The sequence below is a fragment of the Lysobacter sp. CC-YZS074 genome (assembly GCF_056739745.1).
The window spans coordinates 685,744-1,602,512 of record NZ_CP200301.1 but is presented as its reverse complement, the minus strand read 5'-3'; the positions used below and the strand labels follow the sequence as shown (position 1 = coordinate 1,602,512).

General features: G+C 69.5%; 817 protein-coding genes, 24 tRNA genes, 2 other RNA genes, 14 pseudogenes and 3 riboswitches (2 of these 860 only partly in view). Of the genes and pseudogenes, 351 read left to right on the top strand and 506 right to left on the bottom strand.

Annotated features, from left to right (window positions below):
* The 4 genes from U8331_RS07220 to U8331_RS07205 form a co-directional block, all read right to left on the bottom strand.
* Positions 1-52, bottom strand: partial view of a SlyX family protein gene (locus U8331_RS07220; RefSeq protein WP_481132914.1) — the 5' portion only. It extends 140 nt beyond the left edge of the window; 52 of the gene's 192 nt are visible here — the first part of the coding sequence; it begins with the start codon at positions 50-52; the stop codon falls past the left edge of the window.
* A gap of 35 nt (positions 53-87) precedes the next feature.
* Entirely contained in the window at positions 88-1,449 is a 1,362-nt protein-coding gene (locus tag U8331_RS07215) for a UDP-glucose dehydrogenase family protein (protein WP_481130397.1), read from the bottom strand.
* A 69-nt stretch (positions 1,450-1,518) separates the two neighbouring features.
* Positions 1,519-2,301 (bottom strand): FKBP-type peptidyl-prolyl cis-trans isomerase, encoded by a 783-nt coding sequence (locus tag U8331_RS07210; RefSeq protein WP_481130396.1) that lies wholly within the window; start codon positions 2,299-2,301, stop codon positions 1,519-1,521.
* Between the two features lie 116 nt (positions 2,302-2,417).
* Positions 2,418-3,365, bottom strand: a complete 948-nt coding sequence (locus U8331_RS07205) for an FKBP-type peptidyl-prolyl cis-trans isomerase N-terminal domain-containing protein (protein WP_481130395.1) — start codon at positions 3,363-3,365, stop codon at positions 2,418-2,420.
* A 207-nt stretch (positions 3,366-3,572) separates the two neighbouring features.
* On the opposite strand from U8331_RS07205, the gene U8331_RS07200 reads away from it, so the two are divergent.
* The 6 genes from U8331_RS07200 to U8331_RS07175 are packed head-to-tail and all read left to right on the top strand — an operon-like array spanning position 3,573 to position 7,694.
* Complete coding sequence (locus tag U8331_RS07200) at positions 3,573-3,866, top strand: hypothetical protein (RefSeq protein WP_481130394.1); 294 nt, start codon at positions 3,573-3,575, stop codon at positions 3,864-3,866.
* Positions 3,867-3,869: 3 nt separating this feature from the next.
* Complete coding sequence (locus U8331_RS07195) at positions 3,870-4,244, top strand: GntR family transcriptional regulator (protein ID WP_481130393.1); 375 nt, start codon at positions 3,870-3,872, stop codon at positions 4,242-4,244.
* Entirely contained in the window at positions 4,241-5,134 is an 894-nt protein-coding gene (locus U8331_RS07190; RefSeq protein ID WP_481130392.1) for an ABC transporter ATP-binding protein, read from the top strand. Before U8331_RS07195 ends, U8331_RS07190 begins: the two co-directional genes overlap by 4 nt.
* Positions 5,131-6,177, top strand: a complete 1,047-nt coding sequence (locus U8331_RS07185; RefSeq protein ID WP_481130391.1) for a hypothetical protein — start codon at positions 5,131-5,133, stop codon at positions 6,175-6,177. The genes U8331_RS07190 and U8331_RS07185 overlap by 4 nt, the downstream gene beginning before the upstream one ends.
* Positions 6,178-6,202: 25 nt before the next feature.
* Positions 6,203-6,871 carry a YggN family protein gene (locus tag U8331_RS07180; protein ID WP_481130390.1) on the top strand — a complete coding sequence of 223 codons (669 nt, stop codon included), beginning with the start codon at positions 6,203-6,205 and terminating at the stop codon, positions 6,869-6,871.
* Between the two features lie 16 nt (positions 6,872-6,887).
* The gene (locus U8331_RS07175; protein ID WP_481130389.1) at positions 6,888-7,694 is read left to right on the top strand and encodes a hypothetical protein; all 807 of its coding nucleotides are present in this window, start codon (positions 6,888-6,890) and stop codon (positions 7,692-7,694) included.
* 2 nt (positions 7,695-7,696) lie between these two features.
* Here U8331_RS07175 and U8331_RS07170 read toward each other — a convergent pair whose 3' ends face one another.
* Positions 7,697-9,088, bottom strand: coding sequence for a class II fumarate hydratase (locus tag U8331_RS07170; protein ID WP_481130388.1), 1,392 nt, complete (start codon positions 9,086-9,088; stop codon positions 7,697-7,699).
* Positions 9,089-9,297: 209 nt separating this feature from the next.
* On the opposite strand from U8331_RS07170, the gene purB reads away from it, so the two are divergent.
* From purB to U8331_RS07125, 9 genes are all read left to right on the top strand, one after another.
* Positions 9,298-10,674, top strand: a complete 1,377-nt coding sequence (gene purB, locus U8331_RS07165) for an adenylosuccinate lyase (RefSeq protein ID WP_481130387.1) — start codon at positions 9,298-9,300, stop codon at positions 10,672-10,674.
* 1 nt (position 10,675) lies between these two features.
* Entirely contained in the window at positions 10,676-11,896 is a 1,221-nt protein-coding gene (locus tag U8331_RS07160) for a JmjC domain-containing protein (RefSeq protein WP_481130386.1), read from the top strand.
* Positions 11,893-12,795 (top strand): GNAT family N-acetyltransferase, encoded by a 903-nt coding sequence (locus tag U8331_RS07155; protein ID WP_481130385.1) that lies wholly within the window; start codon positions 11,893-11,895, stop codon positions 12,793-12,795. Before U8331_RS07160 ends, U8331_RS07155 begins: the two co-directional genes overlap by 4 nt.
* Positions 12,796-12,999: 204 nt before the next feature.
* Positions 13,000-15,822, top strand: a complete 2,823-nt coding sequence (locus U8331_RS07150; RefSeq protein WP_481130384.1) for a 2-oxoglutarate dehydrogenase E1 component — start codon at positions 13,000-13,002, stop codon at positions 15,820-15,822.
* Between the two features lie 61 nt (positions 15,823-15,883).
* The gene (gene sucB, locus U8331_RS07145) at positions 15,884-17,113 is read left to right on the top strand and encodes a dihydrolipoyllysine-residue succinyltransferase (protein ID WP_481130383.1); all 1,230 of its coding nucleotides are present in this window, start codon (positions 15,884-15,886) and stop codon (positions 17,111-17,113) included.
* A 58-nt stretch (positions 17,114-17,171) separates the two neighbouring features.
* Positions 17,172-18,614, top strand: coding sequence for a dihydrolipoyl dehydrogenase (gene lpdA, locus U8331_RS07140; RefSeq protein WP_481130382.1), 1,443 nt, complete (start codon positions 17,172-17,174; stop codon positions 18,612-18,614).
* Between the two features lie 135 nt (positions 18,615-18,749).
* Positions 18,750-19,343, top strand: a complete 594-nt coding sequence (locus tag U8331_RS07135) for an LOG family protein (RefSeq protein WP_481130381.1) — start codon at positions 18,750-18,752, stop codon at positions 19,341-19,343.
* 49 nt (positions 19,344-19,392) lie between these two features.
* Positions 19,393-20,385 carry a YhdH/YhfP family quinone oxidoreductase gene (locus tag U8331_RS07130; RefSeq protein WP_481130380.1) on the top strand — a complete coding sequence of 331 codons (993 nt, stop codon included), beginning with the start codon at positions 19,393-19,395 and terminating at the stop codon, positions 20,383-20,385.
* A gap of 70 nt (positions 20,386-20,455) precedes the next feature.
* The gene (locus U8331_RS07125; RefSeq protein ID WP_481130379.1) at positions 20,456-20,821 is read left to right on the top strand and encodes a response regulator; all 366 of its coding nucleotides are present in this window, start codon (positions 20,456-20,458) and stop codon (positions 20,819-20,821) included.
* Position 20,822: 1 nt separating this feature from the next.
* On the opposite strand, the gene U8331_RS07120 is transcribed toward U8331_RS07125, so the two are convergent.
* Entirely contained in the window at positions 20,823-21,716 is an 894-nt protein-coding gene (locus tag U8331_RS07120) for a DnaJ C-terminal domain-containing protein (protein WP_481130378.1), read from the bottom strand.
* 201 nt (positions 21,717-21,917) lie between these two features.
* Between U8331_RS07120 and U8331_RS07115 the strand changes: the two genes are divergently transcribed.
* Positions 21,918-22,397 carry a redoxin family protein gene (locus U8331_RS07115; RefSeq protein ID WP_481130377.1) on the top strand — a complete coding sequence of 160 codons (480 nt, stop codon included), beginning with the start codon at positions 21,918-21,920 and terminating at the stop codon, positions 22,395-22,397.
* A gap of 64 nt (positions 22,398-22,461) precedes the next feature.
* Here U8331_RS07115 and gyrA read toward each other — a convergent pair whose 3' ends face one another.
* The 8 genes from gyrA to U8331_RS07075 form a co-directional block, all read right to left on the bottom strand.
* Positions 22,462-25,104 (bottom strand): DNA gyrase subunit A, encoded by a 2,643-nt coding sequence (gene gyrA / locus U8331_RS07110; RefSeq protein ID WP_481130376.1) that lies wholly within the window; start codon positions 25,102-25,104, stop codon positions 22,462-22,464.
* Between the two features lie 214 nt (positions 25,105-25,318).
* Entirely contained in the window at positions 25,319-26,380 is a 1,062-nt protein-coding gene (gene mtnA / locus U8331_RS07105) for an S-methyl-5-thioribose-1-phosphate isomerase (protein ID WP_481130375.1), read from the bottom strand.
* 173 nt (positions 26,381-26,553) lie between these two features.
* Entirely contained in the window at positions 26,554-27,537 is a 984-nt protein-coding gene (gene epmA, locus U8331_RS07100; RefSeq protein ID WP_481130374.1) for an EF-P lysine aminoacylase EpmA, read from the bottom strand.
* A gap of 205 nt (positions 27,538-27,742) precedes the next feature.
* Positions 27,743-30,106 (bottom strand): NAD-dependent DNA ligase LigA, encoded by a 2,364-nt coding sequence (gene ligA, locus U8331_RS07095; RefSeq protein ID WP_481130373.1) that lies wholly within the window; start codon positions 30,104-30,106, stop codon positions 27,743-27,745.
* Between the two features lie 211 nt (positions 30,107-30,317).
* The gene (zipA, locus tag U8331_RS07090) at positions 30,318-31,064 is read right to left on the bottom strand and encodes a cell division protein ZipA (protein WP_481130372.1); all 747 of its coding nucleotides are present in this window, start codon (positions 31,062-31,064) and stop codon (positions 30,318-30,320) included.
* Positions 31,065-31,119: 55 nt separating this feature from the next.
* Positions 31,120-34,623 carry a chromosome segregation protein SMC gene (smc, locus tag U8331_RS07085; RefSeq protein ID WP_481130371.1) on the bottom strand — a complete coding sequence of 1,168 codons (3,504 nt, stop codon included), beginning with the start codon at positions 34,621-34,623 and terminating at the stop codon, positions 31,120-31,122.
* A gap of 179 nt (positions 34,624-34,802) precedes the next feature.
* On the bottom strand, positions 34,803-35,084 hold the full coding sequence (locus U8331_RS07080) for a BolA family protein (protein WP_481132913.1): 282 nt from the start codon (positions 35,082-35,084) through the stop codon (positions 34,803-34,805).
* A gap of 20 nt (positions 35,085-35,104) precedes the next feature.
* Positions 35,105-35,404 carry a YciI family protein gene (locus U8331_RS07075; RefSeq protein WP_481130370.1) on the bottom strand — a complete coding sequence of 100 codons (300 nt, stop codon included), beginning with the start codon at positions 35,402-35,404 and terminating at the stop codon, positions 35,105-35,107.
* A 388-nt stretch (positions 35,405-35,792) separates the two neighbouring features.
* Between U8331_RS07075 and U8331_RS07070 the strand changes: the two genes are divergently transcribed.
* The 3 genes and pseudogenes from U8331_RS07070 (at position 35,793) to U8331_RS07060 (ending at position 39,388) form a co-directional block, all read left to right on the top strand.
* Positions 35,793-36,725, top strand: a complete 933-nt coding sequence (locus U8331_RS07070) for a segregation and condensation protein A (RefSeq protein WP_481130369.1) — start codon at positions 35,793-35,795, stop codon at positions 36,723-36,725.
* An 84-nt stretch (positions 36,726-36,809) separates the two neighbouring features.
* Positions 36,810-37,808 (top strand): annotated as a pseudogene (gene scpB, locus U8331_RS07065) (SMC-Scp complex subunit ScpB); the annotation flags it as partial.
* Between the two features lie 2 nt (positions 37,809-37,810).
* Complete coding sequence (locus tag U8331_RS07060; protein ID WP_481130368.1) at positions 37,811-39,388, top strand: pseudouridine synthase; 1,578 nt, start codon at positions 37,811-37,813, stop codon at positions 39,386-39,388.
* A 194-nt stretch (positions 39,389-39,582) separates the two neighbouring features.
* Here U8331_RS07060 and U8331_RS07055 read toward each other — a convergent pair whose 3' ends face one another.
* Positions 39,583-41,376: a 3-hydroxybutyrate oligomer hydrolase family protein gene (locus tag U8331_RS07055; RefSeq protein WP_481130367.1), complete on the bottom strand. Its 1,794-nt coding sequence runs from the start codon at positions 41,374-41,376 to the stop codon at positions 39,583-39,585.
* A gap of 127 nt (positions 41,377-41,503) precedes the next feature.
* On the opposite strand from U8331_RS07055, the gene U8331_RS07050 reads away from it, so the two are divergent.
* Positions 41,504-42,193, top strand: coding sequence for a response regulator (locus U8331_RS07050; RefSeq protein WP_481132912.1), 690 nt, complete (start codon positions 41,504-41,506; stop codon positions 42,191-42,193).
* Positions 42,194-42,553: 360 nt separating this feature from the next.
* On the opposite strand, the gene U8331_RS07045 is transcribed toward U8331_RS07050, so the two are convergent.
* Positions 42,554-45,931, bottom strand: coding sequence for a hybrid sensor histidine kinase/response regulator (locus U8331_RS07045; protein ID WP_481130366.1), 3,378 nt, complete (start codon positions 45,929-45,931; stop codon positions 42,554-42,556).
* 106 nt (positions 45,932-46,037) lie between these two features.
* The gene (locus U8331_RS07040) at positions 46,038-48,260 is read right to left on the bottom strand and encodes a TonB-dependent receptor (RefSeq protein WP_481130365.1); all 2,223 of its coding nucleotides are present in this window, start codon (positions 48,258-48,260) and stop codon (positions 46,038-46,040) included.
* Between the two features lie 162 nt (positions 48,261-48,422).
* Between U8331_RS07040 and U8331_RS07035 the strand changes: the two genes are divergently transcribed.
* Together U8331_RS07035 and U8331_RS07030 are read left to right on the top strand one after the other, a co-directional pair.
* The gene (locus U8331_RS07035) at positions 48,423-49,826 is read left to right on the top strand and encodes a GntP family permease (protein WP_481130364.1); all 1,404 of its coding nucleotides are present in this window, start codon (positions 48,423-48,425) and stop codon (positions 49,824-49,826) included.
* 76 nt (positions 49,827-49,902) lie between these two features.
* Complete coding sequence (locus U8331_RS07030) at positions 49,903-50,610, top strand: hypothetical protein (protein ID WP_481130363.1); 708 nt, start codon at positions 49,903-49,905, stop codon at positions 50,608-50,610.
* Positions 50,611-50,685: 75 nt separating this feature from the next.
* On the opposite strand, the gene U8331_RS07025 is transcribed toward U8331_RS07030, so the two are convergent.
* From U8331_RS07025 to U8331_RS07010, 4 genes are all read right to left on the bottom strand, one after another.
* Positions 50,686-51,288 carry a COG4315 family predicted lipoprotein gene (locus U8331_RS07025; RefSeq protein ID WP_481130362.1) on the bottom strand — a complete coding sequence of 201 codons (603 nt, stop codon included), beginning with the start codon at positions 51,286-51,288 and terminating at the stop codon, positions 50,686-50,688.
* Complete coding sequence (locus tag U8331_RS07020; protein WP_481130361.1) at positions 51,285-51,623, bottom strand: thioredoxin family protein; 339 nt, start codon at positions 51,621-51,623, stop codon at positions 51,285-51,287. The genes U8331_RS07025 and U8331_RS07020 overlap by 4 nt, the downstream gene beginning before the upstream one ends.
* Before the next feature lie 184 nt (positions 51,624-51,807).
* On the bottom strand, positions 51,808-52,605 hold the full coding sequence (locus U8331_RS07015; protein WP_481130360.1) for an amidohydrolase: 798 nt from the start codon (positions 52,603-52,605) through the stop codon (positions 51,808-51,810).
* Positions 52,606-52,846: 241 nt separating this feature from the next.
* Positions 52,847-54,001 (bottom strand): pyridoxal phosphate-dependent aminotransferase, encoded by a 1,155-nt coding sequence (locus U8331_RS07010; protein WP_481130359.1) that lies wholly within the window; start codon positions 53,999-54,001, stop codon positions 52,847-52,849.
* A gap of 115 nt (positions 54,002-54,116) precedes the next feature.
* On the opposite strand from U8331_RS07010, the gene U8331_RS07005 reads away from it, so the two are divergent.
* The 14 genes from U8331_RS07005 (at position 54,117) to U8331_RS06940 (ending at position 64,036) form a co-directional block, all read left to right on the top strand.
* A complete protein-coding gene (locus U8331_RS07005; RefSeq protein ID WP_481130358.1) occupies positions 54,117-54,623 on the top strand; it encodes a DUF3293 domain-containing protein in 507 nt (168 codons plus the stop codon).
* Between the two features lie 78 nt (positions 54,624-54,701).
* Positions 54,702-55,361 carry a heme ABC exporter ATP-binding protein CcmA gene (gene ccmA, locus U8331_RS07000; RefSeq protein WP_481130357.1) on the top strand — a complete coding sequence of 220 codons (660 nt, stop codon included), beginning with the start codon at positions 54,702-54,704 and terminating at the stop codon, positions 55,359-55,361.
* Positions 55,358-56,053: a heme exporter protein CcmB gene (ccmB, locus tag U8331_RS06995; protein ID WP_481130356.1), complete on the top strand. Its 696-nt coding sequence runs from the start codon at positions 55,358-55,360 to the stop codon at positions 56,051-56,053. The genes ccmA and ccmB overlap by 4 nt, the downstream gene beginning before the upstream one ends.
* 114 nt (positions 56,054-56,167) lie before the next feature.
* A complete protein-coding gene (gene ccmC / locus U8331_RS06990) occupies positions 56,168-56,917 on the top strand; it encodes a heme ABC transporter permease CcmC (protein ID WP_481130355.1) in 750 nt (249 codons plus the stop codon).
* Entirely contained in the window at positions 56,914-57,105 is a 192-nt protein-coding gene (gene ccmD / locus U8331_RS06985; protein WP_481130354.1) for a heme exporter protein CcmD, read from the top strand. Before ccmC ends, ccmD begins: the two co-directional genes overlap by 4 nt.
* A complete protein-coding gene (ccmE, locus tag U8331_RS06980) occupies positions 57,102-57,590 on the top strand; it encodes a cytochrome c maturation protein CcmE (RefSeq protein WP_481130353.1) in 489 nt (162 codons plus the stop codon). Before ccmD ends, ccmE begins: the two co-directional genes overlap by 4 nt.
* On the top strand, positions 57,590-59,536 hold the full coding sequence (locus U8331_RS06975; protein ID WP_481130352.1) for a heme lyase CcmF/NrfE family subunit: 1,947 nt from the start codon (positions 57,590-57,592) through the stop codon (positions 59,534-59,536). Before ccmE ends, U8331_RS06975 begins: the two co-directional genes overlap by 1 nt.
* Positions 59,533-60,084: a DsbE family thiol:disulfide interchange protein gene (locus U8331_RS06970; protein ID WP_481130351.1), complete on the top strand. Its 552-nt coding sequence runs from the start codon at positions 59,533-59,535 to the stop codon at positions 60,082-60,084. Before U8331_RS06975 ends, U8331_RS06970 begins: the two co-directional genes overlap by 4 nt.
* Positions 60,081-60,533 carry a cytochrome c-type biogenesis protein gene (locus tag U8331_RS06965; protein WP_481130350.1) on the top strand — a complete coding sequence of 151 codons (453 nt, stop codon included), beginning with the start codon at positions 60,081-60,083 and terminating at the stop codon, positions 60,531-60,533. The genes U8331_RS06970 and U8331_RS06965 overlap by 4 nt, the downstream gene beginning before the upstream one ends.
* Positions 60,533-61,537 (top strand): tetratricopeptide repeat protein, encoded by a 1,005-nt coding sequence (locus U8331_RS06960; protein WP_481130349.1) that lies wholly within the window; start codon positions 60,533-60,535, stop codon positions 61,535-61,537. The genes U8331_RS06965 and U8331_RS06960 overlap by 1 nt, the downstream gene beginning before the upstream one ends.
* Before the next feature lie 41 nt (positions 61,538-61,578).
* The gene (metX, locus tag U8331_RS06955) at positions 61,579-62,712 is read left to right on the top strand and encodes a homoserine O-acetyltransferase MetX (protein WP_481130348.1); all 1,134 of its coding nucleotides are present in this window, start codon (positions 61,579-61,581) and stop codon (positions 62,710-62,712) included.
* 21 nt (positions 62,713-62,733) lie between these two features.
* On the top strand, positions 62,734-63,327 hold the full coding sequence (locus tag U8331_RS06950; RefSeq protein WP_481130347.1) for a cysteine dioxygenase family protein: 594 nt from the start codon (positions 62,734-62,736) through the stop codon (positions 63,325-63,327).
* 108 nt (positions 63,328-63,435) lie between these two features.
* The gene (locus tag U8331_RS06945; RefSeq protein WP_481130346.1) at positions 63,436-63,888 is read left to right on the top strand and encodes a DUF2214 family protein; all 453 of its coding nucleotides are present in this window, start codon (positions 63,436-63,438) and stop codon (positions 63,886-63,888) included.
* A 62-nt stretch (positions 63,889-63,950) separates the two neighbouring features.
* Positions 63,951-64,036 (top strand) — tRNA-Leu (locus U8331_RS06940).
* A 62-nt stretch (positions 64,037-64,098) separates the two neighbouring features.
* Here U8331_RS06940 and U8331_RS06935 read toward each other — a convergent pair.
* From U8331_RS06935 to U8331_RS06910, 6 genes are all read right to left on the bottom strand, one after another.
* Complete coding sequence (locus tag U8331_RS06935; RefSeq protein ID WP_481130345.1) at positions 64,099-64,602, bottom strand: hypothetical protein; 504 nt, start codon at positions 64,600-64,602, stop codon at positions 64,099-64,101.
* A 117-nt stretch (positions 64,603-64,719) separates the two neighbouring features.
* Positions 64,720-65,157 carry a hypothetical protein gene (locus U8331_RS06930; RefSeq protein WP_481130344.1) on the bottom strand — a complete coding sequence of 146 codons (438 nt, stop codon included), beginning with the start codon at positions 65,155-65,157 and terminating at the stop codon, positions 64,720-64,722.
* A 40-nt stretch (positions 65,158-65,197) separates the two neighbouring features.
* Positions 65,198-65,410, bottom strand: coding sequence for a PspC domain-containing protein (locus U8331_RS06925; protein ID WP_481130343.1), 213 nt, complete (start codon positions 65,408-65,410; stop codon positions 65,198-65,200).
* Positions 65,411-65,479: 69 nt separating this feature from the next.
* Entirely contained in the window at positions 65,480-66,586 is a 1,107-nt protein-coding gene (locus U8331_RS06920) for a class III poly(R)-hydroxyalkanoic acid synthase subunit PhaC (RefSeq protein ID WP_481130342.1), read from the bottom strand.
* A 2-nt stretch (positions 66,587-66,588) separates the two neighbouring features.
* A complete protein-coding gene (phaE, locus tag U8331_RS06915) occupies positions 66,589-67,800 on the bottom strand; it encodes a class III poly(R)-hydroxyalkanoic acid synthase subunit PhaE (RefSeq protein WP_481132851.1) in 1,212 nt (403 codons plus the stop codon).
* A gap of 91 nt (positions 67,801-67,891) precedes the next feature.
* Positions 67,892-68,509 carry a CDP-alcohol phosphatidyltransferase family protein gene (locus tag U8331_RS06910; protein ID WP_481132850.1) on the bottom strand — a complete coding sequence of 206 codons (618 nt, stop codon included), beginning with the start codon at positions 68,507-68,509 and terminating at the stop codon, positions 67,892-67,894.
* A gap of 169 nt (positions 68,510-68,678) precedes the next feature.
* Between U8331_RS06910 and dinB the strand changes: the two genes are divergently transcribed.
* Positions 68,679-69,770, top strand: coding sequence for a DNA polymerase IV (gene dinB / locus U8331_RS06905; protein ID WP_481132849.1), 1,092 nt, complete (start codon positions 68,679-68,681; stop codon positions 69,768-69,770).
* Between the two features lie 222 nt (positions 69,771-69,992).
* Here dinB and U8331_RS06900 read toward each other — a convergent pair whose 3' ends face one another.
* Entirely contained in the window at positions 69,993-70,649 is a 657-nt protein-coding gene (locus U8331_RS06900; RefSeq protein WP_481132848.1) for a UdgX family uracil-DNA binding protein, read from the bottom strand.
* Between the two features lie 373 nt (positions 70,650-71,022).
* Here U8331_RS06900 and lexA (U8331_RS06895) point away from each other — a divergent pair, with 373 nt between their 5' ends.
* The 5 genes and pseudogenes from lexA (U8331_RS06895) (at position 71,023) to U8331_RS06875 (ending at position 78,312) form a co-directional block, all read left to right on the top strand.
* A complete protein-coding gene (gene lexA, locus U8331_RS06895; RefSeq protein ID WP_481132847.1) occupies positions 71,023-71,697 on the top strand; it encodes a transcriptional repressor LexA in 675 nt (224 codons plus the stop codon).
* Positions 71,697-72,296 (top strand): annotated as a pseudogene (gene imuA, locus U8331_RS06890) (translesion DNA synthesis-associated protein ImuA); the annotation flags it as partial. The gene lexA (U8331_RS06895) and the pseudogene imuA, both read left to right, overlap by 1 nt.
* Before the next feature lie 270 nt (positions 72,297-72,566).
* Positions 72,567-73,991, top strand: coding sequence for a Y-family DNA polymerase (locus U8331_RS06885; RefSeq protein ID WP_481132846.1), 1,425 nt, complete (start codon positions 72,567-72,569; stop codon positions 73,989-73,991).
* Positions 73,992-73,999: 8 nt separating this feature from the next.
* The gene (locus U8331_RS06880; protein WP_481132845.1) at positions 74,000-77,245 is read left to right on the top strand and encodes an error-prone DNA polymerase; all 3,246 of its coding nucleotides are present in this window, start codon (positions 74,000-74,002) and stop codon (positions 77,243-77,245) included.
* 320 nt (positions 77,246-77,565) lie between these two features.
* On the top strand, positions 77,566-78,312 hold the full coding sequence (locus tag U8331_RS06875; protein ID WP_481132844.1) for a DUF4336 domain-containing protein: 747 nt from the start codon (positions 77,566-77,568) through the stop codon (positions 78,310-78,312).
* Positions 78,313-78,488: 176 nt separating this feature from the next.
* Here U8331_RS06875 and pnp read toward each other — a convergent pair whose 3' ends face one another.
* From pnp to tpiA, 25 genes are all read right to left on the bottom strand, one after another.
* Entirely contained in the window at positions 78,489-80,597 is a 2,109-nt protein-coding gene (gene pnp, locus U8331_RS06870; protein ID WP_481132843.1) for a polyribonucleotide nucleotidyltransferase, read from the bottom strand.
* Between the two features lie 148 nt (positions 80,598-80,745).
* On the bottom strand, positions 80,746-81,006 hold the full coding sequence (gene rpsO / locus U8331_RS06865) for a 30S ribosomal protein S15 (RefSeq protein ID WP_481132842.1): 261 nt from the start codon (positions 81,004-81,006) through the stop codon (positions 80,746-80,748).
* A 172-nt stretch (positions 81,007-81,178) separates the two neighbouring features.
* Positions 81,179-82,123, bottom strand: a complete 945-nt coding sequence (gene truB, locus U8331_RS06860; protein WP_481132841.1) for a tRNA pseudouridine(55) synthase TruB — start codon at positions 82,121-82,123, stop codon at positions 81,179-81,181.
* A 183-nt stretch (positions 82,124-82,306) separates the two neighbouring features.
* Positions 82,307-82,678 (bottom strand): 30S ribosome-binding factor RbfA, encoded by a 372-nt coding sequence (rbfA, locus tag U8331_RS06855; RefSeq protein WP_481132840.1) that lies wholly within the window; start codon positions 82,676-82,678, stop codon positions 82,307-82,309.
* Between the two features lie 5 nt (positions 82,679-82,683).
* A complete protein-coding gene (gene infB / locus U8331_RS06850; RefSeq protein WP_481132839.1) occupies positions 82,684-85,260 on the bottom strand; it encodes a translation initiation factor IF-2 in 2,577 nt (858 codons plus the stop codon).
* A gap of 119 nt (positions 85,261-85,379) precedes the next feature.
* On the bottom strand, positions 85,380-86,867 hold the full coding sequence (gene nusA / locus U8331_RS06845) for a transcription termination factor NusA (protein ID WP_481132838.1): 1,488 nt from the start codon (positions 86,865-86,867) through the stop codon (positions 85,380-85,382).
* A 4-nt stretch (positions 86,868-86,871) separates the two neighbouring features.
* Positions 86,872-87,471, bottom strand: coding sequence for a ribosome maturation factor RimP (gene rimP, locus U8331_RS06840; protein WP_481132837.1), 600 nt, complete (start codon positions 87,469-87,471; stop codon positions 86,872-86,874).
* A 236-nt stretch (positions 87,472-87,707) separates the two neighbouring features.
* A tRNA-Met gene (locus U8331_RS06835) sits at positions 87,708-87,784 on the bottom strand.
* An 85-nt stretch (positions 87,785-87,869) separates the two neighbouring features.
* Entirely contained in the window at positions 87,870-89,312 is a 1,443-nt protein-coding gene (gene nuoN / locus U8331_RS06830) for an NADH-quinone oxidoreductase subunit NuoN (RefSeq protein WP_481132836.1), read from the bottom strand.
* A 48-nt stretch (positions 89,313-89,360) separates the two neighbouring features.
* On the bottom strand, positions 89,361-90,887 hold the full coding sequence (locus U8331_RS06825; protein WP_481132835.1) for an NADH-quinone oxidoreductase subunit M: 1,527 nt from the start codon (positions 90,885-90,887) through the stop codon (positions 89,361-89,363).
* Between the two features lie 13 nt (positions 90,888-90,900).
* Positions 90,901-92,976, bottom strand: coding sequence for an NADH-quinone oxidoreductase subunit L (nuoL, locus tag U8331_RS06820; protein WP_481132834.1), 2,076 nt, complete (start codon positions 92,974-92,976; stop codon positions 90,901-90,903).
* Positions 92,977-92,989: 13 nt separating this feature from the next.
* Positions 92,990-93,298: an NADH-quinone oxidoreductase subunit NuoK gene (gene nuoK, locus U8331_RS06815; protein WP_481132911.1), complete on the bottom strand. Its 309-nt coding sequence runs from the start codon at positions 93,296-93,298 to the stop codon at positions 92,990-92,992.
* Positions 93,299-93,309: 11 nt separating this feature from the next.
* Positions 93,310-93,966, bottom strand: a complete 657-nt coding sequence (locus tag U8331_RS06810) for an NADH-quinone oxidoreductase subunit J (protein WP_481132833.1) — start codon at positions 93,964-93,966, stop codon at positions 93,310-93,312.
* Positions 93,967-93,975: 9 nt separating this feature from the next.
* Positions 93,976-94,464 carry an NADH-quinone oxidoreductase subunit NuoI gene (gene nuoI / locus U8331_RS06805; RefSeq protein WP_481132832.1) on the bottom strand — a complete coding sequence of 163 codons (489 nt, stop codon included), beginning with the start codon at positions 94,462-94,464 and terminating at the stop codon, positions 93,976-93,978.
* A gap of 22 nt (positions 94,465-94,486) precedes the next feature.
* Entirely contained in the window at positions 94,487-95,536 is a 1,050-nt protein-coding gene (nuoH, locus tag U8331_RS06800) for an NADH-quinone oxidoreductase subunit NuoH (protein ID WP_481132910.1), read from the bottom strand.
* Between the two features lie 14 nt (positions 95,537-95,550).
* Positions 95,551-97,782, bottom strand: coding sequence for an NADH-quinone oxidoreductase subunit NuoG (gene nuoG, locus U8331_RS06795; RefSeq protein ID WP_481132831.1), 2,232 nt, complete (start codon positions 97,780-97,782; stop codon positions 95,551-95,553).
* The gene (nuoF, locus tag U8331_RS06790) at positions 97,779-99,134 is read right to left on the bottom strand and encodes an NADH-quinone oxidoreductase subunit NuoF (RefSeq protein WP_481132830.1); all 1,356 of its coding nucleotides are present in this window, start codon (positions 99,132-99,134) and stop codon (positions 97,779-97,781) included. The genes nuoG and nuoF overlap by 4 nt, the downstream gene beginning before the upstream one ends.
* A 3-nt stretch (positions 99,135-99,137) precedes the next feature.
* On the bottom strand, positions 99,138-99,665 hold the full coding sequence (nuoE, locus tag U8331_RS06785; protein ID WP_481132829.1) for an NADH-quinone oxidoreductase subunit NuoE: 528 nt from the start codon (positions 99,663-99,665) through the stop codon (positions 99,138-99,140).
* Between the two features lie 44 nt (positions 99,666-99,709).
* Entirely contained in the window at positions 99,710-100,993 is a 1,284-nt protein-coding gene (locus U8331_RS06780; RefSeq protein ID WP_481132909.1) for an NADH-quinone oxidoreductase subunit D, read from the bottom strand.
* 65 nt (positions 100,994-101,058) lie between these two features.
* Positions 101,059-101,781 (bottom strand): NADH-quinone oxidoreductase subunit C, encoded by a 723-nt coding sequence (locus tag U8331_RS06775; protein ID WP_481132908.1) that lies wholly within the window; start codon positions 101,779-101,781, stop codon positions 101,059-101,061.
* 11 nt (positions 101,782-101,792) lie between these two features.
* A complete protein-coding gene (locus U8331_RS06770; protein WP_481132907.1) occupies positions 101,793-102,338 on the bottom strand; it encodes a NuoB/complex I 20 kDa subunit family protein in 546 nt (181 codons plus the stop codon).
* 38 nt (positions 102,339-102,376) lie between these two features.
* Complete coding sequence (locus U8331_RS06765; RefSeq protein ID WP_481132828.1) at positions 102,377-102,733, bottom strand: NADH-quinone oxidoreductase subunit A; 357 nt, start codon at positions 102,731-102,733, stop codon at positions 102,377-102,379.
* 100 nt (positions 102,734-102,833) lie between these two features.
* Positions 102,834-102,918, bottom strand: a tRNA-Leu gene (locus U8331_RS06760).
* A 120-nt stretch (positions 102,919-103,038) separates the two neighbouring features.
* Positions 103,039-103,464, bottom strand: coding sequence for a preprotein translocase subunit SecG (gene secG, locus U8331_RS06755; protein WP_481132827.1), 426 nt, complete (start codon positions 103,462-103,464; stop codon positions 103,039-103,041).
* A gap of 46 nt (positions 103,465-103,510) precedes the next feature.
* Positions 103,511-104,263, bottom strand: a complete 753-nt coding sequence (tpiA, locus tag U8331_RS06750; protein ID WP_481132826.1) for a triose-phosphate isomerase — start codon at positions 104,261-104,263, stop codon at positions 103,511-103,513.
* A gap of 78 nt (positions 104,264-104,341) precedes the next feature.
* Between tpiA and U8331_RS06745 the strand changes: the two genes are divergently transcribed.
* Positions 104,342-104,884 (top strand): DNA-deoxyinosine glycosylase, encoded by a 543-nt coding sequence (locus U8331_RS06745; RefSeq protein WP_481132825.1) that lies wholly within the window; start codon positions 104,342-104,344, stop codon positions 104,882-104,884.
* On the opposite strand, the gene U8331_RS06740 is transcribed toward U8331_RS06745, so the two are convergent.
* From U8331_RS06740 to prmB, 12 genes are all read right to left on the bottom strand, one after another.
* On the bottom strand, positions 104,877-105,818 hold the full coding sequence (locus U8331_RS06740; RefSeq protein WP_481132824.1) for an isopenicillin N synthase family dioxygenase: 942 nt from the start codon (positions 105,816-105,818) through the stop codon (positions 104,877-104,879). The two genes, U8331_RS06745 and U8331_RS06740, sit on opposite strands and share 8 nt — an antisense overlap.
* Before the next feature lie 60 nt (positions 105,819-105,878).
* The gene (glmM, locus tag U8331_RS06735; protein ID WP_481132823.1) at positions 105,879-107,222 is read right to left on the bottom strand and encodes a phosphoglucosamine mutase; all 1,344 of its coding nucleotides are present in this window, start codon (positions 107,220-107,222) and stop codon (positions 105,879-105,881) included.
* 20 nt (positions 107,223-107,242) lie between these two features.
* Positions 107,243-108,133: an acetyl-CoA carboxylase, carboxyltransferase subunit beta gene (gene accD / locus U8331_RS06730; protein WP_481132822.1), complete on the bottom strand. Its 891-nt coding sequence runs from the start codon at positions 108,131-108,133 to the stop codon at positions 107,243-107,245.
* 92 nt (positions 108,134-108,225) lie between these two features.
* Positions 108,226-109,038, bottom strand: a complete 813-nt coding sequence (gene trpA, locus U8331_RS06725) for a tryptophan synthase subunit alpha (RefSeq protein ID WP_481132821.1) — start codon at positions 109,036-109,038, stop codon at positions 108,226-108,228.
* A complete protein-coding gene (locus tag U8331_RS06720) occupies positions 109,035-109,445 on the bottom strand; it encodes a DUF3144 domain-containing protein (RefSeq protein WP_481132820.1) in 411 nt (136 codons plus the stop codon). The genes trpA and U8331_RS06720 overlap by 4 nt, the downstream gene beginning before the upstream one ends.
* Positions 109,446-109,463: 18 nt before the next feature.
* Positions 109,464-110,681 carry a tryptophan synthase subunit beta gene (gene trpB / locus U8331_RS06715; protein ID WP_481132819.1) on the bottom strand — a complete coding sequence of 406 codons (1,218 nt, stop codon included), beginning with the start codon at positions 110,679-110,681 and terminating at the stop codon, positions 109,464-109,466.
* Between the two features lie 84 nt (positions 110,682-110,765).
* A complete protein-coding gene (locus tag U8331_RS06710) occupies positions 110,766-111,425 on the bottom strand; it encodes a phosphoribosylanthranilate isomerase (protein WP_481132818.1) in 660 nt (219 codons plus the stop codon).
* Positions 111,422-112,249 carry a tRNA pseudouridine(38-40) synthase TruA gene (gene truA, locus U8331_RS06705; protein WP_481132906.1) on the bottom strand — a complete coding sequence of 276 codons (828 nt, stop codon included), beginning with the start codon at positions 112,247-112,249 and terminating at the stop codon, positions 111,422-111,424. The genes U8331_RS06710 and truA overlap by 4 nt, the downstream gene beginning before the upstream one ends.
* Before the next feature lie 27 nt (positions 112,250-112,276).
* Positions 112,277-114,079, bottom strand: coding sequence for a motility hub landmark protein FimV (locus U8331_RS06700; protein ID WP_481132817.1), 1,803 nt, complete (start codon positions 114,077-114,079; stop codon positions 112,277-112,279).
* 95 nt (positions 114,080-114,174) lie between these two features.
* Positions 114,175-115,194 carry an aspartate-semialdehyde dehydrogenase gene (locus U8331_RS06695; protein ID WP_481132816.1) on the bottom strand — a complete coding sequence of 340 codons (1,020 nt, stop codon included), beginning with the start codon at positions 115,192-115,194 and terminating at the stop codon, positions 114,175-114,177.
* A gap of 138 nt (positions 115,195-115,332) precedes the next feature.
* Entirely contained in the window at positions 115,333-116,424 is a 1,092-nt protein-coding gene (gene aroC / locus U8331_RS06690) for a chorismate synthase (RefSeq protein ID WP_481132815.1), read from the bottom strand.
* Positions 116,425-116,592: 168 nt separating this feature from the next.
* On the bottom strand, positions 116,593-117,552 hold the full coding sequence (prmB, locus tag U8331_RS06685; protein ID WP_481132814.1) for a 50S ribosomal protein L3 N(5)-glutamine methyltransferase: 960 nt from the start codon (positions 117,550-117,552) through the stop codon (positions 116,593-116,595).
* A gap of 92 nt (positions 117,553-117,644) precedes the next feature.
* Here prmB and U8331_RS06680 point away from each other — a divergent pair, with 92 nt between their 5' ends.
* The gene (locus tag U8331_RS06680) at positions 117,645-118,292 is read left to right on the top strand and encodes an SCO family protein (RefSeq protein ID WP_481132813.1); all 648 of its coding nucleotides are present in this window, start codon (positions 117,645-117,647) and stop codon (positions 118,290-118,292) included.
* Positions 118,293-118,320: 28 nt separating this feature from the next.
* A complete protein-coding gene (gene asd, locus U8331_RS06675) occupies positions 118,321-119,163 on the top strand; it encodes an archaetidylserine decarboxylase (RefSeq protein ID WP_481132812.1) in 843 nt (280 codons plus the stop codon).
* A 220-nt stretch (positions 119,164-119,383) separates the two neighbouring features.
* On the opposite strand, the gene U8331_RS06670 is transcribed toward asd, so the two are convergent.
* Positions 119,384-120,889, bottom strand: coding sequence for a transglycosylase SLT domain-containing protein (locus U8331_RS06670; RefSeq protein WP_481132811.1), 1,506 nt, complete (start codon positions 120,887-120,889; stop codon positions 119,384-119,386).
* 175 nt (positions 120,890-121,064) lie between these two features.
* Here U8331_RS06670 and U8331_RS06665 point away from each other — a divergent pair, with 175 nt between their 5' ends.
* From U8331_RS06665 to U8331_RS06655, 3 genes are all read left to right on the top strand, one after another.
* Positions 121,065-122,576: a helicase HerA-like domain-containing protein gene (locus tag U8331_RS06665; RefSeq protein WP_481132810.1), complete on the top strand. Its 1,512-nt coding sequence runs from the start codon at positions 121,065-121,067 to the stop codon at positions 122,574-122,576.
* A gap of 63 nt (positions 122,577-122,639) precedes the next feature.
* A complete protein-coding gene (locus tag U8331_RS06660; RefSeq protein ID WP_481132809.1) occupies positions 122,640-123,134 on the top strand; it encodes a copper resistance protein NlpE in 495 nt (164 codons plus the stop codon).
* 127 nt (positions 123,135-123,261) lie between these two features.
* Positions 123,262-124,518, top strand: coding sequence for a hypothetical protein (locus U8331_RS06655; protein WP_481132808.1), 1,257 nt, complete (start codon positions 123,262-123,264; stop codon positions 124,516-124,518).
* 28 nt (positions 124,519-124,546) lie between these two features.
* Here U8331_RS06655 and U8331_RS06650 read toward each other — a convergent pair whose 3' ends face one another.
* Positions 124,547-126,031 (bottom strand): rhomboid family intramembrane serine protease, encoded by a 1,485-nt coding sequence (locus tag U8331_RS06650; RefSeq protein WP_481132807.1) that lies wholly within the window; start codon positions 126,029-126,031, stop codon positions 124,547-124,549.
* Positions 126,032-126,153: 122 nt separating this feature from the next.
* Between U8331_RS06650 and greB the strand changes: the two genes are divergently transcribed.
* Positions 126,154-126,657, top strand: coding sequence for a transcription elongation factor GreB (gene greB, locus U8331_RS06645; RefSeq protein ID WP_481132806.1), 504 nt, complete (start codon positions 126,154-126,156; stop codon positions 126,655-126,657).
* A gap of 36 nt (positions 126,658-126,693) precedes the next feature.
* Here greB and rimO read toward each other — a convergent pair whose 3' ends face one another.
* On the bottom strand, positions 126,694-128,040 hold the full coding sequence (rimO, locus tag U8331_RS06640; RefSeq protein WP_481132805.1) for a 30S ribosomal protein S12 methylthiotransferase RimO: 1,347 nt from the start codon (positions 128,038-128,040) through the stop codon (positions 126,694-126,696).
* A gap of 149 nt (positions 128,041-128,189) precedes the next feature.
* Between rimO and U8331_RS06635 the strand changes: the two genes are divergently transcribed.
* Entirely contained in the window at positions 128,190-128,852 is a 663-nt protein-coding gene (locus U8331_RS06635; protein ID WP_481132804.1) for a dienelactone hydrolase family protein, read from the top strand.
* A 22-nt stretch (positions 128,853-128,874) separates the two neighbouring features.
* Positions 128,875-129,315 (top strand): HIT domain-containing protein, encoded by a 441-nt coding sequence (locus tag U8331_RS06630; RefSeq protein WP_481132803.1) that lies wholly within the window; start codon positions 128,875-128,877, stop codon positions 129,313-129,315.
* A 7-nt stretch (positions 129,316-129,322) separates the two neighbouring features.
* Here U8331_RS06630 and dcd read toward each other — a convergent pair whose 3' ends face one another.
* Positions 129,323-129,910: a dCTP deaminase gene (dcd, locus tag U8331_RS06625; protein WP_481132802.1), complete on the bottom strand. Its 588-nt coding sequence runs from the start codon at positions 129,908-129,910 to the stop codon at positions 129,323-129,325.
* Between the two features lie 124 nt (positions 129,911-130,034).
* On the bottom strand, positions 130,035-131,069 hold the full coding sequence (apbC, locus tag U8331_RS06620) for an iron-sulfur cluster carrier protein ApbC (RefSeq protein ID WP_481132905.1): 1,035 nt from the start codon (positions 131,067-131,069) through the stop codon (positions 130,035-130,037).
* A gap of 223 nt (positions 131,070-131,292) precedes the next feature.
* Here apbC and U8331_RS06615 point away from each other — a divergent pair, with 223 nt between their 5' ends.
* The 3 genes from U8331_RS06615 (at position 131,293) to rnfB (ending at position 134,429) form a co-directional block, all read left to right on the top strand.
* Complete coding sequence (locus U8331_RS06615; protein ID WP_481132801.1) at positions 131,293-131,733, top strand: DUF2147 domain-containing protein; 441 nt, start codon at positions 131,293-131,295, stop codon at positions 131,731-131,733.
* Between the two features lie 148 nt (positions 131,734-131,881).
* Positions 131,882-133,945, top strand: coding sequence for a methionine--tRNA ligase (gene metG, locus U8331_RS06610; RefSeq protein WP_481132800.1), 2,064 nt, complete (start codon positions 131,882-131,884; stop codon positions 133,943-133,945).
* 67 nt (positions 133,946-134,012) lie between these two features.
* Positions 134,013-134,429, top strand: coding sequence for an Rnf electron transport complex subunit RnfB (gene rnfB / locus U8331_RS06605; protein ID WP_481132799.1), 417 nt, complete (start codon positions 134,013-134,015; stop codon positions 134,427-134,429).
* A gap of 12 nt (positions 134,430-134,441) precedes the next feature.
* Here rnfB and U8331_RS06600 read toward each other — a convergent pair whose 3' ends face one another.
* From U8331_RS06600 to U8331_RS06575, 6 genes are all read right to left on the bottom strand, one after another.
* On the bottom strand, positions 134,442-135,413 hold the full coding sequence (locus U8331_RS06600; protein WP_481132798.1) for a TraB/GumN family protein: 972 nt from the start codon (positions 135,411-135,413) through the stop codon (positions 134,442-134,444).
* Between the two features lie 2 nt (positions 135,414-135,415).
* A complete protein-coding gene (locus tag U8331_RS06595) occupies positions 135,416-136,348 on the bottom strand; it encodes a DUF1684 domain-containing protein (RefSeq protein ID WP_481132797.1) in 933 nt (310 codons plus the stop codon).
* Positions 136,349-136,377: 29 nt separating this feature from the next.
* Positions 136,378-138,216: a DNA mismatch repair endonuclease MutL gene (gene mutL / locus U8331_RS06590; RefSeq protein ID WP_481132796.1), complete on the bottom strand. Its 1,839-nt coding sequence runs from the start codon at positions 138,214-138,216 to the stop codon at positions 136,378-136,380.
* A gap of 84 nt (positions 138,217-138,300) precedes the next feature.
* Complete coding sequence (locus tag U8331_RS06585) at positions 138,301-139,797, bottom strand: N-acetylmuramoyl-L-alanine amidase (protein ID WP_481132795.1); 1,497 nt, start codon at positions 139,795-139,797, stop codon at positions 138,301-138,303.
* A gap of 87 nt (positions 139,798-139,884) precedes the next feature.
* Positions 139,885-140,361 carry a tRNA (adenosine(37)-N6)-threonylcarbamoyltransferase complex ATPase subunit type 1 TsaE gene (gene tsaE, locus U8331_RS06580; RefSeq protein WP_481132794.1) on the bottom strand — a complete coding sequence of 159 codons (477 nt, stop codon included), beginning with the start codon at positions 140,359-140,361 and terminating at the stop codon, positions 139,885-139,887.
* Positions 140,358-141,833: an NAD(P)H-hydrate dehydratase gene (locus U8331_RS06575; protein ID WP_481132793.1), complete on the bottom strand. Its 1,476-nt coding sequence runs from the start codon at positions 141,831-141,833 to the stop codon at positions 140,358-140,360. The genes tsaE and U8331_RS06575 overlap by 4 nt, the downstream gene beginning before the upstream one ends.
* Positions 141,834-141,952: 119 nt before the next feature.
* On the opposite strand from U8331_RS06575, the gene queG reads away from it, so the two are divergent.
* Positions 141,953-142,993 carry a tRNA epoxyqueuosine(34) reductase QueG gene (queG, locus tag U8331_RS06570; RefSeq protein WP_481132904.1) on the top strand — a complete coding sequence of 347 codons (1,041 nt, stop codon included), beginning with the start codon at positions 141,953-141,955 and terminating at the stop codon, positions 142,991-142,993.
* A 28-nt stretch (positions 142,994-143,021) separates the two neighbouring features.
* On the opposite strand, the gene pgi is transcribed toward queG, so the two are convergent.
* The 6 genes from pgi to pcnB all read right to left on the bottom strand — a co-directional run bounded on the left by pgi (position 143,022) and on the right by pcnB (position 148,658).
* Positions 143,022-144,536 carry a glucose-6-phosphate isomerase gene (gene pgi, locus U8331_RS06565; protein ID WP_481132792.1) on the bottom strand — a complete coding sequence of 505 codons (1,515 nt, stop codon included), beginning with the start codon at positions 144,534-144,536 and terminating at the stop codon, positions 143,022-143,024.
* Between the two features lie 16 nt (positions 144,537-144,552).
* Positions 144,553-144,933, bottom strand: a complete 381-nt coding sequence (panD, locus tag U8331_RS06560) for an aspartate 1-decarboxylase (RefSeq protein ID WP_481132791.1) — start codon at positions 144,931-144,933, stop codon at positions 144,553-144,555.
* A 125-nt stretch (positions 144,934-145,058) separates the two neighbouring features.
* Positions 145,059-145,904, bottom strand: coding sequence for a pantoate--beta-alanine ligase (gene panC / locus U8331_RS06555; RefSeq protein WP_481132790.1), 846 nt, complete (start codon positions 145,902-145,904; stop codon positions 145,059-145,061).
* 15 nt (positions 145,905-145,919) lie between these two features.
* Positions 145,920-146,756, bottom strand: a complete 837-nt coding sequence (gene panB, locus U8331_RS06550) for a 3-methyl-2-oxobutanoate hydroxymethyltransferase (RefSeq protein ID WP_481132789.1) — start codon at positions 146,754-146,756, stop codon at positions 145,920-145,922.
* Positions 146,757-146,769: 13 nt separating this feature from the next.
* A complete protein-coding gene (gene folK / locus U8331_RS06545; protein ID WP_481132788.1) occupies positions 146,770-147,306 on the bottom strand; it encodes a 2-amino-4-hydroxy-6-hydroxymethyldihydropteridine diphosphokinase in 537 nt (178 codons plus the stop codon).
* Positions 147,303-148,658, bottom strand: a complete 1,356-nt coding sequence (pcnB, locus tag U8331_RS06540) for a polynucleotide adenylyltransferase PcnB (RefSeq protein ID WP_481132787.1) — start codon at positions 148,656-148,658, stop codon at positions 147,303-147,305. Before pcnB ends, folK begins: the two co-directional genes overlap by 4 nt.
* A 109-nt stretch (positions 148,659-148,767) precedes the next feature.
* On the opposite strand from pcnB, the gene U8331_RS06535 reads away from it, so the two are divergent.
* Together U8331_RS06535 and fdxA are read left to right on the top strand one after the other, a co-directional pair.
* Positions 148,768-148,843 (top strand) — tRNA-Glu (locus U8331_RS06535).
* A 142-nt stretch (positions 148,844-148,985) separates the two neighbouring features.
* Positions 148,986-149,309: a ferredoxin FdxA gene (fdxA, locus tag U8331_RS06530; protein ID WP_481132786.1), complete on the top strand. Its 324-nt coding sequence runs from the start codon at positions 148,986-148,988 to the stop codon at positions 149,307-149,309.
* An 87-nt stretch (positions 149,310-149,396) separates the two neighbouring features.
* On the opposite strand, the gene U8331_RS06525 is transcribed toward fdxA, so the two are convergent.
* Both U8331_RS06525 and dapA read right to left on the bottom strand, forming a co-directional pair.
* Entirely contained in the window at positions 149,397-149,939 is a 543-nt protein-coding gene (locus tag U8331_RS06525; protein WP_481132785.1) for a hypothetical protein, read from the bottom strand.
* Positions 149,940-149,953: 14 nt separating this feature from the next.
* Positions 149,954-150,856, bottom strand: coding sequence for a 4-hydroxy-tetrahydrodipicolinate synthase (gene dapA / locus U8331_RS06520; RefSeq protein ID WP_481132784.1), 903 nt, complete (start codon positions 150,854-150,856; stop codon positions 149,954-149,956).
* A 189-nt stretch (positions 150,857-151,045) separates the two neighbouring features.
* On the opposite strand from dapA, the gene U8331_RS06515 reads away from it, so the two are divergent.
* From U8331_RS06515 to U8331_RS06490, 6 genes are all read left to right on the top strand, one after another.
* Positions 151,046-151,606: a glycine cleavage system transcriptional repressor gene (locus U8331_RS06515; RefSeq protein WP_481132783.1), complete on the top strand. Its 561-nt coding sequence runs from the start codon at positions 151,046-151,048 to the stop codon at positions 151,604-151,606.
* 11 nt (positions 151,607-151,617) lie between these two features.
* Positions 151,618-152,091, top strand: coding sequence for a peroxiredoxin (locus tag U8331_RS06510; protein ID WP_481132782.1), 474 nt, complete (start codon positions 151,618-151,620; stop codon positions 152,089-152,091).
* A gap of 106 nt (positions 152,092-152,197) precedes the next feature.
* A complete protein-coding gene (locus tag U8331_RS06505) occupies positions 152,198-153,610 on the top strand; it encodes a PhoH family protein (RefSeq protein WP_481132781.1) in 1,413 nt (470 codons plus the stop codon).
* Between the two features lie 19 nt (positions 153,611-153,629).
* Positions 153,630-154,298 (top strand): YoaK family protein, encoded by a 669-nt coding sequence (locus U8331_RS06500; RefSeq protein WP_481132780.1) that lies wholly within the window; start codon positions 153,630-153,632, stop codon positions 154,296-154,298.
* Between the two features lie 119 nt (positions 154,299-154,417).
* Positions 154,418-155,245: a bifunctional hydroxymethylpyrimidine kinase/phosphomethylpyrimidine kinase gene (gene thiD, locus U8331_RS06495; protein WP_481132779.1), complete on the top strand. Its 828-nt coding sequence runs from the start codon at positions 154,418-154,420 to the stop codon at positions 155,243-155,245.
* Positions 155,245-156,081 carry an alpha/beta hydrolase family protein gene (locus U8331_RS06490; protein ID WP_481132778.1) on the top strand — a complete coding sequence of 279 codons (837 nt, stop codon included), beginning with the start codon at positions 155,245-155,247 and terminating at the stop codon, positions 156,079-156,081. The genes thiD and U8331_RS06490 overlap by 1 nt, the downstream gene beginning before the upstream one ends.
* A 46-nt stretch (positions 156,082-156,127) precedes the next feature.
* Here U8331_RS06490 and galE read toward each other — a convergent pair whose 3' ends face one another.
* Positions 156,128-157,237 (bottom strand): UDP-glucose 4-epimerase GalE, encoded by a 1,110-nt coding sequence (gene galE / locus U8331_RS06485; protein WP_481132777.1) that lies wholly within the window; start codon positions 157,235-157,237, stop codon positions 156,128-156,130.
* A 214-nt stretch (positions 157,238-157,451) separates the two neighbouring features.
* Here galE and U8331_RS06480 point away from each other — a divergent pair, with 214 nt between their 5' ends.
* Genes U8331_RS06480 through U8331_RS06465 form a run of 4 tightly spaced genes read left to right on the top strand, consistent with a single transcriptional unit; the run spans position 157,452 to position 161,756 of the window.
* Complete coding sequence (locus U8331_RS06480; RefSeq protein WP_481132776.1) at positions 157,452-158,069, top strand: XrtA/PEP-CTERM system exopolysaccharide export protein; 618 nt, start codon at positions 157,452-157,454, stop codon at positions 158,067-158,069.
* Entirely contained in the window at positions 158,069-159,670 is a 1,602-nt protein-coding gene (locus tag U8331_RS06475; RefSeq protein ID WP_481132775.1) for an XrtA system polysaccharide chain length determinant, read from the top strand. Before U8331_RS06480 ends, U8331_RS06475 begins: the two co-directional genes overlap by 1 nt.
* Positions 159,671-159,678: 8 nt before the next feature.
* The gene (locus tag U8331_RS06470; RefSeq protein ID WP_481132774.1) at positions 159,679-160,437 is read left to right on the top strand and encodes a P-loop NTPase family protein; all 759 of its coding nucleotides are present in this window, start codon (positions 159,679-159,681) and stop codon (positions 160,435-160,437) included.
* A gap of 5 nt (positions 160,438-160,442) precedes the next feature.
* Positions 160,443-161,756 carry a hypothetical protein gene (locus U8331_RS06465; protein WP_481132773.1) on the top strand — a complete coding sequence of 438 codons (1,314 nt, stop codon included), beginning with the start codon at positions 160,443-160,445 and terminating at the stop codon, positions 161,754-161,756.
* Here U8331_RS06465 and U8331_RS06460 read toward each other — a convergent pair.
* From U8331_RS06460 to U8331_RS06425, 8 genes are all read right to left on the bottom strand, one after another.
* A complete protein-coding gene (locus U8331_RS06460; RefSeq protein ID WP_481132772.1) occupies positions 161,750-162,553 on the bottom strand; it encodes a glycosyltransferase family 2 protein in 804 nt (267 codons plus the stop codon). The two genes, U8331_RS06465 and U8331_RS06460, sit on opposite strands and share 7 nt — an antisense overlap.
* A complete protein-coding gene (locus tag U8331_RS06455) occupies positions 162,550-163,812 on the bottom strand; it encodes a hypothetical protein (protein WP_481132771.1) in 1,263 nt (420 codons plus the stop codon). The genes U8331_RS06460 and U8331_RS06455 overlap by 4 nt, the downstream gene beginning before the upstream one ends.
* Positions 163,813-163,916: 104 nt before the next feature.
* Complete coding sequence (locus tag U8331_RS06450; protein ID WP_481132770.1) at positions 163,917-164,651, bottom strand: polysaccharide deacetylase family protein; 735 nt, start codon at positions 164,649-164,651, stop codon at positions 163,917-163,919.
* Between the two features lie 51 nt (positions 164,652-164,702).
* Positions 164,703-165,815, bottom strand: a complete 1,113-nt coding sequence (locus U8331_RS06445; protein ID WP_481132769.1) for a glycosyltransferase — start codon at positions 165,813-165,815, stop codon at positions 164,703-164,705.
* Entirely contained in the window at positions 165,812-167,245 is a 1,434-nt protein-coding gene (locus U8331_RS06440) for a phenylacetate--CoA ligase family protein (RefSeq protein WP_481132768.1), read from the bottom strand. The genes U8331_RS06445 and U8331_RS06440 overlap by 4 nt, the downstream gene beginning before the upstream one ends.
* On the bottom strand, positions 167,242-168,795 hold the full coding sequence (locus U8331_RS06435) for an oligosaccharide flippase family protein (protein ID WP_481132767.1): 1,554 nt from the start codon (positions 168,793-168,795) through the stop codon (positions 167,242-167,244). The genes U8331_RS06440 and U8331_RS06435 overlap by 4 nt, the downstream gene beginning before the upstream one ends.
* Entirely contained in the window at positions 168,792-170,153 is a 1,362-nt protein-coding gene (locus U8331_RS06430) for an O-antigen ligase family protein (protein WP_481132766.1), read from the bottom strand. The genes U8331_RS06435 and U8331_RS06430 overlap by 4 nt, the downstream gene beginning before the upstream one ends.
* Positions 170,154-170,166: 13 nt before the next feature.
* Positions 170,167-171,228: a polysaccharide deacetylase family protein gene (locus U8331_RS06425; protein WP_481132765.1), complete on the bottom strand. Its 1,062-nt coding sequence runs from the start codon at positions 171,226-171,228 to the stop codon at positions 170,167-170,169.
* 230 nt (positions 171,229-171,458) lie between these two features.
* Here U8331_RS06425 and U8331_RS06420 point away from each other — a divergent pair, with 230 nt between their 5' ends.
* From U8331_RS06420 to U8331_RS06395, 6 genes are read left to right on the top strand one after another with little or no spacing between them, the layout of a single operon-like run.
* A complete protein-coding gene (locus U8331_RS06420; RefSeq protein WP_481132764.1) occupies positions 171,459-172,070 on the top strand; it encodes a class I SAM-dependent methyltransferase in 612 nt (203 codons plus the stop codon).
* Positions 172,063-173,277, top strand: coding sequence for a glycosyltransferase (locus tag U8331_RS06415; RefSeq protein ID WP_481132763.1), 1,215 nt, complete (start codon positions 172,063-172,065; stop codon positions 173,275-173,277). Before U8331_RS06420 ends, U8331_RS06415 begins: the two co-directional genes overlap by 8 nt.
* A complete protein-coding gene (locus U8331_RS06410) occupies positions 173,274-175,412 on the top strand; it encodes an NAD-dependent epimerase/dehydratase family protein (protein WP_481132762.1) in 2,139 nt (712 codons plus the stop codon). Before U8331_RS06415 ends, U8331_RS06410 begins: the two co-directional genes overlap by 4 nt.
* 10 nt (positions 175,413-175,422) lie before the next feature.
* Complete coding sequence (locus U8331_RS06405) at positions 175,423-176,667, top strand: glycosyltransferase (RefSeq protein WP_481132761.1); 1,245 nt, start codon at positions 175,423-175,425, stop codon at positions 176,665-176,667.
* A gap of 10 nt (positions 176,668-176,677) precedes the next feature.
* Entirely contained in the window at positions 176,678-178,678 is a 2,001-nt protein-coding gene (gene asnB / locus U8331_RS06400) for an asparagine synthase (glutamine-hydrolyzing) (protein WP_481132760.1), read from the top strand.
* Between the two features lie 38 nt (positions 178,679-178,716).
* A complete protein-coding gene (locus tag U8331_RS06395) occupies positions 178,717-179,703 on the top strand; it encodes a class I SAM-dependent methyltransferase (protein ID WP_481132759.1) in 987 nt (328 codons plus the stop codon).
* A gap of 3 nt (positions 179,704-179,706) precedes the next feature.
* On the opposite strand, the gene U8331_RS06390 is transcribed toward U8331_RS06395, so the two are convergent.
* Positions 179,707-180,891: a PQQ-dependent sugar dehydrogenase gene (locus U8331_RS06390; protein WP_481132758.1), complete on the bottom strand. Its 1,185-nt coding sequence runs from the start codon at positions 180,889-180,891 to the stop codon at positions 179,707-179,709.
* Positions 180,892-180,916: 25 nt separating this feature from the next.
* On the opposite strand from U8331_RS06390, the gene U8331_RS06385 reads away from it, so the two are divergent.
* From U8331_RS06385 to U8331_RS06370, 4 genes are read left to right on the top strand one after another with little or no spacing between them, the layout of a single operon-like run.
* Positions 180,917-181,399, top strand: a complete 483-nt coding sequence (locus U8331_RS06385; RefSeq protein ID WP_481132757.1) for an acyl carrier protein — start codon at positions 180,917-180,919, stop codon at positions 181,397-181,399.
* 5 nt (positions 181,400-181,404) lie between these two features.
* Positions 181,405-182,907, top strand: coding sequence for a class I adenylate-forming enzyme family protein (locus tag U8331_RS06380; RefSeq protein ID WP_481132756.1), 1,503 nt, complete (start codon positions 181,405-181,407; stop codon positions 182,905-182,907).
* Positions 182,904-183,896 (top strand): NAD(+) synthase, encoded by a 993-nt coding sequence (gene nadE, locus U8331_RS06375; RefSeq protein WP_481132755.1) that lies wholly within the window; start codon positions 182,904-182,906, stop codon positions 183,894-183,896. The genes U8331_RS06380 and nadE overlap by 4 nt, the downstream gene beginning before the upstream one ends.
* Entirely contained in the window at positions 183,893-184,954 is a 1,062-nt protein-coding gene (locus U8331_RS06370; RefSeq protein WP_481132754.1) for a hypothetical protein, read from the top strand. The genes nadE and U8331_RS06370 overlap by 4 nt, the downstream gene beginning before the upstream one ends.
* Positions 184,955-184,984: 30 nt before the next feature.
* Here the strand turns inward: U8331_RS06370 and U8331_RS06365 are convergent, their stop codons facing one another.
* The gene (locus U8331_RS06365; protein WP_481132753.1) at positions 184,985-186,007 is read right to left on the bottom strand and encodes a polysaccharide deacetylase family protein; all 1,023 of its coding nucleotides are present in this window, start codon (positions 186,005-186,007) and stop codon (positions 184,985-184,987) included.
* Between U8331_RS06365 and U8331_RS06360 the strand changes: the two genes are divergently transcribed.
* Positions 186,006-186,932, top strand: coding sequence for a glycosyltransferase (locus U8331_RS06360; protein WP_481132752.1), 927 nt, complete (start codon positions 186,006-186,008; stop codon positions 186,930-186,932). The two genes, U8331_RS06365 and U8331_RS06360, sit on opposite strands and share 2 nt — an antisense overlap.
* A 28-nt stretch (positions 186,933-186,960) precedes the next feature.
* On the opposite strand, the gene U8331_RS06355 is transcribed toward U8331_RS06360, so the two are convergent.
* Both U8331_RS06355 and U8331_RS06350 read right to left on the bottom strand, forming a co-directional pair.
* Entirely contained in the window at positions 186,961-188,355 is a 1,395-nt protein-coding gene (locus U8331_RS06355; RefSeq protein ID WP_481132751.1) for a TIGR03013 family XrtA/PEP-CTERM system glycosyltransferase, read from the bottom strand.
* A 103-nt stretch (positions 188,356-188,458) separates the two neighbouring features.
* Positions 188,459-190,027, bottom strand: a complete 1,569-nt coding sequence (locus U8331_RS06350; RefSeq protein ID WP_481132750.1) for a right-handed parallel beta-helix repeat-containing protein — start codon at positions 190,025-190,027, stop codon at positions 188,459-188,461.
* A 187-nt stretch (positions 190,028-190,214) separates the two neighbouring features.
* Here U8331_RS06350 and U8331_RS06345 point away from each other — a divergent pair, with 187 nt between their 5' ends.
* Entirely contained in the window at positions 190,215-191,885 is a 1,671-nt protein-coding gene (locus U8331_RS06345) for a GMC oxidoreductase (RefSeq protein WP_481132749.1), read from the top strand.
* Between the two features lie 128 nt (positions 191,886-192,013).
* On the opposite strand, the gene U8331_RS06340 is transcribed toward U8331_RS06345, so the two are convergent.
* The 8 genes and pseudogenes from U8331_RS06340 to U8331_RS06305 all read right to left on the bottom strand — a co-directional run.
* A tRNA-Arg gene (locus U8331_RS06340) sits at positions 192,014-192,090 on the bottom strand.
* 117 nt (positions 192,091-192,207) lie between these two features.
* Positions 192,208-192,300 (bottom strand) — tRNA-Ser (locus U8331_RS06335).
* 57 nt (positions 192,301-192,357) lie between these two features.
* Positions 192,358-192,561, bottom strand: coding sequence for a carbon storage regulator CsrA (csrA, locus tag U8331_RS06330; RefSeq protein WP_481132748.1), 204 nt, complete (start codon positions 192,559-192,561; stop codon positions 192,358-192,360).
* A gap of 125 nt (positions 192,562-192,686) precedes the next feature.
* Positions 192,687-195,329: an alanine--tRNA ligase gene (alaS, locus tag U8331_RS06325; RefSeq protein WP_481132747.1), complete on the bottom strand. Its 2,643-nt coding sequence runs from the start codon at positions 195,327-195,329 to the stop codon at positions 192,687-192,689.
* Positions 195,330-195,546: 217 nt separating this feature from the next.
* A complete protein-coding gene (gene recX / locus U8331_RS06320) occupies positions 195,547-196,080 on the bottom strand; it encodes a recombination regulator RecX (protein ID WP_481132746.1) in 534 nt (177 codons plus the stop codon).
* Positions 196,081-196,098: 18 nt separating this feature from the next.
* Positions 196,099-197,136: a recombinase RecA gene (gene recA / locus U8331_RS06315; RefSeq protein ID WP_481132745.1), complete on the bottom strand. Its 1,038-nt coding sequence runs from the start codon at positions 197,134-197,136 to the stop codon at positions 196,099-196,101.
* A gap of 175 nt (positions 197,137-197,311) precedes the next feature.
* Positions 197,312-197,956 carry a transcriptional repressor LexA gene (lexA, locus tag U8331_RS06310; RefSeq protein WP_481132744.1) on the bottom strand — a complete coding sequence of 215 codons (645 nt, stop codon included), beginning with the start codon at positions 197,954-197,956 and terminating at the stop codon, positions 197,312-197,314.
* A 55-nt stretch (positions 197,957-198,011) separates the two neighbouring features.
* A pseudogene (locus tag U8331_RS06305) lies at positions 198,012-198,437 on the bottom strand (CinA family protein); the annotation flags it as partial.
* 249 nt (positions 198,438-198,686) lie between these two features.
* Between U8331_RS06305 and mutS the strand changes: the two are divergent.
* A complete protein-coding gene (gene mutS / locus U8331_RS06300) occupies positions 198,687-201,239 on the top strand; it encodes a DNA mismatch repair protein MutS (protein ID WP_481132903.1) in 2,553 nt (850 codons plus the stop codon).
* Between the two features lie 404 nt (positions 201,240-201,643).
* A complete protein-coding gene (locus U8331_RS06295; protein ID WP_481132743.1) occupies positions 201,644-203,797 on the top strand; it encodes a TonB-dependent receptor family protein in 2,154 nt (717 codons plus the stop codon).
* Between the two features lie 295 nt (positions 203,798-204,092).
* Here the strand turns inward: U8331_RS06295 and U8331_RS06290 are convergent, their stop codons facing one another.
* From U8331_RS06290 to ffh, 6 genes are all read right to left on the bottom strand, one after another.
* Positions 204,093-204,503: an RNA-binding S4 domain-containing protein gene (locus tag U8331_RS06290; protein ID WP_481132742.1), complete on the bottom strand. Its 411-nt coding sequence runs from the start codon at positions 204,501-204,503 to the stop codon at positions 204,093-204,095.
* A 248-nt stretch (positions 204,504-204,751) separates the two neighbouring features.
* Entirely contained in the window at positions 204,752-205,153 is a 402-nt protein-coding gene (gene rplS / locus U8331_RS06285) for a 50S ribosomal protein L19 (RefSeq protein WP_481132741.1), read from the bottom strand.
* A 104-nt stretch (positions 205,154-205,257) separates the two neighbouring features.
* Positions 205,258-206,013: a tRNA (guanosine(37)-N1)-methyltransferase TrmD gene (gene trmD / locus U8331_RS06280; RefSeq protein ID WP_481132740.1), complete on the bottom strand. Its 756-nt coding sequence runs from the start codon at positions 206,011-206,013 to the stop codon at positions 205,258-205,260.
* Between the two features lie 10 nt (positions 206,014-206,023).
* Positions 206,024-206,539 (bottom strand): ribosome maturation factor RimM, encoded by a 516-nt coding sequence (gene rimM, locus U8331_RS06275; RefSeq protein ID WP_481132739.1) that lies wholly within the window; start codon positions 206,537-206,539, stop codon positions 206,024-206,026.
* Between the two features lie 37 nt (positions 206,540-206,576).
* Complete coding sequence (gene rpsP / locus U8331_RS06270) at positions 206,577-206,834, bottom strand: 30S ribosomal protein S16 (RefSeq protein WP_481132738.1); 258 nt, start codon at positions 206,832-206,834, stop codon at positions 206,577-206,579.
* A gap of 90 nt (positions 206,835-206,924) precedes the next feature.
* Positions 206,925-208,289, bottom strand: a complete 1,365-nt coding sequence (ffh, locus tag U8331_RS06265) for a signal recognition particle protein (protein WP_481132737.1) — start codon at positions 208,287-208,289, stop codon at positions 206,925-206,927.
* Positions 208,290-208,470: 181 nt separating this feature from the next.
* Between ffh and U8331_RS06260 the strand changes: the two genes are divergently transcribed.
* From U8331_RS06260 to U8331_RS06240, 5 genes are all read left to right on the top strand, one after another.
* A complete protein-coding gene (locus tag U8331_RS06260; protein WP_481132736.1) occupies positions 208,471-209,256 on the top strand; it encodes a cytochrome C assembly family protein in 786 nt (261 codons plus the stop codon).
* An 80-nt stretch (positions 209,257-209,336) separates the two neighbouring features.
* Positions 209,337-209,783 carry a MarR family winged helix-turn-helix transcriptional regulator gene (locus U8331_RS06255; RefSeq protein ID WP_481132735.1) on the top strand — a complete coding sequence of 149 codons (447 nt, stop codon included), beginning with the start codon at positions 209,337-209,339 and terminating at the stop codon, positions 209,781-209,783.
* A 3-nt stretch (positions 209,784-209,786) separates the two neighbouring features.
* Complete coding sequence (locus U8331_RS06250; RefSeq protein ID WP_481132734.1) at positions 209,787-211,295, top strand: efflux transporter outer membrane subunit; 1,509 nt, start codon at positions 209,787-209,789, stop codon at positions 211,293-211,295.
* Complete coding sequence (locus U8331_RS06245) at positions 211,292-212,482, top strand: EmrA/EmrK family multidrug efflux transporter periplasmic adaptor subunit (RefSeq protein WP_481132733.1); 1,191 nt, start codon at positions 211,292-211,294, stop codon at positions 212,480-212,482. The genes U8331_RS06250 and U8331_RS06245 overlap by 4 nt, the downstream gene beginning before the upstream one ends.
* A 17-nt stretch (positions 212,483-212,499) precedes the next feature.
* Positions 212,500-214,059 carry a DHA2 family efflux MFS transporter permease subunit gene (locus U8331_RS06240; protein WP_481132732.1) on the top strand — a complete coding sequence of 520 codons (1,560 nt, stop codon included), beginning with the start codon at positions 212,500-212,502 and terminating at the stop codon, positions 214,057-214,059.
* A 384-nt stretch (positions 214,060-214,443) separates the two neighbouring features.
* Here U8331_RS06240 and radA read toward each other — a convergent pair whose 3' ends face one another.
* The 9 genes from radA to murJ form a co-directional block, all read right to left on the bottom strand.
* Positions 214,444-215,856, bottom strand: coding sequence for a DNA repair protein RadA (radA, locus tag U8331_RS06235; protein ID WP_481132731.1), 1,413 nt, complete (start codon positions 215,854-215,856; stop codon positions 214,444-214,446).
* A 101-nt stretch (positions 215,857-215,957) separates the two neighbouring features.
* Entirely contained in the window at positions 215,958-217,106 is a 1,149-nt protein-coding gene (locus U8331_RS06230; protein ID WP_481132730.1) for an SDR family oxidoreductase, read from the bottom strand.
* Positions 217,107-218,381, bottom strand: coding sequence for a Vi polysaccharide biosynthesis UDP-N-acetylglucosamine C-6 dehydrogenase TviB (gene tviB, locus U8331_RS06225; protein ID WP_481132729.1), 1,275 nt, complete (start codon positions 218,379-218,381; stop codon positions 217,107-217,109).
* Between the two features lie 213 nt (positions 218,382-218,594).
* Positions 218,595-218,670 (bottom strand) — tRNA-Thr (locus U8331_RS06220).
* 44 nt (positions 218,671-218,714) lie between these two features.
* Positions 218,715-219,680 carry a 4-hydroxy-3-methylbut-2-enyl diphosphate reductase gene (gene ispH, locus U8331_RS06215; protein ID WP_481132728.1) on the bottom strand — a complete coding sequence of 322 codons (966 nt, stop codon included), beginning with the start codon at positions 219,678-219,680 and terminating at the stop codon, positions 218,715-218,717.
* A 9-nt stretch (positions 219,681-219,689) separates the two neighbouring features.
* On the bottom strand, positions 219,690-220,199 hold the full coding sequence (lspA, locus tag U8331_RS06210) for a signal peptidase II (RefSeq protein WP_481132902.1): 510 nt from the start codon (positions 220,197-220,199) through the stop codon (positions 219,690-219,692).
* Positions 220,196-223,021: an isoleucine--tRNA ligase gene (ileS, locus tag U8331_RS06205; RefSeq protein WP_481132901.1), complete on the bottom strand. Its 2,826-nt coding sequence runs from the start codon at positions 223,019-223,021 to the stop codon at positions 220,196-220,198. The genes lspA and ileS overlap by 4 nt, the downstream gene beginning before the upstream one ends.
* 62 nt (positions 223,022-223,083) lie before the next feature.
* Complete coding sequence (locus U8331_RS06200) at positions 223,084-224,049, bottom strand: bifunctional riboflavin kinase/FAD synthetase (RefSeq protein ID WP_481132727.1); 966 nt, start codon at positions 224,047-224,049, stop codon at positions 223,084-223,086.
* A gap of 53 nt (positions 224,050-224,102) precedes the next feature.
* Entirely contained in the window at positions 224,103-225,680 is a 1,578-nt protein-coding gene (murJ, locus tag U8331_RS06195; protein ID WP_481132726.1) for a murein biosynthesis integral membrane protein MurJ, read from the bottom strand.
* A gap of 143 nt (positions 225,681-225,823) precedes the next feature.
* Here murJ and rpsT point away from each other — a divergent pair, with 143 nt between their 5' ends.
* A complete protein-coding gene (rpsT, locus tag U8331_RS06190) occupies positions 225,824-226,096 on the top strand; it encodes a 30S ribosomal protein S20 (RefSeq protein ID WP_036210581.1) in 273 nt (90 codons plus the stop codon).
* Positions 226,097-226,261: 165 nt separating this feature from the next.
* Here the strand turns inward: rpsT and cgtA are convergent, their stop codons facing one another.
* The 7 genes from cgtA to U8331_RS06155 all read right to left on the bottom strand — a co-directional run bounded on the left by cgtA (position 226,262) and on the right by U8331_RS06155 (position 237,623).
* Positions 226,262-227,323: an Obg family GTPase CgtA gene (gene cgtA / locus U8331_RS06185; protein WP_481132725.1), complete on the bottom strand. Its 1,062-nt coding sequence runs from the start codon at positions 227,321-227,323 to the stop codon at positions 226,262-226,264.
* A 93-nt stretch (positions 227,324-227,416) separates the two neighbouring features.
* Entirely contained in the window at positions 227,417-227,674 is a 258-nt protein-coding gene (gene rpmA, locus U8331_RS06180) for a 50S ribosomal protein L27 (RefSeq protein ID WP_481132724.1), read from the bottom strand.
* Between the two features lie 12 nt (positions 227,675-227,686).
* Positions 227,687-228,007 carry a 50S ribosomal protein L21 gene (gene rplU / locus U8331_RS06175; protein ID WP_481132723.1) on the bottom strand — a complete coding sequence of 107 codons (321 nt, stop codon included), beginning with the start codon at positions 228,005-228,007 and terminating at the stop codon, positions 227,687-227,689.
* A gap of 159 nt (positions 228,008-228,166) precedes the next feature.
* On the bottom strand, positions 228,167-228,730 hold the full coding sequence (locus tag U8331_RS06170; RefSeq protein ID WP_481132722.1) for a hypothetical protein: 564 nt from the start codon (positions 228,728-228,730) through the stop codon (positions 228,167-228,169).
* A gap of 57 nt (positions 228,731-228,787) precedes the next feature.
* Positions 228,788-229,324 carry an EF-hand domain-containing protein gene (locus U8331_RS06165; RefSeq protein ID WP_481132721.1) on the bottom strand — a complete coding sequence of 179 codons (537 nt, stop codon included), beginning with the start codon at positions 229,322-229,324 and terminating at the stop codon, positions 228,788-228,790.
* On the bottom strand, positions 229,321-230,559 hold the full coding sequence (locus U8331_RS06160) for a TIGR03032 family protein (RefSeq protein WP_481132720.1): 1,239 nt from the start codon (positions 230,557-230,559) through the stop codon (positions 229,321-229,323). The genes U8331_RS06165 and U8331_RS06160 overlap by 4 nt, the downstream gene beginning before the upstream one ends.
* A 116-nt stretch (positions 230,560-230,675) precedes the next feature.
* Positions 230,676-237,623 (bottom strand): hypothetical protein, encoded by a 6,948-nt coding sequence (locus U8331_RS06155; RefSeq protein ID WP_481132719.1) that lies wholly within the window; start codon positions 237,621-237,623, stop codon positions 230,676-230,678.
* Between the two features lie 371 nt (positions 237,624-237,994).
* On the opposite strand from U8331_RS06155, the gene U8331_RS06150 reads away from it, so the two are divergent.
* The 3 genes from U8331_RS06150 to U8331_RS06140 all read left to right on the top strand — a co-directional run bounded on the left by U8331_RS06150 (position 237,995) and on the right by U8331_RS06140 (position 243,465).
* Positions 237,995-239,617 (top strand): M4 family metallopeptidase, encoded by a 1,623-nt coding sequence (locus U8331_RS06150; protein WP_481132718.1) that lies wholly within the window; start codon positions 237,995-237,997, stop codon positions 239,615-239,617.
* 186 nt (positions 239,618-239,803) lie between these two features.
* Positions 239,804-242,734: an excinuclease ABC subunit UvrA gene (uvrA, locus tag U8331_RS06145; RefSeq protein ID WP_481132717.1), complete on the top strand. Its 2,931-nt coding sequence runs from the start codon at positions 239,804-239,806 to the stop codon at positions 242,732-242,734.
* Between the two features lie 356 nt (positions 242,735-243,090).
* Positions 243,091-243,465: an acyl-CoA thioesterase gene (locus U8331_RS06140; RefSeq protein ID WP_481132900.1), complete on the top strand. Its 375-nt coding sequence runs from the start codon at positions 243,091-243,093 to the stop codon at positions 243,463-243,465.
* Between the two features lie 102 nt (positions 243,466-243,567).
* Here U8331_RS06140 and U8331_RS06135 read toward each other — a convergent pair whose 3' ends face one another.
* On the bottom strand, positions 243,568-244,014 hold the full coding sequence (locus tag U8331_RS06135) for a copper chaperone PCu(A)C (protein WP_481132716.1): 447 nt from the start codon (positions 244,012-244,014) through the stop codon (positions 243,568-243,570).
* A 38-nt stretch (positions 244,015-244,052) separates the two neighbouring features.
* Here U8331_RS06135 and U8331_RS06130 point away from each other — a divergent pair, with 38 nt between their 5' ends.
* Both U8331_RS06130 and U8331_RS06125 read left to right on the top strand, forming a co-directional pair.
* Positions 244,053-245,606: a DUF4139 domain-containing protein gene (locus tag U8331_RS06130; protein ID WP_481132715.1), complete on the top strand. Its 1,554-nt coding sequence runs from the start codon at positions 244,053-244,055 to the stop codon at positions 245,604-245,606.
* Positions 245,603-246,361: an enoyl-CoA hydratase/isomerase family protein gene (locus U8331_RS06125; RefSeq protein WP_481132714.1), complete on the top strand. Its 759-nt coding sequence runs from the start codon at positions 245,603-245,605 to the stop codon at positions 246,359-246,361. The genes U8331_RS06130 and U8331_RS06125 overlap by 4 nt, the downstream gene beginning before the upstream one ends.
* A 221-nt stretch (positions 246,362-246,582) precedes the next feature.
* Here U8331_RS06125 and U8331_RS06120 read toward each other — a convergent pair whose 3' ends face one another.
* The 3 genes and pseudogenes from U8331_RS06120 to U8331_RS06110 all read right to left on the bottom strand — a co-directional run bounded on the left by U8331_RS06120 (position 246,583) and on the right by U8331_RS06110 (position 249,056).
* Positions 246,583-247,434, bottom strand: coding sequence for a sulfurtransferase (locus U8331_RS06120; protein WP_481132713.1), 852 nt, complete (start codon positions 247,432-247,434; stop codon positions 246,583-246,585).
* Positions 247,431-248,248, bottom strand: a pseudogene (locus U8331_RS06115) (CoA pyrophosphatase). The gene U8331_RS06120 and the pseudogene U8331_RS06115 overlap by 4 nt, the downstream one beginning before the upstream one ends.
* 124 nt (positions 248,249-248,372) lie before the next feature.
* Entirely contained in the window at positions 248,373-249,056 is a 684-nt protein-coding gene (locus U8331_RS06110; protein WP_481132712.1) for an FKBP-type peptidyl-prolyl cis-trans isomerase N-terminal domain-containing protein, read from the bottom strand.
* Between the two features lie 222 nt (positions 249,057-249,278).
* Here U8331_RS06110 and U8331_RS06105 point away from each other — a divergent pair, with 222 nt between their 5' ends.
* The 3 genes from U8331_RS06105 (at position 249,279) to nth (ending at position 251,228) form a co-directional block, all read left to right on the top strand.
* Positions 249,279-250,073, top strand: a complete 795-nt coding sequence (locus U8331_RS06105; RefSeq protein ID WP_481132711.1) for an enoyl-CoA hydratase/isomerase family protein — start codon at positions 249,279-249,281, stop codon at positions 250,071-250,073.
* A 61-nt stretch (positions 250,074-250,134) separates the two neighbouring features.
* Complete coding sequence (locus U8331_RS06100; protein ID WP_481132710.1) at positions 250,135-250,470, top strand: hypothetical protein; 336 nt, start codon at positions 250,135-250,137, stop codon at positions 250,468-250,470.
* 29 nt (positions 250,471-250,499) lie between these two features.
* Positions 250,500-251,228, top strand: coding sequence for an endonuclease III (gene nth, locus U8331_RS06095; RefSeq protein WP_481132709.1), 729 nt, complete (start codon positions 250,500-250,502; stop codon positions 251,226-251,228).
* Positions 251,229-251,237: 9 nt separating this feature from the next.
* Here nth and U8331_RS06090 read toward each other — a convergent pair whose 3' ends face one another.
* Complete coding sequence (locus tag U8331_RS06090; RefSeq protein ID WP_481132708.1) at positions 251,238-252,086, bottom strand: 2OG-Fe(II) oxygenase; 849 nt, start codon at positions 252,084-252,086, stop codon at positions 251,238-251,240.
* A 253-nt stretch (positions 252,087-252,339) separates the two neighbouring features.
* Between U8331_RS06090 and U8331_RS06085 the strand changes: the two genes are divergently transcribed.
* The 23 genes from U8331_RS06085 to rnt all read left to right on the top strand — a co-directional run bounded on the left by U8331_RS06085 (position 252,340) and on the right by rnt (position 276,414).
* A complete protein-coding gene (locus tag U8331_RS06085) occupies positions 252,340-253,788 on the top strand; it encodes a hypothetical protein (RefSeq protein WP_481132707.1) in 1,449 nt (482 codons plus the stop codon).
* A gap of 144 nt (positions 253,789-253,932) precedes the next feature.
* Positions 253,933-256,638: a TonB-dependent receptor domain-containing protein gene (locus U8331_RS06080; protein ID WP_481132706.1), complete on the top strand. Its 2,706-nt coding sequence runs from the start codon at positions 253,933-253,935 to the stop codon at positions 256,636-256,638.
* 186 nt (positions 256,639-256,824) lie between these two features.
* Positions 256,825-257,712, top strand: coding sequence for a type II secretion system protein N (locus U8331_RS06075; RefSeq protein ID WP_481132705.1), 888 nt, complete (start codon positions 256,825-256,827; stop codon positions 257,710-257,712).
* Complete coding sequence (gene gspD, locus U8331_RS06070) at positions 257,709-259,811, top strand: type II secretion system secretin GspD (RefSeq protein ID WP_481132704.1); 2,103 nt, start codon at positions 257,709-257,711, stop codon at positions 259,809-259,811. Before U8331_RS06075 ends, gspD (U8331_RS06070) begins: the two co-directional genes overlap by 4 nt.
* A 7-nt stretch (positions 259,812-259,818) precedes the next feature.
* Entirely contained in the window at positions 259,819-261,342 is a 1,524-nt protein-coding gene (gene gspE, locus U8331_RS06065; RefSeq protein ID WP_481132703.1) for a type II secretion system ATPase GspE, read from the top strand.
* A complete protein-coding gene (gene gspF / locus U8331_RS06060; RefSeq protein ID WP_481132702.1) occupies positions 261,329-262,537 on the top strand; it encodes a type II secretion system inner membrane protein GspF in 1,209 nt (402 codons plus the stop codon). Before gspE (U8331_RS06065) ends, gspF begins: the two co-directional genes overlap by 14 nt.
* Positions 262,538-262,546: 9 nt before the next feature.
* The gene (gene gspG, locus U8331_RS06055; RefSeq protein ID WP_481132701.1) at positions 262,547-262,987 is read left to right on the top strand and encodes a type II secretion system major pseudopilin GspG; all 441 of its coding nucleotides are present in this window, start codon (positions 262,547-262,549) and stop codon (positions 262,985-262,987) included.
* Positions 262,988-262,996: 9 nt separating this feature from the next.
* Positions 262,997-263,479, top strand: a complete 483-nt coding sequence (locus U8331_RS06050) for a GspH/FimT family pseudopilin (protein WP_481132700.1) — start codon at positions 262,997-262,999, stop codon at positions 263,477-263,479.
* Positions 263,466-263,849: a type II secretion system minor pseudopilin GspI gene (gspI, locus tag U8331_RS06045; protein ID WP_481132699.1), complete on the top strand. Its 384-nt coding sequence runs from the start codon at positions 263,466-263,468 to the stop codon at positions 263,847-263,849. The genes U8331_RS06050 and gspI overlap by 14 nt, the downstream gene beginning before the upstream one ends.
* Positions 263,849-264,454, top strand: coding sequence for a type II secretion system minor pseudopilin GspJ (gspJ, locus tag U8331_RS06040; protein WP_481132698.1), 606 nt, complete (start codon positions 263,849-263,851; stop codon positions 264,452-264,454). The genes gspI and gspJ overlap by 1 nt, the downstream gene beginning before the upstream one ends.
* 71 nt (positions 264,455-264,525) lie before the next feature.
* Positions 264,526-265,440 carry a type II secretion system minor pseudopilin GspK gene (gspK, locus tag U8331_RS06035; RefSeq protein ID WP_481132899.1) on the top strand — a complete coding sequence of 305 codons (915 nt, stop codon included), beginning with the start codon at positions 264,526-264,528 and terminating at the stop codon, positions 265,438-265,440.
* The gene (gene gspL, locus U8331_RS06030) at positions 265,437-266,546 is read left to right on the top strand and encodes a type II secretion system protein GspL (protein ID WP_481132697.1); all 1,110 of its coding nucleotides are present in this window, start codon (positions 265,437-265,439) and stop codon (positions 266,544-266,546) included. Before gspK ends, gspL begins: the two co-directional genes overlap by 4 nt.
* Complete coding sequence (gene gspM, locus U8331_RS06025; RefSeq protein WP_481132696.1) at positions 266,543-267,031, top strand: type II secretion system protein GspM; 489 nt, start codon at positions 266,543-266,545, stop codon at positions 267,029-267,031. The genes gspL and gspM (U8331_RS06025) overlap by 4 nt, the downstream gene beginning before the upstream one ends.
* A 144-nt stretch (positions 267,032-267,175) precedes the next feature.
* The gene (locus U8331_RS06020) at positions 267,176-268,315 is read left to right on the top strand and encodes an OprO/OprP family phosphate-selective porin (protein WP_481132695.1); all 1,140 of its coding nucleotides are present in this window, start codon (positions 267,176-267,178) and stop codon (positions 268,313-268,315) included.
* 269 nt (positions 268,316-268,584) lie between these two features.
* Positions 268,585-269,706, top strand: a complete 1,122-nt coding sequence (gene pstS / locus U8331_RS06015; RefSeq protein ID WP_481132694.1) for a phosphate ABC transporter substrate-binding protein PstS — start codon at positions 268,585-268,587, stop codon at positions 269,704-269,706.
* Between the two features lie 74 nt (positions 269,707-269,780).
* A complete protein-coding gene (gene pstC, locus U8331_RS06010) occupies positions 269,781-270,737 on the top strand; it encodes a phosphate ABC transporter permease subunit PstC (protein ID WP_481132693.1) in 957 nt (318 codons plus the stop codon).
* Positions 270,737-271,624 carry a phosphate ABC transporter permease PstA gene (gene pstA, locus U8331_RS06005; RefSeq protein WP_481132692.1) on the top strand — a complete coding sequence of 296 codons (888 nt, stop codon included), beginning with the start codon at positions 270,737-270,739 and terminating at the stop codon, positions 271,622-271,624. The genes pstC and pstA overlap by 1 nt, the downstream gene beginning before the upstream one ends.
* A 52-nt stretch (positions 271,625-271,676) precedes the next feature.
* Positions 271,677-272,477, top strand: coding sequence for a phosphate ABC transporter ATP-binding protein PstB (pstB, locus tag U8331_RS06000; RefSeq protein WP_481132898.1), 801 nt, complete (start codon positions 271,677-271,679; stop codon positions 272,475-272,477).
* An 11-nt stretch (positions 272,478-272,488) separates the two neighbouring features.
* Positions 272,489-273,193: a phosphate signaling complex protein PhoU gene (gene phoU, locus U8331_RS05995; RefSeq protein WP_481132691.1), complete on the top strand. Its 705-nt coding sequence runs from the start codon at positions 272,489-272,491 to the stop codon at positions 273,191-273,193.
* Between the two features lie 345 nt (positions 273,194-273,538).
* Positions 273,539-273,919 (top strand): HvfA family oxazolone/thioamide-modified RiPP metallophore, encoded by a 381-nt coding sequence (locus U8331_RS05990; protein ID WP_481132690.1) that lies wholly within the window; start codon positions 273,539-273,541, stop codon positions 273,917-273,919.
* A gap of 24 nt (positions 273,920-273,943) precedes the next feature.
* Entirely contained in the window at positions 273,944-274,801 is an 858-nt protein-coding gene (locus U8331_RS05985) for an HvfB family MNIO-type RiPP peptide maturase (RefSeq protein ID WP_481132689.1), read from the top strand.
* The gene (locus tag U8331_RS05980; RefSeq protein ID WP_481132688.1) at positions 274,791-275,597 is read left to right on the top strand and encodes an HvfC family RiPP maturation protein; all 807 of its coding nucleotides are present in this window, start codon (positions 274,791-274,793) and stop codon (positions 275,595-275,597) included. Before U8331_RS05985 ends, U8331_RS05980 begins: the two co-directional genes overlap by 11 nt.
* A 154-nt stretch (positions 275,598-275,751) precedes the next feature.
* A complete protein-coding gene (gene rnt / locus U8331_RS05975; RefSeq protein WP_481132687.1) occupies positions 275,752-276,414 on the top strand; it encodes a ribonuclease T in 663 nt (220 codons plus the stop codon).
* Positions 276,415-276,433: 19 nt separating this feature from the next.
* On the opposite strand, the gene U8331_RS05970 is transcribed toward rnt, so the two are convergent.
* The 5 genes from U8331_RS05970 to U8331_RS05950 all read right to left on the bottom strand — a co-directional run bounded on the left by U8331_RS05970 (position 276,434) and on the right by U8331_RS05950 (position 281,248).
* Positions 276,434-276,907: a DUF421 domain-containing protein gene (locus tag U8331_RS05970; RefSeq protein ID WP_481132686.1), complete on the bottom strand. Its 474-nt coding sequence runs from the start codon at positions 276,905-276,907 to the stop codon at positions 276,434-276,436.
* A gap of 86 nt (positions 276,908-276,993) precedes the next feature.
* On the bottom strand, positions 276,994-277,194 hold the full coding sequence (locus tag U8331_RS05965) for a CBU_0592 family membrane protein (RefSeq protein ID WP_481132685.1): 201 nt from the start codon (positions 277,192-277,194) through the stop codon (positions 276,994-276,996).
* Positions 277,195-277,299: 105 nt separating this feature from the next.
* Positions 277,300-278,046: a 23S rRNA (guanosine(2251)-2'-O)-methyltransferase RlmB gene (rlmB, locus tag U8331_RS05960; RefSeq protein ID WP_481132684.1), complete on the bottom strand. Its 747-nt coding sequence runs from the start codon at positions 278,044-278,046 to the stop codon at positions 277,300-277,302.
* Positions 278,047-278,554: 508 nt separating this feature from the next.
* On the bottom strand, positions 278,555-281,026 hold the full coding sequence (gene rnr / locus U8331_RS05955; RefSeq protein WP_481132683.1) for a ribonuclease R: 2,472 nt from the start codon (positions 281,024-281,026) through the stop codon (positions 278,555-278,557).
* A gap of 135 nt (positions 281,027-281,161) precedes the next feature.
* Positions 281,162-281,248: transfer RNA gene (locus U8331_RS05950), tRNA-Leu, on the bottom strand.
* 235 nt (positions 281,249-281,483) lie between these two features.
* On the opposite strand from U8331_RS05950, the gene rnk reads away from it, so the two are divergent.
* From rnk to U8331_RS05915, 7 genes are all read left to right on the top strand, one after another.
* Positions 281,484-281,900: a nucleoside diphosphate kinase regulator gene (gene rnk / locus U8331_RS05945; protein WP_481132682.1), complete on the top strand. Its 417-nt coding sequence runs from the start codon at positions 281,484-281,486 to the stop codon at positions 281,898-281,900.
* Between the two features lie 30 nt (positions 281,901-281,930).
* Positions 281,931-284,174 carry a DNA topoisomerase IV subunit A gene (gene parC / locus U8331_RS05940; RefSeq protein WP_481132681.1) on the top strand — a complete coding sequence of 748 codons (2,244 nt, stop codon included), beginning with the start codon at positions 281,931-281,933 and terminating at the stop codon, positions 284,172-284,174.
* A 180-nt stretch (positions 284,175-284,354) separates the two neighbouring features.
* Positions 284,355-284,825: a hypothetical protein gene (locus U8331_RS05935; protein ID WP_481132680.1), complete on the top strand. Its 471-nt coding sequence runs from the start codon at positions 284,355-284,357 to the stop codon at positions 284,823-284,825.
* 112 nt (positions 284,826-284,937) lie between these two features.
* Complete coding sequence (locus U8331_RS05930; protein WP_481132679.1) at positions 284,938-285,351, top strand: hypothetical protein; 414 nt, start codon at positions 284,938-284,940, stop codon at positions 285,349-285,351.
* Positions 285,352-285,462: 111 nt separating this feature from the next.
* Entirely contained in the window at positions 285,463-287,559 is a 2,097-nt protein-coding gene (locus U8331_RS05925; protein WP_481132678.1) for a TonB-dependent siderophore receptor, read from the top strand.
* A gap of 21 nt (positions 287,560-287,580) precedes the next feature.
* Positions 287,581-288,735, top strand: a complete 1,155-nt coding sequence (locus U8331_RS05920; RefSeq protein WP_481132677.1) for a PepSY-associated TM helix domain-containing protein — start codon at positions 287,581-287,583, stop codon at positions 288,733-288,735.
* Positions 288,732-288,920, top strand: a complete 189-nt coding sequence (locus tag U8331_RS05915; protein ID WP_481132676.1) for a hypothetical protein — start codon at positions 288,732-288,734, stop codon at positions 288,918-288,920. The genes U8331_RS05920 and U8331_RS05915 overlap by 4 nt, the downstream gene beginning before the upstream one ends.
* Positions 288,921-288,927: 7 nt before the next feature.
* Here U8331_RS05915 and U8331_RS05910 read toward each other — a convergent pair whose 3' ends face one another.
* Positions 288,928-289,212: a hypothetical protein gene (locus U8331_RS05910; RefSeq protein WP_481132675.1), complete on the bottom strand. Its 285-nt coding sequence runs from the start codon at positions 289,210-289,212 to the stop codon at positions 288,928-288,930.
* A gap of 390 nt (positions 289,213-289,602) precedes the next feature.
* Positions 289,603-291,297, bottom strand: coding sequence for an asparagine synthase B (gene asnB / locus U8331_RS05905; protein ID WP_481132674.1), 1,695 nt, complete (start codon positions 291,295-291,297; stop codon positions 289,603-289,605).
* A gap of 301 nt (positions 291,298-291,598) precedes the next feature.
* Between asnB (U8331_RS05905) and U8331_RS05900 the strand changes: the two genes are divergently transcribed.
* A complete protein-coding gene (locus U8331_RS05900) occupies positions 291,599-293,926 on the top strand; it encodes a M28 family peptidase (RefSeq protein WP_481132673.1) in 2,328 nt (775 codons plus the stop codon).
* Here the strand turns inward: U8331_RS05900 and dapE are convergent.
* The 5 genes from dapE to map form a co-directional block, all read right to left on the bottom strand.
* Positions 293,890-295,020: a succinyl-diaminopimelate desuccinylase gene (dapE, locus tag U8331_RS05895; protein WP_481132672.1), complete on the bottom strand. Its 1,131-nt coding sequence runs from the start codon at positions 295,018-295,020 to the stop codon at positions 293,890-293,892. The genes U8331_RS05900 and dapE overlap by 37 nt on opposite strands.
* A gap of 147 nt (positions 295,021-295,167) precedes the next feature.
* On the bottom strand, positions 295,168-295,527 hold the full coding sequence (locus U8331_RS05890) for a Spx/MgsR family RNA polymerase-binding regulatory protein (protein WP_481132671.1): 360 nt from the start codon (positions 295,525-295,527) through the stop codon (positions 295,168-295,170).
* A 69-nt stretch (positions 295,528-295,596) separates the two neighbouring features.
* Complete coding sequence (dapD, locus tag U8331_RS05885; RefSeq protein WP_481132670.1) at positions 295,597-296,520, bottom strand: 2,3,4,5-tetrahydropyridine-2,6-dicarboxylate N-succinyltransferase; 924 nt, start codon at positions 296,518-296,520, stop codon at positions 295,597-295,599.
* A complete protein-coding gene (gene glnD, locus U8331_RS05880; RefSeq protein ID WP_481132669.1) occupies positions 296,517-299,162 on the bottom strand; it encodes a [protein-PII] uridylyltransferase in 2,646 nt (881 codons plus the stop codon). Before glnD ends, dapD begins: the two co-directional genes overlap by 4 nt.
* Positions 299,159-299,935, bottom strand: coding sequence for a type I methionyl aminopeptidase (gene map / locus U8331_RS05875; RefSeq protein WP_481132668.1), 777 nt, complete (start codon positions 299,933-299,935; stop codon positions 299,159-299,161). The genes glnD and map overlap by 4 nt, the downstream gene beginning before the upstream one ends.
* Before the next feature lie 301 nt (positions 299,936-300,236).
* Between map and U8331_RS05870 the strand changes: the two genes are divergently transcribed.
* The 8 genes from U8331_RS05870 (at position 300,237) to tsf (ending at position 308,082) form a co-directional block, all read left to right on the top strand.
* Positions 300,237-300,758 (top strand): Csu type fimbrial protein, encoded by a 522-nt coding sequence (locus U8331_RS05870; RefSeq protein ID WP_481132667.1) that lies wholly within the window; start codon positions 300,237-300,239, stop codon positions 300,756-300,758.
* Positions 300,759-300,864: 106 nt separating this feature from the next.
* Positions 300,865-301,392 (top strand): Csu type fimbrial protein, encoded by a 528-nt coding sequence (locus tag U8331_RS05865; protein ID WP_481132666.1) that lies wholly within the window; start codon positions 300,865-300,867, stop codon positions 301,390-301,392.
* Positions 301,389-302,150 carry a fimbrial biogenesis chaperone gene (locus U8331_RS05860; RefSeq protein WP_481132665.1) on the top strand — a complete coding sequence of 254 codons (762 nt, stop codon included), beginning with the start codon at positions 301,389-301,391 and terminating at the stop codon, positions 302,148-302,150. The genes U8331_RS05865 and U8331_RS05860 overlap by 4 nt, the downstream gene beginning before the upstream one ends.
* A complete protein-coding gene (locus tag U8331_RS05855; protein ID WP_481132664.1) occupies positions 302,101-304,482 on the top strand; it encodes a fimbria/pilus outer membrane usher protein in 2,382 nt (793 codons plus the stop codon). The genes U8331_RS05860 and U8331_RS05855 overlap by 50 nt, the downstream gene beginning before the upstream one ends.
* On the top strand, positions 304,479-305,477 hold the full coding sequence (locus U8331_RS05850) for a Csu type fimbrial protein (RefSeq protein ID WP_481132663.1): 999 nt from the start codon (positions 304,479-304,481) through the stop codon (positions 305,475-305,477). Before U8331_RS05855 ends, U8331_RS05850 begins: the two co-directional genes overlap by 4 nt.
* Positions 305,478-305,641: 164 nt before the next feature.
* Positions 305,642-305,929, top strand: a complete 288-nt coding sequence (locus tag U8331_RS05845; RefSeq protein ID WP_481132662.1) for a hypothetical protein — start codon at positions 305,642-305,644, stop codon at positions 305,927-305,929.
* Between the two features lie 286 nt (positions 305,930-306,215).
* A complete protein-coding gene (rpsB, locus tag U8331_RS05840) occupies positions 306,216-307,061 on the top strand; it encodes a 30S ribosomal protein S2 (protein ID WP_481132661.1) in 846 nt (281 codons plus the stop codon).
* Between the two features lie 151 nt (positions 307,062-307,212).
* The gene (tsf, locus tag U8331_RS05835) at positions 307,213-308,082 is read left to right on the top strand and encodes a translation elongation factor Ts (RefSeq protein ID WP_481132660.1); all 870 of its coding nucleotides are present in this window, start codon (positions 307,213-307,215) and stop codon (positions 308,080-308,082) included.
* A gap of 145 nt (positions 308,083-308,227) precedes the next feature.
* Here the strand turns inward: tsf and U8331_RS05830 are convergent, their stop codons facing one another.
* The gene (locus tag U8331_RS05830; protein ID WP_481132659.1) at positions 308,228-311,269 is read right to left on the bottom strand and encodes a TonB-dependent receptor; all 3,042 of its coding nucleotides are present in this window, start codon (positions 311,267-311,269) and stop codon (positions 308,228-308,230) included.
* Between the two features lie 280 nt (positions 311,270-311,549).
* Between U8331_RS05830 and pyrH the strand changes: the two genes are divergently transcribed.
* The 28 genes from pyrH (at position 311,550) to U8331_RS05690 (ending at position 338,620) form a co-directional block, all read left to right on the top strand.
* Positions 311,550-312,272 carry a UMP kinase gene (gene pyrH, locus U8331_RS05825; RefSeq protein WP_481132658.1) on the top strand — a complete coding sequence of 241 codons (723 nt, stop codon included), beginning with the start codon at positions 311,550-311,552 and terminating at the stop codon, positions 312,270-312,272.
* Positions 312,273-312,471: 199 nt separating this feature from the next.
* Positions 312,472-313,374: a cation diffusion facilitator family transporter gene (locus U8331_RS05820; protein ID WP_481132657.1), complete on the top strand. Its 903-nt coding sequence runs from the start codon at positions 312,472-312,474 to the stop codon at positions 313,372-313,374.
* A 67-nt stretch (positions 313,375-313,441) separates the two neighbouring features.
* Positions 313,442-313,999 (top strand): ribosome recycling factor, encoded by a 558-nt coding sequence (gene frr, locus U8331_RS05815; protein ID WP_481132656.1) that lies wholly within the window; start codon positions 313,442-313,444, stop codon positions 313,997-313,999.
* Between the two features lie 26 nt (positions 314,000-314,025).
* Positions 314,026-314,784, top strand: a complete 759-nt coding sequence (uppS, locus tag U8331_RS05810) for a polyprenyl diphosphate synthase (RefSeq protein WP_481132655.1) — start codon at positions 314,026-314,028, stop codon at positions 314,782-314,784.
* Complete coding sequence (locus U8331_RS05805) at positions 314,781-315,617, top strand: phosphatidate cytidylyltransferase (protein ID WP_481132654.1); 837 nt, start codon at positions 314,781-314,783, stop codon at positions 315,615-315,617. Before uppS ends, U8331_RS05805 begins: the two co-directional genes overlap by 4 nt.
* A gap of 2 nt (positions 315,618-315,619) precedes the next feature.
* Entirely contained in the window at positions 315,620-316,795 is a 1,176-nt protein-coding gene (locus U8331_RS05800; RefSeq protein WP_481132653.1) for a 1-deoxy-D-xylulose-5-phosphate reductoisomerase, read from the top strand.
* A gap of 24 nt (positions 316,796-316,819) precedes the next feature.
* Complete coding sequence (rseP, locus tag U8331_RS05795; RefSeq protein ID WP_481132652.1) at positions 316,820-318,184, top strand: RIP metalloprotease RseP; 1,365 nt, start codon at positions 316,820-316,822, stop codon at positions 318,182-318,184.
* Between the two features lie 112 nt (positions 318,185-318,296).
* Positions 318,297-320,780, top strand: coding sequence for an outer membrane protein assembly factor BamA (bamA, locus tag U8331_RS05790; RefSeq protein WP_481132651.1), 2,484 nt, complete (start codon positions 318,297-318,299; stop codon positions 320,778-320,780).
* Positions 320,781-320,797: 17 nt separating this feature from the next.
* Positions 320,798-321,817, top strand: coding sequence for a UDP-3-O-(3-hydroxymyristoyl)glucosamine N-acyltransferase (gene lpxD, locus U8331_RS05785; RefSeq protein WP_481132650.1), 1,020 nt, complete (start codon positions 320,798-320,800; stop codon positions 321,815-321,817).
* 49 nt (positions 321,818-321,866) lie between these two features.
* Complete coding sequence (gene fabZ / locus U8331_RS05780) at positions 321,867-322,316, top strand: 3-hydroxyacyl-ACP dehydratase FabZ (RefSeq protein ID WP_481132649.1); 450 nt, start codon at positions 321,867-321,869, stop codon at positions 322,314-322,316.
* A complete protein-coding gene (lpxA, locus tag U8331_RS05775) occupies positions 322,313-323,098 on the top strand; it encodes an acyl-ACP--UDP-N-acetylglucosamine O-acyltransferase (protein WP_481132648.1) in 786 nt (261 codons plus the stop codon). Before fabZ ends, lpxA begins: the two co-directional genes overlap by 4 nt.
* 437 nt (positions 323,099-323,535) lie before the next feature.
* Complete coding sequence (gene lpxB / locus U8331_RS05770) at positions 323,536-324,738, top strand: lipid-A-disaccharide synthase (protein WP_481132647.1); 1,203 nt, start codon at positions 323,536-323,538, stop codon at positions 324,736-324,738.
* Positions 324,731-325,384 (top strand): ribonuclease HII, encoded by a 654-nt coding sequence (locus tag U8331_RS05765; protein ID WP_481132646.1) that lies wholly within the window; start codon positions 324,731-324,733, stop codon positions 325,382-325,384. Before lpxB ends, U8331_RS05765 begins: the two co-directional genes overlap by 8 nt.
* A 554-nt stretch (positions 325,385-325,938) precedes the next feature.
* Positions 325,939-326,571, top strand: coding sequence for a hypothetical protein (locus U8331_RS05760; protein WP_481132645.1), 633 nt, complete (start codon positions 325,939-325,941; stop codon positions 326,569-326,571).
* Between the two features lie 325 nt (positions 326,572-326,896).
* On the top strand, positions 326,897-327,547 hold the full coding sequence (locus U8331_RS05755) for a hypothetical protein (protein ID WP_481132644.1): 651 nt from the start codon (positions 326,897-326,899) through the stop codon (positions 327,545-327,547).
* A gap of 426 nt (positions 327,548-327,973) precedes the next feature.
* Positions 327,974-331,495, top strand: coding sequence for a DNA polymerase III subunit alpha (dnaE, locus tag U8331_RS05750; protein ID WP_481132643.1), 3,522 nt, complete (start codon positions 327,974-327,976; stop codon positions 331,493-331,495).
* Positions 331,496-331,566: 71 nt separating this feature from the next.
* Positions 331,567-333,036, top strand: a complete 1,470-nt coding sequence (locus U8331_RS05745) for a P-loop ATPase, Sll1717 family (protein ID WP_481132642.1) — start codon at positions 331,567-331,569, stop codon at positions 333,034-333,036.
* Between the two features lie 177 nt (positions 333,037-333,213).
* On the top strand, positions 333,214-333,753 hold the full coding sequence (locus U8331_RS05740; RefSeq protein ID WP_481132641.1) for a PAAR domain-containing protein: 540 nt from the start codon (positions 333,214-333,216) through the stop codon (positions 333,751-333,753).
* Positions 333,746-334,453 (top strand): peptidoglycan recognition protein family protein, encoded by a 708-nt coding sequence (locus U8331_RS05735; RefSeq protein WP_481132640.1) that lies wholly within the window; start codon positions 333,746-333,748, stop codon positions 334,451-334,453. The genes U8331_RS05740 and U8331_RS05735 overlap by 8 nt, the downstream gene beginning before the upstream one ends.
* A 142-nt stretch (positions 334,454-334,595) precedes the next feature.
* A complete protein-coding gene (locus U8331_RS05730) occupies positions 334,596-334,805 on the top strand; it encodes a hypothetical protein (protein WP_481132639.1) in 210 nt (69 codons plus the stop codon).
* A gap of 110 nt (positions 334,806-334,915) precedes the next feature.
* Positions 334,916-335,371, top strand: a complete 456-nt coding sequence (locus U8331_RS05725) for a DUF4410 domain-containing protein (RefSeq protein ID WP_481132638.1) — start codon at positions 334,916-334,918, stop codon at positions 335,369-335,371.
* A gap of 144 nt (positions 335,372-335,515) precedes the next feature.
* Positions 335,516-335,695, top strand: coding sequence for a hypothetical protein (locus tag U8331_RS05720; RefSeq protein WP_481132637.1), 180 nt, complete (start codon positions 335,516-335,518; stop codon positions 335,693-335,695).
* Between the two features lie 42 nt (positions 335,696-335,737).
* Positions 335,738-336,163 carry a DUF1801 domain-containing protein gene (locus U8331_RS05715; RefSeq protein WP_481132636.1) on the top strand — a complete coding sequence of 142 codons (426 nt, stop codon included), beginning with the start codon at positions 335,738-335,740 and terminating at the stop codon, positions 336,161-336,163.
* 7 nt (positions 336,164-336,170) lie between these two features.
* Positions 336,171-336,941: an alpha/beta hydrolase gene (locus tag U8331_RS05710; RefSeq protein ID WP_481132635.1), complete on the top strand. Its 771-nt coding sequence runs from the start codon at positions 336,171-336,173 to the stop codon at positions 336,939-336,941.
* A gap of 12 nt (positions 336,942-336,953) precedes the next feature.
* A complete protein-coding gene (locus tag U8331_RS05705; RefSeq protein ID WP_481132634.1) occupies positions 336,954-337,496 on the top strand; it encodes a GFA family protein in 543 nt (180 codons plus the stop codon).
* A 1-nt stretch (position 337,497) separates the two neighbouring features.
* Positions 337,498-337,974, top strand: coding sequence for a helix-turn-helix domain-containing protein (locus U8331_RS05700; protein ID WP_481132633.1), 477 nt, complete (start codon positions 337,498-337,500; stop codon positions 337,972-337,974).
* Positions 337,971-338,402, top strand: coding sequence for a VOC family protein (locus tag U8331_RS05695; protein WP_481132632.1), 432 nt, complete (start codon positions 337,971-337,973; stop codon positions 338,400-338,402). Before U8331_RS05700 ends, U8331_RS05695 begins: the two co-directional genes overlap by 4 nt.
* On the top strand, positions 338,399-338,620 hold the full coding sequence (locus U8331_RS05690; RefSeq protein ID WP_481132631.1) for a hypothetical protein: 222 nt from the start codon (positions 338,399-338,401) through the stop codon (positions 338,618-338,620). The genes U8331_RS05695 and U8331_RS05690 overlap by 4 nt, the downstream gene beginning before the upstream one ends.
* Positions 338,621-338,653: 33 nt before the next feature.
* On the opposite strand, the gene U8331_RS05685 is transcribed toward U8331_RS05690, so the two are convergent.
* Positions 338,654-339,343 (bottom strand): hypothetical protein, encoded by a 690-nt coding sequence (locus U8331_RS05685; protein ID WP_481132630.1) that lies wholly within the window; start codon positions 339,341-339,343, stop codon positions 338,654-338,656.
* Between the two features lie 177 nt (positions 339,344-339,520).
* Between U8331_RS05685 and U8331_RS05680 the strand changes: the two genes are divergently transcribed.
* From U8331_RS05680 to U8331_RS05655, 6 genes are all read left to right on the top strand, one after another.
* Positions 339,521-340,426, top strand: coding sequence for a DUF2268 domain-containing putative Zn-dependent protease (locus U8331_RS05680; RefSeq protein WP_481132629.1), 906 nt, complete (start codon positions 339,521-339,523; stop codon positions 340,424-340,426).
* A 60-nt stretch (positions 340,427-340,486) separates the two neighbouring features.
* The gene (locus U8331_RS05675; RefSeq protein WP_481132628.1) at positions 340,487-341,038 is read left to right on the top strand and encodes a YdeI/OmpD-associated family protein; all 552 of its coding nucleotides are present in this window, start codon (positions 340,487-340,489) and stop codon (positions 341,036-341,038) included.
* 36 nt (positions 341,039-341,074) lie between these two features.
* Complete coding sequence (locus U8331_RS05670) at positions 341,075-341,407, top strand: TfoX/Sxy family protein (RefSeq protein WP_481132627.1); 333 nt, start codon at positions 341,075-341,077, stop codon at positions 341,405-341,407.
* A gap of 201 nt (positions 341,408-341,608) precedes the next feature.
* Entirely contained in the window at positions 341,609-342,439 is an 831-nt protein-coding gene (locus tag U8331_RS05665) for a hypothetical protein (protein WP_481132626.1), read from the top strand.
* 85 nt (positions 342,440-342,524) lie between these two features.
* Positions 342,525-343,703 carry an efflux RND transporter periplasmic adaptor subunit gene (locus U8331_RS05660; RefSeq protein ID WP_481132625.1) on the top strand — a complete coding sequence of 393 codons (1,179 nt, stop codon included), beginning with the start codon at positions 342,525-342,527 and terminating at the stop codon, positions 343,701-343,703.
* On the top strand, positions 343,700-346,780 hold the full coding sequence (locus U8331_RS05655) for an efflux RND transporter permease subunit (protein ID WP_481132624.1): 3,081 nt from the start codon (positions 343,700-343,702) through the stop codon (positions 346,778-346,780). Before U8331_RS05660 ends, U8331_RS05655 begins: the two co-directional genes overlap by 4 nt.
* A gap of 63 nt (positions 346,781-346,843) precedes the next feature.
* Here U8331_RS05655 and U8331_RS05650 read toward each other — a convergent pair whose 3' ends face one another.
* Entirely contained in the window at positions 346,844-347,401 is a 558-nt protein-coding gene (locus tag U8331_RS05650; protein ID WP_481132623.1) for an outer membrane beta-barrel protein, read from the bottom strand.
* Between the two features lie 161 nt (positions 347,402-347,562).
* On the opposite strand from U8331_RS05650, the gene U8331_RS05645 reads away from it, so the two are divergent.
* The 4 genes from U8331_RS05645 to U8331_RS05630 all read left to right on the top strand — a co-directional run bounded on the left by U8331_RS05645 (position 347,563) and on the right by U8331_RS05630 (position 350,072).
* Positions 347,563-347,919: a DMT family protein gene (locus tag U8331_RS05645; RefSeq protein ID WP_481132622.1), complete on the top strand. Its 357-nt coding sequence runs from the start codon at positions 347,563-347,565 to the stop codon at positions 347,917-347,919.
* A 52-nt stretch (positions 347,920-347,971) separates the two neighbouring features.
* On the top strand, positions 347,972-348,319 hold the full coding sequence (locus U8331_RS05640) for a GFA family protein (RefSeq protein WP_481132621.1): 348 nt from the start codon (positions 347,972-347,974) through the stop codon (positions 348,317-348,319).
* 24 nt (positions 348,320-348,343) lie between these two features.
* Positions 348,344-348,751, top strand: coding sequence for a GFA family protein (locus tag U8331_RS05635; protein ID WP_481132620.1), 408 nt, complete (start codon positions 348,344-348,346; stop codon positions 348,749-348,751).
* 178 nt (positions 348,752-348,929) lie between these two features.
* Entirely contained in the window at positions 348,930-350,072 is a 1,143-nt protein-coding gene (locus tag U8331_RS05630; protein ID WP_481132619.1) for an alpha/beta hydrolase, read from the top strand.
* 27 nt (positions 350,073-350,099) lie between these two features.
* Here U8331_RS05630 and U8331_RS05625 read toward each other — a convergent pair whose 3' ends face one another.
* Positions 350,100-351,164: an NADH:flavin oxidoreductase/NADH oxidase gene (locus U8331_RS05625; RefSeq protein ID WP_481132618.1), complete on the bottom strand. Its 1,065-nt coding sequence runs from the start codon at positions 351,162-351,164 to the stop codon at positions 350,100-350,102.
* 150 nt (positions 351,165-351,314) lie between these two features.
* Here U8331_RS05625 and U8331_RS05620 point away from each other — a divergent pair, with 150 nt between their 5' ends.
* From U8331_RS05620 to U8331_RS05600, 5 genes are all read left to right on the top strand, one after another.
* Complete coding sequence (locus U8331_RS05620) at positions 351,315-352,274, top strand: acetyl-CoA carboxylase carboxyltransferase subunit alpha (RefSeq protein ID WP_481132617.1); 960 nt, start codon at positions 351,315-351,317, stop codon at positions 352,272-352,274.
* Positions 352,274-352,507: a hypothetical protein gene (locus U8331_RS05615; RefSeq protein WP_481132616.1), complete on the top strand. Its 234-nt coding sequence runs from the start codon at positions 352,274-352,276 to the stop codon at positions 352,505-352,507. The genes U8331_RS05620 and U8331_RS05615 overlap by 1 nt, the downstream gene beginning before the upstream one ends.
* A 185-nt stretch (positions 352,508-352,692) precedes the next feature.
* A complete protein-coding gene (gene tilS, locus U8331_RS05610; RefSeq protein WP_481132615.1) occupies positions 352,693-354,090 on the top strand; it encodes a tRNA lysidine(34) synthetase TilS in 1,398 nt (465 codons plus the stop codon).
* A gap of 32 nt (positions 354,091-354,122) precedes the next feature.
* Complete coding sequence (locus tag U8331_RS05605) at positions 354,123-354,386, top strand: exodeoxyribonuclease VII small subunit (protein WP_481132614.1); 264 nt, start codon at positions 354,123-354,125, stop codon at positions 354,384-354,386.
* A complete protein-coding gene (locus U8331_RS05600; RefSeq protein WP_481132613.1) occupies positions 354,379-355,260 on the top strand; it encodes a polyprenyl synthetase family protein in 882 nt (293 codons plus the stop codon). Before U8331_RS05605 ends, U8331_RS05600 begins: the two co-directional genes overlap by 8 nt.
* Before the next feature lie 453 nt (positions 355,261-355,713).
* Here the strand turns inward: U8331_RS05600 and U8331_RS05595 are convergent, their stop codons facing one another.
* Positions 355,714-356,061, bottom strand: a complete 348-nt coding sequence (locus U8331_RS05595) for a DUF4870 domain-containing protein (protein WP_481132897.1) — start codon at positions 356,059-356,061, stop codon at positions 355,714-355,716.
* 184 nt (positions 356,062-356,245) lie between these two features.
* Entirely contained in the window at positions 356,246-357,616 is a 1,371-nt protein-coding gene (gene pmbA / locus U8331_RS05590; protein ID WP_481132612.1) for a metalloprotease PmbA, read from the bottom strand.
* A gap of 96 nt (positions 357,617-357,712) precedes the next feature.
* Here pmbA and yjgA point away from each other — a divergent pair, with 96 nt between their 5' ends.
* Positions 357,713-358,285 (top strand): ribosome biogenesis factor YjgA, encoded by a 573-nt coding sequence (yjgA, locus tag U8331_RS05585; protein WP_481132611.1) that lies wholly within the window; start codon positions 357,713-357,715, stop codon positions 358,283-358,285.
* Positions 358,286-358,311: 26 nt separating this feature from the next.
* On the opposite strand, the gene tldD is transcribed toward yjgA, so the two are convergent.
* The 4 genes from tldD to U8331_RS05565 form a co-directional block, all read right to left on the bottom strand.
* The gene (gene tldD, locus U8331_RS05580) at positions 358,312-359,754 is read right to left on the bottom strand and encodes a metalloprotease TldD (RefSeq protein WP_481132610.1); all 1,443 of its coding nucleotides are present in this window, start codon (positions 359,752-359,754) and stop codon (positions 358,312-358,314) included.
* A 63-nt stretch (positions 359,755-359,817) separates the two neighbouring features.
* A complete protein-coding gene (locus U8331_RS05575) occupies positions 359,818-363,693 on the bottom strand; it encodes a YhdP family protein (protein ID WP_481132609.1) in 3,876 nt (1,291 codons plus the stop codon).
* Positions 363,694-363,708: 15 nt separating this feature from the next.
* A complete protein-coding gene (gene rng, locus U8331_RS05570; RefSeq protein ID WP_481132608.1) occupies positions 363,709-365,196 on the bottom strand; it encodes a ribonuclease G in 1,488 nt (495 codons plus the stop codon).
* Positions 365,193-365,777, bottom strand: coding sequence for a Maf family protein (locus U8331_RS05565; protein WP_481132607.1), 585 nt, complete (start codon positions 365,775-365,777; stop codon positions 365,193-365,195). The genes rng and U8331_RS05565 overlap by 4 nt, the downstream gene beginning before the upstream one ends.
* Positions 365,778-366,023: 246 nt before the next feature.
* On the opposite strand from U8331_RS05565, the gene U8331_RS05560 reads away from it, so the two are divergent.
* The 3 genes from U8331_RS05560 (at position 366,024) to U8331_RS05550 (ending at position 367,884) form a co-directional block, all read left to right on the top strand.
* The gene (locus U8331_RS05560) at positions 366,024-366,770 is read left to right on the top strand and encodes an SIMPL domain-containing protein (protein WP_481132606.1); all 747 of its coding nucleotides are present in this window, start codon (positions 366,024-366,026) and stop codon (positions 366,768-366,770) included.
* A gap of 2 nt (positions 366,771-366,772) precedes the next feature.
* Entirely contained in the window at positions 366,773-366,958 is a 186-nt protein-coding gene (locus U8331_RS05555; RefSeq protein ID WP_481132605.1) for a hypothetical protein, read from the top strand.
* Between the two features lie 260 nt (positions 366,959-367,218).
* The gene (locus U8331_RS05550; protein ID WP_481132604.1) at positions 367,219-367,884 is read left to right on the top strand and encodes an energy transducer TonB; all 666 of its coding nucleotides are present in this window, start codon (positions 367,219-367,221) and stop codon (positions 367,882-367,884) included.
* 66 nt (positions 367,885-367,950) lie between these two features.
* Here U8331_RS05550 and rlmH read toward each other — a convergent pair whose 3' ends face one another.
* From rlmH to dnaX, 9 genes are all read right to left on the bottom strand, one after another.
* Complete coding sequence (rlmH, locus tag U8331_RS05545; RefSeq protein ID WP_481132603.1) at positions 367,951-368,421, bottom strand: 23S rRNA (pseudouridine(1915)-N(3))-methyltransferase RlmH; 471 nt, start codon at positions 368,419-368,421, stop codon at positions 367,951-367,953.
* Positions 368,422-368,572: 151 nt separating this feature from the next.
* On the bottom strand, positions 368,573-369,022 hold the full coding sequence (rsfS, locus tag U8331_RS05540; RefSeq protein WP_481132602.1) for a ribosome silencing factor: 450 nt from the start codon (positions 369,020-369,022) through the stop codon (positions 368,573-368,575).
* A gap of 30 nt (positions 369,023-369,052) precedes the next feature.
* The gene (gene nadD / locus U8331_RS05535; protein WP_481132601.1) at positions 369,053-369,742 is read right to left on the bottom strand and encodes a nicotinate-nucleotide adenylyltransferase; all 690 of its coding nucleotides are present in this window, start codon (positions 369,740-369,742) and stop codon (positions 369,053-369,055) included.
* A complete protein-coding gene (gene holA / locus U8331_RS05530) occupies positions 369,735-370,790 on the bottom strand; it encodes a DNA polymerase III subunit delta (RefSeq protein WP_481132600.1) in 1,056 nt (351 codons plus the stop codon). The genes nadD and holA overlap by 8 nt, the downstream gene beginning before the upstream one ends.
* A gap of 1 nt (position 370,791) precedes the next feature.
* Entirely contained in the window at positions 370,792-371,496 is a 705-nt protein-coding gene (locus U8331_RS05525) for an LPS-assembly lipoprotein LptE (RefSeq protein WP_481132599.1), read from the bottom strand.
* A 59-nt stretch (positions 371,497-371,555) separates the two neighbouring features.
* On the bottom strand, positions 371,556-371,927 hold the full coding sequence (locus U8331_RS05520) for a histidine triad nucleotide-binding protein (protein ID WP_481132598.1): 372 nt from the start codon (positions 371,925-371,927) through the stop codon (positions 371,556-371,558).
* A 20-nt stretch (positions 371,928-371,947) separates the two neighbouring features.
* Positions 371,948-372,544: a recombination mediator RecR gene (recR, locus tag U8331_RS05515; protein ID WP_481132597.1), complete on the bottom strand. Its 597-nt coding sequence runs from the start codon at positions 372,542-372,544 to the stop codon at positions 371,948-371,950.
* A gap of 19 nt (positions 372,545-372,563) precedes the next feature.
* The gene (locus tag U8331_RS05510) at positions 372,564-372,884 is read right to left on the bottom strand and encodes a YbaB/EbfC family nucleoid-associated protein (RefSeq protein ID WP_481132596.1); all 321 of its coding nucleotides are present in this window, start codon (positions 372,882-372,884) and stop codon (positions 372,564-372,566) included.
* An 89-nt stretch (positions 372,885-372,973) separates the two neighbouring features.
* The gene (dnaX, locus tag U8331_RS05505; RefSeq protein ID WP_481132595.1) at positions 372,974-374,746 is read right to left on the bottom strand and encodes a DNA polymerase III subunit gamma/tau; all 1,773 of its coding nucleotides are present in this window, start codon (positions 374,744-374,746) and stop codon (positions 372,974-372,976) included.
* Between the two features lie 205 nt (positions 374,747-374,951).
* Between dnaX and U8331_RS05500 the strand changes: the two genes are divergently transcribed.
* Together U8331_RS05500 and ffs are read left to right on the top strand one after the other, a co-directional pair.
* A tRNA-Ser gene (locus U8331_RS05500) sits at positions 374,952-375,044 on the top strand.
* A gap of 88 nt (positions 375,045-375,132) precedes the next feature.
* Positions 375,133-375,229: signal recognition particle sRNA small type (gene ffs, locus U8331_RS05495), an RNA gene on the top strand.
* Positions 375,230-375,289: 60 nt separating this feature from the next.
* On the opposite strand, the gene U8331_RS05490 is transcribed toward ffs, so the two are convergent.
* Both U8331_RS05490 and U8331_RS05485 read right to left on the bottom strand, forming a co-directional pair.
* Complete coding sequence (locus U8331_RS05490; RefSeq protein WP_481132594.1) at positions 375,290-376,051, bottom strand: MBL fold metallo-hydrolase; 762 nt, start codon at positions 376,049-376,051, stop codon at positions 375,290-375,292.
* A complete protein-coding gene (locus tag U8331_RS05485; RefSeq protein WP_481132593.1) occupies positions 376,051-376,800 on the bottom strand; it encodes a 3-deoxy-D-manno-octulosonic acid kinase in 750 nt (249 codons plus the stop codon). The genes U8331_RS05490 and U8331_RS05485 overlap by 1 nt, the downstream gene beginning before the upstream one ends.
* A 16-nt stretch (positions 376,801-376,816) precedes the next feature.
* On the opposite strand from U8331_RS05485, the gene U8331_RS05480 reads away from it, so the two are divergent.
* Complete coding sequence (locus U8331_RS05480) at positions 376,817-377,884, top strand: glycosyltransferase family 9 protein (RefSeq protein WP_481132896.1); 1,068 nt, start codon at positions 376,817-376,819, stop codon at positions 377,882-377,884.
* 41 nt (positions 377,885-377,925) lie between these two features.
* Here the strand turns inward: U8331_RS05480 and U8331_RS05475 are convergent, their stop codons facing one another.
* A complete protein-coding gene (locus tag U8331_RS05475; protein WP_481132592.1) occupies positions 377,926-378,333 on the bottom strand; it encodes a DUF6165 family protein in 408 nt (135 codons plus the stop codon).
* A gap of 101 nt (positions 378,334-378,434) precedes the next feature.
* On the opposite strand from U8331_RS05475, the gene U8331_RS05470 reads away from it, so the two are divergent.
* Together U8331_RS05470 and U8331_RS05465 are read left to right on the top strand one after the other, a co-directional pair.
* Positions 378,435-378,525: transfer RNA gene (locus U8331_RS05470), tRNA-Ser, on the top strand.
* A gap of 203 nt (positions 378,526-378,728) precedes the next feature.
* Entirely contained in the window at positions 378,729-379,433 is a 705-nt protein-coding gene (locus U8331_RS05465; RefSeq protein ID WP_481132591.1) for a PP2C family protein-serine/threonine phosphatase, read from the top strand.
* A 21-nt stretch (positions 379,434-379,454) separates the two neighbouring features.
* Here U8331_RS05465 and dnaQ read toward each other — a convergent pair whose 3' ends face one another.
* Genes dnaQ through U8331_RS05450 form a run of 3 tightly spaced genes read right to left on the bottom strand, consistent with a single transcriptional unit; the run spans position 379,455 to position 381,449 of the window.
* A complete protein-coding gene (gene dnaQ / locus U8331_RS05460; RefSeq protein ID WP_481132590.1) occupies positions 379,455-380,201 on the bottom strand; it encodes a DNA polymerase III subunit epsilon in 747 nt (248 codons plus the stop codon).
* Positions 380,202-380,246: 45 nt separating this feature from the next.
* On the bottom strand, positions 380,247-380,717 hold the full coding sequence (gene rnhA / locus U8331_RS05455) for a ribonuclease HI (protein ID WP_481132589.1): 471 nt from the start codon (positions 380,715-380,717) through the stop codon (positions 380,247-380,249).
* 51 nt (positions 380,718-380,768) lie between these two features.
* The gene (locus U8331_RS05450) at positions 380,769-381,449 is read right to left on the bottom strand and encodes a methyltransferase domain-containing protein (RefSeq protein WP_481132588.1); all 681 of its coding nucleotides are present in this window, start codon (positions 381,447-381,449) and stop codon (positions 380,769-380,771) included.
* Between the two features lie 74 nt (positions 381,450-381,523).
* Here U8331_RS05450 and gloB point away from each other — a divergent pair, with 74 nt between their 5' ends.
* From gloB to U8331_RS05435, 3 genes are all read left to right on the top strand, one after another.
* Positions 381,524-382,300 carry a hydroxyacylglutathione hydrolase gene (gene gloB / locus U8331_RS05445; protein ID WP_481132587.1) on the top strand — a complete coding sequence of 259 codons (777 nt, stop codon included), beginning with the start codon at positions 381,524-381,526 and terminating at the stop codon, positions 382,298-382,300.
* Positions 382,297-383,298 carry a lytic transglycosylase domain-containing protein gene (locus tag U8331_RS05440; protein ID WP_481132586.1) on the top strand — a complete coding sequence of 334 codons (1,002 nt, stop codon included), beginning with the start codon at positions 382,297-382,299 and terminating at the stop codon, positions 383,296-383,298. The genes gloB and U8331_RS05440 overlap by 4 nt, the downstream gene beginning before the upstream one ends.
* 74 nt (positions 383,299-383,372) lie before the next feature.
* A complete protein-coding gene (locus tag U8331_RS05435) occupies positions 383,373-384,167 on the top strand; it encodes an enoyl-ACP reductase FabI (protein ID WP_481132585.1) in 795 nt (264 codons plus the stop codon).
* A 72-nt stretch (positions 384,168-384,239) separates the two neighbouring features.
* Here the strand turns inward: U8331_RS05435 and U8331_RS05430 are convergent, their stop codons facing one another.
* From U8331_RS05430 to U8331_RS05365, 14 genes are all read right to left on the bottom strand, one after another.
* Positions 384,240-386,222: a peptidyl-prolyl cis-trans isomerase gene (locus tag U8331_RS05430; protein WP_481132584.1), complete on the bottom strand. Its 1,983-nt coding sequence runs from the start codon at positions 386,220-386,222 to the stop codon at positions 384,240-384,242.
* A 151-nt stretch (positions 386,223-386,373) separates the two neighbouring features.
* A tRNA-Asp gene (locus U8331_RS05425) sits at positions 386,374-386,450 on the bottom strand.
* A gap of 98 nt (positions 386,451-386,548) precedes the next feature.
* Positions 386,549-386,625 (bottom strand) — tRNA-Asp (locus tag U8331_RS05420).
* 24 nt (positions 386,626-386,649) lie between these two features.
* Positions 386,650-386,724: transfer RNA gene (locus tag U8331_RS05415), tRNA-Val, on the bottom strand.
* Positions 386,725-386,770: 46 nt separating this feature from the next.
* On the bottom strand, positions 386,771-387,043 hold the full coding sequence (locus U8331_RS05410) for an HU family DNA-binding protein (RefSeq protein WP_481132583.1): 273 nt from the start codon (positions 387,041-387,043) through the stop codon (positions 386,771-386,773).
* 223 nt (positions 387,044-387,266) lie between these two features.
* On the bottom strand, positions 387,267-389,708 hold the full coding sequence (lon, locus tag U8331_RS05405; RefSeq protein WP_481132582.1) for an endopeptidase La: 2,442 nt from the start codon (positions 389,706-389,708) through the stop codon (positions 387,267-387,269).
* Positions 389,709-389,939: 231 nt separating this feature from the next.
* On the bottom strand, positions 389,940-391,229 hold the full coding sequence (clpX, locus tag U8331_RS05400; protein ID WP_481132581.1) for an ATP-dependent Clp protease ATP-binding subunit ClpX: 1,290 nt from the start codon (positions 391,227-391,229) through the stop codon (positions 389,940-389,942).
* Positions 391,230-391,397: 168 nt separating this feature from the next.
* Entirely contained in the window at positions 391,398-392,024 is a 627-nt protein-coding gene (clpP, locus tag U8331_RS05395) for an ATP-dependent Clp endopeptidase proteolytic subunit ClpP (RefSeq protein ID WP_481132580.1), read from the bottom strand.
* 131 nt (positions 392,025-392,155) lie between these two features.
* Positions 392,156-393,463, bottom strand: a complete 1,308-nt coding sequence (tig, locus tag U8331_RS05390; RefSeq protein ID WP_481132579.1) for a trigger factor — start codon at positions 393,461-393,463, stop codon at positions 392,156-392,158.
* A 305-nt stretch (positions 393,464-393,768) separates the two neighbouring features.
* A tRNA-Leu gene (locus tag U8331_RS05385) sits at positions 393,769-393,855 on the bottom strand.
* Positions 393,856-393,978: 123 nt separating this feature from the next.
* Positions 393,979-394,054 (bottom strand) — tRNA-Lys (locus tag U8331_RS05380).
* A 62-nt stretch (positions 394,055-394,116) separates the two neighbouring features.
* A tRNA-His gene (locus tag U8331_RS05375) sits at positions 394,117-394,193 on the bottom strand.
* A gap of 33 nt (positions 394,194-394,226) precedes the next feature.
* A tRNA-Arg gene (locus U8331_RS05370) sits at positions 394,227-394,303 on the bottom strand.
* 28 nt (positions 394,304-394,331) lie between these two features.
* A tRNA-Pro gene (locus U8331_RS05365) sits at positions 394,332-394,408 on the bottom strand.
* 165 nt (positions 394,409-394,573) lie between these two features.
* On the opposite strand from U8331_RS05365, the gene U8331_RS05360 reads away from it, so the two are divergent.
* Positions 394,574-395,326 carry a Bax inhibitor-1/YccA family protein gene (locus U8331_RS05360; RefSeq protein ID WP_481132578.1) on the top strand — a complete coding sequence of 251 codons (753 nt, stop codon included), beginning with the start codon at positions 394,574-394,576 and terminating at the stop codon, positions 395,324-395,326.
* 57 nt (positions 395,327-395,383) lie between these two features.
* Here the strand turns inward: U8331_RS05360 and U8331_RS05355 are convergent, their stop codons facing one another.
* The 4 genes from U8331_RS05355 to grxC form a co-directional block, all read right to left on the bottom strand.
* Positions 395,384-396,730, bottom strand: a complete 1,347-nt coding sequence (locus U8331_RS05355; RefSeq protein ID WP_481132577.1) for a Na+/H+ antiporter NhaC family protein — start codon at positions 396,728-396,730, stop codon at positions 395,384-395,386.
* A 432-nt stretch (positions 396,731-397,162) separates the two neighbouring features.
* The gene (locus tag U8331_RS05350; RefSeq protein ID WP_481132576.1) at positions 397,163-398,170 is read right to left on the bottom strand and encodes an isocitrate dehydrogenase; all 1,008 of its coding nucleotides are present in this window, start codon (positions 398,168-398,170) and stop codon (positions 397,163-397,165) included.
* A 190-nt stretch (positions 398,171-398,360) separates the two neighbouring features.
* The gene (locus U8331_RS05345; RefSeq protein ID WP_481132895.1) at positions 398,361-398,693 is read right to left on the bottom strand and encodes a carboxymuconolactone decarboxylase family protein; all 333 of its coding nucleotides are present in this window, start codon (positions 398,691-398,693) and stop codon (positions 398,361-398,363) included.
* 98 nt (positions 398,694-398,791) lie between these two features.
* Positions 398,792-399,037: a glutaredoxin 3 gene (gene grxC, locus U8331_RS05340; RefSeq protein WP_481132894.1), complete on the bottom strand. Its 246-nt coding sequence runs from the start codon at positions 399,035-399,037 to the stop codon at positions 398,792-398,794.
* 263 nt (positions 399,038-399,300) lie between these two features.
* Here grxC and U8331_RS05335 point away from each other — a divergent pair, with 263 nt between their 5' ends.
* The 5 genes from U8331_RS05335 (at position 399,301) to ppx (ending at position 406,906) form a co-directional block, all read left to right on the top strand.
* Complete coding sequence (locus U8331_RS05335; RefSeq protein ID WP_481132575.1) at positions 399,301-400,875, top strand: M48 family metalloprotease; 1,575 nt, start codon at positions 399,301-399,303, stop codon at positions 400,873-400,875.
* Positions 400,876-401,120: 245 nt separating this feature from the next.
* Positions 401,121-401,822, top strand: a complete 702-nt coding sequence (phoB, locus tag U8331_RS05330) for a phosphate regulon transcriptional regulator PhoB (RefSeq protein WP_481132574.1) — start codon at positions 401,121-401,123, stop codon at positions 401,820-401,822.
* Between the two features lie 53 nt (positions 401,823-401,875).
* Entirely contained in the window at positions 401,876-403,219 is a 1,344-nt protein-coding gene (gene phoR / locus U8331_RS05325) for a phosphate regulon sensor histidine kinase PhoR (protein ID WP_481132573.1), read from the top strand.
* Between the two features lie 13 nt (positions 403,220-403,232).
* Positions 403,233-405,362 (top strand): polyphosphate kinase 1, encoded by a 2,130-nt coding sequence (ppk1, locus tag U8331_RS05320; protein ID WP_481132572.1) that lies wholly within the window; start codon positions 403,233-403,235, stop codon positions 405,360-405,362.
* A complete protein-coding gene (gene ppx, locus U8331_RS05315) occupies positions 405,359-406,906 on the top strand; it encodes an exopolyphosphatase (RefSeq protein WP_481132571.1) in 1,548 nt (515 codons plus the stop codon). Before ppk1 ends, ppx begins: the two co-directional genes overlap by 4 nt.
* A 69-nt stretch (positions 406,907-406,975) precedes the next feature.
* Here the strand turns inward: ppx and mdoH are convergent, their stop codons facing one another.
* Positions 406,976-409,069 carry a glucans biosynthesis glucosyltransferase MdoH gene (mdoH, locus tag U8331_RS05310; protein ID WP_481132570.1) on the bottom strand — a complete coding sequence of 698 codons (2,094 nt, stop codon included), beginning with the start codon at positions 409,067-409,069 and terminating at the stop codon, positions 406,976-406,978.
* Positions 409,060-410,565, bottom strand: a complete 1,506-nt coding sequence (locus tag U8331_RS05305) for an OpgD/OpgG family glucan biosynthesis protein (protein ID WP_481132569.1) — start codon at positions 410,563-410,565, stop codon at positions 409,060-409,062. Before U8331_RS05305 ends, mdoH begins: the two co-directional genes overlap by 10 nt.
* A 193-nt stretch (positions 410,566-410,758) precedes the next feature.
* On the opposite strand from U8331_RS05305, the gene U8331_RS05300 reads away from it, so the two are divergent.
* Positions 410,759-411,916, top strand: coding sequence for a glycosyltransferase family 4 protein (locus U8331_RS05300; RefSeq protein ID WP_481132568.1), 1,158 nt, complete (start codon positions 410,759-410,761; stop codon positions 411,914-411,916).
* On the top strand, positions 411,894-412,436 hold the full coding sequence (locus U8331_RS05295; RefSeq protein WP_481132567.1) for a phosphatase PAP2 family protein: 543 nt from the start codon (positions 411,894-411,896) through the stop codon (positions 412,434-412,436). Before U8331_RS05300 ends, U8331_RS05295 begins: the two co-directional genes overlap by 23 nt.
* A 15-nt stretch (positions 412,437-412,451) precedes the next feature.
* On the opposite strand, the gene U8331_RS05290 is transcribed toward U8331_RS05295, so the two are convergent.
* From U8331_RS05290 to creB, 5 genes are all read right to left on the bottom strand, one after another.
* On the bottom strand, positions 412,452-413,342 hold the full coding sequence (locus U8331_RS05290; protein ID WP_481132893.1) for a carbon-nitrogen hydrolase family protein: 891 nt from the start codon (positions 413,340-413,342) through the stop codon (positions 412,452-412,454).
* 8 nt (positions 413,343-413,350) lie between these two features.
* Complete coding sequence (locus U8331_RS05285) at positions 413,351-414,001, bottom strand: GNAT family N-acetyltransferase (RefSeq protein ID WP_481132892.1); 651 nt, start codon at positions 413,999-414,001, stop codon at positions 413,351-413,353.
* Between the two features lie 167 nt (positions 414,002-414,168).
* Positions 414,169-415,551, bottom strand: a complete 1,383-nt coding sequence (gene creD, locus U8331_RS05280) for a cell envelope integrity protein CreD (RefSeq protein WP_481132566.1) — start codon at positions 415,549-415,551, stop codon at positions 414,169-414,171.
* 89 nt (positions 415,552-415,640) lie between these two features.
* A complete protein-coding gene (gene creC / locus U8331_RS05275; RefSeq protein WP_481132565.1) occupies positions 415,641-417,068 on the bottom strand; it encodes a two-component system sensor histidine kinase CreC in 1,428 nt (475 codons plus the stop codon).
* 10 nt (positions 417,069-417,078) lie between these two features.
* Complete coding sequence (gene creB / locus U8331_RS05270; protein WP_481132564.1) at positions 417,079-417,771, bottom strand: two-component system response regulator CreB; 693 nt, start codon at positions 417,769-417,771, stop codon at positions 417,079-417,081.
* A 52-nt stretch (positions 417,772-417,823) separates the two neighbouring features.
* On the opposite strand from creB, the gene U8331_RS05265 reads away from it, so the two are divergent.
* The gene (locus U8331_RS05265; protein WP_481132563.1) at positions 417,824-418,681 is read left to right on the top strand and encodes a 23S rRNA (adenine(2030)-N(6))-methyltransferase RlmJ; all 858 of its coding nucleotides are present in this window, start codon (positions 417,824-417,826) and stop codon (positions 418,679-418,681) included.
* Between the two features lie 111 nt (positions 418,682-418,792).
* Here U8331_RS05265 and U8331_RS05260 read toward each other — a convergent pair whose 3' ends face one another.
* Positions 418,793-419,716: a cation diffusion facilitator family transporter gene (locus U8331_RS05260; RefSeq protein WP_481132562.1), complete on the bottom strand. Its 924-nt coding sequence runs from the start codon at positions 419,714-419,716 to the stop codon at positions 418,793-418,795.
* A gap of 177 nt (positions 419,717-419,893) precedes the next feature.
* On the opposite strand from U8331_RS05260, the gene U8331_RS05255 reads away from it, so the two are divergent.
* From U8331_RS05255 to U8331_RS05235, 5 genes are all read left to right on the top strand, one after another.
* On the top strand, positions 419,894-420,439 hold the full coding sequence (locus tag U8331_RS05255; RefSeq protein ID WP_481132561.1) for an N-acetyltransferase family protein: 546 nt from the start codon (positions 419,894-419,896) through the stop codon (positions 420,437-420,439).
* Positions 420,440-420,490: 51 nt separating this feature from the next.
* On the top strand, positions 420,491-424,048 hold the full coding sequence (gene mfd / locus U8331_RS05250; RefSeq protein ID WP_481132560.1) for a transcription-repair coupling factor: 3,558 nt from the start codon (positions 420,491-420,493) through the stop codon (positions 424,046-424,048).
* Positions 424,049-424,163: 115 nt separating this feature from the next.
* Positions 424,164-424,703, top strand: a complete 540-nt coding sequence (locus U8331_RS05245) for a histidine phosphatase family protein (RefSeq protein ID WP_481132559.1) — start codon at positions 424,164-424,166, stop codon at positions 424,701-424,703.
* A 76-nt stretch (positions 424,704-424,779) separates the two neighbouring features.
* Complete coding sequence (locus tag U8331_RS05240) at positions 424,780-425,157, top strand: hypothetical protein (protein ID WP_481132558.1); 378 nt, start codon at positions 424,780-424,782, stop codon at positions 425,155-425,157.
* Between the two features lie 125 nt (positions 425,158-425,282).
* Positions 425,283-425,732 (top strand): hypothetical protein, encoded by a 450-nt coding sequence (locus U8331_RS05235; RefSeq protein WP_481132557.1) that lies wholly within the window; start codon positions 425,283-425,285, stop codon positions 425,730-425,732.
* A gap of 116 nt (positions 425,733-425,848) precedes the next feature.
* On the opposite strand, the gene U8331_RS05230 is transcribed toward U8331_RS05235, so the two are convergent.
* From U8331_RS05230 to U8331_RS05220, 3 genes are all read right to left on the bottom strand, one after another.
* Positions 425,849-426,706 (bottom strand): pirin family protein, encoded by an 858-nt coding sequence (locus U8331_RS05230; RefSeq protein ID WP_481132556.1) that lies wholly within the window; start codon positions 426,704-426,706, stop codon positions 425,849-425,851.
* A gap of 231 nt (positions 426,707-426,937) precedes the next feature.
* Positions 426,938-429,094: a bifunctional 23S rRNA (guanine(2069)-N(7))-methyltransferase RlmK/23S rRNA (guanine(2445)-N(2))-methyltransferase RlmL gene (gene rlmKL, locus U8331_RS05225; protein ID WP_481132555.1), complete on the bottom strand. Its 2,157-nt coding sequence runs from the start codon at positions 429,092-429,094 to the stop codon at positions 426,938-426,940.
* Positions 429,094-429,618 carry an alpha/beta family hydrolase gene (locus U8331_RS05220; RefSeq protein ID WP_481132554.1) on the bottom strand — a complete coding sequence of 175 codons (525 nt, stop codon included), beginning with the start codon at positions 429,616-429,618 and terminating at the stop codon, positions 429,094-429,096. The genes rlmKL and U8331_RS05220 overlap by 1 nt, the downstream gene beginning before the upstream one ends.
* Before the next feature lie 133 nt (positions 429,619-429,751).
* Here U8331_RS05220 and U8331_RS05215 point away from each other — a divergent pair, with 133 nt between their 5' ends.
* From U8331_RS05215 to U8331_RS05195, 5 genes are all read left to right on the top strand, one after another.
* Entirely contained in the window at positions 429,752-430,339 is a 588-nt protein-coding gene (locus tag U8331_RS05215; protein ID WP_481132553.1) for an N-acetylmuramoyl-L-alanine amidase, read from the top strand.
* 218 nt (positions 430,340-430,557) lie between these two features.
* Positions 430,558-431,454 carry an acyl-CoA thioesterase II gene (tesB, locus tag U8331_RS05210; protein ID WP_481132552.1) on the top strand — a complete coding sequence of 299 codons (897 nt, stop codon included), beginning with the start codon at positions 430,558-430,560 and terminating at the stop codon, positions 431,452-431,454.
* A gap of 1 nt (position 431,455) precedes the next feature.
* On the top strand, positions 431,456-432,313 hold the full coding sequence (locus U8331_RS05205; RefSeq protein ID WP_481132551.1) for a hypothetical protein: 858 nt from the start codon (positions 431,456-431,458) through the stop codon (positions 432,311-432,313).
* A 304-nt stretch (positions 432,314-432,617) separates the two neighbouring features.
* Positions 432,618-433,784 carry an RNA polymerase sigma factor gene (locus tag U8331_RS05200; RefSeq protein ID WP_481132550.1) on the top strand — a complete coding sequence of 389 codons (1,167 nt, stop codon included), beginning with the start codon at positions 432,618-432,620 and terminating at the stop codon, positions 433,782-433,784.
* A complete protein-coding gene (locus U8331_RS05195; protein ID WP_481132549.1) occupies positions 433,781-434,014 on the top strand; it encodes a hypothetical protein in 234 nt (77 codons plus the stop codon). The genes U8331_RS05200 and U8331_RS05195 overlap by 4 nt, the downstream gene beginning before the upstream one ends.
* Positions 434,015-434,080: 66 nt before the next feature.
* Here the strand turns inward: U8331_RS05195 and U8331_RS05190 are convergent, their stop codons facing one another.
* Positions 434,081-434,728, bottom strand: a complete 648-nt coding sequence (locus U8331_RS05190) for an EF-hand domain-containing protein (RefSeq protein WP_481132548.1) — start codon at positions 434,726-434,728, stop codon at positions 434,081-434,083.
* A 132-nt stretch (positions 434,729-434,860) separates the two neighbouring features.
* Here U8331_RS05190 and U8331_RS05185 point away from each other — a divergent pair, with 132 nt between their 5' ends.
* Positions 434,861-435,610 carry an arginyltransferase gene (locus tag U8331_RS05185; protein ID WP_481132547.1) on the top strand — a complete coding sequence of 250 codons (750 nt, stop codon included), beginning with the start codon at positions 434,861-434,863 and terminating at the stop codon, positions 435,608-435,610.
* Positions 435,607-436,893 carry an endonuclease/exonuclease/phosphatase family protein gene (locus U8331_RS05180; RefSeq protein WP_481132546.1) on the top strand — a complete coding sequence of 429 codons (1,287 nt, stop codon included), beginning with the start codon at positions 435,607-435,609 and terminating at the stop codon, positions 436,891-436,893. Before U8331_RS05185 ends, U8331_RS05180 begins: the two co-directional genes overlap by 4 nt.
* A gap of 295 nt (positions 436,894-437,188) precedes the next feature.
* On the opposite strand, the gene U8331_RS05175 is transcribed toward U8331_RS05180, so the two are convergent.
* Together U8331_RS05175 and purT are read right to left on the bottom strand one after the other, a co-directional pair.
* A complete protein-coding gene (locus tag U8331_RS05175; protein ID WP_481132545.1) occupies positions 437,189-437,566 on the bottom strand; it encodes a hypothetical protein in 378 nt (125 codons plus the stop codon).
* A 24-nt stretch (positions 437,567-437,590) separates the two neighbouring features.
* Entirely contained in the window at positions 437,591-438,790 is a 1,200-nt protein-coding gene (purT, locus tag U8331_RS05170; RefSeq protein WP_481132544.1) for a formate-dependent phosphoribosylglycinamide formyltransferase, read from the bottom strand.
* Between the two features lie 114 nt (positions 438,791-438,904).
* Between purT and U8331_RS05165 the strand changes: the two genes are divergently transcribed.
* The 5 genes from U8331_RS05165 to U8331_RS05145 all read left to right on the top strand — a co-directional run bounded on the left by U8331_RS05165 (position 438,905) and on the right by U8331_RS05145 (position 442,071).
* A complete protein-coding gene (locus U8331_RS05165) occupies positions 438,905-439,837 on the top strand; it encodes a hypothetical protein (RefSeq protein WP_481132543.1) in 933 nt (310 codons plus the stop codon).
* A gap of 87 nt (positions 439,838-439,924) precedes the next feature.
* Positions 439,925-440,788: an SPFH domain-containing protein gene (locus tag U8331_RS05160; protein ID WP_481132542.1), complete on the top strand. Its 864-nt coding sequence runs from the start codon at positions 439,925-439,927 to the stop codon at positions 440,786-440,788.
* 65 nt (positions 440,789-440,853) lie between these two features.
* On the top strand, positions 440,854-441,039 hold the full coding sequence (locus U8331_RS05155) for a type II toxin-antitoxin system antitoxin (RefSeq protein WP_481132541.1): 186 nt from the start codon (positions 440,854-440,856) through the stop codon (positions 441,037-441,039).
* Positions 441,036-441,215 (top strand): DUF4177 domain-containing protein, encoded by a 180-nt coding sequence (locus U8331_RS05150; RefSeq protein WP_481132540.1) that lies wholly within the window; start codon positions 441,036-441,038, stop codon positions 441,213-441,215. Before U8331_RS05155 ends, U8331_RS05150 begins: the two co-directional genes overlap by 4 nt.
* Positions 441,216-441,261: 46 nt before the next feature.
* Entirely contained in the window at positions 441,262-442,071 is an 810-nt protein-coding gene (locus U8331_RS05145) for a M15 family metallopeptidase (RefSeq protein WP_481132539.1), read from the top strand.
* A 123-nt stretch (positions 442,072-442,194) separates the two neighbouring features.
* Here U8331_RS05145 and U8331_RS05140 read toward each other — a convergent pair whose 3' ends face one another.
* From U8331_RS05140 to U8331_RS05120, 5 genes are all read right to left on the bottom strand, one after another.
* Positions 442,195-442,869, bottom strand: coding sequence for a DNA-3-methyladenine glycosylase family protein (locus tag U8331_RS05140; RefSeq protein WP_481132538.1), 675 nt, complete (start codon positions 442,867-442,869; stop codon positions 442,195-442,197).
* 2 nt (positions 442,870-442,871) lie between these two features.
* Positions 442,872-443,249, bottom strand: a complete 378-nt coding sequence (locus U8331_RS05135) for a DUF423 domain-containing protein (protein ID WP_481132537.1) — start codon at positions 443,247-443,249, stop codon at positions 442,872-442,874.
* 105 nt (positions 443,250-443,354) lie between these two features.
* Positions 443,355-444,563: a polyketide cyclase gene (locus U8331_RS05130; RefSeq protein WP_481132536.1), complete on the bottom strand. Its 1,209-nt coding sequence runs from the start codon at positions 444,561-444,563 to the stop codon at positions 443,355-443,357.
* Positions 444,564-444,704: 141 nt separating this feature from the next.
* The gene (locus U8331_RS05125) at positions 444,705-445,346 is read right to left on the bottom strand and encodes a response regulator (protein ID WP_481132535.1); all 642 of its coding nucleotides are present in this window, start codon (positions 445,344-445,346) and stop codon (positions 444,705-444,707) included.
* Positions 445,343-446,545 carry a sensor histidine kinase gene (locus tag U8331_RS05120; RefSeq protein ID WP_481132534.1) on the bottom strand — a complete coding sequence of 401 codons (1,203 nt, stop codon included), beginning with the start codon at positions 446,543-446,545 and terminating at the stop codon, positions 445,343-445,345. The genes U8331_RS05125 and U8331_RS05120 overlap by 4 nt, the downstream gene beginning before the upstream one ends.
* Before the next feature lie 174 nt (positions 446,546-446,719).
* Between U8331_RS05120 and U8331_RS05115 the strand changes: the two genes are divergently transcribed.
* From U8331_RS05115 to U8331_RS05095, 5 genes are all read left to right on the top strand, one after another.
* Entirely contained in the window at positions 446,720-447,328 is a 609-nt protein-coding gene (locus U8331_RS05115; protein WP_481132533.1) for a GNAT family N-acetyltransferase, read from the top strand.
* Positions 447,325-448,101, top strand: coding sequence for a septum site-determining protein MinC (minC, locus tag U8331_RS05110; RefSeq protein WP_481132532.1), 777 nt, complete (start codon positions 447,325-447,327; stop codon positions 448,099-448,101). Before U8331_RS05115 ends, minC begins: the two co-directional genes overlap by 4 nt.
* A gap of 78 nt (positions 448,102-448,179) precedes the next feature.
* Positions 448,180-448,989 carry a septum site-determining protein MinD gene (minD, locus tag U8331_RS05105; RefSeq protein WP_481132531.1) on the top strand — a complete coding sequence of 270 codons (810 nt, stop codon included), beginning with the start codon at positions 448,180-448,182 and terminating at the stop codon, positions 448,987-448,989.
* Positions 448,990-448,991: 2 nt separating this feature from the next.
* Entirely contained in the window at positions 448,992-449,264 is a 273-nt protein-coding gene (gene minE / locus U8331_RS05100; RefSeq protein WP_481132530.1) for a cell division topological specificity factor MinE, read from the top strand.
* 138 nt (positions 449,265-449,402) lie between these two features.
* Positions 449,403-449,912 (top strand): hypothetical protein, encoded by a 510-nt coding sequence (locus tag U8331_RS05095; protein WP_481132529.1) that lies wholly within the window; start codon positions 449,403-449,405, stop codon positions 449,910-449,912.
* A 20-nt stretch (positions 449,913-449,932) separates the two neighbouring features.
* Here U8331_RS05095 and U8331_RS05090 read toward each other — a convergent pair whose 3' ends face one another.
* From U8331_RS05090 to U8331_RS05065, 6 genes are all read right to left on the bottom strand, one after another.
* Entirely contained in the window at positions 449,933-450,595 is a 663-nt protein-coding gene (locus U8331_RS05090; protein ID WP_481132528.1) for a pentapeptide repeat-containing protein, read from the bottom strand.
* 70 nt (positions 450,596-450,665) lie between these two features.
* On the bottom strand, positions 450,666-451,991 hold the full coding sequence (locus tag U8331_RS05085; RefSeq protein ID WP_481132527.1) for a tetratricopeptide repeat protein: 1,326 nt from the start codon (positions 451,989-451,991) through the stop codon (positions 450,666-450,668).
* Between the two features lie 16 nt (positions 451,992-452,007).
* Positions 452,008-453,660, bottom strand: a complete 1,653-nt coding sequence (locus U8331_RS05080; RefSeq protein ID WP_481132526.1) for a DUF4384 domain-containing protein — start codon at positions 453,658-453,660, stop codon at positions 452,008-452,010.
* An 88-nt stretch (positions 453,661-453,748) separates the two neighbouring features.
* Entirely contained in the window at positions 453,749-454,120 is a 372-nt protein-coding gene (locus U8331_RS05075; RefSeq protein ID WP_481132525.1) for a hypothetical protein, read from the bottom strand.
* A 108-nt stretch (positions 454,121-454,228) separates the two neighbouring features.
* Entirely contained in the window at positions 454,229-454,528 is a 300-nt protein-coding gene (locus U8331_RS05070; protein WP_481132524.1) for a hypothetical protein, read from the bottom strand.
* A gap of 92 nt (positions 454,529-454,620) precedes the next feature.
* Positions 454,621-454,929, bottom strand: coding sequence for a hypothetical protein (locus U8331_RS05065; protein WP_481132523.1), 309 nt, complete (start codon positions 454,927-454,929; stop codon positions 454,621-454,623).
* 422 nt (positions 454,930-455,351) lie between these two features.
* Between U8331_RS05065 and U8331_RS05060 the strand changes: the two genes are divergently transcribed.
* Positions 455,352-457,436 (top strand): M2 family metallopeptidase, encoded by a 2,085-nt coding sequence (locus U8331_RS05060; protein ID WP_481132522.1) that lies wholly within the window; start codon positions 455,352-455,354, stop codon positions 457,434-457,436.
* Between the two features lie 466 nt (positions 457,437-457,902).
* Here U8331_RS05060 and U8331_RS05055 read toward each other — a convergent pair whose 3' ends face one another.
* Positions 457,903-459,531, bottom strand: coding sequence for an alpha-amylase family protein (locus tag U8331_RS05055; protein ID WP_481132521.1), 1,629 nt, complete (start codon positions 459,529-459,531; stop codon positions 457,903-457,905).
* Between the two features lie 142 nt (positions 459,532-459,673).
* Between U8331_RS05055 and U8331_RS05050 the strand changes: the two genes are divergently transcribed.
* Together U8331_RS05050 and U8331_RS05045 are read left to right on the top strand one after the other, a co-directional pair.
* The gene (locus U8331_RS05050) at positions 459,674-460,270 is read left to right on the top strand and encodes a DJ-1/PfpI family protein (protein WP_481132520.1); all 597 of its coding nucleotides are present in this window, start codon (positions 459,674-459,676) and stop codon (positions 460,268-460,270) included.
* Positions 460,271-460,295: 25 nt separating this feature from the next.
* On the top strand, positions 460,296-461,456 hold the full coding sequence (locus U8331_RS05045) for an aromatic ring-hydroxylating oxygenase subunit alpha (RefSeq protein ID WP_481132519.1): 1,161 nt from the start codon (positions 460,296-460,298) through the stop codon (positions 461,454-461,456).
* 568 nt (positions 461,457-462,024) lie between these two features.
* On the opposite strand, the gene U8331_RS05040 is transcribed toward U8331_RS05045, so the two are convergent.
* Positions 462,025-463,284 (bottom strand): multidrug effflux MFS transporter, encoded by a 1,260-nt coding sequence (locus tag U8331_RS05040; RefSeq protein ID WP_481132518.1) that lies wholly within the window; start codon positions 463,282-463,284, stop codon positions 462,025-462,027.
* 277 nt (positions 463,285-463,561) lie between these two features.
* On the opposite strand from U8331_RS05040, the gene U8331_RS05035 reads away from it, so the two are divergent.
* The 3 genes from U8331_RS05035 to U8331_RS05025 all read left to right on the top strand — a co-directional run bounded on the left by U8331_RS05035 (position 463,562) and on the right by U8331_RS05025 (position 467,262).
* On the top strand, positions 463,562-463,864 hold the full coding sequence (locus tag U8331_RS05035) for a hypothetical protein (protein ID WP_481132517.1): 303 nt from the start codon (positions 463,562-463,564) through the stop codon (positions 463,862-463,864).
* Between the two features lie 270 nt (positions 463,865-464,134).
* On the top strand, positions 464,135-465,652 hold the full coding sequence (locus U8331_RS05030) for an ATPase domain-containing protein (protein WP_481132516.1): 1,518 nt from the start codon (positions 464,135-464,137) through the stop codon (positions 465,650-465,652).
* Between the two features lie 2 nt (positions 465,653-465,654).
* Positions 465,655-467,262, top strand: a complete 1,608-nt coding sequence (locus U8331_RS05025; RefSeq protein WP_481132515.1) for an ATP-binding protein — start codon at positions 465,655-465,657, stop codon at positions 467,260-467,262.
* A 24-nt stretch (positions 467,263-467,286) separates the two neighbouring features.
* On the opposite strand, the gene U8331_RS05020 is transcribed toward U8331_RS05025, so the two are convergent.
* The 14 genes from U8331_RS05020 to U8331_RS04955 form a co-directional block, all read right to left on the bottom strand.
* Positions 467,287-468,510, bottom strand: a complete 1,224-nt coding sequence (locus tag U8331_RS05020; protein WP_481132514.1) for a diguanylate cyclase — start codon at positions 468,508-468,510, stop codon at positions 467,287-467,289.
* Positions 468,511-468,707: 197 nt separating this feature from the next.
* Entirely contained in the window at positions 468,708-468,917 is a 210-nt protein-coding gene (locus tag U8331_RS05015) for a hypothetical protein (protein ID WP_481132513.1), read from the bottom strand.
* A 75-nt stretch (positions 468,918-468,992) separates the two neighbouring features.
* Positions 468,993-469,601: a DUF1989 domain-containing protein gene (locus U8331_RS05010; RefSeq protein ID WP_481132512.1), complete on the bottom strand. Its 609-nt coding sequence runs from the start codon at positions 469,599-469,601 to the stop codon at positions 468,993-468,995.
* Positions 469,598-470,332, bottom strand: coding sequence for a guanitoxin biosynthesis heme-dependent pre-guanitoxin N-hydroxylase GntA (gntA, locus tag U8331_RS05005; RefSeq protein ID WP_481132511.1), 735 nt, complete (start codon positions 470,330-470,332; stop codon positions 469,598-469,600). Before gntA ends, U8331_RS05010 begins: the two co-directional genes overlap by 4 nt.
* Positions 470,333-470,499: 167 nt before the next feature.
* Positions 470,500-471,354 carry an HNH endonuclease gene (locus U8331_RS05000; RefSeq protein ID WP_481132510.1) on the bottom strand — a complete coding sequence of 285 codons (855 nt, stop codon included), beginning with the start codon at positions 471,352-471,354 and terminating at the stop codon, positions 470,500-470,502.
* A gap of 49 nt (positions 471,355-471,403) precedes the next feature.
* Positions 471,404-474,862: a DEAD/DEAH box helicase family protein gene (locus U8331_RS04995; protein ID WP_481132509.1), complete on the bottom strand. Its 3,459-nt coding sequence runs from the start codon at positions 474,860-474,862 to the stop codon at positions 471,404-471,406.
* Between the two features lie 9 nt (positions 474,863-474,871).
* Positions 474,872-475,861, bottom strand: coding sequence for a Fic family protein (locus tag U8331_RS04990; protein ID WP_481132508.1), 990 nt, complete (start codon positions 475,859-475,861; stop codon positions 474,872-474,874).
* 3 nt (positions 475,862-475,864) lie between these two features.
* On the bottom strand, positions 475,865-477,010 hold the full coding sequence (locus U8331_RS04985) for a restriction endonuclease subunit S (RefSeq protein ID WP_481132507.1): 1,146 nt from the start codon (positions 477,008-477,010) through the stop codon (positions 475,865-475,867).
* Positions 477,007-478,485 carry a type I restriction-modification system subunit M gene (locus tag U8331_RS04980; protein WP_481132506.1) on the bottom strand — a complete coding sequence of 493 codons (1,479 nt, stop codon included), beginning with the start codon at positions 478,483-478,485 and terminating at the stop codon, positions 477,007-477,009. The genes U8331_RS04985 and U8331_RS04980 overlap by 4 nt, the downstream gene beginning before the upstream one ends.
* A gap of 69 nt (positions 478,486-478,554) precedes the next feature.
* The gene (locus tag U8331_RS04975) at positions 478,555-481,692 is read right to left on the bottom strand and encodes a DEAD/DEAH box helicase (protein WP_481132505.1); all 3,138 of its coding nucleotides are present in this window, start codon (positions 481,690-481,692) and stop codon (positions 478,555-478,557) included.
* Between the two features lie 113 nt (positions 481,693-481,805).
* The gene (locus U8331_RS04970) at positions 481,806-483,458 is read right to left on the bottom strand and encodes an EH signature domain-containing protein (RefSeq protein WP_481132504.1); all 1,653 of its coding nucleotides are present in this window, start codon (positions 483,456-483,458) and stop codon (positions 481,806-481,808) included.
* Positions 483,455-484,183, bottom strand: coding sequence for a flagellar motor protein MotB (locus U8331_RS04965; RefSeq protein WP_481132503.1), 729 nt, complete (start codon positions 484,181-484,183; stop codon positions 483,455-483,457). The genes U8331_RS04970 and U8331_RS04965 overlap by 4 nt, the downstream gene beginning before the upstream one ends.
* Before the next feature lie 2 nt (positions 484,184-484,185).
* Entirely contained in the window at positions 484,186-486,066 is a 1,881-nt protein-coding gene (gene zorA, locus U8331_RS04960) for an anti-phage ZorAB system protein ZorA (RefSeq protein WP_481132502.1), read from the bottom strand.
* A 79-nt stretch (positions 486,067-486,145) separates the two neighbouring features.
* Positions 486,146-486,850, bottom strand: coding sequence for an ASCH domain-containing protein (locus U8331_RS04955; RefSeq protein WP_481132501.1), 705 nt, complete (start codon positions 486,848-486,850; stop codon positions 486,146-486,148).
* A gap of 509 nt (positions 486,851-487,359) precedes the next feature.
* Between U8331_RS04955 and U8331_RS04950 the strand changes: the two genes are divergently transcribed.
* Complete coding sequence (locus U8331_RS04950) at positions 487,360-487,833, top strand: hypothetical protein (protein WP_481132500.1); 474 nt, start codon at positions 487,360-487,362, stop codon at positions 487,831-487,833.
* 496 nt (positions 487,834-488,329) lie between these two features.
* On the opposite strand, the gene U8331_RS04945 is transcribed toward U8331_RS04950, so the two are convergent.
* Together U8331_RS04945 and U8331_RS04940 are read right to left on the bottom strand one after the other, a co-directional pair.
* Positions 488,330-488,485, bottom strand: coding sequence for a helix-turn-helix transcriptional regulator (locus U8331_RS04945; RefSeq protein WP_481132891.1), 156 nt, complete (start codon positions 488,483-488,485; stop codon positions 488,330-488,332).
* Between the two features lie 49 nt (positions 488,486-488,534).
* A complete protein-coding gene (locus U8331_RS04940) occupies positions 488,535-488,966 on the bottom strand; it encodes a DUF2178 domain-containing protein (RefSeq protein ID WP_481132499.1) in 432 nt (143 codons plus the stop codon).
* Between the two features lie 110 nt (positions 488,967-489,076).
* Between U8331_RS04940 and U8331_RS04935 the strand changes: the two are divergent.
* Positions 489,077-489,841 (top strand): annotated as a pseudogene (locus U8331_RS04935) (OBAP family protein); the annotation flags it as partial.
* Positions 489,842-490,004: 163 nt separating this feature from the next.
* On the opposite strand, the gene ygiD reads toward U8331_RS04935, so the two are convergent.
* The 6 genes from ygiD to U8331_RS04905 all read right to left on the bottom strand — a co-directional run bounded on the left by ygiD (position 490,005) and on the right by U8331_RS04905 (position 494,651).
* A complete protein-coding gene (gene ygiD / locus U8331_RS04930) occupies positions 490,005-490,868 on the bottom strand; it encodes a 4,5-DOPA-extradiol-dioxygenase (protein ID WP_481132498.1) in 864 nt (287 codons plus the stop codon).
* Between the two features lie 135 nt (positions 490,869-491,003).
* Complete coding sequence (locus tag U8331_RS04925; RefSeq protein WP_481132497.1) at positions 491,004-491,321, bottom strand: hypothetical protein; 318 nt, start codon at positions 491,319-491,321, stop codon at positions 491,004-491,006.
* Between the two features lie 114 nt (positions 491,322-491,435).
* Positions 491,436-492,017 carry a metallophosphoesterase family protein gene (locus U8331_RS04920; protein ID WP_481132496.1) on the bottom strand — a complete coding sequence of 194 codons (582 nt, stop codon included), beginning with the start codon at positions 492,015-492,017 and terminating at the stop codon, positions 491,436-491,438.
* A gap of 34 nt (positions 492,018-492,051) precedes the next feature.
* Positions 492,052-492,828 carry an FHA domain-containing protein gene (locus tag U8331_RS04915; RefSeq protein WP_481132495.1) on the bottom strand — a complete coding sequence of 259 codons (777 nt, stop codon included), beginning with the start codon at positions 492,826-492,828 and terminating at the stop codon, positions 492,052-492,054.
* Between the two features lie 153 nt (positions 492,829-492,981).
* Complete coding sequence (locus U8331_RS04910) at positions 492,982-493,887, bottom strand: NAD(P)H-hydrate dehydratase (RefSeq protein ID WP_481132494.1); 906 nt, start codon at positions 493,885-493,887, stop codon at positions 492,982-492,984.
* Positions 493,884-494,651, bottom strand: coding sequence for a histidine phosphatase family protein (locus U8331_RS04905; protein ID WP_481132493.1), 768 nt, complete (start codon positions 494,649-494,651; stop codon positions 493,884-493,886). Before U8331_RS04905 ends, U8331_RS04910 begins: the two co-directional genes overlap by 4 nt.
* A gap of 175 nt (positions 494,652-494,826) precedes the next feature.
* On the opposite strand from U8331_RS04905, the gene U8331_RS04900 reads away from it, so the two are divergent.
* Both U8331_RS04900 and U8331_RS04895 read left to right on the top strand, forming a co-directional pair.
* Positions 494,827-495,330, top strand: coding sequence for a hypothetical protein (locus tag U8331_RS04900; RefSeq protein ID WP_481132492.1), 504 nt, complete (start codon positions 494,827-494,829; stop codon positions 495,328-495,330).
* Positions 495,331-495,527: 197 nt separating this feature from the next.
* A complete protein-coding gene (locus tag U8331_RS04895; protein WP_481132890.1) occupies positions 495,528-496,421 on the top strand; it encodes a pirin family protein in 894 nt (297 codons plus the stop codon).
* Between the two features lie 156 nt (positions 496,422-496,577).
* Here the strand turns inward: U8331_RS04895 and U8331_RS04890 are convergent, their stop codons facing one another.
* Positions 496,578-496,997: a VOC family protein gene (locus U8331_RS04890; protein ID WP_481132491.1), complete on the bottom strand. Its 420-nt coding sequence runs from the start codon at positions 496,995-496,997 to the stop codon at positions 496,578-496,580.
* Between the two features lie 424 nt (positions 496,998-497,421).
* Positions 497,422-497,516: riboswitch (glycine riboswitch) on the top strand.
* Positions 497,517-497,628, top strand: a riboswitch (glycine riboswitch). It abuts the riboswitch before it with no gap.
* A 128-nt stretch (positions 497,629-497,756) separates the two neighbouring features.
* On the opposite strand from U8331_RS04890, the gene gcvP reads away from it, so the two are divergent.
* Positions 497,757-500,666 (top strand): aminomethyl-transferring glycine dehydrogenase, encoded by a 2,910-nt coding sequence (gcvP, locus tag U8331_RS04885; protein WP_481132490.1) that lies wholly within the window; start codon positions 497,757-497,759, stop codon positions 500,664-500,666.
* Positions 500,667-500,821: 155 nt separating this feature from the next.
* On the opposite strand, the gene U8331_RS04880 is transcribed toward gcvP, so the two are convergent.
* From U8331_RS04880 to rlmE, 15 genes are all read right to left on the bottom strand, one after another.
* Positions 500,822-503,485, bottom strand: a complete 2,664-nt coding sequence (locus tag U8331_RS04880; protein ID WP_481132489.1) for a M1 family metallopeptidase — start codon at positions 503,483-503,485, stop codon at positions 500,822-500,824.
* 206 nt (positions 503,486-503,691) lie between these two features.
* Positions 503,692-508,899 (bottom strand): fibronectin type III domain-containing protein, encoded by a 5,208-nt coding sequence (locus U8331_RS04875; protein ID WP_481132488.1) that lies wholly within the window; start codon positions 508,897-508,899, stop codon positions 503,692-503,694.
* 240 nt (positions 508,900-509,139) lie between these two features.
* Entirely contained in the window at positions 509,140-510,480 is a 1,341-nt protein-coding gene (locus tag U8331_RS04870; RefSeq protein WP_481132487.1) for a hypothetical protein, read from the bottom strand.
* Positions 510,481-510,629: 149 nt separating this feature from the next.
* On the bottom strand, positions 510,630-512,150 hold the full coding sequence (locus U8331_RS04865; protein WP_481132486.1) for a sensor histidine kinase: 1,521 nt from the start codon (positions 512,148-512,150) through the stop codon (positions 510,630-510,632).
* A 203-nt stretch (positions 512,151-512,353) separates the two neighbouring features.
* A complete protein-coding gene (locus tag U8331_RS04860; RefSeq protein ID WP_481132485.1) occupies positions 512,354-513,646 on the bottom strand; it encodes an adenylosuccinate synthase in 1,293 nt (430 codons plus the stop codon).
* A gap of 241 nt (positions 513,647-513,887) precedes the next feature.
* Positions 513,888-514,082, bottom strand: a complete 195-nt coding sequence (locus U8331_RS04855) for a DUF2065 domain-containing protein (RefSeq protein ID WP_481132484.1) — start codon at positions 514,080-514,082, stop codon at positions 513,888-513,890.
* 16 nt (positions 514,083-514,098) lie between these two features.
* Positions 514,099-514,962: a protease modulator HflC gene (gene hflC / locus U8331_RS04850; RefSeq protein ID WP_481132483.1), complete on the bottom strand. Its 864-nt coding sequence runs from the start codon at positions 514,960-514,962 to the stop codon at positions 514,099-514,101.
* Complete coding sequence (hflK, locus tag U8331_RS04845; protein WP_481132482.1) at positions 514,959-516,074, bottom strand: FtsH protease activity modulator HflK; 1,116 nt, start codon at positions 516,072-516,074, stop codon at positions 514,959-514,961. The genes hflC and hflK overlap by 4 nt, the downstream gene beginning before the upstream one ends.
* 129 nt (positions 516,075-516,203) lie before the next feature.
* Positions 516,204-517,580: a ribosome rescue GTPase HflX gene (gene hflX, locus U8331_RS04840; protein WP_481132481.1), complete on the bottom strand. Its 1,377-nt coding sequence runs from the start codon at positions 517,578-517,580 to the stop codon at positions 516,204-516,206.
* Between the two features lie 89 nt (positions 517,581-517,669).
* Entirely contained in the window at positions 517,670-517,954 is a 285-nt protein-coding gene (gene hfq, locus U8331_RS04835) for an RNA chaperone Hfq (RefSeq protein ID WP_481132480.1), read from the bottom strand.
* A 154-nt stretch (positions 517,955-518,108) separates the two neighbouring features.
* On the bottom strand, positions 518,109-519,095 hold the full coding sequence (gene miaA / locus U8331_RS04830; RefSeq protein WP_481132479.1) for a tRNA (adenosine(37)-N6)-dimethylallyltransferase MiaA: 987 nt from the start codon (positions 519,093-519,095) through the stop codon (positions 518,109-518,111).
* A 22-nt stretch (positions 519,096-519,117) separates the two neighbouring features.
* Positions 519,118-520,626 (bottom strand): sodium/proline symporter PutP, encoded by a 1,509-nt coding sequence (gene putP, locus U8331_RS04825; RefSeq protein WP_481132478.1) that lies wholly within the window; start codon positions 520,624-520,626, stop codon positions 519,118-519,120.
* Positions 520,627-520,876: 250 nt separating this feature from the next.
* Positions 520,877-521,776, bottom strand: a complete 900-nt coding sequence (folP, locus tag U8331_RS04820; RefSeq protein ID WP_481132477.1) for a dihydropteroate synthase — start codon at positions 521,774-521,776, stop codon at positions 520,877-520,879.
* 66 nt (positions 521,777-521,842) lie between these two features.
* Positions 521,843-523,744: an ATP-dependent zinc metalloprotease FtsH gene (gene ftsH / locus U8331_RS04815; RefSeq protein WP_481132476.1), complete on the bottom strand. Its 1,902-nt coding sequence runs from the start codon at positions 523,742-523,744 to the stop codon at positions 521,843-521,845.
* Positions 523,745-523,849: 105 nt separating this feature from the next.
* Positions 523,850-524,482 (bottom strand): 23S rRNA (uridine(2552)-2'-O)-methyltransferase RlmE, encoded by a 633-nt coding sequence (gene rlmE / locus U8331_RS04810; RefSeq protein ID WP_481132889.1) that lies wholly within the window; start codon positions 524,480-524,482, stop codon positions 523,850-523,852.
* A gap of 73 nt (positions 524,483-524,555) precedes the next feature.
* Between rlmE and yhbY the strand changes: the two genes are divergently transcribed.
* The gene (gene yhbY, locus U8331_RS04805; protein WP_481132475.1) at positions 524,556-524,861 is read left to right on the top strand and encodes a ribosome assembly RNA-binding protein YhbY; all 306 of its coding nucleotides are present in this window, start codon (positions 524,556-524,558) and stop codon (positions 524,859-524,861) included.
* A gap of 69 nt (positions 524,862-524,930) precedes the next feature.
* On the top strand, positions 524,931-525,308 hold the full coding sequence (locus U8331_RS04800; RefSeq protein WP_481132474.1) for an Mth938-like domain-containing protein: 378 nt from the start codon (positions 524,931-524,933) through the stop codon (positions 525,306-525,308).
* Between the two features lie 184 nt (positions 525,309-525,492).
* Here the strand turns inward: U8331_RS04800 and U8331_RS04795 are convergent, their stop codons facing one another.
* The 4 genes from U8331_RS04795 to surE form a co-directional block, all read right to left on the bottom strand.
* On the bottom strand, positions 525,493-526,254 hold the full coding sequence (locus U8331_RS04795) for a peptidoglycan DD-metalloendopeptidase family protein (RefSeq protein WP_481132473.1): 762 nt from the start codon (positions 526,252-526,254) through the stop codon (positions 525,493-525,495).
* 64 nt (positions 526,255-526,318) lie between these two features.
* Positions 526,319-526,975 (bottom strand): exopolysaccharide biosynthesis protein, encoded by a 657-nt coding sequence (locus tag U8331_RS04790; RefSeq protein WP_481132472.1) that lies wholly within the window; start codon positions 526,973-526,975, stop codon positions 526,319-526,321.
* A gap of 4 nt (positions 526,976-526,979) precedes the next feature.
* Positions 526,980-527,672, bottom strand: a complete 693-nt coding sequence (locus tag U8331_RS04785; protein WP_481132471.1) for a protein-L-isoaspartate(D-aspartate) O-methyltransferase — start codon at positions 527,670-527,672, stop codon at positions 526,980-526,982.
* The gene (gene surE / locus U8331_RS04780; RefSeq protein ID WP_481132470.1) at positions 527,669-528,469 is read right to left on the bottom strand and encodes a 5'/3'-nucleotidase SurE; all 801 of its coding nucleotides are present in this window, start codon (positions 528,467-528,469) and stop codon (positions 527,669-527,671) included. Before surE ends, U8331_RS04785 begins: the two co-directional genes overlap by 4 nt.
* A 262-nt stretch (positions 528,470-528,731) precedes the next feature.
* On the opposite strand from surE, the gene U8331_RS04775 reads away from it, so the two are divergent.
* Entirely contained in the window at positions 528,732-529,289 is a 558-nt protein-coding gene (locus U8331_RS04775) for a Smr/MutS family protein (protein ID WP_481132469.1), read from the top strand.
* Positions 529,290-529,292: 3 nt separating this feature from the next.
* On the opposite strand, the gene U8331_RS04770 is transcribed toward U8331_RS04775, so the two are convergent.
* From U8331_RS04770 to U8331_RS04730, 9 genes are all read right to left on the bottom strand, one after another.
* On the bottom strand, positions 529,293-529,520 hold the full coding sequence (locus tag U8331_RS04770) for a hypothetical protein (RefSeq protein WP_481132468.1): 228 nt from the start codon (positions 529,518-529,520) through the stop codon (positions 529,293-529,295).
* 135 nt (positions 529,521-529,655) lie between these two features.
* Entirely contained in the window at positions 529,656-530,735 is a 1,080-nt protein-coding gene (truD, locus tag U8331_RS04765) for a tRNA pseudouridine(13) synthase TruD (RefSeq protein WP_481132467.1), read from the bottom strand.
* Positions 530,732-531,211, bottom strand: coding sequence for a 2-C-methyl-D-erythritol 2,4-cyclodiphosphate synthase (gene ispF, locus U8331_RS04760; protein WP_481132466.1), 480 nt, complete (start codon positions 531,209-531,211; stop codon positions 530,732-530,734). The genes truD and ispF overlap by 4 nt, the downstream gene beginning before the upstream one ends.
* Positions 531,212-531,393: 182 nt before the next feature.
* A complete protein-coding gene (ispD, locus tag U8331_RS04755; protein ID WP_481132465.1) occupies positions 531,394-532,101 on the bottom strand; it encodes a 2-C-methyl-D-erythritol 4-phosphate cytidylyltransferase in 708 nt (235 codons plus the stop codon).
* Positions 532,102-532,135: 34 nt separating this feature from the next.
* Positions 532,136-532,453, bottom strand: coding sequence for a cell division protein FtsB (gene ftsB, locus U8331_RS04750; RefSeq protein ID WP_481132464.1), 318 nt, complete (start codon positions 532,451-532,453; stop codon positions 532,136-532,138).
* 7 nt (positions 532,454-532,460) lie between these two features.
* A complete protein-coding gene (eno, locus tag U8331_RS04745) occupies positions 532,461-533,747 on the bottom strand; it encodes a phosphopyruvate hydratase (RefSeq protein WP_481132463.1) in 1,287 nt (428 codons plus the stop codon).
* Positions 533,748-533,764: 17 nt separating this feature from the next.
* On the bottom strand, positions 533,765-534,598 hold the full coding sequence (gene kdsA, locus U8331_RS04740; protein WP_481132462.1) for a 3-deoxy-8-phosphooctulonate synthase: 834 nt from the start codon (positions 534,596-534,598) through the stop codon (positions 533,765-533,767).
* Positions 534,599-534,770: 172 nt separating this feature from the next.
* On the bottom strand, positions 534,771-536,444 hold the full coding sequence (locus U8331_RS04735) for a CTP synthase (protein WP_481132461.1): 1,674 nt from the start codon (positions 536,442-536,444) through the stop codon (positions 534,771-534,773).
* Between the two features lie 162 nt (positions 536,445-536,606).
* Positions 536,607-536,882, bottom strand: a complete 276-nt coding sequence (locus U8331_RS04730) for a hypothetical protein (RefSeq protein ID WP_481132460.1) — start codon at positions 536,880-536,882, stop codon at positions 536,607-536,609.
* A 305-nt stretch (positions 536,883-537,187) separates the two neighbouring features.
* Here U8331_RS04730 and parE point away from each other — a divergent pair, with 305 nt between their 5' ends.
* Together parE and U8331_RS04720 are read left to right on the top strand one after the other, a co-directional pair.
* On the top strand, positions 537,188-539,095 hold the full coding sequence (gene parE, locus U8331_RS04725; RefSeq protein WP_481132459.1) for a DNA topoisomerase IV subunit B: 1,908 nt from the start codon (positions 537,188-537,190) through the stop codon (positions 539,093-539,095).
* A gap of 62 nt (positions 539,096-539,157) precedes the next feature.
* Positions 539,158-541,128, top strand: a complete 1,971-nt coding sequence (locus tag U8331_RS04720; RefSeq protein ID WP_481132458.1) for an alpha/beta hydrolase family protein — start codon at positions 539,158-539,160, stop codon at positions 541,126-541,128.
* A 44-nt stretch (positions 541,129-541,172) separates the two neighbouring features.
* On the opposite strand, the gene hutG is transcribed toward U8331_RS04720, so the two are convergent.
* The 5 genes from hutG to U8331_RS04695 all read right to left on the bottom strand — a co-directional run bounded on the left by hutG (position 541,173) and on the right by U8331_RS04695 (position 546,826).
* Positions 541,173-541,958: an N-formylglutamate deformylase gene (gene hutG / locus U8331_RS04715; RefSeq protein ID WP_481132457.1), complete on the bottom strand. Its 786-nt coding sequence runs from the start codon at positions 541,956-541,958 to the stop codon at positions 541,173-541,175.
* A gap of 227 nt (positions 541,959-542,185) precedes the next feature.
* Complete coding sequence (gorA, locus tag U8331_RS04710) at positions 542,186-543,529, bottom strand: glutathione-disulfide reductase (RefSeq protein WP_481132456.1); 1,344 nt, start codon at positions 543,527-543,529, stop codon at positions 542,186-542,188.
* Between the two features lie 63 nt (positions 543,530-543,592).
* Positions 543,593-544,849 (bottom strand): NAD(P)/FAD-dependent oxidoreductase, encoded by a 1,257-nt coding sequence (locus tag U8331_RS04705; protein ID WP_481132455.1) that lies wholly within the window; start codon positions 544,847-544,849, stop codon positions 543,593-543,595.
* Between the two features lie 67 nt (positions 544,850-544,916).
* Complete coding sequence (locus U8331_RS04700; protein WP_481132454.1) at positions 544,917-546,173, bottom strand: DUF418 domain-containing protein; 1,257 nt, start codon at positions 546,171-546,173, stop codon at positions 544,917-544,919.
* 173 nt (positions 546,174-546,346) lie between these two features.
* On the bottom strand, positions 546,347-546,826 hold the full coding sequence (locus U8331_RS04695) for an FKBP-type peptidyl-prolyl cis-trans isomerase (protein ID WP_481132453.1): 480 nt from the start codon (positions 546,824-546,826) through the stop codon (positions 546,347-546,349).
* 111 nt (positions 546,827-546,937) lie between these two features.
* Here U8331_RS04695 and U8331_RS04690 point away from each other — a divergent pair, with 111 nt between their 5' ends.
* Both U8331_RS04690 and U8331_RS04685 read left to right on the top strand, forming a co-directional pair.
* Entirely contained in the window at positions 546,938-547,522 is a 585-nt protein-coding gene (locus U8331_RS04690) for a C40 family peptidase (RefSeq protein ID WP_481132452.1), read from the top strand.
* A gap of 121 nt (positions 547,523-547,643) precedes the next feature.
* Positions 547,644-548,300 (top strand): C40 family peptidase, encoded by a 657-nt coding sequence (locus U8331_RS04685; RefSeq protein WP_481132451.1) that lies wholly within the window; start codon positions 547,644-547,646, stop codon positions 548,298-548,300.
* Positions 548,301-548,375: 75 nt separating this feature from the next.
* Here U8331_RS04685 and U8331_RS04680 read toward each other — a convergent pair whose 3' ends face one another.
* On the bottom strand, positions 548,376-548,867 hold the full coding sequence (locus tag U8331_RS04680; protein WP_481132450.1) for an acyl-CoA thioesterase: 492 nt from the start codon (positions 548,865-548,867) through the stop codon (positions 548,376-548,378).
* 175 nt (positions 548,868-549,042) lie between these two features.
* Between U8331_RS04680 and bla the strand changes: the two genes are divergently transcribed.
* Both bla and U8331_RS04670 read left to right on the top strand, forming a co-directional pair.
* Positions 549,043-549,909 carry a subclass B3 metallo-beta-lactamase gene (gene bla, locus U8331_RS04675; protein WP_481132449.1) on the top strand — a complete coding sequence of 289 codons (867 nt, stop codon included), beginning with the start codon at positions 549,043-549,045 and terminating at the stop codon, positions 549,907-549,909.
* Entirely contained in the window at positions 549,909-550,397 is a 489-nt protein-coding gene (locus tag U8331_RS04670) for an NUDIX hydrolase (protein WP_481132448.1), read from the top strand. The genes bla and U8331_RS04670 overlap by 1 nt, the downstream gene beginning before the upstream one ends.
* A 16-nt stretch (positions 550,398-550,413) precedes the next feature.
* Here the strand turns inward: U8331_RS04670 and U8331_RS04665 are convergent, their stop codons facing one another.
* On the bottom strand, positions 550,414-550,842 hold the full coding sequence (locus U8331_RS04665; RefSeq protein WP_481132447.1) for a GNAT family N-acetyltransferase: 429 nt from the start codon (positions 550,840-550,842) through the stop codon (positions 550,414-550,416).
* A 140-nt stretch (positions 550,843-550,982) separates the two neighbouring features.
* On the opposite strand from U8331_RS04665, the gene U8331_RS04660 reads away from it, so the two are divergent.
* Positions 550,983-552,683: an alkaline phosphatase gene (locus U8331_RS04660; protein ID WP_481132446.1), complete on the top strand. Its 1,701-nt coding sequence runs from the start codon at positions 550,983-550,985 to the stop codon at positions 552,681-552,683.
* Between the two features lie 600 nt (positions 552,684-553,283).
* Here U8331_RS04660 and U8331_RS04655 read toward each other — a convergent pair.
* Positions 553,284-553,652, bottom strand: coding sequence for a CopD family protein (locus U8331_RS04655; RefSeq protein ID WP_481132888.1), 369 nt, complete (start codon positions 553,650-553,652; stop codon positions 553,284-553,286).
* A gap of 261 nt (positions 553,653-553,913) precedes the next feature.
* Between U8331_RS04655 and U8331_RS04650 the strand changes: the two genes are divergently transcribed.
* From U8331_RS04650 to U8331_RS04640, 3 genes are all read left to right on the top strand, one after another.
* The gene (locus tag U8331_RS04650; RefSeq protein ID WP_481132445.1) at positions 553,914-554,525 is read left to right on the top strand and encodes a methyltransferase; all 612 of its coding nucleotides are present in this window, start codon (positions 553,914-553,916) and stop codon (positions 554,523-554,525) included.
* A 241-nt stretch (positions 554,526-554,766) separates the two neighbouring features.
* Positions 554,767-556,029, top strand: coding sequence for a polyhydroxyalkanoate depolymerase (locus U8331_RS04645; RefSeq protein WP_481132887.1), 1,263 nt, complete (start codon positions 554,767-554,769; stop codon positions 556,027-556,029).
* A gap of 88 nt (positions 556,030-556,117) precedes the next feature.
* A complete protein-coding gene (locus U8331_RS04640; protein WP_481132444.1) occupies positions 556,118-556,393 on the top strand; it encodes a TFIIB-type zinc ribbon-containing protein in 276 nt (91 codons plus the stop codon).
* Between the two features lie 100 nt (positions 556,394-556,493).
* Here U8331_RS04640 and U8331_RS04635 read toward each other — a convergent pair whose 3' ends face one another.
* Both U8331_RS04635 and U8331_RS04630 read right to left on the bottom strand, forming a co-directional pair.
* Positions 556,494-557,408 (bottom strand): sensor domain-containing protein, encoded by a 915-nt coding sequence (locus U8331_RS04635; RefSeq protein ID WP_481132443.1) that lies wholly within the window; start codon positions 557,406-557,408, stop codon positions 556,494-556,496.
* On the bottom strand, positions 557,405-557,794 hold the full coding sequence (locus U8331_RS04630; protein WP_481132442.1) for a PadR family transcriptional regulator: 390 nt from the start codon (positions 557,792-557,794) through the stop codon (positions 557,405-557,407). The genes U8331_RS04635 and U8331_RS04630 overlap by 4 nt, the downstream gene beginning before the upstream one ends.
* A 134-nt stretch (positions 557,795-557,928) precedes the next feature.
* Here U8331_RS04630 and U8331_RS04625 point away from each other — a divergent pair, with 134 nt between their 5' ends.
* Positions 557,929-558,867: a peptidylprolyl isomerase gene (locus U8331_RS04625; RefSeq protein WP_481132441.1), complete on the top strand. Its 939-nt coding sequence runs from the start codon at positions 557,929-557,931 to the stop codon at positions 558,865-558,867.
* Positions 558,868-558,885: 18 nt separating this feature from the next.
* Here U8331_RS04625 and speG read toward each other — a convergent pair whose 3' ends face one another.
* Complete coding sequence (speG, locus tag U8331_RS04620; RefSeq protein ID WP_481132440.1) at positions 558,886-559,455, bottom strand: spermidine N1-acetyltransferase; 570 nt, start codon at positions 559,453-559,455, stop codon at positions 558,886-558,888.
* A gap of 128 nt (positions 559,456-559,583) precedes the next feature.
* Between speG and U8331_RS04615 the strand changes: the two genes are divergently transcribed.
* The 3 genes from U8331_RS04615 (at position 559,584) to U8331_RS04605 (ending at position 561,330) form a co-directional block, all read left to right on the top strand.
* Entirely contained in the window at positions 559,584-559,880 is a 297-nt protein-coding gene (locus tag U8331_RS04615) for a hypothetical protein (RefSeq protein ID WP_481132439.1), read from the top strand.
* Between the two features lie 62 nt (positions 559,881-559,942).
* The gene (locus tag U8331_RS04610; RefSeq protein WP_481132438.1) at positions 559,943-560,434 is read left to right on the top strand and encodes a VOC family protein; all 492 of its coding nucleotides are present in this window, start codon (positions 559,943-559,945) and stop codon (positions 560,432-560,434) included.
* A 101-nt stretch (positions 560,435-560,535) separates the two neighbouring features.
* Positions 560,536-561,330, top strand: a complete 795-nt coding sequence (locus U8331_RS04605; protein ID WP_481132886.1) for a DUF72 domain-containing protein — start codon at positions 560,536-560,538, stop codon at positions 561,328-561,330.
* A 184-nt stretch (positions 561,331-561,514) separates the two neighbouring features.
* Here the strand turns inward: U8331_RS04605 and U8331_RS04600 are convergent, their stop codons facing one another.
* Complete coding sequence (locus U8331_RS04600; protein ID WP_481132437.1) at positions 561,515-561,784, bottom strand: hypothetical protein; 270 nt, start codon at positions 561,782-561,784, stop codon at positions 561,515-561,517.
* Complete coding sequence (locus U8331_RS04595; protein ID WP_481132436.1) at positions 561,781-562,698, bottom strand: DMT family transporter; 918 nt, start codon at positions 562,696-562,698, stop codon at positions 561,781-561,783. Before U8331_RS04595 ends, U8331_RS04600 begins: the two co-directional genes overlap by 4 nt.
* A 105-nt stretch (positions 562,699-562,803) precedes the next feature.
* On the opposite strand from U8331_RS04595, the gene U8331_RS04590 reads away from it, so the two are divergent.
* Both U8331_RS04590 and U8331_RS04585 read left to right on the top strand, forming a co-directional pair.
* A complete protein-coding gene (locus U8331_RS04590; protein WP_481132435.1) occupies positions 562,804-563,688 on the top strand; it encodes a LysR substrate-binding domain-containing protein in 885 nt (294 codons plus the stop codon).
* A 188-nt stretch (positions 563,689-563,876) separates the two neighbouring features.
* Positions 563,877-564,839 (top strand): DMT family transporter, encoded by a 963-nt coding sequence (locus U8331_RS04585; protein ID WP_481132434.1) that lies wholly within the window; start codon positions 563,877-563,879, stop codon positions 564,837-564,839.
* A gap of 30 nt (positions 564,840-564,869) precedes the next feature.
* Here the strand turns inward: U8331_RS04585 and U8331_RS04580 are convergent, their stop codons facing one another.
* Positions 564,870-565,211, bottom strand: coding sequence for a cupin domain-containing protein (locus tag U8331_RS04580; protein ID WP_481132433.1), 342 nt, complete (start codon positions 565,209-565,211; stop codon positions 564,870-564,872).
* Between the two features lie 303 nt (positions 565,212-565,514).
* Here U8331_RS04580 and U8331_RS04575 point away from each other — a divergent pair, with 303 nt between their 5' ends.
* Positions 565,515-565,910: a DoxX family protein gene (locus U8331_RS04575; RefSeq protein ID WP_481132432.1), complete on the top strand. Its 396-nt coding sequence runs from the start codon at positions 565,515-565,517 to the stop codon at positions 565,908-565,910.
* A gap of 488 nt (positions 565,911-566,398) precedes the next feature.
* Here U8331_RS04575 and dbpA read toward each other — a convergent pair whose 3' ends face one another.
* Positions 566,399-567,790, bottom strand: a complete 1,392-nt coding sequence (gene dbpA / locus U8331_RS04570; protein WP_481132431.1) for an ATP-dependent RNA helicase DbpA — start codon at positions 567,788-567,790, stop codon at positions 566,399-566,401.
* Positions 567,791-567,888: 98 nt separating this feature from the next.
* On the opposite strand from dbpA, the gene U8331_RS04565 reads away from it, so the two are divergent.
* Both U8331_RS04565 and U8331_RS04560 read left to right on the top strand, forming a co-directional pair.
* A complete protein-coding gene (locus U8331_RS04565; protein ID WP_481132430.1) occupies positions 567,889-568,116 on the top strand; it encodes an RNA-binding S4 domain-containing protein in 228 nt (75 codons plus the stop codon).
* Between the two features lie 62 nt (positions 568,117-568,178).
* Entirely contained in the window at positions 568,179-569,669 is a 1,491-nt protein-coding gene (locus tag U8331_RS04560) for a sigma-54-dependent transcriptional regulator (RefSeq protein WP_481132428.1), read from the top strand.
* A gap of 289 nt (positions 569,670-569,958) precedes the next feature.
* Here U8331_RS04560 and U8331_RS04555 read toward each other — a convergent pair whose 3' ends face one another.
* From U8331_RS04555 to U8331_RS04540, 4 genes are all read right to left on the bottom strand, one after another.
* The gene (locus U8331_RS04555; RefSeq protein ID WP_481132427.1) at positions 569,959-571,326 is read right to left on the bottom strand and encodes a BON domain-containing protein; all 1,368 of its coding nucleotides are present in this window, start codon (positions 571,324-571,326) and stop codon (positions 569,959-569,961) included.
* Positions 571,327-571,609: 283 nt separating this feature from the next.
* A complete protein-coding gene (locus tag U8331_RS04550) occupies positions 571,610-571,915 on the bottom strand; it encodes a hypothetical protein (protein ID WP_481132426.1) in 306 nt (101 codons plus the stop codon).
* Positions 571,916-571,977: 62 nt separating this feature from the next.
* Positions 571,978-572,187, bottom strand: coding sequence for a hypothetical protein (locus tag U8331_RS04545; protein WP_481132425.1), 210 nt, complete (start codon positions 572,185-572,187; stop codon positions 571,978-571,980).
* Between the two features lie 68 nt (positions 572,188-572,255).
* On the bottom strand, positions 572,256-572,876 hold the full coding sequence (locus U8331_RS04540; protein WP_481132424.1) for a DedA family protein: 621 nt from the start codon (positions 572,874-572,876) through the stop codon (positions 572,256-572,258).
* 101 nt (positions 572,877-572,977) lie between these two features.
* Here U8331_RS04540 and U8331_RS04535 point away from each other — a divergent pair.
* A pseudogene (locus U8331_RS04535) lies at positions 572,978-573,181 on the top strand (GIY-YIG nuclease family protein); the annotation flags it as partial.
* Positions 573,182-573,422: 241 nt separating this feature from the next.
* Complete coding sequence (locus tag U8331_RS04530; RefSeq protein WP_481132423.1) at positions 573,423-575,414, top strand: protein-L-isoaspartate(D-aspartate) O-methyltransferase; 1,992 nt, start codon at positions 573,423-573,425, stop codon at positions 575,412-575,414.
* Here U8331_RS04530 and U8331_RS04525 read toward each other — a convergent pair.
* Together U8331_RS04525 and U8331_RS04520 are read right to left on the bottom strand one after the other, a co-directional pair.
* On the bottom strand, positions 575,396-577,921 hold the full coding sequence (locus U8331_RS04525) for a response regulator (protein WP_481132422.1): 2,526 nt from the start codon (positions 577,919-577,921) through the stop codon (positions 575,396-575,398). The two genes, U8331_RS04530 and U8331_RS04525, sit on opposite strands and share 19 nt — an antisense overlap.
* Positions 577,922-578,072: 151 nt before the next feature.
* Positions 578,073-578,828 (bottom strand): NIPSNAP family protein, encoded by a 756-nt coding sequence (locus tag U8331_RS04520; protein ID WP_481132421.1) that lies wholly within the window; start codon positions 578,826-578,828, stop codon positions 578,073-578,075.
* 87 nt (positions 578,829-578,915) lie between these two features.
* Between U8331_RS04520 and U8331_RS04515 the strand changes: the two genes are divergently transcribed.
* Positions 578,916-579,866, top strand: coding sequence for a helix-turn-helix transcriptional regulator (locus tag U8331_RS04515; protein WP_481132420.1), 951 nt, complete (start codon positions 578,916-578,918; stop codon positions 579,864-579,866).
* Between the two features lie 34 nt (positions 579,867-579,900).
* On the opposite strand, the gene U8331_RS04510 is transcribed toward U8331_RS04515, so the two are convergent.
* Positions 579,901-580,362 carry an OsmC family protein gene (locus tag U8331_RS04510; RefSeq protein WP_481132419.1) on the bottom strand — a complete coding sequence of 154 codons (462 nt, stop codon included), beginning with the start codon at positions 580,360-580,362 and terminating at the stop codon, positions 579,901-579,903.
* A 269-nt stretch (positions 580,363-580,631) separates the two neighbouring features.
* Here U8331_RS04510 and U8331_RS04505 point away from each other — a divergent pair, with 269 nt between their 5' ends.
* Positions 580,632-581,879, top strand: a complete 1,248-nt coding sequence (locus U8331_RS04505; protein ID WP_481132418.1) for a serine hydrolase domain-containing protein — start codon at positions 580,632-580,634, stop codon at positions 581,877-581,879.
* 4 nt (positions 581,880-581,883) lie between these two features.
* Here the strand turns inward: U8331_RS04505 and U8331_RS04500 are convergent, their stop codons facing one another.
* Together U8331_RS04500 and upp are read right to left on the bottom strand one after the other, a co-directional pair.
* On the bottom strand, positions 581,884-582,561 hold the full coding sequence (locus U8331_RS04500) for a GNAT family N-acetyltransferase (RefSeq protein ID WP_481132417.1): 678 nt from the start codon (positions 582,559-582,561) through the stop codon (positions 581,884-581,886).
* A 104-nt stretch (positions 582,562-582,665) separates the two neighbouring features.
* Entirely contained in the window at positions 582,666-583,298 is a 633-nt protein-coding gene (upp, locus tag U8331_RS04495; protein WP_481132416.1) for a uracil phosphoribosyltransferase, read from the bottom strand.
* 104 nt (positions 583,299-583,402) lie between these two features.
* On the opposite strand from upp, the gene U8331_RS04490 reads away from it, so the two are divergent.
* A complete protein-coding gene (locus U8331_RS04490) occupies positions 583,403-583,732 on the top strand; it encodes a DUF6122 family protein (RefSeq protein ID WP_481132415.1) in 330 nt (109 codons plus the stop codon).
* A 7-nt stretch (positions 583,733-583,739) separates the two neighbouring features.
* On the opposite strand, the gene U8331_RS04485 is transcribed toward U8331_RS04490, so the two are convergent.
* The gene (locus U8331_RS04485; protein ID WP_481132414.1) at positions 583,740-584,954 is read right to left on the bottom strand and encodes an MFS transporter; all 1,215 of its coding nucleotides are present in this window, start codon (positions 584,952-584,954) and stop codon (positions 583,740-583,742) included.
* Positions 584,955-585,140: 186 nt separating this feature from the next.
* Here U8331_RS04485 and htpG point away from each other — a divergent pair, with 186 nt between their 5' ends.
* Positions 585,141-587,072, top strand: a complete 1,932-nt coding sequence (htpG, locus tag U8331_RS04480; RefSeq protein WP_481132413.1) for a molecular chaperone HtpG — start codon at positions 585,141-585,143, stop codon at positions 587,070-587,072.
* Positions 587,073-587,166: 94 nt separating this feature from the next.
* Here htpG and U8331_RS04475 read toward each other — a convergent pair whose 3' ends face one another.
* The 3 genes from U8331_RS04475 to U8331_RS04465 form a co-directional block, all read right to left on the bottom strand.
* Positions 587,167-587,712, bottom strand: coding sequence for a hypothetical protein (locus U8331_RS04475; protein WP_481132412.1), 546 nt, complete (start codon positions 587,710-587,712; stop codon positions 587,167-587,169).
* On the bottom strand, positions 587,709-588,902 hold the full coding sequence (locus tag U8331_RS04470) for a PAAR domain-containing protein (protein ID WP_481132411.1): 1,194 nt from the start codon (positions 588,900-588,902) through the stop codon (positions 587,709-587,711). Before U8331_RS04470 ends, U8331_RS04475 begins: the two co-directional genes overlap by 4 nt.
* Positions 588,903-589,372: 470 nt before the next feature.
* Entirely contained in the window at positions 589,373-590,077 is a 705-nt protein-coding gene (locus tag U8331_RS04465) for a glutathione S-transferase N-terminal domain-containing protein (protein ID WP_481132410.1), read from the bottom strand.
* 293 nt (positions 590,078-590,370) lie between these two features.
* On the opposite strand from U8331_RS04465, the gene U8331_RS04460 reads away from it, so the two are divergent.
* From U8331_RS04460 to U8331_RS04450, 3 genes are read left to right on the top strand one after another with little or no spacing between them, the layout of a single operon-like run.
* Positions 590,371-590,997 (top strand): hypothetical protein, encoded by a 627-nt coding sequence (locus U8331_RS04460; protein WP_481132409.1) that lies wholly within the window; start codon positions 590,371-590,373, stop codon positions 590,995-590,997.
* On the top strand, positions 590,994-591,323 hold the full coding sequence (locus U8331_RS04455; RefSeq protein ID WP_481132408.1) for a transcriptional regulator: 330 nt from the start codon (positions 590,994-590,996) through the stop codon (positions 591,321-591,323). The genes U8331_RS04460 and U8331_RS04455 overlap by 4 nt, the downstream gene beginning before the upstream one ends.
* A gap of 11 nt (positions 591,324-591,334) precedes the next feature.
* Positions 591,335-592,372: a M23 family metallopeptidase gene (locus U8331_RS04450; protein ID WP_481132407.1), complete on the top strand. Its 1,038-nt coding sequence runs from the start codon at positions 591,335-591,337 to the stop codon at positions 592,370-592,372.
* Positions 592,373-592,378: 6 nt separating this feature from the next.
* Here U8331_RS04450 and U8331_RS04445 read toward each other — a convergent pair whose 3' ends face one another.
* Positions 592,379-592,834: a GNAT family N-acetyltransferase gene (locus U8331_RS04445; RefSeq protein ID WP_481132406.1), complete on the bottom strand. Its 456-nt coding sequence runs from the start codon at positions 592,832-592,834 to the stop codon at positions 592,379-592,381.
* A gap of 171 nt (positions 592,835-593,005) precedes the next feature.
* On the opposite strand from U8331_RS04445, the gene U8331_RS04440 reads away from it, so the two are divergent.
* The gene (locus U8331_RS04440; RefSeq protein WP_481132405.1) at positions 593,006-593,620 is read left to right on the top strand and encodes a flavodoxin family protein; all 615 of its coding nucleotides are present in this window, start codon (positions 593,006-593,008) and stop codon (positions 593,618-593,620) included.
* Positions 593,621-593,691: 71 nt separating this feature from the next.
* Positions 593,692-594,060, top strand: a complete 369-nt coding sequence (locus U8331_RS04435) for a DUF1428 domain-containing protein (RefSeq protein WP_481132404.1) — start codon at positions 593,692-593,694, stop codon at positions 594,058-594,060.
* Positions 594,061-594,239: 179 nt separating this feature from the next.
* Here the strand turns inward: U8331_RS04435 and U8331_RS04430 are convergent, their stop codons facing one another.
* Complete coding sequence (locus U8331_RS04430) at positions 594,240-595,691, bottom strand: MATE family efflux transporter (RefSeq protein WP_481132403.1); 1,452 nt, start codon at positions 595,689-595,691, stop codon at positions 594,240-594,242.
* A 227-nt stretch (positions 595,692-595,918) separates the two neighbouring features.
* Here U8331_RS04430 and U8331_RS04425 point away from each other — a divergent pair, with 227 nt between their 5' ends.
* The 4 genes from U8331_RS04425 to U8331_RS04410 all read left to right on the top strand — a co-directional run bounded on the left by U8331_RS04425 (position 595,919) and on the right by U8331_RS04410 (position 598,533).
* Entirely contained in the window at positions 595,919-596,557 is a 639-nt protein-coding gene (locus tag U8331_RS04425; RefSeq protein WP_481132402.1) for a DUF998 domain-containing protein, read from the top strand.
* A gap of 96 nt (positions 596,558-596,653) precedes the next feature.
* Positions 596,654-597,274 carry a pentapeptide repeat-containing protein gene (locus tag U8331_RS04420; protein WP_481132401.1) on the top strand — a complete coding sequence of 207 codons (621 nt, stop codon included), beginning with the start codon at positions 596,654-596,656 and terminating at the stop codon, positions 597,272-597,274.
* Positions 597,275-597,439: 165 nt separating this feature from the next.
* Positions 597,440-597,874 (top strand): VOC family protein, encoded by a 435-nt coding sequence (locus tag U8331_RS04415; RefSeq protein ID WP_481132400.1) that lies wholly within the window; start codon positions 597,440-597,442, stop codon positions 597,872-597,874.
* Between the two features lie 5 nt (positions 597,875-597,879).
* Positions 597,880-598,533 carry a glutathione S-transferase family protein gene (locus tag U8331_RS04410; protein WP_481132399.1) on the top strand — a complete coding sequence of 218 codons (654 nt, stop codon included), beginning with the start codon at positions 597,880-597,882 and terminating at the stop codon, positions 598,531-598,533.
* Positions 598,534-598,659: 126 nt separating this feature from the next.
* Here U8331_RS04410 and U8331_RS04405 read toward each other — a convergent pair whose 3' ends face one another.
* From U8331_RS04405 to U8331_RS04390, 4 genes are all read right to left on the bottom strand, one after another.
* Positions 598,660-599,226, bottom strand: a complete 567-nt coding sequence (locus tag U8331_RS04405; protein ID WP_481132398.1) for a hypothetical protein — start codon at positions 599,224-599,226, stop codon at positions 598,660-598,662.
* 7 nt (positions 599,227-599,233) lie between these two features.
* Positions 599,234-599,806 carry a hypothetical protein gene (locus U8331_RS04400; protein WP_481132397.1) on the bottom strand — a complete coding sequence of 191 codons (573 nt, stop codon included), beginning with the start codon at positions 599,804-599,806 and terminating at the stop codon, positions 599,234-599,236.
* An 84-nt stretch (positions 599,807-599,890) separates the two neighbouring features.
* The gene (gene hutU / locus U8331_RS04395) at positions 599,891-601,558 is read right to left on the bottom strand and encodes a urocanate hydratase (protein ID WP_481132396.1); all 1,668 of its coding nucleotides are present in this window, start codon (positions 601,556-601,558) and stop codon (positions 599,891-599,893) included.
* A gap of 176 nt (positions 601,559-601,734) precedes the next feature.
* Positions 601,735-602,115 (bottom strand): hypothetical protein, encoded by a 381-nt coding sequence (locus U8331_RS04390; protein ID WP_481132395.1) that lies wholly within the window; start codon positions 602,113-602,115, stop codon positions 601,735-601,737.
* 181 nt (positions 602,116-602,296) lie between these two features.
* Here U8331_RS04390 and U8331_RS04385 point away from each other — a divergent pair, with 181 nt between their 5' ends.
* From U8331_RS04385 to U8331_RS04375, 3 genes are all read left to right on the top strand, one after another.
* The gene (locus U8331_RS04385) at positions 602,297-603,583 is read left to right on the top strand and encodes an alkaline phosphatase family protein (RefSeq protein ID WP_481132394.1); all 1,287 of its coding nucleotides are present in this window, start codon (positions 602,297-602,299) and stop codon (positions 603,581-603,583) included.
* Between the two features lie 241 nt (positions 603,584-603,824).
* On the top strand, positions 603,825-605,522 hold the full coding sequence (locus U8331_RS04380) for an AlkA N-terminal domain-containing protein (RefSeq protein ID WP_481132393.1): 1,698 nt from the start codon (positions 603,825-603,827) through the stop codon (positions 605,520-605,522).
* Positions 605,519-606,025: a methylated-DNA--[protein]-cysteine S-methyltransferase gene (locus U8331_RS04375; RefSeq protein WP_481132392.1), complete on the top strand. Its 507-nt coding sequence runs from the start codon at positions 605,519-605,521 to the stop codon at positions 606,023-606,025. Before U8331_RS04380 ends, U8331_RS04375 begins: the two co-directional genes overlap by 4 nt.
* Before the next feature lie 182 nt (positions 606,026-606,207).
* On the opposite strand, the gene U8331_RS04370 is transcribed toward U8331_RS04375, so the two are convergent.
* A complete protein-coding gene (locus U8331_RS04370) occupies positions 606,208-607,464 on the bottom strand; it encodes a formimidoylglutamate deiminase (protein WP_481132391.1) in 1,257 nt (418 codons plus the stop codon).
* 91 nt (positions 607,465-607,555) lie between these two features.
* Here U8331_RS04370 and U8331_RS04365 point away from each other — a divergent pair, with 91 nt between their 5' ends.
* A complete protein-coding gene (locus U8331_RS04365; protein WP_481132390.1) occupies positions 607,556-608,890 on the top strand; it encodes a chloride channel protein in 1,335 nt (444 codons plus the stop codon).
* Positions 608,887-610,116, top strand: coding sequence for an imidazolonepropionase (gene hutI, locus U8331_RS04360; protein ID WP_481132389.1), 1,230 nt, complete (start codon positions 608,887-608,889; stop codon positions 610,114-610,116). Before U8331_RS04365 ends, hutI begins: the two co-directional genes overlap by 4 nt.
* Positions 610,117-610,213: 97 nt before the next feature.
* Here hutI and U8331_RS04355 read toward each other — a convergent pair whose 3' ends face one another.
* Positions 610,214-610,399 (bottom strand): 30S ribosomal protein THX, encoded by a 186-nt coding sequence (locus tag U8331_RS04355; protein WP_215218547.1) that lies wholly within the window; start codon positions 610,397-610,399, stop codon positions 610,214-610,216.
* A 134-nt stretch (positions 610,400-610,533) separates the two neighbouring features.
* Positions 610,534-610,944 (bottom strand): MerC domain-containing protein, encoded by a 411-nt coding sequence (locus U8331_RS04350; RefSeq protein ID WP_481132388.1) that lies wholly within the window; start codon positions 610,942-610,944, stop codon positions 610,534-610,536.
* A gap of 148 nt (positions 610,945-611,092) precedes the next feature.
* Here U8331_RS04350 and U8331_RS04345 point away from each other — a divergent pair, with 148 nt between their 5' ends.
* Entirely contained in the window at positions 611,093-613,282 is a 2,190-nt protein-coding gene (locus U8331_RS04345; RefSeq protein WP_481132387.1) for a TonB-dependent receptor, read from the top strand.
* A 221-nt stretch (positions 613,283-613,503) separates the two neighbouring features.
* Here U8331_RS04345 and U8331_RS04340 read toward each other — a convergent pair whose 3' ends face one another.
* Positions 613,504-613,989 (bottom strand): transcriptional repressor, encoded by a 486-nt coding sequence (locus U8331_RS04340; RefSeq protein ID WP_481132386.1) that lies wholly within the window; start codon positions 613,987-613,989, stop codon positions 613,504-613,506.
* Between the two features lie 9 nt (positions 613,990-613,998).
* Complete coding sequence (gltX, locus tag U8331_RS04335; protein ID WP_481132385.1) at positions 613,999-615,405, bottom strand: glutamate--tRNA ligase; 1,407 nt, start codon at positions 615,403-615,405, stop codon at positions 613,999-614,001.
* A 91-nt stretch (positions 615,406-615,496) separates the two neighbouring features.
* Here gltX and lpxH point away from each other — a divergent pair, with 91 nt between their 5' ends.
* Positions 615,497-616,228: a UDP-2,3-diacylglucosamine diphosphatase gene (gene lpxH, locus U8331_RS04330; protein WP_481132384.1), complete on the top strand. Its 732-nt coding sequence runs from the start codon at positions 615,497-615,499 to the stop codon at positions 616,226-616,228.
* A 143-nt stretch (positions 616,229-616,371) separates the two neighbouring features.
* On the opposite strand, the gene U8331_RS04325 is transcribed toward lpxH, so the two are convergent.
* The 10 genes from U8331_RS04325 to U8331_RS04280 all read right to left on the bottom strand — a co-directional run bounded on the left by U8331_RS04325 (position 616,372) and on the right by U8331_RS04280 (position 629,486).
* Positions 616,372-616,920, bottom strand: coding sequence for a COG3650 family protein (locus tag U8331_RS04325; RefSeq protein ID WP_481132383.1), 549 nt, complete (start codon positions 616,918-616,920; stop codon positions 616,372-616,374).
* Between the two features lie 45 nt (positions 616,921-616,965).
* Complete coding sequence (locus U8331_RS04320) at positions 616,966-617,784, bottom strand: ferritin-like domain-containing protein (RefSeq protein ID WP_481132382.1); 819 nt, start codon at positions 617,782-617,784, stop codon at positions 616,966-616,968.
* Between the two features lie 13 nt (positions 617,785-617,797).
* Positions 617,798-619,267, bottom strand: coding sequence for an amidophosphoribosyltransferase (gene purF, locus U8331_RS04315; RefSeq protein WP_481132381.1), 1,470 nt, complete (start codon positions 619,265-619,267; stop codon positions 617,798-617,800).
* A 4-nt stretch (positions 619,268-619,271) separates the two neighbouring features.
* On the bottom strand, positions 619,272-619,994 hold the full coding sequence (locus tag U8331_RS04310) for a CvpA family protein (protein WP_481132380.1): 723 nt from the start codon (positions 619,992-619,994) through the stop codon (positions 619,272-619,274).
* A gap of 19 nt (positions 619,995-620,013) precedes the next feature.
* The gene (locus U8331_RS04305) at positions 620,014-620,985 is read right to left on the bottom strand and encodes an SPOR domain-containing protein (RefSeq protein WP_481132379.1); all 972 of its coding nucleotides are present in this window, start codon (positions 620,983-620,985) and stop codon (positions 620,014-620,016) included.
* 291 nt (positions 620,986-621,276) lie between these two features.
* The gene (folC, locus tag U8331_RS04300; protein ID WP_481132378.1) at positions 621,277-622,551 is read right to left on the bottom strand and encodes a bifunctional tetrahydrofolate synthase/dihydrofolate synthase; all 1,275 of its coding nucleotides are present in this window, start codon (positions 622,549-622,551) and stop codon (positions 621,277-621,279) included.
* 42 nt (positions 622,552-622,593) lie between these two features.
* Complete coding sequence (locus tag U8331_RS04295) at positions 622,594-623,235, bottom strand: histidine phosphatase family protein (RefSeq protein WP_481132377.1); 642 nt, start codon at positions 623,233-623,235, stop codon at positions 622,594-622,596.
* An 18-nt stretch (positions 623,236-623,253) separates the two neighbouring features.
* Complete coding sequence (gene serA / locus U8331_RS04290; protein WP_481132376.1) at positions 623,254-624,816, bottom strand: phosphoglycerate dehydrogenase; 1,563 nt, start codon at positions 624,814-624,816, stop codon at positions 623,254-623,256.
* 256 nt (positions 624,817-625,072) lie between these two features.
* A complete protein-coding gene (locus U8331_RS04285) occupies positions 625,073-627,235 on the bottom strand; it encodes a S46 family peptidase (protein ID WP_481132375.1) in 2,163 nt (720 codons plus the stop codon).
* Between the two features lie 94 nt (positions 627,236-627,329).
* Positions 627,330-629,486: a S46 family peptidase gene (locus U8331_RS04280; RefSeq protein ID WP_481132374.1), complete on the bottom strand. Its 2,157-nt coding sequence runs from the start codon at positions 629,484-629,486 to the stop codon at positions 627,330-627,332.
* Between the two features lie 179 nt (positions 629,487-629,665).
* Here U8331_RS04280 and tdh point away from each other — a divergent pair, with 179 nt between their 5' ends.
* Positions 629,666-630,688, top strand: coding sequence for an L-threonine 3-dehydrogenase (gene tdh / locus U8331_RS04275; protein ID WP_481132885.1), 1,023 nt, complete (start codon positions 629,666-629,668; stop codon positions 630,686-630,688).
* Between the two features lie 151 nt (positions 630,689-630,839).
* Positions 630,840-632,033, top strand: coding sequence for a glycine C-acetyltransferase (kbl, locus tag U8331_RS04270; protein ID WP_481132373.1), 1,194 nt, complete (start codon positions 630,840-630,842; stop codon positions 632,031-632,033).
* Positions 632,034-632,123: 90 nt separating this feature from the next.
* Here the strand turns inward: kbl and U8331_RS04265 are convergent.
* The 8 genes and pseudogenes from U8331_RS04265 to acnD form a co-directional block, all read right to left on the bottom strand.
* Positions 632,124-632,321, bottom strand: a pseudogene (locus tag U8331_RS04265) (hypothetical protein); the annotation flags it as partial.
* 254 nt (positions 632,322-632,575) lie between these two features.
* Positions 632,576-633,427, bottom strand: a complete 852-nt coding sequence (locus U8331_RS04260; RefSeq protein ID WP_481132372.1) for a pseudouridine synthase — start codon at positions 633,425-633,427, stop codon at positions 632,576-632,578.
* A 157-nt stretch (positions 633,428-633,584) separates the two neighbouring features.
* On the bottom strand, positions 633,585-634,463 hold the full coding sequence (locus tag U8331_RS04255; RefSeq protein WP_481132371.1) for an OmpA family protein: 879 nt from the start codon (positions 634,461-634,463) through the stop codon (positions 633,585-633,587).
* 141 nt (positions 634,464-634,604) lie between these two features.
* Positions 634,605-635,699, bottom strand: coding sequence for an OmpA family protein (locus U8331_RS04250; protein WP_481132370.1), 1,095 nt, complete (start codon positions 635,697-635,699; stop codon positions 634,605-634,607).
* Between the two features lie 212 nt (positions 635,700-635,911).
* Entirely contained in the window at positions 635,912-637,048 is a 1,137-nt protein-coding gene (locus tag U8331_RS04245; protein WP_481132369.1) for an OmpA family protein, read from the bottom strand.
* 181 nt (positions 637,049-637,229) lie between these two features.
* Positions 637,230-638,678 carry a bifunctional 2-methylcitrate dehydratase/aconitate hydratase gene (locus tag U8331_RS04240; RefSeq protein WP_481132368.1) on the bottom strand — a complete coding sequence of 483 codons (1,449 nt, stop codon included), beginning with the start codon at positions 638,676-638,678 and terminating at the stop codon, positions 637,230-637,232.
* A 70-nt stretch (positions 638,679-638,748) separates the two neighbouring features.
* Positions 638,749-639,954, bottom strand: a complete 1,206-nt coding sequence (gene prpF / locus U8331_RS04235; RefSeq protein ID WP_481132367.1) for a 2-methylaconitate cis-trans isomerase PrpF — start codon at positions 639,952-639,954, stop codon at positions 638,749-638,751.
* Positions 639,955-640,009: 55 nt separating this feature from the next.
* Positions 640,010-642,622 (bottom strand): Fe/S-dependent 2-methylisocitrate dehydratase AcnD, encoded by a 2,613-nt coding sequence (gene acnD / locus U8331_RS04230; protein ID WP_481132366.1) that lies wholly within the window; start codon positions 642,620-642,622, stop codon positions 640,010-640,012.
* Between the two features lie 221 nt (positions 642,623-642,843).
* Here acnD and U8331_RS04225 point away from each other — a divergent pair, with 221 nt between their 5' ends.
* From U8331_RS04225 to U8331_RS04215, 3 genes are all read left to right on the top strand, one after another.
* Positions 642,844-644,880 (top strand): 2,4-dienoyl-CoA reductase FMN-binding domain-containing protein, encoded by a 2,037-nt coding sequence (locus U8331_RS04225; protein ID WP_481132365.1) that lies wholly within the window; start codon positions 642,844-642,846, stop codon positions 644,878-644,880.
* A 368-nt stretch (positions 644,881-645,248) separates the two neighbouring features.
* Positions 645,249-645,707: a cell wall hydrolase gene (locus U8331_RS04220; RefSeq protein WP_481132364.1), complete on the top strand. Its 459-nt coding sequence runs from the start codon at positions 645,249-645,251 to the stop codon at positions 645,705-645,707.
* 120 nt (positions 645,708-645,827) lie between these two features.
* Entirely contained in the window at positions 645,828-646,439 is a 612-nt protein-coding gene (locus tag U8331_RS04215; RefSeq protein ID WP_481132363.1) for a glutathione S-transferase N-terminal domain-containing protein, read from the top strand.
* Between the two features lie 72 nt (positions 646,440-646,511).
* Here the strand turns inward: U8331_RS04215 and prpC are convergent, their stop codons facing one another.
* The 6 genes from prpC to U8331_RS04185 form a co-directional block, all read right to left on the bottom strand.
* Entirely contained in the window at positions 646,512-647,657 is a 1,146-nt protein-coding gene (gene prpC, locus U8331_RS04210) for a bifunctional 2-methylcitrate synthase/citrate synthase (protein ID WP_481132362.1), read from the bottom strand.
* A gap of 3 nt (positions 647,658-647,660) precedes the next feature.
* A complete protein-coding gene (gene prpB, locus U8331_RS04205; protein WP_481132361.1) occupies positions 647,661-648,551 on the bottom strand; it encodes a methylisocitrate lyase in 891 nt (296 codons plus the stop codon).
* Positions 648,548-649,813, bottom strand: coding sequence for a hypothetical protein (locus U8331_RS04200; RefSeq protein WP_481132360.1), 1,266 nt, complete (start codon positions 649,811-649,813; stop codon positions 648,548-648,550). Before U8331_RS04200 ends, prpB begins: the two co-directional genes overlap by 4 nt.
* Positions 649,814-649,891: 78 nt before the next feature.
* The gene (locus U8331_RS04195; protein ID WP_481132359.1) at positions 649,892-650,878 is read right to left on the bottom strand and encodes a malate dehydrogenase; all 987 of its coding nucleotides are present in this window, start codon (positions 650,876-650,878) and stop codon (positions 649,892-649,894) included.
* Positions 650,879-650,988: 110 nt separating this feature from the next.
* Complete coding sequence (locus U8331_RS04190) at positions 650,989-652,194, bottom strand: pyridoxal phosphate-dependent aminotransferase (protein WP_481132358.1); 1,206 nt, start codon at positions 652,192-652,194, stop codon at positions 650,989-650,991.
* Positions 652,195-652,407: 213 nt separating this feature from the next.
* Positions 652,408-652,911 carry a peptidylprolyl isomerase gene (locus U8331_RS04185; RefSeq protein WP_481132357.1) on the bottom strand — a complete coding sequence of 168 codons (504 nt, stop codon included), beginning with the start codon at positions 652,909-652,911 and terminating at the stop codon, positions 652,408-652,410.
* A gap of 138 nt (positions 652,912-653,049) precedes the next feature.
* Between U8331_RS04185 and typA the strand changes: the two genes are divergently transcribed.
* From typA to U8331_RS04170, 3 genes and pseudogenes are all read left to right on the top strand, one after another.
* Entirely contained in the window at positions 653,050-654,897 is a 1,848-nt protein-coding gene (gene typA, locus U8331_RS04180; RefSeq protein ID WP_481132356.1) for a translational GTPase TypA, read from the top strand.
* A gap of 51 nt (positions 654,898-654,948) precedes the next feature.
* A complete protein-coding gene (locus U8331_RS04175; RefSeq protein ID WP_481132355.1) occupies positions 654,949-655,407 on the top strand; it encodes a DUF2127 domain-containing protein in 459 nt (152 codons plus the stop codon).
* 52 nt (positions 655,408-655,459) lie between these two features.
* Positions 655,460-657,070, top strand: a pseudogene (locus U8331_RS04170) (amidase).
* Positions 657,071-657,082: 12 nt separating this feature from the next.
* On the opposite strand, the gene U8331_RS04165 reads toward U8331_RS04170, so the two are convergent.
* The 54 genes from U8331_RS04165 to U8331_RS03900 all read right to left on the bottom strand — a co-directional run bounded on the left by U8331_RS04165 (position 657,083) and on the right by U8331_RS03900 (position 699,456).
* A complete protein-coding gene (locus tag U8331_RS04165; protein ID WP_481132354.1) occupies positions 657,083-658,468 on the bottom strand; it encodes a class II 3-deoxy-7-phosphoheptulonate synthase in 1,386 nt (461 codons plus the stop codon).
* An 88-nt stretch (positions 658,469-658,556) separates the two neighbouring features.
* Complete coding sequence (locus U8331_RS04160) at positions 658,557-659,060, bottom strand: disulfide bond formation protein B (protein ID WP_481132884.1); 504 nt, start codon at positions 659,058-659,060, stop codon at positions 658,557-658,559.
* A gap of 142 nt (positions 659,061-659,202) precedes the next feature.
* Positions 659,203-659,577 carry a 50S ribosomal protein L17 gene (gene rplQ / locus U8331_RS04155; protein WP_481132353.1) on the bottom strand — a complete coding sequence of 125 codons (375 nt, stop codon included), beginning with the start codon at positions 659,575-659,577 and terminating at the stop codon, positions 659,203-659,205.
* Between the two features lie 179 nt (positions 659,578-659,756).
* Positions 659,757-660,755, bottom strand: a complete 999-nt coding sequence (locus tag U8331_RS04150; protein WP_481132352.1) for a DNA-directed RNA polymerase subunit alpha — start codon at positions 660,753-660,755, stop codon at positions 659,757-659,759.
* 55 nt (positions 660,756-660,810) lie between these two features.
* Positions 660,811-661,440, bottom strand: a complete 630-nt coding sequence (gene rpsD, locus U8331_RS04145; protein ID WP_481132351.1) for a 30S ribosomal protein S4 — start codon at positions 661,438-661,440, stop codon at positions 660,811-660,813.
* A gap of 14 nt (positions 661,441-661,454) precedes the next feature.
* Entirely contained in the window at positions 661,455-661,847 is a 393-nt protein-coding gene (rpsK, locus tag U8331_RS04140) for a 30S ribosomal protein S11 (RefSeq protein ID WP_036212595.1), read from the bottom strand.
* 10 nt (positions 661,848-661,857) lie between these two features.
* On the bottom strand, positions 661,858-662,214 hold the full coding sequence (gene rpsM / locus U8331_RS04135) for a 30S ribosomal protein S13 (RefSeq protein WP_481132350.1): 357 nt from the start codon (positions 662,212-662,214) through the stop codon (positions 661,858-661,860).
* Between the two features lie 382 nt (positions 662,215-662,596).
* Positions 662,597-663,955, bottom strand: a complete 1,359-nt coding sequence (gene secY / locus U8331_RS04130; protein ID WP_481132349.1) for a preprotein translocase subunit SecY — start codon at positions 663,953-663,955, stop codon at positions 662,597-662,599.
* A 7-nt stretch (positions 663,956-663,962) separates the two neighbouring features.
* Positions 663,963-664,400, bottom strand: coding sequence for a 50S ribosomal protein L15 (gene rplO, locus U8331_RS04125; RefSeq protein ID WP_481132348.1), 438 nt, complete (start codon positions 664,398-664,400; stop codon positions 663,963-663,965).
* A 5-nt stretch (positions 664,401-664,405) separates the two neighbouring features.
* Complete coding sequence (gene rpmD, locus U8331_RS04120; protein WP_481132347.1) at positions 664,406-664,606, bottom strand: 50S ribosomal protein L30; 201 nt, start codon at positions 664,604-664,606, stop codon at positions 664,406-664,408.
* The gene (rpsE, locus tag U8331_RS04115) at positions 664,599-665,132 is read right to left on the bottom strand and encodes a 30S ribosomal protein S5 (RefSeq protein WP_481132346.1); all 534 of its coding nucleotides are present in this window, start codon (positions 665,130-665,132) and stop codon (positions 664,599-664,601) included. Before rpsE ends, rpmD begins: the two co-directional genes overlap by 8 nt.
* A gap of 161 nt (positions 665,133-665,293) precedes the next feature.
* A complete protein-coding gene (gene rplR / locus U8331_RS04110; protein WP_481132345.1) occupies positions 665,294-665,647 on the bottom strand; it encodes a 50S ribosomal protein L18 in 354 nt (117 codons plus the stop codon).
* A 29-nt stretch (positions 665,648-665,676) separates the two neighbouring features.
* Positions 665,677-666,204, bottom strand: coding sequence for a 50S ribosomal protein L6 (gene rplF / locus U8331_RS04105; RefSeq protein ID WP_481132344.1), 528 nt, complete (start codon positions 666,202-666,204; stop codon positions 665,677-665,679).
* A gap of 13 nt (positions 666,205-666,217) precedes the next feature.
* Positions 666,218-666,616, bottom strand: a complete 399-nt coding sequence (gene rpsH, locus U8331_RS04100) for a 30S ribosomal protein S8 (RefSeq protein WP_481132343.1) — start codon at positions 666,614-666,616, stop codon at positions 666,218-666,220.
* A 134-nt stretch (positions 666,617-666,750) separates the two neighbouring features.
* Positions 666,751-667,056 carry a 30S ribosomal protein S14 gene (rpsN, locus tag U8331_RS04095; RefSeq protein WP_481132342.1) on the bottom strand — a complete coding sequence of 102 codons (306 nt, stop codon included), beginning with the start codon at positions 667,054-667,056 and terminating at the stop codon, positions 666,751-666,753.
* A 16-nt stretch (positions 667,057-667,072) separates the two neighbouring features.
* The gene (gene rplE / locus U8331_RS04090) at positions 667,073-667,615 is read right to left on the bottom strand and encodes a 50S ribosomal protein L5 (protein ID WP_481132341.1); all 543 of its coding nucleotides are present in this window, start codon (positions 667,613-667,615) and stop codon (positions 667,073-667,075) included.
* A gap of 11 nt (positions 667,616-667,626) precedes the next feature.
* Complete coding sequence (rplX, locus tag U8331_RS04085; RefSeq protein WP_481132340.1) at positions 667,627-667,941, bottom strand: 50S ribosomal protein L24; 315 nt, start codon at positions 667,939-667,941, stop codon at positions 667,627-667,629.
* Positions 667,942-667,955: 14 nt separating this feature from the next.
* On the bottom strand, positions 667,956-668,324 hold the full coding sequence (rplN, locus tag U8331_RS04080) for a 50S ribosomal protein L14 (protein ID WP_031373826.1): 369 nt from the start codon (positions 668,322-668,324) through the stop codon (positions 667,956-667,958).
* A 15-nt stretch (positions 668,325-668,339) separates the two neighbouring features.
* Positions 668,340-668,609, bottom strand: coding sequence for a 30S ribosomal protein S17 (gene rpsQ / locus U8331_RS04075; RefSeq protein ID WP_036212633.1), 270 nt, complete (start codon positions 668,607-668,609; stop codon positions 668,340-668,342).
* Between the two features lie 9 nt (positions 668,610-668,618).
* Positions 668,619-668,804 carry a 50S ribosomal protein L29 gene (gene rpmC, locus U8331_RS04070; RefSeq protein WP_481132339.1) on the bottom strand — a complete coding sequence of 62 codons (186 nt, stop codon included), beginning with the start codon at positions 668,802-668,804 and terminating at the stop codon, positions 668,619-668,621.
* On the bottom strand, positions 668,804-669,217 hold the full coding sequence (gene rplP / locus U8331_RS04065) for a 50S ribosomal protein L16 (protein WP_481132338.1): 414 nt from the start codon (positions 669,215-669,217) through the stop codon (positions 668,804-668,806). Before rplP ends, rpmC begins: the two co-directional genes overlap by 1 nt.
* Positions 669,218-669,223: 6 nt before the next feature.
* The gene (rpsC, locus tag U8331_RS04060) at positions 669,224-669,958 is read right to left on the bottom strand and encodes a 30S ribosomal protein S3 (RefSeq protein WP_036212641.1); all 735 of its coding nucleotides are present in this window, start codon (positions 669,956-669,958) and stop codon (positions 669,224-669,226) included.
* A gap of 3 nt (positions 669,959-669,961) precedes the next feature.
* Positions 669,962-670,297 carry a 50S ribosomal protein L22 gene (gene rplV, locus U8331_RS04055; protein ID WP_215218598.1) on the bottom strand — a complete coding sequence of 112 codons (336 nt, stop codon included), beginning with the start codon at positions 670,295-670,297 and terminating at the stop codon, positions 669,962-669,964.
* A 10-nt stretch (positions 670,298-670,307) separates the two neighbouring features.
* Positions 670,308-670,574: a 30S ribosomal protein S19 gene (rpsS, locus tag U8331_RS04050; RefSeq protein ID WP_036212645.1), complete on the bottom strand. Its 267-nt coding sequence runs from the start codon at positions 670,572-670,574 to the stop codon at positions 670,308-670,310.
* 6 nt (positions 670,575-670,580) lie between these two features.
* The gene (rplB, locus tag U8331_RS04045) at positions 670,581-671,408 is read right to left on the bottom strand and encodes a 50S ribosomal protein L2 (RefSeq protein ID WP_036212649.1); all 828 of its coding nucleotides are present in this window, start codon (positions 671,406-671,408) and stop codon (positions 670,581-670,583) included.
* 11 nt (positions 671,409-671,419) lie between these two features.
* The gene (gene rplW / locus U8331_RS04040; protein WP_036212652.1) at positions 671,420-671,716 is read right to left on the bottom strand and encodes a 50S ribosomal protein L23; all 297 of its coding nucleotides are present in this window, start codon (positions 671,714-671,716) and stop codon (positions 671,420-671,422) included.
* Positions 671,713-672,318 carry a 50S ribosomal protein L4 gene (gene rplD, locus U8331_RS04035; RefSeq protein ID WP_481132337.1) on the bottom strand — a complete coding sequence of 202 codons (606 nt, stop codon included), beginning with the start codon at positions 672,316-672,318 and terminating at the stop codon, positions 671,713-671,715. The genes rplW and rplD overlap by 4 nt, the downstream gene beginning before the upstream one ends.
* A 2-nt stretch (positions 672,319-672,320) precedes the next feature.
* Entirely contained in the window at positions 672,321-672,977 is a 657-nt protein-coding gene (rplC, locus tag U8331_RS04030) for a 50S ribosomal protein L3 (protein WP_481132336.1), read from the bottom strand.
* A gap of 10 nt (positions 672,978-672,987) precedes the next feature.
* Positions 672,988-673,299 carry a 30S ribosomal protein S10 gene (rpsJ, locus tag U8331_RS04025; RefSeq protein ID WP_036212661.1) on the bottom strand — a complete coding sequence of 104 codons (312 nt, stop codon included), beginning with the start codon at positions 673,297-673,299 and terminating at the stop codon, positions 672,988-672,990.
* 374 nt (positions 673,300-673,673) lie between these two features.
* Positions 673,674-674,864: an elongation factor Tu gene (gene tuf / locus U8331_RS04020; RefSeq protein WP_481132326.1), complete on the bottom strand. Its 1,191-nt coding sequence runs from the start codon at positions 674,862-674,864 to the stop codon at positions 673,674-673,676.
* A 73-nt stretch (positions 674,865-674,937) separates the two neighbouring features.
* On the bottom strand, positions 674,938-677,028 hold the full coding sequence (fusA, locus tag U8331_RS04015; protein WP_481132335.1) for an elongation factor G: 2,091 nt from the start codon (positions 677,026-677,028) through the stop codon (positions 674,938-674,940).
* 143 nt (positions 677,029-677,171) lie between these two features.
* Positions 677,172-677,639 carry a 30S ribosomal protein S7 gene (gene rpsG / locus U8331_RS04010; RefSeq protein ID WP_481132334.1) on the bottom strand — a complete coding sequence of 156 codons (468 nt, stop codon included), beginning with the start codon at positions 677,637-677,639 and terminating at the stop codon, positions 677,172-677,174.
* Between the two features lie 12 nt (positions 677,640-677,651).
* Positions 677,652-678,026 carry a 30S ribosomal protein S12 gene (gene rpsL, locus U8331_RS04005; protein WP_036213440.1) on the bottom strand — a complete coding sequence of 125 codons (375 nt, stop codon included), beginning with the start codon at positions 678,024-678,026 and terminating at the stop codon, positions 677,652-677,654.
* A gap of 268 nt (positions 678,027-678,294) precedes the next feature.
* Positions 678,295-682,521, bottom strand: coding sequence for a DNA-directed RNA polymerase subunit beta' (gene rpoC / locus U8331_RS04000; RefSeq protein WP_481132333.1), 4,227 nt, complete (start codon positions 682,519-682,521; stop codon positions 678,295-678,297).
* Between the two features lie 90 nt (positions 682,522-682,611).
* Positions 682,612-686,778: a DNA-directed RNA polymerase subunit beta gene (gene rpoB, locus U8331_RS03995; protein WP_481132332.1), complete on the bottom strand. Its 4,167-nt coding sequence runs from the start codon at positions 686,776-686,778 to the stop codon at positions 682,612-682,614.
* Positions 686,779-687,014: 236 nt separating this feature from the next.
* Entirely contained in the window at positions 687,015-687,386 is a 372-nt protein-coding gene (gene rplL, locus U8331_RS03990; protein WP_481132331.1) for a 50S ribosomal protein L7/L12, read from the bottom strand.
* 56 nt (positions 687,387-687,442) lie between these two features.
* Positions 687,443-687,970 (bottom strand): 50S ribosomal protein L10, encoded by a 528-nt coding sequence (rplJ, locus tag U8331_RS03985; protein ID WP_481132330.1) that lies wholly within the window; start codon positions 687,968-687,970, stop codon positions 687,443-687,445.
* Between the two features lie 302 nt (positions 687,971-688,272).
* Positions 688,273-688,971, bottom strand: coding sequence for a 50S ribosomal protein L1 (gene rplA / locus U8331_RS03980; RefSeq protein WP_036213457.1), 699 nt, complete (start codon positions 688,969-688,971; stop codon positions 688,273-688,275).
* A gap of 4 nt (positions 688,972-688,975) precedes the next feature.
* The gene (gene rplK / locus U8331_RS03975; RefSeq protein WP_481132329.1) at positions 688,976-689,404 is read right to left on the bottom strand and encodes a 50S ribosomal protein L11; all 429 of its coding nucleotides are present in this window, start codon (positions 689,402-689,404) and stop codon (positions 688,976-688,978) included.
* Between the two features lie 196 nt (positions 689,405-689,600).
* On the bottom strand, positions 689,601-690,200 hold the full coding sequence (gene nusG, locus U8331_RS03970; protein ID WP_481132328.1) for a transcription termination/antitermination protein NusG: 600 nt from the start codon (positions 690,198-690,200) through the stop codon (positions 689,601-689,603).
* Between the two features lie 13 nt (positions 690,201-690,213).
* Complete coding sequence (secE, locus tag U8331_RS03965; RefSeq protein ID WP_481132327.1) at positions 690,214-690,591, bottom strand: preprotein translocase subunit SecE; 378 nt, start codon at positions 690,589-690,591, stop codon at positions 690,214-690,216.
* A 42-nt stretch (positions 690,592-690,633) separates the two neighbouring features.
* Positions 690,634-690,709: transfer RNA gene (locus U8331_RS03960), tRNA-Trp, on the bottom strand.
* Between the two features lie 126 nt (positions 690,710-690,835).
* On the bottom strand, positions 690,836-692,026 hold the full coding sequence (tuf, locus tag U8331_RS03955) for an elongation factor Tu (RefSeq protein WP_481132326.1): 1,191 nt from the start codon (positions 692,024-692,026) through the stop codon (positions 690,836-690,838).
* A gap of 42 nt (positions 692,027-692,068) precedes the next feature.
* Positions 692,069-692,144, bottom strand: a tRNA-Thr gene (locus U8331_RS03950).
* A 35-nt stretch (positions 692,145-692,179) separates the two neighbouring features.
* Positions 692,180-692,253: transfer RNA gene (locus U8331_RS03945), tRNA-Gly, on the bottom strand.
* Between the two features lie 87 nt (positions 692,254-692,340).
* Positions 692,341-692,426 (bottom strand) — tRNA-Tyr (locus U8331_RS03940).
* Between the two features lie 102 nt (positions 692,427-692,528).
* Positions 692,529-693,620, bottom strand: coding sequence for a redox-regulated ATPase YchF (gene ychF, locus U8331_RS03935; protein WP_481132325.1), 1,092 nt, complete (start codon positions 693,618-693,620; stop codon positions 692,529-692,531).
* Between the two features lie 106 nt (positions 693,621-693,726).
* Positions 693,727-694,305, bottom strand: a complete 579-nt coding sequence (gene pth / locus U8331_RS03930) for an aminoacyl-tRNA hydrolase (RefSeq protein ID WP_481132324.1) — start codon at positions 694,303-694,305, stop codon at positions 693,727-693,729.
* Positions 694,306-694,373: 68 nt separating this feature from the next.
* Positions 694,374-695,006: a 50S ribosomal protein L25/general stress protein Ctc gene (locus U8331_RS03925; protein ID WP_481132323.1), complete on the bottom strand. Its 633-nt coding sequence runs from the start codon at positions 695,004-695,006 to the stop codon at positions 694,374-694,376.
* 86 nt (positions 695,007-695,092) lie between these two features.
* Positions 695,093-696,052 (bottom strand): ribose-phosphate diphosphokinase, encoded by a 960-nt coding sequence (locus U8331_RS03920; RefSeq protein WP_481132322.1) that lies wholly within the window; start codon positions 696,050-696,052, stop codon positions 695,093-695,095.
* An 86-nt stretch (positions 696,053-696,138) separates the two neighbouring features.
* Positions 696,139-696,215 (bottom strand) — tRNA-Gln (locus tag U8331_RS03915).
* The gene (gene ispE / locus U8331_RS03910) at positions 696,178-697,092 is read right to left on the bottom strand and encodes a 4-(cytidine 5'-diphospho)-2-C-methyl-D-erythritol kinase (protein WP_481132321.1); all 915 of its coding nucleotides are present in this window, start codon (positions 697,090-697,092) and stop codon (positions 696,178-696,180) included. The genes U8331_RS03915 and ispE overlap by 38 nt, the downstream gene beginning before the upstream one ends.
* A gap of 40 nt (positions 697,093-697,132) precedes the next feature.
* On the bottom strand, positions 697,133-697,777 hold the full coding sequence (gene lolB, locus U8331_RS03905; RefSeq protein ID WP_481132320.1) for a lipoprotein insertase outer membrane protein LolB: 645 nt from the start codon (positions 697,775-697,777) through the stop codon (positions 697,133-697,135).
* Entirely contained in the window at positions 697,774-699,456 is a 1,683-nt protein-coding gene (locus U8331_RS03900) for a tetratricopeptide repeat protein (protein ID WP_481132319.1), read from the bottom strand. The genes lolB and U8331_RS03900 overlap by 4 nt, the downstream gene beginning before the upstream one ends.
* A gap of 100 nt (positions 699,457-699,556) precedes the next feature.
* On the opposite strand from U8331_RS03900, the gene hemA reads away from it, so the two are divergent.
* The 5 genes from hemA to ppk2 all read left to right on the top strand — a co-directional run bounded on the left by hemA (position 699,557) and on the right by ppk2 (position 705,155).
* On the top strand, positions 699,557-700,897 hold the full coding sequence (gene hemA, locus U8331_RS03895; protein WP_481132318.1) for a glutamyl-tRNA reductase: 1,341 nt from the start codon (positions 699,557-699,559) through the stop codon (positions 700,895-700,897).
* 77 nt (positions 700,898-700,974) lie between these two features.
* Complete coding sequence (gene prfA / locus U8331_RS03890; RefSeq protein ID WP_481132317.1) at positions 700,975-702,060, top strand: peptide chain release factor 1; 1,086 nt, start codon at positions 700,975-700,977, stop codon at positions 702,058-702,060.
* 70 nt (positions 702,061-702,130) lie between these two features.
* Positions 702,131-702,583, top strand: a complete 453-nt coding sequence (locus tag U8331_RS03885; RefSeq protein ID WP_481132316.1) for an N-acetyltransferase family protein — start codon at positions 702,131-702,133, stop codon at positions 702,581-702,583.
* Entirely contained in the window at positions 702,583-704,268 is a 1,686-nt protein-coding gene (locus U8331_RS03880; protein WP_481132315.1) for an O-linked N-acetylglucosamine transferase, SPINDLY family protein, read from the top strand. Before U8331_RS03885 ends, U8331_RS03880 begins: the two co-directional genes overlap by 1 nt.
* A gap of 107 nt (positions 704,269-704,375) precedes the next feature.
* Entirely contained in the window at positions 704,376-705,155 is a 780-nt protein-coding gene (gene ppk2 / locus U8331_RS03875) for a polyphosphate kinase 2 (RefSeq protein WP_481132314.1), read from the top strand.
* Positions 705,156-705,211: 56 nt separating this feature from the next.
* Here the strand turns inward: ppk2 and U8331_RS03870 are convergent, their stop codons facing one another.
* Genes U8331_RS03870 through U8331_RS03860 form a run of 3 tightly spaced genes read right to left on the bottom strand, consistent with a single transcriptional unit; the run spans position 705,212 to position 707,364 of the window.
* The gene (locus U8331_RS03870; RefSeq protein WP_481132313.1) at positions 705,212-705,481 is read right to left on the bottom strand and encodes an acylphosphatase; all 270 of its coding nucleotides are present in this window, start codon (positions 705,479-705,481) and stop codon (positions 705,212-705,214) included.
* Positions 705,478-706,095, bottom strand: a complete 618-nt coding sequence (locus U8331_RS03865; protein WP_481132312.1) for a TlpA family protein disulfide reductase — start codon at positions 706,093-706,095, stop codon at positions 705,478-705,480. Before U8331_RS03865 ends, U8331_RS03870 begins: the two co-directional genes overlap by 4 nt.
* 3 nt (positions 706,096-706,098) lie before the next feature.
* Complete coding sequence (locus tag U8331_RS03860; protein ID WP_481132311.1) at positions 706,099-707,364, bottom strand: YihY family inner membrane protein; 1,266 nt, start codon at positions 707,362-707,364, stop codon at positions 706,099-706,101.
* A 136-nt stretch (positions 707,365-707,500) separates the two neighbouring features.
* Here U8331_RS03860 and wrbA point away from each other — a divergent pair, with 136 nt between their 5' ends.
* The 3 genes from wrbA to U8331_RS03845 are packed head-to-tail and all read left to right on the top strand — an operon-like array spanning position 707,501 to position 708,965.
* Complete coding sequence (gene wrbA, locus U8331_RS03855; protein ID WP_481132310.1) at positions 707,501-708,091, top strand: NAD(P)H:quinone oxidoreductase; 591 nt, start codon at positions 707,501-707,503, stop codon at positions 708,089-708,091.
* The gene (locus U8331_RS03850) at positions 708,088-708,435 is read left to right on the top strand and encodes a DUF2069 domain-containing protein (protein WP_481132309.1); all 348 of its coding nucleotides are present in this window, start codon (positions 708,088-708,090) and stop codon (positions 708,433-708,435) included. Before wrbA ends, U8331_RS03850 begins: the two co-directional genes overlap by 4 nt.
* 44 nt (positions 708,436-708,479) lie before the next feature.
* Positions 708,480-708,965, top strand: a complete 486-nt coding sequence (locus U8331_RS03845) for an asparaginase domain-containing protein (protein ID WP_481132308.1) — start codon at positions 708,480-708,482, stop codon at positions 708,963-708,965.
* 79 nt (positions 708,966-709,044) lie between these two features.
* Here the strand turns inward: U8331_RS03845 and U8331_RS03840 are convergent, their stop codons facing one another.
* The 4 genes and pseudogenes from U8331_RS03840 to sufT all read right to left on the bottom strand — a co-directional run bounded on the left by U8331_RS03840 (position 709,045) and on the right by sufT (position 714,222).
* Positions 709,045-711,039 carry a M20/M25/M40 family metallo-hydrolase gene (locus tag U8331_RS03840; RefSeq protein WP_481132307.1) on the bottom strand — a complete coding sequence of 665 codons (1,995 nt, stop codon included), beginning with the start codon at positions 711,037-711,039 and terminating at the stop codon, positions 709,045-709,047.
* A 152-nt stretch (positions 711,040-711,191) separates the two neighbouring features.
* Positions 711,192-711,371, bottom strand: a pseudogene (locus U8331_RS03835) (proprotein convertase P-domain-containing protein); the annotation flags it as partial.
* 192 nt (positions 711,372-711,563) lie between these two features.
* Positions 711,564-713,297 (bottom strand): annotated as a pseudogene (locus U8331_RS03830) (S8 family peptidase); the annotation flags it as partial.
* Between the two features lie 367 nt (positions 713,298-713,664).
* Positions 713,665-714,222, bottom strand: a complete 558-nt coding sequence (gene sufT, locus U8331_RS03825; RefSeq protein ID WP_481132306.1) for a putative Fe-S cluster assembly protein SufT — start codon at positions 714,220-714,222, stop codon at positions 713,665-713,667.
* A 119-nt stretch (positions 714,223-714,341) separates the two neighbouring features.
* Between sufT and U8331_RS03820 the strand changes: the two genes are divergently transcribed.
* A complete protein-coding gene (locus tag U8331_RS03820; protein ID WP_481132305.1) occupies positions 714,342-714,767 on the top strand; it encodes a hypothetical protein in 426 nt (141 codons plus the stop codon).
* Between the two features lie 9 nt (positions 714,768-714,776).
* Here the strand turns inward: U8331_RS03820 and U8331_RS03815 are convergent, their stop codons facing one another.
* Both U8331_RS03815 and U8331_RS03810 read right to left on the bottom strand, forming a co-directional pair.
* Complete coding sequence (locus U8331_RS03815; RefSeq protein WP_481132304.1) at positions 714,777-716,192, bottom strand: NAD(P)(+) transhydrogenase (Re/Si-specific) subunit beta; 1,416 nt, start codon at positions 716,190-716,192, stop codon at positions 714,777-714,779.
* Complete coding sequence (locus U8331_RS03810; protein ID WP_481132303.1) at positions 716,189-716,572, bottom strand: NAD(P) transhydrogenase subunit alpha part 2; 384 nt, start codon at positions 716,570-716,572, stop codon at positions 716,189-716,191. The genes U8331_RS03815 and U8331_RS03810 overlap by 4 nt, the downstream gene beginning before the upstream one ends.
* Before the next feature lie 247 nt (positions 716,573-716,819).
* Here U8331_RS03810 and U8331_RS03805 point away from each other — a divergent pair, with 247 nt between their 5' ends.
* Genes U8331_RS03805 through U8331_RS03795 form a run of 3 tightly spaced genes read left to right on the top strand, consistent with a single transcriptional unit; the run spans position 716,820 to position 718,221 of the window.
* On the top strand, positions 716,820-717,344 hold the full coding sequence (locus U8331_RS03805) for an RNA polymerase sigma factor (RefSeq protein WP_481132302.1): 525 nt from the start codon (positions 716,820-716,822) through the stop codon (positions 717,342-717,344).
* Positions 717,341-717,757, top strand: coding sequence for a hypothetical protein (locus tag U8331_RS03800; protein WP_481132301.1), 417 nt, complete (start codon positions 717,341-717,343; stop codon positions 717,755-717,757). Before U8331_RS03805 ends, U8331_RS03800 begins: the two co-directional genes overlap by 4 nt.
* A gap of 26 nt (positions 717,758-717,783) precedes the next feature.
* Positions 717,784-718,221 carry a DUF3106 domain-containing protein gene (locus U8331_RS03795; RefSeq protein WP_481132883.1) on the top strand — a complete coding sequence of 146 codons (438 nt, stop codon included), beginning with the start codon at positions 717,784-717,786 and terminating at the stop codon, positions 718,219-718,221.
* A 120-nt stretch (positions 718,222-718,341) separates the two neighbouring features.
* Here the strand turns inward: U8331_RS03795 and U8331_RS03790 are convergent, their stop codons facing one another.
* A complete protein-coding gene (locus U8331_RS03790; protein WP_481132882.1) occupies positions 718,342-719,445 on the bottom strand; it encodes an NAD(P) transhydrogenase subunit alpha in 1,104 nt (367 codons plus the stop codon).
* 85 nt (positions 719,446-719,530) lie between these two features.
* The gene (locus U8331_RS03785; protein WP_481132300.1) at positions 719,531-721,852 is read right to left on the bottom strand and encodes a DUF1631 family protein; all 2,322 of its coding nucleotides are present in this window, start codon (positions 721,850-721,852) and stop codon (positions 719,531-719,533) included.
* A gap of 212 nt (positions 721,853-722,064) precedes the next feature.
* Between U8331_RS03785 and U8331_RS03780 the strand changes: the two genes are divergently transcribed.
* The 4 genes from U8331_RS03780 (at position 722,065) to yczE (ending at position 724,817) form a co-directional block, all read left to right on the top strand.
* Positions 722,065-722,586 (top strand): nitroreductase family protein, encoded by a 522-nt coding sequence (locus U8331_RS03780; RefSeq protein ID WP_481132299.1) that lies wholly within the window; start codon positions 722,065-722,067, stop codon positions 722,584-722,586.
* On the top strand, positions 722,586-723,521 hold the full coding sequence (locus U8331_RS03775) for a 5'-3' exonuclease (protein ID WP_481132298.1): 936 nt from the start codon (positions 722,586-722,588) through the stop codon (positions 723,519-723,521). The genes U8331_RS03780 and U8331_RS03775 overlap by 1 nt, the downstream gene beginning before the upstream one ends.
* Before the next feature lie 43 nt (positions 723,522-723,564).
* Entirely contained in the window at positions 723,565-724,116 is a 552-nt protein-coding gene (locus U8331_RS03770) for an NUDIX hydrolase (RefSeq protein WP_481132297.1), read from the top strand.
* A gap of 92 nt (positions 724,117-724,208) precedes the next feature.
* Positions 724,209-724,817 (top strand): membrane protein YczE, encoded by a 609-nt coding sequence (yczE, locus tag U8331_RS03765; RefSeq protein WP_481132296.1) that lies wholly within the window; start codon positions 724,209-724,211, stop codon positions 724,815-724,817.
* A 3-nt stretch (positions 724,818-724,820) separates the two neighbouring features.
* Here the strand turns inward: yczE and pip are convergent, their stop codons facing one another.
* The 3 genes from pip to U8331_RS03750 form a co-directional block, all read right to left on the bottom strand.
* Entirely contained in the window at positions 724,821-725,762 is a 942-nt protein-coding gene (gene pip, locus U8331_RS03760; RefSeq protein WP_481132295.1) for a prolyl aminopeptidase, read from the bottom strand.
* Between the two features lie 62 nt (positions 725,763-725,824).
* On the bottom strand, positions 725,825-726,649 hold the full coding sequence (gene prmC, locus U8331_RS03755) for a peptide chain release factor N(5)-glutamine methyltransferase (protein ID WP_481132294.1): 825 nt from the start codon (positions 726,647-726,649) through the stop codon (positions 725,825-725,827).
* A 390-nt stretch (positions 726,650-727,039) separates the two neighbouring features.
* Complete coding sequence (locus tag U8331_RS03750) at positions 727,040-729,748, bottom strand: M1 family metallopeptidase (protein ID WP_481132293.1); 2,709 nt, start codon at positions 729,746-729,748, stop codon at positions 727,040-727,042.
* Positions 729,749-730,072: 324 nt separating this feature from the next.
* Here U8331_RS03750 and ahpC point away from each other — a divergent pair, with 324 nt between their 5' ends.
* The 3 genes from ahpC (at position 730,073) to U8331_RS03735 (ending at position 733,446) form a co-directional block, all read left to right on the top strand.
* Positions 730,073-730,636: an alkyl hydroperoxide reductase subunit C gene (gene ahpC, locus U8331_RS03745; RefSeq protein WP_481132292.1), complete on the top strand. Its 564-nt coding sequence runs from the start codon at positions 730,073-730,075 to the stop codon at positions 730,634-730,636.
* A gap of 256 nt (positions 730,637-730,892) precedes the next feature.
* Positions 730,893-732,470 (top strand): alkyl hydroperoxide reductase subunit F, encoded by a 1,578-nt coding sequence (gene ahpF / locus U8331_RS03740; protein WP_481132291.1) that lies wholly within the window; start codon positions 730,893-730,895, stop codon positions 732,468-732,470.
* 61 nt (positions 732,471-732,531) lie between these two features.
* Complete coding sequence (locus U8331_RS03735; protein WP_481132290.1) at positions 732,532-733,446, top strand: LysR substrate-binding domain-containing protein; 915 nt, start codon at positions 732,532-732,534, stop codon at positions 733,444-733,446.
* Positions 733,447-733,762: 316 nt separating this feature from the next.
* On the opposite strand, the gene U8331_RS03730 is transcribed toward U8331_RS03735, so the two are convergent.
* Entirely contained in the window at positions 733,763-734,035 is a 273-nt protein-coding gene (locus U8331_RS03730) for a putative signal transducing protein (protein ID WP_481132289.1), read from the bottom strand.
* A gap of 170 nt (positions 734,036-734,205) precedes the next feature.
* On the opposite strand from U8331_RS03730, the gene U8331_RS03725 reads away from it, so the two are divergent.
* The 5 genes from U8331_RS03725 (at position 734,206) to U8331_RS03705 (ending at position 739,112) form a co-directional block, all read left to right on the top strand.
* Positions 734,206-735,966, top strand: coding sequence for a glutamine--tRNA ligase/YqeY domain fusion protein (locus U8331_RS03725; protein ID WP_481132288.1), 1,761 nt, complete (start codon positions 734,206-734,208; stop codon positions 735,964-735,966).
* A 25-nt stretch (positions 735,967-735,991) separates the two neighbouring features.
* Positions 735,992-736,495 (top strand): hypothetical protein, encoded by a 504-nt coding sequence (locus U8331_RS03720; protein WP_481132287.1) that lies wholly within the window; start codon positions 735,992-735,994, stop codon positions 736,493-736,495.
* The gene (locus U8331_RS03715; protein ID WP_481132286.1) at positions 736,495-737,070 is read left to right on the top strand and encodes a nucleoside deaminase; all 576 of its coding nucleotides are present in this window, start codon (positions 736,495-736,497) and stop codon (positions 737,068-737,070) included. The genes U8331_RS03720 and U8331_RS03715 overlap by 1 nt, the downstream gene beginning before the upstream one ends.
* A gap of 76 nt (positions 737,071-737,146) precedes the next feature.
* Complete coding sequence (gene rlmM / locus U8331_RS03710; RefSeq protein ID WP_481132285.1) at positions 737,147-738,202, top strand: 23S rRNA (cytidine(2498)-2'-O)-methyltransferase RlmM; 1,056 nt, start codon at positions 737,147-737,149, stop codon at positions 738,200-738,202.
* Between the two features lie 115 nt (positions 738,203-738,317).
* Positions 738,318-739,112 carry a hypothetical protein gene (locus tag U8331_RS03705; RefSeq protein ID WP_481132284.1) on the top strand — a complete coding sequence of 265 codons (795 nt, stop codon included), beginning with the start codon at positions 738,318-738,320 and terminating at the stop codon, positions 739,110-739,112.
* Between the two features lie 69 nt (positions 739,113-739,181).
* Here U8331_RS03705 and U8331_RS03700 read toward each other — a convergent pair whose 3' ends face one another.
* Both U8331_RS03700 and ubiH read right to left on the bottom strand, forming a co-directional pair.
* Positions 739,182-740,366, bottom strand: a complete 1,185-nt coding sequence (locus tag U8331_RS03700; protein WP_481132283.1) for an FAD-dependent oxidoreductase — start codon at positions 740,364-740,366, stop codon at positions 739,182-739,184.
* Positions 740,363-741,619: a 2-octaprenyl-6-methoxyphenyl hydroxylase gene (ubiH, locus tag U8331_RS03695; RefSeq protein WP_481132282.1), complete on the bottom strand. Its 1,257-nt coding sequence runs from the start codon at positions 741,617-741,619 to the stop codon at positions 740,363-740,365. Before ubiH ends, U8331_RS03700 begins: the two co-directional genes overlap by 4 nt.
* Positions 741,620-741,662: 43 nt before the next feature.
* Here ubiH and U8331_RS03690 point away from each other — a divergent pair, with 43 nt between their 5' ends.
* From U8331_RS03690 to U8331_RS03650, 9 genes are all read left to right on the top strand, one after another.
* Complete coding sequence (locus U8331_RS03690; RefSeq protein ID WP_481132281.1) at positions 741,663-742,238, top strand: DUF6580 family putative transport protein; 576 nt, start codon at positions 741,663-741,665, stop codon at positions 742,236-742,238.
* 6 nt (positions 742,239-742,244) lie between these two features.
* Complete coding sequence (locus tag U8331_RS03685; RefSeq protein ID WP_481132280.1) at positions 742,245-742,799, top strand: cob(I)yrinic acid a,c-diamide adenosyltransferase; 555 nt, start codon at positions 742,245-742,247, stop codon at positions 742,797-742,799.
* A gap of 51 nt (positions 742,800-742,850) precedes the next feature.
* Positions 742,851-743,786, top strand: a complete 936-nt coding sequence (locus tag U8331_RS03680) for a histone deacetylase family protein (RefSeq protein ID WP_481132279.1) — start codon at positions 742,851-742,853, stop codon at positions 743,784-743,786.
* A 138-nt stretch (positions 743,787-743,924) separates the two neighbouring features.
* Complete coding sequence (gene lptD / locus U8331_RS03675; RefSeq protein ID WP_481132278.1) at positions 743,925-746,267, top strand: LPS assembly protein LptD; 2,343 nt, start codon at positions 743,925-743,927, stop codon at positions 746,265-746,267.
* Positions 746,264-747,613, top strand: a complete 1,350-nt coding sequence (locus tag U8331_RS03670) for a peptidylprolyl isomerase (RefSeq protein WP_481132277.1) — start codon at positions 746,264-746,266, stop codon at positions 747,611-747,613. Before lptD ends, U8331_RS03670 begins: the two co-directional genes overlap by 4 nt.
* 1 nt (position 747,614) lies before the next feature.
* Positions 747,615-748,589 carry a 4-hydroxythreonine-4-phosphate dehydrogenase PdxA gene (pdxA, locus tag U8331_RS03665; RefSeq protein ID WP_481132276.1) on the top strand — a complete coding sequence of 325 codons (975 nt, stop codon included), beginning with the start codon at positions 747,615-747,617 and terminating at the stop codon, positions 748,587-748,589.
* Positions 748,590-748,673: 84 nt separating this feature from the next.
* Entirely contained in the window at positions 748,674-749,480 is an 807-nt protein-coding gene (rsmA, locus tag U8331_RS03660) for a 16S rRNA (adenine(1518)-N(6)/adenine(1519)-N(6))-dimethyltransferase RsmA (protein ID WP_481132275.1), read from the top strand.
* A 67-nt stretch (positions 749,481-749,547) separates the two neighbouring features.
* Positions 749,548-749,931, top strand: coding sequence for a Co2+/Mg2+ efflux protein ApaG (gene apaG / locus U8331_RS03655; protein ID WP_481132274.1), 384 nt, complete (start codon positions 749,548-749,550; stop codon positions 749,929-749,931).
* A 13-nt stretch (positions 749,932-749,944) separates the two neighbouring features.
* Positions 749,945-750,808 (top strand): symmetrical bis(5'-nucleosyl)-tetraphosphatase, encoded by an 864-nt coding sequence (locus U8331_RS03650; RefSeq protein ID WP_481132273.1) that lies wholly within the window; start codon positions 749,945-749,947, stop codon positions 750,806-750,808.
* A gap of 98 nt (positions 750,809-750,906) precedes the next feature.
* Here the strand turns inward: U8331_RS03650 and U8331_RS03645 are convergent, their stop codons facing one another.
* The 8 genes from U8331_RS03645 to U8331_RS03610 form a co-directional block, all read right to left on the bottom strand.
* Positions 750,907-751,404: a dihydrofolate reductase gene (locus U8331_RS03645; RefSeq protein ID WP_481132881.1), complete on the bottom strand. Its 498-nt coding sequence runs from the start codon at positions 751,402-751,404 to the stop codon at positions 750,907-750,909.
* An 8-nt stretch (positions 751,405-751,412) separates the two neighbouring features.
* Positions 751,413-752,207: a thymidylate synthase gene (locus U8331_RS03640; RefSeq protein ID WP_481132272.1), complete on the bottom strand. Its 795-nt coding sequence runs from the start codon at positions 752,205-752,207 to the stop codon at positions 751,413-751,415.
* A gap of 17 nt (positions 752,208-752,224) precedes the next feature.
* On the bottom strand, positions 752,225-753,109 hold the full coding sequence (gene lgt, locus U8331_RS03635) for a prolipoprotein diacylglyceryl transferase (RefSeq protein WP_481132271.1): 885 nt from the start codon (positions 753,107-753,109) through the stop codon (positions 752,225-752,227).
* 76 nt (positions 753,110-753,185) lie between these two features.
* Entirely contained in the window at positions 753,186-753,677 is a 492-nt protein-coding gene (locus U8331_RS03630) for a TPM domain-containing protein (RefSeq protein WP_481132270.1), read from the bottom strand.
* A 10-nt stretch (positions 753,678-753,687) separates the two neighbouring features.
* On the bottom strand, positions 753,688-754,533 hold the full coding sequence (locus U8331_RS03625; RefSeq protein ID WP_481132269.1) for a TPM domain-containing protein: 846 nt from the start codon (positions 754,531-754,533) through the stop codon (positions 753,688-753,690).
* A 138-nt stretch (positions 754,534-754,671) separates the two neighbouring features.
* Positions 754,672-755,283, bottom strand: a complete 612-nt coding sequence (locus U8331_RS03620) for a LemA family protein (protein ID WP_481132268.1) — start codon at positions 755,281-755,283, stop codon at positions 754,672-754,674.
* Positions 755,284-755,386: 103 nt separating this feature from the next.
* A complete protein-coding gene (locus U8331_RS03615) occupies positions 755,387-756,127 on the bottom strand; it encodes a TerC family protein (RefSeq protein WP_481132267.1) in 741 nt (246 codons plus the stop codon).
* Positions 756,128-756,180: 53 nt separating this feature from the next.
* Positions 756,181-756,561, bottom strand: coding sequence for a diacylglycerol kinase (locus U8331_RS03610; RefSeq protein ID WP_481132266.1), 381 nt, complete (start codon positions 756,559-756,561; stop codon positions 756,181-756,183).
* Between the two features lie 282 nt (positions 756,562-756,843).
* On the opposite strand from U8331_RS03610, the gene U8331_RS03605 reads away from it, so the two are divergent.
* Entirely contained in the window at positions 756,844-757,326 is a 483-nt protein-coding gene (locus tag U8331_RS03605; RefSeq protein ID WP_481132265.1) for a VOC family protein, read from the top strand.
* A gap of 24 nt (positions 757,327-757,350) precedes the next feature.
* Here the strand turns inward: U8331_RS03605 and U8331_RS03600 are convergent, their stop codons facing one another.
* The 9 genes and pseudogenes from U8331_RS03600 to nudE all read right to left on the bottom strand — a co-directional run bounded on the left by U8331_RS03600 (position 757,351) and on the right by nudE (position 766,332).
* Positions 757,351-758,346, bottom strand: coding sequence for an isoaspartyl peptidase/L-asparaginase family protein (locus U8331_RS03600; protein ID WP_481132264.1), 996 nt, complete (start codon positions 758,344-758,346; stop codon positions 757,351-757,353).
* Between the two features lie 148 nt (positions 758,347-758,494).
* Complete coding sequence (locus U8331_RS03595; protein WP_481132263.1) at positions 758,495-759,730, bottom strand: ABC transporter permease; 1,236 nt, start codon at positions 759,728-759,730, stop codon at positions 758,495-758,497.
* Entirely contained in the window at positions 759,730-760,437 is a 708-nt protein-coding gene (locus tag U8331_RS03590; protein WP_481132262.1) for an ABC transporter ATP-binding protein, read from the bottom strand. The genes U8331_RS03595 and U8331_RS03590 overlap by 1 nt, the downstream gene beginning before the upstream one ends.
* Positions 760,434-761,939 carry an efflux RND transporter periplasmic adaptor subunit gene (locus U8331_RS03585; protein ID WP_481132261.1) on the bottom strand — a complete coding sequence of 502 codons (1,506 nt, stop codon included), beginning with the start codon at positions 761,937-761,939 and terminating at the stop codon, positions 760,434-760,436. The genes U8331_RS03590 and U8331_RS03585 overlap by 4 nt, the downstream gene beginning before the upstream one ends.
* A 120-nt stretch (positions 761,940-762,059) precedes the next feature.
* Positions 762,060-763,349, bottom strand: a complete 1,290-nt coding sequence (locus U8331_RS03580; RefSeq protein ID WP_481132260.1) for a sensor histidine kinase — start codon at positions 763,347-763,349, stop codon at positions 762,060-762,062.
* Between the two features lie 16 nt (positions 763,350-763,365).
* Positions 763,366-764,076, bottom strand: a complete 711-nt coding sequence (locus U8331_RS03575) for a response regulator transcription factor (RefSeq protein ID WP_481132259.1) — start codon at positions 764,074-764,076, stop codon at positions 763,366-763,368.
* 89 nt (positions 764,077-764,165) lie between these two features.
* Positions 764,166-764,990 (bottom strand): annotated as a pseudogene (gene mazG / locus U8331_RS03570) (nucleoside triphosphate pyrophosphohydrolase); the annotation flags it as partial.
* On the bottom strand, positions 764,990-765,805 hold the full coding sequence (gene cysQ, locus U8331_RS03565) for a 3'(2'),5'-bisphosphate nucleotidase CysQ (protein WP_481132258.1): 816 nt from the start codon (positions 765,803-765,805) through the stop codon (positions 764,990-764,992). The pseudogene mazG and the gene cysQ, both read right to left, overlap by 1 nt.
* Positions 765,787-766,332 (bottom strand): ADP compounds hydrolase NudE, encoded by a 546-nt coding sequence (nudE, locus tag U8331_RS03560; RefSeq protein ID WP_481132257.1) that lies wholly within the window; start codon positions 766,330-766,332, stop codon positions 765,787-765,789. The genes cysQ and nudE overlap by 19 nt, the downstream gene beginning before the upstream one ends.
* Before the next feature lie 80 nt (positions 766,333-766,412).
* Between nudE and bioA the strand changes: the two genes are divergently transcribed.
* Both bioA and U8331_RS03550 read left to right on the top strand, forming a co-directional pair.
* Positions 766,413-767,816: an adenosylmethionine--8-amino-7-oxononanoate transaminase gene (gene bioA, locus U8331_RS03555; protein WP_481132256.1), complete on the top strand. Its 1,404-nt coding sequence runs from the start codon at positions 766,413-766,415 to the stop codon at positions 767,814-767,816.
* Positions 767,807-768,544, top strand: a complete 738-nt coding sequence (locus U8331_RS03550) for a 16S rRNA (uracil(1498)-N(3))-methyltransferase (protein WP_481132255.1) — start codon at positions 767,807-767,809, stop codon at positions 768,542-768,544. The genes bioA and U8331_RS03550 overlap by 10 nt, the downstream gene beginning before the upstream one ends.
* 8 nt (positions 768,545-768,552) lie before the next feature.
* On the opposite strand, the gene U8331_RS03545 is transcribed toward U8331_RS03550, so the two are convergent.
* The 3 genes and pseudogenes from U8331_RS03545 to U8331_RS03535 all read right to left on the bottom strand — a co-directional run.
* Positions 768,553-769,044 (bottom strand): chemotaxis protein CheW, encoded by a 492-nt coding sequence (locus tag U8331_RS03545; protein WP_481132254.1) that lies wholly within the window; start codon positions 769,042-769,044, stop codon positions 768,553-768,555.
* 26 nt (positions 769,045-769,070) lie between these two features.
* Complete coding sequence (locus U8331_RS03540; RefSeq protein WP_481132253.1) at positions 769,071-770,720, bottom strand: chemotaxis protein CheB; 1,650 nt, start codon at positions 770,718-770,720, stop codon at positions 769,071-769,073.
* Positions 770,710-773,055: pseudogene (locus U8331_RS03535) on the bottom strand (response regulator); the annotation flags it as partial. The gene U8331_RS03540 and the pseudogene U8331_RS03535, both read right to left, overlap by 11 nt.
* 320 nt (positions 773,056-773,375) lie before the next feature.
* Here U8331_RS03535 and U8331_RS03530 point away from each other — a divergent pair.
* Positions 773,376-773,888, top strand: coding sequence for a pentapeptide repeat-containing protein (locus U8331_RS03530; RefSeq protein ID WP_481132880.1), 513 nt, complete (start codon positions 773,376-773,378; stop codon positions 773,886-773,888).
* A gap of 385 nt (positions 773,889-774,273) precedes the next feature.
* On the opposite strand, the pseudogene U8331_RS03525 reads toward U8331_RS03530, so the two are convergent.
* From U8331_RS03525 to pilG, 5 genes and pseudogenes are all read right to left on the bottom strand, one after another.
* Positions 774,274-777,000: pseudogene (locus U8331_RS03525) on the bottom strand (Hpt domain-containing protein); the annotation flags it as partial.
* A gap of 94 nt (positions 777,001-777,094) precedes the next feature.
* The gene (locus U8331_RS03520; protein ID WP_481132252.1) at positions 777,095-779,116 is read right to left on the bottom strand and encodes a methyl-accepting chemotaxis protein; all 2,022 of its coding nucleotides are present in this window, start codon (positions 779,114-779,116) and stop codon (positions 777,095-777,097) included.
* Positions 779,117-779,195: 79 nt separating this feature from the next.
* Positions 779,196-779,741, bottom strand: a pseudogene (locus U8331_RS03515) (chemotaxis protein CheW); the annotation flags it as partial.
* A 14-nt stretch (positions 779,742-779,755) separates the two neighbouring features.
* A complete protein-coding gene (locus tag U8331_RS03510; protein ID WP_481132251.1) occupies positions 779,756-780,121 on the bottom strand; it encodes a response regulator in 366 nt (121 codons plus the stop codon).
* Between the two features lie 18 nt (positions 780,122-780,139).
* Positions 780,140-780,538, bottom strand: coding sequence for a twitching motility response regulator PilG (gene pilG, locus U8331_RS03505; protein ID WP_481132250.1), 399 nt, complete (start codon positions 780,536-780,538; stop codon positions 780,140-780,142).
* 191 nt (positions 780,539-780,729) lie between these two features.
* Between pilG and gshB the strand changes: the two genes are divergently transcribed.
* A complete protein-coding gene (gshB, locus tag U8331_RS03500; RefSeq protein WP_481132249.1) occupies positions 780,730-781,680 on the top strand; it encodes a glutathione synthase in 951 nt (316 codons plus the stop codon).
* Entirely contained in the window at positions 781,677-782,558 is an 882-nt protein-coding gene (locus tag U8331_RS03495) for an energy transducer TonB (protein ID WP_481132248.1), read from the top strand. Before gshB ends, U8331_RS03495 begins: the two co-directional genes overlap by 4 nt.
* 20 nt (positions 782,559-782,578) lie before the next feature.
* Here the strand turns inward: U8331_RS03495 and tsaB are convergent, their stop codons facing one another.
* From tsaB to mrcB, 4 genes are all read right to left on the bottom strand, one after another.
* Positions 782,579-783,283 (bottom strand): tRNA (adenosine(37)-N6)-threonylcarbamoyltransferase complex dimerization subunit type 1 TsaB, encoded by a 705-nt coding sequence (gene tsaB, locus U8331_RS03490; RefSeq protein WP_481132247.1) that lies wholly within the window; start codon positions 783,281-783,283, stop codon positions 782,579-782,581.
* Positions 783,284-783,349: 66 nt separating this feature from the next.
* The gene (gene yoaA, locus U8331_RS03485; RefSeq protein WP_481132246.1) at positions 783,350-785,455 is read right to left on the bottom strand and encodes a DNA repair helicase YoaA; all 2,106 of its coding nucleotides are present in this window, start codon (positions 785,453-785,455) and stop codon (positions 783,350-783,352) included.
* 1 nt (position 785,456) lies between these two features.
* The gene (locus U8331_RS03480; protein WP_481132245.1) at positions 785,457-785,993 is read right to left on the bottom strand and encodes a hypothetical protein; all 537 of its coding nucleotides are present in this window, start codon (positions 785,991-785,993) and stop codon (positions 785,457-785,459) included.
* Positions 785,990-788,425, bottom strand: coding sequence for a penicillin-binding protein 1B (mrcB, locus tag U8331_RS03475; RefSeq protein ID WP_481132244.1), 2,436 nt, complete (start codon positions 788,423-788,425; stop codon positions 785,990-785,992). The genes U8331_RS03480 and mrcB overlap by 4 nt, the downstream gene beginning before the upstream one ends.
* 315 nt (positions 788,426-788,740) lie before the next feature.
* Between mrcB and U8331_RS03470 the strand changes: the two genes are divergently transcribed.
* Positions 788,741-789,838 carry a glycosyltransferase gene (locus U8331_RS03470; protein ID WP_481132243.1) on the top strand — a complete coding sequence of 366 codons (1,098 nt, stop codon included), beginning with the start codon at positions 788,741-788,743 and terminating at the stop codon, positions 789,836-789,838.
* 25 nt (positions 789,839-789,863) lie between these two features.
* Positions 789,864-791,153: a glycosyltransferase gene (locus U8331_RS03465; protein WP_481132242.1), complete on the top strand. Its 1,290-nt coding sequence runs from the start codon at positions 789,864-789,866 to the stop codon at positions 791,151-791,153.
* Positions 791,154-791,220: 67 nt separating this feature from the next.
* On the opposite strand, the gene U8331_RS03460 is transcribed toward U8331_RS03465, so the two are convergent.
* On the bottom strand, positions 791,221-793,410 hold the full coding sequence (locus tag U8331_RS03460; RefSeq protein WP_481132241.1) for a RelA/SpoT family protein: 2,190 nt from the start codon (positions 793,408-793,410) through the stop codon (positions 791,221-791,223).
* A gap of 66 nt (positions 793,411-793,476) precedes the next feature.
* Here U8331_RS03460 and U8331_RS03455 point away from each other — a divergent pair, with 66 nt between their 5' ends.
* Positions 793,477-793,989 carry a hypothetical protein gene (locus tag U8331_RS03455; protein WP_481132240.1) on the top strand — a complete coding sequence of 171 codons (513 nt, stop codon included), beginning with the start codon at positions 793,477-793,479 and terminating at the stop codon, positions 793,987-793,989.
* Positions 793,990-794,154: 165 nt separating this feature from the next.
* Here U8331_RS03455 and hrpA read toward each other — a convergent pair whose 3' ends face one another.
* Positions 794,155-798,141 carry an ATP-dependent RNA helicase HrpA gene (gene hrpA, locus U8331_RS03450; protein ID WP_481132239.1) on the bottom strand — a complete coding sequence of 1,329 codons (3,987 nt, stop codon included), beginning with the start codon at positions 798,139-798,141 and terminating at the stop codon, positions 794,155-794,157.
* Between the two features lie 86 nt (positions 798,142-798,227).
* On the opposite strand from hrpA, the gene U8331_RS03445 reads away from it, so the two are divergent.
* Both U8331_RS03445 and recQ read left to right on the top strand, forming a co-directional pair.
* Complete coding sequence (locus U8331_RS03445; RefSeq protein WP_481132238.1) at positions 798,228-798,812, top strand: Dps family protein; 585 nt, start codon at positions 798,228-798,230, stop codon at positions 798,810-798,812.
* 537 nt (positions 798,813-799,349) lie between these two features.
* On the top strand, positions 799,350-801,167 hold the full coding sequence (gene recQ, locus U8331_RS03440) for a DNA helicase RecQ (RefSeq protein ID WP_481132237.1): 1,818 nt from the start codon (positions 799,350-799,352) through the stop codon (positions 801,165-801,167).
* A gap of 51 nt (positions 801,168-801,218) precedes the next feature.
* On the opposite strand, the gene U8331_RS03435 is transcribed toward recQ, so the two are convergent.
* The 20 genes from U8331_RS03435 to U8331_RS03340 all read right to left on the bottom strand — a co-directional run bounded on the left by U8331_RS03435 (position 801,219) and on the right by U8331_RS03340 (position 818,994).
* A tRNA-Lys gene (locus U8331_RS03435) sits at positions 801,219-801,294 on the bottom strand.
* A gap of 34 nt (positions 801,295-801,328) precedes the next feature.
* A complete protein-coding gene (queC, locus tag U8331_RS03430) occupies positions 801,329-802,006 on the bottom strand; it encodes a 7-cyano-7-deazaguanine synthase QueC (RefSeq protein ID WP_481132236.1) in 678 nt (225 codons plus the stop codon).
* Between the two features lie 238 nt (positions 802,007-802,244).
* The gene (queE, locus tag U8331_RS03425) at positions 802,245-802,922 is read right to left on the bottom strand and encodes a 7-carboxy-7-deazaguanine synthase QueE (RefSeq protein ID WP_481132235.1); all 678 of its coding nucleotides are present in this window, start codon (positions 802,920-802,922) and stop codon (positions 802,245-802,247) included.
* A 57-nt stretch (positions 802,923-802,979) separates the two neighbouring features.
* Positions 802,980-803,813 carry a tol-pal system protein YbgF gene (gene ybgF / locus U8331_RS03420; protein ID WP_481132234.1) on the bottom strand — a complete coding sequence of 278 codons (834 nt, stop codon included), beginning with the start codon at positions 803,811-803,813 and terminating at the stop codon, positions 802,980-802,982.
* A gap of 14 nt (positions 803,814-803,827) precedes the next feature.
* On the bottom strand, positions 803,828-804,337 hold the full coding sequence (gene pal, locus U8331_RS03415) for a peptidoglycan-associated lipoprotein Pal (RefSeq protein ID WP_481132233.1): 510 nt from the start codon (positions 804,335-804,337) through the stop codon (positions 803,828-803,830).
* Between the two features lie 75 nt (positions 804,338-804,412).
* Positions 804,413-805,753 (bottom strand): Tol-Pal system beta propeller repeat protein TolB, encoded by a 1,341-nt coding sequence (gene tolB / locus U8331_RS03410; RefSeq protein WP_481132232.1) that lies wholly within the window; start codon positions 805,751-805,753, stop codon positions 804,413-804,415.
* A gap of 95 nt (positions 805,754-805,848) precedes the next feature.
* Entirely contained in the window at positions 805,849-806,739 is an 891-nt protein-coding gene (gene tolA, locus U8331_RS03405) for a cell envelope integrity protein TolA (RefSeq protein WP_481132879.1), read from the bottom strand.
* A gap of 71 nt (positions 806,740-806,810) precedes the next feature.
* Positions 806,811-807,251 carry a protein TolR gene (gene tolR, locus U8331_RS03400; RefSeq protein ID WP_481132231.1) on the bottom strand — a complete coding sequence of 147 codons (441 nt, stop codon included), beginning with the start codon at positions 807,249-807,251 and terminating at the stop codon, positions 806,811-806,813.
* Positions 807,252-807,260: 9 nt separating this feature from the next.
* Positions 807,261-808,052 (bottom strand): protein TolQ, encoded by a 792-nt coding sequence (gene tolQ, locus U8331_RS03395; RefSeq protein WP_481132230.1) that lies wholly within the window; start codon positions 808,050-808,052, stop codon positions 807,261-807,263.
* Between the two features lie 73 nt (positions 808,053-808,125).
* A complete protein-coding gene (ybgC, locus tag U8331_RS03390; RefSeq protein ID WP_481132229.1) occupies positions 808,126-808,557 on the bottom strand; it encodes a tol-pal system-associated acyl-CoA thioesterase in 432 nt (143 codons plus the stop codon).
* Positions 808,550-809,593 (bottom strand): Holliday junction branch migration DNA helicase RuvB, encoded by a 1,044-nt coding sequence (gene ruvB / locus U8331_RS03385; RefSeq protein WP_481132228.1) that lies wholly within the window; start codon positions 809,591-809,593, stop codon positions 808,550-808,552. Before ruvB ends, ybgC begins: the two co-directional genes overlap by 8 nt.
* A gap of 268 nt (positions 809,594-809,861) precedes the next feature.
* The gene (locus U8331_RS03380) at positions 809,862-810,818 is read right to left on the bottom strand and encodes a TerC family protein (protein WP_481132227.1); all 957 of its coding nucleotides are present in this window, start codon (positions 810,816-810,818) and stop codon (positions 809,862-809,864) included.
* A 349-nt stretch (positions 810,819-811,167) separates the two neighbouring features.
* The gene (locus tag U8331_RS03375; RefSeq protein WP_481132226.1) at positions 811,168-813,081 is read right to left on the bottom strand and encodes a potassium transporter Kup; all 1,914 of its coding nucleotides are present in this window, start codon (positions 813,079-813,081) and stop codon (positions 811,168-811,170) included.
* Between the two features lie 58 nt (positions 813,082-813,139).
* Positions 813,140-813,730, bottom strand: coding sequence for a Holliday junction branch migration protein RuvA (gene ruvA, locus U8331_RS03370; RefSeq protein ID WP_481132225.1), 591 nt, complete (start codon positions 813,728-813,730; stop codon positions 813,140-813,142).
* Positions 813,727-814,254, bottom strand: coding sequence for a crossover junction endodeoxyribonuclease RuvC (ruvC, locus tag U8331_RS03365; RefSeq protein ID WP_481132224.1), 528 nt, complete (start codon positions 814,252-814,254; stop codon positions 813,727-813,729). Before ruvC ends, ruvA begins: the two co-directional genes overlap by 4 nt.
* Positions 814,255-814,271: 17 nt before the next feature.
* On the bottom strand, positions 814,272-815,003 hold the full coding sequence (locus U8331_RS03360; RefSeq protein ID WP_481132223.1) for a YebC/PmpR family DNA-binding transcriptional regulator: 732 nt from the start codon (positions 815,001-815,003) through the stop codon (positions 814,272-814,274).
* Between the two features lie 81 nt (positions 815,004-815,084).
* Positions 815,085-815,687, bottom strand: a complete 603-nt coding sequence (locus U8331_RS03355; RefSeq protein ID WP_481132222.1) for an esterase/lipase family protein — start codon at positions 815,685-815,687, stop codon at positions 815,085-815,087.
* A gap of 8 nt (positions 815,688-815,695) precedes the next feature.
* Positions 815,696-816,250, bottom strand: coding sequence for an N-acetyltransferase family protein (locus U8331_RS03350; RefSeq protein ID WP_481132221.1), 555 nt, complete (start codon positions 816,248-816,250; stop codon positions 815,696-815,698).
* Positions 816,251-816,264: 14 nt separating this feature from the next.
* Positions 816,265-818,055, bottom strand: coding sequence for an aspartate--tRNA ligase (aspS, locus tag U8331_RS03345; RefSeq protein ID WP_481132220.1), 1,791 nt, complete (start codon positions 818,053-818,055; stop codon positions 816,265-816,267).
* Between the two features lie 606 nt (positions 818,056-818,661).
* Positions 818,662-818,994 carry an FmdB family zinc ribbon protein gene (locus U8331_RS03340; protein ID WP_481132219.1) on the bottom strand — a complete coding sequence of 111 codons (333 nt, stop codon included), beginning with the start codon at positions 818,992-818,994 and terminating at the stop codon, positions 818,662-818,664.
* 160 nt (positions 818,995-819,154) lie between these two features.
* On the opposite strand from U8331_RS03340, the gene U8331_RS03335 reads away from it, so the two are divergent.
* Together U8331_RS03335 and U8331_RS03330 are read left to right on the top strand one after the other, a co-directional pair.
* Complete coding sequence (locus U8331_RS03335) at positions 819,155-820,429, top strand: MFS transporter (RefSeq protein WP_481132218.1); 1,275 nt, start codon at positions 819,155-819,157, stop codon at positions 820,427-820,429.
* 51 nt (positions 820,430-820,480) lie between these two features.
* On the top strand, positions 820,481-821,395 hold the full coding sequence (locus tag U8331_RS03330; RefSeq protein ID WP_481132217.1) for a PhzF family phenazine biosynthesis isomerase: 915 nt from the start codon (positions 820,481-820,483) through the stop codon (positions 821,393-821,395).
* Positions 821,396-821,468: 73 nt separating this feature from the next.
* On the opposite strand, the gene U8331_RS03325 is transcribed toward U8331_RS03330, so the two are convergent.
* The gene (locus U8331_RS03325) at positions 821,469-822,686 is read right to left on the bottom strand and encodes a cation:proton antiporter (RefSeq protein ID WP_481132216.1); all 1,218 of its coding nucleotides are present in this window, start codon (positions 822,684-822,686) and stop codon (positions 821,469-821,471) included.
* A gap of 141 nt (positions 822,687-822,827) precedes the next feature.
* On the opposite strand from U8331_RS03325, the gene U8331_RS03320 reads away from it, so the two are divergent.
* Positions 822,828-823,547: an SIMPL domain-containing protein gene (locus U8331_RS03320; protein ID WP_481132215.1), complete on the top strand. Its 720-nt coding sequence runs from the start codon at positions 822,828-822,830 to the stop codon at positions 823,545-823,547.
* A gap of 272 nt (positions 823,548-823,819) precedes the next feature.
* On the opposite strand, the gene abc-f is transcribed toward U8331_RS03320, so the two are convergent.
* On the bottom strand, positions 823,820-825,709 hold the full coding sequence (gene abc-f / locus U8331_RS03315) for a ribosomal protection-like ABC-F family protein (RefSeq protein ID WP_481132214.1): 1,890 nt from the start codon (positions 825,707-825,709) through the stop codon (positions 823,820-823,822).
* Positions 825,710-825,806: 97 nt separating this feature from the next.
* On the opposite strand from abc-f, the gene ybaL reads away from it, so the two are divergent.
* On the top strand, positions 825,807-827,492 hold the full coding sequence (gene ybaL, locus U8331_RS03310) for a YbaL family putative K(+) efflux transporter (RefSeq protein WP_481132213.1): 1,686 nt from the start codon (positions 825,807-825,809) through the stop codon (positions 827,490-827,492).
* A gap of 352 nt (positions 827,493-827,844) precedes the next feature.
* On the opposite strand, the gene clpB is transcribed toward ybaL, so the two are convergent.
* Positions 827,845-830,433, bottom strand: a complete 2,589-nt coding sequence (gene clpB, locus U8331_RS03305) for an ATP-dependent chaperone ClpB (RefSeq protein WP_481132212.1) — start codon at positions 830,431-830,433, stop codon at positions 827,845-827,847.
* Positions 830,434-830,594: 161 nt separating this feature from the next.
* Between clpB and otsB the strand changes: the two genes are divergently transcribed.
* The 3 genes from otsB to otsA are packed head-to-tail and all read left to right on the top strand — an operon-like array spanning position 830,595 to position 834,540.
* Positions 830,595-831,350 carry a trehalose-phosphatase gene (gene otsB / locus U8331_RS03300; protein ID WP_481132211.1) on the top strand — a complete coding sequence of 252 codons (756 nt, stop codon included), beginning with the start codon at positions 830,595-830,597 and terminating at the stop codon, positions 831,348-831,350.
* On the top strand, positions 831,347-833,176 hold the full coding sequence (locus U8331_RS03295; RefSeq protein ID WP_481132210.1) for a glycoside hydrolase family 15 protein: 1,830 nt from the start codon (positions 831,347-831,349) through the stop codon (positions 833,174-833,176). The genes otsB and U8331_RS03295 overlap by 4 nt, the downstream gene beginning before the upstream one ends.
* Positions 833,173-834,540, top strand: a complete 1,368-nt coding sequence (gene otsA, locus U8331_RS03290) for an alpha,alpha-trehalose-phosphate synthase (UDP-forming) (protein WP_481132878.1) — start codon at positions 833,173-833,175, stop codon at positions 834,538-834,540. The genes U8331_RS03295 and otsA overlap by 4 nt, the downstream gene beginning before the upstream one ends.
* Before the next feature lie 188 nt (positions 834,541-834,728).
* On the opposite strand, the gene pgeF is transcribed toward otsA, so the two are convergent.
* On the bottom strand, positions 834,729-835,604 hold the full coding sequence (gene pgeF / locus U8331_RS03285; RefSeq protein WP_481132209.1) for a peptidoglycan editing factor PgeF: 876 nt from the start codon (positions 835,602-835,604) through the stop codon (positions 834,729-834,731).
* A gap of 4 nt (positions 835,605-835,608) precedes the next feature.
* Positions 835,609-836,583, bottom strand: coding sequence for a 23S rRNA pseudouridine(1911/1915/1917) synthase RluD (gene rluD / locus U8331_RS03280; RefSeq protein WP_481132208.1), 975 nt, complete (start codon positions 836,581-836,583; stop codon positions 835,609-835,611).
* A gap of 81 nt (positions 836,584-836,664) precedes the next feature.
* On the opposite strand from rluD, the gene U8331_RS03275 reads away from it, so the two are divergent.
* Positions 836,665-837,537 (top strand): outer membrane protein assembly factor BamD, encoded by an 873-nt coding sequence (locus U8331_RS03275; RefSeq protein ID WP_481132207.1) that lies wholly within the window; start codon positions 836,665-836,667, stop codon positions 837,535-837,537.
* Between the two features lie 166 nt (positions 837,538-837,703).
* Here U8331_RS03275 and U8331_RS03270 read toward each other — a convergent pair whose 3' ends face one another.
* The 3 genes from U8331_RS03270 to sucC form a co-directional block, all read right to left on the bottom strand.
* The gene (locus U8331_RS03270) at positions 837,704-839,338 is read right to left on the bottom strand and encodes an NAD+ synthase (protein WP_481132206.1); all 1,635 of its coding nucleotides are present in this window, start codon (positions 839,336-839,338) and stop codon (positions 837,704-837,706) included.
* A 149-nt stretch (positions 839,339-839,487) separates the two neighbouring features.
* Entirely contained in the window at positions 839,488-840,363 is an 876-nt protein-coding gene (sucD, locus tag U8331_RS03265; RefSeq protein WP_481132205.1) for a succinate--CoA ligase subunit alpha, read from the bottom strand.
* A 12-nt stretch (positions 840,364-840,375) separates the two neighbouring features.
* On the bottom strand, positions 840,376-841,542 hold the full coding sequence (sucC, locus tag U8331_RS03260; protein WP_481132204.1) for an ADP-forming succinate--CoA ligase subunit beta: 1,167 nt from the start codon (positions 841,540-841,542) through the stop codon (positions 840,376-840,378).
* A gap of 181 nt (positions 841,543-841,723) precedes the next feature.
* On the opposite strand from sucC, the gene U8331_RS03255 reads away from it, so the two are divergent.
* A complete protein-coding gene (locus tag U8331_RS03255; RefSeq protein ID WP_481132203.1) occupies positions 841,724-843,334 on the top strand; it encodes a sensor histidine kinase in 1,611 nt (536 codons plus the stop codon).
* A 267-nt stretch (positions 843,335-843,601) separates the two neighbouring features.
* Here U8331_RS03255 and U8331_RS03250 read toward each other — a convergent pair whose 3' ends face one another.
* Genes U8331_RS03250 through U8331_RS03240 form a run of 3 tightly spaced genes read right to left on the bottom strand, consistent with a single transcriptional unit; the run spans position 843,602 to position 849,407 of the window.
* Positions 843,602-844,633, bottom strand: a complete 1,032-nt coding sequence (locus U8331_RS03250) for a T6SS immunity protein Tli4 family protein (RefSeq protein ID WP_481132202.1) — start codon at positions 844,631-844,633, stop codon at positions 843,602-843,604.
* Entirely contained in the window at positions 844,630-846,396 is a 1,767-nt protein-coding gene (locus tag U8331_RS03245; RefSeq protein ID WP_481132201.1) for an esterase/lipase family protein, read from the bottom strand. The genes U8331_RS03250 and U8331_RS03245 overlap by 4 nt, the downstream gene beginning before the upstream one ends.
* Complete coding sequence (locus U8331_RS03240) at positions 846,393-849,407, bottom strand: type VI secretion system Vgr family protein (RefSeq protein WP_481132200.1); 3,015 nt, start codon at positions 849,405-849,407, stop codon at positions 846,393-846,395. The genes U8331_RS03245 and U8331_RS03240 overlap by 4 nt, the downstream gene beginning before the upstream one ends.
* A gap of 166 nt (positions 849,408-849,573) precedes the next feature.
* Between U8331_RS03240 and U8331_RS03235 the strand changes: the two genes are divergently transcribed.
* From U8331_RS03235 to coaE, 7 genes are all read left to right on the top strand, one after another.
* Positions 849,574-850,968: a sigma-54-dependent transcriptional regulator gene (locus U8331_RS03235; protein WP_481132199.1), complete on the top strand. Its 1,395-nt coding sequence runs from the start codon at positions 849,574-849,576 to the stop codon at positions 850,966-850,968.
* A gap of 15 nt (positions 850,969-850,983) precedes the next feature.
* A complete protein-coding gene (tfpZ, locus tag U8331_RS03230; RefSeq protein WP_481132198.1) occupies positions 850,984-851,793 on the top strand; it encodes a TfpX/TfpZ family type IV pilin accessory protein in 810 nt (269 codons plus the stop codon).
* A 205-nt stretch (positions 851,794-851,998) separates the two neighbouring features.
* Complete coding sequence (locus tag U8331_RS03225; protein ID WP_481132197.1) at positions 851,999-852,421, top strand: pilin; 423 nt, start codon at positions 851,999-852,001, stop codon at positions 852,419-852,421.
* 106 nt (positions 852,422-852,527) lie between these two features.
* Positions 852,528-854,255 (top strand): type IV-A pilus assembly ATPase PilB, encoded by a 1,728-nt coding sequence (gene pilB, locus U8331_RS03220; RefSeq protein ID WP_481132196.1) that lies wholly within the window; start codon positions 852,528-852,530, stop codon positions 854,253-854,255.
* A 310-nt stretch (positions 854,256-854,565) separates the two neighbouring features.
* Positions 854,566-855,825: a type II secretion system F family protein gene (locus U8331_RS03215; protein ID WP_481132195.1), complete on the top strand. Its 1,260-nt coding sequence runs from the start codon at positions 854,566-854,568 to the stop codon at positions 855,823-855,825.
* Positions 855,826-855,834: 9 nt separating this feature from the next.
* Positions 855,835-856,698 (top strand): prepilin peptidase, encoded by an 864-nt coding sequence (locus U8331_RS03210; RefSeq protein ID WP_481132194.1) that lies wholly within the window; start codon positions 855,835-855,837, stop codon positions 856,696-856,698.
* A 212-nt stretch (positions 856,699-856,910) separates the two neighbouring features.
* Positions 856,911-857,525 carry a dephospho-CoA kinase gene (gene coaE, locus U8331_RS03205; protein WP_481132193.1) on the top strand — a complete coding sequence of 205 codons (615 nt, stop codon included), beginning with the start codon at positions 856,911-856,913 and terminating at the stop codon, positions 857,523-857,525.
* 79 nt (positions 857,526-857,604) lie between these two features.
* On the opposite strand, the gene U8331_RS03200 is transcribed toward coaE, so the two are convergent.
* From U8331_RS03200 to U8331_RS03190, 3 genes are all read right to left on the bottom strand, one after another.
* Entirely contained in the window at positions 857,605-858,564 is a 960-nt protein-coding gene (locus U8331_RS03200; RefSeq protein WP_481132192.1) for a Nudix family hydrolase, read from the bottom strand.
* Between the two features lie 144 nt (positions 858,565-858,708).
* Positions 858,709-861,459: a preprotein translocase subunit SecA gene (secA, locus tag U8331_RS03195; RefSeq protein ID WP_481132191.1), complete on the bottom strand. Its 2,751-nt coding sequence runs from the start codon at positions 861,457-861,459 to the stop codon at positions 858,709-858,711.
* Between the two features lie 192 nt (positions 861,460-861,651).
* Positions 861,652-862,560 carry a M23 family metallopeptidase gene (locus U8331_RS03190; RefSeq protein ID WP_481132190.1) on the bottom strand — a complete coding sequence of 303 codons (909 nt, stop codon included), beginning with the start codon at positions 862,558-862,560 and terminating at the stop codon, positions 861,652-861,654.
* 7 nt (positions 862,561-862,567) lie between these two features.
* On the opposite strand from U8331_RS03190, the gene U8331_RS03185 reads away from it, so the two are divergent.
* Positions 862,568-863,014: a DciA family protein gene (locus tag U8331_RS03185; RefSeq protein WP_481132189.1), complete on the top strand. Its 447-nt coding sequence runs from the start codon at positions 862,568-862,570 to the stop codon at positions 863,012-863,014.
* A gap of 210 nt (positions 863,015-863,224) precedes the next feature.
* Here U8331_RS03185 and lpxC read toward each other — a convergent pair whose 3' ends face one another.
* The 17 genes from lpxC to rsmI form a co-directional block, all read right to left on the bottom strand.
* Positions 863,225-864,136, bottom strand: a complete 912-nt coding sequence (gene lpxC / locus U8331_RS03180; protein ID WP_481132188.1) for a UDP-3-O-acyl-N-acetylglucosamine deacetylase — start codon at positions 864,134-864,136, stop codon at positions 863,225-863,227.
* A 266-nt stretch (positions 864,137-864,402) separates the two neighbouring features.
* Positions 864,403-865,602: a cell division protein FtsZ gene (gene ftsZ / locus U8331_RS03175; protein WP_481132187.1), complete on the bottom strand. Its 1,200-nt coding sequence runs from the start codon at positions 865,600-865,602 to the stop codon at positions 864,403-864,405.
* 147 nt (positions 865,603-865,749) lie between these two features.
* Positions 865,750-867,000, bottom strand: coding sequence for a cell division protein FtsA (gene ftsA / locus U8331_RS03170; RefSeq protein ID WP_481132186.1), 1,251 nt, complete (start codon positions 866,998-867,000; stop codon positions 865,750-865,752).
* Positions 866,997-867,728: a cell division protein FtsQ/DivIB gene (locus U8331_RS03165; protein ID WP_481132185.1), complete on the bottom strand. Its 732-nt coding sequence runs from the start codon at positions 867,726-867,728 to the stop codon at positions 866,997-866,999. The genes ftsA and U8331_RS03165 overlap by 4 nt, the downstream gene beginning before the upstream one ends.
* Positions 867,725-868,708: a D-alanine--D-alanine ligase gene (locus U8331_RS03160; protein ID WP_481132184.1), complete on the bottom strand. Its 984-nt coding sequence runs from the start codon at positions 868,706-868,708 to the stop codon at positions 867,725-867,727. The genes U8331_RS03165 and U8331_RS03160 overlap by 4 nt, the downstream gene beginning before the upstream one ends.
* Positions 868,705-870,141 (bottom strand): UDP-N-acetylmuramate--L-alanine ligase, encoded by a 1,437-nt coding sequence (gene murC / locus U8331_RS03155; protein WP_481132877.1) that lies wholly within the window; start codon positions 870,139-870,141, stop codon positions 868,705-868,707. The genes U8331_RS03160 and murC overlap by 4 nt, the downstream gene beginning before the upstream one ends.
* Positions 870,142-870,149: 8 nt before the next feature.
* Entirely contained in the window at positions 870,150-871,241 is a 1,092-nt protein-coding gene (gene murG / locus U8331_RS03150) for an undecaprenyldiphospho-muramoylpentapeptide beta-N-acetylglucosaminyltransferase (RefSeq protein ID WP_481132183.1), read from the bottom strand.
* The gene (ftsW, locus tag U8331_RS03145; protein WP_481132182.1) at positions 871,238-872,572 is read right to left on the bottom strand and encodes a putative lipid II flippase FtsW; all 1,335 of its coding nucleotides are present in this window, start codon (positions 872,570-872,572) and stop codon (positions 871,238-871,240) included. The genes murG and ftsW overlap by 4 nt, the downstream gene beginning before the upstream one ends.
* On the bottom strand, positions 872,572-873,657 hold the full coding sequence (gene mraY, locus U8331_RS03140; protein WP_481132181.1) for a phospho-N-acetylmuramoyl-pentapeptide-transferase: 1,086 nt from the start codon (positions 873,655-873,657) through the stop codon (positions 872,572-872,574). Before mraY ends, ftsW begins: the two co-directional genes overlap by 1 nt.
* Positions 873,647-875,059, bottom strand: coding sequence for a UDP-N-acetylmuramoyl-tripeptide--D-alanyl-D-alanine ligase (locus U8331_RS03135; RefSeq protein ID WP_481132180.1), 1,413 nt, complete (start codon positions 875,057-875,059; stop codon positions 873,647-873,649). Before U8331_RS03135 ends, mraY begins: the two co-directional genes overlap by 11 nt.
* Complete coding sequence (locus tag U8331_RS03130) at positions 875,056-876,567, bottom strand: UDP-N-acetylmuramoyl-L-alanyl-D-glutamate--2,6-diaminopimelate ligase (RefSeq protein WP_481132876.1); 1,512 nt, start codon at positions 876,565-876,567, stop codon at positions 875,056-875,058. Before U8331_RS03130 ends, U8331_RS03135 begins: the two co-directional genes overlap by 4 nt.
* Positions 876,568-876,578: 11 nt before the next feature.
* Positions 876,579-878,378 carry a peptidoglycan D,D-transpeptidase FtsI family protein gene (locus U8331_RS03125; protein ID WP_481132875.1) on the bottom strand — a complete coding sequence of 600 codons (1,800 nt, stop codon included), beginning with the start codon at positions 878,376-878,378 and terminating at the stop codon, positions 876,579-876,581.
* A 155-nt stretch (positions 878,379-878,533) separates the two neighbouring features.
* Entirely contained in the window at positions 878,534-878,800 is a 267-nt protein-coding gene (gene ftsL, locus U8331_RS03120; protein WP_481132179.1) for a cell division protein FtsL, read from the bottom strand.
* Positions 878,797-879,738 (bottom strand): 16S rRNA (cytosine(1402)-N(4))-methyltransferase RsmH, encoded by a 942-nt coding sequence (gene rsmH / locus U8331_RS03115; RefSeq protein WP_481132178.1) that lies wholly within the window; start codon positions 879,736-879,738, stop codon positions 878,797-878,799. Before rsmH ends, ftsL begins: the two co-directional genes overlap by 4 nt.
* Before the next feature lie 11 nt (positions 879,739-879,749).
* The gene (mraZ, locus tag U8331_RS03110; protein ID WP_481132177.1) at positions 879,750-880,196 is read right to left on the bottom strand and encodes a division/cell wall cluster transcriptional repressor MraZ; all 447 of its coding nucleotides are present in this window, start codon (positions 880,194-880,196) and stop codon (positions 879,750-879,752) included.
* A 463-nt stretch (positions 880,197-880,659) separates the two neighbouring features.
* Positions 880,660-881,013: RNase P RNA component class A (gene rnpB, locus U8331_RS03105), an RNA gene on the bottom strand.
* 608 nt (positions 881,014-881,621) lie between these two features.
* A complete protein-coding gene (rsmI, locus tag U8331_RS03100) occupies positions 881,622-882,446 on the bottom strand; it encodes a 16S rRNA (cytidine(1402)-2'-O)-methyltransferase (protein ID WP_481132176.1) in 825 nt (274 codons plus the stop codon).
* Positions 882,447-882,565: 119 nt separating this feature from the next.
* Here rsmI and U8331_RS03095 point away from each other — a divergent pair, with 119 nt between their 5' ends.
* The 4 genes from U8331_RS03095 to U8331_RS03080 are packed head-to-tail and all read left to right on the top strand — an operon-like array spanning position 882,566 to position 886,410.
* On the top strand, positions 882,566-883,933 hold the full coding sequence (locus U8331_RS03095; RefSeq protein WP_481132175.1) for a penicillin-binding protein activator: 1,368 nt from the start codon (positions 882,566-882,568) through the stop codon (positions 883,931-883,933).
* Positions 883,917-884,294: a YraN family protein gene (locus U8331_RS03090; RefSeq protein ID WP_481132174.1), complete on the top strand. Its 378-nt coding sequence runs from the start codon at positions 883,917-883,919 to the stop codon at positions 884,292-884,294. Before U8331_RS03095 ends, U8331_RS03090 begins: the two co-directional genes overlap by 17 nt.
* A gap of 50 nt (positions 884,295-884,344) precedes the next feature.
* The gene (locus tag U8331_RS03085; RefSeq protein WP_481132173.1) at positions 884,345-885,790 is read left to right on the top strand and encodes an FAD-binding oxidoreductase; all 1,446 of its coding nucleotides are present in this window, start codon (positions 884,345-884,347) and stop codon (positions 885,788-885,790) included.
* The gene (locus U8331_RS03080) at positions 885,787-886,410 is read left to right on the top strand and encodes a uracil-DNA glycosylase family protein (protein ID WP_481132172.1); all 624 of its coding nucleotides are present in this window, start codon (positions 885,787-885,789) and stop codon (positions 886,408-886,410) included. The genes U8331_RS03085 and U8331_RS03080 overlap by 4 nt, the downstream gene beginning before the upstream one ends.
* A gap of 309 nt (positions 886,411-886,719) precedes the next feature.
* Here U8331_RS03080 and thiL read toward each other — a convergent pair whose 3' ends face one another.
* The 8 genes from thiL to glyA form a co-directional block, all read right to left on the bottom strand.
* Entirely contained in the window at positions 886,720-887,754 is a 1,035-nt protein-coding gene (gene thiL, locus U8331_RS03075; protein ID WP_481132171.1) for a thiamine-phosphate kinase, read from the bottom strand.
* Between the two features lie 22 nt (positions 887,755-887,776).
* Positions 887,777-888,238 carry a transcription antitermination factor NusB gene (gene nusB, locus U8331_RS03070; protein WP_481132170.1) on the bottom strand — a complete coding sequence of 154 codons (462 nt, stop codon included), beginning with the start codon at positions 888,236-888,238 and terminating at the stop codon, positions 887,777-887,779.
* A complete protein-coding gene (ribH, locus tag U8331_RS03065) occupies positions 888,235-888,702 on the bottom strand; it encodes a 6,7-dimethyl-8-ribityllumazine synthase (protein WP_481132169.1) in 468 nt (155 codons plus the stop codon). Before ribH ends, nusB begins: the two co-directional genes overlap by 4 nt.
* A gap of 37 nt (positions 888,703-888,739) precedes the next feature.
* The gene (ribB, locus tag U8331_RS03060) at positions 888,740-889,837 is read right to left on the bottom strand and encodes a 3,4-dihydroxy-2-butanone-4-phosphate synthase (RefSeq protein ID WP_481132168.1); all 1,098 of its coding nucleotides are present in this window, start codon (positions 889,835-889,837) and stop codon (positions 888,740-888,742) included.
* A complete protein-coding gene (locus tag U8331_RS03055; protein WP_481132167.1) occupies positions 889,834-890,436 on the bottom strand; it encodes a riboflavin synthase in 603 nt (200 codons plus the stop codon). The genes ribB and U8331_RS03055 overlap by 4 nt, the downstream gene beginning before the upstream one ends.
* Before the next feature lie 138 nt (positions 890,437-890,574).
* Positions 890,575-890,741: riboswitch (FMN riboswitch) on the bottom strand.
* Positions 890,742-890,957: 216 nt separating this feature from the next.
* Entirely contained in the window at positions 890,958-892,049 is a 1,092-nt protein-coding gene (ribD, locus tag U8331_RS03050; RefSeq protein ID WP_481132166.1) for a bifunctional diaminohydroxyphosphoribosylaminopyrimidine deaminase/5-amino-6-(5-phosphoribosylamino)uracil reductase RibD, read from the bottom strand.
* A 35-nt stretch (positions 892,050-892,084) separates the two neighbouring features.
* On the bottom strand, positions 892,085-892,606 hold the full coding sequence (nrdR, locus tag U8331_RS03045) for a transcriptional regulator NrdR (protein ID WP_481132165.1): 522 nt from the start codon (positions 892,604-892,606) through the stop codon (positions 892,085-892,087).
* Between the two features lie 15 nt (positions 892,607-892,621).
* Positions 892,622-893,890: a serine hydroxymethyltransferase gene (glyA, locus tag U8331_RS03040; RefSeq protein WP_481132164.1), complete on the bottom strand. Its 1,269-nt coding sequence runs from the start codon at positions 893,888-893,890 to the stop codon at positions 892,622-892,624.
* A gap of 285 nt (positions 893,891-894,175) precedes the next feature.
* Here glyA and ettA point away from each other — a divergent pair, with 285 nt between their 5' ends.
* Together ettA and pyrF are read left to right on the top strand one after the other, a co-directional pair.
* On the top strand, positions 894,176-895,837 hold the full coding sequence (gene ettA, locus U8331_RS03035) for an energy-dependent translational throttle protein EttA (RefSeq protein WP_481132163.1): 1,662 nt from the start codon (positions 894,176-894,178) through the stop codon (positions 895,835-895,837).
* A 2-nt stretch (positions 895,838-895,839) separates the two neighbouring features.
* Entirely contained in the window at positions 895,840-896,667 is an 828-nt protein-coding gene (gene pyrF / locus U8331_RS03030) for an orotidine-5'-phosphate decarboxylase (protein WP_481132874.1), read from the top strand.
* A 68-nt stretch (positions 896,668-896,735) separates the two neighbouring features.
* Here pyrF and U8331_RS03025 read toward each other — a convergent pair whose 3' ends face one another.
* From U8331_RS03025 to xerD, 16 genes are all read right to left on the bottom strand, one after another.
* Positions 896,736-897,638: a glycosyltransferase gene (locus tag U8331_RS03025; protein WP_481132873.1), complete on the bottom strand. Its 903-nt coding sequence runs from the start codon at positions 897,636-897,638 to the stop codon at positions 896,736-896,738.
* A gap of 25 nt (positions 897,639-897,663) precedes the next feature.
* A complete protein-coding gene (locus tag U8331_RS03020; RefSeq protein WP_481132162.1) occupies positions 897,664-898,518 on the bottom strand; it encodes a glycosyltransferase family 2 protein in 855 nt (284 codons plus the stop codon).
* Positions 898,519-898,616: 98 nt separating this feature from the next.
* Positions 898,617-900,821, bottom strand: a complete 2,205-nt coding sequence (gene gspD / locus U8331_RS03015; protein ID WP_481132161.1) for a type II secretion system secretin GspD — start codon at positions 900,819-900,821, stop codon at positions 898,617-898,619.
* A gap of 109 nt (positions 900,822-900,930) precedes the next feature.
* A complete protein-coding gene (locus U8331_RS03010; protein ID WP_481132160.1) occupies positions 900,931-901,716 on the bottom strand; it encodes a type II secretion system protein XpsN in 786 nt (261 codons plus the stop codon).
* Complete coding sequence (gene gspM / locus U8331_RS03005; protein ID WP_481132159.1) at positions 901,706-902,332, bottom strand: type II secretion system protein GspM; 627 nt, start codon at positions 902,330-902,332, stop codon at positions 901,706-901,708. The genes U8331_RS03010 and gspM (U8331_RS03005) overlap by 11 nt, the downstream gene beginning before the upstream one ends.
* Entirely contained in the window at positions 902,316-903,488 is a 1,173-nt protein-coding gene (locus U8331_RS03000; protein WP_481132158.1) for a PilN domain-containing protein, read from the bottom strand. Before U8331_RS03000 ends, gspM (U8331_RS03005) begins: the two co-directional genes overlap by 17 nt.
* Positions 903,485-904,375 carry a type II secretion system minor pseudopilin gene (locus tag U8331_RS02995; RefSeq protein ID WP_481132157.1) on the bottom strand — a complete coding sequence of 297 codons (891 nt, stop codon included), beginning with the start codon at positions 904,373-904,375 and terminating at the stop codon, positions 903,485-903,487. The genes U8331_RS03000 and U8331_RS02995 overlap by 4 nt, the downstream gene beginning before the upstream one ends.
* Positions 904,372-905,055: a prepilin-type N-terminal cleavage/methylation domain-containing protein gene (locus U8331_RS02990; protein ID WP_481132156.1), complete on the bottom strand. Its 684-nt coding sequence runs from the start codon at positions 905,053-905,055 to the stop codon at positions 904,372-904,374. Before U8331_RS02990 ends, U8331_RS02995 begins: the two co-directional genes overlap by 4 nt.
* Positions 905,052-905,474, bottom strand: a complete 423-nt coding sequence (gene xpsI, locus U8331_RS02985) for a type II secretion system protein XpsI (RefSeq protein ID WP_481132155.1) — start codon at positions 905,472-905,474, stop codon at positions 905,052-905,054. The genes U8331_RS02990 and xpsI overlap by 4 nt, the downstream gene beginning before the upstream one ends.
* Entirely contained in the window at positions 905,471-905,938 is a 468-nt protein-coding gene (gene xpsH / locus U8331_RS02980) for a type II secretion system protein XpsH (protein WP_481132154.1), read from the bottom strand. The genes xpsI and xpsH overlap by 4 nt, the downstream gene beginning before the upstream one ends.
* 24 nt (positions 905,939-905,962) lie before the next feature.
* Positions 905,963-906,406 (bottom strand): type II secretion system major pseudopilin GspG, encoded by a 444-nt coding sequence (gene gspG, locus U8331_RS02975; protein WP_481132153.1) that lies wholly within the window; start codon positions 906,404-906,406, stop codon positions 905,963-905,965.
* A gap of 48 nt (positions 906,407-906,454) precedes the next feature.
* Complete coding sequence (gene xpsF / locus U8331_RS02970; RefSeq protein ID WP_481132152.1) at positions 906,455-907,672, bottom strand: type II secretion system protein XpsF; 1,218 nt, start codon at positions 907,670-907,672, stop codon at positions 906,455-906,457.
* A gap of 4 nt (positions 907,673-907,676) precedes the next feature.
* Entirely contained in the window at positions 907,677-909,383 is a 1,707-nt protein-coding gene (gspE, locus tag U8331_RS02965) for a type II secretion system ATPase GspE (protein WP_481132872.1), read from the bottom strand.
* A 143-nt stretch (positions 909,384-909,526) separates the two neighbouring features.
* Positions 909,527-913,486 (bottom strand): phosphoribosylformylglycinamidine synthase, encoded by a 3,960-nt coding sequence (purL, locus tag U8331_RS02960; RefSeq protein WP_481132151.1) that lies wholly within the window; start codon positions 913,484-913,486, stop codon positions 909,527-909,529.
* 202 nt (positions 913,487-913,688) lie between these two features.
* Positions 913,689-914,531, bottom strand: coding sequence for a DsbC family protein (locus tag U8331_RS02955; protein WP_481132150.1), 843 nt, complete (start codon positions 914,529-914,531; stop codon positions 913,689-913,691).
* Positions 914,532-914,682: 151 nt separating this feature from the next.
* On the bottom strand, positions 914,683-915,648 hold the full coding sequence (gene xerD / locus U8331_RS02950; RefSeq protein ID WP_481132149.1) for a site-specific tyrosine recombinase XerD: 966 nt from the start codon (positions 915,646-915,648) through the stop codon (positions 914,683-914,685).
* A 105-nt stretch (positions 915,649-915,753) separates the two neighbouring features.
* Here xerD and U8331_RS02945 point away from each other — a divergent pair, with 105 nt between their 5' ends.
* Entirely contained in the window at positions 915,754-916,224 is a 471-nt protein-coding gene (locus U8331_RS02945) for an RDD family protein (RefSeq protein ID WP_481132148.1), read from the top strand.
* Positions 916,225-916,575: 351 nt separating this feature from the next.
* On the opposite strand, the gene lptG is transcribed toward U8331_RS02945, so the two are convergent.
* On the bottom strand, positions 916,576-916,769 hold the 3' end of the coding sequence (gene lptG / locus U8331_RS02940) for an LPS export ABC transporter permease LptG (protein WP_481132147.1). The gene runs 907 nt beyond the window's last position; 194 of the gene's 1,101 nt are visible here — the last part of the coding sequence; the start codon falls outside the window, past its right edge; it ends in the stop codon at positions 916,576-916,578.

Here is a 916,769-nt window from a genome sequence, read left to right as displayed (position 1 = left end):
CGAGGGCGTCACTGAGCTCCCCGAGTGCATGTTCCTGGAACGCGAGCCGCATTTCCAGATCGACCAGGCGTTGCTCCACGTCCGCGCTCACTCCACCTGCCCCCCGCTCGATCGCGGCCGGATCGACCGCCCGCGGCCAATGCCGTAATACGCCAGGCCGGAAGCCTCGACCTCCCCCGGATCATAGAGGTTGCGGCCGTCGAAGATCGCGGCGTCGCCGAGCGCATCACGCATGCGGGTGAAATCCGGGCTGCGGAACTGCTTCCATTCGGTAACCACCACCAGGGCGTCGGCGCCGTCGAGGGCCTCGTAGTCCGAATCGCAGAACTCGAGGTCCTTGCGCTCACCATACAGGCGTCGGGCTTCCGCATTGGCTTCGGGATCGAAGGCGCGCACCCTGGCCCCCGCCGACCAGAGTTGTTCGAGAAGCCGCCGACTGGACGCCTGGCGCATGTCATCGGTATTGGGTTTGAACGCCAGTCCCCACAGCGCGAACGTCTTGCCGGACACCTCGCCCTGGTAGTGGCGCTGGATCAGCTCGAACAGATGCCCCTTCTGGCGCTCGTTCACCGCATCCACCGCGTCCAGCAGCAATGTCTGGCAACCGCCCTGGCGCGCCGTGCGGGCGAGTGCCTGCACGTCCTTCGGGAAGCACGACCCACCGTAGCCGGCGCCCGGGTAGATGAAGTGCCAGCCGATCCGCGGGTCGGAACCGATGCCCTGGCGCACCATCTCGATATCGGCGCCGACGGCTTCGGCGATGCAGGCCACCTCGTTCATGAAGGAGATCTTGGTGGCGAGCATGGCGTTGGCGGCGTACTTGGTCAGCTCCGCCGAGTGCACGTCCATGACGATGATGCGGTCACGGTTGCGGATGAAGGCCGAATAGAGCCGGCGCATGGTCTCCACCGCCGCCGGATTGTCGGATCCGATGACGATGCGGTCCGGCCGCATGCAGTCCTTGATCGCGTCGCCTTCCTTCAGGAACTCAGGATTCGAGACCACCTCGAACGCGACATCCGCGCCGCGCGCCGCCAATTCCGCCGCGATGGCACTGCGCACCTTGTCCGCAGTGCCCACCGGCACGGTCGACTTGTCGACCACCACCACCGGCCGCGTGAGATGGCGTCCGACCGTGCGCGCGACCTCGAGCACGTACTGGAGGTCGGCACTGCCGTCCTCGTCGGGCGGGGTTCCGACCGCGATGAACACCACCTCGCCATGCGAGATGGCCGCGCCCGCGTCGGTGCTGAAACGCAGGCGCCCCGCTTCGCGGTTGGCGTGGACCAGCGGCTCCAGCCCCGGCTCGAAGATCGGCACCTGCCCCGCATTGAGGGCGTCGATCTTGCCCTGGTCGACATCCACACAGACCACGTGGTGGCCAACCTCGGCCAGGCAGGTACCGGTGACCAGGCCGACGTACCCGGTGCCGAAAATGGTGACGCGCATAGGTGTGCTCCGTCCTTGTGGGCCGCCGGCGCAACGCCGCCGACAGGGGCGATCAGCGGTTCGACGCGGCTACTGCGCCGGCTGCTCGACGATATCCAGCAGCTCGACCTCGAACGCCAGCACCGCGTTGGGCCCGATCGGCCCGCCCGGCGTGCCCTGCTCCCCGTACCCCAGCTCGGCCGGGATCCAGAACCGGTACTTGCTGCCCACCGGCATCAGCGCGATCCCTTCCTGCCAGCCCGGCACGACCTGCGGCAGCGGGAACACCGCCGGTTCACCGCGCTCGTAGGAGCTGTCGAAGGTCTCGCCGTCGAGCAGCGTGCCCTTGTAATGCACCCGAACCACGTCGTCCCCGGTGGGACGAGGGCCTTCGCCCCGGGTGACCACCTGGTACTGCAGGCCCGACTCGGTGGTTTCCACCCCGGGCTTGGCCTTGTTGGCGGCCAGGAACTTGTCGCCGGCCTCCTTGTTCTTCTTCGCCGTCGCCATCATTTCGGCGATCCGCTCGCCCTGGATCTTCTGCGCGAAGCTTTCCCGCAGCTGGGCGACCTGCTCCTCGGTCATCAGCGACTCCTCGCCCGCCAGTCCGGTGCGGATGGCATCGGTCAGGACCGCCACGTCGATCTCGTCCTTGACCTCCTCCAGCGAGCGCGCCACGTCGCGGCCGATCATGTAGCTGACCTGCTCCTTCTCGTTGGCGAGACCTTGGACCTTGAGCGCGCCGTCAGCCGATGCGTCGGTGTCTGCGGCCGTGTCGCCGGCGGCCGTTTCGCTTTCGGGCTGGCAGGCGGCCATGACAACGGCCAGGGTCGCTACGGATAGGAGGGCGGCGATGCGCATGGGCTGCTTCATTACGTGTGGGCTCCGGGGAAGGACACGCGCCGGCGAGCCGGCGCAGGAAGGCGCTCACTCTGCGGACACGAGCATGAACGGCACGTATTCACGCGCCGCCAATTAACGGCGCGCGATTACGGCAGGATCGCCTGCAACTCGACATCGAACACCAGGGTGGCATTCGGCCCGATCGAGCCGTCGCCGCTGCCCTTGGCGCCGTAGGCCAGGTCACCGGGGATCCAGAACCGGTACTTCGCGCCCACCGGCATCATCGACACGCCTTCGGTCCAGCCCGCGATCACCTGGCCCAGCCCGAATTCGGCCGGCTGGCCACGCTCGTAGGAGCTGTCGAACACCGTTCCGTCGAGCAGCTTTCCCTCGTAATTGACCCGCACCCGGTCGGTCACCGCCGGGCGCGGGCCGGCCCCCTGGCGCAGCACCATGTATTGCAGGCCGGACGGCGTGGTGAACACGCCCTTGTTCTGCCTGTTGGCGGCGAGGAACTCCGCACCCTCGGCCTTGTTGCGGTCCCCCAGCACCCTGGCACGTTCGGCCATCTGGCCGCGCATGCGCTCGGCGAAGGCTTCACGGGTGGCGTGGAGCTGGGCCTCGTCCAGCAGCAGATCGCCGCCGGCGAAGGTCGCACGGATGCCCTGCAGCAGCACCGGCAGGTCGAGTTCGTCCTTGATCGGAACCAGCGAGCGGCCGACATCGGCCCCCACCAGGTAGCCGACCTTCTGCCTGTCCACGTCCGGAATCTCGGCGTCCGCCGGCGCGCGGCCGGCGCGCGCCGCGATGCGCATCATCAGCGCACGGCCGACGGTCGGCACCTCGACCTCGGCGATCAGCGGCTCGCCCCCCTCGAACGCGTTGCGGACGGCGCGCTCGAACGCAGCCAGGTCGATGTCCGGAGCGGCGGCCGCGACCGAGCGGGCGATGTCGTGGCCGACCATATAGCTGGCGCGGGCGCGATCGGTGCCGAGCTCGGCGGTGTCCTGCGCAGCGGCGGGAGGCACGGCCACGGGGCCGAGCAACGCGGTGGTGGTCAACATCACGGCGAGGCCGCGCGCGAAAGCATTCATCCGGTACAGCTCCTGTCGGGACGCCAGCGTGGCGGAAGGCACCCATTGTCGCGAGCACGCGCTGCCGCGGCAATCACGCCGATTCATCCCTGTAGGCCTGCCCGCTTCCGGACCATGACTTCAGTTGGGTCCGAAGTGCTTGACCGCCTGTGTTTAGGTGTTATAGTTGCATACAACACCGGTCTACCAACGAGCAGGATGTTCACCATGAACCGCAAGCTCCACAACACGCTCTTTGCCCTCACGGCCAGCGGCGCATTGCTGGTGATGGGGCTGGTCGTCGCGGCACCGCTGCTTCCCGGCCAACCCTCCGGGCCCGCCCTGGCGGGTACTCCGATGGCGCAGGAAATCAACGCCGCCCAGGTTCTGGCCACCGCGATCGAGGCCGCCGCAGCCGAGCGGCTCGAATCCGAACCCACCTCCACGCGCTCCACAGGGACGACGCGCAACCGCCGGCAGACGCTTGTCATGCCGTACTTCTCCTTTGTCCCGCGGGGTTGACCCATGACCGCAATCCAATGGAGCGATGGCGCTCCCATCTACCGCCAGCTGAAGGAGCGCGTCGTCGCAATGATGCTCGACGGCGTACTCAAACCCGGCGATGCCCTGCCCTCCGTCAGGCAGGTCGCCGCCGAGTACCAGCTCAATCCAATCACCGTCTCGCGCGCCTACCAGGAACTGGCGGACGAGGCACTCGTCGAAAAGCGAAGGGGTCTGGGCATGTACGTGACCGAAGAGGCCGCAAGGAAACTGCTCGTCAACGAGCGCGAACGCTTCCTCACCGAGGAGTGGCCGCTGGTGCTGGAGCGCATCCTGCGCCTGGGGCTGAGCAAGGAAGAGCTGCTGGCGGCCACCCCGGCCAAGGCGGGTGCGCAATGAACGCCGCCACCCTCGCCACCCCGGCGAACACCGGCACCGTGGTCAGCGCGAGTGGCCTGCGCAAGGCCTATAAGAACAAGCTCGCGCTCGACAACGCCTCGTTCGATATCCCCGCCGGGCGCATCGTCGGCCTGATCGGCCCCAACGGCGCTGGCAAGACCACCGCGCTCAAGGCCATGCTCGGGCTGATCCCGTTCGAAGGCCGGATGAGCGTCATCGGCCGTGACCCGCGCACCGAGCGCGACGAGCTGATGCGCGATGTCTGCTTCATCGCCGACGTCGCGGTGCTGCCGCGCTGGATCCGGGTCCGCGAAGCGATCGAGTTCGTCGCCGGCGTCCACCCGCGCTTCGACCGCGCCCGCTGCGAACGCTTCCTCGCGGGCACCCAGCTCAAGCCGCAGATGAAGGTGCGCGAGCTGTCCAAGGGCATGATCGTGCAGCTGCACCTGGCCCTGGTGATGGCGATCGACGCGAAGCTGCTGGTGCTCGACGAGCCGACCCTCGGTCTGGACATCCTGTACCGCAAGCAGTTCTACCAGCGCCTGCTGGAGGACTACTTCGACGACGAGAAGACCATCCTCATCACCACCCACCAGGTCGAGGAGGTCGAGCACATCCTGACCGACGTGATGTTCATCCGCGACGGCAAGGTGGTGCTCAACAGCGAAATGGAGGTGGTGGGCGAGCGCTTCACCGAGGTCATGGTCAACGCCGACCAGGCCGAAGCCGCCCGCGCGCTGCAACCCATCGACGAACGCGCGCTGCCGTTCGGCAAGACCGTGATGCTGTTCGACGGCGTACCGCGCGAACGGCTGGCCGGTCTCGGCGAGTCCCGTACGCCGGGCCTGGCCGACCTGTTCGTCGCCACCATGAAGGGGACCTACGCATGAACGCCCTCGACACCACCCTTCCGGCCGCGCCGCGAGCGACGGCGGCCACCCACCCCACCCACAAGTTCAGGCTCCTGCTCCGCCGCGAGTTCTGGGAGCACAAGGGCGGCTTCTTCTGGGCCCCGCTGATCGCCGGCGGCGTGTCGCTGCTGCTCACGGTGATGGCGATCATCGTCGGAGAGGTCGCCACGCGCCGCGCGCTCGCCGACGGCGAGTTCGACGGCGAGGTCATGATCAATGGCCTGGACCTCGGCTACCTGACCAACAAGCTCGGGCCCGAGCAACTGCGCGAGTTGGCCCCGGTGGTCGACGTGAGCATGTTCATGGCCGCGAGTTGGCCGTTCATCGTGCTCGCCTTCGTGGTGTTCTTCTACTGCCTGGGCGCGCTGTACGACGAGCGCAAGGACCGCAGCGTGCTGTTCTGGAAGTCGCTGCCGCTGTCGGACCGCGACACGGTGCTGTCCAAGGTCGCCAGCGCGACGCTGGTCGCCCCCGCCATCGCGGTCGGCGCGGCACTGGTGACGATGTTCGCCTTCCTCCTGGTCATCAGCGTGGTCGCGCTGGTGCACAACGGCAACCCGATGACCCTGATCTGGGGTCCCGGCAGCCCGCTGATGGTTGCGCTGCAGCTGGTGGCCTCGATTCCGGTCTACGCGCTTTGGGCCCTGCCGACCGTCGGTTGGCTGCTGCTCTGCTCGGCATGGTCGCGCAGCAAGCCGTTCCTCTGGGCCATCATGATCCCGCTGTTCACCGGCATCTTCGTGACCTGGTTCGACCTGATGCAGGTGTTCAACCTCGAGTCGAGCTGGTTCTGGAAGAACGTCGTCGCCCGCATGCTGTTCAGCGTCGTGCCGGGGACCTGGGTGGACGTGGCGCAACTGGACGGCGCCGACTTCGAAGGGGCCAACCAGCTGGCCAGCCTGCTGGTCGTGAAAGCCTCCTGGTCGGCGCTGCTGAGCCCCAACCTGTGGATCGGCGTGGCCGCCGGCGCCGCCATGATCTTCGCCGCGATCCGCCTGCGCCGCTGGCGCGACGAAGGCTGACCCCGACCCACTCGAGGACGTGCACATGAACATCCCAAGCGCCGCGTTGACCTTGTGCCTGCTGCTTCCACTGGCCGCAACGGCCGGGGAGTCCACTCCCGCCACCACCAGCCCCACCGGCATCGGTGCCGAAATGAGCCGCGAAATGGGGGAGGCGCGGCGCGAGGTCGCCGCCGACCTGGCCAAAGCCCGGCACGAACTGCAGACCGAAAACCTGCGCATCGACAACAGCCTGCAGTTCGGCAACCACGACAAGGCCGACTCCGACCCGCTGGCCCGCGCCGAAATCACTCCGCAGGGCGACTTTCTGATCGAGGGCGAGGCGCAGACCATCGATGCCGGGCAACGCCGGCAGCTGCTGGCCTACCGTGGCCAGGTGATCGGGATCGCCCTGGCCGGCATCGACGCCGGCCAGCGCACCGCCGACGTCGCACTGGCCGAGGTCGAGGACTCGTCGTGGATCGGCCTGGTGTTCGGAGCCATGAGCGGCCGGCTGGAGCGCCGTATCGAGCGGGTCGTCAAGCAGGAGCTCGAACCCGCCATGCGCGACATCTGCCGGCAGTTGCCGGCCGTGCGGGCCTCGCAGCAGCAACTGGCGTCCAGCCTGCCGCAGTTCCGGCCCTACGCCACGGTGGAACCCGGCGATGTCGATGATTGCGAAAACCTGATGCAGAAAGAATTCGCCTCGCTCTGACCGCAGGGACCCGACCATGACCCGTACACACCGCTTCGCCCTTGTCGCCTGCCTCGCCATCATCCCGCTGATGGCCGCCTGCAGCGCCGATGAACCCGCTCCACCGGCCACGGGGGAAACCGCCTCGACCGGCGCACGCACCGCCCTGGGGCGCACCATCGAAAGCGCCCTCGGGGAAGCCCGCGAGGAGATCGCCACGGGCAACCTCGGCATCGGTGGCGACATGGATATCCACATCGGCGGCACCAACATCAGCCGCAGCGCCCCGCGGGACGCCGACGGCAACCGGTTGCCCAAGGCCGAAATCAGCCCTGGGGGCGACCTGCTGATCGGCGGCGAGCCGGTCGCCGTGACGCCGGAGCAGCGCGCTCTGCTGCTGGACTACCGCGGCCACGTGGTCAACTTGGTGGAGACCGGCATGACCCTGGGCGCCAAGGGCGCCGACCTGGGCATCCAGGCCGCGGGCGAAGCGCTGAAGAACGTTTTTACCGGTGGCGGCGCCGATTTCGAGCAGCGCATCGAGGCCGAGGCCGCGAAGATCGAGGCCGAGGCGCTCAAGCTGTGCGACGGCTTGCCCGCGATGCTGGAAACCCAGCAGCAGCTCGCCGCCTCGCTTCCCGAGTTCCGTCCCTACGCGACGATGGAGGCCGCGGACATCGACGAGTGCCGCGACAGCGGACGCGACAACCGCGCCCGGCAGGCCGAGGTGCGCGACGACATCCGCAGCGGCATCCGCGAATCGATCCAGGCAGCCGTCCGCGACGGCGATCCCGACTCCGAGGCCGTGCAGGCCGAAGCGGCCGCCGAAACCGCCACGCCCTAGCGTCAGCCCTGGATGCCGCCGCGGGTCAGCGCGGCGGGGTCGAGCAGCCGGCGCAACTCCTTGGCCGGCATGCCGGTCGCCTCCACTGCCACGTCCAGCACCGGCCTGCCCTCGCGGTAGGCCTGTTTGGCGATCGCCGCGGCCTTTTCGTAGCCGATCACCGGATTGAGCGCGGTCACCAGGATCGGGTTGCGGTCCAGCGCCTCGGCGACCTTGTCACGACGCACCTGGAGCCCGTCGATGGTGGCGTCGGCGAGCCGTCGCATCACGTTGGCCAGCAGGCGGATCGAATCCAGCAGGTTGGCCGCAACCAGCGGCAGCATCACGTTGAGCTGGAAGTTGCCGCTCTGCCCGGCCACGGTGATCGCGGTGTGGTGACCCATCACCTGCGCGCACACCATGCAGGCCGCTTCGGGCACCACCGGGTTCACCTTGCCGGGCATGATCGAGCTGCCGGGCTGCAACGCCGGCAACTCGACCTCCGCCAACCCCGCCAGCGGGCCGGAATTCATCCAGCGCAGGTCGTTGGCGATCTTCATCAGCGCGACCGCCAATGCGTTGAGCTGGCCGGACAGTTCGACTGCGTCGTCCTGCGAGGCTAGGCCCTCGAACTTGTTGTCGGCCCATTCAAAGCGGGTGCCGGCCAGTTGCGACAGCGCACGCGCCATCGCATGGCCGAACCGCGGATCGGCGTTGATGCCGGTGCCGATCGCGGTGCCCCCGATCGGCAGTCTTCGCAGGCGCTTGAGAGTGTCTTCCACTCGCGCCTGGGCCGAGGCCAGTTGCGCCGACCACGCACCGAACTCCTGGCCGAAGGTCAGCGGCATCGCGTCCATCAAATGCGTGCGTCCGGTCTTGGTGACCTTGCCGAGGCTGCGGCCGCGGCGGTCGATGGTCCTGCGCAGGTGCTGGATCGCCGGCAGCAGGTCCTCGACCACCGCCAGCTGGGCGGACACCCGCAGCGCCGTCGGGACCACGTCGTTCGAGCTCTGGCCGAGGTTGACGTCGTCGTTGGCGTGGACGGCCTTCCCACGCACGGTCTGCGACGCGAGCGCGGCGATGACCTCGTTGGCGTTCATGTTGCTCGAGGTGCCCGAGCCGGTCTGGAACACGTCGATCGGGAACTGCGCATCGTGCTCGCCGCCGGCCACGGCCAAGGCGGCCTTGCGGATGGCGCCGGCGCGGTTCTTCGGCAGCAGGCCGAGACTGCCGTTGACCTCGGCCGCCGCCGCCTTGACCAGCCCGAGCGCACGGATGAAGCCGCGTGGCATGGGCCGGCCGGAAATCGGGAAGTTCTGCACCGCCCGCTGCGTCTGTGCACCCCACAGCGCATCGGCGGGCACCTGCAGCTCGCCCATGCTGTCGTGCTCGGTCCGGTAGTCCTGGTTGGCCATGGCTTCCTCCGTTGTTTGCGGCCGAGGATACGCCCGGACCTGTCGGGGCTTCGTTGCCACGCGCGTGCCGCTCCATCGCGTGCCTTCGCGGCTTGCAGGCAGGAGCCGGGCGCGCGAAAGTTCGAAAACACGGACCGGGCACTTTGCCCCGGCGAGCGCACACGAGGCCCGCGCTAGAATGCGCGACCGCCCATCACGTGCCGCCGTCCATGCCCGCCAACGCCGAATACCAGTTGCTCGCCCTGTCCCCGCTCGATGGCCGGTACGCCGGCAAGGTCGACGCGCTGCGGCCGATCTTCTCCGAATTCGGGTTGATCAAGGCGCGCGTGAAGGTCGAGGTCGAGTGGCTGCTGGCCCTGGCGGCCGAGCCCGCGATCGGCGAACTCAAGCCGTTTTCGCAGCAGGCGACCGGCCGGCTGAGGGCGCTCGCCGACGGGCTGACGGTGGACGACGCCGCGCGGGTCAAGGAAATCGAGCGCACTACCAACCATGACGTCAAGGCGGTCGAGTACCTGATCAAGGAGCGCCTGAAGGACGACGCGGAATTGGGCCCGGCGCTGGAGTTCGTGCATTTCGCCTGCACCTCCGAAGACATCAACAACCTGTCCTACTCCCTGATGCTCAACCAAGCCCGGCAGGGCGTCCTGCTGCCCCGCCTCGACGAGCTGATCGGTAAGCTGCGTGGAATGGCGCACGAGCATGCGGCGCTGCCGATGCTCTCGCGGACCCACGGCCAGACCGCCTCGCCGAGCACCGTCGGCAAGGAGCTGGCCAATGTGGTCGCCCGCCTGCTGCGGCAGCGCGACACCCTGGCCGCCACCCCCATGTTCGGCAAGATCAACGGCGCGGTCGGCAACTACAACGCGCACCTCGCGGCCTACCCTGATTTCGACTGGCACGGCTTCGCCCAGCGTTTCGTCACCTCGCTCGGCCTGGACTGGCAGCCCTACACCACCCAGATCGAGCCGCACGACGGCATCGCCGAGGTCTGCGACGCCCAGCGCCGCATCGACACCGTCTGCATCGACCTGTGCCGCGACATCTGGGGCTACATCTCGCTGGGCTACTTCAAGCAGGCAGTCAAGGCCGGCGAAGTCGGCAGCTCGACCATGCCGCACAAGGTCAACCCGATCGACTTCGAGAACGCCGAGGGCAACTTCGGCATCGCCAACGCGCTGTTCGAGCACTTCGCCAGCAAGTTGCCGGTCAGCCGCTGGCAGCGCGACCTGACCGATTCCACCGTGCTGCGCGCGCTCGGCACCGGTTTCGGGCACGCGCTGATCGGCTACGACGCCCTGCTGCGGGGACTGGGCAAGCTGTCCGCCAACCCGGAACGGCTCGCCGCCGACCTGGACGCGGCGTGGGAAGTCCTGGCGGAGGCGGTACAGACCGTCATGCGCCGCCACGGGCTGCCCAACCCGTACGAGCAGCTCAAGGCGCTGACCCGGGGACAGGGCATCAACGAAGCTTCGATGCGCGAGTTCATCACCGGCCTCGACCTGCCCGACGACGCCCGCCAGCGTCTCCTCGACATGACGCCGGGCAGCTACATCGGCCGGGCCGAACAACTGGCCCGCGAGGTCTGAGATGGCCACGCGCAGGCGCAGCGTGCCGGCAGCGGCGCTCCCGATCGAAGTTGACGCCGCCACGTTGCCGCCGCTGGGCATGGAGCCCGCGGCGTTCCTGCGCGATTACTGGCAAAAGAAGCCGCTGCTGATCCGCAACGCCTTCCCGGGATTCGTTCCCCCCCTCCAGCCCGAAGACCTCGCGGGCCTCGCCTGCGAGGAGGCGGCGCTGTCGCGGATCGTCACCCACGACCGCGCACGCGATCGATGGAGCCTGCGCCACGGGCCGTTCCCCGAAGCGATGTTCCCCGACATGCCCCGGCAGGACTGGACCCTGCTGGTGCAGGACGTGGACAAATGGGATGCGGACGTCGCCGCGCTGCTGGAGTCGTTCGCCTTCCTGCCGCGCTGGCGGATCGACGACGTCATGGTGTCGTTCGCCGCGCCCGGCGGATCGGTGGGCGCCCACGTGGACCAGTACGACGTGTTCCTGCTGCAGGCGCAGGGGCAGCGCTGCTGGCAGATCGACGCATCGGACCGGCCGCCGCTGGATTTCCGCGACGATGCCGAGCTCAGGCTGCTCCGCCGTTTCTCGCCCACGCACGAGTGGGTGCTCGGCCCCGGCGACATGCTCTACCTGCCGCCCGGGGTGCCGCATCACGGCGTGGCGGTGGATGCGTGCCTGACCTTTTCGGTCGGGATGCGCGCGCCGTCGGCCGCCGAGCTGCTCGGCGACTTCGTCGACACCCTCGCCGCCGATGCGGACGAGGCGCTGCGTTACCGCGACCCCGGGCTGGCGCCACCGCGCAGCCCGGGCGAGATCGACGCCGCGGCGATGGAACGCGTGGTCGAAGCGCTCAACCTGCTGCGGATGAACGACCCGGAGCGGCTCGGCGACTGGTTCGGCCGCTTCATCACGGTGTATCGCAGCGGGGGCGAAGTCGCTCCCTTCGACACCGTCCCCGGCCGCGATGACGTCGAACGCGAGCTGCGCCATGGTGCGGTGCTGCGACGGCACCCGTTCTCCCGCATGGCCTGGCGCCAGGCCAAACGCGGCGCCCGGCTGTACGTCAACGGCCAGGAAACCTCGCTGCCCGCACGCGACGCGGCGCGCGTCGCCGACCTCGCCATGCTGGACGGCGCGGACCTGGCCGCGCTTTCCGACGCCGGCCGCGCCTGCGTGTTCGACCTGCACGCCGCCGGGCATTACCACCTCGACAACGACAGCGAAGGCGAGCCATGAGCCTGCCCTCCTTCAGCGTGCATCCGGTGGCCTACGAGGCCGCGCTGCCGGAGCTGCGCCGGGTCCGCGAGACCGTGTTCGTGCAGGAACAGGGGGTGCCGCTGACTCTGGAATGGGATGAGCTCGATCCACTGTGCCACCACGTCGTCGCGCGCGACGGCGGCGGGCAGCCGATCGGCACCGGAAGGCTCACCCCGAAACACACGATCGGACGCATGGCGGTCCTGGCCGACTGGCGCGGCCGCGGCGTGGGCGATGCCCTGCTCGGCGCCCTCGTCGCGCAGGCGCGTGGGCTCGGCTGGCGCGAGCTTTCGCTGCACGCGCAGGTGTCCGCGATCGGCTTCTATGCCCGGCATGGCTTCCTGCCTTGCGGTGAACGCTTCATGGAGGCGGGAATCGAGCACCAGACGATGCGACTGCTGGTCGACGGCCTCAATCCGGTGGAAAGCCGCGAGGCCGCCGCCGCGGCGGGTCTTGGCGTGATCGCCGGCGCCCGCCGCCGCGTGCACATCTACAGTCGGGATCTCGACCCGGGGCTGCTCGACGTTCCGGAGGTGGTCGCCGCGCTGCGCCGCCTGGCGACCGGTGGCGGCGAGATCCAGATCCTGCTGCACGATCCGGCGGAGCCACAGCGCGCACTGGCGCCGCTGATCGGTCTGGGCCAACGGCTGTCCAGCGCATTCGCATTCCGCGCGATCGAAGAGCCGACTGACCGCGGCTATCCGTCCGCGTATCTGGTGAACGATCGCGGTGGTTTCCTGTTCCGCCCGCTGGGCCACCGTTTCGACGGTGAAAGCCGGCTGGATTCACCGGCCCGTGCGCGACAGCTGAGGGCGTTGTTCGACCCCGTCTGGCAGCGTGCGAGGCCCTGCAGCGAGTTCCGCGCCCTCCAGTTGTGAGCTTTCCGGTCACGAATCGCCCACGGTGCTGAACCCTTTGCGCCGAATCGGCCGGAAAGGGCAAAAAACGCCCGGTGTTTTCCATCCGTTTACTGGCCGGCACCGGGTGGTCGGGGGCTATAATTCGAATTCTTGATTGCCTGAACAGCCGCCCGGCGGCTCCCTTCGGCTGCCCCGCCTCCCCATCGAGATTCCCTTGCCATTGTGGACAGTCTCCTGAAGCAGTTCTCCCAGTCTTCGCAGCTCGGCGCCAATGCGGCCTACATCGAAGACCTGTATGAGCAGTATCTGGTCGCGCCCGAGAGCGTGGGTCCGAAATGGCGGGCGTACTTCGATACCTTCAAGGGGCGCGAGGCGGGCGACGTGCCGCACTCCGCGGTGATCCATGCCCTCGCCGATGCCGGCAAGCGCAGTGGCGCACCGGTCCAGGCCGGAGGCGGTGACGCGCGCGAACGTGCGGTGGGCAAGCTGATCACCGCGTACCGGTCGCGCGGCCACCTTGGCGCCAACCTCGACCCGCTCGGCCTGCTTGAGAAGCCTGACGCGCCGGACCTGGACCTCGGCTTCCACGGCCTGTCCGGCAGCGACCTGGCTTCGGAATTCAGCACCGGCGGCGTCGCCGGCCACGAGCGCATGAAGCTGGGTGACCTGCTCGCCCGTCTCAAGGCGACCTACACCGGCTCGATCGGTGCGGAGTTCATGCACATCACCGACGCCGGCCAGCGTCGCTGGCTCTACGAGCGGCTGGAAAAGGCCGGCGGCAACTACGGCCGCAGCACCGACCAGAAGAAGCGCATCCTCGAACGCCTGACCGCGGCCGAGGGCCTCGAGCGCTACCTCGGCACCAAATACGTCGGCCAGAAGCGCTTCTCGCTGGAAGGCGGCGACGCCCTGATCCCGCTGATGGACGCCACCATCCGCCGTGCCGGCGAGCAGGGCATCAAGGACGTGGTCATCGGCATGGCCCACCGCGGCCGCCTCAACGTACTGGTCAACACCCTCGGCAAGCCGCCGCGGCAGCTGTTCGACGAGTTCGAGGGCAAGTTCGAGCATGTCCATTCCGACCTCGCCCACACCGGCGACGTGAAGTACCACATGGGCTTCTCGGCCGATGTCGCCACCCCGGGTGGCGCGGTCCACCTGGCGCTGGCGTTCAACCCCTCGCACCTGGAGATCGTCGACCCGGTGGTCGCCGGCTCGGTGCGTTCGCGCCAGGTCCGTCGCGGCGACAAGGGCCGGGGCCAGGTGCTGCCCGTGCTGATGCACGGCGATGCCGCGTTCGCCGGCCAGGGCGTGGTGATGGAGCTGCTGCAGATGTCGCAGGCGCGCGGCTTCGCGGTTGGCGGCACGGTCCACATCGTCATCAACAACCAGGTCGGGTTCACCACCTCCGAGCGCCAGGACGCGCGCTCCACGCTGTATTGCACCGACGTCGCCAAGATGGTCGGCGCCCCGGTGCTGCACGTGAACGGCGACGACCCGGAGGCAGTGGTGTTCTGCGCCGAGCTGGCGCTCGACTTCCGCAACGAGTTCGGCAAGGACGTGGTCATCGACCTGGTCTGCTACCGCCGCCACGGCCACAACGAGGCCGACGAGCCGGCCGCGACCCAGCCGCTGATGTACCAGGTGATCCGCAAGCACAAGACCCCGCGCGACCTCTACGCGCAGCAGTTGGTCGCCGAGGGCACGCTGTCCGACGACGACGCCAAGGCGTTGTCGGATGCCTACCGCGACAAGCTCGACCAGGGCGTGGTCACCACCGAGCTGGCCGACAGCCGCGATGACGAGTTCACCATCGACTGGTCGAATTACCTGACCGGCAAGCTGTCCGACCCGGTCGACACCGCCTTCGACCGTGCCGCGCTGGACGGACTGGCCGCCGCGATCAACCACATCCCGGACGAGGTCAAGCTGCACCCGCGCGTGGCCAAGATCTACGAGGACCGCCGCAGAATGGCCGCCGGTGAACAGGCCGGCGACTGGGGCTTCGCCGAGAACCTCGCCTACGCGACCCTGCTCAGCGAAGGCTACAAGCTGCGCCTGGTCGGTCAGGACAGCGGCCGCGGCACCTTCTTCCATCGCCACGCGATCCTGCACGACCAGGCGACGGACGATTACCACCTGCCGCTGCGCCAGCTGGTCAAGAACCCGACCGACCTGACCATCATCGACTCGCTGCTCAGCGAGGAGGCGGTGATGGCGTTCGAGTACGGCTACTCCACCGCCGACCCGATGACGCTGGACATCTGGGAAGCCCAGTTCGGCGACTTCGCCAACGGCGCCCAGGTCGTGATCGACCAGTTCCTGTCGTCCGGCGAGGCCAAGTGGGGCCGGCTGTGCGGCCTGGCGTTGTTCCTGCCGCACGGCTACGAAGGCCAGGGCCCGGAGCACAGCTCCGCACGCCTGGAGCGTTTCCTGCAGCTGTGCGCGCTGGACAACATGATGGTCTGCGTGCCGACCACGCCGGCGCAGGCGTACCACATGATCCGCCGGCAGATGCGCATGCCGACCCGCAAGCCGCTGGTGGTGATGACGCCCAAGTCGCTGCTGCGCCACAAGCTCGCGGTGTCGACGCTGGACGAACTCGCCGGCGGTGGCTTCCAGAAGCTCATTCCCGATGCGAAGGCCGACGCGAAGAAGGTCAAGCGCGTGGTGCTGTGCTCGGGCAAGGTCTACTACGACCTGGTCGAAGACCTCGAGAAGCGCGGTGCGGACGACGTCGCCCTCGTGCGGGTCGAGCAGCTGTACCCGTTCCCGCGCGAGGAGCTGGCCGCCGAGCTCAAGCGTTTCGGCAAGGCCGCCGACGTGGTCTGGTGCCAGGAAGAGCCGCAGAACCAGGGCGCCTGGTATCAGATCCGCCACCACCTGACCGCCTGCCTCGGTGACAAGCAGTCCCTGCATTACGCCGGGCGGCTGCGCTCGCCGTCGCCTGCGGCCGGCCACTTCTCCGACCACGTCGCCGAGCAGACCAAGCTGGTCGCCGACGCGCTGGTCAATCCGCTCCAGGGCGAAAACTGCCCCGAGTGATCCGTCGGTACCTGCTTCCCTCTCGCCCTTCCCTTACCACGCCATCCAGGATGACAGCCCCATGAGCACCGAGATCAAAGTTCCGGTCCTGCCCGAATCCGTTTCCGACGCCACCATCGCCACGTGGCACAAGAAGCCCGGCGACGCGGTCAGCCGTGACGAGAACCTCGTCGATCTCGAAACCGACAAGGTCGTGCTGGAGGTGCCCTCACCGGTCGACGGCGTGTTGAAGGAGATCAAGTTCGACTCGGGCGCGACCGTGACCAGCGACCAGGTGCTCGCGATCGTCGAGGCGGGCGCCGCCGGCGGCAACAAGGACGACGCGAAGTCCAAGGCCGATGCCAGCGCCGACGCCAAGAACGACGCCGCGGCGACCGCCGAGGCCAAGCCGGTCCAGGCCAAGGCCGAAGCCGCCAAGCCGGCGTCGAAGTCGGCAGCAGGCAACGACCTGCCGCCGGGCGCGCGCTTCACCGCGGCGAAGGAAGGCATCGATCCGTCGCAGGTCGAAGGCACCGGCCGCCGCGGCGCGGTGACCAAGGAAGACCTGCTGAACTACGCGAAGAACGCCGGTGTCGGCAAGGCCAGCGGCAACCGTGCCGAGGAGCGCGTGCCGATGACCCGCATGCGCGCGCGCATCGCCGAGCGCCTGATGCAGTCGAAGAACTCGACCGCGATGCTGACCTCCTCCAACGAGGTCAACATGAAGGCCGTCATGGACATGCGCAAGGCGCAGGGCGAGGCGTTCAAGAACGCCTACGGCATCAAGCTCGGCTTCATGAGCTTCTTCGTCAAGGCCGCCGCCAACGCGCTGCAGCGCTATCCGCTGGTCAACGCCTCGGTCGACGGCAACGACATCATCTACCACGGCTACTCCGACATCTCGATCGCGGTGTCCACCGACAAGGGCCTGGTCACGCCGGTGCTGCGCAACGCCGAGTCGATGGGCTTCGCCGAAGTCGAGCAGGCCATCGACGGGTACGCCAAGGCGGCGCGCGAGGGCGGCCTCAAGCTCGAGGACCTGCAGGGCGGCACCTTCACGATCACCAACGGCGGCACCTTCGGTTCGCTGTTCTCCACGCCGATCATCAACCCGCCGCAGTCGGCGATCCTCGGCATGCACGCGATCAAGGAGCGTGCAATCGTCGAGAACGGCCAGGTCGTCGCCGCGCCGATGATGTACATCGCGCTGAGCTACGACCACCGCATCATCGACGGCAAGGACGCGGTGCTGTTCCTGGTCGACATCAAGAACCAGCTCGAGAACCCGCACCGCATGCTGCTGGGCATGTAATGCCCGCCGAAGCCCCGCCACGTGCGGGGCTTTCCGCAACAAGACAAGGATCATTGCAATGAGCGAACAGCAGAATTTCGACGTCGTCGTGATCGGTGCCGGCCCGGCCGGCTACCACGCGGCGATCCGCGCCGCCCAGTTGGGCCTGAAGACCGCGTGCATCGACGCCGCGCTGGGCAAGGACGGCAAGCCGGCCCTCGGCGGCACCTGCCTGCGCGTGGGCTGCATCCCGTCCAAGGCGCTGCTCGACTCCTCGCGCCAGTTCTGGAACATGGGCCACCTCTTCGGCGACCACGGCATCAGCTTCAAGGATGCGCAGATGGACGTCGGCCAGATGGTCGGCCGCAAGGACAAGATCGTGAAGCAGTTCACCGGCGGCATCGCGATGCTGTTCAAGGCGAACAAGGTCAGCGCGTTCTACGGCTTCGGCACCCTGCACAAGGGCAACGTGGTCAAGGTCAAGCAGCACGACGGCTCGGAAGTCGAGCTCAAGGGCACCAACGTCATCATCGCCGCCGGTTCGGATTCGATCGAGCTGCCGTTCGCGAAGTTCGACGGCGAGACCATCGTCGACAACGCCGGCGGGCTGGACTTCACCGAGGTGCCCAAACGCCTTGGCGTGATCGGCGCCGGCGTGATCGGCCTGGAGCTGGGCAGCGTCTGGAAGCGGCTGGGCGCCGAGGTCACGATCCTAGAGGCGATGCCGGAGTTCCTTGCCGCCGCCGACGCGGAAGTCGCCAGGGCCGCCGCCAAGGAATTCAAGAAGCAGGGCCTCGATATCAAGCTCGGCGCCAAGGTCTCCAAGGCCGAAGTCAAGGGCAAGGGCAAGTCGAAGGAAGTGCACCTGACCTACACCGACAAGGACGGCGAGCAGTCGATCGTGGTCGACAAACTGCTGGTCGCGGTCGGCCGCAGGGCCGCCAGCAAGAACCTGCTGGCTGACGGTACCGGCGTGAAGCTCGACGACCGCGGCCGCATCGAGGTCGACGAGCACTGCCACACCGGCGTCGATGGCGTCTGGGCGATCGGTGACTGCGTGCGCGGCCCGATGCTCGCGCACAAGGGCTTCGAGGAAGGCATCGCCGTCGCCGAGCTGATCGCCGGCCTGCCCGGCCACGTCAACCTCGACACCATCCCTTGGGTCATCTACACCGAGCCGGAGATTGCCTGGGTCGGCAAGACCGAGCAGCAGCTCAAGGAAGAAGGCACGCCGTACAAGACCGGCAGCTTCCCGTTCGCGGCGATCGGCCGTGCGGTGGCGATGGGCGAGCCGGCCGGCTTCGTCAAGGTCATCGCGCACGAGGAAACCGACCGTGTGCTCGGCATGCACCTGGTCGGCGTCGGTGTGTCCGAGCTCGTCCACGAGGGCGTGCTGACGATGGAGTTCAACGGTTCGGCCGACGACCTCGCCCGCATCTGCCACGCCCACCCGACGCTGTCGGAGGCGATCCACGACGCGGCGATGGCGGTCAGCAAGCGCGCCATCCACAAGGCCAACTGACCTGAGCCCGGCTTCGGCCGGGTTGCCCTCGACGCCGGGCCCGCGCCCGGCGTCGCTGTTTTCAAGACACGCGGTCCAGCACTCGCGTTACACCGCAGGCGCCGCGCACGACGCATCCCGGGAGTCGACACCCTGATGAAAACCCTCTGTGTCTATTGCGGCTCCAACAGCGGCGCCCGGCCGATCTACGCCGAGCGCGCCGCTGCACTGGGCCACGCGCTCGCCGCGGAAGGGCTGGGGCTGGTGTATGGCGGCGGCAACGTCGGGCTGATGGGTGTCGTGGCCGACGCGGTGCTCGCCGGGGGCGGTGAAGTCATCGGCGTGATCCCCGAGCAGCTGGTCAATCTGGAGGTCGCCCACCGCGGCGTCACCCGCCTCGACATCGTGGCCAACATGCACGAGCGCAAGAAGCGCATGTTCGACCTTGCCGACGGCTTCGTCGCCCTCCCCGGCGGCTTCGGCACGCTGGACGAGATGTTCGAGATGCTCACCTGGCGCCAGCTCGGCATCGGCGACAAACCCTGCGCGTTCCTCGACGTCGACGGTTTCTTCTCGCCGCTGGTCGCAATGATGGACCGCATGGTCGAGGAGCGCTTCCTGCACGCCGGGCAGCGGGAGGATCTCTGGCACGGCGAGGACATGGCGGCGATGCTGGAGTGGATGCGTGCATACCGCCCCGCCAACGCGGCCAAGTGGCTCGAGGCCAAGCACCGCCGCGAGTTGCGCTGACATTCCAGGTGCCCGGAAAGGTCCGGCAGGCGCCGGAACGAGGAGAAGCATGAACGTCCCCGCACATTTCAACGCCTTCCGCATCCACAACGACGAAAGCGGCTACCGCAGCGGCATCGAACCGGTGTCGATCGAGGACCTGGCGCCGGGCGAGGTGGTGATCAGAACCGCCTGGTCGTCGATCAACTTCAAGGACGCGCTGGCCGGCACCGGCGAGGGCAAGATTCTCCGCCGCTTCCCGCTGGTCGGTGGCATCGACGTCGCCGGCCACGTGGTCGCCTCCACCGACGGCGCGTTCCGCGAAGGCGATGCCGTGCTGGTCACCGGTTGCGGCCTCAGCGAGACCCGCGATGGCGGTTACAGCGAGTACGCCCGCCTGGAGTCGCGCTGGGCCATTCCCCTGCCCGCCGGGCTGGACCTGCGCGAGAGCATGATTCTCGGCACCGCGGGATTCACTGCGGCACTGGCGCTGTACCGGATGCGCGAGAACCGCCAGGTGCCGGAACTCGGCCCGTTGGCGGTGACCGGCGCCACCGGAGGCGTGGGCTCGCTGGCAGTCGACATCTTCAGTCGTGCCGGCTTCGAGGTGCACGCCATCAGCGGCAAGGCCGACCAGCATGACTACCTGACGTCGATCGGCGCGAGCCGGGTGCTGGACCGCGACGCACTTGCGACCACGCGGCCGATGGAATCGGTGCGGTTCGGTGGCGGCCTGGACAACGTGGGCGGGCCGATGCTGTCCAGCCTGCTCGCCCAGACCGCGCCCTACGGCAACGTCGCCAGCGCGGGGCTGGCCGCCTCCCACGGGCTCGATGCCACGGTGATGCCGTTCATCATCCGCGGGGTGTCACTGCTGGGCGTGGCCTCGGCGGGCACCGCTCGCGATATCCGCGAAGCCGTCTGGCAGCACCTGGCCAGCGACTGGAAGCCGGCCCATCTGGACCGGATCTGCACCCGGGAAGTCACCTTGGACGAGCTGCCGACGGTGTTCCCGACCATGCTCGGCGGCGGCTCGCTCGGCCGTACGCTGGTCCGCTTCTAGTCATGTAGCACGGGCGTTTGCCACGGCGCCGCCCGTCGCTACAATCGTCGCGATCAACCGGGGAACCAACATGGCGCGCATTCTTATCGTCGACGACTCGCCGTCGCAGCTGATGGGCATTCGCCGCATCGTCGAGAAACTCGGCCATGAAGCGGTCACCGCCGAAGACGGCGCCGCCGGTGTCGAGGCCGCCAAGCGGGAGCTGCCGGACCTCGTGCTGATGGACGTGGTGATGCCGAACCTCAACGGTTTCCAGGCCACCCGCTCCATCTGCCGGGAAGAGACCACCAAACACATCCCGGTGGTGCTGGTGACCACCAAGGACCAGGACACCGACCGCGTCTGGGGCATGCGCCAAGGCGCCAAGGCCTACATCACCAAGCCGTTCAACGAGGCCGAGCTGGCCGAGGTCATCGGCCAGCTGCTTCCGGGATGAGCTAGGCCCGGCGCCAGTCGTTTTCGAACGCGACGCGCATCGCCTCGTACGCCGCGGTCTGGGCCTCGCTACGGGGCGTCGGCGCGGTGACCTCGAGTTCGACGATCTGGTCGCCGTCCACGGGCTTGCCCGGCAAACCGCGTCCGCGCAGCCGCAGCTTCCTGCCGGCTTCGGACTGCGACGGAATCTTCAGCTCGACCGCGCCACCCAGCGTCGGCACGCTCACCGTCGCGCCGAGCGCCGCCTCCCACGGCGCGACCGGCAATACGTGGATCACGTTGCGGCCGTCCACTTCGAACTGCGGGTGCGCCGCGTACTCGATCTCCAGCAGCAAGTCGCCGCCAGTGCCGCCCTGCCCGCCGAGGCGGATCGCCTGGCCTTCGCGGATGCCCTTGGGCACGCGTACCGCGAGCGTCTTGCCGTTGATGCCGATGCGGACGTTGTCGCCCGCGTACACCGTCTCCAGCGGCACGGCGAGCTTGGCCCGGGTATCGGCGCGCTGGCGCGCGGCGCCCGGCTGCGGGCCGTAGCCGGCGCGACCACGGCCGAACAGGCTCTCGAAGAAGTCGCTGAAGCCCCCACCGGCGCCACCGCCGGCGAAGATTTCCTCGAAATCGACCCCTCCAGGGCCGCCGCCGAAACCACCCGGCGGCGGCTGCACGTCATCGCCGGGCCGGTAGCCGCGCGCACGCAGCTGATCGTATGCCGCGCGCTTCTGTGGGTCGCGCAAGGCCTCGTAGGCTTCGTTGACGGCCTTGAACTTGTCCTCCGCCCCGGCCTCCTTGCTGACGTCGGGGTGGTACTTGCGCGCCAGGCGTCGGTAGGCCGTCTTGATCTCGGCGTCGCCGGCACTGGGTTCCACACCGAGGATCTCGTAGTAATCCTTGAACTGCATCTGTTGCTCCGGTAATCGGTCGGGGCGCGGGAGCCGCCTCCGAGTCACGCACATGGGGCGTCGACAAAGGGTATGCAACGGCGCCTTTGGCGCAAGGCATCCGTGAGGGGTTTCGCGACCGGACCGGCTCACCGGGGATTGGGGCATGCACGTCCGTGCGTTTCCCCCCTTACACTGCGTCCTCCCCCACAGGAGAACTCCATGAGCATCCAGATCGGCGACCGGCTTCCCGAAGTCCCCCTTCAACGCATTCGCGATGGCGTCGAGACCGTCGACACCGGCGCCCTGTTCGGCGAGAGCAAGGTCGTCATCTTCGCCGTGCCTGGCGCGTTCACGCCTACCTGTTCGGAGAGGCACCTGCCCGGCTTCGTGGAGCATTTCCAGCAGTTCCACGACAAGGGCATCGAAGTCGCCTGCGTGTCCGTCAACGACCCGTTCGTGATGCAGGCCTGGGGCGAGAGCCAGAACGTGCCGGAAGGCATGATGATGCTCGCCGACGGCAACGCCGAATTCGCCCGTGCACTGGGCCTGGAACTCGATGCCAGCGCCTACGGCATGGGCACGCGGGCCAAGCGTTTCGCCCTGTACGCCGAGGATGGCGTGGTGCGGAAGCTGTGCGTCGAAGCACCGGGCGAGTACCGCGTCTCGTCCGCCGAGCACATGCTGCAGCAGATCGGCTGATCATCTCCGGCTGACTGCCAAAAAAACGCCGCCCGAGGGCGGCGTTTTCGTTTCCGGCCGGGCCTTACGGTACAGGCTCGGCGCCGGGCGCGTCGCCAGCAGCGGGGCCGGCGGCAATGTCGTTGACAGGTGCATCGGTGTCCTCGTCGCCGGACACCCCGCTCTCCTCGTCATCGCCGTCCAGCGACGCATCCAGCCGCTCGACCGCCTGCAGAGTCTCGTCCTTCGCCAGCCGCATCAGGGTCACACCCTGGGTGTTCCGGCTGACCTGGGAGATCTCCGCCGCGCGCGTACGCACCAGCGTGCCTCCGTCGGAGATCAGCAGCACGTCGTGGTGGTCGCTGAGCTGGATGGCGCCGACCAGCCTGCCGTTGCGCTCGCTGGTCTTGATCGCCAGCACGCCCTGGGTGCCACGCCCCTTGCGCGGATACTCGGCCTCCGGAGTGCGCTTGCCGTAACCACGCTCGCTGGCGGTGAGGATGTCGCCATCGCCGTCCAGCACGACCAGGCTGACCACGTGCTCACCATCGGCCAGGCGCATGCCGCGCACGCCGCGGGCCGTGCGACCCATCGGACGCACCGATTCACCGTTGAAGCGCACGGCCTTGCCGTTGCTGGCGAACAGCATGATGTCGCGGGTGCCGTCCGACAGTGCGACGTTGACCAGCGCGTCTCCCTCGTCAAGGTTGATCGCGATCTTGCCGCGCTGCAGGCGGAAGGCGTATTCGGGCAAGGGCGTCTTCTTGACGGTGCCGTTGCGGGTGGCGAAGAAGACGAACTTGTCTTCCTCGTACTCGCGCACCGGCAGCACGGCCTGCACCTGCTCGCCTTCCTCCAGCGGGATCCAGTTGATGATCGGACGGCCGCGTGCGTTCGGTCCCGCGTCCGGCAGCTGGTGCACCGGCAGCCAGAACACCCGGCCGGCGCTGGTGAAGGTCAGCAGGGTGTCGTGGGTGTTGACCAGCCATAGCCGTTCGATGAAGTCCTCGTCCTTGGTCGCCGCCGCGTTGCGGCCGCGCCCGCCGCGCTTCTGCGCGCGGTAGCTGCTGACCGGCTGGCGCTTGGCGTAGCCCGAATGGGTCAGGGTCACCACGACGTCTTCGGGCGCGATCAGGTCGAGGATGTCGAGGTCTTCCTCGCTCTCGCGGATCTCGCTGCGGCGGGCGTCGCCGAACTCGGCCTTGACGTTCTCCAGCTCGGTGCGGATCACCTCCAGCAGCACGTTGGGATCCTCGAGGATCTCGATCAGGCCACGGATGGTGTCGAGCAGCTGCTTGTACTCCTCGGTCAGCTTCTCCTGCTCCAGCCCGGTCAGGCGGTGCAGGCGCATTTCGAGGATCTGCTGGGCCTGGTGCTCGGTCAGCTGGTAGCGACCGTCGATCAGGCCGACGCCACGCGGCAGGTCCTCCGGGCGCGAGGCTTCGGCACCGGCCGCGCCGAGCAGTGCGCCGACCAGCCCCGGCTCCCAGGTCTTGGCGAGCATGCGCTCGCGCGCCTCGTTGGGGTTCGCCGAGGTCTTGATCAGCTCGATCATCTCGTCGATGTTGGCGAGCGCGACCGTCAGGCCTTCGAGGATGTGCGCACGCTGGCGGGCCTTGCGCAGCTCGAAGATGGTGCGGCGGGTGACCACCTCGCGACGGTGGCGGACGAACGCCTCCAGCACCTGCTTGAGGTTCAGCAGCTGCGGGCGGCCGTCGACCAGCGCGACCATGTTGATGCCGAACACCGACTCCATCTGAGTCTGCTGGTAGAGGTTGTTGAGCACGACCTCCGCGGACTCGCCGCGCTTGACCTCGATGTAGATGCGCATGCCGTCCTTGTCGGACTCGTCGCGCAGCTCGCTGATGCCCTCGATCTTCTTTTCCTTGACCAGCTCGGCGATCTTCTCGATCAGCCGCGCCTTGTTCACCTGGTACGGGATCTCGGTGACGATGATCGATTCGCGGCCGTTGTCGGCCACTTCGACGTCGGCCCGGGCGCGCATCCGCACCCGGCCGCGGCCGGTGTGGTACGCGCTGACGATGCCCGAGGTGCCGTTGATGATGCCGGCGGTCGGGAAATCGGGGCCCGGAATCGACTCCATCAGGCCGTCGATGCTGATCTGGGGGTCGTTGATCAGCGCGATGGTGGCGTCGACCACTTCCGACAGGTTGTGCGGCGGGATGTTGGTCGCCATGCCGACCGCGATGCCGGCCGAACCGTTGACGAGAAGATTCGGCACCCGGGTCGGCATGACCGTCGGCTCGAGTTCCTTCTCGTCGTAGTTGGGCTGGAAGTCGACGGTTTCCTTGTCGATATCGGCGATCAGCTCATGGGTGAGCCGCGACATCCGCGCTTCGGTGTAACGCATCGCCGCCGCGGAATCGCCGTCGACCGAACCGAAGTTGCCCTGCCCGTCCACCAGCAGGTATCGCAGCGAGAACGGCTGCGCCATGCGCACCAGGGTGTCGTACACCGACTGGTCGCCGTGCGGGTGGTACTTACCGATCACGTCACCGACGATTCGGGCGGACTTGTAATAGGGCTTGTTGGCGTGCGCGCCGAGTTCGTTCATCGCGTAAAGCACGCGACGATGCACCGGCTTCAGGCCATCGCGGACGTCGGGAAGCGCGCGCCCGACGATCACGCTCATCGCGTAATCGAGATAGCTGCGGCGCATCTCGTCTTCGAGGTTTACCGGGATGATTTCCTTGGCGAGTTCGGCCATCGGGTTTCCGTCTGGGGCAAGGTCGAAGCTGCTCCTGGAACCGGCCGGGAAGCCGCATGGCGGCGGAGTTCCGGGGCGAGTTCCGGGCAGATGAAAAAGACGTGAAATGATAGCACGGAACGGGCGTTCCCGGCACCGGGATTTCCGCGCACAAACAATGACTTAGGGGCCGTCCCACCCCGTCTTCGCGGTTCGCTTTGGTGGGCGGGGTGAATCAGCCGCCGAAGGCATCGCGCATCGCGGCCTCGTTCGGCCTCTCGATCACGCCACGCTCGGTCACGATCGCGTCGATCAGCTCGTGCGGGGTGACGTCGAACACCGGGTTCCACGCGCCGACGTCGGCCGCCGCGGTGCGATTGCCGCCGATGCCGAACAGCTCGCCGGGGTCGCGCTCCTCGATGTGGATCAGGTCGCCCGAGGGCGTGTCCATGTCGACCGTCGACGACGGCGCGGCGACCATGAACTTCACCCCGTGATGGCGCGCGGCAATGGCCAGCTGGTAGGTGCCGATCTTGTTGGCGGTGTCTCCGTTGGCGCAGATGCGGTCGGCGCCGACCACCACCCACTGCACCTTGCCGGACTTCATCAGGTGCGAGGCGGCGGCGTCGGCGATCAGGGTCGGCGCGATGCCGTCCTGCTGCAGCTCCCACACGGTCAGGCGCGCGCCCTGCAGCCACGGCCGGGTCTCGCCGGCGAACACCTCCTCGATGCGGCCCTGGGCCACGCCTGCGCGGATCACGCCGAGCGCGGTGCCGAAGCCGGCGGTGGCCAGTGAGCCGGTGTTGCAGTGGGTCAGCACATTGCTGCCGGGCTCGATCAGCGCCGCGCCGAGCGCGCCCATGCGGCGGTTGGCGGCGAGGTCCTCGTCGGCGATGGCGCGGGCCTCGACTTCGAGCACCTCGCGCCAGTCGCTGCCGGCGGCCGCAAGGACCCGGCGCATGCGCGCCAATGCCCAGGCGAGATTGACCGCCGTCGGGCGGGCAGCGTTGAGGCGGTCTATTGCTGGTTGCAGCTTTGCGGCCGCTTCGGCGCCGTCGGTGGCGTCGATATCGCGGGCCGCCAGCACAAGCCCCCACGCGGCGGCGATGCCGATCGCCGGCGCACCGCGCACGGTCAGCGCGTGGATCGCCCCGGCGACGGACTCGCTGGTTTCGCAACGGACGTAGCCGACCTCGAACGGCAGCTTGCGCTGGTCGAGCAGTTCCAGCGCGTCGCCGGTCCAGCGGATCGGGCGGATACGGTCGTAGCGGTCGAAGTCGAAGGCGGTCTCGGTCATGCGGGGATTCTAGCGGGCGGGTGTGGCGGGCGTGGTTTCCCGCCGGCGCGGCCCGCTGGTGCGGCCTGGTCCGGCGCCTTTGCAGGAGCGGCTTCAGCCGCGATCGTGGAAACGGCGCGGGCGGATGGTTATCCGATCGCGGCTGAAGCCGCTCCTACAGGGTTCGTCGGCCGTCAGGCGCGGAAGAAATCGAACGCCAGCACGTCGGCGATGCGGCCGGTGCCGAGCATTGCCATCATCAGCCGGTCGACGCCCAAGGCGACGCCGGCGCAATCGGGCAGGCCGTGGCCAAGCGCGTCGAGCAGGTGCCGGTCGACCGGCGGCACCACGTCGCCACGCCGCTGTCGGACCCCGGCGTCGCGTTCGAAGCGCGCGCCCTGCTCCGCCGCGTCGGCCAGCTCGTGGTAGCCGTTGGCCAGCTCCAGCGGGCCGAGATAGAGCTCGAAACGCTCGGCCACGGCGATCCCGTCGTCGCCGTGCCGCAACCGCGCCAGCGCGCACTGGGTCGCAGGCCAGTCGTGGATCGCGAGCATGCGGTCGCCGGGGAATTCCGGCTGCAGGCGATGCGTCATCAGCAGGTCGAGCCAGTCGTCGCGGGTCAGTCCCGCCGGGTCGACCTGCACCTCGCCGAGCGCGGCGCGCAGTTCGGCGTCGCCGGCGGTCATCGGGTCAATGCCAAGACGGTCGCGGTAGAGGTCGCGGTAGGTGGTCTCGACCAGCGTCGTCTCGCGGCCGACCAGCGCCAGCGCGGCGTTGACCAGCCCGGCGGTTTCGATCGCCAGCTGCCGGTGGTCCCAACCGACGCGGTACCACTCAAGCATGGTGAACTCGGGGTTGTGGCGGCCGCCGGCCTCGCCGTCGCGGAACACACGACCGAGCTCGTAGCAGTCGCCAAAACCCGCGGCGAGCAGGCGCTTGAGCGGGTACTCGGGCGAGGTCCGCAGCCAGCGCGTGCGCGGGCCGCCGTCGGTGCGGCCGCTGAACTCCAGCGCGAATGGCGCGATGTTGGGCTCGGTGTTGCCGGCGGCGGAGAACACCGGCGTCTCGACTTCGACCACGCCGCGGCGGGCGAAGAAGTCGCGGAGGGTCGCGTTGAGGGCGGCGCGCAGGCGCAGAGCGTCGAAGGTGGCGTTGGGGCGCCAGTCGTCCGTGGTCATGCGGAGCGGTCCAGCACCGGGCAGGCATCCGGCCGTCGGTAGGAACGACGTGAGTCGCGAACGCGCAGTGGTCCCGACCCCGATGCCAAAACCGATCCGGAAGATTTTCTCCGGGTGAGTTCCACGGGTGCAAGGTCCGTGCGCCAGCCGGAAACGATGGACAGGTCGCGACTTACGTCGCTCCTACAGGGGAGGATGCGCGCGCTCACCCGTGCTCCGCCAGGAAGGCCAGCAGGCGCGCCTCGTCCCAGACCTCGACGCCGAGCTGCTCGGCCTTGGCCAGCTTGGAGCCGGCGGCTTCGCCGGCGACGACGAAGCTGGTCTTCTTCGACACGCTGCCTGCGGCCTTCGCGCCGAGTGCCTCCAGCCGATCCTTGGCCTCGTCGCGGGTCATCGCCGAGAGGGTGCCGGTCAACACCACGGTCCGGCCGTCGAGCGGGCCGGCCGGCGTGATGTCGGCGGCCGGGATAACGGCGTCGAGCCGCGCCAGCGCCTCGCCCGAGGCGGCCAGCAGCGCGGCATTGCCGGTGTCTTCAAGCCAGCCGGCGAACCCCGCCGCGGTATCGGCCGGCAGCCCGGCGGTGACGAGGTTGTGCTGCTGCGCGGCGCGCAGGGCGGTGGTCGCGTCGGACCCGCCGGCCACGGCCGGGAACGCCACCGCCAGTTGCTCGGCGCGGATCGGCGTGACCTTCGGGATCTCCAGGTCGACCAGCAGCTGCGCCAGCCCGAGGCTCTCGCGCAGCTTCGGCGACGGCGGATGGGCGTCGGTTATCGTCACCCCGCGCGCGAGCAGGTCGTCGATGACCTGCTGGTTGCCGGGCTGGTCGAGGAAGTGGCCGAGCGCCCGTGCCACCTCGCCGCCGATGTCCGGCACGCGCTTGAACAGCGGCCACGGCAGGCGGCGGATCAGTTCGAGGTCGCCGAACCACGCGGCCAGCGCCTTGGCCGTGCTCTCGCCGACATGCTGGATGCCGAGCGCGTAGAGGAAGCGCTCCAGCGTGGTCTGGCGGCTGCGGTCGATCGCCTCGATCAGGTTCTCGGCCCAGCGGGTGGCGACCTTGCCGGCCTTGACGGTCTCCGGCGTGGTGCCGTCACGCTCGTCGGCGCGCTGCTTCATTTCCAGCAGGTCGTCGAGGGTGAGCTTGTACAGGTCGGCGACCGACTGCACGTAGTCGAGGTCCGACAGCGCGGCGATGAAGCGTTCGCCGAGACCCTCGATGTCCATCGCCCGGCGCGAGGCGAAGTGGCCGATCGCTTCCTTGCGCTGCGATGCGCAGGTCAGCTCGCCGGAGCAGCGCCAGACCACCGCGCCCTCCTCGCGCACGATCTCCGAGCCGCAGACCGGGCATTCCGTCGGCATCCGCCACTCGGGGGCGCCGGGACGGCGCTGGTCCGGCAGCACCCGCACGACTTCCGGGATCACGTCGCCGGCGCGGCGCACCACCACGGTGTCGCCGACGCGCACGTCGAGCCGGGCGACCTGGTCGGCGTTGTGCAAGGTCGCGCGGGTCACGGTGACGCCGCCGACGTGGACCGGCTGCATCAGCACCCACGGCGTGACCGCGCCGGTGCGGCCGACGTTGACCTCGATCGACTCGACCACGGTGGTCTGTTCCTGCGCAGGGAACTTGTGCGCGATGGCCCAGCGCGGCGCACGCGAGACGAAGCCCATCTCGGCCTGCGCGTCGTAGTCGTCGAGCTTGTAGACCACGCCGTCGATGTCGAACGGCAGGCGGTCGCGGCGCTCGCCGGTGCGGCGGTAATAGCCGAGCAGGCCTTCGACGCCCTGCACCACCGCGCTCTCGGCGCTGACCGGCAGGCCCCAATCGCGCAGCCGCTGCAACGTTTCGGAGTGGGTTTCGGGCAGCGCGCCGCCCTCCACCGCGCCGACGGCGTACGCGTAGAACGCGAGCGGCCGCTGCGCGGTCATGCGCGGGTCGAGCTGGCGCAGCGAGCCGGCGGCGCCGTTGCGCGGGTTGGCCAGCACCTTGCCGCCCTCGGCCAGCGCGCGCTCGTTGTAGGCGCGGAACGCGTCCAGCGGCATGTAGACCTCGCCGCGGACCTCGAGCACGTCAGGCCAGTCCTCGCCGCGCAGTTGCAGCGGGATCGCGCGCACGGTGCGAAGGTTGGCGGTGACGTCCTCGCCGGTGGCGCCGTCGCCGCGCGTGGCACCGCGGACGAAGCGGCCGTGCTCGTAGCGCAGGCTGATCGCGAGGCCGTCGAGCTTGGGCTCGGCCGAGAACACCAGCGCGTCGTCACCGAGCGTCTGCTCGATCCGGCGGACGAAGTCGGCGACCTCCTCGTCGCTGAAGGCGTTGCCGAGCGACAGCATCGGTATCGCGTGGCGCACCGGGGCAAACGCGCCGGACGGCGCGGCGCCGACGCGCTGGGTCGGGGAGTCGGGTGTCACCAGTTCCGGGTGCGCGGCCTCGAGTTCGTCGAGCTCGCGCAGCAGGCGGTCGTACTCGACGTCCGGAATCGCGGGGTCGTCGAGCACGTGGTAGCGGTGGTTGGCGTCGTCGAGCTGGCGGCGCAGTTCGTTGATTCGGGCGGCAGGGTTGGGGGTCATGGGTCGTTCGACTCGTCGGGGTCGACGCTCGTGGGCGGAGGCATGGCCGTAGGAGCGACGTCAGTCGCGACCCACTGGCAACCGGCGCACGGCGGTCAACGCGTTGACCGGTCGCGCAATCAGGACATCACGTTGACCGCAGCCAACCATGGGTCAGTGGGTCGCGACTGACGTCGCTCCTACGTGAACCTTTGCACGCCAGCCCCCGCCATCACCACCGCGACGGCTTGGTCAGCGGCGGGGCTTCGCGCTGGCGGTCGTAGGCACGAAGCTCCTCGCGGATCTGGCCGATGCGCTGGCGGCCGAGCGAGTTGCGCTGCTCGTCGAGCACCAGGCCGTTGAGCAGTTCGGCCATGCGCTCGGCGGTCGGCAGCATCTTCTCCCATGCATCAAGTGCCGGCACCGGCGCCGGCAGGGTCAGGAAGAACGCGATCGCCGGGGTCTCCAGCGACTGGATGTCGGCCATGTCGAAGCTGCCCGGCTTCATGATGTTGGCGACGCTGAACACCGGGCCAAGCTCGGGGCGCTGCTCGACCAGCCGGTGGAACACGCCCATGTGGCCGTAGACCAGCCCGGCCTTCTCGGCGGCGACCACGATGTCGGGCCCGTGCAGCTTCTCGCCGGCGCGGGCGGCCAGGTAGATGGTGACGATCTTGTCGAACTCGTCGCTGACGCGTTTGCCCAGTTCAGCGGCCGTGCCCGGCGCCTCCAGCGTGCGCTCGAACAGCTCCAGCTCGGCCTGGGTGGTGGCGTCGGCCGGGGTGCGGTCGCCGGCGCCGAGCTCGCCTTCCAGTTGCTCGCCCAGCGTGGGTTCGACGCGGGCCTCGCCGCCGGCGGCCTCGCGTGGCACCCGGCGGCCTTGGCCGGGCTTGCGCGGGCGGCCGAAGAACACGATGGCGGCGATCAGGATCAGGCCTGCAATCAGGATGCCGATCCGCAGCAGGGTCACGTCGGACACTGGGCTACTCCTTCAGTCTGGTTTTTTCGGCACCGGGTCTCGGCCACGCCGCCGGTCACGCGGCGCCGGCGAGGCGGGTCGCCTCGGCCAGGTCGACCGACACCAGCCGGCTCACGCCCGGCTCGCGCATGGTCACGCCCGACAACTGCTGCGCCACTTCCATCGTCGCCTTGTTGTGGGTCACGAACAGGAACTGTACCTGCTCGCTCATCTCGCTGACCATCGACGCGAGGCGGCCGACGTTGGCCTCGTCCAGCGGCGCGTCGACCTCGTCGAGCAGGCAGAACGGCGCCGGGTTCAGCTGGAAGATCGCGAACACCAGCGCCACCGCGGTCATCGCCTTCTCGCCGCCGGACAGCAGCGAGATGTTGGACACGCGCTTGCCGGGCGGGCGCGCCATGATCGCCACGCCGGTGTCGAGCAGGTCCTCGCCGGTGAGCTCCAGGTACGCGTGGCCGCCGCCGAACAGGCGCGGATACAGCTGCTGCACGCCCGAGTTGACCCGGTCGAAGGTGTCCTTGAAGCGGCCGCGGGTCTCGCGGTCGATCTTGCGGATCGCTTCCTCCAGCGTTTCCAGCGCGCTGGTCAGGTCGACGTTCTGGGCGTCGAGATATTCGGCGCGCTGGGCCGCCTCGGCGTGCTCGGCGATCGCGGCCAGGTTGACCGGCTCCAGCCGGCGCAGCTTGGCGTCGAGCTCGGCGACGGTCCGGCCCCAGGCGTCGGCGTCCATCTCGTCGGTCAGCGTGTTGACCACATCCTCGAGCACGAAACCGGCCTCGGTCAGCGCCTCGACCAGGGTCTCGGCCTTGAGCACCAGCGCCTGCTGGTCGAGCCGGCGCTGGCCGATCGCCTCGCGCTGCTGCAGGGCCTGCTCGTCACGCTGCTGGCGGGTCTGCTCGAAGCGGCGCAGGTCGTTGTCGATGCCGTCCAGCGCGGTGCGGGCGGCGGTGAGCTTCTGTTCGGACTGGACGCGCTGTTCGAGCGCGACCTGGCGCTGCTCCTCCAGCTCGACCACCGGGGCGTCGCCGTCGGCCAGCTGCGCGGCCAGGTCGCCCAGGCGCGAGTCGAGCTGGCCGCGCTGGCCGCCCATGCGGTCGAGCGCCTGGGTCAATGAAGCGACCTGGGCGCGCTGCGAACCCAGCGTCAGCGCGAGGGCGTGCGCGGTGTCGCGCGACTCGCGGGCCATCGAGCGGGCCTGGTCGCGTGCTTCGGTCAGGCGGCGGCGCTCGGCGTCGAGCGCCTGCCGGGCGTCCTCGAGCTCGGACATCCGGATGACGGCTTCTTCCTGCCGGCTGCGCGCCTCGCGGCCCTGTTCGCGGGCGGCGTCGAGCGATTCGGACAGCTGCGCGAGCTCGGCCTCGATCTTCTCGATCCGGCCGCGCGCCGAGTCCAGCCGGCCCTGCTGGCTCTGCAGCTGGCCGGCCAGCTCGGAGACGCTGCGGTGCGCCATGTACAGCGTGCGCTGGGCGTCCTCGCGCTGCTGCTCGGCGGCGAGCAGGCGGTCGCGCAGCCGGGTCAGGGTCGACTCGAGTTCCTGCTCGCGCGCTTGCAGGGCTTCGATGTCGCCGCGCAGGGTCTGGATCTCGCGCTCGCGCAGCAGCGCGCCCTGCTTGGCCGCGCCGGAGCGCAGCACCCGCACCCAGCCGGCGCCGAGGCGCTCGCCGTTGCGGGTGATGACCGATTCACCGTCGCCGAGGCTCGGCTGCAGCGCGCGGGCGCCGGCGAGGTCCTCGGCGGCATGCAGGCGGGCCAGCAGGCGGCGGATCGCCGCCGGGCCCTGGACTTTCGACGCCAGCGAGGTCGCCGGGTACGCGGTGTCGTCGCGCTCGCTGGCGACCAGCGCGATGCGACCCTCGCCGAACCCGCCCAGCGCGTCGACCAGCGCCTCCGGCGCCTCCACCAGCACGCCTTCGATCAGTTGGCCGAGCGCAGCCTCGACCGCGTTCTCCCAGCCTGGCTCGACCGTCAGGGTCTCGCCGACGCGGGTCGCCGAATCCAGCCCGCGGGCCTTCAGCCAGTCGAGCGCGGCGCCCTGCTCCTGGCCGAGCGCGGCGTGCTGCAGGGTCTCCAGCGACGACAGCCGGCCACGCGCGGCCTGCGCCTGCTTGCGAACGTCGGCCAGTTCGGACTGGGCCCCGCGCTGCTGCTCCTGCAACTCGCCGACATTGCCTTTTCGCGCTTCCAGCGTCTCGGTGAGGCTGTCGAGCGACAGCTTGCGGGTCTCGTGTTCCTCGGTGAGGCTTTCATACGCCTCGGCCAGCGCGGTCAGGTCCAGCCCGGTGCGCTCGCCGGTCAGCGCCTCGCGGCGGCGGTCGGCGTCCAGCGCCTGGCGGTCGAGGTGCTCGATCCGAGTGCGCTCGACATCGGCCGCGCGGGCGGCCTCGGACTGCGCGCGGCTGTGCTCGTCCCAGCGCTGCTGCCAGCCGGCCAGCGCGGTCTCGGCATCGCGCAGGGCGTCCTGGCGGGCCTCGTCCTCGGCCTGCAACTGCTCCAGCCGCGGCTCGTCCTGCTCGATCGCGGCGGTCAGCACGTCCAGCCGCGACTGGTCGCTGCCGATGTGGGCGGCGATCTCCGCCAGCTGGTTCTGGGCCTCGTCGCGGGCCTTCTGCAGGCGGCTCGACATCTCGCGCTGGTGCTGGATCTGCTGCTCGATCCGGGCCAGCGCGCCGCCGACCTCGTAGCTCTCGGCCTGCGCCCGGTTAAGCGCCTCGGCAGCCTCCTCGCGACGCACGCGGCCGGTCTCGATCTCGCGCTCGGCCTCGCGCTGCTCGGCGATCAGCTGCTGCAGCCGGGTTTCCTGCTGGGCCAGTTTCTCGCGCTGGGCTTGCAGCTTGCGGTCGAGCGCCTGGTGCTCCAGCGCCTTCCATTCGGCGTCGCGCACGCGGCGGTCCGCCTGGATGGCCTGGTACTGCTCGGCCTGCCGGGCCTGGCGCTTGAGGTGTTCAAGCTGCTTGCCCACTTCATCGCGCAAGTCGTTGAGGCGGTCGAGGTTTTCCCGTGTGTGGCGGATGCGGGTCTCGGTCTCCTTGCGGCGCTCCTTGTACTTGGAGATGCCGGCCGCCTCCTCCAGGTAGACGCGCAGGTCCTCGGGCCGGGCCTCGATGATCTGGCTGATCATGCCCTGCTCGATGATCGAGTAGCTGCGCGGACCCAGGCCGGTGCCCAGGAACAGGTCGGTGATGTCGCGGCGCCGGCACTTGCCGCCGTTGAGGTAGTACTGGCTGGCGCCGTCACGGCTGACGATGCGCTTGACCGAGATCTCGTTGAACGAGGCGTACTCGCCCGTGATGGTGTGGTCGGCGTTGTCGAAGACCAGTTCGACCATCGCCTGCGACACCGGCTTGCGGGCGGAGGAGCCGGCGAAGATCACGTCGGTCAGCGAGTCGCCGCGCAGGCGACTGGCCGAGCTTTCGCCCATGACCCAGCGCACCGCGTCGATGATGTTGGACTTGCCGCAGCCGTTGGGCCCGACCACGCCGGTCATGTTGGTCGGCAGGTGCAGCGTGGTGGGGTCGACGAAGGATTTGAAGCCGGAGAGCTTGATCGTGGACAGACGCATGCGTCGCGGAAGCCTCTGGCGCACCCGGCAGCGGTGCGTCGTTGATGCGGAAAGGATTGAATTCCGCCCGCAAGTCGTTGATGCGCGTAGGCACCAGCCCCTGAGGAAGCGGAAGCTCTTCGCGAGTATAGCGAGCGCCGGAGGCGTCGCCGACCACCCGCCGCGGCGGGCGCCCGGCCTCAGCCGGAGGCTTCGGCCGGCGTGCGGGCGCGGATCGCCAGCGCGTGGATGTCGGTGTCCATCAGCGCGCCGACCGCCGCGTACACGGCGCGGTGCCGGGCCAGCGGCCCCAACTCCTCGAACGCCGCGCTGACCACGTCGACATTGAAATGGCCGCGGCCGTCGCGCGCGCCGGCGTGCCCGGCGTGGCGGGCACTGTCGTCCACCACCTCCAGCGCGACTGGCGACAGCGCGGCCTGCAGCGCCGCGCGGATCGCCTCGACACGTCGTTCGCGCGGCAGCGGGCCGGCGGACGCGCCGCTCACGGCAGCACCTTGCGGAACGGACGGACGTCGGTGCGCACGTAGACGCCGGCGGCCACGTACGGGTCGGCGTCGGCCCAGGCGCGCGCGGCGGCCAGCGATTCGAACTCGGCGACCACCAGGCTGCCGCTGAAGCCGGCCGGGCCCGGGTCCTCTGCGTCGATCGCGGGGCACGGCCCGGCCAGCAGCAGCCGGCCCTCGTCGCGCAGCGCGGTCAGCCGCGCCAGGTGGTCCGGCCGCGCGGTCTGCCGCTGCGCCAGCACACCCTCGCCGTCATGGCCCTCGATCACGTACCACATGCCGCCTCCTCGCGTTCCGCCCCGGACGGGGCCGCTGAATTGTAGCCACGGGCAGGCTGGACAGCGGTTTCGGCAGCCCGTACCCTGTTTTCCATTGAGGTCCAGGCAGGGACCCGTCGCGACCCGCACAGGCATCGCGACGTCCGTGATCCGACACGGCACTGCCCGACCCGTTTCGCAATCCCGACGCCCCCGACACCTGCCGCCATGTCCCCCACTGGCGCGCGTGCACGGTGGCAGGCATCACTGCCTGATCAGCCGATTTGCCAGACCGGGCAGCCGACTGCCCAACGACAGGTTCAATACCGCGGTTCCCGACGGACACTTCCGACCGACGGGCCCGTCCGCGGCAAACGCAGTGCCACGGCCCGGAGGGGGCCGGCCTCGCATGACCAACGATCCCGCGTCCGACGCGAACCAAGACAACCAGGCTTCGCCCGACACCGCGCCCGCGCACACGGCGCCGGCCGGGCCGCGCCAGCAGGAAATGCCGCTGGCGATGGTGCACGGCCAGCCGGTGCTGCAGATCCCGCAGGACCTGTATATCCCGCCGGACGCGCTGGAGGTCATCCTCGACGCGTTCGAAGGTCCGCTCGACCTGCTGCTGTACCTGATCCGCCGGCAGAACCTGGAGATCCTCGACATCCCGGTGGCCGAGATCACCCGGCAGTACGTCGACTACATCCAGGCGATGCACGAGATGCGTTTCGAGCTCGCCGCCGAGTACCTGGTGATGGCCGCCATCCTGGCCGAGATCAAATCGCGCATGCTGCTGCCGCGCGCGGTCAGCGAGGAAGGCGAAGAAGAGGACCCGCGCGCCGAGCTGGTGCGCCGCCTGCAGGAGTACGAGCGTTTCAAGAAGGCCGCCGAGGACATCGACGCTCTGCCCCGGCAGGACCGCGACTTCGCCCCGGCGCAGGCGTTCGTGCCGGACCGCGCGTCGGTGCGGCTGCCGCCGGAGGTCGACCTGCGCGAGATGCTGCTGGCCCTGCACGACGTGTTCAAGCGCGCCGAGCTGTACACCCAGCACGCGATCAAGCGCGACGCCCTCAGCGTGCGCCAGCGCATGGGCGAGCTGCTCACCCGGCTGGAGGACGGCGCGTTCCACCGCTTCGAGAGCCTGTTCGAGGCTCGCGAGGGCAAGCTAGGCCTGGTGGTGACCTTCCTCGGCCTGCTGACGCTGGCCAAGGAGCAGCTGGTCGACATCGTGCAGGAAGCCCCGCTGGCACCGATCTACGTCAAGTCGCTGGCGGTGGGCACCGACCCGACCGAGATCCAGCTCAGCAGCGAGTTCGACGAGGCGGCCAACGACGACGCCTGAGCGCTCCGCGCTCCGGCCCGTCCGCCCGCAAGGCAACGACAACCGGCCCCTCACCCCGGGGCATGACGGCAACAACGACACCCTATGGATCAAAACCTGATCACCCGCATCGTCGAGGCCGCGCTGTTGGCGGCCAGCCAGCCGCTCACGCTGGCCCAGCTCAACGGCCTGTTCCCGGAGGACCAGCCGGCGCCGGCCGGTGCGGTCGCGCAGGCGATCGAGGCGCTGCAGGCCGGCTGCGCCGACCGCGGCGTGGAGCTGGTCGAACTGGCATCGGGCTTCCGCTACCAGGTCAAGAGCGACGTCCACCCGTGGGTGGCGCGGATGTGGACCGAGCGCCAGACCCGCTACACCCGTGCCACGCTGGAGACGCTGGCGCTGATCGCCTACCGCCAGCCGATCACCCGAGGCGAGATCGAGCAGGTCCGCGGCGTGGCGGTCAGCAGCAACATCATCAAGTCGCTGGAGGAGCGCGAGTGGATCCGCGTGGTCGGCCACCGCGACGTGCCCGGCAAGCCGGCGCTGTTCGGCACCACCAAGGTGTTTCTCGACTACTTCGGCCTGAAGCGGCTCGACGAGCTGCCGCCACTGTCGGAGCTCAAGGAGATCGGCGAGCTGGAGCCGCAGTTCCAGTTCGACGACGGGCAGGACGGCAAGCCGGCCAGGGGCGCTCCCGCCGAAGGCGAGGCGATCGCGGCCGGCGGCATCGGCCCCGAGGGCGAGGCGCCGGTGGACGCGGGCGATGCCGCTGAAGTCGACGGCGACGCCACGACACCGGCGGACGGGTCCGAAGCAGTCGGCGATGAGGCCGGTCCACGCGTGGACGGGTTCCAGGCACCCGCCGACGAGTCGAAAACACTCGACGACGAGCCGCAACCACCCGCTGACGGGTCGGAATCACCCGCCGACGAATCCCAAACCGTCGCCGACGAGTCAAAGCCACTCGCCGACGACCCCGAAACACCCGTCGACGAGGACGGATCCCCCGTCGACGCCCACCCCGACACCGAAGCCGACCAGCCGGTCGCGCCGGAACCGCAACCCCGAGATGACGACGCCGAGCTGGCCTCGTCGGAGCAAGAGTAATGAGTGAAGAAACCCGCAACAAGCTGTCCCTGAAGCGCGGCGGCGACGCCACCGGCGCCTCGCGCCTGGAAGAACGCCTGCACAAGGTGCTGGCGCAGGCCGGGCTCGGCTCGCGCCGCGCGCTCGAGCAGCGCATTGCCGACGGCCTGGTCAAGGTCAACAGCGAGGTCGCCCAGGTCGGCATGTCAATCGGCAGCGGCGACAAGGTCGAGCTCGACGGCCGCCAGTTCGTCGCCAGCGCGCTGACCGAGCCGGCCCGCGTGCTGATGTACAACAAGCCCGAAGGCGAAGTGACCACCCGCGAGGATCCCGAGGGCCGCCCGACCATCTTCGAGGCGCTGCCGGCGCTGAAGGGCTCGCGCTGGATCGCGATCGGCCGGCTCGACATCAACACCACCGGCCTGCTGCTGCTGACCACCGACGGCGAGCTGGCCAACGCACTGATGCATCCGTCGCACGAGGTGGAGCGCGAGTACGTCTGCCGCGTGCGTGCGCCCGAGGGCGCCGAGCGCGTGCCCGACAACATCCCCGACCGCCTCAAGCGCGGTGTCGCGCTGGACGACGGCCCGGCGAAGTTCGACGAGATCGAGCGCATCGGCGGCACCGACTCGCACGACTGGTTCCGCGTGGTGGTCAAGGAAGGCCGCAACCGCGAGGTGCGCCGGCTGTGGGAATCGCAGGGCTGCCAGGTCAGCCGGCTCAAGCGCATCCGCTACGGCGAGGTGTCGCTGCCGCGCGAACTGCTGCGCGGGCAGTCGCAGGAAGTGGTCGCCGACAAGGTCGAGAAGCTGCGCAAGGATCTTGGGCTGGAAGACGGCACGCCGTCGGCGCTGACCCTGCAGCCGGTGATCGGCCAGCGCAAGGCGGCCAGGTCGACGATCAACCTGTCCGGCCGCAGCCACGGCCCGGCCTACGTCAGCGGCCACGTCACCACGGCCGACGAGGGCCGCGAGCTGCGCCGGTTCGACAACGTGCGCGAGGACCGCGGCCGCGGCCGCGGGCCCAAGCGCCACGGCGGCCTGACCGTCAGCGGCGAGGCGGCGGCCAAGCAGTCGCAGAAGCCGTTCAAGCAGCGCAAGGACAAGGGCGCCTCGCGCGCTTTGCCGGAAGGCAATCCGGCCGCGTTCCGCACCTGGTACGTGCCGGAGGGCGTGGAGACCGGCCCGAGCGGCCACCGCAACGCCGACGGCCGCGGCCCGAAGAAGCCGTGGGGCAACAAGGGCGGTCGTCCGGGGGCCGGTGGGCGTCCGGGCGGTGGTGGTGGCCGGCCGGGTGGCAATGCACAGGGTCGCAGCGAACGCGGTGCCGGCGGCGGTGGCCAGGGCCAAGGTCAGGGCCAAGGTCAGGGCCAGCCCCAGCGTAGCCCGCGGCCGTACGGCCATCCGGGCAACGCGCCGGTGTTTCCGTCCGACCACGCCAACCCGGGCGGCTTCAATCCGTACGGCGACAAGCCGCGCGGGGCGCGTCCTGGCGGCAAGCCCGGTGGTCGTCCGGGTGGCAAGCCCGGCGGCGGCAAGCCGGGCGGCCCGCGTCCCGGTGGTCCGCGCGGCGGCGGTCGCGGTCCGCGTGGGGCGTGATCCATACGCAGGGGTGAATCGCCCACGCACGATGTAACGAAAAAGGCGCCCCTGCGGGGCGCTTTTTTCGTGCGATCGAATGCCTGGGCCTTTGTAGGAGCGGCTTCAGCCGCGATCATGCAATCGGTACGGGCGGACGATTATCCGATCGCGGCTGAAGCCGCTCCTACAAGAGCCCGGAACATCCGCAGGACCTACTCCGGAATCGCCAGGTGCGCCGCCTCCAGCGCATTCCCAACACCCCGCGGCGTCGTCGCGATCACCGCATCGCCCGGCATCGGCGCGCCTTCCCTCAGGTGCGCCCAGGTCCGGTCCAGCGCCTCGTACACGTACGGCAGCAGCGGCAGGTAGTGGGCGCCGTAGGCCGGCAGGCCGAGGAAGGCGTCGAAGTGCTGAACGCTGCGCACCTGCCAGTGGTGGACGTCGCGGCCGGCAGCCTGCGCGGCGGCGACGTACGGGGCGCTGCTGAACGCCGCCGGGATCAGGCCGTCGTCGAGGCCGTGCACCACGGTGACCGGCAGGCCCGCACGTGGCAGCCCGGCACGTACCGCCTCGATGCCGGCACGGACGCGTTCGGCGTCGGCGCCCTGTCCGGTCCACAGCCCGCGCAGGCATTGCAGTCCGGCCAACGGCGCAGCCGGATTGACCGCGGGGCCAACGATGCCGACGCCGGCGCCCGGCGGGATGCCGCTGGCGTCGGAGAACCACGCGGCGCGCTCGGCACCGGCGGCCGGACGTGGCGCGCCGTCGGGCGTAAGCACGGAGAACGAATGCCCGCACGGGTGCCCGTCGACACCATAGCGACCGTAGGCGGATGCGTAGGTCACCGCGACCGCGCGCCACAGGTCGAAGCCGACGCTGATCGACCCCGTGCGCAGCGCCTCGTCGGTCCAGCCGCTGGCCCGCAGCGTGTCGTAGGCCGAGCGCTGCTGCGCCTCCAGCGTGTCGCCCTCGACCAGTCCGGCGTCGGCCAGCGCGGCGCAATGCGCGGCGGCGGTCGGCACCGGCGGGATGCCCAGCACCGGCAGCGCGCACGGCATCAGCAGCGCGGCCTCGGTGGTGTAGTCGTACAGCGGGCGGGCGCCGGCGACGGTGATGTTGGGCGCGCCGGCGACGACCGCGTCGAGCCAGTCGCTGCCGTCGTCCTCGGCCGCGCGCAGCACCGCGCCGCCGCCGTTGGAGATGCCGACCGCGATCACCGTGGTGTTGTCGAACGCGAACGGCGCCGCATTGGGAAAGGCCTGGTCGAGCGACTGCAGCGCGAACTCGGCGGCCTGCTTCGCGTGGCGGCCCCAGTCGGCCTCGGGGTTGTCGCCCGAATGCGCGTGCTTGACCGCGACGCCGCGGCCGGTCGCCGGCTCGGGCAAGAACGCGAGCCCGTCGGCCGGCGTGCCGATGGTGCCGTCGACGCGCACGCCGAGGCCGGCGTCGAGGTCGAAATAGTCGGTGCCCGCGCCCTTGTCGGTGTAGGCGACCGCGCAGCCCTTCGGCAACGCCCACGGCGCCGCGACCGCGATGCCGCCGAGCACGCCGCGCGAACCCGACGCCGGCGCGACCACCACACAGCGCGCCTGCTGGTCGAACGCATCCGGCACCTGCACCGCCACCCGGTGCGGCTGGCGCGCGCCCGGCACCCGGGCCAGCGCGTGGAACTCGCGCCCCGGCACCGCCGCGACGCTGCCGCCGTACAGCTCGCCATAGCCACCGCCCGGGGCGAGGTCGGCGATGCCGCGCCAGTTGGCCCAGACCGCGCGCCGGCGCAGCTCGGCCGGGGTCGGCGCGGCGGCGTCGGCGAACGCGGGCGGCGTCATCGCGCGCAAGCCGCCCAGGCCGAGGCCTGCGGTCAGCAGGTCGTCACTGCCGCGGTGTTCGCTGAAGTGGACGGATTCGAAATGCGTGGCCATCGCGGTCGACGGGCGGGACGACGGGGCGCTCGCGCAACCGGCGAGCACGACGGTGGCGGCCACGGAAAGGGCGAGTCTGGGCATGTTCATGCCTTGACGGTAGCAAGCCGCGGCGGCGTCGCCATCGTACCTTCGTACCGCTCGCGCGCCGGCGCCGCTTGCTAGGCTGGTGGCACTGCCCTGCCCGCCGTCGCCGGGCGCGACCGACGCCATGCCGAGCCTGCTGATCGCCGACGACCACCCGCTGTTCCGGGCCGCCCTGCGCGGCGCCGCGGCCGACGCGGTGGACGAACTGCAGGTGCGCGAGGCCGGCTCGCTCGACGAAGCGCTGGGCATCCTCGAATCCGGCGCCGACATCGACCTGGTCCTGCTCGACCTGCACATGCCGGGCAACCACGGCCTGGCCGGGCTCGCCGCGATTCGCGCGCAGCACCCCGGCGTCGCCGTGGTGGTGGTGTCGGCCAACGACGACCCGCGCGTGGTGCGCCGCGCGCTCGACCACGGCGCCGCCGGCTACCTGCCCAAAAGTTCCGGGTTGGACGAATTGCGCGATGCGATCCGCGCGGTGCTGGCCTGCGAGCAGTGGCTGCCGCCGGCCCTGCGCGCCGCGGTCGCCCGCACCCGCAGCGACAGCGGCGACGCCGACCTCGCCGCGCGGTTGGCGAGCCTGTCGCCGCAGCAGTTCCGCGTGCTGACGCTGGTCGCCGAGGGGCTGCTGAACAAGCAGATCGCCGACCGGCTGGACGTGCAGGAGCGCACGGTGAAGGCCCACCTCTCGGCGATCTTCGAGCGCCTCGGTGTGCGCAACCGTACGCAGGCCGGGGTGGTGCTGCGGGAGCTGGAGCTGAGTGATCCGGCGCGGCAGGTGGATGCGGTTGGTGAGGCGTCGGCGTCCTCCTAGGCACCCGCGTTTCCGCTTCGACATACCAAGCCGCCTGAAGACCCGCCCGCGTCTGCGTGAGGGCACGAGCGATCCGTGGAAGCATTCGTGCTCTCCATGTAGGAGCGACGTAAGTCGCGACCCACTGACAATGGGCAACGCCTCGCATCGGCCGGACACGTGGTTGCCGCGTTCGCGCGAACGATGGTTCGCGTTGCTTGACGCGCGACTGGATTGTCAGTGGGTCGCGACTTACGTCGCTCCTACGGTGCGGGTGGCGGTGGCGCGCCGCGGGCTTCCGGGCTTTTGTAGGAGCGGCTTCAGCCGCGATCGTGGCACCGGCGCGGGCGAACGATTGCCGGATCGCGGCTGAAGCCGCTCCTACATTGGGGCCGACGTGACATCCACCGGCGCTGTTACCCGCACGCCCCGCCCGGCCAGCAATCGGTCCAACACCGATTTCAGCGCCAGCGGCTTGAGCGGCTTGGCCAGCAGCGCGTGGCCGGCTTCCAGCACCGCGTGGCGCACGGCGTGGCCGCCGTCGGCGCTGAGGATCAGGGTCGGCTGGGCGCCGTGGCGCGCGGCCAGGTCGGCGGCGAGGGCGACGCCGGTGTCGCCGTCGTCGAGGTGGTAGTCGAACAGCCACAGCGACGCCGGCGCCTCGGCCAGCCGCGCCACGGCGCCGGCGCGGCGGTCGGCGGCGGCGACGTCGCAGCCCCAGCCGGCGAGCACCCGCGACAGCGCGGCCAGCGCGTCGGGGTCGTTGTCGACCACCAGCACCCGCAGTCCCGCCACGCCACGCGTGGCGGCGCCCGCGACCGGCAGCGGCGGCGTCGCGACCACCGGCACCGACACCGCGAAGCACGCGCCGCGGCCCGGCGCGCTGCGCAGCGACAGCGGCGCGCGCAGCAGTTGGGCGATGCGGTCGGCGATCGACAGCCCGAGGCCCAGCCCCTGCCCCGGCGCGTCGTCGCCCCTGCGGAACTCGTCGAAGATCACCGACTGCTGCGCCGGGTCGATGCCCGGGCCGGTGTCGTGCACCTCGATCCGCAGGCCGCCGCCGTCGCGCCGCACGCCCAGCAGCACGCCGCCGCGCGCGGTGTAGCGCACGGCGTTGGCGAGGAAGTTCTGCAGCACCCGGCGCAGCAGTTGCGGGTCGCTGTGCACCCACGCCGAGGTGCCGACGAAATGGAAGCGCAACCCACGCGCGGCAGCGATGGCACCGAACTCCGACGCCAGCGGCTCCAGCACCTCGGCCAGCGGGAAGTCACGCGGTTGCGGCACCAGCCCGCCGGCCTCCAGCCGCGACATGTCGAGCAGGCCGGTCAGCAGGTCGCCGGTAGAATCCAGCGCGCCGCCGATCTGCGCCAGCACCTCGCGCTGCGCTGGCGCGGCCAGCTGCCCCGACAGCGAGTCGGTGAACAGCTGGGCGGCGTGCAGCGGCTGCATCAGGTCGTGGCCGATCGCGGCGAGGAAGCGGCTCTTGGCGTCGTTGGCGCGCTCGGCCTGGCGCTTGGCGACCTCGAGGTCGGCGGTGCGCGCGACCACGCGTTGCTCCAGCGTCTCGTTGGCCTGCAGCAGCCCGGCCTCGGCGCGGCGGAACGCGGTGACGTCGGTGAAGGTGGCGACGAAGCCGCCGCCGGGCATCGGGTTGCCACGAATCTCGATGATGCTGCCGTCCGCCATCACCCGCTCGGTCAGGTGCGGCGTGCCGGCGCGCATGAAGGCCAGCCGCCGTTGCAGTGCGCGCTCCAGGTCGCCGCGCGGTGGCAGTTGCTGCAGCGCCCAGCGCGACAGGTCGGCGATCGGCCGGCCGACGCGCAGCAGCTCCGCCGGGAAGCCGAACAGTTCGGCGTAGCGCCGGTTCCACGCCACCAGCCGCAACTCGGCATCGACCACGCTGATGCCCTGGCTCATGTTCTGCAGCGCGGCCTCGAGCACGCGCTGGTTGAAGCGCAGGTCGGCCGAGGCCTCGCCGACGATCGCGGCGACGGTGTCGAGGTCACCGGTTTCGCGCCGCGCAGCATCCAGCAACACGCGGGCCGAGGCCGAACCGAGCACCGCGGCCAGCTCGCGCTCCACCTCGGACTCGATCCGCGCCGGCACCGCACCGGTTGCGGGCACGTCGGCCAGCAGCCCGGCCACCCGCTCGCGCGGCAGGAACCGCAGCCCCGCGTCACGCAGCGCCTTCGCGTCCAGCCCGCGGCGCGCACGCTGCGGGGCGTCCCGGCGCCAGGCCGCGACCAGCACCGTCGCCAGCGTGCCGAGGAACAGGCTCGCCCCGACCGCGCGACCAAGCCGGCTCCAGCCGGTGAGTCCGAACAACCCGTCCGGCGACAGCCAAGCCAGCCCGAACGGCCCACTGCGTACCCAAGCGCCTTCAACACCCTGCAGTCCCGACATGGTCGGCAACAGCAACACCCAGGCCCACGCCGCGAACCCCGTCACCACGCCGATCACCGCCGCACGCGGCGGCGTATGCGGCCGCCACACCGCAAAGCCCAGCGCCGGCGCCAGCGTCGCCAGTGCCGAGAACGACACCGCGCCGACGTCCGCCAGCGCCTCGCTGCCCGCCACCAGCCGGCTGTACGCCCAGGCCATCAGCATGATCACCACGATGCCGGCGCGGCGCAGCATCAGCACGCTGCCGCGCAGGTCGCTGCCGTCGTTGCGCGACCAGGCGCCGCGCAGCAGCCCCGGCGCGAACCAGTGGTTGCCGATCATCAGGCTCAGCGTCAGCGTGCTGACCACCACCATGCCCGTCGCCGCGCTCAGGCCGCCAAGGAAGGCGAACAGCGCCAGCCCGTGCTGCCCCTGCGACAGCGGCAGCGCGAGCACGTACAGGTCCGACGGCACCGTGTCGCCGAGCAGCGCCGCGCCGGCGGTCGCCAGCGGCAGCACCGGCAGCGCGATCAGCACCAGGTACAGCGGGAACTGCCAGCGCGCGGTGCGCACGTCGCGCGCGTCGCGGCACTCGACCACGCCGATGTGGAACTGGTGCGGCAGGATGAACATCGCCAGCGCGCCGAGCAGCACCAGCGGCATGAAGCCGCCGGCCGGCGCGGCCGAGCCGACCGGCGTGGTGGCCGGCGGCAACGCATCCAGCCCGCCGTCCAGTCCAAACCAGACGAACGCGCCGATCGCCAGCATCGCCGCCAGCTTGAACACCGACTCGGCCGCCATCGCCAGCACCAGGCCGCGGTTGTGCTCGGTCGCGCTGGCCCGGCGGGTGCCGAACAGCATCGCGAACACCGCCATCGCCAGCGCCACGTACAGCGCGCTGTCCTGCCACGCCGGCGCCACCGCGCCGCTGGCGTCGCGGCTGGTCAGCATCGCGAAGCTCATCGCCACCGCCTTGAGCTGCAGCGCGATGTACGGGATCAGCCCGAGCGCGGCGACCAGGGCCACCGTCGCCGCCAGCCACGCGTCCTTGCCGAGCCGGGTCGCGATCAGGTCGGCGATGGAGGTGGCGTTGGTCTCGCGCGCCAGCCGCACCAGCCGGACCATGAAGCGGACCGCGAGCGCGTACAGCAGGATCGCGCCGAGGAAGGTCGGTGGCAGCGGCCAGCCGTAGCGCGCGGCCTGGGTGACCGTGCCGTAGAACGTCCACGAGGTGCAGTGCACCGCCAGCGACAGCGCGTAGACGTGGCGCCAGTGGCGGCCCCAGATGGCCGGCCGGCGCTCGGCGTAGAGCGCGACGCCGAACATCAGCCCGAGCCACGCGAGGCTGGCAAGCGCGACGGTGGTGAAGTTCAGCATGGCCGCAGGATAGCCGGGTTGGATACCGGCTCCGCTATCGGCGGGCGGCGGATAGAACGACGGCGGCGGGCCGAAGCCCGCCGCCGCCGCGACCGGGGGTCACCGGTCAAAAGTCGTAGCGCACGCTCAGTGAGTACTGACGCGGCGGCCCGTAGAAACCGGTCATGACGCCGAGCGCGGTGTCGAGGTTGTAACCGGTGGTCCGGTACTCCTTGTCGGCCAGGTTGGTGCCCTGCAGGCTCACCGTCCACGGCCCGTTGTCCCAGCTGACGCCGGCGTTGACCAGGCCGTAGCCGTCCTCGGTGATCGGCAGCGCACCGGTGCGGACGATCTCGGTGGTCGCCACCACGTCGCTCTGGTAGCTGTAACCGAGGCGGGTCGACAGGTTGCCGCCGCTGGCCAGCGGCGTGCGGTACTCGACGTTCAGCGCGCCCGAGAAGTCCGGCGCGTTGGTGAACTCCTGCTCGTCGGCGATGTTGGCGCCGGCGTACATGAACTCGTCGTACTCCGCGTCCAGCCACGCCAGGTTGCCCGACACCAGCCAGTGGCGGGTCGGCAGCCACTGGTACTCGACCTCGACGCCGTTGACCGTGCCCGAGCCGGCGTTGGTGAAGTCGCCGAAGAACGACTCCTCGGTGCCGTCGCCATCGCCGTCGTAGGCGGTGAACACCGACAGCTGGATGTCCTCGTACCTGTTGTGGAACGCCGACAGGTTGAGGAACAGGGTCTGGTCGAGGAAGCCCATCTTGCTGCCGACCTCGAAGCTGTCGACCACCTCGTCGTCGAACGGCTCGGCCGAGCGCGGCACCGCGGTGGCCTGCGCGCGGATGTTGTAGCCGCCGGACTTGAAGCCGCGTGAGGCCGAGCCGTAGACCATGATGTCCGGCGTCACCTGGTAGTCGAGCGCGATCTTCGGCGAGGTGTTCTTGAAATTGATGGTCTTGTCGAAGTCGGCCGCGACAGAGATCGGCGTAGTGTAGGTGCCGTCGCTATAGCCGCGGTTGAGTACGTCGGCGCGCTTGTCCTCGTCGGTGTAGCGCGCGCCGACGTTGAGGGCGAGCTGGTTGGTCAGGTCGAAGGTCCAGTCGGCGTAGAACGCCACGCTCTCGGTGTAGACCGTGCCCTGGGTGTCGCCGAACAGCAGGTTGAAGAAGTTGTTGAGCACCTGGCCGCCGGCCTCGCCGTCGAACGCGTAGATGCCCATCACGCCGCGCGAGCGGCCGCCGGCATCGTAGTTGGCCTGCAGTTCGTGGCTGGTCTGCTCGTCGGAGTAGAACGCCTTCACGTCGGCGATCTGCGCCGGCAGGGTGTCGAAGTCGATGTTGGTCTCGGTGTCGGACTCACGCTGGGCCAGGACGTACTTGAACGCCCAGTCCTCGTTCGCGCGCCAGTTCACCGTCGCCGAGGCGCCGCTGATGGTGGTGTCGTTGACGTTGGGCATGCCGCTGCGGATGTCGTAGCGGCTGTCGAGCGGGTCGAAGCCCGGGACGAAACGGTTCGGCGCCAGCATCTTCGCGCCACGCACGCCGGACTGGTCGTCCATCCAGTCGAACGCGAACTGCACGTCGAGGTCGTCGCTGATCCACGCGCCGAGCTGGGCGCGGCCGGCGAGGATCTCCTTGTCGCTGACCGGCTGGTCGTTATGGACGTTCTCGCCGAAGCCGTCGCGGTTGAGGCTGGCGACCGCGACGCGGGCGCGCACCGAGTCGTTGCCGGCGATCGGGCCGCCGACCGCGGCCTTGACGTCGAGCTGGTCGTAGTTGCCGACGGTCACCTCGGCGAAACCCTCGGTCTCGCGCGGCAGGCCCTTCGATATGTACTTGATCGCGCCGCCGATGGTGTTCTTGCCGTACAGCGTGCCTTGCGGGCCGCGCAGTACCTCGACCCGCTGCACGTCGAACACGTCCAGCAGCGCGCCCTGCGGGCGGGCGATGTAGACGTCGTCCATGTAGATGCCAACGCCCGGGTCGACCCCCCACAGCGGGTCGGACTGGCCGACGCCGCGGATGTAGGCGGTGATGGTGCTGCTGGAGCCGCGGGCGGCGTAGATGGTGAGGTTGGGCACCTGCGCGTCGAGTCCGCCGAGGTCGTCGACCGCGAGCCGGTCCAGCGCGTCGGCGGTAAACGCGGTGACCGCCACCGGCACGTCCTGGATGGTCTCCTCGCGCTTGCGGGCGGTGACGGTGACCGCGCCCAGCGTGGTGGCCTTGGCTTCGGTCTCGACCTGCTGCTGCGCCGGCGCGGTGTCCTGCGCCCAGGCGGCCGGTGCCAGCAGTGCGCCGGCGACGGCCACGGCCAGGGTGGTGCGATTCAAGCGATTGCGACCCATCTCAACCTCTCCCCAGGAACGGATGCGAACCGGCGGACGATCCGCCATTGCACGCAAGACTAGGGGCCGCCCCGCCGGCCGGCAGCTGTACCTTCGGACAATGCCCCGGCCGCCGGCCCAAGCCGACACTGCCAGCCACCAAGAACCGGGGGATGGGGCCTGATGTCGTTCCTGATCGTGCTGCTGGCGCTGGCGTTCCTGATGTTCGTCGCGTACCGCGGCTACAGCGTGATCCTGTTCGCCCCGGTCGCCGCGCTGGGTGCGGTGCTGCTGACCGACCCGTCGCTGGTCGCGCCGATGTTCACCGGCCTGTTCATGGACAAGATGGTCGGGTTCCTCAAGAACTACTTCCCCGTGTTCCTGCTGGGGGCGATCTTCGGCAAGGTCATCGAGCTGTCGGGTTTATCCAAGTCGATCGTGGCCGCGACCATCCGGATGTTCGGCGCGGGCCGGGCGATCCTCTCCATCGTCATCGTCTGCGCGCTGCTGACCTACGGCGGCGTGTCGCTGTTCGTGGTGGTGTTCGCGGTCTACCCGTTTGCCGCCGAACTGTTCCGCCAGAGCGATATCCCCAAGCGGCTGATCCCCGGCACGATCGCGCTGGGCGCGTTCACCTTCACCATGGACGCGCTGCCGGGCACGCCGCAGATCCAGAACATCATCCCGACCACGTTCTTCGGCACCGACACCTGGGCGGCGCCGTGGCTGGGCACGATCGGCGGCATTTTCATCCTAGTGGTCGGCCTGGCCTACCTCGACTGGCGGCGGCGCGTGGCGGCCGGCAAAGGCGAGGGCTACGGCGACGCCGCCACGCTGGTCAACGAGCCCGCGCCGTTCACCGGCGGCAGGCTGGCCAACCCGGCGATCGCGGTCCTGCCACTGGTGCTGGTGGGCGTGTCCAACAAGCTGTTCACCGACTGGATCCCGCGCTTCTACGGCGAGACCCATGCGTTCGACCCGGCGGTGATCGGCGATGCCGCGCCGGTGGTGCAGCAGGTGTCGTCGGTGACCGCCATCTGGGCGGTCGAGGGCGCGCTGCTGGTCGGCATCCTGAGCGTGCTGGCGTTTGCCTGGAAACCGGTGATGACCACCTTCGCCGAGGGCACGAAGAGCGCGATCGGCGGCGCGCTGCTGGCGGCGATGAACACCGCCTCCGAGTACGGCTTCGGCGCCGTCATCGCCGCCCTGCCCGGCTTCCTCATGGTCGCCAACGCGCTCGGGGCGATTCCGAACCCGCTGGTCAACGAGGCGGTCACCGTGACCGCGCTGGCCGGCATCACCGGCTCGGCCTCCGGCGGCATGAGCATCGCGCTGGCGGCGATGGCCGACACCTTCATCGCCAACGCCAACGCCGCCGGCATCCCCATGGAGGTGCTGCACCGGGTCGCCGCGATGGCCTCGGGCGGCATGGACACCCTGCCCCACAATGGCGCGGTCATCACCCTGCTGGCGGTGACCGGCCTGACCCACCGGCAGGCCTACAAGGACATCTTCGCGATCACCGTCATCAAGACCTTGGCGGTGATGGTGATCATCGGCGTGTTCTATGCCACCGGGATCGTCTGAGCGGCGGCACTGCGGACGCGGATGCGGATGCGGATGCGGATGGTAGGCTGCGCCGGTTCTCACCTGGCAGCCACCGATGAAGCCTTCTTTCCTTGCAATAGTCCTTGCCGCGATCGTCGCTATTGCGGCTCCCATCACTTCACACACTGCCTCGGCCGCCGAGCCACTGCGACTTGATGGCTCCTCGGATCGCACAGCCGAGCGCAGTTTCCAGCGGATGATGGGCGAGCTCGATCGCGATGAGCAGATGGCATTGGCCATGGCGATGCTGCAACTCAACCTGGCCGGCGTTGAAAGCGCTTCGGAGATGCTTGCCAACCCGGAACTGCGCAATCCCTCGATCACGCGAATCCGTGAGCAGGTCGATGGCATGACGGCCGACGAGATCGTCGCCTCGGCTGCGCGCAGCAGCGACGTGACCATGTTCGTCCAGGGAGAAGAACCGGGGATTGCTCCCGAATTGCTGACTCCGCTCGAAAGCGGGCCGGTGAGTCGGTCGCTCGCCGGCACCACTTGGATCATCACGTCCGATATCAACGGACACACGCGCCACTCTGTCATTCGCCTTGATGCCGGCGGCAAAGCACACTCGCTGGACGCCAATGCCAATCCCGCACAGGCCAACACCTGGGAGCAGTCGGGCGGGGAGTTCCGGCTCAGCCTCAATGACCAGTTCGTGATCTATCGGGGCAGACTCGACGGCGATGTTCTCGGTGGAACCGCTGGCAACACCAACGGCTCGCAATGGACGTGGACGGCTGAAGAGACGACATCCAGCCAGTGAGCTTTTTCGGACGGGCACCGACCTGCCGACCGCACCAATCCGAAAACAGGATTGGCCGCGACTCTGAAGTTCGGCTCAGCGCCCGATTTCGGATGCGCCACTTCCGTCCCGCAGCGCACCGACCGGCTGGCCGACGGGCTGACCCTGCGGCGTCAGCAGCGTCCAGTGGCCCCACTGGTCGCGGACATCGTGGCCCGTGGTGTCGCCGCGCATGGCGTCGCCGGCGTGGTGGTACAGCGGGTGGCCGTTGTAGCTCATCTGCTCGCCGCCTTCGGCACGGATGACCACGCCGGCCAGCGCGGGGGCCAGCCCGGCGCCGAGGTCCGGCTCGCCGGTGGGGCCGTAGACCGGCGCCCACTGCTCCAGGCAGTCGCCGGTGCAGCCGCTGCCGTCGGTGTCGCCGGCCAGCATGTAGACCGCGCGGCGGTCGCTGTCGGCGACGAACGGCTCGGCTCCGCCTACGGACATCACCTGCAGGCTGTCGGACGTCATCGTCCGTTGGGTCACCAGCGCGCCCTTATCGGACGTGGTGGACGGCGTTTCCGCGCCCTCGGTGAGCATCGGCGGCGGCTCGACCCCATCGTCGCGGTCGCAGGCCGGCAGCAACGGGATCGACAGCGACAGGGCGGCGACAAGCACGAACCGGTTCGAACGGAGGTTGCGACCCACGACGTTCATGCCTGCGCCTTCGGATCAATCCGGGCCAGGGCATCCTCGATCGGTTCGCGTTCGGTCGGGCGCACCAGCCGCGCGACCTCCTCGCCCTTGCGCAGGAACACCAGCGTCGGCCACAGCTTGACCTTGAACGAACGCCCCAGCTTTCGCCCCGGACCGTCCTCGATGCGCAGGTGATCGACGTCGGGATGCGCGGCGAGCGCCGCCTGCAGGCAGGGTTCCGCGGCCTGGCAGTGACCGCACCAGGCGGTGCCGAACTCGATGACCAGCGGCCCCGGCATGGCGTCGACCTCGGCGCGCGCGGGTTCGTTGTCGATGTACACGCGATTGAATGGCATGGGCGGTAACCCCGTCGGGAACTGCGATGGTGATACCGCGTCGACCGGCGAAATGCCGTGAACGCCAGTTCCCTGCGGACGCGGTACGTAGCGCTTCGGCCCCTGCCCGCCGGAGATCCAGCAACGCGCGACCGCCAGTACCGGCGCGATCACCCGCCACGCACGGCCTGGGCGGCGCTGCCGCTCAGTCGAGCTCGAAGCGGTCGCCGTCGAGCATCGCCGGGAACTTCTGCCGGTGGCGGGCGAGTTCCGAGCCCAGCAGCGTGCTGGTGGTGACCACCTCCATGTCGGTGCACTCGCTGACGGGGTGGCCCACGTAATCGATTACCGCGCTGTCGCCGGTATAGCGGATGCCGTTGCCGTCGGTACCGACGCGGTTGAGGCCGGCGACGTAACACAGGTTCTCGATCGCACGGGCGCGCAGCAGGGTTTTCCAGGCGTGGTCGCGCGCGGCCGGCCAGTTGGCGACGTAGATGGCCAGGTCGTAATCGAGTTCGCCGGGGCGCTCCACGTCGAAGCGGTTGCGCGAGAACACCGGGAAACGCAGGTCGTAGCAGACCAGCGGACAGATCCGCCAGTGCTTCCACTCCACCGTCATGCGGGCGCGACCGGCGGCGTAGCGCTCGTGTTCGTGGGCATACCGGAACAGGTGGCGCTTGTCGTAGTGGGCCACGCCGCCATCGGGGGTGACGAACAGCAGCCGGTTGAAGACCCCGTCGCCCTCGCGGATCTGCACGCTGCCGGTGATCGCGGCGCCGAGCCGGGCGGCCTGCTCGCGCATCCAGGCGACGGTGGTGCCGTCCATGGTCTCGGCGGTATCGAGCGCCTCGTTGGAGAAGCCGCTGGTGAAGGTCTCGGGCAGGATCACAAGGTCGGTGGTGTCGTGCAGCGGCGCGATGAGATCGCCGTAGTACTCGCGGTTGGCGGCCGGATCGTGCCAGATGGTGGCGCCCTGGACGAGGGAGATGCGGAGGTTGTTCATGGATAGGCCCGCGGGGATTTCCGGCACTTTAGCGAAGGGAAGGTGGGCGAATGGTGGTGAAGGGGTGGTGGTAGGAGCGACGTGAGTCGCGAACCACTGACATATCGTTCTTCGCGGCGATCAACGTGGTGCAGCGGGCGCGCGATCGCCGCTCCGCGTTGATCGATGTCGCCCCACAGGTCAGTGGTTCGCGACTCACGTCGCCCCTACAAAACGTTGGACGGACGGGGCTGGGACCGTTCTAGAGCCGCTGCAGGCGCTTGATCGCGGCGTCCAGGGTCGCCTCGTTCTTGGCGAAGCACAGGCGGGCGAGGCGCTGGCCCGCCGGCGGGGTGCCGTAGAACGGCGACAGCGGGATCGCCACCACGCCGTGCTCGATTGCCAGCCAGCGGCAGAACCCGGCGTCGTCGAGGTCGCTGATGGCCGAGTAGTCGACCAGCTGGAAATAGCCGCCCGGCACCGGCAGCGGTTTGAGCCGGGTGGTCAGCAGCTGCTCGCGGAACCGGTCGCGCTTGGGCTGGTAGAAGGCGCCGAGCTGCTCGTAGTGCTCCGGCTCGGCCTCGATCATCTCGGCGAACGCCGCCTGGGCCGGGGTGAACGTGCAGAAGGTGTTGTACTGGTGGACCTTGCGGAATTCGGCGCTGAGCGCCGGCGGGGCCACGCAGTAGCCGACCTTCCAGCCGGTGCAGTGGTAGGTCTTGCCGAAACTGGACACCACGAACGCGCGCTCGCGCAGTTCCGGATAACGCAGGGCCGATTCGTGCCGGCGGCCGTCGTAGACGATGTGCTCGTAGACCTCGTCCGAGAGCAGCACGATCGCGGTGCCACGCAGCAACTCGATGAGCTGGCGGATGTCCTCGGCGTCGAACATCGCCCCGGACGGGTTGTGCGGGGTGTTGGTCATCAGCATCCGCGTCCGCGGCGTGACCGCCCGGCGGATGAGCTCCCAGTCCGGCGCGAAGGTCCGCGGGTCCAGCGGCACATGCACCGGCACGCCGCCGGCCAGCTCGATCGCCGGCTCGTAGCAGTCGTAGCAGGGGTCGAGCACGATCACCTCGTCGCCCGGACGCACCACCGCGTGGACGGCGTCGAGGATCGCCTCGCTGGCGCCGGAGGTCACGGTGATCTCCGTGCCCGGGTCGGGCCGGTGTCCGTAGCAGCGCTCTGTCTTGGCCGCGATCGCCTCGCGCAGGGCCGGCAGGCCGGTCATCGGCGCGTACTGGTTGTGTCCTGCGCGCATCGCCTGTGCCAGCGCCTCGACCAGCCGCGGCGGGACGTCGAAATCGGGGAATCCCTGGCCGAGGTTGACGGCGCCGTGCTCGGCGGCGAGTTGCGACATCACGGTGAAGATCGTGGTGCCGACCTTCGGCAGCTTGGTATCCAGGCGAGGCGTCATCGGGAACGGACCGGCAAGGGGGCGCCAGAGTCTACGAAATCCGGGTGCACTCCATTGCCTGGAGCGGCGGGGCACGCCGGTTGCATCCACCCGTCGCCCGCTCGAAACTCCGGTCATGCGTACCTATCGTGTCGTCGATGCGGTCGAACTGGCTTGCGCCTACGCCAGCGCGGTGTATTCGGTCGCGCTGGACGGCGACACGGTGCCGCTCCGGGTCGGGCAGCCGGCGGCCGACCTCGAAGCGTACTGGCCGGCCCGCAGCTACGCGTTCCTGACGGCGTGGAACCCGGCGTCGCAGCCGCATTCGGACGAGGCCAATCGCACCGCGGACGGGCTGCTCGTCGCCGAACTCGACGCGGCCGGCATCGCGCGGCTCGCGGCGTGCGCGCAAAGCCCCGACGGCCAGTGGCGCGAACCGGGCTGGCTGCTCGCCGATGCGCACGACCCGCTGGTCGAGCGCCTGGCGCAGGCGTTCGGTCAGGCCGGGGTGCTGAGCTGGCGGTGCGGCACCCCGGTCCGGCTGAAGATGCTGACGGGCTGCCCGCAGCCGGCGGGTCTGGCCGAGCCGGTCGCCCGTCATATCGACTGGGCCGGCTGGGCCGACGAGTTCGTCCGCGCCTAGGGCCACGCTGCCCCGCCCCCTGTACCATCACGCCCCGACGGCCACTCCCCGCCGCCGCAGGTCCGCTGCACCCGCCGAATGACTTCCATGGATCGCCCCGCCCCGCCGCTGCTCCAGGCCCGCGGCCTGCACTTTGCCCGCAACGACGAACCGGTCTTCGGCCCGCTGGACTTCAGCGTCGACGCCGGCGAGGCACTGCTGGTGCAGGGCGACAATGGTGCCGGCAAGACCACCCTGCTGCGCGTGCTGGCCGGCCTGCTTCGCGCCGAGGGCGGCGAGATCGAGATCGACGGCGGCGCCGCGGGACCGGCCCGCCGGGCACGGGCGATCGCCTATCTCGGCCACCTGCCGGGCCTGAAGGCCGACCTCAGCGCTCTGGAGAACCTCGAGTTCCTGTGCGGGCTGCAGGGTCGCCGCCGTGGCCAGTTGCCCGAACACGCCCTCGCGATCGTGGGTCTGGCGGGGTACGAGGATGCTCTCGCCCGCCAGCTGTCGGCCGGCCAGAAGAAGCGCCTTTCGCTCGCCCGGCTGTGGCTGTCGCCGGCGCCGCTGTGGCTGCTCGACGAACCCTACGCCAACCTCGACCTGGGCGGCATCGAACTGGTCAACCGCATGGTCCAGGCACACCTGCGCGAAGGCGGTGCGGCGCTGGTGACCACCCACGGCGCCTACGCCGCGCCACCGGTGCGCACACGGTTGCTGGTGATCGGCCGCCCGCCCGTGGAGCAGGCCGCATGAAGGCGTCGGCACCGCTTCCGGGGCTTGCCGGGGCCGCCAAGGCGCTGATGGTCCGCGACCTGCGCCTGCTCTGGCGCCGACGCGGCGACGCGCTGCAGCCGGCGCTGTTCGCGCTGCTGGTGGTCGTGCTGTTCGCGCTGGCGCTCGGCGGCGAGGCGAAGGTGCTGGCGGGGGTCGCCCCGGCCGTGCTGTGGGTGGCCGTGCTGCTGTCGGGCCTGCTGGCGCTGGACACGCTGTTCCGCGGGGATTCCGAGGACGGCTCGCTGGAGCAATGGATGCTGGCCCCGGTGCCGCTGGCCTGGCTGGTCGGTGTGCGTACGTTCATGCACTGGGCCACCACGGCGTTGCCGTTGCTGCTGGCTTCGCCCTTCCTGGCGGAACTGATGCACCTGCCGCGCGGTCAATTGCCCGTGCTGCTGGCCTCGCTGGCGCTCGGTACTCCGCTGCTGAGCCTCCTGGGGGCGGTGGTGGCCGCACTGACCGTCGGGATGAGGCGCTCCGGTATACTTGTGGCCTTGCTTGCGTTGCCCTTGTACGTGCCCGTGCTGGTGTTCGGGGCCGGCAGCGTGGCTGCCTCGGCCCAGGGACTGGATCCGGCCGGTGCGTTGCTCCTGCTTGGCGCCGGACTGGCGCTGTCGCTGGTGCTCGCGCCGCTCGCGGCCGCCGCGGCGATCCGTATCGCACTGAACTGAGCAACTGAACAGGCGCCCATCCGAGGCGGGTCAAGGTGCGCCGGAGCCACGGTCACCAGACTCGCCGCCACGATGACGGAGCCTGCTCCACCGCCGGGAGCGGACGCTGAAACGATGAATCCACTGATTCGCTGGTTCCACAAACTCGGTTCACCGCCCTACTTCGACCGCTTCGCCGCCCGCTGGGCGCCGTGGGCCTACGGGCTGGGCCTGCTGGTGATGCTGTGGGGCGGCTACGGCGCGCTGTTCGTGGTGCCGGCCGACTACCAGCAGGGCGACAGCTTCCGGATCCTCTACATCCACGTGCCCAGCGCGTGGATGAGCATGTTCGTGTTCGGCCTGATGGCGTTCTACGCGGCCATTGCGCTCATCTGGCGGATCAAGCTGTGCGAGATCCTCGCCATGGCCTGCGCGCCGATCGGCGCCGGCTTCACCCTGATCACGCTGCTGACCGGTTCGATCTGGGGCAAGCCGATGTGGGGCACCTGGTGGGACTGGGACCCGCGCCTGACCACCGAGCTGATCCTGCTGTTCCTGTACCTGGGCGTCATTGGTCTTTACAACGCGATCGACGACCGCCGCGCCGCCGCGCGCGCCGCCGGGCTGCTGGCGATCGTCGGCGTGGTGCTGCTGCCGGTGATCCGCTACTCGGTGGTGTGGTGGAACTCGCTGCACCAGGGCCAGACGATCCGCGTGTTCGGCGAGTCGAGCATGGACCCGTCGATGGTCCAGCCGCTGGTGTGGATGCTGATCGGCACCAAGCTGTGGTTCGTCGGCGCCCTGCTCGCCCGCGCCCGCGCCGACAACCTGCGCCGCGAGAGCGGCAAGGCGTGGGTCGCCGGGCTGGCGGGAGGTGGTCGATGAGCTATCTCGGCTACGTCATTGCCGCTTACGTCGTCTTCGTGCTGGTGCTCGGCTGGGACTTCGTTTCCCCGCGCCTGCAGATCCGTCGCGAACTGCGCGCCGCGCGCCGCCGCGCCGCCCGTCAGGCCGCCGCGCGCATCGCCGCCGCACCCGATCAGACTTCCGCATCGAACGAGTTGACCCGATGAATCCTGTCCGCCGACGCCGACTGCTCTGGGTGCTTGCCCTGGTGGTCGCCGCCGCCATCGCCGCGACGCTGGTGGCGATGGCCCTGCAACGCAACGTCGCCTACCTGTACACGCCCGCCGAGGTGATCAGCGGCGAGGCCGGCTCCGAGGTGAAGTCCGGCCAGGCCCGTTTCCGGCTCGGCGGCATGGTCGCCGAGGGCTCGTTGCAGCGGGTGGAGGGCACGCTGGAGTCGCGCTTCCAGGTCACCGACGGCGATGCGCTGATGCCGGTCACCTACACCGGCATCCTTCCCGACCTGTTCCGCGAGAACCAGGCCGTGGTCGCGACCGGGCGCATGGACGGCGACCGTTTCGTCGCCGAGGAAGTGCTGGCCAAGCACGACGAGACCTACATGCCCAAGGAAGTCGCCGACAAAATGGGCCAGGCCCACCGGAAGCACGACGTGGACGCGCCGTCCCCCGGCAACACCGGGTCGACCGACTGATGCTGCCCGAACTCGGCCAGGTCGCCCTGGTCCTCGCCCTGCTGGTCGCCTCGCTGCAGGCGGCGCTGCCGCTGGTGGGCGCCCATCGCAACCTGCCGCCGTGGATGGCGATTGCACGGCCGGCCGCCTACGCGCAGCTGGTGCTGGTCGGGTTGGCGTTCGTGATCCTGACCGGGGCGTTCGTCGTCCAGGATTTCTCGGTGCGCTACGTCGCCGAGAACTCCAACTCGCTGCTGCCGATGGTCTACCGCTACACCGCGGTCTGGGGTTCGCACGAGGGCTCGTTGCTGCTGTGGGCGCTGGTGCTGGCGCTGTGGACGGCGGCGGTGGCGCGTTTTTCGCAACGCCTGCCGGCGCCGGTGATCGCCCGGGTGCTGGGCGTGATGGGCGTGGTCAGCGTGGGCTTCCTGGCGTTCCTGATCTTCACCAGTAACCCGTTCGACCGGCTGCTGCCGGCGGCGGTGGAGGGCCGCGACCTCAACCCGCTGCTGCAGGATCCGGGAATGATCATCCACCCGCCGATGCTGTACTTCGGCTACGTGGGGTTCTCGGTGCCGTTCGCGTTCGCGATCGCGGCGCTGCTCGACGGCCACGTGGATGCGCGCTGGCTGCGCTGGACGCGGCCGTGGACCAACATCGCGTGGGCCTTCCTGACGCTCGGCATCGCACTGGGTTCGTGGTGGGCGTATTACGAGCTCGGCTGGGGCGGCTGGTGGTTCTGGGACCCGGTCGAGAACGCCAGCTTCATGCCGTGGCTGGCCGGCGCGGCGCTGCTGCACTCGCAGGCGGTGACCGAGAAACGCGGCAGCTTCCGCGGCTGGACCCTGCTGCTGGCGATCGCTACGTTCTCGCTGTCGCTGCTGGGCACCTTCCTGGTCCGTTCCGGCGTGTTGACCAGCGTGCACGCGTTCGCCGCCGACCCGACGCGCGGACTGTTCATCCTGATCTTCCTGGGCATCGTGATCGGCGGCTCGCTGGTGTTGTACGCGCTGCGCGCGCCGGGCGACGAGAACGGCAAGCTCTTCGAGGCGAGTTCGCGCGAGACCCTGCTGCTGGCCAACAACCTGCTGCTGTCGACCGCCTGCGCGATGGTGCTGCTCGGCACGCTCTACCCGCTGCTGGCCGATGCACTGGAGCTGGGCAAGATCTCGGTCGGCCCGCCCTATTTCGCGTTGCTGTTCACCCTGTTGATGGCGCCGCTGGTGCTGCTGCTGCCGTTCGGTCCGGTCACCCGCTGGCAGCGTGAGCAGCCGTCGCGGCCGCTGGCGATGCTGCTGCCATGGGCCGGGCTGGCGCTCGCCGGCGGCCTGGTGGCGTTCTTCCTCGCGCCGCAGGGGGCGTGGAAGGTGGCGGCCGGCGTGTTCGGCGCGCTGTGGGTGGGCGCGGGCACCCTGCGCTTCGTCTGGTCGCGCTTCAGCAACAGCGGCAACCGCTTCACCCCCGAAATGCTCGGCATGACGCTCGCCCATTTCGGCGTCGCGGTGTTCCTGGTCGGCGCGTTGCTGGTCGAAGGACTCAACGTGCAGAAGGAACTCGCGGTCAAGCCGGGGCAGACGGTGGAGCTGGGCGGCTACGGCTTCCGTTTCGAGGGCGTCAGCCACCGCGTCGGCCCCAACTACGAGGCCGACCTCGGCACGGTGCAGGTGTTCGACGGCGGCGCGCCGATCGCGACCATGCATCCGGAAAAGCGCGCCTATGCCAGCGGCGGCCAGGTGATGACCGAGGCGGCGATCGAACGCGGCGTGACCCGCGACCTGTATGTCGCGCTGGGCGAGCCGCTCGGCGACGGCGCGTGGGCGATCCGCGTCCATATCAAGCCGTTCGTGCGCTGGATCTGGGCCGGCGCGATCCTGATGACGCTGGGCGGTCTGGTCGCCGCGGCCGACCGCCGCTTCCGCCGCGACGATGGCCGCGGCGGCGAGATCCCGAGGAGGACCCCGCAATGACCGGACAGAAATCCACCGCCCGCTGGCTGCCGCTGGTCGTGTTCGGCCTGCTCGCCGCGTTGCTGCTGGCGGGGGTGATCCTCAGCCGCGACGGCAACCGCGAGGCGCTGCCCTCGCCGCTGATCGGCAAGCCGGCGCCCGCGTTCGAGCTGCCGGTGCTGCACGAGGCCGGGCGGCTGGTGTCGTCGCGGGAACTGCTCGGCGAACCCTACCTGCTCAACGTCTGGGGCAGCTGGTGTCCGGAGTGCCGCGTGGAGCACCCGGTGCTGACGAAGTTCGCCGAGACCAAGCGCATCCGCGTGATCGGCTACAACCTCAAGGACGAGCACGCCGACGCACTGCGCTGGCTGGAGCAGTTCGGCAACCCCTACTGGCTGGTGCTGACCGACTACACCGGCGAGAAGGCGATCGACTGGGGCATCTACGGCGCGCCGGAAACCTTCCTGGTCGACGCCGCGGGCGTGATCCGCTGGAAGCACGTCGGCCCGATGAGCGAGGACACCATCCGTGACGAGCTGATCCCCGCGCTGGTCGAGGTGGAGGGATGACCCGTCACTGGCTGCTGGCGTTGGTGCTGGCGCTGGTCTGCGCGCTGCCGCTCGCCGCGTCCGGACAGGCTGGCGATCCGGCCGCGCCGCCGCGCTTCAGCAGTCCGGCCGAAGCCGAGCGCTTCCATGCGTTGACCGAGGAACTGCGCTGCGTGAAATGCCAGAACCAGTCGCTGGCCGATTCCCACGCGCAGATCGCGCAGGACCTGCGCAACGAGGTGCTGGATCTGATGCGGCAGGGCAAGTCCGACGCCGAGGTCAAGCAGTACCTGGTGGCCCGGTACGGCGAGTTCGTGCTGTACCGCCCGCGGATGGAACCGACCACCTGGCTGTTGTGGTTCGGGCCGGCGGTGCTGCTGCTGGTCGGCGGCTTCGTGGTCGCCCGCATCGTGCGCCGGCGCGCGGGACCGCAGGCGGCCGCGGCCGTCGATGACGACCAGGAGTGGTGATGACCGTGTTCGTGATCGCCAGCATCGTGCTGGTCGTACTGGTGCTGACGTGGGTGTTGCGGCCGGTGTGGCGTACGCGCCCGTTGGCCGGTGCCGGCGTCGTGGCGAGCCTGGCCCTCGTCACGGCCCTGCTGTACGTCCTGGTCGGCACGCCCCGCGCGCTCGACGAGGTGCAGCGCCGTGCCCCGGAAACGCTGGCCGACGCCATCGTCCAATTGCAGGCCGAACTCGAGCGCGACCCCAACCAGGTGGAAGGCTGGCGCCTGCTGGCGCGGGCCTACGTCGCCGAGGGCCGGGGGGATGACGCACGCCAGGCCTACGGCCGCGCCCTCCTGCTTGCGCCGGACGACCCGGCCCTGCTCGCCGAGGCTGCCGAAGCGCGCGCCCGGATCCATCCGGAACGTCGCTTCGATGCCGAGGCGGTGGCGATGCTGGAGCACGCCGTCGCGGTCGACCCGCGCCACCAGCGTGCGCGCTGGTTCCTGGGGATCGCACAGCGGCAGGCCGGCCAGGCGGCCGAAGCGGTCCGTACCTGGGAGCCGCTGCTGGGCATGGTCGATGCCGCCACCGCGACCAGCCTGCGCGACCAGGTCAACCTGGCCCGCGCCGACGCCGGCATGGAAACGCTGGCCCCGCCGCCAACGGCCGGGGCGTCCGCGGTGGCCATCACCGTCAGCGTCTCGCTCGACCCGCAGCTGGCCATGCGCTATCCCGATGGCGCAAGCGTGTTCGTGATCGCCCGGCGCCCCGACGGCCCGCCGATGCCGGTCGCGGTGGAGAAACTGCAACCGGCAGGCTTCCCCCTGACCGTGACGCTGACCGACGCCGACAGCCTGATGCCCACCACGAAGCTCTCGCAGCTCGATCGCGTCGAACTCACCGCGCGCGTGTCCGCCAGTGGTGACGCCACCGCGCAGGCCGGTGACTTCGAATCCGTCCCGGTGGTGGTCGACACCGGTCCGCAGGCCTCGGCTGCGCTGATGGTCGACCGTGTGATCGAATAAGAGGACGTGCTGCCCGTTTCGACAAAGGACTGCCCACCCGCATGACCGAATTCATCCCGCCCGGCACGCGCTTCATCGACCTGCCCTCGCCGTTTCCGATGCGGCGCGGCGGTGAACTCCACGGCGCCCGCATCGCCTACGAGACCTGGGGCACGCTCAACCCGGGGCGGGACAACGCGGTGCTGATCGTCACCGGCCTCTCGCCCGACGCCCATGCCGCCGCCAGCGAAGCCGATCCGGAGGCCGGCTGGTGGGAGGCCATGGTCGGCGCCGGCAAGCCGATCGACAGCGACCGCTGGTTCGTCATCTGCACCAACGCGCTGGGCAGCTGCAAGGGCTCCGCGGGGCCCGCGTCGATCAACCCGTTGACGGGCGAGGCCTACCGGCTCGACTTTCCGGAGCTGTCCATCGAGGACGGTGCCGAAGCCGCGGCGCATGTCGTGCGCGCACTCGGGATCGAGCGCCTCGCCTGCGTGGTCGGCAATTCGATGGGCGGCATGGTGGCGCTGGCGATGCTGGCCCGCCACCCGCGCATCGCCCGCGCCCACGTCAACATTTCGGGGGCGGCCAAGGCGCTGCCGTTCTCGATCGCGATCCGCTCGCTGCAGCGCGAGGCGATCCGGCTCGATCCGAACTGGAACAACGGCCGGTACGACGACGACCAATACCCCGAATCGGGCATGCGGATGGCGCGCAAGCTCGGCGTCATCACCTACCGCTCGGCGCTGGAGTGGGACGGCCGCTTCGGCCGGGTGCGGCTGGACTCCGACCGCGCCGAAGACGAGCCGTTCGGGCTGGAGTTCGAAGTCGAGAGCTACCTCGAAGGCCACGCGCGCCGTTTCGTGCGCCGGTTCGACCCAAACTGCTACCTCTACCTGAGCCGCTCGATGGACTGGTTCGACCTGGGCGACTACTGCGGAGAGCGCTGCGGCGACGGCGAAGGCGACACCCGTGCCGGCCTGGCGTCGATCCGGGTGGAAAAGGCGCTGGCGATCGGCGCCGAGACCGACATCCTGTTTCCCCTGCAGCAACAGCGCGAGATCGCCGAAGGCCTGGCCGCCGGGGGCGCCGACGCACGCTTCCTGCCGTTGCCCTCGCCGCAGGGGCACGACGCCTTCCTGGTCGACTTCGACCGTTTCGGCCCGGCCGTGCGCGGGTTCCTCGACAGCCTGTAGCACCGGCGTAGAATCGTGCGCATGAACGCCCAAGCCCTGCCCGACATCGCCTTTCCCGGCCACGACAAACTCGTGAACGCGCTCGATGCCGCGGTCAGCGCCGGCGACGAGCACGCCATCACCGCGGCCCTGCGCAATACCCTGTGCCGGATGATCCGCGACCGCGACGTCAGCCTGCCGCCGTGCGTGTTCGAGCCGATCGACGACCATTACGCCCGCCGCGAGATCTACCGCAGCCCAGAACACGGCTACAGCGTCGTCGCGATGACCTGGGGCCCGGGCCAGGGCACGCCGGTGCACGACCACTGCGGGCTGTGGTGTGTGGAAGGCGTCTGGGACGGCGAACTGGAAATCACCCAGTACGAGCTGCTCGAGCGCGAAGACGAGCGCTTCCGCTTCCGCGCCGCCGGTGGCATGGTCGCCGGGCCCGGTAGCGCCGGCAGCCTGATCCCGCCGCACGAATACCACGCCATCCGCAACACCAGCAGCAACGACGTGGCCGTCTCGGTGCACATCTACAAGGCCGCGATGGAAGGCTGCTCGATGTTCATCCCGCAGAGCGGCGAGTGGTTCACCCGGGCCGACAAGGCCCTGGCCACGGACGAGACCCGCTAGACGCCACAGGCCGTCCCGCGGGATGCACCGTCCCGCCCACGGGATGCACGCACTGGCTAGCACGGGCACCCGTCGCGCCGGTGCGACACACGCCATGGAAGCACCCGCATGCTGACCGACCTGCTCCTCGCCGCCCTGCACCACCTGTTCGTGTTCGCCCTCGTCGCCCGGTTGGCTTCCGAGTCGATGCTGCTTCGTGGCGCAGTCGACGGCGCCACGATCCAGCGACTCGCCCGTGTCGATGCCGGCTACGGTGCGGTGGCGGGCCTGCTGCTGGTGATCGGCCTGCTGCGCGTGTGGTTCGGCATCAAGGGGCACGACTTCTACCTGCACAACCCCTGGTTCCACACCAAGCTCGGCGCCTATGTGCTCGTCGGCCTGCTGTCGATCCTGCCGACGGTGACCTTCCTGCGGTGGCGCAAGGCGCTGCGCGCGGATCCCTCGTTCGTCCCCGATGCCGCGCGGCTCGGCCGCGCCCGGTCCCTGGTCCACCTCCAGCTGGCGGCCATCGCGGTGATCTTCGTGCTCGCCGCCGCGATGGCCCGCTACGGCGGCTTCTGACCCCTTTCCGATCCGACGACCGAGCCGCCATGCCGATGTTCTCGGCTATACTGCGCGCCCGCGCCGGAGTGGCGGAATGGTAGACGCAGCGGATTCAAAATCCGCCGCCCTTAAAAGCGTGTGGGTTCGAGTCCCACCTCCGGTACCAAGCAAAAAGGCCTGCATCGCGCAGGCCTTTTCGTTGCGCGGCATCGTGCCGGGGCGCACCACCTACATCCCGGGACTCTCGCTGACCCAGGCGCGTCCTTCCACGTGTTCGACCATCACCACGCGACGGTCGCGGACCAGCGTCTCCACCGTGCGGGACACGAACCGCATGCCGATGATGTCCAGCACGCTGCGGACTTCGACCTCGGCGGACTTCCCGTCCCCGGACAAGGTGATCCTGTTGACCTCGTAGCTGTAACCGAACGGCACGTCGCTGCCGAGCAGCTCCATCAGCGGCTTCATCTTCCGGAACATGGCCCGGGTGTCGCGGCACGCGGCATCGCGCGACACCAGCTGGATCTGCTCACGCGGGCCGATGTAGGTGGTCATCCGGCCGGAAACGTCCCTGGAGATCATCCCGCACAGGGCGTCGGCGTCGAGCGCCAGGGTCGCGTCGCGCTGGGCGACGTAGTACGCCCGCACATCGTCTTCGTCGAGCCTGCTGCCGTCGACGAACACGAACCAGGCCAGACCCGCGAACACCGCGAGCAACGCGTACTTGAGCATTTCCTTCCCCCGGGTTCGATGCGCCGCCTGCGCGGGCGCTTCGTGTCGCCCGCCTCCCCGCGGCGCGACCGTCCAGCCATTATGGAACACGCCCCACCACGCGTGAAGGACGCCGCGCTATGGCCTGCGTTGCACCGGCGCGGGCCATGGCCACCAGCCCTTGCCGGTCATGGCGTATCGGTCGGCGGCGCGCTCGAAGCGGTTGCGTGCACTGACCCCGCCGCACGCGAGATAGACCGGCAGGAACACCGGGCCGAGCACCATGTACTGGAACACGTGGGCGCGTTCGTGGTCGGCCAGCCTGACGGCGGGCTCCTCGCACCAGCCGGCGCGATGGGCATAGGTGCGGCATGGGCGGTCGAGGTCCGAACCGGTGTGGACGATCACGTTGCCAAGGGTGATGGCGCCGCCCGGACCCCAGGGCCAGTCGTGGAACACCAGGGCGAGGTCGCCGCGCCGCCAAAGCGCGCGTGCGCCGAACGGGATGCCGACTGCGCCGAGCAACAGGCCTGCCAGGGTGTTGGGCGAGGTCCACACGGCGCCTGCCAGCACCATCAGCCGGCGCCGCGTCGTCCCGGACCCGCGTGGCATCGCTTTAGCGGGCGACCTCGCCCTCTTCCGGCATCAGCAGCCACAGGATCAGGTAGACCAGGATCCCGGGGAACGCCGCGGAGGCGATCGACACGATCACGAAGATCACCCGCAGCAGGGTCGAATTCCAGCCGAACCGGCGTGCGATGCCGCCGATGACACCGGCCAGCATGCGGTCGTTGCGGGAGCGGACAAAGGGGCGGGAGCTGTGTTCCATTCGACTCGGCATGGCGTTGGGGTTGGAACGAGTCTAGTCGGGCAGCGTGACGGCCACGTAAGCCGTGCGCTACCGCGACCGCGCCGACAGCCAGTTGTGGATGGCCTGCGGCACCTCGCGCTGGGCGCGGCCGGAAACGTAGATGCCGATGTGGCCGCCGCGGAAGGACAGCTCGCTGTAATCGGTGCTGCCGACCACGTCGCGCAGGGCCCGCGAGGAAGACGGCGGAACCAGGTGGTCGGCCTCGGCGAACACGTTCAGCACCGGCATGTCGACGTAGCCGAGGTCGATGGCGCGGCCGCCGATCTCGATACCGCCGTTGACGAATCCGTTCGCCTGATAGAACTGCTTGGCGAACTGGCGGAACGCCTCCCCGGCCTGGTCGGGCGAGTCGAAGATCCAGCGTTCCATCCGCAGGAAGTCCTCCAGCGCACGCGGGTCGTCGAGGATGTCGACCAGCCCGACGTACTTCTGCACGAACAGCCGCCACGGCTTGAGCATCAGGTAGCTGAAGTTCATCACGTCGGCCGGGACGTTGCCGAGCGTGTCCACCATCAGGTCGACGTCGACCCCCCGCACCCAGTTGGCCAGCATGTTGTCGTCGGTGTGGAAATCCACCGGCGTGACCATCGTGACCAGGTTGCGCACCTTGCGCGGGTTGAGCGCGCTGTAGCACAGCGAGAACGCGCCGCCCTGGCAGATGCCGAGCAGGTTGACCGCATCGAGCCGATGGCGGCGGCGCAGGTGGTCGACCGCCCCGCCCAGGTAGCGCTGGATGTAATCGTCGAGTTCGAGATAGCGGTCGGAGCGGTCGGGATAGCCCCAGTCGAGGATGTAGACGTCCTCGCCGCGCTCGAGCAGCCCACGCACGATCGACTTGTCGGCCTGCAGGTCGACCATGTACGGCCGGTTGACCAGCGCGTAGGCGATCAGCAGCGGCACCCTGGCGGTGGGCGCGCGGCCGTTGTCGAGGCGGTCGCCGCGATAGCGGTAGAGGGCGACCTTGCCGTCGCGCCAGACCTCCTCCTTCGGGGTCGCGCCGAAAGCCGTGTCCCCCAACTGGTGCAAGGTGTCGAGGCCGGCGCGGAGCTTGGCCTGCACCTGCATCGCCTCCTGCGCGAGCGCGTCGGGAGTGATGTCGAGCGGACCGGTGACGGAAGCCTGGTGGGTGTCCATCTTCAGCGTGCCCTGCGGGGAGTGGACCTGGATGCGCCGGTCGCCTTCGCCGGTGTCCGCGAAGCCTTCGCCGGTTTCGACACGGGCTTCTTCGATACGGCCTGCGTGGACGTGGCGCGGCCCGGTGCCTGCGTCGCGGACTTCGCCGGAGCAGTGCGTTTGCCCGCCGCAGCCGCGGTACTCGCCCTGCCACGCTTCGTGGCGGGGCGGTTCGGCGTTTGCGGACCGGCGTCCGGGGTGCGCGGGTGGTCGCCAGCCATTCCCGCATCCGACATGAGATCACGCAGCCGCCGCATCTCGCGCTCGAGCTGGACGATCTTGCGGTGCGCCGCATCGACTTCGCCGCGGGTCGGCACACCGAGCGCTTCGCCGGCCTGCTCGACCTCGCACTGCACCGCCGCGCGCAGGCGCATCTGCGCGTTCGTCATCGCACCGTAGGCCTCGCGGAAGCGCGGCGACAGGGCGATGTCGGCGTAGGCCTCCTCCGCCGCGTCGATCCACAGATCGAACAGCGCGCGGGTGGACTGCAACTGCCGTCCCGGCTCGCTGCGCTCGGCCAGCTTGTCCTCGAAGCGCCGCAACGCGTCCTGCGTCGCCTCCGCCATCAGGGCCTGGAACGCGCCGGCCTGCTGCTGGTAGTCGAGTTGCGCCCGGGCAAGCCGCTGCCAGCGCTCCTGGTGCTCGCGGGTGAACCCGAACGCCGGCATGCCCAGCCAGGCCTGCCCTGTCTGCCGCAGTGGTGCCAGCCACGGCGAGACCTGCGCCAGCCATTGTTCGAACCCCGCCTGGCCGGGGCCCTGCATGCCTCGCAGCGCGTCGGCGAACGGATTGCCGCCGGTGCTGCCGAGCGCACTCTTCCATGCGGCGGCGACCTCCGCCGCACTGGCCTGTTGCCCGGCGAACTGCGCCGCCAGTTGCTGCATCTGCGCGTACCAGCCGCTGGCTTGGGCGCCGAAGCGCCGCACGGCCTCGTCGGCCGGTTGCCCGGTGCCACCCGCCAGTTGCGACCACCATGCCAGGGCCTCGTTCCAGCCCGGCATCGCGGCCTGCGCTCCGCCCGGATATCCCGGTGACACTGAAGCTCCGGGTGCCGCTCCCGGCACGCCACTCGCCGCACGCAGCATCTCGCCCCAGCGGCTCCAGTACTGCCGCGACAGCGCGTCGAAGTCATCGCCGCCGGCACTGCCGGCACCGCCGAATCCCTGATTGGCCATTGCACCCTCCACGTCCGCCGCGATGATAGCGCCGTGGCCGTTGCAGGCTGTCGAATGCGCGAAGCCGGGAAGCCCCTGCGACGGAAGCAGGCTATGGTTTCGGGATCCGCAGCGTCTTGCTGACCATCAGTGAGCCGGAGATGGCGAACATCAGCACCAGTGGATGGAACTGCCAAGGCCCCAGCTTGACCATGCCCAGCCACAGGTCCGGCCCGATCGCGCCCTGCGCGGCGGCGACCCACAGCACCACCACCAGCACCAGGCTGGTCGGGATCGGCGTGCCCTCGAAGTGCTTGACCTTGCCCTCGTCACCCGCCAACTGCTCGGCCGTGACGTTGTAGCGCGCCAGCCGGCTCACGCCGCAGCCGACGAAGTAGCTCAGCACCACCCAGTCCCAGCCTCCCTGCAGGCCGCAGGCGTAGGCCAGCGCGGCCGGCGCGACGCCGAAGGAGATCACGTCGGCCAGTGAATCGAGCTCGCGCCCGAGGGTCGACGCCGACTTGCGCCAGCGCGCCACCCGGCCGTCGACCGCGTCGAAGATGAAGGCCAGCGGGATCAGCGCCATCCCGATCATCAGGTCGCGCACCCCGCCCTCCTGCAGGAACCGCATCGCCGCGAAGATCGCGCCGGTGCCGCAGAAGGCGTTGGCGAGGGTGAACCAGTCGGCGAGGTGGAACTCGCGGAGCATCGAGAAATGGCGGCGCTGCATGCGGCGCTCCGTGAAGGCGTGGCCGCCAGACTGCCAAAGAGCAGGTGAAAAAGGTAGGAGCGGCTTCCGCCGCGGTCTGCCAGTCCTCCGCCCGCGCCGATTCCATGATCGCGGCTGGAGCCGCTCCTGCAGGGAGCCTCGAGTGACCCGGGCGGGTGACAATGTCGCCATGACCGCGCCGCGCAGGATCCTCCACGTCGACATGGACGCGTTCTACGCGTCGGTGGAGCAGCGTGACGACCCGTCGCTGCGCGGCAAGCCGGTGGTCGTCGCCTGGCGCGGGGCGCGCTCGGTGGTGTGCGCGGCCAGCTACGAGGCCCGCAAGTTCGGCGTGCGCTCGGCGATGCCGGCGGTGCGGGCCGAGCGGCTGTGCCCGCAGGCGGTGTTCGTCCCGCCGGACTTCACCCGCTACAAGGCGGTGTCGCGGCAGGTGCGCGACATCTTCGCCCGCCACACCGGGCTGATCGAGCCGCTGTCGCTGGACGAGGCCTACCTCGACGTCACCGCGCTGGCTTCGGGGCTACCGTCGGCCACCGCCACCGCCGAGGCGATCCGCGCCGCGATCCGGGAGGAGACCGCACTGACCGCTTCGGCCGGCGTCGCGCCGAACAAGTTCATCGCCAAGATCGCCTCGGACTGGAACAAGCCCGACGGCCTGTGCGTGGTCAGGCCGCACCGGGTCGAGGCGTTCCTGACGCCGCTGCCGGTCGGCCGGCTTCCGGGCGTGGGCAAGGTGATGCAGGGCAAGCTGGCCGACCTCGGCATCGCCACCGTCGGCGACCTGCGCGGCGTGCCCGCGATCGAGCTGGAGCGCCGCTTCGGCCGCTGGGGCCGGCGCCTGCACGAACTGTCGCTGGGCATCGACGAGAACCCGGTACGCCCCGAGCGCCCGACCGTGCAGATCTCCTCGGAGGACACCTTCGAGCACGACCTGCGGCTGGACGAGCTGGAATCGCACATCCGCCGCCTCGCCGAGAAGACCTGGGCCGGGTACGAGCGCGAGCGCCGGCAGGCCCATCCGCGGCTGGCGCGCACCGTGGTGCTGAAGCTCAAGACCGCCGACTTCCGCATCCTCACCCGCAGCCTGACCCCGCCGGTGCGGCCGTCCACCCTGCAGGTGCTGGCCGACACCGCCTGCGAACTGCGCGGGCGGATCGAGCTGCCGGCGGAGACCCGCTACCGGCTGGTGGGCGTCGGGCTCGGCGGGTTTGTCGATGAGGACGACGTGCGGGCGCAGTCGGACCTGTTCGAGGTGGCGTGAGGTGGTTCGCGTATGTGCCCTCACACCCGACCTGCGACGGCGGCACCGACGGTAGGAGCGACGTAAGTCGCGACCCGCCGAACCCGGGAGGAAACGCGTTCAATCGATTACGTCGAACCTGCCGAAGACGGCTCCGGAAAACCCGTCCGCAAACCGGCAGATGCACCTCCGGGAAGCGATGTACAGGTCGCGACTTACGTCGCTCCTGCACGTGGTGAAGCGTCAACCGGTTGACCGGATCGCCTCGGCGACCTTGCCGAGGTCCTCGACCAGCTCCCGATACCCCGCCTCGCGCCGCTCCCCCGGCATCCGCAGCACCGCCGATGGGTGCCAACTGGCGATGGCGCGCGCGTCTTCCAGGTCGCGCCACTGCCCACGCTCGCGGGTCACCCGGAATCCGTTGCCGAAGACCGTCTGGGCCGCCATCGCGCCCAGCGCCACCACGATCCGCGGCCGGACCTGCAACAGCTCGGCCGCCAGCCACATCCGGCAGGCCTCCTGCTCGGCGGCGTTGGCGCGCTTGTGCAGCCGCGCCTTGCCGCGCTGCTCGAACTTGAAATGTTTGACGGTGTTGGTCAGGTACAACGACCCGCGGTCAAGGCCGACATCGTCGAGGGCGCGGTCCAGCAACTGCCCGGCCGGACCGACGAACGGCGCACCGGTCAGGTCCTCCTGGTTGCCGGGCTGCTCGCCGACCAGCATCGCCACCGCGTCGGCCGGGCCCTGTCCGAAGACGGTCTGCGTCGCCGGTCGCCACAACGGGCAGTTGCGGCAGCCGCGCGCCTTGCGTTCCAGCGTGCGCAGGGTGCCGGCGGGGATCGGGTCGACGACCGGCTTGGCCAGTGGCAAACCGGCGGCGGCGGCGGGTGAAGGCGGCATCGGGTTGGATGGAGGCGCGGGCGTCCGATGCTGCGGCACGGCGGGTGAAGGCGTTGCCCCGGTGTACGGGTTTGTGTGCCGGATCCGTAGGAGCGACGTAAGTCGCGACCCGCCGAACCCGGCCGGAGCACCCGGGATCCGATCGCTCGGGATACCTCCGGAGTGCTTCTGGAAGGCTTGCCGCAAGGGGGTGGGCGCGGGCTTCGGAGGCGATGTACAGGTCGCGACTTACGTCGCTCCTACGGCGTCCCAGCGGCTGAGACGGCGGCGTGGATGCTTAACAGACATCGATCCCACCTGAGCTTGCGGCCGTAACTGCCTGACCCGCCGGGGCTCACTTTTCGCGCATCCATTTGTTACTAGAATTAGTACCATGCACCTGACCGACACCCAGCGCCGCCTGTTCGACTTCCTCCGCGAGCACGTCGCCACGCACGGCTATCCGCCGTCGCAGATGGAGATCGCGCGGGCGTTCGGTTTCCGCCAGAACCGCTCGGCGCGCTACCACCTGGAGGCGCTGGCGCAGGCGGGGCTGATCGAGCTGTCGACCGGGCGGGCGCGCGGGATCCGGCTCACCGCATCCGGCTCCGGCCGCACTGCCGGCACGTCCATCGACCCGCTCGCGGAGAACGTTTCCGCATTCGCTCCGACTGCGCGGCCCGACCTGCTGCAGGTCCCCCTGCTCGGCCGCGTCGCCGCCGGTACGCCGATCGGTTCCGACCCCGAGATCCGCCGCGAAATCGCCCTCGACCGTTCGCTGTTCCGCCTGCGCCCCGACTACCTGCTGGAGGTCGAGGGCGAGTCGATGCTGCTCGACGGCATCCTGCCCGGCGACCTGATCGGGGTGCACCGCACGCCGCAGGCGCGCAGCGGCCAGACCGTGGTCGCACGGGTCGAGGGCGAGCTGACGGTCAAGCGGCTCGACAGCGGCCGCGACCACCTGCGCCTGCTGCCGCGCAACCCGGCGCACGCACCGATCGAGATCGACGCACGCATCACCGACTTCGCCATCGAAGGCCTGTTCGCCGGCCTCGTGAGGCCGTCCTGATGGGCGCGGTGGTCGCCCTCGACAGCCTGCTGGAGTCGCGCCGGGTCTGGCGCGGCCAGCCGGCCCCGCGCGCGCCGTCGCGGCAGCCCACCGGCCACGCCCTGCTCGACCAGGCCCTGCCCGACGGCGGCTGGCCCGAGCACGCATTGACCGAACTGCTGCTGCCGGCCGACGGCATCGGCGAACTGCGCCTGCTGTGGCCGACCCTCGCCCGGCTGTCGCAGGCCGACGGCATGGTGGTGCTGGTCGACCCGCCCTACCTGCCGTTCGCCCCGGCCTGGGCGCAGGCCGGCATCGACCTCAGGCGCCTGCAGGTGGTCCGCACCGACCCGCGCAACGCCCTGTGGGCGACCGAGCAATGCCTGCGCTCGGCCGCCTGCCCCGCGGTGCTGTGCTGGCCGCGGACCGCCGACGACCGTGCCCTGCGCCGGCTGCAGGTGGCGGCCGAGACCGGCCAGTGCCTCGGCTTCGCGATGCGTCCGTTGAAGGCCGCGGCCAACCCCTCGCCCGCCGCTTTGCGGATCGCGATCGACGCGCAACCGGCGCAACTGCGCGTGCTCAAGTGCCGCGGCGGCAACCCGCCGACGCGGGCGATTCCGTTCCCGACCCCTGTATCCAACCAGTCGCCAGCTGCACCAGGTTTTTCCATCCGGTCGCCATCGACAGTCGGACAGCGGGTGGACGGCGGGAATAGTGCGGAGAAGCCGACCATGGATGGTCGGCGGCCCGCCTCAGGGCAGGAAGCCCTGATGAAGGGCCGGAGCACTGTCCCCGGCGGCCAGCCGCTGCACGACCAATCCCCCTCAGCCCCTGCTGCACTTGCGTTCCTCCCTCGTCCCCTGCCTGCGCAGAAGCAGTGAGAAGAGCCAATGCTCTGGGCCTGCATCCTCCTGCCGCAACTGGCGCTCGACGGCGTCCTGCGCCGCCACCCCGACCCCGACGCCCCGCTGGCGCTGGTCACCGGGCCGGCGCAGCGGCGCGTGCTGCACGCGGTCAATCCCGCGGCGAAGGCGGCCGGCCTGCGCGCCGGCCAGTCGCTCGGCGCCGCGCAGGCGCTGTGCAGCCGCTTCGCCGCCGTCGAGCATGACCCGGCCGAAACCGACCGCTGGCACGACTTCCTCGCCGCCTGGGCCTACCGCTACAGCTCGCTGGTCTGCCGCACCATGCCCTCGGCGCTGCTGCTGGAGGTCGGGGCCAGCTTCAAACTGTTCGGTCCGTGGCCGCGGTTCGAGGCGCAACTGCGCGCCGACCTGGCCGGACTCGGCTTCCGCCACCGCATCACCCTCGCGCCCCACCCGCACGCCGCGCGCGCACTGGCCAACGTGCACGACGGCCTCGCGGTCACCGACGAAGCGCCGCTGCACAACGCGCTCGGCCAGTTGCCGGTGGAGCGCAGCGGGCTGGCGCCGGACGTCGCCACCGCCCTGCGCCGGATGGGCCTGCGCAAGCTGCGACAGGTGCTGGCGCTGCCGCGCGCGGCGCTCGGCAAGCGGGTCGGACCGCAGGCGCTCGCCCACCTCGACCGGTTGACCGGCGCACTGCCGGCGCCACTGCAGTGCTACCAGCCGCCGGATTCGTTCGAGTCGCGGATCGAGCTCAACTACGACGTCGAATCCAGCCAGGCCCTGCTGTTCCCGCTGCGCCGGCTGACCGCCGACCTCGCCGCCTACCTCGCCGGCCGCGACGGCGGCGTGCAGCGCTTCACCATCGTGCTGGAGCACGAGCGCTGCGCCGACAGCGAAATCACCATCGGCCTGCTCGCGCCCGAGCGCAATCCGGCGATGCTGTTCGAACTCGCCCGCGGCCGGCTGGAGCAGGCCCGCGTGCCGGCGCCGGTGCGCGGCGTGCGGCTGGCCGCGCGCGAGCTGCCACCGTTCGTGCCGGCCGGACGCGACCTGTTCGATGCCCGTCCGCAGCAGGCGGTGCCGTGGGAGCAGTTGCGCGAGCGCCTGCGCGCCCGCCTCGGCGACGACGCGGTGCACGGCCTGGCGGTGCGCGCCGACCACCGTCCCGAACGCGCGTGGCAGACCGAAACCGCCCGCGGCATCACCGCCGCACCGGTGCCACGTCCGGGCTGGCTGTTGCCGCACCCGGCGCCGCTGCGCGACCACCGCCTGTCCATCCTCGCCGGCCCCGAGCGCATCGAGACCGGCTGGTGGGACGGCGACGTGCGCCGCGACTATTACCTGGTCGAAACCAGCCTCGGCCAGCGCGGCTGGGCGTTCCGCGCCGCCGGCGATGCCGCCGTCGAAGGCCGCGCCGACGGCTTCATGCTGCACGGCTGGTTCGGTTGAGCAACGCCATGCACGACCTGCCCGACTACGCCGAACTGCACTGCCTGTCGGCCTTCAGTTTCCAGCGCGGCGCATCCATCGCGCCGGAACTGTTCGAACGCGCGAAGCAACAGGGCTACACCGCGCTGGCGATCACCGACGAGGGCTCGCTGGCCGGCATCGTGCGTGCGCTGGAGGCATCCGAGCGGTTCGGCGTGAAGCTGATCGTCGGCAGCGAGGTGCAGGTCGAAGGCGGCCCCAAGCTCGTGCTGCTGGTCGAGGACGGCGCCGGCTACGCCGCCCTGTGCAAGCTGCTGACCCGTGCCCGTCGCCGCGCGCCCAAGGGCGAATACCGGCTGCTGCCGGAAGACCTCACCGCCACCGACGGCCTGCTCGCGCTGTGGGTGCCCGATGACCCGATCGACCACGCGCAGGCGCGCTGGACCGCCGAGACCTTCCCGGGCCGCACCTGGCTGGCGGTCGAGCTGCACCGCGGCCCCGACGACGACACCCGTCTCCGGCAGCTGCGCGAGGCCGGCGCCCGCCTCGGCCTGCCGCTGGTCGCCGCCGGCGACGTCCACATGCACGCGCGCGGCCGCCGCGCCCTGCAGGACACGATGACCGCGATCCGCCACCACGTCACCGTCGCCGAGGCCGGCCACCGGCTGTTCCCCAACGGCGAGCGCCATCTGCGCAGCCGCCGCGCGCTCGCCGCCATCTACCCCGCCGACCTGCTCGCCGAGACCGTGCGGATCGCCGGGCGTTGCCGTTTCAGCCTGCGCGAGCTGCAGTACCAGTACCCGCACGAGCTGATCCCGCCCGGCCACGACGCCGCCAGCTGGCTGCGCCACCTGGTCGAGGAAGGTGCGCGCTGGCGCTGGCCGGAAGGCGTGAGCGACAAGGCCCGCGGGCTGATCGAGAAAGAGCTCGCGCTGGTCGCCAAAAAGCGCTACGAGTCGTATTTCCTGACCGTGCACGACATCGTCCGCTTCGCCCGCTCGCAGCACATCCTCTGCCAGGGCCGCGGCTCGGCCGCCAACTCGGTGATCTGCTACACGCTGGGCGTGACCGAGATCGACCCGGCGCGGATGAACATGCTGTTCGAGCGCTTCATTTCGGAAGAGCGCAACGAGCCGCCCGACATCGACATCGATTTCGAGCACGAGCGCCGCGAGGAGGTGCTGCAGTACGTGTTCAACCGCTACGGCCGCGAGCGTGCCGCGCTGACCGCGGTGGCGACCCAGTACCGCGGCCGCGGCGCGGTGCGCGATGTCGGCCGCGCGCTCGGCCTGCCGACCGACGTGGTCGCCGAACTGGCATCGACGATGGACCGCTGGGGTGGCCACGCACCGATCGCCGAACACCTGCGCGAGCGCGGCTTCGACCCCGACTCGCCGGTGCTGCGGCAGGTGATCGCGCTGACCGCCGAGCTGATCGGGATGCCGCGCCACCTGTCGCAGCATCCCGGCGGCTTCGTCATCTCCGAGCACCCGCTGCACACGCTGGTTCCGGTCGAGAACGCCGCGATGGACGACCGCACCGTGATCCAGTGGGACAAGGACGACCTCGACGAAGTCGGTCTGATGAAGGTCGACTGCCTTGCGCTGGGCATGCTGACCGCGGTGCGCAAGACCCTCGACCTGCTGCGAGCCAGCGGCCGCCGCGACCTCACCGTCGGCGACATCCCCAAGGAGGACCCGGCGACCTACGAGATGATCAGCCGTGCCGACACCATCGGCGTGTTCCAGATCGAATCGCGCGCGCAGATGGCGATGCTGCCGCGGCTGCGGCCGAAGGAGTTTTACGACCTGGTGATCCAGATCGCGATCGTCCGGCCCGGTCCGATCCAGGGCGACATGGTCAATCCCTACCTGCTGCGGCGCACCGGAAAGGAGCCGATCGACTATCCGACCGGGGCGCTCAAGGCGGTGCTGGAACGTACCCTCGGCGTGCCGCTGTTCCAGGAGCAGGTGATGCAGATCGCGATGGTCGCCGCCGGCTACAAGGGTGGCGAGGCCGACCAGCTGCGCCGCTCAATGGCGGCATGGAAACGCCGCGGCGGGCTTGAGCCGCACCGGCAGAAGCTGACCGAGGGCATGCTGCGCAACGGCTACACGCTCGAGTACGCCGAGCGCATCTTCGAGCAGATCAAAGGCTTCGGCGACTACGGCTTCCCCGAGTCGCACGCCGCGAGCTTCGCCCTCGTCGCCTACACCAGCAGCTGGCTGAAGTGCCACGAGCCGGCCGCGTTCGCCTGCGCGCTGATCAACTCCTGGCCGATGGGCTTCTACTCGCCCGACCAGATCCTGCAGGACGCCCGCCGCCACGGCATCCGCACGCTGCCGGTGGACGTGCGTTACAGCGGCTGGGATTGCAGCTTGGAAGACGACGCCCCCCCGCTTTCTGTCCCCCAAGGGGACTTCCCTCGGGGCGTAGGAGCGGCTTCAGCCGCGATCGGATGTCTGGATGCCCGCGCCGATTCCAGATCGCGGCTGAAGCCGCTCCTACAGTCGGACACATCGCACGCTGCCGCCGATGCATCCGTCCAGGACACCGCGGAACAACCCGCCATCCGCCTCGGCCTGCGCATGGTCCGCGGCTTCCCGCCCGAAGCCGCCGCGCGCATCGAGGCCGCCCGCGCACGCCAGCCGTTCACCGGCGTCGCCGACCTGTGCACGCGTGCCGGCCTCGACCGCCGCGAACAGTCGCTGCTGGCCGACGCCGGCGCCCTGCGCGGGCTCGCCGGCCACCGCCACCGGGCGCGTTGGGAGATCACCGGCGTCGAACTGCAACTGCCGCTGTTCGCCGACTCGCCGGCCAAGGCGGACAACGACCGGGTCGTGCTGCCGCTGCCCAGCGCCGGGGAGGACGTGCACGCCGATTACGCGATGCTCGGCACCACCCTCGGCCGGCACCCGCTGGCGATGCTTCGCAAGGCGCTGTCGGCACGGCGCTGCCGGCGCTCGGGCGAAGTCGCCCAGCTGCCGCACGGCCGCACCGTCCGCGTCGCCGGGCTGGTGACCCTGCGCCAGCGTCCGCAGACCGCCAGCGGGGTGATCTTCATGACGCTGGAGGACGAGGACGGCATGACCAACGTGGTGGTCTGGCGCAGCCTCGCCGAGCGGCAGCGGCGCGAACTGCTGGAGTCGCGCCTGCTCGCGGTCGAGGGCCGGCTGGAAAGCCGCGATGGCATCCTCCACCTCGTCGCCCGGCGGCTGGAAAACCTGACCCCGCTGCTGGGCGGCCTGGACGCGCGCTCTCGGGATTTCCATTGATGTCTGGTTCGTCCTTCCCATCGACGTCGCCATCCCGAGCTTCTGGAGGAGCGGCTTCAGCCGCGATCGGATGATCGTCGGCCCGCACCGGTTCCACGATCGCGGCTGAAGCCGCTCCTACAAGGCCCCGACATCCGGACGCCCGGAAGCCCAACTCCAAAAGCCCGGGAGCCACATTCCAGAAATCCGAAACACGAGCTCGCCTCGGCCCTGTGCCCCCGAGCCCCGAAACCCGTCGATGGCATGATGGGACCGTCCGGCCGAACGATGGACACACGCCCCGCCGGACACTCCTCGCCGCGCTCGCCACAGGAGATGCAGTGACCCACCACGACCACGTCACCTACCCACCGCTCGACACCCTCAAGCCCGTCACCGACGACGTCTGGATCGTCGACGGCCCGGCGATCGAATTCGGCATGCCGTGGCCGAAGATGCGCTTCCCCACCCGCATGACCCTGCTGCGCCTCGGCGACGACCTGCTGGTCCATTCACCGACGCCGCTCACCCGCGACCTGATGCGCGAGGTCGAAGCCATCGGCACGCCGCGGTGGATCGTCGGCCCCAACCGCATCCACTACTGGTGGATCCCCGAGTGGCACGAGGTCTTCCCCGAGGCCCGCGTGTACCTCGCCCCGCGCATCCGCGAACAGGCCAAGGGCCGCATCGACTTCCCCGCCCTCGAGCTCGACCGCACATCCGGCTATCCGTGGGACGCCGATGTCGCGACCCTGCCGGTGGATGGCAGCTACATGACCGAGGTCGAATTCTTCCACCGCCCCAGCCGCACGCTGGTGCTGACCGATTTCATCGAGAATTTCAAACCCGGCAAGCTCGACCTGCTGGCGCGCTGGATCACCCGTTTCGCCGGTTCGCGCGACCCCGATGGCCAGATGCCCCGCGACATGCGCCTGACCTTCCGCGGGCCGCAACGGGCCGCCCTGAAGAACGCCGTCGAGCAGATGATCGCGTGGGATCCCGAACGCGTGATCCTCGCCCACGGCCGCTGGTACGAACGCGACGGCGCCGCCGAACTGCGCCGCGCCTTCCGCTGGCTGCTGGACTAGCCGCGCGCACCCGCACCCCTGTAGGAGCGGCTTCAGCCGCGATCGCGGAGCCGGTACGCGCGAACCACCATCCGATCGCGGCTGAAGCCGCTCCTACAAAAGTCCGACGCACGGACACGCCAAAGAAAAAGCGGGCCGAAGCCCGCTTTTCCATGTCCAGCAATGGAGCGCTTCGGCTACTCGGCCGAGGCGCCCTCGCCTTCCTCGACGGCCTTGATCGACAGGCGGATGCGGCCCTGCTTGTCGACTTCCAGCACCTTGACCTTGACCACGTCGCCTTCCTTGAGCTTGTCGGAGACCTTCTCGACGCGCTCGCTGGAGATCTGCGACACGTGCACCAGGCCGTCCTTGCCCGGCAGGATGGTCACGAACGCGCCGAAGTCCATGATCTTGGCGACCTTGCCCTCGTAGATCCGGCCCGGCTCGACGTCCGAGGTGATCTGCTCGATGCGGTCCTTGGCGGCGTTGGCGGCGGCAGCGTTGACCGAGGCGATGACGATGGTGCCGTCGTCCTGGATGTCGATCTGGGTGCCGGTCTCCTTGGTGATGGCCTGGATGGTCGAGCCACCCTTGCCGATCACTTCGCGGATCTTGTCCGGGTGGATCTTCATGGTCAGCAGGCGCGGCGCGAACTCGCTGAGCTCGCCACGCGGAGCGGTCAGCGCGCTCGCCATCTCGCCGAGGATGTGCAGGCGGCCCTGCTTGGCTTGGGCCAGCGCGACCTTCATGATCTCCTCGGTGATGCCCTGGATCTTGATGTCCATCTGCAGGGCGGAGATGCCCTCGCTGGTGCCGGCGACCTTGAAGTCCATGTCGCCGAGGTGGTCCTCGTCACCGAGGATGTCGCTCAGCACGACGAACTCGTCGCCTTCCTTCACCAGGCCCATCGCGATGCCCGCGACCGGCGCCTTGATCGGCACGCCGGCGTCCATCAGCGCCAGCGAGCTGCCGCAGACCGAGGCCATCGACGACGAACCGTTCGACTCGGTGATCTCCGACACCACGCGGATGGTGTACGGGAACTCCTCCATCGTCGGCATCACCGCCAGCACGCCGCGCTTGGCGAGGCGGCCGTGGCCGATCTCGCGGCGCTTCGGGCCCATCATGCGACCGGCCTCGCCGACCGAGTACGGCGGGAAGTTGTAGTGGAACAGGAAGTGTTCCTTGTACTCGCCCGAAACGGCGTCGATGATCTGCCCGTCGCGCGCGGTGCCCAGCGTGGTGACCACGATCGCCTGGGTCTCGCCCCGGGTGAACAGCGCCGAGCCGTGGGTGCGCGGCAACACGCCGACCTTGGAGCTGATCGGACGCACGGTGTCCAGCGCACGGCCATCGATGCGGATCTTGGTGCTCAGCACCGCGCCACGCATGGTCTCGTACTCGAGCTCGCCGAACTCCTTGGAGACTTCGGCCGGATTCCACTCGTTGGACTCGATCTGACCGGCCAGCGATGCCAGCACTTCCTTCTTGAGCGCGGAGATGCTGTCGCGACGCTCGGCCTTGTTGCGGATCTGGAACGCGGCCGACAGGCGGTCGCCGATCGCGCCCTTGAGCGCGCCGACGATGGCGTCGTTGCGGGCCGGCGCGGCCCAGTCCCACTTCGGCTTGCCGGCCTCGGCGACCAGCTCGTTGATCGCATTGATCGCGACCTGCATTTCCTTGTGGCCGAACATCACTGCGCCGAGCATCACATCCTCGGACAGCACGTCAGCTTCGGACTCCACCATCAGCACGGCGGCCTGGGTGCCGGCGACGACCAGCTCGAGCTTGGAGTCCTCCAGGTCGGTCCTGGTCGGGTTGAGCAGGTACTGACCGTCCCTGTAGCCGACCTTCGCCGCGCCGATCGGACCGTCGAACGGTGCACCCGACAGCGCCAGCGCGGCGGACGCGCCCAGCAGCGCCGGGATGTCGCCGTCGATTTCCGGGTTCATCGACATCACCGTGGCGATGATCTGGACTTCGTTGCGGAAGCCTTCCGGGAACAGCGGACGGATCGGACGGTCGATCAGGCGCGAGATCAGCGTTTCCTTCTCGGTCGCGCGGCCTTCGCGCTTGAAGAAGCCGCCCGGAATGCGGCCGCCGGCGTAGAACTTCTCCTGGTAGTCGACGGTCAGGGGGAAGAAGTCCTGGCCTTCGCGCGCGGTCTTGTTGGCGACGGCCGTGACCAGCAGCACGGTGTCTTCAACCTTGACGATGACGGCGCCGCCGGCCTGGCGGGCGATCTCGCCGGTTTCCAGGGTGACCTGGTGCTTGCCGTACTGGAAGGTCTTGGTAATTTTTGCCACGTTGGGTTCCTATCGGTTCGGTGCGGTCCGGACAGCACCCTTGCGCTGCCCGGTCGGTCGCCGGCTCGCGACCTGGGAAGTCCGGCGGTTCTGCCGTCGTCCCCAAAAACAACCGCGGCGCATCACTGCGCCGCGGTGGGTATTTCGATCAGCGGCGCAGACCGAGCTTCGCGATCAGGGCCTTGTACCTTTCCGCATCCTTCCGGTGCAGGTAGTCGAGCAGGCTGCGACGGCGGTTCACCATCATCAGCAGGCCTCGACGGCTGTGGTGGTCCTGCTTGTGCTCCTTGAAGTGACCCTGGAGCTGCTCGATGCGCGCGGTCAGCAGGGCGACCTGGACTTCCGGGGAACCGGTGTCGTTGTCGCCGCGCTTGTTGTCTTCGATGATCTTGCTGGTGTCGATGGACATCTGGATTGCCTCGTGATGCGCGACCCGCAGAACGCAATCGTCGCCGGAAATACCGACGCCGACGCACCGCACGGTCCGCCGCTTGCTGAAAGAATGTTGCAGGTTTGCTTGAAAAAGCCCGCGAATTGTAGCCGTGCGGGACCGCTGTCACAAGCCGCGCCGGCGCCGTCCGTCAGCGGCCGGAGTGCGGCGTGGCCCATGTGAACAGGCGTTTGGGGTGCAGCAGGCCCGTGGGGTCGACCCGCCCCAGTCCGAGTACCCGCCCACCCGCGTCGTACACCGCCGCCGGATCGGCCGGCGCGCCCGGCTCCCCGGGGTGCAACTGGATACCCTGGCCGAAGCGCCGCGCCTCGTCCGCGCCCAGGCGGACGCCGGGGAAATCGACCAGACCGGCCTCGATCGGCAGCAGGCAGGCGTCCAGCGCGGACTCGCCGGATCCGGACGCCAAGGCCTGCAGCGCATTGAGGGTATGCATCGCCGGCCGCCTGAACGGGTCCACCCACGTCCGACGCAGCACTTCGACGTGGGCGCCACAGCCCAGCGCCTCGCCGAGGTCGCGGACGAGGCTGCGGACGTAGGTCCCCGAACCGCATTCCACCCGCAGTCGCAGGCGGTTGCCATCGCGTTCGAGCAGGTCCAGCGCATGGACGACGACTTCGCGCTCCGGCGCTTCGATCGATTCGCCACGACGGGCCTTGGCGTACAGCGGCTCCCCGCCCTGCTTCAGCGCGGAGTAGATCGGCGCTCGCTGCACGATAGTGCCGCGCAGCGGGGCAAGCGCGGCTTCGATCGCTGCATCGTCGAGTTCGGGTACCGGCCGCTCGCGCAACGGTTGGCCATCGGCGTCGTCGGTATCGGTGGTGACGCCGAGCACGGCGACGGTCTCGTACGCCTTGCTGGCGCCGAGCAACAGCCCCGCGATCTTGGTCGCCTCGCCGAAACAGATCGGCAACAGTCCGGTGGCGAGCGGATCGAGGCTGCCGGTATGCCCGCCCTTCTCGGCGCGGAACAGGTGGCGCACGCGTTGCAGGGCCTGGTTGGAACTGAGCCCGGCCGGCTTGTCGAGCAGCAGCAGGCCGTCGAGCGGGCGGAAGATGGTGCGCGGGCGCTTGGTCATTCGCGTCTGGGGATCTCGCGATTGCGTCGGGGCGTGGCGTGATCGCTGGAGCCGCAGCCCCGTTGCAGGAGCGACGCCAGTCGCGACCCGCCGAACGCTGGAGGCGATGTACAGGTCGCGACTGACGTCGCTCCTACAAAGCTCCTGCACGCACGACGACCTGACTGGCAACGCACCCTTGGATCAGGCCGGCTCGTCGTCGCCCGGCGCTGCCGGCGGGTTCTCGCGCAGCAGGTTGTCGATGCGCTCGCCACGGTCGAACGAGTCGTCGTAGTGGAAGTGCAGCTCCGGCACGTGGCGCAACTTGACCGCACGGCCGAGCTCGTAGCGCAACGGCTTGACGAGCTCCTTCAGCCCCTTCATCGCCTCGGCCTTGCGCTCGGGCTGCAATGCCGTCACGAACACCTTGGCGTGGGCCAGGTCGCGGGTGACCTCGACGTCGGAGACGCTGACCGAAGGCAGCCCGTGCTCGCGCACGGCTTCGTGCACGAGGGTGCCCAGCTCCCTGCGGAGCTGGGCGGAAACGCGGTCGGTGCGATGGAAGGTCTTGGGCATGTCGGTTACAGCGTGCGCTGGACCTCGACACGCTCGAAGCACTCGATCTGGTCACCCGGCTTGACGTCGTTGTACTGCTTCACGCCGATGCCGCACTCGGTATTGACCCGGACCTCGTCGACGTTCTCCTTGAAGCGACGCAGCGATTCCAGCTCGCCCTCGAAGATGACGGTGTTGTCGCGCAGGACGCGGATCGGCTTGTTCCGCTTGACCACGCCCTCGACCACCATGCAGCCGGCGACCGCACCGAACTTGGAGCTGCGGAACACATCGCGGACCTCGGCGGTGCCGATGATGTCCTCGCGGATCTCCACGCCCAGGATGCCCGACGCCACCTGCTTCACCTGGTCGATCACGTCATAGATGATCGAGAAGTAGCGCAGGTCGACGCCGTTGGTCTCGATGACCTTGCGCGCCGAGGCGTCCGCACGGACGTTGAAGCCGATGATGGTGGCCTTCGAGGTCGATGCCAGTTGCGCGTCCGACTCGGTGATGCCGCCCACGCCCGAACCGATCACGTTGATGCGGATCGCGTCGGTCGACAGCGCGGTGAGCGCCTCGCGCAGCGCCTGCACCGAACCCTGCACGTCGGCCTTGATGATCAGCGGCAGGCTGAGCTGGCCTTCGCCGGTGCCCAGCTGCGCCATGATGTCTTCCATCCGGTTGCCGCCCTGGGCGACCAGGCGCGACTCGCGGCGCTTGGCGTCCCGCTGCTGGGCGACGTCCTTGGCCAGGCGCTCGTCCTCGACCACGACGAAGTCGTCACCGGCATCGGGCACGCCCGACAGGCCGAGCACCTGCACCGGGATCGACGGGCCGGCCGACTCGACCTGCGAACCGGTCTCGTCGAACAGCGCACGCACGCGGCCGTACTGCACGCCGCAGACCAGATAGTCGCCCTTCTTCAGCTCGCCCTGCTGGACCAGCACGGTGGCGACCGGGCCACGGCCCTTGTCGAGCGCGGATTCGATCACCACGCCGTTGGCGCGACCCTCGGCGACGGCCTGCAGTTCGAGGAACTCGGCCTGCAGTGAAATCGCATCCAGCAGGCCGTCGACGTTCTGGCCCGTCTTGGCCGACAGCTCGACGAACTGGGTATCGCCACCGAACTCCTCGGCCACGACTTCCTGCTCGAGCAGCTCGTTCTTGACCTTCATCGGGTCGGCGTCGGACTTGTCGATCTTGTTGACCGCGACGATCAGCGGCACGCCCGCCGCCTTGGCGTGCTGGACGGCCTCGATCGTCTGCGGCTTGACGCCGTCGTCGGCCGCGACCACCAGCACCACGATGTCGGTGAGCTTGGCGCCGCGGGCGCGCATCGACGAGAACGCCGCGTGGCCCGGGGTGTCGAGGAAGCTGATGACGCCCTTGTCGGTTTCGACGTGGTACGCGCCGATGTGCTGGGTGATGCCGCCGGCCTCGCCGGTGGCGACCTTGGTGCGGCGGATGTAGTCCAGCAGCGAGGTCTTGCCGTGGTCGACGTGGCCCATGATGGTGACCACCGGCGGCCGCGCGACCTTGTCGCCCTGCACGTCTTCGACGTGGGCAAGCAGTTCGTTCTCGACGTCGGACGCGTCGGCACGCACCACGTTGTGGCCGAGCTCCTCGGTCACCAGCGCCGCGGTGTCGTGATCGATGGACTGGGTGATGGTGGCCATCACGCCCATCTTGAACAGCGCCTTGACCACCTCGCCGCCCTTGAGCGCCATCTTCTGCGCGAGGTCGGCCACGGTGATGGTCTCGCCAATGGCGACGTCGCGCACGATGGGGGCGGTCGGACGGGTGAAGCCGGTACCGGAGCGCGCCTGGTCGGCATGGCGGCGCGGCTTGGCGCGGCCGCGGGTGCTGCTGGTGCGCCGCGCACGATCGGAGGCGCTCAGGTGCATCTGGCCGGCAAAACGCTTGGTGCGGTCGTCGTCCTCGACGCCGGTGGCCATGGCATGCGAGCCACGCGTCTTGTGGCGCGGGCCGCGATCGTCGGTACGGGGAGCCGCCGGCTTCGGATGACCGTGGCCATGGGTGCCGGCGGGCTTGGCCGCGCCTTCGTCCTCGACCAGCGCACTGGCGTCCGCCGCAGCGGCGGCGGCCTGCTCGGACTTCAGGCGTTCGGCTTCTTCCGCGGCACGCTTGGCGACCTCGGCTACCTCGGCTCGGCGCCGGTCGGCTTCGGCCAATGCCTTCTGTTCGGCCAGGTTGCGCTGCTTGGATTCCTCCAGCTTGCGCAGGATCTCGGCACGCTCGTCGGTCGGCGCGGGCTGCTCCGCATCCGGGCGGACCACGGTCACCTTCTTGCGCACGACGACGTCGACCGTCGAACGGGTCTTGCCGCCGCCCACGGTGAGCTCCTGCTTGCGGCTGCGGCTCAGGGTGATCTTCTTCGGCGCAACGCCCTCGTCGGCCGGCTTGTCGGCCTTGCCGTGGGTGCGACGCAGGAAGCCGAGCAGCTTGACCTTCTCGGTGCTGGAGACCACCTGGTCGGGGTCGTTGAAGGGCATGCCGGCCTCGGCCAGCTGCTCCAGCAACTTCTCGACCGGCGTGTTCACCAGTGCGGCCAGCTTGCGGATGGTGGTTTGCTGCGACATTCGGTTTCCGTGTCCTGTGGCGCGGGGCCAACCCCGCGCGTGATCGTTCAATTCTAGCCCTGCTACTTCATGGGCGCAGTCCGGCAGTCATCGGGGCAGGCCCGGCGTCGGCCGGAGCATCACTCGAACCAGTGCTTGCGCGCTTCCATGATCAGCGCGGCGGCACGGGCCTCGTCGACACCCTCGATGTCGGTCAGCTCGTCGGTGGCGAGGTCGGCCAGGTCGTCGCGGGTGGTCACCCCGCGGGCCGCCAGCGCATAGGCGAGTTCGTCGTCCATGCCTTCCAGCGTGAGCAGGTCCTCGGCCGGCTGGTGCTCGTCGAGCTCCTCCTCGGCCGCCAGCGCCTCGTTAAGCAGCGCGTCGCGGGCGCGGGCGCGCAGCTCCTCGACGATGTCCTCGTCGAAGCCCTCCACCGCCAGCAGCTCGCCGACCGGCACGTAGGCGATTTCCTCGACCGTGCTGAAGCCCTCCGACACCAGGATGCCGGCAATCTCCTCGTCGACTTCGAGCTTGTCCTGGAACAGCTCGCGCGCGGCGGTCTGCTCGGCCTCCGACTTGGCGGTGACCTGGTCCTGGGTCATCACGTTGAGTTGCCAGCCGGCCAGCCGGCTGGCGAGGCGCACGTTCTGCCCGCCCTTGCCGATCGCCTGGGCGAGCCGGTCCTCGGCGACCGCGAGGTCCATCGAGTGCTTTTCCTCGTCGACGATGATCGACTGCACTTCGGCCGGCGCCATCGCGTTGATCACGAACTGTGCCGGGTTGTCCGACCACAGCACGATGTCGACGCGCTCGCCGTTGAGCTCGTTGGTGACCGCCTGCACGCGCGAACCGCGCATGCCGATGCAGGCACCGATCGGATCGGTGCGGTTGTCGTGCGCCAGCACCGCGATCTTGGCGCGGTCGCCCGGGTCACGGGCGCAGGCCTTGATCGACACCAGGCCCTGGCCGACTTCCGGCACCTCGAGCTTGAACAGCTCCATCATGAATTCCGGCGCGGCGCGGCTGATGAACAGCTGCGGACCGCGCGGCTCGCTGCGCACGTCGAACAGGAAACCGCGAACACGGTCGCCGGCGCGCAGCACGTCGCGCGGGATGCCCTTGTCCTTCGGGATGATCGCCTCGGCATTGCCGCCCAGGTCGACATAGATGTTGCCGCGCTCCACGCGCTTGACGATGCCGGTGACCAGCTCGCCCACGCGGTCCTTCCACTGGTCGACGACCTGCGCGCGCTCGGCCTCGCGGACGCGCTGCACGATCACCTGCTTGGCTGCCTGCGCGGCGATGCGCCCGAAGTCCGGGTTCTCGATCTGCTCCTCGATGTAGTCGCCGACCTCGACGCCCTCGACTTCGTCGACCGCGTCCATCAGGCGGACCTGACGGTCAACCGACTCCATGACCACGTCGTCGGCGACCACTTCCATCCGGCGGAAGGTCTCGTAGCTGCCGTCCTTGCGGTCGATGGCCACGCGCACCAGCACGTCCTCGTCGTGGTAGCGCTTCTTGGCGGCGGAAGCCAGGGCGGCCTCGATTGCCTCGAAAATCACTTCGCGCGGGACGCCCTTCTCGTTGGCGACTGCGTCCACGACCAGCAACAGTTCCTTGCTCATCTTGTCACTCCGCCGGGGTCGGCTTGTCGGCCGCCGGCTTGTTGGTTGGTTTGTCGGATTGCGTGTTGTCCTGCCGGCGCTTGCCACCCGGCTTTGTCGGGGCAAGCCCCAGCGCGGCCCAGTCCGGGACCAGGCGCGCCTTGTCGATGTTGTCGAACGCCGCGGTGAATTCGGCGCCGTCGACGAGGAAAGTGATGTCGCCGCCTTCAATCCGCGCGATGGTGCCGGTCAGGCGGCGGCGCCCGTCCTGCGGGAGCTTGAGCGTGACCTTGGCGGTCTGGCCCATGAACTGCTGGAAGTGCGCGAGCGTGAACAGCGGGCGGTCGATGCCCGGCGAAGACACTTCGAGGGTGTAATTGCCGCTGATAGGGTCCTCGACGTCGAGCTGTGCGGACACTTCGCGGCTCACCGCCTCGCAATCCTCGATACCGACCGCGCGCGGCTCGTCACCGTCGCCGCCCGCCTCGTCGGCCGGGATATCGATATACAGGCGCAGCACCGCTCCACCCGGCGCGGGCAGGTACTCCACGCCCAGCAACTCCAGGCCCAGCGACTCGACGGTCGGGGCGAGAAGGTCGGCAATCTCGGTCGCTTTGTCCGTCACGCACGTACTCCTGCGGTTGGCGACTGCGAATGTCCTGCGGGTCCGCACGACAGCCGCGGCATGAACCCGGACAGAGGGCTGAAAACAACCCCGGCCCGGAAAACAACAAGGGGCCCGAGGGCCCCTTGTCCATACCGCTGGATGTCGGTGCGACGCGTGAGCAGAACGCGTCGCCAAGCCCGAGCCGTTGGCTAAAAAAGAAGCCTCGCGAAGAGGCTTCCTTGATCAGCCGAAGCTGGTAGCGGGGGCAGGATTTGAACCTGCGACCTTCGGGTTATGAGCCCGACGAGCTGCCAGACTGCTCCACCCCGCATCAGGCCGTCCATGATAGCGACGGACTTCAAACTTCGCAAGCATGAACAGGAAATTTATTCCCGTCGCTCGCGTCGATCCTTGCGTCAGCCCGCGAACGCGCGCTGGCACCACGCCATGATCGGGCTCCACGCCAAGCCCAGCGCAAGCAGCGCCAGCGCATTGACCCCGAACACGATCCGCATCGGCCGGTTGTTGCTCGGTGCGGGCACGGCGCCTTCCGGCTCGTCGAAGTACATCGCCTTGACGACATACAGGTAATAGAACGCGCCCACCACTGCGAACACGATACCGACGATCGCCAGCCACAGCATGTCGCCCTGGAGCGCCGCCTGCAGCACGGCGAGCTTGGCCCAGAAGCCCAGGAATGGCGGCACGCCCGCCAGCGACACCATGGTGCACAGGATCATGCCGGCCAGCCAGGGACTGCGGGCGTTGAGGCCCTTGTAGTCGTCGATGCGGTCGGCCTCGAAGCCGCGACTGGACAACACCACGATCGCGCCGAACGCCGCGGCGGCCATGATCGCGTAGCTGATCGCGTAGAACATCGCCGCCGCGAACCCCGCCGCACCGCCCCCGGCGAAGCCGATGAACAGGAAGCCGACGTGGGAGATGGTCGAGTAAGCGAGCATGCGCTTGAAGTTCGATTGCACCAGTGCCCCGAGATTGCCGATCGCCAGCGACAGCACCGCCAGGCCGGCCAGCATCAGTCGCCAGTGGTCGTCGAGCGGGCCGACGCCGACCTCCAGCAGGCGGTAGGTCATGCCGAACGTCGCCAGCTTCGGCGCGGAGCCGATGAACAGAGTGACCGGCGTCGGCGCACCGTGGTAGACGTCCGGCAACCACATGTGGAACGGCGCCGCGCCGAACTTGAAGGCAATGCCGGCCACCATGAACACGACGCCCGTAACCAGCATCGTCGAGGAACCCGCCGCTTCCGCCGCGGTGGCGATCTCGCTCAGGTCGAGGGTGCCGGTCGAGCCGTACACCAGCGACAACCCGTACAGCAGCAGTCCCGATGCCAGCGAACCGAGCACGAAGTACTTGATGCCCGCCTCAGAAGCCAACGGGCTGTCGCGATCGAGCGCGACCAGCGCGTAGGAACACAGCGCCAGCATTTCGAGCCCCACGTACACCATCACCAGCGAGCCCGCCGAGACCAGCAGCATCATGCCGAGGGTGGCGAACAGCATGAGCACCGACACCTCGCCCTGGTACAACCCGCGCTCGCGCAGGAACGGCCACAGGTAGACCATCGCCAGTGCACCGACGCCGGCGATGGATATCTTCAGCACGTCGGCCGCCGTGTCACGCACGAACATGCCGCCCAGCACGTCGCCGTGGCCGCCGACGCCACAGGCGACCATCACCACCACGGCGACCAGCAGCGCGATCGCGCACAGGTGCGTCACCACCCGGCGACCCGCTGGCAGGAACAGGTCGAGCATCAGCAGCGCGAAGGCACCGCCGACCAGCACCAGCTCGGGCAACAGTGGCATCAACTCGGCGGCGGAACGTACTGGAATCATGGACGAATCTCTGAAGGGCCGGCGCGGCGCGCCGAACCGGATACGGGTTTACAGCTTGGAGGCGGCGATCTGCATAGCGAGATTGGCGATCGACGGCTCCATCAGGTCGGTCAGCGGCTTGGGCCACACACCCAGCACCAGGGTGCCGATGGCGAACACGCCCAGTACGGTCCACTCGCGGCCATTGATGTCCTTGAGCCTGGCCACGTTGTCGTTGGCCACCGGGCCCCACAGCACGCGCTTGACCAGCCACAGGGTGTAGCCCGCGCCGATGATCAGCGTCAGCGCCGCGAAGAAGGCGATCAGCGGGTGCTTCTGGAAGCTGGCCATGATCACCATGAACTCGCCGACGAAGCCCGAGGTGCCCGGCAGGCCGGAATTGGCCATCGCGAACAGCACGTAGAACAGCGCGAACCAGCGCATCGGATTGCCGACGCCGCCGTAGTCGGAGATGCGGCGCGTGTGCATGCGGTCGTACAGCACGCCGATGCAGGTGAACATCGCGCCCGAAATGAACCCGTGGCTGATCATCTGCACCATCGCGCCCTGCAGGCCGAGCCGCGCGGCATCGAGATTGCCGTAGTCACGCACCAGCCCGAACGCGATGAAGATGCCGAGCGTCACGAAGCCCATGTGCGACACCGACGAGTACGCCACCAGCTTCTTCATGTCGTCCTGGGCGAGTGCGACCAGGCCGACGTAGACAATGGCGACCAGGCTGGCGGCGACCACCAGCCACGCCCATTCGGCGCCGGCGTCCGGCACGATCGGCAGCACGAAGCGGAGGAAGCCGTAGCCGCCGATCTTCAGCATGATCGCGGCCAGGATCACCGAGCCGGCGGTCGGCGCCTCCACGTGCGCGTCCGGCAACCACGTATGGACCGGGAACATCGGCACCTTGACCGCGAATGCGATCAGGAACCCGAACAGGATCCACATCTGCTCGGTCGCCGTGAGCGGCAGCGCGTACATGTCGGCCAGCTGCCAGCTGCCACCCTTCAGGTACAGGTAGATCAGCGCGACCAGCATGAACAGCGAGCCGAGGAACGTGTATAGGAAGAACTTGATCGATGCGTACACCCGGCGCGGGCCGCCCCAGACGCCGATGATGATGAACATCGGGATCAGCATGCACTCGAAGAACACATAGAACAGCATCGCGTCGAGCGCGGCGAACACACCGACCATCAGCCCCTCGAGGACCAGGAACGCGGCGTAGTACTGGCTGACGCGCTTGTCCACGCCCCACGCCCCGATCAGCACCAGCAGCGAGGTCAGCGTGGTCAGCCCGATCAGCGCGACCGAAATGCCGTCGGCGCCGAGGTGGTAGCGGATGTCGAATGCCGGGATCCAGGCGTGGTTCTCGGCGAACTGCATCGCCGGAGTGGCCAAGTCGAAACCGCTGAACAGCGGCACCGTTAGCAGCAGCGTGAGCGCGGCGACGCCGGTGGCGAACCAGCGGGCGGCGTTGGCGCGTTCGTTGCCGAACGCGAGGGTGATGAAGCCGCCGATGATCGGCAACCAGACGAGCAGGCTCAGCAAGGGCAGCGTGCTTGTTACAGGCGCAGGGGTCACGTCGCGGTCCTTGTCAGTTCAAAGTCGAGATGAGCACGGCCAGCAGCACGATCAGGCCGAGGATCATCGCGAAGGCATAGTGGTAGAGGAAACCCGACTGGGCATTGCGCGCCAGGCGCGCGACCAGTTCGACCAGACGGGCGCTGCCGTTGACCGCGGCGCCGTCGATCACGTGGGTGTCGACCGCCCTGGACGCTTTGCCCAGACCGACGCCGCCACCGGCGAAGCCATCGATCCACAGCGCATCGAAGCCGTACTTGTTCTCCAGCACTCGGACCGGCCAGGCGAACACACGGCGCGCGCGCGCCGCCAGTTCGGGCTTCCACCAGTACATGATCAGGGCGAGGACGAAGCCGGCGAGGGTCAGCCAGAACGATGGCGACTGCAGACCGTGCAGCGCGAACTTCGCCGGGCCGTGCCATACCTCGTGCTTGAGGGCGGCGATCACGTCGCGGGCGGCGTCGACCTCGATCGCGCCGAGGAAGAACGGCAGTTGCTCGGCATGCCCGCTCCAATCGGTACCGAACAGCATCGGGCCGGCGGTGAAGAAACCGATCAGCACCGACGGGGTCGCCAGCAGCACCAGCGGCACAGTGACAACCCAGGGCGACTCGTGCGGCTCGTGCGGCTCGTGGGCGCCGTGATGGCCATGGTCGCCATGCGAATGGTCGTGGCCATGGGCATCGTGCGCGTCACGGAAGCGCTCCTTGCCGTGGAACGTCATGAACAGCAGGCGGAAGCTGTAGAACGCGGTGACGAACGCGCCGAGCAGCACCGCCCAGTAGGCGTAGTGGCCGATCCAGCCGGCGCGGTCGCTATCACTGGCCAGGTGCGCCGCTTCGATGATGACGTCCTTGGAGTAGTAGCCGCTGAAGAACGGCGTGGCGACCAGCGCAAGGGTGCCCAGCAGCATCGTCCAGTAGGTGACCGGCATGTACTTCTTCAGGCCGCCCATCTTCCGCATGTCCTGCTCGTGGTGCATCGCGATGATCACCGAACCGGCACCCAGGAACAGCAGCGCCTTGAAGAACGCGTGGGTCATCAGGTGGTACACGCCGGCGCTGTAGGCGGAGACGCCCAGGGCGACCGTCATGTAACCCAGCTGCGACAGGGTCGAGTACGCGACGACGCGCTTGATGTCGTTCTGCACGATGCCGATCAGGCCGGTCCAGAACGCGGTGGTGGCGCCGATGAAGAGGATGAAGTTGAGCGCGGTCTGGCTCAGCTCGAACAGCGGCGACATGCGCGCCACCATGAAGATGCCCGCGGTGACCATCGTCGCCGCGTGGATCAGGGCCGAGATCGGGGTCGGACCTTCCATCGAATCCGGCAGCCACACGTGCAGCGGCACCTGGGCCGACTTGCCCATTGCTCCGATGAACAGGCAGATGCAGATCACCGTCGCGATCGACCATTCATGCCCGGCGATGATCGACATGGTCATGCCTTCGATCACCGGGGCATTGGCGAACACGGTCGCGTAGTCGAGCGAGCCGAACATCAGCAGCACGCCGGCAATGCCGAGCAGGAAGCCGAAGTCGCCGACACGGTTGACCAGGAACGCCTTGAGGTTGGCGAACACCGCGGTCGGCTTCTTGAACCAGAAGCCGATCAGCAGGTACGACACCAGGCCCACCGCCTCCCAGCCGAAGAACAGCTGCAGGAAGTTGTTGCTCATCACCAGCATGAGCATGGAGAAGGTGAACAGCGAGATGTAGCTGAAGAACCGCTGGTACCCCTCGTCCTCGTGCATGTAACCAATGGTGTAGATGTGCACCAGCAGCGAAACGAACGTCACCACGACCATCATCATCGCAGTCAGCTTGTCGACCATGAAGCCGACGTGGGCCTCGATGCCGCCGACCTGGAACCAGGTGTAGACGTTCTCGTTGAACGGTGCCGCCCCCTGCCCCATCAGCTGCCACAGCACGTAGCACGACAGCGCGCAACTCGTGGCCACGCCAAGAATGGTCACGCTGTGCGCGCCCGCGCGACCCACCCGGCGGCCGAACAGGCCGGCGATGATCGATCCGAGCAACGGTGCGAGCACGACGGCGAGCAGCACCGACTTGGAAATGGCGAACTCCATACCCGGCATCGGATCAGCCCTTCATCGTGTCGATTTCGGCGACGTTGATCGTGCGCCGGTTGCGGAACAGCGTGACGAGGATCGCCAGGCCAATGGCAGCCTCGGCGGCGGCCACGGTCAGGATGAAGAACACGAACACCTGGCCGGACTGGTCGCCGAGTTGACGCGAGAACGCGACGAAATTGATGTTCACCGCCAGCAGCATCAACTCGATGCACATCAGCAGCACGATCACGTTCTTGCGATTGATGAAGATGCCGGCGACGCTGATGCAGAACAGCGCGGCGCCCAGCGCGAGGAAATGGCCCGGGGTCAGGCCCATGGCGATCAGGTTCATGGCTTCACCTCGACGTCGGAGGCCTGGTCGCCGAGCGAACGCGGCGGCGGCGGCGGCGCGGGGCGGACGGCGTCGACCTTCACCACCCGCAGGCGGTCGCTGGCACGCACGCGCGCCTGCTCGCCCGGGTTCTGGTGCTTGGCGCCTTCGCGACGGCGCAGGGTCAGCATGACCGCGGCAATCACCGCCACTGTCAGGATGACCGCGGCGGTTTCGAACGGCAGGAGGAAATCGGTGAACAGCGCACGTCCGAGCCACTCGGTATTGGACACGCCGGCCGACGGGTCGGCGGCGAGCGGCGTGGCGATCTGCGCCTTCACCCCGATCAGCACGAGCATCTCCACCAGCATCACCACCGCCACCAGCAGGCCGACCGGTAGGAAGCGCACGAAGCCCTCGCGCAGCGGGGCGACGTCGATGTCGAGCATCATCACCACGAACAGCAGCAGCACCATGACCGCGCCGACGTAGACGAGGATCAGCGCGACACCGAGGAACTCGGCCCCGGCGATCAGCCAGACGCAGGCCACGGAGAAGAACGTCAGCACCAGCGACAGCGCGGCGTGCACTGGATTGCGGACGCTGATCACGCCGATGGCCGCGGCGACCGCGGTCAGGGCGAAGACGAGGAAGGCGATGAAAGCGAGGTCCATGGCGGGCACTCAGCGGAAGGGCGCGTCGGCAGCGCGGCGCTCGGCGATCTCGGCCTCGAGCCGGTCGCCGATCGCCAGCAGTTGCGGCTTGGTGACGATGTTCTGTCCGCGCTGGTCGAAGTGGTATTCGTGGATGTGGGTCTCGACGATCGAATCCACCGGGCACGACTCCTCGCAGAAGCCGCAGAAGATGCACTTGAACAGGTCGATGTCGTAGCGCGTGGTACGACGGCTGCCGTCGGCGCGCTTGTCCGAGTCGATGGTGATCGCCAGCGCCGGGCATACCGCCTCGCACAGCTTGCACGCGATGCAGCGCTCCTCCCCGTTGGGATAGCGGCGCAGCGCATGTACCCCGCGGAAACGCGGCGACTGCGGCGTCTTCTCCATCGGGTACATCAGCGTGTACTTCGGCTTGAACAGGTACTTGAGGGTCAACCCCATGCCCTGGGCGAGCTCGATCAGCAGCAGGCTCTTGAAGTAGGAAACGATGCGATTCATGCCTTTACCTTGCATCCCTGTCTCATTGGCCCGGCACGAACACGTCGTAGTACGCCATCAGCGAGACGACGACGATCCAGGCGATCGATAGCGGGATGAACACCTTCCAGCCCAGCCGCATGATCTGGTCGTAGCGGTAGCGCGGGAACGTGGCGCGGAACCAGACGTAGGCGCTGGCGAAGAAGAACACCTTGGCGAACAGCCACCACCAGCCGTCGACCGACAGCAGCGGGATGCCCAGGCCCTGGAACGGGCTCAGCCAGCCACCCAGGAAGAAGATCGAGACCAGGAAGCTGATCAGGATCATGTTGGCGTACTCGGCCAGGAAGAACAGCGCGAACGACGCACCCGAGTACTCGACCATGTGGCCGGCCACGATCTCCGACTCGCCCTCGACCACGTCGAACGGCGCGCGGTTGGTCTCGGCCACGCCGGACACGAAGTAGACGACGAACAGCGGCAGCAGCGGGATCCAGAACCACTCGAGGAAGCCGCCGTTGCCCGACTGGGCCATGACGATCTCGCTCAGGTTCAGGCTGCCGGCGGCCACCATCACGCCGACCAGGGCGAAACCCATGGCGATCTCGTAGGACACCATCTGCGCGGCCGCGCGCATCGCACCGAGGAAGGCGTACTTCGAGTTGGACGCCCAGCCGGCGAGGATGATGCCGTACACGCCCAGCGAGGTCATCGCCAGCAGGTACAGCAGGCCGGCATTCGCGTTCGACAGCACCAGCTGCGCGTCGAACGGCACCACCGCCCACGCCGCGAAGGACGGCACCAGCACGATCAGCGGCGCCAACCGGTACAGGAACGGCGAGGCGCTGGAGGGCTGGATCACTTCCTTGAACAGCAGTTTGAAGACGTCCGCGAAGGTCTGCAGGATGCCCATGCCGACGTACATCGGCCCATGCCGCGAGTGCATCCAGCCGATCAGCTTGCGCTCCCACAGCACGTAGAACGCGACGGCGATGATCACCGGCATCGCGATCAGCAGGATCTTCAGCACGATCCAGGCGCCCGCGCCCAGCATGCCGAAGGACAGGAAACCGTCGTGGATCGCGTCGATCATGCCCGACACCATGCTCATGCCCTCCCCGCCTGCACGCGCGCGGCGGCGAGCGGCGCGGTCGCGCCATGTCCGCCTTCGACCCAGACCGTACCGGGGGCCACCTTCCCGCTCGTCGCCACCGGCAGGGTCGCAGTGCCGTGCATGGTGGTGAACTTGCCGGTAGCGCCGTCGGCAACGCCGAGTCCTGCCGCGTCGGACGGGTGGAGCACCGCGCGCGGCGCCCGGTTAAGCGGATGGGCCTGCAGCGCGGCGGCGCGGCGGACCACCGCATCACCGCGGTAGATGCCCATGCTCACGGCCAGTTCGACGCCGTCACCCGACACATCCGGCGCACGTCCGCCGACGACCTTCACGTCGCGCTTGGCGATGCCCGCGCGAAGCCCGGCCAGGTCGACGAAATCGAAGCCCTTCGCTTCGAGCAGGCCACCCAGCGCACGCAGGACGCGCCAGCCCGGGCGCGCCTCGCCCGGCAGCTTGCCGCCGGCGACGACCACCTGTTCGCGGCCGTCGAGGTTGGTCAGGGTCGCGTCGATCTCCGGCAACAGGCCAATCGGCAGGATCACGTCGGCAACCGCACGGGTCGACTGGCAGGCGAACTGGCTGAACGCCACCACCTGCGCGCCACCCAGCGCCTTCATGGCACTCGCGGTGTCGGCGAAATCCAGACCCGGCTCAATCCCGTACAGCACGTAGGCGGTGCGGGCATCGGCCAGCATCGACCCGGCGTCGCGACCGGTCGGCAGCACTCCGTGGTCGGCCAGGCCGACCGCGTTGGCGCCCTGCGGAATGCGGCACACGGCCGCACCGGTGGCACCGGCGAAATCGGCGGCGGCGGCACGGATGGCGGCCGCATGCACACCATTCTCGGCCAGCGCGCCGACGATGACGACCGCATGCGACGCCGATGTCGCCGCCTCGCGCAGCGCGGCGTCGCCCAGTGCCGCGGCCATGGCCGACGGCGCGACGATCTGCTTGCCGGCCAGGTCGAAGGTCTGGTCAAAGTCGACCGGGTTGACCACGTGCACCCTGGCACCGTTCTTCCACGCCTTGCGCACGCGGGCATTCACCAGCGGCAGTTCATGGCGCAGGTTGGCGCCGACGATGACGATCACGTCGGCGCGATCGATCTCGGCGACGCGCATGGCGAAGGTCCCGGCCACGGCAGCGTCCGATAGATCGTGCTGCGAAATGCGGTGGTCCAGGTTGCCCGTACCCAGCGCGTCGGCAAGGCGGGCCAGCAGCGCACCCTCTTCATTGGAAGTCGCCGGGTGGACCAGCATGCCGAGCCGGTCGGCACCGTTCTCGCGCAGGATCTGCGCCGCGCGGGCGAGCGCCTCGTCCCAGGACGCGTCGCGCCACTCGCCGCCGTCCTTGATCATCGGAGCGGTAGCGCGATCCTCGGCGTACAGGCCCTGGTGGGAATAGCGGTCACGGTCCGACAGCCAGCACTCGTTGACCGCGTCGTTGTCGCGCGGAACGGTGCGCAGCACCTGGCCGCGGCGGACGTGCAGGAACAGGTTGCTGCCCAGCGCATCGTGGTAGCCGAGCGACTCGCGCGCCACCAGCTCCCAGGCGCGGGCCTTGAACTGGTACGGCTTGTTGGTCAGCGCGCCGACCGGGCAGACGTCGATCACGTTGCCCGACAGCTCGGTGGTCAACGGCTTGCCGTCGTAGGTGCCGATCTGCAGGTTCTCGCCGCGGTACATGCCACCCAGCTCGTAGGTGCCGGCGACTTCCGCGGTGAAGCGCACGCAACGCGTGCACTGGATGCAGCGGGTCATCTCGGTCGCCACCAACGGCCCGATGTCCTCGTCGGGCACCACGCGCTTGCGCTCGACGAAACGGCTGACCGAGCGGCCGTAACCCAGCGACAGGTCCTGCAGTTCGCACTCGCCGCCCTGGTCGCAGATCGGGCAGTCGAGCGGATGGTTGATCAGCAGGAACTCCATCACGTTGCGCTGCGACTTCAGGGCCTTGTCGCTGCGCGTGACGACCTTCATGCCGTCCATCACCGGCGTGGCGCAGGCCGGCGCCGGCTTCGGCATCTTCTCGACCTCGACCAGGCACATGCGGCAGTTCGCCGCTACCGACAGTTTGTCGTGGTAGCAGAAACGCGGGATCGGAATCCCGGCCTTGTCGGCGGCCTGGATGATCATCGAGCCCTTCGGCGCGTGCATCTCGACGCCGTCGATCTCGATGGTCACATGATCCGGCGGGACATTCGGATTGGTCGGCTGGGCGCTCACGCGGCCTTCTCCACGATGCCGGCGGCCTGGTCGTCGACGAGGAACCGCTTGTTCACGATCGCGTACTCGAACTCGGGGCGGAAATGACGCAGGAAGCCCTGCATCGGCCACGCCGCGGCCTCGCCGAACGCGCAGATGGTGTGGCCCTCGATCTGGCCGGCGGCGGTACGCAGCATTTCGAGGTCGTCCAGGGTGGCCTGCATGTTGGCGATGCGGCTGACCATGCGGTACATCCAGCCGGTGCCCTCGCGGCACGGGGTGCACTGGCCGCAGCTTTCCTTGAAGTAGAACCGCGCGATGCGCTGGCACGCGCGCACCATGCAGGTGGTGTCGTCCATCACGATGACCGCACCCGAGCCGAGGCCGGAGCCCGCCTTCTGCAAGGCGTCATAGTCCATCGTCAGGCCCATCATCGTTTCGCCGGGAAGTACCGGCATCGACGAACCACCCGGGATCACCGCCTTGATCCTGCGGCCATTGCGCATCCCGCCCGCCATTTCGAGCAGGTCGGCGAACGAGGTGCCGAGGCGGATCTCGTAGTTGCCGGGACGCGCCACGTGGCCCGACACCGAAAACACCTTGGCGCCGCCGTTGTTGGGCTTGCCGAGATTGAGGAACCACTCGGCGCCGTTGCGCACGATGGCGGGCACCGAGGCGTAGGTCTCGGTGTTGTTGACCGTGGTGGGCTTGCCGTACAGGCCGAAGTTGGCCGGGAACGGCGGCTTGAAGCGCGGCTGCCCCTTCTTGCCTTCCAGCGACTCCATCAGCGCGGTTTCCTCGCCGCAGATGTAGGCGCCGGCGCCGAGTGCGCCATAGATGTCGACGTCGATGCCGCTGCCGAGCACGTCCTTGCCGAGCCAGCCGTTGTCGTAGGCTTCCTTCAGCGCCTGCTCGAAGTGCTCGAACGGCTCATGGTGGAACTCGCCGCGCAGGTAGTTGTAAGCCACGGTCGAACCGGTCGCGTAGCACGCGATCGCCATGCCCTCGACCACCGCATGCGGGTTGAATCGCAGGATGTCGCGGTCCTTGGCGGTGCCCGGCTCGGATTCGTCCGAGTTGCACAGGATGTACTTCTGGGTACCGCTGCCCTTGGGCATGAAGCTCCACTTCAGCCCGGTCGGGAAGCCGGCGCCGCCGCGACCGCGCAGTCCGGACTGCTTGACCATCTCGATGACGTCGGCCGGCGCGATCTTCTCGTCCAGGATCCTGCGCCAGGCGCTGTAGCCACCGGTCTTGAGGTAGTTCTCGTAGGACCAGGGCGTATCGAAGTGCAGCGTCGTGTAGACGACGTTGTGCTCCTGCGGCGCCGGGCCTACCGGGCCGTAACCCTTGCTGTAATCGTGGTGCCCCATGCCCTACTCCAGCCCGTCCAGCAGCTCGTCGACCTTCGCGGTGTCGAGCTTCTCGTGGTAGTGGCCGTTGATCACAACCACCGGCGCGCCACAGCATGCGGCCAGGCATTCCTCCTCACGCTTGAGGTAGACACGCCCGTCGGCGGTCGACTCGCCGAGCCTGCAACCGAGCTTCTTCTCGGCGTGCGCGACGAGGTCCTCGCCGCCATTGAGCCAGCAGCTGATGTTGGTGCAGAACGCGACGTTGTTCCGGCCGACCTGTTCGGTCTCGAACATCGAGTAGAAGCTGGCGACCTCGTACGCCCACACCGGCGGCAGCGACAGGTACTTGGCCACGGCCGCGATCAGCTCGTCGCTCAGCCAGCCGTTGTTCTGTTCCTGCGCCGCATGCAACCCCTGCAGCACGGCCGAGCGCTTGCGGTCCGGCGGGAACTTGGCCAGCCAGTGGTCGATGTGGGCACGGGTCTTGTCGGACAGCGCCACCATCGGGTCGACGTGCTGGCAAGCCTCGAAATTTCCGGTCGCTTTCATTTCTTCAATAGGTCCTCAGCCGATCGTCGCCGTTCCCGGCGGGATCAGCGGTCGATCTCGCCGAACACGACGTCGTAGGTGCCGATCATCGCCACCACGTCCGCCAGCATGTGCCCCTTCACCACCGTGTCCATCGACGACAGGTGGGCGAAACCGGGCGCGCGCAACTTGACCCGGAACGGCTTGTTGGCGCCGTCGGACACCAGGTAGCAGCCGAACTCGCCCTTGGGCGCCTCGACCGCGCAGTAGGTCTCGCCAGCCGGCACGCAGTAGCCTTCGGTGAACAGCTTGAAGTGGTGGATCAACGCTTCCATGTCGTCCTTCATGCCCTCGCGGGAGGGAGGCGCGACCTTGTAGTTGTCCACCATGACCGGGCCGGGATTGGCCTTCAGCCACTTCACGCACTGCTTGATGATGCGGGTGGACTGGCGCATTTCCGCCACGCGGACCAGGTAGCGGTCGTAGCAGTCGCCGTTGACGCCCACCGGGATATCGAAGTCGACCTCCGCATACTTGGCGTAGGGCTGCATCTTGCGCAGGTCCCAGACCACGCCCGAGCCACGGATCATCGGGCCGGTCATGCCCCAGGCCCTGGCCAGTTCGGGGCTGATCACGCCGACGCCGACCGTGCGCTGCTTCCAGATGCGGTTGTCCGTCAGCAGCGTCTCGTACTCGTCGACGCGGTTCGGGAATTCATCGCAGAAGGCGTCGAGATAGTCCAGCAGGGAACCTTCGCGCCACTCGTTGAAGCGCTTGAGGTCCTTGCCCTTGCGCCACGGCGACTCGCGGTACTTCGGCATCCGGTCCGGCAGGTCGCGGTAGACGCCACCGGGGCGGTAGTAGGTCGCGTGCATGCGCGCGCCGGAGACCGCCTCGTAGCAATCCATCAGCTCTTCGCGCTCGCGGAAGGCGTACAGGAACACCGCCATCGCACCGAGGTCGAGGCCGTTCGAGCCCACCCACATCAGGTGGTTCAGGATGCGGGTGATCTCGTCGAACATCGTGCGGATGTACTGCGCACGCTCGGGCGCCTCGATCCCCATCAGGGTCTCGATCGCGCGCACGTAGGCGTGCTCGTTGCACATCATCGACACGTAGTCGAGCCGGTCCATGTAGCCGATCGACTGGTTGAACGGCTTGGATTCGGCCAGCTTCTCGGTGCCACGGTGGAGCAGCCCGATGTGCGGGTCGGCGCGCTGCACGACCTCGCCGTCCATTTCCAGAATCAGGCGCAGCACACCGTGCGCGGCCGGATGCTGCGGGCCGAAGTTGAGGCTGTAGTTGCGGATCTCGGCGCTGTGCAGGCCCGAAGTGTTGACCAGCGGCATGGCGTCGGCCGGTGGCGGCACCTGGACGGACCCGGCCTCGACGCGGGCGTTCTCGACCGGGGGACTCATGGCTTCACCTCACGACGCTGCATCGACTCTCCGGCCGCGGTCTCGTAGCGGGCGTCGTGACGAATCACGCGCGGCACCAGCACGCGCGGCTCGATCGACACCGGCTCGTAGATGACACGCTGCTTCTCGGCGTCGTAACGGACCTCGACGTTGCCGATAAGCGGGAAGTCCTTGCGGAACGGATAGCCGACGAAACCGTAGTCGGTGAGGATCCGGCGCAGGTCCGGATGGCCTTCGAACACGATGCCGTACAGGTCGAACGCCTCGCGCTCGAACCAGTCGGCCACCGGCCAGACGGAAGTCAGCGACGACACCACCGGCAAGTCGTCGTCGGCCGCGAACGTGCGTAGACGCACGCGCGCATTGTGCTGATAGGACAGCAGGTGGGCGACGGCGGCGAACCGGCGCTCGGGCGCATCGGCCGCGCCATTGGGCGACTCGCCCCAGGCGAAGCGCCCGGGTCCCTTGCCCTCGACACCACGCGAAAATCCTTCCGAGGACACCTCGGTGTCCCACTCGTCCGCGCCGTAGCCGAGGTAGTCGACGCCGCTCACGTCGACCAGTTGTTCGAAACCGAACTCGTCGCGCAGCGCCCGGGCGGCGGCCAGCCAGCTGCCCGGTTCAACGTCCAGGGTCACCTCGCCCCGCGGTTCGGCCACGCTCACCACGCCATCGGCGAATCGCGCGCGCAGGCGCTCGGGGAAGCTCACGCCGTTCATGCCTTCGGTGCTCATCCGCGCATGCCCTGCCTGTTCTCGCCGAAATTGGTGCCGCGGCGGATCTTCTTCTGCAGTTGCAGAATGCCGTACACCAGCGCTTCGGCCGTCGGCGGGCAACCCGGGACGTAGACGTCGACCGGGACGATGCGATCGCAGCCGCGCACCACCGAATACGAGTAGTGGTAGTAACCGCCACCGTTGGCGCAGCTGCCCATCGAGATGACCCATTTCGGGTCGGGCATCTGGTCGTAGACCTTGCGCAGCGCCGGGGCCATCTTGTTGACCAGGGTACCGGCGACGATCATCACGTCCGACTGGCGCGGCGACGGACGGAACACCACGCCGTAGCGATCCAGATCCAGGCGCGAGGCGCCGGCGTGCATCATCTCGACCGCGCAGCACGCCAGGCCGAACGTCATCGGCCACATCGAGCCGGTGCGTGCCCAGTTCCACAGGGTGTCGAGATTGGTGGTGACGAAGCCCTGCTGCAGCAGCGGGTTGTCGGCGCCAGGGCGCAGGATATCGTCGAGCCGTCCTTCCGGGACGGGGTTGTGCATCAGCCCCGAGACGCGATCGCCCAGAGTCCGGGTCTCGCTCACTCCCATTCCAGCGCTCCCTTCTTCCACACGTAGATGAACCCGAGCAGCAGCATGCTCGCGAAGATGCCCATTTCGATCAGGCCGACGATCCCGAGATCACGGAACACGGTTGCCCAGGGCACGATGAAGATGATTTCCAGGTCGAAGATGATGAACTGGATGGCGATGAGGTAGTAGCGCACGTCGAACTGCATGCGCGCGCTCTCGAACGCCTCGAACCCGCACTCGTACGGGGAGAGCTTTTCGAGCGAGGGGCGCTTGGGCCCGAGGGTGTTGCCCACCACGAGCAGGGCGACGCCGATGACGCTGGCGACGATCAGGAACAGCAGGGTCGGCAGGTATTCGGCCAGCACGTGTGTTCTCTCGGCTACGCCGCGTTGCCGCGGCCTTGGCTCGGCGGCATCAGTGGTGCCGCGGTCGGCAGTCGATGCCGTTCATTTGTGCATGCTGGAGTGGTGCCCAAGGGGGGACTCGAACCCCCACGACCGAAGCCGCTACCACCTCAAGGTAGTGCGTCTACCAATTCCGCCACCTGGGCACATGATCCAGCCATCTTCCTGATCCGGCGCCCCATCACTGGTTAAGCCGGTTTCCGGTCATCGTGACCGGACGCCATACATCCTTGCAGGGCGTCGTGAACGTATTGTATCGCGTTGCGTTACTCGCCAGCAGGTTCGGACGGTGCCGATTCCGGCGATTGCCCAGGCGACTGCTGCGGCATTTCGACCGCCGGAGCCGCGGGAACTTCGGCATCCACCGGCGCAGGGACGGCCGGAACCGCGGCGTCGCCCTGCGGTGCCACCGGCACCTGCGACATCACCCCGAGGTCCACCGCCTGGCCGACCCCCTGGTTGCGATCGGTCGCGTGCCACGCCATGAACAGGCTGATGGCGAAGAACACGATCGCCAGCCACTTGGTGGCCTTGCTGAGGAAACTCGACGCGCCGCGCGCGCCGAACACGGTCGCCGAGGCGCCACCGCCGAAACCCGAGCCGGCCTGCGCACCCGCGCCGCGCTGCATCAGGATCAGCGCGACCATGGCGATCGCGACCAGCACATAGATGACGTTGAGGAACAACAGCATCGGAAAAACTCTTGGGTGAGTCGGCGACGGGCAGGCCCGTTACCGGTCAGGACGCCGCCGCGGCTGCGATGGCGTTGAAGTCGGCGGCGACCAGGGAAGCCCCGCCCACCAGGCCACCATCGACATCGGGCTGCGAGAACAGCTCGGCGGCGTTGTCGGCCTTCACGCTGCCGCCATAAAGGATCGGCAGCGAGCCAGCGATTCTAGCATCGTGCGCGGCGATTTCGCTACGGATGAATGCGTGGACTTCCTGCGCCTGCGCGGGCGTCGCGGTCTTGCCGGTCCCGATGGCCCAGACCGGCTCGTAGGCGACGATGGCGCCGTCGAACACCTCCACGCCCTGTGCCAGCAATGGCGCCAGCTGCTTCTCCAGCCGCCACCAGGTCTGGTCGTCCTCGCGCTGGCTCAGGGTCTCGCCCACGCATAACACCGGCGTCAGACCGGCGGACTTCGCCGCGAGGAACTTGGCCGCGACCTGCTCGCTCGTTTCGCCGTGGTACTGGCGTCGCTCGGAGTGGCCGACCAGGCAGAAGCGTGCACCCACGTCGACCAGCATCGCCGCGGAGACCTCGCCGGTGAACGCACCCTTGTCGTTGGCGCTGACATCCTGTGCACCGAACTGCAATCCGCGCCCGCCGTAACGGCTCACCAGCTCGCCAAGGTAGGACATCGGCGGAAGGATGATCCGCTCCACGCCGGCAGGCGCCGACTGGACGGCGATCGCATCGAGCAGTTCACCGGCGAAGCGGCGGTCTCCATGCAATTTCCAGTTTCCCGCGACGATCCTGCGACGAGCCATGGCCCACCCTTTCGATGAAAGCGGCGATTCTACCCCAGCACTCCGACCACGGAAGCCCACCGGCACCGGCCGATGCCCATGAACGACTCCCGCCTCGCACGAAGCTTTCCACCGATCGCGCGCCCCGACGCACGGGCACTCGTACTGGGCAGCATGCCGGGAGTGCGGTCACTGCAGGCGGGGCAGTACTACGCCCATCCGCAGAACCGTTTCTGGCCCTTCATGGGGGCGCTGCTCGGTGCCGGCCCCGAACTGCCCTACCCCGACCGCTGCAGGCGCATCACCCGGGCCGGCCTGGCGGTGTGGGACGTACTCGCCAGCTGCGAACGGGAAGGAAGCCTCGACTCGGCGATCCGCGATGACACCGCGCAACCCAACGATTTCGCCGCATTCCTGGAAGCGCACCCCCGCATCGCCACCGTGCTGTTCAACGGCTCGAAGGCGGAGGCCAGCTTTCGCCGGCTGGTCCTCCCACGACTGGATTCCAGGGGGTTGACGCTGCAGCGCCTGCCCTCGACCAGCCCGGCCAACGCTTCGCAGCCCAACGCCGCGAAGCTGGCGCTCTGGCGCGAGGCGTTCGAAGAGGCCGGACTGCTGAAGGCCGGGGAAGCGACTACTTGAGCTTGATCTCGCGGAGCCGCTCTTCCAGATAACCCTGGGCCGTGATCGGCTCCGGGTAGCGGCTCGGGTTGTCCGCGGTCACGCAGGACGGCAGTACGTCGATCACGAAGTCGGGATTGGGATGCAGGAAGAACGGCGTCGAGTATCGTGGCTGGCGCGCCTTCTCGCCCTGCGGGTTGACCACGCGGTGGGTGGTCGACGGGTACACGTGGTTGGTCAAGCGCTGCAGCATGTCACCGATGTTGACGACGATGGTGTCGGCCTCGGCGGTGAACGGCACCCACTCGCCCTTGCGCGAACGCACCTCCAGCCCCTCGGCGCTGGCGCCGACCAGCAAGGTGATCAGGTTGATGTCCTCGTGCGCGCCGGCGCGCTCGTTGGGAACCTCGGGCGTGGTGATCGGCGGGTAATGGATCGGCCGCAGAATCGAGTTGCCGGAATTGGTCTTGTCGACGAACCAGTCGGCCGGCAGGCCGATGTGCAGCGCCAGTGCGCTCAACACCCGCGCTCCCAGCTCGTCGAGTGCGCTGTAAAGGCCGTAGGCGACCTCGCGGAACTCCGGGATTTCCGTCGGCCAGAGGTTGGGCGGCATGACATCGGCATAGCGCGAGTCCTGCGGGATCTCGCGGCCGACATGCCAGAACTCCTTCAGGTCGTAGTGTTGCGCGCCCTTGGCCGTCTCGACGCCGAATGGCGTGTAGCCGCGGGCACCGCCGCCGCCACGCACGTGGTACTTGCGCTTGACCTCCTCGGGCAGCGCGAAAAACTGCTCGAACACCCGGTACGCACGGTCGATCTGCGCAGCGGGAATGCCGTGGCCACGGATGCCGGCGAAGCCCCATTCGCGGTAGGAGGCGCCGAGCTCGGCGACGAAGGCATCGCGGTCGCCTTCGAAGCGCCGGATGTCGAGGGTTGGAATGCGGGACGAAGTCATGCGTGCGATGCCGGACGGGGAACGTGGATTATCGGTGGACGAAGCTGTACGCGGCCGGGCTCAGCCGGCCGCCGCCTGGACGGCGGCGGCCAGCCGGTCGAGGTTGACCTGCACCAGCTCGGCGTCGTCGGCCTCGACGGTGACCCGGACCACCGGCTCGGTGCCCGACGGACGCAGGAATGCGCGGCCACGCCCCGCCACCGCCGCCTGCACCTCGGCCAGGGCCGCCATCACCGACTCCGCCTCGGCCGGCTTCGCGCCATTGGCGAACCGTACGTTCACGGTGCGCTGCGGCACCTTGGCCAGCCCGAAGAGCGCATCGCGCAGCCCGCGGCCGCGGCGGTGCAATACCTCGAGCACCTGCAACGCGCTGACGATGCCATCGCCGGTGCTGGCACGGTCCAGGCACAGCAGGTGGCCCGAGGCCTCGCCGCCCAGCACGCCACCGTGGGCGACCAGTTGCTGGTGCACATGGCGGTCGCCGACCTTGGCTCGGACGAAGCCGATCCCGGCCTGTTCGAACGCCTGCTCGAGGCCGTAGTTGGTCATCAGCGTGCCCACCACCGGGCCGTGCAGGCGTCCGGTTTCGCGCCAGTCGCGGGCAAGCAGGTAAAGCAGGTCGTCGCCGTCGCAGACGTTGCCCTGGTCGTCGACGAACATCACCCGGTCGCCGTCGCCGTCGAACGCGATGCCCAGGTCCGCGCCGGTGTCGCGCACCCGCGCCGCCAGCGTCTCCGGATGGGTCGAGCCCACGCCGTCGTTGATGTTCAGCCCGTTCGGGTCGATGCCGATCGCATCGACCTGCGCTCCCAGCTCACGCAGCACGATCGGGCCGATCTGGTAGGTCGCGCCGTTGGCGCAGTCCATCGCGATCTTCAGACCACCCAGGTCGAAGCCGCGGGGGACGGAGTTCTTGCACGCCTCGACATAGCGGCCGATCGCGTCGCGGGTGCGGACCGCCTTGCCGAGCTGTTCGGACGGCACGGTGCGGAACGGCTGTTCCAGCGCCTCTTCGATCGCCAGCTCGGTGGCGTCGTCGAGCTTCTCGCCCTCGGCCGAGAAGAACTTGATCCCGTTGTCGTAATGCGGATTGTGCGAGGCCGAGATGACGATGCCGCCATCGGCCCGCAGTGAATGGGTGAGGTGCGCCACCGCCGGGGTCGGCATCGGGCCCATCAGCTGCACGTCGACGCCTGCCGCGACCAGCCCGGCTTCGAGCGCGGCCTCGAACATGTAGTTCGAGATCCGGGTGTCCTTGCCGATCACCACCAGCGGCTTGCGCCAGGCGTTGCGGGTGAGCGCATGGCCGTAGGCGTTGCCCAGGCGCAGCACGAAATCGGCGGAAATGGCGCCTTCGCCGACGCGGCCGCGGATGCCGTCGGTACCGAAATACTTGCGTGTCATCGAAACTCCTGTTGCGCCGGTCAGCCAGTGATCTCGGCGTCGTCCTCGGGTTGCGGCTGCTTCATCATCAACGCCAACAGGTGGGACAGGCGGTCGCGCATTTCGCGGCGATCGCAGATCTGGTCGATCGCGCCGTGTTCGAGCAGGAACTCGCTGCGCTGGAAACCTTCCGGCAGCGTTTCACGCACTGTCTGCTCGATGACGCGGGGGCCGGCAAAACCGATCAGCGCCTCGGGTTCGGCGATGTTGATGTCGCCCAGCATGGCCAGCGATGCGGACACGCCGCCGGTGGTCGGATGGGTGAGCACCGCGATGTACGGCAGCCCGGCCGCGCGCAGGCGCCCGAGCGCGGCGGAAGTCTTGGCCATCTGCATCAGCGAGAACAGGCTCTCCTGCATGCGCGCGCCGCCGGTGGCGGTGAAGCACACCAGCGGGCAGCCGAGCTCGAGCGCGGTTTCCGCCGCCCGGGCGAAGCGCTCGCCGACCACCGAACCCATCGACCCGCCCATGTAGGCGAAGTCGAACGAACAGGCCACCAGCGGACGCTGTTTCAGCGTGCCGCGCATGGCGACCAGCGCGTCGCGCTCGCCGGTGGACTTCTGCGCGGCCTTGATGCGGTCGGAGTACTTCTTCTGGTCCTTGAACTTCAGCACGTCGGTCGGGCCGAGCTCGGCACCGATCTCGGCCGTGCTGCCGGCGTCGAACAGCGCGCGAAGCCGGGCGCGGGCGCGGATAGGCATGTGGTGGCCGCACTTGGGGCAGACCTCGAGGTTCTCCTCGAGCTCCGGCCGGTACAGCACCGCGCCGCAGCGGTCGCACTTTTCCCACAGTCCTTCCGGCACGCTGCGGCGCTTGGCGCTCGCGGTGTCGGTGCGGATGCCGGACGGCATGAGTTTCTTGAGCCAGGACATGCGTTGGGTAGTTCCCGTTCTTCAGCGTATGCGGTAGCGACCGGCGTGCGCCAGTGCGCCGACGGCCGAGCGGGTCAGTTTAGCGCAGGCCCTCAGGCCGCGGCCGCGCCGTCGAGCGCGGCCCGCAACGGCGCCAGGAAGACGCCTGCACGGTCCGCCGCCGCCTGCGGGTCTTCCGCCCCTGCCAGCGCGGCAACCAGTGCGCTGCCGACCACCACCCCGTCGGCTTCCCGCGCCATGTCGGCGGCGCTGGCGGCATCCTTGATGCCGAAACCCGCCACCACCGGTACCGGGCTGCACGCCCGGATCGCCTTGAGACGCTCATTCGCGGCACCTGCGTCGAGGCGGTCCGCACCGGTCACGCCGGCGAAACTGACGTAGTAAAGGTACCCGCCCGCCGCCGAGTAGAGCCGCGCCAGACGCTCGTCGGAGCTGGTGGGAGCGGCCAGCAGGATCAGCGACACGCCTGTGGCTTCGAAGGCGGCGCGAAACTCACCGGCTTCCTCGGGTGGCAGGTCCACCAGCAACACGCCATCGACGCCCGCATCGGCCACCGCCGCCGCAAAGATAGAGGGCCCCCGGACCTCTACGGGGTTCAGGTAACCCATCAGCACCAGCGGCGTGCCGGCGTCCCCCGCACGGAACTCCCGCACACACGCCAGCACCCGATCCAGCCCGACTCCGCGCGCGAGGGCCCGTTCCGAACTGCGCTGGATCGTCGGCCCATCCGCCATCGGATCGGAGAACGGCACGCCGAGTTCAATCACGTCCGCGCCCGCGGCCACCAGCGCGTGCATCACCGCGACGGTGCTCTCCGGTGACGGGTCACCGACGGTGATGAAGGGCACCAGTGCCTTGCGCCCGTTCGCGCGCAGTCGCGCAAACGTCGAATCGATCCTGTTCACCCGGCGTCGCGCTCCGCCTGCGCGGCCGCGGCCGCGGCGTACTCGGCGGCCAGTTCGGACGGCCCCACATCGATGCCGCGCTCGTTTCCGAGGCCGTCCAGGTGCTCGTTGAGCATCCGGCGGTAGAGGTCGGTCATGTAGTCCAGAAACCGGGTCCGGTCATCGGCGACGCTCTGCCCCGCCTGCCCCAGGAACACGTGGGCGTTGAACCGCGCGGCCGCATACAGACTGACAGCGCTCACGCGCTTGGGGCCGTACTGGCGGGCCTGCTTGTTGGTCAGTTCGAGGTACTCGTTGACGCAGGCGAAGAACGCCGGGTCCAGCTTCTTCGGCTGTCCGTTCGTGGCTTCCACCGGTGCCGGCGGCGGGGTGGTGGTTCCAGGCTGGTCTTGCGGCTGGTCGCTCATGGGGTCCCCTGGGAGTGGCTAGAGGGCGATGTTCTCGCGGGCGGCGATCGTGTGCACGTCCTTGTCGCCACGGCCAGACAGGTTGCACAGGACCAGCCGGTCCTTTGGCAGGTCGCGCGCGAGCTTTATCGCCTGCGCGATGGCGTGGCTGGATTCGAGCGCCGGCAGGATGCCTTCCGTGCGTGAGAGCTGGTGGAACGCGGCGAGCGCCTCGTCGTCGGTGACCCCGAGGTACTCGGCGCGCCCGGTGTCCTTCAGGAACGCGTGCTCCGGACCGACGCCCGGGTAATCCAGTCCCGCGGACACCGAATGGGTTTCGATGATCTGGCCATCGTCATCGCACAGCACGTAGGTACGGTTGCCGTGTAGGACGCCCGGCCGACCGGCCGCGAGCGACGCCGCATGGCGCCCGCTGTCCACGCCCTCGCCCGCCGCCTCGGCGCCGACGATGCGCACGCCCGGGTCGTTGAGGAAGGCATGGAAGATGCCGATCGCGTTGCTGCCGCCGCCGACGCAGGCGGTCACCGCGTCGGGCAGGCGGCCGTATTCGGCCAGCATCTGCGCCCGCGCCTCGCGGCCGACCACGGCGTTGAAGTCGCGCACCATCCGCGGATACGGGTCCGGCCCGGCGACCGTGCCGATGATGTAGAAGGTGTCGGCGACGTTGGTCACCCAGTCGCGCATCGCCTCGTTGAGCGCGTCCTTGAGCGTGGCCGAGCCGCTGGTCACCGGCACCACCGTCGCGCCGAGCAGCTTCATCCGGTAGACGTTGATCTTCTGGCGCTCGATGTCGGTCGCGCCCATGTACACCACGCACTCCAGCCCCAGCCGCGCGGCGACGGTGGCCGACGCCACGCCATGCTGGCCGGCACCGGTCTCGGCGATGATCCGCGGCTTGCCCATGCGCGCGGCGAGCAGCGCCTGGCCGATCGTGTTGTTGATCTTGTGCGCGCCGGTGTGGTTGAGGTCCTCGCGCTTGAGCAGGATCTGCGCGCCACCGGTCTCGTCGCTGAGCCGGCGGGCGTGGTAGATCGGGCTGGGCCGGCCGACGTAATGCGCGAGGTCGCGGTCGAACGCCTCGATGAACGCCGAATCGACCCGCGCGGCGTCATAGGCTTCGGCCAGCTCCTGCAACGGTCCCATCAGGGTCTCGGCAACGAAGCGGCCGCCGAACCGGCCGAAGTGGCCGGCGGCGTCGGGATAGGCGTGGTAGTCGATGGGGTGGGCGGAGGACATTGATGGAATCGTTGTTGGGGCCGGCGCGGCCGGCGGCACCTGCAGGACCGAGGTCGCGCCCGGCGCGGGAGAAAACCGGGTTCGTCAGTCGAGCACGTGGCAGTCGGCGCGGCGCGCTTCCTCGACGAAACGGCGCATCTTGTCGCCGTCCTTGATGCCGGGTTCGCTTTCGATGCCGCTCGATACGTCCACTGCCCACGGCAGGGTGGCGATGATCGCGTCGAACACGTTGTCGGAGGTCAGTCCGCCGGCAAGTACGTACGGCTTCTGCACTCCGGCGGGAATGCGTCCCCAGTCGAAGGTCTTGCCGCTGCCGCCCGCACCGCCCGCGGCATGGCTGTCGAACAGGAACCCGGCCGCGGCGGGATAACGCGTATGCAACGCGGCCGGATGCTGCTGGGCGAGCTCGCTGCCCATTGGGATCGCCTTGAGGTACGGCACGCCGAAACCGCGGCAGAACGCATCGTCCTCGCTGCCGTGGAACTGCAGCAGGCTCGGCCGCACCTGCCGTACCACCTCGCGCACCTCCTCCACCGGGTTGTCCATGAACAGCGCGACCGCGTCGACCAGCGGCGCCAGGGCTTGCCGCATGGCGCGCGCTTCCTCCGGCTCCACCCGGCGCGGGCTGCCCTTGGCGAACACGAACCCGATGGCGTCGGCGCCCAGCTCGCACGCCAGACGCACGTCGCCGGGACGGGTGAAGCCGCAGAACTTGATGCGGGTACGGAAAAGAATGCGATTCACAGCTCGACCTCGGCGGGAAGTCCCCATTGTGCAGGGTAGCGCGGCCCGAGGAACACCAGCCCGGCCGATGGGGCGGTGGGTCCGGCCACGGTGCGATCGCGGCCGGACAGCAACTGCGCGACCCAGGCCTCGTCGCGTTCGCCCCGCCCTACCGGCAACAGGCTGCCGACGATGTTGCGCACCATGTGGTGCAGGAATGCGTTGGCCTGCACCTCCACCGCCACGACGTCGCCGGTGCGGCTCACGCTGATGTGCTGCAGGTCGCGACGGGCGTGCGGCGCCTGGCAATGCACGGTGCGGAACGCTGAAAAATCGTGCTCCCCGACCAGGGCCTGCGCCGCACGATGCATCGCGGCGGCGTCCAGCGGGCGGCGCTCCCAGCTCAGGTACTGGCGTTGCAGCGCCGGCCGGACCGGCCGGTTGAGGATCGAATAGCGGTAGCGCCGCGCCCGTGCGGAGAAGCGCGCGTGGAAATCGCCGGCCACCGGCACGCACCAGCGCACGCACACCGAAGGCGGCAGACGGCTGGTGGTGCCAAGCACCCAGCCGCGCGGGTCCCGTTGCGCCGGCCCGTCGAAATGGACCACCTGCGCCGCCGCGTGGACACCGGCATCGGTACGTCCGGCGCAGACCACCTCGACCGGGCGACCGGCCACGAACGACATTGCCGTCTCGAGTGCCGCCTGCACCGTGGGTTCATTGCGCCGTTCGGCTTCACCGGGCTTGTTCAGGCGCTGCCAGCCTGAGAATCCGCTGCCGTCGTACTCGACACCGAGGGCGTATCGACGGACCGCTGGCGCCGGTTCGCCAGCCGCCGCGGCGATGGTCACGGATGAATCGTCGGGCATGCGTTACTGGAGCTCGCGCAGCATCCGCTCGGCCTGTTGCCGCGAGGCATGGTCGCCGTTGACCACGACCTCTCCGAGCAACTGACGGGCACTATCGCGGTCACCGAGGTCCAGGTAGGCGCGCGCGAGTTCGATCCGCTCGCGGCCGGGCGCGTCGGGGTCGTAGGGCGGCTCGTGCGGTTCGATCTTCGCAGGGGGTGCGGCATCGTTCGTGGGCGCATGCCAGGTCGGCGCGGCAGCGGGCGGGATCGGGGCCGGCTGCACCGGTGCGGTCGGCTGCGCGGGCGGTGGCGCCGGTGTCGGGACGGGCGCCGCCGCGTCCGCGGCTACCGTGGCGGGCCCGTCGCTGCGCATGCCGCTGTCGGCGGGTTCCGGGCCGGCCGGCGCGGGCGGAGGAAAGGCCGCCGCCAGCGGTGAACGTTCCGGCGACGGCGCGCGGAACACCGGCGCAGCCGGGCGCCGGCGCATCCACCAACCGCCGAGCAGCGCCAGCAACAACAACGCCGCACCGCCGATCACCCACGGCAGGCCCGACGCGCGCGCGGCCTGTTCGGTTTCCCCGGACTGCGCGAGGCGCTGCTGCACCGCGGTCAATTCGTTGTCCTTCATCTCCAGCAACTTCTGCTGGTCGGACTGCAATTTCTCGAGCTCGGCGACGCGGCTCTTCAGTTCGGCCAGCTCCGCGTCGCGGGTGGCCAGGGTTTCCCGGGTCTGTTGCAGTTGCTGTCGCATCACGTCGCCCTCGCCGCCGGCACTCATGCCGGACTGGGTCCCCGCCTGCGACGCATCGCTTGCGCCGGGCGGGACGATTTCAAGCCGCGCGTTGCCGGCCGCGGGCGCGGATACCGGCGTGTCCGCCGCGGCCTGCGCCGGCGCGTCGTCGGCCACCACCGGCTGGAGAGCCGGCGCGGTGGCGGCGCGCCACGCGCGGGTCTGTTCGCGGACCTGCGCCATGGCCTGCGCGAGCGCCACGTTGCGCACCTGCGCCTCGTCGGGGACGCGCAACACCGCGCCCTGCTTGAGGAGGTGGATGTTGCCGTCGATGAACGCGTCGGGGTTCGCGTTCAGCAGCGCGATCATGGTCTGGTCGAGGCTGGCGGCGAAGTCGAGCCGCTCGGCGATCTGCGACAGCGTCTCGCCCGGCTGCACGGCGCCGTACTCGGCAGGACGCCCGGCCGGGAGCGGTCGCGAAGGTGGCGACGGTACCGGCGCGGCGGTGACGGGCGCGGGCTCGGCTTCCACCGGCGTGATCGCATCAGGATCGGTGCCGGTGCCGGTGCCGGCCGTGGCACTGGCCGCAGGTTGCCCGCCCGCCGGAACGGGCGCGTCGGCCGGCGGTTCGCGCACGATGGCGTTCGATGGCGCCACCACCGGCGCGTCGATCGATGGCTGCAACGGCGCCAACACCGTGCGCGGCGCATCCAGCAACGTGGAGTATTCACGGACCAGGCGGCCCTGCCCCCAGTCGACTTCGACCAGGAACGTCAGCAGCGGCTGTTCGATCGGCTGGCTGCTGGTGACGCGGATGACCGGCCGACCCTGCGCGTCCAGCGCCGACACGAACTGCAGGTTGGCCACCACGTCGTCGGGCGGCTGCAGGCCGATGCGCGCGAAGGTCTCCGGCGAGGCCAGCCCGGCGCGCAGGCGTTCGAGCTCGGCCGGGTCGTTGGAGATGATCGGAATCTCCGCGAGCAACGGCTCGCCCAGCCCGGACTTCAGCTCGATCTGGCCCAGGCCCAGCGCCGCGGCCGTGCCGCTGGCCAATGCCAGTGCTGCCGCCACTGCCGTTCTCGCGAATCGTTTCACCGCTGCTCCTGCTGCTTCCCCTGGCGGGACTCTAGCGACCGGCGCAGGCGGCGGCAATGCAACGCCGTCGCCATTCCGGCCGGTCGCAACACCGTCTAGGCGCGCTCCGACAAGACCAGCTCGGCCAATTGCACCGCGTTGAGCGCAGCGCCCTTGCGGATGTTGTCGGCGACCACCCACAGGGCCAGCCCGCGCGGATGCGAGATGTCCTCGCGAATGCGACCGACGTAGACCGGATCGTTGCCGGACGCATGGGTGACCGGCGTCGGGTAACCGCCACCCACGGCCTCGTCGACCACTTCCACCCCCGCCGCCGCTTCGAGCAGCGCACGCGCGTCGGTGGCCGACAGCTTGTCACGCGTTTCAATGTGGACCGCCTCGGAGTGGCCGTAGAACACCGGCACCCGCACCACGGTGGCGTTCACCTGGATCGCGTCGTCGCCAAGGATTTTGCGGGTCTCCCAGACCAGCTTCATTTCCTCGGTGGTGTAGCCGTTCTCGCAGAAGTCGCCGCCGTGCGGGATCACGTTGAACGCGATCTGCACCGGGTAGACCTCCGGCCGCGCGTCCTGGAAGTTGAGCATTCCAGCGGTCTGCCGGCCGAGCTCCTCCAGCGCGCGCCGCCCGGTACCGGAGACCGACTGGTAGGTCGCCACGTTGATCCGTTCGATCCCCGCCGCGCGGTGGATCGGCGCCAGCGCGACCAGCATCTGCATGGTCGAGCAGTTCGGGTTGGCGATGATGCCGCGCGGGCGGTTGCGCGCCGCTTCCGGGTTCACCTCCGACACCACCAGCGGCACGTCGTCGTCCTGGCGGAACGCGGACGAGTTGTCGATCACCACCGCGCCGGCCGCGGCGAACTTCGGCGCATATTCCCGCGAGACGCTGCCGCCGGCGGAAAACAGAGCGATGTCGATCCCGGCCGGGTCGAACGTCGCCAGGTCCTGCACCACGAGTTTCTTCGCACCGAACTCGACCTTCTCCCCCGCCGAGCGCTCGCTGGCCAGCAGGTGCAGCTCGCCCAGCGGGAACTTCCGCTCGGCCAGGATCTTCAGCATGGTCTCGCCGACCGCGCCGGTGGCGCCGACGATCGCTACGTTCACGGGATTGGGCATTTCAGTACTCGCGGGGAAGAGTGGCCACGGACCGGGTGCGATCCGGGCCGGTAAAGCATATAGGGGTTGCGAAGCCCGGCGTTTCGCCGCGGTGGCATGTCGCACTGACGGGGAGTGCGGTCGCCGGATCGGCCCCGCCTATCCCGGCACGCGCGGCGCCACCTCGCCGACATCGCCGCACTGGGCGCGATGGCGCAGCGCCTGGTCCATCAGCACCAGCGCGACCATCGCCTCGCAGATGGGAGTGGCGCGGATGCCTACGCAGGGATCGTGGCGGCCGGTGGTGACCACTTCGACCGAGTCGCCATGGATGTCCAGGCTGCCGACGGGCAGCCGCAGGCTCGAGGTCGGCTTGAAGGCGACCGAGCAGCGCAGCGGCTGGCCGCTGCTGATCCCGCCGAGGACGCCGCCGGCATGGTTGGAAGCGAATCCCGCCGCGCCGATCGGGTCGCGGTGTGCGCTGCCGCGCTGGGCGACCGCGGCGAAACCGTCGCCGACCTCCACGCCCTTGACCGCGTTGATGCTCATCAGCGCCGCCGCGAGTTCGCCGTCAAGCTTGCCGTAGATCGGCTCGCCCCAGCCCGGCGGCACGCCGGTGGCCAGTACGTCCACCCGTGCACCCACCGAGTCACCCGACTTGCGCAGGGCGTCCATGAAAGACTCGAGCTCCGGCACCTGCGCAGCGTCGGGCCAGAAAAACGGATTGCCCTCGGCATCATCGATATTGCAGGCGGCCGGGGTGATGTCGCCCAGCTGGGACAGGAAGCCGCGTATCCGGACCCGGTGACGCTCGTCCAGCCACTTCCTGGCGATCACGCCGGCAGCCACCCGCATGGTGGTCTCGCGTGCCGAGGAGCGTCCGCCGCCGCGCGGGTCGCGGATGCCGTACTTCTGCCAGTAGGTGTAGTCGGCATGGCCCGGCCGGAACTGCTCGCCAATGCGGTCGTAGTCCCGGCTGCGCGCATCGACGTTGCGGATCAGCATCGCGATTGGGGTGCCGGTGGTGACGCCCTCGTACACGCCCGACAGGATCTCGACCTCGTCGGCCTCGCGACGCGCCGAGGTGTGTCGGGTGCGTCCGGTCGCGCGGCGCTGGAGGTCGTGTTGGAAGTCCCCGGGCGCAAGCGGCAGGCCCGGCGGGCAGCCGTCGACCACGCAACCGATCGCCGGCCCGTGGCTTTCGCCAAATGTCGTGACCGCAAGAAGTTTTCCGAAGGTGTTGCTGGCCACGTGTGCTCCGTTGGTTTCGCGTCGGTCGTGCCACCGCGTTCTGCGGGCCGCCGCCTTCTGTAGGAGCGGCTTCAGCCGCGATCGGATGGCCGATCGCCTGCGCCGATTCCGGTTCGCGGCTGAAGCCGCTCCTACAGAAGGCATCCAGCCGCCGGCGCCCGAGGGGGCTCAGCCGCGGGCGTCGGCCAGCGCCTTGATCCTCGCATGGTGCGCGACCAGGTCGGCACGCTCGACCACGAAGATGCCCATCTGCCCGACCTTGAACTCGACCCACGCCATCGGCAGCTCCGGCAGCAGCGCGACCAGCGCGTGCTCGGCCTCCCCGACCTCGCAGATCAGCAGACCGTCCTCCGACAGGTGTTGCGGCGCATCGCGCAGGATCCGGAGCGCCAGATCCAGGCCGTCGTCGCCGGCGCGCAGTCCAAGCTCGGGCTCGTGCGAGTACTCCGGTGGCAACGCATCGGTTTCGTCGTGGGTCACGTAGGGCGGATTGGTCACGATCAGGTCGAACACCTCGCCCTGCAGACCGGCGAACAGGTCGGACTGGCGCAGCTCGACGTTGTTCGCGTGCAGCCGCGCCTGGTTCTCCGCGGCGAGCGCGAGCGCGTCCCCGTTGATGTCCGCGCCGACCACCTGCCATTCGGGGTTGTAGTGGCCCATCGCGATCGCGATGCAGCCCGAACCGGTGCACAGGTCGAGCGCGCGCGACACCTCGCGACCGCCGAGCCACGGCTCGAAACCGTTCTCGATCAGCTCGGCGATCGGCGAGCGCGGCACCAGCGCGCGCGGGTCGGATTTAAAGCTGAGGCCAGCGAACCAGGCTTCCCCGGTCAGGTAGGCGGCCGGAATCCGGTCGTTGATGCGACGCTCGAACAGCGCGAGCACCCGCGCCTTCTCCTCGCTGGTCACCCGCGACGCGCCGTACACCGGACTCAGGTCGTGCGGCATCGACAGGGCGTGCAGCACCAGTTGGGTCGCCTCGTCGAGCGCGTTGTCGTAGCTGTGGCCGAAAGTCAGGCCCGCCTCGGCAAAGCGGCTGCCGCCGAAACGGATCAGGTCGATGATCGAGAGCTGCTCGAAGGTGGCGGAGCCGAAATCGGCGCGGCTGGCGTGGCGTTCGGCGGTCATGGCGCGCTCGCGGGGCTGGGCGAAAGGCCGCCGATTATAGCGGCCGGTGGCCGGTATCATGGCGTGCACGACAGCCCACCGACGGACCCCGCATGTTCAACCGCACCACCCTCGCCATCCTCATCGCCGCGGTCGCCGCCGGGCTGGGCCTGTGGGCGTCGCAGAAGCATTTCGGCGCGACGCCGGCCGCGGCCTGGCCGCAGACGCAGGCGGTGCGCCTGTTCGATCCGCCCCGCGCGCTGCCCGACTTCAGCCTGCGCCAGTCCGACGGCACCCGGCTGGTGCCGGGCGAACTCAAGGGCCACTGGACGCTGGTGTTCCTGGGCTTCACCCATTGCCCGGACGTCTGCCCGCTGACCCTGTCGCAGCTGTCGCAGGCGCAAAAGCAGTGGGAGGCGATTCCCGAGGCGATCCGGCCGCGCGTGCTGTTCGTGTCGGTGGACCCGGAACGCGACAGCCCCGACCGCATCGGCGAATACGCCCATGCCTTCCACCGCGACACGCTGGCTGCCACCGGGGACATCCCGGCGCTGGAGAAGTTCGCCGCCTCGCTGAGCATGGTGTTCGCCAAGGTCCCTGCGCCCGACGGCGCGCCGGCCGGCCAGTATTCGGTCGACCACAGCGCGTCGATGGCCGTCCTGGACCCGCAGGGCCGCATGTCGGGCCTGGTCCAGCCGCCGTTCCAGCCGGCCCTCATCGCCGACGATCTGGCCGCACTGACCCGGGCCGCCGCCCCCTGACGCGTCCGCCGCAGCGCCGGAGTCCCCCATGAGCCTGACGACCAAACTCACCTACGCCCTGCCACACCGGCTGCTGTCGTCGCTGGCGCGCCGGCTCGCCTACTCCGACCACCCGCGCCTGCGGCGCTGGCTGATCGACACCGTGACCGAGCGGTTCGGTGTCGACCTGAACGAGGCCGCGCAACCGGATCCGGCCGCCTACCCCACCTTCAACGCTTTCTTTACCCGTGCCCTGCGACCCGGCGTGCGCGTGCCCGACCCGGATCCGCGTGCGCTGGTGATGCCGGCCGACGGCCGGGTCAGCCAGTGCGGTGCCATCGAAAAAGGCCGGATCTTCCAGGCCAAGGGGCAGTCGTTCACCGCCAGCGAACTGCTGGGCGACGCGGACGCCGCCCGCCCCTACGAGCACGGCCTGTTCGCGACCGTGTACCTGTCGCCGAAGGACTACCACCGCGTCCACATGCCGTGGACCGGCACCCTGCAGCGGACCACGCACGTCCCGGGGCGGTTGTTCAGCGTGGGCCCGGCGGCGGTCCAGCACGTGCCGCGGCTGTTCGCGCGCAACGAGCGGCTGGCCTGCCATTTCGACACCGATTTCGGGCCGATGGCGGTGGTGATGGTCGGGGCGATGCTGGTATCCGGGGTGGAGACCATCTGGGCCGGCGAGGAGATCCCGGCCTATGGCGACCGCATCACCACCCGCGACTACCGTGGAGAGGGGATCACCATCGAGCGGTTCGAGGAGATGGCCCGGTTCAACTACGGCTCCACGGTGATCGTGCTGTTGCCGCCGGGCGTCGCCGAACTGGCTCCCGGCCTGTGCGCGGAAGCCGCGGTGAAGCTGGGCCAGCGACTGGCGACGCGGGCTTAAGTGTCCAGCTATCTTCCGTAGAGCGGCGCGACTCCTGTGTAGGCGCTCGGCCTTCGGTTGCCAAGGAATGCGCGTGCCGTTGGCCGAACCTGGCGTCCGTTCGCCCGCTTCAGCCGCGATCGGACGGCCGGTCGCCCGTCACGGTTCTGGATCGCGGCTGAAGCCGCTCCTACAGGGGCACATCCGGCGCGGCATTGCCGCCGCTCCGCACGTACCCGGCTCAGCCGCGACAGCCCGCCAGCTCGAGCTGCTGCCCCGGCCTGATCACGTAACGCGGCCCGCGAATGCGGTTGGCGCTTGCCAGCTCCTCCACCCGGCACTGGAACTTGCGGGCGATCGAATGCAGGGTTTCGCCTCGCTGCACGTCGTACGTCCTCGGTGCGGCCGCGATTGCCGCCACGGGCACTGGCACGGCGGCGGGCGCCGGTAGGACCGCGCCGCCACGGACGATCGCGTTCGCCGGATCGCTGGCCACCAGCTCACGTGCCAGCCTCGCGCGGCGGCCGTCGAGGCAGTGGCGCTGGTACAGGCCCGCGATCCGCGTGGTCGCATCGAGCACCGTGCCGGCCGGCAGCATGTCGTCGGCACGGTAGCGCGGGTTGAGGTTGCGCAACGCACGCATGTAGCCCTCGCGCATGCCGCGGTTGCCCAGGCAGATCGTCAACTGGTAGATCGACGCCGGCTGCTCCAGCCGCAGGCGTGTCGGCCGCGGATCGAGCTCGGGCAGGCTGAGGCCGTATTCCCGCGGGTGCAGGAACAGCCACGCCGCGGCGATCACCATCGGCACGTAGTCGCGGGTCTCGGGCGGAAACTGGTGGTAGACATCCTCGTGCCAGAAGCTCTTGCCGGGGTTTTCGCGATGGATGCGCCGCGCCCGGCCCTCGCCGCCGTTGTAGGCGGCCAGCGCCAGCTCGATGCTGCGGCCGAGCTCGCGCATGCGCTCGTTGAGGTAGGCGACGCTGGCTTCCGAGGCGGCGTACGCGTCGTAGCGGGTATCGAACCCGGTGCCGTCGTCACCCAGCCCGAAGCGCTGGCCGGTGGTGTACATGAACTGCATCGGCCCGGCCGCGCCCGCGCGCGAGGTGGAATGCACGCGCCCGTTGGATTCCTTGGCCAGGATGCCGAACAGCAGCGCCTCGGGCAGTCCCGCGCGCTCGTACTGGGGCCACATCGACGGGCGCAGGTACTGGTAATTCTCGTAGCTGTAGATGAACTCGTCGCGCATGTCGGTCAGCCAGCGCCGGATGCCCTCCTGCACCGCCGGGTTGTACTGGACCATGCGGTCGAACTCGTGCCCGTCCCGGCTCAGCAGCGCCTCCGCCCGCGCGGCCTCCGGCACCTCGCCCGCCATCGCGGCGTCGTGGTGCGAGTCGCCATCTTCCGGCTCCCCGGCCGGCACGTCGCCACCCTCGATGTCGGCATTGAGCTTCAGCAGGCGCTCGTAGGCGGTCAGCATCGACGACACCTGGCAGCCGCGCTGGCGTACGCAGGCGGCGACCACGTCCTCCATGTCTTCCAAAGCCGCGTCGGCCTCGGCGGTGCCGTCCGGGTCGGCGTTGCCGATGGCGACCATCGCTTCGCGGTAGCGCGCCTCCGCGACCTGCATGCGTTCTCCCAGCGCGTCCACGGCGGCCTGGTCGCGGCGGGACTGGGCGCTCGCGTCGGGCGCGAAGGTGGCGAGCAGGAGCACGGAAAACGGCAGGACGAACCGGGAAATCGAAGGCATCACGGCAGCAGGTGCGGGTTGACGCGCAGGGTAGTCCGGCGTCGTGTGCTGCCGCAATGCGCTCCATGTGCACCGCTCTGCGCCGCCGCGGCCCGCCTCGGAGGACACCGGCCGACCGCAGGCGCGGCGGCCGCCAATCCGCCTAGAATCGCCCGACTCCACAGGGAACGCGGACATGACCAGCCCCAAGCCCCTGCTCCTCGGCAAGGCCATGCCGGACGGGCCGAAGGCATTCCTGCAGCCCCACCTGGCCAATCGCCACGGACTGGTGGCCGGCGCGACCGGCACCGGCAAGACCGTCACCCTGATGACGCTGGCCGAGGGCTTTTCGCGGATCGGCGTGCCGGTGTTCATGGCCGACGTGAAGGGCGACGTCGCCGGGCTGGCGATGCCGGGCACGCTCAACGGGAAGCTGCAGGCGCGGATTGACCTGATCGGCGTCGAGGATTACACCAGCGAAGGCAGCCCGGTGGTGTTCTGGGACCTCTACGGCAAGCTTGGCCACCCGGTGCGCGCGACCGTCAGCGAGATCGGCCCGACCCTGCTGTCGCGCATGCTGGAGCTCAACGACGCCCAGTCCGGCGTGCTCGACATCGTGTTCAGGCTGGCCGACGACCGCGGCCTGCTGCTGCTCGATCTCGGAGACCTGCGCGCCCTGCTCAACCTCGTCGCCGCGGAGCGCAAGTCGGTTTCGACCGAGTACGGACTGGTCAGCACGCCGTCGATCGGCGCGATCCAGCGCGCGCTGCTACGGCTGGAATCCGATGGCGGCGACATGTTTTTCGGCGAGCCGGCGCTGGAGCTGGCCGACCTGATGCGCACCACCACCGACGGCCGTGGCGTGGTCAACATCCTCGCCGCCGACAGCCTGGTGCTGAAGCCGCGCCTGTATTCGTCGTTCCTTCTGTGGCTGCTGTCGGAGCTGTTCGAGCAGCTGCCCGAGGTCGGCGACCTCGACAAGCCCAGGCTCGTGTTCGTATTCGACGAGGCGCACCTGCTGTTCGAGGACTCGCCGCCGGCGCTGGTGCAGCGGGTCGAGCAGGTGGTCCGGATCATCCGCTCGAAGGGCGTGGGCGTGTACTTCTGCTCGCAGTTTCCCGACGACGTGCCCGACGACATCCTGGGCCAGCTCGGCAGCCGCGTGCAGCACGCCCTGCGCGCCTTCACCCCGCGCGACCAGAAGGCGGTGCGCACCGCGGCCGAGACCTTCGTGCAGAACCCGGCGCTGGACGTCGCCGAGGCCATCGCCAGGCTCGGCACCGGCGAGGCGCTGGTGTCGACGCTTCAGGACGAGGGCGTGCCGATGCCGGTCGAGCAGATCCTGATCGCGCCGCCGCGCTGCCGGATGGGCTCGATCACCGACGCCGAGCGCGCCGCGGTGCGCGCCGGCAGTCTGGTCGGCGCCAAGTACGACACCCGCATCGACCGCGAATCGGCCGAGGAGATGCTCGCGCGCAAAGCCGACGTCGCCGCCACGCAGGCCGGGGCGCCGCCGGCGAAGGGCGCCGAAGCCGACGACGAGGAAGGCGGGCTCGGCCAGGCCGTACGCAACGCGGTGTTCGGCACCGGGCGCCGGCAGGGCATGATCGAGACCATGGCCAAGCAGACCGCCCGCACCGTCGGCAACCAGATCGGCCGGCAGATCCTGCGCGGCCTGCTCGGCGGCCTCTTTGGCAAGCGCCACTGACCGCATCCACCGTGGCGGCCGCCACGTCCCCGTTCCCCCCAAGCCCCTCGACAGGAGTCACCCATGACCTACCGTTTGATCGCCCTCGCCTGCCTCACCGCGCTCAGCGTCGCCGCCTGCTCGCGGGACGAACCGGCCGCGCCGGCCGATGCCGCCCCGGCCGCCGCCGAGACCGCGCCCGCCACGGTCGACATCGTCCCCACCGGCGAGAACCCGGACAACGCCGAGTTCGACGTGCGCGCGTTCGCCGGCACCTTCAGCGGCACCCTGCCCTGCGCCAGCTGCCCGGGCATCGACACCACCCTGGTGCTCAACCCCAACGGCACCTACGCCATTACCGAGACCTACCAGGACGAGGCCGGCGCTCCGGCGGAAATGGACGGCACCTGGACCGCCGAGGCCGACGGCAAGCAGATCCGCCTCGACCCCAACAGCAAGTCCGAGGACGACCGCCTCTTCGCGATCGACTCCAAGGACCGCATCACCCAGCTGTCCGCCGACGGCACGCCGGCCGAAAGCGGGCTGGACTATGGGCTGGAGCGCCAGCCGGCCGGTTGACCGGACGGCGCGGGCGTCGCCACCCCGGCGCCTGCAACCTCGCCCCGACCTGCGGAAGCAGCGCCGGGGATTGTGGTGACGCATCGTCGCCCCGCAGAATGAACGTTCTGTTCAGGGAGCGAACCCGATGTCGTCCAGCCATGTCCATGCGCCGGAGCCGTTCTGGCACCGCCTGCGCGCGATCACCCTCTACCCGTTGCGCGGCGCCGCCCTCGCCAGCCTGGTCGCGCTGACGCTGGCCAGCCTGCTCGGGCTGATCCCGGTGGTCGGCTGGATCGTCTCGGTGCTGGTCTGGATCGGCGCCTACCGGTTCGCGTTCGAGATCCTGCGCGCCACCGCCGACGGCCGGATGGAAGCGCCCGAAGTCGTGCTGGGCGGCGGTGACGGCACGGTGCTGCGGCTGATCGCGATGCAGATCGTCTTCATCGTGGTCGTGGTCGCGGCGCTGTTGATCGGCGGGCCGTTCATCGGGCTGGCGGTGCTGGCGCTGGTGACCTTCCTGCAGCCGGGCTGCGTGATGTCGCTGGCAATGGACGGCAGCCTGTCGCACGCGCTCAACCCGTCGACGCCGTTTGAAATCGTCAACCGGATCGGCTGGCCTTACCTCGCGGTATTCGGCCTGCTGTTCGTGATCCAGGCCAGCGCGCTGACCGCGAGCGTGTGGCTGGCGCTGTGGATGCCGCGGGTGCTGGCGGACCTGGCGATCACCGCGGTGTCGTTCTGGGGCCTTTTCGCCGCGTTCCACCTGATGGGTTACCTGATCTACCAGTACCACGAGGCGCTGGGCTACGAACCCGCCGGCGCGGGCGGCCTGCCGTTGCGCCACGCGCCCGACGCCGACCTGCTCGCCGGGGCCGAGGCGCACGTGCGCGAGGGCCGCCTCGACACCGCGCTGGAACTGCTGCGCGGCGAAACCCGCAGCCGCGCGGTCAGCCTCGACGTGCACGAGCTCTACCACCGGCTGCTGCGCCAGTCCGGCAACACCGCGGCGCTGTCCGAGCACGCCGGCCAGTACCTCAACCTGCTGATGCTGGAGCGGCAGGAGCGCCGCGCACTGGGCCTGCTTCGCGAGAGCCTGGACGCCGACCCGGGCTTCGCCCCGGCGCAGGTGGAGCACGGCCAGCAGCTCGCCGGGCGCGCCCGCCTCGCCGGCCAGGGCCAATTGGCGGCCGACACGCTGCGCGCGCTGCTGAGGGCACACCCGCGCCACCCCGACGCGCCGCGTTGGGGGCTCGAAGCGGCATTGCTGCTGGCCGAGCGCACCGGCCGCGACGACGAGGCGCGCGAACTGCTGGAGCGCGCGCTGGAGCGCTGCGAGGACGAAGCCCTGCAGGCGAAGATCGAGGCCGCGCGCAAGGCGTTGCAGGCGCCGGTTACCGCCTGACCGCGGGATTGATCCGCAGCCGGCCCGCTCAGCCGGCCGGCTGCGTCGCGATTGACGTGTCTTCCGTGTCGCCGAGCAGGAACCGGGCCTTGTCCGCCTGCGGCTGCTGCGGGTAGCGCTCAACCAGCTCGCGCAGCGTGCGCACTTGGGCCTCGTGCTGGTGGCGCTCACGCCAGGCCAGTGCCAGCTGGAACCACAGCCGCGCCGCCTCGGCATCGTCGTCACCGGCCACCGGCTCCAGCGCCGCTTCCGCGGCCTCCGGCACGCCCGCCGCCAGCCAGCGCCCTGCCAGCCGCAAGTGTTCGCCGGCGGAGGGCGCATGCGGCGTTCCGGCCAGCTCGACCAGCACGTCGCGCTGGGCGCGGATGGCGTCGGCATCGGGCGCATCGGCCGCGAGCAGTTCGGCTGCGCGCCCGGCGATCGCCGCGGCCCGGCCGCCGTTGCGGGCCACCCGGTAGCGCAGCAGTTTGATCTCGAAATCCCCGGGGCGTTCGCGCTGCAGCTCTTCCAGCAGCGCGTCCGCCTCGACCAGCTGCATGCGGCCGATGAATGCCTGTGCCCGCTCCAGCCGGTCGTCCACCTGCACCCCACCGTCGTCGCGGATGAAGGACTGCCGCACCTGTCCGGTGGCAACCAGCAGCCCGCCCATCAGCGCGCCGCTGAGCAGGCCGCCGATGTGGGCATCGAAGCCGACGTTGCTGTCGCCGTTGAGGTTGAGGTTCAGCACCTCCCAGCCCAGCCACGCCGGCAGCAGCAGGATCGCCGGCGCGCGGACGTAGTCGAACACCACCCACAGCCAGTAGAAGAACCGCACCGGCTGGCGCCCCCAGACCACGCAGAACGCGCCCATCAGCGCCGCCACCGCACCCGACGCGCCCAGCCCGCCACCGGCCTCGCCCCAGCGCCACAACAGCGAGAATGCGCTGGAACCGATCGCGCCCAGCAGGTACAGCGACAGGTACCGCCCCGGCCCGAGCGCGCCCTCCACCAGCAGCCCCAGCGCCAGCAGGAACAGCATGTTGCCGACCAGGTGCATCGTGTCGCCGTGCAGGAACGCCGCCGCCAGCATCCGCCACGGATCGACCTCGGAACTGCGCAGCATGTGGCGCAGGCTGAACACCTCGCCGAGCCCGGCGTCGTAGTCGGCGCGCAGCGGCCGCCATCTGTCCAGCGTCGCCGCGTCGTCGAACAGCGTCCCGCCGCGCAGCGCGTCGAGGAAGGCGACGTCGGTGAAGGTCATCTGCGCGACGTAGTCGCCGCGGAGGCTGTCGGGCACCTCGCGGAACGCCTCGAGCATGTCGACCTGCGAGGTCCCGACCAGGTGCCGCTCGTACGCCGGCACCTCGATCCGCGCCAGGCCGCTGTCGACGTAATGCTGGCGCGCGCGGTCGATCGCCGCGTCGTCGCCGGCCTGCCCGCCGAAGAACACCAGCACGTTGACGATGATCAGCAGCGCGGTGACCACCGGGAAGGTGGCGCGGTTGATCGGGCGATGCAGGGGCAGGATCAGCATGGGCGGCGTCCGTGTCGACAGCGCGCAAGGTTCGGCGACCGCCGCCCGCGGTGCAAGCGCGCGGCCTTGAATGCCCGCCGCGGCTGGGGCATAAGCCTCGTTCGAACACACCGGGAGCACCGATGGGCCGCTGGCGTCCCCCTGCAGAAAGGAGCACCGCGCTGATCACCCGCGCCGGCCACGAACGCCTGAAGGCCGAGCTCGACGAGCTGTGGCGGGTGAAGCGCCCGGAAGTGGTGAAGGCGCTGGCCGCCGCCGCGGCCGAGGGCGACCGCTCGGAGAATGCCGAGTACACCTACCGCAAGAAGCAGCTCGGCGAGATCGACCGCCGCGTGCGCTACCTCAGCAAGCGGGTGCCGGCGCTGCGCGTGGTCGACGAGGCGCCGGCCGACCCGGGCGCGGTGTTCTTCGGCGCGACGGTCGAGGTGGAGGACGTGGACAGCGGCGACACCCGCCGCTACCGCATCGTCGGTCCGGACGAGACCGACGCGAAGGCCGGCTGGATCAGCATCGACTCGCCGCTGGCGCGCGCGATGCTGAAGAAGCGGCTGGATGACGAATTCGAAGCGGAGCTGCCGGGCGGCGTGCGGCGGTTCGCGATCGTGGATGTCGGCTACGAACGCTGAGCACGCGACCCGCGCGTGTGCAGGAGCGGTGCCCGGTCAATCCCCGAACACCACCTCGCCGAACAGGTCGTGCTCGTCGCTGCCCATGATCTCGACGTCGCAGAAGTCGCCCGGCTTGAGCCCGGCGAAGTAGCCGTTCTGGATCTGCACCAGGCCGTCGATCTCGGGCGCATCGGCCATCGAGCGCGCGATCGCCAGTTCGCCGTCGACCGCGTCGACGATGCAGCGCTGCACCGTTCCGACCTTGGCTTCGAGCTTGGCCTCGCTGATTGCCGCCTGGCGCTCCATGAAGCGCGCCAGCCGCTCCTGCTTGACTTCCTCCGGCACCGGGTCGGGCAACTCGTTGGCCTTCGCGCCTTCCACCGGCGAATACGCGAACGCGCCGACACGGTCGAGCTGGGCCTCGTCGAGGAAGTCGAGGAGTTCCTCGAACTCGGCCTCGGTCTCGCCGGGGAAGCCGACGATGAAGGTCGAGCGGATGGTGATGTCCGGGGCGACCGCGCGCCAGCGCTGGATGCGCTCCAGCGTCTTGTCGACCGCGCCGGGCCGTTTCATCAGCTTCAGCACGCGCGGGCTGGCGTGCTGGAACGGGATGTCGAGGTACGGCAGGATCTTCCCTTCCGCCATCAGCGGAATGATGTCGTCGACGTGCGGGTACGGGTAGACGTAGTGCAGGCGCGTCCACAGGCCCAGCTCGCCGAGGCCTTCGCACAGCGCCTTCATCCGGGTCTGGTACTGCCTGCCGCGCCACTCGCGCTCGGCGTAGCGCAGGTCGACGCCGTAGGCCGAGGTGTCCTGCGAGATCACCAACAGCTCGCGCACACCGTTCATGGCGAGCTTCTCGGCCTCGCGCAGGACCTGGTCGACCGGGCGCGAGACCAGGTCGCCGCGCATCGACGGGATGATGCAGAAGCTGCAGCGGTGGTTGCAGCCCTCGGAAATCTTCAGGTACGCGTAGTGCTTCGGCGTCAGCTTGATGCCCGTGTCGGGAACGAGACTGATGAACGGATCGTGCTTGGGCGGCAGCGCCTGGTGCACCGCGCCGAGCACGCTCTCGTAGTCCTGCGGGCCGCTGATCGACAGCACCCCCGGGTGCGCCTCGCGTATCACCTCCTCGCGCTTGCCCAGGCAGCCGGTGACGATGACCTTGCCGTTCTCGGCCATCGCCTCGCCGATCGCGTCCAGCGATTCGGCCACCGCAGAGTCGATGAAGCCGCAGGTGTTGACCACCACCACGTCGGCATCGTCGTAGGTCGGCACCAGGTCGTAGCCCTCGACCCGCAACTGGGTAAGGATGCGCTCGGAATCGACCAGCGCCTTGGGGCAGCCGAGGCTGACAAAGCCGACTTTGGGGTTGCGGACGGGAACGTCTTGCACGGACATGGGATACCGGTGTCTGGAAGCGGGCCGGCATGCGCAAAGCGCCCCAGGCCGGATGGCGGGGCGCTGCGATGGCAGGCGGGAGGCGGATTATAGCCGCCGGGGTAGACTGATCCGAGCCGGAATCGCCGCCAAAACTGAACGGACGCGCCATGAACCACTGGATCGATATCGAAACCGTCCACGGCCCCATCCGGGGCTGGCGTTGTGAACCCGCCGGCCCCTCCCGCGGCGCGGTGATCGTCGTGCAGGAGATCTTCGGCCTGAACGGACATATCCGCAGCGTTGCCGAACGGTTCGCCGCCGACGGTTTCATCGCTGTGGCGCCTGCCCTGTTCGATCCGGTGGAGCGCGGGATCGAATTGGCCTACGACCAGGACGGGGTGGACCGCGGACGTGAGTTCACCCGGGCCCTCGGGTTCGATCGCGCGATCGACCTGGTGGACGCCACCGCGCGCGGTTTGCAGTCCGAAGGCCTGCGAACCGGCATCACCGGCTTCTGCTGGGGCGGCACGGTCGCCCTGCTCGCCAATACGCGACTGGCGCTGCCGGCGGTCAGCTATTACGGCGGCCGCAGCGTGCCGTTCCTGGACGAACCCCTGCGCGCGCCCATGCTGTTCCACTTCGGCGAGCACGACCGGATCATTCCGCCGGAACACGTGGCGCTGCACCGCGAGCGGCACCCCGGCGCGTTGGTCCACGTCTACCCGGCGGGCCACGGATTCAACTGCGAGCTGCGCGACGATTTCGAACCCGCCAGCGCGGCACTGGCGTGGCGCCGCACCACGGACTTCCTTGCCGACGCCCTGCGATGATTCCCCGCCACAGGAGGTGGCCATGAGCCGACACCATCCACCCGCCGGTTGGCACCTGCACCCGCAACTGGCCGATGACACCCACCCGGTCGCCGCGCTGGAGCTGAGCGAACTGCGGCTGATGGACGATGCGAACCACCCGTGGCTGATCCTCGTGCCGCGCCTGGAGGGCGCGACCGAGTGGATCGACCTCGACGTGCCGGGGCAGGCGACGCTCAGCCGCGAGATCAGCCTCGCCAGTCGGCTGCTGCAGCGCGAGTTCCGTCCGCACAAGCTCAACATCGCCGCGCTCGGCAACATGGTTCCGCAACTGCACGTGCACGTGATAGCGCGCTTCGAGCACGACATCGCCTGGCCGCGTCCGGTGTGGGGCACGGCCACCGCAAAGCGTTACTCGACGGAGGAACTCGCCCGGCGCGTGCAGCAACTGCAGACGGCGCTCGCGGCCGCGCGAACGGCCTGAGTCACCGTCAGGTCCGCGGCAGGGTGACTCCCCGCTGGCCCTGGTACTTGCCGCCGCGGTCCTTGTAGGAGGTTTCGCAGATGTCGTCCGCGGCGGCCTGGAAGAACAGCATCTGTGCCACGCCCTCGTTGGCGTAGATGCGCGCCGGCAGGGGCGTCGTGTTGCTGAACTCCAGGGTCACGTGTCCTTCCCACTCCGGCTCCAGCGGGGTCACGTTGACGATGATCCCGCAACGCGCGTAGGTGCTCTTGCCCAGGCACACCACCAGGGTGTCACGCGGGATCCGGAAGTACTCGACAGTCCGGGCCAGCGCGAACGAGTTCGGCGGAATGATGCACTCGTCCGCCTCGACATCGACGAAGCTGCCCGGGTCGAAGTGCTTCGGGTCGACGATCGTCGAGTTGATGTTGGTGAAGATCTTGAACTCGCGCGAGCACCGCACGTCATAGCCGTAGCTGGAGGTGCCGTAGCTGACGATCCGCTGGCCGTCCGTCCCGTCCTTGCCGGCGAACTTCACCTGGCCCGGTTCGTACGGCTCGATCATGCCGTGCTGCTCGGCCATGCGACGGATCCAACGGTCTGACTTGATGCTCATGCGTTCCCCGGGGTGGCTGGCGGACGGGAGGCGGCGACACCCGCCTCTGCAGGACCGGCGATTGTAGAGAATGCCGGTGGCGCCCGCAGCGCGTACTCCCGGCGCGCCACCGCCTACGTCTCCGCTACAGCAAGGACGCCGAAATCGACGGCGTCACCCGCGGCCGCAGTGCCAGCTGCACTGCCAGCTGCCGGGCCGCACTGCGGTAGGCACGCGCGGCGCTCGAGTCGGGATCGGCGGCCACCACGGGCACGCCCGCATCACCCTGCTCCCGGATCGCCAGTTCCAGCGGCAGGCTGCCCAGCAGCGGCACGCCGTACTGGGCGGACATCCGCTCGCCTCCTCCGGCACCGAACACGTGTTCGGCATGGCCGCACTGGCTGCACACGTGCACCGCCATGTTCTCGACGATACCCAGCACCGGCACCTCGACTTTTTCGAACATCTTCAGCGCCTTTTTCGCATCCAGCGTCGCTACGTCCTGCGGCGTGGTGACGATGACCGCACCGGCCACCGGGATCTTCTGGGCCAGGGTCAGCTGGATGTCGCCCGTGCCCGGCGGCAGGTCGACGACCAGGTAATCGAGGTCGCTCCAGCGGGTGTCGTTGAGCAGCTGGGTCAGCGCGCTGGTGGCCATCGGGCCGCGCCAGATCATCGGCGTGTCCTGCTCGACCAGCAGGCCGATCGACATCGCCTCCACCCCGTGGGCGCGCATCGGCTCGATCGACTTGCCATCGGGGCTGTCCGGGCGACCGTCGATGCCGAGCATCATGGGCACGCTCGGACCATAGACGTCCGCGTCCAGCACCCCCACGCGCGCGCCGTCCGCCGCCAGCGCCAGCGCCAGGTTGACGGCGGTGGTCGACTTCCCCACGCCGCCCTTGCCCGAGCCGACCGCGATCACGTTGCGCACGTTCGGGAGCGGGGAAAGCTTCGGCTGCACCGCGTGCGCGGTGATGCGCTGCGTGAGTTCGAGGCGGGACAACGAAAGCCGCTCCCCCGCCAGTAACGTCGATACGGCTTGCCGGAGCGCCTCCTGCAGCCCTGCAACGGGGATGCCGAGCTCGACCGACACCGCACCCCCGGCCCCGGCACGGGCGATCCGAACGCGCCCTCCGGCCTCGCGCAACGGCACAAGGGTGTCGGGAACGGCGAGCATCTCGATCTGGGACTGCAGCGGGTCTGTCACGGTAGGCCTCCTTGGGGATGCCGCATTGTCGCAGCCCCGGACCGGGGAACGTCTGATCCCGGTCAACCCCGCGCACCTTCATCACGCTGAATCCCGGGCCCGCGCGTCTGGATGCGCCGGGTAGTGGATACGGTATAAAGAGCCGATCGGCCGGACGGCCGAATGAACGCTACCGAATCCTCTGGAGGGATCTATGCGCAAACTGTCCGTTCTGCTCGCGCTGCCGCTGCTCGCCCTGTCGTTCTCCGCCTTCGCCCAGGAGACCCCGGTGGGCACCTGGACCACGATCGACGACGAGACCCACCAGCCCAAGTCGACCGTGGAGATCTACGAGACCCGCAACGGCAGCCTCGCGGGGCGCGTGGTGGAGGTTCTGCAGTCGGCCCAGGGCGACAACCCGGTCTGCAAGGAATGCGAAGGCGAGCGCAAGGACCAGCCGATCGAAGGCATGGTCATCATCTGGGGTGTCAACCGCGACGGCGACACGTGGGAAGGCGGCAAGATCCTGGATCCCGCGAGCGGCAAGGTCTATTCGGTGAAGATGCGCCCGGTCGAGAATGGCAAGAAGCTCGAGGTACGCGGCTTCATGGGTTTCTCGCTGCTGGGCAAGACCCAGACCTGGGTGCGCAAGTAACGCGGCGCGACCACAACTGGTGACGGAAAACGGCCCGCTCGATGCGGGCCGTTTTCCGTTCGGGATGCCAGGTCCGGTCGGGGCGCAGCCGCCGTGGGCCCAGGCGGCGCGTGCGATAATTGCCGGCTTCCCCGCCCTCACCACGCCTATGCAACGCGAGCTCGTCGTCACCTGCGCCCTGCCCTACGCCAACGGCCCGCTGCACTTGGGCCACCTGGTCGGCTATATCCAGGGCGACATCTTCTCCCGCGCGCAGCGGCTGTCCGGGGTCGCCGCCCATTTCGTCTGCGCCGACGACACCCACGGCACCCCGATCATGCTGGCGGCCGAGAAGGCGGGCGTGACGCCGGAGGCCTACATCGCCGGCATCCAGGCAAGCCATGAACGCGACTTCGCCGATTTCGGGGTGGCGTTCGACCACTACGATTCGACCAACTCGCCGCGCAACAAGGCCCTGACCGAGGCGATCTACGCCAAGCTGGACAACAACGGCCACATCAAGCGCCGCTCGGTCGCCCAGCTGTACGACCCGGCCAAGGGCATGTTCCTGCCCGACCGCTTCGTCAAGGGCATCTGCCCGAACTGCGGCACGCCGGACCAGTACGGCGACAACTGCGAGAGCTGCGGCGCCACCTACGCCCCGACCGAGCTGAAGGAGCCGCGCTCGGTGGTCAGCGGCGCCACGCCGGAGCTGCGCGAGTCGGAGCACTTCTTCTTCGAAGTCGGCGATTTCGACGCGTTCCTGCGCGACTGGCTGTCCGGCGACGTCGCGGCTTCCGGAGTCAAGGCCAAGCTGAAGGAATGGCTCGACGCGGAGGGCGGCCTGCGGGCGTGGGACATCTCGCGCGACGCGCCGTACTTCGGCTTCGAGATCCCGGGACATCCGGGCAAGTACCTGTACGTGTGGATCGACGCGCCGATCGGCTATCTATCGAGTTTCCAGGCGCTGTGCGAGCGCGAGGGGCTGGACTTCTTCAGCTATCTCACCCGCGACAGCCGGGCCGAGCTGCACCACTTCATCGGCAAGGACATCGTCAACTTCCACGGCCTGTTCTGGCCGGCGGTGCTGCACGGCGCCGGCCTCCGCGCGCCGACCCGGCTGCACGTCAACGGCTACCTGACCGTGGACGGCGCCAAGATGTCCAAGTCGCGCGGCACCTTCGTCATGGCACGCAGTTACCTGGATGCGGGGCTCGACCCCGAGGCGCTGCGCTACTACTTCGCCACCAAGACCTCCGGCGGCGTCGACGACCTCGACCTCAACCTCGGCGACTTCGTTGCCCGGGTGAACTCCGACCTGGTCGGCAAGTTCGTCAATCTCGCCAGCCGTTGCGCCGGCTTCATCAGCAAGCGCTTCGGCGGGCGCCTGGCCGATGCGCTGCCGGATCCGGCGATGTACGCGCGTTTCGTCGAGCAGCTGCAGCCCATCGCCGCCGCCTACCAGCGCAACGAAGCCGCCACCGCGCTGCGCCTGACCATGGCGCTGGCCGACGAGGCCAACCGCTACATCGACGACCACAAGCCGTGGGTGATCGCCAGGCAGGAAGGCGCGGATGCCGAACTCCAGGCAGTCTGCACCCAGGGCCTGAACCTGTTCCGCGTGCTCAACACCGCGCTCAAGCCGGTGCTGCCGCGCGTGACCGGGGAGGCGGAATCCTTCCTCGCCGCCCCGGTGGCGGACTGGACCGGCCTTGCGCCGCTGCTGTCGCACCGCATCGGCGACTACACCCCGTTGTTCACCCGCATCGACCCGAAACTGATTGAAGCCATGACCGAAGCCAGCAAGGAATCCATGAAGCCGCGCCAAGCGGAAACACAGACCCCACCCATGAACAACGCGCCGCCGCGCGCTGTTGAACCCGCTTGCACCGACTCGAGTCCCACCATCGGGATCGACGATTTCGCCAAACTCGACCTGCGCATCGGCAAGGTGGTCGCCTGCGAGCTCGTCGAGGGTTCGGACAAGCTCCTGCGCTTCGAACTGGACGCCGGTGAGCTCGGCCGCCGCCAGATCTTCTCCGGTATCCGCGCCTCCTATCCCGAGCCGGACACACTGGTCGGCCGCAGCGTGGTGTTCATCGCCAACCTCGCGCCGCGCAAGATGCGCTTCGGTGTCAGCGAGGGGATGATCCTGTCGGCCGGCTTCGAGGCAGGCGCGCTCGCCCTGCTCGATGCGGACGCAGGCGCGCAGGCGGGGATGCCGGTACGTTGACGGCATCACCCGTAGCCGCACCGCTATCGGTGATGGCGACGGGCAACGCGATACCGGCCCGCTGCTGATGTCCGATCTCGTCGAACGCCTCGACCGGCTGTTGCCGCAGACCCAGTGTGGCCAGTGCGGCTATGCCGGCTGCCGCCCCTACGCCGAAGCGATGGCGGCCGGCGAGGCCGGCATGGACCACTGTCCTCCCGGGGGCGACCCGGGTGCACGCGCACTCGCGCAGCTGCTGCGCCTGGCGCCGAAAGGCTTCGACCGCAGCCGTGGCGAGCACAAGCCGCCGCAGGTCGCACTGGTGGTCGAGGACGACTGCATCGGCTGCACCAAGTGCATCCAGGCGTGCCCGGTGGACGCCATCGTCGGCGGCGCCAAGCACATGCACACCGTCATCGAACCACTGTGCACCGGTTGCGAGCTGTGCGTCCCCGCCTGCCCGGTCGATTGCATCGTGCTGGCGCCGGCCGGGCGGTCCGACTGAGCGGGCGCTCGTCTATTCGCCAGCGACCGGGGTGTCGTCGCAGGCCGCGCAGATCCGCTCCACCGCGTAGCCCGCAGAGCGCAGTTGCTCGACCACGCCATCGGTCCCGAGCAGGTGCAGTGCACCGACCACGACCAGCACGTCGTCACCGCTGCCTTCCAGCATCGACTGCAAGGCCGGCACCCAGCGTTCATTGCGCTCGACGTTGAGGATCCGGTACGTCTCGGGCGTGGACTGCAGCATGTCGAGCCGGGTCAGGGCGTCCAGCCGTTCGATATCGCCCTCGCGCCAGGCCTGGTGCAGCTCGGCCAGGGTCCCGGGCATCTCCTGCGGCCGGTCGAGGAAATCCTCCAGGCCGATCACCTGTTCCCCGATCGGGGTGGCGTCGAGGGCATCGAGCTGGTCCTGCAGCGTTTCCAGTCCGCCGGTCGGCTTGCCCACCGCCGCGGCCCGGTCGATCAGGTGCCGGTCCAGTCCCTGCTCGGAACTGAAACCCAGTGACTGCGCCAGCCCCAGCAGCAACGAGAGGTTGACGAACCACGGCTCGTAGCCGTCGACCTGCCCCAGCGAACCGCCCTGTCGCGCGAGCAGGCGGCGGAGCTTCTCGCGCAGGCGCGGGCTCAACACTTCCGAAAGTGTCCGCCCGTCCTCGTAGGCCGCGGCGGCCAGGAACCGCTCGCCCGTGTCAGCGGCCTCCAGTTGTTCCGGGGCCACTTCGAACACCACCCGGTCGGCGGAAGCGAACGCGGCATCGATCTCCGCCGCCACGGGGTAGTCCGCTTCTTTCAGTAGGTGGAAGGACCCGAGCAGATAGAGCGCATTGTCCTGGTCCGAGACCTTCCACAGCAACGGCACCGGCGGCTCGTACGCCGGCACGGCGGCAGCCTCGCCGGCCAATCCCGGGGCAGCGGCGTGCTCGACGGACGCCGAAGCGACATGGGAGGCCGCCAGCAACACTGCCGTCAGCAGCTTCAGCGCGCGCATGGTCATTGCTGGTGGCCGTAAGCCTTTTCGCCGGCCGTGACCGCCAGGTCGAGGCGGTTTTCCGCCGGCGGCAGCGGGCAGGTCGCGAACAGAGTGAACGCGCAGGGCGGGTTGTAGCTGCGGTTGAAATCGAGCACGAGCCGTCCATCCGCGCCCGGCTTCGGCGCGTAGAGGAACCGGCCTGCACCGTAGCTGCCATGCCCGTTGGTCCGGTCTCCGAACACCAGGAACAACTCGCCGCCGCCCTCGTCGAGCGCTTCCAGTCGATACGTCACCCCGTCGCGTTGGAACTCGACCGCGCCGGGGTTGGGTACGTCGTCGGTGCTGCCGATGATGTTGGCGACGGCAATGGTCTGCCCTGCCGGATGCGGCACGAAGGTCGCTTCGACCTGCCAGCCGGGATCTGCCGGCCAGTACTCCAATCCCTTGAACCCGGTACGGCTGGGCGCCTCGGCATGGCGCACCCGCAGCGCATGGCGGCCGCCGCGGTGGATCACGGTGGCCATGCCCTTGCCGTCATCGAAACCGATCACGCTCGGACCGGCCGGATCTTCGTCGGTGCGCAGCGTCGCGGCCGCCGCCACGGCCGCGCCATCGACGGTGACCGCGGTGCCTTTCTCCGGAACGAAGCGCACTCCGTCGCGACCGAGCTCGATCATGCCCAGGTGCTCGGGACCCATGGCGAGCTGGATGCCGTTGTCGGCATCGCTGCCGACGTAATGCGGGCCGCGCTCGATCCAGTGCAGGCCGACCAGGCTGGCCCAGCCATCCGGCGCAAGCAGCGCCTCGCGGCGGCGGTCGCGCCACGCTTGCTGGTCGGCGTTGAAAGCGAGGGCGTCGGCGGACATCGGGGACTCCGTAGGTTCGGGCGGGGAATCGCTGCCGCAGGCGGCAAGCACGGCGCCAAGCACACCGGCGCACAACAGTCTGATCATGGGGCGGTCCGACAGTGGTGTTGCAGCCATCAGCGCCCCCGCAGAAACCAGCGGTCGATTTCGGCCAGTGTGAAGCGGGCCCAGGTCGGTCGCCCGTGGTTGCATTGACCGGAGCGCTCGGTCGCTTCCATCTCGCGAAGCAATGCGTTCATTTCCGGCAGGGTGAGGCGCCGGTTGGCACGGACCGCACCGTGGCAAGCCATGGTCGAAAGCAGTTCGTCCCGCGCCGCGGCGACCCGGCGCCCGCCCAGCGATGACGCACCCCCGTATTCACGCAGGTCGGCCAGTACGTCGCGCAGCAGCGCCTCGACATCCCCGTGGGCCAGCAATGCGGGCACGCTGCGCAGGGTGAGTGATTGCGGGCCCGCGCGCGTGACCTCGAAACCGAGTGCGTCCAGGGTCGCCGCCTCGCGCTCGGCGACGTCGGCTTCGCGTTCCGACACCGCCAACGTCGCCGGCACCAGCAGCGGCTGGCTGCGCAGGCCCTCGCCGTCGTGCGCGGCCTTGAGCTTCTCGTAGCCGATGCGCTCGTGGGCGGCATGCATGTCGACCACGATGAGGCCTTCCCGGCTCTCGGCCAGGATGTAGATGCCGTGCAACTGGGCCACCGCGTAACCGAGCGGTGGCAGGGTCGGTTCGGTGCCGGCCGGCAGGGAGGGACGTTCGGCGAGGACGGTATCGCCACTGACCGGTGATATCGCGCCCCCGCTCGCTCCCGTTGGTGCGGCCGGCGCGTACAGCGCGGCATAGCCGGCACGGGCGTCCGCCACCTGCAGACCCAGCGGCGTCTGCGGTGCGTAGCCGCCGTAACCACCGCCGGCCGCCGTGCCCGACAGCGACGGATCCGGCGCGGACGGTTGCGGCACGGCGCCCGCGCGGGTCTCCGCCAGCGCCGACTGCAGCGTCCGGTACACGAAGTCGTGGATCAGCCGCGAATCGCGGAAGCGCACCTCGTGCTTGGCCGGGTGCACGTTGACGTCGACCCGGCGCGGGTCGAGTTCGAGGAACAGGACGTACGCCGGTTGCCGGCCGTGGAAGAGCACGTCGGCATAGGCCTGCTTGACCGCGTGGGCCACGCTGCGGTCGCGGATCGCGCGGCCGTTGCAATAGAGGTACTGCTGGTCGGCGCTGGCCCGGTTGTAGGCGGGGCGGGCGATCCAACCGTGCAGGCGCAGCCCCGCGCCCTCGTGGTCGACATGCAGCGCATTGCGGGCGAACTCCTCGCCCAGTGTTTCGTGCAGGCGCACATCGGACAGCAGATCGCTCTCGCCTTTCCAGCGGCGCGAAGGCTTGCCGTTGTGCGACACCCGCAGTTCGACGTCGGGACGCGCCAGGGCCAGCTGGCGCAGCCACTCCTCGATATGGCCGAGCTCGGTGCGCTCGGCGCGCAGGAACTTGCGCCGCGCCGGGACGTTGAAGAACAAGTCGCGGACCTCGACGGTCGTTCCCTGCGGATGCGGTTTCGGCGTGACCTCGCCCACGCGCCCGCCGTCGACATCGAGCGAGGCGCCATGGTCGGCGTCGGCGCGTCGGGAGGTCAGGGCGAAACGGCTGACCGAGGCGATCGACGGCAGCGCCTCGCCACGGAACCCCAAAGTCGCGACGCCTTCCAGGTCATCGAGCGAGGCGATCTTGCTGGTGGCGTGGCGCGACACCGCAAGCGGCAACTCGTCGGGCGAAATGCCCAGGCCGTCGTCGCGGATCCGTATCAACCGGACGCCGCCCTCCTCCAAGTCGATGTCGACGCGCAGGGCGCCGGCGTCCAGCGCGTTCTCCACCAGCTCCTTGACCACCGATGCCGGGCGTTCGACCACTTCACCGGCGGCGATCTGGTTGATCAGGGTGTCGGGCAGTGGACGGATCGGCACGTAGGAAGGCGGCGCGTGGACAGGCCGGCCATCATAGCGAACCGCGAAGCGCCATCGGCGCCCGGCGGACCGGATCGAAGCCCGTTACGGGCTGCCGCCGGCCGCGCCCACCGCCCCGCCCTGCGCCGCGGCGCGTGCCGCGTACATCGTGCCGGGCGGCGGCTGGCGGGTGAAGAAGGTATTGATGCCGTCCAGTACGGCACCGGCCACCTTGCCCTGGAATGCGGGGTCCTTCAGGCGGCGCTCCTCCTCCGGATTGGAGATGAAGGCGGTCTCGACCAGCATCGCCGGCATGTCCGACGTCCGCAGCACCGCGAAATTGGCGCGCTCGATGTGCCGCTTGTGGATGTTGCCTACCTGCATGAGGCCTTCGAGGATCTCGGTGGCAGCCTCCTCCGAGGCCTTCATGTGTCCGCTCTGGGTCAGGTCGAGCAGCACCGACGCCAGTGTGTTGCTGGTCTGCTCCAGCCGGACGCCGCCGACCAGGTCGGATGCGTTCTCCTTGTTCGCCAGCCAGCGCGCGCGTTGCGACGAGGCGCCCTTCAGCGAAAGCACGTAGACCGACGAGCCGTCGGCGCTGCGGTTCTCCGCGGCGTCGGCATGGATGGAGATGAACATGTCCGCCTTCGCCTGCCGCGCCAGCACGGCACGCCGGTTCAACGGGATGAAGACGTCAGTGTCACGGGTCAGGTAGGCCTTGAGGCCCGGCGTGGCGTTGACCTGGCGCGCCAGCTCCTTGCTGATGGCGAGGACCACGTCCTTCTCGCGGGCGCCGTTCTGGCCCAGCGCGCCGGGGTCCTGACCGCCGTGCCCGGGGTCGATCGCGATGATGAGCGGGCGCATGCCGCGTCCTTCCATCACCTGCTGCAGGGTCTTCACCGGAGCGGTCGTGGTGGGCGCCGCGGTGGTGGGCGCCTCGGCGGAATCGACGCGGGTGGGGACGCCGGTGGCGACTGTCGTCGGCACCTTGGACGCGGCGATGAGTTCGCCGATCGGATCCGCGCTGGCGGCGGTGGCGGGCTTTGTTGCCGCGGTCGCCGGAGTGGTCAGTTCGGAAATCAGCCGACTGGTGGCAGCCGCCGAGGCCGCGGCCTGCTCGCGCGGAGAAGGAGTCGACACCGGCGCCGGTTCCGCAACCCTGGGCGATACGTTCGTCGCGACCGTAGCCGCCGCCGCACCGTCGCCGGGCCACTCGACCACCAGCCGTGGACCACCCGCGCCCTGCTCGATCCGCGGCTGCAAGGCGGTGATCGACTGGTTGAGATCGAACACGATGCGGGTGGTGCCGGCCACGGGGTGGCCGCTGCGGACCGACTTGACCACGCCCACACCCGCCGGCACCGCGATGCCCTTTGCCAGAGACGCACCGGGCAGATCCACCACGAGACGGTCAGGGCCGGCGAGCCGGATCACGTTGAAGTCGCTGGCACTGTCCAGCGCGATCTCGGCACGCGTACCGGTCGCCCCGGCACTCAGATGCAAGCCATTGATTTCACTGGCGTGTACGAGATTCCAGGCCAGCGCCGAAAGCAGCGCCAAGCCGAGCAGGAACTTCTGGAGAGTGGCGCCCTTGACTCGCATGCGCGGTAGTCAAGCACCGGCCGGAATGGATTGCAAGCATTTTTTCCTTGCAAATCCGGCACCTGCCGCATCTTCTTGCAGAATCATTCAGGAGTCGGCGGCAAACCGGCGATCTGCTCCGAGCCGCGCCACCCATTCCTCTCCCGAAGGGCTCAGCGGCACGAGAGCGGCCGTCCGGCCGTCGCCTTCCACCGCCAGTTCGACCTGCAGATCGGCGGCGGGCAGCCCGCCCGTACCGCGTTCGGGCCACTCGATCAGCCAGAGCACGGTGTTGTCGGGGTCCAGACCGAGGAACTCCAGCTCGCCCGGGTCGCCGATGCGGTAGAGGTCCAGGTGCCAGGCTTCGCCTCCTGCCGGAAGGGGATATCGCTCCACCAGCGTGTAGGTCGGACTGCGGATGGAGCCTTGCACGCCAAGCGCGCGCAGCAATGCCCGGGCCAGGGTGGACTTGCCGGCGCCGAGGTCGCCCTGCAGGTACACCACCGCGCGGGGCGGGCGCGACCCGGCCAGGGCATGGCCGAGCGCGTCGGTGTGTTCGCTGTCGGTCAGCAACAACGTGGTCATGCGGTGCTCTCCGGATTGGCCAATCGGCGCAGCCACGGCATCAGGTCGGTGGGCAGCAGGCCACGCTGCCCGCCGTCCGCAGCGGCCGCGTCACCGGCCGCCGCATGCAGCAACGCACCGCAGGCGGCGGCATCGAAAGGCGCCATGCCCTGTGCGTAGAGGCTCGCGACCGCACCGGCGAGAACATCTCCCATACCTCCGACCGCCATGCCGGGATTGCCGGCGTCGATCAACCGGGCGATTTCACCGGGCGAGGCCACCACCGTGCCGGCGCCCTTCAGCACGACGTCCGCCCGGTAACGCTCGGCCAGCAGGTGTGCGGCGTGGAAGCGATCACGCTGGATGTCGGCGACCGTAACGCCAAGCAGGCGCGCCGCCTCGCCGGGATGCGGGGTCAGGACCGCGCGAGGCAACGGCCGCGGTCGCGCCGCCAGCAGGTTCAGGGCATCGGCGTCCAGCACCATCGGCTTGTGCGGCGTCAGCGCCGTTTCGAACAGCCGCTCGCCCCACGCGCTCTGCCCCAGCCCGGGTCCGAGCAGGACCACGTCGGCCGCCTCGACCAGCGCCGGCGACAGGCCTCCGTCGTCGGCGACGGCGTGGGCCATCGCTTCGGGAAGGCGCGCCAGCAATGCCGTGACATGCGCCGCCCGCGTAGCGACGTCGACCAGGCCGGCGCCACTGCGCAGCGCCGCTTCGGCGGCCATCAGGATGGCGCCGGCATGGCCCTGCTCGCCGCCCACGCAAAGTACGCGTCCGTGGCGGCCCTTGTGGCTGTCGTTGCGCCGTGGCTGGAGCCAGCGTGCGAGGTCCGGCGCCTGCAGCTGCAGCGCCATCGGGCCGCTTCCGGCGATGGCGGGATCGATGCCGAGCGAATCGCATCGCAGCTCGCCGACCAGGTCCCGCGCCTGTCCGGTACGCAGTCCCGCCTTCGGCACGATGAACTCGATCGTGCGGCTGGCCGCGACCGCGTGCCCCGGCGCCGAACCCCGTGCGGCATCCAGCCCGCTGGGCACGTCAAGGGCAAGCACCGGCGCCGGGTGTCGATTGACGGCGTCGATCAGTGCGGCGGCGCCCCCCTGCACCGGGCGGTCCAGACCGATCCCGAACAGTGCATCGACCAGCAGGTCGGCGTCGGGCAATTCCGAAGGGATCGGGATCGCGCCGCCGGCAGCGACGTACTCGTCGCGTGCGCGCGGCGCCAGTGCGCCGCGCGGTTCGTGCTCCGGCAGGTGCACCACGCAGACCGCGAGCCCCGCCGCCTGCGCGTGGCGGGCGAGCACGTAGCCATCCCCGCCGTTGTTCCCGGGGCCGCACACCACCACCAGCGAACGCGTCGCCGGCCACCGCTCCAGCACCGTTCGCCAGGCCGCGTGTCCGGCGCGGCGCATCAGGTCGTAGTCATCGCCCGATTGCGCGGCTGCGGCGGCCTCGATCGCGCGCAACGCGGATACGTCGTACAGGGCGGCAGTCATGGGCGCGATTCTATACTTGCGCCATTGTGAGCTTCCCCGTCGCCCTCCCGCCGGATCCGGCCCTCGACGCCACTCCGGTCGACACTTCCGTCGTCGACCCCGCGGTCCTCGCCGGGCGCATCCGTGCCCTGGCGCGGGAGGCCGGGTTCCAGCGCTGCGGCATCAGCGACATCGTGCTCGACGACGACGAGGCGCACCTGCGCGAATGGCTGGCGCAGGGGCTGTACGGCTCGATGGAGTGGATGGCGCGGCACGGCGACAAGCGCTCACGACCGGCCGAGCTGGTGCCGGGCACGCTCCGGGTGATTTCGGTCGGCCTCGACTACGGCCGCCGGGACGACCAGGAGGCATGGCAAACCCTCGACGATGGCGAGCGCGCCTACGTCGCCCGCTACGCGCTCGGCCGCGACTACCACAAGCTCATGCGCCAGCGCCTGCAACGGCTGGCCGAGCGCATCGCCGAGGTGGTGGGGCCATTCGGGCACCGGGTCTTCGTCGACTCGGCGCCCGTGCTCGAACGGGCCCTGGCGAGGAACGCGGGGCTGGGCTGGATCGGCAAGCACACCTGCCTGATCGACCGGAACGGGGGGTCGTGGTTCTTCCTCGGCGAGATCTATATCGACCTCCCGCTCCCGGTGGACACGCCCGCCACGTCCCACTGCGGCACCTGCACCCGATGCATCGACGTGTGCCCGACCGGCGCCATCACCGCCCCCCATCGCCTCGACGCCCGCCGCTGCATCTCTTACCTGACGATCGAGCACGACGGATCGATACCGCCGGAACTGCGCGAACCGATCGGCAACCGGATATTCGGCTGCGATGACTGCCAGCTCGCCTGTCCCTGGAACAAGTTCGCCAAACGCACCGACGAACCCGACTTCCGCGCGCGCCACCGGCTCGACGAGGCGAGCCTGGCCGAATTGTTCGCCTGGACCGCGGAGGAGTTCCTGCAGCGCACGGAAGGTTCGGCGATACGACGCAGCGGGCACCAGCGCTGGCTGCGCAACATCGCGGTCGCGCTGGGCAACGCGCCGACCACGCCGGAGGTGATCGCCGCGCTCGAATCGCGACGCGACTGCGAGGATGACATCGTGCGCGAGCACGTGGGGTGGGCGCTGGAACAGCACCGGAAGCGGGCCCGTTCCGCCGGACTCTAGCGCCACCCGGCTCCGCGCGGCCGCCGGTTCAACGCTGCAATTGGGAAATCAGCTCACGCGTGACCGGGTCGTCGGCTGCGCTCTCGCCGCGCAACGCGGGAAGCAGACGGTCGGCCACCTGTTTGCCCAGTTCGACACCGAACTGGTCGAACGGGTTGATTCCCCAGAGCACGCCCTGCAGGTACACGCTGTGCTCGTACATCGCGATCAGGGCACCGAGCGCGCGCGGCCCGGCGTCATCGAGCAGCAGGACGGTGCCGGGACGCCCGCCCGCATAGGCGCGGTGCGGGTCGTCACTGGGTTGTCCATTGGCCAGCGCTTCCGACTGCGCCAGCAGGTTGGCAAGCAACGCGCGCGCGTTGTCCGGGTTGCCGTGCCCGGCGCCGGCGATTCCGATGAGGTCCATCGACGCGAGGCGCGTGCCCTGGTGCAGTGCCTGGAAAAAGCTGTGCTGGCTGTCGGTGCCGACGCCGCCCCACCATACCGGGACCGTGTCGACGTCCACGGGCGAGCCGTCGATACGCACCGACTTCCCGAGGCTTTCCATTACCAGCTGCTGCAGGTAGGCGGGCAGCAGCCGCAGGCGCTCGGCATAGGGCAGCACCGCGTGGGTGGGCAGGCCCAGGGCGTTGCGGTTCCACACGGCGGTCAGTGCGTGCCAGGCGGGCAGGTTGTCGCGCAAGGGTGCTGCGAGCACGTGCGCATCCATCTCCGCGGCACCGGCGAGGAGCGTTTCGAACGCGTCCATTCCCAGCGCCAGCGCGATCGGAAAGCCGACCGCCGACCACAGCGAGTAGCGACCGCCCACCCAGTCCCACATCGGCAGGATGCGTTCAGGCGGAACGGCGAACGTGGATTCGGCGCGTGCCGGGTTGGCGGTGATGGCGTACAGCCGGCGGTCGTCGCCGAGCCAGTCGCGCAGGATCCGGCCGTTGAACAGGGTTTCCTGGGTCCCGAAACTCTTGGAGATCAGCAGCACCGCGGTGCGCGCGGGATCGAGGGCCGTGGTGACCGCGGCCGCGGCCGCGGGATCGACGTTCGACAGGAAATGCACCCGCACACTCGGCGCCGGCCCGGCGAGCGCATCGACCACCAGGCGCGGGCCCAGGTCGGACCCGCCGATGCCGACGCTGACCACGTCGGTGACGCCGCTCGCGAGGATGTCATCGGACAGCAGGCGCATGCGCTGCCGGACCTCGGCGGCCATGGAGCTCGCGTCCCGTGCGAAGGCGGCGCCGCCGGTATCGCCGCGCAACGCGGTGTGGAGCGCCGGGCGGCCTTCGGTCACGTTGACGTGGTCGCCGTCGAACAGCGCGCGCAGCCGCTCACGCAGGCCGGCCGCATCGGCGAGATGGAACAGGGCGTCGATCGCACCGGCGTCGTACCGCTGGCGTGCGAAGTTGGCGTAGAGCGGCCCCACCCGCAGCGCGCGGCCGGCTGCGCGACCGGGCTCGGCCTCCAGCAGCTCCGCCATGGGGACGTCGCCAAGGCGCGCGGCGTGCGCGCGCAGTTGTTGCAGTTGGGTCCGGGCGGGCACCGTCATCCTGACGCCCGCCGGATCAGGCCGCCTGGGCCGGAATCGAGTGGTTGGTGTGGGTCAGCTTGTTGTCGCGGTCCACGTACACCAGAGTCGGCTTGAACTTCGCCGCCTCGGCCTCGTCGCACTGGCCGTAGGCGCAGATGATGACCAGGTCGCCCGGCTGCGCGCGGTGGGCGGCGGCGCCGTTCACCGAGATGATGCCGCTGCCCTCTTCGCCACGGATGGCGTAGGTCACGAAACGCTGGCCATTGTTGATGTTGAAGATGTGCACCTGCTCGTATTCGCGGATCCCCGAGATGTCGAGCAGGCGACCGTCGATGGCGCACGAGCCTTCGTAATGCAGCTCGGCATGGGTGACGGTGGCGCGGTGGATCTTGGCCTTGAGCAGGTTCAGTTGCATGTCCGGAAACTCCGTCCGCGGGCGGCGGGCGATCTGGCGCGAAGTTTACCAGCGCATGGCGCGGCGCAACAAAACGCCAGTGGAATGGTAGCGCGGCACGGATGGCGCCAATCGGCCATGCCCGGCTACAGCTCGAACTCCAGGTTGTCGATGAGCCGGGTGGCGCCCAGGCGGGCGGCGATCAGTGCCACCCGCGGACCGCTCCCGTCCCCGGGCTCGGTCAGGTCGGGGGCGCGCACCACGGCGTAGTCGACATCGAACCCGGCCGCGGCGAGCTGCTCACGCGCCGCCGCTTCGGCCCGCTCGCGCGGCAGGCCGTCCTGCACAGCCGTCCGCATCTGCTGCAGGCAGCGCTGGATGGTCGCGGCCAGCGGTCGTTCGGCCGCGGAAAGGAACTGGTTGCGCGAGCTCAGTGCGAGCCCGTCCTCCTCGCGCAGGGTCGGCGCCGCCACCAGCTCGACCGGGAACGCCAGGTCGCGCACCAGGTAGCGGATCACCGCGAGCTGCTGGTAATCCTTGCGGCCGAACACCGCCACGTCCGGCCGCACCTGGTTGAACAGCCGTGAGACCACCGTGGCGACCCCGTCGAAATGCCCCGGCCGGTGCGCACCTTCGAGCACGTCGGTGACCGTCGGGACACGGATGCGGACCGCGGCCTCGACCCCGTACGGGTACATGGCGTCGACCGAAGGCAGCCACAGCAGGTCGGCACCGGACGCGGCCAGTCCCTCGCGATCCGCCTCGAGCGTGCGCGGATAGCGGGCGAAGTCCTCGTTGGGACCGAACTGGGTCGGATTGACGAAGACGCTGACCACCACCCGGTCGGCACGCTCGCGGGCCAGGCGGACCAGCGAGTGATGGCCGGCGTGCAGGTTGCCCATGGTCGGCACGAAGCCGACCCGCTGGCCCGTGCGCTTCCATTCGTCGACGCGCGCGCGCAGCGTGGCCAGCCCGGTAACGGTTTCGATCATCTACTCCGCCCCCGATCAGGCGTAGGAATGCGCGGCGTCGGGGAAGCTGCCCTCGCGCACCGCGGCGGCGTAGGCCTGCACGGCACCTGCGACGGAGCCGCCCCCGGCGAGGAAATCCTTCACGAACTTGGGGCGCCGATGACCGCTGTCGAGACCGAGCAGGTCGTGCAGCACGAGGACCTGGCCATCGCATTCGGGCCCGGCGCCGATGCCGATGGTCGGAATATCCAGACCCGCGGTAATGGCGGCCGCGACCGGGCTCGGCACGCACTCGAGCACCAGCAGTTCCGCGCCGGCCTCGGCCACCGCGGCGGCATCCTCGCGCAGGCGCGCGGCGGCGGCATCGTCACGGCCCTGGACCTTGTAGCCGCCCAGCCGGAGGACGGACTGCGGGGTCAACCCGAGATGGGCGCAGACCGGGATCTCGCGTTCGACCAGGTAGCGGATGACCTCGAGCTTGTGCCCTGCCCCTTCCAGCTTGACCATCGCCGCGCCGGCGCGCAGCAGGCGGGTGGCGGCATCCAGCGCCACGGCCGGCGACGCGTCCGACTGGAACGGCATGTCCGCGACCAGCAACGCCCGCGACAAGCCGCGTGCGACGCAGCCGGTGTGGTACTCGATGTCTTCGACGGTTACCGGCAGGGTGCTGGCGTGGCCCTGCACCACCATGCCGAGGGAGTCGCCGATGAGCACGAGGTCGGTACCGGCGACATCCAGCGTGCGCGCGAAACCCGCGTCGTAGCAGGTCAGCATCACCAGCTTGCGGCCGTCACGCTTGGCTTCGCGCAACATGGGGACGGTCCACGGCTTGCCGGAGGCGTGCGGATCTGAGGTCGGGGTCGAGCTGTACATGGGGGAAGGCTCGTCAGCGGGGCGCCAGCGGGCGCGGCGGAGCCATATACGTTAGCGCCTCGGTGTCGCCGCTGGCCATCGATGCCAGCACATCGCCCGCCCTGCCCCGCCCCGGGATCGAACTGTCGGCAGCGATCTCCACCAACGGCACCAGCGCGAATGCGCGCTCGTGCAGGTGCGGGTGCGGTACCTGGAGGCCGGGTTCGTCGATCGTGTGATCGCCATACAGCAGCAGGTCCAGATCGAGTGTCCGCGGGCCCCAGCGATCGCTACCGTCTTCGCGCCGTACCCGTCCTGCATCCCGTTCGATGCCGAGCATCGCCGAAAGCAGCGCCCGCGCGGGCAGCGAGGTACGCAACTGCGCCACCGCATTGACGAAATCCGGTTGCGCGACAAAACCCCAGGCGGGCGTGCGGTAGAAACCGGACGCGCATTCCACGCGCGTGCGCGGCAGCCGGTCCAGTGCTTCGAGCGCCGACTGCAACAGGTCCACGCTGTCGCCCAGGTTGCTGCCGAGGCCGACGAACGCGGCCACGGGAAGCGGAGTCATTCGCCGGCAGCGCCCGGTGCGGCCCGACGGCGCCGGCGGCGACGGCGACGGCCGCCCTCCGCTTCGCCTTCACCGTCGTCGTCCGCCTCGACATGGTTCGGCGCGGAGGCGGCCAGCGCTTCCAGGTGATCCGGGTCGAGTTGCGCCCCACGCCAGAACGCGACGTCTTCGGCGTGCTCGTCCGACGCGCTAAGGCGGAGACCGAGGAAGTCGAACGCGGCGCGGAAGCGCGGGTGCGACAGCATCCGCATCACCCGCTTGCGCTGGCGCAGCGAGAAGCGCGACTGCAGCAGCCATATCTCCTGCATCGGTACCGAGAACCGCCGCGGCAACGCGATCATGCCCAGCTGGTGCACGGTCACCCGGTCGGCCGCGCGACGCTGGGCTTCCACCGCGTGCACGCCCTGGGACTGCAGGGCCATCAGCGCGCGGCAGTAGGCGGGCCACAACAGCAGCGCGAACAGGAATGCGGGCGAGACCGGCTCATCGTTGGCGACGCGCCGGTCGGTACCGGCCAAGCCCTCGATCAGCATTCGCCGCAACGCGCCGCTGCGGTTGGCCTTGAGCGCCTTGGCCGACTCGGGCAGCAACGTGGCCAGCAGGCCGTGTCGCTCGAGACCGAGGAAGCTTTGGACCGCATGGCCGGACAGGAACAGCTTCAGGCACTCCTCGAACAGCCGCGCCGGCGCGGCCTCGGCCAGCAACGGCGCGAGCCCGGGGAGCGGCGCCGCGGTGGCCGCTTCGATCTCGAACCCGAGCTTGGCCGACAACCGGACCGCACGCAGCATCCGCACCGGGTCTTCGCGGTAGCGCGTCTCGGGGTCGCCGATCAGCCGCATGAGCCGGTTCTGCACGTCCTCGAAGCCGCCGGTGTAGTCGCGCACCGAGAAGTCCTCGATCGCGTAGTACAGCGCGTTCGCGGTGAAATCGCGGCGGACCGCGTCCTCCTCGATGGTGCCGTAGACGTTGTCGCGCAGCAGGCGCCCGCCCTCGTGCGTCTCGCGGTCGCCGCTGCCGTCGTCGACGTTGGCGCGGAACGTCGCCACCTCGATGATCTCGCGCCCGAATACGACGTGGGCGAGGCGGAACCGGCGCCCGATCAGACGGCAATTGCGGAACAGCTGCCGGACCTCCTCCGGGGTCGCATCGGTGGCGACGTCGAAGTCCTTGGGATGGCCGCCGACCAGCAGGTCGCGAACCGCGCCGCCCACCAGGAAGGCGCCGAAGCCTGCATCGCGGAGCCGATACAGCACCCGCAACGCATTCGGGCTGATGTCCCTGCGCGAGACGTTGTGCTGGTCGCGCGGGATGACGCGGAGCGAGGCGTTGGGAAGTGGGTTCTGGTCTGGCATCGAGGCGGGCGCGCCGCGTTGGAAATTTTTCAAGGATACCCGTTGCCGGACGCAACGGAGCCGCCTATACTAGCAGGCCGCGCAGCGTTGAGAGTCCGGCGCGGAATCTGCTCCCTTCGTCTAGAGGCCTAGGACGTGGCCCTCTCAAGGCTAAAACACGAGTTCGAATCTCGTAGGGAGCGCCAATACCGAAAGCCCGCACAGCGATGTGCGGGCTTTCTTCTTTGCAGGTGCCGACGGCCACTTCGCAGACGCCGGGCGTGCACGCCTTGGGTCGCCACCCCCGGACTGGCTACAATTCACGCCCTGACCCGCGGAAGTCGATCCATGCCCTTCGTCGTCACCGAGAACTGCATCAAATGCAAGTACACCGACTGCGTCGAGGTGTGCCCGGTCGACTGTTTCCACGAGGGCCCGAACTTCCTGGTGATCGATCCGGACGAGTGCATCGACTGCACGCTGTGCGAGCCGGAATGCCCGATCAACGCCATCTACCCCGAGGACGACGTCCCCGCCGGCCAGGAAGTGTTCGTGCAGATCAACGCCGAGCTGGCGAAGGACTGGCCGGTAATCACCGCGCGCAAGGACGGCCTGCCCGATGCCAAGGACTGGGAAGGCAAGCCCGGCAAGCTGGACCTGCTGGAACGCTGAAGACCGGCGACCGCGGAAACAGAAAGGGCGTCCTTGCGGCGCCCTTTCCTTTTGCCCGGATCGGCATGCGACCGCGGCAATCCCCGATCAGTTCGCCGCCAGTGCCGCCTGCAGCTGCGCGATCAGCTGCTCGGGAGCCGGCCCCGTCGCGGGCATGCCGCGCGGGTCGACGACGGACACCTGCGCACCGGCATCCGCCTCGCTGACCCGGACCAGGAAATTGCTGCCCTGGTAGTTGATGTCGAAGGCGCCGAGCAACTGGGCACGGCTGGCGACGGTGACGCCCTCCATCTCCGCCAGCGCGGCCTCCACCCGGGCGAAGACTTCGTCACGCGTGCCGCTGAGGGTGAAACCGGACGACGCGCCGGCGGACGGGTTCGCCGCGGCCGGGGCCGGGGCCGCGGCGGCCACCGTTTCCGACGCGGTCACCGAGCCGGTGGACGTGGCAGAGGACGCGCCGGTGTTGGGCAGGTCGAGGTCGGGCGGCACTTCCAGCGGGCGATTCTCCGGCGCCTGCGCATACAGCTCGTTGCTCTTGCGGAACCAGCTGCAGCCGGACGTGGCGACCAGCCCGGCCACGAGGACGGCGGTCGCGAGGACGCGGGGCTTGGGAATGTTCGGGTAGTGCATGGGGGATTCTCCAGTCAGGCCACGACGGCGTCGCAGGCGGTTTCGAGTTCGCGGACGGCCACGGCGGCGCTGGCCGCGGCATCGCGATGTGCGGAGGACAACGGCAGCAACGGCAACCGCAGTCCGTGGCCGATGCCCTGCATCTGCAGCAGCGCCTTGACCGGGATCGGATTGGGTTCGACCCCGAGGAATTCGTTGACCGCTCCCATCCGCGCGTCCCAGCCTTCGGCGGCTTCGCGCTTGCCGGCGCGCGCCAGCTCGCAAAGGCGGCGGAACGAGCGCGGCAGGACATTGGAAGCCACCGAAACCACGCCGTCGGCCCCTGCCAGCATCGCCCGGCACGCGGTGGGATCGTCACCACTCAACACCACGAAGGCGTCGTCGCGAAGCGCCAGCAGCGCCTGCATCCGCTCTTCGTCGTTGCGGGCTTCCTTGATGCCGATGATGCGCGGGTGGCCGGCGAGTTCGGCGACCGTCGCCGGCAGCATGTCGCACCCGGTGCGGCCCGGCACGTTGTAGAGGACCAGCGGCAACGCGCCGTCATCGGCAACCGCGCGGAAGTGGGCGACCAGGCCGGCCTGGGTCGGCCGCACGTACGGCGGCGTGACCACCAGCGCGGCATCGGCCCCCAGCGCCGCGGCCCGCCGGGTCTGTTCGATCGACTTGGCGGTATTGGACAGGCCGGTGCCGGCCAGGACCGGAACGCGCCCGGATACATGCTCTACCGCCGTGCGCAGCAGGAGGTCGAACTCCGCATCGAACAGCGCCGCCGCCTCGCCGGTGGAGCCGGCCACCACGACCGCCTGGGTACCGCCCTCCAGCTGCGTGTCGAGCAGGCGCCGCCAGGCGTCGAGGTCCAGCTCGCCATCGGCATCGAACGGGGTGGCCAGCGCGGTGATACTGCCGGAAATTCGCAAGTGGGAAGCCTTTGCGTGCAACGCACGGGAGAGCACGGCGGTAGCGCCGCGAATGCCTTGATGTTACTTGCGGCCCGAAAGCACCGGCAAGTATGCTGACCGCGGATCACGGGCCGTTCGCGGAGCGTGGTCCAGCCTTCGGGAAGCACTTCTCCGCTTCCCCGCCAGTCCTCCCTTGCAGGCGCCGTCTTGACCGATTCCAGCACCCGGCCGTCGCCGAACGAAAACCACCTCCTGATCAACGCCTACACGACGCATCCGGAATCGCCGTTGCTGTCGGTGTCGCGGCGGATCGCCGACAGCGGCTGCAACCTGGTCGACGCGCGACTGTCGACGGTGGGACGCGATGTTTCGGTGACCGCCCTGGCGATCGGCTCGTGGGACGCGATCGCCAAGCTCGAGGCGATGCTGACGAGGCTGGAGCGGGAGGAAGGCCTGAAGCTGATCTGGTACCGCACCGGCGCCAAGCAGGTGCAGTCCAACCTGCTGCCCTACATTGTCGAGGTGGTGGCGGCCGACAAGCCCGGCATCCTGTTCCAGCTGGCGGACTTCTTCGACCGCGAGGGGATCACGATCGAGAGCCTGCACTGCTCCCGCTACCGGGCGATGCAGACCGGTGCCGACATGTTCTCGGCGCAGGTCACCATCGGGGTGCCGGCGAGCATGCACATCGCCGCGCTGCGCGACGATTTCCTCGAGTTCTGCGACCACCTCAACCTCGACGCCATCATGGACCCGATGAAGTTCTGAGGAGTTCGACGATGCTCGATACCGGCGACAAGGTCCCGACCACGCTTCCGCTGACGCTGTCCGACGAGCGCACCGTCACCCTCGCCGACTACGCCGGCCACTGGCTGGTGCTGTACTTCTATCCGAAGGACAGCACGCCGGGCTGCACCACCGAAGGGCTGGACTTCAACGCCCTGCTGCCGGAGTTCGAAAAGCTCGGCGCAACCGTCCTCGGCGTCTCGCGCGACTCGGTGAAGTCGCACCAGAACTTCTGCGCCAGGCAGGGCTTCCGCTTCCACCTCGTCAGCGACAGGGACGAGGCGCTGTGCAACGCCTTCGGCGTGATCCGCGAGAAGAACATGTACGGCCGCAAGGTGATGGGCATCGTCCGCAGCACCTACCTGATCGATCCCGCCGGCCGGATCGTCCGGGTCTGGCAGCCGGTGAAGGTGCCCGGACACGCCCAGGCCGTGCTCGACGAACTCAAGGCTGTCGCCACGCAGTGACCCGCCCCGCTCCATGCCGCACCGCCACCCCGCACTGCGGGTTCGTGGCGGTGCTTTGCCGTGCCCAGACGTTCCATGGCTGTCCCCTTCCCGACCGGAGCTCGCGATGACCAAAGGCAAGCGGATCTACGTGCTCGACACCAACGTGCTGATGCACGACCCGACCGCGCTGTTCAAGTTCGAGGAGCACGACGTCTACCTGCCGATGCAGGTGATCGAGGAACTCGACAACGGCAAGAAGGGCACCTCGGAAGCCAGCCGCAACGCGCGCCAGGTCAGCCGGTTCCTCAACGAGCTGGTCGAGGCCGCGGGCACCGCCAAGGTGACCGAGGGCATCCCGCTGGCCCGGCCGCAGGGCCTGCAGCTGCGCGGCGCGCAGAGCGCCGGCTGCCTGCGCTTCCAGACCGACAACTTCGATGCCGGCAAACGCTTCGGCGCGGTGGTGCCGGACAACGCGATCCTCGGTGCGATCCTCGCGCTGAAGGAGGCCGAGCCGGACCTGCCGGTGGTGTTCGTGTCCAAGGACATCAACCTGCGGATCAAGGCCGCGATCGCCGGCATCGTGTCGGAGGATTACGAGAACGACCGCGCGCTCGACGACTTCAGCCTGCTCTACACCGGCGCGACCGCGCTGCCGGAGGACTTCTGGAAGCGGCACGGCAAGGACCTCAAGTCGTGGACCGACAAGGGCCGCACCTACTACGAAATCTCGCGGGTCGAGGACGACGACACCACGGAGGGGGACTGGTACCCCAACCAGTTCCTCTACCTGCCCGGCGACGAGGAGGCCGAGCTCAAGGTCGCGCGCGTCACCGACGACCGGGTGACCCTGCAGATCGTCGACGACTACCGCCACAGTCAGCACTCGGTGTGGGGCATCACAGCACGCAACCGCGAGCAGAACTTCGCGCTCAACGCGCTGATGGACCCGGAGATCGACTTCGTCACCCTGCTCGGCACCGCCGGCACCGGCAAGACCCTGCTGGCGCTCGCCGCCGGGCTGGCGCAGACCATGGACCAGCAGCGTTACCGCGAAATCATCATGACCCGCGCCACCGTCAGCGTCGGCGAGGACATCGGCTTCCTGCCCGGCACCGAGGAGGAAAAGATGACGCCGTGGATGGGTGCGCTCACCGACAACCTGGAAGTGCTCACGCACAACCAGGAAGGCGGCAGCTGGGGACGCGCGGCGACCAACGACCTGCTGGCCAGCCGCATCAAGATCCGCTCGCTCAACTTCATGCGCGGGCGTACGTTCCTGAGCCGCTGGCTGATCCTCGACGAGGCCCAGAACCTGACGCCCAAGCAGATGAAGACGTTGATCACCCGCGCCGGCCCGGGCACCAAAATCATCTGCCTGGGCAACGTCGAGCAGATCGACACGCCGTACCTGACCGAGACCACCTCGGGCCTGACCTACGCGGTCGACCGCTTCAAGAACTGGGAGCACAGCGCGCACGTGACGCTGAGGCGCGGCGAGCGTTCGAGGCTGGCGGACTTCGCCTCCGAGGCGCTCTAGCTCGTCGGGAGGCACGCAGGTGGCGGAACGGCTCGCAGGCTGGGTCTGGATCGGTGGCGCGGCGCTGGCCTGCGGCGCCGGCATCGTCAACGTGGTCGGCTTCCTCGGCTTCCAGCAGCAGGCGATCACGCACCTGACCGGCAACACCACCCTGCTCGGCGCGGCACTGGTCGCCGGCGACGGCACCGCGACGCTGCACCTGTTCGCGATGATCGCCGCGTTCGTGGGAGGCGCGATGCTCAGCGGCCTGATCATCCAGGACAGCACGCTGCGGCTGGGCCGGCGCTACGGCGTGGCGCTGACCCTGGAGTCGCTGATGCTGGTGGCGGCGGTGCCGCTGTTCGCCCGTGCGCACGTGGCCGGCCCGGTCCTCGCCGCCTGCGCCTGCGGCCTGCAGAACGCGATGGCGACCACCTACAGCGGCGCGCTGGTGCGCACCTCGCATGTCAGCGGCATGTTCACCGACCTCGGAATCATGCTCGGCCACGCGCTGCGGGGGCTGCCGCTGGGCCGTCGTCGGCTGGCGCTGTGCGCGCTGGTGATCAGCTTCTTCTTCGCCGGCGGCGTGCTCGGCGGCTGGCTGTTCGCGCGCCTGGGCTACGCGACGCTGTACCTGCCGGCGCTGCTGACCGGCGCCACCGGCCTGGGCTATTTCCTCCATCGCCACTTCCTGCACCGCCCTCTGTAGGAGCGAATCCTGTGGGAGGGGCTTCAGCCCCGACCCCATCTGTCCGAAAGCCGGCGACGATTCCGGCGGGTCGGGGCTGAAGCCCCTTCCACAAGGCATGTTCGGCGACAATGGGTTGCATGGATGTCACCGACCCCCGCCCGCCCAGCGCCCTCACCATCGCCGGCTCCGACTCCGGCGGCGGCGCCGGCATCCAGGCCGACCTCAAGACCTTCGCTGCCCATGGCGTACACGGCCTCAGCGCGATTGCCGCACTGACCGCGCAGCACACCCGCGGCGTCACCGCGGTGGTGGTGCCCGACATCGCCTTCCTGCGCGCACAGATCGACGCCTGCTTCGACGACTTCCGCATCACCGCGGTCAAGCTCGGCATGCTGGCCAACGCCGCGGTGATCCACGCCGTGGCGGATGCGCTGGAAACCCGCTCGCCGCCGGCGCTGGTGCTCGACCCGGTGATGGTGGCCACCTCCGGGGCGCGCCTGCTCGAATCGGAGGCGCTCGACGCATTGCGCACGCGGTTGCTGCCGCTGGCCACCCTCACCACGCCCAACCTGCCGGAGGCCGAGCTGCTGCTGGGCCGTGCGATACCCGACCGCGAGGCGATGGCCGAGGCTTGCACCGCCCTGCATGCGGCGGGGGCGCGCGCTGTGCTGCTCAAGGGCGGACACCTCGAGGACGGCGGCGACGTGGTCGACCTGTTGTCCGAAGGCGGAACGATCCAGCCGATCCGGCATCCGCGGCTGGCGCTGGACGCCCACGGCACCGGCTGCACGCTCGCTTCGGCGATCGCCGCCCGCCTCGCACTCGGGGATCCGCTCGCCCTCGCCTGTGGCGAGGCCTCCGATTACGTACACCGCGCGCTGCTTGGCGGTTACCGTCCGGGCCGTGGGCAGGTCGTCGTGCTCGACCACTTCGGCGCCTCCCGATCCAACGGGCCGACCGACTGATGCCGGCGCACGAGCTGCCGGTCACCGCTTCGGACGGACACCGCTATACCCTGCTCGCGTGCGTGCCGGAACGCCCTACCGCCGCGCTGCTCTGGCTGCCCGCGCTGGGCGTCGCCGCCCGCCACTACCTGCCGTTCGCCGAAGCGCTCGCGTCGCACGGGGTCGCGGTCTTCCTGCACGAGTGGCGCGGCCACGGCAGCAGCCACCTGCGTGCCGGACGCGATTGCGATTGGGGCTATCAACCGCTGCTGACCCGGGACCTGCCGGCCAGCGAGACGGCAATGCAGCAGGCGCTGACCGGCACGGCACCGTCGATCGTCCTCGGCGGCCACAGTCTGGGCGGCCAGCTGGCCAGCTGCCGTCTCGCCCTGTCTCCGGACAGTGCCCGGCACCTGTGGCTGGTCGCGAGCGGGACGCCCTACTGGCGCGCGTTCCCCGCCCGGACCCGTTGGTGGTTGCCGCTGGCCTACCGGTTCCTGCCGTGGCTGGCGAACCGCGCCGGCGCACTGCCCGGCCGCCGCATCGGCTTCGGCGGGCGCGAGGCACGCGGCGTCATCGCGGACTGGTCGCGCACGGCCCTCAGCGGTCGCTATGCCGCCCGCGGGCTCGACCACGATCTGGAGTCCGGGCTGGCGACATTGCAGGCGGAAGTGCGGGCCGTGGTCCTGGCCGAGGACTGGCTGGCCCCGGCATCCTCGTTGCGCTCCCTGCTGGACAAGATGCCGCTCGCAGGGACCACGGTGCGGCGCCTGGACCGCGCCGCGCTGGACACGGCGGCCGACCACTTCGCCTGGATGCAGCGACCGGACGCCGTCGCCCGCGCGCTGATCACATGACCCGGGCCGGTTACGTCGCCGCGACGGCTTTTCCGCCGTTTTCCGCTCAGACCACCGCGGCCGCGGCGACGGGTTCCGTTTCGAACGCCGGTGCGTGCCGCGTCGGGGCGGCATCGAAGGGGGCGGCGGCACCCGGTAGGAGCGGCCCGTCATAGCCTTCGGGATTGAGCGACTGCCAGCGCCAGGCGTCGGCGCACATCGCTTCCACGCCGCGCGTGGCACGCCAGCCGAGCAGGCGTTGCGCGAGCGCCGGATCGGCGTACACCTCGGCGACGTCGCCATCGCGGCGCCCGACCACCTCGTACGGCACGCGCCGCCCACACGCCTGTTCGAACGCGGCAAGCAGTTCCAGCACGCTGGTCCCGCGCCCCGTGCCCAGGTTGACGGTCAGGTTGGCGTCGGCGCGTTCGAGATAATCCAGTGCATCGGCATGCGCGCGCGCCAGGTCGACCACGTGCAGGTAGTCGCGCACGCCGGTGCCGTCGCGGGTCGGATAGTCGCCGCCGAACACCCGTAGCGTGTCGCGCCGGCCCGCGGCGACCTGGCACACGTACGGCAGCAGGTTGGCCGGCGTGCCTCGCGGGTCTTCGCCGATCAGGCCCGATGCATGCGCGCCGACCGGGTTGAAGTAGCGCAGGTTGGCCGCGCGGAAGCCCGGTTCGGCCGCGCACAGGTCGCCGATCAACTGCTCCATCACCAGCTTGGTACGGCCGTACGGGTTGGTGATCCGCAGCGCCGCGCCTTCCGGGATGGGCACCCGGTCCGGATCGCCGTACACCGTCGCCGAGGAGCTGAACACCAGCCGCGGCACGCGGGCCGCGCGCATCGCCTGCAACAGGTGGATGGTGCCGGCGATGTTGTTGTCGAAGTACTCCAGCGGCTGCCGGCACGAATCACCCACCGACTTGAGCGCGGCGAAGTGCACCACCGCGTCGACCCGCCGCTGCGCCAGCAGCGCGATGACCTCGTCGCGCCGGCGCAGGTCCACCCGCACCGCCTCGACCGGACGGCCGATGATGCGCTCGAGCCGTTGCAGCACCCGCGGCGAGCTGTTGCAGAAGTTGTCGGCCAGCAACAGCTGGTGGCCACGCTCCGCCAGCGCGACGCACGCGTGGCTCCCGATGTACCCGGCACCACCGAAGACCAGGACGCGCATGCCGCTCTCCGTCAACACGTTGTCCTCGCCAACGCCGAATGCGCCACGGACCGGCAACCGCGTCCGCGATGGCACGGCAGTGACCGTGCCGGCCGCTCCTCCGCGTTGCTACGGATGGACGCGGAGCTCATGGCGTCCGCAGGCCGGTCCACCCGCACCGGCCTGGCCGATCACCCACGCACGCTGCGTTACGACAGAGACACGGGGAATCCACATGCATGCCATCCGCGGCCTCCTGGCCATTCCGCTCATCCTCTCGCTGGCCGCCTGCGCAAGCGCCGGCAGCGCCCTCTCGGGGCCGCCGCCCGCCAACGCACCGGCCGTGGACGACTACCGGATCGGCGTCGACGACATCGTCCGGGTCTCGGTGTGGCGCAACCCCGAACTGGAAATCACCGTGCCGGTTCGGCCCGACGGCCGCATCACCGTGCCGCTGATCGGCGACGTGGATGCCGGCGGCCACACGCCCACCGAGGTCGCCGAGGACATCCGCACCCGCCTGTCGGACTACGTGCGCGAGCCGCAGGTGGCGGTGATCCTCACCGAACTGCGCAGCCACGAATATCTTTCGCGCGTGCGCGTGGCCGGCGCGGTCGAGCAGCCGGTATCGATCCCCTATCGCCAGGGCATGACGGTGCTGGACGCCGTGCTTGCCGCCGGCGGCACCACCGAATTCGCCGCCTCCGACCGCACCAGCCTGCACCGGCGTGCCGCGGGCGACGAGAAGAGCTACCCCGTGCGCCTGGACCGCATCCTCGAGGACGGCGAACTGGCCACCAACTTCGCGGTCGCCCCCGGCGACGTGATCACCGTGCCCGAGCGGGTGTTCTGATGGCCAACACCATTCCCGTATCCGTCGGCGCCCTCGTCCGCCGCCCGGCCACTCCGTCGCACGCGCCGCTGCCGCCCGACCAGTTGCTGCGCGTGATGCTGCAGGAGGCGCGCCGCCACCACGTCGCGCTGGCCGCCATATTCGCCGGCATCGCGGTGGTCACCCTGGCGATCGGCCTGTTCCTGCTGCCCAAGACGTACTCCAGCTCGACCACGATCCTGGCGCGCGAGAGCGACATCATCCAGCCGCTGCTGGAAGGTCGCGCGGTGTCCACCGGCATCATCGACCGCGCCGGCATGGCGCGGCAGGTGATCTTCAGCCGCAAGGTGATGGAGCGCATCCTCGCCGCCGGTGGGTGGCTCGAGGAGAACCCCAGCCCGGTGGAACAGGACCGCCTGATCGAGCAGATCCAGGAGCGCACCACCATCACCAGCCCGCGTCAGGACCTGGTCAACATCAGCTATCGCGATTCCGACCCCGAGCGCACGTTCGAGGTGACCCGCGAGATGGCACGGCTGTTCATCGACGAGAGCCTCGCCACCAAGGAACGCGAGAGCCGCGAGGCGTTCGAGTTCATCGACACCCGCGTGCGCGAGTACCACCAGAAGCTGGCCGAAGCCGAGCAGAACCTGCAGGCCTACCGCACCCGCAACGTCGATGCGCAGCCGGGCAGCGCCGCGGACGTCAACGCACGCATCAGCGCGCTGCGCGGACAGGTCGAGCAGGCGCGCATGTCGCTGCTGGAGTACGAGGCGCGCGCCGGCGCCCTGGCCCGCCAGCTGTCGGGCGAGTCGGCGGTGACCGCGGTGCAGACGCGCGAGAACCTGTACCAGGCGCAGGCAATGGAACTGCAGTCGCGGATCGACGCCCTGCTGCTCAACTACACCGAGCAGCACCCCGACGTGGTGCGCCTGCGCCACCAGCTCGCGGATATCGAACGCAGCCTGCAGGCGCCGCCACCGGGCACGCCCGGCTCGGTCCAGACCTCCGCGAGCCCGTTCGGCGATACCCAGCTGAACCCGCAGTACCAGGAGCTGCGCAGCGAACTGAACCTCGCCCGGCGCGAAGCCGCCGGCGTGCGCTCGCGGATGGTGGCGGCACAATCGCTGCTCAGCCAGGAGCTCAGCCGCGGACGTCGGGTCGCCGCCTCCGAGGGCGCGCTCGCCGAGCTGACCCGCGACTACGAAGTCAACCGCGACCTCTACCAGGACCTCCTGCACCGCCGCGAGAACGCCCGCGTATCGATGCTGCTCGACCGCGAAAACCGCGGCCTCACCCTGCGCGTCCAGGATCCGGCGGTGATGCCGCTGCGGCCGGTCGGCCTGCGCCTGATGCACTTCGCCATCGGTGGCTTCCTGCTGGCGCTGGCGGTGCCGCTCGGGCTGCTGTTCATGCGTGCACGGTTCGACCTGCGGGTCCGCGCATCGCAGCAGCTCGAGCGACTGGGCGGGCTGCCGCTGCTGACCGTCGTGCCGCGCTACCGCACCTATGCCGAACGCCGACGCGAACTCGTCCACGTCGCCGTCAGCGTCGCCCTGGTCGCCTCGGTACTGGTCTTCTACGGCCTGTCCTACGGCTTCAAGCAGCTTTCCCTCGCGTGAGTGCCCCCATGAGCCAGCCCTTCATCGAACCCCTGCAGCAGCCGCTGCCCCCGGGCGTGCGCCGGCTGGTGCCCGACGCCGCCTCCACCCTTCCGGTCGAAGCGATGCCACGCCCGCTCAACCAGCGTGAGCTCGAGGAACGCCGCCTGATCCACCGCCACGACACCGTGCGTCCGCAGGCCAACGCGTTCCGCGAGCTGCGCACGCGCCTGCTCGACCTGGCCGGCAACCGCCGCTTCACCACCATGGTGGCGCCGGTCAGCCAGCGCTGCGGCGGCAGCTTCGTGGCACGGAACCTGGCCGCGGCGTTCGCGTTCGACGATGCCAAGACCGCCTTCCTGATCGACTGCGACGCCCGGGACCCCAGCCAGCACGAGGTGCTGGGGGTCAACGCGCGTGGCGGCGGGCTGATGGACTATCTCGACGACTGCACCGTCAGCGTCGCCGGCCTCGCCCATCCCACCGGCATTCCGCGGCTGAGCCTGGTGCCCGCCGGCCGGCGGCGCGAGATCGCCGGCGAGAGCCTGGGCTCGGCGCGCATGCGGGCCCTGGTCGAGCTGCTGCGCGATACCGACGACGAGCGCTACCTGATCCTCGACAGCCCGCCGGTGCTGGGGTCGCCGGATGCCCGCATCCTCTCGCAGCTGGTCGACTTCGTGGTGCTGGTGGCCGGCTATGGCCGCACCACGCCTGCCAGCATCGAAAAGGCGGCCGACACCTTCGCCCCGGAGAAGCTGGCCGGCGTGGTGTTCAACCACGACTGCTGAACGACATGCGCAAGGGGAAGCATCCGCCGCGCGCCCGGCTCGGCCTGTCCACCGCGATCGCGGCGCTGCTGTCGGGACTGTCGGCCCCGGCGCTGGCGGTCCGGGTGGACTACGCCATCGATGCCGGCATCGAGCACAACGACAACGTCGGCCTGGCCGAGGACGACCCGATCAGCCAGAACATCCTGCGCGCTGGACTGGGGTTCGCGGTGCTGCAGGAAGGCGACTCGGTGCGTGCCGCACTCGATGGCCGCATGGAGTACCGCAATTATCCCGAGCGCTTCGCCGACCAGCTGGAAGGCAGCCTCGACGGCCACCTGGACTGGATGCTGGTGCCACGCCGGCTGGCCTTCAACGTCGATGACAGCCTTTCGGTCCAGCCGGTCAACGCGCTGGTGCCCGACGCGCCCGGCAACCGCCAGCAGATCAACGTGTTCTCGGCCGGGCCGACGCTGCTGCTCGGCAGCGGCGGGGCCACCACCGGAGCGGTGGAGCTGCGCTACATCCGCAGCGATGCCGAGGAAACCGAGGAGTTCAACTCCGACCGCGTGCACCTGGGTGTCAGTGCCACCCGCCAGCTGGCGCCGACCCGCAGCGCATCGGTCACCTTGCAGGCGCAGGAGGTCGACTTCGACGAACCGCTGCTCGCCGATTACCAGCGACGCGATGCCTACGTCAGTTACTCGCGCCAGGGCGCAAGGGCGGGACTGGGCATCGACCTGGGCTATTCGCAGCTCGATTACGAAGACCGTCCCGACCGTTCCGCGCCGCTGCTGCGCGCGGAGCTGGGGTGGCAGGCCAGCGCACGCAGCCACTTTGCGCTGGTCGGGTGGAACCAGTATTCCGACACCGCCAGTGCCGCGCTGGACGCCATCGATGCCGGCGTGGAGGTGCCGGACATGCTGCCGATCGGCAGCGTGGTGGTCGGCGCGTCGCAGTACAAGGAGCAACGCCTCACCCTCGAGTACACCTACGATGGCGCGCGCATCGACGTGGGCATCGCGCCGTACGTGTACCGCGCGCGCTACGTGGAGGACGACGAGTACGACCAGGACGGCCGCGGCGTGCGCATCGACCTGAGCCGTCACCTGACCCCCACCCTGGATTTCGGCACCTTCCTCGACCACGAACGGATCGAGTACCGCACCCTGGTACGCGACGTGCGCATGAGCCGGGTCGGCCTGTTCCTGCAGAAGGACCTCAGCCGGCACTGGCGCCTGCGGTTGGACTGGGACGGCTACCGCCACCAGACCGAGCCGTTGGGTCGCGACATCGAGCGCCGGACGGTCTACCTGAGCATCGTGTATTCGAGCTACTGAGCGGCGCGGCCGGCGACCTGCCGCGGCGGGCGGCGCTTGGCGACCGCGTTGGCGGCGTAATGCATGAAGTACCACGCCGCCGGCAGCCAGCCCAGCGCTTCGTTGTCGCGGTAGATGCGCCACTGCCAGCGCGCCGCGCGCAGCTTGTCGGCCGACAGCGAACCGGGGTGCACCCGGTAGAACGCCAGCGGCTCGCCGAGACCCGCACGGATCGCCACGCCGGCTCGCCGCACCACCTGCAGCCAGAACACGTAGTCCTCGTGCCCGACCCGGGCGAACCGCGGGTCGCCGAGCCGGCGATCGTAGAGGCCGGTCAGGTTGCCGATGCGGTTGCTCCGGAGCATCGCCGCGTGGTCGACCCGCGCCGGCGGCCGCACCATCGACAGCGCGCGGCCGTCCGGGTCGACGCGCTGGTAGGCCGTGTAGCTGGCGAGTGCGCCGGCGGCGCGCATCCCGGCCAGTTGGATCTCCAGCTTGCGGGGGTGCCACCAGTCGTCGCTGTCGAGGAAGGCCATGCAGCCGCCGCTGGCCGCGTCGATGCCTGCGTTGCGCGCCGCGGCGACGCCGGCGTTGGTCTGCCGGATCGCCACCACGCGGGAATCCCGCCGCGCGAGCGCCTCGATCAGCGCCCATGACCCGTCGGTCGACCCGTCGTCGACCACCAGCAGCTCCAGATCGCGATGGCTCTGTTGCAGCACCGAATCGATCGACTGGCCCAACGTGGACGCCGCGTTGTACACCGGCATCACCACGCTGACGCGATCGCGGCACGTGTCCGGTGCGGACGAGGGGGTCATTGCGCCGCCTCGGCTTCCAGCTCGGTCGGCGCGGCCGGTTCCGCCCGGACGGTTCCCGCCGCGACCGCTCCGGCGGCCGCCACCCGTGCTCCGGCCCAGGACGAGGGCGGCGGCGGCAGCACGTAATCCCGGTACTGCCCCGGGTCGCCGTCCAGACCGGCCTCGGCGGCCCTGGCGATGTTGTACAGCTCGCGTGCGCTGACGTAGTGCAGCACGTGCTTCACGCCGTCGTTGTAGCGCTGGCCGAGATAGCGGTGCATCGCCTCGACCGGTTCGCCCAGCAGGGTGTCCATGTCGGCTTCCTGGGTGCCGTGCGTATGCACTTTCACGAACACCCACTCCGGACGCCCTTCCACATGGACCCCGGTGGCGACCCAGGCATCCACCCGCGCCGGGCTCGGTGGACAGCTGTGGCGCACGTCCGCGTTTTCGATCCGCGGCAGCACGCCCATCCGGCGCCGGCGCCAGTCCAGCCCCAGCGGCCCCTGCACGATCATCAGGTCGCCGCTGGCGGCGCCGCCGACACGGACCGGTTCACCGCGGTCGTGCGACTTCGCGCGGTGCGGATCGTCGGTGGCGTAGTAGATCGAGTTGATGGTGCGGGTCTGGGTTTCGCTCGGCGCCGACGGCATGGTGAAGTCCGCGTAGCAGCCCAGCTCGCGCAGCAGGATCAGTTCGTTGTCGAGCCCGCACCAGCGCCGGTCGCAGCGCGAGTTGTCCAGCGCCCAGTTGCCGTGGATGAACCCGAACGCCGGGAGCCCGGTGTCCGGGTGGCGCGACAGCGCGCCGTGCCGCTCCTGCAGGGTCCGGCAGAAGCCGGCCATGGTGCTGCGGAAGTTCGCCTCGGTGTCGTTGTCGTGGTGCAGGTGGATCTCGATCTCGCCGAAGCCGTCGGCACACAGGCCGGCGAGCTTGTCCAGGTGTTCGCGGGTGTACTCCTCTTCCGGGTAGAAGAAGCTGTGCTGCGGTGGCCGGCCGTCGGCGTCGCGATGGCGGGCGGCCAGTTCACGGTAGTCACGGCACCAGCGGTCCACCCGGGCGCGCTGGGTGGCCTCGTCGGCCTGCTTCCACATCGGTTCGAAGTGGTCGACGAAGCAGAACATCACGTGCACCGGACGGTCGCGCACGCGGGGCGCGCGACGGCGCAGGTAGCTGACGATCCACACCTGCATGTTCCGCGCCACCAGCAGGCGCCAGACGATGCCGGTGCATGCCAGGACGACCAGCAGGAACGACGCCAGCCAGATTGCGATATTCAATGAAGCAGCCCCGTGACACGGCGGCCAATGGGCCGCCCACACCGGTTTCAACGCGCAACAGCCGCCGTGGCGGCCAGCGCACGCGGGACGCCGGCCGGAGGGCCTCAGCTCACCGTGGGCAGGATGGCCATCGAATAGCCGGCCTCGCGCCAGCGCGGCAGGAGCTGCTCGAGCATGCGCAGCGAGGTCACGTGGTCGTCGTGCATCAGCACGATGTCGCCGCCCCGCGGCGGATACCGCAGGCCCAGCGCCACCAGATGCTCGGCGGGCATCTGGCTGTAATCGAGGCTGTCGTAGGACCAGTACGCGATGCGCCGCCGCGCCCGGGCCAGGCGCAACAGCAGCAGCGGGCTGAACCGTCCGCGCGGCGGGCGGAAATCGTGCCGGGCGAGTCCGTCGAAGTCCGCGAGTATCCGGTCGGTGCGGTCGATCTCCGCCAGTTGCTCGGCGAGTGATGCCTGTCCGTAGTCGTCGTGGGTGTAGGAGTGGTTGCCCAGCGCATGCCCCTCGCCGACGATCCGCCGGACCAGCGCCGGGTAGGCCTCCGCATGCTTGCCGACCAGGAAGAACGTCGCCCGGATGCCGTGCTTGGCGAGGAAGTCGAGGATGCGCGGGGTGTGCTCCGGATGGGGCCCGTCATCGAAGGTCAGGTACAGGTTACGGTCACCGCGCGGGCGCGCGGTCACCATCCAGGCGCCCGGCAGCCAGCGCAGCAGCCACAGCTTGCGCGGCCGCGGCACCGCACCGGGCATCGGACTGCTGCCCGGCGTTGCCTCGTCCGCCGGCGCGTCCTGTTGCCCGTCGCCCTCCGTACCGCTGTCCGCGCGCGCACTGCCCATTCCCCACCGGAGCTTCCGCATATCCCCTCCCCCTGTGTCGATCGTCCGTCGCTATCCGGAATAGATCCTGTCGTACCGGTCCGCCATGGTCCGGAACGAGCCCTCGGCCAACACCCATTCACGCGCGGCCTGGCCCATCGCACGCGAGCGTTCGGGCTGCCGCAACATCTCGCCCATCGCCGCCGCCAGCGCTTCCGGCTCGCGCGCCGGCACCAGGGTGCCGGTGATGTCCTGGCGCACGATCTCGGCATTGCCGCCGACGTCGGTGGCCACCACCGGCAGCGCCGCGGCGCAGGCTTCCATCAGGGCGATGGAATAGCCCTCGGTGATCGATGACAGGGCAAACAGGTCGAACCCGGGCAGCAACGAGGCCACGTCGCCGCGGTCGCCGAGGAAGTGGACATGGCCGGCGACATCGTGTGCCTCGGCCACCTCGACGAGTTGCGGGCGCAGCTTGCCCTCGCCGACGATCACCAGCGCCGCATCCGGCGTGGCGTCGGACGCCCCCTCGCGCAGCAGGGCGAAGGCGCGGATCAACGTGGCCTGGTCCTTGGCCGCGTGCAGCCGGCCGACGGTGCCGATGATGCGGGTGCCGGGCTCCAGCCCCAGCGACCGGGCGAGTCCGGCGCGCGCCTCGGGCGTGGTCGCACGGAACCGGTCGACCCGGATGCCGTTGGGGATGGACAGCAGGTCATGCCGCGGGGCGACGCCGTCGCGTTCGAGTTGCCGGCGGGCCGATTCGCAGACCGCCACCACGGTGTCGGTGAGCGGCATCGCGCGGCGGTAGAGCCATTCCATGCGGCTGCGCGGGTCGGGCGAGGCCATGCTGTGGCGGGTGTTGACCACGCGCCGCCATGGCAGCCCCGCCGCGGCCGCGACGGCGTAGTAGTGCGCGGTGGCGTTGTGGCTGTGCAGCACGCCACCGCGCTGCCGGCGCAGCAGGTTGCGGGCGCGCAGCACCGCGCCCATGTCCGGACCCTTGCGCTTGCCGCAGGCCTGCACGTCGACCCCGTCCTCGCGCAGTTCCGAGGCCAGCGCGCCGGTTTCGAACAGGCACACCACCCGGCACTCGTGGCCGGCATCGCGCTGCGCCCGGATCAGGTCGATGACCACCCGTTCCAGGCCGCCACGCTCCAGGTTCTCGACGAAATGGGTGATGTTCACCGGCCCGCCTCCTCCATGTCCCCGGACCTTACGCGGTCGGATCCTTCCCCGCGCGGGCTGGCCGGGTGTTGTTCCTCCAGCATGGATACGGTCACCCGGAACTTGCCGGCCGGCGTCAGCGGTATCGCGTCGACCCGGCGCAGCTGGATGTCCACGCCGCTCCCCAAGGTCCGCGCCAGTTCGCCACGGATGTAGCCCTCCTGCTCCCCGCCGAATTCCGGTCCGGGCACGATGTCGATCCGCAGCCTGTCGATGCGCTCCTGCAGCACCTGGAAACGACGCACGCCGGCGACGTCCTTGAGCATGTGGGGGAAGAACTCGCCCGGCAGCAGGCGGCCGTCGGTCGTGCGGATCGCGTCGAGCTTGCGCCCATCGACCCGGCTCAGCCGCGGCAACCCGCGCCCGCACGCGCACGGCGTGTCCGGGCCGGGCGTCACCAGGTCCCCGTTGAGGTAGCGCATCAACGGCATGCCGTAGTTCGACAGGTCGGTCACCACGAGTTCTCCCTTTCCATGGGTGTGCGCCGCAGGCCCCGGCAGGGTTTCCACCACCAGGTGGTCGGCATTGATGTGCAGGCCATCGCGATGCTCGCACTCGCTGGCGATCAGCATCACCTCCCGGCAGCCGTACGTGTTGTAGGCGGTTGCTCCCGGGAATGCGGCTTCCAGGATGGGGCGCTGGAAGTCGTGGAGCGCCTCGGCGGCGCCCAGCACTGATTGCACCCCCGCGATCGTGCGGCCGTTGTCCGCCATCCACTGCGCCAGCCGTACGAGCGGGCCGACGTAGCCGACGATGATTTCCGGCGCGAACGCCTCGATCTCATCCGCGTAGCGCGACAGGTTGTCGTCGCGCATGCCGAAGCTGTCGAGCATCCGCCGCTGGAAGGCGGCGTGATACGCGCGGTCCTTCAGCACGTCCACCCAGCCCGGGTTGCCGACGGTGCCCGCCCAGAGCAGCAGCGTCCTCCGTCCCGGCCGTGCGCCGGTCCAGCCGTAACCGCGCCACATCACGGCGGTGCGGCGCTCGTAGCTCTCGCGGGTATAGCCGAACCGCAACGGTTCGCCGGTGGAGCCACCGGTCGCCTTGTACAGCAGCGGTTCGCGCTGGTTGCGCGCCTGCAGCGAGGAAAAGTTCTCGCGGATGTCGCGCTTGGTGAGCGGCGGCAGCCTGGCGTAGTCCGCCAGCGTGCGGATGTCGGCCGGCGTGGCCCCCACCTGCTGCCAGCGTTGCCGGTAGAACGGCACGTTCTTCCAGCAATGGTCGATCAGGTGCTTCAGGCGCGACCACTGCAGCGCCCTCACCTGCTCGGGCGCCAGCCACTGGTCGCGCTCGTAACCGCGCAAGTGGCGGAGGGTGTGGCGGCGCGCCAGGCCGGCCTCGTAGGCCGGGTACAGCACGCGTCGGAACAGCAACTCGTAGCCATGACTCATGTCGGCGTCGCCCCCTGCGCACGTCGATAGGCCCATCGCAGCAGGCGCGCACCGGCACGCGGCCGGCTGGCGCCGAAACGTCGGTGCAACTGCTGCATCTGCACGATATCGCCCGGGCTCCAGCACCCCAGCAGCAGCGTCAGCGCGCCGTAGACGATCGCCAGCAGCGGGCCGCCGACCACCACCGCCGGCAACGCCGGCAGGTCGCGCAGCGGCCACAGCGCCGCGCCGGCCAGCGCGGCGGCGCACACGGTGCGGGCGAGGCGGCGCCAGTCCGGCTGCACCCCGCTGAGGCGCACCGCCAGCAGCATCAGCGCGCCGGCCACCGCCACCGACACCGACACGTAGGCCATCACCGCCCCCAGCAACCCGTACTGCGACACCAGCAGCAGATCGAGGCCGAGTTTCAACGCGCCCGAGGCCAGCACCAGCAGCAGCACGCTGCCCTGCCGGTCGGCGCTGATCAGCAGCGCCGAGCCGCCCTGGGTGAGCATGGTGATCGCCGCCCCGGCCAGGCACCAGGTGAACACCGGCACCGCCGCCGCATACGCATCGCCGTACAGCAGCGCGATCAGCGCGCCGGCAAACACGGTGCCGAACGCCACCAGCGGCGCGGCCAGCAGCGCGAGGTAGCTGGTCGAGGCGACGAAGCGCTGGCCCGCCACCTCGCTGCTACGGCTCAGCGCGTTGGCCATCATCGGCAGCAACAGCGCACCGAACACGCCGGGCACCAGCGCCATCGCCCCGACCGCCAGTTGATACGCCACCTTGAACTGGCCCGCCGCGGCCGCGCCGGCGTAGAGGTTCAGGAACAGCACCTCGACCTCGCTGGCGGCGAGGAAGCCGACCGTCACCGTCAGCGCGGTCATCCACATATGGCGGCGGATCCGCGCGACCAGCACCGGCGGCAGCGGGGGCGTCCGGCGGGTGGCCGGCAGCAACGCTTCCAGCTGCCGGCGCGACATCAGGTAGAACACGACGCTGGTGGCGAGGAACGCAGCGAGCAGCCACTCGATGCCGCCTTCCCACCACCACGCCAGCAGCACCAGTCCGAGGTTCACCGGCGCCGCGACCAGCGCGACGATGGCGGTGGCGCGGAAATCCTCGAAGCCCTTGGTCGCGCCGATGTTGAACATGTAGCCCGCGCGCAGCGCCACCGCCACCACCAGGAACGCCAGCAGCCAGCCGTGGTCGAGCCCCGGGGCCAGCCGGTCGCCCGCGGTCAGCAGCACCGCCGCCCCGATCAGCAGCACCGCAAGCAGGAAGCCCCGCTGCGCCCGGCGCAGGTAGCCGAGCAACGGCCGGATCGAGGCCTCCTCGCCACGCCCGCGCAGTTCGGCGACGAACTTGATCGCCGCGCTGGCCGTGCCGGAATTGGTGGTCGCGATGCCGAGCGCGACCATCCAGATGACCACGCTGTAGGTGCCGAAGCCATCCGGTCCGAGATGGCGGGCGATGATGATCGAAGTCAGCATGCCCAGCGCGTACTCGGTGTAGATCCCCACCGAGGAGAACATGGCGTTGCGCAATGTGCGGAAACGCATGTTCATGCGATGACCAGCAGGATCTTCACGATGACGTACAGCGCTACAACGGATACGAGCGACAGCAGCGGCCAGCGCACCGCGTCTTCGACCAGGCTGAAGCGCGGCAACTCCGGCTGCGACAGCTGCATGCGCGAGTACTGCGCGGTGATCAGAGCCAGCAGCATGTACGGCAGCACCACGTAGCTGCGGCTGAGGAAGAACGCGGTGACCATCAGCCCGCAGAACGACAGCAGCAGCGTGCGGGCGATGGCCCGGTCCTCCTGCACGTCGGCATCGGCGTCGGCATCGGCGTCGACATCGACCCCGTCCTCCCCGTTCGGGTCCACGAAGGTTTCCATGCCGTCGCCGGCGGCGCCAAGATAGGCCTGCGCTCCCGGCGGCGCGCCCACCCCGGTGCGCTGGGTCGCCAGCAGCATCCGCAGGGTGTAGCCGAGGATGGCCAGATACAGGGTGAACCCGACGATGCCCGCTTCGGCCAGCACCAGCAGGAACGAGTTGTGCGCGGTCAGGCCGTAGTCGTCCGAATACCCGCCCGGCCCGATGCCGAGTACCGGGCTGGAGATGAACAGCTGGATGCCGTGGTACCAGGCTTCCACCCGGCCCATCGCCGACGCTTCGGAGACCTCCATCTCCTGCAGGCGCGAGGGCAGCAGCAGCATCATGCCCAGCGAGCACACACCCAGCACCCCGGCGACCAGCATGCCGCGGCGCAGCCACACGTGGACGCCGAACAACCCGACCAGCGCCAGCAGCGTCCCGCGCGAATTGGTCAGGTAGATCCCGTACAGCAGGACTCCGGCCACCGCGAGCCAGAACAGCCGTCCGGGCGCAGTGGCGTGGGTGCGCCCGCGCAGGTACATCGCCATCGGCAGGCACATCACGAACAACATGCCCAGGTCGTTGGGGTCGTTGAAGATGCCGACGTACTGGATCCGCGTGCCCTGCGACAGCACGGCACCGGTCCAGCCGACCCCGGTCTGTACCTGCCCGATCCCGTGCAACGCCAGCACGCAGGCGCAGAGCGTGAACATCGCCATCATCCCGACCATCCGCTCGCGGGTATGGACGGCCTGGGCCAGCATCACGAACGCGATCACCACCGGGCCGAAGCGCTCGACCACCATCATCACGCCGGTCGCCCAGCCGTTGGCCACCCACGACAGCATCAGCACCAGCATGAACAGCACCACCAGCAGGTACTGGGGTGCGCCCAGCGACCGGTGACGCGACATCGCCCACAACCCCGCCGCGCCGAGCAGCGCCGCCGGCTGCAGCGGCAGCGCCTGTGCGCTCGCCCAGGCCGGATAGTCCTGCGGCCGGATCAGCACCAGGAACACGAACACCAGCACCAGCAAGTACATCGCGCCTCCCCGCTCAGCCCGCGCGTACCGGCGAGCGGTAGCTGAAAAGTTCCGGCACGGTCAGCATCGCCTGGAACCACGCCAGGTCCATGCCGCGTTCGACCGGGAGCCGCCGCAGTGCGAACAGCGCGGCCGCGCCGACCGGACTGGCGCCGGCGACGTAGCTGCAGGCGAGCCGGTAGCCGGCGGCCCGCGCCGCCTCCTGCACCTGCGGGTCGAACGCGTCGACACCACCGACCGGGTAGGACAGCACCCCGCCCGCCGCCTCGCCCACTTCGCGCTGCAGCGCGCGTCGCGACGCGCCGATTTCCTCCACCATGCGCGCATGCGGCAGCTTGGCGAGCATCAGGTGGTCGACGCCGTGCGAACCGATCTCCATGCCGGCGCGGTGCATCTCTCGGATCTGCTCCCACGTCATGGGGCGGCAGTCCGGGTGCGGCACGCGCGGCATGCCCCACTCGCGCTCGATGCGTTCGATCAACACGGACTGCGCCAGCGCGTCCAGCCGCTTCATCCGTCCGAGCAACTGGCCGGCGATCGCGCGGCGCCCCGCGATGGCGTCCGGCAGCACCCAGCTGCAACCGAGCTCGGGCACCTCCAGCATCCGCTCGCGGCTGGTGCAGAGCATGTGCACCAGCCAGTCGTAGGCGAATGGCAGGCCGGATTCGACATGCCCGGTGGCGACGAAGAAGGTCGCCGGCATTCCGAGCCCCGCCAGTACCGGGAAGGCGACCCGGTGGTTGTCGTCGTAGCCGTCGTCGAAGGTGACCACCACCGCGCGCCGCGGCAGGCGTTCGCCGGCGTCGATGCAGGCCAGCACCTGGTCGAAGCGCATCGGGTGCATGTGCCGCCGGATCCACGCCATCTGCCGGGCGAAGCCGTCGGCCGAGGCGCTGACCAGTTCGGGGTCGAAACTGAAACCCTGCGGCTCGGCGGCTTCCAGCACACGGTGGTAGGCCAGGATCCGCAGGTGCCCGTGCACGAGCGCGCGCACATTGCCGAGCACCGGCAGCAGGCGCGCGCGCTGGCACCACTGCGCCAGCCGCTGTCGCCGGCCTGCGCGGGGCGTGTGCATGCCTGCCGGCACCGTCGCCGCGTCCATCATCCGCTCCCCCGAGCCTTCAAGGGGTCCATCAGCGGACCCATCCGATTGCAACCAACGTCGGCAGCGGCGCATTGCGGCCGCCGACGTTGCACCGGTGTATCGATGGCCGCACCCGGGCCATCCCCGCGTTACCCGCAATGAGCCGGCGCCTGCCCGGCCACCGCCGCACGGCCCAGCCACCACAACGATCGGGGACCTCGATGCTCGCGCCCGCCACGAGTCTGTTGAAGAAGGCGCACAAGCGCCTGTGGATGCGCTACGCGCTGCAGGACGCGCACGGCGGTCCGGGCGGCAGCGGCTTCGACACCGCCTACCGCCTGCCCGACCCGTGGGACATGGCGTCGCGACGCGAACAGAGCCGCTTCGAAGCGACCAACCGGCTCATCGAACGCGAGTTCGGCGAAGTCGGCGAGCTGCTGGAGCTTGGCTGCGGCGAGGGCCACCAGAGCCTGCATCTCGCCCGCCTGTGCCGGAACCACCATGGCGTCGACGTAAGCCCGCAGGCGATCGCCCGGGCACGCACGCGGCTGCCGGGCGGCCGCTTCGAGGTGGCCGACATCCACACCCAGCCCTGGGGTGGCGGGCGCCACCGCTTCGACCTGGTGACCGCGTGCGAGATGCTCTACTGCCTGCCCGACCCTTCACCGACGATCGCCCGCATGCGCCACCTCGCGCGGTGCGGGCTGGTGACGTTCTTCAGCCCGGCCGGCCGGCGCCTGCAGCCGCACCTGGAACAGGTGCCCGGGCTGCGCAAGGACTGGATCTGCTTCGGCAGCACCACCTGGCTGGTGGCGTGGTGGTGCGATGACTGACCCCGGTACCGCGCTGGACGGCCACGGCATCGTCTACTTCGGCAACGACTGGCACGCCGAGAACCGCACCAGCAGTCACCACGTCGCCCGCCGGCTGGCCCGCGCGCGGCCGGTGCTGTACGTCGACTCCCCCGGCATGCGCGCGCCCAGCGCGTCCGGGCGCGACCTGCGGCGCGCCCTGCGCAAACTGGCCGCGGCGCTGCGGCGCCCCGAACGCGTGGACGCACAACTGTGGCACTGCACCGTGCCGCAACTGCCGTTCCGGCGCGTCCCCGGCGTGGAAGCGCTCAACCGCGCGTTCGGCCAGTGGGCGGTGCGCCGCGCCATGCGTGCCGCCGGCATCGGCAGGTGCCTGTCGTGGTTCATGCTGCCGCACCCCGGCTTCCTCGCCGGGCGCCTGGGCGAGAGCCTGTGCGTGTACTACTGCGTCGACGACTACGCCGCGCACCCCGGCGTGGACGCGGCGGTGATCGAGCAGCGCGATCGGGCGCTGAGCCGCCAGGCCGACATCGTGTTCGTCGCGCCGCCATCGCTGCTCCAGCCCAAGCGCGCGCTCAATGCCCACGTGCTGTACGCCCCGCACGGCGTCGACGTCGAGCTGTTCGGACGCGCGGCCGCTCCGGACACGCCGGTGCCTCCCGGCGCGCGCGACCTCGGCGGGCCGGTCATCGGCTTCCACGGTTCCCTGCACGAGTGGATCGACATTCCCCTGATCGCGTGGCTGGCCGGCGCGCGGCCGGACTGGCGCTTCCTGCTGGTCGGCCATGCCGCGGCGGACGTGGCTGCGCTGCGCGGGCTGGACAACATCGTCATGGTCGGCGCGCAGCCCTACGACACCCTGCCGCAGTGGGCGAAGGCCTACGACGTCGCGATGATCCCGTACCGCAATACGCGGCAGGTGGCCAATGCCAACCCGCTGAAGCTGCGCGAGTACCTTGCCACCGGCAAGCCGGTGGTCAGCACGCGCAACCCGGAGATCGAGAAGTTCGCCCACCTGGTGCGGATCGCCGATGACCGTGCGGCGTTCCTCGCCGCGATCGAGGATTCGCTCGCCCACGACACGCCGGCCGCTGCGCGGGTGCGGATGGCCGCCGTGGCCGACCAGACCTGGGACCGCCGCGTCGACGACGTGCTCGCCGCCGTCGGCGCCGCCCTCGACCACCGGCAACCGGCCGTTGCTCCTCCCCTCCAACCGATCACGCCATGACTGTCCAATCCCGCACCGGGACGCTCCGGGTCGCCATCGTCGGCGCCGGCTACGTCGCCAATCACCACGTGTCCGCGCTCAAGCAGCTGGACTTCGTCGACATCGTCGGCATCTGCGACCCCGATCTCGCCGCCGCGCAGGCGCTCGCGAAGCGCCACGGCATCGACCGCGTGGTGCCGCGGCTGGACCAGCTCGCCGCGGTCAGCCCCGACGCCGCCTACATCCTCACGCCGCCGGCCTTGCATCCGGCGCTCGCGATGCAGGCGCTCGACATGGGCTGCCACGTACTGGTGGAAAAGCCGATGGCCGACTCCGCCGCCGACTGCGAGGCGATGATCGCGCACGCCCGCGCCAGGGAACGCCAGCTGGGCGTGAACCATTCCGACCTGTTCGACCCCGCGATCGAGCGCGCACTCGCCGCAGTGCGTGAAGGGCGGATCGGCAAGGTCCTCTCGGTCGACGTGCTGCGCAGCTCCGACTACCCGGCGTACGGCGGCGGACCGCTGCCCGCGACCGTCACCCAGGGCTCGTATCCGTTCCGCGACCTCGGCGTGCACGGGCTGTACACCATCGAAGCCTTCCTCGGCCCGATCCGCGACCTGCGGGTCGACCAGCAGCCGCGCGGCAGCAACCCCAACCTGCACTTCGACGAATGGCAGGCGCGTGCCGGCACGGACACCGGTGTCGGACGGCTGCTGCTGTCGTGGAACGCGCGGCCGATGGAGAACCGCGTCGTGGTGCGCGGCACCGCCGGCATCATCGAGATCGACCGTTTCCTGCAGACCTGCCGGGTGCGACGCCTGCTGCCGGGCCCGAAGTTCCCCGGCATCGTGCTGGGCGCGATGTATGCGGCTGCGGCCGACCTGGTGACGATTCCGTGGAACGTCTTCCGCTTCGCCGCCGGCCTGCTGCAGCCGTCGCCGGGCATCCGCCGCGGCTCCGTCGAGTTCGCCACCGCCGTGCACGAGGGCCGGGCCCCGCCCTTCACCGGCGAGGACGCCGTGCGGATCGCGCGCCTGCTCGATCCGGTATGCGCCACGCCGGACCGGCAGCGGCGGGACATGCTCGAGGCACGCATCGAACCCCTGCCACCCGTCGATGCGCTGGTCACCGGCGCGGCCGGGTTCGTCGGACGCGCCCTGGTGGCGCGGCTACGTGCGCAGGGCCGGCGCGTACGCGTGCTGGTGCGCCGGCCGGCTCCCGCGTTCGTCGACGATCCGGGCGTACAGGTCGTGGTCGGCGACCTGGGCGATCCGCGCATCGTCGCCCACGCCGTCGCGGGCGCCGCGTGCGTCTACCACGTCGGGGCGGCGATGCGCGGCAGCGTGCGGGACTTCGAAGCCGGCACCGTCTGGGGCACCCGCAACGTGGTGAACGCGTGCCTCGAATCGAACACTCCGCGGCTGGTGCATGTCAGCTCGCTCAGCGTGCTCGACCATGCCGGCCGCGCCCCTGACGCGGTGCTGACCGAAGCCTCGCCGTACGAGCCGCACCCGGGGCGGCGCGGCGCCTACACGCAGACCAAGCTGGCCGCCGAGCGCATCGTCAACGACGCCATCCGCGAGCACCGGCTGCCAGCGGTGATCGTGCGGCCGGGGCAGATCTTCGGTCCCGGCGCCGAGCAGGTCACGCCCAACGGCACCATCGCCCTCGCCGGACACTGGCTGGCCGTCGGAAAGGGCGCGCAGACCCTGCCGCTGCTGTACATCGAGGATGCCGTCGACGCGCTGCTGCTGGCCGCCACCGCACCACTCGCCGGTGCCCGCACCTTCAACGTCGTCGACCCGGCACCCGTCACCCACCAGGACTACCTGCAGCACTGCCGGCAGGCCCTGGGCGAGCGCCTGCGCCTGCACCGCGTACCGACATGGCTGCTGATGCTGCCGGCGTGGGGCGTGGAACTGCTCGGCCGCCTGCTGCACCGCGACGTGCCGCTCACCCGCTACCGGGTGCGTTCGCTGCGGCCGCTGGCCAACTTCGACGGGCGCGCCGCACGCGAGGGCCTCGGCTGGGCGCCCCGGGTGGGCGCCGAGCAGGGACTCGCCCTCACTTTCCGCCCGCGGCCGGTCGACACCGGGGATGACGAACCCTCGCCGGTCGTCCCCGGCTCCGCCGCTTCGGGCCACTCCACCTGACGGCCGGCCCATGCGCATCCTGGTCGTCACCTCGCAGTATCCGATCGCCGGCGAGCCCAACCGCGGCCGCCCGCTGTACCAGACCGTCCGCGAACTGGCGCGGCAGGCCGAGGTGCGGGTGGTCAGCCCGGTGGCGACCTATCCCCGCTGGGCGCGACCACGCAGCTACTTCTTCCGTCCGCCCGCCGCCGCAACCGGAGGCGGGATAGGCGACGTGCGCTACGTCGCCTATCCCGCACTCCCTCTGGTAACGAGGCCGCTCAACGGGCGGCTCTGCGCCCGCGCGCTCGCCGATGCAGCCGACGGTTTCGCGCCCGACGTGGTGCTGTCGTACTGGATGTACCCCGACGCGTACGGCGCGATGCGGTTGGCGCGCCAGCTCGGCGTACCGCTGGTGGCCGGAGCACGGGGGTCGGACCTTCGGGTACGCGACCCGGTCAGCCGCCACCTCACCCGCCCGGTGGTGCGCGCGGCCGAACGGCTGCTGGTGGTCAGCGACGACCTCGGGCAGGTCGCGACCGATCGCTACGGCGCCGATCCGCGACGCATCCGCGCGATCCACAACGGCTGCGATGCCGCGATCTTCCACCCGCGGGACCGACGCGACGCCCGGCGCGCGCTCGGCATCGACGCCGATGCCGAGCTGGTGGTCTACGTCGGCCGACTGGTAGCGGCCAAGGGCCTGCGCGAGTTGCTCGACGCCTGCAGTGCGCTGTCGGCCTCGCGCGCGCGCCTGCAGCTGGCACTGGTCGGCGAAGGGCCGATGCGCGGCGAACTCGAACGCCTGGTGGCGGCCGACCGGCTGCCGGTGCGGCTGGTCGGCCCGCAGCCGCCGGCCACGGTGGCCGAGTGGATGGCCGCGTCCGACCTGGTGACCCTGCCCAGCCACTCGGAGGGTCATCCGAACGTGCTGGTCGAAGCGATGGCGTGCGGCCGTCCGGTGGTCGCGACCCGTGTCGGCGGGATCCCCGAAGTGGTGGGCCGCGACGATGGCGTACTGGTGCCGGTACGCGATGCGCCCGCCCTGGCCCGCGGACTGGAGCAGGCGCTGGAACGTGACTGGGACGAAGCCGCGATCGGGCGGAAGTTCTCGCGCGACTGGGGCCAGGTCGCGGCCGAAACCCTGCAGGCCTGCCGCGAAGCGGTGGCCGAACACGCCGCCGTGCGCGGTCATGGCGGCGCGGACGCGGCACGACCGCGCTGGCTCGCGCCGGGGCCGCGGCGCATCCCACCCGCCAGCCCGACCGAAAGCTGAAGGCCGATCCATGTGCGGCATCGCCGGTTTCAGCGGTACCGATGTCCGGCCGGACTCCGCCCGGCCGGTATTGCAACGCATGATCCAGACGCTCGCCCATCGCGGCCCGGACGGCTTCGGCTTCCATGTCGCTCCCGGCGTCGCGCTGGCGCATGCGCGGCTGTCGGTGATCGACCTGGTCACCGGCGACCAGCCGATGCGCCATCCGGACCGCGACATCTGGACGGTGTTCAACGGCGAGATCTTCAACTTCATCGAGTTGCGCCGGGAGCTTGAACGCGACGGCCATCGTTTCCGCACGCGCTCGGACACCGAAGTGATCGTCCATCTGTACCAGCGCGACGGCGACCGCTTCGTCGAGCGGCTCAACGGCCAGTTCGCCATCGCACTATGGGACGGGCCACGCAGGCGGCTGCTGCTGGCGCGGGACCGCGCCGGCATCCGGCCGCTGTTCCATGCCCGTGGGCAGGGCCGCGTCTGGTTCGCTTCCGAGGCCAAGGCCCTGCTGCCGGTGTTGCCGGGGTGCCGCGCCCTCGATCCGCTGGCGCTGGCCCAGGCCCTGACCTACTGGTCGACACCCGACCCCGGTACCATCTTCCAGGGCGTGTGCAGCCTGCCGCCCGGCTGCCTGCTCGCGGTCGAGGCCAACGGCCGCGAGACCACGACCCGGTACTGGGACTGGCAGTTCCCGGCGGCTGCGCAGACCTCGCCAGGCGCTTTCCCCCGCGACATCGACGAAGCCACCGAGCAGCTGCGCGACCTGCTGGTCGACGCGGTGCGCCTGCAGCTGCGTGCCGACGTTCCGGTGGCGGCCTACCTCAGCGGCGGACTCGACTCGTCCGGCATCGTCGCCCTCGCCCGCCGCTTCACCGACGCACCGGTGCGTACCTTCTCGGTCGCCTTTGAAGACCGCGAGTTCGACGAGAGCGTCCACCAGCAGGCGATGGCGCGGCACCTGGGTACGGACCACACCACCGTGCACTGCCACCGGCGTGATATCGGCGAGGCGTTTCCGCGGCTGGTCCGGCATGCGGAGGCGCCCGTGCTGCGCACCGCGCCGGTGCCATTGATGCTGCTGTCGGCGCGGGTCCGGGAGTGCGGCTACAAGGTCGCACTGACCGGTGAAGGCGCCGACGAGGTGTTCGGCGGCTACGACCTGTTCAAGGAAGCGAAGGTGCGGCGGTTCTGGGCGCGCGAGCCCGGCTCGCAGCTGCGGCCGCGCCTGCTGGGACGGCTGTACGGCTACCTGCGGCATTCCCCGGTGGAGCAGCCCGGCTTCGCCGGGGCGTTCTTCGGCCAGGGACTGGAGCACATCGACCGCCCGGTGTTCGCCCACGTGCCGCGCTGGAGTGGCGGGCGCCGTGCGGTATCGCTGCTGTCGGCGCCGCTGCGCGCCTGCATCGACGGCTGGGACCCGCTCGCCGGCTACGAATCCACGCTGCCCGGGGCGATCATGTCGTGGAGTCCGCTCGCCCGCGACCAGTACGTGGAAGCCAAGACCCTGCTCGCCGGCTACCTGCTGTCGTCGCAGGGCGACCGCGCGGCGATGGCGAACTCGGTCGAAGGCCGCTATCCCTACCTGGACCACCGCCTGATCGAGTTCGGCGCCACCCTGCCGCCGAGCTGGAAGATCCGCGGACTGACCGAGAAATACCTGCTGCGGCGCGCCCTGGCCGGGCTGCTGCCGGACGACATCCTGCGGCGCACCAAGCAGCCCTACCGTGCCCCCGATAGCCAGAGCTTCTTCATCGACGGACAACCGCTGGACTACGTGGCCGAGCTGATGGGCCACGCACGCATCCGCGATGCCGGGTATTTCGATCACGTTGCGGTCGGGCGGCTGCTGGACAAGGCGCGCGCCGGTCGCGCGACCGGGTTCGCCGACAACCAGGCGTTCGTCGGCGTGCTCTCGACCATGCTGGTGCACCAGCAGCTGATCGAGGCGGCGACGCCACCGGTGCCGGCGGCGGACACTGGCCGCGCGCAGCCGGCACCCGCGTTAACCGGGTAGGCGCCGGGCATACGTCCGGCGCGCCATTGGAGGCAGCGATGCACTGGCGCATCAAGGGAACGGTCCAGAAGATCCTCGGCATCCACCCGCGAGGTGCCGCGCTGCACTACCGGTTGCAGCGGCGGTTCGGCGGACTGCGCGACTTCCGCGGCGAGTTCGCCACCAAGATGGACGACTGGCGACTGATGGCCGGCCACCTGCGCAATGCCGGTCGCGCGATGCAGGGTGCGCGGCTGATGGAGATCGGCAGCGGCTGGTACCCGACCTTCCCGCTGGCGTGCTACCTGTGCGGCGCCCAGCGCGTGCACACCTTCGACCTCACCCGGCACTTCCGCCACGAGTTGCTGCGCGAGTGCGTCGCCGAAATGGGCGGCTTCCTCGACCTGCTGGCGACCGCGACCGACTGCCCCCGCCAGGAGATCGACGCACGCTACGCCTCGCTGTACGCCGCCCTGGACCAGGGCCTGGATGTGGAGGCCGCCACCGCCGGCGTGGTGCACTACGTCGCGCCCGCCGACGCGACTTCGACGGGCCTGGAGCCCGCCAGCGTCGACGTGGTGTTCTCCAACAGCGTGCTCGAGCACGTGCCGCCGGCGGTGATCAACGCGATGTACCGCGAGGCGATGCGCATCCTCGCGCCGGGCGGGCTGATGTTCCACTCGGTGAACTGCGGCGACCACTACGCCTACGTCGACCGCAGCATCGGCCAGCTGAACTACCTGCGTTACTCGGACCGGGCCTGGCGGTTCTGGAACAACGCCTTCCTCTACCAGAACCGCATGCGTGCCCACGAGTTCGTCGATGCGGCCACCGGCCTGGGCTTCGAACTGGTGCTCGACACCTCCAACCCGCGTCCCGAGCGCCTGGCGGAACTGGCGTCGGTACCGGTGCACCCGCAGTTCCGCCACGTGCCGCCCGAACGGCTCTGCCTGACCAGCGTGGATTTCATCGCGCGCCGGCCGGTCCGCCAAGCGACGGTGCCGCGCGCGCGGCATCCGGCACTTGCGACCGCCGAGGCCGACTGAACGCTAGCGTGCGCCGGTCGGGGCGGGCTGCAGCCGCAGCAGCGACCCGTCGGCCGCATCGGTCAACAGGTAGAGCGCGCCGTCGGGGCCCTGGTCCACGTCGCGGATGCGTTCGCCGCGCTCGCGCAGCAGGCGCTCCTCGCCCACGATCGTGTCGCCGTCGAGCGCCAGCCGGATCAGCTCGCTCGACGCCAGCGCCGCGACGAACAAATCACCCTGCCACTCGGGGAACAGGGAGCCGGTGTAGAACGCCATGCCGCTCACCCCCGGCGACACGGCCCAGGCGCGGTGCGGCGGCGTCATCCCCGGCGCGGTGCGGCCGATCGAACCCGGCACCGGCCGGCCGTCGTAGTCGCGCCCGTGGGTGACCCGTGGCCAGCCGTGGTTCGCACCGGCCCGCGCGATGTTGATCTCGTCGCCCCCCATCGGGCCGTGTTCGCTGACCCACAGCTGCCGGGTCACCGGATGCAGCGCCGCGCCCTGCACGTTCCGGTGGCCGTACGACCAGATCTCCGGCCGCGCGCCGCCGCGACCGACGAACGGGTTGTCCGACGGGATGGCACCGTCGGGACGGATCCGAACCACCTTGCCCGGCAGCACGTCCAGCTGCTGCGCCATCTCCGCGGCGACGCGGTTGTCGCCCTGGGTGACGAACAGCTGGCCGGCGTCGTCGAACACCAGCCGCGAGCCCACGTGCGTGCCCGCCGACCGCTTGGGCTGCTGGCGGTAGATCACCTCCACGTCGACCAGCGCGTCACCTTCCAGCCGACCCCGCGCGACCGCCGTGCCGGCGAGATTGCCGCGCAGGTTCGGCTCCGCGTACGACAGGAAGACCAGCCGGTCGTCGATGAAGCCGGGCGAGACCGCGACATCCAGCAACCCCGCCTGTCCGGCCACGAAAATCCGCGGCAGCCCGTCCAGCGGCGCGGAAACCCCGCCATCGGGCGAGATGCGGCGCAGGCGACCGGGCCGCTCGCTGACCAGCATCGAACCATCGGGCAGGAATGCCAGGCCCCACGGGTGCTCCAGGCCGGTCACCAGTTCGGTGACGAGCACCTCCCCGGCGCGGGTGGCGTGCCGCGTCGGTACCGGCTGGGCCACGGCGCGCGGCTCGACCGCCGGCGGCGCGGGGTGCGACCCGTTCCCGCAGCCGGCCTGCAAGGCGGCGAGCAGCAGCAGGCCCGCCATCCCGCAACGGTGGACGACTCCGGTCGTGGCACTGCGTGGCCCGGTGGGTACGGAGGCATGCAGATGGGGCATCGCCCGTTTCAACGGCATCGGCATGCGTCGCCGGCCGCGGCCGCGATGTCCGCCGCAATGGCCGCCGCGGGGCGATCGCGCCGTTAGCACCCACGACTGGCCCGGCTGCGATCAGACGCCTCCGGACCGCTGGCCAGACGGCAGGAATCCAGCCATGCAGCAGCGCCACCAGATCCGCAAATTCATCCTCGAAAACTTCCTCTTCAGCGATGACGAGTCCGCCATCGGCGACGACGACCCGCTGATCCGCGGCGGGATCATCGATTCGACCGGCATCCACGAGCTGATCCTGTTCCTCGAGGAGCGCTTCGACGTGCGCGTCGCCCCCGAGGAAATGACGCCGGCAAACTTCGATTCACTGCGCGCGGTGGACGCGTTCGTCGACCGCAAGCGGTCGTCTGCCGTCGTTTCCGTTGCCGTGGCGGTGGGGGGTTGAGGCTCGTGGACAGCCTGTCTTCGCGCGTGGCGGCCGTCGCCGCCGCCACCCCGCGGCGCGTGGCGATCGTCGACGGCGACCGCCGGATCGACTACGGCACGCTCTGGCAACAGGCGCGGGATTTCGCCGGCGACCTCCAGCACCACGGCGTGCAGCCCGGCGACCGGGTCGCGATCGTGCTGCCCAACCGCATCGAGGCCGTGGTCGCCTGCTATGCCGCGTGGCTCGCCCGGGCGATCGCGGTGCCGCTGAACGTGCAGGCGCGCGAGCGTGACCTGTCGCCCTGGCTGCGGCACTGCGAGCCACGGTGCGTGGTGCACGAGCGCGGCCATGTGGACGTCGAACGCGCGATCGCGGGACTCGCGGCCGCACCGCGCGTGGTTGCGCTCGACCCCGCGATGCCGCTGCCCTCGTTCCCCCAGCGGCACCCCGCGTGGGCCGGGCCGGAAACCTGGCCGGGGCGCCCGGCCGCGATCATCTACACCTCCGGCACCACCGGCTCGCCGAAGGGCGTCACCCTGAGCCACGCGAACCTGCTTTCCAACGCGGGCGCGGTGGCCTCCTATCTCGGCCTGCGCGCTGGTGACAGCGTGCTCAGCGTGCTGCCGTTCTACTACGCGTACGGCGCGTCGGTGCTGCACACGCACCTGATCAGCGGCGCGCGGGTGGTGCTGGAGCCGAACCTGCTGTTCCCGCGCACCATCGTCGACACCATGGCGCGCGAAGGCGTCACGGGTTTTTCCGGGGTGGCGTCCACCTTCTCGCTGCTGCTGGACCACGGTGGACTGGAAACGCGCGAGCTGCCCCGGCTGCGCTACCTGACCCACGCCGGCGGCGCGCTGCCCACGGTGTTGGCCGAACGACTGCGCGGCGCGGCGCCGCGCACCCGGCTGTTCGTCATGTATGGCCAGACCGAAGCCACGGCGCGGATCGCCTGGCTGCCGCCAGAACAGCTGGAGCAGCGCCCCGGCTCGGCGGGACGGCCGCTGCGTGGCACCGAGCTGCGCGTGGTCCGCGAGGACGGCCGCGGCGCCCGCACCGGCGAGCCGGGCGAGGTCCACGTGCGCGGACCCGGCGTCATGCTGGGCTACTGGAACGATCCTCAGGCGACCGCGCGCACCGTCCGCAACGGCTGGCTGCGCACCGGCGACATCGGCCATGTCGACCGCGACGGATACCTGTACCTGTCCGGCCGGCGCAGCGACATGATCAAGACCGGCGCGCACCGCGTGTTCCCGGGCGACATCGAAGAGGTCATCGCCGAACTGCCCGGCGTCGCCGAGGTCGCGGTGATCGGCACCGACGACGCGGTGCTCGGCCAGGTGGTGAAGGCGTTCGTGGTCGCGCCGACGCCGCTGCCGCGCGGCGGCGACACGGTCAAGGCGCACTGCCGCGCGCGGCTGGCGCCCTACAAGGTGCCGCGCGAGGTGGAGTTCGTCGCGGCGCTGCCACGCACCGCATCGGGCAAGGTGCGCCGGGTGGAACTGAAGGAAGAGGCGCTGACATGACCCTGCTGGAACCGGCGATGCTCGACTGGAGCGTCCTCGACATCGACTACGCGGCCGAGGCCGCACGCATCGCCAGCGGCCTGCGCGAGCTCACCGCGCGCGAGCTGCACCGGCGCGGTCTGGTGGTCGCGATTTCAGGCGGCATCGACAGCTCGGTCAGCGCGGCGCTGGCGGTGCGGGCGCTGGGCCCCGACCGGGTGTTCGGCCTGATCCTGCCCGAGCGCGACTCCTGCGACGACAGCGCCGCCCGCGCCGGCGTGCTGGCCAGGCACCTGGGCATCCGCAGCGAAAAGGTCGACATCGCCCCGGTGCTGGAAGCGATCGGCTGCTACGCCGCGCGCGACGAAGCGGTGCGGACGTCGCTCCCGGGGTACGGCGCCGGCTGGAAGTTCAAGATCGTGATCGATGGCGGCCTGGCGGGGCGGGTCAACCGGTTCCGCCTGGTGGCCGAGTCGCCCGATGGCGGCCGGCACGAGCGCGAACTCGGCCTGCCGGGCTACCTCGCCATCGTGGCGGCGACCAACTTCAAGCAGCGCATCCGCAAGACCCTGGAGTACTTCCACGCCGACCGCCTCAACTACGCCGTGGTCGGCACGCCCAACCGGCTCGAGCACGAACTGGGCTTCTTCGTGAAGAACGGCGACGGCTCGGCCGACATCAAGCCGATCGCGCACCTGTACAAGTCGCAGGTCTACGGTATGGCCCGCCACCTGGGCCTGCCCGCGCGGCTGTGCGATGCGGTGCCGACCACCGACACCTACAGCCTCAGCCAGGGACAGGACGAGTTCTATTTCGCGTTGCCTTACCGGGAGACGGACCTGTCGCTGTGGGCGGTGGACCACGGCCTGCCCGCCGCGGAACTCGCCCTCGCTCTGGACATCGACGAGGCGCGCGCGCAGGCCATCTACGACGACATCGCCAACAAGCGCCGCACCACCCGCTACCTGCACCTGCCTGCGCTGTCGTTCGCGGCCGGAGCCACCGCATGAATGCCGGTGGACCGCCGCCCTACCTGGCGCAGCCCGGCGATGCCGCGCGCGACCGCGAAACGGTGATCGGCCTGTGGCGCGGCAACCTCGGCGAGCACGAGCGGATGGTCGCCAAGTACGACTGGTTCTATCTCCAGTGCCCGTACGGCCAGCCGCTGCTGCAGTTGCTCTACCACCAGCCCAGCAGCGACTGGGTCGGCACCTGCTCGATGGGTCGCCGCCGCATGCTGTGGCGCGACCGCGAGATCCGCGCCGGCCTGCTGGTCGACCTCGCGGTGCTGCCCAAGCACCGCTCGCTGGGACCGGCGCTGATGATGCAGATGGGCCTCATCGAAGCGGCCCGTACGCAGTTGGACCTGACCCTCGGCTTCCCCAATCCGAAGGCGGCCTCCGTGTTCCGCCGCATCCGCTACGAGCAGTTCGCCGACATGGTGCGCCGCGTCCGGGTGTTGCGTTATGGCCATTACCTGCGCCGACGCACCGCGGGGTGGCTGGCGCGTCCGGCGGGTGCCCTGCTCGACCTTGCCACGCGCCTGCGCGACGGCTGGCGCGCGCGCGCGGGCAGGCGCCTGCACGTGGCCTGGAGCGACGAGGCCGATCCGCGCATGGACACGCTGTGGGCCGAATCGGTGCATGGCGACGGACTGGTGGCGGTGCGCGACGCGGAGTTCGTGCGCTGGCGGTTCGACCGCTCGCCGCTGGAAAGCACCCGCCACCTGCTGCTGAGCGACCCCGACAGCGGCCGCCTCTGCGCGTGGTTCACCACCTCGGCGACCGCCGAAGGCATGCTGCAGGTGCGCGACTTCTGGTCGCTGGACGCCGGCAGCGGGATCGACCCGAACTACATCGACCACCTGCTGCGGGCGGCCCGCGACGCCGGCTGGGTGGCGGTGTCGGTGGCGATGGCCACCAGTTCGGAGCCGCGCCTGGCCGCATGGCTGTCGCGCGGGTTCGTCGAGCGCGACCGGCGGCCGGTCTACGGCTACTGGAGCGCGCCGCCCAACCAGCCGCCCAGGGACATCGACCTGCACCTCACGTGTGCCGACGAGGACGAGTGAATGGCGGCCGGCCGTTCCGCCAGCGGGTACTCACGCGAGCCGGCGCCGCCCGCGGCGGAACAGGTCCAGTGCAAGCAACTCCGGACGGAACCGCCCACGGGCGTCGGTGATGGTGCCGGCCTCGTATCCAGTGCGGCCCAGCAGCCAGCCGACACCGGCCCCGTCGGTGCGGTTGAGCACCGGCACGCTGGTGAACACCAGTTCGTAACCGCCCGCCCGGGCACGCTCGGCCAAGGCGGCATCGTGGGCACCGTACGGGAACGACATGGCGGCGGTGCCCTCGCCCGCCCCGCCGCTTTCCTCCAGCGTCGCCTGCAGGGCCTGCCGCGCGCCTTCCAGTTCACTCGCGGGGTCGGCCACGCGGGTGATCGGCGAATGCGTCCTGCCGTGCAGGCCGAGGGCGACCCCGGCACGGCGCAGCCGCTGCAGTTCGTGCACATCCACCATGTGGCGCAGGCCGTCATCGAGCACCGCGGCGAACGGCGCCAGCACTCCGTCGCGCCGCTCCGGATCCAGCGCTTCGAGGGTGGCGATCAGGCGACGCAGCCCGGTCAGGTTCTCCGGCGGCGAGGGCGAGGCCGGGTCGATCGCGGCAGCCAGGACCGCCGCCGGCAGCACCCCGCGTCGCCACGCCGACACCAGCCGCTCCTGGAAGAACGGCTGCGAACGGCCGACCACGTCGGCCACGACGAACATCACCGCCGGCAAGCCGGCCCGCGCGAGCGCCGGCAGTGCATGGTCGACGTTGTCGGCCCAGCCATCGTCGAAGCTGATCAGCAGCGCGCGCCGTGGCAGCCGGGCCCCGCAGCGACGGGCCTGCAGCACCTGCTCCAGCGACACCACGCGGTAGTGACGCCGGAAGAACCGCAGCGACGCGTCCAGCAGAGGCACCGGCAGCGTGTAGTCCGGGTCGCAGGTCGCCCAGCGCGGGTCGTCCGGCTCCAGGACACGGTGGAACATCACCACCGTGAGCGTGTGCGCGTTGCGCCAGCGGTGCCACAGCCCCAGCACGCCGGATAAGTACATGAGCCGCTTGACGAGACTGCGCAGCATGCCGGACCGCCCAGAGGTTTCAGCGATCATACCCACCTACAACCGGCGCGAACTGGTCTGCCGGGCGATCGATTCGGTGCTGGCGCAGCACCATCGGGTCGACGAGATCATCGTGGTCGACGACGGCTCCGGCGACGGTACGCAGCGCGCGCTTCGCGAGCGGTACGGCGACCGGGTGACCTGCCTGTGGCAGGAGAACGCCGGCGTATCGGCGGCGCGCAACCGCGGCATGGCGGCCGCGCGCGGACGCTTCCTGGCGCTGCTGGACAGCGACGACGAGTGGCTTCCCGACAAGACCGGTCGCCAGCTCGAGTGGCTGCATGCGCATCCCGAGGCCGGCATGGTCGTCTGCGACGTGCTCCGGGTCGACTCCGAAGGGGGCGAAATCGACGTGCTCCAACGTCGCGCGATCATGCGTCGCGACGGCTGGGTGCTGCCGTGGATCATGCACCAGCCCGTCCTCGTGCCCGCCTCGGTGATGCTGCGGCGGGAGGTCATCGACGACGTCGGCGGCTTCGACGAGTCGCTCGCCACCGCCGAGGACCTCGAGTTCCACCTGCGGGTGGCGCAGCGCTGGCAGATCGGCCTGGTCGAGGAGCCGCTCGTGCGCGCGCTGCGCGGCCATGACGGGCTGTCCTCGCTGCCGGGCACCTACGACGACCACGTCAAGGTGATCGAACGGGTGCTCGAGGACATCCGCGGCACCGTCGACGAGCAGGAGCGCCTGCGGGCGCTGGCCGCCGCGTACGTGGTCAATGCGCGCGGGATGGTCATGGAAGGCCGCTGGCGCGCTGGATGGAAGCTCGCCTGCAAGGCGTGGTGGACGGCGCCGGACCTCGCCGCCCGCCGGCAGGTGCTGGCGCTGGCGGGCTTCGGCGGGCGCCGCGCCGCGCGCCAGCTGTGGCCGTCGCAGGTACGCCGCTAGCCAAGCAGCCATCGTGTGAGCGCGCGTCTCAGCGGGCACCGCGGCGGAACAGCACCACCTCGACCGTCTGCAGCAGGATCATCAGGTCCAGCAGCAGGCCGTGGTTCTTGACGTAGAACAGGTCGAAGGTCAGCTTCTCGCCGGCATCGTGGACGGACGCGCCATACGGGTAGCGCAACTGCGCCCAGCCGGTCAGGCCCGGTTTCACCGAGTGGCGGATGCCGTAGTAGCGCAACTGGCTGTCGAGTTCGCTGACGAACTGCGGGCGTTCCGGACGCGGGCCGACGAAGCTCATCTCGCCGCGCAGCACATTGAACAGCTGTGGCAGCTCGTCCAGCCGGGTGGCGCGGATGAAGCGGCCCACCCGCGTCACGCGGTCGTCGTCTCGGCTGGCCCAGCGCGCGATCCCGTCGGCTTCGGCGTCACAACGCATGCTGCGGAACTTCGCCAGCTCGAACACGCGGCCGTCTTCGCCGACCCGTGTCTGCCGGTAAAGCACCGGGCCGGCGCCCTCCAGCCGCACGCAGACCGCCACCAGCACCATCACCGGCCAGGCCAGCAGCAGCAGCGCCGCCGCCGCCACCAGGTCGAAGAACCGCTTGCTCAGCCGCCGCGGCAGGGAATGGTCGAAACCGCCCGAGAAGATCAGCGACGACGGATCGACCACGTTCCACTTCAGCACGCCGGCTTCGCGCTCGAAGAAATCCGGCAGGTCGGTGACCCGGATGCCGCGCTGGGCGCAGGCGAGCATCTGCTCCATCGGCAGACCGCCACGACGCTCGTCGGGTGCGGTGACGATCTCGTCGATGCCCAGGCGCTGTGCGGTCTCCAGCAGCGCACCGCTGCCGGCCACCCGCAGCGGCTCCGCCACGACCGGCGACTGGCCGTCAATCGGCAGGAACCCGACCACGACGAAGGATTGCCGATCCGAGCGCCGCCGCATGCTGGTGTTGATCAGCTCGGCGTTGCGGCCGGCGCCAAGCACGAGCACGCGGCGCTTGAACGCATCGGCGCCGAACAGCAGCGACCACAGGCGCCGGATCGCGATGATCGAACCCAGCGACAGCGCCATCGCCATCGACAGCACGCCGCGGCCGATGTAGGTCTGCGGCAGCACGTAGTACAGCACCAGCAGCGCAACGCCGCCCAGGGCGAACGACAGCACAAGCCGCAGGCCGAACTCGTTGCGGTTGAGCCGCCCGTGCAGCTGGTAGAGCCCGAACGATGCCATCGCCCCGGTCAGCACGGTCGCCACCAGCAGCGTGCGCATCGACGCGGTCTGGACGAACAGTTGCCGGCTCTCGGGGTCGTCGTGGAAGCGCAGCCACGCCGCGACGACCACCGCCAGCACCAGGACGGAGAATTCCAGCAACCACAGCCCCCGCATGAACTGGTGCGACCGGCTCTTTGCCATGCTCTTCATCGATTTACCCCTGACTCCCTACGGCCGGCCGCGGCCGGCGCCTCGTCCCCGGCGGTGGCACCGCGGCATCAGCATCTCCAACGCCGCCACCGCCCCGATCCGGTCAGTCCGTGGTCGTGGTCGTGGTACTGCCCGAACCGCCGACCGCGCGGGCGATCCACTGCCACCACGACTGGACCTCGGCCACCGCGCTCGCGAGCAGCGATTCCGACGGCTCCGCCGCCGCGTCGCCGCGCGTGGTGCGTGGCCGGCGGTTGCGTGATTCGGCCCCGCGCGGGGCCGGAGCCGCCGTGCCGGTGGCTTCCAGCGCACCGATGTCGATGCGGCTGCCGGTGCGCACGCGGCGCTGCCCACCGTCCACCGGCACCAGTCCGCGCAGCGGCTCGTACGCCGGCAACAGGAGCGGATCGGGGAACGGGAAGTTCTTTGGCGCGGCCGGACTGCCGGTGCCAGCGTCGATCAGCGGGCTGCCCGCCACGGGCCGGAAGCGCCGGTTGGAGACGTTTTCCATACGCGGGTCCGCACCGGTCCGCGTCTGCTGCCATTCCGCCGGCACCCGCTGCGCCCCGGTCTGCACCCAGTTGTTGCTGCCGGCGACCTTGCGGCCGTTGGCCCACGGCTCGCGACCCCGTGGGCCGCAGAGGGGCGTGTCGACTTCGGACGGCGGGTTCTCGCGGACGATCGCCGGCCGGGCGCCGGACGCCGCCTGGAACACGACGTTGTTGTGCATTTCCAGCGAGCCCGCACCCAGCTGCACCATCACCGCGTTCGCCGCGCCGTCGCGCAGGAACACGATGGTGTTGTTGACCAGCCGCGCCCGGCCCTGGCTGCGGCCGTTGAGGTCGCCGCCGATGCGCACCGCGTTGCGCCAGGGCGCGTTATGCACGATGACGTTGCCGACCACGTCGGCATCCTCGCGCGCCATGTCCGCGCTCCAGCCGGGCTTCTGGGTTTCGCAATCGGGGCCGATCAGTTCCAGCTCCCCGTACACCGATCCCTCGATCCAGTTGTAGTAGATCAATGCGCGCTCGTGACGGACACGTACCAGCAGGCCACCGGTGCCGCTGTGGATGTAGTTGTGGCGCATGCGGAACACGGCCCCGGGCCAGGTGACCTCGTCGCTCTGCATGTAGATGGCGTGGCGCGTGGTGCCCGCACCCGAGTGCGACACCTCGCTGTACTCCAGGGTGAACGAACCCGAGTTCTGGTCCGCCCCGAGGATGCCGTGCGACGGACAGTGGTGGATGACGCTGTTGCGGACGGTGACGTTGTGGGCCTCGCTGAAGACGCAGGAACGACTGCCGCCACGCACCTCGAAGCCGTCCAGGACCACGTGGTTGGACTGCTCGAACTTGATCGTGTGGCCACCGCCTTCCAGCAAGGGGCGGCTGTTGCCGGTGCCGCGACGCCAGCGGATGACCACCGGCGCGCGGGCGCTGCCGCTGTCGTCGTCGCCGACCACGATGTCGCCCTCGTAGCGCGCGCCGCCATCCACTTCCACGATGTCCCCGGGCTTCAGGTCGTTCTGCTCGAACACCTGCGACAGCTGGGTGTACTGCCGGCCGGCGCCGGCGGGGCCGACGGTGTAGGTGGTGGCCATCAGTTGCAGGGGTGCCAGGAAAACGGCGACTCCCGAGGCGATGGCGAGCAACGGCGGGCGACGATGGGACATGGTGATCCTCCGGCACGTGTGGGGTATGCCGGACCAACGCGGAAGCCGGAGGACTGCGGACGCGGCACGGCAGTGGGGGGCGGGCCTGGAAGACCGTGGCCGGGACGTGTCCCAAGCCGTCCCGTGTTCGCGTTGTTCACTGTCAGGGCCGGCAACCGTGCAGGCACCACGCTTCGGGACACTCGACTTGATCATCGACTTCAGGGACGGTGCGGCTTCGAACCACGTCGAAGCGGACCTGTGCATCATCGGTGCGGGGGCCGCCGGCCTGTCGCTGGCGTGGGCGTTCCTCGGCAGCCAGCGCAGCGTGTGCCTGGTGGAAAGCGGCGGCTTCGCTGGCACCGAGTCCGCACAGACCCTGTACCAGGGGACCTCGGTGGGCGAACTGGAGTTCGACCCCGCGGCGGGCCGGATGCGGGCGTTCGGCGGCACCTGCAACGTCTGGGGAGGCGGCTGCATTCCCCTCGATGCGATGCAGGCGCGCGACTGGGTACCGCACAGCGGCTGGCCGCTCGACTACCGCGACCTGGAGCCGCACTACCGCCGCGCCCGCTCGTTCCTGCACATCGACGAGCACGAATTCGCCGAGGACACGTTCCTGACCCCGCCGTCGCAACGGCCGCCTGCGTTCGACCCTCGAACGCTGCGCAACCAGCTCTACGCCAGCAGCCCCGTGGTACTTGGCGATGCATACCGCCGCGAGTTCGAGCGCGCCCCCAACGTGCAGGTGCTGCTGCACGCCAACCTACTGGAACTGGAGACGGGCCCCGGCGCCGACGTGGTGCGTCGCGCGCGCATCGCCTCGCTCGACGGCCGCGTCGGCATGGTCCACGCGCGGCAATACGTGCTCGCCTGCGGCGGGATCGAAAACGCCCGCCTCCTGCTGCTGTCGAACTCGGTCGCCCCGGCCGGGCTGGGCAACGATCGCGACCTGGTCGGGCGCTACTTCATGGACCACCCCAGCGGCCGGCTGGGCGCCCTGGTCGCGGGCAGCGCCGACCGGCTGGCGCGGCCTTATGACCGCCGGCTCGCCCACGCGTGCTGGCACTCGCACCCGGAGATCAGCCTCACCGAAGAAGCGCAACGTCGGCACCGGGTGCTGAGCGCGCGGGTACGCCCATTCCCGGTGGAAAGCGCCGTACCCGGTGGCATCCAGGCGCTGCGCGCATTGCGCGGAGCGCTGCAGGCACGCGGGGCGGACGAAAGCTCGGTACTGAAGCAGCGATTGTCATTGCGCCACAACGGCGAGCCGATGTTCACCCGGGTCGCCGACGGGCCGACGGGGAGCATCGCCGTCCATGCGTTGAAGGCCGCGCTGGGTGGGCCGGACATCTTCCGTGCGTTCACCCGCAAGCTGAAGGCCCAGCCGACGGTGGAAACCGAGCGCATCGACCTGATCGGCTATTTCGAGCAGGCGCCCAACCGCGACAGCCGGGTCACCCTGGGAGACCGGCTCGACGCGCTCGGACAGCGCCAGGTGCGGGTGGACTGGCGCTTGACGGAACTCGACCGGCATACCTACCGCACCGCGGCCCGGCTGTTCGGCAGTGAACTGGCGCGGCGGTGCCAAGGCGAGTTCCAGATCGATCCGTGGCTGACGGGGGACGAACGCGCCGCACCGAATGTGGTGGGCACTGCCCACCACCTCGGGACAACCCGCATGTCCGAGGACCCGGGCGGAGGCGTGGTCGATCGCGACTGCCGCGTACACGGCATCGACAATCTCTACGTGGCCGGAAGCTCGGTGTTCCCGACCGGTGGATGGGCCTTCCCGACGTTCGCCATCGTCGCCCTCACCCAGCGGCTGGCCGAGCACCTCGGCCTGCGGCTCGCGCAGCGTGCCAGCGAAGCGGCCTGACGGCTGCAGAACCGATCCGCCAGGTGGATGCGCCGCAACGATACGGCTCCGCCAATGGATCCATGCGCATCGACACGGCAACAACAAAAAGGCCGGCGAGCAATGCTCACCGGCCTTCGTGTCTGATATGGCGCGCCCGGAAGGATTCGAACCTCCGACCCCCAAGTTCGTAGCCTGGTGCTCTATCCAGCTGAGCTACGGGCGCGTAGTCGAAAAATTATGACGGGAGATCACCGATCCGTCAACGATTTTCCGTTCTTGCTTCCGTCTTCGCGAAGACGCCGGCGGAGACACGAAGCCGCCTCTCGGCGGCGGGTGGAACTGGCGGAGAGTGAGGGATTCGAACCCTCGATAGAGCTATAAACCCTATACTCCCTTAGCAGGGGAGCCCCTTCAGCCACTCGGGCAACTCTCCGCGATGAAGCGTGCGGGCGGAGAGCATAACGGCTCACCCCACTCGCGGCAAACATTTTCAGTCGGCCACGCTCTTGTCGTCCCCTTCGCCCGCGTCGTCGCCGCGCTGGATGCGCTGGTAGATCTCTTCGCGGTGGACTGCCACGTCTTTCGGGGCGGTGATGCCGATACGTACCTGGTTGCCCTTGACGCCGAGCACGGTCACGGTCACCGAGTCGCCGATCATCAGGGTCTCACCGACGCGGCGCGTCAAGATAAGCATTGGGAATTCTCCTTGTGCCGACGCAATGTGCGGCGGCTGATGCCCTCAATGATATGAGGGCTGTTCCAACTGGTGGATAAACGAAGATTATGGTCAGGCGCGGTCTGGCCGACAAGCGATGGAAGTCATGGTCCCTCGCCCAATCGGCCGGCCACCCAATCCGGCACAGCCGCCAGTGCCGCGGGCAGCGCCGGCGTGTCCTCGCCACCGCCTTGGGCCATGTCGGGACGGCCGCCGCCTTTGCCGTTGACCTGCCCGGCCACATGGGCCAGGAGCTCACCCGCCTTGACCTTGCCGAGCGCCGAGCCGCTGACGCCGGCCACGAGGGCGGCCTTGCCGTCGTTGGCGCCGGCCAGCACCACCACCGCGTCCCCAAGCTGCTGCTTGAGCCGGTCCAGCGCGTCGCGCAGCGCCTTGGCGTCGAGCCCTTCCAGCCGGGCCGCCAGGACCTTGACCCCGGCGACCTCGACCGCGGAGGCCGACAGGTCCGAGGTCGCACCCGAGGCCGCCTTGGCCTTGGCAGCGTCCAGCTCGCGCTCCAGCTTTTTCTGCCGATCCAGCAAACCACGCAGCTTGTCGGTGACGTCGGCGGCGTTGCCACCCAGCAGGCGCGCCGCCTCGGCGAGGCGTTGCTCCTCCAGCGCGACGTGGTCGAGCGCGCCCTGCCCGCTCACCGCTTCGATCCGGCGAACGCCGGCCGATACGCCGCCCTCGGCGACGATCTTGAACAGGCCGATGTCGCCGGTGCGCGACACGTGGGTGCCGCCGCACAGCTCGGTCGACGCATCGCCCATGCGCAACACGCGGACCTCGTCGCCGTACTTCTCGCCGAACAGCGCCATCGCGCCAAAGTCGAGGGCGTCCTGCATGCCCATGTGGTGGATCTCGGCCGCGTGGTTCGCGCGGATCTCGGCGTTGACCCGCCGCTCGACCTGCGCCAGTTCTTCCGCGCTGACCGGCTGGAAATGGGCGAAGTCGAACCGCAGCCGTTCCGGTGCCACCAGCGAGCCCTTCTGTACGACATGCTCGCCGAGTACGCGGCGCAGCGCCGCATGCAGCAGATGGGTGGCCGAGTGGTTGAGCACGACCGCGTTGCGGCGCGCGCCATCGACCGCACCGAGCAGGCGATCGCCACGCTGGAGAGTGCCCTTTGCGAGCCGGCCGACGTGGCCGTGGAACTGCCCCGCCAGCTTCAGCGTGTCGTCGACCACGAAACGGACGCCTTCCTCATCCAGCTCGCCGGCGTCGCCGACCTGTCCGCCGCTTTCGGCGTAGAAGGGCGTGCGGTCGAGGATCACCAGTGCCTCGTCGCCGGCGCCGATCGCATCGACGGGGCGACCGTCCTTGAGCAGCGCGAGCACTTCCAGCCCGCCTGCGGTGAGGGTTTCATAACCGAGGAACGCGGTCGGCTCCAGTTGCGCGACCAGCTCGGCCGGCAATGTCGCGCCGCCGCCGAACTTGCCGGCTGCACGGGCGGTCTCGCGCTGCTGCGCCATTGCCGCTTCGAAGCCGTCCATGTCGATCGACAGCCCGCGCTCGCGCGCGATGTCGGCGGTCAGGTCCACCGGGAAGCCGTAGGTGTCGTACAGGCGGAACGCATCGACGCCGGGAACCACGCCCTGCGAGCGCGCAGCCACCTCGTCGAAGATCCGCATGCCCGAATCGAGCGTTTCGGCGAAGCGCTCCTCCTCGGCCAGCAGCGCGCGTTCGATCAGCGTGCGGTTCGCCTCCAGCTCCGGATAGGCGTCGCCCATCACCTCGATCAGCGGGCCGAGCATGCGATGGAAGAACGGCTGCTTCTGCCCGAGCATCCAGCCGTGGCGTAGCGCCCGCCGGATGATCCGGCGCAGCACGTAGCCGCGACCCTCGTTGGAGGGCAGCACGCCGTCGATGACCAGGAACGCACAGGCGCGGATGTGGTCGGCGATCACCCGCAGCGACTTGTTGTCCAGGTCCGCGGTGCCGGTGAGCTCGCCGGCGGCCGCGATCAGGCGTTGGAAAATGTCGATTTCGTAGTTGCCATGCTTGCCCTGCAGCACCGCGGCGAGGCGCTCCAGCCCCATGCCGGTGTCGACGCACGGCGCCGGCAGCGGCGCGAGGGTGCCGTCGGGCTGGCGATCGAACTGCATGAAGACCAGGTTCCAGATCTCGATGAAGCGGTCGCCATCCTCGTCCGGCGAACCCGGCGGGCCACCGAAGTGGTGCTCGCCGTGGTCGTAGAAGATCTCGGTGCAGGGGCCGCACGGGCCGGTGTCGGCCATCTGCCAGAAGTTGTCGGAGGCGAACGGCGCGCCCTTGTTGTCGCCGATGCGGATGATCCGCGCCTCGGGCACGCCGATGACGTCGCGCCAGATCGCGTAGGCCTCGTCATCGGTGTGGTAGACGGTGACGGTCAGGCGCTCGGCCGGGAGCTTCCAGACCTCGGTCAGCAGCTGCCAGGCCCACCTGATCGCGTCTTCCTTGAAGTAGTCGCCGAACGACCAGTTGCCGAGCATCTCGAAGAAGGTGTGGTGGCGCGCGGTGTAGCCGACCTGGTCGAGGTCGTTGTGCTTGCCGCCCGCGCGCAGGCAGCGCTGGACATCGGCCGCGCGCACGTAGCCGGGCTTCTCGCTGCCGAGGAACACGTTCTTGAACTGGACCATGCCGGAGTTGGTGAACAGCAGGGTCGGGTCGTTGGCCGGCACCAGCGGCGCCGAGGGCACGATGGTGTGGCCGCGGTCGCGGAAGAAATCGAGGAAGTCGCGACGGATGTCGTTGGTGGTTTTCATGCCTGGCACGCAAGTCCGGAAGCTGGGCAGGTTGCCGCCGCGCCCTCGCCCTGTGAGGGCCAGACGGGCTGCGAAGGCAACCGGGGGAGCCGGTTAGCGTATCAGGGGCGCGGCCGCGGTGCTGGCCTCGAAAACAGGTGGGCGAACGGCGGCGCCGCTGACGGGCAAAGTCCCAGGGCACGGGCTCCGCTCCGACGGAAAAAAGCGATCGTCCGACTCAATCCTCGGGATCGATCCGGGTGGCGGCGCGGACGATGTCACCGGGAAAGCCCCGGCGCATGAGCAGGTCGGCGGCCTTGCGGCGCAGGGCCAGGTCTTCGGGTACGCCCTCACCGTAGCGACGACGGACCAGGTCGCGGGCGTTGTCGAGCCAGTCGCCCTCGAAGCTGTCCATCGCCGCGGCGACCGCGTCGCTGTCGAGGCCGTGGGTGCCCAGTTCGGCGCGGATGTGGATGGGGCCGTAACCGGCGTTGGCGCGGTTGCGGACCAGCCCTTCGGCGAACCGGGTGTCGTCCTGCCAACCGGCCTCGGCCAGCCTGTCGACGGCGGCCTCGACCTCCTCCGCATCGAGGCCGCGGGTGACCAGCTTGCGGGTCAACTCCTTGCGCGAATGCTCGCGCCGGACCAGCAGGCCCAGCGCCCGCTGGGTGGTACTGGCCGGCTGCCGCTTGCGGCGCCGACCCGGCGCGGCCGGGTCGGGACCGAGCAGGCCGCCCTCGTGGCCTGCATCATCGGGGCGGTCGTCCTGCATCGGGCGTCAGCGTGGCGCTCAGGCGTCCGCGTCGTCGCCTTCGTCGTCGCCCGGGCGGGCCTCGGCCGGCACGAACTTCTCGCGCAGCTCGACCTCCAGCCGCTGGGCGACCTCCGGGTTCTCCTTGAGGTACTGGCGGGCATTCTCCTTGCCCTGGCCGATGCGCTCCTCGCCCATGCTGTACCAGGCACCCGCTTTCTGCACGAGCTTGGCGTCCACGCCCATGTCGATCAATTCGCCCTCGCGGGAGATGCCCTGGCCGTACAGGATCTCGGTGATGACCTGCTTGAACGGCGGCGCCATCTTGTTCTTGACGACCTTGATCTTGGTCTGGTTGCCGATGATCTCGTCGCCCTTCTTGATCGCGCCGATGCGGCGGATGTCCAGGCGCACCGAGGCGTAGAACTTGAGCGCGTTGCCGCCGGTGGTGGTTTCCGGGCTCTGGCCCGGCATCATCTGGCCGATCTTGTGGCGCAGCTGGTTGATGAAGATCACCAGGGTGTTGGAGCGCTTGATGTTGCCGGTCAGCTTGCGCAGCGCCTGGCTCATCAGGCGCGCCTGCAGGCCCGGCAGCTGGTCGCCCATCTCGCCCTCGATTTCGGCGCGCGGGGTCAGCGCGGCAACCGAGTCGACCACCACGATGTCAACCGCGGCCGAGCGCACCAGCATGTCGGCGATTTCCAGCGCCTGCTCGCCGGTGTCGGGCTGGCTCAGCAGCAGGTCGTCGACATTGACGCCCAGCTTGGCCGCGTAGACCGGGTCGAGCGCGTGCTCGGCGTCGATGAAGGCCGCGGTGCCGCCGGCCTTCTGGCATTGCGCGATGGCCTGCAGGGTCAGGGTGGTCTTGCCGGAGGATTCCGGACCGTAGATCTCGACCACGCGGCCCTTCGGCAGGCCGCCGATGCCAAGCGCGATGTCGAGCATGAGCGAGCCGGTGCCGATGACCTCGGCCGCCTCCACCACGCGGTCGCCCATGCGCATGACCGAGCCCTTGCCGAACTGCTTCTCGATCTGGCCCAGGGCGGCGGCCAATGCGCGCTTCTTGTTCTCGTCCATCGCGGGGATTCCTTGGTGTCGTCAGGTGATAGGAAAAGGTTAGGCGGCGGCGGTCGCACGGACTGCGACTGCCCCGGCATTACCGAAATTGCCAGCGTCGATACATCGGCACGATCGGATAATCGATGATCGAAACATGGGGAGCCGCCGCGCTGCGCGTCGGAATATCTCCACGTCAACGACCACGCCGCACCAGCCCGCAGTACAGCCCCTCGATGGCGAAGTCCTGGTCCGGTAACACCTCGATCGGGTCGAAGTCGGGGTTGCGCGGCATCAGGCGGATCCGGTCCTTGCCGATCTTCAGGAGCTTGACGGTGATCTCGTCGTCGATGCGCGCGACCACGATCTGGCCCGAGCGCGCCTCCGGCGTGCGATGCACGCCGATCAGGTCACCATCGAAGATGCCCTCGTCGCGCATCGAATCGCCCTTGACCTTGAGCAGGTAGTCCGGCGACGGAAAAAACAGGTTGCGGTCGAGCAGCACGTAGTCGTCGACGCCGGCGTCCGCGCCGATGGGTGCGCCGGCGGCGACCCGGCCGAGTACCGGCAGCCGCAGCGCGTCGTCGACCTCGCGCGCCAGCTCATCCGCAGCGGCGACTTCTCCCGGCGCGCGCATCAGCCGGATGCCACGAGCCTTGCCCTGCACACGCTGTATCGCACCGGCCTGTTCCAGCGCCTCGAGGTGGTATTGCGCGGCCCGGACGCTGGCAAAGCCCATGGTGCGGGCGATCTCGGTCTGGGAAGGCGGCATGCCATCGACGGCGATGCGCTCGGCGATGAACGCGAGAATGGCCTGCCGGGTGTCGGAGAGATCGTTCATTAGTAGCAATACTACTAACGGGAAAGCGCCTTCCGCAAGTCCGTCGTCGCCCTTTTCAGACGGCGAGCTCGAGAAGCCCGTGCAGCGCTGCCGCCACCGTCTGCCGGCGCACCGCCTCGCGGTCGCCGTCGAAGTGGAATACGACGGCGGTCGGGTAGCCGCCCCGGCGTTTCCAGGCGATCCACACCGTCCCCACCGGCTTGTCATCCGTGCCGCCGGTCGGGCCGGCGATGCCGGTCACGGCCACGGCCAGGCTGGCGCCGGAGTGCACCAGCGCGCCCGATACCATCTCGATGACGGTCTCGCGGCTCACCGCGCCGTGCTGTTCGAGCGTATGCGGTTGCACGCCCAGCAGCGCCTGCTTGGCTTCGTAACTGTAGGCCGCCATGCCGCACTCGAACCAGTCGGACGCGCCATCGATGTCGGTGAGGGTCTTGGCGATCCAGCCGCCCGTGCAGCTCTCGGCGGTGACCAGGCGGTGGTGGTGGCGGCGTGCGGCCTCGCCGACCTGCCGGGCGAGGTCGCGGAGGGTCGCATCGGAGACGTCTTTGCTCATGCGCGGACTATAACGCGGGGCTGCGCGGAGGGTCGGAGCGGCACCGGCCGACTGGCATACTGGGCGGCACGGCCCACCGCCATCGCGCGGGCCGCGCCCCTCGCCAGACCGCAGAATTCCGTGCCGACTTCCGACGCCGCGACCGCTCCGCGCACCGCCGAACACACCCCGCTGATGAAGCAGTTCTTCGCCGCCAAGGCGGAGCATCCGGACGTGCTGCTGTTCTTCCGGATGGGCGACTTCTACGAGCTGTTCTTCGACGACGCGCGCAAGGCGGCCCGGCTGCTCGACATCACCCTGACCCAGCGTGGCAGCTCCGGCGGCCAGCCGATCCCGATGGCGGGCGTGCCGCACCACTCGTCCGAGGGCTACCTCGCGCGGCTGGTGGCGCTGGGCGAGTCGGTGGCGATCTGCGAGCAGATCGGCGACCCGGCCGCGAGCAAGGGGCTGGTCGAGCGCAAGGTGGTGCGGATCGTCACCCCCGGCACGGTCACCGACGAGGCGCTGCTGAGCGAGCGCCGCGACACCCTGCTGCTGGCGGTGTCGCGCGGCAAACACGGCTACGGCATCGCCTGGGCCGACCTGGCCGGCGGCCGTTTCCTGGTCAACGAGGTCGCCAGCGAGGACGCACTCGAGGCCGAGCTGGCCCGGCTGGAACCGGCCGAGACCCTGTGCGCCGACGAGGACGGCTGGCCCGGCTTCGTCACCGACCGCAGCGGCATGCGCCGGCGCGCGCCGTGGCTGTTCGACGCCGACAGCGGCCGGCGCCAACTGCTGCGGTTCTTCGGCCTGCACGACCTGAGTGGTTTCGGCATCGACGACAAGCCGCTGGCCATCGCCGCCGCGGCCGCGCTGCTGGGCTACGTCGAAGAGACCCAGAAGCAGCGCCTGCCGCACCTGACCGCGATCGCGGTCGAATCCGGCGACGGCGCGATCGCGATGAACGCCGCGACCCGCCGCCACCTCGAACTCGACACCCGCGTCGACGGCGACAACCGCCACACCCTGCTGGGCGTGCTCGACTCGACCGTCACTCCGATGGGTGGCCGGCTGCTGCGGCGCTGGCTGCACCGCCCGCTGCGCGACCGCGACGTGCTGCGGCGCCGCCACCAGGCCGTGCAGACACTGATCGACTCGCGCGCCGGCGAAGACCTGCGCGAGCGCTTCCGCGCGCTCGGCGACCTTGAACGCATCCTGTCGCGCATCGCCCTGCGCAGCGCCCGCCCGCGCGACCTGTCGACCCTGCGCGACGGTCTCGGCCTGCTGCCCGACGTGCGCGCCCTGCTCGCCCCGCTCGACTCGCCACGGCTGGCCGGACTGGCCGCCGAACTCGGCGAACACGACGAACACGCGCACCTGCTGAAGTCGGCGGTCGTGGAGCAGCCGCCGGTGCTGGCGCGCGACGGCGGGGTGTTCGCCGGGGGCTACGACGCCGAACTGGACGAACTGCGCCGGCTCTCGACCCACGCCGACCAGTTCCTGGTCGACCTCGAAGCGCGCGAGCGCGAGTCCAGCGGCATCCCGACCTTGAAGGTCGGTTACAACCGCGTTCATGGCTACTACCTGGAAGTCAGCAAGGCCCACGCGCCCAAGGCGCCGACGCATTACACCCGCCGCCAGACCCTGACCAACGCCGAGCGCTACATCACCGAGGAGCTCAAGGCCTTCGAGGACAAGGTGCTGTCGGCACGCGAGCGGGCGCTGTCACGCGAGCGGCTGCTGTACGAGCAGCTGCTCGACGTGCTTGGCGAACGGCTCGAGCCGCTCAAGCGCTGCGCCGCGGCGCTGGCCGAGCTCGACGTGCTGGCCTGTCTGGCCGAACGCGCGCAACTGCTGGACTGGGCGCGACCCGAGCTTTCCGGGGAACCCGGCATCACCATCGAGCGCGGCCGCCACCCGGTGGTCGAGGCAGTGCGCGAGGAGCCGTTCGAACCCAACGACCTGGTGCTGCACGAGGATCGCCGGATGCTGGTGATCACCGGCCCCAACATGGGCGGCAAGAGCACCTACATGCGGCAGAACGCGCTGATCGTGCTGCTCGCCCACATCGGCAGCTTCGTGCCGGCGTCGCGCGCGGTGATCGGCCCGGTCGACCGCATCCTGACCCGCATCGGCGCCGGCGACGATCTCGCCCGCGGACAGTCGACCTTCATGGTCGAGATGAGCGAGACCAGCTACATCCTCCACCACGCCACCGCGCAGTCGCTGGTGCTGATGGACGAAATCGGCCGCGGCACCTCGACCTATGACGGCCTCGCCCTGGCCGAGGCCTGCGCGCGGCACCTCGCGCACGCCAACCGCGCCTACACGCTGTTCGCGACGCACTATTTCGAGTTGACCGCACTGGCCGGCGAACCCAACCGCAGCGGCGGCAGCGGCATCGCCAACGTGCACCTGGACGCGGTCGAGCACGGCGACGCGCTGGTGTTCATGCATGCGGTCAAGGACGGCCCGGCGAACCGCAGCTTCGGCCTGCAGGTGGCTGCGCTGGCCGGCCTGCCGAAGGCGGTGGTCGCGCAGGCGCGAGGGCGGCTGGCGGAACTGGAACAGCAGAGCCGCGACGCACCGAAGCCGTCGATGGCCGCCGCCGCGCTCGACCAGCCGCAGCAGATCGGGCTGTTCGCGCCGTCGTCGGCGGCGCTCGACGCGCTGGCGGCGATCGACCCGGACGAGCTGACGCCGAAGCAGGCGCTGGAAGCGCTGTACCGGTTGAAGTCGCTGGGGTGAGGCGCGGGCAGGTGGTGCCTGCCAGCCGCTTTTCCGACGCGTGTTGTAGGAGCGACGTGAGTCGCGACTTGTACATGGCCCCGAACGTTCGGCGGGTCGCGACTCACGTCGCTCCTACATCAACGCTGCTTCGAACGACGAGGCGGCACACGCGGTTTGCGCCAAGCGGCTTCCAAACCGGTCGGCGACAAAGCCACCGGAATGCGCGAGTGGGAGCAATCGCCTTCACTCCTCCGGCCACCCACCCTGCTTATGGTGGCTGGCGAGCCGGGCCAGCCCTCGCAACGAACACCTGACCGTCTTCCCGCCCCAATCCCCACCTCGTCCACTGCTCCTACCCCCCGCCTCCCGTCCCGGCCACGCGCCGCTGCCCGCGCCGCCGCCGGTGCCCCGAAAGGATGCCCATGCGCTTCACTGCCCTCGCGCTCGCTCTAACCGCCGCCCTGCTGCCGCCCGCCGTCGCAGCACAATCGCCTGGACCGTCGCCGACCGCCGCCGACACCGCCACCGACCTCGACGCCGTGGTCGTCACCGCGACCCGAAGCCCCACCGACGCCCTGCTCGTCCCGGCCGCGATCGACGTGATCGGCGCTGACGAGATCAACCGCGCACAGCCGAAGATCGATCTGTCCGAGTCGTTGCAGCGCGTGCCCGGCGTGGTCGCGCGCGACCGCCAGAACCAGGCGCAGGACCTGCAGGTGTCGATCCGCGGTTTCGGTGCGCGCGCAGCGTTCGGCGTGCGCGGGGTGCAGCTGTACACCGACGGCATTCCCGCGACGATGCCCGACGGCCAGGGCCAGGTCTCGCACTTCCCGCTGGAGTCGGCCGGCCGCATCGAGGTGTTGCGCGGGCCGTTCTCGGCGCTGTACGGCAATGCGTCCGGCGGTGTCATCGAACTGTTCACTGCCGCCGCGCCGGCCGACCCGACCGTGCGCGCCGGCTACACCGCGGGCGCGGACGGCCTGCGGCGAAGCTCGCTGTCGTTCCACACGCCGTGGGGTCGCGACGACGATGGCGACCTGCTGCTGGACCTCGTCGACATCGACAGCGACGGCTACCGCGACCACAGCGCCGCGCGCCGGGCCAGCGGGCAGGCGCTGATGCGTGGTGCCATCGGCGATGGCGGCCGCTTCACCCTGCTGTTCAACGGGCTGGACGTGGAGGCCGACGACCCGCAGGGCCTCACGCAGGAGCAACTCCGGGGCGACCGCCGCGCCGCGAGCGACGGCGCGTTGGCCTTCGACACCCGCAAGACCGTGCGGCAGGACCAGTTCGGCGCCCGCTTCGAGCAGGACGTCTCGGCCCACCACGCCTTCGCGGTCACCGCCTGGGCAGGCAACCGCGCGACCACCCAGATGCTGTCGGTCCCGGTGTTCGTGCAGCGCTCCAACCCGCTGCACAACGGCGGCGCGATCGACCTGGACCGCGACTACCACGGCGTCGACGGCCGATGGCGCTGGTCGACCGACCTTGCCGGACGGCCGTTCGCGCTGACCGCCGGCTTCGATTACGAGGTCTCCGACGAACACCGCCTCGGCTTCGAGAATTTCATCGGCGACGAGGTCGGCGTGGTCGGTGCACTGCGCCGCGACGAGTACAACCGCGTCACCGGCAACGACGCCTACCTGCAAGCCGAATGGACGCCGGCCGAACGCTGGCGGATCGACCTCGGCGTGCGCCGCAGCCGGGTCGAGTTCGAGTCCGACGACCGTTTCGTGACCGGCATCAACCCCGACGACAGCGGCTCGCTGGAGTACTCGCGCACCTCGCCGGTGGCCGGCGTGCTGTTCCGCGCCACCCCGTGGCTGAGCGTGTACGCCAACGCCGGTGCCGGCTTCGAGACCCCGACCTTCTCCGAGCTGGCCTACCGCAGCGATGGCCAGGGCGGCCTCAACGACGCCCTGCAACCGGCCCGCAGCCGCAATTACGAGCTCGGCCTGCGTGCCCGCCGCGCGGACTGGGCGTACTCGGCGGCTTTGTTCCACAGTCGCACCGAGGACGAGCTGGTGGTCGCCGCCAACGAGGGCGGCCGCAGCGTCTACGACAACGCCGGCACCACCGTGCGCCGTGGTGCCGAGCTGGCGCTGCAGGGCGAGCTGGCGCCGCGCTGGCACGTCGCCGGCGCATACACCTTCCTCGACGCGCGCTTCGCCGAGGACTTCGCCGTCTGCGGCGCCCCGCCGTGCGCGCAGGACGACATCGTGATCGAGGATGGCCGCCATATCCCGGGGCTCGCGCGCCACACCGCGTGGGCCGAACTGCGCTGGAGCCCGTTCCACGCCACCGACGTGATGCTGCAGGGGCGCTTCGTCGACAGGGTCTACGCCGACGACGCCAACAGCGCGGCCGCACCCGCCTATGCCAGCTTCGACCTCGCCGCCGAGCGCCGCTTCGAGGCCGCGGGGCTGGAGTGGCGCGGCTTTGCGCGGATCAACAACCTGTTCGACCGCGATGTCGTCGGGTCGGTGATCGTCAACGCCAGTGGCGGGCGCTACTTCGAGCCGGCGCCGGGGCGCCACTGGGTGGTGGGATTGAGTGCGGCGAAGGCGTTCCGGTGATGGGGCGTTGGCCCGCAATCTGCCGCGGCGGATGGGTGTGCTTTTCACGTGGCGGGGCGGCGCACCGGTTGCCGAAGCGCGACCGGTTTTGGCCGCTGGTGTATTCGCCCGGTCGGCGGATCCCGTTGATCGCGGCGTGATCGGGTTGTCAGTGGGTCGCGACTCACGTCGCTCCTACAGACGATTCACGGTATTTCGGGGCCCTTGTAGGAGCGGCTTCAGCCGCGATCGTGGGAGCGATGCGGGCGACCGATTGCCGGATCGCGGCTGAAGCCGCTCCTAGAGGAACCCGGGGCTACAGGGCGTCGATGTCACCCAGGGCGCGTATCAGCCGGCGAGCGCGCTTGTCGGGCTTGGTTTCGGGCGGACGGTAGCCGGCGCGTTCGGCGGCGCGAAGCGCGCGCAAGCGTTCCCGCTCGGCGCGTGACTCGGCCGACTCCGCGTAAAGCGTCTGCGCCACCTTCGCGGGGCCGCGGCTGTCGCTCAGGCCGAGCACGGCCACTTCGAACACCTCGTCGCCGCGCCCGATCCGCAACACATCGCTGACCCGCACCGCGCGCGACGCTTTGGGGCGCTGACCGCCCACTTCGACCTTGCCGTGCTCGATCGCGTCGCGGGCAAGGCTGCGGGTCTTGAAGAACCGCGCCGCCCAGAGCCACAGGTCGAGGCGGACGGAGGCGGCAGGGTCGGAGGGGGTCGACGTCATGGGGGTGATTGTAGGAACGCCTCGGGTGGTGATCGTGAACCCAAGAGGCGTTCGACGACGGATGACGGTCAAAGTCGTGATTTTGTAGGAGCGGCTTCAGCCGCGATCTGGCATCGGCGCGGGTGAACGATGATCGGATCGCGGCTGAAGCCGCTCCTACAAAACCCCGGCACGGAAACCGGGCCGCAGCCCAAACGCAAACGGCCGCCCGGAGGCGGCCGTTTGGTGCGCTGGGCGCGTTGCGCGGATTACTCCGCGGCAGCGGCCTCGGCCTTCGCCTTGGCGTAGGCGGCCAAGTCTTCCTTGATGCGCGCCTTCTTGCCCTCCAGGCCACGCAGGTAGTACAGCTTGCCGGCGCGGACCTTGCCGCGGCGCTTCACTTCGACCGAGTCGATGGTGGAGCTGTGGGTCTGGAACACGCGCTCGACGCCGAAGCCGTGCGAGATCTTGCGCACGGTGAAGGCGGAGTTCAGGCCGGCATTCTTGGTCGCGATGACCACGCCCTCGTAGGCCTGGACGCGCTCGCGGTTGCCTTCCTTCACCTTGACGTTGACGACGACGGTGTCGCCCGGGCTGAAGGCGGGCAGCTCGCGCTGGACCTGTTCGGATTCGAAGTTCTGCAGCAGCGTGTTGAGCGAGGGCTTGTTCATGGTGACGGCCTGTTGGATTAGTTGTTGCGCGAGTGCACGTGGACCCGCGTCATGGCGTGGATGCAGCTAAGCCGCGCATTATAGCGGCAAAAATCCTTGCGTGGCTAGGAGTTAGCCGCCCGGCCCGCCTGTCCGCCCCGCCACGCTTCCAGCAGCTTGCGGTCGGCTTTCGAGAGCGCCCCCTCGTCGACCAGGTCCGGCCGTCGCTGCAGGGTCCGCACCAGGGACTGCTGCCGGCGCCAGCGGGCGATCTCGGCATGGTTGCCCGACATCAGCACCGGGGGCACCGTGCCCAGCTCGTGCTCGACCGGCCGGGTGTAGTGCGGACAGTCCAGCAGGCCGTCCTCGAAACTGTCCTGCAGGGCCGACGCCGCGTCGTTCAGGGCGCCGTCCTGCAGCCGGGCCATGGCGTCGACCAGTACCGCGGCGGCGAGCTCGCCACCGGACAGCACGTAGTCGCCGATCGAGATCTCCTCGTCGACCTCGGCCTCGATGAAGCGCTCGTCGACCCCTTCGTAACGGCCGCACAGCAGCACCAGGCGCTCGTGCCCCGCCAGCTCGCGCACCTTCGCCTGGGTCAGCGGAGCGCCTTGTGGGCTCATGTAGATGACCCGGGCCGGGGTCGGATCGTCCGCGCGCGCAGCGGCGAGGCTGGCGCGCAGCGGGTCGATCAGCATGACCATGCCCGGGCCGCCGCCGAACGGGCGGTCGTCGACCCGGCGGTAGTTGCCCTCGGCGTGGTCGCGCGGGTTCCAGCCGTGCAGCGCCAGCAGGCCGCGCTCGACCGCGCGGCCGGTCACGCCGAACGCCGCGCACTGTGCGACGAACTCGGGAAACAGGCTGATGACGTCGATGCGCATGGCGACGCGACTAGAAGTCGGGGTCCCAGTCGACCGTGATCGTGCGGGCGTCGAGATCGATGTCGGTGACGAACTGCGGCCGCACGAACGGGATCATCCGTTCGCGCTCGGAGTCACGCGCGACGAGCACGTCGTTGGCGCCGGTGGCGAACAGGTGCGAAACGTTGCCGAGGTCGACACCTTCAACAGTGACCACCCGGAGACCTTCGAGATCGGCCCAGTAGAACTCGCCGGGCTTCGGCGGCGGCAGGACATCCCGCGGGACGTGGATCTCCAGCCCGCGCAGCGCCTCGGCCGCGGTGCGGTCGTCAACGCCGGGAAATTTCGCGACCAGGTGCTTGCCCTGCTCGTGCCCGCGCACGCCTTCGACCTGGTGCTCCTGTCCGCGCGCATCGCGCAGGGTCCAGGGCTGGTAACCGAAGATGGCGGGGCGCGGGTCGGTCCAGGATTCGAGCTTGACCTCGCCACGCAAACCAAGGGCGCCGGCCACCCTGCCGAGGAGGATGCGACGCCCTTGATCGTTCATTGCCGGAAGCGGGCCGCCACGCGGGCGGCCCGTCAAGTCAGGCTGCGGCAGCGGTCTTGGCCGCTTCCTTGTACAGCACGGCGACCTTGTCGGTCAGCTGCGCGCCGTTGGAAACCCAGTGCTTCACCCGCTCGAGGTCGAGCTCGACGCGCTTCTCGCCGCCGGTGGCGACCGGGTTGTAGTAACCGACGCGCTCGATGTTGCGGCCGTCGCGGGCGCTGCGGCTGTCGGTGACGATGATGTGGTAGAACGGACGCTTCTTGGCGCCGCCGCGGGTCAGTCGGATCTTGACCATGGGGTTGCTTTCCTGTGTTGCCCAGCCGCCGGGATGGCGGGGTAAGCCGGCAAGTATAAAGGGTTTTCCGCCCGAGGGAACCAGCCCGGGCTAGAACGGCATCCCGCCGCGGCCGCCCATCATCCCCCGCATGCCGCGCATCATGCCCTTCATGCCGCCGCGGCCCAGCTTGCCCATCATTTTTTCCATCTGCTGGTACTGCTTCATCAGCTTGTTCACGTCGGCGGGAGTGACGCCGGCGCCGCTGGCGATGCGCTTGCGGCGGGAACCGTTCAGCAACGCCGGGTTGCGGCGCTCCTTCTTGGTCATCGAGTTGATGATGGCGACCAGCCGCGGGACCTCCTTGCCGGTCACCTGCTGCTTCACCGAATCGGGGATCTGGCCGATGCCCGGCAGCTTGTCCATCAACCCGCTCAGACCGCCCATGTTCTGCATCTGCTCGAGCTGGTCGCGCATGTCGTTGAGGTCGAACTTCTTGCCCTTGGCGACCTTCTCGGCCAGCTTCTGGGCCTTGTCCCTGTCGACCTGCTGCTCGACCTGCTCGACCAGGCTCAGCACGTCGCCCATGTCGAGGATGCGGCTGGCGACACGGTCCGGGTGGAACACGTCCAGACCATCGAGCTTCTCGCTCACGCCGATGAACTTGATCGGCTTGCCGGTCACGTAGCGCACCGACAGCGCCGCGCCGCCGCGGGCGTCGCCGTCGGTCTTGGTCAGCACCACGCCGGTCAGCGGCAACGCCTCGCCGAACGCCTTGGCGGTGGTAGCCGCGTCCTGGCCGGTCATCGAATCGACCACGAACAGGGTCTCGGTCGGCTTGACCGCGCCATGCAGCGCCTGGATCTCGGCCATCATCGCCTCGTCGATCGCGAGGCGGCCGGCGGTATCGACGATCAGGACGTCGACGAACGACTTCCTGGCGTCGTCGATCGCGGCGCGGACGATAGCTTCGGGCTTCTGTTCGGCCTGCGACGGGAAGAACGCGACGTCGACCTGCCTGGCCAGGGTCTCCAACTGGGCGATCGCGGCCGGCCGGTAGACGTCGGCGGACACCACCATCACCTTCTTCCTGCGCTTGTCCTTGAGGTGTTTGGCCAGCTTGCCGACGGTGGTGGTCTTGCCCGCGCCCTGCAGGCCCGCCATCAGGATCACCGCCGGCGCCGGGACGTTGAGGTTCAGGTCGTTGGCCTGCGCGCCCATGACCGTGGTCATCTCGTCGCGCACGACCTTGATCAGCGCCTGGCCCGGGGTCAGCGACTTGAGCACTTCCTGGCCGACCGCACGGACCTTGATCCGTTCGATCAGTGCTTGCACCACGGGCAGCGCGACGTCCGCCTCCAGCAGGGCGATGCGGACCTCGCGCAGGGACTCGCGGATGTTCTCCTCGGTCAGCCGACCGCGGCCGCGCAGGCGCTCGATGGTGCCGGACAGGCGCTGGGTCAGGGATTCGAACATGAGGCGGAACCTTGCCGGGGCAGTGGAAGCAAAGAGGCCGATTATAGCGGTCGCACAGGTGGCAAAGCCCCGGGCCGGGCTGGAAGGCCGCGGTGTGGCCGGCCTAAGGCCATCCGACGCACCCCGCAACCGGGACACGTTGCCGGGCCTTGCGGCCACGCCGCTGTGCGACACTCCACGGATGACAATCGTTCTCATCGCCGCCCTGCTCTATCTCGCCGCCAGCGGCCTGCTGGTGGTGAACGTGCAACGCGACGGCCGCGGGCGCAGCTGGCTGCTCCCGGCGGGCGCGGCCATCGTGCTGCACGCCATTGCCCACGCGCTGGCGTGGCACGACGCGGGCGGCGCGGACCTGCACTTTTTCGCCGCGCTGTCGCTGGTGGGGCTCGGCATGGCGGTGCTGACCGCGCTGGTCGGTGCCGGAGGGCGGATGGCGGCGCTGGGGGTGGTGGTATTCCCGCTGGCCGCCGCCGCGCTGGTGGGCTACCGGGCATATGGCCACGTCGCCCCCGAGCCGCTCGACTGGCGCCTGCAGCTGCACGCCTGGCTGGCCCTGCTGGCCTACGCGACGCTCGCCGTCGCCGCCCTGCTCGCGCTGATGCTCTGGCTGCAGGAGCGCGCCCTCCGCCGCCGCGAGTTCCACGCCTGGCTGCGCGCGTTGCCGCCGCTGGTGGAGCTGGAGGTCCTCCTGTTCCGGACGATCGCCGTCGGTTTCGTCCTGCTCAGCGCCACCCTGCTGACCGGCGCGCTGTTCGTGGCCGACATGTTCGCCCAGCACCTCGTCCACAAGACCGTGCTGAGCGTGCTGTCGTGGCTGGTGTTCGGGGGATTGCTGCTGGGGCGCTGGCGCTACGGCTGGCGCGGCGGCACCGCCGTGCGTTGGACGCTGGCGGCGATGGCGCTGCTGGTACTGGCGTTCTTCGGCAGCAAGTTCGTGCTGGAGCTGGTGCTGGACTACGGGCGGTAAGCGGCTCGCGGCCACGCAGCCGGTCCCTTTCGCGTGTTTAATTGCATTGACAAATATTGCGGACGCAATAAAATAGCGCGGTGACCGCCATCCCCACCTCCGCCACCACGCTCGGACTGATGTTCCGGCACATCCGCGACGCCATGTGGGCGCGGATGGAGCGCGAGCTGCAGGCGGCCGGGCACGAACTGACCTTCAGCCAGTACATCGTCCTGAAACGGCTCGCCACCGGCTCGGCCGGGGTCACCGACCTCGCCCGCGCGGCCGAACTCAACCCGGGCGCGATGACGCGCCTGCTCGACCGGCTCGAGGCCCGGCAGCTGGTCACCCGCTCCGTCGACCCCAACGACCGCCGGGCCGTCCACATCGCCATGACGCCCACGGGCGCGGCGATGTGGGAAGACGTCAACCATTGCGGGCAACGCGTCCGCGAGCGTGCGATGCACGGACTGGACGCCGCCGAGCGGGAGCAGCTGTTCGCCCTGCTCGGCCGCGTCCGCGACAACCTCACTCCTACCGGTTCCTGACCCATGAACGCCTTACGATCCTGCCCGCCGGTCCGCGGGCTGAAGCCCGTGTTGCCGGCACTCGCGCTGGCGCTGCTGGTCGGCTGCGCCAGCACCGGCGGCATCGTGCCGCAGGACGAACTGCTCGACGCGGACACCCTTGCCGCCGACCACAGCCTCGCGACCGCACGCCTGTCCGACGCCGCGTTCCCGCGGGCCGACTGGTGGACCGCATTCGGTGACCCGCAGCTCGACGCACTGGTGGGCGAGGCGCTCGCCGGCAATCCCGGCCTGGATGCCGCCGACGCCCGCGCGCGGCAGGCGCTCGCACAGGCCGGGCTCGCCGATGCGGCGCGCAAGCCGACCGTGGGCGCGTCCGCGCAGGTGTCCGGGCTGTTGATTCCGGAGAGCGTGGTGGAACCGCCGATCGGCGGTGAATTCAACGCGGTCGGCCTGCTGACCCTGAACCTGTCGTGGAGCCCGGACCTGTGGGGTGGCCAACGCGCGCGCTGGCAGGCGGCGCTCGGCCAGGCCCGCGCGGCCGACGTCGAGGCGCAGGCCGCGCGGCTGACGCTGGCGTCCAACGTCGCCCGCACCTACATCGCCCTGGCGCAGGCGTTCGAAACGCGCGATGCGGCGCTCGCCGACCGGGAACGCGCCGAGCGCCTGCTCGAGCTCGGCCAGGCGCGGGTCCAGGCCGGTCTCGACAACCAGCTGCAGCTGCGCCAGGCCGAGGGGGCGATCGCCGCCGCCGGCCAGCAGGCCGAGGCCGCGCAGAACCGGATCGACAGCCACCGCAACGCACTGGCCGCATTGCTCGGCCAAGGCCCCGACCGCGGACAACGGATCGAACGGCCCCGACTGCTCACCGGGCCGGTGCCGGGCCTTCCCGACGTGTTGCCGAGCGAGCTGCTCGGCCACCGGCCCGACGTGGTTGCCGCCCGCTGGCGGGTCGAGGCCGCGCGCGAGGGCGTGAAGGCCAGCGAAGCCGCGTTCCGTCCCAGCGTCAACCTCGCCGCGATGGCCGGGCTCGCCGGCGGCAGCCTCTCCGACCTGTTCGGCAGCGAAGCCCTGTTGCTGCAGGGCGGCCCCGCGATCAGTCTGCCGATCTTCGACGGCGGCCGTCTGCGCAGCCAGCTTGCCGAAAGCAGCGCCACGCAGGACCTCGCCGTCGCCGGCTACAACCAGCAACTGGTCGAAGCACTTCGCGAGGTCACCGACGCCCTGCAGGCCGCGCGCTCGCTGGACCTCCAGATCGCGGCGGCCAGCCAGGCACGCGACGCCGCGGCGTCGGCGTCAGGGATAGCCGGCGCCCGTTACCGCGCCGGCCTCGGCAACCAGCTCGACGTGCTGACCGCCGAACGCCCGCTCGCCCAGCTCGACCAGCAACTCGCCGCGTTGCGCGCGCAGCGGCTGGTCGCCAGCGTCGACCTGCATCGCGCTCTCGGCGGTGGTCTCGCCCCCGTCGCTCCGACCGACATCGATACCACCGCAACCCCCACGTCCGTACCTGCTGGAAGCTCCTCGCCATGACCACCGAAATCAATCCGAACGCCGGCGCTCCGGCACCGGCCCCGACCCGCAGCAAGCGCCGCAGGGCGCTGCTGATCCTCGCCGCCGTGGTGGCGGTGGCCGCGATCGCGTGGACCGCGTGGTACCTGCTGGTCGCGCGCTGGCACGAAGACACGGACGATGCGTACGCCGAAGGCAACGTGGTCGCGATCACCCCGCAGGTCGCCGGTACCGTGGTCAGCATCGGCGCCGACGACGGGATGAAGGTCGAGGCCGGCCAGGTGCTGGTGCAGCTCGACCCGAACGACGCCAGGGTCGCCTACGAACAGGCCGTCGCCAACCTGGCGAGCACGGTCCGCCAGGTACGCGGGCTTTACAGCGCGGTCGACGCCGGCGAGGCCGAACTCGCCGCCCAGCGCGTCGCCGTCACCCGCGCGCGCGCCGACGTGGCGCGACGCGAAGGGCTGGTCGCCAGCGGCGCGGTATCGGCCGAGGAACTCGCCCATGCGCGCGACCAGCTGGCCGGCGCAGAAGCCGCACTGTCGTCCTCTCGCGGGCAGCTCTCGCGCAGCCGCGCGCTGGTCGATGAAACCACCGTGGCCAAGCAGCCGCAGGTGCAGGCGGCCGCCGCGCAGCTCCGCCAGGCCTGGCTCAACCTGCAGCGCGCGGCCATCGTCGCGCCGGTGTCGGGCCATGTCGCCGAGCGCAGCGTGCAGCTGGGCGAGCGCGTGCAGCCGGGCGCCTCGCTGATGACGATCGTGCCGCTCGAGCAGATGTGGGTCGAAGCCAACTTCAAGGAAACCCAGCTCGCGCGCATGCGCATCGGCCAGCCGGTCGAGGTGCATGCCGACCTGTACGGGGACGACGTGACCTATGAAGGCCGCATCGCCAGCCTTGGCATGGGCACCGGCAGCGCGTTCTCGCTGTTGCCGGCGCAGAACGCCAGCGGCAACTGGATCAAGATCGTCCAGCGCGTGCCGGTGCGGATCGAACTCGACCGCGAGCAGCTGGTCGAGCACCCGCTGCGCCTCGGCCTGAGCATGAGCGTGGAGGTCGACCTGCACGACCAGGACGGCGCCGTGCTCGCCCGGGCCCCGGCCACCACGCCGGTGCTGACCACCGACGCCTATGCCCGCCAGTTGGGCGAGGCCGACGCGCTGATCGAGAAGATCGTGCGCGAGAACCTCGCCGGAGAGCGCCAGGGCTGAGCCGCCGCCGAACCGCCATGTCGACTTCCCCTCCCAAACCCGCGACCGCCGCGGGCGGTTTCCAGCCGCCGAACCTCGCACTGACCACGATCGGGCTGGCGCTCGCCTCGTTCATGCAGGTGCTGGACCTGACCATCGCCAACGTGTCGCTGCCGGCGATCACCGGCAACCTCGGCGGCAGCGGCAGCCAGGCGACCTGGGTGATCACCTCGTTCGCGGTCAGCAACGCGATCGCACTGCCATTGACCGGCTTCCTGACCCGCCGCTTCGGCGAGCGCAAGCTGTTCATGTGGGCGACGCTGCTGTTCTCGATCGCCTCGCTGCTGTGCGGCTTGGCCGGCAGCATGGGCACACTGGTCGGCGCACGCGCGCTGCAGGGCTTCGTCGCCGGGCCGATGTACCCGATCACCCAGGCGCTGATGATCTCGGTCTACCCGCCGCACAAGCGTGGGCAGGCGATCGCGCTGCTGGCGATGGTGACGGTGGTCGCGCCCATCGCCGGTCCGATCCTCGGCGGCTGGATCACCGACAACTACAGCTGGGAGTGGATCTTCCTGATCAACGTGCCGATCGGCATCTTCTGCAGCCTGGTGGTCGGGCGCCAGCTCAAGGGTCGGCCGGAACGGCTGGAAAAGCCAAAGATGGACTACGTCGGCCTCGCCACGCTGGTGCTGGGCGTGGGTGCGCTGCAGCTGGTGCTGGACCTGGGCAACGAGAAGGACTGGTTCGCCTCGACCGAAATCATCGTTCTGGCGATCACCGCGGCACTCGCGCTGGCGGTGTTCTTGATCTGGGAGCTGACCGAAAAGGACCCGATCGTCGACCTGCGGCTGTTCCGCCACCGCAATTTCACCAGCGGCACCATCGCGATGGTGCTGGCGTACTCGGCGTTTTTCAGCGTCGGCCTGCTGGTGCCGCTGTGGCTTCAGCGCAATCTCGGCTACACCGCGATCTGGGCCGGTTTCGCGACCGCACCGATCGGCATCCTGCCGGTGCTGCTGACGCCGCTGGTCGGCAAGTATGCGATGCGTTTCGACCTGCGGATTCTGGCCAGCGTGGCCTTCGTGGTGATGGCGCTGACCAGCTTCCTGCGCGCCGGCTTCAACCTCGACGTCGATTTCGCCCACGTGGCCGAGGTGCAACTGCTGCAGGGGCTGGGGGTGGCACTGTTCTTCATGCCGGTCCTGACGATCCTGCTGTCGGACCTGGAGCCGCACGAGATCGCCGCCGGTTCAGGCCTTGCCACCTTCGTGCGCACCCTGGGCGGCAGCTTCGCCGCGTCGCTGACCACCTGGGCCTGGAACCAGCGCGGCACCATCCACCACGCGCAGCTGACCGAACACATCGGCGCGCACGACCCGGCGATGCAGCAGACGGTGGCTGCGCTGGGCCAGGGCGACGTGCAGCGTGGCGCGATGATGCTCAACGGGATGATCTCGCAGCAGGCCGCGCAGATCGGATTCAACGAGATCTTCCACCTGCTCGGAATCCTGTTCCTGGTGGTGATCGCGTTCGTGTGGCTGGCGAAGCCGCCGTTCGCGGCGAAGGGCGGCGCGGCGGCCGCCGGCGGGCACTGATGGTGGTTGCGGGTGGATCGGGCTGCTCGGCTGCTCGGCGGCTGGCGGCTGGCGGCCCGGCAATCCGGGAACCCAGACCCATAACCCGAAACCCGGGAAGCCGACCACGCTGGCGTCGGAGCCGGCCGGATCTCGCGTTGGCGCCTGTCGTAGGAGCGACGTAAGTCGCGACCGCGCAGAGAGCCGAGGCCGCTGCCAGGTCGCGACTGACGTCGCTCCTACACAAGAGCGCCAGTTGATCGCCTCGCATCTGTCTGTAGGAGCGGCTTCGTCGGCGCGGGCGAACGACCACCGGATCGCGGCTGAAGCCGCTCCTACAGTCGGGAAAATCTTCCCCGACCCGCGCCGATCCGCATCCTGCAACCCGCCTGACCGACCGCAACCCTACTCCGCCGCTTCCAGCGCCTCGGCCAGGCGCTCGACGCCAACCACTTCCATCCCACCGATGCGCCCGCCCTTGGGGGCATTCGCCTTGGGGATGATCGCCCGCTTGAATCCGTGCGTCGCGGCCTCCTTCAACCGGTCCTCGCCATTGGGCACCGGACGGATCTCGCCGGACAGGCCGACTTCGCCGAACACGATCGTGCGCTCGGCCAGCGGCCGGTCGCGCAGGCTCGACAGCACGGCCAGCAGCACCGGCAGGTCGGCCGCGGTCTCCTGCACGCGGATGCCGCCGACCACGTTGACGAACACGTCCTGGTCGCCCACCCCGACACCGCCGTGCCGGTGCAGCACCGCCAGCAGCATCGCCAGCCGGTTGCCTTCCATGCCGACCGCGACCCGCCGCGGATTGCTCAGCGGCGACGAATCGACCAGTGCCTGCACCTCGACCAGCAGCGGGCGCGTGCCCTCGCGGGTGACCATCACGCAGCTGCCCGGCTGCGGGCTTGCGCTGCCGGACAGGAAGATCGCCGACGGGTTGGGCACTTCGCGCAGGCCCTTGTCGCCCATCGCGAACACGCCCAGTTCGTTGACCGCGCCGAAGCGGTTCTTGAACGCGCGCAGCACCCGGAACCGGCTGCCCGACTCGCCCTCGAAATACAGCACCGCGTCGACCATGTGCTCGAGCACGCGCGGGCCGGCGATGCCGCCTTCCTTGGTGACGTGGCCGACCAGGAACACCGCGGTGCCGGTCTCCTTGGCGTAGCGCACCAGACGCGCCGCGCTCTCGCGGACTTGGCTGACCGAACCCGGCGCCGCGGTCAGCGATTCGGTCCACAGCGTCTGCACCGAATCGGCGACGATCAACCCCGGCTTCGTCGCCACCGCCTGCTCGAGGATCTTCTCGACTCCGGTCTCGGCAAGCGCGTTGATGCCTTCGAGCGGCAGGTCCAGCCGCTGCGCGCGCCCGGCGACCTGCGACAACGACTCCTCGCCGGTCACGTACAAGGCGGGCAAGGTGCCGGCCATCTTCGCCACCGCCTGCAGCAGCAGCGTCGACTTGCCGATGCCCGGGTCACCGCCAACCAGCACCACCGCGCCGCTGACCAGCCCGCCCCCCAGTACCCGATCAAGCTCGCCGATGCCGGTCGAAACACGCGCGTGCTCGGTATGGGCGACGTCCTTGAGCGCGGTGACCTTCGGCGGGTCGACCTTGCCGGCCCAGCCGCTACGCCGCGACGCCCCGGCGCCACCGGCCTTCTGCGCGGCGGCCGACTCGATCACGAACTCGCTGAGCGTGTTCCATTCGCCGCATTCCGCGCACTGGCCCTGCCATTTGGAGTGGTCCGCGCCGCAATCGTTGCAGACGTAGGCGACCTTGGCCTTGGGGGCGGATTTTGTTTTCGCGATGGACATGCACAGCAGCGGTGGTAGCAGGAAGCTACAGGGTAGCTGGCAACATTCTCCACAGGTGAGACGGCAAGCTCCTCTGGCAGGAAAGACAGCGAACGATTTTCCTATCCGATCGCGACAGGTGGAAACGCCTCTACGGATGTGGGCACTCGCACTGGCACGGGCTGGGCAATTGGAGTACGCCGCCCCCCTAACGGGGGGGAGTGCTGGTCCGTCATACGCGGGCAATCCGCCAGGTTTCGCAGATACCACGCCATTGCAGACTCCAGTCCAGCTGCCAGGTCATGGGTAGGTCGATAGCCCAGCGCCGCACGCGCTGCACTGACGTCGGCCAGGGAGTGTCGTATGTCGCCCGCTCGGAAATCCTCGTACACCGGCTTCCGATCATAGGCAACCTCATGGCACCCGAGTGCACCGCGTATGGCATCGAACAGTTGATTCAACGTGTTCCGTTCGCCCACCGCCATGTTGTACACCCGGGTTCGCGCCTCCGGCGGTGCCGTGGCAGCAAGCAGGTTCGCCTGCACGGCGTTGTCGATGAAGGTGAAATCCCGGCTGGTCTCGCCATCGCCGTTGATGCGCACGTCTTCGCCCCGAATCATGGCCGCCGTCCATTTCGGAATGACTGCCGCATACGCACCATTCGGGCTCTGCCTCTTTCCAAACACATTGAAGTAGCGCAACCCGATACTCGGGAACCCATAGCAGCGTGCGAAGACGTCGGCATACAGCTCGTTGACGTATTTCGCTACAGCGTATGGGGACAGGGGCCTGCCGATCCGCTCTTCGACTTTCGGCAATCCGGGGTGGTCACCATAGGTGGAGCTGCTGGCGGCATAGGTGAAACTACGTACCTGGGCGTCACGTGCTGCCAACAGCACGTTAAGAAAGCCATCGATGTTTGATCGGTTCGTCGCGATCGGGTTCTCCAGCGAGCGGGGGACGGAACCGAGCGCAGCTTGGTGCAGCACGTGGTCCACCGATGCACAGGCACGTCGGCACGTGTCGAGGTCGCATATATCGCCCTCGATGAAGTCGAAGCGCTTCCATTGTTCCGTTGTGACGGCTGCCTGCACCTCTTCCAGATTGTGGCGGAACCCGGTCGAAAAGTTGTCCACCCCCACCACGCGCTGTCCCAAGGCCAACAGAGCCTCGAGCAGGTTTGAACCGATAAAGCCCGCGCACCCGGTTACCAGCCACGTCCGGGGTTGGGTCATCAGCCCGGTTTTCACATCCTCGTATCGCGCGCCCATCTAGAGCCTCCCGTCGACGGCATGTCTTGGCAATAGATACTTGACGTCATAAAGGACCGATGCCGGCCGCCCGAACACCCGGATCCCTTCAGTTCCCAGCTGACGGAACTTGTCGTGGCCCACCGCCACGATCACCGCGTCGTACATCCCGTGTTCCGGCTCGGCGAGCTCCAGCCCGTATTCGTGCCGCGCCTGCGCCGCGTCCACCCACGGGTCGCATACGTCGACCTGCGTGTTGTAGCCGCGCAACGCGGCGACGATGTCCACCACGCGGGTGTTGCGCAGATCCGGGCAGTTCTCCTTGAAGGCCAGCCCCAGCACCAGCACGCGGGCGCCGACCGGGTTGATACCCTTGCGCACCATCAGCCGGATCACCTCGCCGGCGACGTAGGCGCCCATGCCGTCGTTGGTCCGGCGCCCGGCAAGGATCACGTCGGGGTGGTGTCCGATCTCCTGCGCCTTGTGGGTCAGGTAATACGGGTCGACCCCGATGCAGTGCCCGCCCACCAGCCCCGGCCGGAATGGCAGGAAGTTCCACTTGGTACCCGCCGCTTCCAGCACTTCCAGGGTATCGATGCCCAGCTTGTTGAACAGGATCGCCAGGTCGTTGACCAGCGCGATGTTGAGGTCGCGCTGGGTGTTCTCGATGACCTTGGCCGCCTCGGCGACCTTGATGCTGCTAGCCTTGTGGGTACCGGCGGTGATGATGCTGCCGTACAGGCGGTCGACGAATTCGGCCGCCTCCGGGGTCGAGCCGGAGGTCACCTTCAGAATGCTGGTGACCCGATGCTCCTTGTCGCCGGGGTTGATCCGCTCCGGGCTGTAACCGGCGAAGAAATCCTGGTTGAATTTGAGCCCGGACACCCGCTCGAGGATCGGTACGCAGACCTCTTCGGTGCAGCCGGGATACACCGTCGACTCGTAGACCACGACATCGCCGTCCGACAGCACCTGGCCGAGCGCTTCGCTGGCGCGGATCAGCGGTGTCAGGTCCGGCCGCTTGGCCGAGTCGATCGGCGTGGGAACGGTGACGATGTAGACGTTGCAACCGGCGAGGTCATGCAACTCGCTCGTGAAACCGAGCCGAACCGCGCCGGCGAGCTCCGCAGGTGACACCTCCAGTGTGCCATCGCGTCCGTCACGCAACTCGTCGATACGCGACTGGTTGATGTCGAAGCCGACAGTCTCGAAATGCTTGCCGAACTCCACCGCCAGTGGCAGCCCGACATAGCCCAGGCCGATGATGGCGATGCGGGCGTTTTCCATGGACGGCATGCGGTCCCCTGTGTGCAAGGCTGCTGATCCCTGCACACTCAGAACGCGAGAACCGCGGATCAGGTGCCACTTCGTCCACGCAGCTTCACCCATCCATGATGTGGCGCCTGCGATCTCCGGAGCCTTCGCGGCGCGACTCCGGGCGCGGTGCGCAAAAACCCATCTTGGAACTCCGCAAAAAAAAAAGACCCGCCGGAGCGGGTCTTGAAAACTTGGTGCCGGAGATAGGAATCGAACCTACGACCCCATCATTACGAATGACGTGCTCTACCAACTGAGCTACTCCGGCCAAGAGGCGGAATTCTAGGTGGCGCGTCGTGGCGGGTCAATCGATCATGAAACCAGTTGGACGCGCAGTTCCTTGGGCAGGGCGAAGACCATGTTTTCCGGTTCACCCTCCAAGCTGGTGACCGAGCCGGCCCCCAGTTCACGCAGACGGTCGATGACGCCGCGGACAAGGATTTCGGGCGCCGACGCTCCGGCGGTGATACCGATGCGCTGGCGACCGGTGACCCAGGCCGGGTCGATCTCGTCCGCGCCGTCGATCAGGTGGGCCTCGATGCCCTGGCGCTCGGCGAGTTCGCGCAGGCGGTTGGAATTGGAACTGTTGACCGAACCGACCACCAGGATCAGGTCGCACCGCCCGGCCAGCTCGCGCACGGCGTCCTGGCGGTTCTGGGTGGCGTAGCAGATGTCGTCGTTCTTGGGCCCCTCGATCGACGGATACCGTGCCCGAAGCGCGCCGATGATCTCGCGGGTGTCGTCGACCGACAGCGTGGTCTGGGTGGTGTAGGACAGGTGGTCGGGCTGCTCGACCTGCAGGCGGGCAACGTCGTCGAGGTCCTCGACCAGGTAGATCGTGCCGCGTTGAAGCTCGCCGCTGGCCGACTCGCGCTGCCACTGTCCCATGGTGCCTTCGACCTCGGGATGCCCTTCGTGGCCGATCAGGACCATGTCGCGGCCGGCGCGGCACTGCCGCGAGACCTCGAGGTGGACCTTGGTCACCAGCGGACAGGTGGCGTCGAACACCTTGAGCCCGCGCCGGTCGGCTTCGGCACGCACGGCCTTGGATACGCCGTGGGCGCTGAAGATCACTGTATTGCCGTCGGGCACCTCGTCGAGCTCCTCGACGAAGATCGCGCCGCGCTGCTTGAGGTCGTCGACCACGAACTTGTTGTGGACCACCTCGTGGCGCACGTAGATCGGCGCGCCCAGGGTCTCCAGCGCGCGGTTGACGATCTCGATGGCGCGGTCGACGCCGGCGCAGAAACCGCGGGGATTGGCGAGGATGAGGTCCATCCGCGGATTTTACCCCTGCCCCGCGACGGGCTTGCGCTGCCCGCTGAACAGCCCGTACGCGGCGATCCCGACCGCCCCGCCGACGATGGCGGCATCGGCGATGTTGAAGGCGGGCCAGTACCAGTCCTGCCAATGCCACTGGATGAAGTCCACCACGTGGCCGTGGATCAGGCGGTCGATGACATTGCCGACGGCGCCGCCGATCACCAGGGCGTACGGAAGCGCGGTCTTCCAGTCGCCGCGCGGGGTGCGCGACAGCCAGTAGCCGAGCAGCCCGCTGATGGCGATGGCGAGGACGACGAAGAAGTACTTCTGCCAGCCACCGGCGTCGCTGAGGAAACTGAAGGCGGCGCCGGTGTTGTAGGTGCGGTACCAGTTCCAGACCCCGTCGATCACCGGGATGGCGGTGTATTCAGGCAGGCTGGTAAGCACCCAGTACTTGGTGAGCTGGTCCAGAACGATGATGAGCGCGGAAAGCGCCAGCCAGAGGAGGGCGTTGGGTTTGGGCGTCATGGTCAGAACCAGCGGCGGTCTTCGCCGTCGCCGTCGACGTTGTCGACGCAGCGGCCACAGAGGGTGGGATGGGCTTCGATCGCACCGACATCGGCGCGGTGCTGCCAGCATCGGCCGCACTTGGGTTTATCGGTGCGCGTCGCTTCCACCCGGACCTCGGACGCCTGCCCGTCGGCGACGACATCGACGTCGCCACTGATGAACAGGAAACGCAGCTCTTCGGCGATCGGCGCCAGCCAGTTCTGGTCGGCGACACCGGCATGCAGGGCGATCTCGGCCTCCAGCGCCGCGCCGATGGTGCCGGCGGCGCGCATCGGTTCGAGCACCTTGCTGACCTGCTCGCGCAGCGCCAGCAGGCGGCGGAAGTCCTCGGCCGACAGCGCGGCGGCCTCCGGCAGCGGCGCCAGGCCGTCATACCAGGTGGTGAACAGCACGTTGTCCTCGCGTGCGCCCTGCCCGGCCTGCGCCGGCAGGTGGCCCCACATCTCCTCGGCGGTGAAGTTCAGGATCGGCGCGATCCAGCGCACGAACGCCTCGGCGATGCGGTACATCGCGCTCTGCGCCGAGCGCCGGCCGCGCGAATCTTCGCGCATCGTGTACAGCCGGTCCTTGGTGACGTCGAGGTAGAGCGAGCCGAGGTCGACGCTGCAGAAGTTTGCGAGGATCTGCACGACCTCGCTGAAGTCGTAGCGCTCGTAGGCGGCGGTGATCTTCTGCTGCAGCCCATGGGCGCGATGCACGATCCAGCGGTCGAGCGCGACCATCGCCGCGTCGCCCTCGCCGTCCAGCGGCAGCAGGTGCATGGCCGGGTCGAAGCCGTGCAGGTTGCCGAGCAGGAAGCGCGCGGTGTTGCGGATGCGGCGGTAGTTGTCGGCGCTGCGCTTCAGGATCTCGTCGGAGACGGTCATCTCGTTGCGGTAGTCGGCCGAGGCGATCCACAGCCGCAGCACGTCGGCGCCCATCGCGTCGACCACCTTCTGCGGCGCGACCACGTTGCCGAGCGACTTGGACATCTTGCGGCCGTCGGCATCGACGGTGAAGCCGTGGGTCAGCACCTGCCTGTAGGGCGCCACGCCGTCCATTGCGACGCCGGTGAGCAGCGAGGACTGGAACCAGCCGCGGTGCTGGTCGGAGCCTTCCAGGTACAGGTCGGCCGGCTTGCGCAGGCCGTCTTCGGGACGCTGGGCGAGCACGCACTCATGGGTGACGCCCGAGTCGAACCAGACATCGAGGATATCGGTGACCTTGTCGTAGTCGCCCGCCTCGTCCCCGAGCAGGCTTGCCGGATCGAGCGCGTACCAGGCGTCGATGCCGTCGGTCTCCACGAGCTTCGCCACCTCGCCCATCAGCTCAACCGAGCGCGGGTGCGGCTCGTGGGTGACCTTGTGGACGAACAGCGCGATCGGCACGCCCCAGGTGCGCTGGCGGCTGATGCACCAGTCCGGCCGGCCTTCGACCATCCCGGCGATGCGCGCCTCGCCCCAGTCGGGGAACCACTGCACGTCGCCGATCGCCTTGAGCGCATCGGCGCGCAGGCCGGCCTTCTCCATCGAGATGAACCACTGCGGGGTGGCGCGGAACGCCACCGGCGTCTTGTGGCGCCAGCAGTGCGGGTAGCTGTGTTCGAGCTTGCTGGAGGCCAGCAGCGTGCCGCCGGCGCGCAGGGCGTCGACGATGGCGTCGTTGGCCTTCCAGATGTGCAGGCCGGCCAGCTCCGTGCCGTCGAGCGCGGGCGTGCCCGGCAGGTAGACGCCGCGGGCGTCGACCGGATTGAGCTGGGCGGCGTCGTAGCGGTCGACCAGGCCGTACCTGCGGCCCACCGCGAAGTCCTCCTGGCCGTGGCCCGGCGCGGTGTGGACGTTGCCGGTGCCGTCCTCGTCGGACACGTGCTCGCCAAGCAGCAGCGGGATGTCGCGGTCGTAGAACGGATGGCGGACGAGGAGGTTCTCCAGCTCGACGCCCTTGGCGCGGCCGTGCACCACGACCTTGTCGACGCCGTAGCGGGCCAGCGCCTTCGAAGCCAGCGCCTCGGCCAGCACCAGCCAGCGACGACCACCGTCGGCCCGCGCCGGGCCTTCCACAAGCACGTAGTCGAGGTCGGCACCGACGCTGATCGCGACGCTGGCCGGCAGTGTCCATGGCGTGGTGGTCCAGATCGGCACCGCGATCTGCACGTCATCCGGGGCGACGGTCTCGAACGCCGTGGCGACATCGCGCGCTGACTTGGCCGGATAGGCGACGTCGACCGCCGGGGAGACCTTGTCGGCGTACTCGATCTCGGCCTCGGCCAGCGCCGAGCCGCAGTCGAAGCACCAGTGCACCGGCTTGGCACCGCGCACGAGGTGGCCGCGGTCGATGATCCGCGCCAGCGAGCGCAGCATGTCGGCCTCGAAGCGGAAGTCCATCGAGCGGTACGGGTGGTCCCAGTCGCCCAGCACGCCCAGGCGCTTGAAGTCGCGACGCTGCAGGTCGATCTGCTCGGCGGCGTACTCGCGGCACTTCTGGCGGAACTGGGCGGCGTCGAGCCTGGTGCCGACCTTGCCGTACTTCTTCTCGATCGCGATCTCGATCGGCAGCCCATGACAGTCCCAGCCGGGCACGTACGGCGCATCGAAGCCGGCCAGCAGGCGCGACTTGACCACAATGTCCTTGAGCACCTTGTTGACCGCATGGCCGATGTGGATCGCGCCGTTGGCGTACGGCGGGCCGTCGTGCAGGACGAAGCTGCGCTCGCGGCCCTTCACTTTCTCGCGGATGCGCTGGTACAGGCCCTGTTCCTCCCAGCGCGCCAGCGTCTGCGGCTCGCGCTTGGGCAGGTCGCCACGCATCGGGAAATCGGTCGCCGGCAGGTGCAGGGTCGACTTGTACGGGTTGTCGCTGTTCTTGTCGCTCACGCGCGGGCTCTTGTGGGGTCTTGCGAAAGGATGGCGCGCGCCCGGTCGGCGTCGCGGTGCATCTGCGCGACCAGGGTCGGCAGGTCGTCGAACTTTTCCTCGTCGCGCAGGTGGGCGACGAACTCGACTTCGATCCGCCGACCGTACAGGTCGCCGTCGAAATCGAACAGGTGGGTTTCCAGCAGCGGCTCGGTGCCGTCCACGGTCGGGCGGGTGCCGAGGCTGGACACGCCGGGCAGCGCGTCGCCACTGACGCCGTGCACGCGCACTGCATGGATGCCGGACAGCGGCGGCGCCTTGCCGTTGAAACGCAGGTTGGCGGTCGGGAACCCGAGGGTACGACCGAGCCGGGCGCCGTGGGCGACGCGCCCGCCGATGGCGAACGGCCGGCCGAGCATGCGCGCGGCGGCGTCGAAGTCCCCGCGTTGCAGCGCGGCACGGATGCGGGTGCTGGAGACGCGCTCGCCGTCCAGCAGGACCGGCTCGATCTGGTGGGCGCTGAAGCCCGCGCCGGCATCGCCCATCTCGCGGCCGAGGGCCTGCAGCAGTGGCAGATCGCCGGCGCGGCCCTTGCCGAAGCGGAACTCGGGGCCGACCCAGACCTCGCGCACGCCGAGGTGGTCGACCAGCACCCGCCGGACGAAGTCCTCGGCGGACATCGACGCCATCCGCGCGTCGAACCGCAGCAGTCCGACCAGGTCGGCGCCCAGCGCCAGCAGCCCCCCGGCTTTGGCGCGCGGCGACAGCAGCCGCGGCGGCGGGTTGCCGGGCGCGAAGAACTCGCGCGGCAACGGTTCGAAACTCAGCGCGACCGCCGGCACCCCGAGCGCGCGCGCGCGTTCGACCGCGCGGCGCACCAGCGCCCGATGCCCCAGGTGGAGGCCGTCGAAGGCGCCGATGCAGACCACACTGCCGTGCGGGCACCGGGGCCCGCCGTCGACGTCTCGGAACAGCCTGCTCATCCGTTGAAGTATAGCGGTCACGCCGGATTGACCGGGCCGGCGGTGCGTGGCGCTCAATGCCGCAGGTGGCGCGGCCGCACCCCCATCACCACCAGCACCGCGCCATAGGCGCCCGCCCCCGCCGCGACCACCGCCAGCAGCCATGCCCAGCGCCACAGCCCGGGCATCGCGGTCCAGTCGCCGACCCATTCGCGTAGGCCGACCACCACCACCGCCATCAGCAACAGTCCGGCAACGATCCGCCCCAGCCAGCGCCCCCAGCCCGGCTGCGACACGTAGATCCCGTCGCGCCGCAGGTAGCGCCACAGCAGCGCCGCGTTGAGGATGCCGGCCAACGCGGTCGCCCCGGCGATGCCGGCATGCGCATACGGCAGTCCGGCGAAATACATCGGCGTGACCAGCGCGACGGTCAGCACCACGTTGGCAACCACCGTCAGCACCGCGGCCCGCATCGGCGTGCGGGTGTCCTGGCGCGAATAGAACGCCGGCAGCAGCACCTTGCTGAGCATGAAGGCCGGGATGCCGACGCCCATCGCGGTCAGTGCGTAGCCGACCATCCGCGTGTCCTCCTCGGTGAACTCGCCGTAACGAAACAGCGAGGCGGTCAGCGGCTCGGCCAGCAGGCACAGCCCGAGCGCGGCCGGCAGGCCGATCAGCAGCACCATCCGCAGGCCCCAGTCGAGCGAGCGCGAGTAGCCGGTGGCATCGGCATCGGCGTGCAGGCGCGACAGCTGCGGCAGAATCACCGTGCCGATCGCGACCCCGAACAGCCCCAGCGGCAACTCGACCAGGCGGTCCGAGTAGTACAGCCACGACTGCGCCGCCGGCACCAGCAGCGAGGCGAACACGGTGCCGACCAGCAGGTTCACCTGCGACACCGAGGACGAGAAGATCGTCGGCAGCATCAGCGTCATCACCCGGCGCACGCCCGAGTGACGCAGGTTGAAGCGGAACTTCGGCCGCAGCCCCAGCCGCCCCATCGCCGGCCACAGCACCAGCATCTGCAGCACGCCGGCGGCCAGCACGCCCCAGGCCAGCGCCTTCTCCGGCACGTCGAGCGCACCGGCCAGCAGCAGCATCGCCGCGATCAGGGTCAGGTTGTGCAGCACCGGCGTCAGCGCCGGCAGGCCGAACTGGCGGAAGCTGTTGAGCACCGCCCCGGCCAGCGCGGTCATCGACACGAAGGTCAGGTACGGGAAGGTGATGCGCAGCATCTCGGCCGCCAGCGGCACGGTGTCGGTACCGGCGGGCGCGAACGCCAGGAACAGCCGCGCGACCCACGGCGCGAGCAGCATGCCCAGTCCGCTGACCACCACCACCACCGCCAGCAGCGCGCCGGCGACATGGTCGAGGAAGTCCTGCATCGCCTTCTCGTCGCCCTTCTGCTTCAGCTCCGACAGCAGCGGCACGAAGGCCGAGGAGAACGAACCCTCGGCGAAGATCCTGCGCAGGTAGTTGGGAATCCGGTAGGCGACCACGAACGCGCTGACCGCCGGGCCGGCGCCGAACATCGTCGCCTGCAGCCAGTCGCGCAGGTAGCCGGCGATGCGCGACAGGAAGGTCATCGCGCTGAACACCACGGTGGAGCGCAGCATGCCGCCCCGGCGGGTCCTGGAGGGGGGCTGGCTCACGCTGAATCCCGAGCGGCCTGGTTGTTGACGCAAACCATTGAATCCCCCATAATTTCCTGTCTATTCGACGCTCGGCCGGGCACCAGACCAGTCCGCCAGCATAAATCTTTCCAGCTCCAACCTACATATCTCAGGAATACGCCGTGGCAAACATCAAGTCCGCCAAGAAGCGCGCCAAGCAGGCTGTTGTGCGCAATGCCCGTAACGCCAGCCAGCGTTCGATGCTGCGCACCGCCGTGAAGAAGGTGCTCAAGGCCCTGGGCGAGAACGACGCCGCCGGCGCCGAGAACGCCTTCAAGGTCGCCCAGCCGATCCTCGACCGCTTCAGCTCGCGCGGCCTGATCCACAAGAACAAGGCCGCCCGCCACAAGAGCCGCCTGACCGCCCGCATCAAGGCGATCAAGGCCGCCGCCTGAGGCGCGCGAGCGGGTCGCCCGGCCTTGCCGGCTGACCCGCAGCGATAAAAAACCCGGCTCCGGCCGGGTTTTTTTCGTGCCCGGCGTTTGAACCACCGGTCTTGCTCCTGATTGATGCCGGGCGCTGCCGGCCGAGGCGGACCCATCCCGGCCGACCGCTACCGCCTAAGCGTCCCCGCGGGCGTGGGCCTCCACCGCCGCGTCCTCGCGCTGGCGGTCGAAGAACGCCATCACGTCCAACATGATCGGCCAAGTGCCCTCACGTCCGATCGCCGACACGAGGTACCAGCGATCCTTCCAGCCGAGCTCGTCGACGATCGCCTGCGCGAACGCCTTGCGCTCGTCCTCCGGCAGCAGGTCGGCCTTGTTGAGCACCAGCCAGCGCGGCTTGTCGAGCAGTTCGGGATCGTGCTTCTCCAGCTCGCGCTCGATCGCTCGCACCTGCTCGGCGGGCGTGACGCCCTCTACTCCACCGGCCATCGGGTTGATGTCGACCAGGTGCAGCAGCAGGCGGGTGCGCTGCAGGTGGCGCAGGAATTGCGCGCCCAACCCGGCGCCATCCGCCGCGCCCTCGATCAGGCCCGGGATGTCGGCGATCACGAAGCTGCGGTAGGCCTCGACGCTGACCACGCCGAGGTTCGGATAGAGCGTGGTGAACGGGTAGTCGGCGACCTTCGGCGTCGCCGCCGAGACCGCGCGGATCAGCGTGCTCTTGCCGGCGTTGGGGAAGCCCAGCAGGCCGACGTCGGCCAGCAGCTTCAGCTCCAGCCGCAGCTCGCGCTCCTCGCCCGGCAGGCCCGGCAACGCCTTGCGCGGCGTGCGGTTGGTCGAGCTCTTGAAGTGCATGTTGCCAAGGCCGCCCTTGCCGCCCTTGGCCACCAGCAGACGGTCGCCGTGGGCGATCATGTCACCGATCACCTCGTCGGTCTCGACGTTGGTGACGACGGTGCCGACCGGCACGGTGATGACCAGATCGTCGCCGCCCTTGCCGTACATCTGCCGGCCCATGCCGTTCTGACCGCGCTGGGCGCGGAACTGGCGCTGGTGGCGGAAGTCGACCAGCGTATTGAGGTTCTCGTCGGCGACCAGCCAGACGCTGCCGCCGTCGCCGCCGTCGCCGCCGTCGGGGCCGCCCAGCGGAATGAACTTCTCGCGCCGGAAGCCGACGCAGCCGTTGCCGCCGTTGCCTGCGCTGACCTGGATTTCGGCTTCGTCTACGAGCTTCATGGGGCGATGGTATCGATAGGGTGTTCGGGGAACGTCATGCGGAAACGAAAAGCCCCGCCGAAGCGGGGCCCTCGTGACCGTGGGTCGTCGCGATTACTCGGCGACGACGCTGACGGTGCGGCGCTTCTTCGGGCCCTTGGTCGAGAACTCGACCTTGCCGTCGACCAGCGCGAACAGGGTGTGGTCGCGGCCGAGGCCGACGCCCATGCCCGGGTGGAACTGGGTGCCACGCTGGCGGACGATGATGTTGCCGGCCTCGATGGCCTGGCCGCCGTACATCTTGACGCCGAGGTACTTCGGGTTGGAGTCGCGGCCGTTGCGCGAGGAACCTACGCCCTTTTTGTGTGCCATGACTGCTTCTCCTTACTTCTTGTCGCCACCGGCAATGCCGGTGATCTCGATTTCGGTGTAGTGCTGACGGTGACCCATCTGCTTGCGGTGGTGCTTGCGGCGGCGGAACTTGACGATGCGCACCTTGTCGGCGCGGCCGTGGCCGACCACCTTGGCGGTGACGCTGGCGCCCTTGAGCGCGTCGCCGAGCTTCACGCCCTCGCCGTCGCCCAGCATCAGGACGTTGTCGAGCTTGATCTCGCTGCCGGCTTCGGCTTCGAGCAGCTCGACGCGCAGGGTCTCGCCCTGCATGACGCGGTATTGCTTACCGCCAGTGACAACAACTGCGTACATGACCAGATTCCTCTGTAGTTATTTTGGTCGCTGGCTGCCGTCGAGGGCAGACAGAAGCGGAATTATAGGGGTTTCAGCGGGTTAGGGCAACTCACCCACGCCGATCCGCGCAGACGCGCCCGCCGCCGCGCGGGCGGCGGTGGACCGTACGGCCTGGCCTCAGGCCAGCGACGCGATTGCCGTCCGCCCTTGGGCGGTCCGGGTGCGGGGAGCCCTTGGGGCCAGCAGGCGCGCGCCCTCGAAGTACGAGACCCGCAGCTGCAGGCCCCGCGGCGAATAGCCGATGAACGTGCTGTCGGCTTCGGCCACGTAGGCGGTCTTGTAATAGGCGTCCAGATACCGGCTTTCGAGCTCCAGCAGCACGCCGATGCTCTCCGGCTCGGGCAGGCCGGCGTTGTAGGCCTGCAGCACCGCCCTGGCGCGGTTGTAGAACGGGATCACCTGCCCCTGCCCCCGTACGGAACGGGCGAAGAACAGCCGGTAGTAGTACAGCGGCTGCATCAGGCGCGGCAGCACCCGCACCACGGCCGTACTGATGGCGCACAACCCGCCGTCTTCACCGCGGGCGATGCACACGACCTCGTCGGCGCGTTGGCGGGCACGTTCAGGATCGCCTATGGCGCGGTGCTGCCTCCAGAACGCGAAAACTTCCTCCTTGAGTTCCGGCGTGACCTGTTTCCATACCGGCGAGATGTCGAAAGTGACCGGGGCACGTGTGCTCATGGGGCATCCAGTTTCGGGTGACGGGAAGACGTGGCGGCGCAGCAGTGCGTGCTGGCGTTACCCGCCGGGGGACGGCGGTGTCGGCACGCCGGGCCGGGGCGACGGCGAGGAACCGGCTTCGGCCGCGCGCAGGCGCTGGACCAGCGCGCCGTACTCTCCGAACTCGATCTTCTGGCTGCGGTTGCTGTCGGCCTCGGAGAACGGCGGCGCCATCGCCCCGGCGCGTTTGACCAGCACCATGTCGGAGTACTCGACCCGGTCGATGCCGTCGTTGTCGTTGGTGTCCAGACGCTCGAACTGCTGGCGCAAACCCGGCCCGCCAACGGTCTGCCGGCCACCCCGCCTCAGGTTGCGCCAGCCGTTGCGGAATTCGGCCGGACTCAGGCTGTTGTCGTGGTTGGTGTCCCACGCCTGGAACGCGGCATCGACGGCAGGGGGCACCGGCTCGGCACGCAGCCCGGGTTCCGATCGAGCGGCGGTACCGGTCGATGGCCGGGGCGCCGCCTGCGGCACCTGGGCGGAGGCCGCGCAAGTGACCGCCACCGCGGCTGCCGTCAACGCGAGGCGCAGGCACAAAAAACCAGCCGGACTCATGCGGGCACCTCCTCGGCGGCGAGCTCCGATTCGAACGTGATCAGGTCGCGGATCTCCGCGGTACGCAAGCCGATCATCATCGGATTACGCACGTTAGGCAGGAAACTGATGTCGAAGATCTCCGTGATGTCGCCTTCGAACCGGATCCAGTTGCTGACGTCGCCGTTGGTCAAGGACACGATCTGCACCCCGCACCACGGGTCGGAATCCCGCTTTTGCAGTTCCTCGTCCAGCTGCAGCCCTTCGAAACGCTGGTTGCGTGGCTTGGACAGGCCCACGGCGGCCACGTTGCCGATGATGGATAGCCCGCGCAGAAAGCCCGGGAAGAACGCCAGCGGAACGAACTTCTTAGTCTCGAAGTCGACCCAGCCCAGGTGGCCGGTGCCGGCGTTGAGTACCCACAGCTTGCCGCCCGCCCAGCGCGGCGAGTGCGGCATCGACAGGCCTTCGCACACGACTTCGTCGGTTTCGATATCGATCACCACGCCACCGTCGTGGCGACGGTCGCGCCAGCCGTCGACGGTGTCGCTGCGGCACACCGCGGTGACGTACTTGGGCCGGCCATCGACCATCGCCAGCCCATTGAGATGACAGCGGTCCTCCGGTGCGAGCTTGCTGACGAACTTCGGCTTCCAGATCGCCTTGAAGCTGTGCGTCTGGCTCAGTTCGGCCAGGCAGGAATATTTGGTGTTGACGAACACGACCTTGCCGTTGCTGCGGATGCCGAGCTCGTGGATGTCCAGGTCGCCGATGGTCTGCGCGTTGCGCGGCACGTAGCACTTGTCGTACTGGCCGTGGATGACCTCGTTGGAGCGCAGCACGTTCTCGAAGCGCCACAGCTGGTACAGGCTGCCGAGGTAGATGCGGTTGGCATTGCCGACCACCCCCATCGCCCGCTCGAAGATGCGCTCGAAAAACGACACGCGCCCCTGCTTGTCGCTGCCCACCAGGTAGATCCGGCCGCTCTGGTAGGAGGTGATCGCCAGCGAGATGCGGTTGGCGGCGAGCCATCCGGCGAGTCCACGCGAACAGGTCTTGTCGACCTTGAAAGGGGCCTGACCCGGCGGCGGCTTGGCCGCTTTGCCTGCACCGGCTGGCGGTGTGGCGGCCGGTGCTTCCGGCCCGACGGTCTGCAGCCCGGCCCCGGCTTCCCCGCCTGCGCCGTTCTGCTCCGTTGAAACATCGTTGGCGACCGCGGTCGCGTGCACGTCACGCTCGTTGCTGTTGTCCGTCAAAGGGCGATCTCCCGTCCTGATGTCTGCATGTCTCTACCCTCCCCTGTCATGCGCCGCCCCGCCCGACGATCGGGCGAGGCGGGCCCGGCCATCCACCGGGCCCGCGTTGCCGCTGACTACCAGGAATACCGCAGCCGCATCTGGCCGCCGAACGTTCCGTCGAAGTTGCCTCCGTCGAGCCAGTTGACGCCGCCGTTCCACGACAGGCGGCCCTTCTGCGCACCCAGCCCGAACTTCAGCAGGGCACTGGTACCCTCGGCGGCCACGTTGCCGTAGTAGTCGTCGTTGATGGCATACGTGGCGAGGCCTTCCAGGGTCCGGTTCACGCTGACCTCGCCGTACGGCGACCATTGCCAGCCGGCCGCGCCGAAGGTCTTCGACAACGACACGCCGGCCCGGGCACGCTTCCATACCGCATCCTGGCCCTGGAACGTCGCCTGGTCGCCCTGGAACTGCAGCCCATCGATCGTGGTTTCGGTGTAGTGCAACCGAGGCGTGACCTCCAGACCATTGGCCAGTTTCCAGACGTGCCCGACCTCGAGCGCGCTGCTGAAGGCATTGCCCTCGCTGTGCTGCAGGCCGCCGATCGAATCGATCCGGCTCTCGAACTGCATGGTCCGCCACGAGCCGTCCACGTAGAAACCGCTGGGCGACACCCAGGTGCCGTACAGGCCCATGGTGCTGCCGCGGATCATGTCCATGCCACGGTCGTCGACCAGGTACTGCCGGCCCTCGGACTTGGCGAACACGGAGCCGAAGCGGAAGCCGTGGGGTGCCAGGAACTCCATGCCCATCTCGGTGCCGGAATTGTCCTGGCTCAGGCGCGAGTTGGACAACTGCCCGAAGTTGCCGGAGAGGTGGTCGGGGCTCATCCCGCCCTGGTCATCGAAGCCGCGGACCCACGCCTGCACGTTCGCGTGCATGGGCGTGAGGCCTGCCGTGGCGTAGTGGCGGTCATGCCGGCTGCCGGCGGTGCTGGTCATCAGGCTGTCCACGCCCAGCGCCGCCGAAGAGGCCAGCACGCCGGCAGCGTTGAGTCCGCTGACGTAGGTCTCCACCGACAGCATGTAGGAACTGTCCGATCCGATCCGCGCCGATGCATCGACCTGGCTGCTCAGGGTCATTCCCAGCGACAGGAAGTCACGGGGGGAAACGCCCAGGACGTCGCCGGCGACGAACGCCGAGGGGCGGGTGTGGCCGGACACGCGCACCAGTTCCAGCTCGGTGCCCACGTCGCTGGATTGGGGCAGACCGTCCAGCAATGCCACGTTGACCCGCTGCCGGGCACCGTTGCCGACCCCGCCCTGCACGACCAGCTGATCGTTGGCCTTGCTGCCGAGACTGACGTCGAGGTTGATCGACCCGAGGCCATCGAAGCCGCCGACGATCGTCAGGGTGTCGTCCGCGGCGCCATCGAGGAAGTCGATGGTGCCGTTGTTGGTGAACCCACCCACGCTCTTCGATCGCACGGGCGCGGTGCTGCCAGTACCCATGTCGATGACGTTCGCGCCGGCGACGCGGATCGTGCCGGCATTGTCGAAGCGGTTGCTTCCGGTGCCGAACGTGATCCCGGCATCGGCCAGCTCCAGCGTGGCGCCGCGCGCGTTGCTGAAGCTGTCATTGCCGGCCCCGAAATCGCTGCCCGTTCCGGCAACGCGCCAGGTGCCACCGCGCTGGTTGATCATCCGGTCGCTGCCGCCGGCCGTGACGATCGCGCCGGTGATCGAACCACTGTTGGTGATGCTGGCGTTACCCGCCGCGAAACCATCGCCGCCACCGACGATGCGGATCGCATCCGCGGCCCCGTAGGTCGACGAGACCGTGATGCTGCCGGCGTTGTTGACAGTGACATCCGAGCCCGTCACCGATCCGTACAGACCGACCCCGTCGCCATCGACCGAAGTCGCGGTGATGCTGCCCGCGGCGGTATTGGCCAGGGTCAGCTCACCACCGCCGGCCACGATGCCGCTGATGCCGAAGGCGTTGTTCCCGGTGGCCGAGGACTGGATCGTCCCGCGGTTGCGCAGCAGCACGTCGCCGCCGTTCTGGCTGCTGCCTTCGATGCCGACGGCGACACCGGCCGAGGCGGACAGGGAGTTGGCGGTGATCGTTCCACGGTTGTCGACGCTGAGTTCGTCGTCGCCGCCAATGTTCGACAGCACGCCGATGGCATCGAAGAACGCCTCGGCCTCGATTCCGCCGCGATTCACCACCGCGACATCGTTGTTGTCGGAGGATGCGTACACGCCAGCCGCGAGGTCGGCGCCATCGCTGCGGGCGACGACATCGCCGGCATTGACGATCTCGACGTTGTCGTAAACCGAGGTGCCCAGCAGGCCAACGGCGATGGAGCTGGAGTCGTAGACACCGACCACGCCATCCGCGCCGTTGGTGATGCGCACGTCACCGTCGGTGGAGATGCCGGTCACGCCGTAGCTGTACTTGTTGTTGGCGCCGCCGACGTAGATCGACCCCAAGTTGCGAACGTCGACATCGCCTGCACTGGCCACCGCGCTGATGCCACGGCTGTACTTGCCCGACAACACCTCGATCGAGCCGCGGTTGACCACGTCGACGTCGATGCCGGTGGCATCGATGCCGCGCGCGATCGGCGCGATCGCGTTGGTGGCGACCGAGATGCTGCCGGTATTGGTGGCACTCGCGGTGCCGTTCTGCGAGGAAGACACCACGCCGTAGCCGGATGCGTACAGCCCACCGGCGGAATTCACCACGATGTCGCCCGCGTTGACCACGTCCGAATCGCCGGCGAAGGCCAATGACAAGGCGCCATAGGCGTACGCGCCGCTGGCGTAGATCGACCCGGTGCGGCTGTTGAGTACCTCGACGTCGCCGTCGCCGGATGCCACCAGGCCACTCGCGTTGCCGTACTTGCCGTCCGTCGCGATCGCACTGATCGCGCCCGTGTTGGTGAGGCTGATACCCGCCCCACCGCCACCGGCCACTGCCGAGATGCCGGACGCCGCGTTGTAACCCAGGGCGGCGATATCGCCGCGGTTGAGGATGTCGATACCGCTGTACTCGACATTGGTCACCGCGCTGATGCCGTTGGCGATGCCGTTCACGGCGGTCGCGTCGATGTCGCCGCGGTTGTCGATCCCTATGTTGCCGACGCCGGTGCCGTAGGCGTAGATGCCAGTGGCGTATGGCCCGGTGGCCGCGATGGTGCCGCGGTTGTCCACATAGACCCCGCCGTCGCCACCCGTGGCATAGATACCGTAGGCGTGGCCGTACACGGCGTCGGTCCCCGCTTCCGGGTCCGCCGGTGCGTAGGCCGTTGCGCTCGCGCTGATGTCACCGGTGTTGGTCACGAACGCGACATCGTCGCCCTGGGCCTCGATGCCCGCGCCCCAGGTGTAGCCGTCGGCGGTGATCGAACCCGAATTGGTGACATCGGCCACCGCGCCCGAGGCGAACACGCCGTCGGCGAGGCCGGCCGCGGTAGTGGCGGTAATCGACCCACTGTTGGTGACCAGCGCGGTGCCGCCCGGTGCGTAGGCGTAGACGCCGATCACGTCGGTGTTGACGACGTAGGTGCCGTAATAGCCCTCGTAGACGCCGGTGCCGGTCGAAACCGCGCTGATGTCGCCGCGGTTGACGACCGCGACATCGCCACCGGCGCTGGAGCGGGCGATCACGCCGCGCGCCGCGCCGTAGCTGTTGGCGGCACTGATGTCACCGATGTTGCTCACCAGCCCGTAGCCCGCGTCGGTCTGCACGACCGCGCCGTAGGCGAGCTGGGCATAGCCCGCGCCGATGGCGTCGATCACGCCCGCGTTGTCGATCGTGGCGTTGCCGGAGTTGTTGGCGTTGGCAAACGCACCCACCGTCAGCAGGTCGGCGCTGTAGCCGGTCAGGCTGCCGCCTTCGGCGTTGACGATCGAGGCGTCACCGTAGCTGGAGCCGGCCATCGCGCCGTAGGCGTACTTGCCGGTGCCGGTGATCGAGCCGCTGTTGTACACCGTCGCGTTGCCGTCACCCGACTGCGCCATCACACCGAAGCTGTACTTGCCGTCGGTGGTGATCGTGCCGCTGTTGTCGACCAGGGTGTCGCCCTGCGACGAGTTGGCCAGCACGCCGAACGCGTACTTGCTCGCCGTCGCGTCGATGTCGCCCTGGTTCACCACGGTGGTGCCCGCCAGGCTGCTGGCATCGATGCCGGCGCCGGTGCCGAAGCTGGAATCGACCGTGATCGACCCGCTGTTGGTCACCCCGGAATAGCCGTTCTGCGAGGCCGCGACGAACCCGTAGGCGGAGAAGCCGCCGTTTACTGCGACGGTGCCGGCGTTGTCGACGTTCGCGTCGCCGGCGAACGCCAGCGCCAGTCCGCCGTAGGCGTAGTCGCCGTAACCGATGGTGATGGCGCCGGTATTGGTGATGCCGGCGTTGCCATCGGCCGAGGCGACGATGCCCTCTGCCACCGAGTAGTAGACGGTGGTTGCCGCGTAGATGTCACCGGCGTTGTCGACGCTGGCCGACGAGCCGGTGCCGGTCGCCAGGGCCACGATCCCGGTGGCGCCGTTCATGCCGGTGGCGGTGATGGCACCGTCCCCGGTGTTCTGGATCGCGATGTCGCTGGCTTCGACATTGGTCACCGCGTTGATGCCGGTGGCGAAACCGTTGTCGGCAGTGGCGGTGATGTCGCCGGCGTTGCCGACCTGGATGCCGGCAATGCCGCTGTCGTACGCGTAGATGCCGGTCGCGTACGGACCGGTCGCCGTGATGGAGCCCTGGTTATCGACCATGACCCCGCCGTCGCCGCCGGTGGCATAGATGCCGTAGGCACGGCCGTAGACCGCCTCGGTTCCCGCTTCCGGGTCGGCCGGCGCATACGCGGTGGCGCTGGCCGAGATCGTGCCGGTATTGACCACCGAGGCGGCATCGTCGCCCTGTGCCTCGATGCCGGCGCCCCAGGTGTAGCCGTCGGCGGTGATCGAACCGGAGTTGTAGACCTCCGCGACTGCGCCGGCGGCGAACACCCCGTCGGCCAGCCCGCTCGCCGACGTGGCGGTGATCGCGCCGCTGTTGTCGACGCTGGCGAGCCCGCCGGGGGCATACACGTACACACCGATCGCATCGGATGCGAGGTATTCGCCGCTACCGGTGGCCGTCGCCACGATGTCTCCCGCGTTGTCGACCGCGGCATCGCCGCCCGCGGACGACCGCACGATCACGCCACGTGCCGAACCGTAGCTGTTGTCGGCCGTGATCACGCCGGTGTCGCCGTTGCTCACCAGGCCGGCGCCGGCGTCGGTCTGGACCACCGCGCCGTAGGCGAGCTGCGCATAACCGACGCCGGTGGCGCTGATCACGCCGGCATTGTCGATCGTGACGCCGCCGGCATTGTTGGCGTTGGCGAATGCACCCACCGCCAGCAGGTCGCCGCTGTAACCGGAGAGCTTCCCGCCGTCGGCGTTGTAGATCCCCACATCGCCTGCGTCGGACCCGGCGACCACCCCGTAGGCGTACTTGCCGCTGCCGGCGATCGCGCCGCTGTTGTCCACCATCACGTCGCCGTAGGTGGACTGCGCCATGACACCGAAGCTGTACTTGCCGTCGGTGGCGATCGTCCCGCTGTTGTCCACGGCCACGTCACCGTCGCCGGACTGCGCGAACACACCGAACGCGTATTTGCCCGACGTGGCGGTGATGTCGCCGTTGTTGACCACCGCGGCATCGCCCACCGCCGAATTGGCGCGCACGCCGAAGGCGTAGCTGCTGGCGTCGGCGCTGATGAGGCCGTTGTTGGTGGCGGTCGCACCGGCCTGGCCGCTGACGTCGAGGCCGGCGGCCGTGCCCAGCGACGAGGCGACGGTGATCGAACCTGCGTTGGTCGCGTCGGCATAGCCGTTCTGCGAGGCGGCCACGGCGCCGTAGGCGGTCAGCCCGCCGTAGACGGCGATATCACCGGTGTTGCGCACGTCCGCATCGCCGGCGAACGCCAGCGCCAGGGCGCCGTAGGCGTAGTCGCCATAGCCGATGGTGATCATGCCGCTGTTGCGGATGCTGGCGTCCCCGTCGGCCGAGACCACGATGCCTTCGGCGCTGGAGTAGTACGCGGTGGTGGCCGCGTAGATATCGCCGGCGTTGTTGACGCTCGCCGAGGAGCCGACGCCACTGGCCAGCGCGACGATGCCGCTCGCGCCGTTCATGCCGGTGGCCTCGATGCTGCCGCGGTTGACCACGTCGATGTCGCTGCCCTCGACGTTGGTCACGGCGTTGATGCCGGTGGCGAAACCGTTGTCGGCGGTCGCGGTGATGTCGCCGCGGTTGGTGACGCTGATGCCGCCACTGCCGCCGTCGTAGGCGTAGATGCCGGTCGCGTAGGGCCCGGACACCTCGATCGAGCCGCGGTTGTTGACCACCACGCCGTCCTCGCCGCCACCGGCGGCGTAGATGCCGTAGGCGTGGCCGTAGACGCCATTGACGGTGTCGTAGGCCGTGGCGTTGGCGCTGATGCTGCCGGTGTTGTTGATGGTCACCGAGTCGCCCTGCGCCTCGATGCCGGCGGCCCAGCTGTAGCCGTCGGCGCCGATCGTGCCGCGGTTGTTGACCGTGACCTCGTCACCGTAGGCGAAGATGCCGTCGGCCAGGCCGTCGACCGACTCGGCGTAGATGGCGCCGCTGGCGGTGTTCACCACCGACACGTCGCCGCCGGCGAAATCGGCGTTGATACCGACCACGTCGCCACTGCCGGACTTGTCGATGACCCCGCTGTTGACGAGATTGGCGGTGAATGCCGCCGCGGCGGATCCGGTGATTCCGGTGGCCCCCGCGGCCATTACCGACACCGGGGCGTGCGCGTCGACGACCGTCGTCAGGTCGGCCACTGGCAGCTGCGCGCTGTCGGCCTCCGCGCATCGGATGAGCTGTGCCTGCGCGATGCCGCCACAATCGCCGCCGCCGGCGTGCGACGCGCCGATGCCCGCCAGCGCCAGCGCGGACGCCGCCAGCGCGGTACGGACCGCGGTGGTGATCGGAGCGACATAGAAGGTACGGGTCTGCGGGCGCCGCGACTGGGGCCCGGCAAATTTGCTTCCACGCATCGTCAATCCCCTCGGATGAAGTGTGAGCCTGCCGGCTGCATTTCATCGGCGATGCGCGGAGCGTGCCAGGAGAGCGAGGCGTGTCCGCTGCCCGGGCTGTTGGCCACGGCACCGACAAAACACAACCACATGCCGCCCCCTGACGACAGGGCCGACCATATGCCTCAAAAATCCGGTTTGCAAGTGCCTGTCACGCCTAGAAAATTTTCCCGGTGATTGCCCCATGGACGGGACAATCCGCCGGCCGTCGGGAGGCATCGCGGCGCGTCCGGAGGCATCACGCACAACGCTCCGGAAAGGCGTATGTTCCGGCTCGGGGGGATCCTGGTAATCGACGACCGAACGGTCACTTCTATCAGGGAGAGAACCACATGCGAGTTACTCTTTTGGGCGCGGGCGTCCTGACCGCGCTGATGATTTCCCCCGCAGCGCTTGCCGGCGAACTGTCGAAATCGCCTTCCGTGATGCGCGCCCAGTCCATGCTGCAGAGCGGGTCGGTGCCCATGCTCAAGCGTGCCGCGGCGGACCGCTTCGTCGCGGAGGATGTCGTGGTCGATCGCAAGGGCAACGAGCACGTGCGTTTCTCGCGCACCTATCGCGGCCTGCCGGTGATCGGCGGCAGCGTCATCGTGCATTCGCGCAATGGCAAGCCGCAGTCCGTCACCCAGACGGTGGAGGGGCTGCAGCGCCCGGACATCACTCCGTCGGTGAACCAGCGCCGCGCGGTTTCCATCGCCGGGACGCATTTCGACGTGGCTTCGCGACAGGCGCCGAGTGCGCGCCTGGTCGTCTACGCGCGCGGCGAGCACGCCCCCACGCTCGCGTACGAAGTCCGCTATGTCGGCATCAAGAAGGACCAGACGCCGACCGACATGCGCTACATCGTGGATGCACACACCGGCTCGCTGCTGGACAAGTGGGACACCATCCACACCGCCGGTCCAGGGCGTGATCCGCGGACCTGCGACGACCCCGCATCGGGCACCGGCACCGGCCTCTACGTCGGCCAGGTCGACCTGGCCACGGCGCAGTGCAGCAACGGCTACCAGCTGACCGACCCGACCCGCGGCGGTGGCCGCACCACCAACATGAGCAACCGCCAGGTCGGCCTGGGCGCCGCCTTCGTCGACTCCGACAACGTCTGGGGCACCGGCACCAACAGCAGCTCGCAGACCGTGGGCGTCGATGCGCACTACGGCGTCTCGACCACCTGGGATTACTACGAGCAGATCCACGGCCGGCTGGGCATCGCCGACGATGGCCAGGGCGCGCTGAGCCGCGTGCATTTCGGCCGCAACTACGCCAACGCGTTCTGGAGCGACGCCTGCTTCTGCATGACGTTCGGCGACGGCAACGGCAGCTCGGTCCGACCGCTGGTCGAGATCGACGTGGCCGGTCACGAGATGTCGCACGGCGTGACCAGCCGCACGGCCGACCTGATCTACTCGGGCGAGTCGGGCGGACTCAACGAGGCGACCTCGGACATCTTCGGCGCCATGGTCGAACACTTCGCCGGGAACGCGGCCGACCCGGGCGACTACCTGATCGGCGAGCTCGTGTTCCGCCAGGATCCGAACCTGCCCTACCCCACCGCGCTGCGCTACATGTTCAAGCCGAGCCTGGACGGGCTGTCGCCGGATTGCTACAGCGACGACATCGGTGGAATCGACGTGCACTACAGCTCGGGCGTGGCCAACCACTTCTTCTACCTGCTGGCCGAAGGCGCGGTGGTGCCGGAGGGCTTCGGTGCCGGCACCGGCGCCGACCTCAGCGCGGACGACCTGGTCTGCAACGGCGATACCTCGCTGGCCGGCATCGGCCGCGAGGCCGCCGAGAAGATCTGGTACCTCGCACTGACCGGCTACATGGTGGAGGACACCGACTACGCCGGCGCCCTCGAGGCCACCCTGAATGCCGCGACCGACCTGTACGGTGCGGATTCGGCGGAGTACGCCGCAGTCGCTGCCGCCTGGAGCGCGGTCAGCGTCGAGTAGGCGTGGTGCGGCATCGTTGACCGGAACGGCCCGCCCAGCGGGCCGTTCTTTTTTTTTGCGGCCTGCGCCCCGCTTTGCCGGCCCGCCACCTCTTTTGCCGGGGGGATTTGCCCCCATTTACCCCAGTCGATAGGCTCGTTTGTCGCCTGTCGTTCGCGACGCCCCTCCCCTTTTTGCAGGCCTCCGATGGCGATGGATTTCATCCGCATCCGCGGTGCGCGGACGCACAACCTCAAGAACATCGATCTCGACCTGCCGCGCGACAAATTGATCGTGATCACCGGGCTGTCGGGCTCGGGCAAGTCGTCGCTGGCGTTCGACACCATCTACGCCGAAGGCCAGCGTCGCTATGTCGAGTCGTTGTCGGCCTACGCGCGGCAGTTCCTGTCGGTGATGGAGAAACCCGACGTCGACCACATCGAAGGCCTGTCGCCGGCGATTTCGATCGAGCAGAAGTCGACGTCGCACAATCCGCGCTCGACCGTCGGCACGATCACCGAGATCTACGATTACCTGCGCCTGCTCTACGCCCGCGTCGGCCTGCCGCGCTGCCCCGACCACGGCTATCCGCTGGAGGCGCAGACGGTCAGCCAGATGGTCGACCAAGTGGTCGCGCTGGGCGAGGGCGATCCCGAACACAGCGGGCGCTGGATGCTGCTGGCACCGGTCATCCGCGACCGCAAGGGCGAGCACGCCCAGGTGTTCGACCAGCTACGCGCGCAGGGGTTCGTGCGGGTACGGGTGGACGGTGAACTGCACGAAATCGATGCGGTGCCGCCGCTGGCGCTGCGCCAGAAGCACACGATCGAGGCGGTGATCGACCGCTTCCGTCCGCGCGAGGACATGAAGCAACGCCTCGCCGAGTCGTTCGAGACCGCGCTCAAGCTCGGCGACGGCATGGCGCAGGTGGTGTCGCTGGATGATCCGGCGACCGCGCCGTTGCTGTTTTCGTCCAAGTACAGCTGCCCGGTGTGCGACTACGCCCTGCCCGAGCTGGAGCCGCGGCTGTTCTCGTTCAATGCCCCGGCCGGCGCCTGCCCGACCTGCGACGGCCTCGGCGTCGCGCAGTTCTTCGACCCGGCGCGCGTGGTCGTGCACCCCGAGCTGGCCCTGTCGGCCGGCGCGGTGCGCGGGTGGGACCGGCGCAACGCCTATTACTTCCAACTGATCCAGTCGCTCGCCAAGCACTACCGGTTCGACGTCGACGCGCCGTGGCAGCAACTGCCCGACGACATCCGCCAGGCCGTGCTGTTCGGCAGCGGCAACGAGGTGATCTCGTTCTCCTACCTCAGCGATGGCGGCACCCGCCACCAGCGCAAGCACCGTTTTGAAGGCATCGTCCCCAACCTGGAGCGGCGCTACCGCGAGACCGAATCGTCGGCGGTGCGCGAGGAGTTGTCCAAGTACATCAGCGAGCGGCCCTGCACCGAGTGCGGCGGCGCCCGCCTCAACCGCGCCGCGCGCAACGTGTTCGTCGCCGACCGGCCGATGACCGACATCGTGGTGCTGCCGATCGACGAGGCACTGTCGTTCTTCAAACAGCTCGAGCTGCCCGGCTGGCGCGGTGAAGTGGCGACCAAGATCGTCAAGGAGATCGGCGACCGCCTGCGGTTCCTGGTCGACGTGGGCCTCGATTACCTGACGCTGGAGCGCAAGGCCGACTCGCTGTCCGGCGGCGAGGCCCAGCGCATCCGCCTGGCCAGCCAGATCGGCGCCGGTCTGGTCGGCGTGATGTACGTACTCGACGAGCCGTCGATCGGCCTGCACCAGCGCGACAACGAGCGCCTGCTCGGCACCCTCACCCGTCTACGCGACCTCGGCAACACCGTGATCGTGGTCGAGCACGACGAGGACGCGATCCGGCTGGCGGACCATATCGTCGACATCGGCCCCGGTGCCGGCGTGCACGGAGGCGAGGTCATCGCCGAAGGCAGCTACGAGGACGTGCTGGCCGCACCGCGCTCGCTGACCGGGCAGTACCTCAGCGGCGCGCGCCGCATCGAAGTACCGGCCAGGCGGCACGAACCCAAGGCCGACATGACCCTGCACCTGCGGGGTGCCAGCGGCCACAACCTCAAGAACGTCGACCTCGACATTCCCGCCGGCCTGCTCACCTGCATCACCGGCGTGTCGGGCTCGGGCAAGTCGACCCTGATCAACGACACCCTGTACGCCATCGCCGCCAACGAGCTCAACGGCGCGTCCCGTCCGGTGGCGCCGTACCGGTCGGTGGAGAACATCGATCTGTTCGACAAGGTGGTCGACATCGACCAGTCGCCGATCGGCCGCACCCCGCGCTCCAATCCGGCGACCTACACCGGGCTGTTCACTCCGCTGCGCGAGCTGTTCGCCCAGGTCCCCGAAGCGCGCGCGCGTGGCTACGCGGCCGGGCGCTTCAGCTTCAACGTGCGCGGCGGTCGTTGCGAAGCCTGCCAGGGCGACGGGCTGATCAAGGTCGAGATGCACTTCCTGCCCGACGTGTACGTGCCCTGCGACGTCTGCGGCGGCAAGCGCTACAACCGCGAGACGCTGGAGATCCTCTACAAGGGTTACAACATCAACGACGTGCTCGAGATGACCGTCGAGGATGCGCTGGAGCTGTTCGAGAACATCCCGTCGATCGGGCGGAAGCTGGAGACGCTGGTCGACGTCGGCCTGAGCTACATCAAGCTCGGCCAGTCGGCCACCACGCTGTCGGGCGGCGAGGCGCAGCGCGTCAAGCTGTCCAAGGAACTCTCGCGCCGGGACACCGGGCGCACGCTCTACATCCTCGACGAGCCGACCACCGGCCTGCATTTCCACGACATCGAACACCTGCTCAGCGTGCTGCACCGGTTGCGCGACGACGGCAACACGGTGGTGGTGATCGAACACAACCTCGACGTGATCAAGACCGCCGACTGGATCGTCGATCTGGGCCCCGAGGGCGGCCATCGGGGCGGTACCATTCTGGCCACCGGCACGCCGGAACACGTCGCCTCGCTCGAGCAGTCGTACACCGGGCGCTTCCTGGCACCGTTGCTGGAGCGGGCGAAGGCGTTGGCCCCGGCGGAAGCCGCCCCGGCCAAGGCGAAGGCGACCGGCCGCAAGTCCACCAGGAAAACACCCCGCGCATGAGCGACACCGACGCCACCAGGAAGAAGCCCGCGCGGAAGTCGCGCAAGACGCCGGCCAAGACGGCACGCCCGGAGAGCAACGCACCGCCGGCAGCAGTGACGAAAGCCGGTCCCGCCCAGGAGGCACCGGCTCCGTCGCGCGACGCGTCGCCGTCGGCGACATCGGCACCGGCGGATGCATCCGCGGCGAAGCCCGCTTCTTCGAAATCCCGCCGATCCAGGTCCCGCACGGCGACCCCGGCTCCGGCTCGGCCGGAGCACCGCGAGGAGACACCCGCTCCTCCCGTGGCCCGGGAGACCGTCGCCGGGACCCAGGCTGCGGAGCGTACCGCGCCCGCCGCGCTGATCCGCGTACCGATGCCGGTGCGCTGGCGGGACCTGGACGCCTTCAACCACGTCAACAACTCCAAGTACCTGAGCTACCTGGAGGAAGCGCGCCTGCAGTGGATGCTGACCGTGCCCGGCATGGGCATGGACGACCACGTCGCGCCGGTGGTGGCGGCCGCCCAGCTCAACTACCGCCGCCCGATCACCTGGCCCTCGCAGGTCGGGATCGAGTTGTTCGTGGAACGGCTGGGCAACACCAGCCTGACGGTGGGCCACCGCATCGTCGACTCGACCGACGACACCGTGCTGTTCTGCGACGGGCACGTGGTGATGGTGTGGATCGACCGCGACAGCGGCGCCGCCGCCGCCCTGCCGCAGGCGGTGCGGGAAGCGTGCGGCGACTGATTCCGCCGCACTCGCTGTAGCCCGCAATTGGCGTCGCCCCTGCAGAACGGCGCGGCGCCTCCACGCAACTCCCGCGTGATGCCGACAGGATCGGGAAGTCTCTTACATTCCGGGTCCGCGGACCTCGAATTCGCCCCGCAGGACGCCGCCGTCCTCGAGCTGGAACTCCACCTGCACCGATTCGCCCGGTGCGAGTTTGCTACGGGGCTGCATCAGCATCAGGTGCAGCCCGCCCGGCGCCAACGTAGCCTCGCCGCCGGCTTCTATCTGCAGCCTTGGCATCGCCCGCATGCGGCTGACGCCATCGACGATGCGGGTTTCGTGCACCGACACGTCGCCGAACGACGGACTGCTCGCGCCCACGATGGTCACCGGCGACCCGCACGCGTTCGAGATCCGGCCGAAACCGGCAAGCATCGGCATCGCGACGGGCGGCAGTCGCACCCAGCCCTCCTCCACGGTCGGAGCGCAGTCGCGCGCGCATGCCGGCAACGCGATGCCGGTGGCCAGGGCAAACAGCAGGAGCGACGAAGCACGGATCGGAGTCATCGGCCTATGATACCTGCAGGCCAAGACCGGAGTCCGCGATGCACCGTTCCCTGTCGTTGCTTGCCATCGCCTGCCTGCTGGCGGCGTGTTCGGCCGAGCAGCGTTCGCCCGACCGCGACGCCCAGGTTCCCGCAGCACCGCCGGTCGAACCTGCCGGCAACGGCGAGGAACCCGAGGCCGCCGTCACCCGGCTGACCATCTACAACGCCGGTTACGAGGCGCTGGCCACGGTCGACCGGCCGCAGCCGGGCATGCCCGGATACGCGCTGGTCGAGCGGCCGCTGCACTACTCGCTGACGGCCGGCCCGAACGCCATTTCCGCCACCGGGGTGCCGCCGTCGATGGACGCCGAGGCGACGATCCTGCGCCCGCAGAGCGCCGGCGTGGGCATCGAGTCGCAGCGCTATATCGCGCCCCTGGCCGGCACCACCGACGTCACCTCGCAGGTCATCGGCCAGCGGATCACCGTCGAGCACACCGCCGGCGGCGCGAAGCAGACCGACACCGGGACCCTGATCGCGGCCAACGACGGACTGACGCTCGCGCTGGGGGACGGCCGGGTCAAGGTGATCCACGATTACGACAACTTCAGCGTGGTCGACGGGGCCCGCCTGCTGCCCCAGCAGGCCGAGTTGCAGTGGACCGTCCGCGCCAGCGCGGGCGGCGATGCCGATTTCACCTTGAGCTACCCGATGGGCGGCCTGGCGTGGCGCGCCGAGTACCTGGCGACGGTGGCCGAAGGCGCGAACTGCCAGCTCTCGCTCGACGGCGCGGCGCTGGTCGCCAACCGTGCGGGGGTGACCTTTGCCGACGCCCGCCTGACCCTGGTCGCCGGCGAACCCAACCGGGTGCAGCCGGAGCGCCGATACATGGCCCGTGGCCAGGCTTACGACGCGGTGGCCACAGCCGCACCGGCTCCGCAGATGGCGGTGCGGCGCGACGCCGGCGAGTACCACGCCTACGAGGTGCCTGGCAGCACTGCCATCCGTGCCGGCACCACCGAACGCGTCCCGCTGTTCGCCGCCAGCAGTGCCATCGATTGCGAACGCACGTACGTCGTCGACGCCGGTGGCCCGGACTGGGAACCGCCGCGGCCGCTGCTGGAGCCCGGATTCCGTGGCGACACCGGCAACCTGCCGGTAAGGGTCGCCGTATCGGTGAGCAACACCGCGGAGGCCGGCCTGGGCCGGCCGCTCCCCGCCGGGCGCGTGCGCGTGTACGAGGGCCGCGATTTCCTTGGCGAATCGTCCCTCGGCCATACCCCGGTCGGCGCCGACATCCGCCTCGAGGTCGGCAAGGCGTTCGACCTGACCGCACAGCGGGAAGGCACCGGACTGCGGGTCGACCGCGGCGGCCGCACCATCACCGAGTCGTTCGCCATCGAGCTGGCCAATGCCAGCGAGGAGGACGCGACCATCCACGTCGTCGAGCCGCTGCCGCGCTGGAGCGACTGGGAGATCGTCGAGAGCAGCGTGCCGTCCGAGCGGCGCGACGCGCGCCATGCCGAATTCGAGGTGCCGGTACCGTCCGGCAGCCAAAGCCGGCTGACCTACACCGTGCGTTACCGCTGGCCCGAAGGCGTCAGCCCGTGAGCGCGGTGGAGGTGATCGCGCACGGCCGGGTGGTCGAGCTCCGGTTGGCGCGCGGGCCGGTCAACGCGCTGGACCCGTCCCTGTGCCGCGACCTGCGCAATGCGCTGGATGCCGCGGTCATTGCCGAGGCCGGCGGCATCGTGCTCTCGGGCGGTGCCAAAGTGTTCTCGGCCGGACTGGACGTGCCTTATCTGCTGGGCCTGGGCGATGATCGCGAGGCGCTCACCGCGGCGTGGCAGGCGTTCTTCGCCGCGGCGCGCGCGCTGGCGACCTGCCCGGTACCGGTGGCGGCGGCGATCACCGGACACGCACCGGCAGGCGGCTGCGTGCTTGCCCTGTGCTGCGACTACCGCGTCATGGCCGCCGGCGAATTCCGTATCGGCCTCAATGAAACCCAGGTCGGCCTCGTCGCCCCCGAAGGCATCCAGCGCCTGATGCGCCGGGTGGTCGGGCCGGCACGCGCGGAGCGCCTGCTGGTCGCGGGGGAACTGGTCGAAGCGGAGCGCGCGCTGCGGATCGGGCTGGTGGACGCGCTTTCCGACCCCGACCGCGTGGTCGACCAGGCCATTGCCGCACTGCAGCCACTGCTCGCCCTGCCGCACGAGGCGATGAGCCAGACCCGGCGCATCGCCCGCGCCGACATCGTCGAGGCGTTGCAGCCCGAACACATCGAGCTGGAGCGGTTTGTCGAAGCCTGGTATTCGCAGGGCACCCAGGAGGCGCTGAAGGCGCTGGTGGCGAAGCTGGGCAAGTAAGGCGGCAGACAGCGCGCGGCGGAGGATCAGTCTCCGAGCGTCCCAAGGGCGATCTCCGTGCTTTTGTCCCCCAAGGGGACTTCCTTTGGGCGTAGGAGCGGCTTCAGCCGCGATCGCAGGACCGGTCGCTCGCCGATTCCACGATCGCGGCTGAAGCCGCTCCTACAACGCCATGGGGATCCGAGCGACTGGCAGCGCAACGAGGCCTGAGCAACTGCGGGTCAGCTTGCCACCGGCCGCGCCGGATCCTCCAGCCAGCCGCTCCACGAACCGGTGAACAGCTTCGCGCCACCAAGGCCGGCGTGCTCCATCGCCAGCAGGTGGTGGCAGGCGGTCACTCCGGAGCCGCACATCACCGCGACCTCCTCGGGCCGCCGGCCGCGCAGCAGCCCGTCGAATTCGCGCGCGAGCGCGTCGGCGGACTTCCAGCGGCCTTTGTCGAGATTCTCGCCGTAGGGGCGGTTGACCGCGCCCGGCACGTGTCCCGCCACCCGGTCCAGCGGTTCGACCTCGCCGCGGAAGCGCTCGGCTGCGCGGGCGTCGATCAACAACCCCTCGCCGGCCAGGTGCGCCTGCACGGCTTCGGCGTCGAGCAGGCGCGCATCGTCGAAGGTGGCGACGTACCCGGCCGGCTGCGGCTCGGGGATTTCGGTGGATACCGGCGCGCCCCGCTCCATCCACGCCTTCCAACCGCCGTCCAGCACGGCCACGTCGCGGTGTCCCAGCGCACGCAGCAGGAACCACGCGCGCGACGCCGCCAGTGCACCGTCGCCGCCGTCGTAGATCACCACCTGGTGCTGCGGGGTGATTCCCCAGCGACCGAGACGGGCGGTGAAGTCGGTCGCGTCGGGCCATGGATGGCGCCCGCCGCGCCTGCCGTGGTCTGACAGGTCGCGGTCGAGGTCGGCGAAGCGCGCACCCGGGATGTGGCCCTGCCGGTACGTCGCCTCGCCCGCCGCCCGATCGGCCAGAGACACCCGCGCATCGAGCACCACCACGTCATCGCGGTGCAGCGCCTGTTCCAATGCCTCCACCCCCACGAGGGTCCGCCACCGCCCGCCGGACTCGTTCATCGCGCTTCCTCCAGCCTCTGACGCAGGTTCCATAGTATCGACGCGGTCGCGCCCCAGATGCGCTGGGTCGGATAGCGGAACTCGAGCACCCGGCGCGGGCGCCCGCGATATTCCAGCTCACGGCTTTCCAGGTTCGCCGGGTCCATCAGGAAACCCAGCGGCACCTCGAACACTTCCGCCACCTCGGCGGGGTCCGGCCGCGCGACGTAGGCGGCGTCGATCATCGCAACCACCGGCAGCACGCGGAACCCGGTGATCGTCACCAGTGGATCGAGCAGGCCGAGGGGGTGGATCAGCTCACCCGGCACGCCGACCTCCTCGTGGGTCTCGCGCACGGCCGCGGCGATGGCGTCGCGATCCAGCGGCTCCACCCGCCCGCCGGGGAAGCTGACCTGCCCCGCGTGGTGGCGGAGCTCGTCCGTACGACGGGTCAGCAGCACCGTGGTGCCGGCCTCGCGCGCCACCAGGCCGACCAGGACGGCGGCATCGGCCAACTCGACGGCCGGCTGCAGCAGGTCCGCGACGTCGGCGTGGTTCCAGCCGTGGCCCACGGTCGGCGCGTCGAGCGGGCGCAATGCGGCCGTCAGCGCGGCGATCCCGGCCGGCGTTGCCGGCCCGGCCAGGCAGGTCACGGGCTGGAGGCCTCCCTCGCCGGCAACACCTCCTCCATCAGGTGCAGACGCTCGCGATCGTCCATCTGCGACCAGCGCGCGATCTCGTTACCGGTGCGGTAGCACCCCTCGCACAGGCCGCGTTCGTCCAGGCAGCACACGCCGGTGCAGGGAGTGAGGACGGCGGGCTGGAAGGCGGTCATGTCGCGGATCCGGGAAGATGAAAACGATTGCGCCGGCACAGGGCCGGCGCAAAAGGAGAGTCGCTGTACCCGCCTGCGCGGGATATCGCACCGCGCCCGCACGAGCGGCGGGCGCGGCCTGGCGTCACTGGACGCTGAGCAGCTTGATCTCGAACTGGACGGCCATGTTCGGCGGGATGCCGGTGCGCGGATCGGCGCCATAGGCCTTGTCGGCCGGCAGCGTCACTTCCCACTTGGAGCCGGCAGGCATCTGCAGCAGCACTTCGCGCATGGCCGGCATCTCGACCTCGCTGACCTTGATCGCCGGCATCGCGCGGCCCTGCGCGTTCTCGCCACGCTGGCCCCACGGGAACGGACCGGCGACCTCGAGCTGCACGGTGCTGGCCTGGGTCGGCTTGGCGCCGTTCCCGGCCTCGATCACGCGGTACTGCACGCCGCTGGGCAGCGACTGCACGCCGGACTTGGCCTTGTTCTGCGCGATGAAGGCGTCGCTGCGGGTCTTGTTCTCCGCGGCGGCCTTGTCCCATGCCGCCTTGGCCTGCGCGGCCTGGCGCTTCTGCATGTTCTCCACAGCCACGCGCAGCTGGTCCACCGGAACCGAAGGCTCCTTCTTGGCAAAGCCGTCCTGCAGGCCCTTGACGATGGTGTTGATATCGAGCGCTTCGCCGCTTTCGCTGGCATTGCGGCCCAGGTCGTAACCGAGCGCGTAGCTCAGCTTGCCCTTCTCGGTCGAGGTGTCCTGCGCGATGGCATGGCCCGCGGTAAGGGTCAGGGCCGCAACGGCGACCGCGATCAAACGCAACTTCATTCGGTGGAACCTCCGGTGATGACGCGAGCGGCGGCACCGCCCCGTATATGGGTGGTCCAGCCGGTCGAACGGCCCCGGATGGACGCGCTAGGATAACGGCGGCAGGGCTTAACCGCCACTGACGTCCCACCCTCTGACAGCACGGCCGCGCGTGAGTTCCACGTCGGCGGCCGCGCCTCACTCCGAGCCGGCATTCGCAGCCATTCCGCGGGAGCGCAAACCATGTCCGACATCCAGAATCCGTCCCCGGTGACGGTCGCCGACCACGGCGCCGTGCGCGTGGTGACCGTCAATCGGCCCGACAAGCTGAACGCGCTGAACGCGGCCACCCTCGATGCACTGCACGAAGCCTTCGATGCCGCCGCGGTCGACGCCGCGATCCGTTGCATCGTGCTGACCGGCGCCGGCGCCAAGGCGTTCGTCGCCGGTGCCGACATCAGCGAGATGAACACCCTGACGCCGGTGCAGGGCCGCGACTTCTCGCTGCGCGGCCAGCGCCTGATGCGCCGCATCGAGAAGATGCCCAAGCCCGTCGTGGCGATGATCAACGGCTTCGCGCTGGGTGGCGGGCTGGAGCTGGCGATGGGCTGCCACCTGCGTATCGCCGGTGACAATGCCAAGCTCGGCCAGCCGGAGGTCAACCTCGGCCTGATCCCGGGCTTCGGCGGCACCCAGCGCCTGCTGCGGCTGGCCGGCCGCGCGGCGACGCTGGAACTGTGCCTGGTCGGCGCCCCCATCGACGCCGCCCGCGCGCGCGAGCTGGGCATCGTCAACCGGGTGGTGCCGGCCGCCGAGCTCGAAGCCGAGACCATGAAGCTGGCCAACCAGCTGGCCGAGTCGGCACCGCTGGCACTGCGCGGCGTGCTCGACTGCGTCAATGTCGGCGGCGAATGCGGCATCGAGGAAGGACTGGAGTACGAGACCGCGCAGTTCGGCCTGATGTTCTCCACCGACGACATGCGCGAAGGCACCGGCGCGTTCCTGGAGCGGCGCAAGCCGGCGTTCGCCGGACGCTGAGCCGCGCGTGGCCGACCACTTGCCCTGCCGTTGCGGCTGCACCCGTCCGGGTAGCGGACGCGTGCACCACATCGCGAACGCGCTGGCGCTCGACGACCTGGACCAGGCGATCGATGCGGGACTGCTCGAGATCGACTCCTGCCCTGCGTGCACGGCCGACTGCCAGTCCTCGGTGATGGCCGCGCGCGACGCCCGCCGTGCCGCACTGGCCGCGCGCGAACGCTACCGCGCGCGTGCCACCCGGCTGCAGCGCATCGCAGCCGAACGCGACGCGAGGCGCGCAGCACGTACGGCGCCACCGTCGCCCGCGCCGGGACAACCCGCCCGTCCGGCCCTGCCGCCGGCCGCGGCGGCGGCGCTGGCAAGGGCGAAGGCCCGCGCCGCCGGGCGGACCTGAGCCGGACGACGACCAGAGAACCGAGCAACATGCCGACCCCGTCTTCCAGCCCGACCCTGCGCCCCGTCCGCAAGCGATCCGCCCGCTCACGGCTCACCCGTGCCGAAATCGGCGAGATGTTCGCACGGCTGAAGTCGCTCAACCCGAAGCCGACCACCGAGCTGGAATTCTCCACGCCGTACGAGCTGCTGGTCGCGGTGGCCCTATCGGCGCAGGCGACCGACGTCGGCGTCAACAAGGCCACGCGCAAGCTGTTCCCGGTCGCCAACACGCCTCGACAGATTGCCGCTCTGGGAGTCGAGCGGCTCAAGCCGTACATCGCCACCATCGGCCTGTTCAACACCAAGGCCGCCAATGTCGTGGCGATGGCCGAACAGCTGCTCCAACTCCACGGCGGCGAAGTGCCGCGCGACCGCGAGTCGCTCGAGGCCCTGCCCGGCGTCGGCCGCAAGACCGCCAACGTGGTGCTCAACACCGCGTTCGGTGAACCGACCATGGCGGTCGACACCCACATTTTCCGCGTGTCCAACCGCACCGGGCTGGCGCCGGGGAAGAACGTGCGCGAGGTCGAGGACCTGCTGGTGCGGGTGATCCCCGCCGAGTACCTGCACGACGCCCACCACTGGCTGATCCTGCACGGCCGCTACGTGTGCAAGGCGCGCGTGCCCGACTGCCCGCATTGCGCGATCCGCGACATCTGCCGCTACAGGGACAAGACCCCGGGCGAACCGGTCCCGGCGACCCGCCGCGGCGACTGACCGCTCTGCTCAGTCGTGGCGGCCCTCGCGCAGCCACTTGGTCGCGATCCACTTCTCGCCCTCGACCACCGGCGCGCCTGCATGCAGGGTCCGGGTCATCGGGTGCGGCCGGTCGTAGCTGAAGAACACCGCGTTGCCCTTGATCGCCGCCGCCTCGAAGTGCGCCTCGGGGAAGGTCGTCGCGCCGCCGCGCGCCGGGGTGTTGAGGTACATCACCAGCGACGCCACGCGCTGCCCGCCGCGCGCGATCTGTTTCGTGCTGCCCGGCCACGCCGGGTCGAAGTAGTCGTGGTGCGGGCGATACTCTGCGCCCGGGCCGTAGCGCAGGATCTGCATCGCCTCGCCGTTCTCCACCGGCCAGTCCAGCAGCGCGGCGATGCGCGTCTCGATGCGCCGCACCAGCGCGCTTCCGCCGCGCTGGAAGTGGGTTCCGGCGCTTGTGCGGTCGACGTGCACCGCGTCGTCGCCGGTGTCTGGATCGAGGATGGTCGAGCGCTGCAGCTTCGGCCGTGACAGCTCCACCAGCTGGTCGCACTCCGCGTCCGACAGCAGGCCGCCGAACACCACCACGCGCGGCAGCAGCAGGTTCGCGAGCACCGCAACGTCGCGGTCGCCCGCGCGCATTACCGACGCGCCATTGAGTTCGACCGGCGACGGCACCGGCACTGCAGCCGGCAGGCCGGCGTCGCGGCTGCCGGCCGCCGCCCAGTCGCGCACCGCGGCCTCGACCGCGGCAACCGCATCTCCCCCGCTCCAGCCGTCATCGAGCAACGGTTTGAGCAGGGCCTCCGGCGGCTGCCCCGCACGGGCCTGGGCAAGGATCCATTCGACGGTCGAGGGAGCAAGTTCGCGTGTCATGCGACGAGTGTGCGCGCGCTTCGTTGCAGTTTTTTTATGACAGTGGGGTTTCATTTTCCCGGCGATTTGCGCCGTTCCGGGCCGGTAATTACGAAACCGTTATTGCTGAAAGCCGGCTGTCACAAACCGCGCCTATAAATCCGCTCCGAATCTTCGCTACAGGGGACGCGGGATTCGGGTCCGGACGGGAAAGTCCGGCCTGTATCCGGTTTCCGTGCGTTGACCCAACCCGACGATCGGAGACATCGCGCAAATGGCTGCTTCCAGCAATACCAAGACCCTCCTGATGACCCTCACCGCGGCGCTTGCGCTGAGCGCCTGTGGCGGCGGTTCCGACAACGTGGCCTCGCCGGGCGAAGGCGCCTTCCCGCCGCCGCCGAGCACCACTCCGCCGCCGACCACGCCCCCGCCGACCACTCCGCCCCCGACCGTCCCGCCGCCGACCGCGGCCGAGTGCCCGACCGGCACCGAGGACGTCGGCGAAGTCGCCGGCCTGACCAACTGCCAGCTGCCGTCGCGCATCATCGGCGAGCTGCTGCTGCCGCAGGTCGACGGCCTGGTGTATTCGGTCAACGGCCGCACCGACGTGGGCGAGGACATGGGCGGCGACGCCGCCAACCCGGCGCCGCTGGCACGCAAGGGCACCCTGCGGATCGAGCCGGGCGTGACCGTGTTCGGCTCGGCCGGCGCCGATTTCCTGATGGTCAACCGCGGTTCGCAGATCTTCGCCGAGGGCGAGGCCGGCAACCCGATCGTGTTCACCAGCCGCCAGAGCGTCGAAGGCAGCACCGACGTCGATTCGATCGGCCAGTGGGGCGGCCTGGTGCTGCTCGGCCGCGCCGCCATCAGCACCTGCCCGGGCACCGCGCAGCCCGGCACCGCCACCTGCGAGGCGCAGGTCGAAGGCGCCAACGGCTACTACGGCGGCAACGCCAACGACGACAACACCGGCGTGCTGCGCTACGTCCGCGTGATGCATTCGGGCTTCGAGGTCCTGCCGGACGTCGAACTCAACGGCATCACCCTGGCCGGCCTTGGCAACGGCACCACGGTCGAGTACGTGCAGGTGCACAACAGCTCCGACGACGGCTTCGAGTGGTTCGGCGGCACGGTCAACGCCAAGTACCTGGTCGGCACCGGCAACGACGACGACACCTTCGACACCGACTCTGGCTACCGGGGCGGCATCCAGTTCGGCCTGATCGTGCAGCGCGCCGGCGGCGGCGACCGCATGAACGAGATGAGCTCGCAGGACCTGCCGTACCGCTCGATGCCGAACCTGGCCAACGTCACCTTCGTCGGCGCCGGCCACGACAACGCCATCGTGCTCAACCAGGGCACCCTGGTGGGCTACTACAACGCGGTGGTCACCGGCGGCGCGCCGGCCTGCGTCGAGTTCCAGTCCGACACCACCGACGGCGTCTTCCACTCCACCTACCTGTCGTGCGACGTGCCGTTCGCCGGTGGCGCCAGTGGCCGCGAAGCCGCCGCGTTCAACGCCGGCACCAACAACGCCACCGGTGCCTCGACCCTGACCGGCGGTTTCATCAACGGTGCCAACGAGGCGGCGGTCCCGGCCTATGCCGGCCTCGCCACCGTCAACGCCGCCTTCGCCGATGTCGACTACATCGGCGCGGTCAAGGACGCCAACGACACCTGGTGGCAGGGCTGGACCTGCGGCCTGACCGCCGACGACTGCTGATCGGCGATGGACGTGGCGGTCGCGGCCGCCACGTCCCGGCGAACGGGGCAGGACGTCCGTGGCCCCGCTCCCTGATCGATGCCGCGGCCCCGTCCGCGGCATCGATTCATCCGGACAAGCGAATCCATTGAAAGGCAGCCATACATGAAGCTCACCCCCGCCCGCACGGGCCTGTTCCTGGCGATCTCCGCCCTGCTCGCGCCCGGCGTGGTGCTGGGCCAGTCCACCCAACAACCCCAGCCCGCCCCGGCCACCCCGTCGGCCGTCAGCGGCGGCACCACGGGCGCCGCCGCGGCGCCGATGCAGGCGACCGAACTCGACGTCGTCCAGGTCCGTGGCGAGTACATCCCCGAACCGATGCTGCTCAGCTCGGCGGTGATGACCCACGTGTCGAAGGAAGACCTCGAGCGCCAGGGCGACAGCACCGCGGCCGACGCGCTGCAGCGGGTGGCGGGCATCAGCCTCAACCACGGCCGCTACGTCTACGTGCGCGGCCTCAACGAGCGCTACTCCGCGGCACTGCTCAACAATTCGCCGCTGCCCAGCCCCGAGCCGCTCAAGCGCGTGGTGCCGCTGGACCTGTTCCCGACCAACGTGCTGCAGACCATCGAGGTGCAGAAGACCTACTCGGCCAGCATGCCCGGCGAGTTCGGCGGCGGCACCATCAACCTGTCGAGCGCGGTGATCCCCGAGGAGCCCTTCCTCGACCTCAAGATCGGCACCGGCGGCAACAGCGAGACGACGTTCCAGGCCGGCCTCACCCATTACGGCGGCGGTGACTCCGACTTCTTCGGCTACGACGACGGCACCCGCAAGATGACCGCCGAGCTGAAGGACGCGATCGCCACCGGCAACCGCATCACACCGGGCCGCGACTTCAGCAGCGACGAAGTCAAGAAGATCGCGCGCAGCTTCACCAACGCCCCGCTCAACCTGCTGCAGGCGACCGACAGCGTCGACCCCGATTTCAACGCCGAGATCAGCATGGGCAACGCCTTCGACGTCGGCGGCGACGCGCGGCTGGGCCTGGTCGCCACCGCCGCGATGAAGAACAGCTGGCGCACCCAGATCGGCGTGCAGCAGGACGGCGCGGTCGAGAACGGCAAGATGGCGGTGCAGAGCGACTACGACTTCATGTCGACCACCAACAACGCCACCGTCAACGGCCTGTTCGGCGCCGCGGTCGACTGGGACGGCCACCGCGTCGGCCTGATGACGATGTACGTCCACGACACCGACAAGGAAACCCGCAGCAGCGAGGGCTACAGCCTGCTAACCGGCGACAACGTGCGCGACGACACCACCCACTGGTTCGAGCGCGAGATGATCAACACCCAGCTCACCGGCGAGCACGCGTTCGGCGAGTACCGCGACCTGACCGTCGACTGGCGGGCCAGCCACTCGCGCGCCAGCCGCGACGCCCCCTACGAGAAGGGCTTCCGCTACCGCGAGGACGCCGACGGCTTCTGGCAGCACGATGCCTCGCAGGCGCAGAACTACACCCGCTTCAGCAACGTCGACGAGCGGGTCGACAGCGCCGGCGTGGACGCGGCCTGGCGCCTGCCGGTCGAGATGGATGCCACCCTCAACTTCGGCGCGGCCTGGTCGGAGACCGACCGCGACGCGGTGTCGCGCGAGTTCCGCCTGCTGTCGCTGGGCAACCTGCCGTTCTACGAGCGTTACCAGCGTCCGGATTACCTGCTGTCGGACTACAACATCAGCCAGGGCTACCTGACCCTGCGCGAGACCACCGGCGGCACCGGCGCGGCGGCGTACCACGGCTTCCTCGACACGAAGGCGGCCTATGCCGAGGTCGAGGCGCAGCTGACCGGCACCGTGCGCGCCAATCTCGGCGTGCGCTACGAGGAGGCCTACCAGGGCGTCCGCCCGATCGACCTGTTCGAGGAAGGCCAGCCGCTGCCGACCGCCCGTCCGCTCGACAACGACTACTTCCTGCCGGCGCTGTCGATCACCTGGAACGTCGCCGAGAACCAGCAGTTGCGCTTCGGTGCCTCGCGCACCATCGCCCGCCCGCAGTTCCGCGAGCTGGCCCCCCAGCAGTACCTCGACCTCGACAGCGACCGTCTCGTCATCGGCAACCCGTTCCTGGTGGACAGCGAGCTGACCAACCTCGACCTGCGTTACGAGTGGTACTTCGACCAGGGCGAGTACCTCAGCGCCGGCCTGTTCTACAAGGACATCGAGAAGCCGGTGGAGATGGTGCTCAACGGCCGCTCGGGCTCGAGCTGGCAGCAGAGCTTCATCAACGCGCCGGCGGCCGAGGTGCTCGGTGTCGAGCTGGACTTCCGCAAGTACTACGACAGCCCGTTCGACTGGGCCGGCGGCAGCCGCCTGTTCCTCGGTGCCAACTACACCTGGTCCGACTCCGAGGTGCAGGTGGACGAGGGCGACGTCGCCTACACGCTCGCCGGCAACGGCCGCCCGCAGGACGCGTCGGAACTGGTGCTGGACGGCAGCCGCCTGCAGGGCCAGTCCGAGCACCTGGCCAACCTGCAGTTCGGCATCGAGAACGAGGCGACCGGAAGCCAGGCCACCGTGCTGGTCGGCTACGCCAGCGAGCGCATCAACGCGCGCGGCATCAACGGCTACTCGCCCGACGGCATCGTGGTGGTCCAGCCCGACTACATGCAGGACCCCGGCACCACGGTCGACCTGGTGCTGAAGAAGGGCTTCAACCTCTGGGACACCGACGTGACCCTGTCGTTCGAAGCGCGCAACCTGCTGGGCGAGGAGTACCGCGAGTACCAGGAGTTCGGCGGCGGCCGCGCCGACGTGATGCGCTACGACCTCGGCACCAGCTACTCGTTCGAGATCAGCGCTTCGTTCTAAGGGTGCGTGTACGGCCTCCGGGGCTTGGGGAAGTGCCCGGACGCCGTGGCCCGGCAGGGAGACCTGCCGGGTTTTTTTGTGTGACACCGCGCCGCAGCCAATGTGTCAGCTGCAATCAAACCGTCACCAAACCGTCTCATCCTGTGCGCACGCCTGAAACGTCAGTGCCCCGGCACCACAGGAACCATGCACTTCCCCGCATTGCCCGACCGCAGCGTCCTCGCCGACTGGCGCCGCTGGCTGCCCCTCACGACCGAGGTCGTGCTGGTGTTGCTGCTTGCACTGCAGGCCGGGCGGATCGTCTGGATACTGGCCGGACCGCCTTCCATCGAAGCGGTTCTGCCGTCCGGTGTCGGGGCGACAGTAGACGTCGGTGATTCGCCGGCGCCCGCTCTGCCGTCGGTCGACGTGTTCTTCCGCTCGGCCACGCCCGCGGCGTCCCGCGGCGGGGCGATGGGCTACCGGCTGTTCGGTGTGCGCCGCGATGGCGACGGCGGTTCGGCGATTCTCGGCAAGAACGACCTGCAGGCGTCGTACGCGGTCGGCCGCGAGGTCGCGCCCGGCGTGATGCTCGAATCGGTCGGCGACGACCACGCCGTGCTGCTGGCCGGCGGCGCGCGCCACCGGTTGGAACTGCCTGATTCCGGCGGCTCCGCCGCCGCGACGTCGCCGCATTCCGCGAGCCGCCAGACCCGTCCGTCTGCGCCGCCGGCCGCCGCGGGCACTACCGCGGCGGGCCGTGTCAGCGGCGCTGCGAGGCCCCCAGGCGCGACCGCCCGGACACCAGCCACCACCGCAGCCGCCACCCCAGTCGACCTCCGCAAGCTCGTCACCGAAGCTGGCCTGCGACCGAACCTCTCCGGCGGCTTCACCGTCTCCTCCTCCGGCGACGCCGCGCTGCTGCAACAGGCCGGGCTCGCCGCCGGCGACGTGCTGCTGGCGGTCGACGGCACGCCGCTGACCGTGGCCAGCGTCGCCGGACTGGCCGGCCAGCTACAGGGTCGCAACGAGGTGCAGCTGCGCTTCCGCCGCGACGGCCAGGTCCACACCACCACCCTCAAGGCGCCACGATGACCCGTCGCACCACCGGCGCCCTGCTCGCGCTGCTGCTGGCCACCCAGCCGGCCCATTCCGTCCTCGCCCAGGCCGCGCCGGCCGTCGACACGCCGCAGGCGTTCAACGTGCGCAACGCCGACCTGCGCGCCTTCATCGAGGACGTCGCCCGCGCCACCGGCACCACCTTCATCGTCGAGCCCGGCGTGCAGGGCACGGTCAACTACTCCAACGACCAGCCGCTGAGCGGGTCGGAGCTGCTCGGCGTGCTGCTGACCATTCTGCGCGCCAACGGACTGGTAGCGGTGCCGGCCGGGCCGGCGACCTACCGGGTGGTGCCCGACGACACCGCCGCCCAGCAGCCACGCACCGCCGGCGCCGGCACGCTCGGCTTCGCCACCGAGGTGATCCCGCTGGCGCGGGTCGACGCGCGCATCGCTGCCGAGACGATCAAGCCGCTGGTCGGCCGCGGCGGCGTGGTCATCGCCACCCCGCAGGGCAACAGCCTGCTGGTGGCCGACTACGCCGACAACCTGCGCCGCATCCGCGCCCTGATCGCACAGATCGATACCGACCGCGCGAGCATCGACACCGTCACCCTGCGCAACAGCTCGGCGCGCGAGATCGCCGCCACCGTCAACGGCCTGTTCGGCGGTGGCGGGGCCGAGGGCGGCAGCGCGGCGCTTTCGGTGCTGCCGGTGGCCAGCAGCAACTCGATCGTGGTGCGCGGCGACCCGGCGCTGATCCCGCGCGTGGTGCAGATGATCCTGGAGCTCGACCGCCGCGCCGAGAGCACCGGCGACGTGCAGGTGGTGATGCTGCAGCACGCCAGCGCCGAACAGCTGTTGCCGGTGCTGCAGCAACTGGTCGGCCAGCCCGCGGGCGGTGACGGCAGCGATGGCGCCTCCGTGCAGGTCACCGCCGGTAGCGCCGGCGCCAGCGTCGATGCCGGCCAGGCCCAGGTGATCGCCGCCACCCCCGGCAAGCGGCCGACCATCGTCCGCGCGCCGGGCCAGAACGCGCTGATCATCAACGCCGATCCCGAGACCCAGCGCACCCTGGTCGGGGTGATCAAGCAGCTCGACGTGCGCCGCCAACAGGTGCTGGTGGAGGCGATCGTGGTGGAGATCTCCGACGACGCCGCGCGCGAGCTCGGCGTGCAGATCGCCGCCGCCAACCGCAAGGGCGTGCCGTTCGGCACCACCCAGTTCCACCGCGACGGCACCCCCGGCATCACCGAACTGGCCGGCGCCGCGCTGCTCGACGACGACGACGATTCCGACCTCGCCGAGACCGCCCGCCGCGCCGCGCTGCAGTCGCTGCTGGGCCTGACCGGCGGATTGGCCGGCATCGCCGGCAGTGCCGGCGACACCCTGTTCGGCCTCGTCATCAACGCGGCGAAGACCGACAACGGCTCCAACCTGCTGTCGACCCCGTCGATCATGACCCTCGACAACGAACCGGCGCGCATCCTGGTCGGCCAGGAAGTGCCGGTCACCTCCGGCGAGGTGCTCGGCGACAGCAACGCCAACCCGTTCCGCACCATCGAGCGGCAGGACGTCGGCATCCAGCTGGAGGTCACCCCGCAGATCAATGCCGGCGGCGGCATCACCCTGCAGCTGCGGCAGGAGGTGTCGTCGATCGCCGGCCCGGTGTCGGCCGACTTCGACGAGCTGATCCTCAACAAGCGCGAGGTCGAGACCCGGGTGCTGGTGGACGACGGCGCGATCGTCGTGCTCGGCGGCCTGCTCGACCAGGCCGACCGCCACTCGCTCGACAAGGTGCCGCTGTTGGGCGACATCCCGCTGCTGGGCAACCTGTTCCGCTCGACCGGCCGCTCGCGCAGCAAGACCAACCTGATGGTGTTCATCCGGCCGACGATTGTCGGCGGCCGCGAGGACGCGCAGCGGGTGACCGCGCCGCGCTACGACTACATGCGCGACGCGCAGCTGCAGCTGGACGACGGCAAGGCACGCGAGGCGGCGCTGGACGTGCTGGTGCGCGACTACCTGCGCACCCGACCGCCGGCGATGCCGGCCAGCGTCCCGGCCGTCCCGGCCGTCCCTGCCGCCCTGCCCGCCGCGGCACCCGCCGCGACCGGCGACGCCGGCACCCCGTGACCCGGCGATGAGCACGCCCGCGCCCGCCCTGCCCTACGCCTTCGCCAAGCGCCACGGCGTGCTGCTGCTCGACGGCGCCGACGATGCCGGCGTCGGCGTCGCCCTGCGCGAGGGCGCCGACCCGGTCGCGCTGGTCGAGGTGCGCCGCGTGCTCGGCCGGCCGCTGGCGGTGCAGCCGCTGGCGCGCGCGGTGTTCGACCGCCGGCTGTCCGAGGTCTACGCCGACGCCGGCCTTGGCGATGCGGGCACGGTCGATGCGCTCGACGCCCACGGCGGCCTCGACTCGCTGGTGGAGGACATCCCCGCCACCGCCGACCTGCTGGAGAACCAGGACGACGCGCCGATCATCCGCCTGATCAACGGCGTTATCGCCGAGGGCGCCCGCGTCGGCGCGTCCGACATCCACATCGAGCCGTTCGAGTCGACCCTGCGCGTGCGCCTGCGGGTCGATGGCGTGATGCGCGAGGCCGCTCGCCTGCCGAGCCGGATCGCGCCGCTGCTGGTGTCCCGCGTGAAGGTGATGGCGCGGCTCGACATCGCCGAGAAGCGCGTACCGCAGGACGGCCGCATCTCGGTGGCGATGGGCGCCAAGGCGCTGGACGTGCGCGTCTCCACCCTGCCCGCGCGCGGCGGCGAGCGGGTGGTGCTGCGCATCCTCGACAAGGACCAGGGCACGCTGACGCTGGAGCAGCTGGGCATGCCGCCGGCGGTGCAGGCGGCGTTCGCAAAGGCGCTGCAGGTGCCCAACGGCATCGTGCTGGTCACCGGCCCGACCGGTTCGGGCAAGACCACCACCCTGTACGCCGGGCTGGCCTCGCTCAACGACGGCAGCCGCAACATCCTCACCGTCGAGGACCCGGTCGAGTACGCCATCGACGGCGTCGGCCAGACCCAGGTCAACACCAAGGTCGGCATGACCTTCGCCGCCGGCCTGCGCGCGATCCTGCGGCAGGACCCGGACGTGGTGATGGTTGGCGAGATCCGCGACCCGGAGACCGCGCAGATCGCGGTGCAGGCCAGCCTGACCGGCCACCTGGTGCTGTCGACCGTGCACACCAACGACGCAGTCGGCGCGATCACCCGACTGCGCGACATGGGCATGGAACCGTTCCTGCTCGCGTCGACCGTGCGGCTGGTGCTCGCCCAGCGGCTGGTGCGACGGCTGTGCCCGCATTGCCGCGCATCGCGCGAGAGCGACGCGCTGGTGCGGCAGGTCATGGGCGCCGGTTTCGGCGGCACCGTGTACCGCTCCGACGGCTGCGCCCGCTGCAACCACACCGGCTACGCCGGCCGGCTCGGCGTGTACGAGGCGGTGGTCATCGGCGACACCCTGCGCCGGCTGATCGGCGACAACGCCGACGAGGATACCATCGCGCGCGCCGCCTTCAGCCGCTCGGCGACGCTGGCCGCCTCGGCCCGCGCCGCGGTGGCGCGCGGCGACACCACGCCGGAGGAAGCGCTGCGCGTGGCCCGGCAGGACGACACCCCGCCGGTGGTCGCGGCATCGGACGACGGCCATGCCCGCGTTTGACTACGCCGCGCTCGACACCCGCGGGCTGCCCCGCGAGGGCGTGATCGACGCCGCCAGCCCGGCCGACGCGCGCGAACGGCTGGCCCGCCGCCGGCTGGTGCCGGTGCGGATCGAACCGGCCAGCGCCGGCGGCGACGCCGGGCCGAACTCGCTGCTGGACCGTTTCACCGGCAAGGACCTCGCCCTCGTCACCCGCCAGCTGTCGAGCCTGGCCGCCGCGATGACACTGGAGGAAGCCTTGCGCACGGTCGGCGCGCAGGCCGAGAAACGCGCCGTGCGCCGCGTGCTGATGGCGACCCACGCCCACGTGCTCGAAGGCTTCCGCTTGTCCGACGCGATGGCGCGGCAGGACCACGCGTTCCCGCCGCTGTACCGCGCGATGGTCGCCGCCGGCGAAGGTTCCGGCGCCCTGCCGGACATCCTCGAGAGGCTGGCCGACCTGCTCGAGCGCGAGCAGCAGGTGCGCGGCAAGCTGGTCACCGCGCTGGTCTACCCGGCCGCGCTGGCGATGACCGCGGTGGCGGTGGTCATCGCGCTGATGGCGTTCGTGGTTCCGAAGGTGGTCGAGCAGTTCGACTCGATGGGTCGCGAACTGCCGCTGCTGACCCGGCTGGTGATCGGCGTATCCGACCTGATGGCCGCCGGCTGGCTGACGGCACTGGTGCTGCTGGCGGTCGGCGCGGTCGCGTTCCGGCAACTCATGAAGCAGCCGGCGTTCGGCCGCCGCTTCGACGCGTTGGTGCTGCGGCTGCCGCTGCTCGGCCGTCTGGTCCGCGACGTCCATGCCGCCCGGATGTCGCGGACGCTGTCGATCATGGTCGGCAGCGGCCTGCCGATGATGGAGGGCCTGGTCATCACCGCGCGCACCGTGCACAACCGCGTGCTGCGCGAGGCCACCGACCGCATGGTCGGCTCGATCCGCGAGGGCGGCAGCCTGTCGGGCGCGATGCGCCGCGCGGGCGTGTTTCCCCCGACCCTCCTCTACATGACCACCAGCGGCGAGGACAGCGGCCGCCTGGGACCGATGCTCGAGCGCGCCGCCGACTACCTCGAACGCGAGTTCAACACCTTCACCTCGGTGGCGATGAGCCTGCTGGAGCCGCTGATCATCGTCGTGCTCGGCGGCGTGGTCGCGGTGATCGTGCTCGCCATCCTGCTGCCGATCCTGCAGTTCAACTCCCTTGTCCTTGGTTGAGGTACACCCATGCGCGCACGTCCCCGCACGCCCCGCCACGCCGCCGGTTTCACACTCGTCGAGTTGATGGTGGTCATCGTCATCATCGGCCTACTGGCGACGGTGGTGATGATCAACGTGATGCCCAGCCAGGACCGCGCGATGGTCGAGAAGGCCCGCGCCGACGTGTCGGTGCTGGAGCAGGCGGTCGAGACCTACCGGCTGGAGAACCTGGCCTACCCGCGCACCGAACAGGGCCTCGACGCGCTGGTGCGGGCGCCGGCCGGGCTGGCGCGGCCGGAGCGCTACCGCAAGGGCGGCTACGTGCGCCGGCTGCCTGCCGACCCGTGGGGCAACCCGTACCAGTACCGCCATCCGGGCCGCAGCGGCGCGTTCGACATCTACTCGTTCGGCGCCGACGGCGCCGAGGGTGGCGAGGGCGACGCCACCGACATCGGCAACTGGAACTGAGCCAGGCCGATGCGTCGTCGCAGTCGCCAAGCTGCCCGAAGGCCGACCGGCTTCACGCTGGTCGAGCTGATGGTGGTGCTGGTGATCCTCGGCCTGGCCGGGGTCGCGGTGGTGCTGACCGCGCCCGGTGACGGCCGCCGGCTCGCGCTGGAGGCCGACACGCTGGCGGCGCGACTGGTGCGTGCGCAGGAGGAGGCGATCCTGACCACGCGCGCGGTGCAGGTGACGGTCGACGCCGCGGGCTACGCGTTCGCGCGGCAGGACTTCGGCGACTGGCAGCCGCTCGACGAGGGTCCGTTCGGGCCGGTCGCGTGGAGCGAGGGGACCACCCTCGGCGGCGACGCAAACCGGCAGGTCGGCCAGCAGGTCAGCTTCCGCTTCGACCCCACCGGCAACGCCCGGGCCGGCGAGGTGCGGCTGCGGCGCGACGGGCAGGCGGTGCGGGTGGCGGTCGACGCCGCTGGTGAGGTCACGGTCGATGGCCTGCGTTGATGCCCGCCGGGCCGCCGCCGGCTTCTCTTTGATCGAGCTGCTGGTCGCGCTGGCGGTGTTCGGCCTGACCGTGCTTGCCCTGCTCAACCTCGCCGGCGAGAACACCCGCACCGCCGTGGTGGTCGAGGAGCAGGTGCTTGCGGGCGTGGTGGCCGACAACCGTGCCACCGAGGCGCTGCTGGCGACGCCGGCGCAACTGGCGGCCGGCGCCGACGGCGGTGAGTCGGTGCTCGGCGACCGCGCATGGCGCTGGACCCGCACCGTCAGCCCGACCGACATGGCGGCGATCGTCCGCATCGACGTCGCGGTGATGCCGGCCGGCGAAGAACGCGTCGCCGCCGAAGCGACGCTGTTCCGGGAGGCGCCGTGATGCACGCGCGGGCGGCCGGTTTCACCTTGGTCGAAATGATGGTGGCGCTGCTGGTCTTCGCCCTGTTGTCGGCGGTCGGGGTCGGGGTGATGGCCTATGCGGCCGACAACCAGGGCGTGATCCAGGCGCGGATGGACCGGCTCGGCGAGTTCCAGCGCGCGCGCGGGCTGCTGCAGGCCGACCTCGCCCAGGCCGCGGTGCGGCGCGTGCGCGGGCGCGACGGCACGGCCGCGCGCAACAGCTTCATCGGCCGCACCGACGGCGCCGGCCGCGACGGCGAACCACTGCTGGCGCTGGTCCGCCGCGGCTGGGCCAACCCCGACGGCGAGCCACGCGCGTCGCTGCAGTACGTCGAATACCGGATCGTCGATGGCCAGCTCGAACGCGCCAGCCGCGCCGCTCTCGACGGCGCCGCCACCGGCGTGCCGCAGGTGCTGCTGACCGGGATCCGGTCGGCGTCGATCGAATACCACTACCGCGGCCGGTGGAATCGCGGCTGGGCTGGCGGCGCCGGGGCGATGCCCGGCGCGGTGCGCCTCACTCTGGAGCTGGCGGAGCTGGGCCGGATCGAGCAGCTGTTCCTGTTGCCGGGGACGGCGCCGTGAGGTCCGCAAACACCCCGCGCCGCCGCCAGCACGGCGTCGCCCTGCTGATCGTATTGCTGCTGGTGGCGGTGATGGCGGTACTGGTGACCAGCGTGCTCGATGACATCCGCTTCGGCTTGCGCCGCGCGACCAACGCGCAGGCGATGGCGCAGGCGCGCTGGCATGCGCTCGGGGCCGAGATGCTGGCGCGTGCGCAGATCGAGCGGCTGGCGACGGCCGGCCCCGGGGTGGTCCCGGCCGAGCGCTGGAACGGCCAGCCGATGGTGTTCCCGACCGGCGACGGTCTGGTCCAGGCACAACTGGACGACGCCAGCACCTGCTTCAATCTCAACAGCGTGGTCGAGGGCGCCGGCGAGCTGTGGCAGCGCCGCGAGGCCGGCGCGCGCCAGTTCACGGTGCTGCTGCGCGAGCTCGGCGTGCCGCCGCACCGCACCGGTGCATTGGTCGATGCGCTGGTCGACTGGATCGACGCCGACGCCACCCCCGGCGCCAACGGCGCCGAGGACGACCACTACGCACTGCGCGCTCCGGCATACCGCACCTCCGGCACCCTGTTGGCCGAGACCAGCGAACTGCGCGCGGTCGCCGGTTTCGACGACGCGCTGTACCAGTCGCTGCGGCCGTATATCTGCGCGCTGCCGGTCGACGCGCGCTCGCCGGTCAATCTCAACGCGCTGGGCATCGACGATGCGCCGCTGCTGGTGGCGCTGACCGAAGGCGCGCTGTCCACACACGCCGCGCGTCGCCTGCTGCAGGCACGCCCGCACGCCGGCTGGGTCGACACCGCCGCGTTGCGCGCCGAACCGGTGCTGGCCGCGCTCGACCTGCCCGACGCGCTGTTCGCCGAGATCGAGCTGCAACCGCAGTACTTCGCCCTGCAGAGCCGGGTCGAACACGGCGGTGCGCAGTTCGTATCGAGCGCCCTGTTCGAACTCGTCGCCGGCCGCGCCCGGCTGGTCGCCCGCCGCTGGACCCTGCTCGAATGACCCCTGCCCTGCAGCTGTTCCTGTTTCCCCCAGACCCCGCCGGTGAACTTGTCCGGCTGCAGGTCGACGCCGCGGGGCGCGTGACCGGTCGTGACCGGCTCGCCGCCCTCACCCCGGCCGCCGTCGATCCCGACACGCGCCGCATCCTCGTCGTCCCCGGCACCGACTGCCGGGTGCTGTGGCTCGATCTGCCGGCACGCAGCCTGGTGCAGGCGCTGGCCGCCGCCCGCCTGCTGGTCGCCGACCGGCTCGCGGTCGCGGCCGACAGCCAGCACGTCGCGATCGGCCCGGCTCCCGCGGAAGGCCACGAGCGGCTGGTGGTCTGTGTCGACTCGGCCCGCATGCGCGACTGGCTCGACCGCGCTGCCGTGCACGGGATCACGCCCGAGGCGGTGGTTCCCGCGCCGCTGCTGCTGCCCATGCCGGCCGAAGCCGACACGGTGACCGTCGCCCGACACGGGGATGGCTGGCTGGTGCGCGGCAAGCGGCTCGTCTTCGCCGCCGAGCCCGCACTGGCCGCATCGATCATCGGCGGGCGCCGCCAGCAGTCCGTCGATGACCTCGACGCCACGTTCGCCACCGGCGCGCTCGTACTGCCCGTCGACCTGCTCCAGGGTGAATTCGCCCGCACCCCGCCGAGCCGTGAAGGCTGGCCGGCGTGGCGCAGCGCCGCGCTCCTCGCCGCGATGCTGGCAGCCTCGCCGGTGCTGCTGCTCGGCGCCCGGACCATCCATCACGCCCGCGCCGCCGACGCACTCGACACGCAGTCCCGCACCCTCGCCCACACCGTGCTGCCGGCGCTGGCTGCGACCGACGCACCGCTGCCCGCGGTCCGCGAACACCTCGCCGGCCTGCGCGCCGGCGACACCTTCGCGCGCGCCACCGCTGCACTGGCGGGCGCGATCACCGCCATCGACGGCGCCGAACTCGACACCCTGTCGTTCAGCGACGACACCCTGCGGGCCACCGTCGCACATGGCAATCCGTCCGACCTCGAGCGCCTGCGCGACGCCGTCGCCGCATCCGGGGTGTCGCTGGACGCCACCGGCAGCCGCAGCGCCAACGGCCGCACCCGCACCACCATCGAACTGGGGCCGCAGCAGTGACCGTCACCTCGAACCGCCTGCGCGAACGTTGGGATGCCTTCGCCCCGCGCGAGCGCGCCATGCTGATGGCGATGACAATCGCGGTCGCCGTCTTTGTCCTGTGGCTGGGCGTGCTGCGGCCCCTGCAGGCACGCGCCGACGTCGCAGCCCGCGAGCACCAGCGCGCGGCCGCGGACCACGCCGAGCTCGAAGCATCCGTTCGCGCGATCCGCGAGCTCGGCACCGACCGCCCCGGTCCGCCGGCTGGCGACGCCTTCACCCGGACCGTGCTCGATGCCGCCGCGGCCGCGCAGGTGCCGGTGACCCGCCAGCGCGACGACGGAGACCTGTTGGTGATCGGCATCGACGCGGTGGCCGCGCCGGCCCTGTTCGGCTGGCTCGACGGGCTGCGCAGCGGGCACGGCATCGCACCGGCATCGCTCGAGGTCGGCAAGCGCAATGGCGCGCTGCAGGTGGAGGTGGTATTCCGCCAACCTCCCTCCTGAGTCCGTGACCGACGGTCACCGCGGGTCCGCGCCTGGTTACGCCAAACTGCAACATCGGTGTAATCACGCTGCAGGAATGTCACATTGCTGCAAGATTCTCCGCCTAACCTGCGCGCACTTCCCCTGTGGTGACACCAAACCGTCATGAAAATCACACCGAACCGCCTTGTTGCCGCGATGCTCCTCGTCGGCTTCGCCCCGCTGGCGCAGGCCGGCGTGGTGATCGACACCATCGGCGGCTCCGAGATCAGCCTCGAGGGCATGGTCCAGGCCGACAACAGCTGGTACGACAACGACGTGGCCGACCTCGACGGCGACATCGGTGATGGCAGTGACAGCGACAGCGAGCTGCGGCGCGCCGAGATCGTGCTCAAGGGCAAGGGACCGGGCGCGTTCGACTGGGTCGTCGGCTACGACGCCAAGGCCGACAAGTGGCTCGACGTCAACGTCGGCGTCGACTTCGGCGGTGGCCACGGCCTGACCGTCGGCCAGTTCAAGCAGCCCAACAGCCTGGAAGAGCTTTCGTCGAGCAAGAACAACGACTTCATCTCCAAGGCGATGACCACCAACACCTTCGCCGTCTCGCGCCGGCTGGGCGCGGCCTACAACTACTCGGCCGACCACTGGGGCGTCACCGCCGCCAGCTTCGGCCGCGAGCTGACCAGCGGCGGCGCGCACGGCGCCGGTTACGCGCTGCGCGGCACCTTCGCGCCGGTCAACGGCGACGGCAACATCTTCCACCTCGGCCTGTCCTACGTGGACCAGGACACCGATGCCGACACGCTGCGCCTGCGCACCCGCCCGCAGGCCGACCTCGCCGCAGTGCGGCTGGTCGACACCGGCACCCTGCTCGACACCGACCGCGTGTCCACCACCGGGCTGGAGAGCTTCTGGGTCCGCGGCCCGCTGAAGCTGCAGGGCGAGTACATGCTGGCCGACGTCAGCCGCCACAACAACGACGACTACTCGGCCAATGGCGGCTATCTCAGTGCGCTGTACAACGTGACCGGCGAGACCTGGAGCTACAAGAACGGCGTGCCCGGTACCGGCAAGGCGGAAGACCCCGTCCGCGGCCTGTGGCAGGTCGGCCTGCGCTACGACACGATCGACCTCGACGACGGCAGCGTGCAGGGCGGCCGGATGGACGCCATCACCGCCGGCGTCAACTGGTATTGGCGCAAGAACTTCAAGTTCGCGCTCAATTACGTGCAGGTCGACAGCGAGCGCCAGGGCGTCAGCGACGATCCGGACATCATCGAGACACGGCTGCAGTTCTACTGGTAAGCCGCACCGCGCCGCCGGCCGAACGACGCACGCCGGCGACATACGCCCGCAACATCCAGCGGCTTCAATACGCCGCAAGCCCTCAGGGGCCGCCTCCTCTCTCTCCAGACGGCAGGGCGCGACCAAGGTCGCGCCCGTTTTTTTTGCCTTCCACCCATGACCGCGGCTGTAACAAACGCCCGCAACTGTCATATCCACGTAACAAAAACATCATTTCATGGTCGCACCCGCCGGCAGGGGCCGGCATTCCCTCGTCACGGAGTTCCCGTATGAACACCTCGTCGGCCGGCTTCAACCTCCGCACCGCCGCTCTCTCCCTTGCCGTCGCCCTGGCCGTCGCCGCGTGCGGTGGCAACGACGCCGCCCCGGCCGCGGGTGCCGGCAACGCCGCCCCGGAAGCCGCCAACGGCACCGGTGACAGGGTCGCCGCGCAGATCACCGGCGCCGGCGCGACCTTCATCTTCCCGCTGGTTTCCAAGTGGTCGGCCGACTACAACGCCGCCACCGGCAACCAGGTCAACTACCAGTCGATCGGCTCGGGTGGCGGCATCGCCCAGATCAAGGCCGGTACCGTGGACTTCGGTTCGTCCGACGCTCCGCTGTCGAGCGAGGAGCTGGCCGAAGCCGGCCTGCTGCAGTTCCCGTCGGTGATCGGCGGCGTGGTGCCGGTGGTCAACGTCGAGGGCATCGAGGCCGGCGAACTCAAGCTGACCGGCCCGCTGCTGGCGGACATCTACCTCGGCAAGGTCAAGACCTGGAACGACCCGGCGATCGCCGCGGTCAACCCGGGCCTGGCGTTGCCGGACGCGAAGATCAGCCTCGTGCAGCGCTCGGACGGTTCGGGCACCACCTTCAACTTCACCAACTACCTGACCAAGGTCAGCCCGGCGTGGGCCGATGCGGTCGGCGAAGGCAAGTCGGTGCAGTGGCCCGACGGCGTCGGCGGCAAGGGCAACGAGGGCGTGGCGTCCTACGTGCAGCAGATCGACGGCTCGATCGGCTACGTCGAGCTGGCCTACGCGCTGCAGAACGACATGGCCTACGCGCTGCTGCAGAACGCCGCCGGCAACTTCGTCGCCCCGAGCGCGGAGACCTTCGCCGCGGCCGCCGCGACCGCCGACTGGACCAGCGTGCAGGACTTCAACCTGGTCATCACCAACGCGCCGGGCGAGCAGGCGTGGCCGATCACCGCCACCAACTTCATCCTGATGTACGAGCAGCCGGCCGATCCGCAGCGCAGCGCCGCCGCCCGCGAGTTCTTCACCTGGGCGCTGGAGAACGGCCAGCAGCAGGCGGCGGAGCTGGACTACGTGCCGCTGCCGCCGGAGCTGGTCGGCCAGATCGAGCAGTACTGGGCCGCCGAGTTCAAGGGCGCCGCCCCGCAGCAGTAAGTCGCAGCAGCAAGTCGACCCGCCCCGGCGCCTCTGGCGCCTGGGCGTCCTGACGACAGGAATTCGCACACCGCATGAACGCCATTGCCCTCCCCGCCACGCGCGACCACAAGGACGCCCGCAACGACCGGCTGTTCCGCTACGCGCTGGTCGCCACCGTGGTGTTCGTGCTGCTGGCCCTGACCGGCGCCGCGCTGTCGATGCTGTGGGGCGGTCGCCAAGCACTGGAGGCTTCCGGCCTCGACTTCTTCTTCAGCGCCGACTGGAACCCGGTCGAGAACCGGTACGGCGCGCTGGTGCCGATCTACGGCACCGTGGTCACCGCGGTCATCGCGATGCTGATCGCGATCCCGGTCAGCTTCGGCATCGCCTTCTTCCTGACGGAGGTGGCGCCGCGCTGGCTGCGCGGGCCGGTCGGCACCGCGATCGAGCTGCTCGCGGGTATCCCGTCGATCATCTACGGCATGTGGGGCCTGTTCGTACTGGTGCCGGTGATGACCGAGCACGTCACGCCGTGGGCCAACGAGCACCTCGGCACGCTGCCATTGGTCGGCCCGCTGTTCCAGGGCCCGCCGATCGGCATCGGCATGCTCACCGCCGGCATCGTTCTGGCGATCATGGTCGTCCCCTTCATCTCGTCCGTAATGCGTGAGGTGTTCCTGACCGTCCCCACGCGCCTGAAGGAATCGGCCTATGCGCTGGGGTCCACGAAGTGGGAGGTCAGCTGGGACATCGTGCTGCCCTACACCCGATCGGCGGTGATCGGCGGCATCTTCCTCGGGCTGGGGCGGGCGCTCGGCGAGACCATGGCGGTCGCGTTCGTGATCGGCAACTCGACCCGCTTCACCGCCTCGCTGCTCGAGCCGGGCACCACCATCGCAGCATTGATCGCCAACGACTTCGGCGAGGCGACCGAGACCTACCGCTCGGCGCTGCTGCTCCTCGGCTTCGTGCTGTTCATCGTGACCTTTATCGTGCTGGCGATCGCGCGCCTGATGCTCGGCCACCTGTCGCGCAAGGAGGGCAACTGATGTCCGCCGTCGCCAGCGACCGCACCCTGCGCACTTCCAACGCGCTGTACCGCCGGCGCCGTATCACCAACGCCGTGTCGCTGGTGCTGGCCTGCTTCGCTGCCGCCCTGGGCCTGCTGTTCCTCGGCTGGATCCTGTGGACGCTGGTCGCCAAGGGCATCTCCGGCATCGACTGGGCGTTGTTCAGCCAGAACACGCCGCCGCCGATGGCCGAAGGCGGGCTGAAGAACGCCTTCTTCGGCAGCGCGGTGATGTGCCTGATGGCGATCGGCATCGGCACCCCGCTGGGCATCGCGGCCGGCACCTGGCTGGCCGAGTACGGTGCCGCCGGCCGGGTCGGCACGGTGGTGCGCTTCGTCAACGACATCCTGCTGTCGGCACCGTCGATCGTGCTCGGCCTGTTCGTCTACACGCTGGTGGTGATGCAGGCCGGCGGCAACTTCTCGGCCATTGCCGGCGCGATCGCGCTGGCCTTCATCGTGCTGCCGGTGGTCCTGCGCACCACCGACGAGATGCTGCGGCTGGTGCCCTCGCAGATGCGCGAGGCGGCCCTGTCGCTCGGCGTGCCGCAGTGGAAGGTCACCGTGCAGGTGATGTACCGCTCGGCGATGCCGGGCATCGTCACCGGCATCCTGCTGGCGCTGGCCCGCATTTCCGGCGAGACCGCGCCGCTGCTGTTCACCGCGTTCGGCAACCAGTACTGGAGCACCGACATCACCGGGCCGATGGCCAGCGTGCCGGTGGTGATGTACCAGTACGCCGGCAGCCCGTACGAGACCTGGCAGGGCATCGCCTGGGCCGGCGCGCTGGTGCTGACGGCGTTCGTCCTGCTGATCAGCCTGGTGGCCCGCGCGATCGTCTCGCGCAAGCGGGTGAGCCATGACTGAGGCCGCCCTGTCCCGCCGCGCCGTCGCGCCCCCGCCCCCTTCCACTTTCCAGATGCCCGCCATGAACGACGCCATCGCCCCCGCCACCGCCACGCAGGCGCCGGTGAAGCTCGCCGCACGTGGCCTCGACTTCCACTACGACAAATTTCACGCCCTCAAGGGCATCGACCTGGAGATCCCCGAGAAGCAGGTCACCGCGCTGATCGGCCCATCCGGTTGCGGCAAGTCGACCCTGCTGCGGGTGTTCAACCGGATCTACGCCCTGTACCCGAAACTGCGCGCATCGGGCCAGGTGCTGCTGGACGGCGAGAACATCCTCGATGCGAAGTACCCGATGAACCGGCTGCGCAGCAAGGTCGGCATGGTGTTCCAGAAGCCGGTGCCGTTCCCGATGACGATCTTCGAGAACGTCGCCTACGGCATCCGCCACCACGAGAAGCTGTCCAAGGCCGAGATGGCCGACCGGGTGGAACTGGCGCTGCGCCAGGGCGCGCTGTGGGACGAGGTCAAGGACAAGCTCGGCCAGAGTGCGCTGGGCCTGTCGGGCGGCCAGCAGCAGCGCCTGTGCATCGCCCGCGCGGTGGCGCTGCGGCCCGACGTGCTGCTGCTGGACGAGCCGACCTCGGCGCTGGACCCGATCTCCACCAGCCGCATCGAGCAACTGGTCGCCGAGCTCAAGAACGACTACACCATCGCCATCGTCACCCACAACATGCAGCAGGCCGCGCGCGTGTCCGACTTCACCGCCTTCATGTATCTGGGCGACCTGGTCGAACACGGCCCGACCGACCGGATCTTCTCGGCGCCGGAAAAGCAGCAGACCGAGGACTACATCACCGGCCGCTTCGGCTGAGGGAGCCACGTATGACCCAGCCCCACGACCACATCGTCAAGAGCTACGACGACGAACAGCGGCGCCTGCTCGACGAGACCCTGCGCATGGGCGAGATGGCCGCCGCGCAGCTGGAGGCCGCGCTGGACGTGGTCGCCCGCCGCGACGACAAGGCCGCCGAGCGCATCATCGGCAACGACGAGGCGATCGACACGCTCGAGCAGGAAATCAGCCACGACGTCATGAAGCTGGCCCTGCGCGGCCCGATGGCGCGTGACCTGCGCGAGATCCTCGCCGCGATCCGGATCGCCTCCGACATCGAGCGCATCGGCGACTACGCCGCCAACGTCGCCAAGCGCTCGACCGCGCTGAATCTGGCCCCGCCGCTGCCGCACGTCGGCGGTTTGCAGGTGATCGGCAAACTCGCCGTGCAGCAGTTGCGCGACGTGCTGGTGGCGTACCGCGACAACGATGTCGCCGCCGCACAGGCAGTCCGCGACCGCGACGCCGAGCTCGATACCGCCTACACCGCGCTGTTCCGCGAGCTGCTGACCTACATGGCCGAGGACCCGCGCAGCATCACCGGCTGCACCCACCTGCTGTTCATGGCCAAGAACATCGAACGCATCGGCGACCACGCCACCAACATCGCCGAGAACGTCTGGTTCCTGGTGCGTGGCAACGAGGAGTTGCCACCGCGGGAAAAGCGCGACGGCAGCAATACCGTGGCTCCGTAGACCGCCTGGACCGGGTCCAACCCGGCCGAACGTCTTCGCTCCGCTCCGGCGCCCCCGCTTCGTCTCAACGAACTGTAGGCGGGGCGCGCTTCTGTAGGAGCGGCGTGAGTCGCGACCCGCCGAAGCCGTAAGGCGATGTACAGGTCGCGACTCACGTCGCTCCTACCTCGGAGCCGCGTCTTCATGTGAGCCTCCACGCCCTGCGCCTGTGCACCTGGCACGGTGTCCGTACACCTGGCGCGGCGCCCGCACACCGGGGGCCCCTTCCATCCCGCACGCTGCCACGCCCGATCCGCGCTAGCATCGCCTCCACCGCGGCCCCCGCCGCACCCACGGAGACAGCCGATGTCCAGCAAGTCGAACAAGCCCGCCCTCGCCGCCGGCATCGCCGGCAGCCTGCTCCTCGCCGGCAGCGCGTTTGCCGCCGTGCCGCTCGCCCAGGGATACATGCTCGGCGCCCAGGAGGCCGCCCCTGCCAGCCACGGCGACAAGGGCCATGAAGGCTCCTGCGGCATGGACCACATGGACACCGACAAGGACGGCCGCATCTCGCCCGCCGAGTTCGCCGCCGCCCACGACGGCGATGGCGGCCGTTTCGCCGAGCACGACCCGGACGGCAACGGTTTCATCAGCGCCGCCGAGATGGACGCCCACCACGCCGCGAAGAAGGACGACAAGGCCGGCATGGAAGGCAAGTGCGGCGAGGGCAAGTGCGGCGGCATGTGAGTCGCGCGACGCACGCATGACGCCATGACCGCACCGGCGCCGCTCGCCGACGACGCCGTCGGCCTCGGCCTGCGGCGGGCCCTGCTGGGTCCGCTGCGGGCGGCCGCTCCCGGCGGCTTCGACTTTCTCGAGGTCGCTCCCGAAAACTGGATCGGCGTCGGCGGCGCGCTCGGCGAGGGGTTCGATGAACTCGCCACGCGCCATCCGATCGTCTGCCACGGCCTGTCGCTGTCACTCGGCGGCCCCGGGCCCCTCGACGAAACCTTCCTCGGCAGGCTGCGCCGCTTCCTCGACCGCCTCCGCAGCCTGGTCTACAGCGAGCACCTGAGCGCCTGCAGCGACGAGCACGGCCAGCTGTACGACCTGATGCCGCTGCCGTTCACCGACGCCGCGGTCGCCCACGTCGCCGACCGCATCCGTCACGTGCAGGACGTGCTCGGCCGTCGCATCGCGGTCGAGAACATCTCCTACTACGCGACCCTCGAACCACGCGGGATGACCGAGATCGACTTCATCCGCGCGGTGCTCGACCGCGCCGACTGCGACCTGCTGCTGGACGTCAACAACATCGTCGTCAACGCCACCAACCACGGCTACGACGCGGTCGACTTCCTGCATGCACTCCCCGGCGAGCGCATCGCCTACATCCACGTCGCCGGCCATTTCGACGAAGCCGCCGACCTCAAGATCGACACCCACGGCGCGCCGGTGAGCGATCCTGTGTGGACGCTGCTGGCCGAGGCCTACCGCATGTTCGGACCGCGCCCGACCCTGCTCGAACGCGACTTCAACCTGCCGCCGCTGGACGAGCTGCTGGGCGAGCTCGACCTCGTGCGCGGCCACCTCGCCCGCCGCCGGGGCGACCGCCGCCATGCCGCCTGAGCATCGCGCCCCCATCGACGACGCGCGGCGCGCACTCGCCGCCCACATCCGCGACCCCGAGCACGCGGCCGCCCCGGAGGGCATCGAGCCGCGCCGGCTCAAGATCTACCGCGAACTGTTCTTCAACAACATCGAGTCGATGTTGGGCGGCAACTTCCCGGTGATCCGGAGGATCCTCTCGGCCGAGCCGGATCCCGGCCGCTGGACGGCGCTCGTGCGCGACTTCTATCGCGAACACCCCTCGCGCACGCCGCTGTTTCCGGAGTTGGCACGGGAGTTTCTGCGCTACGTCGAAAGCCGGGCGGAGGCGGAGCGCGGCGATCCTCCCTGGCTGGCGGAGCTGGCCCACTACGAGTGGATCGAGCTCGCCCTGCAGATCAGCGAAGCGCGTGTCGGGGACGTGCCGCACGACCCAGCCGGCGACCTGCTCGACGGCGCGCCGCTGGTCTCGCCCGTCGCCTGGCCGCTGGTGTATGCGTGGCCGGTGCACCGGATCGGGCCGGACCACCTGCCCGGACAGCCGCCCGCCACGCCTACGTGCCTGCTGCTGCAGCGCGACGCGAGCGGCGTGGTGTCGTTCCAGCAGCTGAGCCCGCTCGCCTACCGGCTCCTGCAGCGGCTGGACAAGCATGCGGAACTCGACGGCCGCCACCAACTGCGCGCCCTCGCCGCCGAAGCCGCCGCGCCGTCGGTGGACGCGTTCGTCGAGGACGGTGCGCGCATGCTGCGGCAGTTCCGCGAGACCGGCGTGATCCTCGGCACCCGCGCCGCCCCGCATCGCGACCGCCCTTTGTAGGAGCGGCTTCAGCCGCGATCGTAGGGTCGGCCCGGACGGACGATTTTCGATCGCGGCTCAACCCGCTCCTGCAGGTGCGCCGATGCCCTCCGAGGCTCCACTACGCCGTGGACCCGCACCAGCGGTCCCGCGCCGGTCTGCTAGGCTTTCCGCGATGAACTCCCCCACTCCCTCCCCGTCGGCCGGAGCGCCGGCTGGCGCCACCGTTTCCCCACTGGCAACCCGTTTCCGCGGTTACCTGCCGGTGGTGGTCGATGTGGAGACCGGCGGCTTCGACTGGAACCGTCACGCGCTGCTGGAGATCGCGGTGCAGCCGGTCGAACTCGACGAGAACGGCCTGCTGGTGCCGGGCGAGACCACCAACGCGCACCTGGTGCCGGCCGAAGGGATGGAGATCGACCCGAAGTCGCTGGAGATCACCGGGATCCGCCTGGACCACCCGTTCCGGCTGGCCAAGCCCGAACGCGCCGCGCTCGACTACGTGTTTGCGCCGGTGCGTGCGGCCTGCAAGAAGCACGGTTGCCAGCGCGCGATCCTGGTCGGCCACAACGCGCACTTCGACCTCAACTTCCTCAATGCCGCGGTGGCCCGCACCGGGCACAAGCGCAATCCGTTTCACCCCTTCAGCGTGTTCGACACCGTCACCCTGGCCGGCGTCGCCTACGGCCAGACGGTGCTGGCGCGGGCGGTACAGGCGGCGGGGTTCCACTGGGACCCGAGCGAGGCGCACTCGGCCGTGTACGACACCGAGCGCACCGCCGAACTGTTCTGCAGGATCGTCAACAGCTGGCCGCGCGCCACGTCGGTTCCGGGCTGAGGACCGGCCGCCGGCGGCGTCATCGATCCTTCGGCACCACGCTGATCTCGCCCGTCTTTTCGACGGTGGCGAGCGCCACCTCCTCGATTCGCGCGAGCCCGTTCTTGCGCAAGCAGGCGAGGATCTCGTCCTCGGTGATCAGCTCGTGGCGCATCGCGCGATGCAGCAGGCGGCCATTGCGGACGATCACCACCGGTGCTTCCGCCGTCAGCCGCGCGATGATCGGGAAGCGGAACTCCAGCGCGTTCACCACCCAGTCCCAGGCCAGAACGACGGCGGCGAGCACCAGGAAGTCGACCGGCTCCTCGGACCCGATCGACATGCCGTCGGCAACCAGCGCACCCATCATCACCAGCGCCAGCATGTCCGAAGGCGAATGGGAGCCGATCTCCCGCTTGGGCAGCAGGCGAATGGCGATCACCACCACGAAATAGATGATGGTGCCGCGGACAACAAAGTCCATGAGCGGCGCCGACAGTTCAAAAGCATTCACGGTGGCCTTCCGGTTCGTGCGAACGCGGCTCGGGCCGCTGGCTATTCATATCCGCAGGGACGTGAAGCCGACGCCGCGGCCCGGACTCAGCCTTGGCGCGTCGCGCCGCTCCGTCGTGCCCGCAGCGATCGCACGATGCCGTACGCGCTGACGGCCACCCACGCCACCTCCAGCAGGAACACCGACAGGTTGAACTCGCCCACCAGCGACACCAGCACGCCGGCGGCGCCAAGCAGGTTGAGCAGCTGGTAGACGATGCCGTCGCCCGCAAGGCGCCCGGATTGCAACCGAAGAACGCCCCGAGCACCATCAGGGTGCCGGCGACGCCGATCCAGTCGTACCACTGGAGGTTCATGCGTGCTCCTCGAGATCCGGGGGTGCAGGCGCCACCGTCAGCCCTGCCGCTGGCGCACCGCCTCGAACAGGGTGACGCCCGCGGCCACCGAGACGTTGAGGCTCTCCACCCCCTCGCCCGGCATCGGGATCCGCACGAGCTGGTCGCAGTTCTCGCGGGTCAGCCGGCGCAGGCCGTCGCCCTCGCCGCCGAGTACCAGGCCGACGTTGCCGCGCAGGTCCAGCGCATACAGCGACGCGTCCGCCTCGCCAGCCAGGCCGTACAGCCACACGCCGAGCTGCTGCAGGTCGCGCATGGTCCGGGCGAGGTTGGTGACCGGCACCACCGGGATGCTGTCGGCCGCGCCGGCGGAGGTCTTGCGCACGGTCGCGTTGACCTGCACCGACTTGTCTTTCGGGATCACCACCGCCGTCACCCCGGCCGCGGCCGCGCTGCGCAGGCACGCTCCCAGGTTGTGCGGGTCCTGCACGCCATCGAGCAGGAGCACCAGCGCGCGGCCTTCCGCGGCCTCGACGAGGTCCTTGAGTTCATTCTCGTTCCAGGTCTTCGCCGCCGCATAGCGGGCGACCACGCCTTGGTGGCGCAGGTTGCCGACCACACCGTCGATCGCCTGCGTGGCGACCCGTCGGACATCGATGCCGACCCGGCGCGCGGAGGACTCGATCTCGGCCAGGCGCGGATTCTTCGCCCCTGCTTCGATCAAGACCTCCCGGACGTTGTCGGCATCGTGCTCGACCGCGGCGGCGACGGCATTGATGCCGGCGATCCATTGCTTCTGGCTCATGGGGGCGTGGGGTGTGCGGACGGGCCGCCATTGTAGGGGACCGTCCGTTGGGCGCTGTGGTTGCAAGCAAAAGCGGTGGGGGCGCGGGCTTCGGTTGGAGCGGCGCGCGGGGCACGGTGGCGCGGTCCATCGCAATCTGGCACCGCTGAGGGGACCGATTATCCGATCGCGGCTGAAGCCGCTCCTACAAAGACGCAGTGCGCACGGGAGCACGAGAGCACCGGGGGGCACGGAAGCACAGGAGCACAGCAAACCCTGCCCGGTTCCTTCTCGCGGTCACCCATCGCAACACACCCGCGTGAGCCGTGTGGCGGGGGTGTTGCGGAAAGCAGGCCATGGATGGCCTGCGGCCCCGAGTCGGGGCAGGGACGCCCCGACCGAGGGGTGGAGACAACACCCCCGCCACGCGGCTCAGGCAGCGCGCCACCCCGCAGCACCGCCGTTGCCGTTGCCGTTGCCGTTGCTGTTGCTGTCGATTGTCCCGCCAGCCCCGCCGCAGCAAACCAGTTCAATACTTCTGTTTCACCCGCTTCGCCGGCTTCCCACGCTCAGGCAACGGCTTGACCCCGCGTTCTTCCACCAGCCGGAAGTCGATCTTGCGCTCCTCCACACTGGCCTTCATCACCACGATGCTCACCCGGTCGCCCAGCCGGAACTCCCGCCCATGGCGCTCGCCCGTGAGCGTCTTCCGGATCGGATCGAAGTGGTAGAAATCGTGCGGCAACTGCGTCACGTGGATCAGCCCGTTGACCTTCGACTGATCCAGCTCCACGAACAACCCGAAGCTCGTCACCCCGCTGATCACCCCATCGAACTCACCGCCGACGTGCTGTTCCATCCACGCCGCGCGGTAACGCTCGTCGACCTCGCGCTCGGCCTCCTCCGCCCGGCGTGAGCGCTCCGAGCATTGCAGCGCCAGCTGCGCCATGTCGCTTGGCGAATACTTGAACTTCTCCGGCCGCTTGCCGCTCAACGCGTGCTTGATCGCCCGGTGCACCAGCAGGTCCGGATAGCGGCGGATCGGTGAGGTGAAGTGCGCGTACGCCTCCAGCGCCAGGCCGAAGTGACCGACGTTCTCCGGCTGGTACACGGCCAGGCTCTGGCTGCGCAGCAGCACCGACTCGATCAGCGTGGAATCGGCGCGCTCGCGGATCGTCCTGAGCAGATTGGTGAAGTCGCGCGGCTGCACCTTCCCCCACGGCGGCATGCGCAGCCTGAACTCCTTGAGGAACTCCAGCAGGTCCGCGTACTTCTGCTCCGGCGGCCTATCGTGGATGCGGTACGGCGCCGGCACCTCGGCGTCGATCAGGAACTTCGCCGCCTCCACGTTGGCGGCGATCATGCATTCCTCGATCAGCTTGTGCGCGTCGTTGCGCAGGATCATCCCGGCCTGGGTGACCTCGCCCTTCGGCCCGAGGACAAAACGCACCTCGCTGGATTCGAACTCGATCGCGCCGCGCTTGGCACGCGCCTTCGCCAGCACCTGGTAGAGCTGGTGCAGGCGCTGCACCTGGGGCAGCAGTCCGCCGATCCGGCCGAGCGCATCCTCGCGGTCCTCCTCCGTGGCATCGTCGCCGACCGCGTTCCAGACCTGGGTGTAGGTCAGCCGCGCGTGCGAATGCATGACCGCTTCGTAGAACTTCGACGCGGTCACCTCGCCCTTGCGGTCGATCTGCATGTCGCAGACGAAGCACAGGCGGTCGACCTTCGGCTTGAGCGAGCAGATGCCGTTGGACAGCGTCTCCGGCAACATCGGCACCACGAAACCGGGGAAGTACACCGAGGTGGCGCGCTTCTGCGCCTCGTCATCGAGCGGCGTACCCGGACGGACGTAATGCGACACGTCGGCGATCGCGACCACCAGCCGGAAGCCCTCGCGGTTCGGCTCGCACCAGACCGCATCATCGAAGTCCTTGGCGTCCTCGCCGTCGATCGTGACCAGCGGCAGGTCGCGGATGTCGACGCGCTCGCGCGCGTCTTCCTCCGGCACGTCCAGCGGGACCGCGGCGGCCTGGTCGAGCACCGCCTGCGGGAATTCGTGCGGGATGTCGTGGCCGTGGATCGCTGCCTGCACGGCCAGCGACGCAGTCAGGCGCTCGCCGAGCACGGTCAGCACCTTGCCCATCGGCGGGCGGCGCGCGTCGGGGGCGCGGGTCAGTTCACACACGACCAGCTGGCCGGCCTGCGCATCACCGCGGCACTCCGGCGGAATCAGCACGTTGCGCTGGATCCGCCGGTCGTCCGGCTCCACGTAGCTGACGCCGTCCTCGAGGATGTAGCGGCCGATCATCCGGCTCAGCCGGCGCTCCAGCACCTCGACGATCGCGCCCTCCTGGCGGCCGCGCCGGTCCATGCCGGTGATGCTGGCCAGCACGCGGTCGCCGTGCATGACCTTGCGCATCTCGTACGGCGGCAGGAACAGGTCGTCGCCGCCGGCATCGGGGCGCAGGAAGCCGAACCCGTCGGGGTTGGCGATGACGCTGCCGGCGACGAGGTCGACCTGCTCGGCCGGCACGAAGCCGCCGCGGCGGTTCTGCAGCAGCTGGCCGTCGCGGACCATGGCCCGCAGGCGCGCCGTCAGTGCGTCGAAGCGGTCCGGCTCGGCCAGGCCGAGCTTCTCCGCCAGCGCCTCGGCCTCGATCGGGCCATCAGCCGCGGACAGCAGCTGCAGGATCATTTCGCGGCTGGCGATCGGCTGCTCGTAACGGGCAGCCTCGCGGTCGGCGTAGGGGTCGTGCAGGCCGCCCTTGCCGGATTTCGCATCACCGTGGATCGGGGCGAGCGACGGCTTGCGGGCACCTCGCGGCGGCGGTTCGGGGAGCCAGCCGGGCTTCTTGCCGGCCGCCTTGCCACGGCCGCCAGCGGCCTTGGCACCACCGTTGCGCGAGGCCGGCCCCTGGGAGGCTCCGGCCCTGGAACCACCGGCCGTGCCGGGCGACTTGCGGGCCTTCGCGCCACGCTTGCTGGGGGGCTTGTTCATCGACGCGATGGTACACGCCACCTGTCAACGCCCCGTGCGGCCACACGCGCGGAAAACCCCGCCACGCACGCAACAAAAAACCCCGCCGGGGCGGGGTTCTTCGTGTGTCCGGCGCGGTAGTCACCGAACGGTGTTTGGTGCCCAGGAGAGGACTCGAACCTCCACGGAGTTGCCCCCGCTAGCACCTGAAGCTAGTGCGTCTACCAATTCCGCCACCTGGGCAAACCGCACGTTCTTGCTGTGCGGGCCGCGCATATTGGCGGTCGGCCACGGCGATGTCAACACTCCTTTCACAGAATCCCGCCGGACCGCGCCCGCGGACGGCCGCCACGGCCCGGCTCCATCCCACCGGTGCGCGGCATCGGCATCCCGATGGGCCTCGGCCGTGGTCTGGAGTAGACTCCATGACAGTCGCGGGCGGCGCATCTTGCGTCGCCCGCATGCATTGGAGCCCAGCATGACCGCCCCCGCCATTCTCGTTTCGCGCCTGGATTGCGAACGTCTCGAAGCGCTGCTCGAAGCCCCGGGCAGTGCCGCCCTCGACACCTCCGCGCTGGAGGCCGAGCTGGCACGCGCGCAGATCCTCGAGCCGGCGCAGATGCCGGCCGACGTCATCACGATGAACTCCACCGCCCGCTTCCGTGTGCTGGACGGCGGCGACGAGGGCCAGGAGCGCGAGCTGACCCTGGTCTACCCGCGCGACGTCAACGGCCAGCCGGACCGGGTCTCGATCCTGGCGCCGGTCGGCAGCGCCCTGCTCGGCCTGCGCGTGGGCGACACCATCGAGTGGCCCGTCCCGGGCGGACGCACCGTGCAGCTGCAGGTGCTGTCGATCGCCTACCAGCCCGAGGCCTCCGGCGAACTGCACCGCTGAACTCCGGCCGCCCAGGATCGAACCGCCCGCATGACTGAATCCGTACGTCCGACCTTCCACGGTTTCGAACAGATCCCCCTGCGCGAGTACGCCGAGCGCGCCTACCTCGACTACTCGATGTACGTGGTGCTGGACCGCGCCCTGCCGTTCCTCGGCGACGGGCTCAAGCCGGTGCAGCGCCGCATCATCTACTCGATGAGCGAGCTCGGCCTCAACGCCGCGAGCAAGCCCAAGAAGTCCGCGCGCACCGTCGGCGACGTCATCGGCAAGTTCCACCCGCACGGCGACAGCGCCTGCTACGAGGCGATGGTGCTGATGGCCCAGCCGTTCTCGTACCGGTATCCGCTGATCGAGGGCCAGGGCAACTTCGGCTCTTCGGACGACCCGAAGTCGTTCGCGGCCATGCGCTACACCGAGTCCAAGCTGACCCCGATCGCCGAGGTCCTGCTGGGCGAACTCGCCCACGGCACCGTGGACTGGGACCCGAACTTCGACGGTACCCTCGAGGAGCCGTCCTGGATGCCGGCGCGGCTGCCGCACCTGCTGCTCAACGGCACCACCGGCATCGCCGTCGGCATGGCCACCGACGTGCCGCCGCACAACCTCAACGAGGTCGTCAGCGCCTGCGTGCGCCTGCTCGACGACCCCGACGCGACCACCCGCGACCTGTGCGAGCACGTGCTCGGCCCCGACTACCCGACCGAGGCGGAGATCATCACCCCGCGCGCCGACTTGGTGTCGATGTACGAAAGCGGCAACGGCAGCGTCCGTGCGCGCGCGGTGTTCGAAAAGGACGGCACCAACATCGTCGTCACCGCGCTGCCCCACCAGGTCTCGCCGAGCAAGGTGATCGAGCAGATCGCCACCCAGATGCGGGCCAAGAAGCTGCCGTGGCTGGAGGACATCCGCGACGAGTCCGACCACGCCAACCCGACCCGCATCGTGCTGGTCCCGCGCAGCAACCGGGTCGACATCGACCAGCTGATGGGCCACCTGTTCGCCACCACGGACCTGGAGAAAAGCTTCCGGGTCAACTTCAACGTGATCGGCCTCGACGGCCGTCCGCAGGTGAAGAGCCTGAAGGCGTTCCTGTCGGAATGGCTGCAGTTCCGCGCCGACACCGTGACCCGCCGCCTGACCCACCGGCTGGAGAAGGTCGAGCGCCGCCTGCACCTGCTGGAAGGCCTGCTGGTCGCCTTCCTCAACCTCGACGAGGTGATCCGCATCATCCGCACCGAGGACGAGCCCAAGGCCGTCCTGATGAAGCGCTTCGGGCTCAGCGAGGAGCAGACCGACTACATCCTCGAAACCCGGCTGCGGCAGCTGGCACGGCTGGAGGAAATGAAGATCCGCGGCGAGCAGGCCGACCTGGCCGCCGAGCGCGAGAAGCTGATCGCGACGCTGGGCAGCAAGGCGAAGCTGCGCAAGCTGATCAAGGACGAGTTGCTGGCCGATGCGAAGAAGTTCGGCGACGCCCGCCGCTCGCCGCTGGTCGCCCGTGGCGCCGCGCAGGCGCTGTCGGAAACCGACCTGGCGCCGAGCGAGCCGATGACCGTGGTGGTCAGCGAGAAGGGCTGGGTGCGCGCGGCGAAGGGTTTCGACGTCGACGCCGCCGCGCTCAACTACCGCGAGGGCGACGAGTTGCAGGCCTTCGCCCGCGCACGCAGCAACCAGCAGGTGGCGTTCCTCGACTCCACCGGCCGCAGCTATTCGACCATCGTTCACAGCCTGCCGTCCGCGCGTGGCAACGGCGAGCCGCTGACCGGACGCTTTTCGCCGGCGCCGGGCGCGTCGTTCCAGGCCGTTGCCAGCGGCGACAACGACACCCGCTTCGTGCTCGCGTCCAGCCACGGCTACGGCTTTGTGACCCGCTTCGAGAACCTCACCAGCCGCAACAAGGCCGGCAAGGCGATGCTGTCGCTGACGCCCAACGCCAAGGTGGTGCAGCCGGCACAGGTCGGCGATGTCGGGCAGGACCGCGTGGTGGTCGCCACCAGCGCCGGCCACCTGCTGGCGTTCCCGGTGGCCGAGCTGCCGGAGCTCGACAAGGGCAAGGGCAACAAGCTGATCGACATCCCCAAGGCCAAGCTCGGCACCGAGCGGGTGGTCGCGGTGGCGGTGGTCCCGCCGGGCGGCACGCTGTCGGTGAAGTCCGGCGCGCGCACGATGACCCTGTCGTGGAAGGACCTCGACGGTTACGTCGGCGCTCGGGCGACGCGCGGCGGGCTGCTGCCGCGGGGCTGGCAGAAGGTCGAAGGGTTGGCGGTCGAGTAAAGCCGGCACACCCGGGCTACTGGCAGCAGCGCTGGCACTGGACCGGCGCGGAATCCGGGGCATTGCCCGCGCTCGTCCAGATGCGTGTGCTACTTTCGCCCGAGTCACCGCGCGTCATGGGAAGAAACACCATGCACGCCGCGGACACGACATCGGAAGTTCGCCCAAGGAGGGGGAAATATGCAGGCAGCTGCCTACGACAGGCCCCAGTTGCGTCCGGCAAATATCGACCAGCTCATATTGGTCATCCAGCAAGAGTTCCCGAGAGCGGGGATACGGATCACCGGCAGGGCTCGCACTACACGGCGACAGGCAGAACTCATGGCGCAGCGGATCCGCGCCAATCGGCTTGAGTTCCTACGCACCTACCGTCCGACGCAGCACATTTCCGAAATGGACCGATGGTTCCTTCGCCATCCGTCCGCAACGGAGCAGGCCACGGTAGATGCGTTCAAAGTACTGATCGAGCAGGCCCGGGCCCGCGGGGCCCTGGTGTCCAACCATCTTTCCAACACCGCTCGCGACATCAGCTGGCCGATCGGCAGCCATCAGCAGCTGGATGCGATAGAAGCACGCATACGGGCCCTGGGCGCCGCCGTTCTGCGCGAACCCCATGCAGCAGGAGGTCGGCACTGGCATGTGGACTGGTAAGCGGATGACACGTTGGTTCCTCCTGGTTGCGGTACTCCTGTGCGCCTCATGCCGGAGCGCCGCCCCACTGCCGGACGTTCAGGATGCTCCGGCTGCTGCGTGGTGGTACGGGATGGATTTCGAACCGGCATCGACTTCCATCCACGGCATCGCCGTGGACCGGATTGAACCGAACTGGAAGGCGGCGATGGTCCTGGCTACCCGTCTTCTTGCCGGACGCGTGTCGGCAGACCAGTTGAACCGGTTCCAGGATTCGGGGCTGTCGTTCTCGTTGCTTGCCGACCAAGACAACGACGGAGTTCCGGAGAGCTTCTTCGTAGGTGTGTTCGAGGCGAAATCGGGAAACACCGGGCGCTTTGTCGCGGTGGTGAAGAACGGAAGGGTGGTTCAACACTTCCAGCACGTCGGCACCGCCGGATTCAGTGCGCTGCTCGCGGACAAAGACGGGATCCGTTGGTACAAGTGCATGGAGTGCGGCGAATTCGAGACGATCATCTGGACCGGAGACTCTTACGTTCTCGAATAGGGGCGCCCAGCCTCTGGACATCCCGCCGGCGCGCTCGGATATGAGAATCATTTGCATTAACTGACATCGGTTCCCATAATTCGCCCCCTCACTCCCAGGGGAAGCGACCCGATGTCCGGTTCCAAGTGCCGCCGCCGCAATGGCCTGCTGTTGTCTGTCATGGCCCCCACCCTGCTGACGTCCGCCATCGCCCAGGCACAAAGCACCGATGACGCCCTCACGCTCGATGCCGTCACCGTGGTGGCCGAGCGCGCTACGACCGCTACCAAGACCGACACCCCGCTGACCGAAACACCCCAGGCGGTCAGCGTGGTCACCTCGGCGCTGTTCACCGATCGCGGCGCGCGCAACCTGCAGGAAACGCTGCGATACAGCGCCGGCGTCACTGCCGAGGCCTGGGGCCTGGACACCCGCGGCGACGGCAGCACGATCCGCGGGCTGGATCCGGTGCAGTACCTCGACGGCATGCGCCGGATCTACGGCTTCAGCCCGATGGCACGGCCGGAGGTCTACGGCCTGGAGCGGGTGGAAGTGCTGCGGGGCCCCTCGTCGGTGCTGTACGGCGCGGGTGCCACGGGCGGCATCATCAATGCGATGAGCAAGCGGCCGAGCTTCCGCGATTTCGGCGAGATCGGCCTGCAGGTAGGCAACTTCGACCGCAGGCAGTTGCAGGGCGACATTGCCGGCACCCTTGGCGGGGCGGGCAACATCGCCGGCCGGCTGGTCGGGGTGCTGCGCGACTCGGGCATGCAGACCGACGAACTCGAGGACGATCGCCTCTACATTGCGCCGTCGCTGACGTGGCGCGGCGAGCGCAGCACCCTCACCGTGCTGGCGAGTTACCAGCGTGACCAGACCGGCTCCAGCCAGCAGTTCCTGCCGGTCGCGGCAACCCTGAACGCCCCTCCCGGCCGCCGGCTCGACCCCTCGACATTCCTCGGCGACAAGGAGTTCGACAAGCTCGATACCCGCATGGCCAGCGCCACGATGCTGTTCGACCACGCCTTCAACGACGTGGTCACCTGGCGTTCGAACCTGCGCTACATCGATGGCGAGACCGAATTCCGCGAGCTGTTCCCGGACACCTACACCAACCCGGAAGATCCCTTCATCGACGAAGACGATCGCGTGCTCAACCGTCTGTCCTACGGCGTCCGGCCCAACCACCGCATCCTGAGCGCGGACAACTCGCTGCAGTTCGACTTCGCCACCGGCGCCTTCCGGCACCTGCTGCTGGCCGGCGTGGACTACACCGACTTCCGGGAGGAATCGTGGACCTTCTCCGGCATGGCGACGCCCATCGACATCTACGACCCGGTGTCCACCGGCGTGGTCATTCCCGAGTGGCAGCGCCTGCCCGACCAGCGCACCACCCAGACCGGCGTGTACGTGCAGGACCAGATCCGCTACGCCGACCGCTTCTCGCTGGTGGTGGGTGCCCGCCGTGACCACGCCCGCACCGAAACCGAGGGCCTCGCCGACAAGACCGACAACGCCACCACCTACCGCATCGGCCTGATCGGCGAACTGTGGGACAACGTGTCGCCGTACGTCAGCTACTCCGAGTCGTTCCTGCCGGTGGCCGGCCAGGACCTGTACGGCCGCGCGTTCGAGCCGATGCGCGGGCACCAGGTCGAGACCGGCGTGAAGTGGCAGCCGGTCCGCAATGCGCTGGTCGGCGCAGCGGTCTACCGCATCACCGAGACCAATCGGCAGACCAACGATCCCGACAACGTGCTCAACGTCGTGCAGACCGGCGAGATCGAGTCGAAGGGTGTCGAACTGGAAGGCGCCTACGCGTTCGACGGCGACTTCACCGTGACCGCCAGCTACAGCCACAACGAAGCCGAAGTCACCCGCAGCAACTACGCGCCGGAGGTCGGCCAGCGTTTGAATGACACGCCGCAGGACCTGGGTTCCATGTGGGTGTCGAAGGGCTTCGATCTCGGCGGCGATCTCCGCTTGCGCGCCGGCCTCGGCGGGCGGTACGTCGGATCCACCGTGTCCACCGGTGCGGCCGGCACCCTGCGCACACAGAGCTACACACTGGCCGACGCACTGCTCGAGCTGGAGCTGCCGGCGTGGACGTTCGCGCTCAACGTGACCAACCTGCTGGACAAGGAATATTTCGCGCCCTGCCGCACCTTCGGCGACTGCTTCAGTGGCAACAAACGGACCGTGACCGGCACGGTCACCTACCGCTTCTGATCGTGACCCGTCGAGGCCGCCATGCAACGTGACACCCTGAAAGCCTGGTTCCTGGTCCACAAGTGGACCAGCCTGGTGTGCACGCTGTTCCTGTTGATGCTGTGCGTGACCGGCCTGCCGCTGGTGTTCGGCGAGGAGATCGCACACCTCACGGGCGCCGACCCGGAGGCGGCGCCGGCAGCCCCCGGCGCGCAGCCGGCCGACCTCGACGAACTGGTACGAATCGCGCTCGCCGAGTATCCCGGCGACGTGCCGCTGTTCCTCGGCTGGGACGACCACTCGCCAAGTGTCTACGTCAACACCGGCGCGCGGCCGGACACGCCGCCGGCGGAGATGCACACCGCCATCATGCACGGCTACACCGGCGAGGTGCTGCCGGCCCCGCAGTTCAACGAGGGCGTCATGTACTTCCTGTACCGGCTGCACACGGACGTGTTCGTCGGTCTGCCGGGCATGTTGTTCCTCGGTGCGATGGCGCTGCTGTTCGCCGTGGCGATCGTGTCGGGGCTGGTGCTGTACGGGCCGTTCATGCGCAAACTGCGGTTCGGCACCCTGCGCACGGGGCGCAGCCGCCGGCTCGCTTGGCTGGACCTGCACAACGTGCTCGGCATCGTGACGCTCGGCTGGGCCTTCGTAGTCGGCATCACCGGCGCGATCAACACCCTCGCCGGCCCCCTGGAACAGGCGTGGCAGGCCGAGCAGCTCGGCGAGTTCGCGGCGCGCTACGAAGGACGTCCACGCCCGGCGCGACTCGCCTCGCTCGACGCCGCGGTCGCCACCGCCCGCGCGGCGGAGCCCGGCATGACGCCGGCCTTCGTCAGCTTTCCCGGCACCGGCTACAGCGGCGACCACCACTACGGCGTGTTCATGCACGGCAGCACACCGCTGACCGAGCGGCTCTACCGGCCCGTGCTGATCGACGCCGAAACCGGCGAGCTGACCGCACGGCCGCAACTGCCGACCTACATGACCGTGCTGCTGCTGTCACAACCGCTGCACTTCGGTGACTACGGTGCAATGCCGCTCAAGATCCTGTGGGGGCTGCTGGACCTGCTCACGATCATGGTGCTGGTGAGTGGCCTGTATCTCTGGTTCAGGCGCGGCAACGCCGAAGCACGCATCCGGGAACTCGATCGCATCGCCGCCGGCGAGAGCGTCGATGGAGTCCGTGCATGACGCGCCCGTCCGGAGCCTCGCGCGGGCCCTATGTCGTGCCGGGATGGATCACCCTGGCCAGTATCGTCGGGCTGGTCAGTGCACTCGTCGGTGATGGCCCGTGGGACGCGCTTTCGTGGCTGACCTTCGCCACGCTGGTCACGTTGGCGGGGCGGGCCTGGTTGCGGCGCGATCGCGGAAGATAGGGACCGCCTACCCGCCCGTCATGCACCGCTGCCATGCCGCGGCAGCGGCGGGCTTGCCGTCATCCCAGTCCAGTCGGCTGGTGCCGCGTGTGCGGCGGTAGACACTGTCGAGCTGGTCGCACTGGTCTTCGAAGGGCCGGCCGTGGTCATGCAGGAACACGTTGATCCCCAACATGACCGCCGGCTCGAAATCCTCGTAGGCCAGACCCTCCCGGTAAAAGGCGGACTGGCGGTAATGGGAACGCCAGTAATGCAGCTCGCGATCGAAGTCGACAAAGCTGGGAGGTGCCACGTGTTGGACGTGCCCGGACATTTCGCGTTGTCCCCTGAAGCTGCAGCCCCCTGCCAGGCCATGCTCGCGCCGATCGGGTGGCTGCTGCAAACGGACACATGAAAGATTCAGGGAAGCGCTCGCGTGACCGGGCCGCCGGTCACCGGTTTTCGCGCGACCCCGCCACCCGCACGGGAGCTGGCCGAGGCCGCGCGCCTGCAGCTGGAAGCATGCACGGTCGCGGAGGCGACCCCGATCCGGAACTGTTGAACCGCGCCACCCGCCTCCAGCGCGTGATCATGGCCGCGGCGGACATCGCAGAGGACAAGCCGCCGAAGCGAACCGGACGCGGCGGATGAGCCCAGGCGCGGCCGCGACACGGTCCGGCCCGGGCGCGTGCGATACCTTCGGCTACACCACCGCCGCCTGGTGCACCCCCGCCACCGCTCTGCCCGACGGATCGGCCGCGCTCGCGAAGGCCGCGTCCCAGGCGATCGCCGCGGGCGATGAACACGCGATCGATTTCCCGCCGGGTACCGTCTGCGCGCAGGCCTCGCCGGGGAACAGCCGGTCGAACATACGGCGATAGAAGTACGCCTCCTTGCTCTGGGGCGGGTTCACCGGGAAGCGGCTGGAGGCGGCGGCGAACTCGCGGTCGCCGACGTGCGCCCCCGCGTGGGCCTTGAGCGAGTCGATCCAGCCGTAGCCGACGCCGTCGCTGAACTGCTCCTTCTGCCGCCAGAGGATCGAGTCCGGCAGGTATCCGTCGAACGCCTCGCGCAGCACCGCCTTCTCGATCCGCACCCGGCCGTCGGCACCGGTGCCGACCATCTTCGCGCCCGCGTCCATCCGCATCGCCACGTCGAGGAACTCGACGTCGAGGAACGGCACGCGCGCCTCCACGCCCCAGGCCATCATCGACTTGTTCGCGCGCAGGCAGTCGTAGTTGTGCAGCGCGTCCAGCTTGCGTACCAGCTCGTCGTGGAACTCGCGCGCGTTGGGCGCCTTGTGGAAGTACAGGTAGCCGCCGAAGATCTCGTCGCTGCCCTCGCCCGACAGCACCATCTTCACGCCCATTGCCTTGATCCGCCGGGCCAGCAGGTACATCGGGGTGGAGGCGCGGATGGTGGTGACGTCGTAGGTCTCGACGTGGCGGATGACGTCGGGCAGCGCGTCCAGCCCCTCCTCGATGGTGTAGGTGAAGCCGTGGTGCACGGTGCCCAGCGCCTCGGCCGCCACTTCGGCAGCGGCCAGGTCGGGCGAACCTTCAAGGCCGATCGCGAACGAATGCAGGCGCGGCCACCAGGCTTCGGCGCGGTCGTCCTCCTCGACCCGGCGGCGGGCGAAGCGCGCGGCGCAGGCCGCGACCAGCGACGAGTCGAGGCCGCCCGACAGCAGCACGCCGTACGGCACGTCGGTCATCATCTGCCGGTGCACCGCGCGCTCGAACGCCTCGCGCAGCTCGTCGGGCGACACCTGCACGCCGGCGGTGGCGTCGTGCGCGCGCCACGCGCGGTCGTAGTAGCGCTGCAACCGGCCGGTGGCGCTGTCGTAGAAGTGACCGGGCGGGAACTGGGCGACATCGCTGCAGGTGCCGACCAGCGCCTTCATCTCCGACGCGACCCAAAACCGGCCGCTGCCATCGTGGCCCCAGTACAGCGGGCAGACGCCGATCGGGTCGCGCGCGATCACGTGGCGGCCGCGGGCGCTGTCCCACAGCGCGAAGGCGAAGATGCCGTTGAGGCGGTCGAGCCAGCCACCGATGTCGTCGTCCTGCGCGTACAGCGCGTTGATGACCTCGCAGTCGGAGCCGGTCTGGAACTCGTACGGCCGCGACAGCGCGTCCTGCAGCTCGCGGTGGTTGTAGATCTCGCCGTTGACCGCGAGCACCAGCCGGCCGTCGGCCGAGCGGATCGGCTGGGCGCCGCCGGCGGGATCGACGATGGCGAGCCGCTCGTGGACGAGGATGGCGCCGTCGTCGGCATGCACGCCGCTCCAGTCGGGGCCGCGGTGGCGCTGGCGTTGCGAGCGCTCCAGCGCGTCGCGGCGCAGTCGCGGGAGGTCGTCGCCGGGGGCGAGGCCGAAGATGCCGAGGATCGAACACATGGCGCAGGTTTCCTTTGCAGTGGTGGACGGGGGCGGTCTGGCAGCTGCGTCACGGAAACAAAAAGGCCCGCACTTCGCAGTGCAGGCCTGGGAGAACGATGAGCTTGTCGCGTACGAGCTAATCGCCGGCCTGCGGAGGGCTGGCGTTGTTATTGCTGCGGTTGTGGGTGGACAGCGACATGGTGGTCGGCCTTGAGTGGTGCACGCGGGACACGCCCGCTTCGAAATCGATCAACGCACCCCGGCGGGGCAGGCGGCCAACCGGACGTATGATCCGGGTCGGGCCTGCCGGGGAAGACGAATGCCGACACTGTCGATCGATCGTGGCCACGATGCAAGTGGCCGCCCTGCCGTCGCCGCGGTCCTGCTGCTGGCCTTCGTGCTGGCGGCGTGGCTGGGCTTCCGCCAGGACCGCCCGCCACCGCCCGCGGGCGCCGACGCGCCGGCCGATGCGTTTTCCGCGGCCCGCGCGATGGACGTGCTGGAGCGCATCCTCGGCGAGCAGCGCCCGCACCCCACCGGCAGCGCCGCCAACGTCGCGGTCCGCGATGCGATCGTCGCCGAGCTGCGCGCGATCGGACTCGAGCCACGGGTGCAGCGTCGCTTCGCCTGCGGCGGCTTCACCTGCGCCACGGTCGACAACATCGTCGCGCGCGTGCCCGGCGCGTCGGCCGACGACGCCGTGCTGCTGTCGGCCCACTACGACTCGGTCGCCGCCGGGCCGGGCGCCTCCGACGACGGTGCCGGCGCGGCCGCGGTCATCGAGACCGCGCGCGCCCTGCTGGCCGGTCCGACGCCGGCGCGCGATGTCTGGCTGCTGCTCAACGACGGTGAGGAGCTCGGGCTGATCGGCGCCGAGGCCTTCGCGCGCGAGCCCGAGTTCGCCCGCATCGGCCGCGTGGTCAACCTGGAGGCACGCGGCACCACCGGCGCCAGCCTGCTGATCGAGACCCACGCCGGCAACGCGGCGCTGTCGAAGCTGCTGCGCCGCTCGCTGGCGGCGCCGGCCGGCTCGTCGCTGGAGTACGAGATCTACAAGACGCTGCCCAACGACACCGACTTCACCGTGTACAAGCGCGACGGGCTGGCCGGCGCCAACTTCGCGTGGGCGCGCGGGCCGGCGCGCTACCACACGCCGCTGGACGACATCGCCCACCTCGACCCCGGCTCGCTGCAGCACCACGGCGACCATGCGCTGTCGCTCGCGCGCGCATTCGCCGCGGCCGCGCCGCCGGTGGACAGCGACGCCGACGCGGTGTTCTTCAGCCTGCCCGGCAACGTGATGGCCGGTTGGCCGGTGGCGTGGAACCCGGCGTTGCTGGCGCTCGCGCTGCTCGGCTGGCTGGTGCTGGGCTGGCGGCTGGTGAAGGCCCGCACCGCGCGCGCACTGGCGTTGCCGATCGCCGGCGCGCTGGTGCTGGGCGGCGTCGCGGTGCTGTTCGCGGCCGGCATGCTCGGCCACCTGCTGCTGCGCGCGCTCGGCGCGATGCCGGCGACGTGGACCGCGCAGGGCGGCGCGATGACCGCCTGCATGCTGCTGCTCGCAGTCGGGCTGCTGGTGCCGCTGGGCTGGCTGGTGCGGCGGCTGTGCGGCGAGGCGGCGCTGGCCTGGGCGGCGCTGCTGCCGTCGGCGCTGATCGCGATCGGCGCGGTGCTGTGGATGCCCGGCGGCGCGCACATCGGGCTGCTGCCGGTGCTCGCCGGCGTAGTGGCCGGCCATGTTGCCCCACGCCGCGCGGTGTTGTGGGCGGGCCTGGCCGCGCTGCCGGCGGCGTTGCTGTGGATGCCGTATGCCGCGGGTGCGTACGACGCGGTGGGCCACGAAGGGCTGGTGGCGGTGCCGGCCGTGGTCGGCTACATGCTGTTGCCGCTGCTGCCGGCGGTGCTGGCGCTGCCGCGCGGGGCGACGGTCGCCACCGCGGCCGGCTGGCTCGGCGCGGCGGCGTGCGCCTTGCTGGCCCTGGCGCAGCCGGCCTTCGACGCCGACGTGCCGCGGCCGGCCAACCTGCTGCTGGTGGCGGGACCGGAAGGGTCGCGGCTGTTCGCGCAGTCGAGCGCCGCGTTGCCCGACGACTTCCTGCGCGACACCGGTTTCGGCCGCGCGCGCGAACCGATGAACCCCTGGGGCACGACCGGCCTGCCGGGTCCGCGCGGCCCGTCGCTGGCCACGCCGACCGTCGTGATCGAGCAGCGCGAGGTGATCGGCGACCGCCAGCGCCTGCAGGTGCGGTTGCGCTCGGCGCGTGGCGCGACGACCGGCGGACTGATGCTGCCGGGCACGGTCGATCTCGGTTCGGTGCGGGTCGACGGGCAGCCGCTGGCGGAGTCGCGCTGGCATGCCCGCCGCGAGCCGTGGCGGGGCATCGCGGTGGTCGGGCTTGGAAGCGACGGCACGGTGTTCACATTCGAGCTGCCACTCGACGCCGGCCCGTTCCACGCCTACGACCGTTCGCACGGCCTGCCGGCGGGACTGGAGGCGGTGAAGGACGCACGCGACGCGATCGGCGTGCCGATCGGCGGCGGCGATGCCGCGATCGCATGGACCACGGTGGAACTGCCGGCGGTCGCTTCACCCGACCCCGGCGACGCCGCTCAGCCGGCCAGCAACCGCTCGATCAGCGCGAGGTAGAGGTCGGGCAGTGCTTCGAGGTCGGCGACGCGTACGTGCTCGTCGACCTGGTGGATGCTGGCGTTGACCGGCCCGACCTCGATGCACTGCGCGCCCAGGGGCGCGATGAAGCGCGCATCGGAGGTACCGCCGCCGGTGCTCTCCTCCGGCGGCGCACCGGCGAACGACCCCAGCACCTCGCGCGCGGCCAGTCGCAGCGGCCCCTCGGGCGTGTGGAACGGCTCGCCGCTGCGGTGCCAGTGCAGCGCGCAGTCCAACCCGTGCCGCGCCAGCACCGCCTCGCATTCGGCCTCCAGCCGCGCCGCGTCCCAGTGCGGGTTGTAGCGCAGGTTGAACAGCACCCGCAGCTCGCCCGGGATCACGTTGCTGGCACCGGTGCCCGCGTCGACGTTGCTGATCTGCAGGCTGGTTGGCGGGAAGGTCCCGTAGCCGTCGTCCCAGCGACGCGCGGCGAGCTCGGTCAGCGCCGGCAGCGCCTGGTGGACCGGGTTGCGCGCCTTGTCCGGGTACGCGACGTGGCCCTGCACGCCGCGCACCGTCAGCGTGCCGGTGAGCGAACCGCGCCGGCCGACCCGCAGCAGGTCGCCGAGCCTTGCCGTCGACGACGGCTCGCCGGTGATGCACCAGTCCAGCCGCTCGCCACGCTCGCGGAACCGCTGCGCGACCCGCCGCACCCCGTCGATCGCATCGCCTTCCTCGTCCGAGGTCAGCAGCAGCGCGAGCCGGCCGCGATGGCCGGCATGCGCGGCGACGAAGCGTTCCGCCGCGACCACGAACGCCGCCACGCTGCCCTTCATGTCCGCCGCGCCCCGGCCGTACAGCACGCCGTCGCGGATCTCCGGCACGAACGGATCGCTCGCCCACGCCTCGCGCGGCCCGGGCGGCACCACGTCGGTGTGGCCGAGCAGCACCAGCGTCGGCCCCTCGCCCCCATGCGTGGCCCACAGGTTGTCAACCGCGCCGAAACGCTGGTGCTCGCAGGTGAAGCCGGCGGCGCCGAGCCGGTCGGCGATCAGTGCCTGGCAACCGGCATCGTCGGGCGTGACCGACCGCCGGGCGATGAGGTCGCGGGTGAGCTGGAGGACGTCGGACATGGGATGGAAGTTACCTGTGCCTGTGATCCGTAGGAGCGGCTTCAGCCGCGATCCGGCAATCGTTCGCCCGGGCCGATTCCACGATCGCGGCTGACGCCGCTCCTACAACAGCGGAATGCACCGGGGCGCATCGCGGAGCGACGCGCTTCAGCCGACGCCGAAGCGCTTCTTGAAACCGTTGTCGCTGAAACCCTGGGTGACCACGCCGTCACCGGTGGCCACCACCGGCCGCCGCACCAGCTGCGGATACTCGCGCAGCAGCAGCTTCCACTCCGCATCGCTGCCCGGCGCCTTGCGGTGCTCCGGCAACTGACGCCACGTGGTCGAGGACCGGTTGATCATCGCGTCCCAGCCACCGAGCGCGTCCTTCCACGCGACCAGTTCCTCCGGCGTGCGCGGCTCGTCCCGGTAGTCGACGAACCCGTGCTCGACGCCGAAGCGATCGAGCCACTTGCGCGCCTTCCGGCACGTATCGCAATTCTTCAAACCGTAAAGCGTCGTAACCATGGGACTCCAGCAAAGTTCCGGGACGTGGGCGGGCATTGCCACGGGCGTCGACAACCACCCGCGAAACCGTCAGTCAGCCAACCCGCGCAGCAGCTCGTTCACGCTCGTCTTCGCCCGCGTCTTCGCATCGACCTTCTTGACGATCACCGCGCAGTACAGCGAATGCGACCCATCCTTCGCCGGCAGCTGGCCCGATACCACCACGCTGTACGGCGGCACCGACCCGTAGCTGACCTCGCCGGTCGCGCGGTCGTAGATGCGCGTGCTCTGGCCGAGGAACACCCCCATGCCGATCACGCTGTGGTGGCCGACCACGAAACCCTCGACCACCTCCGAGCGCGCACCGATGAAGCAGTGGTCCTCGATGATCGTCGGCGTCGCCTGCAACGGCTCCAGCACACCGCCGATGCCGGCGCCACCGGACAGATGGCAGTGCCTGCCGATCTGCGCGCACGAACCGACCGTCGCCCAGGTGTCGACCATCGTGCCCTCGCCGACGTGCGCCCCGATGTTAACGAAGCTCGGCATCAGCACCACGTCGCGGCCGATATGCGCGCCGCGGCGGACGATCGCGCCCGGCACCACCCGCGCCCCCAGCTGGCGGAACGCCGGCTCGTCGAACTCGGCGAAACGCGCCGGAATCTTGTCCCAGAACGGCGCCGGGTAGGACTCCACGACTTCCATGTCCTGGGTGCGGAAGTACAGCAATACCGCTTTTTTCAGCCACTCGTTGACCTTCCAGCCGCCGTTGCCGTCGGGTTCGGCGACGCGGAATTCTCCGTTCTCGATGCCCTCGATCACGCGCTCGACGGTCGGCCGGGTCGAGCCGTCCATTTCCTCAGGCGTCAACGTGCCGCGGCGCTCGAACGCACTCTCCACCACGATCTTGAGTTCGTCGGCGATCGACAGCCGCGGCGTACTCTTCTTCGTGGCCTTCCCTGCGGGGGTCTTCTCCGACGCAGGCTTGCTGGCGGCCTTCTTGGGTGGACTCATGGGGTTTCTCCTTCGATACAGGCGAGCAGCGCGTCGTTGAGCGCCTGCTGGCGTTCGGGGTCCAGCGGACGGTCGCGACCGTCGCTGCCGGTGGCGGTGATCTGGAAAACATCCTCGGCGCGCTCGCCGAAGGTGGCGATACGGGCGTCGTGGACCCGCATGGCCTGGTTGCGCAGGGTTTGCGCCACATCGGCGAGCAGGCCCGGGCGATCGGTGCAGACCAGGCTGAGCGTGGTGCGGCCGAGGTCGGCGTCGTCGAAGGCGATGCGCGGCACGATCCGGAAATGCCGCAGGTGCCGCGGCAGCGTGCGACGGGCGGGACGGATCCGCTCCAGCGGCCCGGACAGCGCCTGCGCGAGGCGGCGCTCGACCTCGTCGGCCGCGGGCGCGTGGCGGCTGTCGGCCGGAATCACTTCGAACGTATCGAAAATGGTGCCGCGCGGACCGTCCAGCACGCGCGCCTGCTGGATCGCCAGTCCGGCGCGGTCGAGCGTGGCGACGATCGCGGCGAATAGGCCGTCGGCGTCTGGGGAATGGACGAACACCTCCAGCGCGCCGGCATGCGCGGGGACGGGCCGCACCCGCACCCGCGTGTCGCCCGCTTCAAGGCCCTGCAACGCGGCGGCCTGCCACGCCAGCTGGTCGGGACGGCCGCGCTGGAAGCCGATCGCGGGCATGCGTTGGAACAGCGGCTCGATGTCGTCTCCGGCGATGCCCTGCGCCAGCAGCAACGCCCGCACGGCCGCACGCGTTTCGGCGCTGCGCTCGTCGGCGGCGAGCGGATGCTCCAGCCCTCGCCGCAAGGCGAGCCGGGTGGCGGTGTACAGATCCGCCATCAACCGGTCCTTCCAGGCGTTCCACAGCTTCGGCGAGGTGCCGGCGATGTCGGCGCAGGTCAGCAGGTAGAGGTGGTCGAGCCGCTCGCGGTCGGCCACTTCGGTGGCGAACCGGTGGATCACGTCGGGGTCGGCGAGGTCCTGCTTCTGCGCCGTGATCGACATCAGCAGGTGCTTGCGCACCAGCCATTCGACCAGCGCCGCGTCGGTTTCCCCCAGGCCGACGGTGAGACAGAACGCACGCGCGTCATCCGCGCCGAGTTCGGAATGGTCGCCGCCACGGCCCTTGGCGATGTCGTGGAACAGACCGGCCAGCAGCAGCAGCTCGGGCTTGCGCAGGCGCGGCCAGGCTTCGTGGACGAGCGCGAAGCGCGGGTCGCGTGCTCCCGAGGCGAAGGCTTCGAGAAACTTGAGCACAGTCAGGGTGTGCTGGTCGACCGTGTAGACGTGGAACAGGTCGAACTGCATCCGCCCGGAGACCTTCTGGAATGCCGGAATCCAGCGGCCCAGCACGCCCACCCGTGCCATGCGGGTCAGGCTGCGGACCGGCTGTTCGCCCCGCAGCAACCCCATGAACTGCCGGCGCAATGCATCGTCGGCCCGGGCGTAATCGGGAAATTCCGGCAACGCCTCGGCCAGCGCGCGGGCGGTGTGCGAATGCAAGCCGCGGGTCTCGCCGCGGCGTGCCCAGGTCTCGAACAGCGCCAGCACTTCGCCCGGGGAGTGCGGCCAGTCGGGGTCGCGCGCAGCCAGGTAGCCGCGGCGCAGCTCGAACAGTCCATCCAGCGGTTCGGGCTCGGCCTCGCCCTGCAGCTGCTCCTCGAACCGTTGCAGCAACCGCTCGCCGATCCGCAGCACCAGCGAGGCGCTGCGGTAGAAGCCCTGCATCATCTGTTCGACCGCCAGCGTGCCGCCGGCGTCCTCGAACCCGAGCCGCGCGGCCAGCAGCTTCTGGTAGTCGAACCGCAGCCGCTCCTCGCGCTTTCCCGCGACCAGGTGCAGCCCGTAGCGCAGGCGTGCCAGCGCGCGGCGTTCGCGCTCGATGGTGGCGACCTCGTCGGCGCCGAGCTGGCCGAACGCGACCAGCGACTCCATGTCGGCGGTGCCGATGATGCGCAGCGCCATCCAGTGCAGGGTCTGCACGTCGCGCAGGCCGCCGGGGCCTTCCTTGAGGTTGGGCTCGAGATTGTCGGCGGTGTCGCCGTAACGCGCGTGGCGCTCAAGCAACTCGTCGCGCTTGGCCTCGAAGAACTCCTGCGGCGGCCATACCTGACGCGGCGACACCGCGCCCTGCAGCTCGCGCCGCTCGTGCTCGTTGGCGGCCAGCGGCCGCGCCTCCAGCAAGGCGGTCAGCACGGTGATGTCGGCCGCCGTCTCGGTGCACTGGGCGAGCGAGCGCACGCCGTGACCGACCGGGAGGCCGGCGTCCCACAGCAGCGCGAACAGCCGCGCCAGCGCGTCGGCATGGGCGAGCGAGGCGGCAGGATCGGCCATCACCAGCAGATCGACGTCCGATTGCGGGTAGAGCTCACCGCGCCCGTAGCCGCCGACGGCGAACAGCGCCAGCTCGGCGTCCGGTGGGATGCAGCGCTGCCAGGCGGCCTGCACGAGCACGTCCACCGCGGCCGCCCGCTCGGCGAGCAGGCGGTCGATGTCGACGCCCGCATCGAACCGCCCGGCGAAGCCCTCATCGGCCCGGGCGAGTTCCTCGCGGGCCTGCGCCACCCAGCCGGTGTCGTCGTCGGCGGCCGGCCCGGCCTGCCCGGCCGAATCCGTCGCCCGGTCGGCTGGGACGGGCGTGGTCATAGGTCGTTGTCGTCGCCCGGCAGGCGCGTGAGGATCTCCACGCCGTCGTCGGTCACCGCCACGGTGTGCTCCCACTGGGCGGACAACTTGCGGTCCTTGGTGACCACCGTCCAGCCGTCGGGCAGGACCCGCGTGTGACGGGTGCCTTCGTTGATCATCGGCTCGATGGTGAAGGTCATGCCCGGCTTCAGCACCACGCCCTGCCCCGGCCGCCCGTAGTGCAGCACCTGCGGTTCGTCGTGGTAGACCTTGCCGATGCCATGGCCGCAGTACTCGCGCACCACGCTGAAGCGCTCGGCTTCGGCGTAAGCCTGGATGGCGGCGCCGACATCACCCAGCGTGGCGCCGGGCTTCACCGCGCGGATACCGCGGAACATCGCTTCGCGGGTGACCTCGACCAGCCGCCGGGCCATCACCGACGGCGTGCCGACCATGTACATCCGGCTGGTGTCGCCGTGCCAGCCGTCCTTGATCACGGTGACATCGATGTTGACGATGTCGCCGTCCTTCAGGACCTTCGCCTCGCTCGGGATGCCGTGGCAGATGACGTTGTTGACCGAGGTGCAGACCGTCTTCGGGAAACCCTTGTAGCCGACATTGGCCGGCACGGCGCCCTGCACGTTGACGATGTGGTCGTGGCAGATGCGGTCCAGCTCCTCGGTGGTCACCCCCGGCTTCACGTGGGCAGCGACGACCTGGAGCACTTCGGCGGCCAGGCGGCCGGCAACGCGCATCTTCTCGATTTCTTCTGGGGTCTTGATGGGGACTGGCATCCGGCCATTATCGCCGATCCGGCTGGCTTCCGGGCCGAACCGCGGCGGCATGCCTGCCGGCCGAGCCGGATCGGCCCGCAGTCATCGATTCCTGCGGAGCCGACCGGTGCCCCGTCACAAAGTTGATGCCGCTCAAGCCGAAAATGTGACACAGTTCGTCCAAATCTGCCCGGTCACCTTTGCGAACGTTTCGTTAAGGCAACTTTCCGGCGCTCAACTTCGCCAATAAGTTGGCACGCGAATTGCGACGGGGTTCGCAGTCCTTCCCAATTGAGCGCCGACCCGCGCCGGAGTCCGACCGATGAAGCTTCTGAATGCCTCCCTGATCGCCGCCGCCCTGTCGGCCGCCGCCCTCGCCCCGGCGCACGCCGCCGACAACCAGACCTTCGACGTCACGATCTCGATCGACGAGTCCTGCGACGTGACCTCGACCGAGAACATCTCGTTCGGCACCGACGTGCTGGCCAGCGCCGGCTCCGCCGAGGCCGAAGGCGACGTGGTCGTGCAGTGCACCGTCGACACCGCCTACAACCTCGCGCTGGATGCCGGCAACAACGGCGGCAACGACGTCAACGCCCGCAAGATGGAGCACTCCGGTGGCGTCGCCACCATTCCGTACCAGCTGTACCAGGAAACCGCACGCACCACCGTGTGGGGCGAGACCACCGGCACCGGCGGCAACACCGCGACCGGCACCGGCACCGGCTTCGGCACCGGCGCGGCATTCGACCGTGTCCACACCGTGTACGCCGAGGCGACCATCCCGGGCACCGCGCTGGCCGGTAACTACACCGACACCATCACCGCCACCGTGACGTTCTGATAGCGGGAGAGCCGGAGCGGGCAGCCGTCCGCCCCCGGCGCCGAGCGGCACGGGCAGCCTGCCCGTGCCGCAACCCCGCGCGCACGCCCGCCGAGTCCCGCCTCCCGTGAACGCCCTCAAGTCGACGCTGATCGCGGCGATGCTGGCCGGCTGCATCGCCGTGCCGGCCCGGGCGCAGGATTGCGGAGGCGCCTGCACCACCCGCTTCGAGGTTTCGCTCGACGTGGTGGCCAGTTGCAGCTTCACCGGCAGCACCGACGTCGGCTTCGGCAGCCACCCCGTGGTGCCGGGCCAGCAACTGGATGCCTACGGCGCGCTGACCGTCCGCTGCAACGTGCCGGTGTCGTACAGCATCAGCCTCGACGACGGCCTGCATGGCAGCGGAGTCACCGGACGCCGCATGGCCTCAGGCAGCGGCGACACCATCGCCTACCAGCTCTACAGCGGCGCCACCGGGCTCAACCCGTGCACCGCGGCGACGGGCATCCAGTGGGGCGACGCCAGCGGCGGGTGCATCTACCGTGGCAGCTACGCCGGCACCCCGCAGGACATCCAGGTCCACGGACGGCTTACGATCGATAACCCGCGTGCCGGCGACTACAGCGATACCGTCACCGCCACGATCACGTATTGAACGCCCAGCCCATGAGCCGACGTTTTTCCCCGTTCCGCACCGCCCTGGCCTTGGCCGCCCTGCTCGGCCTCGCCACGCCAGCGCTGGCGGCGAGCCTGCAGGTGGCGCCGACCATGGTGGAACTGCAGGCCAGCGAGAACGGCGAGGCGGTCTGGCTCAGCAACACCGCCGCCGACACGCCGGTCCGCGCGCAGGTGCGGCTGTTCCGCTGGACCCAGGTCGACGGCGAGGACACGCTGGAGCCGACCCGTGACCTCGCCATCAGCCCGCCGCTGGTTGAACTGGCCGGTGGCGCGCGCCAGCTGGTGCGCATCATCCGCACCGGCCCGCCGCCGACCGGCACCGAAGCGAGCTACCGGATCATCGTCGACGAGGTACCCGACGGCAGCGCCGCCGAGCAGACCGGGCTGAAATTCCTGCTGCGCTACTCGATCCCGGTGTTCGTGCTGCCTGAAGGCGAGGCGCCGGTCACCTATCGTCTCGCGCCGCGGCTGGAGTACACCGGCGACGCCGCGACCCTCGTGGTGGCCAACCACGGCGGCCAGCATGCGCAGCTCGCCGACCTCGCCTACGTCGACGCCAGCGGCAGGCGCCACGAACTGCTGGCCGGGCTGGTCGGATACGTGCTGCCGGGCCAGACCATGCGCTGGGCGCTTCCCGCGTTCGCGTCCCGCTATGCCGATGGCGGCAGCTTCCAGGTAAGGATCAATGGCGAAGCCGCCGAGCAGACGCTCGCGCTCGACCCCGAGGCGCGTTGAACTCCTGCTGCTGGCCTGCTGCTTGCCGGTGCCCGCACTGGCGGCCGGCGCCGCCGTGCCACCGTCCGAACCGCCGTCCGCGCAGGCCGACATCCCGCTCTACCTCGACGTCGAGCTGAACCGGCAGCCGACCGGCCTGCTGCTGCCGTTCGTGCTGCGCGACGGCCGCCTGCATGCCGGCGCCGACACCCTCGCCCGGCTCGATTTCACTCTGCCCGGCATCGCGCCCGGCCAGCTGGTCGCGCTCGAGGATATCCCCGGCGTGCAGGTCGACTACGACGCCGGCCTGCAGCGCGTGGCGATCAGCGCACCGCTGTCGCAGCTGGCGCTGGAACGCACCGTCATCGCGCCCGAACGCACGGAGCTGCTGCCGGCCACCAACTCCCCCGGCCTGCTGCTCAACTACGACCTGTACGCCAACCACTCCGGCCAGTCCAGCAACGCCACCGCCTACGGCGAGCTGCGCGCGTTCGGCGGCAACTACGGCGTGCTCAGCACCACCGCGGTGACCCGCGCGTTCCGCAGCGACGCCGACGACCACTGGCGCGGCGACAGCGCGCGCCTGGATTCCAGCTGGCAATGGTCATTCCCGCGCTCGATGCTCAGCCTCGCAGTCGGCGACACCACCACCGGCAACCTCGGCTGGACCCGCGCGATCCGGGTCGGCGGCATCCGCCTCGGGCGCGACTTCGGCCTGCAGCCCTACCGCGTGACCACGCCGCTGCCCGCCTTCCTCGGCGAGGTGGCGGTGCCGTCCGAGCTGGAGCTGTACGTCAACGGCGTCAAGCAGTATTCCGGCGAGGTGCCGGTCGGACCGTTCCAGCTGATCTCGCAGCCGGGCATCAACGGCGCCGGCAACGCGCAGCTGGTCATCACCGACGCGTTCGGCGCGGTGCGCACGCTGAGCTTTCCGTTCTACGCCAGCCAGAACCTGCTCGCCGACGGACTGTCGGACTGGTCGGTCACCGCCGGCGTGATCCGCGAGGACTACGGCCTGGAGTCGTTCTCCTATGGCAGCCAGCCGGTGGCCAGCGGCGAGCTGCGCTACGGCGTCACCGACGCGTTCACGATCGAAGCGCATGGCGAGGGCGGCGACGGCCTGCGCAACGGCGGCGTCGGCGCGGTGTGGTCGCTCGGCCGCGCCGGCATCGTCAGCGGCTCCTGGGCCGGCAGCGACTGGCACGACCGCAGCGGCAGCCAGACGGCGTTGGCGTACAGCTGGAACAACTCGCGCTTCAACCTGTCGCTCGGCACCCAGCGCACCCATGACGACTACCGCGACCTCGCCTCCGGCTACGGCCAGCCCCCCGCGCGCGCCAGCGACCGCGCCCTGGTCGGCTGGAACTCCGCGCTGCTGGGCAGCTTCGGCGCCAGCTACCTGCGCCTGCGGTACCCCGAATCCGATGCCAGCCGCTACGCCAGCGCCTACTGGAACCGCAACTTCGGCCGCAACCTCGCGCTCAACTTCAGCGTCAACCAGAACCTCGACGAGTCCGACGACCGCAGCTTCTACCTCGGCATCTCGGTCAACCTCGGCGAGCGCCGCGCGCTCAACACCTCGCTGCAACGCAACGCCGGCCGCGACAGCGCCAACGTCGACCTCAGCCAGTCGGTGCCGACCGCGGGCGGCGTGAGCTGGCGCCTGCGTGCCAGCCATGCCGACGGCGGCGACGCCAGCGGGCTGGTCGAAGCCGGCTGGCTCGGCGATCACGGCCGGGTCAACGCCGGCATCGCCGGCTCGGCGGGCAACTGGTACGGCTATGCCGGCGCCAGCGGCGGACTGGTGCTGATGAGCGGTGACGTGTTCGCCTCGCGCAGCGTCAACGATGCCTTCGCAGTGGTGTCCACCGGCGACGTCACGGGTGTGCCGGTCAAGCTGGAAAACCGCCTGATCGGCACCACCAACGACAACGGCCTGTTGCTGGTCACGCCGCTCAGCGCCTGGCAGCGCAACCGACTGGCGATCGACCCGATGGACCTGCCGGCCAACATGCGGCTGGGCCAGGTCGAGGTGTTCGCCGTGCCGAGCGACCGCGCCGGCACCGAGGTGCGGTTCGACGTGCAGCCGGTGCGCGCCGCGGTGGTGGTGCTGCACGACGCCAGGGGCGAGCCGCTGGCCGCCGGCGGCGCCGCGGTGCTCGAGGGCAATCCGGCCCCGGCGACCTTCATCGGCTACGACGGCGAGGTCTACCTCGACGCGCTGGACGACCGCAACATCCTGCACGTCACCACCGCGGCCGGCACCTGCCGCGTGGCTTTCGACTACCCCGACACCGGCGCCCCGATCCCGCGGATCGGTCCGTTGACCTGCACCCCGGAGGAATCGCCATGAACTGGCTGCGTTGCGTGATGGTCCTGCTGCTGGGCGTGGCGGGGTTGGCGTGCTCGCCCGGACTGCGGGCGGAAACCGTGTGTTCGGCCTCCATGAGCAACCTCGAGTTCGGACTGGGCAACACCACCACCGCCGTGATCGACTACGAGTGCACCACCCGGGACGCCGTGTTTTCCAACCGCGCGGATGTCTCGATGTGTTTCGCGATCGGCGCCGGCTCAAGCCCCGGTAGCACCGTCACCCAGCGACGGATGAACAACAGCTTCAACGACTCTTTGAACTTCGTCATCCACAAGAGCGCTTCGAATCCGGCGGACAACTGGGGCGGCTCGGCGCCGACCCACTACGCGTTCAACGTCCATTACGCGCTGACCGGCTTCATTCTCTATGGCGGGTCGGCGTCGGGCCAGGTCGTCGTCCACGGCCGCATCCCTTCGCGCGCCGGGGTCGCACCAGGCGACTACAGCAGCCGGTTCAACGACACCGACCTCGACTACCGCTACCGTGACTCATGGCTGGGCAGCAACCCGTCAAGTTGCGACAGCGGCGGCCAGGGCGGCGGCAGTGGGGTGTTCCCGTTCACGGCCCGGGCCAAGGTGCCCGGCAGCTGCAGCGTCGTCACCGCCAGCGACATGAGCTTCAACCCCGGCGGAATGCCGCTGACAGGCACCCGCACGGGCAACCTCGCCAGCACGTCCACCATCGACCTGACCTGCACCCGCCGCACCACCTGGCAGGTCGGCCTTGACGATGGACTGCACGCCACCGCCGCGGGGGTGCGGCAGATGTGCAACCCCGGCGGCGCCTGCATCGCCTACCGGTTGAACAAACCCGACGGAAACACGCCCTGGGGCGACGACATCGACGTCAACACCGTGGAAGGCACCAGCGCCGGCACCCGCCAGTCGCTGACCGTCCACGGCCGGGTGGCCGACCAGCCACTGCAGCAGGCCGGCCGCTACAGCGACACCGTCAAGGTCGTGCTGACCTACTGACTTCCGCGGCCCTGGCGCCCTGCGCGTGACGGCTCTCACACTTCGGAGACGAACTCCGGAATACCTTCGAAAACGTGCCCGAAACCGGCTCAACTTTTGCAGGAGCCGGCCGACACATTGTCTGACCCGTCTCGTCCCACGTGGACGAGCGCCAGGAGCAGTCAATGCACGTCTGGAAGCCCATCGCCGCGCTCACCGTGGCCGCCTGCCTGGCATGCGGACCCGCGTGGGCGGATTCGAAGGGGGTCATCCGGGTCGGCATCACCATCGTCCACGGTTGCACCGCCGACACCACGCCGGTCCGGGCGCGACCCGCCCCGTTGCAGGTGGACTGCTCCGGCCGGGTGCCCTACCAGGTGACCACCACCGATCGCCCCGTTGACGCCGCATACCGCTCGGCCACCGTCCCCGACGAGCGCACCGGCACCCGGATCGCCACGCTGACGTTCTAGGCGCCCGCACGCCGGCGGCTGCCCGATTGCTCCACCGCGCCCCGGCGGGTACAATCCGCCGGATGCCCGGACCGCGTCCGCGCACCGCCAACGTCGGGCGTCACCGACGAATACACACCTGCTGCCAACACCCGTGCCGGGGTGCCTCGAACATCCTTTGGGATCAAGAGGTTCGGCCACGGAAGCCGCAGGGAGGCCCAACCCCGGAATCCACGCTTCGGTCCTGCCGAGGCAGCCGCCCCACCCTATCCGGCGGCCAGGGTTCCACTGCCTGGAGTTACAAGCAATGCCCCAGATCACCATGCGCCAGATGCTGGAAGCCGGCGTCCACTTCGGCCACCAGACCCGTTACTGGAACCCGAAGATGGGCCCGTACATCTTCGGCGCCCGCGGCAAGATCCACATCATCAACCTCGAGAAGACCGTTCCGCTGTTCAACGACGCGATGAACTTCATCTCGGGCGTCGCCCAGAAGCGCGGCATGATCCTGTTCCTCGGCACCAAGCGCAGCGCGCGCGAGTCGATCAAGGAAGAAGCCGAGCGCTGCGGCATGCCTTACATGACCCAGCGCTGGCTCGGCGGCACCCTGACCAACTTCGCCACCGTGAAGAAGTCGGTCGCGCGCCTGAAGGAGCTGGAAGCGGCCGAGACCGACGGCACCTTCGACAAGCTGGTCAAGCACGAGGTGCTCACCCTGCGCCGCGAGCGTGACAAGCTCGAGGCCTCGCTGGGCGGCATCAAGGAGATGAACCGCCTGCCCGACGCCCTGTTCGTGATCGATATCGGCCACGAAGACATCGCCATCAAGGAAGCCCGCAAGCTGGGCATCCCGGTCGTGGCGGTGGTCGACACCAACTACGATCCGGCGCTGGTCGACTACGCGATCCCGGGCAACGACGACGCCATCCGCGCCGTCCAGCTGTACGCCCGCGCCGCCGCCGACGCCGTGCTGGAAGGCAAGGCTGCCGCGCCGCAGGCTGCCAGCGTCCGCGAGGAAGACTTCAACGCCGACGGCGAAGCCGGTGAGAAGCCGCGTCGCGCCCCGGCCAAGAAGGCCGCCGCGAAGAAGGATGCCAAGGCCGAGGACAAGACGGCCGAGGGCGAGGCCGCCGAAGCGCCGGCAGCCGAGTAAGAACGGTGTCATGCGGCCGCGCGACATTGCGCGGTCGCACTTTCCTTTTGTAGGAGCGGCTTGAGCCGCGATCGCGCCACCGGCGCGGCGAACGATCGGCAGGTCGCGGCTGAAGCCGCTCCTACACACATCCGAATTCAGAGGTAACCCCATGGCAGAGATCACCGCTTCCCTGGTCAAGGAACTGCGCGAGCGCACCGGCGCCGGCATGATGGAGTGCAAGAAGGCGCTCACCGAGAACAATGGCGACGTCGAAGCGTCGGCCGAATGGCTGCGCAAGCAGGGCCTCGCCAAGGCTGACAAGAAGGCCAGCCGCGTCGCCGCCGAAGGCCGCATCTCCGCCGCCCAGGCCGAGGGCAAGGCCGTGCTGGTCGAGATCAACTCCGAAACCGACTTCGTCGCCAAGGACACCAACTTCCTGGCCTTCACCGAGGCCACGGCCGACGCCGCACTCGGCGCCGCCGACGTCGACGCGTTGAAGGCCACCAAGCTGGCTTCCGGGGAGACCGTCGAGGAGGCCCGCTCGGCCCTGATCGCCAAGGTCGGCGAGAACGTGCAGGTCCGCCGCATGGCGCGCATCGACAGCGGCAACACCGTCGCCGCCTACGTCCACGGCGGCCGCATCGGCGTGCTGGTCGAACTCAAGGGCGGCAGTGACGAACTGGCCCGCGGCCTGGCAATGCATGTCGCGGCCATGAACCCGCCCTACATCTCCCCGGCGCACGTCCCGGCGGATTTCGTGGCGAAGGAAAAGGAAATCGCCCTCGCCCAGGTCAAGGACACCGGCAAGCCGGCCGAGATCCTCGAGAAGATGATCTCCGGCAAGGTCGCCAAGACCGTCAACGAGCTGTGCCTGACCGGCCAGCCATACGTGCTGGACACCAACCAGACCGTCGAGCAGGCCCTCAAGGCCGCCGGCGCCGAAGTGGTCAGCTTCGTGCGTCTCGCCGTCGGCGAAGGCATCGAGAAGCAGGCAGATGACTTTGCTTCGGAAGTGATGAAGCAGGCCGGTTTGGCGTAAACGGTACTCACTGCTCCAGCAAAAAAGCCGCGACTAGTTCGCGGCTTTTTTGCTGTCTGCCAATAAAACTGGGCCGCCTTACGGCGGCCCCAATGAAGAGAGATGCACCTTCGGCGCCTTACGGCGCCGAAGGGTCTTGCAGCGATCAGAAGTCGTAACGCACTGCGAAACGCACACTTCGCGGGGTCGAGTAGCTGAGAACCCGGTTGGTGCTCGAGTAAGGCACACCCGGACCGCCATTTTCACCGTACTCGACAATGCTTTGGGCTTCCTGCTCGTCGAACACGTTGAACACGTCAAGCGAGAATTCCAGCGCGTTATTCGCCCAGTTCGGAGCGTAGGCGACACCCAGGTCCAGCTTGTTGGTCCACGGCAGGCGACCACTGGTGCCACGCGGCACCGGCTCGCCATTACAGAAATGATAGTACGGGCCGCCGTAAGCGTAATTGGCAACAAAGTCTTCGGTTTCAGGCGTATCGGGATAATAGCCCGTGCAATTCTTCGGACGGCCCGACTGGAAGGTCGCGGTTGCCGAGAAGCGCCACTCCGGCGTCAACTGATAGAAGCCATAGGCCTTGATGTAATGACGGCGGTCATTGGGCAGATAGCCATTGGCATATTCCATCAGCTCCGGATGGTCCCAATCCATGGTCTGCGATACGTCACCTTGGCCCACGTCGGACTTGAGCTGGCCTTCGGCATTACCGTAGTTGCGCGACAGCGTGTAGTCGACACGGCCGTACCAGGTTCCGTCGAATGGACGCTCCACGAAGAAGTCGATGCCTTGGTACATGCGCTTGAGCTGGGGGAAGCCCAACTCGTCGGCCGTGAGAGCCACCTCGACCAGATTGCCCGACCCATCGTCGAGCATGAAGGTATTGTCCTCACCCGGATTGAACAGGCGGCACGATGCGAGCTCGTTACCGAGCTGGTCGGCCATTTCCTCGGACATGCCCTGGTCGATCGCCCAGTTGTACGCAGGGCGGTAGTCACACATGTCATCGATCGCGGCCTTCAGATCGCGATGGACATAACGTGCACCGACATTCATCGAATCGGTGAGGCGCTTTTCAAACCCGAGCACGAACTCGTCCTGGTAGTGGGGATCGAGATCGCTCGCCGTAACCGAGTCGGGGTGAGGTGCCTGGCCATATTCGCGGTTGGACGAATAAGGACCATCACCCAGCGGAGTAAGCCCCAGCGGCTCACCGGTTTCAGGGTCGATGCCGGTAAACGCGAAGTACTCATTCGTGTACAGCGAGCCCGCTGCGCCGCGCAGCGCGACGTTGTTAGGCATCGCCAGATGATAGCGGCCGGCATTGGCGAACACCTTCAGGGACGCATCACCGAAGACGTCCCAGCTGGCACCCAGACGCGGGGCCCACTGGTCCTTCTGCTCGGCGTAGATCACACCGTCAGCGTTGAAATTCTGGAAGGATTCGTTGCGAATACCCAGCGTTAGCAATACGTCTTCAGTGACCTGCCAGCGGTCCTCAAGATAGTAGGCGGCCTGGTCCACCGAGAACGTACCGCCATTGGCATACACATACCGGGACACGTAGTCGCCGTTGCCGCCCGGGCATGCGGCACCGCCGCCACCCTGGATTGGTTCGCCGCCGTTACCGGTGCCGCAGGTGTCATAGATCCACCGATACCCTGGACCCGAAGTGACTTCGCCTGCGCGAGAAGTCGAATCCTGCCGGTCGTAGCCGACCCTGACGGTATGGTCACCCACCAGCCACTCGAGATCGACTCGGAAACCCTCCGTCTCGTCAAATGCGTCGGGGAAGGCAAGCTGCGCATAGGTACCGCTCTGCACTGGATTTGCAATCGAGCGATCGTCACTCACGTAAACAACGCTCGGGTCATAACCGAACGGCACAGCTATGTGATCCGACTTCTGCTGGCCGTACATCGCGGTGAGCGTAAGCGAATCGGACAGATAGCCCGTGTAGCGCCCGATGTAGAGCTCGCCGCCATCTTCGTAGTAGTACCCACCGAGCTTTTCGTCGCCCCGGATGGTCTCATTGGTACCTGGAGTGTAGACGTACGGGAAGTAGTCGACCGTCTCCTTCTCCAGGTCTGAAACTGCGGTGAATTCGACGATGTGGTTGTCGGTGATGTTCCAGTCGAACTTCGCCATCCAACGCGGAATTTCGAAGTGCGACTCGCGGTAGCCGTTGGTCTCGCCACCCGGACGTGCCAGGACATTTTTCTGGTCCTGCTCTTCAACCTCACCCGACACGTACATGAACAGGCGGTCTTTGACTAGCGGCCCACCGGCGTACAGGCCGTACGTCCAGGAGTTGACTTCGATCTCCTCGCGCTTCTGATAGATCAGCCCGTCGTTGGCGGTCCCGTTATCGGGGTAGATGATGTTCTCGTACTCTGCACGAAGGCTGGCCGGGCGGTAGGTCATCAGACCACCGAACTCCCACTCGTTGCTGCCGCGCTTCGTGACAATGTTCACCACACCACCGGTGGCGCGACCGAACTCCGCACCATAGCCGCCGGTGATGACCTGCATCTGGCTGATGCCATCGAACGGAAGACTCGTAGAACCCAGGTTGGTGAGCGGATTGGTTACCGCATAACCATTGATGTAGAAGGCATTTTCAGAAGCGGCCGAGCCACCGAACGATGCTGTTCCCGGATAACGGGAGTCTGCCTGGACCACACCGGGGGCAAGCAGAGCCACCGCCTCGATGCTCCGCCCGACGGGCAGCTTTTCCAATTGTTGGGCGGTAAACGTCGTACGGGTGTCGGTGGAGGAAACGTCGATGAACGAAGCCGCCGACCCGGTCACGACCACCCGGTCGAGGTCGGTAGCCGCCGCGCCATCCGCGCCGCCTGCGGCGGCGAAGGACACTTCACGGCCACCGCCCAAGGTGACCTGAACATCTTCTTTCGTGGCCAGCACTTGACCGTCGCGCTGGAGAGTCACTGTGTACTCGCCGGTAGGCAGCGCGGTGGCGGTGTAGCGGCCGCTCGCATCACTGGTGATCTGACGGGTCAGGCCAGTGTCAACGTTCTGAATGACGATAGTGGTTCCAGGCTCTCCCGTGGAACCGAAGATGGAGCCAGCAGCGTTGGACTGCGCGTTAGCAACACCTGAAGCAAAGCAAATACCAAGTGCGACTGTCAGCGCACTGCGACGTAGCGCGCGATTGATCGTGGGTTTTGACACTGATGACTCCCCTAGGTGCAGAAGGACGGAAACCCGTATCGGGCTTCTCGACTATGTCTTTGGTCACGCCTGGTTAACAAGCCAGTAAGGAAATGTTTATACAATTTTGTGAACTACGTCACATTTTTATAGGGGATTGGGTACTTGTGCGATGCACAACGATGTGAATTTGGCGGGTTCAGCAATGTCGGGCACTTGTGAAACCACGACGATTTCTCCACTCCCATCAGGAGCGGGAGGGCTCAAGTACACTGGTCTGCCCATCTGATCGAGCCACCCCATGTCCCAACTCCCCTACCGCCGCGTCCTCCTCAAACTGTCCGGTGAGGCGCTGATGGGGGCCGAGGACTACGGAATCGATCCACTGGTGATCAACCGCCTTGCGCGTGAGGTCATCGAGGCCCAGGCGGCGGGGGCGGAGATCGCGCTGGTGGTCGGCGGCGGGAACATCTTCCGCGGCGCCGGGCTGGCGGCCGGCGGCATGGACCGGGTCACCGGCGACCACATGGGCATGCTCGCGACGGTGATCAACGCGCTGGCGATGCAGGACGCGCTGGAAAAGCTCGGCGGCAAGGCGCGGGTCATGAGCGCGATCAAGATCAACGACGTGTGCGAGGACTACATCCGCCGTCGCGCCATCCGCCACCTCGAGAAGGGACGGCTGGTGATTTTCGCCGCCGGTACCGGCAACCCGTTCTTCACCACCGATTCGGGCGCGGCGCTGCGGGCGATCGAGATCGGCGCGGACCTGCTGTTGAAGGCGACCAAGGTCGACGGCGTCTACGACAAGGACCCGAACAAGCACGCCGACGCGGTGCGGTTCGACAAGCTGAGCTACGACGAAGTCATCGCCCGCGACCTGCAGGTGATGGACACCGCCGCGTTCGCGTTGGCGCGTGACAGCGACCTGCCATTGCGCATCTTCGACATGAGCCAGCCGGGCGAGCTGTTGCGGATCCTGCGCGGCGAGGAGATCGGCACGCTGGTGCAGGGGCGCGGCTGACGATAGCCGGATTTTTGTAGGAGCGGCTTCAGCCGCGATCGGATGATGGGCGCCCACGCCAGTCACTCGATCGCGGCTGAAGCCGCTTCTACAAGTGCACCGCCCTCTCGGCGCGCTGACCCGATCCCCTGCCCCGATCCCCTGCCCCGGTCTGCGGCTGAAATAGTGTCCGGCGAATGCCCCGTGACACGATCGCGCCATGCATTCCCACGACCACTCGCACAGCCACGGGACCCGCGCGTTTGCCGCGGTGACCCTGATCAACCTGGCCTACACCGCGCTGGAAGCCGGCTACGGCTTCGCCACCAATTCGCTGGCGCTGCTGTCGGACGCGCTGCACAACCTCGGTGACGTGCTCGGCCTGGCGCTGGCCTGGGGCGCGGCGGTGATCGCCCGCCGCGCGCCGACCGACCGCCATACCTACGGGTGGCGTCGCGCCACCCTGCTCTCGCCGCTGGCCAACGCGTTGCTGCTGGTGGCGTTTTCCGGGGCCCTGGCGTGGGAGGCGATACGCCGCTTCAACGCCCCGCCGGAGATTCCGGCGCTTCCGGTGATGCTGGTCGCCGCGCTGGGCATCGCCGTCAATCTCGGTGCGGCCTGGTTCGTGCGCGACGGCCACGACCACGACCTCAACCGGCGTGGCGCGTTCCTGCACCTGATCGCGGACGCGGCGGTGTCGCTGGCCGCCGTCCTGGCCGGCGCCGGCATGTGGTGGCTGGGCTGGAGCTGGCTGGACCCCATGACCGCGCTGCTGATCGGCGTGGTGGTCGCGGTCAGCGCGTTCGGGCTGCTGCGCGAGAGCTTCAATGCCGCCATGGACGCCGTGCCGCGTACCATCGACCGCGAGGCGGTGCGGCTGTTCCTGTGCGCGCAGCCCGGCGTGGCGACCGTGCACCACCTGCACATCTGGTCGCTGGGCGCCGGCGAGATCGCCATGACCGCGCACCTGGTCCGGCCCGACGACCACGACCACGACGCATTCATCGACCGGGTCAACCACGCCCTCGACCGGCAGTTCGGAATCAACCATCCCACGCTGCAGATCGAGCACGGCCACGCCTGCGAGCACGATCGCCACGACCTCGCTCCGCACGGCCACTGACCGCCCGCCGGCGACACCGGGCGCTCCGCTATACTCCCGCGATTACCGTACGAGACCGGAGCCGGCGATGCTCAACGAGATCAAGAAAGACGCCCAGACCCGCATGAACAAGAGCGTCGAGTCGCTGCGCCACGACCTGACCAAGGTCCGCACCGGCCGCGCCTCGACCGCACTGGTCGACCACCTGAAGGTGAACTACTACGGCTCGGACATGCCGCTGACGCAGGTCGCCAGCGTTTCCGTCACCGACGCGCGCTCGCTCACGATCACCCCGTGGGAGAAGCAGATGGTGTCCGCGGTGGAGAAGGCGATCATCAACTCCGACCTCGGCCTGACCCCGAACACCGCCGGCACCGTGATCCGGATCAACCTGCCGGCACTGACCGAGGAGCGCCGCAAGGAGCTGTCCAAGCACGTGCACGGCGAGGGCGAGAACGCCAAGGTGGCGATCCGCAACATCCGCCGCGACGCCAATCACCAGGTCAAGGAACTGCTGAAGGAAAAGGCGGTGTCGGAAGACGACGCCAGCCGCAGCGAGGCGGACATCCAGAAGATCACCGACGAAGCGATCAAACACGTCGACGAGGTGGTCAAAGCCAAGGAACAGGAGCTGATGGCCGTTTGACGGTGGCGACGCGCCCCTACAAGGCCATGCCAGCCCCCGCTTCCCTGCCCGCCCGAGTTCCCCGCCACCTCGCCGTCATCATGGACGGCAACGGCCGCTGGGCCGAGCGTCGGCGCCGCCCCCGCATGATCGGCCACCGCGCCGGGGCAAGGGCGGTCAACGTGTGCATCGACTTCTGCCTCGACAAGGGCATCGGTGCGCTCACCCTGTTCGCGTTCTCCAGCGAGAACTGGGGCCGGCCGGAGGACGAGGTCGGGGCGCTCATGAAGCTGTTCATGAACGCGCTGGAGCGGGAGGTCGACGAACTCGACCGCCGCCATGTGCGGGTGCGCTTCATCGGCGAGCGCGAGCGTTTCACCCCGGCCATCGTCCGTCGCATGGACGCCGCCGAGGCGCAGACGGCCGGTAACGACCGCCTGCACCTGACCATCGCCGCCAGCTACGGCGGCCGCTGGGACATCGCCCGTGCGGCGCGTTCGCTCGCCGCCGATGTCGCCGCGGGCAAACTCGCTCCCGATGCCATCGACGAGGCGACCCTGGGCACCCGCATGGCACTGGCCGACCTGCCGTCGCCCGACCTGTTCATCCGTACCGGCGGGGAGATGCGCATCAGCAACTTCCTGCTGTGGCAGATGGCCTATACCGAACTGTGGTTCACCGATCTGTTGTGGCCCGAGCTGGATGCGGCGACACTGCAGAGCGCGCTCGACGATTACGCCGGCCGCGAACGCCGCTTCGGCCTGACCGGCGCGCAGCTGGCCGCCCCCGACGAGACCCCCGAATGACCCGAACCCGATTCCTCGCCGCGCTGGTGATGGCCCCGGTCGCGATCGTCGCGATCCTGCTGCTGCCGACCGACTGGATGATGATGCTCGCCGCGGTGGTGTTCCTGCTCGGGCTGTGGGAATGGTTCGGCCTGGCCGAAATCGACGATCCGCTTTCCCGCACCGTCCTGCTGCTCGCGCACCTCGCGTTGATGGTGGCGCTGGTCTGGGCCTCGCGCTCCAGCAGTGGCTACAGCTTCGTGCTGTTCCAGTTGATGACCGTGGTGGGCGTGGTCTGGTGGTTGCTGGCGGTGGCGTGGCTCGGTCGATACCGGTTCGCCAGCGACCACGACACCCACGCACGCATCTTCAAGCTTGGCGCCGCGGCGCTGAGCATGATCCCGGCCTGGTGCGCGCTGGCATGGATCCACGCCAGCGAACCCAACGGCCACCGCTGGTTGCTGACGGCGTTGGCCGTGGTCTGGGCCGCCGATACGGGCGCCTACTTCGCCGGCCGGCGTTTCGGCAAGCACAAACTCGCCCCGCGGATCAGCCCAAACAAGACCGTGGAAGGCCTGGCCGGCGGCATGCTCGCGGCGGTGCTGGCCGGTATCGGATTCAGCCTGATCGCCGGCGCCGCGCCAGAACAACTGCCGGCGGTCGCACTGGTCGCACTCGCCGCGGGATTGTTCTCGGTGGTCGGCGACCTCTTCGAGAGTCTGCTCAAGCGCCATGTGGGAGTGAAGGACTCCGGCCACCTGATCCCGGGGCACGGCGGCATCCTGGACCGGCTAGACGGCGTCCTTGCGGCGCTGCCCGCCTTCGCGCTCGGCAAGGCGTTGCTGGGCTTCTGAAGATGAAGCAGGTCGCGGTTCTCGGCGCCACCGGATCGATCGGCGCCTCGGCACTGGACGTGATCGCCCGCCACCCGGATCGGCTGCGGCCGGCCATATTGGCCGCCGGACGCCAGGTGGACGCATTGCTCGAGCTGTGCCGCCGCCATCGGCCGGACCACGCGGTCATCGCGGACGAGTCGCTGTTCGGCCGGTTGCGCGACGGCCTGCGCGAGGCGGGACTCGACACCCGCGCACACGCCGGCGACGCCGCGCTGGTGGCGCTGGTCGGCGGCGACGCGTGCGACACGGTCGTCGCCGCGATCGTGGGTGCCGCGGGCCTGCCTTCGACCCTGGCCGCCGCGCGCGCCGGCAAGCGCCTGCTGTTGGCCAACAAAGAATCGCTGGTGCTCGCCGGCGAGTTGCTGATGACCGCCGCTCGCGATGGCGGTGCCACCATCGTGCCGATCGACAGCGAGCACAACGCGATCTTCCAGTGCCTGCCCGACGCGGCTGCCCACCGCGGCCTGGCGCGGATCATCCTCACCGCCTCGGGCGGCCCGTTCCGTGGCCGCCGCCGCGCTTCGCTCGAGGCCGTCACCGTCGAACAGGCCATCGCCCATCCCAAGTGGTCGATGGGTCCGAAGATCTCGGTGGATTCGGCCACCCTGATGAACAAGGGCCTGGAGGTGATCGAGGCGCGCCACCTGTTCGGCGTGCCCGCTGGGCGCATCGAGGTGCTGGTGCACCCGCAGAGCCTGGTCCACTCGCTGGTGGAGTTCGTCGACGGCTCGACCCTCGCCCAGCTTGGCCTGCCTGACATGCGCACCGCGCTCGCGGTGGGGTTCGGCTGGCCCGAGCGGATCGCCTCGGGGGTCTCCGGCCTCGACCTGGTCGCCCAGGGCGGCCGGCTGGACTTCGAGCCGCCGGACCTGGACGCGTTCCCCTGCCTGCGACTCGCCTTTCAGGCACTGGCGGCCGGCGGCACGGCGCCGGCGGTCCTCAACGCCGCCAACGAGGTGGCGGTTTCAGCCTTTCTTCAGCGCCGGGTCGGTTTCCTGTCGATCCCTGCGATCGTCGAGGACACCCTCGCCGCACTTCCACCCGAATCCGCGGTCTCACTGGACGCCCTGCACGAGGTCGACGCCCGCGCGCGCCACGTGGCGGGGCAGTCCGTGCCCCGACGGGCCACGGCATGACCGTCCATTTTCCAGAGTTCCGCCATGACTGAGTTCCTCGGTTCGATCTGGTGGCTGATCGTCAGCCTTGGCGTGCTGGTGACCTTCCACGAGTTCGGCCACTACTGGGTGGCACGCCGATGCGGCGTGCGCGTGCTGCGGTTCTCGGTCGGTTTCGGCAAGCCGCTGTGGTCGCGGCGGGGCCGCGATGGCACCGAATACGTGCTGGCGGCGCTCCCGCTCGGCGGCTACGTCAAGATGCTCGACGAGCGCGAAGGCGAGGTACCCGCGGAGCAGCTGCAACAGGCGTTCAACCGCAAGCCGGTGTGGAAGCGCATCGCCATCGTCGCCGCCGGTCCGCTCGCCAACCTGCTGCTGTGCGTGGCGCTGTTCTGGGCGATGTTCGTCATCGGCCGTCCGGACTATGCGCCCGTGGTCGGCCCTGTCCAGGGCATCGCCGCCGAGGCCGGCCTGGAGCGCGGCGATGTCGTGCTGCAGGTGGGTGACCGCGCCACGCCGACCTGGAGCGAGGTCCAGCTCGCCCTGATTCCGGCCGCCCTGGACCGTTCGGAAGTGGAACTCCAGGTACGGACGCTCGATGGCGAGGCCGCGGCCCGGACGCTCGACCTGTCGGCGCTCCCGGCCGGCTTTGACGAGCGCCGTGCCATCGAAGCGATCGGGCTGACTCCGCGGCACCTCACGGTCGCCCCGGTGGTCGGGCGGGTGAGTCCGGACACCCCGGCGTGGGGCGTGCTGGCCGAGGGCGACCGCATCACCGCGATCGACGGCTCCCCGGTGCACGGCTGGAGCGACATCGGCCCGCTGGTGCAGCGCCTCGGGGAGCGCGAGGGCCCGGCCATGGTGGAGGTCGAACGTGACGGCGACCGCCTCGCGCTGGAGCTCCAACCCGCGTTGATCCGCCCGGAAGGCGGCGGCGAACCGTACTGGGTGCTCGGCGTCGCCTCGGCACGGCCGGAACTGCCGCCGATGGATGCCGAGTTGCGCTACGGCCCCGCAGCCGCCTTGCCGGCGGCCCTGCGCGAAACCGTGCACCAGGCCGGCGAACTGGTCGCGATGATCGGCCGCGCCTTCACCGGCCGCGTCGAAGTCGAGAACACCGTCGCCGGGCCGATCACCATCGCCCGCGCCGCGAACGCGTACGCCGACCAGGGCGCGGCGTGGTACCTGTCCCTGCTGGCGATGCTTTCGCTGAGCCTGGGCATCCTCAACCTGCTGCCGATCCCGATCTTGGACGGCGGTCACCTGCTGTATTACCTTATCGAGCTGGTCAAGGGCAGCCCGGTCAGCGAGCGGACCATGGCGGTCGGGCAGTACATCGGCCTGGCCCTGATCGTCAGCCTGATGGGCCTGGCGTTCTACAACGACATCGTCAACAACCTGCTGCGCTGATGTCGCCGCGCCCGCCTACCGGACAGCCGTGCCCCCCGTGTTCCCACCCGCCCCTGCCCCGGACCGGAGTCCGCGGCCGCGGGTGGCGCAAGACAACCAACCGGACGTAAAGATGACGCGACCCACCAATCGCCGCCTGCTTGCCCTCGCCCTCGCCTCGGCGCTGTCCACCGCCCCGGCGCTTCCCGCGTTGGCGCAGTCGATCCCGGCCGGCCCGGTCGCCCCGTTCACCGTCAGCGACATCCGTGTCGACGGCCTGCAGCGCATCTCCGCCGGTACCGTCTTCACCTACCTGCCGATCGAGCGCGGCGACAACGTCGACCAGGCCGCCGTCGGCGACGCCATCCGCGCGCTCTACAAGACCGGGTTCTTCGAGGACGTCGAGATCGGCCACCAGGGCGGCATCCTGGTGGTGACGGTGACCGAGCGCCCGGCGATCAACAAGTTGACCCTGACCGGCAACAAGGACATCCAGACCGAGGACCTGATGAAGGGCCTGGCCGACATCGGCCTGACCGAAGGCAACACCTTCGACCGCCTCAGCCTGGACCGGGTCACCCAGGAGCTGACCCGCCAGTACAACAACCGCGGCAAGTACAACGTCGCCATTACCCCGACCGTCAGCACCCTGCCGCGCAACCGCGTCGACGTCACCATCGCGATCGAGGAAGGCAAGGCCGCCCGCATCCAGCACATCAACCTGATCGGCAACGAGCTGTTCGAGGAAGAACTGCTGCTCGACAGCTGGGAATCGGGCGAGCACAACTGGCTGAGCTGGTACCGCCGCGATGACCAGTACTCGCGCGAGAAACTCTCCGGCGACCTGGAGAAGCTCAACAACTTCTATCTCGACCGCGGCTACGTCGACTTCAGCATCGACTCCACCCAGGTGTCGATCAGCCCCGACAAGCAGGACATGTTCATCACCGCCGGCGTGACCGAGGGTGACCAGTACAAGGTGTCCAGCGTCGAGGTGACCGGCGACACCGTGCTGCCGAAGGAGGAGATCGAGAAGATGGTGCTGGTCAAGCCCGACCAGATCTTCTCGCGGCGCCTGCTGGAGATCAGCTCCGACGCCATCACCGCGACCCTCGGCAACGTCGGCTACGCCTTCGCGCAGGTCAACCCGATCCCGGACGTCAACCGCGAGGACAAGACCGTCGGCATCACCATGCAGGTGGTGCCCGGACCGCGCGTCAACGTTCGCCGCGTGTCCTTCAAGGGCAACAGCCGCACCGCCGACGAAGTGCTGCGCCGCGAGCTGCGCCAGTTCGAGGGCAGCTGGTACTCGCAGGCCGCGATCGACCGCTCCAAGATCCGCCTGCAGGGACTGGGCTACTTCGACACCGTCGAGGTCGAAAGCCAGCCGGTACCCGGCACCCACGACCAGGTCGACGTGGTCTACACCGTCAACGAGGTCGCCGCCGGCAGCTTCGTGTTCGGCGTGGGCTACTCGGGCCTGACCGGCCTGAGCACCCAGGTCCAGCTGTCGCAGAACAACTTCCTCGGCAGCGGCAACCGCATCGCGGTGCAGGCGCAGCGCAATTCCTACCTGCAGCGCTACGACTTCTCGTTCATGAACCCCTACTTCACCGACAATGGGGTGTCGCTGGGCTACAACCTGCGCTGGAGCGAGTTCGACAACTCCGACTTCAACACCGCGCAGTACTCGTCCACCAGCGGTGTCGGCCAAGTGGTGATGGGCATCCCGATCACCGAGACCGACAGCTTCACCGCGCTGCTGGGCATCGACAGCAACCAGATCTTCGCCTACCGCGGCCGCACGCCCGAGTCGCTGGTCGACTACATCGACGCCGTCGGCCAGCGCACCTTCCATGCCTGGCGCGGCGAGATCGGCTGGGGCCGCAACACGCTCAACAGCGCGCTGACCCCGACCCGCGGCACCAACCAGCGCATCTGGCTGGAAGCCACCCTGCCCGGCTCCACCGCGGAATACTTCAAGCTCAACTACAGCTTCTCCAAGTTCTGGCCGCTGTCGCGCCACCTGGTGCTCAACACCCGCGCCGACCTCGGCTACGGCGACAGCTACGGCGACGCGTTCGTCCGCAACATCTGCTACACCGGCGGCAGCATGGTCGATACCGACGGCGATCCGGAGACCGCGCCGGTCTTCGTGCCCGGCCCGGCCCCGACCGAGCCGTGCCTGACCGACTCGCCGGACTACATCGAGACGGTCACCGCCGACGGGCTGCCGTTCTTCGAGAACTTCTACGCCGGTGGCGTGCGTTCGGTGCGTGGCTTTACCGACAACACGCTGGGTCCGCGCGAGGCGGCCCTCGGCAGTTCGTACCTGCAGCCGGTCGGTGGTTCGTTCAAGACCACCGGTTCGCTGGAGATGTTCTTCCCGACCCTGATCGACAGCACCGCCGCGCGCGTGTCGGCGTTCGTGGACGTGGGCAACGTGTACAAGGACTACGACACCTGGGACGCCGGCGAGCTGCGCGCGTCCACCGGCCTGGCGCTGATGTGGCGTTCGCCGATGGGTCCGATCTCGATCAGCTACGCCTATCCCTTTCGCAAGGAAGAAGGCGACGACCTCGAGCGCCTGCAGTTCACCTTCGGCGGCACGTTCTGACGGCAGCGACCGCCGTCATGCAGCACGCCACCGGAACCTTCACCGCCACCGAGCTGGCCGGGCGTTTCTCGCTCGGCCTGCACGGCGACGGGTCGGTGCGGATCACCGGCGTGGGTACCCTCGCCAACGCCGGCCCCGCCCAGCTCGCCTTCCTCGCCAATCCGCGCTACCGCATTCAGCTCGCCGGCTCCGGTGCCGGCGCGGTGGTCATGCGCGCCGAGGATGCCGAGGGTTTCGCCGGCACCGCCCTGGTGGCCAAGGACCCGTACGCCGCATTCGCGAAGCTGTCGGCGTTGTTCGAACCGCAACCGGTGCGTCCGGCGGGCATCCATGCCTCGGCCGACATCGCCCCGGACGCGACCGTCGCGGCGGACGCCCACGTCGGCGCGTTCGTCAGCATCGGCGCACGCAGCCGGGTTGAAGCCGGCGCGGTCGTCGGGCCGGGCTGCATCATCGGCGAGGACTGCGTGGTCGGCGCCGGCAGCGAACTGGTCGCGCGCGTGACCCTGGTCACCCGGGTCCGCCTGGGCCAGCGCGTGCGCATCCATCCCGGTGCCGTGCTCGGCGCCGACGGCTTCGGCCTGGCGATGGACGCCGGCCGCTGGCTCAAGGTGCCGCAGCACGGCGGCGTCGTGGTCGGCGACGACTGCGAAATCGGCGCCAACACCACGATCGACCGCGGCGCGATCGAAGACACCGTGCTCGAAGAGGATGTCCGCCTCGACAACCAGATCCAGATCGGCCACAACGTCCGTATCGGCGCGCACACCGCCATGGCCGGCTGCGTCGCGGTGGCCGGCAGCGCCAGGGTCGGCCGCTACTGCCTGATCGGCGGCGGGGCGGGCATCGTCGGCCATCTGGAAATCTGCGACCGCGTGGTTATCACCGCGATGAGCCTGGTCAGCAGCTCCATCCGCGAACCCGGCGAATACTCGTCGGGTACGGGCTTGATGGACAATCGCAGCTGGCGCAGGAACGCCGCGCGCTTCAAGCAACTCGACCGGATCGCCCGCCAGCTGCGCGGGCGTGACGACTGAACGGACGCGGGTCCGCCCCGGCGGACCCGCAAGCAAGGAAAACCTAAACGTGAAACTCCCGATCGACGTCACCACCATCCAGGCCCTGCTGCCGCACCGTTATCCGTTCCTGCTGGTGGACCGCGTGGTCGAGCTGGAGCCCAACCAGCGCGTGCTCGCCTACAAGAACGTCACCGCCAACGAGAACTTCTTCAACGGCCACTTCCCCGGCCGCCCGGTGATGCCCGGGGTACTGGTGATCGAGGCGCTGGCACAGGCCGGCGGCCTGCTGACCCAGCTGTCCGGTGGCGGCGAAAACGACGGCAAGCTGTTCTACCTGGTCAAGGTGGACGGCGCGAAGTTCAGCAAGATGGTGGTGCCCGGCGACCGGCTCGACCTGGAGGTCACCCTCAAGCGCACCATCCGCAACATGGCGCTGTACCAGGGCGTGGCCCGGGTCGAAGGCGAGCAGGTCGCCTGCGCCGACATCCTCTGCGCCGAGGTCGCCGCCGGCGCATGAGCGACACCCTCGTCCACCCGAGCGCGGTGATCGAACCGGGTGCGCGGCTCGGCGACGGCGTGCGCGTGGGTGCCTTCAGCTACATCGGCGACGAGGTCGAGATCGGCCCGGGCACGGTGATCGGTCCGCACTGCAGCATCCACGGCCCGACCCGGATCGGACGCGACAACCGCATCCTCGGCCACGCCGCGATTGGTGGCGACCCGCAGGACAAGAAGTACGGCGGCGAACGCGTCGAACTGGTCATCGGCGACCGCAACACCCTCCGCGAGTTCGTCACCGTCAACCGGGGCACCGGCGCCGGCGGCGGCTGCACCCGGGTCGGCGACGACAACTGGCTGCTGGCCTACACCCACGTCGCGCACGACTGCGTGGTCGGCAACCAGTGCGTGTTCTCCAACAACGCGACGCTGGCCGGCCATGTCGAGATCGGCGACCACGTCATCCTCAGCGGCTTCGTCGGCATCCACCAGTTCTGCCGGATCGGCGCGCACGCGTTCATCGGCATGGGCGCGTTCGTCAATGGCGACGTGCCGCCGTTCGTGATGGTCGCGCAGGAGGGCTATGGCCGACCGCGCGGCATCAACAGCGAAGGCCTCAAGCGCCGCGGCTTCGACGCCGACCGCATCGGCGCAATCAAGCGTGCCTACCGCGCCCTGTACGTCGCCGGCGGTTCGCTCGAGGACGCCCGCGCCCGGCTGGCCGAACTGGCCGGCGACAGCGACGATGTCCGCGCCCTGCTCGATTTCATCGACGCCGGCGAGCGGCCGCTGCTGCGCTGAGCCGGGCCCTTGTAGGAGCGGCTTCAGCCGCGATCCGGCAATCGTCGCCGTCCCGTCCCCGCGTCTCGTTCCCGTCCCCGGCCCATCCCACGCTCGCCATCTGAACGACCCGTCGCGAACGGACGCGGACGCCCGTTCGTGAAGCCGACTCCACGATCGCGGCTGAAGCCGCTCCTACAAGGGCTCGAACGGGACGCGATTGGAACGGTCCGCCGCAAGCCCCACATCGCGCCGTTCCGTCTGTAGGAGCGACTTAAGTCGCGACCCGCCGAACGCTGGAGGCGATGTACAGGTCGCGACTCACGTCGCTCCTACACAAGCAGACTTGCAAATGCCGGCCTCGGCCGCCACCGCACCCAATCGCCTAGAATCACCGACGCCGATCCTTTCCTGCGCCCGCCGTGCCCCTCCCCGCCGCTCCCGTCCCGACCCGCCCGATGCGCGTCGCCCTCGTCGCGGGCGAAGCCTCCGGCGACCTGCTGGGCGCCGGGCTGGTCGAGCAACTGCGCCAGCGCTGGCCGGATGCCGAGTTCGCCGGCGTCGGCGGCGATGCCATGCGCAACGCCGGCATGCAGACCTGGCACGACGCGTCCGAACTGTCGGTGATGGGCCTGGCCGAAGTCCTGCGCCACCTGCCGCGCCTGCTGCGCCTGCGCCGCGAGCTGCGCCAGCGCCTGCTCGACTGGCAGCCGGACGTGTTCATCGGCATCGACGCGCCCGACTTCAACCTGGGCGTCGAGCAGTGGCTCAAGCAACGCGGCGTGCGCACCGTGCATTACGTCAGCCCGTCGGTCTGGGCCTGGCGTGAGAAGCGCGCCGGGAAGATCGGCCTGAGCGCCGACCGGGTGCTTTGCCTCTTCCCGATGGAGCCGCCGATCTACCGGCGCCACGGCGTCGATGCCCGGTTCGTCGGCCATCCGCTCGCCGACGAGATGCCACTCGAGCCCGACCGCATGGCGGCCCGCGGGGAACTCGGGCTGGGCGGGACCCGCCCCGTGCTGGCGGTGTTGCCCGGCTCGCGCGTGGGCGAGATCGAACGGCTCGGCCACGACTTCCTGGCCGCCGCGGCGCGCGTGCTCGCCGCCGAGCCGTCGTTGCAGGTGGTCGCCCCGATGGCCGGCGCGCACGCCCGGGCGGCATTCGAAGGCGTGCTCGCCAACCATCCGGACGCCGACGCGCTGCGGCCCGCGCTGCAGGTGATCGACGGCCGCGCCCGCACGCTGATGATCGCCAGCGACGTGATCCTGCTCGCCTCCGGCACCGCCACGCTGGAAGCCATGCTGGCCAAGCGCCCGATGGTGGTCGGCTACAAAGTGGCCGGCCTGACCTACCGCCTGGTCAAGGGGCTGGGCATGCTCAAGGTCGACCACTACGCGCTGCCCAACGTGCTTGCCGGTGAGCCGCTGGTGCCCGAGCTGATGCAGCACGATTGCACCCCCGAGAAGCTCGCCGACGCCCTGCTGCACTGGTTGCGCGACCCGGTCGCCGTGGCCGCCCTGCGTCCGCGCTTCCTCGCCCTCCACCAGGCCCTGCGCCGCGACGCCTCGGTCCGGGCCGCCGACGCGGTGGTCGAGCTGGTCCAGGCCGGCACGGCTGCCACCACGGACTCCGCCGGTTCGGTGGAAAACGCCCGTGGGTAAGGCCGGCCAGCTCCCCCTCGACCTCGCCGTCGTACGCGGCGCCCAGCGCATTGCCGGTGTCGACGAGGCCGGCCGCGGTCCGCTGGCGGGGCCGGTGGTGGTCGCCGCCGTCGTGCTCGGTCCCGGCCGGACGCCGGTCAACGGGCTGGCCGACTCCAAGCAGCTGTGCGCCCGCCGGCGCGAGGAGCTGTACGTCCGGATCACCGGGAAGGCCGTGGCGTGGCACGTGGTCGCCATCGACGTCGACGAGATCGACCGCATCAACATCTACCAGGCGACCATGCTCGGCATGCGTCGTGCGGTCGAAGGCGTGCTGCACGCGACCGAGCTGGCGCGCATCGACGGCAACGCCCTGCCGCGCGGCCTGCCCTGTCCCGCCGAAGCGTGGATCGGCGGCGACGCCCGCGACCGCGCCATCATGGCCGCCTCGATCCTGGCCAAGGTCACCCGCGACCGCGCGATGGTCGACCTGCACGCGCGGTTCCCGCATTACGGCTTCGCCGAGCACAAGGGCTACTCGACGCCCGCCCACCTGGCCGCCCTTGCCGAGCACGGTCCCTGCCCGCACCACCGCCGCAGCTTCGCCCCCGTACGCGAAGCGCTGAACGCACGCGCCGGCGACCCGGCCCTCGCCGAAGCAACCTAGGGCGCCGCAGCGACGGTAGGAGCAACGCAAGTCGCGCCCCACTGACATGCGGAGCGGAGCGACATCGAAGCGGCGGCGAAGCGGAAATCGCGCGATCGGATTTTCGCGCGACTCGCTACGAGCCTGTCAGGCCAGGGGTTCGCGACTCACGTCGCTCCTACCCCTGATTTCCGGGTCCTTGTAGGAGCGGCTTCAGCCGCGATCGGATGCGGGAACGCACGCGCCGATTCACGATCGCGATTGAAGCCGCTCCTACAGAAGACCTTCCGTACGGGATTCAGCGCCCGTTTCGGAACCATCCGCGCCCACGCCTGCAGCCCCCGCCAGCCAAGCCTTCCAGCGCGGTAGGTCCAACGTCACCCCGACTTTGGAAACGGCGACAACCGCCTTTCAACGGCGCAGCATGGACCTGCATCCAACCAGGACGCATACACCGCAACACCCGGCCCGGCCGCCGCCTGCGCGACCCCGCTGCGCTCCCCAGCAGGCCTCCGGAACCGCGGGTCCACCGGCGACCGCATTCCGCTCCACCGGCCGGTACAGCGAGGTGTGCCATGCGCACGTCAGTCCCCACTCCGACTGCCGACCCGCTGCCGTACTTCAGGCACGACGGACCGTCCGGCAGCCCCGGCGCCCATGCCGACCTCTCGCTGCGCAGCGACGCGATCGCAAGATTCGACGCACTGCTGCACGAGATCCACCCCGACGCCCCGCGGATCGACCCGACCCGACTGCAGCACCTGACCGACTGGCTGCTCGCGCTGCCGCCGGCCCGTGCCCATGACGTCCTCGACCGCCGGCTGCGACGCATCGAAGAGCTGCGCGCGATGCTGGACGACTTCGACTGGGACCCGGCGCCCGCGCTGCGTGCCCGGCTGCTCAAGCTGCTGGCGTACATCGACCGCGACGACGACCTGATCGACGACCACCGTCCCTTGCTCGGCCTGCTCGATGACGTCCTGCTGATCGAACTGGCGTGGCCGGCATTCTCCGCCGAAGCCGACGAGTACCGCGACTTCTGCGCCTGGCGCGACGCCGAGCGGCCCGGCACCGCCGGCGACCTGCAGCGCGCGGCCTGGGTACGCGACCGGCTCGCGGAGATCGCCCTGCTGCGCCACCAGTTCCGCATCAACGGCAGCCATTACGGACCGTCGCTCGACCCGCAGTTGCGCTTCCGCGTCGGCTGACCGGCGCTGGGCGATGCGTCGCTTTCCCGTCGCGGCCACGGCCGCGGCGCCGGACGGTGTCATGTCCGCGTCGGGCCACCGATCGGAATCGGTCCAGTGTTCGCGGGCAGAGCCGTCCCACATCAGCTTCCGCAGAGGCCCGTTGCCGCCCGAATGTGCCCCTTCGATCCCGCTCCGCCCCCTCCAATCCCTCTCCAATCCAGCCCTCTCCCGTAGTCCGGTTCCCTCTTCCACCCGCCATCGCCTGCCCGTATCCGTCTGACCGCCTCCGCCCGCCAATCCGCCCCCCCTCCAACGCCACGGACGGCGCCTTCGAGATTCCGCCATGAACGCCGTCCTCTCCCCGCTCGCCCCGCTGCCACGCGCCCTGTCCCGCCCCCGCCGCGACGGCATGCGTCGCCGCCACCGCGTCGGCCACCATCCGCTCGACCCCGGCGTGCTGCACCACTTCAACGACCTGATCGCCCGGATCGACCTGCAGCGCGCGCCGCTGGACCGCGACGAACTCGCCAGCGCCGCCCGCGAACTGATCGACGACCCGCGCAACGGCCTGCTGCCGCCCTGCATCGGCCAGCGCCTGCGCCGCGCCGGCGCCATCGGCCGCATGGCCGCCGACCCCGAATGGGAGACCGCCGCATCGGCCTCGCAGGCCGCCGCCGTGGTGGTCGACTACCTGCGCGGCCGGGCCCGGCTGATCCCCCACACGATGCCGGTGATCGGCCGCCTGGACGACGCCATCCTGGTCGAAGCCGCGTGGCCCGTGCTCGCCGGCGAGGTGGTCGACTACCTCGACTACCGGCGCCTGCGCCACATCGAAGCCACCCTGCGTGGCGAACGGCGCCCGCATTTCGGCTTCACCCGGGAGCACTGGCTGGAAGCACGCCGCGCCGAAGTCGAGTGGATCGGGCATTGCCGCCGCGTCGGCCGCAGCAGCTACGTCGCCGATGGCGGCGCCGGGAGGTTCCGGATCAACTGAAGCGTCATCGGTTCCCGCGGACCCGTCCCCGTCGTAGGAGCGACGTAAGTCGCGACCCACTGACAACTGGCGCGGACGACGTTCAACACGCACTCGGTCGCGCGAACGCGACATCGCGTCGCTCGCCGCGGCCTCCAACGTCGGCGGGTCGCGACTCACGTCGCTCCTACACGCATCTCCGAGCATTTGTAGGAGCGGCTTTAGCCGCGATCGGATGCCGGTTTGCCCGCGCCGGTTCCACGATCGCGGCTGAAGCCGCTCCTACAACAGCCCCGACGGACGCGGATGACGGAGGTGGCGACGCCCGCCAGGCGCTCGCCCGACGGGAGCCCGACCGCCCCGCCACCACGCCCCCTGTCAACCCCTGACCCCCACTCCCCCGCCCTGCTAATCTGGCCGTCGCCCTCGCCGGTACGCCACGGCAGCATGTCCGCATCGCCCTTCGTACACCTTCACCTCCACAGCGAATTCTCCCTTGCCGACTCCACCATCCGGGTCGGCGAGCTGGTCAAGCGCTGCGTGGAACTCGAGCAGCCCGCCGTCGCGCTGACCGACCTCAACAACCTGTTCGCCGCGGTCAAGTTCTACAAGAAGGCCGAGGGTGGAGGCATCAAGCCGATCCTCGGCGCCGACATCGGACTGGCCGACGGCAACGAGACCCCGTCCCGCCTGACCCTGCTGTGCCGCGACCGCGAGGGCTACCTGACCCTGTCGCGCCTGCTCAGCCGCATGTGGATGGAAGGCCACCGCATGGACGGCGTGGCGATGCGCCCCGAATGGCTGCGCGAGGACAACGCCGGCCTGTTCGCCCTCGCCGGCCGCCAGAGCCTGGCCGGGCGGCTCGCCACCGGCCACCGCGCCGAGCTGGCCGAAGCGTGGATCGCCGACTGGCAGTCGACCTTCGGCGACCGCCTGCACCTGGAGCTGACCCGCACCGGCCGCGACGGCGAGCAGGTCTTCAACGACCTCGCCCTGCACCTCTCAAGCAAGCGCGGCCTGCCGGTCGTCGCCAGCAACGATGCGCGCTTCCTCCACGCCGAAGGCTTCGAGGCGCACGAGGCCCGCGTGTGCATCTCCACCGGCCGCGTGCTCGACGACCCCAAGCGGCCGAAGGAATACAGCCCCGAGCAGTACCTGCGCTCGTCCGAGGAGATGGCGCGGTTGTTCGCCGACGTGCCCGACGCGATCGACAACGCCGTCGCGCTGGCCACCCGCTGCAACGTCGAGATGCACCTGGGCACCTACTACCTGCCCGCCTTCCCGGTGCCCGACGACCACACCATCGAGTCGTGGCTGCGCAGCCAGTCGCGCGACGGCCTCGCCAAGCGGCTGGAGAAGGCGCCGCTCGCCGAGGGCAAGACCCGCGCCGACTACGACGAGCGGCTGGAGGTCGAGCTCGACGTCATCATCAAGATGGGGTTCCCCGGCTACTTCCTGATCGTCGCGGACTTCATCAACTGGGGTAAGGAACAGGGCATCCCGGTCGGGCCGGGCCGCGGTTCGGGTGCCGGCTCGCTGGTGGCGTGGGCGCTGGGCATCACCGACCTGGACCCGCTGCCGTACGACCTGCTGTTCGAGCGCTTCCTCAACCCCGAACGCGTGTCGATGCCCGACTTCGACATCGACTTCTGCATGGACCGGCGCGACGAGGTCATCGACTACGTCGCCCGAAAGTACGGCCGCGACCGCGTCAGCCAGATCATCACCTACGGCACCATGGCCGCGAAGGCGGTGGTGCGCGATTCCGGCCGCGTGCTCGGCCACCCGTACGGCTTTGTCGACGGCATCGCCAAGCTGATCCCCAACACGCTGGGCATCAGCCTCGACGACGCTCTTGGAGAATCAGAGGCCTCGCACAAGAACCCGATGCTGGCCTCGACCGACCTGATCGAGCGCTACCAGCGCGAGGACGACGTCCGCGACCTGCTGGACCTCGCCCGCAGCCTGGAGGACCTGACCCGCAACGCCGGCAAGCACGCCGGCGGCGTGGTCATCGCGCCCAGCCCGCTGCACGACTTCTGCCCGCTGTTCGCCGAACACGACGGCGAAGGCCGCGGCAAGAGCCCGGTGACCCAGTTCGACAAGGACGACGTCGAAGCCGTCGGGCTGGTCAAGTTCGACTTCCTCGGCCTGCGCACGCTGACGATCATCGACTGGGCGGTGAAGGCCATCAACGTGCGGCGCCAAGCCGCCGGCGAAGCCCCGCTCGACATCACCGCGCTGCCGCTGGACGACAAGGCCAGCTACGAGCTGTTCGCCCGCGGCGACACCGTCGCGGTGTTCCAGTTCGAATCGCGCGGCATGCGCGAGCTGCTCAAGCGCGCCCAGCCCGACACCTTCGAGGACATCATCGCGCTCGCCGCGCTGTTCCGCCCCGGCCCGCTCGGCTCGGGGATGGACAAGGACTGGGTCGACCGCAAGCACGGCAACGCCGAGGTCACCTACCCGCACGAATCGCTGGAACCGGTGCTGTCGCCGACCTACGGCGTCATCGTGTACCAGGAACAGGTGATGCAGATCGCCCAGGTGATGGCCGGCTACTCGCTGGGCGGCGCCGACCTGCTGCGCCGCGCGATGGGCAAGAAGAAGGCCGAGGAGATGGCCAAGGAGCGGGCCAAGTTCGAGGCCGGCTGCGAGGCCAACGGCATCCCGGCGCGCATCGCCAGCCCGATCTTCGACCTGATGGAGAAGTTCGCCGAGTACGGCTTCAACAAGTCGCACTCGGCCGCGTACGCGCTGGTCGCCTACCAGACCGCCTGGCTGAAGGTGCACTACCCGGCCGAGTTCATGGCCGCGGTCCTGTCCTCGGACATGGACAACACCGACAAGGTCACCGGCTTCCTCGACGAATGCCGGGTGATGGGTCTGGAGGTGCTGCCGCCGGACGTCGACGCCTCCGCCTACATGTTCGAGGCCGTGGCGCCGGGGGTGATCCGCTACGGCATCGGCGCGGTGAAGGGCGTCGGCCGAGGCGCCTGCGAGTCGATCGTCGACGCCCGCCGTGCCGGCCCGTTCAACGACCTGCTCGACTTCTGCAAGCGCGTCGACGGCAACAAGCTCAACCGCCGCACCGTCGAGGCGCTGATCATGGCCGGCGCCCTCGACAAGCTCGGGAAGAACCGCGCCAGCCTCATGCTGCAACTGCCCGAGGTGCTCAAGGCCACCGACCAGCTCGCCCGCGAACGCGCCGCCGGCCAGGTGTCCCTGTTTGGCGGCGGCGACACCGCCGCGCCGGCGCTCAAGCTCGACCTGCCCGAGACCGACGAATACCCGCTCGGCCACCTCCTCAACGGCGAGCGCGAAACCCTGGGCCACTACCTCAGCGGCCACCCCTTCGACCCCTACCGCGACGAACTGCACGGCCTCACCGGCCACGACCTCGGCGACCTCGAGAAGATCTGGGAAAACCGCCCCGAGTCCGCCCGCAGCGGCTGGCGTCCGGAGCTGGAAACCGTCGTCGCCGGCCAGGTCGTCGGCCTGCGCAAGAAGGGCGACAGCCAGATGTTCGTGCAGATCGAGGACGGCCGCGGCCGGCTGGAGGTCGCCTTCTTCTCCGAGACCTACAGCGAGTTCGCCCAGCTGCTGACCCGCGACCGCCTGATCGTGGTGCAGGGCGGCCTGCGCGAGGACGCCTTCAGCGGCGGCTTCGCCCTCAAGGCGGCGCGGTGCTGGGATTACGAGCAGATCTGTGCGCAGCACGCCAAGCGGTTGTCACTGCGCCTGGACCTGCGCGTGCCCGGCACCTGGAACCGCGTGGACGGGTTGCTGGCGAAGCACCGGCCCGGCAAGACGCCGATTCGCGTTGATCTGATCAAGGCCGGGGCTGCGGGGATGCTGGACTTGAATGGCAGCCACTCGGTAAGAGTGGATGCAGAGCTGGTGGGAGTGTTGAAGGCGGTGCCGGGGGTGAAGGCGGTGAAGCTGGCGCTGGGGCGGCCTTGGGGATAGCGGGCACCTACTTCTAAAGTAAAGCGATCGGCCAAGCGCTACCGCTGTTATTGATAACTGAAGGAAAAACAATGACTGCTCCAAAAACCCTTCGCGACATTCGATCATTCGGCGACGTGGCAGCGGAAGATGATGCGGTTCTGGATTATTTTCTGACAACGGATGCTGTCGAGCGCGTTCAAAATGGCGAGGTCTTTCTCCTCTTAGGGCGCAAGGGGTCCGGAAAAACTGCCCTAGTACGGCACTTTACCGAGGGCCAGCAAGAGACCCTATCCAAGTCTTTGAACCTCAGAAATTATCCCTGGAGTTTGCATGCCCAGCGACAAGACCGCGGAGCCTCCCCAATTGAGGCATACGTTTCATCTTGGCGATACCTCATAGCAGTCGAGGTCGCAGGCATAATATTAGCCAAGTCGCAGCGATCTCAATCACAGAATTATCTAGATTTGTCTACCTTCTTCCAAGAAAACTACGGTGGTCCAGCGCCGCAACTATCGGAGATCTTGAGACCTAGAAAGCTAAAAATATCGCGCGCTTCATTTCAGCCCAAAATCCTTGGTCAGCAGCTCGGCTCGATCGATCTTGAGCGGACGTCGACGGACGTTCAACTTGGTTTAGAGTTAAACAGACTGTCAGGCGCCATTCTTAAGACCGCAATCGAAATTGCGAAGAATGAAAAATTGCCGTCAGTGTCTTTGCACTTCGACGAACTGGACCAAGGTTTAGGCAGTCTAGATGAAGAGCGCAAACTTATGTTTGTCGGTCTCGTACTCGCCGCCCGGGAGTTGCGGCGAGAGTGCCGGCAACAAGGATACTCAATTAACCCACTCGTTTATCTTCGAACAGATCTTTGGGACGATCTGGATTTTTCTGATAAGAATAAAATTACCGAAACAACAGCTCTGAACTTGGACTGGAACGAGGACACTCTGTTTCAGCTCGTCGATGCCCGCATCAAGGCGAAGCTCTCCGCGGGAGCAGGCTGGGCAGACATAGCTACGGAAGGACTAATGAGAGGTTCACAGCCAAAATGGAACCACATAGTTAGCCGAACTTTTCGCCGCCCCAGGGATGTAATTAAGTTTCTTAACTCCGCGCTCACGATGGCAAAACAGAGAAAAGACGACCCGCTGCTATTCGAAAATGAGGATATTGTCGCGGCACGAGATGAATATTCAAATTATCTTAAGCGCGAACTAGATGACGAGATCCTTCCGCACTGGCCACAATGGGAAGAGGCATTGCAGGCTTGCTCTGCAATTAGCACGTTAACTTTTAGCCGGGATGACTTTAATCAAGAGTACGCCAACAAACGGAGCAAGAACAACGGACTTGATGCCTCCGAAGCGTTGGCGCAATTATTTAGATTCTCCGTTATTGGTTACGCTCGGCGAAGCGGATATGGCGGCAGCTCGTGGGTATTTCAGTACACAAGCCCAGAAGCCGGCTGGGACAACGCTGCATCTAGCTTTAAGGTTCATATTGGCCTAAAGGAATATGCCAAGCTGAGCGAAACGCGCCGCACAGATAGCGGGAGATAGATTAACCACCAAGAGGGTCAGCCAACAGTGGGCCGCGGGATCTTTGACGCAGATTCGACTGGTGATCCGTCGCTCCCCGCAACAGGCGCCGTTGGCTAAGCCGGCGTAAGCTTCCGTAATTCCAAGGGATCATCGTTTGTGGTGGTCCTTCGTCATCGACAGACAAAGGACGTCGAGATGTCGAAATTGATCATTGTCGTGGGCGATGCCACAACTGGGGGCGGGCAGGTCGTCAGCGGCTCCCCCTTCACTGATATCGATGGACTGCCCGTCGCCCGCGTGGGCGACAAGGCCAGCTGCGCCACCTGTGGCGGCGTGTTCCCGATCGCCTCGGGCGATCCGACTTTCAGCGTCGACGGGGCCCCCGTCGCCCGGCACGGGGACAAGTTGAGCTGCGGACACGCTCTGATCGCGGGCCGGCAGTTCCGGGCATTCCTGGACAGCCAGACAAGCAGCGCCCCCGGCGTCGATGCATCCGGTCGGCCGGTGGCTGCAGGTGCTGGCGGAGCGGCCGCCGGCACGACCTTCGACGAGGCATTCATCCTCCGGTCCGAGCTCACGGGCAAGCCGCTCGCCAACCGTGGCTACCGGCTGATCCGCGAGGACGGCTCCGTCATCGAAGGCGTGACCGATGCCGACGGGATGACGGCGCTGGCGGTCAGCGATGCGCCGGAGCTGGTGCGGGTCGAAATCGCGGAGGAGGTGGCCCATGCCTAGGTTCCTGCATGTGGGTCAGTCCCTCACCTCCGAAGTCGCGAATACCACCCGCAAGACGGTGGTCGTGCCGGTCTATGTGGACGAGCACGGTTATGTCCAGAACGCGGGCTTCGTGTTCAAGCCGATTCCAGCACTGGAGCACGGCGCGTTGCAGGGGCCGCACGCGATCGTCCTGCACCGGACCGTGTCGAGTACCGCGCGCAGTTCGCTGAATGCGTTCGCGCGCGGCATCGGCACGCACTTCCTGATCGACAAGGACGGCACGATCTACCAGACCGCCAGCCTGCTGCAGAAGACCTACCACGTCGGTCCGATCCGCTCCCGGTGTTTCGAGGAAGGCGCCTGCGACGCGGCCGAGCAGTCCGCCGTCGAATCGCTGGAGCGTCGGCAGGCGTACCGCGAAGTGCACAACCGCGAAAAGATGAAGCCCTATCCCGACCGCTTCCCGATGAACGAGGACAGCGTCGGTATCGAGGTGGTCGCGATGTACACCGAGGCGACGCGGCAGTGGGACCCGCCCACACCGGAGCAAAGCGAATCGATCACGCTGCTGGCCCGGATACTCAAGACGCAATACTCGCTGACGGATGCAGACATCTATGAGCACGACAGGATTTCGCGCAAGACAGCTGGCGAAGGCGCTGGCCTTTATGACGGCGCTGACGGCGTGCCAGTCCGGTTCCCGCCCCCCGTCTTCTGAACACGCGGGGCTCCATGTAGCGTCCGTATCCCCAACGATGCCCGACCCGTCCTCCTCCGACGCGAGACGGTTTCCGGGGCTTTGCGAGGGCTGGTCGCTTACCTCGGAGCAGGTGGAAACGTTTTTTGCACTCAGCACGGAAATGGACGCCCGCGCCTACCACCACGAGTACGACACTGCGCCGTGCATGATCGAGGGCGAACTGGTCGACGACGACCGGCAATGGGAGTTCCACATCAACGGGGCCGCCAAGGGGTATTGGAGCAACGGGCGCGACACGCGCTATTTCGGCTGCACCGCCGACGCCTGCGACTCGCTGGTGCTGGTGCCGCACATCGGCATGGATCCCTGACGCTGCCTTAAGCTGGCTCCGGGGACCTGCGCGCCCGACGCCATGGGGCAATCAACGTCGGGCAGCGGGCATCGCTGTAAATCAAGCACTTCAACAACGGGGAAACCACCATGCTTCGATCCTTGGCTCTCGCGGCCGGCATCCTGCTGCTCGCCGCCTGCTCCACCACCAGCACCGTGCACCAGGCCTACAACGCGCCGACGGGCCAGACCTATTCGTACTCGTTCTCCAACCAGGGCGGCGACGACGCCGAGGGCATCGCCCGCCTTGACGGCGTCATCCAGTCGCACCTGCGCCAGGCGGGGCTGATCGACGCCGGCACCGCCAACCCGAAAATCGAAGTGGTGCTGAAGCATTACTACGTGCGGTCCAACGGGGCGCGGTTCTGGGCCGGGATCATGGCCGGGCGCGACAAGATCGTCAGCAACGTCCGCGTGATCGGCGCCGACGGCAAGCAGGTCGGCAACTTCGAAGTGGAAACCTTCAATTCCACCGCGTGGGGCACCACCGACGGCCTGATGCAGAAGCACGCCGAGGAACTGGTGGCGCGGCTGAAGGCCTCCTGACGGTCGGGGTCGGGTGGCCTGCTTCGCAGGGCTGCCGGGCCTTTTTGCTTCGATCTTGATGCCATCTCCGGCCAAAACGAGGTCCCGAACCTCATCGATGAGGTCTGGAACCTCATTCACGGGGTCCACCACCCCGTCGACGAGGTGCTGGGCCTCGCGCGCGACCTCGCAGACCTCGCGAACGAGGTCCGAAAGGCCGCCATTGATGTCCGCAACCTCGTCGGCGGCCTGCGCAACCTCGTTAACGACCTCCGCAACCTCGTCGACAACGTGCCGGAGCTCGGTCGCCTCCGTTGCCGCGCGGACTTCTGCATGCGGGACTAACGCCGCCGCGCGACCATGGCGACTCGACAGAGGGAGACCCCGATGACGAAGAAATCCGACGACAACCCCAAGCTCCTTTCCGGCGGCAACCCGCAGATCCCCAAGGGCGACGGCGACGAGCCGGTGCAGGCCTACATCGCGGCGATGCCGGGCTGGAAGCAGGACGTCGGTCGCCAGCTCGACGCGCTGATCGAGCGCACGGTGCCGAAGGTGCGCAAGGCGGTGCGCTGGAACTCGCCCTTCTACGGCATCGAGGGCAAAGGCTGGTTTCTCAGCTATCACTGCTTCACGAAGTACATCAAGGTGACGTTCCTGCGCGGCTCGTTGCTCAAGCCGTTGCCGCCCGAGGCGTCCAAGCACGAGCACGTGCGCTACGTGCACATCACCGAGGACGAGGGGCTGGACGAGAAGCAGATGAAGGATTGGGTGAAGCAGGCGGCCAGCAAGCCGGGCGACGAGTTGTTCTGACCGCGCGATGGGGCCGCTTTTGAAGTCGCTGGCCATCGTGGTCGCGCTGGCCGCCGCGGCCTATGTGGCGATCTGCGCGCTGCTCTACCTGTCGCAGGACCGCTTCATCTACTACCCGACCGCGCGCGGCGTGGACACGCCGTCCATCACCCTGCCCCGCGACGCCGCGGACGTGGTGGTGTCGACCCACCGGGTCGAAAGCGGCCGCGCCGTCGTCTACTTCGGCGGCAATGCCGAGGACGTGTCCCGCGCCATCGCGCCGCTGGGCCGTGCCTTCCCCGGCGCCACGATCTACGCGATGCACTACCGCGGCTACGGCGGCAGCACCGGGGCGCCGTCCGAACGGGCGCTGGTCGGCGATGGCAGCGCGCTGCTGCGGCGGGTGGCGGAAACACATCCGCGCGTTGTCGTCGTCGGCCGGAGCCTGGGCAGCGGGGTCGCGGTGCAGGTGGCGGCGTCCGGCCCGGTCGAGCGGCTGGTGCTGGTGACGCCGTTCAACAGCATCGCGGAACTGGCGGCCGACCAGTTCCCGCTGTTTCCCACGCAGCTGCTGCTGCGCGACCGCTACGAGTCATGGCGGTACGCGCGCGGGCTGGACGTGCCGACGACGATCATCGTCGCCGCCGACGACCGGGTGGTTCCGAAGTGGAGCTCGCTCAAGCTCGCCGATGCGTTCCCGCCCGGCGTAGCGGAGGTGGTCATCATTCCGGATGCGGGACACAACAATGTATCGGACTCGGCCGGATATGCCGCTGCGCTCGGCGGCGACCGCGAATGAGGAGGTGACGCCATGGATTACCCGATCGAAGGCGGCTGCACCTGCGGCCGGGTCCGCTACCGCCTGCTCACCGCGCCGCTGGTGGTGCATTGCTGTCACTGCCGCTGGTGCCAGCGCGAGACCGGGACGTCGTTCGCGCTGAACGCGATGATCGAGTCGGACCGGGTCGAGGACCTCGGCATGGCGCCGGAGCGGGTCGACACGCCGTCGGCCAGCGGCCGTGGGCAACAGGTGTTTCGCTGCCCCGCGTGCAAGGTGGCGGTGTGGAGCCATTACGGTGGCACGGGTCCGCTGACCCGCTTTGTCCGCGTCGGCACGTTCGACCACCCCGACGCGTTGCCGCCGGACGTGCACATCTTCACCGCGTCGAAGCAGCCGTGGGTCGTGCTGCCGGACGGCGCGCGCGCGTTCGCGGAGTTCTACGACCGAGACCGGGAATGGCGCGAGGACAGCCTGGCGCGGCTGGAGGCGTTGCGGCCGCGGATTGCGGCGTACCGGGCATCGCTGCCATCCCGCAAAGACCCCGTTCCGCCGGCTTCCGGAACCCGAACCTGACATGCCGCAGAGCCCTGAACTGCTGCGCCGGCTGCTACGCGCGAAGGACCGGATGGACGCCACGCCGCACGAGGAGTGGCCTGTCGCGCGGCTGGCGCAGGTCAGCGCGGTGTCGGAGGCGCACTTCGCGCGGGAGTTCCACAAGGCGTTCGGCACGCCGCCGCACCGCTACCTGCTTACGCGCCGTATCGAACGCGCCATCGCCCTGCTGCGTGACACCGACCTGCCCGTCACCGAGGTTGCGTACCGAACGGGGTGGAACAGCCTGGGCACGTTCGGACGCGTGTTCCGCGACATCACCGGCGAAAGCCCGGGCGAGCTGCGCGCCCGTGAGCAGCCTGCGGCGTATGAAACGGAACGCGCTCCCGAGTGCGTGGTGCGCGCGGCGCACCGGCCCGACCTCAGGACCGCAGTTTCGGAGAAGCGCCGCAGCGAAGGGGTTGGCATAAAGAAGCGCCAAACAACGGAGGTTCCATGACTCAAGGTGTCGGTGTTGCCGGTCTGTACGTACGCGACCAGGATGAAGCGCTCGGGTTCTATGTCGGCAAGCTGGGCTTCCGCGTCCACACGGATGCCCGCAACGGCAGTTACCGGTGGCTCACGGTGCAGCATCCGGAGCAGCCCTCGTTCCAGCTCGGCCTGTTCGCGCCCGGCCCGCCGGTGCATGACGCGGCCACCGCGCAGGCGCTGTGCGAGGTCGTGGCGAAAGGCGCGATGCCGCCGCTGGTGCTGATGGTGGACGACTGCCGCGCCGCCTACGAGCGGTTGAGTGCGTGCGGCGTCGAGTTCACCCAGGAGCCAGTGGAACGCTACGGCACGGTCGACGCAGGCTTCCGCGACCCGTCCGGCAACGGGTGGAAGATGATCGAGGCCGGCGGCCAGTCCTCTCCGGAGGAGACGCCATGAGCGGGAGTCGCTGGGCCCGGCAGAGCCATCGCTGGGTGTCGATCGTCTTCACGGTGACGGTCATCGCCAACTTCGTCGCGATGGGTATCGCGCCGGGCGAACCGCCACCGTGGATCACCTACGCACCGCTGCCGCCGTTGTTCGTGCAACTGGCGACCGGGCTGTACCTGTTTGCGTTGCCGTATACCGGCAGGTTGGGCGGCAAGCCGCGCGGCTGACCGGTCAAGCCGCGGCCGCGCGCGGCGCCGGTTTCAATCGCCGGTCGCCGCTTCCGGCGCCAGCGTCTGCACCACTTCGCCCGCCGCGTCGAGGAATTCGATCGCGCCGAAGCCCTGGTCGGTCACGGTCAACCGCAGGCGCGGCCGGCCTTCCCGGTCCGTCAGGGCGAGCGAGGGCGTACCGTCGGCGGCGAGGTTCATCGCGATGCGGCGCACGGCCGGGTGCGGCACCACGCGGTTGTCGAGGGTGGGTTCGCGCGGCTGCGGCGGCTTGGCGTTGAGGCCGAACTCCACCGCGCCGTCCGGCATCACCCGCCAGCCGACCGCGTCGACGTTGGCGTGGTCCAGCGCGAGCACGGCCGCGGTACCACCGTCGGCGAGGTCGGCCACCCCGAAGCCGCCGCGCTCGCTGCCTTCGCGGTCGTACACCACCATGCCGGCGACCGGGAAGGCGCGCTGATACGACAGGCCGTCGATGATCGGGCCCGGCGTGGGCGCGGCCAGGGTCATGCGGATCACGCCGGCGTCGTCGACCAGGTCGATGCGGCGCGCGGTGATGCGCTCGTGGTCGACCGACTCGACGGTGGTCACCGGCCGCTCGTCGGCGACGATCTTTTGCAGTTGCTCGGCGGTGTACGGCTGGGGTTCGGCGGCCACGGCGGCGCCCGTGGTCGATGCGATGGCGAGGGTGGCGGCCAGAATCGCGCGCGGCGCTGTGGTCATGGTGTGTCTCGTTGATCGGGTCGGCCGCCGATGATGCCGGGCGGCAGGAACCCGGGCATATGCCAATGCGCACGTCGCCGCTGGGATGCTCCATCCCGGGCGATGGCATGGCAGCGCCGTCGGCACACGGCTAGGCTGGTGCGCAGTTCGGAATATCTGGAGCTCAGCATGGTCAGGATGGCGCTGCTCGCCGCCACGCTCGTGGCCGCCATGGTGACGGGACGCGCGGCCGCGAACGAAGCCGGGCCCGTCATCGAAACCGCCGATGTCGACCGCTTCTACGCGATCTACGACGCGGCGAACGGTCAGCCGACCGCCGAGGCATTGCAGCGCGACTATCTCGACCGCGGTTCGGACGGGCTGCACACACTCGCGCGGCTGCGCCGGGTCACCGGCGAGTCGATCGCCGCGGCCATCGCCAAGCGGCCGGAGATCTATTCCGAAGCGCGCGAGTGCGCCGAAGTCCTGCCACGGGTACGTGGCAGGCTCGCGGCGGCGATGGCCAGGCTGGGCGACCTCTACCCCGAAGCACGCTTTCCGCCGATCACGGTCGCGGTGGGTCGTGGCAAGCCGGTGGCGGTCGGCGCGCGCGAGACCGGCGTGCAGATCGGCCTCGAGGCCTTGTGCGCGACCGACTTCATCAACCCCGACATGGAAGACCGCTTCGTGCGGGTCGCCGCGCACGAGTTCGCCCATGTCCAGCAGGCGATCACCTTCCCGGAGGGTGACGAGCCCACGGTCCTGAAGGTCTCGCTTGTCGAAGGCGTGGCGGAGTTCGTCACCGAACTGACCACCGGCGCCGTCGCTTACGCCTACATGGACACACTGACCGCCGGGCGCGAGGAGGAGATCGAAACGGCGTTCCTGGCCGATGCCGACAGCACCGACCTCACCGACTGGGTCTACAACAGCACGCCCGACGAGCCCGCGGACCTGGGTTACTGGGTCGGCTATCGCATCGCCAAGGCGTATTACCGGCAGGCCGCCGACAAGCGCCAGGCGCTGCGCGAGATTTTCGCGATGAACGATCCGGAAGCGTTTCTGGCCACCAGCGGTTGGCGGCCGGGCATCGACCTCCACTAGTTGCGGCACGGTCCGTCCGGGCCGAAGCTGTCGCGATCACGGAACCCGAGTAATGGCCCGATGAGCACGTCCACTTCCGCTATCCGCTTCACCGCGAAACTCCACCGCCCCGCCCGCCCGGAAAAGGGCGGCACCTGGGCGTTCCTCGTCCTGCCCAAGGCCGCCAGCGGCAAGCTCCCTGCCCGCAGCATGACCAGCGTGGAAGGCACCCTCGGCGGTGCACCGTTCGCCGCCACGCTGGAGCCCGACGGCCAGGGCAGCCACTGGCTCAAGGTCGACACGAAACTGCGCGAGGCCGCGGGAGCCGAGGTCGGCGACGAGGTCACGCTGGAAATCAGGCCGGCCGATAAGGAGCCCGAGCCCGACGTGCCTGCCGACCTGCGCAAGGCCCTCGCCGCCGCGCCAGACGCCCGGGCCGTGTGGGACGACATCACCGCCGTGGCACGTCGCGACTGGATCCACTGGATCACCTCCGGCAAGCGCGAGGAGACCCGCGTGCGCCGCATCGAGGTGACCTGCGACAAGCTCGCCAAGGGCCAGCGGCGCGCATGCTGCTTCGATCGCTCGGGCATGTACAGCAAGAGCCTCGCCGCTCCCGAAGCGGCGGACTAGCGGACGGACGGCCGCGGCCGCACCCCAGGACTACGCATGGCCACCACCCGCGACTTCATCGACTACATCGCCGAACAGGCCGACCTGGGCGAGGCGCTGACCCACAAACGCATGTTCGGCGAGTACGGGCTGTACCTGCACGGCAAGGTCATCGCGTTCGCCTGCGACAACAGCCTGTTCGTCAAGGCCGCACCGGGCACCGAGGCCCTGACCGCCGCGCTGCCCAGGCGCCCGCCCTACCCCGGCGCCAAGGATTACCCCGTCGCCGACGAACTGCTCGACGACGGCGAAGCGCTGCGCGCGTTGCTGGTGGCGACCGAGGCGGCATTGCCGGCGTCGAAACCGAAAGCGAAGACAAAGAAGCGCTAGTACAGACCGGTCGCCCCGCGCCGCCGAGGTGTCGGGCGCGCTCGCGACAACCCTCTGCACTCCGGACGCTCTGCTCGCTGGGAGTCAGGACGCGGTGGCGGCGAGCATCGGGCTCCATGCGAGAATCCGCCAGCCGGACCGGGGGTGGACACCGGACCTCCTGCCGGCGCCATTAATCGCCCGATTGGAATGGAGTTTCCGATGACACGACAGTTCGCAACCCCGCTCGCGCTCGCCCTCGCCTGTGCCGCCTTCTGCACGCCCGCGCAGGCCCAGTTCTCCCGCCTGCTGGATTCGGTGAAAAGCCGCGTCGAAGACAAGGCCGCCGAAGCGGTGGGCGACATGATCGACCCGCAAGCAGCGCCGGAGGAGCAACGGGCCGGTGCGGCGCGTGCGCTGCCGGTCAACCAGGTATCGGATTTCGTGCCCGGCGACCGGGTGCTGCTGCAGGACTCGTTCGCCGACACCGCGCCGGGCGCGATGCCGCGCCGCTGGCAGACCAACGGCTCCGGGCAGGTGATCGAGGTGCAGCAGATCCCCGGCCGGTGGCTGGACCTGCAGGCCAACGGCGTGTTCAAGCTCGCCGCGCCGATGGAGCTTCCCCAACGCTTCACGGTCGAGTTCGAACTGTTGGCGCTGGCGGACGAAATCGGCGACCTCTATCCGGTCAAGTTCGGCTTCGCCCACGACAACAGCGTGGCCAACAACAAGACGATCAACGAGGTGAGCCTGGAGTACTTCAACGACGACGAGTTCCTCGTCTCCAGCTCGGCCACCGACTACTACCACCCCGCCGAGTTCGACCTGCGCGGTTACGCCAACCGGGTATTGCCGGTGGCGATCAGCGTGGATGGCGACCAGATGCGGGTCTACCTGGACGGCCGGAAGATCGGCGATGCGCGCCTGTTCCGCGGCAATCCGTCGCGCCAGTTCTACCTGGAAGCGCCAATGCGCATGGAGCACGGGGCGCGCCTGGCGCTCGGCAATTTCCGCATTGCCGCGTTCGGCGAAGACGTCGCACTCGCCGACTGACTCGATCCGCCCGACGGCGACGCGGTGAAAGGGGAATTGATGTACTGACCAGTACACTGCCGCGTCCCCGCCGCCGGAGTTCCCCATGCCCGTGTCCTTCCGCACCTGGCTGCCGCTGGCCTGTCTCTGCCTGACGCTGGGCGCCTGCGGCGGGGACGGGGCTGCCGAGGACGCCGCCAACGACGCCAACGCGGGCATGGCGGTCACCACCGCGCCGCTGGTCCGGCGCGAGCTGGCCAGCGGTGTCACCGCGTCGGGCCCGGTCACGCCGGTCGAGGAGATGCAGCTCGGCGTCGAGCTGAGCGGTCTGCGGGTCACCTCGGTCAACGTCGACGAGGGCGAGGAGGTCGACCGTGGCGACGTCCTGCTGACGCTGGACGCGCGCACGCTCGAATCCGACCTGGCGCAGGCACAGGCGGCGCTCAACGAGGCCGAGGCGGGCGCGGCGCTGGCCCGCTCGAACCTGGCGCGCGGCGAGCAGCTGGCCGGTGGGCAGTACATCAGCGCGGCGTCGCTGGACGAGCTGCGCGCGGCTCGCACCCAGGCCGAGGCCCGCGTCGGCACCGCCCGTGCCGCGCGTGACGCGGCGCAACTGCGACGCGACTTCGCCACCCTGCGCGCACCGGCCGACGGGATCATCTCGGCGCGGCTGGTGCAGCCCGGCCAGGTGGTCGCGGCCGGCAGCGAACTGCTGCGGCTGATCAAGGATGGCGAGCTGGAATGGCGCGCCGAGCTGCCGGCCGCGGACCTGGGCGACGTCAGCCCCGGCGACCGCGTCGAACTGCACGACCGCGACGGCGACGTGGTGGTCGGCACCGTGCGTGCGGTGTCGCCGGGGGTCGACGCGGCCAGCCGCACCGGCACCGTATTCGCCGACCTGCCGGAACCGGCCGACCTGCAGCCAGGCACCTATCTGGAAGGCCGGATCAACACCGGCCTGGCCACGGTGCCGGTGGTGCCGGTGGCCGCGGTGGTGCTGCGCGACGGGTTCCCGTCGGTGTTCGTGGTCGAGGACGGCACCGCGCGGATGGCGCGGATCGAGCGAGGCGCGACCGACCACGGCTACGTCGAGGTACGCGGCGGGCTGGAGGAAGGTGCGCAGGTGGTGACCCGCGGCGCCGGCTTCCTCGCCGACGGCGACGTGGTGCGGGTGGTCGCGCCCGGCAATGGTGACGCGTCGCCGGACGCCGGCAACGGCACACCCGCACCCGCACCCGCACCCGCCCCAGCGGCCACCGCGCCGGCTCCGGCCGCCACGCCATGAGCGGCGGCGGCACCCTCTCCTCCTGGGCCATCCGGCGGCCGCTGCCGGCGGTGATGGTGTTCTTCGTGCTGTGCGTGGCCGGCATCTGGGGCTTCCTGCAGCTGCCGGTGGCGCGCTTCCCGGACATCGCGTTCCCGATGACCACGGTGACGGTGCTGCAGCCGGGCGCGTCGCCGTCGCAGCTGGAAACCGAAGTCACCCGCCGCATCGAGGATTCGGTCGCGACCATCCCCGACATCAAGCGCGTGGTGTCGACGGTCACCGAGGGCGTCAGCACCACCATGATCGAGTTCGAGCTCGAAGTGGACATCGACGAGGCGCTCGACGAGACCAAGGATGCGGTGACGCGCGTGCGCACCGACCTGCCGCAGGACATCCAGGAACCGCTGGTCAGCAAGGTCGAGATCGGCGGCGCGCTGCTGACCTACGCGGTGTCCGCACCGGCGATGGCGCCCGACCAGCTGTCGTGGTTCGTCGACCGCGAGGTGTCGCGGGCGTTGTACGGCGTGGACGGCGTGGCGCAGGTGTCGCGCATCGGCGGCATCGAGCGGCAGATCCGGATCGACCTCGATCCGCAGAAGCTGCTGGCCTTCGGGGTCACCGCCGCGGAGGTGTCGCAGCAGTTGGCGCTGATCCAGGTCGAGCGGCCCGGTGGCCGCGCCGAGATCGGCGGCGAACAGCAGACCATCCGCACCGTCGGCACCGTCGAGGACGTGCAGGACCTGCGCGACTACACGATCAGCCTGGCCGACGGCCGCGCGGTGCGGCTGTCGTCGATCGCGACGGTGAGCGACGCGGCCGCCGACCCGACCCAGGCGGCGCTGCTGGACGGCGAGCCGGTGGTCGCGTTTTCGATCTCGCGCAGCCGCGGCGCCGACGAGCTGGAAGTGGCCGAAGAGGTCAAGGCGACCCTGGAAGGCCTGGCCGAAGCGAACGCCGGCGTGGAGTTCGAGCTGGTCAGCAACATGGTCGACGAGACCGAACGCTCCTACGAATCGTCGATGGCGATGCTGTACGAGGGCGCCTTGCTGGCGCTGCTGGTGGTGTGGCTGTTCCTGCGCGACTGGCGCGCCACCTGGGTCAGCGCGGTGGCGCTGCCGCTGTCGATCATCCCGACCTTCGCGGTGATCTACTTCCTCGGCTTCTCGCTCAACATGATCACGCTGCTGGCGCTGTCGGTGGTGGTCGGCATCCTGGTGGACGATGCGATCGTGGAGATCGAGAACATCGTGCGCCACCTGGGCATGGGCAAGACCCCGCTGGAGGCCGCGCGCGACGCCGCCAACGAGATCGGCACCGCGGTGATCGCGACCTCGATGACGCTGGCGGCGGTGTTCATCCCGGTCGCCTTCATGCCCGGCATCGCCGGCAAGTTCTTCCGCGAGTTCGGCTGGACCGCGGCGACCGCGGTGCTGTTCTCGCTGCTGGTCGCGCGCCTGCTGACGCCGATGATGGCGGCCTACCTGCTCAAGCCGCACGAGGACCACGCCGGCGAGTCGCGCCTGATGCAGCGCTACCTGGGGTGGGTCGACGCCGCGCTGCGCCACCGGGGGCGCACGCTGTGGGTGGCGTTCGGCCTGTTCGTGCTGTCGCTGTGCCTGGTACCGCTGATCCCGACCACCTTCATCCCCACCACCGACCAGGGCCGCAGCAACCTCAGCGTCGAGCTGCCGCCCGGTACGCCGCTGGAAGAGACCACCGCCGTCGCCGAACAGGCGCGCGCGGCGCTGGCCTCGATGCCCGAACTGCACAGCGTGTTCACGATGGTCGGCGCCGCGCTCGACCTGGGGGACCCGTCCAAGACCGGCAGCGGCAGCCCGCGCGCCGCGACGCTGGTGGTGGACTGGGGCCCGGCCGACGACCGCGACCGCAGCCAGCAGGTGCTGGAGCAGGAAGTGCGCGAGCGGCTGGCCGACCTCCCGGGCACGCGGGTCAGCTTCGTCAGCGCGGAACCCGGCGGGCTGATGCAGTTGGTGCTGGCCGGCGACGACCCGGAGACGCTGCATGCCGCGGCGGCGGCGGTGGAGCGCGACCTGCGCCGGCTCGAGGGGCTCGGCAGCATTTCTTCGTCGGCCTCGCTGCTGCGGCCGGAGATCCGCATCGTGCCGCAGCCCGCGCGCGCGGCGGACCTGGGCGTGGCGACCGCGGAGATCGCCGAGGCCGCGCGCGTGGCGACCGCCGGCGACTACACCCAGCGCATGGCCAAGCTCAACCTGCCCGACCGGCAGATCCCGATCAGGGTCGGCTTCGCCCGCGAGGACCTGCGCGACCCGGCGCTGATCGGCCAGCTGCAGGTGCGTGGCAACCAGGGACCGGTGCCGCTGTCGGCCGTCGCCGAAATCGAGTCCGGCAGCGGGCCGTCGGTAATCTCGCGCTACAAGCGCCAGCGCAACGTGACCCTGACCGCCGAGCTCAACGGCCGGCCGCTCGGCGAGGTGATGCAGGAGGTGCAGCAGCTGCCGAGCGTGCAGAACCTGCCGGCCGGCGTGGACTTCCTCAACACCGGCGACGCGGAGGTGTTCGTCGAGCTGTTCACCGGGTTCGCGCTGGCGATGGCGGCCGGCATCGTCTGCATCTACATGGTGCTGCTGTTGCTGTTCAACCATCCGGTGCAGCCGCTGACCATCCTGACCGCAGTGCCGCTGTCGGCCGGTGGCGCGTTCGGCGCGCTGCTGCTGACCCAGAACATGCTGTCGCTGCCGGCGCTGATCGGCCTGCTGATGCTGATCGGCGTGGCGACCAAGAACTCGATCCTGCTGGTCGACTACGCGGTGATGGCCGAGGACGAGCACGGTCTGTCGCAGCACGACGCGCTGGTGGACGCCTGCCGCAAGCGCGCCCGCCCGGTGATCATGACCACGCTGGCCATGGGCGCCGGCATGATGCCGCTGGCACTCGGGCTGTCGGGCGATTCGAGCTTCCGCGCGCCGATGGCGTGGGCGGTGATCGGCGGGCTGATCACCTCCACCCTGCTGAGCCTGATCGTGGTGCCGGCGGCGTATACCGTGCTGCACGACGTCGGCGACTGGTCCGCACGGCGCTTCCGGCGCGGAAAGGTGGCCGACGCGGCCACCTGAGTGCCCGCGCAAACAAAAACGGCCGCCCGGAGGCGGCCGTCTTTTCTTGCGGGCGATGCCGGCTTAGAAGCGGAACTCGCCGCCGACCGCGATGGTGTCGACGTCGACGTCCACGCCGTTGAAATCGGCCTGGCGACGGTCCCAGTTCAGCGACAGGCCGAAGCGGCGGTTGAAGTCGTAGCCGACGCTGGCGCCAAAGTACGGCTTGGTGGAATGCTCGTCGTCGATGACGTCGAAGTCGTCCTCGCGCAGCTGCGCGGTCAGGCGCGCCACGCCGACGCGGCCGCCGATGAAGAAGCCGGTGTGCGCGCCGCCGAAGTTCTTCTTGGCGGCGATCCCGGCGCCGAACGAGACCAGGTCCAGGTCGACGTCGTCACCCAGGTACTCGGTGTAGAGGGTGCCGATGTGGCCTTCGACGGCGAAGTTCTGGTTGAACCAGTAACCGCCGCCGAACGTGGCCGAGGTGTCCTCCTCGCTGGCGGAGAGGCCATCGAACTCCAGCTCGACATCGCTGCGGCCGACTTCACCGCGGATGTAGCCGGCGCTGCCTTCGGCGGCCATCGCCGCCGGGGTCAGCGCGGCCAGGGCCAGGGCGGAGGACAGAATCAGGGTGTTCTTCATGGTGCTGCGATCCTTCGTTGTTATGACGCCCACGCTTGGGCGGCGCGCAGGATGGGCGGCCGATGCAGACGTGTCAAATTTTCGTTAAAGCTCCGGTTAAGCCGCGGCGGAAACGGCCCCACGGTGCATGATCTTCTCCCCTCCCTACCCGCCCGACTCCCATGCAAGCCACCTGGCTGACCATCGGTCTGCTCACGCTGAGCAACGTCTTCATGACCTTCGCCTGGTACGCCCACCTCAAGGAACTGGGCCACAAGCCCTGGATCGTCGCGGCGCTGGCCAGCTGGAGCATCGCCCTGTTCGAGTACCTGCTGCAGGTCCCGGCCAACCGGATCGGTTTCACGGTCTTCTCGATCGCGCAACTGAAGATCCTGCAGGAGGTGATCACGCTGGCGGTGTTCGTGCCGTTCTCGTTCTTCTACCTGCGCGAGCCGCTCAAGCTGGACTACCTGTGGGCCGGACTGTGCATCGTCGGCGCGGTGTACTTCATCTTCCGCGACCGCTGGGCGGGCGCGTGACCCGCGGCGCGGTCGTATAGTCCGCGTTCCAGCCCATTGCACGGAGTCGAGGATGAAGTACCGGGGCGGTTGTCATTGCGGCAAGGTCGCGATCGAGGTGAAAGGCGATATCGACGGCGTGCTGGCCTGCAACTGTTCCATGTGCCACCGGCGCGGCTCGCTGCTGTGGTTCGTGCCGCGCGCGCAGCTGCAACTGGTCGGCGATGCGGACGACATGGGCACGTACACGTTCAACAAGCACGTCATCAAGCACAACTTCTGCCCGACCTGCGGCATCCACGTCTTCGGCGAAGGCGCCACGCCCGACGGCCAGGCGATGGCGGCGGTGAACGTGCGCTGCCTGGAGGAGGTCGATCTGGACTCGCTGCAGGTCAACCATTTCGACGGCCGCGCCGCCTGACGCGGCGCCGCAACGGAGCACCGCATGGGCATCAGGGAAGTGGATGGCGTAGCGGTCCTGCCGCGCCACCGGGCGAGCTGCCATTGCGGCAGCGTGGAGCTGGAACTCGAATTGCCCGACGGCATCGTCGATCCGCGCCGCTGCGACTGCTCGATCTGCCGTCGCAAGGGCGCGGTGGTGGCGTCGGTGCCATTGGCCGGGCTGCACGTGGTCAAGGGGGCCGCTCAGCTGAAGCTGTACCGGTTCAACACACGCGTGGCGCGGCATTATTTCTGCGGCGAATGCGGCATCTACACGCACCACCAGCGTCGCTCCAATCCGGAGCAGTACGGCTACAACGTCGGCTGCCTGGAGGGCATCAACCCGTTGAGGATCGCGGATGTGCCAACCGAGGACGGGGTCAACCACCCGTCCGACCGCGCGCAGGCCTGAGCCCGCCTCGCGATCGTTGCCGACAACATCGACTCGTCTTCCACTCGCGTGGAGCGATGCGGTGCGGTGCGCGAAGGTTGAAAGGGCTTCCGGCACGCGCGACCGGCTCCGCCGCGCCGATAGGGTGTGGCCGTAGGTGGTCCCGCGCCCGCCACGCCCGTCCGTCACTGGAGGCCCCATGAAGCACATTGCACTGGCCATTGCCCTGCTTGCCGCCACCTGCCTGCCGACGGCAGGCCGCGCGCAGGCGTCGTCCGAACCCGCGTGCGACGAACTGTGTACCCGGATGCGCACCGCCGTCGCCGACCTCGGCCGCATCGCCGCACCCGAGGGCGTGCAGGAAACCTACAAGACCCGCATCGGCGGCATCGACCAGTGGATCAACATCCGTGGCCAGGACCGTGCGAACCCCGTCATCCTGTTCGTGCACGGCGGCCCGGCCTCGCCCTCGATGCCGACCGCGTGGCAGTTCCAGCGGCCGATCGAGGAGTACTTCACCGTCGTCCACTACGACCAGCGCGGCGCCGGCAAGACATTCCTGGAGACCGACCCGGAGGCGATCGCCGACACCATCCACATCCCCAACTACGTCGCCGACGCGATCGAGGTCGCCGAGCACGTGCGCGAGCGGCTGGGCAAGGACAAGCTGATCCTGATGGGCCACAGCTGGGGCACCATCGTCGCCACCCATGCCGCGCTGCAACGGCCGGACCTGTTCCACGCCTATGTCGGCATCGGCCAAGTGGTGGACGTGCGCGAGAACGAACGGCTCAGCTTCGCCCATGGCCTGCAGCAGGCGAAGACGCACGGGAACGCCGAGGCGGTGGCGGAGCTGGAGGCGATCGCGCCGTATCCCGGCGACCGCCCGATCACCCGCGAGCGCATCGTCGCGGCGCGCAAATGGGCGCAGCACTACGGCGGCATGACCGCCTACCGCCCCGAGTCGCCGTACTACTTCCAGGGTCCGCGGCTGTCACCGGAGTATGACGACGCCGACGTGGCCGCCATCAGCGCCGGTAACGTGTTCACCCTGGGGCGGATCCTCCCGGAGTTCCTCGAAGTGGACTTCAGCGACGTGACGTCGTTCCCGATTCCCGTCGTGATGTTCATGGGCCGGCACGACTACACCACGCCTTCGGCGCCGACCGCGGACTGGATCGCGCGGATGGACGCGCCGTGCAAGGCCGCCGTGTGGTTCGAGCACTCCTCGCACATGGTTCCGTGGGAGGAGCCCGGGAAGACGCTGGTCAGCCTGCTGCGCCATGTCCGGCCGCTGGCGACCGCGCCGGGTGCGTGTCCGGCGCCGATCGCCGCTGAGTGAGCTCCGGACCGCGGAGGGACGTGCGACTCACCACGCGCGGCCGTACTGCGGCGGCGCCTTCAGTTCCGCGCCGAGCGCATGGGCCGCGCGGCGCGGGAAGTACGGGTCGCGCAGCAGCTCGCGGGCCAGCAGCACCATGTCGGCCTCTTCCTCGGCGACGATGCGTTCGACCTGGGCGGGATCGGTGAGCAGGCCAACCGCGCCGGTGGCGACGCCGGCTTCGCGACGGATTCGGCAGGCGAACGGCACCTGGTAGCCCGGTTGCAACGGGATCTTCGCGTTCGGCACGGTGCCGCCGCTGGACACGTCGATCAGGTCGACGCCGCGATCCTTCACCCGTTCCGCCAGGGCGATGCTCTGCCCGACATCCCAGCCCTCGCCTTCCACCCAGTCGGTGGCGGAAATGCGCAGCCACAGCGGCAGGCGCTCGGGCCATGCGGCGCGGACGGCGTCGACCACCTCCAGCACCAGCCGTATACGGTTGTCGAAACCGCCGCCATAGCGGTCGTCGCGGCGGTTGGACAGCGGCGACAGGAACTCGTGCAGCAGGTAGCCGTGGGCGGCGTGGATCTCGACCAGCTCGAAGCCCGCGTCCAGCGCGCGCCGGGTGGCGGCCGCGAAGTCCTCCACCACCTGGGCGATGCCGCCCGGATCCAGCGCCTCCGGCGTGGGCGAGGCGGGGTCGAACGGCACCGCCGACGGTGCCACCGGGATCCAGCCGCCCTCCTCCGGCCCTACCGCGCCGCCACCGCGCCACGGCGCATCGGTGCTGGCCTTGCGCCCGGCGTGGGCCAGTTGCACCGCCGGCACCGCACCCTGCTCGGCAATAAAGCGGTTGATCCGCGCCCACGCGTGCGTCTGCGCTTCGTTCCACAGTCCGGTGTCGGCCGGCGAAATGCGGCCTTCCGGCGATACCGCCGTGGCCTCGGCGATCACCGTGCCCGCGCCGCCGACCGCACGGCTGCCCAGGTGCACCAGGTGCCAGTCATCGGGGAGTCCGTCGCGCGCCGAGTACTGGCACATCGGCGATACGGCCAGGCGATTGCGGAAAGTGACACTGCGCTGGGTCAGGGGCTGGAACAGACGAGGCAAGGCGGGACTCCGTGGCTACCGAGCCGGAAGCATGCCCGGAACCCGGTCGCGGGGGCGTCACCGTACGTGTCCGGACACCTCGGTATGGTCACCGGCGGTCGGCTAGACTGTCCCGATTGACCGGCAGCCCGACTGCCCGAGACGCACCGCATGAATCCGAACTACCTCGATTTCGAACAGCCCATCGCCGATCTGGAAGCCAAGATCCAGGAACTGCGCCACGCCAGCCACGGCTCGGCGGTGGATGCCGACGCCGAGGTCCACGCGCTGCAGGACAAGCTGCGCAAGCGCACCGCGCAGATCTTCCGCGACCTCTCGCCGTGGCAGGTCTCGCAGTTGGCGCGCCACCCGGCGCGGCCGCACACCAACGACTACATCCGGGTGATGTGCGAGGAGTTCCAGGAGCTGGCAGGCGACCGCGCCTACAGCGACGACGCCGCGATCGTCGGCGGCCTCGGCCGAATCGACGGCCGCAGCGTGGTGATCATCGGCCACGAGAAAGGCCGCGACACCAAGAGCAAGATCCGCCGCAACTTCGGCATGCCGCGTCCGGAGGGCTACCGCAAGGCGCTGCGCCTGATGAAGCTGGCCGAGCGCTTCGGCCTGCCGATCCTGACCTTCATCGACACCCCCGGCGCCTACCCCGGCATCGGCGCCGAGGAGCGCGGCCAGTCCGAGGCGATCGCGCGCAACCTGCTGGAAATGGCCGAGCTGAAGGTGCCGATCATCTGCACCGTGATCGGTGAAGGCGGCTCCGGTGGTGCGCTCGCGATCGGCGTCGGCGACAGCACGGTGATGCTGCAATACAGCACCTACTCGGTGATCTCGCCGGAAGGCTGCGCGTCGATCCTGTGGAAGGACGCCGGCAAGGCCAAGGACGCCGCCGAGCAGCTCGGCCTGACCGCGACCCGCCTGCACGGCCTCGGGCTGGTCGACAAGGTGGTGCGCGAACCGACCGGCGGCGCCCATCGCAATCCGAAACAGGTGGCCACCCGCCTCAAGACGGTGCTGATGAACGAACTCGACGCGCTCGAGGCCCTGCCCACCGCCGAACTGCTGCAGCGCCGTTACGAGCGCCTGCGCAGCTACGGCGCGTACGAGGCGGCGTGATGTTCGGCCGGGGTGCTGCACTGTACTGGGCCATCGTGGGCGCGCTGTTCGGCACGGCCGCGTGGTTCGCGCTGTCCGCCAACGTGCTGGTCGCGATGGGTTCCGCCGGCCTGGCGGCCGCCTGCCTGCTGGTCGCCGCCAGTTGCCTGCTGGCGCCGCCCAAGGCCCGGCGCATGGATGAGGACGACCTCGGAGCCGCAGCGCCGCAGCGGCGGCGCAACTGGCGTCCCTAGAGTTCCGGTTACGACGGTTGCCCGTCGCGGCGGTTGGACAAGAGGGCGTCGTATGCGGATGAGCCGAATGCCGCTTCGGTGACAGCGCTGACGCAGTTTCCGTACGCCTGCCCGATCGCGTTCATGTCGCTCCTGCACACACGACAGCCCTACTCGACGGTCCCGGCCGTGCCACCATCGCTGCCATGAGCCTCGACCTGCCACGGCTGCCCGCGGCCGCCGCGCCGCTGTGCGTGGGCTTCAGCGGCGGCCTGGATTCAACCGTGCTGCTACACCTGCTCGCGACCGACCCGTCGGTGCGCGGCCGCGGCCTTCGCGCCGTGCACGTGCACCATGGCCTGCATCCGCTGGCGGACGAATGGGCCGACCATTGCACCGCCACGTGCGCGACGCTGGCGGTGCCGCTGGGTGTTTCAGGGATCCATGTCCCGCGCGACAGCGGCCTCGGGCTGGAGGGCGCGGCGAGGCAGGCCCGCCGTGCGGTGTTTGCCGACGTCCTCGGCGACGGTGAGGTGCTGGCGCTGGCCCACCACCGCGATGACCAGGCCGAAACCTTCCTGCTGCGTGCCCTGCGCGCGTCCGGCCCCGACGGCCTGGCAGCGATGCGGTCGTGGCGCGATTTCGGCCGTGGGTACCTGTGGCGACCGCTGCTGGATGTACCGCGTGCCGCGCTGCACGAGTACGCCGGCCGGCACGGGCTCCGATGGATCGAGGATCCGGGCAACAGCGACGAGACTTTCGATCGCAACTTCCTGCGCCGGCACGTGCTGCCGCTGCTGGCGGAACGATGGCCACATGCGCCTGTGGCGTTTGCGGCATCGGCCGCGCTCTGCGGCGAGGCAGCGGCGTTGCTGGCCCAGGAGGATGCGCGCGCATTGGCTGAAGTCGGAGACGCGAGGAACAGCTCGGTACTTTCCCGTTCGCGCCTGCGGGCACTGCCGCCGGCCCGACGCGCACGGGTGTTGCGGCGATGGATCGAGACGCTCGGGTTGCCGCCGTTGCCGGGCGGCGGTGTCGCGCAGGTCGAGGCGACGCTGCTCCCGGCACGCGCCGATGCCACGGCACGCTACGAATGGGCGGGTGCGGTGCTGCAGGCGTGGCGCGACCAGCTACATGCGGGGCCGGTGCCGCCGCCTCTTCCGGAAGGGTGGCGGGAACGCTGGGACGGGGCCGCACCGCTGCCGCTGCCCGACGGCGGAATGTTGCTGCTCGGGGCTTCTGTAGGAGCGCGCAATGCCGCGGGTGGGGCAGGCAGGGGGCAGCCATGTACTGGCCGCGCATCGCTTGAGATCGCTTTCGACCACCCGGTCACCGTCCACCTCCGCCTCGGTGGCGAACGCATCACCCTCCCGGGTCGTGACCATTCACACGCACTCAAGCACGTGCTGCAGGACGCCGGCATTCCGCCGTGGCAGCGCAACCGGATGCCGCTGCTGTCGACGGCCGATGGCGAACTCCTGGCGGCCGGCGACCGCATCCTGTCGGCCCGGCTGCAGCGCTGGCTCGGCGAGCGGAACCTGCGACTGGAGTGGCGCCCCGGCCTGCCGCAGGACGGTCGGGCCACCGTGCGCCGGTCGCGTTGACCATCCCCCGACCGCCCTCCACACTTGCACCCATGCCACGCCAAACCGATCCCGAAGCCTCGCCGGTCACTGATTTCGAGACCTCGCTCGACGCGCTCGAGCAGCTGGTCGAGAAGATGGAGCATGGCGACATGAGCCTGGAAGAGTCGCTGGCCGCGTATGAGCGCGGCGTCGGTCTTTACCGGCGCTGCCAGACCGCGCTGGAGCAGGCGGAATTGCGCGTGCGCCTGCTCAGCGACCCGCAGGATCCGGCGGGGGCCGAGCCGTTCGCGCCGCCGTCCTCACCCGATGCCTGACCCGCGCCTGGCCGCCTGGCGCGAGCGCATCGACGCCGCGCTGGCGCACGCACTTCCCGATCCGGCCGCCTCGCCCCAGCGCCTGCACGCGGCGATGGGACACGCGGTGCTGCTCGGGGGCAAGCGCATGCGGCCGCTGCTGGTGCACGCAAGCGGCTTCCTGTTCGACGCCGACCCCACCGCTCTCGACCACCCGGCCGTGGCGGTCGAACTGGTCCACGCCTACTCGCTGGTGCACGACGACCTGCCGGCGATGGACGACGACGAGTTGCGGCGCGGCCAACCGACCGTGCACGTCGCGTTCGACGAAGCCACCGCGGTCCTGGCCGGCGATGCGCTGCAGTCGCTCGCCTTCGAGGTGCTCACCGGGACGCCGCTCGCGCCGACTTTCCAGGTCGAGCTGCTGCGTACCCTCGCCCGCGCCGCGGGCGTCGCGGGCATGTGCGGCGGGCAGGCGCTGGACCTGGAAGCCACCGGCCACGCCACCGCGATGACCGTGGCGGGCCTCGAGCGCCTGCACGCGCTCAAGACCGGCGCGCTGATCCGCGCCGCGGTGCGGATGGGCGCGCTGTGCGGTGGTGCGGACCCTGCGGCTTTGAACGCGCTGGACCGCTATGCCGACGCGCTTGGTCTGGCGTTCCAGGTCCGCGACGACATCCTCGATGTCGAAGGCGACAGCGCCACGCTCGGCAAGACCGCCGGCAAGGACGCGGCGCAGGACAAGGCGACCTTCCCCGCCCTGCTGGGAATGACAGCCTCGCGCGAGCGGCTGGAGGAGCTGGTGGCCGCGATGACGGATGCGCTTGTGCCGTTTGGTGGGCGTGCCGATGGGCTGCGTGCGCTTGGGCGGATGGCGGTGGAACGCGATCGGTAGCGACGCGATCAAGGGTCGAGGGTCGAGGGCGCGGGAACCGGAATCGGAATCGGAACCGGGCGGGCACCGAAATCTCGGAATCCGGGAATCCGAAGCCCCAAACCATCTGGACCCGGAACCGTTGTAACCCCTGTAGGAGCGGCTTCAGCCGCGATCTGGAAACGGCGCGAATCGCCAACCATCGGATCGCGGCTGAAGCCGCTCCTACAACAGCCCCGGACACGGGAAGACCCGAAAAGCCCGGACGCCCGGGACCCTGGAAGGCTGGAAAAGCCCGGGCACCCGCAAAAGGCCCGGCGCTGTTGGGCCGAGCGCCATTCCCGTTGTAGGAGCGACGTAAGTCGCGACCCGCCGAACGCCCGGGACCGTGTACAGGTCGCGACTCACGTCGCTCCTACATCGAAGCCCAACCACGGCCGTCCCCGCGCCACCCCGGCGCGGGGACGACTCCGCTTACTTGATCAACCGCAGCGTCAGCGGATAGCGATAGGCCACGCCTTCGTTGGCCTTGATGCCGGCAATGATGGTCAGCACCAGCCAGGCGATACCGATGATGACCCATCCCGGAATGGCGATGATCAGGCCGATGCCGAGGGTCATGATCGACAGCAGCAGCAGGGCGAGGAAAGCGATGCCGACGGTGATGTTGAAGTTGAGCGCTTCCTTCCCCTGGTCGTCGACGAAGGGCATCGTGTCCTTCTTTGCCAGCCAGATGATCAGCGGCCCGATGAAGCAGCCGATGCTGCCGGCCCAGCCGGCGGTCAGGATGCCGCCGATCAACGCCGACAAATGGGCGAACATCGCCCACTGGCGCTCCTCGGCGGAGTAGCCCGAAGCCGCGGCTGCGGCCGGCGGCGGGTCGAACGGCGGCGGTGTGCCGGGCGAGTCGTTTTCAGGCTGGTTCACGCGGCTTCTCCTGGGTGATGGAAACGTGAATGTCCCGCCGTCGGGGCGCCGGGTCAACCGCCAACCGTCACCCCTCGGCTCAGCCCTCACCGGCGACCGTCATCTTCCCCACCAGGATCGAGCCAGTGCGCACGTGCGAGCGCGGGTCGACGTCGCTGCCGACCGCCTCGATCGCGGCGAACATCTTTTTCAGGTTCCCGGCGATGGTGATGCCGTCGACCGGGTACTGCAGCTTTCCGCCCTCGACCCAGAACCCGGCCGCGCCTCGAGAGTAGTCGCCGGTAATGCTGTTGACGCCCTGCCCCATCAGTTCGGTGACCAGCAGGCCGCGCCCCATGCCGGCCACCATCGAATCGAGGTCGCCGGCGTTGGCGGCGACCTGCAGGTTGTGCACGCCGCCGGCGTTGCCGGTGGTCTGCAGGCCGAGCCGGCGCGCCGAATAGCTGCCAAGGATGTAGCGCTGCAGCACGCCGCCGGCGACCAGCGGCGACTCGCGGGTGGCCACGCCGTCGGCGTCGAAGGAGGCCGAGCGGAAGCCGCGCGGCAGGAACGGCAGCTCGTCGATCGCGAACCAGTCCGGGAACAGCTGCGTCCCGGCGCTGTCGAGCAGGAAGCTGGCGCGGCGGTACAGCGCGCCGCCGGACACCGCGCCGAGCAGGTGGCCGATCAGCGAGCGGGCGACCTCGGCCGAGAACAGTACCGGGTACTCGCCGGTCGGCACCTGCCGCGGGGCGAGGCGCGAGACCGCGCGTTCCGCGGCCCGGCGCCCGACCGCCGACGCCGCCTCGAGCCCGTCGGCCGACAGCGCGATCGTGTACCAGCCGTCGCGCTGCATGTCGGCGCCGCGGCCGGCGATCAGCGCACACCCCAGGCTGTGCTGGGTGCTGCGCTCGCGACCGGTGAAGCCGTGCGAGTTGGCGTACACCGACAGGCTGCTGCCGCTGCCGACCGAAGCGCCGTCGGAATTCTCCAGCCGCGGGTCGAAGTCGCGCCCGGCCTGCTCGCAGGCCAGCGCCAGGTCGATCGCGTGGTCGGCCTCGAGCGCCCACGGGTGCCAGCTGTCGAACTCTCGCAGGTCGGTCGCCATCAGCCCGGCGTCGGCGAGGCCCGCCGCCGGGTCGTGCTCGGTGTGGCGGGCGATCGCGCAGGCCTGCTCGACCGTCGCGGCGAGGCTCTCCTCGCGCAGATCGGCGGTCGACGCACTGCCCTTGCGGCCGCCGAAGTAGACGGTGACGGCGATGCCGCGGTCGCGGGTCGACTCGACCGTCTCGACCTCGCCCATGCGCACGTTGACGTTGAGACCGGCCTCCTCCGAGCACGACACCTCGGCCTGGTCGGCGCCGGCGGCGCGGGCGCTGTCGAGCAGGCGCTGCGACAGCGCGGCGAGGGCGTCGAGCCGGGCTTCGCTGTCGGCATGGAAGGGCGCGGTCGAGGGGGCGATGTCGTTCAATGGCTTATCCTTGCAACGGTTGTCCCGGGCCGGGCCCGGGGCGTTTCAGTGATGTTGGCGCACGCCGGACGGCGAAGCGCCTGGAAAGGATCGACGATGCGCGGACGCGACGAAGAAACCGGCGAATTCCTCGGCGAAAGCCGCAGCCAGCAGCGGCGCGACGCGCTGGAAGTGCTGGCGCTGGGCCAGCAACTGGTCGCGCTGACCGACGCCCAGCTGGCCAGGCTGCCGGTGCCCGAGTCGCTGCTGCCGCACATCCGCGAGACCCGCCGCATCACCTCGCACATCGCCCACAAGCGGCAGATGGCGTTCCTGGCCAAGCAGATGCGGCGCGAGGACGAGGAGGTGCTGGAGGCGATCCGCGACGCGCTCGACGAAAAAGGCGAAACCGCCCGGCGCGAGGTCGCGGCGATGCACCGGGTCGAGGCCTGGCGCGACCGCCTGCTGGCCGAGGGCGACGCGGCGCTGGGCGAGTTCATCGCGCAGTACCCGAATGCCGACCGCCAAGCGCTGCGCCAGCTGGTGCGCAACACGCTGGAGGAACGCAAGCGCAACAAGCCGCCGCGGGCCTTCCGCGAGCTGTTCCGCGAACTGCGCGAGCTGGTGATGGCCGGCAGCGCCGCGGCGACCGACGAAGACGACGAAGCGGCCGACACCGACGTCGAGTAGGCCGCGACTTCGGACAGCCGCCGCGGTCACGCCTGGGTGCCCCCCACCGTCAGCCCGTCGATCAGCAGCGACGGCTGGCCGACGCCGACCGGCACGCTCTGGCCGTCCTTGCCGCAGACGCCGACGCCCTCGTCCAGCGCGAGGTCGTGGCCGATCATGCGCACCTTCTGCATCGTCTCCGGGCCGTTGCCGATCAGGGTCGCGCCCTTGACCGGCGCGGTGATCCTGCCGTCCTCGATCAGGTAGGCCTCGGTCGCCGAAAACACGTACTTGCCGCTGGTGATGTCGACCTGGCCGCCGCCGAAGTTGACCGCGTACAGGCCCTTCTTCACCGAGCGGATCATCTCCTCCGGGTCGTGCTGGCCGGCCAGCATGTAGGTGTTGGTCATGCGCGGCATCACCAGGTGCGCGAACGACTCGCGGCGGCCGTTGCCGGTCGGCTTCATGCCCATCAGGCGGGCGTTGAGCGAGTCCTGCATGTAGCCGGTGAGCACGCCGTCCTCGATCAACGGCGTGCACTGGGTCGGCTCGCCTTCGTCGTCGATGTTGAGCGAGCCGCGGCGGCCCGGCAGGGTGCCGTCGTCGACGATGGTGACGCCCGGCGAGGCCACGCGCTGGCCCATGCGGCCGACGTAGGTGGACGTACCCTTGCGGTTGAAGTCGCCCTCCAGGCCGTGGCCGACCGCTTCGTGCAGCAGCACGCCGGGCCAGCCGCTGCCCAGCACCACCGGCATCACCCCGGCCGGCGCGTCGACCGCCTCGAGGTTGACCAGCGCCTGCCGCAGCGCCTCGCGCGCCCAGGCCTCGGGCTTGCCGTCGGCCAGCAGCTCGGCGTACGAGTAGCGGCCACCGCCACCGGTGTAGCCGGATTCGCGGCGGCCGTTCTGCTCGACGATCACCTGCACGTTGAGCCGCACCAGCGGGCGCACGTCGGCGGCGAGCACGCCGTCGCTGCGGGCGACGAGGATGGTGTCGACACCGCCGGCCATGCTGACCACGACCTGCTTCACCCGCGGGTCGGCCGCGCGCAGCATCCGGTCGAGCGCGCGCAGGGCTTCGACCTTCGCCTCGTTGGGCATCGAGTCGATCGGGTCGTCGCTGGGATAGAGGTCGAGCGCGTTGCCGCGCACCAGCGAGCGGCCGGTGACGGTCGAGCCGTCGCGGGCGATCGCGCGAGCCGACTTCGACGCTTCGATCAGGGCCGCGGCGTTGATTTCGTCGGAATAGGCGAAGCCTGTCTTCTCGCCGCTGATCGCGCGCACGCCGACGCCCTGCTCGATCGAGTGGGCGCCGTCCTTGACGATGCCGTCCTCGACCGTCCAGCTCTCGCGCCGGGCGTGCTGGAAGTACAGGTCGCCGAAATCGACGCCCGGTCCCAGCAGGGTGCCGAAAGCGCGTTCGAGGCCGCCGGCATCGAGGCCGGCGGGCAGCAGGAGCCGGGATTCGGCCAGTTGCAGCGGTAGGGTCATGGGAAGTCCGCGTGGCATCGCATCAATGCGTATCCCGACGATATGCGGGCGCGGCTCGGGGCTTCAACCGGCGGGGGCCGCCTGCGTGGCCGACAACCGGCTCTGCTCGCGGCTGATCACCTCGACCTTGGGCTCGTCCCACGGGCCGGTGACCTTGTAGGTCTTGGCCGCGATCTGCCCGAGCGGCTTCTGCAGCACGGCGTTGGCCGCCGCACCGATGGCCGCACCGACCGGGCCACCGGCGATCGCGCCGACCGCGGTCAGCAGGTTGCCGGCCTTGGGCAACACTTCGATGGTCTGGTTGAAGGTTTCCTCGCGCAGGTTGGCCGCGCCGCGGATGTTGATTTCGGCCGCGGGTCCGTCGATCTGCAGGTCGTCGCTGCGGGCCAGGCCACGCTCGAAGCCGATCCTGCCTTCGACATGGTTGAACGCGAAGCCCTTGGAGAAGAAGTCGCGGAAGTCGAGCGACAGCCGTCGTGGCAACTCGGCGACGCTGAGCAGGCCGAGCACGCGGCCGGCGCCGGGCTCGAGCTCGAGGATGCGGCCGTCGCGCGCGGCCAGGGTCAGGTCGCCATCGAGCGCGGTGACGTTGAAGTCGGCGGGGCTGCCGGGCCAGCGCGCATCGAGCCGGACCTGGCCTTCGCCGCCGGCGAGCCGGCCGCCGTAGCCGAGTCCCGTCAGCAACGCGCCGAAGTCCTCGCTGTCCACCGTGGCCTGCAGGTGGGTACGCTGGCTTGCGCCGCGGCCCTGCCAGCTGCCACCGAGCTCGACCGACTGCGCTTGGCTGCGTGCCTGCAGTTGCTCGATCTGCAGCCCCGCGGCGGTCGGCCGGGTCTGCAAACGGGCCTGCCCGAGCCGGGCGTCCAGCACGCGCAGGTCGTCGACCTCCAGCAGCAACGGCGGGATCGCCGCCGGGTCGATGCCCTCGTCGACGGGTGGCATTGGGCTCGACGACGGGGCGGTGGTGGCGATCGGGGCCGCGGCGGTTCCGGGCACCGGTTCTCCCGCGACGCCTGGCGCCTGCGGGCGGCGCCAGTGCACGCGGTTGAAGCGGCCGGCGATACGGGCCCCGTCGGCCGCCGGCACCAGCACTTCGCCCTGCAGGGCCGCACCTTCCGCGCGCACCGCGGTGGCGCCGCCGGGGGCGGGGACCACCAGCAGGCGGGTCTCGGGGAACACGCCACCGAGCAGTTGCAGGCGGCCGGCGGTCACGTCGATGCGCTGCAGTGGGAAGGCATCGCCCCCGCCACGCTGGCCGCCCCGCACCATCGCCAGCCAGCCGATCGCATCGAGTTCGCCGGTCCATCCCTCGGCCACCAGCCCGGTGGCGGGCGGCGCCTGCTCGACCCGGCTCGCCCCCAGCGCGATGCGCACGCCGGTGCGGCCGCCGCCGCTGCGCGCACGCAGCGCCATCGTCTGTCCAAGGGCGACCCGCAGTTCGCCACGATCGAGCGGCAGCGGCATCTCCACCGCGGCCATCAATGTGCCGCCGGCGGGCTTGCGCAGGGGCGCGGGCAGCATCAACGCCGTTCCCGCGAGGTTCGACCGCAATTGGAGGGTCGCCACCCGCGACGAGCCGGACGCCGGCACGGACACGTCCACGTTCCAGCGCGACTGGCCTTCCACATGCGGTTGCAGCCAGGCCAGCTCCGGCGCGTGATCAAGCAGTGCATCGATGCCGAACGCCGCCTCGAGGCCCGCTTCGAACACGTTGCCGCGCGTGCGCACGTGGCCGTCGCCCGCACGCAACCGCAGCACCCCCGGGCGACCCTCGTGGCGCACCTGCAGGCCATCGGTGTGGAAGCCGCGACGGTCGAACTCGGCGCGTCCGCGCACCTGGTCGAAGGCGAGGTCCCAGCGCGGGTCCGCCAGGCGGGCGCCGTCGAGCTGCACATCGCCGCCGATCGCGATCGTGCCCCCGCGCCGCAGCGGCAGCCGCAGGTTGAAATCGACGGCGGCCGGGCCGCTTGCCCGCACGCTGTCGAACGATTCGGGGTGCAACGCGCGCAGCGGGCTGTCGCCCAGCAGGCCGACCAGGGCCGAAGCATCCCCGGCCGCTTCGGCGCGGACCACCAGTTCGCCGCCGTGGTAGTCGTCGATCCGGCCGGACAGCGTATGGATTCCGATGCCCGCGAGCGATCCGCGGCCCTCGATGTCGAACCCGCTGCCGACGAAGCTCGCGTCCAGCTCGACCTGCTGCGCGGCGGGCCACTTGTGCTGGAACCGCAGGGTCGCGTCGACGATGTGCGCGGTGGCCTCGAAACGCCCGTCGTTGTGCACGAACGGCCAGTCGTCCAGGTCGCCGACCACCAGCGCCCGGGCGTCCTGCACCGTGCCGGCCACGAGTGCGGTATCCAGCCATTCGATCAGCGCGTCCGACATCTTGTGCCGGACCCAGAACCCCTTGGCCTCGGGCAGTGCGGTTTCGTCGATGGACGCCGCCAAGCCGATCCATGGCCGGCTGCCATCGCCCTGCCACCAGAGGCTGCCGCGGGCGTCGGCGCCAAATCCGTTGCCGTCGATGCGCAGTCCGTCGGTACCCACCCGCCAGCCTCGGCCGTCACGCCAGCCGCTGATCGTGCCGTCGAGACGGGCGCGGTGGGCGACGCCGAAGCCGATGGGCCAGTCGAACACCATGGTCGCCGAGGCGTCGGCCAGGAACCGGAAGCCGTCCGCGTCGCCTTCGAATGAGCCGGTGAGCCCGCGCAGGCCGGGGCGGTCGCCGACGGGATCGAAACCCAAGCCGCGGATCTGTGCGCTGGCGTGCAGTGCGCCGCCGCGACGGCCATCGATCTCGACGTCGACCAGGGTGGCCTGCGGCCGCGCCTGCAACATCCAGCGTCGCAGGCCGGGCGGCAACCGGTCACTGAGGGCGGCGACCCGCGCCAGCGGCGCCACGTCCAGATGCGCGGCGTGGACGGCGTATCGCTCGCCACCGGCCAGCAACAGGCCATCGAGCCGCTGGGATTCGCCGTCCGTGGTGACCTGCAGTCTGGGCGCATCCACGCGCCAGCCGCCGTCCACCAATTGCCAGCGCGCCCGCGTTTCGACGCGCTGGAACCGAGCGCGCGGCGGCTCGGCGGCGGCCCTGGACGGCTGCCCGCGCAGCACCATGCCTTCCAGTGCGGCATCGATGGTGATGCGCGACACCCGCAAGCCGTCCAGGCGGGCCCAGGCCTCGGCACGGCCGTTGCCGCGTTCAACCGCGACGCCCGCCATCTTCAGCAATGACGCCCACTGCGAAAGATCGGCCTGGCGCGCGCCGGCGTAGAGTTCGCCATCGCCACTGGCGCGATCCAGCGCGAGCACCGCCTCCAGCGGAGCGCCGGCCTCCTCGCCAAGCGGCGGCCAGGCACGTACACCGGCACGGACCTGCTCGCCGCTGACCCGCAGGCGCAGATCCACCTGCGGCAGTTGCGCATCGATGCCCAGCCGCGGCGCGACCACGGCCAGCCGCGCGTCGATCACCTGCAACTCGCCGAGGCCCTCCAGCGCCTCGAACGGATCGGCACCCGACTGCTGCTGCCCCGGCAACCCGCGCACCTGCCAGCGTCCGTCTTCCTGCCGCTCCAGGGTCAGGTCCAGCCCGCGCACGCGCAGTTCGGAGAACGGCGTGCCAGGCAGCAGGCCGGCGTAGATCGACACCAGCATCTCGGTGTCGCCGATGGTGAAGGCCTGGGCGCCGTCACCGATGCGCAGGTTCTCCAGCTGCAACAAGGGCCCACGCCGGGTCCACTCGGTGTCCACCGCGTCGAACGCGACCGTGCGGCCGGCGCGCTCGCTCAGCCATTGCGCGATCCGCTCGGGGTTGCGTTCGGCCAGCGGCAGCACCTGGCTGGCGACGCCCAGTACCAGCGCCACCAGCACCAGCGCGATCGCGACGGTGTAGCCCAGGCCGCGGCGGGCCCTGCGCAGGTGGCGGCGCAACAGGATCGGCATGGCGGTCAGGCCGGGTCAGAGCAGCACGACATCGAACTGCTCCTGCGCGTACTGGTCGTCGGCCTGGAAACGGATCGACTTGCCGAGGAACTCCTCCAGCTCCGCCACCGCGGCCGATTCCTCCTCGGTGATGCGCGCGACCACCTTCGGCGAGGCCATCACCAGCAGGCGGGCGGCGTCGAACTGGCGCACCTGGCGCACGATCTCGCGGAAGATCTCGTAGGTGACGGTCTCCGGTGTCTTCAGCATCCCGCGGCCGCCGCACTCGTGGCACGGCTCGCTGAGCTGTCGTTCCAGGCTCTCGGTGGTGCGCTTGCGGGTCATCTCGACCAGGCCCAGCGGCGAGAAGTCGTACACCGTAGTCTTGGCGTGGTCGCGGGCGAGTGATTTCTCCAGCTGCCGCAGCACCTGGCGCTTGTGCTCGGCGTCGGTCATGTCGATGAAGTCGATGATGATGATGCCGCCGAGGTTGCGCAGCCGCAGCTGCCGCGCGACCGACTGCGCGGCCTCGAGGTTGGTCCGGTAGACCGTCTCCTCGAGGTTGCGCTGGCCCAGGAACGAGCCGGTGTTGATGTCGATGGTGGTCATCGCCTCGGTCTGGTCGATGACCAGGTAGCCGCCGGACTTCAGCGGCACCTGCTTGTCCAGCGCGCGGCCGATCTCGTCCTCGACGCCGTACAGGTCGAAGATCGGGCGGGCGCCGGCGTAGTGTTCGATCTTCTCGGCCAAGACCGGCATGAACTGGGCAGCGAAGGTGCGCAGGCGGTCGCAGGTCTCGCGCGAATCGACCCGCACCTTCTCGACGTCGCGACGCATCAGGTCGCGCACCGCACGCATCGGCAGGGTCAGGTCCTCGTAGACGCACTGGCCGACGCGGGCGCTGTCGGAACGTTCGGCGATCAGCCGCCAGGCGCGGCTGAGGTAGGCGATATCCTCCGCCAGCGCTTCTTCCGGCTGCGACTCGGCGTTGGTGCGGACGATGTAGCCGTGCTGGTCCTCGGCCGGTGCGAGTGCGGCCACGTGGGTCTTCAGCCGGGTGCGTTCGACCTCGTCCTCGATCCGCGCCGACACCCCCACCACCCGCGTGCGCGGCAGCAGCACGAGATAGCGCGACGGGATGCTGAGCTGGGTGGTCAGGCGCGCGCCCTTGCTGCCGATCGGGTCCTTGACCACCTGCACGATGATCTCCTGGCCTTCGCGCAGCAGCTCGGCGATCGGCCGGGCGGGCGCCGCGGGCAGCGGAGCCTCGTCGCCCTCGCCGTTGCCGACCGGCGGTGGCTTGGCGATGTCGGCCGCGTGCAGGAATGCCGCCCGCTCCAGGCCGACGTCGACGAACGCCGCCTGCATGCCGGGCATGACCCGCTGCACCCGTCCCTTGTAGATATTGCCGACCACGCCGCGACGCCAACCGCGCTCGATGTGGAGCTCCTGCAGCATGCCGTTCTCGACCACCGCCACGCGGGTCTCGCGCGGGGTGACGTTGATCAGGATCTCCTCGCTCATCGGCGCACCGCCAGCGGGCCCAGCCCCGCCCTGCCCAGCAGCACGGCGGTTTCGCGCATCGGCAGGCCCATCACGGCGGAATGACTGCCCTCCAGCCGGGTGACGAACACTTCGGCAAGCCCCTGGATCGCATACGCGCCTGCCTTGCCGAACGCGTCGCCGCTGGCGACATAGGCGTCGATCACCGCGTCGTCGAGTCCTGCGAACGCCACCTGCGACGTCGCCAGCGCATGCTGCTCACCGGTGTGCGAAAGCAGCGACACCGCCGATACGACCTGGTGGGTGCGGCCGGACAACCGCCGCAGCATCGCCCTCGCATGCTCGGCGTCGTCCGGCTTGCCGAACACTTCGTCATCGAGGATGACTTCGGTGTCCGAACCCAGCACCAGCGCGGACGCATCGCCCACCACCTGCGCCAGGCCGGCCGCGGCTTTTTCGCAGGCCACCCGCACCACGTAGTCGACCGCCGCCTCGCCGGAGCGGCGCTGCTCGGGGATGTCGAGGTCGATCAAGCCGAACTCCACGCCAAGACGGCCCAGCAGCTCGCGGCGTCGCGGCGATTTGGAAGCGAGATACAGCATCGGGGTCGGGTCCGGATGAGCACGTCCGGCAATGAAGCCGCCGGTCGTGCGGGAACAGGTCGGGGAAGGGGTGCAACGACACGGCCACACCGCCCCACGCGTCGTCCGGTGCACCGTTCAGGTGGCCGGAAGCATAACCCGCACCGACTGAGCGCCAGCCCACGCCATCGGCCGTAACCCCGATCGGGCTCACGGTTCGTTCACCCCTACCGCCAGACCCTTCCACCGCTTCCAAAGGAATCGCCCATGTCCCATCTGTCTTCGTTCCACCGCCTGCGTCCGCTCGCCCTGGCCGCCGCCCTCGCCTTCGGAGCCACAGCCATGCCCGCCGCAGCCCAGACCGTCCCCGCCCAGGTCGCCACCGACGGCACCCTGCTGTCGGTCTCGGCGCAGGCCGAGGCGACGCGCGTACCGGACATCGCCCACCTTTCGACGGGCGTTGTCACCCAGGCCGCCGACGCCAACGCGGCCATGCGCGCCAACGCCGAACAGATGACCCGCGTGGTCAAGGCGATCCGCGACGCGGGCATCGCCGAGCGCGACATCCGCACCAGCGGCGTCAACCTCAACCCGCAGTACCGCTACGCCGAGAACCAGCCGCCGACGATCACCGGCTACGAGGCACGCAACACGGTCGACATCACCGTGCGCGAGATCGGCGAGCTCGGCTCGATCATGGATGCGCTGGTCGGGGTCGGTGCGAACCAGATCAACGGCCCGAGTTTCGAGGTCGACGACAAGGAAGCCGCCTACGACGAGGCACGCCGCGCGGCCATCGAGAAGGCCCAGACCCGCGCCCGGATGTATGCCGAGACGCTCGGCCTGCAGGTGCGGCGGATCGTCAGCATCAGCGAGGGCAACGGCGGCTTCGGCCCGCCGGTGCCGATGATGGCGATGGCGCGGATGGAAAAGGCGCAGGCCGACACGCCGATCGCGCCGGGCGAGAGCACCCTGTCGGTGAATCTCGACGTCGTGTTCGAGCTGGGGCGCTGACCATGGCCGCTCCCGACAGGACCGCACCGCCCGCCGCGCCGCCGGACGCCGACGAAAACACCGGCTACGCCGACCCGAATCCGCGGGACGGGAAGGATGCGCGACTGCCGGACCCGCGTCGGCCCAATCCCGACGCGGGCGGCCTCGATCGCGACCCGGAAACGAAGCCCGGCGCCGCGGACGAGTAGCACCGCCCGGCAATGACCGGTTCGAGGGCCCGCGCATGCGGGCCTTCTACTTTTGTCCGAGGATCCAGTCGGAGGCGGCATCCACGCCACTCCGTGCCGTCCATCCGACCGTCACGACCGCTGCTCGGCCGCGGGTTGCCATACCGCACGGTACGGATGCAGCGTCGGGACGTGGACGCGACGAACAAGCCGACCACCGAAACCCCGTCCGTCCCGTCCGCGCGTTCTCAACAGACAACGGCTGACAGAGGAGGTGGACCATGGTGCATGCAACCGTTTCCCGTTCTCGCGGCAACACCCCGTTCCAGGGCCTGGATGGCAACCGTATCGCTGCCAGCGCCGGTGCCGTGCTACTCAACGCCGTCCTGCTGATGCTGTTGCTGGCTCCGCTGCGCACGCCGCCCGCGCCCGTGGCGGAAGCCCGCACCGAAGTCGACTGGCTGGTGCGCGACGAACCCCGGCCCGTCGAGCCCATCCCCGTTCCGGTGGAGAAGCCGGTTCCACGCACCACGACATCCGCCTCCCTGCCTCGCCCGGTACCGCCGGTCGCGCCCGCGGCGGCGGAACCGCAACCGGGCGATATCGCCGTGGCACCGTCCGCGCCGTCGGCCCCGACGGAGGTCGCGACGCCGGCCGTCGACCCGGTGATGACCGGCGCCGCGTTGCGCTACGCCGTCGCGCCGCCGCCGCCGTATCCACGTCGTGCGTTGCGGGCGGGGGTGGAAGGCACGGTGCTGCTGGAGGTGCGGGTCGACACCGACGGCATGCCGCTGGAGGTCCGGATCGTCGGCAGCAGCGGCGACCGCGAGCTCGACCGTACCGCCCAGCGACACGTGCAGGAGCACTGGCGGTTCCAGCCGGCGCTGCGTGACGGCCGGCCGGTGCAGGCCATCGGGCGGGTGCCGATCGGATTCTCGCTGCAGTAGGAACGCCGGCTGCGGCCGGACGTCTAAGCGATGCAGGCGCCGCGGCCACCCCGCGGCGCCTTCGCATCAGGCGCGGTGATATGGATGGTTGGCCAGCAACGCGGCCGCACGGTACAGCTGCTCGGCGGCGACCAGCCGCACCAGCATGTGCGGCAGGGTCAGCGGGCCCAGCGACCACGATTCGTCGGCGCGGGCGAGCACGTCGTCGGCGTGGCCTTCCGGGCCGCCGATCAACAAGGCCAGATCGCGTCCCTGCGCGCGCCAGTGTTCCAGTCGCTGCGCCAGCTGCTCCGAGCTCCACGGTCGGCCCCGGCCATCGAGCGTCACCACCAGCGGCGATTTGGGCAACGCCGCCAGCACCCGCGTGCCTTCGTCGGCGGTCGCGCGCGCCACGTCGCGGTTCTTGCCGCGTACGCCCGGCTCCACTTCGATCAACTCCAGCGGCAGCCAGTGCGACAGCCGCTTGCGGTACTCCTCGAACCCTGCGGCCACCCAGCGTGGGGCGCGCTCGCCGACCGCGATCAACTTCGCTTTCATGTGCGCATCGTACCGGGGCGAACCGCAGCGGATGCGCCACCGCGGTGGTATGGACGGCCTGAGGCTGCAGCGCCTCGAGGCCACCGGCGCCGCCCAGGAAAAACGGCGCCCCGGGGCGCCGTCTTTCCTGCGTCGGGTACGACCGCGATGGTCAGCGATCGCTACCGTAGTCGTCGTGACCGCTATCGCGGTGGTCGTCGCCATATTCGTCGATCTCGTCCGGCGGCTGGTCGCCGACCGTCCACAACCGCTCCAGCGCGTAGAACTCGCGCACGCGCGGCAGCATGACGTGGACGACGACGTCGCCCAGGTCGACCAGCACCCACTCGGCCTCCCGCTCGCCCTCCACGCCCAGCGGCATCACGTCCAGCCGCTTGGCGAACTTGACCACCTCGTCGGCAATCGACTTCACGTGGCGCGAGGACGTGCCCGAGGCGACCACCATGAAGTCGGTGACGCTGCTCTTGCCGCGCACGTCGATCTCGACCGCGTCCTTCGCCTTCAGCTCCTCGACCGCGTCGCGCACTGCCTGCAACAGGTCCTCCACGGCGGGCGGGGGGCTGGGAAGGCGGGTCTTGATGACTTGGGCTGGCGTGGTCAAGGGCAGGCTCTGGAAAGGCGTGGCGAAAAATTATACCGGAGGCGAGGATGCGGCCCCCGGCGCATACAGCCGGTGACGGACGATGTACGCCGCCACGGGTGACGGTACCCGGTCCTGCCAGGGCAGGCCGTCGGCGATGCGTTGGCGCACGCCGGTCGCCGAGCCCGCGTGCAGTGGCTGGTTCAGGCACAGCACGCGGCCGGCGGGAGCACGGTGCAGATCGTCCGGCGTGGCCGCCCAGTGATCGGCCAGGAACTCCGCCAGCGGCGCCGGCAACGCGCGGCGGATGTCGATGCCGGGACGGTCGGCCACCACGAAGTGGGCCAGCCCGAACAGCGCCTGCCAGTCCTTCCAGCCCGGCAGGCCGACCAGGCTGTCGGCACCGATCAGCAAGGCGATGGACGCCGCCTGCCCCAGTTCGCCGCGCAGCTCGTGCAGGGTGTCGGCGGTATACGACGGCGTGTTGCGGCGCAGTTCACGGCGGTCGACCTTGAGCCGCGGTTCGCCGGCTACCGCCAGGTCGAGCATGCGCGCCCGGTGCGATGCACTGGCACCCGGCGCGTCGCGATGCGGCGGATCGGCCGCGGGCATCAGGCGGATGGTCGCGTCGAGCGCGTCGCGGGCGTGACGCGCCACCTCGAGGTGGCCGCAGTGGACCGGGTCGAACGTGCCGCCGTAGAGCACGGTCAGCGGCACAGCGGGCGCGCGGTGGTCAGGCACGCGCCAGCATGCGGATCGCGCGCGGTTCGGCGACGGCGAGCAGCAATCGCTCCAGCGCCAGCCAGGCGTCGGCGGGGTCCTCCCCCGGCGTGCCGCGGCCCTTGGCCAAGCGGTCGACCCGCCCCGCCTGCGACACGAACGCATCCCAGCGGGGCGCGGGATGCCGCCCCAGCGCACGCTGGTACATCGGCTGCTTGGAGTCCCAGATCCGCTGCGCCTTGAACTCGGCCGGGAGGTTGCCGCCGGCCGCCTTGATCCGCGCCAGCGCGGCGGTGCGCTGCAGCTCCATTACCACCATGCCCAGCAGTGCCGGCACCGCCTCGCCTTCCGCCCGCAAGCCGGCGAGCATCCGCGAGACCTGCGCCGGCTGTCCGTTCATCGCCGCGTCCAGCACCCGGAAGACATCGAAACGCGCCGAGTCGGCGACCAGCGCCTCCATCCGGGAGGCATCCAGGCTGTCGCCGTCGCTGAGCAGGGCGAGCTTGTCGACTTCCTGCGCGGCGGCAAGCAGGTTGCCATCGACGCGGTCGGCGAGCCGCTGCACCGCCTCGCGGTCGGCGCGCAGTCCGCGTGATCGCAGGCGCTGGCTGATCCAGTCGGGCAGTTCGTGCGGCTTGACCGCCCAGCCGACCGCGACCTGCCCCACCTTTCCGATGGCCTCGCTCCACTTGCCGGCGTGTTTCCTGCTCCAGTCGCCGGCTGTGACCAGCAACACCACGTCGGCCGGCGGCTCGGCGCAGAAATCACCGATGACCGCCGCGCCGTCCTTGCCCGGCTTGCCGGTCGGCAGGCGCAGTTCAAGCAGGCGGCGGCTGGCAAACAGGCTCGGGGCGCGGAAGCTGGCCTGCATCGCGCTCCAGTCCGGCTCGCGCTGGTTGCCTTCGGCCTCGAACACCTCGCGTTCGCTGATGCCCTGGGCGCGGGCGGCGGCACGCACTGCATCGGCGGCCTCCAGCACCCGCAGCGGTTCCTGCCCCGCGATCAGGTAGGCCGGGAGCAACGGCCGGGCGTCGAGCTGCGCCGCGAGCTGTTCCGGCTTCAGCTCCATGTCAGGGCGTGGGCTGCGGCCGAGGTTCCGGCTGCGGCTCCGCGTCCGGCGCCGGATCCATGGTGGAATCCGGCGTCGTGGCGGGCGCAGCGTCCTCGGCGACCGGCGCGGATGCGTCCTCCGGCATCGGCAGCGGCAGCGCGTTGGCCGCTTCCATCGCGGCGCGGGCGGCGTCGGTGGGTTCGCCGAAGATCTCGTCGGGGTTCACTGTCGAGCCGCGCGACACCGCCGCGTCGATGCGGCGCAGCACGGAGGCGGCCATCTCGCGCTGCAGTTCGCGCACCAGGATGTCGCGCTCGCCTTCGGTACCGATCGAGGCGTCGGGCACGGAAATGTAGTCGCGCGACAGTTCGACGTTCTGGCGTGGCACCAGCAGCGTGCCGTCGCCGTTGCGCAGTTCGAACACCACCGCGTAGCGCAGGCTGAATTCCTGCGCACGGCCCCGCTCGTCGACGCTGACCGGGGTGTCGCCCCACTTCTCGGCCAGCAGCTCCAGCACCGCGGGATTCTCGGTCTCGGGCGTGGCCGGCTGCGCGCCGGCGCGGGTCAGTGCGCCCGCGAGGGTTTCGGCCAACGGGCTGTAGCGGTCGGTCGAGACCACCTTCACCGGATCGAGGTTGTCCGGCAGCGACATCGCGCCGCGCAGGTGGAAACCGCAGGCCGACAGGGCCAGCACGAGGACGAGGGAAAACAGGCGGAGGGTCATGCGGCGAGTCTGTACGAGGGGGGTGGAGGCATCAAGCACCGCGGAGGCGCACGACGCCGTCAATGCGGGTCCCCTGCCCGTCCGCGTTCGCCGAACGGCCCCAGCGGCGCGCCGGCGAGCAGGTGCAGGTGGATCTGGAACACCGTCTGGCCGCCATGGCCGTTGCAGTTCATCACCACGCGGTAGCCGTTCTGCGCGAGGCCCTGTTCCCTGGCGTAGTTCGCCGCCGCCAGCACGAGCCGGCCGACGACGTCCGCCTGCGACGGCTCCAGGTCATCCAGGGTCGCGATCGGCGTCTTGGGTACGAACAGCACGTGCACCGGTGCCTGCGGAGCGATGTCGCGGAACGCGATCAGGTGTTCGTCCTCGAACACGATGTCGGCCGGGATCTCGCGCCGGATGATCCTGCCGAAGATGGTGTCGTCGCTCATCTGCGTTTTCCTCGTGGCACTCAGGTCATTTCGCTGCGGGTGCCGAACGCGTGCGACAGCGTGCCGCGGTCGACGTACTCCAGTTCGCCCCCCAGGGGCACGCCATGGGCCAGCCGGCTCGGACGCACGCCGTGCTGGCGGGCGAGCTGGCCCAGGTAGTGCGCGGTGGCCTCGCCTTCGACGGTTGGGTTGGTGGCGATGATCATCTCGGACACTTCGCCCTCCGCCAGCCGCGCACCGAGCCGGTCCAGCCCGAGCTCACCCGGGCCGATCCCGTCGAGCGGGCTGAGCCGGCCCTGCAGCACGTAGTACAGGCCGCGGTAGCCGGTCGCCTGCTCGATCGCGAGCCGGTCGGCCGGCGTCTCCACCACGCACAGCTGGTGGACGTCACGCGACGCACTCGCGCAGGTGGCGCAGACCCCGCTCTCGCTGAAATCGCGGCAGCGTTCGCAGTGGCCGATCTTCTCGACCGCCGCCGCCAGCGCATCGGCCAGCCGCCGGCCGCCGGCGCGCTCGCGTTCGAGCACGTGGTAGGCCATGCGCTGGGCCGACTTCTGGCCGACGCCGGGCAGGACCCGGAAGGCTTCGACCAGTTGCTCGAGCAGGGGCGATGTCATCGGGGCGGAGACGTGACGCTCAGAACGGCATCTTCATGCCGGGCGGCAGCTGCATGCCGGCAGTGGCCGCGCCCATCTTCTCCTGCGAGGCGGCGTTGACCTTGTTGACCGCGTCGTTGATGGCGGCGGCGACCAGGTCTTCGGTCATCTCGGCGTCGGTGATCACGCTGGGGTCGATGCGCACCTTGCGGCACTCCATCCGGCCGGTGAGGGTCACGCTGACCATGCCGCCGCCGGCGTTGCCGGTGACTTCGATATTGGCCAGTTCTTCCTGCGCACGCTGCATGTTTTCCTGCATCTTCTGCGCTTGCTGCATGAGTTGGGCGATATTTCCGCGCATGTCGTCTACTCGGTTCGGGGAAAGGGTGCCGGGCCTTGCCGGCGCAGTCAGGGAATGAAGGCGCCGCGGCGCGGCTTCAAGTCACCGGTTCAGTGATCGTCGATCGGCCGGATCGAATCGGGCACCAGCCGCGCGCCGTGCTGGTTGATCAGGCGCTGCACGTCCGGGTCGTTCATGAACGCGTCCTCGGCGGCGGTCTGGCGTTCGTCGCGTACGCGTTCCTTGCGCTGGCGCAGCGACTCGGCGGGACGCTCAGCAGCCTCGAAGCGGATCGCCGGCGCGGTGCCGAACAGCGAAGCGAGCTGGTCGGCGATCTCGGCCACCAGCGCGGGACGCTGCAGCAGCTCGTCCTGTTCCGACAAACCCAGCCGGAGCACGCCATCGCCGCAGCCGACGAAGCCGGCATGCTCGGCCAGTACCCGCGCCGGACCGCGCAGGGTGCTGCCGGCGACCCACTCAAGCCAGTCATCGGCGCTGCCGATGGGCGCAGACGCGCCAGCGACGCCTGCGGCCGGCGCCATGACGATGTCCCTGGACGCGGGGACCGGCGGCGCCGGCGCCGGTTCGGCCGACGGCTCCCGCGGGTCGTCCGCAAGGTATGCCGGGGGGACGTCGGGCGCCGCTTCACTACGTGGTGGCGGCGCGGGCGGCTGTGGCCCGGCCGGCATCGGCGAGGCGTCGCCGGCCCCGGGGGCGGTGGCCACGCTGCCGGGGGCGCGTGGAACGTCCGGTCCCGAGCTTGCCGCGGGCGTGGGGCGCTCCCGCGGGCCCTCTTCCGCATCGCCAGCGGGCCGGAACGCCAGCATCCGCAGTACCGTCATTTCAAAACCGGCGCGTGCACTCGGCGCCAGCGGCAGGTCGCGGCGGCCGTGCAGCGCCATCTGGTACCAGAGTTGCACCAGTTCGGGCCGCAGGCGGTCGGCCACCGTATCGAGATCGCCCGCGTCGGCGGACTGGGCGGCGGTCGGCACCAGTTGACGCACCTGGATCCGGTGCAGCGCTTCGGTCAATGCCTCCAGCACGCCGCCCCAGTCTGGCGAGAACTCGGCCAGCGCCGCGACTTCCGACAGCAACGCCTCTCCGTCGCCGTCCGCCAGCGCTGCCAGCAGTGCACCGACGCGGGTGCGATCGACCGTGCCCAGCATCGTCGCCACCGCAGCGTCGGTCAGCTGGCCGCCGGTGTAGGCGATCGCCTGGTCGAGCAGCGACAGACCGTCGCGCAGGCTGCCATCGGCGGCCTTGCTCAGCTGACGCACCGCGCCCGGCTCCACCGCAATGCCTTCGGCGTCCAGTATCCGCTCGATCTGGCCGCTGATCTGGCCCTCGTCCAGCCGTTTGAGGTTGAACTGCAGGCAGCGCGACAGCACCGTCACCGGCAGCTTCTGCGGGTCGGTGGTGGCGAGCAGGAACTTCACGTGACCCGGCGGCTCCTCCAGCGTCTTGAGCAGGGCGTTGAACGCCGCCTTCGACAGCATGTGCACCTCGTCGATCAGGTACACCTTCATGCGCCCGCGCGAGGGCATGTACTGGGCGTTCTCGATCACCTCGCGGACGTCGTCGACGCCGGTGTTGGAGGCCGCGTCGATTTCCAGCAGGTCGAGGAAGCGGCCGGCGTCGATGTCCTTGCAGGCGCTGCACTCGCCGCACGGCTCGGCCGAGGTGCCCTGTTCGCAGTTGAGCGACTTGGCGAAGATGCGGGCGATGGTGGTCTTGCCGACGCCGCGGGTGCCGGTGAACAGGAAGGCGTGGTGGACGCGGCCGGTGTCGAGCGCGTTGCTCAGCGCGCGGACCACGTGCTCCTGCCCGACCAGCTCGGCGAAGCGCCGGGGCCGCCATTTGCGGGCAAGGACGAGATAGGACATCGGGCTTCCTGGGGTTTCCGGCGGGTGGATGGGCGGGGCTCCGGCGGCGGCCAGAGCGCCGCGTCGCCGGGCCCGGCATTGTGCCACGGCCGTTCCGGCCACCCGTCGCGCCGGCACGCGCACTTGTGAGCGGGGGCGCGCGGGCAGTAGACTTTGCGGCCCTGTTGGCGGCCGGATGCTGCTCGCGGGGTTGCGGTACAGGCGCGGAGAGGTGTCCGAGTGGTTGAAGGAGCACGCCTGGAAAGTGTGTAAGCGTCTAAACCGCGCTTCGGGGGTTCGAATCCCCCTCTCTCCGCCAGATCCATGCAGTTCCGCGACGGTTCCGGCGGGTATTCCGCGCCGGCGTCATGCAGGTCTGCAGATTCACGCAAGTCTCCATGGTGGCCCCGTCGGCCCCTCGCGACGCTAGGTCGAAAACCCCGCCAGGGCCGGAAGGCAGCAACGGTATCGACTGACGCGGGCGCCGAGGTCAGCCGGCGGGGTCATCGCCCTTTCCGGCGCCGTGACCGACGGCGGCGTCGAATACCGCGATATCCCCGGCCGTCAGGCAGCTCCCACCCGCATGGCGGTGGGCTCGCGGAGTTCGACGCACTCCCCCGGGTGGCCGACCCGGTAGCCGCGTGCGGCGAGGACCTCGCCTTCTTCCGCGCTGGCGTAGTGGTAGAGCAGGCAGCGGTCGAGCAGGCCGCGCGGATATTCGCGTTCCAGGTCCTCGATGCCGCTGTGCGACGGGTTGCCGTGGAGCGCGCAGTCGTGCGCGACCAGTTCGCTTTCGCCGCCGACCTGCGCCAGCACCTCGGGGATCGGCCGGGTGTCGCCGGTCCACACCAGGCTGCCGCGCAGCCGCAACCCGAATGAGGTGTCGGGCCAGTGGTGGCGGGTCGGGAACACCTCCAGCCGGATGCCGTCATGCCAGAACGCATCGCCAACCGGGATCACCTGGAACGCGTCCCAGAAGTTCGCCCCGCCCTCGGCGAGCGGGTTCGGGTAGTCGCCCACGCGCTGGTGCAGCAGCGGCACGAGTCTGGCCGGCACGTACAGGCGCACCCGGCCGCGCCGCTGTTCGTCGAAGTAGCTGTCGACGAACAGGCGTTCGAAGCCGCCGACGTGGTCCAGGTGGGTATGGGTCACGAAGAATGCGTCGGGCGGTTGGCCGTACTCGCGCATGCACGCGGTCAGCCCCTCGCTGCCGCAGTCGATCGTCAGCCACGGCCGGCCATCGCGTTCGATGGTGGCCATTGCCGATCCGAGTTCGACCGCCGAGGCATTGCCCACGCCATGCAGTCGCAGCGACCAGGCCGTCATCAGTACCCCCTCGCCCAGATGCGGTCGTAGGCACCGCGGAGCCGCGCGAAATCGCGCTCGACCTCGTCCGCGGGACGCTCGCCACGCAGCTTCAGCAGCGACCGTTTGAGCCGTGCGAGATTGCGCTCGCGCCAGCCGGTGGCCGGGATGTGGATGCGGCTGCGGTCCAGGTCGATCACCCAGCCGCGGCCGGTCTGGTCGAACAGCAGGTTGTGCGCGTTGAGGTCGGCGTGGTCGAGCCCGGCCCGGTGGGCGCGGGCGATCAGCCGGCCGGCCTCCTCCCACGGCGCACCGTCGCCGGCGACGCTGGCGCGGTCGGCCAGGGTCCGCACGCCCGGCAGGCGTTCGATCAGGATCGCGGCGCGGTAGTGCAGGCCGTCGCGACGATAGAAGGCGGCGATCGGACGTGGCACCGGGACGCCCTTTTCGGCCGCCGCGCGGGTCACCCGGAACTCGGCGAAGCTGCGCGTGCGTGCCGCGCCCCGCCATACGTAACGGTCCCTGCTGAAATGCGCGACCAGGCCGCCGCGCAGGTAGCGGCGCAACACCGCCGGCCCGAAGTCGGCGTCGATGAACCATGCCCCGCCGCGCCCGCCGCTTTCAACCGGGCGCGCCTTGTCTTCCCACCAGGCGGGCGAGAACCATTCGGGCTCCGCTTGCCGCACCCGAGTAAGGTCGAACAGAATCGCGCCGAAGCCGCTGTCGTCGCGGAACGGCGTCAGTCCTTCGGCAGCGTCATACCCCGTCATCTCCCGGAGCATAGCAATTACCGCCTCCCCCGCACCCGCCTCGATCTGCCTGCTGCGCCTGTCGGCGCTGGGCGATGTCACCCATGTCGTGCCGCTGGTGCGGACCCTGCAGTCGGTCTGGCCCAGCACGCCGCTGACCTGGGTGATCGGCAAGGGCGAACACCGCCTGCTGGCCGGTTTGCCGGGAGTCGAGTTCGTCGAGTACGACAAGAAGTCGGGCTTCGCGGGGATGCTCGGACTGCGCCGCGAACTGCACGCGCGCGGCCACCGGTTCGAGGCGCTGCTGCAGATGCAGGTGGCCGCGCGCGCGAACCTGCTGTCGGCATTCATCCCCGCGCGGGTGCGGGTGGGATACGACCGTTCGCGGTCGAAGGACGGACACGGCTTGTTCATCAATCGCCGCATCCCGGACCGCCCCGGCATCCACGTCCTGGATGCGATCGGGAGTTTCTGCGAACCGCTCGGGCTGCGGCAGAGCGAGGTGCGTTGGGATCTGCCGGTCCCCGACGACGCCCGCGGGTGGGCACGGGCGCAATGGCCGGCCGATGGCACACCGGTCCTGATGATTTCGCCCTGCTCCAGCCACGTCCGCCGCAACTGGCGTGCCGACCGCTACGCCGCCGTGGCCGACCACGCGATCTCCCGCGGCTGGCGCGTGGTGCTGTGCGGTGGCCGCAGCGAGCTGGAGCGCCGTACGGCCGATGCCATCGTCGCGGCGATGCGCGGACCGTCGCTCGACCTCGTCGGCAAGGACACCCTCAAGCAGCTGCCCGCGTTGCTGGAACGCGCCGACCTGCTGATGACCCCGGATTCCGGCCCGATGCACATCGCCAATGCGATGGGCACCAAGGTGCTCGGCTTGCACGCGGCCAGCAACCCGGCCCGGAGCGGCCCGTACTCGGACCGGCGCTACTGCGTGGACCGTTACGACGATGCCGCACGCCGGTACCTGGGCAAACCGGCCGCCGAGCTGCGCTGGGGCGCCAAGATCGAGCACGACGGCGTGATGGACCTGGTCACGGTGGAAGACGGGATTGCGGCGTTCGAGCGCTACGTGGCCGACCACTCGCGAACGCCGGGTTAGCGGCAGCCCGCATCGGCCCGGCCCAGCGGCATGCAGCCGGATCAGGGAGTGCCGGCGCTCCTGTAGTCCTGGTAGGACTTCTCCTCGACGTAGGCCGAACCCAGCGCGGTGTTGATCTCGCGCTTGATGCGGGCGCGTTCGTCGTTCTCGAAGTAGACGCTTCGGGCCAGCTTGACGAAGCCGGCATCGAATTGCTGCGCCTTCTCCTTGATCCGGATGTCGTCCTCGATCTCCCACAGACGCTCGTTGACGGCCTTCAGCTCGGCGCGCAGGCGGAGGATGTCGGTACCGGCCGCCGGGTGCGCCATCCAGGTCCTCTCCAGCGCGGACAGCTCGTTGCGCACGTTGGCGAGCTTGGCCTCGTCGGACATCCGCTCGGACTTGATCTGCAGGATGGCGATCTTGTCGAGCAGCTCGCCAAAGGACACCGGGACCAGGATTTCGGACATGACGCCGCCGTTCAGCCAGTTGGGGGCGCCAGTGTAGCGCCGGCGCGCGGGACCTTGCCGGCGAGGCAAACCATCCGTATCATTTCCGGCTCACTGCACCCGGAGAGGTGGCAGAGTGGTTGAATGTACCTGATTCGAAATCAGGCGTACGTTTATAGCGTACCGGGGGTTCGAATCCCCCCCTCTCCGCCAGACACGAAACAGGCTGCTTCGGCAGCCTTTTTCATGCCCGCGATATGCGACGCCGGTGCCACCCGCTCCGATCGAACGCGACGCGTGCCGCAACCGGGGCGCACACGACCTCCCGTCGCCACGCCTTGCCTCGCGGCCGGCCGGCCCCGATGATTCCGTTACTGTTCTGAAGAGCCCGCCCACGCGACCGGCATGACCGACACATGATCGAATTCGGACACCTGACGCACGTCGGCCTGCGTCGCGAGCTCAACGAGGACAGCTACTACGGCGACAGCGAGCTCGGGCTGTGGCTGGTCGCCGACGGCATGGGTGGCCACGAGTACGGCGAGGTCGCCAGCGCGCTCGCACGCGAGACCATCGTGCGCGAGGTCCGTGACGGCACCCCGCTGGCGCAGGCGATCCGGATCGCCGACGAGGAGATCCTGCGTACCTCGCGCCGCCGTTCCGATGCACTGCCGATGGGGACCACGGTGGTCGCCGCGCGCATCAGCGGCAACCGGTTCGAGGTGGCGTGGGTCGGCGACAGCCGGGTCTACCTGTGGCGTGACGGCCAGCTGGCCCAGTTGTCGCAGGACCACAGCTACGTGCAGGAGCTGATCGCCAACGGTGCGATCACCCACGAACAGGCACGCAGCCACCCGCACCGCAACGTGGTGACCCAGGCGCTCGGGGTGACCGACCCGCGCAACCTCAACGTCGAGACCATGACGGGCGAACTGCGCCCCGGCATGCAACTGCTGCTGTGCAGCGACGGGCTGACCGAGGAAGTCGACGACCGCAGCATCTCGCGGGTGCTGGAGCAGTTGGACTGCAGTGCGCAGGAATGCGTGGACCGGCTGGTCGCCGCGGCGCTGGACGGCGGCGGCTCCGACAACGTCACCGTGGTGCTGGTGCGGCGGCACTGACCCGCGCTGGCCGTCCGGGGCTCACCCCGCCAGCACGGGCTCCCGCTGCTCGGCCTCTACCGGCTCCATGAAGCGGTCCCAGAGAGCCGACCCGGCCCGCTTGCGCAGCGTCGCCAATCGCGCCTCGTGTGCGGCCAGTTCGTGCGCCTCGACGGCGATGCGCGGGCGCGGGCGGGTGGTATCGACGGTGAAGCGCACCGCGGTCGCCTCCTCCGCCGCGGGCTCGACCGAGCCGAACCCGATCTCCTCCTGTCCCGAGGTCAGGCCGATGTAGACCTCGGCCAGCAGTTGGGCGTCCAGCAGTGCGCCGTGCAACTGGCGGTGGGTGTTGTCCACGCCCAGCCGGCGGCACAGCGCATCCAGCGAGTTGCGCTGGCCCGGGAACCGCTGGCGCGCCAGCAGCAGCGAGTCCTCCACCCGGCAACGGTCGCCGAGGCAGCCGTAATGGACGCCGGCCATCCGCAGCTCGTTGTCGAGGAAGCCGACGTCGAACGCGGCGTTGTGGATCACCAGCTCGGCGCCGTCGATGAACTCGAGGAACTCGTCGACCACCTCGGCGAAGCGCGGCTTGTCGGCGAGGAACTCCAGCGTGAGGCCGGTGACCTCCTGCGCGCCCTGCTCGAACTCGCGGTCCGGGTTGAGGTAACGATGGAAGGTGCGGCCGGTCGGCCGGCGCTCGACGAACTCGACGCAGCCGATTTCGACCACGCGGTTGCCGCGCTCCCAGCTCAGGCCGGTGGTTTCGGTATCGAGGATGACCTGGCGCATGGCCGTCAGTGTAATGGACCGGCGGCGACCCGCGCCGCGTGCCGGTTACCGGGCATGGACCGCGGCGGCGGCACGGAGGCGCACCGCCTGGTCGCGCGCAAGCCCGTCCACCCGCTCGTTGTCCGGGTTGCCGGAGTGTCCCTTGACCCAGCGCCAGTCGACCCGGTGGCGCTGCGCCGCCGCGTGCAGGCGCTCCCACAGGTCACGGTTCTTCACCGCCTCGCCCCCCGAGGTTTTCCAGCCACGCCGCAGCCAGTTCGCCATCCACAGCGTGATGCCCTGGCGGACGTACTGTGAATCGGTGTGCAGGACAATGTCGCACGGCTCGCTGAGCGCCTCGAGCGCGGCGATGGCCGCCATCAGCTCCATCCGGTTGTTGGTGGTTTCCGCCTCGCCGCCGGCCAGTTCCCGTTCGTGCCCCTTGTAGCGCAACAGCGCGGCCCAGCCGCCCGGACCCGGATTGCCGAGGCAGGCGCCGTCGGTATGGATTTCGACCTGCTTGTTGGTGTTCGTCATCCGGCCATTATCGGCGCTGGCGGTCCCCGGGTGGACGATGCGGTCGCCGGTTCACGGCGGCGCGGTGCCGGAGCGGCCGGCCTGCCAGTGCAGACGGCGCAACCGCGCCGGCGGGACCACCGCGCGTACCCGCTTGCTGACGGTCAGCGCGACGCCCGCGCGCAGCCGGTCCGGCGCGCCGATGCCGGCGCCGCCGGGGTTCTCGCGCCAGTGCGGGCCGATCCACTGCAGACTCACCGCATCGCCCGAGAATCCAGCCCGGCGCAGCGCCGCCTGCCAGTGCCCCGGATCGCGCGCGCGCAACCCGGTACCGGCCCAGCGGAACCGGTACGGCGTCCACGGGTTGAGCGCCGCCAGCCACAGCGTCCCGCCCGGCGCGAGCACGCGCGCGCACTCCTCGAGCAGGGGCGCGGGTTCGATCGCATCGTCCAGGGCATGCTGCAGCAGCAGCGCACCGAACGTTTCACTGGCCAGCGGCAGCGGCAGCCCGCAACGCACCGACCCGGTCCAGCGGCCGCCGTCGCGATGCAACAGCAGCCCTCGCGCGCCCATCGCCGGCGGCCGCGCCGCGGGCACGCCGATCCACGCCCGAGGCAGCGCCGGGCAGGCCGCCACGACCCGCTGCATCGCCCGCGCTTCGTCGGCCAGCAGGCACTGCCCGCCGGCGCTGCCGAACCAGTCCAGGGTGGAGGGGGTCGAGCCGGTTTGACGCTGGTGCACGGTCAGGGGCATGTTCGCGGACTTGCGGGACAGGCGGGAGGCACGCCCATTCTGCGCCCCACCCGTACCCGGCGAGGATATCGACCATGCAGCTGCACACACTGCCCGCGCTGGGCGACAACTACATCTGGCTCCTGCACGGCCCCGGCGGCGTCGTGGTCGTCGATCCCGGAGCGGCGGAGCCGGTACTCGCCGCCGCCGACAGCGGTGGATTCCAGCCGGCGGCGGTGTTGCTGACCCACCATCACCAGGACCACATCGGCGGCACCCCGGCGTTGCGTTCGCGCTGGCCGGATCTGCCGGTGTACGCCCCTGCCGATGAACGGATCGACTGCGCCACCCACACGGTCCACGACGGCCAAATTATCACCGTGGGCGGAATGCCGTTCAGCGTGGTTGCGGTGCCCGGCCACACCCGCAGTCATGTCGCGTTCTTCCAGCAGGACCCGGTCGAACCGACGCTGTTCTGCGGGGACACCCTGTTCAGTCTGGGCTGCGGCCGATTGTTCGAGGGTAGCGCCGCGCAGATGCACGCTTCACTATCGCGCTTGGCCGCGTTTCCGGATGCCACCCGGGTCTGCTGCGGCCATGAGTACACGATGTCCAACGCCGCGTTCGCGCGCGTGGTCGAACCCGACAACCCGGCGCTCCGGCGCCGCAGCGAAGAGGCCCAGTCCATGCGAGACGCCGCCCGCCCCACTCTCCCCAGCACGATCGGCGACGAACGAGCGTGCAACCCCTTCCTGCGGTGCGACGAACCCGCGGTGAGGGCCGCGGCCGGCCGGCAGCTCGGCCACGCACCGCGGGACGCGGTGGAAACGTTCGCCGCGCTGCGGTGCTGGAAGGACGGATTCGCCGCATGAGGCGCGGCATCCGGGGAATCGTCGGCGCGTGCGTCGGGGTCGTCCTGCTGGCCCTGCCTGCACTGGCAGCGACGGCCGGCCCAACGACGGACCCGGTACGCAGCGGCCGCGAAATCTACCGGCAGTTCAGCGAAGGCCTGTCCACTCCGGCGTGCGGTCCGGACGTCAGCGCCCGTTGGCGCAAGCACTTCGCGGCCGCTCCCAAGCGGCTGGCGTCGCCGGATTCGGACACGCTGGCGCTGTTCGGCTACGTCGTCGATGCCCTGCATGAATCCAGCCTGCCCACCGAGTACGCACTGATCCCGTTCGTGGAGAGCGGTTACAAGCCCGACGCGCGCAGTCCTGCGGGCCCGGCCGGCCTGTGGCAGATGATCCGGCGCACCGCGCGCAACCATCACGTACCGATCCGCGCCGGCTACGACGGGCGACTGTCTCCGGTCGACTCCACCCGCGCCGCCGTGCGCTACCTGAAGACGCTCCATGGCATGTTCGCCGGCGACTGGCGGTTGGCCTCCATGGCCTACAACGCCGGCGAGTACCGCGTGCTGGGCGCGCTCAAGCGCGGCGGCCAGGTCGCCCGCCGCGCGCGTCCTGCCGAGCTGCCGGGCCTGTCCGGCGTCACCCATGCCTACGTTCGCAAATTGCGGGCGATCGCGTGCGTGCTCGACGAGGCGGCGCAGGACGAGGAGTGGCTGCAGGCCTTGGACCGACCGGTGCCGCGCCTGCAGCCGGTGGAAGTCGCGGCCGAGTACGGGCGCGTCGACGCGTGGGCTTCGGCTCACGGTTACGACCCCGCGCGAGTGCGGCGCCTCAACCCGGTGTTCGTGGCGGGACGAATCCGCCACGGCGACGAACCGCTGCGCCTGCTGGCCCCCCGGCAGGCCGCATCGGTCGTCGATGGGGGGTCGGTCCTCGCTGACACCGCCGGGCCGGCCGACGTGACCGTCTCCGCCGGCGACGCGGTGTCGCCGGCGGGCGCGCCCGCCGGCGGCCGCTGAGCCGCGCGACCGCACGGGTACACTACCGCTTTGCCCGGCCACGCCGGCCGCGCCACGAGGATCGAGGAGCAACCATGGGTTTCCTGCAAGGCAAACGCGCACTCATCACCGGCATCGCGAGCGACCGCTCGATCGCCAGCGGCATCGCCGAAGCCATGCATCGCCAAGGCGCGGAGCTGGCCTTCACCTACCTCAACGACAAGCTGCGTCCGCGCGTGGAGAAGGCCGCCACCGCACTGGGCAGCGACATCGTGCTGCCGCTGGATGTCTCCAGCGACGACCAGATCAACCAGTGCTTCGAGCAACTCGGCCAGCGCTGGGACGGTTTCGACATCCTCGTCCACGCCATCGCCTACGCGCCGCGTGAAGCGATCGAGGGCGAGTTCCTCGACGGCCTGACCCGCGAGAACTGGAACACCGCCCACGAGATTTCGGCGTTCTCGCTGGCGGCGATGGCCAAGGCCGCTCGCCCGCTGATGAAGGAGCGCAACGGCTCGATCGTGACCCTGAGCTACCTCGGTGCCGAACGCGCTCTGCAGAACTACAACGTCATGGGCGTGGCCAAGGCCAGCCTCGAGGCGACGGTGCGCTATCTCGCCCTGAACCTCGGCCCGGAAGGCACCCGTGTGAACGCCATCTCGGCCGGGCCGATCAAGACCCTGTCGGCCGCCGGCATCGCGAACTTCCGCAAGATGCTCGGGCACTTCGAGCAGTACGCGCCGCTGCGCCGCAGCGTGACGATCGAGGACGTCGGCAACACCGCCGCATTCCTGTGTTCGGACCTGGCCGCCGGCATCACCGGCGAGGTCACCTATGTCGATTCGGGCTACAACATCCTCGGCATGACCGGCATCGGCGACGAAGACTGAGGTATATCGGTCGTCCACGAAAAAGCCCGGCAGTGCCGGGCTTTTTCATTGGAACCATGGAGGACCGCCGGGTCAGAGGTTCTCCTCGACCACCTCGATCTCCATGTCCTGCCGCAGCGCCGAAACCAGCGCCTGGACATCGGCGGCGCCTGCCGCCAGCGCGAGCTGCTGGCTCAGCATTTCCCGCTGGGCGGGCGGCACTTCGGCTTCATTGCCCGGCACGACCCTGTCGACCGAGAACAGCACGATGGTGCCGTCGTCGAGCACCTGACGGCCAACGCTCGGCTTGCCGTCGGCCGGAGCCGCCGCGGTGAAGATCGCTTCCGACACCGACTCGTCCAGCAGCGGCGCGCCGCGTGGAACGCCCGGCACCGACTGCGGTGGCGGGAGCGACTCGGCCTCGGCCAGTTCGGCCAGGGGGGTACCGCCGCCCAGCCGCGCAAGCAGCGTATCGGCACGCTCGGCCGCGGCCTTGCGCGCGCGCGCGGCGCGGATCGCGGCCACGACCTGCTCACGCACCTGCGCGAGCGGCTGGACGCTTTCAGGCGCGTGTTCGGTCACCCGGATCCAGACATTCCGGTCAGGGGCGGTCTCGATCGGGTCGCTGACGGTGCCGTCCTCGATCAGGGTCTCGGAAAACGCCGCCTGGCGCACGGCGGGATTCGCCGCGAGGCCTTCGGTGGCGGCGCGGGAGAACGGCCCCAGCGTCTTCACCTCGACCCCGGCCACTTCGGCCGCGGGCGCCAACGCACCCGGGTTCTGCAGCACCGCGTCGACCACGGCAGAGGAAGCCTCGTTGAACGCGCGCTCGCGGTCGGCCTCGGCCTGCTCCGCCACCAGCAGGTCGCGGACCTCCTCGAACGACTCCTGCGCACCGGCCTTGACCTCGCGCAGCTGGATCACGTGCCAGCCGAAATCGCTCTTCACCGGCGCACTCACCTGCCCCGGCTGCATCGCGAACAACGCATCCGCGAAGGCGCCCGGCATCATGTCGCGGCTGATCCAGCCCAGGTCGCCCCCGCCGGCCTTCGACCCGCTGTCATCGCTGTGGGTGCGTGCGAGCGCGGCGAAATCGGCGCCGTCGGCCTGGGCCTCGGCGGCGATCTGGCGCGCCTCGGCCTCGGCCGCCTGGCGGGTCGCCTCGTCGGCGCCTTCATCCACCTGGACAAGAATATGCGATGCGAGGCGCTGCTCCTGGGATGCGAACTGCGCCTGCTCCTGCTCGTAGCGTGCCCGCAGTGCGGCTTCGTCGGCCGGCGCCGGAGCGGGCATGTCCTCGGCGGCGAGCTCGATGTACTCGATGCTGACGCGCTCGGGAGCACGGTAGTCGTCCGGATGGGCGTCGTACCACGCCTGGATATCCGCATCGCTCACCGCGGCCGTGGTATCCGGCTGTGTCGGCGGGACGACCAGCAGGTTGACGTCGCGGCGCTCGCCCATCAGGCGGATCAGGCGCTCCATCTCGCCTGCGGTGACGAAATTGCTGTTGGCGATCGCACTCGCCACCAGGGTCTGCTGCAACCCCTCGCGGACGAGCTGGTCGAACTGCGCCGGGGTCTGTGCCGGCACCTGTGACGCCAGGGCGAGCTGGTAACGCTGCGGGTCGAAGCGTCCGTCAACCTGGAAGGCCGGGATGGCCTGGATCGCGTCGCGCACCATCGCGTCGCTGACGACCACGCCGGCGTGTTCGGCGGCCATCGCCTGCACGCGCTGGTCGATCAGGGTGTCGAGCACGGCGCGCTTGTTTTCGGGACTCTCGAACTCACGCGCATCGAACGCCTCGCCGAGCTCGGCGCGCTGCTGCTGGCGGACCTGTTCGAACCGCTGACGGAATTCGTCGACGGTGATCTCCTCGTGCCGCCAGAGCACCGAGACCGGCCAGAACGAAGGTGCCGAAGCCCACCATGCGGGCGGCGCCTGCAGGGTCGCGACCGTGGTGTCGCTGCGCTGGACCATGTACTGCTCCAGCCCGAAGAAGGCGAACGGAATGATCAACAGGCCCAGGATCACCGTGGCGATCCAGCCGGAGGTCTTGTCGCGAAGTGTCTGCAGCATGGTCCAGTCGGGGTAAAGGCAGAAGCCGGACAGTTTAGCGTGTTGCAACCGCGACGGCTGGAGCGCCGGCTCCGCAACGGGCGGCTGTCGCGGGGTCCGGATGCGGAAACAAAAAAAGGCGCCGTTTCCGGCGCCTTCGACAACTTCGCAATGGCGGAGCGGACGGGACTCGAACCCGCGACCTCCGGCGTGACAGGCCAGCATTCTAACCAACTGAACTACCGCTCCACACTGCAAGCAGCTTTACAACCACGGCCGCCACAGAACTTCGGCCTTCACTTAAAAGCAGAGGCGCCGGGAATGAACCTCGGCGCCTCCGGTATTACTGGCGGAGTGGACGGGACTCGAACCCGCGACCTCCGGCGTGACAGGCCAGCATTCTAACCAACTGAACTACCACTCCGCACTTTGAAACGTTACCCGGTGCTGGTGGGTGCTGAGGGTTTCGAACCCCCGACCCTCTCCGTGTAAAGGAGACGCTCTACCACTGAGCTAAGCACCCTGTGTCACAGAACCGGCGCGATGGGCTGCGTCGGCGGGTGAGCTGCTTAGTTTACAGCGTCCTTCAGGGCTTTGCCAGCCTTGAACGAAGGATTCTTCGAAGCCTTGATCTTGATGGTCTCGCCGGTCTTCGGGTTGCGGCCTTGGCGGGCGGCGCGCTTGCGGACCTGGAAGGTGCCGAAGCCGACCAGCGTCACCGTGTCACCCTTCTTCAGCGCCTTGGTGACGACGCTGACCATCGCGTCCACGGCATTGGCGGCATCGGCGCGGGACAGCTCCGCGGCATCGGCGACGGCGGCAACAAAATCACCCTTGTTCATTCGTTTGGACTCCCTGTGCGGACTCGATCCGCATTGTTCTGAGAATCGAAGTGCCCCCCGCGCACGGTGGACCTCCGACCGACTTTGCCGCCATGAAGGCCGTGATGCGACCCTCACGCGGTTGCCAGCCGTTATACCAGTGGCATTTTGGGGGTGCAAGCCGGAAAGCTAGCAACGACGCGGGTTTCAGCGTGTTGTCGGATTTTTCCGCCCGCGGGGGCGATTAATGCTTGACGTCCGCCTGAGAAGCCGGTCCGCCTTTTCCCCGGACCGGCATCTCGCCCTCGCCGGTCGCCGGCGTGGGCGTGACCGGCCGTTCCAGAGCGACGTCGAGCACCTCGTCTATCCACTTGGCCGTGACGATCTTCAACCCCTGGGTCACGCTCCTGGGAAGGTCGGCGAGGTCCTTCTCGTTCTCCTCCGGGATGATCACCGTGGTGATGCCGCCCCGCAGCGCCGCCAGCAGCTTCTCCTTGAGCCCGCCGATCGGCAGCACGCGCCCGCGCAGGGTGATCTCGCCGGTCATGGCGACTTCGGCGCGCACCGGGTTCGCGGTCAGCATCGAGACCAGCGCGGTGGCCATCGCGATGCCGGCGCTCGGTCCGTCCTTGGGCGTCGCGCCTTCCGGCACGTGGACGTGGATGTCCTGCTTCTGCAGGAACTCGAGATCGATCCCGAGGCGCTCGGTGCGTGCGCGCACCACCGACAGCGCCGCCGAAGCCGACTCCTTCATCACGTCACCGAGCTGGCCGGTCAGCATCAGCTGCCCCTTGCCCGGCACCATCGTGGTCTCGATCTGCAGCAGGTCGCCGCCGACCTCGGTCCAGGCCAAGCCGGTCACCAGCCCGATCTCGTTCTGCTCTTCGGCGCGGCCGAAGTCGAAGCGGCGCACGCCCAGGTACTTGTCGAGGTTCCTGGAGGTCACGTTGACGGTTTTCAGCTTCTTCTGTGGCCCCGCCAGCGCGATTTCCTTGACGACCTTGCGGGCGATCTTGGAAATCTCACGCTCGAGATTGCGCACACCGGATTCGCGGGTGTAGTAGCGCACGATGTCGCGCACCGCCCCTTCGCCGATCTTGAGCTCCTCCGGCTTCAGGCCGTTGGCCTTGATCTGCTTGGGCAGCAGGTAGCGCATGGCGATGTTGAGCTTCTCCTCCTCGGTGTAGCCGGGGATGCGAATCACTTCCATGCGGTCCAGCAGCGGGCCGGGGATGTTGAGCGAGTTGGAGGTGGCCACGAACATCACCTCGCTCAGGTCGAGGTCGACCTCGAGGTAGTGGTCGTTGAAGCTGTGGTTCTGCTCCGGGTCGAGCACCTCCAGCAGTGCCGACGACGGGTCGCCGCGGAAGTCCATCGACATCTTGTCGATCTCGTCGAGCACGAACAGCGGGTTCTTGGTGCCGACCTTGTTGAGGTTCTGCACGATCCGCCCCGGCATCGAGCCGACGTAGGTGCGGCGGTGGCCGCGGATCTCGGCCTCGTCGCGCACGCCGCCCAGGCTCATCCGCACGAACTTGCGGTTCGTCGCCTTGGCGATCGACTGGCCAAGCGAGGTCTTGCCGACACCCGGCGGGCCGACCAGGCACAGGATCGGCGCCTTCATGGTCTTCACCCGGGTCTGCACGGCGAGGTACTCGAGGATGCGCTCCTTGACCTTCTCCAGCCCGAAGTGGTCGGCGTCGAGGACTTCCTGCGCGGCCCGCAGGTCCTTGCGGACCTTGCTGCGCTTCTTCCACGGTACGCCGAGCAGCCACTCGAGGTAGTTGCGCACCACCGCGGCCTCGGCCGACATCGGCGACATCTGCTTGAGCTTGTTGAGCTCGTTGCGCGCCTTGGCCTCCACCGGCTTGGGCATGCCGGCGCCGGCGATCTTGCGGGTCAACTCCTCGATGTCGTTGGGCGCGTCGTCGATCTCGCCCAGCTCCTTCTGGATCGCCTTCATCTGCTCGTTGAGGTAGTACTCGCGCTGGCTCTTCTCCATCTGGCCCTTGACCCGGCCGCGGATGCGCTTCTCCAGCTGCTGCACGTCGATCTCGCCGTCGACCAGGCCGACCAGCTGCTCGAGCCGGTCGCCGATCCCGTGCGCCTCCAGCAGCTTCTGCTTGTCGCCGATGCGCACGCCCAGGTGGGCGGCGATGGTGTCGGCCAGCCGGCCCGGGTCCTCGATCCCGGACAGGGTCTGCATCAGTTCCGGCGGCAGCTTGCGGTTGGTCTTCACGTACTGCTCGAACAACCCCACCAGCGAGCGCGAGATGGCGTCGATCTCGCGCTCCTCGCGATCGAACACGGGATCGATGATCTCGGCGTGGCCGGACAGCGCGCCGTCGTGCTCGCCCACCTCCCCGACCTGCACCCGCGCGACGCCTTCCACCAGCACCTTGATGGTGCCGTCGGGGAGCTTCAGCAGTTGCAGGACATGCGCAAGGGTGCCGACCTGGTAGAGGTCGTCGGCGGTGGGGTCGTCGGTTTCCGCCGACTTCTGCGCGACCAGCAGGATCTGCTTGTCGGCTTCCATCGCGACGTCCAGGGCGCGGATCGACTTGTCGCGACCAACGAACAACGGGATGACCATGTGCGGGAACACCACGACGTCGCGCAGCGGCAACACCGGCAAGTCGAGCTGCTCGGGCTCACGGGAGGATTCTGTCCGGCTGGATGGGGTCATGGAAAAGCTCCGGGACGATCAGGGGCGCCGGGCCAGAGAGGTGGCGCGGCCGGCCGAAAAAACGGGAAACCCGGGGCATCGCCGGGCCTTGGCAGGGTTATGGGGGTCCGCGCCGGGCGATGCAAGCCGGGGCCGCGAGTGCCGCAGAAAGCACCCGGGTTTTCCAAACAAAATCAGCCGCTTGCGGACACAAGCGGCTGATCGGCTTCATTGCGGCTCAGGAGCGGCGGTTCAGTCGCCCGAAGCCGCCTTCTGCGGTGCCGCCGGCGTCTGGTAGATCAGATAGGGCTCGGTCTTGTGGTCGATCACGGACTCGTCGACCACCACCTTGCTGACGTTCTCCAGCGACGGCAGCTCGTACATGGTGTCGAGCAGGACCGACTCGACGATGGTGCGCAGGCCGCGCGCGCCGGTCTTGCGCTTGAGCGCCTTGCGCGCGATCGCGGCCAGGGCGTCCGGGCGGAATTCGAGCTCGACATCCTCCATCTCGAACAGCTTGCGGAACTGCTTGGTAATCGCGTTGCGCGGTTCGGTCAGGATCGTGATCAATGCCGCTTCGTCGAGCTCTTCCAGCGTGGCGACCACTGGCAGGCGGCCGACGAACTCGGGAATCAGGCCGAACTTGATCAGGTCCTCCGGCTCGACCTCGGCCAGGATCTTGCCGACCTCGGTCTTGCGCTCGGCGCTCTTGACCTTGGCACCAAATCCGATGCCGCCCGCCTCGGTGCTGCGCTGCTGGATGATCTTGTCCAGACCGGCGAACGCGCCGCCCACGATGAACAGGATGTTGCGGGTATCGACCTGCAGGAATTCCTGCTGCGGGTGCTTGCGCCCGCCCTGCGGCGGCACGCTGGCGACAGTGCCTTCGATCAGCTTCAGCAGCGCCTGCTGCACGCCCTCGCCGGATACGTCGCGGGTGATCGAGGGGTTGTCGGACTTGCGCGAGATCTTGTCGATCTCGTCGATGTAGACGATGCCTTGCTGCGCCTTGTCGACGTCGTAGTCGCACTTCTGCAGCAGCTTCTGGATGATGTTCTCGACATCCTCGCCCACGTAGCCGGCTTCGGTCAGCGTGGTCGCGTCGGCCATGGTGAACGGCACGTTGAGCATCCGCGCCAGCGTCTCGGCCAGCAGCGTCTTGCCCGAACCGGTGGGGCCGACCAGCAGGATGTTGGACTTCGCCAGTTCGACGTCGTCGTTCTTCTGCCGGCTCTCGATGCGCTTGTAGTGGTTGTACACGGCGACCGCGAGCGTGCGCTTGGCGCGCGCCTGGCCGATCACGTACTGGTCGAGGACCTCGAGGATCTCCTTGGGCTTGGGCAGGTGGCTGCGGGCCGACTGCGCCTTCTCCTCGAGCTCCTCGCGGATGATGTCGTTGCACAACTCGACGCACTCGTCGCAGATGAACACGCTCGGGCCCGCAATCAGCTTGCGGACCTCGTGCTGGCTCTTGCCGCAGAACGAGCAGTACAGAATCTTGTTGCTGTCGCCGGTACTGCGGCCCTGTCGATCGTCGGTCATGCGCTTGCCTGAAGGTTCCTTTGCCGGACCCGACGCGCACGCCTTGCGCGGACGGGGTCCCGATGGTTCGGACCGAGAATAGCACAGCACTCCAGCCCGCCCCGGGGGCGTGCCAGAAGTGCCGAAAGCATCACGGAATCAATAACTTGCGGTTAAGCGAACGCCCGGTCAACCCGCCTGGATGGACTCGTCGGGACGGCGTTCGAGCACCTGGTCCACCAGCCCGTACTCATGTGCGGCCTCGGCGCTCTTGAAGTTGTCGCGTTCGGTGTCGCGCGCGATGGTCTCCAGCGGCTGGCCGGTGTGGTGCGAGAGCACCTCGTTGAGCTTCTGCTTGAGCGCCAGGATCTCGCGGGCATGGATCTCGATGTCGCTGGCCTGGCCCTGGAAGCCACCCAGCGGCTGGTGGATCATCACTCGCGAGTTCGGCAGCGCGTAGCGCTTGCCCTTGGCGCCGGCGGCCAGCAGCAGCGCGCCCATCGAAGCGGCCTGGCCGACGCAGATCGTGCTCACGTCGGGCTTGATGTACTGCATGGTGTCGTAGATCGCCATGCCGGCGGTGACCACGCCGCCGGGCGAGTTGATGTACAGGCTGATGTCCTTCTCGGGGTTTTCGGCCTCGAGGAACAACATCTGGGCGACGATCACGTTGGCGACGTGGTCGTCGACGGGGCCGACCAGGAAGATCACCCGCTCCTTCAACAGGCGCGAATAGATGTCGTACGCGCGCTCGCCCCGGCTGGTCTGTTCGACCACCATCGGCACGAGGTTCAGGGCTTTGGTCTGGTTTTCCATCGGGTCATCCACCTGGGGCGGCAGCCGGGACTGCGTTGAGAGGCAAGGCCGACCAATCTGGGGCCGGCCCCGCGGCGGCGCAAGGGCCACCGTCCGCCGCCGCGCCGGAGGGCGGGCGGCGGTTCAGCGGGTTACTGCCGGATCGCCTCGGAGAAGGACATCGGCTGCTCGGTGTGCTCGGCGCGCTCGGCGATCCAGTCGATCACCTGCTCTTCCATGACGCGGCCCTGCAGGCCCTGCATCAGCTGCGCGTCCTGGCGATACAGCTCGATCACCTGCTGCGGCTCCTCGTAGGTGGAGGCGATCAGGTTGAGGGTTTCGGTGACCCGCTTGGGATCGAGCTTGAGTTCGTTGCGACGTGCGACCTCGCCGACCAGCAATCCGACCAGCACGCGCTTGCGCGCCGCCTCCATGAACTGCTCGTGGGCGTTGGCCGGCAGGTCGACCTTGCGGCCCTGGCGGCGCGCCTGTTCGGCGGCCTGCCGGGCCATGTCACGGGCCTCGTTCTCGACCAGGCGCGGCGGCATCTCGACCGAGGCGTACTCGGCGATCAGCTGCTCGCCGACCTCGCGACGCAGACGGGTCATCAGCGCGCCCTTGAGCTCGCGCTCCAGGTTGCTGCGGATGTCCTTGCGGAACTGCTCGGCGTCGCCGCTCTTGATGCCGAAGCTCTTGATGAAACCGTCATCGACTTCCGGCAGCACCGGCTCGGAGACCTTGGTCGCCTTCACGGTGACGTCGACCTTCTTGCCGGCGAACTGCGGCACGCGCCAGCTGGCGGGGAACTCCACCTCGACGGTCTTCTCCTCGCCGGCCTTCATGCCGACCAGGGCGGACTCGATCGCCGGGAACATGGCGGCCGAACCGATGATGGTCGCGCCACGCTCGGCACCTTCGGCCGGCATGCGCTCGCCGTCGACGGTCGAGAAGGTCTCGAGCTCGACCGCGTCGCCTTCCTTCGCCCCGCGCTCGACCACGCTCCAGGTGCGGCGCTGCAGGCGCAGGTTCTCGATCATTGCGTCGATGTCCTCGTCCTTCACCTCCGAGGTGTGGCGCACGACCTTGAGCTTGGCGACGTCGATGTCGCCGAAGTCCGGCACCACCTCGAAGGTGGCGGCGTAGGCGAGCTCCTCGCCTTCGACCGGCTCGATCCGCGGGTTGCCGGCGATCTGCAGCGACTGCTCACGCACGGCGTTGCCGAAGCTCTCGCGCAGCAGGCCGTCGAGGACCTCGGCGCGGACCTGCTGGCCGAAGCGCTGCTCGATCACCTTGGCCGGCACCTTGCCCGGGCGGAAGCCCTTGATCTTGGCGCCGCGCGCGATCTCGCGCAGACGGCCGCCGACCGTGCTCTCGAGCCGCTCGGCCGGGAGGTTGAAGGTCATGCGGCGTTCCAGGTTACCGAGCGTCTCGACCGACACGGGCTTTTCTACGGCTGGCATATCCACTCCTGCGACCGCGGCCGTGCCGCGGCAAGATGTTTGGTGAGCTGGTCGCCGCGACGCCGGCACGGAGCCGGCCGCTGGCGGAACGACGTAGTTTGGCTGATTCCGGGCGCGGCTGCCACTTGGGCGGCGGCCAGCCGGAATGCCTGTCGCGGCGGACGAGGGCGTCGCTTGCGGTTGCTGGTCGGGACGCACCGGTGAGCGCCGACGGCGGCTGCGGGCACAAAAGCCGTCGTCGACGGACAGGGCGACGCTCGCGAACGCTCGTTGCGGCGGCAAGGCTTCCGGTTCTCTGCCTGGGTTGGTGCGAAAGGGGGGACTCGAACCCCCACGAGGTCACCCTCACTGGAACCTAAATCCAGGGCGTCTACCAATTCCGCCACTTTCGCGATGCTACGCGCCGGCACTGCCGGCCGGGGATTCTACGGGCGCCGGCCGGGCCTGCGCCATGCTCCCGTGCCCGCACGCCGGGCAAGAAAAAAGCACCTGGCGCGAACCAGGTGCTTCCGTCTTGGTGGGCCGTCAAGGATTCGAACCTTGGACCTATTGATTAAGAGTCAACTGCTCTACCAACTGAGCTAACGGCCCGTTAGCGCTGAAATTGTAGCAGGAAATTCCTGCCTGAAACCAACACCGCGATGAACCGCGAGTGGGGTGGAAGACGGGATTCGAACCCGCGACCCCCGGAATCACAATCCGGTGCTCTAACCAACTGAGCTACATCCACCACGGAAACACTGGACCACACGATCGTTGCATCTGGCGCGCCCGGCAGGACTCGAACCTGCAACCACCGGCTTAGAAGGCCGGTGCTCTATCCGGTTGAGCTACGGGCGCCTGCAGACATGATAGCCGGCGCCACGAGTGGTCGGGGCAGAGGGATTCGAACCCCCGACCCTCTGGTCCCAAACCAGATGCGCTACCAGACTGCGCTATGCCCCGATCCGGGCTTCCGTTGCGCGCCAGCGCCGCGAAAGGCCGGCTATTCTGCGGCGGGCACCGGCCCGGTGTCAACGTACACCCAACCGCATACGCGGGCACGTGTATGCTCGCGGCGGCGCCTTCGCCATGATCCAACTACCCACAACCAGATTCAGGGGACAGTGCATGATCCGCAGCGGCAACCCGGCTTTGAAGGAGTCGACGTTCCTGGACCTCGGCAGCGGCGCCATTGTGCGCGGCGGCGATAACGTGATGACGCTGGCCGGCACGGTCAACAAGACCGGCATGCTGCTGCTGATGGCGGTGCTCACCGCGGCATTCACCTGGCACCAGGTGTCCACTCCGGCGGGCGTCGTCGGTGCCGGGCCGTACCTGTGGGGCGGCCTGATCGGCGGCCTGGTGCTTGCCCTGGCAACGGTGTTCAAGAAGCAGTGGGCGCCGGTCACCGCCCCGCTCTACGCACTGGTCGAAGGCTTCTTCCTCGGCGCGATCTCGGCGATGTACAACCACCTGTACGAGGGCATCGTGATGCAGGCGGTGCTGCTGACCTTCGGCACCCTGTTCGCGCTGCTGTTCGTCTACCGGACCGGCCTCATCAAGGCGACCGAGAACTTCAAGCTCGGCGTGGCGGCCGCGACCGGCGGCATCTTCCTGGTGTACCTGGCCAGCATGGTGCTCGGCTTCTTCGACATCCGGATCCCGCTGATCCACGAATCCGGCATCGTCGGCATCGGCTTCAGCCTGTTCGTGGTGGTGATCGCCGCGCTCAACCTGGTACTCGATTTCGACTTCATCGAGACCGGGGCCGAACAGGGCGCACCCAAGTACATGGAGTGGTACGGCGCGTTCGGCCTGATGGTCACGCTGGTGTGGCTGTATATCGAGTTCCTGCGGCTGCTGTCGAAACTGCGCGACTGAGCGCAACCGCGATCGATCGACAAGAAAGAAGGGTGCCGATGGCGCCCTTCTTTCTTGTTACGCGTCCGGCGACGCCTCCCTGCGACGCGGCCACAGCATGAACCCGATCGCCGCCACCGCCAGCAGCCAGCAGTACCAGACCTTGCCGGCGATCAGCAGCGGCGACAGGCCCGCCAGCGAACCGGCCAGCAGAATCTGCGCGCCGTAGGGCAACACGCCTTGGACCACGCACGAGAAGATGTCGAGCACGCTGGCGGCGCGTCGCGGCGTGATCCCGTGCCGGACGGCGATGTCGCGCGCCAGGCTTCCGCCGACCAGGATGGCGACCGTGTTGTTGGCCGTCAGGGCATCGCCACCGGCGGCCAGGGCGGCGATGCTGATCTCGCCGGACCGCCGTCCCGTATGGCCACGGGCGAACCGGGCGATCACCGCCGCCAGCCAGTCGAGCCCTCCACCGGCTTTGATCAGCGCCGCCAGGCCGCCGATGAGCAGCGACAGCAGGGTGATCTCCACCATGCCCTCGAAACCGGCGTAGATGTCGTTGGCATAGCTGACCACGTCGTAGCCACCGGCAAAGACGTAGCCGAACACGCCGGCGAGGACGACGCCGATGCCGAGCACCAGCACCACGTCCAGTCCGAGCAGTGCCAGCGCCAGCACCAGCAGGTACGGCACCACCAGCCACGGCGATGCCGCGCCCGGCGCCTCCACCGGCGCCGCCTCGCCAAACCACGCCAGCAGCGCGAGGGTGGCGAGCGCGGCGGGCAACGCGATCTTGAAGTTCTCGCGGAACTTGTCCGACATCCGCGCGCCCTGGCTGCGCGTGGCAGCGATGGTGGTGTCGGAAATGATCGACAGGTTGTCACCGAACATCGCCCCACCCACGACCGCGCCGAGCACCAGCGCCCGGTCGAGCCCGGCCGCGTCGGCCAGGCCGGTGGCGATCGGAACCACCGCGGCGATCGTGCCCATCGAGGTGCCGATCGACAGCGACACGAAGCTGGCGACCAGGAACAGGCCCGGCAGGATCAGCGCCGGCGGCAGCGCGCCCAGGCCGAGCGCCACGACCGCATCGACCGCCCCGACCGCGCGCGAGACGTTGGCGAAGGCGCCGGCGAGCAGGAACACCAGCACCATCAGCATCACGTTGGGATGGCCCATGCCTTCCAGCAGGGTGTCCACCGGGCGGATGCCGCGGCGGTGCACCAGCCATGCACCAAGCGCCAGCGCCGGCAGGATCGCGACCGGCGCACGCAGCTGGTAGAAGCCCATCGCCTCGCCCTGCGCAGTGAAGTAGAGGCCGGCGCCAAAGAACAGCGCGAGGAACAGCAGCAGCGGCGTCAGCGCGAGCGCGCTGGGTTGGACAGCAGGTCCGGGGGCGGGTTGGGACGGCGATACATTCATCGCTTCATTCGGATGCAAGGAACAAGGCGCGAGTGTGCGGCGCGGCCGCGGCGGTGTCGAGCGCCGTCGGTGGAACGCTGTGGGGTGCTAGGTATTGAGGCTGGGATGGTAGGAGCGACCGAGTCGCGAACCGCTGATGCGACGAGCGGGCGGTGGTTGACGCGGTGTTTCGGTCGCGCGATCGGGCTTTCGCGTTGATCGCCGGAGTGCGGGGTGTCAGTGGCTCGCGACTTAGGTCGCTCCTACGGACGTCGTGGGCGAAGCCGGGGCGCGGGATTTTCGGATCGCGGCTGAAGCCGCTCCTACAAGAACCCGGAGATCGGCACGGCAACACGGCTGCGGCATCCCCAAAAGAACGGAGCCGCTGACATCTGCCGAACAAAAAGGGGGCGCCGCGTGGCGCCCCCTTCTGGTCGAACCGCGAGCCCGGTATCAGACCCGGCTGGCGATCGCCTTGGCAAACGACATGGTGTCGCTGCTGCCGCCGAGGTCCCCGGTGAGGCTGTCCTTGGCTTCCAGCGTGGCCACGATGGCCTGGCGCAGGCGGGTCGCCTTGTCGGGCATGCCGAGGTGGTCGAGCATCTGCGCGGCGCCCAGCAGCAGCGCGCACGGGTTGGCCTTGCCTTGGCCGGCGATGTCCGGCGCGGTGCCATGCACGGCCTCGAAGATCGCCGCGTCGGTGCCGATGTTGGCGCCCGGGGTCAGGCCGAGCCCGCCGATCAGGCCGGCGCACAGGTCGGAGATGATGTCGCCGAACAGGTTGGTGGTGACGATCACGTCGAACTGCTCGGGGCGCATCACCAGCTGCATGCAGCAGTTGTCGACGATCATCTCCTCGCAGGTGATCTCCGGGTACTGCGAGGCGACTTCACGCGCGGTCTTCAGGAACAGGCCGGAGGTCGACTTCAGGATGTTGGCCTTGTGCACCACGGTGACCTTCTTGCGGCCGGTCTTCTTCGCCAGCTCGAAGGCGTAGCGGACGATCCGCTCGGAGCCGCGGCGCGTGGTCCTGGTGATCGAGGTGGCGGTCTCGCCGTCCTCCGACACCGCCTGGCCCTCGGCGCTGTAGGCGCCCTCGGTGTTCTCGCGCACGGTGATCAGGTCGACCCCGGACGGGAAGCGCGACCTGGTGTTGGGGAACGAGGTCGCCGGGCGGACGTTGGCGTACAGGTCGAAGCGCTTGCGCAGCTCGACGTTGATCGAGGAGAAGCCGCCGCCGACCGGAGTGGTCAACGGGCTCTTGAGGGCGACGCGGTTCTTGCGGATCGAGTCCATGGTCGCCGCGGGCAGCAGCTCGCCGGTCTTCTCCAGCGCGACCAGGCCGGCGTCGGCGAACTCGTACTGCAGGCCGAGCTGCATCGCGTCCAGCACGTGCAGGGTGGCGTCCATGATTTCCGGGCCGATACCGTCGCCGCGGATGACCGTGATCGTTTGCGTCATTGGGGGATTTTTCCAGCTGGGGGCCGCCGTACGCGGTACGTACGGCAGCGTGTGTGAACCGCGGAATTATGCCGCAACGGCGGCTCCGCTGCAGGCACGGGCCCTTGCGGGAGCGGCTTCAGCCGCGACCCGATGCGTCCGTAGCCGGCTCGGGGAGAACTGATCGCGGCTGAGGCCGCCCCTGCCCGGATCAGGCGTGGTCGTGCGCGGCCGGGGCGGCGGCGCCCTGCTCCAGCCGGTCGAGGAAGTCGACCGCGCGGCGCAAATGCGGGATCACGATCGAGCCGCCGACAACCAGCCCGACCGAAAACGCCTCGAACATCTCGTCGCGCTTGACGCCGGCCTCCTTGCACTGCGCCACGTGATAGCTGATGCAGTCGTCGCAGCGCAGCACCAGCGACGCGACCAGGCCCAGCAGCTCCTTGGTCTTCAGATCGAGCGCGCCGGGCTGGTAGGTCTGGGTGTCGAGCGCGAAGAAGCGCCGGACCACCTGGTTGGGCTCGGCGAGGATGCGCTCGTTCATGCGCTTGCGGAAGGCGGTGAATTCGGCGACGCGGTCGGCTTCGGTGCCACCCTCCGCGGCTTCCTTCTTTCCGGTTCCGGCATTCTCCGGTCCCGGGCTCATGCGTCCCCCGCCAGCAGCGGCTCGAACCTGCCCTGGCGATGCAGGGCGATCATGTCGTCGTAGCCACCGACGTGGGTCTGGCCGACGAAGATCTGCGGCACGCTGGTGCGGCGGGCACGGGCGATCATCTTCTCGCGTTCCGCCGGATCCAGGTCGATCCGCACTTCGGTCCATTGCTGCCCCTTGCTCTTGAGGAAGTTCTTGGCGGCAACGCAGTAAGGGCACACCGCGGTGGTGTACATCACGATCTCGGGGGGGGACGGGGGGCTGCTCAAGATGCGTTCTCCTGTGAACTCCGGGGGCGGACCATGGTCGAATGGTCGCATTGAACATGGGGTCGGGGCGTGCGATTTCCACCGTCCCGTTCCCGGCTGGGGCTGCGCGCGCGATGTGGGTGGCGGGCATCTCCGTCCCGATTAACACGATGTTCACGCCTTCGCCCTGCCCTGCCTGCATCCTGCCGTCACGCCGGGGTGCTTCCGTTCCACCGGCCCAGGAGGCTCTGTTGCGCCGCATCGTCCCGCTTACCGCCGCCCTCACCCTCGTCGTGGCCAGCCTGTGCACACCGGCACAGGACCTGCCGGACATCGGCTCCTCCGCCGGGCAACTGCTCACCCCGCACCAGCAGGAGGAGTACGGCGGCATGATGCTGGCGCAGCTGCGCCACTACGATTACCTGCTCGAGGATCCGCTGATCGACAGCTGGCTCGACAGCCTGGGCGCGCGGCTGGCGGCGCACAGTGATGTTCCGCGGCAGCCGTTCACCTTCTTCATGTTGCGCGAGCGGCAGATCAACGCCTTCGCCACCCTCGGTGGCTATGTCGGGGTGAACGCCGGTCTGGTGCTGGCGGCCGAGCGCGAGGACGAAGTCGCCGCGGTGATGTCGCACGAAATCGCCCACGTCACCCAGGAACACGTGCTGCGCGGCGTCGAGCGTGCACAGCGCGACCAGATCCCGATCCTGCTGGCCATGCTCGGCGCGGTCGTGCTCGCCCAGTCGTCCGGCGGCAATTCCAGCGACGATGCCGCCCAGGCCGCGATCGTTTCGGCGATGGGGCTGGCCCAGCAACGGCAGATCAACTACACCCGGTCCAACGAGCACGAAGCCGACCGGCTCGGCATCCAGACCCTCGCCCGCAGCGGCTACGACACCGATGCGATGGCGAGCTTCTTCAGCACCATGCTGACCCGTTCGCGCGCCAACGCCGCTGGCGCCTACGACACCCCCGACTACCTGATGACCCACCCGGTCACCACCACCCGCATCAGCGAGGCCAAGGCCCGGGCGGTGCAGCTGGCGCGCTCGCCCGGCGGGTTCGACGCGGGTCCAAGCGTCACCGACAATCCGCTGCTGCCGTCCGGCCTGACCATCACCGGCGCCGCACTGCCCAGCGGTGGCACCGGCTATTTCGACCTCGCCCGCGAACGCCTGCGCGTGCTCAGCGCCGACAACGCGCCGGCCGCGATCCGCGAGTACGAGGGGATCGCGTCCAGTGGCGCACTGACCGGCGCGCAGCGCTACGGCCTGGCCATCGCCCGTCTGCGGGCGAACGAAGCGGGCAAGGCCGCCGAATCGCTCGCGGACCTGCTCGCCGAGCGGCCGGGCGACCTCTGGATCAGCCTGGGACTGGCCGAGGCGCAGGCGCGCAGCGGCCAGCGCGAAGCCGCCGATGCCCGCTTCGCCGAACTGCTGCGCCGCGCGCCGAACAACCGCGCGGTCGCCCTCACCTACGCGCAGGTGCTGTCCGAGCGCGGCACCGTTGCCGCCGGCAAGCGCGCGCAGGAAATCCTGCGGCCACTGCTGGCCCGGTCCTCGCAGGACCCGGCGTTCCAGCGCACCTTCGCCCGCGCCAGTGAGATCGCCGGCGAGCCGATCCGCGCCGGCGAGGCCTACGCCGAGGCGACCCTGCTCAGCGGCCGGGCAGAACAGGCGCTGGTGCAGCTCAACACCCTCAAGCAGCGACCCGAGGTCGACTATTACGCCCGCGCGCGGATCGAGGCGCGCATCGCCCAGATCACCCCGATGGTGCTCGAGCTGCATCGCCAGGGCATCCACGACGAAGTGCTCGACCGCCAGTAACCGGCGGCGCGGCGCGTGTCGTGTGACAGACGCAAGGCGTTGTCACCGCGGTGTCACAAAACGGTAGTGTACTGGGGCCGTTCCGGGGCTCTGCCGCTCTCCAGGCGGGCCCGGTGGCGCGGGAGCGCCGCCTGCGATCGCTCTCCGCCTTCGCCGGATCCGGACCGGCTGCCGGTCCGAAGGCTCGGGGACGTGGCCGCCAGGGCTGCGCCCCGGGATGGCCCCGTCCTGCCCTCCGGTGACCCGTGCAGAAGCGCATCCTGATAGTCGAAGACGAACCCGCCATCCGCGATATGGTGTCGTTCGCCCTGCGCAAGGGCGAATACGAGCCGGTCCATGCCGGCGACGCCCGCGAGGCGCAGGCGGCCATCGCCGACCGCGTGCCCGACCTGATCCTGCTGGACTGGATGCTGCCCGGCACCAGCGGCCTGGACCTCGCCCGCCGCTGGCGCAGGGAGTCGCTGACCCGGGAGGTCCCGATCATCATGCTGACCGCGCGGGGCGAGGAGAACGATCGCGTCGGCGGCCTCGAAGCGGGAGTCGACGACTATGTGGTGAAGCCGTTCTCGGCCCGCGAACTGCTGGCCCGGATCCGTGCGGTGCTGCGGCGCTCGCGCGAGGACGACGAGGACGGCAGCATCGGCAGCGGGCCGCTGCGCATCGACGGCGCCGCCCACCGCGTCTACGCCCAGGGCGGCACCGGCGAGCAGCCGGTCCAGATCGGGCCGACCGAATACCGGCTGCTGCACTTCTTCATGACCCATCCCGAGCGCGTCTACTCGCGCGCGCAACTGCTCGACCACGTGTGGGGCGGCAGCGTCTATGTCGAGGAGCGCACTGTCGACGTCCACATCCGGCGCCTGCGCAAGACCTTGGAGCCGCACCTGCTCGACGGCATGATCCAGACGGTGCGCGGCGCCGGTTACCGCTTCTCGACCGCCGCCTGATCCGGCCCCGCCCCCGCGCGGGACCGGGCTGCAAAACATCGGATACTGCCTTCATGCCTCCCCGCGCCCGCACCGCCTGGCTCCGTACCTTCGGCCTGCTGTCCCTGATCCTCGCCGGCGCGGCCCTGCTCGGGTTCGCGGTGGGTCGGCCGTGGCCGGTGGTCACCGCCGCCGCGCTCGGGGTGGTGGCCTGGCACTACTGGCGGTTGCGCCGGGTGCTCGAGCGGCTCACCGCGCGGCGCCGGTTGCCGCCACCGGAAGGCATCGGGGTGTGGAACGAACTGGACCGCCTGCTGCACCGCGGCCAGGGCGAGATGCGCGTGCGCAAGCGCCGTCTGGTGGAAATGCTGCGCGCCTACCGCGCCGCCGCCGCGGCCCTGCCCGACGCGATCGTGGTGGTCGACCGCAACAGCCAGCGCATCCTCTGGTTCAACGAAGCCGGTGGCCCGCTGCTCGGCCTCCGCTACCCGGCCGACATCGGCGCCTCGCTGGTCCAGCGCCTGCAACCGCTGCCGCTGGCCCACTGGCTGGCGGCCGGCCGCAACGCCGAACCGCTCGAAGTGCCGTCCCCGCTCGACAGCCCGGCCACCCTGAGCCTGCGCCTGATTCCGTATTCCGAGAGCCTCTGGCTGCTGGTCGCCCGCGACGTCAGCCGCCTGTTGCAGCTGGAGCAGATGCGGCGCGACTTCGTCGCCAACGTCTCGCACGAACTGCGTACCCCGCTGACCGTGGTCCACGGCTACCTCGACCTGATCGACGAGGACGAGCACCCCGAATGGAAGCCGATGCTGGCCGAGATGCAGCGCCAGTCGCAGCGCATGACCCAGCTCGTCGAGGACCTGCTCACCCTGTCGCGGCTGGAGTCGCAGGACGCGCTGCCGGCGCCGGAAACGGTGTCGATGGGACCGATGCTCAGCACCCTGCGGCGCGAGGCCGCCGCGCTCAGCCAGGGGCAGCACGAGGTGGAGGTCGAGGACAGCGCCGGGGTGGACCTGTTCGGTTCGAACAAGGAACTGCACAGCGCGTTCTCCAACCTGGTCGGCAACGCGATCCGCTATACCCCCGCCGGCGGGCGGGTATCGGTCCGGTTCCGCCGCGGCGACGCCGGCGGCGCGGTGCTGGAAGTGCACGACAGCGGGTACGGCATCCCCGCCGCCCACCTGCCGCGGATCACCGAACGCTTTTACCGGGTGTCCACCAGCCGCTCGCGAGAGTCCGGTGGAACGGGCCTGGGGCTGGCGATCGTGAAGCACGTGCTCAACCTGCACCAGGCGCGCCTGGACATCACCAGCGAGGTGGGCCAGGGCAGTACCTTTGCCTGCCACTTCGGGCCGGAACGACTGCGCCCGCGCGAGCCCGGCGCGACCGGCGCCGGCTCCGCCGAGGCCCACGCATGAGAGGACCCGCACCATGAACCGCCACAGCGAACTCGATCCGACCGGGCGCGCGCCGCTCGACGCCGGCCTGTACAGCGACGCCCCCGCCGCCGATCCGCTGCGCGACCCGTCGCTGTACTTCAACCGCGAGCTGTCGCAGCTGGCGTTCAATTTCCGCGTGCTGGCGCAGGCGCAGGACCCGCAGGTGCCCTTGCTGGAGCGCCTGCGCTACCTGTGCATCAGCTGCACCAACCTCGACGAGTTCTTCGAGATCCGCGCGGGCACGCTGCGCCACGCGCAGGAGCTGGGCCTGGTCGCGGGACCGGACGGGCTGCCGCCGGCGGCGGTGCTTGCGCGCATCCACGATCGCGCGGCCGAGCTGGTCGAGGCCCAGTACGAATGCTGGAACACGGTGCTGCGGCCGGCGCTGAACGATGCCGGCGTACGCGTGCTGGCGCGCGACAGCTGGACGCCCGACCAGGTGGAATGGCTGCGCGCCTACTTCCGCGACGAGATCATGCCGGTGCTGTCGCCGCTCGGTCTGGACCCGGCGCACCCGTTCCCGAAGATCCTCAACAAGTCGCTCAACATCGTGGTCGTGCTGAGCGGGCGCGATGCGTTCGGGCGCGACGGCAACCTCGCCATCGTGCGGGCGCCGCGTTCGCTGCCGCGGATCATCCAGTTCCCCGAGGAGGTCAGCGGCGGGCCGACCGACTTCGTGTTCCTGTCGGCGGTGCTGTCGGCGTTCGTCGACGAGCTGTTCCCGGGCATGCAGGTCAAGGGGGCGTACCAGTTCCGGGTGACGCGCAACTCCGAGCTGCTGGTCGACGAGGAGGAGGTCGACAACATCGCCCTCGCCCTGCGCGACGAGCTGGTCGGCCGCGGCTACCTGCGCGCGGTGCGGCTGGAGATCGCCGAACAGTGCCCCGAGCCGATCGTGCGCACCCTGCTGAAGAATTTCGACCTGACCGAAAACGCGGTCTACCGCATCAACGGCCCGGTCAACCTCAACCGCGCGGTGCAGGTGTACGATCTGGTGCAGCGCGCCGACCTCAAGTTCCCCGCCTTCCAGTCGCGCCCGCTGCCCGGTGCCGACGCGATGTTCGCCACCGTGTCGAAGGGCGACGTGCTGCTGCACCACCCGTTCGATGCGTTCACCCCGGTGCTGGAGATCCTGCGCCAGGCGGCCGAAGACCCGAACGTGCTGGCGATCAAGCAGACCCTGTACCGCTCGGGCAAGGACTCGCCGATCGTCGAGGCGTTGATCCAGGCCGCGCGCAACGGCAAGGACGTCACCGTGGTGGTCGAGCTGCGCGCGCGCTTCGACGAGGAGGCCAACCTGGGCTTCGCCGACCGCCTGCAGGAAGCCGGCGTGCAGGTCGTCTACGGCGTGGTCGGCTACAAGACGCACGCCAAGATGCTGCTGATCGTCCGGCGCGAGGGCGCGCGGCTGCGCCGCTACGTCCACCTGAGCACCGGCAACTATCACTCCGGCACCGCCCGCGCGTACACCGACCTGGGGCTGATCACCGCCAATCCGGCGATCGGCAACGACGTTCATCTGATCTTCCTGCAGCTGTCGGGGCTGGCGCCGCAGCTCAAGCTCGAATGCATGCTGCAGTCGCCGTTCACCCTGCACGGCGGCGTGCTGCGGCGGATCGAACGCGAGATCGCGCACGCGCTCGACGGCCGGCCGGCGCGGATCGTCGCCAAGATGAACGCCCTCAACGAGGAGCGGGTCATCCGGGCGCTCTACCGCGCTTCGCAGGCCGGCGTGCAGATCGACCTGATCGTGCGCGGCGCCTGCACCCTGCGGCCGGGCGTGCCGAGCGTGAGCGAGAACATCCGGGTGCGCTCGATCGTCGGCCGCTTCCTCGAACACAGCCGGGTCTACTGGTTCGGCAATGGCGGCGAGCCGGAGCTGTTCTGCGCCAGCGCCGATTGGCTCGAGCGCAACCTGCTGCGGCGGGTGGAGACCTGCTTCCCGATCCTCGACCCGGCGCTGGTGGCGCGCATCAGCGAGGAGGCGCTCGACAACTACCTGGGCGACAACCTCAACGCGTGGGCGCTGCAGCCCGATGGCGACTACCTGAAGGTGCCGCGCGAACCCGACGCCGAGCCGCATTCCGGGCAGGCCTGCCTGCTGGCGAAGATCTGCGCATGAACGACGCGTCACGGCTCGGCGAAGCCTTTCCCACCGCTGCGCTCTCGCTGCGCGATGGCGACCTGCTGGCCGCCATCGACCTGGGCTCCAACAGCTTCCACATGGTGGTGGCGCAATACCTGCTGGGCCAGCTGCGCGTGGTCGACCGCCTGCGCGAGCAGGTCCGGCTGGCCGAGGGACTGGACGCGCGCGGCGGCTTGTCGGCCGAGGTCCGCCAGCGCGCGTTCGACTGCCTGTCGCGCTTCGGCCAGCGCATCCGCGACATCCCGCCGCAGCAGGTCCGCGCGATCGCCACCAACACCGTGCGCCGGCTCGCCGCGCCGCGCTCGTTCCTGATGCCCGCCGAGAGCGCGCTCGGCCACGCCATCGAAGTCGTCGCCGGCCGAGAAGAGGCGCGCCTGATCTATCTGGGCGTCGCCCACGCGCAGCCGTCCAAGCCCGACGAGCTGCGCCTGGTGATCGACATCGGCGGCGGCTCGACGGAATGCATCATCGGCAGCGGCTTCGACGCGATCGAGCGCGAGAGCCTGCAGCTGGGCTGCGTCGCCAGCACCCGGCGCTTCTTCGGCGACGGCCGGCTGACCCCGCGCCGCTGGCGCGAGGCGCTGACCGAAGTCACCGCCGAGTTCCAGCAGTTCGCCGCGGCCTACCGCGCGCTCGGCTGGGACGATGCACTCGGCGCCTCCGGCACCAACAAGGCGATCGGCGAGGTCTGCGCGGCAATGAAGCTGACCAAGGGCGCGGTGACCGCCGAAGCCCTCCCGCAGGTGCGTGACCGCCTGCTGCAGGCCGGCCACATCGACGCGATCGACCTGCCCGGGTTGCCGTCCGACCGCCGCCCGATCATCGCCGGCGGGCTGCTGATCCTGGAGGCGGCGTTCGACGCGCTCGGCCTGCAGCGGTTGATGATCAGCAAGGCGGCGATGCGCGAGGGCATGCTCTACGACATGCTCGGCCGCGGCGGCGCCGACGACCCGCGCGATGCCTCGGTCGCCGCGCTGATGCTGCGCTACGGCATCGACAAGGCACAGGCCGCGCGGGTGGAAGCCACGGCATTGCGGCTGTTCGACCAGGTCGCCGCGGCCTGGCAGCTCGGCGTCGACGAGCGCCTGATGCTCAGCCGCGCCGCGCGCCTGCACGAACTGGGGCTGACCATCGCCCACAGCCAGTACCACGTGCACGGCGCGTACGTGGTCGAACACACCGATATTTCCGGCTTCTCGCGCCAGCAGCAGCAATTCCTCGCCGCGCTGGTGCGCACCCATCGCCGCAAGGTGCCCAAGTCGGCGTTCGACGCCCTGCCCGACCGCCTGCTGCCCGCGATCCGCCACAGCGCCGAACTGCTGCGGCTGGCGGTGCTGATGCACCGCGCGCACGAGTCCGATCCGATCCCGCGGCTGGATGCCCATGCCGACGGCAAGGTGTTGACGCTGACCCTCGACCGGCGTTGGCTGGACGCGCGACCGCTGCTGAAGGCCGACCTCGGCGGTGAGCCGGCGGACATCGCCGCACTCGGGATCGACCTGCGGATCGCTGCCGACTGAGCGGCCGCGGTCCGGATTCCCGGTCACCCACAGGCGCCGCGGACTCTCCGGCGGCGGCGATCGAACGGGTCAGACCATCGCCGCGTCGGCGAATGGCAACTCCAGTCCCGGCGCCACGGTGGCGGTGACCCGGGCCAGCGTCGCCGGCCGCATGCTGGACAACGGCGCGCCCGCCAGCGGCATCACCACGCTGTGCACCAGCACCGGTGCCTGTACCGGCACCACTTCCGGCCACGGCGCCACCGGAACCGCGGGCTCGCGCAGCGGCGCACGCAACGCCTGCGCGCGGGCCAGCACCGGCACCGGCGCGTGTTCCTCGGGTGTGCGGAACACGCCGGCGCGCTGCAGCCAGCGCCCCGGTCGCGGCGCCGCGGTGACCGCGACGATCGGCATCGACAGCAGCAACCCCAGCAGCACCGGCGACATCCACAGTGTCAGCGACGGCGCCGCCGCGTAGCTCCACGCGGTGAACAGCGCGCCGCACAGGGTCGCACCGGCATAGCGCCGGACCAGGCCCGACAACGGCAACGTGCCGTCGTCGCGCCGCTGGCTCTCCCAGCCCGAGTCGCGGCCCGACAGCACCTCGGCGACGCCGCGTGCCTGCACGAACATCGTGACCGGCGCCATCAGCGTCGCCAGCACGGTTTCCAGCACCGCGCCGGCGAGCAACCGCAGGCTGCCGCCACACGCCCGCCGCATCGCCGGGTTGCCCAGCGCCAGCCCCAGACCGAGCAGCTTTGGACCGAACAGCATCGCCATGGTCAGGCCGAACACCATGATGAAGCGCTCGGGCCCGTCCGGTGCCTGCCAGTACACCGACGGCGCCAGCCCCGGCAGCAGCATGTCGTCCCAGCGCAGGCCCGAGTTGAGCATCGTCATCAACACGCCCAGCAGCATCAGCATCGCCCACATGGGCGCGGTGACGTAGTGGCCGATGCCGGTCAGCAGGTGCCAGCGGCTGACCCAGTGCAGGCCACGCGCCGGCAGCACGCCGCCGTGCTGCAGGTTGCCCTGGCACCAGCGCCGGTCGCGCACCAGCATGTCGGTCAGCGATGGCGGGCCTTCCTCGTAGCTGCCGGCCAGTCCGGGCGCCAGGTGCACCGCCCAGCCGCCGCGCCGCAGCAACGCGGCCTCGACGAAATCGTGGCTCAGCACGCTGCCGCCGAACGGCCGCGGGCCGGCGAGGTCCGGCAGGCCGCACTGCGTGGCGAACGCGGCGGTGCGGATGATCGCGTTGTGGCCCCAGTAGTTGCCCTCGCTGCCGTGCCACCAGGCGTTGCCGTGCACGAGCGCCGGCCCGTACACGCGGCCGGCGAACTGCTGCATCCGGGCGAAGATGCTGCCACCCCCGACCACCACAGGCAGGGTCTGCACCAGCGCCAGCCGGGGGTGGCGCTCCATCGCCGCGGACAGCCGCACGATGGTCTCGCCGCTCATCAGGCTGTCCGCGTCGAGGATCAGCATGTGCGGGTAGGCGGCGCCGAAACGGCGGACCCACTCGGCGATGTTGCCGGCCTTGCGGCCCACGTTCCTGCGCCGGTGGCGGTAGAACAGGCGGCGGCGGTCGCCGGTGCGGGCCCGCAGGGCATGGAATCCGGCCAGCTCTCGCGCGCGCACCTCGTCGCGGGTGGTGTCGCTGAGCACGAAGAAGTCGAACGCGTCGCCGTGGCCGGTCGCCGCGAGCGACTCGTGGATCGCCTGCACGCCGGCGAACACGCGCTCGGGATCCTCGTTGTAGGTCGGGACCAGCAACGCGGTGCGCTGCCGCGGCACCGGCAGCGGCCCCTCGCCCAGCGCCAGCGGATCGTGGCCGCCGCGCAGGATCAGCACGAACCCGATCACCGCACTGACGAAGCTCTGGGCGATCCAGACGAACAGACCGGCAAACAGCGCCAGCGAGGCCAGTTCCAAATGGCTCAGGCCGCCACCGCGCATCACCCACCAGAGCTGGAACACCGCCAGCAGGGTCAGGCCGAACGTGGCGCCGAACACGAGCGCCCGGCGCCAGCCGGGCATCGTGGTCGGGCCGACGCGGCGCGGCGCGCGCCGGCCGACCCTCAGCGACTGCACCGGCATCGGCAGCGGCGCTTCGGCCGGCAGCAGCGGTGCATCGGCGGAAGAGGAAGGCGAAGCGGCGGAACGGGAGACGTTGATCAGGTCCATCGGTACAGCCAGGTCTCGGAAAGGGGCGCGCCGCCCACGCCGCGCAGGGTGGCGCGCAGCTCGGATGCGGCGTTCGCCGGGGGATGCAGTTCGAAGGCGAGGTGCCAGCGGCCGGCGGGGCCGCGGCTGGCGACCACGTTGGCGACCCGGCCCGCATCGGTGCTGACGTCCGCGCGGGGCGGGGCGTCGCCGGACCACTGCGCCAGCGCGCCCCCGGCGAAGTCGAGCACCACCCGGCGGGAACCGCCGGGCCCCGCGCCGATTCGGGTCTGTTCGACCGTCGCCAGCGCCGGCGTCCACGCGTGGCGGTCGCACCAGTGCAGGCGGTAGCGGAAGCGATGTTCGCGCCCGGCCGCCAGCGGCGCCTGCGGGCGCCAGAAGGCGACGATGTTGTCGTGGTACTCGTCGGCGGTGGGGATCTCGAACAGCCGCACGCTGCCCGCGCCCCAGTCGCCAAGCGGCTCCACCCAGAGGCTGGGGCGCAGGTGGTAGCGCGCCTCGCCGTCGCCGAAATCGGCGAACGCACGCTTGCGCTGCATGAGGCCGAACCCGCGCGGCGCGGTGTCCTCGAACGCGCTTTCCTGCAGGGTGCCGGGATTGCGCAGCGGCCGCCACAACTGCTCGCCGGCGCCGTTGAGCATCGCCAGGCCGTCGGAGTCGTGCACCGCGGCGCGGTAGTCGTCGATGCCGACCCGGTCGCCGGCGTCGAACTGGAACATGCTGGTCAGCGGCGCGATGCCGGCCTGGGCCAGCACGACCCGCGGGTACAGGCGCATGTCGACGTCGAACACGGTCTCGCTGCCCGGAGTCACATCGAAGCGGAACGCCGCTGCGACGCTCGGGCCGTCCAGCAGGGCGTGCAGCGTGATGCGCGCGGCGCCGGCGGCCGGCCGTTCGAGCCAGAACGCGCGGAAGAACGGGAACTCCTCGCCGGCCGGATCACCCGTGCGCAGCGCCAGCCCGCGTGCCGACAGCCCGTAGGCCTGCCCTTCCGCCACCGCGCGGAAATAGCTGGCACCAAGGAAGGCGCACACCTCGTCGAAGTAGTCGGGCCGGTTGATTGGCGCGTGCAGGCGGAATCCTGCGAAGCCGAGGTCGCCCTGCACCGGCGCGACATCGCCGTCGAACCGGAACATCTCCGGCCGGTACGCCACCGGCCGCGACGCGCCGCCGACGACTTCATGGACGTCCACCCGCTGGTGGTACAGGAACCCGCGATGGAAGAACTGCGCCTGGAACGGCAGCCCGTCCCCGCGCCACAGCGCCTGCGCCGGCTCGAAGCGGATCTGCCGGAAGGCGTCGTAGTCGATCTTCGCCAGCTCCGGCGGCAGGGCGGCGGCGCTGTGGCTGAACGGCCGCCCGGCCAAGGCACGGGCGAAGGCCGGCACGGTCCGCGCATCGAACGCACCCGCATACGGCAGCCCCGCGGGGGCGACGGCGCGCGCGAGCGCCCGCCCGCCCGGGCCGGGCACGGCTGCCGCAAACGGCAGCAACAAAGCGGATTTGAGAACTTCCCGACGACGCACGCGAATCCAGTACCCAAAAAATTGCGCGAATCGTACGTGGAAAAACATTAATTGCCCGTGTGCGTCCATACGGCGCCGAACGGCGGCTGTCACCGGCGCGTCATCCCGCCGCCATCGGGGTTTCATCCCGCCGGCGCAAGCTCGTCAAAACCGGAGAGCGCGCATGCACTACGCGATCGTCACCGAGACCTACCCGCCCGAGGTCAACGGCGTCGCCTTGACCGTGCAGGGGCTGGAGCAGCAGCTGCGCGCGCTGGGCCACCGGGTCGATGTGGTGCGACCGCGCCAGCGCGGCGACACCGGACCGGCGACCCACGAGCTGCTGGTGCGTGGCATCGCCCTGCCCCGCTACGCCGGCCTGCAGTTCGGCCTGCCGGCCCGGCGCCAGTTGTTGGACCGCTGGCGCCGCGAGCCGCCCGACGCCCTCTATGTCGCGACCGAAGGCCCCCTCGGCGGCTCGGCGCTGGCCGCGGCGCGGCGACTCGGGATTCCGGTCGCCACCGGCTTCCACACCCGCTTCGACCGCTACATGCGCGACTACGGCCTGCGCTGGCTGGCGCCGCTGGCGCTGGCGTGGATGCGCTGTTTCCACAACCGCGCCGGGGCCACCCTGGTGCCGACCCGTGAACTGGCCGGGTGGCTGGCGGCCCACGGCTTCACCTCGGTCCGGCGGTTGCCGCGAGGCGTGGACACGCAGCTGTTCCATCCCGGCCAGCGCGACCCCGCCCTGCGGGCCGCCTGGGGCGTCGCGACGAACGGACTCGCGGTCGTCCACGTCGGCCGCATCGCGGCGGAGAAGAACCTCGACCTGCTCGTGCGCGCGTTCCGCCGGGTGCAGGCCACGCGGCCCGATGCGCGCCTGGTCTGGATCGGCGACGGGCCGTTGCGTCCTGCGCTGGAAGCCCGTCATCCCGATTTCGTGTTCTGCGGAGTGCGGCGCGATGAAGCACTCGCGCGCCACTTCGCCAGCGGCGACCTGTTCCTGTTTCCGAGCCGCAGCGAGACCTTCGGCAACGTCACCCTGGAAGCGATGGCCAGCGGCGTGCCCACCGTCGCCTTCGACTACGGCGCCGCGCGCGAGCACCTGCGTGACGGCGTGCATGGCGCGGCGGTGCCGGACCGCGGGGGCGAGGCCGACGAGCAGGCGTTCATCGCCGCGGCGACGTGGATCGCCCGCGATGACGAAAGCCGTGCCGCCATGGCGCGCGCCGGTCGCGCCGCGGTGGCCGGCCTGCACCCGGCGCAGGTGGCCGCGGACCTCGACGCCCTGCTGCGGGCCATGGCGGGAGACAGGCGCGATGGACCGTTTGCGCTGGCATAAGCGGCTGGTCGCCGACGAATCGGGCTGGTGCCTGCGGGTCAACCGCATGTGCGAGCGGCACCCGTCGCGCGCCTGCTTCCGCGCGGTCAGCCGGTTGGGCGACGGCGTGTTCTGGTACGTGCTGATGGCCGCGATGGTCGCGGTGGACGGCTGGCGCGGGTTGGCCGCGTCGGCGCACCTGGCGGCCACCGGCGTGGTCGCACTGGCGCTGTACAAGGCACTCAAACGCTGGACCCGGCGCCCGCGGCCGTTCGCCTCCGACCGGCGGATCCGCGCGTGGATCGCTCCGCTGGACGAATTCAGCTTTCCGTCCGGCCACACCCTGCACGCGGTGGCCTTCAGCCTGGTCGCGGTCGCCCACTACCCCGCGCTGGGATGGCTGCTGGGGCCGTTCACCGCCGCCGTCGCGGCCTCGCGGGTGGTGCTGGGGCTGCATTACCCGAGCGACGTGCTGGCCGCCAGCGCGATCGGCACCGGGCTGGCGGCGGTGTCGGTGTGGCTGGCGCCCGGCGTTTCCTGATCGGGAAGCGGGTAATCAGGGCCCGGCGAAATCCGCCACCGTCGCCCTCGTCATACCGGGGGCGGACTGGCCGGCCCAGTCGCCGTCCACGCTGACCTGGGCCAGCGCGCGACTGCGCTCCAGCGCATCGAAATCCAGCTCGGCGATCGCCCAGTGGCCGCCGTCGCGGGTACTGGCCAGCACACCGTCCGCTGGCAGGCCGACGTCCATTGGCGCATAGATCGCCGCCTCGCCGGAATTGACGTCGAGGGCCGGGCTCCACGGTGCCTCCCCCGCGGTGACCGCCTTGGCCACGAAGCAACGGTTCTCCAGCGCCCGCGCCATGCAGCCGACCTGCACGCGGGTGGCCCCGGCTTCGGTGTCGGTGCAACTGGGCACCAGCAGCAGTCGCGCCCCGGCCTCGCATTGCGCGCGCACCGGCAGCGGGAATTCGGCGTCGTAGCAGATCGCCACGGCGGCGCGCACCGGCCCCGCCTGCAGCACCTTCAGCGAGTCGCCGGGCTCGATCATCCCGGCCTGCTTCTCGAAACCGGTCAGGCGCAACTTGTCCTGCCACACGTGGCGGCCATCGGGCGCGAATACGTAGGCACGGTTGCGGTAGCGCCCGCCACCGGTATCGAGCAGGAAGCTGCCGGCCGCCACGTGCAGGCCCAGCTCGCGCGCCAGCCGCGCGAACAGCGCCATCCAGTCGGAGTGGTAGCGCTGGATCGCGGCGAGTGACGCGGCCAGGTCGCCGCGCACGCCCGCCTCGAACGTCGCGCCCAGCTCCAGCGCGAGGTATTCGGGCAGTACCGCCAGGTGGGCACCCGCCGCGCGGGCCTCGCCCAGCCATTGCGCCTGCTTGTCGGCAAACGCCGGAAAATCCGCCACGGCGTCGATCGGATAGCGCGCCGCGGCCACCTTCAGCACCCGACTCACCAGGTGCGCTCCAGCGGCCGCAGCCAGGCGGTCAGAGTATGTTCGACCTCGCCCGCTCCGACCTCGTTCCACGGCAGCGGGACCTGCAGGCCTTCGCGACGGCCGTAACCCCGCTTGATCCAGAACGCGTCGTTGCTCCGCACGAACGGCGGCCGCGCCGGGTGATTCGCGGGCCGGTCCACCGCGACGAAGGCGGTCCAGTCGAACCCACCCAGCCCACGGGCATGCGATTCGCGTTCATCGAAGAAGCGGTGTCCCAACCCGCGGCCGCGGTAGGCCGGAAGCAACACCGACTCGCCGCAATAGAACACGCGCGCCGGATCCAGGCCCGCGGCGGCGAACGGCGCGCGGATCGCATCGGTCTCGTCGGCCAGCGGCAACCCGGTCGAGGCGCCGACCACTTCGTCCCCGTCCAGCGCCAGCACCGCGATGCTGCGCCAGGATTGCAGGTAGGTTTGCAGGTAGTCCGCCTCGTAGCCCGCATCGCCCTCGTACAGGTACGGCCAGTCGCGGAAGACCCGGATGCGCAGACGCGCGAGGTCGCCGACGTAGGGCGCGATCGCGGCGCCGACCAGCGTGCGCACGGTGAGGGGCCGACGGGTCGGGTGGCCGGCGTGCCGCGATTCCACGGCAGTGAGCGGAGGCATCGAAGGCGTCATGGGCGGATCCTCGTGGCCGGGCGCGGCGCGGCCGTACGGAGAGCTCAACGCGGTTTCCGGCGTGGCGGGGCCGTCCTGCCGCGGATGGCGGAAGGATACAGAGCCGGGGCACCCCGCTGCAGGCGCCCCGGCCGTCGAGCCCCACGCCGGGGGGATCAGGATTCGAACCCCGGCCCCGGCCGCGGCGTCGAAGCACGTGCCGCACCGGCACCGAGCTGGTACCAGTCGACCCTGCGGGTCACCACCATCAATGCGGCCAGGATCACGAACAGCAGCCCTGCACCGAGCACCAGCGCGTTGTCCTCCGATACCAGCAGCCCGTAGAGGCAGGCGTACAGCGTCGCGAGCATGCCGGCGAAACCCAGCGCGCGCGCCACGCTGCGCAGCACTGCGCTCAGGTAGAACGTGATCAACCCGATGCAGGCGGCGCCAGCCGCCAGGTACGACCCGCCGAACGCGAAGTGCTCGCTGAGGCTCAGCAGCAGCAGGAAGAACATCGCCAGCGCCAGGCCGACCAGCCCGTACTGGATCGGGTGGATCGGCAGCTGCCGGGTCAGCTCGAAGATGAAGAAGCCGACGAAGGTCAGCACCACGAACAGCACGCCGTATTTGGTCGCGCGGTCGGTCTTGGCGTAGACGTCGACCGGATCGATCAGCGACACGCTGACCGCCTCGTCCATGGTGGCCATGAGGCCGTCCCCGTTCGCGTCGGCCACCGCGCTGGCCACGCGGAAGCGCTCGCGCGCGTTGCTGGCCACGCCGGGAATGTCCCACTCGGCGCGGAAGCCGTCCGGCCCGATGTCGCGGGTACGCGGCGAGCTGCCGGCAAAGCTCGGGTGCGGCCAGCTCGAGGCCAGCGAGATCGCGTTCTGGTCGCCCAGCGGCAGCAGCGACAGCTGCTCGGTGCCGGCCAGCACGAACGTTAGCTGCGTATCGACGCGATGCACGCGCCCGGGAGCAAGGCCGTCCAGCCGGACATGCACGCCCTCGCCGCGCCCGAAGCCCAGCCCCTGCTGCAGCTCACGCGGACGGCCATCGACCCGCAAACGCGGCGCGAGCTTCCCGCCGACCAGGCCGCGGACATCGCCGATCGCATAGCTCAGATAGGGTTGGCCGATGCGGCGGGCCGCCTCCGGGCCGGGGTCGGCCGGGATCTCGACATCGAAGCGGGCCGTCGCGCTGCCGGTCCATTCGTATACCCGCACCTCGTGCAGTCCGCGACGACGCAGGCCCGGCTCCAGGCCGCCCTCCACCGCCAGCGTGGCCGGGAAGAACATCCAGTGGTCCTCCTGCACCCGGCGGACCGGGCGCACCACGCCGAGGGCGTCGGCTTCCTCGACTTCGACCACCTGCCGGTACGGCACCACCAGCACGGGCCCCGCGAACGACTGGCGTCCGGCGAAGCTGCGGGCGATGTCGGCCACCGCCTCGCGCCGGTACTCCTGCCGTTCGTGCACCACGCCCCGCACCATCGTCAGCGGGACCAGGATCGCCAGGGTCATCCCCAGCACCACCACCGCCCTCGTCCAAAGTCGCATCTGCAGCTCCTGTCATGGCAACGGGCTGCAGGATCGGCGGCCACCGTGCGGCGCCGATGGCGCCACGGTGAAGCGGGAATGAAGTCGCGCTACGGAGCGAGCGGCAGGGCGAGACGCGCGAGGGCCCCACCGCCCTCGCGGTTGGCCAGTCCGGCGCGGCCACCGTGCAGCGCCGCCACCTCGGCGACGAAGCACAGGCCCAGCCCGCTGCTGCGGCTGCCGCCCGCCGGGCGCGGCAGCGAGTAGAAGCGTTCGAACACCCGCGGCAAGGCGTAGTCCGGCACGCCGGGGCCGCGGTCGCCGACTTCGACCACCGCCTCGCCGCCTGTCTTCCGCACCGCCAGCTCCACCGCACTGCCATCCGGCGCGAAATCGATGGCGTTGTCGACCAGGTTCGCGATCGCCTGGCGCAGCAGGAACCGGTCACCCTGGACCGTCGCGGGCTCGACCCGCAGCCGCAGTTCGACCGGTCGCTGCGCAAGCCCGGCCACGCAGGCCTCGGCCGCTTCCCGGGCGAGGACTTCCAGCCCGATGCGCTCCGGCTGCTCGATCCTTTGGCGGTGCTCGACCGCGGCCAGCGCCAGCAGCTTGTCGATCATCTGCGCCAGCCGCTCGGTCTGCGCACGGATGCTGCCGGCGAAGCGATGCCGGTCCGCCTCCGGCAACGGCGACTCCAGCAGCTCCGCGCTGCCGCGGATCGCCGCGATGGGCCCCTTCATCTCATGGGTGAGGCTGTGCACGTACTGCTCGACGTACTGCTTGCCTTCCAGCCGCGCCCGCATGGTTTCCAGCGCCGCACCGAGCTCGCCGAACTCGCCGGCGGCCCGTGGCGGCCCGGCGCGCTCGCCGGCGGTCACGGCATGCGCGTAGCGGCGCAACCGGCCGAGCTGGTGCGCCAGCCACCACGCGGCGACGATGCCGACCAGCAGTGCCACCCCCATCAGCACCGCGCCCCAGCGCAGCACCACCGACTGGCTGCGTTCGATGAAGGGCTGCAGTGCGCGGTTGGGCTTGGCCACCGTCAGTGCGCCGACGATCCGTCCCGAGCCGTCCCGGATCGGCGCGGCGACGTGCATCACGCTCGAGTCCGGGTCGTCCGGGTCGGCCAGGCTCGAGCGTGCGCCGTAGCGCCCGTGCAGGGTGAGGTAGACATCGTTCCAGCGCGAGTAGTCGGCACCGAGGTCCCGGCCGCTGCTGTCGAACACCACGGTCCCGTCCGCGTCTGTCACGTACACCCGGTAGCTGCTGTCGCGCTTGTCGAAGCCCCAGATGTCGGCACCGAAGTCGCGCCCGTCGAGCGCGTGGACGCGGCGGGCGAACGCACCGTCGCCGATGCGGCCGGCGAGGAAGTCGTCGGTCGCCAGCTCCGCCAGCAGGTTGGCGGTGTCGACGAGGGTGTCCTCCATTGCCTGCCGCACGCCGGGCTTGACCTGCTGCACGAACACCTGGGCCAGCAGCAGCGCGGCCAACGCCACGATCAGGAAGTAACCCAGGAAGATGCGCAGCCCGATCTTCAAGGTCGTGGCCTCAGGACGCGCCGCCCGGATCGATCGAGTAGCCCAGTCCGCGATGGGTGCGGATGGGGTCGGCATCCGGATCGACCTCGCGCAACTTGGCCCGCAACGTCTTGACGTGGGTGTCGACCGTGCGGTCGCCGCTCTCCAGCGCATCGCCCCAGACGCGGTCCATCAGCTGCGCGCGCGAGAGCACTGCGCCCGGGCGGTGCAGCAGGGCGGCGAGCATGCCGTATTCGTAACGGGTCAGCTCCAGCAGGCGGCCGCGGTAGCGGATGCAGCGGCCGTCGACGTCGTGCTCGAACGCACCGCGTGTCGCCTCCTCGGCGATGGGCGCCCCTTCCCGGCTTGCACGTCGCAGCACCACCCGCACCCGCGCGACCAGCTCACGCGGCGAGAACGGTTTGGTGACGTAGTCGTCGGCGCCGATTTCCAGGCCGAAGATGCGGTCGGCCTCGGCGCCCTGCGCGGTGAGGAAGATCACCGGCAGTTCGCGGTTGCGACGCAACTCGCGGCACAGCGCGAAGCCGCCGATATCGGGCAGCCCGACGTCCAGCACGGCGAGGTCGAACGCCTGCTCGCGCGCCCGCCGCAGCGCGTCGCCGCCGGTCAGGCAATGCACCGGCTCGAAGCCTTCGGCGCGCAGCGCGTACTGCACGGTGTCGGCGATCGCCGGTTCGTCTTCGACCAGGAGGATGCGGGCCATGGCGGAGAAGGATATGCCAGCCGGACCGCCACGGCCGCTGTACCCTTTGCCGATGAACTATCGCCACGCCTTCCATGCCGGCAACCATGCCGACGTGCTCAAGCACGTCGTCGTGCTGGCCCTGTGCGACGCGCTGACCGCCAAGCCGGCGCCGCTGTTCGCGCTGGACACCCACGCCGGCCGCGGCCTCTACGCGCTCGACAGCGCCTCGGCGCAGCGCACCGGCGAGGCCGAGGGCGGCATCGGCCGGCTGGTGGCCGAAGCGCCGAAGCATCCGGCGATCGCCCGCTACCTCACCGCGGTCCGGGCCTGCCGCGCGGCGCACGGCAACGCCGCCTACCCCGGTTCGCCGTGGTTGCTGGCGCATGCGCTGCGGGAACAGGACCGCATCGCGGCGTGCGAGCTGATGCCGGAGGAAGCCGCGCAACTGAAGGCGAACTTCGCCGACGATCCGCGCGTGGCCGCCCACGCCCGCGACGGCTATGCGGCGATGAAGGCCCTGCTGCCGCCGCGCATCGGCGAGGTCCGCTTCGCCCGCGGCCTGGTGCTGGTCGATCCGCCCTACGAAGCGCAGCTCGAGGAGTTCGACCGCATCCTCGGTGCGGTGCGCGACACCCTCGGGCGCTGGCCGCAGGCCACCTACGCGGTGTGGTACCCGATCAAGCTGCGGCGCGCGCTGCAACAGTTCTTCCGGCGCGCGGCGACGTTGCCGGCCAAGGGCACGCTGCTGGCCGAGCTGATGGTCCACCCGGACGACTCGCCGCTGCGGATGAACGGCAGCGGCATGCTGCTGGTCAATCCGCCGTGGCAGCTCGACCGTATCCTGGAGGCGGTACTCCCGCTGCTGCAGCGGGCACTCGGCGAAGCGGGCGCCTCGTCGCGGGTGGAGTGGCTCAAGCCGCCTGCCTGATCCGCTCACCTGATCCGCCCCGCTGACGCGCCCACCCACCCATTCGGCCGGCCAAAAAGCGGAACCCGGCCGGAGCCGGGTTCGCGCGAACTTCGCAGGACACGGTAGCGCTCAGTCGTTGCCGGTTTTCACGTCCGGCTCGAAGAAGCTCCAGCGCACCTCGGGAAACGCGTGCTTCATCGCCTTCTCGACCGTGTTGATCTCGGCGATGGCGATGTCCATGTCGCGGGTCTCGCGCATCTTCGCCTTGGTGGCGACCATCGCCTCGTTGCCCAGCTGCAGGGTGATCAGGTTGAGCACCTCGGCGATTTCCGGGCGGCCGTCGAGGAACTGTTTGATCTGCGCCTGGCGCTCGGGGTCGACGCTCTGGCCGATCAGCATCGCCTTGACCTCGATGGCGACGAACACCGCCACCACGATCAGCAGCGCGCCAATGCCGATGGTGCCGATCGCATCCCACACCGGGTTGCCGGTCGCCATCGTGACCAGCACCGCGACCAGCGCGAACATCAGGCCCAGCAGCGCTGCGAGGTCCTCGCCGAAGATCACCACCAGCTCGGCCTGGCGACTCTCGCGGAACCAGCGCCACAGGCTGCGCTCGCCACGCGACTTCTTGACCTCCTGCAGGCACGTCCGCATCGAGATGCCCTCGACGATGATGCCGAACGCCAGCACGCCGACCGCCCACCACAGGCTGCTACCCGCCTCCACGTGCTCGGCCTGCAGTTTGTGGATGCCCTCGTAGAGCGAGAACATGCCGCCGACGGTAAACAGCATCACCGCGACCAGGAACGACCAGAAGTAGATCGCCTTGCCGTAGCCGAGCGGGTACTCCGGCGACGGCGGCGCCTTGGCCTGCCGGAGGCCGAGCAGCAGCAGACCCTGGTTGCCGCAGTCGGCCAGCGAGTGGACGGTCTCGGCCAGCATCGCGCTGGAGCCGGTGAAGAAGGCCGCCGTGCCCTTGGCCACCGCGATCGCGAAATTGGCGCCCAGCGCATAGAAGATCGCGCGTGTCGAATCACCACCGCCAGCCATGTGTCGTTCCCCGGGTTGAAAGCGGCGCGAGTCTAGCACCGGGCCCCGTGCGCACCGCGTGGCGCCCCGCGCCACCGGTCGGCGTGCGGCGAGCCGCGGCGGAAGCCCTTTTGAAGTTAGTCGGACGTGACTGCCGAATGAAGAAGACCCTGCGGGGCCGTGTGCCAATATCGCCCCATGGTCACGCGCGAACGCCTCCCCCCCTGGCACGAACGACAACGCTTGCCCAACGGGCGCGAGGTGCTGATCCGGCCGATCCGGCCGGAAGATGCCGAGCCGCTGCGGGCCGGATTCGGGCTGCTGCAACCGGAGGAAGTGCGACAGCGCTTCCTGACGTCGATGCGCGAGTTGAGTCCGGAAACCGCCGAGCGCTTCGCCAAGGTCAACCCCAAGACGGAGTTCGCCTTGGTCGCGGCCGAGCCGCTGCCGCCCGGCGAGGCGCTGGTGGGTGCGGTGGCGCGGATCGTGGTCGATCCCGACGGGCGTGCCGGCGAGTTCGCCATCCTGGTCAGCCGCTACATCGCCGACATGGGGCTGGGCCGCTACCTGATGACGCGGCTGGTGAAGTGGGCCCGCGGCAAGAAGCTGGAACGGATCTACGGCGACGTGTTCGAGCACAACCAGCCGATGCTGGCGCTGGCGCAGTCGCTCGGGTTCGAGCGGGAATCCCACGACGAGGCGCTGGTCCGGGTGGTACTGCATCTGAAGCCCGCCCGCGCGTAGTACCGCGCACCGGACGCCGGGCGGGACCCATCGGCTAAAATCCGCCGCCTGATGCCATCCCCCACTTCTTCCGCCCCACCGCTGCCCAAGGCGGGCCAGCAGCGCGCCTGGTGGCGTGCGCCGGCTTCGCCCTCGGCCCTCGCCTACCACGTCGCCGAAGCCGCCCGTGCGCACGACGGCCCGCTGCTGGTGGTCGCGCGCGACAACCACGCCGCACACCAGATAGAAGCGGACCTGCGCACGCTGCTGGCCTGCGATGTCCAGTCCGATGCGGACGTGCCGATGCTGCAACGGCGCTGCTGGCCGCCGATCGTGCAGTTTCCCGACTGGGAAACGCTGCCCTACGACCACTTCAGCCCGCACCCGGACATCGTCAGCCAGCGCATGGCCGCGCTGCACCGGCTGCCGACGCTCAAGCAGGGCATCGTGGTCGTGCCGGTGCAGACCTTGCTGCAGCGGCTGGCACCGGTGCGCCACGTGGTCGGCGGCAGCTTCGACGTCAAGGTCGGCGAGCGGCTGGATCTCGACGCGGAAAAGCGGCGCCTGGAGTCGGCCGGCTACCGCCACGTGCCGCAGGTCCTCGACCCCGGCGACTTCGCGGTGCGCGGCGGGTTGCTCGACGTCTACCCGATGGGCGCCGACCAGCCGTTCCGGGTGGAGCTGCTCGACGACGAGATCGACACCATCCGCGGCTTCGACCCGGAGAGCCAGCGTTCGCTCGACAAGATCGACGCCGTCCACCTGCTGCCCGGCCGCGAGGTGCCGCTCGACGAGGCTTCGCTCAAGCGCGCGCTGGATGCACTGCGCGAGCGCTTCGACCTGGACACCCGCCGCAGCGGGCTCTATCAGGACCTGAAGGCCGGCGTGGCGCCCGCCGGCATCGAGTACTACCTGCCGCTGTTCTTCGAAGGCACCGGGCGCGACGCGACCAGCCTGCTGTTCGACTACTTCGGCGACGACGCCCTGCCGGTGATCGGCGAGGGCGCGCTGGAGGCGGCCGAGCAGTTCTGGAAGAACACCGGCGAGCGATACGAGCAGCGCCGCCACGATCTCGAACGTCCCCTGCTGCCGCCGGAGTCCCTGTACCTCTCGCCCGACGCGTTGCGCGAGCGGCTCAACCAGGGGCCGCGCATCGAGGTCTGTGGCGAGCAGCATCCACAGCGCGAACGCGCGCAGCCGCTCGGCAGCCAGCCCGCGCCGTCGCTCCCGCTGGTCGCGCGCGACCACGCCCCGGCCGAGGCATTGAAATCGTTCCTGGGCAGCTATCCGGGCCGGGTGCTGGTCGCTGCCGATTCCCCGGGTCGGCGCGAGGCCCTGCTGGAAATCCTGCATTCGGCCGGGCTGCAGCCGGAGGTACTGCCGGACTGGTCGACGTTCGCTCCGGCGCCCGCCGGCGAACCCGGTGGAGGCACGGCGGCCGCCGGTCAACCCGCGGCCTTCGCGGTCGCGGTGGCGCCGCTGGAGGACGGGTTCGCGCTGGACGCGCCGCAGCTCACCGTCCTGACCGAGCGCCAGCTGTTCCCCGAGCGTGCCGGCCAGCCGCGCCGCCGCAAGCGTGCCGGGCGCGAGCCCGAAGCGATCATCCGCGACCTCGGCGAGCTCAGCGAAGGCGCGCCGATCGTCCACGAGGACCACGGCGTCGGCCGCTACCGCGGGCTGGTGGTGCTCGAGGCCGGTGGCGAGAAGAACGAATACGTCGAGATCGAGTACGCCAAGGGCGACCGGCTCTATGTGCCCGTTTCGCAGCTGCACCTGATCAACCGCTATTCGGGCGCGTCGCCGGAAACCGCACCGCTGCACAGCCTGGGCGGCGAACAGTGGACAAAGGCCAAGAAGAAGGCGCAGGAGAAGGTCCGCGACGTCGCCGCCGAACTGCTCGAAATCCAGGCCAAGCGGCAGGCCCGCGCCGGCCTGGCGATCGACATCGACCGCGCGATGTACGAGCCGTTCGCGGCCGCCTTCCCGTTCGAGGAGACGCCCGACCAGCACGCCGCGATCGAGGCGGTGCTGCGCGACCTGCAGTCCAGCCAGCCGATGGACCGCGTGGTCTGTGGCGACGTCGGATTCGGCAAGACCGAGGTCGCCGTGCGCGCCGCCTTCGCCACCGCCGCGGCCGGCAAGCAAGTCGCCGTGCTGGTGCCGACCACCCTGCTGGCCGAACAGCACTACCGCAACTTCCGCGACCGCTTCGCCGACTGGCCGCTCAAGGTCGAGGTGCTGTCGCGCTTCAAGACCACGAAAGAGATCAAGGCCGAGCTGGAGAAGGCCGCCGAAGGCACGCTCGACGTGATCGTCGGCACCCACCGGCTGCTGCAGAAGGACGTGCGCTTCAAGAACCTCGGGCTGGTGATCGTCGACGAGGAGCAGCGCTTCGGCGTGCGCCAGAAGGAGGCGCTCAAGGCCCTGCGCGCAAACGTCCACCTGCTCACGCTCACCGCCACGCCGATCCCGCGCACGCTCAACATGGCGATGGCGGGGCTGCGCGACCTGTCGATCATTGCCACGCCTCCGGCGCACCGGCTCGCGGTGCAGACCTTCGTCGTGCCGTGGGATGACAGCCAGCTGCGCGAGGCGTTCCAGCGCGAGCTCGCGCGCGGCGGCCAGGTCTACTTCCTGCACAACGACGTCGAGAGCATCGGCCGGATGCAGCGCGAGCTGGAGGAACTGGTACCGGAGGCGCGCATCGGCGTCGCCCACGGCCAGATGCCCGAGCGGGAACTGGAGCGCGTGATGCTCGATTTCCACAAGCAGCGCTTCAACGTGCTGCTGTCGACCACGATCATCGAGTCGGGCATCGACATCCCCAACGCCAACACCATCATCATCAACCGCGCCGACCGCTTCGGCCTGGCCCAGCTGCACCAGCTGCGCGGCCGCGTCGGGCGCAGCCATCACCGCGCCTACGCGTACCTCGTCGTGCCCGACCGCAAGGCGATCACCGCCGACGCGAAGAAGCGGCTCGATGCGATCGAGGCGATGGACGAGCTCGGCGCAGGCTTCACCCTCGCCACCCACGACCTGGAGATCCGCGGCGCCGGCGAGCTGCTCGGCGAGGACCAGAGCGGACAGATGGCCGAGGTCGGCTTCAGCCTCTACACCGAGCTGCTGGAGCGCGCGGTGCGTTCGATCCGGCGCGGCGAGCTGCCCGACGTCGACGCGGTCGAGGCACGCGGCGCCGAGGTCGAACTGCACGTGCCGGCGCTGATCCCCGAGGACTACCTGCCCGACGTCCACACCCGCCTGACGCTGTACAAGCGCATCGCCGGCGCGCGCGACAGCGAGGAACTGCGCGAGTTGCAGGTCGAGATGATCGACCGCTTCGGCCTGCTGCCGGACCCGGCCAAGTACCTGTTCGCGACCGCCGAGCTGAAGCTGCAGGCCACCGCGCTGGGCATCCGCAAGCTCGACATCGGCGAGGCCGGCGGCCGCATCCAGTTCGTCGAGAAACCCAACGTCGACCCGATGGCGATCATCAAGCTGATCCAGGGCCAGCCCAAGCTGTACCGGATGGACGGGCCGGACAAGTTGCGGTTGACGCTCGACCTGCCCGGTGCAGCCGAACGGGTCAGCGCCGCGCGCGGGCTGCTGGCGGTGCTCGGCAAGGAGTGAACCGGCACGCGGCCGCCCCGGGCCACGGTCGCGATGCCGCGCCGCGACCTCCGGCATTGGACACGCGTGCGGAAACCGCGCACCTTCCAACGCACGCCACCCCTGCCGCGACGCCATGAGCACAACCGCCCTGCTCCGCCTTTTCGCACCGATGCTGTTGGCCGCCGCGCTGGCGGGTTGTGCCGGCATCCCGCCGACACGCGGCGGTAATGCGGCGGCGACCTTCGTGGTGGTGCGCCATGCCGAGAAGGCGGTGGACGGCTCGGACGACCCCGCGCTGACCGACGCGGGCCATGCGCGTGCCGAAGCACTGGCTGCCAGCCTGGCGGACTCGCCGGTGGTCGCCGTCTACGCCACCCCGCTGCGCCGGGCCCGCGAAACCGCCGCGCCCACCGCGCGGACCCACGGGTTGCCGGTCGCGGCCTACCCGGCCGACGAGCCCGCGCCGGTGTTTGCGGCACGGCTGCGGCGCGAACACCCCGCGGGCACCGTACTGGTCGTCGGCCACAGCAATACCGCGCCGGCGATCGCCGCCGCGCTGTGCGGGTGCGCGGTCGAGCCGATGGGCGAAGACGAATACGGCCGCCGGATGACCATCCACATCGAGGACGACGGCGACATCACGCTGTTGACCGCGCCGCTGCCGCAGCCCTGAGCGGCGGCGACCCGGCATCGCGGCGTTCACGCGCGGGGCGCTAGCCTCGCCAGCACGATGCCGAGCAGGAGCCGCCATGACCCGCACCCTAGCCCTCACCTTCCTCCTGGCCGGCGTCCTGCCCGGCTGCGCCAGCAGCGGTGAACGCGTGGCCGCCGCGGGACAACCGGTCGTCCTGCAGGTCGGCGAGCGCATCACGCTTCCCGACGACGCCCGCCTGCGCTACGTCGCCGTCTCCGCCGATTCGCGCTGCCCGCCGGGCGTGCAGTGCATCCGCGCCGGCGACGCCGACGTGGCGTTCGAATTCACCGCTCCGGGCGGCACGGCGACCGCGGTGATGCTCAACCTGCCGAAATCCCCGGAGGCGTCCGTCGGCGACTGGCGACTGAAGTTGCTGTCGCTGGAACATGGCGACAATCCGGCCGCCACCGTCCGGTTCGATCCCGCCCCCTGATCCCGCCCACCGACCAAGCCCCCTGTTCAGCTGGATCGGACTTTGCCGGATTTGTCAACGCTTGCAATCTGGAATAAGGTCGGAACCGCAGCCACACGGGAATGGCTGCGCATAGGGGGAACACCATGAACAAGACGGCTTATTGCCTGCCTTTGCTGTTGCTGGCCGCTTCGGCGGCACAGGCGCAGGACACGGCCGGCTGTCCGCAGCTGCCTGCCGGCACGGACCTGATCTGGGAACACCGCGCCACCGGCGAGGCCGACTTCTGCCGCGCCCTGCGCGTCGACGGCAGCGAGGCCTTCGGGCTCTACATCACCGGCGAGCCCACGTTCGAGCCGAACCGCCGCAACCGCGAGGAAGCCGGCGTGATCGACGGACGCGAAGTCCACTGGTACCGCGCGGAACTGGCGACCAAGCCCAACATCGAGGCTCGCGAAACGCTGCTCGATCTGCCGGACGGCCGGGTCGCCCATATCTGGCTGCAGGCGCCTCCGGGCGAACCGCTGCAGCAGGCGTTCAACCTGACCGGCGAGCTGCGCTTCGGCGCCAGCCGCCAGATCGCGGCCGGCCAGTAGGCGAACCGCTGGCGCGTCCTGCGCCGGCGGCGCTCTCGACGTGAGCAGGCCGCCGGGGCCGGTCAAAGCGGCCCGGCGGCGACCGTCGCGCCGGGTGATGTTCGGGGGCGTGGCGCCTAGAACCGGCCTTCCTGGAAGTCGACGAACGCCTGCATGAGCTCCTGCCGGGTGTTCATCACGAAGGGGCCGTGGCGCGCGACCGGCTCGCGCAGCGGCCGCCCCGCCACGAGCAGCACGCGCGCACCGGCTTCGCCGGCCTTCAGCCGCACCAGCGGGCCACCGGCGACCACCGCCAGCTGCGGTGCCTGTAACGCCCGGGCATTCGCGCCCTCGCCCAACGATATTTCGCCCTCGAAGACGTACGCGAACGCGTTATGGCCTTCGGGCAGTGCGTGTGCCCACTCCGCCCCGGGCGCGAGGGTGATATCGAGGTACAGCGGCTCGGTTGCCGGCTGCACGATCGGACCGCGCACGCCGCCGACCTCGCCGGCCACCACTTTCACCATGACGCCATCGGCCGGCTGGACCTGCGGAATGCGGTCCGGCGCGAACTCCTGGTAGCGCGGCTCGGTCATCTTCTCGCGCGCCGGCAGGTTCACCCACAGCTGGAAACCGCGCATGCGGCCGGATTCCTGCTCGGGCATCTCCGAGTGGACCAGGCCGCGTCCGGCGGTCATCCACTGCACGCTGCCGGGCACCAGCACGCCCTCGTTGCCGTGGTTGTCCTTGTGGCGCATGCGGCCGTCGAGCATGTAGGTGACGGTCTCGAAGCCGCGGTGCGGGTGGTCGGGGAATCCGGCGAGGTAGTCCTCCGGCCGGTCGGTGCCGAACTCGTCGAGCATCAGGAACGGATCGAGGTCGGGCAGCTGCGGCGTGCCGATCACGCGGGTCAGGCGCACGCCCCCGCCGTCGGAGGCGGGCATGCCGTGGACGGCGCGCGCGACCCGGGCATGGCGGTCGGTGTGGGTGGTCATGGCGGGCTCCGCTGGGTGTCACCGCAGGATGGTGGCCCCGGCGGGGCGAAGCCAGTGGCAAGGCTGCAAGCCTGTGTTCCATCGGGTGAACGATGGGGGTGCTCCATCCGGAACGCTCCTGCGTATCGCCACCTGTAGGAGCGGCTTCAGCCGCGATCGGGTGATTGGTCGCGCGTCCGGTTCACAATCGCGGCTGAAGCCGCTCCTACAGGAGCTCCGGCTCCCGCCCCCTCACCGCCGCACCACCCGCCAGCACCGGTGGATGCGCCCGTTGCGCTCGAAATCCGACGGAATGGTGTCGGCGCTGATCTCCTCGACCCGGGCGAACTCCGCCAGCGCCGCCTCGTCCAGCCGGAACCGGCGGAAGTTGTTGGAGAAATACAGCACGCCGTCGCGCGACAGCCGGGCGACCGCGGCGCGCAGCAGCCGCACGTGTTCGGCCTGCACGTCGAAGTCGCCGGCGCGCTTGGAGTTGGAGAATGTCGGCGGGTCGCAGAACACCAGGTCGTACTCGCCGGTGTCACCGGCCAGCCACGCCATCGCGTCGGCCTGGACCAGCCGGTGGCGGGCGCCGCCGACGCCGTTCTCCTGCAGGTTGTCGGCGCACCACTGCAGGTAGGTCGCCGACAGGTCGACCGTGGTGGTGGCGCGGGCGCGGCCGATCGCGGCGTGCACGGTGGCCGCGCCGGTGTAGCCGAACAGGTTGAGGAACCGCGCGTCCTCGGCCTCGGCGGCGATGCGCAGGCGCATCGGGCGGTGATCGAGGAACAGCCCGGTGTCGAGGTAGTCGAACAGGTTGACCCGCAGCCGCGCGTCGCCCTCGCGCACGACCGCGAACTCGCCGCGCTGGTCGAAGCGGCCGTACTTGCTGCCGCCCTTGCCGCGCGCGCGGGTCTTCAGCGCGACCTGCTCGCGCGGCACCGCGAACACCTCGCGCGCCGCCGCCAGCAGCTCGTTGAGGCGGCGGCGCTGCACCGGCTCGGGGATGTCGACCGGGGCGGCGTACTCCTGCACGTGCAGGAAGGTGCGCGGCGCGGCTTCGTCGGTTTGGTAGACGTCGATCGCGGCGGCGTATTCGGGCAGGTCGGCGTCGTAGGCGCGGAAGCAGGTGACGCCCTCGCGCTGGCGCCAGGCCTTGAGCTTGCGCAGGTTGCGGCGCAGGCGGTTGGCAACCATCTTCGCGCCTTCGCCCAACGCTTCCGACGCCTGCGCGGCGCGCTCACGCTGCGGCGGCGCGACCGGGTCGGCGACGATCAGGGTGCATTCGATCGCACCGTTGAACAGCTGGTACTTCTTCTGCGCGCGCAGTCCGGTGGCGTAGGCCAGCTCGGCGTCGCCGCACAGCAGGCTCGCGCGCCAGCCCGGCACCGCCTGGCGCAGACCGTCGCCGAGTGCGCGGTACAGCGCGGGGTCGGCGGCCAGCCGGATGTCGTACGGCGGGTTGCACACCACCAGCCCGGCCGCGCGGGCGGACTCGGGCAGGCTGTCGGCGGCCAGCGCCTCGACCCCCGCGACCCGCAGGTCGATCACGCCGGCCAGCCCGGCCATCACCTCGTTGTCGCGCGCGGCGCGGATCGCGTGCGGGTCGGTGTCGCGGCCGAAGAACACCGGGCGCAACGCGGCGCGGCCGGCCTGCTCGCGCGCCAGCGCGTCGTCGCGCAGGGCCTTCCAGGCGGCGGTGTCGAAACCCTTCCAGCGGGTCGGGACGAAGCCGCCGTGGCGCAGCAGGCCCGGGGCGACGTCGGCCGCCATCAACGCGCCCTCGATCAACAGCGTGCCGCTGCCGCACATCGGGTCCAGCAGCGCGCCGTCGTCGGCGTACACGCTTGGCCAGCGGCCCCGCACCAGCACCGCCGCGGCGAGGTTCTCCTTCAGCGGCGCCTCGCCCTGCTGCTGGCGCCAGCCGCGCCGGTGCAGCGGCCCGCCGCCGAGGTCGACCGACACGATCGCGCGGCCCTTGCGCACCACCAGGTTGAGGCGCAGGTCGGGCTGCTCGACGTCGACGTCGGGGCGCGCGCCGGTGGCGTCGCGCATCGTGTCGACCACCGCGTCCTTGACCCGCTGCGCGGCGTAGCGCGCGTGGGTCAGGCCGTCGCCGGAAACGTGGGCGTCGACCGCGATGGTGTCGCCATCGGCCAGGTGCTCCGGCCACGGCAGCGCGGCCACGCCGGCGTAGAGGGCGTGCTCGTCGGCGCAGTCGAACTCCGCCAGCGGCCACAGCACCCGGCTGGCCAGCCGCGACCACAGCACCGCGCGCTGGGCGTCGACGAGGTCACCCTCGACGTTGACGCCGGCGATCGCGGCGGTCGCACGCGTGCAGCCCAGCGCGACCAGCTCGTCGGCCAGCAGGTATTCCAGCCCCTTGCCGCAGCTTGCGAAGAACTTCATCAGAGGCTCGCCAGCAATTGCCCGAAGGCGTCGGCGCTGTCCTGCACGTGCGCGGACAGGCGGTGGCCGTCGTCGACCATCAGCAGCCGGGCGCGGCGCGCCGCCGCCCACGCCACCACGGCGTCGGCGTCGCACAGGTCGTCGGCCCAGCCATGGACGATCGCCGTCGGGACATCGGCGGCGTCCAGCGGATGGGCTTCGTGCATGCGCACCGGCGGCGCCATCAGGAACAGCCCGGCGACCGGCACCTGCAGCGAGACGTGCCCGGAGATCCACGCGCCCAGGCTCGACCCGGCCAGCACCACCGGCCCGCGCGCGGCGGCGGCGGTGGCCAGGCCGTGGAGCCGGCGGACGCGCTCGGTCACGTCGCCGAGGTCGCTGACCTCGCGCATCGCATCGAGGTCGGTGTAATCGGGGCGTTCGCAGGTCCAGCCGAGACGTTCGGCGGCCTCGGCCAGGGCGGTGACCTTGGTCGCGTCGGGGCCGCTTTCGAAGCCGTGGGAAAGAATGCAGTGTCCGCGCATGGGGCTCGGGTCCTGGGAATCGGGAGGGCGCGCCGGCACGCCGCGCCGCCCGGCGCCTGGGCGGCTCCCGAGCGGCAGGAGCGGCGGCGGGGGCGCGACGGGCGGGAATGCGCGCGATGCTAGCATCCGCGCCATGTCGACCGCGCCGCCACGCCTGCCGATCCGGGTCGATCCGCTGCCCTACGAGGACCGGCTGGTGCCACGCGACCTGCTGCAGGTCGAACTGGCGGTGATCCACTGCACCGAACTGCCCGACCTCGCCAGCGCGCGCGAGTACGGCGAGCGCGTCCTCTACCCCGACAGCGGCACCGGCAACAGCGGCCACTTCTACATCGACCGCGACGGCGGCGTGCACCGCTGGGTCGCGGCGGACCGCGTGGCCCACCACGTGCGCGGGTTCAACCCGCAGTCGGTCGGGATCGAGCTGGTCAATACCGGCCGCTACCCGGACTGGCTGGACTCGCGCCGGCAGGCGATGGACGAGGACTACACCGAAGCGCAACTGGCGTCGCTGGTGGCGCTGCTGCAGATGCTGCAGACCGAGCTGCCGGGGTTGCGCCAGGTCGCCGGGCACGAGGACCTCGACACCGCGATGGTCGAGGCCAGCGACGACCCGGCGCGGCAGGTACGCCGCAAGCGCGACCCGGGGCCGCGGTTCCCCTGGGCGCGGGTGATGGAGGCGGTCGGGCTCGAACGCCTGTCGCCGTCCCAACCTTTGTAGGAGCGGCTTCAGCCGCGATCGGAAACCGGCGCGGGCGTACGATTCCAAGATCGCGGCTGAAGCCGCTCCTACAACAGAGGCCGACCTTGGGCCACGCCGGCGCAGGCCGACGACTTCCTCCGCGTTCGCGACTTACGTCGCTCCTACGTCTGGTGGCCCGCCGATAGCCGCCACATATGGCCCGGTATAATCGCGGCCCCTGTTGCCGGCGGCCGCGCATGACCTCTCCCGTCTCCGAGTTGATCGACCTGCTTTCGCTCGAACGCCTCGAGGACAACCTGTTCCGCGGCCAGAGCCGTGACATCGGCACCAAGTACGTGTTCGGTGGCCAAGTGCTCGGCCAGGCGCTGTCGGCCGCCCAGACCACCCTGAAGGAGGCGCGCACGGCACACTCGCTGCACGCGTACTTCCTCAAGGCCGGCGACATCGCCGCGCCGGTGGTCTACCAGGTCGACCGCACCCGCGATGGGGGCAGCTTCTCGGTGCGGCGGGTCACCGCCATCCAGCACGGCCAGCCGATCTTCTTCCTCGCCGCGTCCTTCCAGAAGGACGAGGACGGTGCCGAGCACCAGTTGTCGATGCCCGAAGTGCCGCAGCCCGAGGACATCGAACCCGGCGATACCGTCCCGCCCCACGTGATGGCCAGTCTGCCGGACAAGGTGCAGCGCTGGCTGTCGAAGAAGGGGCCGTTCGAGTTCCGCCACGTGTATCCGCGCGACGAACTCAAGCCGCCCAAGCGCCCGCCGTACCAGCAGTTCTGGTTCCGCCTCGGCGAGCGCGTCGGCGACGCGCCGCAACTGCACCAGGCCCTGCTCGCCTACGCCTCGGATTTCCACCTGCTGGGCACGGCGACCTTCCCGCACGGCATCAGCTACTACCAGCCGAACGTGCAGATGGCTTCGCTCGACCACGCGATGTGGTTCCACCGCCCGTTCCGTGCCGACGACTGGCTGCTGTACTCGATGGACAGCCCCAGTGCGCAGGGCTCGCGCGGCCTCGCCCGCGGCCAGATCTACGACCGCGACGGCCACCTCGTGGCCAGCACCGCGCAGGAAGGCCTGATCCGGGTGGTCCGCGACGCCGCCGCGGCCGGCCACGTGCCCGCCCGGGGCTGACGTGCGCAAGGTCTTCAGCAGCCAGCGGATCGAGAACGTCGAGGGCGTCGCCGAGCTGCTGCGCGGGGCCGGCATCGAGGTACGCATCACCGACGGCCGCTCGTACCGCGGCAACCGGCGCGGCAATTTCAGCTACAGCGACCGCTCCGGACCGACCCCGGCGGTGTGGGTGGTGCGCTCGGACCAGCAGGTCGCCGCCCGCGAACTGCTGCGCGAGGCCGGCCTGATCGACACCACCCGCGGCGAGGGCAGCTACGTCAGCAGCACCTTCCGGTTCCGCTCCGAGCAGGAGCCCGTCGGCAGGACGCCTGCGCAGAAGCGCACGTTCCGGCTCAAGGTCGGGCTGATCCTGGTCGCCGTCGCGGTGGCCGGGGTGGCGATGATGCGCGGCGTCGATCTGCCGACGCCGGGTGCGGCACCGGTGCGCGAACTAGCCGAGCCTCCGTTCGACGGCACCATCGCCGCCACCCTGTTTCCGGTCGCGCAGGCGGTGTTCGCCAGCGAGCTCGGCGAGGTGGACACGCCGGTCGCCTGCCTCGGGGTCGACCACACCGACGCGTCGATCCGGCTGATCGAATCGCTGCAGCGCGAGGGCCTGGACCTGGTCCAGGCCTCGGCCTGCGTCGAGGTCGCCGACGAGGACCGCGGCAGCTTCCATCGCGGCTCCGGCCGCGAGGCGATGATCGTCCGCGTCGGCACCTTCCGACCGTCCGCGCCGGACCGCGGCATCATCGAATACAGCGCCTATCATCACCGGATGTGGGCGAGCTACAAGACGCTCGAGGTCGCCCGGGTGGACGGTGAGTGGCGGGTCGTCGACGTGGTCCGCCACGTGCGCAGCCGCGGCATCGGGTTCTGAACGGGAAGGCGATCGGGCATACCGGACCGATCCCCCGGCGTTCCGCCTACCGATAGCTGCGCCTGTCTGCGCTCCTACAGAAAGTCCCCTCGCCCGTGAGACTGGCGACGAATCGGGCACATCGGTCACATCCGGAGCGCCCGCACGTCTGGACCGGTATCGACCCGGAGACGCCCATGCCTCGATACCGCCGCCAACGCCGCCGCGCCCAGCCACACCACGCCGCGCGGTCCACGCCGTCGTACGATCACGCCACCGGCCCTTTCGCGCGCCAACCTGCCTGCCCGTGCCAGGGAGCCCCACGATGAGCAACGTCCCCGCCGCCATCGCGCCGTCCGCATTGGAGCAGCTCATCGCCGGCCACCTCGCCGCCGCCGCGGACGGTGACCGCGACGCCTACGGCCGCATCGTCGCCGCCTGCCAGAACTCGGTCACCGCGATCGCGCTCGCCATTGTCCGCGACGTGCCGGCCAGCGAGGACATCGCGCAGGAGGCCTTCCTCAGCGCCTGGCAGCACCTGCGGCGCCTGCAGAACCCGGCCAGCTTCCTGCCGTGGCTTCGACAGATCACCCGGAACCTCGCGCGCGACCACCTGCGCGGGCGGCGACGCACACCGATCGAAACCCGCGACGCCGACCTGCTGATCGAAACCGCCGCCGATCCGCAACCGGGGCCGCTTGAGGCACTGGCCGGCGACGAGCGCGAGGCGGTGGCCGCCGAACTGATCTCCGCGCTCCCCGACGACAGCCGCGAGGTGCTGCTGCTGTACTACCGCGAAGGCCAGAGCTCGCAGCAGGTCGCCGCCCTGCTCGGCTTGAGCGATGCGGCGGTGCGCAAGCGCCTGTCCCGCGCGCGGCAGAGCGTACGTGCGGACCTGCTGGCGCGGTTCGGCGAGTTCGCCCGGAGCAGTGCGCCGGCGGCGGGGTTCACCGCGATGGTGGCCGGGGCGCTCACCGTCGCCAGTCCCCCGGCGGCCGCCTCCGGGCTGCTCGGCGCCGCGGCCGCGGCGGGCGGGGCCAAGACGCTCTCGAAGATCCTGCTCGGCGCCGCTGGCAGCATCGGACTCGCCGCGGTGGCCGCGTTCGCCGGGATCTACCTCGGCCTGCGCCAGCAGCTCAAGGGCGCCATCGACGATGCCGAACGGGTGGCGCTGGTGCGCAGCGCGGCGGTTTCGGGCCTGGCGTCGATCGGTTTCGTCGCCGCCATGCTTGCGATGGCGCGCTTCACCGAAGGTTGGCTGGGGCCGGTCATCGGCATGCTGGTGTTCATGGCCGTGGTGTTCCACCAGACCCTTGTCGTGCAGCCGCGCATCCTGGCTCCCCGGCACGCCATCGAAGCGCAACGCGACCCGGTCGGGGCCGCCGCACGCCGGCGCCGGGAACGCTGGATGTGCTGGATCGGCAGCGTCGTCGGCCTGGTCGGCGGCTTCGGTGGCCTGATCGCCGGGCTGGTCAGCTCGGGGCGGTTGTGAACACGATGCTGGCCCGCTTCTGGCTACAGCGGTGCGGGCGGGTGTTGCTGATGGTGGCGGTCGCACTGGCGACGCTGCAGTGGGTCCGCGACGGCGCTGTGGACGTTCTCGACACCCTGTTCTGGAGCGCCCTGCCGGCGGTGCTGTCGGCTTCGATCAACACGTGGTGGGCCGCCCGGCACGGCTGCGGCCTGCGTCGCTCCGACACCACGGCGAAGACCCCGGAATAAAAAAGAACCCGCACTCCCATCGCGGAGCGCGGGTTCTTCCCCCATCGGCTTCAGTGCCTCGTCGACTCAGCGACGCGGCGGCGGCAGCAGGTCGGTGCGGCCGAGGAATCCGTCGCGGTCCTCGTCCATGAAGGCGAACCGCTTGGCCATGCGCGGCATCGACGACTCGACTTCAGCGCGGCTGAGCTTGCCGTCGCGGTTGGCGTCGGCGGCAGCGAACTTCTGCTCGGCGCGTTCGCGGAACTTGACGGCACGCTCGGCCCGCATCCGTTCGGCGGCCGCCGTCAGCTCGCTGCGCACCAGGTAGCCGTCGCGGTTGCGGTCGGTGGCGTCGAAGCGCTCGGCGAAGCGCGGGCTGTCGGCCGCCTCGGCCTTGCTGATGCGGCCGTCGCCATCGGCATCGAGCCGGATCGCATGGGCCATGCCGCCGCGACGGTGGCCGCCGCGGTGACCGTGCTTCCAGCGGGGCCGCTCGCCGGCTTCGATCCGGCCGTCGCCGTTGCGATCGAGTTTGTCGAAGTGTCCGGCGAAGCGCGGCATCGCGGCGGCTTCGGCACGGTCGATCGCACCATCGCCATTGGTGTCCAGCCGGGCCATGTGGTGGCCATGGCGGGTCTTGCCGGCATCCGTGGCGCCGGGCTGCTGCGGCGCGGCGACGGCCGCACCCATCAGGGTGGCGGCGATGGCCGCGGTCAGGAAGGTGTAACGGTTCATCCACGATCTCCGGTGTGTGGCGCACCGCGGCGCCGATGCACTGGGAACGCCCGTCGCGCCGCGGAGTTGACCGGTGCTGGCGTGTGTTCAGTCCGTGGACAGCCGGCGGATCGGCGGCGCTATGCTCGCGCCATGGGCACCGATCCCCGACAGGACCTCAACGATCTCCGCCTGTTCCACACCGGCGAGCATCCCTGCGGCTACTGGCCGGACCGGCTGGCCCGCGACCTGGTGCTCGACCCGCGCGACCCGCGCCTGCGCCAGTGGTATCCGATGGCGCTGGGCTGGGGCTTCCGCCGCTCCGGCGACATCGTCTACCGCCCGCACTGCCACGGGTGCCGCGCCTGCGTCGCGGTGCGGATCCCGGTGCAGCGGTTCCGCCCCGACAGGAGCCAGCGTCGCTGCCTGGCGCGCAACGTGGATGTGGAGGCGCGCGTGCTGCCGGCCGAACGCACCGACGAACAGCTGGCGCTGTACCGCCGCTACCTGGTGGCGCGCCATCCCGGCGGCGGCATGGACAGCCACGGCGCGCACGAATTCGACCAGTTCCTGACCGGACGCTGGAACGACGGGCGCTTCCTCGAACTGCGCGAGCGCGCGCCGCACGGCGGCGGCCGGCTGCTCGCGGTGGCCGTCACCGATCTCACCGACGAGGCGCTGTCGGCGGTCTACACGTTCTATGATCCCGACGCCGCGCGCCGCGGCCTGGGCACGCTGGCGATCCTGCGCCAGCTCGACTGGGCCCGCCGCGAAGGCCGCGAGCACCTCTACCTCGGCTACTGGATCGGCAGCCACGCCAAGATGGAATACAAGCGCCGCTTCCGTCCGCTGGAGGCGTTCGACGGACGGTGCTGGCAGGACCTCGATGGAGACCACCCATGACCCCACCGCACCCTCCGGCGCACACGCGTCCGCCTTCACGCCGGCGCCCGTGGGGAAGACTGGCAACGGCGCTGCTGGCCATGCTCGCCCTGGCGGCAACGGCGGGTTGCGTCCGGGTTGCGGTCCACGGCGATCCGGAACGATGGGCGGATGAGATGGCCGATGCGATGACCCCGCCGCTGCGGGTCGCGACCTACAACACCTCTCTCTACGGGGAGACCGGCGGCGCCCTGGTGGCCCAACTACGCGCCGGCGATGCCGACGCCCGCAAGATCGCGGCGGTGCTGCAGCGGGTGCGCCCGGACGTGGTCCTGCTCAACGAGTTCGACTACGACCCCGTGGGCGAGGCGGCCGACCTGTTCCAGCGGCGTTACCTCGAGGTCGCCCAGCCCGGCGGCGGCGACCCGCTGCACTACCCCTACCGCTATCTCGCGCCGGTCAACACCGGCGTCCCCAGTGGGCTGGACCTGGACCGCAGCGGCACCGTCGGCGGCGAATCGCGGGCGCGCGGCAACGATGCGTGGGGCTACGGCCTGCACCCGGGTCAGTACGGGATGCTGGTGCTGTCGCGCCATCCGATCGACAACGCGCGGGTGCGCACGTTCCAGCAGTTCCGCTGGAGCGACCTGCCGGGCGCGCGCCAGCCACGCGATCCGGCCACGGGCACGTCCTGGTATACGCCGGACACCTGGTCGCAATTGCGGCTGTCGTCCAAGTCGCACTGGGACGTGCCGGTGCGGACGCCGCTGGGCACGGTGCACCTGCTGGCCGCCCACCCCACGCCTCCGGTGTTCGACGGCGCCGAGAACCGCAACGGCCTGCGCAACTTCGACGAGATCCGCCTCTGGGCCGAATACATCACCCCCGCCCCGCGGCCGTGGCTGTGCGACGACCGCGGCCGTTGCGGCGGCCTGCCGGCCGATGCGCGCTTCGTGATCGCGGGGGACTACAACGCCGACCCGCTCGACGGCGACGGCGTGCCCGGCGCCATCGCGCAGCTGCTGGACCATCCGCGGGTCAATGCGGCCTTCATCCCGCGCAGCCACGGCGCAGAGGAACGCGCCCGCGAGCGCGGCTTCGATCGTCAGGGCGACGTTGCCACCCACACCGGCGACTTCGGCCCGAAATCCGGCACCCTCCGCCTCGACTACGTGCTGCCTTCCAACAACCTTCGCGTGGTCGACGGCGGCGTGTTCTGGCCGACCAGCGACACCCCCACGGCGGCGATCGCCGACGCCAGCGACCATCACCTGGTGTGGGTGGATCTCGAGGTTGCGCTCTGACGTACCGGCAGGCTGATGGAGGGTCGGTGCGGTGCGGCTACCTGGTCCGGCCCAAGGGTGCCGGTCCAGGGCGGTAGTTCGCGAGAGGCGCCTGCCGGCTAGGCCGGGCAGTCGCTCCCCGATACTCGCTTGGTGCCCGGCCTACCCGGCAGGCGCCAGGAAACCTCCGCAGGCCTGCTGTTTCCTGCAGGCGCCCGTCCTGTCGGGAGCGGGTGGGCGAGGGGCATCGCAACCAAGCGAGTATCGGGGAGCGACTTGCGATGCCCCTCGCCTACCCGCCGTGCGTATCTTCCCGCTACTGCTTTTCTCCCGCCAAGGGAGGCACACCGTCACCAGCGGACTCCACCTGCACCTGTGCATCGGTGCCCTCGTCCGCCAGCGACCGCGCCGTTTCCACCGCGATCCGCGGACCAAACCCGAACGCCTCGTCGCTGCGCGCCGACACCACCATGCGCACCATGTTCGTCGGCACCATCAACTCCAGCTGGATCGCCTCGCCACGCGTGGTCTGGCCATCCAGCGTCATCTCCACCAACGCCCCGCCCGTGTCGATCTCGCGGCACACCACGTGCTCGCCTGCCGGCCCCGCCTGCAGATAGGGCTTGATCGCATCGCCGAGCGCCTCGAGCGCCTGCGGGAAGAAGAAAACCGCGTACCCGTTCTTGTCGTTCATCGAAACTCCGTCGTGGCGTCGCGCTCAGCGCAACTGGATCTGCAATGCCGCCGCCGCGCGACACGCCTTTGCGCGCGCCCCGGCGACGTCCTCGCCCAGTGCCAGCGTGACCGCGACGCGGCGCTGGCCCTCGACCCACGGCTTGCCGAACAGCCGCAACTGGGTGTCGGGCTGCGCCAGGGCCGCATCGACACCGGAGAACACCGGCACACCATGTCCCTGGGCCAGCACCGCGCACGACGCGGAGGCTCCATGCGAACGGATCACCGGGATCGGCAGTCCGAGGATCGCACGCGCATGCAGCGCGAACTCGCTCAGGTCCTGCCCGGCCAGCGTGACCAGCCCGGTGTCGTGCGGACGTGGAGAGACCTCGCTGAACCACACCTCGTCGCCGCGCACGAAGAATTCCATGCCGAACACGCCCCAGCCGCCGAGGTCGTCGGCCACCGCGCGGGCGATCGCCTGCGCGCGCTCAAGCGCCAGCGGCGACATCGGCTGCGGCTGCCAGCTCTCGCGGTAGTCGCCGTCCTCCTGCGTGTGCCCGATCGGCGCGCAGAAGGTGATTCCCCCGGCATGGCGCACGGTGAGCAAGGTGATCTCGTAATCGAAATCGACGAAGCCCTCGACGATCACCCGCCCGGCGCCGGCGCGACCGCCCGACTGCGCGTACTCCCACGCCGGCTCCACATCGCCTTGCGTGCGCACCAGCGACTGCCCCTTGCCCGACGACGACATCACCGGCTTGACCACGCAAGGCAACCCGATCGCCGACACCGCCGCGCGGTAATCCTCCGGCGTGTCGACGAAGCGGTACGGCGAGGTGGGCAGGCCGAGGGTTTCCGCGGCCAGCCGGCGGATCCCCTCGCGGTCCATGGTCAACTGCGCCGCGCGCGCGGTCGGGATCACCCGCGCCCCGCTTCCGCTCGCGGCGAATTCCCGTTCCAGCTCGACCAGGGTCCGGGTGTGGATCGCCTCGATCTCGGGCACCACCAGGTCGGGGCGCTCGCGTTCGACCAGCGCGCGCACCGCGGCGCCGTCGAGCATGTCGATCACGTGGCTGCGGTGCGCGATCTGCATCGCCGGCGCGTCGGCATAACGGTCGGCGGCGATCACCTCCACGCCGAAACGCTGCAGTTCGATCGCGACTTCCTTGCCGAGTTCGCCCGAACCGAGCAGCAGGACGCGGAAGGCGTGCGGGGACAGCGGCGTACAGAGGGTGACCATGCGGGATCCTGATCGCGACGTGGAGCGCGCCAGTCTAACTTCGTGCGGCCGCCGGACCGCCGGATCGTCCACCCGGCTTCCGGGCGCGGTGGAGCGCATGCGATCCTTCGCCGGATGCCCAGCCCGCCGCGCCCGTCCTCGTCCGTCCTCCGCCTGTTCGGCGCCCTCGCCGTGGCGGCGACTCTGGCCGGCTGCGGTGGCCGGGAGGAAGACCGCGAAGGGCCCGGCGGCGAGCTCACCGGCGTGCTGCTGGACATGCAGCTCAACGAGGTCAGCGGCCTGGCCGCCTCGCACCTGCACGAGGACGTGCTGTGGCTGCATGACGACGGCGACAACCCGGCCCGGCTGTTCGCGGTCAACACCCGTGGCAGCCGGCTCGCCACCTTCGGCATCGAGGGCGTGACCAAGACCGACTGGGAAGACATCGCCATCTTCGAACTGGAAGGCAGGCGCTACCTCCTGGTCGCCGACGTGGGCGACAACGGCGGCCTGCGCCGCACCCTGCAACTGCACGTGATCGAGGAGCCGGCCACGCTCCGCAACGCGCGCCTGCAGCCGGCCTGGTCGATCGCGTTCCGCTGGCCGGACGGACCGCGCGACTGCGAGGCGGTCGCCGTCGACGCGCGGCGCGGCGAGGTCCTGCTGGTCTCGAAGAAGCGCGAGCCACCGGAACTGTTCTCGCTGCCGCTGCGGCCGCCGGCGCGCGAACTGCTGACCGCGCAGCGGCTCGGCACGCTCGCCGGCATGCCGCGGCCGGACGCCGAGCGGCTCCAGCATTCACCCCGGCACGCGCGCCTGGATACCCAGGTCAGCGCCGCCTCGCTGTCGCCGGACGGCGCGACGCTCGCGGTGATGACCTACCGCTACCTGCTGCTGTATCCGCGACGCGAAGGGCAGAACTGGGCCGACGCGGTCGCCGGCACGCCCGCGGTCAGCGAACTGCCGTGGCTGCCTCAGGCCGAGGCGCTGGGGTGGTCCGCGGACGGGCGCAGCCTGTACGCCACGGGCGAGTTCATCCCCGCCCCGCTGTACCGGATCGAGCCGTAGCCGCATCCGCACGGCCCCGTCCCGGCGGCACTTGAACGTGATATCAGATTGATATCAAATCAGGAAAACCACCTCGAGAGCCGCGCCATGAAAGAGAACCCGACCCGCTCCCTGCCCGGCATCCCCACCCTGTTGCTGCTGATCGCCGCGCTGCTGTGCGCCGCGTGGCTGTTCTTCACCGGAGTCGGCGACCAGTCGCTCGCCGGCATGGCGGGCGGCGCCGTCCTCGCCGTGCTCGCGTTTTTCTGCCTGACCGGGCTGTATATGGTCGAGCCGAACCAGTCGGCGGTGCTGAGCCTGTTCGGCAAGTACGTCGGCACCGTCCACGACAACGGTCTGCGCTGGAACAACCCGTTCTTCAGCAAGCGCAAGGTGAGCCTGCGCGTGCGCAACTTCGAGAGCGGCAAGCTCAAGGTCAACGAGCTGGAAGGCAGCCCGATCGAGATCGCCGCGGTCATCGTGTGGAAAGTGGTCGACTCGGCCGAGGCGGTGTTCAACGTCGACGACTACGAGAGCTTTGTCCACATCCAGTCCGAGGCGGCGCTGCGCGGCATGGCCACCAGCTACCCGTACGACCAGCACGAGGAAGGCCAGGTCTCGCTGCGCAGCCACCCCAACGAGATCTCCGACCACCTCAAGGCGCAGCTCGACGAGCGCCTGACCACCGCCGGCGTGGACGTGCTGGAGGCGCGCATCAGCCATCTGGCGTACGCACCCGAGATCGCCCACGCGATGCTGCAGCGGCAGCAGGCCAACGCCGTCATCGCCGCGCGCACGCGGATCGTCGCCGGCGCCGTCGGCATGGTCGAGATGGCGCTCGAGGAACTGCAGAAGAACGACGTCGTGCACCTGGACGAGGAGCGCAAGGCGGCGATGGTCAGCAACCTGCTGGTGGTGCTGTGCGCCGACCGCGGTACCCAGCCGGTGGTCAACGCCGGCAGTCTGTACTAGTCGCGCATCCCTGCGCAAAAGCCCGCACCTCCAGGTGCGGACTCTTCACAGGAAAGCACCAGCCCATGGCCGAGAAGAAAGCCTATCCGCTGCGCATCAATGCCGAGATCCTCGCGGCGGCACAGCGCTGGGCCGACGACGAGCTGCGCAGCGTGAACGCGCAGATCGAGTACGTTCTGCGTGACGCCCTGCGCAAGGCCGGACGATTCCCGGCCACCCACCCACCCGAAGACCCGGAAGACACGCCATGAGCAAACAGTGGACCTACGAAGTGGTGGAACTGAGCCCGAACATGATGGGCCCGCCGATGTCGGACCGTATCCGCGACGAACTCGACCGTCTCGGCGCCCAAGGCTGGGAGCTGGTCTCCACGGCGCAGCTGACCCCGTTCGACCACGTCCGGCTGGTCCTCAAGAAGGAAGCCTGAGATGGCGCGGCTGACGACGTCACGGCCAGCTGGATAATCTGCGTCCATGCGCGGACAGCCGAAGATCCTGATCAACACGCCGGAGATCGAGCTCTGGCCGCACGGGCTGCTGCGCGCGCGCAGCAACCACGACGCGCGGGCGCTGGCACGCGCCCGGCACGTGTTGCGCCGCAAGCGCGACGGCCGCTACCTCGCCGCGGACCTGCCCGAAGGCATGCTGGCGCTGGTGCCGCGGCTGATGCGCGAACCCGGCATCGACGCCGCGCTGGACGCACTCGAATGGCATCCGGGCCATCGGCGCCCGGGCATCGAACACGTCGGCGAACTCCCGCTGGAACGCCTGCAGGAGCGGCTGGACGCGCTCGGCCTGGACGACACCTACGGCGAACGCACCGGCTTGCCGCTGGTCGCCGAGCCGGACTGGCTGGCCCTGGCCGGCTTCGACCGTTTCGGCCGGCCCCTGTGGCTGCACGCCCACGCCGCGCGTGCCTGGCAACATCTGCAGGCCGCCGCGCAGCGGGACGGGGTCACGCTGGAGGCGATCTCGGGCTACCGCAGCCACGATTACCAGCTCGGCATCTTCGAGCGCAAATGCGCGCGCGGGCTCGGCGTCGACGAAATCCTCGCGGTCAACGCCGCACCGGGCTACAGCGAGCACCATTCCGGCCTCGCGCTCGATATCGGCACGCCGGGCGAGCCCCCGGCGGAGGAGACGTTCGAGGCCACCGCCGCGTTCGACTGGCTGGTCGGCCACGCCGGCGGCTACGGCTTCTCGATGAGCTACCCGCGGAACAACCCGCACGGGATCGTCTACGAGCCGTGGCACTGGACATGGCACGCCTCCGCTCCGGAGTGATCGACCTGCAGGAGCTCTTGTAGGAGCGGCTTCAGCCGCGATCATGGGGTCGCGTGGGCGCACGTTTTCCGGATCGCGGCTGAAGCCGCTCCTACAGAAACCCAGGACCTGCGCAGACCCGGACTACTCCTGCGAACGCTTGGTCGGCGTCTTGGTGCCCGCCGCGCTGTCGGTGACGCGCCACAGGTACAGGCTGGCGTAGGTGCGGTACGGCCCCCAGCGCTCGCCACGTTCGGCCAGTTCCTTGGGGGTTGGCATCGAATCGCTCCGGTCGACCATCTGCGTGCCCTTGCGGATGCCGAGGTCGTCGACCGGCAACACGTCCGGGCGGCCGAGCCGGAACATCAGCATCATCTCCACGGTCCAGCGGCCGATCCCCCGCACCGGCACCAGCGCATCGATGATCGCCTGGTTGTCCATCGTCGCCATCCGCCGCAGCGAAGGAATCTCGCCCCGTTCCTCGCGCGCGGCGAGGTCTCGCAACGCCAGCAGCTTGTTGCCCGACACGCCGCAGCCGCGCAGGGTGGCGTCGTCGCAGCGGCCGAGGGTGTCGAAATGGAGGCGGTCGCTGCCGATCGCGACCTCGACCCGGCCGACGATGGTCGAAGCCGCCTTGCCGCTGAGCTGCTGGAACAGGATCGCGCGGGCCAGCGCATCCACCGGATCGAACGACTTTCGCCAGCGCGGGTCCGGCCCGATCGGGCCGAGCTGCTTCATCCAGCGACCGAGCTTGCGATCACGACGCGAGAGGTGCGCATGGGCGGCGTCGGTGTCGAACCCGCGGGCGTGGCGCGCCATGGTCAACGCCCGATGCGGTCGCCGGCCCACGCCAGCCAGGCGAGGATCATCAGGCCGCCGCCAAACGGCGCCAACGCCGTAGGGGTGGCCAGGAAATGCGCCAGGACCAGGCTGCCCGAGAACAGCAGGGTTCCCAGCAGCAGCGCGGCCAACGACAGCCGCGCCAGCCGCCGCACCGCCAGGGGCCCCAGCGCCGCCAGCGCAATGCCGTGACCGAAGGCGAACAGCGCCGCCGGTTGCAGCCGCGCCTGCGCGGAGGGGTCGACCACGTGCGCGGCATAGGCCGACAACGCCACCGCCGCCGCGGCCAGCACCGCGCCGGCGGCAGGCAGCAGGCGCAGCGGACGGGTGGAAGGCGGGTGCGCGCCGATTGGGCTCATGCCGTCATCATTCCGGAGGGATCGCGGCACGATACCAGCCCACAAACAAAACGCGCCGCGGATGTCCGCGGCGCGTCGTGTCACAACCCGGTTTGTAGAGTGGGCTTACTTCACCGCCCAATAGACGACGAATTCGCCGTTCTCGGTGAAGCCGGCATCGATGCCGTCGACCCAAGCCTCGTACGGACGGTCCACGCTCTGGTAGCCGCGGGTCATCGCCCAGCCACGCAGGGCGTCACGCACGTTCGCCAGGTTGGCCATGTGGCCCTTGAACGGGACCATCGCCACCGGACCGGCCTCCACCTGCACCACCTCGACCGGACCCTGCAGCTCGATGTCGAGCGGGCCGCCGGACGGGAACTCCTTCGCGGACGCGATGATCGAGGTGCCGGTCACGGCAGCCGCTTCGGCCTCGCCGTCGGTGCCGGCCTCGTCAGCCGCCGCCTCGTCCTCGTCCCCGGCGGCCTCTTCGGCAGCCTCGGGCTCGTCCTCGCCGCTACCGGCCAGGCGGACCGGCTGGGCGACCTCGAACGAATAGTTCTCCGAGCCGAACTCGTTGGTGATGATGCGGACCGGACCGGCAGGCTCCAGGTCATTGGCCTTCATGACCTTGTCGATCCACTGCATGTTGTTCTTCATGGTGCGCTGGACGACATCGTTGTTGCGCTCCACCGCCGCCCCGACCACCAGCAGGGTCTGGGCCGGGCGCTGGGTGATGCCTGGCGCCATCGACGGGTCGTCCTTGCTGAGCTCGGCATAGTCGTAGTTGGGCACCGCGGCCAGCATGTTGGTGAGGCGCGACAGGCCCACCTTCATGTCGCCGCCGAAGTTGCTGCCCACGTACATACCGGCGTACCGGCCCAGCAGGTTCATGCCGTAATCGACGTCGTACGTCTGCGTGATCTTGACGTTGCGGTTGTTTCGGCCGGTCGGCTCGAGGATGAACTTGGTGACCTTGTTCTTGCCCGACTTGTCGTCGGTGATGCGGAAGGTGACGCTCTTGTTGGGCACCGCCTCGATGATCTCCCAGCTGCCCTCGCCGACTTCCTCCTCGTCGGAGTCGTACTCGAAGCGGGCACCGACGCCCTCCTCGGGGCCGGCCATGTTCACGTCCATCCGCGGATCGCGCAGGGCAAGCGTGTTCCACTCGTCAAACCGGCGGAAGCTGCTGATCGTGTCGTACACGATCGTCAACTTGCGGTTGGTCTCAACCGAGTTCTCGATGTGGCGGCTCGACGGCAGGAGGAAGCCGACGGTGACGAACAGCACGGCCACGATGGCCAGTGAAATCAGAATCTCGATCAGACGGGTCATTCAGGTTCTCCAGGGCCGGGCCCGGGGCGGACGGGGCGCAGACCGGCAATCCTAGCAAGGAAGCCGTGGCTAGCGCAGCCTTCGACGGTCACAAAAGCCGGCGGTGCAAAGCCGCCGCGCCGCCGGCACCGGCGGCGGCCCTCAGACCAGCTGCAACTCGAAGGCCTTGAGCACGGCCCGGGTACGATCGCGCACGCCGAGCTTGCTGAGGATGTTGGACACGTGGTTCTTGATCGTGCCCTCCGCCACGCCCAGCGAGTTGGCGATCTCCTTGTTGGAGAAGCCGCCGGCCATCAGCCGCAGGATCTCTGTCTCGCGCTCGGTGAGCGGGTCGGGCCGGTCCAGGCTGACGAAGTCGTTGCGCATGTGCTCCAGCCCCGACAGCAGGCGCTGGCTCATCGCCGGCTGCACCAGCGAACCGCCGGCGGCGACGGTCTGGATCGCACCGACCAGTTGCTCGAGCGAAACATCCTTGAGCAGGTAGCCCTTGGCTCCGGCCTTGATGCCGGCCAGCACCAGCTGGTCGTCGTCGAAGGTGGTCAGGATGATCGTCGGCGGCAGCTGGCCCTGGCGCGAGAGCGCCTGCAGCGCCTCCAGCCCCGACATCACCGGCATCCGCATGTCCATCAGGACCACGTCGGGGCGGACCTGCGGGATCACCTCCACCGCCTGACGCCCGTCGCCGGCCTCGGCCACCACCTCGATCCCGTCGGCCAGCGCCAACAGCGAACGCACGCCCTGGCGGACCAGGGTCTGATCATCGACAAGCAGTACGCGGATCATGCAACCACTCCTTCACTGGCAGCGGCCCGGGCCGCCGTGGCCGGCAACGTCAGGTGCAGGTGGAAGCCTGCCTGGGGCCGGGTTTCGATCGTCAGGTCGCCGCCGTACTGATGCAGGCGCTCGCGCATGCCGCGCAGGCCATTGCCGGCGGCCAACTGGTCGGCGCCACGGCCGTCGTCGCGCGCGGTCATCTCGATCCGGCAGGCCTGGCGGCGCGCGTGGATCCAGAGGTTGCGCGCACCGGCGTGGCGCACCGCATTGGTGATGATTTCCTGGGTACAGCGCAGCAGCACGTGGGCGCGCTCGGGGTCGTCCAGGGTGAGCGGCGCCTCGATGTCCATGTGGATATCCAGTCCCGGCACGTTTTCGGCCAGCGGTTGCAGGGCCGCCGCCAGGTCGATCGCGCCGTCCTCGCGCAACTGGCTCACCGCCTCGCGCACGTCGGTGAGCAGCAGCTTGGCGAGCGTGTGGGCCTGGCTGACGTGCTCGCGGGCGCGGCCGTCGACCAGGTGCCCGGCCACCTCCAGATTGAGGCTCAGCGCGGTCAGGTGGTGGCCGAGCAGGTCATGCAACTCGCGCGAGATTCGGGTGCGCTCGTTGATCCGGGCGCTCTCGGCCAGCAGCAGCCGGGTGGCCCGCAACTCGGCGTTGAGCCGGCGCTGCTCCTCGCGGGCCTGCGCCTGCTGCATGGCCACCAGAGCAGTCACGAACACGAAGGTGGAGAACCCGGCATACAGCAGCGACTGCACCACCGCGAACAGCACCGAGAAATCCAGCGCACTCACGAATACCGGGATCACGGCGATATTGCTGGCCACCAGCCAGACCACGCCAACCCGCAACGGCAGCAGCCACGGCAAAAGACCCGCCATGACCATCAGCAGCACGCTGCCAAGCCCGGTCCCCGAGAACACGCTGACTCCGATCGCGCAGGCCGTCAGCACCAGCAGCAGCGCATGGTCGAGCCAGGTAGGACGACGCGAACCCAGCGAGCCGGTGATCCACCAGTACACACCACCAAACGTCAGGTAGACCGCGACCCAGCGACCCACCAGAAGGTTGAAGGCCTGCTCGTCACCCGGCACACCCTGGATGGAGTCGGGTTCAAGAAAGATCGAGAGCAGCCAGCTACCGACCAGCCCCCAGGTAAACAGGCCGGCGAAGCGCAACAGTCGGCTATGGTTCAGGCGGCTCAGCATGTCCGCATGCTACCGAGATCCCGCGTCCGCCGGTGCTCCCGAAAGTAATGCCTGAACGCGGGCCAATGGCCGCCGTGGCGGCGCTCCCGCGGTCGCCGGTGCGCTGGGCCCCATGCGATAATGGCGACCGCCGCGCGACCACGCGCGATGCACGCACCAACCCTGGAGCCCGGAATGTCGATCGTCGTCCGCGACGTGCGTGAGCACGAGCTGGATTCCGTCCTTGCCCTGAACAACGCCGCCGGTCCCGCCATCCTGCCGCTGGATGCGGCGCGGTTGCGCCACTTCTACGAGACGGCCGAATATTTTCGCGTCGCCGAGCGCGACGGCACCCTGGCCGGCTTCCTCGTCGGCTTCGGCAGCGATGCCGACCACGACAGCCGCAATTTCCAGTGGTTCCGCGAGCGCTATCCCGGCTTCTTCTACATCGACCGCATCGTGGTGGCCAGCCGCCGTCGCGGCGGCGGCGTCGGACGGGCGTTCTACGCGGACGCCCAGAGCTATGCCGAACTGCGCTACCCGCAGATGACCTGCGAGGTGTTCCTGGAAGGCATCACCGACCCCGTCCTGCTGTTCCACGGCAGCTTCGGCTTCCGCGAGGTCGGCCAGCGGGTGCTGGTGCGCAACGGCTTGCGCGCGGCCATGCTGATGAAGGAGCTGTGCAGCTATGGCTGGGTCAACCAGACCTACGGCCGCAGCCTGCCCGACGTGCCCTGGATCGCCCCGTCGCGTATCCAGGCTACCGCCGGCCTTGCGCCGCGTCCCACCGGGACCGGGCCATGAGCGTCGTCGGCGTGATGGACTACGAGCCGGCCGGCGAGCTCAAAATCGGCCAGGTCGGCATTGCCAACCTGCGCATCCGGACGCTCGATGTCGTCCGCCTGAGCGCGGAGATGCGTGACCGCGTGCAGCGTGCGCCCAACCTGTTCCGCCGTGGCGCGGTGGTCGTCGATTTCGGCGGCCTGCCGCAGACTCCCGACCTCGCCACCGCACAGGCGCTGCTGGCGGGTCTGCGCGAAGCCGGCGCCCTGCCGGTCGCGCTGGCCTATGGCTCCAGCGACAACGAGCGGCTGGCCGAGGCCCTGGGGCTGCCGGTGCTGGCCAAGTTCCGGGCACAGTACGAGCGCAGCGGCTCCGAGGCCGCGCCTGCGCCCGCCGCCCCCGCTCCTGCGCCCAGACGTGAAGCCGCGCCTTCGCCGCCTCCCGCTCCGTCGAATGCCAGTCCCGGCCTCATCCACGCCGCGCTGGTCCGCTCGGGCCAGCAGCTCTACGCCGACAACCGCGACCTCACCGTGCTGACCGCGGTCGGGGCCGGCGCCGAGGTCATCGCCGACGGCTCGGTCCACATCTACGGCCCGTTGCGCGGCCGCGCCCTCGCCGGCGCCCAGGGCAACGAGCAGGCGCGCATCTTCTGCCGCGAGTTCCACGCCGAGCTGGTCGCCATCGCCGGCCACTACAAGGTGCTGGAGGACATCCCGAAGGACCTGCGCGGCAAGGCGGTGCAGGTCTGGCTTGAGGACGGCCAGCTGCACATCGCCGCGCTGGACACACCTTGAGCTGCAAAACGGGCATCCTGTCACACGGGATCCGTCCAACCCATTGAGCAACACCCCCCATCACCGGAGGATTAGAACTTGGCCGAAATCATCGTAGTCACCTCGGGCAAGGGCGGCGTCGGCAAAACCACGACCAGCGCCTCCCTTGCCTGCGGCCTTGCGCGCCGTGGCCACAAGGTGGCCGTCATCGACTTCGACGTCGGCCTGCGCAACCTCGACCTGATCATGGGCTGCGAGCGCCGCGTGGTGTACGACTTCGTCAACGTGGTCAACGGCGAGTCCACCCTCAAGCAGTCGCTGATCAAGGACAAGCGCTTCGAGAACCTCTACGTGCTGGCCGCGTCGCAGACCCGCGACAAGGATGCGCTGACCAAGGAAGGCGTGCAGAAGGTGCTCGAGGACCTCGCCGCCGACGGCTTCGACTACATCGTCGCCGACTCCCCGGCCGGCATCGAGAAGGGCGCGTTCCTGGCGATGTACTTCGCCGACCAGGCCGTGGTCGTGGTCAACCCGGAGGTGTCCTCGGTGCGCGACTCCGACCGCATCCTCGGCCTGTTGGCGAGCAAGACCCGCCGCGCCGAGAACGGCGAGCGCGTCAAGGAGCACCTGCTGCTGACCCGCTACAGCCCCAAGCGCGTGGAGTCGGGCGAGATGCTGAGCGTCGGCGACGTCGAGGAGATCCTCGGCCTCAAGACGGTCGGCGTGATCCCCGAGTCCAGCGACGTCCTGCACGCCTCCAACAAGGGCGAGCCGGTGATCCTCGACGCCGAGTCCGATGCCGCCCAGGCCTACGACGACGCCGTGGCCCGCCTGCTCGGCGACACCCGCCCGATGCGCTTCGTCACACCCGAGAAGAAGGGCTTCTTCAGCAAGATGTTCGGAGGTTAGCCATGGGCATGTTCGACTTTCTGCTTGCCAAGAAGCAGACCGCGTCGGTCGCCAAGGACCGCCTGCGCATCATCGTCGCCCACGAGCGCGCCACCCGTGGCGGCCCGGACTACCTGCCGATGCTGCAGCGCGAGCTGCTGGAAGTGATCCGCAAGTACGTCAGCGTCGACGCCGAGGCGGTCAAGGTCGACCTGATGGGTGAAGGCGACAACAAGGTGCTCGACATCTCGGTGGCGCTGCCCGAGAACGAAACCCGCGCCGTCGCCAACGGCTGACACGCGACACGCGGGCGGGCCCCGATGCCCGCCCGCTGTCCCTGTAGGAGCGGCTTCAGCCGCGATCGGATGGTTGCCGGCCCGCGCCGATCCGCGATCGCGGCTGAAGCCGCTCCTACAACAGCCCGGCCCATCTCGATGCTCACCCTCGCCGACATCGGTTTCGATGCCCCGACCGCCCTGCTCGCCCGCTACGGGCTGCGGCTGATCCGCGTGGCCGATGGCGCTACGATCCCGGGCAGCTACTGGGGCGAGTGCGAGGCCGGCATCATCGGCACCGACGTGTACGCCCGCGCCGACACCCCGATGCACTCGCTGCTGCACGAGGCGGGCCACCTGATCGTGCTTCCGCCGGAACGCCGCGCGACGGTGCACACCGACGCCACCGAGTCGATCGAAGAGGAAGACGCGGTCTGCGTGCTGCAGGCGCTGCTCGGCGACGCCCTGCCCGGCGTCGGTCGCGAGCGCGTGCTGGCCGACATGGATGCGTGGGGTTACACCTTCCGGCTGGGTTCCGCCGCGGCATATTTCGACGACGACGCCGACAGCGCGTGGCGATGGTTGGCCGAGCGCGGACTGGCCGACGCGCAGCGACGCTGCCTGACCGGCCCCGGGTCTTCATCATCCTCCCAACGCGCGTCCGCGTAGCAGCGCGCGGCCGCCATGCGTCAGCGGCAGCCGCCCACCGAGCCTTCGCCGCAGACCCGCCCGTCGATCCAGGTCGCCCCATCGAATCGTGCGCCCGACAGCTCGGCATTGGTGAGCCGCGCGTTACGAAGGTTGGCGCCGCGGAAATCCGCATCGACCAGCTCGGCGTTGGCGAAGTTGGCTCCGATCAGGATCGCGTCGCGGAAGTCGGCGCGCTTGAGCTCGGAATTGACGAACGCCACCGCCTCGAGCCGGCGCCCGGAGAAGTTGCTGTCGTTCAGATCCTGGTTGACGTAGGTCGGCATGCCGGCACCGGAGGTTGTCGTCGACCCCGAAGACGAGGAGGTGATGGTCCGGTTGCCGAGGGTCGTGGTGGCACGGCCGCCGCCGGAGCCCTGGACGTGCACCCCGCCATCGACGTCGACCCGCGAACGCTCCACGCGCGTGCGCTGCACGTTGTCACCGCGCTCGCGATGATCGCCGCTGCGCGAGGAAACATTCTGGCGCCCTTGCGCCTCAATCATCGTACCGGCGCCTTGCACGTGGGTGCCGGCGGCGCCGGTCTGGACCACGACGCCGTCGGCGCCCTCGACGCGCACGCTGCCGTCGGCGCCGACCTCGACGCCCTGGGCCAGGACCGGGCCGGTCAGTGAAGCGAACAGCAGCCCGCCGATGGCGAGCATGAGGCGAGGCGGAGTGTGCGTGGTCATGGGGGGCTCCTGCGGGGGTTGGGAGGGGAAAGTTCGACGGGCGTCAGCGCATGAGCCCGGCCAGGCCGATCAGCGGATCGTCGAGGCGCGGCTGGGCCGTCGGCGCGACGCTTGGCACCAGGCTCGCGCTGCCCGGCTTGCCAACCGCGGCGGACGCCAGCTGCCGCATCCACACCGGGTCAAAACCGCCGTCCGGCAAAGTGCGCGATTGGATCAGGCCCAGCATCTGCTGCGCCGGTTCGCTGCCCTTGGCCGCGGCTTGGCGATACAGCCGCAGTGCCAGGCCGTAATCCACCGGCACGCCGTCGCCGCGGTGGTGCCGCTGAGCTCGCTCGAACAGCGAGTCCGCGTCACCCCCGGCCGTTTCGGCGGGTGTGTCGGATGGCTGATCGGCTTCGGCGCGGTCAGCCAGGCCGGCCAGGTTCAACCGCGCCGCGGGGCTGCCGTTGTCCGCGGCGCGCCGGTACCACATCTCCGCCGTGGTCCGGTCGCCCTGGAGCTGGTAGTGCACGCCCATGGCGTTCTGCGCGGCCGGATCGTTCCCGCGGGCAGCGCGTTCGCGCAACTCGCCCTCCTGCCGCTCACTGCCCGGGCGCCGATCGGCGGCCGCCAACAACGAGAGCAGGTAATCGGCGCGAGGCACGCCGGCCTGGCTTGCCTGCTGCAGGGTCCGGCGCGCCGCCACCGGATCCCGCGTGACCCCAAGGCCCAGACCCTGCAAGTAGGCGTAGGCGATCGCCGCGCGCGGGTCACCGGCATCGGCGGCGACCCTGAACCAGCGTGCCGCGACGCCCTGGCTGCGTGGCCCGGCCTCGCTTTGCCAGGCCGCCAGCGCGCGATCGAAGGCGTCTTCCGGACCGCGGGGGCTTTCGCCGTCGGCGGACGTGTGGGTAGTGGCACCCGACTCCGTCGCTTCCACTCCGTCGGCGGGCGCTACGGACGCGTCCGCGGCGTCCGCATCGGCCGCATCCACCGGCGCGGGTGCCAACGGCCAGCGGATGTTGGCACTGCGCTGCGGCGTCGGCGGAACCTGCGCGGCAGCCTCCGTCCCGACTACGGCCTGGCTGCGCCCGTGTGGATCCTTCCCGGCCGGCACGGCGCCGTCATGGCCCACCACCTCCGCCGCCGGTCGCGGCTGCTGGTCACGCGGTCTCGCGGGCACGATCTCCGCTGGCGCTTTGGCAGCGGGAACGATCTCCCCGGCCGCGCCGGGGCCGCCGTCCGCCACCGGCGCCGCACCGGGAGCGAGCACCGGCGGTGACGCCACCGGCACGATTTCCGCAAGGCCGGGTCCGGCCAGCGCGGCCAGCAGGCCGGCGCCAACGATTCCCGCGCGTCGCACGGCGCGGCCGAATGGACTGCGCTTCATTGCGGCAGCGTCCCGGTCATGGCGTGACCGACCACTGCACCCGACCTTCGCCGACGCCCGCACCGACCGCCGAGCGGAACGCCTGCTCCACCGCATCCAGCGACGGGGCATCGATCGGCGTCAACGACGGCGCCTGCAACGCGGTTGGCAAGCGCAGGACCGGATCGATCGGGCTGGCGAGGCAACGCAGCTCCTCGACGCCGGGCGCAGTCAGTTCAATCGCGAAGCTCTGCGGATTGCCCACGTCCGGCACCAGCAGCGCGCGGTTGCCCTCCACCAGCGACGTCGGCTGCAACGGGTTGGGATAGATCTGCGCGATGCTGCCCTTGGCGTCCCGGTAATAGCAGTGCAGGTAGGAGGTCCGGTCGACGCTGATGTTGAACGACAGCAACTCCCCGAGGGGGCGCACCGCGCCACCGCCGGGCAGATGGATGTCGACCGCCGCCAGCCGGGGTGCCGTGGAGTCCAGCGCCGGTGTTCCATTGCGCGGCTCCCCGATCAGCGCCCGCGGCAGGCGGCTCTCGGTCAGGCCGACATCGCCCCAGCCGATCCGCACGAAATTGCCGTCACCGTCGGTGCGTACGTAATCGCGCGCCAGGTGTTCGTAGGTCTCGAAGCCCAGCTGGCCGGTCGCCAGCAGGCCCTCGTCCAACTGGAACCGCTGGATCGCGGTGCGCAGTTCCGGGGTGACCAGCATCGCGTCCGCATCGCTGGCGTGATAACCCCGCGCACGCAGGCCGCGCTGGACGAAGGCCACCCGCTCGTCCTCGTCCATCTCCAGATACCACTGGCGCAGCTGGCGCTGGAAATCCGGATGCGCCTGGTCGAGCGCAAGGCACTGCCAGTACGGCACACGCGCCCACTTGCCGACCAGCTCGATCATGCTCAGGTCGATCAGTGTGCGCGCCGCCGGGCCTACGCCCTGCGAGTAGTCGCCACCGACCTCGATCTGCACGCCGGCCTTCTTGATCCGCCCGCCGATATCGACGCCCGAACCCTTGGCGGCGATGGTCATCTCGTTGGCCGAGTGGATGCCTGGCAGCAGCGTGCGGGTGATGAAGTCGCCGAGGTGGAAGTCCATTCCCATCACGCTGCCGGCGAGGTCGCGCGACCAGCCGATCTCGGCGTCCTCGGACGCGGCACCCAGCCCGCGCCGGTCGATCATGACGTTCTGGTCGAGGAAGCTGATCGCGCCGGACACGTACAACTGCGGCATCTGGATCAGCATCTGGTTGCTCTGCAGCATCAGTCCGCTGAGGGTCTGGACGGTATCCTGGTTGAGCGGGTTCACCTCGTAGTCGACGAAGCGGAAGGTGTTGCTGAGCCGCGACATCTCCGACAGCGAGGTGATCAGCATGTCGGTGGCGGCCACGTAGACCTTCCCGGAGGCGTCCGGGATCTCCTTGGCGGTGACGGTGACCTGGTTGATGTGGTGGTCGCGCAGCATCCGGTCCATGCAGGCCAGCGAGTCGTTGAAGCTGCTGACCGAGCGCACCGGCCACACCACCGGGCGGTTCTCGACCGTCGCCTGGTCATAGAACTCCGCATGCTTGCGAGGCCCGTTCCCGCCCATCGTGCTGCAACCGGCCAGCAGCGTGACCGCCGCCGCCATCCCCACCACCTTCATCCCCGCGCGTGCCGAGCACGCCTGCCCCCGTTGGTTCGTCATCCGTCGTGTGCATCCCTATCAAGGAAAAACCCGGCCGAACGCCGCCTCCCCGGCAGGCGCCCGGCATGAATTCGTGTACTGCGTGCGGTTACTTGCAGACGTTGATCACGCTGCCGTTCACCACCACCACGCGCTCTTCCTGCTGGCCGCGCGGGCTCGGCCCGTAGCGCGGGGTGAAGCTGCCGACCGTGGTGGGTGCCTGCGCCGTGGTGCCGATGTTGGTGATGCAGGCCTTGGCGCCGCCCGGACCGGTGTCGATCACCTCGGTGTCGGCGACGTCCTGGCTGACGGCAGCGCCGATCCAGCGTTTGGCCTGCACCTGGCTGACCTTGGCCCGGTCCCACGGGTCGATGCCGTGGCGTGGGGTGACGTCCTTCTGCTGCGCCTGCGCCAGCGGCGCCAGCACGGTGAGGACCAATGCCAGCCCGGCGATCCGGGCGCTGGTTGCGCGCATGCTCATGCCTTGCCTCATTGTTGCGACTGCCCAAAAAGACCGGCGCGGCGACCAGTGCCGCCGCGCCGGCGGCCGTCGGCGCGCGGAGTCCGCGCCCGACGGTGATCCGAAGGCTCAGTCGCCGTCGTTCGAGGACACGTTCTGGGTCGCTTCGGCCATCGCGCCGGTAGCGGTGTTGGCGATCGCGCCATTGACGGTGGTGACCTGGTTGTTGTCGCCGCCGATCTTGACGTTGCCCTTGTTGGACGAGACGTTCTGGGTCGCCTGGGTCATCGCACCGACCGCGGTGTTGGCGATGGCGCCGTTGACGGTGGTTTCCTGGTTGTTGTCGCCGCCGATCTTGACCTCGGCGAAGGCGGTACCGGACACGATCAGGGCGGCGGCGGCAGCCAGCAGCAGGGGGGGCTTCTTCATGGTGGTTCCTCGTCTTCTGGAAAGGTTGGTCGCACTGGCCCAGTAGGGGAATTGCCACTCGCGTGCGGGCCGGGCACGGAGCCGTATGCGGGCTATTCGTCGCTCACCGAACCGATGTTGATCACCGCCCTGGAGCCGGAGCCGGAGGCCTCGTTGTGGATCGATCCGTCGACCGACACCGTCTGGCTGTTGCTGCCGACGTTGGCCTTGCTGCCGCTGATCGAGCCGATGTTGACCTGGGCGGTCGCCCCGGAACTGGCCTGGTTGGTGATGCTCCCGGACACGGTGACGGTCTGCGAATTGCTGCCGCTGATCACCACCTGCTTCTGGGCGAAGGCCGCGCCCGAAGCCAGGAAACCGAGAGCCGCCAAAGGAATCAGGAGCCGAGTCGTGCTGTTCATGCTGTTCCTCGAAGGGGTGGTGACGAGCCAGTCTCAGGCTGACGTGGCACGTCACCTTTGCGACCATGACGGCAGCTGTCAAATGAAGATTTTGTGACGATCGGGCGGAATCCAGCCCGGATGAACGGGTGCGCGAGCTGCGGTTTCGAAGCATTTGGCCGAAGTTGGCGCCGTTATCGAGCTTGATCGAGCGAATCTCCTGCCGGATTGTCGACAGCGACCCCGAAGCCAACAAAAGCCCCGTTTGGTGACCTACGTCTCGATTTGACCCCTGTGCGGACATCCATTGCCGGACGGGTGATCAGCCATGCGCCACCGCCCGTAGCGTTGCTCCGCCTCGCTGCTTGCGTGCCGCCCGCCCCCTCTCTAGCCTTCGGTGGCTTGGCGCGACGCACGCGCCGCCTACGAGGGAGAAAACCCGGATGAAACCCGTTCGCGCGCTACTCGCGCTCAGCATCACCGCGGCCGTGATCGGCCTGGCCGCCTGCGACAAGGCCCCCAGCCCCGACGGGAGCCGTCCGGCGACCACCGCCGCCGCGCCTGAAAACGAAACCGCCGACCAGTTCATCGCCCGGGTCAACCGCGAGCTCAAGGAGATGTACCCGCAGCTCACCGCGGCGCAGTGGCTCTCCTCGACCTATATCAATGACGACAGCCAGCTGCTGGCCGCCAAGGCCAACGAGCGCTACCTCACCCAGCTCAACAGCTGGATCGAGCAGGCCAAGCGCTTCGAGGGCCAGGAGATGTCGCCGGAGACCGCGCGGTCGATCCAGCTGCTGAAGCTGGCCACCTCCATGCCGGCGCCGAGCGACCCGGCCAAGCTGGCCGAGCTGACCAAGATCGCCGCCGACATGGAGGGCATGTACGGGTCGGGCACCTACTGCACCGACGAGAACAACCCCGCCACCTGCCGCCAGCTCGGCGCGCTGGAGGACGTGCTGCGCAACAGCCGCGACTACGACGAGCAGCTCGAAGCCTGGCGCGGCTGGCACACCATTTCCAAGCCGATGCGCGACGACTACACCCGCTTCGTCGAGCTGGTGAACCTCGGTGCCGACGAAATGGGCTTCGCCGACGCCGGCGAGATGTGGCGCTCGGGCTACGACATGAGCCCGGTCGAGATCGCCGCCGAGACCGACCGTCTCTGGGCGCAGGTCAAGCCGCTCTACGACGACCTGCACTGCTACACCCGCACGCGCCTCGGTGCCGAGTACGGCGAGGACCGCGCGCAGGTCGCCGGCGGCATGCTGCCCGCCCACCTGCTGGGCAACATGTGGCAGCAGGACTGGAGCAACCTCTGGGACGTCGTCGTCCCCTACGAGAACGCCGGCAGGCTCGACATCACCGGCGCGCTGGAGTCGCGTTACCAGCAGATCCATGCGCAGAAGCTGGCCCAGCACAGTGGCGACCGCAGCCCCGCCGCCCTGGCCGACATCGAGCACGAAGCGCAGGAGGCCGCGGCCCGGCAGATGACCAAGCGCGCCGAGGACTTCTACACCTCGCTCGGCCTGACCAAGCTGCCTGACAGCTACTGGGAGAACACCCAGTTCATCAAGCCGCGTGACCGCGACGTGGTCTGCCACGCCAGCGCGTGGGACATGAACATGGAAGGCGACGTGCGCACCAAGATGTGCATCAAGCCGAACGAGGAAGACTTCACCACCATCTACCACGAGCTCGGCCACCTGTATTACGACCTCGCCTACAACAAGCAGCCGCCGCTGTTCCAGGCCGGCGCGCACGACGGCTTCCACGAGGCCATCGGCGACACCATCGTGCTGGCGATGACGCCCAGGTACCTGGAGTCGATCGGCCTGGTCGACGCCCAACAGCAGTCCAACGAGGCGCTGATCAACGCGCAGATGCGCATGGCGCTGGCCAAGGTCGCGTTCCTGCCGTTCGGCCTGATGATCGACCGCTGGCGCTGGGGCGTGTTCGACGGCTCGATCACCCCGGACAACTACAACCAGTCCTGGTGGGACCTGAAGGCGAAGTACCAGGGCGTCGCCCCGGTGCAGGCGCGCGGCGAGGAGTTCTTCGACCCGGGCGCCAAATACCACGTGCCGGGCAACACCCCGTACACGCGCTACTTCCTCGCCCACATCCTGCAGTTCCAGTTCTACAAGTCGCTGTGCGATGCGGCCGGCTTCGACGGCCCGCTGCACGAGTGCAGCTTCTACGGCAACAAGGCCGCCGGCGCGAAGCTGCAGGCCATGCTCGACAAGGGCGCCAGCCAGCCGTGGCAGGCCACCCTCAAGGAGCTGACCGGCGGCGGCCAGATGGACGGCAGCGCCGTGCTGGAATACTTCGCCCCGCTGCAGGACTGGCTGAAGCAGCAGAACGAAGGCCAGACCTGCGGCTGGCAGGCCAGCGCCGTCGCCTCCGCGGCCGGCGGCGAGGCAGCGGCCACGCCTGCCGCGAAGCCCGCGACGGAGCAGGCCGACGGTGCCGACGCCGACGCCGCTCCCGATGCGGATGGCGCCGATGGAGAGGCCACGCGCGGCTGAGTCATGCCGTCTCGCGTGCACCGAAAAAGGCCGGCGTAATGCCGGCCTTTTTTTGGTCGTTTTCCTTTCCGGGCCCTCCCATACCCGTGCCGCCGCACCCACGCCGTAGCCCTGCCGCCGCGCCACTATTCCGTAGGAGCGACGTAAGTCGCGACCCACTGACAGTCGTTATCCCGGCATGGCGTGGCTCGGGGCAGGGCTACGGTCGCGCGAATGCGGCAGCGCGTTGACCGCGGCGCCCTCACCGGGTCAGTGGGTCGCGACTTACGTCGCTCCTACCGCAGACCGCGACGGAAAACCGCGTCCTGTAGGAGCGGCTTCAGCCGCGATCGTGAACCGGGCGCAGCGGACCATTCCACGATCGCGGCTGAAGCCGCTCCTACAAAAACCGCGGAGCGACGCGCGGTTGCAACGGCAGCGGCGGTGACTTGTCCGCCGGGCGCAGCCCCTCGCCCGGCCCGCCCGCTCACGCCCGCTGCTTGCGCCGCAGCCAGCGATACCCGTACGGCCCCAGCGCCACCCGCAACGGTGTGCCCGTCGGCGCCGGGTATTCGCGGTCGCGGATCACGTCGACCATCTCGTCGAGGTCGTCCTCGCGCAGCTCGAACTCCACCGCCTCGCTGCCGAGGTTGATCAGCGCGACCACCGCCGAGCCGCCGTCGTCATCGTCGTAGCGCACGCCGAACACCGGCCGGCATTCGAACCGCGCCAGCCGGTACGGACAACCCATCTCGCGTAGCCCGAGCCGGGCGCCGATCAGGGCGACGGTGCGGCCCAGCAGCGAATCGGGCTTGGGCAGCTCGGCCTCGACGTTGCGTTGCAGGTAGCCGAACTCGCCGTCGCGGATCGGCGGTGCGACCAGCTCGTCCGCGTCGGCGCGCGAGAACCCGCCGTGCTGCACGTCGCTCCACTGCATCGGCGTGCGCACCGCCTGCCGCTCCGGCAGCGACAGGTCCTCGCCCATGCCGATCTCCTCGCCGTAGCGCACGATCGGCACGCCCGGCAGCGACAGCATCAGGGCGTGTGCCATCGCCGTGCGCGCGGTGTCGCCCTTGAGCATTGGCGCCAGCCGTCGGCGGATGCCACGGTTGTAGATGCGCATGTCCTCGTCGGGCGCGAACGCATCCATGACCTCCTCGCGCTCCCCGGGGGTCAACTGCTCCAGATCGAGTTCGTCGTGGTTGCGCAGCCACACGCCGAACCGGCTGTGCGGCGGCGGTGGCTTGCGCTCGGTCAGAGCGCGTGCGAGCGGCACGCCTTCGCTCCGCGCCAGCGCAAGGAACAGGTGGTTGTTGACCCAGAAGTCGAGCAGGAGGTTGAGCCGCTGGCCGTTGCCGAAATACTGGTCGTACATCGCGACCGGCACGTCGGTCTCGCCCATCAGCACCGCGTCGGGGTTGCGCCGGGCGATCACGTCGCGCATGTCGTCCAGGATCCACAGGCCGTTCTTGCGCGGATCGGCGGCACGCGCCACCTCGACCATGTGCGGCACCGCGTCCACCCGGAAGCCGGCGATGCCCAGCCGCAGCCAGTACGCCATGATCCGCGCGATCTCCTCGCGCACCGCCGGGTTGGCCACGTTGAGGTCGGGCTGGTGCGAATAGAACACGTGGCGGTAGTACTGCCCCGCTTCCTCGTCCCAGGTCCAGATACTGTCCTCGATGCCTGGGAAAATCGGCTTCACGCCCTCCACCTCGACCGGCTCGTCCGACCACAGGAACCATTCGCGGTAGGGCGAATTGCGGTCGCGCCGGGCCGCCTGGAACCACGGGTGGTCGATCGAGGTGTGCTGCACGACCAGCTCGATCAGCACGCGCAGCTGGAGTTCCTCGGCGCGGTCGATCAGGTGCACGAAGTCGGCGATGTCGCCGAAGCGCGGGTCGACGCTGAGGTGGTCGGTGACGTCGTAGCCGGCATCGCGGAACGGCGACTTGTAGAACGGCAGCAGCCAGATGCAGTTCGCGCCCAGCGCCCGCAGGTGGTCGAGCCGGTCGGCCACGCCGCGCAGGTCGCCGCGCCCGTCGCCGTTGCTGTCCCTGAACAATGACGGGTCGATCTGGTAGATGACCGCGTTGCGGTGCCAGTCCTCGTGCATGCGCCCTCCGCGCAACGGCAGGCCTTCGATGAAGCCGGCCGCGGCGTCGTTTCCGCGTGATTCCCCTCTTCAGCCAAATGTCACGCCCGCCTTACGCCGCACCCCGTATCAATTGGGTCCCCCCTACCGAACATCCCGCAACATGCCGACGCCCGTCACCCTCGCCGCGCCACCGCCGATTACGCCGGTACGCGCGCCGCCGCTTCCGGAGATGCATCCTGGTGCCCTGCTCGGCCGGACGGTGGCGATCCTGGTCGCTCGGGGCGTGGACGCGGGACAGGTGGAAGCGGTGCAGATCCGGATCCGCCGCGCCGGCGGCCATGTCGACCTGGTCGCGCCATCGCTCGGTGTCATCGAAACCCCGCGCGGTTCGACCCTGATGCCGGACGGCACCTTCACCACCCGCTCGCCGCTGGAGTACGACGCGCTGGTGGTGCCCGGCGGCGACCTCTCGCGCCTGCGTGCGGACGGTGCGGCGATCGCCTTCGTCGCCCGCGCCTACCTGCGTGCCACCCCGATCGGGCTGATCGGCGACGGCGCCGACCTGCTGCGCGGTGTCGCGCTGCCCGCCACGCCCGACGGCGAGAACGTGGTCGCGAACGGCACCGCCGTGGTGCGCGCCAACGCGGCCTGCCCCGGCTTCATCGAAGCGCTCGCCGCGCGGATGGCCGCCACCGCGCCCGACACGCCCGACGCGGACCCCGACCCCGGCGCCCACGCCCACCGCATCGCGAGCTGACACCCCGCTCACGCATACTGGGGGCATGAGCCCGCATGCCCCCGTTTCGCCCGGTGTCGCCCACGGATCGCCGCTCGATGCGGTGGCGTCCGCCGCCGGCCCGCTGGACACCGACACCCTCGCCCCGCAACCGCTGGAGCACGCCACCGCGTTGCCGGCACGCTTCTACGTCGAGCCGCACATGGCCGCCGTCGACCGCCGGCTGGCGTTCGACCCCGGCTGGCAGCTGGTCGCCCACGTCTGCCAGCTTGCCGGCCCCGGCGACCACGTGGTGGCCGACCTCGCCGGACTCCCGGTGATCGCGGTGCGCGGCGCCGATGGCGACGGCGGCCCCGGCGACATCCGCGTCTTCCACAATGTCTGCCGCCACCGCGCCGGGCCGATCGCCAGCTGCGACGGACTGGCCGCGCGGTCGCTGCGCTGCCGCTACCACGGCTGGACCTACGGCCTGGACGGCGTACTGAAGTCCGCACCGGAAATGGGCGGCGCCCCCGACTTCCACGTCGGCGACGTGCGCCTGCCACGACTGGCGGTGCGGGTCTGGCAGGGGCTGGTGTTCGCCTGCGTCGACGCGGCACGTGCGCCGGATTTCGACGCCTTCGTCGAAGGCATCGACGCACGCCTCGGCGCCGACCGCGGGCTCGAGCGGTACGCCCACCACCACCGCATCGGCTACGACGTCGCCTGCAACTGGAAGGTCTACGTCGACAACTACCTGGAGGGCTACCACGTCCCCCACATCCACCCCGGCCTCAACAAGCTGCTCGACTACCGCAGCTACATCACCGAGACCGCGCGCTGGTACTCCTACCAGTGGAGCCCGCTGGAGGGCGGCGATACCTACGGCGACGGCGACGCGCTGTACTACTGGCTGTGGCCCAACACGATGCTCAACATCCTGCCCGGCCGCCTGCAGACCAACCGCGTGGTGCCGCTCGGCGTGGACCGCTGCCGGGTCGAGTTCGACTTCTACTACACAGCCGACGACAGCGGCGAAGCCCGCGCCCGGCGCGAGGCCGACCGCGCCTTCAGCGACGAAGTGCAGCTGGAGGACCTGACCATCTGCGAGGACGTCCAGCGCGGACTGGCATCGGGCTCCTACGCCCCCGGCCGGCTGAACCCGTTGCGCGAGAACGCCGTCCACCACTTCCACGAGCTGCTGCGGCGGGCGTATCGGGAAGCGTAGCGTCCCGCTCACGGCGTACCCGGCACCCTCCCCGCCGCCCTGTAGGAGCGACGTAAGTCGCGACCCACTGGCCCCACAACTGCGCCGCGATCCACGCGACACCGCGATCGCGCGACCGCACTTCCGCTACGGCCGAAGCCACTCCGCGATGCCGATTGTCAGTGGGTCGCGACTCACGTCGCTCCTACGTTGAACCGGCATCGGCCCACGCGTTTGCAGGCGCAGCCTGGGTTTTCCATGCTTGCGATTGATCGGGCTCTTGTAGGAGCGGCTTCAGCCGCGATCGTGGAATGGGCGCGGGCGGACGGTTGCCGGATCGCGGCTGAAGCCGCTCCTACAGAAGCCCGCGCAGCCGCATTGCCTGGCGAGCCTCCCGCGACATCGAGCGTCGGGCATGGGACATCGGGCGTCGCCATCGGGGATCGGACATGGACATCGACATCGACAACCGCAGTGACACCGACACCGACACCGACAACGGCAACGGCAACGGCAACGGCAACGACAACGAACATCGACGCCAATACCGCCGCCGGCACCGACACCGCCACCCTCAACCGCACCCCTCCTACATCGACTCCTCGGGCACCCGGGGCGCGGCGCCACCGTCGCGCCGCGCGGCGGCCGACGACACCACCGACTCCCACCGCCAGAACGCCCAGCCCACGGCGGTGAACAGCCCCGCCGCAATCGCCAGCCACAGTCCGCGGCTGCTCAGCCACGGTGAGATCACCCCGGCGATCACCGCGTTGCTCACCAGCGCGGTGAACGCCTGCAGCGACGACGCCGAGCCGCGCTGGCGCGGGTACATGTCGAGGATCGCCAGGGTCACGATCGGGAACACCAGCGCGATGCCGAACGCGGTCATGCTCATCGGGATCACCGCCCACGGCAGCTGCAGGGTGTCCGCCCACAGGTTGTAGGCGATGTTGAGCACCGCGGCCAGCGCCGACACGCCGAACCCGATGGACACCAGCCGCGCGCCGCTGATGCGCCCCGCGGCCCGGCCCGACAGCCACGCGCCCACGATCATCCCGCCGATGGTCGGCACGAAGAACCAGCCGAACTGGCGCTCGTCGAGGCCCAGCATGTCGAGCACGAACGCCGGCGCCGAGGCGATGTACAGGAACAGCGCGCCGAAGTTGAACGCCGCCGCCGCGGCCAGCCGCTGGAACCGGGTGTTGAGCAGGATGGCAAAGTAGTCGCGTGCCAGCCGCGCGGGCGCTACCTTCAGCCGCGCCTCCGGCGGATGGGTCTCCGGCAGCATCAGCCACGTGCCCGCCAGCAGCACCACCGAGAACGCCACCAGGAACCAGAAGATCGCCGGCCAGCGGCTCCACCCCAGGATCCAGCCGCCGATGATCGGCGCGATCGCCGGGGCGATGCCGAAGATCATCGACACCTGGCTCATCAGCCGCTGCGCATCGTCGCCGTGCAGCACGTCGCGGATCACCGCGCGCCCGACGATCAGGCCGACGCCGGCCGACAGCCCCTGCAGCGCGCGGAACGCCAGCAGCGTCGCGAGGTCCGGCGCCATCGCGCAGCCCACCGACGCCAGGGTGAACACCGCGAGTCCGCCGAGGATCACCCGGCGCCGGCCGATCGCGTCCGACAGCGGCCCGTGCACCACGCTCATCAGCGCGTAGGCGATCAGGTAGACGCTGATCGTCTGCTGCATCGCCAGCTTGTCGGCGCCCAGCTGCGCGCCCATCTGCGGGAACGCCGGGAAGATGGTGTCGATCGAGAACGGCCCGAACATCGCCAGCCCGCCCAGCAGCAGGGCGAGGCGGCGCAGCGAAATGGGCGGGGACGCGGAGGAAGCGGACATCAGGCGGCCTGCAGCCACGAAGGCGAAGGAGTCGGCATCGGGACGACGCGGCGAGGGTGGCGAAGGATAACAACCGCGCCGTCCCGGACCCGCCCTTCCTGCGGGGGATTCAGTGTCCCGCCCGGGGAGGCAAAGCGGTGCGGGCCCGCCCAGACCCCGCCCGTGCGCCCACCTGAACCGGCGTGGCCGGCCCGTTCAGCTCGCTTCTACGGCTTCACGCGTGCCTTTCGCGCGCCTTTCTATCGTCAGGGCTCCCCCAACACCGGAGGCAGACACGATGGCCCGCATCCCCGAGCAGCAGTACAACGACCACTTCCGCAACAACTACCAGCAGGCGAGCTACTACAACAACACCCGCAGCTGGGACGACTACGAGCCCGCTTACAAGTACGGCTACGACCAGTACGGCCAGCACAGCGGCCGCCAGTTCAACGAGGTCGAAAGCGACCTGGAGCGTGGCTGGGAAGCCACCAAGGCCAACTCCCGCATGGCCTGGAACGAGGCCAAGGAAGCGGTGCGCGACGGCTGGCACCACCTCGAGCGCGCCATGCCCGGTGACGCCGACCGCGACGGTCGCTGAGCCGTCCCCCAATCGCGATGCACGAAGGCCCCGCCTACGCGGGGCCTTTTTTGTGAGCGGCCTGCATGGCTCGCTACGGAATATTGCGGACCCTCACGCGCATCCTCCCGCGGCCGAGGTGTCCACCCGCAGCCTGACCTGCCCGCTGTCCAAGCCGGCTTCACCCGCGCGTCCGCCGGTCTGGTTCATCCTGCCCGGCACAGGGGCGCCTTCTCACCCGGGGCCTGCAAATCCACGCCGCCACGCGCGCGGCCCGACCAGGAACGCACCATGCAAGAAGGCGCAACGCACACCGACAAGGTGAGCAGCGGCATCGCCGGGCTCGACGAGGTGCTCGACGGCGGCTACACCGCCCATCGGTTGTACCTGCTCGAAGGCATTCCCGGCTCGGGCAAGACCACCATGGCGATGCAGTTCCTGCTCGAAGGTGTACGCCATGGCGAGAGCGTGCTGTACGTGACCCTGTCGGAAACCGCCGCCGAGCTGCGCGAGGCGGCGGCTTCGCACGGCTGGTCGCTGGACGGCATCCATATCCACGAGCTGCTGCCGATGGGCAACCAGCTCGACCCCGAATCGCAGTACACGATGTTCCATCCGTCGGAGGTGGAACTGGTCGACACCACCAAGCGCATGCTCGACCAGGTCGAGGAGATCCGGCCGGACCGGGTGGTGTTCGACTCGCTTGCCGAGATCCGCCTGCTCGCCGGGACCCTGCTGCGCTTCCGCCGCCAGGTACTCGCGCTCAAGCAGTACTTTGCCGGGCGCGGCACCACCGTGCTGCTGCTGGACGACCGCCAGGGCGTCGAGCACGGACTGCCGGTGCACACCATCGTCCACGGCTCGATCGAGCTGGACCAGATGCGCCCGGAGTACGGTGGCGACCGCCGCCGCCTGCGCGTGACCAAGTTGCGCGGCCGCGCCTTCCACGGCGGCAACCACGACTACGTCATCGAGACCGGCGGAATACAGGTCTATCCCCGGCTGGTCGCGGCGCAGCACCGCCAGGACGGCGCCAACGATGCCGTCAGCAGCCACCTGCCGGCCCTGGACGCCCTGCTCGGCGGCGGCCTCGACCGCGGCACCAGCACCCTGCTGCTCGGCGCGGCGGGTACCGGCAAGTCGTCGCTGGCCGCGCACTTCGTCATGGCCGCGGCGAAACGGGGCGAGCGCTCGGCGATGTTCCTGTTCGACGAGAGCCCGCGTGCGCTGTTCACCCGGTCGCGCGGCATCGGCCTGGACATCGAGGGCCAGGCGGCGGCCGGCGTCATCTCGGTGCAGCCGGTCGACCCGGCCGAACTCTCGCCCGGCGAGTTCATCCACCACATCCGCCAGGCGGTCGAACAGGACGGTGCCCGGGTCATCGTCATCGACAGCCTCAACGGCTATCTCAACGCCATGCCCGAAGAGCACTTCGTGCTGATCCAGCTGCACGAACTGCTGGCCTACCTGGGCCAGCTGGGCGTGGTGACCCTGCTGATCAACGCGCAGCAGGGCCTGATCGGGCAGATGTCCAACAACATCGACGTGAGCTACCTGGCCGACACCGTCGTGCTGTTGCGCTATTTCGAGGTCCGCGGCGAAGTGCGACAGGCGATGTCGGTGCTCAAGAAGCGCACCGGCGCCCACGAACGCACCATCCGGGAGCTCACCATGGGCGCGGACGGGCTCAGGCTCGGCGAGCCGCTGCGCCAGTTCCGCGGGGTGCTCACCGGCGTCCCACAGGAAAATGACGTCTCCGTTCCGACCCGGTCGGGCGACGAGTCCTCGTTCGGGCCGCCGCCGCAGTGAACATGCCCGTCCACGGGCAGGACGCCCAGCGCGTCCTGCTGCTGATGTCCACCGGGCGCGACGCCGCGCTGACCCGCGACATGCTGGCCCGCCATGGCATTGCCGCGCAGGTGTGCATCGACGCGGCTGCGCTGGGAAGGGAGGTGGTGGCAGGCAGCGGCGCAGTGATGGTGGCCGAGGAAACCCTGGGCGCCGACGTCCAGACCGCCTTGGCGCGGAGCCTGGAGCGCCAGTCGTCCTGGTCGGACCTGCCGGTACTGCTGCTGACCCACGGCGGCGCGGATTCCACCGTGGTCGGCGATGCGCTGGCGATGTTCAGCAACGTCACTCTGCTGGAACGGCCACTGCGGGTGGCGGCGCTGCTCAGCGCGGTACGCACCGCACTGCGCGCCCGTAACCGCCAGTACGAAATCCGCGACCAGATGCAGAAGCTGGAGCAGGCCCACGACGCCGAAGTGCTGGCATTGCGGCGCAAGGACGAATTCCTGGCGATGCTCGCGCACGAGCTGCGCAACCCGCTCGCGCCGATCAACAACGCCCTGCACGTGCTGGCGATCGACGACAGCGACCCGGAGCGGCGGGCGCAGCTGCGGGGCATGATGGAGCGTCAGGTCACCCACATGGTCCGGCTGGTCGATGACCTGCTGGAGGCCTCGCGGCTGTCGCGCGGCATGATCACCCTGCACCGCGAACCAGTGGACCTGCGCACCGCCCTGCACGGCGCGGTCGAACTGAGCCGGCCGCAGTTGCTGAAGGGCGGCTGCCGGGTGGAGATGGACCTGCCCGACACCGCGCTGGAGATCGATGCCGACCCGGTCCGCATCGCACAGGTGTTCGGCAACCTGCTCAACAACGCAGCCAAGTACGGGCGGCCCGGTGGCCGCGTCCACGTCACTGCCCGCGCCGGGCGGGACAATGCCGTGGTGGAGGTCAGCGATGACGGCCAGGGCATCGACCGCGAGCTGCTGCCGCGGGTGTTCGACCTGTTCACCCAGGGCGAGCGCCCCAGCGGCGGCGTCCGCGAGGGACTGGGCATCGGCCTGGCACTGGTGCGCAACCTGGTGGAACTGCACGGTGGCGGGGTCGAGGTACACAGCGACGGCAAAGACCTCGGGGCGCGCTTCACCGTGCGCCTGCCGCTGGCGCACCGGGACGTGGAGCGGACGTCGGAAGGCGCCGTCGAGTCCGGCCTGGCGCCGAACGCCGGCGAGGTCCGCACGCTGGTGGTCGACGACAACGTCGACTCCGCCCTGTCGCTGGCGCTGGTTCTCGAATCGCTGGGGCTGCACCCGCGCGTCGCCCACGAAGGGGCCGAGGCACTGCAGTGGGCCGAGCACGACCGCCCGCGACTGATCCTGCTCGACATCGGCATGCCGGGCATGGACGGCTACGAGGTCGCGCGCCGCATCCGCGCCGACCGGCGCTACGGCGACCCGGTGCTGGTCGCCGTCACCGGCTGGAGCCACCCGCGCGACCTGGAGCGCAGCCGGTCGGCCGGCTTCGACCACCACCTCACCAAGCCCGCGGACATCGCCCGCATCGAGCGGATCGTGGACGACATCAGGAGCGGCGCCGGCGGGCGGGGTAACGAGATGCGCGCCGCCGTCTAGCCGCCGGTGCCTGCACGCCGCCGATCACGCGTCGCGCGCCGCGGCCTCCGCCAACGGAAACAGCACCGACTCGCGCGGCGGATAGGCCAACACCACCACGCGGTCGCGGCCCAGGTGCTTGGCCTGGTACAGCGCGGTGTCGGCCGCATGCAGCAGGTCGGCCACCGGACGCCCCTGCACCGGCCTCACCGCGGCGATGCCGATGCTGACGCTGAGCGTGCCTGACTCGCTGCCGGCGTGTTCCAGCGCGAGCGCCGCCACGCCGGCGCGCAGCTGCTCGCCCATGTCGGCCAGCTGGCTGGCGGCCGGCTGGTGCCAGACCAGCACGAACTCCTCGCCGCCGTAGCGCGCCGCCAGGTCCAGCGGCCGCCGCGCCTCGCCGGCGACCAGCGCCGCGACGGCCTTCAACGCCGCATCGCCGGCACCGTGGCCGTAGCGGTCGTTGTAGCGCTTGAAGAAATCGACATCGACCATCGCCACGCCCAGGTCGCTCCCATCGCGCTGCGCCTGGCGCCACAGCTTGTCCAGCTGCGTGTTGAGCGCGCGGCGGTTGTAGAGCCCGGTCAGCCCGTCGCGCTCGGCCAGCTCGTTGAGCAGCGCGTGCACCAGGAACGTCGTGCGGGTGCTGTGCTCCAGGAAGTAGCCGCCGAGTGCGCCCACCGCGGTGGCCGCTCCCATGAAGACGACCTGGTACAGCCGCGCCGTCGGGTCCGGCTGCAGCGCCAGCTCCATCCCCACGAACGCCACCAGCGTCAGCCCCATCGCCAGCAGCGCGTGCCACCACTGCAGGCAGGCGATCAGGAACACGAACAGCGGCACCAGCAGGATGCCCTCGTACGGCAGCGCAAAGCCGTGCTGCAACGCCGCCCCGATGATCGCCACCGTGCCCAGCCCGCACGCGGTCGCCGCGACCAGCAGCACCGCCTGCAGGTGCCGTCGCCAGCCCGCTCGATAGCTGGCCCACAAGGCCGCCAGCAACGAGGCGACCACCCCCAGGCGGATCGGGATGGTCCACGCCCAGACCGCGGCGGGCACCGTGGTGAAGTCGATCAGCACGAACGCGAGGAACAGCGCGATGGCCACGTATCCCGCCCAGCGCACCCGCGACAGGTGCGCGGCGCCATGGAAGCGCTGGAACTCGCACTCCAGCGGGCGCTCGAAGCGCAGCCGCCGGTAACCGACCTGCAGCGCATGGCGGTACGGCGACTGGCGGGTGCAGCCCAACAGCGCGGGATCGATGTGCAGCATCTGGAGTGGCGGAACGCCGGCCCTGCCCAAGCGGCAGTGCGGAACGCGTGCCGTCCCACCGGTTATCGGCCGGCGCCGCGCGAACTGGAGCACGCGGTCGATCGCGGCCGCCCAAAACGAAAGACCCCGCAGTGCGGGGCCTTCGTCGGTGCGCGTTGCGCGGCTAAGCGGACGGCGGCCGCGCGTGCCGACGCCGGTCAGCCGCCGGCGAGCCCGCCGCCCATCCGGCCCGGCAACGCGCCGTCGTCCTTCACCGCATCGGGGTCTTCCAGATCGCCGACCTCGCGGTCCATGCCGCCCTTCTGCGCCGGCTCCGCCGGCGGTGCGCCCGGCACCGGGTCCTGACGGTTGCCGGTGCGTTCCGGCGTGGCCGGGATGGCGGAGTCGCGTTCTTCCTGGTCGCCCATGGCTGTGTCCTCGGGGTGGGGACGTCCAGCCTAGGCGCTGCGCGGTGAAAGCCGTATGCGGGCTCCTGTCGGCGGCTACCCGGCGTCCCTGGCGCGCTCGACCCGGAAGTCGATCGGCTTGTAGCGGAAGTTGTTGGACTGCCCGGCCGAGCACGAGGTCATCGCCACCACCAGCGGCATCTCCGCGCGCAGGCGCAGATGCGCGCCGGGCTTGCTCTTGGGCGGCAGTACCTTGATCTCGCCGCTGTCGCCGTCCACCGCCACGTGCATGAAGATGTTGAACGCGATCGGCACCCGGTCGCGGGTGATACCCCACGGCGCCAGCGCCATCGCCAGGTTGCCCTCGCAGCCAGGGCGCCCCTCGGCCTCGCCGTAGAGCTTCTCGAACATCTCCTTCGAGCAGGGCGTCAGGGTGAAGTCGTGGCGGCCGCAGGTATCCTCCAACAGGGTGAACATCGGCCGGCTGCGGTTGGAATACAGCAAGTCGCCCGTGGTCAGGAACAAACGCGAGGCGTAGTCGATCGAGCGCCCCGACGACAGGTACTCGGCCATGTCCTCGCGGTTGAAAGCCACCAGGTCGCTGACCTGCTCGCCCTCCGGGTCGATCACCAGCAGCTCGTCGCCGGGCGCCAGTTCGACCGCCTTCGCCGAACACGGCGGGATGCGCACCACCGCCCCGGTCATGCGCTGCTCCTTGCGTGGAAGGGGCAACGCCAGTCCGCCTCGACTGCGCGGCCGCTGTACTGCCGCGCCTCCGAGGCCTCGCCGTAGTCGGACAGGTTGGGATTGATCGAGCCCTGCAGCGCGACGTCCCGCACGCGGGTGGCCTGCTGCATCTTGGCGAAGCGGCCGTCTTCGCGGAGGCGGTTGAACTGGCGGTGCGAATTGAACACCAGCGCCGGCGTCGAGAACCGGCGCGCCAAGCGCGAACTGCCCGGGTGCAGGCCAATGACGAAGAACGGATGCCCGGCCAGGCTCATGCTGAACCGTGGGCTGGCCGGATTACGGTCGATGTCCGGCGCCCATGGCGTGCCGCGCGCCAAGTCCAGCTCATGCAGCCGCTGCAGCTGGTTCCACAACTGCCGCTCGAAGGCCGCCTCGTCCATCGACCGCGGGCCGCGGAACAGCGCCACCAGCGAGTCCACGTCCGCATCTTCCCCGTCGTTGGCGTCGAGATGGCGCGCGAAAGCGGCCAACGCGTCCAGCAGCGGCACATCGTTGGACACATCGCCCAGCGGCGCCAGCTCCAACGCACGCAGCCGGTCGCGTGCCAATGCCAGCTTGGAGCCCACGCAGGGAAAGTCGTCGGAAGCGATGAAGTCGCGGAATCGGGACTCGAGGGCGCCAGCTGGGGTCGGCTTGCGGGCGTGCGGGGTGCAGGTTGCCCCGGTGTCCAAAACGTGCGCGTGTTGCATCCAGGCTCCGGCGAGGGGTCCTCGCAAGGTGATGCGATCACGCTACGCAGCGGCTTGCGCAAGCAGGGTGCAGGCGAGGCGAAGCCTGCGTGAAATGTTCAGTCGGCACGCCTCCGGGGTGGGTCGCATCCACCGCCGGCTCAGTTCTCCTCCGAAGGAGGCCCAAGTCAAACAGCCACCCCGAAATGGAACCGCCTATGACAATTGGGACAGAGCGCTTTCGCGTTCTCCACCGTGTCTTCTCCACCTGTGGAGAGCATCACGGTGTGATGCACCTCCAGATAGGGGGTTCCGTTCTTCGCGCGTAAAAAGGGAGCCGGCTCGGCACAGTTCTCACACCTGCCGCCCGCGCGCAACAGAACTTCAGCTACGACGTCGGGATTCCGCTTGAAGGCACGGCTGATCACCTGAACCACCGGGGGTACTGTCGGTGCAGCTGCGAGCCTCTTCTTTCGCGCCGCCGCGTCATCTGCGAGCGATCGCCCTATTCCGTCAACTAACTCCTGGTCGATCTGTTCAAGTACACGTGTTTCATGGCTGCCCAGCCATCCGGGCGGCTCATCCACGTAAGACCATCCACCCGCCCTAGATCGCTTTCTTAGCGGGGTGCGATCACTCAGTTTGATGAGGCATGACACTGCATATGCATTCGGCACCTCTCTGAGGCCCCGAATGGCAATCAGATTGAAGCCGTCGCCATCGCTTTCGCCGAGATGCAGGCCGCCCTCATTCGGTTGGTGGATACGGAAGTGCGCATTGAGGCTTTCGATCCGGGCGGGGTGGATGTCGCGCTTATCCTCCCACCCAATTACTTCCGCTTCATAAGAGACGAGGCCGAGGGATTTGGTGACTGACATAAGCAAGCGCACCGGCGCCTCGGTCGTCGGCGGATCTGTTCGGAAATCCCGCATGACGCTGCGCTTGTACGGCTGGAGGTAGCACACCAGACCCGGTTCCGCGGCTTGGGCTGCCAGAACCTCCTCAAGCACTGCTTCGTAAACGCCATTCAAGTAAACGGCCATCCGCACCTCCCCAAAACCACGACGAGTTCCCACACCGGTTCAATGTGCGCTAAGCCGCAGCGCGCTGATTGATTCTTTCGAGAATGCTGAAGAGCTGGTCGGCGTCGGAAATGCCGAACGCCCCTTCGACGCCTTCGTAGTGGATCGCGGTGAACGGCGGCTCGTACAGCAGGCCGGGAGCCATCACGCCGCTCCGGGTCAGGTGGTCGATCACCATCTCGACGAAGCGGATCTGCCGGGTGGAGTAGCGGTTCCCATCGAGGAACTGCGCGAACGCCTCTTTGGCGGCATTGCGGTCCAGTCCCACCAGCGAGCGGATGAACACCGTCAGCGGGCGCTCGCTGCCGTAGTGCTTCTCGAACGCCTCGCGCCCGCCCACCACCTCGGCGCCGTAGACAAAGCGCTCCAACTCCTCCAGGTCGGTTGGCGTCAGCGGTTTGTTGTGCCGCAGCTTGGCGATGGCGATGTGGTTCTCGTTGGCACGGATGTACGCCTCGACCTTGCGCTTGTACTGGGCCAAGTTGATGCCGGTGCTGAAGCTATCCAGCACCACCTCGCTGGCTTCGCCGATCTCGTCGGTCAGCACCGTATAGACCGGGTCGTGCGAGCGCGGCTCGATGAAGCGGACCAGCCCGCGGATCTTCCGCCGCACCGACTCGATCATCGGCAGCGTGATGTCCTGCCAGAACGCCTCGGTCTGCAGCTCGTGGATCAGCGCCATCTGCTCGCGCACCATCGGGATCGCTTCGCGCGTCTGCAGTCCCGCGGCGATCTCGATCACCCGGTCGCGGTAATTGATGAAGTCGCCTGACGCGTTGACCAGCGCCACCTGCAGGCTCACGCAGATCAGGTCGAACAGCTTTGCCGTGATGTGTTCGGGTTCCTGCTGGCTCGGCAGGCCGGCGACGTGCTCGCGCAGCTCCACCAGCGAGGTCTCGCCCAGGCCGTCCCACTGCTCACGCCCGGTGAAACGGGTGACGTGCTCCAGCTGCGTGCGGACGATGAAGTTGTCGAGGTTCATCGCCGCCACTTCACCGTGCAGCTGGTCAATCACCCCGCTGCGCAAGGAGGCCAACCCGTCATAGCGGGCAGCACCATCCGCAGCGGTCTTTTCAGCGCTATCGGCCGGCAACAGCGACAGCAACTCCAGCCGCCGCTTGAACAGGCGCTTGCCCAACGGTTCGGTCACCGACGAGGCGGCGCCGGCCGGGTGCTCGTTGAAGTACTCGAAGTTCTGGCAGAAATCGAAGACCAGGAACTCCTCCTTGTCCTCTCCCGGTCCGAACAGGTCGGGGCGCAGCCGTGTACCGCGCCCGATCATCTGCAGGAACTTCACCTTCGATCGCACGGCCTTGAAGAACACGAGGTTCACCACCTCGGGCACGTCGATGCCGGTGTCCAGCATGTCCACCGACACCGCGATCTGCGGCAGGTTGCCCGCCAGGCTGAAGTCGTCGATCAGGCTCTGCGCGTACCTCACCGAGTGGGTGATCACCCGCGCGAACTCGCCGTTGTACAGCGGGTAGTGGTGGTCGAAGCGTTTGGCGATGAATTCGGCGTGCCGCTGGTTCACCGCAAAGATGATCGTCTTGCCCAGCCTGTCGCCGCCCTCGACCTTGAGCCCGTGCTCCATCAGGTGCTTGAGCATCAGGTCGACCGTGTCCTCGTTGAACAGCCGCCTGTTGACCTCCGCCGCGTGCACTTCGTCCGGCGGTCCGTCGTGGTCGCCCCAGTCCAGCGATTCCCAATGCTCCTTCTCATCGTCCGGCAGCTCGTCGTAACGGATGCCCTCGCGCAGGAACCGGATCGGCACCGAACTCGCCTTCGGTGGCACCAGGTAGCCGTCATCCACCGCCTCGTCCAGCCCGTAGGCGTCGGTCGGCACGCCGGTTTCCAGCCCGAACAGGTGGTAGGTGTCGCGGTCCACCTCGTCGCGCGGGGTCGCGGTCAGGCCGACCAGATAGCTGTCGAAGTAACGGAAGATCGCTCCGTACTTCTGGTACACGCTGCGGTGGGCCTCGTCGATGATCACCAGGTCGAAGTGGCCGACGCCGTACTTGCGGCGGTCGCCCTCCATCTGCTCGATCAGGCCCATCATCGTCGGGTAGGTGGACAGGAACACCCGCCCCTCCCCGTCCTTCTCGGTGACCAGGTTCACCGGGCTGGAGTTCGGCAGATGCGCCTTGAAGGCGTTAGCCGCCTGCTTGACCAGTGCCACCCGGTCGGCGAGGAACAGCACCCGCTTGACCCAGTTGGCGCGCATCAGCACATCCACCAGCGCGATCGCGGTGCGGGTCTTGCCGGTGCCCGTCGCCATCGTCAACAGGCCGGCGCGGCGGCCGGAGACCAGCGCTTCGGCCATCGCCCGGATCGCGCGGATCTGGTACTCGCGGCCGGCGATGTCCCGGTTCACCGCCAGCGTGCGCGGGTCCTGCTGCAGACCGCGTCGCTGGATCGCCAGCTCCAGTTCGTCACGGGTGTAGAAGCCCTGCACTTCGCGCGGCGGCGCGCGGCGGTCGTCCCACAGCCAAGTGCGATGGCCGTTGGTGTAGAAGATCAGCGGGCGCTGGCCCTTCATCCGCTCCATGCAGTCCGCATAAAGCCTGGCCTGCTGCCGGCCCACGTCCGGGTCGCTGAAGCTGCGCTTGGCCTCCACCACCGCCAGCGGCTTGCCGTCGCGACCCCACAGCACGTAATCGACGAAGCCCTCGCCCTGCTGGTTGGGCATGCCGGTGACCGGCACCTCGGCCGACGCATTGGCGCCGAGCTCCCAGCCCGCCTCCCGCAGCAGCACGTCGATGAAGAACCGGCGGGTGTCGGCCTCGTTGTAGTCGTGCGCGTCCGGCACCGCGATGTTGGCCGCCTTGGCCTCGGCCAGTTGCTGGCGCACCTGCGCGAGCTTCGCGTCCAACTCGGCAATCGCCGCCTCACGCTCGGCCAGCGTCGCGGCGGTCTCGGCGATGCGCGCCTCACGCGCTTCCAGCTCGCCGTGCTGGGCCTCGATCTGCTGGCGGAACTTCGCTTCCTGCTTTTCCAGCTCCTCGCGGGTAAAGGCCACCGCCTCGTCGGCGCGGACCAGCTGCGGGATCTTCCGCTCGTCCCACTCCGCATCGATGCTCTTGGGGTCGCTGGCGCGGGTGTAGGTGCGTGCCAGCCAGAACAGCACGTGGAACAGCTCGCGCACCAGCCGCCGGGCATCGCCACTGCCGACCGGGTGGTTGCCGTGCACGGCCTGGTTGCCGAGCTTCTGGATCAGCCGCGCCTTCTGGTGGATGTGCGGCGGCAGCAACTGCTCGAACGCCGGCTGCGTCAGCAGCACGCCCAGGCCGTTGTCGTACGGCATGCGTAGCGTCACGTCGTGCGCGTACAGCCAGTGCACCGCCTGCTCCAGTGCATGGCGGGTGCGCATGCAGCAGGCGCGCGGGTCGGAATACACCAGTTGCTCGGCGCCCCGGGCGGGCTCCTGGAGCGGTTTGAACTCGAACTGCAGAAACCCGAAGTTGCTCACCGCTCCCCCTTACAGGACTTCCCAGTGCCCACCCTTCTTCGGGCCAACATAGCGGAGCCGCCCCTCGGCCTGCAGCCGGGCGGCGGCGCGCTCCACCGTGCGTGCGGAGCACCCGAGGCCCTGCGCCACGTCGGCGAGGGTCAGTTCCGGTTGCCGGCGCAGCAGCGCCAGCACCCGTTCGGGCGTGCCCGGCGGCTTTTCCACCGACACTTCTACCGTCGTTTGTGCCGACACTTCACTGGCGATGGCCTCGTCGAGGCTGTCGGCAATGGCCTGCAGCATGAACTCGATAAAGCCGGTGCAATCGCTGCGCGCATCGGCCTGCGCCAGTTGCGCGTAGTAGTCCTGCTGGCGGTGGCGGATCACCGTTTCCACCGGCAGCCACGCCAGCATCGGCTGCCAGCGCGACAGGATCAGCGTCTGCCACAGCCGCCCCATGCGGCCGTTGCCGTCGCTGAAGGGGTGGATGAACTCGAAGTCGTAGTGGAACGCGGCCGAGGCCACCAGCGGGTGGGCATCGGTCGCGCGCAGCCAGCCCAGCAGGTTCTTGACCAGCCGCGCCACCTGCGCGGCCGGCGGCGCCATGTGCAGCAGCCGGTCGCCGCGCCAGATGCCAACGTCACCGCCGCGCAGCGCGCCGGGGTGGTCCACCAGCCCCGCCATCAACAGCCCGTGGGCCTGCAGCAGGTCGTCCAGCCGGTGCGGCTGCCAGTGTTCCATCGCCTCGTAGGCGGCAAAGGCGTTGCGTACCTCGTGGATTTCCTTCGGCGAGCCGAGCACCGGCTTGCCGGCCAACACCGCGGTGACCTGTTCGACGCTGAGGGTGTTCTGCTCGATGGCCAGCGACGCCTGCAGCGTGCGGATGCGGTTGCTGCGCCGCAGGGCGGGCACCAGCGTGTCGCGGTTGGCCGCCTTCCACGCGCCCAGCCGCTCGGCAATGTCCGCCACCAGGGCGGTCATGCGGTGGGTCAGGTGGAACGGTGGCTGGTAGGCGGGCATCGGTCAGAGGGTGCCGGTGAAGGCGCGGTGTTGAAGGCTGCCGAAGAGGGTTTCGAATTGGTCCGCCTGCCGCACTAGCCGCTGCATTTGTACCTCGATCATCTTAATAGCCTGGGAAAAAGCCGCCTGCATATTTCTTGGAGGTATTGGAATCTCCACCCCACTGACCAATTCGATATTCAAGTTCTTGACAGTTGCACCGGGGGCCCGCCGGGCGAACTCGGTGTAGATCGACGGCGATGACAACGTGCTATGCAAGTAATCCTGACTGGTGCGTGCGTCTTTCGGGGAAAGGACGAGCCATCCATCGTGAATGCAGCCCGAAGTACGAAGGATGTAAGGCCGCCCAAAGCTCATCGAATTGGTCAGAAGGAAATCTCCTGGGTGCACCTGCCGCGATCGACTCACCCCTTCCTTGCGAATCCGCTTCCGTGTGCCATCGATGTACTTGGAACCTTCAACCGTGTCCCCGATCATGATCCAGTTGATCCCGTCGGGTGAGTCCGTGATGTACGCATCGATCGGACGTGGTGAACCACCTCTTGCGATATCAAAGAGGCTTGCAAGTGACTCCTTGGGCCACTTCTTTGGATTCGAGACGGGATCGCCGAACATGTCGAGGAACACGGACTGCAGCAGCTGGTCGAGCTTGGCGATGCCTTTGCGGCGCTTGGCGTGCAGCGCGTCGGCCTTGTCCAGGATCGCCGCGATGCGGCGCTGCTCAGCTAGCGCTGGCAGCGGGATTTCGATATCGCGAAGTTGCTTGACCGACAGATGCTTGACCGTAACAAACGGAGTTCGATCTTCGATAACCTTGAGTGCGCGTGGGAGGAATCTAACTAAATACTCCTGACTCAGCCGATTGTCTGACGCCTTTACCTTGCAAACTCGCTGGTTTAAGAGCGCTCTTCCTCCGCGCCAGATTCCGAGGTTGAATTCGCCATCCATGCCTACAAGAGCATCTCCATCAGCGACGGCAAATTCCTCGCGATAAGAACCTGAGTAGAACGTTTCTGATGTGCCGTCAGCCACGTCGCGAATTCGAATGAGTGGAAGCCCATTGCCCTCGGTGTTGAATAGTTCCGACCTGAAGGCGAAGCCACTAACAACGCTTGCGATCTCGCCCAAGGCAACTCTGGCGATGCTCACGAGATCATCTCCTCCAACTCTTCCATCCCCCGCAGGATCTCCGCCTCCAGCACCTTCAGCTCGGCAAGGATCTTTGCCGGCGGGTCGTACTCCACCGTCTCGTGCACCACCTCCTTGTAGCGGTTAATCGACAGGTCGTAGTCCTTGCCGGCGATTTCCGCCTTCGGCACCAGGAAGCTTTGCTCGGTGCGGGCGCGCTCCTTCTCGCCATCGCGGTGCCGCCAGCGCGCGAGCACGTCCGGCAGGTTGTTGCTTTCGTGCTTGGTCGCATCCAGCGCGTTGCGCTTGTCGTCCAGCGAGTAGCCGTCGGCCTGCATGTCGTAGAACCAGACGCCGTCGGTGCCGCCCGAGTCGGTCCGGGTGAACAGCAGGATCGCGGTGGACACGCCGGCATATGGACGGAACACGCCCGACGGCATCGACACGATGCCGTCCAGCTTCTGCTCCTCCACCAGCATCCGCCGCAGCGCCTTGTGCGCCTTGCTCGACCCGAACAGCACGCCGTCGGGCACGATCACCGCAGCGCGGCCGCCGGGCTTGAGCAGGCGCAGGAACAGCGCGAGGAACAGCAGCTCGGTCTTCTTGGTCTTGACGATCTGCTGCAGGTCCTTGGCCGTGCTCTCGTAATCCAGCGACCCGGCAAACGGCGGGTTGGCGAGGATCAGGCTGAACTGCCCGGCGACGCCGGCATGCCCCTCGCTGAGCGAGTCGCGGTTCTCGATGGCCGGGTTTTCCACGCCATGCAGCAGCATGTTCATCGAGCCGACCCGCAGCATGGTGCTGTCGAAGTCGAAGCCGTGGAAGGTGTCGTGGTTGAACCGGCGCGCCGCCTCGGGCGTGGCGTAGATCTCGTCGCGGTAGTGCGCGTCGAGATGTTCGGCGGCGGCGACGAGGAAGCCGGCGGTGCCGCAGGCCGGGTCGCAGATGGTGTCGGACGGCTTGGGCGCCATCATCTCGACCATCAGCTTGATGATGTGCCGCGGGGTACGGAACTGCCCGTTCTGGCCGGCGCTGGCGATCTTGCCGAGCATGTACTCGTACAGGTCGCCCTTGGTGTCGCGGTCGTCCATCGGGATCGCGTCGAGCATGTCCACCACCTTGGCCAGCAGCGCCGGCGTGGGAATGGTGAAGCGCGCGTCCTTCATGTGGGTGGCGTAGGTGGAGTCCGCCTCGCCCAGGGTCTTGATGAAGGGGAAGACCCGGTTGGCCACCACGTCGTACATGGCGGCGGCGTCGCCCATCTGCTTGAACACCGACCAGCGCAGGTTCTGCTGTTGGCTGTTGAAGATCGCCCCCTCGATCTCGCGATTGAGGCGGTTGGCCTTCTTCTCCTTCGCGGTGTGCAGCTCGTCCAGCCGCTTGATGAAAAGCAGGTAGGTCATCTGCTCGATGACCTCCATCGGGTTGGCGATGCCGCCCGCCCAGAAGGCGTTCCAGATGCTGTCGACCTGGGTCTTGATGGTGCCGGTGATCATGAATTCAGCCTTGCATAATGGAATGAGCCCGCCTCACGCAAGACGGGCCGCAACTTCTGGATCGCAGCCCTACAGATCCACGAAGTCTTCTGCCGTGACCTCCTGCGTGCCAGCCAGCATGTCCTTGGAGAGTTCGCGCTTATTTGCCAATAGCGCGGACAAGCGCTGCTCGAATGACTCGAAGCCGTCGCCGACCACCGTGGGGCAGTAGACATGGACATCCTTGGTCTGGCCTATGCGATAAGCGCGGTCCGTCGCCTGGTCTTCCTTCGCCGGGTTCCAGGGCCTCGTGTAGTGGATGACATGGTTGGCCGCCTGGATGTTCACGCCAAAGCCAACCGCGGTGGTGGACAGAATGATGACCCCGAACCCCGGCTCCGCCTGAAACTTGTCGATCAGCCCTTGGCGGGACTCTTCACTGCGTGGGTCGACCGTTGTGCCCCCGTTGATGATCTGTGCCGAATAGGCGAAGCGCTCCGCAACCGCGCGTTGGACGAGACGCTGGAGATCACGGAACTCGGTGAAGACGATGGCTTTCTCTCCCTTGCGACGGATCTCAGCGAGCCTCTGGAGCAGCCAATCCAACTTTGGCGAGCTCGCAAGATGCTCAGCCAGTGGCCGCGTCTCGTGCAGATCGGTTGCCATCGCAAGCGGATTCGCACAGATCATCCTGAGCTTGGCGAGCAGCGCCAGAATCTGGGTCCCGGCCCCACCTGCTCCACTGTCACGTGCCGCCCGGTACTCGGCGACTGCGGCTGCGTACAGCTTGGTCTGGATAGGCGACATCGGTATCGCAACGCTTGAAGCGTCGGCATGCTCGCCCTCCACCTTTGCTGGCAGCCCTTGATGTACCTCGGTCTTCATCCGGCGCAACACCCAAGGGCGTGTGGACGCCCTCAACTGTTCGATCAACTCGTCGTGGCCGTCGGCACGCGCTTCAATGGTTCGCCGATACGCCTTGGTGAACTCATTGAGCGATCCGAGGTGCCCCGGCTGGAAGAAGTCGAACAGGCACCAAAGATCCGCGAGCGAGTTCTCCACTGGTGTGCCGGTGCAAGCGACCCTGAAGTCGGCACGAAGCGCCTTGGCAGCTTGCGTCACGAACGCCGCGGGATTCTTTATCTTCTGTGCCTCGTCGCAGACGACGATCCCCCAACCGACCCGCGCAAGCGAGAACTCGTAGTCCCGCAGGGTCTCGTACGTGGTCAGTACCACTTTGTAGCCTGACTCGAAGCCGGAACGCAGCAGTTTCCTGAGCCCGGCGTTTGACAGTGCCGGCTCGATAGCCTCGGCACCAAGGCGCAGCTCGCCCAGAGCCGGCCCATACAGACTCAAAACAGTGTCCGGGTCCCAGCCCAGAAACTTTCGGATCTCCAGCTTCCAGTTCTCAAGCAATGACACCGGCGCGACGATGAGACACGGCTTAGCGATCTCCCGAAGTTCGTCGTGCCAAGCAATCAGGCACAGCGACTGGAGGGTCTTGCCCAACCCCATGTCATCGGCGAGAAGACATCCCGCCATTCCGTCAGCCTGCAACCCGTAGCGATGTTGTAGCCACGCGAGGCCGTCTTGCTGATGCGGAAGCAACCCCACCTCGGGGCGCAAAGCAGCGGGCAACTCCGGATTCTTGTGCGGTAGCGCATCGAACCCACCAACCGCCGCCGACACGTAGTCGAGATTTTCAATGTTGTGGTAGATCTGAAGTATCGGCTGCTTACCGGCGTTTCGCGGGTCCGCACTCAACGCAGGGGACTGCTTCCTGCCGATCGATATCTCAGCGGCCTTGAATGTGTCGATCAGTTGCTGTGCGCGCTTTGCGGACACCTTGAGATCTGAATTGGGCAACGCAACCTCGGCTGCCCCACTGCTGTCAGCGCGGTCAACCCGTTTTTGTAGCTCCGCCACGTCTGTACTGGAAAGGGCGAGCTGCTCGATCCCGCCGGTCTGTGTACTTACCGCAGCGATGCCTAATTGGACGTTCTCCGGAACCCAGCCCGCTTCCGTTGTCTTCTTGGCAACATAGGGAACCGTCTGGACGCTGCCATCAAAGCCGATCACTCGATCGCTGTACGCCTCCAGGTTCATCACCTCGGCAAACGAGAGTGATGCAGTGGCCATGTTGGCGGCTACCCATACGGCTAGCTGGGCGAGGGCGGCATCCGTTGTGGGGCCAAACTCAATCTCGTAGCCGTCCCAGTGGAACAACGGCAGTCCGTTGGCGCGCGAGCGTGCAGATTGGGCGAGAAGGGTCTTTGCAGTTTCCGCCGAGACGGGCTTTGCAACCACCTCGTCGGACTCCAGCAATGGGATCAGCTCGAGGGTCGGAGAATCGCCGCTCGCGACGCCCGCGAACGCCAATCTGTACGGAAGTAGATCCGCTTCCCGCCTTGCGCGAATCAGAGCCTCCTCGTCCAGGGCCTCACGCGCTTCATCTCCAAGGACGGCGAACGGATTGTGTGCAAAAAGGCGCGCTTGCTCGGAGGACACACGGCGGCCCGGCATCGCTTTGATGGCGCCCAGCGCAGTCGCGACGGCAGGACTTGGCGAAATGTGCAACAAGCTGCCGTCCTTCTGGACGACGTCGTATCTGGCCCTGACCGAATCGTAGCGATCGAAGCCTTCGACGAAATCCCCCGCGACACCCTCAAGACGCGGCGTGACTTCGACCACTGGCACGCCAACCGACTGGACGCGGCTCAGATCGAGCGACAGCCGCTGCGGCGACACTACCTGAGTCCTTTGCAGATAGTCATCCAGCACCGCATCTGCCACGACGGCCAAGGATCGGATCACGCCGAGCGCATGCATACGCTGTTCGGCAGACATTGCTGCCGACTCGTCTGCGAAGGAGGTGATCCTTTCGCACAGGTGCCAGGCTTGGGTCGACAGCAGCCGGCTGTCCGTTCCCGCTCCGATCACTGCGCCATCACGTTCCAGTGTCCGACGGCCCAGCTTGGGGGACTGCCACGCAACCACCGCCACAGTGAATTCCACGTCCGAAGGCGTACCGCGCGATTCCAGAACTGGCACCCAATCGCCCAAAGGAGGCAATCGCAACAATCGGAGGCTGTCGGCATGCGCTTCCTCTCGCTCCAATTCGAAGTAGGAGGCCCATGGGATCAGGACAGCATCACCTTCGCACGTCGCGAACCCCTCGTTGACCAATTGCCCGAGATATGCAGCCAGCGGTCTGTGTTCGGCCGACACGCCATGCGGGGCAACCCACCACTTCTGCGCCGAATGCGGAAACGAAAACCTCGCGCCTCTTCGCAGAAACTCGTGACTCAACTCAGGCGTCGAACGACTCCCCCAAGGCAGTTTCATGGCAGGTAGAAGCCCTCTTTCTCTGCTTTGTACTTCATGCCCAGCGCACGAAGCCGAGCTCCAGTGCCCGGCTCAGCCGGGTATGCCCATAGCGCACCGCCTTTCGGTCGGTGATCGGCAATCCGCACGTTCAGTTTGCGAAGCGCTTCAAGCACTTCATCGTGGCCGATCGGCGCGCTCGATCCACCCCGGCGCGGGGCATGCCCGAGAGGTACCGACGACGTTCTTGCGCCGTGCCGCACAACCCCAGCCCCTCTATGCCGAACGGTGGACCCAAGAGCTCCAGAGTTGTAGGCGTCAGGAGCTATCCCGACCCTTCGGAGTTCATGTAGAAACTTCTCTTCCCACAATTGATGTCCGTCCTGATGGGTCATCCTTCGGCGGTCTACTTTGGGCTTCAGCTCGTAGATCGAATAGCTTCTACGGCCAAGTTCCAGCGTTGATCCGGAAATCGGGAACCCGTAGCACGCGTGCCCCGTCTCCGAGAACTCGATGAACAGCCAGCCGCCAATCTGCATCAAGATCGCGTTGTTGGTGGCCGGGCCAGACGTAAGCTCCCCGATCCGCCCACGCTTCTTCTGTATGAAATTGCGAGTATCTCGATCCCTGCTGGTCATGAGGTACCTGCCGAGCAGGATCTGGGTGTAACCCATTTGCTCCTTGAAGCGGAGCCAGAACTGAAGCCGGCGGTCATCAACCTGGTGATTGCCCTGGCACAGGCGATAGAAGTCCTCGAGGTCCTCCTGCGCCAGCCATCCGCAGACCATCTGCCGTGCATCCTCCCCGGCGAGTGTCCATAGATGGTTGACGTTCAACTGCGGACTGCCCCATGCATCCAGCGCGTACTCCATGAGGGGCACGTGGCGTGAGCGATCACCACATTCGGTGAATCGCCTGAGGATCGCCGACAGGATATGATCTCGCGAGTTGGGTATACGCGAAGGCAAGGACAGCAGATGCGCGAGGCTGTCCTTGAACTCCGGCTCGCCTAGTGCGGCAATGTGTTGAAGGGCGGTATCGCGTAGTTCAACCCAGAACCAGCTGGCGTCTGGCAGATCGACTCCGTCGACCAGGTCGTCAAGTTCATTTGACGAGCCGGACACCAACTCGCCGGCGTACGGCCCACATGGGGACTCGCCCAACAATCCTCGATGGCGAAGCGCGCTGGACAACCAAAGCGCAGTCGTACGTCGACCTTCGATCAGCGCATCCAAGGACCGGATCAACAGGCTTCGTAGGCGATCGCATCTTTCGCTCTTCGCCGCCTGCAGATAGGAGCGGAACAGCCCCCGCCAATGAAATGGCGCCAGTTCGCCGCGCGAGGCCGCCCGCTCCCAATACGCCAAAAGCCCATCCGCAAGCGGGGACTCGAGAATAGTGTTGCCCCCAAGGATGCGCACGGGCTGTGCAAATGCGTGCGCCAGTACGAACAACTGACGTCGATTGGGTTCTGCTTGACCACCAAGTGCTTTGACTGCCGCTTCCACCCGATCCTGCGTAACAAGATTGGATTGGCCATGGCCAAATCGCGCCCGCACCCGCTCCACCGATTTGAGCAATTCGTGCGGCGGCCGCACGGCCCCAGGGCCGTGCAGAAGCGACCCAAGGTGCGCCTCCAGCATTTGTTCAACCGATTGCGACAGCCTCATAGCAACATGCAACGATCATCGGGGCCTGACACAAAGGAAAGCCTGTCGCTCGTCCCCTCTTCCCTCTCGTCTTGCCCATAGAACTGCAGGCGCAATTCGACGCGGCGACTTGCATCCTTGCTTTGCTTCGCATTGTTGAAGGACACGCCACCCGCGAGGAATAAATCCCTTACCCGTTGCAGTTGCTCCGGTGTCAGCTCCAAATCGGCATTCCTGCGCGGGTCCAACAGCATGCACATCACCCACTCCGAGCGTTGCAGGCTTAAATGCAGGTTGTAGAGGTACGACCCGTCCGTATCGGTAAAGCCCTCGATAACGACCTGCTTGAACCATTTCCGACCGAGTTCGCTGTCCGCCGCGCGCAGGACTACCGGCACCAGCTCTGCCAAGGACTTGCCTGCCTCGGGGGAAAGACGGTATTCGTTGTGGCCGAAGCGCCCCGCCTCTCCAAAACTGATGCGATTGTCAGTGCAGTCGACATTGATGTGTGGATGCGACCGGAACGACGATGCCAATCCATTGCAGAGCTGCGTGATCTGCTCGGCCCTGACCACCTCAAGCGCCTTCTCCTGCTGCACCTCACGCGTGATCGCGACCATGGTGACCGCCATCGCCGCAAGGAAGAGCGTCATCATTGCGGTCATCAGGTCGGCGTAAGAGATCCAGAAGGGCTTTTCACCTTCGGCCCTCCCGCGGCCCCGCCGCCACCCAATGGCGCCCAGCACGGTCAGGCTCTCGTCTCGACTGCTACTTCGGCCAACTCTTCCAGCGCAGATCTAAGCATGCCGACTGCGTCGCCCAACTGCTTCTGGTACTCCGCCAAGTGCTGTGACAGGACTTTGGAAACGCTGTTGCCGAACGAATCGACGTTCTGCGCCAGCGCATCACGAACTTCTTCCGACAGAGATGCCAACTCGAGGCCAGCGGTTCGCGATTGCTCGGTCATGGCCTTCAGATCTGTCAGGAGCTGCTTTCGCACATCAGCCTCGGTGCTCGCGACCTGAGCGACGGTTTCGAGCCGTGCGGTCGTGCCTCCCAAGGTAGTCGTTGCAGTAACAAGCGATTGGCTGGCGGTACCAAGCACCCCCGAACTCTGGGTTAGCTGTTGTGCCGACTGGAGCAGGCCGGATTGCATGCCCGCCATCTGGGCTGTGAGGTTCGCGAGGCGTTCCGTTGCCTGATGGACCGCGGCGACAGCGCTCGTAACCGCCGCAGCCCCCTCGCCCATCCCGGCGATCGCATCATTGGAGACCTGCCCCAGAGAAGTTATCGCCTGGGCGGTTGCTTGCGCGGATTGCTCGTTGGCCTGAGTCAGCGAGGCCACTCTCGACTCCATGGCATTTGCGACCTCGGTCATCGCCGATCGAGTGCCGCTCGCCATGGATTCCTGATGCTCGGCCAGCCGCCCCACTGTCGCTTCGACACGTTCCAGAAGCCCGGCGGTATTGCTGCTGATCACTTCCGATTGCTGACGCTGATGATTCGCCATGGAATCGATCAAGTCGCGAACAGCGACCTGCATGCCAGCAGTGGATTCGTGGCTGGCACGCTGCATATCTCCGACCAACGACCGCATTGCCGTTTCGACCTGCGTCATCGATTGCGCCGTCTGCTGCATCAGCCCACTCAGATCTCCTAGCTGCCCTCCAAGCGTCTCGCGCATCTGCACCATGAAAGCGCTCATGAGATTCTCCAACACAGCGCTGGTTGCGTTGGTTTGCTGCCCGCTGGCTTGCCGAACCGTTTCGGCCAGGGTGGCCAAGGGCTCTTTGAGGCTACCTTCGATGCTGCGTCCCAAATCCGCAGAGAGTTGATGGGTCGCCTGGATCTGTCGCTCGGTCAGGTTGGTCAGCAGGACCTTGAGGTCATCGACCATGCTCTCTTTGAGCTGGCGTGTCTGTGTGGCGTTCTCTTGGGACGCCTGCAACAGTCCCGATAGATATTCCTCACCAACACCCGCTCGGAACAGGGCATCGAGAGCGTTGGTGATCTCGCCGACCCACTTTGCGCACGACGAGTACAGCCACTTCTCAACGAGAGTGACCGCCATAGCAACGCCAATGGCGGCAGCAGAAAAGAGGAACGCTTCTTGGACGTGCCCGAAGAGCTGGGCAAGCCCAACCTTGAGGGCCTCCGTTTCCACGTCGGGCTTGAATCCCAGCAGGCCCTGAATCAGCCCCGTGAACGTGCCGACGATGCCCAAACCGGTGAACAGTCCGGGCAGATGCCGGAAGTATTCGGCACCAATGCGCGGGTCTACCGTTGTCTCGAGATTGATGAAGGCCTCGGCAGGCAAGGTCGCTCGGACATCCCTTACCCGTCGCGTTCCTCCCACGAGTTCATATTGCTCGTGCAGGGTGTCATCGAACTCCCGCCAAGCATGGTCGACGTGTGTTCCGGCAAAGAGGGTTCTCAGTTCGCCTCGCAGCTCTTGTGCAGGCCGTCCTGCCAAGGTCCCTATACGCCGCGCGATCCGCTTCAATTGGCGGCGCAAGCGCACCCCGCGGGTCACGTACTGCCAGACGAAATGCAGCAGCAGCCCGATGGACACCAGGCTGAGCCCACCAATGAACACGTTGCCCGTGAAATGGGCCCACAGTGCTTGCATCTCTCTTCCCCCTGCCGCCCCCTGCACGCCCCTTAGAGCGGCGAACTGCCATTCTAAGCGCTCTGGAGCGGATGGGCAGTCAGGCTTCTAAATCCCTCGCCGCTACCCATCGAACGCCGCTGACGATGCCCCAGTTGCCATTCGCGTTGGGCCGGCGCCACCGCGCCGTGCCCATGGCCGACAACGCACTCAGCGCTTCTTCGTAGCTGTCGATCTTCTGCTCGTCCCCTTTCTCTCCCACAGTGAACTGGCCTGCTCGCAGCAGGTGGGGACCAAACCAGGTGCCGTCGTTAGCCACGGGCACCATAAGATCCGGGGCCGCTCGGAACCGTGCCGCCCTTTGAGCAGGAATGCTCGTAGGCTCAATTTCTGGCTGGGCCGCCACAACGCTCAAGGCGATTTTTTCAAGTTGGGCGTGTACCTGTGCCTCGACACCCGGATCCAGGTTGACCCAGATCACCGCGCCATACGGATGCTTGTAGGTCACCGGACTGGCCAAGGCACTGGGATTGACTAGCTCCCATGCAACAGTCCACTTAGCCGCTCGGCCCGATTCAAACTCTTCCATCGGAACCCGATGACGAGCGAAGTTGTCCCGAAGCTGCGGAATGCCAAGCGGGCCTCGACTGCCTGTCAGAGTGGCGACGCCTACGACTTGTCCGCTTCCCTTGCGTATCAAGGCAATTTGCCCTCGAACGGCTGTCGCTTGGGTACGCATCTCCCAGGATTTTTCGCCCGCAAGTATCTTCGAGATCCATGGCTCGTCGATGATCAATCCTTTCATGGAATTCCCCCGCTTCGTTCGCCCGATGATCGGTCCGTTGCGTCTCAAAGCACGAGAACGGAACTCGGATGCGCTATCCGCCTGACGCACTAAAAGCACGCGCGGGGCCAACTCGCACTCAAGAGAGCACTGTGCCCGAAGCGGTGTGCTTCCCGCCCGCAGCAGTCGCGGTCCCGTCGCGCCGGCGAGCTCGTGCATCCCGCTTCCCCTCGAACACGAGAGCCACTGATACCCAGCCCCATGGTGCCGCGCGCAAGTTCATGAGGTGAAACAGGGATGTGTTCGTGCATGCGGGCTGGCTGAGGAGAACATCTTCTCCGACTGCTCATGCGGCAAATTCCTACAGACAGGCGCGTTCCATCCCGCCAGACTCGCCCCGCTCCACCCGCACTACGTAGCCGGCGGTCACCACCGGCCACGCAGCCTACTTCGGAGCGGCACCCACGGATTTGCAGGTACGCACGGCGTGCCGGTCCGGGCGCCACACATGGAATGCAAAGGAGTTTGCAGTGTCCCAGAACATCATCGATTTCACTCTCGACGACGCGCAGCTGGCGGCGTCGTTGCAGGCGCTGACCGACCTCGAGACGCAGCTGTCAGGGCTGGTGGCGATGTCCAGCGAGCAGCGCCGCAAGTTGGTGCGGATGGGCGACAAGTCCGAGGTCTTCTGCCGGCAGACGCTGGCGGTGCTACAGCAGAACCCGCAGGTGGTGCCGCCGAGCCTGAAGCTGACCGAGGCGCAGGCCGACCTGGCCGCGCTGGACCGGCTGCGGCCGTTGTTGCTGCGCCTGCAGCGGCTTGCCGAGCGCGCCGCCGACACCGAAACCGCGCTGGGCAGCGACGTGATGCGCTGCGCGCTGGACGGCTACGCGCTGCTGAAGGTGTCCGGCCGCAACCAGGGGCTGGAAGGGCTGCGCAAGGAGCTGGGCAGCCGCTTTGCGCGGACGTCGCGCAACAGCGAGGACGTGCCGGAACCGGCGTGAGCCCCGCCACGGCGGGCCGCGTGCCCGCCCGCCGTCCCAAGGCCGCCTCCGGGCGGCTTTTTCATTGCCTCCCCGGCGGCGCGACGGTGGGGCGAAAAAGCGGCATGCGTGCCGAAAAAAGCGCCATCGTTGCCGGTTGAAGTGGCAACGGCGCCGGAAACTCCGCCATCCGCCGCGGTGGACCTGCGGAGTGCAGCGCTCTGGCCGACACGCGCGACGCCAGATGTGCCGGACGCCGCGCTCCGGGCGCGGATGACGGCGCTACGCGTGCGGGCGGCGGCGATCAAAGCGCCGCGTACGACACGGGCCGCGGCAGCCGCCGCACCCGGAACGCGACGCACACGGCATGCAGCGGCGATGACGGCACCTGCAGCGGCGGCATTGCCACGGCTTGTGGCAGCCGCCGCACTAGGGGCGCCGGTGTTGCTGCTGCGACGGCGTCTACTTTTACGAAGCGGAGCTCGCCTGGATGACCTGCCACTGGGCAGGCGTAGCGTCAAGCATCCCAGCGGAACACGGCCTCCACCGGCTGGCCGAACACTTCGGCGATGCGCAGCGCGGTCTCCAGGCTGGGCGAGTACTTGCCCGCTTCCACCGCGGCGATGGTCTGGCGGGTCACGCCGACGCGCTCGCCCAGCTCGGTCTGGGTCATGCCGCCGGCGTGGAACCGCAGCGTGCGGATGTCGTTGGTCAAGCGGCGCTCAGACACGCCAGCCCCTGCGGTAGCCGACCACGACCAGCCCGTAGTGGACGATCTCGGCGACGACGATCGCCAGCAGCGCGGCGTGCACGATCTCCCAGCCCTGCGCGCCGAACGGCATCATCACGCCCACCACGCACATGCCGGCCATCAGCACGTAGTAGGCCACCGCCGAGGAACGCAGCTCGATCAGGCGGTCGCGCTCGTCGACGTTGGCGTGGCGGTGCGGTCCGCCGCGCAGCCAGGCGACCAGCCGGTCGATGCCGACCACCGCCGCAAGCGCGCCGAGCGCGACCGCGAGCATGCCGATGCGGGCGCCGACGGACAGGTCGGGCGTGGACTGCCGCGCCAACGCGACGGCGGTGAAGTACAGCCCGAAGATGACGACAAGGGCCGACAGCCAGACCCAGGCGAAACGCTCTCTCGGCAACATGGCACTGCTCCGTGTGGTGACGGATCTTGTGTAAAACATGTTTTACACTATGTCAAACATTCCAGACATTCTCGACCCCGCGTCGACAGCGCCGGTCGCAAGGTCGCCGGATGAAAACCAAGCCCGCCGCCCTCGTCATCGTCCCCCTGGTCCTGCTCGCCACCGCCTGCAATGGCAGCGAGGAAGTCGCGCCACCGGTCACCCCGCCCGGCGCGGAGGAGACCGCGAAGACGGACGTGCTGGAAATCGGCGCCAAGGCGATCCAGGACGACGGCCCGCTGGCGAAGATGGACGTGTACCTGGTCGGCTTCCACCCGATGAAGGACGACCCGGCGATGCAGATGGAGGCGCACCACTACTGCCACCAGGTCAACGAGGACTTCGCGCAGTGCTCGCTGTTCGACGGCAACAGCGCCGAGGCCAACCTGACCGGCGTGGAATACATCATCTCCGAGCGGCTGTTCGAGCAGCTGCCGGCGCAGGAGCGGCCGTACTGGCACCCGCACAACGGCGAGATCCTGTCCGGCCAGTTGGTGGCGCCGTCGCTCCCGGCGGTGGCCGAGAAGGCGCTGATGCGCTCCAAGATCAACAGCTACGGCAAGACCTGGCACACCTGGCATACGCGCCACGGGCTGGAGGACGGCGACGCGATGCCGCTCGGCCCGGCGGCGCTGGCGTGGTCGTTCAACCGCAAGGGCGAGGCGATGCCGGGGCTGGTGGAGGCGCGCGACGAACGCATGGACATCTCCACCGAGGACCGGCGGATGGACCGGCGCGACCTGGTGGAACTGGCGAAGCCGCAGGAAGGCGTGGACGCGCTGCTGGAGTTTTTCCCCGACGCGACGAAGATCCCCGGCGTGAGCCACAGGACCGGTGCGGCGGAGATGGCCGAGGCGCGGGAAACGAGGGGCACGGGGGAAGGCGCATCGGCGCCGGCGGCGGGCTCGTCGCAGGAATCGGCATCGCAGGCGTCGACACCGTCGGCGCAACCGGAGCCGGCCCCCGAAGACGGCCAGCCCCACTGAGCCGCGCGGCCGGTCAGATGTTGCTTTCGTCGGCCGGCACGTCTTCCGACAGCGGGGCGGACCCGGCGAGGTTTCCGGCCGTTTCCGGGCATGCGGTGCCCACGCCGTAGCTGGTCATCGACAGCGAACCGAACGCGTAGCCGTCCACCAGCGTGTCGGCCGGGGTACCGGCGGCCGCGGCCGCGCCGGCGAGGTAGAGCACCGGCAGGAAGTGCTCGGGGGTCGGCGCGGCCATCGCGTAGTCGCGGTGCGCCACCAGCGAGGCGGCATCGCCGGGACGTTCGGTCAGCACCTGTCGGGCGTGTTCGTCGAAGCGCCGGGCCCAGTCGAAGCCGGCGTCGGGTTGCTGCCAGTCGATCGCGCGCAGGTTGTGGACGACGTTGCCGCTGCCCATCAGCAGCACGCCGTTGTCGCGCAGCTTCGACAGCCGGGCGCCGAGCTCGACGTGCCACTGCGGCGGTTTCAGCGCGTTGATCGACAGCTGCACCACCGGGATGTCGGCGTCGGGGAAGGCGTGCACCAGCACCGACCAGGTGCCGTGGTCCAAGCCCCAGCCGTCGAGGTCGGCACCGACGTGGTCGGGCTCGGCGACGTCGGCCACCTCCTCCACCAGTTCGGGCAGCCCGGGCGCGGGGTACTGCACGTCGAACAGCGGCTGCGGGAAGCCGAAGAAGTCGTGGATGGTCCGCGGCCGCGCCATCGCGGTAACCGCGGTGGCGTTGACGTACCAGTGCGCGGACACCATCAGGATCGCCCGCGGCCGCGGCACGGAGGCACCGAAGGCGCGCCAGGCTTCGGTGAAGCGGTTGCGCTCGAGGGCGTTCATCGGGCTGCCGTGGCCGAGGAAGGCGGCAGGCATGAGGGCGGTGGATTTCATGCGTGGCTCCGGAGGCGGACCCGGCCACGGTACGCCGCGGGCGGCGGCGGTGGGATGAAGCGGGCGGGACGATGTGTTGCGGGCGTTCGGCCAAGGAATCCGGGCGAGGCAGCGAGGCTTTTCGTGGCCGTCGGGTCAGAGACGCTCGACGGGGGTGGCGCGGACGAGGATCTCCTCCTGGGCGAAGCGCGCTTCCAGTGATTGGCGGTAGGCGGTCCACCAGTCGCGGTCGAGCCGGTCGACCATGACTTCCATCAGCACCACGTCGTCGCGCTGGATGTCACCGTCGTCGTCCTCCCACGCCCCCACCGCCGGCGAACGCAGGAAGGCGGTGGCGCCTCCGAAACGCCCGGTCAGCTCGCTGCGCACGCGGTCGAAGCCCGCTTTCGGGTAGGCGTGGCCGTCGTTGTCGCGGAGCGGAAGGAACAGCTGGACGAGGGTCTGCGGATTCATCGCGAAAGGTCCTGTTTTTCTCGCATGGGACTGCGTGCTTTTGCAGGAGCGGCTTCAGCCGCGATCGGGTCATCGTCCGCTCGCGCCCACTGACGATCGCGGCTGAAGCCGCTCCTACAGTCCGGGGGGAACTCCCTCGGGGGACACCGGCCACTCCGGTTGTCCGGGGTCGAGCAACCGGACGATGCGCGGCGTCAGCCGGTCATCCGCCACCTGTATCTCGCCGGCGGTGACCGGCAGGCTGAAGCGGCGCGGGCCGGCGCTGCCGGGGTTGATGTAGAGCACCCCATCACGCCACTGGGCGGCGGGCTTGTGCGAGTGGCCCGACACCACCACGCGGACGCCTTCATCCGGCCTGCCGTCGGGATGCGCGAACTCAGGATGCGCTCGCTCGAGCTGTGCAGGGTCGAGAGGCGCGTCGTCGAGTTGCGCGCGGTCGAGCTGCTTGAGGTCGTGGAGGACGAAGAAACCGACCCCGCCGATGACCGCGCCGCATTGCTCCGGCAGCGCGTCGGCCCAAGCGCCCTTGTCGACGTTGCCGCGGATGGCGGTTAGCGGCGCGATGTCCCGCAACGCGGCCAGCACCTCCGGCTTGCCGACATCGCCGGCGTGGACGATGTGGTCGCAACCGCGCAGGAACGCCAGTGCCTCGGGCCGCAGCAGCCCATGCGTGTCGGAGATCAGGCCGATGCGCATCGCGTCGCCACGGCCGCGGCGCGGCGCGCCCCGGTCATCCCGCAATGAACACGCCGGCGAGCGCGACCCCGGTGAGCACGAGCGCGCTCAATGCCGCCCACCGCCACGGCGCCGGACGCGATGCGGGATCGGCCGGCGCGGTCTCGACGCGGACGTTGGACACCACGCGGAAGCGCAGGCTGTCCATGGCGATCTCGTCGCCGTCGCCGACTTCCGTGCGCAACACCCGGCGCCCATTGACGAAGCTGCCGTTGCTGGAGCCGAGGTCCTCGAACACCAGGCGGCCGTCACCGGCGAGCAGCCGCGCATGCAGCCGCGACAGGCCGGACTCGTCGACGGTGACCGTGCATTCCGGCGCGCGGCCGAAGGTGACGGTGCCCCGCACCGGTACGTGGCGGCCGAACACGCTGCCGGCGACGCCACGCAGGACGAACTGCGGCACGACCGGGCGGACGGTGGTGGCGCCCAGGTCGTCGTTGGCGGCCGGGGCGACGGTCGCGGTGTCGTCCGGCGCATCGTTGGCGGCCACCGTGCCCAGCGAGGCCAGGCGGGCCTGGATGCCGGCCATGTCGACCACGTCGCCGGGGCGCAGGGCGATCAACCCGTCGACCGGGCGGTCGTTCACCCGCACCGCGCTGCCGGCGGCCACGTCGAGCATCACGCCCTGCGCGGTGACGTGCAGCTGGCACAGCCGCGGCCTGACGCCGGGGCGGTCGAGCACCACCTGTCCGTGCGGGTCCGACCCCACCCGGTTGACGCCGGGGTCGAGCAGGACCTGCGGGTGTTCCCCGCCCGGAAAGACCAGTTTCATCGGAACCCCCTGTGGGTTGGACGTGCCGGCGCCGCGGCGCCACCGTCGGCGAGTCTTTCCGAGCGCGTGACAAGCCGTCGTGACGACCGGCAGCCGGCGCCGGCTCTCAATGACAGGAACGCAACCGGCCACCCGGGCCGGCAACCGGTGCGTTCAGCGCGACGGCAGCAGGGCCGGCACCTCGCCGGCGATCTCGCGTGCGAGGAACCCGATTTTGCCGATCCGCCGCGACAGCCGCGCACCGGCCTGTGCATGCAGGTACACGCCCCAGGCGGCGGCCTGCTCCTGCGTCGCGCCGCGTGCGGCGAGGCCGGCAATGACACCCGCCAGCACGTCGCCGGAGCCGGACGTACCGAGTCCGACGCTGCCGGCGGTGTTGACCCACAGGCGGCCGTCGGGTGCGGCGATCCAGGTCGTGCTCCCCTTGAGCACGAGTACCACGCCCCACTCGCGGGCGAAGGCGTGGGCGGTCGCGGCGGGAGCGGCGGCGATGGCGTCTTCCTCGACGTCGAGCAGCGCCGCCATTTCGCCCAGGTGCGGGGTCAGCACCATGCCGGCGTCGCCGCGCCGCTGGCCCGATGCGCGTACCGCCGACATGTCCAGCGCACCGGCGTCCAGCACCAGCGTCGCGGCGGCAGCCTCGACCAGGCGGCGCGCGAGCCGCCGGGTGGCCGCGCCGGACTCCATGCCGGGGCCCACCAACACGGCGTCGGCGCGACCGGCGAGTTCGACCACCTGCCGGTCCAGCCGGGTGATGCCGCCGCGGGCGTCGCTGCGCAGGCCGACCACGCGTGCCTCCGGCACCGCCAGCCCCAAGGCCGGCGCCAGCTCCGCGACCGTGGCGACCTGCAGCTTGCCGGCGCCCGCGCGCAAGGCCGCGGTGCCGGCCAGTCGCACCGCGCCGGGCAACTGGCGGCTGCCGCCGATCACCAGCACGCGGCCGCGGTCCTCCTTGCTGTCGCTGTCGTCCGGGTCGGGCAACGGCCAGCCGCGCAGCAGGGTGGCGCTGATCTTCTTCGCGGCCGGTGCATCCGCCCGCTTCCGCGCCGGCGGACTCACTTCGGCCCGCCGGGCGTGTCGGCGGCGGTGGTGACCGGTGCGCCGGATTCGATCAGCGGCAACGCGAGGTTGGCGACCTGCAGTTCGAAGCGGCCGTCGGGGTCGCCGCGGTCGAGCGCGTATTCGGTGATCGAGCAGTTGGGCACGTCGGCGCGTTTGTCGATGGCGAGGATCTCGGCCTCGTCCATGCACTCGAGCAGGTAGCGGAAGCAGTTGACGATGACCTGGTGGGCGACGATCAGCACGCGCTCGCCGATATGGTCGCGGCGCAGCACCTCGACCACGCTGCGCAGGCGCAGGATGACGTCGCACCAGCTCTCGCCGCCGGGCGGACGGAAGTAGAACTTGCCGACGTGGCTGCGCTGCTCGGCCAGCTCCGGGAACGTCGCGCGGATGCCGGCGACGGTGTAGCGGTCGAGCACGCCGAACTCCTTCTCGCGCAGGCGCTCGTCGACGAGGATGTCGCCGCCATCGACTCCGAGCGCGGCGGCGACGGCATCGACCGTCTGCCGGGAGCGCACGAACGGCGAGGTCATCAGCACGGTGGGGCGCTGCTGCGCCGGCAACCGCTCGAACCAGCGCGCCAGTGCGCGGGCCTGCTCGCGGCCCAGGTCGGACAGCGGGGTGTCGGCGTCGCGGGTAGCGATGTCGATCAGGTGGGCGCTGGCTGATTCGGCTTCGTCGCGCGCCACGTTGCCGGCACTCTGGCCGTGGCGGACGATCCAGAGGCGGTCGGGCCAGTCGGTGTGCTTCAGGCGGGCCATGCGGCGGACCGGTGCGGGGTGGCCTGCAGCGTCGGCGGCCCTGCGTCAAAGGTGCGCGAAGCAGTGCGCAGCCCGGCCGGCCGAACGGGTTGTAGAGGTTCCCTATACGCGGCGTTGCCTCCCCGGCTGCGATCGTGGGTGCACGAGCGAATCCCCGCCGAGCAGGAGAACCACGATGAACGACAAGCACACTCCCGATTCCAACCGCGACCCGATCAGCGGCACGCCGGGCGCGCACCCCGTGGGCACCGGCGTGGGCGCCGCGGCCGGCGGTGTCGTCGCCGGCGCCGCCGTGGGTTCGGTGGCCGGCCCGGTGGGCACCGCGGTCGGCGCGGCCGTGGGCGCGGTGGCCGGCGGGCTGGCCGGCAAGGGCGTGGCCGAGCGCGTCAACCCGACCGTCGAGGAGGCCTACTGGCGCGACAACTACCAGAACGAGTCCTACGTCCGCTCGGACTACACCTACGACGACTACAGCCCCGCGTACCGCGCCGGCTACGAAGGCCGGGTCCGCTACGACGGCCGCGGCTTCGACGAGGTGGAAGGCGACGTGCGCAGCGACTACGAGCGCAACCGCGGCAACTCCCGCCTGGACTGGGACGACGCGAAGCACGCCACCCGCGCGGCGTGGCACCGCGTCGAACGCGCGATGCCCGGCGACGCCGACCGCGACGGGCGCTGAGCCCGCTGACCAACCGGCTCCGCCCCTCCAGGGCGGAGTCTTTGCAGGAGCGGCTTCAGCCGCGATCGTGGAATCGTTCGTACGGGCCGACTCCCGATCGCGGCTGAAGCCGCTCCTACCAAGGCCGCGGCGCCGGGAAATCCCCGGGCCATCCTCGTATCCTCGGGACATCCCCACCGCCGAGGAGTCCGCGCATGCTGGACATGGTCATCGAGCAGCGCCGCCGCAGCCTTGGCGGTTTCGAAGTCGGGCGCGTACTGCCGTTCGCCAGACGGCGCATGGTGGGGCCCTTCATCTTCTTCGACCACATCGGCCCGACCGATTTCGCGCCGGGCATCCCCGACGACGTCGACGTGCGCCCGCACCCGCACATCGGCCTGTCGACCGTCACCTACCTGTTCGACGGCGAGATCATGCACCGCGACAGCGTCGGGTCCGGACAGCCGATCCGCCCCGGCGAGGTCAACTGGATGACCGCCGGCCGCGGCATCACCCACTCGGAGCGCTTCGAGCAGGCCCGCGCGCACGGCGGGCCGATGCACGGCATCCAAGCCTGGGTGGCGCTGCCGCGGGCCGACGAGGAGACCGACCCGGCGTTCGACCATTACGACGCCGGCGCGCTGCCGGGCTTCGACGAGGGTGGCGTGCGCGGGCGGCTGGTGGCCGGCAGCGCGTACGGGCTGGTGTCGCCGGTGAAGACCCACTCGCCGATGTTCTACCTGCACTGCGAGCTGGCCGCCGGCGCCACCTTCGCCCTGCCCGACGAACACCGCGAGCGCGCCGCCTACGTGGTGCGCGGCAGCATCGAGGCGGGCGGCGAGCGGCACGGGGAGGGCCGGATGCTGGTGTTCAGTCCCGGCCGCCCCGCGGCGCTGACCGCCTGCGAACCGACCCTGCTGATGGTGCTCGGCGGGGAGCCGCTGGGCGAGCGGTTCATCGAATGGAACTTCGTGTCCAGCTCGAAGGACCGCATCGAAGAGGCGAAGGCCGACTGGCGTGCCGGCCGGATGAAGCTGCCCGACCTCGACGATGGCGAGTTCATCCCGCTGCCGGGGGATCCGGAGAGGACGCCGCCCGAGCCGATGTCGTGAGGGGCGGGCGTGCGCCACAAGATCTGGTGGTCGACTTACGCGCCTGCTCTGCCCCACGACGACCCGCACTGTCCGGCGGCGACCCGTAACGTCGGGCTCTGCCCACCTGATCGAAACGATGCCGCCGATTCGCATATCGGCCTGCCCACACACCACCTAACCCGCCGGCGGCCCCTTCAGCTCCACCACGTTCCCCTCCGGATCGCGAAGGTACTGCGACGGTCCCTCGCCCTCCGCCCCGTACCGGGAGCCGAACTCGCCGACCGCGACGCCGTGCGCCTGCAGGTGGTCGACGATCGCGTCGCGGTGGAACGGGTCGATGCGCAGGCACAGGTGGTCCATGTTGTGGCCCTCCGCGTCCGGCGCGGCGCCGCCCATGCGGCCGAGCTTGCCGTCGACGTCGACCAGGTCGATCAGGGAGGCGCCGGCGCGCAGCTGGACGAGGCCGATCGCGTCCTGCCGGCGCTCGACGGTGCAGCCGAGGACGTCGCAGTAGAACGCCTGCAGCGCGGCGGGGTCGCGGGCGCGGATGACGACGTGGTCGATCTGGCGGAGGGTGAACGGGGGCTGGGGCATGGCGGGCCTCGTGCAGGGGTGCGTGGTGGCTGGAATATCTGGTTGAACCCGGGAGACCTTTCATGGTGCCCGTGGTGGGTCTGCTGTAGGAGCGACGTGAGTCGCGACCGGTACATGGTCTCCAATGGTCGGCGGGTCGCGACTTGCGTCGCTCCTGCAACGAAGGGCACGGGCTCTTGTCCCCCAAGGGGACTTCCTTCGGGGGCAGGAGCGGCTTCAGCCGCGATCGGAAGTCGGCGCGGGCGGACTATTCCACGATCGCGGCTGAAGCCGCTCCTACAAAGGCCTGGGGCGGCGGCCCTGCATGGAGCCGGGAGCCGTTTCGCAGGGAAAACCTGGCGGAACCCCGCGAGCCCGGCAAGCCCGCCTGACGGGAGGCTCCATCCCGCTCCGCCCGGTGCCGGCCGTATAATCGCCGGGTGATTCCCAGTCGGTGGGAGAAGCGGTCCGCCCCGTGCGAGGCCGCTGCCGAAGGCGCAACGCCCGTAATCGCTCAGGCCCCCGTACCACCGGCTGCGACAACTCTGGAGAGACCGGTTCAATCCGGCGCCGAAGGTGCACGAAGCGACCCTCCCCCGCTGCCGTCACGGAGCACGCTTCCGAACTCTCAGGCAAAAGGACAGAGGGGCGATTGGGTAGTCCGGTGGCGCGAGCTACCCGCCCGCAAGCGCCCGTCGGCCGTGAGGCCGGTGGGCCGGAACGCCCCGCGCCACCGCACCTGCCCCCAGCCGCTCCCGCCCCGTCGACCAGAGTCCCGTCATGACCCAGAACACTTCCCTGCGTTCGCTCGAGCACCACGATGCGTTCATCGAGCGCCACATCGGCCCCAACGACGCCGAGATCGCGCAGATGCTGCGCGTGGTCGGCCACGACTCGCTGGAGGCGATGACCGACGCGATCGTCCCCGGTTCGATCCGCTCGGCCAACCCGCTGGCCCTGCCCGAGGCCATCAGCGAGGTCGAGGCACTGGCGAAGATCCGCGAGGTCGCCAAGCGCAACCAGGTGTTCCGCAGCTTCATCGGCCAAGGCTACGCCGGCACCCACACGCCCAACGTCATCCTGCGCAACATCCTCGAGAACCCGGCCTGGTACACCGCCTACACGCCGTACCAGGCGGAGATTTCGCAGGGCCGCATGGAAGCGCTGATCAACTTCCAGACCATGTGCGCCGACCTCACCGGCATGGAGATCGCCAACGCCTCGCTGCTCGACGAGGGCACCGCGGCGGCCGAGGCGATGACGCTGGCCAAGCGCTCGGCGCGTTCGAAGTCGAACGTGTTCTTCGTCTCCAACGGCGTGCACCCGCAGACGGTCGAAGTGCTGCGCACGCGCGCCGAGCCGATCGGCATCGAGCTGGTGTTCGGCGACGAGGCCGAGGCCGCCACCACCGAGTCGTTCGGCGTGCTGCTGCAGTACCCCGACACCTACGGCCGCCTCGGCGCCGACTACCAGGCCATCAGCGAGGCGGTGCACGCGCGTCAGGGCCTGGTCTGCGTGGCGGTCGACCTGCTGGCGCTGACCCTCATCGCGGCACCCGGCGAGTGGGGCGCCGACATCGTGGTCGGCAACACCCAGCGCTTCGGCGTGCCGTACGGCTTCGGCGGCCCGCACGCGGCCTTCATGGCCTGCCGCGACGCCTACAAGCGCTCGATGCCGGGCCGCCTGATCGGCGTCTCCGTCGACGTGGAAGGCAACAACGCCTACCGCCTGACCCTGCAGACCCGCGAGCAGCACATCCGCCGCGAGAAGGCGACCTCCAACATCTGCACCGCGCAGGTGCTGCTGGCGGTGATGGCGTCGATGTACGCGGTCTACCACGGCCCCGGGGGCCTCACCCGCATCGCCCGCCGCACGCACCGCCTGGCCGCGATCCTCGCCGGCGTGCTGCGCAAGGCCGGTGTCACCGTCGGTGAACGGTTCTTCGACACCCTGCACGTCACCGGCATCGATGCCGGCGCGCTGCACCAGCGCGCGCAGCAGGCCCGCATCAACCTGCGCGTGATCGACAACGACAGCGTCGGCATCGCGCTGGACGAGACCACCACCCGCGAGGACATCACCGCGCTGGCCGGCCTGTTCGGCGCCGAGGTCACCGACATCGACGCGCTCGATACCGGTACCGCCGACGCGCTGCCGCAGGGCCTGCTGCGCACCAGCCGGTTCCTGACCCACCCGGTGTTCAACACCCACCACTCCGAGCACGAGTTGCTGCGCTACATGCGCTCGCTGGCCGACAAGGACCTGGCGATGGACCGCACGATGATCCCGCTGGGCTCGTGCACGATGAAGCTCAACGCCACCGCCGAGATGATCCCGGTGACCTGGCCGGAGTTCGGCAACATCCACCCGCTGGCGCCGGCCGCGCAGACGCAGGGCTACCGGGAGCTGATCGACGGGCTGGAAGCGATGCTGGTGGAGGTCACCGGCTACGACAATGTCAGCCTGCAGCCCAACTCCGGCGCGCAGGGCGAATACGCCGGCCTGCTGGCGATCCGCGCCTACCACCGCGCACGTGGTGAATCGCAGCGCGACATCTGCCTGATCCCCGAGTCCGCGCACGGCACCAACCCGGCCTCGGCCCAGCTGTGCGGCATGAAGGTGGTGGTGACCAAGTGCGACAAGGACGGCAACGTCGACGTCGCCGACATCCGCGCGCAGGCCGAGAAGTACAGCGACCGCTTGGCCGCGATCATGATGACCTACCCGTCCACCCACGGCGTGTTCGAGGAGGACGTGGTCGAGATCTGCGGGATCGTCCACCAGCACGGCGGCCAGGTGTACACCGACGGTGCCAACATGAACGCGCTGGTCGGCTTGGCCAAGCCGGGCAAGTGGGGTTCGGACGTCAGCCACCTCAACCTGCACAAGACCTTCTGCATCCCGCACGGCGGCGGCGGTCCGGGCGTCGGCCCGTGCGCGGTCAAGTCGCACCTGGCGCCGTACCTGCCGCGCGCCCTGGGCAACGACGGCGTGCGCACGCAGGGCGTCGGCGAAGGCGCGGCGGTGTCGGCGGCGACCTTCGGCAGCGCGTCGATCCTGCCGATCAGCTGGATGTACATCACCCTGATGGGCCGCCAGGGCCTGCGCAAGGCCAGCCAGGTGGCGATGCTCAACGCCAACTACGTCGCCAGGAAACTCGCGCCGCACTACCCGACCCTGTACACCGGCCGCAACGACCTGGTCGCGCACGAGTGCATCCTCGATCTGCGCCCGCTGGAGAAGGCCACCGGCGTCTCTGCCGAGGACGTGGCCAAGCGCCTGATCGACTTCGGCTTCCACGCCCCGACCCTGAGCTTCCCGGTCGCCGGCACGCTGATGGTGGAGCCGACCGAGAGCGAGTCGATGCACGAGCTGGACCGCTTCATCAACGCGATGGTGGAGATCCGCGAGGAGATCCGCGCGATCGAGGACGGCAAGCTCGACCGCGAGGACAACCCGCTCAAGCACGCCCCGCACACCGCCGCGCAGGTCTCGGCGACGGAGTGGAAGCATGCCTACCCGCGCGAGCTGGCGGCCTTCCCGCTGGCGGTGCTGCGCCAGCAGAAGTACTGGCCGCCGGTGGCGCGCGTCGACAACGTCTACGGCGACAAGAACGTGTTCTGCAGCTGCGTGCCGATCAACGAGTACGAGGGCGAGATCGAAGCCTTCAGCGAGCCGATGGTGTCCTGACCCGCGGCCTGCGGAAAGAAAAAGCCCCGCCTCGTGCGGGGCTTTTTCCTGGGCGGCTGCCGGTGACGGCGACGTCATGCCGGCACGGTCAGGACCGGCAACTCACGCGCGGCGACGAGGCCTCCGGTCGCCATCGTCGCCCCACGGGCGGCGCCTCATCCCCCGTGCTGCTCCAGCCATCGGCTGATCGCCGGCAGCCGCTCGTCGCGCACCTGCATGCGGTACTCGATGTTGGCGATCGCCGTCTCGGTGGCACGGCGCGAGCTGTCGGCGATGTACTCGTCGGCATAGGCGGTGATCTTGTCGATCATCGCCGGGTCGCTGGAGTAGCTGCCCAGGCGCGGGTAGTAGCGGCTGCGCGAGGTGGTGTCGACCTTGGCGTCGACCTGCTCGCGGTGGGCGACGGCGAAGTCGAATGCCAGGTCGGGGTGCTGCCCGGCGACGGTGCCGATCATGCCGGCGCTGTTGGTCTGCCCCGGCTCCGTGGTCAGCGCGAGGTCCAGCGCGCGTTGGGCCAGCGCCGGGTCCTGCGCACTCGACAGCAGCGCGTAGAGCTGGTCACGCACCAGCGGCGTCTTCTCGGCCTGCGCTGCGGCGTGCAACCGGTCCCAGGTGGCCGCATCGGCGTGCGCGGCGACGACCGAGAGGATGGTCTTGCGCAGCGCCGCCGGCATCGCGTCCGGTTGGCTGTCGCGCGCGGCGTAACGTCGGCGGGCCTCGGCGATGACCGAGGCGTCGCCAAGTTCGGCCAGGGTGCCGATCAGCTGCGTGCGCAGGATCGCCGTCGGCGCCGCCTCCTCGGCGGAGGCCTCCCAGCCCACCCGCTCGAATACCGGCGCCAGCGTCGCGATGCCGAACGCATCCAGGCGCGCCTGCCCGGCGTCGTCGCCGCGGTAGTAGCGATGCAGGCTCTCCAGGCTGCCGGCGATGTCGCCCCAGATCTGCGGATCCGCGTCGAGCGGGGTCGCCGCGGCCAGTTCCAGGTAATCCGATGCCGGCTGCAGCCCGGCCATGCCGAGCGCCCAGGTATCGCCCATCAGGCCAAGCTGGTCGATCGGCGCGAGCGTGGCGAAGTCGTCGCGGATGCCGGCGAACTGCTCCGGCGAATACAGCGTGCGGTAATAGCCGCTCTGGCCAGCGTTGACCACCACGGTGCCGCAACCGGGCACCTGCAGGGTGCCGGACCCGCCCTGCACCACCGTGCGCGCGGGTTCTCCACCCACGGTTTGGGCGATCACCGGCACGCGCCACGACAGCGGCTGCTTATCCGGGCGGTCCTTGGTGAACTCGCCCTGGGTGAGCTGCAGCGTGGTCGCACCGCCCTCGCACTGCGCCGAGGCCACCCGGATCAAGGGCACGCCCGGCTGCAGGGTGAAGTCATGGGCGATGTCGAGGATGGGCTTGCCGGCCGCGGCCTGCACCGCACGCCACAGGTCGTCCGACACCGTGTTGCCGTAGGCGTGGCGCTTCATGTAGTTGCGCACGCCCTCGCGCCACGCGTCGGCGCCGACGAAGCCCTCCAGCATGCCGATCACCGCGCCGCCCTTCTGGTAGGTGATAGAGTCGAATGCCTGGCTGGCCTGTTCGACCGTCGCCACGTGCTGCACGACCGGGTGGGTGGTGGCGGCGGCATCCAGCGACATCGCCGCCTCGCGGCCGCCGACCGAGTACAGGTGGGTGTTCCACTCCGGGTGCAGCTTCTCGGTGGTGCGCGCCGCCATCCAGGTGGCAAAGCCCTCGTTGAGCCACAGGTCGTCCCACCAGCTCATCGTCACCAGGTCGCCGAACCACTGGTGCGCGATCTCGTGCGCATCGGTGGAGAACACGCGCTGTTTGTCGCGCTGGGTCGAAATGGTCGGGTCCAGCAGCAGGGCGTACTCGAAGGTGTAGATCGCACCCCAGTTCTCCATCGCGCTGAAGAACTGGCTGCTGCCGGGCGAGGCGATGTTGTCGAGCTTGGGCAGCGGGTACGGCACGCCGAAGTAGTCGTTGTACTCGCGCAGTACATCGGCCGAGGACTGCAGCGCGAAGCGCGCCTGGTCGACCTTGCCGGTCTGGGTGATCACGCCGATCTCGGTGCCGTCCATCTGCATGGTGGCGCGCTCGAAGTCGCCCAGGCCGAAGAACAGCAGGTAGGTCGACATCTTCGGCGAGGTCTGGAAGTGCACCCGTTTGGTGCCGTCCCCCAGGTCCGTCGATTCGGCGATCGGCATGTTGCTGACCGCCATCTGCGCGGCGGGCACGGTCGCGGTCAGGTCGAAGGTCGCCTTGTGGTTGGGCTCGTCCCACGACGGCACGAACTTGCGCGCGTCGGAGTTCTCGAACTGGGTATACAGCGCGCGCTTCCCGCCGGCCTCGGTGACGTAGTCGATCGCGAACAGGCCATTGGCCTGCGTGCCGATCCTGCCGGTGTAGTCCATCGACAGGACGTAGCCGCCGGCGGGGAGCGGGCGATCGAAACGGAAGCTCGCGGTCTGGTTGGCGGCGTCGATGGCCACTTCCGGCGCCATCGGTCGTGCCCCATCGGCGTCGGGTACCAGCGCCACGTTGGCGAAGGTCATGCCGACCGCATTGAGGGTGATGGTGTCGGTCGGCTCCAGCACCTCGAGGGTGATCGCGACCTCGCCGTCGAAGGCGAGCTGGTCGGCGTGCGGCACCACCGCGACTTCGTAATGGGTCGGCCGCATGTTGCGCGGCAGCTGGGTGGTGGCATCGGTCACGGCCGGGGCCGCGGCCGGTTCCGCCGGCGCCTGGGCCATGGCGGAAAGGGAAACACTGGACAGGGCCAGGGCGATGGCGGTCACCAGGGTGCGGCGCATGCGGATTCCTCGACGGGCGGCCGGCCGGAACAGCGGTTCCGGCCCTTCGGAATCTTCGATGGTGGGCGCCGGCCGCCGACGGCCCCACCCCCGGAAGTCATGCCCGGCCGGCGGCTGGCCCTGGCCTGACAGGCACGACGCCTGCGCTGCCCCAAAAAAAGACGCCCGGCGAACGGCCGGGCGTCGGATACCGCGGTGGCGATGGATCAGCGGCCAGCCTGGCGCCTGCAGCCCGGGTCGAGGCAGGCGCCGAGCGGGGCACCGGACAGGCTGCCATCGTCGGGCACCACCGGGTCGATGGCGGCGGGCTGCCCGCCATAGGACAGGCGCAGGCCAACACTGCCGGCATCGGTGGCATTGCGGCCCTGCTCATGGCCCAGCAGCAGCGACAGCAACCAGCCACGGCGCAGTTCGAGGTCCAGCCCCGCCGACAGGGACAATGCATGGTCGTTGTAGCTGCCCATGCGCAGGCGGTAGTCGGTGGCGTTCGGCCAGACGACGTAGTTCATCGCGGCATCGCCCTTGTTCTCCAGCGCTTCGCGGTACTCCACGCTCCAGAACGGGCGCACGCGGCCTGCGTTCCAGCGGCCCTCCAGGCCAAGCGCGGCGGTGCTGTTGTCCACCACCTGCTCGCGGTACTCGAGGTCGTAGATATCCAGACCGAACTCGCGGTAACCGTCGAGCGTGGTGCGACTGGTGTCCACCCGACCGTAGCCGGTCAGCGTCATCGACCGGCCCTGGTGCTCGTAGCCCATCGACATGGACGCGAACCACTGGTGGCCGTCACGGGCGGCGGTGCCCACGGCGTTGGCATCTTCGCTCCAGCGCCGGATGTCGAAGTCCAGCTGGCCGGTGCCGACCATGCCATCGACGAACACGTGCCCGCCCGCGCGCCACAGACCGTACAGCGCCAGCGAGTGCTGGTCGGCGTCCAGGCGCGAGTCGCTGTTGTCCAATTCCGATGTGTTGGTGGCCAGGCTGCCTGCCATGCCGACCAGCAGGTTGTCGCCGACGGCACGGTCGACACCCAGGGTGATGCCGTCGGTTTCGAAGTCGAAGCCCTGGCTGCGGCCGCTGCTGCCGAAGGTCGCCGTGCCCGACAGCCACGCGCCCCACCCTTGCGGCATGGCCGGCCACGCCGCATCGGCGGCCCGGCCCAGCGGCATGGACAGACCCTGTGCGGGGTCGCCACCGGTATAGGCGAGCGTGAGGTTGGTTGACGAAGTGCCGGGGCCGCTACGCACCTGGCGCAGGCGGTCGCGGATGTTGGACTGCTGGGCGGCGGCGAAGCGCACGCTGGCATCGACCTGGGCCTGCAGCAGGCCGGTGACGCCCGGGTCGCGCGTCGGGTCCGGCCGTTCGACCACCACCAGCTGCATCTCGATGCTGGCCGCGGCGTAGTTGCCATTGGCCGCCTGCATTGCGGTGATCACCGTGGAGCCCTGCGTGTGCAACGTCACCCGACGGCCGCTGATGCTGGCCACGCCGGGCTGGCTGCTGGTGAAGGTGAAGGCGCCGGCGCTGTCGCTCTCCGGGTTGTCGAGATCGAACGCGGGCTCGCCCAGCACCTTGGACAGTTGCTCCGGCCAGACCAGCGTCGGCACCGCGGCGGCGATGTCGACGTCCAGCGTGGCCTGCGGCGCGGCACTGTGGTTGGCGTCGCCGGCCTGGTCGGCGGTCAGGCTGCAGCCGCCCGCCGCCCGCATGGTGACGGTGTCGCCCTCGACCGTGCACACCGCTGGCGTGGCGCTGGCGAACACGACGGGCTTGCCCGAGGCGCCGCCCTGCGCGCTCAATGCGAACGTGCCGCCGGGCGTGAACACGGGAGCGGCCGGATTGGCGACGAAACCGGTGATGGCCTGCGCCGCCTGGGCGATCAGCAGCTCGACCGCCTGCTGCGCGGTGAAGCCGTTCGCATCGCTCGCCTGGATGGTGGCGTTGAACCGGCCCGCCTGCTGCGGCGTCCCGGACATCAGACCCGCGGTGCTGAGCGTCAGCCCGCGCGGCAGCGCGCCACCGGCAATGGCGAAGGTGTACGGCGCGGTGCCGCCACTGGCCTGCAGCGCCTGCTGGACCTCAGCGCCGAAAGCCATGTCCGGCAATGAGAGCTCCAGCTCGATGGCGGGCGCCTTGATCTCCAGCGTGTAGTTCTGCCGCACGGAGAACGGACCGGTGCCGATGCTGCTGTCCGTTGCCTCCACGGTGAAGGCGTAGCTGCCGTCCTGCGCCGGCGTACCCGACAGCGTGCCGTCCGGGCCCAGTGCCAGGCCGTCGGGCAGCGTGCCCGATACCAGCGAGAAGGTGTACGGCGCCGCGCCCCCGCTGGCGGTGAATACATGCGTGTACGAGGCACTGCCGGTGGCGTCCAGCGGCGCGGTGCTGTCCAGTACAACCACCGGTGCGGCGACCGACACCGTGACCGTCGCCGGTGCGGTGGTCGTGTAGGCGTCGCTCGCGGTATAGCTGAAGCTGTCGGCACCGGCGTAGCCCGCGTGCGGCTGGTACGTCACCGCGCTGCCGCTGATCGCCACGACGCCGTGGAGTGGCGCACTCGCGATGGCCACCGAAGAGGCCGCACCGGTGATGTCCAGGTCGACGGCGGTGGCACCCGCGCCATAGGCCACCGACAGCGTGGAATCCGCCGCCAGCAGTTCGGGCACCGGCGTGACCGGATCGGACGGGGTGGACGCGCTGCCTGGACCGGCCGAATTGGAGGCCACCACCGTGAAGGTGTACGCGGTGCCCGCACTCAGCCCGTTGACCGTGATCGGACTCCCCGTCCCGGTCGCGGTGATGCCGCCCGGGTGGGAGGTCACCGTGTAGCCGGTGATCGCGGCTCCGCCGACGAAGGCCGGGGCGGCGAACGCAACCGAAACCGCGGACGCCCCGTCCGCCGTCACCGCGCCCATCGTCGGCGCGCCCGGCGCGACGGCGTTGATGGCGAACGACTGACTGACCTGCGGCGCAGGAAGGTACGTGCCGTCGCCGGCCTGGTCGGCATGGATGGTGCACGTGCCGACCGTCAGCAACCCGAGCTCGCCCTTGCCCGTCACCGTGCAGACCGACGGCGTCGCCGAAGCAAAAACGACTTCCAGTCCAGCGCTGCTCGTGGCGTTGAGCGTCGGCGTGGTGCCGAAATCCTGCGGTCCCGGGTTATCGAAGCTGATCGTCTGGTCGGCACTCGGCGACACGGCGTTGGACGGCGACGAGGCAGCGCCGTCGCCCGCCGCGTTGGTGGCGACCACGGTAAAGGTGTAGTCCGTACCGGCGGCCAGACCGGTGAGGGTGATGGGGCTGCCAGCGCCGGTCGCGGTGATGCCGTCCGGACTGGACACAACGGTGTAGGCCGAAATCGACGCCCCGCCGTTGAACGCGGGTGCCGTGAAGGACACCTCGACGGCGCCGCCGCCGAGGCGCCGGGCGAGGCCGATCACGGGCGCACCCGGCACCACCGCATTGATGGCGAACGACTGCGCGACCCGGGGTGCCGCGCGGAAGCTGGCACTACCCGGCTGGTCGGCATGGATGGTGCAGGTGCCGACGGTTACGAAGGTCAACACGCCTTCGCCGGTGACCGTGCAGACACCGGTACTGGCGGAGGTGAAGGCGACCGGCAGGCCGGAGTCGGCCATCGCCGCCAGGGTCGGCGAGGTACCGAAGTCCTGCGCACCGGGGTTGGTGAAGGTGATGGCCTGCGAGGAAGCCGGTGTCACCGGGTTGGAGGCGGCCGAAGCTGCGCCGGTGCCTGCCGCGTTCGTGGCCGACACGGTGAACGTGTAGACGACTCCGTCCGTCAAACCGGTCAGCTTGATCGGCGAACCGGTCCCTGTCGCGGTGAAGCCGCCGGGGCTGGCGGCCACGGTGTAGCCGGTGATGGCCGCCCCGCCGGTGAACGCGGGGGCGGTGAAGGCCACGAAAGCCTCGCCCTCGCCAGCGGTGGCCGGGCCGATCGAAGGCGCGCCCGGTACAACCGCATTGACGGTGAACGACTGCGTACGGGTGGGGGCCGCGAGGGTCGAAGGATCGCCGACCTGGTCGGCAGCGATGGTGCAGGTACCCGCCGCAAGGAATGTCAGCACGCCGCTGGTGGTAACGGTGCATACCGCGGCGGTGGACGAGCTGAAGGTGACCGGCAGGCCCGCACTGCTGATGGCGCCGAGCGTCGGCGTGGCGCCGAAGTTCTGCGTACCCGGGTTGTTGAAGGTGATCGTCTGGCCGGCTTTCGGCGTGACCTGGTTGGAAGCGGCGGACCCGGTGCCGGTGCCTGCCGGGTTGATGGCGGCCACGGTGAAGGTATAGGCGGTGCCGTTGCTCAACCCGCCGATGGTGATCGGGCTCGCGGGGCCGCTGGCCTTCAGGTCGCCGGGGGAGGAGGTGACGACGTAGCTCGTCACGGCCGCGCCGCCGGTGAAGTCCGGCGGAGTGAAGCTGATCGTGGCCTGGCCGTCATCGGCGCTGGCAACACCGATGGCCGGAGCACCCGCTGCCACCGCATCGACGGTGAAGGTCCGGGAAACCTGCGGGGCCGCAGTAAAGGCGGCATTGCCCGCTTGGTTGGCGTTGATGGTGCAGCGGCCCGCCGAGGCGAGGGCCAGCGTGCCGGCCTCCGTGACCGTGCAGACCGCTGTCGTGGCGGACGAGAAGCTCACTGCCAGGCCGGAGGAAGCCGTCGCGGTCAACGTCGGCGCCGTGCCGAAATCGTGCGACCCCGGATCGGCAAAGGAGATGGTCTGTGGTGCGGTCGGGATGACGCTGTTGGACATCGCCGACGTCGCGCCGGTCCCCATCACGTTCGTCGCGCGGACCTCGAACCGGTACTCGGCACCGTTGGTGAGGCCGGTCACCGTGATCGGGCTGGCGGTGCCGGTGGCGCTGACAGCACCGTTGCTCGACGTCACCGTGTAACTGTCCACCGGCCAGCCACCGTCGAAGTCGGGCTCGGTGAACGCCACGGTCGCCTGGCTGTTCCCCGCCGCGACCATGCCGATCACCGGCGCGTCGGGTTCGCGGGGGGGCGCGTACAGGACGGTCAGCGTGTTGGTCGATCCGCTGCGCGACGCGCCGGAACCACGGGCCGCGGTCCAGCGGCCCAGCGCCGTGATCTTGCCCATCGCCATGTCCATCGGCGTGGTCTTGTAGGTGAAGGTGCAGTTCGTGGTGGTCAGCATGTCAGCCGGAACGCCCGGACAGTCGAGTCCGGACATCGGCGTGGGGCTGCCACTGGTGAACGTCAGCGAACTGATCGGGGTGTTGCCGGTGTAGAGCTGCACGTTGAACGTGAGCACCTGGTCCACCCTTGCGAAGGTGGCCGGCCGGGACCCGGTGATCGTCACCGTCGTCGCGTTCTGTGCCGCGACGGGGGCGGCAAGCAGGCTCGTCAGCAGCAATAGGGCCGCGCAGGCGAAGCCGCGCATCCGCTTCCCCGAACCCGGGGCTGTCGATGATCGGGGCGACCGAACGCCCACGCTGAACCGGCGCGGGTTCGCGCTCTCCTGCCACATGTGTGATCTCCCCCTGAGATTGCACGGACGGGTCGTAAACGTGACCTCGTTCGCATAGAAGCGGCTATTACATCACACTTTCTTAACGAAACTCATGGTGAGCCGCCAAAAAAGAAAACGGCCCGCTTGGGGCCGTTTTCCAGGGAACGGTGCTCAGCGACGGCGGATGCCGATGCTGTAGGCGCCGGCGGCGGCCTCGCCGACCGAGCTGGCCTCGATCACGTACTCGCCGGGCTGGAGCGGCTGCTCGATGCGGGCATTGAGCGCGCCGCCACCGTCGTCGTCAGAAGCGACCTCCCCGCCATCGCGCAGCAGCCGCAGGTAGGTGTCGAAACCGTCCGCGGTCATGTCGATGACGTAGTCGCCCGCACGCGGGATGCGCACCTGGTAGCTGTCGGTGACCCCCGGCAGCAGCCGCACGTCGCGCGTGCGCCCCACGTCGAGCGTGCCGCCGCCAGCGTCGGACGGGATCCCTTCCATCCGTGCCGAGAGGGTGAACACGCCGCCGTGCTTGCCGGTCGCGCCGGCTACGACGGTGTAGTCGCCCGGTTCGAGCACGGCGGTGATGCGCGCGTTGAGCGAGTCACCGGAGTCGTCGTCGACCTGGTCGACACCGCCGCCACGCAGCGCCAGCACCGGGTCGATCTCGTTGCTGTCCATCGAGAGGGTGACCAGCTGGCGCGACGGCACCTGGAGGCGGTACGAAACCTCTTCGCCCCCGTACAGCGCGGTCACGCCGCGGCCGGGGGCAAGTTCACCGGCGGCGGCCGCGGCAACGCCGGCGGGCAGTTCGCGGGCGGCGACGCCAAGCACGTACTGGCCGCCGACCTGGCCCATGGCGCCGTCGACGGTGAGCCGGTACACGCCCGGGACCAGCCTGGCGGTCAGCATCGCGTTGGTGGTGCCGTTGGCGTCGTCGTTCTCCATTGACACGCCGTTGCCCTCGAGGCCCACGACCGGATCGAACTCGTCGGAGTCCACCCGCACGGTGTAGACACCTTCGCGGCTGATGCGCAGCGGGAGCGTACGCGCCGCGTCGGCCCAGTCGGTGACGGTGCTGCCCACGGCGATCTCGCCACCGCCGTACACCTGCTGCCGCTCGGACTCCAGAGTGAAGGGACCGAACGAGGAGGCGTCACGCCCGCTCACCGCCAGCAGGTAGCGGCCGTCGCGCGGGGCACGCACGACCAGCCGGGTGCCGTCCTCGTCACGCGAGGTGGAGCTCGACAGCAGCTCGCCGTCGAGGAACAGGGTCAGCTCCGCATCGAGCGGACCGGTCACCGAAAAGCGGACGGCCTGGCCTTCCTCGAGCTGGATGGCGAACTGCTCGCTGCGGGTGCCGTCGCGCCAGTTGACCTCGTCGGCGCTGGTGATCTCGCCACGCACCGGCTTGTCCAGCGTCAGCGGGGACGCACCGGTGGAGCTCTGCGCGGCGGCCGGCGCGGCCATCCACATGCCGGCCCACAGGGCCAGCACCAATCCGTTCTTTCGCATGCGGGATCTTCCCTCTGTGGCCGCGCCGCGATGGCACGACCTGAACGGGCGATTATCCGTGGTGGCCGCGGCAACGCATAGCCCGGATGGGCACGGCGGCAAAGCCCGCCGTAAGCGGATCGGGATCCGCGCGTAAGGGGCGTTGCGATTCAGGCGGGAGGATCGATCGTCGGCAACTGGATCACGAACTCGGCGCCCCGCCCCGCTTCGCCGGTGCTGAAGACGCTGATCTCGCCGCCGTGGCTGCGGACCATCTGGTGGACCACGCTCAGCCCGATGCCCAGCCCGCCCGCCTGCGGCGTGTTGGACGCGTGCTCGCCCTGGGTGAACAGCTTGAAGACGTGGCCCAGTTCGGCCGGCGCGATGCCGGGCCCGTTGTCGGCCACGCAGAGCTGGGTACTGCCGTCGCGACAGGTCAGGCTGACCCGCACCTCGCCGCCTTCCTGGGTGAACTTGACCGCATTGTTGAGCAGGTTGTTGAGCACCTGCACCAGCCGCACCTGGTCGCCGCACACCCAGACCGGTGCGTCCGGCAGGTGGGTCGTGAGCCGCTGCCGACGCGCCTGCTGCGCGGGCGCGACGGCTTCCACCGCCTCCTGCACCACGTGCTGGAGGCAGACGGGGTCGCGCCGCAGATGGACCTTGCCGCTGACGATGCGGCCGACGTCCAGCAGGTCGTCCACCAGCCGGCCGAGGTGGGCGACCTGGCGGGCGAGGATGTCACGCGCGGTGCGCAGCTTGGGCGAGCGCGGCTCCTCCAACTGCATGATCGCCACCGCGTTGCTGATCGGCGCGAGCGGGTTGCGCAACTCGTGGCCGAGCATCGCCAGGAACTGGTGCAGGTGGCGTTCCTGGCTTTCCAGGCGGCGGATGCGGCGTCGTTCGGTCAGGTCGCGGGTGACCTTGGCGAAGCCGTAGTGGCGGCCCTGTTCGTCATACAGGGCGGTGATGACCACGCTCGACCAGAACCGGCTGCCGTCCTTACGCAGGCGCCAGCCTTCGTCCTCGAAGCGGCCGTCGCGAATCGCGTATTCGAGCTCCTGCATGGGCCAGCCGCTGTCGATCCGGTCCTGCGGATAGAACACCGAGAAGTGCTGGCCGATGATTTCCTCGGCGGTATATCCCTTGTTGATCTGCGCACCGAGGTTCCAGCTGGCGATGTAGCCCTGCGGGTCGAGCATGAAGATCGCGTAGTCGCGCACGCCTTCCACCATCAGGCGGAACCGCTCCTCGCTGCGACGGAGCATTTCCTCGTGGTTGCGGCGGTCGGTAAGGTCGCGGGTGACCTTGGCGAAGCCGCGGTGCCGGCCGGTGTCATCGATCAGCGCGGTGATGACCACGCTCGCCCAGAACCGGCTGCCGTCCTTGCGCAGGCGCCAGCCCTCGTCCTCGAACCGGCCCAGCCGCAATGCTTCGCGAAGCTCCTGCGCGGGGAAGCCGATGTCGATCATCTCCTGCGGGTAGAACGTCTCGAAGCTGCGTCCGATGATCTCCTCCGGCGCATAACCCTTGAGCCGCCGCGCACCGGCGTTCCAGGACCGCACGTGGCCGCTCGGATCGAGCAGGAAGATGGCGTAGTCGGACACCGACTCCACCAGCAGGCGGAAATCGGAATCGTCGACCGGTGGCGGCGCACCGTGATCGGCTACGGGAGCGTAGGAAAGCTGCAAGGCGGCGGATCCCCGGATGGTCTGCCAAGGTACTCCTTTCCCGAAGATCGGGGCGCCGTGGCAGGACGTCGCCGGGACAATGGCTGAACGGGGTTCAGTTTCAGGTGAAGCCGTTCTCCACCACGGCAAAGGCCCCGCCGGGGCGGGGCCTTGCTGGTGCTCACAGCCAGTGCCGCGACGGGATCACCGCCCCGGCGCCGGGCTCAGGCCCACGGGTCCTGCAGGACGATGTTGGCGTCGCGGTCGGGACCGGTGGACACCATCGCCAGCGGACAGCCCGACAGCTCCTCCAGCGCCCGCAGGTAGGCACGCGCGGCCGGCGGCAGCTTGTCCCACTCGGTGATGCCGTGGGTGCTCTCCTCCCAGCCCGGGAACTCCAGGTACACCGGCACGCACTCGTCCCAGCCCTGCGCGTCCAGCGGCGCGTACTCGGTGCGCTTGCCACGGTACTCGTAGCCGATGCACAGCTTCAGGGTCGGCATGCCATCGAGGATGTCGAGCTTGGTGATGCACAGGCCGCTGATGCCGTTGATCGCGACGGCACGCTTGAGCGCGACGAGGTCGATCCAGCCGCAGCGGCGCGGACGGCCGGTGGTGGCGCCGTATTCCTGGCCGCGGTCGCGGATGCCCTGGCCGACCTCGTCGTGCAGCTCGGTCGGGAACGGGCCGCCGCCGACGCGGGTGGCGTAGGCCTTGGCGATGCCGAGCACGTAGTCGATCGCGTCGGCGCCGACGCCGGTGCCGGCCATCGCGCCGCCGATGGTGGTGTTGGAACTGGTGACGTACGGGTAGGTGCCGTGGTCGATGTCGAGCAGCGAGCCCTGCGCGCCTTCGTACAGCACGCGCGCGCCCTGCTTGCGCAGGTCGTGCAGGATGCCGGCGACGTCGGACTTCATCGGCTCGACGTAGTCGCCGAACGCCAGCGCCTCGTCGAGCGTCTGCTGGAAGTCGACCGGCTCGACGCCGAGATACTGGGTCAGCACGAAGTTGTGGTAGTCGAGCGCAGCGCGCAGCTTCTCGGCCAGTTGCTCGGGATAGTGCAGGTCCGCGACGCGGATGCCACGGCGGGCGACCTTGTCCTCGTACGCCGGGCCAATGCCGCGGCCGGTCGTGCCGATGGCCTTGCCGCCGGCGGCCTTCTCGCGGGCCTGATCGAGCGCGATGTGGTACGGCATGATCAGCGGCGTGGCCGGGCTGATCTTCAGGCGTGAACGCACCTCGACGCCCTCGGCCTCCAGCTCGGCGATCTCCTTCTGCAGCGCGCCGGGGTGCAGCACCACGCCGTTGCCGATCAGGCACAGCGCGCCTTCCCGCAGGATGCCCGACGGAATCAGGTGCAGCACGGTCTTCTTGCCGTTGATCACCAGCGTGTGGCCGGCGTTGTGGCCGCCCTGGAAGCGCACGACCGCGCCGATGTCCTGCGTCAGCAGGTCGACGATCTTGCCCTTGCCTTCATCGCCCCACTGGGCACCGAGAACGACGACTGACTGACCCATTGCTTTGCTCCTGGCGTGGCGGGCGGCGCGGTGGGGGCCGGCCCGGGCGGATGGTCCGCGCATAGAAAAAGCCGGGCGGGGAATGCCCCCAGCCGGCTTTTGTGCATTATCCGGGTTTCGGGCGGCCGGGGCCAGCCTGCCCTCGAGCGGGCGTCGGCAGGAGCGGCTTCAGCCGCGATCTGAACCGTACCGGTGTCCGAGGCACCCGATCGCAGCTGAAGTCGCTCCTACGGGCCCTGTGCTACAGGAACCGGCGGACCAGCCAGAGGGCGGCGATGCCGACGCCAAGCACTACGCCGCCGAAGATCCGCAACTGGCGGTCGTCGAGCGCGCGCAGCTGCTCGGCTGCACGCCTCCAGACGCCGGGGGCGACGAACAGGAACAGGCCTTCGATCACCGCCACCAGGCACAGCGCCGACCACAGTTCGACCGCCATCGATCCTCTGCCGGCCTCAGCGGTCGTTGCCGAGGTACTGCAGGAAGGCGTCGTCGCGGTCGAGCACGATCACGCCGTTGCCGTCCTCGAACGACTTGCGGTACGCCTCCAGGCTGCGCTGGAAGGTGTAGAAGCCCGGGTCCTTCTGCGCGGCATCGGCGTAGATCGAGGTCGCCTCGGCGTCGCCTTCACCGCGCAGCCGCTGGGCGTCGCGCTCGGCCTCGGCGAGAATCACCGCACGCTGCTTGTCGGCCTGAGCACGCACGGTCTGCGCCTGCTCGGCACCTTCCGCGCGAAGGCGGCTGGCCACCTCGTGGCGCTGGGCGCGCATGCGCCGGTAGACGTCGGTGATGACCTGGCTGTCGGTCGGCAGGTCGATCTGCTTGATGCGCAGGTCGACGATCTGTACGCCCACGGTTTCGGCGCCCTTGTTGATCGCCGCCAACTGGCTTTCGATGATGTCGGCGCGGTTGCCGGAGACGATCTCCTTCAGCGTGCGCGAGTTGATCTCGTTGCGCAGCGAATCCTTGATGATCGGAGCCAGGCGGGCGATGGCGACGCTTTCATCGCCACCGGTGGCACGGAAGAACGCGCGCTCGTCCTCGATCATGCCGACCGCGAAGAAGTCGACGCTGACGTCCTTGCGTTCGGAGGTCAGGTAACGCTCGGGCTCGGCATCGAGCACCTGCAGGCGCTGGTCGAACACCATCGCCGTTTCCACCAGCGGCCATTTGAAGTGCAGCCCCGGCTCGATGCCCGTGCGGGCGACCCGGCCCAGGTTGAGCACCATCGCGACCTGGCCCTCGCGGACCACGTAGGTCGAACCCATCAGCGCCAGCAGCACGGCCACCACGACCGCCACCCATGCGGAGTACTTCATCGGATCACCTCCTCACGGCCGGTGCGCGGAGTGCGCCCGCTGCGGGTACTGCCTGCATCGCCGGGCGTGGCGGTGACTTCCGGCGCCAGGGTCTCCGGGGTCATCAGCGGGGCCTGCGAGGCGCCGGACGCGCCCTGCCCGTCCATCGGCACGTAGATCAACTGGCGCGAATCGCCGCCGACGACCTTGCGGGTGCCGGCGAGCACCTGCTCCACGGTCTCCAGCCACAGCCGCTTGCGGGTGACCTCGGGCGCGTCCTGGTACTGCTCGACCAGCAGCGAGAAGCGGTCGGCATCACCCTGCGCGTTGGCCACGGACGCCGCCTTGTAACCCTCGGCGGTGGTGCGGATGCGGGCGGCCTGGCCGCGCGCCTCGGGGACGACCTGGGCGGCGTAGGCCTGCGCCTCGCTGATCAGGCGGTCCTTGTCCTGCTGTGCGCTGTTGACGTCGTCGAAGGCCGGCTTGACCTCTTCGGGCGGGCGCGCATTGGGCAGGTTGAGTTCGGTGACGACCAGGCCGGTGCGGTAGGCCTCGAGCGAGGTCTGCAGCTGCTCGCGGGCGGACACCGCCAGCGCGTTGCGTGCGCCGAGCACGGTATCGAGGGTGGAGCGGCCGACCTGCTCGCGCACCGTGCTGAGCGCGGCCTGCTGCAGCATCGCGTCGGCGTCACGGGTGCCGAACAGGTACTGGGCCGGGTCGCTGACGCGGTACTGCACGTTGATGTCGACCTGGACGATGTTCTCGTCGCGGGTCAGCACCGGCACATTGGTGCTGAAGGTCTTGATGGCGGTCGCGTTGACCTTGGTGACCGACTCGATCGGCCACGGCAACTTGAAGTGCGGGCCCGGCTGGAGTACCCGGGCGACCTCGCCGAAACGCAGCACCACGCCGCGCTGCTGTTCGGTCACCAGCACGAAGCAGTTGAACACCAGCCACAGGCCGACGACCAGCGCCACCCAGCGGCCGATGCCGGCGCCGCCGCTTCCACCGCCGAACAGGCCGCGCAGCGGATCGAGAACCGCATCCAGCGGGTTGCCACCGGGGCGTCGTCGCCGGGGCGGCCGGCCACTCGGGCCGCCGGAATTGTCACTGCCAGGGGTGTTCCAGGCCATGCCTGCTCCTCAGAAGATGGGTGCGACGCACGCGGCGATCATGATGGTGCCCATGGTGGCCCGCGCGCTCGCCGCCCCCGCAGCGCGTGCGCAGGCGACCGATGATTCTAGGTGGGGGTCCGGACGGTCTCAAGCAAGATCGGGACCGAAGCCCGGATACCCGGGCGCGGCCCGCTCGAGCAGGGCGTCGTCCAGCAGCGGCCGCAGCAGTTCGCCCTGGGCCTGGGCGTACAGGCGCAGGGCGTCGGCTTCGGCCAGGTCGACCTGCAGCCGCCAGCCGCCCTCGTCCGCCTGCTCTCCGCGCACGGCACCGAGTTCGTGCAGCCGCGCGCGCAGGCGTCCAGCCCCGGGTGGCAACTCGATGGTGCCCGCGACATGGCGCAACTCCAGTGCCTCACCGATGGCGGTGCGCAGCAGGTCCATGCCCTGCCCGTCGCGCGCCGAGACCCACACCCGCGGGTGGCCCTCGGCCGGACGGTCGAGACGCGGCCGCGGCCGGGTGGCGGCGGCTTCGTCTCCGCTGTCGCCGCCCTCTTCGCCGAGGCGGTCGATCTTGTTGAACACCAGCACCTGCGGCAGGTCGCCGGCGCCGATCTCGCGCAGGACCTCGTCGACCTGGCGGATGCGCTCGTCGCGCAGCGGGTCGGCGGCGTCGACCACGTGCAGCAGCAGGTCGGCGTCGCGCGCTTCCGACAGGGTCGAGCGGAACGCGGCGACCAGTTCGTGCGGCAGGTCACGGACGAAGCCGACGGTGTCGGCCAGCACCACCCCGCCGCCGGGCAGTTCGATGCGGCGCACGGTCGGGTCGAGCGTCGCGAACAGCTGGTCGGCGGCGTACGCCCCGGCGCCGGTCAGCGCGTTGAACAGGGTCGACTTGCCGGCATTGGTGTAGCCGACCAGCGCCACCCGCGGCAGCTCGCTGCGCATGCGCGCGCGGCGCTGCTGGGTGCGCTGCACCTCGACCTTGTCGAGCCGCTTCTGCAACTGTTCCAGCCGCTTCTGCAGCAGCCGGCGGTCGGTCTCGAGCTGGGTTTCGCCCGGGCCACGCAGGCCGATCGAACCGCCGCGCTGTCGCTCCAGGTGGGTCCAGCCGCGGACCAGCCGGGTCGCCATATGGCGCAACTGGGCGAGTTCGACCTGCAGCTTGCCCTCGTGGCTGTGCGCGCGCAGGGCGAAGATGTCGAGGATCAGGCCGGTGCGGTCGACCACGCGGCGCTGCAGGGCGCGCTCGAGGTTGCGCTCCTGGCCGGGCCCAAGGGGATGGTTGACCAGGATGAGGTCGGCGCCGCTGGCCTCGGCCGCGGCCTTGACCTCCTCCAGCTTGCCGCTGCCGATCAGCATGGCGGCGTTGGGGCGGTCGATGCGGGCGGTGACCACGCCGGCCACGGTGGCGCCGGCCGAGCGCGCCAGGTCGGCGAACTCCTCCAGCAGCCCCTCATCCGGCGGGCCGCCGGCGTGGGGCTGGATCAGCAGTGCGTGTTCGCCCTTGCGGGAACGTTCAAACAAGGAGGAGGGTCTCTGGACACCGGGACTGGATGCTCACGACATGGATGCGCCGTGACCGAAAACAAGCCCGGGCGGGCGCCCGAGCCGCCTCAGCCCTCGTCGTGGTGCTCGTCGGCGTGGCCGTTGCCGCCCTCGCCCGACTGGACGTAACCGCCGCCCGGGCCTACCCGGACGTTGCGCGCCGGGACCACGGTGGAAATGGCGTGCTTGTAGACCATCTGGCTCACCGTGTTGCGCAGCAGCACCACGAACTGGTCGAAGGACTCGATCGTCCCCTGCAGCTTGATGCCGTTGACCAGGTAGACCGACACCGGCACACGCTCGCGACGCAGCGCGTTCAGAAAAGGATCCTGCAAGGATTGCCCCTTGGACATTCGAAATTCCCCCGACTTTTTAGGTTCTAGTTATGGGCGGCCGCCCGCGGCGGTCGCATCGCCGGCCGTCGTCCCCCGACGGCGATGGAGCCGATGGTAGCGCAACGCGGCACCGGACAACGGCCGGGCGCGGCCGGTCGGGTGGAATTCGTGATCACCGCCCGAAGAACATCGCCAGCGCCGCGTCCAGCTGGTCCCTGTCGAGGCTCGGGTCGAACCAGCGCGCGTCGAGTTCGCTGCGCAACCAGGTGAACTGGCGCTTGGCCAGTTGCCGGGTGGCGAAGATCGCGCGGTCGCGGAAGCCGGTGGCGTCGGTCGCGTCGTCGAGGTATTCCCACGCCTGCCGGTAACCGACCGCGCGCAACGCCGGCAACTCAAGCGGCGCGGGGTGCGCCTGCAGTTCCGGCAACGCCCGCAGCCGGCGCACCTCGTCGAGGAAGCCGGCGTCCAGCATCAGGTCGAAACGCCGGGCGATGCGTTCATGCAGGACCGCGCGGTCGGCCGGGGCGAGCGCCAGCTTGAGTACGTGGAATGGCAGCCGCGGCGCCGGGGGCTCGTTGCGCCAGTCGCTGATGGTCCGGCCCGACAGCCGGTGCACTTCCAGTGCGCGCTGGATCCGCTGGGCGTCGGTGGCGTGGATGCGGGCGGCGGCGACCGGGTCGATTGCAGCCAGCTCGGCGTGCAGCGCGGCCCAGCCACGCGTTGCGGCGTCGGCGGCGATCGCCGCGCGGATGGCGGGGTCGGCCGACGGCATCGCCGACAGGCCATGCAACAACGCGTGGAAGTACAGGCCGGTGCCGCCGGCGAGGATCGGGATGCGGCCGCGCGCGGCGATGTCGTCGAGCGCGCGGCGCGCGTCGGCGGCGAACTCGGCGGCCGAGTACGGCTGCCACGGCTCGCGGATGTCGACCAGGTGGTGCGGCACCCTCGCCCGCTCGTCCGGCGTCGGCTTGGCGGCGCCGATGTCGAGGCCGCGGTAGACCAGCGCGGAATCGACACTGACGATCTCGCCGCCGAGGCGCTCGGCCCAGTCGAGCGCGAGCGCGGTCTTGCCCGACGCGGTCGGGCCCATCAGGGCGATGGCCAGCGGCCGCGCCGGCGGACACGAATAAGATACGGCCTGTCCGCCAGCGCTCGCCATGGCCGTGCGGGCTAACCCCGCATCAGTAGCCGGTTTCGTGCAGGGAGGCGCGCACCTGCTGGTGCATCGCCTTGATCTCCTGCGGCGGCTCGCGGTCGAGCCGGCTGACCAGCACGATCGCGATGGTCGCGGCGATGAAGCCCGGCACCATCTCGTACAGACCCGAGCCCATCCGGTCGACCGCCACCAGCTTCCAGCCGATCACGGTGGCGGCGCCGACCAGGATGCCGGCCAGCGCGCCGTTGCGGGTCATGCGCTCCCAGAACAGTGACAGGATCACCACCGGTCCGAACGCCGCGCCGAAGCCGGCCCACGCGTAGCTGACCAGCCCGAGCACCTTGCTGTCCGGGTCGCGTGCCAGCCACAGCGCCACCAGCGCGATCAGCGCGACCGACGCGCGGCCGGCCCAGACCAGCTCCTTCTGGCTGGCGTGCTTGCGCACGAAGCCGTGGTAGAAGTCCTCCGTCATCACGCTGGAGCAGACCAGCAGCTGGCACGACAGCGTGCTCATCACCGCGGCGAGGATGGCCGACAGCAGCACGCCGGCGACCCACGGGTTGAACAGCAGGCTCGCCAGCTCGATGAACACGCGCTCGGCATTGGCGTCGACCGGACCGGCGGCGCTCGGATGGTTGGCGAAGTAGGCAATGCCGAAGAAACCCACGCCGAGCGAACCGGCCAGGCACAGGATCATCCACGTCATGCCGATGCGACGCGCCGGCGGGATGGTCCGGATGCTGTCGGCGGCCATGAAGCGCGCGAGGATATGCGGCTGGCCGAAGTAGCCCAGGCCCCACGCCAGTGCGGAGACCACTCCCACCAGACCCAGCGTTCCGCCGCCGAACCAGTCGAGGCGCCCGGCATCGAAGTTGCGAACCACGTCGACCGTCGCCTCGAAGCCGCCGTTGTTCATCAGGATGATGCTCGGCGCCAGCAGCAGCGCGAAGAACATCAGGCCGGCCTGCAGGGTGTCGGTCCAGCTGACCGCGAGGAAGCCACCGACCAAGGTGTAGAGGATGGTCGCGGCGGCGCCCCACCACAGCGCCTGCTGGTAGGGCAGCCCGAACACGCTCTCGAACAGGCGCGCCCCGGCGACCACGCCGGAAGCGCAGTACACCGCGAAGAACACCAGGATCACGATTGCCGACAGCACGCGCAGCAGGCGGTCGTGGTCGGCGAAGCGGTTGGTGAAGTAGTCGGGGATGGTCAGCGCGTCGCCGGCGCGCTCGGTGTAGATGCGCAGCGGCCCGGCGACCCAGCGCCAGTTGGCGTAGGCGCCCAGGATCAGTCCGATCGCGATCCAGCTCTCGGACACGCCACCGACGTACATCGCGCCGGGCAGGCCCATCAGCAACCAGCCGCTCATGTCCGACGCGCCCGCCGCCAGCGCCACCACCCACGGGCCGAGCGAACGGCCGCCGAGGATGTAGTCGTCGAAGTCCTTGGTCGAACGCCACGCGATGAACCCGATCAGGATCACCACGGCGAGATAGATCGAGAAGGTGACGAGTAACGGTGTGCTGGCTGTCATTGCAACAGGCTCCCCCGGTCATGCTTGTGGGCGCCGCGACGCGGCGCGCGCGAGTGGGCGTCGCCTGGGTCGGCGGCGCGCGAATGGACCAGCCTAACGCAGATGCGGGGGCGCTTTCAGCCCGCGGTTATTCACATTGGCTGTGGACAAACGGCCGGACCAAGCTGTGGACAAGTAGCCGCGCGCCTGCTGTGCCAATGCGCACGGTCGGCCTGGCCATTTCTTCGCCACCGCCGGAAACGGCGTGCTGTCAGTCCTCGTCCGGCCAGCGGATGGCCGGAGCCGGGCCCTCGCTCCGTGGCGCCGGCCGCGCCGCCACCGCCTGCCACACCTTCAGCGCATCGACCGTGGCGCCCACGTCGTGCACGCGCAGCAGCCGCGCCCCGCGTTGTGCGGCGATCAGGTGCGCGGCCACCGAACCATGCACCCGCGCCAATGGCTCCTCCTGTCCGGTCAGCTCGCCGATCGTCCTTTTGCGCGACAACCCGGCCAGCACCGGCACTCCGAGCTCGCCGAAGCGCTCCAGACCGGCGAGCAGCGTGACGTTGTGGCCGGTGTCCTTGCCGAACCCGAATCCCGGGTCGACCACGATCCGCCGCTTGTCGATGCCGGCCATCTCCGCGGCGAAGATGCGCTCGGCGAGGAAGCGGTGCACTTCGCCGACCACATCGTCGTAGTGCGGCGCGGCCTGCATGCTGCGCGGCTCGCCCTGCATGTGCATCAGCACCACCGGCACGCCGAGCGCGGCAGCGGCGTCGAGCGCGCCTTCCCGACGCAATGCATAGACATCGTTGACGATGCCGGCGCCAGCCTCCACCGCGGCGCGCATGACCTCCGGCTTGGAGGTGTCGATGCTGATCGGCACCGCGGTTTCGCGCGCCAGCCATTCGATCAGCGGCACCACCCGTTGCAACTCCTCTTCGATGCCCACGTCGGCGGCGCCGGGCCGCGTCGATTCGCCGCCGATATCCAGCACGTCGGCGCCTTCCTCCACCAGCCGCATGGCATGCACGAACGCGGAGTCGAGGCTGTCGTGCGCGCCGCCGTCGGAAAACGAATCGGGAGTGACGTTGACGATGCCCATCACCCGCGGACGGTCGAGTACGAGCGGACGGCCGTTGCAGTCGAGTACGGTTTCGGTCTGGAACATCGCGGCGCCGCCAAAGAAAAAGGCCAGAGCGAACTCTGGCCTTTTCGTAGAGGTCCGGCAAGGACGTCAGGTCTGCGCCGCAGGCCCGATCACCGCCCCCGGCGGGTGGCCCGCATCGTCCTTGGGCGACTTGCCCGACTTGCCCCAGTCGGCCGGCGGACCGGGCACCCGTCCGTCCATGATCGCGTCGATCTGCTGGGCATCGATGGTCTCGTACTGCAGCAGGGCGTCGGCCATGACGTGCAGCTTGTCGAGGTTGTCCTTGAGGATCGTGGTGGTGCGGTCGTAGGCCTTGTCGAGGATGCCGCGCACGACCTCGTCGATGCGCCGCGCGGTGTCGTCGGACACGCTCTTGTGCTGGGTAACGGAACGGCCGAGGAACACCTCGTCGTCCTCCTCGCTGTAGGCGATCGGACCCATCTCGTCGCTCAGGCCCCACTTGGTGACCATGTTGCGGGCCATCTTGGTCGCCCGCTCGATGTCGTTGGACGCGCCGGTGGTGACCTTGTCGTTGCCGAAGATCAGCTCCTCGGCGACGCGGCCGCCGTACAGCGAGCACAGCTGCGACTCGATCGCGGTGCGGTTGTAGCTGTACTTGTCGCCTTCGGGCAGGTACATGGTCACGCCCAGCGCGCGGCCGCGCGGAATGATGGTGACCTTGTAGACCGGGTCATGCTCGGGCACGACGCGGCCGACGATGGCGTGGCCGGCTTCGTGGTAGGCAGTGAGCTTCTTCTCGTCCTCGCTCATCGCCATCGAGCGGCGCTCGGCGCCCATCAGGATCTTGTCGCGCGCCTTGTCGAAGTGCTCCATGCGCACGTCCTTGGCGTTCTCGCGGGCGGCGAACAGGGCAGCCTCGTTGACCAGGTTGGCCAGGTCGGCACCACTGAAGCCCGGCGTGCCGCGCGCGACCACCATCGGCTCGACATCGTCCGACAGCGGCACCTTGCGCATGTGCACGCGCAGGATCTGCTCGCGGCCCTTGACGTCGGGTAGCCCAACCACGACCTGGCGGTCGAAGCGGCCCGGGCGCAGCAACGCCGGGTCGAGCACGTCGGGACGGTTGGTCGCGGCGATCACGATCACGCCCTCGCCGCCCTCGAAGCCGTCCATCTCGACCAGCAACTGGTTGAGGGTCTGCTCGCGCTCGTCGTGGCCGCCGCCGAGCCCGGCGCCGCGATGGCGGCCGACCGCGTCGATCTCGTCGATGAAGATGATGCACGGCGCGTGCTTCTTGGCCTGCTCGAACATGTCGCGCACGCGACTGGCACCGACGCCGACGAACATCTCGACGAAGTCCGAGCCCGAAATGCTGAAGAACGGCACCTTCGCCTCGCCGGCAATCGCGCGCGCCAGCAGCGTCTTGCCGGTACCCGGCGGGCCGACCATCAGCACGCCGCGCGGGATCTTGCCGCCGAGCTTCTGGAACCGCGACGGGTCGCGCAGGAACTCGACCAGTTCGCCGACCTCCTCCTTGGCCTCGTCGCAGCCGGCCACGTCGGCCAGGGTCACCTTGACCTGGTCCTCGCCCTGCATCTTGGCGCGCGACTTGCCGAAGCTCATCGCACCCTTGCTGCCGCCCTGCTGCATCTGCCGCATGACGAAGATCCAGAACGCGATGATCAGGATGATCGGCAGGAAATTGAGCAGCAACGCCCAGAACGACGGGCCGCCCGGCGGCGTCTGGGTGATCGCGACATCGTGCTCGAGCAGGTCGTTGACCAGGTCCTTGTCGCCCGGGCTGTAGGTGGTGAAGCTGCTGCCGTCCTTGCGCTCACCGGTGATGGTGGTGCGGTCCTCGCCGATCTTCACGCTTTCGACGCGGTCGGCCTGCACCTGCTGGATGAACTGGTCGTAGGCCAGCGCTTCGCTGCCGCCGCCCGTGCGCGGACCGAACGCCTGGAAGACCACCATCAGCACGACGGCGACGATCACCCAGAGCAGCAGATTCTTGGCCAAGTCGTTCATTCGAAATAGTTCACACGTTGGGTGTGCGGATCCCTCCGCGGAAAACCCGCGCCTCCGGCGCAGGCGGTTCGTTGCGGCTGCCGGGCGGTCGTCTGCCGGGCGTCCTCACTTGATCTCGGCGCGTTTTCCCTGGGCCAGGGCGTACACCTCCGGCGAGCGCTTGCGCGACGCGGCCGGCTTGCGGATCGACACCTTCTCATAACGGCGTCGCAGCTCGCGCACGTAGGCGTCGAAACCCACGCCCTGGAACAGCTTGATCAGGAACGTGCCACCCACCCGCAGGTGGTTGTCGGCGAAGTCCATCGCCAGTTCCGACAGGTACATGGCCCGCGGCATGTCGACCGCATCCACGCCACTCTTATTGGGGGCCATGTCGGACAGTACAAGGTCCACCGGCTTGCCGCCCAGGGTCGATTCCAGCTGCGATAGGACCGCATCCTCCCTGAAATCCCCATGAAGGAACTCGACCCCGGCCAGCGGCGGCATCTCCAGGATGTCCAAGGCGATGACCCGCCCGCTGTCGCCCAGCTCCTGGCGGACCCACTGGGACCACCCGCCGGGTGCGGCGCCGAGGTCGACCACCACCATCCCGGGCTTCAGCAGGCGGTCGCGCTCGACCAGTTCCTCGAGCTTGTAGGCCGCGCGCGAGCGCATCCCTTCGGCCCGCGCCTTCTTCACGAACGGGTCGGAATGGTGCTCCTTCAGCCAGCGCTGGCTGCTCTTGCTGCGGGTGGCCATCGGGCTGCGGGGACTCTGGGCGCGGCCCGCCATGATACCCTGCGGGGCCTGCCATCCCCGCCTGCGTGCCTCCATGTCGACCGTCCTGACCTCCGCCCAGACCCGATTCCTGCGCGGCCAGGCGCACGACCTCAAGGCGATGCTGCAGGTCGGCGGCAAGGGCATCAGCGATGCGCTGGTGGCCGAGATCGACCTGGCCCTGGAACACCACGAACTGATCAAGATCAAGGTCGCCGCCGGCGACCGCGAGGCCCGCGACGCGATGATGGCCGAACTGGCCGACCGCACCGGCGCCGCGCTGGTGCAGCGGATCGGCCACACGCTGGTGCTGTACCGGCAGAGCAAGGACAAGCGCCAGATCGTGCTGCCGCGGACCTGAGCCGCACCGCACCCGGCCTGCGCGACCGCCCGGCGCGGCGGCGGGCGCCGGCCTCCGCAGGACTCCGACATGCAACTGAACCTGGAACGCCCCGACTACGAGTTCTTCCTGCGCGCGGCCGACGGCAACGCGGCGCTGGTCAACGAGCGCGAACTGCGGCGCAGCTTCGCGATCGCCCCGGACCGGCTGATCGAGGACTGGGCTGTTGCCGATATCGCCCGCCTCACCCCGGCGCAGTTGCAGCCATTGCTGGACCTGGAGCCCGGCGTGCTGCTGCTCGGCAGCGGCGCGCGGCAGGTGTTCCCCCCGGCGGCCGCCATGGCCGCTGGCCTGTCCCGCGGCGTCGGCATCGAGGTCATGACCAACGCGGCGGTGGCACGCACCTTCAACGTGCTCGCGAGGGAGGGCCGGCGCGTGGTGGCCGGGCTCGTTCTCGCAGGCGACTGACCGACGGCGGCGCCTGCCGGCCGCAGCGTCGGATCCTGCGGCCTGCCACGGCCGCTCAGCCGAGCTGCCCGGAGATGCCCGGAGATGCCCGCTGGCGATGGTGGACGGCGTGTCGAGCCTGCCTACCTGGACTCGACCCCGGCATCCGCCCCGGAATTCCGCCTCTTCCGTGACGGCTTCGCCGTTATTTCTTCGGCAGATACAGCAGCGGGTCGACCGGCTTGCCGTTGTAGCGGATCTCGAAATGCAGCATGTCGCGCGACGCGCCGGTACGGCCGAGCTCGGCGATCTGCTGCCCCGCCTTGACCACCGCGCCTTCGTTGACCAGCCGGTTGCGGTTGTGGCCGTACGCCGACAGCCACTGCTCGTTGTGCTTGATGATGATCAGCTCGCCGTAACCGACCAGGCCGGAACCCGAGTAGACCACGGTGCCGTCACCGGCGGAGCGCACCGCGGCGCCCCCGGTACCGGCGATGTCGATGCCCTGCTTGGTCGGCTCGCCCGCTTCGAAGCGGCTCAGCAACTGGCCTTCCACCGGCCATTGCCAGCCCACGCCGCTGTTGACGGGTGGCGCCGGGGGGGTGGTCGGTGCGGACGGGCGCGAGCTCGGGGAAGGAGCGGCGGACGCCGTGCCCCGGGTCGGGGTGGTGGTGCGCGGCGGCGTGCTGCGGCCCCCGCCCGGATAGAGCGACAGCCGCTGCCCCGGGTAAATCGTGTACGGCGCCGGGATGCCGTTCCAGGCGGCGAGGTCGCGTACCGCGACACCGTTGTCGGTGGCAATCCGGTACAGCGTGTCGCCGCGCTGGACCACCGTGGTGGCGCCGTACTTGGGGGTCGACCCCGATACGCGGGTCACCGTGCTCGAACAGGCCGCGAGCGCCAGCATCAGCATGGCCGCTGCGAACAGGCGGGACAGGGTCTTGCCGGAACGGGTGGTCGTGGTCATGCGCCTTGTCGTGTTCTCCGGGTCGGTCCGCCGGCGCGCCGGCTGGGGTCGAGGTGGCCGCGGGTCAGCCCGAAAGCCGCTGCCACAACTCGTGCGCGGCGACACCGCCGCCGCCGATCAGAATACCGAAGTAGATGATCGTGCCGAGGTTGAACAGGTGGCCGAGCAGCATCGCACCGCCATCGCGCTGGATCAGGCCGACAGCGTAGAGCAGCAGGGCCAGCGCCGGGAGCGTGTTGCTGAACGGCACGAATCCGAACGGCGCCATCAGCAGCAACGCGGCGAGGATGAAGGCCAGGTTGTTGACCAGCGCCTGCGCCCGGCCGTCGACAAATCCGCGCAACCGGTGGGGCCGGCTGATCTTCTCCAGCCGGCGCACCCAGACCATGCCATGGGCCAGTCCCGGTCGCAGCTTGTCGGCCGGCAGCGAGCGATCCTTGAGCTTTGCCGGCAGCCACAGCGGCCGCCCCACCAGCCGGCTGATGCCGACCAGCAGGATTGCCGCGCCGAACACCGTGCTGACCCCCGGGATCGACACCGGGATGAGGAACACCAGCGTCAGCAGCATCGTCAGCAGCAGCAGTCCCTCGTCGCCGAAGACCTCGAGCAGTTCGCCCAGCGTCAGTCTGTCCTCGGGCAGGTCGCGGATGATGGCCGCAAGTTGCTCGCCCAGCGGAGCGGAATCCGGCGCGGATGCCGCGTTGCGGTCGGGAGTCTTCATGCGGTCAATCCACCAGGCCGGACAGCAGCGGCACGAACACCACCGGCCCGAACGCCCGCTGCGTCAGCGCGCCATCGGCGCCCTTGTCGAGCACCAGCAGCGACTGCGAGGAGGCCGAGCCCACCGGCGCGACCAGCACGCCGCCCGGCGCGAGTTGCTCGGCCAGCGCGTCGACCAGTGCAGGCGCGGCGGCGGTGACGATGATGGCGTCGAACGGGCCGTTTTCCGGCCAGCCGATGCGACCGTCGTCGTGCTTGCTGCGCACGTTCATGCCGAGCTGGCGAAAGCGCTTGCGGGCGACCCGCAGCAGTTCGCCGATGCGTTCGACGGTGTGCACCTCGAGGCCGAGCGCGGCCAGGATCGCGGCCTGGTATCCCGAGCCGGTGCCGATCTCCAGCACTTTCGACGGGTTGGCCTGCATCAGCAGCTCGCTCATGCGCGCCACCACCCACGGTTGCGAAATGGTCTGGCCGTGGCCGATCGGCAACGCCGTGTCTTCGTACGCGCGGGTCGCCAGCGCCTCGTCGACGAACAGATGTCGCGGCACCGTACGGATCGCGTTGAGCACGCGCTCGTCGGTGATCGCGTCGCTGCCGTGGCGGCCGGCGCGCAGGCGGTCGACCAGGCGGTCGCGCACGCGCTGGGAGGTCATGCCCGAACCGATCGCCTCGGGCTGCAGGCGCAAACGCAGGCTCATCGGACCGGCTCCGGCGCAGGCGAGGCGCGGTCGAGCGAATCGACCAGGCCGCCCACCCAGCTGGCCACCTGCTCCAGCGCCTGGTAGCGGGTCAGGTCGACCTGGATCGGGCTGATCGAGATGTGGCCGGTGCGGACGGCGTGGAAATCGGTGCCCGGGCCGGCGTCCTGCTCGCGACCGGCGGCGCCGATCCACCACCACTGGCGTCCGCGCGGATCCTCCTGCGGCACGCACGGTTCCGCACGGTGCCGGTTGCCCAGGCGGGTGACCTCGAAACCGGCGATCTCGTCCCACGGCAGGTCGGGCACGTTGACGTTGAGCATGGTGTCGGCCGGGAGCGGGTCGACCTTCAGCCGGGCGATGATCTCGGCCGCGGCACGCGCGGCGGTCTCGTAGTTCCGGCCCACGTGGTCGGCGGTGGCCAACGACACCGCAACCGACGGCAGGCCGAGGAAGCGGCCCTCCATCGCCGCGGCGACCGTGCCCGAATAGATCACGTCGTCACCGAGGTTGGCGGTGTTGTTGATGCCCGACACCACGATATCGGGCTCGTCCTCCAGCATTCCGGTGATCGCCACGTGCACGCAGTCGGTCGGGGTACCGTAGACACGCCAGGTGCGATCGTCCTGCCGGACCACGCGGACCGGCATGTCGAGGGTCAGCGAGTTGCTCGCGCCGGACCGGTCGCGATCCGGTGCAACCGTCAGCACCTCGTGGCCGGCCGCGCGCAGCCCGTCGGCGAGGATGCGGATCCCGGGGGCGTCGACGCCGTCGTCGTTGCTGACCAGTACTCGCATGGGCTCCCTTGGCAGATCCGCCCGCAAAGCCGGGCGGTGGTGGACGGCGACCGTGGAGCGATCGACCCGCGTGAAGAGGGGGTGCGGCGAGGCGCGACCAGCGGGGCGCGGCAGGCTCGCGAAGAAGCGCCATGATAGCCGAAGGTGCCTGCCGGCTCAGCCTGAAAACGGCGTCGCGCGCCGGCGACGCACCGCCCCGCGGCCCGCTTGCGCCACCCGGCAAGCGGGCTCAGGCTTGCACCATGACCGCTGGTGACCCGCAATGAGCGATCCGCCCGAGGACGACGAAGCCGCGCTGTTCCGCGAGGCGATCGGCGCGGTGCGCAAACTGCCCGAACGCCCCGCCGCACCCGCGCCGGCGCGACCCCGGCCACGCGCCCGCATGGCCGAACGCGACGAAGCCGCGGCGCGCGACGAATTCCGCCACGCCCTCGACGAGAGCCTGCTCGAAGCCGGCGACGCGCTGGCCTGGCGGCAGGACACCGTGCCCGCGCCGGTTTTCCGCCGCCTGCGGCGCGGCGAGATATCGGCCCAGGAGGAGCTCGACCTGCACGGGGCGGATGCCCGTACGGCCGAGGCCCTGCTCCGCGCCTTCCTCGGCGACGCCGTGCGGCATGGCCTGGGTTGCGTGCGGATCATCCACGGCAAGGGCGGTCGCGGGCACGCCGACATCGCCAGCAGCGGTGCGCCGGTGCTCAAGAACCTGGTCGACCGCATGCTGCGCCAGCGCGCGAGCGTGCTGGCGTTCCATTCCGCTCCGGCCACACAGGGCGGCACCGGGGCGGTGCTGGTGTTGCTGGCGCCGCCGAAACGGCGCTGACCGTCAGTCGCCGGTGGCGACGAGTTCCCGGCGGGTGGTCGGCGGATTGACCCACTGCACCTCGAGCCCACGCCGACGCGCGATTTCCTCGACGCGGGTGATGTAGGCTTGGTCGACATCGATCGACGCCACCTGCGGGGACACCCGCGCGGACTGGTCGTCCATGCTGGCGCAGGCTGCCAGGCCCGTCGCCACGAGGGAAAGCGCCACCATCCTCAGCATCGTTTTCATGACCGCCTCCTGTGAGCCGTCACGGGGCGCCGCGGCCCCGGAGCCCGGCCCTGCCGGGCGCCTTCAGGTATACGCCGACGCCCGGCGCGGGCCAGTGCCGTTCCGGAACTTTCCGACCAGCGGTGGGGCCGCTGCTCAGACGGGCGCGCGGACCGGACCCGGCTCGCCGATCCGGCCCAGCTCGGCCAGCACCACTGTGGCGTAGGTGCCCGGTGGCAGCGAGAAGGCGAGTTCCAGCACGTCGCTCGCGAGCCAGCGCCACTCGAGTCCCTCGGGGTGCAGTCGAAGCGCGCGTCTTTCCTGCTTCAGGCCGGCCTTTTCGAGACCGGTGCGCAGTTGCACCGAAGTTCCGTCCGCCAGCGCGTCGCGTTCGAGCGTGGCCGCCGCCGAGGCCGTGCGCAGCTCACCCCGGCCCCACAGTGGCCCGGTGGGGTGGATGTCGAACCGGGCCAGCCGTTCGCGCAGGACGTCATCCAGCGGCTGCGGCCCGAACACGCTGCGGCTGCCGTCGAGCATCCAGACTTCGCCGTCGAGCGCCGTGTCCCAGCAGTTCGCCGCCACACGGCTCGCAAGCACCCGGTTGAACAGCGCCGAGCGCGCCGCCGACAGCAACAGCCCCCGCTGCTCGCGACCAACCCGCAGCCCGCCGAACATTCCCAGGGCGTGGCCGATGTTGTCGCCACCGCGCCCGAAGCGCTGCTCGCCGAAGTAGTTCGGCACGCCGCGCGCGGCGATCCCGCGCAGGCGCTGGTCGACGGCATCGCGATCGCCGCGGACCTCGCGCAGCACCAGCACGAAGCGATTGCCGGCGAGTGCGCCACGCGGCAGCTTCTTCGCATGCCAATCGTGTTCGAGGACGTGCAGCCGCTCATCGCCGCTGTTCAGCTCGAGCGCGGCGAGCCCGGGCGCCACGCGCTTTGGCAGGTGCACGCTGAAGCGCTGGCGGGTCACCGCGTGACGATCCTTCAGTCCCGCGTAGCCGATGGCGACGTCGCCCACGCCGGCCCACTCGGCAATGCGACGGGCGGCGAAGGCGGTGTTCATGCCGCGCTTTTCCACCGTCAGCAGGAGGTGTTCGCCACTGCCGCTCGGCTCGAAGCCGGGGAGTTCCTCGACCCGGAAATCCTCGGCGGTGCTGCGGATCCGTGCTTCCAGCACCGCGCCTCCCAGCGCCCGGGGCAGCGCGTCACCGCTCGCGGCGGCGGCATCGCTCACGCGGCGACCAGCAGGCAGACCGCCATCGCGGCGATGCCCTCGCCGCGACCGGTGAAGCCGAGTCTTTCGCTGGTGGTCGCCTTGATGCTGACGTCGTCGACCGCTACCCCGAGGTCGGCCGCCAGCCGCTCGCGCATCGCCGGCGCATGCGGCCCGACCCTGGGCTGTTCACAGATGACGGTGATGTCGGCGTTGCCCAGGCGCCACCCGCGATCGCCCGCAAGTGCTTTGCAGTGGCGCAGGAACGCACGGCTGTCGGAGTCCTTCCATTGCGGGTCGGACGGCGGGAAGTGACGGCCGATGTCGCCCAGCGCCAGCGCGCCGAGGATCGCGTCGCACAGCGCATGGATGACCACGTCGCCATCGGAGTGGGCCAGCACGCCGCGCTCGTGCGCAATGCGCACGCCGCCGAGGACGACGTGATCGCCCTCGCCGAACGCGTGGACGTCATAACCCTGACCGATGCGGATGTTCATGGGAGTTCCTTGGTGCGCGGAATGGCGGAAATCCCGGTCATTGTAGGAGCGACGTGAGTCGCGACCCACTGACAATGGTTACGGGCGCAACAGCAACCAGTGGGAACGCACGGCCACGCGATCGCCGCACCGGGTTGAACGTCGCCTGCCCGCAGGTCAGTGGGTCGCGACTCACATCGCTCCTACGCGATGCGCCGCCTCGACAGCAGGAACTCGGCCAGCGCGAAGTCGGCCGGCGTGGTGACCTTGAGGTTGTCCTCGCGCCCCTCCACCAGCTTCGGCCTGGCGCCGGTACGTTCCATCGCCATCGCTTCGTCGGTGACGGCGACGCCGTCCTTTCGCGCCTCCAGCAGTGCGGTCGTCAACGCTCGCCGACGGAACGCCTGCGGGGTCAGGGCGCGCCAGAGCCGTTCACGCGGCTCGGTGCCGATGATGTCCGCCGCGGCGTCGCTCCGCTTGAGCGTGTCGCGGACCGGCGCGGCGAGGATGGCGCCATCGGGCGCCGCCGATGCCGCCTCGATCAGTCGATCGAGGTCGCCTGCATGAAGATTCGGGCGCGCCGCATCGTGGACCAGCACCAGTGCCCGGTCGTCCACTTCCGGCGGTAACGCCTGCAGGGCTGCCAACACCGAGTCCGCCCGCTCGCCACCGCCGGCACAGCGCAGCACGGGCTTGCCGTGCAGCACCGTCCAGCCGGGCCAGCGGGCGTCGTCGGCCGCCAGCGCGACCACGGCACCGGCGACGGCCGGATGCGACAGCAGTGCATCCAGGGCGTGCCCTATGAGCGGCCGCCCGGCGATTTCGAGGTACTGCTTCGCCACCTCACCGCCGAAACGCGTGCCGCGGCCCGCCGCCGGCACTACCGCCCAGACCGGGCCAGGCCGGCTCATCGGTTCACCGGCGATTCGAAGGGATCGTGGCCGCTCACTCGTCGACCGCCGGATCCTGCGGCGGCGCGGGATCGACCACCCGGTAGAAGGTCTCGCCGGGCTTGATCATCCCCAGCTCGCTGCGCGCGCGCTCCTCGACCGCCGCCTCGCCGGACTTGAGGTCCTCGACCTCCGCCGCCAGGGCGTCGTTGCGCTGTTGCAGGCCGGCGTTCTCCCGCGCCTGCTCGTCCACCCGCTGCTCCAGCGCGGCGACCGAACGCCGCCCGCCCTCGCCCAGCCACAGCCGGTACTGCAACAGCCCCAGCATGGCCGCGAGCAGGACCAGCAACACGCCGAGCCAGCGACGCGGCATGACGGTGTCAGCGCTTCAGCGAGACGAACGCGTCGCGGCCGGCGTAGCGGGCGGCACTGCCCAGCTGCTCCTCGATGCGCAGCAGCTGGTTGTACTTGGCCACGCGGTCGCTGCGGCACAGCGAACCGGTTTTGATCTGGGTCGCCGTGGTCGCCACCGCGATGTCGGCGATGGTGGTGTCCTCGGTCTCGCCCGAACGGTGCGAGACCACCGCGGCGTAACCGGCGCGGTCGGCCATCGCGATTGCTTCCAGGGTCTCGGTCAGGGTGCCGATCTGGTTGACCTTGATCAGGATCGCGTTGGCGACCTGCTGGTCGATGCCCTGCTGGAAGATCCGCGGGTTGGTCACGAACAGGTCGTCGCCGACCAGCTGCACCTTGTTGCCGAGCTTGGCGGTCAAGAGCTTCCAGCCGTCCCAGTCGCCCTCGTCCATGCCGTCCTCGATGGTGACGATCGGGTACTGCGCGCACCAGTTGCCGAGGAAGTCGGCGAACTGCTCGCTGGTCAGGCGCTTGCCTTCGCCGGTGAGGTTGTACTTGCCGTTATCAAAGAACTCGCTGCTGGCGACGTCGAGGCCGAGCAGGATGTCCTCGCCGGCGTGGTAACCGGCCTTGCCGATCGCCTCGAGGATGGTTTCCAGTGCTTCCTCGTTGCTGCGCAGGTCCGGGGCGAAGCCGCCCTCGTCGCCGACCGCCGTGCTCAGGCCGCGGCCCTTGAGCACCGACTTGAGCGCGTGGAACACCTCGGTGCCGGCGCGCAGGCTCTCGGAGAAGGTATCGAAGCCGGTTGGCAGGATCATGAATTCCTGCAGGTCGACGTTGTTGTCGGCGTGGGCACCGCCGTTGATGATGTTCATCATCGGCACCGGCAGCACCGGAGCACGGTCACCGGCGAGGTGCTGCCACAGCGGGAGCTTCAGCGAGGCGGCCATCGCGTGGGCATTGGCCATCGACACGCCCAGCAGCGCATTGGCGCCGAGGCGGCCCTTGTTGTCGGTGCCGTCGAGGTCGACCAGGCGCCTGTCGATGCCGGCCTGGTCGGCCGCGTCCATGCCGGAGATCGCCTGCGCGATCGTGGTGTTGACGTTCTCGACCGCGGTGCGCACGCCCTTGCCCAGGTAGCGGGTCTTGTCGCCGTCGCGCAGCTCGACCGCCTCCTTGGAACCGGTGGACGCGCCCGAAGGCACCATCGCGCGGCCGAAGCTGCCGTCGGAGAGGGTGACTTCCGCTTCCAGGGTCGGGTTGCCGCGGCTGTCGAGGATCTCGCGGGCGTGGACTTTGGCGATCTGGGTCATGTCGGGTTCTTTGCAGCTCAGGATTGTGATTCGAGGAAGCCGTTGCGCTTGGTGATCTCGTCGATCGCCATCAGCGTCTCCAGCAGCGCGCGCATCTTGCCCAGCGGCCAGGCGTTGGGGCCGTCGGACAGCGCCTCCGCCGGGTTCGGGTGGGTTTCCATGAAGATGCCGGAAATGCCGACCGCCATCGCCGCGCGCGACAGCACCGGCACGAACTCGCGCTGGCCGCCGCTCTTGCCGCCGGCACCGCCGGGCAACTGCACCGAATGGGTCGCGTCGAACACCACCGGACAGCCGGTGTCGCGCATCACCGCGAGGCTGCGCATGTCGCTGACCAGGTTGTTGTAGCCGAAACTGGCGCCGCGCTCGCAGACCATGATGTCCCTGTTGCCGGTCGCCAGCGCCTTGTCGGCGACGTGCTTCATTTCCCACGGCGACAGGAACTGGCCCTTCTTGACGTTGACCGGCTTGCCGGCGCTGGCGACCTTCTGGATGAAGTCGGTCTGCCGGCACAGGAACGCCGGGGTCTGCAGTACGTCGACCACCGAGGCGACCTCGTCCATCGGGGTGTATTCGTGGACGTCGGTCAGCACCGGCACGCCGAGCTGGCGCTTGACCTCGTCGAGCACCTTCAACCCCTGCTCCATGCCCGGGCCGCGGAAGCCCGACACCGAGGTGCGGTTGGCCTTGTCGAAGCTGGACTTGAAGATGAAGGGAATGCCGAGCTCGCCGGTGATCTCCTTGAGCTTGCCGGCGGTGTCGAGTTGCAACTGCATCGACTCGATCACGCAGGGCCCGGCGATCAGGAAGAACGGCCTGTCGAGGCCGATTTCGAATCCACAAAGCTTCATCGCATTGCTCCTGTTGTTCCCGTAGGAGCGACGTAAGTCGCGACCCACTGACAAATCGAAAACAGCGCGATCAACGCGGTTTGGCGATCGCGCGAGTGCAGAGCCGCGTCATCCGCCGCAAGACCGGAAATCAGTGGGTCGCGACTCACCTCGCTCCTACAACGGCAGGTCATCACGCGTTGGCTTCCTTCAGCAACCCGCCGGCCTGCCCTTCGTTGGCCTTGTATTCGCGCGCGGCGCGGATGAAGCCGACGAACAGCGGGTGCCCGTCGCGCGGGGTCGACAGGAACTCGGGGTGGGCCTGGCAGGCCAGGAACCACGGGTGGCGGTTGCGCGGCAGCTCGATCATCTCGACCAGCAGGTCGTCCATCGACTTGGCGCTGATCACCAGCCCGGCGTCCTCGAGCTGGGTGCGGTAGCGGTTGTTGAACTCGTAGCGGTGGCGGTGGCGCTCGCCGACCACGTCCTTGCCGTACATCGCGTGGGCCAAGGTGCCCGGCTTGATCCGCTGGTCCTGCAGGCCCAGCCGCATCGTGCCGCCGAGGTCGCTGTCCTCGCTACGGCGCTCAAGCTCGCCGGTGGACGTGCGCCACTCGGTGATCAGGCCGATCACCGGGTGCGGGCTGGCCTTGTCGTTCTCGGTGCTGTTGGCGCCTTCCAGCCCGGCGACGTGGCGGGCGTAGTCGACCACCGCCGCCTGCATCCCGTAGCAGATGCCGAAGTACGGGATGCCCTGCTCGCGCGCGTGGCGGGCGCTGTCGACCTTGCCCTCGAAGCCGCGGTCGCCGAAGCCGCCGGGCACGAGGATGCCGTCGACACCGGCCAGCGCTTCGCCGGCACCGAGCTTCTCGACGTCGCTGGACTCCAGCCACTTGAGGTTGACCCGGGTGCGCTGGCGCAGGCCGCCGTGCTTGAGCGCCTCGGCCACTGACTTGTAGGCGTCCTGGTGGTCGATGTACTTGCCGACCACGCCGATGGTGACTTCGTCGACGGGGTGCTCGCTGGCGTCCAGCACCGCGTCCCACTCGGCCAGGTCGGCGGCGCCGGCCGGCAGCCGCAGGCGGTCGATGATCAGGTCGTCCAGACCCTGCTCATGGAAGCGCTGCGGCATGCGGTAGATGTTGTCGAGGTCGACCGCGGAGACCACCGCGCGCTCGGAGACGTTGGTGAACAGCGCGATCTTGCGGCGCTCGCTGTCCGGCAGCGGCTGCTCGGAACGGCACAGCAGGATGTCGGGCTGGATGCCGATCGAGCGCAGTTCCTTGACCGAGTGCTGGGTCGGCTTGGTCTTGAGCTCGCCGGCGGCGGCGATCCACGGCACCAGCGTGAGGTGCATGAACAACGCCTTGTCCGGACCGCGCTCGGTGCGCAACTGGCGGATCGCCTCCAGGAACGGCAGCGACTCGATATCGCCGACGGTGCCGCCGATCTCGACCAGGCCGACGTCGAAGCCCTGGGTGGCCTCGATGATGCAGCGCTTGATCTCGTCGGTGATGTGCGGGATCACCTGCACGGTGCCGCCGAGATAGTCGCCGCGGCGCTCCTTGCGGATCACGTTCTCGTAGATGCGGCCGGTGGTGACCGAGTTCTTCCGGCTCAGCCGGGTGCGGACGTAGCGCTCGTAGTGGCCGAGGTCCAGGTCGGTCTCGGCGCCGTCGTCGGTGACGTACACCTCGCCGTGCTGGAACGGACTCATCGTGCCCGGGTCGACGTTGATGTACGGATCGAGCTTCATCATCGTCACGCGCAGGCCGCGCGCTTCGAGGATGGCCGCCAGCGAGGCCGCCGCAATGCCCTTGCCGAGCGAGGACACCACGCCGCCGGTGACGAAAATCAGGGGAGTCATGGAATTTGTGCCGCTGGAAAGCCGCAGTTTACCGGCTGGGGGCCCGGGCCGCGACCGCTTGACGGGCCGGGCCGGCTGATGTCGGGGCTGCACCGGCGCGCTCAAAGCAGTACGCCCCGGCGGACCGGGGCGTACTGGAAGCAACCGTGGGGATCGGACCGCTCAGCGGCCGTCTTCCTCTTCCGGCTCGATCTGGGCTTCGGCCTCGACGGCGGTATCGGCTTCGACTTCGGGGGCGGCGTCGGCCGCGGTGCCGGTCGACTCGACGGCGGCGGATGCGTCACCGACGACGTCGCTGGCCGTGGATGCGGCCTGCCCGGCCTGCGCCTGCGTGGCGGCGTCCGCCTGGGCGTCGACCTGGGCCGACTGGGCAAACGCGGCGGGGGCGGCAATCAGCGCGGCCACCATGGCCGGAAGCATCAGCTTGCGAATATTCATGCGGTGGATCTCCTGGTTCTCTGGGGGATGGCAATGTGTTGGAACACACTCGTTTGAACGTCTGGAGCTCGGATCCGGGGGAGGATCCGCAAGTGCTGCAAGTCGCCGGGGCACAGGGAGGAACCCCGACGACGGGCCGACCGTAGCGAGCGCCGCCCCGCTCCAGCGTGAACGAACGGGAAATTAACCCTTGCCCGGCGTGGCCGTCGGCGGCCCCGGATCGCGTTTGGACCGTACCCGGGTCGCTTGACCGCCCCCTGCCCCGTCGCCATCCTCGCCGCTCCCCCAGCCCGCCCCGTCCCTTGATGAACACCCGCTACAACGCCGCAGATATCGAAGTCCTTTCCGGCCTGGACCCGGTCAAGCGCCGCCCGGGCATGTACACCGACACCGCCCGGCCGAACCACCTGGCGCAGGAGGTGATCGACAACTCGGTGGACGAGGCGCTGGGCGGCCACGCGAAGCTCATCGAGGTCACCCTGCACGCCGACGGCAGCTGCGAGGTGGCCGACGACGGCCGCGGCATGCCGGTCGACATCCACCCGGAGGAAGGCATCCCCGGCGTCGAGCTGATCCTGACCCGGCTGCATGCCGGCGGTAAGTTCAGCGGCAAGAACTACACCTTCTCCGGCGGCCTGCATGGCGTCGGCGTCAGCGTGGTCAACGCGCTCTCGAATCGGGTCGAGCTGTTCATCAAGCGCGACGGCAACGAGTACCGGATGGAGTTCCGCGACGGCGACCGCAGCTCCGAGCTGGAGGTCGTCGGCAGCGTCGGTAAAAAGAACACCGGCACCCGGCTGCGCTTCTGGCCCGACCCGAAGTACTTCGACACCCCCAAGTTCAACCTGCGCGCGCTCAAGCACCTGCTGCGCGCCAAGGCGGTGCTCTGCCCCGGCCTGACCGTGCGCCTGTTTGATGTCGCCGGCGACGAGAAGCTCGAATGGCACTACGAGGACGGCCTGCGCGACTACCTGCGCGGCGAGCTGGCCGACAGCGAGCTGCTGCCGCCGGAGCTGTTCGTCGGCCACCTGCAGAAGGACACCGAGGTGGTCGACTGGGCGGTGGCCTGGGTGCCGGACGGCGAACTGGTGCAGGAGAGTTACGTCAACCTGATCCCGACCGCCCAGCACGGCACCCACGTCAACGGCCTGCGCACCGGCTTCACCGATGCGCTGCGCGAGTTCTGCGATTTCCGCAGCCTGCTGCCGCGCGGGGTCAAGCTGGCGCCGGAAGATGTCTGGGACCGGGTCTCGTTCGTGCTGTCGCTGAAGATGACCGATCCGCAGTTCTCCGGTCAGACCAAAGAGCGGCTGAGTTCGCGCCAGGCCGCCGGCATGGTGGAGGGCGCCGCGCACGACGCCTTCAGCCTGTGGCTCAACCAGCATGTCGAACTCGGCGAGCGCATCGCCCAGCTGGCGATCGAACGTGCCAGCGCGCGGCTGAAGACCGAAAAGCAGATCACCCGCAAGAAGGTCACCCAGGGCCCCGCCCTGCCCGGCAAGCTCGCCGACTGCACCAGCCAGGACCTGTCACGCACCGAGCTGTTCCTGGTCGAGGGCGACTCGGCCGGCGGCAGCGCGCGGCAGGCCCGTGACAAGGACTTCCAGGCGATCCTTCCGCTGCGCGGCAAGATCCTCAACACCTGGGAAGTCGCCTCGGGCAGCGTGCTTGGCTCGCAGGAAGTGCATGACCTGGCCGTGGCGATCGGCTGCGATCCCGGCAAGGACGACATCTCCGGCCTGCGCTACGGCAAGGTCATCATCCTCGCCGACGCCGACTCCGACGGCCTGCACATCGCGACCCTGCTGACGGCCCTGTTCCTGCAGCACTTCCCCGCGCTGGTCGCCGCCGGCCACGTGTTCGTCGCGATGCCGCCGCTGTTCCGCGTCGACCTTGGCAAGCAGGTCTTCTACGCGCTCGACGAGGAAGAAAAACGCATCCTGCTCGAGAAGATCGAACGCGAGAAGGCCGAGAAGAAGAAGGGCGCGGCCGGCGCGGTCAACGTCACCCGCTTCAAGGGCCTCGGCGAGATGAACCCGTCGCAGCTGCGCGAGTCGACCATCCACCCCGACACCCGCCGGCTGGTCCAGCTGACCGTCGACAACGCGGACGCCACCCGCTCACTGATGGACATGCTGCTGGCCAAGAAGCGCGCGGGGGACCGCAAGGCGTGGCTGGAAAACAAGGGCGATCTGGCGACGCTGGAGGTCTGAGGCGCGGGTGCCCGCATACCGTGGCAGACTCTCCGGACACAATCGTGTTCCGGGGAGGGAGCATGCAATCCATCCGACGTGCCGGCGTTGCGCTGGCCTTGTTAGTTGCTAGCCCGCTCGCGGCGGCGGAAGCGCTGGGCGCCGATATCTTTGCCAAACACGCCGAGATATCCGATATCGCGCTGTCGCCGGACGGTACCCGAGTCGCGATGGCGGTGCCTACGGCTGAAGGGTCCGAGACGCAGCTGCACATCATTCCGCTGGACGGGAGCGACGGCGCGTTGGCGTTGCGCTTCGGAAAGCAGCAACATGTCACCGACATCTACTGGACCACCGACCAGCGACTTGTCGTTTCGCGCGCTGAAATGGAGCCGCTGCGCGCTCAGCCCTACAGCCGTGGCGAACTGATCGCAACCAATGCCGATGGCAGCGACCAGGAACTTCTGTTCGGGTACATCGGCGAATACTTCAACAGAGCCGGGCGCCGCAAGGACAACGGCTTCTCGTCCATTACCGGCCTGCTCCTGGACGAGCCCGGCATGGCGCTGGTCACCTTCCGTTGCTGGGATTGCGGGCAGGAGCCCGATACCGTGCTGTTCCGGGTCGACACCCGAACCGGTGATCGCAAGGAGATCGAGCGGTTTCCCGGCGATACGACGTTCGGCGCCGACCGTTCCGGCACGGCTCGCATCGCGGTCAGCCGGGACGAAAACGACAATCCGGTCATGCGCTACCGCCCCACGGCGGATGCCGAGTGGCGGCCACTCCCCAGTTCGCTCGCGGGCTACTCGCTGTCCCCGCTGCGGTTCTCGGAAGAGCCGGACGTCATGTACGCGCTCGTATCCGATCACCGCGAGCCCGGGCGGCTGTATCGCGTGAACCTCGCCGCGGGAACCCGTACGCTGCTCGCCGGCCGTGATGACATGGAGATCGCACGAGTCCTGTACGAGGGCACCCGCGGAGCACCCTATGGCGTTTTCTACGATGCCGGGAAGCCGACGGTGGATTATATCGACAAGGCTTCACCCTGGGCCGGGCTGCACGCAGGCCTGATGCAGAGTTTTCCCGGCGAGCTTGTCATGCCGTACGACTTCAGTGACGACGACAGCAAGCTCATCTTCATCACGTACTCCGCGCGCAACCCCGGCGCGTTCTACCTGCTAAACCGGACCGCCAACAAGATCCGTCTCCTTGCCGAGCTGAAGCCGTGGATCGACGCGGAGAAAATGGCGCCCATGCTGCCGATACAGTTCAAGAGCAGAGATAACGAGGCGCTCTACGGGTTCTACACAGCGGTCGGGAGCGGCCCCAAGCCGATGGTGGTGGTGCCGCACGGAGGGCCGCACGGCCCCTATGACACTTGGGGCTACGATCCGGTCGTACAGTTCCTTGCCAGCCGCGGGTACGGCGTGCTTCAGGTCAACTACCGGGGGTCAGGGGGCCGCGGCCAATCGTTCCTGGAAGCGGGATACCGCGAATGGGGCGGCAGGATCCAGGATGACATCGCCGACGGCGTGCAATGGGCTGTCGACCAGAAGCTGGCTGATCCGGAGCGCATCTGCATCTATGGTGCGAGCTTTGGCGGCTATGCAGCGCTGATGAACCCCATCCGTTATCCGGACACCTACCGTTGCGCCATCGGCCACGTAGGTGTTTACGACCTGCAGGTGATGTTCGAAAAAGGCGACATCGCGACCAGGCGCGCCGGCCGCCGCTATCTCGAGCGGGTGCTCGGCGACGACGAGGCTACGCTGATCGCCAACTCACCCGCTCGGCAGGTGGAGCACATCACCGTCCCGGTAATGCTGGCGCAGGGCAGGATCGACCGGCGTGTGCCGATGGAGCAGTTCGAGGCCTTGACCGAAGCTTTCGAGAAGAGCGGCCGGCCTGCTGAAACCCTCGTGATCCCCGGGGAGGGGCATGGATTCTACAAGCCCGAGAACCAGGCACAATTCCTCCGGATGATGGGAGACTTTCTCTATCGGCACATCGGCCAGTCCGCTCCCGACGCTATCGACGCCAAGGCTCCGTAGCTTCACCGACGGCACGGCTCTACATTAAGTCGTGCCGTTGTCCCTCAAATGGCGGGCAGCGCGGAGCGCAGCAACTCGCGAAGCAGGCGCTGCAATAGAGCAGCGCGCTCCGGCAGGTACTCGAATGATGCCTCGTTCATGTAGGTGCGCTGGCTGATCTCCAGCTGCACCGCCTCGACACCGTTCGCCGGATCGCCGTAATGGCGGGTGATGTGGCCTCCCTTGAAGCGTCCATTGGCCACCCAGTCGAAACGGTCCTGGGCCGCGAGCACCGCTTCGAGGCGCTGCTGCAGTACGGGAGTGCAGCTGGTGCCGGTCGCCGTGCCAAGGTTGAGATCCGGCAAACGTCCCTCGAACAGGAACGGCAGGTCGCTGCCGCGGATCGAGTGGCCTTCCCACAGCACGACCCGGCCGTGTACCTCACGCAGCCGGTCGAGCTCGCCGCGCAAAGCCTCGTGGTAGGGGCGCCAATAACGATCGACCCGCGTGGCCACCTCCGCCTGGTCCGGCGCCTGGCCGTCCAGGTAGACGGGCTCGCCACTGAAGCGCACGGCGGGGCACAGTCCGGTGGTGTTCTGGCCGGGGTACAGCGAAGTGTCGTCCGGCGGCCGGTTGAGATCGACCACGTAGCGCGAGTACCTCGGTACCAGCACCGACGCGCCCATGGCCCGTGCGAACGCATAGAGACGCGACACATGCCAGTCCGTGTCGGGAGCGGCTTGCGCGGCATCGGTCATCCGCGCAGCCAATTCATCCGGAATGGCGCTGCCGTCGTGGGGCAGACTGACCAGCAGCGGCGCGGTCCCGCGGTGCAATCGGTAAACGTCCATGCCCGCATTGTAGGTCCCCTGCGGGAAACGACTGGCCACCGCCCGAGGGTGCGCCAACCGGCCGCCGATGCGACGTCCTCGACGGGCGCTGCTTACAGCGGGCATGGATGCCCGCGGCGGCGAGTCGGCCATGCATGGTCGACCGAGCCGGGGAGCAGCACCCGTCGAGGGCGTCGCCCCACCGAAGCCATGCTCCTTCCCGATCGACGCCCCGCGTGGCCGACGCCCTACCGCATCAGCACCACTTCCTCCGCACTGGTCGGATGGATCGCTACCGTGTCGTGCAGATCGTCCAAAGTGATTCCACGCTTCAAAGCCACCGCGAACCCCTGCAGGATCTCGTCGGCCGCCTCGCCCAGCAGATGGATGCCGACCACCCGCCGCTCCGCCCCCGTACAGACCAGCTTGAACAGGCTGCGCTGCGGCGAATCCGCCAGCGCATGCAACATCGGCCGGAAGCCGGCGCGCGCCACGTACACGTCGTCGCCGTGACGCTCGCGCGCGGCCGCCTCGGTCAGGCCCACCCTGCCGATCGGCGGGTGGCTGAACACCACCGTGGCGATATCGTCCGGGTCCAGCGGCTGGTCACGGTCGCCGAACAGGCGATCCATCAACCGCCGCGCCGCCGCGATCGCGACGGGCGTCAGCGGCAGGTCGGTACCGACGTCGCCCACCGCATAGATGCCATCGACACTGGTGCGATGCCGCGCGTTGACCACCACGTGGCCGCGGCGGTCGGTCTCCACGCCTACCGCCTCCAGCCCCAGCGAGTCGGTGCTGGGCCGACGTCCGGTGGCGAACAGCACCTTGTCGAACGCCTCGTCGGGCGCCCCTTCGCCGAGTACGCGCACGCCCTGGCCGGCCTCCTCCAGGCCGGTCACGCTGCAGCCGAAGTGCAGCCGCACACCGGCCTGGCGATAGTCCTCGACCAGTTGCGCGGTCAGCTCCTCGTCGAAGCTGTCGACCAGCCGCGTGCCGCGGACGAACACCTCCACCGCGCTGCCGAGCGCCTGCAGCACCCCGGCCAGTTCGGTGGCGATGTAGCCGCCGCCGACCAGCGCCACCCTCGCCGGCGGCGAGGTCCACTGGAAGAAGTCGTCGGATACGCCGCCCAGCGCCGCGCCGGGGATGTCGGGCTTGACGGCGTGTCCGCCGGTGGCGAGCAGCAGCCGCGGCGCACGCAACACCAAGCCATCGCCGGTCTCGACCGAGCCGGCGTCGACCAGCCGGCCCCGGGTCGGCAACAGCACGACGCCGGCCTCCTCCAGCCGACGCCGGTAGCTGGCGTGGATGTTGGCGATGTAGCGCTGGCGGTGGGCGATGAAGGTCGGCCAGTCCAGTGCGCAATCCTGCGCGGGGAAACCGAGCGTGCCGGCGAACTGCAGCTTGCGGGCCACCTCGGCCGCCAGCCACATCGCCTTCTTCGGCACGCACCCGACGTTGACGCAGGTGCCGCCCAGCGCATCGGGCTCCAGCAGCGCCACGCGCGCGCCATGCGACGCGGCACGGAAGGCGCCGGCCAGGCCGCCGGAGCCGCCGCCGAGGACGATCAGGTCGAAGTCGTTGTGCATGGGCCGCCTCGCATTTACCGGAGCGCCTATCGTGCACGACCCGGCGTAAACGCGAGGCGCCGCTCAGACGAAGCGGTCCGGCCGGTAGGGCGCGGGGTCGACCGACGGCTCGTTCCCGCCGATCAGGTCGGCGACCAGCTGGCCGGTCCCGCTGCTCATGCCCACGCCCATCATCCCGTGGCCGGTCGCCAGCCAGAGGCGATCGTGCCCGGGAGCACGGCCGATGATCGGCATGTCGTCGCAACTCATCGGACGCCAGCCGTACCAGCGCTCCTGCACCTGCGGTCCGACGGGCGCGTGCAGGTACTCGGCGGCGCCACGTTCGAGCGCGCCGAGCCGGCGCGGGTTGAGCGTCTCGTCGAAACCGGAGAACTCCATCGTGCTGCCGAGGCGGAAGCCGCTGCCCCAGGCGGTGACGCAGACCGAACGCTCGCGCAGCACCAGCGGTCGCCGCGGCACGAGCGGCGGGGCCGAGTACGTGATCGAGTAACCCTTGCCCGGCTGCATCGCCCGCTGCAGCCACGGCAGGCCGACCGCCTTGCCCAGCTGCGGCGACCACGCGCCGAGGGCCAGCACGACATCCCGCGCGTGCAGGGTCGCCCCGTCGACGTGCAGCGCGAGGCCGTCCGGGCCGGTGGCAAGCGACTGCAGCGGGGCGTTTTCCATGATCATCCCGCCGCGCTCGCGCACGGCGCGGGCGAGCTCTGCGGCGTACCGGTCCGGGCGCAGCACGGCGTCACCGGTGAAGCGGATCGCCCCGGCCACGCCGGGTTTCATCGCCGGTTCCTGCGCCTCGTAGGCGGCACCGTCGAACAGCTCGATCGAAATGCCCAATTCGCCCAGCAGGTGCAGCTCGCGCTGGTCGTGCTCGAAGCGCCGGGCGGTGCGGAACACGTAGTCCTCGCCCGACTCGCGGAACTCGCAGTCGAGGCCGTAGCGCTGCACCCAGTCCTGCAGCCGCGCGCGCGAGTCGTTGAGCAGCGCCGATTTGCCACGCGCGCTGGCCTCCCAGTCGCGCAGGTTGCAGCGCCCGGCGAAACGCCACATCCAGCGCCACAGCACCGGATCCAGACGTGGTCGAACGTACAGCGGCGCGTCCGGCGTGAGCATCATCCGCAACGCGGTCGCCACCATGCCGGGCGCGGCCAGCGGCGGTGCATGGCTCGGAGTGATGGTGCCGCAGTTGCCGTGCGAGCTGCCGCTGCCGACCTGCCGCGCATCGATCACCCGCACGCCGCGGCCGGCTTCCAACAGCGCCAGCGCCGAGGCCAGGCCGATGACCCCGGCGCCCACCACCACCACGTCTTCGCGTTGATTCATGGCGGCCAGTTTAAGCGGGCGCCATGTGCCGCGGCGGCCGGTTCGCGGTGCCTGCCATGGACGATGCTCAGCCCGCCGCGGCCGGTGCCGGCACGGCGACCCGGCGCATCGGCGGCCACTGCCAGTAGGTGAACGCCCGCCACAACCACTCCAGCGGCCCGTAACGGAACCTCGCCAGCCACCAATGGCTCAGCAGCAGTTGCAGGGCGAACACCACGACCACTCCCAGCACCTGCCACGCGCGCGACACCTCGCCCCACGCGCCGAGCCCGTAGCCGTAAAACACCAGCGTGCCGACGACCGACTGCGACAGGTAGTGGGTCAGCGCCATCCGGCCCGCCGGAGCGAGCCCCGCCAACCAGCGCGCGCCGCGCTGCAGCGCCAGCACCACGGTGGCAACGTAGGCGAGCGCCAGCAGCGGCGAGGCCGCCATGTGCAGGGTCATGGCCATCATGGCGCCCGGCGCCGGGTCGGCATCCATCGCGGGGTAGGATTCGATCGCCAGGCTCGCGGCCGTCAACACCAGCCCGATCGGCCCGCCTACCCACAGCAGGCGGGCGAACAGCTGGCGATGCTCCCCGGGCCGTGCCATCGCACCGCTGCGCACCAGCCAGGCACCGATCAGGAACATGCCCAGCACCAGCGGCACCAGGAACATCTCGTTGCCGAGCGCATGCACGAAGTAGCGCCAGCGCACCGCATTGGCCTCGGCATAGCTGCCACCGGAATACGCCTCGACCTCCAGCGCGCGGAGCGCATCCATCGACGCCGCACTGGCCGCCGCCGAAGGGTCCTGCGCCGCGTCGCCCAACGCCAGCATCGCGGTCGCCCCGAGCAGCATCAGCCCGATCATCGCCGCCCAGATCCACGCGCCCCATTTCCACAGCCGCGGCGTGTCGGTGTCACGGAAGAACAGCAGCAGCACCAGTGCGGTCACCGCGTACGACACCAGGATGTCGCCCGACCAGATCAGCAGTGCGTGCACCAGGCCGAACCCCAGCAGCCCGAGCGTGCGCCGCAGGTACATCGGCATGAAGCGCCGGCCGGCGGCCTGCGCACGTCCGAGCATCACCGCGAATCCCATCCCGAACAACAGAGAAAACAGGGTCCAGAACTTGCCCTGCACGAACGTGTAGACGAACGCGTCGGCCAGCCAGTCCAGCCCGCGTGCGTCGGGCGAGATGCCTTCGCTGATGTCCATCAGCGGCGCGGTGAAGTACTCGACGTTCATCAATGCGATGCCGAGCAGGGCCAGCCCGCGCAGCACGTCGAGGTTGTCGATCCGTTCCGACGCCGTCACCGGCGTCAAGGTGGTGCTGGTCATCGTGGCCTCCCCAGGCTCCATTCCCCTGCCCACACCCTTGGATGCGGCAGCCCGATCATGCCAGCCCGCGCGCGCACGGCAACCGCCACCCGTCATGGCCGCCAGCCACCGCACCCACAAACGCGAACGGCCCGCGCGAAGCGGGCCGTCCGGAAGCGACGCGTCTGCGCCGGTCAGTGCTGGTGGCCGCCCTCGCCGTGGACGTGGCCGTGCTGGATCTCCTCCTCGCTGGCTTCGCGGACCTCGACGATCTCGATCTCGAAGCTCAGGTCCTTGCCGGCCATCGGGTGGTTGAGGTCGACGTCGACCACGCTCATGCCGACCTTCTGCACGGTGACCGCGCGCGGACCGAAGTTGGTCGGCAGCACCGCCTGCATGCCCGGCACCAGCTTGACGTCCTTGAAGTACTTCTTCGGTACGCGCTGGGTCAGGTTCGGCTGGATCTCGCCGTAGGCCTCGGCGGCGACCACGTCGGCGGTGAACTTGTCACCGGCCTCGTGGCCTTCCATCGCCTTCTCCAGGCCCGGGATGATGTTGCCGTGGCCGATCAGGATGGCCAGCGGGCCGCGGCCCTCCGACGACTCGAGCGACTCGCCGCCCTGTTCGGCGACGGAGTAATGGAAGAGGACGACGCGATCTTTCTCGATTTTCATGAGCGTACTCGGTGGGGGCCGGACGGCGGAGCGTCCCGCGGCACGGGCAACACCACCGGACGGTGGCGACGAGGCTTGCCGTCACGGCGCTGAACAGCCAAGCTGTCGGCCGTGACGAAGGCCGCGCATTATCCCGGCAACCCCGCCCCCACGCCAGCACGCCCGGCGTGGGTCGCGGCGCCGTCACCCCGATCCGCGTTCGCGGCCCTGCTCCTGCTGTGCGCCGCCCTGCCCGGTTGCGGCGGCGGCGAGGCGGTCCGCGGGGATTCGGCGCCGGCTGCCGGCCGCGAGTGGGCCATGGTTCCGCCGAGCGACCCGGCCGCCGCCAATGCCGTGCTGATGCGGGCGATCAGCCTGGTGGGCACCCCGTACCTGTACGGTGGCAACACGCCGCAGACCGGGTTCGACTGCAGCGGGCTGGTCAACTACGTGTACCGCGACATGCTGGACCTGCGCCTGCCCCGGACGTCCACCGCGCTGGCGGCCTTCCAAGGGCCGAGGATCGCGCCGCAGCAGCTGACCGCGGCCGACCTGGTGTTCTTCGGCAGCGGCGGCCGCGTGTTCCACGTCGGCATCTATGTCGGGGACGGCCGGTTCGTGCACGCCCCCAGCAGCGGCGGCACCGTCCGGCTCGACCATCTGGACGGCCCGTACTGGCGCCAGCACTACAGCGGCGCCAAACGTGTACTGAACTAGGCACGGGTTTTGCGACCGGCGCCCGCCGCCTTCACGAAAATTTAACTTTATTTGAACCAACTCGGCCGCTTTGGCGGGCATGATCGCCGCGTGACGATTTCGTGATGCCTCCGTGACGACCATGACCCCGCCTCAAGGCCGCCCCGCTGCCGCCCGTTTTTCCCCTTTCCGCCGCCTTTCCGTCCGCCTCGCACTGGCGGGTCTGATCGCCGCTGCGGCGTTGCCGGCATTTGCCCAGCAGGCGCCGACCGCCACCGCCGGCACGGCCAACGCGTCGGCCCTGATGCCGGAGGCGATGACCCTGCCGGACCGCGCGCTGATGCTCGCCAGCGACATCAACAGCCTGCTCGTGTCCGGCAAGACCGCCGCCGTCGCCGAGGGCTACGTCCCCACCGACCGCAAGGTGAAATCGGTCCTGCAGCGCGCGCTGGCGCTGCTGGGCACGCCCTACCGCTGGGGCGGCACCTCGCCCGAAAAGGGTTTCGACTGCAGCGGCCTGGTCAGCTACGTGTTCCGCAATGCGCTCGGCGTCGAACTGCCGCGCGTCTCGCGCGACCAGGCGAAGACCGGCGAGCTGATCGCCGACAAGTCGCAGCTGGTCGAGGGCGACCTGGTGTTCTTCGGCAAGCGTGGCCGCGTGGACCACGTCGGCATCTACGTCGGCGAAGGGCGCTTCGTCCATGCACCCAGCACCGGCAAGGACGTGATGGTGTCCAGCCTGGAGAGCGGCTACTGGGGCGCCAAGTACATGCAGGCCCGCCGCGTCGCCGGGATCTGACCTCCGTCCTCGCACCGCTATAAAAAAAGCCGCCCTCGGGCGGCTTTTTCGTCGGGACGTTCCGCGCCCGGCGCGCTACAGCTCGCCGGCGAGGCGATAGCGCTCGACCGTCTGTTCGATGCCCTTGCTCAGCTCCATCACCTGCAGCGCGTACTCGGCGAGCTGGCGGTCCTCGTCGTCGACCGGTGTCCACTTGGGTACGGCCACCGGTTTGCCTTCCGCCTCCGACAGCGCGACGAAGACGATCATGCAATGGGTGCACAACCGCGGCGGGCCGCCCATCGGGTCGCGCGCGCTGACCTCGACCGCGAAGTGCATGCTGCTGGTACCGGTGTGCACCAGCTGGGTCCGCACCGTGACCAGGTCGCTGATGCGGATCGGGGCGATGAAGCGGATGCCGCCGACCGCCACGGTCACGCTGTACGTGCCGCTCCAGCCCACGGCTGCGGCGTAACCGGCCTGGTCGATCCACTTCATCACCACGCCACCGTGGACCTTGCCGCCGTAATTGACGTCGGCCGGTTCGGCGAGGAAGCGCATCGTCAGTTCGCGCTGCTCGCCACTCATGCGGCCACCGTCCGGAGGGAACAGGCGAGGCGTGGGCAGGGGTCGCGGCGCATTCCGGTCATGGGGTCTCCTCGGTCGGGCAAGCATGGGCAGGCGCGCGTCGCCAGCGGATCAACGTTGGTCGTCACGGCCCGGATCGCCGACACTGTCGCATCCCCTTCCAGCCGCCGCCACGATGCCCAAGCTCCCGCTGCCCGTCCTCGCGATCGCCCTGCTGCTCCCGCCGGCTGCCTGCGCCGCCGAACCGGTGCTGCCGCAGTCCATGGCGTACACCACACCGGACAGCTGGCGCCAGCCGGTGGCGCCGTTCGCGGTCGCCGACAACACCTGGTACATCGGCACCGAAGGCCTGTCGGCCCTGCTGGTGAAGACCCCCGGGGGCGCGGTGCTGGTCGACGGCGGGATGGCGCAGGCCGCGGACATGCTGCTCGACCACATCCGCGCGCTGGGGGTGGACCCGCGCGAGGTCCGCTACCTGCTCCACAGCCACGCACACGGCGACCATGCCGGCCCGCTGGGGGCGCTGAAGCGCGCCACGGGCGCGACGATGGTCAGCAATGCCGAGTCGTCGGTCCTGCTCGCCCGTGGTGGCAGCGACGACATCCATTACGGCGACGCCATCCTCTACCCGGCGGTGCGGGCCGATCGCCTGGTACAGGACGGCGAAACCGTCGAACTTGGCGGCACGGAGTTCACCGTCCACTTCACTCCGGCCCACACGCCCGGCTCGATGAGCTGGACCTGGACCGACACCCGCGACGGCTGGCCTTTGCGGATCGCCTACGTCGACAGCCTCAGCGCGCCCGACTACCGGTTGCTCGACAACCCGCGCTACCCGCGCATCGTCGAACACTACCGTGCGGGTTTCGAAGCCGTTCGCGCGCTGCCCTGCGACCTGCTGATCGCCCCGCACCCGGGCGGCGTCGGCTGGACACCCGCCGGCAGCGACAAGCACCCGCAGCCGATGACCTGCCGCGAATACGCCGACGACGCCGAGCGCAAGCTCGACGCGCAACTGGCGGCCCAGCGCGAGGCCGGCTGATGCCCTACACCCCGATCGTCGCCACCCTCGGCTACGTGCTCTCGCCCGACGGCCGCGAGGTGCTGATGGTCCATCGCAACGCGCGGCCCGACGACCACCAGCTCGGCAAGTACAACGGGCTGGGCGGCAAGGTCGAGCGCGACGAGGACGTGGTCGCCGGCATGCGCCGGGAGATCCTCGAGGAGGCCGGCATCGCCTGCGAGACACTCCGGCTGCGCGGCACCATCAGCTGGCCGGGCTTCGGCAAGCATGGCGAGGACTGGCTCGGCTTCGTCTTCCTGATCACCCGCTTCACCGGCACCCCGTTCACCAGCAACCCGGAAGGCACGCTGGAATGGGTGCCGCTCGAGCGCCTGCACGAGCTGCCGATGTGGGAAGGCGACCGCAACTTCCTGCCGCTGGTGTTCGACGACGACGAGCGCCAGTTCCACGGCGTGATGCCCTATCGCGAAGGGCGGATGGTGTCGTGGAGCCATTCGCGCGCGTGAGCGGGCGTGCCCGGTGTCAGCCGCCGGTGTGCGGGGCGTCAGCCACGACGTAGGCCATGCCCACCGACCGGACCAGCTCGACGAACCCGAACTTCGCGTAGAGGTGACGCGCGTTCCCGTCGGCGAACAGGCTGACGTGCGCCGTGGCCGGCGCGTGGACCCGCAGCCACCCGTCGAGCGCCTGCATGATGCGTCGGCCCAGGCCGCGGCCCTGGTGGGCCGGCTCGACCGCGATGTCGACCACCAGGTAGAACGCGCCGTCGTCGCCGATGATCCTTCCCATCCCGACCAACTCCTCGCCGCGGACGATGCTGACGCCGAACAGCGTGCCGGCGACACCGCGCCGCGCCGCCTCGGGCGACTTCCGCGAGAGACCGGCGACCGCACGCAACCGGATGTAGTCCTCGGCGGCGGGGAACTGTTCGACCAGGGTGTATTCGGACATCACAGACTCCGTTGGCGGGCAGGTCGGCACGATAACGACCGCTGCGCTCAGGCGACGCGACACAAACGGCATGGCACCGTCCCGTGGCTGCAACGATGCCGCGGCATAATCCGGGATGACCCCGATCCAAGGCCGTACCCATGTCCCTACGCTCCAGCGCCCGCCCCGCCCTTGCTGCCGCCCTGTCCGCGGGCCTGCTGTCGGCCTGCATGACCGCACCGCAGCACGCGCAGGCGCCAGGTCCGGAATCGTTGCAGGTGGACGTACCCGCCATCGCCCATCCCGACGGCGAATCCGCGGCCTGGTGGTTCCGCGACGGCGCCGCGCAGGCCGCGGCCCGCGGCGCGATGGCCGGCCACGCACGCAACGTGATCCTGTTCGTCGGTGACGGCATGAGCCTGCCGACCGTCGCCGCCGCGCGCATCCTCGACGGCCAGCGCAAGGGGCGACCCGGCGAGGAAAACCGCCTGAGCTGGGAGCACTTCCCGGCGACCGCGCTCAGCAAGACCTACAACACCGACCAGCAGACGCCGGACTCGGCCGGCACCATGAGCGCGATGGCCACCGGCGCCAAGACCCGCGCCGGCGTGATCAGCATCGGCCAGACGGCGGCGTTCGGCGACTGCGAAGGCGCCTTGGCCGCGCCGCTGGCGACGTTGTGGGAGCTGGCCGCCGCCAGCGGCATGGCCACCGGCGTGGTGACCACCGCCCGCGCGACCCACGCCACCCCCGCGGCCACCTTCAGCCACTCGGCCAACCGCAACTGGGAAAGCGACGCCGCGATGCCCGCCGACGCACTGACCGCCGGTTGCGTCGACATCGCCCGGCAGATGATCGAATCGCCGTTCGGCACCGGCCCCGACGTGCTGATGGGCGGTGGCCGCACCAACTTCATGCCGGCAGGGCAGGTCGACCCGGAGTACCCCGGGCAACATGGCCGCCGCAAGGACGGCCGCGACCTGGTCGCCGAATGGCAGCGGCGCCATCCCGAGGGCCGCTACGTGTGGAATGCGGAACAGTTCGCCGCCGCCCCGGCCGATGCCCCGCTGCTCGGCCTGTTCGAGCCCAGTCACATGCAGTACGAACATGACCGCGCGAACGATCGCGCGGGCGAGCCCAGCCTGGCCGCGATGACCCGAGCCGCGATCACCCGCCTCGCCGGCGATCCCGACGGCTATGTGCTGCTGGTCGAAGGCGGCCGGATCGACCACGCCCATCACGACGGCAACGCCTACCGCGCGCTGACCGACACCATCGCCCTGAGCGAGGCGGTGGACGTCGCCCGCGAGATGACCTCCGCCGACGACACCCTGGTGCTGGTCACCGCCGACCACGCGCACACCCTGAGCTTCGTCGGCTACCCGGCACGCGGCAACCCGATCCTCGGCAAGGTCCGCGAAACCGGCGCCGACGGGGCCCCCGAGCCCGCGCTGGATGCGCTCGGCCTGCCGTTCACCACGCTCAGTTACGCCAACGGCCCCGGCTACACCGGCGCCAGCGCCTCGCAGGCGGCAGGCCCGAAGTCCTTCCCGCACGACACGGACGGCTACCGCGCCGCCACCGGCCGCCCCGACCTGGCCGCGGTCGATACCGGCGCACCGGACTACATGCAGGAGGCGCTGGTCCCCGGCGGCAGCGAATCGCACGGCGGCGACGACGTCGGCATCTGGGCGCGCGGTCCCGGCAGCGCCGCGGTGCGAGGCAGCGTCGAGCAGAACGCGATCTTCCACTTCATGCTGCAGGCGACGCCGAAACTTCGCGAGGCCGCGTGCGCGGCCGGCGGCTGCAATGCCGATGGCGTGCCGGTGGAGTTGCCGCAGGCGGGGGATTTTTCGGGCTGAAGCGGAGGCTGTAGCTGTGGCTAGGGCTGCGGCGTACACGTTGCGGCGCGGCATCGACCGCCACGTGCCTGCGGGTCTTCTTCGCGTCTGACGCCCGGCGGCCGAACCGCCCGACGCCCGCGGCCGGACTCATTGGCTGGCGCTGCTTCCAGGTCCAGCGCGGACCCGTGCTTCGAACGCTCGTTCGGCACGTTCCGCGCCAGGCCCCATCGCCTCCGCGTTCGTTTTGGGCGTCTGCTTGCCGCGCCCCGGCTTCCGCGCAGGTTTCGCGGAAATCGGCGCTTGCGACTCACACGCTGTTCGGAGCTTCTGTCCCCCAAGGGGACTTCCGTTGGGCGTAGGAGCGGCTTCAGCCGCGATCGGACAGGTCGTCCGCCCGCGCCGATTGCACGATCGCGGCTGAAGCCGCTCCTACAACGCCCCGAGAGGGCGTGGCTGCGGATGGTTCGATCGCGAATCAAGGTGGTGCTCTTGTAGGAGCGACGTGAGTCGCGACCCGCCGAACCCATGGGGCAATGCACAGGTCGCGACTCACGTCGCCCGTACACGGGCCCGGCTCCGGAAGCCGTCGCGGCCATCCGCGGACGCCCCGAAGCCGCCCTAGAACGGCTTGGCCAACACCAGGAACACGATCACCACCAGCACCAGCACCGGCACCTCGTTGAACCAGCGCAGCGCCTTCGACGAAGGCAGCGCCCGGCCGGCCTCGACGCCCTTCAACCAGCGCCCACTGACGATGAAATACGCCAGCAGCGCCGCGACCAGCAGCAACTTGGCGTGCAGCCAGCCGCCGGCGATGCCGAAGTGCATCCACAGCGCCAGTCCCAGCACCGCCGCCAGCCCGAACATCACGTGCCCGAAGCGCAGCAGCCGCCGCCCCATCAACACCAGACGCGCGCGCACCGCGGGCACGTCCCCGGCCTCGGCGATGTTGACCAGGATGCGCGGCAGGTAGAACACCGCCGCCATCCAGGCGATCACGAACACGAGGTGGAAGGTCTTGGTCCAGAGATAGGCCACAGGCGAGGTCCGGTCGGCGGGGCGCGATAGGATCGCACGGGCGCCGAGCCGGCCGCACCGCCCTACGCCCTACGCCGTACGCCCCACGCTGCACCGCACCAAACCGCCCCACGCCCCACGCCCCACGCCGCACCGACACCGACACCGACACCGACTTCGACTCCGACTCCGACTCCGACTCCGACGTCGACCGATGGAACCGCCGACCCGATGACCAAGCAATACGACCAGGCCTATTTCGATCGCTGGTACCGCGACCCGGCCTTGAAGGACAGGGCGATCGGCGGCGCTGCGCGGCTCACCCGCAAGGTCGCGCTCGCTGTCGCCACCGCCGAGTACCACCTCGAACGCCCGCTCCGCACGGTGCTCGACATCGGCGCCGGCGAGGGCGCGTGGCGGGCGCCGTTGCTGAAACTGCGGCCGAAGGTGCAGTACCTCGGCTTCGACAGCAGCGCCTACGCGGTGGAGCGCTTCGGTGCACGGCGCAACCTGCACTTCGCGCGCTTCGGCGACTTCGAGCACCTGCGTCCGTGCGCGCCGGTCGACCTGCTGGTCTGCAGCGACGTGCTGCACTACCTGCCCGCGCGCGAACTCGACCGCGGCCTGTCGGCGCTCGCCGAACTGTGCGGCGGCGTCGCGTTCCTGGAGACCTTCACCCGCGCCGACGGCATCGACGGCGACACCGAAGGCTTCCACGCGCGTCCGGTCAGGTTCTACCGGGAACGCTTCGCCGGTGTCGGGCTCGCGCCACTGGGCTCGCACTTGTGGCTGTCGCCGGCGTTGCGGGAGGGAGTAGCGGCGCTGGAACTGCCGACGGCGTAGGAGCGACGTAAGTCGCGACCCACTGGCAATCGGGCGCAGGAGGACGCTGGAGCATCCCGGCCCGGCTCGGTGGAGCGACCCGGCATCCCGTTGATCGAAGCGAAGTCCAGCGTCGGCGGGTCGCGACTCACGTCGCTCCTACAAAGGCCGCGAGCCCGGACCGGCGCCCCGATTCACGTTTCCGCCGCCGCGTTCCGCTACGCTGCAGCGCAACATTTCCGTACCCGGGGAACGGAGCATGCTGCTCTACCAGATGCACGAGTTCGGTCGCGCCTGGATGGCGCCGATGACCTATTGGGCCGACGCCGGCGCCAAGATGTTCGGCGCCAGCGGCAGCTGGCTGTCGACCCTGCCGGGCGCCAACCGCGTCGCCGCCGGCTACGAGCTGCTGTACCGCATCGGCAAGGACTACGAGAAGCCCGAGTTCGGCATCCACCACGTCGAGGTCGACGGCCGCGAATACCCGGTGATCGAGCGCGAAGTGCTGCGCAAGCCATTCTGCCGGCTGCTGCGCTTCAAGCGCTACGCCGACGACGCCGGCAACATCAACGAGATGAAGGGCCAGCCGCCGGTGCTGGTGGTGGCGCCGCTGTCGGGCCACCACGCCACCCTGCTGCGCGACACCGTCCGCACCCTGCTGCGAGACCACAAGGTCTACATCACCGACTGGGTCGACGCCCGCATGGTCCCGGCGACCGACGGTCGCTTCGACCTCGACGACTACGTGCACTACATCGAGGACTTCATCCGCGGGATCGGCGCCGACGACCTGCACGTGATCAGCGTCTGCCAGCCGACCGTGCCGGTGCTCGCCGCGGTGTCGCTGATGGCCGCGCGCGGCGAAAAGACCCCGCGCTCGCTGGTGATGATGGGCGGCCCGATCGACACCCGCGAAAGCCCGACCCAGGTCAACGACCTCGCCGTCGACCGGCCGTTGTGGTGGTTCGAAGCCAACCTCGTGCACCCGGTGCCGGCCAACTACCCGGGCCACGGCCGCCGCGTGTACCCCGGCTTCCTGCAGCACGGCGGCTTCGTCGCGATGAATCCCGAGCGCCACGCACAGTCGCACTGGGACTTCTACCAGCACCTGGTCGAGGGCGACCTCGAGGACGCCGCCTCGCACCGCCGCTTCTACGACGAGTACAACGCCGTGCTCGACATGCCGGCCGAGTACTACCTCGACACCGTGCGCATCGTGTTCAAGGAGCACCTGCTGCCGCGCGGGCTGTGGACGATCGACGGCGAGAAGGTCGACCCGTCGGCCATTGCCGGCACCGCGCTGCTGACCATCGAGGGCGAACTCGACGACATCTCCGGCCAGGGCCAGACCCGCGCCGCGCACGCGCTGTGCACCGGCATCGCCCCGGACCGCCGCGAGCACGTCACCGTCGAGGGCGCCGGCCACTACGGCATCTTCAGCGGCCGCCGCTGGCGCCGGCAGGTCTATCCGCAGGTGCGCGATTTCATCGCCCGCCACGCCACGGCGGTGACCGGTCCCACGTGATCGTGGTGGATCGCGCCGGCGGCCGCGCCTTGATTTCCTGCCTGCGCGGCCCGAGGTCAAGTCCAATCACCCGCACGAGGAACACCCGATGGATTGTCCCGTCTGCAAGGGCGTACAGCTCGCCATGACCGATCGCCAGGGCATCGAGATCGACTACTGCCCGCAGTGCCGTGGCGTCTGGCTCGACCGCGGCGAGCTCGACAAGCTGATCGAACGTTCCAGCGCCGAGGCCGCGCCGCCCCGGCAGGCACCCCCGGCCGCACCGCCGCCGCGCCAGCAGGCCTACCCGGCTTATCCCCCGTCGCACGACTACTACCGCCGCAGGAAAAAGAAGAACCTGCTCGGCGAGCTGTTCGATTTCTGAGCACGCCTGCGACTGCAACAAGCAGGCCGCGCCCGCGGTCTGCCGCCTTGGACCGGCGCCACCCGGCTTGTGTAGGAGCGGGACCGGCCGGTCACCGTGATCAGCGGTACTGCGCCGACTTCACCAGCAGGTGCTTGGCCAGCTGTCCATGCAGGTGACCGATCAGCCGCGTCAGGTGCAGCGTCGCGAACAGCAGCACCACGCCGCCCAACACCATCAGCGGCCACATCCACGGCTCCGGCCTGATCAGATCGACTCCATTGATCACGAAGTAACCCTGGGCCCCCGTGACCAGCATCACCGGTGCGGCAATCAGCGACAGCGAGGCCGCCAGCAGCGTGACCAACGCGGTGAAGTACGCGATACCCAGCGGCAGCATCAGCAGGAAATACAGCTGCGTGCTCCAGCTGCGCGGGTCGGTGAACAGTTCGCCGATTCGCGCCAGCAACGGCTTGCCACGTTCGCTGTACAACGGCCGGCGAGGCATCCGTTCGCCAAGCATCGCCTCGACGATGCGGCCTTCCACCAGCGACAGCACCCGCACCGATCCGAAGTACAGGATGATCAGCGGGATGCCGATGATCAGCACCGACATGCCGGCCGAGATGCTCACCCCGGCGACCACCCAGGTGAAGTAGAAGATGCCGGTCGCCAGGCTCAGCAGCATGTAGAACAGCGCGCCGTAGGTCCGCGGCTCGGCGGCGACACCGAAGAACCGGCCGAGCATGGACCGGCGCGGCGGCGGGGCGGGCGCACGCAGGGCGGTCTGCACCGTGACCTCGGTGTCGCGGTAGATGCCGGCGACCTCGTCGGGGGCGCCGTAGCTGCCGGCCACCGAGGCGATCACTTCGGCCTCGCTCATGCCGGGGTGCTCGGCCAGTTCCGAGCGCAGGTATTCCTCGGCGTCGTACAGCGCGTCCTGCACCAGCGCCGGGTCGGCACCGGCCAGCGCGCGGCGCAGGCGGTCGAGGTACTCGGGAATGGTGGTCGGCGGGACGAAGTTCGCGGTGTTCATGAGGAGCTCCCCGGAAGGGTGGGTGCGTGGAGGGGGGCGAGCACGGAATCGACCGAATCCCGGGTGGCGCGCCAAGCGGCGGTCCACGCCTGCAGGACTTCGCGTCCCGACCCTGTGATGCGGTAGTACCGGCGCGGAGGCCCCGACATCGACGGCTCGACGAAGCTGTCGAGCAGGCCGGCGGCGCCGAGGTTGCGCAGCACCGGGTAAAGCGCGCTCTGCTTGCCGGCAAGCACGCCTTCGCCGGTCTGCTCCAGCCGCTTGGCGATCTGGTAGCCGTACATCGGCTCGGCAGCCGCGGCGACCACCGCCAGCAGCGCGAGCGACACGGTCCCGGCACTGAGCTCCTTCTGGAATTTGCGCAGTTGCGGTTCGAGGTCGCTCATGGCCGGAGTCCTGGCGGGTTCGGAACAACACTACTGCGAACTTCGCTATAGCTAGCGTGCCATTAGTCACCGGGCGTGTTGGCCGGGGCGGCGGCATCGGACAGAATCGGCCGATCCCGTCCTGGAGCCACACCGTGTCCCATCCACGCCTGTTGCCGTCCGCATTGCTGCTTGCCCTGCTCGCCTCCTCCGCCGCCTCCGCGCAGGAACCTGCCAACGCCCCGGCCAAGGCGTTGTCGGCGCAGGAGATCCTCGACGCCTCGCCGGACGCGCACTGGCGCACGCTCGACCCGGCCAACACCCTCTACATGGAACTCGACACCGGCCGCGTGGTGATCGAACTGGCGCCGCAGTTCGCCCCGCAGCACGTGGAGAACATCCGCACGCTGGCGAAGGAAGGCTTCTGGGACGGGCTGAGCATCTACCGCTCGCAGGACAATTTCGTCGTCCAGTTCGGCGACCCGACCGAAGAAGAATCCGGACGCAAGTCGCTCGGCAGCGCGAAGGCGCACGTGCCGGCCGAGTTCGAGCGCCCCGCCGCCGGACTCGACTTCACCGCTTTGCCCGACAAGGACGGCTGGGCGCCGCAGGTCGGTTTCGTCGACGGCTTCCCGGCCGCGCGCGACCCCGCCACCGGCACCGCCTGGATGTCGCATTGCTATGGCGCGCTCGGCGCCGGCCGCGACATGGCCGCCGACTCCAGCACCGGCGCCGAGCTGTACGTGGTGACCGGCCAGTCCCCACGCCAGCTCGACCGCAACATCACGCTCGTCGGCCGCGTGGTCGACGGCATCGAACGGCTGTCGGTGATCCCTCGCGGCCCGGAGCCGATGGGCTTCTACGAAGACCCGGCGCGGCGCACGCCGATCAATGCGGTCCACCTCGCCAGCGAAGTGCCGGAAACCGAGCGCAGCCATCTGGAGGTGCTGCGCACCGACAGCGCCACCTTCGCCGCCGCCACCGAGGCGCGCCGCAACCGCCGCGACGACTGGTACAAGGTCCCGGCCGGCCACATCGACCTGTGCAACGTGCCGCTGCCGGTGCGCGAGGCAAAGGCCGACGACGCCGGCTGATCGGTCCGGCGCGGCGCCTCAGGCGTCGCGCCGTTCCTCGTCGCGCCCCAGCGCCTCGTGCTGGAAGATGCACATGCGGATCACGCTGCGGTAGCGGCCGTCGCTGAAGAACTCGTCGACCAGCACGCCCTCGCGCTGGAACCCGGCGCCTTCGTAGACCCGGATCGCCGGGGCGTTGTCGACGTCCACCAGCAGATAGAGTTTGTAGAGATTCAACACCCGGAAGGCGTAGTTGACCGCGCGCCGGGTCGCCGCCTTGGCGAAGCCGCGGCCCTGATGCTCGGGCGAGATCATGATCAGGAACTCGGCGCGCCGGTGCAGGTGGTCGATCTCGACCAGCTCCACCAGCCCGACCCGCTCGTGGGCCTGGGTCTCCTCGGACTCGTGCTCGACGATGAAGCGCCGCTCGGACTGGTCATGGATGTGCTTGCGGTACAGCTCCTCCAGCTCGACGAACGACTCGTACGGCTCCTCGAACCAGTAGCCCATCACGCTGCGGTTGTTGTTGAGCACGTGGACGAAATGCAGGTCGCTGCGCTCCAGCGGCCGCAGCACCACGCGGGGCGCCTGCCGCGGGGGCGGGGTCACGGCGGGGAACGGTTCCGGGTTCATGCGCCAAGCGTAGCCGAGGCGGCGGTGAAGGCCGCGCCGCCGTCACACCGCGTTGGCCGGCGGCTGCCTAGGCTGGGCCGCCCCCACAGCCGAGACCGCTTCCCATGCCCCAGCTACGTATCCGGATCACCGGCAGCGACGATGACGCCCGCGCCATCACCAACCTGCTGACCAGCATCGATGGCATCGAGCACGTGGAGGAGATCTCGGACCTGATGCCGCACATGGACGATCCCGACTCCAGCTCGGCCGGCCTGCCCGACGACCAGGGACCGGGCATGCAGGTGATCGAGATCGACACCCCGAACCCGTCGACCCACGCCAAGGTGCGCGACGCGGTCAGGGCACTGGCAGACAACCTCGACGTGATGGTGGAATTCGAGAGCGACGAATACGAGTGAACGGGCCCGCGTGCCGGACGACCGATCCGGCGGGGTGATCCGCTCCCCCAGGAGAACCGGCCATGAGCCAGTCACGCGGCACCAGCACGATCATTCCCTGCCTGCGCTACCGCAACGCACACGTCGCCATCGACTGGCTGTGCGACGCCTTCGGTTTCGAGCGGCAGGCCGTGTACGCCGACGAGCGCATCGTCCACCACGCCCAGCTCACCTTCGACGGCGGCATGGTCATGCTCGGCTCGGTCGGGCACGGCGGCGAATGGGAGCGGCTCACCGCCCAGCCCGACGAAATCGACGGCCGCGAAACCCAGAGCTGCTGCGTGGTGGTGCCGGCGGTCGACGAGCACTACCGCAGGGCCACGGCCGCCGGCGCCGAGATCGTGATCGACATCGCCGACCAGGACTACGGCGGCCGCGGCTACGCCTGCCGCGACATCGAAGGCCACCTGTGGTGGTTCGGCAGCTACGATCCGTGGGCCGCCGCCGACGGTGGCGCAACCGGTAGCGATGACGGCGCCGCACGCCCATCCGAACCCCGCGGGGAGACCCGGTGAGTCCGCGGCGAACCTCGTCTGACGATCTGTTTTCCGGGTCCGCGAGCGATGACCCGCAATCGGCCACGAACGGCACCGCCTCCGACGCCGGCGTTCCCGCCATCGACGGCATCCGGGTCGGTGTCGGCGGCTGGACCTTTGTGCCGTGGCGGAAGAACTTCTACCCCGACGGCCTGGTGCAGCGGCGCGAGCTCGAATACGCCAGCCGCCGGCTCAGCGCGATCGAGATCAACGGCACCTACTACGGCAGCCAGAAACCGGACACCTACGCCCGCTGGGCGGCCGAGACGCCGGCCGGCTTCGTGTTCTCGGCCAAGGCGCCCAAGCGGATCATGCAGTCGCGCGTGCTGGTCGGCACCGGCGGGCAGATCGACGATTTCCTCGGCGGCATCGTCGCCCTCGGCGACCGCCTCGGGCCGATCGTCTGGCAGTTCGACAGCAACAAGCGGCTGGACCGCGACGACTTCGCCGCCTTCCTGGAGAGGTTGCCCGCGGCCGTCGACGGCCACCGCCTGCGCCACGTCCTCGACGTGCGCGACCCGGCGTTCGTCGACGCCGACTACCTCGCGCTGGTCCGCAGTCACGGCATGGCGACCGTGTTCGCCGACAGCGACGACTACCCCTCGTTCGCCGACGTCACCGGCGATTTCGTCTACGCCCGGCTGATGCGTTCGCAGTCCGACATCGCCACCGGCTACCCGTCCGCGCAGTTGGAACGCTGGGCCGACCGCGCCCGCATGTGGGCGTCCGGCGCTGAACCCGACGACCTGCCACGGATCGGGCCTGCGCCTGCGGCAACCGGCAAGCCGCGCGAGGTCTTCATCTTCTTCATCAGCGCCGCCAAGGAGCGCAACCCGGCCGCCGCGATGGCGCTGATCGAACGGCTGCGGGGCTGAGCACCCGCCCGTTGCGCACGACCAACGCGGCCGTCGCCGGCAAGCGTAGGAGCGACGTAAGTCGCGACCCACTGACCCGTGCAGCACGGTGATGGTGGTCCGCGGTGGGTGCCGGGTCGCGCGGCCGCTTTGCGCGCTGATCGCGGCGAAAACCATTGCCAGTGGGTCGCGACTCACGTCGCTCCTACACACGCGGCCAAGTCGTGGCGGCAGCGGCCGCGGCCACGTCGCCGCGCTTGTGCGCCTCGACGATCACCCGCTTTCCCAGGATCCGCACCGCGCCGACCATCAGCAGCCGCAGATCGCGGACGATGTACTCCGCCAGGGCCGCGTCGTCGATCCGGTCGCCTTCGATGTCGAGCCTGAAGCCCTGCCCCTGCAGGCCGCCGCCGTTGCTGAAGTCGATCTCGAAGTCGAACACCACCCGGTGCTGCACCACGGCCGGCTCGCTCACGCCTTCGCCTTCTGGCTGATCGCCACGCTGCCGAGGATCAGCAGGCCGGCGATGCCCATCGACACCGTCAGCGGCTCGTCCAACAGCCACCACGCCCAGCCGACCGCGAACAGCGGCACCAGGTAGGTCACCGTGACCGCGCGGCTGGCGCCGATGCGCTGCACCAGCCGGTAGTACACCGCGTAGGCCAGCCCGGTGCACAGCACGCCCAGCAGCAGCGCCGACCACCACGCCTGCGCCGACACCGGCGCCTGCGGCCAGTCGGCGATCGCGAACGGCAGCGTCAGCAACGCCGAGGTGCCGAGCGTCGCCGAGGCCAGCGCGGCCTGCGGCATGCCGGTGAAATGGCGGCGCAGCATGTGCACGCCGACGCCGTACATGAAGGCCGCCGCGCAGCCGGCCGCCACGGCCAGGCCCAGGCTCGCACCGGCGGTCTTGCCGCTGGCCAGCACCACCACGCCGGCAAACCCGACCAGCAGCGCGCCGGCGCGGCGCAGGCCGATCTTCTCGCCGAAGAACAGGAACCCGACCAGCGCGGTGAACAGCACCGCCATCGCGTTGGTGATCGCGCTGATGCCGGCCGGCGCGTGCTGTGCGGCCCAGGCGAACAGCGCGAACGGCACCGCCGAGTTGATCGCGCCGACCAGCACCACCTTCGGCCACACCCGCGCCGGGAACGCCGCCCGCTGCGCCCACAGGAACGGCAGCAGCACCAGCGCGCCGAAGGCGAGGCGCAGCTCCGACAGCACCGCGGTACCGAACTCCGGCGCGGCGACCCGCTGGAACATGAAGGACACGCCCCAGATGGCCGCCAGCACGACCAGTTCGAGCGGGGTCAGCCACTCGCGCAACGGCACGGGCGCGGCGGCGGATCGGGCGGTGGCAGTGGCGGCGCCGGAAGGAGCGGAGGACATGGGGGGCAAGCCGGATTTGCGGGCAGGCGGCCATTGTCCGCCGGCCCCGAACGCCCGCAAGTGCATACTTTGACGGTCAGTCACAAATCTGCCTTGAGGCTCGCGATGGCGCTCCGCTCGGACTGGTTGACCGCCCTGGCGGCGTTCGAATCCGCCGCCCGCCACCAGAACTTCGCCCACGCCGGCGAGGAATTGCACCTCACCGCCAGCGCGGTCAGCCACCACGTGCGCAAGCTCGAGTCGCGCCTCGGGGTCGGCCTGTTCCTGCGCCACGCGCGCGGGGTGTCGCTGACCGCCGAGGGCCGGCTGCTGGCCGACGCCGCCAGTGATGCGCTCACCGACCTCGACGGCGTATTGAGCGCGCTGCGCAGCCAGCGCGACGACGAGGACCGGGTACGCATCGCCGCATTGCACTCGCTGACCTACTCGTGGCTGGTGCCGCGCATGCCGTCGCTGGTCGCCACGCATCCGCGGCTCCGGATCACCATCGAGACCGAGATCGCGCTGGCGCGGTTCGACGAGGGCGGCCCCGACTTCGCCATCCGCCACGGGCCGGGGCACTGGCCCGGCCTCACCGCGCACCACCTGATGGACGACGTGCTGTTCCCGGTCGCCGCGCCCGCCCTCCCCGGCGCCACCGAGGCACGGACGGCCGCCGACGTCGCCCGCCTGCCGCTGGTCGCCGACCTCAACCGGCAGGGCTGGCACGACTGGTTCCGCGCGGCCGACATCCACGGCGCCCCGCTCGACGAACGCCACACCTTCACCGACGCCACCGACGCGCTCCACGCCGCCTGCCACGGCCTCGGCGCCGCGCTCGCGCGCGAGAAGGTCGCCGCGCCCTACCTCGACGCCGGCCGCCTGCTGCGCCTGCCCGGGCCGGTGCTGCCGTCGCGCTGGAACTACTACGTCGTCTATCCCGCCCATCGCCGCCTGCGGCCGGCCGCGCAGGCCGTGGTCGACTGGCTGCTGCAGCCCGGGCTTCTGTAGGAGCGGCTTCAGCCGCGATCGGGTGACCATTCGCTCGTGTCGACCCCACGATCGCGGCTGAAGCCGCTCCTACCCCTTCCCCGCGATCACGAATGCCCCCGCGATCACGAACGGATATCCCTGTTCGCGATCGAAAAAACCCAATCCGTGACTCGTCTTCCTCACCCGCATTTGGGCACACTCGCGCGATGGCGATGACACCCACCGGCAAGGCCTTCCTGCAGATCCACTTCTGCGTCGTGCTGTGGGGCTTCACCGCCATCCTCGGCAAGCTGATCACCCTGCCCGCGCTACCGCTGGTGTGGACGCGCATGCTGCTGGTGGTGGCCGCGCTGGCGCTGCTGCCCAAAGTGTGGCGCGGGCTGCGGGCGATGCCGGCGCGGCTGCTGTGGTCGTACGCCGGCGTCGGCGTGCTGGTCGCGCTGCACTGGCTGACCTTCTACGGCGCGATCAAGCTCTCCAACGCCTCGGTCGGCGCCACCTGCATCGCCCTCGCCACCGCCTTCACCGCGCTGGTGGAGCCGTGGCTGGCCGGCACCCGCTTCAGCAAGCGCGACCTCGCGCTGGGCGTCGCGGTGCTCCCGGGAGTCGCGCTGGTGGTCGGCGGCGTCCCCGACGGCATGCGCATCGGCATCGTGGTCGGCGCGCTGTCGGCGCTGCTGGTCGCGGTGTTCGGCTCGCTCAACAAGCGGCTGGTCGACCGCGGAGAACCCTTGACGGTGACGGCGCTGGAACTCGGCGCCGGCACCCTCGCGCTCACCCTGCTCGCACCGCTGATGCCGCTCTTCCCCGTCGACGCGATCGCCGACGCCTTCGCCGGGGACCTGCTGGTCATGCCGGGCGGGCGGGACATCGTGCTGCTGCTGGTGCTGTCACTGGCCTGCACGCTGCTGCCGTTCGCCCTGTCGCTGGTGGCGCTGCGCCACATGAGCGCGTTCGCCGCGCAACTGGCGGTCAACCTGGAACCGGTCTACGCAATCGTGCTGGCGATTGTCCTGCTCGGCGAGCAGCACGAACTCGAACCGCGGTTCTACCTGGGCGTGGTGGTCATCCTCGCCGCGGTGCTGGTCCACCCGCTGCTGGCGCGACCGCGCCGGATGGAGCATGTCGAGGTGCTGGCCACGGCGGAGTCGAAAAGCGTCGTCGAGTGACCGCGCGAGGTGGGCGCTCCCTCCCGATGCCTACTCCTTGCCGGGCCCCACCGGATTCCCTTCGCCGTCGAACGCCGGCGGCGAGTAGAAGTTCAGGGTCTTCAGCGGCACGTCGCCGAGGTTGCGGATCTCGTGGCGCTCGCCGCGTTCGATGACCAGCAGGTCGGCCGGCCCGAGCGATACCTCGCGCCCGTCGACGATGGCCACGCCGAGCCCGTCCAGCACGTAGAGCCACTGGTCGGCGCCGCGGTGGTAGTTGTCGGGACCCCCTTCGCTGCCGCCGGCGGGGATCACCATCACCGCGGCCTGCGCATGGCGTACTGCAAACGCGACGCGGAAGCCCGGGGAGAAGTCGAGGGTGTCGTGGCGCATGGCGGGGTCCGGGCGAAGGCGTGGGGAAGCCACCTTGCCGGGCGCGGCGTCAACGCCGCATGCAGCGGGAGGGGGTGCACGCATGCGGCCGGGGCCACGGTGGAAAAGACGGCGATCCCGCCCGGTGGAAGCACCCGGTCCAGCATGCCGCAACGGCATCGCGCCGTGCCCGTCGCGGGTTACGATCCACCGCGATCCCGACTGGCGATCCAAGCCCGCGATCTGCCGGTGATCCGAACCGGCAACCCCGTCAGCGACCCGCCGGCGGCCCGCCACTTTCCCGCCTACCGTTGCAGGACCGACATGAACCCGAACACCCAGAACGACATCGCCAAGCTGATCCTGCGCGTCACGCTCGGCGCGCTGATCCTGCTGCACGGCATCGCCAAGCTCAACGGCGGCCTGTCAGGCATCGTCGGCATGGTGGAGGCGCAGGGGCTGCCCGGCGTGCTCGGCTACGCCGTGCTGCTGGGCGAGGTGGTCGGCCCGCTGATGCTGCTGGCCGGCTTCCACGCGCGCATCGGCGCGCTGCTGGTCGCGATCAACATGGTGGTGGCGATCGCGCTCGTGCACATGGGCGAGCTCGGCCGGCTCAACGGCCAGGGCGGCTGGGCGCTGGAACTTCAGGGAATGTTCCTCGCCGCCGCGGTCGCGCTGGCCCTGATCGGCCCCGGGCGGTTCAGCGTCAACGGGCGCTGAGCGCGGGGGAGCGTGTCCGCATCGCATGGGCTGGCGATGTTGCGATGCAGCCCCTCGCAGGAAGCGGGCTTCTGTAGGAGCGGCTTCAGCCGCGATCATGGAACCGTTCGCCCGTGCCGCCCTCACGATCGCGGCTGAAGCCACTCCTACGCCCAAAGGAAGTCCCCTTGGGGGACAAAAGCCCGGGATTGCGCAAACGAACCTGCGCTGCGGCGCGTTGGTAGGAGCGACGTGAGTCGCGACCCAATGAACCTGACGGGCAGGCGATGGTGAACGTGCAGGAGCGATCGCGCGAGTGAGTGGACGCTCCGGGATGCATGTGCGCTCCGCTGCCGGCTGTCAGCGGGTCGCGACTCACGTCGCTACCGGGCGCACGCAAACGATCACGGCCGCGGCGGGTGTCCACCGCCGCAACCGGAGCCACCTCGTTGACGAAGCCGGAGTCGGCGCGCTCGCTGCCACCTATCCCGGGTGGCGACACACGCCATCTACATCCGGCTGACCCGGAACCGGCGTCCCTTGATCTTGCCCTCGCGCAGCCGCGCGAGCGCGGCGCCGGCCTTCTCGCGTGCGATCGCCACGTAGCTCCGCGTCGGGAAAACATCGATCTTGCCGATCGCCGAAACCGGCAGGCCGGCCTCGCCGGTGAGCGCACCGACGATGTCGCCCGGACGCAGCTTGTCGGTCTTGCCGCCGTCGATGCGCAGCGTCGCCATCGTCGCCGGCGGCACGTTGCGCGCCTGGCCCGCGAGCGGCGTGGCGCGGTGCCACTGCGGCGCTTCGCCGGTCTTTTCCGCAATCGCGTCGGCGCGGCCCACCTCGCGGGGCGCGCACAGGCTGAGCGCCAGCCCCTCGCGTCCCGCACGCCCGGTGCGGCCGATCCGGTGCACATACACGTCCGGATCGGTCGGCAGTTCGTAGTTGACCACCGCGGCCAGGTCCTCGACATCGAGCCCGCGGGCGGCGACGTCGCTGGCGACCAGCACGCTGCAGCTGCGGTTGGCGAAGCGCACCAGCACCTCGTCACGGTCCCGCTGCTCCATGTCGCCGTGCAGGGCGAGCGCATCGAAACCATGGTGCTGCAGCGAACCGGCGACTTCGTCGGCATCGCGCCGCATGTTGCAGAACACCACGCTCGACGCCGGCCGGAACTCCAGCAGCAACGCCGCCAGCAATGCGGTCTTGCGGGCGGGCTCGACCTCGTAGAAGCGCTGTTCGATCGCGGCGCGGTGTTCGGCGCCTTCGACGGTGACCTCCAGCGGCTCGCGCAGCATGGCGCCGGCCAGCGCGCGGATCGGCTCGGGGTACGTCGCCGAGAACAGCAGGCCCTGCCGCTCCTTCGGCGTCTTGCCGACGATCTCCCGGATCGGCTCCTCGAAGCCCATGTCCAGCATGCGGTCGGCTTCGTCGAGCACGAGCGTGCGCACGCCGCGCAGGTGCAGCGCCTTCTTGCGCAGCAGCTCCTGGATCCGCCCCGGCGTGCCGACCACCACGTGCGGGTCGTGGGTCAGCGACGCGAGCTGTGGCCCCAGCGCCATGCCGCCGCACAACACCGACACTTTCAGGTTGGGGATGCCCAGCGCCAGCCGGCGCAGCTGGCGGCCGACCTGGTCGGCCAGTTCGCGGGTCGGGCACAGCACCAGCGCCTGGGTCTGCACCCGCGCCGGGTCGATCCGCTGCAGCAGCCCGAGGCCGAACGCGGCGGTCTTGCCGCTGCCGGTCGGGGCCTGCGCGATCACGTCGCGGCCATCGAGGATCGCCGGCAGGCTCTGCGCCTGGACGGGGGTCAGCTGGCGGTAACCCAGCGCCTCCACGCCGGGCAGCAGCGCGGGCGAGAGCGGGAGCGAGGCGAAGGAGAGGTCGGGCGCGGCATCGGTCATGCCGCCATGATCGCAGTTTCGGCCGCCACCGGCGCCCGCGCGTTGCGCCCGCTGCACCCGCCTGCGACCCTGAGCGCCGCCCACACCGCGCCGCCTCCATGCAGACCATCGACTTCGAACTCGACCGCCGCCATGACCACGTCGAGCTGAACCAGCTGCTCAAGCTGGCCGGGCTGTGCGACAGCGGCGGTGCCGGCAAGGCGCTGGTGGCCAGCGGCGCGGTGCGGGTCGATGGCGCGGTGGAACTGCGCAAGACCTGCAAGATCCGCCCGGGCCAGCGCGTGCGGGTCGACGGCATCGAGATCGTCGTTGCCGCGGCTGGGTAAAGTGGTGCGGTGAAGCGGTGCGGTGACGGCTCGTTAACCCGCCGGCCGCTAGCGTGCCCGGCATGGCTTCCGACCCCTGCATCGACCACGCCGAGTTCTCCCGCACCGGGATCGAGCGTGCCGGGCTTCCGGACCAGGCCCACGCGGCATCGTCCTGCGAACCGACGGTGCTCATCATCGACCGCGATGTCGAGTTCGCCCGCGCGGCCGCCGAGTTCGCGCGTTCACGCGGATGCCGGGTCGCGATGGCGCACTCGCTCGAGCAGTCGCGCCGCATCGCCGGCCGCGAACGCTCCGACCTGATGCTGCTCGACCCGGTGCTGCCGGACGGCTCAGGGCTGGACCTGCTGGACGAGCTGGACCTCGCCCGCCACGCCCGCATCGCGGTGGTGACCGACCAGCCCAGCGTCGAATCGGCGGCGCGGGTGGTGTCGCTGCCGATCAGCGATTATCTGGTCAAGCCGCTGTGCCCGCAGCGCTACGCGGCGCTGATCGACGACGCCGTGAACCGCGCGCACGCCCAGGTGCCGCCACGTATCGCCGGGATGATCGGCGAATGCGAAGCGATCCGCGGCGTGCAGGAGGACCTGGCGCGGATCGCCACCACCACCGCCTCGGTGCTGGTGGCCGGCGAGAGCGGCACCGGCAAGGAGCTGGTCGCGCGTGCGCTGCACCAGCAGAGCGGTCGCAAGGGGCCGTTCGTCGCGGTCAACTGCGGCGCCATCGCCCCGGACCTGCTCGCCAGCCATCTGTTCGGCCACGAGCGCGGCAGCTTCACCGGCGCCGCCACCCGCCACGTCGGCTACTTCGAGCAGGCCAACCGCGGAACCCTGTTCCTCGACGAAGTGACCGAGATGCCGCCCGCGCTGCAGGTGTACCTGCTGCGGGCGCTGGAGACCGGCACCATCACCCGGGTCGGCGGCAGCGAGGCGATCGCGTTCGACACCCGCGTGGTGGCCGCGACCAACCGCGACCCCGCCGCAGCGATCGACGAAGGACGCCTGCGCGAGGACCTGTTCTACCGGCTCGCCGATTTCATCGTCGACCTGCCGCCGCTGCGCGCGCGCGAGGACGACGTCGTGCTGCTCGCCCGCCATTTCGTCGAGCGCCTCAACCGGCAGCACCGCACCCGCAAGCGGCTCGACCCCAGGACCGGGGACGCGCTGCGCCACTATCACTGGCCCGGCAACGTGCGCGAGCTGCGCAGCGTGGTCCAGCGCGCCTTCATCCTCGGCGATGCCGACACCGTGTCGATCCGCAACCCCGGCCGTCGCCTGGCGCGGAACCGGGGCGCGGACGACGAGGACACCGTCACCTTCAGCGTCGGCATGAGCTACGCCGAGGTCGAGCAGGAAATGCTGCTCAAGACCCTGGCGCGGTTCGACAACGACAAGACCCGCGCCGCACGCGCGCTGGGTGTCAGCGTGCGGACGATCCACAACCAGCTCAGCCGGCACCGCGCCGGCGCCCGGAGCGGCGACCGCGCCGCGCCAGGCGGTGCGGCGAAGGGTGGCGCGGCCGGGGACAGCGACCTGCACGCGATCTCCGCGTGATGCGCAGAGTTACGCCGCCAGCGCAAAGCTGCATTCGCGAGTCGGGGCTCTTGTAGGAGCGGCTTCAGCCGCGATCGTGGAGTCGGCGCGGGTGGCCGATCATCCGATCGCGGCTGAAGCCGCTCCTACGCCCAAAGGAAGTCCCCTTGGGGGACAAAAGCCCGCTACCTCGACGGGCTTGGCGGTCAATCTTCACACCCGGCGTTTTGCCCCGTCGCACGGGATCCGTTGATTTCACCACGACCCGCAAAACAGGGCCCGCAGAGTGCGGGCCCTGTGCCTTTCCTGCTCAGTGCGCGGTACCGCTGCTGCCGGTCGAGCCGCTCGTCGGCGTGGTCGGCGAACCGGTCTGGCTGCCGCCGCTGCTGCGCGTGGACGAGGACTCGTCCTGCTCGCCCGTGCCGCCTGAGCCGGACTGCACCCGGATGCGGTTGTCGACGTTGCGCACGCCGCTGCAGCCGTCGGCCAGGTCTTCCGCGCGGTGCTTCATCCAGCGCTGCGACACCGTGCCGTCGAGGGTGACGGTGCCTTGCGACACCTTGACCTCGATGTCGCTGGCGTCGATGTCGTGGTCGTGGGTCAGGCGTTCGCACAGGTCCTCGTTGATGCGCTCGTCGGAGCGGCTGTAGTTGCGCGGGCCGGTGCCGCGGTAGCTCTGGCGGCCCATGCCCGAGTGGCTCTGCTGGGTGTCGCCCGGCGAGACGAAGGACTGCTGGCCGCCGTAGCCGCCGCCGTAGCGATCCTGACCGGGGTTGCCGTAGCCGGAGCTCATCCCGTATCCCTCGCCAGCCTGGCGCCCCTGGCTGCCGTAGTAATCGGTTCCCTGGTAATCGCCACCGCCCCGATAGCCACCGCCGCGGTCGCCCTGGTAATCGCCACCCTGCGCACCCCACTGGCGATGTCCCTGCGCATACGCACCTTCGCCGTACTCGCCTTGGCCGTATTGCCCACGTCCGTACGAGCCCTGACCGTACGCGCCCTGGCCGTCGCCGAAGCGATCCTGGCGGTGCATGCCGTAGCGGGAGCCCTCCGAGCCCTGATCACGCTCCCAGCCGGACGATTGCCCGTAGGCACCGTAGCCGCGCCCGCGGCCCTGCTGCTCGCCAAAGGAGCTCTCACCGAAGGTCGGCTCGAACCCGCGGTCGGAGGAGCTGCCGTACTCGCGCTCGAGCCCTTCACGGCCGTAGGCCTGCGCACGCCCGTAGTCCTGCGACGCGGAATCCTCCGAGCCGTACTGCTGGCGGCTTCCCTGGTAGCCCTGGTTCTGGTAGCCCTGGTTCTGCGGCTCGAACTCGCGCTGGTGCTGTGAACGGGTCGGCTGCCAACTCCGCTGCGCGCCCTGCTGGCTGCCGCCCTGCGAATAGCCACCCTGCTGGTAACTGCCCTGCGCGCCCTGCGCACCCTGTTGATAGCCACCCTGCCCGCCCTGCTGGCGGCCGTACTGCTGGCTACCCTGCGCCCGTGACTGGCGTCCGCGGCCCTGGTTGGCGTTGTTGTTGTATCCGTTGCCGGACGGGTAATGGTCGTTGCGATCGGTCATTTCGTTTCTCCTTTCGGTAAGCCACGCGCGACCCGCCTGTACGCATCGCGCACCCAGTTGCATCACGTCCTCCGCCACCGCCTTGAGGTCTTCGCCCATCTTGTTGTTCTCTCGCATCTGCCTGCCCTCCTGCTGTTGCCCTGGTTGGCCACGCGGCCATGCCGGCGCGGTCGGGTTCATTCCATGGCCCGGTTGCTCCATGGACTCGGTTGTCGTCCGGGTTGTCCCCGGGGTGGTGCTCGTCGACTGCCTTCTCGCGGATTGCACCGAAGGGGGCGCAAGACACATGCCAATGGCAAGCCGCGCCACCGGCCATTCATGGCCACCGACCGGGTGACGGGATTTCCCGCCCGCGCACTTTTTTCCGTGACGGGTGCGTCAAGCGCGCACCGCCGTGCGTTCAGTCGCCGACCGGCGTCGGGTTGTCTTCCGTGGCGGGCACCTGGTTCGGCTCGCCGGGCTGCGGGACCGGTTCGGCCGTCGGGTCGATGCGGCCTTCGCAATCCTCAACGGCCTGGCCGGTCAACCCGGCGCACGGCCCGGCCACGTCGGTGGTCGGATTGGCCGCGGTGGCCGGGGAGTCGTCGATGACGGTGCTCGCCGAATCGGCCGCTTCGATCGGCTCGGCCTTGCGCCGGTCGCAGGCGGCGGTGCCAAGCGCAAGCAGCACCAGTGCGGCGGAGGTGACGGCGATTCGAAGGGACATGCGGGATCCTCGTCTGGTTGCGGATGGCCACGCCCGGTGGCCGGGAGCGGACTCGCCGGCGGCTATCCGTGGTCGGTACGGTCGCCGCGGTCGTCGACGCTGGCCTCGCGCTGCTCGCCACCCTCGAACCCGTGCCACTCGTCCTGGCGGGTGCGGGTGTTGCGGTCGCCCGAGCTGTGGCCGTACTCGCGCTGCCTGCGCGCCGTCTCGTGCGTGGCCTCGGACTGCCCGCGGTCGGGGCCGTCGGCTGGAACATTGCGGGACGGATTCATCGGCGCCTCCTGTTCGATCGGTGTCGACAGCCTGCCCCGACGCCAATGAAGTCTGTGTCGCGCGGACGTTATTTTTCCGCCGTGTCGCTGTCCGGCGCCCCCTTGTGCCGCACTACCCGCACCACGTAGACCACGACCACCACACCGAGCACGAGCTTGGTGACCGGGTCGATGAAATCGCCGACACGTTCGAAGTGGTTGCCCAGCAGGTAACCGATCCAGACCAGCAGGCCGGTCCACAACGCGGTGCCCAGCGCGCTGAAGGCGATGAACGCGCCGAAGTTCATGTGGTGGATGCCGGCGGGGATCGAGATCAGCGAGCGGATGCCGGGGATCAGGCGGCACACGAACACCGCCCAGCCGCCGCGTTTGCCGAACCATTTCGAGGCGCGGTCGATGTCCCCGCGCGAGAACGTCAGCCAGCGACCGTGCCGGTCGGCGAAGTCCTTCAGCCGCTCCTCGCCGATCCGGTGGCCGATCCAGTACAGCAGCACCGCGCCGAGCAGCGAGCCCACGGTGCCGGCGGCGATCGCGCCGTACACGTTCATGCGACCTTCGGACGCGAGGTAGCCGGCCATCGGCATGATCAGCTCCGACGGGATCGGCGGGAACACGTTCTCGAGGAAGGTCAACAGCACGACGCCGAAATAGCCCATCGAGGAAATGGTGTCGGTCAGCCATGCACCCATCGGCGTGCTCCTGGAACGGGACGTCCGACTGTGGCGCCGACGGCGTGCCCGTATCGTGACCGGGCACGCCGTGCCCGCGGCGGCGCCCGTACACTGCCGCGATGGCCTGGTTCGTCTACCTGCTCGAGTGCCGCGACGGCAGCATCTACACCGGCATCGCCACCGACGTCGCGCGCCGCTACGGCGAGCACGTCGCCGGCAAGGGCGCGCGCTACACCCGCGCACGACCGCCGGTACGCCTGCTGGCCAGCTTCGAACACCCCGACCGCAGCAGCGCCAGCCGCGCCGAATACGCGATCAAGCGGCTGACGCCGGCAGGCAAGCGGGCCTTGTGCGACGAAGCCGGAACCGCTGCGAACCACCGGCCCGCCCACACGCCGCGCCCCTGTACGAGCGGCTTCAGCCGCGATCCTGGAATCGGCCAGGCGAACGATTGCCCGATCGCGGCTGAAGCCGCTCCTGCAAAAGCCCGGGGCCGACGCTTCACGCATTCGCAATGACGTCGGGCCGAAGGTGGCGCCAAACCACCGGAGCCGGAGGCGCCCCATGGCCGATCTTTCCCGCGCCCGCGACCGCATGGTCGACGTCCATCTCGCCGGCCGCGGCATCCGCGACCGCCACGTGCTCGACGCGATGCGCACGGTGCCGCGCGAGCGTTTCGTCGACGAGCCGATGCGCGAGTTCGCGTACGAGGACAGCCCGCTGCCGATCGGCGAAGGCCAGACCATCTCGCAGCCCTATATCGTCGCGCTGATGATCGAGGCGGCGGAGGTGGCACCGGGCGATCGCGTGCTCGAAGTGGGCGCCGGCTCCGGCTATGCCGCCGCGGTGATGAGCCGGATCGCAAAGACGGTGCACACCATCGAGCGGCACGCGCCGCTGGCCGGGCAGGCGCGCGAACGGTTCCAATCGCTGGGATACGACAACATCGAACTGCGCGTCGGCGACGGCACCCGCGGCTGGGCCGAGGCGGCGCCGTTCGACGCCATCCTGGTGGCCGCCGGCGCGCCGGAGACGCCGCAGGCACTGCGCGAGCAGCTGGCGGTGGGCGGCCGGCTGCTCATCCCGGTCGGTGACGAGGAGTCCGGCCAGCGCCTGCGCCGGATCACCCGCACCGGGCGCGAGCAGTACGAACAGGACGATCTGGGCGGGGTGAGGTTCGTGCCGCTGATCGGCGAGCAGGGCTGGGCCGAGGACGGCAGCCGCGCCGCCAGCAACCATGTGCCGGCGCACGGCAGGAGCCTGCCGGAGATGATCGCCGAGGCCGCCGAGCCGCTGCCCGGTTTCGACGACCCCGCGTTCGCCGAGGCGTTCGACCGCTTCGCCGACCGTCGCGTGGTCCTGCTCGGCGAGGCCAGCCACGGCACCGGCGAGTTCTACCGCGCCCGCGCGGAGATCACCCGCCGGCTGATCGAGCGCCACGGCTTCAATATCGTCGCGGTGGAGGCCGACTGGCCCGACGCGGCGGCCATCGACCGGCACGTGCGCCACCGCCCGCAACGCGGCGACGCGGAGCCGGTGTTCCAGCGCTTCCCCACCTGGATGTGGCGCAACACCGAGGTCGCCGAGCTGGTGATCTGGATGCGCGCCTTCAACGAGGGGCGCGAGCCGGCGCAGCGGGCCGGCTTCCACGGGCTGGACATGTACAACCTCCGCGGCTCGATCGCGGCGGTGCTGGAGTACCTGGACAAGGTGGACCCGGAGGCGGCCTCGGTCGCGCGCGAACGCTACGGCTGCCTGACGCCGTGGCAGAAGGATCCGGCGACCTACGGCCGCGCGGTGCTGACCCGCGGCTACGGCAAATGCGAGGCCGGGGTCACCCGCCAGTTGCACGAGCTGCTGCAGCGTCGGCTGGAATACGCCGGCCACGACGGCGACGACTTCCTCGACGCCGCGCAGAACGCGCGGCTGGTCGCCGCCGCCGAGCGCTATTATCGGGTCATGTACTACGGCGGCGCGGAGAGCTGGAACCTGCGCGACACCCACATGTTCGAGACGCTCGAACACCTGCTGGAGGCACGCGGACCGCAGTCGAAGGCGATCGTGTGGGCGCACAACTCGCACATCGGCGACGCCCGCTACACCGAGATGGGCCAGGCCCGCGACGAGCTCAACATCGGCCAGCTGTGCCGGCAGCGTTTCGGCGACGAAGCCGCCCTGGTCGGCTTCGGCACCCATGCCGGCACCGTCGCGGCCGCCACCGACTGGGACGGCGACATGGAGATCAAGCAGGTGCGGCCGTCGCGGCACGACAGCATCGAGCGGCTGTGCCACGACAGCGGGGTGCCGCGGTTCCTGCTCGACCTGCGCGAGGGCCGCCACGACGCCCTGCGCCGGCGCCTGGCGAAGCCGCGGCTGGAACGCTTCATCGGCGTCATCTACCGGCCCGACACCGAGCTGCAGAGCCACTACGCCGCGGTCGTGCTGCCGATGCAGTTCGACGCGTGGGTGTGGTTCGACCGGACCCACGCGGTGACGCCGCTGGGGCCGCAGCATCCCGGCCCCGGCATGCCGGAAACCTATCCGTCCGGGCTCTGAGCCGCGCGGTCCGCGGCCCGTGGCGGCGCCGCCAGCAACCGGCGCAACGCGGACTCCAGCGCGTCCGGGCGGAACGGTTTGTGCAGCACCGGGGCGTCCACGCCCATCTCGCGCAGGTCCGCCGCCGAATGGCCCGACATGAACAGCACCGCCAGCCCCGGACAGCGCCGGCGCAACTCCGCGGCCAAGGCCGGTCCCGGGCGGTCCGGCAGCGCGACATCGCTGAGCAGCACGTCGAAGCGCGCGTCCGGGTCGGGCGCCGTGGCCGCGGCGATCGCCATCGCCGCATCCGTCACCGCGGTCACGCCATGGCCGGACATCCGCAGCAGGTCGGCGATCAGCCGCCGGTTGTCGGCGTCGTCCTCGACCAGCAGGATCCGCAGCCCGGCGCCGGTGCCCCGGTCCAGCAGGGCACGCAGGCGCACGGCGAGGTCCTCGCGCAGATACGGCTTCTCCAGCAACTCCACGCCCTCGTCCAGGCGGCCATCGTGGAACACCACGTCGCGGGTGTAGCCGGAGGTGAACAGCACGGCGATCTCCGGCTGCAGCTCGCGGGCGAGCGCGGCCAGCTCGGGGCTGTGCACGGGGCCGGGCATGATCACGTCGGTGAACAGCAGGTCGACCCGCAGGCCGTTGCGCAGCAGGGCCAGCGCCTCGGCGCCGTCGCGCGCCTCCACCACTTCATAGCCGAGCGCGCGTACCGTTTCCACAGTGCTGCGCCGCACCGCATCCTCGTCCTCCACGACCAGGATGACCTCGCCCCGGCCCGCGCGGTCGACCGGCCGGACGGGCGCCTCCGCCGCCAGGGTGGCGGGCGCGTCGATGCGCGGCAGGTAGACCGTGACCACGGTGCCCCTGCCCGGCTCGCTGGCGAGCTCGACGTGGCCGCCGCTCTGCTTGACGAAGCCGTACACCATGCTGAGGCCCAGGCCGGTGCCCCGGCCCTCGGCCTTGGTGGTGAAGAAGGGCTCGAAGGCGCGTTGCCGCACCGCCGGCTGCATGCCGTGGCCGCTGTCGGCCACCTCCAGAGCCACGTAGCGGCCCGGTTCCAGGCCGTCCGCGTCGGCGTCGCCGCCGCCGGCGGCTTCCACGTTGCGCAGGGAAATGCGCAGCCGGCCGCCATGCGGCATCGCGTCGCGGGCGTTGATGGCCAGGTTCAGCACCGCATTCTCGAGCTGGTGGACGTCGGCCTCGACGTTGCCCAGCCCCGGCGCCACTTCCAGCCGGACCTCGATGGTCTCGCCCAGCGTGCGCCGCAACAGCTCGTCCAGCGCACCCAGCCGCTCGCCCAGGTTGAACACCACCGGGCGCAATGGCTGCTGGCGGGCGAACGCCAGCAACTGCGACGACAGCCGGGCGCCGCGCGCGACCGCCTCCATCGCCGATTCCGCGCGCGCCTGCATCGTTTCGTCGCCAGCGGCGTGGCGCTGGATCAGCTGCAGGTTGGCGCCGATCACCTGCAGCACGTTGTTGAAGTCGTGGGCGACGCCGCCGGTGAGCTTGCCCACCGCCTCCAGCTTCTGCGCATGCAGCAGGGCCTGCTCGCTGTCGGCCAGGGCCCGGGTGCGCTCGCGCACCAGGTCTTCCAGCTGGTCGTGGTGGCGACGCAGTTCGGCCTGGGCGATGGCCTGCGCGGTGATGTCGTGGCCCTGCACAAGGATGCCGACCACCCCGCCGTCGCCGCCGCGCACCGGCTGGTAGACGAAATCGACGTGGCGGGTTTCCGCGCCACGGCCGCCGGCATTCGCCAGGCGCACCTCCATCCCGCGCCCGACGAATGGCTCGCCGCTGGCGTACACCCGGTCGAGCAGGTCGATGAAGCCCTGCCCCTCGACGTCGGGCAAGGCCTCCTTGACGGCCAGCCCGGTGACCCGGCGGCCGCCGACCAGCCGCGTGTAGGCCGGGTTGACGAGTTCGAACCGGTGCTCGCGGCCGCTGAGATACGCCATGAAGCCCGGCGCCTCGTCGAACAGCTGCAACAGGTGCTGGCGCTGGGAGTCCAGCAGGCGATTGGCTTCCTGCAGACCCTGGGCACGCGCCAGGATGCCGCCGTGCAGTTGCTCCATCGGCAGGTCCTGCTGACGCGCCTTGCGCAGCTCGGCCTTGAGCCGCTGCACTTCGGTCACGTCCATCGTGTTCTGCAGGATGAAACGGGTGCGGCCTTCGCCATCGACCAGCGGGGTGTGGGTCGCGCTCCAGTAGCGCTCCTCGAAGGCGGTGCCGCTGTCGGTGTGGACCGGGATCGAGTAGCGGATCAGCCCGAGCACGTCGGGCAGGCCGCTGTCGAGCACGCGCTGCAGCGATGCCCGCAGCTCACGCACGCTCGAATCGCCGCCGGAGGCCGGGTCGCCCGGGAAGGCCTCGAACATCCCGACCCCGAGCAGTTCGTCGCGGCGGCGCCCGGTCACGCGCAGGTAGGCCGGGTTCATTTCCACGAACCGCAGCTCGCGGTCGAGCAGCACGTACGGGTTCGGCGAATGTTCGAATAGCTGTCTGAAGTCGATCATCCGCGCCGTTGCCGCCCTGCGTCCCCATTGCGCCACCGGGCCGGCGGTGCCGGGCGTGACCGGTGCAGTGTGCAACAGGCCGGACAACACCGCGTCAAGGCGGCGCGGAGACGGCCGACGCGGCACCGCGGCGCGGCCGCCGGGGCAACGATCAGCCGTGCAGCCGCGAACGCGCGGTCGGCACAAGGCGCAACACCTCCGGCGCCTGCGCCAGGCGGCTGCGCAGGGCCGGTTCGAGCACGCCGCACCAGTGCGGGTGGCTGGCCAGTTTCGACAGGTGGCGCTCGTAGGCCGACCGCCCGGCAAAGCACGAGAACCAGGCGAACACCCGTTCGCCCTCGCGCACCGGCAGCGCCGGGAAGTTGTTGGATGCGGTCTCGCTGGCCAGCGCGGCGCAGACCGGCGCGCCGGTTTCGCCCAGCAATGGCACCAGGTCGAACTCGAAGAAGTCGAGGAAATCCCGGTCCACTCCGGCATGCGGGCGGTAGACGGTGCCGACCACCAGCCCGGCGCCGTCCCCGCCGGCATCGCGCGGCGCCCGCGGCATCCGCGGGATCTGGAACCCCGACGCGCTGTAGGCCGGCCGCAGCATCAGCACGTCGTCGGAGTCGAGCATGGTCGCGTTGGCCGCCTCGCGGTGCGCCCGCCACGTCGACCCGCCGTAGAACGCGGGCAGCGCGCGGCCACGCGCCGCCATGTCGGCGAAGCCGCGCAGCCAAACGAAGCGGTCGGGGTGGTCGAGGTCGCGGAACTGGCCGATCAGGCGGATGCCCTCGGCCTCCTGGGTTTCGACGAACTCGCGCTCGAACAGGCCGACCAGCGCATCGCGCCGGCCGGGGTGGAGCGTGTAGCGGCGCAGTTCGACCACGGTCGAGTACGCCTCGAACAGGAGGTAGGGCTGGTTCATCGGAATCCGTCCGGTGGCCGCGAGGGAGCGCCAGCGTGCCGCCCCATCAGGGCGATAACGGCCCTGATTGATTGCTAGCCTTGGCGCATGCCCCACCCCACCACCCGCGTGCTGGCCGTGCTCGAACTGCTGCAGGCCCACGGCCGCATCAGCGGGCCGGACATGGCGCGGCGGCTGGGCGTCGACGGCCGCACCCTGCGGCGCTACGTCGCCATCCTCGAGGAGTTCGGCATCCCGATCACCGCCGAGCGCGGCCGCTACGGCGGCTACGCGCTGGTGCCGGGCTTCCGGCTGCCGCCGATGATGTTCACCGACGACGAGGCGCTGGCGCTCTCGGTCGGGCTGTTGGCCGCGCGCAGCCTCGGCCTGTCGGAGGCGCAGCCGGCGGTGGCCAGCGCCCGCGCCAAACTCGAGCGCGTGATGCCGGCACGGCTGAAACAGCGGGTGCGCGCCATCGACGAGACGGTCACGCTCGACCTGTCGCGCACCGCGCCGACCGGCGACAACGGCGTGCTCGCCGCACTCAGCGCCGCCGCGCAGGCGCAGCAGCGGGTGCAGATGGTCTATCGCTCGGCGCGCGACGAGGAAAGCGTGCGGCCGTTCGACCCGTACGGCCTGGGTTTCCGCGGTGGCCACTGGTACGCGGCCGGCTTCTGCCACCTGCGCGGCGAGCTGCGCTCCTTCCGGCTCGACCGGGTGCTCGCGGTGCGCCCGCTGCCGGTGAGTTTCGGCCGCCCAGCGGGTTTCGATGCGCTCGCCCACCTGTCGGCATCGCTGGCCAACATCCCGCGGGCGCAGGCGGCCGAGGTGCTGCTGCACACCGATCTGGACACCGCCCGCCGCGCGTTCTTCTACGACCTGGGCACGCTCGAACCGGTGGCGTCGGGCGTGCTGCTGCGGGCGCGCACCGACCACCTGGGCTGGTTCGCGCGAGAGCTGGCGCGGCTGCCGTTCGACTTCAGCATCCACGGCCCGGACGCCCTGCGCGAAGAAGTGCGGACGCTGGCCGAGCGCATCCTGGTGCGCGTTCCAACCTGAGCGGCGGCGGCGGCCGCCGCGCGCCGCGGCCGCGTCAGCCGGCGTGCATCACGATCCGCACGCTGCCGTCCAGGGTGCGGTGCACCGGGCAGCGCGCGGCGATCTGCATCATCCGCTCGCGCATGGCCTCGTCGATGTCGCCGTCGATGTGCACGGTGCAGTCGAGCCGGTCGATGCGGTCGCTCTCCGCGCAGCGTACGCAGTCGGCCTCGTGGACCTTGTCGTGGCGCACGAACACCCGGATGTCGCTCACCGCCAGGCCCTTGCGGCTGGCATAGGAGTGCAGGGTCATCGCGGTGCAGGAGGCCAGCGCGGCGGAGATCAGGCCGTAGGGCGACGGCCCCTGGTCGGTGCCGCCGACCGCCGCCGGCTCGTCGGCGACCAGCGGGTGCCCGGCCACGTTGAGCCGGGTGCGGAAGCCGCGGTTGTCCGATTGCGCGAGCGCTTCGCCCTCGGACAGGGCCGCGTCGGGTGGGGGCAATTCGCTCGTGGCCATCGGGGCAGCTCCGGATGCGTGTGCAGGTGCAGGTGAATTCCGATGCTAGGTGCGGCGATGTCACCGCCGCGCATCCGCCGGTCGAATCAGCCGCGTCCGCCGTTGGTCGTTGTCGGAATGCGGACAGGCATCCGCGCCGGGCCGCGCTGTCACGCGCGATCGGGGGCCGGCACCGGTCACATGGTCACGGGGACGATCGGCAGTGGCCGCGGCCGGTCGCGCCGGCGAGGCTTGCGGTTCCGCAGAACGCGCTTTCCCCACTGACCGCCATGCTCCACCGAACCGGCTCCACCCTCGTGCTTTCCGCCCTGCTCGCCGTGGCCCCGGTCGTGGCCGCGGCCGCGGCCTCGGCCACGCTTCCGCCTGCTGCGGAGGCGGCGGTGCAGCGGCTGGTCGAGGGCGCGCGGGACAGCCACTCCGACACCCTGCTGGTGACACGCGGCGGACAGGAGGTCGCCCGCCTGGGCGACGTCGATGCGCCGATCGAACTGATGTCGGCCACCAAGTCGGTGGTCGCCCTTGGCATCGGCCAGTTGGTCGGTGACGGGCGCATCGAATCGCTCGACCAGCCGGTCAGCGACTTCTATCCGGAATGGAAACAGGGGCGGAAGCGGGACATCACCGTGAGGATGCTGCTGGACCACACCTCGGGCCTGCAGAACGTGCCGCGCGCGCCGGTGGAGATCTATCCGGCGCCGGATGTCGTGCAGCTGGCGCTGGCGGCCGAGCTCGACAGCGCGCCGGGCGAGGCGTTCTCCTATAACAACAAGGCGGTGAACCTGCTCGCAGGCATCATCGCCGAAGCCACCGGCCAGCCGATGGACGGGTTCTTCCGCGACGGCCTCTTCGCCGCGCTCGATATCACCCCCGGCCCGTGGGAGAAGGACGCCGCCGGTAACCCGCACGCGATGTCGGGCCTGCCGCTGAGCGCGCGCGACGCGGCGAAGATCGGCCAGCTGGTGCTCGATCGCGGCCGGGTCGGCGACCGGCAACCGGTGCCGGCCGCGTTCATCGACACGATGCTGGCCCCGAGTGCACGTACCGCCGAAGCCGGGCTGCTGTGGTGGCGTCGCACGGCGTGGGAACGGCTGACCCCGGACCCGGACGGCTTCGCCACCCTGCGCGAACGCGGCGTGCCCGACGACCTGGTCGAGCGCCTGCGGCAGGTCGTGGGCGAGCAGTCGTTCGACAGCGCGGATGTCATGGGCGCGGCGCTCGTCGCCGGCCTGGGCGAGGACCTCGACCGCGTGCGCGAGGCCTTCGCCGGCGCCGGTGTCGGGCCGGGCGTCATGTTCGAGCGCGAGCACGGGCCGGTGGTCGCCTACGAGGCCAACGGCTACCTGGGCCAGTACATCGTCGTGGTGCCCGCCGCCGAGCTGGTGGCCGTGCGCCAGTACAGGGCCCGCGGCGACGGGGAGCAGCCGCCCGCGGACGGCTATCCCGAATTCACCCGGCGGGTGATCGACCTGGCGCGGGCGCTGGAGCCCACGTTGCCCGCCGCACCCGTAGCGCGTTGAGGCGTCAGCCGCGCCGCAACGACCAGAACGGGATATCGCGGCGGTGGCGATAGCCGACCTGGCCGTACAGCCGCAGGGCGCGTTCGTTCTCGTGGCTCACGTGCAGGAACGGCGTGCGCCCCTGCGCCAGGTTGTCGTTGGTCACCATGGCGATGAGGCGGCGCGCGTAGCCGCGGCCGGTGAAGTCCGGATGGGTGCAGATCGCGCTGACCTCGGTGCAGGCGTCGGTGCCCAGGCGCTCGCCGGACATCGCCGCCAGGCGTCCGTCCCGGTAGATGCCGAAGTAGCGGCCCAGCTCCATCGTGCGGGCGCGGAAATAGTGCGGGTACACCAGCGCGGTGAGCGCGAGCACGTCGGCGCGGTGGGCGGCGTCCAGCTCGATGATCTCCGGGCCGTCCACCTCCGGCAGCGGCGCGGTGCAGACCATCTGCGCGAGGGGCAGGTGCGCGGTGAGGTCCCAGCCGGCCGGCGGGCGCGGCGCCACGCCGAGCAGGTAGACGGTCTCGCCAGGTTGCACCAGCGCGGCCAGCGCGGCTTCGGCCTCGTTGTCCCGGTCGGCCACCCCGAGGAACGGCGCGAACTCGGGCGGGTAGCGCGCCACGTGGCCGACGGACACCGCCAGCCCGCGGTGTCGGCTGCGCAGCGAAGCCCAGAAGGGGTTGTCGAGATCCGAAGCGACCATGCCGCGCCGTGGGCCATGCAGGTGAACAGGGACAATCTACCTCGCCGCCCGCCCGTCGGGGCAGCGGCCCGGCGTTGCTTTGACGACTCAAAATCGACCGGCGGTCAGTCGGCGCGGGTGCCGAAGATCTTGTCGCCGGCGTCGCCCAGGCCCGGCAGGATGTAGCCGCGCTCGTCCAGGCGCCGGTCGATCGACGCGGTGTAGACCTCCAGGTCCGGGTGGACCGCCTCGACCGCCCGCAGGCCCTCGGGCGCGGCGACCAGGAACAGCCCCTTGATCCGCTTCGCGCCCGCCGCCTTGAGCAGGTCGACGGTCGCGATGAGCGTGCCACCGGTGGCCAGCATCGGGTCGAGGATCAACGCGGTGCGGTCGGCCATGTTGCCGACCAGCTTGTCGTAGTAGCTCACCGCGCCCAGGGTCTGCTCGTCGCGCTGCAGGCCCACCACGCTGACCTTGGCCGCCGGCAGCAACTCCAGCACACCCGGCAGCATGCCGATGCCGGCGCGCAGGATCGGCACCAGGGTGATCTTGCGGCCCTTGATCCGCTGCACCTGCACGGGACCGGCCCAGCCCTCCGCCTCGACCGTCTCGGTTTCCAGGTCGGCGGTGGCCTCGTAGGTCAGCAGCGTGGCGACCTCCGACGACAGCTCGCGGAAGGTCTTGGTGCTGTTGTCGGCCCGGCGCATCAGGCCGAGCTTGTGCTGTACCAGCGGGTGGCGGACTTCGATGATCTTCATGGGCGGCGGCCGGGTTTGCGGATGGCCAAGTGTCGCCCAAGCCACGCGCCACGGGCAGCCGCCCTGCCGCCGTAGACTCACGGGCCCGCCCGAGCCGGTCGCCCATGGACCTCGACTTCCGCGCCGTGTTCCACCTCGTGCTGCACGCGCTGGTGCCGCTGGCGATCGCGCGGGTGTTCTTCCGCGACCGCTGGCGCCGCGCGTGGCTGTGGATGCTGGCCGGCTGGCTGATCGACATCGACCACCTGTGGGCCGACCCGATCTACGTGCCGGACCGCTGCAGCATCGGCTTCCACCCGCTGCACCGGGCGCCGGCGATCGCGGTCTACGCGCTGCTGCTGTTGCCGCGGCGCACGCGGCTGCTGGCGATCGGCCTACTGGTCCACGTCGGCCTGGACGGGCTGGACTGCGCGTGGATGCACCACGCCGACTGAGGCCGCGTTACCAGCTGTCCTCCAGCACCCGCGGCCGCGACGCCGCCCAGGCGCCCCACGCCAGCACCGCGATGCACGCCGCGAGGAACGCCACCGGCCAGTGCCAGCCGCCGGTGAGGTCGCGCAGTTGCCCGACCACCACCGGCCCGGCGCAGGCGACCGCGTAGCCGGCCCAGTGCATGAAGCCCGACAGCGCCGCCGAGCCGGCCGGGGTGCGCGTGCGCAGGTTGATCAGGGTCAGCGCCAGCGGGAAGGTGCCGCCGGCCAGCCCGAGCAGGCCGGTCCACAGCGCCGGCAGCGTGGCCGGCGCCAGCAGCAGGCCGGCGTAGCCGATGACGTAGAGCCCCAGCATCGGCAGCACCAGCACGAACGGCGACTTCACCCGCGCCGCCAGCACCGGCACCGCCAGCGAGGTCGCCAGTCCGGTGGCGGTGTAGACGCCGAGCATCGCGCCGGCCGCGGCCGGGTCGAGCCCGGCGTCGGTCATCCAGCGCGGGATCCAGGTGAACATCGCGTAAGTCACCAGCGAGGTCATGCCCAGCAGCGCCGCCATCGCCCACGCCAGCGGCGAGCGCCAGACGTGCGCGCCCGGCGGCAGCGTGGCCCGCGGCAACACCGCGGCTGCTCCCGGCGCGGCGGTGGCGATGGCTTGGCGGCCGCCGCGCAGCACCCACAGCCACGGCAGCAGCGCCAGCACCGCCGGCAGCACCCACGCCGCCAGCGACACCCGCCAGCCCAGCGCCATTGCCAGCGGCACCGCGACGAACGCCGGCGCCATCGTTCCCAGCTGCATCGAGGTGATGTAGACCGAGCTGACCGCGCCGACCCGGTCGAAGAAGTAGCGCTTGACCAGCGGCGGCAGCACCACGTTGCCCATGCCCATGCCGGCCAGTGCCAGCAGCGAGCTGGCCATCAGGCCGGCGGTGCCTCCGACGAAGCCGCGCAGCAGCATGCCGGCCGCGGCCAACGCCATTGCCAGCACCACCGTGCGCTCCAGCCCGAGCCGCTGGGCGATCGGCGGCGTCGCCACCCCGAACACCGCGAACGCCGCGGTCGGCAGCATGCCCAGCACGCCGGCCGCGGTGGAACCGAACGCCAGCGACGCGCCGACGATCTCCAGCAGCGGGGTCAGCGAGGTGATCGCGGTGCGCAGGTTGAACGCGGCCAGCGCGATGCCGGCCAGCACCAGCAGGCGGCCGCGCCAGGGGGTGGGGGATGTCATGCGCGCAATGCTACCGGGCGCGCGTGGGCGCTCCGTTGCCGGAGCGGGCGCGTTGCGTCGTGGATTCCCATCGGCGAACCGGCGCGACAGGAACCGGTACGGATGGCACCGGCCGACCGTTGTTTTCCGCACGGGCGCCCCGATGTTCGGGACTTCGATCCGCTCCACGTGTCACGGGAACCCAGCATGACTTCCAACGCCGAAACCCACCCCGGAATCCAGTCCGAAACCCGCCAGTTCGAAGCCGAAGTCGCCCAGGTCCTGCACCTGGTCACCCACTCGCTGTACTCGCACAAGGAGATCTTCCTGCGCGAGCTGGTCTCCAACGCCTCCGACGCCTGCGACAAGCTGCGCTTCGAGTCGCTGGCCAACCCCGAAATGATGGCCGGTGACGGCGAGCTGCACATCGATGTCAGCTGGGACGAGAAGGCGCGCACGATCACCATCGCCGACAACGGCATCGGCATGAACCGCCACGAGGTGGTCGCGAATATCGGCACCATCGCCAGCTCCGGCACGCGCCGCTACCTGGAGGCGATGGCGCAGGAGAAGAAGGCCGACGCGCGCCTGATCGGCCAGTTCGGCGTCGGCTTCTACTCCGCTTTCGTGGTCGCCGACCGGGTCACCGTGCTGACCCGCCGTGCCGACACGCCGGCCGGCGAGGGCGTGAAGTGGGAAAGCGACGGCAAGGGCGAGTACACGCTCGAACAGGTCGAGCTGCCGAGCCGCGGCACCACCGTCGTGCTGCACCTGAAAGCGGACGAGGACGAGTTCCTGTCGGGCTGGAAGCTGCGCTCGCTGGTCCACCGCTACTCCGAGCACGTCGCCTTCCCGATCCGGATGCCAAAGGATGCCGACGCGCACGACGACACCGATGAAGCGAAGGACGACAGCCAGTCCACCGCAACGGAGGAGTGGGACACCGTCAACGCCGCATCCGCGCTGTGGACCCAGGCGAAGTCGGAGATCTCCGACGAGGACTACCAGGGCTTTTACAAGTCGCTCGGCCACGACTTCGCCGACCCGCTGGCGTGGAGCCACAACCGGGTCGAGGGCAGCCAGAGCTTCACCACCCTGCTGTACCTGCCCGCGCAGCCGCCGTTCGACCTGATGATGGGCGGCCGCGACGAGCGCAAGGGGCTGAAGCTCTACATCAAGCGCGTGTTCGTCATGGACGCTGCCGAGGAGCTGCTGCCGAACTACCTGCGCTTCGTGCGTGGTGTGGTCGACGCCGACGACCTCCCGCTCAACGTCAGCCGCGAGCTGCTGCAGCAGAACCGCCAGCTCGACAAGATCAAGGCCAGCTGCACCAAGCGCGTGCTCGACCTGATCGAGTCGCTGGCGAAGAACGAGCCGGAGAAGTTCGACACCTTCATCAAGGCCTTCGGCAACACGCTCAAGGAAGGCATCGGCGAGGACACCGGCAACCGCGAGCGCATCGCCAAACTGCTGCGCTTTGCCTCCACGAAGGCCGAGGGCGCGGCGAAGACCGTCTCGCTCGACGACTACATCGCGCGCATGCCCGAAGGCCAGGACACCATCTGGTACGTCACCGCCGAGACCCACGCGGCCGCCGCCGGCAGCCCGCAGCTGGAAGCCTTCAAGGCGCGCGGCACCGAAGTGCTGTTGATGTCCGACCGCATCGACGAATGGATGCTCGGCTACCTGCACGAGTACGACGGCAAAAAACTGCAGAGCGTCGCCAAGGGCGAACTGCCGCTGGACGAGGCGGCGAAGCAGCAGCACGAGGAAGCGGCGAAGGCGGCCGAACCGCTGGTCGCGCGCCTCAAGGAACTGCTCGGCGAGCGCGTCGGCGACGTGCGCGTGTCCGCCCGACTGACCGACTCGCCCTCGTGCCTGGCCCTGTCCGACTACGACATGGCCCCGCACTTCGCCCGCCTGCTGCGCGAGGCCGGCCAGGAACTGCCCGACAGCAAGCCAACGCTGGAGGTGAACCCCGCCCACCCGCTGGTGCAGCGCGTGCAGTCCGAGGCCGACGAAGCGACCGCGCGCGACATCGCCACCCTGCTGCTGGAACAGGCCGAGATCGCCGCCGGCGCCACCCTGCCCGACCCCGCCGCGTTCGTGCAGCGGATGAACCGGTTGTTGCTGGGCTGAGGACCGCAGCAACGGAGGTAACGGAAAAGCCCGCCGGACGGCGGGCTTTTTTTGGCACTCGGTTTCAGGCGACGCGGAAACAGGCGACGAAGATTCACCTGCCAATCCCGGGATCGCCGTCAACCTGCCGCCCGCATACCTCCCACGCCAGCTCTCCGCGCACCCGCGGAACCTCGATCAGCGTCGGGGTTCCACCCCCTGACGACTGCAGGCAGAAGTGCCGGCTATAACGACGGCTCACAGTGCGGTCACCGCCAGCACGCGGGTTGGGAATCTGCGCATTGATCTCCACGCCGTATTGCCCTCCGACCACAAGTGGTGGCGCAAAGGTTTCCGTTCCGGCCACATCCGCGAAGCCGCGACCGTAGGGAATGCATTGACCCGGTCCAAGCGTAGTGGGCGGTGACAACGGCGCTGCCGAGGTCCACAAACGCAGCCACTGACCGTCGCGGTACTCGCTGACGGCAATCGCCGCGACAGTTGGCGGTGTCCTACGGCTCTCGTTCGTATCGGCGACCGAGAAGCACGCCTGCCCGTCGGTCCAGCGGATGGTCGCCTGCTGGTAGGTGTTGGCAGGCTGGCGACACCCTCCGACCAACGGGAAAAGCGCGACGAACAGGAGAGCGCATCGACGGTTCATTCAGTCACCTTCGGCAGATTCCCTGGGTTGGAAGGGTCGGCGAGGAAGTCACTCAAGACGCGTTCGTACTCGGCCAGAAGACCTGGCATCCGGCTGTAGCGGATCTCACTGATGTTCAAAGGATCGTTGCGGAACTTCACGAGAAAGTAGTCCGCGATGAGGTTGCCCTGCGCCTCCATGTTGTAGTCGCAGAGCTTCCGGCCCTGAGCAAAGAGATATTCGTACGACATGTTCGGGCGTGGCGCACGCACGCGCTTGACCGGGTAGCCGAGCTGAAACTGCCACACATGGGCCATTTCGTGGACGAGCAGGTGCTGGCGGTCATTGAGTTCGCGCGAGAAATCCGGTGAGAACAGATCCGCCGGCATATAGATCTCGCCATTGGGCGCGGTCGCCGTGTCGTCCGGCTGGAAGCCGAAGAGCATCCAGTAACCGTGGTTGTGCAGCTTCACCGCCCCGTAGTCGACCGACGAACCGAACACCTGCCGCAGCATCGCGACCTCGCCGGCGGTCAGGCCGCGGTCCTCGGCCTTCGTGGCGACCTGATGGGTGGACGACCCGATGGCCGACGCGTTGGTAGCGGCGCCCTTCAACGCAACCGGGACGCTCTGCGCCGGCAGCGCGACGGCCGCACAGCACCCTTGCGCGCCGGTCGGCGGCAGCAGGTCGGCGGAGTCGAAGCCGACGGCCTGCGTGGTGGCGACGCGCTCCGTCCGGCCATCGACATCGGTAACGCCTTCGGCGGTCGAGCCGTCGGCCAGGTGCAGGCGGTAGCCGAGGTTGGACAGCGGTGCCCCGGTCGGACCTACGAAGCGGATCTGCTCGTCGAACGCGGGCGACGCCATCGCACCCGCCGTCGCGCCAGTTGCAGCGGCAGGAGGTGCTTCTGCCGCTGCGCCGTTCGCGCCGCCAGATGCGCCGGAGCCACCGCCGCCCCCGCCTGCATCCACAAACACCCTCACCTGCTGCACCGCGATCACCTTGCAGCCGCAGGCCAGCGAGCTGCCGTGCAGAGCCACGGCCTCGCCGTCGATGATGGTGGTCGGGTCGCCGTCAACGATCGGGAACGTGCCCTTGTGCTTGGGGCAGCTCGCCTTGTCGTTGACCCGGGCGACGGGCTTGCCGTCGATATCGGTGAAAGGCGAGCCGGTGACCACCTGCCCGCCGCTGCTGGTGGCGTCGCCCGCCACGGCCCACATCCTTGTCATGCATCCCTTCCTGGGGTGAATTGTCGGGGATAGTGTCGCGCCTGCCGCGCATGGCTTCAAACAGCAACCGACCCTGCGTGCCGAAGACCGAACACGCACGGCGATCTCCGTCCAAAAAAACGAGGCCTGGAACCTCGTTGGTGGGACCGGGAACCTCGTTGAAGAGGTTTCCAGACCTCATGCGAGAGGTGCCGGACCCCGTTCGAGAGGTCCGCAACCCAGCCGGAGAGGTCCGGGGCTTGGTCGGAGACCTCGCGGACCTCGCGTGAGACCTCCGCGACCCTGCCGACGAGGTCCGCAATCCCGCACCAACATCTCCGGAAGCCCGCCGGCGAGGTCCGCGAGGTCGTTGCAGGATCTTCCGAAGGCCATTGCAAGACCTTGCGGAAGTACTCCGAGGAACTCGCGGACATCTCCGGGAGACCTTCGGAAAGCCTCCCGCAACCCCGGCCTCACTCGCTTGCCGGCACCCTCAGTCCGCGCTGCACCGCCGGCCGTGCCAGCCCGCGCTGCAGCCACGCGTCGACGTGGGCGAAGTCGTCGTAGCCGACCAGCTCGCGCGCTTCGTAGAAGGTGATCAGGTTGTTGACCCAGCCCAGCGTGGCGATGTCCGCGATGCTGTAGTCGTCGCCCAGCAACCAGTCGCGGCCGTGCAGGCGCGTGTCCAGCACGCCGAGCAGGCGCCGCGATTCGTCGACGTAGCGCTGCCGCGGGCGCGGGTCCTCGATGTCCTTGCCGGCGAATTTGTTGAAGAACCCGAGCTGGCCGAACATCGGCCCGACCGAAGCCATCTGGAAGAACACCCACTGGATCGCCTCCCAGCGGCCCGCCGGGTCGGCGGGGATGAAGCGGCCGGTCTTGTCGGCCAGGTACAGCAGGATCGCGCCGGACTCGAACAGCGCCAGCGGCCGCCCGCCCGGCCCGTCAGGGTCGATGATCGCCGGGATCTTGCCGTTGGGGTTGAGGGACAGGAACTCCGGCGTGTGGCTCTCGCCCTGGGTGATGTCGACGCGATGCGGCTCGTAGGCCAGCCCGGTCTCCTCCAGCATGATCGAGGCCTTGACCCCGTTGGGCGTGGCCAGCGAGTACAGCTGGATGCGCTCGGGGTGGCGCGCCGGCCAGCGGCGGGTGATCGGGAAGTCGGACAGGTCGGGCACGGCGGGCTCCGGGACGGGAATGGCCCACGAGCTTAGGCCCGCGGATCCGCGGTGGCACGGTCGCCGGCGGAACGCAGCGTCCGTTAGCCTGGGCGGCATGCGTGTATGGCCGGCCGACGATCGGCTTGTGGGTTGCCTGGTCATGGCCCGGCCTTAGGAGCGGCTTCAGCCGCGATCGTGGAACCGTCCGCCCGCACCGGCTTCCGATCGCGGCTGAAGCCGCTCCTACAGGGGCGTGTTGCGCCGCTTGTGGTTTGTATTGCAAACTTGTTTGCACATAACGGAGCCACGCCATGACCACCGCGACCACCCCCGCCGAGCTCGACCACCTCCGCGACCTCACCGAGCGCTACGCCCGCTACTCCCGCGGGGCGGGCGGCCTGAGCCTGGTGATCGGCGGCGTGCTTACCGTCGCCGCGTTCCTGGTCGGCGCGTTCCTGCCGCTCTCGCCCGCGCTGCGCATCGCGCTGGTGGCGCTGCCGGCGGCGTGGCTGTTGTCGAAGGAACTGCTGCGCCGCTGCTACTACCAGCGCGACGGCGTGGCGCTGCAGCAGGTGTCGCCGACGTTGCGCCGGCAGCGGCGGTGGATGGCGATCTACCTGTTCGCGGTGTCGGCGCTGGTCATCGCCGGCAACCTCCTCGCGACCGGCGGCACCGTGGAGGACGGCCGGGCGCTGGCCTATCTGGTGCTGGTGGCGGCGCTGCCGTTCGCGGCGATGCGCTGGTTCTGGTCGATCGGCGATTTCCTGGTCGGCGTGCTGCTGTTCTGCCAGGCCGCGGTGGTCGCCGCCGGTGGCGCCTACGAGGGCTGGTGGCCGCTGTATGCCGCCGGCTGCGCGGCGTTCGCGATCCTCGTGGGCGTCAGGGAACACCGCGCCTACCTGTCGCTGCGCGACACCCTGCGCGGGGCGGCGGCGTGATCGACGATTCCACCCGGTCGGCCGTCGACGGCGTGCTCGCGGTCGACCGGCTGGTCCACGAGCCGGCGCGGCTGGCGATCCTGACCGTGCTGTCCGGCGCCCAGCAGGTCGAGTTCGGCTTCCTCGAAACCGTCTGCCGGCTCAGCAAAGGCAACCTCTCCAGCCACCTCGCCAGGCTCGAGGCGGGCGGGCTGGTGACCATCGAAAAGACCTTCCGCGGCCGCAAGCCGCTGACCCGCGTGGCGATCACCGACGACGGCCGCGCGTCCTTGGCCCGCTATCGCCGCCAGCTGGCGGCGCTGGTGGGTGGCATCGACAACCCCTGAAGGAGCAAGCCATGCGATACCGCACCGTGCTTTCCATCCTCCTGGCCGCGCTCGGCACCGCGGCCGTGCCCGCCGCCACCGCGGCGCCGCCGGAGACTCGCGGGGAAGGAGCCACGGCGACCACCGCCACCATCGAGGCCGGCCAGGCCCTCACGCGCGCCTTCCTCGACGGCGACCTCGCCGCGGTCCACGCCGGCTTCGACGAGCGCATGCAGGCCGCCATGGACCCGGCCGCGCTGGCCGCCTTCCGCGAGCAGGTCGCGGCGCAGCTCGGCGAGGAACAGTCGGTCACCTCCGAGGAGGCCGTGCTGGTGCAGGGGCTGGACTCCTACGTCCGCCTGTCGCGCTGGAGCAAGTTGCCGGCGCCGGTCCTCACCCAGTGGGTGTTCGCGCCCAACGGCCGCGTCGCCGGCTTCGTCATCCGTCCGGCCGACGCCCAGCCGCAGGCCGCGGAATCGCCGCACCTGCAGCGCGACACCGTGGCCGAGCTGCGCCTGCCATTCCACGGCGAGTGGGTCGTGTTCTGGGGCGGCCGCGACATCGCGCAGAACTACCACGCGGCCAACCCCGCCCAGCGCTTCGCCTACGACTTCGTCCAGCGCGTCGACGGCCGCAGCCACACCGGGGACGGCAGCGAGCTGGCGCAGTACCACTGCTGGGGTGAACCGATCCTCGCGCCGGCCGACGGGACCGTGGTGGAGGCGGTCGGCGACCTGCCCGACCAGGCCATCGGCACCACCAACGCCCGACAGCCGGCCGGCAACCACGTGATGCTCGACCTCGGCCACGGCGAGTACGCCCTGCTCGCCCACCTGCGCCAGGGCAGCGTCGCGGTCGAGGCGGGCCAGCAGGTCGCCGCCGGTGACGAAATCGGCCGCTGCGGCAACAGCGGCAACACCAGCGAGCCGCACCTGCACTTCCACCTGCAGGACAGCCCGGTGTTCGGCGAAGGCCTCGGCCTGCCGGCGTTCTTCAACGACTACGTGGCCGACGGCGAGGCGGTCGAGCGCGGCGAACCGGTGAAGGGCCAGGTGCTGCGGGCGGACTGAAGCCCGCTACAGCGCGCGCGTCATGAAGACGCTGTAGGGATCCTCGGCGTAATCGCCGAACGGTGCGCACGGCGCGAAACCGAACCGGGCGTACAGCGCGCGCGCCGGCGCGAATGCGGCGGGGGTGCCGGTCTCCAGGCTGAGCCGGCGGTAGCCGCGCCGCCGCGCCTCGTCCAGCAGGTGGGCCAGCAGCGCCGCGGCCACGCCACTGCGCACGTGCGCGGCGGCGGTGCGCATCGACTTGATCTCGCCGTGCGCCGGGTCCAGTTCGCGCAGCGCCGCGCAACCGACCAGCACCCCGTCGCGCCATGCGCTCCAGAAGCGGATGTCGGGGCGGCGCAGCTTGGCCAGGTCGAGCGCATGCACACTTCCGGGCGGCGAATGCCGCGCCATGTCGTCGAGGTGCTCCTGCAACAGGCCGGCGATCTGCGGGCCGGTCAGCGGGTCGAGGCGGATGTCCATGGAGTCGCCGAAAGGCCGATACAGCCGCACAGAATCCGGATTTCGCGGCCGGCGGCAAGCGCCTGTCCTGTCCTGTCGCCCGTACCGCGCCGCCGAGTCATGGCCGTGGCGTGCCCGCTCCCTTAACCCGCTGCGTGCAAGGCTGGCCGTTCCTTCATCCGGGAGCCGCCCATGCCGCTGTCCGCCTTCGGCCTCAACTGCACGCTGACCGCCTCGCCTGCCGAATCCTCCACCCAGCTGCTGCTCGACCAGGTGCTCGCCGCACTGGCCACGCACGGCGTCCTCACCGACAGCACCCGCATCGTCGACCACGACATCAAGCCCGGCGTGCGAGCCGACGAAGGCAACGGTGACGAGTGGCCGGGCATCCGCCAGCACATCCTTGACGCCGACATCCTCGTGGTCGCCACGCCGATCTGGCTGGGCCAGCCCAGCAGCATCGCCAAACGGGTGCTGGAGCGGCTCAATGCCTTTCTCGGCGAAATCAGCGACAACGGCTGCTTCCCCACCTACAGCCGAGTCGCCACCGTGGCGGTGGTCGGCAACGAGGACGGCGCGCACCACGTTACCGCCGAGCTGTACCAGGGCCTGGCCGACGTCGGTTTCACCATTCCCGCCAACGCGGCGAGCTACTGGGTCGGCGAGGCGATGCACAAGACCGACTACAAGGACCTCGAGCAGACGCCGGAGAAGACCGCCTCGACCACGAAGACGCTGGCCAGCAACGCCGCCCACCTGGCCCGGCTGCTGCAGGATCATCCGTATCCGCCGCCGAACCCGCAGTAGCCCCCGGATTGTCGAATCCGCCCGCCTCCGTCCGTCGTCACAGGGCCACCCACCCGCACAGGAGAACCGCCATGTCCTACATCGATGGATTCGTCATCGCCGTGCCGACCGCCAACAGGCAGAAGTTCATCGACCACGCCAACACCGGCGACTCGGTGTTCATCGAGTACGGCGCCACCCGCGTGGTCGAGTGCTGGGGCGACGACGTGCCCGACGGCAAGCAGACCGACTTCCGCCGCGCCGTGCAGGGCAAGGACGACGAGACGATCGTGTTCTCGTGGATCGAGTGGCCCGACAAGGCGACCCGCGACGAGGGCTTCAAAAAAATGATGGAGGACCCGCGGATGGATCCGAAGACCAACCCGATGCCGTTCGACGGCGCGCGGATGATCTACGGCGGGTTCAGGCCGATCGTGGAGCTGGGCGGCGCGTCGCACTGACGCCGCGCCGGCCTGCGGGGCGGCGGCGTACTTGCCGCAGCCCTGTTCGAATGGCCGTGCCGCCCGTGTGACGCCGCTTTTGTAGGAGCGGCTTCAGCCGCGATCGTGAATCGGCGCGGTCGCACGGCCATCCGATCGCGGCTGAAGCCGCTCCTACGACAGCCCGTGCCGGCGGGCTGCTACACCTGCGCCGTCTTCCACTTGCCACGCGTGAACAGCCACAGGGTGAACAGCCCGACCGCGGTCTCCGACACGAACACGCCCCAGAACACGCCGGTCTGCTGCCAATCCAGTTGCAGCGCGAGGAACCAGCACAGCGGGATCTGGATCAACCAGAAGAACACCAGGTTGATCTTGGTCGGCGTCACCGTGTCGCCGGCGCCGTTGAAGGCCTGCACCGCGACCATCCACCAGCCGTAGACGAAGAACGAGTACGACAGGATCCGCAGCCATTCGGCGCCGACGTCGACCACGCCAGTGTCGGCGGTGAACAACCCGACCAGCTCGCGCGGGAACACGAAGAACAGCACCGACACCGCGACCAGGTAGGCCATGTTGTACCAGCCGATCCGCCACACCGCGGCCTCCGCGCGGCCCGGCTCGCCGGCACCGAGGTTCTGTCCGACCAGCGTCGCCGCGGCGTTGGACATGCCCCACGCCGGCATCGTGGTGAACATCATCAGGCGAATGGCGATCGTCGCGCCGGCCACCGCCTCGCTGCCGATGCTGGCGAGGATGCGCATCAGGAAGATCCACGACGTCATGCCGATGATCATCTGCCCCACTCCGCCCAGCGAGGTGCGCACGATGTTGAGCAGCGTGGCGCCGTCCCAGCCCAGCTGCGAGGCGCCGACGCGGATGTGCTGGCCGCCGCGGAACAGGATCCACAGCTGCATCAGCACGCCGGTGCCGCGGCCGATGGTGGTGGCGATCGCCGCGCCCTCGATGCCCATCGCCGGCACCGGCCCGAAGCCGAAGATCAGGATCGGGTCGAGCACGATGTTGAGGCCGTTGGCGACCCACAGCACCCGCATCGCGCTGGACGCGTCGCCGGCGCCGCGGAACACCGCGTTGATCACGAACAGCAGCATGATCACCGCGTTGCTGCCCAGCGCCCACTGCATGTAGCCGTAGCCGTGCTCGAGCGTCCATGCGTCGGCGCCCATCAACTGCAGCAGCTCGCGCGCCCAGACGATGCCGACGATCGCGAACGGCACCGACACCAGCGCCGCGATCCACACCGCCTGCACCGCACTGACCGCGGCGGCCTCGCTTTTGTGTTCGCCGATGCGGCGGGCGACGACGGCGGTGGTCGCCATCGCCAGTCCCATCGCGATCGCGTAGAGCAGGAACAGGTAGCTCTCGGTCAGTCCGACCGTCGCCACCGCCGACGCGCCGAGCCGAGCGACGAAGAAGATGTCGACCACCGCGAAGGTCGACTCCAGTACCAGTTCCAGCACCATCGGCACCGCGAGCAGGAACACCGCGCGGCGCAACGGGATCTTCGTGTAGTCGGCACCGGTGCCGCGGATCGCGTCGCGCAGCTCGGCCCAGAGCGGACCGGTGGGGACGTGCCCGGGCAGCGCGGCAGCGGCGGACTCGTCGGGGGTGTGTCGGGGGTCGGTATTCATCCGGCGCTCCGCTCGAGGGGTTCCGTTGCAAAACAGGGGGATGGTAGGCCGGGATCGGCCCGCCCGTGTCCCGATGACGACGAACAGTGAATCCCGGAATCGAGACCGGCCCCGTCACCTCCGGCCTTGCCGGCGCGGCGCGAGGCCGACAGTATCCCGGCGGTATGGAAAAGCATCCGATCGACCGTCACCCGGCCCGTTCACCCCCGTCCCCGATGAATGCAGGCGTGCGGGCCGGTCCGGCGCTTGCCGCGATCGCGCTCGCCGGGGTGGCCGCGTTCGCTCTCACCTGCCTCGCGGTGCACCTGCTGCGACCGGAACTCGACGGGGTCGACGCGCAGATGAGCGTGTACCTGGTCGGGCCGTGGGGCGGGCTGCTGCAGGCCGGCTACGCGGCGCTGGCAGCGGGCATCCTCGCGCTGGCAGTCGGCCTGTACCGGGTGCCGCCGGTGCCCTTGCGCAGTGCGGCGCCGCTGCTGCTGTTCGCGGTCGCCGCGCCGTCGCTGGTGGTCACCGCGCTGGCGCCAATGCGCTTTCCCGACGAGGAGCTGCGGCTGGTGCACCTGGTCCACGGCACCTCGGCGCAGGCGGCGTTCCTGTGCACCACGGCGGCGATGGTGCTGCAGGCGTGGCGGCTGCGCGCGGCGCCGGCGTGGCGGCGGGTGGCCCCCGTCCTGCTGGGTTGGGCGCTGGCCAGCTTTGCCGGCGTGTGGGTGCTGGCGCTGGTGCGCGAGCTGCCGCGCGGGCTGTCGCAGAAGGTGCTGGTGGCGATGATCGTCGGCTGGCTGGGCTGGGTGGCTTGGCGGTTGTGGCACATGCGCGAATGCGCCACACCGCATCCCGCGTCACCGCGGTCGGCTTCGTAGCACCGCAGGCGTTCTCTGGCTGCCCCTTGGCGCGAACGCTGCCACCGCACCTCGTAGAATCCGGTTCCTGCATGACAACCCAGAAGAGCCGTCCAGATGGCCGAACGGAAGTACGGCGAGCCCGCAGCGGCCACAGACAACACGATGAACGGTGTCGACTGGTATGGCCGCAAGCTCCAGCGTGAGCAGTACCGCCGCACCCTGTTCGTCGACCTCGACCTGACCGATGCCGAGAATATCGGCACGGTCTTCGAGGAATGCACGTTCCGCCGCGCGCGGTTCAACGCCTCGATCCACCGCGACGCCGCCTTCGTGAACTGCACGTTCGTTTCGTGCAATTTCTTCGACAGCCAGTTCACCAAGTGCAAAGCCATCGGCAGCATGTTCGACAGCTGCCAGTTCGACCACATGCAGGTGATTGACGGCGACTGGGGCTTCATCGGCCTGCCGGGTGCCGACTTGCGAAAAGCGTCATTCCTCCGCACGCGCTTGCGGGAGGCGGACCTGACCGGCGCTCGATGCCAGGGCGGCTCGATCCGCGATGTCGACCTGTCCGGCGCCTGGCTCCACAGCGCCGACTTCTCCCGCTGCGACCTGCGGGGGAGCGACCTGAGCGCTCTGGATCCCCTGAACGTCCAGTTCCGCAGCGCGATCATCACGATCGACCAGACCATCGTGATCGCCGAAGCACTCGGGCTCGACGTGCGGGTGGACTGAGATCGCCGTGCGCGCCCCGGCTCAGGTGGACGCGGCGAAGCCGCGTCATCTCGCCCGGGGAATATCCGGACAGTCGGGACCACGGCGTGTCGATTTACGCCGGCCCCGTTCGTCGCATGGGGAAAGGGAGGCGCCCCGCCTCCCGCCCACCGCAGGAGCCAAAGCATGAAGCACGCCAACCCTTACCTCAACTTCGACGGCAACGCCCGTGAAGCCTTCGACCACTACCGCAGCGTCTTTGGCGGCGAGTTCGCCACCGCGATGACCTTCCGCGAGTTCGGCGGCGAGCAGATGGGCATCGCCGCCGACAAGCTCGACCGCATCGCCCACATCGCCCTGCCGCTGGGGTCGTCGATGCTGATGGCGTCCGATGTCACGCGGCCGGATGCCTTCAAGGTCGGCACCAACACCTATGTCGCGGTGGAAGCCGACAGCGCCGAAGAAGCCGATCGCGTATTCGCCGGCCTGGGCGATGGCGGCAGCGTCGACATGCCCATGCAGAAAGTCGAATGGGCCGAAAAGTTCGGCATCTGCACCGACCGCTTCGGCGTGCACTGGATGGTCAGCTATACGGGCGACGTGACGTTCGCGCAGGGCTGACGGGCATGGCGCCCACTATCACCGCCTTCGAACGCTCACCCGACCGCGGCAAGGGACACGCCCGGGACATGCGCGTTCGCTGGGCGCTTGAGGAAGTTGGCCAGCCCTACGACGTTCGTCTGGTTTCATTCGACGAGATGAAGGCGCCCGCGCATCGGGCGCTTCATCCCTTCGGGCAGATCCCGACCTATGAAGAGGACGATCTGGCCCTGTTCGAATCGGGGTCGATCGTGCTCCATGTCGCGGAACGCCATGCGGGTCTGCTGCCGGACGACGCGAATGCCCGGGCACGCGCGATCACATGGATGTTCGCCGCGCTCACCACGTTGGAGCCGCCGATCGTCGAGCGTTCAATGGCCACGATCGTGGAGCGCGACAAGCCCTGGTACGAGGGGCGGCTGCCCATGCTTGACGACCGGGTCCGCAAGCGGCTGCGCCAGCTTTCCACTCGCCTTGGCGATGCCGATTGGATCGATGGCGCGTTCAGTGCCGGCGACCTGATGATGGTGACGGTGCTGCGCAGGTTGAACGGATCAGGCCTGTTGGAGGAGCACCCGAACCTCGCCGACTATGTCGCCCGCGGCGAAGCCCGGCCCGCCTTCAAGCGTGCTTTCGCCGCCCAGCTGGCGGTTTTCACCGGCAACCCGTTGCCGGAGTAGATGTCCCGGAACCCGTATGCGAAAAGGCCAGGCGTGTGCCTGGCCGTTTCCGTCGATCAGAGCATCGGCCGCTTCAGCCCCTGCTCCTTCGCGCACTGCTTGGCGATCCCGTAGCCCGCGTTACCTTCAATCCTCCGCCGATGCCTCGGGACAGTCGGGCTGCACGTCGTAGCCGAGATGATAGTAGCCACTCCACAAGCTACGGCCGTCCCCTGCGGCGCGGACGAAGAAGCGGATGCCTTCGGAGGTGGCGCAATGGCCGAACGTGTCCCTGCGGCCGTCGCCGTCGACATCCAGCGACTCGGCAGGTGTCGAGGTAAAGCCGACAGGCACCAGCACCCCGATGGCCAGCTCCGACTCGTCGGCGGGCTCCACCAGATGGAATGACAGGCCGTCCGCCAGGTTCATCCCGCCGCGATCCTCGAGCAGCGCCGGGCAGCTGTCCGCGGCTTTGGCGCGGCGCACGATCCGGGCCGCAACCACGCGCTGCGGATCATCCAACGTTACTACCGTGACGCTTGTCCCCGGCTCCACGCGGTCGTCCGCCAGCGCGATGCAGGAGCCATGCAGCCAACCGACCGCGGGTGTGTCATCCCGGCTTCCGATGTCGCCTGAGGCAGCACCGGATACGCACGCCGACAGCAAGACACAGGAGAGCGCGGTGGGAATTCTGGTGATGGAACGGGCACGCATGATTGGACTACCTCCCGTTGAAGGACCAGTGCGGCGCATCCGACCTCAGCTTCCGCACGCCGTACGAGGCACCCAGGTCATGCAGCGCCAGGTTGGCGTTGACATCCGGTGTCCAGGCGATCGCCGCCATCGAGCCATCCCGGCGGCGGAACTCCACGGTCCCGCTCCAGCGAATGGCCATGTCGATCGCACGCCCGGCGATGTGGTTGCTGGTGAGCGCCGGCGCGAAGACGCTGCGCGGCGGCATCGCCAGCCCGAAGCCGCGTGTCATCTCCAGGGCGCCCGCCCTGCTTGCCGCGTCGTCACCATGGTCCCAGCGGATCCCGACGCCCGCCATCGGATCGGCGTCCGCCGGCCGGCACTTGCCGTTCGCAATCTTCCACGACCAATGGAACAGGTATGCCCGCTTGGGGCTGCGGCGCGTCGCCGAAACCTCGACGCGCGCTCCCGCGTCTTCCAGCGCCTTGATGAATGCTTTCACATCACGCCGGAAGGACGCCTCAAGATCCTCGATCCGCCGGCTGTTCCTGGCATGGGTGTTGGCCCACGCGACCCAATGCGCGCCGCTTCTGGCGTCCATCGCTCTTCTCCCTGAGTTGGTCATCCATCCATGGACCGGCCACTCGCAGTGGCCGGTTACAACAAGTTAACGCCCACCGCGGCGTCAGTCGACCATCGGCAGCTTCAGCCCCTGCTCCCTCGCACACGCCTTCGCGATGTCGTATCCGGCATCCGCATGGCGCATCACGCCGGTGCCGGGGTCGTTCCACAGCACGCGCTCGATGCGCTTGTCGGCGGCTTCGCTGCCGTCGCAGACGATGACGACGCCGCTGTGCTGGCTATAACCCATGCCCACGCCGCCGCCGTGGTGCAGGCTGACCCAGGTCGCGCCGCCGGCGACGTTGAGCATCGCGTTGAGCAGCGGCCAGTCGGACACGGCGTCGCTGCCGTCCATCATCGACTCGGTCTCGCGATTGGGCGAGGCGACGCTGCCGCTGTCGAGGTGGTCGCGGCCGATCACCACGGGCGCCTTCAGCTCGCCGTTGCGCACCATCTCGTTGAACGCCAGGCCGAGCTTGTGGCGCAGGCCGAGGCCGACCCAGCAGATGCGCGCCGGCAGGCCCTGGAAGGCGACGCGCTCGCGCGCCATGTCGAGCCAGTTGTGCAGGTGGGTGTCGTCGGGGATCAGTTCCTTGACCTTGGCGTCGGTTTTGTAGATGTCCTCCGGATCGCCGCTGAGCGCGACCCAGCGGAACGGGCCGACGCCCTTGCAGAACAGCGGGCGCACGTAGGCCGGCACGAAGCCCGGGAAGTCGAAGGCGTCCTTGCAGCCCTCGTCGAACGCCATCTGGCGGATGTTGTTGCCGTAGTCGAAGGTCGGGATGCCCTGCTTCTCGAACGCGAGCATCGCCTCGACGTGCACGCGCATCGACTTCTTGGCCTCGTCGCGCACGGTGTCGGGGTCGGCCTTCTGCGCCTCGATCCACTGCTCGACGGTCCAGCCGATCGGCAGGTAGCCGTGCACGGGGTCGTGGGCGCTGGTCTGGTCGGTGACCGCGTCCGGGCGCACGCCGCGCTTCACCAGTTCCGGCAGTACCTCGGCGGCGTTGCCGAGCAGCGCGATCGACTTGGCCTGGCCGGCCTTCGTGTACCGCTCGATGCGGGCGAGTGCGTCATCGAGGTCGGTGGCCTGCTCGTCGACGTAGCGGGTCTTGAGGCGGAAGTCGATGCGGCTCTGCTGGCACTCGATGTTGAGGCTGCTGGCGCCGGCGAGGCTCGCCGCCAGCGGCTGCGCGCCGCCCATGCCGCCCAGGCCCGCGGTCAGGATCCACTTGCCGGTGAGGTCGCCGCCGTAATGCTGGCGGCCCATCTCGACGAAGGTCTCGTAGGTGCCCTGCACGATGCCCTGACTGCCGATGTAGATCCACGAGCCGGCGGTCATCTGGCCGTACATCATCAGGCCCTTGCGGTCGAGCTCGTGGAAGTGCTCCCAGTTGGCCCAGGCCGGCACTAGGTTGGAGTTGGCGATCAGCACGCGCGGCGCGTCGGTGTGGGTCGGGAAGATGCCGACCGGCTTGCCGGACTGGACCAGCAGGGTCTCGTCGTCGGACAGGTTGCGCAGCGATGCGAGGATCGCGTCGTAGCTCTCCCAGTCGCGCGCGGCGCGGCCGATGCCACCGTAGACGACGAGGTCCTCCGGGCGCTCGGCGACCTCGGCGTCGAGGTTGTTCTGCAGCATCCGGTACGGCGCCTCGGTCAGCCACGACCTGCAGCTGAGCTCGGTGCCGCGCGGGGCGCGGATGGTGCGGGAGGGGTCGTGGCGGGTGGACATCGACGCGGGTCCTTTGGTCTGGAGCGAGGCGTCGATTATCGCAGGGGGTTGGCGGTGGGGGGCGCGGGGCGATCCGTCGCGGGTTCGGGCGCCTGTAGGACACGAACGGGCTTTACCGAAGAAGGAAAAACGCCCGGGGAGGACCCGGGCGTTCGCGTATCGAGGCTGCGGCCGACTCAGCGGATCGCGGGATCCAGCCGCCGCAGGGCATCGGCGATGTCGGTCTCGCCGGTGCGCATGAGATCGTCGCGGCTGTAGACGCGGCCGTTGGCCGCAATGCATTCGTCGCGGTCGAGTTCGCCGACGGCGTCGGTCTCGGCCGGCGCGGCATTGCGTTCGCTGCGGCGGGCAAGGATGTGGCTGCCGGTGTAGCGCATGCAGTCGCGGCGTGCGTCGCGTTCGACGGTGGTTTCGGTGCCGGTGCGGGTGTCGACGGGCGTGGTGTCGGTCTGTTCGGCCTGGGTCCGGGCGTCCACGGCGGCGTCGGTCGTGGTGTCCTGGGCCGCGGCGGCGAAAGCGAGCGAACCGAGCAGGCTGGCGAGCATCAGGCGTTTCATGGCGGTCACCTCCGGGATACGAACGGGTGCTGTCGGCCAGCATACGCCCGAGGGAGAGCGATGCCGGACTGGCGCGGGGATGGATTCAGGGAGCTGACAGGCTTGATTTCCCGGCGATTGCGGCCAAGGGCGGCAAAGCCCGTGCGGGAGAATCGCAACATCCGCTGGCTATGATCGGCGGATGCATTCGATCAGAGCCGCGGCACTGGCCGCTTTCGCTGCGCTGGCCGTGGCCGGCTGCGCGTCCACACCGTCGACGGAAGCAGCCGTCGCGCCAGATGCCGGCATCCACGCGGACGCCTGTCCCAGCGTGCTGCTGGTGTCGATCGACGGCTTCCGCGCCGACTACCTGGAGCTGGGCCTCACGCCCAACCTCGAGCGCATCGCCGCCGATGGCGCGCGTGCGGCGTGGATGACGCCGTCGTACCCGAGCCTGACGTTCCCGAACCACTACACGATCGTGACCGGGCTGCGGCCCGACCACCACGGCATCGTCCACAACACGATGCACGACCTGGTGCTGGGCGACTTCAGCCTCGGCCGGCGCGAGGCGGTGGGCGACGGCCGCTGGTGGGGTGGCGAGCCGGTGTGGGTCACGGCGGAAAACGCCGGGCTGTCGACCGCGACCGTGTTCTGGCCGGGCAGCGAAGCGGCGATCGGCGGTGTGCGGCCGGATCGCTGGCTGCCGTACGACGGCGACATGCCGATGGCCGCGCGGGTCGATACGGTGCTGGGCTGGCTGTCGGAGCCGGCGGCGACGCGGCCGCGGTTCGCGACGCTGTATTTCGATGCGCTCGACCATGCCGGCCACGGTGCGGGGCCGGGTTCGGCCGAGGCGCGCGAAGCCATCGTGGCGGTGGACGAGGCGATCGGGCGACTGCTGGATGGGCTGGACGCGCGCGGGCTGGCGGACGCGGTCGACCTGGTCGTGGTGTCCGACCACGGCATGGCGACGGTGGCGATGGATCACGTGCTCGCGGTCGAGGACATGGTCGACCCGGCCGATGCGCGCGCGGTGAGTTACGGGCAGTCGGTCGGCTTCCAGCCCCTGCCCGGCCGCGCGGACGCCGCCGAGGCGCAACTGCTGGGCGACCACGGGCACTACGCGTGCTGGCGCAAGGGCGAGCTGCCGCCGCGCTGGGCGTACGGGACGCATCCGCGGGTGCCGGCGATCGTCTGCCAGATGAACGAGGGCTGGGACGCATCCGCGCGCGAGTGGATGGCGCAGCGGCCGCGCACCGGCAACCGCGGCTCGCACGGGTTCGATCCGGCCCTGCCGTCGATGCGGGCGATCTTCCTCGCGCGTGGTCCGTCGGTGCGCGATGGCGTGGTGGTGCCGGCGTTCGACAATGTCGACGTGTACCCGCTGCTGATGCGGCTGATCGGGCTGGCCCCCGCCCCGAACGATGGCGATGCCGACGCGCTGGAAGTGCTGGAAGCGTCGTTGCGAGGTGAGGCGGCACCGTAGCCAGGCGCGGTATTGCTTCTGAAGGACCGGAGGATCGAAACCGCTTCGTGCGGGTGGACAGCGGTCGACCCGGTCGGCTCCGGCCACGATGTACAGGTCGCGACTCACGTCGCTCCTACAAGAGCATGAGGAGCCGTTCGGAACGGACAAAAACGCGCTAGATGAACGCCCCGGATTCCGCTCCGGCATTCATGTCCGAAACCGGCGAGTTTGCCTTCTTGCCCGGTGCTAGCCTGCACCCATGTCCTCCCCGGCCGCCCTCGCCCGCACCCTCGACCCGCAGGTCTGCGAACAGGCGCGGCTGAGCCGCGACGCGCGCTTCGACGGCCTGTTCTTCACCGCAGTGACGAGTACCGGGATCTACTGCCGGCCGGTGTGCCCCGCACCGGCGCCACGGCGCGAGAACGTGACCTACTACGCCCACGCGGCGGCGGCCGAGGCGGCCGGGTTCCGGCCTTGCCTGCGCTGCCGGCCGGAGCTGTCGCCCGGTGACGACGCGTGGCGTCGCGGCGACGCGACGGTGGCGCGCGCGCTCAAGCTGATCGAACAGGGCGTGCTGGCGGAGGCGCCATTGGCGGAACTGGCGACGCGGGTCGGGCTGGGCGAGCGGCAGTTGCGCCGGCTGTTCGTCGAGCGCCTGGGCGCGGCGCCGCTGGGCGTGCACGGCACGCGGCGGCTGCTGTTCGCCAAGCAGTTGCTGACCGAGACCGCGCTGCCGATCACCGAGGTCGCGCTGGCGGCGGGGTTCGGCAGCCTGCGCCGGTTCAACACCGCGTTCCGCGAGGCCTACCGGATGGCGCCGCGCGAGCTGCGCCGGCGCCCGCGGGTCGGTGCCGACGAGGCGCTGAACCTGCGCCTGGGTTACCGCCCGCCCTACGACTTCGGCGCTATGCTCGACTTCCTGCGGTCGCGCGCCCTGCCGCGGGTCGAGGCGGTCGGCGACGATTTCTATGCGCGCGTCATCCCGCCGCCGGATGACGCGCCCGACACCCCGCCCGGCTGGTTGCGCGTGGGCGCCGCGCCCGATGGCGAGCATGCGCTGGAACTGCAGGTACACGGCATCGCGCCGGTCCGGCTGTTGCCGATCGTGGCGCGGCTGCGACGGATGTTCGACCTGGACGCCGACCCGCGCGTCATCGAGGCGGCGCTGTCGAACGATCCGGTGCTGCGCCCGCTGCTGGCACGGCGCCCCGGCCTGCGGCTACCGGGCGGCTGGGACGGTTTCGAGATCGCGGTGCGCGCCATCCTCGGCCAGCAGGTCAGCGTGGCCGCGGCGCGGACGCTGGCCACCCGGCTGGCGCACGCCCATGGCCGGGCACTGGACGCGCCGCTTGCGCCCGGTCTCGACCATCTGTTTCCGACCCCGTCCGCGCTGGCGGACGCCGACCTCACGACACTCGGCGTGACCCGCGCGCGGGCCGACACGATCCGCGGCATGGCCCGCGCCCTGCTCGACGGACGGGTCGACTTCAACCCCGAGCGCACGCTGGAAGACTTCGTCGACCGCTGGGTCGCGCTGCCCGGCATCGGGCCGTGGACCGCGCAGTACATCGCCATGCGCGCGCTCGGCCATCCCGACGCATTCCCCGCCGAGGACCTGGTCCTGCGCCGGGTGGCGAGTGACGATGGCACCGCGCTGACCGCCAGGGCACTGTCGGCGCGCGCTGAAGCGTGGCGGCCCTGGCGGTCCTACGCGGTCATGCACCTGTGGCGCCGCGCCGTGGATGCGGGCGCCGAAACGCCCCAAGGCAAAAAATTGCAGCAGCAGACAACGACCAGCACCGGTGGCAGCGGCGGTGGACCGGAGACCAGCCGGTCCCCACGCGGGAAAGCCGCCGCGCCCGGCACATCGAAGCGTCCCAACGCGGCAGCGAGCGGTACACGCGCCAGGACCGGTACCGCGGCATCGCCCCGAGACGAAAGCGGAGAGCACCCATGACCACCACCTGCACCACCATCGACAGCCCGGTCGGCCCGCTGCTGGTGGCGACCGGCGACAACGGCCTGCGCACCATCGAGTTCCACCAGGCGCGCCACCCGGTGAAGCGCGGCGCCGACTGGCGCGAGGGATCGCATCCGCTGATCGACCGCGTCCGCCGGCAACTGGAGGAGTACTTCGACGGCCGACGAACGGCGTTCGACCTGCCGCTGGCGCCGCGCGGCACCGAGTTCCAGCACATGGTGTGGCAGACGCTGGCCTCGATTCCGTACGGACAGACGGTCAGCTACGCGCAACTGGCCTCGCGCGTGGGTAGGCCGACCGCGATGCGCGCGGTCGGCGCGGCGAACGGCCGCAACCCGCTGCCGATCGTGCTGCCCTGCCACCGGGTGATCGGTGCCGACGGCAGCCTGACCGGGTTCGGTGGCGGCCTGCCGACCAAGCGGTTCCTGCTGGAGCTGGAAGGCGCGCTGCCGAAGTCGGACCTGTTCGCCGTCGCCTGACAGGTCCTGCACGTGTAGGAGCGACGTGAGTCGCGACCCACTGGCAACCGGCAGCGCCGCGGTCAACGCGTGTCGCGGCCGCGCGATCGAAGCTCCGCGTGGATCGACGCACTTCTGCACGGTCAGTGGGTCGCGACTCACGTCGCTCCTACGTTCGTGGGCGCTCGCGGAAATCCGCGCGATCACCAGTCCCGCAGCAGCGCGCGCATCGCGCTGCGATAGCCGCCCGCGATCGCGTCGGCCGCGACATGCCGCCCGCCGGCGACTACCTGCCGACCGCCGACCACCGTCTCCCGCACGGCATTGCGGTTGCCGGCGAAGATCCATCGGTCGATCGCATCGGTGTCGGTCGCGCCGGCGAGTTGCGCCGCGTCGGGGTCCAGCAACAGGCGATCGGCGTCGGCGGCGTTGGCCTGCCCCGTGGAGTGGGCAGCGCTGGCGACCACGCCGCGCAGCAGCGCTTCGCCGACGCTGGGGTTGCGCGCATCGGCGGCGATGTTGCGACGCCGGGTGACCAGCCGCTGGCCGTATTCCAGCCAGCGCAGCTCCTCCACGGGGGATACCGAGATGTGCGAGTCGGAACCGATGCCCCAGCGTCCACCGGCGTCGAGATAGTCGCGCAGCGGGAACAGGCCGTCGCCGAGGTTGGCCTCGGTGGTCGGGCAGAGCGCGACGGTGGCGCCCGATGCGGCGACGCCCAGCACTTCCGAGCCCGCCAGGTGGGTGGCGTGGACCAGGGTCCAGCGCCGGTCGACCGGTGCGTTCTCCAGCAGCCACTGCACCGGTCGCGCACCGCGGGTGGCGATGCACTCCTCCACCTCGGCGACCTGCTCGGCGATGTGGATGTGCACCCGGCTGTCGCCCGGCAGCGCCGCGAGCACCTCGCACATGGCGGTGGGCGGCACCGCGCGCAGGCTGTGCAGCGCGCAGCCGATGCGCACGGTGTCGTCCTGTTCGGGACGCAGGCGTTCGAGCAGGCGCAGGTAACCGTCGACGTCGTGGCCGAAACGCTTCTGGCGCTCGCCGAGCGGCCGGCCGTCGAAGCCGCCGGTCATGTAGAGCACCGGCAACAGGGTGATGCGGATGCCGGTGTCACGCGCGGCCTGCAGCAGCGCGCGCGACATCGCGGCCGGATCGGCGTACGGCCTGCCGTCGGGCGCGTGGTGCAGGTAGTGGAACTCGCACACGGTGGTGTAGCCGGCTTCGAGCATCTCCGCATAGAGCTGCGCGGCCACGGCGTGCAGGGTGTCCGGCGTGAAGCGGCCGGCGAAGCGGTACATGGTCTCGCGCCAGGTCCAGAACGAGTCGGCCGGATCGGTCTGGCGCTCGGCCATGCCGGCCATGGCACGCTGGAACGCGTGAGAATGCAGGTTGGCGATGCCCGGCAGCCGGCGTTCGTTCGCGGGGTGCCAGGTCTTTGCGCGATCGTCGATGCTCATGCAGCGATTGTCTCGTGGCGACCGCCGGCTTGCGACCCTCGCCCGTGGCCATGCGGTCGGCCGACGCGGCGCGGCCGCCTACAATGGCCCGATGGCCGAACACGCTCCACCGCCGCCCGACCTGTCCGAAAGCGGTTTGACCCGGTTGTGGTCGCCGGATGCCTGGAAGCGCCGGCTGGCATTGTGGGGCGGCGCGGTGGCGGTGGCGCTCGCGGCGATCGCCTTCGCGAAGATCGCCGATGCCGCATTCGCGGTGTTCCTTGGCGTCACCGCGCATTCGCCGTACTGGGCGCTGCTGCTGACCCCGGCGACGTTCGCCCTGCTCGCCTGGGCCGCATCGGGCCCGCTGGCCGCCACCCGCGGCAGTGGCATCCCGCAGGTGATCGCGTCGCTGCAGGAAACCCGCGAGGACTTCCGTGCCGCGCAACTGTCGCTGAAGGTCTCCGCGAGCAAGCTGGCGCTGACCGTACTGGCGCTGCTGGGCGGCGCCTCGGTGGGTCGCGAGGGGCCAACGGTGCATGTCGGTGCCGGCATCATGCACGCGATCGGCCGCCGCTTCGGTTACGGCGATCCGTACCAGGCCTCGCGCTTCCTGCTCGCCGGCGGTGCCGCGGGCATTGCGGCGGCGTTCAACACGCCGCTTGCCGGCGTGGTGTTCGCGATCGAGGAGCTCAGTGGCGCGTTCGAACAGCGCTTCTCCGGGACGCTGCTGACCGCGGTGATCATCGGTGGCGTGGTGTCGCTGGGGTTGCTGGGCGACTACGCCTACTTCGGCCACGTCGCCGCGAAGCTGCCGCTGGGCGAGGGCTGGCTCGCGGTACTGGCCTGCGGACTGGTGGGCGGGCTGCTCGGTGGCCTGTTCGCCCGGCTGGTGGTGGCCGCGGCCGATGGGCGGCCCCGCTGGCTGGGGCATGCCCGCGCGCGCTGGCCGGTGCTGTTCGCCACCGCGTGCGGGCTGCTGCTGGCGGTACTCGGCACCGCGCTCGGCGGAAGCGTGTTCGGCACCGGCTACGAGCAGGCGCACGCACTGCTCAGCGGCGACGGTTCGATCGGTGCGGAATTCGGCGTGTCCAAGCTGGTCGCCAACCTGGCCTCGTATCTCGCGGGCATTCCGGGCGGGCTGTTCTCGCCGGCACTGGCGGTGGGTGCCGGCCTCGGTGACAACCTCGCGCTGCTGTTCCCGGGGGTGGATCCCTCGGCCGTGGTCCTGCTCGGCATGGCGGCGTACCTGACCGGAGTCACCCAGGCGCCGCTGACCTCGGCGGTGATCTCGATGGAGCTGACCGACAACCACGAGCTGCTGCTGCCGATCCTCGCCGTGGTGCTCATCGCGCGGGGCGCGTCGAGCCTGCTGTGCCCCGTCCCCATCTACAAGGCACTGGCCCTGCGGCTGGCGCCGCGCCTGCAACCGGAACCCCACGCATGACGATTGCCTCCGACCGCCCCCACTGGGACGGACTGATTCTCGGCGCGTCGCTGGCCACGCTCGACGGCGACGGCTACGGCGCGATCGCCGACGGTGCGCTGGGCTGGCGCGACGGCGTCCTGACGTACGTCGGCCCGCGCGCCGGCCTGGCCGGCGACCCCTCCGCACTCGCCGACGAGGTGATCGAAGCCGACGGCTGGATCACCCCGGGGCTGGTCGACTGCCACACCCACCTGGTGTTCGCCGGCGACCGCGCCCGCGAGTTCGAGATGCGCCTGCAGGGGGCCAGCTACGAGGACATCGCCCGCGCCGGCGGCGGCATCGTCTCGACCGTGCGCGCGGTGCGCGGGGCCGACGAGGCCGAGCTGCTCCGCCAGTCGCTGCCGCGCGCGAAGGCCCTGCTCGCCGATGGCGCGACCACGCTGGAGATCAAGTCCGGCTACGGCCTGGACTACGACAACGAACGCAAGATGCTGCGCGTCGCGCGCCGGATCGGCGAGCACCTCGGCATCGACGTGCGCACCACCTACCTCGGCGCGCACGCGCTGCCGCCTGAATACGCCGGTCGCGCCGACGACTACATCGACGCGGTGATCGAATGGCTGCCACGGCTGCACGCCGAAAGCCTGGTCGACGCCGTCGACGCATTCTGCGAAGGCATCGGCTTCAGTCCGGAACAGACCCGACGGGTGTTCGACGCCGCGCGTGCGCTGGGCCTGCCGGTCAAGCTGCATGCCGACCAGCTCAGCGACCTGGGCGGCGCGGGGCTGGTGGCGGAGTTCGGCGGGCTCTCGGCCGACCACGTCGAACACAGCAACCTCGACAGCGTGCGGGCGATGGCCGAATCGGGGGCGGTCGCGGTGCTGCTGCCCGGCGCCTTCCACGTGCTGCGCGAGACGAGGTTGCCGCCGCTGGACGCGTTCCGCGAGCACGGCGTCGCGATGGCGGTGGCCACCGACTGCAATCCCGGGACGTCGCCGCTGCAGTCCATGCGGCAGGCCATGCAGCTGGCCTGCACGCATTTCCGCCTGACCCCGGAGGAGGCCCTGCGCGGCGCCACCGTCAACGCCGCCAGGGCGCTGGGCCTGTCCAATCGGGGAATGCTGCGCGCCGGCATGCGCGCCGACTTCGTGCGCTGGAACGTCCACCACCCCGCAGAACTGGGCTACTGGCTCGGCGGCGAGCTCGCTGCTGCTGTCCACACGGGCGGGCGCCGGCTGGTCTGAACCCGGTGCCCGCGGAAACGAAGCGCAAAACGAAGCGCAAAACGAAAAAGCCCCGCATCGGCGGGGCCTTTCGTCTGCACCGGCGGTGCCGGCGCTCTTACTCCTTGACCACCTTCTTGGCGACCTTCTTGGCCGGCGCCTTGCTGACGGTCTTGGTGGTGGCGGTCTTCTTCGCGACCGGCGCGGCAGCGGTGCCGGCGGCCTTGGTCACGGCCTTGCGGGCGTTGCCGTAGCTGGAGTTGTAGCGCTTGCCCTTGGCGGTCTTGCGGTCGCCCTTGCCCATGGTCTTGCTCCCGGATCGGTACTTGAACAGTTGAAAAACCCGCACGGGAAGCGCGGGCTCGTAGGTGTCGCATCTGAGCCGCGGTCGTGGCGCGGGAAGCTGCCTAGCCTACCACAGCCACCGCCGGGCATGGCTCAGTGGGCGCATCCGGCGTCGTGTACGTGGCCGTGGTTGAGCCGCAGATTGACCAGGTGGCCCAGCCCCACCAGGGTGCCGCCGAAGGTCATCGCGACCGCATGCGGCACCAGCGAATGGTGCAGGGGCGGGTACAGCACCGCGAACCACAACACCAGCAGCCCCGGCAGCAACAACCCAAGCGCCCGCATGACCCGGTGCCGCCGATAGCTCCACAGCAGGCTGCCCAGCCCGAGCAGGCTGGCGAAGACGACAAACGCGAGTTCGATTCCGTCCCCGCCAAACACGGCAAGCCCCACCGACGGCAGCAGGGCGATCATGACCGGCAACACCGCGCAGTGGACGGCGCACAGGATCGAGCCCCAGGCGCCGAGGCGGTCGATCAGACGATGGCGTTGGTGTGGCGACATGGAGAACCGTGACTTCTGGCGGGGTGATCCGTTGACGTAATGGTATAACATTTCAATATCGACGCAAATCACCGGTAACCCGATGCCCACATCCAGCCGCTCCCGTTTTCCCCATCGCGCCGTCCTTGCCTCCGCTCTCGCGATCGCCTTGTCGACGTCGGTGGCGGTCGCCCACGCCGGTCCGCAGACACAGACCGGCAGCGACCACGAACACGACCCCACCGATCTGGCAGTGGTGGAGGTGCATGCCACGCCCCTCGCCGGTACCGCCGACGAGCTGGTGCGGCCGGTGGAGGTGCTGGCCGGCGAGGCGCTCGACGCCGCCAAAGCCAACTCGCTCGGCGAAACGGTGAACAAGCTGCCTGGCGTGCAGTCGTCGTACTTCGGGCCCGGCGTGGGTCGGCCGATCATCCGCGGCTTTGACGGTGCCCGCGTCCAGGTGGTCAGCGATGGATTGGGGACCGGCGACGTATCGACGGTCAGCGTCGACCATGCGGTCAGCATCGAACCGTTCCTGGCCGACCAGATCGAAGTGCTGAAGGGCCCCGCCACCCTGCTCTACGGCAGCGGCGCGATCGGCGGCGCGGTCAATGTCATCGACGGCCGCATCCCCGAGGCGGCGACCACCGAACCACTGCAAGGTCGCGCAGAGCTGCGCGGCGGCACGGTCAATGACGAGAAGACCGGCATGGTGCGGCTCGATGGCACCTCGGCATCCGGCAACGTCGTATTTCATTTCGATGCGCTGCACCGCGAGACCGGCGATTACGACATCCCCGGCTTCGCCGAGAGCGAAAGCGCACACGAAGAGCACGGGGAGCACGAAGACCACGAGGAGCCGGGCCACGATGAACATCACGAAGAGGAGGACGGCGTGGCTGGCGTGCTGGCCGGCACCGCATTGCGTACCGATGCCGCGGCGCTCGGCGTCTCCTGGGTCGGTGACCGCGGCTTCATCGGCGGCGGCTACAGCCTGTTCAACAGCCGCTATGGCGTGCCCGGACACACCCATGCGGCCCACGAGGACGAGGACGAGCACGGGCACGAAGAAGGCGAGGAGCACGAGGAGGCCGCCCACGCCGAAGGCGGCGTGCGCATCGTGATGGACCAGCGCCGCAGCGAACTGCGCGGCGGTCTCGATGACCTCGGCGCGTTCGAGTCGCTGCGGGTCAAGCTGGCACGCACCGAATACACCCACACCGAATACGAAGGCGACGAGGTTGGCACGGTGTTCGACAACACCAGCACCGACGCCCGGGTGGAGCTCGTGCACCAGCCACTGCTGGGATGGCAGGGCGCGCTCGGGACGCAGTGGTCGGAGCGCGACTTCCTCGCCGTCGGCGCGGAGGCGTTCGTGCCCGGCTCGCAGTCGCGCGATGCGGGCGTGTTCTGGATCGGCGAGCGCCGGTTCGGCCCGACCCGCCTGGAAATCGGCGCCCGCCACGACCGCAACGAGGTCGATGTGGACAACGCCGGAGCGATCGGCCCGGACCGGGACTTCGACACCACCAGCCTGTCCGCCGCCCTGCGCTGGGACATGAGCGAGGACGTGCACCTGTCGTTCGGCATGGACCGCGCGCAACGCGCCCCTACCGCGGAGGAGCTGTACTCGAGCGGCCTGCATGTCGCCACCGGCAGTATCGAACTGGGCGATCCCGGGCTGGACGTGGAGACCGCCAACCGCGCCGAGGTCGGCCTGCACTGGCACCACGGCCCGCTGAGAGTCGGCGCGTCGGTCTACCAGGTGCGCTTCGACGATTTCGTCTACCTCGCCGATACCGGCATCGAGGAGCACGACGGCCCGGTGCGTGCCTGGACCCAGCACGACGCGCGCTTCAACGGTGCCGAGGCGGAGCTGGACTGGACCTTCATCGACAACGCCAGCGGAGCCTGGGCGGTGCGCGTGTTCGGCGACGTGGTGCACGCCGAGCTCGATGGTGAAGGCAGCCGCGAAGTCGCGGTGTCCGTCCCCCACGGCGACCACAGCCACGATCACACCGCCCGCCTGGCCAAAAGCGGCCACCTGCCGCGCATCGCCCCGGCGCGGGCCGGCGCCGAGCTGCGCTGGGAAGATGCGGCATGGCGCGCCTCGCTCGGCGCGGTGCGCTACATGGAACAGGACCACGTGGCCGAGCACGAGCGCGTGACGCCCGCCTATACGCTCGTCGACGCACACCTGGCGTGGCACGTCGATACCCACGACGGCAACGCGTGGGAGGTGTTCCTCGACGGCAGCAACCTGCTGGACGAGGAAGCGCGTCCCCACACCTCGTTCCTCAAGGACCTGGCGCCGTTGCCGGGCCGCGGGGTCGAGTTCGGCGTCCGCGCGTTCTTCTGACGGCGGCACGGCGGGCGCTTCTGCGCCCGCCATCCCGCTGCACGCCTGCTATCCACGAAATGTCAGCGCTTCTGTAGGAGCGGGTTCAACCGTGACCCTGGAATCGGCGCGGGCGAACGGCTGACCGGTCGCGGCTGAAGCCGCTCCTACTCCCCCGAAGGAAGTCCCCATGGGGGCAACCGCCCGGATGTCGCAGGACATCCGCAGGGGAGCGCCAGGCCCTACCCCGCCTTCGCGCACTCCGCGCAGAGCCCGTGCACTTCCAGCGTCTGTGCCCGGGGCACGAACCCCAGTGCACGGGCGCGGGCGTCCAGCGCACCGACGATCTGCTCGTCCTCCAGCTCGGTCGCCGAATGGCAGCGGTCGCAGATCAGGAACGGCACCGCGTGCTGCTCGCCACCGGGGTGGTGGCAGCCGACGAAGGCGTTGATCGACGAAAGCTTGTGGATGAAGCCGTGCTCGAGCAGGAACTCCAGCGCGCGGTACACCGTGGGCGGCGCGGCGGCGTCGTGCGTCGCCTTCATCAGGTCGAGCAGTTCGTAGGCCTTGACCGGGCGCTCGGCTTCGGCGATCAGCCGCAGCGCGTGGGCGCGGATCGGGGTCAGCCGCAGCCCCCGCGCCTTGCACACCCGCTCGACCTCGCGGACGAAGGCATCGCCGTCGTCGACGTGGTGCTGCGGATCGGTGCAGGCGTGCGTGTGTGCCATGGGCCTGATCTATGACTCCGCTGGCACTTTTGCAAGCGCAGCGTCGATCCGCTTCAGCGCCTCGTCGCGCCCGGCCAGGTACACGGTGTGCGAGATGTCCGGGCTGACCTGGGTGCCGGTGATCGCCACCCGCATCGGCTGCGCGACCTTGCCCATGCCCAGCTCCAGCGCGGCGGCGGTGTCGTGCAGCGCGGTGTTGATCGCCTCGGCGGTCCATTCCGGCAGCGCGGCGAACCGCTCGCGGGCGTCGGCCAGCGGCGCGCGCGCGGCCGGCTTGAGGTGCTTGGCCACCGCAGAATCGTCGTATTCGACCAGCGGACCGAACCAGACCGCGGCGCGCTCGGCCATCTCCTTCAGCGTCTGCACGCGGTCGCGCAGGGCCAGCACGATGTCGGCCGGCGCCGGGCCGGTGGCGAGGTCGTAGCCGGCGTCGCGCAGGTGCCATTCCAGGTGCTGGCCAACCGCCTCCGCGTCGTCGCTCTTGAGGTACTGCTGGTTGAGCCAGCCGAGCTTGGCCGGGTCCAGCCGCGAGGCCTTGGCGTTGACGTCCTTGAGGTCGAACAGCGACTTCATCTCCTCGATCGAGAAGATCTCCTGGTCGCCGTGCGACCAGCCCAGCCGCACCAGGTAGTTGAGCAGCGCGTGCGGCAGGTAGCCGGCGTCGCGGTACTGCATGACGTCGGCCGCGCCGGTGCGCTTGGACAATTTCGCACCCTCCGGGTCGAGGATCATCGGCAGGTGGGCGAAGTGCGGCACGGCCGCGCCGAGGGCCTGGTAGATGTTGATCTGGCGCGGGGTGTTGTTGACGTGGTCGTCGCCGCGGACGACGTCGGTGATGCCCATGTCGATGTCGTCGACCACCACCGCGAAGTTGTAGGTGGCGTAGCCGTCGGAGCGGAAGATCACCAGGTCGTCGAGTTCGCTGTTGGCGATCTCGATGCGGCCCTTGACCTTGTCGTCCCACGCGACGGTGCCGCCCTCCGGGTTGCGGAAGCGGATGACGCGGTTGGGGTCGTCGCGGTACGGCAGCCCGGCATCGCGTGCGGCGCCGCTGTAGCGCGGCTTGTCGCCGGCGGCCATCGCGGCCTCGCGCATCGCCTCCAGCTCGTCCTTGGTCTCGTAGGCGTAGTAGGCGTGGCCGGACGCGACCAGCTGCTCGGCGACGTCCCTGTAACGGTCGAGCCGGTGGGTCTGGTAGACCGGGCCTTCGTCGTAGTCCAGGCCGAGCCAGTCCATCGCCTGCAGGATCGCGTCGATCGCGGCCTGGGTGCTGCGCTCACGGTCGGTGTCCTCGATGCGCAGGATGAACTGTCCGCCGCGGCGGCGCGCCTCCAGCCAGCAGTACAGCGCGGTGCGCGCGCCACCGATGTGCAGGTAGCCGGTGGGACTGGGGGCGAAACGGGTGCGGCAGGTCATGCGGGGAGCTCGGGCGCGGACAGGCCGGTGATTTTAGCCGGTGGCCGAGGCACGCGCCGGTGCCCGCCGCCGGCGCCACTACAATGGCCCGATGACCACGCTCTTCATCTCCGACCTCCACCTCGACGCCGAACGACCGCGGATCACCGAGCTGTTCGGCCGCTTTTTGCGCGAGGAGGCGCGTGGCGCGGATGCGCTGTACATCCTCGGCGACCTGTTCGAGGCCTGGGTCGGCGACGACGATCCGTCGGAGACCGGCGCGTTCGTCGCCGACGCATTGCGCGCGGTGGCCGGGTCCGGCACGCCGGTGTCGTTCATCCACGGCAACCGCGACTTCCTGCTCGGCCGCGACTACGCCCGCCGCGCGGGCATGGCGATCCTGTCCGAGCCGAGCGTGGTGATGCTGTATGGCCGCCCCGCCCTGCTGATGCACGGCGACACCCTGTGCACCGGCGATGTCGCCTACCAGCAGTTCCGCGCACAGACCCGCGACGCAGCGTGGCAGGCGCAGTTCCTCGCCCAGCCGCTTCCGGCGCGATTGGCGTTCGCCCAGCAGGCGCGTGCGGCGAGCAAGGCGCATCAGTCGGGGCTGTCGTCGCAGGGCACGATGGAAACGATCACCGACGTGGCGCCCGATGCGGTGACGGACACTTTCTTCCGCTTCGGCGTGGACACGCTGATCCACGGCCATACCCACCGCCCTGCCGTGCACGAGGTGGACGCGGGCGGGCGCGACTGCCGGCGGATCGTGCTGGGGGACTGGTACGAACAGGGTTCGGTGCTGCGCGTCAATGCGGATAGCGCGGCCTTGTCGTCGCTATAGCGCCTGCAAGCGGGTGGCGCCGCGCGCTGCGGCGCGTTGGGATCCACCGCAAGCCAGTGCTATCGCGGCGCGGTACGAGCAGGGCTCCGTGCTGCGCGTCGACGCCGACGGTCCCGTCCTCGAAACGCTGGCCTGAGCTCCGCTCAGCGCGGCTCGCCGACCGGATCGGCGGCCCGGCGCGCACAGCCGGTCAGGGATCGCTCGCCGTGGGTGAAGGCGGCAGTGAAGTCGTGGTCCCAACCGGACATCGAATCCTGACAGGCCTCGTCGCTGATCTCGAGCTCGAACGCCACCTTGCCGTCGTGGCCGCGGAACACCGCCGCGCCCGGCCGGTCCTCCCGCTCGGCATGCATCGTCGTGCCGGGCATCTGCTCGGGGGTGCTGTAGACCAGGGTGTCGCCGTCGACTTCGACCGCCCAGAACGGCTCGTTGCCGGTGGCGACGAACGCAGTGACGCTTGTCAACGGGGGATCGCGCGTGGTGTCGGTTCCGGCGGCCGGCGCGACTTCCCCGCCCACGGCATCCGGGCCGGATGCGGGCGGGGTGACCGCGGGCGTGGCTCCGCGCGTTTCACCGGGGGCCGCCGGAGGTGGACCGGCCGGGGGCGCCGTCGCCGGATCGGGAGCGTCGGGGCTGCAGGCGACCAGCACGCCGGCACAGGCGAGCGTGATCAGCGATCGGATGGTCGTCATGGTCATTTCCGGCGTGGTCCGTCGGCGAGCGTGGGCCAGCGGCGATCATCGCGCTGTGAGCGCCGCGGCTTCGCGCAGCATCGCCAGCTCCCCGTCGTCGAAGCCGGCCGCGGCGCGGGCGTCGAGATTGAACGGGCCGTGCAGCACCGCTCGGGCGTATTCGGCAAGCAGCGCGCGGAACGTGGGACCGGGCTCGACCCCGGCGCGCCCGCAATACCAGCGAAACCAGCGTGAACCGGCCGCGACGTGCGCCACCTCCTCGCGCAGGATCACCTGCAGGATCGCCACCGTCGCATCGTCGCCCAGCCCCTGCAGGCGCTCGATCATGCCCGGGGTCACGTCCAGGCCGCGCGCCTCCAGCACCCGCGGCACCAGCGCCATCCTCGCCAGTCCGTCGTGCGCGGTCTTCTCGGCCATTTCCCACAGGCCGTTGTGGGCATCGAAGTCGCCGTAATCATGGCCGAGCTCGCGCAGGCGGGCGCGCAGCATCGTGAAATGGCGGGCCTCGTCGTTCGCGCAGCTCACCCAATCGGCATAGAAGGCCTGCGGCAGGCCGCGGAAGCGGTAGGCCGCATCCCACGCCAGGTCGATCGCGTTGAACTCGATGTGGGCGATCGCGTGGATGAACGCCGCGCGGCCCTCCCGGCTGCCCAAGCCGCGCTTGGGCAGTTCGCGCGGATGGACCAGCCGCGGGCGCGCGGGACGGCCCGGCATGCGGACGGGTTCGGGCGGTGCGGCGTTGTCCGGGATCGACAGCTCGCCGCGGGCGAAAGCCTCCGCCGCGGCGAAGGTGGCCGCGACCTTGTCCTCCGGTGTGGCGGCGTCGAGGCAGGCGCGGGCAGCGTCGAACAGCGAAGTGCGCACCAATGCGGCCGCCCTACCCGCCGCGGCGGGTGGTCTTGGCCTCCTCCGAACGCAGGCGCTTGATGTGCTCGAAATAGTCGTCCTCGGTACCGGTGACGTAGTCGCCGTTGAAGCACGAGGAGTCGAAGAACTCGATCCGGTGCTTCGGCCCGGACACCGCGTGCTCCAGCGCCTCGAGGTCCTGGTAGATCAGCCAGTCGCAGCCGAGCAGCGCCTGCACTTCCTCCTCGGTGCGGTTGTAGGCGATCAGCTCCTCGCGCGTGGGCATGTCGATGCCGTAGATGTTCGGGTGGCGCACCGGCGGCGCGGCCGAGGCCAGGTAGACCTTTCGGGCGCCGGCGTCGCGCGCCATCTGCACGATCTGCCGCGACGTGGTGCCGCGCACGATCGAATCGTCGACCAGCAGCACCACGCGGTTGCGGAACTCCAGCGGAATCGGGTTGAGCTTGCGGCGCACCGACTTCGCGCGCTCGCCCTGTCCCGGCATGATGAAGGTGCGGCCGACGTAGCGGTTCTTGATGAAGCCTTCGCGGTACTTCACGCCCAGCACGTTCGCGACCTCCAGCGCGGCGTCGCGCGAGGAGTCGGGGATCGGGATCACCGTGTCGATGTCGTGGTCCGGGCGCAGCCGCAGGATCTTCTCGCCGAGCGCTTGGCCCATCCGCATGCGCGCCTTGTGCACCGAGATGTCGTCGATCATCGAGTCGGGCCGGGCGAAGTAGACGTACTCGAACATGCACGGGGTGTGCTTGCCCGGCTGCGCGCACTGGCGCGCATGCAGCTGGCCGTCCTCGGTAATGACGATGCCCTCGCCCGGATTGACGTCGCGCACGCGCTCGAAGCCGAGCAGGTCGAACGCGACCGACTCCGACGCCACCGCGTATTCGTCGCCGCCGGCGGTGCTGCGCTTGCCGAGCACCAGCGGACGGATGCCGTTGGGGTCGCGGAACGCCACCAGCCCGAGGCCGAGCACCGTCGCCACCACCGCGTAGCCGCCGACGCAGCGCTGGTGCACGCGCTCGACAGCCTTGAACGCGGCGTCCGCGGTCAGCGCCTTCTGCGCGTCCAGCTCGTGCGCGAACACGTTGAGCAGGACCTCGGAATCGGACTCGGTGTTGATGTTACGGCGGTCCTGCTCGAACACCTCGCGGCGCAGCGCGTCGGTGTTGATCAGGTTGCCGTTGTGCGCCAGCGCGATGCCGAACGGCGAGTTGACGTAGAACGGCTGGGCCTCGTCGTCGCCTTCACTGCCGGCGGTCGGGTAACGGCAATGGCCGATGCCGATGTTGCCGCGCAGCAGCCGCATCGAAGTGGCGTCGAACACGTCGCTGACCAGCCCGTTGCCCTTGTGCACCAGCAACCGGCTGCCGTGGGCGGTGGCGATGCCCGCGGCATCCTGGCCGCGGTGCTGGAGCACCGTGAGGCCGTCATAGAGCTGGGCCGCGACGTCGTTCTGGCCGACGATTCCAATAATGCCGCACATGGTTTCAGGATCCTGGCGTTGAGGGGTGTGGCTGGGATGGCGGGAGGTCTTGCGGAGTCCGGGACGGCCCGGGCACCGGCACGGGTGGCGACTCGTGCGGGCCGGCGCGCTGCATCGACTGCATGCGTTCGAGCAGCATGTCGCCCGCGGCGACTTCCATGGCCGGGGTCAGGTCGACCGGCAGCGGCAGCGCCGCCACCCCGGCGGGCGACACCAGCGCGGGTGCCTGTGCGTCGCCACGGAAGTCCACCCGTTGCGCGGCCCAGTCCGGCAACCAGCCGCGCATCCACTGCGCGCCCGGCACGAACACCGGCACCACCGGCGAGGCGCGCCATTCGGGCGTGCGCGGCACGGCGGTGAGGCCGAGCAGCAGCACCAGGGCACAGGCGACGAACGCACCACGCACCACGCCCAGCAGCAGCCCGAACAACCGGTCCACGCCCGTCAGCCCGATCGACTGCACCAGCTTGCGCACCAGCCACCCGACCACGCCTACCGCGAGCAGCACGACGATGAAGCTCAGCGCGTAACCGCCCAGCAACTGGCTCGCGCTCGGCTCGCCGTCGGCGGCCAGCCACAGGCCGACGTCGGCACCGAAGCGGAACGCCGCCCAGCCCGCCAGCACCCAGGCCGCGAGCGAGGCCAGCACGCCGACGAAGCCGCGCATCAGCCCGAACACGGCCGACGCGGCGACGATCGCCAGCAATACCCAGTCGACCGCACTCATCGCGATGGCGCGCCGCGCCTCACGGGTGCGCGTGGACGAAGCCGTTGATGCCGAGCTTCGCCGCCACCTGCGCCTTCAACTGTTCAGCCGCGGCACGGTCGACGACCGGGCCGACGTGCACTCGGGTGAGCGGACCCTTGTCGGTCTGCACCTGCTCGACGAACGCGCTCAGCCCCGCCGCGCGTGCGCGATCGCGCAAGGCGCTGGCGTCGGCGCTGCTGCTGAAGGCGCCGAGCTGGACCGCGAAACCGACGCCCGCCGCGGCGGCCGGTGCCGGTTCGCGGCGCGCCGGCGGTTCCGTGGCGGCCGGCGCCGGCGCCGGGGCGCTGGCGGTGGGGCGGGCGGGTGCTTCGGGTTTGGCCGGCGCTTCCGGCAGCGGCTCGGCGGCCACGGCTTCCGGCTCCGGCGCGGCCGCCGGGCGCGACGCCGAAGCGGCGTCGGGGTCCGGTCCGGCGCCGTCGATCGCCAGGACGCGCGAACCGACGTCGTCGCGCACGTGGGCGGCGCGCAGGCGCGCGGTCTCGGCCGTGGCACGCGAGTCGTACGGTCCGATCCTCACCCGGTGCAGGGTGCGGCCCTCGTGGGCGACGGTCTCCTGATAGCCGGGCAGTTGCGAAGCCTGCAGCGCATCGACCACACGCTGGGCATCGTCCGTGCTGGCGTAGCTGCCGAAACTCACCGCGTAGCCGCCACCGGCGGTCGGCGCGGGCATCATTTCGGTGGTGGTACGGGTATCGACCGTCGGCAGTTCGCCGCCTTCGACCGGGTCCGGCTCCATGCCGGTGACGCTCGCACCGGCGGGCGCGGAGGGGGTCACGAGCGGCAGTTCGCGGGTTTCGAAGCCACCCTGCGGCGCTTCGGGCAGGTCGAGCGGGACGTCGGAAATGCCGCTTTCCGGTGCGGGCCCCTTGATCAGCATCGGCAGGAAGATGACCGCGATCGCGACCAGCACGGCGGCGCCGATGAGGCGCTGTTTCAGGGCAGGTTCCATCGGAGCTCGCAGGCCTGGAAAGGGTGCCGGCGAATTATACCCGTGGACCGGAGGGCGATCGGGCGCGGCACGGCGGCGGTGACACGTCGTTCAGGCCGGGGATGGCGGCGCGGGCCCGCGTCGCTGTCTGGTCTCGCCCGACCGCGCGGCCCTGCGTCGCTGCCCTGCGACATCGCCGCCCCGCTTCGCTGTTCCGGGTGCAACCGGTACGGGCGGACGATGGGCCGATCGCGGCTGAAGCCGCTCCTACACAAGCCCGGGCATTCGCGCGTCCGGAGCCCGAGCGTCACGTCAGCCCAGCCACTCCAGCGCGCCGGCGGCGGTATGGAAGGAGCCGAATACGAGGATGCGGTCGCCCTGCGCGGCCCCGGCCACTACCGCGGCCAGCGCAGAGGCCACGTCGGCGTGGCGGGTGCCGTCCGCGGCGACGCTCCCCGCCAGCCGCGCGGCGAAGGCGCCGACGTCCGTCCCGCGCGGCGCGTACGCGGCCAGCCCGGCGAGGTGCCAGCGGTCGACCTCGCCGGCCAGCGCGGCGACCACGCCGGCGGCGTCCTTGTCACCGAGCGCGGCGTAGACCGCGTAGGTGGCACCGGCGGCCGGTGTGGCGCGCAGCCAGGCGGCGAGTTCGCGCGCGGCCTGCGGGTTGTGTCCGACGTCGACCACGACCTCCACGCCATCGCGCTGGAAGCGCTGCAGCCGGCCCGGCACGTGGGCGGCGGCGACGCCACGGGCGATCGCGCCGTCGCCGATCGCATCGCCGTCCACATCCAGCGCGCGCAAGGCGGCGATCGCAACGGCGGCGTTGCGCAGCTGCGCCGGTGCGGCCAATCGCGGCATCGGCAGGTCGACCGCGTGGCTGACCTCGCGCCAGCGCCAGCGGCCGTCGGCCGCGCCTTCCGGGGCAGGATCGAAGAAGAAATCGCAGCCGATCCGCACCGCCGAGGCGCCGATCGCGTAGGCGCGGCGCAGCACGCTCGACGGCGGGTCGTCGTCGCCGAGCACCAGTGGCTTCCAGGCGCGGGCGATGCCGGCCTTCTCGAGCCCGATCGCCTCGCGGTCGTCGCCGAGCCAATCCTGGTGGTCGAGGTCGACCGTGGTGATCACCGCGACGTCGGGGTCGACGATGTTGGTCGCGTCGAGCCGTCCGCCGAGGCCGACCTCGAGGATCGCGAGGTCGAGGTCGGCGCGCTCGAACAGCCACAGCGCCGCCAGCGTGCCGTACTCGAAGTAGGTCAGCGGCACATCGCCACGCGCTCGCTCGACCGCCTCGAACGCCTCCACCAGCGCCGCGTCACCGGCGTCGGCGCCATCCACCCGGACCCGCTCGTTGTAGGCCAGCAGGTGCGGCGAGGTGTAGGCGCCGACCCGCCAGCCGGCCTCGCGCGCGATCGCCTCGATGAAGGCGACGGTCGAACCCTTGCCGTTGGTGCCGCCGACGGTGACGACGCGACGCGCCGGGCGACCGAGCCCCAGCGCGGCGGCGACCTCGCGCACGCGCTCCAGCCCCATGTCGATCGATTTCGGGTGCTGGCGCTCGATGTACGCGAGCCATTCGGCGAGGGTCATTCGGGTCACTGCTGCGGTCCGGGGGCTGCCAATGATCGGCGCTTACAGCGCGCGGTGCACGGCCTCGCCGAACAGCGGGGTGTGGTGGCTGCAGTCGTTCAGCCGGACCACCTCCAGCCGCGACGGGTCGGGCCCCTCGAGCAGGTTCAGCGTGGTCGGCGCCTGGCGGAACGTCCACAGCCGTCCGAACGGGATCCCTAGCACGTGGCACAGCAGCACCCGGTTGACCGCGTCGTGGGCGACCACCAGCAGGGTGTCGTCGGCACCGAGGCCGGCGGTCGCGCGCAGCAAGGCCGGCCAAGCGCGGTCGAACACGTGCTGCAGCGATTCGCCGCCGGGCATCAGCACATCGTGGGGCGTGTCGCGCCAGGCCTGCAGGCGGTCGGGGTCGGCGGCGCGGATCTCGCTGGCGAGCAGCCCTTCCCACGTGCCGTGGGCGATTTCCATCAGGCCGGGATCGGTGGTGAGCAGATCGGCGCGCTCGCCCAGCGCGAGCTCGGCGGTGCGGCGGGCGCGGCCCAGCGGCGAGGCGACGGCGCGGGTCAGCGGCACGTCGCGCAGGCGTTCGCCGAGCGCGCGCGCCTGCGCTTCGCCGACCGCCGACAGCGGGATGTCGGACTGGCCCTGATAGCGGCCTTCGGCGTTCCACGCGGTTTCGCCGTGGCGGGCGAGCAGGATCTTCATGGTCGGGGCTCCGGCAGGTCAGAGGGCTTTGAGCGACAGCACGCCGGCCAGCTGCCGGGCCGCCGCGAGCTGAGCCTCGCCAACCTCGCGGTCGACCGTGATCGCCGCGCGCGCCTGTCCGTCGCCGCTGGAGCCGAGCGAGAAATTGATGATGTTGATGCCGGCCGCGCCGAGCGTGCCGCCGACCGCGCCGATGATGCCGGGGCGGTCCTCGTTGCGCATCAGCAGCAGGTGCGCCTGCGGGTCGAATTCGATTTCGACGCCGTCCAGCCGCACCACGCGCGGGCCGCGGTGCAGGGTCGCCTCGATCTCGCGCGCGCCGGCCTCGCCTTCGACCCGGATCTTCAGCAGGCGGTCGAAGCCGTCGCCGTCGCCACCGACGGTCTCGGCCACGGTCAGGCCGCGCGCGGCAGCCTCGGCCAGGGCGTTCACCGGCGTCACCCGGCCCGATGCGGGGCCGAGCAGCGCGGCGACCAGCAGCCGCGTCAGCGGGCGGGTGTCGAGCGCGTCGGTGCGGCCGGCGTAGGTGACGTGCAGCCGGGTCGGCGCCGGCACCAGCCGCGCCGCCAGCCGCCCGAGTGCCGACATCAGCGGCATCCACGGCCCCACCTCGCGGGCGGCCTCGGCGGTCAGCGGCGGCAGGTTGACGCAGCCGGCCACCGCGCCGGTGTCGACGAAGTCGATGATCTGCCGCGCCAGGATCGTGCTGACCGCCTGCTGCGCCTCGCCGGTCGACGCGCCCAGGTGCGGGGTGAGCACCAGCTTCGGGTGCGCGCGCAAAGTCGAATCCTCCGGCAGCGGTTCGGTCGCGAAGGTGTCCAGCGCGGCGCCCGCGATGTGGCCCTCGTCGAGCAGGCGCAGCAACGCGGCCTCGTCGAGCAGCCCGCCGCGGGCGGCGTTGACGATGTAGGCGCCGGGCTTCATTCCCCGCATCCGCGCCTCCGACAGCAGGTGGGTGGTCTCCTTCGTCCGCGGCACGTGCAGGGTGACGATGTCGGCCCAGGCCAGCAGTTCGTCGAGCGGTTTGAGCGCGACGCTGCCCTTGCCCGCCGCCGAGGCCGGCAGGAACGGGTCGAACGCGGCGACCTCCATGCCGATGCCGGCGGCCTTGCGCGCGACGGTGCCGCCGATGCGGCCCAGGCCGACGACGCCGAGCTTCTTGCCTTCCAACTCGAAGCCGGTCAGACCCGCCTTCGGCCATTGGCCGGCCTTCATGCCGGCGTCGGCACGCGGGATGTGGCGGGCCAGCGCGAACAGCAGCGAGATCGCGTGCTCGGCCGCGGCCAGGGTGTTGCCATCGGGGGCGTTCATCACCGCAATGCCGCGCGCGGTGGCGGCCTCGACATCGATGGTGTCGACGCCTGCGCCGGCGCGGCCGATCACCCGCAGGCGCCCTGCCCCGGCCAGCGCATCGGCCGGCACCTTGGTCGCCGAGCGCACCAGCAGCACGTCGACATCGGCCAGCGCGTCGGCGAGCGCGGCCGGGTCCTTGATCGGGTCGGAAACGACGACCTCCCAGCCGGCCTCGCGCAGCAGGGAAAGACCGTCTTCATGGATGCCATCGCAGGCCAGAACCTTCATCGCACACTCCTCGGGTTGGAGAATGCGGAGACACAGCAAGCCGGCGGGCGAGGCGGCCGCAGCGGGGCTGCGGATGGAGCGGTACGGCGGTAGTGCGGGTGGCGCTTGTCTGTTCGGATCGAACTTGTCGGGAGACGGGGCCGGCTGGCATGGGAATCCGCGAACGTGTTGCAGCGTAGCAAACGCCGCGCTCCGTGCACGGCGGCCACAAAAAAAAACCGCCGGCGGACCGGCGGTTCTTCGAAACGCGCGAGACCTACTCCTGCTCGGGCACGCCCATTTCCTCCAGCACCTGCGGCGCCGGGAAGACCTCCTGCATGATCCAGCGCATGTAGCGCGAATCGACGCCGATCACCCGGGTCAGCTCGGGGTTGAACACCCAGTTGGAGGCCACGCTCTCCCAGTTCATGTCGAACACCAGGCCGACCAGCTCACCCTGCGCGTTCATGGCCGGCGAGCCGGAGTTGCCGCCGGTGATGTCGAGGTCGGCCATGAAGTTGACCGGCACGGTGCCGAGTTCCTCGCTGGCGAGGCCGCCGTAGTTCTTGGCGGCGACGGCGTCCAGCAATGCCTGCGGGGCGTCGAACGGCTCCTCGCCGGTGTGCTTGGCCGCCACCTGCTCCAGCGTGGTGAACGGCGGCAGGCGCACGCCGTCGGGACGGGTGTAGCCCTGCACGTTGCCGAAAGTGATCCGCAGCGAGGAGTTGGCGTCGGGGTAGACCGACTCGCCCTGGCTGGCCTTGTAGTCGGCCACGGCCTGCAGGTACGCCGGGCGCGCCAGCAGGGCGTCGCCGGCACGGGTCTCGGCCTGCTCCTCGAGCTTGAGCAGGGTCGGCGTCACCGCGACCGCGAACTGCACCGCCGGATCGTCGCTGGCCTCGAACGCCGCGCGGTCGGCCTGCAGCAGCGCCAGCCGGGCGTCGAGTTCGCCGAGGTGGGTGCCGGCCAGCTTGTCGAGCGCAGCCTGCACCGCAGCCTCGTCGTCACCGCCGAGCCAGGCGTCGATCGCCTCGACCCGCTGCGCGTGCGGCAGCTTTACGTACTCGCGCAGCCAGTACTCCTGCAGCTGCCGATCCATCGCGGCGGCGTAGCGCTTGTCCATCTGCCGCATCGCGCCCTCGAAGCCGGGCAGGTCGCGTTGCTGGTAGCCCGGCTCGCGCTCGGCATCGGGCCTGGCCTTCTCGATCGCCAGCCGGTACAGGCTGGTGGCGGCGCCGATGGTGCCGGTGCGGCGCAGCTGGCCGAGCACCAGGTCGCGCTCGCGAGTGGCACTGTCGGCTTCGTGGAGTTCGAGCAGCTTCGCGTGTGCCGCCAGCGCGGCCTCACCGTCGGCGCCCTGCCCGCGCAGCCAGGCCAGCACCGCGGCTTCCTCGTCGTGCTTGGCCTTGCTGGCGTCGATCCGCTCGAAGCCCTCGAGCTGGCCGCCATAGTTCTTCATCGCGTTGTGCCAGCCGCGCACGGTGCTGGCGTACTTGACCTCGATGTCCTCGTCCTTGGCGCCGGCGGTCTCCACCAGCTCCACCAGGTTCTCGTAGTGCGACTTGACCGTCGGGTAGGTCCACTGCGCGGTTTCGTCGAACTCGACGGCCAGCGCGTAGCGCGCGGTGCGGCCCGGATAGCCGGCGACCATCACGAAATCGCCGGTCTCCAGCGGGCGCTGGGCGACCTTCAGCCAGTGTTCCGGCTGGTACGGCACGTTGGCCTCGTCGAACGCGGCCGGCTTGCCGTCCGGACCGACGTAGGCGCGGTAGAAGGAGAAGTCGCCGGTGTGGCGCGGCCACATCCAGTTGTCGACGTCGCCGCCGTAGCTGCCGATGCTGTTGGGCGGCGCGTGGACGAGGCGGACGTCCTTGATCTCGAGGTTCTTGAACAGCCGATAGGCGTTGCCGCCGGAGAAGCTGTAGAACTGGCAGCGGTAGCCCTCGTCGGCCTCGCAGTCGGCCACCAGCTGCTTCTCGATCGCCTCCAGCGCGTGGCTGCGGCCGAGCGCGTCGGGGGCGGCTTCGATCGCGGCGCGGACCTGCGCGGTGACGTCCTCGATCGAGTCGAGCGCGTAGATGCGCGCGTTCGGGCCGGCCGAGATCTCGTCGGCCTTCGTCGGCGCGTTGAAACCCTTGTCGATCAGGTTGTTCTCGGGCGTGGAGTTGAGCTGAATCGCGCCATACGCGCAGTGGTGGTTGGTAACCACCAGCCCCTGCGGCGAGACGAAGCTGGCGGTGCAGCCGCCGAGCGAGACCACCGCGCCCATCGGGTCGCCGGTCAGGTCGGCCAGTTGCTCCGGTGGCAGTTCCAGCCCGGCCTTCTTCAGCTCATCGGCGATTTCCGGCAGCTGCTGCGGCACCCACATGCCCTCGCCCGCCACGGCGGACCCCATCACACCCGCCAGCGCGATCGCACTGGCCAACATCGAATAACGCATCGGTCACTCCCCCGAAGGATTGGAAGCAGGAAAATCGAATCAGGAAACGCAGGCGAACGCCCGAGTCTAGCCCGCACCAGCCGGCCCGCGTGGCCTATTCGGCCGGCAGGCCCATCTCCGCCAGCAGTTGCGGCGCCGGGTAGACCTTCGCCAGCAGCCAGCGCATGTAACGCATGTCGACGTGGATCGCGCGCTTGTAGCGCGGGTCGAACTTCCAGCTGGCGCTGACCGCCTCCCAGTTGCTGTCGAAGTTCAGGCCGATCAGCTCGCCGCGGGCGTCCAGCACCGGCGAGCCGGAATTGCCGCCGGTGGTGTCGAGGTTGGTCAGCAGGTTGACGGTCTGGGTGCCGAGGTCGGGGTCGGCGGTGCCGCCGAAATCGCCCTTGGCGATCGCGTCGAGCAACGGTTGCGGCGCGTCGAACGGGGCGACGCCGGTGTGCTTCTCGACGACGCCGGCGACGGTGGTCAGCGGCAGGTAGCGCGCGCCGTCGCGCGGGTCCATTGTGCTGACGCGGCCGTAGCTGACGCGCAGGGTCGAGTTGGCGTCGGGGTAGACCGCCTCGCCGCGTGACTCGCGATAGCCGATCAGCGCCCCCATGTAGGCCGGGCGCAGCCGCAGCAGTTCGCCCTCGCGCTGCTTGTCCTCGGCCTCCAGCCGCAGCAGCGCCGGCTGCAGCGTGGCGGCGGCCTGCAGCAGCGGGTCGGTGGCGGCGGCGAGTTCGGGCGGTGCGGCATTGAACCAGCGCAGCCGCGTGGCCTCCTCGTCCAGTGCGGTGCCGGCGTAGAGCGCATCGACGCGCGCCCGCATCTGCTCCGGCGTGGTGCCGAACACGGCGTCGAACTCGGGCAGATGCTGCGCCTGCGGCAGGGCCACGTACCGGGTCAGCAGGTCGACCAGCAACGCCTTCTCGACCGGCTCGGCGTAGCGGCGCTGGACCTGCTTGAGGCCGCCCTCGATCAGCGCCTCGTCGCGTTGCTGGTAGCCCGTTTCACGCTGCGCATCCGGCTTGCCGCGCTCCAGCGCGAGCCGCTGCAGCCGCAGCGCGGAGCCGAGCAACTGCGGGAAACGGGTGATCGCGCCGAGCAGCTGGTCGCGCTCGCGGGTCGCCTCGGCGGCATCGAGCACGGCCTGCACGGCGGCGATGTCGATGCGGGTCGCGTCGGCGCCGGGCTGGCCGGACAGCCAGCCGAGCATCGCCTGCTCGTCGGCGCGGCGGGTGGCCACCGCATCGCTGCGGCGCAGGCCGTCGAGTTCCCCCTGCGCGCGCTTGAGGCCGTTCTCCAGCCCGGCCAGGGTCGAGGCGTACTTCACCTTCGCATCGGCGTCGTCGCCGATGGCCGCCTCGATGGTTTCGATCAACCCGCCGTAGAGCTCGACCCGCTGCGGCAGCGTCCACTCGACCTGGCTGGCGAACTCCGAGGCCATCCGGTGCCGGTAGGTGCGCCCCGGGTAACCGGCCAGCATCGCGAAGTCGCCGGCCTCGACCGCGCCGGTGGCGACCTGCAGGTGCGCCGGTGGCACGTAGGGCACGTTGTCTTCCGAGTACGGCGCCGGCTGGCCATCCGGGCCGACGTAGGCACGCAACAGGGTGAAATCGCCGCTGTGGCGCGGCCACATGAAGTTGTCGACCTCGTCGCCGTAGTTGCCGATCGCCTCCGGCGGCGCGTACACCAGCCGCACGTCGCGCAGCTCCAGCTGGCGCACGAGATAGAAGTCGGTGCCGTAGTGCATGTTGGCGACGCTGCAGCGGGTGCCCGGCGCCTGCTCGCATTCGGCCACGAGCGCCTTCTCGGCGTCGTCGACCGCGTCGTAGTAGGCGCGCCCGGCCTTGCCACGGGCGTCGGCGAGGATCCGGTCGGTGACTTTGTCGAAACCGGTGGTGACGCGCACCCGGAAGTCGGGATTGGCCGGCAGTTCGTGGGCGCGGGTCGCGGCGATGAAGCCCTCGCCGATCAGGTCGCGCTCGGGCCTGGAGTTGTACTGGATGACTCCGAACGCGACATGGTGGTTGGTCAGCAGCAGGCCCTCGCCGGAGACGAACGCGCCGGTGCCACCGCCGACCTTGACCACGGCGTTGAGCGGCGGCCGGGTCAGGTCGGCCAGCGCCGCCGGGTCGCCCTCGAAGCCGGCCTCGCGCAGCTGGTCGGCGATCCGCGGCAGTTGCGAGGGCAGCCACATGCCCTCGTCGGCGTGGGCGCTGGCGGCCAGCAGGCCGGCGGAAAGGGACAAGGCAAGCAGGCGATGCCGCATGGATGGAGCTCCGGTGTCGGGATCGCCCGAACATAGGCGATGGGCGGGATTCCGACAAACCGCTCACGGTGGCGGCAGGGCCCCGTCCGTATAATCGGCGGTCCATTCCGGCGCCTTCGCGCCCCCGCCCGGCCACCGGCCGGCGGGCAATCCAAGAGCGACCCATGACCCAAACGACGATGAAGGCGCTGGTCAAGCGCGAAGCCACCAAGGGCATCTGGATGGAAGAGGTGCCGGTGCCGGTACCGGGCGCCAACGAGGTGCTGATCAAGCTCGAGAAGACCGCGATCTGCGGCACCGACCTGCACATCTACCTGTGGGACGAGTGGAGCCAGCGCACGATCAAGCCGGGGCTGGTGATCGGCCACGAGTTCGTCGGCCGGATCGTCGAGGTCGGCCCGGGCGTGACCGGTTACAGCGTCGGCCAACGCGTGTCGGCCGAGGGCCACATCGTCTGCGGCCACTGCCGCAACTGCCGCGCCGGCAAGCAGCACCTGTGTCCCAACACCGTCGGCATCGGGGTCAACCGCAACGGAGCGTTCGCCGAGTACATCGTGATGCCGGCCAGCAACCTGTGGCCCATTCCGGACCAGATCCCGAGCGAGCTGGCCGCGTTCTTCGATCCCTACGGCAACGCGGCGCACTGCGCGCTGGAGTTCGACGTGGTCGGCGAGGACGTGCTGATTACCGGCGCCGGCCCGATCGGCATCATCGCCGCCGGCATCTGCAAGCACATCGGCGCGCGCAACGTGGTGGTCACCGACGTCAACGACTACCGGCTCAAGCTCGCCGCAGACATGGGCGCGACCCGCGTGGTCAACGTCGCCAACACCTCACTCAAGGACGTCATGGCCGACCTGCACATGGACGGCTTCGATGTCGGCCTGGAGATGAGCGGCAACCCGCGCGCGTTCAACGACATGCTCGACTGCATGTACAACGGCGGCAGGATCGCGATGCTCGGCATCATGCCCAAGGGCGCCGGCGCCGACTGGGACAAAATCATCTTCAAGGGCCTGACCCTGCACGGCATCTACGGCCGGCGCATGTACGAGACCTGGTACAAGATGACGCAACTGGTGCTCAGCGGCTTCCCGTTGGGCAAGGTACTGACCCACCAGCTGCCGGTGGAAGAGTTCCAGCAGGGCTTCGAGCTGATGGAATCGGGCAAGGCCGGCAAGGTCGTGCTGAGCTGGAATTGACGCGGCACCGGTTCGTTGGGCGGCGCCTCATCGTTGGACGCCGCTTCGTTGCAGGAGCGACGTGAGTCGCGACCCACTGACCTGCCGATTGCCTGCGCGTTCGCGACTCACGTCGCTCCTACGCCAACCCCCCATCCCGAGGATCCGTCCGATGTCCCTGACCGAGCGCTACGCCACCGAACTCGACTCCATCCGCGACGCCGGGCTGTTCAAGTCCGAGCGGATCATCACCAGCCCGCAGTCGGCCGAGATCACCCTCGATGACGGCCGCACGGTGCTGAACTTCTGCGCCAACAACTACCTCGGGCTGGCCGACCACCCGGACGTCATCGCCGTCGCCAAGGAGGCGCTGGACACCCACGGCTTCGGCATGGCCTCGGTGCGCTTCATCTGCGGCACCCAGGACCTGCACAAGGAGCTGGAGCAGACCATCGCGCGGTTCTTCGGCAAGGAGGACACGATCCTCTACGCCGCCTGCTTCGACGCCAACGGCGGCCTGTTCGAGCCGCTGCTGGGGCCGGAGGACGCGATCATCTCCGACGTGCTCAACCACGCCTCGATCATCGATGGCGTGCGCCTGTGCAAGGCCAAGCGCTATCGCTACGCCAACTGCGACATGGCGGAGCTGGAAAAGCAGCTGCAGCAGGCCAAGGCCGACGGCGCACGCACCATCATGATCACCACCGACGGCGTGTTCTCGATGGACGGCTTCATCGCCCCGCTCGACGAGATCTGCGCGCTCGCCGACAAGTACGGCGCGCTGGTGCACATCGACGAATGCCACGCCACCGGCTTCATCGGTGCGACCGGGCGCGGCTCGGCCGAGGTCAAGGGCGTGCTCGACCGGATCGACATCATCACCGGCACCCTGGGCAAGGCGATGGGGGGCGCGCTGGGCGGCTTCACCACCGCGAAGAAGGAAGTCGTCGAGCTGCTGCGCCAGCGTTCGCGGCCGTACCTGTTCTCCAATTCGCTGCCGCCGCACGTGGTCGCCGCGGGCACCAAGGCGTTCGAAATGCTGGACGCCGCGGGCGATCTGCGCGAGCGGCTGGCCGACAACACCGCCTACTTCCGCGAGCGCATGACCGCGGCCGGCTTTGACATCCGCCCGGGCGTGCACCCGATCGCGCCGGTGATGCTGTACGACGCGCCGCTGGCCCAGCGCTTCGCCGAGCGGCTGCTGGAGGAAGGCATCTACGCGATCGGCTTCTTCTTCCCGGTGGTGCCGCAGGGCCAGGCACGGATCCGCACCCAGATGTCGGCCGCGCATACCCGCGAGCACCTGGACCGGGCCATCGATGCATTCACCCGGATCGGTCGCGAGCTGGGCGTCATCAAGGGCTGACCCGCGCCGCAGCGCAGATAAAAAAAGACCCGGCCGGCGCCGGGTCTTTTCGTATCAGGGTGGGACAACGCCCGCAGGCGCGCCGCCCTTTTACTTGTCCGCCAGATCGGTGTTGGCCGCCGGTGCGCTGGCCGCGTCAACGGCCGGCTTGCCGGTGGCCACGCGCACGCCACGCGCCTTCATCCAGGCATCGAACTCGTCCGCGCTCATGCGCTTGCCGTTCTGCTCCATGTTGAAGCGGTACGGCGTGTTGTCGTGCTCGGTCTTGGGCTGGTAGGTGGCCGCATCCACCGTGGCGGTATCCGCCTGCGTCTCCGCCGCGAAGGCGGGCGACATCAGCAGCGACGAAAACAAAGAAACAGCGATGACAATCTTCCCCATGACTCCCTCTCCCCTCAGGATGCGGGTGAAGTGTAGGTGACAAAAAGGGGATCGGGGTGACGCAAATGGTGAGCCCGCCCACATTCCCGACGAAAGGCTCGTCGCCGCATGCGAAAACAGCCACGGCGCGCAGCTATGAACTGCGACGGCGGGCGCAGTGCCTAACGCGACGGGGACGCCAGCGCCGCGACTTCCGCTGCGGTCAGGCGGCGCCACTCGCCCTTGGCCAGTCGGCCCAGCGGCAGCTCGCCGATGGCGACCCGGACCAGCCGCAACACGCCGATGTCGAATGCGCCCAGCAGGCGCCGGATCTGGCGGTTGCGTCCTTCGTCCAGGACGATCTCCAGCCAGGCGTTGCGATCGCCGGCCCGCAACAGGGTGGCCGCCCTGGCACGGAGGTGCTCGCCGTCGAAGGTCGCGCCGCTGACCAACGCGGAGAGCAAGGTGTCATCGGGCCGTCGGTCGATCTGCACGTGATAGGTCTTGTCCGGACCGACCGCCGGATCGGTGACCCGCGCCGACCATTCGGGATCATTGCAGAACAGCAGCAGGCCCTCGCTGGCCTTGTCCAGTCGCCCGACCGGCGCAAGCCAGGGCAGACCGGCGCCGTCGAGGCAGCGATAGACCGTATCGCGGCCGTGCTCGTCGCTTGCGGTCGTCAGCAGGCCGCGCGGCTTGTTGAGCATCAGGTACTCGCGCACGGGTGGGGACGCGGCATCACCCTCGATGGCGATGCGGCGGGAGCCGTTGTCGATGATGGGATATTCCGCGTCCCTGACCACCACGCCGTCGACCGTTACCCGGCCCGCGGCAATCCAGCGGACCGCCTCGCTGCGCGAGCACAGGCCGCGCTTGGAGAGCACGCGCGCCAACCCGTGGCGCCGCACCGCCGCGTCCGGGGCCTGCGTCGTGGAGGCTGCAGGCAGGTCACGCGCGGAATCGGCGGCGCGGGACCGCGTGGTCGCTGGCCCGCGAACGGGGCGGCTCGCCGCTGGCTTTCGTCGACGCTTCAAGAACCGCCCTCGAGTCGTTGGATATGGGCGCAGCGTGTCCGAAAAGGCATCGGGTGAACAGTCGAGACCCGGACCGGCCTGCGCTGCCACTTTTGACGCAGAACCGCGAATCCCGGCACGCGGCCGGGATTCGGGAAGTCACTGCCTGCGCCGGAGCTCAGTTCTGGATGTTCAACTCGGTACGCCGGTTGGTGGCGCGCCCTTCCGGATTGTCCGAGCCATCGGGCTTCTGGTTCGGCGCGATGGGACGCGACTCGCCAAAACCGACCGGGCCGATCAGCCGCTGCTCGTCGATGCCGTTCTCGACCAGGTAGTCGTACACGGCCTGGGCGCGGCGCTCGGACAGTCGCTGGTTGTACTGGGCATCGCCGCGCGCATCGGTGTGGCCGGCCACTTCGACCTTCAGGGCGGGATGGCGCTGGAGGATCTCGATCGCCTCGGCCAGGACGGCCTTGGCTTCGGCACCCAGCACGGCCTTGTCGTAGCCGAACGTCACGCCCTTGAGGTCGATCGAGATCGGCACGGGGCAGCCGTCCGGGCCGATCGCTTGCCCGGCCTCGGACGCGGGGCACTGATCCAGGCAGTTGATGATGCGGTCGCCGTCACTGTCGCCCTTGTCGCCTTCCGGCGTCGGGCAGTTCTGCACCAGCGGCGTGGCCGGCTTGCCTGTCGCAACCCGCACACCGCGCTGCTTCAACCAGGCGTCGAACTCGTCGGCGGACGCGCTGCGGCCGCCCTCCTGCATGTTGAAGCGCCAAGGCGTGTTGTCGTGCGCCGTCTTCGGCACATAGGTGGCCGGATCGACCGCCTGCTGGCCGGGGACCACCTGCCCCGGCACCGGCACCGCGCCCTGGGCAGCGGGCGGCTGCCCGGCCGGTGCCGGGGTGGCCGGCGGCTGGCCGACCTGCCCGCCGGCAGTGGCGGATGCGTCCTGTGCCTCGGGGGGCGCCTGCTCGCCCTGCTTCAACTCGGTCGCGGAACATGCGGTTGCCAGGAGCAGCAACGCGCTCGAGGCAATGGTGAGTTTTCTGGACAAGCCGGCCCCCGAAAAGTGAGAAAGGGCTATGGAATAGGGCCGGCGGTGAAAGGCGGATGAACCCCGCGCGCCGCTGCTCGGACCACGCAAAAAAGGAACCCGGCTTTCGCCGGGTCCCCATGGTGGTACTGCAGACGTGGATCAGTTCTGCACGTTCAACTCGGTGCGGCGGTTCTGCGCACGGCCTTCCGGATTGTCCGAACCGTCCGGGTTGGCGTTCGGGGCAATCGGGCGGCTCTCGCCGTAGCCGTTCGGGCCAACCAGGCGCGAGGTGTCGATGCCGTTGCTGGTCAGGTAGTCATAGACGGCCTGGGCGCGGCGCTCGGACAGGGCCTGGTTGTAGGCGTCGGTGCCCTTGGCGTCGGTGTGGCCGGCCACTTCGACGTTGAGGTCGGGGTAGCGCTGCAGGATCTGCACGGCCTCGCTCAGGATGGCGACCGCGTCCGGACGCAGCTCCGACTTGTCGTAGTCGAAGTTCACACCCTTCAGGTCGATCGACACCGGCACCGGGCAACCGTCCGGACCGATGGTCTGGCCGGCCTGGGAGCTCGGGCACTTGTCGTCGCAGTTGTTGACGCCGTCGCCGTCATCGTCGAGGTCGGCGCAGTTCGGCGCGGCGGGTGCCGGCGGCGGCGGGGCGACGACGGTCTTGGCGCCCAGCGGGATCACCACGCCGACGGAGGCCAGCAGGTCGCCGAACCAGTTTTCACCCGCATTGGCGACGCTCTGGTCGTCCAGGTCGGCGCGATACGCCAACTCGGTACGCACGGAGATGTTGTCGTTCACCGCACCCTGGACGCCGAAACCGACCTTCGCGGCCAGGTTGCCGTCCTCGCGCTCACCCGGGGAGTCCGGGCTCGGGAAGGCGTCGAACTCTTCTTCCGAACGCTGGAAGCCCAGACCCATCACGGCGTACGGGTTCCAGCTGCGGCCTTCGGCCAGGAAGTGGCGACGCAGGTCGACCGACAGGCCGTACTGGCTCCAGTTCAGGTCCTGCGCGTCGCTGAAGTTCGGGTTCTGGTAGTTCAGCTCGCCGTCCAGCGACCACTGCGGGCTGATGAACTTGCCGACGCCAAGGGCCACGAACGGGGCATTGTTGGTACCGCGGTCGTTGTCCTGGATGTTCATGCCGACTGCGCCGGTGACATACCAGCGGTCGTCAAACTCCTGGGCGTTGGCTGCCGACGCGAACGCCAGGCCCGCCAGCAGCGCAGTGCTCAACAGGCGAATCTTCATGCGGAACTCCTTCATTGTTATATCGGGGGTTTTTTTGCGATCCATCGCAGAAGGGCAGGACCGGCCGGAAAGCCGTGTCGCTGACGGCGCAGATGATACACATTCAGGAAGCTGTCTCGGCCGCCACCATGTAAGACCAAAAGAAAAGCCCGGCATGAGCCGGGCTTCCGGAGCATGCGGGTGGCCAAGACCACCCGCATTTACAGCACCACTCAGTTCTGAGCGTTCAACTCGGTGCGACGGTTGGTCTCGCTCTTGCACTCCGGCAGGTCCTGCGGGGTGTTCTCGAGCGGACGGCTCTCGCCGTAGCCGTTCGGACCGACCAGGCGCGAGGCATCGATGCCGTTGCTGGTCAGGTAGTCGTAGACCGCCTGCGCGCGGCGCTCCGACAGGCTCTGGTTGTAGGCGTCCGAACCGCACATGTCGGTGTGGCCGGCGACCTCGACCCGCATGTCCGGGTAACGCTGCAGGATCTGCACCGCCTCGCCCAGGATCGCGACGGCGTCCGGACGCAGGTTCGACTTGTCGAAGTCGAAGTTCACGCCCTTCAGGTCGATCGACACCGGCACCGGGCAACCGTCCGGACCGATGGTCTGGCCGGCCTGCGAGCCGGGGCACTTGTCGTCGCAGTTGTTGACGCCGTCGCCGTCGTCGTCCAGATCGGCGCAGCTCGGGGCGGCCGGCGCGGGAGCCGGGGCCACCGGGGCCATCGGCTCCGGACCCAGCGGGACGACCACGCCAACCGAGGCCAAGACGTCGCCGAACCAGTCGGCACCGTCGTCGCGCGGCACATCGTCGCTGAGATAGGCGCCGACGCTGTCGTCGTCGGCATCGATGCGGTAGGCCAGCTCGGTACGGATCGCAACCCGGCCGACGTCACCCTGGACACCGAAACCGAGCTTGCCGGCGACGTTGCCTTCCTCGCGCTCGCTCGGCGCACCGTCGCGCTCGAAGCGTGCCGGGATCAGCGGGTTGGACGGGTCGAACTCCTCCTCCGAGCGCTGGTAACCCAGGCCCATCACCACGTACGGATTCCACGCACGGCCCTCGGCGATGAAGTGCCGGCGGACATCGAACGAAATGCCGTACTGGCTCCAGTTGAGGTCCTGGTTCCGGTCGACCTGGGCATTCTGATAATTCAGCTCGCCGTCCACTGACCAGTTCGGGTTGATGAACTTGCCGACGCCGATCGCGCCAAACGGGGTATTGCGGGTATCGCGCTCGTTATCCTGGATGTTCATACCGGCCGTGCCGGTCACATACCAGCGGTCGTCGAATTCCTGCGCAGTGGCGGAACCGGCCGTTGCCAGACCGCCCAGCAGGGCGGCGCAGAGGAGTTTCTTATTCATTTGCATCTCCTTGTTTGATTCAAGATTTGGAAACCGCATCTGCGAGGATCCTTACCGTTCGGGACGGCTGCCAGGTGACGCCATCGACGCGCAGGGTAGGTTTGGGGTGGTGAAGGCGGTGTTAACTCCGGCCTAACATTCCATCGGGTTCCCCCACGATGCGGTTTCGCTCAGGGAGCATTCACGATCGCAGCAAGCCCAGTAAATCGGTCAGCGGCAGGGAGTCGAACTGCTCCGGTGCTTGCGTCAGGGCCCTGAGGCGGTCGGCCCTGTCTTTCGGGAGCTTGGCTCGTACCGCCCTCTCGAACTTCGCCATCAGCACCGGGATGCCCTCCCCGCGTCGCCTGCGGTGGCCGATCGGGTAGTCGATCGAAACCCGGTCGGTCGAGCTGCCGTCCCTGAAGAACACCTGCACCGAGTTGCCGATGTAGCGTTTGTCGGAATCGAAGTAGTCCCGGGTGAACTGCTCGTTCTCGCTGACCGTCATTCTTTCCCGCAGCGCGTCGATGCGCGGGTCGGCGGCGACCGCGTCGGTGTAGTCGTCGGCAGTCAGGCGGCCGAAGATCAGCGGCACGGCGACCATGTACTGGATGCAGTGGTCGCGGTCGGCGTAGTTGTGCAGGGGGCCGCTCTTGTCAATGATCCGCGCGCCGGCGGCCTGGGTCTGGATCTCGATGCGCTCGATCTCGTCGATCCGGTCCTTCACCTGCCCGTGCAGTTGCATCGCACACTCGACCGCGGTCTGGGCGTGGAACTCGGCCGGGTAGCTGATCTTGAACAGCACGTTCTCCATCACGTAACTGCCGAACGGACGTTCGAACTCGAACGGCCGACCCTCGAAGGCCACGTCGTAGAAGCCCCACGTCGGCACCGTCAGCGCGCTCGGGTAGCCGACCACGCCTTTCACCGCGTTCAACGCGTGGGTGACGGCGCGGCGGCAGGCGTCGCCGGCGGCCCAGCTCTTGCGCGGGCCGGTATTGGAGGCGTGGCGATAAGTGCGCAGCACGCCGTTGTCGATCCAGCTGTGCGAGACGGCGGTCCAGATCGCGTCCCTGTCGCCGCCGAGCATGTGGGTGGCGACGGCGGTGGCGGCCAACCGAACCAGGATCACGTGGTCGAGGCCGACCCGGTTGAACGAGTTTCTCAGTGCGTAGCAGCCCTGGATCTCGTGGGCCTTTATGGCGTAGGCGAGCACGTCGCGGACGGTAAGTGCCTGCCCGCCCTCGGCTTCGGCCTTACGGCCCAGGTAGTCGGCCACGGCAAGGATCGCGCCGAGGTTGTCGGACGGGTGGCCCCATTCCGCCGCCAGCCAGGTGTCGTTGAAGTCGAGCCAGCGGACCTGCACGCCGATGTTGTAGGCGGCCTGCACCGGGTCGAGCTCATGGGTGGTGAACGGCACGCGCGCGCCGCCCCTCATATCGGCGCCGGGCACCAGCGGGCCGAGGTGCCTGACGCAGTCGGCGTGGTCCATCGCCAGCGCCGCACAGGCCAGGGAGTCCAGCAGCATGTAGCGGGCGGTGTCGAAAGCCTCGCGCGAGTCGATTGTGTAGCCGGCCACGTAGTCGGCGATGTCCAGCATCGGCCGGTCGGGCTCGGGACGGACGGTGGAGCGCTGGTCGAACCGGCTCATGGCACACCTCCGAAAGGGAGTCGCCATTGTGCGCGCTCCCTCCGGCGAGGCCTTCACCCGTCCTGCAGGATTACGCGCCCGGCAGGGCCTCCGCCGGGACGCGCACCGCGCCTTCCATCAGCACGCGTGCGCTGCGGCTCATCACCGCCCTGGTGACGGTCCACTGGCCGTCGACCTGTTCCGCCTGCGCGCCGACACGCAGCGTGCCCGACGGGTGGCCGAAGCGCACCGCCTCGCGCTCGCCGCCGCCGGCCGCGGCGTTGACCAGCGTGCCCGGGATCGACGCGGCGGTGCCGATCGCGACCGCGGCGGTGCCCATCATCGCGTGGTGCAGCTTGCCCATCGACAGCGCGCGCACCAGCAGGTCGACGTCGGTGGCGGCGATGCGCTTGCCGCTGGAAGTGATGTGGTCGGCCGACGGTGCGACGAACGCGACCTTGGGCGTGTGCTGGCGGGTGGCGGCCTGTTCGACGTTGCCGATCAGCCCCATGCGCACCGCGCCGTGCGCGCGGATCGCCTCGAACCGGGCCAGCGCCTGCGGGTCGCCGTTGATGGCGTCCTGCAGCTCGGCGCCGGTATAGCCGAGGTCGGCGGCGTTGAGGAAGATGGTCGGGATGCCGGCGTTGATCATCGTCGCCCTGAAGGTACCGACGCCGGGCACGTCGAGGTCGTCGACCAGGTGGCCGGTCGGGAAGATGCCGCTCGACGCGCCGTCGCCCTCACCTTCGTCCGCCGGGTCGAGGAACTCCAGCCGGACCTCGGCGGCCGGGAAGGTCACGCCGTCGAGCTCGAAGTCGCCAGTCTCCTGCACCTGCCCGCCAGTCATCGGCACGTGGGCGACGATGGTCTTGCCGATGTTGGCCTGCCAGATCCGCACGGTGGCGATGCCGTCGCGCGGGACCCTGGCGGGATCGATCAGGCCGGCGCTGATCGCGAACGGGCCGACCGCGGACGACAGGTTGCCGCAATTGCCGCTCCAGTCGACGAACGCGGTGTCGATCGACACCTGCCCGTAGAGATAGTCGACGTCGTGGTCCGGGATCGTCGACGCCGAGATGATCACGCACTTGCTGGTGCTCGACGTCGCCCCGCCCATGCCGTCGGTGTGCTTGCCATAGGGGTCGGGCGAGCCGATCACGCGCATCAGCAGTGCGTCGCGCGCCGGTCCCGGGACCTGCGCGGCGGCGGGCAGGTCCTGCAGGCGGAAGAACACGCCCTTGCTGGTGCCGCCGCGCATGTAGGTGGCGGGGATGCGGAGCTGCGGAGCGTGCGGCATGGGTATTCCTGCGAGTGGGTCGACGGGGGCTGGAGGGACGGCGGCGCGGTTTCGGCTAGGCCGCCTGATCCGCCTCGAAGAACTCGTCGGCGAAGCGCTGCAGCACGCCGCCGGCGGCGTAGATCGCGACTTCCTCGGCGGTGTCCAGGCGGCAGGTCACCGGCACCTCGACGCGCTCACCGCCCTTGCGATTGATGACCAGCGTCAGCGTCGCGCGCGGCGCCGGGGTGCCGACCACGTCATAGGTCTCTGTGCCGTTGATGCCCAGCGTGTTGCGGTCGGTGCCGGGCTGGAACTCCAGCGGCAGCACGCCCATGCCGATCAGGTTGGTCCGGTGGATGCGCTCGAAGCCCTCGGCCGCGATCGCCTCCACGCCGGCCAGGCGCACGCCCTTGGCGGCCCAGTCGCGCGAGCTGCCCTGCCCGTAGTCGGCGCCGGCGATGATGATCAGCGGCTGGCGGCGCTCCATGTAGGTCTCGATCGCTTCCCACATGCGGGTGACCTCGCCTTCCGGCTCGATCCGCGCGAGCGATCCCTGGCGCACGCTGCCGTCGTCGTTGCGCACCATCTCGTTGAGCAGCTTGGGGTTGGCGAAGGTCGCCCGCTGCGCGGTCAGGTGGTCGCCGCGGTGGGTCGCATAGGAATTGAAGTCCTCCTCCGGCAGGCCCATTTTCGCCAGGTATTCGCCGGCGGCGCTGCTGGCCATGATCGCGTTGGACGGCGACAGGTGATCGGTGGTGATGTTGTCGCCGAGCACCGCCAGCGGGCGCATGCCGCGCAGCGTGCGTTCGCCGGCCAGCGCGCCTTCCCAGTACGGCGGACAGCGGATGTAGGTGCTCATCTCGCGCCAGTCGTACAGCGGCGACACCCTGCTGCCGTGCTCGACGCGGATGTTGAACATCGGCTCGTACACCTTGCGGAACTGTTCGGGCTTCACGTGCTCGCGCACGATGGCGTCGATCTCCTCGTCGCTCGGCCACAGGTCCTTGAGCGTGACCGGGTTGCCCTGCGCGTCGGTGCCGAGCACGTCCTTCTCGATGTCGAAACGGACCGTGCCGGCCACGGCGTAGGCAACTACCAGCGGCGGCGAGGCCAAGAACGCCTGCTTGGCATACGGATGGATGCGGCCGTCGAAGTTGCGGTTGCCCGACAGCACGGCGGTGGCGTACAGGTCACGGTCGACGATCTCCTGCTGGATCGCCGGGTCGAGCGCGCCGCTCATGCCGTTGCAGGTGGTGCAGGCGAAGCCGACGATGCCGAAGCCGAGCTTCTCCAGCTCCGGCAGCAGCCCGGCCTCCTCCAGGTACAGCTGCACCGCCTTCGAGCCCGGCGCGAGCGAGGTCTTGACCCACGGCTTGCGCACGAGGCCCAGCGCATTCGCCTTCTTCGCGAGCAGGCCGGCGGCGATCACGTTGCGCGGGTTGGAGGTGTTGGTGCAGCTGGTGATCGCGGCGATGATCACCGCGCCGTCGGGCATCAGGCCCTCTGCCTCCTGCGCACGCGCGGCGTCGAGGTTGCCGGCGACGCCGCGCTCGGTGAGCGCACTGGTCGGCAGGCGCCGGTGCGGGTTGGACGGGCCGGCCATGTTGCGGGTGACGGTCGACAGGTCGAAGGCCAGCGTGCGCTCGTACTGCGCGGTGTCCAGCGCGTCGGCCCACAGGCCGGTGTGCTTCGCGTAGGTCTCGACCAGGCTGACCTGTTCGTCGTCGCGGCCGGTCAGGCGCAGGTAGTCGATGGTGTTGTCGTCGATGAAGAACATCGCCGCGGTCGCGCCGTACTCGGGCGCCATGTTGGAGATGGTCGCGCGGTCGCCCAGGGTCAGCGCGCGCGCGCCTTCGCCGCGGAACTCCAAGTAGGCACCGACCACCTTCGACTGGCGCAGGAACTCGGTCAACGCCAGCACGATGTCGGTGGCGGTGATGCCCCGCTGCGGGCAGCCGGTCAGCTCGACGCCGACGATCTCCGGCAGGCGCATCCACGAGGCGCGGCCGAGCATCACGCTCTCCGCCTCCAGCCCGCCGACGCCGACCGCGATCACGCCCAGCGCGTCCACGTGCGGGGTATGGCTGTCGGTGCCGACGCAGGTGTCCGGGAATGCCACGCCGTCCTGCACGTAGACCACCGGCGACATTTTCTCCAGGTTGATCTGGTGCATGATCCCGTTGCCCGGCGGAATCACGTCGACGTTGCGGAAGGCATGCTTGGTCCACTCGATGAAGTGGAAGCGGTCCTCGTTGCGGCGCTCCTCGATCGCGCGGTTCTTCGTAAAGGCATCCGGATCGAAGCCGCCGCACTCGACCGCCAGCGAGTGGTCGACGATCAGCTGGGTCGGCACCACCGGGTTGACCTGGGCCGGATCGCCGCCGCGCTGGGCGATCGCATCGCGCAGGCCGGCGAGGTCGACCAGCGCGGTCTGGCCGAGGATGTCGTGGCAGACCACGCGTGCCGGGAACCACGGGAAGTCGAGGTCGCGGCGGCGCTCGATCAGCTGGACCAGGTAATCGCGCAGCTGCGCCGGGTCGGCGCGGCGCACCAGGTTCTCCGCATGCACGCGCGAGGTATACGGCAGGGTGTCGTACGCCCCGGGCTGGACCGCCTCGACGGCGGCTCGGGTGTCGAAGTAGTCGAGCGCGGTGCCCGGCAGCGGCTTGCGGTAATTGGTGTTCATGCGGCGCGGAGATCTCGTGCGAAAACGGGGCGCGGGCGCGCGAGCGAACCCACCCGAAGATGGGGGCGCCGGAGGCGGCCGGTAAGGGCGACGCCGTGGACGCACGGCGGCCGGGCAATTATCGCATCCGCCCGCTACCCAGGCGACGCGCGTGCCGCGCGCTTGTGCCGCTCCGTGAATCCCGGCATGGTTCGCGACTCCATACGCCAGCGTACTTGCGCATGACCGCGACCCGCCCGCACCCGCTCTATCCCCACCTGTTCACGCCGCTGGACCTGGGCTTCTGCGCCCTGCCCAACCGGGTGCTGATGGGATCGATGCACACCGGGCTGGAGGACCGCGCGCGCGACTTCCCGCGGCTGGCGGCCTACTTCGCGGAGCGCGCCGCCGGCGGCGTCGGGCTGATCGTCACCGGCGGCTTCTCGCCCAACATCGCCGGGTGGCTGAAGCCGCTCGGCGGAACCCTGGCCTCGCGCTGGCAAGTTGGCCGGCACCGGCAGGTCACCGGGGCGGTGCACGCTCACGGCAGCCGGATCTGCCTGCAGATCCTGCATTCGGGCCGCTACGGCTACCACCCGCTGCAGGTGGCACCGAGCCGGATCAAGTCGCCGATCAACCCGTTCACCCCACGGGCGCTGTCGGCGCGCGGCATCGAGCGGCAGATCCGCGCCTTCGTCGACACCGCGCGCCTGGCGCGCGACGCCGGCTACGACGGCGTCGAGGTGATGGGCTCGGAGGGCTACCTGCTCAACCAGTTCACCGCGCCGCGCACCAATACCCGCAACGATGCCTTCGGCGGCGACGCCACGCGGCGGATGCGCTTCGCGGTGGAGATCGTGCGCCGCATCCGCGAAGCCTGCGGGCCGGATTTCATCCTGGTCTACCGGCTGTCGATGATCGACCTGGTCGACGGCGGGCTGGCCTGGGACGAGGTGGTGCAGCAGGCGCGCGCGGTCGAGGCGGCCGGCGCGACCCTGATCAATACCGGCATCGGCTGGCACGAAGCGCGGGTGCCTACCATCGCCACTTCGGTACCGCGGGGTGCCTTCGCCGGCATCACCGCGCGGCTGAAACCGGAGGTGTCGCTGCCACTGGTCACCACCAACCGCATCAACATGCCCGAGGTGGCCGAACGCATCCTCGCCGCCGGCGACGCCGACATGGTGTCGATGGCGCGGCCGCTGCTGGCCGACCCCGCGTGGGTGGCCAAGGCGAAGGCATCGCGCCCGACGGAGATCAACACCTGCATCGCCTGCAACCAGGCCTGCCTGGACCACGTATTCGAGAACCGCACCGCCAGTTGCCTGGTCAATCCGCGCGCCTGCCACGAGACCGAACTGGTCTACCGGCCGACGCCCGCGCCGCGGCGGATCGCAGTGGTCGGTGCAGGCCCGGCGGGCCTCGCCTGTGCGACCGTGGCGGCCGAACGGGGCCACCGCGTGACGCTGTTCGAGGCCGCCGACGCGATCGGAGGCCAGTTCAACCTGGCCCGGCGCATCCCCGGCAAGGAGGAGTTCGACGAAACCCTGCGCTACTTCGACGACCGGCTGCGACGCACCGGGGTCGACCTGCGCCTGCGCACGCGCGCCGACGTCGCGGCGCTGGCCGGCTTCGACCACGTGGTGCTCGCCACCGGCGTAGTGCCGCGCACGGTCGGGTTCCCCGGGGCCGAGGGCCCGAAGGTGGTGGGCTATCAGGACGTGCTGCGCGGCTCGGTGGTCGCCGGGGCACGCGTGGCGATCGTCGGCGCGGGTGGAATCGGCTTCGACGTGGCCGAGTTCCTGGTCCAGACCGGGCCGTCGCCGTCACTGGACCCGGTCCGCTGGCGTGAAGAGTGGGGGGTGGACCTGGAGTACCGCGGCAACCGTGGCGGCCTGGCACCGGCCAAACCGACGTCGTCCGCACGCGAGGTCTGGTTGCTGCAGCGCAGTCCCGGCAGGCCCGGGGCGAAGCTGGGCAAGACCACCGGCTGGATCCACCGCGCCACCCTGAAAAAGCACGGTGTTCACATGCTGGGTGGGGTCGAGTACCTGGGCGTAGGCCGCGAGGGGCTGAGAATCCGGCACGAAGGCGCCGAACGACTCCTGCCGGTCGATCATGTGGTGGTCTGCGCCGGCCAGGAGCCCTTCAAACCGCTGCAGCAACCCCTCGCGGCTGCCGGCGTCGCGGTGGAAGTGATCGGCGGCGCGGACGTGGCGTCGGAACTCGACGCCAAGCGCGCGATCCGCCAAGGCGCCGAGGTGGCAGCCCGGCTCTGATCCACCCAGTCACGCCAGAACCTGAACAGGCTTAACGGCGGCAAGTCCATCCGAGTCCGCCTGAAAGCCTTAACAGGCGGTCGTTTCGTGGAAATCATCACAAAATGGCGGCAGTGTGCGTGAATTTGTCAAGCGGATCCATTCACACACCGTTTATCTTTCCGTCGCTACCTTGCGCCAACTTTTTCAGCCGCCCTGCGCGGCACCCACCACCGCCCCCGCCTTCTGCGGGATCCCGGTGACGGGGCAAAGCGCGCCATTAGAGCCGCCGCCCTCCCCAGTACGCCATGCCGGTTCGCCACCGTGGTCCCGCTCCCGAAGAGGAGCGCGCCCGGGTGCGGTCGGCGCAACGGAGCAAGGAGTACGACATGAAACTGGCCTGGATCCTGTGGTTGGCCTCGGTACTGCCACCGCAAACCGCCGATTCGCTCTGCCTGAGCGCGACGCTGTACCTGGAAGCACGCGACCAGTCCGTGCAGGGCCAGCAGGCGGTCGCCGAGGTCGCCCTGCGCCGGCGCGACAGCGGCCTGTGGGGCGACAGCGTCTGCGAGGTGGTCACCGCCCGCAAACAGTTCGCGCCGACCCTGGTGTCGCCCAACTACCGCCTGAGCAATACCGAGGCGTGGGCCGAGTCGGTGACGATCGCGCTGGAGGCCCAGCGCAACTGGCAGCTGCCGCCGGGCGAACGCCAGGAAATCGTCCCGGGCGCCAGCCATTTTGCCGCGCTGGCCATCGCCAGCCCGAGCTGGCGCAACGCCTACCAGGTGGCCACCATCGGCGACCACACCTTCCTGAAGGTACAGAACCTCAAGCCCCGCGGCTCCTGAGGGCTCTCCGGCGCAACAGCGCATCGCGAAAACGTACACCGGTTCCCGGCGACGGGTCGGCGACAATGCCGGCCCGTCTTCGCATCCGCGTGGACCGTACGTTCGCCATCAGGAGGCACCATGAAGCTGTACACCAAGCCCGGCGCGTGCTCGACCGCCGACCACATCGCCCTGCGATGGACGGGTTGCCCGTTCGAGGTGGAGTTGATGACCGCCGAATCGCTCAAGGCGCCCGGCTACCTGGCGCTCAATCCGGCAGGCACGGTGCCGGTGCTGGTCGACGGCGACTTCGTGCTGACCCAGAACGCGGCAATCCTGGGCTACATCGCCGACCGTTTTCCCGACGGCCACCTTGCCGGGGACGGCGGTGCGCATGACCGAGCCGAAGCCACCCGCTGGCTGTCCTTCGTCAACGCCGACCTCCATCCCGCCTTCACCCCGCTGTTCGCGCCAGGCAAGTTCATCGCCGACGAGGCGCAGTACGCGCCTCTCGGCGACGCCGCGCGCGTGCGCATCCGCGGACTGATGGAGAGCGCCGACCGGCGGCTCGCCGATCGCGAATGGCTGGCTGGCTTCCGCAGCTTCGCCGATCCGTACTTCTACATGACCGTGCGCTGGGCACACCGACTCGGCGTGGACATGCGCGGTCTGGAGCACGTCGCCGCGTTCAAGGCGCGCATGGAAGCCGATCCTGACGTGCAGAAGGTGCTGCGGGATGAAGGCCTGGCCTGAGGCAGGCCTTCGGCGGGACATGAAAAAGGCCGCTCCCGGGAGCGGCCTTTTCCGTTCGCGATGCCACCGCGCTCAGCGTGCGTCGAGCGGTACGTAGTCGCGGTCTTCCGGCCCGGTGTAGTTCGCGCTCGGGCGGATGATCTTGCCGTCCTCGCGCTGCTCGATCACGTGGGCGCTCCAGCCGGTGGTGCGGGCGATCACGAACAGCGGGGTGAACATCGGCGTCGGGATGCCCATCATGTGGTACGCGCTGGCGCTGTACCAGTCGAGGTTCGGGAACATCCTCTTGGTGTCCATCATCAGGTTCTCGATGCGCTCGGACACGTCGAACAGGACCTGGTTGCCGCCGTCCTTGCACAGCTTGCGGCTCAGTTCCTTGATGATCGGGTTCCGCGGGTCGCCGACGGTGTACACCGGGTGGCCGAAGCCGATCACGATCTCCTTGCGCTCCATCCGCGCGCGGATGTCGGCCTCGGCCTCGTCGGCGGTCGCATAGCGGCTGATGATATCCATCGCCACCTCGTTGGCGCCGCCGTGCTTGGGCCCACGCAGCGCGCCGATCGCGCCGGTGATGCACGAATGCAGGTCCGACCCGGTGCCGGCGATCACGCGCGCGGTGAACGTCGAGGCGTTGAACTCGTGCTCGGCGTACAGGATCAGCGACTTGTCGAGTGCGTCGGCGTGCAGCGCGCTCGGCGGCTCGCCGTGCAGCAGGTGCAGGAAGTGCGCGGCGACCGAGTCGTCGTCGGTTTCGACATCGATGCGGCGGCCGTTGCGGGTGAAGTGCCACCAGTACAGCAGCATCGAGCCGAAGCTGGCGATCAGCCTGTCGGCGATGTCGCGCGCCTCGCTGGCCGGATGGCCGTCGCGCTCGGGCAGCACCGTGCCCAGCACCGAGCAGCCGGTGCGCAGCACGTCCATCGGGTGGGCGTTGGCCGGCACCAGCTCCAGCGCCTCGGTGACGATCGCCGGCAGGCCACGCAGGCGGCGCAGCTTGGTCCTGTAGGCGTCCAGCTGCGCCTTGGTCGGCAGCGCGCCGTGCACCAGCAAGTGGGCGACCTCCTCGAAGGTCGACTTCGTCGCCAGGTCCTTGATGTCGTAGCCGCGGTAATGCAGGTCGTTGCCGCTGCGGCCGACCGTGCACAGCGCGGTGTTGCCGGCGGCGGTGCCGGACAGGGCGACCGATTTCTTCGGCTTGGGCAGGGTGGTTTCGCTCATGGCTTACTCCTTGTTGTTCTCTTGCGCGAACAGCGCGTCGAGCTTGTCTTCGTAGGCGTGGTAGCCGAGGAAGTCGTACAGCTCGGCGCGCGTCTGCAGGGTGTCGACGATGTTCTTCTGGGTGCCCTCGCGGCGCACCGTCTCGTAGAAATGCAGCGCCGCCTTGTTCATCGCCCGGTAGGCGCCGCAGCAGTACAGCGCGATGTCGACGCCGGCCTCGCGCAGCTCGTCGGTAGTGAAAAACGGGGTCGAGCCGAACTCGGTCAGGTTGGCCAGGATCGGTACCTTCACGGCGGTCTTGAACTTGCGGTAGTCCTCGAGCGACTTCATCGCCTCCGGGAAGATCATGTCGGCGCCGGCTTCGACGTAAGCCACGGCGCGCTCGATCGCCGAGTCGATGCCCTCGACCGCGGCGGCGTCGGTACGCGCCATGATCACGAAGCTGCCGTCGGTGCGGGCGTCGACTGCCGCCTTCACCCGGTCGACCATCTCGCCCTTCGACACCACCTCCTTGCCGGGGCGGTGGCCGCAGCGTTTCTGTCCGACCTGATCCTCCATGTGCACCGCGGCGACGCCGACGCGCTCGAAGCTGCGGATGGTGCGGGCGATGTTGAACGCCCCGCCCCAACCGGTGTCGATGTCGACCAGCAGCGGCATGCCGGTAGCGTCAACGATGCGGCGGGCGTCGGTCAGGACGTCCTCCATCGTGCTGATGCCCAGGTCCGGGACGCCGAGCGAGTTGGCGGCCACGCCGCCGCCCGACAGATACAGCGCCTTGTAGCCAGTGCGCTTGGCCATCAGGCCGGCGTAGGCGGTGATCGCGCCCATGACCTGCAACGGGGATTCGGTGGCGACGGCATCGCGGAAACGCGCGCCGGCGGAATGGTGGCTCATGTGTTCTCCACGTGGGGTGGCAAGGCCGTGATTCTATCCGAGCGGCCCTGCCCGCCCGGCCTGCGCTGCATTGCCAGGGCGCAGAGGACCGGCAGCAGGAACAGCATTGCGAGGAAGTAGCGCCCCTGCACCTCGAAGACGAGGTGGACCAGTCCGAATGCAAGCAGCCAGAGAAGGGGCAGCCAGCCCAGCAGGCCAGTCGATCGCTGCTTCCACCCGACCCACACTGCAAGGACGTAGAACGCTGCTATCAGCGCGCGGTACACCAGTTGCTCCACGAGCGCGACGTTTCGCATGACCTCGCGAGGGGGAGGCGGGCTGCTGGAAGGCGATTCCATCAGCCAAGACCACGCAAACGGCAGCGGTGCAACGATCTGCGGAACCTTGCAGGCCATCACAGCGATCCAATGGGCGGCCGGCTTCGCCTGCAGGCGATCGATCACGGCCTGTGCGAGTGGCTTCCCCAGATCGGATCGCATGGTGGCAGTCGCCTCGGCCGACCATCGACCGCAATCGGCGAGTTGGGAAGAGGATGCGAGCAGGCCCGAATACAACGTCACCGAGGAGTTCGTCCGGATCGCTCCGCTGCGCTCGGCATGGGCGCGCAGTGCCGAGTCGAATCCGAAGCCAGCCAAGGCACCCGCGAAGAGCAGCCCAGCAGCGACAAGTGGTGCAGCCGAACGGCGTTTCCGGCCGACTACCCAGACCAGCACCATCAATCCGCTCAACGTGGCCAGCACCAGCAGGAACTGCGGGCGAGTGGATACCGCGGCCGCGACAAGGAAGATGGCCGATGCCGCCGAACCCACCTGCCCCAGTCGCGAAGGTGGATGCAGGATCATCATCAACCCGATACCGAGACTCATCGTGGCAAGCAGGTCCAGCTGGACGATTCCGTAGTACGGGGCCAGCAGCAACAGATACAGCGCAACCAGATGGGCGATCCATTTCCCCGGCGTGGGGTCCACCTGGCGGGCCAGCACCAACGTGGCGACGCCCGCGACCAGGTTGAGGTAAAGCATGGTCAGGTGCGGCGGCATGCCAAACGGCTTGAGCCATCCAAGCAGGACCAGGGCGGCACCTCCGCGCTCATAACGATCGGGATTGCCCGCGGCCTGCCAGTAATAAAGCCAGTCACTGAAGGGTTCGGGGGTGTACTCGACGGCAAGGAACGCCGCCAGAGCCACGATCAGAGCGGCTTCTAGAAGCAAAAGCCCCCGATGAGCCACCTTGCTCCCGGTGTGCGAAGCGATTGTTGCCATTACCCTCCCCCGACCTGCAGATACAACGAAGGGCGGCCCCGTCAGGACCGCCCTTCCATAACACTTCAATAGTGCGGATCAGCCCAGCAGGTGGGCGACGCCCTCGCGCTCTTCCTCGAGCTCGGCCAGGGTCTTGTCCATCGCGGCGCGGCTGAACCCGTCGACCTCCAGCCCCTCGACGCGCTTGTACTCGCCGTTCTCAGTGGTCACCGGCACGCCGTAGATGACGCCTTCTGGGATGCCGTAGCTGCCGTCGGACGGCACGCCCATGGTGACCCAGTCACCGTTGCTGCCCAGCACCCAGTCACGGATGTGGTCGATCGCGGCATTGGCGGCCGAGGCGGCAGACGACAGGCCACGGGCCTCGATGATCGCCGCGCCGCGCTTGCCTACCTTCGGGATGAACTCGTTGGCGTTCCAGTCGGCGTCGTTGACCTTGTCCTTCAGCGACTCGCCACCGACGGTGGCAAAGCGGTAGTCCGGGTACATGGTCGGGCTGTGGTTGCCCCACACGACCAGCTTCTTGATATCGCCGACCGGCACGCCGGCCTTGTTGGCCAGCTGGCTCAGCGCGCGGTTGTGGTCCAGGCGCAGCATCGCGGTGAAGTTCGCCGACTTCAGGTCCGGCGCCGACTTCATCGCGATGTAGGCGTTGGTGTTGGCCGGGTTGCCGACCACCAGCACCTTGACGTCACGGCTGGCGACCTTGTTCAGCGCCGCGCCCTGGGCGGTGAAGATCTTGGCGTTCTCCAGCAGCAGGTCCTTGCGCTCCATGCCCGGGCCGCGCGGACGCGCGCCGACCAGCAGGGCGATGTCGGCGTCCTTGAACGCGACCTCGGCGTCGTCGGTGCCGACCATGCCGGCCAGCAGCGGGAAAGCGCAGTCCTCCAGCTCCATCATCACGCCCTTGAGCGCGGCCTGGGCCTTCTCCATCGGCAGCTCGAGCATCTGCAGGATGACCGGCTGGTCCTTGCCGAGCATCTCGCCGGAGGCGATGCGGAACAGCAGGGAATAGCCGATCTGGCCGGCTGCGCCGGTAACGGCAACGCGGACGGGGGATTTCATGGTCGATCTCCGGGGAATGGTGACGGTGGGATCGTCGTCCACGGCGGTCACCGCGGACGGCAGTTCGCATTGCACGCCGCGCCGGGCACTCACCCGGCGCGGCGGCGGCTTCAGCTCAGTTCGCTGAAGAATTCCTTGAAACGCTCGATGCCGGGCGCCAGCTGCGGCGTCGGGCAGGTGTAGCTGATGCGCAGCGCGCGCGGCTCGCCGAACGCCGAGCCCGGCACGCAGGCCACGCCCTTGGCTTCCAGCAGCACGCTGCAGAACTCGACGTCGTTGCCGACGACCTTGCCGGTCGGGCCGTGGGTCTTGCCGAACGCGCAGCTGATGTCCGGGAACACGTAGAACGCGCCCTGCGGACGCGGGCAGACCACGCCGGGGATCGAGTCCATCACCGCCATGACCTGGTCGCGCTTGGCCTGGAACTCGGCGCACTTGGCGTCGGGCACGTCCTGCGGGCCCGACAGCGCGGCGGTGGCGGCGGCGTTGACGACTTCCGGCAGGCTGGTGATGTGGTTGGAGTTCATCGTCACCACGGCCTGCGCCACGACTTCCGGCCCCGCCATGAAGCCGACGCGCCAGCCGGGCATGCCGTAGGTCTTGGACAGCGAATCGACGAAGATCACCCGGTCCTTGAGTTCCGGACGCACGTGCACGAAGTTGTGGTAACCGACGCCGTCGAACACCATCCGGTTGTAGATGTCGTCGGTGATGATCCAGGTGTCGGGGTACCTGGCGATGACGTCGGCCAGCGCGGCGATCTCGTCCTTGTCGTAGACCATGCCGGTCGGGTTGGACGGATTGTTGAACAGCAGCACGCGCGGCTTCTTCGCCAGCGCGGCGTCGAGCTGGGCCGGAGTCAGCTTGTAGTCCTGCTCGGGCGGGCACGGCAGCAGGTCGACCTTGGCGTTGACGATCTCGGCGATGTCGAGGTAGCTGGTCCAGTACGGGGTCGGGAAGGCGATCGTGTCGCCCTCGTCCAGCAGCGCCTCGGCGAGGTTGTAGAGCACGTGCTTGGCGCCGACGCCGGTCGCCAGGTTGGCCTTGGTGTAGCCGGTCAGGCCGATCTTTTCGATGTGCTGCAGGAACGCGTCCAGCATCGCGTCGGCGCCGCGGTTGCTGCCGTACTGGCCGCTGTCGTGTTCCAGCGCGTCGCGGGCGGCCTGGTAGACGTGGGCGCCGGGCAGGAAGTTCGGCACGCCGATCGAGAAGCTGATGATGTCGCGGCCTTCGGACTTCAGGCGCTTGGCCTTCTCGGCAATCTGCATGATCGCGCTGGGCTTGGCGCGACCGATGCGCCGGGCGAGCTGGGGCATCTTGGTGACCTCGGTGGGGTGGTCGAAAGCGGCCGCGGCAGCGGCCGGTGAGCCGGAAAATAGTACCACGTGAAACTAATTTGGCCCGGGAATGCCGGGCCGAATGCCTGCAGGCGCGCCTTCAGCCGCGATCCGGAACGGGCGCGGGCGAATGGCCCCGGGGATCGCGGCTGAAGCCGCCCTGCAGAACCCCGTCGCGGCAACCGCGCGGCTTTACACGCCGGTAGCGTCGAGGGTCTTGTTCCATTCGGCCACGCGATCGGCCTTGGCGGCGATGGCGGCATCGACATCGCCTTCCAGCTTCACCGACTTGATCTTGTCGCCCTGCTTGATGCTGTCGACCACTTCCATGCCCTCGAGCACCTTGCCGAACACGGTGTGCTTGCCGTTCAGCCACGGGCACGGCACGTGGGTGATGAAGAACTGGCTGCCATTGGTGCCCGGACCGGCATTGGCCATCGACAGCACGCCGCGATCGTGCGACAGGCCGTTGGAGGTCTCGTCCTCGAAGCGGTAGCCCGGGCCGCCGGTGCCGGTGCCCTGCGGGCAACCGCCCTGGACCATGAAATCGTTGATGACACGGTGGAAATTCAGGCCGTCGTAGAAGCCGCGCTGCGCCAGGTTGGCGAAGTTGGCCACGGTCAGCGGGGCCTTCTCCGGCTCCATCTGGATGCGGATCGGGCCGCGGTCGGTATCGAAGGTGGCGATCAGGCTCATGGGGGATGCTCCGGTGGAAGATGAATGCGTCGACCGCCAAGGATACTCCAGCACCGGGGCGTCGCCGTTCGGATAGGGACTTTCTATATACTGGCCGACTTCCTTTCAGAAAGAGCCGCGCCCCTGGCGCCCTTCCGCATGTCCATCGAACGCCTGCGCAACATCGCCATCGTCGCCCACGTCGACCACGGCAAGACCACCCTCGTCGACCAGCTGCTCAAGCAGTCCGGCACCCTCAACGAGCGCACGGTCCTGTCCGAGCGTGTGATGGACAGCGGCGACATCGAAAAGGAACGTGGCATCACGATTCTGTCGAAGAACACCGCGATCCGCTGGACCGATCCGAAGACCGGCGAGACCTGGCGCATCAACATCGTCGACACCCCGGGCCACGCCGACTTCGGTGGCGAGGTCGAGCGCGTGCTCTCGATGGTCGACTCCGTGCTGATCCTGGTCGACGCGATGGACGGGCCGATGCCGCAGACCCGCTTCGTGACCCAGAAGGCGTTCGCGATGGGCTTCAAGCCGATCGTCGTGGTCAACAAGGTCGACCGCCCGGGCGCGCGCGCCAGCTGGGTGCTGGACCAGACCTTCGACCTGTTCGACCGCCTCGGCGCGACCGACGAGCAGCTCGACTTCACCACCGTCTACGCATCCGGCCTGCAGGGCTACGCCGGCATGGACGAGAGCGTGCGCGACGGCGACATGACCCCGCTGTTCGAGGCGATCTGCCAGCACGTGCCGGCGCCCGACGTGGACCCCGACGGTCCGTTCCAGATGCGCGTCACCTCGCTGGACTACAACAACTACGTCGGCATGATCGGCGTCGGCCGGATCCAGCGCGGCAAGGTGAAAACCAACCAGCAGGTCACCGTGATCGACCGCGAGGGCAAGACCCGCAACGGCAAGGTGCTGCAGGTGCTCGGCTTCATGGGCCTGGAGCGGATCGAGGTGCCCGAGGCCAGCGCCGGCGACATCATCGCGTTCTCGGGCATCGACCCGCTGGGCATCTCCGACACCCTGTGCGACCCGTCCGCGGTCGAGCAGCTGCCGGTGCTGACGGTCGACGAGCCGACCATCTCGATGACCTTCCAGGTCAACGACTCGCCGTTCGCCGGGGTCAAGGACCGCAGCGGCGGCAAGTTCCTGACCTCGCGCCAGCTGCGTGACCGCCTGACCCGCGAGACCGCGCACAACGTCGCGCTGAAGGTCGAGGACACCGCCGACGCCGACAAGTTCAAGGTCAGTGGCCGCGGCGAGCTGCACCTGTCGATCCTGATCGAGAACATGCGCCGAGAGGGTTACGAGCTGGCCGTGTCGCGCCCCGAGGTCATCATTCGCGAGATCGACGGCAAGCTGCAGGAGCCCTTCGAACAGCTCGTCGTCGACATGGAGGAGCAGTTCCAGGGCGGCGTGATGGGCCGGCTCGGCGAGCGCAAGGCGCTGCTGCAGAACATGGAGCCCGACGGCAAGGGCCGCGTCCGCTTGGAGTTCATCATCCCGGCGCGTGGCCTGATCGGCTTCCAGACCGAGTTCCGTACCCTGACCGCCGGCACCGGCCTGCTGTTCCACGTCTTCGACCACTACGCCCCGAAGATGGAGGGCGACATCGGCCAGCGCCAGAACGGTGTGCTGATCTCCAACGGCACCGGCCCGTCGCCGGCCTACGCGCAGATCGCGATGCAGGAACGTGGGCGGCTGTTCATCGAGCCGGGCGAGGAAATCTACGAGGGCCAGGTCGTCGGCATCCACTCCAAGGACAACGACCTGACGGTCAATGCCCTTCGCGGCAAGCAGCTGACCAACTTCCGCGCGTCCGGCACCGACAAGGACGAGGGCCTGATCCCGGCGATCAAGCTGTCGCTGGAGCAGGCGCTGGAGTTCATCGACGACGACGAGCTGGTCGAGGTCACCCCCAAGCAGATCCGGCTGCGCAAGAAGCACCGCACCGAGAACGACCGCAAGCGCGCCAGCCGCGGCGGTTGATGGTTCCGGGCCGGCGCACGTGCCGCCGGCCCCGCCCCGCGTCATTCACCCATGTCGTACTGCGCCGCTGTCGACGCGCCAACCGCCAGCGTGCGCGCGATCGCGCTGTTCGAGGCGGGCAAGGGCCTGCTCGCGCTGTTGCTGTCGGGCGCACTGGCCTGGTTGGGTCCGGCAAGTCTGAAGCAGTCGGTCGAATCGCTGCGGCTCTGGCTCCGGCTCGACCCCGAGGGCGGCACCCGGATGCTGCTGGACGCGATCGGCCCCGGTACCGTGCACATGGCCGTCGCCATCGCCCTGCTCTATGGCGCCATTCGCGTGCTGGAGGCGTGGGGACTGTGGCGCGCCAAGGCATGGGCCTCGTGGTTGGGGTGCATCGGTGCGGCGCTGTACCTGCCAGTCGAGCTGTACTCGCTGGTCCGGCAACCCGGCTGGCCCACCGCCGCCGTGCTCGTGGTCAACCTGCTGGTGGTGGCAGTGCTCGGGCTCGACCTGCTCCAAAGGCGCCGCTGACCCCACTTTGCCGAGCGGGCATACTCGCGATTCCGTCGTCCGGGAATCGACCATGCGCACTCGCCCGCTGCTCCCATGTTCGGCTCTGGTACTCGGCCTGCTGGCCGGCTGTGCGACGTCTCCCGTCCCCGCCCCGGCGCTCGGGGCGACACCGCACGTGATTGCGGACCCGCTCGACATCGTCGAGGCGGACGTCGCCACGCTTTCCGCGCGGATGGAAAGCGGAACGCTCACGAGCGTCGCATTGACCCGGGCCTACCTGGACCGCATCGCTGCGATCGACGATGCCGGTCCCCGGCTCGATGCGGTGATCGAGATCAACCCCGACGCGCTGCTTGAAGCGGGCCGCCTTGATGCCGAACGCGGCACCGGCAGGGTCCGGGGGCCACTCCACGGCGTTCCCGTTCTGCTCAAGGACAACATCGACGCGACCCCGATGGTGAACTCGGCCGGATCGCTCGCCCTCGCCGGCCACCGGCCCGGCACCGACGCCCCAGTGGTGGCAGCGCTGCGCGCAGCCGGCGCGGTAATCCTCGGCAAGACCAACCTGAGCGAATGGGCCAACTTCCGCTCCACACGCTCGAGTTCGGGCTGGAGTGCGCGCGGCGGGCAGACGCGCAACCCCTATGTGCTCGACCGCAGCGCGTGCGGCTCGAGCAGCGGCACCGGTGCGGCCGTGGCCGCCAGCCTGGCGGCCATCGGCGTGGGCACCGAAACCGACGGCAGCATCATCTGTCCCGCCGCGATGACCGGGCTGGTCGGGATCAAACCCACCGTGGGACTGGTCGGCCGCAGCGGCATCATTCCCATCTCGCACAGTCAGGACACCGCGGGCCCGATGGCGCGCAATGTAGCCGACGCGGCGCTGCTGCTTACGGTGATGGCATCGGCACAGGACCCGGCCGACGACGCCACCGCCGCGGCGGCGGCACGGCCGGTCTCCAAGTACGTGGAGGCGCTGGATCCGGACGCACTCGCCGGAGCGCGCATTGGCGTGCTGCGGCATGAGATGGGCCGCCGCTTCGACATCGACGCCGCGATGGAGTGGGCCATCGCGGCCATGAAGGCCGCCGGCGCCACCGTGGTTGACGCCGAGATCCCGACCGCGGGCGACTGGGACGAGGCCGAGTTCACCGTGCTGCTGTACGAATTCAAGGACGGCCTCGATCGCTATCTCGCATCGGCCGGCACCCCGACCGGTTCGCTGGCGGAACTGATCTAGTTCAACCGGTTGAATGCCGACCGCGAAATGCAATGGTTCGGCCAGGAGTTGCTGCTGCAGGCGCAGCAGAAAGGGCCGCTCACGGACGCCGCCTATCGCAGGGCGGCCCGCGAGGCAAAGCGGCTCGCAGGGCCTGACGGCATCGATGCGGCGCTGGCGGCGCAGCAACTCGATGCGCTGATCGCGCCCGCCACCGGGCCGGCGTGGGTGATCGATCCGGTCAATGGTGACCACTTCGGCGGGGCCGCGTACGGCGCACCGGCCGTCGCGGGCTATCCGAGCATCACCGTGCCGATCGGCGCCGTCCACGGGCTGCCGATCGGCGCGGTGCTGATGGGCCCGAAGTGGAGCGAACCGGAACTGATCGGGCTGGCATTCGCCCTCGAACAGGCGACCCTCGCGCGCCGGCCGCCGCGGTTCCTGCGGACGGTTGACGAGTAGGCGAGCCGCCGGTCAGCCGGCGCCTAGCCTGGCCTGCTTGCGAACGATCAGCATCGCCACTTCCAGTGACTGCTCGTAGTTCAGGCGCGGATCCACGGTGGAGCGGTATGCCCGCTCCAGGTCGAGTTCGGTCAGGTCACGCGCGCCGCCCATGCATTCGGTGACGTCTTCGCCGGTCAGCTCCAGGTGGACGCCGCCCAACCGGGTGCCGGCCGCGGCGTGCAGGTCGAACGCCTGCTCCAGCTCGCTGCCGATGTTGGCGAAGCGGCGGGTCTTGTAGCCGTTGGCGGTGGCCTCCGTATTGCCGTGCATCGGGTCGCAGACCCAGAGCACCCGCCGACCGTCGCGCCGCACGGCATCGAGCAGCGGCGGCAGCCGTTCGGCGATGGCTTTGGCGCCCATGCGATGGATGAAGGTCAACCGGCCGGGCTCGTCTTCGGGATTGAGCAGGTCGAGGGTCCGCAGCAGCTGATCGGGCGTGACCGACGGCCCCACCTTCAGCGCGATCGGATTGCGGATGCCACGGAAATACTCGACGTGCGCGCCGTCGATCGCGGCCGTGCGCATGCCGATCCACGGGTAATGCGTGCTGAGGTTGAACCAGCCCCAGTGACGCGGCACCTGGCGCGTCATCGCGGCCTCGTACGGGAGCAGCAGCGCTTCGTGCGAAGTGTAGAAGTCGACCCGGTTGAGGTTGTGCACCTCGGCGCCGGACAACGTCTCCATGAAGCGCACCGCGTCGCCGATCGCCTCCACCATGTGGCGGTACTCGTCCGCCAGCGGCGAATGTCCGACCCAGTTGAGGTTCCAGTACTCCGGATGGTGCAGGTCGGCGAACCCGCCATCGATAAGCGCCCGGACGAAGTTCATCGTCATCGCCGAGCGGGCGTGCGCCTTCACCATGCGGCGCGGATCCGGCCGACGCGCCTCGGCATCGAAGGCTGGCGCGTTGACCATGTCGCCGCGATAGCTCGGCAGGGTCACTCCGCCGATGGTCTCGGTGTCGGCCGATCGTGGCTTGGCGTACTGGCCGGCAAAGCGCCCCACCCGCACGACGGGCTTGCGCAGCCCGTGCACCAGCACGAGGCTCATCTGCAGCAACACCTTGAGCCGGTTCGACACGACCTCGGACGAACACGCATCGAAGGTTTCCGCGCAGTCGCCGCCCTGCAACAGGAAGCGCTTGCCCTCCTGCGCCTCCGCCAGCTGCTGCCGCAGCGCGAGGATCTCCCAGGACGTCACCAGCGGCGGCAGTCCCCGCAACTCGCCAAGCACTGTCTCCAGCTCGACCGCATCGGGATACGTCGGCAGCTGCATCGCGGGCCGGCTGCGCCAGGACTCGACGCTCCATTCGCGCGGGAGGTTTACCGATTGCAGGGTGCGGTCGGGGCTGGCCATTGCTTGTTCAATCGATTTGTTGCTTCGCAGCAAACATCATCCGCCGAGCGACGCGCGCGCGCAAATGAAGCGTGGCTATGGCTTGGCTTCAGCGGCGTCGGAAGGCCGCGTAGGCGGCCCAGCCGCCAAGCAGCACGAACCAGACGAGGCTCCAAGCCGGCATCGACAGCCCAAGGAACGACCAGTCCACGTTTGCGCACTCGCCCGAGCCGGTCATGACCTTACGCACCACGCCGCTGATGGGCATGGAATCGAGCATGTAATCGAGCCCGGGACCGCAGGCCGGGACCTGGTCGGGTGGGAGATGCTGCAAACGGACGTGATTGCCGGCCACCGCGGCGCCGCCCAGCGCGGCCAGCACGGCCAGCACCCCGTAGACCCGGCGACCACCGGTCCGCCGCGGGGCATGGATGCCGCCGATCAGGAACACCACTCCCAGCACTGCGAAGCCGACCCGCTGGAAGATGCACAACGGACAGGGCAGCAGGCCGCCGTGGAATTGCGTGTACAGCGCATAGCCGATCAATGCGGCGCAGGCCACGAACCCGGCCAGGAACCCGGTGCGGAAGGAAACGTGGTCGGAAGGTTTCATGGGGCGACACGATACGGCGTCGTCGATGTCGTGCAAAGACACACCGGCAGCTTGTGCAAGCCCCAGAACGGACAAAGCCCCGGCAGGCCGGGGCTTTGTTCAAACAAGTGCCGATCCGGTTGGACCTGCAACCTGCCCCGGTTTACTCCGCAGCGACCTGCGGACGATCAACCAGCTCGACGTAGGCCATCGGCGCATTGTCGCCAGCGCGGAAACCGCACTTGAGGATGCGCAGGTAGCCACCCGGACGCTCGCTGTAGCGCGGGCCGAGTTCAACGAACAGGGTGCCGACCGCTTCCTTGTCCCGCAGGCGCGAGAACGCAAGGCGGCGGTTGGCGACACCGTCCTTCTTGGCCAGGGTGATCAGCGGCTCCGCGACGCGGCGCAGCTCCTTGGCCTTCGGGAGGGTGGTACGGATTGCTCCGTGCTTGATGAGCGACGCGGCCATATTGGTGAACATCGCATCGCGATGGGCACTGGTGCGGCTGAATTTGCGTCCGGATTTCTGGTGGCGCATGGTCTTGGTTCCTGGTGAATGCTGGAGCTGTTGGACGTCGTTGTCGCCATCATGGCGTTGAAGCGGCGGACTGCGGGTGGTCCTGGCCGGCCTTCCCTGACCGGACGAGCGCGGGCTTCAGGCCCGTCGGCGATTACCGGCCGCGACCATTCCCGAGACGGGAATGGTCGCGTTGGAACTCAGCCCATCATGCCGTGCGAGGCAATACCCGCCGGCGGCCAGTTCTCGAGTTTCATACCGAGGGAAAGGCCGCGCTGGGCGAGCACTTCCTTGATCTCGGTGAGCGACTTCTTGCCGAGGTTCGGCGTCTTGAGCAGTTCCACTTCGGTCTTCTGGATCAGATCGCCGACGTAGTAGATGCTCTCGGCCTTGAGGCAGTTGGCCGAACGCACGGTCAGCTCCAGGTCGTCGATCGGACGCAGCAGGATCGGGTCGACGCCATTCGTGGCCGGCTTCGCCGCACCGCGGTCGCGGTGGGTGAAATCGCCGAACACCGAAAGCTGGTCGCTGAGGATGTCGGCGGCGGTCCGCACGGCTTCCTCGGCGTCGATCGTGCCGTTGGTCTCGATGTCGATCACGAGCTTGTCGAGGTCGGTGCGCTGCTCGACACGGGCCGCTTCGACGGCATAGGCGACGCGGCGGACCGGGCTGAAGCTGGCATCCAGCATCAGGCGACCGATGCTGCGGGTCTCCTCGTCCGGACGGCGACGGGCGGCGGCCGGCTGGTAGCCGAAGCCACGCTCGACCTTGAGCCGCATGTTGAGCGCGGTGTCCTTGGTCAGGTGGGCGATCACGTGGTCGCCGTTGATGACCTCGACATTGTGGTCGGTCTTGATGTCGGCCGCGGTCACGATGCCCGGGCCCTGCTTGCTCAGCGACAACGTCGCCGATTCGCCGGTGTGCATGCGGATCGCGACGTCCTTGAGGTTGAGCAGGACTTCGAGCACGTCCTCCTGCAACCCTTCGACCGTGGTGTACTCGTGCAGCACGCCGTCGATCTCGACTTCCGTGATGGCAAAGCCGGGGATCGAGGACAGCAGCACGCGGCGCAGCGCGTTGCCGAGGGTGTGGCCGTAGCCGCGCTCGAGCGGCTCGATCACGACCTTCGCGCGGTTGCCGGTGAGGCGTTCGATCTGGGGACCGCGGGGGCGCAGTACCTGATTGGCGGTAACCGTCATGTGTGGAGTCTCCTGTGGGCCGCCGGCGGGGGCGGCAGCCCAAGAACAGAGTGGATTACTTCGAGTACAGCTCGACGATCAGCGCTTCGTTGATGTCGGCCGGAAGGTCGGCACGGTCCGGCACGGCCTTGAACACGCCGGCGAACTTCTTGCTGTCGACCTCGACCCAGGACGGCGAGAGATCCATCTGCTGGGCGACCGTCAGCGACTCCTGCACGCGGAGCTGCTTCTGGGCGCGCTCGGCGAGGGCGATCGCATCACCGGCCTTGACCTGGTAGGAAGGCAGGTTGACCGACTTGCCGTTGACCGTGACACCGCGGTGGCTGACCAGCTGGCGGGCGGCCGGCCGGGTCACCGCGAAGCCCATGCGGTAGACGACGTTGTCGAGGCGGGTCTCGAGGAGCTGCAGCAGGTTCTCACCCGTGTTGCCCTTCTTGGTCGACGCCTTCTTGTAGTAGTTGCGGAACTGACGCTCCAGCAGGCCGTAGATACGCTTGACCTTCTGCTTCTCACGCAGCTGGTTGGCGTAGTCGGACAGCTTGCCGCGACGCGCGACGGGACCGTGCTGGCCGGGCTTCTGCTCCAGCTTGCACTTCGAATCAAGCGCGCGGGCCGGCGACTTCAGGCCGAGGTCGGCGCCTTCGCGACGCGAGAGCTTGCACTTGGGACCAATATAACGAGCCATGGTTCTTCAGCTCCTCAGACGCGACGCTTCTTCGGCGGACGGCATCCGTTGTGCGGGATGGGCGTCACGTCGATGATGTTGATGATCTTGTAGCCGACGTTGTTCAGCGAACGAACGGCGGACTCCCGACCCGGACCCGGGCCCTTGATGCGCACTTCCAGCGACTTGACGCCGTAGTCGAGCGCGGCGCGGCCGGCCTTCTCGGCGGCGACCTGGGCGGCGAACGGGGTCGACTTGCGCGAACCGCGGAAACCCGCCCCGCCCGAAGTCGCCCACGACAACGCATTGCCCTGGCGGTCGGTGATCGTGATGATGGTGTTGTTGAACGAAGCGTGGACGTGGGCGATGCCGTCGGTGACGACGCGCTTGATCTTCTTCTTCGTCTTGGCTTGTGCTGGCTTGGCCATTGTCTACCCCTTACTTCTTGATGGCCTTGCGCGGACCCTTGCGGGTGCGTGCATTGGTCTTGGTGCGCTGGCCGCGCAGCGGAAGGCCACGACGGTGACGCAGGCCACGGTAGCTGCCGAGGTCCATCAGGCGCTTGATCGCCATGCCGACCTCGCGACGCAGGTCGCCCTCGACGACGAACTTGCCGATCTCGGCGCGCAGCGCCTCGACTTCCGGCTCGGACAGGTCACGGATCTTGGTCGACGCGTTGACGCCGGCAGACTCGCAGACCTTCTTCGAACGGGTACGGCCGATGCCGTAGATGCTTTGCAGCCCGACCCAGACATGCTTCTGGGCAGGCAGATTGACGCCCGCAATACGCGCCATAACGCGATCTCCAACTGGTTTGGCCGCCGGGTCCTGACAACCCGGCTGGATGAACACTCGACAGAGTGAATCGGAAATTGTAACAAGGTCTCGGGTTCATAGGAAGCGCGCCGCGCCAAAGCGCGGACGTGCCACGGCATGGGGAGTGTGCCCATGCTCCGGCGACGGATCAGGACTGCCAGGCGGAAGCGGTGTCAGCCGTCCCCGCCGGGCACCACGCGCTACTCTGGCGCGCGGACCGGTCCAGACCCACCCGTACGCGAGACGCCGCACGAGTCGCCCTGCTGGAACCCGGGAGCTGTGCCCGGATTCCGTTACTTGCTTCCACGCCTCCGGCGAGCCGGTGCGCGTTAGGACCCCGGCACCACGCCGGGACCCGGGGTCAGCGACCGGACAGACCGGAACGCGAACCCTTGAGATTGGCCTTCTTGAGCAGGCTTTCGTACTGGTGGGACATCAGGTGCGCCTGGATCTGCGCGATGAAGTCCATCACCACCACCACCACGATCAGCAGCGAGGTGCCGCCGAAGTAGAACGAGATGCCCATCTGGCTGCGCATGACCTCCGGCAGCAGGCAGACCAGCACCAGGTAGGCGGCGCCCGCCGCGGTCAACCGGGTCAACACCGCGTCGACGTAATCCGCGGTGGCCTTGCCGGGACGGATACCCGGGATCAGCGCACCCGACTTCTTCAGGTTGTCGGCGGTTTCCTGCGAATTGAACACCAGCGCCGTATAGAAGAACGCGAAGCCCGCGATCAGCGCGCCATACAGGATCATGTGCAGCGGCTCGCCCGGGTTCAGCCACTGGCTCACCCTCAGCATGAACGACGAGGAGTCGCCTTGGCTGAACCAGGCCGCCGCGGTCGCCGGGAACATCACGATACTGGACGCGAAGATCGCCGGGATCACGCCCGACATGTTGAGCTTGAGCGGCAGGAACGAGGACTGGTTCATGTACGCATTGCGGCCGCCTTGGCGGCGTGCGTAGTTCACCGTGATCCGGCGCTGGCCGCGCTCGACGAACACCACGAAATAGGTGACCGCCAGGACGATCGCGACGATCGCGATGGCCAGCAGCGTGCTCATCTCGCCGTTGCGGACCTGCTCGAACATGCCGATCGCCGCCGACGGCAACCCGGCAACGATGCCGGCGAAGATGATCAGCGAGACACCGTTACCGATACCACGCTCGGTGACCTGCTCGCCCAGCCACATCAGGAACATGGTGCCGGCGGTCAACGAGATCACGGCGGTCAGGATGAAGCCCATGCCCGGGCTGTAGACCACCGGAATACCCTGGCTGGCACCGCCGGCCTGCAGCGCGGTGGCGATGCCCCATGCTTGGAACACCGCCAACGGAATCGCACCCAGGCGCGACCACTGGTTGATCTTGCGGCGGCCTGACTCGCCCTCCTTCTGGATCGCCTTCAGGCTGGGCACGATCTGCACCAGCAACTGGATGATGATCGAGGACGAGATGTACGGCATCACGTTGAGCGCGAACAGGCTGAAGCGCTCCAGCGCACCACCGGAGAACATGTTGAACATGTCCACGATGGTGCCTTCCTGGGTCTCCATCAGCCGCAGCATCGCTTCGGGATTGACCCCCGGCACCGGGATGTAGCAGCCGATCCGATAGACGATCAGTGCACCGATCACGAACAGCAGGCGCTGGCGAAGCTCGGTGAACTTACCGAGCCCGCCGCCCATGCCGGCCATTGCGTTGCCGCTTCGCGCCATGCGTGGATTACTCCTCGACCTTGCCGCCGGCCGCTTCGATCGCGGCCTTGGCACCGGCCGTCGCCAGCACGCCCTTCAGCACGAACTTCCTGGTCAGCTCGCCCTTGGCGACCACCTTGGCGCGCTTGGCGGTGCTCGGCACCAGCTTGGCGGCGCGCAGGGCCGCGAAGTCGACATCACCGGCCTCGAGCTTGTCGAGCTGGTAGAGCATCACTTCGGCGGTATCGCCGGCGGTCTTGCTGCGGAAGCCGATCTTCGGCAGGCGCATGTGCATCGGCATCTGGCCGCCTTCGAAGCCGGCCTTGATCTTGCCCTTGCCGGCACGTGCGAACGAACCCTTGTGGCCGCGGCCGGCAGTCTTGCCGAGGCCGGAACCGATACCGCGACCGACGCGGGTGCGCTCGGTGCGGGCGCCGTCAGCCGGCTTGAGAGTGTTGAGACGCATGTCAGTTACTCCTCGACCCGGACCAGGTAGTGGACCTTGTTGATCAGGCCCCGCACCTGCGGGCTGTCCTTCAGTTCACGCACGTCATTGAGCTTGTTCAGGCCCAGCGCACGCACCGACAGGCGGTGACGCGACTGGCTGCCGCGCAGGCCCTTGACCAGGCGCACCTTGACGGTGCCGGTGTTGTTGTTCTCGGTCTTAGCCATTGATCAGATCCTCGACCTTCTTGCCGCGCTTGGCCGCGATCTTGGCCGGCGAGTGCATGTCCGTCAGGCCGCGCAGGGTCGCGCGAACCAGGTTGATCGGGTTGCGCGAGCCGACCGCCTTGGCCAGCACGTCCTTCACCCCGACCGCTTCGAGCACGGCGCGCATGGCGCCGCCGGCGATGACGCCGGTACCCTCGGAGGCCGGCTGCATGTACACGCGGGCCGCGCCGTGGCCGGACTTCACCGAGTGCCACAGGGTGCCGCCGTTGAGCTCGACGTTGCTCATGTTCTTGCGGGCGTACTCCATCGACTTCTGGATGGCGACCGGCACTTCGCGCGCCTTGCCGTAGCCGAAGCCGACCTTGCCGGCGCCGTCACCCACCACCGTCAGCGCGGTGAAGGTGAACTGGCGACCACCCTTGACGGTCTTGCTGACGCGGTTGACCGCGATCAGCTTCTCGATCATGCCGTCATCGATTTCCTCACGGTTGCGATCACGCCCCCGCGACTCACGTTCGTTAGCCATTTCAGTTCCTGGATGTTGGAAGGTTGCTTGCGGCTGCGCCGCTTATGGTTGTCGATTACCGCGGATGCTCCACAGGGACGGCAATCCGCCACTGCGTCCGGCGCACCCCGCGCCGGCGGGTGGAACCAATGCGTGGAGCCGGAGCCCCACGCATTCAAGCATCAGAACTGCAGGCCACCCTCGCGGGCGGCGTCGGCCAGCGCCTTGATGCGGCCGTGGTAGCGGTAACCCGAGCGGTCGAACGCGACCTTCTCGATGCCGGCAGCCTTGGCCTTCTCGGCAATCACCTTGCCCACCTTTACGGCGGCATCGGCGTTCTTGCCGTTCTTCAAACCATCCTTGACGTCGGCCTGGGTGGTCGACGCGGCGGCCAGGACCTTCGAGCCGTCGGCGGTGAAAACCTGGGCATACAGGTGCTGGCCGGTACGCAGCACCGACAGGCGCGGCACACCGAGTTCGCGGATATGCGCACGGGTCGACTTGGCGCGGCGCAGGCGGGCGATGTTCTTGTTCATTGTCTGGTCCTCGAAAGCTGAAGGCCGGCTTAGGCCTTCTTGGCTTCCTTGCGAATGATGTTCTCGCCGGCGTACTTCACGCCCTTGCCCTTGTAGGGCTCCGGCGGACGGAAACCGCGAATCTTGGCAGCCACCTCACCGACGCGCTGCTTGTCGGCACCGGCCACGACGACCTCGGTCTGGGTCGGGGTGGTGATGGTGATGCCCTCGGGGGTTTCGAACACAACCGGATGGGAGAAACCCAGCGACAGGTTCAGGTCCTTGCCCTGCATCGCGGCGCGGTAACCGACGCCGACCAGCTCGAGCTTGCGCTCGAAGCCTTCGGATACGCCGTGCACCATGTTGGCGACGATCGCACGCAGGGTTCCGGTCAGCGGGATCAGTGCCGGCTCGCTGGCCGACAGCTGCGCATGGCCGTCCTCGATGACGACGTCGATACCGGCCGGCTTGGCGATCGACAGGGTGCCCTTCGGCCCCTTGACGGTCACGTTCTCGGGCTGGACGTTGAGTTCGACACCCTTGGCCAGGGCGATCGGCTTCTTGGCAACTCGGGACATGTTCGTTACTCCCTTAGGCCACGAAGCACAGGACTTCACCGCCGACGCCCTGCTGGCGCGCCTGCGCATCGGTCATGATGCCCTTGGAGGTGGAAATGATGGCGACGCCGAGGCCACCGAGCACCTTCGGCAGGTCGTCCTTGCCGCGGTACTGGCGCAGGCCCGAGCGCGAGAAGCGCTTGAGCTGCTCGATCACCGGCTTGCCTTCGTAGTACTTGAGCTCGATCTCGAGCTCGCTCTTGCCGGCACCGGCCTCGGTCACGCGCGAACCGAGGATGTAACCCTCGTCCTGCAGCACCTTGGCGATGGCGACCTTGACCTTGGAGGACGGCATCGTCGCCGTCGGCTTGCCGACCGCGGCCGCATTGCGAATGCGGACGAACATGTCGGCGATGGGATCAGTCATGCTCATGTGTGATTCCTGATGAGTGCACCGATATCCGCTATTGCGAATTCAGTTGTGACGCCACGGCCGGACGGCCGTGGCGTTTGGGTCTTGCGAGCCGGCTAGTCTAGCAGACTTGCGCGGCGGTGTTGCCAGCGCGGTTACCAGCTGGCCTTGCGCAGGCCGGGCACGTCGCCACGCATGGTGGCCTGGCGCAGCATGTTGCGGCCGAGGCCGAACTTGTTGTAGACGCCGCGCGGGCGGCCGGTCATGGCGCAACGGCTGGTCTGGCGGCTTGGGGACGAGTCACGCGGCAGCTTCTGCAGCTTGACCACGGCCTCTTCCTTTTCCTCGTACGAGGCGGTCGGGCTGGCGATGATCTTCTTCAGCTCCTCGCGCTTGCCGGCGTACTTCGCCGCCAGCTTGGCCCGCTTCACCTCGCGGTTGATCATGGACGTCTTGGCCATGTATTTATTCCTCGGGTCAGTTGCGGAACGGGAAGCGGAAGGCTTCCAGCAGGGCGCGCGCTTCGGCGTCGCTCTTCGCGGTGGTGGTGATCGCGATGTCCATGCCGCGCAGCGCGTCGACCTGGTCGTAGTCGATCTCCGGGAAGATGATCTGCTCCTTCACGCCCATGTTGTAGTTGCCACGGCCGTCAAACGCCTTGCCGGACACGCCGCGGAAGTCGCGCACGCGCGGCAGCGAGACGTTGATCAGGCGGTCGAGGAACTCGAACATCTTCTCGCGGCGCAGGGTCACCTTGCAGCCGATCGGCCAGCCGTCGCGGATCTTGAACGACGCCACGGAGACGCGGCTCTTGGTGACGATGGGCTTCTGGCCGGAGATCTTCGCCATGTCGGCGACCGCGTTCTCCAGGATCTTCTTGTTGGTGGCGGCTTCACCGACACCCATGTTCAGGGTGATCTTGGTGATGCGCGGCACCTCCATCGGATTCTTGTAGCCGAACTTCGCGGTCAGCGAGGGGACGACTTCTTCCTTGTAGAACTTTTCAAGCCGGGTGGTCATTTCAGCATTCCTCAGGCGTCAACCGCCTCACCGCTGGAGCGGAACACACGCAGTTTGCGTCCATCCTCCAGCACCTTGATGCCAACGCGCTCGCCCTTGCCCGTCGCCGGGTTGAAGAGCATGACGTTGGAGATATGGATCGGCGCCTCGCGCTCGATCACGCCACCGGGCTGGCCCGCCTGCGGGTTGGGCTTGGTGTGGCGCTTGACGATGTTGACGTTGGACACGACGACCTTGTCGCCGGCCACGCGCACCACGTCGCCCTTCTTGCCCTTGTCCTTGCCGGCGGTGACGATCACCTGGTCGCCTTTCTTGATACGGTTCATGTCAGTTCCTCCGCTCAGAGCACTTCGGGTGCGAGCGAGACGATCTTCATGAACTTCTCGGAACGCAGCTCACGGGTCACGGGCCCGAAGATGCGGGTGCCGATCGGCTCATGCTTGTTGTTGAGCAACACCGCGGCGTTGCCATCGAAGCGGATCAGCGAACCGTCCGGGCGACGGACGCCCTTGCGGGTGCGGACCACGACGGCGTCGTAGACGTCGCCCTTCTTGACCTTGCCACGCGGGATCGCGTCCTTGACGGTGACCTTGATGATGTCGCCAATGTGCGCGTAACGGCGCTTGGAGCCGCCGAGCACCTTGATGCACATCACTTCCTTCGCCCCGGAGTTGTCGGCCACGCCGAGGTAGCTTTGCATCTGGATCATGGTTCAGCCTCCTCGTTATTCGGCCGCGCGGCTGACGATCTCAACCACGCTCCAGTTCTTGGTCTTGGACATCGGGGCGATCTCGCGCACCCGGACGACGTCGCCTTCGTTGCAGGCATTGTCCGCATCGTGGGCGTGGAGCTTGGTCGAACGGCGGATGTACTTGCCGTACAGCGCGTGCTTGACCTGGCGTTCGACCAGCACGGTGACGGTCTTGTCCATCTTGTTGCTGACCACGCGTCCTTCGACCGTGCGCAGCGCCTTCTCTGTATTGTTGTCGGTCATGGCGGGTCCTTACTTCTTCTGACCCAGCAGGGTGTTCACGCGAGCGATCTCGCGGCGAACCCGGCGGGCCTCGTGGGTCTTGGCGAGCTGGCCGGTGGCCTTCTGCATGCGCAGGGAGAAGCTCTCCTTGTGCAGCTCGGTCAGGTGGGCCTGGAGCTCGTCGGCCGACTTCGCGCGGAGTTCTTTCAGTTCCATTAGCGCACCGTCCGGGTAACAAACTGGGTGGTGACCGACAGCTTGGCCGAAGCCAGGCGGAAGGCCTCGCGAGCGACGTCCTCGGGCACGCCCTCGATCTCGTAGATCATGCGGCCCGGCTGGATCTGGGCGACCCAGTACTCGACGTTGCCCTTGCCGGAGCCCATTCGGACTTCGATCGGCTTCTTGGTGATCGGCTTGTCGGGGAACACGCGGATCCACATCTTGCCGCCGCGCTTGACGTAGCGGCTGATCGAACGGCGCGCGGCCTCGATCTGGCGGGCGGTGATCTGGCCGTGGGCGGTCGCCTTCAGGCCGTACTCGCCGAAGCTGACGGCGTTGCCGCTCCATGCCAGGCCGTCGTTGCGGCCCTTGTGCATCTTGCGGAATTTGGTTCGCTTGGGTTGCAACATGGTCGGTTACCTCGATTCACGCGGCGGACGCGGGCCACGGTCGCGACGGTCGCCGCGATCACCGCGGTCGCCACGCGGGCTGTCGTCCTGCTTTTCCTGGCCGACCTGGGAGAAATCGAAGATCTCGCCCTTGTAGACCCAGACCTTGATGCCGATGATCCCGTAGGTCGTCTTGGCTTCGGCAAAGCCGTAGTCGATGTCGGCGCGGAGGGTGTGCAGCGGCACGCGGCCTTCGCGGTACCACTCCGAACGCGCGATCTCGGCACCGTTGAGGCGACCCGCGACGTTGACCTTGATGCCCAGCGCGCCGAGGCGCATCGCGTTGCCGACCGCGCGCTTCATCGCGCGACGGAACATGATGCGACGCTCGAGCTGCTGCGCGATCGACTCGGCCACCAGCTGGGCATCGAGCTCGGGTTTGCGCACTTCGGTCACGTTGATGTGCGCCGGGACGCCCATCATGTCGCTGACCTCTTTACGCAGCTTGTCGATGTCCTCGCCACGCTTGCCGATCACCACGCCCGGGCGGGCGGTGTGGATGGTCACGCGGGCGTTGTTGGCCGGGCGCTCGATGAAGATCTTCGAGATGCCGGCCTGGGCGAGCTTCTTGCGCAGCATCTCGCGGACCTTCAGGTCGGCGGCGAGGTACTCGGCGTACTGCTTCTTGCCGGCGAACCACTTCGAGTTCCAGTCCTTGGAGATGCCAAGGCGGATGCCGGTCGGATGAACTTTATGACCCATGAGTTACTTCCCCTCGCCGACGACGACGGTGATGTGGCTGGTGCGCTTGAGGATGCGGGTACCGCGTCCCTTCGCACGGGCCATGAAACGCTTCAGCGTCGGGCCCTCGTCGACCATGATGGTCTTGACCTTGAGCTCGTCGATGTCGGCGCCCTGGTTGTTCTCGGCGTTGGCGATGGCGGACTCGACGACCTTGCGGATCATCGCGGCGGCCTTCTTGTCGGAGAACTTGAGCAGGTTGACGGCACGCTCGGCGCTCAGGCCACGGACCTGGTCGGCGACCAGGCGGGCCTTCTGCGGCGAGATGCGCGCGGTGCGCAGGATTGCTTTCGCTTCCATGGTCATCTCCTTAGCGGCTCTTCTTGTCGGCCACGTGACCCTTGAACGTACGGGTCAGGGCGAACTCGCCGAGCTTGTGGCCAACCATGTTCTCGTTGACCAGCACGGGGATGTGGTTGCGACCGTTGTGCACGGCGATGGTGAAGCCCACCATCTCCGGCAGAACCATCGAGCGACGCGACCAGGTCTTGATCGGCTTCTTGTTGTTGGCCGCAGCCTCCACCTTCTTGATGAGATGGTGGTCGACGAACGGGCCCTTCTTGAGTGAACGTGCCATGGCCGATTAGCTCCTACGATCGCGCACGATGAACTGCTGGGTGCGCTTGTTCTTGCGGGTCTTGTAACCCTTGGTCGGGACGCCCCACGGGGTGACCGGATGCGGGTTGCCCTGGCCGGCCTTGGCCTCACCACCACCGTGCGGGTGGTCGACGGGGTTCATCGCCGCGCCGCGGACGGTCGGGCGGACACCGCGCCAGCGCTTGGCACCGGCCTTGCCGAGCTTCTCGAGGTTGTGCTCGACGTTGCCGACTTCACCGATGGTGGCGCGGCACTCGACCGGCACCTTGCGCATTTCGCCCGAACGCAGGCGCAGCGTGGCGTAACCCTGCTCGCGGGCGACCAGCTGCACGCCGGCGCCGGCGGCGCGCGCCAGCTGGGCGCCCTTGCCGGGCTTCATCTCGATGCAGTGGACGGTCGAACCGACCGGGATGTTGCTCAGCGGCAGCGTGTTGCCGACGCGGATCGGGGCGTCACGGCCGGCGATCACCTGGTCGCCATCCTTCAGGCCCTTGGGCGCGATGATGTAGCGACGCTCGCCATCGACGTAGCACAGCAGGGCGATGTGGGCGGTGCGGTTCGGGTCGTATTCGATCCGCTCCACGCGCGCCGGGATGCCTTCCTTGTTGCGCTTGAAATCGATGATGCGGTAGTGCTGCTTGTGGCCACCACCGATATGACGGGTGGTGATCCGACCGTGGTGGTTGCGGCCACCGGTCTTGCTCTTCTTCTCGACCAGCGCCGCGTGCGGGGCACCCTTGTGCAGGCCGGGCGTCACCACGCGAACGGCGGAACGGCGGCCGGGCGAGGTGGGCTTGAAAGTCATCAATGCCATGGTTCCAGTCCTCAGGCCTTGGCCATCACGTCGATCGACTGGCCCTCGGCCAGCTTCACGTACGCCTTGCGCCAGTCGGCGCGGCGGCCCATGCGGAACTTGAAGGCCTTGGACTTGCCCTTCACGTTGACCACGTTGACCGCCTCGACCTTGACGTCGAACAGCTTTTCCACGGCGACCTTGATGTCGGCCTTGGTAGCGGTCGTCGCCACTTCGAAGACGTATTGGTTGGAAACTTCCTGCAGGCGCGCGGTCTTCTCGGACACACGCGGCGCACGGATCACGTTGTAGAGCTTGGCGTCGTTCATGCCAGCCACTCCTCGATCTTCTTGACCGCATCGGCGGTGACCACGACCGAGTCGGCGCCAACCAGCGCGACCGGATCGAGGCCCTGCACGTCACGGACTTCGACATACGGCAGGTTGCGCGCCGAGAGGTACAGGTTCTCGGTGGCATCCTCGGTGACCAGCAGCGGACGCTTGCCCACGCCGAGGTCCTTGAGCATGGTGATCATGCCCTTGGTCTTCGGCGACTCGATGGCGAGCGACTCGACCACCTTGATGCGGCCCTGGCGGTTGAGCTCCGCCAGGATCGCGGCCATCGCGGCGCGGTACATCTTGCGGTTGACCTTCTGCGCGAAGCTGCGCGGCTTGGCCGCGAAGGTCACGCCACCACCGACGAAGATCGGGGCCGTCAGCGCGCCATGACGCGCACCGCCGCCCTTCTGCTTCTTAGACTTCTTGGTGGTGCCGGCGACTTCCGAACGGGTCTTCTGCGCCTTGGTGCCGGCGCGACCGGCGTTGCGGTACGCGACCACGACCTGGTGGACCAGGTCCTCGCTGAACTCGCGGCCGAAGATCTCGTCGGACACCGACACGGTCTTGCTGCTGTTATTGATGGCAAGTTCCATCGTCATACTCCCTTGCTCGACGGACGGACGATCACGTCGCCGCCCGGCGCGCCCGGCACTGCACCGCGGATGGCGATCAGGCCGCGCTCGGCGTCGACCTTCACCACCTGCAGGCCCTGGGTGCTCTGCTGGACCGAACCCATGTGGCCGGACATCTTCTTGCCCGGGAACACGCGACCCGGCGTCTGGCGCTGGCCGATCGAGCCGGGGGCGCGATGCGACAGCGAGTTACCGTGGGTGGCGTCGCCCATGCGGAAGTTCCAGCGCTTGATCGTGCCCTGGAAGCCCTTGCCCTTGGTCACGCCCTGTACGTCGACGATCTGGCCGGCCTCGAAGATGTCGGCGCGGATCTCGCCGCCGACCTCGAAGTCGCCGAGCTTGTCGTCGGCCACGCGGAACTCCCACAGGCCACGGCCGGCTTCGACCTTGGCCTTGGCCAGGTGACCGGCCTCGGGCTTGTTGACCAGCGACGCGCGCTTGACGCCGGCGGTGACCTGCACGGCGCTGTAGCCGTCGCTGTCGACGGTCTTGATCTGGGTGATGCGGTTCGGGGTCGCCTCGATCAGCGTCACCGGCACGGACTTGCCGTCCTCGGTGAAGAACCGGCTCATGCCGGCCTTGCGACCGACGATGCCCAGCGAATACTTCTTCGCAGTCATGTGGTTGGCCTCAGGTCAGCTTGATCTGGACGTCGACGCCGGCCGCGAGCTCGAGCTTCATCAGCGCGTCCACGGTCTTGTCGTTGGGGTCGACGATGTCGAGCACGCGCTTGTGCGTGCGGGTCTCGTACTGGTCGCGCGCGTCCTTGTCGACGTGCGGCGAGGTGAGAATGGTGTAGCGCTCGATCTTGGTCGGCAGCGGGATCGGGCCACGCACTTGCGCGCCGGTCCGCTTGGCCGTTTCGACGATCTCGCTGGCCGAGCGGTCGATCAGACGATGATCGTACGCCTTCAGCCGAATCCGGATCTTCTGGTCCGCCATGACGGTGTTCCTTGGTTAAAAGAGCGACGGGCCGACGACTGGTTGCGCCGAACCCCGGTGAACTGCAAATGCCGGCATGCGCTGACGCTGCCGGCTCCTTCAAAAATCAAGGCAGGCCGGTTTCCCGGCCCGCCCAGACGGAATCTGCGAACGCATGAAGCCGCCGCGGCCGGGAAGCCGAACCGGGCAGCACCATGCGACATTTCCCTGTCTGGCGAAGACGAGGTGCTTCCTGCCCCTCATTTCGCTGGTTCATGGGCCCGGCAAAGCTGCCAGGCCCATGGTGGTCGCGCATTCTAGCGGGTTTCCGGGACGGCGTGCAACCCCGCCCCGGATCGACCCGTCGCCCGCGCCGCGGGCAACCGACCTGCTTGTTACTTGATGATCTTGGAGACCACGCCGGCGCCGACGGTGCGGCCGCCTTCGCGGATCGCGAAGCGCAGGCCCTCGTCCATCGCCACCGGGTTGATCAGCGACACCACCATCTTCACGTTGTCGCCCGGCATCACCATCTCCACGCCCTCCGGCAGCTGGCAGGCGCCGGTGATGTCGGTGGTGCGGAAGTAGAACTGCGGACGGTAACCCTTGAAGAACGGGGTGTGGCGGCCGCCCTCGTCCTTCGACAGCACGTACACCTCGCCCTCGAAGTCGGTGTGCGGGGTGATCGAACCCGGCTTGGCCAGTACCTGGCCACGCTCGACGTCGTCACGCTTGGTGCCGCGCAGCAGCAGGCCCGCGTTGTCGCCCGCCTGGCCCTGGTCCAGCAGCTTGCGGAACATCTCCACGCCGGTGACGGTGGTCTTGGTGGTCGGACGGATACCGACGATCTCGATTTCGTCACCCACCTTGATGATGCCGCGCTCGATGCGGCCGGTCACCACGGTGCCGCGGCCCGAGATCGAGAACACGTCCTCGACCGGCATCAGGAAGGACTTGTCGATATCGCGCTCCGGCTCCGGGATCCAGGTGTCCAGCGCGTCCACCAGCTTCAGGATCGCCGGCACGCCGATCTCGCTCTGGTCGCCTTCCAGCGCCTTCAGCGCCGAACCGTGGATGATCGGGGTGTCGTCGCCCGGGAAGTCGTACTTGCTCAGCAGCTCGCGCACTTCCATCTCGACCAGCTCGAGCAGCTCGGCGTCGTCGACCATGTCGGCCTTGTTCAGGAACACGACGATGTACGGCACGCCGACCTGGCGGGCCAGCAGGATGTGCTCGCGGGTCTGCGGCATCGGGCCGTCCGCGGCCGAGCACACCAGGATCGCGCCGTCCATCTGCGCCGCACCGGTGATCATGTTCTTGACGTAGTCGGCGTGCCCCGGGCAATCGACGTGCGCGTAGTGGCGGATCGGCGATTCGTATTCCACGTGCGCGGTCGAGATCGTGATGCCGCGAGCCTTCTCTTCCGGCGCCGCGTCGATCGACGAGTAATCCTTGAACTCACCACCGAAACGCTCCGCGCCCACCTTCGTCAGCGCTGCGGTCAGCGTGGTCTTGCCGTGGTCGACGTGACCGATCGTGCCGACGTTGACGTGCGGCTTGGTGCGCTCGAACTTACCCTTGGCCATGGTTTTTTACCTCTGAACGTATTTGTTGGTCTTGTCGGGGGAAGGCCCGGCGCGTCCGCACCGGGCCGATGCATCAGTTCTTCTTGACCACCGACTCGGCGATGTTGGTCGGCGCCTCGGCGTAGTGGTCGAACTCCATCGAGTAGGTCGCACGACCCTGCGACATCGACCGCAGCGTGGTCGCGTAGCCGAACATCTCGCCGAGCGGGATCATCGCGTTGATGATCTTGCCCGACGGGCTGTCGTCCTGGCCCGAGAGGATGCCGCGGCGACGGCTGACGTCGCCCATCACGTCACCCAGGTAGTCTTCCGGAGTGACGATCTCGACCTTCATCATCGGCTCCAGCAGGACCGGGCTGGCCTTGTTGAAGCCTTCCTTGAACGCCATGGAACCGGCGATCTTGAACGCCATTTCGGACGAGTCGACCTCGTGGTACGAACCGTCGACGAGGCGGATCTTGACGTCGACGACCGGGTAGCCGGCGAGCACGCCGTTGGCGGCGGCTTCCTGGATGCCCTTGTCGACCGCCGGGATGTATTCCTTCGGCACCACGCCGCCGACGATCGCGTTCTCGAACTCGTAGCCCGCGCCCGGCTCCTGCGGGACCATCTCGATCCACACGTGGCCGAACTGGCCCTTGCCGCCCGACTGGCGGACGAACTTGCCTTCCACCTTGACCTGCTTGCGGATGGTCTCGCGGTAGGCGACCTGCGGCTTGCCGACGTTGGCCTCGACGTTGAACTCGCGCTTCATGCGGTCGACGATGATGTCCAGGTGCAGCTCGCCCATGCCGGCGATGATGGTCTGGCCGGACTCCTCGTCGGTGCGCACGCGGAAGGACGGATCCTCCTGCGCCAGGCGACCCAGCGCCAGGCCCATCTTCTCCTGGTCGGACTTGGTCTTGGGCTCGACCGCCATCGAGATGACCGGCTCCGGGAAGGTCATGCGCTCGAGGGTGATGATCGCGTCCTGCGAGCACAGGGTGTCACCGGTGGTGACGTCCTTCAGGCCCACGGCCGCGGCGATGTCGCCCGCGCGCACTTCCTTGATCTCCTGGCGATCGTTGGAGTGCATCTGCAGCAGACGACCCACGCGCTCCTTCTTCGACTTGACCGGGTTGTAGACCTGGTCACCCGAGTTCAGCACGCCCGAGTAGACGCGGAAGAAGGTCAGCGAGCCGACGAACGGATCGGTCATGATCTTGAACGCCAGCGCCGAGAACTTCTCGTCGTCCGACGCCTTGCGCGAGGCTTCGTTCTCGTCCTCGTCCACGCCCTTGATCGCCGGCACGTCGACCGGCGACGGCAGCAGCTGGATCACGCCGTCGAGCATGGCCTGCACGCCCTTGTTCTTGAACGCGGTACCGCAGAAGACCGGAACGATCTCGGTCCGCAGGGTGCGCTCACGCAGGCCCGCGATGACCTCGGCCTCGGACAGCTCGCCGTCGTTGAGGTACTTCTCCATCAGCTCTTCGGACGCCTCGGCGGCGGCCTCGATCATGAACGCACGCGCCTCCGCGGCCTTGTCCGCGAGGTCGGCCGGGATATCGCCGTACTCGAACACGGTGCCCTGGGACGCGGTGTCCCAGTGGATGCGCTTCATCTTGAGCAGGTCGATCACGCCATCGAAGCCGTCCTCGGCACCGACCGGCACCTGCATCGGCACGGCGTAGGCACCCAGGCGCGACTTCAGCTGGCCGACGACCTTGTCGAAGTTGGCGCCGGTGCGGTCCATCTTGTTGACGAACGCGAGGCGCGGCACCTGGTACTTGTTGGCCTGGCGCCAGACGGTCTCGGACTGCGGCTGCACGCCACCGACCGCACACAGCACGAACACGGCGCCGTCGAGCACGCGCAGCGAACGTTCGACTTCGATGGTGAAGTCGACGTGCCCGGGGGTGTCGATGATGTTGAAGCGGTGCTCCGGGAAGGACTTGTCCATCCCCTTCCAGAAAGCGGTGGTCGCCGCCGACTGGATGGTGATGCCGCGCTCCTGCTCCTGCTCCATCCAATCCATCGTCGCGGCGCCGTCATGCACCTCGCCGATCTTGTGGCTGACACCGGTGTAGAACAGGATGCGTTCGGACGTGGTGGTCTTGCCGGCATCGATGTGGGCCATGATGCCGAAGTTGCGGTAACGCTCGATGGGAGTGGTGCGAGCCACGGGACCCTCTCGTATTTTTATGGTTCCAGATGGCCGGACGCCGCCTGACGGCGGCCTCCGGTTCGCGTGGCGGCAAGTGCCGCCGCGGCAGCGCTATCGCGCTGCGCGAGAGTCCCGACACCTCGGTGTCGGGACGTCCCGGATCACCAGCGGTAGTGTGCGAACGCCTTGTTCGCTTCCGCCATGCGATGGGTTTCTTCGCGCTTCTTGATCGCGCCGCCACGGCTTTCCGAAGCGTCGATCAGCTCGGCGGCCAGCTTGCGCGGCATGCTGTTCTCGCCACGCTTGCGGGCCGAATCGATCAGCCAGCGCATGGCCAGCGCCATGCGGCGCGAGGCGCGCACTTCGACCGGCACCTGGTAGGTCGAACCACCCACGCGGCGCGATTTGACCTCGACCGCCGGGGAGATGTTGCTCAGCGCCTTCTCGACGACCTCGAGCGGATTGGGGTTCTTCTCCCCGATCACGTCCATGGCGCCGTAGACGATCTTCTCGGCGACCGACTTCTTGCCGCTGTACATGACCATGTTGATGAAGCGCGCGATGGTCTCGCTGCCGTGCTTGGGATCAGGCAGGACCGAGCGCTGCGGGGTGGAGCCTTTACGCGACATGTTGCGGATTCCTTAGGACTTCGGGCGCTTGGCGCCGTACTTGGAGCGACGCTGGCGACGCTTGGCGACACCAGCGGCGTCGAGCGAACCGCGCACGGTGTGGTAACGCACGCCCGGCAGGTCCTTGACGCGACCGCCGCGGATCAGCACCACCGAGTGCTCCTGCAGGTTGTGGCCTTCACCGCCGATGTACGAGATGACCTCGTAACCGTTGGTCAGGCGCACCTTGGCCACCTTGCGCATCGCCGAGTTCGGCTTCTTCGGGGTGGTGGTGTAGACACGGGTGCAAACGCCACGGCGCTGCGGGCAGTTCTCGAGCGCCGGCGAGGCGCTCTTGTACGTGGCCGCCTGCCGCGGTTTGCGGACCAGCTGATTGATCGTCGCCATCTGAACTCTTCTGAGGAAAAGGTCCGCGCCGAAAGCCGGACCCTGTGGAAAACGAACGGCAAGCCGAATGCACCCGGCCCACCGAGACGGAAAAGTATAGCCCGCGTCAAACGTCTCCGTCAAACGCGGTCCAGTCACGGGCCCGCGACCACCGCAGGTGGCCGCAGGTTATCCGGTTGATCCCGCCCGTCCCTGGGCCCAACACGAGGCGCTCCCTGCGCCTCATTTGGTGATCTGGGCGGCCTCGAAAGGCCGCGGTACCACGATATTACGAAGCGTTCGATTCCCCGCCCGTGTCGGCGGCGGCGTCGGCTTCAACCGCCTCTGCCACGACCGGGGCCGACAACGCCTCCATCTCGGAGTCGGTCAGGCCCGATGCGTTCTTGCGGCGCTGGGTGTGGTACGCCAGACCGGTACCGGCCGGGATCAGGCGACCCACGATCACGTTCTCCTTGAGGCCGCGCAGCCCGTCACGGGTGCCGCGCACGGCCGCCTCGGTCAGCACGCGGGTGGTCTCCTGGAAGGAGGCCGCGGAGATGAACGATTCGGTGGCCAGCGAGGCCTTGGTGATGCCCAGCAGCACCGGCTCGAACTGCGGCACGATCTCGTTGCGGCCCACCACCTTGGCGGCCTCCTCGACAAAACGCTGGCGTTCGACCTGCTCGCCGTGCAGGAACTTGCTGTCGCCCGCATCGGTGACTTCGACCTTGCGCAGCATCTGGCGAACGATCACCTCGATGTGCTTGTCGTTGATCTTCACGCCCTGCAGGCGGTAGACGTCCTGGATCTCCTTGGTCAGGTACACCGCGAGCGGCTCCACGCCCAGCAGGCGCAGGATGTCCTGCGGGCTCGGCTCGCCGTCCACCACGGTCTCGCCCTTCTCGACGTGCTCGCCTTCGAACACGATGATCTGGCGGTACTTGGGGATCAGCTCCTCGTGCTCGTTGCCGTCGGCGTCCTTGATGATCAGGCGCTGCTTGCCCTTGGTGTCCTTGCCGAAGCTGACGATGCCCGAGCGCTCGGCCAGGATCGCCGGGTCCTTGGGCTTGCGCGCCTCGAACAGGTCGGCCACGCGCGGCAGACCACCGGTGATGTCACGGGTCTTGGACGCCTCCTGCGGGATCTTGGCGACCACGTCACCCACGCCGACCGCGGCGCCGTCCTGCAGGTTGACGACCGAACGCGGCGGCAGCTGGTACTGCGCCGGCAGGTCGGTACCCGGGATGTTCAGGTCGTTGCCGTTCTTGTCGACGATGCGCACGATCGGGCGCAGGTCCTTGGCCGCCGAACCACGACGCTTGGGATCGGTGATTTCGCGCGACGCCAGGCCGGTCAGCTCGTCGGTCTTCTCGATGACGGTGACGCCCTCGACGAAGTCGATGAAACGGATGAAACCGGCCACTTCCGAGACGATCGGGTGGTTGTGCGGATCCCAGTTGGCGACCTGCTGGCCGGCCTTGATCTCGGCACCGTCCTTGACGCTGACGGTGGCACCGTACGGCAGCTTGTAGCGCTCGCGCTCGCGGCCGTGCGCGTCCAGCACCGACAGCTCGCCCGAACGCGACACCGCCACGAAGTGGCCGTTGGCGTGCTCGACGTGCTTGAGGTTGTTGAACTTGATCGAGCCGGTCGTCTTGACCGTCACGTTGTCGATCGCCGCCGCACGCGAAGCCGCGCCACCGATGTGGAACGTACGCATGGTCAGCTGGGTGCCCGGCTCGCCGATGGACTGCGCGGCGACCACGCCGACCGCTTCGCCATGGTTGACGATGTGGCCGCGGCCCAGGTCGCGGCCGTAGCAGTACGCGCACACACCGAACGACGATTCGCAAGTGATGGTCGAGCGGACCTTGATGGCCTGCACGCTGGCGTCTTCGAGCTTCTGCACCCAGGCTTCGTCGAGCAGCGTGTTGCGGGTGACGATCGGATCCTCGTCGTTGCCCGGCAGGAACACGTCCTCGGCCACGACGCGGCCCAGCACGCGGTCACGCAGCGGCTCGACCACGTCGCCACCCTCGACGATCGGGGTCATCATCAGTCCGTCCATCGTGCCGCAGTCGGTCTCGGTGATCACCACGTCCTGTGCGACGTCGACCAGGCGACGGGTCAGGTAACCGGAGTTCGCGGTCTTCAGCGCGGTATCGGCCAGGCCCTTACGGGCACCGTGGGTCGAGATGAAGTACTGCAGGACGTTGAGGCCTTCGCGGAAGTTCGCGGTGATCGGGGTCTCGATGATCGAGCCGTCCGGCTTGGCCATCAGGCCGCGCATGCCGGCCAGCTGGCGGATCTGCGCCTGCGAACCACGCGCGCCGGAGTCGGCCATGATGTAGACCGAGTTCATCGACTTCTGCGCGACCTGCTCGCCCTTGGCGTTGGTCACGGTGTCGGTGCCGATCGCGTCCATCATCGCCTTGGCCACGCGCTCGTTGGTGCGCGACCAGATGTCGACCACCTTGTTGTAGCGCTCACCGGCGGTGACCAGGCCCGACTGGTACTGCTCCTGGATCTCCAGCACCTCGGCCTCGGCCTCGCCGAGGATCCCCTTCTTCTCGTCGGGGATGGTCATGTCGTCGATGCCGATCGACACACCCGCACGGGTCGCGTAGGCGAAGCCGGTGTACATCAGCTGGTCGGCGAACACGACGGTGTCCTTCAGGCCGAGCATGCGGTACGAGGAGTTGATCAGGCGGCTGATGTTCTTCTTGGTCAGCTCGACGTTGGCCAACTCGAACGGCAGGCCCTCGGGCAGGATCTCGCGCAGCAGCGCGCGGCCGACGGTGGTGTCGACGATCGAGGTCTTCTGCTCGCTGCTGCCGTCCTCGTTGTTGACGGTCTCGGTGATGCGCACCTTGACCTGCGCGTGCAGCTCGACGACGCGGTTGTCGTAGGCACGCTTGACCTCGGCGACGTTGGCGAACGCCATGCCCTCGCCCTTCTTGCCGACCAGCGCGCGGGTCATGTAGTACAGGCCGAGCACGACGTCCTGCGACGGCACGATGATCGGCTCGCCGTTGGCCGGCGACAGGATGTTGTTGGACGCCATCATCAGCGCGCGCGCTTCCAGCTGGGCTTCCAGCGAAAGCGGCACGTGGACGGCCATCTGGTCACCGTCGAAGTCGGCGTTGAACGCGGTGCAGACCAGCGGGTGCAGCTGGATCGCCTTGCCCTCGATCAGCACCGGCTCGAACGCCTGGATGCCCAGGCGGTGCAGGGTCGGGGCGCGGTTCAGCAGCACCGGGTGCTCGCGGATGACCTCCTCGAGGATGTCCCAGACTTCCGCCTCTTCACGCTCGACCAGCTTCTTGGCGGCCTTGATCGTGGTGGCCAGGCCGCGGCGCTGCAGCTTGGCGAAGATGAAGGGCTTGAACAGCTCCAGCGCCATCTTCTTCGGCAGGCCGCACTGGTGCAGCTTGAGGTACGGGCCGACCACGATGACCGAACGGCCGGAGTAGTCCACGCGCTTGCCGAGCAGGTTCTGGCGGAACCGGCCCTGCTTGCCCTTGATCATGTCGGCCAGCGACTTGAGCGGGCGCTTGTTGGTGCCGGTGATGGCGCGGCCACGACGGCCGTTGTCCATCAGCGCATCGACCGACTCCTGCAGCATGCGCTTCTCGTTGCGCACGATGATTTCCGGCGCATTGAGCTCGAGCAGGCGACGCAGGCGGTTGTTGCGGTTGATGACGCGGCGGTACAGGTCGTTGAGGTCGGAGGTCGCGAAGCGGCCACCGTCCAGCGGCACCAGCGGACGCAGGTCCGGCGGCAGCACCGGCAGCACCGTCATGATCATCCACTCCGGACGGTTGCCGGATTCGATGAACGCCTCGACCAGCTTGATCCGCTTGGTCAGGCGCTTGAGCTTGGTCTCCGAACCGGTCGCGGCGATGTCTTCCTTCAGCTGGACCATCTCCGACTGCAGGTCGATCGTGCGCAGCAGGTCGTAGACCGCCTCGGCGCCCATCGCGGCTTCGAAGTCGTCGCCGTGCTCCTGACGCGCCTGCATGTACTGCTCTTCGTTGAGCAGCTGGCCACGCTCGAACGGGGTCAGGCCCGGTTCGGTGACGACGAACGCCTCGAAGTACAGGATCCGCTCGATGTCGCGCAGGGTCATGTCCAGCATCAGGCCGATGCGGCTGGGCAGCGACTTGAGGAACCAGATGTGCGCGACCGGCGAGGCCAGGTCGATGTGGCCCATGCGCTCGCGACGGACCTTGGCCAGGGTGACCTCGGTGCCGCACTTCTCGCAGACCACGCCGCGGTGCTTCATGCGCTTGTACTTGCCGCACAGGCACTCGTAGTCCTTGATCGGGCCGAAGATCGCGGCGCAGAACAGGCCGTCACGCTCCGGCTTGAAGGTGCGGTAGTTGATGGTCTCGGGCTTCTTGACCTCGCCGAAGGACCACGAACGGATCAGGTCCGGCGACGCCAGCGCGATCTTGATCGCGTCGAAGTCGAGCGCGGGACGCTGCTGGTTGAACAGGTTGAGCAGGTCTTTCATTTTCTTTCTCCGCAGAGGAGTAATTCGTCGAAGGGCTGGGGGTGACCAACTGGAGGGGAGCGCGCGTCACGCGGCGCTCCCCTGGCCGGCTCAGGTCTCTTCCAGCTCCATGTTGATCGCGAGCGAGCGGATTTCCTTCACCAGCACGTTGAAGGACTCCGGCATGCCGGCCACCATCTCGTACTCGCCGTCGACGATGTTCTTGTACATCTGGTTGCGGCCCTGCACGTCGTCGGACTTCACCGTCAGCATTTCCTGCAGGGTGTAGGCCGCGCCGTAGGCTTCCAGCGCCCAGACTTCCATCTCGCCGAAGCGCTGGCCGCCGAACTGCGCCTTGCCGCCCAGCGGCTGCTGGGTGACGAGCGAGTACGGACCGGTCGAACGCGCGTGCATCTTGTCGTCGACCAGGTGGTTCAGCTTCAGCATGTGCATGTAGCCCACCGTGACCGGGCGGTCGAACGCCTCGCCGGTACGGCCGTCATGCAGGACGGTCTGGCCACTGGAAGGCAGGTCGGCCAACGCCAGCATCGCCTTGATCTCCGACTCGGCGGCACCGTCGAACACCGGGGTCGCCATCGGCACGCCGTCGGTCAGGTTCTGCGCGAGGGTCAGCAGTTCCTGGTCGCTGAACTGCTTGAGGTCGACGCGCTCGCCGGCCAACTGGTTGTCGTGGTTGTAGATCTCGTCGAGGAACTTGCGCAGCTCGGCCACCTTGGCCTGCGCCTCGAGCATCCGCTGGATCTTCTGGCCCAGGCCCTTGGCGGCCCAGCCCAGATGGACTTCGAGGATCTGGCCGATGTTCATTCGGCTCGGCACGCCCAGCGGGTTCAGCACGATGTCGACAGTCTGGCCATCGGCCATGTACGGCATGTCCTGCACCGGCACGATGGTCGACACGACACCCTTGTTGCCGTGACGGCCGGCCATCTTGTCGCCCGGCTGGATGCGGCGCTTCACCGCCAGGAACACCTTGACCATCTTCAGCACGCCCGGGGCGAGGTCGTCGCCCTGGGTGATCTTGGCGCGCTTGTCGGCGAAGCGGCGCTCGAACTCCTGCTCGTGCGCGGCGATCTGCTTCTGCGCGCGCTCGATCGCCTCGACCGCGTCCTCGTCCTTCATGCGCAGACTGAACCAGTCCTTCCGGCTCAGGCCGTCGAGCACCAGCGAGGTGACGGTCTCACCCTTCTTGAGGCCGGCGCCGCCGTTGGCGGTCTTGCCGATCAGCTGGCTGCGCAGGCGGTCGTAGATCGCCGCCTCGAGGATGCGGAACTGGTCGTCGAAGTCCTTCTTGACCCGACGGATCTCGCTCTCCTCGATCTGGCGGGCGCGCTTGTCCTTCTCGATGCCGTCGCGGGTGAAGACCTGCACGTCGATGACGGTGCCGTCCATGCCCGGCGGGACGCGCAGCGAGCTGTCCTTCACGTCGGACGCCTTCTCGCCGAAGATCGCGCGCAGCAGCTTCTCTTCCGGGGTCAGCTGGCTTTCGCCCTTGGGCGTGACCTTGCCGACCAGGATGTCCCCGGCGCGCACTTCCGCACCGATGTACACCACGCCGGACTCGTCGAGCCGGTTGAGCGCCTGCTCGGACACGTTCGGGATGTCGGCGGAAATCTCCTCCGGCCCGAGCTTGGTGTCACGCGCGACCGCCGTCAGCTCCTCGATGTGGATCGTGGTGTAGCGGTCTTCCTTGACGACGCGTTCCGACAGCAGGATCGAGTCCTCGAAGTTGTAGCCGTTCCACGGCATGAACGCGACCAGCATGTTCTGGCCCAGCGCCAGCTCGCCGATGTCGGTCGAGGGACCATCGGCCAGCACGTCGCCACGCGCGACCACGTCACCGACGTTCACCAGCGGGCGCTGGTTGATGCAGGTGTTCTGGTTGGAGCGGGTGTACTTGATCAGGTTGTAGATGTCGACGCCGGCATCGGTCTCGCCGGAAATCTCGTCCTCGTTCGCCTTGACCACGATGCGGCCGGCGTCGATCTGCTCGATCACGCCGCCGCGGCGGGCATTCACGGTCACGCCCGAGTCGCGCGCCACGGCGCGCTCGATGCCGGTACCGACCAGCGGCTTCTGCGCACGCAGCGTCGGCACGGCCTGGCGCTGCATGTTGGCGCCCATCAGCGCACGGTTGGCGTCGTCGTGCTCGAGGAAAGGCACCAGCGCCGCCGCCACCGACACGGTCTGCATCGGCGAGACGTCCATGAAGTGGATCTCGCTCGGCGGCTTGAGCAGCGACTCGCCCTGGAACCGACAGGCCACGAACTGCGCGGTCAACGTGCCCTTCTCGTCCTGCGGCGCGTTGGCCTGGGCGATGACGTACTCGTTCTCCTCGATCGCCGAGAGGAACTCGACGTCGTCGGTGACCTTGCCGTCCACGACCTTGCGGTACGGCGTCTCGAGGAAGCCGTACTGGTTGGTGCGGGCGAACACCGCCAGCGAGTTGATCAGGCCGATGTTCGGACCTTCCGGGGTTTCGATGGTGCAGACGCGGCCGTAGTGGGTCGGGTGCACGTCGCGCACTTCGAAGCCGGCGCGCTCGCGGGTCAGGCCGCCCGGGCCGAGGGCCGACACGCGACGCTTGTGCGTGACTTCCGACAGCGGGTTGTTCTGGTCCATGAACTGCGACAGCTGCGAGGAGCCGAAGAACTCCTTGATCGCGGCGGCGACCGGCTTGGCGTTGATCAGCTCCTGCGGGGTGAGCCCTTCGGACTCGGCCATCGACAGGCGCTCCTTGACCGCGCGCTCGACGCGGACCAGGCCGACGCGGAAGGTGTTCTCGGCCATTTCACCGACCGAGCGCACGCGGCGGTTGCCGAGGTGGTCGATGTCGTCCACCACGCCACGGCCGTTGCGGATCTCGGTCAGGACCTTGATCACGTCGAGGATGTCGGAGCTGTCGCCGTGCTCGGCCACCAGCTTCTTGGACTCCTCGTCCTTGCGCTCGGCGTAGTACTTGGCGTCGTACAGCACCGACGCGCCGAGGGTTTCCTTGCGGCCGATGCGGCGGTTGAACTTCATCCGGCCGACCGCCGACAGGTCGTAGCGGTCGAAGGTGAAGAACAGGTTGTGGAACAGGTTCTGCGCGGCATCCTTGGTCGGCGGCTCGCCCGGACGCATCATCCGGTAGATCTCGACCAGCGCCTCGAGCTGGGTCTTGCTCGGATCGATGCGCAGGGTGTTGGAGATGAACGGACCGCGGTCGAGGTCGTTGACCCAGAGGGTGCCGACGGTCTCGATGCCGGCCTTGCGGAAGGCTTCGAGCTGCTCCTCGGTGATCTCGTCGTTGGCGTTGGCGATCAGCTCGCCGGTGGACGCGTCGACCACGTCGTGCGAGAGGATGCGGCCGACCAGGTAGGCATCGGGCACGGCCAGCGCCTCGATGCCCGAAGCCTCGAGCTGCTTGACGTGACGCGCGGTGATGCGGCGGCCGGCCTCGACGATGACCTTGTCGCCGTCGGCGAGGTCGAAGTCCAGGGTCTCGCCGCGCAGGCGCTCGGGCACCAGCTCGAGCTGGACGCCCTCCTTCGGGTCGATGTGGAAGGTGTTGGTCTCGAAGAACTCGGCCAGCATCTCCTCGTTGTTGTAGCCCAGCGCGCGCAGCAGCACGGTCACCGGCAACTTGCGGCGACGGTCGATACGGGTGAACAGCGCATCCTTAGGGTCGAACTCGAAGTCCAGCCACGAGCCGCGGTACGGAATGATGCGGGCGCTGTACAGCAGCTTGCCCGAGCTGTGGGTCTTGCCGCGGTCGTGGTCGAAGAACACGCCCGGCGAGCGGTGCAGCTGGGAGACGATGACGCGCTCGGTGCCGTTGACGATGAAGGTGCCGTTCTCGGTCATGAGCGGGATCTCGCCCATGTAGACCTCCTGCTCCTTCACGTACTTGATGGCCTTGGTCGACGACTCGCGGTCGTAGATCACCAGGCGGACCGTGACGCGCAGCGGGGCGCCGTAGCTCATGCCACGGGTGCGGCACTCGCGCTCGTCGAACGCCGGCTCGCCGAGCTTGTAGCCCACGTACTCCAGCGCGGCGTTGCCGCTGTAGCTGGCGATCGGGAACACCGACTTGAGCGCGGCGTGCAGGCCGCGGTCCTCGCGCTTGGCCGGGTCGGTGTGTTCCTGCAGGAACGCACGGTAGGAGTCGACCTGGATGGCGAGCAGGAACGGCACCTCGAGGATCGACTTGCGCTTGCCGAAGTCCTTGCGGATGCGCTTCTTCTCGGTGAACGAGTAATTCGTGGAAGCTGTGGTCATGATGGCTACCGCCTCTCTTTGCGGGTCGCGCGTCCGCGACCCCGGGGGATACGTAAAGCTGCTACTTGGAAGTCGCTGGTATTGCCGGCACCAGCACGCCCTCTCCCGCTACTTCCAGCTAGCAACTCATGTCGAAACCCTGTTTCCAGGGGGAACTGCTACAACGGCCAAAGGCCGGGGGCTTTCGCCCCCAGCCTCAGGTGGTCGCCGGTGACGCCTGGCGACGCAAGTACTGCTTACTTCAGCTCGACGGTCGCGCCGGCGGCCTCGAGATCCTTCTTGAACTTCTCGGCTTCATCCTTCGAGACGCCTTCCTTCAGGACGCCACCGGCCTCGGCGAGGTCCTTGGCTTCCTTCAGGCCCAAGCCGGTGATGGCGCGGACGGCCTTGATCACCTCGACCTTCTTGGCACCGGCGTCCTTGAGGACGACGTTGAACTCGGTCTGCTCTTCGACGGCGGCGGCGCCGGCGGCCGGACCGGCGGCCATCATGACCGGGGCGGCGGCGGTGACGCCGAACTTCTCTTCGATGGCCTTCACCAGCTCCATCACTTCCATCAGCGACTTGGCGGCGACGGCGTCGACGATCTGCTCGTTGGACAGGGACATTGTAATTACCTCTGGAAAATTGATCTTACGAATCGTTTAGTTGAATCGCGGGCGAATCAGGCTTCGGCAGCTGCTTCGGCGGGGGCGGACTCGCCACCACCCTGCTGGTCGGCCACGGCCTTGACGACGCGGGCGAACATCGAAGCCGGCTCGGCCAGCACGCGGGCCAGCATGGACAGCGCCTGTTCGCGGGTCGGCAGGGCGGCCAGCACGTCGACGTGCTCGGCCGGCAGAAGCTTGCCTTCCACCGCGACGAGACGCGCCTTGAGCTTGTCGTTGCCCTTGGCGGCATCCTTGATCAGGCGACCGGCGGCGCCGGGCTCCTCCAGCGAGAACGCGTACAGCAGCGGACCGGTCAGGGCGTCCTTGACGACCTCGAACTCGGTGCCGGCCACGGCGCGCGACGCCAGCGTGTTCTTGACAACCTTCAAGTACACACCGGTTTCACGGGCCGTCTTGCGCATCGCGGTCATCTGGCTGACCGTGGTGCCCGCGTACTCGGCTGCGACCAAGGAGTGGGCCTTGGCGGCGATGTCTGCCAGCTCGGCGACTACTTCTTGCTTCTGGGACAGATTGAGAGCCATTGCACTCCTCCAATTGAATTCCGCTTACGGCTCCTGCCGCTTGCGGTCCTAGGCGACACCTTCCCTGGCGTCGGGGATGCCTTGCGACATCCCGGTGGTGGCCACTCCAGAAGAATTTTCCAGAAGGCACCATCTACGCAGGCCGACCCGAGGGTCCGGATTAAGCAGCCCCGTTTCCACCGACGGCGATTCCCTGCCATGCCGAGCTTCCGTGCCCGTCGCCGGTAGGCGTTGACCGCACCTGCGGTCTTTGACGGCTATCGCCCCGGCGTGGCCGCGGCGATGCCCTCAAAACTTGTTGCTTACTTCAGCGCCAGCGTCGACTGGTCGACGGTCACGCCCGGACCCATGGTCGAGCTGACCGAGACCTTCTGCAGGTACTGGCCCTTGGCGGTCGCCGGCTTGGCCTTGATCAGGTCGGCCAGCAGCGCCTCGAGGTTGCCCTTCAGCGAGGCGTCGTCGAAGTCGGCCTTGCCGATGGTGCAGTGGATGATGCCGGCCTTGTCGGTGCGGTAGCGGACCTGGCCGCCCTTGGCCGCCTTCACGGCCTCGGCCGGGTTCGGCGACACGGTGCCGACCTTCGGGTTCGGCATCAGGCCACGCGGGCCGAGCACCTGGCCGAGCTTGCCGACCACGCGCATCGCGTCCGGGGTCGCGATGACGACGTCGTAGTTGAGGTCGCCGGCCTGCATCTTCTCGGCCAGGTCGTCCATGCCCACCGCCTCGGCGCCCGCGGCCAGGGCTTCGTCGGCCTTGGCGCCGGCCGGGGCGAACACCGCCACGCGGACCGACTTGCCGGTACCGGCCGGCAGCACGGTCGAGCCGCGCACCTGCTGGTCGGACTTCTTGGCATCCACGCCCAGGCGCACGGCGACGTCGACGGACTCGACGAACTTGGCCTTGGTGGCGGTCTTGATGATCTTGATCGCTTCGTCGAAGGCGTACGCCTTGCCCGGAACGACGGCGGCCTTGATGGCCTTCTCACGCTTGGTCATTGCCATCTTCTCAGCCCTCCACCGTCAGACCCATGCTGCGGGCGGAACCCGCAATCGTGCGCACCGCCGCGTCCAGGTCGGCTGCGGTCAGGTCGGGTTCCTTCGCCTTGGCGATCTCCTCGAGCTGGGCGCGGGTGACCTTGCCCACCTTCTCGGTGTTGGGGCGCTTGGAGCCGGAGGTGACGCCGGCCGCCTTCTTGAGCAGCACGGTGGCCGGGGTGCTCTTGGTGATGAAGGTGAAGGTACGGTCGGAGTACGCGGTGATGATCACCGGCGTCGGCAGGCCGGGCTCGAGCTTCGAGGTGGCCGCGTTGAACGCCTTGCAGAACTCCATGATGTTCAGGCCGCGCTGGCCGAGGGCGGGACCCACCGGCGGCGACGGATTGGCCTGGCCGGCCTTGACCTGCAGCTTGATGTAGCCGATTACTTTCTTTGCCATTGGTTTTGCTCTCCGGGTGCAAGCGCCTGCGGGCAGGCTCCCCATCGGACCGGGAAATCACGTGTCCCGGCATTCACGTATCAATTGCGCAGACAGCCGCCCGGGAAAGACCCGGAACGGCTGTGGCTGCTCTGTCGACTGGCGCGGACAGCGCAGCCGGGCAGTATACACGGTTTGCGGCGCTTGCGCGCCGGGCTCAGGCCTTCTCGACCTGGCCGAACTCGAGCTCGACCGGGGTGGAGCGGCCGAAGATCAGCACCGCCACGCGCAGGCGGCTCTTTTCGTAATTGATCTCTTCGACCACGCCGTTGAAGTCGTTGAACGGGCCGTCGGTGACGCGGACCATCTCGCCCGGCTCGAACAGCACCTTGGGACGCGGCTTGGTGACACCTTCCTGGACGCGGTTCAGGATGGCATCGGCCTCGTGGTCGGCAATCGGCAACGGGCGGTCGGCGGTGCCGCCGATGAAGCCCATCACCTTCGGGGTTTCCTTGATCAGGTGCCAGCTTTCGCTGTCGATGCGCGGAATGCCGCCGTCGTCGTTGGTGGCGATCTGAACCAGTACATAGCCCGGGAAGAACTTGCGCTCGGAACGTCGCTTCTGGCCCGAGCGCATCTCCACCACCTCTTCGGTGGGCACCAGCACCTCGCCGAAGCGGTCCTGCATCTCGGCCCGCGCAATGCGGTCGCGCAGGGCCTGGGCTACCGACTTCTCGAAGCCGGAGTAGGCATGGACGACGTACCAGCGGCGATTACCCGCCCCTCCCTCGACCGGATTGTTGTCAGCGCTTTCCACCAGTGCTTTCTCCTTAACGTCCCAGCAGCCACTTCACCGCGGCCTGGATGACCACGTCGAAACCAGCCAGGAGCAGACTCAGGATCACCACGGCGATGATCACGACCCATGTGGTGCGTGTGGCTTCCTGGCGCGTCGGCCAGACCACCTTGCGCAGCTCGAAACGGGACTCGGACAGGAATTCGACGACCTGCCCGCCCTTGAAGCTGGACAGGAACACCGCGACGCCCGCCACCAGCCCGGCGACCACGGCGAGCGCACGCAGCGCTCCGGGCCACTGCTCGAACCAGATGTAGGCGAACACGCCGGCAGCCACCAGCAGTACCGCGAGCGCGTACTTGACGAAGTCGCCGGCGTTGGCGGCCTTGGGTTGTTCGACCTTGCTGTTCATCCGGCTCGTCGCGCGATCCGCTTTCGCGGCCGCGCCGTCAGGTGGCACGCCAGGAGGGACTCGAACCCCCAACCTGCGGTTTTGGAGACCGCTGCTCTGCCAATTGAGCTACTGGCGTATGTATGGTCGCCCCGATACCCCGGGACCCTTTAGACGGCGAAGGCGGACCGCGGATCCGACATCAATCCTGGCCCGCCGTTCGCGCGTTGGCAGTCGCCCGCGCCGCGGGCAACCGACCTGCTTGTTACTTGATGATCTTGGAGACCACGCCGGCGCCGACGGTGCGGCCGCCTTCGCGGATCGCGAAGCGCAGGCCCTCGTCCATCGCCACCGGGTTGATCAGCGACACCACCATCTTCACGTTGTCGCCCGGCATCACCATCTCCACGCCCTCCGGCAGCTGGCAGGCGCCGGTGATGTCGGTGGTGCGGAAGTAGAACTGCGGACGGTAACCCTTGAAGAACGGGGTGTGGCGGCCGCCCTCGTCCTTCGACAGCACGTACACCTCGCCCTCGAAGTCGGTGTGCGGGGTGATCGAACCCGGCTTGGCCAGCACCTGGCCACGCTCGACGTCGTCACGCTTGGTGCCGCGCAGCAGCAGGCCCGCGTTGTCGCCCGCCTGGCCCTGGTCCAGCAGCTTGCGGAACATCTCCACGCCGGTGACGGTGGTCTTGGTGGTCGGACGGATACCGACGATCTCGATTTCGTCGCCCACCTTGATGATGCCGCGCTCGATGCGGCCGGTCACCACGGTGCCGCGGCCCGAGATCGAGAACACGTCCTCGACCGGCATCAGGAAGGACTTGTCGATATCGCGCTCCGGCTCCGGGATCCAGGTGTCCAGCGCGTCCACCAGCTTCAGGATCGCCGGCACGCCGATCTCGCTCTGGTCGCCTTCCAGCGCCTTCAGCGCCGAACCGTGGATGATCGGGGTGTCGTCGCCCGGGAAGTCGTACTTGCTCAGCAGCTCGCGCACTTCCATCTCGACCAGCTCGAGCAGCTCGGCGTCGTCGACCATGTCGGCCTTGTTCAGGAACACGACGATGTACGGCACGCCGACCTGGCGGGCCAGCAGGATGTGCTCGCGGGTCTGCGGCATCGGGCCGTCCGCGGCCGAGCACACCAGGATCGCGCCGTCCATCTGCGCCGCACCGGTGATCATGTTCTTGACGTAGTCGGCGTGCCCCGGGCAATCGACGTGCGCGTAGTGGCGGATCGGCGATTCGTATTCCACGTGCGCGGTCGAGATCGTGATGCCGCGAGCCTTCTCTTCCGGCGCCGCGTCGATCGACGAGTAATCCTTGAACTCACCACCGAAACGCTCCGCGCCCACCTTCGTCAGCGCTGCGGTCAGCGTGGTCTTGCCGTGGTCGACGTGACCGATCGTGCCGACGTTGACGTGCGGCTTGGTGCGCTCGAACTTACCCTTGGCCATGGCTGTATCCCGGTGGTTTGCGTGTGCGTTGCGTTTGAAATGTGGTGCTCACGACTGGAATCGAACCAGCGACCTCCTCCTTACCAAGGAGGTGCTCTACCGACTGAGCTACGTGAGCAAGTTGTTCCAGCAGGTGGGCGTCGCGGCGTTCAATGGAGCGGGAGACGGGAATCGAACCCGCACCATCAGCTTGGAAGGCTGAGGTTCTACCGTTGAACTACTCCCGCGCCGGACAAACCTGCTTGGGTACTGCTGCCGGAAGCTGGTAAGGCAACCGGTTTGTTGCATCCCGCCAGCCCGACCGGAGTCGAAGCTGGTGGAGGGAGGTGGATTCGAACCACCGAAGGCGTAAGCCAGCAGATTTACAGTCTGCCCCCGTTGGCCGCTTGGGTATCCCTCCAAAGAGCCCGCAATTCTGGCGACCGATCCGGGGGAAGTCAATGCCATCGAGCGGATTATTTCACGATCGGGCACCGGCGGCCGTCCAGGCCCGCCACCGGCATCAGACGTTGAAGCGGAAATGCAGGACGTCGCCTTCCTGCACGCGGTACTCCTTGCCTTCCAGCCGCAGGCGACCGGCCTCGCGCGCGCCGGTTTCGCCGCGGTATTTGATGTAATCGTCGTAGGCGATCGTTTCGGCTCGGATGAAGCCCTTCTCGAAGTCCGTATGGATCACCGCGGCGGCCTGCGGCGCGGTCGAGCCGGCCCGGACCGTCCAGGCACGCACTTCCTTGACCCCGGCAGTGAAGTAGGTCTGCAGGCCGAGCAGCTTGTAGGCGGCGCGGATCACCCGGTTCAGGCCCGGCTCGTCGAGGCCGAGGTCGGCCAGGAACGCGTCGCGATCCGCATCATCGAGCTGGCTCAGCTCCTCCTCGATCGCGGCCGACACCGGCACCACCTCGGCACCCTCGGTTTCGGCGCGGGCGCGGACGGCGTCGAGGTGCGGGTTGCCCTCGAAACCGTCCTCGAGCACGTTGGCGACGTACATCACCGGCTTCAGGGTCAGCAGGAACAGGTCACGCACGACCAGACGATCGTCATCGGACAGATCCAGTGCGCGCGCCGGCTTGCCGGCATCGAGGCCCTCGCGGACCCGGCCGAGCACCTCGACGCGCGTCTTGGCGTCCTTGTCGCCGGTCTTGGCGTTGCGCTCGGCGCGCTGCAGCGCCTTCTCGACACTCTCGAGGTCGGCCATCGCCAGCTCGGTATCGATGGTCTCGATGTCGGCGATCGGGTCGACCCTGTTGTTGACGTGGATGACGTCGTCGTTTTCGAAACAGCGCACCACATGGGTGATCGCGTCGACCTCGCGGATGTGGGCGAGGAACTTGTTGCCCAGGCCCTCGCCGCTGGCGGCCCCCGCCACCAGGCCGGCGATGTCGACGAACTCGACCGCGGTCGGGATCAGCTTCTGCGGCTTGACGATCTCCGCCAGCGCATTGAGGCGCGGGTCCGGCACCGGCACCACGCCGACATTGGGTTCGATCGTGCAGAACGGGAAATTGGCCGCGGCGATGCCCGCCTTGGTCAGGGCGTTGAAGAGGGTCGACTTGCCGACGTTGGGCAGGCCGACGATGCCGCATTTGATTCCCATGGGTGATGCCGTCGCTGGTGAAGAGTCAATGGTAAAGGGTGGTCGGGGGACGCCCCTTTACCGCTGGCTCTCGAACCGGAGGCCGGACACGCCGGTGCCGCGGGAGCTACTTCGCCGTGTGCAGGCGCTTCATCGCTTCGTTGAAGTCGCTGTCGAGCGCCAAAGGCATGACGTCGATGGCGTCGTCGATGGCGCGCAGGATCAGCGCCTCGTCGTCCCCGCCCGGGCGCCCCAGCACCCACGGAGTGACCCTGTCCTTGTGACCGGGATGGCCGATGCCGACCCGCAGGCGATGGAAACCGCCGTGCCCGAGCAGGCGCATGGTGTCGCGCAGGCCATTCTGGCCGCCGTGGCCGCCATCGAACTTCAGCCGAGCCGTGCCCGGTGGCAGGTCGAGCTCGTCGTGCGCCAGCAGGGCTTCCGCCGGATCGATCTTCCAGAACCGCAATGCCGCGGTGACCGACTTGCCGGACAGATTCATGAAGGTCGCCGGCTTGAGCAGCCACACCGGCCTTCCGCCGATATCGACCTTGCAACTCGCGCCGAACAGCTTCGCGTCCACCGCGAAGCGCCCGCCAAACCGATCAGCCAGGGCGTCAACAAACCAGAACCCGGCGTTGTGCCGGGTCCTGGCGTGCTCGGGACCGGGATTGCCCAGCCCGACGATGAGGCGCAAACCAGACATCGCAATACCGGCGACCGGCGCCCACCCCGCCCGTACCGACGGACGTGGCGCGCGCCGGCCTCGCCGGCTTACTCGGCCTTCGGCTCGCCGGCCTCGGCCGTGTCTTCCGTGCCGGCCGCCTCGACGCGGCCCTTGCGCGCGACCACGACGGCGACGTCGTGCTCCTTGCCCAAGGCCAGTTCCGGAACCTGGACGCCGGCAGGCAGCTTCAGCTGCGACAGGTGGACGATGTCGCCTTCCTGCAGCGAACCGAGGTCGACCTCGATGTTCTCCGGCAGGTCCTTGGGCAGGCAGCTCACCTCGACCTGGGTCAGCTCCTTCATCACGATCACGTCAGCGGCCTTGCCGGCCGGCGAGGTCTCTTCGTTGATGAAATGCAGCGGCACCGAGGCACGCAGGGCTTCGTTGGCGCTGACACGCTGGAAGTCCAGGTGCATGATCAGCTGGCGGTACGGGTGGCGCTGCATGTCGCGCAGCAGTACCTGCTCGACCTTGCCATCGACATCGAGGTTCAGGATCGACGAGTAGAACCACTCGTTCTGGCTGGCCAGCCAGATGTGCTCGTGGTCGAGCTGGATGGACTTCGGCTCGGCCTTGCCGCCATAGACGATGGCCGGGATCTGGGCGGCATGACGCAGGCGGCGGCTCGCACCCTTACCCTCGTCACTGCGGCCGGCGGCCTTGATGGTGTGTTCGGACATTTCGATTTACTCACTTTTACTGCGTTGTCCGCCTCGCGGCGGGAGGGTGACTCGCCCGCGACCAGGCGAGTCGAAAACCAGGCGGGTCAGTCGACGTACAACGAACTGACCGATTCGCCGAATGCGATGCGCCGGATGGTTTCGGCCAGCAGTTCGGCGACGCTGAGCTGGCGGACCTGGCCGCACTGGCGCGCGGCCTCGCTCAGCGGGATGGTGTCGGTGACCACCAGCTCGTCGAGCTGCGATTTGCTGATGTTGCTGATCGCCGCGCCCGACAGGACCGGGTGGGTGCAGTAGGCGACGACCTTGGTGGCGCCGTGCTCCTTCAGCGCGGCCGCGGCGGCGCACAGGGTGCCGGCGGTGTCGACGATGTCGTCGACCAGTACGCAGGTCTTGCCCGACACGTCGCCGATGATGTTCATCACGGTGGCGACGTTGGCGCGCGGGCGGCGCTTGTCGATGATCGCCAGGTCGGCGTCGTCGAGGCGCTTGGCGATGGCGCGGGCGCGGACCACGCCGCCCACGTCGGGGCTGACCACCACCATGTTGTCGGTGCCGTGCGCGCGCCAGATGTCGGCCAGCAGCAGCGGCGAGGCGTAGACGTTGTCGACCGGGATGTCGAAGAAGCCCTGGATCTGGTCGGCGTGCAGGTCGACGGTCAGGACGCGGTCGCAACCGACCGAGCTGAACATCTTGGCCGCGACCTTGGCGGTGATCGGCACGCGCGAGGAACGCGGGCGGCGGTCCTGGCGGGCGTAGCCGAAGTACGGCACGACCGCGGTGACCGAGCTGACCGAGGCGCGCTTGAGCGCATCGACCAGCACCAGCAGTTCGACCAGGTTCTCCGCGCTGGGCGCGCAGGTCGGCTGGATCACGAACGCCTCCTGGCGGCGGACGTTCTCCTCGATCTCGACCTGGACCTCGCCATCGGAGAAGCGGCCGACCAGCGCCTTGCCGAGGCGGGTGCCGAGTTCCTTGCACACCGCCTGGGCGAGCGGACGGTTGGCGTTGCCGCTGAACACCAGCAGGCTGCGATCGTTCTGCACGTTGGATTCTCCGCTTCGCTCTGACCGTGGGAGCCGTGAAAGCCACGACGCTGCTGCCGCACCGGAGGCCGGCCGGGCCCGGTGATTGGCAGGGGCGGTAGGATTCGAACCTACGAATGCCAGGATCAAAACCTGGTGCCTTGGGCCTCTTGGCGACGCCCCTGCGGTTGATTGCCTGCCTCGAGCGCCAGGCGCAGCGGTGACCGCGCCGCCCCCGCCGCCACCCAGGCCCGGAGGTCCGGCGGCAGCGTCGCCAGCGCCGCTTCGGCGGCCTCGCGCGTGGCGAATTCGACGAAACACCCGCTGCCGGAGCCGGTCAGGCGCGGCGAACCGACGCGCGACAGGGCGGTGAACACAGCCTCGATGGCCGGTTCACGCCCGCGCAGCACCGGCTCGAACGCATTCCCGAGCGGCACACCCGAAACGAAGTCCGCTATTGTCACGGGCGCCGCATCGCGCGTCAATTCAGCGGAACGGAACAGCGCCGCGGTCGGCACGTGCACGCCCGGGTCGACCAGCAGGTACCACGCGGGCGGCAGCACGACCGGCACCAGCTGCTCCCCCACGCCTTCGGCCCAGGCATTGTCGCCGCGCACGAACACCGGCACGTCGGCACCCAACTGGAGGCCCAGCGCGGCCAGCCGGTCGGTCCCGAGGCGGGTATTCCAGAGCGCATCCAGCGCGACCAGCACCGTGGCCGCGTCGGAAGAGCCGCCGCCGAACCCACCGCCGGCCGGTATGCGCTTTTCGATACGGATATCAACGCCTTCGCAGACGTTGCCGATCGTTTTCAGCAGAACCGCGGCACGCACAGTGAGGTCGTCGGCTTCGGCCACTCCCGCGATCGAGGGGCCGTGGCGGACGATCCGCCCGTCGGCCCGCGGCCGCAGGTGGATCTCGTCACCCCAGTCCAGCATCCGGAACACCGTCTGCAGGAGGTGGTAGCCGTCCTCGCGGCGGCCGGTGATCCGCAGGAACAGGTTCAGCTTGGCGGGTGCGGGCCAGACGCTCCAGTCCCCGCCGTGCGGGAACGGGGTCATGACCGGCGCCGGGCTCCGGGGCTGGCACGCCGCAAGGCCATCACGGGGCGTTCCACTCGTCGACGATCAGCTTGACCGTGGCCTCGCCGCGGGTCGCCTCCAGACGGGAGGGCAATGCCGGCGTCGCGCCGCCGGCCAGCGGGTCGGCCCGGGGATCGGGCTCGGGCCATTCGTATTCGATCCGCCAGCCGCCCTGCTCGATCCGCCACGGCAATCCGCCGGCACCATACTCGAGCCGGGCCGGACCGAGCGCCTGCGCACGCGCGCCACGGACCCACTCGGCCAACGCCGCCACGGGGATGTCCCAGCCGGTGGCCTGCAACAGCAGCAGGCGGGCGTCGCTTCCCGAACGGGGGCCGCCGTCCAGCCCTTCGAGCAGCGCGTGGTCGCGATCGCCGGACAAGCGCCAGCTTTGCCGGGTGACGGGCGCGCTGAGGGAGACGAGGTAGCGCGCCCCGTCCTGGTGCCATTCGATCCGCCCACTGCCGCCCTTGCCCTGGTTCGACACCGCGATGCGGCCGGCCAGCGACCACTCGCCATCGGCGCGCAGCGCCTGCTCACGGACGGCCTGGGCGTCCTCGGCCGCGGCCCTCTGCGCCGGGGTGAGGTCGGGGCGGGCCGGGGGCGCCGCGCACGCGGCCAGGAGCGCGGCCAGGGCGGCCGCCATCAGGAGTCGGAGGTTCATGCGCCGGTCTTTTCCAGAGCGCGCTGCAGCGCGCGGTTTTCGGGGTCGATTTCGCGCGCCTGCTCGAAGTAGCGGCGCGCCTCCTCGCGCTGTCCCAGTACCCAGAGCACTTCGCCCAGGTGGGCACCGATCTCGGCGTCCTTCTGCAGGGCGAACGCCCGGCGCAGTTCGCCGAGGGCCTCTTCGGTGCGGCCGAGGCGGTAGAGCACCCAGCCGTAGCTGTCGATGATCGCGGCGTTGTCGGGCTCGGCGGCACGGGCGCGGTTGATCAGCTCCAGCGCCTCGCGGTAGCGGTCGGTGCGGTCGGCCAGGGTGTAGCCCAGCGCGTTGAGCGCGGCGACGGACTCGGGTTCGATCACCAGGATGCGGCGCAGGTCGGCCTCGGCGCGCTCGATGTCGTCGCGCCGCTCCCAGCTGAGCCCGCGTGCGTAGAGGATCTCCAGATCGTCGGGGAAAGCAGCCAGACCGCGGGCGAAGGCACCCATCTCCGCCTCCGCGTCGCCATCCTGTTCGTGCAGCGACGCCTCCAGCAGGTAGGCGTCGCGGCGGGCGGTCTCCGGCGCGGCGGCGTCGGCCTGGAAGCCGTGCAGCAGGTCGAACGCCTCGTTGCCGCGGCCGAGCTCGTGCAGCACGTTGGCGCTGCGCAGGCGCGCCGGCCAGCGTTGCGGGCCGCCGGGCACGCCGCGGTACCACTCCAGGGCTTCTTCGTGGCGGTCGAGGAATTCGGCCATCTGCCCCAGCAGCAGCCGCCGCTGCGGGTCGGGCTTGGCGGCGGTGCGGCGCAGCTCTCCGTACAGTTCCACCAGCGCCGCCTTGTCCTCGGCGCGGGCGAGCAGCGAGGCGCGCAGGGCGTAGGTCTGGTCGTCCTGCGGGCCACGGCCGAGGATGTCGGCCGCCGCCGCGAGGTCGCCGAGCGCATCGTATTCGTACGCCAGCGCCAGGCGAAGTTCGGCATCGCCGCTGGCGCGGTCGGCCACGGACGCGAGCACCGCGCGGGCTTCCGCGTCGCGGTCGGCCTCGCGCAATTGGCTGGCCCGCAACAGCGCGACCCGTGGCTCGCCCGGGAATCGCTGCACCACCTCCTCGACGATGCGCTCGGCCAACCGCGGCTGCTCCAGCCGCTGGGCCAGCCCGCCAAAGGCCAGCCAAGCCTGCAACTGCCCGGGAATGCGCCCGCTGTCGACCAGGTACTCGAGCACCGCGGCCGCTTGTGCGGGGTCGCGTGCACCGCCGGCGACCACGCCAAGCGCCTGCCGCCAGCCGGTGTCGCCAGGCGCCTCCAGCAGCGCGACCAGGTGTCGGCGAGCGGCGCGTACTTCGTCCCGACGCAACGCGAGGGTCGCCTCGGCCGCCAGCAGGGCTTCGCCTTCCCCGCCCTGGCGGCGCCACAACTCCAGGGCCTGTCCGGCCCGGGCATCATCGCCGGCCAGCAGTGCGATGCGGGTGGCGCGCTCGGCCAGTGCGATGTCGCCGGCGGCCCGCGCCGCCTCCAGGTACCAGCGTGCGGCCTCGTCCAGGTGACCGGACTGGACCGCGAATTCGGCCGCGAGCAGCGGCTCCAGCGCGCGCACCATCGGGTCGTCGGATCCCTGCGATCGGGCATGCGCCGGCGCGCCTGGCAGCGCCACTGCCGCCGCCAGCGCGGCCGCGGCGATGAACGAACGCAGAGTTGCGGGCATCGGGCTCAATCCCTCGTTGGCCGGGCCGGTAGAATGGACGGCCTTCAGCAGCCAGCAGCTTATCGCAAGCACCTGAACAGGTCGTCGCGTTCGCCCCGTCATGCCCATCCACGTCCTCGGCCTCAACCACCAGACCGCGCCGGTCAGCCTGCGCGAGCGGGTGTCGTTTTCCGGCGACGCCACGGTGGCGGGGCTGGCGGCGTTGCGCGCGTTGCCGCAGGTGCGCGAGGCGGCGCTGCTGTCGACCTGCAACCGCACCGAGATCTACGCGGTCACCGACGACGACGGCAGCGCGCTGGCCGACTGGCTGGCGACCCATCCCGGTGATACCGGCGCCGAGCCGGCACTGCACGGCTACCTGTACCGGCACACCGACGCCGACGCGGTGCGCCACCTGTTCCGGGTCGCGACCGGGCTGGATTCGCTGGTGCTGGGCGAACCGCAGATCCTCGGCCAGGTGAAGGAAGCCTGGGCCACCGCCCGTGCCGCCGGCAGCCTCGGCGGCCAGCTCGACCGGCTGTTCCAGCAGACCTTCTCGACCGCCAAACGCGCCCGCACCGATACGCGCATCGGCGCCAACCCGGTGTCGGTCGCCTCGATCGCCGTGCGGCTGGCGCAGGAGTCGTTCGCCCGGCTGGAGGACTCGACCGTGCTGCTGATCGGCGCCGGGGAAACCGTCGAGCTGGCCGCCCGCCACCTCGTGCAGGCCCGGGCGCGGCGGCTGCTGGTCGCCAACCGCACGCTGTCGCACGCGCAGGAACTGGCCAGCCGCCACGGCGGCGTCGCCCTGCCTCTGGGCGAGCTCGACAAGCACCTGGCCGAGGCGGACATCGTGCTGTCGGCCACCGCCAGCCGCGAACCGGTGCTGCACAGGGCGCAGGTACAGTCCGCCCTGGCGCAACGTCGGCATCGGCCGATGCTGCTGCTCGACCTGGCCGTACCGCGGGACATCGCCGCCGACGTGGCCGGACTCGACGACGTGTTCCTCTACACCGTCGACGACCTGCAGCGCGCGATCGAGGACAACCGCCGCAGCCGCCGCGAGGCCGCGACCGAAGCGGAGGCCATCATCGAACTGCAGGTGGCGCGCTACATGGAGACCGCCGCCGCCGGGGCGCGTACCGCACCGCTGAAGCGCCTGCGCGCGCACGGCGAAGCGGCGCGCGCGGAAGTACTGGCGCGCGCCCGCGCGCAGCTGGCTTCCGGCGAGGCGCCCGAGGCCGTGCTCGAGTATCTGGCCCACACCCTGACCAACCGGCTTCTGCACGCACCCACGGTCGCGCTGCGCGAGGAGGCGCTGACCGGCAATGCCGAGCTGGCGCGCGCCGCCGACAGGCTGTTTCCGCCGACCGCTGCCGGCCACGACGACGCCGGCAGCGGCGACGTCGCCACCACGGCGGGCGCCGGTCCGGCCCTGCCGGGCGAGCCGAACCAGCGGTAGCATCTCCCGCCCGATCCACGCGGCCCGGTGTCGTGCGGGCGCCGACGCACGCCCCTTCCGCCCCACCAGAGAACCCGATGACCCCGACCCTGCGCCGCAAGCTCGAAGCGCTCGCCGAACGCCGCGAGGAGCTCGAGCGCCTGCTCGCGGACCCCGGCGTGATCGGCGACGCCAAGCGTTTCCGGCAGCTGTCGCGCGAGTTCGCCCAGCTCGAACCGGTCGCCACCGCGCTGTCCGACGAGGCCGCCGCCAAGGCCGACCTCGCCGCCGCGGAGGCGATGCGCGGCGACCCGGAACTGGGCGAACTGGCCGAGGAGGAGATCGCCGCCGCCACCGCGCGGCTGGAACAGCTCGACGCCGAACTGCTCGCCCACCTGATCCCGAAGGACGCGCGTGACGAAGGCGACATCTACCTCGAAGTCCGCGCCGGCACCGGCGGCGATGAAGCGGCGATCTTCGCCGGCGACCTGTTCCGGATGTATTCGCGCTACGCCGAGCGACAGGGCTGGCGGGTCGAAGTCGAGTCGGCTAACCCCGGCGAGCATGGCGGCTTCAGGGAGGTCATCGCCCGCGTCGAGGGCCGCGGCGCTTACTCGCGGCTGAAGTTCGAATCCGGCACCCACCGCGTCCAGCGCGTGCCCGAGACCGAGTCGCAGGGCCGCATCCACACCTCGGCCGCCACCGTCGCGATCATCGCGGTCGAGCCGGAGGGCGAGCCGATCGAGATCAACCCGGCCGACCTGCGGGTCGACACCTTCCGCTCGTCCGGCGCCGGCGGCCAGCACGTCAACAAGACCGACTCGGCGATCCGCATCACCCACATCCCGTCGGGCGTGGTGGTCGAGAGCCAGACCGAGCGCAGCCAGCACGCCAACCGCGACAAGGCGATGAAGCGGTTGGTCGCGACCCTCGCCGAGGCGCAGGCCGCGCAGGCCGCCGCCGCGGTTGCCGCCGACCGCAAGCTGCAGGTCGGCAGCGGCGACCGCAGCCAGCGCATCCGTACCTACAACTACCCGCAGGGCCGGATCACCGACCACCGGGTCGAGGGCCTGACCCTGTACGACCTGCCGAACGTGCTGACCGGCGACCTCGACGCGCTGGTCGGCCGTCTGCAGGCCGAGCACCAGGCCGACGAACTGGCCAAGCTGACGCAGGGAAGTTGAACGACTCCCAGCTTTTGTAGGAGCGAGGCGGCGCACTGCACGGAAGCGACGCCATCCGTAAGCTTGCCGCATGGACACCCGCATCCGTCGCGCCACTGTCGCCGACCTCGACGCCGTCGCTCCGCTGTTCGACGCCTACCGCCGGTTCTACGGCCAACCCGGCGCCCCCGGGCGCGCACGCGAATTCCTCGCCGCACGGCTGCACGCCGGCGAATCGGTCGTGCTGCTGGCCGAGCACGGGCGTGCCGCCGTCGGCTTCACCCAGTTGTTCCCGATGTTCTCCTCGGTGCGCACCGCGCGCATCTGGGTGCTGAACGACCTGTACGTGGACGCCCCGGCGAGAAGGGGCGGTGTCGCCCATGCCCTGCTGGAGGCGGCGGCCCGGTTCGCCCGCGACGACGGCGCCGCCCGCATCGTGCTGGAGACCTCGGTCGACAACCACGCCGCCCGCGCGCTCTACCGCGCCGCGGGCTGGCACGAGGAAACCAGCCAGTGGTACGCGCTGCCGCTGGCCGACCACTGATGCAGCCGGTCGATCCCCGCGGCCGCGCGCGTGACGCGGTGCGCCGCGAGCCGCACAACCCGATCGCGTGGATCGTGCTCGGAGACGCCGAGATCGAAGCCGGTGATGCGGTGGCCGGCGAAGCCGCGTGCCGGCGTGCGCTCGCCCTCGCCCCCGGGCATCCGGAAGCGCTGGCGCGGCTCGGGCGCGCGCAGTGGATGCGTGGCCAGCGCAGCGAGGCGGTGGCCAGCCTGCGCGCCGCCGCGGCCAATGCTCCGGACCATCCCGGCATCGCGGTGTGGCTTGGCCACGTACTCGAGGACCACGGCGAGGCCGAGGCAGCCGCCGAGGCCTACGCCCGCGCCCACGCGCTGGCGCCGCAGGAGCCGCAATTGGCCGCCTACCTGCTGGCCTGGCGTCGCCGGTTGTGTGACTGGCGCGATCTGGATGCGCTGTCGACGCAGGTCCGCGACGCCGTCCGCCGCAACCAGGCCGCGGTGGAGCCGTTCGCCTTCCTCAGCGAGGACAGCAGCGCCGCCGAGCAACTGCAGTGCGCGCGCCTGCGTGCGGCCCAGGTCGCCCGCGCGGTGCGGCCGTTGCCGCCCGCCGCGCCCATGACCGCGGACCGGCCGGTCCGCGCCGGCTTCCTATCCAACGGCTTCGGTTCGCATCCCACCGGCCTGCTGACCGTCGCCCTGTTCGAAGCCCTGCACCGCGAAGACGCGCTCGACGTCCACCTGTTCGCGCTCAACCGCGACGACGGCAGCCCGATCCGGCGCCGGCTGCAAGCGGCCGCGCGCATGCACGACGTGTCTGGCCGGAGCCACGCCAGGGTCGCCACCGCCATCCGGGACGCCGGCATCGACGTGCTGTTCGACCTGCGTGGCTGGGGCGGCGGTGGCGTGCCGGAAGTGCTCGCCATGCGTCCGGCGCCGGTCCAGGTCAACTGGCTCGCGTATCCGGGCACGTCCGGCGCGCCCTGGATCGACTGGGTGCTGGCCGACCACTTCGTGCTGCCGGACACGCTTGCGCCGCATTTCAGCGAGCGGGTGGTGCGCTTGCCGCGTTGTTTCCAGCCCTCCGACACCTCGCGTGCCCTGCCGCCTCCACCCTCCCGCGACGACTGCGGATTGCCGGAGGACGGCGTGGTGTTCTGCTGCTTCAACAACAGCTACAAGCTCAACCCGCGCAGCATGGCGCGTGCGCTGGCGGTGCTGCGCCAGGTACCCGGCAGCGTGCTGTGGCTGCTGTCGGGCCCCGGCGAGGCCGACGCCCGGTTGCGCGGCTTCGCCCAATCGCAGGGCGTGGAACCGCAGCGGCTGGTGTTCATGCGCAAGCAGCCGCACGCCGCTTACCTGGCCCGCCTGCAGCACGCCGACCTGTTCCTCGACACCCATCCGTACAACGCCCACACCACCGCTTCGGACGCGCTGTGGGCGGGCTGTCCGGTACTGACCTGTCCGGGCGACACCTTCGCCTCACGCGTGGCCGGCAGCCTCAACCACCACCTCGGCATGGAGGCGATGAACGTCGGCGACGACGAGGCGTTCGTCGCCCGCGCGGTCGAACTCGGACGCGACCGGCAGGCACTGGCATCGCTCCGTGCCGGGCTCGACCGGAATCGACGCGAGAGCGGGCTGTTCGACATGACCGGCTTCGCGCGGGATTTCGTCACCGCGGTGCGGACGATGGTGGGCGGCCGCTGAGCGGCGGCTTCCGCTCCGGCCTGCGGGCGGCCTTCGACGCCCGGCATCACGTCGCACGCAACATCGCTTTCCTACGCTGAGGCCATTGCGGTCACGGACGGGGAACGATGGGCAAGCTCAAGCGGAAGCCATACGAGCGGCTGCTCGAACCGATGCAGCTGGAGCTGGTGGCGATGGCACGCTGGCTGCGTGATACCGGGCAGCGCATCGTCGTGCTGTTCGAAGGTCGCGACACCGCCGGCAAGGGCGGCGCGATCGACGCCATCCGCGAGCGCATCAACCCGCGCCAGTGCCGGGTGGTGGCGCTGCCACGGCCGACCGACCGCGAGGCGACGCAGTGGTACTTCCAGCGTTACGTGCAGCACCTGCCGGCCGCCGGCGAGATCGTCCTGTTCGACCGCAGCTGGTACAACCGCGCGGGGGTCGAACAGGTCATGGGGTTTACCGACGACGGGCAGGTGCGGGCATTCCTCGCCCATGCGCCGGTGTTCGAGCAGCTGCTCGTCGACGAGGGCATCCTGCTGTTCAAGTACTGGCTGTGTTGCGACCAGGCGCGGCAGGAGGAGCGCTTCGCCGAACGCTGCGAGGATCCGCTCAAGCGCTGGAAGCTTTCGCCGATCGACCTGGAAGCGCGCGGGCGTTACGACGACTACACCCGCGCCCGCGACGCCATGCTCAAGGCCACCCATACCGGCCACGCGCCGTGGACGCTGGTGGACTTCAACGACCAGAAGCGCGGGCGCCTGACCCTGATACGCGACCTGCTCGACCGCCTGCCCGACACCACGCTGCCCGAGCCCGAGTGCGAACTGCCGCCGCTGCCGGAAGAGCCGCGCAAGGAGCGCTACCGCGCGATCGAGCCGGTTCCCGACTTCGGGATCGAGTGACCCGGCGACAGGGCAGTCGATTCCCGGCTGGCTTTTGCGGCGGGCGAGCCGACGCCTCAGCCGATCTCGAAGCGTTCGCCCGCCTCGTCCGCGGAGGCGTCCAGCCGTTCCAGCTCGTCGACCCGCGCCGCCGGCGGTCCCTGCCGCAGCCACGCCGCCAGCCGGTCGATGGCCGTCGGATCGCCGGCGGCCAGCACGTCGACCCGTCCGTCGGCGCGGTTGCGGGCGTACCCGCGCAGCCCGAGCGCCTCGGCCTGCTCGCGGGTGCAGGCACGGAAGAACACCCCCTGCACCTTGCCTCCGACCACGAAGCGCGCCGCGCTCACGTCGGTTCCCCGGCGCCCTCGTCCGCCTGCGGTCCACCCGCGGCGGCAATGGCGGCTTCGATGTCGGCGGCCGTGACCGGACCCACCACCCGGTGGGCGACGGTGCCGTCCGGCGCGATCAGCCAGGTCATCGGCAGGCCGCGGGGGGTGTCGAAGTCGGCCGGCGGGTCGTAGGTGTCGACGATCGCGACCGGGTACACCACAGGGTGCTCGACCAGGAAGGCGCGCATGGCGTCGGGCTCGATCTCCTCGTAGGCCAGGCCGATCACCTCGATGTGCTCGTGCATCGCGTCCAGCGCGGAAAGCTCCGGCATCTCCTTCAGGCACGGCGCGCACCAGGTCGCCCAGAAGTTGACGACGACCCACCGGCCGCGGCGCTCGGCGAGGTCATAGGTTTCGCCGTCGAGCGTGGTGACCCGCAGCGCCGGACGCCCGCCTTCCCGTCCGGCGGCAGCGTCCGGGGCGGTGTCGACCCCCGTCGGATCCGGCCGCGCCGTTGCCTCACCCGGCGTGCTGGCCGACACCGGCGCGCCGGCGTCGGTCGCGGGAGTGCGGTCGGCCTGGCAGGCCGCCAGCATCACGGCCGCGAAAACCGCGGCGACAGGACTGCGCATGGATCATTTCTCCTTGGCGTGGATGGTCGACACGCGCCGCTTGAGCAGCGCGCGCAGGGGCACGCGCAGCTCGTCGAGCGCCTCGACCGCGGACTGGCCGAGGTCGTCGTCGCGGCAAGGCAGGTGCGCCTCGGCGATGGGGATGCGCAGCTGGCAGGCCTCGTACAGCTCGGCCATGCTGAGGGTGTCGAGGTCGCGCGCCAGCAGCCACTCGCCGCCTTCGGCGCGGCGCACCACGTTGATGTCGCCCAGCTCGGCCAGCATTTCCTGCACCAGCGTATCGGTCAGCAGGGGTTCCAGCCGCTGGATATCGTCGCTGTGCAGGCCCTCGCCACGCTGGCGCGCCTCGTTGAAGCGGGCCAGCAGGCGCAGCAGGCCGTACATCTCGTAGCCCTCCGGCAGCCGCATCGAGGCCGGCTGGTAGCGGAACGCCGACACCGACGAGGCCAGCGACGCGCCCAGCAGCACCGCGACCCAGCTCAGGAAGATCCACAACAGGAAGATCGGCACGAACGCGAGGGTGCCGTAGATCTTCGAGTAGTTGCCGAACGTACCCAGGTACAACCCGATGCCGCCCTTGACCAGCTCGAACAGCACGGTCGCCAGCAGCGCCCCGGCGATGGCGTGGCGCCACTGCACGGTGCGGTGCGGCACCACCTTGTAGATCGTCGCGAACGCGAACACCTCCAGCGCCATCGGAGCCAGCCGCAGCAGGAAGTTCTCCAGCAGGTGGCCGGCCTCGGTGTCGAACACCGACAGCGCGAAGAACCTGGCCGACAGCGCCAGGCTCGCCGCGGCGAGCAGCGCGCCGAGCGTGAGCACCGTCCAGTACACCAGGAAGCGGCCGAACTTCGGCCGGTGCAACCGGATCCGCCAGATCCGGTTGAACGCCGCCTCCACCCCGTTGAGGGTGATCAGCAGCGACACCACCAGCGCCGCGATGCCGGCGGTGGTGAGCTGGCCGGCATTGGTGGAGAACTGCAGCAGGTAGTCCTCGACCGAGCGCGCGGCGCTGGGCACGAAGTTCGAGAAGATGTAATCGCTGAGCCGCTCGCTCCATTCGGCGAACACCGGGAACGCCGACAGCACGCCGAACACCACCATCGACAGCGGCACCAGCGCGAAGACCGTGGTGAACGACAGCGCGCCGGCCGACTGGAACAGGTTGTCCTCGATGAAGCGCCGGCCGAGGAAGCGCAGGAAGGCGACCGACCGCGCGCGGTCGCGCATGCGGTCACTCCAGCGGTTGAACGAATCCAGCGGCTCCATCGGCCGGAGGTTACCCGATGGCGATAGACGCCGGCGTGTCGCGCGGCGTCCCCGGCGAAGCCGCGCGGACAGTGACGATCGCGACTCCCGCGCCGACCTACCCTATCCTTGCGGCTTTCCCCGCGAAGCGATGGCGATGCCCGAAATCCTGGTCCTGTACTACAGCCGCGGCGGATCGGTCGCACGACTGGCCCGCCAGGTGGCACGCGGGGTCGCCGAAGTCGAAGGCATGTCGGCGCGCCTGCGCACCGTGCCGCCGGTCGCCGAAATCACCCGCACCGCGGCACCGCCGGTGCCCGAGGACGGCGCGCCCTACGTGGAGCCCCGCGACCTCGACGAATGCGCGGGCCTGCTGCTGGGCAGCCCGACGCGCTTCGGCAACATGGCCGCGCCGCTCAAGCACTGGCTCGACGGCCTCGGTGCGCAGTGGGCCAGCGGAACACTGGTCGGCAAGCCGGCCGGGGTGTTCACCTCGACCGCGACCCTGCATGGCGGCCAGGAGTCGACCCTGCTGACGATGATGGTGCCGCTGCTGCACCACGGCTGCCTGCTGACTGGCATTCCCTACACCGAGCCGCTGCTGAGCAGCACCCGCACCGGTGGCACGCCCTATGGCGCCAGCCACGTCGCCGGCGGCAGCGACGATCCGCAGCCCAGCGACGAGGAGGCCCACCTTGCGCGTGCGCTCGGCCGCCGGGTCGCGGACATCGCGGCGAGGCTGGCATGAGCGCGCCGTTGCCGCTCTCCAAGCGGATACTCGTCGCCGCGCTGCTGGCGCTGGTCGTGCTGTACGGATTCTGGTTCGCCCGGCAGCCCGACGCGTGGGTGGCATTGCCGGTGTTCGCGCTGCCACCGCTGCTGCTGGCGCTGGGAGTGATGCTGCGCCGGCGCACGGCCGGGTTCTGGTCGGCGGTGTTCGCGCTGGCGTGGTTCTGCCATGGCGTGCTGGTGGCGTGGATCCGGCCGGAGGAGCGCGCACTGGCATGGATCGAGCTGGTGGTGGCGGTGGTGGTGGTGGTCGCCGCGAGCATGGCGGGACTGCGCGCGCGCTTCTCGAGGAAGCGCGGCTGACGGCGACCGTATAATTCGCGGTCTCCCCTGCCCTGCGACACGCCATGGACCAGCTCTGCATCGTCACCACCGGCGGCACGATCGACAAGATCTACTTCGACGACAAGTCGGACTTCCAGATCGGCGAGCCGCAGATCGGCCGCATCCTCGATGAGCTGGGCGTGGCGTTCCGCTACAGCGTGATTCCGATCCTGCGCAAGGACTCGCTGCACATCGGCGACGCCGACCGCGAGCTGGTCCGCGCCACGATCGCCGCGCAGGACGCGCGCCACGTGCTGGTCACCCACGGCACCGACTCGATGGTCGCCACCGCGAAGGTGCTGGCGACCATCCCCGGCAAGACCATCGTGCTGACCGGCGCACTCAACCCGGCGCGCTTCCGCGGTTCAGACGCGGAGTTCAACATCGGCACCGCCGTCGGCGCGGTGCAGTCACTGCCGGCGGGCGTCTATATCGCGATGAACGGCCGCATCTGGGACCCGGCGCGGGTCCGCAAGAATGTCGAGGCCAACCGCTTCGAGGCGCTCTGAGCGCCGGCCAGGGACACGGATAAAAGAAGCCCCGGCGCAGGGCCGGGGCGAGAGAGACAGCAACGACGCGTGCGTCCGCTCAGAACGTCAGGCGCCAGCCGTTGATGTAGCCCGAGTCGTAGTTGTAGTTGTCGTTGACCCGCAGCTTCCAGGTGCCGTTGAGCATTTCGCTGGAAAGGTCCAGTTCGTAGTCGCCGATCAGGTCGTCGGCACTGCCGCCACCGCGGTTGTGCAGGTTGTAGAGACTGCCGTCGGGCGCGACCAGGTCCACCCGCAGGTCGCCGCGGTAGCTGTGGCGGATGTCGACCGACACCAGCGCGTCCGACGGCGCACTGCCGCTGCGGCCGCTGACGCTGATCAGGCTCTCGACCGTGGCCTTGTCGCGGATGGTGACATCGTCGGCATTTTCGTAGACCTGCACGTCGTCACCGCCGCCTCCAAGGTCGTAGTCGCCAACCATGCTGACCGACGCGAAGCTGGAGTACGCCTTGACCCTGACGTGCCAGGTACCGGCGGCAGGCGTGGCGAAGCTGCAGCTCTCGTTGTTGCCGCTGCGGTAGGGCCGGCAATCGTAGGCACTGTCGGTTGGCGCGCTGCCGTGTCGGACGTACAGGTCGGCGTCGCCGCTGCCGCCGGATGTGGTGAACACGAGGTTGCCCGCGCCCGCCGGCACCTGCAGGGTGTACTCGATGTCCTCGCCGGCGGCTGCCGCCAGCCCGGTCACGGGCACGCCCTTGTCCAGCACATTGTCGGCCGGCGGTTCACCGCCACCGTCCCCGGCGGTCTTGGCCAGTTCGCCGAGGAAGGCCAGCCCGAGCTTGGCCAGCGGCACGCTCCCCTCGGCGGTGCCGCCCATGTTGGCGAGGGTGTCGTAGGCGGTGTGGATGTCGTTGTTGAAGCTGGCCTCGAACATCATCGCCGACGGGTAGCCGGCGCTGGTCCACGACGCGTGGTCGGAGCAGCCGTAGCCGCAGGTGTAGCTGCCGCGGGTCAGCCCGAGCGGGGCGAGGTACTCGTCGAAGATGTCGCGCAGGAACTGCTTGAGGTCGTTGTTGCTGTAGTCGCTGATCAACTGCATGTCGACGCTGGCGCCGGTGGTGTAGTTGGTCATGTCCAGCTGCAGCACGCCAACCACGTCAAGCCCCTGCTGCTGGAAGGATTGTGCGATCGCACGCGAGCCGCGCAAGCCGACCTCTTCGGCGGCGTAGCCCATGAACTTCACCGTGCGGCGGGGCTGCCAGCCGTCCGCCAGGGCCACCCGGATGACCTCGGTCAGCGTCGCGATGCCCGATGCGTCATCGTCGGCGCCGGGCGCATCCATCGCCTCGCCGCTGCCGGCGTTGGAAATGGAGTCGAGGTGGCCACCCAGCACGACGATCTCGTCGGGCAGTTCGCTGCCCTCGATCGTGAGGATCACCGACGGCTGGCCGCCGCAATCGGTGCAGTCGAACAGCTCCGTGCTGGCGTCGTCGCGCCCCGCGGCGAGATCCGCCCAGGTATCGCGGATCCACTCGGCGGCCTGGTGCCCGGAGCTGCTCGCGTAGTAGCGATTGGGGTAGCTGTTGGACAGGTGGTCGATGGTGCCGCGGATGTTGGCCTCGGCCACCTGCGGCAGCCACGGGCCGACCGTGGCCTGATTGTCGACGCTGTAGTCGGCGAAGGTGGTGGTGACGGCCTGCGCGCTGCGCTCACCGGCAAGGAACCGTTCGGCCTCGGCACGGGTGGCGAATGCGAAGTAGCCGCCGCAGCGGTGCTCCTGGTCGTGGATCTGGCGGCTGATGTCGGGCAACTGGTGCGCGAGCACGCGCGACACCACGAGGTTGGCACCGGTGCTGTCGCTCTCGGTGCTGGGCTCGCGCGCGATCCGCTGCAGCCCGCGCTGGTAGCTGTCGAGCGAGCTGACGATGTAGACCGGCGCGTGCGGATCCTGCGTGAGGACCTCGGCAAGGCGGCCGCCCACGTGCGCGTGGCCGGATTCGATGCGGGCATTGCCGGGTCCGGCCGGTTGCGCGGAGGCGGCAACGGGCAGGACGAGGGCGGTCGCCATGGCGACGGCCAGAACGGGGCGCTTCATCGGACACTCCTTGTGATGGACCGCGGGCGCATCGCGCGCGGCAAGCGGGAAAGCGAAGGCGGGCACTGCCCGGCCGGACCTCCCCTGTGCGATCCGGAGTGCGTGGCCCCGGCAGCGTGCCGGGGCCACGTGTTACTCGTGCAGCCGTTCGGTCAGAACGTGATGCTCCAGCTGTTGATGTAGCCGGTGTCGCCGGTGTAGGCGTCGTTCACCCGCAGCTTCCAGGTGCCGTTGAGCGCCTCGCTCGACAGGTTGAGCGTGGCGTAGCCGATGATGTTGTCGGCGCTGCCGCCGGAGCGGTTGTGCAGGTTGTAGGTGCTGCCGTCCGGCGCCACCAGGTCGACCTTCAGGTCGCCCTTGTAGCTGTGGCGGATGTCGACGTCCACCCGGGTGCTCGCACCGGCGTTGCCGCTGCGGCCGGAGACCGAGATCGGGCTCTCCACCGTGGCGCGGTCGACGATGCTGTAGTCGCCGCTGTTGGTGTAGGTCTGCGGCGAGCCGCCACCGCCACCGCCACCGGCGGTGTAGTTGGCCACCAGGCTGACGTTGCTGAAGCTGGAATACGCCTTGATCCGGACGTAGTAGGTACCGGTGGCCGGGGCGGCGAAGGTACACGTCTCGCTGTTGCCCGAACGGTAGGGGCGGCAGTCGTACGCGCTGTCGGTCGGAGCGCTGCCGCGGCGGACGTAGAGGTCGCCGTCACCGCTGCCGCCCGACATGGTGAAGGCCAGGTTGCTCGCGCCCGACGGCACTTCGAAGGTGTAGAGCACCTCACCGCCGGAGCTGGCCGACAGGCCCGTTACCGGCACGCCCTTCTGCAGGGCGCCGCCATCCGGATCACCCGGGTCGCCCGGGTCACCCGGATCTCCACCACCGGCGGCCTGCACCGCCGCCAGCGCGTCGACGATGCCGTCGCCGATGTCACGGTCGGTGCTGCCGGGGAACGAGCGCAGCGTGCTCTTGAGGATGCTCTCGACCTGTGCCGGGCTCAGCGAGCCACCGGCTGCCGACTGCATCAGCGCGACCACGCCGGCGACGTGCGGCGACGCCATCGAGGTGCCCGACATCAGGCTGTAGCCCTCGGACGACGGGCCGGACGTGCCCGTGTTGACGGTCGAGGCGATGTCGCTGCCCGGCGCGGCCACGTCGATCATCGAGCCGTAGTTGGAAAAGCTCGAGCGCGTGCCGTTGCGGGTCGTCGACGCCACCGAGATGACGTTGTTGCAGTTGCCGGGGTTGTAGCCGCTCACGTTGGCGTTGTCGTTGCCGGCGGCGACCACCACGGTGGTACCCCGGTTGACCGCGCTGTTGATCGCGTTCTGGTAGGTCGACGAACACGAACCGGCGCCGCCCAGGCTCATGTTGATGACTTCGGCGGGGTTCGGGTTGGCCGGCACGCCGCTGACGCTGCCGCCGGAGGCCCACACCATGCCGTCGGCGATGTCCGACAGGTAACCACCGCCACGACCGAGCACGCGCACCGGCACGACCTTGGCGCCGTAGGCGACGCCGGCCACGCCGGAGTTGTTGTTGGTGACCGCGGCGATGGTGCCGGTCACGTGGGTGCCGTGCCAGCTGGAATCGTAGCCGCCGTAGTAGTCGCCGGGGTCGCTCGGGTTGTTGTCGCGGCCGTTGCCGTCACCGGCGACGGTGCTGTCGCTGATGAAGTCGTAGCCGGGCAGGATGTTGGCGTTGAGGTCGCTGTGGCTGGTGATGCCGGTGTCGAGCACCGCCACCACCACGCCGGCACCATTGGTGACGTTCCAGGCATCGTCGGCGTTGATGCCGCCGGTGGCCTCGAAGTAGTGCCACTGGTTGCTGCTGTAGTAGGTGTCGTTCGGCGTCAGGGTGGGATGCATGCGCTGGTCGACCTCGACGTACTCGACGTTCGGGTCGGCGGCCAGCTGGCGCATCAGCTGCTCGGCTTCGCGCCGGTCCAGCTTGCGGGCGGTGCGGACGACTTCCGCGCCGGTGGCGATGCGGCGCACCTGCTGCAGTCCCAGCGCCTTGCCGTGCAGAGTCGCGCTGGCCGCGCTGGCCAGTGAACGCTTCAGGGCCGCGGAATTGGTCGCCTGCGCGGTGCCTTCCTTGTACTTGACGATGAAGCGGTCGTGCGAGTCGGCCGACTGCAGGCCCGACAGGTTGACCTCCGCCCCGGCGGCGCTGGCCGGTGATGCGAGTACCGAAGCGGAGAGGACGGCGGCGGTGGCCGCGGCGAGGGCGTGGGTGCGGAACCCGCGCAGAGAGCGATTGGACATCGTGAAACCCCGAAAAGTAACGCCGCGAGTGCGGCAAACAGTTCGTCTGGTTCCTCGCACTGGAAGCCGCCGGAGGCAGTCCCTTGCACGGGCCGGACGATGCGAAATCGGCTGCCGTTGCTGAATGCAGCCGAAATGCAACCTAGAGCCGGGAACTTCGGGGGGACAAGCACGGTAGACGTGCCGTCACGCGACGCCTGCAAAGGTGAACAGGGAGAACGAGGCTAAGTCTTTGAAGAAGTGCGCTTTTTTCCCGACGCCGATCCTGTCGGCAGCGGCGTCCGTGTTTCATTTATGTTGCATCGCGCCAAGGAAATGCGCAAAAACGGCAAATGTTGCCGCTTAAGGTCACCTTCCGGGGCGCGAATCAGAGCATGCCGGTTTCCAGGCGCGCGGCTTCGGACATCATGTGCCGGCCCCACGGCGGGTCGAACACCAGCTCGACGTCGGCCTCCGCCACGGTCGGGATCATCTCGAGCTTGTCGCGCACGTCCGACACCAGCACGTCGCCCATGCCGCAGCCCGGCGCGGTCAGGGTCATGTTGACCGCGACGCGGCGTTCGCCGGGCCGCTCGGGGTGCGGCTCCACCCGTGCCTCGTAGACCAGGCCCAGGTCGACCACGTTGATCGGGATCTCCGGGTCGAAACAGGTGCGCAACTGTTTCCACACCAGCTGTTCGACCGCCTCGTCGTCGGCACCCTCCGGCAGTTCCAGCGGTTCGGCGGGCTCCTTGCCGATCGCGTCCGCGTCCTTGCCGGCGATCCGGAACAGGTTGCCCTCGACGAACACGGTGTAGCTGCCGCCCAGCGCCTGGGTGATGTAGCCGACGCTGCCCGCGGGTAGGCTGACGGCGTCGCCCTGCGGCACGAGGACGGCGGCGCAGTCGCGCTCGAAACGGACGGGTTCGCTGCTGCGTGAATACATGGAGATGGTGGCTGGAACGAAGTAGGACCATTCTAGTCCAAATTCCCCCGTTCACGCCGGCCCGCTATGCTGCCCGGCCGTTTTACCCGCCGTGACGCACGCATGAGCCGTTGTCCGTGATGCCGCCATCCCAACGCAACGTCCCCGCGCGGGGCGTGCCGTGGATCGCGTGGCTGCTGCTCGCCCTGGGCGTCGCAGCGTTCGTGGTGGCCTGGGTGGCCCTCGGCTTTTCCACGGGGCGCCAGAACAGCTGGATGGCCGTGCTTGCCGCGCTGGACGTGGCGCTGATGTTGCGGCTGGGCGGATGGCGACCCGGCCGCGGCCGCATGCTGGCGGCGATGGGGGGAACCGCCGCGGTCATCGTGATGGCGAACTGGGGCCAGATCGCCGCGCAGCTCGGGCGGATGCTCGGCTACGCGCCGTGGGAATCGGCGGTGCGGCTGGGCCCCCACCACGCGTGGACCCTGGCGCAACTGGCCAATGGCCCTTGGGACCTGCTCTGGTGGGCGGTGGCGCTGCTGGCCGCGGCGCTGGTGGCGCGCTGAGGGCGGGGTTCAGTGGCCGCTGTCGAGCGCCTTCAGCTCGGCGACCAGCGCACCCGCCATCTCGGCACCGTCGCCGTACAGCATCCGCGCGTTGTCGGCGTAGAACAGCGCGTTCTCGATGCCCGCGAAGCCGGTGCCGCGGCCGCGCTTGATCACCACCACGTTCCTGGCCTCGACCACGTCGAGGATCGGCATGCCGTAGATCGGCGACGCCGGGTCGGTCCGGGCCACCGGGTTGACCACGTCGTTGGCGCCGATCACCAGCGCGACGTCGGTCTGGGGGAACTCCGGGTTGATGTCGTCCATGTCGGCGATCAGGTCGTAGGGCACGCCGGCCTCGGCGAGCAGCACGTTCATGTGGCCGGGCATGCGGCCCGCGACCGGGTGGATCGCGAACTTCACCTTGACCCCGCGCTCGATCAGCTTCTGGCTGAGCTCCCAGATCTTGTGCTGGGCCTGCGCCACGGCCATGCCGTAGCCGGGCACGACCACGACCCTTTCCGCGTACGCCATCATCGCGGCGACGTCGCCGGCCTCGATCGGCTTCTGGCTGCCGGCGATCTCCTGCGCCTGCCCGCCGCCACCGAAATTGGAGAACAGCACCCCGCGGATCGGCCGGTTCATCGCCCTGGCCATCAGCCGGGTCAGCAGCATGCCGGCGGCGCCGACCATGGTGCCGGCGATCACCAGCGCCTGGTTGCCGAGCACATAGCCTTCGAACGCCACCGCCAATCCGGTCAGCGCGTTGTACAGCGAGATCACCACCGGCATGTCGGCGCCGCCGATCGGCAGCGTCATCAGCACGCCCAGCGCCAGCGCCAGCACGAAGAACGCGATGATCACCGGCACCCCGAGCGTCGCCACCGCCCAGCCACCGGCCACCACCATCGCCACGAACACCAGCGCGTTGAACACCTGCTGCCCGGGGAACACCACCCGCCGGTCGAGCCGCCCGTCGAGCTTGGCCCAGGCGATCACCGAGCCCGACAGCGACACCGCGCCGATCGCCGCGCCAAGCACCGCCAGCACCAGCGTCGTCGTCGACGGGGCCGCGTCGGCCTGCGCCAGCGCGCCCGCGCCCGCCGCCAGCGCCGAGAACCTCAACAGCTCGACCGCGCCGATCGCCGCCGCCGAGCCGCCGCCCATGCCGTTGTAGAGCGCGACCATCTGCGGCATGTCGGTGATCGCGACCCGGCGCCCCGACACCCACGCCGCGCCGGCGCCGATCACCAGCGCGGCGAGGATCAGGCCGAGGTTGTCGAGCCCGAGCAGGAAGGTCGCCGCGGTCGCCAGCAGCATGCCGACGCCGGCCCAGCGGATACCGCTACGCGCGGTCCGCGGCGACGCCATGCGTTGCAGGCCGAGCAGGAACAGGGTCGCGGCGACCAGGTAGCTCGCCGCCGCAAGCACCCCGGCGCCGGTCACCGGCCGTCTCCGTGCTTGCCGGCCGCGTGCTTGCCGGCCGCGGCGCCGCCCGCCGGCGTGTCGCCCCCGCCCGCCGCGCCGGGCTTCCGGCTGGGCTTGAACATCTCCAGCATCCGCTCGGTGACCACGTAGCCGCCGGCCGCGTTGCCGGCCCCGAGCACCACCGCGACGAAGCCGATCGCCTTCTCCAGGGTGGTGTCGGCGTGCCCCAGCACGACCATCGCGCCGACCAGCACGATCCCGTGGATGAAGTTCGAACCCGACATCAGCGGCGTGTGCAGGATTACCGGCACCCGCGAAATGATCACGTGGCCCGCGATCGCGGCCAGCATGAAGATGTAGAGCATCGTGAAAGCCTGCGCCACGGAACCGTCGCCCATTGCCCTTCCCCCATGCCGTCGGCATGCGATGTCGAACGCATCATAACCACCGCCGCTCCGGCCGCGCAGCGACGCGGCGCCTGTCAACCGGCCGCACCCGCAGGCGTTCCCCTCCCAGCAGCATGGAGCTGTGACGACGACGGCACCGTGCCGCCAGCCGGATATGCTCGACCACGTGAGTGCCGATGCCGACGATGTGCCCGCCGTGTCCCTGCCCGAACCGCCCCCCGCGGAGCGGCAGGGCGGGATGCCACCACGCGGATACGCTTCGCTCGACGAGTTCCTGGCCGGCATCGGGCCGCGGGCGTACCGCTTCGCCGAACTGGGGCTGCGCCACCGCGAGGACGCGCTGGATGCGGTGCAGGACGCCATGGTGAAGATGCTGAACTACCAGCAGCGGCCGGCCGGGGAATGGACGCCGCTGTTCTGGAGCATCCTGCGCAGCCGGATCGTCGACGTCCAGCGGCGCCGGACCTTCCGGCTGCGCTGGATGGCTCCCGCCCCGGAGCGCGACGACGGCGGCATGCCGGACTGGGCCGACGACGCCCCGGACCCGTCGCGGGCGCACGACGGCCGGGAAGGCTACGCAAGGCTGTCCGAGGCCCTCGCCGGATTGCCGCGTCGGCAGCGCGAGGCCTTCAGCCTGCGCGTGCTGGAAGAGCTCGACGTGGCCACCACCGCGCAGGCGATGGGCTGCAGCGAAGGCTCGGTAAAGACACACCTGTCGCGCGCACGCGAGGCGCTGCAGCGACAACTGGAGGATTGGCGATGACCACGAACCATTCACGCGACGATGCCTTCGACCGGGCGATGCGCGCGCAGTACGCATCGGCGCTCGACCACGTGTCCCCGCCGGTGCGCCGCCGGCTGCTCGAGGCCCGGCTGGCGGCCCGGGCGCCGGCGCCGCGTGCAGGCTGGCTGCTCGGCGGCGGGGTGGTGACGGCGGCGGTGGCGGTCATCGCGGTCGCGATCGCCCTGCAGTCGTCCCCGCCGGCGCGGACGCCGGTCGAGGCGGTCGCTGCCACGACGCCCGCGGCCGACCCGCTGGAAGGCGCCAGCCGTCGCGTGCAGGTCGACAGCGAGGTGGACGAGATGCTCGCCGCGCTCGAGGAAGATCCCGGCCTGTACCTGTGGCTGGCCGCCAACGACGACACCCTGCCGCCCCCCGCGGAGCTCCGCCCATGAACTTTCGCTTCGTGACCACCTCCTCCGTGGCCCGCATCTCCCGCCGCTGTCTGGTGCTGTGCACGCTCGTGCTGCTGGCAGTGCCCGCGTTCGCGGCCGCTTCGCAGGCGCTGCCGGCGTGGGAGCGGTTGAGTCCCGAACAGCGCGAGCAGCTGATCGCTCCGGTGCGCGACCGCTGGAATGCCGACCCCGCTCAGCGTGCCCGCCTGCTGGAGCACGCCCGCCGCTGGCAGGCCATGCCGCCCGAGCAGCGTGCCCGCGCTCACCAGGGCGTGCGGCGCTGGAAGCACATGTCGCCCGAACAGCGCGAGCAGGCCCGTGCGCTGTACTCCCGCATGCGGGGCCTGGACGAAGCCGGCCGGCGCGCCCTGAAGGAGCGCTGGCGGGCCATGACCCCGGCGCAGCAGAAGGCATGGGTGGAGGCCAACCCGGCCCCGGAGCATCCCCGCGACTGCGATGAATGAAGCGGGCGACGGCCCATGCAGGAGCGGCTTCAGCCGCGATCGTGGAACCGGCACGGGCGACCAATTATCCGATCGCGGCTGAAGCCGCCCCTGCAAACCCGCTGCCGGGTTGGGCCGGCATCACCGCTGGGCCGTCGGCGGCCCCGGCCACACCGTCTTCGCCAGCAGCTCGTCGTTCCAGTCGAACACCAGCGCACCGTCGCTGACGAACAGGCTGACGAAATTGAACACGTTGCGCGCGTACATCTCGCTCGCGTGCACCGCCCCGCTGCTGGCAAGGTCCAGCGGGCCGGCGACGGTCACCCCGCCGACGTCGACGGTCGCGCCGGGCACGGTCGACTCGCAGTTGCCGCCGCTTTCCGCGGCCAGGTCGACGATGACGCTGCCGGGCTTCATTCCGGCGACCATGGCGGCACTGACGATCCGCGGCGCGGGGCGCCCCGGCACCGCCGCGGTGGTCACCACCACGTCGAGTCCGCGCAGGTGCTCGCCGAGGCGACGCTGCTGCTCGGCGCGCTCGGCGTCGGTGAGCTGGCGGGCATAACCGCCCTCACCGGCGGCGCTGACGCCCAGGTCCAGGAAACGGCCGCCCAGCGACTCGATCTGCTCGCGTGTCTCGGGCCGGACATCGAAGCCTTCCACCTGCGCGCCGAGGCGGCGCGCGGTGGCGATGGCCTGCAGCCCGGCGACACCCGCGCCGACCACCAGCACTTTCGAGGGCCGGATCGTGCCGGCCGCCGTGGTCAGCATCGGGAAGAACCGGGGGGCGAGCCCGGCGGCGATCAGCATCGCCTTGTACCCGGCCATGCCGGCCTGTGAACTCAGCACGTCCATCGCCTGCGCACGGGTGGTGCGCGGCAGCCGTTCCAGCGGGAACGCGACCAGGCCGCGATCCCGGATCGCCTCGGCCCGTTCGGCGACGGTTTCGGGCGCGAGCAGCCCGACCAGTACCACGCCCTCCTTCAGGCGCTGCAACTGCGCGGCCGGCGGCGGCTGCACGCACAGCACCAGACCGGCGTCCTCCAGCGCGGTGCCGGCAGAGGCCACCACCTCGGCGCCCGCCTGCGCGTACGCGTCGTCGGTGAAACCGGCCCGCAGACCGGCGCCCTGCTCGATCCGGACCCGGGCGCCGGCGGCGGTGAGCTTCTTCGCGGTTTCGGGCGTCAGCGCGACCCGACGCTCGCCGGGCGCGGCTTCGCGCGGCACGCCGATCGTGATGGCCATGGTTGCTGCCGCCATGCGCACGCTCCCTGACGAAGTCGGGGCATCGTAGCCAATGGCCCGTCGCGGTGCGACGGGCGGGGAAGGATCAGTCCTGGCCGACGGCGTGGTCGAGCTGCTGGCGCACGTGGCGCATGGCCTGCTCGAACGGAGTGGGCTCCACCCCGAGCTGCAGCCGGCCGGCGGCGTGCAGGCTGGCCAGTTCCTCGGCCGAGGCGACCAGTACCCGCAGGCCGCGACGGTTCACCAGCAGGCGTCGCGCGGTCAGCGGGCTGACCCAGGCGACCTTGGCGTCGATCGCCTCGCCCTGCAGGTCGCTCAGCTGCAGCCAGTCGCCGGGCTGGAGCTGGCGCATGCGTTCAGCCATGGCGGGGTCGAAGCGCAAGGTGTCGGTGCCGCCGGCGATCCAGAGACCCTTCTCGCCGGCATCCTCGTCCGCCTCGGCCGCGGGCGGCTGATGCAGGTCGCGCGGCGCATTCGGGTAGATCAGGCCGCGGACCAGCACCGCCAGCCCATGCTCGGCCGCGCTCTGGTCAAGGCCGGAGCTGCCCAGGCAGGCAATGATCGCCGGCTGCAGGGCGAGCAGGCGGGCGGCGAGGTCACGGCCACGCCCGTCCGCGGCGATCCGGTCGGCATCGACCAGCGCATCGCCGAGCTTGATCGCCTCGCGGTAGCGGTCGCTGTCCGCGCTTTCGCGCAGCAGCGTCTGCACCAGGTGGTGGCGCCAGGACGTCGACAGGAAGTCGGCCACCGCGTCGCTCAGCGGCGGGGCAGCCAGGCGGCGCGCGAGCACGGCGTCTGCCTGTTCACGCGCATGGTTCAGCCGCTCGCGGCCGAACGTGGCCTTGGCGGCGCGTTCGGCCTGCAGCTCGATCCGGCGGCGCTGCTGCTGCAGCAGGGCGTCGAGTTCGGCATGGGCGACCTCGAAGATCGCCAGGTCCTCGTTGTATTCGGCCACCACGCGCTGCGACGCGGCGGCGGCGCGGTCGAGCAGTTCGCGCTCCTGCGGCGTTTCGCCCTTGTTGCCGGCGCAGGCTTCGGTGATCGCGTCCAGCAGGCGCCGGGCGGGATGGTTGGTCTCGACGAACACGCCCTGGTCGGTCAGCGCCACCTTCACGAACGGCAGCACCAGGCGCGCATACAGGCGCCGCGCGCGCTCCTGCAGGTGGTGGCTCTGGAACAGCGAGTCGAACAGCAACGCGACCAGGTCGATCGCATCCTCTTCCTCGCTGCTGAAACGGATCTGCTCGGGGTTGAGGCCGAGCCGCCGCGAACCGTCGTTGATCTGGTCGCGGATCGCGCTGGCCAGGCGGCCGGAACCGGCAAGCGCGCGGGCGAAGACATCCGACGGCTCGCCCTGGAGCAGCGATGCCACGTTGAGGACTTCCTCGGTGCGCAGTTCGCGCCGCGGCGGGGCCGGCTGCGCGGCCTGGCCGGCGCCGGACACGGTGGCGGCGCTGAAGCGGCCTTCGCGCCAGGCCTGCAGCATCTGCCGCAGCTCGCCCAGTTCGCCGAGGTCACCCAGCGCGCCGTCCCCGGAGGCGGCGCCGCCACCCGCCGGGGCCGTCGCCCGGGACGGCGTCGCCGGTTGCGGGCGCGACGGCTGCATGGCGGGCCGCAGGCCGGCGGGCTCTGCGGGCCCGGCCGGGGCCATTCCGCCGTCGAACGCGCCTGCGCTGGAATCGCCGTGGTCGGGATGGGACATCCCCAGGTCGGGTTCGGCCTGCGCCGGTGCCGGCGGCTTCGGCCGCGCCAGCGCTTCGGGCACGCCGTAGCCGCTGCGCGCCAGCAACGTGTTGACGCTGGCATAGAGGTGGCCAAGCGCCTTGTCGAGCGCCTGCCCGTAGTGCTCGAACAGCACCGTCCGCAACGCGGCGGGCACCTGCTCGTCGGTGTAGGTTTCGACGAACGCGCCGGCGAGCCGCGTCGGGCTGATCGGGTTCGGGGTCGGCGGCAGCCCCAGCACGGCGGCCACGACCTGCAGCCGCGCGCCCATCTGTTCCAGCGCCGGCTTGAAGCGGTTGTCGAGCGACTCGGCGAGGTTCTGCCCGGCGAGGTGGAAATCGATCTGGCTCTCGTCGATCAGCCCGAGCGGCAGGTCGCCACGGTTGCGGATGCGCAGCGCGCGGAAATCGTCGAAGCCGCGTCCCACGTGCTGGCGATAGCGCATGACGTGGGTGGCGTGATGCTGGCGAAGCACCCACAATGCCGCCTGGTTCTGGTACAGCAGCTGCGGGGCATCGCGACCGTCGTCACCGTGGACGGAGGTCTTCAGCGTCTCCTCGACCGCCTCGTACAGGCTGCCCGGCAGACCTCCGAGCTGCTCGAGCGCGAGGCGTTTGATTTCCTCGAGCACGCGCATCGGATCGGTACGCGAGGCACGATCTGTTCCGAGCGGATGAGTGGACACGGTGGCTCCCCCAGACAAAGCTGACGTGGTGGGTCGGACGCAACACGGAGCATAGTGGCAATATGCGTCACCGCTCCGGCCCGATTAACAAGCTGTGATAGATGTCACCCATTGATTCAGGACTGTCCGACGAACGGGCACTTCCGCCGGCCTTTCCCGGTTCGCCCGGGGGTCCGCTGGCCCCTCTCGATGCCCGGCTTTCGGTGCCGGCGATGCAGCTCGGTGCACCGGGTCCGGACGACCCCACGCTGCTGCGCCTGCTGCGCAGCGCGGTGCGCGTGCCGGACCACGGCAAACGGGTGCCGTTCCGTTTCATCCGCCTGCGCGGCGACGCCCGGCGGGTGTTCGGCGAACGGTTGGCAACCCGTCACCTGGAGATCGATCCGGACCTCAGCGACGCGGTGCTCGACAAGGACCGCGGGCGCTGGCTGCATGCGCCGCTGATCGTGATCGTGGTGGCCCGGCTCGGCCCCGATCCCAAGATTCCCGAGCAGGAGCGCCTGCTGACCGCCGGCTGCACCTGCTTCGCTCTGCTGCAGGCGGCGCAGATGGTCGGCTTCCGCGGCACCTGGCTGACCGGCTGGGCGGCCTACGACCGCGAGGTCGCGCGGATGCTCGGGCTGGCCGAGGACGAACACGTGGTCGGCTTCGTCCACATCGGCACGCCGGCGGTCGACGTCCCCGAACGTGAGCGACCCGATCCGGCCGACCTGCTCAGCGAGTGGACGCCGTGATGGGCGACGGCGCTCCCGTCGCGCGCGCGCCGGCCAATACGCTCTACCTCGTCGACGCCAGCCTGTACGTGTTCCGCGCGTGGCATTCGATGCCCGACGAGTTCCGCGATGCCGACGGCTGGCCGACCAACGCGGTGCACGGCTTCGCCCGGTTCCTGCTGGAACTGCTCGACCGCGCGCGTCCGCAGCACATCGCCATCGCCTTCGACGAGGCGCTGGACTCGTGCTTCCGCAACGCGCTCTACCCGGCCTACAAGGCCAACCGCGAACCGGCGCCGGAGGAGCTGCGGCGGCAGTTCGGCCAGTGCAAGGCGCTGTGCGAAGCGCTCGGCCTGAGCGTGCTGGCCCACGTCGAGTACGAGGCCGACGACCTGATCGGCAGCGCCTGCCACCGCGCCCGCGCGCACGGCTTCCGTTCGGTGATCGTCTCGGCCGACAAGGACCTGTCGCAGCTGCTGGGCGAGCACGACGAGCAGTGGGACTTCGCCCGCGCCCAGCGCTGGGGCGCCGACGGGGTGCCGGCGCGCCACGGCGTGCACGCGCACCAGCTGGCCGACTACCTCGCACTGACCGGCGACGCGGTCGACAACATCCCCGGCGTGCCCGGCATCGGCGCCAAGACCGCGGCCGCGCTGCTGGCCCACTTCGGCAGCCTCGACGCGCTGCTGGAACGGGTCGAGGAGGTGCCGTTCCTGCGCCTGCGCGGCGCCGCGGCGTGTGCCGCGCGGCTGCGTACCCACCGCGCGCAGGCACTGCTGTGCCGCCAGCTGGCGACGATCGCCTGCGAGGTGCCGCTGGACGCCGCGCACGGCCATTTCGCGCGCCGCGCCGCCGACGGTGACCGCCTTGGACGGTTGTGCGATGCGCTGCGGTTCGGACCGATGACGCGGCGCCGGCTGCACGACGCGGCGGGCATCGCGTTCGCACCCGCATGAACGGGACCGTGAATCGGCCACCGGCGACGGGTAGGATCGCTGCATGACCGGACACGACGACGACACCCCCGAAATCCTCTACGAAGGTCCCTGGCTGCGGATGGTCCGGCGTGGCCGCTGGGAATACGCCGAGCGCACCCACGGCAACGGCATGGCGGTGATCATCATCGCCGTGACCCCCGACGACGAGGTGCTGTTCGTCGAGCAGTTCCGGGTACCGATCGGCAAGCGCACCATCGAAATGCCGGCCGGGCTGGTGGGTGACGACCATGCCCACGACACGTTCGAAATCGCCGCCCATCGCGAACTGATCGAGGAAACCGGCTGGGAGCCGGGCCGCGTCGACGTGCTGCTGACCGGCCCGACCTCAGCCGGCATGAGCAGCGAACGCATCGCCTTCGTGCGCGCCCGCGAGCTCAGGCGCGTCGGGGCCGGCGGCGGGGTCGACAACGAAGACATCCTGGTCCACCACGTGCCCCGTTCGCACGCCCCCGCCTGGCTGATGCAGAAGCACCGCGAGGGGTACGAGATCGACCTCAAGCTGTGGGCCGGATTGTGGATGATCGACCGCAACCCGGACGGCTCGCCGGCCTGACGGCGCCACGCCACACGCAGCGTTCCACCGGCGTGCCGGCCTGCACGCCGGTCACGGCCTAGACTGGCCGTCCCTTCCCGTTCCCGCCGCACATGCCACGTCGGCTCCTCCAGCTGTTCCTGGGCCTGGTCGCCTACGGCCTGTCGATGATGCTGCTGGTGCAGGCCGGCCTCGGGCTGATGCCGTGGGACGTGCTGCACCAGGGCCTGGCGCTGCAGGGCGGCTGGACGATGGGCCAGGTCGCGATCGCGGTCGGCTTCCTCGTGCTGCTGGTGTGGATTCCGATCCACCAGCGCCCCGGCTTCGGCACCATCTGCAACGTCGTGGTGATCGGGCTGGTGTTCGACGCCGGCATGGCGTGGGCCGGCGACGCGTTTGCCGGCATCGGCCTGCCGCAGCGGATTGCGCTGCTGGCCGGCGGCATCGTGCTCAACGGCGCGGCGACCGCGGCCTACATCGGCGCACGCTTCGGCCCCGGCCCGCGCGACGGCCTGATGACCGGGCTGGCGCGGCGCACCGGCTGGTCGGTGCGGCTGATCCGCACCCTGATCGAGGGCGGCGTGCTGGTCGCGGGCTTCGCGCTGGGCGGTACGCTCGGGCTCGGCACCCTCGCCTACGCGCTGGCGATCGGCCCGCTGATCCAGACGATGCTGGCGTGGTTCGACCGCCCCGCGCGCCCGTGCGCGGCCGGGGCGGCGTAGCTCTCAGGCGAAGGCGTCGGTGGCGCGCACGAGTGCGTCGACGTTCTCGGCTTCGAACGCGGAGTGGCCCGAGGCCGGGGTGATCACCAGCTCGGCCTTCGGCCAGGCCCTGTGCAGGTCGGTGGCGTTCTGCACCGGGCAGACCACGTCATAGCGGCCGTGCACGATCACGCCCGGGATGTCGGCGATGTTGCCGGCGTCACGCAGCAGCTGGTCGTCGGCCTCGAAGAAGCCGCTGTTGACGAAGTAGTGGTTCTCGATGCGGGCGAACGCCAGCGCGAACTGCGGGTCCTCGTGGCTGTTGGCGAAGTCCTCGTCGATGTGCAGGAAGCTGGTCGCGCCCTCCCATACGCTCCACGCCTTGGCCGCGGCCAACCGGGTCTTCTCGTCGTCGCTGGTCAGCCGGCGGTGGAACGCGCTGATCAGGTCGTGCCGCTCGGTGACCGGGATCGCCTTGAGGTAGTGCTCCCACGCTTCCGGGAACAACCGGTTGGCGCCCTCCTGGTAGAACCATTCCAGTTCCCAGCGACGCAGCATGAAGATGCCGCGCAGGACCAGCTCGCTGACACGCTTCGGGTGCGTCTCGGCGTAGGCGAGCGCGAGGGTCGAGCCCCAGCTGCCGCCGAACACCTGCCAGCACTCGATGCCGAGCTTCACCCGCAGCTTCTCGATGTCCTCGACCAGGTGCCAGGTGGTGTTGTCGACCAGGTCGGCATGCGGGGTCGAGCGGCCGCTGCCGCGCTGGTCGAACAGCACGATCCGGTACTTCTCCGGGTCGTGGAAGCGGCGCATCTTGTCGCTGCAGCCGCCGCCCGGGCCGCCGTGCAGCAGCACCACCGGCTTGCCGTCGGGGTTGCCGCACTGCTCGTAATAGAGCGTGTGGCGCTCGTCGACATTGAGGGTCCCGGTGTCGTAGGGCTGGATCTCGGGGTAGAGGCTGCGCATGCGGACGGCTCGGCGGCGTGTGGGGCCGACCAGTCTAGCGACGGTGCGCAGGCGCCGCAGCCTCAGCCGGAGCGCCGGCCGACGGTGACGCGGTCGCGCTGTTCGAGATCGCGCGCGGTGTCGACCGATGCGAGTCCGGCGGCGCGGAACAGCGCGCGGACCGCCTCTCCCTGGTCGTAACCGTGTTCGACCAGCAGCCAGCCGTCCGGCCGCAGGTGCGCCGGCGCGGCGGCGGCGATGACGCGGATCGCGTCGAGGCCGTCGGCGCCGGAAGCCAGCGCGCTGACCGGCTCGAAGCGCAGGTCGCCACGGCCGAGGTGGACATCGTCCTCGGCGATGTACGGCGGGTTGCTGGCGATCAGGTCGAAGCGCTCGCCCGCCAGCGGCGCGAACCAGTCGCCGTGGCGGAAGGCGATGTTGCCCAGCGACAGCGCGCGGGCGTTGGCCGCGGCGACCTCGAGCGCGGCGGCGCTGGCATCGGTGGCGAGCACCTCGGCAAGCGGCCGCTCGCGGGCGATCGCCAGCGCGATCGCGCCGCTGCCGGTGCCGAGGTCGACGACGCGCAGCGGCTGGCCGGCGGGCAGGCGTTCGAGCGCGAGTTCGACCAGCAGCTCGGTCTCCGCGCGCGGGATCAGGGTCGCCGGGCCGACCTGCAGGTCGAGGCTCCAGAAGCCGCGGCGGCCGGTGATGTAGGCGACCGGCTCGCCGCCGCGACGGCGCGCGAGCAGCGCCTCGAACATCGCCGTGGCGGCGGCGTCGAGCTCGTCGTCACCGTGCGCGTAGAGCCAGCTGCGCGGCCGGCCGAGCCCGTGGCACAGCAGCAGCTCGGCGTCGCCGGGTTCAAGCCCGGCGCGAGCGTCGCGGAGGATGGAGTCGATTCGGGCCATCGAAACGGAACGGAGCCGGCCGGGTGTCTGGAGTCCGGCGCGATGGTACGCGAGGCCGCCCGCCGCGAGGCACGCCGCCACCACCTGACGTAGGAGCGACGTAAGTCGCGACCGGGGTGTATTCGCCGAAGGCCCGAAGCCCGCCCAGGTGGAATGTCACCCGAAGACGGACGGGTTCGGCGATGGGGCGCTGCTGGATCCCGGTGCTCTTGTAGGAGCGGCTTCAGCCGCGATCGGAAACCGGCGCGGGCGCACGGTTCCACGATCGCGGCTGAAGCCGCTCCTACAAAATGCGCCCGGCGTTCGCGTCTCGAGGATGGCGACGCGATGCTTTCGCGGGTCGCGGGATGGAGGCGACCACCGGCCGCCTCCACCTCCCGCCGTAGCCCGTCAGTACTCGATCGGCTGCCCTTGGCGCGCCGTCTTCGCCGCAGCACACAGTCCGATCGCCTCGACCGTCTGCTTCAGATCCAGCGGGCCGCCCTCGATCGTCTCCATCCGCTCGCCGAACCGCTGTTGCAGGTCGGCCGCCTCGGCGGTACTGCACATGCCGGCGGCGTAGGCGCTGGCGATCGCCGAACCGCCCGGGGCGAGCTTGGCCTGCAGCGCGTCGTAGTTCGCTTCCAGCCATTCGCGCAGGGCCGGGCGGTTTTCCGGCTCGCTGGCCTGGCTGAAGACCACGTAGTAGATCTCGTTGAGCCGCAGCAGCCCCGGTTCCAGCACGAAGGCGCGCGCCCGCTCGGCCAGCGCCGGGTCGGTCACGCTGCCCATCGCCGACAGCAGTTCGCGGCGGATCACCGCGTCCTGGCTGGCGCGCAGGTGCTTCTCGGCGAGGTCGAACGCGGCTGCGCCGCCTTCCTGCACCGCCACCGACACCGCGGTGTCGCGCAGGTCCTGCGGCACCGCTTCAGGATCCAGCAGGCCGTCTCCGCCCAGCCCGAGGACCGTGTTGCCGCGCTGCACGAACTCCGAACGAACGGCCGGGTCCTCCAGCGTTTCGGCGAAGTAGCCGATCAGGCTGCTGCGCAGCAGGCGGTCGTCGTCGCTCTCGCCCGCCTTCGATGCCATGCCCAGCGCCTCCAGCCGCGGGCGGTAGATATCGGCGAAGTGCGCACGCAGGTCGGCGCGGGCGGCTTCGTCGTCGAGCAGGTACTCCGCGATCCAGTCGACGTTGCCCATGCCGGCGGTCGCGGTCTGGCGGGCGTCGGCGGTGGCGAACTGCGGCAGCGCGGCGATCATCTGCGACACGGTCAGCTCGCCGGCGCCATACGCCGCGGCGGCCGAGTCGGCGTAGACGCGCTGCTCGCGCTCGTCGAGCTGTTCGAAGGCGTCCGACAGCGACTGCTGCCACTTCGGCGCCAGCGCGAAGCGGTAGTAGCCGGCGCCGTGCGCGTTGGGCATCACCCAGGCCGGGCAGGACTGCGCCTGCTCCAGCTCGAACCGGGCCTGTGCGCCCTCGACCAGGCCGCACTGCTCGTGCACGGTGCCGTCCGCCGCGTAGCGCACGCACATGGGGATGCCCCAGGTCTGGTCCGCGCTCGCGGTGGAGCCCAGCGGCAGGTAGCGCTGCTGCTGCAGCACCAGCGCCGGTGGCTGGCCATCGGCGCAGTCGACGTCGACCTTGACCATCGGCACGCCGGGCTGGTCGATGAAGCCCAGGAACGCGCGCTTGATGCCTTCGGGCTCGTCGCCGTGCGCCGCGATGGCGTCGATCAGGTCGGTGCTGGTCGCGTTGCCGCGGGCATTGGCCCGGAGGTAGTCACGCACGCCTTCGCGGAAGTTGGCCTCGCCGACGTAGTTCTCGAACATCGACAGCACCGCCCCGCCCTTCTGGTAGGTGATGCCGTCGAACGCCGACTGGATCTGGGTGAAGTCGCCGATCGGCTGGTGGATGCGGCGGGTGCTGGCGAGGCTGTCGGCGCCCATCGCGCGCAGGCCGCCCTCGAGGATGTTGCGATCGGTGTGGAAGCCCGGCTGCAGCTGGCCGGTGATCTTGTTGCCCATCCAGGTCGCGAACGCCTCGTTGAGCCAGAGGTCGTCCCACCATTCCATCGTGACCAGGTTGCCGAACCACTGGTGCGCCAGCTCGTGCGCGCTGACGCCCCAGAAGCCCTGGCGCTGGCCGACCGAGGAGTCCTCGTCGAGCAGCATCAGGGTGTCGCGGTAGACGATCAGGCCGGCGTTCTCCATCGCGCCGGCGCCGAAGTCGGGCGCGGCGACGTTGTCGAGCTTGGCGAACGGGTACGGGATGCCGAAGTAGTCCTCCAGCGCATGGACGATCGGCGGCGTGTTTTCCAGCGAATAGCGCATGCGCGCGCCCTGGTCTCTGGCCGCGACGCCGCGCAGCGGGATCGGCCGGCTGCGCTCGCCGTGCGGGGCGATGTCCTGCCCGACCGGCACGTCCCAGGGCCCGACCACGAACGCCAGCAGATAACTCGGCAGCGCCTCGGTCCGCTTGAAGGTCACCTTCTTCCAGCCGTCCCCGAGCGCCTCGGTGTCCACCTCGGGACCGTTGGCGATCGCGGTGTCGTCGGCCGGCACCACCAGGGTGACCTCCCACGGCTGCTTGAAACTCGGCTCATCGAACCCGGGGAACGTGCTGCGCGCGCCCAGCGGCTCCATCTGGGTGACCACGTAGTCCTCGCCGTCGGGCTTGACCCGGTAGGCGCCCATCAGGTTGCCGTAGGGCGCCTCGAAGGCGATCTCGATGTCGACCTTGCCGGCCGGCACGGTATCGGCGGCCGCCAGTTTCAACACGCCGGAGACATGCACCTGCTCGGCATCGAGCGCGATCCGGCGGCCGTCCGCCAGCACCGCCTCGGCGCGGCCGATGTCGAGGTCGCGACCGTGCATCCAGATCACGTCGGTGGGCTCCGCCACGTCGGCGTGGATCACCGTCGTGCCGGAGAAGCGCGGCTGCGCCGGGTCCAGCCTGAGTTCGAGTTCGACCAGCGACGGCACCACCGTGCGCGGCAGCCGGCCGGTGGGCACCGCCGTGTCGGCCGGCGCCGGCGCGGTGCCGGCGTCCTGCGCGAGGGCGACGGCGGGTACGGCCAGCGCGAGGGCGATGGCACAGGCGAGATGGCGGATGCGTTGCATTGGCGGCTCCCCGGTTGGAATGACTCCGACCTTAACGAGCGTCTCCGCCGGCGACCCATGACGATAGTCATGCCCGCCCGTTTGCGGATCCCCGATAGACGCTTGAAGCGGCAGCGACGGTGCTGCCGGTCGCTCGCGCAGGAGGGTCATCAATCGCGCTTGCCTAACGACCGCTGGCGAATCCTTCGTCCGGTGCGTGCCTGGACTGAAGCACACGATAGTCCGCACCTATCAATGCAATTCCATCAATCGATTTTACCGAATCGATTGATGCACCTAACATGGCCGCATTCCCGTTCACCCACCCAGAGAAGGAACCCACGAATGTCCCTGATCAACACCGCAATCAAGCCGTTCAAGGCCCAGGCCTTCAAGGAAGGCAAGTTCATCGAAGTCAGCGAGGCCGACCTGAAGGGCAAGTGGTCGGTGGTCTTCTTCTACCCGGCCGACTTCACCTTCGTCTGCCCGACCGAGCTCGAGGACCTGGCCGACAAGTACGAAGAGCTGCAGAAGATGGGCGTGGAGGTCTACAGCGTCTCGACCGACACCCACTTCTCGCACAAGGCGTGGCACGACTCGTCGCCGGCGATCGGCAAGATCAAGTACACGATGGTCGGCGACCCGACCGGCGTGATCAGCAACAACTTCCAGGTGATGCGCGAAGGCCAGGGCCTGGCCGACCGCGGCACCTTCGTGATCGACCCGGACGGCATCATCCAGGCAATGGAAGTCACCGCCGAGGGCATCGGCCGCGACGCCAACGACCTGCTGCGCAAGGTCAAGGCCGCCCAGTACGTCGCCAGCCACCCGGGCGAGGTGTGCCCGGCCAAGTGGAAGGAAGGCGAGAAGACCCTCGCGCCGTCGCTCGACCTGGTCGGCAAGATCTGATCCACGCGGTCCGATCACACGCTGCGCGGCAGCCGGGGTCCCCATGACCCCGGTCTGCCGGGGAGCCGGGCGGCGACGCCCGGCCTTCCCACCCGCTTCATTCACCGCACTGGCGGTTGCTTGCATCAGCGGCCTGGGCCGCGCCCGGCTCCCGCGGACTCCCCTTCCCGGCCGGCTCCCTCCCTCCCGGTCCAGGCCGCTCCTGCAAGCGCCCGCACACCCGCCCTCCCCTTTTCCATTCACTGGAGCCATTGCCATGCTCGACGCCAACCTCAAGGCCCAGTTGACGGCCTACCTCGAAAAACTGACCCAGCCGATCGAGCTGGTCGCCTCGCTGGACGACAGCGACAAGTCGCGCGAACTGGACGCACTGCTGCAGGACATCGCCTCGCTGTCGGACAAGATCACCGTGCGCGCCGGTGACGACGCCCGCAGGCCGTCGTTCGCCATCGTCCGTGCCGGTACCGATGTCGCCGTGCACTTCGCCGCGATCCCGATGGGCCACGAGTTCACTTCGCTGGTGCTGGCGCTGCTGCAGGTCGGTGGCCATCCGCCGAAGATCGAGGAGGAGCTGGCCAACCAGGTCCGCGACCTCGAGGGCGAGTTCCACTTCGAGACGTTCATGTCGCTGTCGTGCCAGAGCTGCCCGGACACGGTGCAGGCGCTGAACCTGATGAGCGTGCTGAACTCCAACATCCACCACGTCGCGATCGACGGCGCGCTGTACCAGGAGGAGGTCGAGGCGCGCGAGATCATGTCGGTGCCGACCGTGTTCCTCAACGGCCAGCCGTTCGACCAGGGCCGGATGACGATCGAGCAGGTCGTGGCCAGGCTCGACACCGGCGCCGCCGAGCGCGAAGCCGAGAAGATCAAGGGCAAGGAGGCGTTCGACGTGCTGGTGGTCGGTGGCGGCCCCGCCGGCGCCGCGGCGGCGATCTACGCCGCGCGCAAGGGCATCCGCACCGGCGTGGCGGCCGAGCGTTTCGGCGGCCAGGTGCTCGACACCATGGCGATCGAGAACTTCATTTCGGTGCAGTACACCGAAGGCCCGAAGCTCGGCGTGGCGCTGGAGCAGCACGTGCGCGAGTACGACGTCGACGTGATGAACCTGCAGCGGGCGACGAAACTGGTGCCGGCCAGCGAGCCGGGCGGGCTGGTCGAGGTGCAGCTGGAGAACGGCGCCTCGCTGAAGTCGCGCAGCGTGATCCTGTCCACCGGGGCGCGCTGGCGGCAGATGGGCGTGCCCGGCGAGGAGCAGTACCGCAACCGGGGCGTGGCCTACTGCCCGCACTGCGACGGGCCGCTGTTCAAGGGCAAGCGGGTGGCGGTGATCGGCGGCGGCAATTCCGGCGTGGAGGCGGCGATCGACCTGGCCGGCATCGTCGAGCACGTGACCCTGATCGAATTCGACACGCAGATGCGCGCCGACGAGGTGCTGCAGCGCAAGCTGCGCAGCCTGGGCAACGTCGACATCCTGCTCAACGCGCAGACCACCGAGGTGCTCGGCGACGGCCAGAAGGTCACCGGCCTGGTCTACAAGGACCGCGCGACGGGCGCGTCGAGCACCGTCGAGCTGGCCGGCATCTTCGTCCAGATCGGTCTGCTGCCCAACACCGAGTGGCTGAAGGGCACGCTGGAGCTGAGCCCGCGCGGCGAAATCGTGATCGACGACCGCGGCGCGACCTCGATGCCGGGCGTATTCGCCGCCGGCGACGCGACCACGGTGCCGTACAAGCAGATCGTCATCGCCATGGGCGCCGGTTCGACCGCGGCACTGAGCGCGTTCGACCACCTGATCCGCACGTCCGCGCCGGCGCAGCAGCAGGCCGCCTGAGCATGAGCCCTCTCCCCACCGCGGGAGAGGGACCCGCGCCGCCCGTCCACGGACGCCTGCCATGAACCTGCGCGACCTCAAGTACCTGGTGGCCCTGGCCGACCACAAGCATTTCGGCCGGGCCGCCGCGGCCAGCTTCGTCAGCCAGCCCACCCTGTCGACCCAGATCCGCAAGCTGGAGGACGAACTGGGCGTGGCGCTGGTCGAGCGCGCGCCGCGGCGGGTGATGCTCACGCCGGTCGGGATCGACATCGCCCAGCGCGCGCGCAAGGTGATCGCCGAGGTCGACCAGATGGCCGAGATCGCCCGCCGCAGCCAGGATCCGGAGGCCGGCACGGTCAAGCTCGGGCTGTTCCCGACGCTGGCGCCGTACCTGCTCCCGCACGTGCTGCCGGCCGTGCGCGAACGATTCCCGCGCCTGGAGCTGCTGCTGGTCGAGGAGAAGACCGACCGCATCCTCGACCGCCTGCGCGACGGCCGGCTCGACGCCGGCATCCTGGCGCTGCCGCTGCACGACGAGCAGTTGCACCTGGAGCCGCTATTCGACGAACCCTTCGTGCTGGCGGTGCCGCGCAGCCATCCGATGGCCGGACAGGAGCGCCTGCGCCTGCGGGAGCTCGACGACCGTCATCTGCTGCTGCTCGAGGAAGGCCATTGCCTGCGCGACCAGGCGCTGGAGGTATGCCGCATGGCCGGCGCCGATGAGCGCGACGGTTTCCGCGCCACCAGCCTGGAGACCCTGCGGCAGATGGTCGCCGCCGGCGTCGGCATCACCCTGCTGCCGGTGCTGGCCGTGCAGCCGCCGGTGCCGGCCTCGCCCGACATCGCCCTGGTGCCGTTCCAGGGCAGTGCTCCGCACCGCCAGATCGCGATGGTGTGGCGCAAGAGCTCGGCGATGGATGGATTTTTGCGGCAGCTCGCCGCCGAATTCCGCAAGTTGCCGGCGGCGTTGCTGGAGCCGCCGCCGGGCGGATGACGCGGCGGCGGTACCGACCACCCGCAGGTGTCGGAGGCGCGAGTTTCGGCAGTGCGGATGAGCCGGCGCCCCGGTCGTGGATACCAGCTTGTTGGTCGTGTTTGTCACGGTTCCCGTAGGAGCGACGTGAGTCGCGACCGAGGTAGCACCTCCAACGTTCGGCGGGTCGCGACTCACGTCGCCCCTCCATCGAAAGCGAACCGGAACCGGAGCGTTGGCAGTCGCCCACCGGCAATCCCGCGACCGGCACAACCGCCCGGACCGCCGAGCACGTACCCCGCACAACTCACCGCGACAACGACGCCCGCAACACTCCTTACGCCGGCAACACCCCATCGACCCAGCCGGCCGCGTCGTCCTCCCCATCCGCCGGCGCTCCCAGCCCCAGCCCCAGCGCCGCGACCACCTCGCGCGCCTGCGGCCACGCCACGTCCGGCACGCACACCTGCACTACCCCGAACAGCGGCAGCTCGCCCATACCACCGACCAGCGCCTCGCCTTTCAGGAATACCGGGATCTCCGCCGCTTCCAGCGCGTGGCGGACGAGGTGGGCGTCGATGATGTTCGCGGCGTCGTAGACGACCTTCATGGCGTGGCTCCGGCGGGTTGATCGCGAGGATACGCGCGCCGGCGTGAATCGCCGGGGCTTCGGAAACAGCCTCCGCCATTCCCGTCGACGCGTGCAACGACACCACGCCGGTCCGGCGCTACGAGACAGGGCCGGCTAAACTGCCCGCTTCCCCACGCTCCCGCCGTCGCATGTCCACCAATACGCCCCCCGCCGACCTTCGCGCCGATGACAACGCTGCGCCCGTGCGCCAGGACTTCATCCGCCAGATCGTCCGCGACGATCTCGCCAGCGGCAAGCACGACGCGGTCAAGACCCGTTTTCCGCCCGAACCCAACGGCTACCTGCACATCGGCCACGCCAAGGCGATCTGCCTGGACTTCGGCATCGCCGCCGAGTTCGGTGGCGTCTGCAACCTGCGACTGGACGACACCAACCCGGCCAAGGAAGACCCCGAGTACGTCCGCGCGATCCAGGACGACGTGCGCTGGCTGGGCTTCGAGTGGAACGAGCTGCGCCACGCCTCGGACTATTTCGAGGTGTTCTACCTCGCGGCCGAGAAGCTGATCCGGCAGGGCGATGCGTTCGTCTGCGACCTGACGGCCGAGCAGGTGCGCGAGTACCGCGGCACGCTGACCGAGCCGGGCCGCAAGTCGCCGTTCCGCAACCGCGGCGTCGAGGAGAACCTCGACCTGTTCCGCCGCATGCGCGCCGGCGAGTTCGCCGACGGCAGCCGCACCCTGCGCGCCAGGATCGACATGGCCAGCGGCAACATCAACCTGCGCGACCCGGCGCTGTACCGGGTCAAGAAGGTGCCGCACCAGAACACCGGCGACGCCTGGCCGATCTACCCGATGTACGACTACGCCCACTCGCTGAGCGATGCGATCGAGGGCATCACCCACTCGCTGTGCACGCTGGAGTTCGAGGACCACCGGCCGCTGTACGACTGGTGCGTCGACCGGGTCGACCTCGCCGGCTCGCCGGAGCTGCTGGAGCCGCTGACCGGCAACGGCCTGCCGTTCGAGGCGCGCAAGCCGCGCCAGATCGAGTTCTCCCGCGCCAACCTCAACTACACGGTGATGAGCAAGCGCAAGCTGATGGCGCTGGTGCAGGCCGGGCTGGTCGACGGCTGGGACGACCCGCGCATGCCGACCCTGCAGGGCATCCGCCGTCGCGGCTACACCCCGGCGTCGCTGCGGCTGTTCGCCGAGCGCCTGGGCGTCAGCAAGCAGAACTCGCTGATCGACTTCTCGGTGCTCGAAGGCTGCCTGCGCGAGGACCTCGACGCCGCCGCGCCGCGCCGGATGGCCGTGGTCGAACCGCTGAAGCTGGTGCTGGCCAACCTGCCCGACGACCACGCCGAGACGCTCACGTTCGCCAACCACCCGAAGGACGAGAGCTTCGGCAGCCGCGAGGTGCCGTTCTCGAACGAGCTGTGGATCGAACGCGACGACTTCGCCGAGGTGCCGCCGAAGGGCTTCAAGCGGCTGGTGCCCGGCGGCGAAGTGCGCCTGCGCGGCGCCGGCATCGTGCGCTGCGACGAGGTGATCAAGGACGGGGCCGGCAACGTGGTCCAACTGCGCGGCACGCTCGACCCCGAGTCGCGCCCGGGCATGGAAGGCGCCAACCGCAAGATCAAGGGCACCATCCACTGGGTCGACGCGCGCCGCGCGGTGCCGGCCGAGATCCGCCTGTACGACCGGCTGTTCAACGTCGCCGACCCGGACGACGATGCCGACGGCAAGACCTACCAGGACCACCTCAACCCGGACTCGCGCCGCACCACCACCGGCTTTGTGGAGCCGTCGGCGGCCGACGCTACCCCGGAGCAGTCGTTCCAGTTCGAGCGGCTCGGCTATTTCGTCGCCGACCGCCGCGACCACGCCGCCAGCGCGCCGGTGTTCAACCGCAGCGTCACGCTGCGTGACACCTGGGCCGGCAAGATCTGAGCCCGGGTCCTGAAGGAGCGACGCGATGAAGGTCCACATCCCTGTTTACCGCTGCCGGCCGGCGCTGGCGGCCCTCGCGCTGTCGTTGCTGCTCGGCGCGTGCGCTGCGCCGGCGCCCAACGGCGCCAACAGCCCCGTCGCGACCGATGCCGACCGGCAGGCCACCGCGACGCCGGATGCCACGGCACCCGACGCCCGTCCGCCGCAGTTGCCACCGGTGAAGCGTCCGGTCGAGCGGCCGTCGCTGGGACCCGGGCTGCCGGGCAGCGGCGGCGATGCCGCGCAAAGTGGCGGGGTGGCGGTCGACCGCAGTTGCGAAACCGATGCCGACTGCACCGTCAAGAACGTGGGCAACTGCTGCGGCGAATATCCCGCCTGCGTCAACGTGGACAGCCCGACCGACCCGGAGGGCGTCCAGGCCGCGTGCGCCAGGAGCGGCATGGCCTCGGTCTGCGGGTTCCCGGCGATCAGCAGTTGCCAGTGCGTGCAGGGCACCTGCCAGGGTGACAGCCGGGTGTTGCTCGACTGATGCTGTACGCACAGATCCACCTGACCCTGCCGGCCTGGGTCCACGAAGCCGTCGATACCGACCGCGCCTACCCCGGCGACGAGGACAAGGTCGGCCTCGCCGTCGAACTGTCGCGACACAACGTCGATGCCCGCAGCGGCGGGCCGTTCGGTGCCGCGGTGTTCGGCCCCGACCACCGCATCATCGCGGTCGGGGTGAACCGGGTACTGCCGCAGAACTGTTCGCTGGCCCACGCCGAGACGATGGCGTTCATGCTGGCCCAGCAGCGCACCCAGCGCGCACGCCTCAACGAGGTCGCGCCGGGCGTGCCGGCCGGCCCCGTCACCCTCGCCACCTCGGCCCAGCCGTGCTGCCAGTGCTACGGCGCCAGCTTCTGGGCCGGTATCGACCGATTGCTGATCGGCGCGCGCAGCGAGGATGTCGAGGCCTTGACCGAGTTCGACGAAGGCCCGCTGCCGGCCGACTGGACCGGCGAGCTGCAGCGCCGCGGCATCGACGTGGTACGGGACCTGTGCCGGGACCAGGCCTGCGCGGTGCTGCGCGACTATGGCCAACGCGGCGGCCCGGGTTATTGACGGCCCGGTCGCGCATCCGGATTCGCCCTGATCGACGCGGACGCGAGCCGCGCCGCCCCTGCCAAGGACTGCAAGCATGACCGACGCCCTGTTCTGCTGGTGCCGTGCCGGATTCGAACCGGAACTGGCGGCCGAGCTCACCGAGCGCGCCGCCCTCGCGGGCCAGCCCGGCTATGCGCGTACCGAACGTGGCTCGGGCTTCGTCGAATTCCTGGGAGGCGACGGTGCCGCGCTGTCGCGTGCGCTGCCGTTCGACCGGCTGGTGTTCGCCCGGCAGAAGCTGCTGCGGCTGGCCGACCTGCCGCGGCTGGACCCGACCGACCGGATCTCTCCGGTACTGGACGCGCTCAACGCGGCGACGCCGCGCGCGCCTTTCGGCGAGTTGTGGGTCGAACACCCCGATTCGGACACCGGCAAGCCGCTGGCCGGCCTCGCGCGCAGCTTCGGCAACGCGCTGCGGCCGTCACTGCGCAAGGCCGGCTGGCTGACCCCGCAGGACGACGCGCAACGGCCGCGGCTGCACGTGATCTTCCTCGGCGGGCACCACATCGTGCTCGCCAGCAGCGACCCGTCCGACAGCGCCCCGTGGCCGCTCGGCATCCCGCGCCTGCGCTCGCATCCCGACGCCCCCAGCCGCTCCGCGCTCAAGCTCGAGGAAGCGCTGCTGACCCTGCTCGACGCCGATGAGCGCTCCCGGCTGCTGCGCGACAACATGCAGGCCGCCGACCTCGGCGCCGCGCCCGGCGGCTGGACCTGGGTGCTGATGCGCCAGGGCATGAAGGTCACCGCGGTCGACAACGGCCCGCTGCGGCAGGCGCTGCTCGACAGCGGCCGGGTGGACCACCTGCGGGAAGACGGTTTCCTGTGGCAACCGCGGCGCCGGCTGGACTGGATGGTCTGCGACATGGTGGAGCAGCCGCGCCGGGTCGCCGACCGCATGGCGACATGGTTCCGCGAGGACTGGTGCCGGCACGCGGTGTTCAACCTCAAGCTGCCGATGAAGCGCCGCTGGGAGGAGACCCGAATCTGCCTGGAAGCTTTCGAGCACCAGGTGCACCGGCCGATGGTGGTGCGCGCGCGCCAGCTGTACCACGATCGCGAGGAGATCACCGTTTTCGCGACACCGGCGTGAGCGGACGGCCGTTCAGGGCACGGTACGGCCGGGTTCAGGCGGCATTGCGGGTTTATACGGGCGGTTGACCGCGCGACGCCTAACGTCGTCCCGTCCAACCGCCGCGAGGTAACCCATGAAGACCAAGCACCACGTTCTCGCCCTGGCGCTGCTGGCCGCGCTCGGCACCGGCGCCGCGGTCGCACAGGAGCCCATGACGGAAGTCGAAGCCGAGGTGCGCGCCACCGCCGACGCCGACGCCGCACTGGAAGCCGCCGAACAGGCCCGCCAGGAAGCCCGTACCGCACAGGAAGCCGCGGTGATCGCCGAGTCGATCAGCGACACCCCGGCCGCCAGCGTCCGGGGCGCGATGACTGCCGAGGCCACGGCCGAGATCGCCGACCGGGCGTCGATCGATGCTCAGGCAGCGGCGCACGAGGCCATCGAGGCGGCCGAGACCGCGGCCGGCGCGCATTCGGCGGCGGAGAACGGCGACCTGCAGGTACAGGCCGCGGTGCAGGCCGAACAGGCCGCGACCCGGGCGCGCCTCGCGACCGCGGTGGCGGACGACGCCAGTGACGTGGCCAAGGCGGCGGCCATAGCGACCGCCGACGCCACCACCGCCCCGCCCGTGCCGGCGGTACCGCCGACCCGCGTCGTCGCCCAGGTCGCCCCCGCCCCGCCGGCACAGCAGCCGGCGACCGCGCAGCCGGCCACCCCGCAGGTGATCGTCAACGAAAGCGCACCGCGCAACGTGGTCGGCGATTACTCGGTCGACTTCGGCGCAATGGACGCCGACGGCGACGGTGCCGTGAGCCGCGTCGAGGCCCGGGCGAACGCCACGCTGACCGCCGAGTTCGTGGCCGTCGATGTCGACAGCAACGGTCGCTTGAGTCCCGACGAACTGAAGGGCTGGGCACCGGGCGACTGATCGCCCGGGTGGAGGCGAACGCCCGGAAGCGAACACGAAGACGCCCCGCCCCGTGAGGGGCGTTTTCCGTCAAAGGCCCGCGGCGTGGCGCCAGAGGGCGCGGGTCAGCGGCGGCAGCCGGCCGGCGGCGCCGAGCAGCCGGCCACGCAACAGCACCGGCAGCACCGCGTCATTGGAGAACAGGCGGTTGATCCCCTCGAAGGCGCAGGCGGACACCGTGTTGTCGCTGCGCCGTCGCCGCGCCCACCGCTGCAGCTTCGCCGGGCTTCCCATGTCGACGTCGCGGGTGCCGTCGAATGCCCCCTGCAGCGCGGCGACATCGCGCAGGCCCAGGTTCACGCCCTGCCCGGCAAGCGGATGCACGACATGGGCGGCATCCCCTACGAGTACGACCCGCCCGACCACCTGGGTGTCGGCAAGCTGACGGCGCAGGGGAAAGGCGGCGCGGCGCGAAACCGACCGCAGCGTCCCCAGCGGACCGTCGAACGCACGCGCCAGCTCGCCGAGGAACACGTCGTCGTCTGCGGCCAGCAGGCGCTCGGCCTCGCTGTCGGGCAGGCTCCAGACGATCGAACTGCGCGGCCCGTCCGTCCCGTCAACGAAAGGAAGGAACGCCAGCGGACCGCCCGGCAGGAACCGCTGCCAACAGGTGGCGCGGTGAGCCGCCTCATGGCCGATGTAGGCGACCAGTCCGCGCTGGTGATAATCGTGGCGCGAGGCCTCGACGCCGGCGAGTGTCCGCAGGCGCGAGTCGGCTCCATCGGCGGCGATCACCAGCCGGGCATGCAGACGGCGGCCGGACTCGAGAAGCAGGGTGGCGCCGTCGCTGTCCTGGCTCAGGCCTTCGGCGGCATCCGGGCAGTGCACCGCGACCCCGGCCGCCGGCAAGGCCGACCACAGCCGGTCGACCAGCAGGCTGTGTTCGACGATCCACCCCAGTTCCGGCCGTCCGAGGCGGTCGGCATCGAACACCAGCCCGGGGCCGCCCCCCGCATCCCAGACCCGCATCGCCCGGTACGGTTGCAGGCGCGCGGCGGCGATGGCGGCCCACGCACCGAGGCGTTCGAGCAAGGCCGCGTTGTCGGGCGCGAGCGCATACACCCGCAGATCCGGCGCGTCGGCACTCCACGGTGCCGGACGGCGACTCTCCACCAGCGCGACCTTGCGACCGGCCCGGGCGAACCCGAGCGCGGCGGCGGCACCGACCACGCCGGCGCCGACCACCACCACGTCCAGCGGCACCTGCCGGCTCATGCCGCCTGCCCGCCACGGCACGCGGCCGGTACCCGTCCGCGATAGCCCATGGCGCCGGCGACCAGACCCGCCTGCAACGACGGCAGGCGGTCGAGCGCGAACAGGCCGAGGCTGCGCAACGGCCGCAATATTCCGGTGGGATTGGCACTGATGCGCGCCAGCCCATCGGAGAACGCCAGCGTGCGCTCGCGGTCTTCCCGGCGCCGTTCGGCATGGCTGGCAAGCAGCGCCGGCGCCCCGCAATCGGCGAAGGGGTCCGCCCGCCGCGCCTGCGCGACCAGTTCGGCCAGGGTGAGCGCGTCGCGCAGGCCCAGGTTGAATCCCTGCGCCCCGATCGGGTGGATCGTCTGCGCCGCATTGCCGACCAGCACCGCGCGCGGCGCGACCAGTTGCCGCGCCACCAGGCGTGCCGCCGGATAGACACTGCGCGCACCGCACGACAGCAGCCGCCCGGCTCTCCAGCCGAACGCCGACTGGACGCGCTGGAGGAACGCGTCGTCGGCGAGCGCCGCCACCTCGTCGGCTTCGCCGGCCGCGACGGCATGGATCAGGCCGTAGTGGCGATCGGCCCGCGGCAGCAGCGCGGTCGGTCCGTGGTCGCCCAGTCGCTCGTAGGCCGTGCCGTCCGGCTCGCGCTCGGCGCGCACGCGGGTGACGAACAGCCGCTGGCCGTAGTCATGGCGATCGTCGTCGATCCCGAGCGCCGACCGCACCCCGCTCGCGGTGCCGTCGGCGCCCACCAGCAATTGCGCGTGCAATTCACGTTCGCCGCTTTCGTCGGCCACCCGGACCACGCGCGCGTCGTCGGCATGGGCGCCCACACCGAGGAAACGGACCGGGCGGTAACGGGTCAGCGTCGGCAGCTCGGCCAGCCGCGCTTCCAGCGCTTCGCCGAAGTCGCGCGCGACCACCACCCGGCCGAACTCCCGGCGACCGTAATCGGCGGCATGCAACACGCTGCGCCCGAAGTCACCGCGCCGGCTGATGTGGATCCGCCTGATCGCGCCGCCGGGCTCGCGCAGTTTCTGCAGGATGCCGAGCGAAGCCAGCGCACTGACCGTCGCCTCGGCGAAGCTCAGGTTGCGCTCGTCGAACACCGGCGGCAGCGCGCCCGGAGCGGCGGCCTCGACCAGGCCCACGTCCAGCCCGGCACCGTCCAGCGCGATCGCCAGGCTGGCACCGACGAGGCCACCGCCGACGATCAACACGTCGTGCCGTGGAATGGCGTTCGCGGAAGGGGGGCTGGCAGGCATTGCGCTATGCTACCGGCTCCTGTCGGCCCGCTCCCAGACACTGATGAACCGTCCCGCTGCCTCCTCGATTTTCGCCCCCGGCCCGCTGGCACTCGCCGCCCTGATCGTGCTTGCCGCGCTCACCCGGGTGCTGCCGCATCCGCCGAATTTCTCGCCGGTGGCGGCGATCGCGCTGTTCGGCGGCGCCTATTTCGCGAACCGTACCTGGGCGATGGTGGTTCCGCTGCTGGGGCTGCTGCTGTCGGACCTGGTGCTGGCCTCGGTCAACGGCGGCCTGTACGCGAGCTGGTTCGGCAGCACCGGCATCTGGCTGGTGTACGGCTGCATCGCCCTGACCACCGCGATGGGCTTCGGCCTGCGTGGCAAGGTCGGCGGGGGCCCGGTGCTGGGCTACTCGCTTGCCGGGTCGGTGCTGTTCTTCGCGGTCACCAATTTCGGCGCCTGGCTGGGTGACCCTATGTACCCGAAGACCGCGGCCGGCCTGCTCGCCGCGTATGGCGCGGGCATCCCGTTCTTCCAGTGGTCGGTGCTGGGCACGCTGTTCTACGCGGCACTGCTGTTCGGCGGCTTCAGCCTGCTGCGCACGCAGTTGCCCGCATTGCGCGCGCAGACCGTCTGACCCGGCGTGGGCAACCGCCTCTCGAAGATCTACACCCGGACCGGCGACGACGGCAGCACCGGACTGGGCGATGGCAGCCGGGTCGCCAAGGAATCGGCGCGGGTCACCGCCTACGGGACCGTCGACGAGGCCAACTCGACCATCGGCCTGGTGCTCGCCAGCGACGTACCCGATGACGTCCGGGCGTTGCTGACCGCGGTCCAGCACCAGTTGTTCGATCTTGGCGGCGAGCTCTGCATTCCTGGCCACGCGGCGATCAGCGACGAGGATGTGGCGCGCCTGGAGCAGCACCTCGACCGCTTCAACGCCGACCTGCCCGCATTGAAGGACTTCATCCTGCCCGGCGGCGGCGAGGCCGGTGCGCGCTGCCACGTCGCCCGCACCGTGGTGCGGCGTGCCGAACGCGAGACGGTGGCACTGTCGCGGGTGGAGCCGGTACGCCCTGAGGCGATGCGCTACCTCAATCGCCTGTCCGACCTGCTGTTCGTGCTCGCCCGGGTACTTGCCCGCGCCAGCGGGCAAGGCGAAGTGCTGTGGCACCACGACCGTCGCAAGGGCTGAGCCGCCGCCCGCAACCATAGCGTCCACGGTCACGTGGCAGCATCGGCCGGCATGGACACCCTGCACCTGTACACCCACCGCGCGTGCCTCGGGCACCTCGCCGGTGGCGACCATCCCGAACGGCCGGCGCGCCTGCAGGCGGTGACCGCCGCGATCACCCGCGCGTTCCCGGGGCTGCCGTGGCGGGACGCCCCGCGCGCGACCCGCGCGCAACTGCTGCGGGTGCACGACGATGCCCTGCTGGCGCGCGTGCTGGATACCGTGCTCCCACCCGGTGCCGCCCCGCTCGTGCTCGATGCCGACACCGCCATGGCCCACGGCTCGGCCGAGGCCGCCCTGCGCGCCGCAGGCGCGGGTGTCGCGGCAGTGGACGCGATCATGGCCGGCCGCACGCACCGCGCGTTCTGCGCGGTGCGGCCGCCGGGACACCACGCCGACGCTTCGACACCGATGGGCTTCTGCCTGTTCAACAACATCGCCGTCGCCGCCGCCCACGCGTGCGACCGGCATCGGCTCTCCCGGGTGGCGGTGGTCGATTTCGACGTGCATCACGGCAATGGCACCCAGGCGGTGTTCCGGTCCGACCCCCGGGTGATGTACCTGTCGACACACCAGCGGTGGCTCTTTCCGGGCAGCGGTGCCGCCGACCCCGGGATTGGCAACGTCGTGGTCCGACCGCTTGAGGCCGGCGCCGATGGTCGAGCGTTCCGCGCGGCATGGAAAGACCATCTGCTGCCGGCGCTGGCGGCATTCCGGCCGCAGTTGCTGTGCGTGTCCGCGGGGTTCGATGGCCACCGGTCCGACCCGCTGGCCCAGCTCGATCTCGAGGCCGCCGACTTCGGCTGGCTCACCACGGAACTGGTGCGGATCGCCGGAAGGCACGCCGCCGGACGCATCGTTTCGATGCTGGAGGGCGGCTACGACCTTGCGGCGTTGCAGGAGTGCAGCGTCGCCCACGTGCGGGCGCTCGTCATGGCCGACACCTGAGGCCACCATCGGGATCGCGCCTGCGTCTTCATGCTTCCGCTGCAAACATGAACGCAGCCCCCCGCCCGGTTCACTCGCGTTGCCGCCGTTCGGGCGATACGGCAAGCTAACGACCGTTTCCGACCAACGGATGGCCGCGTGCATCCCAGCTTCCGTCTGCTCCCGTTATCGCTGTGCATCGCGATGGCCCTCCCGGCCCATGCCGCAGAGGATTCCGAGAACTGGGGGCTGTGCCCGCTCGAAGACGCGGTGCCCGCGTTTGTCGACGCTCCCGCGCCGACCGGCGACAGCGACGACCGCGCCAACCTGCCGACCGACATCGCCGGCGACGCGCTCAACGCGACCGAAGCCGACAGCACGGTGTTCAAGGGCAACGTCGAACTCAGCCGGGGCGACCAGTTCCTCGGCACCGACAAGCTGACCTACCACAGCGAGGAAGGCACCTACGTCGCCGAAGGCAGCGTGCGCTACCAGGACGCGGGCATGCGCATCCTCGCCGAGCGCGCCCACGGCGACCAGGAAGCCGACCACCATGTCATCGAGGACCTGCGTTACCAGCTGATCCAGCGTCGCGGCAACGGCGGCGCCGAGCAGATCGAACTGGAAGGCACCCAGGGTGCGCTCATCGGCTCGACCTACTCGACCTGTCCGCCGTCCCAGCGCGCTTGGGAACTGCAGGCCGAACGCATCGATATCGACACCGCCGAAGGACTCGGTGTGGCGCACGACGCGACCGTACGCATCGGCAAGGTCCCGGTGCTCTACGTGCCGTGGATCATGTTCCCGATCGACGATCGCCGCCGCACCGGTTTGTTGTGGCCTTCGATCCGGATGTCCAGTCGCAACGGTTTCGACTGGGCGCAGCCCGTCTATCTCAATCTCGCGCCCAATTACGACGCCACCCTGACCCCGCGCATCATGACCCAGCGCGGCGTCCAGCTAGGCGGCGAGTTCCGCTGGCTGTATTCGCAGGGCCGCGGCGAGCTGTACGGCGAGTGGATGCCCGACGACAAGCTGCCCGAGGACGAGCCCGGCCGCTACCTCGCCGGACCGGAACAGGGCCTGCCCACCAAGAATCGCGGTCAGCTCTACTTCGACGGCGTGCACAACCTGGCGGGCCCATGGCGCGCGAGTGCGGACCTCGCCTGGGTCAGCGATTCGCATTATCTGGAGGACTTCAGTCACAGCCAGTACTCGGTCTCCCGGTGGAACGTGCAAAGCACCGTTGGCGTGTATGGACGGGGCCAGTACTGGGACGCCGGGCTGATGGCCGACCACCACCAGCTGGCCGACTACACGCTCACCGAGCGCAACCTGCGTTACGACCGCAAGCCACGCGCATTCCTGCACTGGGCGCAGCCGTTCGGCGAATGGCTGGAAGCAGGCGTCGACGCCGAAGCCGTGCAGTTCCGTCACGACATCCGTGATGAAGGCAGCCGCCTCGACCTCAAGCCATACGTCGCCATGCCGCTCGAGGGCAATGGCTGGTTCGCCAGGCCGCGTCTGGCCTGGCGCCACACCGCCTACCAGCTCGACGACGCCTTGGCCGCGGACAACGGCGGCGACGCTTCCCCGAGCCGCAGCCTGCCGATCGCCTCGCTCGACGCCGGCCTGTTCTTCGACCGGTCCTTCCGCTTCCGCGACGAAAACTGGCTGCAGACCCTCGAGCCCCGCGTCTATTACCTCAACATCCCCTACGAGGACCAGAGCGGGCTGCCGATCTTCGACACCCGGCCGATGTCCTTCAGCTGGGGCCAGTTGTTCCGCGACAACCGCTATACCGGCCCCGACCGCCAGGTGGACGCGAACCAGCTGACCACCGCGCTTACCACCCGCCTCATCAGCGCCGACGACGGCCGCGAACGCCTGAGCGCGAGTCTCGGCCAGATCCACTACTTCGAGGACAGCCGCGTGGTGGCGCCCCGCGAAAAGCCCGTCGAACGCGGCGAATCGGCGTGGGTCGCCGAAATGACCGTGTCGCCAAGCGATCGCTGGAACATCGGCGCGACCTACCAGTGGGACCCGAAATACCGCCGGCAGGACCTGGCCAGCGTCCGCACGCGGTACCTCGTCGGCGACACCGGCGTGATCAACCTCGGCTACCGCTACCGCCGCGATCTCACCGAGCAGGTCGACTTCTCCTTCCTGTATCCCATCAACCAGAACTGGAGCGCGGTCGGCCGCTACTACTACTCGATCGAGGACCGCAAGCTCATCGAATCGATCGCCGGCGTGCAGTGGGAAAGCTGCTGCATGGCGGTACGCCTGATCGCGCGCCGCTACATCCGCGAGCGCAACGGCGACCTCGACGATTCGTTGCGGCTGGAGTTCGAACTGAAGGGCCTGGGCTCGGCCGGGCAGCGGTCGGAGGAGATCCTGAGCCGTGCTATTCTCGGCTACGATCGTGACGATCTCTATCTAGTGCCGCCCTCCAGTCTGGACGCCGGCGATTTCGACAACTCCCTCGATCCGATCCCATGAAGAAATTCCTCGCGTGTGTCCTCGCCGTCACGCTGTTGTCGGCGACCGTGCAGGCGCAACAAGTGCAGCCCATCGACGGCATCGCCGTGGTGGTCGACGAGGACGTGATCCTGCAGAGCGAGCTGGACCGCGCGGTGGACAACATCCGCGCCCAGTACGCCGGCCGCACCGAACAGCTGCCGCCGACGGACGTGCTCGAGCGCCAGGTGGCCGAGCGTCTGGTGCTGTTGAAGTTGCAGGTGGCGCGGGCGCAGGCCACCGGCGTGCGTGTCGGTGACCAGGAAGTCGACCAGGCCATCGCGGCCATCGCCGCGCAGAACGGCGTCGGCGTGGACCAGCTGGGCGCCCAGCTTGCCTCCGACGGCACCTCCTTCGAGCAGTTCCGTGACTCGGTGCGCGACGAGCTGCTGGTGCAGCGCCTCCGCCAGCGCTTCGCCCAGACCCAGGTCTCGGTGAGCGATGCGGAAGTCGACGCCGCCCTGGAGGCGCAACAGGCCACCGGCGAGCAGTACCACCTGGCCCACATCCTGGTGGCGCTGCCGGAAGGCGCCACGCCGGAACAGATCGCCACCGCCGAACAGAAGATCCTCGGCGTGAAGGGGCTGCTCGACCGCGGCGAGATGGACTTTGCCGCCGCCGCGGTGCGCTACTCCGACAGCCCGAACGCGCTGGAAGGCGGCGATCTTGGCTGGCGCGCCTCCAACGAGATCCCGGCGGCCTTCGCCCGGCTCGTGCGCGAGTTGAGCCCGGGCCAGGTGACCGATCCCATCCGCGGACCGAGCGGTTTCCAGTTGCTGCAGCTGGTCGAAACCCGCGACGCCGGCCAGAGCGGCCCGAGCACGGTGACCCAGTACCGCGCCAGCCACATCCTGGTGCGCGTGGACGACGCCACTTCCGCGGCCGAGGCGAAGGCCGAAGCCGACACCCTGCACGCCCGCATCGTGGGCGGCGCGGACTTCGCCGAACTCGCGCGCGAGCACTCCGGCGACGCCAGTTCACAGGCCGCCGGTGGCGACCTGGGCTGGTTCACCCAGGACCAGTTCGGGCCTGACTTCGGCAGCCAGGTGACCGCGCTCGCCGACGGTGGCGTATCAGCACCTTTCCGCACCCAGGCGGGCTGGCACATCGTCAAGCGCACCGGTGCCCGCCAAGCCGATGTCGGCGACGAAAACCAGCGCGCGCAGGTACGCGAGACCATTGGCCGCCGCAAGCTCGAAGAGGAATGGAACCAGTTCCTCCGCGAGATGCGTGGCGAGGCGTTCGTCGACTTCCGTAACCAGACGGCCGCCGACCCCGCCACCGACGCCACCCCGGCCCCGGCCGAGGCGCCGGCTTCCGGCGACTGAAATGCCGGCGCCCCGGCTCGCGCTGGTACCGGGTGAACCGGCCGGCGTCGGGCCGGAACTCTGCGTCCGGCTCGCCCAGCAGCCGCGCGATTATTCGCTGACCGCCTTCGGCGACGCCGCCACCCTGCTGGCGGCGGCCGAAATGCTGGCCTTGCCTCTCCAGTTCGTCGAACCGCGCGCCGTGGCCGAACGTCCCGGCGAGCTGGCACTGGTGGAGGTCCCGAATGCCGCACCTGTGAGGTTCGGCGAGGTGGACCCACGCAACGCACGCGCGGTCATCGATGCCCTGCTCCGGGCGGGCGACGGCTGCTTGCGCGGCGCGTTCGATGGCGTGGTCACCGGCCCGGTGCACAAGGCGACGATCAACGCCGGCGGCATCGCCTACAGCGGCACCACCGAACTGCTTGCCGGGCAAGCGGCCTGCCCCGTGGTGATGATGCTGGCCAACCCGACCATGCGGGTGGCACTCGCCACCACCCACCTGCCGCTGCGCGCGGTCGCCGATGCGATCACGCCGGCGTCGCTCACCCGTGTGCTGCGGATTCTGCATGCCGCACTGCGCCGGGATTTCGGCATCGCCTCGCCGCGGATCGCCGTGCTCGGGTTGAACCCGCACGCGGGCGAGGCCGGCCATCTCGGCACGGAGGAGATCGACACCATCGCACCGGTGATCGAGGCCTTGCGCGCGGAGGGCATGCAGCTGAGTTCGCCGATGCCGGCCGACACCGCATTCCTCCCTGGCAGGCTGCGCGCCCATGACGCGGTGCTGGCGATGTACCACGACCAGGGCCTGCCGGTCCTCAAGTTCAGCGGCTTCGAGCAAGCGGTGAACCTGACCCTGGGCCTGCCCTACCCCCGCGTGGCGGTCGACCATGGCACCGCCCTGGAGCTGGCCGGCAGCGGCACCGCCGACCCCTCCAGCCTGTTCGCCGCGGCCGAGACCTGCGCCCGGATGGCGCGGGCCCGGCGGGCGTGATGGTGAATGACCACCGGACCACACCGCGACATGCGCGCGTGGAGTCCCGAACCGCCCGTTGCGTCCTCCCCGCCGAGACGAACCATGCGTAGCACCCATTTCAGCGAGCCGCCCAAGAAGCACCTCGGCCAGAACTTCCTGCACGAGCGCACGGTCATCGACCGGATCGTCCAGGCGGTCGCGCCCAGGCCCGGCGACCGCCTGGTGGAGATCGGCCCCGGCCAGGGCGCCATCACCTTCCCCCTGCTCGACCGGCATGGCGCACTCACTGTGATCGAGTTCGACCGTGACCTGATCGCTCCGCTGACCGAAGCCGCCCGCGCGCATGGCCATTTGAAGGTGATCCACCGCGACGTCCTCAAGGTCGACTTCGGCGAGCTGGCCGCGGGCGACGAAGGCGCGAGCGGCAGGATCCGCCTCGTCGGCAACCTGCCCTACAACCTGTCTTCGCCGATCCTGTTCCACGCGCTGGATCACGCGGAAGCGATCAGCGACATGACCTTCATGCTGCAGAAGGAGGTGGTCGAACGCATGGCCGCCGGCCCCGGCAGCAAGGTCTACGGTCGCCTGAGCGTGATGCTGCAGGCCTACTGCTCGGTGACGCCGCTGTTCACCGTGCCGCCGGGTGCGTTCCGGCCACCGCCGAAGGTGGACTCCGCGGTCGTGCGGCTGGTGCCGCGCGCGCCGGAAACCGTCGGCATCGAGGATCGCGACCTCTTCGCCCGGGTCGTGCGGGACGCGTTCGGCCAGCGCCGCAAAACGCTGCGCAACGCGTTGTCGCAGGTGTGCGATGCCGCCGCCATCGAGACCGCCGGGCTGCGTCCGGACGCACGCGCCGAGCAGGTGGAGGTGGCGGGTTTCGTGCGGTTGGCCAATTCGCTATCCGCCTAGCCGGCAGGTGGCGCAGGCAGGCCACCGGGCATGTCCGCTTCACCCGGGCACCACTTACACTGTCGCAATGGAATGCAGCACCCAATACGCCTTCGACATCGACGTCGCCACCCGCTACCTCGATGACCAGTCCGAACCCGCGCAGGCCCGCTACGTGTTCGCGTACACGATCCGGATCCGCAACCGCGGCACCGTGTCCGCGCGCCTGCTATCGCGGCGCTGGCTGATCACCGATGCCAACGGGCTCGTGCGCGAGGTCGAGGGAGAGGGCGTGGTCGGCGAACAGCCGTGGCTGCGGCCGGGCGAACGTTTCGAGTACACCTCCGGGGCGGTGCTCGAGACCGACCTGGGCACGATGGAAGGCAGCTACGCGCTGCTCGCCGACGACGGGACCCGGTTCGAGGCGCCGATCCCGGCGTTCACCCTGGCCGTGCCCCGCACGCTGCACTGAGGCGTCGGCACACATGACCGTCTGGGCCATCGGCGACCTGCAGGGCTGTTACGACGCAACCCAACGCCTGCTCGACAGGATCGCGTTCGACCCCGCCAAAGACCGCCTGTGGTTCTGTGGCGACCTGGTCAACCGCGGCGGCCAGTCGCTGGAGACGCTGCGGCTGGTGCACTCGCTTCGGGCGAACGCCACCGTCGTGCTCGGCAACCACGACCTGTCGCTGCTCGCGATCGGCGAACGGCGCGAGGAGGAGCAGCGCAAGGTCAATCCCGACCTGCAACGGGTGGTCCTGGCCGAGGACCACGAAACCCTGCTCGGCTGGCTGCGCATGCAGAAGCTGGTCCACGTCGACCGCGAACTCGGCTGGATGATGGTGCACGCCGGACTCGCGCCGAAATGGACGACGCAGCTGGCCGAAAAGCACGGCCGCGAGATCGAAGAGCGCCTGCAGGGCGACCAGTACCGGCGCCTGCTCAAGAACATGTACGGCGACGGCCCGACCTGGAACCCGCGGCTGGGCGGCATCGACCGCCACCGGGCGATCATCAACATCTGCACGCGGCTGCGCTACTGCTCGCCACGTGGCCGCATTTCCTACGAAGACAAGGGTTCACCGGGCACGCAACCACCGGGCCTGTACCCGTGGTACGCGGTTCCCGGACGTGCCGAGCGCGACCTGAAGATCGTCTGCGGCCACTGGTCGGCGCTGGGCCTGTTCATCGGCCACGGCGTGCATGCGATCGATACCGGCGCGGTGTGGGGCGGCAAGCTGACCGCCCTGCAGCTCGACACCGACGAGTTGCGCGTGGTGCAGGTCCCGGGCCGCGACGTACCGGCGAATCCGCCCAAACCGCGGCCACGGCCCGCCCGACGGTAACCGGCGTGTTGCCGGGCATTTTTACGGAGCGGCTTCAGCCGCGATCGGGGAAGCGGTTCGGCTCGACCGACAGTCCAATCGACACGGTAGCCGGCTCGCTAACCCGCAGCCACCCGCATGTAGTCGATGAACTCGAAAGCACACGCGTGCCTTGCGTCGGCCGAATGCGCCTGCCGGTTGGTTACCCGCCACTGCGCCGGATCGAAAGCGGGGAAGAACGCGTCGGCATCCTCAACCGCGGTGTCGACGTGAGTCAGGCACATCCGCGTGGCGTGCGGCAGGCAGAGCGCGTAGACCTCGCCGCCACCGATGACGCACAGGTCCGTCGCGGAGTCATCCGCCGCCAGGACCTGCGCCTCGGCCAGTGATCCGGCCGCCTGCATGCCTGGAAACGGGACGCGCCCGCTCCGGGTCAACACCAGGTTGCGGCGGCCGGGCAGCGCCCGTCCGAGGGATTCGGCGGTGCGCCGCCCCATCAGCAGCGGCTTGCCCAGGGTCAGCGCCTTGAACCGCTTCAGATCGTCGGGCAGGCGCCACGGCAGATCGTTGTCCCGACCAATCGCGCGCTGGCGATCAAGCGCGGCGATCAGCACCAGCTCCGCCGTCACACCGCCACCGGGGCCCTGATCGCCGGTGCGGGATCGTAGCCCTCGATGGCGATGTCGTCGTGGGTGAACGCGAAGACGTCGTCCACCGCCGGGTTCAACCTGAGCGTCGGCAGCGGACGCGGCTCCCGCGCCAGCTGCTCGCGCGCCTGGTCGTAGTGGTTGGAGTACAGGTGCGCATCGCCCAGGGTATGGACGAAGTCGCCCACCCCCAGCCCGCATGCCTGCGCGACCATATGGGTCAGCAGCGCGTAGCTGGCGATGTTGAAGGGTACGCCGAGGAAGATGTCGCCGCTGCGCTGGTACAGCTGGCAGCTCAGCCGGCCGTCGACCACGTAGAACTGGAACAGCGCGTGGCACGGCATCAGCGCCATCCGCGGCAGCTCGGCGACGTTCCAGGCACTGACCACCAGGCGACGCGAATCGGGGTTGCGCTTGATCTCCTCGACTACCCAGCGGATCTGGTCGATCTCGACGCCGTCGGCACCGGACCAGCGCCGCCACTGCGCCCCATAGACGGGTCCGAGCTCGCCGGCGTCGTCGGCCCACTCGTCCCAGATGCTGACCTTGTGCTCCTTCAGGTACGCGATGTTGGTCTCACCGCGCAGGAACCAGAGCAGCTCGTGGATGATCGAGCGCAGGTGCAGTTTCTTGGTGGTGACCAGCGGGAAACCTTCGTTGAGGTCGAACCGCATCTGCCACCCGAACACCGAACGCGTGCCGGTGCCGGTGCGGTCGGATTTCTCGCTGCCGTGCTCGAGCACGTGGCGCAGCAGGTCGAGGTATTGCTTCATCGCCGCTCCCCGGACTCTCAACCCGCAGTGGCGGGCACGCTGCCCGGCTGCGGCTGCAGGGTGGGCTGACGTCGCGACCACCACAGCCAGAACAGTCCGAGCACGACCAGCGGCAGGCTCAGCAACTGGCCCATGGTCAGCCAGCCGAACGCCAGGTAGCCCAGTTGCGCGTCCGGCACCCGCACGAACTCCACCGCGAAGCGGAACACGCCGTACAGCAGCGCGAACACGCCCGCCACCGCGTAGCGCGGCCGCGGCCGGCTGGAGAACCACCACAGGATGCAGAACATCGCCAGCCCCTCGAGCAGCGCCTGGTACAGCTGCGACGGATGGCGGGCGAACCGGTCGAGCGCGCCGGCGGCGAACTGCGTCTGCAGTTGCCCTTCGGTCCAGCCGGCGAACTCCGGCGCACGCGGGAATATCACGCCCCAGCCGGCCTCGGTGTACTTGCCCCACAGTTCGCCGCCGATGTAGTTGCCCAACCGCCCGAAGCCGAGTCCCGGCGGCACCAGTGGCGCGACGAAATCGACCACGTCGAAGAAGTGGAGGCGGTGCCTGCGCGCCCACCACAGGACCGCGGCCAGCACGCCGAGCAGGCCGCCGTGGAAACTCATGCCGCCTTCCCAGATGCGCACCAGCATCAAAGGATCGCGCAGCAACTCGCCGAACCCGTAGAACAGCACATAGCCGATGCGGCCACCGAGCACGACGCCGATCATCCCGTAGAACAGCAGGTCGCCGAAGGCCTGCTCGCCCACGCCCGGCAGCCGGCCGGCACGGATGCGGCGGCGGCCCAGCCACCAGGCCAAGCCAAAACCGAGCAGGTACATGATCCCGTACCAGTGCACCTGCAGCGGGCCAAGACTGGCGGCGATCGGGTCGATCCGGTGAAGAATGATCATCAGGCGCGGGGCTGGCCGGGGCAGCCGCTATTGTGCCCGACGCCGCCAGCGCTGTCGGCAGGTCGCGCCCGCCGCACTAGCGGAGGATGTTCGGCGCGTTGGGCAACTCGTCGCGATCCGCTTCGCCCGCCATTCGCGGGAAGTGCGCCACCAGCAACGCCGACAGCGCATCGATGCCGGCCAGCACGGCGGCCTCCGGCTGTCCGGCCGCCAGTTGCTCCTCCACCAGCCGGCAGGCGTCGCGCCACTGCGATTCGTCGACCCGTCCCTCGAACCCGCGGTCGGCGACGATCTCGATCCGGTGGTCGGCCAGCAGCAGGTACAGCAGCACGCCGTTGTTGGCCTGCGTGTCCCAGACCCGGAGTTCGGCGAATACCTCGCGGGCGCGTTGCCGCGCGTCCTCGCCGGCCCAGACCGCGCCCAGCGGCAGCGCGGCTTCGACGGCAAAGCAGACTTCGCCACTGTGACCGGCCTCGCTGGCGGTGATCGCGGCCGTGATCCGCTGCAAGGCATCCGGCGGGAACAACCGCCGGGCCGAAGGTGCGAACAGGTGCCTGAGCCAACGCATCAACCGGACCTCACCAACTGCCGGAGGCACCACCGCCTCCGCTCATCCCGCCGCCACCGGACCAGCCGCCCCCGCCGAAGCCTCCGCCACCGAAGCCCCCGCCGCCGAAACCGCCACCGCCCCAGCCGCCGAAACCGCCGTAGCCGCGGTCACTCGCGTACCGCCCGCCAAATCCGCTGGTCAGTCCGAGGAACAGCCCCACCACCGCGCCGATCCCGCCCACCAGCAGCAACGACGACAGCAGCCAGGCCACGCCGCCGGATGCCAGCGCCGCGCCGACCCCGCGTACCGCGCGAGGCGCGCGCCCCAGCACGCCGCGAGCGACCTGCGCGAAGATGAAGGCGGCAAACAGAGCGAATACCCAGCCGCCACCGCGGTCGCCGCGTCCCTGGGCAACATCGACCATCGGTGCGGGCAGCGGTTCGCCATCGATCAGGCTCGCCAGCGCCGCGGTGGCATCGACAATGCCGCCGCTGTAGTCGCCGGCACGGAACCGCGGCACGAGGTACTCCTGGATCACACGCATCGAGGTGGCATCGGGAATCGCGCCCTCCAGCCCGTACCCGACCTCGATCCGGACCCGTCGATCGTCCTTGGCGACCACCAGCAGCACGCCGTCGTCCACCTTCTCGCGGCCGAGCCGCCACTGGTCGAACACGCGCACCGCGTACTGCGCGATGTCCTCCGGCTGCGTGGTCGGCACCACCAGCACCTGCAACTGCGCACCCTTGCGCTGCTGCACGCCGAGCGCTTGCTTTTCGAGCTGCTGGCGGGTCGCCGCATCGAGCGTGCCGGTGGTATCGACCACCGGCGAATCCAGCGGAGGAATCGGCGCGAGTTGCTGCGCCTGCGCCACCAGGCAAACCAGCCACAGTGCCGCCGCCGGGAACCATCCGGAGCGGCGCCGCGCGGACGGAAAAGCCCGGCGCGGATTATCCGCGGTGACGATCATCTGCACGGCGGCACCGGCGCGGCAGCACCCGGGGCAACGCGATCATCCATTCGACGGCGTCGGCGCCGGTGCCGGCTGCGCCGGCGCGCCGAAATCCACCCGCGGTGCCTGCTGGATCTCGCGTTCGTTCTCCACCGTGAAGTTGGGCTTGGTGTCGTAACCGAACACCATCGCGGTCAGGTTGACCGGGAAGCGGCGGATGTAGGTGTTGTAGTCCTGCACCGCCTCGATGTACCGCTGGCGTTCGACGGTGATCCGGTTCTCGGTGCCTTCCAGCTGCGCCTGCAACTGCAGGAAATTCTGGTCGGCCTTCAGCTGCGGATAGTTCTCGCTGACCACCAGCAGCCGGCCGATCGCGCTCCGCAGCTGGTCCTGCGCCTGCTGGAACTGCTCGATGGACGCGGGGTCGTCGGCGTTGACGTTGATCGAGCCGACCCGCGAACGCGCCTGCGTCACCTGGGTCAACACCTGCTGCTCGTGCGCCGCGTAGCCCTTCACCGTCGCGACCAGGTTCGGCACCAGGTCCGCGCGCCGCTGGTACACGTTGAGCACCTGCGACCAGGCGGCGCCGACCGCCTCGTCCTTCTGCTGGATGGTGTTGTAGCCGCAACCGCTCAGCAGGCCGGTCAGCAACAGCACGAGCAAGATCCGCATGGCGCGACTCCATTCCCGAACGAGACGATGGCCGGCATTGCAACACCGGCCATCTGGAGACGCAATGGGCGCCACGTGAAGCAGCGCCCGTGCGAGCCGGCGGTCAGTCGTCGATGCCCGCCCGACGCAATGCCGCGCGACGCTTGGCCCAGAGGTTGAGCATTTCAACCAGCGCCGAGAAACCCATCGCGCCGTAGATGTAGCCCTTCGGAAGATGCAGGCCGAACCCGTCGAGGACGAGGTACGCGCCGATCAGCACGATGAAGGCCAGCGCGAGCATCTTGATCGTCGGATTGCGCTCGATGAATCGGCCCAGCGGCGTCGCCGCCAACAACATCACCGCCACCGCCAGCAGGATCGCGCACACCATGATCCAGGTCTGGTTGGCCATGCCGACCGCGGCGATCACCGAGTCCAGCGAGAACACGATGTCGATCACCGCGATCTGGGCGATCACCATCCAGAACGACGTCACCGGCCTGGTATGGATGTCCTCGGACTCATCCTCGCCGATGATGGCGTCCTTGATCTCCATCGATCCCTTTACCAGCAGGAAGGCGCCGCCGAGGATCAGCACCAGGTCGCGCACCGAGATGCCCTGGCCGAACAGCTGGAACAGATCGCTGGTAAGCCCCGCCAGCCAGGCCAGGGTCAGCAGCAGGCAGATGCGGGTGATGCAGGCCACCGCGATGCCGAACTTGCGGGCGACCTCGCGCTTGTGCGGCGGCAGCTTGCTGACCGCGATCGAGATGAAGACCAGGTTGTCGATACCGAGCACGATCTCGATCGCGCTCAGGGTGATCAGGGTGATCCAGACTTCCGGATTCAGCAGGATTTCAATCACGGGCGTTTCCCAACATCAGAACAAGAAAAAGGGCCAGGGGGCACCGGCGGCGCTCAGAACAGGCGCGGCACCAGGATCGCGGCCCAGGTGAGCAGCACGTTCATCATCAGCACGAACACGGCGGCCGAGCCCATGTCCTTGGCGCGGCCGGCGAGCTCGTGGAACTCGGGACCGTACCGCTCGATCAGTGCCTCGATCGACGAGTTCAGCAGTTCGACGCCCAGCACCGGCAGCATCGAACCGACCAGCAGTACCCGCTCGACCGGCGACTCGCCCAGCCACCAGCCCAGCGGCGCGAGCACCGCGAACAGGTAGACCTCGAGCCGGAACGACGACTCGTGCAGCCAGGCGGCACCGAGGCCCTGCATCGACCATTTCGCCGCCTTCAATATCCGCCCCGGACGGCGCGGCAGGTGGCCGATCTCGTCGGCCATCAGCCCGGCATCACCGGGTGGGTTCCGCCACGACCCGTTCGCGACGGACGGCGCGACGGGCGCATCGCGGCGTTGCGACCGCGGGCGGGACAGTGCGGCTCATGGGTCGGCATGGGGTTCCGGACGGGCGGGACGATCGACGGGGAACGGGGGCGCCGGCAGCGGCCGGCAATCGGGGAATTTTGCCACAAGGCCGCCGGCCCGTCCCTTCGCACCGCTTTAGCAATCCGGCCCCTAGGCTGCGGCCATTCGCAGCGCGCGCCACCCCGGCATGGACCCCGCATGGCCCTCAAGAGCATTCCCGACGGTTACCACGCCGTGACCCCGCACCTGGTGGTGGACGATGCCGCGAAGGCGATCGACTTCTACAAGCAGGCGTTCGGCGCGCAGGAGCTTCTGCGGCTGCCCATGAAGGACCGCGAGGGCCGCGACAGGCTGGGCCATGCCGAGATCCGCATCGGCGACTCGACCCTGATGCTGGCCGACGAATGGCCCGGCATGCAGGCGCTGGGGCCGAAGTCGCGCGGCGGCACCACGGTCAGCTTCATGATCTATTGCGAGGACGTGGATGGCGCCTTCCAGCAGGCGCTCGACGCGGGGGCCCACGTCGAACGGCCGGTCACGGATGAGTTCTGGGGTGACCGCTCCGGCTCGGTGATCGATCCGTTCGGGCACCGGTGGCGGCTCGCGACCCGGATCGAGGACGTCCCGCCCGGGGAGATGGAGCGACGGATGAAGGCCTGCTCCGGGCAGCAGGACGGCTGATCCGCCGCCCGCCACGAAGCGCGGTCAGTCATCGAAGATCGCCACGCCGCGGCTGCCGTCGGGCTTGATCCAGGCCCGGAACATGGTGCCGGTATTGAACGGCATCGCGATGTTGCCATCGGCATCGAGGGCGATCGCGCCGCCGTCGCCGCCCGCCGCGGGGACGATCCGGTTGACCACTTCCTCGGCCGCCTCGGCGAGCGCGTCGCCGCGATAGGCCACCCGCGCGCAGATGTCATGGGCGACCGCGTTGCGGATGTAGAACTCGCCCCAGCCGGTACCGGACACGCCGCAGCGCTCGTCGGCCCAGGTGCCGGCACCGATCACCGGCGAGTCGCCGATCCGGCCCCACTTCTTGTTGGTCATGCCGCCGGTGCTGGTCGCCGCGGCGATGTGGCCATGGCGATCGAGCGCGACCGCGCCGACGGTGCCGAAGTACTTGCCCGGCGACTCGTCGCCGGCCGCGGCCTGGCGCTGCGCTTTCTCCAGCGCGCGGCGGCGCTTGTCGGTATCGAACCAGTCGTTGGGCACGCGTTCGATCTCCGGCCGCGAATCGGCGAATGCCTCGGCGCCGCCGCCGGCGAGCATCACGTGGGGCGAGTGCTCCATCACCGTGCGCGCCAGCGTGATCGGGCTGCGCACGGTGGTGACGCCGGCCACCGCGCCAGCGCGGCGGGTGTGGCCTTCCATGATCGAGGCGTCGAGTTCGTGGCCGCCTTCGGCGTTGAACACCGCACCCTTGCCGGCGTTGAACCGCGGCGATTCCTCCAGCACCACGACCGCGGCCTGCACCGCATCGAGCGCGGCGCCGCCCGCGGCGAGCACGGCGTTGCCCGCGTCGAGCGCACGCTCCAGGTCCGCACGCGCGGCGGCTTCGTCTTCGGCACTGAGCGACTCGCGTGGGACGTACCCGGCGCCGCCGTGGATCACCAGAGCGGTCTTCGGTTCGACAACGGGTGGCCGGGCGTTGGCGGTCATGGCGGCGAGGGCGAGCAGGGGCAACAGCACGATGGAGCGCATGGGCGAAAGTCCGCTGGGGCGAGCCCGGAGAATAGCGCGCCCGATCTGTAGGAGCGGCTTCAGCCGCGATCGGGGAATCGTGCACCCGCGCCGGTTCCATGATCGCGGCTGAAGCCGCTCCTACGGATCGGGACGCGTCTCCCCCGCGTCACTGTTGCCGCAGCGCCTCGATCGGGTCCAGCAGCGAGGCTTTGCGCGCGGGGTAGTAGCCGAAGAACAGCCCGGTCGCGATCGAAAACCCCGCCGCGAGCCCCACCACCTGCCCGTTCAACACCACCGGCAGCGAGCCGAACCGCCCCACCAGCAATGCCCCCACCACGCCGATCGCGATACCCAGCAGGCCGCCGATCATCGAGATCAGCATCGCCTCGGCGAGGAACTGGCGGCGGATGTCGGAGGGCCCCGCCCCGACCGCCATCCGCAAGCCGATCTCGCGGATCCGCTCGGTCACCGAGACCAGCATGATGTTCATGATCCCGATGCCGCCGACGATCAGCGAGATCGTCGCGACCGCGGCCAGCAGCAGCGACATCAGGCGCGTGGTCTGGGTCCGTGTCTCGACGATCTCGGCGATGTTGCGCACGCGGAAGTCGTCCTCCGCGCCCGGCTTGATGTCGTGGCGCTGGCGCAGCAGCGATTCGATCTGCCCCTGCACCCACGCCAGGTCCTCCGGCCGGGCGACGCCGACCGAGATCTCCTGCACCGCCCCCGGGGGCAGCGCCATCGTGCCCATCAACCGGCGCCGCGCGGTCTCCAGCGGCACCAGCACGACATCGTCCTGGTCCTGGCCGAAACCGCCCTGCCCCTTGGGCGCGAGCACCCCGACGACGGTGAACGGCACCCGGCCGATGCGGAGGTTCTGGCCGACCGGGTCCTCGTCGCCGAACAGCGAGCGCCGCACGGTCTCGCCGAGGATCACCGGCTTGCTGCTGCCGCCGTAGTCGCCCGGGTCGAACGCCGAGCCTTCGGCCACGTCCCAGCTCTCCAGCGCGAAGTAGTCCGGCTGCACGCCATACCAGCTTGCCGACCAGTTGTTTTCGGCAAAGACCAGCTGCGCGTTGCCGCGCAGGGTCGCCGCGACGTACTGGGCTTCCGGGATTTCCTCGCGGATGGCTTCGGCATCGTCTTCGCTGATCGTGTAGAAGCTCGAGGCACTCAGCCGCGCGCCGCCGGGTCCGCGCCCCGCGTTGGGACCGATGTCCAGCCGGTTCGAACCCAGTCCGGACACCAGCTTGTCGATCTCCGACTGGGTGCCCTGCCCGACCGACACCATCACGATCACCGCGGCGATGCCGATGATCACGCCGAGCGAGGTCAATGCGCTGCGCAGCCAGTTGCCGCGCAGGGCGAAGACTGCGGTACGCAGCACTTCCATGAAGTCCATCAGGCCCGCCCTCCGTGGTCGGCGGCCTGCTGGTGCAACTCGCCGTCGCGCATGATGAACGTGCGGCCGGCGTGTGCCGCGACTTCGGCATCGTGGGTGATCAGCACCACCGTGTGCCCGTCGGCCTGCAACTGCTTGAACAGGGCGAGGATCTCCTCGCCGGTGTGGCTGTCGAGGGCACCGGTGGGCTCGTCGGCCAGCAGGATCGGCGGGCGGTTGACCAGCGCGCGCGCGATCGCGACGCGCTGCTGCTGGCCACCCGACAGTTCGCTGGGGCGGTGCGCCTCGCGACTGGCCAGACCCACCGCGGCAAGGGCATCGTGGGCGCGCTGCAGGCGCTCCTCGCGCGGCACGCCGGCGTAGCCCATCGGCATCAGCACATTCTCCAGCGCGCTCATCCGCGGCAGCAGGTTGAAGCCCTGGAACACGAAGCCGATCTTGTCGCGTCGCAGGACCGCGCGTTGCTCGGCGTCGAGCGTGGCGACATCGACGCCGTCGCACAGGTAGCGCCCGCCGCTGGGCGTGTCCAGGCAGCCGATGAGGTTCATCAGGGTCGACTTGCCCGAGCCCGACGGCCCCATGATCGCGACGAACTCGCCGCGGTCGATGCGCAAGTTGACCCCATGGAGGGCAACCACCTCGGCCTCGGTGCCCGGCGAATAGATCTTGCCCAGGCGCTCGGTGACGATCACCGGCGGCGTGTTCATTCGGCCGGCCGCTCGATGCCGACGATCACGGTGTCGCCCTCGGCGACCGGCCCGGAGACTTCGGTCCAGGTGCCGTCGCTGGCGCCGACGCGCACCATCGCCAGCACCGGGGCGCCATCGTCCAGCTTGTAAAGCGGCGCACGGCGCGCGGCGACCAGCGCGGCGATCTCGTTGTCCCACTGGAGCTGCTGCGGCTCGGACAGGGTGGCGCGGAACGCGGCGAAGTCGCGGTTGAAGCGCTCCTGCATGCGCTGGCGCATCGCGCCGGCGTCGGCAACGCCCGCGGATGCGCCACCCGCGCGGCGGTTTCCGCCGAACATCGACGATGCCTGCCCAGTGGCCGGCGCCGCACGCGCGGCCGCGCGGTTGCGCACGGCTTCGGCTGCGGCATCGAACGCCGCGCGTTGCGTGGGCTCCAGCGGCATGCCGGCGACCAGCCGCTCCAGCTCCGCGACCTGGCCGCCGTTTCGCGCGGCCGCGGGGGCCTGCGGTACGGCGTCGTCGTCTGCCGGGCGGTAACGCAGGGCCGCGTTGGGCACCCGCAATACGTCGTCGCGGCGGCTGACCTCGATCTCGGCGTTGGCGGTCATGCCCGGCAGCAGCACCAGGTCCGGGTTCTCGACCGCGACCACCACCGGATAGGTGATCACGTTGTTGGTGTTGGTCGCCGACAGCCGCACCTGTTGCACGACGCCGCGGAACTGGCGGTCGGCGAAGGCATCGACGCTGAAGGCGACGCCCTGCCCGGCCTTGACCTGGCCGATGTCCGCCTCGTCGATCGCCAGCACGATCTCCATCTGCGACAGGTCCTCGGCGATCTGGAACAGCACCGGCGCCTGCAGGCTCGCGGCCACGGTCTGGCCGGGCTCGACGGTGCGGGTAAGCACCACGCCGTCCACGGGCGAGCGGATGACCGCGCGGTCGAGATTGAGGCGCGAGGTGCGGGTCGAGGCCACCTGCTGGGTGATCTGCGCGCGCGCGGCGCTGACCTGCGCGCGGGCCTGGTCACGCGCGGCGCGGGCGAGGTCGACATCACTGGCGGCGACCAGCTGGCGCCCGCCCAGTTCGGCCTTGCGCGCGTAGTCGGCCTCGGCGTTGCGCAGCGCGGCCTGCGCGGTCGCCAGTCCCGCGCGGGCAGACGCCGCGGCGGCGTTGCCCTGGGCGATCTGCGCCTCGTAGGTGCTGGGGTCGATGCGTGCGAGCACCTGGCCTTCGTGCACCTCGTCGTTGAAATCGACGAGCACCTCGGTGACCTGGCCGGAGATCTGGCTGCCGACGTCGACCGTCGAAATGGCCGCCAAGGTCCCGGTGGCGGAAATGCCGACCCGGAGGTCACCGCGCTCGACCGTCGTGGTGCGGTACCCGCCGGGCGCGGAGCCACCGCCACCTTGCCACCAGGTGTAACCGGCGATCGCCACCGCGCAGGCGATTGCCATGACCACCGCGGCGCGTACGTAACGGCGGCGGGCAGCGGACGCCGGGGCTTTTCGGGGTGTGCTCATCGTTCGTTCGCGAATGAAATTGGAACCGCCAACGCGCCGACGTCGCCACGGTTGACCCCGCCGCCGGGCCCGGGCACGACGGCTGCGCGATGGTTCATCTCCGTCTGGGGCGGGTGGCGCTCAGCCGAGGAAGCGGATCGTCGCCACGGTGCCCTTGCCGGCCTCGCTTTCCAGGGCCACCGGCCACCCCATGCGGTCACCGAGTCGCCGCGCGATCGACAGGCCCATGCCCTGGCCGAGCTCGCGGTTCGGGTCGGCGCGGTAGAACGGTTCGAACGCGCGCGACAGGATCTGCGCATCCATTCCGATGCCGCTGTCGCGCACCTCGATCCGGTCGGGCGAAAGGCGGACCTCGATATCGCCGTGGTCGGTGAAGTGGGCGGCATTGCTGAGCAGGTTGCCGAGCATCACCGCCAGTACGTGCGGCGGCCCGAACAGCATCGGCGCGCCGTTGTCGACCACCTCGATCGCCACCGGTTTGGACTGCAGCAGCGGGCGCACCCGGTCGACCTGGTCATGCACGATGTCGCGCACATCGAATTCCGCGCTCTGCGGGGCGACTTCGGCTTCGCGGGCCAGGATCAGGAAGGCGTCGATCACCGCTTCCATGTCGCGTCCGGCGCGCTGTACCCGCATCAGCGAACGCAGGGTCCTCGCGGAGGTGTCGGGATCGGCCAGCATCATGTCGGTGGCGACCCGGATCACGGTCAGTGGCGTGCGCAGTTCGTGGCTGGCATCGCGGGTGAAATCGCGCTCGCGCTCGACAAAGTCGGCCACGCGCTCGGCCAGGCCGACCAGGGCCCGCGACAGTCTGCGGACCTCGGTACCGGCCTCGACGGGCAGGTTGCGTGGCCGGATCGCCTCGGCGTCCGGGTCGCGCGGATCCCACTTCGACACCACTCCGGCCAGCCAGCTGACCGGCGCGACCAGCCGCTTGGACGTGCGGTAGGTCATCCAGGAAAGCAGGTAGGTGGTCAGCAACGACAGCACCAGCGACACCAGCCCGGTCATCACGATGGCGCGGTCGATGTGGCTCGCCTCGAAGGTCAGGTAGAACGTGCCTTCCGGGCGACGGTCGACCAGCACGTCCAGTCGCTTGCCGGCCGCACCGGGCAGACGCCGTGGGTACACGCCGGGATCGAGCCCCCGCAGCTCACGAGGGGCGGCGCGATCGCCTGCCGACGCCGGCATCACGTAACCCGCCATCGTCGAGTTCCTCGGCAGCGGGTAGGCCGGACTGGCCGCGCGGCCGATCCAGAACAGATCCGCCTCGCGCTGCATGCGCTCGGTCACGACGTGGTGGCGCACGCCCAGTCCCGCCAGCAGGATGCCGGCGGTGATCACGATGCTGCCCAGCAGGGCCTGCAGGATGAAGGCCAGCTTGATCCGGCGCGGGAGACCCTGCGTCATGGAACCGAAACGACCCTCACTCGGGCGGCTGCGAGATGTCGGCAACCCGGTAGCCGGCCGATTGCACGGTGTGCAGCAGCTGCTTGTCGAAGGGCTTGTCGATGGTCTTGCGCAGGTTGTAGAGGTGGCTGCGAAGGGTATCCGAATCGGGCAGGCCGTTGCCCCAGATTTCCCGCTCGATTTCCTGCCGGCTGACCACGCGCGGCGACTCGCGCATCAGGATCGTCAGCAGGCGCAGGCCGATCGGCGAGAGCTGCAGCTCGCTGCCGCCGCGGGTCACCCGCAGGCTGGCGGGGTCCAGCACGAGATCGGCGACCTTCAGCACCTCGCCGCCCACCTGCCGGCGTTCGCGGCGGATCAGCGCACGCAGGCGCGCTTCCAGTTCCTGGATCGCGAACGGCTTGGTGAGGTAGTCGTCGGCGCCGGCCGACAATCCGGTGAGCTTTTCGTCGAGCGTGTCCCGCGCGGTCAGCATCAGCACCGGCGTGGACTTGCGCGCTTCCTCGCGCAGGCGCTTGCAGACCTCGGTGCCGTCCAGGCGCGGCAGCATCAGGTCGAGCACGATCACGTCGTAGCTGTTCTCGGCGGCAAGGCGGTAGCCATCGAGCCCGTCGGCGGCGAAATCGACCTCGAAACCACGGCTTTCCAGATACTCCCCCACCATTTCGGAGATGTTGCGGTTGTCCTCCACGATGAGGACGAGCCCCCCGTCACGCGTACCCTGCATAAGTCTTCTCCACCTTCAGTTTTGTGAAGGCTGCCGGCGGTCAGGTCTACATTGCGTGAAGGTCATCCGGGGTTGGCCGCGTCGTCCACTTCGGCGCTCTTCACCGCCTGCCAGTAGCCCTCCTGCGCGGCCAATGGCTGAGCGGCCAGGGACGTTCCGTGCTGCGCGGCAAGCCGCTCCATCGCGCGGAAACGCCGCTCGAACTTGCGGTTGGCGCGGCGCAGTGCGCTGCCGGCATCCACCTCCGCGTGGCGCGCGAGGTTGGCGGCCACGAACAGCAGGTCACCGATCTCGTCCTCCAGCCGCTCACGCACGCCGGCATCGCCAGGCGCGGCATCCAGCGCCGCGAACTCGGCTCGGACCTCGTCGATCTCCTCGTGCAGCTTGGCGATGACCGGCGCCGGCCCGGGCCAGTCGAATCCGATGCGGGCCGCGCGCTTCTGCAGCTTGATCGCGCGCTGCCACTCGGGCAGGCCGCGCGCGATGCCGGCCAGCGCGGAGGTGTCGGTCTCACCCGCGGCCTCGCGCTCGCGTTGCTTGAGCGCCTCCCAGGCGCCGCCCTCCGCCTGGGTGTCGACCGCCTCGCCCGCGTCGTTCGCGAAGACGTGCGGATGGCGGCGCACCATCTTGTCGCCGATCGCCGCGGCCACGTCGGCGAAGGTGAAGTCGCCTTGCTCCTGCGCCATGCGCGCATGGAACACCACCTGCAGCAGCAGGTCGCCCAGTTCGTCGCGCAGCGCCCCCATGTCACCGCGATCGATCGCGTCGGCGACTTCGTAGGCTTCCTCGATCGTGTACGGCGCGATGGTCGCGAACGTCTGCTGCACATCCCACGGGCAGCCCGTGTGCGGGTCACGCAGGCGTTCCATGATCGCGAGCAGGCGTTCGAGGTTGCGGGCGTCGGCCCCCGGCATCACAACGCGCCCCACTCGCGCCACGGCAACGCCGGGTCGCCGAGGGCGACGAACTCGCCGTTGAGCAGGCTGTCGCGCCGGTTGTAGCGGAACGGCCGCCCCTGCAGGTCGAGCACGCATCCGCCGGCGCCCTCGAGCACCGCCTGCGCGGCGGCGGTGTCCCACTCGCTGGTCGGGCCGAAGCGGGGATAGACGTCGATGTCGCCCTGCGCGAGGCCGCAGAACTTCAGCGAGGACCCCAGGCCGACCGGCTCGACATGGCCCATGCGGTTGATGAAGTCGATCGTGCGCTGGTCACGGTGCGAGCGGCTGGCCGCCACGCGCAGCGGTGCGGTGGCGGGGGCACGGACCCGCACCGCGAGATCCGGACCGTCACCGTCGCGGCGGAACGTGCCGAGTCCTTCGCCGCCATGCCAGAGCGCGCCCGTCACCGGCGCCTGGACCACGCCGAAGGTCGCCACGCCGTCCTCGATCAGTGCGATGTTGACGGTGAACTCGCCATTGCGCTTGACGAACTCGCGGGTGCCGTCGAGCGGATCGACCAGCCACAGGCGCGGCCACGCACGACGCTGTGCGGTGGTGATGCCGGCGGACTCCTCCGACAGCACCGGGATGTCCGGGGTCAGCCGGGCAAGGCCGTCGACGATGCAGTGGTGCGCGGCCAGGTCGGCGGCGGTCACCGGTGAGCGGTCGTCCTTGTGCCGGACCGCGAATTCGCTTTCGTAAACCTTGAGGATCTCGGCCGCGGCGGCACGCGCGATGGCGATGACGCTCTCGCGCAGTCGGGGGTCGTTCTTCATTGGTTGCGCAACCATTCCCTTGCGATGAACAGGGCCGCGATGCTGCGGCCCTCGGAGAAGTCCTCGCGCAGGATCAGCTCGTGCAGGGCATCGAGTCGCCACGGCACGAGTTCCAGCGGTTCCGGCTCGTCGCCGGGCAGCCGCTGCGGATAGAGATCGCGCGCGAGCACGAGGTGGGTGACGTGGCTCATGTAGGTCGGCGCGAGGGTGAGCTCGCGCAGGCGGACCAGCGATCGGGCGCCGTAGCCGGCCTCTTCCTTGAGCTCGCGGTCGGCGGCCTGCAGGGGCGTCTCGCCGGAATCGATCCGCCCCTTGACCAGGCCCAGTTCGTAGCGATGCACGCCGGCGGCGTACTCGCGCACCAGCAGCGCGGTGTCGTCATCGAGCATCGGCACCACCACCACCGCACCGTGGCCGCGGCCGTGCAGGCGCTGGAACTGGCGCCGCTCACCGTTGCTGAACTCCAGGTCCAGGTGCTCGACGCGGTAGGGGCCGCTTTCCTCGGCGGTCACCTTGTGGATGGTGGGCAACGACCGGCTCATCGTCGCTCCGGGGCCGGGAGGACCCGCGGCGGATGAGGGGCGATAATGGCGGGATGCGAGAGACCAATCACGATGCAACGATGCTAGCAGAGCCCGGCTTCGGCCAAGCCGCCGCGGCCGCCTGGCGCGACCGGGACCTGGCGGTGCTGTGGCACCCCTGCACGCAGATGCGCGAGCACCCCGACACCCTGCCGCTGCTGCCGATCGCACGCGGAGAAGGTCCGTGGCTGATCGGCCGCGACGGCCGGCGCTACCTGGACGCGGTGAGCAGCTGGTGGGTCAACCTGTTCGGACACGCCGAACCGCGCCTGGCGGCGGCCATCGCCGAGCAGGCGGGCACCCTGCAGCACGTCATCCTCGCCGGCTGTTCGCACGCCCCGGCGGTCGAGCTGGCCGAGCGCCTGCTGGCGATCGCACCGCGCGAGCCCGGGCGCGCGCCGCTGGCCAAGGTGTTCTACGCCGACAACGGCTCGGCCGGGGTCGAGGTCGCACTGAAGATGGCCTTCCACTGGTTCCGTAACCGCGGCGAGGAGCGCCGGACGAAGTTCGTCGCGCTCGAGGGCGGCTACCACGGCGAGACGCTCGGGGCGCTCGCAGTCGGCGACATTCCGCTGTACCGGCGGGTCTACGCGCCACTGTTGACCGAGGCCCTGTTCGCCCCCTCGCCCGACGCCTTCCTCGCGCAGCCGGGGCAGAGCGCGACCAGCCACGCCGAAGACGCCGCCGACGCGCTGGCACGGCTGCTCGACCACCACGCGGGTGAGGTCTGCGCGCTGATCCTGGAACCGCGGGTGCAGTGCGCCGGCGGCATGCGCATGCACGACCCGGTCTACCTGAAGCGCGTACGCGAACTGTGCGACGTCCACGGCGTGTTCCTGATCGCCGACGAGATCGCCGTGGGTTTTGGCCGCACCGGCACCATGTTCGCGTGCGAGCAGGCCGGCATCGCGCCCGACCTGCTGTGCCTGTCCAAGGGGCTCACCGGCGGCACCCTTCCGCTGTCCACGGTGCTGGCCACGCAGGAGCTGTACGACGGCTTCCTCGACGACTCGCGTGAACGCGCGTTCCTGCATTCGCACAGCTATACCGGCAATGCCCTGGCCTGTGCCGCGGCACTGGCGACGCTGGACATCTTCGACAGCGACGACGTGATCGCGCGCAATCGCGGGACCGCCGCGCGGATGGGCGAGCTCGCCGCGCCGTTGCGGGACCACCCGCACGTGGCCGATGTACGCCAGGCCGGGATGATCGTGGCATTCGAACTGACCCGGAACGGGGACCGCCGGACTCCGTTCGCCCCCTCCGCCCGAGTCGGCCTTCATGCCTACCGTGCGGCACTGGAGCGCGGCGTGCTGTTGCGGCCGCTGGGCGACACCCTGTACTGGATGCCGCCCTACACCGTGGATGAGGAGGCGCTGACGCTGATGGCCGACACCACCGCGGCCGTGATCGACGTCGCGCTGCGGGAGTCCGGATGCGCCTGACCCGACTCCACGTCGATCTGCCGTTGTCGCCGGGCGCGGACGTCGCATTGCCGGAAGGTGCCGCCGCGCACCTGGTCCGCGTGCTGCGGCTGGGCGTCGGCGACGCCTGCGTGCTGTTCAACGGGAACGGTCACGACTACGCCGCCACCGTGGCGGCCACCGGCAAACGCGAGGTGCGGGTCCGGGTCGGCGCCGCCACGAAGATCGACCGCGAGTCGCCGTTGCGCATCGTGCTGTTGCAGGGCATCGCCCGTGGCGACAAGATGGACCTGATCCTGCAGAAGGCCACCGAACTGGGCGTCGCCGGTATCCGCCCGCTGAGTTCGCAGCGCAGCGAGGTCAAGCTGGACGAGGCCCGGGCCGGCAAGCGCCTGGCGCACTGGCGCAGCGTGGTCGCTGCGGGATGCGAGCAGAGCGGGCGGACGACGGTCCCCGAGGTCACGCCGCCGGCGCCATTGGCGGAGGTGCTGGCATCGCTCCCTGCAGGCGGCCTGCGATTGATCCTCGACCCCGAGGGCAGCCTCGCGTTTGCCACGCTCGCGCCGGGACCCGAGGAACCGTTGGTGCTTGCGGTGGGTCCGGAAGGCGGCTGGTCGCCACTGGACCGGGAGCAGCTGCTCGGCGCCGGCTTCCGCGGCCTGCGCCTGGGTCCACGCATCCTGCGCACCGAAACCGCCGGACTGGCCGCGATCGCGGCGCTGCAGGCGCGTTTCGGCGACCTCGCCTGACTCGTCCGTCAGGCCGCCTCGGCCGCCTGGGCCAGCGCCCCGGCGACCAGGGCTTCCACCGCGACCAGGTCGGGCACGAAGGCGCGGTCGTGGTTCAGGCTGACACGCGCCTGCACCCCTGTCGGCAGCTCGCCGCCCTCCTCCAGCACCAGTGCTTCGCGGGAGACCGTCACCAGTCGCGGGAAGCCCTGGGTCAGGATGGCGAAGTACGGCGCCTTGGGATTGCCGCCGAGCGCCTTGAGCACGATGACCTTGCTGCCGAGGCCGGCCTGTTCCCGGCCCAGCCCCGCCAGTTCGGCGAAGCTGACCAGTGGCAGCTGCCAGCCGCGCCAGCGGATCCGTCCGAGCAACCAGGAAGGGACGCCTGCCAACGGCTCCGGCGGTGCGAACGACAGCACCTCGGCGGTGGTGGCGTTGGGCAGCAGCAGGCGCGCGCCGGACAGCTGGATCAGCACGCCGCGGATGTCGGCTTCGTTGTCGAAGGGAGCGGGGTTGGACATGTTCGAATTCCTCGGTGCGTGCCGGGTCAGGCCCAGCGCTCGGCCAACCGGCGCGCGAGCTCTGCCGGCGGCGCGGTGTCTCCACCCCGCGCGGCGAGTGCGGCGGATGCGGCGGCGTCGTAGCAGCCATCCGCCGCTTGGCCGGCGACCAGGGCACCGGCCCAGCTGTGGTTCATCACCGCGTCCAGGTGCGCCGCGTCGCTGCCGCTGAGCAACAGGACCGCGCTGTCGGCCGATGGCAGGCACGACAGCAGGTCGCCACTGTGGTCGAAGCGCAGCTCGGCGGTAATGCCGATGTCGGCCGGAAGAATGTAGACGAAGCCCGGTTGCGCGGCCGCCCCGGGTTCCGCCAGTTCCACCGGCAGCGGGGTGGCGCGCTGCATCTGCGCGACCAGTTTGTCGTAGCGCGCGCCGTCCAGACGCTGCTGGATGAGCACCGGCCGGGCGAAATCCGGCGGCAGTGCGCCGAGCAGCTGCCGGACCGCATCAGGCCCGCCGATGCCGGCCAGCACCACCACCGCGCCGGATGGCTGCTCCGGACCACGCACCGGGCTGTCATCCACCAGGGCCAGTCCGGCGATCCTCTGTTCGAGGTCGCGCAGGTCGTGCTGGAAGCGGCTGTGGACGTCGCGGGACTCGGGGGCCGGGGCAGTGCCGTCGTCCAGGCTCAGCGGTCCGAAACCGCCCGTCGAGGTCGGTTGGTCCTCCGCTGCGAAGTCGGGAGTCGATTCGTCGGTCGCGAATGGCTCGGCAGGAAGGGCGGTGTCTTCCCACGGCGCTGGCACCGCGCTCACGTCGACATCGAATTCCGGAAGCGGCGTGCCTGCCTCCTCGGCCAGCAGCGGATCGAAGGCGAAACGCGTCTCCGGCACGTCCAGCGTTGACGTGGCGACCGGATCGTCGAAAGCATCGACCCCGCCGCCATCGCCAGGCGGATGATCGGCATTGCCGCCGGCAAGGCCGGCCTCGATGGTGTCCAGATCAAAGTCGACGGAGAGCGTTTCGCTACCGGCCGCTGCGTCGCCGTCCAGTTCCGCCAGCACGGGGTCGAAAAAGCTGTGCTCTGCGATGGCCGGATCGAACGAGGCTTCGAGGGTGATCGTCGGCTCGGCAGCCGCGCCTGGGCCGATACCTTCGCCTGCATCGGCGGGGATAAAGGCGACGCTCTCCACCTGCGCCTGCACGACATCGAGATCGACATCGAGCCTCGCCGCGTCGAAGCCGGGCGCGGTTTCGGCGTCGGCAATGCCATCGTCGGTGAAGCCCAGCGGCGGCGAATCTTCAGACCCGCTGGCCGGAGCGATCTCCGCCTCGTCCGGCTCCCGGCCCGGGGGCAACACATCGCCGTGACGCTGCAACTTGGCCACCAGATGGCGCTGCCAGCGGGCCACGTCCCACCCCTCGCGCGAGGCGGCCAGCTCGGCTTCCTCGTAGATCACGTCGATCGCGGGATCGAACAGCACCTCGTCGAAGCGGTCGAGCACGTCCTCGGTGACCGGGTCGAGCGCGATGAGTACCGCCTGCGGCGCGGCTTCGACCAGCACCGGCAACGCCAGCTCGGTGGGATCGGCCTCGAGCACCCGCTGCGCGCCGGATTCATCCAGCACGCCACGCAGGCGTTCGCGCGCGACGCCGGGACGCGCCAGCAGGGCGACGCGCAGCGGCTCAGCCGCCATGGCGACGCTCGATCCCGAGCAGTTCGTATACGTTGCGCATCAACTCCGGCTCCTGGTACGGCTTGCCGAGGTAGCGGTTCACGCCGATGTCCATCGCGCGCTGGCGGTGCTTGTCACCCGTACGCGAGGTGATCATCACGATCGGCACGTTCTGCAGGCGCGGGTCGGCCTTCATCTGGGTCGCCAGCTCGTAGCCGTCCATCCGCGGCATCTCGATGTCGAGCAGCATCAGGTCGGGCACGACCTCGGCCATCCGCTCGAGCGCGTCGACGCCGTCCTTTGCGGTGGCGACTTCCAGGTTGTGGCGTTCCAGCACGCGACCGGTGACCTTGCGCATGGTGACCGAGTCGTCGACCACCATCACCAGCGGCACCTGGCGCTGCTCGACCGCCGGCGCCGGCGCAGCGCGCATTTCGCGCGGCAGCGCGACCTGGCGGCGCACCAGCGGGGCAACGTCCAGGATCACGACCACGCGGCCATCACCCATGATCGTCGCGCCGAAGATGCCCGGCACCGAGGCGACCTGCGGGCCGACCGGCTTGACCACGATTTCGCGGTTGCCAAGCACCTGGTCGACGGTGACCGCCGCGTGCAGGTCGCCGGAGCGGATCAGCAGCACCGGCATCTGCAGGTGGCCCTCGGCCTTGGCCGCGCCGTGGCCGACCAGCTGGCCGAGGTCGTGGACCGCGTAGTCCTCGCCACCGTAGCGGTAGGTGGTTTCACGCGGTTCGCCGTGGGCGTCCAGCAGGTCGTCGCGGGCGATGCGGCCCACGCCGCGGACCGAGGCGATCGGTACCGCGAAGGTGGTCTCGCCGATACGGACGAACACCGCCTGGGTGACCGCCAGCGTCTGCGGCAGGCGCAGGGTGAAGCGCACGCCCTGGCCCGGGGTGGAACGGATGTCGAGCGAGCCGCCGAGCTGGCGCACTTCGCTGGCGACCACGTCCATGCCGACACCGCGGCCGGCCAGGCGGCTGACCTCGTCGGCGGTGGAGAAGCCCGGCTCCAGGATCAGCGCATCGAGGTCGGAATCGCCCAGCGCCGCGTCCGGACGCACCAGCCCCCGCTCCTCGCCGCGGCGGCGGATCGCCTCGCGGTTGAGGCCGCGGCCGTCGTCGGCCACTTCCAGCACGACTTCCGAACCTTCGCGGCGGATCGCGATGCGGACGCTGCCTTCCTCGCCCTTGCCGGCGCGCTTGCGCTCGTCCGGCGTCTCGATGCCGTGGGCGACCGAGTTGCGCAGCATGTGTTCCAGCGGCGCGGTCATGCGCTCGAGCACGTTGCGGTCGAGTTCGCCCTGCGAGCCGTCGAGCTTGAGCGCGACCTGCTTGCCCAGTTCTCCCGAGGCCTGCCGGATGACGCGGCGCAGGCGCGGCAGCAGCGCGTCGAACGGCACCATGCGCGTGCGCATGAGGCCTTCCTGCAGTTCCGAGCTGACGCGCGACTGCTGCAGCAGCAGGGTTTCGTACTGGCGGGTCAGGTCGTCGAGGGTCAGCTGCAAGCTGTTCTGGTCGGCCGCCGATTCGGTCAGCGCGCGCGACAGCTGCTGCAGGTTGGAGAAGCGGTCGAGTTCGAGCGGGTCGAACTGCTGCTCGCCGTCCTCACCCTCGCGCTGGTAGCGCGCGACGATCTGCGCCTCGGTTTCCATCTCCAGCCGGCGCAGCTGGTCGCGCATGCGGGTGTTGGTCGCCGCCATTTCGGCGATGGCGCCGCGGAACGCGCCGAGCTGCTGCTCAAGGCGGGCGCGGTAGATCGCCACCTCGCCGGCGTAATTGACCAGGCGGTCGAGGAGGTCGGCGCGGATACGCACCTGCTCCTGCGGGGCGCGTACGCCGATGTCGTCCTCGTCGCCGGGTTGCGTCTCCTCGAGCGGCGCCGACAGCGGCGCGAGGCCTCCGGCCGTGGGCGTGGCCAGCGGTGCCGATACCAGCGGCGCGACCGGCTTGGCTGGCTGCTCGGGGGCTGCCGCGGGCGCGGGTGCCGGAGCCGCCGGCCGCCCGATCGCGTCGCCGGTGTCGCGCAGCAGGCTCTTGCCGCGGGAGCGGGCGTCGAACTCCGCGATCATCCGCTCGGGCATCGCGATCGCACGGCGGTCACCGACCCGGGTCACCATCGCGTGCAGGCGGTCGAAGCCGCGTTCCAGCAACGGAATGCCGTCGTGGCCGAGTTCACAGCGCTGGTCGACCACCGCTTCCAGCAGCGACTCCATGACGTGGCCCAGCTCGCCGACCGCCATGATGCCGGCCATGCGCGCGCCACCCTTCAGGGTATGCAGGTCGCGCTGCAGGCCGACCAGGGTTTCACGTTCCTCCGGCGCATCGCGCAGTTGCGCCAACAGCCCGTCGGAGTGGTCGAGCAGGTCGCCGCCTTCTTCGACGAAGATGTCGACCAGTTCCGGGTCGAGGTCGGCGAGGTCCAACGCCTCGTCGGGGTCCTGGACGTCGGCCAGGCTGGCGGCGAGCAGGGCCGCGACAGCGGAGTCGATCGCCGCTCCTGCTTCGGTTCCAGGGTCGGTTTCGGTTTCGGAGTCGACTTCGGCCGAAGCTTCGAGGCAGGCTTCGGCTTCGGCTTCGGCTTCGGCGTCGTTCTCGACCGCCCACCCCTGGACGACCGTTTCGTCGGTGCCACCGGCGATCGAAGTCTCGGAATCAGCCGATGCCGCGCCAGGCGAGTCACCTTCTGCCGCCGCGGCCACGCCGGCGCGCTCGCGGGCCAGACGATCCGCTTCGGCGTACTCGGCCTCGAGCAGCGCGTACTCACGCTCTTCTTCTTCTGCCAGGCGCTCGGCCTCGCGCTGCTCCGCTTCGAGCCGTTCGGCCTCGAGACGCTCGGCTTCGAGGATCTGCGCCTCGATACGTTCGACTTCTACACGTTCGGCTTCGAGACGCTCGGCCTCGAGCCGTTCGGTGTCGAGACGCTCGGCTTCGACGCGTTCGGCTTCGACACGCTCGGCTTCGACACGTTCGGCTTCGGCACGCTCGGCTTCGGCACGCTCGGCTTCGACGCGCTCGGCTTCGACACGCTCGGCTTCGGCACGCTCGGCTTCGAGACGTTCGGCTTCGACACGCTCAGCCTCGAGACGCTCGGCTTCAGCACGCTCGGCCGCGACACGCTCAGCTTCTAGACGCTCGGCTTCGAGACGCTCGGCTTCGACACGCTCAGCCTTGAGACGCTCGGCTTCAACACGCTCAGCCTCTAGGCGCTCAGCCTCGAGACGCTCGGCTTCAAGAGATTCACGGTCGGCTTCGCCATCCGCGATGTCCCCACCGGCGTGGCCGGGAACCGCGGAGGCGGCTTCTTCGTCCAGACCCGCGAACGGGGTCAGGTCGACCACCGAGAGGCCGCTGGTGCGGCGGGTCGGCAGCGGAACCTCGATATCGTCCGTCGGCGAGGGCGTACGCGCGGCCGGAAGGGTGTCACGGAGCGCCTGCATGCGGGCGGACAGCCCCTGGAACTCGGGAACGCGCGGCGAGCTCGACTGCAGCGCCGCAAGCGTGCGGGCCACCGCACTGGATACCGCGGCGATACCTGCCACGCCGTCGGCGGTCGGATGCTGGCCGGCCGCGAGCAACCGCTTGACGTAGGTTTCCGCCGGACCGGTGATCTCGGTGATCACCGGCACCTCGGTCATGGCGAATGCGCCATTGAGGGTGTGGATGGCGCGCTGCAGGCGGTCGTCCGCCGGCTGCGGCGCCTGCTGGCTGGCCGCCAGCCACTGCTCGATCGTTGCCAGATGGCCGTTGACCTCGGTGCCGAGAATCTCGAGCAGCACTGGATCCACCGATGCGGGAATTCCGCCGTCATCGTCGATGCCAGCGGAGGCGATCTCGGCGGTATCGACCTCGGGCGCTTCCGGTGCCGCCGGGGCGGCATCCACGACAGTATCCGGTGTGACCGGCGCTTCTTCCGCGGCGACCCTGTCGCCGTCGGCATCGGCCACAGTGGCGGGGACCGCCGGCTGCGGCGCGGTGTAGGCGACTTCTTCGCCGGCGGCGACGCGGTCGGCTACCGCCTCGATGCCCGCCAGGTCCGCCTGTACGACACCTTTCCCCTGCAGCGCCGCATGCAGCTGCGGCAGCGCGGCGTACGCGTGATCGACCACCCCGACGACGGCGGGGCTGGCGAGCCGGCTGCCATCGAGGACACGGTTGAGCATGTTCTCGATCTTCCAGCTGAACTCGCCCAGCGTCCTGGCGCCGACCAGCCGACCGCTGCCCTTGAGCGTGTGGAAGACCCGTCGGATCGAACGCAGCTGCTCCGGGTTGTCGGGCGTCTGCCGCCAGCCGGCGAGCATCTGCCCGAGGTTGCCGATCTCTTCCTCGAGCTCCTCCAGGAAGACTTCCCGGATGTCGTCGTCGATGTCGTCGCTGTGCTCGAAGCCACTCGGGCCGGCGGCGACCGTAGCGGTCGGCGCTTCGGCCGTGGCATCGATGCCGACGGCTTCGCTGACGGGTGCGGTTTCGGCAGCGAGGGGTTCGGGCGCCGGGACGGGCGCGCTGCTGGACGCCATGTCCAGCGCGGCCGCGGCGAGGTTCTCGTCCTCGACCGAGAGCGGCGACGGCGTCTGTTCGCGTGCCGGCATGGTCTCGCTCGGCAGCGGCCAGTAACCCAGCGACTCGAGGCTGTGGCGGGCGATCTCCAGGATGCGGTCGCGGTTGGGGCGCTGCTCGCGCAAGGCCTCCAGGTAGTACTCCACGCTGGCCAGCGCATCGGCCATGGTGTCGAGTTGCTGGCCGTTGGGCACGCGCTTGCGGCCGATCAGTTCGATCTCGGTATAGCGCTTGACCCCGAGCAGGTAATCGGCCGGCAGGTTGAGGTCGAGAATGCGCAGCGCGCCTCCGACTTCGTCCAGCAGGCGCGGGACCTCGACCAGTTCGGCGTGGTCCCAGCTCGTTTCCACGAAGGCGACGAAGGACTGCCGGGCGTCGCCGAAGTTGGCGATCGCCTCGCGCACGACCACTTCGAGCACCTTCCGCGACTCGCTCGCCAGCAGGTCCTCGTCGGCGCGATCGTCGCTCAGTCCCAGGCGCGACACCTGTTCGTCGAGCGAGGCATCCACATACAGCAGCGCCCCGGCGACATCCAGCAGCACCGACTCGTCGGCGGCGCGCTGGCCAGCGACGATCTCGTGCATCGCGTCGCGCTGCTGCAGCACCACGCCACGCGCAATGCCCAGGCCCATCATGCCGAGGGTGTCGCTGACCCGGCCCAGCGCCTCGACCTGAGGCCGCAGGTCGGCCACGTCGGTGTTGCCGGTGCGCAGGTGCAGGTCGAGCGCGTCCTTGACCCGCAGCAGGTCTTCCTTGATCGCCGCCGACACCGTGTCCAGCAGAGCGCGGTTGCGGCCGCTCAGGCTGCCGCGGGCGTGTTCGATCTCCGACTCGCTCGGCAGCTGGGCATCGAGGTCGAAGGTACGCCGGAGGTCGTCGAGTGCCGGGTGGCTGCCCGGGTGGTGGGCGACGTGGTAGAGCAGCTGCCGGGTGGGCTCGGCGTTGGGCTCGGTGGAAGGCGCGCTGAAGCCGTTGTCTTCGAGGATCTGGCGGGCCTCCCGCTCCACCCCGCCGAACGCCTGGCGCAGGCTGCGGGTGGGCGGCAGCGCGCCGTCGCGCAGCGCGTTGGCCACCGAAGAAGCGACCCAGAGCATGCGTCGCAACGGCTCGACAGAAGCTTCGGCAAGCAGCCCGTCGACCGCAGCGGCCAGCTGCGCGGCGTCGGCCGGCGCACCGTCCTCGGGCCACTGTGCCAGTGCATGGCGGAGTGCGACCAGACCGGGGCTGGCCGGACGCGCGCCGCTTCGGATCGTGGTCGCGACCGTCACCGGCGCGGGCAGGTGGCTCGGCAGCGGACGGTCGAGGTCCGGGGCGAACAGCACGCTTTCGTTGAGGCCGGCTTCGCCGCGCGTGGCGCGCAGCTCGTTGAGCAGCGGCAGCAGCACGATCGGAATGTCGCGGTGCCCGCCCTGCAGGCGCTCGAGGTAATCCGGCAGCTGCACCACGCCACGCATGAGCATCGCGCAGGCGTCGTCGCGGTCGGCGATTTCGCCGTGGACAAGCGCCAGCGCCAGCCGCTCCATTTCCTCGGCGACCATCGCCGGGGCGTACAGCTCGACCATGCGCAGGGTGCCGTGCACCTGGTGCAGGTGCCGCGCGCACGCGCGCATGCGGTCGGCGTCGTCGGCCGACTCGACGTAGGCCTCGATCTCCTGGCGCGCCTGGCTGAGGGTCTCGTCCAGTTCGGGCTTGATCCAGCCGAGCGTGGTGGTGTCGATTGCGTCGCGCATTACGGTCATCATCCACCCCGCCGGTCAGCGGGGCCGCGCCACGGGCGGCCTTGGCCGGGGGTCAGGCTGTTCATCGGTCGATCCAATCCGTGCCTCAGGCCGGCAGCTTGAAGTCGGCGACCGAACGGCGGAGGTCGGCGGCGAGCTGCGCCAGGTTTCCAATCGACTGTGCGGTCTGGTTGGCGCCCTGGGTGGTCTGCGAGGTGATCTGCTGGATGGTGTGCATCGTCTGGGTGATGTTGGCCGCCGCGCCGGACTGCTGCTGTGCGGCCGACGAGATGCCCTGAATCAGACCCGAGAGGTCGGAGGACACCTTTTCGATCTCGCCCAGCGCGGTACCCGCGTCTTCGGCGAGTCGCGCACCGGCGACCACTTCCGAGGTTGTCTGTTCCATCGAGCTGACCGCTTCGTTGGTATCGGCCTGAATGGTCTGCACCAGCGACTCGATGCGCTTGGTCGCATTCGAGGAGCGTTCCGCGAGGCGCTGCACTTCGTCGGCCACGACCGCGAAGCCGCGGCCGGCCTCACCTGCCGAGGCGGCCTGGATCGCCGCATTCAGCGCCAGGATGTTGGTCTGCTCGGAAATGTCGTTGATCAGTTCAACGATCGAGCCGATCTCCTGCGAGCTCTCACCCAGCCGCTTGATGCGCTTCGAGGTTTCCTGGATCTGGTCACGGATGTTGTCCATGCCCTGGATAGTCTGGCGCACCACGCCGGCGCCCTTGGTTGCGATCTGCACGGAGCGCTGCGCCACGTCCGCGGACTCGGCGGAGTTCTTCGACACCTGGTCGATGCTGGCCGCGATTTCGCTGATTCGGCTAGACGCGGACGTAATTTCCTGGGCCTGGTGCTCGGCGGCTTCGGCCAGGTGCATGGCGGTGGCCTGCGTCTCCTGCGCACTGGACGCCACCTGCACCGAAGTGTCGGTAATCGTCTGCACGAGGCTGCGCAGCTGCTCGACGGCGAAGTTGATCGAGTCCGCGATCGCGCCGGTCATGTCCTCGGTCACGGTCGCCTTCACGGTCAGGTCGCCTTCCGCGAGCGAGCCCATCTCGTCCAGCAGGCGCATGATCGCCTCCTGGTTGCGGTCGTTGAGTTCCTTGGTGGTCTGGTAACGCGCCTGCTGCTGGCGGTTCAGCGAGACCAGCAGGCCGACGATCGCCAGCAGCGCGAGCGCGCCGGAGATGATCGAGATCCACAGGTTGCCGAGGATGCTGGTGTCCTTGAGCGAACCGAAGGCGGTGAGCGCATCGAACAGCGAGCGGCTGTCGGCCAGCAGCTTGTCGGAACCGGCGGTGATCGCGTCGGCCGCGGCCTGTGCGCGGAACAGGTTCTGCGAGCTCGACAGGATCGCGTCGACGTCGGTCTTCATTTCCTTCCACAGCGCCTCGGCCTGGCCGAGGGCTGCCAGCGCGCCGGAGTTGCCGAGCGCGTTGATGCCGGTCGCTTCGTCGCCTTCGCGCAAGCCGGTCATGACGTTGTCGAAGATCGCCACGTCGCGCACCAGGCCCTCGCCGGCCGCCGCGGCGCCCGGGCCGCCGGCACGGATTTCGGTGACACGGCGGCCCATCGTGCCCGACAGCACCACCTGGCGCAGGGCGTAGTACACCTGCGACGAAGGCGAGCCGCTGGTCGACATCGCGCGGACCAGTTCGTCGAGCCGGGCCTGCAACTGCGGCACCTGGCTGGTGAAGCTGTCGGCGTTCTCGGCCAACCCCAGGACGGCCTTCTGGCTGGCGAGCAGCTGGTCGGCACTCTTGTCGAGCGGCGCCCAGGTCTGGGTGACCGCGTCGATCGGGCCGGCGACGCCGGTGGTGGCGCCGAAGTTGGCGTTCAGGTCGCCGACGTTCTCGTCGACCTGGGCTTGGGTGGCCCGGAATGCGTCGAACGCGCCGGCGTCACCGCCGACCGCTTCCTGGCCCTGCACGGCCAGCTGCTGCGACTGCACCTGCAGCGCCGACGCCGAGGCGCTGGCGCCGCCGAGGCGCGCGGCCTTCCAGGTGGCGTAACCGGTGTTCAGGCCGAACACCAGCACCGACAGGCCCAGCAGGATCAACCAGGTGTTGACTCCGACGTTGCGGGCCTTCCCGGCGACGGAATTCATATCAGTGCTCATGTTCGACCTCAAGTGCGTTGCTGACGCCGGGTTGACCGGTGAAGGACTCGGTGACGCGGGATTCGGGCCGCACCACGTCGGATGCGGCTTGTCTGAACTCGGGAGTGCGGGCCAGCCGTTCCAGGCTGAACACGCCCCACCGGGCACCGTCCAGGCGATAGACCCGGTCGATGAAATGGGCGTAGCGGCCGCTGGCCAGTTCGGCCACGGCGTCGTCTCCGCCGTCGAGCATCTGCTGCTCGGTGAAGCTGCGCTGGCCATAGAGCTCGTCGACCAGCACGGCCACGTCGCCACCCGGCTGGCGCACCAGCAGGATGCGCTGGCTTTCGTGCAGCACGGTGCGCTCGCCCTCGAGGAACTGCTTGAGGTCGACGATCGGCAGCAGGTTGCCGCGTACGTTGGCCAGCCCCAGCATCCACGGCTGCGCTCCCGGGACCACGGTCACCTGGGGCAGCGGGAGGATTTCGAGCACCTCGCCGAAGCCCGAGGCGAGCCGGCGGGCGCCAAGGCGGTAGCCCACGCCGCGCCACAGGCCCGGTGCATCGAGCTGCTCGGGCAGGCCGACGACGTGCGCCAGACTGCGGCGCTCGTAATCGACCAGCACATCGAACGGAGCCAGCTCCATCGCGTCGGACCCGCTCACGACCCCAGCAGCGCGTTGATGCGGGCGATCAGCTCGTCTTCGCGCGGTGGCTTGACGATGTAGTCCTTGGCGCCCTGACGCAGGCCCCAGGCCTTGTCGGTTTCCATGCCCTTGGTGCTGACGATCAGCACCGGGATAGCCTTGGTCTCGTCGTCCCGGGACAGGGCACGCGTGGCCTGGAAGCCGTTCATGCCGGGCAGGATCACGTCCATCAGGACTAGGTCCGGGCGCTCCCGGCGGCACACGTCGATGCCGTCCTCGGCGCTGCCGGAGGCCATGACGTCGTGGCCGTTGCGTTCCAGCAGCTGGGTCAGGACCGCCGTATCGGTCGGCGAGTCCTCGATCAGAAGAATACGTGCCATTGGTGCCCTACCCCCCGGTCAGGCGTTGACGTGCGTGCGAATCGCGTCGAGGAGTTCCTCGCGCGTGAATGGCTTGGTCAGGTATTGCTCGGAGCCGACGATGCGACCACGCGCCTTGTCGAACAGGCCGTCCTTGGACGACAGCATGATCACTGGCGTGCTCCGGAACAACTGGTTGTTCTTGATCAGCGCGCAGGTCTGGTAGCCGTCCAGCCGCGGCATCATGATGTCCACGAAGATGATCTGCGGCTGCTGGTCGGCGATCTTGGCCAGCGCCTCGAAGCCGTCGGTGGCGGTCACCACGGCGCAGCCTTCGCGTTTGAGCAACGTTTCAGCGGTACGGCGGATGGTCTTGGAGTCATCGATCACCATGACCCGCAAACCATCGAGGCTGCCGTTGCGACCCTCGTCCTGCATGTTCCAGTGTCCCCTGTTGCGAAGCGCCGACGCGGAACCCCCGGCGCGTCGCGAGGCTGTCTTTATTCCAAGCCGCGCGGGCGCTGTCAAGCACGGCGCGATCCACTGACGAACGTGAATGCGATGCCGGTCGCGCGGGCCGGCCGCGGACGCCTGCTACCATCGCGGCGTCCTCCCCTGCCGCTGACGCCATGCCGCTCGACATCGTCGTCGTGATGGACCCGATCGGGTCGATCAGGATCGCCAAGGACTCCACGTTTGCGATGCTGCTGGAGGCCCAGCGCCGCGGCCACCGGCTGTGGTACGTGCTGCCGGGCGGCCTGGCCGTGGATGGCGGCCGGGCGGTGGCGACGGTCTCGTCGCTGGCGGTCGCCGAGGACCCGGGGCACTGGTTCGACCTGGGCGGGGCGTCGCGGCTCGAGCTCGGACCCGGCCACGTGCTGCTGATGCGCAAGGATCCGCCGGTCGACAGCGAGTTCATCCACGACACCCAGGTGCTGAGCCTGGCCCAGCGCGCCGGCGCGCTCGTGGTCAACGACCCGCAAGGGCTGCGCGACTACAACGAAAAGCTGGCCGCGCTGCTGTTCCCGCAGTGCTGCCCGCCCACCCTGGTCACCCGCTCGGCGACGGACCTCAAGGCTTTCGTCGCCGAACACCGCGAAGCCGTGCTCAAGCCGCTCGACGGCATGGGCGGGCGCTCGATCTTCCGGCTGGCCCACGGCGATGCCAACGCCAACGTGATCCTCGAAACCCTGACCCAAGGCGGCCACAGCCTGGCGATGGCGCAGCGGTACCTGCCCGAGATCAGCGGCGGCGACAAGCGGATCCTGCTGGTCGACGGCGAGCCGGTCGACTACTGCCTGGCGCGGATTCCGCAGGGTGATGACTTCCGCGGCAACCTCGCCGTCGGCGGCCGCGGCGAAGGCCGCCCGCTCACCGAACGCGACCGCTGGATCGCCGCCCAGGTCGGGCCCGAGATGAAGCGCCGCGGCATGCTTTTCGTCGGGCTGGACGTGATCGGCGACTACCTCACCGAAGTCAATGTCACCAGCCCCACCTGCATCCGCGAGCTGGACGCGCAGTTCGGGCTTAACATCTGCGCCCGCCTGTTCGAAGTGATCGAAGCGCGCGCCGCCGCATGAGCGCGGCCGTTCCGCCGGCGGGGCCGGTGATCAGCGAAAGCCAGCGCCTGACCGCCACCACGGTGCTGTCGCTGCTGGTCCATGGCATCGCCCTGCTCGGGGTTGGATTCACGCTCGAGAACGCGGCGCCGGTGGTGCCGACCCTGGACGTGATCCTGACCCGCACCACCAGTGCATTGACGCCCGAACAGGCGGACTTTCTTGCCCAGGCCAGCAACCAGGGCGGCGGCGAGCACGACAGCAGCAGCCGTCCCAGCGAGCCGGTGTCCGGCCCGCTGCCGCAGGCCACCACCGCCGGCGTCGCTCCGCGCGAGCTGCGTGCGCAGTCGCCCGCCCCGCAACCGGAGCCGCGGAACCGGGTGGTCAGCAGCACCCGTGGCGAGGACGCCGCCCCGAGCGCGATGGCGACCCCGCAGCCGAGCGAGCGCCCGCTGCCGCGGGGCGACGAAAAGATCAGCCACGACATGGCGATGGCGCGCCTGGCCGCCGAAATCCACCTGCGCTCGGAACGCTACGCCAAGCGCCCCAAGCGCAAGTTCGTGTCGGCCAGCACCACCGAATACGCATGGGCCGGCTACCTGCGCGAATGGGTCGATCGCGTCGAGCGCGTCGGCAACCTCAACTATCCCGACGAAGCCCGCCGGCGGAGGCTGGCCGGCCAGGTGGTGATCAGCGTGGCGATCCGCCGCGATGGCAGCGTCGAGGATTCCGCGATCGTGGTGTCCAGCGGCATTCCACTGCTGGACGCGTCCGCCCTGCGCATCGCCAAGCTGGCCGAACCGTACCCGCCGCTACCGAAGACCGAAGACGACCCGGATGTCCTGCACGTGACACGGACCTGGGCGTTCCTGCCGGGCGGCGAACTGGTCGATCGCTGAACCCTGAGCCCTACCGGCGCTCAGGTAGAGGTACGCGAATTCCGCAGCGCCTGCTGTTCGGTGATGGTGAGCGCCACGTTGTTGCGCAGATAGGCCGGCTCGATCTTCTCCGGGGCGACGAGTTCCCCGCGCGCGGCGGCGCTGGCGGCGAGCCGGGCGACATCGGCGGCGTGCGGCAACGCCTTGGCATCGACCGACGCCAGCCGGCGCGCGAGATGGTCCTGCAAGGCGCCGTGACCGGCATCGAAACCCGTGCCGACACCGCGCCAACCGCTGCTTCCCTCCGGAAGCCGCACCTCCGTCGGCGCACCCACTGTTTCCGGCCCCAGCGCCCGCACGTCGCCGCCGGCGCACTCGAACGCACCGGCATAGACCTCGCTCATCCGCGCGTCGACCGATGCGAGCACGCGACCCTCGCCGGCCTGCAATGCCAGAGCGGCCAGCGTCGAGACCGGCACCATCGGCCGGTCCAGCGCGAGCGCGATGCCCTGGCCGATCGCGATGGCCAGTCGCACCCCGGTGAATGCACCCGGCCCACGCCCCACCGCGACGGCATCCAGCTGCGACCGGGTCAGCCCCGCTTCGGCCAACAGCGCCTCCGCCCACGGCAGGGCCAGCTCCGCGTGCCGACGCGGCGCGACCTCGAAGCGCTGGCGCACCTCGCCGTCATGCCACAGCGCCACCGAGCACGCTTCGGTCGCCAGTTCGAACGCCAGCAATTTCATGCCGTCGGCCTCCCACACGACGCACGGACGGACACGTGGACGGTGGAAGCGCCGATGGAGCGTTCTTCAATCATCGTGGAGTTCCATCAGCGGCGAAGGTGCCGATTCTGGCGCAAAGAACGCCTCCACGTCCTCGACCCGGCGCGTCCTCGGCAGCGGCGGCAGCGAATCCATGAACACGCGCCCGTAGCTTTTGCCAAGCAGGCGCGGGTCGCACAGCACCAGCACGCCGCGGTCGGTTTCGCTGCGGATCAGGCGCCCGGCACCCTGCTTGAGCGCGATCACCGCCTGCGGCAACTGCTCGTCGCGGAACGGGTTGCCGCCGCTGCGCCGGACCGCCTCCAGCCGCGCCTCGAACACTGGATCGTCCGGCGCGGCGAACGGCAGCTTGTCGATCACCACCACGCTGAGCGCATCGCCGGCGACATCGACGCCCTCGCGGAAACTCGCCGCGCCGAGCAGCACGCCGTTGCCGGATGCACGGAAGCGTTCGAGCAGGACCGGCCGCGGCGCCTCGCCCTGGACGAACAGCGGCCACGGCGCCGGGTTCGCGGGATCGCGCAGCAGGGCGGCGGCCTCGCGCAGGGCGCGGTGCGAGGCGAACAGCACGAATGCGCGGCCACCGGACGCGGCCAGCACCGGCAGCAACGCATCGACAATCGCCTGGGTGTAGTGCCGCGCCGAGGGCTCCGGCAGGCCACGCGGCAGATAGCAAAGCGCCTGCCGCGGCCAGTCGAACGGACTGGGGGCGAGCAACGTGGTCGGCTCGCGCAGGCCCAGCTTGATCGCGAAATGTTCGAATCGGCCGCCGATGGCGAGGGTCGCCGAGGTGAACACCCAGGCGGCCTGCGAGCGGGCGCGGTGCCGCGCGAGCGGCCCGGCGACGTCCAGCGGGGTACGGCTGAGGCGGAAGCCGCGCGCGGTGAGCTCGTACCAGAGCACGCTGGCGTCGTCCTCGCGCGCGAGGGGCCCGCGGTCGTCGCCCGGCGCGCCGCCGCCTTCGGCATCATCCGGCGCCGCCGTGGCCGCATCGTCTCCGTCCACGCCGGTATCGTCCCCGCTCACCTCGGCATCGTCCGCGCCTTCATCACGCCAGCGCAGCAAACGGTTCTCGAACTCCTTGGACCGCGCGGTGCAGCTGTCGAACCCCGGCGCGGCCTCGCGCAGCGGCAGCAGCGACGCGTGCAGCGTGCGCAGCGCGTCCAGCAACACATCGAGCGCCGCCTCGACACCGCCGTCCTCGCCGGCACGGCGGCGGGTGCCCCGCACCGGCAGTTCGTCCATCGCCGCCCGCAGGTTGCGGACCGCCTGCTCCAGCGCCCGCGCCGGCTCCTGCAGCACCGCCAGCGCGCCCGGCGCCTGCTTGCACTCGGCCAGTGCGTCGCGCGCGAGCTCGACCAGCGGCCGGGCGCTCAATGCTTCGCCGAAGAACTGCGCGGCGAGTTCCGGTAACTGGTGCGCCTCGTCGACCACGAACGCCTGCGCGCCCGGCAGGATCTCGCCGAAGCCTTCCTGCTTGAGCGCGAGGTCGGCCAGCAGCAGATGGTGGTTGACCACCACGAGGTCGGCCGCCTGCGCACGCTGGCGCGCCTGCACCACGAAGCAGTCGGCAAAGAACGGGCACTCGCTGCCGAGGCAGTTGTCGGTGGTGGAGGTGACCATCGGCAGCAGCGGCGAGTCGTCCGGCAGCGCCTCCAGCTCGGCCAGGTCGCCCATGCGGGTACGGCCGGCCCAAGCCACGATGCGCTGGAACTGCGCGGCCATGTCGCGGCTGTGGAAGCGCGGTTCGCCCTTGGCCTGCTCCAGCCGGTAGTGGCACAGGTAATTGGCGCGCCCCTTCAGCAGGGCGGTCTTGATGCCGATGCCGAGCGCGTCGCGCACGCGCGGCAGGTCGCGGTGATAGAGCTGGTCCTGCAGCGCGCGGGTGCCGGTGGAGACGATCGTCTTGAGCCCTGACAGGATCGCCGGGACGAGGTAGGCGAAAGTCTTGCCGGTGCCGGTCCCCGCTTCGGCCAGCAGCACGCCGCGGGTGTCGAACGCGTCGGCGATGGCACCGGCGAGGTCCTGCTGCGCCGCGCGCGGAGCGAACGCGGCGATATTGCGCGCCAGATCGCCACCTTCGTTCAGCGCCGCGCGGCTGGCGGTGCCGAGACGGCTGCCTCCTCCGCTCATTTCAGTAACGCGGCGGAGCGGCGACGGTGCAGGCTTCGCGCCGCTCGCGTGCCTCGGTGACCGACGCCAGAGCGCCCACGTTGGTCATCGCCCGCACCGAAGCGACCTGCGCGAGCGTTTCCCAGTGGCGGCGGCAGAGCGGGCCGACCTCGGTGCCGATCGAAATCGCGCGCCTGGCCAGCTGTTCGGCCGCTTCGACGTCATGCAGCAGCAGCGCCGCCTCCGCGCGTTCCTGCAACAGGAGCGGGTCGCCCGGGGTGATGGCCAAGGCCTCGTCCAGCGCCGCGGCGGCACCGGCGCCGTCCCCCTGCGCGTGCCGTTGCGCCGCCCGCGCACGCAGGTCGTCGACCTGCGGGTCGGCCAGCGGCTTGACTACCAGTTCAGCGTCGCCGGCCGTACCGGCGTTGCGGATCGCGGCGACCGCGGCCGCGGCGTCGAATGCCGGCGCCGCCAGCTCCGGCGGCCGGGTCGCGCAGCCCGCCAGCCACACGGCCAGTACCGCCGCGGCAGGCAGCAGGCGCGGATCGACGCGGCTCACGGCGCGTCCACCGGCTGCGGCTGCGGCTGCGGTGGCGATTGCGGCCGGGACGCGGGGGTTGGCGCGGGCGCGGACTCGACGGCTTGCCCGTCGTCACTGTCATCGCGCCCGAAACCGAACCATTCGCGCCAGCCGCCACGTTCCTCCGGCGGTGGCTCGGGCGGCTGGCACGGCTGGAACGCCGGAGCGAACCCGGCCACGAACGCGAACCGTCGCGCCCCGGCGCAGCCCGCGTCGGTGGTATGCGAGCCGACCACCCACTCCCAGTCCAGCCCCTTGTCGCTGACCGCCAGCGGCGTGCTCGGCAGGCGCTTGAAAATGCCCGACCACACGCGCATGCCGCCGGTGGAGCCATACAGCCCGGTCGGCTTGTTCTGGTCGTTGCCGACCCACGCGACCGCCAGGTGGTCCCCGGTGTACCCGGCGAACCAGCTGTCGCGGCTGTCGTTACTGGTGCCGGTCTTGCCGGCGGCGTTGAGCCGGCCAAGGCCGTCGGAGACCAGTTGCCGCGCCGTGCCGCTGGAAACGGTGTGCTGCAGCGCGATCGTGATCAGCCGCGCGGCGATCGCGTCGCCCTCCTGCGCCGGCGCCGGCTCGGTGTCGTAGCGGTTGAGCGCGCGGCCGTTGGCGTCGAGCACGCCGCGCACCGCGTGCAGCGGCTGGATCTCGCCGCCGGATGCGAGGAACTGGTACAGCTGCGCCATCGCGTACGGGCTCTGGTCGACCGAACCGAGGATCAGCGCGGGATTGGGTTCGGCCTCGATGCCGGCCAGGGTGCGGACGAGGTCGGCGATCCGGCGCGGATCGACCTGCATGCCGACCCGCACCGTGGCCTGGTTGTACGAGCGCGCCAGCGCGTCGATCAGGCGCACGGTGCCGTGGCTGCGTCCGTCCGAGTTGCCCGGGTTCCAGCGCTTGCCGTTGCCGAGCGCCACCGTCACCGGCGAGTCGTCGACCCAGCTGGCCAGTGACCATTGCTCCGGCTGCGCGAGCGCGAGCAGGTAGACGAACGGCTTGAGCAGCGAACCGACCGGCCGCTGCGCCTCGATCGCCCGGTTGAAGCCCGGCCGCGACGGCGTGCCGCTGCCGACCACGGCGAGGACGTCGCCGTTGTGCACGTCGGTCAGCACCAGGCCGGCCTGCAGGTCGGGACGGTTCTTGCTGTCAAGGCTTTCAAGCGTGCTGGTCACCGCGCCCTCGGCATAGGCCTGGGCCGACGGCGACATGCCCGACATCACGCTCAGGCCCGCGCCGGCGAGGGCGTCGGCCGGGTAGTCGCTGGCCAGCTGGCGCCGGACCAGGTCGACGTACGCGGGGAACCGGTTGGCCGAGTGGCCGGGCTCTTCGGTCACGCCCAGCGGCGCCTCGAGCGCGCGCTGGTACTCGGCGTCGTCGATCAGCCCGGTTTCGTGCATTTCCCCGAGGACGAAGTTGCGCCGTTCGGTGGCGCGTTCAGGGTGCCGACGCGGGTCGTAGTACGACGGTCCGCGCACGATGCCGATCAGCAGCGCGACCTGTTCGGTGCTGATGTCGGCCAGGTCGCGGCCGAACCAGAACTCCGACGCGGCCGCCACGCCGTGGATCGCCTGCGCGCCGCGCTGGCCGAGATAGACCTGGTTGAAGTAGGCCTCGAGGATCGTCTGCTTGTCGTAACGCGCTTCGATCAGCAGCGCGTAGATCGCCTCGTTGAACTTGCGGGTGAAGGTCTGCTCGGCGCCGATCCCGAGCAGGCCGCTGCGGGCGAGCTGCTGGGTCAGTGTGCTGGCGCCCTGGCGGGCTTCGCCGGCCTTCAGGTTGACCCAGGCGGCGCGCATGATGCCGCTCAGGTCGAGCCCGTGGTGGTGGGCGAAATCGCGGTCCTCCACCGCCTGCAAACCGGTCACCAGCAGTTCGGGAACCTCCTCGAGCTGGACGAGCCGGCGCTCCTCCTGCTTCTGGCCATACAGCGTCGCAATCCGCGCCGGGTCCAGGCGCGCCACCTTGATCGCCTTGTTGCTGCCGGCGTCGCGCAGCCGGCCGACCTTGCCTCCCGACAGCACCACCTCCACGCGCCGCGGCGCCACCGGGCCATCGACATCATTGAAGCCGCGGCTGGAGATCACCCAGCGGCCGCCGTCGCGGACGAAACTGCCCGGCCGCACCCCGTCGCCCGGGTGGTAGCCGGCCGCGGCCAGTTCGGTCGCGAGCGTATCGGCGTTCAGGGCCACCCCGGGCGCCAGCTCCAGCGGCCGGCCATAGACCCGGGTCGGCAGTTGCCAGCGCAGCTGGTCGAAGCGCTCGCCGACTTCGTGGTTCAGGTACAGCGAATAGGGAATCAGGAATCCCAGGCCGAGGCCGATCGCCGCCAGCAACCAGGTGATCAGGCGTCGGCGCCAGTGCGGGGCGTCGCCGTGGCCGGAGTCGGAGTCTTCGTCGTAATCGGTTCGGGCCACGAGCGCGACAGTCACCTGGATGAGCGGGAATTTTCGAGTCTAGCGTACCGCCCATGCGGCCCACGTCCCCACGCCGGTCGATGCTCGCTACCATGTACCGCTTTCGTTCAGACGGTGTCCGTGGCCTTGCTTTCTCCCGCGCTGTTCCCGCTCCGGCGCCTTCTGTCCCTGCTGCGCCGGGGCCTGGTCGGCGGGCGCACCCGCGGGTGGCAGGCGACATGCCGGCGCGCGCTGGCCTGGGCCGGATCCCGCCGAAGCAGCACGGCGGTTGTGGAGGCGTGTGTTCCCGCCGCCGCCCCCCACGACGGGCCGTGTGTGCTGCTGGTCGACGTGGCCGTCCCCGACCCTGTCCGGGACTCAGGTTCGCTGCGGCTGAGCAACCTGATGCGGGTGCTGCGGTCGGCGGGCTACCGGCTGGTGTTCATCCCCGACGACTTCCGCACGCGGGGTCCGGCAGCCAACGCACTGCGCGCGATGGGCGTGGACGTTCCGGTGCTTTCGGGCGCCCGCGACGCCGCGGCCTGGGTGCGGCGCCACCACTTCGACCTGGAGGCCGCGATCCTCTGCCGACATCACACGGCCGGCCACTGGCTGCCGTTGCTGCGTTCGGTCGCCCCCGGCACCCGGATCGTGTTCGACACGGTCGATCTGCACCACCTGCGGGAGCATCGCGAGGCCGACCACGCCGGCAGCCGGTCCCTGCGCCGCCTCGCCGACGCGACCCGCCGCCGCGAGCTGGGCCTGGTGCGCCGGGCCGACACCACCTGGGTGGTCAGCCCGGTGGAACGTGAACTGCTGGCCGGCGCCTGCGCCGGCGCGGACGTGCGGGTGCTGTCCAACATCATCGACGAGGACACCGCGGGTGCGGACTACGCGGTCCGACGCGATCTCCTTTTCGTCGGCGGGCTCCGCCACCCCCCCAATCGCGACGCGGTGGAATGGCTGGCCGCGGAGATCTTCCCGCGCATCCGCGAGCGGCTTCCGGGGGTCGAACTCCACCTCGTCGGCGCCCCCGGCCCGGATCCGCTGCCCGGTTTTTCGCCGGGCTCCGGCATCCATGCCCATGGGCACGTCGTGGATATCGCACCTTACCTGGACCGCTGCCGGATCGCACTCGCGCCGCTGCGGTTCGGCGCGGGCGTAAAAGGCAAGATCAACCTGAGCATGGCCCACGGCCAGCCCGTCGTCGCCACCGGTTGCGCCATCGAGGGCATGCATCTGCGGCACGGTTACGACGTGCTGGCGGCCGACGACGCGGCAGCGTTCGCGGCGGTGGTCGTGCGCCTGTACGGCGACGCCGCGCTCTGGCAGGACCTTGCCGACCGCGGGCGCAACAACGTGCGAACGCACTTCTCTCCACAAGCCGCCCTCGCGGTGGCCACCGCCACGCTGGGCGCCCCATCGCGCCCCTGAGCCGCGCCCCGGACCTGCCGACGCAATGCGCATCCTGCTGATCGCCTACGAATTCCCCCCGAGCCCTTCGCCCCAATCGTTGCGCTGGGCCTATCTCAGTCGGGAACTCCACCGGCTGGGGCATGACGTGCACGTACTCACCATCGACCTGGGCGGCTCGCAGCCGGGGCTGCCGGAACTCCCTACCGGCGTGCGGATCCACCGCACCCATCCCGGCCCGGTCCGCGGACTGGTCGCGCGGCGGCGCCGGTACCGTGCGCGGCGACGCGAACAGGCGGACGCCGCAGCTGCGGGCGCGACATCACCGGTGCCGGTACCGTCCCGTGGCGGCTGGAAGCATCGCGTTTCCGCATTGCTGCAGCGGGTGGGCGAGCACATCTGGTTCCCCGACCTTCGCGGCGAGTGGCACCGACCCGGCCGGGCACGGTTGCTGGAGCTGCTCGGGACGCTCACGCCCGACGTGGTGATCAGTTCGCACGAACCGGCCACCACCCTCGAACTGGGACTGGAGGCCAAGCGCGCCGGCATCCGCTGGATCGCGGACCTGGCGGACCCGGTGCTGGCGCACTACACGCTTCCGCGCTGGCGCGACCGCGCACACCTGCTGGAAGCGCGCGTGTGCGAATGTGCCGACCACATCCTGGTGACCACACCCGCGGCGGAACGGCTGCTTCGCGAACGCCACCCCGGCCGGGCCCCGATCCACGTGCTTACCCAAGGCTTTGATGCCGATCCGCGGGCGCCGGGGGCGAACGATCCGCGCCCACGCGGGGACGTGCTGGAGTTGCTCTATACCGGCAGCTTCTACAGCTTCCGCACGGCCGGGGCCCTGTTGCAGGCGGTACTGGCGACGCCGGGTACGCGGCTCAACATCGCCACGATCCAGGTGCCCGACGAGGTGCTGGCCGCGGCGCGCGCGCACCCCGACCGCATCCGCCTGCTCGGCTTCCTCCCGCACCTTGAGGCGTTGGCATGGCAGCGTCGGGCCGACGTGCTGGTCAACCTGGCCAACCGCGACCCGTCGCAGGTGCCGGGAAAGTGCTACGAGTACCTGGGCGCCGGTCGGCCGATCCTGCACCTGGGCGATGCCCCGGGCGACGCCGTTGCCGAGCTGATCACCACCCGCCGGCGCGGCTGGGTCTGCGCGCCGACGACGCAGGCAGTGAGCGGCCAGCTGGCCAGGCTGCGCGAGCGGCAACAGGCCGGTGTCCTCACTGAAGACCTGGTGCTGGACGCCGGCACGGTCGCCGAGTTCTCCTGGTCCGCACTGGCGCAGCGGCTCGACCGGCTACTGCAGGAACCGACGCAACCCTAGCGAGCGGCAGCGCCCGCCAGCCGGTGGTCTGCATGGCCACCCGAAAACCACGCGAGCGGCTTCGCCATCACCCGCGCCGCACCTGCTCCACGCCCGGCAACGCCGCCAGCTTGCCCAGCAGGGTGGAGAGCTCGCCGTAGTCCGCCACCCGCAGCCGCATGCGGAAGCGCACGCGCGCACCGTTGCGCTCGGCGTCCCCGTGGATGCCGGCGAGATGGACGTTGGCCTGTGCGATGACGTTGGTGATTTCCTTCAGCAGCCACTTGCGGTCCACCGCCAGCAGTTCGACGTCCACTTCGTAGCCCTTGCTCGCGCGCCCCCACTCGACCGGCAGTGCGCGTTGCGGCTGGCCCGCGGCGAGTCGCTGGAACGACGCGCAACCGGCGCGGTGCACGGTCACGCCACGGCCGCGGGTGAGATAGCCGACGATCGGCTCGCCGGGCAGTGGCTGGCAACAGCGCGCCAGTTGCACCAGCAGGTTGCCGACGCCCTGCACGGTGAAGTCCGTGGCGCGGTTGCGCGGGGCCGGCGGCGCTGGCACCGGGGCGGCCGGCGGTTCCGGTGCCGGGTTTGCCGCCGCCCGCTCGTGCTCCAGCAGGATCCGGCCGACCTGGTGCGGCCCGACGTCGCCGAGCGCGACCAGCACGTGCAGGTCGCCATCGCCGTCGAGGTGGAAACGCTCGCGTGCCGGCGCCAGGTCCGCGCCGAGCAGGCCCAGACGGCGCAGCTCCCGGTCGAGCATGTCGCGCCCGGCGGCTTCGTTGCGCGCACGGTCCAGCTTGTGGAACCAGCTGCGCACCTTCTCGCGCGAGCGGCTGCTGGCGAGGAAGCCGTTGGACTCGATCAGCCAGTCGCGCCGCGGCTCGCCGGTCTTCGCGGTCATGATCTCGACCCGGTCGCCGCTGCGCAGCCTGTGGTCGAGCGGCACGATCCGACCGTCGACCTTGGCGCCGCGGCAGCGGTGGCCGACCTCGGTGTGCACCCGGTAGGCGAAGTCGAGCGGGGTCGCACCGGCCGGCAGGTCGATCACCTCGCCCTTGGGCGTCAGCACGTAGACGCGGTCTTCGACCAGTTCGGTATCGAGCTCGCCCGCCAGGGTCGCCTCGTCCGGTTCCACGCCGTCGGGTGCGGGCTCCAGCAGCCGCCGCATCCACGCGATCTTGCGATCGAACGCCGCGTTGCCGGCGCCGCTTTCCTTGCCCGCCCCCTCCTTGTAGCGCCAGTGCGCCGCGACGCCGAGCTCGGCCTGGCGGTGCATCTCCATCGTGCGGATCTGCACTTCCAGGGTCTTGCCTTCCGGCCCCACCACCGCGGTGTGCAGCGAGCGGTAGTCGTTGCGCTTGGGGCGGGCGATGTAGTCGTCGAATTCGCTCGGGATCGGGGTCCACGTCGCGTGCACCACGCCGAGCGCGGCGTAGCAGTCGGCCAGGCTGTCGACCAGCACCCGCACCGCACGCAGGTCGTAGAGCTCGCTGATCGGGGCGTCCTTGCGCTGCATCTTCTTCCAGATGCTGTAGATGTGCTTTGGCCGCCCTGCGATGTCGGCTTCGATGCCCTGCGCGGCCATGGCTTCACGCAGGCGCTGCTTGACCCGTTCGATGTACTGCTCGCGGTCGGCGCGCTTCTCGTCGAGCAGGCGGGCGATCTGCTTGTAGGTGTCGGGCTGCAGGTAGCGGAACGCGAGGTCTTCCAGCTCCCACTTGAGCTGCCAGATGCCCAGGCGGTTGGCGAGCGGCGCATGGATGTCGCGGGTCAGCCCGGCCAGCCGGCGGCGCCGGTCCTCGGGCAGGGCGGATGCGTGCTGCAGCCACGCCAGTTGCCGGGCCAGCAGGATCGGTACCACCCGCATGTCGCGGACGATCGCCAGCAGCAGCCGGCGCAGGCCCTCGCTGCCGCTGCGCCCGTCCTGCTCGGCGTGCAGCGCCCACACCCGGGCCGCGGCGCGCTGGCCGTCGAGCAGCGCGGCGACCGCGGGATGGTCGCTGTCGAATGCCGGCCCCAGCCGCTCCTGCAGCCGCGGGAAGCTGGAGATCACCGCGGCCGCCAGGGTGTCGCTGTCCGCATCCAGCCGCTGCAGCGCGGCGAGCGTCGCCCGCACGACCGGCAGCGGATCGGCCCGTTCGTCGGCCGGATCCCCTTCGGCCGCGGCTCGCCGGAGCGTGTCCCGCAGCGGCGCGGCGATCGCGTCGACCACCGGCTGCGCCAGCAGCTCGGACAGTGACGAAGGGCTCTCGGACGGGGACGGTGACGCGCCCATTACGCGGTTCGTTCGGTGGTGGGGACGTGGCTACACTAGCGATCAACCGACCGCAGGAACAGTTCGATGCGCACGCCCACCGCCACCCCGCGCCGCCTCCGTCCCCTCGCCTTCGCCGCCGCGCTGCTGCTGGCGCCGCTGGCACTCGCCCAGCAGGGCGAGCGGATCGAACAGCAGATGACGCCCGAGCAGTTCAAGGCCGCCGGGCTGGACCGGCTCGACGCCGCGGAACTGGCCAACCTCAACGCCTGGCTCAATCGCACCCTCGACGTGGAGACGACCCGCGCGGCCGAGACCGCCAAGCAGCAGGTCGCCGAAGAACGACGCGGGTTTACCGGTCAGGGTTCGTCCGACGAGCCGATCACCGCACGGCTGCAGGGTGGGTTCAACGGGTTCGGCAAGGGCCGCGAATACCGGCTCGACAACGGTCAGGTCTGGCGCCAGACCGACGGCGCCAGCCTGGCGGGCGTCAAGCTGGACGGCCCGACCGTGACGATCGCGCCGAGCCTGATCGGCAGCGCGTGGTACCTGAAGGTCGAGGGTTACAACACCCGGGCCAAGGTCGAGCGGGTGAAGTGAGCGGTGCCGGGCTTCGGCCTGGACGATCCACCCGCTTCTTGCAGGAGCGGCTTCAGCCGCGATCGGAAATCGGCGCGGGCGAACGATTCCACGATCGCGGCTGAAGCCGCTCCTGCATAAGCCCGTACCGGCTCCTGCGGCGATCCGGTCCGCACGCCGGTAGCTTCACTCCATCCGCGCCAGCCGCGTCGCCAGCTTCTTCGGCGACACCCCGCGGGCGCCGAGTTCCTGCGCGAACAGCGATACCCGCAACTCCTCCAGCTCCCAGCGCAACGCCTGCCAGTCGGGCGCGTCGGCTTCGCCGCGGTCCTGCGCGCCGGCCAGCGCGTCGACGAACGGCTTGAGTTCGAGCATCCGGGCCTGGTCGCGGGTGGGGTCGCGCAGCGCGCGCTCGCCGCGCAGGGACAGCGCCTTCAGGTAGCGCGGGTATTCGGCCAGCGCCGTCGCCGGCACGTCGCGCAGGAAGCCCGGCGGGGTCAGCGCCGCGAGGTGGGCGCGCATGTCGTCGAGGTTGCCGCTCGCCCAGCCCATCAGCGGTGATTCGAGCTTGCCGCGCGCTTCGGCAACGGCCGCGAGGATCGCCTCGGCCTGGCGCAGGCGTTCCATCGATTCGGGGAACAACTGTTTGGCCACCGCGTCGCGGCGCGCGGCGAAGGCGTCGGCGTCGCGGATGTCGCCAAGGCCGTCGGCGACGAGCGAGGCGAACGCGCCGTCGACGATGTCGGCACGCAGGCGGTCGCCGTCGCGCTCGCCGGTGTCGCGCGGCGCGGACGACTCGATCGCTGCGTACAGCAGGCCGGTCTTGGGCGACACCGGCAACTGCTTGCGCGCCTGCTTGCGACGGTCGGCCAGCGCCAGCCACAGCAGCCGGCGCACGCCGCGCGGGTGGTGGTGCAGCGCGGTGTCGCGCTCGGCGTGGACCTGCAGCGAGACGCTGTCGCCGTCGTCATGCAGCGCCGGGTAGGCCGGCACGCCGGCGGCGCCCGGCACGCTGGCCGGGATCGGCGCCTCGGGAAAACCGACCAGCCCGCGCTGCATCAGGCCGTCCGCCGCGTGTGCGGCGAACGCCCGTGCGGCGCGTTCGCCAAACCGCGCACGCAGCTCGGCCAAGTCCCGCGACTCGGCCAACACGGTGCGGCCGTCGCGGTCGTGCAGGCGCAGGTTGGCGCGCAGGTGCGGCTCCAGCGCCGCCTCGTCGAAATCGACGCCCGCCACTTCGGCGCCGGTGACCTTGTGCAGGAAGCGCGCCAGCATGCCGGCGAACGCATCGCCCCCCGGCCCCGGGTGCGCCTCGGCGAACGCGCGGGCGAAGTCCGGCGCCGGCACGAAGTTGCGCCGCTGCACCTTGGGCAGCGACTTAATCAGCGCCGCGGCCTTGTCGGTGACGAAGCCTGGCGCGAGCCAGCCCAGCCGCACCGGATCGAGCGCGTTGAGCAGATGCAGCGGCACCGCGACAGTCATGCCGTCGTCGGGCGCACCAGGGTCGAAGCGGTACTTCACCGCCAACCGCGCATCGCCCAGTTCGATCACTGGCGGGAAGCGCGCAGCGTCGGTCTCGTCGCCGATCAGCAGGTCGTCGAGCGACCACTCCAGCGTGGCCTGCTGCGCCGCAGGCAGCTTGTTGAACCAGGCATCCAGCGCCTGCGCGTTGTGCACCTGCGGCGGCAGCCGGTCGAGGTACCAGCGCGCCATCCATTCTTCGTCGACGACGATGCCGGCGCGGCGCTGCTTGGCCTCTTCCTCGCGCGCCTTTTCCAGCGTCGCGAGGTTGCGCTTGAGGAACACCGCACGGGTGTTGACCTCGCCGGTCACCAGCGCGTCGCGGGCGAAGATCGCGCGGCTCTCTTCCGGGTACAGGCCGCCGTAGTGGATCGGCCGCTTGGGCGCGAGCACCAGCCCAAACAGGCTGACCTGCTCGCTGCCCAGCACCCGACCCTGCGCGCGCGACCAGCGCGGGTCGAAGTGGCGACGCGCCAGCAGGTGCGGCAACTCGTCGATCGCCCATTGCGGCTCGATGGAGGCGTTGGTCATGGCCCACACCTTCTCGGTGTCGAGCAGCGTCGCCGACAGCACCCACGGTGGCGGTTTGCGGATCAGCCATGAGCCGGGGAACAGGCCGAATTTTCGGCCGCGCGGGCCGTCGTAGACTACCGTCGGCTTGCGCTCGCCGGGCTTCTTCTCGCCCGGCTTTTTCTCGGGCCCCGGCTGGCGATGGCCGATCTGGGTAGGCAGGCCGGCGATCAGCGCGCGGTGCAGGTTGGCGAACGCACCGGCATCGGGTTCGGCCAATGCCGGCCCCTGCTGCCAGCCCAGGTCGTCGGCCATCAGCTTGAGCTGGCGGTGCAGCTCGCGCCATTCGCGCATGCGCAGGAAGCCGAGGAAGTTCTTCTCGCACCACTTGCGCAGCTGCGACTGGGTCAGCTCCTCGTGCGCGTCCTGATAGGCGACCCAGAGCTTCAGGGTGCCGACGAACTCGGAGCTGTAGTCGACGAACTGGGCGTGCGCGTTGTCGGCCGCGGCGCGCTGGTCGGCCGGGCGTTCGCGCGGGTCCTGGATGCCGAGGAACGAGGCGACCACCAGCATCTCGCGAAGGCAGCCACGGGCGTTGGCGGCGACCAGCATGCGCGCCAGCTTCACGTCGACCGGCATGCGCGCCATCAGCTTGCCGGTCGCGGTCATCGCGCGCGCCTCGTCGACCGCACCGAGCTCGGCCAGTTGCTGCCAGCCGTCCGCAATCGCGCGCGGGTCGGGCGGTTCGAGGAACGGGAACCGTTCGATGTCACCGAGGCCGAGCGCCAGCATCCGCAGGATCACCCCGGCCAGCGCCGCGCGGCGGATCTCGGGGTCGGTGAACTCCGGGCGCGACTCGAAATCGGCCTCGCTGTAGAGCCGGTAGCAGGTGCCTTCCGACACGCGGCCACAGCGACCCTTGCGCTGGTTGGCGCTGGCCTGGCTGACGGGTTCGATGTGCAAGCGGTCGAGCTTGCCGCGCGGGCTGTAGCGCTTGACCCGCGCCAAACCCGGGTCGACCACGTAGCGGATCCGCGGCACCGTCAGCGAGGTTTCGGCGACGTTGGTCGCCAGCACGATGCGGCGCTGCGGGCCGGGGTTGAACACCCGGTCCTGGTCGCGCACCGACAGCCGCGCGTACAGCGGCTGCACCTCGGTATGGCGGTACTTGCGACGCTCCAGCGCCTGGTGGGCGTCGCGGATCTCGCGCTCGCCCGGCAGGAAGACCAACACGTCACCGCGCGGGTCTTCCCTGGTGATCTCGTCGCACGCCGACACGATCGCGTCGTTGACCGTGCGCTCGCCGTCGCGGTCGCCCTCGCCCTCCAACGGCCGGTAACGCACTTCGACCGGGTAGCTGCGGCCTTCGACCTCGACCACCGGCGCATCGTTGAAGTGGGCCGCGAAGCGCGCGGTATCGATCGTCGCAGAGGTGACGATGACCTTCAGGTCGCGGCGCTTCTGCAAAAGCTGCTTGAGGTAGCCGAGCAGGAAGTCGATGTTGAGGCTGCGTTCGTGGGCCTCGTCGATCAGGATCGTGTCGTAGCGCGACAGCCAGCGGTCGGACTGGATCTCGGCCAGCAGGATGCCGTCGGTCATGAACTTGACCGCGGTCTGCTCGCCGACGTTCTCGTTGAACCGCACCTGGTAACCGACCGCGCCACCCAGCGGGCTCTGCAGCTCCTCGGCGACGCGCTTGGCGACCGCGCGCGCGGCGATCCGGCGCGGCTGGGTGCAACCGATCATGCCGGCGGCGCCGCGGCCGGCGGCCAGGCACAGCTTGGGAATCTGGGTGGTCTTGCCCGAACCGGTCTCGCCGGCGATCACCACCACCGGGTGCTTGCGGATCAGCTCGACGATGCGATCGGCCTCGGCCGCGATCGGCAGCGAGGGGTCGACCGGCGCCGCCGGCAGGTGGGCCGCGCGCGACTCGCGGCGCGCCACGGACTCCGCCAGCGCGCGTTCGAAGGCCGCCCGGGCCTCGTCGTCCTCCGGCTTGCCGCGCCAGCGCGACCACAGCCCGTGCAGACGGCCACGGTCGCGGCTCAGCCCCGCGTCGATCGCATCGCGTGCCGGCCGCAACGCCGGGGGCAGAGGCGCTCGCCGTGACGCGCTCTTAGCGGGCCGGTCGATAGGGTTCATTGATTGATCGGGTTCGGACAAACCATTTCACACCACCGCCTGCGCGCCATATTGTCGCCGCAAGCGACTTCAAAGGGAGAAACACAATGGCCAAGACCAAGTCTGTGACCAAGTCCACCAGGGCCGGCAAGTCCACCGCCGCCAAGGGCGGCGCCCGCGAGCCGGCAGCGTCGCCCGGCGCGGGCTCCAGTGCGCCGGCCATCGATATCGGGATCGGAGACCGCGATCGCAAGAACATCGCCGAGGGACTCGCCGCCTACCTGGCCGATGCCTACACGCTGTACCTGAAGACCCACAACTTCCACTGGAACGTCACCGGGCCGATGTTCAACGCCCTGCATGTGATGTTCGAGACCCAGTACACCGAGCAGTGGACGGCGCTGGACGAAGTTGCCGAGCGCATCCGCGCCCTTGGTTTCAACGCGCCGGGCTCCTATGCCGAGTTCACGCGCCTGACCTCCATTCCCGAAGAGCCGGGCCTGTCCGACGCCGCCGACTGGCGCGAGATGGTGCGGCAGCTGGTGGTCGGCAACGAGGCCGTCTGCCGCACCGCGCGCAAGGTGCTGAAGACCGCCGACGACGCCGGCGACGACCCGACCGTCGACCTGCTGACCCAGCGTCTGCAGACCCACGAGAAGTACGCGTGGATGCTGCGTTCGCTGCTGCAATAGGTTTCCTCGCAGTTTGAACCCATCAGGACCCCGGAGCTGCTGCCAGCGCCGGGGTTTTTTATTTGGCGCGGCGATTGCCGGTGCAGGCGCAACCGGGCGAGATCGGCGGGTTGTTCAGCGGCTTCGGGCGGGTGCGTCGCCCCCAAGGGAAATTGCTACCCGGTTCGGTCGGACATCGTGTCCGACTCACCGGCCGCGGCCATCCATGGCCGCTGTACGCAACGCCCCTCGGGGGCGCCACATCGGCGCATTGGGTGGCGTCGCGCTCTGCTTCCCGCCGAAGCATCGACGCCCCACGCGGGAGCCGGGGGACGGGGGAGGTCCGGAAAGCAGGCCATGGATGGCCTGCGGCCCCGAGTCGGGGCAGGACGCCCCGACCGAGGGGTGGAGGCACATCCCCCGTCCCCCAGCTCCCGCGGCGCGTCGCTACCCGAGCCCCACCACGCCACTTCGCCCACAGCGCAACAGCGAGTTCCCCCACCGGAATCGCCGTTCCGTTCCCCGGTCGCGAGACGTCCCCTTGCTACCCTGTATCCCATGCAAGACGCCGCACTAGACCTGCTCCGCACCACCTTCGGCCACCCCGGCTTCCGCGGCGAACAGGCCGACATCGTCGACTGCGTCGCCGGCGGCAACGACGCCCTCGTCCTCATGCCCACCGGCGGCGGCAAATCCCTGTGCTACCAGCTGCCCGCCCTGCTGCGCGACGGCTGCGGCATCGTCGTGTCCCCGCTGATCGCCCTCATGCAGGACCAGGTCGAAGCCCTGCGCCAACTCGGCGTGCGCGCCGCCTGCCTCAACTCCACCCTCGACGCCGCGGCTGCCGCCGAGGTCGAGCGCGACCTGCTCGCCGGCAACCTCGACCTGCTCTACGTCGCCCCCGAGCGCCTGCTGACCGGGCGGTTCCTGAACCTGCTCGACCGCGCCCACGACGGCACCGGCATCGCCCTGTTCGCGATCGACGAGGCTCACTGCGTGTCCCAGTGGGGCCACGACTTCCGCCCCGAATACCGCCAGCTCACCATCCTCCACGAGCGCTGGCCTGACGTCCCGCGCATCGCCCTGACCGCGACCGCCGACGCCCCGACCCGGCGCGAGATCGCCGAGCGCCTCGCGCTCGAGGACGCCCGCCAGTTCGTCAGCTCGTTCGACCGGCCGAACATCCGCTACCGGATCGTGCAGAAGGACGGCAACGGCAGCCGCGCCCTGTTCGACTTCCTCGCCGGCCACCGCGGCGAGAGCGGCATCGTCTATGCGTTCTCGCGCAAGCGGGTCGACAAGACCGCCGAGCAGCTGCAGGCCGCCGGCATCGACGCCCTGCCCTACCACGCGGGCATGCCGGCCGAGCAGCGCGCCGCCAACCAGCGCCGGTTCCTGCAGGCCGACGGCGTGGTGATGGTCGCGACGATCGCGTTCGGCATGGGCATCGACAAGCCCGACGTGCGCTTCGTCGCCCACGTCGACCTGCCCAAGTCGATCGAGGGCTACTACCAGGAGACCGGCCGCGCCGGTCGCGACGGCCAGCCGGCCGAGGCCTGGCTCAGCTACGGCCTGGGCGACGTGGTCAACCTGCGCCAGCTGATCAACCAGGGCGAGGCCGGCGAGGAGCGCAAGCAGTTGGAGGTGCGCAAGCTCGACGCCCTGCTCGGCTACTGCGAGTCCACCGGCTGCCGGCGGCAGGCGCTGCTGGGCTGGTTCGGCGAGCACCACGACGGCGCCTGCGGCAACTGCGACAACTGCATCGACCCGCCCGAGAGCTGGGACGGCACCGAGGCCGCGCGCAAGGCGCTGTCGTGCGTGTACCGCAGCGGCCAGCGGTTCGGCGCCGGCCACCTGATCGACATCCTGCGCGGCGTATCCACCGAGAAGGTCCAGCGCTTCGGCCACGAGCGGCTCAGCACCTGGGGCATCGGCGCCGACCTCGACGTGCGCCAGTGGAGCGGCGTGTTCCGCCAGCTGGTCGCCGGCGGGCTGCTGGAGGCCGACGTCGACCGCCACAACGCGCTGCGCCTGACCGCGCTGTCGGCGCCGGTGCTGCGCGGCGAGCGGACCCTGCGCTTCCGCAAGGAAGCACCGAAGGCACCACGCCGGCGCGAACGCACCAGCGCGACCCCGATGATCGAACTGGCGCCGGAGGCGATGCTGCGCTTCGATGCCCTACGCGAATGGCGCGCCACCACCGCGCGCGAGCAGAACGTGCCGGCCTACGTGATCTTCCATGACGCCACGCTGCGCGCGATCGCCGAGGCCGACCCGGGCGACCTGGATGACCTCGCCGGGATCGCCGGCATCGGTGGCACCAAGCTCGAGCGCTACGGTGACGCGGTGCTGCAGCAGTTGTTCGACGTCGCCTGAGGGCGGATGCCGGAAACGGAAAACTCCGCCGCGGCGGGGTTCTCGGGGCAATGGTGGGTCGTGATGGATTCGAACCATCGACCAGCGGATTAAAAGTCCGATGCTCTACCGACTGAGCTAACGACCCGTTGCCACCCGGCGTCGCGCCGGGGGCGGCAATTCTAGCGCATGTAGCGGGTCGGGTCGGCGATGCCGGCGGCGGCGAAGCCCTCGGCGCGCAGGCGGCAGGCGTCGCAGTGGCCGCAGGCACGCCCTTCCGCATCGGCCTGGTAGCACGAGACGGTGTCGGCGAAGTCGACCCCGAGGCGCACGCCCTCGCGGGCGATGTCGGCCTTGCTCAGGTGCTGCAGCGGCGCGTGCACGCGGATGCCGGCACCCTCGACGCCGGCCTTTGTGGCCAGGTTGGCCAGCCGCTCGAACGCTTCGATGAATTCCGGCCGGCAGTCGGGGTAGCCCGAATAGTCGACCGCGTTGACGCCGCAGAAGATGTCCGCCGCGCCGAGCACCTCGGCCCATCCCAGCGCGACCGACAGCATGATCGTGTTGCGCGCCGGCACGTAGGTCACCGGGATCTCGTCGGCGGCCGGCACGTGGTCGAGCGGCACCTCGATCTCGTCGGTCAGCGCCGAGCCGCCGATGCTGCGCAGGTCGACATTGACGGTCTTGTGGGCGACCGCGCCGAGCGCGCGGGCCACGCGGTCGGCGGCTTCGAGCTCGGAGGTGTGGCGCTGGCCGTAGCGCACGCTCAGGGCGTGCACGGCGAAGCCCTGTTCGCGGGCGATGGCGACGACGACGGCGGAGTCCATGCCCCCGGAGACGAGGACGACGGCGTTCTTCATTGGCAAGGGTCCATCAACATGCTGGAGGCATTGTAGGAGCGACGTGGGTCGCGAGCGGGTTGAAGGTCGGGGCTGGCTGGTCGACGACCGCCGGTGAGTCCCTCGGGGCTTCGCCCGCGCTATGGGTATCACTTCGGAGAAATCGCGCCAGGCACGCGCCGCGACTCCGGATGCGGATGCGCGATCGCGACTGACGTCGCCCCTACAGGTGGTTGCACGGAGAGGACGAACGGGCCGGTCAGCGACCCGGCTCGTCGTTCCAGAGGATCTTGTGCAGCTGCAGCTGGAAGCGGACCGGCAAACGGTCGGCGACGATCCAGTCGGCCAGGTCGCTCGGGCGGATCTGGCTGAAGCTCGGCGAGAACAGCACATCGCAGCGCTCGGTCAGCCGGTGCTCGGCGGTCACCGCCCTGGCCCACTCGTAGTCCTCGCGCGAGCACACCACGAACTTGACCTGGTCGTGCGGGGTCAGCAGCGCGATGTTGCTCCACAGGTTCCGCTCCACCTCACCCGACGCAGGCGTCTTGATGTCGAGCACGCGCGACACCCGCGGGTCGACCTCCGAGATGTCCAGCGCGCCGGAGGTCTCCAGCGAGACTTCGTAGCCGGCATCACACAACCGCTGCAGCAGGCCGATGCAACGCTTCTGCGCGAGCGGCTCGCCACCGGTGACGCAGACGTGCCGGGCACCATGGCGGCCGACTTCGGCCAGGATGCCGTCGTAGTCCCACCATTGCCCGCCATGGAAAGCGTAGGCGGTATCGCAGTACTGGCAACGCAACGGACAGCCGGTCAGCCGCACGAAGACGGTCGGCCAGCCGATGCTGCGCGACTCGCCCTGCAGGGACAGGAATATCTCGGTCAGCCGCAGTCGCTCGGGCGACAGGGCGGCCGCCTCGGGGACAACGGCGTTCATCGGATCATTTTAGCGAAGTGCGGGCCCGGCGGCGCCGGCGGCCGCAAACCCCCAGGCCTAGCGCAGCCGCCCCAGCTGGATGGCGCCGAGGCGGTCGGTCGCCACGCGGGCGGCGTCGGTCCCCGGGTAGCGTTCGGCGACCGCGGCGAGCGTGCGCTCGGCGGCATCGATCTGCTGCAGGCCCTGTTGCGACAGGCCCACCTTGAGCATCGCGCCCGGCGCCTTGTCGTGGGTCGGGTAACGCTGCAGCAAGGCCTCGAACTGCTCCAGCGCGAGCTTGTAGTTCTGGGTGACGTAGTAGCTCTCCCCCAGCCAGTACAGGGCGTTGGGCGCGTAGGCGCCGCCGGGGAAGTGGCCGAGGAAGGAATGGAACAGGCGCGCGGACTCGTCGTACCGGCCGCCCTTGAGGGCGTCGAAGGCCTGGTCGTAGGCCTCGCGTTCGCCCGCGATCTCGTCCAGCTTGCCGGCATCGCCATAGATGGCCGGAACGCCTTCCACCGGCGCTGCGCCGACGGCACCGGCCGCCGGCGCGGCGGGCTCGGCCACCGGCGGCTCGATCGGCAGGCCCGGGTCGAGCGCGGGTGCCTCGCCGCCCTGGAGCCGGTTGATGCGACCGTCGAGATCGAGGTACTGGGCGCGGCTGGTGCTCTTGAGCTGCTCCTGCTCGTGGCTGAGCTGCTCGACCTGCGCGCGCAGCGCGACGACCTCGTCCTTGAGCAGGTTGACCTGCCGCAGCAGATCGACCGCGACCTGGTTGTTGCCCGCCTGCTGTTCGAGCAGCGCGACCCGCTCACCCAGGCTGACGCGCTGGGCGGAAGCGGGAGCGGCGGCCACGAGGGCCGCCGCAACCAGCGATGTCGCAATGAGTTTCGACAACGGATTATTGCGCATCACTTACTGCCTTCTTACTTCGCGGTGTAGATGATCTCGACACGGCGGTTGCGGGCCCAGCACTCCTCGTTGGAGTCGGTGCAGGTCGGGCGCTCCTCGCCGTAGCTGGTGACCATGATCTGCGAGCCCGAGCCGCCGTTGGCCTGGACCGCCGAGGACACGGCCATGCCGCGGCGCTCGCCGAGGCCCATGTTGTACTCGCGACTGCCGCGCTCGTCGGCGTGCCCTTCGAGGGTCATGCGCGAGGACGGACGGTCACGCAGGTACTTGGCGTGGCAGCCGACCAGGGCCTGGAACTCCGGACGCAGCACGTCCTGGTCCAGGTCGAAGTAGACCACGCGCTGACGCAGGCAGGCGTCGGTGTCGAGGTCCTCGGGGGTGTACACGCCCGAATCGACCGGAGCCTGGGTGACGGGCGCCGGGGTGGTGTCGACCGGCGGGGCTTCTTCCTTGACCTTCTTGGAGCAGGCAACCGCTGCGGTGCAGAGCAGAGCGGCCATCAAAACGCGCGTGGTGCTGTTCATCATCGGTTCCTCGTCTTGGCTTGAACTGGTGAAGCGGTGGGAAAGTCGGAACACCGTTTGATCGGGACGGTGTGCTTACGGTTTGCGGAACGGCCCCCAGGCCGGCTCGCGGACATCGCCGCCGGACAGCACCAGGCGCTGGCGCACCCGGCCGTCGGCGGATACGGCATACAACACCCCGCGGCCGCCTTCACGCGCAGCATAGATGATCATCGCGCCATTCGGGGCGAAGCTCGGGGACTCGTCCAGCGACCCCGGAGACAGCGTGCTCCAGCGCGGCGAACCCAGGCTGCGGTCCATCAGCGCGATGCGGTACGTGTTGCCGGCGCCCTGCGCGGTGGCGATCTTCTTGTCGTCGAAGGACACCGACGCGCTGGCGTTGTAGTTGCCCTGGAAGGTGACCCGGCTGGCGCTGCCGCCGCCGGCCGGCACCTGGTAGATCTGCGGCTGGCCGCCACGGTCGGAGGTGAAGTACAGCGAGCTGCCGTCGGCGCTCCAGGTCGGCTCGGTGTCGATGCCGAAATGGTTGGTGACCTGGGTCAGCGCCTTGCTGCCGAGGTTCATCACGTAGATCTCGGGGTTGCCACTGCGCGACAGGGTCAGGGCCAGCCGGTTGCCGTCGGGCGAGAACGCCGGCGCGCTGTTGATGCCACGGAACTTGGACACCAGCTGCCGGCTGCCGGAGGTGATGTCCTGGATGTAGATCGACGAGTTGCCGCCCTCGAAGCTGACGTAGGCCAGGCGGTTGCCGTCCGGGCTCCACGATGGCGACAGCAGCGGCTCGGGCGAGCTGACCACGGTCTGCGGGTTGTAGCCGTCCGAGTCGGCCACGACCAGAGCGTAGCTGGCGCCGCGGCCCACCCCGGTGGCGGTCACGTAGGCGATGCGGGTGAAGAACGCACCCGGCACGCCCAGGATCTTCTCGTAGACGGCGTCGGCGATCTGGTGGGCGACGTCACGCATCGCGTTGCTGCGCGCGGTCAGGGCGAACCCGAGCAACCGCTGCTGGGTGGCCACGTCGAACAGTTCGTACTCGACCCGGTAGCTGCCGCCCCCGCCGTCGACCACGCGGCCCACGACCAGGTAGTCCTGGTTGAGCGCACGCCAGGTCGGATAGTTGACCTCGCCGCCACGGGTCGGCCGCTCCACCAGGTCCGCCTCCGGCAGGCTGCGGAACTGCCCGGAGCGGTTGAGGTCGGCCGCGATCACCGCAGCGACGTCGGTCTCCGGTGCACTGCCGCCGCCCTGGTACGGCATCGGCACCACCGCGATCGGCAGCGCCGCGGCATTGCCGCCGACGATGTCGAGCTCCAGTCCCTGCTGCTGCGCAGCGGCGGCAAACGGGAGCAACAGTGCGAGCACCGCGGCACACAGCGCGGCGGAGACCGAGGAACACCAGGGGGCGAGTCGTTTCATCAGCAGGTCCTGACAGCGAAGCTGAAGTGTTAACAGCATCCGTGTGAACGCTTTCTCAAAGCTGAACACGCGGATGGGCGGGCGGCGGGGTGGTGTCAGCGGTCGCGGGCTTCGAAATTGAGCGTGAGGGTACGGGCGAATACCTGCTCGAAACCGGCGAACGGCAGCGGTTGCGCCTTCAGCACGGCCGCCTCGATCGAGCGGCGCCCCATCTCGTCGTAGGCGCACGGCGAGGTGACTTCCGCGCTCATGACCTCGCCGCCGGGCAGTTGCTTGATGACCAGGGTGCAGCGCGCGCCGAGTGGAACCGTCTCCGGCCGCGTCCATTTGGCCAGGATCGCCTCCTGCAGCGCCGCGGCGTAGCGCGCCTTGAGCCCGGTATCCACGCCGTTGTTGCCGGCGGGCGCACTGGCGCTGGCGGGGGAATCCTCGGCCGCGCTGGCCGAGCGGGCATCGGCGATCTGCCTGAGCTTCTGCGCGGCCAGTTCGGCTTCGCGTGCGGCGGCGGCGCGCTTGCGTCGGATCTCGGCCAGCTTCTCCTCACGCTCCTTCGCTTCGGCGGCGAGCCGGCGCTTGCGCTCGGCCTCCTCCTGCCGCTTGCGTTCGGTCAGGTCGACCTGGGCCTGGCGGCGCTTCTCCTCCTGCAGTTTTTCCTCGTCGGACGGCGTAGGCGTCGGCGCGTCGACCACCTCGTCCTGGTCGGTGGTGTCCGGCACGGGGATGAAGTCCTGCGCCTGCTGCTGCGGCGGCGTGGGCGCATCCTCGGGCACCGGTTCGGGAATCGGCTGCGGCAGGGGCGCGGCGTCGTCCTCGACCGGCTCGGGAAGCGGTTCGGGTTCCGGCTCGACGACCCGCTCGGGGCGGTCGCTCAGCACCTCGCGCATCGACCGCGACAGCGCGTCGGCGTCGACCAGGGTCGCCTCGACCGGTGCGCCGGCGGCGCTGACCGGCTGCGCGGCGCGGGTCCACCACAGACCGGCGAACATCAGCGCGAACAGCACGACATGCAGCCCGATCGCGAGCAGCACCGCGTCGCGGGTATCGGCGCGGGTTTCCCTCACTGCTGCACGGCCTCCGACGGCGCGCTCATCAGCCCGACCCGCGGCACATCGGCGTTCTGCAGCAGCACCATCGCCTGCAGCACCACCTCGTAGTTGGCGCTGCGGTCACCGGCGACGTACACCGGCACGTCCGGGTTCTGCCGCACGAACGCGGCGACCTTGGCCTGAAGTGCCTCGGCGGTCAGCGCCTCCTGCTCGGCGCCCTGCAAGGTCAGGAAATAGTTGCCGGCGGCGTCGACACTGACGATCACCGGGTCCTTGTCCTGCGAGATGGTCTTGGCGTTGGACTTGGGCAGCTCGATGTCGACGCCGAGGTTCAGCAGCGGCGCGGTCACCATGAAGATGATCAGCAGCACCAGCATCACGTCGATGTACGGCACGACGTTGATCTCCGCCTTCAGGCGGCGCTTGCGGACGCGGCGGCCGTTGTGGGTCATGGCCATGGCTCAGGCGGTCTCGGTCAGACCGGCCTGGCGCTCCAGGATCGAGGAGAACTCCTCGGAGAACGCGTCGTAGCGCACCGCGATCCGCTCGACCTTGGTCGCGAAGCGGTTGTACGCCCACACCGCGGGGATCGCGGCGAACAGGCCCATCGCGGTCGCGATCAGCGCCTCGGAGATGCCCGGCGCGACGGTGGCGATCGTCGCCTCCTGCACGTTGGCCAGGCCCTGGAAAGAAATCATGATGCCCCAGACGGTGCCGAACAGGCCGACGTAGGGACTGATCGAGCCGACGTTGGCGAGGAACTCGAGGTTGTGCTCCAGGCCGTCGAGTTCACGCGCTGTCGCCACCCGCATGCCGCGCTGCGCGCCTTCCAGCTGCATGCGGTTGTCGACCACCCGGCGCTGGCGCGAGAACTCGCGGAAACCGGCCTCGAAGATCGCCTCCATGCCGCCGGTGTCGCGGTTGCGCTGGCTGGCGCCGGCGTAGAGCTTGGTGAGGTCGGCGCCGGACCAGAAGCGCTCCTCGAACGCCTCGGCCTCGCGCTCGGCGCGGTCGAGCACCTTCTTCTTGCGGAAGATGATCACCCACGAGGCGATCGAGGCGAACAGCAACAGCAGCATGACCAGCTGCACCGGCAGGCTGGCGTGCAGGATCAACTGCAGCAGGTCGAGGTTGTTGTCGGCGGTGATCGCCTCGGCCGGCAGCACCGCGGCGGCATTGCCGACCGCGCTGGCGGCGTCCTCCGGCAACGGTTCGACAGTGGTGGCCTGCAGCGCGCTCAGCAGTGGGGTCATTCCTGGTCTCCGGTGCCCGTGGCCCTGGGCGTTGTGTCTGTTGTGGTGGAACGGTTCGGTACGTCTCGCGGGGTCAACGGGCCGGCGCGGGCTGCTCGAGCGCCTTCAGCCCGTCCAGCAGCGGCGGCGGGATCGGCCGCGGCCGGAACCCGGCGGCGTCGAGTGCCGCGACCCGCACGCTGGCGGTCAGCAGCAGCTCGCCGCCGCGGCGGATGTCCTGCGCGAACACCGCGCTCGCGCGCCGGCATTCCCGCAGCGACACGCCCACCTGCAGCGCATCGTCCAGCCGGGCCGGCTTGAGGAAGTCGATCTGCATCGCGCGCACCGCGAACACCAGGTCGTGCCCGAGCCGCAGCGCCTCCTGTCCGTAGCCCTCGGCGCGCATCCACTCGGTGCGGGCACGCTCCAGGAACGCCAGGTACTGCGCGTGGTAGACCACCCCACCGGCGTCGGTATCCTCCCAGTAGACCCGTGTCGGCCAGCTGAACGCGAGCCCACTATTCATCGGCGCCCCCGTCGAACAGGCCGCCGGCGCTGGAGCCGGGGCGCGGCTTCAGCCCGAGGTGGCGGTAGGCTTTGGGGGTCGCCATCCGGCCGCGCGCGCTGCGCACCAGGTAGCCCTGCTGGATCAGGTACGGTTCGATCACGTCCTCCAGCGTGCCGCGTTCCTCGCTGAGCGCCGCCGCCAGCGACTCGACCCCGACCGGGCCGCCGTCGAAGTTGTCGATGATGGTGCGCAGCATGCGGCGGTCGAGCTCGTCGAAGCCTTCGGGATCCACCTTGAGCATCGCCATCGCCGCGTCGGCGACTTCACGGGTGATCGCCCCGCCGGCCCGCACCTGGGCGTAGTCGCGCACGCGCCGCAGCAGGCGGTTGGCGATGCGCGGGGTGCCGCGCGAGCGCCGCGCGATTTCCGACGCGCCTTCGGCCTCGCAGGCGATGCCGAGGATCTGGGCGGAACGGCGGACGATCTTCGTCAGCTCCCCGGCGCTGTAGAACTCCAGCCGCTGGACGATGCCGAAGCGGTCGCGCAGCGGCGCGGTCAGCAGGCCGGCGCGGGTGGTCGCCCCGATCAGGGTGAACGGCGGCAGGTCGAGCTTGATCGAGCGCGCGGCCGGGCCCTCGCCGATCATGATGTCGATCTGGTAGTCCTCCATCGCCGGGTAGAGCACTTCCTCGACGACCGGCGACAGGCGGTGGATCTCGTCGACGAACAGCACGTCGTGCGGCTGCAGGTTGGTCAGCAGCGCGGCGAGGTCGCCGGCCTTCTCGATCACCGGGCCGGAGGTGACTCGCAGGTTCACGCCCAGCTCGTTGGCGATGACGTGGCTGAGGGTGGTCTTGCCGAGGCCGGGCGGCCCGAAGATCAGCACGTGGTCGAGCGCCTCGCCCCGACCCTTCGCCGCCTCGATGTAGATCTTCATCTGCTCGCGGACCGGCTGCTGGCCGAGGTATTCGTCCAGCCGCTTGGGCCGGATCGAAGCTTCGATGGCGTCGTCCTCGCGGGTCGAGCCGGCGTCGATGATGCGCTCGTCATTCATCGGGCTATGGTCGCATGCGACCGGGACGCGGCGCAGGACCGGGCGCGCAGAAAACCGGGGTCGAAGGGCAAGAGCGGTTTTGGCGGGTGGCGCGGCGCAGGAGGCCCCCGTCAGGGGTATTGCTCCGTCCCTTGATCGAGGCGTCCTGCCTCGACGCGGGGCCGCCGGCCATCCCTGGCCGGCTCTCCGCAATACCCCTGCCGGGGACCTCCTGTCCCGGATGACAACGGCTTCGGATGGAGCGGGGGAGCGCGCGCTCCCCGCGGTCTCAGCCTGCGGCCGGCTTCTGCGGGCGTGCCAGGCTCAGCGCGACGGTGGCTGCGAGAATCATCGCCACCGCGCCAAGCGACAGCAGCACCGGGATCTTGTAGATATCGATCAGCAGCATCTTGGCGCCGATGAACCCCAGCACCACCGCCAGGCCATAGGGCAGCAGGTGGAAGCGTTCGGCCATGCCGGCCAGCAGGAAGAACATCGCGCGCAGGCCCAGCACCGCGAACACGTTCGAGGTCAGCACGATGAAGGGGTCGGTGGTGATGGCGAAGATCGCCGGGATCGAATCCACCGCGAAGATCACGTCGGTGATGCCGATCATCACCAGCACGATGAACAACGGAGTGAACTTGCGCCGGCCGCCGCGGCCGAGCCACAGCGCGCCACCGCGGTAGCGGCGCACGAAGGGCACGTGCGCGGTCAGCCACCGCAGTAGCGGGTTGTTGCCGAGGTCCGGTTCCTTGCCGGCGGCGAACCACATCTTCACGCCGGTCAGCAGCAGGAACGCGCCGAACACGTAGAGCATCCAGTGGAAGTGCGCCAGCAGCGCGGCGCCGGCGAAGATCAGGATCGCGCGCAGCACGATCGCGCCGAGGATGCCGATCACCAGCACGCGCTGGCGCTGCTCCTCGGGCACCGCGAAGTAGGACATCAGCATCAGGAAGACGAAGATGTTGTCGACCGCGAGTGCCTTCTCCACCAGGTACCCGGTGAGGAACTCCAGGCCCACGCGGCGCGCCTCGTCGGGGCCGGCGGACTGGTCGATGTACCACCACAGCGCGGCGTTGAAGGCCATCGCCAGGGCGACCCAGCCCAGGCTCCACCACGCCGCCTCGCGGAACGTGACCTTGTGCGCGCCGCCGTGGCGCATCAGCACCAGGTCGACCATCAACGCGATCAGTACAAGGCCGGAGAAACCGGCCCACAGCCAGACATTGCCAATCGTTTCCATCGTGATTTCCGGGCAGCAGCGGGGTGGACCGCGGACATCGGCGGCTCGGAACCCTTTGCACGGAGATCCGGGGACGCACCTTCGCCATCGCGGCGAAGGTCTTGCTCACAGCCCGGTGGACTGCCGTGGGACCGGAGCATGTCTGCTCGAAATGACGGCCCGCACGCTGGGAGCTACTCCCCTTCGGCGGGCATTGTGGCGGCGGCCGCAGGGCGCGGTCAACGGGGCACCCCCTGGAAAGCCGGCCGACGGGCCGGCCCCACGCCGCCCGGCAGCACCGTCGGCACGGGCCGCATCGGGACCGCGCCGGGTCCGGTCCGAGTCCGGATTGCGGGCGGGCGCGCCGCAATCAGATCTCGACCTGCGCCCCCAGCTCCACCAGCCGGTTCCCGGGGATCCTGAAGAACCCCGTCGCCGGCGCCGCGTTGCGGTGCATGATCGCGAACAGCCGGTCGCGCCACACCGGCATGCCGCGGTGGGCGATCGCCACCACCGTTTCCCGGCTGGCGAAGTACGTCGTGTCCATGGGATCGAAATAGATCCCGCCCGCATCGCACGAACGCATCAGCGCCAGCGGCACATCCGGCGTCTCCATGAACCCGAAACGCACGAGCACGCGGTAGAAGTCGTCGCCGATCTCGGAGATCTCCAGCCGCTTCTCGCATGGGGCGTACGGCACCGCCAGTGTCTCCACCGTCAGGAACACGTTGCGCTCGTGCAGCACCTTGTTGTGCTTGAGGTTGTGCATCAGCGCGTGCGGCACCACGCCCTTGTCGGCGGTCATGAACACCGCGGTGCCCGGCACGCGCACCGGCGGCGCCAGCATCAGCCCCGGCAGGAAGGTGTCGAGCTGGATGCCGCCCTTCTGGATCTCCTCGCGCAGCAGTTCGCGGCCGCGGCGCCAGGTGCGCAGCAGGGTGAACAGCACGATGCCGACCGCCAGCGGGAACCAGCCGCCCTGCAGCAGCTTGGCGCCGTTGGCGATCACGAACGCCACATCGCCGATGAAGAACACCACGCACAGCGGCAGCACCCACCAGCGCCAGCGCGGCCACAGTGCCCGCGCCACCAGCGCCAGCAACAGGGTGTCGATCAGCATCGTGCCGGATACGGAAATGCCGTAGGCGGTGGCGAGGTTGGTCGAGCTGCCGAAACTGACCACCAGCAGGATCACCACCACCGCCATGGCCCAGTTGATTCCGGGAATGTAGATCTGCCCGATGGTCTCGCTGGAGGTATGGCGGATGGTCATGCGCGGGATGTAACCCAGTTGCATGGCCTGCCGCGTCACCGAGAAGGCGCCGGTGATCACCGCCTGCGAGGCGATCACGGTGGCCGCCGTCGCCAGCACCACCATCGGCATGCGCGCCCACTGCGGCACGCCGATGTAGAACGGGTTGCGGATCGCGGTCGGGTCCTCCAGCACCAGTGCGCCCTGGCCGAGATAGTTCAGCATCAGCGCCGGCAGCACGAACCAGTACCACGCGTAGCGGATGGGCCGGGCGCCGAAGTGACCCATGTCGGTGTAGATCGCCTCGCCGCCGGTCACCGCCAGCACCACCGCGCCCAGGATGAACACCCCGTGCCAGGAATGGGTGGCGAAGAAGTTCATCGCCCACCAGGGGTTGATCGCGTTCAGCACCTCCGGCTCGTGCAGGATATTGAGCACGCCGAGCACCGCCAGCGAGATGAACCACAGCCCGGTCACCGGGCCGAACACCTTGCCGACCTTCGCGGTGCCGAAGCGCTGGGTGGCGAACAGCGCCACCAGCACCAGCACCGTCATCGGCACGATCCAGCGGTCCAGCTGCGGGGCGACCACCTCCAGCCCTTCCAGCGCCGACAGCACCGAAATCGCCGGGGTGATCACGCCGTCGCCGAAGAACAGCGCCGCGCCGAACACGCCCAGGATGCCGACGCCGTAGGCGGAGCGCGAGCCCTTGGGCAAGGTGCGCTGGGCCAGCGCCATCAACGCCATGATGCCGCCCTCGCCCTCGTTGTCGGCACGCATGATGATGGTCACGTACTTCAGCGTGACCACCATCATCAACGCCCAGAACACCAGCGACAGGATGCCCAGCACGGTGTCGTGGTTGGCGACCAGCCCGTAGTGCGGGCTGAAGGCTTCCTTCAGGGTGTAGAGCGGGCTGGTGCCGATGTCGCCGAAGACAACGCCGATGGCGCCGACGACGAGCCCGGCGAGGCCGACGTTGCCGTGGCCGCCGGTGCCCGGCCTGCCGGGGCTGTTGGAATGGGTGGACATGGGTCTGTTCGATTCCCGGGTGGGGCGGCCTGCACGGCCACTCCACCTGTTCAACGGCTCAGCGGAGCGCGGACTGTAGCGCCTTGCGGATGATGGTCGCGGCGTCATCGCCGGCGGCGGTGGCGTCGCGCGCCATGCGCGCGGCTTCGGCGGGCTTGTAGCCCAGCTGCTGCAGGGCGATGACCGCCTCGCTCTGCGGATCGTGCGACACCCCGCGAACGTCCAAGGTGCTGCCGGCGCCGGCCAAGTCGGCGGCGCGGTCGCGCAGCTCGACTACCATCCGCTCGGCGGTCTTCTTGCCGATGCCCGGGATGCGGGTCAGCGCCGTGACGTCGCTGGACTGCACCATCCGCGCGAACTCGTCGACGCTGACGCCCGACAGCACCGCCAGCGCGATCTTCGCGCCGATGCCGCTGACCTTCTGCACGTCGCGGAACAGCCGCCGTTCGGACTCGCGCAGGAAGCCGTACAGCGAGACGCTGTCCTCCTTCTGCGCATAGTGCGTGAACAGCGACACCGGCTGGCCCAGCTCGGGCAGGTCGTAGAACGTGCTCATCGGCGCCTCCAGCTCGTAGCCGACGCCGTTGACGTCGACCACCAGCCACGGCGGCTGCTTGTGCACCACGATGCCCTTCAGACGACCGATCATGTGCCGCGCCTCCTCAACTGGTTGATCGCCACGCCGGTGCGCATCACCGTCGCGCTCATGTGAGCGTGGGTCAGTGCCACCGCCAGCGCATCGGCGGCGTCGGCCTGCAGCTTCATCTCGGGCAGGTTCAGCAGCAGCCGGACCATGTGCTGCACCTGCGCCTTGTCGGCGGCGCCACGGCCCACGAGCGACTGCTTGATCACCCGCGGCGCGTACTCGCTGATGCCCAGCTTGCGCCGCACCACCGTCGCCAGCGCCGCGCCGCGCGCGTGGCCGAGCTTGAGTGCGGAGGTCGCGGACTTGTCCATGAACACCGTCTCGATCGCCACCTGCTGCGGCTGCCACTCGTCCATCACGCGCTCCAGGCCCTCGCACAGCAGGCCGAGCCGGGACGGGAAGTCGGCCGCGTCGAGCAGCTTCAGCGCCTCGCAGTGCACGAACGTGCAACGCCCGTCGCCGGCCACGTCGATCACGCCGATGCCGGTCCGTTGCGAACCGGGGTCGATGCCCAGGATGCGGATCACGTCGCCAGCGTACGCCGTCAGGCGTAGGCGTCCTCGCCCAGTTCGGCGTTGGAATAGACCGACTGGACGTCGTCGAGGTCCTCCAGCCAGTCGAGCAGCTTGACCACCTGCTGCGCGGTTTCGCCCTCGACCTTGATGTCGTTGTCGGCGCGGTAGCTGACCTCGGCCTGGGCCGGTCCCCGCCCCGCCGCGACCATGGCGTCGCGCACGGACTCGAACGATTCCGGCGCGGTCAGCACGTCGATGGACCCGTCGTCGGGATAGACCACCACGTCGTCGGCGCCGGCCTCGATCGCCGCCTCGGTGATGGCGTCCTCGTCGGCCCCGGGCGAAAAGCTCAGCACGCCCAGCTTGCGGAACATGAAGGCCACCGAGCCGTCCGTGCCCAGGTTGCCGCCGAACTTGCCGAATGCGTGGCGGACGTCGGCGACGGTGCGGACCTTGTTGTCGGTCAGGCAGTCGACGATCACCGCTACGCCACCGGGAGCGTAGCCCTCGTAGCGGATCTCCTCGTACTCGACGCCTTCGAGCTCGCCGGTCGCCTTCTTGATCGCGCGCTCGATCACGTCCTTGGACATGTTGGCCGCCAGGCCCTTGTCGATCGCAGTGCGCAGGCGCGGGTTGCCGCCGGGGTCGCCGCCACCGGCACGTGCGGCGACGCCGATCTCGCGGATGATCTTGGTGAAGATCTTGCCGCGCTTGGCGTCGGTGGCGTTCTTGCGGGCCTCGATCGACGGTCCCCTACCCATGAGATGTCCGGCAGCTGTGCAATGAGAGGGCGGGGATTCTACGCCGATCGCGCCGGCGCTGCCCTTGGCGGACACCCCCGCTCAGTCGCGGTGCTCGAACCGGCCCCGGGCGAGGAAATGCCGTGCCTGCCGCGAGACCTCCGCCGACAGCAGCATGCCGCTGTGGCTGACCGGCAGGACGAGGTGGTCGGCAAGGCCGTCCAGGCGGGTTTCGGCGATGGCGACGGTGCCATCGCTGCGTCCCTGGAAACGGCCGAAGACCTGGCCCAGCCCGAGGGCTGAACTGCCGGCGATCATGCCCAGCTCGCCGGGGCCGGCCCAGGGCTCGCAACCGCCCCGCAGCAGTTCGGCGCTGCGCCCCAGCGAAGCCGCGCCGAGCGGCAGCCGCGCCATCCCGCCCGCCGCGGCGCTGCCGCACAACGGCGAGCCGAGGCAGACGATACGCCGCACCGGCAGATCGGGATGGCCCTGCAGCGCGTTGACCGCGACCAGTCCGCCCAGGCTGTGGGCCAGGATGTCGGTGGGCTCCTGCAACCGGGCGACCAGCGCCGGCAGCGCCGCCTCCGGGCCGCCGGCGACCGTGGCGTAGCTGAAGATGTGCGGGGTGTAGCCGGCCTTGCGAAGCTGCCGCGCATGCCAGGCCATCGATGCGCGCGGCATCCACAGGCCGTGTAGCAGCAACACCCGGCGGCTCACCCGGCGCGACTCCAGCCGGCTGGCCGGCGCAGGATGAACTCGTGGTCCCGGACCCGGCCGACCGGGAACTCGTAGTCGCCGACATGGACGAAGCCGTGCCGCGCGTAGAACCGCTGGGCGCCGTGGTTCTGCGACCACACGCCGATCCACAGCGTGCGCGGGCCGTCGCGCTGCAGCCAGTAGAGCGCCTGCGCGAACAGCCGCCCGCCGTGACCGCCGTTCTGGTGCGCGGCCAGCACGTACAGCCGCTTCAGTTCGCCGTCGCCGGGCTGCACGTCCGGATGCGGCAGGCCGCAGGGGCCGGCGGCGGCGTGGCCGACCGCCTCGCCGTCGCGCTCCAGCAGCCAGACCGCGTAGTCAGGATGGCCGAGGATCGTGCGCTGGCGTTCGACCGCGTAACTGTCGGCAAGGAACGCCCGAAGGTCCCCGGCCGGGTACAGGTGGCCGAAGGTCTCGGTGAACGTGCGCGCCGCCAGCCGCGACAGCAGCGCGGCGTCGTCGACGGTGGCGCGACGGATCAGCGGCCTGTCGACCGTCCGGTCGTCGTCCATCCGTCGCCGCCCCGTCAGCCCGCGGCGGACCCGGCCGCCGGCTTCGGCCGCACCGCGACGTGCACCTCGGCCAGCTGCGCGTCGGCGATCGGCGACGGCGCATCGGTCATCAGGCACTGCGCACCGGTGGTCTTGGGGAAGGCGATCACGTCGCGGATCGACTCCGTGCCGGCCATCAGCGCGGCGATGCGGTCGATGCCGAAGGCGATGCCACCGTGCGGCGGCGCACCGTATTTCAGTGCGTCGAGCAGGAACCCGAACTTGGCCTGCTGCTCCTCGGCGCCGATGCCGAGCAGCTCGAACACCGCCGACTGCATAGCCGGGCGGTGGATACGAATCGAGCCACCGCCGATCTCGTTGCCATTGAGCACCATGTCGTAGCCGCGCGACACCGCGGTCTTCGCATGGGCGCGCAGGTCGTCGATGCTGTCGACCGCCGGAGCGGTGAACGGATGGTGCAGCGCGACGTAACGGCCCTCCTCCTCGTCCCACTCGAACATCGGGAAGTCGGTGACCCACAACGGCTTCCAGCCGTCCTGCACCAGCCCGAGGTCCTTGCCGAGCCGCAGCCGCAGCGCGCCCATGAAGTCGGACGCGAGCTTGTACGTCGCCGCGCCGAAGAAGATCGCGTCGCCCGACTGCGCGCCGGTGGCCTGCAGGATCGCCGCCAGGGTGGCGTCGTCGAGGAACTTGGCGATCGGCGAGCTGATGCCCTCGCGGCCCTTGCCGGCGTCCTCGACCTTCATCCACGCCACGCCCTTGGCGCCGTACTTGGCCGCGTGCGCGCCGAGCTCGTCGATCTGCTTGCGCGACAGCGACGCCGCACCCGGGGCGCGCAGCGCGATCACGCGGCCGTCCTCGTGGTTGGCCCAGTCGGTGAAGACCTTGAACTCGCAGCCCTTGACCAGATCGGCGATGTCGGTGAACTCCATCGCGATGCGCAGGTCGGGCTTGTCGGAGCCGTAGCGGCGCATGGCTTCGGCCCAGGTCATGCGCGGGAACTCGCCGAGCTCCACTTCCATCACCTCGCGGAACATCTCGCGCACCATCGCCTCGACGGTGTCCTGCACGTCGCGCTCTTCGACCCAGGCGAACTCCATGTCGAGCTGGGTGAACTCCAGCTGGCGGTCGGCGCGCAGGGCCTCGTCACGGAAGCAGCGGGCGATCTGGTAGTAGCGGTCGAAGCCCGCCATCATCAGGATCTGCTTGAACAGCTGCGGGCTCTGCGGCAGCGCGTAGAACTCGCCCGGATGCATCCGCGCCGGCACCAGGAAGTCGCGCGCGCCCTCGGGCGTGGCCTTGGTCAGGATTGGGGTCTCGATGTCCTGGAAGCCGCGCTCGTCGAGCCAGCGCCGCAGCGTCGCCACCAGCCGGGTGCGGATGCGCATCCGCCGCTGCATCTCCGGCGTGCGCAGGTCGAGGTAGCGGTATTTCAGGCGGATGTCCTCGCCCGGGTTCTCGTGGGCGTGGAACGGCAGCGGCTCGGCCTTGTTGAGCACCTCGATGGCGGTGGCGACCACTTCGACCTGGCCGGTCCTGATCCTGTTGTTGACCGACTCGCGCTTGCGCACGGTGCCGGTGACCCGCAGGCAATCCTCGTAGCCGACCCGGGCCGCGGTGGCGATCACCGCCGCGTTGCCCCCCTCCTGCGATGGCTCGGCGACGATCTGGACGATGCCCTCATGGTCGCGCAGGTCGATGAAGCACAGACCGCCAAGGTCGCGGGCGACGTCGGCCCATCCACAAAGGGTGACCGTCTGGCCGATCAGCGACTCGTCGATGAGACCGCAGAAGTGGGTACGCATGGGGACTCCGGGGGAACACGGGCGCGGGGCGCCGGAAAGCCGCCTAGTTTAGCCGGCCTTGGGGGAGGCGGCCGGGGGCTGCACAGCTCACGGGCGTTCGAGTGGGTGGGTTCGTTGGCTTCGGGAGGGAGCGTCGCCCGGTATGGGTGTTGCTCCCCGGTTCGGTCAGGGCTTCCTGCCCTGACTCACCGCCGCAGGCCATCCATGGCCTGCTGTCCGCAACACCCATACCGTGCGCCGCACCGGCGTGCGAGTGGCTGCGTGTTCGGCCGCACGGGGGCTGGCAGCCCGCTTCGAACTCGGAACTCGGAACTCGAACGCAGGACTTGGACTTGAGCTGGAACTGGAGCCGGATCTGGTCGAATCAGATCAGATGAGGTGCTGCAGCTTTCAAACGCCCCGAGAACAGGTCGGCAATGGGCAGGCCGCGGGTGGAGGGGGTAGTGCGGAAAGCCGGCCATGGATGGCCGGCGGCCCCGAGTCAGGGCAGGACGCCCTGACCGAGGGGAGGAGCACTACCCCCTCCGCCCGCGGCCCCGACGCAACTATCGAGCCCCCGAAACAACAGCCGGGCGCTCTTCAGCCCCCAGACCCGGGCGGGAAAGATCAAGTCTTGGACTTGCTGTCGGCCTTGGTCGGCGCTGCCTCGCTCTTCTTCCCCGACTCGGCGGGCTTCGCTTCAGCCGGCTTGGAATCCGACTTGCCCTCGCCCGTCTTGGCCCCGCCGTCTCCGGCCAGGTTGCGCTTTTTGTCGCCGTCCTTCTTGAAGTCGGTCTCGTACCAGCCGCCGCCGGCGAGCCGGAACTGCGGGGCGGTCAACTGCCGCCGGACCTGCGGCTGCCCGCATTCGGGGCACTCGGTTGGATCAGCGTCGGACAACTTCTGCAGGCGGTCGAAACTGTGGCCGCAGGCGGCGCACTCGAAAGCGTAGATCGGCATCGGACTTCACGACGGCAACAGCGGAGCGCGGATTGTGGGGCCCGCGGCCGGTGAATCAAGTCCCCTTCCCGTCACGACCCGCCGGGCGGGCGCTGCGGCTGACCCATTCATCATTGCCCGCTTGCTATGGTCGCGCGCTCGCCCACCAGGACCGACCGGGATGATCGCTGCCGTCCGCCCCCTCGCCGCGCTGCTGGCCGGCGTCGCCCTGCTGCTGATGGGCAGCGGACTGCTGGGCAGCCTGCTCGGCGTGCGCGGGCAGCTGGAAGGCTTCGATGGCCGCACCTTCGGCCTGGTGATGTCGAGCTACTTCATCGGCTTCCTGATCGGCACCTACATCGCGCCGAACCTGATCCACCGGATCGGCCACATCCGCGCGTTCGCGTTCTACGCGGCGCTGGCGGCGTCGGCGGTGCTGCTGCACGCCATCCTGGTCACGCCGCTGGCATGGGGCCTGTTGCGGCTGCTGACCGGTATCGCCCTGGTCGGGCTGTACACGGTGATCGAGAGCTGGCTCAACGCCGCCGCCGCGCCGGAAAAGCGCAGCCAGGTGTTCGCGGTGTACATGGCGGTCAATCTTGGTGCGCTGGCGGTCGGCCAGCAGCTGTTCGGCCGCTCGGACCCGGCTTCGTTCATCCCGTTCAGCCTGGTCGGCATCCTGATCTGCTGCGCCGCGCTGCCGGTCACCGCCAGCCGGATGACCCAGCCGCAACTGCCGCACGCGCCGCGGTTGGCGCTGACTTCGATCTACCGCGCGGCGCCGGCCGCGGCGACCGGCGCGCTGCTGTCGGGCACCGCGATGGGCGGCTTCTGGGGCCTGGGAGCGGTCTACGCGACGCGGATCGGGCTGGAGGTCGAATCCGTCGCCCACCTGATGAGCCTCGCCATTCTCGGCGGTGCGCTGCTGCAGGTACCGATCGGCCGCCTGTCCGACCGGGCCGACCGCCGCCGCGCGATGATCGTGGTGAGCCTGCTGGCCGCCGCGATTGCCACGATGCTGGTGTTCGTCGGCGACGTGCAGGACCACGGCGGCTACCACTGGCAGCTGTACGCGCTGTTCTTCATATACGGCGGGCTGGTGTTCTCGGTCTACCCGATCTGCGTGGCCCACTTGCTGGACCACCTGCCCCGGCAGGACATGCTGTCGGGTTGCAGCAGCCTGCTGCTGCTCAACGGCGTCGGCTCGGCGATCGGTCCGACGTTGGCCGGCGAGGCGATGGACCGGCTCGGGCCGCAGGCGTTGCCGGGCTTTTTCGCGGCCGCGTTCGGCCTGCTGGCGGTGGTGGCGGCGCTGCGCATGCTGGTGCGGCACCGCGACCGCGACCATCCCGGCCACTTCCACGCGATGCTGCGGACCACGCCGTCCGCGCTGGAACTGCTGCCCGAGACCGATACCGCGGCCGCGCCGCCGCGTCCGCGGGCCCCGCTGAAGTAGCCGCGCCCGGCGTTCACCCGCCCTCGCCGGCGCGTTTGCTGCAATGCCGCCATGGACGAGCCCCGCATCTACCGCATCGACGCCTTCACCACCGAACCGGGCCGCGGCAACCCCGCCGGGGTGGTGACCCACGCCGAAAGCCTGGACGACGCGCGGATGCAGGCGATCGCGCGCGAACTGGGCTTCTCCGAAACCGCGTTCGTGCTGCCACCGGTCGGCGACGACCACGACCTGCGCCTGCGCTTCTTCACTCCCACCACCGAGGTGCCGGTCTGCGGCCACGCCACGGTCGGCGCCCACTACGCACTCGCGCTCGAAACCGGGAAGACCGGCCGGCTGCGGCAACTGACCGGCGCCGGCGTGCAGGAAGTCGAGGTCACCGCGCAGATGGGCGACTTCCTGGTCCGGATCGAACAGGGCGCGCCGGTGTTCCACGCGCCGCTGGCGCCGGAGCTGGTGCAGGAGGTGATGGCCGCGCTGCGCATCGGTGCGGGGGACCTCGATTTCCGCTGCCCGCTGCAGTTCGTCGGCACCGGCCACGGCAAGCTGATGGTCGGGCTCGACAAGCGCGCCCGACTGATCGAACTCGAACCCGACCTCGCGCGGCTGGCCGAACTGAGTCCCGCGGTCGGCAGCAACGGCTATTTCGTGTTCACCCTCGATGTCACCGACGACGACGACGCGCTCTGCCACGGGCGCATGTTCGCGCCAGCAATCGGGGTCGACGAGGACCCGGTGACCGGCAACGCCAACGGCCCCCTTGGCGCCTACCTCGTCCGCCATGGCCTGCTGCAGGTGGAGGACGGCCTGATCCGGTTCCGCGCGCGCCAGCAGGCGGCGACCGGGCGCGGCGGCTTTGTCGATGTCGAGGTGCGGGTCACCGCCGGCGAGCCGGTGGAGGTGGCCATCATCGGCCACGCAGTGCTGGGGTCGCACGTCACCCAGCTGCTGCCGCACCAGGCCTGAGCCGCTCCGTGCCGGCCGGCGCGGATTTGCGGCAGCAGAGGCAGGAGGCTACCGCGATGCCCTGTTTCGAGCGCTATCCGGTGATCGCCGGCGGGCGGACCTTGGCCGCCGCGGCGTCGTCGCGCATGCGGTCCTCGGGGTGTGACACCGGCCGGCTGTCCACCGGGTCCACGTCGAACGGCGAGCGCAGGATCAGCGACGGCAGCAGGGTGTTGAGCGCGGTGTAGAGGATCAGCGCGCCGAACAGCACGGCCGGCAGGTCGAAACGCGCGTACAGGATGTTGGCCAGCACCAGGGTGAACACCAGCGTCGGCGACAGCGCGAGCGCGACCTTGAGGCTGCTGTGGCGCTGCTCGCCGAACATCAGCCGCCGCTGCAGCCAGACGATGCCGATCCGCAGCGGCATCAGCACCATGGTCAGCACGATGCCGAGGCCGGCGGCCTCCCAGGTCAGCGCGTCGCGCGAGATCTCGGTGCCGGCGTGGAAGAAGTAGAACGGCACGAAGAAGGTCGCGAACAGCCGCAGCGCATGCATGTTGTCGTCCGACGCCAGCCGCGGCATCCGCAGCCGCAGCATGCGCGCCACCAGCCCGGCCACGAACGCGCCGACCAGGTAGTACACGCCGAGCTTGTAGGTGATGAACGCGGCGACCATGCCCACCATCACCAGCAGCGAGAACTCCGAGCCCGGCGCATGCGGCACCACCCAGCGCCCGAGCGCGACGAACAGCAACGGCAGGCCGACGATCATCGCCGCCATCGCCAGCGAGGAGACGCCCAGCTGCATGGGGTCGCCGGCCTGCAGCACCACGAACAGCGCCGCCAGCGCCATCAGCTCGCCGGCGATCGCCTTGCTGGTGACCCAGAAGCGCTCCTCCTCGTCCAGCCCGAGGCGCTCGAGGGTGTCGAGGATGAAGCCGGTGGAGGGCGTCAGCAGCGCCAGCGCGACCAGCGCCGCCGCCTGCCATTCCAGCCCGAGGTAGCGCCACGCGAGCCAGCCGACCCCGATCAGCGACGCGGCACGGACGGACAGGTGCACGAGCAGCGGCCCGAGCTGCTTGCGCAGCGCCCGCAGGTCCACCTCCAGCCCGGCGAACAGGAACAGCGACGAGATGCCCAGGGTCGACAGCAGCACGATCACCGGGTCGTGGGTGCGCTCGCCGAACGCCAGCATCGCCCCGACGCCGAGCAGCAGGCAGGTGATCGGCGCCGGCAGCTTGAAGCGCTGCAGCGCGCGCGGGACCACCAGCAGGCCGAAGATCAACAGGAGGTAGATCAGTTCGTTGCTCATCGGCTCCGCCGGTTCCGTAATCGGCGCATGGTCGACGCAAACGGTGAAACGGGGCAAGCGTGGCGAGGCTGGCCGCGATCGCCGACGGCTCCTTCAGCCAGGGCGCGCTACGCTCCGGGCATCTCCCTGCCGAGCCGCCCCATGCCGAACACGCCGTCATCCGCCCGCAGCCTGGCCCTCCTCCTCGCCGCCGCGCTGGTGGCGCTCGGCCTCGTCCTCGCCGGCTGGTTCGCCGCCGGCGGAATGAAGCACCTGCGCACCGCCGACCGCTACGTGACGGTGAAGGGTTCGGCCGAGAAGATCGTCGAGGCCGACCGGGTGGTCTGGCCGCTCCCGCATTCGGTCGGTGGCGACGACTTGGCCCAGGTGCAACGCCAGCTCGAGGCCAATACCGCCACCATCCGCCAGTTCTTCATCGACGCCGGGTTCGAGGCGGACGAAATCGTGGTCTCGCCGCCCCGGCTGGAGGACCGCTGGGCCTACGCCTACGGCGACAGCCGCCCGCCCGAGCGCTACCGCTACGCGACCACCGTCAGCCTGCGCACCGACGACGTGCCCAAGGCGCTGGAGGCGGTGCGCCGCAGTGGCGAACTGGTCGCCCGTGGCGTGCTGATTGGCGAAGGCAGCGCGCCGGAGTTCGACTACACCCGCCTCAACGACATCAAGCCGGCCCTGATCGCCGAAGCCACCGCCGCCGCGCGCGACTCGGCGGTGCAGTTCGCCAAGGATTCCGATTCGCGCCTGGGCGGCATCCGCAGCGCCAACCAGGGGGTGGTCAGCATCACCGACCGCGACCAGAGCAGCCCGCAGGTCAAGCGCGTACGGGTGGTGACGACGGTGGAGTATTTCCTGCGGGATTGAGAGGCGGCGGAGGCATCTCCTCACCCGGGCACCAACTCCAGCGGGTGCGGTGTGCGACCTCCAACGAGGTCGCATCGCCGCAGCGCTGGAATCGACGAGCGACGGATGTAGGAGCGACGTAAGTCGCGACCTGTACATCGCCTCCAGCGTTCGGCAGGTCGCGACTGACGTCGCTCCTACAACGGAGCTCCCGCGATCGGGAGTCGGCGCGAACGGAGGATTCTCCGATCGCGGCTGAAGCCGCTCCTCCAACGGCCGGCAGGCCGCGGCTGTCAGGCCGCGTCGGCCTCGTACAGCGCCATCAACTCGGCTTCGGCCTGCTCCAGTTCGGCGCGCAGCGCCGTCTGGCGCTTCCCGAGTTCGGTCGCGCGGCTGCCGCCATCGGCGTAGACCGCCGGATCGGCCAGTTCGGCCTCGACCGCCGCCACCTGCGCTTCCAGCTCCGCCACCCGCGCTTCGGCCTTGGCCAGCTTGTGCGGGTTGGCCTTGCCCTTGCGCGGCGTCGGCACCGCGGTCGTCGGCGCCTGCACCGGCGCCGGCGGGGCCTTCGTCCGGCCCTTGCCGTCGTTCGAGTTGTCGCGCGCGCGCAGCCAGCTGGCGTATTCGTCGAGGTCGCCGTCGAACGGCTGGGCGACGCCGTCGGCTACGCGCCAGAAGGTGTCGCAGACCAGGCCGATCAGGTGGCGGTCGTGGCTGACCAGCACGATCGCGCCGTCGAACTCGCCCAGCGCCTCGGCCAGTGCCTCGCGCATGTCGAGGTCGAGGTGGTTGGTCGGTTCGTCCAGCAGCAGCACGTTGGGCTGGCGCCAGGCGATCAGCGCCAGTGCGAGGCGGGCGCGCTCGCCGCCGGAGAACACGTCGACCGACTCGAACGCGCGGTCGCCGGGGAAGTTCCACTTGCCGAGGAAGTCGCGCAGCTGCTGGGTCGCCACGCCCGGGGCGATGTCGGCCAGGTGGTCGACCGGGCTGGCGCCGGCACGCAGCGATTCGACCGTGTGCTGGGCGAAGTAGCCGATCCGCAGGTCCGGATGGCCGCCGCGCTCACCATCCAGCAGCTGCAGCTCGCCGACCAGCGACTTCACCAGGGTCGACTTGCCGGCGCCGTTGGGGCCGAGCAGCGCAATGCGGTCGCCGGCTTCGAGGATCAGGCTGACGTCGTGGAGGATGGTGGTGGCGTCCGCGGTGGACCGCGCCGGATATCCGCAATCGGCATGCTCCAGCCGCAGCAGCGCGTGCGGCAGCTTCGCCGGTGCCGGGAACTCGATCCGCAGCGAGCGCTCGACCCGCACCGCCTCGGTGCCGGCCAGCTTGGCCAGCCGTTTCATCCGGGACTGCGCCTGCTTGGCCTTGCTGGCCTTGGCCTTGAAGCGGTCGATGAAGCTCTGCAGGTGGGCGCGCTCGACCTGCTCCTTCTCGTGGGCGATCTGCTGCAGGCGCAGGTGCTCGGCACGCTGGCGCTCGAACGCGGTGTAGTTGCCGGCGTAGAGCTTCGCCTTGCCGTCGTGCAGGTGCAGGGTGTTGGTGGTGACCTCGTCGAGGAACTCGCGGTCGTGGCTGATCAGCAGCAGGGTGCCGGGGTAGCGCAGCAGCCACTGCTCCAGCCACAGCACCGCGTCGAGGTCGAGGTGGTTGGTCGGCTCGTCCAGCAGCAGCAGGTCGGACGGCGTCATCAGCGCGCGGGCCAGGTTCAGCCGCACCCGCCAGCCGCCCGAGAAGGTGCTGACCGGGCGCTGGTGGGTGTCGGCCGAGAACCCCAGCCCGTGCAGCAGCTTGCCGGCACGGGCGCTGGCGTCGTAGCCGTTGAGCTCCTCCAGCCGCTGGTGGGCCTCGGCGACCGCCTCCCAGTCCTCGCTGGCGAACGCATTGGCTTCGGCCTGGATGGCGGCGTGGACCGCGGCGTCGCCGGACAGCACGAAGTCGATCGCCGGGTCCGGCAACGACGGCGTCTCCTGGGCGACCGAGGCGACGCGGATCTTGCCGGACATGTCGATGTCGCCGCGGTCGGCTTCCAGCCGGCCCTGCAGGGCGGCGAACAGCGACGACTTGCCGGTGCCGTTGCGGCCGATCACGCCCACCCGCCAGCCGGTCTGCAGGACCAGGTTGACGTCGGACAGCAGCAGGCGTTCGCCGCGGCGGAGGGCGAAATCTCGGAAAGCGATCATTCCGTCATTGTACTTGTGCGACCCTGCGTCGCAGGGTTCGCGGCTTGCATCGGCCCACCCCGCCCCACATTCTGAACAGCTCACTGCTGGAGCCCCGATGCCGCACGAAACCTCCCTGATCACCATCCTCGTCGCCGGCTTCGTGCTCGCGTTCATCTTCGGCGCGCTGGCGCAGCGGTTGCGGCTGTCGCCGCTGGTCGGCTACCTGGTGGCCGGCATCGTCGCCGGGCCATTCACGCCCGGCTTCGTCGGCGACATGGAACTGGCGCCGCAGCTGGCCGAGATCGGCGTGATCCTGCTGATGTTCGGCGTCGGCCTGCACTTCTCCTGGCGCGACCTGATGGCGGTCAAGTCGATCGCGGTGCCCGGGGCGGTGGTGCAGATCACGGTGGCGACGGTGCTGGGCTGGGGCCTGGCGCGCTGGCTCGGCTGGTCACACGGCGCCGGGCTGGTGTTCGGCCTGTCGTTGTCGTGCGCCAGCACCGTGGTGCTGCTGCGGGCCTTGGAGGACCGCCGGCTGGTCGACACCCGGCGCGGCCACATCGCCGTCGGCTGGCTGATCGTCGAGGACCTGGTCTGCGTGCTGGCGCTGGTGCTGATGCCGGCGCTCGCCGGGATCCTCAACGGCGAGGCCACCGAAGGCGGCGGCTCGGTGGCCGGCGCGCTGTTCACGACCTTCCTCAAGGTCGGCGCGTTCATGGCGGTGATGCTGATCGTCGGCCGCCGGGTGATCCCGTGGATCCTCGAGCGCGTGGCCGGTTCCGGTTCGCGCGAGCTGTTCACCCTGTGCGTGCTGGCGATCGCGCTGGGCGTGGCGTTCGGCTCGGCGGCGATGTTCGACGTGTCGTTCGCGCTGGGCGCGTTCTTCGCCGGCATGCTGCTCAACGAATCCGAGTTCAGCCACCAGGCGGCCAACGAGACCCTGCCGTTGCGCGACGCGTTCGCGGTGCTGTTCTTCGTCTCGGTCGGCATGCTGTTCGACCCGATGATCCTGATCGAGCATCCGACCGAGGTGCTGGCAACCTACCTGATCATCGTGATCGGCAAATCGGCGGCGGCGTACGGCATCGTCCGGGCGTTCGGCAAGCCCAACGGCACCGCGTTGCTGATCTCCACCAGCCTGGCGCAGATCGGCGAGTTCTCCTTCATCCTCGCCGGGCTTGGCCTGGCGCTGGGGATCCTGCCGCAGGAGGGCCAGGACCTGGTGCTCGCCGGCGCGCTGCTGTCGATCATCACCAACCCGCTGCTGTTCGCCTGGCTCGACGCGCGCGAGAAGCGCCTGGCCGTGCCCGATCCGGTGCAGTACACGATCGATCCGCCGATCCCGGACGATCTGCGCGACCACGTGATCCTGGTCGGCTTCGGCCGCGTCGGCAGCGAACTGGGCCGGTTGCTGCAGGCGCGCAACGTCCCGCTGGTGGTGGTCGACGGCGAAGACCACCTGATCGACCGCGCGCGCGCCGCCGGCGTGCCGGCGATCCGCGGCAACGCCGTCAACGAGCGGGTGCTGGCCGAGGCGCGCCCGGAAACCGCCCACACCGCGATGCTGGCGATCCCCAACACGCTGGAAGCCGGCGAGATCATCGCCAAGCTGCGCGAGATCAACCCGGCCCTGACCATCGTTGCCCGCGCCCATTCCGACGCCGAACTCAAGCACCTGATCGAGCACGGCGCCGACGCCGCGGTGATGGCGGAGCGCGAGCTTGCGCACAGCCTGGCCGAGATGGTGATGGCGACGCCGCCCTATCGCGGCGACCACCACCTGCCGCCGGCGGTGGCGTAAGGCCTCGGACGAATCCCTTCTCGCGAGGACGCTGGGAGCGTGCCCATGCGCCCTTCGCCGCGGCACCGCGTGAAGCGCTTTTTGTAGGAGTTACGTCAGTTGCGACCTGTACACCGCCTCAAGGGTTCGGCGGGTCGCGACTCACGTCGCTCCTACAACGGCGCCATCGCGAATCCACGTGCAGTTGTAGGAGCGGCTTCAGCCGCGATCGGATCGTTCGAGCGCGCCGGTTTCACGATCGCGGCTGAAGCCGCTCCTCCGACAGCCCGGTATGGCCGGGTGCCGAAGGCGGAACCCGACAATGTCGAGATGACAGGACGGCACGAACCGTCCTGTCGTCGATGCGTCCAGCTCACCCCTTGCGGAACACCAGCGCCCCGCCCTCGGCGTCCACCCGGATCACCTCGCCACTGGTGAACTCGCCCGACAGGATCCGCTGCGCCAGCGAGTTCTCCAGCTGCTGCTGGATCGCGCGCTTGAGCGGGCGGGCGCCGTAGACCGGGTCGAAACCGACGTTGCCCAGCAGCGCCAGCGCCGCGTCCGACAGCTCCAGCTTCAGCCCACGCTCGCCCAGCCGGCGCTCCAGCCCGGTCATCTGGATCCTGGCGATCTCGCGGATCTGCGCCTTGTCGAGCGGGTGGAACACCACGATGTCGTCGAGCCGGTTGATGAACTCGGGGCGAAAGTGGCTCTGCACCACGCCCATCACCGCCGCCTTCATCCGGGTGTAGCCGGCGGCATCGTCGTCGCTGTCCGACATCTCCTGGATCATCTGGCTGCCGAGGTTGCTCGTCATCACGATCACGGTGTTGCGGAAGTCGACCGTGCGTCCCTGGCCGTCGGTCAGGCGGCCGTCGTCGAGCACCTGCAACAGGATGTTGAACACGTCAGGGTGCGCCTTCTCGACCTCGTCGAGCAGGATCACGCTGTACGGCCGGCGTCGCACCGCCTCAGTCAGGTAGCCGCCCTCCTCGTAGCCGACGTAGCCCGGGGGCGCGCCGACCAGCCGGCTGACCGCGTGCTTCTCCATGAACTCGCTCATGTCGATGCGCACCATCGCGTCGGTGCTGTCGAACAGGAATTCCGCCAGCGCCTTGCACAACTCGGTCTTGCCGACGCCGGTGGGGCCGAGGAACAGGAAGCTGCCGCTCGGCCGGTCCGGGTCGGACAGCCCCGCGCGTGAACGCCGCACCGCATCGGACACGACCTTGATCGCCTCGTCCTGGCCGACCACGCGGGCGTGCAGCTGCTCCTCCATCTTCAGCAGCTTCTCGCGCTCGCCTTCGAGCATCTTGCTGACCGGGATACCGGTCCAGCGCGCGACCACCTCGGCGATCTCCTCGGCGGTGACGCGGTCCTGCAGCAGGGTGAAGCCTTTCGTCTCCGCTTCCTGCGCGGCCTTGAGCTGCTGTTCCAGTTGCGGCAGCTGGCCGTACTGGATCTCGCTCATGCGCGCGTAGTCCTGGCGGCGCTGGGCGGCCTCGAGTTCGAGCTTGGCGGCCTCGATCTGCTCCTTGATCTTCGTGGCGCCCTGCAGGGTCGCCTTTTCGGCCTTCCAGACCTCCTCGAGGTCGTTGAACTCGCGCTCCAACGCATCGATTTCGGCTTCGAGATCGGCCAGGCGCTGCTTCGACTCGGCGTCCTTCTCCTTCTTCAGTGCCTCGCGCTGGATCTTCAGCTGGATCAGCCGGCGTTCCTTGCGGTCGAGTTCCTCCGGCTTGGAGTCGATCTCCATGCGGATGCGCGACGCGGCCTCGTCCATCAGGTCGATCGCCTTGTCGGGCAGCTGGCGGTCGGCGATGTAGCGGTGGCTCAGGGTGGCTGCGGCGACGATCGCCGGGTCGGTGATCTCCACGCCGTGGTGGACCGCGTACTTCTCCTTGAGCCCGCGCAGGATCGCGATGGTGTCCTCCACGCTCGGCTCGCCGACGAACACCTTCTGGAACCGGCGCTCCAGCGCGGCGTCCTTCTCGACGTACTTGCGGTACTCGTCGAGCGTGGTCGCGCCGATGCAGTGCAGCTCGCCGCGGGCCAGCGCGGGCTTGAGCATGTTGCCGGCGTCCATCGAGCCCTCGGCCTTCCCTGCGCCGACCATCGTGTGCAGTTCGTCGATGAACAGGATGATCTGGCCCTCGTTCTTGGCCAAGTCGTTGAGCACGCCCTTCAGGCGCTCCTCGAATTCGCCGCGGAACTTCGCGCCGGCGATCAGCGCGCCCATGTCGAGGCTCAGCAGGCGCTTGCCGCGCAGGCCCTCGGGCACCTCGTTGTTGACGATGCGCTGGGCCAGCCCTTCGACGATCGCCGTTTTACCCACACCCGGCTCGCCGATCAGCACCGGGTTGTTCTTGGTCCGGCGCTGCAGCACCTGGATCGTGCGGCGGATCTCCTCGTCGCGGCCGATCACCGGGTCGAGCTTTCCGGACTCGGCGCGCGCGGTCATGTCGATGGTGAACTTCTCCAGCGCCTGGCGCTGGTCCTCGGCATTCTCCGACTGCACGCTCTCGCCGCCGCGAACCTTGTCGATCGCGGCCTCGATGCGCGCCCTGTCGGCACCGGCGGCCTTTAGCGCGCGGCCGAGCTCGCCGCCGTCGTCCAGCGCGGCCAGCAGGAACAGCTCGGAGGCGATGAACGCGTCGCCGCGCTGCTGCGCCAGTTTGTCGGTGACGTTGAGCAGGCGCGACAGGTCGTTGCCGACGCTGACGTTGCCGGCCTGCCCGGTCACCTTCGGCAGTTTCTCCAGCGCCTCGCCGAGGCGCTCGCGCAGCAGTGGCACGTTGACGCCGGCCTGCGACAGCAGCGGCCGGGTGCTGCCGCCGGACTGGTCGATGAGCGCGGCCATCAGGTGCGCCGGTTCGATCACGCTGTGGTCGCGCCCGACCGCGAGCGACTGCGCATCGGCGAGCGCCTGCTGGAAGCGCGAAGTGAGCTTGTCCATTCGCATGGTGGGTTCCTCGGATATCGGAGCGGCGCGTGCCGCAATGCCAAGCAGATGCGGTCCGCAGCCCAACGCTTCAAGGCGCCAAGCGGCGCGGCCGCCGGTGGCGCGCACGTCCACCCGATCCTTACACCCTTCTGTTCAGAATCGCGTGCATGGATTCCCGCATGACCGACCTGCCGCCCCCGCCGGCCATTGCCGACGATTGGGCGCTGTTCCTCGACGTCGACGGCACCCTGCTCGACTTTTCCGACACCCCGGCGGGCGTACGCGTGCGCCCCGGGCTGGTGGAGGCGCTTGGCCGCCTGCAGCGCCGGCTGCAGGGCGCGCTGGCGCTGGTCAGCGGCCGCTCGCTGGCGCAACTCGACGACCTGTTCGCGCCGCTGCACCTGCCCGCGGCCGGCCTGCACGGTTTGGAGCGGCGCCACGCCGGCGACCGCGTCGACGCCCCCGCACCGGCGGTGCCGCTCGAACAATTGCGGGACAACGCCCGGGCGCTGACCGCGCGTTACCCGGGAGCGGTGGTCGAGGACAAGGGCGCCACCCTGGCCCTGCACTGGCGCGGCAACCCCGAGGCCGAGGAGCCGTTCCGCGGGCTCGCCGGCGCCGCGCTGCCGTGGCTGCACGATTACCGCCTGCAGCACGGCAACCAGGTGGTGGAGCTCCGCCCGTCCGGTGGCGACAAGGGCACCGCGATCGCCGCGATGCTGGACGAGCCCCCGTTCGCCGGTCGCACGCCGGTGTTCGTCGGCGACGACCTGACCGACGAACACGGCTTCGAAATCGTGCTCGGCCACGGTGGCTTGGCGGTGCTGGTCGGCGGTCGTCGTCCCAGCATCGCCCGACACGGGCTGGGCGACCCGGCGGCGGTCTTCGAATGGCTGGGTCGCGGTGCCCGAATGAGCACGGGAGCCGCGGCATGAGTCCGGCCACCACGGATACGCCGTTCTGCCGGGGCGGCGGCAGCCTCGACCTGGGGCTGGTCGGCAACGGCAGCATCGCGGCCCTGATCAACCCGCGCGGGCGCATCGTCTGGGGCTGCATTCCCGCGTTCGATGCCGACCCGGCGTTCTGCGCCCTGCTGGAGCCGACCGCCCAGCCCGGCGGCGATTTCCTGATCGAACTGGAGGACGCGCTGGAAGGCGCGGAAGGCAGCGAGCAGCAGTACCTGCCCAACACCGCGGTGCTGCGGACGGTGCTGCGCGACCGACACGGCGGCGCGGTCGAGATCACCGACTTCGCCCCGCGCTGGCACCAGTTCGACCGCTTCTACCGGCCGGTGATGCTGGTCCGCCGGGTTCGCCCGATTGCGGGCAGCCCGCGCATCCGCGTCCGCTTGCGGCCGCTGGTCGACTACGGTGCACAGGCACCCGAGACCACCTGGGGCAGCAACCACATCCGCTACCTGCTGCCCGACTTCACCCTGCGGCTGACCACCGACACGCCAATCCGGATGGTGCGCGAGGCGCTGCCGTTCCTGCTCGACCGCGAGCGCCACTTCGTGCTCGGCCCGGACGAGACCCTGACCCAGCCGGTCGCCGACTTCGCCCGCAGCGCGCAGCAGCGCACCGTCGCCTACTGGCGCGACTGGGTGCGCTCGCTGTCGATCCCGCTGGAGTGGCAGGACGCGGTGATCCGCAGCGCGATCACGCTGAAGCTGTGCCAGTACGAGGAAACCGGCGCGATCGTCGCGGCGATGACCACGTCGATCCCCGAAGCGCCGCACACCGTGCGCAACTGGGACTACCGCTACTGCTGGCTGCGCGATGCCGCGTTCGTGGTGCGCGCGCTCAACCGCCTCGGCGCGACCCGGACCATGGAGGGGTACCTCGGCTACGTGTTCAACATCGCCAGCACCGACGAGGAGGACCTGCAGCCGCTGTATGGCATCGGCTACGAGCGCGAACTCGCCGAGGACGAGGTCGGCACCCTCGCCGGCTACCGCGGCATGGGGCCGGTGCGGCGCGGCAACCTGGCCTGGTTGCAGAAGCAGCACGACGTCTACGGCAGCGTGGTGCTGGCCTCGACCCAGCTGTTCTTCGACCAGCGCCTGGAGCACCCGGGCGACGTGGCGATGTTCGAACGGCTCGAATCCATCGGCGAGCGCGCGTTCGCCCTGCACGACCAGCCCGATGCCGGCCTGTGGGAGTTCCGCGGCCGGACCGAGGTCCACACCTATTCGGCGGTAATGTGCTGGGCGGCCTGCGACCGGCTGGCGCGGATCGCGGTCCATCTGCGCCTGCCCGGCCGCGTGCGCCACTGGCGCCAGCGCGCGGACATCGTGCACGAGCGGATCATCGCCGAAGGGTTCGACGCGCAACGCGGCCACTTCGTCGACGCGTTCGGCGGTCACCGGCTGGACGCCTCGTTGCTGCTGCTCGCCGACCTCGGCTTCGTCGCCGCCAACGACCCGCGCTTCGTCGGCACGGTCGAAGCGATCGGTCGTGACCTGCGGAAGGGCGACGGCCTGTTCCGCTACATCGCACCGGATGATTTCGGCGTTCCAGAGACCAGCTTCACCATCTGCACGTTCTGGTACATCGACGCGCTCGCCGCGATCGGCCGGGGCGAGGAGGCGCGGGCGCTGTTCGAGCGCGTGCTGGCGCGGCGCAACCATCTCGGGCTGCTGTCGGAGGACCTCGCGTTCGAGGACGGAGAAGCCTGGGGCAACTTCCCGCAGACCTACTCGCACGTCGGCCTGATCATCGCCGCGATGCGCCTGAGCCGGCCGTGGCAGGACGCGACGTGAGCCGGCTGGTGGTGGTGTCCAACCGGGTCGCGCTGCCCGGCCAGCAGAGCTCGGGCGGGCTGGCGGTGGCGCTGCAGGCGGCGCTGGAAGAGACCGGCGGCCTGTGGTTCGGCTGGAGCGGCCGGATCGACCCCGACACGTCCGGCCAGCTGCACGAGCAGAGCGCCGGCAACATCGACTACGTCACCATCGACCTCTCGCGCGAGGACCACGACGACTACTACAACGGCTTCGCCAACCGCACGCTGTGGCCGCTGCTGCACTTCCGGGTCGACCTGGTCGACTACAGCCGTGAAACCTGGGACGCCTACCACCGGGTCAACGCGCTGTTCGCCGACCGGCTTGCGCCGCTGCTGCGCGACGACGACGTGGTGTGGATCCACGACTACCACCTGATCCCGCTGGCGGCGCTGCTGCGCGAGCGCGGGGTGCGCTGCCGGCTCGGGTTCTTCCTGCACGTGCCGATGCCCTCGTCGGACCTGCTGGCCGCGCTGCCGCAGCACGGGCGGCTGTTCGAGGGCCTGTCGGCGCACGATCTCGTCGGCTTCCAGACCAGCCGCGACCTCGAGCGTTTCCAGGACTACGTGCGGCTGTTCGGGCGTGGCCGGGTGATCGAGCATGGCGTGCTGGAGACCGCCGGCGGCCGGCGCCTGCGCGCGGGCGCCTTCCCGATCAGCATCGACACCGCGGCCATCGCCCGGCAGGCGGCCGAGGCGGAAGACAAGTCGTCCTACAAGCGCTTGGCGCGCAGCCTGTCGGGCCGCGCGCTGGCAATCGGCGTGGACCGGCTGGATTACTCCAAGGGGCTGCCCGAACGTTTCCGCGCGTTCGAGCGCTACCTGCAGCAGTACCCCGACCAGCTCGGCCGGCTGACCTACCTGCAGATCGCGCCGGTGTCGCGTGGCGAGGTGATCGAGTACCAGGCGTTGCGCAGCGAACTGGAGCAGCTCGCCGGGCACATCAACGGTGGCCATGCCGAGCCCGACTGGACGCCGATGCGCTACGTCAACCGCAACTTCCCGCACGCGTCGCTCACCGGCTTCTACCGGCTGGCGCGGGTCGGACTGGTGACTCCGCTGCGCGACGGCATGAACCTGGTCGCCAAGGAATACGTCGCCGCGCAGGACCCCGACGACCCCGGCGTGCTGGTGCTGTCGAGCTTCGCCGGTGCCGCGCGCGAGCTCGACCAGGCGCTGCAGGTGAATCCGTACGACCTCGACGGCGTCGCCGCCGCCATCGCCCGCGCGATCGAGATGCCGCTGGAAGAGCGGCGGGAACGCTGGCAATCGATGATGGGCTGCCTGCGCGACCACGACATCACCGACTGGCGCCGCAGCTACCTGCAGACGTTGCGGGCGGCGTGAGGGGGACACCGAGCAGTCCCCCCGGATCGACGGGCCGTCGAACGGGCTGCTGTAGGAGCGGCTTCAGCCGCGATCGGATGATCGTCCGCCCGCGCCGATTCCACGATCGCGGCTGAAGCCGCTCCTGCAAAGGCCCGCGGCCTGTTCGACCGGGCAATACACGCGACGCTTCTGCACGCGCGACGCGGTCATTTCGGCGGCTCGATCCACACCATCGTCGCCAGCCGACCGGTGTGCTGGTCGCGTCGGTGCGAGTAGAACCGCTGCGGATCGGCGATCGTGCACAAGCCGCCACCGGAAATCCGGCCTGCGGAGAGCCCCGCCTTTTCCAGCCGCCGACGTGCCAGTGCATACAGGTCGACACGCCAGTGCTCCGGACGGGTGGGAGTGAACGCGTCGACGGCGTCCGCGTCCCGCGAGACGAAAGCGTTGTGGACCTCGGTGCCGATCTCGTAACTCGCCGGCCCCGCGGCCGGCCCGAGCCAGGCCATCAACCGCTCAGGCGGGGTTGCCATCTCAGCGACGGTGGCTTCCAGCACCCCCGCCGCCAGCCCGCGCCAGCCGGCGTGGGCGGCGCCGACTTCGCTGCCGTCACCGGCGCAGAACAGCACCGGCAGGCAGTCGGCGGTGAGGATGGCGAGCACCGCGCCCGGCACGGACGTGACCGCCGCGTCGGCTTCCGGCTCGGCATTCCCAGAGTCCCGTCCGGCTGCCACGTCCCGCGCGGCCGGACCGGTCACCTCTGCCCGCTCCGGCGGGGCTCCGGCAGCGGCTTCGGCAACGGGACGGGGCGGATTGCCGCGTGGCGTGCCGGCGTGGCTGCCAACCCGAAACACTTCCGTGCCGTGCACCTGGCGCAGCCACACCGGTGCCGCCGGCAACCGGGCCAACCCGACCAGCTCCCCGCGATTGCGCGTCACCGCCGCCGGATCGTCACCGCAGCGCAGGCCCATGTTGAAGGTGTCGAAGGGCGCCTGCGACCCCCCTGCGCCGTGGCGCAGCGTGGTGAAGCCCCGCACGCCCGGTGGCGCGGGCCAGTCGGCGGCGAGCAGGGCCGGATGCATCGCCTCAGCGCCCCCGTTCGGCGGCGGCGCGGTGGTCGTCCTGCAACGCGGCCACCAGCGCCTGCATGTCGGCCGGCACCGGTGCGCTGGTCCGGACGGGCTCGCCCGTCACCGGATGGGCGAACTCCAGCGTTTCGGCGTGCAGCGCCTGGCGGCGGAATCCGCGGAGGGCCGCCACCAATTCGTCGGTCGCCCCGCGCGGCAGCTTCAGCGATCCGCCGTACAGCGGGTCGCCGATGATCGGGTGCTTGAGATGGGCCATGTGTACGCGGATCTGGTGGGTACGACCGGTCTCCAGCCGGCACTCCAGCAGGGTGTGGGCGCGGAAGCGTTCGCGCAGGCGGTAGTGGGTCACCGCCTCGCGGCCATCCTCGCGCACGGCCATGCGGATCCGGTCGCGCGGATGGCGGTCGATCGGCGCGTCGGCGGTACCGCCGGATACCAGCGCCCCGGAAACCACGGCCAGGTACTGCCGGTGGACCTCGCGCGCCGACAGCTGGTCGACCAGCGCGGTGTGGGCAACCAGCGTGCGGGCGACCACCATGACTCCCGAAGTGTCCTTGTCGAGCCGGTGGACGATGCCCGCCCGCGGCAGCGCATTCAGGGCCGGATCCTTGTTGAGCAGGGCGTTGACGAGGGTACCGTCGGGGTTGCCGGCACCCGGGTGGACCACCAGCCCGGCCGGCTTGTCGATCACGATCACGTGCTCGTCCTCGAACAGCACGTCCAGCGCGATGTCCTGCGGCTCCGAGCGGGTCTGCACCTCGAGTACGGCGTTGACGGTGACCTGCTCGCCGCCGTGGACCGGATCACGCGGGCGCGCTTCCCGGCCGTCCAGCAGCACCTGTCCCGACTTGATCCAGCCGGCCAGCCGCGAGCGCGAATAGTCCGGGAAAAGCTCGGCCAGCACCGCGTCGAAACGGCGGCCGGCGGCGCTGTCGGGCACCACGGCTTGGAGGGCGACGGCGGGCTCGGTCATCGGGTGGCCAGGGTTAAGGGCGCTGCGCGCGGGACTGCTATTATCGGCGCTTCGTGCCCCCGGCGCCCGTTGATCTCGACCATGACCCATCGCCCCGCCCCGCTGCGCCCCCTCCTGCGGACCGTCGTCCTGTTGCTGGCCCTGGCGGTGTTCGCCAGCGGCTGCGCCCGCTTCGGCAAGATGTTCAAGGACGAGGATGCCAACGAAGGCGTGCCGGTCGAGGAGCTCTACGAAAAGGCGCATACCTCGATGACGCGCGGCAACTGGTCCAGCGCCGAAACCACCTTCAAGCGGCTGGTCGCGCAGTACCCGTACGGCCCATACACCGAGCAGGCGCTGGTCGAGACCGCGTACGCGCAGTACAAGGCCGGCAAGCACGAGGAGGCGATCAGCAGCATCGACCGCTTCCTGCGCACCTACCCGACCCACCGTCTGGCGTCGTACATGTACTACCTGCGCGGGCTGGTGAACTCCAGCCGCGACACCGTGTTCCTGCAGCGCGTCTGGAAGCTCGACGCCAGCCGGCGCGACCTCGCCACGCCGATGCAGGCGTACAACGACTTCCAGATCGTGGTCGACCGCTACCCCAACAGCCGCTATGCCGCCGACGCCAAGACCCGCATGGCCGAGCTGCGCGACCTGTTCGCCCGCCACGAGCTGGATGTCGCGCTGTATTACCTGCGCCGCACCGCCTACGTCGCCGCCGCCGAACGCGCCACCTACCTGCTGGAAACCTACCCGCAGAGCCGCTACCAGAACGACGCGGTCGCCACGCTCGCCGCGGCGTACACCGGGCTCGGCAACGAGGCGCTGGCGAACGACGCCCGCCGGGTGCTGGTCGAGAACGAGCCGGACCATCCGTACCTCAGCGGCGACTGGCCGGACTACCCGAGCGACTGGCGCAAGCTGAACCCGTTCGCGGGCGAGAAGTCGGCGCTGGACAACGACGAGTAGGTCGCCCCCGCCGGGATACGACAACGCCGCCTCCGGGCGGCGTTTCTGTTTGCCCGTTTCGAAGCCCGGGCTCCTGTAGGAGCGGCTCCAGCCGCGATCCGGAACCCGCCGCGGGCGGACGATTATCGATCGCGGCTGAAGCCGCTCCTACAAAAGCGCGGCGGGCCTAGCCTTTGTACCCGTTGCTGATCGGATACCGCCGCTCGCGGCCGAACGCGCGCCGCGACACCTTCGGCCCCGGCGCGGCCTGGTGGCGCTTCCACTCGCTGATCCGGACCAGGTGCAGCACCCGGTCGACCGTCTCGGCCCCGAAGCCGGCCGCGGTGATCTCCTCGCGCGACTGTTCCTGATCGATGTAGCGCGCGAGGATGGCGTCGAGCACGTCGTACGGCGGCAGCGAGTCCTGGTCCTTCTGGTCGGCGCGCAGCTCGGCCGATGGCGGCCGCTCGATCACCCCGACCGGAATCACCGGGTCGCCGACCGTGTTGCGCCAGCGCGCCAGCTCGTAGACCTCGGTCTTGTACAGGTCCTTCAGCGGCGCGTAGCCGCCGGCCATGTCGCCGTAGATGGTGGCGTAGCCGACTGCGTACTCGCTCTTGTTGCCGGTGGTCAGCAGCAGGCCATGGAACTTGTTGGTCAGCGCCATCAGCATCGCGCCGCGGGTGCGCGACTGCAGATTCTCCTCGGTGGTGTCGACCGGCTCGCCTTCGAACAGCTCGGCCAGCGTGTCCAGATAGCCCTGGAACGGCTTCTCGATCGCCAGCGTCAGCAGCTTCACGCCCTGCTCGGCGCACTGCTCGGCGGCGAGGTCGTTGGAGAGCCCGGCGGTGTAGCGCGATGGCATCCGCACCGCGGTGACGTTCTCGGCGCCCAGCGCATCGACCGCGATCGCCAGGCAGACCGCGGAATCCAGGCCACCGGACAACCCCAGCCACGCCTTCCTGAAACCGTTCTTGACGCAGTAGTCGCGGGTGCCGCGCACCACCGCGCGCCAGGCCAGGGCATCGCGGCTCTCGTCCCCGTCCTCCATCCAGTCCACGGCGCGGAAGCCGCGCGTCTCCGGGTCGAAGTCGACCACCAGCATCTGCTCGGTGAATGCCGCCGCGGCCGGCCGCACGGTGCCGTTGCCCTCGGCCACCAGCGAACCGCCGTCGAACACCACCGCGTCCTGTCCGCCGACGCAGTTCACATACGCGATCGGCACCCCGTACTGGCGCGTGGCGTCCTCCAGCAGCGCGTCGCGCCGCGCGTGCTTGTCGCGTTCGAACGGCGAGGCGTTGATCGACACGATCAGCTCGGCACCCGCCTGCACGGTGGTGTGCAGCGGCTCGGCGAACCACATGTCCTCGCAGATCAGCAGGCCGACGCGCACGCCGTTGAGCTCGAACACGCAGTCGCCGCCATCGGGGTCGACCACGAAGTAGCGGCGCTCGTCGAACACCGCGTAATTGGGCAGTTCGCGTTTGCGGTAGGTGTGCTCGATCCGTCCGCCGCGCAGGATGCTGGCGGCGTTGTAGACCACCGGGCCGTGCGACTCGGGCCAGCCGACGATGGCGGTGACGCCGGTCGCCGCCGCGGCGATGCGCTCCATCGCCCGGTGGCAGTCATGCAGGAAACCCGGCCGCAGCAGCAGGTCTTCCGGCGGGTAGCCACTGAGCGCCAGCTCGGGAAACAGCACCAGGTCGGCGCCGCACTCGTCACGCGCCTCGATAATGAACTCGATGATCCGCTCGGCGTTGTCGAACACGGCGCCGACCGGGAAGTCGAACTGGGCGAGGGCGATGCGGATGGGCTGGCTCATGGCGGCGTCGTATCGGTTCCGAGCGGGACATTGTTCCAGAAAGCCCACGGTACGGCCGTGCCCGTGAAGGCGACGGCCGCGTCGGGACGCGGAGAGGCGAACGAAAAAGGCCACCCGGAGGTGGCCTTTTTCTTCGATACGGCGGCGGCTTACTTGGCCAGGCGCTTGGCGATCGCCTCGCCGAGATCGCCCGGCGACTTCACCGTGGTCACGCCCGCCGCTTCCATCGCGGCGAACTTGCCTTCGGCCGTGCCCGAACCGCCCGACGCGATCGCGCCGGCATGGCCCATGCGCTTGCCCTTCGGGGCACTGGCGCCGGCGATGAAGCCGACCACCGGCTTGGTCACGTACTGGCTGATGAACTCGGCCGCCTCTTCCTCGGCCGAGCCGCCGATCTCGCCGACCATGATGATGCCCTCGGTCTGCGGGTCGTCCTGGAACAGCTTCAGCGCGTCGATGAAGTTGGTGCCGTTGATCGGGTCGCCACCGATGCCGATGACGGTCGACTGGCCGAGGCCGGCCGCGGTGGTCTGCTTGACCGCTTCATAGGTCAGGGTGCCCGAACGCGACACGATGCCGACCTTGCCGACGCTGTGGATGTGCCCCGGCATGATGCCGATCTTGCACTCGCCCGGGGTGATCACGCCGGGGCAGTTCGGTCCGATCAGGGTGACGTCGTCGAAGTCGTTGAGGACGTTCTTGACGCGCAGCATGTCCAGCACCGGGATGCCCTCGGTGATGCAGACGATGACCTTGATGCCGGCGTCGGCCGCCTCGAGGATCGCGTCGGCCGCGAACGGCGGCGGCACGTAGATGACCGAGGCGTCGGCGCCGGTCTGGTCGACCGCGTCCTGCACGGTGTTGAAGACCGGCAGGCCGAGGTGCTCGGTGCCGCCCTTGCCGGGGGTGACGCCACCGACGACCTTGGTGCCGTACTCGAGCATCTGCTCGGCGTGGAAGGTGCCCTGCGAGCCGGTGAAGCCCTGGACGATGACCTTGGTGTCCTTGTTGATCAAAACGCTCATGTCAGTCCTGCCTCACTTGCCCGAAACGGCGGCGACCGCCTTGCGGGCGCCATCGTTGATGTCGTCGGCCGGCGTGATCGCCAGGCCGGAGTTCTTCAGCAGTTCCTTGCCGGCGTCCACGTTGGTGCCTTCCAGGCGCACGATCACCGGCACCTTGACGTCGACTTCCTTGACCGCCGCGATGATGCCCTCGGCGATCATGTCGCAGCGGACGATGCCGCCGAAGATGTTGACGAAGATCGCCTTCACCCTGTCGCTTGACAGGATCAGCTTGAACGCCTCGGTCACGCGCTCCTTGGTGGCGCCGCCGCCGACGTCGAGGAAGTTCGCCGGCTCGCCGCCGTTGAGCTTGATCACGTCCATGGTGGCCATCGCCAGGCCGGCGCCGTTGACCATGCAGCCGATATTGCCGTCCATGGTGACGTAGTTGAGGTCGTGCTGGCTGGCCTTGACCTCGGTCTCGTCCTCCTGGCGGATGTCGCGCATGGCGACCAGCTCCGGGTGGCGGAAGTTGGCGTTGTCGTCGGAGTTGACCTTGCCGTCGAGCACCGCGAGGTTGCCGTTGGTGAGGATCGCCAGCGGGTTCAGCTCGACCAGCGCCAGGTCCTTCTCGTGGAACAGCTTGAACAGGCCCAGCATGATCTTGGTCAGCTGGTTGGTCTGCTTGGCATTCAGCCCCAGGTCGAAGCCCAGCGCGCGGCACTGGTACGGCTGCAGGCCCTCGACGTAGTTGACGTTGATGGTCTTGATCGCGTCGGGCTTCTCGGCGGCGACCTGCTCGATCTCCATGCCGCCCTCGGCGGAGGCGATGAAGGTCACCGACTGGGTGCCGCGGTCGACCAGCACCGACAGGTACAGCTCCTTGTCGATGTCGGTGCCCTCGGAAATCAGCACGGTGTCGATCGGCAGCGCGACGCCGGCCGACTGGTAGGTCTCCATCTTCGTGCCGAGCATCGCCGCGGCATACTGCTTCACTTCATCGTAGTTCTTCGCCAGCTTGACGCCGCCGGCCTTGCCGCGGCCGCCGGCGTGGATCTGGGCCTTGACCACCCACAGGTCGCCGGGGATGGACTTGGCGGCCTCGACGGCCTCTTCGGGAGTGCGCGCGATGCGCCCGGCCGGCACAGCAATGCCGTATTCGGCAAACAGCTGCTTTGCCTGGTATTCGTGAAAGTTCATGCGTCACCGAGGGGAATGGAAGACAGTCCCAAGCGGAGGCGACCGGCAAGCGGCGCGGGCGCGAGGGGGCCGGCCATTGTCGCCGATCGGGGCGGGCCGGGCAAAATCCGGCCCCGGCGCGATGCCGGACCTATACTCGCGACGGGGTCTGCACGGGGATACACGCTTGGGGAATACACGCTTGTCGCCAGCCACCACAGCGGCCGCTACCGGCGACGCGGACAGCGCGCTGCGGCGCGAGCTGTACTTCTACACGCTGTACCGGTTGCTCGAGGCGTCGATGCTGGTGCTGGTGCTGTTCGGGCCGGTGGCCGACATGATCGGACCGCCGCGCCACGAGCTGCTGGCCCGCGCGGTGGCGATCTCCTATCTGTTCATCGGCTCGCTGCTGTTCCTTTTCGGCCGCCGTGGCGACCTGCGGGGCAACGCGCTGGCCGGCATCGCCACCGACCTGTTCTTCGGCCTGCTGGCGATCCACGCCCTTCCCGCCGCCGGCGCGGGCATCGCGCTGATGCTGATATTCAACGTCGGCGCCGCGGCGCTGCTGCTGCGGGCGCGCTTCGGCCTGGGCGCGGCGGCGCTCGCATCGGTGGGGATCATCGTCGAGCACGTCTGGAGCGCCGTGCTCGACGACAGCACGCGGATGCTCGCCGAGCCGATCATGTTCGCCATCGGCTATCTCGCAATCGCCACCCTTACCAGCATCCTCGGCCGCCAGATGCGCGCCAGCTACGACCTGGCCGAACAGCGCGGCGTCGAGACCGCGCACCTGACCGAAGTCAACGAGCTGATCATCCGCCGCCTGCGCACCGGCGTGCTGCTGGTGGACGGGCACAACCGGGTGCGGCTTGCCAACGAAGCGGCCACGCTGCTGCTGGGCGATGCCGGCGACGGGCACCGCGATCTGGGCGTGGCCCTGCCGGAGCTTGCCCGCCGCCTGACCGCCTGGCGGCACGACGGCAAGGCCGACGAAACACCGCTGCAGATCGCTCCGGACCAGCCCGAAGTCGTCCCGCGCTTCACCCGCCTGCTGGCCGGCAGCGACCAGACCCTGATCTTTCTCGACGACACTTCGCTGGTGTCCCGCAAGGCCGAGTCGATGACCCTGGCCACGCTCGGGCGCTTCTCCGCCAGCCTCGCCCACGAAATCCGCAACCCGCTCGCCGCGATCAACTACGCCGTCCAGCTGCTGGAGGAATCCGACGACATCCCGACCGCCGATCGCCGCCTGCTCGAAATCATCCGCCAGCAGGGCGTGCGCATGAACGGGATCGTCGAAAACGTGCTCGGCCTCGCCCGGCGTGAACCGGCCAAGCCCGAATACGTGGAGCTGGTGGCGCTCACCCGCCACTTCGTCGACGAATACCGCGCCGGCCATCCGCTGGAGGACGACACCCTGCGCGCGACCGCCAGCCGGCCCCAGATCGCCACCCTCGCCGATCCGCGCCAGCTGCACCAGATCCTGACCGTGCTGGTGCACAACGCGCTCACCTACGGTCGCCTGCCGGGCGAGCCGGCTCGGGTCACCCTGCATGTGCAGGTCGACCCCCACGGCCAGCCGACCATCGATGTGATCGACCGCGGCCCCGGCATCCCCGAGCGGGTCGCCCAGCAGCTGTTCCGTCCGTTTTTCACCACCTCCGGCCACGGCACCGGCCTGGGCCTCTACATCGCCCGCGAGCTGTGCCGCGCGAACCAGGCGTCGCTGGACTTCGTGCCGTTGCCGGCGGGGGGGAGCTGCTTCCGGGTGCGGTTGTCGGCGGCGGCGGTGCGGGGGAATACGGAGCATTGAGCCGCTGAGTCACTCCACGGCCTTAGTCACAAACCTGCGATAAATCTCACCTTGCTGAAGAGCGTTGTTCGCCATGTACTCTCGGTGCGCGGACTCGGTCTTGCTTTTTCCGGTGAAGCGGACTGATTCGCTCAACCAGCGGCGGTTTCGGTCGCCGGGCGCAATGCGTGAGTTCAGAACGTTGCGTACCGCACCTCGGTGCACCCTCGTGCCCCACTGGCGCGAAGTCCCGAGTGTGACTTTTTGCATTCGGATTGCTGGCCTACTTCACTCGGATCGCTTTCTCATCGACTTCAGGACGCTCTCCCACAGCGCAACTGCAAGGTCATCATCCATGCTGCGCCCAATAGGGCCAGCGTCCTCGTCACCCGTCGAAAGGCTTACTAAAACCTTCGGGCTTTCCCGCGTGGGCTTACGCGTACGGGTTTCCGCATAGAACCCATGCAGCCGTTGATCATTCTCAACGAACGCACCCAGCCACTCGTCTCCGGCCTCACCGGCGAGCAGACGGGATCCCGCTTTCAACCTCTCCGAGCGGATGCCCAATCCTTCGAGGTTGGATTCGCCGCGTTCAATTAGGGCAGGCTCATCCGGAGCTTGCTCAAAGGTATTGATGTCGATCTGAAGTCTTGTTGGGACGCCGTCCAAACTTCCCGCGTAGGCGAATTCTGCCTCTTCATAGTCGCTTTCAAGATCGAAAATGACATCACCAACGCAGAAGCCCCGTCCGCCGCGCCCTGCGACTTTCAAGCTCCGAAGCGACGATAGCATGGCGATCAGTCTCGATTGGATGCTGGCCCTGGTCTCGGCGGAGTATGCCGTTTCAGCCAACACGACGTGAGCCTCGTTCAGCAGCCCGTGTACCTCCAGCCTAATGGCTTCCGTCGAGTCGCGACTCGCATAGAAAGAGAGGAACTCTGCCCCAGAGCTGAGACCCTCGCGCGAGAGGAGCATCGGGCCATCGGTCGAGAAGTGCTGCCTCTGTCGGAGCTCACCCTCACGGACGAGAACTGCGGATTCGAACGCGTCTCTTCCCTGAGCGCTACCTACCGTCACATCGATTTTCGTGAAGTCCTCGTTCCGGCCGAAGTAGAAGGTCGCATCTCCTCCGCTGTCGATGCCCCTCTGCTGTCGCTTCAGGTTTACAGGGATATCCATCAGATATCTTCCGACGCAGATGTTTCTCATTTCCATATCCAGCTCACTCGCCATCCCGAGTTCCCCGCTATTGCCGTTGCAACCCGCCCCAAGGAAGCCCATGGCGACGAAAAATAACGATCTAAAGAAGTTTTCGCTCACGTTGCCAATCGCGCAGAAGCTGCAATCTTCTGAATGGAGAACAACGTCGCGAACTGCGCCTGCTCATTCTTATACGAAGGCTCGTGCTCGAATCCGCGCATTCGGAATTGCTGCCGGATACTCCCCGTTGAACTTGTGTTAAGCAATGGCGCCCGTCCCGAACTCGTGGGGACAGTGCCGTCGCCACCTCCATCTTGCTTGGCCGCACTAATCTCCCAATAGCTGGTTTCATAGGTGCTAGTGGAACCACCACCCCACATACCGCCTCCGTAGCTCTGCGTGTATTCGGTCTTGCCGCCAACGTAAAGCGGGTTAGAGCCCCTGTCCCTAACGTCATCAAACCCCATGTCGCCTACCTGCTGGGCTGTGGGACGGCTCCTCGAATCTGGAGCCAACCCTCGTTTCATCCGCCAATGGACGCGCTCGAAGCTCGCGACATCCGGGTCCGCGCCGTAATACACATACGTGGTGCCGTGGTACTTCCCACTAATCTGTTGGTGAAAACTCTTTGCGGCCCTTATGTTGAGTACGTACTCGTTCCATGACAGCGGCCGACCGCCTTGCGGGCGTAGCCATTCAGGTCGCACGAGTCCCCACCATCGATCACGCTGCAGATAGATCTCCTCGTAAGGATCGCTGGCTGGCAAGGATTCGGTTTCGCGACCGTCCTCGCCTTTGATCTTCAGCCAGCCTTTTTGATACTCGGCCGTGGGAAGTAGTTGTAGAGCCCCCGGGGCTTGAGCGAACACCGCCGTGACTTCGCGACCATTACTGCCGATGACCAGTCCGGCAACAAAGCTTTCGTCGCGCATTCCAATTTTGCATCGACGATAAGCAACTGCAGCGCCTACCGCAGGCATGACTCCATGAACAACCCCGGCAATCTTGTCGCCCATTCCCGCCATCGACGCGCAGCGCCGCGCGACCAGACCCCCCATCGAATGGGTAACCAGGATCACCTGATCGCACTTGAATCTACCTCGATTGTTGGCGCTGATGACGTCATCGACCCTTGCGCGAAGGCGATCGGCCGCGACCGAATTAGATTCGAGCCAGTTGTATCCGCATGCATAAACAGGCATCCGAAATTTGGCTCTCCTGAGCAGATCGTCCGACAGGATCGACTCGGCGGCGACACCTTTGGTACTGGTCGCCTCGGCATACCGGTGTGGCTCGAATGCCCTCATTCGCATTGGGATCCCAGGATGCAGAACTGGCTCGGCCTTCCCTTGTCCTCGCGCAGGAGCCGCGCTCATTGCCGTGTAATAGAAGTCCTGCCAGTTGGCTGGATTCGCACCTTGACCGTTGAGACGGTCTTCCAGCCACAGCAGGAATGAGTGGTAGCTTCCCTCCGAAACTTCCCCCCAGAACCGCTCGTCGCTGTACTGCTGCTGTCTTGAGATCGACCCTACTAGTCTGCTAGGGACTGAGCCGCGGGGGTCTACGGCGGTACGTGCCGGATGCATCTGCCTCTGTCGCGTCGCAGCACCACTGAAGCTCATTCTCCGAGCAAGTCCGAGCGGCTGCCCTAGGGTCGTGTCCAGCCTCCAGACCTCATCCTGCGCTGGATCGTTGCTCATCAGGTTGGATCCCATGATTCCAGGAACAAAGATCACTGGAAGAACTTTGTCCTGGACCACCAGCTTAACCATATCGTTGAACGTGGTGCTGGACAGTTGCCATTCGAAGCGGGGGTTTCCCGAAGCCCCGAAAAGGGCACCCGCACTGCGTTGGCCGCCAGCATCGTTCACGTCGTTGCTCATCCGGCCGAGTCTCCATTGCCTTGTTGCAGAATTTCGATCACGAGACGCTCCAATCCAAGACCCTGTTGAACAGGTATACGGCCTTTGGCGTCCGTCACCCCCCGGATGACAGCACCATCCGCACGCGTAAGTTTGTACGGCATATCGGCGATCAGCTCGCCGGCCGGATCGCGCAACTCGAAACCTTCGTTGAATCTGGCCTCTGGCCACGCGTTCATCTCTCGCGAGAGTTGTGTCGGCCCCACAAAAGACTTCTTCCCTGCATGCACGGAGATGTTCCCCGGGCACGCGATGCTGATATTCCCGCCATCGATCGTGATGCTCGCGCCGCCCTCGGTGGCCAGGTGCACGGTCTTGCCGGCCGCCAGCTCGACTTCGGCGTTGGCGCTGATGACTTGCAGCTGGTCCTTCGACTGCAGCTTCAGCACATCGTTCTGCGCTTCCAGCCGCAGTTCGCCTTCGGCGCTGACGAGCGCCAGCGCGTGGGCGGCGGTGGCCTGGCCTTTGACCGCGCCGGCCAGCCAGCCGATCGCCTGTCCGGCGTGGATGCGCAGGTCGCCGGCGATGGCGAGGTTGCTGTCGGCGCCGCTGGCGACGGTCAGGGTCTCGCCGGTGCTCCAGTGCAGGCCCTGGCCGGCGACCAGACCGATGCCGGCCGGGGCCGACAGTCCGAGCAGGGCGTCGCCGCTGTGGGGGATGCGGTCGGGGCCGGCGGCGGTGTTGCGTTGCGAGGCGTCGGCCGCGGCGTCCGGGTAGCTACTGCCGGCGACGGTGGTCGCGGCGCTGGCGTGCAGGGCGGCCAGCGGCGCCTGCTCGTCGATCAGCACCGACTGGTCGGCCTTGGCAGCGCCCTGATGCGCGGCCAGCTTGACGGTCAGATGGGTACCGGCGATGTCACTGAAGGCTTGGCCCAGCTGCGTGGCCTGCTTCAACAGCGCGGCGGCGGAAACGTGCTCGCCGGCAGGGGCGTCACGGTCGTTGCGGTAGGCGGAGATCCACAAGCCCCGCTGGCCGCGCACGGCGCCCCACTGGTCGGTACGCAGCTCGAAGCCTTCACCGCGGAAGCTGCCGCGGAAGTTGTCGGCCTGGTGGATCAGGTGGCCGAGGTTGAGCTCGCTGGCGGCTTGGGTGGTGGCCAGTTGCAGGCGCAGCTGGCCGTCGCTGTCGTCGAACACCAGCCGGTTGTGCCCGCTGCCGCCGAACTCCTTGCTCTTCACGCCGGACAGCGCCGCCGGGTTGCGGTGGCCAGCGGCGTCGCCGCTCATGCCGTGCCACGCCGGGGCGTTCCCGCCGGCCAGGTTGGCCTGCGCGCTGGGGCGGTGATCCCCCGCCTGTGCGTACAGGTCGCGACCCCTGTCGGCCTGTGATCCGGGCGCGTCCTGCCCGCCGGGCGTCGGTGCCACGCCCGCTTCGCCCTGGCCGTTGTACAGGGAGCCGACGATCACCGGACGGTCGATGTCGCCGTCGAGGAAACCGACCAGCACCTCCTGTCCGATACGGGGCAGGAACTGGCTGCCGACGCCAGGACCGGCGTAGCGCTGGCTTACCCGCAGCCAGCAACTATGGCCGGAGGATCCGCCGCCGGGCTGCTGGAAGTGGAAACGCACCTTGACCCGCCCCAGCGCGTCGCTGTGCAGGTCGCCGGCCGTACTGCCGCCTTCGCCCACCACGATCGCGCTCTGATAGCCCGGCGCGGTCGGCCGGGGGTTCAGGCGCGCACCGGTTTCATCGGCAAGCACCGGCCGCCACGGCTGCGCACGCGGGACGGCAACGAACGTGTTGCCGTATCCCACGGCGGCCGCCCGGGTCCGCACCGCGGCCCACGTGGTCGCACCCATGCCTTCGACCGGCATCGGGGCCGCCTCGCCCAGCACGTCGACAACCCCGTCGCGGACCGCATCGGGCAGGTTGTTGATACCCATCTGCCTTACCGACACCAGCAACAGCTCTTCCGGTGTCGCCGCCGCGTCGGCACCCATCGATCCCACGGGTGCATCCAGTACGGTGAACCACTGGCCGGCGCGGAAGCTGCGGACGCTGGACTGCCCGAGCCACTGGTTGCGCTGGGCCATCCGGGCGTCGGCCAGCAGTCCGGCATAACGCGCCGCCTCGGGCTGGTCGGCGAACGCGTAGGTTCCGGCGGGGTCATAGACCTCCAGCAACGCAGCGGTGTCCCGCGATCCGCCCAACGGCACACTGACGCCGAGCGCCCCCGCCTTGTAGTCGTGGCTCAGCAGCGTGAGCGCGGTCGACTCGATGCCGCCACTGCTGCCGAGGGCCTGGATGGTGTCGGCGGCTTCGGTGGCATCGCTGCGGTGGAAGCGGATGCCGGCACCGGCTTCGGCGGTGCGGTCCTGCGGCGCTTCGTCACTACGGGCAAACACCACCAATCGGTGCCCGGCGGGCGCATCCCCGGCCTGCTCCAGCCGCCACCCGAGACCCTCCTCGGCCAGCAGCCGGCTGATGAAGTCGAAATCGGTCTCGCGGTACTGGACGCAGTAGCTGCGCGGCCGCGCCCCGGCGAGGAATGGACCGACCTCGTCGCCCACCTGCCACGCCGCCAACGGGGCGTAGCCGGCGAACACAGCCTCGGCAATCTCCGCCACGGTCGCGTCCTGGAACACCCGGCTGTGACGACCCTGCGTCAACAGCCAGGTCCACGGCACCAAGCACAGGCGGTAACGCGCCAGCCCGCCATCGGAACCGATGCACGCCGCCTCCCGGACGAGCCCGCTACGGGGAATGCGCCCGCCGTCGGCGCCGCGGGTCCACAACGTCGCGGACCGCCCCAGGAACTCCTCCAGCGGCAGGCGCGCGTCGACCGACAGCACGTCCACCCACCACTCGTAACCGCTCGAAAGCGCCTCCCATCCCTGCCAGCGCTCGACCACCAGATCGGCCGACATCAGGCCGGCGGGGGGATCCAGTTCCAGGGAATACAGGCGATCGTCGCCGCTGAAGCGCGACAGCGCGGCCAGGACCGCGCGGGGAACAGATGCTCCGCTGTTCATGTGCGTCTCTCCGTAGACCGCTAAAGCTTACCCGACTCCGGCCGATAACTGGCATCGGGCCGGGAGTCGGCCTGCCCACACGGGTCACAAACGCGCCAAAAAGCGCCCGGTGACTGACGTTTGGCCGCCACAGCTTGTTAAGCTATTGTGACGCCCGGAGGATCGGATGGCAGAAACGCGTAGTGCACTGGTGGTCGACGACGAGCGCGATATCCGCGAGTTGTTGGTCATGACCCTGGGCCGCATGGGGCTGCGTTGCGATACCGCATCCAGCCTGGCGGACGCGCGCGCACAGCTGGCGCGCAACCAGTACGACCTCTGCCTGACCGACATGCGCCTGCCGGATGGTTCGGGCATCGACCTGATCGCCGAAATCACCCAGAAGCACCCCAACACCCCGGTCGCGATGATCACCGCCTTCGGCAATGTCGAAGCTGCGGTGGAAGCGCTCAAGGCCGGCGCGTTCGATTTCGTCTCCAAGCCGGTCGAACTGGGCGTGCTACGCGACCTGGTCCGCCATGCGCTGGAACTGGGCGAAACCGAACACGCCCCCGCCACCGATACCGTGGCCTCCCGCCTGTACGGCGAATCGCCCGCAATGGCCTCGCTGCGCCAGACCATCGCCAAGGTGGCCCGCAGCCAGGCGCCGGTGTACATCGCCGGCGAATCCGGCGTCGGCAAGGAACTGGTCGCCCGCACCATCCACGCCGAAGGCGGCCGCGCCACCGGGCCGTTCGTGCCGGTCAACTGCGGCGCCATCCCATCCGAGCTGATGGAGAGCGAGTTCTTCGGCCACAAGAAGGGCAGCTTTACCGGCGCCCATGCCGACAAGCCCGGGCTGTTCCAGAGCGCCGACGGCGGCACTCTGTTCCTCGACGAGGTCGCCGAGCTGCCGCTGGCGATGCAGGTCAAGCTGCTGCGCGCCATCCAGGAAAAGTCGATCAAGCCGGTCGGCGCCAACGCCGAAGTCACCGTCGACGTCCGCATCCTGTCGGCGACCCACAAGGATCTCGCGCCGATGGTGGCCGACGGCCGCTTCCGGCAGGACCTCTACTACCGCATCAACGTCATCGAACTGCGCGTGCCGCCGCTGCGCGAACGCCGCGAAGACCTCGCCGGCCTGTCGGAGAAGATCCTCCAGCGCCTGGCCGCCCATCAGGACCGCCCGGCACCGAGGCTGGGCGACGACGCACTCGAAGCACTGCAGCAGTATTCCTTTCCCGGCAACGTCCGCGAGCTCGAGAACATCCTCGAGCGCGCGCTGGCACTGGCCGACGGCGAGACGCTCGGCGCCGACGACCTCAGCCTGCCCAGGTCGGTCAACCCGGCGCCGGTGCAGACCCCGCAGACCGCCGCCGCGGCCAACGGCATCGACCCACGCACCGTCGACCCGCGCGACACCGCCACCAGCGCCCTGCCCTCGTACATCGAGGAGATCGAGCGCGCCGCCATCCAGCACGCCCTGCAGGAAAACCGCTACAACAAGACCCGCACCGCAGCGGCGCTGGGCATCACCTTCCGGGCGTTGCGCTACAAGCTGAAGAAGCTCGGGATCGACTGATCTGGCCGGTAGCAGATGACCCGTTGGCAAGCTGCACTCATTCATCTGGTCATCAGTGCCGCCGTGGGCGCCAGCATTGCTGCCGTCCTGCTTCTTGTCTGGTACCCACCGCCATATTTCGCGGCCGCCGGCGCGCTAGATCTGACTTTGGTCATTTTGGGCGTCGACCTGGCCCTCGGTCCCTTGCTAACCCTAGTGGTGTTCCGGGTCGACAAACCGAGCCTAAAGTTCGATCTTTCCATCATTGCGCTCGTGCAAGCGTTGGCGCTGGCTTATGGCTTGGCGGTCGTCGTGGAAAGCCGGCCGGTATACCTGGTCGGGGCCGTCGACAGGTTCCAACTCGTCTCAGCCAACGAAGTCTTCATCGACCCCTCCACACCCTCCAAGTACCGTCAGTTGCCTTGGTTTGGGCCGCAGCTGGTGACGGCGGCGCCCCCTGTGTCGGCAAAAGCAAAGTCACGGCTGCTTGAAGAGTTGACGGCAGGCCTGGCGGACGTGGAGCTGCGCCCGGCGTTCTACCAACCCTACCGGGATTTCGCATCCGACATCTATGCGCGCAGCCAACCCCTTGGGGAGCTAGCGCACGCTCAACCGGAGAGCCGCGCGGCCGTCGAACGTTGGCTACAACGACACGGCATTGAAATGGCCCAAGCCCGCTACGTTCCACTGGTGCTGCGGGAACGCGACATCGTGATGGTGCTCGACCCGGCCACACATCACCCGATCGCTCCGATGGATGTCGCGCCCATCTGGAGCCCAGCACACTCCATTTCTCGCCACGAGACCGACCGAAGTGACGTTTTACGTCACCCGCAGCAAGAATAAGGCCCCTCCACGTCACATTGATCTTTACCGTTGGCATCTATTGCGTGAGGTCGATTCCAGTTACACGCCGGAAGCCACCCCGGCTGAGAGTTGGCACAGGACGTGCGTACATCTACAGGCACGTGCCAACAAGCACGGCAGCCCGAGGACCGGAACGCCCGGCTCTGACGGCACGTGAGTTACCACCACTCCTAGGGGATACACAATGAAGAACCAGAAGGGCTTTACCCTGATCGAACTGATGATCGTGATCGCGATCATCGCCATCCTGGCAGCCATTGCTCTGCCGGCCTATCAGGATTACACCATCCGCACCAAGGTCAGCGAGACCATGGTCGCCATGTCTGCTGCCAAGCTGGCTGTTGCGGAAACCGCCCAGTCCGAAGGCGTTCTCGCAACCGACGTGGTCGACAATGCTGCCGCTGGATATAGCGGTCAGGCTACCGATCTGGTTGCCAGCGTCGAGATCGATGCCGGTGTAGTCACCGGCACCTCGCAGAACACCGGGGCCGACGTGGATCCGATCCTGGTGCTGACCCCGACGCAGGCCACCCTGGATGACCCGATCACTTGGGACTGCACCTTGAGCGCTGGCGAGACCAAGCACGCTCCGGCCAGCTGCCGCTAAGCTGCGCCGACAAAAAAACCCGGCTTCGGCCGGGTTTTTTTTGTTCTGCATGACGGCGATTCACCGCTGTAAAGTCTCTGCTGAACCCGATACAAACGGCCTCCCTATGAACGCTGCTGCTTCGCCAAATCTTGTCGGCATCACCGGTATCGCTCGTCGACTGGTCCTCGACGGCGCCCTCGACGAAACCAAAGCCCGTGAGGCCATGGCTGCAGCTACTGCAGAGAAGAAATCGTTGCCCAGCTACTTGGTGGAGGGGCGCGTCGTATCGCCGCTACAACTCGCGGCGGCCAACTCCGTTGAGTTTGGTGTACCGCTGATCGACCCTTCAGCGGTAGACCCGGAGCAAGCTGCGGTCAAGCTCGTCAAGGAGGAACTGCTTCGCAAGCACTGCGTGCTGCCGCTGTTCAAGCGCGGCAACCGGTTGTTCGTTGGAATCTCCGAACCCACCAACACCCAGGCGCTCGACGAGATCAAGTTCCAGACGAACCTGACGGTGGAGGCGATCCTAGTCGATGAGGACAGCATCCGGCGCCACATCGACCGATGGCTGGAATCCGCTGATTCGCTCAGCGACACCATGGGAGGAGACGACGAGGGGTTGGAGAATCTGGAAGTGGGCGGCGATGATGACGTCTCCGGTGATTCCGGCGTCGACGCCAAGACTGACGACACCCCGGTCGTCAAGTTCATCAACAAGGTATTGGTGGACGCCATTCGGCGCGGCGCCTCCGACATTCACTTCGAGCCCTACGAGACCGAGTACCGCGTCCGCCTGCGCATTGACGGCCTGCTGAAGCAGGCGGCCAAGGTGCCGGTGAAACTGCAGCAGCGCATCTCGGCACGCCTGAAGGTGATGGCGCAGCTCGACATCGCCGAAAAGCGCGTGCCGCAGGACGGCCGCATCAAGCTCAACCTGAGCAAGACCAAACAGATCGACTTCCGCGTGAGCACCTTGCCGACCCTGTTCGGCGAGAAGATCGTGCTGCGTATCCTGGACTCCAGCGCAGCCAAGCTCGGCATTGAAAAGCTCGGTTACGAGGACGACCAGCGGGCGCTCTACCTGGCCGCCATCGCCAAACCCTACGGCATGGTGCTCGTCACCGGTCCGACCGGTTCGGGCAAGACCGTGTCGCTGTATACCGCGCTTAACATCCTCAACGACGAAACCCGCAACATCTCCACGGTCGAGGACCCGGTGGAAATCCGCGTGCCCGGCATCAACCAGGTGCAGATGAACACCAAGCGCGGCATGACCTTCGCCGCCGCCCTGCGCAGCTTCCTGCGTCAGGACCCAGACGTGATCATGGTCGGCGAAATCCGCGACCTGGAAACGGCCGAGATCGGCATCAAGGCCGCCCAGACTGGCCACATGGTGTTGTCGACCCTGCACACCAACGACGCACCCCAGACCATCGCGCGCCTGATGAACATGGGCGTGGCGCCGTTCAACATCACCTCGTCGGTTACCCTGGTGGTGGCGCAACGACTGGCCCGCCGGCTGCACGACTGCAAACGCGAGGTCCATCTGCCCGAGCACGCCTTGCTGGCGGAAGGCTTCACCGCCGATGAGATTGCCAGCCCCGACTTCCACATCTACGAGGCCGTGGGTTGCGCGGACTGTACCGAAGGCTACAAGGGCCGGACCGGCATCTATCAGGTCATGCCGATGAGCGACGAGATCCAGGAGATCGTGCTGGCCGGCGGCAATGCGATGCAGATTGCCGAGGCGGCGCAGCGGGCGGGGATCCGGGATCTGCGGCAGTCGGCGCTGCTGAAGGTGCGCAATGGGGTGACCAGCCTAGCCGAGATCAACCGCGTGACGAAGGACTGAGCCGTTCTGCTCAGCTTATTGCAAGAGCGGCTTCAGCCGTGATCGTGAGCCGTTCGGCCGCGTCGATTCCACGATCGCGGCTGAAGCCGCTCCTGCAGACGCCGCTGCCCCGTCGATCCGACGCCACTTGTGACCGCGGTTGCTGTCCCGACGCGGAAGGTCAGGATATGCTGGCCTACGACATGCCTGGCCCACTTGGCGGGGTGTCGGACGTGCCCGCGGCGGGGAGCCGCGGCATCATACTGGGGAAGGTGCGCCGCCATCGGCGCGCCGTGTTGCCGCAACTGCCAAGAGCGCTCCTGGGGGCCACATGTCCGTAAGCCGATCTGCCGCGAAGCCCAATACCCCGGTGCGTCGCACCGAGGCCCTGACCATGTATGTCTGGGAAGGCACCGACAAGCGCGGTGTGGTGATGAAGGGCGAGCAGACCGCCAAGAACGCGAACTTCCTGCGCGCCGAGCTGCGCCGCCAAGGCATCACGCCGAAGGTTGTGAAGCCCAAGCCGAAACCGCTATTCGGCAGCGCCGGCAAGCCGGTAACTCCGCTCGACATCGCGATCTTCAGCCGCCAGATCGCCACCATGATGAAAGCGGGTGTGCCGATCGTCGGCGCGCTGGAGATCATCTCTAGCGGCAGCAAGAACGTACGGATGCAAAAGATGGTCAACACCATTCGCGCCGACGTGGAGAGTGGCTCCTCCTTGAGCGAGGCGATCGGAAAACATCCGGTGCAGTTCGACGAACTGTATAGGAATCTCGTCCGCGCTGGCGAATCGGCGGGTGTCCTTGAAACAGTGCTCGATACCGTTGCGACCTACAAGGAAAACCTCGAGGCGCTCAAAGGCAAGATCAAGAAAGCGATGTTTTATCCCGCCATGGTGGTGGCGGTCGCATTTATTGTTAGTGCGATTCTGCTGATCTTCGTCGTTCCCACCTTCGAGGATGTCTTTTCCAGCTTTGGCGCGGATCTGCCGGCGTTTACCCAGCTTGTAATCGACATGAGCGACTTCATGGTCGCGTGGTGGTGGTTGATATTGCTTGCCATCGTGGGTGCTGGGATAGCCACAATGATGGCGTTTCGCCGCTCCTTGGCGTTTCAACATTTTGTTGATCGCATGGTTCTCAAGCTGCCGGTAATCGGGCAGATCATGCACAATTCCTCGATTGCGCGCTTCTCACGCACTCTAGCCGTGACATTCAAGGCCGGCGTTCCTCTAGTGGAGGCGCTGGACACAGTCGCGGGCGCTACCGGCAATACGGTTTACGAGAAGGCCGTCCTTCGGGTCCGCGATGATGTCGCGGTGGGTTACCCGGTCAACATGGCGATGAAGCAAACCAATATGTTCCCGCACATGGTCATACAGATGACCGCAATCGGCGAAGAAGCCGGCGCGCTCGACGCCATGTTGTTCAAGGTCGCGGAGTTTTATGAGCAGGAAGTCAACAACGCGGTGGACGCCCTTTCCAGTCTGCTGGAGCCGCTGATCATGGTGTTTCTCGGTGTGGTCGTCGGCGGCATGGTGATCGCGATGTACCTGCCGATCTTCAAGCTTGGTGCGGTGGTCGGCTAAGCTCGCCCGATGGCATTCCTCGATCAGAACCCCGAAATCGGCTACCCGCTGGTCGCCGGTTTCGGCCTGCTGCTGGGCAGCTTCCTCAATGTGGTGATCCTGCGCCTGCCCAAGCGGCTGGAGTGGCAGTGGAAGCGCGACGCCCACGAGATCCTGGAAGAGCCCGACACCTACGACCCGCCTCCACCGGGCATCGTGGTGGAGCGCTCGCACTGCCCGCACTGCAAGCACCAGCTGTCGTGGTACGAGAACATCCCGGTGTTCAGCTGGCTGGCGCTGCGCGGCAAGTGCCGCAACTGCAAGGCGCCGATCTCGCCGCAGTACCCGCTGGTCGAGCTGCTGACGATGGTGCTGATGGTCGCCTGCGTGTGGCGTTTCGGCTTCGGCTGGCAGGGCTTCGGGGCGATGGTGTTCACCGGGTTCCTGATTTCGCTGTCGGGCATCGACCTGCGGACCCAGTTGCTGCCTGACCAGCTGACCCTTCCATTGATGTGGCTGGGCCTGATCGCGGCCGCCGACAACCTTTACATGCCGACCAAGCCGGCACTGCTCGGCGCGGTGGCGGGGTACCTCAGCCTGTGGATCGTCTGGTGGGTGTTCAAGCAGCTCACCGGCAAGGAAGGCATGGGGCACGGCGACTTCAAGCTGCTCGCCGCGATCGGTGCGTGGACCGGGCTCAACGGCGTGTTGCCGACCATCCTGCTGTCGTCGCTGGTGGGCGCGATCATCGGCTCGATCTGGTTGGCGGCGAAGGGCCGCGACCGGGCGACGCCGATTCCGTTCGGGCCGTACCTGGCGGTTGCCGGCTGGGTCGCCTTCTTCTGGGGCGATGCGCTGGTGGACGGCTATATGCGTTACGCCGGATTGGGTTAGCTCCCACGTAAGCAACGGGCTTCTGTAGGAGCGACGTGAGTCGCGACCCACCGACCCCAAAAGCGTCTTCGTTCAACGCGAACTGACGGTCGCATGACCGCGCCGACGCGGTAACGATGCCCGCGACCCGATTGTCAGTGGGTCGCGACTTACGTCGCTCCTACAGAAGGCGGGTGGGCCCCTGCGAGCCGCTGCATGGCATCCTGCGCCGCATGAGCGATTACATCATCGGGATCACCGGCGGCGTGGCGTCGGGCAAGAGTGAAGTCGGCCGACGGTTCGAGGAGCTGGGTGTCGTCGTTGTCGATGCCGATGCCGCGGCGCGCGAGGCGGTGGCACCCGGGTCGGCGGGGCTGGCGGAAGTCGTGGCGGCGTTCGGAGATGGCGTGCTTGGCGCTGACGGCGCGCTCGACCGCGGCGCCATGCGCAAGCGCGTGTTCGCCGACCACGCAGCCCGGCTGCAACTTGAGGCGATCATCCATCCCCGGGTGCGGCAGGCGATGCGGACGCAATGCGAGGCAGCGCGAGGGGCCTACGCGATGGCGGCGATCCCGCTGCTCGCCGAGGGTGGCGGCCGCGCCGCCTATCCCTGGCTCGACCGGATTCTGGTGGTGGATGTGCCGGTTGAGGTGCAGCGCGCGCGGTTGATGGAGCGCGACCAAGTGGCGGCGACGCTGGCCGACTCGATGATCGCGGTGCAGGCGAGCCGCGAGCAGCGATTGGCCATCGCTGACGATATCGTCATCAATGACGGTCCGCTGTCAGGACTTGAGAGCCACGTAGAAGCGTTGGATCGGCTGTATAGGGCATTGGCCCGAGCGGGCTGAATGCCACGCTCCTTCCAGGATCGTGCCCGGGAAGTGGCCCCGCACCCCGAAACGGGCCCTAGACCCGCCCGGGAGAGCGCTACCCTGGCCACAGTCCACGAATGGCGGCGATGCCCTGCGCGCCGTGCTGCCGCGCCTCGGCGATGTCACCCACTCCAAGCCCGCCGATGGCATAGACCGGCAGCGAAACATGCTCGCGCAGGCGTGCGAAACCGGCCCAGCCGATCTCCGGCCGGTCTGGATGACTGGGAGTAGGACGGATGTGGCCGACGACAGCGAAGTCACACCCCAGCGCTTCGGCCGCGCGAACCTCTTCGAGGTTGTGGCAGGACGCCGCCAGCGGGACCTCCGCGGCCACGGGTCGAACCGGAGTCGCCATCAGCCGGGCGGCTGGCAGGTGCAGGCCAATCCCGTGCAGGGCAGCCAACTCCACATCATCATTCACAAGGACCTGGGCGCCGGCCCTGCGGCAGAGCTGCACGGCACGTTCGACCAGTGCGAGCCACCGTTTCCTTTCCCCGATGCCGCCGCGCAACTGCACGCGCCTGACGCCGCCTGCCAAGGCCTCCTGCAGCGACCGCAGCCAACGCTCGTCGTCAGCTCCGGGCGCCGGGGTCACCAGATATTCCGCCGGCTGCCGCATCGCCGCCACGACCGGCCGGTCGGCCGGTGGCATCGCATAGCTGGCCAGCTTGTGCGGCGGCACCCAGGCCAGCGCCTGGCCTTCCCGGCCGCGCGCGGCGCCGCGCCAGTCGCGCACCCGGCGCACGTCCAGGCGTAGCCGTTTGTGTGGATAGACCTGCGGCACGGTGATGACCACGGGCCCGACTTCGACGTCGATTCCGAGCTCTTCGCGCAGTTCCCGCACGAGCGCCGCTTCGGCCGACTCGCCCGGCTCGCGCTTGCCGCCGGGGAATTCCCACAGGCCCGCGAGATCGCGCCCCGCGGTACGTCGGGCCAGCAGGATCCGGCCGCGGGCATCCTGGATGACGCCAGCGACGACCTCCACCACCGGTGACGCGGTGTCGTCGGAACTCATCAGATGGCGGGTGTGACGAGCGGATATCGCGCCACGACCGGCGGACGGGAATCCACCCGAAACAGCAGTGCAATCAGCACAGGCCGGGCCGCGCCCTCTCCCGGCGTCGGGAGAGGTTGCATGGAACGGTGGCGATGACCTCGGTCAGGCCAACTGTCCATGGCAGTGCTTGTACTTCTTGCCACTGCCGCACGGGCACGGATCGTTGCGACCGACGTTGGCGAAGGCCTGGTTTGCCTGGCCCGCCGTCTGCGCGGCCGCCTGCGCTTGGCGGGCCTCCTCGTCAGCACCCAGGCCGCCGGCGTCGGCGTGCTGGAACTGCATCTGGCGTGCACGCGCCTCGGCCTGCGCGCGCTCCTGCGCCTCCAGCGCGGCGATCTCCTCTTCGGAGCGGATCCGCACCCGTGCCAGCAGGGTCACGACCTCGCGCTTGACCTTGTCGAGCATGTCGCTGAACAGCTCGAAAGCTTCCTTCTTGTACTCCTGTTTGGGCTGCTTCTGCGCGTAGCCACGCAGGTGGATGCCCTGCCGCAGGTAGTCCATCCGCGCCAGGTGCTCCTTCCAGTTCTGGTCGAGGACGTTGAGCATGATGTGCTTCTCGAGCATCCGCATGGTCTCGGGCCCGAGCTGCTGCTCGCGGGCCTCGACGTGACGCGCGACCTCGGCCTCGACATGCTCGGCGATGCCCTCGTCGTCGATCTCCCTGCGGCCGGCGACCAGCCCCTGCAGGTCGACCCGCAGGTTGAACTCCTCCACCAACGCGGCCTCCAGCCCCGGCAGGTCCCACTGCTCGTCGATCGAGCCGGCCGGCACGAACCGGGCGACGGTCTCGGCGACCACGTCCTCGCGGATGCCGTCGATGTTGTCCTTGACGTTCTCGGCCTCCAGCAGCTCGTCGCGCTGGCTGTAGATGACCTTGCGCTGGTCGTTGTTGACGTCGTCGAACTCGAGCAGGTTCTTGCGGATGTCGAAGTTGTGCGCCTCGACCTTGCGCTGTGCGTTGGCGATCTGCTTGGAGACCAGAGGGCTCTCGATGATGTCGTCTTCCTTCAGGCCCATCCGCGCCATCACCTTCTGCACCCAGTCGGCGGCGAAGATGCGCATCAGGTTGTCTTCCAGCGACAGGTAGAACCGTGATGAGCCCGGGTCACCCTGGCGACCGGCGCGGCCACGCAGCTGGTTGTCGATGCGACGGCTCTCGTGGCGCTCGGTGCCGACGATGTGCAGGCCGCCGGCGGCCTTGACCGCCTCGTGGCGCTCGCGCCACTCCGCCTTCAGGCGCTCGCGGGTGGCGTCGTCGACCGGCGCGCCGGTGGAAGCCTCCAGCTGCTCGACCTCGTTCTCCCACGAGCCGCCCAGCACGATGTCGGTGCCGCGGCCGGCCATGTTGGTGGCGATGGTGATGGCCCCCGGGCGACCGGCCTGGGCGACGATGACCGCCTCGCGCTCGTGCTGCTTGGCGTTGAGCACCTCGTGGTGGATGCCGGCTTCGCGCAGCTGGTTGCTGAGCATCTCCGACACCTCGATCGAGGTGGTGCCGACCAGCACCGGCTGGCCCTTGGCGTTGGCCTCCTTGATCTCGGCCAGCACCGCGCGGTACTTGCCGGCGCGGTTGAGGAACACCGCGTCGGGGTGGTCCTTGCGCTGCACCGGCTTGTTGGTCGGGATGACGATGACTTCCAGGCCGTAGATGCTCTGGAACTCGTAGGCCTCGGTGTCCGCCGTGCCGGTCATGCCGGCCAGCTTGTTGTACATGCGGAACAGGTTCTGGAAGGTGATGCTCGCCAGCGTCTGGTTCTCGCGCTGGACCGGCACGCCTTCCTTCGCCTCGACCGCCTGGTGCAGGCCGTCGGACCAGCGGCGCCCGGCCAGGGTGCGGCCGGTGAACTCGTCGACGATCACCACCTCGCCATCGCGGACGATGTAGTCGACGTCGCGCTGGTAGATCGCATGCGCGCGCATGGCGGCGTTGAGGTGGTGCACGACGCTGAGGTTCTGCGGGCTGTAGAGGCCGTCCTCCTCGTCGTCGGCATTGAGGATGCCGGCCTCGCGCAGCAGCTGCTCGGCGTGCTCCTGCCCGCCCTCGGACAGGTGGACCTGCTTGCCCTTTTCGTCGACCCAGTAGTCACCGATGCCGTCCTCGACCTCCTGCCGGGTCAGCTTCGGCACGATCCGGTTGACCTTGATGTACAGCTCGGGGGACTCGTCGGCCGGGCCGGAGATGATCAGCGGCGTGCGGGCCTCGTCGATCAGGATCGAGTCGACCTCGTCGACGATCGCGTAATTGAGGCCGCGCTGGAAACGGTCGCCCTTCGACAGCGCCATGTTGTCGCGCAGGTAGTCGAAACCGAACTCGTTGTTGGTGCCGTAGGTGATGTCGGCGTTGTAGGCCGCGCCCTTGTCGCCGTGCGGCATGCCCGGGTAGACCACCCCGACCGACAGGCCGAGCCAGTTGTACAGCCGGCCCATCCAGGCCGAGTCGCGCCGGGCCAGGTAATCGTTGACGGTGACCACGTGGACGCCGTCGCCGGTGAGCGCATTGAGGTAGACCGGCAAGGTGCCGACCAGGGTCTTGCCCTCGCCGGTGCGCATCTCGGCGATCTTGCCCAGGTGCAGCACCATGCCGCCGATCAGCTGGACATCGTAGTGGCGCATGCCCAGTACGCGGCGGCTGGCTTCGCGGCAGACCGCGAAGGCCTCCGGCAACAGTTGGTCGAGGGAGGCGCCGTCCCTGAGGCGTTGCTGGAACTCCGGGGTCTTGGCCTGCAACTCGGCGTCGCTGAGCTTCTCCATCTCCGGCTCAAGCGCATTGATCTTGGTGACGGAGCGTTGCAGTTGGCGCAGCAGGCGTTCGTTGCGGCTGCCAAAGACGCGGGTGAGCAGGTTGTTGAGCATGGGCGGTCCGAAGGTTCCGAAATCATCGCCAACGAAAACGGGGCGCGATGCGCCCCGTCGTGGCGAAACGTTCATTCTAGCGTGGGGGGGCTCGGGGCGCCTATCAAGGGGGCGGCGTCCAATGCGCGCCTCTGCAGCCCGGCGCCTGAAACGAAGAAGGCCCGCGTTTCGGCGGGCCTTCGTTCTGCTGCCTCAACCGCGCAGCGGTGAGCGCTGGTCGAGGAACTGGCGCGGGTTGACCACGCGGCCGTCCTGCCAGACCTCGAAGTGCACGTGGGCACCGGTCGAGCGACCGGTCGAACCGGCCTTGGCGATTTCCTGGCCCGCCCGGACCAGCGAGCCGACCTTCTGGGTCAGACGCGAATTGTGGGCGTACCGCGTCACGTAGCCGTTGCCGTGGTCGATCTCGACCGTGTTGCCGTAACCGGAACGCACGCCGGCGAAGCTGACCACGCCGTCCGCCACCGCCTTCACCGGGTCACCAACGTCGGCCTCGAAGTCGATGCCCTTGTGGAACTGGCCGCCGCCGCGGATCGGGTCGGCACGGCGGCCGAAGTTGGAGGTGATGTAGCTGTTGATCGGCTCGCGCGAGGGCACCGAGTTCATGTCCAGCTGGCGGTTGAACAGCAGCGACTCCAGTACCGAAAGCTGCTCGCCCGATGCCTTGAACTGCGTGTCCAGCATCGCCATGCCGCTGTCGAGCTCGGCCTTCGGCATGTCCTCGACGACTCCGCCACCGCCGATCGCGACCGGCTTGTTGAAGTCGAACTCGCCGTCCTCCAGCTGGCCGATGCGGGTCAGGCGCTCACCGAGGGCGTTGAGCCGGTTGGCTTCGGCCTGCAGTTCACCGAGCCGTGCCGCGAGCGCATTGACCTCGCGCTGGGCATCGTCCTGGATGGACTCGATGCGGACCTGCTGCTGTTCGACCTGCGCTCGCAGGGCGAGGTTGCCGGCAATGCCGCCGCCCGCGCCGATCGCCAGGCCGGTACCCAGCAGCAGCGCCGCGGCCGCACCCGGGCGCCGTGCGCCGAAGCGGGCGACACGCTGGCCGCATGAGGCCAGCAGGTCGCGCGATTTGTTTACGATGTCGTTATAGGTCATATGTCCGATGTCTGATTCCAAGCCCCGCCCCCCGCGCCGTCCCTCGGCCCCCGTCGCCGCGCTCGATGCGCTGCTGGCGGAGCCCGCTGGCGACCCGATCCGTCGTGCCATGTGGCTCGACGAGCTGGACCGTCGGTTACGCCCCCTCCTGCCGTCCCCGCTGGCCGCGCACGCGCGGCTGGCGAATTACGAGCGCGGCAGGCTCGTGTTTGTGGTCGATGCCCCGGTCTGGCGCGCGAAGCTGCGCCTGCTTGCCCCGGAACTGCTCGATGCCGCCCGATCCATCGGGTTGGCCGCGGCGGAGTTCGTCGTCAAGACGAGCCTTGCTCCCGCGACACCGCCCCCTGCGGCACCGCGGAACACCGTGACCATGTCGCCGGCCGCAAAAGAAGCCCTGCAGGCCGCACTGGCGTCCCTCAGGCCCGACAGAACGGATCCGGAGGACACCCGCTGATCGCCTGTTCGCCCCCGGTGGCGGCAGCCGCCGTGAAGACCAAGTGATCACCGACGGGGCATGCTAAGGCGCCAAACCCCTCGTTTTGTTAAGGAGTCGGAAGTATTTCGTAAAGGGATCGTTACGGTGTCACGGGGTATTCACATCCGTGACGGGGGGCACCGTGGAACGGGTCGAAGTCGGCAATTTGCCGCCGGCGACCCGCCGGGATCAGAACGCGGCGGCGGGCCGGTAGGAAAGGGGCACGGGATCGTGCGCGCCGGGGAAGGTGACGATGTCCCAGGCGGACTGTTCGGCCAGCAGCGCCCGCACCAGCTTGTTGTTGAGGGCGTGGCCCGACTTGTAGCCCTCGTACGCGCCGAGGATGGCGTGGCCGGCCAGGTAGAGGTCGCCGACGGCATCGAGGATCTTGTGGCGCACGAACTCGTCGGCGTACCGCAGGCCGTCCTCGTTCAGCACCCGGAACTCGTCGAGCACGATTGCGTTGTCCATCGAGCCGCCGAGGCCGAGATTGCGCTCGCGCATGTATTCCAGATCACGCATGAACCCGAACGTGCGGGCGCGACTGACTTCGCGGATGTAGTTGGCGGTGGAGAACTCCACCTCCGCACGCGACTGCGCCTCGGGGATCGCCGGATGGTCGAACACCACCGTGAACCCGAGCCGGAAACCGTCATAGGGCTCGAACCGGGCGAGCTTGTCGCCGTCGCGCACCTCGACCGGGTGGACGATGCGGATGAACTTCTTCGGCGCTTCCTGCTCGGCCACGCCGGCCGACTGCAGCAGGAACACGAACGGTCCGGCGGAGCCGTCCATGATCGGCACTTCCGGCGCCGACAGATCGATATAGCAGTTGTCGATCCCCAGACCGGCGAGCGCCGACAACAGGTGTTCGACCGTCATGACCTTGTCGGGTCCCTGGCTCAGGCCGGTGCACAGCACGGTCTCGGTCACCAGGTCGGCACGCGCGGGGAGCTCCAGCACCGGGTCGAGATCGACGCGGCGGAACACGATACCGGCGTCGACCGGCGCCGGACGCAGGGTAAGGAAGACCTTCTCGCCGCTATGCAGACCCACGCCGGTGGCGCGGATCACGTTCTTGAGGGTGCGCTGGCGCAGCATGGTCGGAGCGGACTTCCTGTGGACTCTTGGAACGACACGCCGCGGGCCGCGACGACCGGGCGGTGATGACCCGGATATTACCAATCCGGAAAAGCGCGCAAGATTAACATGCAAGCAGCTGAACCTGAACGGAAAATCCGGGTTCCACCTGCAATGACCGTCACATCGGAAACGACCGGTCGCCTGCCCGCGAAGGCGGGCGACCGGCCCAAATGCCCCGGACGCGAGGTCCGGGGCCAAACAGACAGGGCGTCGGACTGGCGGTATCAGTCCGCCTGGCGGCGCAGGAACGCCGGAATGTCCAGGTAGCTGTCGTTGCCGAAGTCGGCGGCGGCCGGTGCCGGCGCGGCTTCCTGTCGTCCGCTGCTGCGCAGGCTGCTGGTGAAGCTCGGCGCCGCCGGTGCCACCGCGTCCTCGACCGGGAACATCGGCTGGCCGGTGGTGCCGTCGCGGACCAGCTGGATCGGCGCGCGGTTCTCGTTCGGCCGGCCCTGGCGGGCGACGGCGCGATTCAGGCCGGTGGCCACCACGGTGACCTTGACCTCGTCCTGCATGTCCGGGTCGAGCACGGTGCCCAGCACCACGGTCGCGTCCTCGGAGGCGAACGCCTCGATGGTGCGGCCGACCTCGTCGAACTCGGCCATGGTGAAGTCCGGGCCGGCGGTGATGTTGACCAGGATGCCGTTGGCACCGGACAGGTTGATGTCGTCCAGCAGCGGATTCTGCACCGCCGCCTCGGCCGCGGCCTGGGCACGGTCGTCGCCGCGGGCCGAACCGCTGCCCATCATCGCCAGGCCCATCTCGGACATGACCGTGCGCACGTCGGCGAAGTCGACGTTGATCAGGCCCGGGCGGACGATCAGGTCGGCGATGCCCTGCACGGCGCCGAGCAGCACGTCGTTGGCGGCGCGGAACGCCTGGATCATCGTCGCGTTGCGGCCGAGGACGGTGATCAGCTTCTCGTTGGGGATCGTGATCAGCGAGTCGCAGTGGTGGCTCAGCTCTTCGATGCCCTTCAGCGCGACCTGCATGCGGCGGCGGCCCTCGAACGGAAAGGGTTTTGTGACCACCGCAACGGTCAGGATGCCCATCTCCTTGGCCAGCTGCGCCACCACCGGCGCCGCACCGGTGCCGGTGCCGCCGCCCATGCCGGCGGTGATGAACACCATGTCGGCGCCCTGCATCGCGTCCATCAGGCGTTCGCGGTCCTCCAGCGCGGCCTGGCGGCCGACCTCGGGGTTGGCGCCGGCGCCCAGGCCCTTGGTGACGTTGCTGCCGAGCTGCAGCTGCAGCTTGGCGCCGCAGTTCTTGATCGCCTGCGAGTCGGTGTTGGCGGTGATGAACTCCACCCCGTCGACGTTGTTGCTGACCATGTGGGCGACCGCGTTGCCGCCGCCGCCACCGACGCCGACCACCTTGATGGTCGCGTTCGGGGCCATGTTCTCTACCAGTTCAAAGTGCGCCATGTCCGTGTCCTCGTATGTCTAGTTATGTGTTGCTGCCTGTGTCGCCGCTTGTTGCGTACTGCCGTTGCCACCCCTGTGCCTGGCCGGGGCGTCGTCGCCTCGGCTTTGTCCGGTAAATCGATCGGTGTACCTGTCCTGCCGGGGCCATCAGAATTCCCCCCGGAACCAGGTCTTGAGCTTGTTGAGGAAGTTGCCGGCGCGGCCGGCGCTGATCACCGGTCGGCGCGGGTTCTCGATCTGGCTGCCCATCAGCAGCAGGCCGACGCCGGTGGCGTGGACCGGGTTGCCGACCACTTCGCCCAGGCCGGTCACGTGCTGCGGGATGCCCACGCGCACCGGCATCTGCAGCATCTCCTCGGCCAGCTCGACCACGCCTTCCATCTTGGCCGCGCCGCCGGTCAGGACCATGCCGGCGCGGACGTGCTGTTCGAAGCCGCTGCGGCGCAGCTCGGCCTGGACCATTTCGAAGATTTCCTCGTAGCGCGCCTGCACCGCCTGCGCCAGCGAGTGGCGCGGCATCCGCCGCGGCGGGCGGTCGCCGACCGAGGGCACCTGGATCGACTCCTCGGCCGTCGCCATCTGCGCCAGCGCGCAGGCGTAGCGGACCTTGATCTGCTCGGCCTCCGGGGTCGGCGTGCGCAGCATGTGGGCGATGTCCTCGGTGACCTTGTCGCCGGCGATGCCGAGGCTGGCCGAATGCGCGATCGCGCCGCCGACGAACACGGCGATGTCGGTGGTGCCCGCGCCGATGTCGACCAGCACCACGCCGAGCTCGCGCTCGTCGCTGGTCAGCACCGCGTTGGCCGAGGCCAGCACGCCGAGGATCAGGTCATCGACCTGCAACCCGCAGCGCTGCACGCACTTGCTCACGTTGGCCGCGGCCGACTGCGCGCACACCACCAGGTGCGCATGCACCTCCAGCCGTACGCCGGTCATGCCGACCGGGTTGCGGATGCCCTCCTGCGAGTCGTCGAGCACGTAGTCGCGCGGGATCGCGTGCAGGATCTTCTGGTCGGCCGGAATCGCCACGGCCTTGGCCGCCTCGAGCACGCGGTCCAGGTCGGCAAAGCTGACCTCGCCATCGCGGATCGGGGCGATGCCCTGCGAGTTGCGGCACTGGATGTGGCTGCCGGAAATCGACGCATACACCGAGCGGATCTCGCAGCCGGCCATCAGCTCGGCCTCTTCGATCGCGCGCTGGATCGACTGCACGGTCGACTCGATGTCCACCACCACGCCGCGGCGCAGGCCGCGCGACTCGTGGCTGCCGATGCCGATGACCTCGATCGGGTTGGCTGGCCCGCCGTTGGACGGCGTGAATTCGCCGACCAGCGCCACCACCTTGGAGGTGCCGATGTCGAGGCCCACGATCAGCGATTTGTCGCCCTTGCGATTCATGTATTTCCCTGCGTACCTGCATCCGCCTTCGGGGCCGGGGCCCAGCTCAAGGCGAAACCGTTGGTGTAACGAAGATCGGCGCGTTGCAGCCGTTGCGTGTCCTGGTTGAGCAGTTGCGGCAGCAGCCGCACGAACCGGGCGATGCGCGCACGCGCCTCGTTGCGGCCGACCACGACCTCGGCCCCGCTGTCGAGCGCCAGGCTCCAGCTGCCACGCGGATCCAGCCGCACCGCGTGTATTTCGATGCCGAGGGGAGCGAACTGCCCCCGCGACTCGTTGTAGACCTCGACCACATCCTCGACCCGCCCATCCGGGCCGGCGAGTCGCGGCAGGCCGGCGGGCACCTCGATGCCCTCGGCCGGGAACAGCCGGCCGTGCTCGGACAGCAGCCGGTCCTCGCCCCAGCGCGCGAACGGCACGTGCTCGACCACCTGCACCTCCAGCACGTCGGGCCAGCGCTTGCGCACCTCGGCGTGCTCGACCCACGGCAGGCGTGAGACAGCGGCGCGGGCGCCCTCCAGGTCGACGGCGAAGAAGCCCTGGCGGGCGTACGGCAACAACGCGCTGCGCAGCGCGGCTTCGTCGACCCGGTCGAACGACCCGGTCGCGCGCAACGTGGTCAGCGGCCAGCGTTCGTGGCCGACCCAGCCGTTCAGCACGGCCACCACCGGCAGCGCCACCAGCGCGACGGCGAGCAACCAGGCCAGCAGGCGCAGCATTGCGTTCACGCCGATGCGCCCTCCCCGTCCCGCAGGCTGGACTCGAGCACGCGCCAGCACAGCGCTTCGAAGTCGATGCCGACCTGGCGCGCCGCCTTGGGCACCAGCGAGTGGCTGGTCATGCCGGGTGCGGTGTTGACTTCGAGCAGGAAGAACTCGCCGGTGGCGCGGTCGCGCATCACGTCGACCCGGCCCCAGCCGCTGCAGCCGGCCGCTTCGAAGGCGAGCAGCGCGATGCGGCGGATCTCGTCCTCGGCCTCCCCGTCGAGACCGGGGCACAGGTACTGGGTGTCCTCGGCGACGTACTTGGCGTTGTAGTCGTACCACTCGCCCTTCGGCACGATCCGGATCGAGGGCAGCGCGCGGTGACCGGTCCCGTCGGCGAGGACGGCGACCGTCAGTTCATCCCCGACCACCAGCTGCTCCATCAACAGCTCGCCCGGGTAACGCGCGGCCAGCGCGACCGCCTCGTCCAGCCCGCCCTCGTCCAGCACGCGCGAGACGCCGACGCTGGAACCTTCGCAGGACGGCTTGATGATCAGCGGCAAGCCGATCTCCCTGGCCGCGTCATGCACGTCCGCACCCTTGGGCAGGCGCACATAGCGGGGCGTGGGCAGGCCGACCGACAGCCACACCTGTTTGGTGCGGATCTTGTCCATGCTCAGCGACGAGCCGAGCACGCCGGAGCCGGTGACCGGCACGCCCAGTGCCTCGCACAGGCCCTGCAGCACGCCGTCCTCGCCACCGCCCTTGTTGCCGTGGAGGATGTTGAATACCCGGTCGACCCTGCCGGCGCGGATCGCGTCGACCAGTGCCGGGATGCCGTCGACGGCAAACGCGTCGACCCCGCGCGCCTGCAGTGCCTCGAGCACGTTGCGGCCGGAGTCGAGCGACACCTCGCGTTCCGAGCTCGTGCCGCCCATCAGCACGGCGACCCGGCCGAATGCCACGGGGTCGGCGACCAGCGACGAGGCGAACGGCGCGCTCATGCGGCACCCCCGTCGACGAATCCGTGGGTGGCGACATGCTGGGCCGCCTGGCCGATGTCGCCGGCGCCCATCATCAGCAGCAGGTCGCCGTTCTCGAGCACGTCGCCAAGCACGCCGGGCAGCTCGCTGGCGGCGCCGACCACGATCGGATCCACCCGGCCGCGGGTACGGATGGCGCGTGCCAGCGCGCGCGCGTCGGCGCCGGTGATCGGGCTTTCACCGGCGGCGTAGACCTCGGTGAGCACCAGCGCATCGGCGGTCGAGAGCACCGCGGCGAAGTCGTCGAACAGGTCGCGCGTGCGGCTGTAGCGGTGCGGCTGGAAAGCCACGACCAGGCGTTTGTCCGGCCAGCCGCCGCGCGCCGCGGCAAACACGGCCTCGAGCTCCTTCGGGTGGTGGCCGTAGTCGTCGACCACGGTGACCAGCCCACCCTTCGTCAACGGCGTCTGCGACAGCAGGTTGAAGCGGCGGCCGACGCCGGCGAAGCCCTCCAGCGCGCGCGCGATCGACGCCGCATCGACGCCGAGCTGCCACGCCACCGATGCGGCCGCCAGCGCGTTCTGCACGTTATGCCGCCCCGGCATCGCCAGCGTCACCGGGCAGCGCCCGCCGTCGGGCAGGCACAGTACGAAGCGCATCCGCGCGCCCTGCTGGGCCACGTCCTCGGCCCGCACGTCGGCCGCCTCGGAGAACCCGTAGGTCATCACGTGGCGCGGTGTACGCGCCGCCAGCGCGGCGACCTCGGGGTCGTCGATGCACAGCACCGCCAGACCGTAGAACGGCAGCCGGTGCATGAACTCGTCGAATGCCGCCTGGACCTTGGCGAAGTCGCCGCCGTAGTTCTCCAGGTGGTCGGCATCGATATTGGTGACGATCGCTATCTGCGGATTGAGCCGCAGGAAGCTGCCGTCGCTTTCATCGGCCTCGGCCACCAGCCAGTCGCCGCCGCCCAGGCGGGCATTGGCACCGGCGGCGAGCAGCTGCCCGCCGATCACGAAGGTCGGGTCGATTCCGCCCTCGGCCAGCACGCTGGCGGTCAGCGAGGTGGTGGTGGTCTTGCCGTGGGTGCCGGCGACGGCGATGCCCCGCTTGAAGCGCATCAGCTCGGCGAGCATCTCCGCGCGCGGCACCACCGGGATGCGCTGCGCACGCGCTTCCATCAGTTCCGGATTGTCGGGCCTGATCGCGCTGGACACGACCACGCAATCGGCGCCGAGCACATTGGCCGCGGCGTGCTCGCGATGCACGGTGATGCCGAGTCGGGCCAGGCGGCGGGTGACCGCGTTGTCGGCCTTGTCCGAACCCGACACCTGGTAGCCGAGCGTGCCCATCACCTCGGCGATGCCGCTCATGCCGGTGCCGCCGACACCGATGAAGTGCACGCGCGGAAATGCCTTGGCGAGGTCGCCACCATGCTGCAGGCGGCGGCGGATGGTACTGCTCATGCAGCCTGCTCCGGGAACGCGTGTTGAAGGACGATGTCGGCCACGCGGGCGGCGGCATCGGGACGGGCGAGCGCGCGGGCGGCCTGCGCGAGGCGCAGCAGGTCGGCACGCTCGGCCAGGATTTCGAGGGTGGCCGACAGGCGCTGGGCGAGCTCGGCGGCGTCGGTGCCCTGCGGCAGCAGGTGCGCGGCGCCGCGGTCGACCAGGAACTCGGCGTTGCGGGTCTGGTGGTCGTCGACCGCCTGCGGGAACGGCACCAGCACGCTGCCGACACCGGCCGCGCACAGCTCGGCGAGGGTCAGCGCACCGGCGCGGCAGACCACGACGTCGGCCCAGTCATAGGCGGCCGCCATGTCGGCGATGAACGGCTCGACCGTGGCCTCGATTCCCGCCCGCTCGTACGCATCGCGCGCGTCTTCGAGCTGGCGCTCGCCGCACTGGTGGCGCACCTCGCAGCCGTCGACCCGCCCGCGCAGACCGGCCAGCGCCAGCGGCACCGCGCTGTTGAGCGCACGCGCGCCCTGGCTGCCACCCAGCACGAGGATGCGCAGCGGCCCCTCGCGACCCGCGAAACGGCGTTCCGGCACCGGCAACGCGGCAATCTCCGCCCGCACCGGGTTGCCGACGGTCTGCTCGTCGTCGAACGTGTCGGGGAAGCCGGTCAGCACCGCGTCGGACAGGCGTGCGAGCACGCGATTGGTCAGGCCGGCGGCGCGGTTCTGTTCGTGCACCACCAGCGGGATGCCGGCCATCCGTGCGGCCAGCCCGCCCGGCCCGGCGGCGTATCCGCCGAAACTGATCACCGCACGCGGGTTGCGCTGGCGCAGCAGCCGGACGGCGGCACGCACCGCACCGGCGACCTTGAACGGCGCGCCCAGCAGGGTCGCCACGCCCTTGCCGCGCAGGCCGCGTACGGGAATGGTGTCGATCGCGATGCCGTGCTGCGGCACCAGCCGGGTTTCCATCGCGCCGTCGGCGCCGAGCCAGCTCACCGGAACCCCACGCTCGAGCAGCTCGCGCGCGACCGCCAGGCCCGGGAAGATGTGGCCGCCCGTCCCGCCGGCGAGGATCATCACCGGCCGGCTCATGCGCCCGTCCTCCCGAGTACCGGCTCGATCCGCTGGCGCAGGCGGCTGGTGCCGCGCGCCGCGGTCACCAACGCCACCGTGGCGGGGCTGGCGACCGATGCCGGCAGCGGCTGCGCGGTCGCCGGCACGCCGGTGGACGCCTGTACCGCTTCGCCGCGCAGGCGGGCGACCTGGCGCCGGGCGCGGTCGAGTTCGTAGGACACCCGCAGCAGCAGGCCGACCGCGGCGCAGGTCATCAGCACGCTGGAACCGCCCGAGGAGATCAACGGCAGGGTCAGCCCCTTGGTCGGCAGCAGGCCGAGGTTGACGCCGATCGAGACGAAGCTCTGCAGGCCGATCCACAACGCGATGCCGAACGCGCAGTAGCCGGCGAAGTAGCGTCGCATCTCTACGCACTTCAAGCCGACCCACAACGCGCGCCCGACCAGCACCGCGTACAGCCCGATCACGGTGCAGACACCGACGAAGCCCAGCTCCTCGGCGATGACCGCGAGGATGAAGTCGGTATGCGCCTCCGGCAGGTACGACAGCTTCTGCACCGAACCGCCGAGGCCGACGCCGAACCACTCGCCGCGGCCGACCGCCATCAGCGCGTTGGTCAGCTGGTAGCCGGAGTTGAACGGGTCGGCCCAGGGATCCAGGAACGAGGTCAGGCGGCGCACGCGATAGGGTTCGGCGATAGCCACCACCGCCAGCAGCGGCAGCCCGACCAGCACCGGCCCGAACATCCGCGGCATGTTGACCCCGCCCAGCACCAGCATGCCGCCGGTGATCGCCAGGATCAGCGAGAGCGAGCCGAAGTCCGGCTGCAGCACCAGCAGCACCACCAGCAGCATCGCCACGCCGAGCGGCTTGAGCATGGCCGACCAGGTCGCGGTGACCTCGTCGCTGTAGCGCTTGAGGTAGCTGGCCAGCCAGATGATGTAGAGCAGCTTGACCGCCTCCACCGCCTGGAAGCTCGACACCCCGAGGTTGATCCAGCGCCGCGCACCGTTGACCTCGTTGCCCAGCCCCGGGATGAACACCGCCAGCAACAGGCCGACGCACGCCAGCAGCAGCCAGTGGTTGTAATGCTCGACCGTCTTCAGCTCGGTCCGCATCATCCACGCGGCCAGCCCCACGCCGACCGCGAGGAAGGCCACGTGCCGGACCAGGTAGTGGAACGGCCCGACGCCGTAGTCGAGCGCGATCGAGATCGAGCTGGAGCCGACCATCACCACGCCCAGGCACGCCAGCGCGCACGCGACGCCGAGCAGCCAGCGGTCGTAGTGACCGCTGATCGCGTCGAGCCGGGTGGCCTGTCGTGCAGCCTGGCGCGCGGTGTCCGTCATCAGCGCACCTTCAACGTCGCCAGGCCGACCAGCACCAGCACCACCGAGATGATCCAGAAGCGCACGATCACGCGCGGCTCGGGCCAGCCCTTGAGCTCGAAGTGGTGGTGGATCGGCGCCATCCGGAACACGCGCTTGCCGGTGAGCTTGAACGACGCCACCTGGATCATCACCGACAGCGTCTCGATCACGAACACGCCGCCCATGATCACCAGCACCAGCTCCTGGCGGACGATCACCGCCATCGTGCCGAGCACCGCGCCCAGCGCGAGCGCGCCGATGTCGCCCATGAACACCATCGCCGGGTAGGTGTTGAACCACAGGAAGCCGAGCCCGGCGCCGGCAATGGCCGCGCAGATGATCACCAGCTCGCCCGCGCCCGGCACCTGCGGGATCTGCAGGTACTCGGAGAACACCGCGTTGCCCGAGGCGTAGGCGAACACGCCCAGCGCGCAGGCCACCAGCACCGTCGGCATGATCGCCAGCCCATCGAGGCCGTCGGTGAGGTTGACCGCGTTGGAGAAGCCGACTATCCAGAAATAGGCGATCGCGACGAAGCTGAAGGCCACCAGCGGCAGCGCCACCGCCTTGAAGAACGGGATGTAGAACGTGGTCTCGGCCGGCACCTCGGCGGTCATGTACAGGAACACGCCGGCGGCGAGGCCGAACAGCGACTGCAGCGCGTACTTGGTGCGCGACTTCATGCCGTTCGGATCGCGGCGGACGATCTTGATCCAGTCGTCCCACCAGCCGATCGCCCCGAACGCGACCATCACCGCCAGCACCAGCCAGACGTACTTGTTGCGCAGGTCGCCCCACAGCAGCACCGAAGCGAGCACGGTGAACAGGATCAGCGCGCCGCCCATGGTCGGCGTGCCGGCTTTGGAGAAGTGGGTCTGCGGACCGTCCTGGCGGATCGGCTGGCCGCCCTTGTACTGGGCGAGCTTGCGGATCACCGCCGGCCCCCACCACAGCGACAGCGCCAGCGCGGTCAACGCGCTGAGGATGCCGCGGAAGGTGAGGTAGCCGAACAGCGCGAAGCTGCTCTGCAGTTGTTCGAGCCAGCGCGCGAGTTCAAGCAGCATCGGTGGAGCCCCCTTGCCCATGTGGGCCCTGTTCCGACAGCAGCGCCGTCACGATCTTGTCCATCGCGCTGCCGCGCGAGCCCTTCACCAGGATCCTGATGCCGGCGCCGCCGTCCTCCCGTGCCAACCCGGCACGCAGCGCGTCGGCCAGCTCGGCGTGGCTTCCGTACTCGTGGCCGCCTTCGCCGAACGCCTTTGCCGCGGCAGCGCTCAGGCCGCCCAGCGCGAACAGCCGCCGGATGCCGGCCGCCTTCGCCCGCCGCCCGGCCTCGGCGTGCATCGCCTCGGCATCGGCACCCAGCTCGCGCATGTCGCCGAGTACCAGCCAGCCTTCGCCCGGTCCGGCGGCGAGGGTGTCGATGGCGGCGGCCAGCGAACCGGGGTTGGCGTTGTAGCTGTCGTCGATCAGCACCGCGCCGCCGGCCAGGGTGTGCGGAACCAGCCGGCCGGCGACCGGCCGCGCAGCGTCGAGCCCGCGCGCGATCGCCGCCAGCGGAATCCCCAGCCCGAGCGCCAGCGACGCCGCGGCCAACGCGTTGCGCACGTTGTGGCGGCCCGGCATCGACAGCGTGATCGCGACCTCGCCGTCCGGAGTGACCAGGGTGAAGCGCATGCCTTCGGCGACGACGGCCAGCTCGCGCGCGGTCACGTCGGCGCTGGCATCCAGCGCGAAGCGCAGCAGCCGCCGACCGTGCGCGCGTTCGGCGAAGTACGGCGCGAACGCGTCGTCGGCGTTGATCACCGCCACGCCCTGCGGCGGCAGCGCGTCATAGATCGCGGCCTTGGTGTCGGCGATGGCCAGCAGGCTGCCCATGCGTTCCAGATGCGCCGGCGCGACGTTGTTGACCAGCGCGACGTCGGGCCGCACGACCGCGGTCAGGTAGGCGATGTCACCCGGCTTGCCGGCACCCATTTCGTACACGGCGAAACGCGCCTGCTCGGGTGCGTCGAGCACCGCCAGCGGCAGGCCGATCTCGTTGTTGCGGTTGCCGGGATTGGCGTACACGTCGGTGTCGGCCGCCTGCAGGATCGACAGCAGCAGGGTCTTGACGCTGGTCTTGCCGTTGCTGCCGGTGATCGCGGCCACCTTCGCCGCGCGACCGCGTTGCACCGATGCGGCCAGGTTGGCCAGTGCGCGCTCGGTGTCGGCGACGACCACCTGCGGTAGCGGGATATCGAGCGGTCGCGACACCAGCGCGGCGCCAACGCCCCGCTCGGCCGCGGCCGCGACGTGGTCGTGGCCGTCGAAGTTCTCGCCCTTCAGCGCGACGAACAGCCGGCCGGCATTGCCGCCGTCGGCCAGGGTCCGGGTGTCGGTGACCAGCGCGTCGATGCTGGCATCCCCGCCCTCGAGGCGGCCGCCGGTCATGCGGGCGATATCGGAAAGCCTCAACGTCTTCATGGTCGCTCCTGCGCCTCCTGCGCTCGCGCGCCGTGCGCACCCGCGCCGCGCACCCGCGCCTCCAGCGCCGAATGGGCCACGCCGGTGTCGTCGAACGGGTGACGCACGCCATCGATCTCCTGGTACGGTTCGTGGCCCTTGCCGGCCACCAGCACGATGTCGTCCGCGCCGGCCATGGCGACCGCCCGCCGGATCGCGGCGCCGCGGTCGCGCTCGATGGTGGCGGCACCGTCGCCGCGGAAGCCGGCGACGATCTCGGCCACGATGCTGTCGCCGTCTTCGCCGCGCGGGTTGTCGTCGGTGACGATCACCACGTCCGCGTGGGTCTGGGCGATCGCCGCCATCTGCGGCCGCTTGCCGCGGTCGCGCTCGCCACCGCAGCCGAACACGCACACCAGTCGCGCGGCGGCATGGGCGCGCAGCGACACCAGCGCCTGTTCGAGTGCGTCGGGCGTATGGGCGTAGTCGATCACCACCAGTGGCTGGACGCCGTCGCCGCCCAGGCGATTCATCCGGCCGTGGACCGGCTGCAGGCGCGACAGCAGCTTCGCCACTTCCGCCGCCGGCGTGCCCAGGGCGAACAGCGCACCGCCGACGGCGAGCAGGTTGTCCACGTTGAACCGTCCCAGCAACGGCGAGCGCACCGGATGGCGCGCGTCGCCCGCCACCAGCTCGAACTCCACGCCGCTGTTGTCGAACCGCAATGCGTTCGCGCGCATGACCGCGCCTTCCACCCCGCGGGAGCTGACGCCGACCGCGCGGACGTCCGCCGGCAGGGCGTCGTGCATCGCGCGGCCGTGGGCGTCGTCGAGGTTGATCACCGCCGCCTGCAGGCCGGGCCACGCGAACAGCCGCGCCTTGGCCGCGCCGTAGCCTTCCATGTCGCCGTGGTAGTCGAGGTGGTCGCGGGTGAGGTTGGTGAACACCGCGACGTCGAAATGGACGCCGTCGACCCGGCCCTGGTCGAGCGCGTGCGAGCTGACCTCCATCGCCAGCGCCTGCGCACCGGCGGCGTGCAGGTCGTCGATGAGGTCGTGCAACTGCAGCACCAGCGGGGTGGTGAACCCGGTCGGCACCACCCGTCCCGCGAGCCCGGCGCCGAGGGTGCCGATGGTCGCGCCGATGGTGCCCTGCAGCTGCCAGGCCTGGCCGAGCAACTGCACGGTGGACGTCTTGCCGTTGGTGCCGGTCACGCCAACCACCGGCAGCTGCGCGCTGACCCGGCCATGGAACCGGTCGGCCAGCTCGCCCATGCGCGCGCGCAGGTTCGGTACGGCGATCGCGTCCGCGGGCGCGGGGATCCCGGCACTGTCGGGCGGTTCGAACAGGATCGCGACCGCACCGGCGGCACGCGCCTGTTCGACGAATTTCAGGCCATGCGTGCCGAAGCCGCCGATCGCGACGAAGGCGTCTCCGGGCTTGATCGCCCGGCTGTCCTGCACCAGACCGGTGATCACCCGCTCGCTGGCAATGCCGGCGACGTCGGGCAGCAGTTCGGCCAGGGGCATGCGGCGGCGGCTCATCGCGCGCCTCCGATGCTGACCGGGTCGGGCAACGACACCGGCGCCGGCAGCGTGCCGGTTGTGGCCGTGGCGACGGCGGGCAGCACGGGCGCGTCGTCCGGGGTGCGGCCACCGTTCTGGCGGGCACGCTTGGCCTGCGCTTCGGCCTGCGCGGCCAGCCAGGTCTCGATGTCGTCCGGCGGTACGTCCATCAGCCGCAGCGCGCCGGCCATGACGTTCCGGAAAACCGGGGCCGCGACCGCGCCACCGCCGTAGCCGTGGCCCTTGCTGGAGTCGGGCTCGTTGACCACCACCACCATGGCGAAGCGCGGGTTCTCGATCGGCACCACCCCGGCGAACAGCGCGATGTACTTGTCGGAGTAGCCGCCGGTCGGGCTGAACTTGCGCGCGGTGCCGGTCTTGCCGCCGACGTGGTAGCCGAGGATCGCCGCGCCGGTGGCGGTGCCGCCCTTCTCGGTGACGGTCTGCATCATCCGCAGCACCTGGTCGGCGACCTCGGGCTCGATGATCTGCTCGCCTTCGTTGCGCTGGCCCTTGACGAACGTAGGGGCGGTCAGCACGCCGTCGTTGGCCAGGGCGGCGTAGGCCATCGCGATCTGCAGCGGCGTCGCCGACAGGCCATAGCCGTAGGACATGGTGCGCTTGGTGGTGCCGCTCCACTGGTCGGGCGCGGCAAGCACGCCCGAGGATTCGCCCGGGAACCCGCTGTCCGGCTTGTGGCCGTAGCCGAAACGCTCGATGAAGCCGTGGAAATAGTCGTCCGGCAGGCGTTCGGCGAGCTTGGCCGAGCCGACGTTGGAACTGTTCGTGATGATGCCGGTGACCGTCAGCGCGCCGTAGTTGCGGAAATCGTTGATGGTGTAACGGCCGTTGGCCATGTAGCCCGGCGAGGTGTCGACAATGGTCGACGGGGTGACGATGCCGCGGGTGAGTGCGGCGGCGACGGTGATCGGCTTCATCGTCGAGCCGGGCTCGACCACGTCGGTGACCGCGCGGTTGCGGCGCGCGTCGCTGCGCCCGCCATCGAGGTCGTTGGGGTTGTAGCTGGGCAGGTTGGCCATCGCCAGCACTTCGCTGGTGGCGATGTCGAGCACCACGACCGAGCCGCTGCTGGCGCTGGCTTCGAGCAGCGCGTTGCGCAGCTCGCGGAAGGCGAGGTACTGGATGCGCCGGTCGATCGTCAGGGTGAGGTCGTGGCCGGGCTCGGCCGGGCGGATCAGGTCGACGTTCTCGATGATCCGGCCCTGGCCGTCGCGGATCACGCGCTTGGCGCCGGGGGTGCCGCGCAGCCACTCGTCAAACGCCAGCTCCAGCCCTTCCTGGCCGGCGTCGTCGATATTGGTGAAGCCCAGCACGTGCGCGAGCGCCTCGCCCTGCGGATAGAAGCGACGGAATTCGCGCTGGCTGAACACGCCGGGGATTTCGTGGGCGAGGATCCTGCGGGCCTGGCCGGGATTGATCCGCCGCTGCAGGTACATGAACTCCTTGTCCGCACGCTGGGTGAGCTTGCGGGTGAGGTAGTCGGTCGGCACGCCCAGCGCATCGGCCAGCTCGGGGATGCGGTCGGCGTGCTTGAGCAGCTCCTGCGGGTTGGCCCAGACCGATTCGACCGGGGTCGACACCGCGAGCGGCTCGCCGTTGCGGTCGGTGATCATGCCGCGCGAGGTCGGGATCGGTATTTCCCGCAATGCGCGCGCGTCGCCCTGCTCGACGTAGAAGTCGTTGTTGAGCACCTGCACGTCGAACGCGCGTCCCACCAGCGCGACCGAACACAGCGCCAGCGTGCCGCCCACCATCGCCAACCGGTGGCGCGGGTTGTAGCGCGCGCCGCGGCGGGCGCCGCGAACGTCTTCGTTGCGGAACAGCGCGACGAATCCGCTCCAGGACAGACGTGGACCGGGCTGGCCGCTCCGACCCTCGCGGTACGCCTCGCGCCGGCGGTCACGCGGACTCATGGACGGATCACCACGATCTCGGCGCCTTCGGGGAACTTCATCCCGAGACGGTCGCGCGCGACCTGGTCGATCCGGTTGCTCTCGGCCCAGGTGGCCTGCTCCAGCTGCAGCCGGCCGAAGTCGATGTTGAGCTCGTCGCGCGCCTTCTCCAGCCGGCTCGCCTCGACGAACAGCACCCGGTGGCGATGGCGCGCGTGCACCACCGCGAGCGCGGTGACGACGTTGGCGACGACCAGCACGGTCAGCAGCAGGCGCGCGGTCATGCGGTGTCCCGCGGGAGTTTCTCGGCCACGCGCAGCACGGCGCTGCGGGCACGCGGGTTGTCGCCGGTCTCGGTGGCGTCGGCCTTCTGTGCCCCGTCGACCGCGAGCAGGTCCGGGGTGAAGGCGGCCTCGACCGGCATCCGCCGGTTGGCCGGCGGCGCCTTGGCATGGCGCGCGATGAACTGCTTGACGATGCGGTCTTCCAGCGAGTGGAAGCTGATCACCGCCAGCCGCCCACCCGGCTTCAGGCGCTCCAGCGCGGCGTCGAGCCCGGCCTCGAGGTCGGCCAGCTCGCGGTTGATGAAGATGCGGATGGCCTGGAAGCTGCGCGTCGCCGGATGAATCTTCTGCGCGCCGCGCGGAATCACCGAGGCGATCAACTCGGCCAGTTGCGCGGTGCGGAGCAGCGGCTGCTCGCCGCGACGACCGACGATCGCGCGGGCGATGCGGCGCGACTGGCGTTCCTCGCCGTAGGTCCACAGCACGTCGGCGATCTCGCGCTCCCCGGCCTGCGCCAGCCACTCGGCTGCGCTCTGCCCGGCGTCCGGGTCCATCCGCATGTCGAGCGGCCCGTCCTTGCCGAAGCTGAAACCGCGCTCGGCGACATCGAGTTGCGGTGAGGACACCCCGAGGTCGAGCAGGATGCCGTCCAGGCCACCGGCAGTGGTGTCCCAGCGCGCGAGGTCGGCAAAGCTGCCACGGAAGATCGACACGCGCGGGTCGGCCCCGAACTCGCGTTCGGCGACGGCGATCGCTTCCGGGTCCTTGTCCATCACCAGCAGCCGTCCTCCGGCGCCGAGTTGGTCGAGCACGCCGCGCGCGTGGCCGCCGCGGCCGAATGTGCCATCGAGGTAGGCTCCATCCCCACGCACCCGCAGGCCTTCCAGGACCTGCCGGTACATCACGGGAAGGTGGCCGGAAGTCGCCGAGCGCTCCATGCCACCGTCCGTCATAGCTGCAGGTCGAGCAGTTCCTCGCTCAGATCCTCGTCAGACACCGTCTGCTGGATCTGCGCGTGGTGCGCCTGCTCGCTCCACAGTTCGAACTTGTCACCCATGCCCAGCAGCACCGCCTTGCGCTCGATGCCGACCGCTGCACGGTGGCTGGCCGGGACGGTGATGCGGCCGTTGCCATCCAGCTCGACGAAGGTGGCCGCGCCGACCAGCTTGAGCTGGAGGTTGCGGTTGACCTTCTTGGCCTTGGGCAGCTTGTTGACCTGGTCGCGCACGCGCTCCCAGGCCGCCAACGGGTAGAGGTACAGGGAGCCGGACTCGAACGGGTTGTAGGTGATGACCAGCCGGTTGCCGCATTCACTCGCGACGAGGTCGCGGTGGGCGGTGGGCACCGCCATCCGGCCCTTGTCGTCGATCGTGATGGCGGTCTCGCCCTGGAACATTGCGCACCTGGTTGTTGGCCGGCCTCTGGTGGGCGGTTTGCCTATTGGGCATACGGCTGCTGGAGCCCTATGCGGCCACCGAAAACCACAAAAACCCCGGTTTTCCCTCGGATGACCACCTTAGGGAGGGGTCCGGGGGTTGTCAACAACTTTGCGGAGGCAATTTCACTAGGCGCATCAATGAGTTGGAACGAACTTCAGAGTCTTATTCAAGACTTATCCACTAACCGTTGTTTCGTCTCATTTTTTGAGATTTCAGGGTTGTGGAGAAGGCGTGAAAGCACCGCGGCGATTCGCCGGCGGGAGTTTGCTGCATTGCAGCATCAACCAGAGTCCGGGAACGCGGGGCCGAGGCAACGGAGAGTGGATCCGGACCGGGACGTGGAACGGACTGCACCTCGCGCAGCGAGCGGTATTCGCCCTTAAGCAAAAAGGCACGCCGAAGCGTGCCTTTTTGCTTAAGGGGCGGAGCCGGCCGATAAGCCGGGTTCTGTCGTGGACAGTCATTCCTCTAGACGCATCGTCGCCGATACGCTCAAGCAACCTACCCGGACCCGACGCGGGCCGCGCCTTCAGGTCCCTATTTGGTCTTGCTCCCGGTGGGGTTTGCCGTGCCGGTCCGTTGCCGGACTCGCGGTGCGCTCTTACCGCACCGTTTCACCCTTGCCACGCGCTCCCGGAGGAGCCGTTCGGCGGTTTGCTCTCTGTTGCACTTTCCGTCGGCTCGCGCCGCCCAGGCGTTACCTGGCACCGTGCCCTGTGGAGCCCGGACTTTCCTCGGCACCCCGAAGGGTGACGCGACTGCCTGGCCGACTCCGCGGGCGCAGTCTACCGGGGTTGGTGGTTTTTGCGAGGTGGCGACGCCGGGCGCGGGTCGTGGCGGTTCAGGGTTTTGTCGGGGCTCAGAAGCGGGCTCCGTTGAATGGCGCGTCGCGGTCGACTGCCCTTGGAGGCGTTGCTCCCCGGCTCGGTAGGGCCATCCATGGCCCTACTCGCCGCCGCGCGCATCCATGCGCGCTGTACGCAAAACCCCCAAGGGCAGTCGCCCACGGGCCGTGGCGCGGGTTTCGGGAGAGGGGGCTGCGTGACCCAGTAGACGCACGTGCCGTCGTGGCTGGACATGGAACCGTCCGAATTCGACCCGCCAGCAACGGAACCGGGTGGATGAAATCACCGGCGCCAGGGCGATAGACCCCGCAGCTACGTCAGGTCACGCCGTTTCTCGTCAGAGCCAACGTCACACATACGCCGATGCGGCGTCCTGGCGGGGTGTTGCGGAGAGTGCGCCAAGGATGGCGCACGGCCCCGAGTCGAACCATGGATGGTTCGACCGAGGGCGGAGCCAACACCCCGCCAGGGCGCCGCTCTCGCCGAAGCCGAGAACCCACCTGTTGCTGTTGCTCTTAAACTGGCGACCGAGAACCCTCAACCCGCCCCGTAAAGCGCCTTGCGCGGCGCTCCGCTGAGTTCGGCCGCGAGCTTGGCGGCGGTCGACGGCGGCAGGTGTTCGGAGAGCTTCGCGTACAGCCGGAGCCCTTCCTGCAGCTTCGCATCGGCGTCGTCGCCGGCACCCTCGACGATCAGCACGAACTCGCCCTTGCGCTGGTTGACGTCCGCCTCGACCGTCGCGCCGAGCCCGGCGAGGGTGTCGTCGAGCACCGTCTCGAACAGCTTGGTCAGCTCCCGCGCCAGCACCGCCCGGCGCGCGCCACCGAACGCCGCCGCCAGGTCGGCCAGCGACTCGCCGATGCGGTGCGCCGACTCGTAGAAGATCAGCGTGCGCGGCTCGGCCGCCAGCTTCGACAACCGCTCGCGCCGGGCGCCGGCCTTGGCCGGCAGGAAGCCCTCGAACACGAACCGGTCCGACGCCACCCCCGCCACGCTCAGCGCCGCGATCGCCGCGCACGCGCCCGGCACCGGCGACACCCGCACCCCGGCCGCACGCGCCGCGCCGACCAGCCGGAAGCCCGGATCGCTGACCAGCGGCGTGCCGGCGTCCGACACCAGCGCCAGTGATTCGCCCGCCTGCAACCGCGCCACCAGCTGCGCCGCCTGCGCGTCCTCGTTGTGCTGATGCAGGGCCAGCAACGGGCGTTCGACGCCGAAGTGGCCCAGCAACTGGCGGGTGTGGCGGGTGTCCTCGGCGCAGATCGCGTCGACCGTGCGCAACGTCTCGAGCGCACGCGGGCTGAGGTCGCCGAGGTTGCCGATCGGGGTCGCGACGACGTGGAGGGTGCCGGGGGTCTGCATCGCGACGATGGTAGGCGGGGGCGGCGGGCTTGTCTCGGGCTGCCGTCGCGGACGCCATGCGGGGCGATGGTTAGAATCCACCGGTCCCCCAACGGAGCGCCGCGCGCGGTGCGTACGCGATGAATCACAAGCCTTCCGCCACCCGCCTGCGCTGGCTGGCCGCGGTACTGGTCACCACCGCCCTGCTGGGTGGCTGCGCGATCGGGCCGACGCGGTCGAGTTCGACCACCGCGAGCGCGCCGCAGAACCCGCTGATCGACCAGGCCAGTGCGCTCGCAGGCAACCCCGCCAACGCCGGCCAGATCGACGCGTTGCTGGCCCAGCTCGACGACGCCACCCTCGCCGAGCATGCAGCGGCGCTGCCCGAGGGCCATCCGTTGTATCCGTATGCCGGCCGTGCGCTGCTGCGCCGCGGGCTGCCATTGCCGCGCCCGTTCGACCGGGTCGCGTGGCAGTTCGACGCCAGCGCACGCCCGCCGGCCGAGCCCGACGGTTACCGTCCGCCGACCCGGCTGGCGGTGCTGCTGCCGCTGTCGGGCGACCTGTCGGCCGCCGCCGCGCCGGTGCGCGACGGCCTGCTGGCCGGCTACTACGGCGAGTCGCGCCGACGCCCGGACGTGCAGTTCTACGACACCCACGGCACCCCCGGCGGTGCCCTGGCCGCCTATGACCGCGCCGCCGGCGAGGGCAACGATTTCGTGGTCGGCCCGCTCGGGCGCGACGAGGTCGGCGCGCTGTTCAACCGCGGCAACCTCGCCGTGCCGGTGCTCGCGCTGAACCGCGCCGGCGACATGCCGCCGGCCGGCAACGCCAGCTTCTCGCTGTCGCCGGAGGACGAGGGCATCGCCGCCGCCGGCCTGCTGCTGGAACGCGGTGCGCGCGACGTGCTGGTCATCGCCGGCCCCGACGACAGCCAGCGCCGCGCCGTCGACGCGATGCGCAACTACCTCGCCGAGCACGGCGCGACCGTCACCGGCATCGCCAGTGCCGGCATCGCCGACTTCACCCCCTACGCGCAGGCCGAGGGCGGCATCGACGCGGTGTTCCTGGCGGTGCGGGGCAACGTCGCCCGCGAGCTGATGCCGCGGCTGGCGCTGGCCGGGCTGGCCGGCCTGCCGCGGGTGGCGACCTCGCACCTGCTGTCGGGCACCGGCAAACCGGAGGAGGACCGCGTGCTGGACGGCATCGCGTTCCCCGGCGAGACCTGGACCAGCGGCGGCCATGTCGCCGGACTGGCGCCGGAGGCGACGGTGGCGGAACGGCTGCCGACCGCACGCGGCGGTGCGGCGCGGCTGTTCGCGTTCGGCCATGACGCGTGGCTGCTGACCGCGTACCTCGACAAGCTTGCGCAGTCGCCCGGGGCCAGCGTCAGCGGCGCCACCGGCGTGCTGCGCATCGACGGCTCCGGCAACGTCCAGCGCACCCCGGCGTGGTCGACCTTCAGCGCCGGCGTGGCGGTGCCGCTGGCCAATGCCGGTCGCTACTGACCGGCGCCAGCGTGGTGCCGCGGTCGAAGCCGCGGCCCGCGCCCGCCTGGTCGAGGCCGGCCTGCGGCCGGTGGCGGCGAATGCCAACTACCGCCTCGGCGAGCTCGACCTGGTCATGCTCGACGGCGAGGTGCTGGTGTTCGTCGAGGTCCGCTACCGCCGCGACGACCGTTACGGCGGCGGCGCGGTCTCGGTCGACTGGCGCAAGCAGGCCAAGCTGGTCCGCGCCGCGCAGCTGTTCCTGATGCGCCACCGCCGCTACGCCGACGCGCCCTGCCGGTTCGACGTGGTCGACGCCTCCGGCGACCCGGACGCGCCGGAGATCAACTGGATCCGCGACGCGTTCCGCCCCGGCGACTGAGCGTTGCCGCGCGCGGGCGCAGAATGTCCGCGTCACGACCGGTTGCCACCATGCCCCTTTCCTCCGAAATCGACCGCGAACTGGCCGCGCTGCTCGGCGGCGGCTGGCTGACCGATCCCGGCGAGCGGCTCGGTTATGCCTATGACAACTCGCGCCGGCAGTCGCTGCCCGACGCGGTCGCGCTGCCGACCACGCGTGAGCAGGTGATCACACTGGTGCGCGCCTGCCGCGCCACCCGCGTGCCGCTGGTCGCGCGCGGCCGGGGCACCAACACCACCGGCGCGGCGGTGCCGGTGGCCGGCGGCGTGGTCGTCTCGTTCGAGCGCATGGACCGGATCATCGACATCCGCCCCGGCGACCGCTGCGCGGTGGTCGAGCCCGGCGTGCTCAACGGCGACTTGCAGACCGCGCTGGCGCCGCATGGGCTGTTCTGGCCGCCGGACCCGACCAGCGCGATGTTCAGCACGGTCGGCGGCAACCTCGCCTGCAACGCCGGCGGCCCGCGCGCGGTGAAGTACGGCGCCAGCCGCGACAACGTGCTGGCGCTGGTCGCGGTGACCGGCGCCGGCGAGCTGGTCGAGTGCGGCACCGCGACCACCAAGGGCTCGACCGGCTACGACCTGCAGCGGCTGCTGGTGGGCAGCGAGGGCACGCTGGCGCTGATCGTCGAGGCGACCCTGCGACTGGCGCCGGCACCCGCCGCGCGCCGCGCGGTCCGCGCGATCTACCGCGACGTCGCCTCGGCCGCGGCGGCGGTAGCGCGGCTGATGGCGCAACCGGTGACGCCGTCGATGCTGGAGTTCATGGACGCCGATGCGGTGCGGCTGGCACGCGATGTCGGCGGCGCCGACCTGCCGGCCGAGGCCGGCGCGCTGCTGATGATCGAGGCCGACGGCGACGCCGACCGGCTGCCGCGCGACATCGAGGCGCTGATGGCCGCCGCCGGCGGCGACGGGCTGGTGTCGCTCGACGACGCCGCCGACGAGGCCGCGCGCGCGCGCCTGTGGGCCGCGCGCAAGGCGCTGTCGCCGGCGCTGCGCACGCTGGCGCCGGGCAAGATCAACGAAGACGTGGTGGTGCCGGTATCGCGCATCCCGCCGCTGGTCGACGGCGTGCAGGCACTGTCGCGCGAGTTCGCGCTGCCGATCGTCTGCTTTGGCCACGCCGGCAACGGCAACCTGCACGTCAACCTGCTGTACGACCCGGCCGACGCCGGCCAGAACGCGCGCGCGCAGGCGGCGATGGCACGCGTGTTCGCGCTGGCGCTGTCGCTGGGCGGCACGCTGTCGGGCGAGCACGGCATCGGCCTGGCCAAGCGCGACTTCATGCCGCAGGCGATCACGCCGGCCACGCTCGACCTGATGCGCCGGCTCAAGGCGGTGTTCGACCCGGACGGCATCCTCAATCCGGGCAAGTTGCTGCCGCCGGAGGGAGATGGCGGCACCGATCGTGGTCATGGCGACGACGGCGTGCCGGACGTGCCAGGGCAGCGATGACGGAACGCCTCGACACGCTGCTGGCCGACATCGAGCGCTGCCGCCTCTGCGCCGCCGCGCTGCCGCACGAGCCGCGGCCGGTGCTGCGCGCCCACGCCGACGCGCGGCTGCTGGTGGTCGGACAGGCGCCCGGACGCAAGGTCCACGAAAGCGGCGTACCGTGGGACGACGCCAGCGGCCGGCGCCTGCGCGAGTGGATGGGCATCGACGCAGACACCTTCTACGACGCACGGCAGGTCGCGATCGTGCCGATGGGGTTCTGCTATCCGGGCAAGGCCGGCTCCGGCGACGCGCCCCCGCGGCCCGAGTGCCGCGCGGCCTGGCACCCGCGGCTGCTGCCGCTGCTGCCGAACGTCGGCCTGACCCTGCTGATCGGCCAGTACGCGCAGGCGTACTTCCTCGGCCCGCGCCGCGGGGACAGCCTGACCGCGACGATGCGCGCGTGGCGCAGCTACCTGCCCGAGCACCTGCCACTGCCGCACCCGAGCCCCCGCAACGTCGCATGGTTCAAGGCCAACCCGTGGTTCGAGGGCGAGGTGCTGCCGACGCTGCGGGAGCGGGTGCGCGAGGTGTTGGCGGGGCCGCCGTCACCCGCGGGAGAAGCCGTAGGAGCGACGTGAGTCGCGACGCACTGACTGGTGGTACGTGCGGCGTTCAACGCGAAGTCCCAATCGCCCGGCCGTGCATCCGCGTTGATCGTCAGCCGACGGTTTCCAGTGGGTCGCGACTCACGTCGCTCCTACGGGTCGCTTCACCCGTCGTGCGGTGCGGGGATGGTGCAGATGCGGTGACGGTCCGGGTCTTCGTAGGAGCGGCTTCAGCCGCGATCCGGCAATCGTTCGCCCGTGCCGGCTCCACGATCGCGGCTGAAGCCGCTCCTACAAGAGCGCGAAACGACGGCCCGCGGTTTGGCCGTTACACGGGACGTGCTAGGGCCCAGGCTCCGCGAAATGCGCATAGCCGACGCGCTTCGGCGTCCACGGCGCACCGTCGCGGTCGCGCGCGACGACGCCAACGCCATTGGTGACATGGCCGATGCGCGCCAGCGGCACGCCGAGCGCGCCAGCGAGCGCCTCGATCGGCGCCCGCCGGTTGGGCGGTGCGGTGAAGCACAACTCGTAGTCGTCGCCACCGGCCGCCTGCAGCGAGCGGCGTCGCGGCACGTCGAACGCTTCGTCCAGCGCGACCGAACACGGCAGCGCGTCGATGTCGACCTCGGCGCCGACACCGCTGGCGCGGCAGACATGGCCGAGGTCGGCCAGCACGCCGTCGGACACGTCGACCGCGGCATGCGCGAGTCCGGCGAGGGCGCGTCCCAGTTCGACCCGCGGCGTCGGCCGGTCCAGCCGCGGCCGCAACGCCGGCAGCGCCCCGGCCGCGGCGTCGGCCGGTGCCGCCGCCAGCACCGGCCCGGCTTCGCAGGCGGCGGCGACCACCGGTTGCGCCGGCCGCTGCAGCAATGCCAATGCGCCCGCGGCGTCGCCGAGCGTGCCGCTGACCCAGATGTCGTCGCCGGCACGCGCGCCGTCGCGGCGCAGCGCCCTGCCCGGCTCGACCAGCCCGTGCATGGTGACGCTGATCGACAGCGGCCCGCGGGTGGTGTCGCCGCCGACCAGCGCGACGCGGTGCGCGCCGGCCAGTTCGAGGAAGCCGTCGAGGAAGCCGTCGAGCCACGCCGGGTCGGCCTCCGGCTGCGACAGCGACAGCGACAAGGTGCACCACGCCGGTTCGGCGCCCATCGCGGCGAGGTCGGACAGGTTGACCGCGAGCGCCTTCCAGCCGATGTCGGCCGCTGCGGTGTCGTGCGGGAAATGCACGCCGGCGTTGAGGGTGTCGGCGGCGACCACCAGCTGGCGGCCGGGCGGGACGGCGAGGATCGCGGCGTCGTCGCCGATGCCGAGCACGACGTCGTCGCGCGACGCCACCCGGGCGCGGATGCGGTCGATCAGGTCGAATTCCATCACGACGCCCCGGCCCGTACGCGCGTCAGCGGTTGCGCGCGGCGTTCGCCTCGACCGCGCGCCACTCCGCCGCGGCATGGTCGAGCACGCCGTTGACGTAGGTGTGGCCGTGCTCGGCGCCGAAGCGCTTGGCGGTCTCGATCGCCTCGTTGATCACCACGCGGTACGGCACGTCGGGGCGGTGGCGCAGCTCGTAGGTGGCGATGCGCAGCACCGCGCGCTCGATCGCGTCGACCTGCTCGATCTCGCGGTCGAGGAACGGCGCCAACGCGGCATCGAGGTCGTCGAGGTGGTCGGCCACGCCGTGCACCAGGTCCTCGAAGTAGGCCAGGTCGGCCACCTCGCGCGCTTGCTCGTGGGCGAACTGGGCGATCACCTCGCGCGCCTTGGCGCCCGACAGCTGCCAGGCGTAGACCGCCTGCAACGCGCGGCGGCGGGCGCGCGAACGCGCGACGGGGTCGATGCCATCGGGGCGGCGACGGTTCATGCCAGTTGCTCCAGGAGGTGGGCCATCTCGATCACCGCCAGCGCGGCTTCCTCGCCCTTGTTGCCGTGGGTGCCGCCGGCGCGTGCCTCGGCGTCCTCGAACCGCTCGACCGCCAGCACGCCGTTGCTGACCGGCACGCGGTGGTCGATCTGCACGCGCATCAGGCCTTCGGCGCAGCGGTCGGCGACGTGCTCGTAGTGGCGGGTGTCGCCGCGGATCACGCAGCCCAACGCAACGATGCCGGCGTGGCGGCCGGCCGTGCCGAGACGGGCCGCGACCAGCGGCAGCTCCCACGCGCCCGGCACGCGCACCACGTCGACGGCGCCTTCGTCCACGCCGTGGTCGGCGAACGCCTTGCGGGCGCCGGCGACGAGGGTGTCGGTGATGCGCGGGTTCCAGCGGCTGGCGATGATCGCGAAACGCGCGCCGGCGGGGCTGCGCAGGTCGCCTTCGATATGGGGCATGGGCGGGTCGGTGGCGATTGGAGGGGTAGTTTAGACGCTAGACGTACTCGACCACTTCCAGCCCGAAGCCGGCCAGGCCGATCTGCTTGCGCGGGGTGCCGAGCACGCGCAGCCGGCCCAGGCCGAGGTCGGCGAGGATCTGGCCGCCGGCGCCGTTGCGGCGCCATTCGCTCAGGTCCTGGCCGCGGGCCAGCGTGTCGCTGCCTTCGGGCTGCTCGCGGATCCGCGCCAGCAGCGCGTCGGGGCCGGCGGACTCGCCCAGCAGCACCAGCGCGCCGCGGCCTTCGGCGGCGATCGTCGCGAGCACGTCGCCGACCGCCGGGCCGAAGTCGGCGCGCCGCCAGTGCAGCGCGTCGCTCAGCGGGTTGAGGATGTGCACGCGCACCAGCGTCGGGGTCGCGGAGTCGGGCTCGCCGCGCAGCAGGGCGAAGTGCAGGCCGTGGCTCAACCGGTCGCGGTAGGTCACCAGCTGGAACGGGCCGTGGTCGGTCTCGATTTCGCGCGCGTCGACCCGCTCGACCGTGTGTTCGGTTTCCAGCCGGTAGCGGATCAGTTCCTCGATCGAGCCGATCTTGAGGCCATGCTCGGCGGCGAACTTCTCCAGCTCCGGCCGCCGCGCCATGGTGCCGTCGGCGTTCAGGATCTCGACCAGCACGCCGGCCGGCTCCAGCCCGGCCATCAGCGCGAGGTCGGCGGCGGCCTCGGTATGGCCGGCGCGGTTGAGCACGCCGCCGGGCTGGGCCTGCAGCGGGAAGATGTGGCCCGGTTGGCTGAGGTCGCGAGGCGCCGCGTCCGGCCGCACCGCGGTGCGGATGGTGTGGGCGCGGTCGTAGGCGCTGATGCCGGTGGTGACGCCCTCGGCCGCCTCGATGCTGACCGTGAAGTTGGTGTGGTGCTGCGAGGTGTTGTCGCGGACCATCGGCGGCAGGCCGAGCTGGCGGCAGCGTTCGCGGGTCAGCGACAGGCACACCAGCCCGCGCGCGTGGGTCACCATGAAGTTGATGTCGGTCGGCTTGACCAGCTCGGCGGCCATGATCAGGTCGCCCTCGTTCTCGCGGTCCTCGTCGTCGACGATGACGACCATGCGGCCGGCGCGTATCTCTTCCAGCAGTTCGGGGACGGGGGCGAAGCTCATGGGCGGACTCCGGTGCCGAGCAGGCGCTCGACGTAGCGGGCGACGAGGTCGACCTCGAGATTGACGGCATCGCCCCGGCGGGTGCCGGCGAAGGCGGTGTGGGCGACGGTGTGCGGGACCAGCGCGACCTCGAAACCGGTGCCGTCGACCGCGTTGACGGTCAGGCTGACCCCGTCGACGCAGATCGAGCCCTTCTTCGCGACGTAGCGCAGCACCGCGGCCGGTGCGCTGAAGCGCCAGCGCTGGGCACGGGCGTCGTCGGCCATCGACTCGACCGCGCCGACGCCGTCGACGTGGCCGCTGACGAGATGGCCGCCGAGGCGGTCGTCGGGCCGCATCGCCCGCTCCAGGTTGACCGCGGCACCAACCGGCAGGCGGCCGAGCGTGGTCAGCGCCAGGGTCTCGTTGGAGGCGTCGGCCTCGAACGCGCCGGCGTCGAAGGCGACCACCGTCAGGCAGGTGCCGTTGACGGCGATGCTCTCGCCCATGCGGACGTGGTCGAACGGCAGCGTGCCGACCTCTATCCGCAGCCGGGCATCGCCGCCGCGGTCCTCGCGCGCGGCCAGTCGGCCGACGCCTTCGATGATGCCGGTGAACATCAGCGCGCCTCCCGGGCCGTGTGTGACGGCGGACAGGCGGCGGAGACGGTGTGGGTTCGGAGCATGGCGATGTTTCCCGCGTCGATCAGCGAAAAACGCCACAAGGCATGGCTCACGCACGGCACGGGGCCGGGCGTACGCCGTCTTCTTTCATCCGGACTGTGACCGTCGGCTCCGGCATCGGACCGGATCTGCTGACCCTGCGGCGGTGTGCTGCCGGAGGCGCTCGCGGGCTCGTCGGCACGGCTGCTGGAGCCGGGCGACCTACCGCCGGTGGGGAGTTTCGCCCCGCCCTGAAGACGTTGGTGGTGGTGGTGTGCCGCCGCGGCGGCCGGCGAATTCTAGCACCGTGCCCACCCGCGACCGGCCCGTGGGCGGAACGCTGCGTGCGGTGGATGGTTGTGCGGTGACTCGGTGCAGGCGCCGGTTCGGGCCTTTGTAGGAGCGGCTTGAGCCGCGATCGGCTGGTCGTTCGCCTGCGCCGAATCCACGATCGCGGCTGAAGCCGCTCCTACAAAAAGCTAGCCCTTCGGCTGCAGCAGCACCCGGATATCGCCCCCGATCACCCGCGAGTCGACGATCTCCATCTGCAGCCGGTCGGCCATGTGCTCGATGTTGAGTCCGTCGAACAGCGGCCGCGCCTTCGAGCCCAGCAGTACCGGCGCCACGTACAACAACAGCTCGTCGACCAGCCCGGCGTCCATGAACGCCGCCGCCAAGGTCGCGCCGGTCTCGACGTGGACCTCGTTGATGCCGCGCCCGGCCAGCAGCTTCAGCACCGCGTTGAGGTCGAACCGGCCGTGTTCGACCTCGACCACCGCCAGCTGCGCGCTGAGGCCGCGGGTGAGCTTGGTCTGCGGCGCGTGCACGTACAGCGTCGGCGCGTCGCCCTCGCGCACCCGGCCGCGGTGGATCGTCGCCAGGCCCGGGTCAAGCACCACCCGCAGCGGCGGCTCGAACGGGGTGTCGTCGCCCAGCCGCACGGTCAGCGACGGGTCGTCGGCCAGCACCGTGCCGGCGCCGGTGACGATCGCGCCGGCGCGCGCGCGCCACTGCTGCACGTCCTGGCGCGAGGCCTCGCCGCTGATCCACTTGGACTCGCCGTTGGCCAGCGCGCTGCGGCCGTCGATGCTGGTCGCCAGCTTGACCCGCACCCACGGCCGGCCGCGCACGATCCGCGACAGGTACCCGCGGTTGAGCGCGCGCGCCTGCACCTCCATCAGGCCGTGGCCGACCTCGATGCCGGCCGCGTGCAGCCGGTCGAAACCGGCGCCGTCGACCTGCGGGAACGGGTCGCGCATCGCCGCCACCACCCGCGCCACGCCCGCCTCGACAAGCACGTCCGCGCACGGACCGGTGCGGCCGGTGTGCGCACACGGCTCCAAAGTCACGTAGACGGTGGCGCCCTTCGCACGCTCGCCTGCGGCCTGCAGCGCGAGTACCTCGGCGTGGGCCTCGCCGGCGCGCCGGTGGTAGCCCTCGCCGACCACTTCGTCACCGTGGGCGATGACGCAGCCGACCATCGGGTTCGGCCGGGTGGTGAACGCCCCGCGCTCGGCCAGCCGCAGCGCGCGGGCCATCATCAGGTGGTCGGTGGCGGTGAAATCGGACATCGGGCGCTCCCTGTGCGACGCCGGAGCGGGTTCGCTCAGCGCCTGCGTGGCTTGGATGGCGTGGCCGCATCGCCGCCGAGCAGCGGCAGCTGGCCCTCGCCGGAACTGTCGCTTTCGAGCCGGTCGAGTTCCTCGCGGAAGTCGGCCACGTCCTCGAACGCGCGGTAGACCGAGGCGAAGCGGACGTAGCCGACGTGGTCGAGCTTGCGCAGCTCGGCCATCACGAACTCGCCGACCCGCATCGACGGCAGCTCGCGCTCGGCGGTCATGCGCAGCTGGTGCACCACCGCGCGCACCGCCGCCTCGATCTGCTCTTCCGACACCGGCCGCTTCTGCAGCGCGCGGTCGAAGCCCGAGCGCAGCTTGCGCGCGTCGAACGCCTCGCGGCGACCGTCGGACTTGCAGATCACCGGCAGCTTCAGCTCGATCGTCTCCATCGTGCTGAAGCGCTCGCCGCAGGCCTCGCACACGCGACGGCGGCGGATCGTGGCGCCGTCATCCGACACCCGCGAGTCGATCACGCGGGTGTCGGTGTGCTGGCAGAAGGGGCAGTGCAAGGGCGGCCGGCCGGTTCAGCCGTAGACCGGGAACTTGCGGCACTGCGCCGACACCGCCTCGCGCACGCGTTCGATCACCGCCTCGTCCTTCGGCGCGTCGAGCACGTCGCACAGCCAGTGGGCCAGCTCGACGCAGTCGGCCTCCTTGTAGCCGCGCGTGGTCACCGCCGGGGTGCCGATGCGCAGGCCGGAGGTGACGAACGGCTTCTGCGGGTCGTTCGGCACCGCGTTCTTGTTGACGGTGATGTGGGCGCGGCCCAGCGCGGCTTCTGCGTCCTTGCCGGTGATGCCCTTGCCGATCATGTCGACCAGCATCAGGTGGTTCTCGGTGCCGCCGGAAACGATCTTGTAGCCGCGCTCGACGATCACCTTCGCCATCGCCTGCGCGTTCTTCACCACCTGCTGCTGGTAGGCCTTGAACTCCGGCTCCAGCGCCTCCTTGAAGGCCACCGCCTTGGCCGCGATGACGTGCATCAGCGGGCCGCCCTGGATGCCGGGGAAGACGATGCTCTGCAGCTTCTTGACCAGCTCCTCGGACGGGTTCTTGGCGACGATGATGCCGCCACGCGGGCCGCGCAGGGTCTTGTGGGTGGTCGAGGTGACCACGTGTGCGTGCGGCAGTGGGTTCGGGTAGACGCCGGCGGCGACCAGGCCGGCGACGTGGGCCATGTCGACGAAGAAGATCGCGTCGACCGAGTCGGCGATCGCGCGCATCCGCGCCCAGTCGACCACCTGCGAGTACGCGCTGAAACCGGCCACCAGCATCTTCGGCCGGTGCTCGGTGGCGAGGCGCTGGACTTCGTCGTAGTCGATCAGGCCGTCGTCGTTCACGCCGTACTGCACGGCGTTGAAGAGCTTGCCGGAAATGTTGACCTTGGCGCCGTGGGTCAGGTGGCCGCCGTGGGCCAGGCTCATGCCGAGGATGGTGTCGCCCGGGCTCAGCAGCGACAGGTAGACGGCCTGGTTGGCCTGGCTGCCCGAGTGCGGCTGGACGTTCGCATACATCCCTTCTGTGGAGCCTGCGCCGTAGAGCTGTTTGAGCCGATCGATCGCCAGCTGCTCGGCGACGTCGACGTGCTCGCAGCCGCCGTAGTAGCGCTTGCCCGGGTAGCCCTCGGCGTACTTGTTGGTCAGCACGCTGCCCTGGGCCTCCATGACGCGCGGGCTGGCGTAGTTCTCGCTGGCGATCAGTTCGACATGGTCTTCCTGGCGCTGGCGCTCGTCGGCAATGGCCTGGGCGAGTTCGGGATCAAAGCCTTCGATGCGTGCGTCGCGCGGGAACATTGCCGCTCCGGGAGTCAGGTGGGGTGGCCGTCGAGTTTAGCCGCCGCCCGGGGCCGGGGCCATCGGGCGGCGCCCCCCGGACCGACCGCCCATTGTAGGAGCGGCTTCAGCCGCGATCCGGCCGCCACCCGCAGCCCGTTTCCACATCGCGGCTGAAGCCGCTCCTACCAGGGTCCGCCACCCGGCTGCAGCCGGCGCCGCGATCCGCGATAATGGCCGGCTTCTGAATCCCCTCTCCCCCGGCCCTGCCCCGCAGGCCGCCGGGCGCACGCCTGCGGAGCACCCATGTCGCAATACATCTACACCATGAACGGCGTCAGCAAGACCGTTCCGCCCAAGCGCCAGATCATCAAGGACATTTCGCTGTCCTTCTTCCCGGGCGCCAAGATCGGCCTGCTGGGCCTGAACGGCGCCGGCAAGTCGACCGTGCTGAAGATCATGGCCGGCGTCGATACCGACTTCTCCGGCGAGGCGCGCCCGCAGCCGGGGATCAAGGTCGGCTACCTCGCGCAGGAGCCGGAGATCGATCCGGAGAAAACCGTCCGCGAGGCGGTCGAGGAAGGCGTCGGCGAAGTGCTCAACGCCCAGGCCGAGCTGGAGAAGGTCTACGCGGCCTACGCCGAGGACGGCGCCGACTTCGACGCGCTGGCCAAGGAGCAGGAGCGGCTGGAGGCGATCCTCGCCGCCGGCGACGCCCACACCCTGGAGAACCAGCTGGAAGTCGCCGCCGACGCGCTGCGCCTGCCGCCGTGGGACGCGATCGTCGGCAAGCTGTCCGGCGGCGAGAAAAGGCGCGTGGCGCTGTGCCGCCTGCTGCTGCAGAAGCCCGACATGCTGCTGCTCGACGAGCCGACCAACCACCTCGACGCCGAGTCGGTCGAGTGGCTGGAGCAGTTCCTCGCCCGCTACACCGGCACCGTGGTGGCGGTGACCCACGACCGCTACTTCCTCGACAACGCCGCCGAGTGGATCCTCGAGCTCGACCGTGGCCGCGGCATCCCGTGGAAGGGCAACTACACCCAGTGGCTTGAGCAGAAGGAAGACCGCCTCAAGCGCGAGGAGAACCAGGAGAAGGCGCGCCAGAAGGCGATCCAGAAGGAGCTGGAGTGGGCCCGGTCCAACGCCAAGGGCGGCCGCTCCAAGGGCAAGGCGCGACTGGCCCGGATCGAGGAGCTGCAGTCGGTCGACTACCAGAAGCGCAACGAGACCAACGAGATCTTCATTCCGCCGGGCGAGCGCCTCGGCAGCAAGGTGATCGAGTTCAAGAACGTCTCCAAGAGCTTCGGCGACCGCCTGCTGATCAACGACCTGAGCTTCATCGCCCCGCCGGGCGCGATCATCGGCATCATCGGGCCCAACGGCGCCGGCAAGTCGACCCTGTTCAAGATGATCACCGGCCACGAGAAGCCGGATTCCGGTTCGATCGACATGGGCCCGACCGTCAACATCGCCTACGTCGACCAGAGCCGCGACAAGCTGGAGGGTGACCACAACGTCTTCCAGGAAGTCTCCGGCGGCGCCGACATCCTCAACATCAACGGCATCGAGATCCAGTCGCGCGCCTACATCGGCCGCTTCAACTTCAAGGGCCAGGACCAGCAGAAGAAGGTCGGTTCCCTGTCGGGCGGTGAGCGCGGCCGCCTGCACATGGCCAAGACCCTGCTGCAGGGCGGCAACGTGCTGCTGCTCGACGAACCGTCCAACGACCTCGACATCGAGACCCTGCGCGCACTGGAAGACGCGCTGCTGGAGTTCCCGGGCAACACCTTCGTGATCAGCCATGACCGCTGGTTCCTGGACCGCATCGCGACCCACATCCTCGCCTTCGAGGGTGACTCGCACGTGGAGTTCTTCCAGGGCAACTACCGCGAGTACGAGGAAGACAAGAAGCGCCGCCTCGGCGACGACGCCGGCCCGCACCGGTTGCGGTTCAAGGCGCTGAAGTGACGATGGGATTCATGCAGGCACTCAGGCAGCGCTGGTCGGACGTGGACTCGCTGGTCTGCGTCGGGCTCGATCCGGAGCCCTCGAAGTTCCCGGCGCGCTTCACCGGCGACGCCGACGCGGTGTTCCGCTTCTGCCGCGACATCGTCGACGCCACCGCGCAGCACGCCTGCGCGTTCAAGCCGCAGATCGCCCACTTCGCCGCGCTCGGCGCCGAGGACGCCCTCGAGCGGCTGATCGTGCATATCCACGCCGCGCATCCGGGCGTGCCGGTGATCCTGGACGCCAAGCGCGGCGACATCGGCAGCACCGCGCAGCACTACGCGGCCGAGGCGTTCGACCGCTACGCCGCCGACGCGGTCACCGCCAACCCGTACCTCGGCCGCGACTCGGTGCAGCCGTTCCTCGACCGCGCCGACCGCGGCGTGGTGATCCTGTGCCGCACCTCCAACCCGGGCGCCGGCGACCTGCAGGATCTGGCCGTGTCCGACGGCCGTGGCGGCAGCCGGCCGCTGTACCAGCACGTCGCCGAAACCATCGCTCGCGACTGGAACGGCCACGGCAACTGCGCGCTGGTGGTCGGCGCGACCTGGCCGGAGCAGCTGGCCGAGGTCCGCGCAATCACCGGTGACATGCCATTCCTGGTGCCCGGCGTCGGCGCCCAGGGCGGCGACGTCGAGGCGGTGGTGCGCAACGCGAAAGCCGCTGACGGCACCGGCCTGGTCATCAGCTCCTCGCGCGCGATCCTCTACGCGTCGGCCGGGGACGACTTCGCCGACGCCGCCGCGGCCGCCACCCGCTCGTTGCGCGACGCCATCAACCGCTGCCGCTGACTACCGTCGATCACGCGACGTACCTTCGGTCGAGCCGGAGCAACCCGAGGGCACGGCCTTGGGCCACCTCAGGGCTGCAGGTACCGGCGCGCGACCGCCACGGGGAATCTCGCCCACACGGCCAGCCAGACCGCGATACGGGTGGCAGGCCCGCGCCGCGGCGCTTCGAAGCGGGCGAAATAACGCCACAGGCCACGATGCTTGTGCCATTCCACGAACACCGGCCGTGATCGGCTGGACACCCCGCGCACGTGCAGCACCCTCACCCGGTTGGCCACCGCGATGCGCGCGCCGGCTTCCCGCGCGCGCCGGCACAGGTCGAGATCCTCGGCATGCAGCCGGTAGGCTTCGTCGAAGCCGCCGATGCACTCGAACAACGCCCGTGGCATCAGCATCAGCGCGCCGGAGACGGCGTCGACCGGCTGCAGTGCCAAGCGGTCGTCCGGGGTGATCGCCATCGATGCGGTGGCAGCACGCCCCGGGCGCATTGCCGCCAGCATCGCGCCAAAGTCGGGATCGCGCCGGCGCGCGGCGGGGTCGCGCTCGCCATCCTCGCCGACAAGGTCGGCGCCGAGCAGCCACCCGGCCTGCACCGCGGAGCCGTCGGCGTCCGCGCCGTTGCGGGCGAGCGCCACCAGCCGCCCCAGCGAATCCGGCTCCACCATCGCATCGGGATTGACGAACGCCAGCCAGCGGCACCTGGGTGCGGAGGCCGCGATGTCGGCGGCGCCCTGGTTGCAGGCCATGCCGAAGCCGGGATTGCCCGGATTGGCGATGAACCGCACGCGCGGGTCGGCGGTGGCATGGCGCTGGACGTGCACCAGCGTCTCGTCGTCGGACGCGTTGTCGACCACCCGCACGGCCGCGACATCCGCGGCCGCGCGCAGGCGGGCGAGGCAGTCGTCGATCGTCGCCGCACTGCGGTAGGTGACGACGACGACGCCGATGGCCGGAGAGGCTGGAGAAGGAATCACGGCATCGAGGGCGGTGGGAAGGTCAGCGATTGTCCGCCATCCGACCCTCGAACAGGTCCGGTTGCGGGCCTGGTGGACCTGTGTCGTCGAGCAGCTCCGCCAGCCGCTCCCGCGGTGCGCGCAACGGGTCACGCATCAGGAAGTTCGCCACCCGCGCGTGCCAGTCCGGCCAGCGGACCGCGAGCCGGTCCATGTCGCCGTCCAGCGCGGTGCCCTCGCCGGCGCGCACGACAAAAGCCGACTCGCACAGCACGTTGCGCCAACCGAGCCCCGCCAGCCGCAGCGACAGGTCGATCAGGGCGGCGTACCACGAACCGTAGCTCTCGGCGTCCAGGCCTCCGGCACGCTGTCGCGCGCTGCCACGCAGCAGCACCGCGTGCCCGACCGCGGAGGGCAGTTCGGGATATCCGGCCGGCATCCGTCCCGCCGCCCGCGCGAGCCGTTCCGGCTCGCCAGGCGCCGGTGCGATCTCGCCGATGCGCGGCCATGACGCGGTCTCGCCGGCATTGCTCCAGGCCGTCGCACTGGCGATCGCACCATCGCTGGCGAGGCAGGCGGCCAGGTGCTCCAGCCAACCCGGCAGCGGCGCGGCGTCGGCGGCAAGCACCGCGACATCCGCTTCGCCACAGGCCGCCAGCACTTCGTCCAGGTGCGCGGCCTCGCCGATCGGGCGCTGGCGCCGGGTGTAGTCGGCGCGAAGGCGGGTATTCGCCATCCAGCGTTCGACCAGCGCGTGCCCGCGCGGGCCGGCCTGGGCATCGTCGGCGAGCCAGACCCGCGTGCCCGCCGGCGTACCGGCGTCGAGCGCGGCCAGGCAGGCGTCGAGCGCGTCATCGTCGCTGCCGACCGGCAGCACCACGATCGGCAGTTCAGCCACGCGTCCCCCTCACGACAGCAGCCCCAGGCCGGCGATTATCGCCGACACCACGCCGGGCCGCATCGGCGGTTCACGGCGGCATGCCCGCGCCGCCCGGCTCAAGGCTGCCGGTGCAGCGGTTCCAGTGCGCGGAAGCGGCGGCCGTATTCATCGGTAAGCTCGCGCGCCTCCATCGGGTTGCGCACGATCGTCGGGGTCAGCAGCACGATGGTTTCCTCGCGCCGGGTCGCCGAGCTCTGGGTGCCGAACAGGCCGCCGATCACCGGGATCCGGTTCAGCCCCGGGAAGCCGGACGAACCGCGGGTCACCACATCGCGGATCAGGCCGGCCAGCATCACGGTGTCGCCGCTCTGGATCGCCGCTTCGGTCTTGAGCTTGCGGGTATCGATGCGCACGTTGCCGAAGCGGTCTTCCTCGCCGCCCGGCGCGCTGACCTCCTGCACGATGTCGAGGAACACCATGCCGTCGCGTGTCACCCGCGGCCGCACCTTGAGGATCACGCCGGTGTCGAGGTACTGCACCTGGCTGTAGCTGGTGTCGTTGCCGATGCCCGGGTTGACCGTGACCGACGACACCGGGATCCGGCTGCCGACGTTGAAGGTGGCCTCGGCGTTGTTGCGCACCACCACCGAAGGCGTCTGCAGCATGTTGATGTCGGTGACCGAATCGAGCGCGCTGATCACCGCGGCGGCGTTGCGTCCGAGGAACGTCCAGGCCACCCCACCCGGATTTCCGACCGCTTGGCCGACGCTGCCGGCGAGCGAACTCCAGGTGTCGCGGTCGACCGCGTCGGGCAGGCCGTTGTCGGTGACCGCGCGCTCGAAGAACCAGTTGACGCCGTACTCCAGCTCACCGCTGAGCTGGACCTCGACCACCTGCGCCTCGATGTGGACCTGCATCGGCATCACGTCGAGCTGGCCGATCACGTCGACGATCGACTGCCACGCCTGCGGGCTCGCACGCACCAGCAGCGAGTTGGTCTCCTCCACCGCCGACACCCCCACCTCGTCGCCGTCGACCTCGAGGCTGACGCTGGCGTTGCCGTCCTCGGCCGCGCCGAGCGACATCTCGCCGCCGCTGCGGGAGCCGGAGCCGGAGTCACCGCCGTCGACCGACCCGCTGCCGCTCTTGGCCCCGATGGTGGCGCTGCTGCCGTCGGTGCCGGAGCGGATCTCGACCGAATCCAGCCCCGGCATCAGCGAGGGCGCATCGCTGCCGCCGCCGCTGTCGGACGACGACGAGGAGGCGCCGAACACCTCGGCCAGCCGGTCGGCGAGGTCGCGCGCGCGGATGTACTTGAGCGGGTACGAGTACAGCCGCATGCCGCTGCCGCTGTCGATCCGGTCCAGCCATTGCTGGATGTCATCGAGGTACTCCGCCTGCGGGGTGATCACCATCACCGCATTGGCGCCCTCCAGCGGCATGAAACGGAACATGCCGGCCACCGGCGAGTTGCTGCCTTCGCCGAACACCTTCTCCAGGTCGCCGACCACCCGGATCGGATCGCCGGACTGCAGCGGGAACACGCCCACCGACATCCCCGACAGCCAGTCGACATCGAAGATCTCGATGGTGCGCAGGTAGTTCTGCAGCTCCGCGCGGGTGCCACCGACGCTGATCACGTTGCGTGCGGCGTCGGTGCCGACGATCGCGTTGGGGCGCGCGTAGGGTTCGAGGATCTTCTTCATCTCCTCGGCCGACACGTAACGCAGCGGTACCGTGCGCACCTCGAAGCCGCGCGCATTGGCGGCACCGCCGGTACGCGGGGCGACGTTGCCGGCGAGCGCATCGTCGGCGGCGACGATGTTGTAGCGGCCACCGCTGTAGACCATGCGCGCGTTGTTCCAGCCCAGCACCTGTTCCAGCAGGCTGATCGCCTCGGCCGGGCTGACCGGGTTCGGCGTCGCCAGGGTGACCGTGCCCTGAACCCCGGGCGCGATCACGTAGTTCTGGCCAAGCATGTCGCCCAGGATCGCCTTGACCACGGCGTGGAGGGACTCGCCTTCGAAGTTGAAGGTCGCCGCGCCCGTGCTGCCGCCGAGATTGGGCGGCGGCGCGCTGGCGGCCTCGCGGTTGATCACCTGGCCGGTGCCGCGGCGGATCTGAGGCTGCGGCGTGGTGCCGGCCGCCGGCGGCATGGCGACGGCCGTGCCGTCGGCGTTCTCGGCGAGGATCGCGTCGGTGCCGGCGGTGCGGATCTGCACGCCTGCCGCGCCGGCCTCGCCCGCGGGATTGGCCACCGCATCGCGGCGCACGTTCGGTACCGGCGTGCTCGCGCAGGCGGCGAGGACGACCGCGAGCACACCGGCGACAACGGCGCGCGGGACGGACGATCGACACGCGGCGCAGGGGAAGGCGCGGCGCGCCGGAGGCGGGAGTCGTACGGGGGAAGGCGGCTTCATTCGGTGCACTCTACGGGCGGTTGGCCGGCGGTTGCGGCGGCGGGGGATCGGCCGCGTCGCGCGGAGGGGGCGCTTCGCCACGCAGTTTGGCGCGGCGGGCCTGGATGCGCTGGCGGATCGCATCCATCTGGGCCTGGTCGGTGGCGGGCGCGGCGGATGCCCCTTCTTCGTCCCCGAGCGGCGGCTCGCTGTCCGCGGATGCGTCATCCACGGCGGCGGCCGGCGCACGCCGGGCCGGGGCGTCGGGTGCGGCGGCGGGAGAGTCACTGCCCAGCTCGGTCGGACGCACGCCCCCGAAGCCGTCGAACACCCGCAGCGTCAGCGTGCGCTGGCCCTCGGTGCCCTCGAACACCGCGCTGCGTTCGCCCAATCCCACCAGGCGCCACGCCGGGTGCGACTCCGGCGCCTGGTCGAGCCGGACCCGCACCGACTCGCTGCCGTCGGCCGGCTGGATGATCGCCAGCTTCAGCCGCGGCGTGATCAGCACGCTGGTCAGCACGTAATCGAAGACCTCCACCGTGGCCTGCTCGTCCCCGCCCTGCAGCGAGAACGGATGCGGCTGGCGGTCGCTGGAGAACAGCGGCCGCGCCGCGATCGCTTCGTAGTCGCCGGGCGGTCCGATCCGCGCGGGCGGAGCCGGCCTGATCGGCGGCAGCGGCTGCAGCAATGACGGATCGTCCGCCAACGGCTCGATCCGGCCGCCCATGCCGCCGACCGCGAGCAGCCACGCCAGCACCGCCCAGCCGGCGACCGCGGCGAGCAGCCAAGTGCGCGGGCCGGCGTCCTCAACGCGCACGGGGCGCCTCCACGGGGGTGGCCAGGTAGCCGTACAGATCGAAGGACACGTCGAGCCCGCCTTCGCTGCTTGGTGCACCGCGGCCCGGGCTGAAGTACATGCGCTGGGCGAGGATGTTGAGGTTGTCGATGAACAGCCGCGGCGCACCGCTCTCGAGCGAATGCAGCACCGTGGCCAGCTCCGGGGTGCCGCAGCGCAGGCGCACCTGCACCACGACGCGGGTGTAGCGCTCGCGGGCATCGGCGTCCAGCGGCGAGCGGTTGGTGATCATGCAACTGCGGTTGCCCGGACTGGCCTGGCCGACCGCGGTTTCCAGCCGCTGGATCAGGCTGGCGGTGGCGAGTTCGGCATTGGATTCGGGCAGGAACCCGGGGCGGTCGGCCTGCTGCGCGCGCAACTGTTGCAGCCGCCGGGTCACCTGCGGGGCCTGCTGGAGCTGCATGCGCAGGCGCAGTTCGCGCTGCTGCAGCGAGTCCACGCGGTCGCCGGCCTCGAGCATCGGCACCGTCCACCACGGGTGGACCAGCACGGCGTAGGCCAGCGACAGGGCGAGCAGCAGCAGGCCGAGGGCCAGCCAGCGGTCGCGCCCGCCGAGCCGCTCAACGAGCCGCGTCATCCGCGCCATCGGCGCCCTCCTTGCCGGTGGCCGCGGTGGCGGCGGCGGGCCCGAGCGCGGCGACCAGGGTGAAGCGGTCGCGGCCGCTGGCGGGGTCCGGCTGCAAGGCCCCGGCCAGCGCCGGCGAATGCCACAGGGCCGAACCCTGCAACTGGCCGACCAGTGCCGCCGCCTCGCCGCTCAGGCCGATCAGCATCAACTGGCGATCGTCGATCGACAGCTTTTCCAGATAGGTGCCGTCGGGCAGGCGGCGGGTGAGTTCGTCGACGATCTCGATGCTGGCCGGGCGTTCCGCGCGGGTGCGGTCGAGGAAGGCCTGGCCTTCGATCAGCGTGACCAGTTCGCGGCGCTCGGCCGCGGCGCGGCGGCCCGCGTCGGCGTCGCGGGCAATGCGCTGCTCGAACGCCTCGGCGGCACCGCGGCGGTTGTCCAGCAGTTGCCACAGCAGGGCACCGGTAGCGAGCAGGGCCACGGCCGCCAGCGCGAGGTTCCACTGCAGCCACGGGTCGCGATGGCGGCGGCGCTGCGCCGGCGGCAGCAGGTTCACCCCGAGCGGGGCGCCGCCGGCAGCGGCGACGTCGATACCGGCGAGATCGGCCGCCAGGTCGCCGAGCGCCGCCTGCTGCGGGTCGAGCACGTGGCGGGGCACCACCACCAGTTCGACCTCGACCTGCCCGTCGCCCTCGCGGCGCCGCAGCACCCGGGCATCGAACGCCACGGCATCGGCGTTGAACGGCGTCTGCCGGTCGATCTCGAACCCCACCACGTCACGCAGGCGCTCGGCGGCGGCGGCGGGCAACGACAGCCGGCGCCGCAGCCCGTGCGCCGGGGCGACCAGCAGCCAGCGCGGCAGCTCGGCGACGCGTGGCGCCAGCAGCGCGGCGAGGTGGGCCGCCATGCCCTCGTCCGCCGGCGCCAGCGGCAGCCGCCCGAGGTCGTCGAGTTCGTCGCCGCGCTGCAGGCGCAACTGCAGGTCGGCGCCGTCCAGCTGGAGCAGCAACCGGCCGCGGTCCACGCCGAGCACGCGCCGCCAGCGCGCGGGAAGCCATGAGGCGAGCGCATGGCCCCACCAGTGCAGGAAGCCTCCCGCGCCGGGCCCGAGCCGTGCACCGATGTCTCCCGGGCCTCGGCCCGGACGGATCCCCAACAGGCTCATCGTGGTGAAGCTCCCTCCTCCCAGTGCAGCGCGGTATACGCCATCCCGGGTACGGCACTGCCGCCCGCGCGCACGACCACCCTCAACAGCGACTCGCGCCCATCGGCGAGCCGCGCAAGGCTGTCGATACTATACGTACCGCTCGGGTTTGCTCCGGCGGGTCCGAACGCCACGCCCGGCGCCGATCCGGGCAGCCCGGCGCCCCCCGGCAGCGGCGCGGTGCGCTGCTCGACCACCGCCGCGCCGTCCAGCCCGATCGCGTCCAGCACCGGCGCCGAGGCGAACGTGGGCTCCGGCCGCGGCAGGCCGCTGTGGACGGTCACGTGCGGCGCGACCCGCGCGTACAGCTCCGGGGTGAATCCGAGCACCTGCTCGAGTTCGGCGACGCCCTCGAACGCGGCGTCCTTGGCGCCGTACGGGCGGTCGGCCGATGCATAGTCGTTGTCCTCGGCGCCGCCGGCGGGCTGGGTCAGCTGGTCGGGATCGCGCCAGTCGACCACCGCCGCCGCCAGCCGTGCGGCGTCCAGCTGATCGCTGCCCAGCGCGCCGAACAACGCCGCCAGCACGGTGGCGTCGGCCTGGTTGAGATCGAGCTTGCCGCTCTCGTCGACGATGCGGATCTCCAGCTGCGCATTGCCGTAATGCCACTGGTAGGGACGACCGTCGGGCCGCCACTGGCGCTCGGGGTCGCCGGGTGCGAGCCGGGTCATCGCGTACTCGACGCCGGCGCGCGCGGCGTTCTGGGCGGCCAGTCCCCGCACCAGCACCTGGCCCTGCAGGTGCTCCATGCGCGCGACCAGGGCGAAACCGCCGACCAGTGCGGTCAGCAGCGCGATCAGCCACAGCACCAGCAGCAGCGCGGCGCCACGCGGCCCGCGCGCGCTCATTGCAGCCCCCACGGGGCCGCACCCGACGAGCCCGCGGCCTGCGGCAACGCCACCACCAGCGGGGGCCATTCGCGCCCGTCCAGGTCGGTGGCGGTGACTTCGACCAGCAGCGGGAGCCGGTCGACCGTTTCCCAGTGGTCCTGCCAGTCGCCGAGCTGGCCGTTTTCCGGATTGATGGCGCGGTAACGGAAGCGCGCCGACTCCAGCCCCTCTGCCAGTGGCTCGGGCGCGCGCTCGTCCGGGTCCCCGATGGTTTCGCCGGCCAGCACCAGTTCCAGCACGAGCGCCATGCGCACGCCGTCCCGATGGTCTTCGATGCGCAGGTCGTGCAGGTACGGGCCGCCGCGACCGAGGTAATCGGGCAGGTCGGCGACAAAGCGCATCCGTTCCGGTTCGCCGATAAAGCGCTGCGGCACCAGGGTGGTCTCGTCGCTGCCGAACGCAAGCGGCCGTGCGGCGGTCAGGCGCTTGCGCAGGAAGCCCTCCACCGCCCGCACGCGCTCGCTGCGCTGCGCCATCGCCTCGCCACGGCTGGCGGTCCGGGTCGCTGCCGCCAGGGTGGCGAATGCGATCGCCAGCCCGGCCGCAAGCAACACGGTCGCGAGCAGCACCTCGATCAGGGTGAAGCCGCCGGCGTGGCCGCGCCGCCGACCGGCCGACACACCGGGCCGCTGCGTCATGGCATCACCAGCGCATCGTCGGCGGGCACCAGCCGCAGGCTCTGCAGCCGCAGCCGTTCACGCGGGCCGCCGTCGCCCCAGCGCACCGTCAGCACCAGCTCCAGCAGGCGGTCGCCGCCCGGCGCCTGCGGGGTGCCGGCGGGCACCGGTTCGGCCCATGGCACCACCTGCAACGACCAGTGGTAGCGACCTTCGTCGAACTCGCCCTCGCTGCGCCCCGGCTGCAACGGCTCGCCGACACCGACGGTGTCGAGCAACGATTGCGCGTGCAAGGCGGCGCGACCGGCATCGCCGGACCAGCGCACCTGCCGGCTCGCGCCCGACAGCGTGCCCAGCAGCAGGGTCAGCGCGAGCGCCAGCAGCGCGAACGCGACGATCACCTCGATCAGCGAATAACCGTGCTGCCGGCGCGCGCTCATGGGTCATCCCCGACGCGCTCCAGGGTGACCTCGCCGGTCAGCCATGCCACGTCCACGTTCCAGGCCGCGCGCTCGCGGCGCAGCTGGATCCGCCCGCCGGTGGCGGCGCCGTCACCGAAGAACATGACCGCGCCCTCGCCCGCCCGGGGTTGCACCTGGCGCGCGCCGATGAAGCGCACGTCCAGTGCTTCGGGAATGTCGCCGTCGCGGCCGCCGGGGGCCTGCCAGGTACGCGCGGCCGGATCGATCACGAAGCGCTGGGGCTGGCCGCTGGCGATCGCGCGGGTGCGGGTGTAGCGCAGCTGGGCGGCGATCTCCTTGGCCTCCGACCGCAACTGCATGCCGGCGAAACCGCCGGTAAACGCGGCCGCCGCCAGCAGGCTCGCCACCGCGATCAGCGCCACCACCAGCAGCATCTCGAGCAAAGACACGCCACGCGCCGACGCGGGGCGCGGATACGGCATGTGTCGGCCCCGGGACTGCACCGGCTACTCGTAGCGGATATCGCCGTCGACGCTGCTGCCGCCGACCTTGCCGTCCTTGCCGAGGATCACCAGGTCGAACGGCCCGCTCTCGCCGGGCGCGCGGTACTCGACCGGATGGCCCCACGGGTCGTTGAGTTCGGCCGCCTTGGCATACGGACCGAGCCAGCCGGCGGCGTCGCCGGGTTCGGTGACCAGTTCGTCGAGCGTGGCCGGCAGACGCCCGGTGTCCATCTGGAACGCCTCGACCTTCTGCGCCAGCGTGGTCACCTGCGACTTGGCGAGGTTGGCCTTGGCGCGGTCGGCGCCGCCGAGCACGCGGCTGCCGACGAAGGTCAGCACCGCGCCGATCAGCACGATCACGATGATGATCTCGATCAGGCTCATGCCGGACTGCTTCGCGGCGGACGGGGCGCGGAAGTTCTGGGTCGGATGGCGCGGGTTTCGCATTGCGGTGGTCCTTTTCGAGGGGTTCGGGGGAATGGGTTGCCTGGCGACCTAGCCGACCGCGTTGGTGAGGTCGTACAGCGGCGTCAACACCGCCATCACGACCACGCCGACCACGCCGGCCAGCACCACGGTGACCACCGGCACCAGCGCGGCCAGCAGGCGGTCGAGCGCGAGCGAGGTCTGGTGTTCGAAGGTTTCGGCGGTCTTGACCAGCATGGCGTCGAGCTCGCCGGACTCCTCGCCGACCTGGATCATCTGCAGCGCCAGCCGCGGGAACCGCTTGCCGCGGCCGAGCGCGGTCGACAGCGCGACGCCGTTCTTGACCTCGGCCGCCGCGGCCTCGACGTCGGCGGCGAGCACGCGGTTGTCCATCACCTTCTGGGCGATGCCCAGCGCCGCCATCAGCGGCACGCCGTTGCGCACCAGCGTGCCGAGGGTACGGGCCAGCCGCGCGGTCTCGACCTTGGCCACCAGCGCGCCGAAGAACCTGCGCCGCAGCAGCCAGCCATCGAGCGATTCGCGGAACACGGGGTCGCGGCGCTTGCGGTCCATCCATAGCAGCGCCAGTGCCGGCACCACCACCAGTACGATCCACCAGTCGCGCACGAACAGGCCCACGCCGAGCACCACCCGGGTGAACATCGGCAGCGCGGCGTCCAGGCTCTCGTACATCTGGGCGAACTGCGGCACCACGTAGCCGAGCAGGAACAGCAGGCTCAGGCCGACCATCACCAGCAGGATCGCCGGGTAGATCAGTGCGTTGACCACGCGGCCCTGCAGCGCGCGCGAGCGCTCCAGGTAATCGGCCAGCCGGGCGAGGGTCTCGTGCAGGCTGCCGCCAGCCTCGCCGGCGCGGACCATGTTCACGTACAGCCGCGAGAACGTGCCGTGCTGGCGCTCGAGCGCGGTCGACAGCGGTGCGCCACCCCGGACGGCGTCGCGCACGTCGCTGACGATGCGCCGCGCGCTCTCGTCCTCGGGGAGCTCCAGCAGGATCGTCAGCGCGCGGTCGAGCGGCTGGCCGGCGCCGAGCAGCGTGGCCAGCTGCTGGGTGAACTGCACCAGCCGTTCGCCGGCGAACGGCCGCGGCTTGAACAGCGCCTTCCAGCTGGCCGCGCCGCCCCCCTCGCTGGCCAGCCGCGCCTCCACCGGCAGGTGGCCCTGCTCCTGCAGGCGCGCGGCGACGTCGGCGTGGCTCGCCGCCTCCATCTGGCCGTCGAGCAGCTCGCCGCGCGCGTTGAGCGCCTTGTAGTGGTACAGCGCCATGCGCTCAGGCGTCCTCCGTGACCCGGAGGACTTCCTCGATGGTGGTCAGGCCGGCGAGCGCCTTGGCGATGCCGTCCTCGTACATCGTGCGCATGCCGGCCTCGCGCGCCAGCGCCTCGATCTCGCCCATGCCGGCGTGGCGCATCACCGCGCGGCGCAGCTCGTCGTTCATGACCATGAATTCCATGATCGTGGTGCGGCCTTGGTAGCCGGTGGGCGCAATCGCCGAGCCGCGCGCGCGGTAGAGGTGGATCTCGCCTTCGGGCTGGTAGCGGCGCAGCCCGAACTTCTCGATCTCCTCCGGCGAGGCCGGGTAGCGCTCGGCATGGCTCGGCTCCAGCCGGCGCACCAGGCGCTGGGCGAGGATGCCGTTGACGGTCGAGGTCAGCAGGTAGTCCTCGACCCCCATGTCGAGCAGGCGGGTGATGCCGCCGGCGGCGTTGTTGGTGTGCAGCGTGCTGAGCACGAGGTGGCCGGTCAGCGCCGACTGGATCGCGATGCGCGCGGTCTCCAGGTCGCGCATCTCGCCGATCATGATGATGTCCGGGTCCTGGCGGACGATCGAACGCAGCGCCTGCGAGAAGTCCAGGCCGATCTGCGGCTTGGCCTGGATCTGGTTGATACCCTCGATCTGGTATTCGACCGGGTCCTCGACCGTGATGATCTTGACGTCGGGCGTGTTGAGCTGGCTCAGCGCGGTGTACAGCGTGGTGGTCTTGCCCGAGCCGGTCGGACCGGTCACCAGCAGGATGCCGTGCGGCTGCTCTAGCACCTTGCGGAACTGCGGCAGGAACCCGTCGGTGAAGCCCAGCCGCTCGAAGTCCAGCACCACCGACTCGCGGTCGAGCAGGCGCATCACCACGGACTCGCCGTGCGCGGTCGGCACCGTGCTCACGCGCAGGTCGAGCTCGCGGCCCTGCACCCGCAGCATGATCCGGCCGTCCTGCGGCAGGCGGCGCTCGGCGATGTTGAGCTTGCCCATGATCTTGATGCGGCTGATCACCGCCGCGGTCAGGTTGACCGGCGGGCTCTCGCCGTCGATCAGCACGCCGTCCACCCGGTAGCGCACCTTCAGGCGGTTCTCGAACGGCTCGATGTGGATGTCGGAGGCACGCAGCTCGACCGCGCGCTGGATGATCAGGTTGACCAGCCGGATCACCGGCGCCTCGGAGGCGAGGTCGCGCAGGTGCTCGACGTCGTCGACTTCGCTGCCCTCGCCCTCGGCGGTCTCGACGATGGCGCCCATGGCGCTGCGGCCCTGGCCGTACCAGCGCTCGATCAGCTCGTCGATCTCCGAACGCACGCCGACGCGGGCGCGGACCTCGCGTCCGGTGGCCAGCCGCACCGCGTCCAGGACATAGCCGTCGTGCGGGTCGGCGGCGAACAGCTCGACGGCCTCGTCGGTCTCGCCCACCGGGCACACCGCGAACTGCTTCATGAACTTGGTCGCCAGCACCACCCCTTCGGGCGGCAGCTCCGGCGCGTCCTTGGCACTGACCAGCGGCAGGCCCAGCACCGCGGCGACGGTCTCGGCATGGTCGCGTTCGGACACCAGTCCGAGACGGCCGAGCAGGGCCAGGAGGCTGCCGCCGGTCTCGGCCTGCAACCGGCGCGCGCGACCGAGGTCGGCCTCCTTGAGCCGTCCCTTGGCGAGCAATGCGGCGACGATCCGGTCTTCCGCCGGGTTTGCACCCGGACCACCGCCGTCCATGCCACCGCTGCCCGTCACGTCAACCGCGTCCGCCGCTGCGCCCACACCGCCCTCCCAAGCCGTGAGCGCCCGACTGTAGCAGGCCCGGCGCGGGTTGGATCCGAGATCGGTTCAGGTGGCTGGCGCCGCCCCGGGGCGCGAACTCAGCCGACGAACACCCGCGCGTTGCGGAACATCCGCAGCCACGGCGAATCCTCGCCCCACTCCGCCGGCGCCCAGCTCAGGTTGGCCGTGCGCGGGGTGCGTTCGGGATGCGGCATCAGGATGGTGACCCGGCCGTCGTCGCTGGTGACGCCGGCAATGCCGTCGGCCGAGCCGTTGGGGTTGGCCGGGTACTGGCTGGCCGCGCGGCCGTCGCCATCGACGTAGCGCAGCGAAGTGCGCACGGCCGCCTGGTCGAGGTTGCTGGCGAACGCGGCGCGGCCCTCGCCATGCGACACCACCACCGGGATCCGGGAGCCGGCCATGCCACGCAGGAACAGCGACGGCGACTCGACCACTTCCAGCAGCCCCAGCCGCGCCTCGAACTGTTCGCTGCGGTTGCGCAGGAACGCCGGCCAGTGCTCGGTACCCGGGATGATCGGCTTGAGCTGGCTGAGCATCTGGCAGCCGTTGCAGGCGCCCAGCGCAAAGCTGTCGCCACGGGCGAAGAACGCCGCGAACTGCTCGCGCAGCGCCGGGCGCTCGAGGATGCTGGTCGCCCAGCCGCGGCCAGCGCCGAGCACGTCGCCGTAGCTGAACCCGCCGCACGCGGCCAGGCCCTTGAAGCCGTCGAGCGCGATGCGGCCGGCGATCAGGTCGCTCATGTGGACGTCGACCGCCTCGAACCCGGCACGGTCGAACGCCGCCGCCATTTCGATCTGGCCGTTGACGCCCTGCTCGCGCAGGATCGCGACCTTCGGCCGCGCGCCGCCGATGTGGACGGTGCCGGCGATGAACGGTGCGGCGATGTCCTCGGCCGCGTCGAACACCAGCTTCGGCCGCAGCCCGGGCGCGTGGAAGTCGCGCGCGGCGACGCGCTCCTCGTCGGCGCACTCCGGGTTGTCGCGCAGGCGCTGCATCGCGTGGGTGGTGGACCACCAGGCGTCGAACAGCTCGTCCCAGCGCCATTCCGCCAGGGTTTCGCCGTCCTCGCGGATGCGTACCGCGGGCGCGGTGGTCGGCCGGGCGATGCGCTGCGCGCAATCGATCAGGCCGTGCCGCGCGACCAGGTCGGCGAAGTCGGCACGGTCCTCGGCGGCGACCTGCACGACCGCGCCGAGCTCCTCGTTGAACAGGGTGCGGAACGGATCCTCGCCCCAGCCGTCGAGGTTGATCTCCAGCCCGAGGTGCGAGCAGAACGCCATCTCGCACAGCGCCGCGAACGCGCCGCCGTCGGAGCGGTCGTGGTAGGCCAGCAGCAGGTCGGATTCGCGCGCTTCGCGGATCAGCTCGAAGAAATCACACAGCCGCCGCGGGTTGTCGAGGTCCGGCACGCCGACGTTGCGGCGACCGTCCTCGGACGGCTGGCCGGCGAACGCCGGCAGACCCTCCGCGCCCTGCGCCGCCCCGGGGTGCACCTGCGCGAGCACCGACCCGCCCAGGCGCTGCTTGCCGGCGCCCAGCCCGATCAGCCACAGCTCCGACTCGGCCTCGCGGTCCATCAACGGCGTCAGCTGGCGCCGCACGTCGACCACCGGCGCGAACGCGGTCACCACCAGCGACACCGGCGACACCGACTTCCGCGCCTGGCCGTCGTCCTGCCACTGCGCCTGCATCGACAGCGAATCCTTGCCGACCGGGATGCTCAGCTCGATCTCCGGGCACAGCTCCAGGCCGACCGCGCGCACCGCGTCAAACAGCAGTGCATCTTCGCCGTCATGCCCGGCGGCCGCCATCCAGTTGGCCGACAGCTTGACCCGGTTCAGCGCCTCGACCGGCGCCGCGGCGAGGTTGGTGATCGCTTCGCCGACCGCCATCCGCGCGGCGGCGGCGGCGTCGAGCAGGGCCAGCGGGGTGCGCTCGCCGATGGCCATTGCTTCGCCGGTGAACCCCTCGAAGCCGGCCAGGGTGATCGCGCAGTCGGCGACCGGCATCTGCCACGGCCCGACCAGCTGGTCGCGCGCGGTCAGGCCACCGACGCTGCGGTCGCCGATCGTGATCAGGAACTGCTTGGCGGCGACGGTCGGATGAGCCAGCACGCGCAGCGCGGCCTCGTGCAGGTCCAACCCGCTCCAGTCCAGCGCCGGCCACGGCGCCGGGCCCGGACGGCGGGTGTCGCGGTGCATCTTCGGCGGCTTGCCGAACAGCACGTCCATGGGCAGGTCGATGGGCCAGGCGTGGCCGCCGCCGGCGGGATCGGCGTAGACGCTCTCGACGGTGGCGCCGTAACCCACCACCAGCCGCTCTTCGGCCGTGGCGTAGCCGACCACCGCGAACGGGCAGCGCTCGCGTTCGCAGAGGGCGGCGAACTCGCCCACGCGGTCGGCCGGCAGGCCCAGCACGTAGCGCTCCTGCGACTCGTTGCACCACAGCTGCATCGGCGACAGCGACGGGTCGTCGGTCGGCACCCGGCCCAGGTCGATCACGCCGCCCAGGCCGGAATCGTGCAGCAGCTCGGGCACGGCGTTGGACAGCCCGCCGGCACCGACATCGTGCGCGCTGGCGATCGGGTTGCGCGCGCCGAGCGCCACGCAGGCGTCGATGACTTCCTGGCAGCGCCGCTCCATCTCCGGGTTGTCGCGCTGCACGCTGGCGAAGTCGAGCGCCTCATGGCTGTCGCCGGACGCGACGGAGCTGGCGGCACCACCGCCCAGCCCGATCAGCATCGATGGGCCGCCGAGCACGATCACCGCGTAACCGGGCTTGAGGCCAAGCTTCTCGACCTGGCCGCGGTCGATCGCGCCGAGGCCGCCGGCCAGCATGATCGGCTTGTCGTAGGCGCGCACATGGCCGCCCTCGTCGAGTTCGAAACTGCGGAAATACCCAGTCAGGTTCGGCCGGCCGAACTCGTTGTTGAACGCGGCCGCGCCGAGCGGGCCGTCGAGCATGATTTCCAGCGCCGGGGCCATCCGCGGGTTCAACGCCCGCGACGATTCCCACGGCTGCGGCAGGGTCGGGATACGCAGGTGCGAGACGCTGAACCCGCTCAGGCCCGCCTTGGGCTTGCCGCCCCGGCCGGTGGCGCCCTCGTCGCGGATCTCGCCGCCGGCACCGGTGCTCGCACCCGGGAACGGCGCGATCGCGGTGGGATGGTTGTGGGTCTCGACCTTGATGCAGAACGCCGACTCGGCGGGCGCCTCTGCACGGTAGCGGCCGCTGTCCGGGTCCGGACGGAAGCGCCGGCTGGTGTAGCCGGCCACCACCGCGGCGTTGTCGCTGTACGCCGACAACGTGTGCTCGGGCGTGCTCGCGTGGGTGTGCTTGATCATCTTGAACAGCGACGAAGGCTGGTCGCTGCCGTCGATGGTCCAGGACGCGTTGAAGATCTTGTGCCGGCAGTGCTCGGAGTTGGCCTGCGCGAACATCATCAGCTCGACGTCGGACGGCTGCCGACCCAACGCGCCGTAGCGCTCGCGCAGGTAGGCGATCTCGTCGTCGGCCAAGGCCAGGCCGAGGCGCCCGTTGGCGGCTTCCAGCTGGTCGAGCGCGATCCGCTCGAGCTCACCGCGCGCGGGCACCTGGAACAGGGCACAGGCATCGTCGCGCGACTCCAGCAGCGACTGGGTCATCGGGTCGTGCAGGACCTTCGCCAGTTCGCCCTGGGTGGCGGCATCGGCCGGCCAGCCGGCCAGGTCGTAGCGGGTGCCACGTTCGACCCGGTGGATCGGCAGGCCGGCCCCGTGCAGCAGCTCGGTCGCCTTGCTCGCCCACGGCGACAGCGTGCCCAGGCGCGGGCTGACGTAGCGCGAGATGGCGCCCTCGGCGCGCGGCGCCGCGTCGGGCTCGGCCTGCAGGATGCGCCGCAGCCTGGCGTCGTCGGGGGTGGCGCCCGCTTCGGGGTCGACCCAGTAGACCGGCCATGCGTCGAGCACGCGAACGTGGGGGTGGATGGCCTGGAGGCGGGCTTGCAGGCGTTCGCGGCGGAACGCGGACAGGGCGGAAGCGCCCTCGAGGACGATCATGTCCGGGGAACCGTAGGATCGACGGGCCGGCTATTGTAAGGCAGTCGCCCAGACGCTGCGGGGCTCGTGGACGAGCCGCCTCCTGAGCGCTCGATCCGGTGACGCGCCGGGCCGTTCCGGACAGCCTGAAGGGCCGCCTCCCGCAGCGCGCTGCTGCATGGAAGCGCTTTTCCGCGCCCGCCCGTTATCCGCCCAGCGGTCTTCAGAGACCTCCGGCCGCAGCGTGACCCGCAGCGCCGTCATCCTTCCGCGCCGCCAGTTCGTCGAGCGCCTCGCGCAGCGCCTGCGGCGGCACGTAGCCACCCAGCTGGGTGCCGTCCTCGGCCAGGATCATCGGCGTACCGGTGAGGCCGACGCGCTGGCCGATGTTGTACTGCATGGTCACGGTGTTCTTGCAGTCGCGGTCCGTGACCCTGCCGGTGGTCTTCGCCTCGGTGAGCGCCTGCTTGCGGTCGTCCGCGCACCACACCGACACCATCTTCTCGAAGTCCTCGCTGCCGATGCCCATGCGCGGGAACGCCAGGTATTCCACCGCGATGCCCTGCGCGTTGTACTGCGCGATCTCGCTGTGCAGCTTGCGGCAGTAACCGCATTCGACATCGGTGAACACCGTGACCGTGTGCTTCGGGTTCGGCGGCGCGAACACGATCCGCTCGCTCTGCGGGATCTTCGCCAGCAACTCGGTGCGCATGCCGGCCAGCGCGGCCTCGGTCAGGTTGCGGTCGGCGTGGCTGTCGAACAGCGCGCCACCCGTCCCCGGCAGGAACAGGTAGCGCCCATCGTCGCTGACATACACCACCTGCCCGCCGACGATCGCCTCGCGGAAGCCCGGCAGCGGCGCCGCGCCGACACGCTCGACCTCGACCCGCGGATTGAGCCGGGCGATCGCCTCGACCGCGCGCGCGTCAGCGCTGCCGGCCGCGGGCTGTACCGCCGCCGTGGTGGCGGCCGCCGCCGCGGAACCGCCGGCCGCCGGCTGGGGCGCCTGCGCACAGGCGGAAAGGCTGATCGCGCCGAGTGCGGCGGCGAGGAGGGTGCGCTTCATTCGGATTCCTGTTTTTCGTGCGGTGGCTTGCGCCGCCGGGCAATGGGCTCGATTGTGGCACGCGACCCCGGGAATGGCAGGCACGCCGCACAGGCATGATCGGCATCGGTTCACCCCCGCGGCCGCATGGGATTGCCCGTTGGCCGGAGGCTCAGCCGCGTGGGTGGTGCATCGCATGCAGCCGTTTCAGCTGCTCCCTCGCGACCAGCGTGTAGATCTGGGTGGTCGACAGCGAGCTGTGGCCGAGCAGCATCTGCAGCGCGCGCAGGTCGGCGCCGCGGTTGAGCAGGTGGGTGGCGAAACTGTGGCGCAGGCCGTGCGGGCTGATCCGCGCCGGGTCGATACCGGCCGCGGCGGCGTAGCGCTTGACCTGCTGCCAGACCTGCTGCCGGCTCGGCGCCTCGCCGTCGGCACCGATGAACAGCGGCGCCAGCACGCGCTTACCGGCCAGCTGCGGTCGCCCTTGGGCGAGGTAGCGTTCGAGCCAGTGGCGGGCTTCCTCGCCGAGCGGAACCAAGCGCTCCTTGCCGCCCTTGCCGAGCACCCGCAACACGCCCTGGCGCAGGTTGAGCGCGGTGGCCGGCAGCCCGGCCAGCTCGCTCACGCGCAGGCCGCAGGCGTACATCAGTTCGAGCATCGCCCGGTCGCGCAGCCCCAGCGGCCCGCTCACGTCCGGCGCGGACAGCAGCGCGTCGACCTGGCTCTCGGCGAGCGCTTTCGGCAACAGGCGCGGCAGCTTCGGCGGCTCCAGCAGCGCGGTCGGGTCGTCATCGCGGTCGCCGCGGCGCAGCCGCCACGCGAAGAACGCACGCAGCGCCGACAGCAGACGCGCATTGCTGCGCGGCGAGTAGCCCTCGCGCAGGCGCCAGGCGAGGTAGTCGAACAGTGCGGCGCGGTTGGCGCCGGCGAGGCCGCCGCCGCGGCCGCCGCGCCAGCGCGCGAAGCCGCCCAGGTCGCGCCGATAGCTTTCCAGGGTCGGCCGTGCCAGTCCGCTCTCGGCCCAGATCGCATCGAGGAAACCGTCGATCACCGCGGCGTCCGCGTCCGGCAGCGCAGGCATGGCCATCGCGGCCTGGCGCCGTTCGGCCGGGGTCCTGGCGGTTGGGCGTTCGCTCATAGGCGCAGATTAGCGGGGTCGCCGCCGGACTGTCGCGCCACTGCGCCCGCGTCCGGAGGAAGGCGTGCCCTACACTGCGCCCCGCCCACCGATCCGACCTGCGCGATGAACACACCCGCCACCGCGAACCGCCCCGCCGCATTGATCGGCTGGCGCCTGCTCGCCCTGTTCTACGACCTCTGGCCCGCCGTCGCCCTGTGGATGATCGCCGGCACGCTGTTCGCGGTCGGCTACACCCTGGCCGGCCATGACCCGCACGAGAACATTGCCCCCTTCAGCCCGCTGCAGTTCGCCCTCTGGGGCCTGTGCTGGCTGCTCACCGGCGTCTACGCGACGGTCAGCTGGCGGCGCGGCGGCCAGACCCTGGGCATGCGGCCGTGGCGGCTGCGACTGGCCGCGACCGATGGCTCCGCGCCGGGTTGGCGCGCCCTGTGGCTGCGCTACTGCGTCGGCACCGTGTCGCTGCTGCTGGCCGGGCTGGGCTTCTGGTGGGCGTGGCTGGACCGCGACCGGCTGGCCTGGCACGACCGCGCGAGCGGGACGCGCCTGCAAAGATCGCCCAGGCCGGACAAGTAGACCTCCGCCACGGGACCTCACCGCCGCCTGCCCGCCCTTCCGGCCCGAGCCCTCGAAAGTCCCGGGCGGGAGCCACCCGGCGGGGGTATTGCGGAGAGCAGGCCATGGATGGTCTGCGGCCCCGCGTCGGGGCAGGACGCCCCGACCAAGGGGCGGAGCAATACCCCGCCGGGCGGATCACGCGACGCGCTGCAGCCGAAGCCTCCGGCCCGCCAGCGAAGATGTCCTCGATGACCCCGGGACGGCTGCGATGCAGGCCGGCAGCGGCCGTGCCGGCGGGTGATGTACAGGTCGCGACTGACGTCGCTCCTACAAAAGGCCCGGGACGGGAATCGAGACAGGAGCGAATGATCAGCCGGAGCGTTTGCGGAACAGGAACACCGATACCGCGACCATGATCACCGTCGGCAGCGCGTAGGCCACGCGGAAGTCGAACTTGAACGCGCTGGCCATCTTCACGAATTGCGTCTGCAGCAGCCAGAAGCCCAGCGCGAACACGATGCCGATGAACAGCCGCTTGCCCAGCCCGCCACTGCGCAGGCTGC

Bases quoted from the DNA above. Each gene is read 5' to 3' on its own strand.
- pyrF (WP_481132874.1), top strand. From the start codon at position 895,840: ATGGGATTCATGCAGGCACTCAGGCAGCGCTGGTCGGACGTGGACTCG.
- U8331_RS06510 (WP_481132782.1), top strand. From the start codon at position 151,618: ATGCTCGATACCGGCGACAAGGTCCCGACCACGCTTCCGCTGACGCTG.
- U8331_RS05145 (WP_481132539.1), top strand. From the start codon at position 441,262: ATGCGCGGACAGCCGAAGATCCTGATCAACACGCCGGAGATCGAGCTC.
- U8331_RS03520 (WP_481132252.1), bottom strand. From the start codon at position 779,116: ATGAGCACTGATATGAATTCCGTCGCCGGGAAGGCCCGCAACGTCGGA.
- U8331_RS05615 (WP_481132616.1), top strand. From the start codon at position 352,274: ATGTTCGGCCGGGGTGCTGCACTGTACTGGGCCATCGTGGGCGCGCTG.
- U8331_RS04900 (WP_481132492.1), top strand. From the start codon at position 494,827: ATGAACGACAAGCACACTCCCGATTCCAACCGCGACCCGATCAGCGGC.
- U8331_RS05820 (WP_481132657.1), top strand. From the start codon at position 312,472: ATGCATTCCCACGACCACTCGCACAGCCACGGGACCCGCGCGTTTGCC.
- U8331_RS03125 (WP_481132875.1), bottom strand. From the start codon at position 878,378: ATGGTGGGCGGCACGCTGGCGCTGTGTTCGGTCGCGCTGGTGGGACGC.
- pdxA (WP_481132276.1), top strand. From the start codon at position 747,615: ATGCCGGCGCCCCGGCTCGCGCTGGTACCGGGTGAACCGGCCGGCGTC.
- U8331_RS04365 (WP_481132390.1), top strand. From the start codon at position 607,556: ATGGCCGAACACGCTCCACCGCCGCCCGACCTGTCCGAAAGCGGTTTG.
- U8331_RS06655 (WP_481132808.1), top strand. From the start codon at position 123,262: ATGTCGTCCAGCCATGTCCATGCGCCGGAGCCGTTCTGGCACCGCCTG.
- U8331_RS04430 (WP_481132403.1), bottom strand. From the start codon at position 595,691: ATGAATACCGACCCCCGACACACCCCCGACGAGTCCGCCGCTGCCGCG.
- U8331_RS05150 (WP_481132540.1), top strand. From the start codon at position 441,036: ATGAGCAAACAGTGGACCTACGAAGTGGTGGAACTGAGCCCGAACATG.
- U8331_RS05900 (WP_481132673.1), top strand. From the start codon at position 291,599: ATGCCGACACTGTCGATCGATCGTGGCCACGATGCAAGTGGCCGCCCT.
- hflK (WP_481132482.1), bottom strand. From the start codon at position 516,074: ATGGCCTGGAACACCCCTGGCAGTGACAATTCCGGCGGCCCGAGTGGC.
- U8331_RS03820 (WP_481132305.1), top strand. From the start codon at position 714,342: ATGCCGCCATCCCAACGCAACGTCCCCGCGCGGGGCGTGCCGTGGATC.
- U8331_RS04390 (WP_481132395.1), bottom strand. From the start codon at position 602,115: ATGAAACGCCTGATGCTCGCCAGCCTGCTCGGTTCGCTCGCTTTCGCC.
- U8331_RS03850 (WP_481132309.1), top strand. From the start codon at position 708,088: ATGAGCGCGCCGTTGCCGCTCTCCAAGCGGATACTCGTCGCCGCGCTG.
- hutG (WP_481132457.1), bottom strand. From the start codon at position 541,958: ATGGACGTTTACCGATTGCACCGCGGGACCGCGCCGCTGCTGGTCAGT.
- acnD (WP_481132366.1), bottom strand. From the start codon at position 642,622: ATGAACACCAATTACCGCAAGCCGCTGCCGGGCACCGCGCTCGACTAC.
- U8331_RS05680 (WP_481132629.1), top strand. From the start codon at position 339,521: ATGGCGCTGCTCGCCGCCACGCTCGTGGCCGCCATGGTGACGGGACGC.
- folP (WP_481132477.1), bottom strand. From the start codon at position 521,776: ATGTTCCAGACCGAAACCGTACTCGACTGCAACGGCCGTCCGCTCGTA.
- U8331_RS06295 (WP_481132743.1), top strand. From the start codon at position 201,644: ATGCGCTTCACTGCCCTCGCGCTCGCTCTAACCGCCGCCCTGCTGCCG.
- otsB (WP_481132211.1), top strand. From the start codon at position 830,595: ATGACCGACCTGCCGCCCCCGCCGGCCATTGCCGACGATTGGGCGCTG.
- U8331_RS04880 (WP_481132489.1), bottom strand. From the start codon at position 503,485: ATGCGCCGCACCCTGGTGACCGCCATCGCCCTGGCCCTGTCCAGTGTT.
- asnB (WP_481132760.1), top strand. From the start codon at position 176,678: ATGTGCGGCATCGCCGGTTTCAGCGGTACCGATGTCCGGCCGGACTCC.
- frr (WP_481132656.1), top strand. From the start codon at position 313,442: ATGCTCAACGAGATCAAGAAAGACGCCCAGACCCGCATGAACAAGAGC.
- U8331_RS06465 (WP_481132773.1), top strand. From the start codon at position 160,443: ATGCGCAAGGGGAAGCATCCGCCGCGCGCCCGGCTCGGCCTGTCCACC.
- U8331_RS06395 (WP_481132759.1), top strand. From the start codon at position 178,717: ATGCACTGGCGCATCAAGGGAACGGTCCAGAAGATCCTCGGCATCCAC.
- rplK (WP_481132329.1), bottom strand. From the start codon at position 689,404: ATGGCAAAGAAAGTAATCGGCTACATCAAGCTGCAGGTCAAGGCCGGC.
- U8331_RS02990 (WP_481132156.1), bottom strand. From the start codon at position 905,055: ATGACGCAGCGGCCCGGTGTGTCGGCCGGTCGGCGGCGCGGCCACGCC.
- nudE (WP_481132257.1), bottom strand. From the start codon at position 766,332: ATGAGCCGGTCGTTGCCCACCATCCACAAGGTGACCGCCGAGGAAAGC.
- U8331_RS05575 (WP_481132609.1), bottom strand. From the start codon at position 363,693: ATGCCGATCCTGTTGCGCCGCCACCTGCGCAGGGCCCGCCGCGGCCTG.
- U8331_RS07170 (WP_481130388.1), bottom strand. From the start codon at position 9,088: ATGGCCAACCAGGACTACCGGACCGAGCACGACAGCATGGGCGAGCTG.
- rpsC (WP_036212641.1), bottom strand. From the start codon at position 669,958: ATGGGTCATAAAGTTCATCCGACCGGCATCCGCCTTGGCATCTCCAAG.
- nuoN (WP_481132836.1), bottom strand. From the start codon at position 89,312: ATGATTCCAGTACGTTCCGCCGCCGAGTTGATGCCACTGTTGCCCGAG.
- U8331_RS06525 (WP_481132785.1), bottom strand. From the start codon at position 149,939: ATGCACTACCCGAACATTCCCAAGCCCCGCGTCCTCGCGACCGCCGTC.
- U8331_RS05620 (WP_481132617.1), top strand. From the start codon at position 351,315: ATGAATCCGAACTACCTCGATTTCGAACAGCCCATCGCCGATCTGGAA.
- ahpF (WP_481132291.1), top strand. From the start codon at position 730,893: ATGCTCGACGCCAACCTCAAGGCCCAGTTGACGGCCTACCTCGAAAAA.
- U8331_RS03620 (WP_481132268.1), bottom strand. From the start codon at position 755,283: ATGCGGATCTTGCTCGTGCTGTTGCTGACCGGCCTGCTGAGCGGTTGC.
- U8331_RS05985 (WP_481132689.1), top strand. From the start codon at position 273,944: ATGACCGCACCGGCGCCGCTCGCCGACGACGCCGTCGGCCTCGGCCTG.
- tesB (WP_481132552.1), top strand. From the start codon at position 430,558: ATGACCTCTCCCGTCTCCGAGTTGATCGACCTGCTTTCGCTCGAACGC.
- rplN (WP_031373826.1), bottom strand. From the start codon at position 668,324: ATGATCCAGATGCAAAGCTACCTCGGCGTGGCCGACAACTCCGGGGCG.
- lpxH (WP_481132384.1), top strand. From the start codon at position 615,497: ATGACCACGCTCTTCATCTCCGACCTCCACCTCGACGCCGAACGACCG.
- hutU (WP_481132396.1), bottom strand. From the start codon at position 601,558: ATGTCCACCCGCCACGACCCCTCCCGCACCATCCGCGCCCCGCGCGGC.
- U8331_RS05525 (WP_481132599.1), bottom strand. From the start codon at position 371,496: ATGACCCTCCGCCTGTTTTCCCTCGTCCTCGTGCTGGCCCTGTCGGCC.
- gspM (WP_481132159.1), bottom strand. From the start codon at position 902,332: ATGACGCGGCTCGTTGAGCGGCTCGGCGGGCGCGACCGCTGGCTGGCC.
- U8331_RS06480 (WP_481132776.1), top strand. From the start codon at position 157,452: ATGCATGCCATCCGCGGCCTCCTGGCCATTCCGCTCATCCTCTCGCTG.
- U8331_RS03235 (WP_481132199.1), top strand. From the start codon at position 849,574: ATGGCAGAAACGCGTAGTGCACTGGTGGTCGACGACGAGCGCGATATC.
- coaE (WP_481132193.1), top strand. From the start codon at position 856,911: ATGAGCGATTACATCATCGGGATCACCGGCGGCGTGGCGTCGGGCAAG.
- U8331_RS04660 (WP_481132446.1), top strand. From the start codon at position 550,983: ATGTCCCTACGCTCCAGCGCCCGCCCCGCCCTTGCTGCCGCCCTGTCC.
- U8331_RS05660 (WP_481132625.1), top strand. From the start codon at position 342,525: ATGCCCGTGTCCTTCCGCACCTGGCTGCCGCTGGCCTGTCTCTGCCTG.
- aspS (WP_481132220.1), bottom strand. From the start codon at position 818,055: ATGCGTACCCACTTCTGCGGTCTCATCGACGAGTCGCTGATCGGCCAG.
- ychF (WP_481132325.1), bottom strand. From the start codon at position 693,620: ATGGGAATCAAATGCGGCATCGTCGGCCTGCCCAACGTCGGCAAGTCG.
- uvrA (WP_481132717.1), top strand. From the start codon at position 239,804: ATGGCGATGGATTTCATCCGCATCCGCGGTGCGCGGACGCACAACCTC.
- U8331_RS04190 (WP_481132358.1), bottom strand. From the start codon at position 652,194: ATGCCCCAGCTCGCCCGGCGCATCGGTCGCGCCAAGCCCAGCGCGATC.
- U8331_RS03080 (WP_481132172.1), top strand. From the start codon at position 885,787: ATGACGGAACGCCTCGACACGCTGCTGGCCGACATCGAGCGCTGCCGC.
- U8331_RS06155 (WP_481132719.1), bottom strand. From the start codon at position 237,623: ATGCGTGGAAGCAAATTTGCCGGGCCCCAGTCGCGGCGCCCGCAGACC.
- rpoB (WP_481132332.1), bottom strand. From the start codon at position 686,778: ATGACCACAGCTTCCACGAATTACTCGTTCACCGAGAAGAAGCGCATC.
- U8331_RS06595 (WP_481132797.1), bottom strand. From the start codon at position 136,348: ATGATCAGACTGTTGTGCGCCGGTGTGCTTGGCGCCGTGCTTGCCGCC.
- U8331_RS05045 (WP_481132519.1), top strand. From the start codon at position 460,296: ATGAGCCCGCATGCCCCCGTTTCGCCCGGTGTCGCCCACGGATCGCCG.
- rnk (WP_481132682.1), top strand. From the start codon at position 281,484: ATGACCGCCCCCGCCATTCTCGTTTCGCGCCTGGATTGCGAACGTCTC.
- metG (WP_481132800.1), top strand. From the start codon at position 131,882: ATGCAACGCGAGCTCGTCGTCACCTGCGCCCTGCCCTACGCCAACGGC.
- U8331_RS04435 (WP_481132404.1), top strand. From the start codon at position 593,692: ATGTCCTACATCGATGGATTCGTCATCGCCGTGCCGACCGCCAACAGG.
- U8331_RS03770 (WP_481132297.1), top strand. From the start codon at position 723,565: ATGACCGGACACGACGACGACACCCCCGAAATCCTCTACGAAGGTCCC.
- U8331_RS04550 (WP_481132426.1), bottom strand. From the start codon at position 571,915: ATGTCCCTTCGAATCGCCGTCACCTCCGCCGCACTGGTGCTGCTTGCG.
- U8331_RS05520 (WP_481132598.1), bottom strand. From the start codon at position 371,927: ATGAGCGACGACACCATCTTCGGCAGGATCATCCGGCGCGAGATCCCG.
- U8331_RS05215 (WP_481132553.1), top strand. From the start codon at position 429,752: ATGTCGACCGCGCCGCCACGCCTGCCGATCCGGGTCGATCCGCTGCCC.
- gspJ (WP_481132698.1), top strand. From the start codon at position 263,849: ATGCACGCGCGGGCGGCCGGTTTCACCTTGGTCGAAATGATGGTGGCG.
- U8331_RS03460 (WP_481132241.1), bottom strand. From the start codon at position 793,410: ATGGGCGCGTCACCGTCCCCGTCCGAGAGCCCTTCGTCACTGTCCGAG.
- queE (WP_481132235.1), bottom strand. From the start codon at position 802,922: ATGAACGCCGTTGTCCCCGAGGCGGCCGCCCTGTCGCCCGAGCGACTG.
- rpmA (WP_481132724.1), bottom strand. From the start codon at position 227,674: ATGGCACACAAAAAGGGCGTAGGTTCCTCGCGCAACGGCCGCGACTCC.
- U8331_RS03360 (WP_481132223.1), bottom strand. From the start codon at position 815,003: ATGGGTAGGGGACCGTCGATCGAGGCCCGCAAGAACGCCACCGACGCC.
- U8331_RS04520 (WP_481132421.1), bottom strand. From the start codon at position 578,828: ATGAACCAGCCCTACCTCCTGTTCGAGGCGTACTCGACCGTGGTCGAA.
- U8331_RS06135 (WP_481132716.1), bottom strand. From the start codon at position 244,014: ATGACTCCGATCCGTGCTTCGTCGCTCCTGCTGTTTGCCCTGGCCACC.
- gspL (WP_481132697.1), top strand. From the start codon at position 265,437: ATGACCCCTGCCCTGCAGCTGTTCCTGTTTCCCCCAGACCCCGCCGGT.
- rplB (WP_036212649.1), bottom strand. From the start codon at position 671,408: ATGGCATTGATGACTTTCAAGCCCACCTCGCCCGGCCGCCGTTCCGCC.
- panC (WP_481132790.1), bottom strand. From the start codon at position 145,904: ATGATCGAAACCGTTACCGGGCTGGCCACGCTGCGCGCGCGCGTCGAC.
- rsmH (WP_481132178.1), bottom strand. From the start codon at position 879,738: ATGGAGCGCTCGGCGACTTCCGGCCACCTTCCCGTGATGTACCGGCAG.
- minE (WP_481132530.1), top strand. From the start codon at position 448,992: ATGGGCATGTTCGACTTTCTGCTTGCCAAGAAGCAGACCGCGTCGGTC.
- U8331_RS03350 (WP_481132221.1), bottom strand. From the start codon at position 816,250: ATGGACGACGACCGGACGGTCGACAGGCCGCTGATCCGTCGCGCCACC.
- U8331_RS03590 (WP_481132262.1), bottom strand. From the start codon at position 760,437: ATGAACACGCCGCCGGTGATCGTCACCGAGCGCCTGGGCAAGATCTAT.
- ccmE (WP_481130353.1), top strand. From the start codon at position 57,102: ATGAATCCTGTCCGCCGACGCCGACTGCTCTGGGTGCTTGCCCTGGTG.
- ftsB (WP_481132464.1), bottom strand. From the start codon at position 532,453: ATGCCGCGTCGCTGGCTCGGCGTGTTGCTGGTCCTGCTCGCGGCCATG.
- U8331_RS04475 (WP_481132412.1), bottom strand. From the start codon at position 587,712: ATGAACCGTCGATGCGCTCTCCTGTTCGTCGCGCTTTTCCCGTTGGTC.
- U8331_RS05015 (WP_481132513.1), bottom strand. From the start codon at position 468,917: ATGGGCGACCAGGAAGAACGCGACTCCGCCATCCCGGCCACGCCGGAA.
- U8331_RS06105 (WP_481132711.1), top strand. From the start codon at position 249,279: ATGTCCGACATCCAGAATCCGTCCCCGGTGACGGTCGCCGACCACGGC.
- U8331_RS06405 (WP_481132761.1), top strand. From the start codon at position 175,423: ATGCGCATCCTGGTCGTCACCTCGCAGTATCCGATCGCCGGCGAGCCC.
- prpB (WP_481132361.1), bottom strand. From the start codon at position 648,551: ATGAGCCACCATTCCGCCGGCGCGCGTTTCCGCGATGCCGTCGCCACC.
- U8331_RS05070 (WP_481132524.1), bottom strand. From the start codon at position 454,528: ATGAAGAAGCCCCCCCTGCTGCTGGCTGCCGCCGCCGCCCTGATCGTG.
- U8331_RS03275 (WP_481132207.1), top strand. From the start codon at position 836,665: ATGACCCATCGCCCCGCCCCGCTGCGCCCCCTCCTGCGGACCGTCGTC.
- rpsM (WP_481132350.1), bottom strand. From the start codon at position 662,214: ATGGCGCGTATTGCGGGCGTCAATCTGCCTGCCCAGAAGCATGTCTGG.
- eno (WP_481132463.1), bottom strand. From the start codon at position 533,747: ATGACCCAGATCGCCAAAGTCCACGCCCGCGAGATCCTCGACAGCCGC.
- bioA (WP_481132256.1), top strand. From the start codon at position 766,413: ATGCTAGCAGAGCCCGGCTTCGGCCAAGCCGCCGCGGCCGCCTGGCGC.
- U8331_RS04980 (WP_481132506.1), bottom strand. From the start codon at position 478,485: ATGATCACCGGCACCATCAAGACCCAGGTCGACAGCATCTGGAACGCC.
- U8331_RS05915 (WP_481132676.1), top strand. From the start codon at position 288,732: ATGACGCGCCCGTCCGGAGCCTCGCGCGGGCCCTATGTCGTGCCGGGA.
- rpmC (WP_481132339.1), bottom strand. From the start codon at position 668,804: ATGGAACTGAAAGAACTCCGCGCGAAGTCGGCCGACGAGCTCCAGGCC.
- U8331_RS04610 (WP_481132438.1), top strand. From the start codon at position 559,943: ATGAGCCAGTCACGCGGCACCAGCACGATCATTCCCTGCCTGCGCTAC.
- U8331_RS05980 (WP_481132688.1), top strand. From the start codon at position 274,791: ATGCCGCCTGAGCATCGCGCCCCCATCGACGACGCGCGGCGCGCACTC.
- U8331_RS07185 (WP_481130391.1), top strand. From the start codon at position 5,131: ATGAACGCCCTCGACACCACCCTTCCGGCCGCGCCGCGAGCGACGGCG.
- U8331_RS07215 (WP_481130397.1), bottom strand. From the start codon at position 1,449: ATGCGCGTCACCATTTTCGGCACCGGGTACGTCGGCCTGGTCACCGGT.
- gcvP (WP_481132490.1), top strand. From the start codon at position 497,757: ATGACCCAGAACACTTCCCTGCGTTCGCTCGAGCACCACGATGCGTTC.
- rimO (WP_481132805.1), bottom strand. From the start codon at position 128,040: ATGTCCGTGCAAGACGTTCCCGTCCGCAACCCCAAAGTCGGCTTTGTC.
- U8331_RS04380 (WP_481132393.1), top strand. From the start codon at position 603,825: ATGTCCTCCCCGGCCGCCCTCGCCCGCACCCTCGACCCGCAGGTCTGC.
- gntA (WP_481132511.1), bottom strand. From the start codon at position 470,332: ATGCAACACGCGCACGTTTTGGACACCGGGGCAACCTGCACCCCGCAC.
- radA (WP_481132731.1), bottom strand. From the start codon at position 215,856: ATGTCCATCGCGAAAACAAAATCCGCCCCCAAGGCCAAGGTCGCCTAC.
- U8331_RS05360 (WP_481132578.1), top strand. From the start codon at position 394,574: ATGATCCGCAGCGGCAACCCGGCTTTGAAGGAGTCGACGTTCCTGGAC.
- ftsA (WP_481132186.1), bottom strand. From the start codon at position 867,000: ATGAATCGCAAGGGCGACAAATCGCTGATCGTGGGCCTCGACATCGGC.
- clpX (WP_481132581.1), bottom strand. From the start codon at position 391,229: ATGACCGACGATCGACAGGGCCGCAGTACCGGCGACAGCAACAAGATT.
- pcnB (WP_481132787.1), bottom strand. From the start codon at position 148,658: ATGCCAGACCAGAACCCACTTCCCAACGCCTCGCTCCGCGTCATCCCG.
- U8331_RS05685 (WP_481132630.1), bottom strand. From the start codon at position 339,343: ATGACCACAGCGCCGCGCGCGATTCTGGCCGCCACCCTCGCCATCGCA.
- U8331_RS04920 (WP_481132496.1), bottom strand. From the start codon at position 492,017: ATGCGCATCGGCCTGATCTCCGACACGCATGGGCTGCTGCGGCCCGAG.
- U8331_RS05230 (WP_481132556.1), bottom strand. From the start codon at position 426,706: ATGACCACCCACACCGACCGCCATGCCCGGGTCGCGCGCGCCGTCCAC.
- U8331_RS03725 (WP_481132288.1), top strand. From the start codon at position 734,206: ATGTCCACCAATACGCCCCCCGCCGACCTTCGCGCCGATGACAACGCT.
- ybgF (WP_481132234.1), bottom strand. From the start codon at position 803,813: ATGCGCAATAATCCGTTGTCGAAACTCATTGCGACATCGCTGGTTGCG.
- U8331_RS04720 (WP_481132458.1), top strand. From the start codon at position 539,158: ATGCAATCCATCCGACGTGCCGGCGTTGCGCTGGCCTTGTTAGTTGCT.
- U8331_RS06615 (WP_481132801.1), top strand. From the start codon at position 131,293: ATGCGCAAACTGTCCGTTCTGCTCGCGCTGCCGCTGCTCGCCCTGTCG.
- holA (WP_481132600.1), bottom strand. From the start codon at position 370,790: ATGGAGCTGAAGCCGGAACAGCTCGCGGCGCAGCTCGACGCCCGGCCG.
- pstB (WP_481132898.1), top strand. From the start codon at position 271,677: ATGCCCGCCATGAACGACGCCATCGCCCCCGCCACCGCCACGCAGGCG.
- U8331_RS07055 (WP_481130367.1), bottom strand. From the start codon at position 41,376: ATGCCCAGACTCGCCCTTTCCGTGGCCGCCACCGTCGTGCTCGCCGGT.
- kdsA (WP_481132462.1), bottom strand. From the start codon at position 534,598: ATGAAGCTTTGTGGATTCGAAATCGGCCTCGACAGGCCGTTCTTCCTG.
- rpsL (WP_036213440.1), bottom strand. From the start codon at position 678,026: ATGGCGACGATCAATCAGCTGGTCCGCAAACCGCGGCAGGCGGCCACG.
- U8331_RS05920 (WP_481132677.1), top strand. From the start codon at position 287,581: ATGCAACGTGACACCCTGAAAGCCTGGTTCCTGGTCCACAAGTGGACC.
- U8331_RS06630 (WP_481132803.1), top strand. From the start codon at position 128,875: ATGAGCCGACACCATCCACCCGCCGGTTGGCACCTGCACCCGCAACTG.
- creD (WP_481132566.1), bottom strand. From the start codon at position 415,551: ATGCGACTTTGGACGAGGGCGGTGGTGGTGCTGGGGATGACCCTGGCG.
- hflC (WP_481132483.1), bottom strand. From the start codon at position 514,962: ATGAAGTACTCCGCATGGGTGGCGGTCGTGGTGGCCGTGCTGCTGGCG.
- U8331_RS07190 (WP_481130392.1), top strand. From the start codon at position 4,241: ATGAACGCCGCCACCCTCGCCACCCCGGCGAACACCGGCACCGTGGTC.
- ftsL (WP_481132179.1), bottom strand. From the start codon at position 878,800: ATGACCGCGCGCCTGCTGCTGACCGTGCTGGTCGTCGCCAACGTCGTC.
- U8331_RS06450 (WP_481132770.1), bottom strand. From the start codon at position 164,651: ATGGGCAGTGCGCGCGCGGACAGCGGTACGGAGGGCGACGGGCAACAG.
- U8331_RS06110 (WP_481132712.1), bottom strand. From the start codon at position 249,056: ATGAAGTTGCGTTTGATCGCGGTCGCCGTTGCGGCCCTGACCCTTACC.
- U8331_RS03215 (WP_481132195.1), top strand. From the start codon at position 854,566: ATGTCCGTAAGCCGATCTGCCGCGAAGCCCAATACCCCGGTGCGTCGC.
- U8331_RS04590 (WP_481132435.1), top strand. From the start codon at position 562,804: ATGGCGCTCCGCTCGGACTGGTTGACCGCCCTGGCGGCGTTCGAATCC.
- U8331_RS04485 (WP_481132414.1), bottom strand. From the start codon at position 584,954: ATGACATCCCCCACCCCCTGGCGCGGCCGCCTGCTGGTGCTGGCCGGC.
- U8331_RS03545 (WP_481132254.1), bottom strand. From the start codon at position 769,044: ATGTCCAACCCCGCTCCCTTCGACAACGAAGCCGACATCCGCGGCGTG.
- U8331_RS05125 (WP_481132535.1), bottom strand. From the start codon at position 445,346: ATGATCCGCGTACTGCTTGTCGATGATCAGACCCTGGTCCGCCAGGGC.
- U8331_RS05710 (WP_481132635.1), top strand. From the start codon at position 336,171: ATGGGGCCGCTTTTGAAGTCGCTGGCCATCGTGGTCGCGCTGGCCGCC.
- U8331_RS06080 (WP_481132706.1), top strand. From the start codon at position 253,933: ATGAAGCTCACCCCCGCCCGCACGGGCCTGTTCCTGGCGATCTCCGCC.
- prpF (WP_481132367.1), bottom strand. From the start codon at position 639,954: ATGCCGCACGCTCCGCAGCTCCGCATCCCCGCCACCTACATGCGCGGC.
- U8331_RS05175 (WP_481132545.1), bottom strand. From the start codon at position 437,566: ATGAACGACAAGAACGGGTACGCGGTTTTCTTCTTCCCGCAGGCGCTC.
- nuoH (WP_481132910.1), bottom strand. From the start codon at position 95,536: ATGATCGACGCGATCCACGACGGTTTCCTGTCCTTCGGCATGCTGGGC.
- kbl (WP_481132373.1), top strand. From the start codon at position 630,840: ATGTCCCTGACCGAGCGCTACGCCACCGAACTCGACTCCATCCGCGAC.
- U8331_RS07035 (WP_481130364.1), top strand. From the start codon at position 48,423: ATGTCGTTCCTGATCGTGCTGCTGGCGCTGGCGTTCCTGATGTTCGTC.
- tfpZ (WP_481132198.1), top strand. From the start codon at position 850,984: ATGACCCGTTGGCAAGCTGCACTCATTCATCTGGTCATCAGTGCCGCC.
- U8331_RS07195 (WP_481130393.1), top strand. From the start codon at position 3,870: ATGACCGCAATCCAATGGAGCGATGGCGCTCCCATCTACCGCCAGCTG.
- U8331_RS07025 (WP_481130362.1), bottom strand. From the start codon at position 51,288: ATGAACGTCGTGGGTCGCAACCTCCGTTCGAACCGGTTCGTGCTTGTC.
- U8331_RS04510 (WP_481132419.1), bottom strand. From the start codon at position 580,362: ATGGCCACGAGCGAATTGCCCCCACCCGACGCGGCCCTGTCCGAGGGC.
- U8331_RS03095 (WP_481132175.1), top strand. From the start codon at position 882,566: ATGAATCACAAGCCTTCCGCCACCCGCCTGCGCTGGCTGGCCGCGGTA.
- gspE (WP_481132872.1), bottom strand. From the start codon at position 909,383: ATGGACGGCGGTGGTCCGGGTGCAAACCCGGCGGAAGACCGGATCGTC.
- U8331_RS07180 (WP_481130390.1), top strand. From the start codon at position 6,203: ATGAACATCCCAAGCGCCGCGTTGACCTTGTGCCTGCTGCTTCCACTG.
- rpsO (WP_481132842.1), bottom strand. From the start codon at position 81,006: ATGTCCATCGACACCAGCAAGATCATCGAAGACAACAAGCGCGGCGAC.
- gspG (WP_481132701.1), top strand. From the start codon at position 262,547: ATGCGCGCACGTCCCCGCACGCCCCGCCACGCCGCCGGTTTCACACTC.
- U8331_RS05295 (WP_481132567.1), top strand. From the start codon at position 411,894: ATGGACCGTTTGCGCTGGCATAAGCGGCTGGTCGCCGACGAATCGGGC.
- U8331_RS07130 (WP_481130380.1), top strand. From the start codon at position 19,393: ATGAACGTCCCCGCACATTTCAACGCCTTCCGCATCCACAACGACGAA.
- U8331_RS04545 (WP_481132425.1), bottom strand. From the start codon at position 572,187: ATGAATCCGTCCCGCAATGTTCCAGCCGACGGCCCCGACCGCGGGCAG.
- ybaL (WP_481132213.1), top strand. From the start codon at position 825,807: ATGCCGCACGAAACCTCCCTGATCACCATCCTCGTCGCCGGCTTCGTG.
- U8331_RS04225 (WP_481132365.1), top strand. From the start codon at position 642,844: ATGACCGCGACCCGCCCGCACCCGCTCTATCCCCACCTGTTCACGCCG.
- U8331_RS06975 (WP_481130352.1), top strand. From the start codon at position 57,590: ATGCTGCCCGAACTCGGCCAGGTCGCCCTGGTCCTCGCCCTGCTGGTC.
- U8331_RS05200 (WP_481132550.1), top strand. From the start codon at position 432,618: ATGAGCAACGTCCCCGCCGCCATCGCGCCGTCCGCATTGGAGCAGCTC.
- rpoC (WP_481132333.1), bottom strand. From the start codon at position 682,521: ATGAAAGACCTGCTCAACCTGTTCAACCAGCAGCGTCCCGCGCTCGAC.
- U8331_RS06420 (WP_481132764.1), top strand. From the start codon at position 171,459: ATGCTCGCGCCCGCCACGAGTCTGTTGAAGAAGGCGCACAAGCGCCTG.
- ispF (WP_481132466.1), bottom strand. From the start codon at position 531,211: ATGAACATCCGCATCGGTCAGGGTTATGACGTCCACGCGTTCGGCGAG.
- ruvB (WP_481132228.1), bottom strand. From the start codon at position 809,593: ATGAATGACGAGCGCATCATCGACGCCGGCTCGACCCGCGAGGACGAC.
- U8331_RS04250 (WP_481132370.1), bottom strand. From the start codon at position 635,699: ATGAAGATTCGCCTGTTGAGCACTGCGCTGCTGGCGGGCCTGGCGTTC.
- U8331_RS04855 (WP_481132484.1), bottom strand. From the start codon at position 514,082: ATGGCGGTCGAACTGTGGTCGGCGCTGTGCCTGGTGGCGGTGATCGAA.
- U8331_RS03495 (WP_481132248.1), top strand. From the start codon at position 781,677: ATGAGCGCGGCCGTTCCGCCGGCGGGGCCGGTGATCAGCGAAAGCCAG.
- U8331_RS04195 (WP_481132359.1), bottom strand. From the start codon at position 650,878: ATGAAATCCCCCGTCCGCGTTGCCGTTACCGGCGCAGCCGGCCAGATC.
- rplL (WP_481132331.1), bottom strand. From the start codon at position 687,386: ATGTCCCTGTCCAACGAGCAGATCGTCGACGCCGTCGCCGCCAAGTCG.
- U8331_RS06460 (WP_481132772.1), bottom strand. From the start codon at position 162,553: ATGACCCCCTCGTCCGCACCGGACACGTGCCGCGATCGCGTCAGCGTG.
- tsaB (WP_481132247.1), bottom strand. From the start codon at position 783,283: ATGAAATTGCTGGCGTTCGAACTGGCGACCGAAGCGTGCTCGGTGGCG.
- rlmH (WP_481132603.1), bottom strand. From the start codon at position 368,421: ATGAAAGCGAAGTTGATCGCGGTCGGCGAGCGCGCCCCACGCTGGGTG.
- rnhA (WP_481132589.1), bottom strand. From the start codon at position 380,717: ATGACGAACACCAACAAGCAGGTCGAAATCCATACCGACGGCGCCTGC.
- U8331_RS04415 (WP_481132400.1), top strand. From the start codon at position 597,440: ATGAAGCACGCCAACCCTTACCTCAACTTCGACGGCAACGCCCGTGAA.
- U8331_RS07015 (WP_481130360.1), bottom strand. From the start codon at position 52,605: ATGAACAACCTCCGCATCTCCCTCGTCCAGGGCGCCACCATCTGGCAC.
- U8331_RS04970 (WP_481132504.1), bottom strand. From the start codon at position 483,458: ATGAGGCTGTCGCAATCGGTTGAACAAATGCTGGAGGCGCACCTTGGG.
- rpsE (WP_481132346.1), bottom strand. From the start codon at position 665,132: ATGGCTAACGAACGTGAGTCGCGGGGGCGTGATCGCAACCGTGAGGAA.
- U8331_RS05690 (WP_481132631.1), top strand. From the start codon at position 338,399: ATGAGCGGGAGTCGCTGGGCCCGGCAGAGCCATCGCTGGGTGTCGATC.
- U8331_RS04515 (WP_481132420.1), top strand. From the start codon at position 578,916: ATGCCCCACCCCACCACCCGCGTGCTGGCCGTGCTCGAACTGCTGCAG.
- U8331_RS06365 (WP_481132753.1), bottom strand. From the start codon at position 186,007: ATGCTGCGCAGTCTCGTCAAGCGGCTCATGTACTTATCCGGCGTGCTG.
- U8331_RS05440 (WP_481132586.1), top strand. From the start codon at position 382,297: ATGAGGCGCGGCATCCGGGGAATCGTCGGCGCGTGCGTCGGGGTCGTC.
- pyrH (WP_481132658.1), top strand. From the start codon at position 311,550: ATGTCCCAACTCCCCTACCGCCGCGTCCTCCTCAAACTGTCCGGTGAG.
- U8331_RS06085 (WP_481132707.1), top strand. From the start codon at position 252,340: ATGGCTGCTTCCAGCAATACCAAGACCCTCCTGATGACCCTCACCGCG.
- folK (WP_481132788.1), bottom strand. From the start codon at position 147,306: ATGACTCCGCTTCCCGTGGCCGCGTTCGTCGGCCTCGGCAGCAACCTG.
- U8331_RS03270 (WP_481132206.1), bottom strand. From the start codon at position 839,338: ATGAGCCAGCCCATCCGCATCGCCCTCGCCCAGTTCGACTTCCCGGTC.
- tpiA (WP_481132826.1), bottom strand. From the start codon at position 104,263: ATGGCTCGTCGCAGGATCGTCGCGGGAAACTGGAAATTGCATGGAGAC.
- U8331_RS04700 (WP_481132454.1), bottom strand. From the start codon at position 546,173: ATGACCAGCACCACCTTGACGCCGGTGACGGCGTCGGAACGGATCGAC.
- tolR (WP_481132231.1), bottom strand. From the start codon at position 807,251: ATGACCCACAACGGCCGCCGCGTCCGCAAGCGCCGCCTGAAGGCGGAG.
- U8331_RS06050 (WP_481132700.1), top strand. From the start codon at position 262,997: ATGCGTCGTCGCAGTCGCCAAGCTGCCCGAAGGCCGACCGGCTTCACG.
- U8331_RS06910 (WP_481132850.1), bottom strand. From the start codon at position 68,509: ATGCAGCGCCGCCATTTCTCGATGCTCCGCGAGTTCCACCTCGCCGAC.
- U8331_RS04575 (WP_481132432.1), top strand. From the start codon at position 565,515: ATGAACCCGAACACCCAGAACGACATCGCCAAGCTGATCCTGCGCGTC.
- U8331_RS04955 (WP_481132501.1), bottom strand. From the start codon at position 486,850: ATGAAAGGATTGATCATCGACGAGCCATGGATCTCGAAGATACTTGCG.
- dapD (WP_481132670.1), bottom strand. From the start codon at position 296,520: ATGAGTCCACCCAAGAAGGCCGCCAGCAAGCCTGCGTCGGAGAAGACC.
- U8331_RS04875 (WP_481132488.1), bottom strand. From the start codon at position 508,899: ATGCGCGGCTTCGCCTGCGCGGCCCTATTGCTGCTGACGAGCCTGCTT.
- gspE (WP_481132703.1), top strand. From the start codon at position 259,819: ATGAGCACGCCCGCGCCCGCCCTGCCCTACGCCTTCGCCAAGCGCCAC.
- U8331_RS02955 (WP_481132150.1), bottom strand. From the start codon at position 914,531: ATGAAGCGCACCCTCCTCGCCGCCGCACTCGGCGCGATCAGCCTTTCC.
- U8331_RS04310 (WP_481132380.1), bottom strand. From the start codon at position 619,994: ATGAGTGCGGTCGACTGGGTATTGCTGGCGATCGTCGCCGCGTCGGCC.
- U8331_RS06970 (WP_481130351.1), top strand. From the start codon at position 59,533: ATGACCGGACAGAAATCCACCGCCCGCTGGCTGCCGCTGGTCGTGTTC.
- U8331_RS07115 (WP_481130377.1), top strand. From the start codon at position 21,918: ATGAGCATCCAGATCGGCGACCGGCTTCCCGAAGTCCCCCTTCAACGC.
- U8331_RS06490 (WP_481132778.1), top strand. From the start codon at position 155,245: ATGCCGGCGCACGAGCTGCCGGTCACCGCTTCGGACGGACACCGCTAT.
- U8331_RS07120 (WP_481130378.1), bottom strand. From the start codon at position 21,716: ATGCAGTTCAAGGATTACTACGAGATCCTCGGTGTGGAACCCAGTGCC.
- miaA (WP_481132479.1), bottom strand. From the start codon at position 519,095: ATGGCGAGCGCTGGCGGACAGGCCGTATCTTATTCGTGTCCGCCGGCG.
- U8331_RS05870 (WP_481132667.1), top strand. From the start codon at position 300,237: ATGAAGCTTCTGAATGCCTCCCTGATCGCCGCCGCCCTGTCGGCCGCC.
- U8331_RS05930 (WP_481132679.1), top strand. From the start codon at position 284,938: ATGGATTTCGAACCGGCATCGACTTCCATCCACGGCATCGCCGTGGAC.
- U8331_RS03200 (WP_481132192.1), bottom strand. From the start codon at position 858,564: ATGAGTTCCGACGACACCGCGTCACCGGTGGTGGAGGTCGTCGCTGGC.
- lexA (WP_481132744.1), bottom strand. From the start codon at position 197,956: ATGAACGATCTCTCCGACACCCGGCAGGCCATTCTCGCGTTCATCGCC.
- U8331_RS07210 (WP_481130396.1), bottom strand. From the start codon at position 2,301: ATGAAGCAGCCCATGCGCATCGCCGCCCTCCTATCCGTAGCGACCCTG.
- infB (WP_481132839.1), bottom strand. From the start codon at position 85,260: ATGTCGCAGCAAACCACCATCCGCAAGCTGGCCGCACTGGTGAACACG.
- U8331_RS06350 (WP_481132750.1), bottom strand. From the start codon at position 190,027: ATGTCCCATCGTCGCCCGCCGTTGCTCGCCATCGCCTCGGGAGTCGCC.
- U8331_RS07155 (WP_481130385.1), top strand. From the start codon at position 11,893: ATGAGCCTGCCCTCCTTCAGCGTGCATCCGGTGGCCTACGAGGCCGCG.
- U8331_RS04990 (WP_481132508.1), bottom strand. From the start codon at position 475,861: ATGCCCGCCTACCAGCCACCGTTCCACCTGACCCACCGCATGACCGCC.
- yoaA (WP_481132246.1), bottom strand. From the start codon at position 785,455: ATGAGCGGAGGAGGCAGCCGTCTCGGCACCGCCAGCCGCGCGGCGCTG.
- lgt (WP_481132271.1), bottom strand. From the start codon at position 753,109: ATGATCATTCTTCACCGGATCGACCCGATCGCCGCCAGTCTTGGCCCG.
- U8331_RS05490 (WP_481132594.1), bottom strand. From the start codon at position 376,051: ATGACGGCCTGGTCGCTGCGACTGCATGGCGTGGGCAATGCCTCGGCG.
- U8331_RS04525 (WP_481132422.1), bottom strand. From the start codon at position 577,921: ATGATCGACTTCAGACAGCTATTCGAACATTCGCCGAACCCGTACGTG.
- U8331_RS04490 (WP_481132415.1), top strand. From the start codon at position 583,403: ATGGACCTCGACTTCCGCGCCGTGTTCCACCTCGTGCTGCACGCGCTG.
- U8331_RS05475 (WP_481132592.1), bottom strand. From the start codon at position 378,333: ATGTCCGAAATCCTGGTCCCGGTGTCCTTTGGCGAGCTGCTCGACAAG.
- nadE (WP_481132755.1), top strand. From the start codon at position 182,904: ATGACCCTGCTGGAACCGGCGATGCTCGACTGGAGCGTCCTCGACATC.
- U8331_RS05485 (WP_481132593.1), bottom strand. From the start codon at position 376,800: ATGACGGGGTATGACGCTGCCGAAGGACTGACGCCGTTCCGCGACGAC.
- ffh (WP_481132737.1), bottom strand. From the start codon at position 208,289: ATGTTCGAATCCCTGACCCAGCGCCTGTCCGGCACCATCGAGCGCCTG.
- U8331_RS03000 (WP_481132158.1), bottom strand. From the start codon at position 903,488: ATGAGCCTGTTGGGGATCCGTCCGGGCCGAGGCCCGGGAGACATCGGT.
- U8331_RS06810 (WP_481132833.1), bottom strand. From the start codon at position 93,966: ATGGACCTCGCTTTCATCGCCTTCCTCGTCTTCGCCCTGACCGCGGTC.
- U8331_RS05755 (WP_481132644.1), top strand. From the start codon at position 326,897: ATGAACGCCGTCCTCTCCCCGCTCGCCCCGCTGCCACGCGCCCTGTCC.
- U8331_RS06900 (WP_481132848.1), bottom strand. From the start codon at position 70,649: ATGCCGCCTTCACCCGCCGCCGCCGCCGGTTTGCCACTGGCCAAGCCG.
- U8331_RS05760 (WP_481132645.1), top strand. From the start codon at position 325,939: ATGCGCACGTCAGTCCCCACTCCGACTGCCGACCCGCTGCCGTACTTC.
- rpsD (WP_481132351.1), bottom strand. From the start codon at position 661,440: ATGGCTCGTTATATTGGTCCCAAGTGCAAGCTCTCGCGTCGCGAAGGC.
- U8331_RS06200 (WP_481132727.1), bottom strand. From the start codon at position 224,049: ATGAGCAGGCTGTTCCGAGACGTCGACGGCGGGCCCCGGTGCCCGCAC.
- map (WP_481132668.1), bottom strand. From the start codon at position 299,935: ATGCCAGTCCCCATCAAGACCCCAGAAGAAATCGAGAAGATGCGCGTT.
- U8331_RS06950 (WP_481130347.1), top strand. From the start codon at position 62,734: ATGAACGCCCAAGCCCTGCCCGACATCGCCTTTCCCGGCCACGACAAA.
- rplP (WP_481132338.1), bottom strand. From the start codon at position 669,217: ATGTTGCAACCCAAGCGAACCAAATTCCGCAAGATGCACAAGGGCCGC.
- wrbA (WP_481132310.1), top strand. From the start codon at position 707,501: ATGCCCGAAATCCTGGTCCTGTACTACAGCCGCGGCGGATCGGTCGCA.
- U8331_RS05235 (WP_481132557.1), top strand. From the start codon at position 425,283: ATGAACAAGACGGCTTATTGCCTGCCTTTGCTGTTGCTGGCCGCTTCG.
- rpsS (WP_036212645.1), bottom strand. From the start codon at position 670,574: ATGGCACGTTCACTCAAGAAGGGCCCGTTCGTCGACCACCATCTCATC.
- U8331_RS07135 (WP_481130381.1), top strand. From the start codon at position 18,750: ATGAAAACCCTCTGTGTCTATTGCGGCTCCAACAGCGGCGCCCGGCCG.
- U8331_RS03295 (WP_481132210.1), top strand. From the start codon at position 831,347: ATGAGTCCGGCCACCACGGATACGCCGTTCTGCCGGGGCGGCGGCAGC.
- U8331_RS03580 (WP_481132260.1), bottom strand. From the start codon at position 763,349: ATGACGCAGGGTCTCCCGCGCCGGATCAAGCTGGCCTTCATCCTGCAG.
- U8331_RS06925 (WP_481130343.1), bottom strand. From the start codon at position 65,410: ATGGAACACAGCTCCCGCCCCTTTGTCCGCTCCCGCAACGACCGCATG.
- asnB (WP_481132674.1), bottom strand. From the start codon at position 291,297: ATGTGTTCGATCCTCGGCATCTTCGGCCTCGCCCCCGGCGACGACCTC.
- U8331_RS05240 (WP_481132558.1), top strand. From the start codon at position 424,780: ATGACCCGCACCCTAGCCCTCACCTTCCTCCTGGCCGGCGTCCTGCCC.
- ccmA (WP_481130357.1), top strand. From the start codon at position 54,702: ATGACTTCCATGGATCGCCCCGCCCCGCCGCTGCTCCAGGCCCGCGGC.
- U8331_RS06150 (WP_481132718.1), top strand. From the start codon at position 237,995: ATGCGAGTTACTCTTTTGGGCGCGGGCGTCCTGACCGCGCTGATGATT.
- U8331_RS05140 (WP_481132538.1), bottom strand. From the start codon at position 442,869: ATGGCGCGCCACGCCCGCGGGTTCGACACCGACGCCGCCCATGCGCAC.
- tig (WP_481132579.1), bottom strand. From the start codon at position 393,463: ATGCCAGCCGTAGAAAAGCCCGTGTCGGTCGAGACGCTCGGTAACCTG.
- U8331_RS06425 (WP_481132765.1), bottom strand. From the start codon at position 171,228: ATGCACACGCCCCGCGCAGGCCGGCGACAGCGGCTGGCGCAGTGGTGC.
- U8331_RS06140 (WP_481132900.1), top strand. From the start codon at position 243,091: ATGCCGGTGCGCTGGCGGGACCTGGACGCCTTCAACCACGTCAACAAC.
- dapE (WP_481132672.1), bottom strand. From the start codon at position 295,020: ATGTCCGACGTCCTCCAGCTCACCCGCGACCTCATCGCCCGGCGGTCG.
- U8331_RS06090 (WP_481132708.1), bottom strand. From the start codon at position 252,086: ATGACACGCGAACTTGCTCCCTCGACCGTCGAATGGATCCTTGCCCAG.
- U8331_RS03650 (WP_481132273.1), top strand. From the start codon at position 749,945: ATGACCGTCTGGGCCATCGGCGACCTGCAGGGCTGTTACGACGCAACC.
- U8331_RS06240 (WP_481132732.1), top strand. From the start codon at position 212,500: ATGTCGACTTCCCCTCCCAAACCCGCGACCGCCGCGGGCGGTTTCCAG.
- U8331_RS05430 (WP_481132584.1), bottom strand. From the start codon at position 386,222: ATGCTGCAGACACTTCGCGACAAGACCTCCGGCTGGATCGCCACGGTG.
- tldD (WP_481132610.1), bottom strand. From the start codon at position 359,754: ATGACCCTACCGCTGCAACTGGCCGAATCCCGGCTCCTGCTGCCCGCC.
- U8331_RS05730 (WP_481132639.1), top strand. From the start codon at position 334,596: ATGGACGCCCGCGCCTACCACCACGAGTACGACACTGCGCCGTGCATG.
- pstS (WP_481132694.1), top strand. From the start codon at position 268,585: ATGAACACCTCGTCGGCCGGCTTCAACCTCCGCACCGCCGCTCTCTCC.
- U8331_RS04505 (WP_481132418.1), top strand. From the start codon at position 580,632: ATGCTCCACCGAACCGGCTCCACCCTCGTGCTTTCCGCCCTGCTCGCC.
- U8331_RS06355 (WP_481132751.1), bottom strand. From the start codon at position 188,355: ATGAAGAGCATGGCAAAGAGCCGGTCGCACCAGTTCATGCGGGGGCTG.
- rlmB (WP_481132684.1), bottom strand. From the start codon at position 278,046: ATGAGCCAGAAGCAATGGATCGCCGGCATCAATGCCGTCGCCGCCGCG.
- cysQ (WP_481132258.1), bottom strand. From the start codon at position 765,805: ATGGTTGCGCAACCAATGAAGAACGACCCCCGACTGCGCGAGAGCGTC.
- U8331_RS03640 (WP_481132272.1), bottom strand. From the start codon at position 752,207: ATGAAGCAATACCTCGACCTGCTGCGCCACGTGCTCGAGCACGGCAGC.
- nuoK (WP_481132911.1), bottom strand. From the start codon at position 93,298: ATGGGCCTGACCCCGGGCCATTTCCTCGCGCTGGGCGCCGCGCTGTTC.
- ppk2 (WP_481132314.1), top strand. From the start codon at position 704,376: ATGGGCAAGCTCAAGCGGAAGCCATACGAGCGGCTGCTCGAACCGATG.
- dnaQ (WP_481132590.1), bottom strand. From the start codon at position 380,201: ATGCGCCAGGTCATCCTCGATACCGAAACCACCGGCCTGAGCTGGGAG.
- pip (WP_481132295.1), bottom strand. From the start codon at position 725,762: ATGCGCAGCCTCTACCCCGAGATCCAGCCCTACGACACCGGGACCCTC.
- U8331_RS05715 (WP_481132636.1), top strand. From the start codon at position 335,738: ATGACGAAGAAATCCGACGACAACCCCAAGCTCCTTTCCGGCGGCAAC.
- gspF (WP_481132702.1), top strand. From the start codon at position 261,329: ATGCCCGCGTTTGACTACGCCGCGCTCGACACCCGCGGGCTGCCCCGC.
- U8331_RS04635 (WP_481132443.1), bottom strand. From the start codon at position 557,408: ATGAACACCGCGAACTTCGTCCCGCCGACCACCATTCCCGAGTACCTC.
- U8331_RS04160 (WP_481132884.1), bottom strand. From the start codon at position 659,060: ATGAAACCTTCCGACCACGTTTCCTTCCGCACCGGGTTCCTGGCCGGG.
- xpsH (WP_481132154.1), bottom strand. From the start codon at position 905,938: ATGCCGTATCCGCGCCCCGCGTCGGCGCGTGGCGTGTCTTTGCTCGAG.
- rplA (WP_036213457.1), bottom strand. From the start codon at position 688,971: ATGGCAATGACCAAGCGTGAGAAGGCCATCAAGGCCGCCGTCGTTCCG.
- queC (WP_481132236.1), bottom strand. From the start codon at position 802,006: ATGAAGAACGCCGTCGTCCTCGTCTCCGGGGGCATGGACTCCGCCGTC.
- U8331_RS06130 (WP_481132715.1), top strand. From the start codon at position 244,053: ATGCACCGTTCCCTGTCGTTGCTTGCCATCGCCTGCCTGCTGGCGGCG.
- tolA (WP_481132879.1), bottom strand. From the start codon at position 806,739: ATGTTCGCCGGTCTGTGGTGGACCCGCGCCGCGCAGCCGGTCAGCGCC.
- U8331_RS05805 (WP_481132654.1), top strand. From the start codon at position 314,781: ATGACCCGAACCCGATTCCTCGCCGCGCTGGTGATGGCCCCGGTCGCG.
- U8331_RS04730 (WP_481132460.1), bottom strand. From the start codon at position 536,882: ATGAATATTCGCAAGCTGATGCTTCCGGCCATGGTGGCCGCGCTGATT.
- xerD (WP_481132149.1), bottom strand. From the start codon at position 915,648: ATGAGCGAACGCCCAACCGCCAGGACCCCGGCCGAACGGCGCCAGGCC.
- U8331_RS04215 (WP_481132363.1), top strand. From the start codon at position 645,828: ATGAAGCTGTACACCAAGCCCGGCGCGTGCTCGACCGCCGACCACATC.
- cgtA (WP_481132725.1), bottom strand. From the start codon at position 227,323: ATGAAGCTCGTAGACGAAGCCGAAATCCAGGTCAGCGCAGGCAACGGC.
- U8331_RS04295 (WP_481132377.1), bottom strand. From the start codon at position 623,235: ATGAAGATCCTGCTCGCCCGCCACGGCGAAACCGCGTGGAACGCCGAA.
- U8331_RS03865 (WP_481132312.1), bottom strand. From the start codon at position 706,095: ATGCGCAGTCCTGTCGCCGCGGTTTTCGCGGCCGTGATGCTGGCGGCC.
- rpsJ (WP_036212661.1), bottom strand. From the start codon at position 673,299: ATGGCGGACCAGAAGATCCGGATTCGGCTGAAGGCGTACGATCATCGT.
- U8331_RS03190 (WP_481132190.1), bottom strand. From the start codon at position 862,560: ATGACCTATAACGACATCGTAAACAAATCGCGCGACCTGCTGGCCTCA.
- U8331_RS03540 (WP_481132253.1), bottom strand. From the start codon at position 770,720: ATGGCGGCTGAGCCGCTGCGCGTCGCCCTGCTGGCGCGTCCCGGCGTC.
- U8331_RS03380 (WP_481132227.1), bottom strand. From the start codon at position 810,818: ATGGAAACGATTGGCAATGTCTGGCTGTGGGCCGGTTTCTCCGGCCTT.
- U8331_RS05190 (WP_481132548.1), bottom strand. From the start codon at position 434,728: ATGAACCGTTACACCTTCCTGACCGCGGCCATCGCCGCCACCCTGATG.
- phoU (WP_481132691.1), top strand. From the start codon at position 272,489: ATGACCCAGCCCCACGACCACATCGTCAAGAGCTACGACGACGAACAG.
- abc-f (WP_481132214.1), bottom strand. From the start codon at position 825,709: ATGATCGCTTTCCGAGATTTCGCCCTCCGCCGCGGCGAACGCCTGCTG.
- U8331_RS03085 (WP_481132173.1), top strand. From the start codon at position 884,345: ATGCCCCTTTCCTCCGAAATCGACCGCGAACTGGCCGCGCTGCTCGGC.
- lpdA (WP_481130382.1), top strand. From the start codon at position 17,172: ATGAGCGAACAGCAGAATTTCGACGTCGTCGTGATCGGTGCCGGCCCG.
- U8331_RS05050 (WP_481132520.1), top strand. From the start codon at position 459,674: ATGCCGACGCCCGTCACCCTCGCCGCGCCACCGCCGATTACGCCGGTA.
- epmA (WP_481130374.1), bottom strand. From the start codon at position 27,537: ATGACCACGGACGACTGGCGCCCCAACGCCACCTTCGACGCTCTGCGC.
- pgeF (WP_481132209.1), bottom strand. From the start codon at position 835,604: ATGCATCCGGCCCTGCTCGCCGCCGACTGGCCCGCGCCACCGGGCGTG.
- U8331_RS05120 (WP_481132534.1), bottom strand. From the start codon at position 446,545: ATGCTGAGCCGCCTGAACCATAGCCGACTGTTGCGCTTCGCCGGCCTG.
- U8331_RS04615 (WP_481132439.1), top strand. From the start codon at position 559,584: ATGCCCCAGCTACGTATCCGGATCACCGGCAGCGACGATGACGCCCGC.
- U8331_RS05260 (WP_481132562.1), bottom strand. From the start codon at position 419,716: ATGGCTGGCGGTGGTGATTCGACACGCGCGATCTTCTATGCGCTGGGC.
- U8331_RS04555 (WP_481132427.1), bottom strand. From the start codon at position 571,326: ATGCGAGAGAACAACAAGATGGGCGAAGACCTCAAGGCGGTGGCGGAG.
- pstC (WP_481132693.1), top strand. From the start codon at position 269,781: ATGAACGCCATTGCCCTCCCCGCCACGCGCGACCACAAGGACGCCCGC.
- rpsQ (WP_036212633.1), bottom strand. From the start codon at position 668,609: ATGACCGACAACAATACAGAGAAGGCGCTGCGCACGGTCGAAGGACGC.
- rplO (WP_481132348.1), bottom strand. From the start codon at position 664,400: ATGCGTCTCAACACTCTCAAGCCGGCTGACGGCGCCCGCACCGAGCGC.
- trmD (WP_481132740.1), bottom strand. From the start codon at position 206,013: ATGCGCATCGACGTCATCAGCCTGTTTCCCGAGTTCGTCGCACAGTGC.
- tsf (WP_481132660.1), top strand. From the start codon at position 307,213: ATGGCAGAGATCACCGCTTCCCTGGTCAAGGAACTGCGCGAGCGCACC.
- ribB (WP_481132168.1), bottom strand. From the start codon at position 889,837: ATGAGCTTCGCCCCCGTCCCCGAACTGCTGGAAGAGATACGCGCCGGC.
- glmM (WP_481132823.1), bottom strand. From the start codon at position 107,222: ATGACACGCAAGTATTTCGGTACCGACGGCATCCGCGGCCGCGTCGGC.
- mfd (WP_481132560.1), top strand. From the start codon at position 420,491: ATGCCATCCCCCACTTCTTCCGCCCCACCGCTGCCCAAGGCGGGCCAG.
- U8331_RS05085 (WP_481132527.1), bottom strand. From the start codon at position 451,991: ATGAAGCGCAGTCCATTCGGCCGCGCCGTGCGACGCGCGGGAATCGTT.
- U8331_RS06470 (WP_481132774.1), top strand. From the start codon at position 159,679: ATGAGCCAGCCCTTCATCGAACCCCTGCAGCAGCCGCTGCCCCCGGGC.
- U8331_RS03210 (WP_481132194.1), top strand. From the start codon at position 855,835: ATGGCATTCCTCGATCAGAACCCCGAAATCGGCTACCCGCTGGTCGCC.
- U8331_RS05735 (WP_481132640.1), top strand. From the start codon at position 333,746: ATGCCTAGGTTCCTGCATGTGGGTCAGTCCCTCACCTCCGAAGTCGCG.
- U8331_RS04790 (WP_481132472.1), bottom strand. From the start codon at position 526,975: ATGAAGACTCCCGACCGCAACGCGGCATCCGCGCCGGATTCCGCTCCG.
- U8331_RS04400 (WP_481132397.1), bottom strand. From the start codon at position 599,806: ATGGACGCCAGAAGCGGCGCGCATTGGGTCGCGTGGGCCAACACCCAT.
- gshB (WP_481132249.1), top strand. From the start codon at position 780,730: ATGCCGCTCGACATCGTCGTCGTGATGGACCCGATCGGGTCGATCAGG.
- pilG (WP_481132250.1), bottom strand. From the start codon at position 780,538: ATGCAGGACGAGGGTCGCAACGGCAGCCTCGATGGTTTGCGGGTCATG.
- U8331_RS03605 (WP_481132265.1), top strand. From the start codon at position 756,844: ATGGCCCTCAAGAGCATTCCCGACGGTTACCACGCCGTGACCCCGCAC.
- U8331_RS06585 (WP_481132795.1), bottom strand. From the start codon at position 139,797: ATGCGAGTCAAGGGCGCCACTCTCCAGAAGTTCCTGCTCGGCTTGGCG.
- rbfA (WP_481132840.1), bottom strand. From the start codon at position 82,678: ATGCCCAAGACCTTCCATCGCACCGACCGCGTTTCCGCCCAGCTCCGC.
- hfq (WP_481132480.1), bottom strand. From the start codon at position 517,954: ATGTCCAAGGGGCAATCCTTGCAGGATCCTTTTCTGAACGCGCTGCGT.
- yjgA (WP_481132611.1), top strand. From the start codon at position 357,713: ATGCGCGGACGCGACGAAGAAACCGGCGAATTCCTCGGCGAAAGCCGC.
- tilS (WP_481132615.1), top strand. From the start codon at position 352,693: ATGAGCCTCGACCTGCCACGGCTGCCCGCGGCCGCCGCGCCGCTGTGC.
- U8331_RS03130 (WP_481132876.1), bottom strand. From the start codon at position 876,567: ATGCCCCTGGCCGAACTGCTGCCCGACGTCGCCGGCATTGCCAGCGAG.
- U8331_RS05300 (WP_481132568.1), top strand. From the start codon at position 410,759: ATGCACTACGCGATCGTCACCGAGACCTACCCGCCCGAGGTCAACGGC.
- U8331_RS04640 (WP_481132444.1), top strand. From the start codon at position 556,118: ATGGATTGTCCCGTCTGCAAGGGCGTACAGCTCGCCATGACCGATCGC.
- U8331_RS06945 (WP_481130346.1), top strand. From the start codon at position 63,436: ATGCTGACCGACCTGCTCCTCGCCGCCCTGCACCACCTGTTCGTGTTC.
- U8331_RS03245 (WP_481132201.1), bottom strand. From the start codon at position 846,396: ATGAGCAACGACGTGAACGATGCTGGCGGCCAACGCAGTGCGGGTGCC.
- U8331_RS04540 (WP_481132424.1), bottom strand. From the start codon at position 572,876: ATGGGTGCATGGCTGACCGACACCATTTCCTCGATGGGCTATTTCGGC.
- U8331_RS03700 (WP_481132283.1), bottom strand. From the start codon at position 740,366: ATGAGCCGGCAGGTGCCGCTGGACGTGGTGGTGGTCGGCGCCGGCGTG.
- rseP (WP_481132652.1), top strand. From the start codon at position 316,820: ATGACTGAGTTCCTCGGTTCGATCTGGTGGCTGATCGTCAGCCTTGGC.
- grxC (WP_481132894.1), bottom strand. From the start codon at position 399,037: ATGTACACCACCGCGGTGTGCCCTTACTGCGTTGCCGCCAAGAACTTC.
- uppS (WP_481132655.1), top strand. From the start codon at position 314,026: ATGCCAGCCCCCGCTTCCCTGCCCGCCCGAGTTCCCCGCCACCTCGCC.
- truB (WP_481132841.1), bottom strand. From the start codon at position 82,123: ATGACCAAGCGCCCGCGCACCATCTTCCGCCCGCTCGACGGCCTGCTG.
- U8331_RS05605 (WP_481132614.1), top strand. From the start codon at position 354,123: ATGCCACGCCAAACCGATCCCGAAGCCTCGCCGGTCACTGATTTCGAG.
- U8331_RS06960 (WP_481130349.1), top strand. From the start codon at position 60,533: ATGACCGTGTTCGTGATCGCCAGCATCGTGCTGGTCGTACTGGTGCTG.
- U8331_RS03510 (WP_481132251.1), bottom strand. From the start codon at position 780,121: ATGGCACGTATTCTTCTGATCGAGGACTCGCCGACCGATACGGCGGTC.
- U8331_RS04945 (WP_481132891.1), bottom strand. From the start codon at position 488,485: ATGACCCAGACCGAGCTGGGCGAGCGCGTCGGCGTGACCCGCCAGACC.
- rlmKL (WP_481132555.1), bottom strand. From the start codon at position 429,094: ATGAAGTTCTTCGCAAGCTGCGGCAAGGGGCTGGAATACCTGCTGGCC.
- dcd (WP_481132802.1), bottom strand. From the start codon at position 129,910: ATGAGCATCAAGTCAGACCGTTGGATCCGTCGCATGGCCGAGCAGCAC.
- purF (WP_481132381.1), bottom strand. From the start codon at position 619,267: ATGTGCGGCATTATTGGAATCGTCGGCCAGAACGACGTCGCGGCCCAG.
- U8331_RS06965 (WP_481130350.1), top strand. From the start codon at position 60,081: ATGACCCGTCACTGGCTGCTGGCGTTGGTGCTGGCGCTGGTCTGCGCG.
- U8331_RS03335 (WP_481132218.1), top strand. From the start codon at position 819,155: ATGATCGCTGCCGTCCGCCCCCTCGCCGCGCTGCTGGCCGGCGTCGCC.
- ubiH (WP_481132282.1), bottom strand. From the start codon at position 741,619: ATGCCTGCCAGCCCCCCTTCCGCGAACGCCATTCCACGGCACGACGTG.
- U8331_RS04530 (WP_481132423.1), top strand. From the start codon at position 573,423: ATGGCCGATCTTTCCCGCGCCCGCGACCGCATGGTCGACGTCCATCTC.
- U8331_RS04245 (WP_481132369.1), bottom strand. From the start codon at position 637,048: ATGAATAAGAAACTCCTCTGCGCCGCCCTGCTGGGCGGTCTGGCAACG.
- rplR (WP_481132345.1), bottom strand. From the start codon at position 665,647: ATGAACAAGAACATCGCCCGCCTGCGCCGCGCCAAGTCGACCCGTGCG.
- U8331_RS03160 (WP_481132184.1), bottom strand. From the start codon at position 868,708: ATGAGCGCGCCGTTCGCCTCGTCGCTGGTCGCCGACCCCGTGGCATTC.
- U8331_RS05595 (WP_481132897.1), bottom strand. From the start codon at position 356,061: ATGTTCGCCCATTTGTCGGCGTTGATCGGCGGCATCCTGACCGCCGGC.
- mraZ (WP_481132177.1), bottom strand. From the start codon at position 880,196: ATGTTCCAGGGCGAGACCGCCATCACGATCGACGACAAGGGCCGGATG.
- thiD (WP_481132779.1), top strand. From the start codon at position 154,418: ATGGATGTCACCGACCCCCGCCCGCCCAGCGCCCTCACCATCGCCGGC.
- U8331_RS05055 (WP_481132521.1), bottom strand. From the start codon at position 459,531: ATGCACGAGGACTGGCACCGCAACGCGGTCATCTACCAGATCGACCCG.
- U8331_RS06245 (WP_481132733.1), top strand. From the start codon at position 211,292: ATGACCACCGAAATCAATCCGAACGCCGGCGCTCCGGCACCGGCCCCG.
- zorA (WP_481132502.1), bottom strand. From the start codon at position 486,066: ATGCAAGCACTGTGGGCCCATTTCACGGGCAACGTGTTCATTGGTGGG.
- U8331_RS07070 (WP_481130369.1), top strand. From the start codon at position 35,793: ATGACCAACGATCCCGCGTCCGACGCGAACCAAGACAACCAGGCTTCG.
- U8331_RS04595 (WP_481132436.1), bottom strand. From the start codon at position 562,698: ATGTCCTCCGCTCCTTCCGGCGCCGCCACTGCCACCGCCCGATCCGCC.
- U8331_RS07005 (WP_481130358.1), top strand. From the start codon at position 54,117: ATGCGTACCTATCGTGTCGTCGATGCGGTCGAACTGGCTTGCGCCTAC.
- U8331_RS03680 (WP_481132279.1), top strand. From the start codon at position 742,851: ATGGACACCCTGCACCTGTACACCCACCGCGCGTGCCTCGGGCACCTC.
- htpG (WP_481132413.1), top strand. From the start codon at position 585,141: ATGACTTCCAACGCCGAAACCCACCCCGGAATCCAGTCCGAAACCCGC.
- U8331_RS04340 (WP_481132386.1), bottom strand. From the start codon at position 613,989: ATGGCACACACGCACGCCTGCACCGATCCGCAGCACCACGTCGACGAC.
- U8331_RS04890 (WP_481132491.1), bottom strand. From the start codon at position 496,997: ATGCCCCAGCCCCCGTTCACCCTCCGCCAGATCGACCACGTCGTCATC.
- U8331_RS06885 (WP_481132846.1), top strand. From the start codon at position 72,567: ATGCTCTGGGCCTGCATCCTCCTGCCGCAACTGGCGCTCGACGGCGTC.
- U8331_RS05670 (WP_481132627.1), top strand. From the start codon at position 341,075: ATGGCCACCACCCGCGACTTCATCGACTACATCGCCGAACAGGCCGAC.
- U8331_RS05000 (WP_481132510.1), bottom strand. From the start codon at position 471,354: ATGGCCGTTTACTTGAATGGCGTTTACGAAGCAGTGCTTGAGGAGGTT.
- rpmD (WP_481132347.1), bottom strand. From the start codon at position 664,606: ATGGCTAAGACCGAGAACAACAACACCGGCACCGTCAAGGTGCGCCTG.
- apaG (WP_481132274.1), top strand. From the start codon at position 749,548: ATGGAATGCAGCACCCAATACGCCTTCGACATCGACGTCGCCACCCGC.
- U8331_RS05745 (WP_481132642.1), top strand. From the start codon at position 331,567: ATGACTGCTCCAAAAACCCTTCGCGACATTCGATCATTCGGCGACGTG.
- U8331_RS05165 (WP_481132543.1), top strand. From the start codon at position 438,905: ATGCCCAGCCCGCCGCGCCCGTCCTCGTCCGTCCTCCGCCTGTTCGGC.
- U8331_RS05020 (WP_481132514.1), bottom strand. From the start codon at position 468,510: ATGCTGCACATCGATCCCGCGCTGTTGGGCTGCACCCGCCAGTCGCCG.
- U8331_RS07010 (WP_481130359.1), bottom strand. From the start codon at position 54,001: ATGACGCCTCGCCTGGATACCAAGCTGCCGAAGGTCGGCACCACGATC.
- U8331_RS04775 (WP_481132469.1), top strand. From the start codon at position 528,732: ATGAGCGATCCGCCCGAGGACGACGAAGCCGCGCTGTTCCGCGAGGCG.
- rlmM (WP_481132285.1), top strand. From the start codon at position 737,147: ATGACCGACGCCCTGTTCTGCTGGTGCCGTGCCGGATTCGAACCGGAA.
- prpC (WP_481132362.1), bottom strand. From the start codon at position 647,657: ATGAGCGAAACCACCCTGCCCAAGCCGAAGAAATCGGTCGCCCTGTCC.
- U8331_RS07020 (WP_481130361.1), bottom strand. From the start codon at position 51,623: ATGCCATTCAATCGCGTGTACATCGACAACGAACCCGCGCGCGCCGAG.
- U8331_RS03880 (WP_481132315.1), top strand. From the start codon at position 702,583: ATGCAGCCGGTCGATCCCCGCGGCCGCGCGCGTGACGCGGTGCGCCGC.
- U8331_RS03775 (WP_481132298.1), top strand. From the start codon at position 722,586: ATGGGCGACGGCGCTCCCGTCGCGCGCGCGCCGGCCAATACGCTCTAC.
- U8331_RS05255 (WP_481132561.1), top strand. From the start codon at position 419,894: ATGGTCACGCGCGAACGCCTCCCCCCCTGGCACGAACGACAACGCTTG.
- secG (WP_481132827.1), bottom strand. From the start codon at position 103,464: ATGCTGTTGTTCCTCAACGTCATCTATGTGCTGGTCGCGATCGCCATG.
- sucC (WP_481132204.1), bottom strand. From the start codon at position 841,542: ATGAACTTTCACGAATACCAGGCAAAGCAGCTGTTTGCCGAATACGGC.
- pth (WP_481132324.1), bottom strand. From the start codon at position 694,305: ATGTCTGGTTTGCGCCTCATCGTCGGGCTGGGCAATCCCGGTCCCGAG.
- U8331_RS03860 (WP_481132311.1), bottom strand. From the start codon at position 707,364: ATGGAGCCGCTGGATTCGTTCAACCGCTGGAGTGACCGCATGCGCGAC.
- tsaE (WP_481132794.1), bottom strand. From the start codon at position 140,361: ATGACCACGTTGTTGCTGACCGACAGCGAACACACCGACGCGCTCGGC.
- U8331_RS05355 (WP_481132577.1), bottom strand. From the start codon at position 396,730: ATGAATGTATCGCCGTCCCAACCCGCCCCCGGACCTGCTGTCCAACCC.
- lolB (WP_481132320.1), bottom strand. From the start codon at position 697,777: ATGAACCTCCGACTCCTGATGGCGGCCGCCCTGGCCGCGCTCCTGGCC.
- U8331_RS04585 (WP_481132434.1), top strand. From the start codon at position 563,877: ATGGCGATGACACCCACCGGCAAGGCCTTCCTGCAGATCCACTTCTGC.
- U8331_RS04925 (WP_481132497.1), bottom strand. From the start codon at position 491,321: ATGAATCCGCAGACCCTCGTCCAGCTGTTCCTTCCGCTCCGCGACAAC.
- ftsZ (WP_481132187.1), bottom strand. From the start codon at position 865,602: ATGGCGCACTTTGAACTGGTAGAGAACATGGCCCCGAACGCGACCATC.
- U8331_RS05030 (WP_481132516.1), top strand. From the start codon at position 464,135: ATGCAAGAAGGCGCAACGCACACCGACAAGGTGAGCAGCGGCATCGCC.
- U8331_RS04695 (WP_481132453.1), bottom strand. From the start codon at position 546,826: ATGAAAATCGAGAAAGATCGCGTCGTCCTCTTCCATTACTCCGTCGCC.
- lpxC (WP_481132188.1), bottom strand. From the start codon at position 864,136: ATGCTGCGCCAGCGCACCCTCAAGAACGTGATCCGCGCCACCGGCGTG.
- U8331_RS03375 (WP_481132226.1), bottom strand. From the start codon at position 813,081: ATGTCCACCCATTCCAACAGCCCCGGCAGGCCGGGCACCGGCGGCCAC.
- U8331_RS03845 (WP_481132308.1), top strand. From the start codon at position 708,480: ATGGACCAGCTCTGCATCGTCACCACCGGCGGCACGATCGACAAGATC.
- U8331_RS03690 (WP_481132281.1), top strand. From the start codon at position 741,663: ATGAACCGTCCCGCTGCCTCCTCGATTTTCGCCCCCGGCCCGCTGGCA.
- U8331_RS04580 (WP_481132433.1), bottom strand. From the start codon at position 565,211: ATGCGCCACGACACCCTCGACTTCTCCCCGGGCTTCCGCGTCGCGTTT.
- U8331_RS06720 (WP_481132820.1), bottom strand. From the start codon at position 109,445: ATGAGCGACCAGCCGCAAGACCAGCCTGGAACCACCACCCCGCCGCCG.
- panD (WP_481132791.1), bottom strand. From the start codon at position 144,933: ATGCAACTGAACCTGCTCAAGGCCAAGATCCACCGCGCCACCGTCACC.
- ribD (WP_481132166.1), bottom strand. From the start codon at position 892,049: ATGTCCGATTTCACCGCCACCGACCACCTGATGATGGCCCGCGCGCTG.
- U8331_RS05725 (WP_481132638.1), top strand. From the start codon at position 334,916: ATGCTTCGATCCTTGGCTCTCGCGGCCGGCATCCTGCTGCTCGCCGCC.
- U8331_RS05450 (WP_481132588.1), bottom strand. From the start codon at position 381,449: ATGCCCCTGACCGTGCACCAGCGTCAAACCGGCTCGACCCCCTCCACC.
- recQ (WP_481132237.1), top strand. From the start codon at position 799,350: ATGCAAGACGCCGCACTAGACCTGCTCCGCACCACCTTCGGCCACCCC.
- sufT (WP_481132306.1), bottom strand. From the start codon at position 714,222: ATGTATTCACGCAGCAGCGAACCCGTCCGTTTCGAGCGCGACTGCGCC.
- U8331_RS04285 (WP_481132375.1), bottom strand. From the start codon at position 627,235: ATGCGTTATTCGATGTTGGCCAGTGCGATCGCGCTGGCGGGTGTGATG.
- yczE (WP_481132296.1), top strand. From the start codon at position 724,209: ATGCCACGTCGGCTCCTCCAGCTGTTCCTGGGCCTGGTCGCCTACGGC.
- U8331_RS04630 (WP_481132442.1), bottom strand. From the start codon at position 557,794: ATGAGCGACCTCGAACCGCAACTGCGCAAATTCCAGAAGGAGCTCAGT.
- hrpA (WP_481132239.1), bottom strand. From the start codon at position 798,141: ATGAACCCTATCGACCGGCCCGCTAAGAGCGCGTCACGGCGAGCGCCT.
- dnaE (WP_481132643.1), top strand. From the start codon at position 327,974: ATGTCCGCATCGCCCTTCGTACACCTTCACCTCCACAGCGAATTCTCC.
- lexA (WP_481132847.1), top strand. From the start codon at position 71,023: ATGCACCTGACCGACACCCAGCGCCGCCTGTTCGACTTCCTCCGCGAG.
- U8331_RS06020 (WP_481132695.1), top strand. From the start codon at position 267,176: ATGAAAATCACACCGAACCGCCTTGTTGCCGCGATGCTCCTCGTCGGC.
- lpxA (WP_481132648.1), top strand. From the start codon at position 322,313: ATGAGCGACACCCTCGTCCACCCGAGCGCGGTGATCGAACCGGGTGCG.
- U8331_RS05265 (WP_481132563.1), top strand. From the start codon at position 417,824: ATGAACTATCGCCACGCCTTCCATGCCGGCAACCATGCCGACGTGCTC.
- U8331_RS04770 (WP_481132468.1), bottom strand. From the start codon at position 529,520: ATGAAAACGATGCTGAGGATGGTGGCGCTTTCCCTCGTGGCGACGGGC.
- hemA (WP_481132318.1), top strand. From the start codon at position 699,557: ATGCCCATCCACGTCCTCGGCCTCAACCACCAGACCGCGCCGGTCAGC.
- phoR (WP_481132573.1), top strand. From the start codon at position 401,876: ATGCCTCCCCGCGCCCGCACCGCCTGGCTCCGTACCTTCGGCCTGCTG.
- rpsN (WP_481132342.1), bottom strand. From the start codon at position 667,056: ATGGCCAAGACGTCCATGATCAACCGCGAGGTGAAGCGGGCCAAGCTG.
- U8331_RS06390 (WP_481132758.1), bottom strand. From the start codon at position 180,891: ATGGCGGGCCTGCTGCTGCTCGCCGCCTTGCAGGCCGGCTGCGGGAAC.
- U8331_RS06660 (WP_481132809.1), top strand. From the start codon at position 122,640: ATGACCTACCGTTTGATCGCCCTCGCCTGCCTCACCGCGCTCAGCGTC.
- U8331_RS05185 (WP_481132547.1), top strand. From the start codon at position 434,861: ATGGGCACCGATCCCCGACAGGACCTCAACGATCTCCGCCTGTTCCAC.
- nuoL (WP_481132834.1), bottom strand. From the start codon at position 92,976: ATGGAGTTCGCCATTTCCAAGTCGGTGCTGCTCGCCGTCGTGCTCGCA.
- U8331_RS05010 (WP_481132512.1), bottom strand. From the start codon at position 469,601: ATGACCGGGGCGGTGGTGCGCATCCCGCCGTGTTCGGCGAAGGCGGTC.
- U8331_RS03900 (WP_481132319.1), bottom strand. From the start codon at position 699,456: ATGCCCGCAACTCTGCGTTCGTTCATCGCCGCGGCCGCGCTGGCGGCG.
- U8331_RS06770 (WP_481132907.1), bottom strand. From the start codon at position 102,338: ATGCACAACCCCGTCCCGGAAGGACGGCTCGACGATATCCTGCGCCCT.
- U8331_RS06670 (WP_481132811.1), bottom strand. From the start codon at position 120,889: ATGCCTTCGATTTCCCGGTTCGTCCTGCCGTTTTCCGTGCTCCTGCTC.
- mraY (WP_481132181.1), bottom strand. From the start codon at position 873,657: ATGCTGCTTGAACTCGCGCGCTGGCTCGAACAACTGCAGAGCAGCTTC.
- U8331_RS05035 (WP_481132517.1), top strand. From the start codon at position 463,562: ATGGCCCGCATCCCCGAGCAGCAGTACAACGACCACTTCCGCAACAAC.
- U8331_RS05410 (WP_481132583.1), bottom strand. From the start codon at position 387,043: ATGAACAAGGGTGATTTTGTTGCCGCCGTCGCCGATGCCGCGGAGCTG.
- recR (WP_481132597.1), bottom strand. From the start codon at position 372,544: ATGACATCGCCCCTGCTCGAGCAACTGGTCGAAGCCTTCCGGGTCCTG.
- gorA (WP_481132456.1), bottom strand. From the start codon at position 543,529: ATGCACAACGACTTCGACCTGATCGTCCTCGGCGGCGGCTCCGGCGGC.
- hutI (WP_481132389.1), top strand. From the start codon at position 608,887: ATGACGATTGCCTCCGACCGCCCCCACTGGGACGGACTGATTCTCGGC.
- U8331_RS04785 (WP_481132471.1), bottom strand. From the start codon at position 527,672: ATGAGCCTGCGTTTGCGCCTGCAGCCCGAGGCGATCGGTTCGGGCATG.
- U8331_RS07200 (WP_481130394.1), top strand. From the start codon at position 3,573: ATGAACCGCAAGCTCCACAACACGCTCTTTGCCCTCACGGCCAGCGGC.
- asd (WP_481132812.1), top strand. From the start codon at position 118,321: ATGAGCCTGACGACCAAACTCACCTACGCCCTGCCACACCGGCTGCTG.
- U8331_RS05075 (WP_481132525.1), bottom strand. From the start codon at position 454,120: ATGAGCATGCGCGCAACCAGCGCCCGGATCGCCGGGCTGGCATTGGTC.
- U8331_RS07045 (WP_481130366.1), bottom strand. From the start codon at position 45,931: ATGCTGAACTTCACCACCGTCGCGCTTGCCAGCCTCGCGTGGCTCGGG.
- U8331_RS07160 (WP_481130386.1), top strand. From the start codon at position 10,676: ATGGCCACGCGCAGGCGCAGCGTGCCGGCAGCGGCGCTCCCGATCGAA.
- U8331_RS07050 (WP_481132912.1), top strand. From the start codon at position 41,504: ATGCCGAGCCTGCTGATCGCCGACGACCACCCGCTGTTCCGGGCCGCC.
- rplX (WP_481132340.1), bottom strand. From the start codon at position 667,941: ATGAACCGTATCAAGAAAGGCGACCAGGTGATCGTCACCGCCGGCAAG.
- rplE (WP_481132341.1), bottom strand. From the start codon at position 667,615: ATGACCACCCGGCTTGAAAAGTTCTACAAGGAAGAAGTCGTCCCCTCG.
- U8331_RS04870 (WP_481132487.1), bottom strand. From the start codon at position 510,480: ATGCGAAAGAACGGATTGGTGCTGGCCCTGTGGGCCGGCATGTGGATG.
- U8331_RS05845 (WP_481132662.1), top strand. From the start codon at position 305,642: ATGCACGTCTGGAAGCCCATCGCCGCGCTCACCGTGGCCGCCTGCCTG.
- U8331_RS05600 (WP_481132613.1), top strand. From the start codon at position 354,379: ATGCCTGACCCGCGCCTGGCCGCCTGGCGCGAGCGCATCGACGCCGCG.
- U8331_RS03465 (WP_481132242.1), top strand. From the start codon at position 789,864: ATGCGCATCCTGCTGATCGCCTACGAATTCCCCCCGAGCCCTTCGCCC.
- dnaX (WP_481132595.1), bottom strand. From the start codon at position 374,746: ATGTCCTATCTCGTCCTTGCCCGCAAATGGCGGCCCCGGCGCTTCGCC.
- pgi (WP_481132792.1), bottom strand. From the start codon at position 144,536: ATGACGGTGCCCGCCCGGACCCAACTGCAACAACTGCGCGCGCACGCC.
- U8331_RS03715 (WP_481132286.1), top strand. From the start codon at position 736,495: ATGCTGTACGCACAGATCCACCTGACCCTGCCGGCCTGGGTCCACGAA.
- U8331_RS04685 (WP_481132451.1), top strand. From the start codon at position 547,644: ATGACCCCGCCTCAAGGCCGCCCCGCTGCCGCCCGTTTTTCCCCTTTC.
- U8331_RS07030 (WP_481130363.1), top strand. From the start codon at position 49,903: ATGAAGCCTTCTTTCCTTGCAATAGTCCTTGCCGCGATCGTCGCTATT.
- U8331_RS03600 (WP_481132264.1), bottom strand. From the start codon at position 758,346: ATGCGCTCCATCGTGCTGTTGCCCCTGCTCGCCCTCGCCGCCATGACC.
- dbpA (WP_481132431.1), bottom strand. From the start codon at position 567,790: ATGACCGATGCCGCGCCCGACCTCTCCTTCGCCTCGCTCCCGCTCTCG.
- U8331_RS03445 (WP_481132238.1), top strand. From the start codon at position 798,228: ATGGCCAAGACCAAGTCTGTGACCAAGTCCACCAGGGCCGGCAAGTCC.
- lon (WP_481132582.1), bottom strand. From the start codon at position 389,708: ATGACCCCATCCAGCCGGACAGAATCCTCCCGTGAGCCCGAGCAGCTC.
- U8331_RS03670 (WP_481132277.1), top strand. From the start codon at position 746,264: ATGAAGAAATTCCTCGCGTGTGTCCTCGCCGTCACGCTGTTGTCGGCG.
- U8331_RS05560 (WP_481132606.1), top strand. From the start codon at position 366,024: ATGTCCCATCTGTCTTCGTTCCACCGCCTGCGTCCGCTCGCCCTGGCC.
- serA (WP_481132376.1), bottom strand. From the start codon at position 624,816: ATGAAGGTTCTGGCCTGCGATGGCATCCATGAAGACGGTCTTTCCCTG.
- U8331_RS03735 (WP_481132290.1), top strand. From the start codon at position 732,532: ATGAACCTGCGCGACCTCAAGTACCTGGTGGCCCTGGCCGACCACAAG.
- tdh (WP_481132885.1), top strand. From the start codon at position 629,666: ATGAAGGCGCTGGTCAAGCGCGAAGCCACCAAGGGCATCTGGATGGAA.
- U8331_RS02945 (WP_481132148.1), top strand. From the start codon at position 915,754: ATGAACACACCCGCCACCGCGAACCGCCCCGCCGCATTGATCGGCTGG.
- panB (WP_481132789.1), bottom strand. From the start codon at position 146,756: ATGTACAGCTCGACCCCGACCTCAGATCCGCACGCCTCCGGCAAGCCG.
- U8331_RS06415 (WP_481132763.1), top strand. From the start codon at position 172,063: ATGACTGACCCCGGTACCGCGCTGGACGGCCACGGCATCGTCTACTTC.
- rpsH (WP_481132343.1), bottom strand. From the start codon at position 666,616: ATGAGCATGACTGATCCCATCGCCGACATGTTCGTCCGCATTCGCAAT.
- U8331_RS03885 (WP_481132316.1), top strand. From the start codon at position 702,131: ATGGACACCCGCATCCGTCGCGCCACTGTCGCCGACCTCGACGCCGTC.
- U8331_RS04305 (WP_481132379.1), bottom strand. From the start codon at position 620,985: ATGGAACCTGCCCTGAAACAGCGCCTCATCGGCGCCGCCGTGCTGGTC.
- typA (WP_481132356.1), top strand. From the start codon at position 653,050: ATGTCCATCGAACGCCTGCGCAACATCGCCATCGTCGCCCACGTCGAC.
- U8331_RS06935 (WP_481130345.1), bottom strand. From the start codon at position 64,602: ATGCTCAAGTACGCGTTGCTCGCGGTGTTCGCGGGTCTGGCCTGGTTC.
- U8331_RS05800 (WP_481132653.1), top strand. From the start codon at position 315,620: ATGAAGCAGGTCGCGGTTCTCGGCGCCACCGGATCGATCGGCGCCTCG.
- mdoH (WP_481132570.1), bottom strand. From the start codon at position 409,069: ATGGACCTGATCAACGTCTCCCGTTCCGCCGCTTCGCCTTCCTCTTCC.
- U8331_RS06745 (WP_481132825.1), top strand. From the start codon at position 104,342: ATGAACGACTCCCGCCTCGCACGAAGCTTTCCACCGATCGCGCGCCCC.
- U8331_RS06475 (WP_481132775.1), top strand. From the start codon at position 158,069: ATGGCCAACACCATTCCCGTATCCGTCGGCGCCCTCGTCCGCCGCCCG.
- U8331_RS04405 (WP_481132398.1), bottom strand. From the start codon at position 599,226: ATGCGTGCCCGTTCCATCACCAGAATTCCCACCGCGCTCTCCTGTGTC.
- U8331_RS03575 (WP_481132259.1), bottom strand. From the start codon at position 764,076: ATGCAGGGTACGCGTGACGGGGGGCTCGTCCTCATCGTGGAGGACAAC.
- U8331_RS06370 (WP_481132754.1), top strand. From the start codon at position 183,893: ATGAATGCCGGTGGACCGCCGCCCTACCTGGCGCAGCCCGGCGATGCC.
- ppk1 (WP_481132572.1), top strand. From the start codon at position 403,233: ATGAACCGCCACAGCGAACTCGATCCGACCGGGCGCGCGCCGCTCGAC.
- U8331_RS05565 (WP_481132607.1), bottom strand. From the start codon at position 365,777: ATGCTGTATCTCGCTTCCAAATCGCCGCGACGCCGCGAGCTGCTGGGC.
- U8331_RS03340 (WP_481132219.1), bottom strand. From the start codon at position 818,994: ATGCCGATCTACGCTTTCGAGTGCGCCGCCTGCGGCCACAGTTTCGAC.
- U8331_RS03810 (WP_481132303.1), bottom strand. From the start codon at position 716,572: ATGGGCGACGGTTCCGTGGCGCAGGCTTTCACGATGCTCTACATCTTC.
- U8331_RS05040 (WP_481132518.1), bottom strand. From the start codon at position 463,284: ATGTCCGCTTCCTCCGCGTCCCCGCCCATTTCGCTGCGCCGCCTCGCC.
- U8331_RS05630 (WP_481132619.1), top strand. From the start codon at position 348,930: ATGAAGCACATTGCACTGGCCATTGCCCTGCTTGCCGCCACCTGCCTG.
- U8331_RS03705 (WP_481132284.1), top strand. From the start codon at position 738,318: ATGAAGACCAAGCACCACGTTCTCGCCCTGGCGCTGCTGGCCGCGCTC.
- U8331_RS03240 (WP_481132200.1), bottom strand. From the start codon at position 849,407: ATGAACAGCGGAGCATCTGTTCCCCGCGCGGTCCTGGCCGCGCTGTCG.
- U8331_RS04185 (WP_481132357.1), bottom strand. From the start codon at position 652,911: ATGAGCCTGATCGCCACCTTCGATACCGACCGCGGCCCGATCCGCATC.
- gyrA (WP_481130376.1), bottom strand. From the start codon at position 25,104: ATGGCCGAACTCGCCAAGGAAATCATCCCGGTAAACCTCGAAGACGAG.
- U8331_RS04560 (WP_481132428.1), top strand. From the start codon at position 568,179: ATGGCTTCCGACCCCTGCATCGACCACGCCGAGTTCTCCCGCACCGGG.
- U8331_RS03730 (WP_481132289.1), bottom strand. From the start codon at position 734,035: ATGAAGGTCGTCTACGACGCCGCGAACATCATCGACGCCCACCTCGTC.
- ccmB (WP_481130356.1), top strand. From the start codon at position 55,358: ATGAAGGCGTCGGCACCGCTTCCGGGGCTTGCCGGGGCCGCCAAGGCG.
- ahpC (WP_481132292.1), top strand. From the start codon at position 730,073: ATGTCCCTGATCAACACCGCAATCAAGCCGTTCAAGGCCCAGGCCTTC.
- parE (WP_481132459.1), top strand. From the start codon at position 537,188: ATGAACACCCGCTACAACGCCGCAGATATCGAAGTCCTTTCCGGCCTG.
- U8331_RS05555 (WP_481132605.1), top strand. From the start codon at position 366,773: ATGGCCGCTCCCGACAGGACCGCACCGCCCGCCGCGCCGCCGGACGCC.
- U8331_RS05855 (WP_481132664.1), top strand. From the start codon at position 302,101: ATGGCGAAGCCGCCGAGCAGACGCTCGCGCTCGACCCCGAGGCGCGTT.
- U8331_RS04355 (WP_215218547.1), bottom strand. From the start codon at position 610,399: ATGGGCAAGGGCGACCGCAAGACCGCCAAGGGCAAGCGCTACAACTCC.
- rplQ (WP_481132353.1), bottom strand. From the start codon at position 659,577: ATGCGCCACCAGAAATCCGGACGCAAATTCAGCCGCACCAGTGCCCAT.
- U8331_RS07125 (WP_481130379.1), top strand. From the start codon at position 20,456: ATGGCGCGCATTCTTATCGTCGACGACTCGCCGTCGCAGCTGATGGGC.
- creB (WP_481132564.1), bottom strand. From the start codon at position 417,771: ATGGCCCGCATCCTCCTGGTCGAAGACGAACCGGCGATCGCCGACACC.
- phaE (WP_481132851.1), bottom strand. From the start codon at position 67,800: ATGGCCAATCAGGGATTCGGCGGTGCCGGCAGTGCCGGCGGCGATGAC.
- nuoF (WP_481132830.1), bottom strand. From the start codon at position 99,134: ATGGGGCACCACGATTACAGCAAGGGTTACGGCCCGGTAGGCCCGGCG.
- U8331_RS04735 (WP_481132461.1), bottom strand. From the start codon at position 536,444: ATGACTCCCCTGATTTTCGTCACCGGCGGCGTGGTGTCCTCGCTCGGC.
- U8331_RS05640 (WP_481132621.1), top strand. From the start codon at position 347,972: ATGAAGTACCGGGGCGGTTGTCATTGCGGCAAGGTCGCGATCGAGGTG.
- U8331_RS04325 (WP_481132383.1), bottom strand. From the start codon at position 616,920: ATGACGACCATCCGATCGCTGATCACGCTCGCCTGTGCCGGCGTGCTG.
- rimM (WP_481132739.1), bottom strand. From the start codon at position 206,539: ATGAACGATCAAGGGCGTCGCATCCTCCTCGGCAGGGTGGCCGGCGCC.
- clpB (WP_481132212.1), bottom strand. From the start codon at position 830,433: ATGCGAATGGACAAGCTCACTTCGCGCTTCCAGCAGGCGCTCGCCGAT.
- U8331_RS04175 (WP_481132355.1), top strand. From the start codon at position 654,949: ATGTCGTACTGCGCCGCTGTCGACGCGCCAACCGCCAGCGTGCGCGCG.
- U8331_RS07075 (WP_481130370.1), bottom strand. From the start codon at position 35,404: ATGTGGTACGTGATCGAGGGCCATGACGGCGAGGGTGTGCTGGCGCAG.
- tviB (WP_481132729.1), bottom strand. From the start codon at position 218,381: ATGCCGTCCATGGAAAACGCCCGCATCGCCATCATCGGCCTGGGCTAT.
- U8331_RS05740 (WP_481132641.1), top strand. From the start codon at position 333,214: ATGTCGAAATTGATCATTGTCGTGGGCGATGCCACAACTGGGGGCGGG.
- U8331_RS05635 (WP_481132620.1), top strand. From the start codon at position 348,344: ATGGGCATCAGGGAAGTGGATGGCGTAGCGGTCCTGCCGCGCCACCGG.
- U8331_RS05065 (WP_481132523.1), bottom strand. From the start codon at position 454,929: ATGAACAGCACGACTCGGCTCCTGATTCCTTTGGCGGCTCTCGGTTTC.
- U8331_RS04915 (WP_481132495.1), bottom strand. From the start codon at position 492,828: ATGAAACTGGTCTTTCCGGGCGGGGAACACCCGCAGGTCCTGCTCGAC.
- U8331_RS06635 (WP_481132804.1), top strand. From the start codon at position 128,190: ATGAACCACTGGATCGATATCGAAACCGTCCACGGCCCCATCCGGGGC.
- U8331_RS04410 (WP_481132399.1), top strand. From the start codon at position 597,880: ATGGCGCCCACTATCACCGCCTTCGAACGCTCACCCGACCGCGGCAAG.
- U8331_RS05705 (WP_481132634.1), top strand. From the start codon at position 336,954: ATGGATTACCCGATCGAAGGCGGCTGCACCTGCGGCCGGGTCCGCTAC.
- recA (WP_481132745.1), bottom strand. From the start codon at position 197,136: ATGGACGAGAACAAGAAGCGCGCATTGGCCGCCGCCCTGGGCCAGATC.
- U8331_RS04800 (WP_481132474.1), top strand. From the start codon at position 524,931: ATGCAACTGAACCTGGAACGCCCCGACTACGAGTTCTTCCTGCGCGCG.
- ftsH (WP_481132476.1), bottom strand. From the start codon at position 523,744: ATGAACGACTTGGCCAAGAATCTGCTGCTCTGGGTGATCGTCGCCGTC.
- U8331_RS03630 (WP_481132270.1), bottom strand. From the start codon at position 753,677: ATGCGTTGGCTCAGGCACCTGTTCGCACCTTCGGCCCGGCGGTTGTTC.
- rsmA (WP_481132275.1), top strand. From the start codon at position 748,674: ATGCGTAGCACCCATTTCAGCGAGCCGCCCAAGAAGCACCTCGGCCAG.
- U8331_RS03225 (WP_481132197.1), top strand. From the start codon at position 851,999: ATGAAGAACCAGAAGGGCTTTACCCTGATCGAACTGATGATCGTGATC.
- ligA (WP_481130373.1), bottom strand. From the start codon at position 30,106: ATGACCCCCAACCCTGCCGCCCGAATCAACGAACTGCGCCGCCAGCTC.
- rpsG (WP_481132334.1), bottom strand. From the start codon at position 677,639: ATGTCGCGTAAAGGCTCCACCCCGCAGCGCTCGGTCCTGCCTGATCCC.
- U8331_RS05025 (WP_481132515.1), top strand. From the start codon at position 465,655: ATGCCCGTCCACGGGCAGGACGCCCAGCGCGTCCTGCTGCTGATGTCC.
- U8331_RS06290 (WP_481132742.1), bottom strand. From the start codon at position 204,503: ATGACGTCGACCCCCTCCGACCCTGCCGCCTCCGTCCGCCTCGACCTG.
- U8331_RS04350 (WP_481132388.1), bottom strand. From the start codon at position 610,944: ATGTCGCCACACCAACGCCATCGTCTGATCGACCGCCTCGGCGCCTGG.
- U8331_RS05650 (WP_481132623.1), bottom strand. From the start codon at position 347,401: ATGAAGAACACCCTGATTCTGTCCTCCGCCCTGGCCCTGGCCGCGCTG.
- U8331_RS06435 (WP_481132767.1), bottom strand. From the start codon at position 168,795: ATGAACATGCGTTTCCGCACATTGCGCAACGCCATGTTCTCCTCGGTG.
- U8331_RS06780 (WP_481132909.1), bottom strand. From the start codon at position 100,993: ATGCCGCTGGTCAACACTTCGGGCCTGCACAGCGCCGAGATCCGCAAC.
- mtnA (WP_481130375.1), bottom strand. From the start codon at position 26,380: ATGACCGAGACCGCCTTCGACTTCGACCGCTACGACCGTATCCGCCCG.
- ccmC (WP_481130355.1), top strand. From the start codon at position 56,168: ATGAATCCACTGATTCGCTGGTTCCACAAACTCGGTTCACCGCCCTAC.
- gspI (WP_481132699.1), top strand. From the start codon at position 263,466: ATGGCCTGCGTTGATGCCCGCCGGGCCGCCGCCGGCTTCTCTTTGATC.
- U8331_RS05890 (WP_481132671.1), bottom strand. From the start codon at position 295,527: ATGGTTACGACGCTTTACGGTTTGAAGAATTGCGATACGTGCCGGAAG.
- rlmE (WP_481132889.1), bottom strand. From the start codon at position 524,482: ATGGCCACCCGCAGCAAGAGCAGCCAGCGCTGGCTGAAGGAGCACCAT.
- U8331_RS04370 (WP_481132391.1), bottom strand. From the start codon at position 607,464: ATGAGCATCGACGATCGCGCAAAGACCTGGCACCCCGCGAACGAACGC.
- U8331_RS04905 (WP_481132493.1), bottom strand. From the start codon at position 494,651: ATGGCCCGCCTGAAGCACACCGACTGGCCCGACCGCCTCTGGATCGTC.
- xpsI (WP_481132155.1), bottom strand. From the start codon at position 905,474: ATGAGCGCGCGCCGGCAGCACGGTTATTCGCTGATCGAGGTGATCGTC.
- U8331_RS04500 (WP_481132417.1), bottom strand. From the start codon at position 582,561: ATGGTCGCTTCGGATCTCGACAACCCCTTCTGGGCTTCGCTGCGCAGC.
- U8331_RS04240 (WP_481132368.1), bottom strand. From the start codon at position 638,678: ATGAGCCGGTTCGACCAGCGCTCCACCGTCCGTCCCGAGCCCGACCGG.
- U8331_RS05935 (WP_481132680.1), top strand. From the start codon at position 284,355: ATGCAGGCAGCTGCCTACGACAGGCCCCAGTTGCGTCCGGCAAATATC.
- U8331_RS03550 (WP_481132255.1), top strand. From the start codon at position 767,807: ATGCGCCTGACCCGACTCCACGTCGATCTGCCGTTGTCGCCGGGCGCG.
- nusA (WP_481132838.1), bottom strand. From the start codon at position 86,867: ATGAGCAAGGAACTGTTGCTGGTCGTGGACGCAGTCGCCAACGAGAAG.
- ileS (WP_481132901.1), bottom strand. From the start codon at position 223,021: ATGCGTGGCGACCTGCCCAAGCGCGAGCCGCAGACGCTGGCGCGCTGG.
- dinB (WP_481132849.1), top strand. From the start codon at position 68,679: ATGACCGCGCCGCGCAGGATCCTCCACGTCGACATGGACGCGTTCTAC.
- rpsB (WP_481132661.1), top strand. From the start codon at position 306,216: ATGCCCCAGATCACCATGCGCCAGATGCTGGAAGCCGGCGTCCACTTC.
- ispE (WP_481132321.1), bottom strand. From the start codon at position 697,092: ATGACCCCGTTCCCGCACGGCGGGGACTGGAGCGTCTGGCCCGCACCC.
- gspK (WP_481132899.1), top strand. From the start codon at position 264,526: ATGGCGGTACTGGTGACCAGCGTGCTCGATGACATCCGCTTCGGCTTG.
- U8331_RS06120 (WP_481132713.1), bottom strand. From the start codon at position 247,434: ATGAACGAGTCCGGCGGGCGGTGGCGGACCCTCGTGGGGGTGGAGGCA.
- U8331_RS06695 (WP_481132816.1), bottom strand. From the start codon at position 115,194: ATGCCCAATCCCGTGAACGTAGCGATCGTCGGCGCCACCGGCGCGGTC.
- U8331_RS06075 (WP_481132705.1), top strand. From the start codon at position 256,825: ATGCACTTCCCCGCATTGCCCGACCGCAGCGTCCTCGCCGACTGGCGC.
- U8331_RS03185 (WP_481132189.1), top strand. From the start codon at position 862,568: ATGTCTGATTCCAAGCCCCGCCCCCCGCGCCGTCCCTCGGCCCCCGTC.
- U8331_RS05180 (WP_481132546.1), top strand. From the start codon at position 435,607: ATGACCCCACCGCACCCTCCGGCGCACACGCGTCCGCCTTCACGCCGG.
- rplU (WP_481132723.1), bottom strand. From the start codon at position 228,007: ATGTACGCAGTTGTTGTCACTGGCGGTAAGCAATACCGCGTCATGCAG.
- ygiD (WP_481132498.1), bottom strand. From the start codon at position 490,868: ATGAAATCCACCGCCCTCATGCCTGCCGCCTTCCTCGGCCACGGCAGC.
- rplJ (WP_481132330.1), bottom strand. From the start codon at position 687,970: ATGGCTCTCAATCTGTCCCAGAAGCAAGAAGTAGTCGCCGAGCTGGCA.
- U8331_RS04450 (WP_481132407.1), top strand. From the start codon at position 591,335: ATGCGATACCGCACCGTGCTTTCCATCCTCCTGGCCGCGCTCGGCACC.
- tolB (WP_481132232.1), bottom strand. From the start codon at position 805,753: ATGAAACGACTCGCCCCCTGGTGTTCCTCGGTCTCCGCCGCGCTGTGT.
- U8331_RS05645 (WP_481132622.1), top strand. From the start codon at position 347,563: ATGCAAGCCACCTGGCTGACCATCGGTCTGCTCACGCTGAGCAACGTC.
- nuoI (WP_481132832.1), bottom strand. From the start codon at position 94,464: ATGAATCGCATCGTTTCCTACTTCAAGAGCCTGCTGCTGATCGAGCTC.
- apbC (WP_481132905.1), bottom strand. From the start codon at position 131,069: ATGCTCGCCGTTCCCGACACCCTTGTGCCGTTGCGCGAGGCCGGAGGG.
- ribH (WP_481132169.1), bottom strand. From the start codon at position 888,702: ATGCCCCATATCGAAGGCGACCTGCGCAGCCCCGCCGGCGCGCGTTTC.
- U8331_RS03800 (WP_481132301.1), top strand. From the start codon at position 717,341: ATGACCACGAACCATTCACGCGACGATGCCTTCGACCGGGCGATGCGC.
- sucB (WP_481130383.1), top strand. From the start codon at position 15,884: ATGAGCACCGAGATCAAAGTTCCGGTCCTGCCCGAATCCGTTTCCGAC.
- U8331_RS05850 (WP_481132663.1), top strand. From the start codon at position 304,479: ATGAACTGGCTGCGTTGCGTGATGGTCCTGCTGCTGGGCGTGGCGGGG.
- parC (WP_481132681.1), top strand. From the start codon at position 281,931: ATGACTGAATCCGTACGTCCGACCTTCCACGGTTTCGAACAGATCCCC.
- U8331_RS05695 (WP_481132632.1), top strand. From the start codon at position 337,971: ATGACTCAAGGTGTCGGTGTTGCCGGTCTGTACGTACGCGACCAGGAT.
- U8331_RS04705 (WP_481132455.1), bottom strand. From the start codon at position 544,849: ATGAATCAACGCGAAGACGTGGTGGTGGTGGGCGCCGGGGTCATCGGC.
- U8331_RS06170 (WP_481132722.1), bottom strand. From the start codon at position 228,730: ATGAGCACACGTGCCCCGGTCACTTTCGACATCTCGCCGGTATGGAAA.
- pstA (WP_481132692.1), top strand. From the start codon at position 270,737: ATGTCCGCCGTCGCCAGCGACCGCACCCTGCGCACTTCCAACGCGCTG.
- U8331_RS03090 (WP_481132174.1), top strand. From the start codon at position 883,917: ATGCCGGTCGCTACTGACCGGCGCCAGCGTGGTGCCGCGGTCGAAGCC.
- U8331_RS04460 (WP_481132409.1), top strand. From the start codon at position 590,371: ATGACCACCGCGACCACCCCCGCCGAGCTCGACCACCTCCGCGACCTC.
- bamA (WP_481132651.1), top strand. From the start codon at position 318,297: ATGACGCGACCCACCAATCGCCGCCTGCTTGCCCTCGCCCTCGCCTCG.
- purT (WP_481132544.1), bottom strand. From the start codon at position 438,790: ATGGTCACCCTCTGTACGCCGCTGTCCCCGCACGCCTTCCGCGTCCTG.
- U8331_RS03780 (WP_481132299.1), top strand. From the start codon at position 722,065: ATGCAGCTCGGTGCACCGGGTCCGGACGACCCCACGCTGCTGCGCCTG.
- U8331_RS05675 (WP_481132628.1), top strand. From the start codon at position 340,487: ATGAGCACGTCCACTTCCGCTATCCGCTTCACCGCGAAACTCCACCGC.
- U8331_RS06575 (WP_481132793.1), bottom strand. From the start codon at position 141,833: ATGACTGCCGCCCTGTACGACGTATCCGCGTTGCGCGCGATCGAGGCC.
- glyA (WP_481132164.1), bottom strand. From the start codon at position 893,890: ATGTTCCCGCGCGACGCACGCATCGAAGGCTTTGATCCCGAACTCGCC.
- U8331_RS03720 (WP_481132287.1), top strand. From the start codon at position 735,992: ATGAAGGTCCACATCCCTGTTTACCGCTGCCGGCCGGCGCTGGCGGCC.
- U8331_RS05665 (WP_481132626.1), top strand. From the start codon at position 341,609: ATGACACGACAGTTCGCAACCCCGCTCGCGCTCGCCCTCGCCTGTGCC.
- rplV (WP_215218598.1), bottom strand. From the start codon at position 670,297: ATGGAAGCGAAAGCAATCCTGCGCACCGCGCGCATCTCGCCGCAGAAG.
- clpP (WP_481132580.1), bottom strand. From the start codon at position 392,024: ATGGAAAACCAGACCAAAGCCCTGAACCTCGTGCCGATGGTGGTCGAA.
- U8331_RS03325 (WP_481132216.1), bottom strand. From the start codon at position 822,686: ATGAGCAACGAACTGATCTACCTCCTGTTGATCTTCGGCCTGCTGGTG.
- alaS (WP_481132747.1), bottom strand. From the start codon at position 195,329: ATGAAAACCACCAACGACATCCGTCGCGACTTCCTCGATTTCTTCCGC.
- nusB (WP_481132170.1), bottom strand. From the start codon at position 888,238: ATGAACCGTCGCCGCCCCGATGGCATCGACCCCGTCGCGCGTTCGCGC.
- U8331_RS07205 (WP_481130395.1), bottom strand. From the start codon at position 3,365: ATGAATGCTTTCGCGCGCGGCCTCGCCGTGATGTTGACCACCACCGCG.
- prmB (WP_481132814.1), bottom strand. From the start codon at position 117,552: ATGACCGCCGAACGCCACGCCAGCCGCGCCGATTTCGGCTCCGCCACC.
- smc (WP_481130371.1), bottom strand. From the start codon at position 34,623: ATGCGTCTGTCCACGATCAAGCTCTCCGGCTTCAAATCCTTCGTCGAC.
- U8331_RS05285 (WP_481132892.1), bottom strand. From the start codon at position 414,001: ATGCCTCCGCTCACTGCCGTGGAATCGCGGCACGCCGGCCACCCGACC.
- prmC (WP_481132294.1), bottom strand. From the start codon at position 726,649: ATGGCCCGAATCGACTCCATCCTCCGCGACGCTCGCGCCGGGCTTGAA.
- U8331_RS05060 (WP_481132522.1), top strand. From the start codon at position 455,352: ATGAAACCCGTTCGCGCGCTACTCGCGCTCAGCATCACCGCGGCCGTG.
- U8331_RS04375 (WP_481132392.1), top strand. From the start codon at position 605,519: ATGACCACCACCTGCACCACCATCGACAGCCCGGTCGGCCCGCTGCTG.
- U8331_RS06165 (WP_481132721.1), bottom strand. From the start codon at position 229,324: ATGAGTCCGGCTGGTTTTTTGTGCCTGCGCCTCGCGTTGACGGCAGCC.
- mutS (WP_481132903.1), top strand. From the start codon at position 198,687: ATGAAGCAGTTCTTCGCCGCCAAGGCGGAGCATCCGGACGTGCTGCTG.
- rnr (WP_481132683.1), bottom strand. From the start codon at position 281,026: ATGAACAAGCCCCCCAGCAAGCGTGGCGCGAAGGCCCGCAAGTCGCCC.
- rnfB (WP_481132799.1), top strand. From the start codon at position 134,013: ATGTCCGATCTCGTCGAACGCCTCGACCGGCTGTTGCCGCAGACCCAG.
- sucD (WP_481132205.1), bottom strand. From the start codon at position 840,363: ATGAGCGTTTTGATCAACAAGGACACCAAGGTCATCGTCCAGGGCTTC.
- U8331_RS03585 (WP_481132261.1), bottom strand. From the start codon at position 761,939: ATGAGCACACCCCGAAAAGCCCCGGCGTCCGCTGCCCGCCGCCGTTAC.
- U8331_RS05160 (WP_481132542.1), top strand. From the start codon at position 439,925: ATGAAAGAGAACCCGACCCGCTCCCTGCCCGGCATCCCCACCCTGTTG.
- U8331_RS05115 (WP_481132533.1), top strand. From the start codon at position 446,720: ATGTCGATCGTCGTCCGCGACGTGCGTGAGCACGAGCTGGATTCCGTC.
- U8331_RS05465 (WP_481132591.1), top strand. From the start codon at position 378,729: ATGATCGAATTCGGACACCTGACGCACGTCGGCCTGCGTCGCGAGCTC.
- U8331_RS02995 (WP_481132157.1), bottom strand. From the start codon at position 904,375: ATGAGCGCGCGCGGGCCGCGTGGCGCCGCGCTGCTGCTGGTGCTGTGG.
- U8331_RS06920 (WP_481130342.1), bottom strand. From the start codon at position 66,586: ATGGACACCCACCAGGCTTCCGTCACCGGTCCGCTCGACATCACTCCC.
- lpxB (WP_481132647.1), top strand. From the start codon at position 323,536: ATGCGCGTCGCCCTCGTCGCGGGCGAAGCCTCCGGCGACCTGCTGGGC.
- upp (WP_481132416.1), bottom strand. From the start codon at position 583,298: ATGAAGATCATCGAAGTCCGCCACCCGCTGGTACAGCACAAGCTCGGC.
- surE (WP_481132470.1), bottom strand. From the start codon at position 528,469: ATGCGAGTACTGGTCAGCAACGACGACGGCGTCGACGCCCCCGGGATC.
- ettA (WP_481132163.1), top strand. From the start codon at position 894,176: ATGTCGCAATACATCTACACCATGAACGGCGTCAGCAAGACCGTTCCG.
- U8331_RS04565 (WP_481132430.1), top strand. From the start codon at position 567,889: ATGCAGACCATCGACTTCGAACTCGACCGCCGCCATGACCACGTCGAG.
- rplC (WP_481132336.1), bottom strand. From the start codon at position 672,977: ATGACTGCGAAGAAGTATTCGCTGGGCATCGTCGGTCGCAAGGCCGGC.
- accD (WP_481132822.1), bottom strand. From the start codon at position 108,133: ATGTCCTGGCTCAAGAAACTCATGCCGTCCGGCATCCGCACCGACACC.
- U8331_RS06880 (WP_481132845.1), top strand. From the start codon at position 74,000: ATGCACGACCTGCCCGACTACGCCGAACTGCACTGCCTGTCGGCCTTC.
- gspG (WP_481132153.1), bottom strand. From the start codon at position 906,406: ATGCGAAACCCGCGCCATCCGACCCAGAACTTCCGCGCCCCGTCCGCC.
- U8331_RS06775 (WP_481132908.1), bottom strand. From the start codon at position 101,781: ATGAACGGCGTGAGCTTCCCCGAGCGCCTGCGCGCGCGATTCGCCGAT.
- U8331_RS07175 (WP_481130389.1), top strand. From the start codon at position 6,888: ATGACCCGTACACACCGCTTCGCCCTTGTCGCCTGCCTCGCCATCATC.
- rng (WP_481132608.1), bottom strand. From the start codon at position 365,196: ATGAGCGAGGAGATCCTGATCAACGTCACCCCGCGCGAGACCCGCGTG.
- U8331_RS05435 (WP_481132585.1), top strand. From the start codon at position 383,373: ATGGGTTTCCTGCAAGGCAAACGCGCACTCATCACCGGCATCGCGAGC.
- prfA (WP_481132317.1), top strand. From the start codon at position 700,975: ATGACCCCGACCCTGCGCCGCAAGCTCGAAGCGCTCGCCGAACGCCGC.
- U8331_RS06360 (WP_481132752.1), top strand. From the start codon at position 186,006: ATGCCGGACCGCCCAGAGGTTTCAGCGATCATACCCACCTACAACCGG.
- ispH (WP_481132728.1), bottom strand. From the start codon at position 219,680: ATGGACCTCATCCTCGCCAATCCCCGCGGTTTCTGCGCCGGCGTCGAC.
- pilB (WP_481132196.1), top strand. From the start codon at position 852,528: ATGAACGCTGCTGCTTCGCCAAATCTTGTCGGCATCACCGGTATCGCT.
- galE (WP_481132777.1), bottom strand. From the start codon at position 157,237: ATGCGCGTCCTGGTCTTCGGTGGTGCCGGGTACATCGGGAGCCACGCG.
- U8331_RS05655 (WP_481132624.1), top strand. From the start codon at position 343,700: ATGAGCGGCGGCGGCACCCTCTCCTCCTGGGCCATCCGGCGGCCGCTG.
- minC (WP_481132532.1), top strand. From the start codon at position 447,325: ATGAGCGTCGTCGGCGTGATGGACTACGAGCCGGCCGGCGAGCTCAAA.
- U8331_RS03805 (WP_481132302.1), top strand. From the start codon at position 716,820: ATGCCACCACGCGGATACGCTTCGCTCGACGAGTTCCTGGCCGGCATC.
- U8331_RS05245 (WP_481132559.1), top strand. From the start codon at position 424,164: ATGAGCACAACCGCCCTGCTCCGCCTTTTCGCACCGATGCTGTTGGCC.
- trpB (WP_481132819.1), bottom strand. From the start codon at position 110,681: ATGTCCTCCGCCCACCCCATCGACTACCACGCCTATCCCGACGCCGCC.
- U8331_RS03790 (WP_481132882.1), bottom strand. From the start codon at position 719,445: ATGGCCATCACGATCGGCGTGCCGCGCGAAGCCGCGCCCGGCGAGCGT.
- metX (WP_481130348.1), top strand. From the start codon at position 61,579: ATGACCGAATTCATCCCGCCCGGCACGCGCTTCATCGACCTGCCCTCG.
- rpsP (WP_481132738.1), bottom strand. From the start codon at position 206,834: ATGGTCAAGATCCGACTGACCCGCGGCGGCGCCAAGAAGCGTCCGTTC.
- murG (WP_481132183.1), bottom strand. From the start codon at position 871,241: ATGAGCCGGCCGGTGATGATCCTCGCCGGCGGGACGGGCGGCCACATC.
- U8331_RS06740 (WP_481132824.1), bottom strand. From the start codon at position 105,818: ATGACTTCGTCCCGCATTCCAACCCTCGACATCCGGCGCTTCGAAGGC.
- fdxA (WP_481132786.1), top strand. From the start codon at position 148,986: ATGCCCTTCGTCGTCACCGAGAACTGCATCAAATGCAAGTACACCGAC.
- U8331_RS04150 (WP_481132352.1), bottom strand. From the start codon at position 660,755: ATGACGGTTACCGCCAATCAGGTACTGCGCCCCCGCGGTCCCCAGATC.
- putP (WP_481132478.1), bottom strand. From the start codon at position 520,626: ATGACAGCCAGCACACCGTTACTCGTCACCTTCTCGATCTATCTCGCC.
- yhbY (WP_481132475.1), top strand. From the start codon at position 524,556: ATGTCGACCGTCCTGACCTCCGCCCAGACCCGATTCCTGCGCGGCCAG.
- U8331_RS05080 (WP_481132526.1), bottom strand. From the start codon at position 453,660: ATGACGAACCAACGGGGGCAGGCGTGCTCGGCACGCGCGGGGATGAAG.
- purL (WP_481132151.1), bottom strand. From the start codon at position 913,486: ATGATCGTCCTCGAGGGCGCTTCCGCCCTGTCCGCGTTCCGCCGCGAA.
- U8331_RS03840 (WP_481132307.1), bottom strand. From the start codon at position 711,039: ATGAAGCGCCCCGTTCTGGCCGTCGCCATGGCGACCGCCCTCGTCCTG.
- U8331_RS03595 (WP_481132263.1), bottom strand. From the start codon at position 759,730: ATGGACTTCATGGAAGTGCTGCGTACCGCAGTCTTCGCCCTGCGCGGC.
- U8331_RS04860 (WP_481132485.1), bottom strand. From the start codon at position 513,646: ATGGGTCAGTCAGTCGTCGTTCTCGGTGCCCAGTGGGGCGATGAAGGC.
- rnt (WP_481132687.1), top strand. From the start codon at position 275,752: ATGAACTCCCCCACTCCCTCCCCGTCGGCCGGAGCGCCGGCTGGCGCC.
- U8331_RS06665 (WP_481132810.1), top strand. From the start codon at position 121,065: ATGACCAGCCCCAAGCCCCTGCTCCTCGGCAAGGCCATGCCGGACGGG.
- xpsF (WP_481132152.1), bottom strand. From the start codon at position 907,672: ATGGCGCTGTACCACTACAAGGCGCTCAACGCGCGCGGCGAGCTGCTC.
- U8331_RS04795 (WP_481132473.1), bottom strand. From the start codon at position 526,254: ATGACCACGACCACCCGTTCCGGCAAGACCCTGTCCCGCCTGTTCGCA.
- rplD (WP_481132337.1), bottom strand. From the start codon at position 672,318: ATGGAACTTGCCATCAATAACAGCAGCAAGACCGTGTCGGTGTCCGAC.
- rplF (WP_481132344.1), bottom strand. From the start codon at position 666,204: ATGTCCCGAGTTGCCAAGAAGCCGATCGCCCTGGCCAAGGGTGTCGAA.
- gspD (WP_481132704.1), top strand. From the start codon at position 257,709: ATGACCCGTCGCACCACCGGCGCCCTGCTCGCGCTGCTGCTGGCCACC.
- U8331_RS06600 (WP_481132798.1), bottom strand. From the start codon at position 135,413: ATGCGCGCGCTGAAGCTGCTGACGGCAGTGTTGCTGGCGGCCTCCCAT.
- U8331_RS04940 (WP_481132499.1), bottom strand. From the start codon at position 488,966: ATGTTGCCGAGAGAGCGTTTCGCCTGGGTCTGGCTGTCGGCCCTTGTC.
- U8331_RS07040 (WP_481130365.1), bottom strand. From the start codon at position 48,260: ATGGGTCGCAATCGCTTGAATCGCACCACCCTGGCCGTGGCCGTCGCC.
- bla (WP_481132449.1), top strand. From the start codon at position 549,043: ATGCCCAAGCTCCCGCTGCCCGTCCTCGCGATCGCCCTGCTGCTCCCG.
- secY (WP_481132349.1), bottom strand. From the start codon at position 663,955: ATGGCGCGAAGCGGCAACGCAATGGCCGGCATGGGCGGCGGGCTCGGT.
- U8331_RS04680 (WP_481132450.1), bottom strand. From the start codon at position 548,867: ATGAGTGGCGAGCAGCGCGAACTGACGATGCGCTTCCTCGCCGAACCG.
- U8331_RS03320 (WP_481132215.1), top strand. From the start codon at position 822,828: ATGCCGAACACGCCGTCATCCGCCCGCAGCCTGGCCCTCCTCCTCGCC.
- U8331_RS05700 (WP_481132633.1), top strand. From the start codon at position 337,498: ATGCCGCAGAGCCCTGAACTGCTGCGCCGGCTGCTACGCGCGAAGGAC.
- ispD (WP_481132465.1), bottom strand. From the start codon at position 532,101: ATGAGCCGGCCTGGCCCGGTCTGGGCGGTAGTGCCGGCGGCGGGCCGC.
- tolQ (WP_481132230.1), bottom strand. From the start codon at position 808,052: ATGACCCCACTGCTGAGCGCGCTGCAGGCCACCACTGTCGAACCGTTG.
- U8331_RS06930 (WP_481130344.1), bottom strand. From the start codon at position 65,157: ATGGTGCTGGCAGGCGCCGTGTGGACCTCGCCCAACACCCTGGCAGGC.
- U8331_RS06410 (WP_481132762.1), top strand. From the start codon at position 173,274: ATGACTGTCCAATCCCGCACCGGGACGCTCCGGGTCGCCATCGTCGGC.
- U8331_RS04200 (WP_481132360.1), bottom strand. From the start codon at position 649,813: ATGGCAACAATCGCTTCGCACACCGGGAGCAAGGTGGCTCATCGGGGG.
- U8331_RS04385 (WP_481132394.1), top strand. From the start codon at position 602,297: ATGCATTCGATCAGAGCCGCGGCACTGGCCGCTTTCGCTGCGCTGGCC.
- gloB (WP_481132587.1), top strand. From the start codon at position 381,524: ATGCAGCTGCACACACTGCCCGCGCTGGGCGACAACTACATCTGGCTC.
- tuf (WP_481132326.1), bottom strand. From the start codon at position 692,026: ATGGCCAAGGGTAAGTTCGAGCGCACCAAGCCGCACGTCAACGTCGGC.
- U8331_RS05090 (WP_481132528.1), bottom strand. From the start codon at position 450,595: ATGCTCGCCATCGGCGGGCTGCTGTTCGCTTCACTGACCGGCCCGGTC.
- U8331_RS05130 (WP_481132536.1), bottom strand. From the start codon at position 444,563: ATGACCCGTCTGATCGAGATTCTGATTTCACTGGCCATCGTGGCCGTG.
- rluD (WP_481132208.1), bottom strand. From the start codon at position 836,583: ATGACCGAGCCCGCCGTCGCCCTCCAAGCCGTGGTGCCCGACAGCGCC.
- U8331_RS05345 (WP_481132895.1), bottom strand. From the start codon at position 398,693: ATGAACGAGCGCATCCTCGCCGAGCCCAACCAGGTGGTCCGGCGCTTC.
- U8331_RS05155 (WP_481132541.1), top strand. From the start codon at position 440,854: ATGGCCGAGAAGAAAGCCTATCCGCTGCGCATCAATGCCGAGATCCTC.
- pal (WP_481132233.1), bottom strand. From the start codon at position 804,337: ATGAACAGCACCACGCGCGTTTTGATGGCCGCTCTGCTCTGCACCGCA.
- secA (WP_481132191.1), bottom strand. From the start codon at position 861,459: ATGCTCAACAACCTGCTCACCCGCGTCTTTGGCAGCCGCAACGAACGC.
- U8331_RS06260 (WP_481132736.1), top strand. From the start codon at position 208,471: ATGACAATCGTTCTCATCGCCGCCCTGCTCTATCTCGCCGCCAGCGGC.
- U8331_RS04655 (WP_481132888.1), bottom strand. From the start codon at position 553,652: ATGGCGGCGGTGTTCTACCTGCCGCGCATCCTGGTCAACATCGCCGAG.
- U8331_RS04445 (WP_481132406.1), bottom strand. From the start codon at position 592,834: ATGGACATCCGCCTCGACCCGCTGACCGGCCCGCAGATCGCCGGCCTG.
- U8331_RS04440 (WP_481132405.1), top strand. From the start codon at position 593,006: ATGCCGCTGTCCGCCTTCGGCCTCAACTGCACGCTGACCGCCTCGCCT.
- U8331_RS04665 (WP_481132447.1), bottom strand. From the start codon at position 550,842: ATGTCCGAATACACCCTGGTCGAACAGTTCCCCGCCGCCGAGGACTAC.
- csrA (WP_481132748.1), bottom strand. From the start codon at position 192,561: ATGCTTATCTTGACGCGCCGCGTCGGTGAGACCCTGATGATCGGCGAC.
- ccmD (WP_481130354.1), top strand. From the start codon at position 56,914: ATGAGCTATCTCGGCTACGTCATTGCCGCTTACGTCGTCTTCGTGCTG.
- U8331_RS04280 (WP_481132374.1), bottom strand. From the start codon at position 629,486: ATGCGGCATCGCCTGCTTGCCTTGTCCCTTTCCGCCGGCCTGCTGGCC.
- U8331_RS03455 (WP_481132240.1), top strand. From the start codon at position 793,477: ATGCGCACGCCCACCGCCACCCCGCGCCGCCTCCGTCCCCTCGCCTTC.
- U8331_RS04165 (WP_481132354.1), bottom strand. From the start codon at position 658,468: ATGGCCAGCCCCGACCGCACCCTGCAATCGGTAAACCTCCCGCGCGAA.
- glnD (WP_481132669.1), bottom strand. From the start codon at position 299,162: ATGACCACGCCCGTCCCAGCCGACCGGGCGACGGATTCGGCCGGGCAG.
- U8331_RS03750 (WP_481132293.1), bottom strand. From the start codon at position 729,748: ATGCAACGCATCCGCCATCTCGCCTGTGCCATCGCCCTCGCGCTGGCC.
- U8331_RS03925 (WP_481132323.1), bottom strand. From the start codon at position 695,006: ATGTCCGAACACACCATCAAGGCCGCCGGCCGCAGTGACGAGGGTAAG.
- ftsW (WP_481132182.1), bottom strand. From the start codon at position 872,572: ATGACGGACACCGCGCGCCAGGCTGCACGACAGGCCACCCGGCTCGAC.
- lpxD (WP_481132650.1), top strand. From the start codon at position 320,798: ATGCAGCACGCCACCGGAACCTTCACCGCCACCGAGCTGGCCGGGCGT.
- U8331_RS03135 (WP_481132180.1), bottom strand. From the start codon at position 875,059: ATGAAGACGTTGAGGCTTTCCGATATCGCCCGCATGACCGGCGGCCGC.
- folC (WP_481132378.1), bottom strand. From the start codon at position 622,551: ATGACCCTCGCCGAATGGCTCGCGTACATCGAGCGCCAGCACCCGAAA.
- ybgC (WP_481132229.1), bottom strand. From the start codon at position 808,557: ATGAATAGTGGGCTCGCGTTCAGCTGGCCGACACGGGTCTACTGGGAG.
- gltX (WP_481132385.1), bottom strand. From the start codon at position 615,405: ATGACCTGCCGCACCCGTTTCGCCCCCAGTCCCACCGGCTACCTGCAC.
- rplS (WP_481132741.1), bottom strand. From the start codon at position 205,153: ATGAACAAGCCCTCGCTCAACACGCTGCTGCAGAACTTCGAATCCGAA.
- U8331_RS03330 (WP_481132217.1), top strand. From the start codon at position 820,481: ATGGACGAGCCCCGCATCTACCGCATCGACGCCTTCACCACCGAACCG.
- secE (WP_481132327.1), bottom strand. From the start codon at position 690,591: ATGAACAGCAAGGTCGAACAACCCAAGGCCGCCAACGCCGGCGACTTC.
- rplW (WP_036212652.1), bottom strand. From the start codon at position 671,716: ATGAACGACGCCAAGCTCTACAACGTGATCCGTGCGCCGCGTGTGTCC.
- U8331_RS04420 (WP_481132401.1), top strand. From the start codon at position 596,654: ATGGCCGAACGGAAGTACGGCGAGCCCGCAGCGGCCACAGACAACACG.
- recX (WP_481132746.1), bottom strand. From the start codon at position 196,080: ATGCAGGACGACCGCCCCGATGATGCAGGCCACGAGGGCGGCCTGCTC.
- U8331_RS06650 (WP_481132807.1), bottom strand. From the start codon at position 126,031: ATGCTGATCCTGCCCCTGCATCGCCCGATCAACCGCGCCACCTTCCCG.
- nuoE (WP_481132829.1), bottom strand. From the start codon at position 99,665: ATGAAAGCGACCGGAAATTTCGAGGCTTGCCAGCACGTCGACCCGATG.
- U8331_RS05135 (WP_481132537.1), bottom strand. From the start codon at position 443,249: ATGAGCCCAATCGGCGCGCACCCGCCTTCCACCCGTCCGCTGCGCCTG.
- U8331_RS04220 (WP_481132364.1), top strand. From the start codon at position 645,249: ATGAAACTGGCCTGGATCCTGTGGTTGGCCTCGGTACTGCCACCGCAA.
- purB (WP_481130387.1), top strand. From the start codon at position 9,298: ATGCCCGCCAACGCCGAATACCAGTTGCTCGCCCTGTCCCCGCTCGAT.
- U8331_RS03055 (WP_481132167.1), bottom strand. From the start codon at position 890,436: ATGTTCACCGGCATCATCGAAGGCGTCGGCCGACTGGCCGCGCGCGAG.
- U8331_RS05990 (WP_481132690.1), top strand. From the start codon at position 273,539: ATGTCCAGCAAGTCGAACAAGCCCGCCCTCGCCGCCGGCATCGCCGGC.
- U8331_RS05350 (WP_481132576.1), bottom strand. From the start codon at position 398,170: ATGACGCAAACGATCACGGTCATCCGCGGCGACGGTATCGGCCCGGAA.
- U8331_RS06430 (WP_481132766.1), bottom strand. From the start codon at position 170,153: ATGTACTTGCTGGTGCTGGTGTTCGTGTTCCTGGTGCTGATCCGGCCG.
- rsmI (WP_481132176.1), bottom strand. From the start codon at position 882,446: ATGCAGACCCCCGGCACCCTCCACGTCGTCGCGACCCCGATCGGCAAC.
- U8331_RS03610 (WP_481132266.1), bottom strand. From the start codon at position 756,561: ATGGCCGACGAGATCGGCCACCTGCCGCGCCGTCCGGGGCGGATATTG.
- ppx (WP_481132571.1), top strand. From the start codon at position 405,359: ATGAACGACGCGTCACGGCTCGGCGAAGCCTTTCCCACCGCTGCGCTC.
- U8331_RS06250 (WP_481132734.1), top strand. From the start codon at position 209,787: ATGAACGCCTTACGATCCTGCCCGCCGGTCCGCGGGCTGAAGCCCGTG.
- U8331_RS06230 (WP_481132730.1), bottom strand. From the start codon at position 217,106: ATGGGCGCGCGATACGAGGATGTGAAAACCGGGCTGATGACCCAACCC.
- greB (WP_481132806.1), top strand. From the start codon at position 126,154: ATGGGCCGCTGGCGTCCCCCTGCAGAAAGGAGCACCGCGCTGATCACC.
- U8331_RS05095 (WP_481132529.1), top strand. From the start codon at position 449,403: ATGCTCACCCTCGCCGACATCGGTTTCGATGCCCCGACCGCCCTGCTC.
- U8331_RS06680 (WP_481132813.1), top strand. From the start codon at position 117,645: ATGTTCAACCGCACCACCCTCGCCATCCTCATCGCCGCGGTCGCCGCC.
- U8331_RS06440 (WP_481132768.1), bottom strand. From the start codon at position 167,245: ATGAGTCATGGCTACGAGTTGCTGTTCCGACGCGTGCTGTACCCGGCC.
- rpsK (WP_036212595.1), bottom strand. From the start codon at position 661,847: ATGGCCAAGCCAGCACAAGCCAAGACGAAGAAGAAGATCAAGCGCGTC.
- U8331_RS05510 (WP_481132596.1), bottom strand. From the start codon at position 372,884: ATGCGCGGAAATATCGCCCAACTCATGCAGCAAGCGCAGAAGATGCAG.
- U8331_RS05220 (WP_481132554.1), bottom strand. From the start codon at position 429,618: ATGCGCGGACACTGCATTCTTTCCCACGGCTTCGAAAGCGGCCCCGAC.
- U8331_RS03530 (WP_481132880.1), top strand. From the start codon at position 773,376: ATGCCGCGCCAGGCGAGTCACCTTCTGCCGCCGCGGCCACGCCGGCGC.
- U8331_RS04670 (WP_481132448.1), top strand. From the start codon at position 549,909: ATGCCCTACACCCCGATCGTCGCCACCCTCGGCTACGTGCTCTCGCCC.
- U8331_RS05550 (WP_481132604.1), top strand. From the start codon at position 367,219: ATGGTGCATGCAACCGTTTCCCGTTCTCGCGGCAACACCCCGTTCCAG.
- U8331_RS05925 (WP_481132678.1), top strand. From the start codon at position 285,463: ATGTCCGGTTCCAAGTGCCGCCGCCGCAATGGCCTGCTGTTGTCTGTC.
- U8331_RS04650 (WP_481132445.1), top strand. From the start codon at position 553,914: ATGACCAAGCAATACGACCAGGCCTATTTCGATCGCTGGTACCGCGAC.
- nth (WP_481132709.1), top strand. From the start codon at position 250,500: ATGCCGACCCCGTCTTCCAGCCCGACCCTGCGCCCCGTCCGCAAGCGA.
- tuf (WP_481132326.1), bottom strand. From the start codon at position 674,864: ATGGCCAAGGGTAAGTTCGAGCGCACCAAGCCGCACGTCAACGTCGGC.
- ruvA (WP_481132225.1), bottom strand. From the start codon at position 813,730: ATGATCGGTCGTCTGAAGGGCATCGTGGTGCACAAGCAGCCGCCGTGG.
- U8331_RS06505 (WP_481132781.1), top strand. From the start codon at position 152,198: ATGACCAAAGGCAAGCGGATCTACGTGCTCGACACCAACGTGCTGATG.
- U8331_RS07060 (WP_481130368.1), top strand. From the start codon at position 37,811: ATGAGTGAAGAAACCCGCAACAAGCTGTCCCTGAAGCGCGGCGGCGAC.